Raw genomic sequence first — 833,689 nt, 5'->3', positions numbered from 1 at the left:
ATTAATATAATAAATAATAAATAATATAAACAACTTATAAAGTGTTTATATAACAAGTTATCCACAATTTTTTGCATAGTTATCCACATGTGTGTGTTAATAAAAATGAGAGAAAAATTTAAAAATATAATCCAACATAATTTAATTTAATAAGCCTTTAATATTCTATAATTAATAAAAATGTTTATGAGTAATGAAAGTAATTCAGGAGCCATAAGGCTAAAAGGGAAGTTTTTAGTTGTAAAGTGAAGCGGAGCTGATAATAACATTCCAAGAGAGCTCTGAATTTTTGAATCAAGTCCTGAGAGAGAGCGTTTTTTCATTTACACCAATAAACAAGAGTTAAAGAGCTCATGTTTTTATGAAATTGAAGTTAAATTAAGAGCTTCAAAGCGCTCAAAATATCAAAATTCGACATATGAATTATTAAGCTTTAAAATTGTTAGTCCCGATAATGATAGTGACATTGAAAAAATGCTAGTAAGCAATGTGGCTGGGCTAGGAGTTAAAGGGATTCAAAGAATAAAAAGTGAGTTAGGATTATCAAGTATCAAAGAGTTATTTGATGATGTTGAATCTGCCCAAAATGTCTTAAAAACAGCCATATACGAAAATTTAAAGGCTTTCATAAACAGCTTTGATCAAAAAGATTATGACTTTTTTGCTGAAAATGGACTTTTGAAATTGTATGACAAACTGCGTGCTAGATTTGAGAACAATGACTTTGTTAGCAGATATAAAAACAATGGTGATCCATATGAATTGTATGTAGATCATTGAATTGATTTTAAGTTAGTAGATCTTTTTGCACAATGCGTAAATAAAAACATTGAACCTTACAAAATAATAAGAGCATTTACTTACAAGATATTAAGAACGAATTTTAATAACATTTGCACAATGTATTATGATGTTTTACCTTTTTATAAAAGTTTATGAAACTGATATGAGGATTATAGAAGGGATAATTCAGAAAACAGCACACTTTTTGAACAGTCTTATGTTGTGTCATTGTTGTCACTGTTACTTCAAAAGCGAGACATAAGTGATGATTTAATTATTGAATCGTTAAATGTAATGATCCAGCGAGGAGAAGTTTACTTTGATAGTGATTCTAAAAGACTTTCACTAAATGAAGTATACGAGCAAGAATTGTTTGTTGCTAAAAAACTAATCAAAATAAGAGATAGTGAGCTAAAACAACAAATTATTCCACTTCCATCACAAAAATTAGCAGATGAGCAAAAAAAAGCTTATGCAAGTGCTTTAAATAATCCGCTCTCAGTTATAACTGGTTATCCAGGCACTGGAAAAAGTTATTTAATTGCGTATATTGTTGAAACTTTATTAAAAGATAAACATTATAAGAAAAAGGATATTGCAGTGCTTACTCCTACCGGAAGAGCATCGACCATATTAGCCTATAAAACAGGCATAGAAGCCAGAACAATTCATAGTTTTTTAAAACTATCTAAATCTGATGAAGATGATTCATTTATTGAATCTTTCGAAAAAGAGAACCCTATTAAAGTTGTGGTTATTGATGAGTTTTCGATGGTAAGCTTGCCAATTATGTATGAGCTGTTGAAAACATGCACAAGTATTGAAAGACTTATTTTAGTTGGGGACAGAGATCAGTTACCTTGCATCGGTAAAGGCAATTTGTTAGAAGATATTATTAACAGTAAAAAGTTTCCTACTTTTGTATTAGAAGAAATTCATAGAACTGACAAAATTGACATATTCAAGCATTTTATAGCCATAAACGACAATAAAGTTCCTAAAATTGATACAGAAAATGTAAAGTTCATTGAGCAAAACGGAATACAGTTTTTAAACAATATTGTTAAAATATATGAAGAAAAAGTCAACAAGTATTCAATTGATAATGTAATAATTTTACTTCCTTCATATTTAGAGTTAGGGCAGCCCGGAATTAATGAAGTTAATAAAAGGCTTCAAGAATGAAATATAAAAAGAACAGGCGCTAAAAAGAATTTATCAATTCACAACAATTTAACTTTATTTGTTGGTGATAGAGTTATACAAACTGTAAATGATTATGACAAAAATGTTTTTAACGGCGAAATAGGCATTGTTGAAGAAATAAATACAGACAGCAAGAACACATTTATTATTGTTGGTTTTGGTCAAGATAAAAAAGTTAGGTATAACAGAAGCGAGATTTTAGAGAACTTAACACTAGCTTATGCTATAACTGTGCATAAATTCCAAGGGTCAGAAGCGAGTTGTGTTATTTTTGGAATTTTGAAAAACAGAGTTGAGCATATGTTTACTAAAAAATTTATGTATACGGCTGTTTCAAGGGCAAAAGAGGAATTATTGCTTTTAGGTTCTAAGGACTTATATATACAAAAAATTCAATCTAGAAATGCTGATTTAAAGCACTATACTAATTTAAAATCATTAATAGAAAAAGAGGCAAAATAATGAAGCTAATTGTTGGTTTAGGAAATCCAGGCAATGAGTATAGATTCACAAGGCACAATGCCGGATTTTTGGCAATTGATAAAATTTGTGAAAAACTAAATATTTCACTAAATAAAGAAAAATTCAACGGCGAATTTGTTGTTTCTGACGGCTTTATTTTAGCTAAACCACTTACATATATGAATAAATCAGGTGATTTTGTTTATTCAATAGCTAGCTTTTATAAAATAAATCCTTCCGACATTATTGTTATTTATGATGATCTTAGTTTTTCTATCGGTCAAGCCGCTATAAAAATAGGCGGGTCAAGCGCTGGTCACAAAGGAATAGACAGCTTAATGAGTAAGTTCAGCAGTAATGATTTTAAAAGAATTAGAGTTGGAATAGGTGTTAATAGTGGCACAACAATAAAGGATTATGTGCTTTCTTTATTTACAAAAGATGAAATGATAGTTGTTGAAGAAGTGCTTGAAAAAGTGGCTGATGCGGCAATATCTTTAGTGTACAATGATGTAAATTTTGTTATGAATAAGTTCAATACCGACAACAAAAAGAGAGTTATTTAGTGATTTTATTAGGAGTTAGTGGTGGTCCAGATTCTATGTATTTGCTAGATTTAATATCTAGTCAAAGAAGTGATATTGTGGTTGCAACTGTTAATTACAATGTTAGACATGATTCAGCATATGATGCCGAGATTGTAAGAAAATTTTGTGAAGATAAAGACATAATTTTTGAATGTCTTGAAATCGACCAAAAAGCCCGTTTTAAAGGCAATTTTGAAAAATGAGCAAGAGAGCAAAGGTTTTCTTTTTTTAAAAAGATTTATGAAAAATATAATTGTGAAACCTTATATTTAGCACATCATAAAGATGACTTTTTAGAAAGCTATTTTATGCAAAAAGAATCTAAAAGACAGCCAGATTTTTTTGGAATAAAAACAGAAAATTATATTTATGGGATGAAAGTTGTTAGGCCACTTGTTGATAAAGTGTTCAAAAATGAAATTTTAGAAGCATTGCATAATAAAAAGATTAAGTATGCAAATGATTACACTAACGACTTGCCTATATATACAAGAAATAGAATAAGAATTTGGCTAAAAAGCCTATCAAACAGCCAGAAAAGTAAAATTTTTGATGACATACAAAAAGAAAATAATGAGCTAGCAGTGCTTGCGCAAGATACTGTTTTAGAGTATGAGCATTGAAAGAAGGCTCAATTTAGCCAAGATGAGTTTTTGAACTTAAGTAACAAAGAGAGACTAGTCTACAAGTTTGTGCATGAAAATTATGTAGACATAAAATTATCAAACAGAAAAATTAAATCAATAATTAGCTTTATATTGAGTAACAACAGAACAAGCCAATATTTGATCAAAAACAACGTTTTTATACAAAAAAAGCATGGAAAATTAGTTTTTTAATTTTTGATTAATTATAAAAATTACATTAAAATTATAAACATTATTATAGATAAATAAAAAGGAAGGAGAGTTGTATGGAAAATGAAAGAAAGCAAAAAATTGCCAAAATAGTTCTTTGAACCATTCTTTCAGCAGTAATTCTTTTAATAATTACATTACTTCTCTGAAACCGTTTTAAACCACAAGTTAGACAAGGTAATTTCCAAGACTTTGTAAATGACATTGTGGCTGCTAGCAAAAGTGTTGATGACAACACATATTTAGCAGAAGTAAAAATTGATGGAGTACAAGATATTGCTAAATATACGTTTGTTGAAAACGGAATAGCAAAACTTCGTGAAGTGAGCTTAGGCAAAGGTATCGTCGAAAAAACATTTATTTTGCCAGATAAGTTTACTATCGGTGACAAAACATATAATATTGCAGATCTATTAAAACATCCTGGCGCTGATGCAAATGTATTATCAACACAATGAAGCACAGTAGGATTAGTTTTAGAAAAACCAAATACGTTTGCTAGAATTGCTCTTTCTGTATTACCAACATTATTATGAATAATTATTCTTTTCTGATTGTATCGTTCAATGATGAAAAGAAGCATGAACATGATTGGTGCTATCGGGGATGAAAAGAATCCAGCACAAAAAATTAAAAGCGATAAAACCTTTAAGGACGTAGCTGGAAATAAAGAAGCTGTTGAAGAAATTAAAGAAATTGTGGATTATTTAAAAAATCCTAAAAAATACGAAATTGCTGGTGCAAGAATGCCTCACGGTATTTTATTAGGTGGCCCCCCTGGTACTGGTAAAACGTTATTAGCTAAAGCAACTGCTGGTGAAGCTAATGTCCCTTTCTACTTTATTTCAGCATCAAACTTTGTTGAAATGTTTGTTGGCCTAGGTGCTAAAAGAGTTAGAACTGTTGTTGATGAAGCACGTAAAAATGCTCCTGCAATAATATTTATTGATGAGCTTGATGCAATTGGTAGAACAAGAGGTTCAGGTATTGGTGGTGGTCACGACGAACGTGAACAAACACTAAACCAATTGCTTGTTGAAATGGATGGGATGAAAGATAATAATGGAATTCTATTCTTTGCTGCAACAAATAGAACCGACGTTTTAGACCCTGCATTAACTCGTCCTGGTAGATTTGACAGAACAATTACTGTTGGCCTTCCAGACGTTAAAGAACGTGAAGAAATTCTTAATTTACATGCTAAAGGTAAAAGAGTTTCACCTAATGTTAACCTTGCACAAGTTGCAAAAAGAACACCTGGTTACTCTGGCGCACAACTTGAAAATGTTATTAATGAAGCTGGATTACTAGCAGTTAGAAGAGATTCAGAAATCATTGAACGTGATGATATTGATGAAGCTATAGATAGAGTTATGGCTGGACCTGCTAAGAAAAACAGAGTTATAACCAAGAGTGAGCTTACAATGGTTGCATATCATGAAGCAGGACATGCTGTTGTTGGTATCAAAATGCCAGGCGCAAATAAGGTGCAAAAAATTACTATTATTCCTCGTGGTCAAGCTGGTGGATACAACTTGATGACACCTGAAGAAGAAAAGTATAACTTAACCAAAAAAGAACTTATTGCAATGATTACCAGCTTTATGGGTGGTAGAGCTGCTGAAGAAATTATTTATGGAAAAGAAAATGTTTCAACAGGGGCTTCAGATGACTTGCATAAAGCAACAAAAATTGCAAGAAAAATGGTTACTGAATGAGGTATGTCTGATTTAGGACCTATTCAATATGAACAAGATGAAGGTTCTCCATTCTTAGGTAGAGACTACTTAAAATCTGCACAATTCTCTGCACAAGTTGCACATGAAATTGATATTGAGGTAAGAAACATAATTACTGAGGCTGAAAAGAAAGCTAAGGAAATTATTGAAGAAAACAGAGAGCTTCATGAGTTGATTAAGACAGCTTTATTAGAAAAAGAAACAATTGTTGCTGAAGAGATTGAATACATTGCAAAGAATATGAAATTGCCTTCAGAAAGTAAAGAAGAAAAAGCTGAAAACGTTAACCTTACAATAGATGATATATTGGATGGAAAATCTGAAGAAAAAGGAGAAACGATGTAGACCATCGTTTTTTCTTTTAACTCTAAAATATAAATTTAGGACATTTCTGTTGACTAAGAAGCCTATCAAACAGGCTTAAAAATTATTTAGCAAGATGTATTTAGCACAAATAATAAATAATATTTTTTTAAAAAATATTAATATAATTTTTACACTTTATAATTAGGATTAATTTTTTATTATGTGAAGACTATCTAAAGAAGTTTTTAAGTCCTTATCTAAAAACAAAATTATGGTTATCGGCTTAAGTATACTTATATTTATTACTTCAGCTGTTTTTACCCTGCTTTCATCATTAAGATCATCTATTGTCACTGGTTTTGAAAATTACAAGAAATTATCTGTGAAACATGATTTATCTGTGGATTTGAACCTACCAAGTCAAGGAAGCGCCTTTAATCAAGGTTATTTTGTCAATGGACAGGTTTTAGGTCAAAATGGAGTAAAAGAGTACAAACCTATCAATTATTATTTAGCGAACGGCGAGGGCGAGTATAAGGATTCTGTAGAGAATGTTTTGTATTTGCAAAATAATGAATTTATTAGCTTAAGTAATTTTACTGGTATTGATGGCAACGGGAATGGGAATCTTAGCAACTACTATATTAAAAAAGATGATTTAGATATTCTTTATTCAATTTATTCTGCTGATTCTAATAATTCAATTGTTGAATTTAAATTAGGAAAAGATCAAAATGATGCAAATAGTGCAAGTTTCAAATTAAAAAAAGAAGACAAAAACTTTATTTTTTATGAGAAAAAAGGTGACAAATTTGAAGCTGTTACTGAAAGCAAAAGTATAAAAAATACTGACAAAGTAACATTTGACAAAGAAAATTTAACCCTTTCAGATTTAATGATTCTTAAAAAAGGAATAGATCCAAGTAAGCCCAATCTTGTTTATGCTGAGCAAGTTCAACCCTTGTTTATAAATGTTTTGGACAAAAAAATCACTAACGAATATAGCGTTGGTCAAAGATGATTAGCAGAAAATAAAGGTATTATTATTCCTGCAAACGAGTGAATTCAAAAGTTTGGATTTAAGAAAGTTTCAGACAATAATTTTGTATTTATTAATGAAGGAGATAACAACAGCTTATCTAAATTTTTAGATAAAGTTGAGGCTTTAACTCAGCCTGCTGACACAACATCAGCAAGCACCAATAGCACTGATTTATTGGATGAAAAGTCAAAAGTAAAAAGCGAATGAACAATTAGTGATTTTTATAATAAATCAGCAATTGAAGTTAAGCCAGCAAGGATTTTGACAATAAAAAAAGGCAGTGAAATAAAAATAAATAAAGATTTACTTGCTAAAAAAATCAAGAACGTTTCATTCGAAAGATGAAACTACTATACAACATTTACTGGATATAACAAGAATCTTTGAACAGGTGCTTTTAAAACCTTTATGGAAGAGCTTGAAAGCAGCAAAAATGATCCCAAGTCAGCTAATTATAAAAAATGAAAGGAGTTAGCGGAGTTTTCTAACTGAACCAAAAATATTAAAACTGTTTTTGAGCCTTACAATAACACTAAATTAGCTAAAAAAGAAGTTAATATTAGTGTTCCAATTAATGATGCAGACACAAAACAGAAGCTATACAATGCTGATAATTCAAACAATAATATAAATGAATCTAGAACTAATTTCCCAGGCGGATCATCCTATAGAATAGACAAATCTGGCGCAAAAAGCATTCTTGAAATCGAGTCATTTATAGATAAAAATCAACCAAATTACAACAAAGCATTACTAGAAGCTATTAATGATAAAGATTTAAAAAACAAGAGCTTTAATTTAATTAAGCAAGAAGCATATGAAGTTACTAAAAAAATAATTATTGATAAGATTGCTGATGAAGTTGGTGGCAGAGCAAATCTAGGATTAAGAAAAACTATAACAGTTGATGCAATTGATGAAAAAACAAAGAAACAAAATGTTTTTCACTTCATAAACATTGGTGATGAAAAAGGCGAAGTTGATGGCATTAAACTTAATGTAGGAAAACTATTTGAAGAACAAAAAAGAAAAAGTGCTTTAATTCCTTCTAGCAAGTTTGACGATTCGGTTTATAAGGAAAATCAGCTACCTCCTTATATTGCTTCATTGCTTATACAATCAATAGGTAGAAATCTTTTCCCAGATCCTAAGTATGTTGAGCCAATTTATGAATTTGCTGAAGTAACTGACATAAATCCAGTTACAAAAGGGATTAGAAAAGAGAGTTCAAAAATTGTTCTTTTGAACAAATATTTAATAAATAACAACAACAAAAATATTGATTCTAAGATTTTAGAGTCTGAGTATAAGAAGCTAAATTTAGGAATAACTTTTAGAGGAAATAACTATAAATTAGTCACTTTAGCAAATTCTGATGGCAAACTATTTTGAAAAACAGTTCATATTGATGGAGCTGGAGAGCATGGCTTTGATAAAGGTTTGTTAACCAAATGAATGGAACAAAACAAGGTAACATTAGCAACCAAATTCATTAAAACTGATGATTATGGATGAGCTAAAAAAGATCAGTCATTAGCTAATATATCTTATGTTCCTACTCAATTTTTATCTCCAAGAGCAGAATTAATCAATGATATTTTAGCCACTGGAAAAGTTGACTTCTTAGCCGAAGCCATTGAAAAAGAACTATTAGATTCTGTTTTAGTTAAGGATGAATTTATTTCCCAAGAGAATGTATTCCAAATTACTAAAGCAGTAAAAAAAGTGTTAAACAGCAACAATTTTGCTAATGCATTTACTTCGTCAAAAATTAATAGAGAACTGCTTCCAAAAATAGGACTCGATTTACTTTATGAGCTAAGTCACAGCGATTCTGGCAACATATTCAAAAGCATTTTATTTAGCGTTTTTGAAAGAGTTAAGGCTAAATTAAATGAAAAAGGTGATTTAGAAAATCAGAAAAAATACTTAGTTGAAGAAGTAAATAATATTTATTCTTTAATAACTGGTTTAGCTGGTCTTGACATAAGTAAGTTCTTAAGTGCTGAAGAATTAGTTTACCTTTCGAATGATCCTAAAGAAGTTATAAATGCATTTCAAAATATTATCGGAAGCATTGATGTTTATAATTTTAGTAAGTTAGCTAATGAGTGATACAAGAGCGAATGAAAGAAACAAGTTGAGCATAATAAAGAAAAATACACAAACAGACTAAGTTCGGGATTATTGATTGATTGATTGTTTAAGTCTGTTGACCAAAAAACCCTTAAAACAGGCTTAAAAGCATTTATTAATAATTTAGATTTTCAAAAAGTTCTTAATTTAGACGATAAAAACAGCTTGTTATACAAAAAAATAAATGAATCAGTTCCTTCATTGATTGATGGAATCAAAATATTACTTAGCAAAGTAAGCAAAGATGGTAAATTCGACAATGTTAAAGAAGGCTTAAATAGTATTTTGCAAAACATTGATTTTAATGTTTTATCTAATTATTTAAGTGAGCACTTGACAACTAATTATTTTGAATATAAAAAATCAGATTTGGATTATGAATCAAATAAAGAGAAAGTACTCAGAGAAAAAGTTGCTTTAAAAACCATAAGACCTAAAGATGGAATGATGGCATTAATTTACGGATTGTTCTATAATCCAGGCACAAACAGAGAGTTTAAAGCTAATCTTATTAAGATGTTTAACTTATCGGATAAGGTAAGCACAATCAAAGTAGAAAATGGTTCTGGATCAGTCGTTACACCTGATTCTGATGAAGAAAAATTGAGCTTTAGTGACTTTTTAGCATTCTTCCCAGCACTTTTGAGTGCTGATCAAAGCAAAACAATATTTAAAAATCAACAAATTAATAATGATATTTCTTATGCAAAAGAACACATTTTAAAAGTTATGTCTGCCAAAGGGAATTCAGTTGGTCTGCATGAATTAGACATTAAAGCCTTAGAAATATTAAAGAAATTTAACATAATAACTAATGAGATTACTATAGATAAAAAAGTAATTGAAAAATTAAATAAAGTTCAAAGTTTTATTGTCCAAACAACTACAAGTTTAGATGAAAAAACAAAGATTGTTTCAGAAACAAACAAGACGCTTGCTGACTTAATTTATGACTTCAACAGCTTTGATGAAGGCGATGAAAGTTGAAAAGTTTGAAAAGGTGTCATTGGATCATATGGCCAGGCAAGCGTTGTCAATAAGTTTTCACTTGGTGCTCAAGCATTTGATTTACTAATTCCTTGAATAAATATGTTAACCTATAGCAACAATGCAACACAAAAAGAAGCCTTGCAATTTGTTAATGATTTCTTGAAGTTAAGCATTGATAAAAGTATTTTAGAGGAAATCAATAAGCTAGCTCAGGACGAAAACTTACCAAACTTTAATAGCACTAATTTTGGACTTTCAATAGCGCTACATAGACCAGAACAAGTTACTGTTTTCAATGAATCTAACGGCAAGTTTACTAATGCTAAAGTTGAAGAACTAGCAAGCAAAAATCCAAAGTTCAGACGTTACTTATCTAGCCAAAAACGCAGTTTGATAGAGCTTTTAGGATTAATTGGTGCTAGCCAACAATATTCAAAATATGACAAACAACCAGCTGAAACAGGTAAGATTTATGCACCTAATGGAATTTATTATGAAACCATCAAGAAGGCTGTTGATAGATATTTTTCAACTAAAGAATTTTGAGAAATAAAAGATATTGTTTTATTAATTGCTAGATCAATGCAAATTAACTTCCCAATTGAATTGTTGGGATTATCTAGAATAATCATAAATCCAGTTTTAAGAAGCATGTATCCGCAGTTAATGACATCATTCCTTTCAACTCAAAAGCAAAGTTTAGGAAAGATTAATGGTAATTTAGCCTACATTGTTTCAAATAGAATCGGAAATTTTGAAGAAATTATTAGAGATAATTCTAAAAAGTTAGAATTAGAAGCTTATTTTGAACAAATATGATCCAACAAGGACACGTCATTAGTTCCACTAGATTACAGCGAAGAAATTACATTGGCTTTAGATGGAGCTAGAGTAAATAAAATATTCAATGAACAAACCAAGAAAGTTACCATTTTTGGTATAGATTTTCTAAATTTAGCTGGCAGGGTAGTGAATGGAATTGTTGAGCCTAAAGAATTAAAAGACATTGTGTTTAACGATATAAATAGTTACTATGCAAAAGTTAACTATGCTTACTTATCGAAGAATAATAAAGCTATTTATAATGGTGAGCTTCCGAGAAATAATGTTGAAATGGAAAGCTTACTTAACACAATTGATGATAAGTATATTTTAGATGTTAATGGAATTAAGTTTTTAATAGTTGGGGAAGATACAACTGTTGACTATATTTATCCAGTTATTGATGAAAACCATTTACAGGTTAATACACAAAACCAAGCGTTAGTTTATTTAAATAACTATGGCTTTTCTAGAATTATGGCCGCTTACCAAGGCAATGTTGTTAAGAAGAATCTTTTAGTTGTTAATGGTTCAAAAAACAGCAATGAAGTTGTAAAACGAAATATTACAAACATAGTTGATAGCTCAATCAGTGATGCAAATAAACTTAAGAGAGTATTTTCATATGATGAACTAGATCCTATTAATCCTGAAAGAGCTTTAAGAATAACAACTATTGAAGGAATGATTAATGTAATTTCAAGTTCAATAATTGCTTTAATGTCACTATTTATTATTATGGTGTCAGTGGCTATAATATTTATTATTAGAAGATATATTGCTAATAAAGCGAAAGTGTTTGGTATATTGCTTGCACAAGGTTATAGGCCAATTGAAATAGCTATTTCATTATTACCATTTGCGATGGTTACTTCATTAATAGGTGGAATATTAGGATATTCAATTGGATTTAGAACACAGATATTATTGCAAAATGTGTTTTCTAATTACTGGACGCTGCCTAAATCAGCTATACCATTTGACTTCTTCTCACTCTTCTTCAATGTGTTTATACCATTTTTGGGAATGAGCTTATTAATAATTGTTGTTGCACTTATTTCACTAAGAAAGAGTTCAATTGACTTAATAACCGGTGTTGATGATGCGCCAAGAGGTAAGTTATTCAATAAGATTAAGAAAAAGTTTATTAACAAGAAAAATGTTAAGAAACGTTTCAGTTTCACCCTTGCTTATAGTGGTTTTTGGAAATTAGCATCATTTGGTGGATCAGTGTTACTAACATCAATAGCAACAATGTTCGGGTTAGCCAACTATAAAACATTCAACAATACAATTAATGACACTTATAAAAATAGAGATTATAGATTCAAGATTGATTTAGAATCGCCTACAACAGAAGGAAAATACTATTCATTGTATAATCCAAGTGAACTAAAAGATCTAATTTATACACCTATTGGTTCATTAAATGAGGGAAATAGGGAGACTGCTGACTACTTTAAACCAGGGAAATCTAGCATCATAAATCCAGATAACAAAGCAAATGGAAATCCTGGCGAATTTGCTCCACATCTACTTTCACAGTTTAGTGTAAATGTAACTGTGGATGCTGGTGTTGCCGCTGATCCATGATTGATAGCATACAATGGTATGCCTGATAGTCAGAAGGCTAAAATTGACAAAATAAGAGATTTAGTAGGTCATCAATTAGAATGGACACAAAGTTTAGATGAAAATGGCAAATTAATTACTGATCCAAATAAACCTATAATTAAGGTAGATTCGAACGGCTTGATGTCATATGAAGATGCATCAGGCAAGAAATATGATTTCTTTAAGTATTACAAATCACCAAATGATAAACAAGGTAGCTTCAGGCTTGCACACTGAGATGCAGCTAACAAAGAATATATAATGAAGACTATAAAAACAGGTGATAGTGGCGGAAGAAATGAATATAGAGACTTCTTAGTCAAGGCATACCAAAAGAACGATATTGTCAGAATGCAACATGAAAAATTGCTTGCTGAAGGAAAAGAATTAATTAATCCTATTACAAATTGAAAAGAATCAAGAAGTGATTCTGATTTCTGGCTAGTTGATAAATCTGATTTAGACAGACAATGAGTTAATGACTATTTTATAGGCTTTGGCGGAATTTTATTTGATAAACATTATGATGAAACATATACATATATTAGCGGTTCATACAACAATATAAGTTCAAAAATATATGGTTATAGGAAGCCAGAAGATATAAAGAGTGCTAAAGTTAAGTTAATTGATAAAAATGGCGAAAACTTATACGATGCTTTATATAACTTTAAGATTGAAAACAATGTTTATCCATTAGTTGTTAATGATGTTTTTGCTAAAAAACATAAATTAGGAATTGATGATCAAATTGATTTTGTTATTTCTAATAGAGTCGATAGATATAGACAAAAATTATTAGAAAAAATTTATGCTAACAATCCTATAAAACAGGCAGATTTGAAAAAGCAATATGATCAAAATATTAAAACCAAATTTAGAATAGTTGGTATTAATCCTACATATATAAATGATGAATTAATAACAACTCACAGTGCTGCTAATTTATTAGTGGGCTTGCCTGATAATGAAAGTAGCTTCAACGGTGTGTTAACACAGAATGCAAACCCAGTGCAAGTTACAGAATCTGCCGGTTTATATTCGCCAAGTGGATATTGAGCTGGTCTTGATGGCTTTGATGTTAGTTCGCTAGATCAAGGTACTGTTAAGAAAATGTTTGATGAAATTTTTAAAGTTTCAGATATACCTGAAAAAGGCGGAGTGTTACAAAGTCAACATGGGTTTACCAAAGATGAAATTGCTAAGTTCTTGGATCCAAAAGCTGAAAAATTCAGTGATTCACTTTATGAAAGTGCTAAAAATTCAGCAAAAGCTCATATTGAAGACTTTAGTAGGATTTATGAAAACAAATTGTTTATTGCGCTAAGCAATTCAATTGATTCACGTGACATTGAAGTTGGATTTGTGGTTCAAGTTGGACACACAATTGAACAAATTAGTATATTTATAATAGTTATAAACTTTGTTATTTCGCTAATAATATTAATAATAATGTCATCAATTATTGTTAGTGAAAATGAAAGAAATATTGCTATTTGGTCAATATTAGGTTACTCTCAAAAAGAAAAATTAATGATGTTCTTTGGAGCATTTATACCGTTCTTGGTTGCTGCACTAATTATTTCAATACCAATAGTAATTGCTATGATAAATGTGTTTGGATCATTCTTGCTGTCATCATCATCTATTGCCTTATTGTTATCGCTAAAATGGTGACATGTGCTCATAACTTCAGGCTTAATGCTTATCATATTTGCTGTAACATCTATTTCAGTTTGAATTAGTATTAACAAGATGAAACCAGTTGACTTATTGAAAGGTAAATAATTAACTTATGGATATTAATAACAAAGATAATGACTTATTTAAAATCGATGAGTCATCTGAATTAATTGATGGCAAAAATGTCAGTGATAAAAAAGGCGGCAAGGTAGCCAAAAAAGCCAAGGCGCACAAAGAGAAAAAGAGTCAATCGTTAGCATCTGAAGAAATAGTTGAAGATAACTTACAAACCATTGAAATAGCAACGGACGTCAAAATTACAAAAGATAATTTGTTTGATATTTTGGATCAAAATAGCAAGAAAAAAAACATTATCGTTCCTAGAAAAATAAGATCAATTTTGAATAAAATAAACAGCAGAAAAAGAAAAATTGATGACGGATTTTATACAAAAAATACTCCTGGACTTGTAATTGAGGTTAAAAATGCAAGTAAATATTATGTTAATGACAACATTGTGACCAGAGTATTAAAAAATGTCTCGATGGATGTTAGACAAGGCGAATTAATGTTAATTTATGGCATCTCTGGTGGGGGAAAAAGTACACTATTAAACCTTATTAGTGGCTTAGACAGGCCAAGTAAAGGCGATGTCATAGTTTGTGACGAAAACTTACCGTATTTGTCAAATAACAAGCTGACTTTATTTAGAAGAAAACATGTTAGTTTTATATTCCAAAACTATAATTTATTAGCTAATTTAAATGCTTATGACAATGTTGAAACTGGTGGATATTTGCAAACAGATAAAAACAAGAAACTAGACATTGTTGAAATGTTTAAAAAGTTTGAAATGGAAGAAGAAATGCACAAGTTTCCTTCTCAAATGTCAGGGGGACAGCAACAAAGAGTTTCAATAATGAGAGCGCTGTCGAAGAATTCTGAAATTATTTTTGCTGATGAACCTACCGGAGCGCTTGATGAAAGCACAACTAAAATTGTGTTAAGACTCTTATATGAAATTAATAAGCAAAATAAAACAACTGTTGTTATGGTTTCACATAACCCAGTAATGGCAGCAATGGCTGATAGAATTGTTCATGTTGTTGAAGGAAGAATTTCAAAAATTGAAGTTAATCAAAATCCTATTCATCCTGACCAAATTGACTTATTTAAAGGCGAATAAGTAAAAAAGCACACACCCGTGCTTTTTTTGTTTTTAAACAAGTTTATTTAAGAGAAGTTGCAAAAGCAAATAATACATTATAATTTTTTAATATTAGAATATTAAAAAAGAGAGGAGTTATATGTTGAAAAGCAAGAAAAATAAGAGTACCAACTTATCGCGAGCTCAACAAGAGCTTATTGCGGCATCAAAAATGAGTGTAAATGAACTTTGTAATAAATATAACTCCAGCATTAATGGCTTGCAAAGTGACGAGCAAGTTGAAATTAATAAGAGTGAATATGGTGCTAATGTTTTAAGCAAGAAAAGCAAGAATTCTGTTTGAAAAAGAATAGTTGATGCCTTTTTTAATCCTTTTTCTATTATTCTGCTTATTCTTTCACTTATATCATTGGTAGTTGATATTATTTTACCTTTAAAAAAGGGAGAGAGCGCTGAGCCTGCTACTATCATAATAATTATGTCAATGGTTATAATTAGTGGGATTTTGCACATTGTTGAAGATACCAAAAGTAGCTCATCTGCAGCCAAATTAGTCAAAATGGTACAGACAACTACAAAGGTTGAAAGACAAGGAACTAATTATGAAATCCCGCTTGATGAAGTGGTTGTTGGAGATATTATTCACCTAGCAGCAGGAGATATTATTCCAGCTGATGTTAGAATAATTAGTGCAAAAGACTTGTTTGTGTCACAGTCATCATTAACAGGTGAGAGCGAAGCTATTGAAAAGTTTGTTTCAATTAATTATGAACATGAGTATCAAAATGTCACAGACAGGCATAATTTAGCTTTTATGGGCTCAAATATTATTTCTGGAAGCGCTAAAGCTATTGTGATAGTAACTGGGGATGAAACATATTTAGGCCAAGTTGCTCAAAAAATTAATGAAAAGCCTGTTAAGTCAAATTTTGAAAAAAGCATAAGTTCGATATCTTGATTGCTTTTTAGAATAATGATTACTGTTGTGCCAATTGTGTTCTTGATTGCGGGGGTTAAGAATTTTAAAGATGGACAAAAGTGATTAGAAGCTTTAATGTTTGCAATTTCAGTAGCAGTTGGGCTTACTCCAGAGATGTTGCCTATGATTGTCACAAGTACTCTTGCCAAAGGGGCATCTAGAATGTCTAAAAGCAAGACAATTGTTAAGAGCTTAAATTCGATTCAAAATTTTGGTGCAATGGATGTTTTTTGTACTGATAAAACAGGTACATTAACAATGGATCAGGTTGCATTAGAGATGCATCTAGATGTTTTAGGAAACGAAAACATAAGAGTTTTAAGATATGGATTTTTAAATAGTTATTATCAAACTGGTTTAAAAAACTTGCTTGATTTATCAATAATAAATAAAACAGACGAATTAAGTGATATACATGAAGAATTAAGAAATATAGAAAATGTATACGAAAAGATAGATGAGATTCCGTTTGATTTCAACAGAAAAAGAATGAGTGTTTTGGTTAAAAATAAAAACAAAAATACTGGCATTGAAATGGTAACTAAGGGCGCTGTTGAAGAAATTCTTTCTGTTTGCAATACCTTAGAGTTAAATGGCAGTGTTGTTGCTTTAGATCAAGCAATGATTAATAAAGTTTTAGTGCAAGTTGACAAGCTTAATGATCAAGGAATGAGAGTTATAGCTGTAGCTAGAAAAAAGAATCCAAATAAAGTAGGACAATTTGGCGTTTCTGATGAGCATGAAATGACATTAATTGGCTATTTAGCTTTCTTAGATCCACCAAAAGAATCAACCGCTTCTGCAATTAAAAACCTCTATGAACATGGCGTGGAGGTCAAAATTCTTACTGGTGATAATGCTAGAGTTACTAAGGCAATATGTGATAAAGTAGGCATGAAGACTGATGGCGTCATTCTTGGTAAAGATTTAATAAATTTAAACGATGAAGAACTTAGAGAAATTGTTGAAAAGCACAATATTTTTGCAAAGTTAAGCCCTGATCAAAAGGCCACAATTATTGGCACATTAAGAGCCAATGGACATGTTGTTGGTTATATGGGTGATGGGATTAATGATGCTCCTGCAATGAAAACAGCAGATGTTTCAATTTCAGTTGATACTGCAGTCGATATTGCTAAAGAAAGCGCAAATATTATTCTTTTAGAAAAAGATCTTAATGTTTTAGCAACAGGAGTTGTTGAAGGACGTAAGACATATGCTAATATGAACAAATACATTAAGATGACATTAAGTAGTAATTTTGGAAATATATTTAGTATTTTAATTGCAGCAATAATATTGCCATTTGTGCCACTATTAGCTACTCAGATATTATTTTTAAACCTTATTTATGACATCATTTGTGGAACTATCCCTTGAGACAAAGTTGATGCTAAATTTATCCAGAAGCCAAGAAAATTCAATACAAAAAGCATCATCAAATTTATGTTGTGGTTTGGGCCAACTAGCTCAATTGTTGACATATTAGCTTTTGTGATTTTAAACTGATTATTTATCCCAAAACTCTATCCAAATCTTGATCCTAAGTCAGCTGAATGAATTTCATTATTCCAAACTGGCTGATTCATAATTTCGATGTGAACGCAAAGTTTAGTAATTCATTTTATAAGAACTGAAAAGATACCTTTTGTGCAATCAAGACCTTCCTGAACATTATTGTTTGCTACTTTTGGTGGTGTTGCATTAGTTACTGCAACTCCATACATACCAGGGTTAAATAGTTTGCTTGGGATAAGAGCGCTAAATCCTTGATTTTACTTATTGTTAGCATCATTAGTTATCTTATATATTGCATTAGTTATGATTGTAAGAATTATTTACAAAAAGAGATATAAAGAAATATTGTAGGCGAGCCTATGATATTTTTTTCTATAAAACAGGCTAATTAGTAAAAGTTGTAAGGTAGAAAAAATCAAAAATAAAAACAGCATAGCTTGCTGTTTGTTTGATGAATTTAATCAAATGGTCCCCAAGACAGGACTTGAACCTGCACGGATTTCTCCAGTAGATTTTGAGTCTACGGTGTCTGCCATTCCACCACTTGGGGAGTAATATTATAATATCACATTATTAGCCTTAGGTTTGGCATATTTTTTAAAGACAACATATTTAAATAACAAAATAAGGTTGTTTACATGGATAAATTGGGCAATTACTAATGAAAAAATTATTGATACTCTAGAAGTAACAAGGTCTGCACTCTTATAATAATTTCTATAAAATAAACGCATTGTTATAGTCATAAGTCAAGGATATAAAGCACATGTTGAAATTATTACAACAATAAATAAAACGCTTACATGCCTATATCATAGGCTCATTAGGCTTTGGCTTCTATATCACTCTTTTTCTTTTAGTGTAAAAAAGTAAAATATTTTGACTAAAAAAGTTATAAGAATAAAGACAGTTAAAAAGGTTAAACTAACTGTTTCAGATGTTTTAATATCCATAAAACCCCCTTATGCTTTTAAAAAGCTGGCGAACATAACACTTCTTAATATGGCTGCTACATCTCTGTCCTGACCAGGTTATAAGGTTGCTATTTCACCAGCCTTTAAATTATAACAATAAAACGAAATATGCCGAATAATAAAGTTTTATGCAATGTTTCCATATTTATTTTTTTTATTATAATAAGTACTATGAAAAATTTTTCTTACAAAGACATAGCTAGATTAGCTCACGTTTCAATTAGTACTGTAAGCCGTTTTTATAATGGTGGATATGTTTCAAAACAAACTAAGGCAAGAATCCAGGATATTGTTACTAAATATAATTATTATCCAAATCATGGAGCACGCTTAATTCGTGGCAGTGACAATTCTGTATTTATTATTATGCCTGAACAGTCTCCTAACTATTATCAGTCAATTGTTTTAGGAATTAGCCAGCAAGCCAAAGTGTTTAATGTAAAGACATTAACCATTTATGCTGGGCATGATTTAGAAAAGTACATTGAAACTGTGAGATACGTATTATCTTGAAAGCCATGAGCTGTTATTTTCTTTTTACCAAATAGTAACCAAAATGCTGTCCTTGATTATATAGCCAATAATGTGAATGAGTGCACTACATTGGTATATCCAACAACTGACAAAAGAGTTAATAATATTGCAATTGACTATACAAAGGCATTTTATGATTTAACAACCAAATTCTCATCATATATTGATAAGAATGAAAAAATTGCTTTTGTAGTTGATTCTAAACTTTCTGATGCTGAGCAAAAACAAAGAAGCGATGGCTTTGAAAGATTTTGTCGTGAAAATGGAATTAATCAACTAAAAATTGAAGTTGATAACAGAAGCGAAAAAGCTACTGTTGATTTTATTAACTTTGTTTATAAAAACAACATTGTTAACTTGATTAATTCAACGCACGAATCATTTATAACTTTAGTTGCCTCTAAGGATAAAAACTTAAGGCTAACTGATATAGGTTATACGTCTATTTATGACTGAAAAAATAACTATAAGTGCAAGATATTTATTGATTATCATCTTTTAGGATGTCAAATGTTTAAGATCCTAACTGATTCATCTTATTCAAATTCAAAAATAAGCAGAAAATTTGAAAATATTTCTATTATTGAAAAGCCTTAGAAACCTATAAAACAATTGTTTACGCATAAAAAGTCAAGAGACTATAAGTAATTGCTCTTGACTTTTTGTATGTATTTTTCGTTATCTTTTTTCTTTAAATCTTCACGCTTATCAGCCTTGTTCATGCCTTGAACTAAAGCTATTTCAACTTTTATTTTAGACTTGTTATTAAAATAAATTTTAGTAGGCTTAATTGTTGCGGAAGACAAGCGATCCAGTTTATTTTTTAAACGAATTATTTCTTTTTTGTGCATTAGTAGCTTACGATCTCTGTCTTCTTCTACTTTAAGCAGCATATATTTAGCAAAATTAGCATTGCAAAGAAAAAGTTCGCCTTTTTTAAAGAAAATATAAGAGTTAGTTAAATTAACTGTTTGAGCACGAGCGCTTTTAACTTCTCAACCTAATAGAGAAATGCCGGCCTCGTGTTTTTCAATTATTTTATAGCCATAAAGACCTTTGCGATTCTCACTGATTACTTTCATAATTAAGATTATAAAGAAAATAATAGGAAGTTAAGAAAAAAGCCGCAAGGGCTTATCTTATTGAATCAACAACATTTTTAAGGTCTTCATATGGAAGGAAGCCATTGTGAGACACTAATTGTTTTCCATCTTTGAAAACAAATCATGTTGGGATTGAACGCACTTGGAATTGGCTTGCTAGTTCTGAATTTTCATCTATATTAACACGGTAAACTAATACTTTGTCTTTTTCAGCTAATTCTGATAATGATTCTTTAAACATTCTACATGGGCCACATCATAATGCGTGGAAAACTAATAAATAAGGTTCAGTTACTTTGCCTTCAACTGTTTCTTTGTATTCTTGAGCTGTAATTTCTTTAAGCATAGCTCCTCCTTTATTTGCTGATTGAGTTATTTTATACAAAAAGTGCATTTTTTAGTATAAAAACAGCAATTTTTTATATTTTTGATATTTTAAACTAATTATTGGGAAAAGTTGTTTTAATGTGCTAAATATCAATATTTTGAACAAATTTAGCATTTTTTTCAATAAATTCACGTCTTGGAAGCACATCATCCCCCATTAGTGTTGTAAAGACTCAGTCGGCTTTAGCAGCATCGTCAATTTGAACTTGATACATTTTTCTATTTTCAGGGTTCATTGTGGTTTCTCAAAGTTGTTCAGGATCCATTTCACCAAGGCCTTTATAACGTTGGATAGTAAATTTTGAATCTTGATTTAATGATTGAAGAATACTATCTTTTTGACTGTCGTTATAAGCATATGCAATATATTTATTTTGCTGAATTTTGTACAGTGGTGGTTGGGCAATATAGATAAAGCCGTATTCAATAAGTTTTCTAAAATAACGATAAAAGAATGTTAAAAGAAGAGTTCGAATGTGCGCTCCATCGACGTCGGCATCAGTCATAATAATGACTTTGTGGTATCTAAGCTTGTTGATGTCGAATGATTCGTTTAAGCCTGTGCCTAAGGCAGTTATAAGCGAAATTATTTCAGTATTTGATAAGACTCTTTCAGGAGAAACTTTTTCAGCATTTATGACCTTACCTCTTAGTGGAAGTATTGCTTGAACATTTCTATCTCTACCCATTTTGGCTGAGCCACCAGCAGAGTTACCTTCGACAATGTATAATTCACAAATTTCAGCGTTCTTGCTTGTGCAGTTAGCTAGCTTGCCAGGAAGCGAAGCTATTGAGTTATTACCCATATTTGCTTGCACAGCTTTAGCAGCAGCTTCAGCAGCTAAACGTGATTTTCTAGATTGCAAACATTTGTTAATTATTTCTCTAGCATCAATTGGGTTTTCATCAAAGTATCTTTCTAACACAGGAGCCAATATTTCTCTAACCGCAGTACGGGCATCCTTGTTATTTAGTTTACCTTTAGTTTGTCCTTCAAAAATTGGATCTGGATGTTTTACAGACACAATGGCAACAAGACCTTTAGAAGTATCTTCTTTGTTTAGTCTCTCATTTTCGCTTTTAATTAAGCCATTTTTAAGAGCATAAGAATTAATTAGTCTTGAAAGAGCATCAAAGAAGCCTTGCTCGTGTGTTCCACCTTCAATTGTCACAATATTGTTTGTGTAAGTAGTAATTCTTGGTTGGAAGGTTGATGTGTATTGAAGAGCCACTTCAACAGTTATTTTTGAACCTGATTTATCAGAGTCATATAAGCCTTCAGCATAAATTATAGAATCGTGTACTAATTTTTGGCCTTCGTTTAGTTCATTAACATAGTCAATTAAGCCACCTTCATAGTAAAACTCTTCTGAAGTGTTGTTGATCTCATCAACTACGACTAAACGAGTACCTTTAGTTAGATATGCAATTCTTTTAGCGTGGTCAGTTATGGCTTCAACAGAAAAAGGATGCTTTTCTAAGATTGAAAAGTCGGGATGGAATTTGATTTTTGTGCCTGTTTCACTAGGGTCTATGTCATTTATAACAGTTAATGGTTGAACAGTTTGTCCACCATTTTGGAAATGCGCATAGTATGTATGGCCTTCTCTTTTAACTCACACGTGGAAGTCAGAACTTAAAGCATTTACAACTGAAGCCCCTACACCATGTAAGCCACCAGAAACTTTATATGCATCAGAATCAAATTTACCGCCTGCGTGTAATACAGTTAAAACTGTCTCAACAGTTGATAGACCAGTTTGAGGGTGTTTTGCTACAGGTATGCCACGACCATTGTCTTCAATTTCAATATAACCATCTTTACAAATAGTTATTTTGATGAAATTGGCATATCCAGCCATGCATTCATCAACAGAATTATCCACAATTTCTCAAACTAAATGGTGAAGACCTTTATCAGTGATTGTACCAATATACATTCCAGGACGGACTCTAACAGCTTCTAGGCCTTCTAGCACTCTTATGCTGCTTGCATTATAGCTGTTATTTTTGCTTTGATTATCTTGGTTAGTACTTTCTAGTTTTTCCATACAACCTCCAAAAGATTTATACATATATGTATAAATAAATATAATGAATTATACCAAAAAGCAGAAAAATGAGTGACAGAAAAAGCACTAGTTCGGCTATCAACTTATATGAAAAAATATTTTTGAATTTTTCCCAAATTAGTGCTTTTATTTGATTTTTAAGCCTATTTTAATATAATTTATATGCAATAAAGCATATTTTTTTTATTCTTTATTTGAGCGAAAGGAGGCATACAATGAACAATGAAACAGAAGATAAAAAAGTTACAAATGAAACAAAAGATTCTCAAAAAGAGTTTAATGCAAATGAAGTGTTAAATAATAAACCTGAATCTGTTGATGAGAACTCAGCACTTGCAAATCAATTAGTTGACGAAAACCACAATAAAAAGAAGATTGTGGACAAAAAGAATACACAATATAGATACACAAAAATGTCTAACTTTGTTCTCCAATTATCTAGATTCTATGCCTTGATGCCACTTTGAAAATTAGGGCTCATAACAGCAGGACTAGCTATTTTATTTGGAGTTGTAGGTATCTTTTTAGTTAAGAACCCTGGAATATATAATTTTGGGCTAGCTGCCTTTGGACAAGCTATTTCTAAAATTGTTGTAACTAGTTTGCGTAGTAATGCTGCTATTACTAAGCCAATAATGAATGCTATAGACCACTCACTTTTCTGAATTTTATATTTAGTTTTAAGCATTCCAATATTTGTTTTTGGATGAAAGAAATTAGGAAAAGTATATATTTTATTATCACTTGAATTTTTGGTCTTAAGTAGCTTAGTTTCAGCAGGATTAGGACAAATTCCTGCATTAAACCAATTCACACTTTTTGGTAAATTTAACCACCCTGAAATAACCGAAAATATGAAGGTTGCATTAGTTAATCATGCAGGCTGAAATAGCGAAAATATTAATGATTTAATCAAACTATTGCCATTACAATGAAATGATGGTGGCAACACGATTGTTCAAATTTTGTTTGCAATCATTTATGGTATTTTGTTAGCTTACTTTTTTGCAATCATTGCAATAATTGGCGGATCAGCAGGTGTTACAGGGATAATTGGCGAATATATGTCTGTTTATAAACAAAAGAATTTTGGCACAATAAATGGATACATAAACATAATAATTATTCTAATTAGTGTTGTTATCGGTACTTATATTCCAGGAAGTATGATTGCTAATGACTTTAAGACTATTAGTGAGATTGCTGAAGTTAAAAATTCATTAAGCGCTGCTGAATTAGCTGCAGTTAAGGCAATCAGTGAGCTTAGATGACAAGCTGATTTGTATTTTTCACCTAACTTTGTGTCAACTTACTTATGTAACTTTATATTTGTTATTTACTTAAATAATTTATTCCCAAGATTTAAGATTGTACAGTTCAAGGTTTACTCTCACAAGATGGAAGAAATTAGAAAAGCGATTATTACTGATAAAAGAACAATTAACAGCTTCACATTGCAAAATGGTGAAGGAGGTTATTCAGGAAGCAAGCTTCAAATTTTGTCTTCTATTACGCTTTATAGACAAATTCCAAGACTGATTAAAAAAGTAAGAACAGCCGATGCTGAAGCCCTAATTACAGTAAGTAATGTAGCCTCTGTTGATGGAAAGTTATATATTCCAGAGCAAAAGTTTTAGAAATATATACAAATTATTAACATAAGAAATCAGAGCAAAATTATTGCCTGATTTTTTTAATAAGCAGGCCTATAAAACAACGCTTTTAGTCAAATTAGTAGCTTCAATTTAAATATTGTTAAAATATTTAAATTTTCAATATAATATAAAAACTATGGAAAAGACAATGTTTAAATCGCTATCTGAAATCAAACAAAGTTACTTAGAATTATTAAAGAAAATTGATGACCCTGAAGTTATTAGCAACATAAAAGAATACTCAGCAATTAATAAAGAAATTGCAAAAATTAGAGAGATTTCAGAAAAATTTATTACTTATGAAAACATTTTAAAAGATGTTGAGCAAGCTAAAATTATGCTTGAGTCTAAGAGTGAAGAAGAAGTAGAGTTTGCTAAAATGATAATTGACGAAAACTCCCTTAAATTAGAAGAATTAGAAGAAAGACTTAAGATTTTAATACTGCCACAAGATGAAAATGATGATAAAAACATCATTGTAGAAATTAGAGGAGCTGCTGGCGGAGATGAAGCTAATATATTTGCTGGAGATTTATTCAGAATGTACAGCAAATTTGCTGATGAACTTGGATTTAGGTTAAAAATTTTATCAACTAATAGCGCTAGTGCAGGCGGGTTTTCACAAATTGTCTTTTCAATAAAAGGTGAGAAAGCATATTCAAAGTTTAAGTTTGAATCAGGTGTGCATAGAGTACAAAGAGTGCCTGTAACTGAGTCACAAGGAAGAATTCATACTTCAACAACAACTGTCACAGTTATGCCAGAAATTGATGATTCAGTAGAAATAGAAATTAAACCAAGTGACCTTAAAATAGATGTATTTCGTTCAAGTGGTGCTGGTGGTCAGTCGGTTAATACAACTGATTCAGCTGTGAGAATTACACACTTGCCAACCAATATTGTTGTAACTTCTCAGGATGAAAGAAGTCAAATTGCAAACCGTGAAACTGCTTTAACAATTTTAAAATCTAAGCTATATGATTTAGAAATGCAAAAGAAAGCCGAAGAAGAATCCGGATATAGAAAACTAGCTGGACATGGTGATAGAAGTGAAAAAATAAGAACTTATAACTATCCACAAGATAGAGTTACAGATCACAGAATTAGTTTCTCAACTAGCTTAAAACCAATTATGGAAGGTAAGCTAACACCTATAATTGATGCTCTTTTAGCTGAAGAACAAAACCAAAAAATCAAGGAAAGTGGATTTTAATGCCCACTATTGAAGACTTGCTTTTAGAAAAAAAGCGTTATGGACTTGAATTAAAAGTTAGCTCATTGGAGCTTAAAAAATTAAACCAAGGATATCCCATTCAATACATAATGGGATATGTCGAGTATGCAAATGTTAGAATCAATCTAAATCACAAGGTTTTGATACCGCGATATGAAACAGAAGAGTTAGTTTATATACTTTTAAATGAGTATTTAAAACCAGGAATGAAGGTCTTAGATTTGTGTGCCGGTTCAGGTTTTATTGGAATAGCTTTAAAGAAGAATTTAGATTCAATAAATGTCATATTAAGTGACATTGATAATGAAGCAATTATGCAAGCTAATGAAAATGTAGTATTAAATTTTAAGAATACTACAGGTATTCAAATTGTCCAAAGTGACTGTTTTAATGATATAAAAGGCAAATTTGATTTAATTGTGTCTAATCCTCCATACTTAGATTATGATGATAAAGATGTAGACGAATCTGTAAAAAAATTTGAGCCAGAAATCGCACTGTTTGCTAAAGATTCAGGCTGATATTTTTATGAAAAAATTTTAAATGAAGCAAAACATTACTTAAATGAAGGTGGGATTTTGGCTTTTGAAATAAATCCAAAACACATCGATAGATGAAAGCAAATTGATGGGGCAAAAATTGTAAAAGACATGTCATTAAAAGACAGATTCGCATTCATTAGTTATGAAGATTTAAGATAGAAAATAAAGTTATTTTGATAATTAAAATTCTTTTATAATATGCGTATGCAAGAAAAAGATTTAAAAGACATAATGGATAGAATTCAAAAGCTAACCAAAATTAAAATAAATCCTGAATTGACTTTCCAAGAATTAAAAATTGATTCTTTATCACTAGCAGAATTAGTTTTTGATTTAGAAGAGAAATATAATGTGATGATCCCTGATGATGATTTAAAAAACATCAAAAAGGTAAAAGACATAGAACAAGTTTTTAATAAACTTTTAAAATAATTTAAGTATAATTAGCATACTTAAATTGTAGGAGTGTAGTTCAACGGTAGAACAACGGGCTTCAACCCCGTGTGTTATGGGTTCGAATCCTGTCACTCCTGCCATTTTTTTATTTCTTTTTTAGAATAAAAAATAAGCCTTATAAGCTTATTAATTTACTTAATTAACTGTTTCATAGGCCTAAAAGAGATAATTTTTCTTTTAAGACATTCATTAAATCGGTTGGGAAAAGCATAAGGCCTAGAACATGAGTTTCTGGGCCAGTATGTATTTCTATTACAGGCGAGAAACTAAAAATCATAGGATCTTTGTTTCAGTATTGGTGCACAAGTTTTTTGTATTCATCTAAATCACTTTTTGATACACCTTGGTGAATAATAACAGGTGTAAGAGTAAAGCCAGAAGGAACTTTAAAACTTTCGTGTTTTTGAGTAAGGTTTTTTAAAACAGTTTTTTCAAAGTTACGGCCAATGTTTTCTTTCATTAGTTGGCCATCTTCTCATTTAATAATAGGAACTAATTTAAGCATTCTAGCAACTAGTGCAGCAGCAGGATGTAATCTACCGCCTTTTACTAAGTATCTGTTGTATTTCGGAATAACAGAAACTGAGTGCGCTCATGATGGGTTTTCTAGATGATTAATGTACTCTTCGTACTTAGAAGAGTCAGTTTTAAGCATATGGTCGAATCAAATAACGTCTCATAATAGAGGCATCATGACTTGTTTACTTTGAATAACTCTAAGCTTGTCAAAATCTTTTTCCATTGTTTTAAGAGCTTGATATGAGTTTGATAAATGTTGTGAGATTGGATAAACAAAGATCATGTCATATTCTTTAGACAAGTTTGTAAACAAATCTATTGCATATTGCATATTAAACATTGATGATTTAACATCAGATTCTAATGTAAATTTTTCAAACAATGTGTCAGATGTAATATCAATTCCATCTGCATAATTTACACCGTCAATAACTAAATTAAGGGGCAAAAAGTGTCAACCTAATTTTTCGGTTTGTGCTTTTGTAAGCCCGATTGACGAATCAGTTACTATTGCATATTTCATAGCAACATTATATAAGAAAACATATAAATTAAATAATTTAAAGTTTTTATATAATTAAGACATGGCAATTTTATTTAATATAAGTAGCAAATTTGAAAATAATGCTATTGCATTTTTTAATACAACTATAAATGATTCACAAGCTGATTTTTATGATGATATGGTTGTGTTTCGTGATGAAGATTTTAATGTATCATCAGTGAACTTATTAAACTATAAAACAGCTGATTTGGGCAAAAATTTTAAGGTTTTGAAAGCTAATGAATTTAGCGAGTTAGAAGGCTTAATATTAAGCAAAAATAATAAGTATAAAATTCAAAAAATTAAGCACTTTGCAATCGGGAAGATTATTAAAAGAGAAGTGCATCCAAAAAGCCAAAAATTATTTGTTTTGGAAGTTGATTTTAAGGATGCTAAAAGACAAATAATTACTAATACTACATACACAACTGAAGGCAAATATTTTGTGTGATGTTTACCCGGTTCAATAACTGCAAATTGATTAAAAATCACTGAGGGCGAAATATTAGAAGTTAAAAGTTATGGAATGTTGTGCAGTGCGCAAAGTTTAGGATTTAGTGAAGCTGAAGCTAAAAAATTAGATGAATTATTGCAAAAATGTGATGATTCATATTTAGGATTAGAAGTTAGTGACTTGTTGTAGCAGGAGAGTTATGAACATACTTAAAGATTTGGAAGAAAGACTAATTTTAAAAGATATTAGCAACAAGGATAAGTTTGCAAATCTTAGTCCAAGCACAACAGGCGTTTATGTAGGTTTTGATCCAACAGCAGAGAGTTTACATTTAGGAAATTATATTTTGATCTCTGTTTTATTGCGCTTTAAGGAATACGGTTTTAAAACTTATGCAGTTTTAGGTGGGGCAACAGGAATGATTGGTGACCCATCTTTTAAGGATTCAGAAAGAGTTTTATTAGACAATGAAAGTGTTAATAAAAACAAGTCAAAAATAAAAGCACAATTAGAATCGTTTGATTTAGAAGTGATTGATAATTATGATTTTTACAAAGATATGAATGTTTTAGAGTTTCTAAGAAATGTTGGAAAGCTAGTTAATGTTTCATATATGATGGCCAAAGAATCTGTGCAAAAAAGAATTCAAAAAGGGCTTTCTTTTACTGAGTTTACTTATCAGCTGTTGCAAGGTTTTGACTTTTTAAAAACTTATCAAGAATTAGGAATTAAAGTTCAGCTGGGTGGCAGTGATCAATGAGGCAATATTGTCACTGGAATTGATATGATTTCTAAAGTTGTTGGTGATAAACATGAAGCAGTTGGAGTGACTGTTAATTTGCTTAGTGATGAAAATGGCAAAAAAATTGGTAAGTCAACAGGTGGTGGAGCTTTATGAATTGATAAAAACATGTGTTCTCCATTTAAAATGTATCAATATTTACTCTCACAAAATGATTCCAGAATTAAAGAGCTTTTATATTGATTTTCTTTTAAAAGTGTTAGTGAAATTAATGAGGTTTTAGAGAAGCATTTTGCTAATCCATCAGCACAAGAGGCGCAAAGGTTTTTAGCTAGTGAAGTTGTTGAAAATATTTTTGGCGCTAATGAGCTAAAACAAGCCAAAAATATTACAAAAATTTTGTTTGATAAGTCTTTTGATACTAGTGTTTTAACGCTCAATGATTTAGAAATTATTGAAAACTATTTGCCGACTTGTCCTATAAAACAAGGTGATTCAGTAATTGAGACTTTAATTAAAAATAAATTTATTTCTTCTAACAGAGAAGCTAGAGAGTTTATACAAGCCAAAGCCTTAAAAATTGATAACAAAGAAATTGAATTTGATACAGTTTATAGACCAAGTTTGTTTGAAGGTAAATATGCTTTCTTTAAAAAAGGCAAGAAACAAGTTATCTTATTAAAAACAGTTTAATTATTAAAATATTTACTAAGATATTTAATACAATTATGTACCTTAGTATTTATGCCAGTTTCGCTTAGTGGTAAAGCAGCTGACTCGTAACCAGCAGCCACGAGTTCGATCCTCGTAACTGGCACCAATAAAGTTAATGAAAATAGCGAAGAGTATTCGCTATTATTTTTTATTATTCATTTTTTAATGAATTAAGAATTTGATCAATTTCAAAAGCCTTTTTTTCTACTTCATCAATATAGAAATGAAGCTCAGGAATTTTTCTTCAGTTTAGAGTCTTTGAAAGCATTTTTCTAATGTAACCTGATGCATTTTTAACTGCATCAAGGCCATCATTTTCTTTTGAACTAAAAGCTAAGAATACTTTAACATGACTCAGGTCAGTTGAGAGCACAACGTCAGTTACTGTTGGATTGTAAATGTTAGCATTTGTTAGTTCATTAGTTATTATTGTTGAAATAAAATTTTTAATCTGAGACTCTTTTCTTAGCACGCTTATACTTTTCTTCATAATGATAATTTTATACATTTATTATTAGTTAGAAAAAATAAAAAAGCGGAAGGCCGCTTATATGTAAGTCATTCAAATGAAATGGTGCCAACAACAGGAATCGAACCTGCGACCCCATCCTTACCATGGATGTGCTCTACCTACTGAGCTATGATGGCGCAAATAACATTATAGTTGAAATAAGTCAAATTAATAATAATTTAGCACTCAAAATACAAATATGCTAAAATTTATTTGTTATGGCAAATAAAGATTACTACAAAATACTAGGTGTTGATAAAAAAGCTAGCGATAAAGAAATAAAAGCTGCTTACCGTAAGCTTGCAATGAAGTATCATCCTGATAAATTAAAAGATGGCACAAGCGATCAAAAAATGCAAGAAATTAATGAAGCATATGAAGTCTTGTCTGATCCTAAAAAAAGAGATGAATATGACAGATATGGAAGTGTTGGATCAGCCAATAGAGGCTTTAATATGAATGGCGGCTTTGCTGATTTTGGCTCAGGTTTTCAGGATATTTTTAGTGATATTTTTTCAACCTTTTCAGGCGGCTTTTCAGGTGGTGCCAGAAGTGGTAGATCGTCGCAAAGTGCTATGAAACAGAGAGGAATGGATGTTTACTCAAACATTGTAATAACATTCAACGAATCAATTACCGGGGTTGAGTTCAAAGAGACATTAAGCAAGTATGAAGTGTGTCCTAAATGTTCTGGTAAAGGTGCTGAAGCCAAAAATATTAAAATTTGTGACAAGTGTAATGGTAGCGGTAAGGAAGTAGGTAGGAGAAAGACTCCATTTGGAATTGTTGAAATGGTGGGTGCTTGTTCTAAGTGTGATGGTTTAGGTGAAATTATTTTAAGTGCCTGCGATATGTGTAAGGGTGCTAAATATATTAAAAAAGATAAACAAGTAACAATCAAGGTTTCGCCTGGCTTTATTAATGGAGATAGAATTAAGCTACCTGGATATGGTAAAAAAGGTATTAATGGTGGCGAGCCTGGTGATATGTATGTTGTAGTGTCAATTAAGCCTCATAAATACTATGTTAGAGAAGGTCTTAACTTACATTTAGAAAACTTCCCTGTTTCATTTTTAGACATTATTAAGGAAAATGAGATTATTGTGCCAACACCAAGTGGATTAAAAGCTGTAAGAATGAAACATTCATATAATGATGGCACTAAAATTAAGGTGAAAGATGGTGGAATGTGAGACAAAAACGGTCACAAGGGTGATTTAATAATAACTCTTAGTGTTAAGATTCCCGAGTATTCATCTGCTAAATTTAAAGAAGTTGCTAAAGTGTTAGAAGGCTTTAGTGATGATGTAAACAAAAGCTTTGTTGATGAGTTTAAAAAAGCAAAATAGCAAAAGCACAAGCAAACTAGCTTGTGTTTTTGTATCTATAAAACAGGGTTTAAAGAATTATTTACTAAAATTAAAAATTTTTAAAAAGGCAAAAAATTTGCTATATTTTTTGTGAATATTTTAAGAATTAAAAATAGTTTAGATTATGCAAATTTAATACAACAAACAGTAAAGTAAAAAAAGTAAGGGTAATATGAACAAGAAAATTAAATTTTTAAGTGGTGCTTTTTTGTCAATCACAACAATTCCTTTGATTGCTGCATCGTGTGATAATAAAAGCAATAACAGTACTGAAATAATTACTAAACCGCAAACTGATCATATGGATGGCGGTAATGGAGATAATAAAAATATAACCCCCCCCCCATTCAAAAACGGAACAAGGCGATCAATCAAACAGGAACACAGAGGATAACCCTATAAACAAAGAAAAAGTGGAAACTGAAGATGAAAAGAAGGTTAACAAGGAAAATGCTGAAAAGGTGAAAAAAATTGTTAGTGAGCTAAAAGATGCTTTTGCTGCTTTTCACTCACTACAAGATTTTTATGATCAAATTAATGTTTATGCAAAAGATGAAAAAATCAACAACTTGGAACTAGCTGAAACTAACAAAAATAAACTTCTGCATGAAGATACTAGTGGTGGCAAAAACAAGATTAAATTAAATTTAGGCTCAACTTTGTTTGAAGTTACGCTTGGAACTGTTTTTAAAGACAAAGTTGTGACTAAGTATGCAGTCAAGGACAGCAATTCTACAATTAAAATAAGCTTAGATAATAAATTTGATGATATAAACAAAACTAATGACAAAATATTTGTTAAGCAAATTGGATATTCAAAAGATGCTTCAAAAAACAGCATTACCATTGCGACAATGCCAAAAAATACTGTTGAAGTTCCCAAGAATCTACCTTTGAAAATTAATTCGCTCTTTCATGCATTTCATTACTTGAAGTCGTCAACAATTAATAATATTGATAAATGAAATCTTAAAAATGTAAATAACATTTCTGAAGCTTTTTCATATGCTGCAGAATTTAACCAAGACATTTCAAATTGAGACACTTCAAATGTAAGAAATATGTCAGGTGTTTTTGATGGAGCAGCTAAATTTAATAGTCCGTTAAATAATTGAAACGTCTCAAATGTTACACAGATGTCTAGTTTTTTTGCAGGGGCATCATCTTTTAACCAAGATTTAAATTTATGAAACACATCTAATGTTCAAGATATGGAATCTATGTTTCAAGAGGCAACTTCATTTAATGGAAATATTGATAATTGAAATGTATCAAATGTAAAGAATATGTACTTAATGTTTGGAGATACAGAGAATTTTAATCGTGATTTAAGCAAATGAAAACTAAATTCTAATGTCAAAACAGACAACATGTTTAAAAGTGCTCCTAAGGTGGATGTTGAAAAATTATCAAAAATATGAGGTGTTTCAGAAGATAAGCTTGGAAAAAAATCTAAATAAAATGTTAGACTGACCAAATTATGTGTCTGTTTATGTTTATTTCTTTTCAAATAATTACAAAGTCAATCTATGAGGTTGATTTTTTTGCTTTTAAGAGCAAATGTAAAACATTTTTTATTCAAGATACAAATCAAAATATAATTTAAATATGAAAGAAAACAATAACAAGCCCATTTTAGATTCTTTTGATTTATCGGTATACAGTGAGAAAAACATGTTTGAAAGTCTTCTAAAAGAAAATAAAGAACTAGAAGCTCATTACCGTTTTTTTAATAAATTAATGCCAAATTATGATTTATTCAAACATATTAATGAAAGTATAAAAATTCCACTTGTTGATATAAGTAATATTACCAAAAACACTATAAAACAGGTTGATTATACAAATATTGATAAGTATTTAATCGATGTTAATTATTTAAAAACAAAAACTGATATTGCTTTTGACTTAAAAAGCATAAGCAAAAATATTTCGTTTTCATCAAACGAAATACTGTCTTTAATTAATGTTCAAAATAATGATTTTTATGATGGTGGCTCTTCTTTTACTGAAGACACTATTTCATTTACAAACACAACAGAAGTAGTTATAAATAAAGTGGAATTTTAAGCATTTCTTGTCTTTATAGCACTTAAGATTTTTATTTAATTTATAATTAAATAATGTAATTTAAATCAGGGAGTTTTTATGAGCAACAAAATAAATATAGCAATAGATGGACCATGCGGAGCTGGTAAATCCACTGTTGCTAAAGAGGTAAGCAAAAAACTAAATTATGTATTTATAAACAGCGGAAGTGTTTATAGAGCAATAGCTCTTAGTGCAATCAAAATGAATGTTGATTTTGAAATTGAAAGCGAAGTTTTTAAGATGCTTAGCAAGATTGAAATTGACTTAGATGAGCACGAAAACATTTTTCTTAATGGCACAAATGTATCGGATGCAATTAGGGATGATAAAGTAGCAAAAGCTGCCTCAAAAGTTGCTCAATACCCATTAATTAGGCATTATGTTGTTGATTTTATTCATAAAATAACTAAAAAATCTAAAGGGTATATTATGGACGGCCGTGATACAACTTTTAAGTTAATGCCACATGCTGAATTAAAAATCTTTCTTACCGGTACTCCTGAAGTAAGAGCAAGAAGAAGAGCACTTGAGAACAAAGATAAAGGTTTTGAGACTAATTATGATGTGGTTTTAGCAGAAGTTAAAGCAAGAGACTATGCTGACCAACATAGAGAAACTGACCCGCTTCATATTACTGATGATGCAATTGTAATTGATTCAACAGATATGAATTTTGAGAAAGTTGTAGATAAAATTGTTAGTTTAGCAAAAGAAAGAATGTAGTTATGAAAAAGAATGTAATTGCAATTATTGGAAAACCTAATGTTGGTAAAAGCACCCTATTTAACAGGCTTGTTGGTAAAAGAAGTTCAATAACTTTTGATAGGCCTGGAGTAACTAGAGATAGGCTTTATGAATCATTTACATGAAATGGTAAAGAGATAAATGTAATTGATACTGGTGGTATTCAAATTGAGAAAAAAGACTTCCAAGATCAAATATTAATTCAAGCCAAGATAGCTATTGAAGAAGCAAACGTTGTTATTTTTATTGTCGATGGGCAAGCTGCTATTACTTCCGATGATAAGATGATTTATAGTATGTTGCAAAAGTCTGGCAAGCCTATTATTGTTGTTGCTAATAAGCTTGATAATATTTCAAAATTTGATTATGGCTGATATTCATTAGGCGCTGATCATGTTTTTAGAATTAGTGCGCTTCATGGAAATGGAATTGGTGATGTTTTAGACCAATGTCTTAAATATTTAAACTTTGATACAGACAATGTTAGCCCTTATTTTAAGCTTTCAATTATTGGACAACCTAATTCTGGAAAAAGCTCGCTTTTAAATGCTATTACTCATGAAAATAGATCAATTGTGTCTGATATTGCCGGCACAACTAGAGATAGTGTAAAAAGTGTGGTTGAATTAAGAGGACACAAAATTGAGATAATTGATACTGCTGGAATTACTAGAAAGAGCAAAATTGATGACATTGTTGAACACTTAGCTCTTAAAAGAGCAATGTCATCACTTGACGAATCTGACTTGTCTATAGTATTAATTGACTCAACTAGAGAGTTGGCCCACTTTGATGCGAGAATAATAGGATATGCACTTGAGAACAATAAACCAATAATTATATGTGTTAATAAATGAGACTTAATTAATAAAACTCAAGACACAATGAATGAATATAGGAAAAAGTTAAAGAACCGTTTTCATTTTGTACCATGAGTACCTGTTGAGTTTATTTCTGCTAAGACAGGTTCAAGAATTGACAAACTTATTGACATTGTTTTAAAAGTGAAAGAAAACTTAGAAAGAGAAATTAAACCTTCAGTTTTAACTAACTTAATAAGAGAAAGTCAATTAATTCAACCAGCGCCTCCATATAATGGCGGAAGATTAAATATTTACTTTGCTAGAAAAACTGAAAATAAAATTCCTACATTTATCTTTTTTGTTAATAACAAAAAATTTGTTCACTTCAGTTACCAAAGGTTTTTAGAAAAACAAATTAGACAAAACATTGAGTACACTGGCTGTCCAATTAATATTATTTTCAAAAATAAATCGAATGAATTCGAATAACACAAATTTTCCTAATTTGCCTATAAAACAGGCAAATTATTTTTTATTTATGGGCTGATATCAATGAAGCAAAAGGCTTAATAAAATTTAAATAATATATGCTTTTTGTTTAATAGAAAAATAAAATTTCAATTAATTTATAATTTTATTATGTTTAATCATAATATAGGCTTAGATATGACAAAAATAAGCCGTTTTCAAGAGCTTAAAAAAAGCACAATTATACGTATTTTAAGCGCTGAAGAGTTTATTGAGTTTGATGAATTAAAATCAGATTATGAAAAACAAAAGTTTTTAGCAACCCGTTGGTGTATTAAAGAGGCTATGTTTAAGGCTGATAATGCAATACCTGCTTTTGATAAGATAACAATTATAAAAAAGCAAGGGGCTTACATACATTCTGATTTTATGATATCGACCACCGACGAAGATGACTTAATAATAGCAGTAGTAATGAAAAAATAGGAGCGTAATATGTTTATAATAAAAATGATCTTCCTTTGATGATTAGTTTTATGATACTGGTGAAGAATAAATGCTTTTGCTAGAAAGTACAGAAAAGATCCATCATTTTATCATCCACAGCAAAGAAATGACTGGCTTTTGAAAAAAGCTAGATTTTTCCTATGACTTTATGGTGTCAAATTAGTTGTTGAAGGATATGATAATATTCCCAAAGGTGCTGTAATCTTGGCTCCAAATCATAAATCAAACATTGATCCAGTTTTAGTTTTATGTGCGCTTAGAAAGCAAACTAAAGAAGAGAATGTTAGGAATAAAATTCCAACATTTTTAGCAAAAATTGAGTTAAGCAAAAAAAGAACTATCAGAAATTTACTAAGCTTAATTGACACTATTTATGTTGACAGAGACAATCCACGTGATGGCATTAAGAAGATAAATGAATTTGGAGCTTTCGTTAAAAAGAATTCAACTTGTGGTGTTATTTTCCCTGAAGGAACTAGAGTTGTAGAAGATGAATTAGGCGATTTTAAAGCAGGAGCATTTAAGGTTGCAGTAAGTAATTATTTACCAATTGTGCCTGTTGCTATTTCAGATTCTCGTGATGGCTTGAATGTGAAAAGAATGAAGTCAATCAAGATCAAAGTTACATTTTTACCCGCTCTTAAACCAGCATCATTTATTACAATGGAGCCTGTAGTTATCGCTGAAAATGTAAAAGGCATGATTAAAGGAGCTTTAAGAAATGAATAATGAAGCCTTGCAATCAAATAGTGAAAATAAGTTTGACATTAAGTTAGAAAACTTTGATGGACCTTTAGATTTATTACTAGCTTTAGTTCAAGAAAAAAATGTAAACATAATGGATGTTGACGTTTTTGAATTAGCTACTGCTTACTTAAAAATAATTGATGATTTGCAAGAAAATGAAATTGATGTGGCAAGTGATTATTTAGTTATGGCTGCAACATTATTAGCGCTTAAAACTAAAATGCTGTTATTTACTCCTGAGCAAAAACCAGAAATTGAAGAAGATAAACGCGAGTTGCTTCGTAGACTCTACGAATACCAACAAATCAAAGAAGCTGCTAAGGTATTGCGTGAGCAAGAAGAGTCTAGAAAAGAGATTTTTATTAAAAGTCCTAGCAACATTGACGAGTTTTTGGTTGACGATGATAAAAGTGCACTAGATGGTTCAAGCAATCCGCTTAAGTTAATTACTGTTTTAAGAAAAATGTTTGAAAGAACATATGCGCAGCAGCTTAGAAGAACAAAATTAGAAACTTTTAATCTAACACCTAAAGATCAAATACCATTTATTTTAAACTTATTTGATTCTTGTGACAAAGTAACATTTGACATGATTTTTAGACAACCTAGTTTGAATCATTTTGTAATTACACTATTAGCTGTGCTTGATTTATCAAGAAGACAAATTATAAGAATGTATCAAGATAGTCAATTTGGTGAAATTAGGTTTGAAAAGGGGCCAGAGTATGAAAAATAAGATTTTGGAAGCATTATTATATGTTCAAGGCGATGAAGGTCTTACTTTAGAGCAAGTTAAGGACATTTTTGGATTAAACACTATTTCTGAAGCTAGAAAAGTTATGAATGATTTTGTTAGAGCATACAACGACGAAGATAGAGCGCTAAAAGTCGTTAATTTCAATGAGGTGTTTAAATTAGCAACTAGAGAAGCTTACAAGGAATACATAACTAAAATGGTGCAAGTTGTTAAAAAACATCGTTTATCAAATGCTGCTATTGAAGTAGCTGGCATTGTTGCTTACAAGCAACCTGTTACACGTTCACAAATTAACAATTTAAGAGGTGTTGCTAGTGAACAAGTTTTGAACACATTACTAACTAAAGGTGTTGTGGAAGAAGTTGGAATTAGCCCTACTCCTGGGAATCCAATTCTTTATGGTGTGACCAACAAGTTTTATGACTATTTTAAATTAAAGTCAACTTACGAGTTGCCTAAACTAACTGAATTTAACTATTCTGATGGAACAGAAAATGAAGCAAAAGACTTTAATTTATTTGACGGCATAAGAGTTGATGTTGAATAAGGAGGAGCACTGTGCATAAGTTCATTGCCCAAAGCAGTGATAATGGGAGAAAGTTAATAAAATATATTAGTTCTCTTTTTAAAAAACTACCAGAAGGCCGAATTTATAGGCTTTTTCGTCAAAAAAGCATTAAGGTAAATAATAAAAGAATCGCTGACAGTAATTATGTTGTTAAAACAGGGGATGAAATAATTATTTATGGCATAAAGGATGAGCCATCATTTGTTATCTATGATAATTCATGAAAATTGGATTCCGATATTGTGTATGAAGATGACAATATTTTGCTTATTAATAAAAAAGCAGGGACTATAGTGCACGGGGATTCTAATTGTTTGGATAATCAAGTTTTCAGTTATTTGAAATTTAAGCAAAACTCAGCTTTTAGACCTAGTCATGTAGGCAGACTAGATAAGTGAACCAGTGGACTTATAATGTATGCTAAAAATTATCCAGCATTAGCAGAATTAAACCGTAAAACAGAGTTTTTGGACAAAATTTATGTTTTAAAAAGCGATTATAATCCTCATGATGAAATTGTTTCTGTTTATGTTCATCATGATGAGTTGCAGCAAAAAATGGTGGCAACTAAGAATATGCAGCATCCTGATGATAAGATGGCAAAGACCAGATTTTTTAAAAAAGACAATAAACTATATGCACAATTATTTACTGGCAGAAAACATCAAATTAGAGCCACGTTAGAATACCTTGAATACCCAATATATGGCGATTCAAAATATGGTTCAAAGGCAAAAGGAACCAAAAGAGTTTATTTACACTGCTATAAGTTAAAATTTAATAATTTAGATAAGCCTTTAGAGTATTTAAATGGCAAAGAATTTGAATGCAAGGAAGAATGGTAGGCAATATGAAAGAAAATATTAGAGAAGAGTTAAAAGAAATAGCATCATCATTAATGTTTAAAATTGATGACAAGGTTATGGACGACATAATGGAGCTTTGAGCAGATTTAAATTCTAGAATTGCATGATTAAAAGATATTGACACAACTAATGTGCTACCATTAAGCCATATAAACGAAGAAAAGTTCACTGATTTTTTAAGAGAAGATGTTGAAAACGAAGCAATTGTTTCTATTAAAAAACAAGAGTTATTAACTAATGCTGCTGATTATGATAGTGACTATATATTGACTAATAAGGTTGTAAAATAATGGAATTAGTAAATAAAGGCAATTTTGAAAAAGCATTAGATGAATTAAAAAATAACCAAAATAATTGTGTTTCTAGTTTGTATGATGAAAAGATAAGAGTAGGTGATGGCATCTTAAATGAATGTGTGTTTACTATTAAAGATAACTATGCAACTGAAAGCAAAAAAACAACTGCTTCAAGCAAAATTTTAGAAAACTTCATGCCTCATTATAATGCAACTGTAGTTCAAAAATTATTAGATGCTGGAGCAGTGCCTGTTGCTAAAGTCCACTGTGATGAGTTGGCTTTAGGGGGAACCGGAAAGCATAGTGCTTTTGGGTTAATAACCAATCCATTTGATTCAAGTAGATTAGCTGGAGGCTCATCTAGTGGATCTGCAGCTACTTTAACTAAAAACGTTGCATTTTCGCTAGGTTCAGATACTGGGGATTCAGTGCGTTTACCTGCTAGTTATAATGGACTTGTTGGATTTAAGCCTAGTTATGGAGCAATAAGCAGATTTGGTTTATTTGCATTTGCTTCTAGCTTAGACACTGTTGCATATTTTGCTCATAATGTAAGTGATATAGCCACTTTGTCACAAGTAGCATTTGGTAAAGATCCTAGAGATATGACTAGCCTTAGTATCAAAATTAATGATGTTATGAAGGCTAAACCACAAAAAATAGGAATACTTAATGTGCATGGGCTTGAAGAGTTTGTTGATAAAAAATATAAAGAATTAATAAGTGAGCTTTCAAATGTAACTAATGTTGAATTAGTTGACATTAATGAAACTCTTTTTAAAGCAATTAAACCTGTTTATGAAATTATTTCTTATTCTGAAGCTTCAAGTAATTTAGCAAATCTAAACGGCATTGCTTTTGGGTCTAGAAAAGATGGCAGTAATTGAGAAGAAATAATGACAAATACAAGAGCAGAAGGCTTTGGTGAAATGGTGCAACTTAGACTTGCACTGGGATCGTTCTTTTTGCATTCCAAAAACCAAGAAGAGATGATTTTAAAGGCTCAAAAAGTTAGAAGATTAATTAAAGAACATCTTGATAGCATCCATAAAAGATTTGATATTGTGATTTATCCTTGTGCTGCTGATTATGCTCCTTATATTGATGATTCTAAAAATAAATTACATGGTTATATGGACTATATTTTAACTGGAGCTAATCTTGCTGGCAATCCTTCATTATCGATTCCTTGAATTAAAGACAATTTATTTGTTAATTTATCAATTGATTCAAAAATTTATGAAGATGAAAAATTGTTATCACATGCATTGTGAATTGAAGAGTTTTTAAAGGAGAGTAATGAATAATTTTGAAGCAATTATTGGAATTGAAATTCACCTTGAACTCAATACTAAAACAAAAATGTTTTCGCCTTCAAAAATTGACTTTAATGCTGAAGCCAACACTACTGTAAATCAGATTGATTTGGGATATCCAGGTACTCTTCCATTGCTTAATAAAGAAGCCGTTGTTTCGGGAATTAAGCTAGCTAAAGCACTAAATATGACTATAGATAGTGAGCTGCACTTTGATAGAAAGAATTATTTTTATCCTGATCTACCTAAAGGTTACCAAATAACTCAGTTTTATAGGCCTATTGGTTCAAATGGATATGTTGAAATAAATACTAATTTAGGAACTAAAAAAGTAAGTATTGAAAGAATTCATTTGGAAGAAGATACAGCTAGACAGTATCATGGAGAAAAAACTAAATTAGATTATAACCGTGCGGGTGTGCCACTAATTGAAATAGTTTCAAATCCAGTAATAAGCAGTGCTGATGAAGCTGTTGCTTATGTTGATATGATTAGAAGAATTGCACTTTCATTAAATATTTCTAGTGCAAAAATGGAGCAAGGCTCACTAAGAGCTGACATTAATATTTCACTTAGGCCAAAAGGATATAGTAAATTTGGCACTAAAGTTGAGATAAAAAATATGAACAGCTTTAGGGCAATTAAGAATGCAATTGAATATGAAATAAAATTACAAGAGCAGAAAGTTTTGACCAATGAACCTATTTTACAGCAAACAAAGAGATATGATGAAGATACTCAAGGTACAATTGTAATGCGTACTAAGACTGGCACAATTGACTATAAGTACTTTCCAGAGCCCAATATTCCATTAATTAAATTAAGTGACGAATTTATCAATAATGTAAAGTTAAATGAACTACCTTGAGAAAAAGAAAACAGATATAAAAAAGAAGAAATTCAAGACATTTATATCAAAAGTTTAACTAATGATATTGAGTTAGCAAACTATTTTGATTCTATTAATTATGCTGATAGAAACAAATTAAGCAAGCTATTTTTCGCTGAAGTTGTTTCATTAGCTAATAGCAAAAATGTTAAGGCATATGAACTAAATATAAAAACTAGTGATTTAGAAAAAGCAATTGATTTATTAGATAAAGAAATTATTTCTGGTAAGTCATTTAAAAAAATAGTGCCTTTATTAGCTAATTTTGATGGAGATATAAATCAATTAATTAAAGAACATGATTTAGCACAAATTAGCGATGAAAGTATCATAATTAAGTGAGTTAATGAAATTATTACAAAGAATGAAGCGCTAGTGTCAGAGTATGCTGAACGCAGTGAAAAAGTGATTAAATTTGCTTTAGGAAACATAATGAAAGTTTCAAGGGGCAAAGTCAATCCACAAAAAGCAAATGAAGTGTTACTCAAAATTTTGAATGAAAAATTTAAATAGTAAATCTGGTCGCCCAGATTTTTATTTTTCAAAATAGGTATGGAAACATATTGCTACAAATATGAAATGTATTCCATACTAAGATATGTTGAAAGTGTTTTAAGTATACTAATTCGCGGACTTACTATAGTTCACTATTCTATATTTTGATTTGAGAGGACAAAATGAAGAAAAACAAATTAATGCTGTTAGCAGCACCTGCAACTTTATTTGCTGCACCAATAGTGGCGGCATCATGTACTGATAACACAGCAGAAATGAACAAAAAAGTAGAGAAAAAAGAAGAAAAGCAAATGGAAATGACTCCTAAAAAGAATTTAATGGAGAAAACTGAAGGCAAAATGGAAGGAAAAGATAAAAAGTCTTTAGTAGCAACTCCTGAAAAGAAAATGGAAACATCTCCAATGACTCCACCAATGCCAAAAACAATAGCGAACCAATCAGTATCTAATGACAGCATTTTTGAATCATGATACACTGGAGCAATTGTTAAGGAATTCAAAGAAAATAAAAACATGAAAACAAAAATGACTTCTTTAGAAGAAGTGAAAATCTTCGATGGCTTATACCCAAGTTTAAAGATCAAAGATGAACCAAAAGTTAAAGTGATTGATCCTTGAACAACTTGAGAAGTAATTTAATACTAACAATAAAAGAGCAGCCTATTTTTTGGTTGCTCTTTCTTTATAATTAATAACTTCAATTTGCCATTTATGCCTGTTTAATAGGTATTGATGACTATTATTGAATGTGTATTTTAATTCATTTATTTCAGGGAAAATATCACTAACAATTTTTTCAATGAAATTAAAAGTCATGATCATTGCTAAAACGTCATTGTGACAATATTTCTTTAAGTTTGAAAGATTGTCTTCCCAAACATTGCCATCAATTAAATTAGCATATCTTTTGATAGCAATTTCCATTGCTTCTGAACCATTATGAACTTTTTTAAGATCAGGATAAGGTGTTATCATGTGTTCTAATTGAATCTTTTTAGACGTTATTAAATGCTCAACTTTTTTAATAGAACCCATACCTTTTAAATCTTTTAAAAACACATTTAAATTAAGAATTGATGACAAAGCTGAAGTTTGAACTTCAGTAAGATTTTCTAGCCCATCTAAGGTTTGGTTATCAACATTGTTAATTGTAAAATTAATAAGTTGCTTATCAACTTTTGGTTCTATAATATAGCTTTTTTGGCTAAAAGCAGTAACTGAATTATGCTTGCTTTTAATATTAGAATTAAGTTTAGATTCATCTATTGCAATATGAATATTTTGGTAAATTTTGCCATCATCAAATTTCATTTTTTTGCTTGGCCTTGAAAATAACTCATATAAATCGATAGTTTTGCTATTAATATAGTTAGCAAAAGTCATTACATCATCAGGCTTTATTGATAGTTTTTCATCTAACTCTTTAATAAATGATTCATCAGAATTATGATTCTGAGCTCATGTAGCTATCTCCATGTTACGTGTATTTTCAAAACCTTTGTTATAGACAATATATTTATCACCTTGCCTCTCGTATAAATTTTTTAAGATAGAAATGAGGTTAAAAATTGATATATTTTTAGGATCATAAACTATATCTTCTTGAGTGTTTTCGATAATTTTGCCATTAATTGTATCAATGATTGACACTTGGTTAACTATTTGTGAATAAGGCGAAAAATCATCAATCACAGGCAACAAACTCATAAACGATTCATAGTCATATCAAACTATTTTTTGGTCCTTAATATGAAGCTCACTTAGATATTTTTCAATAACAAGTGATTTGACAAAATCGCCTGTTTTATAGGCTTGCTGGACTTTTTCAATGAAGTTTTCCTTGGCTTTATTAAATGTTCTGCCTGCTTTATTATTAGCTATAAGGTTGATTCGTAAGTCAGAGAAAATTTGTCTGTTAAAAATGTTTTCTTTGCCTAGCGAAGCAAGCAGATAGTCTTTAGCTAAAAGATCATTTTTACCAAAATGATTATAGTCATTATTAAGCGCAGCATTATCATCAGTTTTTTTATCAAAAAAGTTTAGATCAGGTTTGGTTATGTTATATGCACTAATGATTCTGTTGATGATTCTGTCAAAATCACCTAAATATAGCTCTGAATCAAAAGGTTCATCAACATCAAATTTGAAGAATTTATTTCTTTTGTCGGCATTTTTAATTGACTTTAATCCATAATTTTTTTTAAGACATTCAACATAATTAAATGTCTTAGGCAATTTACCATTGTGTTCATTAAAACTAAGCTCATTTTTGACTAGCGCTCAGCCTTGATTCATATAACTAAGGAACGCTTTTCTGTCTTTAAAGTAAGGGTTGATTTTGTCATTTAAAGCCTGTTTTATAGTATCCCAGGCATCTTTATCAAAAGTATATTTATTTCTTGACATATGGCATAATTCAGCGCATACAAATTTACAAATTCCTTGAGTTTGTGGCATTTGTGAATCAACAATAATTACATATGCATTATTTACTTGAATTTTTTGTTTTTGTAATATTTCATATGAGAATTTTAATGATAAAAGTGTGTCAATTTTAACATGTGTAGAAAGCTTAGATAGGTATAGCTTATTTTGTAATTTATTGAAAGCAAAAGGGTTTGTATAAATGACGAATTCGCCTGTTTCATAGCTAAAATAGCCATTTATAATCACATCACATGAAGAATCAGCAAGCAATTTATTTGTTTCATTTATTCTGGCTTTTAGGTCGCTTTTAGGAGAAACAATTTTGTATTTTAGTCCGCTGAATAACTCATTAGTTGCTCATAGATTAAGTTGGTTTTGGATGCTTGCAAAAATATTGGATTGTGCATTCACAGTTTGCACACTTGTGTCTAAATTTTCATTAATAAGTCTAGTTCAGATTGAACTTCCTATATCTGATTCATCATATGCATCATCTTCTAATAACTCATCTTTTTCATTTGGCAAGATTAAAGGATTTATATAATCAGCTTCAAATTCTTGAGAGCTGTGTCATAAAAAGTAGTCTTGATTAAAGTAAGACTTAACAAATTTAGTTTCATTAATGATTTTAGGTTTGCTTGATTCTGTCATACTTATCTCCATTAAAATCATAGATTATTATTTGAAATTATGCCATATTAGCTGACTGAGCATTATTTTAAAAAAGTGCAAGCATTGCTTGCAAATTGACTATAAGTCTGTAAATTAGATTAATAAGGAAAGCTAAAACCTCTTGAAGGTTTAAGTACATTTTCTACTTTATCAGAAATATCTGGAATTAATTCATCATATGGGGCTTCTGCTTCTAAAGTAAATGTTATCTTAGGTTTATCACTAGTGTCTCTGTCAATATTTGTGTATATGTCTTGGATTCCGGCATTGACAGCAAGAATCATTTTAACCTTTAAAATGTCTTGATTGTTAGAGTTTTTATAAAGATAAACTTTTAAATTATCGTCAGTTGGATCATTGTAGATGTTACGGTAGTCCTCAAACAAACCAAAAAATGGATAGACTATTGCACCATGTTTACGTGATATTATATCCATGAGAGTTAGTTTGTTGTTATTGGTTTTATATATATCAAGATAATCATTTGCACTAACAGGTATTTGCCTTGATGCATTTGGCAGGGCAAGAAGTCTTTTAATAACTGTTCAGCCTGTGCCAGTAACTTCAACAGGGGTATGACTATCACTTATATGGTTTCGAAGTACTTTTCTAGCAATATATTCGTAAAGACTAGTTCCTCTTTCATATGAGTTTAGCAAGTTTTCCTTACCATAATTTAGTTTTATAACATTTTTATTGCTATCTGATGCATCGAATTTCCTAAAGCCAGTAAATTCTAATTTTTGGACATATTTGTTGTCTTTATTGTTCTCAATATTTGATTCAGGCTTATGAAGAATTTGAACAGCAAGAGCTAAGGTGCCTTCTAGGTCGTTAAAGCCGGCACCAACTATTTTAGCTTCATATCTAGAAGTGTACTCAGGATTTAAACTAAGAAAGATTTGCTCCATTCCATTAGCAAAAGAAGGTGTACTAATTGCAAAAAGATCTTTTTGATTTTCAATAATAAAATCAAAGCCATCTTTAATTTCTGATTCAAAAGCAATTGATTCAGTCTTTTTCTTTTCACCATTCTCTTTTGCTTCTTTTGCCTTCTTTTCTTTTTCAGCGTTATTTAAGATTAAAGCGCCAAGCATTGAAGGAAACATGCTTAAAATTTGGTTTGGCAAGCTTGCTGGAGTAACAAATTTATGCCTTATATCAGGAACGTGAGTATTAGTGCTACTTATTAATGATGAGTTATTTTGATTTTGACAACTAGCTGATAATAATGGTATTGATATAGGCAAAGTGGCAATTGAAGATGATAATATTTTAGTTACAGTTCTGTTCATTTATATCCTTAAAATAAGCATAAAAATAATCTTAGATAATTATATATATTTAGTTATTTTAGGCATTAAGGATGGAAAAGCAGGCAGATTTTTTCAAAAAAAGCACCCTAAAACGGATGCTTTTATAAGTAAATTGGATTATTCATCATCAACTTCATCTCTGAAGTCTTCTGTAAATTCGTTTGAAGTTCCAAAAATCTCTTCTTGAAGTTCTTTAAGAACTTTTTGATTTGCTTCTCTTTTCTTAGAATCAATGTTTTTGTTCTCAAATTTAATTGTTGCTTTTTCAAAAAGAGGGTCAGTTTCTTCTTTAGTAAACAAGAAAGTAGGAATAATAATAGGTCTACGACGTTTTTCCTTATAAAACAAGGATTCTAGTCGATCTATTATTAATTGTTTTAGTTCAACAATATTTCAAGTTTGGCTATTTTTGATGTGATAAAGCACAGCACCATGAGCTATACGCTTAGCTTCTTCAACTAAAGCTAAAGAAGTTTTAACATAGAAGCTTCCGCGGCTAATAAGATGTGGTCTGCCAACTATTTCGTTTTTGTCTTTATCAATTGTCATAATGATATTAACAAAACCGCTGTTAGCTAGTTCGCTTCTTTCTTTTAGTGTGCTTCCAGTTACACTTAGAGTGGTTGTTCCATCAATATAAATTGGGCCGTATTCAATTTTTTCAGTTGTTGGAATAATTTGGTTGTCAATCATATTGAACACTTGACCAATTTCAGGAATAAAAATGTTGTTTTTATTAACACCATTACGCACAGCGCTTTCACCATGAGCTACACACATTCTATATTCACCATGGTATGGCATAAAGAATTTAGGTCTAGTTAGCTGGAAGATTTTATCATGTTCATGTTTGTAAGCATGACCAGAAGTGTGCAAGTAGCCATCTGGACCATTTTCTTTGATAATGGCTCCTAGTTTTGCTAAACGGTTTATAAGAAGTTCAACGACCATTCTGTTACCAGGGATAGGGTTTGATGAAAAGATAACCATATCACCTTTTTCTATTTTGATATTAGCATGCTTGCCATAGCTCATTCTTGATAGTGCAGCTAATTGCTCACCTTGGCTACCAGTTGTTAAAACAACTAATTGATTCTCAGGAACTTTTGATATTTCTCTTTTTTCAACAAAAATGCTTGCGGGAGCTTTTATGTTTCCTAATTTACGGCCAATTTTGATGCCTTGAACCATTGAACGACCAAAGCAAGCCACCTTTTTCTTTAATTTAACTGCAAGGTCAATGATAGCTTTTACTCTAGTTAAGTTAGAAGCGAAAGCAGTAACTATTATTTTTCTAGTAGCTGAACGCATATGACGTTCAATATCTATTAAGATATCATTTTCGCTTGGTGAATGAAAAGGACGCATGGCATTAGTTGAATCAGATAATAGGACGGTAAGACCTTCTTTTCCTATAGCATCAAGCTTAGTAAAATCAGTATAGATTTCACCAATAGGGTTATAGTCAAATCTAAAGTCACCAGTACACATAACTGAGCCATTAGGAGTAGTAACTCTGATACCAAAAGCATCAGGAATTGAGTGCTGTGCTGTTCAAAAATCTACTTTTACTTGACCATTTCCAAATTCATGGACAGCAGATTTTTCAATTTCAATAAATTCTACTTTGTGAGTGATTTTGTGCTCTTCAAATTTAAGTTTTAAATATTGAATTGCTATTCTCGGAGCATAAATTCTTTTTAGATGAACTTGTTTAACTAAATAAACAACACCACCAATATGATCCTCGTGACCGTGGGTTATAAAAAGACCTTCGATGTTGTCTTTTCTTTCTTTTAAGTATTTATAATCAGGAACAATGCCTTTTATACCAGTTGTTGCTGTGTCAGCAAATTTAATACCTGCATCAATGATTACAATATGCTTGCCGTGCTCAATTATTAAAGTTGATTTACCTATTTCTTGTACTCCACCTATTGGAATTATGCGTGTAGGCGTCATATAACCTCCGTTGTTAAATATATAATTAATAGCTTGAATTTACTAGAAATTATTGCTTATATTATGCAAGCAATAATATTATTCAAATAATACCAAAAAATAATTTTTTAGAATAAATTAAAAGCAATCAACATTTAGTTGATTGCCCAAGGTCTATTATATTTAAGATATGGTACGTCGTACAGGGCTCGAACCTGTGACCCGCTGGTTAAGAGCCAGCTGCTCTACCAACTGAGCTAACGACGCATAACAAAAATATTATAAATTAAATTTTATGATTGCAAAATAAAATTGATGCTGTAAGTTAGAATATAAATTCTTAAAGTAAAAAGCGCCTTTTTTGAGTATCGGAAAAATAATACCAATTTTTGGAAGTTCTAACAAGAGAATGACTAAAAGAGTAAAAAAGAATAAAGAAAAGATACTTTTGAGTACTCAAAAGTGCGGAATTTTGTGTTGATGTTAATTTTTATTGCATTTGCTTAGCACATTTAAAGCCAGAAATTCCTTTATAAATTCTTGGGTGTGAATTTATAAAATCTGCTATTGGTTTTAGATCTTGACCAACATATCTATCTATAGATTTTCCTTTTGGAACGTATCTTCTTAATAGTCTATGAGCATTTTCGATACTACCTTTTTCTGATGATGAATAAGGGTGGCAATGAAAAATTTCTCTAATATATTCTATCTCTGGAAGTTTGTAATTTTCACTTCCGTTATCAATAGTTAATGTGTCAATAATAAGATTATTGTCCTTAATCAATTTCTCTAAATTTTCTTTTATTGCTTTTGCATTTCTTCTAGATAGAGTGCAATAAAACATTCTAGATTTTCTGTTGATTAATGTAAGAACGCAATAATTGTCAGATCTTAAACCAATTACAGTGTCCATTTCATAATCGTTGTCATTTAGTCTTAAATTAACTGATTCTGGACGTTCAGTAATAAGTTTTCCTATTGTCTTTTTCTTGGTTTCGTGCTTTACAGTTGTGCGGCTTCCATATTTGCCATTTGATTTATATGGAAGAATATCTAATTTTAGACCAAAAACACTATGTTTAGCCAATATACGGTAAAAGTTTTGAACTGATGGAATATATGAATTCTGAAGTTTTCCTTGTGCTTCTAGTTTTCTTATGTATTTAAAAATAATGCTAGCAACAGACTGTTTAACGGCTTTATTTTCCAAGTTAAAACTATTTCTATTCTTTAAATAAAAGTATAGTAACTGCTCGTAAAACTTAAAAAAGTCAATGTGCTTCATCAGCAATTTAGGATTGTTTTCTAATCTTTTTGAATCATTCCTTGTTTCAATTAAGTTTAAAAATTTGAGAGCACTAATTACATATATCGTTTTGCCTTTTAAATCCATACCACACAATTTACATTTCTTTTGGTATTTAGCATAACCACGCTTTGTCTCAATTTTAATTCTGTCAAATAAGTTATAAATTGATCTTGATTTAAACCCTACGATGTTAGAAACAGTTTTCATATCATAGCCTGCAATTAGTCTTTCAAGAATTTCTTTAAGTCTTAATGGGCTAATGTTATTTTTATTGGTTTTGAGGTTTGACTTAGTTAGTATTTCATCTCAATGTGTTTCATCAATCACATAATGTACATAATTAAACTTGTACTTGCTGTGCAAATTTAGTTTTTTTTAAGTAAGCATATGTCAGTTGAATAACTAGTATTTTTGTCATTGCTAATCATATATAATTTAAAAGCCTTTCTTTTTAAGTTAGCTACTCAAATTTTAACAAAAGGCAATAGAAAGCACCGCAAGTTAACTTGTGGTGCTTTTTACTTCGTTAATGAATAGCTGTAAGTTAGAATATAAAGCTACGTCTTTCTTAAGCATTCTACTTACTATTAAGCATTATTTTTCTATAAATTCGATAGTTTTCATTTTCATCTAATTGCTGGTAGGCAAATGTAGTTGCTATACTAGAGTGCCCCATTTGCCTTTGCACCATTTTAGGCAATGCTCCTTTTTTTAGCATAAACGAAGCAAATGATCTACGCAATGAATGGGGGCTATATTCATTGCCTAAAAAATGCTTAATGGCCTTTGAAACAGTGATATACGACACTGTTTTGATTTTATCTTTAAACATCTTTAAGTTTTCATAAGTTTTAGCATTATAAAAAATTTGACGGTTTTTATTGCCCTTGCCATTAACATATATGCGCTTGTCTTCTTCATTAAGTGTTTTAAGTTCACCTATTCTAATTCCTGTTTCAAACATAAAGCGGATAATCAGTTTGTAAAACAATACTTTAGGCTTATCCTTATGCATAATATTAGTTCTTCTATATACTTGTGCTTTTGTAAGAACAGGTCTATAAACAGACTGCACAGGCTTTACTTTTAGTATCGCTATATCTTTATAGTTTTTCTTTTGATTACTAAATTTTAAGTATAAGGCATACACTTGCCTGTAAAGACGTTGTGTGTTTGCTTTAAGTTGCTGATTTGTTATTATTTTCATAATAGCAAGATGTTTGTTAGTTTCAATTGACAAAATATTCAAAAGAATATTTTTGTAAGCATCGATTGTGCTTTTTGCTAAATTCTTACGTTCGCAAAATGTGATAAAGGTTTCTACCATATTGACTCCTCTGTTTTTTGTTTTATTAGACTCTAATATTGATAGCCCATTTATATAAATAAGATTATGAATTGTCTAGAAAAATAGATGATTAATGCTCCAAAATTAGAGCCCAATAATTACTTATTTTAAACTTTGTTATGGTTTGCGATTCCCTTTTTGCATATTGGGTTGAATTTAACTGCAGAACTTATCATAAATTAATTACTTTTGATATTTATTAATAGATTTATAAAGCATTTTTAAGGCTGTTTTACAGCCTTTAAAGAAAGGATAAATTTATGAAAAAATCAAAGTTTTTATTGCTAGGATCAGTATCATCATTAGCTGCAATTCCTTTTGTAGCTGCTAAGTGTGGTGATACTAAAGAAGAAGACAACAAGAAGCCAGCAGAAATGCCTGGTGGAGGTCAAAAGGATCCTAAAACTCCAGCAGAAGGCAGTATGCCAGCCGACAAGGATAAAACTGAAAAAGATAAAACAGAAACAGAAAAATCTGATAAAGATAAGTCAAAAGAAGACAAAGACAAGGATAAAAGCAATAATACAAAAATTGACTTGTCAAAAATTAACACAAACTTAGGATACTTTCCAAAAGATGAAAAAACTAAAGCAGTTAGACAAAAAGATATAAAAGACAAGATTGTTAAGCTTTTAAATGGTCGACAAGATTTTAGTTTAGCTGTAGATTATGATAATCACAAAGCAAAAGTGACACTAGCAAATGGTCAAGAAATAACTTTTACATTCACAGATGAGCGTGAAAGAATGGCACAAGATACTGATGCTAGTGGTGCAGATATAAATTCAGGAACTAGATCAGTTCAACCAAGTGGAGCAACTCAACCAGGTAAACCAGGAGCTTCAACCCAACCAAGTGGCTCAGCACAACCAGGAAAACCAGGAGCTTCAACTCAACCAAGTGGCTCAGCACAGCCAGGTAAACCAGGAGCTTCAACTCAACCAAGTGGTTCAGCACAACCAGGAAAACCAGGGGCATCAACCCAACCAAGTGGCTCAGCACAGCCAGGTAAACCAGGAGCTTCAACTCAACCAAGTGGTTCAGCACAACCAGGAAAACCAGGGGCATCAACCCAACCAAGTGGCTCAGCACAACCAGGAAAACCAGGAGCTTCAACTCAACCAAGTGGCTCAGCACAGCCAGGAAAACCAGGAGCTTCAACCCAACCAAGTGGCTCAGCACAACCAGGAAAACCAGGAGCTTCAACTCAACCAAGTGGCTCAGCACAGCCAGGTAAACCAGGAGCTTCAACTCAACCAAGTGGTTCAGCACAACCAGGAAAACCAGGGGCATCAACCCAACCAAGTGGCTCAGCACAGCCAGGTAAACCAGGAGCTTCAACTCAACCAAGTGGTTCAGCACAACCAGGAAAACCAGGGGCATCAACCCAACCAAGTGGCTCAGCACAACCAGGAAAACCAGGAGCTTCAACTCAACCAAGTGGCTCAGCACAGCCAGGAAAACCAGGAGCTTCAACTCAACCAAGTGGCTCAGCACAGCCAGGTAAACCAGGAGCTTCAACTCAACCAAGTGGTTCAGCACAACCAGGAAAACCAGGGGCATCAACCCAACCAAGTGGCTCAGCACAACCAGGAAAACCAGGGGCATCAACCCAACCAAGTGGCTCAGCACAACCAGGAAAACCAGGAGCTTCAACTCAACCAAGTGGCTCAGCACAACCAGGTAAACCAGGGGCATCAACCCAACCAAGTGGCTCAGCACAATAAAAAATTTTTATATAATTAGAACTAATTGTAGCAAACCAGCTTTTGGTTTGCTTTTATTTGCTATAAACTCACCACTTTTGATATTTATTAATAGATTTATAAAGCATTTTTAAGGCTATTTTATAGCTTTTAAAGAAAGGATAAATTTATGAAAAAATCAAAGTTTTTATTACTTGGATCGCTATCATCACTAGCAACAATTCCTTTTGTGGCTGCTAAGTGTGGTGATACTAAAGAAGAGGAAAAGAAACCAGCTGAAATGCCTGGTGGAGATCAAAAAGATCCTAAAGCACCAGCAGATGACAAAATGACAGGTGACATGGATAAAGCTGGAAAAGATAAAGATGATAAAAAAGACAATGGTGCATCTACAGACAAAAAAGATCCTAATACATCTGAAGGAAGTAAGCCAAACAATAATGCTCCAATAGCAAAAAGTAATTTAAAAACAGAGCTTAAAAGCTTATGAGATGAAGTTAGTACACTAGCTCGTGCAAGATCAAAAAATGAATTTGAATCACTATTCTATGAAGATAAACAAAAATTAGAGTCAAAAGTTAATAAATTATTGTCTGAAAAAGAAGTAGTCAAACAAAAATACGATGAAGTTGTTAAAGAAATCGAAAGCTTCAAAAACAAGATAAAAACTTTTGATGGAAGTAAAACTGTTTATGAATTATCAAAACTTCAAGAACAAAGAGATTACTTTGCATCACTTATGCCAATTTTAAAGTCACACCATAATGCTATTGATGAATTGGTTAAAAACAACAAAACTAATGAAGAGCCAGAATTATTATCTGATCTAGAAACAAAATTTGACGAATTAGATTATGAATTGAATGATGTTATCAAACAATATGATTTGGCAATTGAGCACTTTCACCAATTTAAAAAAGAACGTCATACATACTTTAGGGAAAACTTATTCAAACATTTTGATGAGTTAATGCATTACTTCGAAAAATTCCTCAATAAAGACAATTTCATTAATCTTACTGATGAATTTGAACACGAAGAATGACTATAATTAATAACAAAAGACATAAAAACCTGCCTGTGCAGGTTTGTTTTTTATTCTAGTTATCTTATATATTTTTCAACAAAATCAAATAGTTCATTAAATGATATATCAGCATCGTCAAATGTTTTATTACGTTCAATTTTGGATTTTAGTTTGCTCGCACGGTCATTAAGTAGTGATTTAAGTTTAGTATTTATTAGAGTGTAAGGATCAAATTTTTTATTTATTTCTTTTTCTATTTCTTTAACTAACTCATCGACATCAGCTAATATGTCTTGCTTGTCTTTTTTTGTTAATTCATTGAAGTCTCTTTGGAATCTTCTTCCAATGTCAAATCCGGTTGCATCAACATAATTTACTGGTCTATCTTCTAGTTCATTGTGATAACTATTTGAAGCAGAATTGCTGTTTGTTTCAGTATTACTATTTACATCAATGCTTTTAGGACTCACTTTCCCAAATTCAAGTTCTACTTCTTCAGTCCCAACTTTAATTTTTATTTTTTGTTTTGCTTGTAAACCAAGTTTTTTATCTTTATCATCAGAAGCTAATTTAACAAGTTCTTTTTCTTTATCACCTAGTTTTGATGCAATCTTGTCTACTACTGATTGATATGTATCGCCTTCTTTGAATGAGTTTTGTAAACGGTCTTCAAATTTTGGAGCTAAGCCTCAAATTGTATTTATTTTATCTTTTAAAGCTTTAACATTTATTTCGCTCCATTGTTGATTACTGCCACCTTCAGTTCCTGGATTTTGATTTCCTCCAGAATTACTTTGACCTCCACCTTGTGTATCGGTCGGCTTTTTCTCTTCTTCTTTAGTACCGCCACACTTAGCAGCCACAAAAGGAATTGCAGCTAATGAAGATATTGATCCAAGTAATAAAAACTTTGATTTTTTCATAAATTTATCCTTTCTTTAAAGGCTGTAAAACAACCCTAAAAATGCTTTATAAATCTATTAATAAATATCAAAAGTGGTGAGTTTATATAAAAAAATATGGACACAAATGCGTCCATAAAACGTATTTATCGTTTTTAATATTCTGAAACTTTTTCGAAGATATCAAATTGTGTTTTAACTAATTCAGAAAGCTCCTTATTCTGTGCAATGAAGTCTTCAGCATTTTCATTTTCTATTTTATTTTCCTTAATATCTTCTAACCTTTCATTAAGGTCTTCAAGAAAAAATTTTAATTCTTCTGTAAATTCATCTTGTAGAATTTTGAATGTTTTTTCATCTTTTAAATTCTCAACATAGTCCAAATCTTTTTTATCTTTTATAAATTTACCTAGTTTATTTTTGCTAAATTTAGCCTTTTTAATTTTTTCAATTTTTTCTGTCAAGTCTTTAACTAAACTTTCAGTTTGTTCCTTAAGTTTCTTTACTTTTTCACCATTATCTTTTGATGTGGGCGGTGTTTCTGAATTGGGTTGTGTACTTGGAGTAGTTCCAGGATCTGGTTGTGTCGGTGTTTTTGGACTTGTTGGGGTACCATTGCCACCATTTTCAGTGCTTGGATTTTTATTGTCCCCTGGGTTACTTTGACTTCCACCTGGTGTTTCAGCCGGTGTATCTACTGGCTTACCAGCAGGTTTATTTTCCTCTTCTTTAGTGTCGCCACATTTAGCTGCTACAAAAGGAATTGCAGCCATTGAAGCTACTGATCCAAGTAATAAAAACTTTGATTTTTTCATAAATTTATCCTTTCTTTAAAGGCTATAAAATAGCCTTAAAAATGCTTTATAAATCTATTAATAAATATCAAAAGTGGTTAGTTTATGAGAATATAAAAAACGTCAGACATTGCTGACGTTAAGTTTTGATTAAACTATTTTTTTTACAGTAAATGTAACTGTAACTTCACCTTCGTAGCTTGTGCTTTTTGCATTAGCTTTAACCTTAGCTTTGTTTTCTCTTGGATCTAAATCAATTGTTAGTTCATCAATTTTTAATCCTTTTATTGCTGCAAGCAATGCTGCCTTAACAGTATCAGAATCTTTTTTAGCAATTTCGCCTAATTCAGTTTTGGTTATAACTTTGTTTAAAGTTTGCTTTGTTGTTGTGCCTTCGCTACTGTTTGATTTTACAGTAAATGTAACTGTAACTTCACCTTCGTAGCTTGTGCTTTTTGCATTAGCTTTAACCTTAGCTTTGTTTTCTCTTGGATCTAAATCAATTGTTAGTTCATCAATTTTTAATCCTTTTACTGCTGCAAGCAATGCTGCCTTAACAGTATCAGAATCTTTTTTAGCAATTTCGCCTAATTCAGTTTTGGTTATAACTTTGTTTAAAGTTTGCTTTGTTGTTGTGCCTTCGCTACTGTTTGATTTTACAGTAAATGTAACTGTAACTTCACCTTCGTAGCTTGTGCTTTTTGCATTAGCTTTAACCTTAGCTTTGTTTTCTCTTGGATCTAAATCAATTGTTAGTTCATCAATTTTTAATCCTTTTACTGCTGCAAGCAATGCTGCCTTAACAGTATCAGAATCTTTTTTAGCAATTTCGCCTAATTCAGTTTTTGTTATAACTTTGTTTAAAGTTTGCTTTGTTGTTTCTGAATTAGTTTCTGCAGTGTTTGCATTGGATACTTTTCCAAATTCAAGCTCTAATTCCTCAGCACCAACTTTAATTTTTATTTTTTGTTGTGCTTGTACGCCAAGTTTCTTGTTTTTATCACCATCAGAAGCTAACTTGACAAGTTCTTTTTCTTTAACTCCTAGCTTTGATGTAATTTTATCTAGTACTGATTGATATGAATCGCCTTCCTTGAATGAGTTTTGTAAACGGTCTTCAAATTCTTTAGCTAAGCCTCAAATTGAATTTATTTTATCTTTTAAAGCTTTAATATTTATTTCACTGCCTTGTTGATTGCTGCCACCTTCAGTTCCTGGATTTTGACTGCCTTCTGCTGGAGTTTTAGGATCTTTTTGACCTCCACCAGGCATTTCTGCTGGCTTCTTGTTATCTTCTTCTTTAGTGCCACCACACTTAGCAGCTACAAAAGGAATTGCTGCTAGTGATGATAGTGATCCAAGCAATAAAAACTTTGATTTTTTCATAAATTTATCCTTTCTTTAAAGGCTATAAAATAGCCTTAAAAATGCTTTATAAATCTATTAATAAATATCAAAAGTGGTGAGTTTATAGCGAAATAAAAGCAAACCCGTAATGAGTTTGCTTAAGTCATACATTTTTAATAATTTTAGACTCAAGTTTGGTATGAAAAATTATATACCTGGTTGAGTTGTTCCACTTGGTTGACCTGAAGTGCCTGGTTTAGCACCACTACCTGGTTGAGTTGTTCCACTTGGTTGACCTGAAGTGCCTGGTTTAGCACCACTGCCTGGTTGAGTTGTTCCACTTGGTTGACCTGAAGTGCCTGGTTTAGCACCACTGCCTGGTTGAGTTGTTCCACTTGGTTGACCTGAAGTGCCTGGTTTAGCACCACTACCTGGTTGAGTTGTTCCACTTGGTTGACCTGGTCTAGTTCCCGAATTTATATCAGCACCACTAGCATCAGTATCGTTTGCCACTCTTTTTTTTTCATCAGTGAATGTAAATGTTATTTCTTGACCATTTTGTAGTTTTACTTTTGCTTTGTGATTATCATAATCTACAGCTAAACTAAAATCTTGTCGCCCATCTAATAGTTTAACAATCTTGTCTTTTATATCTTTTTGTCTAACTGCTTTAGTTTTTTCATCTTTTGGAAAGTATCCTAAGTTTGTGTTAATTTTCGACAAGTCAATTTTTGTATTTTTATCTTTATCCTTGTCTTTGTCTTCTTTAGACTTATCTTTATCAGATTTTTCTGTTTCTGTCTTATCTTTTTCAGTTTTATCCTTGTCAGCTGGCATGCCGCCTTCTGCCGGAGCTTTAGGATCTTTTTGACCTCCACCAGGCATTTCTGCTGGCTTCTTGTTGTCTTCTTCTTTAGTATCGCCACACTTAGCCGCTACAAAGGGAATTGCTGCTAAAGATGATAGTGATCCAAGTAGTAAAAACTTTGATTTTTTCATAAATTTATCCTTTCTTTAAAAGCTATAAAATAGCCTTAAAAATGCTTTATAAATCTATTAATAAATATCAAAAGTGGTGAGTTTATGAAAAAAATAAAAATAACGCCAGCAAGTGCCTGACGTTCTACCTTAATTAAATATTTATTGCTTAGATATTTTTTTGAGGACTTCAAGTTGCTTCTTTACAATGTCAGAAATTTCTTTGTTTTGTTCTTTTACAGCATCTATATCTTCATTAGTTCAGCCATCTTCTTTTGACATATCTTCAAGTGTCTCTTTAAGACCTTCTATGAATTCTGTTAGCTGTGTTGTGAAATCATTAACTAATACTGGAAATGTCTTTTCGTTTAGTCCAGAAACATAGTCCAAGTCCTTATTTTCTTTTTTGAATGATTCAAATTTAGACATATCAAATTTTGCTTTTTTAATTTCTGTAACATATCCTTCGAGACTTACGATAATTTCTTTTGTTCCTTTCTTTAGTTCATCGAGTTTTTGGTGTTCCTTCTTAGGTACAGCAGGTGTAGCATTTGGGTCATCAGCTGGTGGAGTTGTTGATCTGTCGCCTCCAGGTTCCTTAGGATCTTTTTTATCAGTTGATGTGTTACCGCCTGTCTTATCATCTTTATCTTTTCCAGCTTTATCCTTGTCACCTGTCATTTTGTCATCTGCTGGTGCTTTAGGATCTTTTTGATCCTTGCCTGGTGTTTCTGCTGGTTTTTTGCTTTCATCTTTAGTATCATCACACTTAGCAGCCACAAAAGGAATTGCAGCTAATGATGATACTGATCCAAGTAATAAAAACTTTGATTTTTTCATAAATTTATCCTTTCTTTAAAGGCTATAAAATAGCCTTAAAAATGCTTTATAAATCTATTAATAAATATCAAAAGTGGTGTGTTTATGAACTCTTTTTTAAAAAAAACAATATGCATAAAAGTGCGACTCAAAAATTTATTAATGTTGCTTTTGTGCTTAAATACTTGTATAATATAAGCACAAATGGAACAAAAGCAATTGAATTCTAAATATTACAAGATAATTTATCAACTATTATATGAGAATGATGGTGTTATAACATATAAACAACTAAAGGAACATAATATTCCTAGTATATATTTAACAAGAATGATAAGAAAAGGCACTCTTATTAGGAAAACCAAAGGCATTTATATTATTAATAATGGGCATTATGATGAATATTATTTCCTAAGCAAAAACTATAATTCATTGATTTTTTCTCATTATAGTGCACTATATCTGAACAATATTATTGACATTTTTCCACACCAAATTGATGTTACGGTTTACAGTGGCTATAATGCAAAAGGCATTAAAAAGTATGCAAATGTTTACTACTGTGATAGAGATATACATTCAATTGGACTGTCAGAAGCAAAAACAATATTTGGCAACAAAGTAAGGGTATATGACTTTGAGAGAACAATATGTGATTTTGTAAAGCTGCGCAAAAAAACAGATAGTGAAATTTTTTCTAAGCTTATTGGAGCATATATTAAGTATGAAAAGAAAGATCTAAAAAAATTATATGAATATGCCTATAAATTAGGCATATATAAAAAAATATTGGAGATATTTGAATTATTTTATGAATAAGAATAAATTAATAAGTTTGTGTCATAAAATTGCAGATGAAAGCAGCGCAAATTTCAATGTGGTTTTAATTCAATATTTTATGGAAGGTGTGCTAAGAAGAATATCTAAAAGCAATGAACGAGATAATTTTGTATTTAAGGGCGGTTTTCTTTTGTCTAACATTATGGGCTTAGATAAAAGATCCACAATGGATATTGATTTAGAGATGATAAAAGTTCAAAAAATAAGCGCTGCTAAAATAATAGAAAAATTTAATAACATATTAAAAGTTGATGAAGAAGATGGAATTAAATATCAAATCCTAAAGTATACGGACATTAGAAAAGAGCATAGATACAGTGGCATTAACATATCACTGCTATGCCAAATAGAAAATATAAGACAGGTTATTTCTATAGACATTGCTTCAGGGGATGTTATTACACCCAAAGAAATTGTTTATGAATACAAAAGTATGTTTTCAAATCAGAATTTTTCTATTTTAGCTTATAACATTGAAACTATGCTGGCTGAAAAACTTGAAACAATATTTTCTTTTGGCTTTTTTAATACAAGGTTTAAAGATTTTTATGACGTCTATGTTATCTATGCTTTTAAAAGCAAAAATATTGATATTGATAGACTTGAAAATGCTTGTTACAACACATTTAAAAATAGAAATAGTGAATTTAACATACAGCAATTAATAGAGTTAATTAACAAGATTTCTTTAAATCCGTTGATGAATGAAAGATGAAATAAGTACATAAGTCAGCTAAATAACCAGCAGAAAATAAACTTTAAAACTGTAACTGATTCAATAATGAAACTACTTGAACTAATAAAAGGTAAGGAACACATAAAATAATGATTAAATTTAACAAACACATTGTTTGTTATTTTTCTTTTCATAAACTCACCACTTTTGATATTTATTAATAGATTTATAAAGCATTTTTAAGGCTATTTTATAGCCTTTAAAGAAAGGATAAATTTATGAAAAAATCAAAATTTTTATTACTTGGATCAGTAGCTTCATTAGCAGCCATTCCTTTTGTAGCGGCTAAGTGTGGCGATACTAAAGAAGAAGACAACAAGAAGCCAGCAGAAATGCCTGGTGGAGGTCAAAAAGATCCTAAAGCTCCGGCAGAAGGCGGCATGCCAGCTGACAAGGATAAAACTGAAAAAGATAAGACAGAAACAGAAAAATCTGATAAAGATAAGTCTAAAGAAGACAAAGACAAGGATAAAGATAAAAATACAAAAATTGACTTGTCGAAAATTAACACAAACTTAGGATACTTTCCAAAAGATGAAAAAACTAAAGCAGTTAGACAAAAAGATATAAAAGACAAGATTGTTAAGCTTTTAAATGGTCGACAAGATTTTAGTTTAGCTGTAGATTATGATAATCACAAAGCAAAAGTGACACTAGCAAATGGTCAAGAAATAACTTTTACATTCACAGATGAGCGTGAAAGAATGGCACAAGATACTGATGCTAGTGGTGCAGATATAAATTCAGGAACTAGATCAGTTCAACCAAGTGGAGCAACTCAACCAGGTAAACCAGGAGCTTCAACCCAACCAAGTGGCTCAGCACAACCAGGAAAACCAGGGGCATCAACCCAACCAAGTGGCTCAGCACAATAAAAAATTTTTATATAATTAGAACTAATTGTAGCAAACCAGCTTTTGGTTTGCTTTTATTTGCTATAAACTCACCACTTTTGATATTTATTAATAGATTTATAAAGCATTTTTAAGGCTATTTTATAGCCTTTAAGAAAGGATAAATTTATGAAAAAATCAAAGTTTTTATTACTTGGATCGGTTGCTTCTTTAGCTTCAATTCCATTTGTAGCAGCTAAATGTGGTGAAACAAAGGATGAAGAAGAAAAGAAGCCTGAAGTAGATAAGAAACCAGGAGAAGGAAAAGAGCCTGGCCAAAATACAGATCAAGGTAAAAATCCAGAAACTAACGCATCGCCTAAAGAAGAAACCAAAACTGACATAAGCAAGCTAGATGAAAAAACTAAAAAAGAACTATCAAAACAGTTAAAGGGTGAATTTTCAGAAAACCCAAGCTATGACAATATAGTTAAAGAGCTGCAAAAACACTTTAAGGGATTAAATAAAAAGCACATTTTGGTACAAGGTTCAAAAGATAAATTGAAAATAACAGCTACTGGTGTAGGTTCAAATCCTTTTAGGGGAACACTTTTATTAAGCAATAACAATGGCGAAAGCTCTGCAAAGTCAACCAAAACTGACATAAGCAAGCTAGATGAAAAAACTAAAAAAGAACTATCAAAACAGTTAAAGGGTGAATTTTCAGAAAACCCAAGCTATGACAATATAGTTAAAGAGCTGCAAAAACACTTTAAGGGATTAAATAAAAAGCACATTTTGGTACAAGGTTCAAAAGATAAATTGAAAATAACAGCTACTGGTGTAGGTTCAAATCCTTTTAGGGGAACACTTTTATTAAGTAAGATGTAACAACCAAAAAAATATTTAAAAAATAAAAACTTTTATAAACATCAAAATTCAAAAAAACGAGGCAACCCGTTTTTTTAATATTTAATGTTTTTTATTTTTTCTCACTGTGCGAATATTTTCCAGTAATTAATTTTGAATCTTTGTGTGCCTCGATTGTGAGCTTTTTATCTGTTTCATTAAATTCAACTTTTGACAAATCACCTAATCTAACAGATTCTAGTCCTTTAGCTTTCTTTAAAACATCTATAACATCTTCAGAAAGAACATCTTTTTTAGCAAGCTTTTTTAGTTCATTCTGAATATTTGTTTCAAGTTTACTTAAGTCAATTTTAGTTGACTTTGCAGGTGTTGTGTCAGTTTTTGATTGTGCTGTAAATTCATACTTACCAGTAATTAATTTTGAATCTTTGTGTGCCTCGATTGTGAGCTTTTTATCTGTTTCATTAAATTCAACTTTTGACAAATCACCTAATCTAACAGATTCTAGTCCTTTAGCTTTCTTTAAAACATCTATAACATCTTCAGAAAGAACATCTTTTTTAGCAAGCTTTTTTAGTTCATTTTGAATATTTGTTTTAAGTTTACTTAAGTCAATTTTAGTTGACTTTGCAGGTGTTGTGTCAGTTTCTGGATTTTTACCTTGATCTGTATTTTGGCCAGGCTCTTTTCCTTCTCCTGGTTTCTTATCTACTTCAGGCTTCTTTTCTTCTTCAGCCTTTGGTTCACCACACTTAGCAGCTACAAAAGGAATTGCTGCTAATGAAGACAGCGATCCAAGTAATAAAAACTTTGATTTTTTCATAAATTTATCCTTTCTTTAAAAGCTATAAAATAGCCTTAAAAATGCTTTATAAATCTATTAATAAATATCAATTTATTATATGATGCATTAAGTGCTAAATTAATAGCAAATTTAAGCCATTTAATTAAAACGCTACAATCTGCCACTGATTACAACTTATGAAGTTGTATGTAGTTTTTTAGCGCTTAATATATTCATCAATAGATGACAACATTATATAAAAAAAAAAAAAAATAGCAAAAATTTTTTGTTGCCTAGTTTCTGTGTTTGTTAAAGCAGCAAAAATAATTCGTTTTGTATAAGTTATAAATTGTCATTTTGAAAATATAATCAATTGAAAATATATTTCTAATAATAAAACATATTTTGTTAGAATATAGAGAAATACAAAACAGTTATGAAGCCAAATTCAGAATTTTGCCTTGCTGTTTTTATATTATAAAAACAAAGATTAATCTACCTAAGATTACAGAATGTTTTAGTTGGTTGAACAACAGAATCGTGAAGAATGATTTTTACGTTTCTAACTATTTGCTTAATTCATTTTCTTAATATGTATTCTTTATAAAGGACAAAATAATAAAAAACTTATTGAAAATAGGATTTTTCTATAGTTTACAACAAAAATATTAGTATAAAAATTATGTTAACGATTCCATATTCATTATTTTATGTTGATAGGTTTAAGCAGCAAACATTGCTGTTGTTTTTAGTAAACGGTTGCTAATCATATACTTGCACTTTTGATATTTATTAATAGATTTATAAAGCATTTTTAAGGTTATTTTATAGCCTTTAAAGAAAGGATAAATTTATGAAAAAATCAAAGTTTTTATTACTTGGATCAGTTGCTTCAATGGCTGCAATTCCTTTTGTAGCAGCTAAGTGCGATGGCACTAAGGAAGATGATAACAAGAAGCCAGGCGAAACTACTCCAGGTAATCCTACTGAAACACCAGGTGGAAGTCAAAATAACCCAGGAGGAAATCAAAATCCAGGAACTCCTATAACCCCAGAAAATCCTGCAAATGCATCTAAAACAGATATTAGTAAAAAATTAAGTGCTGACAATTTAAAAGATCTTGCTAAGAAATTAAAAGATGAATTTAATGAAAGTCCAAGTTATGACAATATACAAAAGGCACTTAGATTATACTTTAATGAAATTAAGAATAGTGATTTCTTGGTGCAAGGTTCTTCAGAAAAATTAGAAATAACAATTAAAGGAGATAGCGCTAAATTCCAAGGAACAATTATTCTTACAAAACAGTCAGGTCAGCCTTCGGGTGGATCAGATGTTACACCTCCTACATCAAATGATAATGGCGGAAAAGTAAAGGAACTTAAGGTAGAAACCGAAACATTAATTAAGGATTTGGAAACAAAAATTGAAAAAATTAATAAGGCTAAGTTTGACAGTAAAAAACTAGAAGCATTTAAAAAAGAAGGAAAAGATCTAGATTACATTGAATACTTAAAAGCTGATACATTTTCTAAATTGCAAAAAGAATTCACTGATGAATTAAAAGAATTTTTAGAATACTTTAATGAAGTGCTTGATGAAATTAAAAAGAATGAAATAAAATCTGATGATGCAAAAGATCTTTTAGAAGAATATAATGGAATTACTGAACTTATCAAAGAGCAATTTACTATCTTTGAAAAAGTATCAAATTAAAAGCTAACAATAAATATTTAATATAGAACGTCAGCAAATAGCTGATGTTTTTTTCTTTTCATAAACTCGCCACTTTTGATATTTATTAATAGATTTATAAAGCATTTTTAAGGCTATTTTATAGCCTTTAAGAAAGGATAAATTTATGAAAAAATCAAAGTTTTTATTGCTTGGATCAATATCTTCACTAGCGGCAATTCCTTTTGTGGCTGCTAAGTGTGGTGAGACAAAGTCTGAAGAAGAAAAGAAACCTGAAGTAGATAAGAAACCAGGGGAAGGAAAAGAGCCTGACCAAAATACAGATCAAGGTAAAAATCCAGAAACTGACACAACACCTGCAAAGTCAACTAAGATTGACTTAAGTAAACTTGAAACAAATATTCAAAATGAACTAGAAAAGCTTGCTAAGAATGGCGTTTCACCAGAAAGTGTGTTAGATATCCTAAAAAAAGTAAGCGGGTTAGAAAAATTAACATTAGGCGACTTTTCAGCAGTCGAATTCAAGGATAAAAAATTAACAGTTAAAGCCCACAAAGATTCAAAATTAATTACTGGTGAGTATGAGTTTAAAGTACAATCAATATCAAACAAAGATCAACTTTTAATGCATAAGAACAAAATTAAAGAATTTGTGTTTAAAAATCTTAAAGAATTAAATGTAGAAAACCCAAGTCCTGTAACAGATTTTGAGGGAATGTTTAAGGATTTAGATATTGATAATGCAAAAACTAAGGATGATTTCGCAAGAATAAAGGATGATTTAAAATATCTATTTGCACAATGATATAGTTCATTCGAGGAGTCTCCATTTGGATTTGACTATAGTGAATCAGAGCACAAAAAAGACGATAAGAATATCAGCGAGTCAAATGGAGGTAATCCATATGTACATGTAGCTCGTGAATTAATTACAGAAGTTGAAAAAGAAATTAACAAAAACAAAGATAATGAGTATGAAATTTTTGCAACACTAAATTATGATGTTCAATTAGCTAAAGAAGCAATAGAAAAGCAAGTTCAAGAACAAAACCAAGAAATTGAAAAATTGTTTCAACCAATATTAAATAGCTTTAAGTAATAATAATTTTATGCAACCAAGGGGGTTGCATTTTATTTTCAATATAAACTCACCACTTTTGATATTTATTAATAGATTTATAAAGCATTTTTAAGGCTATTTTATAGCCTTTAAAGAAAGGATAAATTTATGAAAAAATCAAAGTTTTTATTACTTGGATCATTATCTTCTTTAGCAGCAATTCCTTTTGTAGCTGCTAAGTGTGGTGGTACTAAGGATGAAGAAAAGAAGCCAGCTGGAACACCTGATAAAACACCAGGAGGAAATCAAAATCCAGGAACTGAAGGCGGTGAAAATAGCAATAATGCAACAACAGGTGAAAAGAAATCATTATCAGTGCTTATTTCTAATGAAAATCAACAATTAGGGAAAATTGACAAGAAAGACAAGAATAGCATATTAGATGCATTATTAAAAAAGAATAAATCATTAAATATCGACAAATCTCAATTGGATGTTGAGAGCATCGAAAATGCATCAGCAGTTGTTTTTGCTAAAAGTGACAGTGTCAAATATGAAGGTAAAATATTGGTTTCATTTACTCTAAATTCTTCAGCCACACCAGGTGATGGCGATGCAACCACAGCTGAAAAGAAATATTTGCCAGCAATAATTTCTAATGAAAATCAACAATTAGGGAAAATTGACAAGAAAGACAAGAATAGCATATTAGATGCATTATTAAAAAAGAATAAATCATTAAATCTCGACAAATCTCAATTGGATGTTGAGAGCATCGAAAATGCATCAGCAGTTGTTTTTGCTAAAAGTGACAGTGTCAAATATGAAGGTAAAATATTGGTTTCATTTACTCTAAATTCTTCAGCAACACCAGGTGATGGCGGCACAACAAGATAAAGTTATTAATTATTAAAGCATAAATCAAAAAACAAAACCAAAGGCCACTCACAGCTTTTGGTTTTTAAATGCATAATATTGCAATAATATTTTTCTTACTGTTAAGACTTTATTCTTAAAAGTTCTTTACATTAAAACGAAGATTTTTCAAATTTGATAATCTCTTCGTAGTTTTGAAATTTTGAAGGAGTATGTTCATCTTTCTCTTCTGGAGTTTCTTCCTTTTTAAATGCTTCAGCTAATTCCTTAGCTTTTTTCTCCTCTAATTCTCTCTTCTTCTTTTCTTCTAGTTCTTTTTTCTTTTTGTCTTCTGTTTCATTAGTCTTCTCTACTTTAGTTACTTTCCCAAATTCAAGCTCTAATTTTTCAGTTCCAACTTTAACTTTTATTTTTTGTTGTGCTTGCACACCAAGTTTATTATTTTTATCATCATCAGAAGCTAATTTAACAAGTTCTTTTTCTTTATCACCTAGTTTTGATGCAATCTTGTCTAGTACTGATTGATAGGTATCGCCTTCCTTGAATGAGTTTTGTAAACGGTCTTCAAATTTAGGAGCTAAGCCTCAGATTGATAGTATTTTATCTTTTAAAGCTTTAACATTTATTTCGCTTCCTTGTTGATTGCTACCGCCTTCAGTTCCTGGATTTTGACTGCCTTCTGCTGGAGTATTAGGATCCTTTTTACCTCCACCAGGCATTTCTGCTGGTTTCTTGTTTTCTTGTTCTTTAGTATCGCCACACTTAGCAGCCACAAAAGGAATTGCAGCCATTGAAGCAACTGATCCAAGTAGTAAAAACTTTGATTTTTTCATAAATTTATCCTTTCTTTAAAGGCTATAAAATAGCCTTAAAAATGCTTTATAAATCTATTAATAAATATCAAAAGTGGTGAGTTTATGAAAAAACATCAGCTATTTGCTGACGTTTTGCTTTAAGTAAATGATTATTTTTGCTTAATTGTAAATGAAACTTCAACTTCGCCTTCGTAGCTCATACTGTTTGCGTTTGCTTTAACTTTAGCTTTGTTTTCTTTCGAATCTAATTCAATTGTTACTTCATTAACTTTTAAGTCTTTTGCTACTGTAAGTAATGCAGTTTTAACACTTTCTAAATCTTTTTTAGCAATTTCACCTAATGCAGTTTTGGTTATAACTTTGTTTAATGCTTGTTTTGCTGTTGTGCTCTTAATTGTAAATGAAACTTCAACTTCGCCTTCGTAGCTCATACTGTTTGCGTTTGCTTTAACTTTAGCTTTGTTTTCTTTCGAATCTAATTCAATTGTTACTTCATTAACTTTTAAGTCTTTTGCTACTGTAAGTAATGCAGTTTTAACACTTTCTAAATCTTTTTTAGCAATTTCACCTAATGCAGTTTTGGTTATAACTTTGCTTAATGCTTTTTTTGCTGTTGCTTCTGAATTAGTTTCTGTGGTGTTTGCATTAGATACTTTTCCAAATTCAAGCTCTAATTCTTCAGCACCAACTTTAATTTTTATTTTTTGTTGTGCTTGTAAACCAAGTGTTTTGTTTTTATCACCTTCAGAAGATAGCTTAACAAGTTCTTTTTCCTTATCACTTAGTTTTGATGTAATTTTGTCTAGTACTGATTGATATGTATCACCTTCCTTGAATGAGTTTTGCAAACGGTCTTCAAATTTTAGAGCTAGGCCTCATATTGATTGTATTTTCTCTTTTAAAGCTTTAACATTTATTTCGTTGCCTTGTTGATTGCTACCCCCTTCAGTTCCTGGATTTTGATTTCCTCCTGGGTTATTTTGGCTTCCGCCTGGTGTTTCAGTAGGATTGCCTGGAGTAGTTTCACCTGGTTTCTTTTCTTCATTTTTAGTGTCACCACACTTAGCAGCTACAAAAGGAATTGCTGCTAGTGAAGATAGTGATCCGAGCAATAAAAACTTTGATTTTTTCATAAATTTATCCTTTCTTAAAGGCTGTAAAACAGCCCTAAAAATGCTTTATAAATCTATTAATAAATATCAAAAGTGGTGAGTTTATAGCAAAATAAAAGCAAACCCAAAATGAGTTTGCTATATGTATACATCTTATATTGAATTATAACGCGATTTGTGCTTCATGTGGTTTAGGTCAGAAATTTGAATTTATCTAGTTCTCAAACCTATTTCCGCACCAGAAGCATCAGTATTGTTCGCCATTCTTTCGGTTGTGAATTCATATTTACCAGAAATTAGTTTTGAACCTTCTTTAGCTTCGATAACAAGTTTCTTGTTCTTGAACTCAACTGTTGCTAAATCTTCATCTTTTATGTCTTTTAAGCCTTCAACAGTTTTTAGAACTGCAAGAACTTCTTCTTTCTTAACACCATCTTTAGCCAATTTATTTAATTTTTCTTGTACGTCTTTTTTAAGATTACCTAAATTTACAGTTGTAGATGTTGAAGAGTTTGAATCTGTTTGTGCAGCAAATTCATATTTACCTGAAACAAGTTTTGAACCTTCTTTAGCTTCGATAACAAGTTTCTTGTTCTTGAACTCAACTGTTGCTAAATCTTCATCTTTTATGTCTTTTAAGCCTTCAACAGTTTTTAGAACTGCAAGAACTTCTTCTTTCTTAACACCATCTTTAGCCAATTTATTTAATTTTTCTTGTACGTCTTTTTTAAGATTACCTAAATTTACAGTTGTAGATGTTGAAGAGTTTGAATCTGTTTGTGCAGCAAATTCATATTTACCTGAAACAAGTTTTGAACCTTCTTTAGCTTCGATAACAAGTTTCTTGTTCTTGAACTCAACTGTTGCTAAATCTTCATCTTTTATGTCTTTTAAGCCTTCAACAGTTTTTAGAACTGCAAGAACTTCTTCTTTCTTAACACCATCTTTAGCCAATTTATTTAATTTTTCTTGTACGTCTTTTTTAAGATTACCTAAATTTACAGTTGTAGATGTTGAAGAGTTTGAATCTGTTTGTGCAGCAAATTCATATTTACCTGAAACAAGTTTTGAACCTTCTTTAGCTTCGATAACAAGTTTCTTGTTCTTGAACTCAACTGTTGCTAAATCTTCATCTTTTATGTCTTTTAAGCCTTCAACAGTTTTAAGAACTGCAAGAACTTCTTCTTTTTTAATACCATCTTTAGCTAATTTATTCAATTGGTCTTGAATAGTTTGGTCAATTTTGCTTAAATCTACAGCTGTAGATGTTGAAGGAGTTGAATCTGCTTGACCTCCACCTGGCATTTCAGCTGGTTTCTTTTCCTCTTCTTTAGTGTCGCCACATTTAGCTGCTACAAATGGAATGGCAGCCATTGAGGCAACTGATCCAAGTAATAAAAACTTTGATTTTTTCATAAATTTATCCTTTCTTTAAAGGCTATAAAATAGCCTTAAAAATGCTTTATAAATCTATTAATAAATATCAAAAGTAGTTAATTTATTATTAAATTATTTGGTAACAGGCAAGCACAAGTTATCTTTTTAGTAAAATAATATTACATATGAATAAAAAAGAATATGATACATTTGTCATTATTGGTGCTACTTTAGGAATAGTTGGCGGCGCACTGTTTGCTTTAGTGGGGGTGGGCATTGTTAGCATCGTTCTTTCTGTTATGTGTCTAGGAGCAAGAAAGTATGATAGAACATTTATTTTAATAACAGGCATTATCAACATATTTTTTGCTGGCATAATAGGTGGGATATTTTTAATAATTGCATATGCACTATCCGAAAGCTCTCATGATAGCTGAAAAACCAACTAATTTGCAATTTTATAGCACAAATCGTTAAACTTATAAGCCTATAAAACAGGCATAAAAAACAGCCTATTATTCGTACATAATAGCGCTGTTTTTGTTTACTAGTGGGTTAATTACATTGTATGTAAAGAATATAACAAACATATTAAATCATATTTTAATTGGGCTAAAGACAATGTGTTGAAACATATAAGTTATTATTGAACCGGCTTGGCTTGATGCCCCTGTTGTTGAATAGTCAGCTAAAGAAAGCAGTGGTACATTGATCAATTCAATTATCGCTGAGAAAATAACTATCGGAATAATTACTAAGAAACGTTTTGGATGCATTTTAAATCTAGCCACTATTAAAAAGATAAACATAGCTAAATAACCAGAAGTCATTAAGGCATATAAGCCTATTTTATTAGGTATTACGCTAAATTGCTTAATTGTAGAATCATCAATAACACGGAATACTACAAAGTAGATAAATAGTATTGCTAAAACAATTAATAATAATGCAGCGAGCAAGTTGATATTAAGAAGCTTTTTTTCTTGGTTAGTAACATTTGCACTCTTACGTTGTTCACCAAGCATAATAATTTTTGTCTTTATTTTAGAAATTTTTGGGCTTTGCGGATCTTCTAATACTAGTTTATACAAACGCTCTTTTTGTTTAAAGATGGCATTATCAAAACTAGCATCTCTAAATTGACCACCAAAGGCATAATTTAGGATTTTAAGGAAAATTATTCCTACTAAACCAGCAATTACACCATCAACAATAGCAGCTAGTGTGTAGTAAAAATTATAGAAAGTTGGGAACATTGAAAAGGAGATTATGTCGCTTATTAGTCCAACTGTTCCACCGACTAAAGGCCCGAAAATTAGTCCGCTAATTTTAATAGGCAAGCCTATAAAACTAATTTTATAAGTTGGGATTGAAATAAGAGGAACAAAAGAAGCAAAGACAACAAAAATAACAACAGAGATTGCTATAAGTATTCCAACAAAAGAAATTTTTCTTATTGTTAATTTAGGAAAAAATGAAAAATCATGTCATTTTTTCTTTATTGTGTTTAGTATCTTGTTCATATTTATTCCTTTGTTTAAAATAATATATTATTATCATAAAAATGCCGAAAATAATAAATTTTTTAGATGTAATTATATGAAAATTAAAATGATAAAATAAGAAAATAAGCAGAAGTTAGTGAAAGGATGCTTTATGAAATTATTTGAAACAATAACATCAAAAAGAGATAACAATATGTTGCTTAAAGCAACATTTGATGAAGAAACAAGTTGCAATTTTTTAATTAAAAAAGACAGTAGCATCACTGAATATCATGAAAAAAATGAAGCTTTGGCATACTTTAGTAAAAGAGAAACTTTATCGTTTTCTGACCTAGAAGGCTTTTTTAAAGGCTTAGCGGCAAATGCTAATAGAAATTATCAAGTTGATTTAGCTTCATTTGCAACTGAAAAACTTCCTTTAGCTAAAGTTACTGATGCTTTTGTTAGAGCAGTATACTTTGCCAAAGGTGAAATATATTCAGCTAGAAAAAAAGATGAAAAAGAAGAAGTTGAATTAATTCCTTTTATTGAAAAAGTAACTAGTGAAGTTAGTGAGCAATTTAATAAATCACTTGTTTTAGCTAGAGCAACAAACTTTGCGCGTGATTTACAAATTATGCCGCCTAACATTTGTAACTCTGAATTTTTAGCTGAGAAAGTTGCTAAAGACTTAGCACAATATGAAAACTTAAAAGTTACTGTTTTAAAGAAAAAAGAAATTGAAGAGCTTAAAATGGGACTTTTACTTTCTGTAAATAAGGGAAGTGTTTATGAACCTAGAGTTGTTGTTATTGAATACAATGGCGACAAAGATTCAAAAGAAAAAACTGTAATGATTGGTAAAGGTATTACTTTTGATTCAGGTGGTTATTCATTAAAACCTTCTAGATCAATGGTATCAATGAAATTTGATATGTCTGGTTCGGCTATTGTTGCGGCAACAATGAAAGCTATTGCGCAATTAAAACCTAAGAAAAATGTAGCTGCAATTATGTGTATTACAGACAACAGAGTTAATGGCGATGCTTCACTTCCTGATTCAGTATGAGTTGCTATGAATGGTAAAAGTGTTGAAATTAACAACACTGATGCTGAAGGAAGATTGGTAATGGCCGATGGACTTGTTTATGGGGCAAAAGTACTTAATGCAACTAGATTAATTGATGTAGCAACTTTAACTGGAGCTATGGTTGTTGCTTTAGGTCAAACATACACAGGTACATGAGCAACAAGTGATAAAGCTTGAGAAGATATCAAAAAAGCTGCTGACAACGCTAATGAATTAATTTGAAGAATGCCACTTGATAAAGCATTTGCAAAAAACATTAAGTCATCAAAAGTGGCTGACTTAAAAAACACAGACTTTTCAGGAAATGCAGGGTCATGTTCTGCGGCTATGTTTTTAGCTGAATTTACAGAAGGTGTTGAACACATCCATCTTGATGTAGCTGGCACAGCTGAAATTAGTGAAGTGCCACAAGGCATTATGGTTAAGACTTTAACCGAACTAAGCTTACTTTAGAATAATTAAAAAAAGAATCATTGTTTTAAGGCCAAGATTCTTTTTTAATTTCATCATTTTTATAAAGAGGATTTAGCAATGTATTTAAAAAATGGGTTAGGTCAACTAGAAGTAATAACAGGCCCTATGTTTTCTGGCAAGACAGAAGAGCTTTTAAAAAGAATTAATATTCTTAAAATTGCAGGAATAAATTCATTGGTAATAAAGCCTAAATTTGACACAAGGTTTTCAGACAATGAGATAGTTAGCAGAACAGGAGCAAAGCATAAAGCAATTAATGTCAGCAGTTCTAAAGAGATTTTAGATCACTGAAGTCCTAAATATATGTGTGTAGCTATTGATGAAGTTAATTTTATGGATGAAGATATTTTATCTGTCATTGAAGAGTTAATTTATAAAGGTGTAAGAGTAATATGCTCTGGGCTTGATATGGATTTTAAAAGAAGGCCATTTGATGTTATGGCAAAGGTTTTAGCTTCTGCTGATAGTATTTTAAAACTAAAAGCAGTTTGTTTAGAGTGCAAATCTGATGCCGGATTTTCGTTTAGAAAAGTTAAAAGTGATGAACTTAATTTATTAGGCGATTCTGAATATGAAGCTAGATGCAGAATTTGTCATATAAAGGGTGAAAAAGAGAAGGCTAAAATGTAGATTTAGCAGTCTATAACTTATATTTATTAATCAACTAACTTCTTAGTTTGTTTTGTATAAAAAACATTAAAGTTTGCTATAATAATTGCATTCGTAATTAATATACGAGTTGGAGAGATCCAACTCTTTATTATTTTAGTATGGAGAAATATGAACTGAAAAAGCTTGCTAGTAGAAAAGTTTGGCAACAAAATTAATGATGTGAAAATAGTTAATGAAGATGGGCTATTAATATTAGAAGTTATAGCATCAAGTAGAGATCTTAAAGATATTGAAGAGCTTACAAAAATAGTTAATGATTATATCGATTCATTAAATGTAGAATTTGATTTTGATTCATTGTCAATAAGTTCACCCGGTTTCAAAATGGACTATGAAACAGATGAATTGGGAAATCATATTGGTGAAATAGTTGACGTAAAGTTAAATAAAAATGTTAATAAATTAGACTTTTACACTGGCGAAATATTAGAGAATAATCCTGAGTCAATATTACTAAAGTGAAATTGCAAGGGACAGTTTAGAAAAGTTGAAATTGAAAAAGCAAATATAAAAAAAATAAGCATAAATATAGAATATGCAAGCAGGAATAAATAGGAGAAGTATGTCTGTTAAGAAAAATAGTGAATTAATGAATGCACCTAAAATTTGATATGAGATTATCAAAGGTTACAATGAAAAAGAAAAATTAGAATTATCAGTTTTAGCTGATATATTTTCTGAAGAAGTAACAAGAATTGTGCAAAAAAACATTGATCCAGAAGCTAATATTGTTTTTGAAATTGATGAAGAAAACAAAGAAGTGCATGTTTATAACACTGAAGCAATAGTTGTTGATGATAGTGAATTCGATGATTTAAGTGAATCTGATAAAGTTTCACTAATGCTATACAATGTGCCTTTGTCAGTAGCTAAAAAGGTAAAAAGTGATGTAAATGTTGATGATACTATCAAAATTGAAATCGATTTATTAGCTTTAAGTAAGTCAACAAATCCAGTAGTACAAAAGACACCTAAAATTATTGAATCATCTATCTTGCAGGCTATAAAAAAGCTTCAAAAGTCAATTGTATATACAAAATATTTAGAAAAAATTGGCGAAACTGTAAAGGTTACTTTTATTTCTAAGAACTCAAAAGGCTCATGAAATGTGCAAATTGTTGATGATGGAGTTATAGCTCACTTACCTGCTAATTATGTAAGTGCTAAAAGAGTTATTAATCCTGGATCATATGGGGATGTTGTAATTGAAAGAGTTGAAAAGGATACAAAATTAAGTCAAATTACTGTTTCATTAGATTCACCAAAGCTTATTGAAAAGATTTTGTACAACAATATTCCAGAAATTAGCAGCGGATTAATTGAAATAGTTAATGTTCAAAGAATACCCGGAGAAAGAACTAAGGCAGTGTTTAATGCTTCAGCAGGCAATGAGCACTTAGATGTATATGGTGCAATAATTGGTCAAGATTCTTCAAGAATTAATTTAATCATTAGTGAGATGAATCAAGGTGTAAATCAGGCAGATATGGAAAAATTTGATGTCATTGTTTACACAAGCGACAAAAAAGAATTTATTCGTAGATGTATGCTTCCTGGACAAGTAGTTGACATTGTGCCTAAAAATGAAAGTCAAAATTCATTTTATGTTATTACAATAAAGGCAGGCTTATCTGCAGCTATTGGTAAAAAAGGTGCTAATACAATGTTAGCTTCTAAGGTATCTCATTCTAATTTAGACATTATTACAGTTGAAGAAGCTAAGCTAAAAAATATTCTTTTTGATGAAAGTAAAATTGCTGAAGTGGAAGAGTCGCTTAATTCATTTAGAAGATATGGAGCCACTAAAAAAGCTCCAGCAAGAGCATTTAACAATAATAGAAGAAAAACAAATTCGTACTTTGAAAATCTTGACTTGAGCCTTGAAGGGTTTGATAAAGACATTTTGGCTTTCAGAGAGCAAGAACAAGCATTTTTTGATGAAAGCAATAGTCAAAATATGGAGTTTGATGAACTAATTCAACAATATAACAGTGAATCAGTTAAAGAAAATGTTGAATCTGATGAACGTTCAATTGATGAAAAATTAAACGAAATTCAAAAAGAAGAAAAATTGACTGCTAATGACTATAAAAAAGCCAAAGAAGTCGCTAAAAACTTTAAAGTTGACAAAGATTTAAGTAGTTTTGGTTTAGACAGTGGAATCGATTTAAGTGACATTGAAAATGAAGAGTGATAAGAAAAATGAAGGCTTTAGTCGCAGGTGTATTGCATCAGGACTTATAGTACCTGAGAATCAAATGCTCAGATTTGATTATAATAAGAATGAAAATCTAATTAAACTAGATGTCAACAGAGAGCTAAAAGGCCGAGGAGCCTATTTTATAGCGACAGAGGAAAACTGAAATACTGTTGTTAGAAAAAAATGTTTGAACAAAACATTTAGGACTGCTGTTCCAAAAGAAGTATATGAAAGAATAGAAGCTGAATTGAAGGAGGGGAAATGGCTAAAAAGAATAGATTAAGTAACACAAGTGTGGTTAAAGAACAACTTTCAGACATTAAGACTGAAATCGTTAATGGAACATTTATTTTTACAAATAGAATGCCTTTAGGAGAGTTTGCTGAAAAAATTAAAATGAATGCAAACGATCTAATTAAAAGATTTTTACTTAGAGGTAAGTTCTATCAAATTAACCACATTTTAGAAGAAGAAGAAATTGCTGAAATATGCATGGAAAAAGGACTTGATTTTAAAAAAGAAGAAAACATTGATGCTGGAAACTTTTTAAATGAAGTCAAATTTAATGATGATAAAAGCTTATTAGTTAAGCGCCCTCCAATTATTACAGTTATGGGTCACGTTGACCATGGTAAAACTTCACTAATTGACTATATTAGAAAAACCAATGTAGTAAGCACTGAAAGTTCAGGAATTACCCAACACACTGGTGCTTATCAAATTTCTCATAAAGGCGAAAAAATAACCTTTATTGACACTCCTGGCCACGAAGCATTTAGTAAAATGCGTTCTCGTGGAGCCAAGATTACTGACATTATTATTTTGGTCGTAGCAGCTGATGATGGAGTTATGCCTCAGACTAAAGAGGCTATAATGCACGCTAAATCGGCAAATGTACCTTTAATTGTTTTTGTAAACAAAATGGATAAGCCACAAAAGAATTTGGAAAAAATTAAAAGAGAACTGATGGAAAATGATGTTCTTATTGAAGAATTTGGCGGCGATACTCAAATTGTTTATGGTTCTGCACTTAAAGGTCAAGGAATTGAAGAATTATTTTCAGCAATTATTTTGCTTGCGGATTTATTAGATTTAAAAGCTAATCCTTCTCGTTATCCTGTTGGAACTGTAATTGAAAGCAAAGTTGACAAAGGCGTTGGTGTTGTAACCACAATTATTGTTGAAAATGGAACTTTATATAAAGGTGATTTCATTGTTGCTGGCTCATGCTATGGAAAAGTAAGAAGTATGAAAAGCCCTGGCGGAGCATTTATTGATGAAGTGCTTCCTGGAACACCTGTTAAGATTGCTGGATTAAATAACTCTCCATTAGCTGGGGATAGATTTATTGGTTTTGAAGATGAAAAGTATGCTAAAAAATTAGCTTTAGACAAAGCTCAAATTGATAAAAATCATAACTTATATGAAAAAACTCAATTAAATAATGTTGAGCTAGGTAAAAAAGTATTCAACGTTATTATTCGTTCAGACGTGCAAGGAACTGCTGAAGCTATTAAAAATAAGCTTTCTGTAATGGAAAATGAAGAAGCAACAATTAGAGTTATTGGTGCACAAGTTGGGCAAGTTTCTAGCAGCGACTTATTATTAGCACAGGCTTCAAATGCAATTATTATTGCTTTTAATGTTAAAGTATCACCAAATATTAAGCAAACTGCAAAGCAAAGTAATATAAAAATTATGTCTTATGATGTAATTTATAAGATTATTGAAGATATGCAAAACATTCTTGACGGCGAAAAGCCAATTGTTTATGAAGAAAGAAAAATTGGCTCTGCGCACTGTATTAAGCTATTTTATTACTCAAAAATTGGTACTATTGCTGGCTGTATGCAAGATGAAGGTGTTGTAAAAGTAGGTTGTAAGGTTCAAATATTTAGAAATAAAAAAATGATTCATGAAGGCATTGTTGAAACTTTAAGGCGTGAAGCAAATGACTTAAAAGTAGTTGAAAAAGGCAAGGATTTTGGTACACACATTAAGAAATTTAACGACATTAAAGAAGATGATGTTTTAGTGTTCTTTGAAGAAGTTCCAGTTTCTGTTTAGGCCTATAAAACAACTTTAAAGGGAAAATATGGATTTAAAAAAATATATTAGAGATGTAAAAAACTTTCCTAAGCCAGGAATTTTATTCAAAGATATTTCACCACTTTTAGCTGATGGTGAAGCGCTTAATTATACAATCACAAGCATGGCTGATGTTGCTAAGGATGTTGATGTAATAGTTGGGCCTGATGCCAGAGGCTTTTTATTTGGAACCCCTACAGCAGCTGTACTTAAAAAACCTTTTATTATGGTTAGAAAGCCAGGGAAATTACCAGGGAAGGTAATTTCTAGAGAATATGATCTAGAGTATGGTAATAATATTTTACAAATTCAGGCAGGCTTTATTAAAAAAGGTCAAACAGTAGCAATAGTTGATGATGTTTTAGCTACTGGGGGCACAATTAAAGCCATAATTAAGCTTCTTAAAGAGCAAGGAGCTATTATAAAAAAAGTTATTATACTTTTAGAGCTAACTGATTTAAATGGTAGAGACAGCATTAATGAAGACGGAATTGAAATAGTTTCACTAGTTAAATTTTAGCAATTATGAAAATTAAAGCCAGAGGGCTTTTTTATTTTGCAAATTATTAATACGCCTATAAAATAGCCATATTTTTCATTTAAAAATAAATTTAACAGTACAAAAAAATAAAAAAGTATTATCATTATTGCATGATAACAAAAGTGAATAATAATAGCTCTAGTGCTGTTAAAAGTAGATGAAAATTTAGATATTCTAGCAGCAACACAACATATTTAATGGCTAATTTAAGTATTTATTTAGCTTGGTTTATTTTAAGTGCAACAGTGCCAAATATTGGATATTTAAACTTAGGATATACGCAAATAACTTACCTTGCGGCGCTAACAGTTATTGCTACATTCCACTTAGGGTTTGTAGGAAATATCTCTGTCGGACTATTTTTTGGCTTATCTTCTTGATTTGCTGCCTATATTTATGGAATTCCTAAATATCAATATTTTGATCTTTCAGTCATACCAAGAGTTGAGGTTGCTCTCGGAGTTTATGTTTTATTTTGAGTATTTAATGTTTTTAAAAAGCCAGCTGTTTGAAAATTAACACTTTTAGGTGTAATTTCAACTATGTTAAATCATTATTTTGTGTTCTTTGCACAATATTTACATGAATTAATTAGGCCTGGTGATCTTGGCAAAAATGGTGTGCCTCCAATTGCTGTTTGATTATTTGTAAGGCTATTTAATATTATTTCTGAGCCAATTCTAGGTGGAATGTTATTATTTGCAATGTATCCAGCTTTAATTGCTCTAAGAGAACAATTTAAATCTATAAAAAAACTATATTACTATATTCATTAACGAAGTAAAAAGCACCACAAGTTAACTTGCGGTGCTTTCTATTGCCTTTTGTTAAAATTTGAGTAACTAACTTAAAAAGAAAGGCTTTTAAATTATATATGATTAGCAATGACAAAAATACTAGTTATTCAACTGACATATGCTTGTTTAAAAAAAACTAAATTTGCACAGCAAGTACAAGTTTAATTATGTACATTATGTGATTGATGAAACACATTGAGATGAAATACTAACTAAGTCAAATCTCAAAACCAATAAAAATAACATTAGCCCATTAAGACTTAAAGAAATTCTTGAAAGACTAATTGCAGGCTATGATATGAAAACTGTTTCTAACATCGTAGGGTTTAAATCAAGATCAATTTATAACTTATTTGACAGAATTAAAATTGAGACAAAGCGTGGTTATGCTAAATACCAAAAGAAATGTAAATTGTGTGGTATGGATTTAAAAGGCAAAACGATATATGTAATTAGTGCTCTCAAATTTTTAAACTTAATTGAAACAAGGAACGATTCAAAAAGATTAGAAAACAATCCTAAATTGCTGATGAAGCACATTGACTTTTTTAAGTTTTACGAGCAGTTACTATACTTTTATTTAAAGAATAGAAATAGTTTTAACTTGGAAAATAAAGCCGTTAAACAGTCTGTTGCTAGCATTATTTTTAAATACATAAGAAAACTAGAAGCACAAGGAAAACTTCAGAATTCATATATTCCATCAGTTCAAAACTTTTACCGTATATTGGCTAAACATAGTACTTTTGGTCTAAAATTAGATATTCTTCCATATAAATCAAATGGCAAATATGGAAGCCGCACAACTGTAAAGCACGAAACCAAGAAAAAGACAATAGGCAAACTTATTACTGAACGTCCAGAATCAGTTAATTTAAGATTAAATGACAACGATTATGAAATGGACACTGTAATTGGTTTAAGATCTGATAATTATTGCATTCTTACATTAATCAACAGAAAATCTAGAATGTTTTATTGCACTCTATCTAGAAGAAATGCAAAAGCAATAAAAGAAAATTTAGAGAAATTGATTAAGAACAATAATCTTATTATTGACACATTAACTATTGATAACGGAAGTGAAAATTACAAACTTCCAGAGATAGAATATATCAGAGAAATTTTTCATTGCCACCCTTATTCATCATCAGAAAAAGGTAGTATCGAAAATGCTCATAGACTATTAAGAAGATACGTTCCAAAAGGAAAATCTATAGATAGATATGTTGGTCAAGATCTAAAACCAATAGCAGATTTTATAAATTCACACCCAAGAATTTATAAAGGAATTTCTGGCTTTAAATGTGCTAAGCAAATGCAATAAAAATTAACATCAACACAAAATTCCGCACTTTTGAGTACTCAAAAGTATCTTTTCTTTATTTTTTTTTACTCTTTTAGTCATTCTCTTGTTAGAACTTCCAAAAATTGGTATTATTTTTCCGATACTCAAAAAAGGCGCTTTTTACTTTAAGAATTTATAAAACTATATTACTAATTTATTAATATTCAAATATACAAATATAATATTAAGATATGAAAATATTAAAAGAAAGAGTTTTGCCAGCTGTTGTTGGAGTTTTAATAATTGCAAGCGCCATAATTCCATTTGCGATTTTTGGTGCAAGCCACTATGAAGCCAGGATTGCTGCTTATATAATGGCAACAGCTGCTGTCTTTATCTTATCATTTGAAATTTTAAATGCTTTTGGTGTGAAACTAGTTTTTAGAATTTTTGTCTCAATGCTAGCAGCTTTAATGACTTTTATGCCTATAGACACAGCAGAGACTTTATTAAAGCCTGGCTCGTTTGATAGAACTCAATTGCTTATACTGATTAAAAATTCTGTTTTTAATTGACAATCGTTATTAATAATTTCTGTTATTGCTTTGATATTTGTTTTGATTGAGCTGCAAAGCAGAACCAACATGACAGCAGGAGACAGATTCTTGCGTTTTGTTCATATTTGGTTTTCATTTTTTTATGTTATAAATTCAATCATATTTTTACTTTTGGCAACATTTAGAGACTGAATGATTGTACTATTTATCTTACTAGCTCCTTCGCTGGCTGATATTGGTGGATTTTTTGGTGGTAAGTTCTTTGGTAAAAAATGAATTAAGGCTAGTTTTGCTCCAAATATTTCGCCAAAGAAAACTTGAGAAGGTTTTATAGTTGGAGTTATAGCTTGTTGAATATTTGCAGCAGGAATGATATTCGGTTTAGGTTTAATGGAAAATAAAGTTATTCCACAAACATTTGTATTTTCAATTACTCCTTTTGCTTCAGTAGCGGGCGACTTATATTTTTCATATTTAAAGAGACTAAATGCTACAAAGGATTATTCTAAAATACTTTTAGGCCATGGCGGGCTTATGGACAGACATGATAGTATTTCATTTGTGGGCACACTTGTAGCAATGGTTTACTTCTTTATTTCAGTAAAATAAAATCAGCGACTAGGCTGATTTTTATTACTATGAAACAGACAAATTGGGCTATTTTGTCTTTATATATGAACGTATAGATTGATAGTATTTATAGCCTGAGAAGATGCTAAAGAATAGGGCAAGTAGCATTGGAATATTGATTGCATATAAAATTAATCAATCTTTTCAGTTTGAAACAAGTGAGAAATTAAAGGCAACTGCTACAACAAGCACAATTATAATAGCAATTGTTTGAGTCAAAGTTTTTAGCTTACCCCATATTGATGCCTTGACATCAATATTATTTTGAGCCATCAGAACTCTTATAGCATCAACAATCAAGTCCCTAGCAACAAATAAAATTGTTATTCATAAAGGAATAAAGCCAAAAATTGAAAGCGAAATTAAGGTAGTTGTGACAATTAATTTATCGGCAATAGGATCAAATAGCTTCCCAAATGAAGTTACTTGCTTGTTTTTTCTAGCTAATCAGCCATCAAGGTAGTCAGTAATCATTGCTGCTATAAATATAGCTAAAATTAAGCTTAATAATATCCTACCAGCTATTTTATAAACAACTATGTGGCGTTGAATTAAAACACCATATAAGATAACTAATACTAATAGCGGGATAAATAAAATCATTCTTAAAAGAGTAAGTTTATTAGGCAAGTTCATTTGTAATTAGCCCCTTTTCATAAAATTCACGAATCTTAAGGGTTTCTTGGGCAACTCTTTCTGCAACATATTCTGAATCTATATCTGCAATCGTTCTCTCTAATTTGAACTTGATAAAATCACATTGACTAGATCAGTTGTTGCATCTAGTATGAGTCAGAGTAATAAAGTCTTTTAAAAATTCAGAATTGGTGTCTGATGAGATAATATATTCTTTGAATTCTAGATCATCTTCAATAGTTTTTAAGTATTTGTTAGCAACAGAAACAATGTCCCGCATTTTAAATGCTCCGATTGAAGGTTCAAATTTTTGTAAGAATTCCTCATTAATATCCATTAAGCATTTTATCCTGATGGCTATTAAATTGGCATACTCAGCAGCTTTTTTTCTAAATTCAGCATCTTGCTTTTCTTTTCTTTTCTTGTTTATTTTGTTCTTAGCAGAACTAATGATAAACATAGCTAAAATTATCCCTACAAGAACACCTAAAATTATTCACATTGTTAATGTTCCATCCATAAGAACTCCTTAAGTTTGTATATTATTAATATTTTAAATTATAATTTAAAAGATTTATGAAAAACGATGGTTGCTCGAGTGGCTGAAGAGGTCTGTCTCGAAAACAGATAATGATGCAAATCATTCAAGGGTTCAAATCCCTTACCATCGGCCATATAATTAGTTACCAAAAAACTGACAGCTCTGCCAGTTTTTTTAGTTGTGTTTTAGTGGTTTTTATTGTGGTCTTAGGTGCGTGATCGAAAAGTTTGATTGTTCTCTAAAACATTCGGCCTAATTATTTTTTTATTTATCAGGCTTATGCCTTTTCTTATTAGATGCGTCATAGCTACCTGTTTCATAGTGCTTTTGGTTATATGAATCATCATAGTTATTTGTCACATATTTTCTAGATTTTACTTTATTATTGCTAGATAAATTGTTTATTTGTGCTTCATAAGTGTTTGTATAGCCATATTCTTCATCATACTTTGTTGAAATAGTTTGGGTTTGGTCATTTGATAATGATCTGCTTTCTTTTAGAAATTTAATATTAAAACTACTTGTGTGCTTGAGATTATTTTGACGTTTGTTGATAATGCTTAAGTAAATCAGAAAAAACGGATTCAAAACAATGGCAACCATTAAAAAATATTTAGCAAGTTTTAAATCGCTATATTTTCTTGCATTTCAAATAGTTTGTTTCATTTGCGCCCAGAGTCCAAAGCTAAGTGTTAAAAATAAAAGAATTATGCTAGTTAACGCAATAACAAAAATAATTCCAGGCTTTTTGACTGATTCACTTGAAAATACTGCAATTAAAGTAAGAAATATAATAAGCAAACTAAGGAATAAAGAGGAAAGGAAAACTCAAAGAAGAATGTTTCATACAGATTTTTTAAGACTCATATAGTGGAATCACTCTTCTCATCTAAAAAACCTGTCTTTTTGGTCTGTAAATTGAAGCACATTTTTATTATTATTTAGATTCATAATTACCAAATCCTGAAAAGTTAATGAATAACTATATAAATTATACTAATGATGAACTGCTAAAATATAAAATACTGAGAATCAATAGTTGAAAATGTTATGCTGAATGATAAATAATGAATGTTTCCTACTTAAAAAATCGACCATTTAACCCTATAAAACAGCCTAAATGGTCGATTGTAAAGTTGCAATTATTTTTCTTGTGCTTTGGCACGATAGAATGCGTTTTTAGCTTCTTTAATTTTTTGTTTCTCTAATTTGTCTTCATTTGCTTGACGAAGAATATCGAATTTAGTTCTAAATATATAATCTTGGATGGCTTCTCCTAAGCCATTTTGCATAACATCACTTGTGTAGTATTTTGCAACCTCCTTAACACTCTTTGGCGAATTGTCCATAGCATATGAAAAGCCAATTGCTTTAAGCATTGTTAAGTCATTGTTACTATCGCCAATACTCATGCAGTAATTAGGATCAGCATCTAAATGATTGCATAACCATAGTGCCCCTGTTCCTTTATTAACGCCCGGCGCTGTTAGTTCCATATGCATTCCCATGACAGCAAGGTCAGCCTGGATGCTTAAATTATGAATATCAGCTACAATTTTTTCTTTATTTTCAGGATTAGGATAAATTTCAATTTTGAATATGTTGCTAATGATTTTTTCATCTTCATCTAGTCAGCCCGGGAATTCAAAAAATTCAGTTAAAAAATCTTTTACTTTTTGGTTGCTTGTAACCATGTAGTAGCCGTTTTTACCAAAGAAACAGGCAGATTCATCATATTTTTTGATTATGTCTAATACTGCAGAAACAATATCAGAACTTAGTTCTGATTCATACAAGTACTCTTTGCTTTCAATATCAAGAATTGCTGAACCATTAGCAGCAATAATATATTTAGCCTTTAATTCATGAGCCATTTTAAGCATTTTTGGAAGTGGCGGATTACCAGTGTTTAGCACAAGAGTTATATTGTCGTTTTCAACTGCTTCTAAAATACTTTTTCTGGTTTCTGGATTCTCTCTTTTATCCGGGAAAGAGCAAATTGTGCCATCTACATCACTAAATATTATTCTCTTAATCTTCATAATTATCTTTCAATTAACGATTCTTCATCCATTTCAATTGGTTTAGCAACATTAATGTAATCTAAAATAGTTGGGGCAATGTTAGCTAGTTTTCCATCTTTCAATTTTATACTTTTATCACTGCAAATAAGCATTACTGGACTTTTTGTATGCTTCGTAGCAGGATTGCCGTTTTCATCTTCAGTTATTTCCGCATTACCATGATCAGCAGTAATAAAAACAGTTATATTGTTTTCGTTTGCAAAGTCTATTACTCTTTTTATTTGCGAATCTAAAAATGATACTGCTTTGATAGTTGATTCTAAATTGCCGGTGTGTCCAACCATATCGGGATTAGCATAATTCATAATTGTTACATCATAGTTTAAGCAGTTAGCTAAAAGCTCATCAGTAATTTCTTTAGCTGACATTTGAGGAGCGTCAGCATAGCTTTCAACCTTTAATGATGGCACCATTATACGTTTTGAGTTTTTAAACACAACATCAACGCCACCATCCATAAAATAAGTTACATGGGCATATTTTTGAGTTTCAGCAACTCTAAGTTGTGACAAGTTTGCTAATTCTAAAACTTTGCCAATTGGCATCTTAACTTCCATTTCATGAATAGCAACTAATGTGTTAATGCCTTCATATTTCATTAATGAAGCAAATTTTGATATATGTACAGGATGTTTAGGCTTAGCGTCATATAAGTCCGAGCCAATAAACAAGTGTGTAAGCTGTCTTGCTCTGTCAGGTCTAAAGTTAAAGAATATTATCGAATCATTATCTTTGATAAATTCAGCATCCTTGTTGCATGCTGGAATGAAAAATTCATCGCTTATTCCTTCCTCATATTGTTTTTTGACATAGTCAATTACATTTGTAAATTTATTTTCTGCTTTGCCAATCATGGCTTCATAGTGAACTTCTACTCTGTTGAACATTTTGTCACGATCCATGCCATAGAATCTTCCGCCGATTGTGGCTATTTTATAGCCATATTCATCGCATAAAGCTTGCAATTTCTCTAATGATGGAATTATTGACTTTGGCGCAACATCTCTTCCATCTCCAATAGGATGAACAGACACCTTTTTAAGCCCATAATTATGCGCCATTTCAAGTAATTTAAATAAATGATCTTCTAGTGAGTGCACACCACCAGGGCTTAACAAGCCCATTAAGTGTAAAGTAGTGTTTTTGTCTTTAACGTCTTTAAATATTTCGTTAAACACAGGATTTTTTTCAAATTCTCCGTCTTTAATTGCCTTATTAATTAAGCTTAAGCCAGTGTAAACAACTGTGCCAGCTCCTATATTAAGGTGACCTACTTCAGAATTACCCATTTGTCCTGCTGGCAAGCCAACAAATTCACCACTAGCTTGTATTATACTGTTAGGATATTGGCTAAAAAGCATATCAAAAGTAGGTGTGTTTGCTAACTTAAATCCATTACCTTGCTTTTGTTCTCTAAGACCTAGCCCGTCAATAACTATTAAAATAGTTTTTTTCATATTTTGTTCTCCGTGCAAAGTCATATCTAATATATGACAGCTATTTAAATTTTATTATAAATAAGGCAATAAAAAAGGGCTTTAAGTCCCGGGAAGGTATATTTATGGGTATATTTGCACAAGAGTTACTTATGCTCAATATATCTATGATATAGGTCATAAAACATATTAATGTTAGCAATTTTGTTATTTACTCTTAGCCTGTCATAATCTTGCACTAGTCAGTAGTAGATATATTTTTCTATATTTTTGTCTTTAATTGAATCTACTGTATTGCTAAATGATAATTTTGAATATTGGAAAGTATATTTTGAATGAACTACGTCAACTTGCTCGCAAATAACTTCTTTGTCAAAAAGCTGGGTTAACTCAACTCAATCTGGGTTTAAAGAATTTAGTTTTTTTCACTTTAAAAATTTTACTAGCAGCACTATAACATAAGCAAAAAAGGCAAGATCAATGATGCCAAAGAGCACAATGAAAAGAATTGCAACTTTGAAAAGGCTATCTGCATTATCATGTGTGTTTTTAGCTAAAAACACTGAAATAATAATCAAAAGGAAGTTAATGATTAAGGGCACAATGCTAATAATGAGAGCAATTCTTAATATAGAATTAGCCTCTTCAAAAAACATATTATTAACCTTGATTTTATGTTTTATTAGGTATTTTTTTGCATAAGTTATTTTGGCATGAAAATGCTTAGCTTTTGACGAAAGCAGCAAAATCAGAATTGTTGCATGCAAGGAAAAAAGAATAGCCAGGATAATAAATAATTCTTTAAACTCCATTACTCAGCCTTTCTGGTAGTTATAATTTGCCTATTTCACTGTTTTATAGTTATTTTGGTAAATTAGATGCTTAAAATTTATGTTGATTTATATACAAAAAATAATTTTCAAAATTCTTATTGAATTATACTTATTTATTACTAGTGTGTTAGCTATATGGAAATGATAATAAAAGGTGAATTCAATATACAAATCAATACAATTTAATATATTATAATATTTAAAATAAAGCATCTTTTTGGGGTAATGTATGTCTTATAAAGCATTGTATAGAAAATATAGACCTAAGTGTTTTGATGATGTAAAAGGGCAGGATTACATTATTCAAACACTCAAAAACATTATAAGAAACAGAAAAATAAGCCATGCATATCTATTTTGTGGCCCAAGAGGTGTTGGAAAGACCTCGGTTGCTCGAATTTTTGCAAATTTAATCAACTGTTATCATAACAATGATGACTATAGCAAGCTATGCCAAATATGTGAAGAAAATGGCAGCAATACTATTGATATTATTGAAATGGATGCTGCATCAAATAATGGTGTAGATTCAATTAGAGAACTTAGAGACAAAATTCAGCACCTACCTTCAGCAGGCAATTATAAAATTTACATAATTGATGAAGTTCATATGCTTTCTAAAGGAGCTTTTAATGCTTTATTAAAAACATTAGAAGAGCCACCAGCACATGTTATTTTCATTTTTGCAACAACAGATCCTCAAAAAATACCTTTAACAATTTTATCTAGGGTGCAAAGATTTAATTTTAGAAGAATGAGTAATGACACTCTTGTTAAGCAAATTAAAAGCATTTTAGAACAAGAAGACATAAAGTATGATGCAGAAGCATTGCCTTATATTGCAAGATTAGCAGTAGGAAGTATGAGAGATGCTTTGTCAATTATTGATCAAGCTAATGCATATGGTAATGGTTATATAAAATTCTCAGACGTTATGTATTCATTTGGCATAACTAGTAATGACAATTTGATAAAAATCATTAACAGTTTATATAATGGCAAGCCTGAAGAAGCATTGATGTTACTCCAGGATTTAAAAAATGGCGGTATTGATCCTAAGCAGCTTGTCGAAAGCTTATTATCTATTTTTAAAGACTTTATAATCTATGAAAAAACTTATAAAGATTCACTGTTTGAAATTTTGACACTAGATCAGTTTAATACACTGGAGTTTGATTTACGATACGCAGTGAATTCTTCTGAATTACTCTATAAATTAGCCAAAGAAATGTACTACGCTAGTGGCAATTTATTCCAGTTAATTGAATTGTACTTAGTCAAAATGGCTAGGGAAATAGAGCCTAAAGAAGAAAAAAAGGAACAGGTAATAATGCAAGTTGATAAAGATGAAAAGAAAGCTAGAATTGATAGCATAAATGAGATATTAAGTCAGACACAAGAAATTGTGCTTGAATCTAATAATGATTCATCAATAAATGACATTCTTTCTAGCGACATATTAACAAATGAGCAAGGCGATTCTGAAAGTGATTTTTCAGAAGAAAGTCCATTAATTAACACAAGTGAAATTGACCTTACTCAGTTTGATGACGATGAACCAAAAATTAAGTTGTTTCCAAAATATGATAAAAGTTTTGATGATGCTAAGGAATTTACTCCGAAGTTTAGTGTTGAGCAACTAAAAAGTGCTTTAATTTTGTCTGATCAGCAACAGTTAAAAAGTGCTTCGATGACTTTAAATTATTTAGTGAACTTGTCTGATAACAAGGAATACAAAGAACTTATAGATGTGCTTAAAAATGTAAATATTAAAGCTGCTGGTGAAAATTATATTGTGCTCACATCTGCCAATATTTCAGCTCTTAATTATTTGCAATCAATTAGTTATAAACAAAATTTTCAAGAATTTATTAAGGAAAATTTTGGCTCATATAAACACATGATTTTTTATGAAAAATCTAAATTTAAGGAAGTAGCCTTAGAAGTTGTTTTAATACTTAGAAGTGATAATGCTGATGAGATTAAAAAAGCACAAGCTTTTGCTGACGTTGTGGTTGAGAAAGAGCACAGTAGCAATAAACAATTGTTTGATTTATTAAGTTCTATAAAATAGGAAAGTAGGTAAAATTATGGATCAAAATATGCTAAGAAAAATGCAAAAATTACAAAAGGAATTGGAGCAAAAAACTGAAGAATTTATGGAGCAAGAATTTAAGGCTTCTAAACACGGTGTGACAGTAGTTGCCAAGGGTAGTAAAAAAATTGTGTCAATTAAAATTGAAGACTCAAATTTATTAGATCCAGAAGATCCTGAAATTATTGAAGATGTAATTCTTTTACTTTTAAATGAATTATTTACAGAAATTGATGAAAAACAACAAGCCCTTATGCCAGCAATGCCTTCAGGTTTTGGCTTTTAATTATGAACATTAAAACTATTGATGAATTAACTAAGAAGTTATTGTCAATACCAACAATAACTAAAAAGCAGGCCGAAAAGCTTGCTGATTATATTTTGAAAAGTCCTAAGGATGAAATAAAGCAAACACTAGAGTATATTTTGGATACTAAGGACAAAATTGGATTTTGTAAAAAGTGCAATTTTATAGTTGAAAACGGAAAATGTGTCAACTGTGATCGATTTAATTTATGAAACACTTTGATTGTTGTTGAAAGTGTTGCAAGTGTTAAAAAGATTTTTGATACCGATTTTTATAATGGATACTTTTTTGTCTTGCCATACTTATTGTCTATGTCGCCAAAAAATGCCAAAGTTGATTTTAATTATGAGCACTTAGTTAATTTCATTAAGACCAAGAAAATAACTGAAGTAATAATTGTGCTTAGCCCTACTATTGAAGGGCAAATGACGACAGCGCAACTAATGCAAATTTGTAGAGAAATTGATGTCAAAGCAACTAGGGCTGCTGTAGGGCTTCCATTAAATTCTAATATTGAATATATCGACGAATTCACCATTAAACAAGCTATAGAGAACAGAACAAAATAATTTTTTAGGAGCAGTATGTTTATAACTTTTGAAGGTTTGGACGGAAGCGGAAAAACTACTATTCTACAAAAATTGGTTGAAAAACTATTAGAGAAAAAGCCTGCTCTAAGTTTTATAGTAACTAGAGAACCAGGCGGTAAAAATGTTAGAGAATCAGAAAAAATTAGGGAGCTAATTTTAGACAAAGAGTCGCGTTTGTCTCCAATTTCTGAAGCTCTTTTGTACACTGCCAGCAGACGGATTCATATTGAAAAAGTTATACTTTCTGCACTTAAAGAAAACAAATTAGTTCTATGCGATAGATATATCGACAGTTTCTATGCATACCAAGGTATAGTTAGGGGTTTAGGCTTATCATTTGCAAAGCAACTTACTGAAATGGTTATTGAGAGCACTATTCCTGATATAACTATTTTTATTGATATAACTGCTGAGCAAAGTGAATACCGGAGAAATGTTTCAAGACTAATTAGTGATCGTCTTGATTCAGAAAGCTTAGAATTTCATAAAAAAGTTTTTGACGCTTACAAAGAAGTAATTAATTTAGACCCTAAGCGTTTTATTATTGTTAATGGCTTGCAAAGCATTCCTGAAATCTTAGATGAAATAGTTGAGAAGCTGTTCCAAAATAAGAAGTTTGATGAGTGATGGAAGAATAATTAATGGTTAGTGAAAATTTAATAAAAATTTTAGATAATTCAATTTCTCAAAACAAGATTAGTCATTGCTATTTGCTTAGTTCTAGTTCAAATATTGATATTAATGAATCACTTATTTACTTTATTAACAGGGTCAATAACAGTCAAATTACATCATTAAATGAGCAAGAGTTGCCTGCTAATGTTATGTTTTTTAATGAAGATTTATCTAAGTCCAAAATTGTATCTGTAATGGAAAACAGCACACTGGCTTCATTTGTCCAAAATGCCTATAAAATAATCATTTTGAAAGAAATTGACAAAGCTTCAAATGCCAGTTTGAATGCGCTATTAAAGAATATTGAAGAGCCAAGTTCAGACACAATATTTTTGCTTACTACAAGAAATATTAATGCAGTTTTACCAACAATACAATCACGTTCAATTGTTATTAATGTTAAAGCCCCTAGTTATTTAGACATAGAAGCAGAATTAATAAATAAAAACTATCCTAAAGAACAAGCATGGTTTTTTAGTTATGTATTTAATGATTTATCGCAGTCTGAGAAATATTTAAATAATGATTCATATGAATTAGTATTAAATTTATTAGAAGCTGTGAACAAAAGCTTTAAAGAAAAATATCATTTGTATGTCTTTTTAACTAAATTTAGTAAAAAAGAGAACAAAAACACAATGGCTTTTTTAGCCTTGTGTCTTAAGTTTATTTTTTCATGAATTTGAAATAAATTCAGTTTCAAGAATCCATTAATGAAAAAAGTAGCAAGCAAACTAAAGGATGCAAAAATTGACTATTTTGCCTTGTTTACAGCCATAGACGAATATCTTGATAGTTTAGAATCTAACGAAAATTACTTTTTGCAAACTGAGAGAATGCTGACTAAAATAGTAGGTGCTTATGAGTAAAATTTACATTGTTGGTACACCAATTGGTAATCTAAAAGACATAACTTATAGAGCAGTAGAAACTCTAAGGTCAGTTGACTGAATTGCTTGTGAAGATACAAGAGTGACTGCAAAGCTTTTGGCAGCTTATGATGTAAAAAAACCATTAGTAATTCATAATAAAAATAATGAAAAGAGCTCTGCCAAGTCAATAATTGATAGATTGATACAGAATGAGCAAAACATTGCCTTAGTTTCTGATGCAGGCATGCCATTAGTTAATGATCCAGGTTTTGAAATTGTTAAATTAGCTAATGAAAATAACATAAGTATTGAAATTATTCCGGGTGTCAGTGCATCAATTACAGCATTTGCGCTTAGCGGACTATCAAGCACATTTGTGTACATGGGTTTTCCTAAAGAAAAAGAAGGCCAAAGAATTAAACAGATTGAATCTTTTAGCTCTGAGCATGCTTATGTATTTTATGTAGGCAATAGTAAGATTGAAAAATTTTTAACTGAGATTTATAAAGTATGAAATAGTGATGCAACTGTGTTTTTAGCTAGAGAAATGACCAAAATTCATGAGCAGTTTTACTACGGAGATGCAAACAAAGTTTTAAATGAATTAAAGAGTGGATCTGCTAAAGGCGAGTTTACAATTGTTATTAAATTAAAAGAAGCAAAACGAGAAAAAATCAATAAGTATGCTGATTTTTCTAAAGTCAAATAGCTCTATTTTAAAGTTAAATTAGTAAATTTTGTATATGTTAATATTTACACATTAGCATATTTTTTTTATTCATTAATTTTATCAATATTTTTTGTTCGGAATATGATTGCAAACGTTAAATATCGAGGTAAATTCATGAAAAGAATTAGAAATAGATTATTGACATTTGGAAGTATTGCAGTTATTGCAGTTTCACCTGCTTTTGTAGCAGCAGCTACAGCAAAAGGCAGAATGCCTGAAAGCGTTAAATTAAGAGACTTGCTTTTACAAAGAGAACAATTACATGGTGCCATTAGTAAGACTGATGATAAAATCAAAAACATTACTGTGCTAATTAATGATTTAGAAACAAACTTAGAAAAACTTCAAAAAGATGCAATGCCTAAAATTTCTAAAATTGAAAAAGAAATTACAAGTGCAAGCAATGAATCTGAAAAACTTAGTTCTGAATTAAGAGATGCTGAAAAGACTTATGAAAGTGTTAATAAACAATATGATCTACTTAAAAGATTCAAAGATTTCACAGATAAAAAAATAAATGAGCTTAACTACGAGCATATAGAAGTGGACGGAGAAAATGTGTCTGATATAAACGATGCAAAGAAAAAATTCGAAGAAGCTGAAAAATCTCGTAACGAACTAAGCCAAAAAATTGAAGTTATCAAAAAAGGCGTAACTGAAAAACAAAATACTATTGAATCACTTAAAAAAGACAAACAAAACATTATTGACAAAATTGAAAATACAAAGAATGAGATAACTAAGAATAAGAAATCTTTAGAACAAAATGAAGCAAAAATGATGGAATCTAAGGTAGAATTAAGCGGAACAAATTTTGAAATTAAGATTGAGGAAGAAAGATTAAATTGATAAGCAAGCTGTAACCTAGCTTGTTTTTTTATTTGACTTAAGCTATCAAGCCAGCATAAAATTTACATTTGCATATTTGACTAAAAATCCTATAAAACAGTCTAATAATTCATTGATAGTATTGCATAGCAAATAGAAAATTAACTATAAAAGCATAATCATCAAAATTTCATTATGTGGTAAAATTGAAATTAAATATTATGTTTTTTATTTCAATTTAATAATTTATTTTTATTTATGGAGGTCTTAATGAACCATATTAATATATTTGCTCTTGGTGGACTTGACGAAAATGGCAAAAATTGCTACATTTTGGAAACATTTGATGAAAAAGGCGAAAACAAAAAAATATATGTAATTAACTCAGGTGCTAAAGTTCCTATTAATTCGAGCAATAAAATCGACACTTTGATTCCTAATTTCAACTATTTAATTAAAAACAAGGATGCTATACAAGGCGTTTTTGTTACTGATGTTAAAAATGATTCATTTAGTGCACTTCCATGATTATTAATGAAAATGCCAACAGTACCTGTTTATACATCTAAGTTCAATAAAGTATTAATTATGGAAAGATTGTCTAAGTATAAGTTAGACCTGAAAAAGGTTAAGATTAATATTTTAGACAGACCTACCAAAGTTGGCGACATTTTTGTTAATCCAATTGAATTAGCAGGCTCAATGCCAGGACACATTGGTCTTGATTTTATTACTCCAAGTGGTGACTATTTGTTTATGTTCAACTTTGTTGAGGCAAATTTAGGTATATATGGAAACTTAGATTTTGATGAAATGCCTAAAAAATTCTTTGCAAAAAGAAAGATTAAGGCATTAATAGTTGATTCAGGAAACTCAAATCAAAATTGTAGAGCAGCTGACAAAATTGTTTTACCAAGAAATGTAAGAGAAGCATTTTTTAGCGCAAGACCTGATCAAAGAATCATTGTTGGTGCTTATGATGAAGAAATGTATTCGATAAGTCAAATTTTAGATTTTGCATATGAAGCAAAAAGACCAGTAATAGCTTATGGAAAAACATACGGACAAGTTTTAAGTTTAATTAAGTCAGTAGTTCCTGATTTGAGATTGCCTAAAGTTTTAGACTATAAGTATGCTAATAAAGTTAAAAATGCAGTTATTTTAGTTACTGGAACTGTTGAAAGATTGCACTCAAGATTTGCAAGAATTACGGACAACAATGATGTTTATTTAAAACTTCAAGAAAGTGACACTGTTATAATGATTGCTCCTGCAATCAATGGATTGGAGTCTTTAGAAGCTGTAGTGCTTGATGATATTGCTAGAGTCAGTCCCAAAGTTATGGAGCTTAATAATTTTGAATTTTTCCACCACCATCCAGCTAGAGAAGATCTTGCAAAGTTAATTAATATTTTAAAACCTGAATATGTAATACCTGTTCAAGGGCTATATAGATACTTGCAAGATGCACAAAGGTATATTGTTAAAAATGTAGGATTTAACTCTAAAAATGTTTTAGTGTTACAAAATGGTCAAGTTGCGCATTTTGACAACGGTAAACTTGGCTCATACAAGAGAAAAATCAAAGAAGTTGGCGATGTTATTGTTGATGGTTTTGGTGTTGGCGATATAAATACGGAAGTGCTTAATGAACGTGAAGTTTTAGGTCGTGAAGGTGTGGTTTTAGTTGCCATTAGATATAATCCAATTAAGAAAAAAATAGTTGGAAAAGTGCAAATTAATACAGTTGGCGTAATAAGTAAAGAAGAAAAGTCTGAGGCAAACGACTTAATTAAAGCAACACTTTTAAATGTAATTGAAGGCAAAAAGTTTGAAAGTTTAAGAGAGTTTCAAAATGTTTGCAGGCAAGCAATTAGAAAAAGAATATTTAAAGTCTTTAGCAAGGAGCCTATTGTTGTTGTTTCAGCAGTTAGCACACAGTAAGAGACCAAAAGGATTATAAAAAAGGCAAAAAAGCGAATTACTCGCTTTTTTTCTTTGATCTTTTTTTGTTTTTTGAGGCTCTGAATTTCTTTGCAATGGAACAATCTTTAATGCCTAAATCAATGTAATAGTTAATTATTTCATCATTAAAAAAGTAGCCTTGTCTTTCGTAATGCTGCATAACTTCTTGTGTGCCGTCTCAAACTAATTGTTTAAGCTTATCTGGATATTTATAACGCCGTGAGTTTTCTTTAAACTCTTCGCTATCCACAATAGAGACAGTATTTGATGGATAAGCTTTTATATCTAGGTCAAAGTCAATGAACTTTATCGTATTATCTTCGTAAATAGGATATGAAGCAACATTAATATATGAATAATTTTGCTTTTTGCTTGGCTTTAAAAGAATGAGAGCATTATACATTGAACGTTTAGGTAAAAATCATAATACATAGTCTCTGTAGACTCAATTATGATTATTTTGTTCACTAACTCTTGTTTTGTACATTAAAAGGACATAGTGTTTGCTGGTATTTCTAAGAACTTTTACACCATTTCATTGTCTATATAGTGTGCCATCATATTTATAGGCTTGTACATCTATAATTGATCCTTCAACAGGGAAAGAAATTCTCTTGCCTTTGTTCTGTTCGGCAATCATAGCTCCCCTTTGTGTAGTGAGAATTTATGTATTTATTAATATTTTTATAAATTATTTGTTTTATTTGTGCTTATTTAGCTAATAATTAATATTTTAAATTTAGTAAATGTTATTGTATTTTTGGATACATTATTATTATATTGTAAAAGAGCTAAAAGCTAAGAAAGCAAGGAGCAAAAAACTTGTGTAAAATGTGACTTAAAACCATAATTAATATTTGCCTTTGCTATAATTTAATAAGGTAGACAATGACTTGTCTACTTAAGGAGATTTATGTACAAGTATAAAGCTAAATTAATTGTCAACCAAGAGATTATTGCAACTGCAAATAGTTTGGAAGATATTGAAGCTGCTGTACTAGGATATCGTCGTAAACAAAAAGTGGGCGATCATACTAGCGGTAACGAAAAAGTAGAGATTATTCATGTTGAAAGAGATTCTCTAAAAGGTAAACATAAATCTAAGGAAGTTGTATTAAAAGTTATTTAATATTCATTTAAGCAGTGGAAATTCCGCTGCTTTTTTGATAGAATTATTTATAAATGAGATTGCGTTATGATAAGAATGCTGAAAGCAAGCTAGAAATGTCCAATTACCTTATAAAACAGGGCGATTCGAAAATTTTGCTGGATGATAAAACAATATTAGAAATTGGTATGGGTAAGGGTGAAATGATAGTTGAATTAGCTAAAGCTTATCCTGAATTAAACTTTATTGGCTTAGAAAAATATCCAACTGTGGCTGCTAAGTGTATAAAAAAAGCAAACGAATATAAGCTTTCAAATTTTAAAATTTTGATTGATGATGCTTTTAAAGTTGACGAGATTTTTGAAGGGCAGTGCAAAGTTATATGACTAACTTTTAGCGATCCTTGGCCTAAAGCTAGACATCAAAAAAGAAGGCTTACACATCCATTGTTTTTAGAAAAATATAAGAAAATTCTTGATAAAGACGGCATTTTGAAGTTTAAAAGTGACAGTGATGGCCTTTATGAATTTTCACTTTTATCCCTACAAAACAGCCATTGAAGAATTATTGATCATGGAATTGATTTACATAATTCAAAGCACAATGAAGAGAATTATCAAACAGGATACGAAAGAAAATGGTCAGCAAAAGGCAAGAAAATTAATTACATTTTTGCACAAAAGGATGAATAAAATATGCACACAGAAGAGTTAGTAAATAGAGTCAAGCCTTCATTTTGAAGAGTACTTTGATTTATCATATTCACTTCGTTTATTGGCTTTGGAGGTGGTAATGCTTTGTTGCCAATTTTTAAACGATACTCAGTTGATAAATATCGCTGATTGAGTGAAAAAGAGTTTGAAGAGAATGTTATTTTAACCAACATGCTTCCTGGCGCTTCAGTTATTGAGGCCTTGAGTTATATTGCTTTTAAAACTTTAGGTTTTTGAAAGGCATTAATTGTTATTGTTTTTGGTGTCTTACCTCATGTAATTTTTGGTTTCTTGATTTTTTACTTTACTCAATATATTCCTCTTAAATATCTTTTTGTGATTGAAGTTGCTGTCTTATCGACAATAATTGGTTCATTGATTGTTTTTGTTTATAACTATGTTAGAAAAGGACTAAAAGCCATTAAACAATGGCTATGATTTTTACTATTTTTAATAACTATTTTATACGCGCTCTTTGTGCCTGCTCCATATAATATGCCAGTTATTATTATGGTTACAATAATGGTTATTTTTACAATTGTTTACTTTTCAAGAAAGAAAATAATTAAAAACAAGAAAAACCATAAGAGTGATTTGATTATTCCTAGTGAAGATCATTCGAAAGGTGGTAAATAATGACCTTTTTAATGATACTAACTACCATAATTTTCATTATATTTATTAGTTTGTCAGTATTTGGTGGTGGACAGATCTTTATGCCTATATTTAGCTGACTTTGGGAATTTTTGAATAAACATTTTGCAACCAATGTTGATAGCCAAACTGTGTCAAACTTATTTACAATAAGTAATGCAACTCCAGGCGTTTTTTCTACTAAATTAGCCTTTGCCACAGGCTATTTGGTTGCAAATGGCCACTGATGAGGCTTTATATTTACATTCTTTACTTATTTAACATTTGTTCTTGTACCATTTTTAGCAATGTTTTTCTCAATGAAGCTAATGTCAAGCAAAAATAAGTCACCATTTTTGCAAGGGTTAGTAAAAATTATGAATCCAGTAATTGTTGGAATTATTGGTGCGCTAATTATTCAACTCATAATAGGAATAGCATTCCCACAAGTTATTTTTAATAAATCTATTAGCGACTATGCCAAGATTGATAATATGAAAATAAAGGCTCAATATTTTGAAAAAATAGGTATGCCAATTTTATTCATTTATGTCTTGTTTACAGTCATATTCTCATCAATTATGTACAAAAAGAAATTCCCAGTAGTTCTACTTATTTTAATTAATGTTGTTCTTGCTTTCCTTGTATTTTGTCCTTGATTAGTTAGTTAAATTATTTATTTAATAATTTATAATTCAAAACAAATGATTCAATTAGAAGTTAAATACAAAGAAAGAATAGACAAGTACATAAGCGATAATTCTGAAATTACTAGAAATGATGCTAAGGCGTTAATTGAGCAAGAAGCTGTTTATGTAGATGATAAAAAATTTGTTAGAAAACCTAATTACATGGTGCGTGAAGGAATGGTAATTACTGTTTTAAGATTACTTGAAAAAGAAAGTAATATTGAAGCTGTTGACATGCCACTTGATATTAGGTATGAAGATGAGTATTTGTTAATCTTAAACAAGCCTAGCGGATTAGTTGTTCATCCAGCACCTGGTCATCTTAATGACACTTTAGTTAATGCACTAATGTATCATTTTAAAAACAATTTATCAGATACAAATGGTTTATTGCGCTTAGGAATTGTGCACAGAATTGATAAAGATACCAGCGGACTTTTAATTATTGCTAAAGATAATGAGACTCACAATGAATTAGCTAAAATGCTTAAAAATCACCAAATTAAGCGTACTTATTTAGCTATTTGTGAAGGAATACTGCCTAATAAAGTAACTAAAATTAATTTGCCTATTCAAAGAGATACAAAAAATAGAAAGCTAATGAGCATACATAAAGATGGCAAGAGTTCAGTTACATATGTACATATGCTTAAAAGTTTTTACATTGATAATAAGCCTTATTCTTTAGTAAAATGTGAGCTTGAAACTGGAAGAACACACCAAATTAGAGTGCATTTAACATATATTAAGCACCCTGTGTATGGTGATAGTATTTATGGCAAAAGTGTTGATGAATTTAATCAAAGATTGCATGCATATAAGTTGAGTTTTATACATCCAGTTACAAATAAATTAATCGAAGTGTATTCTGATATACCTAAAGAATTTGATATTGCTGAATATGATTACGAATTATTAAAAAATGATAATTAATAATATATTATTTAGTTAATTATTAATATTTTCCTTAAGGAGAAATATGTTTAATAACCACTTCAGATTTGAAGCATCTTTTGAAGGATTATGAAAGCACGAAAAGAAAACTTTTCGTCCTATTTTCATATCAACTTTTGTTTCATTCATTATATTAATTCTTTATTTTATAGTAACTGCATCACTTGATCTTGCTTATATAAATGTCGCTAATGAAATTTTTGATAAAAGCCCTGACAAAAATTTCTCACCTGAATATTTAAAGAATATGCACATGTTTTGGATAATATTTAAATATGTAGCTTCTGCTGGAATTTTAGTGTCTACTATTTTAATGTTTCTATCTGTTTTACAAGGTTATAAGAAAAAAAACTTTTCAAAAATTTATTCTTGACCGCTAACAATATATTTCATAATTTTGTTTGTTAATATATGAAATTCAGTATCAGCAATTATTCAAGGTAGAGGTATAAATTCTACTGGTGACGTTGCATTTAGTAACTATATCTTGGTAAGAATGATCTTAACTATATTATTTACAATAATTTTAGCTGTTGCATACTTTGTATTTGTTAGAAAATATATGTTTATTAAGATCGCATATATAAATGTGCAAAGATATGAAGAAGCCAAAAAACAACTTGATGCAAATCCTGAGCTTAAAGAGCTAGTGGAAAACATTCAAGCTGCTTTTGGTGGTAAATTGGAGTCAAAACCTAGTGATTATTCTGCTGAAGGAACTGAAGAATCAGTTGATTCAGAACCTGAAAAAATGGACAAGGACGATGAAGTGGATCCAGCTAAGTTAGCTAGAGAAAAGAATTATAAAAAGCTTATGGACTTGCCAAATGAAAAGCTTTATGAGGCAGCTCAAAAACTATATATTTCAGGCTACCAAAGTATGGAAAAAGCAACATTGGCTAACTTAATATTAGATATTTTAGAGCAACAAGAAGCCAAGAAGCGTGCTGAAAATTCATCTAGCAAAAATGATGAAAAAGCAAATAAATCAGGCTCTAATGGAGAAATAGTTGAGGCAGAGGCTAGAGATATTCCAGAAGATAGTATAAGAGAAAAGAAGGATGAACTTAGATAGTTCATTTTCTTTATTTTAAGGATGTAAAATGTTAGATTACGAGCTCAAAAATTTCACTGATTATAAGCTTATTGCAGGAGTTGATGAAGCAGGCAGGGGATGCTGTGCGGGGCCATTAGTTGTAGCATCTGTAATAATGCCCAAAAACTATAATAATGAAAGGATCAACGATTCAAAAAAACTTAGCGCAAAACAAAGAGATATACTATTTGACGAGATTCTAAATGTTTGCATTGATTACCATATTGTTACTTTGCCTTCTTCATATGTGGATAAATATAATCCAAAGAAAAGCTCTAAAAATGGCATGAAAATTTGTATCGATTCTTTAAATACTAAGCCTGATTTGGTTATTACTGACTTTGAAAAAATTGACGAATTAGCCATTAAACAAGTTAATTTAGTTAAAGGCGATTCTATAAGCTTTAATGTTGCATGTGCTTCCATTTTAGCTAAGGTAACAAGAGACAGATTTATGATTAAAATTGCTAATAAATACAAAGAATATGAATTTGAAAAACATAAAGGGTATTGCACAAAAAGGCATACAGAATCAATAATTCAATATGGAGCTACTCCTGAACACAGATTAACATACAAAAATGTTAAAAAAGCAATTAGTATCTATGAGCAAAGAAAGTTTTATAAGTAAATCCATACATTAATTAATTCAGATAACTAAAATATTTAATAAGCATCACATATATTGTTATATGTGATTTTTATATCTATCTGTTGTAAGTTGATAATCACTATAAAACAGTAATATTAGGAAAAAATTTTACTAATAATATTATTTTATTTGCAAATAAACTAAAATTTTCATATTTCTAATTTTCCACATATTTTTGCAGTATCTATATAACATAATAAATACACTTATAATTGATTAGTTTTAGCTTAAATGAAAGTGTGGAGAAAATATGCATCCAGGCAAAACAAATTTCGACAAATTTAGCAGTGATTTTACTAAAACAATAAATTCAAATGGCAAAAAATACCTGATGCATAAATTTAGTAATTCAATTCTATGATTAATCAATTTTCCATCTATTATTACTCCCTTTCATCAAAAGAGTTATAAAGGCATAGGTCATAATTCTAATTTGCTTATGGACATAAGTGAAACTGTTGATGTTTGAAAAAGATGCAAAACCTATAATGAAACTATTGAAGGCATTAATGGACATAAAAATAATATTAATGATTGTAGATTAATTTAGATAGAAAAAGCCAAACCATGTTTAAAACAGCAGGATTCAGCATAGGTCTTAAAAGGTTAGTATTGTTTCTTATTCATGAATCTAATATCAGGAATACTAAACTTATTCCAAGAGAAGCAGACAAGGAGATATTGCCACAGAATGGTTAAAGTAATTGAATACATTGAACAATGTTTAGACACTTTTAACAAGAGTAAAAAGTGTTCACTAAAGCTCGTATTAAAAGGAAGCTATTTGCTTTATAGTGAAAAAATTATTATAAGAAAGCCAAATGATATAGACTTTTGCTTTTTGCAAGATTCTCCATACTATCTAAGATTAGAATTCATTAATTATTTATTGTCATCATCAACTGTATCACTAATAAAGAAAGATGACAATCTAGTTATTTTATTAATAGATAATATAGCTGTTGAGTTTATATTATTTGAATCAATGGAAGAAAAGTTTACAAAGCAATATAAAAATTATAAAAACATATATGCAATTGAAGCCAAGTATGCAATAGTTCATTTAATTTGTAGTATTTCGTATTCAAGCTCTAAGTATTTTTTAAAAGACAAAACTAAAAGAATTATGCAAATTGCAAATGATTTGAATTTTATAACAACAAATTCGCCTGCTATTTTGGATTTTAACAATGACAAGCACAATATAAAAAGCTTTTTGCTATCAACTAGCTGAAATACTTTTTTTATAAACAAATATTATAAATATAAGACTTTTCTTGACTACGCTTTCAACCCACGTGATTTTCTTTCAAAAAATAACACAATTTTTAATGAAAAATCACTATATTGAATTCGAAAAACTTGAAATATTTATCAAAAATCAAAAATTCTTAAAGAAAAAAATTATTTTTTAAATGAGTTAATTATCAATAGCGAAAGCCTTGAAAATTTATTGTTAAATGGTTGAACTCATCCATCGCTGCCAGGCTTGGAAGCTAAATTTATAAAATCAGTTTTTATAAAAAATAAGATTACAAATATAAACAATAATACTTTTTTGGTGACAAAATCTTGCATAAAAAAGAGAAATGTTTTGTTTTTGGCTCATATTGATGAAATTGGTGGGTTAGTGATTAATAACGAAGCATTTTTTCAAGGCACTACTTATTGGAAAAATGGAATGTTTAATTTATATAACTTAGATAATGAATTCATTGTTGAAGTTAATGGTAATAGTATTGATAATCTTATTTATTCGCAAGAAAAGAATAGAAAAATCAATAGGCCACAAATAAATTTGAATATCTTGGATAAAGATCTAGATTCTGAATTAGGCCAAATACTGCCTGCTACAAAGACAAAAGTGTCTGAAATTGACATAACAGCCCGTAATCATGATAATAGATTATCTGTGTTATTGTTGAATCACCTACTAAATGACCTTGACATTAATATAAATATATGCTTGAGCACTAAAGAAGAAATACTATTAAGAGGCATTCGTGATATTAAGGTTCAAAAGTATTTAGGAAAATTCAAAAACATAATAAATTTTGAAGTATCTGAATCTGATTTTTGAGACAGTGAAAACATACTAATTAGAGTTGCTGACACTTTTACAAATGTAAATAAAAAATTACTTAGCAAGGTTACAAAAATTTGCAATGATTATGCAATTCCATACAAACTATATTTTGGTTCAGGATCAACATATGCTACCGAAATAAGAAATACTGATGCAATAACAATTGCTATACCTGCAAACTCTATACATTCAATGAACTCTACTGTTATTGTAAAAAACATCTATTACACTTTAATGCTAGGAGTTTTGTTATGACGAAATTTAAAGTAAACAATCTAAAATACACAAGTTCGTTGACATTGTCCTTAATTGGATCAGAAGCATTCAAATTAGGTTCATCCATATTTATATTTAAGTTCACTGGCAACCTTTGACTTGTAACATTTTTGTATCTATTAATTCAGCTTCCATCAATAATAGTTTACTTATTTAGCTCTAAAATAGTAAGAAAAGTCAAAAGCGACAAGTTTATACTACTAGTTTGTGATTTATTAAGTTTTACTATATTAATCCCGCCATTAATAACATTTATCATATTAAACAAAGACGATAGTAACAAAGACTTGAAGACCACTTTATCCATAATTTTAATAACTTTTAGCACTATATTAGGTTTTATTCATTCATTTAGATTTATTTTTCTAAAAAACATAATTTACTTTATTGCTGATAATAATGATCAGATGCAAAAGTTTAATGCATCTAACTCCTTAGCAACTTCATTAGGTTTTTTTGCTTCGACAATCTTATCATTCTTTTTATTTAAGAATCTAAGTTTTTATTGACTAATAACAATGAATATGATTACTTACTTAGTTTCTGGAATTTTGTATTACTCCTTAAAAGTAAATAAAGAAGCAACTATATTTAGTAAGCCAACATTGACTGACAGTGCTGAAAATAAACAAATGAAGTCAAATCTTGTTAAGTCATGAATGTTTGTTTTATCTGGATCGCTTCTTATAGGAATATTCCTATTTCCAAATACATCGGGGCTTTCGCGGTATTTTAATAGTTTTGGAAACTCTGAATACAAAATTGACAACTGAGGCTTTTACTTTTCTATAATTTTTACAACTTTTTCACTATTAGGCGTTATTATTGTTTATTTTTTTCAATCAAAAATTAAAAAAAGCAAGCCACTGTTTATAACATTAATTTCGGTATTAGGAACCCTAAATTTTGTTTGACTATTTTTTATGAATTCAGAAGCAAAAGTAAACTTAATATCATATGCTTCTATAATTGCCTTGCAGCAATTTGCTTATTCGTTATTTATTCCTATTTATTATTCAACATCATATGAACTTTTTAGTAAAAATCATTTCCACAAGCAAAATGGAATAGCTATAGTATTTAGAACTTTATTATCATCAATGATTAGTGTGTTATTTACTTTAATATCAACTAAAGCAGGATATTTGTATACATACTTGTTCTACTCATTAATCGTTTTCACCTGTGCCATAGGCATTTTGGTATCATCCTTAACATACAAGAGAAGCAAAAATCAAAACATAGAACAGGCATAAGTATTATTTAATGAGTATTTGTAGTATTAAAAGACAGCGTGTTGACTGTCTTTTAATTTTGCTTAGTTAGCAAGAATCATTTTTCCTATTAAAAAAGCCTATATGGCTAATTTATAGCACTTTTGGACAAACAATTATTCCTTAGTTAGCTTTTTTTGATAAATATTCTCTATATAAATTTCTAATTTCGTCAATTGAAACAATCCTATTATCGCGCATAACATGTCAGTAGTTAAATCCATTTACTCTAGATGCTTTTTTATTCAATAATAATGCAGCTTTTGAATGAATATCGTGAACTTCTTCATTATCGTCAGTTAATTTGCCATCAGAATTTAAATAAACATTTTTGTGATTAATGTTTTTTAAATAAAACTGTTCACCAAGATGTAAAAAATTATCATTAATCATGTCCTTTAAGTCTACTTTTAAGGGTTTTATGTCAAAAGTTGCTAACTCAATATCACCTATTTTTTCCTTGGTTTTTTCTATTCTATTTGCGCCATAATGACAATATTTTTCATCTTGCTCTATCATTATGTATTTTCTGCCTGTTTGTTTGGCTATTTTGCCGGTTGTCATAGTGCCAGCAAAAGGATCTAAAACTATATCATTAATTTTGGAGTTAATATTAATTATTTTATAAAGAAGTTCTTCAGGCTTTTGTGTGCTATGGAGTTTTAAGCCTTCATTATCCTTTAGGCGTTCACTACCATTAACAACTGAAATTGACCAAACACTACCTAGTTGTTTGCGGTTTCCTTTATTATAGTCTGCAACATTAATATTTAATTCTTTGGCTGTTTTATAGTTAAACGTGTATTTTGACTTTTGATTCTTAGTTGCTCAAATTAAAGTTTCATGACTGTTTTGGAGCCTAGTTCCCTTAAAATTTGGCGTAGGATTAGTTTTATGTCATATAACATCATTTATAATTCAAAATCCTAAATCTTGCATCAGCCCACCTATTGTGTAAATGCATTGCATCCCGCCGATAACTCAAAAAGAGCCATTAGGTTTCAAGACTCTATGACACTCACTTAATCATTTTTTAGTAAACTGTACATAATCATCATTAGAATCAAATTTGTCTCATTCATCTTCAACGCCATTAAATTTTGTACCTTCAACTCTGAATAAGGTTTTGCTTGTTCTCATTCAATATGGTGGATCAGCAAAAATTAAATCTATGCTGTTATCAGGAATTTTTTTCAAAGCTTCAATGCAATCTGCATTAATAATTACATTAGTTTTGACCTTATTCATTTTATTTACCAAGCTTTCTTTATTTAAGGTATAGAGTACAGATCTTGAAAGACAAAATCACTATTCTAATTTTATATTTATTAATAAATTTAAATGTTAAAAGCTTTATAAAAATAGGTTTTAGTTTATAATTGTTTTACAAATTAAAATGGCGGATGTGGTGAAGCGGTTAACACAGCGGGTTGTGGTCCCGTCATGCGAGGGTTCGAATCCCTTCATCCGCCCCATTTTTTTTATACCTTTTTTGCCCATATTTAATATAGTAGAATTTTAGTATGTATATTGCTGTGAGTGAGTATGAAATTAAAAAGTCTAAGTTTATAGGCTGTGTTTTTGATATTAGTTCAAAAGAAGATGTCAAAAAATATGAACTTATGCTTAGAAAAGAGCATAAAAAAAGCACGCATATTTGCCATGCATACTCATTTTATAGCACTCAAAGTCATAATTTAGGATTTAGTGATGATGGTGAACCAAGTGGTACAGCTGGAAGACCAATTGCTCGAGCTATTGAATTAAAAAAGCTTGGAAACGTTGTCGTATTTGTCATACGATATTATGGTGGAATTAAGTTAGGTGGTGGCGGACTAATAAGAGCCTATAATAAGTGTGCTAATATGGCAATTGATGAATATATTAAAGTTAAAAGAGGCTAAAAATGATAGCAATAATTGGAAAAATTGGAGTTGGGAAAACCACATTTAGTAAAAAGCTCATTGAGCGCGGTTTTTCAGTATTTAATTGCGATGAATTTGTCCAAAAAAGCTATCAAAAAGGCAACGAAGGCTATGAAGCTATAAAGAATCAAATAGGTGATTTTTTATGTGATGAAAATGGGGTTTCTAAAGACAAAATAAAGTCATGATTTTCCCAAAATCCTTATAATATTGACCTTTTGGAAAAGGCAATTTTTCCAATAGTTGGTAAAGCCATAAAAATGGGGAAATTTGATTTCGTAGAAATACCAAAATTAATTGGAAAAAATTATGATTTTAGCAAACTTTTTGATATTATTTTATGCCTCGAAACGCCAGAGAAAAATAGGGGTAAAAATATGACTAAACGGGGTGTGGATAACTTCACAAAAATGGCAATAAGTGAAAAAAATGCCCCAAAATTGATGAAAAATGCTATTTTTGGTCAAATTCCAATTGTTAATATCTTTGCCAATAACTTGTGTGATGACGCATTATTTGAATTAATTTTGACAATACTATTTGCAAATAGTTAAAATACATTTAGAAGATTATTTTTATTAATATTTGCAAGGAGTTTTAAGTATGTTAAAAACACTACAATATCCATATTTTACTATTCAAAACTCGTTGCAAATTAGCAGCACAGATCTTAAAAATCTGCGTAAGTTTTATGCGCCTATTTTGTGCAGTGAATCTATACTGCTTTATGAGTACTTAAGAGACCTAACACACATTGATTCTAATGAATATGGCATATTTGATTTTGAGAGCTTGACTTATTTATTAAATATGGATATAAAAACCTTAAATAAGGCTAGAATTATGCTTGAATCAGTTGCTCTTTTGTCTACTTTAATAGACGAGTTTAATCGCAAAACTGTTTTTGTTTTAGAAAAGCCGTTAGACAGCTCTGGTTTTAGAAAAAATTTGCTGTTGGCTAATAAATTAATCAAGACAATGGGCAAGCAAAATTTTGAAAGGTTAATGGGCAAAGAAAAAAATATTTTTCTTTCAAAAGCTAAATATTTATTGGATGCATCAGCAAAGTTTGATGAGGTTTTTGCACCAGATCAGGCAGCAGAAAATGAAAGGGACCTAAATGATCCTGCACTATCATATGAATTAGATTCATCAGATGTAAGCACAAAAGAAATCAATTTGTTTATTCAAGAAAAGCTTGATTTAAACACTTTTGAATATCCTAATCCTTATGAGGCTATTTTAAAGACAGATTCAAGATTTTTCTTTTCACAAGTTTCAGGACAAATTCCAACTGAAAGCATAGTTAATTTAATTAAGTTTTCTAAAAATAATAATTTAAGTGATTCATGTATTAATTTAGTTTTTTATTATGCTTATGATGTTAATGGTAGAATTAACTATACTTATGTTAAGAAAATCATTACTGATTTAATAAACAAAAAAATGTTTTCTTTTGCACAAGTGGAAAAACACTTAGACAACTTGCAAGGATTCAAAAATAAAGGCACTATATCTAAAAAAGAATTGTATAAGGCAACTTACTTAAAATCAATAACAATGCATAAAGATGCATATGAAAGTGCTGAATCCTTAATTGAAGATTAGGAGAATGAATGAAAGATCGTGATTGAATTAACAACCTTGAAGGTCTTGTTGATGGAAGTTATGACGAGATTGAAGCTAAGGTTATGAATTTAATTAAATCTAATCCTAAAATCGTCAAATGTATTGAGCAGTTAAATATCACTGATAGCGAGTTAAAAGACAATTTAATTGAGTTTTTAAATATTAAAGAATCGCTAGATAATAGTGATATATATCCTTGAGTTTATAATGTTATGCGTAAAAATGGTGCACTGGTTATAAAAAGGTCAGCCGCAAAAAATAATTATGCAAAAAATATAACAAGAAAGCTGAATATCATTTTAACTGAAGTTAGTGTAACTAATCCTGATTATAAACTCTCAAAATTTCATATACCTGCAAGCAGACGCAAGGAACTTATAACCAAAATTAATTATGTAAGAAATATACTTGAAAAAAGAAAACCTTTAGAAAACAACCAAAATATTTATATTTATGGCTCAAACGGCACAGGCAAAACTTATATTGCTAATGCTATGGTCAACAGTTTTGCTTCTAGAGGTATTTCGTCAGCTTATATAAAGCTCAATGATCTTTTTAATTATTTGAAGAAGAAAATGTCAAATAGTATTTCATTGAATGAAATAAAGAGCTCACTCAAAAATGTGTCCTTGCTTGTGATTGATGATTTAGGTTTTGAAAAGCATAATGAGTGATTCAAATATGATTTTGTTTACGAAATTTTGCAACAAAGAAATGCCAACAATAAATTTACAGTTTTATGTTCCTTGCTTAAGCCAGAAGATTTAGCTAGTTACTACAGGCATATTGAAACAAATCCTAGTTTTTCTTTTAAAGTGGAGTCATTAATTCATGAAATTTTGCAACATTTTACTCCTTACAACATTGATTCGAATCCTTTAATTTAAGCTATATGCTTATTAAAGGATTTTTATTTAATAAAATTGAATTATGAAGCTTCAAAATAATATTGTCGTAAAAAATGTAACTGCTGTGGATCATTCCTATGAAGGACTAGGCACAGTTAAAATTGATGATTATCCTATTTTTGTTGAAAATTTATTACCTGGTGAAATAGCTGATATTTTGATTAAAAAAGCAAATTCCAAATTTGCTTTCGCTAAAGTTATCAAAAGATACAATGAGTCAACAAAAAGAATTAAGGTTGTAAATGAGAAGCTAATGGAAAGTGGTTCAGCACCACTTGCAAATATTTCATATAGTAATCAGTTAGAGTTTAAAGAGAATTTTGTTAAGCAATTATTTAAGAGAAATATTCACTACACTGACATATTGCCAATATTAAAAAGCGACTATGAATGAAGGTATAGAAACAAATTATTACTGTTTACTAAAAATGTCCAAAACACCATTAAAATAGGGTTATACGAAAAAAATAGTCACAATTTAATTGAGCAGGATTCATATGACTTGGTTTCTAACGAAGCTGAAAATGTTTTAATTTGGCTTAGCAAAAACATTAACAAATATGATTGTTTTAAAAATGTTAAAAATGCGCTGACCGGCATCACTTTAAGAGAAAGCTATGCGAATAAAAACATAATGCTTTATTTTACTACATCAAAAGCATTTGATTTATCGAAACAATTTGTTAATGATATCGCAAAAGAATTTGATCATATAGAAACCATTATGGTTATTGTTAATGATAAAGTTGTTTATTCATATTTAAGCGAAAAGCCCTATTTAATAGACAAAATAGGCAAATTTAGCTTTAAATATAATTGAAATAGTTTCTTTCAAATTAATTCGAATCAAACAGAAAAGCTTTATTCACTTTTATTAGATAATCTAAATTTAGATAAAAGCAAAGTGGTCTTGGATGCATATTGTGGCATTGGCACAATATCATTATTTTTAGCTCAAAAGGCTAAAAAAGTTTATGGGCTAGAAATAGTAAAAGAAGCTGTTATAAATGCTAAGGAAAATGCGTTGGATAATAGCATTCATAATACTGAATTTATTTCTGGTGACGTTATTAAAACAATTGATTCAATAAATGAAAAGATTGATACAGTAGTAGTTGATCCGCCAAGAAGTGGACTAAGTAGTGAATTTTTGAATAAAATAATAGATATAAAGCCTGAAGAAATAGGCTATATAAGTTGTAATCCACACACAATGTGCAGAGACATTGATCAGTTAATTAAAGCAGGATATGAATTAAGTTTTTTAAGACCTTGCGATATGTTTAGTCAAACTTATCATATTGAGATGGTAGCTGTACTTAAGCTAAAAGATACAAAAAGAACTATAAAACAGGATCACTAGTCAATTTTACTGATTAATAAAGGAGATATTTATGAGAATTAATTATGTAAATTTTAAAGATCAAAAGATGCCTGTGTATTCAAAAAATAATAAATATGACACAACTATTTTATTTTTGCATGGCTTAAATTCAAACAGTTCATTCATTGATAATTTGCTTGAATATGACAATAAGTTTAATATTGTTTCAGTTAACTTTCCTGGTAGTAAATATGCTCCTGATATTGATCCTGAAGACATTATTTTAGATGATTGGATTGAGCTGGCTAAGGCTGTTTTAAAGGGCATTAAGTCAAAACACATTCACATTTTAGCCCACTCAATGGCTGGTGGTGTTGCTGTTGAATTAGCTAAAGATCCAAGAGTTGAAAAAGTTTTTATGCTAGCAACTATTAATCCTACTATGACAGAAAATAAGTCATATAAATTGCTTCACAATGTAATTGGGCCACAGACTGGTAAACCTTCAATGTTTGGTAAATTGTTTGTTTGAGGTGCTAAATTTTTCAAAAAAGGTAAGAGATTAATTGATTCATTTAGTAGAAAAGGTAAATGATATAACCTACTAGATAAATATATTTTGCAACCTTCATTTATGGAAAAATTGGATAAACAATATAGAGAAGTGGCTAAAAAATTAATATTTATTATTGGCGACAAAGATTCAATTATTGGCACTGATAATTTTATAAATTATGCAAATGAATTAAATTGTCCGGCTGTGAAAATTGGTGAAACTCATTCACCAATAAAGGTAGCAGGCAAGCAAATGAGTAATTTCTTAAATATGTTAGTTATATCCAAAAAAGTGCACTGACCATTTAATAAATTTATTACATTTAGTAAAAATATAATAAATGTTGGTGTTTCAAATGATGCCGATGATGAAGATGCAGTTGAAGAAATCTTAGATCAATTAAATAAAAATGGCGAGATAGAATTGGAAAAACAATAATATGAATTATGAACAATTTGAACAAGACTTAAAATTTAGTTTGCTAAATAATAATGCTAAGAAGTTAATTTACAAATTAGCTGAAGCACCTTATAGATTTATTTCATTTTTAAGTCCTTTAAACTTTAAAACAAAATTAGAGCAGTCCTTTTATAGAAGCCAAGAGAACAAATATTACAAATTTTTATCTAATTGTTCAGTGAACATTTTTTCCGAATCACGCTATGAAATAGCCGAAAACAGTGTTTCAGTAACTAAATTTAGTGCTGATAATCCTGATGAACAAATAATTGAGAGTGCAAGATTTACTTTTGCTTTTAAAGATGAAGACAATAAAAAATATTACTTCATAAAACAAAGAAAAAGAGATGTTTTTTCTGCTAATGAAGCAATTAAAGTTTGAGACAAATTTAAAAATGATGTTGAGTTAGCAAAGCAAAGTTTTGCTGATTATAAAATAATAGGAATTTTATGATTTGTTGATTCAGAATTCAGAAATAACCAGCAGTACTATAATTCAGGCTCATTGGTTGAAGATGATTTAGATATAAGCATAAGTGCTAAGTATGGCTTTGAGTTATTTAAAGACTTTGAATTGCATGAAAAATGAATTGAAATAGAGCTGCACTTAGATAAATTCAAGAGGCAAAATTACACTGATTTTTTAGAGTTTCCTAATTTAGATAAAGATCCTGAAGCACTAGAAGCTTTAATTGAATTAAGCGATTCCGCTTGAGAAAAGCTAAATTCACCAACGCCAGTTTATATGGCAATAAGAAGCGCAATTTTTAATGAAGCTGATGAAAATTCGAATCTATTTAAAGCTCTCAAACTTAGAGACATAAAAGCAAATATGATCGATGAAGATGAACTAAAATTAGCACTTATGAAGCTGCAATCTAAATAACTTCTTGCATCAGCAAGATTTTTATTTGCTAAATAATACAAAGCTTAAATTTACTTAGATATTAATATAGTAAAATAATAAGGAATTATTTATATATTTGCAACGGCGGTTGTCATGAATAAGAGAATTGGATTAAGAGTTGATAACAATTTCAATTCTCCTTTTGATAATGAAAAAGTAAAGATTTATACTGAATATTTAGTTTCATGAATCAAAAGAAGAGTGAAAAGAGCAAAAGCAAAAGGATGTGTAGTTGGCATATCGGGCGGAATTGATAGTGCTTTAGTTGCATCATTGTGTGCAAAAGCTTTCCCGAATAATACTTTAGGCTTAGTGATGCCAATCGATTCTATGAATCATGATCTTGAGGACATAAGCAAGTTAGAAAGAGCAATTAATTTAAAATTTAAAACAGTTTTATTAGACAAATCATTTGATGAAGTTAAAAAATCATTAAATAATGATGTAGATAACTTGCTTTCGATTAGCAATATTAAGCCACGTTTAAGAATGATTGCCCTATATGCATATGCACAACAAAATAATTATTTAGTTATGGGCACTGATAATCAAGATGAGTATTTTATAGGCTATTTCACCAAACATGGTGATGGCGGAGTTGATTTATTGCCTATTTCAAAATTACTTAAGTCTGAAGTTAGAATGATGGCTAAATATTTAAATATGCCTGAGAGCATCATAAATAAAAAGCCTTCAGCAGGTTTATGAGAAGGGCAAAGTGATGAGGATGAGTTAGGTTTTACTTATCATGAATTAGATAGCTATTTGCTTGATGATAAAGCTGATATAAGATTAAATTCTGTTGCAAAAATTGAAAGAATGCATAAATATAGTATGCACAAAAGAAACAAGGCAGGTATGCCACTTTCAATCGATGAAGTTTTAAAAAGAAAAAGAAAGGAATAAATATGGCAGGACATTCACACTGAGCAGGAATAAAACATAAAAAAGGCGCAAATGATGCTGCTAGAGGCAAAATTTTCCAAAAAATGTTTAAGGAAATATATGTAGCAGCAACTGGACCAGGCGGCACTGATCCTAGTTCTAATCCTGCATTAAGATTAGCAATTTCTAAAGCCAAAGCAAAAAGTATGCCTAAAGCTAATATTGAAAGAGCTTTAGACAAAGCAAAAGGTAATGCTAAAGATGGAGCAGTTTTTACTGAAATTACTTACAATGCAACAATTAGTGGCGGTGCAACATTTTTAGTTATTACTTTAAGTGATAATGTAAACAGAACAACAAGCAATATTCAATCATACTTTAATAAACAAAATGCAAAGTTAGGTAAAACAGGCACTATACCATTTCAATTTGATCATAAAGGGATAATGGAAATTAGCAAAAGCTTAGTTGACGAAGAGTCCTTAACTATAGTATGTTTGGAAAATGGTGCTGAAGATATTGAAGCTACTGATCAATCATTTATTATTACAACTTCAGTAGAAGATTTTTCAACTTGCAAGAGTGCTATTGAAAGCAATTTAAACATCACTGAATTTATGCAATGTGAAATTACTTATTTGCCTAATGCAACAGTTACATTCACTGGTGAAAAAGCTCAAAAAATTCAAGATTTTATTGCTAAATTAGAAGACGATGATGATGTTCAGGAAGTATTTCATAACATTGAATTTGAAGAATAAAAATGACTAAATTTTGAAATGTTTTATATTCATCTCTTGGCTATAATCAACCTTTAGCAATTTTTATTGCAATTTTAGTTGTATTTGTTTTAATTGCAATTATTCCCTTTTTAGTTAACTTGATTTTTGCTTTTACTAAGGAAAAATTAAACAGCAGGGGCACTGTGCTTTTGTATGCTTTTATGTGTGGATTTTTCCTTACAATGGCTACTTTTGGATTTTTAAAAGAGTCACTTGAAATTAGCTCAATTAATACAAGCGCGATTTTAAATAGTGACTTTAAAATTTATGGCTGAAACATTTTAGTTGTCGTAGGTGGCTTAATTATAGGCATAGGCTTTGCAGCGCTAGTTAGACAATTGGTTAAAAAATCAATTAATAGCAAAATTGCAACTGATAAATCAGCTAGATTATTTTTGCACTCGCATGACATCGGGCATGATCATAGTGATATGGATCATCACGAGCATGAAATTGCGCCTTCGCATGATATTCAAATCTCAAGCAATGCACAAAGCAAGCCTGCTTATAAATTAGTTGCTATTTTACTTTTGCTTCTTCACAGAATTCCTGAAGGCTTTTTAATTGGTTTTATTATTAGCGGAATTGAAAGTAAAGGAATAACATCAACATCAGTTGCCTTTTTAATTTCATTAATACTTCATTTAATTCCTGAACAAGTACTGTTTTACTACCGTCAAAGAGAAATGGGCTGGAGCAGAGCAAAAGCATTATTTATTAGCACTCTATGTCTATTTCTTTTCTTACCTGCAATGCTTTTAGGCGGTTATTTAGGAAAACATATTTACAGTATATGACAATTAAGAGCAATGGTGCAATCATTTATTGCAGGCATATTTATTTTTATTAGTATCTTAGAGTTCTTGCCAGAGTTTTATCACGCTCATCATGATAAAAAGCTATTTTTCTGAACAATATTTGTGTTTATGGTTGGAATAATATTCTGTGCTTTTGTGCTAGCATTTCATAAACATGGGCAAGGAATATAGTTTTTAGAGCCAAAAAAGTTTGTTAGATTACATTGATTTATACATATCTCTTGGAGATATGTTTTTCATTTATATGGCTTATTTATAGTTTTGTTAGTATAATAAATGTAATGGCGAATTTAGCAAAAAATAAAAAAGGTAGCAACTTTTTTAGCAAAATAATGTTTTTTGCACCTTTTGCATCATTTTTTTCATTAAGCACAAGCTTAGGTGCTAAAAGTCAAAGTACAGCTAATAATGAAAATTCAAACGAAAAGCACAAAAATACTTATTTTTCGCTAAGAGATGACTATATTTTGTTTAATCAATATCAATATAACACTGGCTTGTGTTGAGACTTTAGTGCAACAAAATCACTAGAGACTGCTTTAATGTTAAATACTAATGAAATGTATGATTTTTCGGAAGCCAGTATAACAATTAATGACACTAATAATGTTGGTGGTGGTGCTTGATTTGATGATTATGACAGGCTTATTTCAAGCAATGGTATTTCATATGAATCAGACTTCAAATTTGGTGATTTATATTATGTTCCAAATAAAGGAATATATCATCAAAAATTAAAAGATTTGTTTAACAAGCATACGCATAAAAATTTTAGAAAAGCAGTTGAAAGAGTCGACTTTAATCGCTATGATTATGAAAATATCAAGAAGCACATAGTCAAAAATGGTTCGCTGTTCGTTGCCATAAGTGGCTATAAAACAGTCGCAAATGACAAATATTATAAGGAAGTAGAAACTAAGTCTAATTCAAAAATTAAAGTGCATGAACTGGTTGGGGCAGGAAGAGAAAACGCTCATGCTGTTTCAATTATCGGATGAGATGATAATTATAAAGCAACTGATGGCAGTACAGGAGCTTGAATTATTTTAAATAGTGATAATCTCTATAGCAACAGAGATGGAGTAAATTTCATTCCTTATAATTCAAGCGCAGTAATCAATGATTTTAGTGGATATAAATATGTTGACAAAAACATATTAATTTCTGAAAGCAATGCTAACTATGAAAATGAATTTAGCAACTATTACAACAGTGCTAATTATGGTACTAAAAGTAAAAATACTTTTGCCAAAAACAGAAATATTTTTAAATCTACACAAGATGTAAAAATAGAGTATAAAATCAACCAAAATGTTGCAAGGCTTAATAGTATCCTTGCTAAAGTATATCAAGATGGAGTAGACGTTTCAGCCTATTTTAATATTGAATACGTCAAAAATGAAGGCGTAAAATTACACAGCAAATCACCACTAAAATCAGGTGCTTATTCTGTTAAGTTGTTTTATGATTACAACTTAATTAATGGCAATAAGCACCATAGCGATTTTCAAACAAGGCAAATATATGTTTTAGACGGAACTGAGGCTATTCAGGCTAATTCATACTGAACAATTAGTAACAATCCGCACATTGTTTTTCATGCTAATAATAGCTATGTTTTAAATAACCATACACCAGTTATTTTAGCAAGTAAAAGTAATGAAGTCAATTTCAATAATAGATTGCTTTACACAAATAGTAAAAATGACGAAAACACCAATTTTAAAGTCAAAGATGACAAGTTACAAGATTCAAAAGTTAATAGTTTTTTAGCAAAATATAAGGATGATAGTTTTGATGCTGATGTTTCTGCATTTTTTGGCAACTCCTTAGCTTCAAAAAGAAAATATCGTTTTTATAGGCTAGATGAAAAAGCTAAATATACTTTTACAAAACTATATTTTGATTTAGATGGCGCAAAAGCTGATAGCTTAGTTACAGAAGTTCCTTTTTCAGAAAGTGGAGAACTTAGTAAGCATTATTTACCTAATTTAGAGAAGGATAATTCAAAATTTTTGAAGTATACCTACATTAATAAAAATGGTGTTGAGTCAGATTTGCCATTTGATAGCAACAAAAACAAATATTATGTTACATATAATCATATTAAGGATTTAAAGACTAACGTTTTAGAGTTTAACTATATTGGAAACAGGCAAAAAGGAAACAACCAAACATATGCACATCCGATAATAGTTAAAGCAATTTTTGACACAAGAAATGAAGTTAAAATTGTTGGTTCTAATCTTAAAAGTTCTTACAAAGCATTAGAGACAATTAATTTACAAGAAGTTAATATATCAGTTGAAAGCAATGACAATATAGAGTTTGTTAAGCCAACAAAAGTTAATTATCAAAGTGGTCAACATATCAATTATGGTGATTGAAAAATTGTATTAGTGTATGAGTTCAATGGTAAAAAATATGCCTATGAACATTCAATAAATGTTGAAAAACTAATAATTGATGCTCCTAAAAATTTTGAAAATAAATTTGTATATGATGGCCATGAACATAACCTAGGATTGGACAAATTTGCCTTTAAAACAGATGTTTTGGTAAATGATCCAAAGCACATTGATAGTGGCAAATATAAAAGCTATATTAAAATCAAAAACAAGAATTACTCATTTGCAGAAGGCGAAAACGAACTAGTATATGAGTGAGAAATTTTGCCTAAAGTCATTTCTAAAAATTCAATTATAGATAAAAGCAATTTGAAATTTGACGACGAAGTATTGTATTCATTTGACAAACTTAACTTTAATGAATATAAATCATCTAGTCAATTGCTTTCGGCTAGCAGCCCAATAGTTTATTTTAAGTATAAAGATGATAAAAATCATAATTCCAAAGAGCTTTTAGAAATTGATCTTTCAAATTATAATATCAAGCCAGTTGAAAATAGTAATAAAAGAAAGTCAACTGTCATAATCGCTTCATCAGTTACTGCATCAGCTGTTGAAATAACTGTTGCTTTAGTTTTATCAGCAATTTTTATTAATAAGAAAAAAAATAAGAAGATCAATTAATCAATATTTTGGTTATTTAACAAGCAAACTTTAAAAATTAAAAGGTTAGGATTTATCTTAATCTTTTTTAAAATTCATTTTATTGCTAAAAAAGTAAAAAAAATACAAAAAGTATGCAAAAGTGACTGATAACGCTAATTTATACATACTTTTGTCGATTCTGAGAGTAAAATTATTCTTGTATGGAAACATTAAATAATGAAGATATATTGATAAAAATCAATGATTTGAAATTCAAATATCATAAAAAACAGAAGGAGTACAACGTCGATATTGATAAGCTGGTAATTCAGGAAAATGAGATTGTTTCTTTACTAGGTCCTTCAGGAAGTGGAAAGACAACATTACTAAATTTGATTTTAGGATATTTAAAACCAAATGAAGGATCTATTGAAATTAAGCATAAACCCTTAATTTACGAAATAGCTTACATAATGCAAGAAAACTCAACTTATGAAGACACAACTGTTTTTAACAATGTGTACTTAAGTGCAAAAAACTATAGTAAGTGAGTAGATTCAGCAAGATTAAAGTATTTTGAAAATCTTTTTAGCGAGCTTGATGCTAGTGCTGAAAGCAATAAAAAATTATTTTCAAAATTTGAAGACTACAAGCAGAGTCTGACAAGCAAAAAGAAGTCAATTTGAAAGAAAAAGATTACTTACTTAGCTTTAGTATTTAGTTGCCTAGGCAACAAAAATATTAAAAATAAGTTCAAAATTCTAAATCAGCTACGCTTAAGAAGTTTATTCAAAAATGAGATTACTGATGTTGCAAAGAAATTAGAAATAGATCATTTATTAAACCAAAGAGTTGATAAGTTATCTGGTGGTCAAAAGCAAAGAGTAGCTTTTGCCAAAGGCATTATAAAAAAGACTAATTTGGTGCTAATGGATGAACCTTTTTCAGCGCTTGATGCCAAAATCAAGGAATCAACAATTGAGTGATTAATTAAGATTAAAAAGGAATTTAATTTAAGCATTATTGTCGTTACACATGATCAACAAGATGCGCTTAAATTGAGTGATCAAATTATTTTGTTAAAAGATGGTAAGGTTCAGCAATATAGTAGTGGCGATAAAATGTATGATAGTCCAAATAATTTATTTGTTGCTAAATTTATAGGGACTCCAGAAATTAATTTTATTAATTCAAAAGACAATAAGCACCACTATATTCGAGAAAATAAACTTAAAGTTAGTGTCAATAAGAATGGAAAATACTCAATTTTAAATAAGAAAAATTTTGGAGACAAAACTTATTATCAAATTGAGTATGATAAAAACAACATTTGAACAATTGTTTTAAAAGATAATGCTTTAGAAGTTAATGAAAAAGTTGATGTTACTTTTAGTAATAAAGATGTTTTAGTTTTTGATGAAAAAGGCAACAGAATCTATGCATAATTCTGAATCAAAAAAGCAAAAAGCTTGGACTGTTTCTAAAATAACATTAATGCTTTTGCCTTTGCTAATATTTATATTAATTTTTACCTTGGTGCCTATTTTACACACCTTTGTGAAATCACTAAAGGCGCCTATTAGCATACATGATAGGACTAGATATAACTATAATTTCAATAACTATAACAACATTTTATCTGATCCAAATTTTAAAAATGCTGTTTTAAATTCAACATTAGTCTTGTTTTTTGGATCGGGAATCTCATTAGTGCTTTCATTAATTTTTGCGCTAGTTGTGAATTCTTTAATATCTAAATTCACACAGAGAGCATTTTTGACAATTTTGTTCTCGCAGTTCTTTATTTCAGGCTTTGCAATAGGAATTGCTTTTACAATGTTTTTTGGCAACAAGAATTTGTTTTTCTACATTTTAGGAAAGAGCGAGTATACCTTTACTGCTTCGTCAAATAAAAAGTTGCCAATTTGGATGTATTACTCTATATTTCAGATATGAAGGTCATTACCATTTAACTTAATTTTGTTTGCTTCAGCTATTAGCAGAGCTGATTTAAAGTATAAAAAGTTAATGCTAAATGATAAATTGACTATTTTACAAAAATTTAGATATGTATATATGCCAGAAATTTCAAAAGTGTTGTTTTCAGTTTTATTTACTAACTTTATTTTCTCAACACTTCTTTTACCACAAGCATTGTTAGAACCAACTTTCGATATAGATATTAATTATGCTCACACATTAACTAGTTACACAATTAAATTCCTTGGATTTGGTACAAACAACCCATCATTAAGATATGAAAAAGGATACGCTTCAGCTTTCTTTAGCTTCTCATATTTAGTCTTATTATTGTGCATTTTGCAACTGTTGCGCATTAGCACAATTAAGGCTATTTATAGGAAAATAAGTGAATTAATTGCAAAGACAAGGAGCAAGAAATATGCAAGGTAGAATGCTATTAGTTATATTTAAAGAAATTATTAAATATTTCTTAATTGGCTTTTTATGCTTGCTTATGCTTTTCCCTTTGTACTACTTATTGCTTCAGTCACTTATGTCAACAAATTCATTAATAAACAACAGAACATTTATTGTGATTGAAGAGTGAAACTGAGTCAATTTTGCAACTGCTTTTAAGAGTAATTTTCTAAGAGCTTTTGGTTGAACATTATTATTTGCAACTGTCTTGATATTAATTAGACTAATAATTTACTCACTAGCGATAGCAGGACTACTTAGAATGAGTGCAAAGTATCAAAAAATATTTTTGTACTTTTTCCTAGTTATTAGTTTGATACCTGAGTTTTCAATATTTTTAAGCTTAAAAACAGTTTTGCTAACTTTCAATTTAGACGAAACTCCTATTGCTTTTGTGACTAATGCAATATTTTCATTTTTTAACTTTACATACATTTTTAACTTAGCTAAATCTATTAGTGATAAAAAAAATAAGACAATGTTGAATGACAATCTAAAACCAATGGATAAATTAATTTATGTATATTTGCCAAAGATGAAACTGGGTTACATGCTTTTAATTGTTTTTTCATTTATTTCGGTGTGAAATGATTATTTATGACCACAGTTTTTATTCTCAACAAACTATACTAATATATCTATTTGGTACCTAACATTAGGTCAAGATAGACAAGCTGCTTTACTTAATGTACAAGCAGCAGGAGCATTTATTTCAATTGTTATTCCACTGATAATTTACTTTATTTTTTCTAAAAAAATTAGTCGTTTTAACTAATTTTAAATATTTTTTCAATTTATTTAGAATACCATAAAACAGGAGAATAGGGAGATTATTTTGAAAAAAATTTTGATTAAAGCTGGTGCAATTTTATTACCAGCAGCAGCTGGACTTTCAGTAGTTGCTTGCGGAAACACAGATGAAGAAAAAGTTGTTTTTAGATTAGGCCAAGGTAAGGGATGACCTTTATCACTATCATTGCAAAAAATTATTGGTTACTATAATGAAACATTTAAAAATGACCCAGACTTTTTAACTATTAGATTTGAATTTGCTGATGACTTTAAATACAAGGACAGCAAAGGTAAAGAAGTTAAAGTCCCTGGCCACAACACATATAGTGAATACCAATTAATTAAAAATGTTGCTCATGCTATTGAATCTAAAGATAATAAAAAGGTGCCAAATATTGTTTTAGGTGACCAATCTGGTGCATATATTCTTAACCAAAATAAGCAATTATTAGATATATCTGACACTGGTATTACTAAAAAATCATTTAGTAAGAACATAGCAAATTTACACTCAATTTTAGCAGGCCAAGGCCAAACAGAAACAATTTACAACATTCCTTTTGATAATGCTGATACTGACTCACTTCAATTAAACCTTAAAGTTCTACTCAAGATGTTTGAAATAATTAAATCTGGTGGTGGTAAGATTGAAGATGAAAATGTCGATGGCATAATCAAGAAAGTTTATGATTCAAAAGATAAAGGCAATAAATTACCTGAACAATCAATTTGACATGCTTTAAAAGCAAAGAATGGTGAAAACAGTAAAAAAGTGTTTGATGGTTTAACTGTAAGCAATAAAACATTTACATCAATCAAAGACATTAGATACTTAGCTGCTAAATTTACTGATGGTGTTGAAATTGAAAAAGGTAAAATTAATGACAACACAATTTCAGGTGAAGTTCTTTCAATTGACTACCAACAAAGTACATTCTTTAAAGAATTGCATGCAAAAATTGAAGACAAAAACAAAGCAATTTTCGAACTTGATAAAGATAAGAATGTTAAATATAACTTAATTGATGATGCTGATGTTAAGAATAAATTCAAAGAACTATGAGAAGATTACAACAAGTCAATTAAGAGAGTTGAACAAACACCATCTGGCAAGGATGACAAAGATAAAAAAGTATTTCAATCAATGAAATATATGTTTACTCAAACAAAAGAATGAGGCTCATGACAAATCTTTAGATTCCAAAGTGCTATAAGTTTTGCAGCTTCTGTTGGTGCATACCAAAACAAGATTACTCAATTTACTAAGACTCACCCATACTTTGAGCAAAGCATTAAAGATGACCCTAAATTCTTAACAAATAATGCAAGCGAACATGATGTATTAATGCTTCCTCAAGTTACAGGAACTAAAGACGGAAAACACAAAATTTTCCATGAAGGTGGTTCAAGTATAATTGCTATTGATTCAAAGAATGAAAAAGTAAATAAGGCAATTAAGAAGTTCCTTAAATGAATATACACAGGCAAGAACAAAGTTTCTGGCGAAGAAGAAGAAAACTGATACACAATTGCAAGAACTTCTGGTTATATAATGCCATTGGCATCAGTTGTTACAAGTGCAACAAATGATAAAATAAAAGGCATAATTAAAGAATTAGAAGGCAAATTGAAGGACAAAAAATCTGAAGAATTAATGACTACATTTGAACCTGACTACTTCAAATTAAATATGCTAAGATCAGCTCAGCTTTCTCTAGAATCATTACTAAATGTTGAAAACGGCAATGTTGTTGCTAAACCTGCAGTTACTGATGATAAATCATCTCAAATGTCAAATACTGTATTGCAAGCAATGATTGAACAAACAGAATTAGATAGAAATAAAGAGTTTAAAGCAAAAACTGCTGAAGAACTAATAACAGCATTTGAACAAACTAAAAAACAATAATTAGTTTGCTAAGACAGTAATAAAACAGACTTATTCGACAAGTCTGTTTTTTTAATTTAGTAGCCGCCTCTAATTGTTATGTCACGTTTGGTGCCCATTTTAAGCACAAATATTTTTCACCCAATTCATGCTAGAAATGCTACGAAAACAAATATGTAAAAAGGTATAGCAACGCACCAAGCAGCAACGTTAATTTTCATATTATGCATATACTTTGCTGTTAAAGTGAGTGCCATTAATACTACTGTTGCAACAGCAAGAGCAAAAATAGCAATGCAACCAATTACTAACCCTGCTTTTTGTCCAGTGCTAAATTGTGAATTTCCATTATTAAAATATTTAATTCCTGTGTATATTGAATAAGGAGCCATAAAGCAGGCAAAGACGGCACCAATAATCAGAGTGTATCTAAGTATTAGTATAAATTTTTTCTGGCTGTGATCCACAAAAGCATGTTCATGTCTAATAACAGTTACGTTGTTATTGGTTGGATTAGTTTGTGCAACAGGTTGTTGAATGTTGCTTTGATTATTGTTAATTTGTTCTGTTTCCATAGCCAAATCATATATATATATATATATATATAATCAAAGCATAAAGTATAAAATGGGCTGATATAGTTGTAATATCTGGAAATAAATGCAAATTATTTCACATTGCATAAAGCATAATTAAATTAGTCTGTCTTGCAGCAAATGTATATATGCTAAAAATAGTTACACTAATTTAATTTTTAATCACCATTAATTCATTTTATGTAAAAATCATTATGCATACACTTTTATGTGTTATTTTAATCATTTGCAGTTTAAATTCATTATTAATGCTAAGTTGTTTAGCCATTTTATCTTTAAGAAAGAAGCATCAGCAAATTTGCTGATGTCTGCTTTTGTCCTAAAGTATTATTGGTTTTGGTATGATGCAAAAGTTTTAGCAATTTAATTTCTGCTTTTTGTTAAGCATTTTTTTATAAAAAAGAAACACTTTTTTGATAAATGATTATTACTCTGCACATAAGACTTATAAAAAACAGGCATTGTAGAAATGCCTAGTCATAAAAATATTGATGTAAAATTATCAGAATAAACCTCTTGTTGGTTTTTCAACAACTGGAAGATTAGGGTGATAATGTTTATTGTTATAAAGTGGTGATCCATTACATCAGTCATCATATGCAGTAACTCTACTTATATCTCAATTACTTAAATTTTTGTTAAAGCTTCTAGCATCATAGAATATATATGACATATTCTCAACTCTAGTTGTGTTTCAACCACTTATGTTACCATTAAAATTTATAGCACTAAGAAACATACTGTTCATATTTACAACGCTAGAAACATTTCATTTTGAAATATCACCATTAAATGACGTGCTGTTGTTGAACATCGATTCCATATTAGTCACAAATTGAGTGTCTCATAAAGAAATATCTTGGTCAAATGTAACAGCTTTTGCAAACATAAAACTCATATCAGTTACATATCTAACATCTCGAAAGATTTCTCTGTTGAATGATTTTGCACCATTAAACATAAAACTCATATCAGTTACATCAGAAGTCTCTCATTTTAACAATGGTTGATTAAATGCAGAGGCATTTTTAAGCATCTTTCGCATACTTTTAACTTTTGATACATCATTAAAAATTAAATTATTAAATCTTTCAGCATCTTCAAACATACTTTCCATAGTTTTAACATTAGTAGTGTTTAAACGGCTTAAATCTGCATTAAAGAATCTAGCTCCTTTAAACATAGCAGTCATATTTGTCACATTTTTTGTATCATCAAATAATGAGCTATTAAAATTAGTTGCGTCTTGAAACATGTGGCTCATATCAGTAACATTAGCTACATTTCAAGCCCTATATGATTTATTGTTTCGATTTGTTAATTTTGTTATAAGTGGTTTATTGAAATTCGAAGCACCTTTAAACATACCATGCATAGTTGTTACATTTGATGTATCTCAGTCACCAATATCATAGTTAAATCCCTTTGCATTAAGAAAAACATGTTTCATATTTTTGATATTTGATGTATCTCATGACTCAATGCCAGGAATTTGAATCCTAGTTGCACCAACAAAAGCATTTTCTAAGCTAGTTATTTCCTTTAGTAATTCTTTTGGCACCCTACTTACATCTTCTTTAAATTGCGATATTTGAATTTCTCCATTTTGGTTTTTAAAATAACCAATTTGTATACACTCATTGCCATCATAAATTGCTTTTTGTATTGATTTGTCAACATTAGCAGAATTGCTGTTGCTTCTACCTGTTCATCTGCTAAAAAAATCAAAATTATTAAAACAAGATACTGCACTAAGAGACACGCTAGAAGTTAACAACAAGCCTAAACCAACAAAAGATTTTTTTAATTTATTCATAAACAGCACACCTACCTAAATGAAATTATATTATATTTTTCATCATATGCCTTTTGACTCTTTATGTCTATTTGATAGTTTAATTGGATTATCAAATAATTAACTATCAAGTCAACCATACTTGATATATCATTATTCAAATGATACTCATCGAAGCACTGATAGTATTTTGCTCTATTTGTATAATGAATATCAATAGGTGGAAGTTTATTTTGCATTAATTGATGGTTAAGTAACAGTCTACTTGTTCTACCATTACCATCAATAAAAGGATGAATAGATTCAAAGTCTAAATGGAATTTAGCTATTTTTACAATTACATTTTCAGTTGAGTTTTTATACTCATCCAAAAGTTGCTGCATTTTTGTTTCAATTAAGTAAGGTGATGTAGGTTTATGCTCTGACCCTAAAATTGAAACTTGCATATTTCTATACCTGCCAGCATCAACCCTTTTATTTGCAAGAATCAAAAAATGAATATCTTTTATTCTTCTTTCAGTTAATTCTTCTTTATTATCAACTAGCTCTAAAATATAATCAAATGCTTGTTTGTGACCTATAGCATCTAAATGGTATTTTAGTGGCTTAGCATCAATTGTTATTCCTTGAAGAGCTAGCACTGTTTCTCTTAGTGTCAGCGTGCTGCCTTCAATAGCATTTGAATTAAATGTGTTTTCTATTGAAAAATCATTTAAAAATCTATTTTTTTCAGAACAGCTAAGTTCTCAAAGCATGTTTAATTGTTTTAATTTTTGATCAATAACATCCAACAAATTTTTATTAGATAGTTCATAAGGGTTTTCAGCATACATTGGAATTTCATATTCATTATTTTTGTTGAGTGTTGCACCAAATATTTTATTTTCATTCAAAAGTTTAAGCAATGCATCTCTTGTTATATTTCATTTCTTGCTAGCTTCTTCTACTGAAATATACATACGCCTCCCCTTTTTTCATAATTATAATTAGTTGGTTTAATCAACAAATGTTGCTGTAAAACAGTATTATAAGTCACCCATATAGCATTCATAGTTACTGATTTAGCATATACTTTTTGGCCTAATTTATTCAATGCCGCGCCCAAGAATTAAGTGCTAATTCTAAGTATTTTCAGGCAATAACTTATTAGCATGCAGAATATCCTGTAAAACCATAGCTAATGTATATAGAATAATTGTATCAATTAATTTCTTAATGCCATGTGGTATGAAAGATGAAAAAATGAAAAAATTGCTAAAAAATTTTATGCAAACTAAATATTGTGTTTTTTGTTTTATGGTATAAAATGGTCGTTTCCAGATATTACAATAAATAAACTATATAACTATATAAATGAAGGAAGATATTCTCAAAATGAAGAAAAAAATTAAAGGCTTAATATATTTTAATTCACTGTCATTTTTGCCGCTTATGCCATTAGTCGCTGCTTCTTGCAAGAAAAAAGATATTTCTGATAAGAATAATGAAATAATCAAGAATTCTGATGCGAATCATTCGAATCAAATGACCCCCCCTCTAATTCTCATGGTGATCAAAGCAAGGATGATTCAAGCAATGTAGATGAAAAAACAGATGCTAAAAACAATAATGAAAATTCGGAGCCAACTGTTACTCCAAAAGACCAATCTGATGAATCTGGATCTGAAGCTGGAAAAAATGAAAATGATAATACAGGCTCAAGAACTGATAAAAATCCAGAAATGCCTAGTGATGAACCCAACAATACTTACACAATCCCAATGAATAATGACGAAGAAAAACAAAGAAGAATAGAAGAAGAGAAGCAAAAGAAATTAGACGAAGAAAGGAAACAACAAGAGCAAGAAGATAAAAATAATGTTGAATTACTTAAAAAGATTATAGAAGAGCAAAAAGATGCTTTTGGTTCATTTCACACACAAAAAGAATTTGTTGACCAAATAAATGTTTATGCAAAAGATAAGAATATAAATGGCTTAACACTTCAAAATAAAGAAGACGAAAATAAGTCATTAAATGAGGATACTGATGGCGGCAAAAATAACAAAATAAAGCTACAGTTAGGATCACAAAAATTTGAGACTCAATTAGGCATTGTGTTGAAAGACGCTGTTTTAACAAAATATTATTTTGATGATGGTACAGAAAATCCAGAGATCAAGTCTAATATTTTAGATAGCAAACGTGGGATAGAGAAAAATTGAACACCTGTAAACAATACTGGGAAAAGTGTAGTAATTACTCAGTTAGGATATTTTAAGGATCGCGGAACTATTAAGTTAACAGGTTCACCTCATAACACTTCAAAAGTGCCATCAAAATTACCGCTTAAAGTAGATTCCTTATATCTTTCATTTTACAATCTTAAGTCATCAAAAGTTGATAACATAGACAATTGAGATACATCAAATATCAAAAATGCCGAACAAGCATTTTATTATGCACAAAACTTCAATCAAGACTTAAGCAGATGAAAGGTTACAAATATCAATAATATGAAACAAATGTTCTCAAATGCTAAATCGTATTCATATTCATTGGATGGCTGAAAAATCAAAAGTGGAGTCAATACTAATAAAATTTTCGAGAATGCTCCTAAAATGAAACAACACTTTGAAAAAATAGCTAGTGCATGGAGTATAGATAAAAGCAAACTTTCATAACTATAAAAAAGCATTACAAGTAAATGATGAAAGCGAATTAGATGCTTTATTAGTTTTATAGTTAATCACATAAATTACTCTGATATTGTGCCTTTAATATTTTTAACTTACTAATTAAAATATAAATAGGAAAACATGAAGAAACTAAATAAACCGATATTTCTTTTTAGCTCATTAATAACTATTGGATCATTTCCTATTATTGCTGCTAAATGTACTGAAGAAAATAATAGTTATGATTCTAAAAATGACAGTCCGCAAGTAATAAACTCAATTAAAGACAGAAGCCAAGACCAAAATGATGAAAATAATACAAGTAATAATGACCAACCAATTGACAATAGTAATAAAAGTGACAAAATTGTAACAGATAGTGAGCCAAAAAAGGAAACTGATCAGGCATCTACAAATAATAGTGCAGAAACTTCTAGCAGTAGTTTAACCCCACCAGCTTCAAAGACAAAACTAAAAGAATCCCATGAAGATGCTGCAAGCCGACTAACAAAAGAGTATTTCGACTTACTTTTTAATAATACAAATAGAAACCACTCTGATTCTGCAAATAACAGTATGCTTAAGCCAATGAATAGTGGCAATACTGTGCCAAATAATCAAAATATTAAGAAAAAAGAAACGCATGATGAAGCAGCAAGTAGACTAACAAAAGAGTATTTCGACTTGCTTTTTAGCATTCAAAGCAATAAGGACAAAATTTATAATTTGAGTCAAAATGGAATAATTGAATTTCTATACAAAGCATTTGCTAAATATGGGCAAAGTATTAAAGATAAACTAAATTCTCAGGAATCAGTATCTAACATAAATATTGAATTACAAGATTCTTACGAGAAAGCTAATTATAGCTGAAGCAAAAACGAAGATTACTTTACCAAATTTGGTCTAGATCGTGCTTTCCGTGGTGATTTTTTTGACTTTTTTGATTTATTATCTGAATTATTTACTGACTATAAAGATGGTGAAAACGACAATAAAAATAAAGCTGATGAACTATTTAAAAAAACCAAGTCAAAATTGGAAGAGGCCTATAAAAAAATATCTAAACATCAATAATATTTGTAACCAACTTGTATGTGTGTATTTAGAACATAATATTAATTAGCAAGTTGGTAAATTTAGCATATATTAATTACCTGGTCTAAAAGAACAAAATATGGAGATTACATTATGAAAAAGTTTAAAAAACATACTTTTAACTTACTAATCACATGTTCTCTTTCTAGCGTTTTTGCTAGTGCTAGCTGTTTAGGCAATAACAATAGTAGTGATAATGCTGTAATTAATGGTTCTAAGTTAGTCATTATTAATGAGAGTCCAGCACATCCAGTTTTAGATGATAAGAGCATTAGTTCATCAAACGAATCTTCTAATGCCGGCACAAACAACAACCGCTCAAGTTCGAGTGATAAAGTCGTTAATTCTTCAAATAAATCTTCTGAAGTTGTCAATACTAATAAGAATTCACTCCCCAATGCTGATGTCGTCAACAATAAGGCTATAGTACATACTAAAAACAATGATAATATACTACCTAATAATACAACCACTAATGAGGTAAATTCGCCATCAAAACCTCAAAGTGTTGGCAATAATTATCATTTAGCACCTGAAGTTATTGATATTAGCAATATTCAAAACATTGCTAATGTTGAATCTAGCTTGCCAGAATTAGATAAGTTTTATTTGAAAAAAACAATTGATAACTTCGTTGAGCAAAGTCTTTCAGATGAACAAATAAAATCAATGATCTTAAATTATGGTGCACCTTCTAATTTCTACTCTCATCCCAAATATGCCATAAACAAGCCATATGTGTCATTAGATAGTAATGGAGAAAAAACTGAGAAACTTAGTTTGATTGATACACAAACTAAACAGGAAATCAAGAATGAAGTTCAATGATTTTTAAAAGATTCATATGCAGATAAAGTGGTTGCAAAAGCCAATGAAGAAGTTGGTAAATCGAAGTTATTGCTTAGTGCTGATGGAACTATAAAAGGGAAGAAGCATAACAACGATTATGGTATTGTTCAAGTGTGGGCTTACTACAAAGGGTATATTTACTCTTCGATTGTTGACGTAGCATCAGATGATAATTCTAAGAATATTAAAGAGAATCAATTGTCAATGGAAAAAGCAAAAGAAGTTGCTAAAAAGTGGAATGATTTACCAAACTTGGAAAAAGTTATTGAAGCATATAAGTGAGTTACTAAAAATATTAAGTATGACTTTTCTAGGGATAATTTAAATGAAAATCAGAATCCTTATTCTGCATTAATCAAAATGAGCACAGTTTGCACCGGATACGCCAAAGCTTTTATGATGTTAATGAATGAATTAGGTATTCCTTGTAGATTGGTTACAGGTCATGCAGACTATGGAACTTTAACAGGCTCTGGAGGATCAGCAACTAGACATGCTTGGAATATGGTAGAAATTGATGGGGAATGATATCACGTAGATACAACATCTGACCGCGCTGATGATTGAACAGATAAAGATGGAAAATTCAATTTCTTTATGATGCATAATGATGATTTTATAAAAGCTAGCAAGTTTGATAAAGGAAACTTTAAAATGGGCAACCGTCTCAGAAACTTGATGATTGAAAATTATGTTAATTCAGAAGAAGATGCTCAAGTGGCAATTGATAAGCAGCTAGGAGGGTTAGATAAACTTCCTAGATCAATTAAACTAAATGTTGCCCCAGAATCATATAAAAACGTAACAAAAGCTCTTGAAACAGCCAAATTGGATTTAGATGAAACAAGAGGTTTTTCCAAATCTACATTGCCATGAGTATCTTATGACACAATAACTTATCTATTTAAAGAGCCAGGAAAAAACATTGAATTAGAAAATGTTACTGTCAATGTTTCATCATATAGTGTTACAGATAAGATTTTAGGAAAATATGCGTTAAAGGTTAAGTTTAATGGTGCCGATAAAATAGATTTAAAAGCAGGCAATTTTATAGTTAAAAATGCATATGTTAAAGAAGCTATAAAAGAAAATGAAGGCTATGTTTTAATTCTTGATAACTTTAATAAGTTTGGTGATGTTGACATAGAATTAGAAAGTATTAAAAAACTAGGTTATAAGTTTGATGTTAGAAATAATAAGCACAGATTTAATGTAATCAAACACTCTAAGCCTAATGCCATTGTAAAAGCTGTTGGTGAAAAGCGTATTCAACTTTTTGGTGTAAGTGCTGGAATGGAATACAGAAACAGTTTAAATGAATGACAAGATATTAATCATGATGGGCAAGTAATAGATAATGTTGTTCCTGATAAGTTTTCAATTCGCTACAAAGATAGCAACGATAAAGTACAATCAGATATTCAAATTTTTAATTTAACTAAAGGCAGAGACTTGGATAGCATTGTTAAGTTATATAACAATAATACTATAGTTGGTATTGATAACACAATGGAATATAGACTAAAAGATTCAAATGATTGAATTAAAATTACTGAAACTAAGTTGGTGTTAAGTCCTGGTGAATATATTATAAGAGTTGCTCCTAAAGACACTCAATTAGCATCACAATCATATAAAGTGATAGTCCAATAATAAAGCAAAGCATAAGTTGCTTTGCTTCCATAAATGAAGGTTCAAGTGCAACATATGTGCTTGGCCTTTTTATTATAGCATTTTTGCATAATATGTGGCGTATGCCACAGGCGCCCCTTGTTTGAAATCAAGGGGGCGGGGGTTAAAAAATCAGATGGAACATCTGCGTAAACCCTAAATAATGTTTTGTTATTCCCCCTTATTTGTAATTAAGGGGGTTAGGGGGGGGATAAAATAACTAAATTAAATGTAAAAAATAACCATTCATTTTTTATGAATGTAGCTAATTAAATTATTTTGCTTTTAATTTAAAACGACACCATAGTCATTGGCTAACTTAAATAGTTCAATTGGTTTTTGCCAATTCAAAATTTTCCGTGGCATTTCATTTATTTGATTTACAACATCATCCAGTTGAACTTGAGAGATAGAATTAAAATCAAAACCTTTATGGAACATTCTTCTAATCATTCCGTTTCAATTTTCATTTGTTCCTCTTTGAAATGAAGCATACGGTTCAGCTCTAAATATTTTAATATTTAACCATTTTCCTAATAAACCCATTCTTTCAAATTCTATCCCGTTATCGATTGTTATAGATTTGACAATTAAATTATGATCCTGGATTATTTTTTTAAGCTTTGAAATTACCAAAAAAGCTGATTTTGACTTGATTTTAACTGCGAATCCCATCCTGGTTTGTCTTTCAACAAGCGTTAATACATTATCATATCCGTTTGATCTTTTGCCTATAATTAAGTCGCTTTCTCAATGACCATACTCCTCTCTTAAATCAATATATTTTGGTCTTGCTCATATAGGATATACATAGTAAGAATCACCAATTAACCTTGATACAACTGATGCAGTTCTTTTTCCGCCTTTTTTATAAAAAATTCTCAATCTATCTCTAGGTTTCAATTTTCATTTTCTTGTCTTAATTCAGTTAAATATAGTCCTTATCGACGGTGATTCAATATCTGGAAAAGTTTGTTTAACGTATCGAGCTGTTGCCACAATGCCGTAAAATCTTTTATCAAATTTTTCCAAGAAGAACTTTTCAAATTCAGCATATTTAAAATTGCTTGTAAATTTAAACAAGTATTTGTGCGAATGTCTATTTAATGCTTTCTGTTCTGCTATTTTACATTGGTATAAGCCGCTAAAAGCGGTATTACGTTTTAATTCACGACTTATTGTTGATGGATTTCTATTTAACTGTCTGGCTATTGATCTAATAGAATATCCAGATTTTATTTGAATTTCAATAAATGCACGTTCATCATATGTTAGATGATTATAATTTTTAGTATAATTCATATGAAAGTTTCCTGCTGCCAAGTGTGGAACTTTTTTTATTTAAAAATTCAAGTGCTCCACAATTAAATTTTACTTTAATTGGTGTTGCACTTGAACTTACAATCAAGCAAGCAAAGCATAAGTTGCTTTGCTTTATTTGACTGTTTTATAGACACATTAGAAAACAAATAGATAATTTATGAAAATAAAAAATAGAGACCGATTCTCTATTTAAAACAACCAAGGAGATAATGAAAAAATATTTGAAAAAGCAAATAAAATGAATGAGCATTTAGACAAAATAGCTAATACATGAAACGTTGAAGTTTCAAAACTAAAATAGCTATAAAACAGGCATGAAAGTAAAGGCAACAAAAATAGAATCAGCACTACAGAAAACTATTTGCTGATTCTTTTTCATTGCTTTAAACTATTCACTAGACACTCACAAGATGTTTAAACAAGATTGTTGTGTCAGCAAGAAAATATCTAATTTTACTAGCATTTATTTACTTTATTTTGCGGCTGCATAATAATACAAATAATGCTTTTATTGCTGTTTTATAAGCATTTTGGCGATTTAGCAATTATTAAATTGCATCTCACCTGATGTTATATAAAACAGAAATTTATTTGTTTATATATCATAAAATCAAAAAGCTATGATTTGCATAGCAAATTGTTCAATAAAGTGCTTATTTATGATATTTATGTTTGGGGTCAATTTTTGTAAGCGCAAAATAATTGTCTTTATTTAGATATCCGAATATTCTAAACGAATTATTGTCTTTCCCAAGGTGAATTTCGTTGACTTCTATATCTTGATCTTCCATACGTCTATTTGCTAATGGTTTTGCATGCTTTCTCATATAGTTTTTTTCAACATCAGATATAGTCATTTTTCTTTTAAATATCTCATTAATGAAATTATGAAATTTACCTAACTCAGCAGCATTTAATGATTTGAAGTCAAATCCATTATCTAATTTATGTACTATTGCAAATCTGAAATATATGCTTTTTCAATCTGAAACTAAAGAAGACTTTGATCCACTGAGAGTTTTATTTGTTAATTTTTTACTCAAAACTAATCTCCTGAATAAATACTTTTATAGTAGTTTCTCATATCATCAGGACTGATTAATCTATTTGATGCTTCGAATTCTCCCAGACCCTTTCTTGCATTTTTTCATGGTTCTTCAGAATGTGAAACAGCTTCTAATTCATAGCCTGATTTATCACCATATGTAGTTCAAACTGCATCAAGAAGTTCTAAAACATTTTTGTCTAATTTGCTTTCATCAAAAGCTTTTTTCTCTATCTCATCTCAGCCATAATTCCTGTAGTCTTTTCACAATTCAGGAGAAACTGGTCCATGAATTCAAGCTTGAAAGGCTGTGTCATTTAATATGCCATCATCAAGCAAAGCATAAGCTCAAGCTTCAGCATAATATGTTAGTTTTTGAAGCTTTTTAGGAGTCATACTTTCTTTAGATAAAAATCAGCCAGATATATCTTTGTAGCTATATTTATTGCTCATAGTTGCCTCCCTTACTCTTAAATTTTATCATAAGTTTGATTGGGCTGCGGATCAGTTGAGAGCTAAGAAAGAGAAAATTGACGAATTTAAACAATAGGCAATAAAATTTACAAAAGCTGATTAATAAAACGAGGGATTATTAAAGAAAATCTAGCACTAATAAGCTTACTTTTTATTCTTTTTACATCCCGCAATTTGTTAATTATTTGCATATCCCTTGGACTTAAAAGAATTTAAATAAATCATATTTTTTGCAAATTTTACTAATGATTTTTTGTAAAAAATGTGTTAAATAACAAACAAAAAAACTATTATTTAAATAATTAAGTTTTAATATATAATACGCAAATTATGAATAGAAGAAATAAGCATATTGTGTTTTTAGGCTCACTAATTACCTTAGGTTCAATTCCTTTTATTGCAGCAAAATGTAATGATGGAAACACAAAGGAAGAATCTAAAAACAATGAGACAAGGCCAACTGATCCGTCAAGCGATCAAAATAAAAATAAAAATGATGATGCAAATGGTCAAGACCAACCTAAAAACGATAAAGATAATTTAGTAAACAACAATAATAATTCAAGCACAAATAGCAACAGTGAGACAATAAATCACAATAGTAATCCAACCCCCCCCCTATCATAAGAAAGTAAAAGAGTCTCATGAGGAGGCAGCAAGTAGACTGACAAAAGAGTATTTTGACCTACTTTTTGGTCAAAAGCAACCAGATATGTCTGATTCAATGCCTAGTGATGAGCCAGGAAAGAGTGACGATGTAATGAATGACACTGAAGAAAATAGCTCAGAAGGCAAAAATAAAAAGCCCAAAGATAAGCTTCATCTTTTATTTACGTCGTTTAATAAGTATGGCGCTGATATTAAAAAGCATTTAGAGTCTACAAATACAATATTAACAATTAATAATGATTTAGATCCTTCATACCAAATTGTAAAGTATGAATTTGGTGACATTAAATCATTATTGTCAAGCGCAGGTTTCGAATCTAGTTTCATTGATAGCTTGATGTATGATCTTTTTGAATTTTACGACACATTATCTTTACTTGCGACTCCTAATTATGTAAATAGTAGTGACAAGCAAAAAGCTTCTGAACTATTCAAAAAAATTAAGTCAAAAATTGATGAAGCATACAAAAAAGCATTTAACAAGTAAGAATCATAAATTTAAAATTTATTCTAAATATTTAGCAAAATAACACAGAAATGAGGGCAGTATGAAGAGAATTAAAAAGCATTATGTTAATTTAGCACTTGCCTGCTCATTTTCTAGTGTTTTTGCTAGTGCTAGCTGTATAGCAAAAGGAACAGGCAGCAGTTCAAATGTTATTAACAACTCTGTTAATATTGTTAATGGCCTTACTCCATCATCTAATGAATTTAATACTGAGTACAAAACAGAAAATGCTGTTGGTAATAGGAATAGAAGCAAAGCACCTTCAAATGACCAAAAGGCCTATGAAGCAGCCACTCCTGTAAGTTCACAAATTATTCATAACAGTATAAATAGAACTATTTTAGATCCTGAAGTAATTGATATTAGTAATATCCAAAGCATTTCTAGCGCTGAGTCTAGAGTTCCTGAATTGGATAGCTTTTATATAGAGCATACAAAAAAAGATTTTGTTGAAAAAAGTCTTTCTGAAGACCAAATTAAATCAATGATTTTAAACTATGGAGTTTCACCTAATTTTTACTCTCATCCTAAATACACTATTGATGCTCAAAATATTAGATTAGATTCTAATGGTGCTCAAACTGTCAAATTAAATTTAATTGATTCAAAAACCAAGGAAAAAGTAACTGATGATGTGCAGTGATATCAAAGAAATTGATATGCAACTAAGGAGGTTGCTATAGCTGGCGAAGATGTTAGTGATGGTAAGTTAACTCTTACTTCTGACGGAAATATTAGAGGCAAAAGCCATACCAAAAATGACTTTGGCAAGGTTCAAGTTTGAGCTCATTATAAAGGCTATCTTTATTCAACAATGGTGGATGTTGATTCAGTTGATCTTACTAAAAGTAATAGTGAAAATGCGCAAGCTAGAGCAAAAGCTAAAGAAATTGCTAAGCAATGACAAGGCTTGCCGACTTTAGAAAAAATCACTGAAGCATATAAATGAATGACTAAGAATGTTAAATATGATTATTCGCAAACAAACTTAGTAGATGATCAAAGTGCTTATTCAGCACTTGTTAAATTAAGTACTGTATGTACTGGTTATGCAAAAGGATTTAAAATGATAATGGATGAGCTAGGTGTGCCTTGCAAATTCATTTCAGGTACTGCTGATTACGGTACATTAACTGGCCATATATCTAATCATGCTTGGAATTTAGTTGAAGTTGATGGTGTTTGATACCATGTGGATGCTACTTCGGATAGAGCTGAAAATGCAAGTGAAGGAAAATTCAACTTTTTCATGATGAATGATGATGACTTTATTAAAGCAAGCATTTTCAACCGAGGCGTTGTGAAAACTGGAGAGCGTTTTAGAAACTTAAAAATAAGTAACTATGTAAATAGCAAAGATGATGTTTTAGTTTCAATTGACAGGCAGCTTGGTGGCATGGACAAATTACCTACTTCAATCAAATTCAATGTAGCGCCAAGTTCATACAAAAATGTCTTAGAAGCCTTTAAAACAGCCGAATTAGAATTAAATGAGACTAGACCCACAACTAAAATTGCTCATCCATATGTTACATATGATGAAGTGACTTATTATTTTAAGCAGCCTTCAAAATCGATAGAACTTAAAAATGTTACTGCTAGTGTTGAGAAACACACACTAAATAGCAAAGAATTAGGCCAATATGCTCTTAAAGTTAAAATAAACAATTTTGAAAACAATATAGATTTAAGACCAGGCAATTTTATTGTTAAAAATGCATATGTTAAAGAAGCTATAAAAGATAATGAAGGCTACACTCTAATACTAGATCATTTTAGTAAATATGGGGATGTCGAAGTTGAGTTAGAAGACATTAAAAAACTTGGATTTAAATTTGACATTAGTAACAAAAAAGTTAACTTTAATGTAACAAGAAACCAAAAGCCTAATGCAACCATAAATGCTATTGGAGAAAACAGAATTAAAGTTTCTGGCGTTAACAGCAATATGGAATACAGAAATAATTCAAATGAGTGAAAGAGTTTTGAACACGATAACCAAGTGTTAGACAAAGTATTTCTTGGTAACTTTTCTATAAGAATTAAAAACACAAACAACAGTTTAGAATCTGATATTCAAGATTTTGTAATAACAAAAGGCAGGGATTTAGATAAGATTGTTAAAAAATATAACTCTAATATGTTAATTGGTGTTGATAATACTATGGAATACAGACTTAAAGATGCTACTGAATGAACTCCAATAACCACTACTAAATTAACTCTAAGCCCCGGCGAATATTTGGTCAGAGTAGCACCAAATAATAACGAGTTAGCATCAGAAGCACTTAAAGTTGTAATTAGTTAATTTGCAAAGCAAGGGAGACCTTGCTTTTTTTGCCTGTTTTATAGATATTTAAGTCAAATTGCATGTTTCAATATTTTTTTGGCTATACAGTATCATAAGTAATCTTTGACTAGTATTTAATTAATAAAAAAGGGAGACAACCTCCCTATAGACCTATAAAACAGGCAAATAATTAATTTGTGTGTTTTTCAAAAAATTCAATTATTCCATTTTCAGTTGAAGAACAAACAACATAATTTGCTGCATTTTCAGCTTCCAATGAACTTGATTTTAATGCGCAAGAGTAGGCAACTTTTTCAAAAGCAGGAATATCATTAGCAGCATCGCCAAACATTATTGAGTTTTTTGAAATATCTTCATGATTTAAGTAATTATTCTTAAATCATTCAATTGCTGTTCCTTTATCTGAACCTTTAGGCATAACATCTAGGCAAGCTTTTTGTGATCTTACTGTATAAATTTCATCTGAAATTGATTCTATTTCTTGTTTAAGTGTTTCAAGTTGGCTTTCAGTTAAAGTATCAATTAAAAGCAAGAACTTAATAACTGGTTTTTCTAACTTTAATTGATTTACAGGATCATTTATTTCTGTGAACTTAGCACTAAATTCATTTTTAGGATAAACAGTAGGATAAACCACTTTTTCAAATCATGGATGCTTAAATTTTTGCACTCCAAGCATTTCATCATCAAGGTATATTAAAAATGCAATCTCATATTTAAGTATTAAATTTAGCAACTTCAAGCTAGTTTCCATACTCATTGGATTTTGGTATAAAACTTTTTTAGTCTCAAAATCATAAACTAGTGCCCCATTTAGACCTAAAAATGGTGTTTTTAAATCTAATTGTTTGTAAAACTTTTGCGCCATATATCATGGACGTCCTGTATTTATAATGACTTGGTGATTTTTACTTAATTCTTTTATTTTATTTGTAACTTCATCTGTTATTAATTTGTCCTTGGTTAGCAATGTGCCATCAAGGTCAAAGAAAATGTACTTTATATTATCAAGATTAATTTTACTCATAGTGTACTCCTAGGGTAGCATTAATATAATTTTATTTAATTTTGAGACCTTAGACTTATAGGAAGATGGTGAGTGTCATATTATGTGGAATGTTTCCACACAATTTTATTTGCTTAATATTTGAATTTGGAAAAAACTTTTAATAATAAAGCAATAATTTTGCTTATTTATTTATTATAAGCAGTCAACTAACAATATTTAAAAACTAAAACATAGAAAATTGGAAGTTTCTTCCAATATTCACATATTTTGCAATTTTGCATAATGTAAAATTCTTATGTAATGGTTTTGTGTTAATTCTGCCATTATTAAAAGGCATAAGCCTAAAAACAAAATAGGAGATTTATGGCAAAAGATAAATTTGTTAGAACAGTTCTTGGCGATGTTCCAGCAGAATCAATTGGAATAACAGACTGTCATGATCATTTAATTAAAAATGGCGGCCCAGAAATGCATGAGCATCCTGACTTTTTAATGATAGATGTTGAAGCAGCCAAGAAAGAAGTACAAGAGTATGTTAACCATGGTGGTAAAACAATTGTTACAATGGATCCACCTAATGTTGGTAGAGATGTTTATAGAATGCTTGAAATTGCTGAAGCATTTAAAGGAAAAGCTAACATTGTGATGTCAACAGGTTTCCACAAAGCTGCTTTTTATGACAAATATAGTTCATGACTAGCATGTGTGCCAACTGATGACATTGTTAAGATGATGGTTGCTGAAGTTGAAGAAGGTATGGACGAATACAACTATAATGGACCTGTTGTTAAGCGTTCAAAAGCTAAAGCAGGTATCATTAAAGCCGGTACAGGCTATGCAGCAATTGATAGACTTGAATTAAAAGCTCTTGAAGTTGCAGCTAGAACCAGCATTACAACTGGTTGTCCAATTCTAGTTCATACTCAATTAGGAACAATGGCACTTGAAGTAGCACAACATTTAATTGGCTTTGGTGCTAACCCTAGAAAAATTCAGCTTTCACACTTAAATAAGAATCCTGATAGATATTACTATGAAAAAATAATTAAAGAAACAGGCGTAACTATTTGTTTTGATGGACCAGACAGAGTTAAGTACTACCCTGATTCATTATTAGCAGATCATATTAAATATTTAGTAGATAAAGGCTTACAAAAACATATTACTTTAAGCCTAGACGCTGGTAGAATTCTATACCAAAGAAACTATGGCTTAACTAAAGGTAAGGAAACATTTGGTCTTTCATACTTATTTGAAAGATTTATTCCATTACTTAAGCAAGTAGGTGTTTCGCAGGAAGCTATTGATGATATTTTAATTAATAACCCACGTGAAATACTTGCTTTTGATGAACCTAGAGTTTATGACGCTTCTAAGGTTTCAAGTGAAGTTGTTCAATTAAAAAAGGATCTTAAATTATATCAATAATTTAACTAATATCCCTATAAAACAGTCATAAAAATAAATAGGAAATAGAAATGCAAGAAACATCAAATAAAAGCAAAAAGCCTTTTAATTGAAAAGTTTTAGTTGGCGTTCTTGTGGCTATTTTAATAGTTCTAGCAATTTATGTTGGGGCATTAGCAGCCAAACAATGAGACTTTAAAGCAGGTACTTTATTCTTTATTAAAGATATTATGCTTAACAACTTTTTAGGAATTAATGCAATTCTTATTGGTTTGTTAGTTTTCATTGGTTATTTAATTCTTGGAAGAGGATTTTCAGGAACCGTCATTGGAACAATGAAGGCAATAATTGGAGTTTTATTACTTCAAATAGGATCGGGAGCATTAGTTGGTTTAGCTAAGCCAATCTTTGCTGCCTTTCAAAAATTTAGTGGAACAAGTGTTATTCCACTAGATACATATTCAGGACAAGTTTCAGCAGGTAAATTTTTAGATGCAGTTGGCAACGGATTTTCATCATGAGTGTCATATGCCTTAATTATAGGTTTATTTGTCAACATTATCCTTATCGCATTAAGAAAATGAACTAATGTTCACTCATTAATGATTACTGGACATGTTATGTTCCAACAAGCAGCAGTTGCAGTGCCAATTGTATTCTTATTAATGTTTTCAAAGGGTGCTGGCTTAATTGATGATAAAGGAATTGTGTCATTAGGCGCACAGCTAGGAACAATAATATTCTCAGGCTTATTATTAGGTACTTACTGAGGAGTTGCTTCATCAGCTACAATTAAGGGAACTGATGCAGTTACTCAAAATGCTGGCTTTGCTGTTGGTCACCAACAAATGTTTGGTGTGGCTATAGCATACAAAATTGGAAAATATTTTGGTAAAGCTGAACAGTCTTCAGAAAACAGAAAAATGCCTAAGGGATTAAAGGTTTTTGAAGATAACATTTTTACACAAGCGATGCTAATTTTATTAGTATTCTTGATCTTAATTTTAATTATTCAATTTGCACCAGGACTTGACGAATCAGTCAGATTTGCAGGAAAAGACGGATTAGTAACAAAAGAATATAACTCATGAAAAGTAGGGGGCGGAAGTGCCTTTTGAGTTGTGCAATTAATTCTTGGTTCATTCCAATTAGTTGCTGCTATTATTGCTATTCAAACTGGTGTTAGAATGTTTGTTTCTGAATTGCAACAATCATTCCAAGGTATTAGTGACAAATTAGTGCCAGGTGCATTAGTTGCTGTCGATGTAGCTGCTACATATGGTTTTTCACCTAACTCAGTTACATTTGGATTTATCTCAGGTACAGTAGCTCAATTCATTGGTGTTGCAGTAGTAATAGGTTTATCTAGAATTCCAGGAAGCTTTAGTATTCCTATTGTAATTCCATTGTTTATTACATTGTTCTTTAACTCTGGATCAATTGGTGTATTTGCAAATGCTTCAGGTGGTTATAAAGCTACACTAGCAGTGCCAGCAATCTTTGGTTTTCTAGAAATAATCATTATTGCTTTAGGTCTTGGAATGGTTAACAGTTTTGGTCTTAAATCAAGTGGATTAGTAGTTTCAGCTGCATTAGACAAAGAATCAATTGACTACTTAACACATGGTCCATTCTTTACTGGATTTAATGGTATGTTTGACTGAAACTTCATATTTGGTTTACTAATGATTATTGGTGGTGGTCATCCAATTGCAGCTTACATTGTTTTCCCACTTTATTTAGTTGGAATGCTAGTATTAGCACAAATAATTGATACTGCAAGACAACATAAGCCAACTTCATTACAAAAATTGTTTAAAATCAAACCTACATTACTAGAGCAATCAGTTGCTGAAGAAGCAGCAACACAAAATGCTTAATTAAAAATCGAACTAATAAAGGTTTCCTTTATTAGTTATTTTATAGGGATATACTTTTGGATATAATTTGAATAATTATAAAAAGTAAAAAAAGAGGTAAATATGAAAGTTCTCTGCCTTTGCGGTTCTGGAATGGGAACCAGCATGATTATTAAATTAAAAACTGAACAAGCAATGCGTGAATTAGGCATTCAAGGCTCAGTTGAAGCGCTTGGCCTTGGAATGGGCAAGTCAGTTGCTAATAATTTTGATGTTATTTTATGCACCAACAACTTTGTTTCTGAGGTGGCTAATTCAAAAGCTTCAGTGCATGGACTTAAAAATGTTATGGACATTAACGAAATTAAAGCAGCATTTAAAGATGCATTAGCTAAAGGAATTAAGTAATGTCAGCAAAGCTAAACTTATTAGACAATTTAATTGCTAATGATTCAATTATTGTGGGCTATGAAGCAAAAGATTATAAAGATGCTATTCATAAGTCATGTGAGCCTTTAGTAGAAAAAGGCATTATTAACTATAACTATTATGAATCTATTCTAAAATCAACTGAAGCACATGGGCCTTATTACATTTTAGTAGATGGCATTGCTATGCCGCATGCTTCAGCTACTGAAAATAGTGTTTTTTCAAATGGTTTTAGTTTGCTAACACTTAAAAAACCTATTATGTTTGCAAATGATCCAAGGGAAGTAAAAATAGTGATGACTTTAGCTGCTAAAGATGGTGAAACTCATACAGCAGTAGCCATTCCACAAATTATTGCCGTGTTTGAAGATCCAGCTAACATTGACAAAATTGCTAATGCTAAGACTAAAGAAGAAGTAATTGAAATCATTAAAAGTGTTGATTACACAAAGTATATGAATTAAAACGGAGTGTACATTTTATGAAACCAATGCTACAAATTGCGCTTGATAATTTAACAATTGAAGATGCAATTAAGAGTGCAAAAAAAGTTGAGAAATATATAGATATTATTGAAGTTGGAACCATATTAATAGCATCAGAAGGCAAAAAAGCAATTAAAGCACTTAAAGAGGCTTTTCCAAATAAAATCATTGTTGCTGATGGCAAAATTGCTGATGCAGGAAAAGTATTTGGCAAGATGTTTTTTGAAAATGGAGCTGATTTTACTACTTGTATTTGCGCTGCTGAATTACCTACTATTACTGAAACAATGAATATTGCTAAAGAATATGGTGCTGACAAAGAAGTGCAAATAGAATTAACCTCAAACTTTACTTGAGAGCAAGCCGATTCTTGAGCACAAGCAGGTGTGCCTCAAGTTGTATGACACCGTTCAAGAGATAGTCAAGCTAGTGGTGTAAAATGAGGCCAAAAAGATATTGATGCAGTAAGCAAACTATCAAAAATGGGCTTCAAAGTTACTATAACTGGCGGAGTTGAGTTAGAGGATATTAAGCTTTTCAAAGACATTCCAATTTATATTTTTATAGCAGGCAGATCATTACGTGATGCTGAAAATCCTGAATTAGCAGCAAAGGCTTTTAAAGATGAATTTGCAAAATACTGAAGTTAAGAATAGATTAGTTGGTATCTATGAAAAAGCCATAAACAACAAATTTTGTCTTGAAGAAAAGATATTAATTGCTAAGGAAGCTGGCTATGATTTTATGGAATTTTCAGTTGATGAAAGTGATGAAAGATTTAACAGAATTTACTGAAGTGATGAAGAGATTGCAGCAGTGCAAGAGTTATTAGTTAAACATAAGTTTAACTTTAATTCAATGACACTTAGCGGACATAGAAAATATCCTTTTGGGTCAAAGAATCCTGAAATTAGAGCAAAAGCAATGGAGATTATGGAAAAAGCCATAATTCTTGCTAAAAAATTAGGAATAAGAACTGTGCAATTGGCTGGCTATGATGTTTATTATGAAAAGGGCGATGAAGAAACAAGAAGCTTTTTTATCGAGGGTATTAAAAAAGCAGTTAAACTAGCTTCTAAGCATTCAGTTTGCCTAGCTTTTGAAATAATGGACACTCGTTTTATGGGAACAAACACAAGGGCTTTGACATATATAAACATGATTAATAGCCCATATTTGCAAATATATCCTGATTTAGGAAATATTTACCAATGAGCTAATAAAACAGACTTATACAACGAATTTGAGATTGCTAAAAATCACCTTGTGGCTTTTCATTTTAAAGACACAATTCCTGGCAAATTTAGAGACACGCCTTTTGGTACTGGCACAGTTGATTTTCCTTATATGCTTAATATTTTGAAAAAATTAGAACTTAACCAGCCAATAATGATTGAAATGTGATCGCTTAATATGCCTGATGAAAGCAAAGAAGAAGCTATTAAATATATTGCTGATGCATATGAGTTTTATAAAAAGCAATGAGAGTTAGTTGGCGGAGATAATTAATATGGATCAAATTGAAAAAAAATACAGTGATGAAATAGCTAATCTTAAACAAGAAGTTTATGATGCCAATATGCTTTTAGTTAAATACAACCTTGTTATTCACACTTGAGGTAATGTTTCAGGAATAACTAAAGACAGGAAATATATGGTTATTAAGCCTAGCGGCGTTGATTATGCCACACTTAAGCCTGAAGATATGGTTATTACTGATATGGATAACAATGTGTATGATTCAAAATACAAGCCATCAAGTGATACACCAACGCATACATTGCTTTATAAAAATCATCCTGAAATTCAAGGTATTGTGCACACACATAGTACTAATGCAGTAGCTTTTGCACAAGCTGGCAAGGACATTCCTTGCTTTGGCACAACTCATGCTGATAATTTTTATGGACCAGTGCCTTGTGCTAGAGCACTAACTCCTGAGGAAATTAATGGAGCCTATGAGCATAACACTGGGTTAGTTATTATTGAAACATTTAATAATAGAAAGCTTGATTGAAAAGCAACAAGTGCAACGCTAGTTAAAGAGCATGGGCCTTTTGTGTGATCATTTAAATCACCTAAAGATGCAGTTGATTTAGCACTAACATTAGAAGAAGTTGCCAAAATGGCAGTTAAGACCTTAATTATAAGTAATAATAGTGCTCCTGAAGCACAAAAAGCCTTAGTAGAAAAACATTACAACCGTAAGCATGGCAAAAATGCTTATTACGGCCAAAAATAGGTATAAATGGAAACTAAATTAAAGACTTATCGTGTGAACTATGTTAATAATGCATATTGATATCAGCCGTCAATATGAACTTTTTCTAGACGTTCATGAGCTTCATATCCATTTAAAGAAATTGAAAACTTAATAGACAAATTGGAACTTAATTACTACCCTGGTGGGATAATAGATCTTAATAATGACCCTAGACATAGAGTGTTTAATTCAGTCCAAAGACACTTAAAAACAGGCATATCTATCAATCCTAGTTCACTAAAAGACAAAGATAATTATTTAGTTTATGAAGTTGATGAAAAAGCAAGAGTGATTTTAAATGATAAGTCTTTAAAACACCTAGCTAGAGGCTTAATATTTTGTGTCCCATTAGCCTATTTTAAGGCAATAAAAGAAAAAGAACAGCTAAGTGAAAACCAAGTTTTAGAATTTGTTTATTCAAAGGGATTTTTTGAAATTTCTAAAACTAATAAATAAAAATCTAGAGCAGTGCTCTAGACGAAAAATTACATTTTGTGATGAACTTTATCAATATTTGCTCACTCATCAATTAATGCAGAAGATTTTTTAAGCTTATTATAATTTTCATCATTATTATAAATTATTGCTTCAAACAAAATGTTACCAATTAGCATCTGCGAAACCCGTGAACTAACCGGAACCAACAACGTATCGTTTTGAATTTTTTGGTACTGAATAATCACATCAAGATTTTTATTGATTTTATTATCATTTTTAGATGTAATAGCAATTATTTTAAGACCATTTTTGTGAGCGTTTGAAATAACAAAATGAGACTCAGTTGACTTAAGATTGTTTGAAAAAACAATCAATGTATCATTAGAATCAGCATTTGCTAAAGCCGGAAAAAATATGTGAAAATCTGAGTTATAGACCACAGATTTTCCTATTTTTATCAAGTTAGCAACTAAGTCTAAACTTCTACGCTGACTTGATCCTGAACCATAGATTAAAACATTTCTACTATTATTGATTAATTCTGCTGCTTTTATGCAATTTTCAGTAACACTCTCTTCATTAATGTTTTCAATAGCATACTTATATGAAGAGTAAATTACACTAAAAGGATTGGGTTCTTGGCCATTGTCATATTTAATTGGATACATGCGCTGAAAGTTAGACAGCTTAATGTTTATTGAGGCAATGAAGTTTCTGTAGTCTTTGAAGTGATATTTTCTAACAAAACGGCTGACAGCTGCTTCTGATGAATTGGCCAATTTGGCTAATTCAGCCTGTGAGAGGTTAAATTCAGACTGCTCAAACGAGTTTATGAAGTCCAAAATATTTTTTTCACTTTTAGTTAAATAAATGTTTTCATCTAATATTGGTCTTTTAACATTATTTTTTTTCATTATTTAATTATAAACATTTAATTTTTTTAAAGTTGAGGTAACAATATGCATATCAAAGGAATTGGAGCGTCAAAAGGTATTGCGATTGCTAAAGCATTCAAGATTGAAGAGTTGCCTTTAGAAATTTTGAATAATTCAAAAGGTGCAGAATATGAAATTGAATTATTCAACAAAGCAGTAGAACAAATATCAGCAGATATTAAGCACACAATTGAAATAGCAAAAACTAACGAACAAAAAGAGATTTTTGCTGCTCACTTACTACTAGCTCAAGACCCAGCAGCTGCTGAAGATATCAAAAATGCTATTACAAATGAAAACAAGTCTGCTATTTATGCAACTAATGAATATTTTAATAACATGGCAGCAGTTTTTGATTCAATGGACGATGCTTATATGAAGGAAAGAGCAGCTGATATTAGAGATATATTAAAGAAATTTTTATATTTCTTTAATGGCATCAAAGAGCCAAATTTAAGTGCAATCGATAGCGAAGTTATCATTGTGGCCAAAGACCTAAGCCCCTCTCAAACAGTTCAATTGGACAAAAAATATGTCAAAGGTTTTGTAACTAATATTGGTGGTACAACTTCACATACTGCAATTATGGCTAGAAGTATAAATATTCCTGGAGTTGTTGGAACTGAAAGTGTTTTAGAAAATGTAAATAATGATGATTTAATAGCCTTAAATGGCTCTAGTGGCGCTGTAATTATTAATCCAAGTGAGGCTGAATTAAGTGAATATCAAAAGTTGCTTGATGAATATAATACTTATTTAGTTGAAATTAAGTCTTTAATTGGCAAACCTTCAATAACTAAAGATAATCACAAAGTAGAAATAGCAGCAAACATTGGTGGGATTAAAGATGTTAATTCTGTTTTAGAAAATGATGCTGAAGCAGTTGGCTTGTTCAGAACTGAATTTCTTTACATGGACAACGATCACTGACCAACTGAAGAAGAGCAATTTGAAGCTTATAAAGCAGTTGCAGAGGCAATGCAAGGCAAAAAAGTAATAATTAGAACGCTTGACATTGGCGGTGACAAAACTTTACAATATTTTAAGTTTCCTGAAGAAATGAATCCATTCCTTGGATACCGTGCAATTCGTTTATGTTTAGATCCTAAGCATAAAGAAGTATTTATGGCGCAATTAAGAGCTATTATTAGAGCCAGTGAATTTGGAAAAGTCGCTATTATGTTTCCAATGATCACTTGTGTAGATGAGTTCATTGAAGCTAAGAAAATTTACTTTGAAGCCTATGAACAAGTCAAATTGGAAAATAATAAGATTGCTAAGGCAGATGAAATTGAAGTTGGCTTAATGATGGAAACACCAGCAGCAGCTGTTTTATCTGATCAATTTTGTAAATATGCAGACTTTGTGTCAATAGGAACTAATGACTTAATTCAGTACTCAATGGCTGCTGATAGAATGAATGAAAGTATATCTTATCTATATCAACCATTAAATCCATCTATACTAAGATTAGTTAAATATGTAATTGATGGAGCACATAAACAAGGCAAATGAGCTGGAATGTGTGGCGAAATGGCTGGTGATCCTGAAGCAGTTCCATTGTTGCTAGGCTTAGGGCTAGATGAGTTTTCTGTTGGAGCTGGCAGCATTTTAAGAACAAGAAAAATAATTAACTCGCTTTCATTTAAAGAAATGCAAGAGTTAGCTGAAAAAGCACTTAAGTGTGAAAATGAACAAGAAGTTAAAGAAGTCCTAAAAGATTATTTAAAATAATAGAATTAGCAAGACTTAAAAATGAAGCAAGACGCTTCATTTTTAATTATGCATTTTTACTTATATGCATATAAAACAGGTATTTAGCTAGTTTACAAGAATAAATGTTAGTGATAATGACACTAAAGCAATTAGAACAATAGGGAAGACTATTTTGTAGTAAGTTGACTGTGTTTTTACTCTGCCATCAGCTAAATTGGTAGCCAATAATTTATAGTTTTTGTTTTTCTTGCGATAATGATCAATTCTTTTTTCACCTATGTAAACTAGCACTAAAATTATTGCTGAAACAAGCGTTCCTATAACGACAAAACCTAAAGTATTTAAGGCAGTCATTATTGAAGAGTTAGCAAAAGCTGTTGCCCCATCATATGATGTTGATTGAATCGATTCTCTAATTAATACTTTGTATAAATAGTCAGCTGTACCAGTACCACCAGGAGTAAATGAAATCGAGTTAGCTACTCTAATCATTGTATTTTGAATAGTAAGATTTCAGTAATAGCCATGAGGCACATCTGGTTTTACAATGCCAAGTGCTTGCGCTTGGAATGCGTTGAATGTTAGAAGCGAAGGCACAAATTTAAGCAAAACTAATTCAAAAAGGTAATATGGATTTTTAAAGGTTTTCTTAATACACTTATTTATATTAAAAAGTTCATATTCAAATTTAGCTTTTATTGCAAATGAATCATATGATCTAATAAAAGGTGTGATTTCGATAATTGCAATTAGTGCTCTAAGCGCAAATCTTTGTAATTTTTTATTAAGTGTTATGACCAAAAGCAGTGTAGTTCAGCCTGTGTCGAAAATTAAGCCAAGCACAAGCATTACAATAAATGTAATAGAGTTAGGGTTTGAACCAACAAAAAAGCTAGAGAATGTCTTAATACCAATAGGGACAAAAATTGCAGTTGAGATTATGTTACCAAGCTGTCAAATAAATGAGTTAACAACTATTGCTGACATCAAGGAAGCTCTAGGAACATTACGCCTTCTTAAATATCAATATGTAGCTATATCACCACCAATTGATTTAGGGGTAATTGTTTGTACAACAATGCCTATAATTGTACCAACAAATATGTCTCTTCATTTAACTTTATCACCTTGAAGTGTTATGACTCTTTTGAAAATCAATGCCTGGAAAATTGACCATATAAATGTTCCAAACGATAAGAAAACAAAGGAGGCTCTAGCAATATAACCCGCATTTGCTGGCCGTGCGAATTCAGTAATATCATTTTTTACATAAAGCTTTTTATAAAATGCTTTAAATACTTCAGATGGCCCACCAGCACTAGCGCCAAATTCATCTTTAAGGTTATAAACTGAGTAGAAAAGGAAAATTATAATACCTATTAAAAACAGTGAGTAAGCAAGATATTTTAGTACTGATTTAACAGAAAATTTGCTAATAGTATTTTCTTCTTTTAATTCAAGCAAGCCTTCTAACATCTCGTTGTTTCTAACAACCATCATAGTTTCACCATTTTGCTCACCACTTCTTTCTATTGTGTTGCAATAAAAAGATATTGCTTTTGCTTGCTGGCTGTAATGAATGTAGGCATATTCACGGTTTCTAAAAGAAATTTTATATATTGAATTAGATTCAATATTGTTATCGTTTTCAATTTTTTGTACTCTAGTTATTTGTAAGTTAGAACCAAATTTAGTGGCAGATTTTATTCTTTCAAAAAATCTTACTGCACCGTTTAAGTCTATTTCATAGGTATGTATGGTTAAATGATGCCTTTTATATTTTTTATAAAGATCATCAAGAACTTCGAAAAGATCTTGATTTTTATGCTTTTTATAAAAGTTAATCATTCTAAGAACTTCAAATAAAAATAAATTTGCATCAAAAGAATTAGTTAGCCTATTATTTGCAACAAATTCACTGCTACTTGTAAAAGCTAGAAGCAAGTTCATTTCAGGATTTTGAACAACATATTTTCAAACATTTGATCTGTTGACAAACTCAAATACCTCAATATTATTTTCTAAGGCAATACTATGTGTTAGTGAGCCAGCAAAATAGTTTTTTGCTATGAAACTATTTTGCAATGTTTCTTTATTAAATTCAGGATCATCATTAATTAAAAAATTAAGGTATAGTGCTGCTATTTCATCGGGTTTAAAATACTTTAAAACTGACTTATGCTTAATTGAAAAATTAAGTCCAGTTCCTTCTTCATTAATAATAAAGTTAGCTTTAGAACGATGGACAATGCCTTTTCAATTAATTCTTTGCAAATAATTATGATGGTTAGCATAATAAAAATTTGCATTTTTTGCCCTGTTTACAGTAAAAAAAGGCAAATTAAAGTATTTTAAGTTACCAGCAAAAAATTCTTTATTTAAAGCTCTAGAAGAATCTATTCCAAATGGCAGTGAGTTTTTGTTAAGTAATTCATTTGCGCTATATCTTTTATGAATTTTTTCTAAATATACATCAATAGCATCTGAGTATTCATAATTATTGTTTAAAGCAGGCAAGTTAATGTTTAAATAATCAACTTTGTTAATATAGTCAACTATTTTTTGCATGTCACTTTTAGAAAAAGCTGAACCATCTGCATAGTTAAATAAAATCTGAGCTCTTTTTTGATTTCCTAACGGATTTTGAAAAGAAATAATAATTTCGCATTTTTCTTCTGATGCTATAAATTGCTTGTAAACGGTTGGTATAGTTGCAAAATAATTAGCCCTAATAACTGTAATTTTTTCACTTTTAAGCTCACTGGCAAATATGTCTAAAAGTAAGTTAGATGAATCAGAATTATCAGACGAAAGCAGAACTTTTTTAGTTTTGCTATTAATTAAAAAATTATTATAAAAAGCCTTAGCAATAGCAACAGTAGTGTACTCATTTAGATAAATTGTGCCCATATCTAAATCTGCTGTAATTTTATTACCAACTGCTTGAATATTTCCTGAAAAAGCATCATTAATTCAATCGGGTGATTTATTGTAATTTGCCTTCCAAATATTATAAAAAGAATTATTGCCTAAAGAGCGCTCCTTGACTCATTTATTGTGAATGGGATTCAAACTCATAAAGCTCCTTTAGCAATAATGGTTTATAACTTCTAAAATTATATTAAATAATTTATTAAAATTATGCTATGAAGATTTTATTAGCAGGGACTCCTGAATTTGCTGTCCCAATTTTTGAAAAAATTATTAACAATTTCACAGTTGTAGGAATTGTGAGCCAACCAGATAAACCCAATCAAAGAGGAAGAGTTTTAACCAGCACACCAACAAAGGCATTAGCACAAAAGTACAATATTAAATGTTTTCAACCTGAAAAAATAGGACAAATTGCTGATGAATTAAGAGCTTTAGATTATGACTATTTAGTAACAGCTGCTTTTGGTCAGTTGATACCTACTTCAGTTTTGCAAATAGCCAAAAAACTAAACTTAAACGTTCATGGTTCATTATTGCCTAAATACCGTGGGGCCGCTCCAGTTCAGCATGCTTTATTAAATAATGACAAAACAACTGGTGTGTCACTTATGGAGATGGTAAAAGCAATGGATGCAGGTGATGTCTTTGCAAAAATAGAGTTTGAAATTGAAGAAACTGATGTTGCATCTTCGCTTTTAAAGAAAATAAGCTTACTTACAGCTGATAATATAGTTGAGTGACTTAATAAGATTGATAAAGGCGAGCTTGCAAGAGAAGTGCAAGATGAATCAAAAGTCACTTTTAGTCCCAAATTAAATAAAGATGATGCTGAGATAACTAAGGATCTAACTTGTGACCAAGCAATAAGCAAAATAAGAGCATATGAATATAACCCGGGAGCATTTGTTTATATTAATAGCAAGAGAGTTAAATTGTTTTTTGCAATCAAAAAGGTAGTAAAAGCAGGAATTAAGATTGAGCTTTCTGATGGAGTCATTTATGCAGTTGACTATCAATTTGATAGTAAAAAAAGAGTTAAGATAAATTATTAAAACACCTATAAAACAGGTATAAAAATAAAAAGCCGGTTTGGCTTTTTTTATCTCTTAATTTCTTTAAGACGAGCTGATTTACCAGCACGGTTTTTCATGTAGTAAAGTTTTGCTCTTCTAACTTTGTTAGATCTAACAACTTCAATTGCTGAAATTAGTGGTGAGTGTAGTGGGAAAGTTCTATTAACACCGATTCCGAAAGATATTTTTCTAACTGTAAAAGTTTCTCTGGTGCCTGATTCTTTTTTGCTAATTACTAAACCTTCAAAAATTTGGATACGTTCTTTTCCACCTTCACGAATACGAACGTGAACTCTAACATTGTCTCCAACACGAAATTCTGGGAAATCTGTACGTAATTGACTAGCTTCTACTAATTCGATTAATTTATTTCTCATGATTAATCCTTTCAATAATATCTGGACGATTTTTTAATGTCTTTTTATATTTAGCTTCTTTCCTTCACTTTTCAATTTCAGCATGATTGCCATTTAAAAGAACATCAGGTACAGACATTCCTTTGTATTCACGTGGACGTGTATATTGCGGATAGTCTAGTAAGCCGTCACCTTCAAATGATTCATATTCGTGGCTTTCTTTTCTAATGACATTATCAATAAGTCTAATTATTGAATCTGCCATTACCATCGAAGGCAGTTCACCACCAGTAAGCACATAATCACCAATTGATAATTCTTCATCAACTAATTCAGTTACCCGTTCGTCAAATCCTTCATATCTGCCTGAAATAAAGGTAATTTGGTCAAATTTAGATAACTCACGTGCCTTTTGTTGGTTAAATACCTTTCCTTGTGGTGAAACTAAAATTTTATATCCACCTCTGTTTTCTAATGAATCCAAAGCTCTATCGATTGGCTCAATTTGTAAAAGCATACCTTGACCGCCACCATAAGTTTCGTCATCTACTTTGTGATGTTTATCCAAACTAAATAATCTAAAGTCAACGATATTTATGTCAATAAGCTTATTCTCTATTGCCTTTGCAATGATTGATTCTTCAGTAAAAGGGGAAAAATAGTTAGGAAAAAGCGTTAAAAAATTAATCTTCATAAATTATTTTGATGCTTGTTTAGCAGCAACTTTTTCACTTTTTAGTACAGAATTGATTTTTTCGTTAAGTTTTTGAGTTTTGAAAAGGTTGTAAACAGTTTGTGTTAGTTGTGCACCATTTTTAATTCATTGAATAGCAGCTTCTTCATTGATTCTAATAGCTTTTGAGTGAGGGTTGTATTCACCAATAGCTTCTATAAATCTTCCATCACGTGGAGCACGAGCATCTGCTACTACAATTTTATAGCAAGCATTAAACTTGCTTCCTAGACGTTTAAGTCTAATTTTAACCATAGTTAAGCTCCTTTATAAATATTTTGGGTGTCAAGCACTACTACTTGACAGGGTAAGTAATTTAATTTTATATCAATAATAAAAAAATGCAAGCGAAAAAGTTTAATTTTGCCTGCATTTTGTTTTTTAATTATTTTGCTTTTGAAACAATGAATTTGTTTGCAAAAACAGTTATTTCATATTCATTATTTTTGTGAAGAGAGCCTTCAATTATTTGGTAAGCTAGCATACTTTCAATATTATTTTGAATATATCTTTTTATTGGACGGGCGCCAAAGTTATCATCATAAGCATTTTTAGCAATGTGCTCAACTAATTTAGGTGAATACTTTAGTGTAATTTCTTTAGTTTCATAAATTCTTTTAATTAATTTTTGAAGCTCTAGAATCACAATTTGTTGAACATCATATTCACTTAGGTGGTTAAATTTAACAATTTCATCAATTCTATTTACAAATTCTGGGCTTAAAAATTTAAGCAACTCAGCTTTTAAACTTGGCACTTGATCTAATGCTTCGTTTAGTTCAATGTTTGATGCAATATTAGAAGTCATAATGATGATTAAGTTTCTACAGTTTATTACCCTTCCAGTTGAATCGGTAAATGCACCATTATCTAGAATTTGCAATAAGATGTTCAAAACATTTCTGTCAGCTTTCTCTATTTCATCAAAAAGCAAGATAGTATATGGATTTTTTCTAATATTTTCAGCAAGTGAACCACCTTGGTCAAAGCCAACATAACCTGGAGGAGCTCCTATTATTTTAGATACGCTGTGTTTCTCCATATACTCAGACATATCTAATCTAATCATTTGTTTTTCGCTATCAAATAAAGCAAATGCTAATGCTCTTGCTAACTCAGTTTTACCTACACCTGTTGGCCCTGTGAATAGAAAACTTGCAAGTGGTCTGTTAGGATCGTTAATGTTCGCCTTTGCCCTTAAAACAGCCTTAGACACCAAATTTACTGCTTCATCTTGACCTTTAATTCTGGCTTTTAATTCATTTTCAAGATTAAGCAATTTTTGCTTATCAGTTTCTAATAATTTAGTTACTGGAATCATTGTTCATTTTGAAACAATTCCCGCAATTTCTTCTGCTGTTACACTATTTTTAATTAAAGTCGATGCGCCTGAAGATATTTTTTCTTCTAATTCCTTTATTTTTTTCTCAATTTTAGGAACTTCTGAATATTCTAATCTTGAAGCATCTTCATATTTAGTTTCTCTTTTGTAAATGTTTATTTTGTATCATAAATCATCTAAATATTTTTTTAGTTTTGATAAGTCTTCTAATTCTTTTTTCTCATCATTTCACTTGTTTTGGAGCTTGCTTATTTTTTCATTAGCGGACTTAATTTCTTTTTCAAGTTCAAGAATTCTATTTTTATGTTTTTCTTTATCTTCTTCATTTAAAGCAATTTTCTCCATATTTAAACGAGTTAATAATTGCTTTACTTTTTCCAATTCCTCTGGTTCATAGTTGATTTCGGTTTTTATAGTAGCAGCTGCTTCATCGACTAAATCAATAGCTTTATCAGGCAAGAATCTGTCTGAAATATAACGAGAGCTTAACTTGGCAGCAGCTACTAGGGCATCATCTTGAATTTTGACATTATGATAGTTTTCAAATCTACTTTTAATTCCACGTAATATAGTAATAGTGTCATCAATTGAAGGTTCTAAAATGTCCACCTTTTGCATACGTCTTTCTAAGGCAGCATCTTTTTCAATATATTTTCTATATTCATTGTAGGTTGTTGCACCAATTAAGTGCATTTTACCTCTAGCCATCAATGGCTTAACAATGTTAGCAGCATCCATACCACCATCAGCATTTTTACCAGTACCAACTAACATATGTATTTCATCAATGAAAACAATTATTTCGCCATTAGAATCTTCAATTCTTTTTAATACGTCTTTAAGTCTTTTTTCAAATTGGCCTTGAAATTGAGCTCCAGCTATAAGACTTGCTAAGTCTAGTTCATAAACATCCTTATTTTTAAGGTTTTCAGGAACTTCACCTTCAACTATTTTTCTAGCTAAGCCTTCAACAATTGCAGTTTTACCAACACCTGGTTCACCTACTAAGACAGGATTATTTTTAGTTTTACGACTTAAAATACGAATTAATCTTCTAATTTCATCATCTCTATTTATAACTGGTTCTAATTCATGTTTAGCAGCTAAATCAGTTAAATTACGGCCATATATTTTAAGTGGATCATTTTCAGTATTTTTATTTTTATTATTGTCTTGGATGTTATTAAATAAATCTTCAAAATTAAATTCCATAGCTTACCTCCACAACACTCTAACACAAATATTTTAGCACTTTAATTGCTAGAGTGCTAAAAAATTCAAGAATTTTGCCTTCTTGAATTTTTGCTATGTAGTTAATTTTGTCTAAAATACTTGTTTTATTGGGTTTCTGGTCAAATTAGCTTACCTTGAATTTTGTCATTTTCTTTGTTAATCTCAATAATTTCTAAAGTAACAACATCACCAGTCTTAACTAAATCTTTAGGGTGCGCAACATAGTGAGTAGGGGTTTTCTTCATTTTTGAAATATGGATAAGCACTGCTTGTTTAATACCTATGTAAACAAAGATACCAAAGTCAGTAATATTTTGAACTGAGCCTTCTAAAATCATGCCAACTTTTAAATCCTCAAGATTTAAAATATCTTTTTTAAGCTTATAGCCTTCTTTTTCATCTCTAATATCTTTAGTAGGATTTATTAAAGAATCAATAATCAATTTGACATCATATTCGTTAGAGTTAAATTCAGCTGCTAAAGATTTAATATCAGCATTTTTAAGCACTTCAGCATTAATGTTTTCTAAATCTATGCCCAATTTATCGACGATTTTATTTGCTAATTCATATGATTCAGGGTGGATGCTTGTTCTATCAAAAAAGTTATTTGAATCATGAATTCTTAAAAATCCGACTGCTTGTTCATATGTATTTTCACCTAATGATTTTACCTTTAATAATTCTTCACGGTTTTTGAATTTACCTATTTTACTACGGTATTCGATAATGTTTTGTGCATGTTTATTATTTAAGCCCGAAACAAATTTTAATATTTCAGCTGATGCAGTGTTTAAGTCAACTCCAACTAAGTTAACTGCTTTATCCACTTTAAATTCTAAAGCTTGTGAAAGCTCTTTTTGATTTACGTCATATTGATATTGTCCAACTCCAATAGATTTTGGATCAATTTTAATAAGTTCATTAAGGGGGTCTTGGAACCTTCTACCAATATTAATTGCGCTTCTTTCTTCGACATTTAAATCAGGGAATTCTTTAATAGCAACTTCAGAAGCTGAGTAAACTGAAGCACCAACTTCAGAAACTATTGCAAATTGCAAGTCAAGATCTTTGTGAGCCTTTTCTCTTTCTTTAATTACATTAGCAATAAATTGTTCAGTTTCTCTTGAAGCAGTACCATTACCTATAACAATGATGTTTATAGGGTATTTATCAAGAAATTTATTAATTGTTCTAGCAGCATTTTCGGTTCTTGATTGTGGAGGGTTAGGATACATTATGCCTTTTTCAATGAAGTTACCTTGTGGGTCTAAAATGGCTATTTTACAGCCATTAACGAATGCAGGGTCAATTGCAGCCACTCACTTATTTTTAACAGCAGGGAATAAGAGCATTGTTTCAACATTTTCAGCAAAAAGCTTAATTGCTTCGCTTTCAGCTCTTGCAAAAAGGTCAGATTTAATTTCTCTAATAATTGAAGGAAGAATTAATCTTTCTAAACTATCAATAATTGAAGCGTGAATAATTTTGCCCGTTGTCTTTATTTTAAAGTACTTTTGGTTTAAATCATATGTTATTTTTGCTTGATTAAATTCTTCAATGTTGTAACTAATTATTTTCAAATTTTCAGCTCTAGAAATTGCTAATACTCTGTGATTAGGAATTTTGCTTACTCTTTCCTTATGGTCATAATACATATGGAAAGTTTCTTTTTCATCCTCAGCATTTTTCTTCTTTTTGGTGATGATATAACCATAGTCATATATTTGTTTTTTAACCATTTCACGGTTGGCAACATCTTGTGACACTATCTGACTAATAATGTATTGAGCTTGTTCAATAGCAAACTCAACACTTTGTACTTTTTCATTAAGATATTTTTCTGCTTCTTTATAAGGATTAAATCTTGGATTTTCAGCCTCTAGAATTGATAATGCAAGTGGCTCTAAACCTAAAGCAATAGCTTCAGTTGCCTTAGTTTTTTTTCCAACTTTAAATGGCTCATAAATATTTTCTAAAGCTGCTTTAGTATCAACTTCGTCAATTTTGGCTTTTAATTCAGGAGTTAAAAGCTTCTTTTCTTCCAATATTTTAATAATAGCTTCCTTACGCTTGTTAAGTTCAATATTGTAAGTATACATTTGGTGAATTTCTTGAATAACTTCTTCATCAAGACCACCAGTTAAAGCTTTTCTATATCTAGCAATAAAAGGAACTGTAGCCCCTTCATCTAATAAATTAAGTACTGTTGAAACTTGGTCTTCGTTAAGTTTAAGTTGGTTAGCTACATATGTAATTGATATATTCATTTTTACCCCCTTTTTTCTAAAAATGCTATAAAACAGGCATTTTGTTAAAATGATTCAAATGGAATGTCATCATCTATTTTACCCATTTGTTTTCATTTATTAAAAAGTTCTCTTCTTTCATTTTCATTCTTGCATCTAAGGTAGTCAACTTGGTCTTTGTCATTTATTAAGTCATACTTAGGCGATTTTTTTTCTTTATAAACACTGTATCTTTTGTGAAATTCTATTATTTTTTGAATATCGTCCTTTATTTGCATTTGCAAATCAGGATTATTTTTTAGTGAGTAGTGAAATACTTCAATTTTTCTTTTGGCAACATTTACATCTTCAGGATTAGCATAATCATCATCATTTAAAAAGCAACCAACAATAATGTATGAATCATAGCCGAGCAAACTTGCATATAATTGTGCTTGCTTTTTATAATTAAGTGGAACACCATCTTTTTTTAACTTGTTAGCTTGATTGTTTAAAGTTCAAGAATCATAGTTTTTGATATTTGTTGTTTTGATCTCAAACACGATTTTTTCATTTTCAGCTAAAGCATCAGGTACCCCACCAATAATATCTAAATTTTTAAAGTAATCATAATCGACATCTTTTGCCTCAATATGCTTAATTATAGTGTTTTTGAGCAATTTTTTATTATAGAATTCTTGCAGATTTTCAATGATTTTAAGCTCTAATATTTGACCAGCATTTACATATTTTTTTTGCAAAACAGGAAGGGCAAGCCTTGCGATATGACAAAATGCTTTAAACTCACTATTGAAGCGGTCAGGAGTCAAAATATTCGAAATAGATGAGCCACCAAGCTTTTTGAATTTTAAAAATTTATTAGATCCTAGCAGTTGCTCTTGAAAATTGTCCATTAAGATTACTTGATGATTTTCTTCATCCAAAATGTAATGTGTGCCATTGTAGTATTTTGCCATTTGTTAACCTCATTAGTAATAACAATCATTATGAATTATATTTTAAAATTAGTAAATAAATGGGACTAGTAGGCATTTTTTGCCACCATTATTCAATATTCATATAAGATATATAAATATATAAATCTTTTGTTTTTTGGAGATAATAATTAATAATGGAAAAATATACTGAGCAAGAGCAAGTCAGACGTAATAAATTAAATTTTTATAGTGAAAATAACATTGCTCCATTTAAAAAAGCTTACGACTTAGGCAAGTTAGTTTTAAGTCAAGAAATAGTTAATAATTATGACTCTTTTTCTAGGGAAGAATTAGAAGAAAAAAATATTAGTGTTAATGTAGCCGGCAGATTAATGACTGTAAGAGGGCCATTTTTAGTATTAAAAGACTCTAAAGGCTTAGTTCAAGTTTATTTCAATAAAAAAAGTGATGAAAATGTAGCTAAAATAGTAGGCACATTTGATATTGGTGACATTTTATGAGTTAGTGGTACTGTTATGAAAACTCACACTAATGCACTTACCTTAAAGTGCAATAAAATAGAGCTTTTAACTAAAGCACTTAAGCCACTACCTGAAAAATATCATGGGCTAGTTGATACTGAAGAAAGATATAGACGCAGATGAGTTGACTTAATTACTAATGAAGAGTCAAAAAACAAGTTCATTTTAAGAACTAAAATTATTAAATGAATTAAAGAGTACTTTGATAATTTAGACTACTTGGAAGTTGAAACACCTTTTTTACAAGACTATGTTTCAGGAGCTGCTGCTAAGCCTTTTACAACTCATCATAATTCATTAAACCAAGAATTTGTTTTAAGAATTGCTACAGAAATTCCACTTAAAAAATGTGTAGTTGGCGGACTTGAAAGAGTTTATGAATTAGGCAGAATTTTTAGAAACGAAGGCTATGACACAACTCATAATCCTGAATTTACTACAATTGAGTTTTATGAAGCTTATTCTAATGTTGAAGGCATGATGGACAGAACTGAAGAATTGTTTAAGGTTCTATGTCAAAAATTAGGTAAGTCAGTTTTTGTTAACAATGGTACTGAAGTTGATTTATCAAAACCATTTAAGAGAATTAATATGGTGGATGCAGTTAATGAAAAAACTGGTAGAGACTTTAGAAACATTAGTCTGGATGAGGCTATTTTAGAGGCCAAAAAGCACAATATTAAAATTGAAAAATTCTGAACCACAGGGCATATAATTAATGCTCTTTATGAAGAGTTAGTGGAAAGCTCACTTATTCAACCAACCTTTATTTATGGCCATCCTATTGAAGTTTCACCACTAAGTGCTAAAGCTAGTGATCCTAGATTTACTGAAAGAGCCGAATTATTTATTAATACTAAAGAATATGCCAATATGTACACTGAGTTAAGTGATCCAATAGACCAGTTAGAAAGGTTTAAAAGTCAAATTGACGAAAAGAAAGCTGGCAATGATGAAGCTAGCGATATTGACTGAGATTTTGTGGACGCACTAGAATATGGAATGCCACCAACAGGCGGATGTGGCATTGGTATCGATAGATTAATTATGCTTTTAACAGAAACTAGTTCAATAAGGGACGTGTTATTATTCCCAACACTTAAAAGAGTGAATAAAAAATAAACGGAAAGAGCCGTTTATTTTTTACTAAAAGTAATCTGATTGTCCTTTAAGCCTATAAATTGGGCAAATTCAGCCAATTTATCAGCACCAGCAACTGCTTCAATTTTAAGGTTTTTAATTTCTAGCTTGAATGAATCTTTGAGATCTTTAAAAGCATATTGGCCAATATTAAGTTTGCTACCATTATCTAGCCGTGAATTAAGCACTAATGAAAATTTGTCATTTTTTATATTAGCAAAGGCATATGAAGAAATTGAAGAAAGTTTTTTAGGTAAGATAACATTTTCTAAATTAGTATTAGCAAAAGCACTAATATTAATTGCTTCTAGTTCTGAAGCTTCACTAAATTTAATTGACTTTAATTTAGAACTATTAGCAAAAGCTCTGTCGCCAATAAATTTTATTTCGTTTGAAAACTCAACTTCTTCTAAATTTGCTAATTCCATAAATGATTCTGAGCCAATTGAATCAACAACATATTCAACATTTTTGTATTTAACTTTTTCAGGAATTTTGATTGTTTTACTTTGAGCAACAATATTGTTAGAATCGTCGAAAAGTACACGATTATAGGCAGTTATGGTTGCTTTATTGTTTGAATTTATATCAAAGTAAAACAATTTTGTATTTTCATCAAGCTTAATGTCAGACTTGTTTTTATCATTGCAACCTGCAGAAACAAATGAAGTTGTTAGAGAAATTGGAAGAATAGCAAAACCTAGTTTATGTAATTTTTTCATAGACAAATCTCCTATAGAATGCTAATATTTCTTAATAATTATGCAATTATACACAATTTATTCATGCTTTATATTGGAGCATTATGTTTGTAAGCAATTAGTTATTAATTAAGGCTATATTTTTACTTTGAAAAAATAAATTTATTTATAAAATATAAATACAATACATAAAGACAGTAACTGCCTAGCTTAATATGTTACCGAGTGTATATCTTAGTTTTTTCTATAACTAATATTGTCTATTGTATTGGAACTCTTTATTTATTATGAAAGGGGGAAATTTGATGCATACAGTCAAAGAAACAGCAAACAGATTAGCAAAAGTTGAAACAGTTGAAGAAATTAGCCAAAAAATTGCTGCGGCTAAAGGATTTATTGTTGCTGAATACCGTGGTCTAACTGTTGCTGACCTTAAAAACTTACGTGTTAGTGCCAAAAAATTAGGCATTGAAATTAAAGTTTACAAAAATAGATTGTTTAAGTTAGCTGCACAAAAAGCGGGTTATGACCTTAATGAACATTTAGTTGGTCCAAACTTGTTTGCATTTAGCAATCTAGAAGACAATGCAGCTGCTAAAGTATTAGTTAAATTTGCAAAAGAAAACAAATTATTAGTACCTAAAGCTGGTGTATTTGAAAACAATGTTATTGATGCAAAAGGTGTTGCTGAAGTTGCTTCATTACCAAACTATGAAGAAGCATTATCAATTCTTGCACGTTCACTTATTGCTCCATTACAACAACTCTCTCTTTCTTTAAAGCTATATAGTGAAAAAGAAAGCGAATAATACTTTTAAAAGAAAGGATTAATATCATGGCAAAATTAACAAAAGAATCATTTATTTCTTCATTAAAAGAAATGTCAATTAAAGAAGTTATGGAATTAGTTGAAGCAATGAAAGAAGAATTTGGTATCGACCCTTCTGCTGTTGCTGTTGCAGCTGCTGCACCTGCTGCTGAAGCTGAAGAAAAGAAATCAACTCTTTCAGTTATTCTTAAGTCAGACAATGGTAAAAAACTTGCTATTGTTAAAGCAGTTAAAGAACTTCTTAACCTTGCATTAATGGATGCAAACAAATTAGTTTCAACACTTCCTGCTACATTAAAAGAAAACATTCCTGCTGCTGAAGCTGAAGCACTTAAAGCTAAATTAGTTGAAGCTGGCGCTGATGTTGAATTAAAATAATAAAAACAAGCACTTAAAAATCTAACCACATGGTTAGATTTTTTTGCACAAATTGCTCTGCAATTTACTTATCTAAAAATTATTAAAGCTTTTCAAATTTAGGTTTAACAGTTGAGTTGTGATTATTAATAAAATTTTTTAGCATATCTAATAAGTAATCAGGGTCATTACCTCTTTTTGACTGCTCCATAAGTTGTGTGTATTGATTGAATCCTTTTGCATTAAAGAAATTTTCATATGTAGTCTTTATGGCTTCATATTCAGAACTAGTTAATTTGCTTTTTACTTTTTCATATGTTTTTTTAATTTCTTCTAATTCTTTAAACAGCCTTCTAAATTCTTCTACATTCTTCTTGACTTTCTCTGCTTCAGCTTCCTTTCTTTTTCTGTCTTCCTGTTCCTGTTTCTTTTTCTCCTCAGATTCTTTTTTTCTTTCTTCTTCTTGCTTTCTCCTAGCTTCTTCCTCTTCTTTTTTCTTTTTCTCTTTTTCAGCTTCTTGCTTCCTCTTCTCTTCTTCGTTTGTGTCTTTATTTAAAGCATTAGGATCATCGCCTGGAGTCATATTATTTTTGTCACCTGATTTATCATCTCTATCTATCTTGTTGTTATCAGATTCTTTGTTTTCTTTATTACTGTCTTTGTTGCCGTTATCAGTCTTGCTGGTTGCATTATTATGATCTGGATTTTCTGTGTTGTTAGGATCTTTATTAGGATTTTTTTGATCTCCACTTTCTTTATTATTGTTTGGATCATCTATTTTTTTAGATGAATCATCGGTTTTAGCATTGCTATCAGCATCACCACATTTAGCAGCAACAATAGGAAGGGTTGATAAAGTAATAACAGAGCTGAACATAAGCATTATTTTTTTCAATCTTGTCATATATATTGCCTCATTCTATAATTTTGTAAAAATAATAAAATATTTTTTTATATAAGTAAAACGAAAACAAGACTTTAATTTAACTTTATTAAATAAGCTGTCTGTTTTAACATATGTCACAAATTCATTCTAATGAATTTATCTGATTTACATAATTTTACTAAAAAACATAATTATACAAGTGCAGATATTTACATAGCTTATAATGTTCTCTATATTAAAAAACGTGTTTATTAAGCATAATTAAATATGTTATACAGGGCTATTTTATAGGCTTTTTAGACAATCTAATAACAATTTACTAAAAAATAAAAGAGCCTTTATAGGCTCATAAAAGATTATAAAATTAAAATTTTAAAATATGCAGTCACTTCTATATTTTTACTATGCTGCATTTACTGCATCAGGCTGATTATTATTGATTTGGTTTTCTGATAAGAATTTGATACCTTTTGAATAAGCTTTTTTGAGTTTATAAAAGTTTCCCGAAAAATTAACTATACAAGATTTTTTCAATGAGCTCCATACTCTTTTTTGGGAGTTCTGTTTCATACCAAATGTCATTTTTATATGGCATTTGTATTTTTTTATATTGCTTAAATATTTTCATTACATCACGATAGGTTTTAGCCCCTAAAATTTTTGAGTCAGCAAATTTATTCTTGATCCTGTTTCCGATTATAAGAGTTAGCATATTCAAAAACTCATCGCCATAAACACTGTAGTCATCATGTCGTCTAACAGTTTTTAACTCTAATGTATTTTTATAAAAATCGTTAACAAGCTCTATTTCTCATCTTTGCTTGTATAAATTCAATGCATCTCTACAAGTGATATCTTGATCTGATACATATACAATTGTTCCAAATTTGTGCTTAATTTTTTCATATCTTTCAATTGAAAATTTTTTACTTGACATAAAGTCTTGTTCTTCTTTTGATGCTTGCTTTAAATTTCTAAAAGCATAGTAATAAAGACCATTGTGAAATATCTTCTTACATCAGGTTGGTTCATCTTTGCTGTTTATTTTATCTTTCATATTGTATGCATCAATTTCTTCTAAGAGTTTTAATGATCTTTTAAGCGGATGTATAAAATCAACATTGGATATTAACGCATTGCTATTTATGTCTTTATCACCTATAATTATTCTTTTATTTATGCCTGTTTTTTCCAAAAATCAGTAAAACTAGTGACATCCACACAATTTCCTGAGTAAGGAAACGAATAAATTACATCTCTAGTTGTTACATTAAAAGCAATTAAAATAGAGATGTTTTCGCTATTTTTTAGCTTTGATTTGTATGAAAAATAGTTTAATGAATTCACTTTACTATTATTATTTTTTAACATTTCGTCAATTGCAATTTTGTTGCCTTCATCAATTTTGCTAATTCTATTTTGAATAAATTCAAGCACTTTAGAATAGTCCTTCCCAATTCATTTTATTAGTGATGAGACATTATTTTTTCCAAGTTTAAGTTCAGGACTTTCAACTGACATAAACGATTCATTAAATACTTCATCTAATTTGTTATTTGTCATTCTTGGATTTATAGAACGAAGCAAAGCAATAGCATATATATGTTTTGCCATATTTTGTGGATACACATTACTTAAATCGGTAAATAGATCCTTTGAAACTGATTTTGCTATTTCATAGTCGCCAAAATTTTTCATTGAAACAGTTATTTTCACTTTTTCTTTTGGCACAAATTTGCCGTCAATTATATGCCCTATAACTTTACCTTCAACTGGCTGGTCTTTCCATTTTTTCTAACACAACTAACTCTTTCAATAACTGCTCACATTGAACCTGATTTTTTGACAACAGTATTTTTTGGTCTTTCTATTACTCTAATTTCTGCTGGTACTGCCATATATAATTAACTTTTTTACATAGTTATTTTTGAAAAACAAGTAAATTTTTATATGTTTTTTGCTAATTTTTCATTTGTAAAATAAAAAAAACAAGAGCTTTTGTTTTTGAAACCCCTGTTCTTGTCTTTAAAAATGACAATCTATAATGAAAATCGGCCTTTTTTCGTATTTTTATATAGTTAATTTTCCGGGAAATTCTTATTTAATTATGATTTATTAAAGCAATTTATGCAGTTTAGTTGTTATAGTAAACTTGTGACAACGCAGCAATTTTACTAAAGAATAGCATAAGACAAGTGCGTAATTTTGGAACTGATATAAGAAAGTGGGTATCCCCCCACTTTTTTTAATTCTTGCTTCATTTATATATATCTTGAAGTTCAAAAACATTTTTAGTTAATAGAACTTTGATAGTTTAAATGGAGAAATAATGGAAAGCCAGTTTTTAAAAAAGAAGGAAAAACCAGTTGTTACACTTGGCTTTTTAAGAAAGTACAATAAAAAGAAATATAACAAGCTAACAGAAAAAGCACTTAAAATCTTATTTAAAAGTAAGATCATGATTGGTGAAAAAATGTACAAGGAATTAAAAGAAAGAAAAATTGCTTTTGAACTCTTGGCCATTATTAAACAATTAGGTGCTAAGGCTAACTATATTTCTATTTTGTATTTGCAAAAATTAGGCTTCAAACGTTCAACATTAACTGAAACTATCAAACATCTATCAAAACTTGGCTATATTGAACACAATAAAAAAGGTGCAATTAAGCTAGCTAAAAAGCCATGAACTATTAAAAAAGAAAAGTTTATGAAAATATCATCAAAGAAATTGTGAATGCACTTTCTACTTGATGGATCAGCAACAACCCTTTGAAATATAACAAGAATAATAGCATATAAAAAGAATCATTCAAAAGCTGACAAATCACTATTAAGAAACATTGAATATGGTGAAGGTTATGAAACAAGGCCTTATAGGTTAGAAAAAAGAAATATTAAATATAAAAAATTCACAACTTTTAAAAATATAAAAATGTTTATAACAGTAGCTAATGAATCAAAAAATAGTTTGTTAAAAATTCAAAATAGGTTCTTTGATGGTAGTAATGCCACAATAGCAAAGAGTATTAAGTTTTTCAAAAAAGGATTTGTTGATATAGGGTTCTTGTATTTAAAAGAATTCAAAAACAATCAATTTGTAACTGAAAGATATATGTTTATTTAAAAAAATAAAATAAGCCAAAAATTAAATTAAAAATACTAAATTAGGATATGTGTGAAACGCATAATATCCATATTTAATATTGCCATATTTGCCTGTTTTATAGTAGTTTTGGTCAGTGTAAAATTCACTTGCTAAAATGACAAACATAAAGATAAATGTTATATGAAATATAACTATTTATCGTAATAAGGAAGCAACGAACAGTCAAAAAAACATTCAAACAGTAGGGCATTGATTGATTTTAATTAAAAAAAGAAAATTAAAAAATCCAATTGAACCCAACAAATATAAATCATTTGGGTTTTTGCATTAATATCACAAAAATCATTTAATTAATTTAAACAATATAAGAACATCATTAAATAATAACTTACAGCATATAAATATTAATTGTTTGTAAAAGTCTAACTAAGTATTCTATAACTAATTTAAGTAGTGATACTTAATTGATTAATTCAAAGTTTATTAAATTAATAATTAATTAGTGATAGCTAAAGTTATTAATTCTTAGATTAATTTTTATTGTTATGAATTATTTAAATCATATTATGAAAACCCAATGCCAAGAGAACACCATCATAAATCATTTAGGTTTTTAAATTGCTATAGTAGAAATCATTTATTTTAAATAGTATTAAGACAATATTAAATAATAACTTACTGCATATAAATATTAATATTTATGAAATTTTAATTAAGTCTTCAATAACTAATTGTAAGTAGTCAATGAACTAATTAACTAGTTAGAGATAATTTTAAAAATGATTAATTGAAAATAGTTAAAGTTATGAATTCTTAGACTAATTTTTATTGTTATGAATTATTTCAAACATATTATAAAAACCTATGCCAAGAATACAAATAACTAACTAAATATTAAAACTTAATTACCTAACATAACTTGTTCGTATCTACTATTGAATTAAGTAAGACAAAAAACTAATTAAGTGTCCAAAAATGATTACTTATCATAGCTTGTTTATAACTAACTATAAAGAAAAAACTTGAGTACTTATTAAAACTTATTCAAGTTTATTGTTTGATTAGGTATGAAATAACTAATCAAGTAATGAAAGACTGTTCAAATTATATGTCTCTGTAGTTCAAACCCATTGAACAACAGGGAGATGGCTCATAATGCATGAGCCAGGGGGCAGTGTTAGTATGTTTAATTTAAATTAGTATATTGCCCCCAGTTTATTGTGTGGGGGTATGGGGGAGAGTATAGGACATTATGAAATGACAAAAAAAGAATTAAGAAAAGAACAAACAAATAGATTTATAGAAAGCACAATAATTACAACAGATTTGCTTCTTAGTAGTTACTTATATGATAGTACTAAGATGGAAGAGTTCTTATCTTTCATTGCTAACTTAGACAACAAGTATAGCTTTATTAATATGTATTTGGTTAGAACTCAGTTTCCTGGGGCGTCAATAGTTAAGTCATATAGCAGTTGGAAAAAAGAAAATATTCAAGTAAGGAAAAATGAAAAAGGAATATCAATATTTAGACCTAAAGTCATTGAGTATGTTGTGTATAACAATACAAAAGTTACAAAAGATAAATGAACTAATGAAATAAAAGAGTTAGTTAAAAACAACGAACTAGAAGTTTATACATATACAAAAGGTTTTACCTTAGCTAAAGTATTTGACATATCACAAACAACACTTCCTAAAGCACAATACCCAAAACAATACTTTTCATACTTTATAAAAGAAGATAATGAAAATATTAATCCAAATACTAAGTTGCTGAGTTTGCTATGTAACTTTATAGCCAAACATAATATTGGAATAACCTATGCCACAATGGGCTTAAGTACTAGTGAGCAAAGATTTTATGATAAGAATTCCCATGGAATTAAGCACTGAATTAGGCTAAATGATAAAAATTCAATTACTCAAAATATATATTCACTTGTTAAAGAATATGCTCACACATTGCTAGGCCATGATATATCAGCAATAAACAATATTGAAAATAGATATCAAGCTCAATTAGTTGCTTATGCAATATGTAAAAGCTTTAGACTAAAAGGAATTGAACTATCAAGCTTTGATGCATTTAGATCTTGAGTAAATACTTCCACTAAAGAAATGCGTAAAAAATGAATTAATAGTGTAATTTTTGCTTCAAAACAGTTTGCTAATGACTTTAACTACTTCTTAGATGAAATAGAAATTAATGTGGACAAAGCTAATTTAAGAGAAACTGCTAGCATAAATGAACTAATGGGAAGGGAGTAATCTAAATGCAAGCTAATTTTTTGAATCACATCCGTATTTATGGATTTGTAATTAGCGAGAGCTTTACAGTAATTGAATATAAATCAAAATATAACATTAATGAAAAAGCCATTAAATTTACTATAAACAACATACAAAATGGCAATCCTAACTTTATTGAAATAGCTGTGTGAGATCCAGTAGTTGTTGACTATGTTTTAAATAACATTAAAAGACGTGATTTAGTAGAAATAACAGGAAAATTACTAGTTAATTCATACACTAAAGATGACAAAAAGTACTATAAAACCTACATTAAAGCAAACAGAGTTTTATTATCAAAAATGTCAAAATATCATTTTGAAACCCCTATTCAACAGCCAGATCAGCACTCTAAAGACAATATTTACACCTTCTATATAGAAGATTAAAAAGGCAGTAATAATATGGATTATTTTACAGAGAAAAATATTAAAAATATTTTGTATGCATCAATGCCTAGGAAGCTTAAGTCATCAGAAATTATTGATAAATTCAATGAAATTGCAAACACAATCAGCAATAAATTTGGTGACAGAACTACATATATAAACATCATATTAGCTATTAATGAAAGAATACCAGCAATGGAAAAAGCTTGAGTTTATTCTAAACTTTTAGAAAAGATACTAAAAGAGTTATATGAAGGTTTAACTGAAGTTAATAGACTAACCAAAATCTATCAATTAATTTGTAACTGAAGCTTATTAAATATTGATAATAGAGAAGATACTAAGTTAGTTAACTTTAGTCTTAATGAGTATATGGAATATGATCGAATATTTGAATACAAATATTTAATGGATAAAGCTACTAAAAGCATTAATAAATTGGGCACTAAAAGCCCTGAAATGAATCTTTATATTGATTTAGTAAGAGATTGTAATGAATATGCAATGGTACAGCTTGATAAAAAAGGTAGAGCAAGAGAGTTTTATGAGAACAATTTATTGCTTTCTTACTTAGCTTGATTAAGTAAAAAGGAGCTAGATGAATTGCTTCCTAATGTTTCTTATTTAGATATTTCATCTGATATAGCAACTCTTGCATTTAATAATTTGCTAAGAGAGTAAAAGAAATTTAAAATAGTAATGTAATGGGAGAAACAAATGGATTCATTAGCATTAAAAGTTTTAGAGTGAAAAAGCGAGTTTTGAGAGAAAAATAACCAGAAATTAAGTAAATTCACAGTTCCAGTTGCAATAGATAAAGATGAAATTTACTTTGTTAATGGCTTGCTTGAATGAAAAAATGAGTATGAAAATACAGGTAAGCACTTTTTAATAGATTTAGCTAAGGCTATTGACAAAAATGGCAAGGATGTAACTATTAAAGAAGGCATAGTTGGTATTGATACAAGTGCATTATATAAAATGAATTTAAAAGAATTCATTGATAAGTTAAGTGACAGCAATTGAGATGATAGACCTTACTTAGGGTTAGCTGATTCAATTAAATTGGCAGATTATGTGACAAAACTAGTAAATGATGAGTCATCAAAATTAATAGTTCTTAAAAAGAAAAATGATACATGCAAAATAAATATGCAAGAGAACGAATAAGTGAGTGAAATAAAGACAAGAATGCTAAATTTGATAGAACAAAATATCAAAGTAATAGATGTGCTAAATAACTATTTTATAAGGAGAAATGATGCCAATAGAGACACATAATGAAACATATGCAAAACTTAGAGAAAAAGCCAATAGATTTCAAAGTGAACGTGAACAAAGAATTTATTTAAGAATAATTGATGAAATTGCTGACATTGATTTTAGTGGCTATGATGAAAAACTAGAGCAAAAAATATATGCAGAAATTAGCAAAACAACTGACTTAGACAAAATTGCAGGTATCTATAAAACAGGCTTAATTGTTAGTGAAATAATTGCCTATGAAGAAGATGAATATGAAATATTAGATGATTTTTATAGAGAAAGCGATATACACTCATTTGATGAATTATGAGAACAAATGGATATTGACTTAAAAACCTATGGAACTGAAACAAACCTTGATTTACTTGTAGACTTATTGGAACTAAGTGATACATCTTTCCCAATTAAAATTGATGGCTATGGCAGAGCAAAACCAATTTTTGATCTTGACTCAGAGTTTGTAGACTGGCTATTAGATAAAGATTGATATGAAATTTGCCCATTTGTATATGATGAAGAAAGTTTTATAACAGAATTTGATTTAGATGAGTAAGCAACTGCTTCATTAAAAATGATTAAAAAATTATGTGGAGAGTGAACAAAATATGGAAAAGTATTTTGAATATAAAGATATAGAGAAATTATTAGCAAAGGATCTAATTAGTAATGAAGAGTATTTTTTAAAAACTTTAAATAAAAATGCGTCTTCATTTAAAAGTGAACAGGAAAGATCACAATATGTTGAATTGGTTAAAAGCATTTTTATTAATCTAGAAAAAATTGCTAGATATCCAATTTCTGCAACAAATTTTGCTTTTAACACTTGCAAAGTAATTGAATCACAAGCACTAACAATATCTGAATTGCAAAAACTATTAGAACTTACAAAAATAGCATTACAGTTTGATAATTCAGTTTTTATGAAGCACTTTAACAATTTTGCGTGTGGCGCTGATTATTTAAATTTTCTAATTGATTTTGATATTGAGCCAGTTTTTGCCTTAAAAGAAATGCTAAATGAACAAGAACATTATGACTGAATTGATTGAGAACTCTATACTCTGTTTAAGAAAAGAAATAAAGAGTTGCCTTGATTAAACAGTTTATCAAGTGATAATGATTTAGTTTACACTGGAAATAGTAATAATCCATATGAATGATTCCTTGTGGATGAAAGAGATTGAGTTTTTGATTATTTAGATAATCACTTGGATCAAGGACATATTGTTTCTTGAATTAAAGAAAGCAACAGTGATTAGCATTAAAAAACTTAACTACTTAACACTTTTGTATTTAACCAAATAAGACAATGCAAATTGACTTATATAAAAGAATAAAAGGAGTTAAACATTAATGAAAAAAATAGCAATAAAAATTATTGTTATTGTTATAGCTTCAATTATCTTTACCACTATTGGTTTTCTGCTAGTTATTAATTTTATTAATTTAAGAACATATGATGATCTTTCTAAGGTCAAAACATTTAGTGATTACATTAATCTTTCTAAGCATAATATAGTAAGGAATGCAAACTTCTTCATAATATTTACTCCAATGTTATTTCTTATTCTTTCAGGAGCACTTGTATATTTTGTGTTCTTTAGAAAAAGAAAAGAACAAACAAATGAAAGTAAATATTGACTTTGAAACGATAAGCTTTTAGTTGGCGATAGATCATTTTTTAAAAAGCAGTTCTTAGTTTCTCCTGACTATAAACATAATCAAAATAATGGTAACTGAGTAATTAATTATGCAAATAGCTTAAAAAAATGATGAATTAATAACGGTAAAAATGATATCAACAGTGTCGTAATTGGTGGTGTTGGTAGTGGTAAAACACAAAGAGTAATTTTACCAAACATACTATATAACAGCCATTTAAGGCCAAAATACAAGGCATCATTTGTTATTACAGACCCTAAAAAAGAAATAATTAAAGCTGTAGGCAAAAAGCTAAGTGACCAAAACTATAAAATATTTGCAATTGACTTTAGTGAGCCTGAATATAGCAATGGTTGAAACCCATTATATTATGTATACAAGCAAGCTCATTTAGAATATAGTGATCAAAAAGCTTATATTGAAAACATTTATAAAGCCTTTAGTGAAATTAATAATGTTATAGAGCAATTGCCTTGATCAGACACTGATGAAAAGTTTTGAACTGATAATGCTAAAAGAGTTATCAATACAGCAACTAAATTCCTTTTATTGGTATCACTAGAAAGACCTGATTTAGTTTCAGCTCAAGACTTTAACTTAATTTCAGTAGGTAAATTGTGTGTTGCCCCTGCTTGGGATGCAAATCAAGACTGAATATCAATAGTTAAACTAAAAGCTGATGAAGACTTAATTTGAAAAGAATTGTGATTTGAAGTTGAAGCATTACTATCAGAAGCTAAAAATGCACAAACTTTCCAAAGTATTTTGTCATTTGTTTCTAGTGCATTAGCCATCTTTACTAATGATGAATTTGTACAAAGAGTTATTGCACAAACAAAAAGCTTTGACTTAAGCTTAATTGCTAAAGAAAAACAACCAGTAGCTATCTTTATTCACTATCCAGACCATAAACCATCTCATCACTTCTTAATTAGTATGCTAATTGACCAAATTTACCAAGCATTAGTTAGCCAAGCTAATGAAAATGGTAAAAGAAAAGATGAATATGGCATATATCTATCAGAAAAGCTAGATAGAAAATGACTATTTTTACTTGATGAAGCAGGAAACTTACCAAAGATTATTAATTTAGATAATAAAGTAACTATTTCAAGAAGCAGGAATATATTCTTCCAATTTGTGCTTCAAGATTACAACCAGCTTAAAAAGTACAATGACAAGGTAGATGGAGTTGATAAAACAATTCGTTCAAACTTACAATTTACTTACTTTTTAAATAGTAATGATGAAGACACACTTAAAGAATTATCAGAATCATTAGGTAAAAAAGAAGTTAAGAAAATATCAAAATCTACTTCATATGATAGTAGGTCAAAAGGCTCAACATCAGGTACTACTGAAAACATTGAAGAAAAACCATTAATGAGTGTTAGTGAAATAAAGTCTAAGAATAAAGACCTAGCCATTATTTCAATTATTGGCTATAAGCCAATGCTTATTAAAACTAAATTAGCATATAAGCATTTTACAAATGATAATTATGTGCACCAGTGTGATGAAACATCTAGTGAAATTACTAAATGAAGCTTAAGCAATTTAACTAATAGTGAAGCACAAGATAGTGTAAGTGAAGAGATAGAGCAAAGTGAAGATATTGATAGAGAAACTGAAATAAATGAAAAAGTAAGGCAAGAAAATGACTTATACAGCATAGCCTTAGATATAGTCAATAGATTTGATTAAAAATACTAATATGCCAATAAAACAGGCATATATGTAAAAGGAGAATAATATGGCATGAGTTAATCCCGGCTTTGATCCTGTTGGTTATGAATCAAGAGTATCAATGGAAAATAAAAAAATAAATAACAAGAATTTTGATGTTATTACTTATAAAAATGGTAAACAATTTGCCTTTACTGAATTGCAAGGCAATTATGGTTATTATGAAGTTAAAAACAATAAGTTTGATGGTAATTTTTACTGAGTACAAAATGGTAATTTATCAATTACTGGCCAAGCTAAAAATAACAAATTAAATGGTACATTAACTGAATATGAACCTGGAACAGGACAAATTAAAAGGCAAATAGATTACAAAAATAATCTTGAGCATGGACAAGAAAAAAACTTTGAAAATGGAAAACTAAAGTCAACTACTGACTGAGTTAAAGGCCTTAAAACAGGCTCACATATAACATATGATAATGAAGGAAAAGTCATATCAAATGATAAATATATAGCTAATACTCCTGCAACTGATGAAGAGTATAAAAAATGAGAGAAATCAAGACCAAAAGCAAAGGCTAAAGAAGAACTTAAAAGATTTGGTGAATGATTAATTAAGCCATCTACAGCGATTCTGTCTTTATTTGCAATAGTAGCCATTGTAGCTTTCCCATTATCAACAGGACTTTTAGTTGTTGGTGGTGTAGGAATGTATGACTTTTTAAATGAAAGAACCAAGACAATACAAAGAGAAAATGACTTCCCTGAAAGAGAATTAAACTTCAGCAGAAAAGACTTAAATGAGATGAAAGAAGAGTTAAAACATGAACTTCGTAATCAAATAAGCAAGTCAAAGGAAGAGGCAACAAAAGCATTAAAAAGTGAGCCTACAGTTGCTAAAGAGCCAGCTAAAAAAGCAACTAAAAGCCCAAAAGCAACTGATGCCTTTGATACCAAAAACATTGAAAGTGCAAAACAAGAAGTTAAAAAGACTGCATCAATGGATGCTGTAAAACAAAGCATATTACAAGGATTTAAAAAGTAATTTTATAAGACAATGAAAAAAATTAAAAAGCCAAATCCTAAGTACAAAAGCTTATTAATTACCACAGGAATTATTTGTTTTTGTCTGCTTGCTATTTGCATAATTCTTTTAATAATATTATACAAATAGGACTATAAAACAGGATTAAATGAAAAAATTAAGTATGAGAAAAATATCTAAAAAAGCTTCAATAGCAATCTTAGTAACATATATTGTTTTACAAGTAGCTTTAATTTGGTTTTTGTTACTTTGTGTATCTTATTGACAATACTTAGTACAACAAGGAGCACTAACAACAATCAAGTTTAATTTGCTAATTGGAGCAGTGATTTTATATATATCACTAGCACTGATATATCCAATTTGATGATTTAAAAAACATAAAAAGAAACAAAGGAGATAAATATGAATGATTCAATTAATACAGCTGGATTAACAAAACTACAATCAGGTATAGATTCAATTATTAATGTTGTGTTTGGTATATTCACAGGTATAACTGTTGTTATAGTTATTGCTCTTTTAATTTGAGCAATGGTTAAAAACCAACAAGAAGAAGATCCTATGAAAAGAAAACAAAACACTCACAAAATATTGTGGGGTGCAGCAGCTTTAGTTTTAATTGTTTTAGCATGGGGATTAACATCATTTATAAGAAATACTCAAGGTAATACACATGCTACTGTCAATAATACTAGCCAACCATCACCGGGAGTAGCTAGATTACTAAATATATTTACTCAACCAATTTACTACAACTTAAAGGTATAGATTAATGGGGCTATTTGATTACTTAGCGGCAATACCAGTTGGTATGGTTATATGAATGCCAATAATGGCTATAGCATTGCTTTTTGCAACACTTTTTGTTTATGCATTATTGGTTGCTAGATACATTGTATTTGATGGAACAAAATTTATATTGTTTGGCCTTAAACCTAATGATGACATTACTAATTTCACTACCCCAAGCATATTTGCTCACATATTGATTGTAAGTACAGCAATTTGAGTAGTAATGTTCTTTCTTATAATTATTAAATTTTCTATTTCAGAATTTCGTAGTTCATCAGCATTATTACGTAGTGCTGTAAAACAAAGTGTAATTAGTCTTTTATTTTTATTAGGTTTTCAAGTAGGCATTTTGTTATTTAATGAATTTATAATAAATATTCTTAAACTTATAGATGGAAACGAACATGGAAGCACTGGAGTAGGTTTTATAAATAGAACATTTAATCCTAACTTTCAAGAAGTAATTGATGAAAAACCTTTTGAAGGCTCAATAGTACGTTCTGGAAATGATGCAAATGGCTATGAATTTAAGTGGGGCATTGCCTCAATTCCAGGTTTATGATCAGTGATATCAGCTGTTCATTCAAAAATACCAGCATTAATATTTCTTTCTGGTGGTGCAATAGGATATGCAGTTAGAGGAGCATTGTTTACATTCATAACTGTCATTTTTATTTATGGTTCTGTTTTAAAAACAATGATTAGAAATGCGGGAAGAATTGTACCAGTTGTACTTTTATACTTTATATTCCCTATTATAGTGGCATTATCTCTTGCTGATAATGGTAGGAAATTAAGAGCATGAAAGGACAGTTTTATCTCTAATTATCTATCTTTAGTGTTATTTTTCTTCTCATTCTACATAATCAACTGAGCAGTTGAAAACATGGTTGAATTAACTGATTATTTCTTAGGATTTCACAGTGTAATGGTTTCCTTAATAATAAACATTATAGGTTACAGAAATTTAGGGAAATTACAATCAGTAATAATGAGATTTTGTGGATTACCAGAAGCAGCGCCAGCTCAAGGGGGTAGCATAGGAAAAAAATAATTAGCCTTGCTTCCAAAGCAGGGCAGTTTGCACTAAATTTCATCCCAGCTGGAAAACTTGCTAAACCAGTAGCACGTGTAGGAGTTAAAATTGCTGAACAGCAATTAAAAGCTATTAGTGATGGTAATCTAGCAGGTGCTATTAGCGTGTTTAAACCACAAAATTTATTAAGAACTACTATTACAGCTAACTTATTTAAAATAAAAACTGAAGAGTTTAACTTAAAAGGTATAGCTAAAGTAGTAGTTAGAGAAAAAGCTAAAACTGCAGTTTATAGTGCAGTAGAAAATACTGTTTCTCAAAAGAAAAATAAGCAAAAAGAAAAACAAGAGTTGCAAAAGCAACAAGAGCAAATTAAGCAACATAATGAAAGAGTTGCTAAGTTTGCAAAAGAAAACAACCTTACCCACTTATCACATGAAGAACAACTAAACATGTACTGAGAGAGCCTTGAAAAACAATCAAGAGTAAACTTTGCTGATATATTCAACAAAGAAAGCAAAAACACAAACTCAATGCTTTTAGCTACAGTGACTAAACAATCAAATCAACCTAATGTAGGAAAAGGAACAAATGCTACAACCTAATAGACTAAAATATAAGAAAATTAAAATAACAAGAGTTTTCTCTTGAAAAGATGTTATTGAATTCTTTATTGTTATATTAATCTCTTTTTTAGTATCCTTTTTAGCATTTAGGCCTTTTGCATTGCAATATAAGTGAATAGTATTTGCTATTATGTTTTTCACTTTATTAATACTTATATTGCCTTCAGGCCAGAATTGTAAGATATATGAGCTTTTGATTAGAATGTTTAAATTCAAGTCAATGCCCCATAAGTTTGCAAAGGAGCTATCTAACAATAAAGAAAGAGACAGTGCTGATTTAAACCCATATTCATCATTAGTTTCATCTGATGTTGTTAAAAACAAAATATTTACCAATAAATTATTTAGCAAAACTGAACACAATAATTACTTTATGGTTTTGCAAATAAATGGACAGGATATTTGAAAAGAAAATGCTGATACACAAATTAGATTAATTGATAACTTTGCAAGAATCTTAGACAGCTTTAAACATAAAATTTCCATTATTAAATTAGATGAAAAAATTAAGTATGACAAAAACAAAGAATTTATTAATAACTCATCTAAAAATAAGCAATTACTAAATAAAAACAATGAGTTTTGAAATAGATATTATCAAGCTAATATCAATGATTTTTCAAAATTAGAAACTGAAACTACAACAAGTGTTTTCTATTTAGTAATTAATGCCCCAACAATTGATTCACTTGAAGAAATGTTTATAACATTTGAGCAAAAAATTAATGACTTAGGGCTATTTACTTACAATAAATTACAAGACTTTGAACTGCTTAAGTTCTTAAATAAACTAAACCGCTTTGGTAAAAGTGATGAACAAATTCATAGCTATTTAAATTTAAGTGGTATTTATGGTCAAAAAGATAGCTTAGATCAGTTATTTGCCTATGAAGAAGTTATCTTTAATAGAGATATCATCTCTATAAATGGCGATCAATATAGTGTTAAATGTGTTGGAAAAACAGCCAACAGACTTAATGCTCAATGACTTAAGCAAATGTTTACAATTTCAGGCACTGTTGTATGAAATTTATTTCCTTACAATGATCAAAATGCTATTAATAAATTACTTGATAAGGCGGCCAAAAGAAATGAAGATTCAATGAGTGTGGATCACACAGTAGTTGGTAAGTTTTCATCAAGCATTGAAGAGCAAGCAATAATTGCTATGATTGAACAAGTTCAGCAAGAGAATTACAAGCTATTTGATGCAAACATTTTTGTCTTTGATGCTGTAAAAGACAGGCAAGAACAAAGAGCAAGAAATATTAAGTTAAAAAATACTTGAGCAAAAGAAAACTTTGGTATCAACTCTTTATTATTTAGACAATTTGAAGGATTTTTAGACGTTATAAACTTTCCTGTTACTAAATTAGATAGAGAATACTACCAAATAACATCATTAAACCAAGCTGTAGGCTATCCAATTCATAGAAAGCTACTTAATGATGGTAACAGTCTTTTAGTTGGTAAAGAATTAAGAGAAAGTAATGAAGCTTTAGTATGAAATATGTTCAAGCTTACTCAATATAGAACAAACCATAATGTAATGATATTAGGTACACCTGGTATGGGTAAGTCAACTTTTACTAAGAAAATTCTTACTAATGCTGTATCAGCAGGTAATATTGCAATTGTAATTGACCCACAAGCTGAATACTTAAAATGAGCTAATACTTTAGGCGGTCAAATTATTGACCTAGGAAGTGGCTCAGGAACAACAATTAACCCATTACAAGTAAGATCATTTATAGCAAGAAGTGAAGATGAAGTAGATAATGCTAATATTAAATCTATTGTCAATAACCATCTTAACTGACTAAATAAGTTTTTCTCAATTGTTTTTGATAATTTAGATAGCAAAAAATCAGCTATTTTAAGACAACAAATAATTCATTTGTATGAAAAATGGGGTATTTATAACTTAAATAAAGTGTCAGACTTTACATACAAAGAGTGACCTACAATGTCAGACTTAATTAAATCAATGAGAGAGTATGAAATACCTGATGATCATCATGACAGAGAGCAAAGACATAAAGAGATATTAGACTTTGCAGAGCTACTAAGCATTGAATTTGAAAATAATGGTAACTTAAGAGAGCTATATAATGGCCATACAACAGTAAGCATTAATAATGATGTAGTTGTGTTCAAAAATGACAACTTAACTGATACACAAGGCTCAATAACAGCTAGATTGGGTATTATGGTGCTTCTTAGCTTAATTAATGAATTTATCTTTAATAATGCTTTAAATAACAAAATTATTATTAAAGAATACAAGAAAAAGAATAATGTAAGAATCTTAAGTATGAAAGAAATGCAGAAACTTATTAAATATTCTGCATTATGTATTGATGAAGAGCACTTATACATTAATGAAAAGAATATTACAACACTAGAGTATATTGCTGATACTACTAAATTAGTGCGTAAGCTAGACTGTGGAACAATACATACTACTCAAAACCCTTCAGACTATAAGCAAACAGCTTCAGTAGCTGAAATGGCTTCAAGAATAATAAATAACTGTTCTTATTCATTCTTTTTTGGACTGTTAGACAATGATATTGAAACTGTTAAAGGCTTCTATAAAAACTCTAATCAATTATTAGATTCAGAAGTTAAATTCATTGCTTCAAGACAAAGGGGAAAGGTATTAGCAACTATTTCAAATAATGAACGTTATGCAATCAATTTACATTTTAATGATGTAGAGAAAGAACTATTTTTTGATAAAGGAGAGTAATAATAATGAAAGGTAGAAAATATAGATATATTTTAGTGCCAGCATTAGGGAGTTTACTCCCTTTTGCTTTTATTAGTGCTGGTTCTTTAAAAAGCACTAGTTCAGCATTTTTGATTACTAATAAATTATTATCAGGATCAGACAGTAATTTTAATAGATCATATATAGATAATAGGTTTAGTCAAATCGATGAGTTTAAGTCAGGAGTTTATAAAAAAAGAGAAAAGCAAACATTTACTTATAAGTGGAATTTTTTGTTACCAGATTCACCATATTTAGTCGGTGTTGATCAATTTGACTGACCCAGAGGCACAAACATAAAATACAATGTGTTTGGAAAGGAATTTCAATTTCCAGCAAGCGGAACTAAATATTTTCATAACCCACCAAGAATTATATTAAACCCATCTGTTCGTGGTGGTGGCAAGCAGCATGGTGCTATTGGGCTAGCTTACCCATATTCTAGATCTTTAACTTCTGAGGCAAAAAACTTTTTTTGATGAGACCAAGGTTACATAGAAGGTAATATTAAACCATATCCAGATTATTACTATGTGTATCCTACTATAGAAATTTCAGGCATTGAAGAAAAAATTAATAATTTGGTTAATCCAAAAATTAAAACAAACTGCGAAAGAGAAGGCTTTAGTAGCATAAGTTGCGATTATTCTCCTAATCCAAATGCTTTTCAAAATATAGAGATTGTAGGTTTTGATTTAACTGAAGAATCCAAAAATAAGCTTAAAAACTATGAAAGACCTTGAGAAAAAACAGATTTTTATAAATCACATAAAATATTAAATACTATCAGAAGTTATTGAGCTTACACAGCCAATCCAGAAGTTGAAGTCACTTTAGAATACGACTCAACTAAAAATGAATACTATGACCTATCCGATAGTATTAAATTTAAAGACTTAAACACTATTTTTAATGGCTTAAAGAAAGCTTATTCAGAAAGTGCATCAATTGTAAATAATGGCAAAATAACAATAGATTCTGATGTTATGGGAGACTTAGATGAATCATTACCTGTTGACATTGATAGTAAGAAGTTTCCATTAAAAACTAATGTACAAAAGTTAAAGGAAAAAACCAGCACTAAAGAATATAGTTTATCTGATGGTTGAAAAATAAAGCTTTCAGAAACTCCTGAAGTAGTAAGCTCAAAAGAAAAAACAGCAAAAATAGTTAAAAGACTAGTTAGTGTTTCCAAAAATGGAAGTGATAAAACAGCAGAATTAATAAAAACTCTTGAAAATGCTTCAAACCCAGCTACTAAAGCTCAAAGCTACAATATTAATAAGTTTGCTAATATGCTTAAAGAACTGGGAAGTGGTATTAATACTTATGATGAACTAGAAGTTAATCTCACTGAATCAAATTTATATAAAGAGTACAAGAACGCCAAAGATAAAACTGATAGAAAAGAACAAGGCTTAAATTTAAGAGATAACTTAACCATAAAGTATGGATATTCACAAGCAATAAAAACTCTTAAGGAATGAGCAAACTATTACAACAAGGAAAGAAAATTAGATTTTTGACAACAAACTGAAGCTAAGCAAATAAAAAAACCAGATAAGAAAAATAAATATGATCATGGAACTCTTTTAGTTGGCTCACCAATAGATATCAAATTTATTTCTGACAATGCTGAAACAGATATTATGCTAATTAACAAGCAAAAAGTTGATGTCTTAAATAAAGAATTTAAGAAAAAGTTAATAGACTTTAGAGTTGTTGCTAATACTAAAGAAATTAAAGATAAAGAAAAAGAAAAGCAACCAACTAATGAATATGAAATTCACTTAAAGCGCTTTAAAACAGGTTCAAACAACTCAGGAGATATTGATGAGCAATATATTGTTAAATATCAAATAATTCAAAAGTTCTTTACACAAATTATTAAATGATATGCTTGGGATCCTGATAAAAACCCTGACCAAAAACAATTAATATCAAAAATTTTGCTTGATAAAAAAGGTCAGCCACTTTTAGATGATAAAAAGAAAGAAATTCCTAACCCTAATTATGATCCTTTCATTGATCCAGCTACAGGAACTAAGAAAGAAATTTTATGAATAAGTAATGATAATTTAAAAAATCATGGCTTAGATGATAAACTTCACTTTACATATCCTTCATTGCTTTATGATATTAAACAAAAGGTAGATTTTGGTATATATGTTGATTCTCACGTATTAGGTAAAGGCGCTCTTAGAAATTTAGAATATGATAAGGCATTAACAAATGTTAAATACTATAAAAAGAAGCTTTTTAATAAAAAAACTGAACATAAAAATGGTGAAAAAGTTGTTACATATGTTAAAAGTGATACTCTTCCTGAGCCATTGCCATTAAAAAATAATAATAGTGAGTTTTCATACTTTTCTGATGAAGGAATTTGACTAGTTTATGCAACTAATAATAGTCAAGATATACCAACATTTTCTAATGCTTCATTAGTTTTAATTGATGAAGATAACAACCCTAAGTCTTATTTCTATGAAACAGTTAAAGACAGACTATATGATGAAAGGGGAGCTAAATTAGAAAATTACTTCCAACCATTTTTACATTCAAATAACTGAATTTCTGAGCCTTTAGCTAAGTATTTAACAGCTACAACGGGATTAACATTTGCTGAGCTAGCTAAAATGCCATACAATGACTTTATATACAAATACTTAGACTTTATTAATTTAAAATATGATTTAAAAAAATACTTTCCAGATATCGATTCTAAAGATACTACATATGAAAACATATTTGAAACAGCTGTTCACTGAAATGAATTGCCAAATTTAAATGGTTTAACATATGCTACTGAACAAGATGAAACAGTTAAAGAGAAATATAGAAAAGAAGTTGAAAATATAGTTACAAACTATATTAAAAGCCATATTAGGGGAAATACTCGTTTAAAAGAACATAACATATATGAAAACTCAGGATGAGAAATTAAAGAATGAAGTAGTCATGATAAAAAATATTGACTAGATAGTGCACTAAAAGTTGAAAAAAATGATGCTTCTAAATCACAAGGAGTTGAATTTACACTTGTTCCTACCAATCCAAAGTACAAAAAATTTAGTTTCAAGAAGTTTTATCTTAAAAACAATGCCCATCATATTTACTACCCACCAATTGATTTAAGCAAGTTACCAATTGAAACAAGGCATACAATTAACATTGACTATTCAAAAGGCACACATAAACAAAATGCTGAGAAAATTAGTAGATTCATAAAATCTAAAATATATGATGAATTTCAAAAATATAATCAAAGTAAAACCACACCTATTGAAATAGGTAAAGATGTTAAAATATCTAATTTATATGAATTAAATATTAAAACTAGTCAATATGATAAGTTCAACACTTTTACTGTTATCATAACCCCACTAAATGCCAACTTGCACAATCAAATAGTGTTTGAATTTCAAAATATATCTGATCCTAAAAAGAAGCCTAAAAAATCTGATCCAGATAAGAAACCAGACGGGGATAATAACCCTGGCAATTCTTCATCAGGTTTTGATGAAAATAATCCTAATGGTGGCAGGTCAAACTTTGACCCTAACAATCCAGGAACATGACCATCAGGTTTTGATGCAAATGATCCAAAGACTTGGCCATCAGGATATAATCCAAATGACCCTTCAACTTGACCTTCAAGCTTTGATGAAAATAATCCTAATGGTGGCAGGTCAAACTTTGATCCTAACAATCCAGGAACTTGACCTTCAGGATATAATCCTGATTCAAGTAAATATGTAGATTTAAGCCTGCTTAATGAGATATTCTTGAATAATCCTGTTGTTATCAGTGAAACTAAATTAAGTAAGATAAAAGATAAAATAGTAAGTGAAGTATCAAAGATAACTGAGCCATTAAACTATAGATTTAATAAAGAATATTTAATTGCTTGACTAAGCACAGCATTTTATAATTTAGACTTGGTAATGGATATAGAAGACTTAAATAAGCCTGAGAATAAAGAGTTTAAGGAAAAATATGATCGTGCTGTAAATAGTGTTCTTAAAGAGAAAAATAAAGTAACTATTCTGGGCAAAGAAGTATTAATCCCAACAAGTATTAGTGATGAGAAACTACGCTTAAGATATGAAGAAGCTATAGCTAATAAAATTAAAGAGATAGAGAACAGAAACTTTAATAAAGGGCTTGATAATAAAGTTAGAAGCAAAATATACATACTAATTCCTAAAGAAAATGCTATAGGCTTTGCATTCTTACCAGTTATTAATAACATTAGCAGTTCATTTGACCCAACTAAAGATCCTGAATGAATTTCTGAGTTGGAAAAAGATCCACATAGAAAAGATATAAATGGTGAAGATATAAGAAGTACTCTTAGCAAAGTTGCAAGCTATGCAGGTTGAACTGTTGGAGCTATTGCAACACTAGGACTAATATCAGGAACTGTTTTTGGTATTAGAAACTATCTAAACAAAAAAGGCTTTAAGGCTGGAAAGAGTGTTACTAAGAAACAAAAGAAAAAGCAAAAACCTATTAGAATTTACAAAGATAATTAAATTAAAAAAGCCAAGTTATAACAACCTGGCTTTTTCTTTGCTCTAATTAGTAGCTAATTACATAGTAATTACAATCTAATTAGAGTGTAATTAGTCGCTAATTATTTTCTAATTATAAGTTAATTATATGTTTGCTAATTGGATGTAAACTAATAAGATATATACTAAGCCATATAACAGTTTATATTAACACAATAAAGATATAGCTATTTAAAGTAATTTATACCTATAAAGTTATTATATTTGCTTAAAACACAGCCAAATCTAATTAGAAACTAATTAGTTTATAATTAAATAGTAATTATATTCTAATTACTTTTTGTATACTTATCCTAATTTTTTAGGTTAATAAATATGTTCAAGGAGATATAATAATGGCTAAAAAATATAGTTATAAAGATATATCAAATTGGTTCTTATCTAAAGAAAGTATGACTCCTAAAAAGCTTCAAAAACTAACATATTATGCTGAAGCTTGAGCTTATGCTTTGCTTGATGATGGTATATTAAATGACACAGCCTTTCAGGCTTGAATACATAGTCCAGTTTCTCCTGAATTATGAAATGATTATAAAGAATATGGCTGAAATGAGATTAAGCAAAAAGTTTTTGATGAAAGCAAATTAGATAAAAATGTTTTAGAACTGCTTGATGCAGTTTGAACTACATATGGTGATAAATCAGGATATGAACTAGAAGCTATTACACATTTAGAAGAGCCTTGGAAAAAGGCAAGAAAGGGCTTAGGAGAGTTTGAGCCATCAACTAAATTAATTGATACTGAAGATATGAAAACCTACTATAGAAGCATTTATTCAGGAGATTAATTTTGGTATTAAATACAATAATTTATAAAGCAAATTCTATGGAATTCCGTAGTTTTTTTGTTTAGTTTTAAGTACTAATAATTGCCATATGAAAAAAATTCATAATGTTAAAAATTTGTTTACTTTGCTATTAAATTTGACTTTGGCAACTTCTAATTATATTCTAATTAGTATATAATTACTTTATAATTAGATAGTAATTAGTTTCTAATTATAAAATTACCTTGTGAAGGAAACTAAGTAAATGCTACAAAACAATATGAAATTGTTTTCAAAATAGCTATTATTTGCCTAATATTTGTATTAGAATTAATATTATGAGAATAAAAAAAGGAATAAAAAATATAGCCCTGCTACTGGGCACAACAGTAGCACCAGCATTAGCAAGTGTTTCTTGTTTTAATGTGTTTAAAATTCTAGAACCAACAGCCACAATTATTAAAACAGATGATGCTAAGCCACCAGCAGGATTTAATCATAATGATAGCAGAAAACAAGTGGAAGACTTATTTAATAAATATAAAGGCCACTTATTAGTAGATACTTCAAAAGAATCACAGCCATTTTTAAAAGAGAATAATAAATACTATTTTGCTAAAGTTACACATGAAGACAAAGCAATTAGTTCAGATGTATACAAAAATGATAACTGAAAAACTGATGAGTATTTGCCAATGATTTTTATACCACCAGAACAAAAAGAAGATTTATTTAAAAAACCTGGATCAGAAAAATTTAGATCGAAATTAAGTGATACATATATTCCACCTGTTGAGTTTAATAACTTGCTTAGAAATTATTTAAAAGGTAGTGTACAGTTAACACCAAGTGAGCATAAAGACTTTTTAGAAAAAATGACAAAATTTTTAGAGCATGACAACATGATAAGACGTGACTTCACAATAAATTCAGATACATATGGAACTTTTATAGATAAATTTAATGACCGTTATGATGAATCTCCTTATGACTATAATAAAAAAATAATAAAAAGAGAAGATCAATTTATAAAATTCAACACAGCTCATGGAGATTATATGGATATGCTTGAAGACGTCCAAACAAAAGATAAAAAAAATATTTGATTTTTGCCTTTTTCACTCTCTAAAGCTAGAGCATTTGAAGACATCTCAGACATATATAGTAAGTTAGATGAAAATAAATTATGAATAAAAAGGGGAGATCAAAGTTATTATGATGTATTAGGCACTCCTAATCTATTAGATCAGTTCTCAGACCCGGCAAAAGCATATCTTGATACCCAAACAAACATTGAGACTTATAAAGACTATTTATTATTTTTATTAAAGTTCATGGAATTTAAGCATACATTTAAAACACAAGAAGAAATAAAAAATCTAGAAGAAGATGAAAAGAAAAAAACACAAGAAGAAGATTATAAAAAAGAGTTAGAACAATTTCAAACACAGTTAAATGACTTAGTCTCTACACTGACAATAGCAACCACAAAAACTGTCTTAGGTAAAGAAGTTGAAAAGCCAGACAATCAAAATGAAACAAGAGTGTCAATGTTTCCAGTGGCTAATGATGAGCTTAGTGCTTTAATAACTAAAGCCGACTATGAACACTCATTTGTTTGAGCACATAGAGCACTATATGAAGAAGTTATCCCTATTTATGTAGCTCTATTTGGAAAATTACCTTCAAAGCTTGTCCTTAATAATAATAATAATCAGATAAATATTAAAAAGTATATTACCTACTATGTAAACAAAGTAATGAAAGACAAGTTCTCAGATTTTAAAGAAATAGAAGATAACACTGATTTACAAGAGAAACATAAAACAGAAGAGTACAAGAAAAAAGCTAATGAAATTTATAAAGAATGATTAAATAAATGAAAGGGACTTAAAGAAACAACAACAAGCAACTAAAAAAGTTGCTTGTTTTTACTTCTAATTAGAAACTAATTATTAGCTAATTACTTTCTAATTACTTTATAATTACATTGTAATTAGAAAAACAAAAAGCCAGGTTTCTACAACTTGGCTTTCTTTATTTACTTACTAGCTAGCTTCTCAATTGGTTTAATTACTCTTGAACCAATACTAAAGCTGTTAATTTTGTTTTTAATTGCATTTAGATGTCTGTCAATTATTACTTCTGTTCCTTCTAAAATCTTATGAGCTTCTTTTTTAATGTTCTCAGCTGATTTATTAATTTCACTAACTTTAGTTTCAATATATTTTAATGTAGTATCAAGAATGCTATCTTTAAAGTCTTTAAAGTCATCTAATATTTTTTGTTTTTCAGAAAAACTAATTTCTTTAAATTGCTTATCTAATGTAATTTCTTTATACTTAAGTGCTATTGTTTCTAATATACCAAGCATAGTAATAAAGTACATTGGCCTTACTACGAACATATTTTTATACTCAGGCACTCTATAAACTAATCAATCACTATTTTGATACTCTAGTTCACTAACAAGCAAGGCATAATCAAGTTGCTTCTTTTCTCTATCACTATCAAGCTTTTTGTAATGATCTTGGTTCTTTTGTTTATACACTGATGATTCTAACTCTGTTTTCATCTCACACATTACACCAAGTAGTGGAGTTTTTCTTTCTTCTTCAGCATAAACTTTAAAGATAAAGTCTCCCTTAGAACCTTTAAATTCTCCTTCTGCTTTAATAGCAGTGTTATCCTTTTCAAATACTGATGTTCTAAAAGCATAAGAAGATACATTATTAAATTCATTTATGCAGTAGTTCTCTAACTCTTCTCCAAGAACCTTAACATTTTTAGTTAGCTTTTCTCTGTTTAACTTTTTAATTTGTTCATTTAATTTATTAGCTTCAATAACTTTATTGCTTATTTCATTTTTGTGTTCTACTTCTAATAGATTAATTTTGTGTGCTAAGTCCTTAACTTTATCATTAAGCCTATTAATTTCATTATTTTTGCCTTCAATTGCTTCAGCAACTTTAACTATAGTATCTAGCTTATGGTTTTCTTCAAAATTACTAATTTGTGTCTCTAATTTTGTTATTTTATCTTTTTGAGCATTTATTGTTTCAAACAGCCTGTCTTTGATTGCACTTATTTCTTCTGTTAGCTTTCTTTTATATTCAGTAAATAATAATTTTTTTAAGGTTGCTATTTTCTCATTATAAAGATTGTCTTTAGCTTCATCAATTGCTTTATTGATAATACTTAAGTCAACTGTTTCAGCACTAGATAAATCAATAAGATCTCCCTTTTTAGCATCTTCTAATAGTTCAATTGTTTTTTTGTCTTTTACTATGAATTTGATTGTCATTAATTAATCCTTTGCATTTGTCTTATGAGTTGTATTTCTAATTAGAAAGTAATTACAATATAATTACAAACTAATTACTTTATAATTAGCTAGTAATTAGAAAAAGGAAAAAATAGGGCTACTTATTAAATTAGTCCTATTTGATTTTTTGTACTAATCTTTGAAATTATTTACTTATCATCTTTAGGCAACTCAACTAAATTCATTAATATGAATCTTTTAAAGTAAACTATGCCATATTTAATTAAGTCAGGAATGCTTACTTTTCCAAAGCCTAAATTAATAGCTTGCTCTTGTACTTTGGTTATATCATCAACTAAAGATTGTGTTAAATACAATCCTGTTGCTTTACCTTCTCTTTTAGCTTTAACTTGTTTAGTTGGTTTATTTAAAAGCTTATCTGCTTGGTTTAATAAATTATCTACTGCTTGGTCATTATCTAGTTTTTTAGATTTATCAAAGTTTTCTTGTTGCAATTTCTGAGTCTGTGATGCTACTTGTTTAAATATATTTTTGTTTTCCATTATCACTTCCAGTGTACTTTATAATTACAAACTAATTATATAGTAATTAGAAAATAATTAGAAAGTAATTAGTAGCTAATTAGAAACTAATTATAGGATCTTTCTTTCTTGTAATTCAATAATTAAATTTTCTATTGGATTGCCATCCTTGATATAGTCCTTATAGTCACTCTCTAAAACTCATTTAGGTCTTTTTCATTTATTAAGTGTTGCTATATCACTTGAAAAAGATAAACTAATTGTACTTGTAGCCATACCTATATTATCAGGTATAAATGTTTTTAATGTTCTGTCCCCATATTCTTCATGCAAGAAAAAGAAGAAGTCTTTTGATAACTTATTAGATTTAATTCTATTTAGGATAATGCCCTGGATATTGTCATTAAGACCAAGTTCTCTTGTATTATTCTTTCATTCTGAAAGCATAACATTAAGTCCTTGCAAGCTAAAAATATGTGGTTCTACAACTTGGATGATACCTGTCTTTGAAGCAATATAAACATTTTTTGCTATATCATCAAAGATTGGGTTTAGATCAAAGAATACATAATCAATTCCTAATTTAACTAAGTAATTATTCATTAGCTTTAAGTTTGAACTTAAAACTAGTTCTCTTAATGTTGTATTAAGCAATGAATTTCTTACATTATTTAATAAAGAATTGGTGTGTACATAATATATATTCTTAATTCTAGAATGCTGAATAGTATTAGCTAATTCTTGCTCTGTTGATGTTCTTTTTAATCATTTACCTGAATCATCTTCATTGTAGTTTATATTACTTTTAAGAACATTTGATAATGAACCTTGACTATCAAAGTCAAAGATTAAAACTTTCTTATTTTGCTTTGCTAAAGCATCTGCAATGTTAAGTGTAATCGTTGTCTTTCCAACTCCCCCCTTATTGGAATGGAAAGTAAAAAAAGTCATTAATCTCCTTTATTGCTATATGTTAATTTGTAATTAGAAAGTAATTACAATATAATTATAAACTAATTAGAAACTAATTATAAAGTAATTAGAATGTAATTAGAATAAAGAAAAAGCCAGGATACTATAACTTGGCTTTTATAATGCTTATTTTGACATTAATTCTTTATTTAATCAATAGCTAATTTATTTAAATAGTATTTGTAATTAATAGTTCTTTAACTTTTGATGAAGTCTTGCTAATTCCACAAACATTAGTCTTATCAATTTCATTAATAGTTCAGTCTCTATAAAGCTCTTTTATAAAAGGTTCATTGTTATAACTGATAACTATTTTGGTATGTCCTTTTAACTTAGATAACATATTAAACAAGTCAATATGATCTTGCTTTGTAAAACTAGTTTTATACATTTGAGTTTTATTAAAATAAGGTGGATCAACATATAACTTTGTGATCTTGTCTTGACTATCTATAATATCTTGTAATAAGACTTTGTAATCACAATGAGTTATTTTAATATTTTGCAATATCTGGTTGTAAATGTTTAGTTTATCCAATCAGCCATTATCTAATCTTTTAATAAAGTAATCTAACCTTGCTTTAGTGTAGCTCTTTAAATTGCCTTCAAAGCTTAAGATGTTTTTTAGAGCATAAGATAAATCCAAGGGCAAAACATTATCATAATCATTAATAATAGTTTGGCAGTTATATAAATGCTTAGCATTAACTCCAACTATTCCTGAACCGCCAAATAAATCTAAAAATATATCTGATGAGTTTAACTCTAAGACATTAAATATATTTTTTAATAATCTATATTTAGACCCATAATAACTAATAACAGGCTTAATATTTTTCATTATTATAAACCCTATAATTGCTTTTAAAACATAATTCAAATATTTGTTTATTGTCTAAGTTATAGATATTAAATTTCTTAGAAACTTTCTTATTTTGCTTTGCTAAAGCATATGCAATGTTAAGTGTAATTGTTGTCTTTCCAACTCCCCCCTTATTGGAATGGAAAGTAAAAAAAGTCATTAATCTCCTTGTTTCTGTATGTGTAATTATAATTACAATCTATTATAAAATAATTAGAAAGTAATTAGCTACTAATTAGAATGTAATTAGTTTGTAATTATATTTTGTTTTGCATATGTATAAAAAAGCACAACAATACACATATAAAAAACAGGGTAAAACTACCTTTTTACTTTAGGTAACATAAGAAATATATGCACTTTTTAAATCGAATTGACTTATATATTTCATTAATATAAACAACAACTTAATTAACAAGCAATCATAAATTAATTACTGTCTATAGTTGTTGCAAATATACTTATTTAATAACCAATTTTAAGCACATAAAGAACAATTATTAGTGTTTTGCAATTATATTAGTTAGCTAGGAATGCAAAAGTTTTCATAATTTGGTAAAAAATTTATTGATAATTTAGCTAATTAAAGCCCTTTAAAAGTAATTACAGTGTAACTAGTAACTAATTACTAAGTACTTAGACTGTAAGTATAAAGTAATTACTTTGACATATATTTTTTAGTGAAAAGATATCTAAATAAGTTAAAAAACTAATTTGGATAATTTTCCTTTTTTATCTATAATAAAGGCATAAAGGGGAAATTATGCAAGAACTTTTTATGCTTTGAGACCAGCAAGCTGAAGAATACAAAAACAGTGCCGAACGTAAAAAAGAATATCATGTTGAACGTAAGATAACAAGAGTAATCATAGTAAAAGGCGAAGCATATTACTATACTCTATATATGTATAGACACAAAGTGACTAGAAAATGCTTTGTTTACTATCATAATGAGATATTAAAACATAATAAGAGACTTAAATATTACATTGATGATATAGAAAGATGCTTAAATGATAGGCTCTATGAACGTAATTACAAAAAATTAGGCAAAGTCAAAAGCAATAAAATACCTTATTATATTTATGCATATCATAGAAACAAAACCCCTATAAAACAGGCAAATATGGATGAATTAAAATGTCACAAAGATAAAGAATATGATGCAATTCAGATTGATACAGATGATTCATATTTTTATGCTAGAGTTAATGGATATAAAGCTAAATTTAGATGTAGAATGGCTACAATTCATACACTAGAACATAATAGAGATAACAAAATAAAAAATAAAACTACAATAATGCAAATTAGTAACTTAGGAATTAAGCAAGATATTAAGAAAAATGAAGCAGGATTTCATAATGCAATCCAAAATGCTTTATCTAAACTATATGCAAATAAGCAAATAATTGTTTCAGGAGATGGAGCTAAAGTTATTACTACATTAGCAACAGCACTACAAAGCACTAGAGTATTTGATAAATATCACTTTATTAGAGAACTATTTAAAATATATGGCTTTAATGAAACATTAAACAAGGCAAATAAGAGAATATTTGATGGCATAGACCATTTTAAAGAGCTTAATTATTTGTATAATAAAGGTAAATTTGATGAGTTTACTAACTATTTAAAGCATACAATTAATTTACTCTCACCCAAGCCTAAAACAGTGCAAAAAATCAATGATATAAAGAAATTCATAAGGTTTTATACAACTAATAATAAGTTCATAAATGAGACAATAACAAACAAATATTACACAAGTGGTAATGCTGAAACATTTGTTTCTCACGACTTAAAAAGATATATAGGAAAGAATTTTGGGCTTAAATCAATCAATACAATTATTAGAACAATAATTTCTGAAACAAACCACAATTTAATAATCATTTAATTTGACTAAAAGTACTACAAAACAGGGATAAAAAACACAATAATAAAATATTGTGAATTTTTCTTATGCCCAGAAATAAAATAGAGTAGAATAAATATTGAAGTAAGAATTGAATTACCATCTTACCCACTTAATACTTTCATTCCCGTAATTTTAGTAATTTATTGTTTAACTTTTTAAGTTCCATTTTTCTAACACAACTGTTTTATAGCGCTTTTAGTAATTGAAATAAGTGATTAAAACAATCATTTTATATGAAAAAGCCCCCTGTTGAGGGCTTAAATTACTAATAGCAATTACATTGCTTGTTGCATTGAATTGTTCATAGCAGGTTGAGCGCTAGTTAAAAGCTTAATTCTTTCTGCATATGCTTTTCTAAGATTTTTTGTGTGTGCAATAGAAACACTGTAAAAAGCAACAATTAAAGTTCAAAATGCAAGACTAACTAATAGATTTATAATGAATGGCTTTACATTTCCACTAAAAGTCGAAATTAAAAGCGTTGGTATAATAGCTAGTTGAAATATATATTGTAAAAATGCTAAAATTGGTATTAAAATAACTGACACTAAAAGCAATTTTCTAGATTTAGCAAACTCTTTTTCAATTGGTGTTTGATGAACAATCATCGATAGAAAGACAATAACTATTACAAAAATTGGAAATGAGAAAATACTAAACAGTTTTGTAAATGAAAATCCTGCACCAATGAATGCTAAGTCAAGTATTGCTCCAGCAAGTGATAATGAAATGAAAACAATTAGCACAGTTCCATAGGTTCTTAACTTAGAAAACTTTTCCATTTTTTATTTATGAATTATTAACTCCATGAATATGATTTGTACGTACATAAATATTTATAAATAAAAAAAAAAAAAAAATAAACATGTGGTAATTTTTCCGAAGCTGTTTCATATCCCTTATTTATAGGGTTATTGGCAATTGGAACTTTTCCAGTGCTTATTTTTGAATTTCAATTTATAAAAACATGTAAAAGTATTAATTTAACTAAGATTATTTAAGTCTTGATTTATTTATTTTTGAAATACTGTACACAATTTATAAGCAAAATAATAATTAATATAAGTAGCTATGCCTACGTTTTAATTAATGGCTTTACTATAATTGCGATTGCATCAATAAAAAGTAAACTTTTAATTATTTTAATATAAATAAGTATAGATATAGAGCCAAAATAGTAGCACTGTTGATATATATCAGTTTACTTATCAATTATCTATTATTATTTATATAAAAAGCAGGCAGCTTTTTAGTTTGTTTTAGACAGCAACCATAAATTAATAATATATTCTTAAGACATAATTCTTTAATTGACTGTTTTATAGTATTTTTGGTAAAAATGGCAACTAGAGCATCCTATAAAAAAACAAAAACTATGCATATGCATAGTTAATAATTTATAAATTAATAGATTTATGTTGAAATAATTTGCTAAAATTTACAAAAGTTATTGTGCTTTTAATTCATTCTCAAGTTTTTCAATAGCTTGCTCAGTTTGTTCTATTATTTTACTCTTTGTAAGAATTTCTAATTCATTTTTTGCAATAGTTAATTTATCATAAACTGTTAGCCATTTTTCATAAGCATCTTTTAGTTTGTTTTCATCATACTCGCTTGGTGATGTGTTCGCTTTATTTTCTATATCTTGTCAAGCTTTTTTAAGTTGCTCTTCTGTTGGTTTAGATTCTTCAATAGTTTTCTCTAGTTCAACCTTCTTTTCTTTTAGTTTTGTTAGTTCCACTTTTAACTTTTTAAGCATTTCTTCTTTTTGCTTATTGACATTTAATGCGCTATAGGTTTCAGCTTGGTCTTTTGAAGGTTGTTCAGTTTTGCTCTTACCGTCATTTTTATTTTCATTGCTGTTTGCATTATCTGTTGTTGCATTATCTACTTTATTTTTTTCGTTTGAATCAGACTTATTGTTTTCTGCTGTTGAATTATTTTGATTAATGTCAGTGCATGAAGCTGATACTATTGGGAAAGTCAAAAGCACTGGTAGTGTCATTAAAAATTTAGATTTCATTTTTTCTCCTAGAATTAAACATTTTTTAGTGATGATTAAAATTGCCAAAAATATAAACGATTGCAAAATTTAAAATAGTAAAAGTGCAAAATAAATTCTTTGCATATATGAAAAATTACCACATTGGTATGAGACAAAATGTATTAATGCACTTTATGAAAGAAATGTGTGATTATGCATATTTATTTTTGTGCAAGCATACTAAAAAAATTTTTATTTTTGAAAAATTAGCAAAAAAATAATTTAATTTTAAACCTAAAACATAATGATTATTAGTCAAAAATACCTATAAAACAGTCATATTAGTATTTATAAGCCATAAATTTATCTTGCTCACAAAATTATGATATTTTTATATGGATAAAACTTAATATTATGTTAAAATTTAACTATTAAATTTAATACTTTATTCAAAAGTATTGATTTTTTACTACTTTATCTGCATTTGAAAAAGATTAGAGGGAGTATTGTCAATATGCCAACATCAACACAAGATAAATACCAAAATAAATACCCATACAAAGTTAGAAAATTCGGCCCAATGACAGAGCGTCGTGATTATTCAGCTACAAAAGTTACTTGAGAAGTTCCTGACTTTTTAAACATGTCAAAGGAATCTTTTGAGTGATTCAAGAAAAGCGGAATTGAAGAAATTTTAAGAGAGCACTATCCAATTGTTTCTAGCAACAAAAAGGTGTCTTTAGAATACATTCACAATTCAGCGAGACTAGAAGTACCACCTAAAGAATATGATGCAATCATCGAAGCAAAAGCTAAAGGTATCAACTATGCTGCCAAGCTTTTTGCTAAATTTAAGGTAACATCTGACAAAGGTGTTGTTAAAGATGATGAAGTTTTACTTGGTGAAGTTCCACTTATGAACTCAGGTGGAAGTTTTATTATCAATGGTAGTGAAAAAGTTATAGTTAGTCAGTTAATTTGTTCACCTAGCGCATACTTTGGTTGTGGTGTTCGTAACAAGCAATCTGATGACTTATTTAACAAGTTAGAAATTTTGCCTAGATTAGGTTCATGAGTCGAAATTTCACACAAAGTTACTACTAAAAACCCTGATTCAGTAAAAATCAAAATTGACAAAAACAAAAACATTAACCTTGCTGTGTTTTTAGGTGCCCTTGGTCTTAATGAAGAAAATATTCACAGTCTTTTTGGTAACTCTCCAGAATTAGAAGAGACCTTACTTAGGGATAAGAGTCTTAAATCAAGCGAAGATCCTATGACAGTTATTCAAAACTGTAGAGAAATTTTATTTAGAACAATTCGTAGAGGGGATTTGATGACTGAAACATCAGCAGCAAATCTTTTGCCATCGCTTTTATTTAACAAAAAACGTTACAGTTTAGGTGCAACTGGTAGATACAAACTTAACAAAAAATTAAGTCTTATTGACCGTATTACCGAAACATATTTAGGCCAGGATTTAGAAATTAAAGATGAAAACGGTGAAGTAATGTTCTTAGAAAAAGGAACTTTCATTGAACATAAGCTTGCTTTATTAATTCAAGAGAATTTCAATAATGGCGCATTAAAAACAACTGAAATTGAAGGAATTAATCCTGAAATTTTATATGCTAAACTTTATAGCGATCCGGCTTATCCATACTTAAAGAAGTCAAATAGAGTTGCTAAACTTTTAGTTTTTGCTAACAGAAAGAAAATGGATAAAGGTCTTGCTACATTAGTTATTGGTAATGATCCAAAATGTGATGCGCAACACTTAATTGCTTCGGATATTATTGCTGCAATTAACTACTACTTCAATTTATTAGAAGGCATTGGTCAAGATGATGATGCCGATTCTATGATTAACAAAAGAATTGTTTCAGTTGGCGAATTGATGCAAAATCAATTAAATGTTGGTCTTTCAAAACTAGAAAAAACAACTAGAGAAAGAATGTCAGCTAAAGAGCCTGAAAAAATTACTCCTAAAAACATCACCAACAACAAATTGGTGTCAAACCAAATGAAAACATTCTTTAATAGCTCAAAACTTTCTCAATTTATGGATCAAATTAATGCACTTGCTGAAATTTCAAATGAAAGACGTATTACTTCTTTAGGACCTGGTGGTCTTAACCGTGATACAGCGCAATTTGAAGTTCGTGACGTTCACGCAACTCACTATGGAAGAATTTGTCCTATTGAAACTCCTGAAGGACCAAACATTGGTCTTATCTTGAACCTTGCAACTTATGCAAGTGTTAATGAATATGGTTTTTTACAAACTCCATATTTCAAAGTTAATAATTCAGTAGTTGATTATGATGATGTTGTTTATTTAACTGCTGCTGATGAATTTGGTTACAACATTGCTCAATCAACAGCAACAGTTGATGATGAGAATAGATTAGTTGATGAAACATTAACAATAAGAAAAAATTACACCTACATTTTAGGTAAGCCTAGTGATGTTGATTTAATTGAAGTTTCATCTAGACAAATGGTGTCAGTAGCTGCTGGATGTATTCCATTTTTAGAAAATGACGATGCTAACCGTGCGCTTATGGGTTCTAACATGCAACGTCAAGCAGTTCCTTTACTAGAAACCGAAGCTGCTTTTGTCGCAACAGGTAATGAAGCTGATATTGCTAAGTTTTCAGCTGCTAACTTTAGAGCAAGAAACGAAGGAAAAGTTGAATATGTTGATGGTGCAAAAATTAAAATCAGAAACAACAAAGGCACTTTAGATACATATAGTCTTAAAAACTTCCAACGTTCAAACCAAGATACTGTTATTCACCAAAAACCTATTATTAAGGTAGGTCAAGATGTTGCTAAAGGTGATTTATTAGTTGATGGTTCTAGCTTTAAAGATGGTGAGTTAGCTTTAGGTAAAAACCTTTTAGTTGCTTTCTCAACTTATAAAGGTTACAACTATGAAGATGCTATTGTTTTAAACGAAAGACTTGCTAAAAAAGATGTGCTTACTTCAATTCATATCGAAGAGCAAACTATTCAGTTTAGAACTAGCAAAGCTGGTGCTGATGAATTAACTAGAGACATTCCAAACGTTTCTAAATATGCAATTAGACACTTAGATGAACATGGTATTGTTTTAGTTGGTTCAGAAGTTATTCCAGGCGATGTTTTAGTTGGCCGTGTTTCTCCAAAAGGTGATGATAACCCATCTAGAGAAGAGAAATTGCTTGCTGCAATTTTAGGTCAAAGACAACTTAATGTTAAAGACACATCACTTAAAGTTAAAAATGGTCATAATGGTACTGTTATTGGTGTTGAAATTCTAAGTAGAGAAAACAAAGACTTGCTTGAAGATGGCATTGATATGATTGTTAAAGTATCTATTGCTGTAAAACGTAAAATTCGTGTTGGTGACAAGATGTCTGGTCGTCACGGTAACAAAGGCGTTGTTTCAGTTATTCTTCCTGAAGAAGATATGCCTCACTTAGAAGATGGAACACCTATTGACGTAATGCTTAATCCTCAAGGTGTACCTTCACGTATGAACATTGGTCAAGTATTAGAAGTGCACTTAGGTATGGCTGCTAGAAGTTTAGGTTGCAAATTTGTTACACCTGTATTTGATGGTGTTAAAAAAGAAGCTATTCAAGATGTTATTTCTGAAGCTGGATTACCATTATCAGGTAAACAAACTTTAATTGACCCTATTACAGGTGAAAAATTTGATAATCCTGTGTCAGTTGGTGTTATGTATATGTTCAAGCTTAACCACATGGTTGATGACAAGATGCATGCACGTAGTGTTGGTCCATATTCACTTATTACTCAACAACCACTTGGTGGTAAGAGTCAAAATGGTGGTCAAAGATTTGGTGAAATGGAAACATGAGCGATTGAATCTTATGGTGCTTCAAACGTATTACAAGAAATTCTTACATACAAATCAGATGACATTGTAGGACGTAATCAATTATATACATCACTAGTTACTGGCAAAGACTTACCAACTCCAGGTATTCCTGAATCATTTAACGTGTTGAACTATGAATTAAATGGACTAGGAATGAAATTAGATATTACAACTGCAAATAATGAAGAAGAAGATGAAGAAGCCCAACAATACTTTGACATAAGCAATTCAGTTGGTAATGAGGGAGACTATAATGAGTAGTTTTAATAAAAAAATAGCTAAAGACATTAAGAAAATTAAAATATCATTAGCAGCTCAAGACGATGTTAAAAATTGATCATGTGGTGAAGTAACTAAGCCTGAGACAATTAACTATAAGAGCTATAAACCAGAACGTGATGGTTTATTTGATGAGCTTATTTTTGGCCCTACAACTGACTTTAAATGTCCAATTTGTGGTACTAAATATAAGAAAAGTGACGAAAACACTATTTGTGAAAAGACACCTATGTGTCAAAAATATCAACCTGTTATTTTGCCAAAAATGGTAAGAAGAAGCAGAATGGGTCACATACATTTAGAGAATCCAGTTGTGCACTTTTGATTTTTCAAAATTGACCACTCAATTATTTCTAAGTTATTAGGACTAAGAATTGCTAATTCCAATAAGACTGTTTCAAAGGGAGATCTGGAAAAATTAATCTACTACAAGAGTCATATTGTTTTAGAAGATGGTGGTCTTAAAAAGCTACAAAAGAATGCAATTATTGACATTTCAGATGCTGCTATTATTTATGCAGATGCACTTGAAGAGTTAAAAGAAAGATTTGAAAAAGACACTGAAGAGTATGAAATAATTAGTGAAGCATTAGCTGAATTAGAATCATATGCTGTTTCACAAACTGGTCAAGACTATGGTATTGACTTTTATGAATACAATGAAATTATTCATGAATTTTCTAAGGCTAAAATTTCAACTGGTTCTAAGGCTATTGAATACCTTTTAGAAAATATTGACCTTAAAGCTGAAGCTGAATTTATTGAAAGTGAAATTGAAAAAATCAATCAACACTTTGATAATAATCCAACTGCGTCAATTAAAGCACAAGAGAGATCAAAGCTATACAAACGTTTAGCAGTTGTCAATGCCTTTATTCACTCAGGACAAGATCCTAAGTCAATGCTTATTTATGATCTTCCTGTTATTCCAGCAGATTTACGTCCATTAGTGCAATTAGATGGTGGTCGTCACTCAACTAGTGATGTTAATGAACTTTACCGTCGTATCATTATCAGAAACAATCGTTTGAAAAAATGAGAAGAAACTGACGCTCCTATGCTGATTAAGCAAAATGAATTTAGAATGATTCAAGAAGCAGTTGATGCTTTAATTGATAATTCTAGAAAAAAACCAGCACCGGTTACTTCAAAAGATAACCGTCCACTTAAGTCAATCAGTGACACATTAACTGGTAAAAAAGGTAGATTTAGACAAAACCTTTTAGGTAAGCGTGTTGACTACTCAGGTCGTTCAGTTATTGTTGTTGGCCCTGAATTAAAAATGCACCAAGTAGGTGTGCCTCGTGAAATGGCAGCGAAATTGTTTGAACCTTGAATTATAAAAGAATTAATTAATGGCGATAGCCACATTAATTCAATTAAAGCAGGTAAAAAAGCAATTGAAAACTTAGATCCAATTATTTGACCTTATGTAGAAAAAGCTATAGAAGGCAAAGTCGTGCTTTTAAACCGTGCACCAACATTGCACCGTTTATCAATTCAAGCTTATGAACCTGTGCTTATTCGTGGTAAAGCAATTAAACTTCACCCTCTTTCATGTACTCCATTTAACGCCGACTTTGACGGTGACCAAATGGCAATCCACGTACCTATTAGCGAAGAAGCAGTGCGTGAAGCTAGAGAATTAATGTTAGCTTCTAAAAACATTTTAGGTCCTAAAGATGGTGAACCTATTATTAACCCTGCACAAGATATTATTCTTGGTCTTTACTACCTAACAATGGAAAAAGCAGCTGCTATTGATGGTGATAAAGTTGTTGGTGAAGGTAAGTTCTTCGCAACTTATGATGAGATGCTATTAGCTTATGAAAATAAGTTAGTTTCACTTCATGCACGTATAGCACTTCCTATTAGTGAAATTAACAAAAAGAGACTAAATTACTCACCTGAAAATAAATACATTATTTCAACTGTTGGTAAATTTATTTTCAACAGAGCATTCCCTGAAAGTTTTGAATTTATTTTTGGTAAACATGTCGAATATGTCAATAAAACAGACGTAAACGGCGAAGTTAAGCTAAGTGAAAAAGAAGTTGTTTACACTTCAAATAATAAGAATCAATTAGAACAATTCTTACTTCCTTATGGTCAAAATTTTGCTGAAGTAATTGCAAAAATGCCACTTAACTTACCACTAAGCAAAAAAGACGTTGCTAAAATTGTACGTAGAGTTTATGACAAATATGTTGCTATTGTAACTAAGAGTGATGTAGCTAGTGTTATAAACCAAATTAACGCCAACGAAATAAATCAAATTTTTGACTTATGCGCTGAATTAAAAGACTTTAACGGCAAACCTATTGATGTTAATCATGTTGAAATTCTTGAAAAAATTATTGTTGAAGAATACAAGGCTATTTCACAAGAAATAATTGTTAGAGAAAGAACTGAAGAGCCTATTTGAACAGTTAATGACTATACTAAATTATTAGAAATCGTTTGATTTAAATACACAAACATTGTTGCTAATGTTTTAGATAACATTAAAGAATTAGGCTACAAATTCTCAACAATTTCAGGTACAACAATTTCAATTAGTGACGTTATTACTCACCAAGATACTAAGAGCAGAATTGCTGAAGGCGATAAATACATTGAGCTATTAAAAGACTACTTTGATCAAGGTTTAATGACTGATGATGAAAGATATAATGCTACTATCGCTAAGTGAGCTGCTATTAAGGACGATATTGAAAAAGACCTTAAGAAATTAACTAAGCTTTATCCAGATAACTCATTATTTATGATGTTTAATTCTGGTGCCCGTGGTAACTCAAGTAACTTCGTGCAATTAGCTGGTATGCGTGGACTTATGAACAACAACACTAAGGTGCTTAAGGCCGATGCTGAAAACGAACGTGTGGTTCGTTCAACCGTTGAAATTCCAGTTAAGTCATCATTCTTAAATGGTCTTACAGCCTATGAGTTCTACTCATCAACCCACGGTGCTCGTAAGGGACTTACCGATACAGCGCTTAACACAGCTAAATCAGGTTACTTAACCAGAAGATTAGTTGACGTTGCGCAAGGAATTACAGTAAGAGAAGAAGACTGTGGTACTGACTATGGCTTCCAGGTTAAAGACATTTTAGACACAAAAACCAATACTGTCATTGAAGCTTTATATGACAGAATTGAAGGAAGATTCACCAACAAAGCTATTTATGATAAAAATGGCAAATTAATCGTTGATGCTGATGAATTAATTACACCTGAAATAGCTACTGAAATTGTCGAAAATGGCATTAAAAAAGTAGAAATTCGTTCAGTGCTTTCATGTTACACACCTAATGGTGTATGTAAAAAATGTTATGGTAAAGACCTTGCTCTTAACCGTGTAGTTAACATTGGTGAAGCAGTTGGTGTTATTGCTGCTCAATCAATTGGTGAACCTGGTACTCAGCTTACCATGCGTACATTCCATACTGGTGGTGTTGCTGGTGTTGAAGATATTACTGGTGGTTTTGGTAGATTAATTGAGTTAATTGACGCCTATGATTCGCCTTGAGGTCGTCCAGCTGTTATAGCTAATTACTATGGACGTATTATTGATATTAAACGTGTTAAAGAAGGCTCTGAATCAGTTGAATATGATGTTATTACACAAGAGTACAAAACTCGTGATGGCAAAGTTAATACAGTTGAGTATAAAACTAGAGCTGGCAGAAAAATTAGAGTTAAAATCAACGACAAAGTTACTCCTGGTCAAAAGATTGTGGAAGGCCCAATTGTCCTTAACAACCTTTTAAGAGTCGGTGACACACGTTTAGTGCAAAATTACATTCTTAAAGAAGTACAAAAGCTATACCGTTTACAAGGTATTACAATTAGTGACAAATATATTGAAATAATTATTCGTCAAATGCTTTCTAAGATTTTAATTACCGACTCAGGTGATTCAGATTTCTTTAATGGATCATTAGTTGACATTCATGTGTATCAAAAAGAAAGCGCTCGTTTAATTTCAGAAGGTAAAAAACCTCCTTTTGGCGAAGTAAAAATTAAAGGTGCAAAACAAATTCCATTACTTTCAGATTCATTCCTAGCTGCTGCTTCATATCAAGAAACTCCAAAGATTTTAGTTAACGCTTCTATTAAGGCACAAGTTGACAGACTTAAAGGACTAAAAGAAAACATTATTTTAGGCCACAAAATACCTGCCGGAACTAACTCAAACTTTGAAGAAAACGGAAAATATGACTTGCGTAATCCTAAATCATATTTTGCTGATAAATATGATCCAGATATTAAAACAGTCAAGTTTGTAGCTGATGAAAACGAAATTTTAAACATGGAACACAGAGTTGAAATTCAACACATTTTCGATGAATTCCAATCAGAAGCCTTTAATGCAAATATGATTGAATTTACTGACGATTCTGATAATTAAGACCAAAAACAAAGCCGAATCAAGCGTTCGGCTTTTCTTTTTTGCCTATATTATAGGCCTATACGTCAAGTTCTATAACTTTATAAAAGTTATACATTATTGCTTTTTTCTTTATAATTTAATGAACTTACAATCCAAGGAGAAATAATAATGAAATTAAAACTAAAACCAATTATTATTACTAGTGTTGTTACCTTCTCTGCTACAGTAGCTTTAGCTGTAGGACTTTCATACATTCCTTTTGGCGATAAAAAAATAGAAGCTTCAGGTAGCAAGAATTTTCAAAACGAAGTACACGGCGCTCCTGGATTACCAACAGTTGATTCAAGTATTACATCATTAGATATTAATTCACATGCTAATAACTTAGATCAGAGAAAAGCAAGTTCACATGTTATAAAAGAAAATGAAAAAGTTAAATATGTAGCTTTAGGAGATTCAATATCTGCTGGTTTTGATTCTCACTTAGATAAAGATTACCCTGGTAATTACGATAAAGAGAAAAACGAAATTACAGGTATATCATTCCCTACATATTTAGCTTCTTTTATTCAAAGATCGAATAGAGAAAATAATAAATTAGAATCATATACTAACTATGCTTCATCAGGTACAACCTTAGAAGACTGGAAGTTTTTACTTACTGTAGATGATAAATCATTGAAAGAGTTACAGACAAAGAATCCAACAAAATTAGCCTACTATAAGGTTAAGTTCGGTGACAATTTAATCGAGAAAGCTAAAAAAGTGAAAGACGAGCTACAAAAAGCTAATCTAGTTACTATTACTTTAGCTGCTAATGACTTTATGGAATTAGTTTCTGAGAAGTTGAAAGATCCTAAATTCCTAGAGAATATTCAAAAGATTAAAGCCAATCCAACTAATGCAATAGCTAATGTTAGTGCTGCATTTCAAGACACATTCAATTCAATGAAAAAGAGAATTGATGAGTTTTCAGTTGAGCTTAAAAAATATGTAAAAACTGAAAACGTCAATTTTATAGGCTATCCATTACCACTTCCTCACCTTTTTGTTTTATTAGATGGCTATTTATTTAAAAACAATAATTCATCATTAATTGTTAGCCAAATGGCTATCAATTTGTTAAACACAAATATCCAGTCTCAAGTTACTAAAAATAATTTTAATTTCATAAACTCATATGATTTTGATTTCTGGACTAAAGATTCAAATATCAATAGATTATCTCCTACATTATTTGACATTCACCCTGGCAGCTTTGGCTATAAAAAAATGGCGCAAGATGTGTTCATTAAGCTTATTGTTTCTGAAAGAAACAGTGATAAATTAAAAGAGCAAGGAATTAACTGAGAAAATAAATATATTTATTCAGATGCTAATTCATTCTCTAAGCAATTAGAGTTTGATAAACCATTTGATACTGTCAAAAAAGTTCTTACTAGTGATATTGACAGATATCTTTTCAATGAAAATGAAGATGATATTTACAAAAAGTTTAGTGACAAAAGAAAAAGTGGCTGAGAGTGATACAAAAAGAGAGTTTTAAATAGCTCATTAGTTAAAAATATTTTACATGGTGCTATAGATCAATTAATTAAGTTCCCAACAGTTAAAGACGCTGACCCCAGTAGCAAATTAGCAAACTTTTTTACAAAAAACAATAATGAAAATTTAAATAAATTAAAAGAATGGATAGATAAGACTGAATTTATACCCAATTTTTTACTAAAATCTGAGCTAGAGTTTCAAAAAACATATTGAAATAAGGACAAAAATCCGAACCATGAAAGAGCTAAACTTTTTGATTTAGTCAACATTTTCAAAAAGAATTTATTAAATGAATCTAGTTTAATTTCATTAGTTGCAGCCTTCTTTAATTCAGATTTAATTCAAAAAGATAAGGATGAATTAAAAAGCATAATTGAAGATTTTGCACAAAATATGATAGTACAAAATGTTGATGAAAAAATGCTCTCTGATGCTATAAACAAAGCAAATGAGGCAAATTCATCAAGCACAATTAAAACTGAAAGCTTAGCAAAATTAGTTAAGTCAGTTTTAAGTAGCGAGAGCGTTAAAAAGACAATTGGTGAATTATTTATCCATCTTGCTAATAACTCTAAAACTTATGAAAAAGCTAAATCAGTTGGCGAGCTATTACATTTAGCACTTCAAAATAGTGACATTCAAAAAATAATTAGTGATTTAGCATCAAACCTTTTTGATGAAATTTCAAAAGAAAACCAACTAAGCAAAGAATTTACAAACTTTGTTTTTGAAATTATTAAAGCAAATGGTGATATATTTAAAGATATTGAAGAATCTAAGCTCAAAGATCTTTTATCAAAAGGTATTAAAGGCTTAAAAGCTTTAGATAAAGAATTTAATATATCGAAAACATTCATAGACTCATTATTATCTCAATTAAAAGGTAGCAAAATTTCTGATTTTAGTTTTGCTAATGTTTTAGCACAAACATGAAGCAAATTAAGCAAGAATTTTGAAGGCAAAAAGCTTGATGAATCATTAATCAAAATTTTTAAAATTGTTGCTGATTTAGATTTAAAAAGCAACAAAGAGACATTAGAAAAAATACTTGCTAATTCGCTTAAATATTTCAATAAAAATAGTTACTTATCTAAATTAATAGCTGAAAAAGTTTATTCAGCAAGCGGTAATAGATTTAATGATGTATTTGCAAAAGACAAATTCATATCTCTATTTGACAAAATTTTAGGTAGCTCTGAATTTTCTAAAGCAGCAAATTCATTAGTTTCAGCACTTACTGATATTGATAAAAATGAATTGGATAAAGTTAAGACTTCATCAGAATTAATTAAGATGATTTTGACCAAAACATCTGTTTTACAGTCTAATTCAGAAGTTATCAACTTAGTTAAAAAGATTCTTTCATTTGACGAAACTAAAGAGTTAGTTTCTAATTTAATTGTCAAGTTTGCTCCTGAGTTAAAAGATGTCATTAACTCTGAAAATGCCAATTTATTTATATCTAAATTATTGGCAAATAATGATTTCCAATGACTTTTAGAAGACTTTTTAGTTAGGGGAATTTTTGGAAGTCAAAGTGATTTATCAAACTTTAGCTTTGAAAACGCAATTAAGTCTTGACTTTCTGATTCAAACAATAATTCAGCTATTATTCAAAAGATTTCGTCACTAGTTAAATCACTTGTTAAAGATGAGAATTCATTAAGATTTATTAGCGATATATTGTATTCACAAATATCTAAACTTTCAGGAATGACAAATGATATTTCTAAAGATGAATTTGCTAAATTATTTAGTAGTATTTCTGACTCGTTAATTGACCAAAAAGACATTGAAACAGCTTCAAATGATATTTTGAAAAAACTATTTGATGATGTTTCTAAGGATGGATTTAAATTTGACTTGAGCAAATTCTTTGCAGGCATTTTTAAAGCTAATGAAAAGAATCTAAACTTTTCTAGTCCAGATAACTTCTTGTTCAAAATATTTAAGTCAGTTGCTAAATCAGATAAGGTTCAGGAAAACAAAAATACTACACAAAAATTACTTATTAATGCATTTAAATTCACAAAGCAATCTCCTGAATTAAGAGCAAAAATTTCTGGTTATATTTTCCAAAATACCAATAAAACAAGCGAATTAGTAAACAAAGAAGATATTCAAAAGTTAATAAATGCTATTTTTGATTCAAATGAATTTGAAGTTATATTTAGTGACTTAGCTCAAAGCATTGTAGGGCTTAATAAAACTGATTGAGAAGACATTATCTCATTTGAAGATTTAGTGCAAGATGTTTTTGTTAAGTTTGTTAATATCAAAAACACTAGCTTAGGTCAAAGAGCTAATGAACTTGTTAAATCACTGCTTAAAAAAGATGACATTAAGCGTTTAATTGCTAAGATTGCATCAGGATTATTAAAGAGTTATCCTACGATTACAAAAGATATTGACAGCAATAAACTAGAAGAACTATTTTATAGCCTTATTGGTAAATATAATGACTTGGATAAAATCTTTGAATTTGAAAACATTTATGAATCATTATTAGGTTATTTAGGATTACATATTGGCAATATTGACTTTGAAGAGTTATCAGACCAACTTAAAGATGAGTTAAACAGAATATTTGAAAACGGTTCAATTGAAAACACAATTTTAGATTTAGCAAAAGCTTTAGTAAAAGATAATTTTGTTAAAAATCATAAAGATACCCTAGCTAAGTTAGCTTCTAACATTTTTGACTTTGCGGAAAGCAAAAAATTGATTTCAATCACACTAGCAAATGAAATAATAAATGCAGTTGGCGCTACCGAATTTGATAAACTTATTTCAAGAGATGAATTATCATCACTAGTTCATAAACTACTACAAAACAGAGCATTTAGTAACTTATTCACAAGCTCAATTAATAATTTGGCTGATTCAGAAGTTAACACTATTCAAGGATTCACAACCTTAAAACAACTTATTAATTTATTAGCTAACAAAATAATAAATAGTAAGGACTTTGAACTTGTAAAACAACTTGCAAAATCATTAGTTGAAAGTAGCGAATTTACTAAACTAGTAAAAAATGCTTCAAAAAGCTTCTTTGAGTTTTCTGACAGTGACATAAAAACACTATTTAATTTATTAATTGATAGTCCTGAAATAACAGACCTTGCTAAAGACTTTTTAACTAAAGGAATTTTTGGCAATAGTGTTAAGCTTAAAGACCTTTCAAGTCTTGACTTAATAATTAAAAGTTGGTTGAAAGATAACAATACAAAGGATTTATCTGCAAAACTTGAAAAATTCTTTGCATCAGTGCTTCAAAAAGATGAAGTCGCTACCATTTTTGCTAGATCTTCATTTAATGCAGCCAAAAAATATGGAGAAGTATTTGAAAATATTACTTTAGAGGAATTTACACAGTTTATTAAAGATTTATTTAAAGTATTACCAGAGTTAGGCCAAAAATTAAAATTAAGAGAATACTTTGTTGAAGAGTTATTTGGTGAGCTAAAAAATAATGGCTCAAGAGCTAGTTTAAAGAAAGTTTTTGATAATTACATTGAAAAACTTAAGGCAAGCTTAACAAGTGAGCAATGAGATAAAAACTTGTTAGACTTAATTAAAGCAGTTAGCTCAAAATCGTTAACACAAAATAACAAAGCAATGCTTACTAAACTTATTGACAATACAATTAAGAAAGTATTTACAAATGAAAACTTTAGTAAGGATTTAGGAAACAAAATTTTTGAGTCTTCAGCAAATATTAAGACTTTTGCATCAAAGAGTGACTTTGTAAATCTAATTCAAAAATCATTTAAGAGTGAACATTTCCAAAAATTATTTAAATCACTAACTTATGAATTACTTTCAATAAGTGCTGATGATGTAAATAAAGCTACTTCAGTTAAATCATTGCTTGATAAAGCTGTTAAGTCTTTAGTTGGCAAGAAAGCAACAGAAGATTTAATTAAATTTGCTAAAGAATTTATTAATTTTGATGAAACAAGCAATATACTTAAAAACTTGCTTAATTCACTAGGGGGCGCAAAAGGCGCTGTTGATATAAGCATTGATAAGATTAAAGAACTTATAAACTATCTTGCTGATGATAAAGACTTGCAAGAATTATCACTTTCATTACTAACAAACGGCTTTTTCTCTGACAAGATGCGCATCACTGATTTTAACGACTATGATAAGTTAATTAAAACTTGGTTGGCTGATCAAAATGTTAGAAATAAAGTTGTAGAAAATGTAAAAAGCATAATTAAGAAGGCTTTTGCTAAAGATTCTATTAGATATACCTATGCAACATTAATTTATAAATTAATGAAAAATGAAACTGCATTAATAAAGGATATTAATGAAAAAGACTTAATAGCCTTAATTAGTGATTCACTTCAAAATTATGATAAGGTAAGCCATGTTTTAGAGCTTGATAAATGATTCTTTAGTGGCGTATTTGATGAAATAGCTAAAAATGGTACAAAGATTAATAGTAAAGCTATTGAAGAGCTTGCAACTAAGAATCTAAAAGATAAATTTAGTGCTCAAAATTGGGAAAAAACTGCAATTGATTTAATTAAATCACTTGCAACAACTGAAATAGTACTTAATCATGAAGATACAATTGGTCAGTTTGTAGCAAATATATTTGACTATGCTGCAGGGACAAAAGAAGCTGGATCAATGATATATGATCAGCTTGCTAAGTCTTTTGATTCTGACAAAATCAGCAAGTATATTTCTAAGGATGATTTTAACTCACTAGTTAAATCAATTTTTGTCAAGAATCATAAAGTTATTGCTTCAATAATGAGAAATGTTACTCTTACAATGAAGCAAGATGTTTATAAATATCATAATGCTAACACTATAGCTGATGTGCTTAAAATCTATCTAGATAGCAAAGACAAGATTTATCTAATTTCAAAAGATTTTTCAGTAATTTTAGAGAGCTTTTTAAAAGAAGAATCTGTCAAAAATCTTATTCAAAAACTACTCAGTACACAACTAAGTCATTATAAGATTGACGTAAATAGTGAGCAAAACAAAGCATTCTTCAAGGATTTACTAAGTGAACTACCTTCATTAATTAATGACTTGCACATTATTCCAAATGTGCTAAATGGTATCAGTAATGGATTAAATAAACATAAATCATTAACTGATTTATTCTCTGAAATATTAGGCCTAACAGCTAAATCATTAAACTTTGAAGACTTTAGTTTCATGAGAAGAATTCTTAATTCTTCAACTTTAGAAAAACATCACAAAGTTTTAGGTGAAAACTTAAAGAAAATTGCTGAAGGGGCTTCAAGTGATGATACTTTGGTAAACAAATTCATTGATGATTTTGGCCTTGCTAAATTATTATCATCAAAAGGCATTACTGAACAAGATGCTAAAGATTTCTTCAAGTCAATGCTTAAATCAGGCAACACAAAAGGCGCATTAGACTTATTTATAGGCAAATTATTTGATGATACAAGCAAATTAAAAGATGTTGATTCATGGCCAAAACTTATTTCAACATTATTTAAATCTGTTGAAGAAAGCCAAGCAAAAGAGCATATTAAAAAATGAATTATTGACATTGTTAATGCAAAAGATAGCAAGCTATTTAAAGTAATGGCAAAGATAACAATTGATTCATTAAATAGTGATGGTTATGAAATTCCTGCTGATAAAGAATTAGATAAATTAAGCAAATTCTTTGAATCAATTTCAAAGGCAGTTGTTGGCCAAAACACCAATGGAACAGGCTCAAACGGTCAAATTATTGAGATATTTAACGATGTTATTGATAGTGTGTTTACTGCTTTAAAAGAACTTAAAGACAATGATGATGTCTTTACTAAAATTGCTGAAGCAGCAAAAAATGGTGCGCTTAAATTTATAAGCAATGGCAATGTTATTTCAATTGCCAAGGTGTTTGATAACATACCTAAATTTGAAAAACTTTTAGAAAAAGTGGATGCTAAATCATATGCTGACTTTATTAACATTATGTTTAAATATGCACCAGCTGATGAAAATAAAGGCTTATTCAATGCTATATTTAACTCGGATAAGTCAAAAGGTAACTCATCATTAGGGGCTCGTGGCTTCTGAGGCGTTATTAGAGGCAAGGTTCAACAATTAATTTCAGCATTTGTTACACCATTAATGAAGAACTATGTTGATGAATTAGAAAAATCCGAAAAAGTCTATAAAACAGCACAAGAAGTAAAAGAAAATGTTGAAGGCTATCAAGCCCTTTGAAGAGTTTATGCATCTTTAGCTTCAATTTTATATTCAAACACACCTAGCGGATTATTTTGAAATGCAACAAATCTTACTTCTGAGGCATTTTTAAGAGAAGGATATAGAATGGCTTTCCAAAAAGCAATTCAGGATAAAGATTTAAAGAAATACAAAGACAATTACTCTGCAGTTGGACTAGTAGGTGAAAAGATGGTAAATCCTGAGTTTTGAACAGGTGTTTCAGGCTTGCGTCATAGCTCAACTAGCTACTGGCTAAAAGATTCATATTATGCTCGTGACTATGTGCTTATTTATATCTACTATAAAGATTCTAAAGACACAAAATACAACAGTCAAAAAACCAAAAAACAAGTTCTTATTGAAGATCTAAAAAGAGGTTTTATGCCAGTTGACCCACAACCTAAATAATTCATTATTAAAATTCAGTTTACAAAAACAAAATTTACTCAATAACAAATTATTTCTAGCAATGTAAAAGTATTTTACAAATCAGTACAAGAAGCAAAATATTTTAATTTCATTACATTAAAAAACTAAAAAGCTCCGCAAAGACAAGCGGAGCTTTTTAGATTGATATTTTTATAAATTTTTTAAAGAAAGGATAAATAATCAAAAAGGAAATCCAGCCTTTTAGATTAAATACATAAAAATTTTAGCATTTTAAGCAAATAATTAAAATAGTATGAAAACATTTACATATAAAAGTTAAAAAACGCGAATTTTTCGTCCCTAAACTTTAAAAGTTTAGGGGGGGGGGTAGAATTTAGGTAAGACTTATATTTCATTAGGGGAGAAAAATAATGCGAAAGAAATTATTACTAAGTAGTGGAATATTGGCTTTATCTTCACCATTATTATCATCTGCATGTTATGTTGCAAATGTTTGAGACAAACCTGCAGATAATCATAGTGATTGAAAAAATCCACCCAATCACAGCGGTTCAAATGCTACCAAACTTGTCATAATCAAAGATGATGATTTTGATGCCAAACATATAAATATGGCAGTTAATGAAATTTTAGAAGACAACTTAAAACTTAATTTAGCAAAGTTGAATGAATTAAAAGCTGCAAATGTAATAGCTAAAATTTTTGATGATACATATACTGACGCAATCAAAGAAATCGAAAGAAAAGCAAAAGCTGATGAGGCAAAAGAAAAAGATAAAGTTGACAAAGAAATCGAGTTAATTGATCATAAGATTTCTGCTTCTGATATAACAGGCGAATTATTTGCTTTATTGACTAAAGAAATTGACAAAGCAAGCATTGAAAAAGCAGAAAAAGCTAACTTGGATAAACAGCAAGAATGAGTGGACGCCTTGCTTAAGGAAATTAAAGACTTAAACGAGCAAGTAGCATCAGAAATGTATGCTTATTCTATTGCTAAAAAAGAAGAGTATGCATCAATATTAACTAAAAAGATATTTGAGGACTCAGATGCTGACAAGATTAAGGATGCTGAAAAAAGATATGCCAAAGAATTAGCAGATAAACTTAAAGTCTACAATAATCATAGGACTAAATCTTCAAATACCACAGCTGACTTATTTAGTGACGATTGACTTAGAGAAATTGAAAAAGCTAAAAGAGATAAAGAAATTAGCTCAAAAATCTATAACGATTCAGCTTCAGGTTTAGATATTAATATTCACTGAACTAAAGAAGATTTAGAGAGATGAGTCAAAAAGGCTCTAAAAGACAATTTAAAACTTAATTTGGATAAATTAAATGAATTAAAAGCTGCAAATGTAATAGCTAAGATTTTTGATGACACTTATACTGATGAAATTAAAGAAATAGAAAGAAAAGCAAAAGCTGAAGAAGCCAAAGAAGCAGTTAAGGTTGATGCTGAAATCGGATTAACTGAACATTTGATTTCATCTTCTGATATTACAGGTGAATTATTTGCTTTATTGACTAAAGAAATTGATAAAGCAAGCAATGAAAAAGCAGAAAAAGCTAACTTGGATAAACAGCAAGAATGAGTTGATGCCTTGCTTAAGGAAATTAAAGACTTAAACGAGAAAGTAGCATCAGAAATGAATGCTTATTCTATTGCTAAAAAAGAAGAGTATGCATCAAGAGTAACTGGTGAATTATTTAGCAATGATCATCTTAAGGACATTGAAAAAGCTAAAAGAGATAGAGAAATTAGCTCAAGAATCTATAACGATTCAGCTTCAGGCTTAGATATTAAAATTCACTGAACTAAAGAAGATTTAGAAAGATGAACTAACAAAATTCTAAGAGACAACTGAGACTTAAATAAAGTCACATTAGACAAAATTGAGTCTGCTAATATTACTGGCAAAATTTTTGATGACACTTATACAGATGCAATCAAAGAAATCGAAAGAAAAGCAAAAGCTGAAGAAGACAGAGAAGCAGCAAAAGCTGAAGCAGAAATTATGTCAATTGATCATAAAGTTGCAGCTTCTGATATAACAGGCGAATTATTTGCCTTATTGACTAAAGAAATTGACAAAGCAAGCATCGAAAAAGCAGAAAAAGCTAACTTGGATAAACAGCAAGAATGAGTTGATGCCTTGCTTAAGGAGATTAAAGACTTAAACGAACAAGTGACATCAGAAATGAATGCTTATTCTATTGCTAAAAAAGAAGAATATGCATCAAGAGTAACTGGTGAATTATTTAGCAATGATCATCTTATGGAAATTGAAAAAGCTAAAAGAGATAGAGAAATTAGCTCAAAAATCTATAATGATTCAGCTTCAGGCTTAGATATTAAAATTCACTGAACTAAAGAAGATTTAGAGAGATGAACTAACAAAGTTTTAAGAGACAACTGGGACTTAAATAAAGGCACATTAGACAAAATTGAGTCCGCTAATATTACTGGCAAAATTTTTGATGACACTTATACAGATGCAATCAAAGAAGCGTTAGAAAGAAAAGCAAGAGCTGAAGAAGCCAGAGAAGCAGCTAAAGCTGAAGCTGAAATTAAATTAATTGATCATAAGGTTTCTGCTTCGGATATTACAGGCGAGTTATTTAGCGACGAACATCAAAAATGGGTTGAAAAAGTCAAAAATAATATTAAGGCTAGAATATACAGAGACTCAAAATCAGGTCTTGATATAGACTTACATCCTACAGATGCTCAAATTGAATCTGAAAATAAACGTTTAGATGATGAGGCTAAAAAGATTATTGCAAATAATAGAAGAGTTAACAAAGAATTTGTTAAGAGTTGACTAAATGACTATAAAAACCGAATTTTTAGAGATAGTCCAAGTGGCCTTGACATAAACTGATATTCAAGCGATAAAATGCCTAATAGCAGTGCTATTAGTGAAATCTCTATAGATGATATCAATAAAGAATTTCTTAAGAATTTTGCCCTAGAAGGACTTTTATCTTCACAAGAAGGCATAAGTGAAGAAGATGCAAAAGAAGCATTATCAAATATTTTTGATTCTGAAAATAAAGATGAAGTTATAAGCTCATTTGTTAATAGTTTCTTTAAAAATGATGACAAGTTCAAAAACATTAAATCATACTCAAAACTGCTTTCTGAATTAATATCAAAAACAGATGATCAAAAAGTTAGATCTCATATTAAGCTATGATTAGTAAAAAATGCTTATGATGAGAAAACCAAACTATTTGACGAGATGGCTAAAGTTCTTATTGCTAAGTTCAATAAAAATAACTACAGGATTCCAGATGATAAGATGCCAAGAATTAGCTGGTTCCTTAAGTCAATAACTAGATATATTGTTTCAAGCACAAATCAAAATGATCAAGAAACCGGACAGTTACCTCAAATTTTTAATGACATTACTGATGGCATTATAAATATGTTGAAATCATTAAATGATGATGATAATATTCTTGCAAAAACTGCTGAGGGAGCTGAAAGTGGTGAGTCTAAATTCATAACTGAAAATGGATTTATATCATTTGCTAAGGTATTTAAAAATGTAGATATATTCAAGAAAATATTTGAGAATACAAGTCATAAAGCATATGCTGATTTTGTAAACATTATGTTTAAATATGCTGATGGTTTTGATGATAAAGGCCTATATCATGAAATATTTAACTCTGGTAAGAAAACAAAACTAGCTAAATCATTATGATTAGAAAAAGGTGGCCCTGGTCTTGTGCATCACGGTATTTTCAAAATTATGTCAGTGTTTATAAAACCATTAATCAAAAATTACGTTAATGAGTTATATGAATCTACTGAAATTTACACCGATCCTCAAGATGTAAAAACAAAGGTTGAAGGATACCAAGCTGTATGAAGAATGTATACTGCATTTGCAGCAATATTGTACTCAAATAGAATACCAATCATATACTGAGAATTAGATGATGGAACTTCCGAATCTTACTTAAGAAAAATGGTCGAAGAAGAGTTTGAAAGTGCAGCTAGAAAGAAAGAATTAAACAAATACGATGGCCACTATAATGCAATTGGATTAATAAATAATTATAGTGTTAACCCTAGATTCTGAGCAGGTGTATCTGATTATGAATTAAATTCAACAGATAATAGACAAGATAATTGAAAATATGCTCGTGACTATGTACTTAATTACATTTACTACCATGATAAGTATGATGAATCATACAATCCAAGCAAAACCAAGCGTATGGTATTAATAGAGGACTTGAAAAAAGGCTATATGCCAGTTATTCCTAAATGAACAAGATAACACAATTAAGCGTCTAAAAAACAAGACGCTTTTTGTTTTTAAATTTATAATTAATATATGAATAAAGGCGAATTTAAAAATAGATTAGTAAAGTATTTAGAAGCAGAAGGAGTTTCTAGATATGAATCTAATATTGCTAAAATGATGGAAGCAGAGATAAACAAAAACAACTGTTTTACAGTATCTTATGATAATTTTGGCTCTATTATTTTTCACAAAAAATCAAAGTATCCAAATGCACCGAAATTTATGGTTGCGGCGCATATGGATGAAGTTGGATTCTTAGTTAAAGGCATACATGAAAACGGGCAGATCAAGCTTAGCTCTGTTGGCGGTTTATGACCTAGTGTTGTTATAGGAACTAAGGCAGTTTTAATTAATTCTAATGGCAAAAGATTTAATGGCATTTTTGGCCACACATCAATTCATATTATGGAAGCCGAAAAAAGATCTAAAGCATTAACTATGGATGACTTATATGCTGATTTTGGATTTTTCTCAGAGCAAGAAGCCAAGGACAATGGAGTTGAAGTAGGCAATGTTGTCTTAATGACTGGTGAAACAGTTTATTTAGATAATCCTGATTTATTAGCTGGTAAAGCAATGGATAATCGTGCTGGTGTATGTGTTTTAGAATACATTGCTAAAGAATTAGAAAATGTGGATTTAGGAGTTGATTTATATCTAGTTGGCACTGTGCAAGAAGAAGTAGGAACTAGAGGGGCTAAAACTAGTGTTTCTTTAATTAATCCTGAATTTGCTATAGCCCTTGATACAACTAGCACTCATGATACAGTTGGCACAATTAAGGGCACAACTGTAATTGGCAAGGGTGCTGCTATAAGAGTAAAAGATGGCGGCATGATGGCTAATCCACAATTGGTTGAATTTATGTGTAAAATAGGCAGAGAAAACAATATTAAGCACTATAAATTTATCTCAATGGGCGGTGGCACTGATGCTGCTGAATTGCAATATGCTAAGGGCGGCGCAATTACTTTAACTATTTCGCTTCCTCAAAGATATTTACACTCACCAATAGGCCTAATATCAATTAATGACTTAATTGATTCAGCTAACTTAATAGCACAGACCATAAAATCTATTAATGCTGATGTTTATGCTACAATATTTAAATATAAATAAAATTACAAGTATAGGAGATTTTCATTAAATGGTTTCAACAGGCGCGTGAGTTGGTATAGTTATTGGAGTAGCGCTTTTCCTTGGCATAGTTGGCGGTTTTATTGGCTTTTTTGTAGCAAGAAAGATTTTTGAAAAGCAAATTCGTGAAAATCCCCCAATTACCAGAAATATGATAAAAGCAATGTTTGCACAGATGGGAAGAAAAGCATCTGAGTCACAAATAAATGCTGTCATGCGTTCAATGACTAATGCCAAGAATGCAGAAAAGAAATAATAATTAACATTTTAAGCAGGATAATACCTGCTTTTTTTAATTGTTGCTTGCTTTAATATTGATTGTTTTTAAGATTTATATTGTTGCAGTAGCTTAATTATGGTTTTCATTGATTAAACAAATAAAAAATCACAAATTTCAAAAATGATGTGGAAAATTTGTGGAAAAAGAAACCAAAGCAAAAGCTTTGGGGGGGGGGGTATTAAAATATATATAAGTCTAAATATTTATATTAGGAGTTCACAGTGAAAAAGAAATGATTACTAAAAGGCGGTTTAATTGCATTATTTTCACCATTATTATCTTCAGCCTGTTTTGTGCAAAACAGTGATAAACCAACTGATCCTGCTAACAGAGTGCCTGTAGATGGAGGAACTCCATCTGGCGGGGGAAATAACGGTCAACCTGGCAACAGCACACAGCCTGGTAATGGCGACCAATCTGGCGGTGGAACTAGACCAGGAGATAACAGTCAAGCTAGATTTGTTCATTCATGAGATGAAATTTTTAATGATAGCCCAACTGGTGCTGATATTTTCTGACATCCAAGCAAAGATGAGTTAGAAAAAGAAGAAAAACGCTTAGATGATGAAGTTAAGAAAATATTAGATGAAAATAAGAAAATCAATGAAAAAATATTCAATGAATTTATTAAGAGTCGCATAGATTCAATTTTCAGAGACAGTCCAACTGGTATGGATATTACTTTACATCCAACTAAAGAAGAATTAGAAAAAGAAGAAAAACGCTTAGCTGATGAAGTTAAGAAAATATTAGATGAAAATAAAAAAATCAGTGAAAAAATATTCAATGAATTTGTTGCTAATGGATGATATGCTATTTTCAGAGACGATGCAACTGGTAGTGAAATAGGTAAAGTAAGTATTTATGATTATGAAACTATGAGTGACAAAGCCTTAAATAAATTAAAAGCTCATTTTATGAAAGTAAAAGAATTCTATGACAACATAGTTTCATCATCAGATAAAGCTAGTGAATCATTAAGAAAGCAATATGAAGCGTATATCAGCAATCTTAAAAATGAGTTAGAAACTAACAAAAAGGCAATTGAAAAGAAAATTGCTGAGAATAAATCTAAACTTAATTACTTAGAAAAAGAAAAAATAGTAAAAGCTAAAGCTGAATTAGCTGAAACTAAAGAATCTAAGAAAGATATCTTAGACTTGCTTGAAGGTGCTAAAGAAGAAAAAGCATACTATGAAAGTGAAGCTAAAATTGCAAATGAAGAAGTTGCAAAAATTAAAGTATTTGGCGACAAGATTGATGCTTTAGAAAAGCAAATCAAGGAATCAGAAGCAAAAATTGAGAAAATTTCTTCTGATGTTAAGAAAAAAGATGTATTCAGTCAATTGCTCAAGAGTTTTTATCAATCTTCATATGAACTTAAGAAACAAATTGAATATCTTGAAGACAGAATTAAAGACAAGAACAGCAATAATTTCTCAGAAGAGTTTTACTTTAATAATGATGTGAAATTTAACTATGAATTAATTTCTGAATGAAACAAAGCAATTGAGCGGGACAACGAAGAGCTCACTGAGTTACAAAATGAAATTAATATGTTCTTAAAAGATAACGCAAAAGCAATTGAAGAAATCAACAAATTAATTGATGAAGCAAATAAAGAAGGCCATAATAAAGACAATTTAGCTAGCGAATTAGAAAAATTAAATGAGCAAGTAAAAGCTTTGGCTAAGAGTTCTAAAGACTGAAGAACATATTTGAATTCTAAATCTAAAGAAGCTAAAAAGTATAACGATAATGTAGCCACATATGATAAAGATATAGAAAAATTAAATGCTCATATGGCAACAGGCGAAAAAGAAGAAGCTGCAGGGACACAAGTTGTAAAAGAAGCTGAAGAAGATTTAGCACAATTAAAAGCAGAAGAGAGACAACTTGAAGCCGAACTTGTTAAATTACTTGAGAAAGAAAAAATAATATCTGTTTTAGAAAAAAACAAAGATAAAAATAATGATAGCTTTGATAAAAATGTCTTTAAATATGAAATCCAAAGTGATAAAGTTGCTGATGAAATAGAAAAAATTGAGAAGGTACTCGAAAAACGCAAGCAAGAAAGAATCAAAAAAATTCTTACAGGCGTATCAGAAATCACTAAAGAATTATTCAGCGATGAGTTCCCTAACTTAGTTAAAGAAGCTGTTGAAAGATATAAAAAACATGGCGATAAACATGCATCTGAATCGGCAAAAATGACTGCTGAGTTATTCCAAGATCTCTATAAAAAAGCCGTAGAGGAAGTTAAAGCAAGAATCTACAGAGATTCAAAATCAGGTCTAGATATTAATGCTTATCTAACTAAAGAACAAATTGACAAAATTGTTAAAGATTATCTAGCTGAAAACTGGAGAAATAATAAAGCAAAATTCGATGAATATTTAGCAGCTAAAGAAACTGAAGAAATATTTGGAAATGGATATGCTAAAGCAATTGAAGAGGTTAAGGCAAGAATCTTTAGAGATTCTAAATCAGGATTAGATATTGACATTTACCTAACTGATGCTGAAATTAATAAAATAGTTAAGGAAATTTTAGAAGATAACTATTGAACTAATAAGGCAAAATTCGATGAAGCATTAGCTTCTAAAGAAACTGAAGAAATATTTGAAAATGGATATGCTAAAGCAATTGAAGAGGTTAAGGCAAAATATGAAAAAATGATTGCTAATTTAATGGCAGAAAAAAATAAACTCAATAAAGAGTGAAAAGAAACTGAAGCAGACCTTGCTAAAAAAGAAGCAGACTTAGAAATTGATAAAAATAAGCGTATTGCTGACATTAATTCAAATTACGAAAAGAATAAGCATATTTTAGAAGAATTAAAAAACAAGAATAATGATGAACTTAAAAAACTATTAGATGCAAACAGCAATAAGGATATTAAGAGTGAATTAAAAAGTGCTAAAGAATCATTAGTTGACTTAAATGATTTATGATGAGGCGCAAAAGTGTTAGCAGATGAATATAATCTTCAAAAAGCAGAGCTTGAAGAAATGATTAAAAAAGGCAATTTAGTAGGCAATGAAATAGAGAAAATTACAGAACTACTAGAAAAAGTTAAGACAGTTTCTGATATGAATGAAGAATCGATTAGGAAAGCAACTGCAGAAAGAAAAGATGAGTACGAAAGAATCTATGCTGAAGCTATAAAAGAAGAAAAAGATTTATTAAGTAAACTTGATGAAGAAGATAAATTGCTATTAAAGGTGATCCAAGAGCTTACTAGTTGAAAATGAGATTCTGATCAATGATACTATAGTAAGAGAGAGATGGATGGCTTTAATCATCAACATATTGCAAGATTAAAAGATGCAATGTGAAGTAATGATAAGGAAAGAAAAAGAATTAACAAATTATTGGCTGACAAAGTGTTAGAAAAAGAAAAGGATGAAAAACTTGATAAGTTAGAAGAAGAAATCAAGGCAGAAATAGAAAAAGCAAAAAATGAAAAGCAAATGCTTACAAAAACTTTAGAAAAGCTAAATGCAGAAAAAACTGAAATTGTAAAAGTAATCAGCGATCATAGCAGAATTTCGAAAATAAATGATCTTTCTGATCTATACAACAAAAACCAAAAAGAAATCAAGGCAATGATTGATAAAGTTTCTGAAACCGAAAAGGATCTATCAATAAAATTAAGTGAATTTGATTCTAAATTCAACAAATTACAAGCAGAAAAAGAAGAAATTAATAAATGATTAGCTGAATTAGAAGAAAATAATGAAGCAATAATTACTATGGAAGACGATGATTACAATAGTAAAGTTGACAATTTAGATAGTGAAGCTTACAAATTAGAAAAAGAAAAAGACATCAAAGAAGCTGAATTAGATACTAAAATAAACAAGTTTAACAAAATTATTAGTGAATTAAATAGGAAGTAGAACCTGTAAGCGTTTATTAAAATTAAGGCAAAATTCTAATTAACAAAATAATAAAAAGCAGAAAAAGAGCCATATCATTTCTGCTTTTTTACTTCATTTTTTGCTTATCAAATGTTTGTTTTCGACATAAAAAAAGAAAAATGAAAGCAATTAATTTGTTAATATATTTTAACAAATAATAAGATAAATGGAAATGTTTTCATAATATAAGTGGCTTATTTTCATAGGTAAGCACTCTTAAAATCCCTTGGGGGGGGGGTAAGTATTAAAATAAAGATATATACATTATTTAATATATCTCTAGAAGAGGGTTTGCTCATGAGGAAAAGATTACTACTAAAGGGCGATCTCTTAACATTAGTTGCGCCTTTAATTTCGTCAGCATGTTTTGTGCCAAATTATGAAAAAGACATAGATAAAAATATTGATGATAAAAATGAAGTAAATAGACAGTGAGAAAAAATATTTATTGATAGCCCAACAGGCTCAGATATTAAAAAATTAGAAATAGATGACTGAGCTAAAATTCAAATTGAAAGCTCCAAGGCATTTTTATCCTCAGCAAAAATGACTGAGGATATTTTCAGTGATGAATTTAAAAATTTAGCCAATAATGCTATAAATAGATACAAAAAGCACGGTGATAAACATGCATATGAATCTGCAAAAATGACCAAAAGCCTTTTTAGTGACTCATTAGGTAGGTCGGTTGAGAGTATCAAAACAAAAGCTTATAGAGACTCTATTTCTGGCCTAGATATAGATATTCACCCAAGCAATGAACAATTAAAAGACGAAGAAAAGCGCTTGGATGAATTAGTTAAAAGGATTCTAGACAATGTTAGAAGGGATAATGAAAAAATTCTTAATTTCATAAGTAAATGGAACTCTAAATTTAGTAATAGTATCACTGGCGCCGATATTAAAAAATCACAATTAATAGATCCATGATGAATTGCATATAAAAAATACATAGAGCTATTAGAAAATCAAATAGATAAAGCAACTGACAAGACTAATAAAATAAGAGAAGAAATAACCAAATTAATAGAATCAATAAACAAGATTAAATTAGATCGTAAAGCAGATATATATGCCAATGATTCATCAAACTATACAACTAGATTATTTGATGAATCAAATGCTGATAAAATCAAAGATGCTGAAGAAATATATGCTAAAGAATTAGCTGATAAGTATTACTCTTATGTTGACAATAAAGTTAGTTCAGCTGAAAGCACTAAAAAAATATTTGACGATTCGCTAATAGATTTAACTAAAGAAGCAATAGAAAGATATAAAAACCACGGTGATAAACATGCATCTGAATCGGCAAAAATGGTTGCAGAATTATTTAGCGACTCATTCAAAAGAGCAATAGAAAACATCAAGACCAAGATCTATAGAGATTCAATTTCTGGTGAAGATATTAATATTCATTGAACTAATGATGATATTGAGAGGGCTGTAAACAAGGCTTTAAAGGAAAACTTGGATCTCAATTTATCTAAATTAAACGAGTTCAAAGCAGCTAATGATATTGCTAAAATTTTTGATGATGCATACACTGATTTAACTAAAGAAGCAATAGAAAGATACAAAAATCACGGTGATAAGCATGCATTTGAATCAGCAAGAATGATAGCTGAATTATTTAGCGATTCACTTAAAAGATCAATAGAAAGTATAAAGACCAAGATCTACAGAGACTCTGCTTCTGGTTTAGACATTGACATTCACTGAACTAATGAAGATTTAGACAGATGAACCAGCAAAGTTCTAAGAGACAATTGAGACTTAAATAAAGGCATATTGGACAAAATTAAGTCTGCAGATATTACAGGCAAACTATTTGACAATAGTTATGATAGAGCAATAGACGAAGTTAAAGCAAAAGTTTACAGAGACTCAATTTCAGGCTTAGACATAGAGCTCCATCCAACTAAAGAGCAATTAAAAGCTGAACTTAAGAAGCTAAATGATGAAGTAAGCAAATATTTAGAAGAAAACTTAAGAATTAATAAAGCTAAATTTGCTGAAACATCCTCAGCAATAAGCACAGGAAAACTATTTGATGATGAATATACCGACTTAGTCAAATCGGCTAAGAATCGAACTAAAGAGTCAATTTTCTTTGACTTAAGAAACAGAGACTGATGATTTAAAGATCCAAATTTAGACTTATTACGCTTACCTATCTTGAAAAAGCACTATTTCCATAATTCGTTATTTAAAATTAACCCTGATTTTACTAATGATAGAAAAAAGATCAAAGATCTTGCTACTAAGCTTGATATCGAAATAATAGATCGCCAAAAAGGAGTGATGGAGATTATTGATGGAAAATTATATTGAACACAAGAAGGAGCTCACAACTCAGTTATTTATAAAGAGATTGAAGGAATAGTTCTAAATTCAAATTTAAGCGAAGAAGAAAAAAATAATATTTCTTCAATTGAACATAATGGCAAAAAGCCAACAATTGGTGGATATGCCTTTGACAAACATATTGGTGTACTTGTAGAAAAAATTAATAATCCCGAAAACAAAATCCAGTATAGAATAACATACAAGCTATTTCTCAAGAATGGTGAGTCTTATAAAGATGATAATAAACAAGACACACGAAGTCAAATCATTGATTTGAGCTCCTCTGCTGGCACTTTAACAAATAACTAATATGAGCATTTGTGTTTATATTTATTCACATGTTTTCACTAAAAATTATTATAGAGCTAAAAGTTAAAAAGGAATATGGAAAAGTTTCCATATTTTTTATACTTTTTACACTTCATTAAGTCAAGCCCTAAAAAAGTTGGGGTTGGGGTAATATAATTTTTATAGATTATTAATTATTATTGAGTGTAGAATTTATGAAAAAAACACTGCTCGCAAAAAATGTACTGTTGCTTTTTTCAATGCCACTGATTTCATCTGCTTGTTATGTACCAAATATTTTGGAAAATAGTGCAAATAAGCCTGTTTGAAAGGATTTTTCAAACAAAAATCTTAATGATGTATTGCCCCAGTGAAATAAAGTGTTTATCGATAGTCCAACCGGGCATGATATTAGCAAAATTGAGCTAGATAAGTGAGAAAAAAGTCGCTTAAAAAATTCTAAGGGATTTTTAGCATCAGCCAAAATGACAGGTGAATTATTTAGTGATGAATTTTTAGATTATGAAATAAGCGTTATCAAAAATGAAATTGATTCAAGAATTCATAATCAAGAGCACAGTATATCTAGTGCTGAAAATACAGCTAGAATGTTTGATGATACTTATACTGATTTAGCTAAAAAAGCAGTAGAAAGATATAAAAAACATACTGATAAGCACTTATCTGAATCTGCAAAACATTTTGCAGAATTATTTAGTGATAAACACAAAGCCTGAGTGGATAAAGTTAAAAGCAATATTAAGGCAAAAATATATAGAGATTCAACTTCTGGCTTAGATATTAAGCTTTATCCTACTGATAAGCAAATGGAGGATGAAAATAAACGTTTAGAAAAAGAAGTTAATAAAATCTTAAGAAAGAATTGAGACTTAAACAAAGCACAACTAGATTCAATTAGTGTAGCTAAAGAAGTTGAATTATTATTTAGTAATTCTAAAGATGAATTAATTAAGCAAGCAGAAGAAACTTATGCTAAAGAGTTAGCAGACAAGGATATAAAACATATTGATAACACTGTTTCATCATCAGAAACTACAAAGGAATTATTTAATAGTTGACTCAAAGATTACATAAATAAATTATTAGAAAAGGAAATCAGAGATAAGGTTGATTCTAATATCAAATATGATGAGCACCGAATATCTAGTGCCAATGAAACAGAAGCATTATTTGACGAAGAGGTCTCTAAATTAGCTAAAGAAGCATTAGCTAGATGAGCTAAAGCTGAAGAAGAAAGAGAAGCTAAAAGAGTAGATAAAATAATTGAGTTAATTGATAACAAAGTTTCAGCTTCTAATAGCACTAAAGACTTATTTAGCAATGATTATCTTAAGGAAATTGAAAAAGCTAAAAGAGATAAGGAAATGGGCTCAAAAATCTATAATGATTCACCTTCAGGATTAGATATTAATATTCACTGAACAAATGATGATTTGGAAAGAGTAGTTAATAAAATCCTAAAAGATAATAAAGAGTTAAATAAAACTAGATGAAGTGAATTTAAAACTGTTAATGATATTGCAAAAATATTTGATGATACATACACAGATTTAATCAAATTAGCTATTGAAAGAGAAAAACAAAGAAAAGAAAAAGAGTTTCTAGAATACAAAATAGTTTCTAGCAAGGAATTTGAATGGATTTTCACTGAGCCAGAGTGGAATAATTACTTGCTCCCAGTATTAGAAACATATTCAAACAACAATAATCTCTTTGCGATAGATAAACTTAGCTCTTTTGAAAAAGCAAGACTTAAAAAATTGTTTGATTCATCACTAAAATATACTGAAGGAATTATTCCAGTTATAAATGGTGAGTTATTTTTTGCTAATAAATACAGAACTGATTGGTATATTAAACCAAAAGCTTCATTAGTTAGATTCGCTAAGCTAAAAATAAATAAAAATTTATCTCCATTTTATAAACTTATAAACACAAGAAATGAAGACAATACTTTGGCCTCGTTAGGATATCTTAATCAAGATAATAAACTAGGAATAAAGGTTACAAAAACAGACAACATTTATAAATTAGAGTGAAAACTAGCGCTTAGAAATGGTGAATTAGATTCTAAAACTTATACTTTTGAAATTGATTTTAGAAAGCTTTAATTTACTAAAGCAGCATAACTTTAAGAGAATTACTTTTGCCTTTATTTTGCTGTTTGATATTCTGGCTATAAAGATACTGCAAGCACTACAAAGTCATTGTAGTGTTTTTGTTTTGTTAACTAAATATTGCTTATGCATTTAATGTAAAACAAGACATTTTCTTCCATTTGATAGTTCAATTTATAGAACAAGAAAAAAACAGAAAAAGTACAATAATTTTCCACATTTTATGGAAAATTAAGGCAAAATGCAGGTAAGCAAAAGCTTTGGGGGGGTATTATAAAATATTTATATTAAATATTAAATATTGATGCTAGGAGCATACAGTGAAGAAGAAGTGAATTTTAAAAGGCGGATTATTAGCCTTATTTTCCCCATTATTATCATCATCTTGTTTTGTAACAAATACAGAGAATCCAGCTGATCCATCTAATGGAACACCACCAAATGGCGGCGGCGGTAGCACTAACCCTGGAAATGGTTCTATCCCAGGTGGCGGCGGCACTCCTGATAATGGAAGCAGATCTGGTGGCGGCAATGAAGGCGGATCTGGGGGCAATAACAAAAAACCTGGCGGCAACAACCAAGCAAGGCTTGTTGTATGAAGTGACATCTTCAGAGACAGTATTTCTGGAGAAGATATTTTATTGCACCCTACTAAAGAGCAAATAGAAAAAGAAGAAAAGCGCCTAGATGAAGAAGTTAAGAGAATATTAGATAAAGTTAAAAAAGAAAATGAAGAGAAAAACAAAGCCATTATTGAAAAATTTGAAAAAGAAGAAAAACGTTTAGAAGAAGAAGTTAAGAAAATACTAGAAGAAAATAAGATAAACAACGAAAAAATATTCAAAGAATTTGTTGAAAACAAATGGAAAGATATTTTTGACAATAGTCCATCTGGTGCAGATGCGGGGTGTAAAGGTTTATATGACTATAATGGATTTAATGATAAAGTCTTACTAAAATATAAAGATTGACTTCTAAATCGAATAAAAGGCTATGATGACATAATTAATGCAAGGGACAACTACAGTGCATTATTAAGAAAACAATATGAAGATTTAGCTGATAAACTAGCTAAAGAATTAGAAGCCAAAAGACAAGATATTAAGAAAAAACTTTCTGAAAATAGATTAAAACTTAACTATTTAGAAAATGAAAAATTAGTAAAAGCTAGAAAAGAACTTGCTGAAACCAAAGAATCTAAGAAAGATATTTTAGATCTTCTAGAAGGTGCTAAAGAAGAAAAAGAATACTATGCAAATGTTGACAAGGTTGCTAGTGTGGAAATGCCAAAAGTCAAAAGCATTGGAGAGAAGATTGATAAGTTGGAAGGCAAAATTAAGGAATTACAGTCAAAAATCGATTCTATTTCATCACAAATAAAACAAAAGATCGAACTTCATAACTTAATTTCTAACGTAAGCGAACGCGTAAATGAACTTAAGCAGCAAAATAAATATTTAGAAGAACGAATCAAGGACAAGAAACAAGATGACTCTTTTGCCAACAGCTTTGTTTTTAATGTTGAAAACAAGTTTAATCACGACTTGTTAAAGGAATGAAATTTAAAAATTGAACAAAATAATGAAGAAACTAAAGAACTAGAAGAAGAAATTCAAAGATTCTTGAAGGATTATGAAAATGCATTAAGTGCAATCGATAAATTAGTTAAAGATCATGAATCAAGTAATAAAGAAAAAGACGAACTTGACAAACAATTAGTAAAATTGATTGTGGAAGTTACAAGTTTAACAAAAGGCACTAAGGATTGAAAATCATACTTAGAACAAAAAGAAAAAGAAGTTGCAAAAGCCAAAGAAAATGTGGCTTTATATGAAAACGAATCTAAGAGACTAGCTGACTTAATGAAAACTGGTGATTCTGAAGAATCTAAAGGCGAAAAAGAAGTTAAAGAATCTGAAGCAGACTTAGTTCAACTAAGAAAAGAGCAGGAAAGCCTTCTAAAAGAACAAAAAGCCTTAGAAGAAAAAGAAAAAGTCATTTCAGTTTTAATAAGTCAATCAGATAAAAACGAAGAACGGTTTGACAGAATTACATTTAAATATGATGTTGAAAAAGAAAAGTTAATTGCAGAATTAGAAAAGATTGAAAAAATATTAGAGCAACGTAAACAACGTAGGTATAAAGAAATTTTTGAATATGGTTCAGCAAGAGAAACAGCTGATTTATTTAGTGATGAGTGACTTAGAGAAATTGAAAAAGCTAAAAGAAATAGAGAAATGATATCAAGAATCTATAGAGACTCAAAATCTGGTTTAGATATCAATCTTCTATCTAAAGATGAATTAGAAAAATGGGTTGAATACTTTTTAGACAAGAACTATAAAGAAACCAAGGCGAGATTTTTAGAAGCATTAGCAGCTAAAGATACAGCTGCATTATTTGATGATAAATTTTCTTCAGAAGTAGCTGATGCAAAAGCTAGAGCTAAAATCATAGCTACTAGAAAATGAGAAGATTTATTTAATAAGAAACCATTGTGAGATGAAATCACTCCAACAAGTCTATTTGGAGAATATAAAGAAAGAATTGACAAATATTACAAGACAGAATTAGCCTTATTTACTAAATTAGAAAAAGAAAATGATGAAAAAATTGAAAAATACAAGAAAGAGCGTGCTGACTATATAGAAGGTCTAAAGAAAGATTTAGAAACAGATAAGTCTAACCTTAAAAAGAAAAAACAAGGTGTTGACAAATATATTGAAGAATTGAATAATTTGTTAGCTTCTTCGAATATTAACAGTGAATTGTCATTAGCTAAAGAGACAATAACAGAGTTAAATGACTTGTTAGATGGTGCTAAAGATGAACTAAAATTCTATGTTGATAAAAACAGTGATTTTGATGAAATTACACTCGAATTAGAAAGCGCGAGAGAAAATGCTTTATTTGCTGGAAAAAACATTAGTGAGCTTGAGAAAACATTGCCAAAACTTGAGTCAGAAAAACAAGAGTTAAATAAAACATATGATAAAAAGATTAGTGACACCAATGTATCTTTAGAAGAAGCAAAAACCAAAGAAAGTAAATTAAATAAGCCAACAAAACCATTGGTTGATGAAATTGAAAGAGATGAAAAAATAAATGCATTTATTATTTATGGGGCATCTGACGAGTCTAATTTTAAGAAACTTGAAGAAGCACATAAAGAGAAGTACAGAAACTATAAACAATTACTAGAACTTGAAGCTGAAATAGAAAAATTAAATAAATCATTAAGCGATGATCAACAAGCAAAACAAAAGGCTATAAGCAAAGTCGAAGCTGATATCGAATCTAAGAAAAACGAGTTAAATGGTTATATGGAAGCCAAAAAGTTTTTTGTTGATGAAGAATCAAGAATTACAAAACTCTTATTAGAGAAAAATGATGAAATTGGCAAAATAAGAGAATATATTAATCTATACAACGGGGACATTAACAAGATAGAGACTTTCATAAAAGAAGTAACTAAAAAGGAAATGGATCTATCAAAAGAGTCTGACAAGATAAACAAAGAAATATCTAAGACGAAAAAAGAATCGCAAAGATTAGAAGTGATAATTCGAGATACTGAGACAAGAGACAAGAAGATTAATGATCTAGAGAAAAAATATGAACAAGAAATTGAAAAGTTAGAAAAAGAAGCTCATAATAAAGAAAAAGACATTGCCTCTAGACTAGTGAAACTTGAAAAAGAATTAAAAGAATTTAAATAATATTAATTTTTCAAATCGACTATTTGGCCTATAAAACAGCTTAAAAGTTTAAAACCTTCTCATTTACAGCGAGAAGGTTTTAATATTTTTTGCACTTGTTTGTATATCGAGTTTCATAATATGTTTTAAAGAATTAAAAAACTATTCAAGTAAGTTTATAATAATTCTATAGTAAGAACTAATATTAAATTTGAGGTTTATAATGAAAAAGAAGTTTTTGATAGCAGGTGGTATTGTTTCATTAGTTTTACCTTTAGTTTCGGCTAGATGCAATGATACAAAAACTGATAATAATTCAAATTCAAATCCAACTGTGACACCGCCTAGCACTTCACCTGCTCCTAATCCTAATAATAATTCAGCAAGGTCTGAATCATCAAGTAAAACTTGAGATTCAATATATGATAACAGCCCTACTGGTGCTGATATTACATCAAATGTTAGTTATAAAGTAATGTTTGAAAAATACAAACAAACTTTATTAACAAGCATAAGTTCAATAGATAAAAAAATAGTTGAAATTGACAAAAAATCTAGCTTGCTTGAGAAGCAGCATCAAGATGATATTGTTAAGCGCAAAAGCGACTTTGAAGCTAATAAAACAGCGCTATAAGCTGAAATTAATAAGAATAATAATGATATAGAATCATTAGAAGAAACCGTTTTAGCAAAAGCAAAAGGCGAGCTTAAAGAAACAACTGAAAGCATAAAAGATTTAGAAGACATTTTGCTTGGAGCACAAGAAGAAAAAGATTTTTATTCTAAGCTAACTGATAGTGACAAAGACTTTCTAACTAAAAAAGTAGAAGAAATTAAGAAGAGAATTGAAGACACTATTAAACTTGATGATACAAGAGCTGATGCAAACCTTAATGAATTAAAAGGCAAGTTAGAAGCACTGAAGAAAGAAATTCCTGATCCAAGCAATAAATTACTAGAATATGTTAAAAAATACCACACAATAATTTATGATCAAAGTATTAAAACAATTAATGCATTAATTGTTGAAGGTAAGAAAAGAGAGCAAAAATCTGAAGCTGACGTCAAAGATTTTGAAAACAAGCTTTCTGAACTAAAACAAAAATCTAAAGTGCTTCAAAGTAAATTAGAGAATCTGAAGCAAACTTCAAAAACAATTTCAGAACTAGAGAAAAAATATGAGCAAGAAGTGCATGAGTTAGAAAAAGAAGCTTATAAATTAGAAGAAGATAAAAACAACAGACAAAGAAAAATAGAAGAATTAGACAAATCAATAAAAGAAATTGAAAAATTGAGCAAAAAGTAATTAAAAAAGTATGGAAAAATTCCATATTTTTTTAATCAAAATTCAAAATAAGCAGATTTTCTGCTTAGTTTGGGGGGGGGGGGGATTTTATATAATGAGTCCAAATTTAATATTCAAAAATTAATACGAGGACTAATTAATGAAGAAAAAATTATTTTTAAGCTCGGGCATTTTAGCCTTAGCTTCTCCTTTTATTTCCGCTACTTGCATAGTAAGAAATAAATCAGAAAATGACATTCCTGCTGCTTCGCCAGCACCTAATCCGGTAACACCTCCATCAACTGAACCTGTTACACCTCCTAATACAACACCTGCTGATCAACCAGCGTCTAATCCAGGAACAAACCCAAACTCGGAACCTACTCTGCCTAACACAACACCAGTTACTCCTGCACCAGCTAAAAAGGATATAAAAGCTGAATGAAATAATATTTTCAGAGACAGTCCAACTGGCGCTGACATTTTTTGACACCCATCAAAAGAACAATTTGAAAAAGAACGTGTCAAAAAACATGAATATGCATCAGCAGAATCAACACTTAGATTATTTGATGATACATATACTAATGATAAAAAGGATGCTTGAGATAGAATCTGAAGTTGAGAACCATTCTATAACAACATAAGTAGTAAGGAAGATTTTACTAAAGAATATAAAGAATCATTAAGCAAGCAAAAGAATAAACTATTAGCAGATCAAAAGAAAGTTTGAGATGAAGTTGATAGATTAATTGATGATAATGATAGATATTTAAATCTTCTTAGAAGCGACCTAGAAGCCTATAAAACAGACTTAGAAAAACAAAAGGCTGAAAATGATGAAGATATAGCAAAGCTTACTAAAAAAGCTGAATATGTTAAAAGTGAGTTAGCTTTAGCAAATGAAGCGTTACAAGATTTAAGAGAGCTACTTGAAGTAGCTAAAGAAGAGCTTTCAAAATACATCGACAAGGTAAACTACTACAATAGTGAAGTTGAGCATGGCACAATGATTAGAGAAGAAACTGATTCTATTAAAAAAGAAGAAAAGAAAATAACTGATGCATTGAGTGAGTTAAACAACAATATCCAATCAGTAAATAATGAATATGAAAATAATGTAGCTGAAATAAATAAATTTATTCATGATAAAAGGGATGAAGCAGCAAAATCAGATAATCTAGTTAAAAAATTAATGAGTGAATTATCTTACTCACAAAAGAGTGAAATAGGTTTATTGGATTATGTTGCAGGTATAACTGCTGAAGAATTAGAATTACAAATTGAAAACAGAGACGAAGCAAAAGAATTAATTAGCGAAATAGCGCGTCTTAAAATAGAAGATAAAGCAACCAAAAATAATTTAATTAGCAAAATTACAACATTAGTTAAGGAAAACGAACAAAAATCAAGTGAGTATAAGAAACTTCTTACTAAACTAGAAACAGAAGATAAAAGAATTACTAAATTTATAGGTGAAGAGCACGCAAACAAGCAATCAAATGAAGAATTGTTAAGACTATACAGTGACAATATTTTAATGTTAGAATCTTTATTATGAGATGTAATTGCTAAAGAAAGTAAGCTAACTGAAGAAAATAATAAATTAGATAAAGAATTAGCAGAACTAAAAGAAAAAGATAAAGAGCTTCAAGATAAATTATCTAAAGCAGAAGAAAAGTCAGAGCTTATTGATGAGTTAGAAGATTTATACGCAGATGATCAAGAAGTATTGGAAAAACGTGTTTATAATAAAGAGAAACAAATAGAGTCAAAAATCAAAAAACTTGATGATGAGATAGCAAAATACACCAAGAAATAGTCAAAAATATGGGAATTTCCATATTTTTTTTGACAAAAAAGCACAAAATAAGCAGATTTTCTGCTTAGTTAGGGGGGGGGGTATTTTTTATATATAATTTTTCCAATTTAATATTCAAAAGTTAACATGAGGACTAAATTAATGAAGAAAAAATTACTATTGAGCTCAGGCATTTTAGCCTTAGCTTCTCCTTTTATATCGGCTACTTGTGTAGTGAAAAATAAATCAGAAAACGACAATCCTGCTGCTTCACCAGCGCCTAATCCAGTTACACCTCCAACAACTGAACCTGTTACACCTCCTAATACACCTCCTAATACACCTCCAACAACTGAACCTGTTACACCTCCTGATACACCTCCTTCAGTTCAACCTGCGCCTAATCCAATAACACCTCCAGCAACTAATCCAGTTACACCACCAAACACTCAACCTTCAAATCCACCAGCTAATGACAAATTAGAAAAAGAACATGACAAAAAACATGAAGAAGCATCTGCTAAATTAACTGCAGATTTATTTAGTGATGCCAATGGAAGATCAGTTGAAAGTATAAAAAGCAGAATATATAGAGATTCAATTTCTGGTCTAGATATTGACTGAAATCCAAGAAGAGATAAAGAGATAGAAATTGCAAGTAAAATAGATAATTTAATTGCTATAGAAGATCACAATGAATCATCATCTGAATCGACACTTAGATTATTTGATGATACATATACTGATGCTAAAAATAAGGCATATACTGATGCAAAAAATAAAGCATTGCTTGAAAAAGCAAAAAGAGATGTTGCTGAATCTAATGATAGTGTTGAAAGAAATTCAAGAGCAATTGAAACTGGAAACTGAACAGGTATATCAAAAGACGAAGAAGAAAAACTAAGAAAGCAATTAACTGACATTTCTGAAAGCATTCTGAATAATGATCCAGATGAATGAGAAAGAAAAGAAGAAGCTAGAATTACTTGAGAAAATGCATTTACTAAAGAACCATTTTGGAATGATATAAACAATAGAGATTGAGTTAAGGAATACAAAGAATCATTAGGCAGAAAGAATGAACCTCTAACTGAAAAACTTAAAACACTAGAAGACAAAAACAATAAGGAAATTAGCACTAAATCTATTGAAAATGAAAAGTACATAGCACTTCTAAAAAGCGACTTAAATGACCATAAAACAGCCTTAGAAAAACAAAAACAAGAAGTTGAAAAACAATTAGCATCAACTAGTTCACAGTTAGATAATCCTGGTGTCAAAGAAAAACTAGAGCAAATAAATAGTGCTATTGAAGATTTAAATGAATTACTTAGAGATAGTGAAAACGAATTAGATTCTTACGAAGCTGACATCAACTATTATGATTGATTAGTTGGTTATGGAAAATCACTAAGAGCGCAAAAAACTGCTACAGAAACTGAATTGAGCAAGTTAAAAGAGTTATTGAAAAAACTAAAACAACAATTAGAATCTAAAATTAAACCAATTAATGATAGATTTGACAAAAACTCTAAGGAAGTGGAAAACTTATTAAAAACTGAAAAGGATACTAAGGCTTCAGAATTTAATAAGCTAAAAGAAATCTATAAAGAAATTGATGACTATGACAAGTATTGAATGTATACATTTTCGAGCCCAAAAGAATCAATAACTGATAAGTTTGAGGAAATTACTAGAATTAGTGACCATATAAGAGTTCTTAAGGCATCAATTAATGACTTAGTAAAATTAAGATCTGTAATCAAAATAAATAAGAGTAATAGTATTGATGAAGTTAAAAAATTATTTAGCAAACCTTTAGCAGATAAAGAAGCAGCTATTGAAAAACTTGAAAAAGATTTTAAAACAATTGAAGCAGAAGATGAAAGAATTAATGTCAACATAAGCAAAATTAACTCTCAAAATGAAGCTAATAAAAAAGAAAGGGATTTAGCTAAAAATGATATTGAAAATATCGACAGAGCTTTATCAGAACTTTTATATACATCTAATATTATGTCAAGTGAATTAAATAAACTATGCGAAGACAAAAAAGCTTTAGAGTCTAAGAGTAAAGAAATTTCTGAAAAGTTAGCGAAATTAGAAGAAAAAGAAGAGTTAATTAAGCACTTAGAAGAAATTTATAATGATCAAATAGAAGAGTTAGAAGAAAAAGCTTATGACAGTGAAAAATATCTAAATGATCAAATCAAGAAAACTGAACAAGAAATTAGTAAACTAAAATAACAATTAGCAAAAATAGACCAAAAAAACAGATTAAATTTTTATACTGCTTTGGTCTATTTTTTATATTTTCTTAAAGTGCCTAAAAGTTACAAAAACATCAAAAACAGTGGAAATTTTCTATGTTTTTTGCTATTTTTGCTCTGAATAAGGCAAAATTGCAACACAAAAATACAAAGCTGAATTAGCTGAAAAGAAATAATATTTAGACAAACTTTTATTTGAAATAGTAGTTTCCCTAACGCTATAGTTTTTGCATTAAAATGTCATAAAATTATAAGTTTTCTTCAAAAATTAACTAATTTAACACAGAAAACACCAATTTCTACAGATATTGTCCGTGAAAATTAGTGTTTTTTGATCATTTTTATTAGTTTTTTAGCAAAAATGATCTTAAAATGTTTACATATATATGTAAAGGCTTTATTTAAAATAGAGGTAATTATGAGTTTAATTCCTGATCATATTAAAAAAAGTTAAAAGATCAGAAAAAACAAAAATTCGCTTGTATGGTGACAAATATAGAGTGGTTCCATACATTAGTTATTGAGATAAGCAAAAGAAGAGACCAGCTAAAAAGTCTCTTCCTTATATTGGTTCAATAGTTGAAATAAATGGAGAATTTGTTTATGTTGAAGATCCTAAGAGAGCAAGAGAAGATACAACACCAATAAAAACTTATGGCAACTGTAAATTCCTTGATAACCTAGCCAAAGATATTAGGGATGATCTTGTAAGATTTTTTGGACAAGATACAGGACTTAAAAAATATGCTTATTCATTAGTAGGAATTCTATTTAAAATAGATATGAATGATTTCAAGATAATTATTATCATAGTTTTATTTCTGAAGATTATCCTAATATCACTGTTTCTAAGAATAGTATTGCAAACTTTATAAAAGAACTAGGAACTTATGATTCTCTTAATAAGGAATTTCTAATCAAAAGAATTAAAAATCATGAGATTTTAATCTTCGATGAAACCGCATTTATTAATGATGGAAATAATGAATTTTCTGAATATGGAAGAAATTATAAAAAGACAAAAAGAAAGCAAATTAACAAAATAAAGGTGTTTGATCTTCATAATCTAGAACCTGTTTATTCTGAAGTTATTCCAGGAAATGTAATTGATAAACAGGTATTTATCTCGGTTTTAGGAAAATTTGACATCAAAAAACATAGTAATTATCATTGATAAAGGGTTTAACTCACAAGAAAACATCAATTATCTTTTTGAAAATAATATTAAGTTTATTATGCCTCTAAATGACAATTCAAAAGTGCTTAAAAATTTAATTTCTAATAGCTCTTTTGATACTACTTTTAAGTTTGAAGACAAGTTTATTAAAGCATTTAAGATTGAAGAAACAGACCATTTTTTATATTGTTATAAAGACCCATTTATTGCAGCAGTTCAAAAGAATAATTACCTAGCAAATATACACAGAAAAAAGAAGGATACACGCTGGAAAAAACGAAGAAAGAAGCAAGTACTCGGGAATTATTACAATGAGGTCTAATTGTAATTTCGATATAGGAAAACCTTATTTTATGCACAAACAAAGATGACTAATTGAAACAAATATAAGACTTCAAAAAGCTTCACTTGATGAGAATGCAATTAGAAAACATGATTTAAAAACAATACTAGGACATGATTTAATAGTTCAAATTCAAATGATTGTTTATTCCAGAATATTGAAAGTAATTAATGAGCATGGGGTCTTTAAAGGTGCGTCAATAGAAAGATTTTTGGATGAATTGTGGAAAACTTATAAGACATATCGTAATGGAAAGTGAACAACAAGTGTATCTACAAAAAAGAAAGAACAGCTTCTAAAAGACTTAAAAATTAGTATTTCATAATTAAAACATATGCGTTATTCTTGGGAAATTACTAATAGAAATAAGCATTTATTTGTGTTGTTGTATGTTATCACTTTGTTGATAGTATGCATTCTAACCAATCAATAAAGTACTTTTTAATAAAAAAGCTCAGGATAGTTAAGAAAAAAAGTATTGGTAATTCAAATAAAGTAAAGCATAAACCAAAGATTTTGCCCTTATTGATAAATAAATAATTAACAATTACTTTCAAATGTTCCATAAAAAAAGAAAAAATTCTGGTAATTTTTCCATATTTTGATGAATTTTACACAAAAAATAACCCAAATTAAAAGCTTTGGGGGGGGGATATATTATAATAGTTTTTATTTTTATTATTTAGTTTTTTCATAAATATGAAGGTTGTGGTATGAAAAAAGGACTATTACTAAAAGGCGGGCTCTTAGCTTTTGCATCGCCTTTAATTTCGTCAGCATGTTTCGTGGCAAATATTGACAAAGGGCAAAAAGAAAGTCATGATGAAATGTTTAGCAGGGGAGAACCAGCTAGACCAGGCCGTCAATGTGGCAAAGTGCTTTCTGATAATCCAACATGTTCTGTCATAAATAAAATAGAGATTGATAACTCAGCTCATAAACAAGTTGATAGCTCTAAGGCATTTTTAACTTCTGCAAAATTAACAGGCGAATTATTCAGCGATGAGTATGCTAATATGGCTAAAAAAGCTGTAGATAGATATAAAAAGCATGGCGACAAGCATGCATATGAATCTGCAAAAATGAGTGCAGAATTATTTAGCGATGAGTATGCTAATATGGCTAAAAAAGCTGTAGATAGATATAAAAAGCATGGCGACAAGCATGCATATGAATCTGCAAAAATGAGTGCAGAGTTATTTAGTGATTCATTTGGCAAGGCAATTGAAGAAGTTAAAGCAAGAGTTTACAGAGACTCAATTTCTGGATTAGATATTGACTTACATCCAACCAAGGCACAATTAGAAGCTGAAGAAAAACACTTATCGGAATTAGTTAAGAAAATACTAGAAGATAATAAAGAAAATAATAAAAAAAGCTTTGAATTTAGAGAAAAATGAAACTCTAAATTTGTAAACGACATTAGCGGGCTAGATATAAAAGATTCTCAATTGCTTGATCCTTGATGGATAGCATATAAAAATAAATTAGATGCACTATCAAGAAATATTGATAAAGAAGTTAACAATGTTAATGATATAAGAAAAGAAATAACCAAGTTAATTGAACAAATTCAAAAAATTAAGTCTGAAATTGAAATCAAAAAAATAGAAAATGCTTCATCAGTATTAACCGAAAAGCTATTTGATGAATCGGATGCCGACAAGATTAAGGATGCTGAAAGAAGATATGCTAAAGAATTAGCAGATAAACTTAAAGTTTACAAGAATCATAGGAATAAATCTGCAAATACCACAGCAGAGTTATTTAGTAATAAATGACTTAGTGAAATTGAAAAAGCTAAAAGAGATAAAGAAATTGCATCAAAAATTTATAATGATTCAGCTTCTGGTTTAGACATTAACATTCACTGAACTAAAGAAGACTTAAACAGATGAGCTAACAAAGTTTTAAAAGACAATTGAGACTTAAATAAAGGCACATTAGACAAAATTAAAGCTGCAGATATTACAGGCAAAATTTTTGATGACACATATACAGATGCAATCAAAAAGGCGTCAGAAAGAAAAGCAAGAGCTGAAGAAGCCAGAGAAGCAGCTGAAGCTGAAGCTGAAATTAAATTAATTGATCATAAAGTTTCAGCTTCAGATATTACAGGCGAATTATTTAGCAATGAACATCAAAAATGGGTTGAAAAAGTCAAAAATAATATTAAGACTAGAATTTACAGAGACTCAAAATCAGGCTTAGACATAGATATTCATTGGACAAAAGAAGATTTAGACAGAGCAGTTAATAATATACTAAAAGCCAACTTAAAGCTTAATTTAGATAAATTAAATGAATTAAAAGCTGCAAATTTAATAGCTAAGATTTTTGATGATACATATACTGATGCAATCAAAGAAATTGAAAGAAAAGAAAAAGCTGAAGAAGCTAAAGAAGCTGCTAAAGTAGATAAAGAAATAGAAAGAATCAACCATAAAGTTTCTGCTTCAGATATTACTGGTGAATTATTCAGCGTTGATCATCAAAAATGGGTTAATAAAATTAAAAATAACATTAAAGCAAGGATATACAGAGACTCAAAATCAGGCTTAGATATTAACATCCATCCAACAAGAGAAGAACTTGATGAAATGGTCAAGAGAATTTTATCTAAGAATCTCAAAGATAATAAGATTGCTTGACTTTCAGCTCTATCAGCTAGAGATACTGGGAAAATATTTGATGATACTTACACAGATGCAATAAAACGTGCTAAGGAACATGAACAATGACTTAAGCAATTTAAAGAACCAGTTGTCTTTGATTCAAGAAGCTGAGACTGGTTTGTAAAGGATCCAGAGTTGGACAAATATTGATTGCCAAAAGTAAGAACATATCTAAAACGTAAAGTGTTATTACAGGTAAACAAAGATATCGATAAAAAGGCAGCAAATGAAATTATCAAAGGGCTTAACGATATAATAGATAATAATTCTGGTATTTTGGAAATTAAGGACGGTAATGTTTGATCAGTGGATAAAAAATGATATTCTTCATTAATAGGTGGTATTCATTACATTATTCCAGGTTTCACACTTAATCATTCTATAAGTAATGTCTTAAGAAGATATATCACAACCGGAGGAGATAAAGACAATAACCATCCTACTATCGGAGGATTTGGTGTTGGGCAAAACGGATTATTTGTATCGAGACTTGGTGCTGGAGTATTTTCAATACAGGCTCGTTTAGCACTAAAAGATGGAACATACTCTAATACTATTTACAATCAAATTATAGATTTATCCAAATATCTAAAATAACTTTTTGATTTTTCATACAAAAGTAAGAAATACCTGCATTTGAATATCGGGTATTTTTTTGATTAAATCATTTCAACCGCGATTGAATTTCCGTCACTAGTAGTTTTTAAACACTAAGGTGCAAAATAACGAATATTTTTGGATAATTATAAGGTGTTAAATTTGCTTATTGTTATAATTTAGAATAATAATTAGGCTAAGAGTTATAAAGGGGGTATAAACATGCTGAAAATGGTGAAAATACTGCCTTCTAAAATTAAGTGAGTTTTTGTTATTGGCTCGTTTTTAACACTTATTTATGTTTTGCTTAATGTTATGCTACCGCTTTTGATTAAAAAGTATATTGACTTAATTCTTACAGAAGACAGACAAGCTCCTTATCGTATGGACTTTTTAAATGGCAGAATCGATTTTGGTTTTGTTAGCTATAATGAAGCTTTTAAATGGCTTACTATTGTTGTATTGTTGCAAACAATATCAACTGCTTCCTTAGCTTTTCTTTCTACTTTAGTAATTGTTTTAGCTGCCGAAAGAAGTAGTTACTTTTACCGTAATACGCTTTATAAAAAAATACAAAGTTATTCGCTCAAAAACATTGCTGATTTAAAGGCTGAATCAATTATTACTAGAATTTCAAATGATATAGCTATCTTTTGAGAGTTTTTAGTTAACGGTACTTCAGTTATGATTAAGGGCATATTCTTAATTATTGGCGGCCTAACTGTTGCTTCTTTAGTTGACTGAAAAATGTCATTAAGCATTATAGCTATCATTCCAATTGTTATAGTAATGGGAACAATCATAAGCTTAAAAACTGGCCCATTATTAAAGCAAACTCAAAAAGCTGTTGATGCTGTAACAAAAGTAGTTGATGAAAATATTTCAGGGATAAGAGTTATAAAAACCTTTAATTTAGAAACAAAAAGACTTGATCTTTTAAAAGACATCAATAATGCTTGATATGATAGCCAATATAAATCAGCCATGATTTTTTCAACAGCATACCCTGTTTTCCAAATGCTTATTAACTGATTAATGATAGGTATATATTCAGTTGCTGGTTATTATGCTACTATTAGTCAAATTAATAAAGATATTTTGACCAACATTAACTTATTTATAGACCTATTGTGACAAGTTGCCGCAGGTATATTATTAATGCTTTTATTCCTTAGCTCTTTATTTAGAGCAAGAGTGGCTGCAACTAGAATTATTGAAGCCTATGATTATGAAACTGACAACTTGCGTGTTGAAAAAGGCGAAATAATTGATAAATATGATGTGGAAATCAAAAACTTATCATTCAAATACTATGATGCTTCACCAAACTTTGCAATAGCTAATGTTGATATTAGCTTGCCATATAGAAAAAGCCTTGGCATAATTGGCCCAATGGGCAGCGGTAAGAGCACTATTGTTAACCTTTTGGTGAATAATTACAAATACAAAGAAGGCTCTATTAAAATTGGTAATAAAGAAGTTAGCCTAGTTAATTCAAAAAATTTGCACGAAACTGTGGGAATTGTGCACCAAGAAGCCTTACTTTATACTGGAACTATTAGAAGCAATATGCTTTGAGCTAAAGATGATGCTAGTGATGAAGAAATAATGCAAGCACTTAAAGATGCTTGTGCTGATGATTTTGTAAGTAAATTTGAAGACGGGCTAGATCATCCAGTTTACCAAGGAGGTAAAAACCTTTCTGGTGGGCAAAAGCAAAGACTTTCGATTGCTAGAGCCCTATTACGTAAGCCAAAAATTTTGATTCTAGATGATTCAACTAGTGCTTTAGATAACATAACTGCTTCAAAAGTGATTGACAACATTAAAGAAAAATATGAATGTAGCACAATTATTATTAGCCAAAAAATTAGCAACATTAAAAACGCTGATGAAATAATTGTAATGTCAACTAACGGCTTTATTATCAGCAGAGGCACACACAATCATTTAGCACACTCATGTGAGTTTTATAAACAAATATATGAAACTCAATTAGAACAGTAAGGGAGGCAATTATGATTAAAGTTAAGAAATCTAAAAAAGAAAAAGTCACAACTGTCTCTACTATTGGCCTTTTAAAAGCATCATTAAAATTCATGTCTGCTAATGAAAAAAAGTCTTTAATTTATGGACTTGTGCTTTCGTTTTTTGAGGCGCTTTTATATACATTTGGTACAGCCATGACCGGATTTATAATTGGCTGATTTTTTACTAAAGATGTAATTGCTAACAAGGCTCCTTTTAATACGCCAATGTTTATTGTCTCAATGGCAGGCTTGGCTTTAGCCTTTGGTCTTTATTTAGTAACTAGAATGATTCAAAACAAATTGCTCTTATCTGCAAGTTTTAGAACCACTGCAAAAATGAGAGAAGTAGCATCTAAGAATTTGCTTTATATGCCTATTTCATACCACGATAAGAACAAAGTGGGTGATCAAATTTCTACTCTTACTAATGATATAAATAATATAGCATTAACAATGACGCAGTTATTTAATGAAACATCGGGAAAGATTTTTAAAGTATTATTTGCTGTGATCTTTATGCTTTGTTACTCAATTACTTTATCAGCAATAGTATTGCCTGTGACATTTGCTTTTTGTGCCTTAAGCTGATTATTATTAGCTAAAGCTAGAATACCTTATATCAAGATGACTGATTATTTTGGTGATATGAATGCATATGTTGAAGAAATGTTAAAAAACACAAAAGTAACTCAATCTTTTGACAAAGAAAATGAATCATTTAACAATTTTGAAATAATAGCTAGAAATGTTAAAAAACAGTCATTTATCGGTGACGTGTATTCAAAATTCTTTGACCCATGATTTGTTGTTTTTTCAAACTTTTTGGTTTTAATAATTTTGGCAATTTCACTTCTTTTCAAAATAAACAACATTAATTTTGTTGGCGTTGTTGGCCAAGATGTTACTGCTTTAATTATTGGTTATATTAATTTGATGTTTACATTCACAAGCACTGTGCAAATATTTTTTAACATAGTGTTCTCAACTCAAATTGGGGTAGCTTCAACTAACAGAATTTTTAAATTAGTTGGCTTAGAATTACCTGCTGATATTGAAAATCCAATGTATTTAAAAGCTTCAACAATGCGTGGGCATGTTGAATTTGATAACGTTTCATTTAGATACAACAAAAATTCAAACAAATATCAGCTTAAAAATGCTTCATTTTATGCTAAACCTGGTCAAGTTATCGCAATTGTTGGCCCAACAGGCGCCGGCAAGACAACAATTATTAACTTGCTAAGTAAGTTTTATGACTATGAAGCTGGCTCAATTAAAATTGACGGCTTAGAGCTTAAACAAATCCCAAAAGACAACTTATTAGAATTAATGACAGTTGTTTTACAAGATTCATTTATGTTCAACGATACAATTATGAATAATTTAAAGGTTGCTAATCCAAATGCAACTGACCAAGAAGTAATTGAAGCAGCTAATATAACTAGCGCTCATCACTTTATCCAAAGTTACAAAAATGGCTATCAAACAGTCATTGAAAACAATGGAGCCAACTTATCTCAAGGCGAAAGACAACTCCTTTCTATAACAAGAGCAATTTTAGGCGATAAAAAAATTCTAGTCTTAGACGAAGCCACTTCAAATGTTGATTCAAATACAGAAAAAATTGTGCAAGATGCATTGCAAAATTCAATAATGAAAAACAAAACGTCATTTGTTATTGCACACAGATTAAGCACTATCAGGGACGCTGATTTAATACTAGTTGTTAATGACGGACAAATTATTGAAAAAGGTAATCATAAAGAGCTAATGGCTGCACAAGGGTTTTACTACAACCTTCATCAGTCTCAATTTAATTAATAAGCTTCGGCTTATTTTTTTATTTTAATTTAGCAGTTAAAGAAATAAAAAAACAAGCTTTAAAGCCTGTTTTATAGTCACTTTCGTGAAATGGTACGCCCGAGAGGACTCGAACCTCTGACCCAATGGTTAAAAGCCATTTGCTCTACCGCCTGAGCTACGGGCGCATTTATGCCCTCTAATGAAAGCGGACATCTGGTACCCAGAACTGGACTTGAACCAGCACGAACTAACGTTCGAGGGATTTTAAGTCCCTTGCGTCTACCTATTCCGCCACCTGGGCATCTTTTAAAATGCATTAATATTATATAGTATAAACAAAAATATAGAAACAATTTTTTAGGTTAATTTCTAAATTTTTGCTTACTTAATTTATATCAAATTACAGGTAAAATAAGCATTACAAAAAATTAATTTTTATGTAAAATCAGAGTAACTTATTAAGCTAACATTATTCCTAAGATACTTCAGATATTTATTAACAATTTGACTTACATATTTTTTGTAAGGAGCAATAATAGCTGAATATGTTTTATAATAATTATTTGAATTATTTATTGCAATATTTAGATTATAGCTTCTGATTATGTAATCTCAAAAGATGTGTAGAAGTATATTTAATTCATCAAGTGTAATATATATTTTGTAATTTTGTGCTAATTCTGGATAAAGGTTAAAGTAGCGAATTCTCTGTACACTTGTATTATATTCATTACTATATATGGTAGCAGAGTAATCGGCGGGTGTTTTATCATGCTTTAGACTAATTTTAGCCTCTATTGAATATAAAGGTATTTGGTCAATTCATCAGTCATTGTGTAATACAGTCTGTTTCCTAATAGCACTATAAAACAGTTTAATTCACTGATTTTCAGCTAAAGAATTGTTTGCATCATTATCAGGATAATTCAGTTTTAAATAGTCACTGAATGACATTTTGTAATCTCATACAAAAGTTGAATTAAGTTGTCTTCACGGTTTTGGCATAGAAGATTCATAATAAAATTGTTTAGCTGGATAACTGCTAATATCATTGTTAAAAATATTATGAATTTTAGTTTTTCTTATTTTCTGACTCTTTCAAATATTTTCCATTTTGAAATATTTGGGTACCCCGAAACCAGTTTTATTTTTTGATCAATTTTTTCTTCAATATTCATGTTCTGAAGATAGTTCATCAAAAGAAAATTTAGTGTTTTTAGATGCATTTGTCTTTGAATAGTTAGCTGAACTAGTCAGCAATAGCTTAACTTCTGAAATTGACAATTCTCTATTTAGTTTATGTTGCAGTCTCGAAATAAGTCCGGTTATTAATGGCGCTGATTTGCTTGTTCCTATGAACTCAAGTAAATATTTTATTTTTTTTCTTAATTTTGATGAACTGCTTTGTTCATCTACGTAACTTTTTATATTATCATAAATACTTTTGTATTTGTTTTCAATGATTATAGATTCTTTATCATTTTTATACGAGTTTCCATAAGCGGAAATTAAAGGGTATGTTCCCATATTTTCTTTGGTAAACGAACTAAAAGGACTTGCTATATTATTTCAATTAACAGAGCCTACAGAAATAATTCCATCATGATAGTGCAGACTTTGTCAATATGATAAGGCCTTAAAAAGTTTTTCCTTTCTAATTTTTGGATCGATAAAACTAGAAAAGTCAAAGTCAGATATCCAATTGTTATCAAAATCATAAATTCAATTGTTGTTATTAAAAGCTTTATCCAAAATGGCACGGATTGTTCTTAGCATTCTAGTGTTCGGTGTTTGATTAAAAAATGATTGAAAACTACTATAAATTTTGTCCTTTGAAATCATCCCGTTTTCCATAAATTCAGGCTGATTTAAAAATTCATTATTCCCCATTTCATTAGTAATTTCATTATTATCATTACCGCTAGATTGAATTATTTTAATATTGTTTTTTTGAGCATATTTTCCAATTTCACTATAGTTTTTCTTAATTGATGACAAATTGTAAATTTGCTCATTTTCAAATAAAGTAAAATACACAATTGCTTTTGCAAGCAATAAATAAGAGTGTTTTAATCTTTTTTTGTCAGAAGTTGATAACGAGTTCATTACAGCAGCGTTTTTATATTTTGTAAAAATGTTTTTACTGTAGGATGAATTTGAAATATTATAAATTAAGTCATATGGATTTGTTGGTCCTAAACTCATATTTATCAATTTAATGTCATAGTTCTCATAAAAATTTTTGATATAGTCAATAATGTTAGCATCATTAAGCGATGAATAATATAGTAATGCATTTGGATTTATGCCAGTATCAGTTCCAATTAATGAACAAACTGCATATCCATGATCATCAATTGTTATGTTGGAGTCTTTAGTTTTATCTAAAAAAATTTTTTTGAAATGAAAATTTCTATTTTGAGAAAGAAAATAATCTCCGGTGGTATCGTGAAGTTCAATTATGCCAACTTTATCATATTTATTACTTTCATAATTTTGATGCTTGTCATCTCTATCTAATATTCCTAACTTGTCATAGTAAGGCTTGTAAAGTTTGATTAATTTATTATATAAAGCTTCGCTTATTGTTTCTGAGCTATTAGCATTTAATTGTATTTTATTGTCATTATTTGGTAAAGAAGTTGCAACCATAATCATAGGCATAAAATATGCTGGTGCACATAGAAATTTCAAAGATCTGTTCATATCGTTAACTAAATTATAGTACTTAATATATTGAATCATTTTGATAATTTGCATTGATACCTATAAATTAGCCAAATTAGACATATTATTAAATACTATTTTTAAGATAATTGTGTACATTTAATGCATAAGAAACTAATGATTATTAATAGTACTTAAAGTATAAACATTATGAATATTGAATTCTATGAACTAAAACGATATTTTTAATAAGCATTTTAATTTTTTCTATTTTTTAAAGCATCAAAAAAATATCGTTAAACAACGATATCTTTAATAATTCATTATTTTTTCATATTCATCTAAAGTGCCATGATAAATAAAACTTTTATCTGGAGCAATTTCAAGAATAACATTAGCAACATTATTAACTAAAGCACGGTTATATGTTGTAAATATGCATCCACCTTTATAATTTTGCAAGCCTTGAATAACGCTATCTATACTTTCAGCGTCTAAGTGATCTAGCGGTTGGTCTAAAATTAAGAAGTTAGCTTCTAAAAGCATCATTCTAGAGAACATTAGTCTAGCTTTTTCTCCACCAGAAGTAATTCCTACTTTTTTAAACACTGAATCATTTGAAAAGAGCATTCTACCTAAGAAGCTTCTCATTCTGTGATCTGAAACATCCTTAGTTTCTTTGGTTGAGTTATATGGTGGTCACTTGGCAAGTCAATCTATAATTGATATGTTTTCATTAAAGTATTTACTATTATCATTTGGATAGTAAGTAAATTTAACTGTTTGCCCCCATTTTATAGTACCTTTGGTAGGATTAGCTTCGCCAATTAAACACTCTAAAAACTTGGTTTTAGCAATGTCATCATCACCAATAAGCACCATTTTTTCGCCTCTTGCAAGAGTGAAAGAAACATTTTCAAATAGTGTTTCACCTTGCTCATTAACATATGTTAAGCCATCAACTTCCAAAATGTCTTTACCAGGAGCTCTGTGAACTTCTCAATTAATGTAAGGATATTTTCTGTTTGAAGGCTTAATTTCATCTAATGTTATTTTTTCTAATGATTTTTTTCTACTAGTAGCTTGTCTAGATTTTGAAGCATTAGCGCTAAAACGAGCTATAAATTGTTTTAGTTTTTCAATTTGCAATTCTTTTTTGGCATTAGATTGCTTCATTAATTCTCTAGCTAGCTCACTACTTTCTTTTCAGAAAGTATAGTTACCAGTATACATTTTAGCTTCATTAAAGTCAATATCAACAATATTAGTGCACACATTGTCTAAAAAGTCGCTATCGTGGGATACAACAATAACAACATTTTCATAATCGGCTAAAAAATTTTCTAATCACTTGATAGCACGTAAGTCTAAATGGTTAGTAGGCTCGTCCATAATTAAAATATCAGGGTTGCCAAATAAAGCTTTAGCTAAAAGTACTTTAATTTTTTGATTAGCAGTCAATTGACTCATTGGCGAATTTCATTTTTCTTTAGGAATTTGCAAGCCTGATAAAAGTTCTTGGGCATCATTTTCAGCAGTTCAGCCACCAAGAGCACCAAATTTTTCTTCTAATTCACCAGCATGTGTATAGTCTTCCATAGTGGCATTAGGATTAGCATAAATAGCGTCCTTTTCCTCTTTTATTTTAAAAAGATCGCTATTACCTAAAACAACTACATCAGTAACATTCATATCATCATAAGCGTTATGATCTTGGCTCAAAACGCTTATTCTACGGCCTTTTTCGACAATAATTTGACCTGAAGTTGGTTCAATTTCACCAGCAATAATTTTTAAAAATGTACTTTTTCCAGCGCCATTAGCTCCTATTATGCCGTATGTACTACCTGCTGTAAACTTTAAGCTTACATTTTCAAAAAGCTTCTTGTCACTAAAAATTTTGCTTAAATTTTGAACTTCTAACATTTTGCCTCCTCTTAATTATTTTTTATTTTACTTAAAATTTAGATATCAAAGCCAAGGTCTGCTTTAACTAGTTCATATTGACTAGGATTGTTGATTTTCATTAGATATAAAGCCATTTTTTGGTGCATTAAAATTGAAAAAAGCTCTTCCTTATCAAGGTTCTCTGGTTTTGGAAACATTGAATAGTCCATATACTCAATTTCTCTTTCAATATCTTCGCCTGACACACTTATTTTTTCATTTCCGCCTAAAATATTATCAATTAGAACTAAATGATATGATGCAATTGAATTTTCTCTTGCTCTTTTTAATATTTTTAAGCCCTCACCTGTTTCATGAACAACTTGTTCATAAAGCATTTGTCTATGAGTTGGATCAGCAACATTAGATAAAATTGCATCAATGTGGTTATTAGTTGAGTGGAATATATTTTGCTCATTAAGGCTAATTTCATTTTTTGAAACTATGGCGTCAAGGGCTATTTCATAGTAGCGTAGGAGAAAATTTGATGCATTATTCTTTGCTGTATCTTTTGCAATTTTTTCCTTAAAATCATTTAAAGAATTAACATCAGGCAGCATTGCTAAATGAATATTTTCATCTGTTAATTTAGTAGGCACAGGACGTTTAATGTCCAAAATTGTTATAAAGAATGTTACACCATCAGGCGCAGTTGCTTGGAACTGTTCATTAACTTTGTGGCCAATAATTTCATTATTAAGTGAAAATTGATCAGTTTTTTCAGCCTTTGTTCGAATTTCCTTATCTTCGCCAATTATTTCATTTTTTAAACTTCTAGTTGCACTTCAAGTTACAACATCACCTTCAACAATAGCATCATCAGCAGTAGCTAAAATTGGATATTCAGCAATAATTTTGTCAAAAGAACTGTCCAAAAACTCCTTTGGAACAGGCTTATAAGTAAAATCAATATCTAAATTAGAATAATCAACTTTTAAAATTTCATCAGAAGGATAATGTGTTATTGTTATGTCTATTTTAACCCCATTTTTATCTGGGCCATCAACTACAACAATTGGTGGAATAGCTACAAAATTAGGATCTTCTTGGCGTAATTTAGCAAACAATTCATCTAACTTACTATTTATAGTTTTGTTAATTGTGTAAACTTCAACATCACTTAAAGTTGATTTTTTGCCTTGTGAAGTTAGCTCAATAATTGACTTAGTTTTGCTAGTTTCTCAACTTTTAGAATCTAAAACTATGTTTGCTTTTTTCTCTTTGTAATTAATCATCTATAAACCTACTTTTAATTTTTGTCTATATTGAAGACAGTAAAAAATAATATTTAAATTATATTTTAAATCCTGAATTTTTCAATAGTTATTTTGCAAAAGATGAATAGTGACTAAATTTTACCAAAAATACTTATTTATTGAGCTTTTGGCAAAGTTAATGTCTTAAGATTGTGGTTTTAAATAGCTCAAATAAAACAAAATAAATAAAAAAAATAAAAAAATTGAAACACACGGCTAAGTTGTTATATAATTAGTTGTACTTATATTTTATATAGGTCAGAATTTAGGACATTTAGAAATTTAATGAAAGGAAAGCAAAATGCCTACAACAAATCAATTGGTTGTTAATGGTAGAGAAAACAAAGTACGTAAGCAAAACGCTCCTGCTTTGAATCTTAGTTTTAATACTTTAACTAAGTCAGCTCGTAAATTGCCTGCGCCATTTAAGCGTGGTGTATGTACTAGGGTTGCTACTATGACTCCTAAAAAACCTAACTCAGCATCTCGTAAGTATGCTCGTGTTAAATTATCAAACGGAATGGAAATTACAGCATACATTGGTGGTGAAGGACACAACCTTCAAGAACACTCAGTTGTGCTTATTCGTGGTGGAAGAGTTAAAGACCTTCCTGGTGTTAGATATCATATAGTGCGTGGAACACAAGATTTAGCTGGTGTTGCTAACCGTAAGCAAGGTCGTAGTTTATACGGCGCTAAAAAAGAAAAGAAATAATTTAGAAATTAATTTAGAAAGAGGTAGAAAATGTCTAGAAAACATAGCGCACCTATAAGAAAAGTGCTAGCAGACCCAGTTTTTAATTCTGTATTAGTTACTAAATTAATTAACACAATTATGCTTGACGGTAAAAAATCATTAGCACAAGATATCTTATATTCAGCATTTAACCTAGTTAAAGAAAAAACACAAAAAGACCCAATGGAAGTATTCCAAGCTGCAATTGACAACGTTACTCCTCAATTAGAAGTTAGAACCAGAAGAATTGGTGGTACAAACTACCAAGTTCCTACTGAAGTTTCTGCTAGAAGAAAACAAACCCTAGCTCTTAGATGATTAGTTCAGTATGCTCGTCTAAGAAATGAAAAAACAATGGATGTTAGATTAGCTAACGAAATTATTGATGCATCAAACAAAACAGGTGGAGCTATCAAAAAACGTGAAGACACACACAAAATGGCTGAAGCCAACCGTGCCTTTGCTCACTTTAGATGATAGTTTTATAAATTATTTTACTTTAGGAATTTATGGCTAGACAATATAAATTAGAAGATTACCGTAACATCGGTATTATGGCTCACATTGATGCTGGTAAAACAACAACTACTGAAAGAATTTTATTACACACAGGTAAAATTCACAAAATTGGTGAAACACACGATGGTGCTTCACAAATGGACTGAATGGCTCAAGAACAAGAACGTGGGATAACAATTACTTCTGCTGCTACAACAGCATTTTGAAAAGGCAAAAGAATTAATATTATTGACACCCCTGGCCACGTTGACTTTACTGTTGAAGTTGAGCGTTCATTACGTGTTTTAGACGGTGCTGTTACAGTGCTAGATGCGCAATCTGGTGTTGAACCACAAACTGAAACTGTTTGAAGACAAGCTACAACATACAGAGTTCCAAGACTTATTTATGTTAACAAAATGGATAAAGCTGGCGCAGATTTCTTTGCTTCAGTTAAGTCTGTAAAAACAAGATTGAATGCTAATGCAGTAGCAATTCAAATTCCTATCGGTCAAGAAAGTGATTTCAAAGGTATTGTTGACCTTGTGGAAATGAAAGCTTATGAATACGATGGAAAGCCTGAAGAAAATGCTAAGGAAATTGAAATTCCATTTGATTTACAAGCTTTAGCAAAAGAAAAAAGACAAGAATTAATTGAAGCTGTTGCAACATATGATGAAGAGTTCATGATGAAAGTTTTAGATGGTGTTGAACCTACTTTAGATGAACTTAAAGCAATGATTCGTAAAGCAACTTTAACTTCTGAATTTTTCCCTGCAGTTTGTGGAACAAGTTTTAAAAACAAAGGTGTTAAGAAAATGATTGATGCCGTTGTTGACTATCTTCCATCACCACTAGATATTCCAGCCGCTAAAGCACATAAAGGCGAAAATGAAGAAGTTGATGTTCCTGCTACAGATGACTATCCTTTTACAGGTTTAGCATTTAAAGTTATGACTGACCCATTTGTTGGTTCATTAACATTCATTAGACTTTATGCAGGTACTTTACAAAAAGGTAGTTATGTATATAACTCAACAAAAGGCACCAAAGAAAGAATTGGCCGTTTAATTTTAATGCATGCTAACTCACGTAGTGAAATTGATGAAGCTAATGCAGGTGACATAGTTGCTGCTGTTGGTCTTAAAGGTACAACAACAGGTGATACATTAATTGCTGAAAAAGCTCCTGAAATTGTTTTAGAAAGAATGGTTTTCCCTGAACCAGTTATTTCACAAGCATTAGAACCTGAATCAAAAGATGCTATGGAAAAATTGGCTTTAGGTTTACAAAAATTAGCTGCTGAAGACCCTACATTTAGAACTTACACTGACGAAGAAACTGGTCAAACAATTATTGCAGGTATGGGTGAGTTACACTTAGACATTATTGTTGATCGTCTAAAGAGAGAACATGGCGTTAAAGCTAAAGTTGGTGCTCCTCAAGTTTCATACCGTGAAACAATTACTAAGAGTGCTGATGTTGAAGGTAAACACATTAAGCAATCAGGTGGTAAAGGTCAATATGGTCATGTTTGAATTAAATTTGAACCTAATCCAGACAAAGGTTTTGAATTTGTTGACAAGATTGTTGGTGGTAAGATACCTAAAGAATACATTAAGCCAATTCAAAAAGGTTTAGAAGACAAAATGGCTAGCGGTATATTAGCTGGATATCCAATGATTGACATTAAGGCAACATTATTTGATGGTTCATACCACGATGTCGATTCATCTGAATTAGCCTATAAAATAGCCGCATCTAAAGCATTAACTAAAGCTAAAGATTTAGTTGGAACAGTTCTATTAGAACCTATTATGGACGTTTCAGTTATCATTCCTGACGATTACTATGGTGATGTAATGGGCGACATTACTCGTCGTAGAGGTCAAATTCAAGAAAGTGAATTAAGAAATGATGGCGCTCACATTTTACGTTGTTTAACACCACTAAGTGAAATGTTTGGTTATGCTACAGACTTGCGTAGCATGACTGCTGGTCGTGGTAATTACCAAATGCAATTCCACCACTATGAAAAATGTCCTAAAAATATAGCTGACGAAATTATCAAAAAACGTAATATTCAGCTTAAAGACGAAGATTAATTACTTAATAAAGCACTCTAATAAAGAGTGTTTTTTATTGCAACTAAATTTAATAAATGGAACAATTCGTACCTGTATTTTCAAATATTTTAAAGTTGTTTAGAATTTATTACATATAAATTTTTTAATGAAAATTTATATAAATTAAAGGTAGGGATTATGAAGCGAAAATTTATTTTAGGTCTTGGAGCAATATCTACTTTAGCAGCTATTCCAACAATTGCTGCTACTTGTGGAGTTTCTTCACCAGCAAAAGTTGCTAAAGCTAGAGCAGCTTATGAAGATGCTTTTAAGAAATTTAATGATGCAGTTGAAACAGATGTTAAGGCATTAGTTGAAAAGAAAAAAGCTATTAATGCTAAAGATATTTCAAAAGAGCAAAAACAAAAATTAATAGCTGAAAAAGACGCATGAGTTAAGACTAGAACTCCTATTTTACAGGGCTTAAGGAAAAAAGCTAATGATGAATTTAAGAACCTAAAGAAGGTTCAAAAGAACTTTAAAACACAAGTTGTTAAAATCGTTCACACTAATGATGAACACGGCCGTTTAGTGTTTGATGATGGTAAGTTTAATAACTATTCAGGTATGCAAGGGCTAGCTGAAATTTTAAATAAAGACTTTGACAGAGACTTATTACTTTCAGCAGGCGACTTAATTCAAGGGCTTCCTTTATCAGATTCAGACAAAGGATTAACTATTTCAAAAGTTGCTAAAGAAATGAATTATCAAGCAGTAGCTATTGGTAACCATGAATTTGACTATGGCTTAGAACATATGTTCAATATTGAAAGAGAAACTGCTGGGATGCCATTTTTATCAGCTAACATAGTATGAAATGAAAAAGCTGTTAGTGAAAAAATTAAGACAAAAGATGGCAAGTTAGCTGTTAAGGATGAAAAAGTATTTACTCCATACATTATTAAAACATTAGATTCAGGAATCAAAGTTGGCATTATGGGTATTACTACTCCTGACACACAATGAACAAGTAATCCTAAAAACTCAGTTCATGTTACTTTCTTAGATCCTATTGAATCAGGCAAGAAAACTGTTGAGGAGCTAAAATCTAAGGGTGTTAATTTCATAGTTGCTTTAACTCACTTAGGAGTTAATAGACCTGATACAAGATGAGATTCAAGAGAATTTACTAAAAATGTTGAAGGTGTTGATTTAGTACTTGATGGCCACTCACACACAAGAGTTGATATTGAGCGTAAAGATGAAGAAAAAGGATTTTTAACTCAAGCAGAGTGCTACACAAGATACTTAAGTGAATTAGATTTAGTTGTTGATTCTGAAACTGGAAAAGTTAGTGAAGTTAAACAACACTTAAGAACAATTGAGTACACTGAATTACTTGGCGGTAAGGAAAATTCAATTCAATCTATTAAAGATATGATTGGCAAACTAAAAGAAAAGTTTGATGCCGTTAATGATAAAGTTGTGTTTAAATCAAGTGTTGAATTTAAGCACACTGAAGAAGTGAAGATTAAGCCAGGCGGTGGCGAGAGAGAAATCCCAATTTGAAGAGGTAGAGCACAACAAACTAACTTAGGTACATTTGCTGCTGATGCTGCTGTTTATGACTTTATCGAAAATAAACCTAAAGTCAATGGAAAAGAAGTTCAATTTAGTGCTGATAATGTTATTGGATTAGTAAATGGTGGTGGTTTGCGTCAAGACACTCAATCAGGCGACATTAAGAGAGCTGACCTTTTAGGAATTTCACCTTTTGGTAATAGAATTGCTGCTGTTCAAGTAAAAGGAAGCGTTTTACTTGAAGCTATGAAGCATGGAGCTTCAAAAGTGTTCTCAGGAGCATATGCTCAATATTCACATAATGTTAAAGCAAACATTAATTTTAAAGAAACTAAAGGCGACAAATTTGTCTATGAACTAGACGAAAACAGTGTAATGATAAATGGCAAAAAAGTTGAAAAAGATAAAGATTATTACATTGTTACAAATGACTTTATTTTAATTGGTGGCGACGGATATGAAATGCTTGACTATGTTAAACACCCTGAAAAGGCAAAAAGTGTATTTGAAGGTGGAGACATTTTAGAAAGCTATATTAAATTTGGTCAATTGATTACTGGAAGCGGAGCTCAATCATCAACAAATCCATTTGGCAAACGTAAGATTGATGAATATAAAGAAGTTTCACCAAACAATATTGTTGTAAAGCACACCAAGTAATAAAAAAGCAGGAACCCCTGCTTTTTGTTTATGGCTGTTTTATAGTACTATTCAAATAAAACAGAATATCCTACTGGTGAGTGGTCCGAGATTCCGCTTCTGATATATCCATAGTTTGATCCATAAGATTTGTTTGATGATGACTTAACATAATTTATTCAATCAGTCAATGAATTTATATTTTTATAAAGAAAAACATTATTAACAAAGTCATATAGTTTAAATATTTTTGGATTGCTATATTTTAGTTTCGAACGGTGGATTATTTTGTCATATGAATTAGCATATTTATTAAATGAAGTGCTAAGTGAAGTGTTGTTTTCTTTTGTGGGCTCAAAAACATTTTTGTAAATTTGGTTTTTAGCAATTCAGCTAAAAGCATCATTATGATTGCTTGCTTTTATGTTAGTATCACCAGCAAAAAACAAGTCTTCGTTTTCTCCGTCTATACCATTAAAATAGTCAAATACGTATTGAAGGTTATGTGCTTCATTTAATTCTGATGAGCCAGCGCCTTTAACGGAAACTTCACCTTTTGATTGTTTAGCACCAGGGCTATCAAAGTGATCTATTATGTAAGTAAAGTCATTGTTTTTTAATTTGTTATTTAAGATTTTAAATTTCATTCCATATGGCGGCCTTGAATAGTGTTTTACATTACCGCCAAAAGGAGTTTCTTTAAACTCTGGGTTATCTTTTTTGTATATTTTTCCAATAGAGCCATCATTAAATTGAATTGGTTCTAGTTTATTAGTTTTATATAAAAATCCTGCAAATTCACTTTCATCATGCTTTGTGTAACTAGGATTAGAAAGATATTTGTCAGAAACTCTATAAGCTCATCTATCTAGCGATGAGATTTTCTTGCTTTGCTCATTTAATAGTTTTATTAACTCATCTAAATGAGTAGTATTGCTCCCCTTTAATTCGACTAATCCAACTAAATCATAGTGTTGTTGGGCAATTACTGAAGCTAAAGCTTGAGTTTTAAAGTAGGCTGAACTAAGAGATGATGGTGAATAATTTAAAACATTTCAAAAACCAATATTTATATCTTTGTATGCGCCTGAATTTGCACCATTAAGTCCGTTTGATATATTATCATTTTGTGCCTTATTTATAGGGGTATTGGTAGAATTAGAAATAGTTATTTTCGAACTATCAATATCACCAAAAGGTATAAAACAAGATACTGAAGTGCTTAAAGACCCTGCAGCAGTTAGTATCCCCGCTGATGTATAAATTCACTTTACTTTTTTCATAACAATTTAATTATATCCTCCGTAATTTAACTAATAGATTAAGTGCAAATTATATGTAAATCGGCCTAAATTTCTTATAATAGAATTATTGTTTCATATGAAAGGTCACAAAATGTCAAAATATTATTTAACAAACAGAGACGAAAAGATGCTATTGATAGCACAATATGAAGAATTAGATAAATGTGATAAATATAATTTTTTAAGCAAGCGTTATGGTGCAATTACTGAATTTCATAATGAAAATGTTGCATATATTTATTTAACAAGTAAGTTAGAAAGCTATGATGACTTGGTTGAACTAATAGATAACAATATTATTGGAAGAAAAAGAGAATATCAAATTGATATTAACTCTTTTGCTAAAAAAATATTTAGCATTGAAGATGTTATCAAAGCATTTTATTCAAGAATTATATTTTATGAAGCTTCATTATTTAATCTTAAGAAATCAGTAGCAACTAAAAGCAATTTCACATTTTTATTTAATGACGAAAAATACAAAGAGTTAGCGCACAAATTTGAGGTTATCGCTAATAATCGTAACAAGTGCAGAAACTTGCAAGTTATGCCTGAAAATTACTGTAATTCAGTCTCATTGGCAAATTTTATAGTAGATGATTTTGCTAATATTAAAAATGTAAAAGTTACAGTTTTAGACAAAAGCAAGATTGAAGAATTAGGTATGAATTTGCTTTTATCAGTTAATAAAGGTTCAACTCACGAAGCTAGAGTTGTTGTACTTGAATATAACGGCAATCCTGATTCAGATGAAAAAATTGTGCTTGTTGGAAAAGGTATAACATTTGATACTGGTGGTGTAAATACTAAAGGATATCATATGGAAGGTATGAAGTATGATATGTCTGGATCTGTAATTGTAGCTTATGCCTTAAAATCTTTAGCTGAGCTTAATGTTAAGAAAAATGTAGCTGCAGTTATGTGCATAACTGATAATAGAACAAATGGGGATGCTTCGTTACCTGAAAATGTTTATAAATCAATGTCTGGGCTATCTGTAGAAGTTACTGACACTGATGCTGAAGGAAGATTAGTTTTAGCTGATGGTCTATTTTACGGTGCAAAAGTGCTTAAAGCAACTTGTTTAGTTGATGTTGCAACACTAACAGGGGCAATTTTAAGTGCTTTAGGCAAGAGCTATTCTGGAATATGATCAACTGATGACAATAACTGAAGTATATTTGAAAAAGCTGCTAAGATAGCTAAAGAAAAAGTTTGAAGAATGCCTTTACATGAAGATTTTCATGAACCTAATAAAGCAAGCATAGTTGCAGATTTAAATAACTATAATAATGATGAATTATCTGATTCAAACACTGCAACTATGTTCTTAAAGCAATTCACAAATAATATTCCGTATATTCATTGTGATGTAGCTGGCACAGCAGATATTAAAGGGAAACCACAAGGCGTTTTAATTGATACATTAGTTGAATTTGTGATACAGAAATAGCAAATTTTAACAAAACCACTTGTCTTATAAATCTGTTTTATAGAGGAATATACAAAAGACGAAGACTTAAAACCTTCGTCTTTTTAGAATTTTAATATATGACTTATTCATAACTGAAAAGAACTAAAAATGCAGATACAAAAGTTAAAGCAGTTCTATTGTGTTTGTTAAGTTTTATTATGTATATAGCCTTGATAATATATGTTAATAGGAACATTAAAGGTGTAATTATGACAGGTGATGAGTATATAAACACTCAGTGAATTATTTTTAAATGTAAGCCTGCTATGTGTGTTAATACCAAAAACATAAAACCTGAAATTCATATGATATATAATCATAAATAGTTAGCAGCATTGCCATTCACAACATAATTTTTTGGTTTTTTATGAAACACAAGAGGGATAGCATTATCAATGATGATAATTTTAATTAATGCACTTATTGCAAATCCTAAATTAATTCCAAACGAAACTTGATCGGGATAAGTATCATTAAAATTATGATTATTGTAAACAAACTGCAAATTCATAAAGTCTAGAAATGCAATAACTATATATGTTAAGTATCAAAACATATCAACTCAAAATTGAACAATAAGCAATGACGATATTTGTTTGCCAGTGGCATAGGACTCTTTAATATGTTTAGCTAATGAGCCATCATTACTTTTTTTCAATTCGTTCTCACTTAAAATTAGTTTTTTTAGTGCTGGAAGAACTAGTAATAGATGAATAGCAGAAAAGAAAACTATGAAGACAACCTTGACTGATGAGTATGTGAACATGCTTTCAATAAATTCTGCTTTAATGTTTTTTGAATTAAACTCAAAATATTGAATGAAATTAATAGAATTTAATACTATATCAACTATAAAACAGCTTAATAAGAAAATTATTGGCAATAAAACAACAAAGATTAAAAAGTTTCTTTTTTTACTGCTTTTTAATTGAAACAAGGCTCAAAGACTTGATTGAGCTGATAAAGATAGATTATTCATTATTGTATACCTTTCTCAAATTCCTCAACATCTATATTTTTATTGTTCATCATAAAATAACTTTTATCTGCTATAGTAGGTTTTTTGTTAATAGGGGATAAAGCAATCAATGTTCAACTTCAGTATAATCAACTATCCATAATAACTTGTGAACGTCCCGGTCACCCAAAGTGAACCAATGTCTTATTGCCGTTATCAAAATAGCCATAAACAACAACTGCATGTATACCACGTTCCCCTTGACTATTCAAAGGTATTCTTCCCATTATTAAGCAAGGTTGGTCAGAATCTATCCATGCTCATGGCCTTATGGCACCAACAGTCCTATAGTGTACATATATTGGTGATTTTCTTCCATCATTTAATAGTCTTTCAAAACAGCACCTGATAAAACTCTTGCAGATGTTGCAAATCAATGGCTATTGTATTTTGCTCACAAGTCGTAAACTAACATTTCATTAAAATCAGGTCCAGTAGGATAACTTCATTTGTCATTATTATCTTTAGAATTAGATGGCTTAATCATATACTTTTCTTGTTGTTCTTTTGTGAGAGTATCTTGTGATAAAAACAATTGACTATACTGAATTAATATTGATGATGCAATATAATGACAAAGGCCACGATTCATTGAATCCTCGTAATGAAAATCAATAGGTTCAGTGTACCCAAAACCATCAAGCAGGGTTTTGAACCATCATGAGTGTGAAACTTCTTTATCTGCTTTTATGATTTCATTACTATAATTTATAAATTCAGGAACATACGACCCAAGCAACATTACTGAGTTATTTGATTTGTTGTTACTATTTGATATTTGAGTTTTAGAATTGATTAACTCTTTATCATTTAGTGTTTTCAACACATTAACATCATTCTTCTTCAAACTTACAAAAAGGGGGTTATTTTTTTTAAATTCAAAATCTTTATCAATCTCAAAAAATTCGCCAGTAAACAAATTGAAAGAGTACTTTTTATTTTTGGCTAATTTCTCAATTTTACTTTCAGTAGTTTTTAAATTTAAAAGAAGTGAGGTGAAATTTTCTAATGAAAAAACCGCAGACCCAAATGGTAAGTATTCGACATACACCATTGGGTTTCCCATATCGTCAGTAAAGTACTTAATTTTTTTTTACCTTAAAATCAACTTTTTTATTGTATTTAAATATTTCCAATTCCATATACTTCAAAATTTCTTTAATACTTAATTTTGAATATTCAGAAATTATGTTTTGTTCTTTAGGAGAAACGAATAAGTCATTTATGTTGGCATTATATTGTGTGTTTGTATAATTTAAATCGTACATTGTATCCTCCTTCCCTAATTTAATTATATTAAATTAGACGTTGGCATATTGTGCGCTGATTGAGATCAGCACAAAAATATACATAAATTGCTTGATTTATGAAAATTTTCACACAGAAAGTAAACTATTCATTAAAGCAATAATAATGATTAATTCACAACACAAAATCTTAAAAAATATTTTGCAAAACATATTTTTGGTATAAAATAATATTGCTTATGCAAATGTAGTTCAATGGTAGAACACCAGCTTGCCATGCTGGATACGGGGGTTCAATTCCCCTCATTTGCTCCATATATTTCTAAATACCGTAAAGTGCTGTAAAACAGCATTTTTGTTTAAAAAATGAGCCATTATCAAGCTCATTTTTTTACACTTTTATTATTTATCTTCAATTGCACTAATGCCAGGAAGTTCCAAGCCTTGCAGGAATTCTAATGAAGCGCCGCCGCCTGTTGAAACATGAGAGAATTTATCTTCCATACCTAATTTTTGCACTGCAGCAACACTATCACCGCCACCAACTACTGAGTAGCATGAATCTAATTCTGATATAGCTTTAGCTATTTCTAGAGTTCCAGCACTAAAGTTATTAAATTCAGCCACACCCATTGGGCCATTTCAAACAACAGTTTTAGCTCCAGCTAACGCCTCTTTAAATAATGATATTGACTTTGGGCCAATGTCTAATCCCATTTGATCTTCAGGAATATTTAACTCGCAGTAAACTGGCTCAACGTCAGCATATTCTTTAGCACATGCATTATCAACTGGAAGAATAACTTTTGTGCTGTTTTTTTCTAAAAAGTCTTTAGCAAAAGGCAAGAAGTCATCTTCGCAAATAGATGTGCCAATTGTGTAACCTAATGCTTTTTTGAATGTATAAGCCATACCGCCACCAATTATCATCTTATCAACTAGTGGAATTAAGTGTTCTAAAACTTTAATTTTGTCACTAACTTTAGCACCACCAATAATAGCTACATAAGGATGTGCAGGCGCTTCAATTGCTTTTGTAAGCGATTCAATTTCCTTTTGCATCAAGTAGCCAACAACTGAGTGCTTAATGTGGCTTGCAATGCCAACATTAGAAGCGTGAGCTCTGTGTGCTGTACCAAAAGCATCATTAACAAATACATCCCCTAATGAAGCTCAATATTTGCCTAATTCAGGATTATTTTTGCTCTCAGCTTTTTCGTTAATGTCTTCATAACGAGTATTTTGCATCAAAATAACATCACCATTATGCATGCTGTTAATTGCATTTTCTAATTCAATGCCTCTTGTCGAATCCACAAATAAAACAGGCTTATTCAACAATTTTGCTAGTTCAACTGAAACAGGGAATAAATCATTTTTTGCCATATCTTCAGCACTTTTAATTCTGCCTAAGTGTGACATTAAAATTAATTTTCCGCCTTCATTAATTATTTTCTTAATTGTAGGTATTGCTGCAACTATTCTTTTATTTGAAGTAATCACTCCATTTTTAATTGGCACATTAAAGTCTGCTCTCATTAAAACTTTTTTGCCCATAAACTTGATATCATCAATACTTTTTTTCATATTTGTCCTTTTAATAATGATTGATCATTAATATTATTATAAATTTTATTTTGCGCTTTAGTCTTACTATGAGCACTAATATGAAATTAATTTAGGAAACAAAAAGCACTAGAGAACTTATAAAGCTGTTTCATTGTTATAGTCAACTTATAGTTTAATTAACAGATAATATATAATTATATTCAAGACTAAATATTAAGATAAGGATTAACAATAGCTATGGACATAAATAAATATATTTCTGCATACTTCCATAAAACTAATGAAATATTAAAAACAGAAAACCCAGATAACATAATAACATTGCAGTTTTTTCAAAGAAGAGACAATGCGCTGCTAGCTGGGATGGAAGAAGCATTAGAGTTTTTAGAAAAGCACACAGATACATCAAAATATAAGATTAGATATCTTAAAGATGGCTCAGTAATGAATAAATTTGAGGTAGCACTAGAATTAACAGGTCACTACCAAGATTTTGGCATTTATGAAGGCATTATTGATGGAATTTTAACAAGAAGCACATCAATAGCAACTAATGCATATGAGTGTGTTAAAGCCGCTAATGGCAAGGAAATTATATTTATGGGTGACAGAGCTGATCATTATTTGATGCAAGTAATTGACGGCAAGGCTGTTTCAATAGCTGGTGTAAGTGCAATGTCAACGGATGCTCAAAATGTTAATCCTTCGCACTCATCTTTTGGTTCAGTGCCACATATTTTGATTCAAAACTTTGCTGGTAATACTGCTAAAGCAATGGCTGCATATGCAAAAACTTGACCTGAAGATCAAATTATTTCACTAGTTGATTATCACAATAATGTAATTGAGCAGTCACTAGAATCATTTAAAGAATTAGGCAATCGCCTTTATGGTGTAAGAGTGGATACTTCAAAGAATATGAAAGATAAAATGTTTGACAATGAGCCTGATAATAAAGAATATTATGGCGTTAACATTGAGATGATTAAAAGGCTAAGAAAATCTTTAGATGAAGTAGGTGCTAAGGATGTTAAAATCATTGTTTCATCTGGCTTTAGTGCAGAAAAAATTAGAAAATTTGAAGAAGCAAAAGCTCCAGTTGATTCTTATGGAGTAGGTCAAGCTATGTTTAAGTTTGAGTGCTTCTTCTCAGCTGATGCAGTTTTATTAAATGGAAAGAATGAGGCCAAAGAAGGCAGGATGTATCGTCCTAATAGTAAATTAATTGACTATAATTAGCTTATGATACTATAAAACAGCCATTTTAGTAAAAGCGGCTGTTTTTAATACACTCTAAATATAAGCAAAGCAAATTATTAAAAACAAAAGAGTCTTATTATTAAGTATAATATTAATATTAAGATAAAAAATATTAGAAACTAATACTCATATATAGGAGATTATATGGCTTACAAAAAACCTCAAATTTCTAATGAAATTGTTCGTTATGTTGGTGAGATTTCAACTACAGTTGGTGGCTACAAAAAAGAGTTAAATCTTATTTCATGAAATGGTGGAGAAGCTAAATACGATATTAGAGACTGAAATAATGATCACTCTCGTTCAAGCAAGGGCATTACATTAACTTTAGAAGAGTTAAAAAATTTAAGAGACTTACTTATTACTGAATTAGCTGATAAATAAATTTATGATTCTTTTTATTTAATTTTTTCCTTTATAAGGAATATTTTGTTTTTCTAATAAAAGAGGAGAAGTATGTTTAAATTACAAAAAGCAGTAGCTAAAGATTTAGATGATATTTTTAGTTTTTTAAATAATGACAAGTTGCTTAACTTCTTTTTTATTGGTGATATTCAAGCATTTGGGCTTGATGCTGAATTCATGCCTGTGTTTGTTAATAAAGATGAAAATAATAAGGTTAATTGTGTAATTTTAATTTACTATGAAACACTTTTAATTTACGATCCTTTTAATTTAATAACGATTGAGCATTTAGAGAAATTAGTTAAAGAGCACAACATTAAAACAATTAATATTAGTGACAAAATCTTCAGCCATTATGCTGCTTATTTTGAAAAAAATAGCAAAGTCTATGAAGTAAATCATCAAGAATTAGCATACTGTCATAAAAGTATTAATGATCTAGATTTATCAGAAGTAAAAAGGGCTGAGTATGATGATTTAGAGCAAATTGTTGAATCTAGAATGCAAATTGATGAATTTAAGTTACTAACTTCAAGTTATCAAAAAGAATTGGAAAGTTACCAAAACTCCTATAAAAAAGGCATTTTGGATCCTTTTATTATTAAAAAAGACAACATGGTAGTTGCTAATGCATTAGTCGCTATTAAAACAAATGATTCAGTTTTAATAGGCGGAGTTTATTGTTTAAATGAATATAGAAACAAAGGATATGCTACTAAAACTGTTGTTGCTTTAACAAATCATATTATTAATGATGAAAAAAAGACTGCAATGCTTTTTTACCATAATCCTGCTGCCGGAAGAATTTATCATAGAATAGGTTTTATACCATGCGGTAATTTATATACAATTTCAGTCATGAATAAGTAGAGCTAAAAGAAAAAAAGAGGTAAATATGCTTAATTTTTTAGAAAACAGAATACAAAAATCTATTAAAAAAATGGCTAGCAAAACTGTTGTTAGTGAAGAAGATATTTTAGGTGTAACTAGAGATATCAAAATGGCCTTGCTAGAAGCTGACGTTAACTTAAAGGTTGTTAAAGACTTTGTGGCTAATGTTAAAGAAAAAGCACTTAGTGCTAATTTAGTTGGCACACTTAATGCTGAACAAACAATGATCAAAATTGTACACAATGAGCTAGTTGATATTTTAGGCAAAGAAGTTAGACCAATTGAAATTACAAAAAAGCCATACATTATCATGATGACAGGGCTGCAAGGTAGTGGTAAAACCACAGCTTGCGCCAAAATTGCTTATTTTCTAAAGAAGAAGAACCAAATTGAAAAACCTCTTTTAGTTGCTGCTGATATTTACCGTCCTGCTGCTGTGCAACAATTAGTGACACTGGCTAAAGGCATACAAGTTGATTATTTTGAAAAAGGTACTAATTTTTCTGCACAAGAAATAGTTAAAGATGCCTTAGTTTTTGCAAAAGAAAATAAAAACGATCTTATTATCATTGATACAGCAGGTCGTTTGAGTATTGACGAACCTTTAATGAATGAATTATGAGAATTAAAAAACATTAGTGAGCCACAAGAGATCTTTTTTGTAGCTGATGCTCTTAGTGGTCAAGATATTATTAATGTTGCAAGTGCTTTTAATGACAGATTAAAATTAACTGGCTCAGTTATAACAAAGCTTGATTCTGATGCACGTGGAGGCGCTGCACTTAGTCTTTCCAAAGTTTTATCATTGCCAATAAGATTTATTGGTACTGGTGAAAAAATTAGCAATTTAGATCTATTTTATCCTGACAGAATGGCTGATAGGATTTTAGGCATGGGCGACGTTATGAGCTTAATTGAAAAAGCTGAAGAAGTTATTGACCCATCAATGGCTAATAATATGGTAGCTAAATTGTTACGCGGCAATTTTACAATTGACGATTTAATGAACAATTTAATGCAAATCAAAAAACTTGGGAAAATGAGCAAAATTTTAAAAATGATTCCCGGTTTAGCTAACAAAATTAATCCTGAAAAAATTGAAGAAGCAGAAAGAAAATTAGCAGTTTATGAAATATTAATTAGCTCAATGACACTTAAAGAAAGAAAAAATCCTAAATTGCTCAAGCAAGCTTCTAGAAAAAAAAGAATTATGGAAGGCTCAGGCAGAAGCGCACAAGAGTATAACAAGCTCTTAAACGACTTTGACCAGATGTCAAAAAACATGACTGAAATGGCTAAAAGAGTAAAGAGTGGAGACTTCTCTGAGCTTAATAAATTAGGTTTTGGCTCTGGTGGATTTTAATATATAATTGGGAAATATATGAAAGCAATTAACAATTTTCTAGTTCCTAGACTTTTTAGCGAAAAATATATTGAAGGCACTTTGGCATTTAAAAATAACCATGGTGCTCTTTTGTCGCAATCAATTTATTGATCTTTTGTAGCAGCAACATTAGTAGCTTCATTATTAATAAGCTTATTTAGACGTGTAATTAAAGAAGACTATGCAAGAACTACAAAAATAATGTTTATGCCAAAAGTGCTGTTTTGAAGGGTTTTTGGGGTATTGTCATTATTAGGAATATTAGCAAGAATAGGAATTGTTATATATACTGATTATGGATTTAAATTTGAAGTATTGCCTCTTCATTTTTGTAGGCTTATGGTTATTTTCTTGTCTGTGGCAATGATTATCAATAGGCCTGATTTAATTAAATACTTTGGATTCTTAAGCGTTTTTGGTGCAATTTCTGCTCTATTTGTGCCATCAATGGGTGAATATTCAGGTGCTGATAACTTCTGATTCTGAGATTATTTACTACTTCATGTTTATTCATTTATTGTTCCATTTATTTTATTTGCGATTTCTAAATTTGAATACACATTTAAAACAACTGTTGAAACAATTACATTCTTTGTTGTGCTTTGTTTAGTAATGTTTGGGTTAAATTTTGCACTTGATACATATGCAAAAGATCCAAGCTGAAAATCAAATTATTGATACTTAGGTCTTAATGAAAATAATGATTTATATGAAAAGTTTGGTAAAGTAATGGCTTGACCAACTCACATCTTGCTTTTCATTTTCTTAGGTATTGTATTAACAGTATTATTCGTTGCCCTTTGAGCTCTTTTTGACAAATTGCACATTGTCAAGGAAGACGGCAAAATTAAGGCTTACACCACTCGTTCAGAATTTTGAGCAAATTACAAAGAATCAATGAAACATTTTTTCAAAAGAGATAAAAAATCTAAAAAAGACGAATTTGCTACCAGTGCAAATTAATTGTGTAATTCGCTTTGCCATTTTACATTTTAAGATAAAATAATTTTTACAACAAATAGCATATAGAGTTGCGGAGCTTTGCTAGCTATGATGCAAGCCAACCTGCGTATTATTGTAAGGTGGACAGCAAGAGATATATTATCTAACATGCTTTATGATAAATTTTCTCCCGACCTATTTGCATAAATAAATAGGTGGGAGTTTTATTTTATGAGCATTAAAAGAAAAGTATTATTTACTAGTGAATCAGTTGGTTTAGGTCATCCTGATAAGATTTGTGACCAAATTAGCGACGCTGTAATTGATGAATTTATCAAACAAGATCCTTACTCAAGATTAGCAATAGAAACTGTTGCTTCTGGCAATCAAATTTATATAACAGGCGAAGTAGCATCTAATGCCACTGTAGATATAAAAGATGTTGCACTTAAAACGATTTTTAATATTGATAAAGACTACCAAATCAATGTACCTGAAGTTATATTAAATATTAAAAAACAAAGTGATGATATTGCACAAGGTGTGCTTTTAGATGACGATGAAATTGGTGCAGGCGATCAAGGAATTATGTTTGGTTACGCAACAAATGAAACTCCAGAATATATGCCTCTTGCTATAACTTTAGCACACAGAATTGTGCAAAAGGCTAGTGAATTAATTAAATCAGACGAATTTAAGCATGCTAAAAGCGATATGAAAAGTCAAGTAACCTTAGATTTTTCTGAAGAAAAAGTTAAAGTAGACACTGTTTTGTTTTCATGTCAACATGATGAAAATTTTGACGAAAACGTCTTTAAAACAACCATTAAAGAAAAAATAATTTATCCAATAATGGATGAATATAATATGAATATGCCAAGTAAAATTTTAATAAATCCAACTGGCAGATTTGTAATTGGTGGGATTGTAGGCGATGCTGGCTTAACTGGCAGAAAAATAATCGTTGACACATATGGTGGAACTGCTCATCATGGAGGTGGGGCTTTTAGTGGCAAGGACGCTACAAAAGTTGACCGTTCTGCTGCATATGCATGTCGTTGAATAGCTAAAAATTTAGTCGCTGCTAAAGTCGCTGATAAGCTTGAAATACAAGTGTCATATGCTATTGGTGTTGCTGAACCTGTTTCAATTTTTGTTGATACATTTGGAACTAACAAAGTATCAAATGAATCAATCATTGATGCTATAAATGCTATTTTTGATTTAAGACCAAGAGCTATAATTCATGAATTAGGACTAAGAAAACCTATTTATAAAAATACAGCTTGCTTTGGTCATTTCGGACGTAAAGATGTAATATTTCCTTGAGAAAACTTAGACAAAGTCGATGAAATTAAAGCATATTTTGGCATAAAATAAGCATAAAATATTATGCAAACTAAAGCATTATGGTAAAATAGATAAATCACCATATTAAAAGGGGTCACACGCATGCGTAAAATTGTTAGAGTCAAGAATAAATTACGTGCTGAAAAAAGATTACACAAATTACAATTAGAACAAGCACGTGACAAAAGAAGAGCTGAAAGAGCAGCTGCTGAACAAGCTAAATAATCATTCCAAAAAGTAAAAAAATCAAGCAAACAATTGCTTGATTTTTAATTCTTGATTTAGTTTAATTTTTCTCTTAGCTCTATAAAACAGTTAGATAATAAAATTTCATTATCATTTGCATCTTGTATAAGCAGTCTATAAGCGGCTTTGTTTTTTTCAAAATCTATTTCGTCGAGAACTGAGATGAGTGGAATTAATTGATTATTTTCATTATAGATTGAAGAGTCATATGTTTTTTTATTAAGTTTAAACACTAGTGTAACTGCATCTCTAAAAATATTTAAGCTAGAGTCAGTAAATTCAATCCTAGTAGAGACATTTGTATCAAGTTCTTTAAAAGTGTATGCTTTTGTTTCTACTCCATCAGGATTTTTATAAATTTCGCATTCAGCATCAATTTCAGTTTCAATCTTTACATTTTCAGTATTTGGTTGCTTGACTAATGAAGTAAATATTAATTTCATTGTGAAAGTCTTTTTAAAATTATGTCTTTGCCAAATAAATAAATTGATTTAGCTAACTCAGGGCCATGTTCAATGTAGGTTGTTGCTAGTCTAATAGGCATAAACAAATTTTTGCCTTTTTTGCCTGTTTTAAAGGCTACTTGGTCAATTGCTTCTTGAATTTGGCTAATTGTAAAATCTTTATTTTGAAACTCATTTTTAAAAGCATGCACAACTTCTAGATCAGCTTGAGTTAGACTTGGAGCAGTTTCTGAAGGCTTATCATAGTTTTCTTTTTCAACTAATAATTGCTTAAGTGCAAAGACGCTTTGTTTAAAAGTGTCAACAAATAAATTGGTTCACTCATCATTATTTAAATTTAGCTGCTTAATAATTGATTCATTATCCATATTTTTAATATATTGTTTTGAGAATCATTGCATTTTTTTGATGTCAAATTTTGAAGGTGACTTGCTTAATCTTGAAGGGTCAAATTTAGCAATAATTTCATCATGAGTCATTACTTCAGAATTATCAGCACTAGTTCAGCCTAAAAGTGATAAGAAGTTAAAAATAGCATGAGGATCATAGCCATCATTTTTATAATCTTCAATAAATTGTTTTAATGAAGTATCCCTTTTTGAAAGTTTTTTACCTTCCATATTGGTTATAACTGTAAGGTGCCCAAATTCAGGAGCCTTTCATCCAAGTGCTTTGTAAATTGAAAGCTGTCTAGGAGTGTTAGTAATATGTTCTTCGCCTCTTAGTACGTGAGTAATTTCCATATCAAAATCATCAACAACTACCGCAAAATTATATGTAGGATAGCCATCAGATTTTTGAATAACTCAGTCACCAATATCATTAGAATCAAAGCTAATTTCGCCCCTTACAATGTCATCTCATTCATAAACAACATCTTTAGGCATACTAAATCTTATTGAGTATTCACCAGCTTTGTCTCGTTTTTGCTTTTCTTCATCGTTAATTTTAAGTCAGTTTTTGTCATATCTAAATGACGCAATCCCCTTTTTTTCAGCTTCAGAGCGCTGCATTTCTAATTCTTCAGAAGTGTCATAAGCTTTGTAGGCAAGGCCTTTTTGCACAAGTTCATTAGCAATTTCTCTATATCTGTCTAATTTTTCACTTTGTCTATATTTGCCATATTTTTCCTTAGGGTTTAGTGGACTTTCATCTGGAATAATTCCTAATCATTTTAAGTTTTCTAACTGACTTCTTTCGCCATCAGCAACATTTCTTTTTACATCAGTATCTTCTAATCTAAAAACAAATGAGCCATTATAGTGTTTTGCAAAAAGATAGCAAAAAAGGGCAGTTCTTGCACCACCAATGTGTAGATATCCAGTTGGGCTAGGCGCATATCTAGTTCTAACTTTAATCATATAAGTCTCCATTTATATAAAAATACAATAATTGTGCAAAAATGCACAAAATGTATGTTTATTTTTAAGCCATATTAAAATATATTTATAAATAATTATAAGCATTTTAAGTTTCAGTTTAGAAAATTAGTAAACAAGAAAAATTTCTATAAATGTAGTAATGTTTCCACACTTTTTAATAATGGCATATTTTTTACATATTAGTCTGAATTGTTACAAATTGTATAATTATTAGTAATTAGTGTGTTTTGTTCATACTTATTATTATTTTTCCAAGGGGATTAAATGACTAAGAAGCCCTTTTTATTGATATTAACAACTCCAGTAGTTCCAGTATTATCAATTAGTTGCATAAACTCCAATTCAAAAAATAGTAATGATTCACCAATTATTGTTAATCCATCAAATCCAAGTGTTAGTCCACATACTGATCCTAATGCAAATAATAAAAATGGTTCATCCGAAACATCTGGCAAAGGTAAAAATGATAAGTCAGCACCAAATGTAGTTCCGATTGCTAAAATTCAAAAAATAATAAATGTTTGTTACATCGAGAATGAAAACACCATTAAAAGTCAAAAATACATTGAAGGCAAGGAGTTTAAACCCTTTGCTTTATCCGAATTTGCTAAATCAGGCTATAGATTAGCTGGATATTTTTTAGACAGTAAATTTACCAAGGATTTGCCTGATAATTTTAAACCCAAAAAAGATACAAAAATATTTTTAAAATTTGAAAAAATAACAAATTCTAATTTTGTCGAAAAAGATCATAAATTAGAAACATTGGTACCATTAAACATAGAAAACCAAAGTGTTAAGTTTGTTGAATACAATGATATTGACTATATTGACTTAGATCAGTTTGTTGAGTTATCTAAAGATGTTTTAGCACTAAATGATAATTTAGACACTAAAGACATTTTATATAATGGCAAATTATATAAACTGAAGAGATCGTTTGAAGTTGATAAAACAGATGAAATTTTTACTTTAAACTCTATAAAACAGTATATTTCGCCAAATAATGAAAAAGAAAATATTACATTAAAAAGTTATATAAAGTTTGACCATGCCAAACAACAAATAACGGTTTCTGGTTTTGATTTCTTCGAATCGGTTAAACCATATGAGCCTGAAGACAAATTAGAATTTTATGAGGATACTAATAATAAATTTAATGAATTCAAGATAGATTTGCAAAAATATAAGATTGATATACTCAACAAAAATGGCAAAATTTATCTTCCATTTGTAATGCTTAATCAACTAATATTAGGTGAGTCAGAAAATCAACTTTATTTTAATGGAGATAAAGTATATATTTTTGAATTTAATCAAGTTCATGATAATAAAGTTAATGACGATAAGAAAAAACTGCTTTCAAACGCCAAGAATTCACCTATTCCACTTAATTATAGACATTTTGAGTTTAATTATTTACTATTCTTGTTAGATAATTTTTATCCAATTAGATCCAAAAATAGCAATTCATATAAGCAATTTTTGGAAAACTATAAAGAAAATATTTTAAGTGAGGATAATGTAAAGTATTTTGAAGCGCTTAATTCACTAATTTATGACTTAGATGATATCCATACAAAAATTCTTCTTTGAGGACATCAATATGTAAGTGATTTGGAAAATAAAATAAAAGAGCCAAATACTAGAGAATTAAAAGAAAGAAGAAAAAGATTCAAAGAATATGAACGCAAATTATTAAACCTTGAAAGCCAGCACAACTTAAACGAAAAAGATATAAGATACACTTCTGATAAGCAAACTGCAATAATAAAAATTGACATTTTTACTCGTTTTTTAACTGATGGAATTAAAAAACAATTATTAGAAGCTAAAAACAAAGGCGCTAAAAATATTGTTTTTGACTTAACATTAAATCGTGGTGGTTCGGTTCAAGCTACCTGAGAAATTTTAGGATATTTAGCAAAGGATAGCTATAAATATAATAAATATTATCCATTAAGTAAGGACAAAGTAATAACCAATATAAAGTCTAAAGTTGATAATAAAGAATTTAACTTTAAATACTTTATATTAACCTCACCAATAAATTATTCAGCTGGAAATATGTTTGCATCTGTTTCAAAAAATAATAACTTAGCTAAAATAATTGGGTATCAATCAGCTGGAGGGGCTTCAGAAGTTAGAGTTAGTGTATTGCCAACAGGCACCATCATCAGAAGAAGTGGAAATTATGCACTAAGTGATTTTGACTTTAATTCTTATGAATTAGGTGTAAAGCCAGATATAGAATTTGAAAAGAAAAATAATGAATATGATTTTGATAAGCTTTTCGATCTTAATTATATTCAAAAGATAGTTAATGAAAGCAATAAAGATAAATTAATAAAGGAGTAATAGTAAATATGAAAATTAAGAAACTAAAAAGTTTATTCATAACTTCTTGCACTATTGCTCCTCTTATTTCAATGTCAACAACTAGCAATAGTAATAGTGATACAAGTATAAGTTCAAAATTAAAAGAGTTTGATTTAATACCATTAGCAAAAGAATTAAATCGTGAGCCTAAAAATGCTAAAGTCAAAATGTACCTACATAATGATGTAGCATATGTTGGAATTCAAGAGTTTTTGAAAAGTATTTCAAAGATAGTTAAAAATGAAAATATAAACTTTAGCTTTAATGGTGATAAAGCTGTATTAACCTATAAAACAGCTATAAATAGCACAAATCCATTAACATTAACAGTTGATTACACAAAGCAAAAGATATTTGTTTCTAATTACAAATTTTTTACAGAAATACTAAGAAATTATGAGCGTGGGGAAGAAAAATTAGATATTCAATTCTTAGATAGAAAATATAAAAATCAAACTGAATCATTTGAATATGATCTTAAAAAATATGAGATCGATATTCTAAAAGATAAAAATGATTTGTATCTACCCCAAATATTACTAAACCAAATTTTATTAAATGAATCTAATGTTCAAACTTATTTCAATGGTGAAGTTCTTAATCTATTTAGATTTGCTGAATCAATACAAGGTTTAGGGCCTGTTTACTTAAAACAGTCAGCAAAAAATAATGATAATAACATACCTCAAGGATTAAAAGAGTTTCAAACTAAGTATTTTTCATTCTTGCTTGATTATTACTATGGTGTTAAACCTGAGTCAAACGATTCATACAAAGGTTTTGTTGAGGAATACAAAAATCAAATTACGCATACCAATAGTGATATTCATTATTTATCAACGAGAAAAATTGTTAATGATTTAGATGATTTTCATTCAGCATATATTATGGATGGCTATTACTCTAAAAGCCCTGATGTTATAAAGCATCCAATTCCAATGAATAAAAGAGTCTCTGATAGACTTAAATTGGGAGAAAAACTAGGACAGCTTTACTTTAAAGACAATATTGAGTATTCTAATGTATATACACCTGATGGCCAAACTTCAGTTATTTCATTCAAAATTTTTGATGAAAATAGTGCCAAACATATTGAAAATTCACTTAAAGAAGCAAAAAATAAAGGAGTTAAAAACATTATTTTCAATGTAACTCTTAATGGTGGAGGCTACATTGGTTCTGCTTTTGAAATTATGGGTTTTTTAACAGACCAACCATTTAATGTTTGAACTTATAATCCTTTATCAGGCGAAAAGAAAATTGAAACCATCAAATCCAAGAAACCAAAATATGACTTTAATTATTTTGTGCTAACAGCACCATTTGCATTTAGTGCGGGTAATATTTTTCCACAACTAGTTAGGGACAATAATTTAGGAAAAATTATTGGCTATGACACTTTTGGTGGTTCATCTGCTATTGGATATTATATTTTACCAACTGGTGATATTATTCAGCTTAGTAGCAACACTGTATTTACCAACAAAAACTTTGAAACAACTGAATTTGGCATAAAGCCAGATTATCTATTCGATGAAAATATTGAAACAGGTGCCAAAAATTTATATGACTTAGAGTACTTGCAAGATTTTATAAATAATATCTCAAAAAAAGAAATTAATAAGCCATCTAAGCCTATAAATAAGCCAGAGCCACAACCTAAGCCGAATTTAGAACCAAAACCAGTGCCTGACAGAAAACCAATTCCAACTCCAAATACAAATAGCAATAGTCCTAAATTTAATTATGATAACAATAATATTATGATTTTAATACCTGAAAATAGTTTTACTCCTGATGCAGTAGATAAAAACAAGGGCAACGGAAATAAAGCGGGACTAATTGCTGGAATTTCAGTTGCTGCAGCATCTGGAGTTGCTGCATTATCAACTATGACTTATTTCTTAGTTAAAAGATTTAGAAAATAAAACAAGCTATGAATAAAAAAGAACTAAGAAAACTAATGATAGATAAACGCAGGCTGTTATCTCTTGGTTACAAGTCAAATGCTAATTTGATTATTAGCAATAATGTTATAGATTTTATAAATAAATACAGGTTCAAGCAAATCTGTATTTATTTATCAACAAAATATGAAGTTGATACATATCATATAATTGATTGATGCTTAAGTAATAATATTAGTGTTTATGTTCCAAAAGTCATAGGAGAAAATAAAATGGTTATGACTAGGGTCGATAACACTAGCAATTATCAATCTAATGTATTTAATATCAAGGAATCAACATCAGATATTATTTGTGAAATAAATAAAATTGATTGTATTTTTACACCATTAGTTGCTTTTGATAAACACTTAAATAGAATAGGTATGGGTAAAGGATTTTATGATCGTTTTTTTAATGAGAATCCTGGTAACTATTTAAAAGTTGGCATATGTTTTGATGAACAAAAAGTTGAAAAAATTGAAATTGATGACATTGATCAAAGTCTGGATTTTGTCATTACCGAGAAAAGTATTTATGAGCAAGTTAATTAGCTTATATGATGCATAAATTGACCAAAAAAGCTGTTTTATAGAATTAAAAAACCAAGCACAAAGCTTAGTTTATCCATTATTTGAAAGAAACTAGATTAAGCCAGATAGCTTTTTATTTGGAGAGGTAATAAATATTTCTATCTTTATAGATGAACACTTCTTCATTTCTTTCGCTTATTCATTGTTAAAACCTCTACTTAGCAGGTTTTTTAGTAGGTTCATATTTAAAAATATCTCTTGCCCAAACATCATAAATGTAATTTGATGCCTTCACTGCATCTAAATCACTTTTTGAACTCTTGTCATCTTTTGTTTTAGGTTCATATTTGTAAATGTCTCTAGCTCAAACATCATAGATGTATGTTGATGCTCTTACACCTTCTAAGTCAGATTCTGTTGTGTCTGTTCTTTTTGCTGTTTCATTAGCTGGTGCTGTTGATCCTAAATTGTTTGTTGTTTCAGCAGGCATAGAGTTAGCCATGTTTTCTTTATTGGTTTTATCATTTTCAGTAGTTTCTAATTTCGGTTGTTCAGCTACTTTTTTAGAATCTTCCTTTTTAACTGGCTCTTTAATTTCCTTTTCAACTTCTTTTGTTTTGCCATCACATGATGCGGCTATCATTGGGAAAGAACTAGCAAAAACTAAGCCCCCCCCCTATTAACATTAATTTTCTTTTCATATGTTAGTCCTTTACAAATTAAAATAAGAAATATATTACCTTAAAAAAATGTAATTCAACCCTAATATAAAATAAAAAAATAAATAGGAACTGAAAACTTTTCATACATCATTTTAAGCATAAAATAAATAATGTTTAAATAAAAAATAAAACTTCTCTTAGCAAAAGAAAAGCTTTATAAGTAATGGATTTAAATTAAATTTGGTTGTTAAAGTCAAAAGTTGAGTTTTCACATAATAGCAAGTATCAGAATAAGTAATTAGTAAAAGAATCTTTTAGTTTGTATAAGAAGTAACTGGTTGACGACCTACACGACCAACTCCATATCCTTTACCAGTTGTATTCTTGAGTCAATCAGTCACTAAAGTGTTGCCCTTTTGATTTTCTTCAAGTGTTTTATTGTCTCTGCTTACTAAATTTAATTTTGCAGATTTTTCTGCTTTTTCTTCTTGTTCTTTGTTAGGATCTTTTGCTACTGGAGTTTTCTCAGTTGGTTGGTATTTATAAATATCACGTGCTCAAACATCATATATATAATTTGATGCTCTAACAGCTTCTAGATCATCATTCGAATCCTTAGTATTTGTCAGCGCTGTAACATTATTAGCAGACGTTGATAAAGCAGAATTAGAATCAGACATTGTTATTTTTTCTGATGAAGCTTTTAATGAAACGTCATCAGTTGTTTCTATTTTTTTAGCAGTTTCTTTCTTTGGCGCTTCATTTAATGCTGATTCAGTTTTATGTTGTTCAGTTTCTTTTTTAACTGGCTCTTTAATTTCCTTTTCAGCTTCTTTTGTTTTGCCATCACATGATGCTGCTATCATTGAGAAAGAACTAGCAAAAGCAAGCCCCCCCCCTATTAAAATTAATTTTCTTTTCATTTTGTTAGTCCTTTACAATTTGAATATAAAATTTAAGCAATTTTTAGTTGCTCAATTTACAGCAGAATTTTATATAAACAATTTTGATACGAGACAAATAAGATTAAAAAAATATTGCAAAACTATGAAAAAGCATTTCATATTTTAGCTGTGTTTATTTTTTTCTATTTTCTGAATCATATTTTGAATGCTAAGCCAAAAATATTTTTTAAAAATAAAACCATGTTTTAAACCTTATTTTGCATGTTTATAACTTAATTAATATAATTTAATTAATCTAATTAACTACAACATATTTTTAAGCATTTAATTAAACAATTTTAATAGTAAAAGGATATTATATGGGCAATAAAATAACTAAAGAAAAATTAGGTTCTAAGATCTGAGATGCTGCTGATAAGTTAAGAGCAAAGTTAGAGCCACATGAATATAAAGATTATGTTTTGGGTCTTGTGTTCTACAAATTTTTATGCGAAAAACAAACTGATTATTTAATCAAGAACTGAATCACAAAAGATCAGCTTAAATATCTTGATAGTAAATATTTAGACAATATACCTAATTTTAGTGCTTTTTATACTGGTAATAATTTAGAAGGCGACTATGAAATATTCAAGGATGCAAAAAAAGAATGCATTGACGAAAATGGCTATTTTATAGACTATTCAAATTTGTTTTCATCATGACTTGAAAACAAAAATGAATTTAATATCCAAAAGTTTCAACTGGCTTTTAATAACTTTAACAATAGTGTTAATGATGCATATAAATCATTATTTAAGGACTTACTTGTAAAGTTTGAAAGAGACTTAAGTAAGCTAGGTTCAGATACAAATAAGCAAACCGAAGTGATTTCTAGCTTGCTAGACATTATTAATGACATTCCTTCGACTAACCAAGACTATGATGTTCTAGGTTATATTTATGAATATCTTATTGCTCGTTTTGCTTCATCTGCTGGCAAAAAAGCTGGAGAGTTTTACACTCCGCATGAAGTTTCAGAATTAATGTCTAAAATTGTTGCATATCATTTAAAGGATAGAGAAGTAATCAAAGTTTATGACCCAACTAGTGGCTCTGGTTCATTGCTTATAACTATTGGTCACGAGTTTAAAAAATACAATAACGGTGATAGTCCTGTTAGCTACTATGCACAAGAGTTAAAAACTGAAGTTTTTAACTTAACTAGAATGAATCTAATAATGAAAAACATTAGCCCAACTGAAATTCATGCACGGAATGGTGATACTTTAGAACAAGATTGACCAATGTTTGAAAATAATGACTTTAGTTCATACAAACACTTATCGGTTGATGCAGTTGTATCTAATCCTCCATATTCTCAAAAGTGAAATTCTAAAGAACATAGCTTAGATCCTAGATATGTTGAGTATGGAATAGCTCCAGAAAGTAAAGCAGATTATGCTTTTCTGCTTCATGATCTTTATCATGTTCAACCTGATGGTATTATGGCAATAGTCTTGCCTCACGGTGTTTTATTCAGGGGAAATTCTGAAGGACAAATACGTAAGAATCTAATCCAAAAACAACAAATAGATACAATTATTGGCCTTCCTATCAATATGTTTTATAGCACTGAAATTCCAACAATAATTATGATTCTTAAAAAACGCAGAAGCGAAAAAGATATTTTATTTGTTGATGCTTCAAAACTTTATGTTAAAGGAGACAAAAAAAATAAATTCTCTAAGTCTCATGTTAAAAAGATTGCTGATGTGGTAAATAATAGGATTGAAATAGAAAACTTTTCACGTCGTGTATCGCTTGATGAAATTGTTCAAAACGATTACAATCTTAATATTTCCAGGTATATTGACAATTTTAAAAAGCAAGAAAAATATGATCTTTACTCACTAATGCATGGGGGCATAAGTAGGGATGAATTAGCAAAGCTTGATAAGTTTTTCGACTTATTTACAGGCTTAAAAGACAAATTATTTAAATTAAATAGCAACAATTATTATGAGCTAAAAATTCCTAATGAAGACATTAACTCTACTATAAATGGTGAGTGAAGCGTTACTGAATACAAAAAGAGCTTTGACAAAAAAGGCGAGAAATTTTTAAAGTTTTTTAAAAATTTTGTTAAATCAGTTGAACAAATTGAACACGTTGATTTAGCGCAATTAGAAACAGTTTTAAGCGACTATATTTTCGAAAATATGGACAGCATTCCATTAGTAAACGCATATGATATTTACCAAATTTTTGTTAATAATTTTGATGTAATTAAGGATGATATTGAACTTATTAGTAAGTATTATCAAGATCATGAAGATAAGAGTATTGTCTTGCAAGAGATACTAAAAGGTGAAATTGAAAAAAACACAGGGGAAGGAAGTAGAAATCTCCTAAGAAAGTATAAATCAGACATTTTTGATATAGAGTGACTACAGGAAAAATTCTTTAGTGACCGGTATTGACAAGCAAAAGATAAAGATGAAGAAATAAAAAATCTTAATAGTGAGTTTAAAGAATTAGGAAAGTCAATTGGAGAAGAAGATAAAAGTGATGAGATATATAATTTTAAAGAAAATAAATGAAAATGCCAAAACATTAAAAAGATCTACAAGGATTTTGCAAAAGAAATTAATTCTTTAGATTCTGAAAGCTTAGAGTATAAGCTTCTTAATATTTGCATACTTAATAGAAAAATGGAAGCTGCTAAAAGTGATATAAAAAGCTTAGCCAACTTTTTAGTAGAAGAATCATATAAGAAGTATATGAGTCTTAATAGCAATGAATTTTATGAACTTTTGATTGAAAAATGAATTGTTCCAATCATTGAACAAATTAATAAAGCAGGAATAAGCGTTGTGGATGATTTTGTTTCAAAAATAGAAGTTTTATCTGAAAAATATAGTGACACTTTCGAAGATATTAATAATCAAATAGTAGACAATGAACGTGAATTAGTCAGCTTGCTAAAAGATCTTAAAGGTGAAGAAAGTGATATGAAAGCCATTAATGAATTTATCAAGATAATAGGCGGTAAGTAGAGTTATGAGTGAAAAATTATTAGTTCCGCGAATCAGATTTAAAGAATTTACTAACGCTTGAGAACAGTGGAAAGCAAGGGGTATTTTATTGCCTTATAGGCAAAAAAATGACAAAAATTTAACCTTAATTAGCTATTCAGTGTCTAATAAAGAAGGATTTGTGGATCAAAAAGAATTTTTTGATGAAGGTGGCAAGGCCGTTTATGCGGACAAGAAAAATTCATTAATTATTTCTTTTGACACATTTGCCTATAATCCTTCAAGAATCAATGTAGGGTCTATCGCATTGTTTAAAAACACTATAAATGGCTTAGTTAGTCCAATTTATGAAGTTTTTAAGGTTTCTGCTAATAGTAACCCCGATTTTATTTATTTATGATTTAAAAGCGAATGTTTCAATAAAATTGTTGCCAACAATTCTAATAAGTCCGTTAGAGATACTCTCAATTTGAAGCAATTTGAAGATAATTTGTTGAATCTGCCTGTTTTACAGGAACAAAACAAAATTGCTAAGCTATTTTCTAGCCTAGACTCCCTAATCACCCTTCATCAGCGTAAGCATTCTAGCTTAAAAAATCTTAAAAATAGACTGCTTGATAAGATGTTTTGTGATGAAAAATCTCAATTTCCAAGTATAAGATTCAAGGAATTTACTAACGCTTGAGAACAGGAAAAGTTGGGAAATTTAACTATTTTAAATAGATTTCCACAAATTAGTGCGCAAAAACTATGAGAACTAAATCAATATTTCGGAGAAGTTTTTCTTTTGCCGTCGTCAGATAACAATAACTGAAAATGTAAATATAGCAAAGAGATAGCAAATTTAATAAACACAGGGGAAGTCATAACTATAGGAAGAGCAAGAAATCCTAACGTAAAATATGTAAATGGCACATTTATTTCATCACAAAACCATATCATTGAGTCAAAAACAACTGATACATTGTTGAATAAATTCTTGTATTTCTTTATTACTAAAGTAGGTAAAAAATTTTATGGTTTTGAGAGCACTTATCCTATGTTTACAAAAATTGACTTTTTAAATACCAAATTTTCGTTCCCAATTGTTAGTGAGCAAATCAAAATAATAAAAACCATAGATATTTTAGACTCCCTAATCACCCTTCATCAGCGTAAGCTTAACAGTCTTAAAAATATCAAAAACACATTGCTAGAGAAAATGTTTGTATAGGAGAAATATGCAATTTAATAGTGAAAAAGATTTTGAAGATGCAGTTGTTCAATGTTTACAAGAGTGCGGTTGAAAAGGTTTTCCTGATAAATTTAGTGGCTCTAAAAAGTACAATGTTATCTTAGATAATGTAACTGAAGATGACTTAATTGAAAACTGAAAAAACATATTATTTGAGAACAATAAAGACGTTCTTAATGGCATTGAATTATCTGATGAAGAAATGCAACAGATTATTCAGAAAGTGCAAAATTGTCAAAATCCTGTTGACATAAACACACTTATAAATGGCGAATATATTGGCATTATTAGAACTAATAAATTAGATTTAGAAAAGCTTAATAAAGAAATTCAACTTAAAATTTTTAAAAGAAGAGACATAAATGCAGGCGAAAGCATTTATCAAATTGCAAGGCAAGTTAAAACTGATGTATTAGAAGATTCAAAACAAAGAAGAGGCGATGTAATGTTGCTTATTAATGGTATGCCATTAATTCATATTGAGCTTAAAAACAGGGGTGAAGAGCTAATTAGAGCCATTACACAAATTAAGAATTACACTAAGTTGGGCCTTTATAAAAGAGGCATTTTTAAGCTAATACAAATTACTGCTGCAATGAAGCCTAATGAAATGATGTATATGCCTAGAGCAAATGATTTTGAGCAAATTGTTCCAGAAAAATTCTTAAAATGAACTGATGAAAATAATAAGTTAATTAATGATTGAAAAGAGATCATTGATAAGGTTTTTAGAATCCCTAGAGCGCACAGAATGATAGCTGATTTTACAATTGCAGATGCTGCTGATAATACTTTAAAGGTTTTAAGAAGCTATCAAATTCATGCTGTAGAAAAAATACAAGAGAAATTTTTTACCAATAAAGTTTATAAAGACACTGGAAGCAAAAGAAGCTTAAAAGGTGGCTATGTTTGACATACAACCGGCTCAGGGAAAACATTAACTAGTTTTAAATTAGCAACATTATTATTAGAATGAAATCAAGCTGATATTGTAGTTTTTGTTGTTGATAGAATTGAATTAGGAACTCAAACTAAAAATGCTTTTAAGAACTTTAATTCTTCAGGAAAAATTGAAGTTTCTGAAGCTGATGATACATATGATTTAGTAAAAAAATTATCAACTGCTACTGAATCAATGAAACATAAATTGGTTATTACGACTATTCAAAAACAGTCTAACATTGATAAAGATTCATATGCTAAGCAACTAGAAGAAATAACTAAAAAAAGAGTTGTGTTTATTTTTGATGAAGCGCACAGATCAACAAATGGCGAAATGTATAAGGACATCATTGAAAATAATCCAAATGCAGTTGTTTTCGGTTTTACTGGTACACCAATTTTTGAAAAAAATGCAAAATATGGGCTAACTACTGAAAGTAATTTTGGCCCACTTTTGCATAAGTACACAATGAAAAACGGCATTGAAGATAAAAAAGTTTTAGGCTTTAGTTGTGACTACAAATTTATTGATAAAGTATTACTTCCTGCAATTAACACAATAGATAGCGACGAAAATGATTCAGCTTTTAACCCTGCAAATGCAGAAATTAAGCTTAATAGTCTTAAGAATTTAATCAATGTTAAAGATGAAGAGTTGCTAAATTATGAAGAAAATCTTTATAACAAAATTAAAAATAGTAGAGACTATAAAGAGCAAGTTGTAACGGAAATCTTAAAAGACTGAAAAAGAAAGAATCTTGATAATAACTTCTCAGCTATTTTTGCAACAAGCAAGATTCAAGATGCAATTGAGTACTATGAAATATTTATCCAAAAAACCAGTGAAACAGGCCAAATGGTCAAATTTACTGCTCTTTTTGATCCTTCCACATATGTCTCGGAAAATGCTGATAATTATTCAAAAGGGCTAATAAAATCTGAAAAAACTAAGCAAATAATTGCTAGGTATAATCAAGATTTTGGCACAAAATTTGATGAAAATAATCTTGACAATAGTCACGCTAATTTTAAAGTCGATATTCAAAATAGATTATCAAGAAAATACAATCACAATAATTTAAATAAAGAATTTAAACTAGACATATTAATTGTTGTTGAGCAGTTACTAACTGGCTATGATTCAAAATACATAAACACAGTTTATTTTGATAAAACAATGAACTTTGAACACTTAATTCAAGCTATTTCTAGAACTAACAGAAACTATAATCCAGTCACTAAACCTTATGGCAATGTTGTATTTTTTAGACAGCCTGGCAAAATGAGATGAAATATGCATGAAGCCTTAACTGAATATGTTGATATTGATCCTGGAATGGCCTTGCCTAAGAGTCTTGAAAACTTTTATTCTAAAATAAATGAATCTTTTGGCAAAATACAAAATGTATTTAATAAATGAGGCTTTAGCAACTTTGAATCAGTACCTGATGTAAATGAAATAGATGAGAATGATCAAGATGTTTTGTATGAGTTTAAAACATTTTTATCTAATTTCCAAAAAATTAGAAAAAATCTAACATCAGCACAGATTTTAGGTTTTGACTGAGAGGAAAATAAAGATTCAATTAACTTAACAAAAGATCAATATGAACTAATTTATGCCAGAATAAAGGACATCGATTTTTCTAAATTTAAGATTACAGTCGAAAATGAAGACGAAAAGTCTTTAATTTTTGAACTAGCTGATGTAGATAATTCATCAATTAATATCACTATCGATAAAGAATATCTAAATACACTACTTTTAAAGATTAAAAGTAGCTACCATAATCAAGCTAATAATGAAACTGATGCAAGTGTGCAAAATTCTTGAGAAGAAATAAACAAAAAGTATATTCATAAGTATCCTAAAGAACACCAAGAATTAGCTAGAGAATGCATCAACGAAGTATTACAAAACTATGATTCATTCAATGAATTTGATTTTAAAAGTTGTGTTGTTGCCAAAATTCAGAAAAAATACAACGAAAACATTGAAAATTTTGCTAGTGAAATGAATATTGATTCCGATAAGTTAAAAGAAATAATTAATTCTAGTGAACCAGTTAATGCCTATGGCAGATTAGGAAATTTATGCAATGTAAAACTTACTAATGACATTAAGATAATTATTGCTAAAAAATTAAAGCTTACAAATGCAGACAGCATTAAGCCGGGACAATTTAAAAAATATATTAAAGACTTTATTTTAGAGCAAAGAGAAAGCAAATTTAAAGTTATATAAAAATGCTGCAAATGCAGCATCAATTACGTGGGTAATTATACTTTTTATTAATTAAGTGCAGATATTGATCTCATGACAAGATCAATATCTTTATTTTCTAGTTCATTTATTATATGTAAATAGATTCGCTCAGTTGTATTCATACTTGAGTGACCTAGTCTTTTAGCTACTGATGCTATTGATACACCTGCATATAACAAAATAGATGCATGTGTATGTCTTAGTCCATGAATGCTAATAACTGGAATTTTAGCTTTTTTGCATCTACGCGCTAAAATGTCATTAATTGTTGAATTAAAAACCTTTTCTTTGAAAACAAAAATTGGTTTATTTTTTTCTAGCCCTTGTACTAAAGATGCAAAACGAGAAATTGTTTGTCAGTCTAGCTGAATTTTTCTAACTGAAGACTTATTCTTTGTAGGTAAAAAACCGCCTAATTCCTTGTAATTTCAAGTTTTGGAAATGTTTAAAAGTTGCTTTGTAAAGTCAAAATCATCAGGAGTAAGAGCAACTGCCTCTGAAAATCTAAGCCCTGTTTTAGCAATTAAGAAAATAAGTCAGTCAAAGTTCAATTTGTCCTGTAAATTAAGCTCTTTGAGCAAAAGTTGCAGCTCAAAATTGCTCAAAAATTTAATCTTTTTTGGCCTAGCAGCCTTGCCTTTTATTACAACCTTTCTTGTTGGATCTTTAGTTAAAAGCCCCTCATCAAAAGCATCAAGCAAACAGCCTTTTAAATGATGATGAAAGTCCATTGTAGTTTGCCTTTCATGACATTCAGCATAGTCATTTATAATTTGTTGATAGCTTACTCTATCAAGATCACAAATTTTCAAGTCTGGTGCCAATTTTATTATTCAATCAAGAGTTAGTTCATATTTTTTGAAACTAACCTTTCTAATAGAACCTCGTTTGTAAACGTTTATTCAATTTTGAAAATATTTGTACAGCAAAATATCTGTTTTTTTCATTTTCCCCTTTCATTTTTACCCACGCTGATGAAGGGTGATTAGGGAATCAAGAAGAGTGAAAAGAGATGATATTTTGGATTGTTCTACATCATTTTCTGTTATTCACATATTTAATGATTTTAGTGTTGATGAATATCTTTTATAACCATCAGACAGTGGTTTATATCTCTCTAGTGAATAGAATAAATAATATCCGTTGGTTCTTAATGAATAGTATGCTTTAACGCCGTCTGATGCTATAAAAAAAGGAGATTTTGGTTTGTATATGGAGAGTGTGTGATCTCCAAACAACACTATTGGCTCATAATCCCAATAAGGCGTTTCATTTGTGTTATTAGAGTAGCCAAAGACTGATTGAATTCCTTGTTCAATGACTTCATATTTCCCATATTTGACAACAGATCTGCAAATATTTACCTTGGCACTTTTTATTAAGTCGCCTACTTTCCACTGTTCTCAAGCGTTAGTAAATTCTTTGAATCTTATGCTTGGAAATTGAGATTTTTCATCACAAAACATCTTATCAAGCAGTCTATTTTTAAGATTTTTTAAGCTAGAAAGCTTACGCTGATGAAGGGCGATTAGGGAGTCTAGGTTAGATAAAAGTCTGCCTATCCTATGTTGTTCTAAATAATTTGGTGAAATGATTAGCTTCATGTCAAAAAAATCGTTTATTGACACATTTAATAATTGCCTTGCACCTTTAAAAACAATATTTTTGGCTTCCTTATGTCATATATCTGTTAAATAGTAATATTGTAGAAAAACAGAATCAGTTACATGTTTGTTTTTTAGCCTAAAAGCTATATAAACAGGGGAAATAACGCCATTTTCGTAATTTTCCAATTTTCTAATTACACCAAATATTTTTTCGCCAGAAATACTTCTGTTATATGCAAAATCATCATTTTTTATAAGCAAATAATTTTTTAAATTTTTGCTAGCAACTCTATGGTTGAAAAAATCATTTTGATCAATTAATCCCTGATGTTGAGATATTGTTAGAACACGCGAAGACTGTGAATGAGTATTTTTTTCAATGATTCTATCTGTTAAATTTTTTAACTTTTCCTGTTCTCAAGCGTTAGTAAATTCTTTGAATCTTATGCTTGGAAATTGAGATTTTTCATCACAAAACATCTTATCAAGCAGTCTATTTTTAAGATTTTTTAAGCTAGAAAGCTTACGCTGATGAAGGGCGATTAGGGAGTCTAGGTTAGATAAAAGTCTGCCTATCCTATGTTGTTCTAAATAATTTGGTGAAATGATTAGCTTCATGTCAAAAAAATCGTTTATTGACACATTTAATAATTGCCTTGCACCTTTAAAAACAATATTTTTGGCTTCCTTATGTCATATATCTGTTAAATAGTAATATTGTAGAAAAACAGAATCAGTTACATGTTTGTTTTTTAGCCTAAAAGCTATATAAACAGGGGAAATAACGCCATTTTCGTAATTTTCCAATTTTCTAATTACACCAAATATTTTTTCGCCAGAAATACTTCTGTTATATGCAAAATCATCATTTTTTATAAGCAAATAATTTTTTAAATTTTTGCTAGCAACTCTATGGTTGAAAAAATCATTTTGATCAATTAATCCCTGATGTTGAGATATTGTTAGAACACGCGAAGACTGTGAATGAGTATTTTTTTCAATGATTCTATCTGTTAAATTTTTTAACTTTTCCTGTTCTCAAGCGTTAGTATTTTTTTTAATTTTAGGCTTAAAAAATTAGATCTTTCGCTACAAAAAAATCTTGTTAATTAGCATAGATAAGATTGTGTAAAACCATAAAACATAATTTATTTACTACTATTAAATCCTCATCATTAATTTTGACAGAAAAAACTATAAAACAGGCACAAAAGTAATTTCGTAACAGAAAAATATGTGCAAAGTTAGTTGCAATAAATAATCAATAACAAAGCTATTAAGTAATAAAAAGCCAACTAAAAGCAAGTTAGTTGGCCATTTTACTTTTTGATTCCATTAGAATATAAAAGTAATTAAACTAAAGAATTTACTATATTTTCATCTAATAAAAACTGTTCTAGTCCAATGTATAAAATTCCATTTTCGTCATGTCTTGGGACGATTTTATCTTTAACAATAACAATCTTTTTAAATGAATCGTTTACATTAATAAGCGATCTTATTTCCTGTTGTTGTTTTTCATTTGTATCTATATTTAAGGCAGATTGGATATAGTATCTTTGGTGAGCTTTGTTAATAACAAAATCAATTTCTAATTGCTTTTTTTTAAATACATTATTTTCTTTTATTCTATTTTCCACAACTCCAACATCAACATTGAACCCTCTTTTAATTAATTCATTATAAATGATGTTTTCCATAAGGTGTGAAGGATCAATTTGCTTGAAATTTAGTCAAGCATTTCTTAATCCAACATCAGTAAAATAGTACTTTAATGGTGTTTGAAAATAAGAGCTGCCCTTTATGTCATATCTATAGACTTTTGAAATAATGAACGATTCACAAAAGTAGTCTAGATAGTTTGAAATAGTGTTTGAAGCTATTTTGATATTCTTAGTTGATAAAAATCTGTTTGATAACTTAGTTGGATTTGTTAGTGAGCCAATTGAAGAAGAAATAAAGTTTAATAGTATTTCTAACACTTCCTTTTCATTGTATATATTATGTCTTTCTAAAATGTCTTTAATATATGTTTTCGTAAAAACATCTTTTAAGTATTTGCTTTTTTCTTCATCAGAACTATAGGCATATATTTCAGGCAAGCCACCATAAACCATATAGTGCTCTAATGCTTGTTGCTTGTTTTCAAATAAGTCATATATTTCACTGTAAGATAATGGATTTACTCTTATTTCATCGCCTCTGTCGCGAAATTGAGTTAGCACATCAGTTGAAAGCATTTTTGAATTACTTCCAGTTATATAAACATCTACATTTGGCATTTTGACTAAGTTTAATATAACATCTATAAAACTAACATCATAATTACCATTTTCTAAATATGGATTCTTAATTGTTTCACAGTACTGAATTTCATCAATAATTACATAGTAATTCTTATTTTCATCAGTAATTTTAGACTTAATATATTCATTTAGCCTTATAGGATTTCTGTATTCTAAAAATTCAATATCTTCCAGAGTCATTGTAATTATTTGCTCTTTTTGAATATTTTTAGATAACAAATATTCATAAAATAGATTTAAAAGCAAGTAGGACTTGCCGCATCTTCTTATGCCTGTAATGATTTTTACTCTTCTATTATTCATTTTTTCAACAAGCTTATTCAAATAAAAGCCTCTCTTTATTTGCATAGACACCTCGTAAAATTTAAGGTAGAATTACCCTTTATTTTATATATTTTACTTATTTTTAGAGTAATTTGGCAGCAATTCAAAGAATTCAAGGTATTTTTACCCTTTTTATTACGAGTATAAATAGTTTTCTCACATTTTGGCATGCTTAGACTAAAAGATGACTAAGGAGGCTAAAGGGTTGTGCTGTAAAGCTGCTAGTCGATGATTAACAGATCCTAAATAAAGTTAGAAAAATAACTTGATACTGAAGAAACTTCACGCCAGTTTTTAACTAAATTTTGAAGCTAGTTAATTAGATAACCCACACATTGCTGATAAAAAATTAAATTTTTAAAATACAAATAAAAGCATAGTTTTTAAGTCATATTTTGCAGCTTTTATGACTTAATTAATATAATTAAAATATTATAACTTTTTATAGCAAAGGGGAGTATATGGGCAACAAGATAACTAAGGAAAAATTAGGTTCTAAAATTTGAGCTGCAGCCAATAAATTAAGAGACAAATTAGAAGCTTATGAATATAAAGACTATGTTTTGGGGCTAATACTTTATAAATTTTTGTGCGAAAAACAAACTGATTATTTAATTAAGAATTGAGTATCTAAAGATCAGCTTAAATATCTTGATAGCAAATATTTAGACAATATGCCTAATTTTAGTGCTTTTTATACTGGTGATAATTTAGAAGCCGACTATGAAATATTCAAGGATGCAAAAAAAGAGTGCATTGACGAAAATGGCTATTTTATAGACTATTCAGACTTATTTATTGCATGATTAGAAAACAAAAGCAGCTTTAATATTCAAAATTTTCAACAAGCTTTTAATAACTTTAATAACAGCATTAATGATGCGCATAAATCATTATTTAAAGATTTATTTGCAAAATTTGAAAGAGATTTAAGCAAACTAGGTGCGGAGACTAACGAGCAAACTAAAGTAATTTCTGACTTGCTAGATATTATTAATGATATTCCTTCAACTAATCAAGATTACGATGTTTTAGGCTACATTTATGAATATCTTATTGCCCGTTTTGCTTCATCAGCTGGCAAAAAAGCTGGTGAGTTTTATACTCCACATGAAGTATCAGAATTAATGTCTAAAATAGTTGCGTATCACTTAAAAGACAGGGAATTTATTAAAGTTTATGACCCAACAAGTGGCTCAGGTTCACTGCTTTTAACTATTGGCCAAGAGTTTAAAAAATATAACAGTGGTAATAGTCCAGTAAGCTATTATGCACAGGAGTTAAAAGCTGAAGTTTTTAACTTGACTAGAATGAATTTGATTATGAAAAACATCAGCCCAACTGAAATTCATGCTCGTAATGGTGATACTTTAGAGCAAGATTGACCAATGTTTGAAAATAATGACTATAGCTCATATCAGCATTTATCAGTTGATGCTGTCGTTTCAAATCCGCCTTATTCTCAAAACTGAAATGCTGAAAAACATACTTTAGACCCTAGATATATTGAATATGGCATAGCGCCTAAAACAAAAGCAGATTATGCATTTTTACTTCATGATCTTTATCATGTGCAGCCTGATGGTATTATGGCGATAGTCTTGCCACATGGAGTTTTATTTAGAGGAAATTCTGAAGGCCAAATTCGTAAGACTTTGATTCAAAAACAACAAATAGACACAATTATTGGCCTACCAGCCAATATGTTTTATGGCACTGGAATTCCAACAATAATTATGATTCTTAAAAAACACAGAAGCGAAAAAGATATTTTATTCGTTGATGCTTCAAAACTTTATGTTAAAGAAGGCAAAAACAACAAATTTTCTAAATCGCACATTAAAAAAATTGCTGATGTAGTAAATAACAGAATTGAAATAGAAAACTTTTCACGTCGTGTGTTGCTTGATGAAATTGTTGCAAATGATTACAATCTTAATATTTCTAGGTATATTGATAACTTTAAAAAACAAGAACAGCATGATCTTTATTCACTAATGCATGGTGGTATAAGCAAGGAAGAGTTAGAAAAGCTTGATAACTTCTTTGGCTTATTTACAGGCTTAAAGGACAAATTATTCAAAATAAATGCAAACAATTATTATGAACTAAAAGTTGCTAAAGAAGATATAAATTCAACTATTAAAGGTGATTGAAATGTGTCTGAATACATCAATAGTTTTGATAAAAAAGGCACTAAATTTTTAAAGTTTTTCAAAAATTTTGTAACCTCAGTTGAACAATTTGAGCATATTAATCTTGTTGAGTTTGAGGAAGCACTAACTGACTATATTTTTGAAAATATGGACAGCATTCCATTAGTTGATGCGTATGACATTTACCAAATTTTTGTCAATAATTTTGACTTAATCAAAGATGACATTGAGCTAATAAGTAAATATTACCAAGAGAGTGAAGATAAAACTAATGCTTTATCTGAAATTTTAAATGGTGAGATTGAAAAAATCGAAGGAAAAAGCAAATCAAGTGCTGCTAAAGGATATAAATCAAATATTTTGAACTTAGAATTAATTCAAGAAAAGTTTTTTAGCGATAAATACTGACTAATGCGTGATAAATTTGATGAATCTGAAAGTCTTAAAAATGAATTAGATGAATTAGAGAAGTCAATTTCTGAAGAAGAAAAAACTGATGAAATTTATGATTTTGATGCTAACAAATTTAAATATGAAAATATCGAAAAAGCCTATAAATCTATGCTAAAAGACATAGATTCATTAAATCAAGAAAGCATAGAATTTAAGCTAACAAGTATTTGTTTGCTTAGAAGCAAAATATCTAAAGTTGATAAGGACAAAAAGGAATTATCTAATTTCTTATCTGAAGAGTCATACAACAAGTATATAAGTCTTTCTAGTGATGAATTTTATGAGTTATTAATTGAAAAATGAACAACTCCTATTATTGAGCAAATTAATCAAATAGGAATAAATCTTGTTGATGATTTTATTTCTAAAATCGAATCATTAGCTGAAAAATACAGTGACACATTAGAAGATATTAATGACCAAATAGTAGCAAGCGAGCGTGAGTTAGTTGAATTATTAAAAGATCTTAAAGGTGAAGAAAGTGATATGAAAGCCATTGATGAACTTATTAAGATTTTAGGCGGTAAGTAAATTATGAGCGGAAAATTATTGGTTCCTAAGATCAGATTTAAGGAATTTACTAACGCTTGAGAACAGGAAAAGTTAGGTAATTTTGGCACATCAACTGGAGGAAGCTCTATAGAGAATTTTTTTAATAATAATGGCAAATACAAAGTTATTAGTATAGGAAGTTTTTCAGAAGACAACACATATAATGATCAAGGCTTAAGAATAGATTATTCTCCATTTATTAAGGATAAAATTCTCAAAAAAGACAACATTGTTATGATACTTAATGATAAATCTTCAGAAGCAAAAATACTCGGAAAAGCCTTATTAATAGAGAAAGATGATGAATTTGTTTACAACCAGAGAGTTCAAAAAATAGATATTAATAAAGATAGATTTTTATCAAAATTTATTTTTACATTATTAAATTCAAATAGTAGAGAAAAAATTACCCTTTTAGCTCAAGGAAATACTCAGATTTATGTTAATTGGTCATCTATTTCTTCAATTGAATATTTAATTCCAAATCTTGAAGAACAATCTCAAATATCATCCCTATTTTCACACCTAGACTCCCTAATCACCCTTCATCAGCGTAAGCTTTCTAGCTTAAAAAATCTTAAAAATAGACTGCTTGATAAGATGTTTTGTGATGAAAAATCTCAATTTCCAAGCATAAGATTCAAAGAATTTACTAACGCTTGAGAACAGTGGAAAGCAAGGGGTATTTTATTGCCTTATAGGCAAAAAAATGACAAAAATTTAACCTTAATTAGCTATTCAGTGTCTAATAAAGAAGGATTTGTGGATCAAAAAGAATTTTTTGATGAAGGTGGCAAGGCCGTTTATGCGGACAAGAAAAATTCATTAATTATTTCTTTTGACACATTTGCCTATAATCCTTCAAGAATCAATGTAGGGTCTATCGCATTGTTTAAAAACACTATAAATGGCTTAGTTAGTCCAATTTATGAAGTTTTTAAGGTTTCTGCTAATAGTAACCCCGATTTTATTTATTTATGATTTAAAAGCGAATGTTTCAATAAAATTGTTGCCAACAATTCTAATAAGTCCGTTAGAGATACTCTCAATTTGAAGCAATTTGAAGATAATTTGTTGAATCTGCCTGTTTTACAGGAACAAAACAAAATTGCTAAGCTATTTTCTAGCCTAGACTCCCTAATCACCCTTCATCAGCGTAAGCTTAACAGTCTTAAAAATATTAAAAATACATTGCTAGAGAAAATGTTTGTATAGAAGAAATATGTAATTTAATATAGGCAATTAATACACATTGCAAGAAAAATGGTTTTGCATTCGTACAGAAAATAAATGTTTATTATGCATTTTTACTTCTAGAAAAAAAGCATCAGCAAACTGCTGGTGTTTTTTGCTATAGTGCACTACTAGATTTTGCTTAGAACACCACAAATATTATGAGAACAGAAGTCCATCATACAATTTAAATTTCAACATAAAAATTGAGTTAAATCTAATTGCAATAGAAATTTATTTTTCGCTTGTCAGTGCAAAATATACGAGAGTAAAAAACACAATAAAAAGTTGGGAAAATAGCCGTTTTTTTCCCTAAAAAGTTCACTTTATTAAATGATTCCAAAATCATCTGTTTCCTATAATAGGAAAGGAAAGAGTATGTAATTTTCAACTTATGATTTTGATACTAAATTCAGTAGTATGACAAGTAGACAAATGTAAAATTAAACTATTATAAAAGTTCTGCTTAGAAAAGTTAAATTTTTTATTTATTCTAAAAGATACTTCAAAAATTGAATGCAAAATTGCTTATTGTTAGTTTATACTAATTAGCCTGTTTCATAGTATTAAACAGCAAAAAATATAATAATATTTATTCAACGAAATATAATCAAATAATTTAAAAATGCTTAAAAATTAAAATGTTTTAGTAGTAGTACAAATCAATATTATATGCTCACTAAATTTTGCTTAGTTTATAATGCAAAAAAGTGATTTTTTGGTAAAATTAATATTATATTTATAATATTACGCCTTTTTTAATATAAAGGAGAGAATTACTTATGGCTAAAATAAATGATGATGAAAAAGAAAAATTAATCAATGATAGTGACAAATTAAATGAAGAAGCTTATGATGAAGAAAATGATTCTTCAGATGAACTTTTTATAGCCTTCAAAAAGCCAAAAGACAACAAAAATAATGATGAAGATGAAGAAGATATTCCACAAAATAAGCCAGAATATAAAGTTGAGCCAAAATTAGTTGAAATTGAGCAAGATGGAATAATTCCAATGCAAATCTCAAAAGAGATGAAAGTCTCATTTTTAGATTATGCAATGAGCGTTATTGTTTCTCGTGCTTTGCCTGATGCTAGAGACGGATTAAAACCTGTTCATAGAAGAATACTTTATGATATGAGTGAATTAGGCATAACAAGTGGTACTCAACATCGTAAGAGCGCTAGAATTGTCGGAGACGTTTTAGGTAAATATCACCCACATGGTGATTCATCTGTTTATGAAGCCATGGTGCGTATGGCTCAAGATTTTTCTATGAGATATCCTTTAATTGATGGCCATGGTAACTTTGGTTCGATTGATGGTGACCAAGCTGCTGCTATGCGTTATACTGAAGCTAGAATGTCTAAAGTTGCTGCTTTAATGTTAGAAGGCATTAAAAAAGACACTGTTGATTTTGTTGATAATTATGATGCAACTGAAAAAGAACCATCAGTTCTTCCTTCACGTTTTCCAAATTTATTAGTTTCAGGTGGATCGGGAATTGCTGTTGGTATGGCTACAAGCATTCCACCACATAATTTAGCCGAAACTATTGATGCAACTATTGCTTTAGCTAAAAATCCAGAAATTAGCATAAGTGAAATTATGGAGTTTCTTCCTGGGCCAGACTTTCCAACTGGTGCTATGATTATGGGCACAAAAGGAATTAAAGAGGCTTATGAAACAGGTAAAGGCTCTATTTCAGTAAGATCAATTGCTAAAATTGAACACTTGCAAAATGGTAAAAGCAGAATTATTGTTTCGGAAATACCATATGAAATAAAGAAAACTTTAATTATTGAGAAGATTGCTCAATTAATGAAAGATAAAACCATTGAAGGTATAGCTGATTTACGTGATGAATCAAACAGAAATGGTATTAGAATAATTATTGATATTAAAAAAGGTGAAGTTCCAGAAATCATATTAAATAAGCTTTATAGGCAAACTCCACTTCAATCAAATTACAATGTTAATTTTGTTGCATTAGTTGATGGCGAGCCTAAATTATTAAACATTAAATATGCCTTAGAAGTTTATTTAAAACACCAAGAAAATGTTGTTACTAGAAGGCTAAGATTTGATTTAAATAAAGCTAATGATAGAATGCATATCTTAGAAGGACTAAAAATTGCTGTTGAAAATATAGATGAAGTAATTAAAATAATTAAATCATCTAAAACTGATCAAGATGCACAAAGTAATCTATCAGCAAGGTTTGATTTAAGTGAAAAACAAACAAAAGCTATTGTTGATATGCGTTTAGGCAGACTAACTGGATTAGCTGTTGATGGCATGATTGAAGAAATGCAAAATTTAGCTGCTGAAATTGAAAGAATTACCAACATTTTAGCTAACAGAGATTTATTAATTGATCTAATCATTGATGAATTAACTGAAATCAAAAACAAATATGCTGATGAGCGTAGAACAGTAATTGATAAAAATATTAGTGCATCAATTAATGATGAAGATTTAATCAGCAAAAGAGATATTGTTATAACAACTAGCACAAAGGGCTATGTAAAGAGAATTGATTTAGAAGAGTACAAGACTCAAAGACGTGGTGGAGTTGGTATAACAACAATGAAAACATACAATGATGATGATATTTCATCAATTATCACAACAACAACCCATACAGACTTGCTCATCTTCACAAACCATGGGCGAGTTTATAGAATTCGTGCTCATGAAATTCCTGAATTAAATAGACAATCAAAAGGAACTTCATTTATTAACATAATTCCTAGACTTAAAGTTGATGAAGGTGAAAAAGTCATCTCAATGCTTGCTGTTGATGAATACAGCGATGATAAGTACTTATTCACTGCAACAAAATTAGGAATAATTAAAAAAACCAGTCTTTCAGAGTTTCAAATTATCAATATAAACGGTAAGCGTGCATTCAACCTCAAAGAGGAAGATGAGCTTATTCGTGCTTCAATTATTGATGATGATGAACTAATTTTATTAGCTAATAGCAAACAAAGAATTGTTAAGTTTCACTCAAATGAATTCAGAGCTTTAAGCAGAATTGCTACAGGTGTAAAAGGAATTACTTTAGCAGAAGATGAGACATGTATTTCAGCATCATCAAGTTCTGAAGGTGAATTGATTTTAACAATTGGCAAAAATGGTTTTGGTAAAATTACCCACCACAGTCTTTTTAGATTAGTACACAGAGGCGGAAAAGGTGTTATTGGCATAAACAGTGATAAGGCAGGTAATTTAGTTTTTGCTCGTTTTGTTAATCCACATGATGAGATTCTAATGATCACAACAAGCGGTCTTACAATTAGAATACCTATCAAGGATATAAATGAAACCGGTAGAGCAACAAAAGGTGTTAAGTTAATCAACTTAAAGAAGAAAGAGCAAATTCAAGCAGTTGAGATTGTTAAGTTAGAAAGCGATTCAACTTTAGATGAAACTATTGAGGATGAAAAATTCATTGATGATATAAAAAATCAAACTAAAGAAATTCTCTTAGATAAAGGCGACATCAATGAAGAGACTATAGAAATTGATATTGATTAATTTTAAGGATATGCTTAATGATCAGTGATTTAAATAATAAAATCCTAATGTCTATTACAGGAAACTCATTAATTTTAAAGTCAACAACAAAAGAACAAATAAGTGAACAAACATGTTCTTTAGTTTTTGAACACATTTGTTCAATACTTGATAATAAAAGTGAGCAAAAGATTTTATTGTCTTTTCAAGGAGACCTTAAGCACTATAAAATAGTCAAATACATCAAAAATATACCTGTCAAAAACTTCAAAGTTTATTCATACGACTCTCATATTGGCACAGACTTTTCTACTGATGAAATAGCATGCCACAAGCACAAAATTGATTACGTAGTAAAATTTATAATTTCGAAAACTTCAAAATTTATATCTATTGTCATATATGACTATAAAACAAGGTTTTACGTAAAAAAAGATATCTTAAAAAAAGTACATGATAGTTTTTGTAGTAACAAAAAATTAGAATCAGTTGATAATGATCTTAATTATGAAGCTGAGCTATTAAATGTTGACCATTTAATATCAGTACAAGCATCAAAAGAAGAGATTCTTAAAGCTTTTTTTAATGTAAGACCTCGTTATAAGTCAAGAAGCTTGGTTTTAGTAAACAATGATTATTCACTATCGTTATGTTCGCAATTATTTAGTAATTACGATACCAGTTTTAAGATTAAAAAAAGTAAAATAAGCAATAACAAAAGCAGAAAATTTTTTGATACATTTAAAAACCTATTACCAAAATTAAAAAACTATCAAAGCATTATTTATATTGATAATTATTCTAATTTAGCAACTGATTTTCTAATTGATTATAAGCTTAAAAATCTTTCGCTTGATCAGGTAGTTTTGCTGTACTTAGATTTTTTAGTGGAAGAGTTAAAAAGATCTAATCAGGTAAACATTAAAAAATTATTTGTTGTTATTCCGCCAAATGCAAGTAGCCAAATAATTGAATTAATCAAGCAATATAAAATGAGATATTTTTACTACAATTCAGATACTATTGAAGAATTATTAAATGACGAAAACTGCTTATTTGCATACTCATTTGAAAAAATCAATGCTAATCCAAGATACTCAAAAATTCATAATAACTACTATTTTTTAATATGTTTAGTTTGAATGCTTAACATTTACAGAAACAGAAACAATTTGCTGTCATTCAAATACAACTCACTCAAAGAAAATCTTGGCAGTATACACGTTATTAAGAAATATAAAAAAATTGAATTTGCCAATTTAAATAATTTAGTTTCAATTATTGAAAATAAATATTTAGAAAGCAAACTATTTAACAAAGTAGTCATATTTAAGTCTTGATGCGAGAGTAATTATGCACTTTTAAAGCTTTATTCTGACAACAGCAAAAATTCTGTATCAATTTACTATGATTCTGAAAAGGAGAACATAGTTTTTGAATATCATATTTTTAGTGAAGATTCAAAGCAGAATGTTTCCTGAAAATTTCAGTATTTTAAAATGGCTTTATGAATAAATAAAGTAATTAAATCATTAAAGTCTTAATTTAAAAAAAGATTAGTTCAAAAAACCATTTAACAAAAAAGCCTATAAAACAGTGTTATTAGTGTCTTGCAGTTTACACAATTTTGCCTTATAAAATTGCTTATATTTTTACAAATTTATAATAAAATTTATTTTGCATAATTAACAGCAGATAATTATTTATTCACTATATGATATTTTCTATTGATTTGAAAGTAAGTTAGCTGTAAACCGAAATCATTAAAAAATCATCGAGAATAGAGAAATTGTCTCCTTTTGATGTTTTTATGCAGAAAGAGGAAAAATGAGATATTTAGGACCAGTTTTCAAAAAAGCTCGTCGTTACGGGATTTCAATTTTAGAAAACGAAAAAGAATTTTCAAAAGGCAAAAAACGTACCTATGCACCTGGTCAACATGGTAACAAACGTGTTAAACTTTCTGACTATGGATTGCACCTATATGAAAAACAAAAAGTAAGATTTATTTACGGTATTAGCGAAAAACAATTACAAAAAATTTATGCTCGTGCTATCAAAATGAAAGGTGTTGCTGGTACAAACTTACTACAACTTTTAGAAAGTCGTTTTGATAATGTTGTTTATAGAGCAGGATTTGCAACAACAAGAAGACAAGCTCGTCAATTAGTAGCACACGGACACTTCCAACTTAATGGAAAAAATGCTGACATTCCTTCTATGCACATATCTGTAGGTGATGTTATTACACTTAAAGCTAAGACACAAAACAATAATCAAGTTAAAGCTGCTTTAGAATCAAAACCTGCTGCTGCTTGATTAACAGTTAAAAACTTTGAAGCTAAAGTTGACAGACTTCCTGACAGAAGTGAATTAAATCCAAATGTTAAAGAAAACTTTGTTATCGAACACTATTCAAAATAGTTAAGATTAGGAGATTATATTATGAAAAAAGATATACATCCACAATACAACACTGTTGAAGCAACATGCTCAACATGTTCAAAAAAATTTACATTTGGAACAACTAAAAAGTCAATTTCAATCGATGTTTGTTCAGGATGTCACGTTGTTTATACTGGTGACAGAGCAAAAACAAAAGCAACAGGTATGATTGACAAATTTAACCAAAGACTTGCTAAAAAGAGCGCAAAATAGTAAACTCTTAACAAAGAACCATCAAGGTTCTTTTTTTAGCACTCTAATTATTAAAGTGAACATCTTTTAAGTTGCAAGAGACAAATATGCCTATAAAACAGCATTTTACGCTGAACTACTTTTTTAGCACTTTAGCTATTAATATGCTAAAAAAGTTTATAATTATATTATGCTTAAAAAAGATGATTTTGGTTTAACTGCAGACTTAAAAACAGTTTTGAAATACACTGTTGAAATGTTTATTGAAGACGGTGTGCCTGTTAGTTCACAAGCATTATTAGAAAATTTTAAGTTAAATTTTTCTAGTGCTAAAGTTAGATACTTAATGAATGATTTGGAAAAGTATGGATTTTTAGAAAAAACACATACATCAAGTGGAAGGGTTCCTTCAGCTAAAGGTTATGAATACTATGCAATGTATTTAGTAAATTTTGACACAAATGCCTTTAAAGAAAGAATAAAAGACATTTTTGCACGAAGAAGAGTGTCAATAGAAAATACAGTTGAAGAAGCAGCAAAAATAATAACTGAATCTATTGGGGTAACTTTAGTTACTACTGAAAATAATGAAAATGCAACACTTAAAAACTTGCAATTAGTTCCTTTGTCTGATAGAGAGGGAATAGTATTAATAACTGATTCGTATAACAAAACAACTACTAATAACATAAACATTAATAAAGAAATGTACTCGATGAATGACTTAGCAATTGCGACTAAAGTATTTAATCAAAGACTTGTAAATTCATCATTAATTAATTTAGCTTCATCTGCTAAAGCACTATGACCTATACTATCTGAATCAATAAAAAATTATGAAACATTATTAGAAGAGTACATAAATCAAGTTTTCCATTTTACATTTGTTAATAAAAATAATATTTATGGCAGAAACAATATCATTTTAGCTGATGAAATTTCAAGACAAGATTTACTAAAAATATTGCACAAGATTGAAAATGAATCTATTTGAGAAATAATTGATTCTGAAATATCAGACCAAAATAGAAATATAAAAATAGCTATATGCAGCGATCATAGTACATTCATAGCCAAAAAGTTGCAAAATAACAAAATTAAAGAAATTTCATTAGTTGGCACCAACAGAATGAATTATGCTAAAGGTATTTCCGCTTTAGAAATATTAGAAGAGTTGATAAATGAATATGATGAATAAAGGAGAAAATGTGAATAAAGCTAGTGAATTTAAAAAAACTTTTGATAAAGGCGACATCTTAATAGTAGATATTGATGCATATTCTCCTAAAAAAGAGCTCATAGAGCCTTTTTGCATAAAGGATCATGAATTAGTTTTAGGAAAAAATAATTTTTTACAAAACTTCGATGATAAGTTTTTACACAATGAAATTGAACCAAGTTACAAATTTCAATTAAAAATTCCTAAAAATCATCCTAATGAAAAATATAGAAATCAAAAACTCTTTTTTGAGGTTACTTTAAAAAACTATGAGGAGCTAACAAAACAAAAAGCATTAGATACAAGTGAGGGTGAAAACAAAAGTCAAGAAGAAATAAATGATGATCCATTAGCAAAAGCACAAGAAAGAATTCTTTCGCTTTTTGTTGAGAATGAAAAGCTTATTAAACAGAATGAGTTACTAAAAATCTTATTAGAAAAAGAAAAAGAAGGCCCAAAAGCGGTTGTTATCCCTAATGAATTAAAAAAAGAAGTTGAGCAATATGCATTGCAAAAGTTTTTTGAAGAATTTGTTAATTATTATAGTTTATACAAAGTAACTAGTTTAAGTTCAGAAATGCAGGCTGAATTGCTTGATGATCCAAAATTAAAAGCTTTTTCTAAGGGTTATAGAATGATTACTTGACAATTTGATGAAATGTTTAAAAAATATAATTTTGTAGAACTTAAACCAATTGAAGGACAAATTTTTGACCCTAAATATCAAAAAGTTAATGAACAAGTTATTGATGATGAATTTCCTTCAAATACTATAATTAACGTTCATTCATCAGCATACAAGTTGCATGACAGAATTTTACATGTTGCTTTAGTTGACACAAGCGTTAGATCAGATGATCCACAGGCAAAAGTGTTAATTGAAAAATTAGGAGATAATGCGTATCATAAGACTCCTGGAAAGTTACATACTTTAAGAGAAAAAGTAGCGGAAACAATTGCTAAAAATAATAGTCAGTAAAATGAGAAATTATGCTCTCATTTTTATTTTGCTTAATTAGCAAAAGAATTTGTTTGATTAAACTCCAACTTTAGAAGTCATTATTAATCTAACTGCTATTCGCAAAAACAATATGTTAACTAATATACCTGTTTTATAGTATCATTGGTTAATATGCTCAAAATTATGATAATAATTTGCCCTGAATTTAATATAATTATATTATGTTCAAAAAATCAGTAAACGACGCATGAGCATCAGTTAAACGTGGCAATATGCTACTATTAGCAATTGGTGTTTTAATTGGTGCTTCATTCAATGCAGTTATTAGCTCATTAGCAAACGATGTGATAATGGCTGCGATAGCTTCTTTATTCAATGTACAAGCAGTTTCTGAACTAAAAGCTGGCCCTGTTTTAATTGGGAAGTTCTTAGCAGCATTAATTTCATTTATCATTGTTGCTCTTATTATTTTCCTTTTCTTAATCCTTTATTTCTTGATTAAGAATGCAGTTGAAGCAAGAAAGGCTAAGAAGAATCCACCTGTTGTGGTTGTTGCTGCTCCAACAACAGATGAATTAATACTCCAAGAACTTAAGAAACTTAATGAAAACATTGAAGAATTAAGAAGAAGTCAATTAAAGTAGGAAAAAAGTTTGGAAAAAAGTTGGGATTTTCCCAATTTTTTTCTTTTTTGTGCTTTTGAACACAAATTGCCTAATTAAATAAATGAAAGGAGGAAAATGGAACAAAATAAATTTGTTAAGCTTGATGAAAATCAAGAAAAGCATATTCGTGGTGGTTTTTCTATAACTGCCGCTCTTGCCGGAGTTTCTGCAATTGTGACAATAGCTACTAAAATTGTGTCATTAGTAAAACTTTCTAAAGCTAAAAAAGGAGAAGTAACAAGCACAGGAAGTTCAAAATGAGACACAAATGAAACAAAAGCAAGCGTAGCAAGTTCTAAAAATGTACAGCCTGTATATCATCCTGTTTATGTAAGTTATTAGTATTACAATGTTCATCAATAACTCAAGAAGCATAAAAGCATAAAATAACATAAAAAATACTCTCATAACTAGATTTTTGTATTAAAATAAAAGAGTTACTTTTGTAACCATTCTGAACAGGTTTAAATATTATTTTTTTAAAATAATTACCTTAAAGATGAGCCACAAATAGGAGGTTATGCTAAATGATAGCAATAATCGAAACAGGTGGTAAACAAATTCTAGTTAAAGAAGGTGAAACAATTTTTATTGAAAAAATTGAAGGGGCAGAAGGATCAAAAGTTACTTTTGATAAAGTGTTACTTCTTGACAATAAAATTGGTAAACCTTATGTAGAAAGTGCAAAAGTTATTGGAGAGATCCAAAAACAAGGCAAAGCTAAAAAAATAGTTGTATATCGTCACAATGCAAAGTCAACACACAAACGTAAATTAGGACATCGTCAACCTTATACACGTGTTAAAATAACAGGAATTGTAGGTTAATTAGCTATGGCACACACGAAAGCCGGTGGTTCTACTAGAAACGGTCGTGATAGTCGCGGCCAAAGATTAGGTATTAAATTAGGCGATGGACAATTCTGCACAGCTGGGTCAATTATTTTCCGTCAAAGAGGAACAAAAATTTTCCCAGGTGTAAATGCAGGGCGTGGTAATGACGACACTATTTATGCACTTATTACAGGCTACGTAAAATTTGAACGTAGAAGAAACAGAGTTTATGCTTCAGTTTACCCAACAAGAGTTCAAAACAGCACAAATGCTGAATAATTAATTAAATTGAGCGCAAAAAAGCAGGTATTTTGCCTGCTTTTCTTGTTTTTTATGCAGATTCTAACAGCTTAACTTCATCTTCACTAAGTTTTCTAACCTGACCTAATTTTAAATTATTATCAAGCTTCAATTTTCCGAATTCTACACGTTTTAGGTATAAAACGGAAAAACCAAGGGAGCCAAACATTCGCTTGATTTGGTGAAATTTTCCTTCATAAATTGTTAAAAAACAGCTTTTATCATCAATAAGTTCCAAAATATATTTTGAAACAACGAAGTCATCATTTATTTTTATTGGGCTATTATTAAGTAAAATTTCACTATCAATTTTTTTATCAACTTTTACATAATATTTTTTAGGTACATGATTTTTAGGACTTAGCAATCTATGGCACATTTGGCCGTCATTGCTTAATATCAAAAGTCCTTCTGTATCTTTATCTAATCTGCCAAAGGAGAAAAATTTTTCTGCAGGCAAGCCAACAATGTCAAAAATAGTTGCCTCTTCAGAATCGCTATTAGCACAAATAAAATTTGCTGGTTTATTGAACATATAGTATTGAAATTTTTCATATTTTAAGATGCCGTTATCTAGCTCAACAACATCTTTTTCAGGATCAATTTTTATTAATTTAGTTAGTATAACTCCATTAACTTTGATTGCTTTTTTCTTTAACTTATTTTTAACTTCATTTCTGCTTAAGTTAGTTAAGTCTGCAATATATTTTTCAATTCTAATTTGTGCCATATTTTTTAATTATCTAATAATTTTGCTTATTTTAGTTAAATAAAACAAAAATGCTAGCATATATTTGAATTAATAAGATTATTTACAAGGCATTTAAATTTATAAATTTATAATTAAATAACAAACTTTTAAAAACTAAAATAAAGTATAAAGGAACAAGATGTCTAAATATGATGAGTTAAAAACTAAATTAATAGAGTATATGTCTATTGAAGCTATGTCAAGATATGAAGAGCCAGTTGTTGAAAAATTAAAAGCAAACATAAAAAGTCAAAATTTTGACTTTTCACGTGATGGATTTGGCTCATTAATAATTACTAAAAAATCAAAAGTTGCCAATGCACCTAAAGTTATGATAGCTGCACATATGGATGAAGTTGGCTTTTTGGTTAGAAACATTGAGGATAACGGTAATTTATTAGTTTCATCTGTTGGCGGCATTTGACCAACAGCAGTTATTGGTACAAAAGCTAAAGTTGTCACAAATAGGGATAATAAAGAAGCAGTTGGTGTTTTTGGACACACATCAATTCACATTTTAGAAGCTGATAAAAAAACTAAGGCACCATTAGAAAAAGAATTATATGTTGATTGTGGATTTTTAAGTAAACAAGAAGCTATTGATTTCGGTATTGAAGTTGGAGACAGAATTTATATGTCTGGCGATACAATTGAATTAAAAAACGACCTTCTTGGCGGCAAAGCCATGGATAACAGAGCTGGTGTTACTGTTTTAGATATGCTTGCTAACAGAATTAAAGATATTGATTTAGCTAACGATCTATACTTAGTTGGCTCAGTGCAAGAAGAAGTAGGATGCAGAGGGGCTAAAACTAGTGTTTCACTCATTAATCCTGATGTAGCTTTTGCGATTGATACAGGTGCTTCACATGATACAACAGGCTGCATCAAAGGTGTGCCATCATTAGGTAAGGGTGTAGCATTATTAATTCAAGATGCTGCTGTTATGACAGATCCAAAATTAGTTAATATGCTAACGGAAATTGCTAAAGAAAAAAACATTCCAGTTTATAAATACATAGCTGAAGGCGGCGGAACTGATGGTGCTGTTTTACAATATGGTATTGGTGGCGTTCCTACTATAACTTTAAGCATTCCACAAAGATATTTACATTCGCCTATTGGCGTATGTTCTTTAGCTGATATTCAGGCAACTTTAGATTTAATTACTGAATTTGTAAAAGCTTTTGATAGCAAGAAAAGCTTAGAGCTTAAAGCAAACTAATATCCCTGTTTTATAGCACTAAAAGCATAAATTAAAAGCGAGGAATTCTCGCTTTTTTATTATTGCTCTGGGAGAATTGTAATAGGAACAATTTTGTTTTTACTTTTATCACTATGCAAGTGCAAAAAGACACCATTAAACTGACTTGGATTATTTGAAGTAGTAAAAAGAACTTTTTCTTCAAAACGCATATGACGATAAACTTCTTCAAAATTAGCACCAATAGCAGAATTATATGGCCCAGTCATACCTGCATCAGTAATAAAACAAGTACCATTAGGCAATATATGTGCATCATTTGTTTGCACATGCGTATGTGTGCCACAGACAGCATCTACTAAGCCATCTAAATATAAACCTAATACATATTTTTCACTTGTTGTTTCAGCATGGAAGTCAATAAAGTGAAAGTCTGCTCTTTGTTGATATTGTCTAATTGAGTCTATAGTATCGAAGAAGCTATTGGCTACTTCTTGCGTTCAAGGTTTAAGAAGCTTATTAAAAGTTATGCCCATTAATGAAGTAACACGGAAAGTTATGCCATTTTTGAGTGTATATAATTGTGTCCCTTTCCCTGGATAACCTGCATCAATATTGGCTGGTCTTACTAAATCAGGGTTATTGATGATGTTCAATATATCACTTTTAGCTCACACATGATTGCCTAAAGTTATAATATCTACACCGGCCTTTTTAAGTCTTAAATAATCTTTTTGCTCTAGGCCTTTTCTACCAGAAACATTTTCTCCTTGGGCTATAACAATATCTGCATCATAGTCTGACTTTAATTTTGATAAATGTTTTTCAACCATTTCAATGCCTGGTGTGCCAAAAATATCACCAATAAATAAGATTTTAAGCTCTTTATTTTCCATTAAACGCTTCTCCAATAGCAAATTAGCAAAATACACTTACATTATTTTAACACTTAGTAAGATTATGGCTTTGTTTATTGTTTATTTACAGCACTAATTTTTCTATTTCTTGTTTAAATTCTAAGTTGTTTTCTAAAAATTCTTTAAGAGCTCTTTTGCCTTGAGTTATGTTTTTGCCTTGATATGCATATCAAGCACCCTTTTTGTCAAATATGCCTTTTTCACAGGATAATTCGATTAATTCACCTGTAGCATCAATACCTTTAGAGAATAAAATTTCGGTAGTAAAACTCTTATAAGGAGCACTTAATTTGTTTTTAACCACTTTAATTTTTATTTCATTACCTGTGATATCTTTTCCTTCAGTAATAGAAGTAGTTTTTCTTACTTCGAGTCTTATTGAAGCATAAAACTTAAGTGCTCTTCCTCCTGTTGTTGTTTCGGGATTGCCAAACATCACACCAATTTTTTCTCTTATTTGGTTAACAAAAATAACCGTTGTTTTATTTTTATGCAAGTTGCCTGTAATTTTTCTTAAAGCTTTTGACATTAATCTAGCTTGCACACCAACTTGCATATCTCTCATTTCGCCTTCTAATTCAGCAATAGGCACAAGTGCAGCTACACTATCAACTACAATTAAGTCAACAGCCCCTGATTTAGCTAAAATATCAACTATTTCCATAGCCTGTTCACCACTATCAGGTTGGCTTAAAATAAGTGTGTTCAAGTCAATGCCTAAATTTCGTGCATAAAGTGGATCAATTGCATGCTCAGCATCAATAAAAGCTGCTATGCCACCTTGCTTTTGCACTTCAGCAATTGCATGAAGGCAAAGAGTGGTCTTACCACTGCTTTCTGGCCCATAGATTTCGACTATTCTGCCTTTAGGATAGCCACCAATGCCAAGTGCACTATTTAATAAATAACTGCCAGATGAAAAGGTTTCTACTTGCTCATCAATTGAATCTTGATTAAACATCATAATAGCTTCTTGCCCAAATTTTCTTGTGATTTCATTTAATGTGCTTTTTATTAAATCCATTTGTTTATTGTTTTCGTTATTTTCATTTTTCATGTATTAATTTATTAATTCCTTTCATAATAATAATTTGCAAAATGAACTACTATAAGCAAACTAGGAAAAAAATGGGAAAAAGGGTGCTTTTTTCCTGTTTTTGTTCACTTTTATATAGAGACTATCAAAGATTAAATATAAAAGTATGCACAAAAACAGAGGTATGCTATTAGAAACTATTATTAACCAAACAATTGATTACTATACTTATAATCATATAGCTTTTATTGAGAAAAAAGGCTTGCCAATTAAATTTAGCAACATAACTAATTCTGAAAATAAATTACTGCTTTCTAACGCTTTTGTTTATAAAAAATCAACGGTTGATTACATAGGCTGCTATAAAGGGAGATTTTTGGCATTTGAAGCTAAGAGCACAAATGAATCATTTTTAGCAAGAAGCAATATAAAAGAGCATCAAAAAAAGTATCTTAAAGAGATACATAAAAATGGCGGACTGGCCTTTTTGATAGTGTTTTTCGGCTTATATGATGAGTTTTATCTGCTCTCTTATGAAAGTTTTATGACAATTGAAAACAAAAACCAATATAGGTATGAATGAATAAAAAAAATAGGCAAAAGAATTCCGCTTACTTATCCTGGAATAATAGACTTTTTGCCCTATATTTATTCTTAATATTAATTTAAATAGCTATTAAAATTAGAAGTTAACTAGCTCTCTTAGATATTTAGAAGGAGTAAATTTAATAACACGTTTTTCAGGCACTGATAACTCACTCATTGTAAAAGGATTTATAGTATCACGACCCCTTCTAATTTTTGTTTCAAAAATACCTAAAGATGAAAGTTGTACTTTGCTTTCGGCAATTAATTCTTCCTTAAGTACGAATACAAAAGCGTCAAAAAATTGATCTGCCCTTTTTACTGAAACTTCCATTTTATTAGCGATTGCCTTGACAAATTCTTTTTTAGTCATTTGATTTTCCCTTCTGAATAATCACAGCAAGATATTTATTTATCCTATTTATATATTACTAAATTTATAGCCAAATTTTATATTTTCATACCTATTGCCCTATAAATAAAGGATAAAATAAAATTCCACTGGTTTATTTGTATTATAAACACATTAATATATCAAAGTATTTTCGAAACAAAAGCATTATTTTTATTTTTTCCTACAATTTACATACATATTATTAATAGTTAAGTATTTAATTTTATATTTATATATTTGTTTCTGCCTAATTGATTTTTTAAGTGTAAAATAGATAAATATCTAGTGTTTAGAAAACTTACAACTCTTTTTGGTGTCTCAGAGATTTAAGTGAGTTTGGAATGCTGCTAAAAATAGCTAATTTTAGTGAGTAAAACAAACGATTTTAGTGCATTTTTGGCCTATTTTAAGTCTAAAATTTTAATTTCAAAAAATTATTAAATAAAAACTAACAAAAAAATACTTTTTGACTATAATTGTAAATGCAACATTTACTAAGAAGCAAAAGGTTGTTAGTTAAGCCGTTTTGTTGTCTATGGATAACTAAGAAATTTTTGTGGAGTAAGGTTCATTTATGAACAAAGGAGGCAACATGAGTAAAGTTAATATCAAAGTGAAAAGTTTTGATCACTCATTAGCTGATTTTGGGGCTAAAAAAATAATTGAATTAGCAACCAAAAGCAATACTAAATTCAGTGGTCCGGTTCCACTTCCTACCAAAAGAGAAGTGGTTACTATCTTAAGATCAGTTCACATTAACAAAAAGTCACGTGAACAGTTTGAAAGTAGAACTTTCCAAAGATTGATTGTTTTTATTAACCCTAGTGAACAAACAATTGACAAACTTAAAAGACTTGAATTACCTTCAGGTGTTGAAATTCAAGTTTCACAAAAATAAATCCAACTTGCTTTAATACAAGCTATGGTCATCAAAAATTAGATTAGGAGATGAATATGAAAGGAATCTTAGGACGTAAGGTTGGAATGACACAAATCTACACAGAGCTTGGTCAAAGAATACCAGTTACTGTTATTGAAGTTAAACCAAATGTTGTTTCAAAAGTTCTAACAGTAGAAAAAAATGGTTATGTTGCAACACAATTAGCTACTGTGGAGAAAAAAGCTAAGAGAGTAAACAGACCATTAGCTGGTCAATTTATTCAAGCTAAAACAACACCTAAGCAATACATTAAAGAAATTCGTGGCATGGAAGGCTATGAATTAGGTCAAGAAGTTAACGCAAGCATTTTTTCAGCTGGCGAACTAGTTGACATTACCGGTATTTCTAAAGGTAAAGGATTTGCCGGAACAATTAAAAGATGGAATCAACACATAGGACCTAAATCACACGGTGGTGGTGGTGGTAGTCAACCTGTTAGACAAACTGGTTCTCTTGGTGATATATCGGGTAACCGTGTTGTTAAAGGTATGACAATGCCAGGTCACTTAGGTTCAGAAAAAACAACAGTACAAAACTTGGAAATTGTTAAAGTTGACACAGTGAACAACCTACTTTTAGTTAAAGGTTCAATTCCAGGTGCTAAAAAATCATTTGTGATTATTAAGCAAGCTGTTAAAGGTCTTCCAACTAAGGAAGCAATAAAGTTAGTTGACGTTAAAGAAGTTGTTAAGATGAATGAGCTTATTGAAAAAGCTAAGAAATTCAATATTGAAGTTACAGTTGGTATGACTTCAGCTGAATTAGAACCATTAATTCACAAAGCTGAAGAAGAACAAGCTGCTGAAGGAGATAAATAATGGCTGATTTAGAAAAAGAAATGAAAACAACAACCAAGAAATCTACTTCAACTGCTAAAAAACCAGCAGCTAAAAAAGCAACTGCTGCTAAAGAAACTTCAAGTACAAAGAAAACTTCTACAACAACTTCTACAACAGCAGCTAAAAAACCAGCTGCTAAAAAAACAACTACAAGTGCAAAAAGCACAACTAAAACTGTAGCAGCTGAAAACACTAAGTCAACAAGTACTACAACTAAAAAAGCTACAAGTGCTAAAGCAGCTTCGGAAGCTAAAGAAACAGTTAAAAAGCCTGCTGTTAGTGCTGAAAAATTTGAAAAGAGTACAAAATTGGAATTTGATACATCTAAACTTAATCCTAAGTTATTTGCATCAGACAAAATTTACTCACAAGCAATTTTTGACACCATTATTTCAGACAGAGCTTCAAGACGTCAAGGTACTCATGATGTAAAAAGCCGTGCTGAAGTACGTGGTGGTGGTAAAAAACCTTGAAGACAAAAAGTCACAGGTAGAGCACGTGCTGGTTCTACTAGATCACCAATATGAGTAGGTGGTGGTAGAGCATTTGGTCCAACACCAGTTAGAAACTACAAACTTAAAGTCAACAAGAAAGTTCGTTTCAATGCTTTTGTTTCAGCCTTAACCTTATTAGCACAAAGCAAAGCTGTTGTTGTTGATGACTTCAAATTAGAATCAATTTCAACAAAAGCTGCTATTAACAAATTAAGCGAACTAGGTATTAAAGAACAAAAGCACATTTTGATTGCTACAAATGACGAAGTTACCTATAAATCAGTTGCAAACTTACAAAATGTAATTTGTGTAAAACCAACATCTGTATCTGTTGAAAACTTAATTTGAGCTGATGTTTTAGTACTTTCAACTGAAGGCTATGAAAACTTTGAAGGGAGAATTAAATAATGGAAATAACTCGTGTTATTAAAAGTCCAGTTCTTACTGAAAAGTCAAACGAAGCTTTAGGCAAAAATGTGTACACATTTGAAGTTGATTGAGCAGCTAACAAGTTTCAAATTAAAAAAGCTGTTGAGTTCATCTTTAAAGTTAAGGTGTTATCAGTTAACACACTTAAAGTTGACAAGCAACCTAAAAATTTAGGTCGTTTCCACGGATTTACAAACAAATACAAGAAAGCTTTTGTTAAGTTAGCTGACGGCTATTCAATTTCATTCTACCCACAAGAAGAAGAAAAACAAGATAATGCTAAAATTGAAAAAGAAAAAGCTGAAGCTATTAAAGCTGAAAAAGAAAAGAATGCAGAAAAAGAAGCTAAATTAGCAGAAAAAATCGCTGCTAAGAAAGCTAAAAAATCATCTGCAACTAAAGAAAAAGAAGAAAAATAAATTTACTGAGGATTAATTTTGCTTAAAAGATGAATTCCTCAACTATTTTTAAGCAAGGAGAAATATTAGAAATGGCAGTTAAACATTACAAGCCAGTTACAAATGGTCGCCGTAATATGTCATCTCTAGATTATTCAAAAAATCTAAGCGGTCACGCACCTGAAAAATCATTATTAGTGATTTTAAAGAAAAATTCAGGTCGTAACAACCAAGGTAAAATTACAGTTAGACACCAAGGTGGCCGTGTAAAGAGATACTATCGTATTATTGACTTTAAACGTAACAAAGACGATATTCCAGCAACTGTTAAATCAATCGAATATGACCCAAACAGATCGGCAAATATTTGTTTATTAGCATATGCTGATGGTGAAAAAAGATACATTTTAGCACCTGAAGGTATTAAAGTTGGTCAAAAAGTTGTTTCAGGAAACAATGTTGATATTTTAGTAGGTAACTCATTACCTCTTTCAAATATTCCTGAAGGTACATTTGTACACAACGTTGAAATGCAACCTGGTGGTGGCGGAATTATCGCTAGAAGTGCAGGAACATCTGCACAAATCTTAGGTAAAGATGATGACGGTAAATATGTAGTATTACGTCTTAAATCAGGCGAAATGCGTAGAATTTTAGCACGTTGTCGTGCAACAATTGGTACAGTTGGCAACGGTGAACATTCATTAGTTCTTTTAGGTAAAGCTGGTAGAAGTAGACATTTAGGTGTTCGTCCAACAGTTCGTGGTTCTGTTATGAACCCAATCGATCACCCACATGGTGGTGGTGAAGGTAAGCAACCTATTGGACGTAAGGCTCCTTTAACTCCTTGAGGTAAAAAAGCTCTTGGTGTTAAAACAAGAAAAACTAAGAAATCTTCAACAAAATTGATTTTAAGAAGAAGAAAGGACTCTAAATAATGGCTCGTAGTCTTAAAAAAGGCCCTTTTGCTGATGAACACTTACTTAAAAAAGTAGATGCTATTTTAGAAGGAAAAATGCCAAAGAAGCCAATTAAAACTTGATCAAGAAGATCAACCATCTTCCCAAGTTTTATAGGCTTAACATTCCAAGTTCACAATGGTCACCAACATATTGATGTTTATGTAACTGATGATATGGTTGGTCACAAGTTAGGTGAATTTGTTCCAACTAGAACATACTCAGGTCATGGTGCTGAAAAAGGTAAGAAGAAATAATTATGAACAATCAAAGTGCTAAAGCAGTTGTTAAAATTCAAAGAATTTCACCAAGAAAAGCACGTTTAGTTGCTGATTTATTCAGAGGTAAAGACGTTAAAGTTGCTCTTGGTATTCTAAACAACACAAACAAAAAAGCATCACAATTATTTATTAAATTATTAAATTCAGCTATTGCTAACGCAACAAACAACCATGGTATGGATGCATCTAAATTATTTGTTAAAGAAGTATTAGTTAATGAAGGTCCAACACTTAAAAGATATCAACCACGTTCACAAGGTAGAGCTTATTCTATTTTCAAAAGAACATCTAATTTATCAATAACATTGGAAGAAAGGGTATAGTCATGGGACAAAAAGTTAATCCAAATGGCTTCCGTTATGGAATTACAAAGCCTATTAACTCTGTTTGATTTGCTGAAAAGCAAAACTATGGAGACTTATTAGTTCAAGATGCTAAAATTTACAAATTCTTCGATAAATTAGTTAGAAAATACCAAATTGGCAACACCTCAATTAAAAGAACTAAAGCACAAAAAGTTACCGTTGTATTACAAACTAGCCAACCAGCTAAATTACTTGGCGAAAATGGCGCAAATATTGAAAAAATTACCCAAGATTTACACAAATATTTAAAAAATAAATCACTTGATATTAATTTACAAGTTTCATTATTGAAACAACCTGAATTAAATGCTAGACTAGCTGCTGAAGCTATAGCACAAAAATTAGAAAACCGTGAAAGTTTTCGTGTTGCCCAAAAGCTAGTTATTAACGATGCACTTAGAGCTGGTGCAAAAGGAATTAAAACCCAAGTTTCAGGACGTTTAAATGGTGTAGATATGGCTAGAGCAGAAGGCTATAGCCGTGGTGAAATGAGACTTCACACTTTAAGACAAGATGTTGACTTTGCTAAGGCAACAGCAAGAACCATTTATGGTGCTATTGGTGTGAAAGTATGAATTTCTAAAGGTGAACTTTTGGAAGGAGATAAATAATGCTTCAACCCAAAAGAACTAAATATCGTAAGCCTTTTTTAGTACGTCATGATAAAAGAAAAGCTCACAAAGGTAATACAGTAGAGTTTGGCGAATTTGGTCTACAAGCAGTTACTTCAGCTTGAGTAGATGCTCGTCAAATCGAAGCTGCTCGTATTGCTATTACACGTAGAATGGGTCGTGAAGGTAATGTTATTATTAGAATTTTCCCTCACTTCTCAAAAACATCTAAACCTATCGGTGTACGTATGGGTTCAGGTAAAGGTTCTCCCGAAAAATGATATACAGCTGTTAAGGTAAACACTGTTATGTTCGAAGTTTCAGGTGTTTCTGAAGAAATTGCACGTGATGCACTTAGATTAGGTGGTCACAAATTACCAGTGTCATGAAAAATTATTACTAAAAGTGAAGGAGATAATCAATAATGCTTTACAAAGATATTAAAGTTAAGTCACTTGATGAACTCCAAAAACTAGTGAAAGACTTTGAAGCTGAATTATGAACATTAAATTTCAAAAAATCAGTTGGAAGCTTAGACCAAAGCCACAAAATTAGAGCAATTAGAAGAGACATTGCCAGAATAAAGACTGAGTTAAATGCAAGAGAAAAGGGAGCTAAATAATGGAAAGAAATACACGTAAAACATTACAAGGCAAAGTTACATCTGCTCGTGGTGATAAAACTATCATTGTTGAAGTTGAAAGCCACAGATCACATGCTTTGTATTCAAAACGTTATAGAGTAGCCAAAAAATTTGCTGTACATGATGAAAATAACATTGCTAAAGTTAATGACATCGTAACAATTATGGAAACAAGACCACTTTCAAAGACAAAACACTTCCGTTTAGTTGCGGTTAAACAAGCTGCTATGCAAGGAGAAAAATAATCTATGGTTTTAGAACTATCCAAATTAAATGTTGCTGATAACTCAGGAGCAAAAGAAGTTGGTGTTATTAGAGTTCTTGGTGGTTCACGTAAAAAAACAGCAAACATTGGCGACGTAATTATTTGCTCAGTTAAAAAAGCTATTCCTACAGGTATTGTTAAAGAAGGTCAAGTAGTTAAAGCTGTTATTGTTAGATCAGTTTACGGTATTCACCGTGAAAATGGTCAACACATTCGTTTCGATGACAATGCAGTTGTAATTATTAAAGATGACAAAACTCCTAGAGGAACTCGTGTATTCGGTCCTGTGGCACGTGAATTGCGTGATAAAGGTTACTTAAAAATTGTCTCACTTGCACCAGAAGTGCTATAAAAAAGGATTATTATGAAAATCAAATTTAAGAAAAATGATGAAGTAATAGTTATTGCTGGTTCACATAAGGGCAAAACTGGCCGTATTGTTAAGGTTGATATTAACAACAATACAGCTATAGTTAAAGACATTAACATAGTAACTAAACACGTAAAACCTGGTCAAGGTAATGATGGCTCAATTAAGAAAATGGAAGCTCCAATTCATGTTTCAAACCTTTCAATATTAGTTAAAAAAGCAACTAAAACATCTCCAGCACAATTTTCTAAAATTGGATACAAATTTGACAAAGATAATAAAAAAGTACGTATCTTACGTAAAACTAAGAAGGAAATTTAGTTATGAACTTAAAGCAAAAATATTTAACTGATGTAGTTCCTGCTTTAATGAAGCAATATGGCTATAAATCAATTATGCAAGTTCCAAGATTAGAAAAAATAGTGCTAAATATGACAGCTGGTAAAGAAGTTACAAACTCAAAAGCAATTGAAGAAGTACTTAACGAATTAACTCAAATTTCAGGACAAAAACCTTTCCAAACTCGTGCTAAAAAATCAAATGCTTCATGAAAACTTCGTGAAGGAATGGCGATGGGTGGTAAAGTAACATTAAGAAGAGACAGAATGTGAGACTTTTTGGAAAAATTCATTAATGTTGCTATGCCTCGTATTCGTGACTTCCGTGGTGCTAATCCTAAAGCATTTGACGGTAGAGGAAATTACTCATTTGGAGTAAAGGAAGAAATCATCTTCCCAGAAATTGAATTTGACAAAATTAGAAGAATTAAAGGCCTTGATGTACAAATTATTACATCAGTTAACAGTGACAAAGAAGCTAGAAGTTTATTAGAATTAATCGGAATGCCTTTTAGTAAGGGAGAAAAATAGTTATGGCTAAAAGTTCATTAAAAGCTAAACAAAAGAAACACGCTAAATTCTCAACACGTGCTTACACACGTTGTGAATTATGTGGTCGTGTACATGCAGTTTTAAGAAAATACAAAATCTGCCGTATTTGCTTCCGTGAATTAGCTCACCAAGGCAAAATACCTGGTATGAAGAAAGCGAGTTGATAATATGTTTATAACAGATCCTATTTCAGATATGATTGTTAGAATCAAAAATGCAAATCAAAGAAAATTTAAAACTGTACTAATTCCTTATTCAAATAAAAAGGCAAAAATTCTAGAAATTCTTTTAAACGAAGGTTACATTTCAAGTTTTGTTACAAAAGGTGAAGGCAAAGACAAAACTTTAGAAGTAGCATTAAAATACAAAGGCAATCAATCAGCAATTATTGACTTTAAACGTATTTCAAAACCAGGGCTAAGGGTATATGCTGCTGCAAATAATTTACCATCAGTATTATCAGGCTATGGTACAGCTATAATCTCAACTTCTAAAGGTGTAATGACTGAAAAACAAGCTCGTAAGGAAAATGTAGGTGGTGAAGTACTTGCCTACATTTGATAGGAGGTTTTGATGTCTCGTGTCGGAAATAGAATATTAAGTATTCCTGAAAATGTTTCGCTTACTCAAGATGGTACACTTTTAACAATTGAAGGTCCACTTGGTAAATTACAAAGAAACATCAGCCCATTAATTGCGCTTAAAGTGGAAAATAATACAATTAGCACAATTAGAGCAAATGAAGAAAAGTCTACAAAGCAATTACATGGAACTACTAATGCACTTATTTCAAATATGTTAATTGGTGTTTCAAAAGGCTATAAAAAAGAATTAGTTATCAAAGGTGTTGGTTTTAAATTTACACTTAAAGGTGATATTTTAGAAGTTTCTGCTGGTTATTCACACTTAGTAAACTTAGATATTCCTGCTGGATTAAAAGTTGAAGTGCCTAAACCAGTTGAATTAGTAATTTCAGGTATCAATAAAGAAATTGTTGGTCAATTTGCAGCTGTTGTTAGAGCTGTAAGAAAACCTATACCATACTCAGGTAAAGGTATTGCATACAAAGATGAAGTTATTCGTCGTAAAGAAGGAAAAACTGCTTCTAAGTAGTTGGATAAGAAAGGATTTTAAAAAATGGCAACATTATCAAGAAATCAAGCACGTCAAATTAAACACAGACGTGAACGTCAACACATTAGTGGTACAGCAGAAAAACCTAGATTATGCGTATTTAAATCACTTCAAAACTTTTATGCACAATTAATTGACGATACTAAAGGAATTACATTAGCTAGTGTTTCAACATTAGAAAAAGGCAAATACAACGGAAATATTCAAGCTGCAACTGCTGCCGGTGAGAAAATGGGTGAAATTATTAAAGGCTTAAAAATTGAAAGCATTGTCTTCGATCGTTCAGGTTACATTTACCACGGAAGAGTTAAGGCATTTGCTGATGCGGTAAGATCAAAAGGAGTTAAATTCTAATTATGGCAGATTTAGAAAACAAAACAGTTAAGGCTAATGTAGAAAACAAGCCAGCTGCAGCTAAAACCCAAAGTGTTAGTGCACCAAAGAGAACTGAATCAGGCGCTAAAAAACAAATTTGAGAAAAAAGAAGTGCACATGATTCTAAAGATATGCCTAGAAAGAGTGCTGATAGAGCAAATAAAGTAAAAAACCGTACACGTTTTGGTGAAGCAAACAACGAATTTAGCGAAAGAGTAGTTAATATTAGCCGTGTTACAAAAGTTGTTAAAGGTGGACGTAGATTCTCATTCTCAGCTTTTGTAGTAGTTGGTGATAAAAAAGGTAAAGTTGGTTTTGGTCACGGAAAAGCAAATGAAGTTCCTGATGCAATAAAAAAAGCTGTTAAAGATGCTAGAAACCATCTTATCAGTGTTCCTATTCAAAACAAAATCACAGTGCCTCATGAAATTCATGCTAAATTCTTAGCTTCTAAAGTTATGCTTAAACCAGCTCCTAAAGGTAAAGGTATAGTTGCTTCAGGAACTGTACGTGCAGTTGTTGAATTAGCAGGTTATACTGATATTTATACAAAAACATATGGTTCTCGTTCAAAAGCTAACATTGTTAGAGCAACTCTTAAAGCCTTACAACAATTAAGAACACCTGAGCAAATTGCTGAAATTAGAGACAAAGACGTTAAAGACCTTTTAGGTTAATCATTAATTAGGAGAGTAAAATGAAATTACATACATTAAAGTCAACTCCTGGTGCACGTGTTGAAAAACACCGTGTTGGTAGAGGCCATGCTGCTGGTAAAGGTAAGCAAGCTGGTAAAGGTCAATCAGGTCAAAACAAACGTCACGGTCACAGATTAGGATTTGAAGGTGGTCAAACCCCATGATTCCGTCGTATTGGTAAAAGAGGATTTACAAATGTAAATCATGTTGAATACCAAGTAGTAAACCTTAAAGATTTAGAACAAAACTTTAAAGCTAATGCAACAGTAGATTTAGAGTCATTATTCAAAGCTAACTTAATTAAAAGATCAATGCCAGTTAAATTATTAGGCAATGGTAAGTTAACTAAAAAACTTAATGTAACATTACATGCAGCTTCAAAAAGTGCTATTGATGCAGTTGAACAAGCTGGTGGAAAATTTACAATTCTTTAATTAATTCATTTTAATAATTCAATTAACTTTTAAACTAAATGTGTTTCTGCCTTTTTGTGCAATATAAACACATTTTTTTATTATTCTTGTATAAAATTAAAATATTAAAAACCTGAGAGAAATTTAGATGAATAATTTAAGCCACGATATTGTTTTAAATAGAGCACAATACAAACAATTTTTAAGCACACTTAGACTTACTATTAATGATCTAAGTGAGTTTTTAGTTTATAAAATAAATGAAGCTAAAGCACAAAATGATTTAATATTTTGCATTAAAAATTTTGATGATAATGAACAAATTTTTACCAAAATAGTCTATTTAAGTGGCTCATATGTTTATTTTGAAAAAATTAACTTACTTTTAGATGATCTTGAATACTTTGTTTTTGATATGGGCGGAACACTTTTAGATAGTAAAAAAAGATTGCAAAATGAAAATGTTAAAAAATTAAATGAATTAGCAAAAACAGGCAAAAAAATTATTATAGCTACTAGTGGTTCCTACTTTAATTTTGAAAACTACTTCGAAAAAATAGATTTTAATATGCCACTAATTTGCGCTAATGGTGCAATGATTTATGATAATAAAAGTTTGAAATTAACAACTGGCTTAGAAATGTCTAAAGAAGAAGCGAATGAAATTATGAATAAGTGCAGCGAGCTTGGATTGGCATATTATGTTTTTCATGATTTTGGTATGGCTGGCATAAATGTAGAAAATTCATCAGCCTATAAACAAAATAAAGAAGCTACAGGAATGAAAAAAGAGAGCTGAGTGCTCAATCCTGAAAGTAACTTTTTTGATGATAAAAAAATTTATAAAGTTTTTGTAACATTTGAAAGTTATCAAGCTGACAAAATAAAAGCACTAATTTCATTTTGCAAAAAGTTTAAAAAACTTCATACAATGCAAACTCATAGTAATTTTTTAGACATAGGAATTGCCTGTTCTAAAGCAAGTGCTCTAAACAATATTTCTTATGAACACAAAATTAATTTAACAAAAACTGTTGTTTTTGGTGATTCAGACAACGATTTGCCTTTATTTGATATTGCAAAAGTTAGTTTCACTCACTCAAGCGCAAGGCTAAGTATTTTAAAAAGTGCGCATTATGTTTCATCTAAAAATAATGATGAAAATTGAATTAGTTGGCTAATTGATAATTTATTTGTTTAAAAATAAAAAAAGTGGAAAACCACTTTATTTTAACTTTAAATTAGTGCCTAAAGAAACAATTTTTGGCTCGGCATTTATATTAAAGTTAACTATATCTTTATAATCAAAATAAGCTAACTCTAAATCGAAAGTTTTATCATCATACACAGTAAAAATCAATTTTGAACCAATAGGATACTTTTCAAGTTGATTAAGATCAGGCACATCTATATCTAAAATCCCTAAGACAGTTGCTAAGTTTGTATCATGCCCAACTAGGATGCTTAAATCATAATTTGTATAAAACTGACTTTTAAGCAGCTTATAAATGTTTTTTTGACTTTCTAAAGCAAGTGTAGGATTATTTCAAATCAAATCAATTACAAAGTCTTTAGCTTTTAAAAGAAGCTTTAAATCTTTTAAAAAATCAGATGACTTAAAAATCTCACTTTCTTTAAAACCATGATAATACATAGACTGCATAACATCTGAAGCGCTTGATGAGAAAAACAATCTGCCAGTAGGTTTAAGTCACTCATTTTCTACAAAGCCAATTTGGCTTTGACTTTGAACATACAAACAATTATTATCTAAATTAAATAACTCTTTAAATTTATCATATATACCTAGATTACTTGCTTTTTGGTCGAAATCATTAACACGCTTATTGTCTATATATGATTTAGATGGATAATTAAGCTCAAATCAAGGATCTCTTTTTGAAAAGGATGAATCAGAACACTCAATTTCAATATTTTTCTCAGGCATAAGACCTAAAGCTAAAAGTCTTGCTGTTTCATATGTTCTATGAGTTGAATTAGCTACTATATTTATATTCATATTACTATCAACACTTAAGTATTTTTTTAAAAACTTAGCAAATAATAATTCTAATAAAGCGCCCTTATTACTTAAGTGTGCACTTAGTTCTGGATCAAATTGTCATTTAAGAATATCTTTGTCAAAAATTTTTTTAAATTTACTTTCAAATTCAAAAGGATATCTTACGCCATGTCTTGAAACTATTATTTTTTTCATTTTAGCCTCTCAGTAGACATTTTTATCTATTAAATAATTAAATAGTATATAAAAATTTTAGAGTAAATTAATTGCTTTAGTATCAATTAAGTTTATTTATTTAAAAGTTGCAAAATTATTATATAAATTCTTAAAGTAAAAAGCGCCTTTTTTGAGTATCGGAAAAATAATACCAATTTTTGGAAGTTCTAACAAGAGAATGACTAAAAGAGTAAAAAAGAATAAAGAAAAGATACTTTTGAGTACTCAAAAGTGCGGAATTTTGTGTTGATGTTAATTTTTATTGCATTTGCTTAGCACATTTAAAGCCAGAAATTCCTTTATAAATTCTTGGGTGTGAATTTATAAAATCTGCTATTGGTTTTAGATCTTGACCAACATATCTATCTATAGATTTTCCTTTTGGAACGTATCTTCTTAATAGTCTATGAGCATTTTCGATACTACCTTTTTCTGATGATGAATAAGGGTGGCAATGAAAAATTTCTCTAATATATTCTATCTCTGGAAGTTTGTAATTTTCACTTCCGTTATCAATAGTTAATGTGTCAATAATAAGATTATTGTCCTTAATCAATTTCTCTAAATTTTCTTTTATTGCTTTTGCATTTCTTCTAGATAGAGTGCAATAAAACATTCTAGATTTTCTGTTGATTAATGTAAGAACGCAATAATTGTCAGATCTTAAACCAATTACAGTGTCCATTTCATAATCGTTGTCATTTAGTCTTAAATTAACTGATTCTGGACGTTCAGTAATAAGTTTTCCTATTGTCTTTTTCTTGGTTTCGTGCTTTACAGTTGTGCGGCTTCCATATTTGCCATTTGATTTATATGGAAGAATATCTAATTTTAGACCAAAAACACTATGTTTAGCCAATATACGGTAAAAGTTTTGAACTGATGGAATATATGAATTCTGAAGTTTTCCTTGTGCTTCTAGTTTTCTTATGTATTTAAAAATAATGCTAGCAACAGACTGTTTAACGGCTTTATTTTCCAAGTTAAAACTATTTCTATTCTTTAAATAAAAGTATAGTAACTGCTCGTAAAACTTAAAAAAGTCAATGTGCTTCATCAGCAATTTAGGATTGTTTTCTAATCTTTTTGAATCATTCCTTGTTTCAATTAAGTTTAAAAATTTGAGAGCACTAATTACATATATCGTTTTGCCTTTTAAATCCATACCACACAATTTACATTTCTTTTGGTATTTAGCATAACCACGCTTTGTCTCAATTTTAATTCTGTCAAATAAGTTATAAATTGATCTTGATTTAAACCCTACGATGTTAGAAACAGTTTTCATATCATAGCCTGCAATTAGTCTTTCAAGAATTTCTTTAAGTCTTAATGGGCTAATGTTATTTTTATTGGTTTTGAGGTTTGACTTAGTTAGTATTTCATCTCAATGTGTTTCATCAATCACATAATGTACATAATTAAACTTGTACTTGCTGTGCAAATTTAGTTTTTTTTAAGTAAGCATATGTCAGTTGAATAACTAGTATTTTTGTCATTGCTAATCATATATAATTTAAAAGCCTTTCTTTTTAAGTTAGCTACTCAAATTTTAACAAAAGGCAATAGAAAGCACCGCAAGTTAACTTGTGGTGCTTTTTACTTCGTTAATGAATAGCTGTAAGTTAGAATATAAAGCTACGTCTTTCTTAAGCATTCTACTTACTATTAAGCATTATTTTTCTATAAATTCGATAGTTTTCATTTTCATCTAATTGCTGGTAGGCAAATGTAGTTGCTATACTAGAGTGCCCCATTTGCCTTTGCACCATTTTAGGCAATGCTCCTTTTTTTAGCATAAACGAAGCAAATGATCTACGCAATGAATGGGGGCTATATTCATTGCCTAAAAAATGCTTAATGGCCTTTGAAACAGTGATATACGACACTGTTTTGATTTTATCTTTAAACATCTTTAAGTTTTCATAAGTTTTAGCATTATAAAAAATTTGACGGTTTTTATTGCCCTTGCCATTAACATATATGCGCTTGTCTTCTTCATTAAGTGTTTTAAGTTCACCTATTCTAATTCCTGTTTCAAACATAAAGCGGATAATCAGTTTGTAAAACAATACTTTAGGCTTATCCTTATGCATAATATTAGTTCTTCTATATACTTGTGCTTTTGTAAGAACAGGTCTATAAACAGACTGCACAGGCTTTACTTTTAGTATCGCTATATCTTTATAGTTTTTCTTTTGATTACTAAATTTTAAGTATAAGGCATACACTTGCCTGTAAAGACGTTGTGTGTTTGCTTTAAGTTGCTGATTTGTTATTATTTTCATAATAGCAAGATGTTTGTTAGTTTCAATTGACAAAATATTCAAAAGAATATTTTTGTAAGCATCGATTGTGCTTTTTGCTAAATTCTTACGTTCGCAAAATGTGATAAAGGTTTCTACCATATTGACTCCTCTGTTTTTTGTTTTATTAGACTCTAATATTGATAGCCCATTTATATAAATAAGATTATGAATTGTCTAGAAAAATAGATGATTAATGCTCCAAAATTAGAGCCCAATAATTACTTATTTTAAACTTTGTTATGGTTTGCGATTCCCTTTTTGCATATTGGGTTGAATTTAACTGCAGAACTTATCATAAATTAATTACTTTTGATATTTATTAATAGATTTATAAAGCATTTTTAAGGCTATTTTATAGCCTTTAAAGAAAGGATAAATTTATGAAAAAATCAAAATTTTTATTACTTGGATCAGTAGCTTCATTAGCAGCCATTCCTTTTGTAGCGGCTAAGTGTGGCGATACTAAAGAAGAAGACAACAAGAAGCCAGCAGAAATGCCTGGTGGAGGTCAAAAAGATCCTAAAGCTCCGGCAGAAGGCGGCATGCCAGCTGACAAGGATAAAACTGAAAAAGATAAGACAGAAACAGAAAAATCTGATAAAGATAAGTCTAAAGAAGACAAAGACAAGGATAAAGATAAAAATACAAAAATTGACTTGTCGAAAATTAACACAAACTTAGGATACTTTCCAAAAGATGAAAAAACTAAAGCAGTTAGACAAAAAGATATAAAAGACAAGATTGTTAAGCTTTTAAATGGTCGACAAGATTTTAGTTTAGCTGTAGATTATGATAATCACAAAGCAAAAGTGACACTAGCAAATGGTCAAGAAATAACTTTTACATTCACAGATGAGCGTGAAAGAATGGCACAAGATACTGATGCTAGTGGTGCAGATATAAATTCAGGAACTAGATCAGTTCAACCAAGTGGAGCAACTCAACCAGGTAAACCAGGAGCTTCAACCCAACCAAGTGGCTCAGCACAACCAGGAAAACCAGGGGCATCAACCCAACCAAGTGGCTCAGCACAATAAAAAATTTTTATATAATTAGAACTAATTGTAGCAAACCAGCTTTTGGTTTGCTTTTATTTGCTATAAACTCACCACTTTTGATATTTATTAATAGATTTATAAAGCATTTTTAAGGCTATTTTATAGCCTTTAAAGAAAGGATAAATTTATGAAAAAATCAAAGTTTTTATTGCTTGGATCACTATCATCACTAGCAGCAATTCCTTTTGTAGCTGCTAAGTGTGGTGGCACTAAAGAAGAAGATAACAAGAAGCCAGCAGAAATGCCTGGTGGAGGTCAAAAAGATCCTAAAACTCCAGCAGAAGGCAGTCAAAATCCAGGAACTGAAGGTGGCAGCAATCAACAAGGCAGTGAAATAAATATTAAAGCTTTAAAAGATAAAATAAATTCAATTTGAGGCTTAGCTAAAGAATTTGAAGACCGTTTACAAAACTCATTCAAGGAAGGCGATTCATATCAATCAGTACTAGATAAAATTACATCAAAGCTAGGAGTTAAAGAAAAAGAACTTGTCAAGTTAGCTTCTGATGGTGATAAAAACAAGAAACTTGGCGTACAAGCACAACAAAAAATAAAAATTAAAGTTGGTGCTGAGGAATTAGAGCTTGAATTTGGAAAAGTATCCAATGCAAACACTGCAGAAACTAATTCAGAAACAACAAAGCAAACTTTAAACAAAGTTATAACAAAAACTGAATTAGGCGAAATTGCTAAAAAAGATTCTGATACTGTTAAGGCAGCATTGCTTGCAGCAGTAAAAGGATTAAAAATTGATGAACTAACAATTGATTTAGATCCAAGAGAAAACAAAGCTAAGGTTAAAGCTAATGCAAAAAGCACAAGCTACGAAGGTGAAGTTACAGTTACATTTACTGTAAAATCAAACAGTAGCGAAGGCACAACAACAAAGCAAACTTTAAACAAAGTTATAACCAAAACTGAATTAGGCGAAATTGCTAAAAAAGATTCTGATACTGTTAAGGCAGCATTGCTTGCAGCAGTAAAAGGATTAAAAATTGATGAACTAACAATTGATTTAGATCCAAGAGAAAACAAAGCTAAGGTTAAAGCTAATGCAAAAAGCACAAGCTACGAAGGTGAAGTTACAGTTACATTTACTGTAAAATCAAACAGTAGCGAAGGCACAACAACAAAGCAAACTTTAAACAAAGTTATAACCAAAACTGAATTAGGCGAAATTGCTAAAAAAGATTCTGATACTGTTAAGGCAGCATTGCTTGCAGCAATAAAAGGATTAAAAATTGATGAACTAACAATTGATTTAGATCCAAGAGAAAACAAAGCTAAGGTTAAAGCTAATGCAAAAAGCACAAGCTACGAAGGTGAAGTTACAGTTACATTTACTGTAAAAAAAATAGTTTAATCAAAACTTAACGTCAGCAATGTCTGACGTTTTTTATATTCTCATAAACTAACCACTTTTGATATTTATTAATAGATTTATAAAGCATTTTTAAGGTTATTTTATAGCCTTTAAAGAAAGGATAAATTTATGAAAAAATCAAAGTTTTTATTACTTGGATCAGTTGCTTCAATGGCTGCAATTCCTTTTGTAGCAGCTAAGTGCGATGGCACTAAGGAAGATGATAACAAGAAGCCAGGCGAAACTACTCCAGGTAATCCTACTGAAACACCAGGTGGAAGTCAAAATAACCCAGGAGGAAATCAAAATCCAGGAACTCCTATAACCCCAGAAAATCCTGCAAATGCATCTAAAACAGATATTAGTAAAAAATTAAGTGCTGACAATTTAAAAGATCTTGCTAAGAAATTAAAAGATGAATTTAATGAAAGTCCAAGTTATGACAATATACAAAAGGCACTTAGATTATACTTTAATGAAATTAAGAATAGTGATTTCTTGGTGCAAGGTTCTTCAGAAAAATTAGAAATAACAATTAAAGGAGATAGCGCTAAATTCCAAGGAACAATTATTCTTACAAAACAGTCAGGTCAGCCTTCGGGTGGATCAGATGTTACACCTCCTACATCAAATGATAATGGCGGAAAAGTAAAGGAACTTAAGGTAGAAACCGAAACATTAATTAAGGATTTGGAAACAAAAATTGAAAAAATTAATAAGGCTAAGTTTGACAGTAAAAAACTAGAAGCATTTAAAAAAGAAGGAAAAGATCTAGATTACATTGAATACTTAAAAGCTGATACATTTTCTAAATTGCAAAAAGAATTCACTGATGAATTAAAAGAATTTTTAGAATACTTTAATGAAGTGCTTGATGAAATTAAAAAGAATGAAATAAAATCTGATGATGCAAAAGATCTTTTAGAAGAATATAATGGAATTACTGAACTTATCAAAGAGCAATTTACTATCTTTGAAAAAGTATCAAATTAAAAGCTAACAATAAATATTTAATATAGAACGTCAGCAAATAGCTGATGTTTTTTTCTTTTCATAAACTCGCCACTTTTGATATTTATTAATAGATTTATAAAGCATTTTTAAGGCTGTTTTACAGCCTTTAAAGAAAGGATAAATTTATGAAAAAATCAAAGTTTTTATTGCTAGGATCAGTATCATCATTAGCTGCAATTCCTTTTGTAGCTGCTAAGTGTGGTGATACTAAAGAAGAAGACAACAAGAAGCCAGCAGAAATGCCTGGTGGAGGTCAAAAGGATCCTAAAACTCCAGCAGAAGGCAGTATGCCAGCCGACAAGGATAAAACTGAAAAAGATAAAACAGAAACAGAAAAATCTGATAAAGATAAGTCAAAAGAAGACAAAGACAAGGATAAAAGCAATAATACAAAAATTGACTTGTCAAAAATTAACACAAACTTAGGATACTTTCCAAAAGATGAAAAAACTAAAGCAGTTAGACAAAAAGATATAAAAGACAAGATTGTTAAGCTTTTAAATGGTCGACAAGATTTTAGTTTAGCTGTAGATTATGATAATCACAAAGCAAAAGTGACACTAGCAAATGGTCAAGAAATAACTTTTACATTCACAGATGAGCGTGAAAGAATGGCACAAGATACTGATGCTAGTGGTGCAGATATAAATTCAGGAACTAGATCAGTTCAACCAAGTGGAGCAACTCAACCAGGTAAACCAGGAGCTTCAACCCAACCAAGTGGCTCAGCACAACCAGGAAAACCAGGAGCTTCAACTCAACCAAGTGGCTCAGCACAGCCAGGTAAACCAGGAGCTTCAACTCAACCAAGTGGTTCAGCACAACCAGGAAAACCAGGGGCATCAACCCAACCAAGTGGCTCAGCACAGCCAGGTAAACCAGGAGCTTCAACTCAACCAAGTGGTTCAGCACAACCAGGAAAACCAGGGGCATCAACCCAACCAAGTGGCTCAGCACAACCAGGAAAACCAGGAGCTTCAACTCAACCAAGTGGCTCAGCACAGCCAGGAAAACCAGGAGCTTCAACCCAACCAAGTGGCTCAGCACAACCAGGAAAACCAGGAGCTTCAACTCAACCAAGTGGCTCAGCACAGCCAGGTAAACCAGGAGCTTCAACTCAACCAAGTGGTTCAGCACAACCAGGAAAACCAGGGGCATCAACCCAACCAAGTGGCTCAGCACAGCCAGGTAAACCAGGAGCTTCAACTCAACCAAGTGGTTCAGCACAACCAGGAAAACCAGGGGCATCAACCCAACCAAGTGGCTCAGCACAACCAGGAAAACCAGGAGCTTCAACTCAACCAAGTGGCTCAGCACAGCCAGGAAAACCAGGAGCTTCAACTCAACCAAGTGGCTCAGCACAGCCAGGTAAACCAGGAGCTTCAACTCAACCAAGTGGTTCAGCACAACCAGGAAAACCAGGGGCATCAACCCAACCAAGTGGCTCAGCACAACCAGGAAAACCAGGGGCATCAACCCAACCAAGTGGCTCAGCACAACCAGGAAAACCAGGAGCTTCAACTCAACCAAGTGGCTCAGCACAACCAGGTAAACCAGGGGCATCAACCCAACCAAGTGGCTCAGCACAATAAAAAATTTTTATATAATTAGAACTAATTGTAGCAAACCAGCTTTTGGTTTGCTTTTATTTGCTATAAACTCACCACTTTTGATATTTATTAATAGATTTATAAAGCATTTTTAAGGCTATTTTATAGCCTTTAAGAAAGGATAAATTTATGAAAAAATCAAAGTTTTTATTGCTTGGATCAATATCTTCACTAGCGGCAATTCCTTTTGTGGCTGCTAAGTGTGGTGAGACAAAGTCTGAAGAAGAAAAGAAACCTGAAGTAGATAAGAAACCAGGGGAAGGAAAAGAGCCTGACCAAAATACAGATCAAGGTAAAAATCCAGAAACTGACACAACACCTGCAAAGTCAACTAAGATTGACTTAAGTAAACTTGAAACAAATATTCAAAATGAACTAGAAAAGCTTGCTAAGAATGGCGTTTCACCAGAAAGTGTGTTAGATATCCTAAAAAAAGTAAGCGGGTTAGAAAAATTAACATTAGGCGACTTTTCAGCAGTCGAATTCAAGGATAAAAAATTAACAGTTAAAGCCCACAAAGATTCAAAATTAATTACTGGTGAGTATGAGTTTAAAGTACAATCAATATCAAACAAAGATCAACTTTTAATGCATAAGAACAAAATTAAAGAATTTGTGTTTAAAAATCTTAAAGAATTAAATGTAGAAAACCCAAGTCCTGTAACAGATTTTGAGGGAATGTTTAAGGATTTAGATATTGATAATGCAAAAACTAAGGATGATTTCGCAAGAATAAAGGATGATTTAAAATATCTATTTGCACAATGATATAGTTCATTCGAGGAGTCTCCATTTGGATTTGACTATAGTGAATCAGAGCACAAAAAAGACGATAAGAATATCAGCGAGTCAAATGGAGGTAATCCATATGTACATGTAGCTCGTGAATTAATTACAGAAGTTGAAAAAGAAATTAACAAAAACAAAGATAATGAGTATGAAATTTTTGCAACACTAAATTATGATGTTCAATTAGCTAAAGAAGCAATAGAAAAGCAAGTTCAAGAACAAAACCAAGAAATTGAAAAATTGTTTCAACCAATATTAAATAGCTTTAAGTAATAATAATTTTATGCAACCAAGGGGGTTGCATTTTATTTTCAATATAAACTCACCACTTTTGATATTTATTAATAGATTTATAAAGCATTTTTAAGGCTATTTTATAGCTTTTAAAGAAAGGATAAATTTATGAAAAAATCAAAGTTTTTATTACTTGGATCGCTGTCTTCATTAGCAGCAATTCCTTTTGTAGCTGCTAAGTGTGGTGAACCAAAGGCTGAAGAAGAAAAGAAGCCTGAAGTAGATAAGAAACCAGGAGAAGGAAAAGAGCCTGGCCAAAATACAGATCAAGGTAAAAATCCAGAAACTGACACAACACCTGCAAAGTCAACTAAAATTGACTTAAGTAAACTTAAAACAAATATTCAAAATGAACTAAAAAAGCTTGCTAAAAAAGATGTTCTTTCTGAAGATGTTATAGATGTTTTAAAGAAAGCTAAAGGACTAGAATCTGTTAGATTAGGTGATTTGTCAAAAGTTGAATTTAATGAAACAGATAAAAAGCTCACAATCGAGGCACACAAAGATTCAAAATTAATTACTGGTAAGTATGAATTTACAGCACAATCAAAAACTGACACAACACCTGCAAAGTCAACTAAAATTGACTTAAGTAAACTTGAAACAAATATTCAGAATGAACTAAAAAAGCTTGCTAAAAAAGATGTTCTTTCTGAAGATGTTATAGATGTTTTAAAGAAAGCTAAAGGACTAGAATCTGTTAGATTAGGTGATTTGTCAAAAGTTGAATTTAATGAAACAGATAAAAAGCTCACAATCGAGGCACACAAAGATTCAAAATTAATTACTGGAAAATATTCGCACAGTGAGAAAAAATAAAAAACATTAAATATTAAAAAAACGGGTTGCCTCGTTTTTTTGAATTTTGATGTTTATAAAAGTTTTTATTTTTTAAATATTTTTTTGGTTGTTACATCTTACTTAATAAAAGTGTTCCCCTAAAAGGATTTGAACCTACACCAGTAGCTGTTATTTTCAATTTATCTTTTGAACCTTGTACCAAAATGTGCTTTTTATTTAATCCCTTAAAGTGTTTTTGCAGCTCTTTAACTATATTGTCATAGCTTGGGTTTTCTGAAAATTCACCCTTTAACTGTTTTGATAGTTCTTTTTTAGTTTTTTCATCTAGCTTGCTTATGTCAGTTTTGGTTGACTTTGCAGAGCTTTCGCCATTGTTATTGCTTAATAAAAGTGTTCCCCTAAAAGGATTTGAACCTACACCAGTAGCTGTTATTTTCAATTTATCTTTTGAACCTTGTACCAAAATGTGCTTTTTATTTAATCCCTTAAAGTGTTTTTGCAGCTCTTTAACTATATTGTCATAGCTTGGGTTTTCTGAAAATTCACCCTTTAACTGTTTTGATAGTTCTTTTTTAGTTTTTTCATCTAGCTTGCTTATGTCAGTTTTGGTTTCTTCTTTAGGCGATGCGTTAGTTTCTGGATTTTTACCTTGATCTGTATTTTGGCCAGGCTCTTTTCCTTCTCCTGGTTTCTTATCTACTTCAGGCTTCTTTTCTTCTTCATCCTTTGTTTCACCACATTTAGCTGCTACAAATGGAATTGAAGCTAAAGAAGCAACCGATCCAAGTAATAAAAACTTTGATTTTTTCATAAATTTATCCTTTCTTAAAGGCTATAAAATAGCCTTAAAAATGCTTTATAAATCTATTAATAAATATCAATTTATTATATGATGCATTAAGTGCTAAATTAATAGCAAATTTAAGCCATTTAATTAAAACGCTACAATCTGCCACTGATTACAACTTATGAAGTTGTATGTAGTTTTTTAGCGCTTAATATATTCATCAATAGATGACAACATTATATAAAAAAAAAAAATAGCAAAAATTTTTTGTTGCCTAGTTTCTGTGTTTGTTAAAGCAGCAAAAATAATTCGTTTTGTATAAGTTATAAATTGTCATTTTGAAAATATAATCAATTGAAAATATATTTCTAATAATAAAACATATTTTGTTAGAATATAGAGAAATACAAAACAGTTATGAAGCTATAAATTCTTAAAGTAAAAAGCGCCTTTTTTGAGTATCGGAAAAATAATACCAATTTTTGGAAGTTCTAACAAGAGAATGACTAAAAGAGTAAAAAAAAATAAAGAAAAGATACTTTTGAGTACTCAAAAGTGCGGAATTTTGTGTTGATGTTAATTTTTATTGCATTTGCTTAGCACATTTAAAGCCAGAAATTCCTTTATAAATTCTTGGGTGTGAATTTATAAAATCTGCTATTGGTTTTAGATCTTGACCAACATATCTATCTATAGATTTTCCTTTTGGAACGTATCTTCTTAATAGTCTATGAGCATTTTCGATACTACCTTTTTCTGATGATGAATAAGGGTGGCAATGAAAAATTTCTCTGATATATTCTATCTCTGGAAGTTTGTAATTTTCACTTCCGTTATCAATAGTTAATGTGTCAATAATAAGATTATTGTTCTTAATCAATTTCTCTAAATTTTCTTTTATTGCTTTTGCATTTCTTCTAGATAGAGTGCAATAAAACATTCTAGATTTTCTGTTGATTAATGTAAGAATGCAATAATTATCAGATCTTAAACCAATTACAGTGTCCATTTCATAATCGTTGTCATTTAATCTTAAATTAACTGATTCTGGACGTTCAGTAATAAGTTTGCCTATTGTCTTTTTCTTGGTTTCGTGCTTTACAGTTGTGCGGCTTCCATATTTGCCATTTGATTTATATGGAAGAATATCTAATTTTAGACCAAAAGTACTATGTTTAGCCAATATACGGTAAAAGTTTTGAACTGATGGAATATATGAATTCTGAAGTTTTCCTTGTGCTTCTAGTTTTCTTATGTATTTAAAAATAATGCTAGCAACAGACTGTTTAACGGCTTTATTTTCCAAGTTAAAACTATTTCTATTCTTTAAATAAAAGTATAGTAACTGCTCGTAAAACTTAAAAAAGTCAATGTGCTTCATCAGCAATTTAGGATTGTTTTCTAATCTTTTTGAATCGTTCCTTGTTTCAATTAAGTTTAAAAATTTGAGAGCACTAATTACATATATCGTTTTGCCTTTTAAATCCATACCACACAATTTACATTTCTTTTGGTATTTAGCATAACCACGCTTTGTCTCAATTTTAATTCTGTCAAATAAGTTATAAATTGATCTTGATTTAAACCCTACGATGTTAGAAACAGTTTTCATATCATAGCCTGCAATTAGTCTTTCAAGAATTTCTTTAAGTCTTAATGGGCTAATGTTATTTTTATTGGTTTTGAGATTTGACTTAGTTAGTATTTCATCTCAATGTGTTTCATCAATCACATAATGTACATAATTAAACTTGTACTTGCTGTGCAAATTTAGTTTTTTTTAAACAAGCATATGTCAGTTGAATAACTAGTATTTTTGTCATTGCTAATCATATATAATTTAAAAGCCTTTCTTTTTAAGTTAGTTACTCAAATTTTAACAAAAGGCAATAGAAAGCACCGCAAGTTAACTTGTGGTGCTTTTTACTTCGTTAATGAATATTGCAAAATTATTAGCTTTTTTATTTGGCTTTTATTTCAATTAGTGTATATTATTTTTAACGCGTTTTTGAGCGCGTTATTAATTAACTACACTTACATTATGCATAAAATATTTTTTAAAAAAATATTTCAAAAAAATTAATTAAGTGTATAATAAATAGGCAACCTTTTTGAAGGTTGAAAAATGTTCTTTGAAAACTAGATATATATAAACATGACAGTCAATTTTTTCGAGAGTTTGATCCTGGCTCAGGATGAACGCTGGCTGTGTGCCTAATACATGCATGTCGAGCGATGATAGCAATATCATAGCGGCGAATGGGTGAGTAACACGTACTCAACGTACCTTTTAGATTGGGATAGCGGATGGAAACATCCGATAATACCGAATACTTATTATTTTTGCATGAAAGTAATATAAAAGGAAGCGTTTGCTTCGCTAGAAGATCGGAGTGCGCAACATTAGCTAGTTGGTGAGGTAACGGCCCACCAAGGCGATGATGTTTAGCGGGGTTGAGAGATTGATCCGCCACACTGGGACTGAGATACGGCCCAGACTCCTACGGGAGGCAGCAGTAGGGAATATTCCACAATGGACGAAAGTCTGATGGAGCGACACAGCGTGCAGGATGAAGGCCCTATGGGTTGTAAACTGCTGTGGTTAGGGAAGAAAAAGTAGCGTAGGAAATGACGCTACCTTGACGGTACCTGATTAGAAAGCAACGGCTAACTATGTGCCAGCAGCCGCGGTAATACATAGGTTGCAAGCGTTATCCGAAATTATTGGGCGTAAAGCGTCTGTAGGTTGTTTGTTAAGTCTGGCGTTAAATTTTGGGGCTCAACCCCAAAACGCGTTGGATACTGGCAGACTAGAGTTATGTAGAGGTTAGCGGAATTCCTTGTGAAGCGGTGAAATGCGTAGATATAAGGAAGAACATCAATATGGCGAAGGCAGCTAACTGGGCATACACTGACACTGAGAGACGAAAGCGTGGGGAGCAAACAGGATTAGATACCCTGGTAGTCCACGCCCTAAACGATGATCATTAGTTGATGGGGAACTCATCGACGCAGCTAACGCATTAAATGATCCGCCTGAGTAGTACGTTCGCAAGAATAAAACTTAAAGGAATTGACGGGGATCCGCACAAGCGGTGGAGCATGTGGTTTAATTTGAAGATACGCGTAGAACCTTACCCACTCTTGACATCTTCTGCAAAGCTATGGAGACATAGTGGAGGTTAACAGAATGACAGATGGTGCATGGTTGTCGTCAGCTCGTGTCGTGAGATGTTCGGTTAAGTCCTGCAACGAGCGCAACCCTTATCCTTAGTTACTACCATTTAGTTGAGCACTCTAAGGAGACTGCCCGAGTAATCGGGAGGAAGGTGGGGACGACGTCAAATCATCATGCCTCTTACGAGTGGGGCTACACACGTGCTACAATGGACGGTACAAAGAGAAGCGAAGTGGTGACATGGAGCAAACCTCAAAAAACCGTTCTCAGTTCGGATTGAAGTCTGCAACTCGACTTCATGAAGTCGGAATCGCTAGTAATCGTAGATCAGCTACGCTACGGTGAATACGTTCTCGGGTCTTGTACACACCGCCCGTCAAACCATGGGAGCTGGTAATGCCCGAAGTCGGTTTATTAAGAAACTGCCTAAGGCAGGACTGGTGACTGGGGTTAAGTCGTAACAAGGTATCCCTACGAGAACGTGGGGATGGATTACCTCCTTTCTACGGAGTACACTTGTCTTTTAATACTATAAAAAAGACTTATAACCAAAATCAATAGACCTGTTTTATTTAATATTGTCATGGCTTTTATTAATAGGTCAAAAGTTATATATCTAGTTTTGAGAGAACATTTCTCTCATATGTTCTTTGAAAACTGAATAGTAAAATATTTTTCGATATTTACAACGACATCAAAAATCAAATTAATGGTTAATTTGTTTTGATTCATCGAGTAAGTCATATTAATAATATGATTCATTGAAATGTCTTAAAATACACATCTAAAACTAACAACAATAGGAAAATACTACTTTTAAATAAGGAAGAGTTTGTGGTGGATGCCTTGGGTCTGGAAGTCGATGAAGGACGTGATTACCTGCGATAAGCCTCGTAGAGCTGGAAATGTGCTATGAAACGGGGATTTCCGAATGGGGAAACCTAACTATGGTAATGCATAGTTGCTTATGTCTGAATACATAGGACATAACGCGAGACACCTTGTGAACTGAAACATCTTAGTAGCAAGAGGAAAAGAAAATAAATAATGATTTCTTTAGTAGCGGCGAGCGAACGAGAAAGAGCCCAAACCATTTTAAATGGGGTTATAGGACAGACTACATAGAGTTACAAAATTTAATAATAGCAGAAGCTTTTGGGAAGAAGCGGCACAGAAGGTGATACCCCTGTATGCGAAATTATTAAATCTCTTGACTGTATCCTGAGTAGGGCGGGGCACGTGAAACCCTGTCTGAATTTGCCGGGACCACCCGGTAAGGCTAAATACTAACCAGACACCGATAGCGAACTAGTACCGTGAGGGAAAGGTGAAAAGAACCCCGAGAGGGGAGTGAAATAGACTCTGAAACCACTTACTTACAATTAGTCAGAGCCCGTTAATGGGTGATGGCGTACATCTTGCAGTATGGACCGGCGAGTTACTTTAGCATGCGAGGTTAAGCGGATAAAAGCGGAGCCGTAGAGAAATCGAGTCTTAATAGGGCGATTAGTATGCTTGAGTACACCCGAAACCAGGTGACCTATTCATGAGCAGACTGAAACTTAGCTAACCCTAAGTGGAGGGTCGAACCGTAGTACACTGAAACGTGCCCGGATGACTTGTGAATAGCGGAGAAATTCCAATCGAACTTGGAGATAGCTGGTTCTCCTCGAAATAGCTTTAGGGCTAGCGTGTAGTGTTAAATAATGGTGGTAAAGCACTGAATATGGAATGGCCTCGCCTAGAGGTACTGACTATAATCAAACTCTGAATACCATTATGAATTGCTATGCAGTCGGAACCGGGGTGCTAACGTCCCGGCTCGCGAGGGAAACAACCCAGATCGTCAGCTAAGGTCCCAAAATCGTGTTAAGTCAGAAAGGTTGTGAGGTTTCATAAACAACTAGGAAGTTGGCTTAGAAGCAGCCATCTTTTAAAGAGTGCGTAATAGCTCACTAGTCAAGAGACCTTGCGCCGACAATGTAACGGGAGTAAAACACGATACCGAAGCTACGGGTACATTTATGTACGTTAGAGGAGCGTTCTTAGGGCAATGAAGCTAGACTGTAAAGACTAGTGGAGCGCTAAGAAGTGAGAATGCCGGTATGAGTAACGATTCGTAGTGAGAATCTACGACGCCTATTGGGGAAGGTTTCCTGGGCAAGGTTCGTCCACCCAGGGTTAGTCAGGGCCTAAGGCGAGGCTGAAAAGCGTAGTCGATGGACAACAGGTTAATATTCCTGTACTTTCTTTAATTGTGATGGAGTGACGGAGAAGGATAAGCATACCTATTATTGGATTTAGGGGTAAGTAGTTACTGGTGATTGTAGGCAAATCCGCAATCTATAACCGGGAGCTATGATGCATAGGACAATTGTCTGAATTTGCCAATTCCATGCTTCCTAGAAAAGCTTCTAAACTTAATGTTATTGAAACCTGTACCGAGAACGGACACACGTCCCCAAGATGAGTATTCTAAGGCGAGCGAGAAAACTAGTGTTAAGGAACTCTGCAAAATGACCCCGTAAGTTCGCAAGAAGGGGCGCCTATGGTAACACATAGGCCACAGTAAATTATGAGGGGCAACTGTTTATCAAAAACACAACTCTCTGCTAAACCGCAAGGTGATGTATAGGGGGTGAAGCCTGCCCAGTGCCCGAAGGTTAAGTGGATGCGTTAGCTTATGCGAAGCGTTGAAATGAAGCCCGGGTGAACGGCGGCCGTAACTATAACGGTCCTAAGGTAGCGAAATTCCTTGTCGGCTAAATACTGACCTGCACGAAAGGCATAATGATCTCTCAACTGTCTCAACACTAGACTCGGTGAAATTATGGTCCCAGTGAAAACGCTGGGTTCCCGCATCAAGACGAAAAGACCCCATGGAGCTTTACTATAACTTCGTATTGGAATTTGGCCTAACATGTGTAGGATAGGTGGGAGACTTTGAAGCTGAGACGCTAGTAGCAGTGGAGTCAACCTTGAAATACCACCCTTGTTATGTTGAATTTCTAACTTACCATCATAATCAGGTGGGAGGACAGTGCGTGGTGGGTAGTTTGACTGGGGCGGTCGCCTCCTAAAGAGTAACGGAGGCGTTCAAAGGTACACTCAGTACGGTCAGAAACCGTATGTAGAGCGCAAAGGCAGAAGTGTGCTTGACTGCGAGACTTACAAGTCGAGCAGGTGCGAAAGCAGGACTTAGTGATCCGGCTGTACATTGTGGAATGGCAGTCGCTCAACGGATAAAAGTTACCCTGGGGATAACAGGCTAATCTTGCCCAAGAGATCACATCGACGGCAAGGTTTGGCACCTCGATGTCGGCTCATCGCATCCTGGAGCTGGAGTCGGTTCCAAGGGTTGGGCTGTTCGCCCATTAAAGCGGTACGCGAGCTGGGTTCAAAACGTCGTGAGACAGTTTGGTCCCTATCTGATGTGGGCGTTGGAATATTGATGAGAGCCGCTCTTAGTACGAGAGGACCGGAGTGGACGTACCGCTGGTGTTCCAGTTGTTCCGCCAGGAGCATAGCTGGGTAGCTAAGTACGGAAAGGATAACCGCTGAAAGCATCTAAGTGGGAAGCCTCCTCAGAGATTAGTATTCCCTTGAAATTCCTTATAGACTATGAGGTTGATAGGCTGGATGTGTAAGCACAGCAATGTGTTGAGCTGACCAGTACTAATAAATTGAAAGGTTTAAAAGTAGAGATGTTGATTAAGACATTTCAATGAATTATATAAATTACTATTCAGTTTTCAGAGAATATATTAGTGCGCAGGCACTTTTTTTATTAGCAAATAAGACTTTTTGCCTTCATTTATCTAATAAAAAAACTCTCTGAAAAAGCTGCATAATATTTGTTTTTAGTTACATAAAAAAATATTTAAAAATATTTATAAAAAATAAATGTTAATGTATAATAAATAGGCAACCTTTTTGAAGGTTAAAAAAATGTTCTTTGAAAACTAGATATATATAAACATGACAGTCAATTTTTTCGAGAGTTTGATCCTGGCTCAGGATGAACGCTGGCTGTGTGCCTAATACATGCATGTCGAGCGATGATAGCAATATCATAGCGGCGAATGGGTGAGTAACACGTACTCAACGTACCTTTTAGATTGGGATAGCGGATGGAAACATCCGATAATACCGAATACTTATTATTTTTGCATGAAAGTAATATAAAAGGAAGCGTTTGCTTCGCTAGAAGATCGGAGTGCGCAACATTAGCTAGTTGGTGAGGTAACGGCCCACCAAGGCGATGATGTTTAGCGGGGTTGAGAGATTGATCCGCCACACTGGGACTGAGATACGGCCCAGACTCCTACGGGAGGCAGCAGTAGGGAATATTCCACAATGGACGAAAGTCTGATGGAGCGACACAGCGTGCAGGATGAAGGCCCTATGGGTTGTAAACTGCTGTGGTTAGGGAAGAAAAAGTAGCGTAGGAAATGACGCTACCTTGACGGTACCTGATTAGAAAGCAACGGCTAACTATGTGCCAGCAGCCGCGGTAATACATAGGTTGCAAGCGTTATCCGAAATTATTGGGCGTAAAGCGTCTGTAGGTTGTTTGTTAAGTCTGGCGTTAAATTTTGGGGCTCAACCCCAAAACGCGTTGGATACTGGCAGACTAGAGTTATGTAGAGGTTAGCGGAATTCCTTGTGAAGCGGTGAAATGCGTAGATATAAGGAAGAACATCAATATGGCGAAGGCAGCTAACTGGGCATACACTGACACTGAGAGACGAAAGCGTGGGGAGCAAACAGGATTAGATACCCTGGTAGTCCACGCCCTAAACGATGATCATTAGTTGATGGGGAACTCATCGACGCAGCTAACGCATTAAATGATCCGCCTGAGTAGTACGTTCGCAAGAATAAAACTTAAAGGAATTGACGGGGATCCGCACAAGCGGTGGAGCATGTGGTTTAATTTGAAGATACGCGTAGAACCTTACCCACTCTTGACATCTTCTGCAAAGCTATGGAGACATAGTGGAGGTTAACAGAATGACAGATGGTGCATGGTTGTCGTCAGCTCGTGTCGTGAGATGTTCGGTTAAGTCCTGCAACGAGCGCAACCCTTATCCTTAGTTACTACCATTTAGTTGAGCACTCTAAGGAGACTGCCCGAGTAATCGGGAGGAAGGTGGGGACGACGTCAAATCATCATGCCTCTTACGAGTGGGGCTACACACGTGCTACAATGGACGGTACAAAGAGAAGCGAAGTGGTGACATGGAGCAAACCTCAAAAAACCGTTCTCAGTTCGGATTGAAGTCTGCAACTCGACTTCATGAAGTCGGAATCGCTAGTAATCGTAGATCAGCTACGCTACGGTGAATACGTTCTCGGGTCTTGTACACACCGCCCGTCAAACCATGGGAGCTGGTAATGCCCGAAGTCGGTTTATTAAGAAACTGCCTAAGGCAGGACTGGTGACTGGGGTTAAGTCGTAACAAGGTATCCCTACGAGAACGTGGGGATGGATTACCTCCTTTCTACGGAGTACACTTGTCTTTTAATACTATAAAAAGACTTATAACCAAAATCAATAGACCTGTTTTATTTAATATTGTCATGGCTTTTATTAATAGGTCAAAAGCTATATATCTAGTTTTGAGAGAACATTTCTCTCATATGTTCTTTGAAAACTGAATAGTAAAATATTTTTCGATATTTACAACGACATCAAAAATCAAATTAATGGTTAATTTGTTTTGATTCATCGAGTAAGTCATATTAATAATATGATTCATTGAAATGTCTTAAAATACACATCTAAAACTAACAACAATAGGAAAATTACTACTTTTAAATAAGGAAGAGTTTGTGGTGGATGCCTTGGGTCTGGAAGTCGATGAAGGACGTGATTACCTGCGATAAGCCTCGTAGAGCTGGAAATATGCTATGAAACGGGGATTTCCGAATGGGGAAACCTAACTATGGTAATGCATAGTTGCTTATGTCTGAATACATAGGACATAACGCGAGACACCTTGTGAACTGAAACATCTTAGTAGCAAGAGGAAAAGAAAATAAATAATGATTTCTTCAGTAGCGGCGAGCGAACGAGAAAGAGCCCAAACCATTTTAAATGGGGTTATAGGACAGACTACATAGAGTTACAAAATTTAATAATAGCAGAAGCTTTTGGGAAGAAGCGGCACAGAAGGTGATACCCCTGTATGTGAAATTATTAAATCTCTTGACTGTATCCTGAGTAGGGCGGGGCACGTGAAACCCTGTCTGAATTTGCCGGGACCACCCGGTAAGGCTAAATACTAACCAGACACCGATAGCGAACTAGTACCGTGAGGGAAAGGTGAAAAGAACCCCGAGAGGGGAGTGAAATAGACTCTGAAACCACTTACTTACAATTAGTCAGAGCCCGTTAATGGGTGATGGCGTACATCTTGCAGTATGGACCGGCGAGTTACTTTAGCATGCGAGGTTAAGCGGATAAAAGCGGAGCCGTAGAGAAATCGAGTCTTAATAGGGCGATTAGTATGCTTGAGTACACCCGAAACCAGGTGACCTATTCATGAGCAGACTGAAACTTAGCTAACCCTAAGTGGAGGGTCGAACCGTAGTACACTGAAACGTGCCCGGATGACTTGTGAATAGCGGAGAAATTCCAATCGAACTTGGAGATAGCTGGTTCTCCTCGAAATAGCTTTAGGGCTAGCGTGTAGTGTTAAATAATGGTGGTAAAGCACTGAATATGGAATGGCCTCGCCTAGAGGTACTGACTATAATCAAACTCTGAATACCATTATGAATTGCTATGCAGTCGGAACCGGGGTGCTAACGTCCCGGCTCGCGAGGGAAACAACCCAGATCGTCAGCTAAGGTCCCAAAATCGTGTTAAGTCAGAAAGGTTGTGAGGTTTCATAAACAACTAGGAAGTTGGCTTAGAAGCAGCCATCTTTTAAAGAGTGCGTAATAGCTCACTAGTCAAGAGACCTTGCGCCGACAATGTAACGGGAGTAAAACACGATACCGAAGCTACGGGTACATTTATGTACGTTAGAGGAGCGTTCTTAGGGCAATGAAGCTAGACTGTAAAGACTAGTGGAGCGCTAAGAAGTGAGAATGCCGGTATGAGTAACGATTCGTAGTGAGAATCTACGACGCCTATTGGGGAAGGTTTCCTGGGCAAGGTTCGTCCACCCAGGGTTAGTCAGGGCCTAAGGCGAGGCTGAAAAGCGTAGTCGATGGACAACAGGTTAATATTCCTGTACTTTCTTTAATTGTGATGGAGTGACGGAGAAGGATAAGCATACCTATTATTGGATTTAGGGGTAAGTAGTTACTGGTGATTGTAGGCAAATCCGCAATCTATAACCGGGAGCTATGATGCATAGGACAATTGTCTGAATTTGCCAATTCCATGCTTCCTAGAAAAGCTTCTAAACTTAATGTTATTGAAACCTGTACCGAGAACGGACACACGTCCCCAAGATGAGTATTCTAAGGCGAGCGAGAAAACTAGTGTTAAGGAACTCTGCAAAATGACCCCGTAAGTTCGCAAGAAGGGGCGCCTATGGTAACACATAGGCCACAGTAAATTATGAGGGGCAACTGTTTATCAAAAACACAACTCTCTGCTAAACCGCAAGGTGATGTATAGGGGGTGAAGCCTGCCCAGTGCCCGAAGGTTAAGTGGATGCGTTAGCTTATGCGAAGCGTTGAAATGAAGCCCGGGTGAACGGCGGCCGTAACTATAACGGTCCTAAGGTAGCGAAATTCCTTGTCGGCTAAATACTGACCTGCACGAAAGGCATAATGATCTCTCAACTGTCTCAACACTAGACTCGGTGAAATTATGGTCCCAGTGAAAACGCTGGGTTCCCGCATCAAGACGAAAAGACCCCATGGAGCTTTACTATAACTTCGTATTGGAATTTGGCCTAACATGTGTAGGATAGGTGGGAGACTTTGAAGCTGAGACGCTAGTAGCAGTGGAGTCAACCTTGAAATACCACCCTTGTTATGTTGAATTTCTAACTTACCATCATAATCAGGTGGGAGGACAGTGCGTGGTGGGTAGTTTGACTGGGGCGGTCGCCTCCTAAAGAGTAACGGAGGCGTTCAAAGGTACACTCAGTACGGTCAGAAACCGTATGTAGAGCGCAAAGGCAGAAGTGTGCTTGACTGCGAGACTTACAAGTCGAGCAGGTGCGAAAGCAGGACTTAGTGATCCGGCTGTACATTGTGGAATGGCAGTCGCTCAACGGATAAAAGTTACCCTGGGGATAACAGGCTAATCTTGCCCAAGAGATCACATCGACGGCAAGGTTTGGCACCTCGATGTCGGCTCATCGCATCCTGGAGCTGGAGTCGGTTCCAAGGGTTGGGCTGTTCGCCCATTAAAGCGGTACGCGAGCTGGGTTCAAAACGTCGTGAGACAGTTTGGTCCCTATCTGATGTGGGCGTTGGAATATTGATGAGAGCCGCTCTTAGTACGAGAGGACCGGAGTGGACGTACCGCTGGTGTTCCAGTTGTTCCGCCAGGAGCATAGCTGGGTAGCTAAGTACGGAAAGGATAACCGCTGAAAGCATCTAAGTGGGAAGCCTCCTCAGAGATTAGTATTCCCTTGAAATTCCTTATAGACTATGAGGTTGATAGGCTGGATGTGTAAGCACAGCAATGTGTTGAGCTGACCAGTACTAATAAATTGAAAGGTTTAAAAGTAGAGATGTTGATTAAGACATTTCAATGAATTATATAAATTACTATTCAGTTTTCAGAGAATATATTAGTGCGCAGGCACTTTTTTTATTTTTTTGAATACTTTTAGAAAATAAGGAGAAAACAAGCAACAATAATTTTGCCTTATAATACTATAAAACAGCCTTATAAGTAAATTTTACTAGTCATAATTTTCAGCAAATTATCTAAGTTAATTTTTCTTTCTAAAACATCATTTTTTACATAAACAAGCAGCAAAAAGACTTTATTTTTTAACTAAATTCATTATAATATTACATATATTTTATATAAGTAATATTGACTATAGTTTTAAGGCTAAAAAAGGAGGCATATGAAGAATTCTGGGCTAAAAATTCGCGAATTTTTCTACAAATTTGGCAAGAAGTGAAATGAGTGATGAAGCACAAAAGAAATTACTAAAAAGTTTCTTTATACTGCTGCACTTTTAGCTATCTATTTAATTATGACTACAGTCAAATCTCCTTTTGTTACTTTTAGTAATATTAATAATTCAATTGACAATGACACATTTCTTAGCACACTAAACCTTATTGGCGGTGGTGGGCTTAGACAATTTTCACTAGTTGCATTAGGAATAAGTCCATTTATTAATGCTTCCTTGATTATGTCATTATTACAAACCAAAGCTTTTCCAGCAATGCAAAAATTGTCACAATCAGGCCCTGAAGGTAGACGGAAAATCAACATAATTACCAGAGTCTTAACGCTTTTTATTGCTTTTCCACAGTCATTTATGCTTACTATAGCCTTAAGTAGTGGTGACAACCCTTTTATTAGAATTGATTCCTATGGCTTAAATAAAAATTTAGTTACCTACTTTTTGCTCCCTTTTATTTTAATTGGTGGATCATTATTTTCATTATTTATTGCTGAACAAATTACAAACAAAGGAATTGGAAATGGTACTAGCTTAATTATTTTTGTTGGTATAGCATTTCAGTTACCAAATCAGTTTCAAACTGCATGAGGAGTTTATGTAAGTGATACTGAAAGCTCAGCAATTGTTGTAGGTGTTTTAAAGTTCCTAACATATTTATTTGTTTATTTAGCACTTTTATTTGTCATAATAATGGTTTATTTGGCTGAAAGACATATTCCAATTCAACAAATAGGAGCTGGTAGAAGTAAAAGTGTAAAGGATATGGGTAAGCTTCCTATAAAACTAAATCCTGCTGGTGTTATGCCAATTATTTTTGCCTCAATGTTTGTTTCATTGCCAATATTAATTGCGCGTATATTGCCTAATACTAACACAGCAGCTATCTGAATTAGAGAAAACATGGACTTTTCAAAGCCACTTGGTTTAAGCTTACTTGTTATATTTACGTTCTTTTTCACTTTTATTATGGGCTTACAACAATCACGTGTTGATAGAATAGCTGAAGACTTTACAAAAAATTCAACCTTTATTCCTGGCATTCAACCTGGCGAGCAAACTGAAGATTATTTAATTAGTGTGGTCATGAGACTTTCAACCTTTAGTGCTTTTTACTTAGTTATCTTAGTTTCATTCCAATATTTAATGGTTATAGCACTAGCTATTCCAGCTGCGATGGCTTTTGGTGGCACAGGTATGATGATTTTAGTATCTGTTTCAATTGAAACAATTGATCAATTTAAAGCTAGAATAAAATCAAGCCAGCTTTCAAAACAAAAAAGAATATCAAGAATTGTTTCAGAAAACATTGCTGAATCTAAAACACTTAGCTACACTGGTGCTTTTGACAACGAAGCCGAAAACAAGCCAAGCAAAGGCAATTTACCTAAAACTGAGGATGGTTTATTATGATAGAAGCAAAAAATATAAATAATTTAGTTTTTATGGGGCCTCCTGGGGTTGGCAAAGGCACAGTTGCATCAATCATTGCTAAAGAATATGGACTAGTTCATTTATCAACAGGAAACATTTTTAGAGCTGAAATAGCTTCAGCCAGCGAGCTGGGTAAAAAGATTTCTTCAATAGTTGAATCAGGGGGCTATGTACCTGATGATATTACTAATGAAATAGTTGCTAAAGCTTTAGAAAATTACAATAAATCTGGTAAAATTGTTATCTTAGATGGCTATCCACGTACACTTATGCAAGTTGAGTTTTTGGATAGTCTTCCTTATTTTAAATACGAAGTAATCGAGCTTCGTGCTAATGAAGATCTAATACTAAAAAGATTATCAGGGCGCCGTTTTTGTCCAAATTGTAAAGCAGGCTTTCATATCGATTTTATGCCTTCAAGCAAAGGCAATATTTGCGATAAATGCGGCACTGAACTAATCACACGTAAAGATGATTCACCTGAATCAATTAAAAACAGACTTAAAGTTTATAAAGAACAAACTGGCCCATTATTAGAACATTATAAAAATAAAATTCATGTTTTTGATGCTGATAGTGATCCAAAAGTATTAGCTGACTTAATTGTTAGTTCATTAACAAAATAAGCTTAAATCAAATTATTATTCAAAGTAAAGTAGGAATTAATATGGTATCAATCAAGAGTGCTCGTGAGATTGAATTAATTTCTAAAAGCTGTCAAATCCTGGCAGAGGTCAAAGCAGTTTTATATGACCTTGTAAGACCAGGAATTTCATTAAAAGAACTAGATCGTCATGCTTTTAATGAAATAATCAAAAGAGGTGCAAAACCTGCTTTTAAAGGCTTATATGGCTTTCCAGCTACAGCTTGCATCTCTGTTAATGACGAACTTATCCATGGTATTCCTTCTAATTATGTGATTAAAGATGGCGATATTGTCAAAATTGACTTAGGATGCGATTATCACGGATACAAAAGTGACAGCGCTTTTACTAAAGGCGTTGGCAAAATTACTGAAAGTGATAGCAAAATTATTAAGGTAGCCAAATTAGCTTTTGAAGCAGGCTTAGCTGCAATTAAACCTGGCGCTAGAGTTGGCGATATTAGTTATGCTATTGGCGAAGTAATTAAAAATAATAATTTATACACACCAAAAGAGTACACAGGCCATGGCATTGGCAAGGAATTGCACGAAGATCCTTATATACCAAATGAAGGCAAAAAAGGCACTGGCATTTTACTAAAAGATAATATGGTCATTTGTATTGAACCTATGATCTTGCAAAAGTCAAATAGAGTGTATATCAAAAAAGATAAATGAACTGTTGTTAGTGCAAGCGGATTAAATGCTGCTCACTATGAGCACACAGTTTTAATTAAAAACGGCAAAGGTGTTGTATTAACGAAAGGAATCTAATAAAAAAATGGCAAAGGACGCTATTAAAATTAGAGCAAAAGTCAAAGAAATCTATTCAACTGATGAATATTTAGTAACTTTAGAAAGTGGACAAGATATTAAAGCTAACATTTCAGGTAAAATGCGTGTAAACCGCATTAGAATTTTGCCTGGCGATGAAGTCGATGTTGAACTAAGCCCATATAACTTACAAAGAGGGCGTATTACATATCGGCACAATAGATAGGAGATAACTAATTTATGAAAGTTAGAGCTAGCGTAAAAAGAATGTGTAAAGATTGTCGTATTATCAAACGTAAAGGTGTTATCAGGGTAATTTGCTCTACCCCTAAACACAAACAAAGACAAGGATAAAATTAGATGGCAAGAATTTTAAATATAGAAATACCAAACAATAAACGTGTAGTTATTTCATTAACTTACATCTATGGTATTGGTAGAACAAGCGCACAAGAAATATGTGCAAAAGCAAAAATTGATGAAAACATCAGAGTTAAAGACTTATCAGAAGCACAACTTAGTGCAATTAGAGAAATTGCAAAGGAATATGTCACAGAAGGTGATTTACGTAGAGAAGTTTCATTAAACATCAAACGTTTAATGGAAGTTAAGTGCTACCGTGGAATTAGACACCGTAAAGGTCTACCTGTTAGAGGCCAAAGCACAAAAAGTAATGCTAGAACTAGAAAAGGTCCTAGAAAGACTGTTGCTGGTAAGAAATCAACTAAATAGTTAATTTAGGAGAATAAATTATGGCTAATAAAGTTGTTAAGAAAACAAAAAAGAAAAACATTACTAAAGGTGTTGCACACATCCACTCAACTAACCAAAACACAATTGTGACATTTGCTGATGAATTAGGTAACGTTATAGCATGAAGTAGCTCAGGTGCTATTGGCTATAAAGGAACCAAAAAGAAAACCCCTTATGCAGCTGGTTTAGCTGCCCAAGCAGCATCAGAAGCTGCTAAAGAGCATGGTATTAAAAGCGTAAGAGTTGAACTTAAAGGTATAGGTGCTGGTAAAGATGCTGCTAGAAAACAAATTGAAGTATCTGGTATCACTGTTACAGAAATTAAAGACGTAACTCCAGTGCCACACAACGGTACTAGACCTCCAAAACGTATTCTTAAACGTGAAAAAATGAGAAAATAACAAAGGAGAGTAACACTTATGGAAAGAATGTCTAAATTAGATTACTTACAAGTAAGTAACTCTGCTATCAATAACAATTTAAACGAAGTTACATTTTCACTTAAACCACTTGAAAGAGGCTTTGCTAACACTGTAGCAGTTGCATTAAGAAGAGTTTTATTATCTAATATTACTTCTTTAGCATTATTTGCAATCAAAATATCAGGCGTTAGCCACGAGTTTCAAACAATTCCAGGAATTGTTGAAGACGTTACAGCCATCATAATGAATTTAAGAAAAGTTAAGTTTAAATACAATCCTGAATTTGTTAAAGATGGTGAAATCATTAAAGCAACAATTAAAGCTGAACAACCTGGAGTTGTTACATCTAAGAGCATTGAAATCAGCAATCCTTCAGTTGAAATAATTAACAAAAGCCAAGAAATTGCTAATATCCAAAAAGGAGCATTAGTAATTGAACTATTCCTAAGACCTGGCAGAGGATTTATTTCAAATGAAAGCAACAAAAGGTTTATTCAAAATGATTCATTATTTGCTTCAAAAATTGAATCAAACATCAAAAAAGGCTTATTTATAGCCGTAGACAGCAATTTTAGCCCTGTTGAAAAATGCAGCTATACTGTTAAAGAATTAAATACCTCAAGCAACAAAATTGAAGAAGAATTACTTTTTACAATCAAAACAGATGGTACAGTTGATGCTAAAAGTGCTATAAATCAAGCTTGCAAGATTTTAGTAGCACACTTTATGACTGTTGGCGATGTTGATACAATGAAAATTGATGTATTTGAAGAAGAAAGAATTAATAATGATGAACCAATTGAAAATGATGTTGATATTAACCAACTAGGTCTTTCAGTGCGTTCATTAAATGCTCTTAAGAGAATTGGCAAGACAAAAGCTTCTGAAGTAGCAGCTATGACCTGAGAAGAATTAGAACAAACTAAGAACTTAGGTAGAAAATCATTAGATGAAATTCAAGAATGTTTAAAACTAAATGGCTTCACTCTTAATAAAGGAGATGAATAATGGCTAATCCAACCCAAATTTACAGCCGTGATGCTAAATGAAGAAAAGGTGTTATGAGAACATTAGTTAGTGAATTATTTGCTAATGGTCGTATAACAACTACACTTACGCGTGCAAAAGAATTACGCAGACATGCAGAAAAATTAATTACTAAAGCAAAAAACCCAACTCTTGCAAACCGTAGAATTTGTGCAAGTTTCTTGCGTCCAACATTAGTTGAAGAAGGTAAGAAAGATGTACTTAAACACTTATTTGACACAATCGCTCCATCATATGCAAAACGTAATGGTGGCTACACAAGAATTTACAAGTTAGTAAACCGTCAAGGTGACAACGCACCTATGGCTATTATTGAATTAGTTTAAAAATCTCCATCTTTTTAAAATTATTAATATATTCACAAATCTAAAACGATTGCTAAATTCCTTTTATCTAATGACGCAAATGCTGCGTCATTTTATTTTCCTTTTTGCCTTTAAAATAGTTAAAAAAGCTAAAGTGACAATTCTATTTTGGTAGTATAATAAACACATTATGATCAAAGTCACTGATTTAATGTTTAAATACCCTAGCGCACAAGCTAATGCTATTGAAAAACTTAATTTAGAAATAGAAAGCGGCAAATATGTTGCTATTTTAGGACACAATGGCTCTGGTAAGAGTACATTTTCTAAGCTACTTGTAGCTTTATATAAACCAGCTGATGGCAAAATAGAATTAGATGGCACAACTATAAGCAAAGAAACACTTAGAGAAATAAGAAGTAAAATAGGAATTATTTTCCAAAACCCAGATAACCAATTCATTGGCGCTTCAGTTGAAGACGACGTTGCTTTTGGACTAGAAAACAAATGTGTTCCACGTAAAGACATGAAGCCTATTATTGATGAATTAGCGCACAAAGTTGGCATGGGCAATTATTTAGAAAAAAGCCCACAGTCGCTTTCTGGCGGTCAAAAACAACGTGTAGCTATTGCTTCAGTTTTGGCACTAGACCCTGATATTATTATCTTCGACGAAGTAACTAGTATGCTTGATCCATTAGGCAAGAGAAAAGTGCTTGATATTATTAGTTCAGTACAAAAAGAAAGAAAGAAAACTCTTATCTCAATTACTCATGATATGGATGAAGCAATCCTGGCTGATTATTGTTTAGTTTTTTCTGAAGGTAAAGTAATAGCTTCAGGCTCTCCTAGTGAAATTTTAAACAACAAAGAAATCTTAAGCTTAGCAAAAATTGACTCTCCTTTTATTTACAAGCTAAGTGAGAAAATTAATGGTGTTAAGCCAACATATAATGAAAAGGAGTTATTAGATCAAATATGCAAATAACAGTTAAAGACTTAGTGCACACATTTTTAGCTAAAACTCCTTATGAGCTTAATGCAATAGACAATATTAATGTCACAATTAAGCAAGGCGAATTTGTTGGTGTAATTGGACAAACTGGTAGTGGTAAAACTACTTTTATTGAGCATCTTAATGCTTTATTATTACCTAGTGCTGGTAGTGTTGAATGAGTTTTTGAAAATGACAAAATAAACCATAAAACAGGCGAAAAAGAAAAAATTATGGAAAGTTTTGTTATTAAACCAACCAGAAGAAAGAAAGTTAAAAAAGCTAAAGATCTTCGTAAAAGAGTTGGTGTTGTGTTCCAGTTTGCTGAATATCAGTTGTTTGAAGAAACAATTGAAAAAGATATAGCTTTTGGTCCAAGAAGCTTTGGTGTTAGCAAGTCTGAAGCTCTTGAAAGAGCTGCAAAATACATTAAATTAGTTGGACTAGACGAATCATTTTTAAAACGTTCTCCTTTTGAGCTCTCTGGTGGGCAAAAAAGAAGAGTAGCTTTAGCTGGCATATTAGCTATGGAACCTGATTTTATAATAGCTGACGAGCCTACAGCAGGACTTGATCCTGTCGGTGTAATTGAGATACTAAATATTTTCAAAGAGCTCCATAAACAAGGCAAAACAGTTATTATTGTTACTCACGACTTAGATAATGTTTTAGAGTACACAGAAAGGGTTTTAGCTTTCAAAGACGGCCAAATTGTCAAAGACGGCGACACTCATGATGTTTTAAGAGACACTGAATTTTTAAAAAATAATTACATGGAGCCACCTAAACTTTTAGATTTTGTCTCTAAATTAGAAGCAAAAGGAATAAAGGTTCCTAAAGTTACTTCAATTGATGAATTAGCAAGCTTTATTAACAAGTATATGAATAAAACTAAAGGCGGAGTCAAAGATGAACAGTAATTATGGTCGTTATATGATGAATGACACTGTGGTTCATAAAATGGATCCTAGATTCAAGATTATATTCATCATAATTTACATTGTTTTAACATTTGTGGCAAAAGATTTTCTTACACTTGGAATTATTCTTTTACCACTATGAATTTTGTACTTAATCGAAACAAAAAGCGCCACTGCTTTCTTAAGATTATGAATAATGCCGCTGCTTATAGGCTTCTTCCTTTTTTGAGTTAATATTTATACAATGGGTCAAAAGCCATATGATGCTGCTGGAGCGCTAACTGAGAATTATAAAAAATTAAAAGACTGATATCCACTTCCAATTCATTTAGGAAAAAGCTATTTCATTTCTTGAGAAGTTATTGCCAGAACCTTAGGTTTAGTTGTGCGTGTTTATATTATGATAATGGCAACAAGCTTAATGATTAATACAACTAAGCCAATGCTTTTATCAAAAGCAATTGATGACTTATTAATGCCACTTAAATTATTATTTATCCCAACACACGTAATTGTAATGATTATTTACATTGCTTTAAGATTTATTCCTACACTATTAGAAGAAGCTCAAAGAATTACTAAAGCGCAAGCTAGCAGGGGTGTTGACTTTAAAAACGGTAAGTTTAAAGACAAAGTTAAATCATTTACAACCTTAATCATTCCATTGTTTGTTACAGCCTTTTCAAAAGCAGAAGACTTATCAAATGCAATGGAAACAAGAGGATATAATCCTTATGCAAAGAGAACTAAATATAGATTAATTATTCCTACATGAAGAGATATATTCTTGGTGCTTATAGCAGCCTGAGCAATTACTTATGTAGTATTAGTTGATAAGCAAATTATAGCCACAAACAATGCTGCTTGATATGCTAATACGTTCTTTGCATTCTAAAAACAAATAAAAACATCAGCAAATTAAGTGCTGATGTTGCTTGATTGTAAGTTCAAGTGCAACACCAATTAAAGTAAAATTTAATTGTGGAGCACTTGAATTTTTAAATAAAAAAAGTTCCACACTTGGCAGCAGGAAACTTTCATATGAATTATACTAAAAATTATAATCATCTAACATATGATGAACGTGCATTTATTGAAATTCAAATAAAATCTGGATATTCTATTAGATCAATAGCCAGACAGTTAAATAGAAATCCATCAACAATAAGTCGTGAATTAAAACGTAATACCGCTTTTAGCGGCTTATACCAATGTAAAATAGCAGAACAGAAAGCATTAAATAGACATTCGCACAAATACTTGTTTAAATTTACAAGCAATTTTAAATATGCTGAATTTGAAAAGTTTTTTATGGAAAAATTTGATAAAAGATTTTACGGCATTGTCGCAACAGCTCGATACGTTAAACAAACTTTTCCAGATATTGAATCACCGTCGATAAGGACTATATTTAACTGAATTAAGACAAGAAAATGAAAATTGAAACCTAGAGATAGATTGAGAATTTTTTATAAAAAAGGCGGGAAAAGAACTGCATCAGTTGTATCAAGGTTAATTGGTGATTCTTACTATGTATATCCTATATGAGCAAGACCAAAATATATTGATTTAAGAGAAGAATATGGTCATTGAGAAAGCGACTTAATTATAGGCAAAAGATCAAACGGATATGATAATGTATTAACGCTTGTTGAAAGACAAACCAGGATGGGATTCGCAGTTAAAATCAAGTCAAAATCAGCTTTTTTGGTAATTTCAAAGCTTAAAAAAATAATCCAGGATCATAATTTAATTGTCAAATCTATAACAATCGATAACGGGATAGAATTTGAAAGAATGGGTTTATTAGGAAAATGGCTGAATATTAAAATATTTAGAGCTGAACCGTATGCTTCATTTCAAAGAGGAACAAATGAAAATTGAAACGGAATGATTAGAAGAATGTTCCATAAAGGTTTTGATTTTAATTCTATCTCTCAAGTTCAACTGGATGATGTTGTAAATCAAATAAATGAAATGCCACGGAAAATTTTGAATTGGCAAAAACCAATTGAACTATTTAAGTTAGCTAATGACTATGGTGTCGTTTTAAATTAAAAGCAAAATAATTTAATTAGCTACATTCATAAAAAATGAATGGTTATTTTTTACATTTAATTTAGTTATTTTATCCCCCTAACCCCCTTAATTACAAATAAGGGGGAATAACAAAACATTATTTAGTGTTTACGCAGATGTTCCATCTGATTTTTTAACCCCCGCCCCCTTGATTTCAAACAAGGGGCGCCTGTGGCATACGCCACATATTATGCAAAAATGCTATAATAAAAAGGCCAAGCACATATGTTGCACTTGAACCTTCATTTATGGAACATCAGCAAATTAAGTGCTGATGTTTTTATTTTTAACCTAGCTTTAAGCAGGCAGTATCTTATTTACAGTGCCACTGTCTAATTTTAATGAATCAGCTATTCTTTTTAAAGCAATTCTAACATCATTTAATAATTTAAATGCTTCTCTTGCTTTATCATAAAGCGGATTAAGCAACTTTAATTCTGAATTTTTTACCAATAAGTCTGTTTTACTGGTTAATTGGTCAAATAATTTTAGTAATTCAGGTTTGCTTTTTAATTCGCTTTTAATCTTTTTAACACTTTCAGCATAATTCAATTTATTAGCTATTTCATGAAAAGCATTTAGGTAGTTCATAAATTCTCAAATCATACTATATGTAGCATGTGAGTGATTATGGTTGGAATTTGCGCCAGTGTTTGAATCATAGATTTTTATTAAGTCTGACTTAAATTGTGAGGGTTCAATTAAAGTTGATTTATCATAGTTTATTAATGAGCTATATACAACTCTAAAATCATCTTGGATTCACTCGCTTCATTCTTTATTTGTAAAAAAGGTTGCTGACTGACTTAGTTGTGGATATGCATAGTAAATAATTTTTGAATTATCTTTAGAACTCTTATTATTAAAGTCATCAAAAAACTTATTTGAGTTATTTAATACTTGCACATTTAAATCATTTACTATTGCAACAAGAGCCTTAGTAATCTTAGCTGACTGTGAATTTTGTTCATAGTCAAAAAAGCTATTTTTGACTGTTTTATAGGCCTGTTCGTCTTTTTTTACTAAGTCATAAAACTCTTGCATTTTCTTATCCATATCATAAGATGAATTAGCATCAGCAACATTGTTAACTAAGTTTTCATATAAAGCTGTATTAAAGAAATTTTTTGTTTCAGAATTATCCGAATGAAAAGAATTATTAACTTTTTTAGCTAAAAAATTGCTTTCAATCTTGTCAATTTTTTCTTTATATTGTTTTATTAGTTCACTTACTGACTTAGTATTATTTTCACCATGATTGCTAGATTCTCCATTGCATTTAGCTGATAAAGCCATAGGCAAGCTTAATAAAGGAGTTAAAAGCAAATATTTTTTTAATTTATTTTTCATAATATCTTTCTACATATTGAAGATTATTCAATATTATGTTTTAATATAATAATTATAAAGTAAAAAAATGTACCTAACTATATGCTTTAATTCACAAACACATAGCATTTTGTTAAATAAGTTTCCTAGAATAAGGAGAAATAATGAAGCAATTTATAGTAATTGGAAATTGAAAAATGTATAAAACATTTACTGAAACATTAAACTTTTTTGATGAATTTGCAATAGAATACAAAAAATTTAGAAAAGCCAATCCACAATTAATTCCTTATATTGATAATAATGTTTTTGGTGTGGCTCCTTCACAATGTAATCTAACTGCTTATTTTACAAACAGAGTTCCTGAATTAAAATTATGCAGCCAAAATATGTCAAAAAATGAAGAAGGTGCTTTTACTGGTGAAGTTAGCGCCAGAATGCTACAAGATATCAATGTTTCATATGCTTTATGTGGGCACTCAGAAAGAAGAAGATATCACACAAATCATGAAAATGATGAATCCACACACTTAAAAATTAAGCAATCAGTTAAATATGACATTACTCCAATTATATGCATTGGCGAATCTAAGGAAGACAGAGATGCTGGCAGAACAGAAGAGGCTATTCATAAACAGTTGCAAATTTTGCTAGATGAAGTTAATATTCATAAAGTTATTATTGCCTACGAACCAGTTTGATCGATTGGTACTGGCATTACTCCAACTCCCGAAGAAGTTGAAAACGTGAGTGCATTAATTCATAAATTAACCAGCCCTGAAGTACCTGTTTTATATGGCGGAAGTGTTAATGAAAATAATATTAATGATTTTACCAATTTGCCTAATTTAAACGGCTTTTTGGTTGGTTCAGCCAGCTTAAAAATTGACAAATTTTTAAAGCTTATTTCTGTCAATTCTGACGGCATAATGCCTAAATAAAGAATGTAAAAAAACTGAGAAGCAGCAGCAAGCTCTCTCAGTTTTTTATTTTAGTTTGTTTTAGTAGCCGCCATGTGATTCTTTGCCTTCAACTATAGCAACCGATCTACTTGTACCAAATCTTGTTGCACCAGCTACATGCATTTTGATCATATCATCTTTATTTGATATTCCACCAGCAGCTTTAATTAATAGTTTATCGCCACAAACTGATTTCATTATCTTAACATCTTCTAAACTAGCACCACGAGTTGAGAAACCAGTTGATGTTTTGATAAATTCAGCTCCTGATTGCATAACTATTTCAGTTACTTTTTCTATTTCTTCTTTTGTTAAAAGTGCTGTTTCGACAATAACTTTTAACACATGATCACCACAAGCGTGTTTTACTACCATAATGTCTTTAAGTACATAGTCATAGTCTTTGTCTTTTAGCTTCCCAATGTTAATGACCATATCAATTTCATCAGCACCAGCTTTAATTGCTTCAGCTGCTTCATAAGCTTTGCAATTTGTAAGCATTGCACCTAATGGAAAACCTATAACTGATGTTATGCCAACATTAGAATCCATTAATTGTTCTTTAACATATGGAACATATGATGAGTTAACACATACAGTCTTAAAGCCATATTGCTTAGCTTCAGCTATCAATTTATCAATATCAGCCTTTGTAGCTTCTGCTTTTAAAAATGTGTGGTCAATCATTTTATTGTAATCAATTTTCATTTTATTCCTTTGTTTTAGCTATTTTAACCTATCAATAATGATTTTATTTTCTACTTTTTCTGAGCCTATTTTGTATGCACTTGATAGTTCTTTTTCTAATTCAGGATTAATTTCTTTTGATGAGTAAAGAGTAAATAATTTATCGCCCTTTTTGACTGTTTCATTGGTTTTTTTGTGCAATGTGATGCCTGCTTCAAAATCAATTTTATCTTCTTTAGTAGCTCTACCAGCACCTAGTTTCATAGCTACAATTCCAAAGGCTAGTGCATCAAAAATTTCTAAAAAGCCATCTTTATCTGCATAAATATCATATGAATATTTCGGACTTCAGAAAGAAGGACTTTTTAGCGCTTCAACATCACCACCTTGCAAGGCAATAAATTCATAGAATTTTTCTAAAGCCTTACCATTTTTAATAACTTCATCAACAAGTTTTAAACCTTCTTCATGTGACTTAGCAATTTTTGATTGCTCCATAATTGTTGCACATGATGAGTAAACTAATTCATTAAAATCAGCTGGCCCATTGCCTTGAAGAGTTTTAATAGCTTCTAAAACTTCGTTTTTGTTTCCAATTTCTCTACCAATTGGTCTTGACATGTTAGTTATTTCCGCCCTAACATCAACTCCTAGTTCTTTACCAATTGAGATCATTGTTTTAGAAAGTTCTTTAGCTAATTCAGGTGTTTTCATAAAAGCACCATTGCCGCATTTAACATCTAGCAAAATTGCATCGCTTCCAGTTGCAAGTTTTTTAGACATAATGCTTGAAGCAATGAGTGGAATTGATTGAACACATGAAGTAACATCTCTTAATGCATAAATTTTTTTATCAGCAGGCACAAGCGAACTGCTTTGTCCTATTACAGCAATTTTGTGTTTTTTGACTTGCTTTTTAAATTGTGCTTCAGTAAGCTCAACTGTAAAGCCTGGAATTGATTCTAATTTATCAATAGTTCCACCAGTGTGACCTAGCCCTCTACCTGACATTTTGGCAACTGGAGCACCTAGTGCTGCACAAATAGGAGCAACTGCTAATGTAGTTTTATCGCCAACACCACCAGTTGAATGTTTATCAACTTTTATTCCTGGGATATCTGAAAGATCAATAACATCGCCAGAGTGCATCATAAACTTAGTAAAGTAAGCTAACTCAGCTGATTCCATTCCTTGGAACATAACTGCCATTAAAAAGGCAGCCATTTGATAATCAGGAGTTGAACCATTAACATATGAGCCTAATAAGAAGTCAATTTCTTCATTACTTAAAGACTTGCCAAGTCTCTTTTTTTCAATTAAATCAACAATACGCATTTAATATCCTAATGGTTTAATTATGCTAATTCTAAAGCTATTTTCATCATATTGTTAAATGATGTTTGACGCTCTTCTGGTGTTGTTTCTTCGTGAGTAATTAAGTTATCGCTAACTGTTAGTAAACATGCAGCTTGTTTACCTAGTTTTTCAGCATTAGTAAATAATGCATAACTTTCCATTTCCACGCAAGCAGCATTTGATTCAGCTATTCTTTGGCTTAGAGGAACCGATGAATAAAATACGTCAGATGAGTGAGTTCTAACTGTCTTTAGCTCAATGTTTAAATTTTGTGCAGATTTTTTGATTTCTTCATTTAATGAAGCACTTGGATATGCAACATATGAGTGATCGTTTAAAACTAATTTTCTAAAAGCATTTGAATCAGCATATGCTGAATCAACTAACACTGTGTCATATAATTTTAAATCTTCTACATATGCACCTGTAGAACCAACTCTAATGATTTTATCTACATCATAGAATTTAAATAATTCGTAACTATATATACCAATAGATGGGCAACCCATTCCACTAGCAGCTATTGAAACTTTTTTGCCTTTGTATGTACCTGTGTACATAAAAACATTTCTAACAGTGTTAACTAATTCATAACCTTCATCTAAAAATGTTTCAGCAATATACTTAGCTCTTAATGGATCTCCAGGCATTAAAACTAGTTTAGCAATTGATCCTTTTGGTGCGTTTATGTGTGGTGTCATATCTTCTCCTTAATGCAATTTAAATTTCTGAATCTAATAAAAATCTGATTATATGTGCGATTTGTATTTTATTAGAATGAGTTTGTAATAAGTCCTATTTTAATAATAAAACCTTCATATATATTTTAACATATCAAAGGGTGAATTGGGCCACATATGATGCCAAAAGCGCACTAAAAGTGTCTGAAAATTTTGCTCATTTTTCTATCATTTTTTGCATATTTCTATATTATTTAATGACATTTATTAATATTTATTTTTCACATTAATGATAAGGAGGGCATATGCTTAAAAAAGGCATTGTTTTTAGTGACGTCGACGGCACAATTTACTCACGTGATAACTACGTATCTAACTTCAATTTAGATATTATTAAGTCATATCAAATAAGCTTCAATATAGCAACAGGGAATCCTATTTGCCCTAGAATGCTAAAATTAGCAAAACTTACCGACGCTGACTATATTATAGGTTCATCGGGCGCACAGATTTATGATTACAAAAAGGCAAAATTTGTAAAAGAAGACTACATTGATGCTGATGTAGTTAAAAAAATTTTTAAGCTTTTTTACGAGCAAAACATTCCAGCAGCAGCTTGATCTAGTCATATTTTTTATGCTTTTAGGGAAAATGAAAAAGAGTTTTTAAACAAAATTTATTACAGATATGAAAGCTTTGATCAATTCACAATGTACAAGGGCGAGGATGATATAAAACCTATTGCAAAAATGGAAGTGTACTTTGAAGATTTTGATAAAGTGGATGAGCTAATAGCTGAGTTATCTAAACTTAAGTGTAAGCTAATCAAAACACATATGAATTTAGAAATACTGCCAGTAAAAGAATCTAAAGGAAATGCTATTATCTGAATGCTTGAAAATGTATTAAAAGGATATAGCAAGGATGAAGTTATGGTAATTGGTGACAGTGAAAATGACTTTAGCATGTTTAAAAAATTCAACTATTCATATGTAATGGATAATGCAAATGATGAAGTTAAGAAGAGAGCAAACTTTGTCACAAAAGATGTACAAGAGCACGGCTTAGGGCATGCAATTTTAGACTATGTTGAAAAATTTCATGAAAGCCTAAGTAAAAAAGGTGAATAACAAAATGCCATTTTTGCCTTATTTATAAAGCAATATGGCTTTTTTATAATTTTCAAAGTATTAATATTAGTAATATTTTGCTAAAATTTTGAAAGTAATAAGGTGGTATTTATGGCTAAATTTATTGATGAAATTAAATTAACACTAATAGCTGGCAAAGGTGGGGATGGCATTATTTCCTTTAGAAGAGAAGCTCACGTTGATAAAGGTGGGCCTGATGGCGGTGATGGCGGAAAAGGCGGAAACATCTATTTTGTAGGCGATAAAGGCAAAAATACCTTACTTTCTTTATATGGAAATAAACAAATTAGTGCTGAAGATGGTGTTAATGGTGGACCTAAAAATCTTTATGGAGCTACCGGTAAAAGTACTTATGTCAAAGTTCCTATTGGTACAATGGTGTTTAAAAATGATAAATTAGTTGCAGATATCATTGAAGAAAAAGAGTATTTAGTAGCCCAGGGAGGAATTGGGGGCAGAGGTAACGCTAAGTTTAAAAGTAGCAGAAACACTGCACCAAGAATTTGTGAAAACGGTACTCCTGGCGAAAAATATTTAGCTCATATAGTGCTTAAAGTTATGTCAGATGTTGGAATTATTGGTAAGCCTAGTGCTGGAAAAAGCACACTACTAAGTGCTATTTCTAATGCTAAAGCCAAGATTGCCGAATATGAGTTTACCACTTTAGTGCCACAATTGGGGCTAGTTAAATATCACGATCATTCATTTACAGTAGCTGACTTACCTGGATTAATTAAGGGAGCTTCTGAAGGAAAAGGCTTAGGAATTCAATTCTTAAGACATATTGAAAGATGTAGAGTTGTTGTTCAAATAATTGACTTCGGTTCTGAAGAAAAAAATCCAATTGAAGACTTTGGAATAATTAATAAAGAACTTGAAGAATACAGCAAAAAATTAGCGAGCAAGCCTAAGGTTGTTGTTGCCAACAAGTCTGATTTACAGGGCTTTAAGGAAAGAGTTAATATTTTTAAAGCTAAATATCCTAATGTAGAAATTGTTGAAATTAGTGCAATTGAAAGACAGAATTTAGAAGAGTTAAAAGGCAAGATTTGAAAGATACTTGAAGAAGCTAAATCACTTCCAGCTGATGAAGAGGAAGAAACAAAAGAAATTGTTGAAATTAAGCTTGAAGATGACTACAAAATAAGTAATCCTTATGCAGGCTTTTTTGAAATAACTGGACCAAAGATTGAACAAATATATCATAAAATACCATTAGTAAGTTATGACAATTTGATTCGTTTTAACACAATGCTTAAAAAAATAGGCGTTTGAGATGATCTACTTAAATATGATATTAAGCCAGGTGATACAGTTAGAATATTAGATTATGAATTTGAATGAGACGGCGAGTTCTAATCGACAAATTTGCTTGTTTTATAGGCATAAAAGAAAAAGCAACAAGAGAAAGACTTGTTGCTTTTGTTTGCTAATTTTTAGCTTAATTTAGCGATTTTTTGACCTATATTCATGTGTTCTAAGAACTTTTTAACCACTTCAAGCTGATTAGCTTTTTCTTTATTAAATGACTCTTCAGCACTCTTTTGAGAATCTTCTTTTTCTTTAATTTTAGCTTGTAATTCTTTTTTGCCTGCTTCATCTGAAGCTGATTCTAATTGCTTTTTAAGTTCAGCAATTTCAGATTTTAGCTCACTAATTTTTGTAACAGAAGGTTTTAATCTATCATAATCAGTTACTTCTTCATAGTTAGAAATATCTTCAAGATTCTTAATTTCATCTACTCACTTATCAGACTGAGTAGGTAAGTATGATTCTTGTGGGCTAACTGTTACTTTTTTATCAGGATTATCTAAATCTAGATCTTTGATAATATCATATGTTTTGTAGCTTTCCTTTTTATTAGGTTCAGCTGGGTTTTCTAATACTTCTAAAAAGTATTTAAAGTCATACTTTTTAGTTTGCTCATTTTTGACCAATCTAGCTGAAATATAGGTAGGAAAGCGTCAACCATTAATGAACAAGATGTCTTGAACTAGCTTAACAATTTGAATTGATGTAGTACCATAATTTTTCATTGTGTCATAGTACTTTTCAAATCTTTCTCTGTCAGTATCTATTCTAAAGTCATCATCAGTCATTTCTGATAATAAGTCTTGATTTTTTTCTAAAAATTCAGAAGTATTAGCAATGAACTCATTTCATTTTTCACTATCTTGCTTAATTTCATGTTTGAATAAAGGCACAGGAGCTAATATTTTTTCATTATATGAAAGGTCATAGTTGCTTAAGAAATTAACAGGTGGAAGAGCTAAAAGATAGCCATTTTCATAGTTTTCCTTGTTAATTCTTATTTTATTATCTTTGTAGAACTGAAGCACATGTTGAATAACTTCAGCAGGTTTAGTTTTATTCTTTTCAGCTTCTTCTACATATGATAAGAATTTTTCTGAATAGTAATTTGATGTTTGTGAATAAGGCTTAACTCAGGAGTTAAATTCTGAAAGCGAGCTACCATAAGCATTGGCGCTATTTTTTCTAACTAATTTATTTTCCATTTCTAAGAATGTTGATAAATATGGTGTGCCATCAAAATAGCCTCTTAAAATAGCCTTTAAATCTTCATGGTGTACTTTAGAGCCGACAATAGAAGAAAGTTTTTTAAAGGTAATAGTTATTGCCTTAAGATCGTTAGCAAAATATAAATATTTAGTTTCTTTAATTTCTTTGTGTAATTGATCTTTAATGCTTTCAATGTTAGCAGCTCTAGTTTCATATTCAGCTTTTTTGTTTGAGTCTTTTTCTTTAGAAGCTAATTCTTTTAAGCGGGTAATACGTAAGTCTATGTTCTTTTTATTATCATCTTTAGATACAGGGTTAGTTTTTAAAAACTCTTTAGCAAGTAAAATGCTAGGGCTTAGTTTATGAATGCAACTAGCTGAAACAATAGACAAGGCTAGGGCTGAAAATGAAGAAGAAATTAGCAGTGTTTTTTTAATATTTTTTTTCATTATACTCCTATAAAATAGCCTTGTAGTTTCAACTTTTGATGCCAGCATATGCAATAAAAATCCCAATTAAGAAGATGATTACTGAAATAGAAATACCGGCGATTGAATAAGCCATTTGGTATCTAGCTTGGCTTATAACAGTTGTATCTAAAGAGACAAAATTGTTTATATCAATTATAAATAAAGCATTATGAATAATTATTGAACAATAGATAATGAGCACTAAAGCAATTAATGCAAGAATTGATCATACAATTGTCAGGCTTTTAATCTTAACTTTTTTCATGACTATATCCTTCCATTAACCTTTAATAGCGCTACCTTGTCTAGAAATAGATGACATAATTCTTTTTCTAAAGATAAAGTAGAACACAAACATTGGCAGAATAACTAGCACAGCACCAGCCATTTTTATATTTTGGTGAATTCTAGTTACATTATCAATATTTTCACGTCCAACTTCAAATAGTCAAACTGACATAATTTCATAACCTTTGCCTGTGAAAAGCAATGCAGGTCATAAATATGAGTTTCATGAAGCAAGAGTTGTTAGAATAACAACTGTTAAAGTTGTAGGTTGAACCATTGGCATAGCTATTTTGAATAAATATTTAGCACCAACAGCACCATCAACCATTGCAACTTCTTTAATTCTTCCTGGAATTGCTTCAAAAGCATTTCTAAACATTAAAGCATTAAAGATTGAAGCCACAAATGGCAAGGCAATCATGGCAATAGCACCCATGAAGCTTTTAAGCACATCAAATTGGTTATCCAAAGAAATAACAACTTTATATTGACCAAATAATAAAGCTACTTCAGGGAGCACAAGTAGTGAGATGAAAAAGCCTCACATAACTTCCTTGCCTCTTCATTTTTTAAGTGAGAAAGCATATCCACAAAGCATTGTGACAAAGATTTTTAAAACTATCGAGAATATAACATTGGCAAATGTTAGTCAGAAAGCGTATCAGTAACCTTTACTATCTTTGCTTCCTTGTGCAGCTTCAATATAGTTTTGTCACTCTCATGACTTAGGTCAGAAACTAAAGTGACTTTGTAATTCTTCAGCTTGCGACTTAGGCATAACTGAGATAGTTAACATGTAGAAAAATGGGAAGAGGACAATAGCAGCGAATAATACTAAAATGGCAATCTTAAGAAATGATCAAGTAACTAAAGATACAACTGAGTTATCTCTAACTTGATTGGCAGTAGTTTCTTTATTCTTTCTTAGTTTGATATTCGATCATCACTGGCGAATTTTTAATCTTGTTCCAAACATTAGATTCTCCTAAATTAATTGATGCATGTATTACTGCATTAAATCCTCTTCTAATAATTAATGAGTATGTAAAACCAATTACAAAAAGCATAACAGCAGAAGCTGAAGCTAAAGCATCATTACCTTCTTTAGTCATGTGGTATACATAAAGCATTAGTGTTGAAGCACCATTAACAATAGCATCATTAGGCCTGTTGTTAAATAATGCTAGTGGGAAAACTTTAATACCATTAATAATTCCAAGTGTAATTAAAAATGTTGTAGTTGACTTAATTGATGGAAGGGTGATAGTGAAGAATTGTTTAATACCACCAATTCCGTCGATTGAAGCTGATTTATAGAGGTTTTTGTCAACTGAAAGCATTGCAGTTGTAAAGATTAAAACATTAAATGCAAGGCCTGATCATATACCATGAATTAATAGTGGGAATAAAGCTTCGAAGGCAAATATATCACCTTTTTCCAATCATGGAGTGTTGATTTTGAAAATGGTGTTAAACATACCATTAGGTGCAAAGAATTGAATAAATGATAGTGATACAGCAACGGCATTAGTCATATATGGTAAGAAGAAAATGCTTTGTCATATTCCTCTAGCTCACTTACGATAAACGCTTGCTATACATGATGATATAAGCAGTGATATAGCCATAACAAATGGCAATACTATAAGCCCATACATCAAGGCGTTTCTTACACCAACAGCATATTTTTCATCAGATAATAAATCAGCAAAGTTTTTAAAAGTAAAGCGACTTACTCCTTCATCATCTTTAATAAAAAAAGCTGATTCTAAGTTAATAATAAAAGGAACAATGGTAAAAGTTAATAATATTATGATTGTTGGAAGCAGCATTGAAAAAGGTTTTCAAGCAGGTGTTCTTTTATCAACTACAGATTCAGAAAGAGACTGTAGTTTTTTATTTGCTTGCTTATTCATAGCCACTTTGGACAAGGCAGGTGACTTGTGTGAAAGCTTAGCTCAAAAACTATTTTTTAACTTCATACTCTACTCTTTCGTCATTTGCCTTGTCAAATATGTGAAGATGGTTAGCGGGAAGATTGAAGTAAATTTTATCGCCGATATTGTAGTCAAAGTTGTTTGAAACCAAGAAGTTAATGTCGCCAGCTTCAGCAACTTCAACAATTAGCTTGCTTTCTTTTCCAAAGTTTTCAACAGCTTTAACTAGTCCACTGTAATTAGCTTCAGATTCAGAAGATTTAATATCAAAGTCTTCGGCTCTTACTCCGACATTGCAACTAAATTGATCATAGTTATTAAAAGTAATGCCTTTAACAGTTTTGCCTAAAACAGTAAGCTTACCATTTTCATATTGACCAGGGAATAATCCCATTTCTGGCATACCTAAGAAGCGAGCAACAAATTTATTTTTAGGCCTGTTATATAGCTCTAATGGTGAACCAAGTTGTTGAACTTTTGAAGTCGACATACATACAACAATGTCGCTAATTGACATAGCTTCTTCTTGGTCGTGAGTAACAAAGACTGTTGTAATGCCAAGGTTTCTTTGGATTTGACGAATTCATTGTCTTGTTGAAATACGTAATTTAGCATCAAGGTTAGAAAGTGGTTCATCCATTAATAAAATATCTGGTTTTTTAACAATAGCACGGGCAATAGCCACACGTTGTTGTTGACCACCTGAAAGTCTTGTAGGTTTTTTCTGCAAGATTGGCAATATTTCAACTCTTTTAGCAACTTCCATAACTTCATTAAAAATAGCTTTTTTAATTGAAATTATGTCTTTTGAAAGCTCATATATTTCGTCTCTTTGCGCTTCTGATAAATTAGCACTTTTGTGCTCATTATCGTCTTTCATAACGGCTTCAAGGTTGTATTTAGCATAAATTTCATCAGCATAAGTTTTAAATACTTTGTAAGCTATAAAACGCATGTGCTTAAAGTTGTATTTTAGTTTTTTAAGCTCAGACTTGCTTGAAGCTTTTAAATCTTTATCAGCGTTTTTAGCTTCTTTAAGCTTTTCTTTAGATTCAGCCACTGCTTTTTCACCATTTTCAATAGCTTTAAGTGAATTCATGCAGTATTTGTAGTATAGGCTTGCTTTAATTAATTTATTTTCGGCATTTAAAAGCTCATACTGATCTTCTTCTGAATAATCTTTTCACTCAATGTTTGAAATATCTGAAATAACTTGTTGAAGTTCATTGTATTTCGTTGTAGCTTCTTCAATAGTTGAAACTTTCTTAAATGAAAGAAGTGATTTATCAAGAGTATTTAAAAATTGGCAAGCAGGATATTCTGATTCATCTTTAAGCGCATTATTAAGTTTAAGAAGATTAAAGTGCTTTTTGATTTTATCTTTTTTAAGCTTGTATGACTTTTTCAAACTGTTAAAAGCTTTTAAAATTGTTTTTGAAATTGTAGCTAATTCACCTTCATAGTGGATTTTAGCTAGCTTATAGTCAGTCTTAGCTTTTTCAATAATTTTATTGTTTCTAACTATAAAATTATTAAGCTCATAGTCAACTTCTTTTTCGATGTTTAAGTAAACATTTCATAAGTTGTTGATTTTGTTTATTTCTTCATCAAGAGCACCAAGAGTTTTTAAATAAAGGTTTTTGATTTTGATAATTGCGCTATTTTTTTTATCAATAGCTTTATTTTGTCACTTAACGTCATTTTTAAGTGGAAAAGCAATATTGTCAAAAACACTCATGTGTGGATAAAGAGCATAGTTTTGAAAAACAAAACCAAGTTTTCTTTGCTGTGGCGATAAACTAGTAACATCTTTACCATTAAAGTAAACATTACCACTAGTAATTGTTAATAGTCCGCTTATTGCATTCAGTGTTGTTGTTTTACCACTACCAGAAGGACCTAAGAGCGTAACTAATTTACCATTAGGAATTTTAAAACTAACATTATCAACAGCTAGTGTTTCGCCAAAGTCGATAATTACATTTTTTAATTCAATCGCAGGTACTTCTTCTGCATCCGTGCTTGAATTAAGAATTTTTTCTGACAATCTATAGTATTCTGATAGATTATCATCAGTGACTTTAGCAGTTGATAATTTAATATTATCAATAAGTTTTCGTAGTCAAATCATATGGTTCCTTATTTGTTTTTGTATGAATCATTGATCAAGTTAATGCCTTCAATGTTAAATAAATTTCTTTCAGATTTTTTATCTAATAAAGTTCATTTACCATTAGGTTTCATTCTATAAATATTTGATTGAATTCAGTATGGCAAAGCAAAAGTTTTGAAAAATCCTTTTTTGTTTGTTATAGCAAATTCAAATGCATTAGCTAGTTGTAAAAGCGCATAGTGTTCTCAGTAAAGAGGGTTTCTAGCAAAGTTTAATGCTTGAGAAACATCACTAAAGTAAGGCAGGGTTAAACCTGAACGTGTTATTTCAACTGAATATAAGTATTTGTAATTTTCTCCAAAGAATACATCACCAACTCATCTTCCAAAAGCATCCTTTTGATCGGCATAAACCCTAACTTTTGAGCCTCTTGGCACAGCTTCTTCAGCAAATTTTGAAGATAACTTTGCATAATTGTGCTCAAAGTCTTTGCTTTTGTTTCCACCAACATACTTTTCAGGAGTATCTATTCCAGAAATTCTGATTTTTGTTTCTTCGCCAACTTTAACTGTTGTATTAGAAGAATCAACAGCAGTAACTTTTACTTTAGGTGTATCACCATCGCTTCATTCTACAATTTCAGCATCAAAATATTTAGCTTTTAGTTTATCTCAGTCTATATTTTTAAACTCAAATGCATTAGTTTTGTTGCTTTCAAAACTGTTGTAAACTGAATTGAGCGAGTGAAGCACAAATTTGTCATTTTTTATGCTTAATTTTCTATTTCATCCATCAACTAATTCAACAGTGTTTTCATTAGGATCCTTGTAAACTATTCTAAATTCTAAATTTATTTCAGCACTTACTTCTTTATCCTTATCTGCAGGAACAACTGTATCTTCATCAATTGCAGGAGGAGTTATTGAATATACTTTCAAAAAGAAGTCTTTTTCATCTGGTAATTCAAAAGTAGTGTTTTTAGTATAGTCAATACTGTTTAAATCTATAGAATCAGCTTTGTTGAAAATCCTTTTTCTCTCAAAGTATCCTAGTTCCTTAGTGTCAAAATTATCCGGTATAAATATTTCAGCAGCTTCTTTAGCCTTAACTGTGCCTTTATCGCATGAAGCCGAAATTACTGGTGATATAACAGAAATGCCAGCTGAAATAAAAAGCATATTTTTTAATTGTTTTTTCATTATTTAATTTGTCCATTTCATTAAATAAACCAGTTCAACTGGTTTATTTTGTGTAGCTAAAGTTTTAGTGCTAGTTATTGATAAATGAGCTACTTAAAGTAGTAACTTGTCCTTTGATTTCTGTATCAAAGTCTTTAAGTTGTTCATTATTCTTAGCTTTTTGATATGCTGATCTAAATGCTGAACCTAAGTTTTCTCTAAATGATGATGAGTAGAAACCGGCAGGCTCTTCATAAATTACTACATCTTTATTTTTAACTGTTTCTTTTAATTCATTGTATGTGTGAGCAATGTATTTGTTTGTATATTTAGATGTGTCAGTGTTTTCAAAACCTTTAACAGGGAACACATATGAAGCAGCATCACTAATAAAGAATGCAGGGGTAACACCAGTGTATTTCTTTATTTCTTTAGTTAATTGTTTGTCTTTATTATAGTTTCCAAAAGTAATGTCAATTTTGTCTAATGATGTAAGGAATTTAGCAAAGTTTTTAGCAGCTCTGTCAGGTTTTGCACCTAAACTTACACCAATAAGTGATGGCCCTTGAGCATAAACTACTTTTCTCTTGCTAGTTTCATCTCATTTACCAGGCACAGGAAAGGCGATTAATTCATTTTCTTGCAATGTTCCAGTTGACGATAGTTCTTTCTTGTCTAATTGCGTTTGGTCCTTAAAGAAGAATACCTTATACTTAGCAGGATCCTTTGATTTAGTTTCTATTACTGTACCAATTTCAGTTCCCTTATTTTTTACAGTCTCAATATCTTGTTTGTTATCTTCTTTTATGAATAAAAGTCATTGATTTTTTGCATTCTTAGGATCATTACTTGTTATATCTTTAAGCACTGTATCTATTTTAGCATCTGTAGAAGCATCAAGAGATTGGTAGCTATATTTTAATGCCTTTTGTTTGTCGCCAGTTAGCTTGCTTTTATCAGTTACTGATTTAAAAATGTAATTAGTGTGATCCCCTGAAAGAACAAGGAGATCCATGTCGTCTTTGCTTTTAGCAGTGTTTTTAAATTCTAAGTCTTTTTCACCTTTAAAGTCTGTGTCTTTAATAGTTAAAATAGTTTTCTTTGAATCGCCACTAAGGAAGTTATGTCTATAACCCGCTGTTGAACCTATACCAAAAGCATATTCATGTTTTGTTTGGTATGAAGAAGTATATTCGCCTCCAGCCAATAATGTTAATGACTTAGCTTGTAGTGATGACTTAAATTTATCATACACTTTTGAAAGGTTTTGAACTCCTGGATTGTTTGAGTTCTTAAATGATGAATAGCTTACAGATGTCTTTTTATTCTTGCTACCAGTTTTAATAAAGAAATCACTGGTTTTGTTAATTAAAGAATACGGTAATGTTTGAACTACAGATGAAACGTCATCAACACCAAGAATGTGGAGTCTTGAGTTTTGTGCTGCTGAGTTTTTGAAGCTTTTTTGTGCAATATCAGCAAAAGTAAGCAACTCTCTAAAGTTTTCAAAAGTGCTTTGTTTTATGGTTAGACTCTTAACAGTAGTAGCTTGACTTTCTACAAAGTCGCCCCATAACTCTTTAACTGATGATTCATCACCCTTACCATTTTTCATAATTTGTTTATATCTGTCAGAGTTTTTAAACGACTCATCAAACTTAGCGCCTTTTTCCTCAAAGGTTTTGAAAATATATTGCAATACCGGAGCATTAGCAGACATAACAGTAATTGACTTAAATATTGGAATTATGAATGAACCATTTTTAGGTAAGTTTTCTGTTGTTTTATTAGCAGTGGTAAACTGTTCACTTATATTATCAAGATTAACATTTATATCTTTGTCATCGTCTTCAAAGTTTAATAATTTTTCTCTCTTGTATCTATCAGTTATTTTCTTTGAAGCTAATTTAGAAGCTAAAGAATTATAGTTAAATGTTAAGCTAACAATTTCTTTTGTCTCAGCCTCTAAGTCTTTTATTATTGAGTTCTCACCTTCAGCATACCCTGAACCTAAGTGTTTTATGTCAACTGGTAAAAAGTGTTTGTCATTTTTGTGAGCTTCATTATAGTAATGAATCAATGAAGTTATTGCATTTCATTGTGGTTGGCCAGAAGAAAAAGTTACACCAACTCATATTTTTTCTGTATCTTTTCCTAATTCTTCATAATCTTTATCAACACATTTTGCTGAAACTGCAGCAAAAATAGGGATAGTTGCAGAAGAAAGCCCAATCATTAATTTATTTTTCTTATTCATAATATGTCCTTAAATATTTTTATGTGCAATGCGCCGTATTGTAATAGTTAATATTACAATTTCACATTGTATTTTAATTATAATATTTAAACTTAGTATTATTTGAATAGCCTCTAAATGAGCATAAAAATGGGAACAAAATTAGCATTTTTATGGCAATTTATCCTTCTTACAAAATTAATGAAATAATTAATTTATAATTAAATATTGCTTATAGGGATTTTTTAAAATACTTACTATTTTAAGTAAGTCAAAATTAAAAATTAAGCTCAAAAACATATGAATAAAATAAAACTTTCGCTTTTAACTGCTATTTTGCAAGCGCCTTTAATAGTTTCTTCAACTGGATGTTTTGTTTCTGATAAAGAATACAAAACATACTTAAAAAATGTCAAAATAATTTATGATTTTGAGCTAACTAGACCAGTTGTTAATGAGCAAAAATGAGCTGAATATAACCGTAGCTATAATTCTTTTAAAAAATGGTTTAAAAAAAGAGTACAAAAAGTACCACAAAATCCTTATGCTACTCAGGCCTTTGCCACAATGAATGTTATTTTAACTAATGCTAATAAAACATATAGCATCTGATATGATGCAGTTTTAAATAATAAAAATATAAGTGATGATGAGAAAATCAAACCTGAATTTTGAGAGATAGACTTGAGTAAAAGAACAATAGGATAAGCGCTATTGCTCTTTTACTCATAGTCCTTGTTTTTAATGCTTTTAGCAATATTAATTGGCACAATTTTTGCTAATTCTTCAACTGAAGCATCATAAATCTTGGCATAGCTTTTAAAATGATTTAAAAGCTTTTGCTCCATATTGTGTCCTAGGCCTTTAATGTTTCTTAGTTTGCCTTCAAGTGAGCTAATTTTTTGTCTATTTCTAAAGTGAGACTTAGCAAATCTATCTACCTCAATTTGAATTTGTGCTAGATAATTATGTAGTTCTAAGTCATTAACATAAATTTCATTTAAGTTCAAATCAATTAATGCTCTTGTTTTATGATGTTCATTTTTTACTAGTCCAATTACAGGTATATTGAGGCCTAAGAATTTAAGTGTCTTTTTAGCTTCATTAACTTGTTGTAAGCCACCGTCAGTTATAATTAAGTCAAAGTCTTTTGAGTTTTTATCACTGCTAAAAAACTTTGTAATTGATTGTCTAATATAATCAACATCAGCACTACGATAGCTTAGCGCTTCAAGATTGAATTTTCTATATAAACTTTTGTTTTTAATGCCGTTAGTATAAACAATTGCTACACCGACTGGATTTATGTTGTTAACATTAGAGTTATCAAAAATTACAATATTTTTTAGTTTAGGCAAGTTTAAATATTTATTTAGTGAACTAAGCATACTATCAGCTTTTTCAAGCTGATTTTGCATAATAAGATGTTCTTTTTCATAATAATCATTTAAATTAAGCAAAGCAAGATCTAAAACCTTTTTGTTTGTACCTATTTTTGGGCTAATAAATTTATAGTCACTAGATAAGTTGAGATCATATTTTAAGATTTCTTCTTGCACAATAAAATTATCAGGAAGTATTTTATCGGCATAAAATTGTTCAAAAAATACTCTAATTGATTCATCAATACTTATTCCTAATGGTATTGTTAAATTTACTTTGTTTATTAAAATACCATAACGGTAAAAAAGTACAGTAGCATAAATTAATTTTTCATCTGTTTTATAGGCGAATACGTCAATATTTTTATATTGACTAAGCTCAATAATTTGGCTCTCTTTAAGCTTTTTTAAGTAAGTTAAACCATCACGTAAAAACAAGGCTAGTTCAAATTGCATATTATTAGCAGCAGTATGCATTTTATTGGTTAAATCATTTAAATAATTATTGTTTTTAAAGCTTAGTATTTCCTTGATTTTTGTAAACTGATTTACTCAAAAGTTGCTATCCTTGTTTTTGATTAATAATCCATTTTCATATAAAGCTTCATGCTGTAAAAGTTTTAAAATAGGCTTAGCACCGTATCCAGAAGGAAAAGGGCCATAGTAGAATGTGTTTTTTGTATCTTTTGCATTAGCCTTTCTTGACAAGGTGATAAGCAATGAATCTTTTAAAAGTTGGACTTTTAAATAAGGATATTTTCTGTCATCTAAAAGCAAGATATTAAACTCAGGATTGAATCTATCAACCATTGCTTTTTCTAGTAATAAAGCCTCTTTATTTGTTTTGCAAATATAAACTTCAAAATCAGCAACTAAAGACATTAGTTTACTTGTTTTATATGAATTAATTGCGCCATCAAAATATTGCAGCAATCTCTTGCGCAAATTTTTAGCCTTGCCAACATATAAAACATTTTGTTTAGCATCTTTTCATAAATAAACACCGGGACTAGTTGATGTATTTTTGAGTTTTAAAATAATTTCATTTTTGTCCATAATGCCTAATTTATAGCCTCTTGCAATCAATCAATAAGTATTTCTTTAGGATATAGGTTATGGCCTAAATTGTAAACTGTGTTGTTCTTTAGTATGCAAAATGTTGGCGTTTCTAAAACTTGGAATCTAGTGTTTGGCACTTGATAAAGCCCTGATTCAATTGCATCTATTTCAATAAATTTTATGATAGTATACTTGCTAAAATAATTCTCAACTTTTGAAACAATCTCTTTCATAAGTCTGCTATTTAAGTCATTTTCTAAAACAAACAGTATAAAAAATATACTGTCAGCATTTCTGGGATTTTCATAAAGACTTTTAGCATCTCTTCAAAACATTCTTGTCATATGTTTCCTTAGTAATTATTTATTGTCAGATAAAATTGGGCTTATTCATGAATTTTGGTCATCAAAATTTGAGTATTTTTGGCCTTTTTCATTTATTTTATTAACTAATTTCTTATTATCATTTTCAAAATCAAAATCAAGAATTAAGCTTGAATCATTTGATGGCTTGGCATTATTAAAATTATCCAATTTGATTGTTTCATAGGACTTTTGATCATTATTATCAATATATAATTCACTTGTGTTTATATAAAAGTAAGGTTCATTAAATTCAAGCAAATTACTACTATTATTTTGGTTAGAAACTAGACTAGTTTCTTCATTAGCTATGTTATTATGCTCTGATTCTGGCTGGGTATTATCTAGTTCTAACTCAACAGTGTCAATGTTAAAATTAGGCTGATTTATAGGGTTATTTGACACAGCTGCCACAGGATCATCATTTAAAATCGAGCTCACATTTAGATTGTTATTATCAAATTCACTAGCAGCTTCATGTGTATCAGTTTGGTATAAAAAGCCTAAATTTGCATTTTGACTTATTTCAGTTGTTTGTATTTGAATTTCATCAGCACTAAATTCATTAGTATATGAACTAAATTCTAATTGATTAGCATCATACTCATTTACATTTTTAGTATTTTCAATCAAAAGCGATTCAGGATTGACTGACGATATTAATAAGTCAGGCTCAATATTGATTTTCTGAAATATTTTAGATTCGGGTTTTGACTCTTTTGATTTTTTGGAGTCATTATTTGAGCCATTATTCTTGTTTATAAATGTGATAAACTCTTCATTTTGAATAATTTCATCTAAATTATTCTCAATTTTATCTAGTAAAACAGAATATTTAGTTTTATAAATCTCTATTTTCAAAATGCTAGCAATTAAAGCCAAAAGATTGAAAAGATTTTTGGTTTGATTAGTTAAATAAAAACCGAGTTTGTTTTTATAAATATATTTTCTAATATCTGGAAGTGTGACTTTATTTATATTTAAATTCTTTAGATATTCTCTTGGCTTAATTGTAATTAATTTAAGTCATGAAAAGCCGAAAATAAACAGTGCTATTAGTCATGATAAATATGGCGAAAAGGTCAATAAAACAGGCAAATTGAGCAAAGTGTCAGCATATGCACCAATGTTAAAACTAGCATTAGGTAATTCATTGCTAAATTTTGTTTTCAAAATAGAATTTTCATTTGTAAATGAATAAATTCAACCTTTTTTAAATACGTCAAGTATTTCATTTTTTGAAATAATTGTTGTATGTAAGTCAACACGAAAAAAAAGTAAAACTGAATGATAGATTATTGTAATAACTAGTAAGTTTAATCATATAAAAATAATTGTTTGTTTTTTTAGTGTTAAATAATTAACTTTTTGATGGCTAAAAAACCAGCGAAAGTATTTATTTTTTAAAAAAGGACTCAGTCAATTTAGAATTAAAGTTAAATAAAAGCCAATTAAAAACAAAATCATTAAATCGCCAAAAGCTAGGCCAAAAGTATATAGATATACTAGTCTTAAAATGTCAATTTTATTGCTCTTAGCTATAAAATTATTGTTATATTGAAGCAAAATGAAAAATGCAGTAATAAACAAGAAAATTATTAATTTTAATAGCTCAATGCCAAAATTGAGCTTTATAAAATATAATGGCTTGTCACTATCATTATTTTCAATGTTGCTTATGCCAATTTTATTAATGATTTTATTGTAATTAGCTTTCATAGAATTAAATTATATTAGTTATTTACAAATATTATTTTGCTTTATGTTCAAGAAGCATTTTTATTTCCTGGTCATAAATGGGTTTATCGTCAACTCAAGGTGTTTCTAAAATAATAGGAATGTTGTCAAAATCTGGATCATGAACAAATTTGGCTAGTGTTTCAAGTCCAATAAATCCTTTGTCTATATTTGCATGTCTGTCTTTATGACTGCCAAGTGAGTTTTTTGAATCATTTAAATGAATAACTTTAATGTGTGGAAGCAAGTTATATTTATTAATTTCTGTTTTAAATTCTTCATATTTGCTTATGTCATAACCAGCATCAAAAATATGGCAGGTGTCTAAGCAAACTGCAAATCTGTCATTTCTTATTTTATGTATAAAATAGTTGATTTGGTCAAAATTAATGCCTACTTCAGTGCCCTTACCAGCCATAGTTTCAACGCAAATGACTACATCTTTTGTCCTGCTTAGTATTTGCTTTACTGAAGCGATAAAAGTATCTAATGACTCTTGCACGGAAAATGTTGTATAAGAGCCAGGGTGCAAGACTAAATACTTAGCACCAATATAGTTCATTTTTTCAATTTCTTGAACTAAAAAGTCAATTGCAAACTTATTTTTGCTTACGCTTGAAGGATTAACGATATAAGGTGCATGCACTATTATGTCATCTGGAGTAATTAATTTTGAATACTTTTCTAAGTATTCATTATATTTATATTTTTCAACTGATACTCTTTTAGTTGTTTGAGGAGCACCAAGATATATCATCATGCAATTAGCTTTGTTATTTACTGATTCAGCTGCTGCTCCTAACAAGTAATTAGGAGATTTAAAAGAAATGTGACTGCCTAATTTAATCATTTTATGCCCCTTTTATTTTCTTGCCTCTTTCAATAAAGTATTTGTAAATTCCACCATTTTTGCTTTTTGGCGCTATTTCATCAGCTGCACTTTTTAATTTGCTAGTGCCGTTTTTCATAGCAACTAGATGACCAACAAAAGCTCTAGTGGTTAAGTCTGAATCTGAATCTCCAATATGAACTGCATCTTTAGGATTTATTTGTTTCTCTTGCATATATAATGAAACAGCTAAACCTTTATTAGTTTTAGCTGAAGTTACTTCTATAACATAGTTTGCGCTAGCTAAATGAGAATTGCAGTATTGATCAAATAGTGAATTGAACTTAGCTAAAATTTTGTGTGCTTTAAACTTATTTTTAACAACTAGGGCTATTTTAGTGATATTAATATGATTCATAACATCAAGCTTTTTAAATGTGCTAATAATATGAAACTTAGATGAAGCAAAAAATTTAATAAAAAACTTTTCAATAGCATGTTGTGTGTAAATTGATTCACCATTTTGGTCAAAAATTACTAGCATTAATTTGTTGTTTCTTGCAAATTCTATAATTCCTGGTAAGACGTTAGTATCTATAAAAAATGCATATTTGCGCACACTATTAATGTAAATTTCAGCACCAGATGAGCAGATTGCATCACTAATTCCTAGTCTATGCATTGTGTGCATTACATGTTTATCATTATAACTTCGCCCAGTGTTTATTACTATGTTGGCAAAGTTTTTGACTAAGAGCATAGCTGTAAGATTTCTGTGGCTAATTCTATCGCCAACTTTTTTATCAAATAATGTGCCGTCAAGATCAATAAAATATGTTTTATTGTTTTCAATATCCATATTACTATTATATAAAAAATATTTAGCATAAAAACTTTAGAATGCTGATTAAGTTGGGGTGAAAAAGCTATAGACTGGCTTGCAAAAAATAAACAAAATAGGCCTAGTGAATAAGCCTATTTGTTAGTTATTTAATAACTTATTTTTGTTCCATTTTTTGTTCCATCATTGATGGTGATTTTTGTCATGGGAATGTTTTAGCATCATCACGAGGTTCTTTAAGCAATGCAACACCACCAAGGGCGATTAATGTTGTCACAACAATAATTATTGTTTGAATTAATCCAACTGTTTGTTTTGATAATGATTCATTTAGTGGAACTACAGAAATAATAATGAATACTATTGTGTAGAAAATGTAACCGAATCCTCAAATTAAGCTGAACATTCAGCCAATTGTCTTAGGGTCTCTGTCTGCGTATTCATGTGGCAAGTTAAGCATAACACCTTGAATACCTCAAGTACATAAACCTGTTAAGAAACCAAAAATGTATAGAAATACTAATGAAACATAGTACTTGCTACCAGCTGCTGCTTTACCATCTGATAATGCTGCAATTGCTGCATTTTCGCCATTTCCACCAGCAACACCATATACAAAGACAACTGTAGATAAGATAAAGAAGATAACTGCAAGAGTAATAATTGCACCAACAAATCATCTTCTCTTTAAGTTAAATCTTGATCATAGACCAATTGAGATAGGCCCAACAAATACCGCAGCTAAGAAAATAACTTGTCAAATCTTAGCAATCTTTTGGAATTGTGGCAACACTGCAGGGTCTGTAATATTAGCCATATTTGGTCAGATAACATGTGTTAATGCTGTAGGGAACACAGCGATTGCTAATCAACCACCATATAATAGAATTCATGCATAAGTTGATTTTTTCTTTAAGTAGTCACCAAGAATTGCAAAACCACTTCTTTTAGCTACTTTAGGAGCGTTTTGACCTTCTGTCTTAGCAGGAACGTCAAAATTAGTACCAAATACTCCAATAACAACTAATGGAATAAGTGATAATGCGCCTAAAAGTGTGAACACAAGTTGTCAGTTCTTTTGTAATGATTCAACATTATTTCCAAGAATAACAAATGGAATAATTGAAATGATTGTACCAAGTGGGTAGAATCAAATTCCAAATTGTGAAATTAGAGCTTTTTGTTTTGGACCAAAGAAGTTAGCAACTACTGGTTGAGTTAAAATAATTAACATTGTGCCACCGATTGCCATTATGGTTCTTAAAACAACAAAACCAACATATCCACCGCCAGTTCCAGGCATAAATTGAGCAGGAATGCCTACTAAACACATTGCTATAGCAATGAATGTAGATCATTTGTGGAATAATCTAGCTAATAGGAATGCAACTGCAACTGAACCTAAACCACGGCCAAAGGTAATAGCTCAGTTTGCGGCTGTATTTTTAAACTGGAAACTCTTATCAGCAACAATTCCGAAGTAGCCAAGGAATCCAGCATGTTTAGTGCCGTCCACGACACCCTTACCGCCTAAACCAACTGTAAATCCTCAGTTGGCTATAAATAGCAAGTATGCAAATGAAATAAAACCTCAAATGATAAAGCCATATGCTACTTTATGCTTTTGAGATCATTCATGAATTTTTTGATTCATTGAATCCTTTCATATTAAATAAATTTATTTAATAGTAATTAAGGTTTTCAGTAAGTTAATATGTAGAGAAATAAATATTTTTACTAATCCTATGAACAATTACTGGCATATATACCAATCAAAGTTATATGCAAAATTATTATACCAATTTTGTCATAAAACAGGCCTATTTGTACACTACTACCATATAAATTTAAGTATTAATATTAGTTGTAGCGAGTTTTGTAAAACAAAATAAAAGCCACACAGTGTGTGGCCAAGTTTAATTATTTATTAAGTTCAAATAAGTCTTCTATACCAAAAGCAAATGTTCTTGAATCTCTTAATTTATAAACTAGGTTAGGATCGGCATAACCTTTACTTTGTTCTCTGCTAAGCATTGAAATTGTGTCAACATAAGCAGGCAATTCATCTAGCTTCTTATTTTTAATTATTTCACCTGTTGCTGGATTAACTTCATTAACCCCTTTAGGATTTAAGACACCCTCAACACCAATGTTTCCAACTTGTCTATAAGTAATTTTTCCATCTTTTTCAGTTTTATACTCATCAACTCTTTTATCAATATTTGCTTGGTTTGATGGCTTACTAAAATGATTTGGTGAAAGCCAAGCAGCTCTATTAGTGTATAGGTTTACATGGGCATGAGCCATTCAGCCACCATTAGTATCTGGTGTTCCCAAAAAGCCTATAATTTGGCCTTTTTTGACTTCTGTAGGAGTTTTTGCAGAAACTGTAGGTGCAACTTTAATTGTTCTATCATTTCCTAGTTTAACTGTTTCTGATTGTCATCCAAGCGCAGTATTATTTAATGTTTTACCAGCATCAAGGTGCAAGAATGACATATAAATATGTTTATCATTACCATTTAAATAAAGCTCTTTTTCTTTTGGACTTCAGTCTAAGTTGCCAACTGGAATTTTAATTACAACAACAGTACCAACACCAGTAGCTACAACCTTAGTTGTTAATTCATAAGCAGCTACAATTTGACCATCATATGGAGCTAAAACTGGCTGATAATCAGGAGCAAGATAGTCTTCACCAATGTGTAAGAATTTAGGAACAACTACATTGTCTGAATAAAATGCTCTTGCTGAAGCATAACCACCAGAGAATAATTGTGAATTATAGTGACCAAAGAATGTTTTATCAATACTTGGTAAGTTTTTAGTTGTTATTCCTTCAGTTGCAAAAGCTGGAGCATTGATGTTTTGTTTTGTAAATTGTTCTTCAAAAAGAAGTGAGTATCTACCTACTCCAACATGTTTTTCAAGCTTTATTGGATTAGATTCGCCTGCTACTTTAACGTTTAGAATTACTGTAGCATTTCTAAAATCATTTTCATTAGTTTCAATTTTCTCTATTTCAACTTTTTCAATTTTTGTACTTTTTACATTAACAAATAAATTGTCCTTTGTTAAAGCTGATAAATCACTATTGTGTTCAATGTTGCCAATTGTGTGAACATCAATTAACTCGCTTAGTTGTAAGTCACTTAACAATTTTTGTTCTTTAGGTATACTGAATTTACCAAGCACTGTTTTGCCTGCTTCTCAAACGGTAGTTTTCTTTTTAGTATCAAATAAAGAAACACCAATTCTTATTTTTGCATTTGCGCCACCTAAATCAGTACTATTTAAATCAATATCTTCAATAAACTTACTGAATTTAAGTGCATATTTTTCAGATTTATTGCCAACTTTAATTTCAATTTCTTTATCTTTTTCTCTGAGAATTTCATCTAATTTTGAGCTTGTTGCTGTTAGAATCTTTTCATATTGCTTAGAACTTAGTTCATGAATGCCATGCTTTTTAATATCTTGTATTAATTCTTCGTCAATATTTAGTAATTTAACTTCAAAATCTTGACTTGTTAGTGCTTGAATTTTTTCATAGTATGGTCTAAGTGCATCAGCAATTGGTTTTTCACTGTCTTTAACTTTTACATTTTTAAGCTTAAAGTCAATAATTTGTTGGCTGTATAAACCGCTTGGGTATTTAGCTTTATCATTTGAAGCTAATGGAAGGCCGACTTTAACTTTAAATAAAACATCATAATTATTGCCTGGGTCTCTAGTTACATTGTTGTAATCATATGAAAATTTGAGTCTATTTAATAACTCGTCACTATACTTAAGTTTTTCTTTAACAATTGTTTTAAAGGCCTTTGCGTCAAGTTTTATGTATTTACTCATATAGTTATTTTGCATCATTAAACTATATTCAACACTCTCAGGCTTACCGCCACCTTCAAATTTAATTAGCTCAGAGTGGTCATTTTTATCAAAGTAATCTTTGATGTTAGCAAGCAAGTTAACTTGGTTGTATTTTTCAAATAACTCAGAAGTCTTATTTGAATTACTATTATGAATAATTACATCAGAATTATTTTTTGGATCATTACATTTTGCAGATAAAACAGGAAGCAAGGCTGTAAAAGCAGCAGCTTGCGAAATGAATATTGCTTTTAGTTTTTTAGATTTCATAATTATCCTTATAAACTTATAAAATAGTTAAAAAAAGTATAAAAAAAGTGTCAAAAATATCATTTATTTATGAGACTGAAATAATCACACCAGTCTTGCTCTTTATTGCAACTGCAATAAATGCAATTATTATAGGAATAATAATTGTTAAAGCTAAGACAATTAAAAATTTATATAAAGATTGTAGGTATGCTTTAGTATTTTCTTTTTTATTTTCACTATTGCTTTTTACCAATAAGGCTGTTTTAATAACCAATTCGATTAATGGGAAAATTAAATGGAATGCAAAAAAGTCAAAATATGAGCTTATAAAGATAATAATACCCACAATTAATATCTCAATCAACTTAATTTGGAAATGATTAAGTTGATAGTTAGTAGTATCTATCATTGCACTAAAAGGTAAAAGAACAATAAGCATTGTAATAAATATTGCTTCTTTGATGCTATATTTACCTAAAGTCATTTGATGTTCTTTAGCAAATAAGCCTGCTAATCCAAATGATTTTAGTCACTCATAGTCAGCATTATTTTTAAATATTAATTTAAACGAGTAAAATAAGCCTATAAATAAGGCAAATCCGGCAAAACCACCTAAGATTTGAGCACCAAAAATATATGGCAATCCTTGTCATAAAGGTGCTCCAATAAGACCACTATTGCCAACCACTTGTCCTGTTTTACCAAAACCACGTAAAAAGCTTTGGAAAATTACAACAAGAGGATTAAGCATTGGATAAACAGGTAATTTTGAACCTATACTTGCAAAAGCTCAAGGCAAGAAGAAAGCTAAAGCAGTTGCTATTGTGTAACCAACTGATAAAAATACTTTATTTTTGTTCTTTTTAGATAAAAAAGACAAAAACATTCATGTAAAAACAAAAAATACAAGAAAAAGTACTGTAATAAACTCAAATGCAAAAGCAGTTGGATTCCAGTACCTTCGTAAAGCCGATCCTGGTAAATTTGTCATTCTATTCCTTTAGTTATGTGAATTAACTAGTTCTTTAACATATTTAGCAATCACTATTTCCTCATTAGTTCTCATTTTATAAATTGGAATCTCTGATTCTTTTGAAGAAATAAGCATATAGTCATCATAATTTGCTAAATTACTCTCTTCATCTAAGCATAATTTATATGACTTGACTTTGTCAATAATCATTTTTCTTAAAACTGAATCATTTTCGCCCATACCAGCAGTAAAGACTATTGCATCAGGGTAGTGTACTTTATTTAAGTACATTGCCATATAATCAACTACTCTTTGAGCATATAATTCAATTGCAAATTTAGCATCTTCATTCTCATTAGAAAGTTTGTGTAAATCTCTAATATCACTAGAAATTCCTGAAACTCCTAATAAGCCTGAATTTTTAACCAGCATATCAAAAACTTCTTGTGGATCTTTATGTTCTATTCTAATTAAATAATCTACAATTCCAGGATCAATTGCGCCAGATCTTGTGCCCATCATAAGTCCATCAGTTGAACTAAATCCTACTGAAATATCAAATGATTTGCCTTCTTTAATAGCACATAATGAGCTACCTGAACCAAGGTGTGCAACAACAATGTTAATTTTTTTCTTACCTAAAATTTGTTTCATTCTACTTGTTATATAGTCATGACTTAAACCATGGTAGCCAAATTTTTCAATGTTATATTTAGTAGCTCAGTCCTTGCTAATTGAAAATTGTTTATTTAGCTTAGGAATATCAGTGTGAAATGCTGTATCAGGAGTTACAATTTTTGGCACATTTGGTAAGTATTCAATAAAACCATCTAGTGCAGCTAAAAATGGCGGAGTGTGCAATGGAATAAATTTTTCTGCATAAGTTACTATACTATCTCTAACTTCAGGTGAATAGAAAACTGGAGATAAAAATTTAAAGCCTGCATAAGGAATTCTAAAACCGATTGCTTCAATTTCATCTAATTCGCTAATGAAATTGTGCTCTTTTCAATACTTAAGCAATTTTTCAATAGCAACTAAGTGTGTTGGCAAGTCTTCTTTATGCTCATATTTATTATTTTTATCTTTTAAAATCAAATTGCCATCTAATGCAATTCTTTCGCATATGCCTGTGCCTAATAGTTCCAAATCTTTATCAGCATATAAAGCTCATTTTAATGAACTACTGCCAGCATTGATAACTAATATTTTCTTAATTTTTTCTTTCATAATTCTCCATTTAAAGCTTATTTAAAGGTATATCCGTTCAAAATAGTAATAGAAGTAACATCAATAACATCAGCTACAGTTGCCCCACGGCTAAAGTCATTAATTGCCCCATTTATTCCTTGCAAAATTGCTCCAACAGCACCATAATTGCCCATTCTTTGTGCTATTTTGCAACCAATATTACAGCTTTCTAAATTAGGAAAAATAAATACTCCTGTTTCTTTTTGTGGTGCACTAGGAAACTTAGATTTTCTGACATTTAGATCATAAGCTGAATCAAATTGCATTTCACCATTAATTACATTTAGACCCTTTGAAGTAGCTATTTTTACTGCTTCTCTAACTAAATCAGGATTTTCACCCTTGCCCGAGTTATTAGTTGAATAAGTTAAAAATGCTCCTAGACTATTCATATTCATCATATTAGCAAAATTGATAGCATTAGCAGCTATATCAACTAATTGCTCAGCACTTGGTTTTTGCACTGTTGATGGGTCAGTAAAAATAAGTTGCTCATCATCTTTATGCATAACTATAATGCTAGAAATAGTTTTAATTCCTGGCTTTGCCCCAATGCACTTAAAAGCAGCACGCAAAATGTCAGCAGTTGAATAAATCAAGCCCCCAACAGCACTGTCAACAGCTTTAAGCTTTATCATCATTGCGCCATAATATGGTCTAGTTTGCATATTTTTAAAACAAGTTTCATAATCTTCTTTGCCAGCACGAAGTTCAACTAACTCTTGTGCATATGCCGTAATTGATTCACTTTCCTTACTTAAGATTATGTTTTCTAGTCCATCATCAACAACTTGGCTTTCATTTTCTAGCAGCATAATTGGTTTAGCTAAGTTGTTATTTTTGAAATACAATGCAGCTTCTCTAGCTCTTTTATCATCTCCATCAATGAACAAAACTGACAGTATTTGCTTTTGGCTTTTTTCTCTTAATAAAGAGTTAATATAGCCACTAAATTTTGATGTACTGTGCATAATTTCCCTTCCTTAAAAAGTAAATTGTTAAAAAAGTATATTAAAAAATAAAGACCCTAAAGCAATTATATTATTTTATATTTAAGCATAAAAACAATGTATGGAAAAGTTTCCTTTTCTTTTAGTATTTTTATTTACAAAAATAGCTTTTTTTGTGACAATATTAGTGGTTTTAAATAGATAGAAAACATAATTAATTGTTTTATAAACCATTATGATTAGTAAATGCAAATTAATTTATAATTAATTGTAGAAAATGGTTTATATAAACATTTATCATTTTGATATCAAAATTCAAAAATATTTAGGAGGAATTAATATGTTTAAAATGCAATTTACAGACGTTGGTGAAGGACTTCACGAAGGAACAGTTGTTGACGTTTTTGTTACTGAAGGTCAAGAAGTTAAAGAAGGTCAAGACTTATTCTCAGTTGAAACTGACAAAATGACAACAGAAATTCCTGCTCCAGTTTCAGGTAAAATTGTTAAGATTTTAATTTCTGCTGGTCAAGAAATCCATGTTGGTGAAGAAATCTTCCACATTGAAACAAACTAATTTTAGTTAGAAAATCATAAATTCAAGAGCTAAGCCCCTTGAATTTTTTATTTACTTTATTAGCGTAAAAAGAGCAAATTTTGTTGTGGAAATGTTTTATATTCTTAATTTGTAAGTCTATATTTAGTAAAATTAAATTAGTGTTAAAAGTCATTTTAGTAATGGTTTTTATTTAACACTTAATAATATATAAAGGACGAGTTTATGAAAAAAATTATTGTAGTTGGACTAGGTAATGTTGGATTTACATACATCAACACATCAGTAGCAAGAGGACTTGAAGCTGAATGAGTTTTAGTTGATAAAAATGTTCAAATTGCTGAAGCACATGCACACGATTTTGAAGATATGGTTTCATTGATGCCAAGAAATGGTTCAACATTTAGACCAGGTACATTATTAGAAGATTCTAAGGATGCAGATGTTGTTGTTATTACAGCATCAATTCCAGCTGACAAGACATTCTCAGACCGTATGGCTTTAGCAGGTGCTAATGCAAAATTAATGCAAAGCTTTGCTAAAGACTTAGATGCTGCTGGTTTTAAAGGTATTGTTGTAGTTGCTGCTAACCCATGTGATGTTATGGCTGCTGCTGTCCACTATGGAAGCAAAATTCCAGCTAACAGAGTTATTTCTGCAGGTACAAACTTAGAAACTGGTAGATTGAAGAAAATGCTTGCCGCAAAATTCAACACATCACCTGATGCAATTAGAGCATCAGTATTGGGCGAACATGGCGCAACTGCTATGATAGCTTGATCAACAGTTAAAGTTGGTGAAACAACTTTAGAAGGTTTAGTAGAATCTGGCAAGATTACTAAGGAAGACTACGAAGAAGTTCTTAAACAAGTTATTGCTGAAGCATTCTACATTTGATCACGTAAAGGTAATACACAATTTGGTATTGCAACATCATTATTTGAAATTACAAAAGCAATTTTAGATAATAGACGTACTGTGATGAATTTAGGCGTTAAAATTCCTGAAGGTTACAAACATGCAGGTATTTATGTATCAGTTCCTGTAATTATTGGTGAAAACGGATATGAATACCTTCCATTTAAACCAAGTTTAACAAAAGAAGAATGAGCAAAATTTGAAGCTTCAACAGAAGCTGTTGCTAAAGTTCACACAGAAATTCTTAAGTCAATCGGTGTTGATGCTAAATTTGAATAATTAATTTTGTTCAAATAATTAATTAAGTATTAAGTTACCCGCCTATTGTTTTATTACAAAAAAATGGAGGGGTAACTTTCTATACCCTTTTTGTCTAATTTTATATGTTCTTTTAAATGTGTTGCCTTTATCAAAATTTAATTTTTAAATCGTCCCACACTGCTGTGGGGGGGGGTCTTAAAATGGACAATTTTATAAAAGTAATTACAACGCAGGGAATGTGGGGGGCTGTAATTTCTACCATTGTCTTCGTTGCTATTGGTTTTGCTGCGACTAGGGCAAAAATAGTGACTAAAGAAATGAATGGTAGAATGTCTAAATTGGTTCTCAATTTCTTCTTACCATTTATGGTGCTTACCGCATTCATGCAAGATGCTAGCAAAGAGGATGCTGCTGCTGTAGGTATTGTGCTAGTATCAAGTTTAGTTTTCTATATTTTATTTACATTACTATCATATTTATTAGTTAAATTTGCTCCACGCTTTGTAGCAAAAAGAATTAATGCTAGAGCAGAAGAAATTTATACACAAAATAATGCAAATACTGCTGAAGGACAAAATACTAAGTCATTAGCTATAATTAAAAACGAAGTAATTGACGATTATAAGATGAAACTTATGACTAGTCAATTTATGTTAATTTATGGCTCATTACAATTCTTTGCCCTTCCATTAGTTCACTCACTTTCGGATGGAGTTATATTTCAACCTTTTACTAAAGCACTTTTACAAGTATGGTGTGTGCCATATCTTATTGGTGCTTTTGGACACGTTCCAGTCTTTTTCTCAGGACAAAAAGTAACTAAGAAAACAGCTGGTAAGGTTGTTAAATCATTAGCACTTAATCCAACAATTATTGCCCTATTTTTCTCACTAACTTTATGAGCATTGCAATTTGTTCCTGGTTTAGATACTAAATTTGTTAATGTTTATGAAGTGTCTAAAGATGGCAAAGGTTCTACTTTCTGAGGAGCATTCCCAACTGCCTTGCCTGCTATACATAAAACAATGCAAATTGGTACAGGTCTAGTTTCGCCGATTTCATGATTAGTTATTGGTGGCTCACTTGCAACTGGAAGCATTAGAAAAGCTATTAAAGACAAAGATGTTTTAATTACATCAACACGTAGAATGGTTACAGTTCCTTTAATTGTTTTATTAGCAAGCTACGCTGTATTTGCTGGATTTGTTCACGGCAAGATTCTTACAAAAGAATCAGCTGCAAGTATAGGAACATTATTTGTTCTTCTAGCAGCAACGCCACCAGCTGGAGTTTTATCAATTTATTCAGCTGCTAATGATCATAAATACACTGTCTATGTAGCACAAGTGTCGTCATTAACAACGCTTTTGGCCTTAATATTCTTACCGCTTTGATTAGTTATCTCATACTCAACATTTGGCCCAGTATTAGGCGCTATGTTAGGCTAGGTCATAAACAAAATAAAAAAGGAAATTACTTATTTAAGCAAGTATTTCCTTTTTTATTGCCTATGCAAAAGCAAAAAAATGAGCAAAATAATATAAAATTTAAAATATTATGAATAAGTTAGATCTAAAAGAAAAATTAGAAAGCAAACTTAAAGAAATTGCATCATCTTTAGGCATTACTAGAAGCGTTTTTTTGACTGAATCAAAAAAGCACGGTGATCTTACAACCAACATGGCTTTGGGCAATGCAAATATTAAGCCAATGGAGTTAGCTAATCAAATAGTTAGCATGATTAATTTGGAAGAATTTGGTATTAAAAACATTTCAGTTGCTAATCCAGGATTTATAAACTTTAGTATTGGTGATGATTATTTAGTTTCAGGTGTTAATCAAATTTTAAAATTAGGCAAAAATTATGGCAAAGGGAATAAAGTAGGCAAAGTAAATGTTGAATTTATTTCAGCTAATCCAACAGGATTTTTACATGTTGGCCATGCCCGTAATGCTGCTGTTGGTAGCACAATTGCTAATATTTTAGAATTTGCTGGCTATAGTGTAGTAAGAGAGTATTACATTAATGATGCTGGTAATCAAATTAATGTTTTAGCTAATAGTTTATGATCAAGATACAAGCAAATTTTTTATCCAGATTACTCTATGCCAGAAGAATCATATAAAGGCGAAGATATAGTTTGAGGCGCTCAGAAGTTTTATGCTAAATTTGGCGATAAATTTAAAAACAATGAGCTAGATAAAGAATTACTAGAGCTTGTTAAAAATGAGGCAATTAGTATTTTTATGTCTAAAATACAGGAAGATTTGGCAAATTTTGGTGTTTGATTTGACAACTATTTTAGCGAAAAGTCTTTGTATGAAAATGATGAAGTCAAAATTAAAGAAACGATTAAAAGTTTAAAAAATGCTTATGACAATGATGGTGCTTTGTGACTGAAAACCACAATTCATGGTGATGATAAAGATAGAGTTTTAGTTAAAAGCGATGGCTCATATACATACTTTTTACCTGATATTGTTTATCATCAAGACAAATACAAAAGAATGGGTGCTGATGCTACTATCATTAATGTCTGAGGCGCTGATCACTCTGGCTATGTAAAAAGAATGCAGTGTGCTGTCAAAGATTTAGGGCTTAATGAACAAAATTTAGTTGTTTTATGCATGCAATTAGTAAGATTAGTTAAAAACGGCGAAGAGTTTAAGATGTCTAAAAGAAAGGGAACCAGCTTTTTCTTAAATGAATTTGTCAAAATGGTTGGTAAGGATTCTGCTAGATTTTTGCTTTTGGATAGAACACTTAATTCAAAATTAGACTTTGATATAAACCTAGCTACTAGTCAAAACAATGACAATCCAGCCATTTTAGTTCAGTATGCTAATGCTAGATGTCATTCACTCATTAGAAAAGCTAATATAGATTCAAATAATTTATATGCAATCTCTTTTGATAAACAAAGCGACAATAGCTTAATCACAACATTATTAGAATTTCCATCAGTAGTTGAAAAATCAGCTGATAAATATGCTACACATTTATTAACTCAATATTTAGTTAAGCTAGCTAAAGAATTTAATTCATGATACACAAACAGTCCTAAACTTATTGGAAGTGAAAATGAAATAAGCAAAATCGCTTTAGTAAAAGCTGTAAGTATCACAATTGAAAACGGGCTAAAACTTTTAGAAGTTTCAGCACCTGTATCAATGTAATTGGTTTTAAAATTTTATGATATATAAAAAATAAGTAAGCTGTCATTTTGTATTAAGCATAACAGCTTACTTATTTTTGTTGTGCATTTACTTTTGCCTTTGGTTTCTGTTTTGCAGGCTTTTTGGTTAATGAGATATTTGAAAAAGTTATAACAATAGGGAATAGTAAACAAGGAATTGAAACAATTAAAGTTGGCACAACTGTTCCTCATGAAAAGTATGTAGCAACTAAAACAGCTGCCCCAAATAAAAAAGGAACTATTGAATGAAGAAGCAGATATTTAAAAGGAATTTTTTTAGACTCTTTTGGAGTAACAATAAACTTAAGCTTTTTATTAAACAAACCATTAATAACTGCAACAACTAAAGATATATTCATGGCTGTATAAACAATTGTTGTCATCAAAAAAACTGGTATTGCTAATAAAATATTTCTGCTTTTGGATAAATGCAGTGCACTAAGCAATAATGTCCCTATTAAAAATGAAATTCATATGATGACAAAAATTAGTTCTCTAGGGCTTATTCTAAAGCCTAAAAAGCCAATAATTAGGAAATTGATTAAGAAAATCATGGCAAAAACAGGGATAAGTGGCAGTGAATAGTGATTTAGAACTAAATCAATTCTTTCAAATCATCTATAGTTATTCATTAACGAAGTAAAAAGCACCACAAGTTAACTTGCGGTGCTTTCTATTGCCTTTTGTTAAAATTTGAGTAACTAACTTAAAAAGAAAGGCTTTTAAATTATATATGATTAGCAATGACAAAAATACTAGTTATTCAACTGACATATGCTTGTTTAAAAAAAACTAAATTTGCACAGCAAGTACAAGTTTAATTATGTACATTATGTGATTGATGAAACACATTGAGATGAAATACTAACTAAGTCAAATCTCAAAACCAATAAAAATAACATTAGCCCATTAAGACTTAAAGAAATTCTTGAAAGACTAATTGCAGGCTATGATATGAAAACTGTTTCTAACATCGTAGGGTTTAAATCAAGATCAATTTATAACTTATTTGACAGAATTAAAATTGAGACAAAGCGTGGTTATGCTAAATACCAAAAGAAATGTAAATTGTGTGGTATGGATTTAAAAGGCAAAACGATATATGTAATTAGTGCTCTCAAATTTTTAAACTTAATTGAAACAAGGAACGATTCAAAAAGATTAGAAAACAATCCTAAATTGCTGATGAAGCACATTGACTTTTTTAAGTTTTACGAGCAGTTACTATACTTTTATTTAAAGAATAGAAATAGTTTTAACTTGGAAAATAAAGCCGTTAAACAGTCTGTTGCTAGCATTATTTTTAAATACATAAGAAAACTAGAAGCACAAGGAAAACTTCAGAATTCATATATTCCATCAGTTCAAAACTTTTACCGTATATTGGCTAAACATAGTACTTTTGGTCTAAAATTAGATATTCTTCCATATAAATCAAATGGCAAATATGGAAGCCGCACAACTGTAAAGCACGAAACCAAGAAAAAGACAATAGGCAAACTTATTACTGAACGTCCAGAATCAGTTAATTTAAGATTAAATGACAACGATTATGAAATGGACACTGTAATTGGTTTAAGATCTGATAATTATTGCATTCTTACATTAATCAACAGAAAATCTAGAATGTTTTATTGCACTCTATCTAGAAGAAATGCAAAAGCAATAAAAGAAAATTTAGAGAAATTGATTAAGAACAATAATCTTATTATTGACACATTAACTATTGATAACGGAAGTGAAAATTACAAACTTCCAGAGATAGAATATATCAGAGAAATTTTTCATTGCCACCCTTATTCATCATCAGAAAAAGGTAGTATCGAAAATGCTCATAGACTATTAAGAAGATACGTTCCAAAAGGAAAATCTATAGATAGATATGTTGGTCAAGATCTAAAACCAATAGCAGATTTTATAAATTCACACCCAAGAATTTATAAAGGAATTTCTGGCTTTAAATGTGCTAAGCAAATGCAATAAAAATTAACATCAACACAAAATTCCGCACTTTTGAGTACTCAAAAGTATCTTTTCTTTATTTTTTTTTACTCTTTTAGTCATTCTCTTGTTAGAACTTCCAAAAATTGGTATTATTTTTCCGATACTCAAAAAAGGCGCTTTTTACTTTAAGAATTTATAAAATCATCTATAGTTTGATTTCCTATTTTTCTTAGCATACTTTTTAATATATTGAACATTACCAGCAGTTCATCTACATTGTCTTTTTTTCAAGGCAATATAATCATTTGGGAAGTCTTCATAACAAACAATATTAGGTGCATAAACAACATCATAACCAAGCGATCTTATTTCAGCACTCATAGATGTATCTTCAACTAATATATGTGGAAAGCCACTAGTTTGGCGATAAACTTCTTTGCTAATTATCATACCATGGCCAAGTAATGAATTTTCTCCATAAAGTTGGCGCATATAGTGATTGTCTAAAGATGAAACATTAGATGAGACAGAGAGCAAGTATTGGAACAAGTTGCCCCCATTCACTTTTGTTTTATTAATATGATAAGCTTGTAAAGCGCCAATTTTATTATTAAATTGAAAGTATTTTAGTGACTGAGTAATAAAATCATTAGGAAGCACTTCATCACTATCTAAAACTACAAAGTAATCATAATCATCATTATTTTTTAAATAGTTATTTAAATTACCTGCTTTAAAGCCTTCTTTGTTTTCTCTTCTTACAACTCTTAGGTCATGTTCTTTAGCAAATTCATCAACTCTTTTAATGTATTCATTACTCTTGCTATCGTCCAAAATGACTGTTTCATAGTTGTAATAGTCTTGCTTCATTGAACTTAATAATGATTCTTCATGAAAGTCATCACATGTACAATAAAGCAGCACAACTCTTTTATTTTTAAACTCATCGCTTAAGTTTGAGTCAATAATCGGGGCAAATTTTTTAGCAAGCTTTTTCTTTGAAAATAAAAAGGTTAATGAAAACACCATATCTTTTGTTGACTTTAGTCAGAAAAAACAGAAGATAAGCGCATTCGCAATAAGCAATATTACAATCACGATTTTAATAGCTAATGAATAGTTATTTGGAACAGTGAATAGATTTATGAACTTTAGAATTAGTGGTACTATTATTGCCGAACATAATATAAGTCAAATGATTATCACAAAGATAAACACATTTTGTTTCTTTTTCATTGCTTCCAAAATCTCCATCACTAAATAAGCAGTTTAGCAATTATATTAAAAACTATAAAAAATGATATGCATATCGAATAAATAATCAGTAAGAAAATAAAAAAATAAAAGCCAAGCTTTTAAATTTATTTATCTAAAAATGATTCTAGGATCTTAATAAACTCATCTCAGTTTTCTTCAAACATCATATGGCCAGTTTTTGGAATATAAACTGTTTCAACATTTTTTACATGTTCTTTAAAGTATGCCATGCACTCTTCTCTTCTTATAACCCCATCTTTTTCACCTAAAATTAAGATAGTTGGAACGTTAATTGAATCTAAACCTTGCTCAATTTGATTATGCAATTCTAAAACTGGTAATGATTCACCAAGTTTGACAATTGTCTCATTGTTGTAGTCATTTGCGTCAAAATTCTTTTTTGCATTTTTCATTCATTCGCTATTTGATGTAAAAGTGCTTGTATCATAGTATAACGATTTTAAAAACATTAAAAAGTCATCAAATGTTTTAGGAAAATAGTCTTTTCTGTAATCATCTGCTAAAGCTAATGAAGTTTTATTCATGGGCGCAATATAAACCATTTTTTTAAATAATTCAGGCTTTAGTTTATAAGCTAGTGAAATTGTGCCTCCGCCCATTGAATGTCCAACTAATGTAACGTTTTTTAAGTTATTTTTTTCTACAAAATCAACTACTAATTTAGCAAACTGAGGTACTGAAACTTCATGATTATTAATTGGAGCAACATTATTATTTCCTGGAAACTGCAATGCATAATAATTGCTCTTTGTTCAGTATTTTTCAAATGTTTTAAAAGTTTTTGGTGAAGAGTTAAATCCGTGACAAAAAACAATGTTTTCATTTGGATTATTATTGTCCTTAAAGACTACTTCATAGTCATAAACAACGTTTTTCATATGCTTCCTTTTATAAGTTAAATTATCATAAAAATAATAATAGCTATTTAGAAATAGCTATATTAGGAGTCTTATTTTATTGCTACTTTTGCAACTTTAAATCTCAAATATTTTCAATTAATTCAGTATCAAATGCATATCCAGAAGCAGATTTAACAGTTGCTTCTTGGTATGATCAAGCTTTTTTGTCAGGTGAAGTTTTCTCAAAGAACTCAACTAATGTTTTGTCATATTCGGATACATCTTGCTTAATTCTTTCATAATCATATTTATCTTCAAAAACTCTATTTAATTTAGGTCTTACAGCACCTTTTCCTTTTTCATAGCCAATTGCAAGTCCAACGACTGGAAAGGCTTGCCCTTTAATGCCTAATATGTCAATTAAGAATTGAACCATAACTCTGGCGCCACCTATAAAACAGGTAGATAGGCCTAATTCAACTGCAGCATCTTGAGCCATTGTAGCTTGAATAAACGCATCCCCAACAGCTACTGTGTACGCTTCTGATGAGTGATTATTGTATTTATATTCAGGAAATGCTTTTTGAGCTAAATTCATTCTGTTAAAGTCAGCAATAAAAACCATAAAGAATTGAGCGTCTTTTAAATGTTTTGTAAAAGGCCTAAATTCTGAGATCTTTTCTAACAATTCTTTGTCTTTTATTATGACAACACTAGATGAGTGTCAGTTTGATGATGTAGGAGCAGAGTTAACTACATCAATTATTTTTTTATAGTCTTCTTCAGGAATTTTTTTATCTGGATCAAAGCTTCTTACTGAATATCTGTTTTTAATTTTTGTAATAAAATCCACACATACCCCCTTATATATTTAAATTATATTAAATGTGTTGTACAATGCAATACATTGGCAAAGGTTGTGGAATTATAGCAAAATGACTTATTTGCCTGTTTTACAGTACTTTTGTAAAAATTTATCAACATAATTTATGTTGTTTAAAACATGCTTTACCAATCAAGTAAAGTCAAAATCAGGATTGTAAGTTAAAGACCAGCTTATGCCGTATAAACACACTATTGCTTTAGTGGCATAATAATCATCATAGTCAAAATCAAATTTTGTGCGTTTTAAATATTCATTAATAAACATTTTTTCATCATCAATAGTATAATCAAGGTCGCTGCAGTGATAGGCAATATCAAAGTATTTTGAGTTTTGTGATGAATATTCAAAGTCGATAAACATTATTTCATTGTTATTTGCTAACAAAATATTTTCACGATTTAAATCATTATGGCTTGGAATTTCATTTTTTAGTAATTTAGCTGCTTCTAGGATCTTACTTTTTACTTCAGCACTAAATGTTTTATTAAACAGTTCATGGCCTTTATTTTCCTTGTAATAAAACTTAATTCTTTTAGCAATTTGATTTTTAATAAGTTTGATTTTTGAACTATGAAGTGTAGCAAGTTTTTGAGCAATTTTTAGCCGAATATGGCTGTTTTGAAAGTCAATTGGGATTTTATTAATAAAATGTCTTACAATAACTTCATCATCTTCATATATAACATTTTCAGTTATGTCAAGATTACTGAATTTTTCTAATTTATTTAAATGATTAAAACCATTTTTTTGTTTTTTTTGAATAAATAAATCATTTTTAACATAGGATAAGTTTGTATATCCTTCATGTAATTGAGTTTTATTGTCATCTAGTAAAAGATCTTTGTAAATATGTTCATAAGACATTCTGGAAAATTCATTGCATACATATAAGGCTTCTTTATACCTATTTTGGGAAATTTTGAATTCTTTTTTTACTAAGTTTGAGTCAAAATTCATATGAATCAACGACATAGCATCAAAGAGTGGGTTTGCTTTTCTAACTCATTCAAAATCAATTAGCTCAACTTCATTTTTTTCATTTATTAAAATGTTTTTGAGGTTTAAATCACAGTGACAGGTAACTAAAGGAGCATCATTATTGTATTTTTCTACATATGTCTGATACTTTTTGCTTCCTTTTCCATAGTAAAAAAGATCAATTGCAGGAAGGTCTATTTCAATTTTATGAAACTCTTTAATTTTATCTATAACAGCCTTTTGTACTTTTAGGGTTAAATTGACCTTCTCTAATGTTTTTCCTTCAAATCATTTTCTGACTAATACGCCTTTTTTATAGTAATAAACGCCAGGCAACTTATCCATAAATAATGATTCAACCTGATGATCTACTAAATTAGAAATAGGGACTCTTAGTTGGCATGTTTTGCCCTCATAATCAACCTTAAAAGTGTAATTATGAAAGCCTTTGTAATAAAACTTTATGTTAGAAAGTTTATTAAGTAAATCCTTTTCAATTCTAGATTCTAAAAACTCATATTCATTCATAGCAACTTAATTATATATTTAATATTGCAATGAATAATTAATGATGAATTGTAGTTTGTAAAATAAAAACTGCAAAGTTTTGCAGTTTATTTATCAACATTAGTTTTTAAAATGTCTAAAAATGCTTCTTGAGGCACTTCTACTGAACCTAGCATCTTCATCTTTTTCTTACCAGCTTTTTGTTTTTCTAAAAGCTTTTTGTATCTACTTATATCAGAAGCGTGCAATTTGTGAGTAACATCTTTTCTAAATGCTTTAATTGTTTCACGAGCAATAATTTTTCCACCAATTGTAGCTTGCACAGGCACTTCAAAATTTTGTCTAGGGATAGCATCTTTTAATCTTTTAGTTAGATCTCTAGACTTTTCATAAGCTGAATCTTTATGAGTAATGATTGAAAAAGCATCTATTTTGTCACCGTTTAATAGTATATCTACTTTTACTAAATCGCTTGTTTTATAGCCTATTAGGTCATATTCAAATGAAGCGTACCCCTTACTCAAGCTTTTCATTTTATCAAAGAAATCAAAAACAATTTCGCCTAAAGGCATTTCATAAATTAATCTGCTTCTAGAATCGTCAATGTAGTCTAAAGACTTATAAATTCCACGTTTATTTTGGCACAAGTCCATAATGTTACCAATGTATTCATTAGGCAAGATTATTGTAGCTTCAATATAAGGCTCTTCAATATGATCTATGTATGTTCTATCAGGCATTAATGATGGGTTAGAAATCATTTCAAATGTGCCATTAGTTTTAACAACTTTATATTCAACGCTAGGACTAGTAGCAATAATTCCTACTTTGTATTCTCTGCTTAGTCTTTCTTGAATAACATCCATATGGAGCATACCTAGAAAACCTACTCTAAAGCCAAAACCTAGCGCTTTAGAGGTTTCTTGTTCTCAAGTTAGTGAGCTATCGCTTAGTGAAATTTTGTCTAAGCTCTTTTTAAGTTCGGCATAGTCTCTTGTATCAATAGGATAAAATCCTGTAAAAAGCACAGGCTTTTTACGCTTATAGCCTGGTAGAGGTTCTAGTGCAGGATTTTCAACTAAAGTAATAGTATCACCAACATGTACTTCTTTAGCGTCTCTAATTGTGGCAGCAACATAACCAACTTCGCCAGCTTCTAAATATTCTTTTTTAGTTTCTTTAGGATTTCTTACGCCTAGCTCAATAACATGATAGTTAGCATTATTTGACATAAACTTAAAATCATCGCCAACTTTTAGCTTGCCTTGAAAGACTCTAATAAGCATAATAACACCACGGTATTCATCAAAATATGAATCAAAAATCAATGCTTTTAGTGGTTTATTATCATCAGCATCTTTTGGCGCAGGAACATAATCAACTATTGCGTCTAAAACTTTTTCGCAGTTTAGTCCAGTTTTTGCACTGACACACACGGCATTATCAGCTGGAATGCCAATAACGTTTTCAATTTCTTCTTTTGTTTTTTCAACATTAGCAGAAGGGAGATCAATTTTGTTAATTATTGGAATAATTTCTAAATTATTTTCTAAAGCTAGATAAACATTGGCAAGAGTCTGAGCTTCAATGCCTTGAGTAGCATCAACAAGCAACAAAGCGCCTTCAGAAGCAGCCAACGATCTAGATACTTCATAAGTAAAGTCAACATGCCCAGGAGTATCAATTAGATGGAAAGTGTAATCTTTATACTTAATTTGCACAGCATTAAGCTTAATTGTGATTCCTCTTTCTCTTTCTAAGTCCATTTGGTCTAAAAACTGCTCTTCTAAATCTCTAGCAGCTACTGTGTTTGTTAATTCTAAAATTCTGTCAGCAAGTGTACTTTTGCCATGATCTATGTGTGCTATTATTGAAAAATTTCTAATCTTGCTCTTGTCCATATTGTTACCATCATTTTTGTAAATGTAGAAAAATAAAATATTTTTAAATAAATTAATTATATAGTATAGTTATAAATTATGGATTATCAAGAAAGCTTTAAGGAAAAACAATTTATTACTAAGGGGCATACTAATGTCTCATATTTGCTTAACGGAATTTTTGTACAAGAAAAAGTATATACAGGGTTTAATCACAAAATTGATTATAAAATACTAGCTAATTTTGACTTTGTACCTAAATTATTAAACGAGAATAAGGAAAAAACAGAGTGAGAATTTATTAAGGGCACTGAACCAGAATTAACTAATGAAAATATAGTAAAAATTGCTAAACTTTTATATACTGTTCATAATTCAAAGCTTAATTTTCCGCCATCGAATCATGCTGCTAGAGTTAAGCATTATCGTAAAGTTTTAAAAGAAAAAAATGTAAACATTAAAGCTTTAAATGATTTTTATCGTAACATTAATAAAACTTTAAGCAACATGAATAAAAATGTTCCATGCCATAATGATTTATGAACTTTTAACCTTGTTTTACAGGATCAAACGGAAAAAATCTTTATTTGCGACTGAGAGTATGCAACTATGGGAGATTCAAATTTTGAATTAGCTTACTTTATCGAAAGTGCAAACTTAAATAAAGAACAAGAGAAGTTATTTTTGGATTCATATGGCGAATATGATGAATTATTTTTGCTCAGACACAAAATGCTTGTTAATTATTTAGTTATTCTATGAGCTTATGCACAAGAAACAGTACCTTTTTCAACTAAAGTTTATGAAGAAAGACTTTATAAATATGACAAAGAATTAAGCCAACTTAGAGGTTTTTAATTTTGTTAAATTGATTTAGTAGCAAACACATTACTAGTATAATTGGGGTAATATGAGTAGGAAAAAAGAAGTTAGATTTAGAGTAAAAGGATTTATAGTACTTACTATATTTTTACTAATGGCGGCCTCTCCATTAATGGCTAATGTTTTTCTTGCACCAAATTCATCTGAATCAACTATATGAATTGTTAGATATGTAAAACTAACAGCAACCAACATTAAGATGAATTTTGCAACAGCCGAAGATGGAACCGGTGGATTTTTTGTTCATTTTTATAAAGCATACTTTCAAGTTTTAGCTTCTAGATGATCTAATCTTGGTATTGCTGACATTCTTTTGATAATATTAGCATTTGCTGGTTCTCAGCTTTTCTTGATTTTGTCAATAATTTGATTATTACATGTGCTTATTGCCTACGGAATTTTTAATTTATTCAAAGGCAAATCATTTATTCTATACGCTTTATTTTCATTACTACTATTTGCAGGTGCAACAGCATTATATGCATTATTATACTTCGAGCCTTTTATGATTAAAAATGTAATCAAGTCAGCTGCAAACAGTAACTTAATTATTTTTATAAACAAATGATTAATTTGGATATTAACAGGTATTCTTGTAGCACAATTAGTTCTAGTTTGCGTTGAATTAGCTACTGTTAAAAGAGTTAACAGCAACATTAGAGCACAAACCTTAGAAATGCAATAGTTTTGCATTCATAACACTATAAAACTAATATAAAATAAAGAAACAAAACGCAGGTTTTGTTTTTATTTTCCTATAAAACAGACGTTTTGGTAAATTTTATACACATTTAACTCATTAATTCTGCAGCCCAATAATCATTCAAAAATCAATTAATATTAGCAAAATTGAATAATTGCTTTTTTAGAAATATATAATATAACTATTAATAAATTATTAAGGACAAACTATGGAAAATAAAAATAATAAAACTAAACAATACCAAAGCATTTTAAATAATCTTTTAGATGTAAATCCATCTGACCAAGCAATTTTTACTAAGGTAAATAACAAGTATTGTTTTGATTTTTATTCTCTTTTTGGTCCAGAAGCTTTTGATTTAATTTATTCAAACAAGAATTTTGACATTCCTATCTTGGAAGTTAATTTAATCAGAGTTTGTCAGCTTTTGGAAAAGTCCAATGATTATGACGAAACTATTGCAATATTAGAAGAAAATAACTATGAATTAAGTACACAAAGGCTTAACCAACTTAAAAAAGATTTTCATGTGACAAAAAACAAAATAATCAATGAAATTAGGGCTAATTTCCAACGTCAGTCACTCAAATGAAAGTTATTTTTAAATAAAGCTAACGAAATAAATGCTGAAACAAACATTTGACCTATGCATCTAGGATTTTTATTTGTACAAGTTTCTATTGATGGCAAAAGCGTTTATGCTCCTTTGTTTTTTAAAGAAGTGTACTTAGAAATTAGAAATGCTAGACCGTTTTTGATTTCTAATGGCGACATTAAGCCTAATGAAAAGCTTTTATTTTTACTTAATAATGCAGGGTTTGACCTTGAGGTAACCGACAATTATGGTGACTGAAGCATAAAAGAATTAATAAAAAATTTGCATGAGCTATGAGGGCAAATTTATGAATTTAAAGTGAATTTAAATTCTTCATTTAATTCCTTAAGTGCTGAAGAAATCATTAATGAATCATTACAATTTGCAGGTGGTGTAGTTCTAGGACTTTTTCAGCCTTCTGGTGGCTATATTAGAAACAGAATGCTTGAAATAATTAATAACAATGAACTTAACAAAATTTTGCAAGTTGAATTTAACAAAAACATCTATAAAAAAAGGATAAACGACATTTTGTTTAATCCTAAAACAAGCCTTTTTAAAATAGCAGCTACTAATTATTCACAAGATAGAGCTATTGCAAGCGCACTTAACCAAAACACTATTATTTGAGGGCCTCCAGGAACTGGTAAAAGTCAAACAATAGTTAACATTCTAACTAATGTTTTAGTATATTCAAAAACAGCAATAGTTTGTTCACAAAAAAAGGCTGCTTTAGAAGTTATTAGAAACAGAATGGGGATACTAAAAATCTTTTGCTTGTTTATGCTTAATTCTAAAAACATGAACAAAAAGTCATTTTACGAACCTATTAAAGAATATCTAGACTACTTAGAAAATTACGAAGAAGTTGATAATTTAAAACCACTTAGAATCATTACAAATGATGAAATAAATTTTGTTAATAACATTCAAATGATTTCTAATGACAAGAGATTTAATTATGCACTTAGCTTAATTAATCCTATTCATAAAGCAGGCTCAAGTTTAACTAATGAACTATGAGAAAAAATTATTAATTTGCCTGATAGTATTAAATATCCAATGAAATTTAAGTTTTCTAGTGCTTGAGAACTAAGAAAATTTATGCTAAAAGACAATAACTTAAGCTTTAAAATACATAAGAAAAATTATTGATTAATTAGCAAACTATCAAGAAAATTATTTGACGACTTCAACAATTTTACAGGCAATTTGGACGAAATTGTAAGGCTTAAGAAAAATTTAACACCATCTGATTTTGATTATATAAAGAGTCTTGCAAACATATTGCCTAATTATGATAATGAGCAAACTAGCGATCAATATGAGCTTAAACGCTTTATAACTAAAAAAATCATTAATTCAATTATGCAATTTAATGATGATGAAAAGGCTGAATATACTGAATTTGCTGCTACTGCAAGGCTTGCTATTATTGAGCCATATAAGTTTATGAAACGCTTTCCGAGTATGATAAAAAAGCTTTTTCCAATAATAATTGTTACACCTGAAGCGGACTTATCTGCCTGAAACAAAGGCGAATTAGACTATGGAATACTGGATGAATCTAGCCAAATTTTTATTGAAAAAGGCTTACCAGTATTATATTTATCAAAAATAAAAGTGTTAGCTGGCGACGATCAGCAGATGAAACCTAGCAACTGATTTGGTGTGAGAGTAAGTGATGAAGAAACTATTTTTGGCAAAGTTGATTCAATGCTAGATTTTGCTAAAGGCGTAGGGGTTTATAATATCTTATTAGATAAAAACTACCGGTCAAACTATGCTTCCTTAATGACTTTTAGTAGTAAATACTTTTACAACAGCTCGCTTGATGTAATTGATACTAATTTAAATAAGAAAAATTATCAATCGATTGAAGTTATTGATGCTAATGGCGCTTGAGAAGATAATAAAAATGAAATTGAAGCTAATTTAACAATTAAAATTGCCAAAGAAAACTTGGATAAATATGAAAAAATAATTTTATTATGTTTTAATGCCAAACAGCAAGATTATATAACTACCAAAATTTTTAGACAAGAGTCAAATTTGGAAAATGCAATAATTGAAGGTAAGCTACTTTTAAGAAATATTGAAAATATTCAAGGTGATGAAGCAGACTTAGTTATAGCTTCTATAGCATATGATAGTAGTGTTTTATTTCACTCAACATATGTTGGACGTCCTGGCGGTAAAAATGCATTAAATGTTGCAATATCAAGAGCCAAGGATAAGATGATAGTGCTCAAAAGTCTTAATTCTAGTGATGTTAGTGTGTTAACTGGCAATGAAGATGTTTATGTTTTTAAAAAATGACTAGAGTTTTTGGAGTTAGATTCTAAAGAAAAACAAGAGTTTGTATCTAATGACAATTTTGCCCAAAGTGAGCTAAATATAGGTATAGAAGTTAAAAAACCAGAGTTTGAAATTGAACTAGAAAACTCAATCAATGAGTTAATTAAAGACTATGATAGTATGACTCTTGCAAGCAATGAGTCTATTGGGACACTCAAAATTGATTACATTTTAATGCACGATAACAAAAATATAATGTGCTTCATAATTGATAATTACGAGTATCAAAACGATATAGAAAAGTATATCTTGCAAAAAGACTTATATAAATTTATAAAGAGCAAAAAATATAATATCTATTTAGTTAATAGCTTAAGCTGAGCTACAACTAAAGATAAAATCTATGATGAAATAATTCACTATATTGAACACAGTGTTGTTAATAATAATGAATTTACAGATAATTATGATAATGAACTATCTGACGAAAAATCCTATAAAACAAGCGAATTTGCTAGTTCTAATAACTTAAATAATTATGTTAGTCAGACTTACACATTAGAAGCAGAACAGATATCCCAAAATAATAATACAAGCAATATAAGCCTAGATTCATCGGAACTTTCAAATGATGATTTAGATAATAAAGATAAATTGGCAAACGATGAATCATTTGAAGAAAATGTTAAAAAATGAGAGCAAATTTTAAGCAGAGAAACAATAATTAATACCGCAATTATTGACTTAAAAGATTAAAAAAGCAAGAGAAGAAAATCTTGCTTTTTTGTTGCATAAAATAAAAAAAGCAGATAGCTTTCTATCTACTTCATTAATTATTATTCAGAATCTCTTGCAATAGCAATTAGTTGTGAAAACACTTGAGGTTCATTAATAGCTAGTTCTGATAACATTTTACGGTTAATAGTAATGTTTGATTTTTTAAGACCATTAATAAATTTTGAATAAGATAAGCCTTCTAATCTAACAGCAGCACTTATACGAGAAATTCATAATTTTCTATAGTCTCTTTTAACTTGTTTACGGTCTCTAAAAGCGTATGTTCAAGACTTAACAACAGCTTGCTTAGCAACTTTATATCCGATTGATTTGTGTCCAAAATAACCCTTAGCTAGTTTTATTCATTTCTTTCTTCTAGCTCTTGTAACTGTTCCACCTTTTACTCTCATAATATTACCTTCTTAATAAAAAATTATTAAATTAATGCCTTGAATCTCTTTAGATCAGAACTGTGCATTTGCGCAGATTTACGAGATTGACGTTTTTGTTTTGTGGTTTTATTTTGGGCTAGATGTGAACGATAAGCTTGTTCACGGATAACTTTACCAGTTGCTGTTACTTTAATTCTTTTTTTAAGAGCGCTTTTAGTCTTCATCTTTGGCATCTTTTGCTCCTTTATCATCATCAGAATCTTTTGAACTTGAATCAGATGATTTATTTTCAACTATGTTATGTTCTCTTTTGTATTTATTAACTTTGACCTTATTAGGTTGGAGATACATATCAAGAAAACGCTCGCCAATTATTTCAGGTTCTTTTGTTTTTTCAGCTACAGCCTCTACCAATTCATAAAATTTATTCATCATAGTGTAGCCTAATTCAGGTCTAGTTATTTCACGACCTCTAAATTTCAAACTAACCTTGATTCTGTCGCCATCTAATAAGAACTCAAATGCTTTTCTAGCTTTAGTTTTTAAATCATGATCACCAGTCATAGCTGTTAATCTAATTTGACGATTTTGAATTATTGTTTGTTTTTCTTTAGCAGCCTTTTGCTTCTTTTTACGTTCATATTTAAACTTACCATAGTCTAAAATTCTGGCAATTGGCTTCGGCTCAACAGCAATTAGAACTAAATCCATTTTGCTGTCTTTGGCTATTTCAATGGCTTCAAAGGTATTTTTAACACCTATTTTTTCACCATCAGCACCGATTAAGAACACTTTTTGAAAAGGTATGTTTTCATTAATCATATGTTCTTGTTCAGGCTTCTTTATTTTCTTGAAATTTTGTATAATAACTCCTTAGTTTTTTGATAAAAATTAAACATAAAAATAAAGTGATTCTCATCACTTCTATCTACAAAAAACATCATTGATATTTTTAATTGTAGCTAGAACCCAAGGCTATGGCCATCAGGTGAGAATTTAATCTACTTCTGCAATTAAATATTGCTATAGTATTTTAACACAAACATCATAATTTTTGATAGCAAAATAACAGATTTTTTCATTGCTAAATTATCATCATAAAACTGCATTTTAAGCCTTAATTAATGAGTGCATAATAAGCTGTTTAAAACTTATAAGCATTAAAATTTGTAATAAAATATAGTAATTGTAGAATTTGGTGTATGATACTTAATCATTGGAAAAAAGGAGCTTTTATGAATAGAAAATTAGTCAATTCATTTATAGCTGGTGGTTTATCAATTTCATTAGTTTTTGCTTCTGCACAATGTGGAAAATTAAATGAATTTAAATCTGAAGATGCAGCAAAGTTTAATAAAGAATTCAGAAATAAAGCTATTGCCAAAATCAATAGTATTTTTGATAAAGAAAAGCATGCATACTCGCTTAGTCAAATGCTTAAATTTGAAGACGGTACTAACAAATGAATTTTCGGAAATGACAAAGTGGATTTTGAAATTAAATCTGAAATATCAAATGTTTTTATTTTAAATTCAGAACCTTTGAATGAATTTAAGAAAAAAAATATTAAAGAACCTAAAAACATTGATAAGAAAAAACTTGCTAAACTAGAAAAAAAGGCTCAAGATGAACATAAAAAAGAAGTCAAAGCCTTTGATAAAGAATTCGACCTAGTAAAATTGGTTATTCTTGAAAACATCTTCAAAATATTTGAACAAAAATTTAATGAAATTTCAAAAAATGAAGCCAAACAAAAAGCATTTGCAAAGCAAATTAAAAAGTTAGATGATGCAATTAAGGAATTAAAAGCAAATCTTAAGAGTGAAGGTGATAAAGTCTCTGCATATGAAAAAATTTTAACAAGTGAAAACTGAGGATCACTTTTAACATTAATCAAGGCATAAATAAATAATCTAAAAACCAATAGCGCTATAAAACAAGGCTATTGGTTTTTATAATTCATGCAGTACTCAAGCAATAATTCTTTTGATTCTTGAGGATGTATACCGTTTTGAAGTGCACTTTTCAACAAAAGAATCATAGTCAGGCTGCTTTATATTTTTTATTATTAAGTTTTCTAGCCCTTCAGAAACAACAGGAAAGTCTTTGATTTTTTCTTTGTTATTTAACACTTTTGTTTGAAATGTTTTGTATAAAGATGCAACTGATTTTGGAGTTCTCTTAAACTTCATTGGTGAAAAATTAGATATATCTTTTCTTTCAAAAATCATTTTTCTCAACAATGATGCTGAAGCATATATGTCATTAGTTTGATCGGAATGAAAACCAACATTTCTTTCTATTGAATACGGAATAATAGGCAAATTATTGTTAATAATTGTTTTGATATATTCAAAAGCCAAAATATCATTCGGCATAATAAAATTATGGCCAAACAATATGTTTATTGCCATTGAAGAAGCTTTAGGAAAACTAATTTTTTCCTTTTTTTGTAGTGTTTTAACTAATTGATAAAATTCTCTTTCCTTTTCTTTTAGTCCTTTAGCAACTGCAATCATTAATTCGACATTATTTGACTCTGAGCCAAAAACCAATTTGTCAATTTTCCCTTTTTTATATAGTTTAATAACTGCATTATGAGCAAATACATGTGCTGCTTGCACTGTTTCTTTAAAGCTAAGCTTTAGCACTTTGTCAACTCCATATTTTTTAGCAATTCTAGCACGCTTTGAAAATGAAGCTACTGCCAGCTCTCCTCTTTGGGTAAATTTATCGCTCATTACTACAATAATTTTTTCATTTGGGAATTTATTCTTTATTCACCTAATTTGCCTAATATGACCATTATGAAAAGGATTATATTCAACAACTATGCCAACAGCCATTTTATCCTTTCAGGCTATAAATCAGCCATTTTAGCTAAAAACAATAATGTCTTGATAATATGTAAAACCAGCATCATTAAGTGGTTTTGTGTAGAAATATTGAACAATTATCTTTTCATAATCATTTGTAAAAAGATAATTTGTTTCATTTTGCCTTACAATCAAAAGATCATCAACTGATCTAAGTAAAGCAAATTGCTCAGTTTTATTAAACTGTGAATTTATTTTGTTAATAAATTCTGATTTAAATGTCTTTATATCTTTAGAATAAGTATTTAGTAGAGAGCTTAAATTAAGGGATTTATCACTACTTAATATGCTAGCTGCTCAATTTTGGCTTATCAACTTTTTTAAAATTTTGTCAATTTTTAATATATCCTCATAAAAAGGAGGCTTATTCATCTTTTTGTCATAATAATGCTGTAAAACAGCAATATTCGTCAAAATTGATGAGTTTTCTAGATCCAGCAAAGCAAACAAATTTTCTGCATAAGAATTATTTACTAGTGCATAAGAATTATATGAATAAAGATAGTTTGATTCATCTGGGCTCACATATTTATATGATGGGTTTAGCCTACTATCTAATGATTTTATAAATGAAATTAATTTTTGATAATAATTATCTATTCTTTGTGATTTTTGACTAAAAATAGGTATTACTCATTCAATTTTTTGACTTTGCAGTTCGCTATTTTCTTCATAAAATTTATCCAATAGTTTCTTCATCAAATATTTAAACAAGTTTCAATTGCTGGTTTTAAGTTGCTTATCAACATCTAATATTTTGTTTCCATCATATGAATCATTTTTTAAATCTAAGTTATTGTTTAAAAAATCAGAAAATTCAATTGTTTTTGTTTTAAACTCACCATCATTATGATAGTTAAATCTTATTCTATTGATGTCATTAATTAAATTAAACAAGTAATCGTCACTGTTACTTTCAGTGTCAAAATATAGCGACTGAGGCATAAATGAGTTTCAATATGTGTTATTTCCTAGCAGTTTAGTTGCTGTATATTGATTCATTAAATTATTTATAATGCTTAAAAATGTCAATGATCTAGGAGAATAAAGATTTATAAAGCTATTTCTGTTTAAGCCTGTTTTATAGGTATTAAAGACAAGTTTAGAAAAGGCATCATTAGCGATGAAATCTTTATTTAGGTTGGAGTTATAAAAGTATTTGTTTACATTCTCATTGCTTTTTTTAGTAAAAGCAAATGAAAGTCCGTAAATTTTAGGATTATTTTCAATGTCTTCTTTTTGAGTATCATTAAATAAATTGTAACTTGCTTCTGAAATAAGGTTTTGTCTATAAGCATTATAAGTTTGCAGCCTATAAGTTGGTTCATCGATCGGAACTGGATTGAACTTTAGTATTACTTTTTTTAAAGTTCTTTCATCCTTAACAAACAATTGCTTGGCATAAAAATTATTTTTTATATAAACTGCTTTATCTATTCCAAAGCTATTTATTACATATGGGCTGGCAAATAAGGCATTGCTATCATTAGTTTCAGCTGAAAATAGCGGCATAAAAATCATATTGTTAGTTAATACTTTTGTTACAAAATGATCCATCTTGCTTTTAGTATTATTAGAATTTACAAATGTAAGTGGTGCTTCAGCTTTAAGTTGTTCTATTCCATATTCACTTGTAATGTTTTGTAACTCATTTAAATTATTTTTGTAATTATAAGAGTTTCAAAAATGCTCATTTTTAACTAACATCCCTGTTTTATTACCGTTTTTGTCAACAAAATGGATTCCATCCTTAAGAACAAAATCCACTTTTTTAGCTCTTTTTAAATGTTTAATAAATAATGGATTGTTAATGTTTCCTTCTTCATCTGTTGTGACATTCACAATGCCAGTATCACTAAGCTTTGAATATGGCTTGACTGAATCTTTAGAGTATTCAACAACCTTGTCATCCAATAGTGTTATGTTTATTTTTTGGGCTAATTCAAATTCTAAATATTTGCTAGTCACACTAAAAAACTTTTTATTAAGGTTGTCAAATTTTGCTTTTCCTGAAGTTTTTCACCTAATTAAAGGAGCACTAAGTAGTGATTCATGATCATTTTCTATAGGCTTATTACTGTTTGTAATAACGTTTTTGATGTAATTAGGCTCATTTATTGATTTGATATATTCAAATCTACTTCTGTCATTTCTTATATTACAGCTAATCGCTAGTGAAGGAAGAGCAACAATTGGTAAAAGTGACAAGATTTTTTTACTCATACATTACTCCCTTACTCTTGAATTTCTATACATTACAATGCCAAAAATTTTGTTAATAATTATGAAAAGACTGGTAATTATAATAACAAATAAAGTGTAGCCAATGTTAGATAAGTCTGCAATTAAATCTTTAAATACATTACCAATGTTTAATGATTCTTCAACATTTTTAATATTAAAAAATGACAGAGTTGCTAAAACAAGCATATTCAGTGATAAGTTATCTGAAAAAAGAGTTAAATTAAGTCAAATGTTTTCTACAAAAATTATTCGCATTAATATTCACATTGGCGAAGCACCAAATGAACGGTATGCAAATATAAATTCTTTATTTTTTAAATCCAATGTGTTTGCATATGCAATGTAGAAAAAGCTAATTGATCCAAATATGCTTATAATTGCCAGCGCATTTGCATAACTATATCCCACAACTTTAAAAAGTAAAATGTTTATTATTAGAAATGGAAAAATGTTTATCGAACTAAAAAGATAATAGCTTATTTTACTTGTGGTTTTATTAGAATAAAAGCCAATGATTGAACCTAAAAATGTTCCGATTAGGAATTGAAAAATTATTGCTAATATGGATAACGAAATTGTTACTAAAAATGAGTAAACAAAAAAGCTGAATCTGTCTATTCTAAAGGCATTGGTGCCAAAAAGGAAGTAATATTTTTTGCCTGATAAAGATTTTATTAAAACATATGGATCATATTCAAGAATGACATAATCATTTATATTTAAAGTGCTTTTAATTATTGTATGATGCAAATCATCATTTTCCCTAATTATCTGTAAAACAGGATTATCGGTAAAAAATTTTCTACTAGTAATTGGACTGTAATAATTTGGTAAATTAGTTGCTAGCTCACTATCTAAAACTGGTTTATAGGGTGAGTAATTGAGTGCTAAAGCAATTGATGATATACATATTATTAGCAAAATAAAAGACAAAAATAAAAAGAGTCAAAAATAATTAATTTTTTTAGAAAAAAATCTATTTCAAAACAATTGGAAATTGCTTTTGTAATTTGCAACTTTAGCAATTTGTTTTTTGATTTTAGCCAATGAAAAGGATTTTTTAGATTCATTGGCTAAAAGCAAGTTGTTAGAGCTACTCATCTAAAGGTCTCCTTTTGCAACTTTTATTGGTCTACTAAACCTTATTCTAAAATTAAAGTTATTTTCAACTTTTAAAACATCATAAATTATTTCATTAATAGCTGAAAATACAAATATCACAAATGCTTTATAAAACACTAAACACATTAAAACATTAATTTCCCCATTAGCAAAAGCAGAGGTTAAAATTAAGCTTTGTCCTGGTATTTGGAAAATTCTTTCCATAATAATACCCAAGCTAATAATAAAAATTAAAACAGCAAGAATTCTATTAATTGTTTCAATGATTAAATTTTTCAATATGCCTATAAAAAAGACTTTTTGGTTACTCAAGCCCAAGGTTTTTAAAACCTTTATATAATCTTTGCTAAGTATATTAAGCATAGCGTTTTTGACTACTATTGCAAAAAATGACACAGTTATTATTAATATTATCGATACAGGCAAAAGCAATGATAAAAGCATATAACCAGCATTTATTGAATCGACAGAAACAAAATTTACTGGCAAGTCTGTGTATTCGGCCAAAATTATCATTAATGGTGCTAAAACGATGGCTGGAATGGAAGCAAAAATAAAAATAAGAAGGCTAATTACTGTATCAGTTAGCTTTGCGTTTTTATAGGCAAGCAATATGCCTAATAAATATCCAAAAACTATGCTTAAAATAAAAGCAATAGTTTCAAAGAGCAAACTGTATTTAAAATAGTAGCCAAAGTACTCTAATGCATTATTAAAGCTGCTAGAGCTATAAACTTGTCCAAAATTAGAAAAAATAGAACCTAAGAAAAACAAAAATTGCTTACTCAAAGGCTCGTTATTGAATTTATCATTGGCAATGAATTGAGACAAAAGCACATAAAATGATAATGTTATAAGAAAAATACCTATGAAGGCAAAAAGTATTTTCTTGAATGCGTATTTGTAAAAATTCATTGCAATCTTTCTACAATGAAGATTGACTATTTAATAATTTTGTTGTCTTTTAGAACTTCAAGAATTCCAGTAGATGCAACTTCTTCGTCATCTCCATTAAATTTGATTGTAATTGAGTCATTTTGTTTAACACCAAGTGTTAAAACGTTCATCAGTGACTTTAAATTGGCTGTTCTGTTGCTTTTATTATTAGTAATAAGAATATCACACTTATATTTTGAAGCTTCAGCTGTTATGTAGCTAGCTGGTCTAGCGTGTAGGCCAATAGGGTCAATTACTGTAGCTGTTAATTCCTTCATAATAATGCTCCCGCTATTTATTTTTTATTGTTAAATATTTAAATTATACACAAAATTAAGCATCATAATTTTTATATAAACATTATGGAAATAGTAATAAAATGTAAATATTTACATACCTAATTTAACATTTGCGACTATAAAACAATGCAATTAGGCTAAATTTGTATTTTAATTTTCTTAAAAAATACAAATATAAAATGAATGTTATATCTATGTAGAAAACCTTATATAATAAGGAATATATAAAGCTTGGAGGTTGATACATGGCAAAACCAAAAAAAATTCTTTCAATTATGGCTTCACCAAACAATCCATCACTATCATCAGCTGCTAATGTTAAGGTTGCTGAATTGCTAAGAAAAAAATATCCTAATAGTGAGTTTACATTAGTTGATTTAAACAATACACCATTTGCAACAAACTCTCTTACTGTTCCATCTAAGCCAACATTTTGAACTGAAACTGAATCAGATTACTGAATTGACAAACTTAAGGAAACTGATATTTTAATTCTTTCTACTCCAATGATTAACTTTAACTACTCAGGAGCACTAAAAAACTTTATCGATTCAATTTGTGTTGCTGATAAATCTTTTACATATAAATATGTAACAAAAGGAGCTTCAAGAGGACTAATCGACAAGTTAAAAGTTATTATTGTTGCTACTCAAGGAGCACCAAAAGGATGATATTTATTTGGCGACCATGTTAAAAACTTAAAAGGAACATTTAAGTTTTTAGGAGCTAAAAAAATTAATTCATTATTAATTGACGGGACAAAAGTCGCTCCTAAAAACAAGATGAGCTTTAGTGAAATATTAGCTGAGTTAGAAGATCAAATAAATGAATTAGTTGAAAAATACTAATTAACTAGCTGGTGAAATAATTTGTTTAAGCCTGTTTTATAGGGAAAACAGGAAACTGTAATAAAAAAAGCTAAGAGCAAAAACTTAGCTTTTTTAATTTTTTATTTTTCTTTGCTTTCAATTGCTTCATTAATCACAAAATATTTGTATATATTTTGCAAAAGCGCATTAACTAATTTGTAAAAGTTTGCTTCTTGTTCATAAAATGATTTTGTTATTTCAACAGCCTCGTTTATGACAATTTTGGGGCTAATTGATAAAAGTTCATGAGTTGCGTTAAGTAAAATTGCTCTAATTAATGCTGGAAGTTTAGTTCAAGCTGTGTTTTGATTTAAAAATTTTAGAATAGTTTTTTGATAGTAGTCATAATTTAAGCTAATTAGTTCTAATTGCTTAAATTGTTCGTTATCAATATCGCTTTCATCAGAGAATATTTGGCTAGGCAAAAGCTTCGCTTCTAGAAGTTCATACTTATATAAAACATTAATTACGCCAAGGCGGTATTCTCTTCTTGATTTCATTTCTAACTCTTTCAAAAAACTAATATGAAACTTGTTTTCTCTCACCTACGTATTTATCGCAAAGCAGGCTAACTACAGGATAAATTGCAGATAATACAAATGTATAAATTGGAATATTAACCATTGATTTAGCAATAATTGGAATAGCAAATGTTACATATTTATCAGCATATCCTCAATTTTTGTTGTCAATGTAATTTCTATATTGAATATAAAGAATTGGCCCAAATATTCAACGGTAAATTACTTGAATAAATGTAACAATACTAAATATTAAAAGGTAATCTAAAAACTTAGGGTTTTTACTCTTAAAATAGAACGAAACTAATGTAATAACAGTAACTAATGAAAGAGATAAATAAATAATAATGCCAATTAAGGTCAATAAATAAGGATATTCAATTGTTTTATCTTTTATTTTCTTTTCATAGTTAGCAAAACTAATTCCAGTGCTTCCGTCTTCAAGCTTAACAATGTTTTGCGTATAGATATAAATCATTGTTGCCATTGCCGAAATAATAACTACAAATGGAATAATTAAGCGTGCTATTACTGATGATTTAAACAAAGCGAAATAAATGGCACTTAAAAAGGCTATTATTGCTGGAACTAATTGGTATGTCCAGTATCATAAACCAATTCTTCCCGTCAATAACAGTGCTAGGACATCGGCTATAACACCTAAAAAAGCTCCTTTAATTGGCCCAAGTATTATTCCGTACAATATGCAGAATAATATTTCAGCCTTAATAAGCTTGCTTAAGCCAACAAAATACAATATTGATGATGTTACCAAAAATAAGCTAATAACTAAGCCAGAGATTGCAAGCTCCATTACTGTAAAACGAAATGGTTTTTCAAACAGAGCTTTAATATTTGAGATAAATTTACTTTCCTTTTTTTCAACAGGTTTTTCAATAAGTCAATCTGTTGCATTTGCAACAGATTTTAATTCTTTGCTACTATATATACCCTCCATAGTAAATTTATAATACCACAATATTAAATTTGTATAATATAAATATGAATAAATTAGAGTTTGGAACTGCTGGAATCCGTGGAAAAATAGGATCAGGTGTCGAGAATTTAAATATAGCTCATGTTAGAAGAATAATACATGGGTATGCTAAATATTTACTAAACAAGTATGCTAAGCAAGAAATTAAAGTAGTTATTGGAAGAGATAATAGAAGAAAGTCATATAGTTTTGCACTTTGCAGTGCACAAATATTAGATTCATACGGAATTAAGGTTTACTTTTCTAAAAATATTTGCCCTACACCTTTTGTTAGCTATTCAATTATGCATTATAAAGCGCATGGGGGCATTAATATAACAGCTAGTCATAATCCAAAAGAGTACAATGGAATTAAACTTTATAATGAATCTGCTTTTCAAATGCTTCCTGAAGAAATTCAAGAAGTTTCTAGCTATTTTGATGATTATGAAAAGTACTTAGAGCCCTATAAAACAGTCAAAAGCATCAAAAAGTCTGATTTTAATAATTTAGAATTTATTCCAGAAAAAGTTAAAGATAAATACCTAAATTCAGTTGCACAAATAGCAAATAATTTAGATAAATCAGTAAATTTAAATCCAGAAAATATCAAAGTAGTTTACTCACCATTACACGGAACAGGTTCTAAATTTGTCCCAAAATTATTCAAAAAATTATTTTCTGAATCGGTTTCTGACATAAATGAAAGCATCTTTTATGTTAAAGAACACATGAAAATTGACGCAAATTTTAAATATGTTCAATATCCTAATCCTGAAAAACATTCAGCTTATGAATTATTAATAAAATTAGGCAAGCAAAAAGATGCAGACATTTTATTAATGAGCGACCCTGATAGTGATAGAGTTGGGCTAGCAGTTAAGCATAGTGATGAATACAGAATTTTAAATGGTAATGAAACTGCAATAATAGTTTTTAAATTCTTGTTAGATTTAGCCAAAAGCACTATAAAACAACCTAATAATCATTATATTGTTTACTCTTTTGTTTCAACTAACATTCCTGAAATATTGGCTTTATCAGAAGGAATTAAATCAGTAGTGGTGCCCACTGGATTTAAATGAATAGGCAAAATAATCAATGAGTTTTCTAATGAAGGCAAAAAATTTATGTTTGCCTTTGAAGAAAGTTATGGATCATTAATTGATGAAAATCTTTCAAGAGACAAAGATGCATTGCAATCAATTGCAATACTAACTAAAATGGCTTCTTACTACAAAAAGAAAAACAAAACTTTAATCGACTTACTTAATGAAGTTTATGAAACAGTAGGTTATGTTGCTAGTGAAAATATTGAAATTGAGGTTGATGAAAGTACTGATTTAGCTTTATTGCAAGAAAAATTTAAGAATTTAAATTTTGAAAACAAAATAATTGATGACTTTAATTTAAAATCAAGTTTTATGAAGTCAAACATGATTCAAATTAAGTTTAAAAATGATAATTCTTGATTAGCACTAAGACCATCAGGAACTGAGCCTAAAATCAAGTTTTATGTCTTTGCTTTTGATAAAACAATTGACTTAGCACAGCAAAAATTAAACAAGTTTAAAGAAACGATAAAGTCTATTTTATAGGCAAATAAAAAAATTAAGGGCTGCCTTAATTTTTATTATTTTTTAAATCTACATCAATCAATGTAGCTCTTAGAGGCTCTCCCCCATACTCTTCATTAAAAAGTGTTTTAAATGGCGAATGATTATCATTATAATGAATTAATTCAGCCTTTACATACTTATTAAGATCGAAATTTTTAATCTCAGTGTCATTATTTAAGACTCCAGGATAAAAGTAAGTGTAAGTATATACTGAGACATTAGCAGGCTTAGTCAAGTCTTTTTTATCTTTTGTTAAATCAACACGTAAAATATTGCCATCTTTTAATAATAAGTAGACATTTTCTTCATTGGTTTCTTGATTTTTCTTACCAATTATATATTTAGCAACGTCATTTGTTTTTGGTTTATGAAATGCACCAAGTTCAACACTACTTTTTTGTGCATCAATATTAGCCTTTTCGTGCACTGCTTTAAATTGGTCAGATACATCATAAAGAACAAAAACAAATCTATCTAAGTTATATAAGAATCATAATCAATTTTTCTTATAAGCTTCATCAAGCTTTGAATCTAATACTTCAATAGGATAAGCATCACCCTTGCCATATGAATCATCTGATCCATAGCTACTTACAATGTTGTTTTTATAGCCTAAATATGACTTTATATCTTTTAAGTAATCTAGATTGATATTTCTTTGTTCTTCAACATACTTATCTTTTAATTCTTTGTTATTTCCATATGCTTTATTTAAAATGGCTTGGACATAGTCATAATTTAAGAAAGCATCCCAGCTTTTATTATGGTTATCATTTTTTATTAAATTTGCTTCACTATTACTTTGTTTATTAGTACATGAAACTGATGAAAGTGCAATTAGTGGAAAAGAAGAAGGAATTATGTAACTAAAATATTTTTTATTTTTCATCATTCCCCCCTTCATTTAATGTCAAGGTTGATAAGAAAGGATAATTATAATTTTTCTTCACTAAATCTTCTTCAAAACTTTGATAGCCCTTTGGGTCTTTATGATATATTGCTGAGTGGATTATGTCTGAAATAAATTTCATAGATATTTTGTTATCTCTAGAATACAGGCTAAAATGGATGAATTTGTCTATTTTAAAAGGGTATTGGGCATCTTTTGATATAACAACTCTAATAATAAGTTTGTCTTTTTTAATGTACATAACTTTTTTACCAGGAGTATGAGCTGACTCACCCCCTTGAATTAAAGAATCAATATTTTTGTTAGCAAATGAAAAACTATCTATGCCAGGGTTTTGATCTTTGCTTTTATTTAGAAATTCATTAGAATGCTCAGCATTGCCAGTTTTTTCTAAAGTTCAAACCTCAAAAGGTCTAACTGCAAATTTGTCAATATTTTTAAGCATAAACAATCAATTTTTAGAGTAGAAATTATTTAATTCTTCTTTGTGCTTTTTCACCATTTTTAAATGATCATGGCCAGGCTTTTGATTTTTTCCTTTTCTAACAAAATAAGGAACTTTCTTGCTTAATTTTTTAATTTCACTAAATAGCTTTTTCTCATCTTCTTGAGACTTGACATATTCATTTTTCTTAACAATGTCATCTTCGAAAGTCAGGGATAGAAGGCTTTTTATTATATTTTCAGTAACTACTTCTTTGTTGCTAAGCACTTGTGGGATGATGTCATATTCTTTTGGAATATGTAGTAAAAGATTTGATGAAGTAGATAAATTAGAAGTTTTTATACATGAAACTGCAGAGACTGCAACAGGCATAATTACTAGTGGAGATATTAATGCAAATTTTCTACTTTTCATAATCAATATTCCTCATTGTAAATCTATAGATTGACAAATTATCCTTATTTATAGTATTTATGGCATCAACAAAATGTGAGTTATATTGATGCTTAGCATGAAATTCAAAGAATTTTTTATCACCTTTTGATTTTAAAAATTCTGTTAATACCTTATTTATGTCAATGCTATGCGATTCAGTTGCACGAAGTGATCTAGATCCATCTTCTTCATTGGCTTCAGCATTATCATCATTAGCATCATTAGCATCATCTTCTGCCTCACCAATTTTTTCTTCAATATCAACTAATAAATCTTTTTCGCGTTTACTATTTATTTCATTCTCAAGTGTCAAAATTTGCTCTTTAAGATTTGCTGATTCTTTGAAAAGTAATAAGTCAGTCAAAATTTGCAATTTTGGTTTGCCGTCTTCCACATATTTCAGCACTTTTATAGCTTTATTAGTGTCAAAAATTAAGTACCATGATTCAATTTGACTAATTGAATTTTGCACATAAGATTTAGGATCAATATTTTTGTACTTATCCTTATTTTTATCTACTCATTTTTTAATAATTGATGAAGCATCAGGAAACTTATATTTAAAAATTGCTTCTGGCTTTTTATTTTTGATATTAGTTGTTCATGAACCAAGCTCATCATGAACTTTTTCAAAAAGTTCTTTTTCTCCTTCAAATGTTTTATACAAATCATTATATGGAGAAAAAATAAATCAAAAATGATCAAGATTGTTTAAAACTCAATATCAATCCTGCGACAAATGCTTTTGTATTGCATCTTTAGCTTTATTTATAATTCTTGAATAATGACTGCTTCCATCAGAAGCTTTATTTGAAATAAAAACTGGGTAATATGTAAATGAATACTCTAGTTCTTTGAAAAGTGCATTAGATCTGTTTTCTTGAAAAGAGACATAATTTTTACGTAGATCATCATTATTGTTAGTATAAAAACTAAGCATTTCATTCACAATAGGATTTTTATACAATTTGTCTATTTTGGGTGCTAAATTATTGTTATTATTAGTGCTATTAGTATTTTTATTATGATTGCTTGCAGCAATTATAAGAGGTATAGGCGGTATGAAAGCAATGGCAGCAAGCAACATAAATTTAGATTTTTTCATACTAATCCTTTACATTATTCAATTTATGTATAGCACTATAAAACAGGCACAAAATGCATAATTGGAAATATTGAACTAAGTGTTAATAACTTTTTCATAAAACAATGTCTCCAAATGGCCTTTTTTAGCCCCAGAATAGATTATGTTCCCATTGTGTATAAGAGTTACTGAATTGACATATTTATCAATTTCAGATAAAACGTGCGAGCTAATTAAAATTGCTATGCCATCATTTTCATTTAAACTTTTTAATAATGAAAAAAGTTCATATCTAGCAGTAGGGTCTAAGTTAGCAGCTGGTTCATCCAAAATTAATAATTTAGGATCATGCAATAATGCTTGAATAAGCAGCACTTTTTTCTTTTGACCTGATGAAAAGTTGTAAGGTTTATCGTTTTCAAGATCTTCAATGTTAAATAATTTTAAAAATTTCTTAATTTTTAAATCTGCCTGTTTTTTAGGTATATTCGACAAAATAGAAAAGTTATATAAATATTGATAAACACTTAATTCTTTTGGAAAAATTGCATTTTCAGGCACATAGCCAATAATTGACTTAACGCTAGCATCTTTTATGTTTTTGCCATAAATTAATATTTGACCTGAATAATTTGGATATGCTCCAATTATTGATTTAATTGTGGTTGTTTTACCAGCACCATTTTCGCCAATAAATGCATGAAAGTCGCCAGAGTTTATAGTTATATTAACGTTTTTAATGCCTCTTTTGGTTTTGTTAAAGACTTTAGTCAAATCAATTACTTCTAAAACTTTATCCATAATTATTTGTACTCCTTCTTTCTATACAAGGCAAAAACTGAAGCAAATAAAACTCCGTTTAAAATAATTCAAATTGGAATATAGGCATTTTTATTAACAATTTGGCTACTTCTGTTTATCGCAAAAACCTTATCTGCTGATTGGAAAAGATAATTATTCTCACTAGGGTCTAGTTCATATCTTATTTTTATTTTGGCATTTTCAATGCCGCCATTAGCACCTTTTTTTCCAACAGGGACAACTGTTTTAACAAATCTTTTGAATCCGCCTATTTTATAGTCTTGTCCGAGAATATTAATTGTGTATTGAAAGTCTCCAAAAGATTCTTTAGTATCAGGGTTTTTTAGCATAGCTTCATATATTTTGGTTTCTGGATAATTAAAATATATGTAATTTAAAAGTGCTACTGTGAAGTAAATTCTTTTTTCAAAAATAGATTTTATTTTGTTTTGTTTCAATGCATTTTCATCAAAAATTGTTACATTGGCATTATTGTATTTATTAATTTCACTGGCATTATCAATATCATCATTATTGATGTATTTACTAATTTCAGTCATTAATAATTTATTTATTTCAACTAAATTGTCATTTTGAGCAATTTTTGCATTGAATTTTTCAACGAAGTTTTTAGCTATTAGATTAAATCTTTCATCTCTAAGAGCTTCATAAATATATTTTCACTTAATTCTGCCAACTAAATTGCTTCCTTCATCACTGAAATTAGCATCATCTTCAAAAAATTCGATATTTGGATCATCAGAACCAACACGAGCATAAAGAATGTCATGGTTAACAACTTCAATATTGCTGCCATATGCATCTTTTAAACTATTATTAGACTTTAATACGCCAGGGACAATGTATTTAAGCGTATTATTTTTATCAGAAGTAATATATTTTTTTAAATTGACGTTTGTGTCTAATTTATAGTTATATGTGACGTCATCAAGCTCATTGTAATACACATAATTATCTAAGTTAGAAAACTTTTTAACTGATGCCGATTCAAAAACGTTTTTGTTTTTGAAGTTGAAGATATCAATTAATTGGTATGGTACTGAGAGTCATGAATATGCTTGTCATTCAGCACTGGATTTATTAGAAAGCTTCATAACTTCTTGCAAATACTTAATTTGCTCTTCTGAAAAGCCTTTATTATCAGCTCCGTTTGAAATAAGCAAAAGCTCATCTTTTTTATTGTTTAAATAAAAAGGTTCTATATTTGCCTCATTGCCAGAAGCGTGATATCGATATGGTCTATTAATAAAGTGTGCTGCATTATTAATATTTGAAGCGGAGTTAGCTGAAATTAATGAGCCACCTAAAGCCAAGGGAATAAAGAGTGCAATAGGAATAGTCAATGCAATTTTTTGGCTTAATTTATAGCAAATTAAGGCTGTAAATAGGCCAAAAAGTAAATATGTCATTAAGCTAACAAAGAAAAATAATAATGAAGCTAAAAAGAATTGTTTAATTTCATAAACTGCATAAAGACCAAATAGTGCAGCAACAAACATTATTATTGATCATAGAAGACCAAAATAAATTAATGCTAGCAGTTTACCTAAAATTAAATTATTTCTAGAAATAGGCTTAGATAAAGTGATTATTTCTAGTCCTTCACTATCAAAGTCTTTAAAGATGTTTAAAGCTTTAATAGATGAAAAAATAACTGTTGCTGATGCACTTATGAAAATAAATATATAGGCTGAAAGTAAATGGTAGTTTTCACCTACTGCAAATTTATAAACTAATCCAATAATTAGTGAGAATACCAAAATTAGTATAGGCAAAATGAATGTACTAATTTTTCTAAAGACAATGTTAAAAGCAAACCTGGAGTATTTAAAAGCAGATGTGCTCATTATTTCTCCTTATGTTTAATAAATTAAACATAGTTATAAAATAAATTCATAACCTGTTTTTTAATTGATTTTATTATTGTGTGAATTGCCTATATGAATAAAAATTATTAGTTAATAACAACTATTAATAATTTCTAATAATATTTTATTACAAATTATGTCTTTATAAATAATTTTGGGAATGAAAGTATTAAGTGGGTAAGATGGTAATTCAATTCTTACTTCAATATTTATTCTACTCTATTTTATTTCTGGGCATAAGAAAAATTCACAATATTTTATTATTGTGTTTTTTATCCCTGTTTTGTAGTACTTTTAGTCAAATTAAATGATTATTAAATTGTGGTTTGTTTCAGAAATTATTGTTCTAATAATTGTATTGATTGATTTAAGCCCAAAATTCTTTCCTATATATCTTTTTAAGTCGTGAGAAACAAATGTTTCAGCATTACCACTTGTGTAATATTTGTTTGTTATTGTCTCATTTATGAACTTATTATTAGTTGTATAAAACCTTATGAATTTCTTTATATCATTGATTTTTTGCACTGTTTTAGGCTTGGGTGAGAGTAAATTAATTGTATGCTTTAAATAGTTAGTAAACTCATCAAATTTACCTTTATTATACAAATAATTAAGCTCTTTAAAATGGTCTATGCCATCAAATATTCTCTTATTTGCCTTGTTTAATGTTTCATTAAAGCCATATATTTTAAATAGTTCTCTAATAAAGTGATATTTATCAAATACTCTAGTGCTTTGTAGTGCTGTTGCTAATGTAGTAATAACTTTAGCTCCATCTCCTGAAACAATTATTTGCTTATTTGCATATAGTTTAGATAAAGCATTTTGGATTGCATTATGAAATCCTGCTTCATTTTTCTTAATATCTTGCTTAATTCCTAAGTTACTAATTTGCATTATTGTAGTTTTATTTTTTATTTTGTTATCTCTATTATGTTCTAGTGTATGAATTGTAGCCATTCTACATCTAAATTTAGCTTTATATCCATTAACTCTAGCATAAAAATATGAATCATCTGTATCAATCTGAATTGCATCATATTCTTTATCTTTGTGACATTTTAATTCATCCATATTTGCCTGTTTTATAGGGGTTTTGTTTCTATGATATGCATAAATATAATAAGGTATTTTATTGCTTTTGACTTTGCCTAATTTTTTGTAATTACGTTCATAGAGCCTATCATTTAAGCATCTTTCTATATCATCAATGTAATATTTAAGTCTCTTATTATGTTTTAATATCTCATTATGATAGTAAACAAAGCATTTTCTAGTCACTTTGTGTCTATACATATATAGAGTATAGTAATATGCTTCGCCTTTTACTATGATTACTCTTGTTATCTTACGTTCAACATGATATTCTTTTTTACGTTCGGCACTGTTTTTGTATTCTTCAGCTTGCTGGTCTCAAAGCATAAAAAGTTCTTGCATAATTTCCCCTTTATGCCTTTATTATAGATAAAAAAGGAAAATTATCCAAATTAGTTTTTTAACTTATTTAGATATCTTTTCACTAAAAAATATATGTCAAAGTAATTACTTTATACTTACAGTCTAAGTACTTAGTAATTAGTTACTAGTTACACTGTAATTACTTTTAAAGGGCTTTAATTAGCTAAATTATCAATAAATTTTTTACCAAATTATGAAAACTTTTGCATTCCTAGCTAACTAATATAATTGCAAAACACTAATAATTGTTCTTTATGTGCTTAAAATTGGTTATTAAATAAGTATATTTGCAACAACTATAGACAGTAATTAATTTATGATTGCTTGTTAATTAAGTTGTTGTTTATATTAATGAAATATATAAGTCAATTCGATTTAAAAAGTGCATATATTTCTTATGTTACCTAAAGTAAAAAGGTAGTTTTACCCTGTTTTTTATATGTGTATTGTTGTGCTTTTTTATACATATGCAAAACAAAATATAATTACAAACTAATTACATTCTAATTAGTAGCTAATTACTTTCTAATTATTTTATAATAGATTGTAATTATAATTACACATACAGAAACAAGGAGATTAATGACTTTTTTTACTTTCCATTCCAATAAGGGGGGAGTTGGAAAGACAACAATTACACTTAACATTGCATATGCTTTAGCAAAGCAAAATAAGAAAGTTTCTAAGAAATTTAATATCTATAACTTAGACAATAAACAAATATTTGAATTATGTTTTAAAAGCAATTATAGGGTTTATAATAATGAAAAATATTAAGCCTGTTATTAGTTATTATGGGTCTAAATATAGATTATTAAAAAATATATTTAATGTCTTAGAGTTAAACTCATCAGATATATTTTTAGATTTATTTGGCGGTTCAGGAATAGTTGGAGTTAATGCTAAGCATTTATATAACTGCCAAACTATTATTAATGATTATGATAATGTTTTGCCCTTGGATTTATCTTATGCTCTAAAAAACATCTTAAGCTTTGAAGGCAATTTAAAGAGCTACACTAAAGCAAGGTTAGATTACTTTATTAAAAGATTAGATAATGGCTGATTGGATAAACTAAACATTTACAACCAGATATTGCAAAATATTAAAATAACTCATTGTGATTACAAAGTCTTATTACAAGATATTATAGATAGTCAAGACAAGATCACAAAGTTATATGTTGATCCACCTTATTTTAATAAAACTCAAATGTATAAAACTAGTTTTACAAAGCAAGATCATATTGACTTGTTTAATATGTTATCTAAGTTAAAAGGACATACCAAAATAGTTATCAGTTATAACAATGAACCTTTTATAAAAGAGCTTTATAGAGACTGAACTATTAATGAAATTGATAAGACTAATGTTTGTGGAATTAGCAAGACTTCATCAAAAGTTAAAGAACTATTAATTACAAATACTATTTAAATAAATTAGCTATTGATTAAATAAAGAATTAATGTCAAAATAAGCATTATAAAAGCCAAGTTATAGTATCCTGGCTTTTTCTTTATTCTAATTACATTCTAATTACTTTATAATTAGTTTCTAATTAGTTTATAATTATATTGTAATTACTTTCTAATTACAAATTAACATATAGCAATAAAGGAGATTAATGACTTTTTTTACTTTCCATTCCAATAAGGGGGGAGTTGGAAAGACAACGATTACACTTAACATTGCAGATGCTTTAGCAAAGCAAAATAAGAAAGTTTTAATCTTTGACTTTGATAGTCAAGGTTCATTATCAAATGTTCTTAAAAGTAATATAAACTACAATGAAGATGATTCAGGTAAATGATTAAAAAGAACATCAACAGAGCAAGAATTAGCTAATACTATTCAGCATTCTAGAATTAAGAATATATATTATGTACACACCAATTCTTTATTAAATAATGTAAGAAATTCATTGCTTAATACAACATTAAGAGAACTAGTTTTAAGTTCAAACTTAAAGCTAATGAATAATTACTTAGTTAAATTAGGAATTGATTATGTATTCTTTGATCTAAACCCAATCTTTGATGATATAGCAAAAAATGTTTATATTGCTTCAAAGACAGGTATCATCCAAGTTGTAGAACCACATATTTTTAGCTTGCAAGGACTTAATGTTATGCTTTCAGAATGAAAGAATAATACAAGAGAACTTGGTCTTAATGACAATATCCAGGGCATTATCCTAAATAGAATTAAATCTAATAAGTTATCAAAAGACTTCTTCTTTTTCTTGCATGAAGAATATGGGGACAGAACATTAAAAACATTTATACCTGATAATATAGGTATGGCTACAAGTACAATTAGTTTATCTTTTTCAAGTGATATAGCAACACTTAATAAATGAAAAAGACCTAAATGAGTTTTAGAGAGTGACTATAAGGACTATATCAAGGATGGCAATCCAATAGAAAATTTAATTATTGAATTACAAGAAAGAAAGATCCTATAATTAGTTTCTAATTAGCTACTAATTACTTTCTAATTATTTTCTAATTACTATATAATTAGTTTGTAATTATAAAGTACACTGGAAGTGATAATGGAAAACAAAAATATATTTAAACAAGTAGCATCACAGACTCAGAAATTGCAACAAGAAAACTTTGATAAATCTAAAAAACTAGATAATGACCAAGCAGTAGATAATTTATTAAACCAAGCAGATAAGCTTTTAAATAAACCAACTAAACAAGTTAAAGCTAAAAGAGAAGGTAAAGCAACAGGATTGTATTTAACACAATCTTTAGTTGATGATATAACCAAAGTACAAGAGCAAGCTATTAATTTAGGCTTTGGAAAAGTAAGCATTCCTGACTTAATTAAATATGGCATAGTTTACTTTAAAAGATTCATATTAATGAATTTAGTTGAGTTGCCTAAAGATGATAAGTAAATAATTTCAAAGATTAGTACAAAAAATCAAATAGGACTAATTTAATAAGTAGCCCTATTTTTTCCTTTTTCTAATTACTAGCTAATTATAAAGTAATTAGTTTGTAATTATATTGTAATTACTTTCTAATTAGAAATACAACTCATAAGACAAATGCAAAGGATTAATTAATGACAATCAAATTCATAGTAAAAGACAAAAAAACAATTGAACTATTAGAAGATGCTAAAAAGGGAGATCTTATTGATTTATCTAGTGCTGAAACAGTTGACTTAAGTATTATCAATAAAGCAATTGATGAAGCTAAAGACAATCTTTATAATGAGAAAATAGCAACCTTAAAAAAATTATTATTTACTGAATATAAAAGAAAGCTAACAGAAGAAATAAGTGCAATCAAAGACAGGCTGTTTGAAACAATAAATGCTCAAAAAGATAAAATAACAAAATTAGAGACACAAATTAGTAATTTTGAAGAAAACCATAAGCTAGATACTATAGTTAAAGTTGCTGAAGCAATTGAAGGCAAAAATAATGAAATTAATAGGCTTAATGATAAAGTTAAGGACTTAGCACACAAAATTAATCTATTAGAAGTAGAACACAAAAATGAAATAAGCAATAAAGTTATTGAAGCTAATAAATTAAATGAACAAATTAAAAAGTTAAACAGAGAAAAGCTAACTAAAAATGTTAAGGTTCTTGGAGAAGAGTTAGAGAACTACTGCATAAATGAATTTAATAATGTATCTTCTTATGCTTTTAGAACATCAGTATTTGAAAAGGATAACACTGCTATTAAAGCAGAAGGAGAATTTAAAGGTTCTAAGGGAGACTTTATCTTTAAAGTTTATGCTGAAGAAGAAAGAAAAACTCCACTACTTGGTGTAATGTGTGAGATGAAAACAGAGTTAGAATCATCAGTGTATAAACAAAAGAACCAAGATCATTACAAAAAGCTTGATAGTGATAGAGAAAAGAAGCAACTTGATTATGCCTTGCTTGTTAGTGAACTAGAGTATCAAAATAGTGATTGATTAGTTTATAGAGTGCCTGAGTATAAAAATATGTTCGTAGTAAGGCCAATGTACTTTATTACTATGCTTGGTATATTAGAAACAATAGCACTTAAGTATAAAGAAATTACATTAGATAAGCAATTTAAAGAAATTAGTTTTTCTGAAAAACAAAAAATATTAGATGACTTTAAAGACTTTAAAGATAGCATTCTTGATACTACATTAAAATATATTGAAACTAAAGTTAGTGAAATTAATAAATCAGCTGAGAACATTAAAAAAGAAGCTCATAAGATTTTAGAAGGAACAGAAGTAATAATTGACAGACATCTAAATGCAATTAAAAACAAAATTAACAGCTTTAGTATTGGTTCAAGAGTAATTAAACCAATTGAGAAGCTAGCTAGTAAGTAAATAAAGAAAGCCAAGTTGTAGAAACCTGGCTTTTTGTTTTTCTAATTACAATGTAATTATAAAGTAATTAGAAAGTAATTAGCTAATAATTAGTTTCTAATTAGAAGTAAAAACAAGCAACTTTTTTAGTTGCTTGTTGTTGTTTCTTTAAGTCCCTTTCATTTATTTAATCATTCTTTATAAATTTCATTAGCTTTTTTCTTGTACTCTTCTGTTTTATGTTTCTCTTGTAAATCAGTGTTATCTTCTATTTCTTTAAAATCTGAGAACTTGTCTTTCATTACTTTGTTTACATAGTAGGTAATATACTTTTTAATATTTATCTGATTATTATTATTAAGGACAAGCTTTGAAGGTAATTTTCCAAATAGAGCTACATAAATAGGGATAACTTCTTCATATAGTGCTCTATGTGCTCAAACAAATGAGTGTTCATAGTCGGCTTTAGTTATTAAAGCACTAAGCTCATCATTAGCCACTGGAAACATTGACACTCTTGTTTCATTTTGATTGTCTGGCTTTTCAACTTCTTTACCTAAGACAGTTTTTGTGGTTGCTATTGTCAGTGTAGAGACTAAGTCATTTAACTGTGTTTGAAATTGTTCTAACTCTTTTTTATAATCTTCTTCTTGTGTTTTTTTCTTTTCATCTTCTTCTAGATTTTTTATTTCTTCTTGTGTTTTAAATGTATGCTTAAATTCCATGAACTTTAATAAAAATAATAAATAGTCTTTATAAGTCTCAATGTTTGTTTGGGTATCAAGATATGCTTTTGCCGGGTCTGAGAACTGATCTAATAGATTAGGAGTGCCTAATACATCATAATAACTTTGATCTCCCCTTTTTATTCATAATTTATTTTCATCTAACTTACTATATATGTCTGAGATGTCTTCAAATGCTCTAGCTTTAGAGAGTGAAAAAGGCAAAAATCAAATATTTTTTTTATCTTTTGTTTGGACGTCTTCAAGCATATCCATATAATCTCCATGAGCTGTGTTGAATTTTATAAATTGATCTTCTCTTTTTATTATTTTTTTATTATAGTCATAAGGAGATTCATCATAACGGTCATTAAATTTATCTATAAAAGTTCCATATGTATCTGAATTTATTGTGAAGTCACGTCTTATCATGTTGTCATGCTCTAAAAATTTTGTCATTTTTTCTAAAAAGTCTTTATGCTCACTTGGTGTTAACTGTACACTACCTTTTAAATAATTTCTAAGCAAGTTATTAAACTCAACAGGTGGAATATATGTATCACTTAATTTCGATCTAAATTTTTCTGATCCAGGTTTTTTAAATAAATCTTCTTTTTGTTCTGGTGGTATAAAAATCATTGGCAAATACTCATCAGTTTTTCAGTTATCATTTTTGTATACATCTGAACTAATTGCTTTGTCTTCATGTGTAACTTTAGCAAAATAGTATTTATTATTCTCTTTTAAAAATGGCTGTGATTCTTTTGAAGTATCTACTAATAAGTGGCCTTTATATTTATTAAATAAGTCTTCCACTTGTTTTCTGCTATCATTATGATTAAATCCTGCTGGTGGCTTAGCATCATCTGTTTTAATAATTGTGGCTGTTGGTTCTAGAATTTTAAACACATTAAAACAAGAAACACTTGCTAATGCTGGTGCTACTGTTGTGCCCAGTAGCAGGGCTATATTTTTTATTCCTTTTTTTATTCTCATAATATTAATTCTAATACAAATATTAGGCAAATAATAGCTATTTTGAAAACAATTTCATATTGTTTTGTAGCATTTACTTAGTTTCCTTCACAAGGTAATTTTATAATTAGAAACTAATTACTATCTAATTATAAAGTAATTATATACTAATTAGAATATAATTAGAAGTTGCCAAAGTCAAATTTAATAGCAAAGTAAACAAATTTTTAACATTATGAATTTTTTTCATATGGCAATTATTAGTACTTAAAACTAAACAAAAAAACTACGGAATTCCATAGAATTTGCTTTATAAATTATTGTATTTAATACCAAAATTAATCTCCTGAATAAATGCTTCTATAGTAGGTTTTCATATCTTCAGTATCAATTAATTTAGTTGATGGCTCAAACTCTCCTAAGCCCTTTCTTGCCTTTTTCCAAGGCTCTTCTAAATGTGTAATAGCTTCTAGTTCATATCCTGATTTATCACCATATGTAGTTCAAACTGCATCAAGCAGTTCTAAAACATTTTTATCTAATTTGCTTTCATCAAAAACTTTTTGCTTAATCTCATTTCAGCCATATTCTTTATAATCATTTCATAATTCAGGAGAAACTGGACTATGTATTCAAGCCTGAAAGGCTGTGTCATTTAATATACCATCATCAAGCAAAGCATAAGCTCAAGCTTCAGCATAATATGTTAGTTTTTGAAGCTTTTTAGGAGTCATACTTTCTTTAGATAAGAACCAATTTGATATATCTTTATAACTATATTTTTTAGCCATTATTATATCTCCTTGAACATATTTATTAACCTAAAAAATTAGGATAAGTATACAAAAAGTAATTAGAATATAATTACTATTTAATTATAAACTAATTAGTTTCTAATTAGATTTGGCTGTGTTTTAAGCAAATATAATAACTTTATAGGTATAAATTACTTTAAATAGCTATATCTTTATTGTGTTAATATAAACTGTTATATGGCTTAGTATATATCTTATTAGTTTACATCCAATTAGCAAACATATAATTAACTTATAATTAGAAAATAATTAGCGACTAATTACACTCTAATTAGATTGTAATTACTATGTAATTAGCTACTAATTAGAGCAAAGAAAAAGCCAGGTTGTTATAACTTGGCTTTTTTAATTTAATTATCTTTGTAAATTCTAATAGGTTTTTGCTTTTTCTTTTGTTTCTTAGTAACACTCTTTCCAGCCTTAAAGCCTTTTTTGTTTAGATAGTTTCTAATACCAAAAACAGTTCCTGATATTAGTCCTAGTGTTGCAATAGCTCCAACAGTTCAACCTGCATAGCTTGCAACTTTGCTAAGAGTACTTCTTATATCTTCACCATTTATATCTTTTCTATGTGGATCTTTTTCCAACTCAGAAATTCATTCAGGATCTTTAGTTGGGTCAAATGAACTGCTAATGTTATTAATAACTGGTAAGAATGCAAAGCCTATAGCATTTTCTTTAGGAATTAGTATGTATATTTTGCTTCTAACTTTATTATCAAGCCCTTTATTAAAGTTTCTGTTCTCTATCTCTTTAATTTTATTAGCTATAGCTTCTTCATATCTTAAGCGTAGTTTCTCATCACTAATACTTGTTGGGATTAATACTTCTTTGCCCAGAATAGTTACTTTATTTTTCTCTTTAAGAACACTATTTACAGCACGATCATATTTTTCCTTAAACTCTTTATTCTCAGGCTTATTTAAGTCTTCTATATCCATTACCAAGTCTAAATTATAAAATGCTGTGCTTAGTCAAGCAATTAAATATTCTTTATTAAATCTATAGTTTAATGGCTCAGTTATCTTTGATACTTCACTTACTATTTTATCTTTTATCTTACTTAATTTAGTTTCACTGATAACAACAGGATTATTCAAGAATATCTCATTAAGCAGGCTTAAATCTACATATTTACTTGAATCAGGATTATATCCTGAAGGTCAAGTTCCTGGATTGTTAGGATCAAAGTTTGACCTGCCACCATTAGGATTATTTTCATCAAAGCTTGAAGGTCAAGTTGAAGGGTCATTTGGATTATATCCTGATGGCCAAGTCTTTGGATCATTTGCATCAAAACCTGATGGTCATGTTCCTGGATTGTTAGGGTCAAAGTTTGACCTGCCACCATTAGGATTATTTTCATCAAAACCTGATGAAGAATTGCCAGGGTTATTATCCCCGTCTGGTTTCTTATCTGGATCAGATTTTTTAGGCTTCTTTTTAGGATCAGATATATTTTGAAATTCAAACACTATTTGATTGTGCAAGTTGGCATTTAGTGGGGTTATGATAACAGTAAAAGTGTTGAACTTATCATATTGACTAGTTTTAATATTTAATTCATATAAATTAGATATTTTAACATCTTTACCTATTTCAATAGGTGTGGTTTTACTTTGATTATATTTTTGAAATTCATCATATATTTTAGATTTTATGAATCTACTAATTTTCTCAGCATTTTGTTTATGTGTGCCTTTTGAATAGTCAATGTTAATTGTATGCCTTGTTTCAATTGGTAACTTGCTTAAATCAATTGGTGGGTAGTAAATATGATGGGCATTGTTTTTAAGATAAAACTTCTTGAAACTAAATTTTTTGTACTTTGGATTGGTAGGAACAAGTGTAAATTCAACTCCTTGTGATTTAGAAGCATCATTTTTTTCAACTTTTAGTGCACTATCTAGTCAATATTTTTTATCATGACTACTTCATTCTTTAATTTCTCATCCTGAGTTTTCATATATGTTATGTTCTTTTAAACGAGTATTTCCCCTAATATGGCTTTTAATATAGTTTGTAACTATATTTTCAACTTCTTTTCTATATTTCTCTTTAACTGTTTCATCTTGTTCAGTAGCATATGTTAAACCATTTAAATTTGGCAATTCATTTCAGTGAACAGCTGTTTCAAATATGTTTTCATATGTAGTATCTTTAGAATCGATATCTGGAAAGTATTTTTTTAAATCATATTTTAAATTAATAAAGTCTAAGTATTTGTATATAAAGTCATTGTATGGCATTTTAGCTAGCTCAGCAAATGTTAATCCCGTTGTAGCTGTTAAATACTTAGCTAAAGGCTCAGAAATTCAGTTATTTGAATGTAAAAATGGTTGGAAGTAATTTTCTAATTTAGCTCCCCTTTCATCATATAGTCTGTCTTTAACTGTTTCATAGAAATAAGACTTAGGGTTGTTATCTTCATCAATTAAAACTAATGAAGCATTAGAAAATGTTGGTATATCTTGACTATTATTAGTTGCATAAACTAGTCAAATTCCTTCATCAGAAAAGTATGAAAACTCACTATTATTATTTTTTAATGGCAATGGCTCAGGAAGAGTATCACTTTTAACATATGTAACAACTTTTTCACCATTTTTATGTTCAGTTTTTTTATTAAAAAGCTTCTTTTTATAGTATTTAACATTTGTTAATGCCTTATCATATTCTAAATTTCTAAGAGCGCCTTTACCTAATACGTGAGAATCAACATATATACCAAAATCTACCTTTTGTTTAATATCATAAAGCAATGAAGGATATGTAAAGTGAAGTTTATCATCTAAGCCATGATTTTTTAAATTATCATTACTTATTCATAAAATTTCTTTCTTAGTTCCTGTAGCTGGATCAATGAAAGGATCATAATTAGGGTTAGGAATTTCTTTCTTTTTATCATCTAAAAGTGGCTGACCTTTTTTATCAAGCAAAATTTTTGATATTAATTGTTTTTGGTCAGGGTTTTTATCAGGATCCCAAGCATATCATTTAATAATTTGTGTAAAGAACTTTTGAATTATTTGATATTTAACAATATATTGCTCATCAATATCTCCTGAGTTGTTTGAACCTGTTTTAAAGCGCTTTAAGTGAATTTCATATTCATTAGTTGGTTGCTTTTCTTTTTCTTTATCTTTAATTTCTTTAGTATTAGCAACAACTCTAAAGTCTATTAACTTTTTCTTAAATTCTTTATTTAAGACATCAACTTTTTGCTTGTTAATTAGCATAATATCTGTTTCAGCATTGTCAGAAATAAATTTGATATCTATTGGTGAGCCAACTAAAAGAGTTCCATGATCATATTTATTTTTCTTATCTGGTTTTTTTATTTGCTTAGCTTCAGTTTGTTGTCAAAAATCTAATTTTCTTTCCTTGTTGTAATAGTTTGCTCATTCCTTAAGAGTTTTTATTGCTTGTGAATATCCATACTTTATGGTTAAGTTATCTCTTAAATTTAAGCCTTGTTCTTTTCTATCAGTTTTATCTTTGGCGTTCTTGTACTCTTTATATAAATTTGATTCAGTGAGATTAACTTCTAGTTCATCATAAGTATTAATACCACTTCCCAGTTCTTTAAGCATATTAGCAAACTTATTAATATTGTAGCTTTGAGCTTTAGTAGCTGGGTTTGAAGCATTTTCAAGAGTTTTTATTAATTCTGCTGTTTTATCACTTCCATTTTTGGAAACACTAACTAGTCTTTTAACTATTTTTGCTGTTTTTTCTTTTGAGCTTACTACTTCAGGAGTTTCTGAAAGCTTTATTTTTCAACCATCAGATAAACTATATTCTTTAGTGCTGGTTTTTTCCTTTAACTTTTGTACATTAGTTTTTAATGGAAACTTCTTACTATCAATGTCAACAGGTAATGATTCATCTAAGTCTCCCATAACATCAGAATCTATTGTTATTTTGCCATTATTTACAATTGATGCACTTTCTGAATAAGCTTTCTTTAAGCCATTAAAAATAGTGTTTAAGTCTTTAAATTTAATACTATCGGATAGGTCATAGTATTCATTTTTAGTTGAGTCGTATTCTAAAGTGACTTCAACTTCTGGATTGGCTGTGTAAGCTCAATAACTTCTGATAGTATTTAATATTTTATGTGATTTATAAAAATCTGTTTTTTCTCAAGGTCTTTCATAGTTTTTAAGCTTATTTTTGGATTCTTCAGTTAAATCAAAACCTACAATCTCTATATTTTGAAAAGCATTTGGATTAGGAGAATAATCGCAACTTATGCTACTAAAGCCTTCTCTTTCGCAGTTTGTTTTAATTTTTGGATTAACCAAATTATTAATTTTTTCTTCAATGCCTGAAATTTCTATAGTAGGATACACATAGTAATAATCTGGATATGGTTTAATATTACCTTCTATGTAACCTTGGTCTCATCAAAAAAAGTTTTTTGCCTCAGAAGTTAAAGATCTAGAATATGGGTAAGCTAGCCCAATAGCACCATGCTGCTTGCCACCACCACGAACAGATGGGTTTAATATAATTCTTGGTGGGTTATGAAAATATTTAGTTCCGCTTGCTGGAAATTGAAATTCCTTTCCAAACACATTGTATTTTATGTTTGTGCCTCTGGGTCAGTCAAATTGATCAACACCGACTAAATATGGTGAATCTGGTAACAAAAAATTCCACTTATAAGTAAATGTTTGCTTTTCTCTTTTTTTATAAACTCCTGACTTAAACTCATCGATTTGACTAAACCTATTATCTATATATGATCTATTAAAATTACTGTCTGATCCTGATAATAATTTATTAGTAATCAAAAATGCTGAACTAGTGCTTTTTAAAGAACCAGCACTAATAAAAGCAAAAGGGAGTAAACTCCCTAATGCTGGCACTAAAATATATCTATATTTTCTACCTTTCATTATTATTACTCTCCTTTATCAAAAAATAGTTCTTTCTCTACATCATTAAAATGTAAATTGATTGCATAACGTTCATTATTTGAAATAGTTGCTAATACCTTTCCCCTTTGTCTTGAAGCAATGAATTTAACTTCTGAATCTAATAATTGATTAGAGTTTTTATAGAAGCCTTTAACAGTTTCAATATCATTGTCTAACAGTCCAAAAAAGAATGAATAAGAACAGTTATTTATTATTCTTGAAGCCATTTCAGCTACTGAAGCTGTTTGCTTATAGTCTGAAGGGTTTTGAGTAGTATGTATTGTTCCACAGTCTAGCTTACGCACTAATTTAGTAGTATCAGCAATATACTCTAGTGTTGTAATATTCTTTTCATTAATGTATAAGTGCTCTTCATCAATACATAATGCAGAATATTTAATAAGTTTCTGCATTTCTTTCATACTTAAGATTCTTACATTATTCTTTTTCTTGTATTCTTTAATAATAATTTTGTTATTTAAAGCATTATTAAAGATAAATTCATTAATTAAGCTAAGAAGCACCATAATACCCAATCTAGCTGTTATTGAGCCTTGTGTATCAGTTAAGTTGTCATTTTTGAACACAACTACATCATTATTAATGCTTACTGTTGTATGGCCATTATATAGCTCTCTTAAGTTACCATTATTTTCAAATTCAATGCTTAGTAGCTCTGCAAAGTCTAATATCTCTTTATGTCTTTGCTCTCTGTCATGATGATCATCAGGTATTTCATACTCTCTCATTGATTTAATTAAGTCTGACATTGTAGGTCACTCTTTGTATGTAAAGTCTGACACTTTATTTAAGTTATAAATACCCCATTTTTCATACAAATGAATTATTTGTTGTCTTAAAATAGCTGATTTTTTGCTATCTAAATTATCAAAAACAATTGAGAAAAACTTATTTAGTCAGTTAAGATGGTTATTGACAATAGATTTAATATTAGCATTATCTACTTCATCTTCACTTCTTGCTATAAATGATCTTACTTGTAATGGGTTAATTGTTGTTCCTGAGCCACTTCCTAGGTCAATAATTTGACCGCCTAAAGTATTAGCTCATTTTAAGTATTCAGCTTGTGGGTCAATTACAATTGCAATATTACCTGCTGATACAGCATTAGTAAGAATTTTCTTAGTAAAAGTTGACTTACCCATACCAGGTGTACCTAATATCATTACATTATGGTTTGTTCTATATTGAGTAAGCTTGAACATATTTCATACTAAAGCTTCATTACTTTCTCTTAATTCTTTACCAACTAAAAGACTGTTACCATCATTAAGTAGCTTTCTATGAATTGGATAGCCTACAGCTTGGTTTAATGATGTTATTTGGTAGTATTCTCTATCTAATTTAGTAACAGGAAAGTTTATAACGTCTAAAAATCCTTCAAATTGTCTAAATAATAAAGAGTTGATACCAAAGTTTTCTTTTGCTCAAGTATTTTTTAACTTAATATTTCTTGCTCTTTGTTCTTGCCTGTCTTTTACAGCATCAAAGACAAAAATGTTTGCATCAAATAGCTTGTAATTCTCTTGCTGAACTTGTTCAATCATAGCAATTATTGCTTGCTCTTCAATGCTTGATGAAAACTTACCAACTACTGTGTGATCCACACTCATTGAATCTTCATTTCTTTTGGCCGCCTTATCAAGTAATTTATTAATAGCATTTTGATCATTGTAAGGAAATAAATTTCATACAACAGTGCCTGAAATTGTAAACATTTGCTTAAGTCATTGAGCATTAAGTCTGTTGGCTGTTTTTCCAACACATTTAACACTATATTGATCGCCATTTATAGAGATGATATCTCTATTAAAGATAACTTCTTCATAGGCAAATAACTGATCTAAGCTATCTTTTTGACCATAAATACCACTTAAATTTAAATAGCTATGAATTTGTTCATCACTTTTACCAAAGCGGTTTAGTTTATTTAAGAACTTAAGCAGTTCAAAGTCTTGTAATTTATTGTAAGTAAATAGCCCTAAGTCATTAATTTTTTGCTCAAATGTTATAAACATTTCTTCAAGTGAATCAATTGTTGGGGCATTAATTACTAAATAGAAAACACTTGTTGTAGTTTCAGTTTCTAATTTTGAAAAATCATTGATATTAGCTTGATAATATCTATTTCAAAACTCATTGTTTTTATTTAGTAATTGCTTATTTTTAGATGAGTTATTAATAAATTCTTTGTTTTTGTCATACTTAATTTTTTCATCTAATTTAATAATGGAAATTTTATGTTTAAAGCTGTCTAAGATTCTTGCAAAGTTATCAATTAATCTAATTTGTGTATCAGCATTTTCTTTTCAAATATCCTGTCCATTTATTTGCAAAACCATAAAGTAATTATTGTGTTCAGTTTTGCTAAATAATTTATTGGTAAATATTTTGTTTTTAACAACATCAGATGAAACTAATGATGAATATGGGTTTAAATCAGCACTGTCTCTTTCTTTATTGTTAGATAGCTCCTTTGCAAACTTATGGGGCATTGACTTGAATTTAAACATTCTAATCAAAAGCTCATATATCTTACAATTCTGGCCTGAAGGCAATATAAGTATTAATAAAGTGAAAAACATAATAGCAAATACTATTCACTTATATTGCAATGCAAAAGGCCTAAATGCTAAAAAGGATACTAAAAAAGAGATTAATATAACAATAAAGAATTCAATAACATCTTTTCAAGAGAAAACTCTTGTTATTTTAATTTTCTTATATTTTAGTCTATTAGGTTGTAGCATTTGTTCCTTTTCCTACATTAGGTTGATTTGATTGTTTAGTCACTGTAGCTAAAAGCATTGAGTTTGTGTTTTTGCTTTCTTTGTTGAATATATCAGCAAAGTTTACTCTTGATTGTTTTTCAAGGCTCTCTCAGTACATGTTTAGTTGTTCTTCATGTGATAAGTGGGTAAGGTTGTTTTCTTTTGCAAACTTAGCAACTCTTTCATTATGTTGCTTTAATTTGCTCTTGTTGCTTTTTGCAACTCTTGTTTTTCTTTTTGCTTATTTTTCTTTTGAGAAACAGTATTTTCTACTGCACTATAAACTGCAGTTTTAGCTTTTTTCTCTAACTACTACTTTAGCTATACCTTTTAAGTTAAACTCTTCAGTTTTTATTTTAAATAAGTTAGCTGTAATAGTAGTTCTTAATAAATTTTGTGGTTTAAACACGCTAATAGCACCTGCTAGATTACCATCACTAATAGCTTTTAATTGCTGTTCAGCAATTTTAACTCCTACACGTGCTACTGGTTTAGCAAGTTTTCCAGCTGGGATGAAATTTAGTGCAAACTGCCCTGCTTTGGAAGCAAGGCTAATTATTTTTTTCCTATGCTACCCCCTTGAGCTGGCGCTGCTTCTGGTAATCCACAAAATCTCATTATTACTGATTGTAATTTCCCTAAATTTCTGTAACCTATAATGTTTATTATTAAGGAAACCATTACACTGTGAAATCCTAAGAAATAATCAGTTAATTCAACCATGTTTTCAACTGCTCAGTTGATTATGTAGAATGAGAAGAAAAATAACACTAAAGATAGATAATTAGAGATAAAACTGTCCTTTCATGCTCTTAATTTCCTACCATTATCAGCAAGAGATAATGCCACTATAATAGGGAATATAAAGTATAAAAGTACAACTGGTACAATTCTTCCCGCATTTCTAATCATTGTTTTTAAAACAGAACCATAAATAAAAATGACAGTTATGAATGTAAACAATGCTCCTCTAACTGCATATCCTATTGCACCACCAGAAAGAAATATTAATGCTGGTATTTTTGAATGAACAGCTGATATCACTGATCATAAACCTGGAATTGAGGCAATGCCCCACTTAAATTCATAGCCATTTGCATCATTTCCAGAACGTACTATTGAGCCTTCAAAAGGTTTTTCATCAATTACTTCTTGAAAGTTAGGATTAAATGTTCTATTTATAAAACCTACTCCAGTGCTTCCATGTTCGTTTCCATCTATAAGTTTAAGAATATTTATTATAAATTCATTAAATAACAAAATGCCTACTTGAAAACCTAATAAAAATAAAAGACTAATTACACTTTGTTTTACAGCACTACGTAATAATGCTGATGAACTACGAAATTCTGAAATAGAAAATTTAATAATTATAAGAAAGAACATTACTACTCAAATTGCTGTACTTACAATCAATATGTGAGCAAATATGCTTGGGGTAGTGAAATTAGTAATGTCATCATTAGGTTTAAGGCCAAACAATATAAATTTTGTTCCATCAAATACAATGTATCTAGCAACCAATAATGCATAAACAAAAAGTGTTGCAAAAAGCAATGCTATAGCCATTATTGGCATTCATATAACCATACCAACTGGTATTGCCGCTAAGTAATCAAATAGCCCCATTAATCTATACCTTTAAGTTGTAGTAAATTGGTTGAGTAAATATATTTAGTAATCTAGCTACTCCCGGTGATGGTTGGCTAGTATTATTGACAGTAGCATGTGTATTACCTTGAGTATTTCTTATAAATGATGTTAATCCCCATGCTAAAACAATTAAAACTAAAGCTGCTGCACCCCACAATATTTTGTGAGTGTTTTGTTTTCTTTTCATAGGATCTTCTTCTTGTTGGTTTTTAACCATTGCTCAAATTAAAAGAGCAATAACTATAACAACAGTTATACCTGTGAATATACCAAACACAACATTAATAATTGAATCTATACCTGATTGTAGTTTTGTTAATCCAGCTGTATTAATTGAATCATTCATATTTATCTCCTTTGTTTCTTTTTATGTTTTTTAAATCATCAAATTGGATATATCAGTGCTAGTGATATATATAAAATCACTGCTCCAATTAGCAAATTAAACTTGATTGTTGTTAGTGCTCCTTGTTGTACTAAGTATTGTCAATAAGATACACAAAGTAACAAAAACCAAATTAAAGCTACTTGTAAAACAATATATGTTACTAAGATTGCTATTGAAGCTTTTTTAGATATTTTTCTCATACTTAATTTTTTCATTTAATCCTGTTTTATAGTCCTATTTGTATAATATTATTAAAAGAATTATGCAAATAGCAAGCAGACAAAAACAAATAATTCCTGTGGTAATTAATAAGCTTTTGTACTTAGGATTTGGCTTTTTAATTTTTTTCATTGTCTTATAAAATTACTTTTTAAATCCTTGTAATATGCTTTGTTTTACAGCATCCATTGATGCAGTCTTTTTAACTTCTTGTTTTGCACTTTCAATGTTTTTGGTATCAAAGGCATCAGTTGCTTTTGGGCTTTTAGTTGCTTTTTTAGCTGGCTCTTTAGCAACTGTAGGCTCACTTTTTAATGCTTTTGTTGCCTCTTCCTTTGACTTGCTTATTTGATTACGAAGTTCATGTTTTAACTCTTCTTTCATCTCATTTAAGTCTTTTCTGCTGAAGTTTAATTCTCTTTCAGGGAAGTCATTTTCTCTTTGTATTGTCTTGGTTCTTTCATTTAAAAAGTCATACATTCCTACACCACCAACAACTAAAAGTCCTGTTGATAATGGGAAAGCTACAATGGCTACTATTGCAAATAAAGACAGAATCGCTGTAGATGGCTTAATTAATCATTCACCAAATCTTTTAAGTTCTTCTTTAGCCTTTGCTTTTGGTCTTGATTTCTCTCATTTTTTATACTCTTCATCAGTTGCAGGAGTATTAGCTATATATTTATCATTTGATATGACTTTTCCTTCATTATCATATGTTATATGTGAGCCTGTTTTAAGGCCTTTAACTCAGTCAGTAGTTGACTTTAGTTTTCCATTTTCAAAGTTTTTTTCTTGTCCATGCTCAAGATTATTTTTGTAATCTATTTGCCTTTTAATTTGTCCTGTTCCAGGTTCATATTCAGTTAATGTACCATTTAATTTGTTATTTTTAGCTTGGCCAGTAATTGATAAATTACCATTTTGTACTCAGTAAAAATTACCATCAAACTTATTGTTTTTAACTTCATAATAACCATAATTGCCTTGCAATTCAGTAAAGGCAAATTGTTTACCATTTTTATAAGTAATAACATCAAAATTCTTGTTATTTATTTTTTTATTTTCCATTGATACTCTTGATTCATAACCAACAGGATCAAAGCCGGGATTAACTCATGCCATATTATTCTCCTTTTACATATATGCCTGTTTTATTGGCATATTAGTATTTTTAATCAAATCTATTGACTATATCTAAGGCTATGCTGTATAAGTCATTTTCTTGCCTTACTTTTTCATTTATTTCAGTTTCTCTATCAATATCTTCACTTTGCTCTATCTCTTCACTTACACTATCTTGTGCTTCACTATTAGTTAAATTGCTTAAGCTTCATTTAGTAATTTCACTAGATGTTTCATCACACTGGTGCACATAATTATCATTTGTAAAATGCTTATATGCTAATTTAGTTTTAATAAGCATTGGCTTATAGCCAATAATTGAAATAATGGCTAGGTCTTTATTCTTAGACTTTATTTCACTAACACTCATTAATGGTTTTTCTTCAATGTTTTCAGTAGTACCTGATGTTGAGCCTTTTGACCTACTATCATATGAAGTAGATTTTGATATTTTCTTAACTTCTTTTTTACCTAATGATTCTGATAATTCTTTAAGTGTGTCTTCATCATTACTATTTAAAAAGTAAGTAAATTGTAAGTTTGAACGAATTGTTTTATCAACTCCATCTACCTTGTCATTGTACTTTTTAAGCTGGTTGTAATCTTGAAGCACAAATTGGAAGAATATATTCCTGCTTCTTGAAATAGTTACTTTATTATCTAAATTAATAATCTTTGGTAAGTTTCCTGCTTCATCAAGTAAAAATAGTCATTTTCTATCTAGCTTTTCTGATAGATATATGCCATATTCATCTTTTCTTTTACCATTTTCATTAGCTTGGCTAACTAATGCTTGGTAAATTTGGTCAATTAGCATACTAATTAAGAAGTGATGAGATGGTTTATGGTCTGGATAGTGAATAAAGATAGCTACTGGTTGTTTTTCTTTAGCAATTAAGCTTAAGTCAAAGCTTTTTGTTTGTGCAATAACTCTTTGTACAAATTCATCATTAGTAAAGATGGCTAATGCACTAGAAACAAATGACAAAATACTTTGGAAAGTTTGTGCATTTTTAGCTTCTGATAGTAATGCTTCAACTTCAAATCACAATTCTTTTCAAATTAAGTCTTCATCAGCTTTTAGTTTAACTATTGATATTCAGTCTTGATTTGCATCCCAAGCAGGGGCAACACACAATTTACCTACTGAAATTAAGTTAAAGTCTTGAGCTGAAACTAAATCAGGTCTTTCTAGTGATACCAATAAAAGGAATTTAGTTGCTGTATTGATAACTCTTTTAGCATTATCAGTTCAAAACTTTTCATCAGTGTCTGATCAAGGCAATTGCTCTATAACATTATTAATTTCACTAAAGGCTTTATAAATGTTTTCAATATAAGCTTTTTGATCACTATATTCTAAATGAGCTTGCTTGTATACATAATATAATGGGTTTCAACCATTGCTATATTCAGGCTCACTAAAGTCAATTGCAAATATTTTATAGTTTTGGTCACTTAGCTTTTTGCCTACAGCTTTAATTATTTCTTTTTTAGGGTCTGTAATAACAAATGATGCCTTGTATTTTGGCCTTAAATGGCTGTTATATAGTATGTTTGGTAAAATTACTCTTTGTGTTTTACCACTACCAACACCACCAATTACGACACTGTTGATATCATTTTTACCGTTATTAATTCATCATTTTTTTAAGCTATTTGCATAATTAATTACTCAGTTACCATTATTTTGATTATGTTTATAGTCAGGAGAAACTAAGAACTGCTTTTTAAAAAATGATCTATCGCCAACTAAAAGCTTATCGTTTCAAAGTCAATATTTACTTTCATTTGTTTGTTCTTTTCTTTTTCTAAAGAACACAAAATATACAAGTGCTCCTGAAAGAATAAGAAATAACATTGGAGTAAATATTATGAAGAAGTTTGCATTCCTTACTATATTATGCTTAGAAAGATTAATGTAATCACTAAATGTTTTGACCTTAGAAAGATCATCATATGTTCTTAAATTAATAAAATTAATAACTAGCAGAAAACCAATAGTGGTAAAGATAATTGAAGCTATAACAATAACAATAATTTTTATTGCTATTTTTTTCATTAATGTTTAACTCCTTTTATTCTTTTATATAAGTCAATTTGCATTGTCTTATTTGGTTAAATACAAAAGTGTTAAGTAGTTAAGTTTTTTAATGCTAATCACTGTTGCTTTCTTTAATTCAAGAAACAATATGTCCTTGATCCAAGTGATTATCTAAATAATCAAAAACTCAATCTCTTTCATCCACAAGGAATCATTCATATGGATTATTACTATTTCCAGTGTAAACTAAATCATTATCACTTGATAAACTGTTTAATCAAGGCAACTCTTTATTTCTTTTCTTAAACAGAGTATAGAGTTCTCAATCAATTCAGTCATAATGTTCTTGTTCATTTAGCATTTCTTTTAAGGCAAAAACTGGCTCAATATCAAAATCAATTAGAAAATTTAAATAATCAGCGCCACACGCAAAATTGTTAAAGTGCTTCATAAAAACTGAATTATCAAACTGTAATGCTATTTTTGTAAGTTCTAATAGTTTTTGCAATTCAGATATTGTTAGTGCTTGTGATTCAATTACTTTGCAAGTGTTAAAAGCAAAATTTGTTGCAGAAATTGGATATCTAGCAATTTTTTCTAGATTAATAAAAATGCTTTTAACCAATTCAACATATTGTGATCTTTCCTGTTCACTTTTAAATGAAGACGCATTTTTATTTAAAGTTTTTAAAAAATACTCTTCATTACTAATTAGATCCTTTGCTAATAATTTCTCTATATCTTTATATTCAAAATACTTTTCCATATTTTGTTCACTCTCCACATAATTTTTTAATCATTTTTAATGAAGCAGTTGCTTACTCATCTAAATCAAATTCTGTTATAAAACTTTCTTCATCATATACAAATGGGCAAATTTCATATCAATCTTTATCTAATAGCCAGTCTACAAACTCTGAGTCAAGATCAAAAATTGGTTTTGCTCTGCCATAGCCATCAATTTTAATTGGGAAAGATGTATCACTTAGTTCCAATAAGTCTACAAGTAAATCAAGGTTTGTTTCAGTTCCATAGGTTTTTAAGTCAATATCCATTTGTTCTCATAATTCATCAAATGAGTGTATATCGCTTTCTCTATAAAAATCATCTAATATTTCATATTCATCTTCTTCATAGGCAATTATTTCACTAACAATTAAGCCTGTTTTATAGATACCTGCAATTTTGTCTAAGTCAGTTGTTTTGCTAATTTCTGCATATATTTTTTGCTCTAGTTTTTCATCATAGCCACTAAAATCAATGTCAGCAATTTCATCAATTATTCTTAAATAAATTCTTTGTTCACGTTCACTTTGAAATCTATTGGCTTTTTCTCTAAGTTTTGCATATGTTTCATTATGTGTCTCTATTGGCATCATTTCTCCTTATAAAATAGTTATTTAGCACATCTATTACTTTGATATTTTGTTCTATCAAATTTAGCATTCTTGTCTTTATTTCACTCACTTATTCGTTCTCTTGCATATTTATTTTGCATGTATCATTTTTCTTTTTAAGAACTATTAATTTTGATGACTCATCATTTACTAGTTTTGTCACATAATCTGCCAATTTAATTGAATCAGCTAACCCTAAGTAAGGTCTATCATCTCAATTGCTGTCACTTAACTTATCAATGAATTCTTTTAAATTCATTTTATATAATGCACTTGTATCAATACCAACTATGCCTTCTTTAATAGTTACATCCTTGCCATTTTTGTCAATAGCCTTAGCTAAATCTATTAAAAAGTGCTTACCTGTATTTTCATACTCATTTTTTCATTCAAGCAAGCCATTAACAAAGTAAATTTCATCTTTATCTATTGCAACTGGAACTGTGAATTTACTTAATTTCTGGTTATTTTTCTCTCAAAACTCGCTTTTTCACTCTAAAACTTTTAATGCTAATGAATCCATTTGTTTCTCCCATTACATTACTTTTTTAAATTTCTTTTACTCTCTTAGCAAATTATTAAATGCAAGAGTTGCTATATCAGATGAAATATCTAAATAAGAAACATTAGGAAGCAATTCATCTAGCTCCTTTTTACTTAATCAAGCTAAGTAAGAAAGCAATAAATTGTTCTCATAAAACTCTCTTGCTCTACCTTTTTTATCAAGCTGTACCATTGCATATTCATTACAATCTCTTACTAAATCAATATAAAGATTCATTTCAGGGCTTTTAGTGCCCAATTTATTAATGCTTTTAGTAGCTTTATCCATTAAATATTTGTATTCAAATATTCGATCATATTCCATATACTCATTAAGACTAAAGTTAACTAACTTAGTATCTTCTCTATTATCAATATTTAATAAGCTTCAGTTACAAATTAATTGATAGATTTTGGTTAGTCTATTAACTTCAGTTAAACCTTCATATAACTCTTTTAGTATCTTTTCTAAAAGTTTAGAATAAACTCAAGCTTTTTCCATTGCTGGTATTCTTTCATTAATAGCTAATATGATGTTTATATATGTAGTTCTGTCACCAAATTTATTGCTGATTGTGTTTGCAATTTCATTGAATTTATCAATAATTTCTGATGACTTAAGCTTCCTAGGCATTGATGCATACAAAATATTTTTAATATTTTTCTCTGTAAAATAATCCATATTATTACTGCCTTTTTAATCTTCTATATAGAAGGTGTAAATATTGTCTTTAGAGTGCTGATCTGGCTGTTGAATAGGGGTTTCAAAATGATATTTTGACATTTTTGATAATAAAACTCTGTTTGCTTTAATGTAGGTTTTATAGTACTTTTTGTCATCTTTAGTGTATGAATTAACTAGTAATTTTCCTGTTATTTCTACTAAATCACGTCTTTTAATGTTATTTAAAACATAGTCAACAACTACTGGATCTCACACAGCTATTTCAATAAAGTTAGGATTGCCATTTTGTATGTTGTTTATAGTAAATTTAATGGCTTTTTCATTAATGTTATATTTTGATTTATATTCAATTACTGTAAAGCTCTCGCTAATTACAAATCCATAAATACGGATGTGATTCAAAAAATTAGCTTGCATTTAGATTACTCCCTTCCCATTAGTTCATTTATGCTAGCAGTTTCTCTTAAATTAGCTTTGTCCACATTAATTTCTATTTCATCTAAGAAGTAGTTAAAGTCATTAGCAAACTGTTTTGAAGCAAAAATTACACTATTAATTCATTTTTTACGCATTTCTTTAGTGGAAGTATTTACTCAAGATCTAAATGCATCAAAGCTTGATAGTTCAATTCCTTTTAGTCTAAAGCTTTTACATATTGCATAAGCAACTAATTGAGCTTGATATCTATTTTCAATATTGTTTATTGCTGATATATCATGGCCTAGCAATGTGTGAGCATATTCTTTAACAAGTGAATATATATTTTGAGTAATTGAATTTTTATCATTTAGCCTAATTCAGTGCTTAATTCCATGGGAATTCTTATCATAAAATCTTTGCTCACTAGTACTTAAGCCCATTGTGGCATAGGTTATTCCAATATTATGTTTGGCTATAAAGTTACATAGCAAACTCAGCAACTTAGTATTTGGATTAATATTTTCATTATCTTCTTTTATAAAGTATGAAAAGTATTGTTTTGGGTATTGTGCTTTAGGAAGTGTTGTTTGTGATATGTCAAATACTTTAGCTAAGGTAAAACCTTTTGTATATGTATAAACTTCTAGTTCGTTGTTTTTAACTAACTCTTTTATTTCATTAGTTCATTTATCTTTTGTAACTTTTGTATTGTTATACACAACATACTCAATGACTTTAGGTCTAAATATTGATATTCCTTTTTCATTTTTCCTTACTTGAATATTTTCTTTTTTCCAACTGCTATATGACTTAACTATTGACGCCCCAGGAAACTGAGTTCTAACCAAATACATATTAATAAAGCTATACTTGTTGTCTAAGTTAGCAATGAAAGATAAGAACTCTTCCATCTTAGTACTATCATATAAGTAACTACTAAGAAGCAAATCTGTTGTAATTATTGTGCTTTCTATAAATCTATTTGTTTGTTCTTTTCTTAATTCTTTTTTTGTCATTTCATAATGTCCTATACTCTCCCCCATACCCCCACACAATAAACTGGGGGCAATATACTAATTTAAATTAAACATACTAACACTGCCCCCTGGCTCATGCATTATGAGCCATCTCCCTGTTGTTCAATGGGTTTGAACTACAGAGACATATAATTTGAACAGTCTTTCATTACTTGATTAGTTATTTCATACCTAATCAAACAATAAACTTGAATAAGTTTTAATAAGTACTCAAGTTTTTTCTTTATAGTTAGTTATAAACAAGCTATGATAAGTAATCATTTTTGGACACTTAATTAGTTTTTTGTCTTACTTAATTCAATAGTAGATACGAACAAGTTATGTTAGGTAATTAAGTTTTAATATTTAGTTAGTTATTTGTATTCTTGGCATAGGTTTTTATAATATGTTTGAAATAATTCATAACAATAAAAATTAGTCTAAGAATTCATAACTTTAACTATTTTCAATTAATCATTTTTAAAATTATCTCTAACTAGTTAATTAGTTCATTGACTACTTACAATTAGTTATTGAAGACTTAATTAAAATTTCATAAATATTAATATTTATATGCAGTAAGTTATTATTTAATATTGTCTTAATACTATTTAAAATAAATGATTTCTACTATAGCAATTTAAAAACCTAAATGATTTATGATGGTGTTCTCTTGGCATTGGGTTTTCATAATATGATTTAAATAATTCATAACAATAAAAATTAATCTAAGAATTAATAACTTTAGCTATCACTAATTAATTATTAATTTAATAAACTTTGAATTAATCAATTAAGTATCACTACTTAAATTAGTTATAGAATACTTAGTTAGACTTTTACAAACAATTAATATTTATATGCTGTAAGTTATTATTTAATGATGTTCTTATATTGTTTAAATTAATTAAATGATTTTTGTGATATTAATGCAAAAACCCAAATGATTTATATTTGTTGGGTTCAATTGGATTTTTTAATTTTCTTTTTTTAATTAAAATCAATCAATGCCCTACTGTTTGAATGTTTTTTTGACTGTTCGTTGCTTCCTTATTACGATAAATAGTTATATTTCATATAACATTTATCTTTATGTTTGTCATTTTAGCAAGTGAATTTTACACTGACCAAAACTACTATAAAACAGGCAAATATGGCAATATTAAATATGGATATTATGCGTTTCACACATATCCTAATTTAGTATTTTTAATTTAATTTTTGGCTTATTTTATTTTTTTAAATAAACATATATCTTTCAGTTACAAATTGATTGTTTTTGAATTCTTTTAAATACAAGAACCCTATATCAACAAATCCTTTTTTGAAAAACTTAATACTCTTTGCTATTGTGGCATTACTACCATCAAAGAACCTATTTTGAATTTTTAACAAACTATTTTTTGATTCATTAGCTACTGTTATAAACATTTTTATATTTTTAAAAGTTGTGAATTTTTTATATTTAATATTTCTTTTTTCTAACCTATAAGGCCTTGTTTCATAACCTTCACCATATTCAATGTTTCTTAATAGTGATTTGTCAGCTTTTGAATGATTCTTTTTATATGCTATTATTCTTGTTATATTTCAAAGGGTTGTTGCTGATCCATCAAGTAGAAAGTGCATTCACAATTTCTTTGATGATATTTTCATAAACTTTTCTTTTTTAATAGTTCATGGCTTTTTAGCTAGCTTAATTGCACCTTTTTTATTGTGTTCAATATAGCCAAGTTTTGATAGATGTTTGATAGTTTCAGTTAATGTTGAACGTTTGAAGCCTAATTTTTGCAAATACAAAATAGAAATATAGTTAGCCTTAGCACCTAATTGTTTAATAATGGCCAAGAGTTCAAAAGCAATTTTTCTTTCTTTTAATTCCTTGTACATTTTTTCACCAATCATGATCTTACTTTTAAATAAGATTTTAAGTGCTTTTTCTGTTAGCTTGTTATATTTCTTTTTATTGTACTTTCTTAAAAAGCCAAGTGTAACAACTGGTTTTTCCTTCTTTTTTAAAAACTGGCTTTCCATTATTTCTCCATTTAAACTATCAAAGTTCTATTAACTAAAAATGTTTTTGAACTTCAAGATATATATAAATGAAGCAAGAATTAAAAAAAGTGGGGGGATACCCACTTTCTTATATCAGTTCCATAATTTTAGTTTTGAAAGAAGCAATAAAAAAATGAAATAAGACTTATTTCATTGATTTATAGCAGTTTATGAATTTTATGCAAAGGCAAATTTTGGCCTATTTTTAGTTTTCATAATCAGTTTTTTAAGCTCAAAACAGATGGTATTAACAAAAGCTAAAGGCAGTGATCAAGCTAAGAGAATACCATTATCAAAAGTTAAAAGGTGTTCATACATTCTAAATACTTTAGCTAATTCAGGAACAAAGGCTACTAAAATAACTGATAACGAGCTAAATGATATTGCTGTATAAACTTGTCAGTATTTTTTTACATTTGTTTTAAAAATGCTGTTGTCATTAATTAAATTTATAGCATTAATTGAAGTTGCAACCCCCATTGTGACAAATGCACAAGTTGAAGCAATAGTTAACAAGTTAAGACCATTATTAATGAGATTACTGTGAAAATGGATAGTGTACAAGGCGCCAGCAGTATATGATAAAAGCGACATTAAACTTATAACTAGTGACTGTCATAATAAATTAATGCCCATGCTGCGAGCAAAAATGCTTTCATTTTTACTAAATGGCGGCCTATTCATGACATCAATTTCTGAATCAATTAAACCAAGAGCAATAGCAGGAAGGCCATGAGTTAGAAGATTAATTCAAAGTAGTTGCGATGCGCTCAAAACATAGAATTCATTATCCGAAAAGTATTGTTTAAAGCCATAGTAGAATGCTATTAATCCAATAAGCATTACAATTACTTCAGTAACCGATGAAATTAATAGGTTCATAATCACGGTTTTGACTTTGTCATAAATTTGTCTACCGTTTTTAACTGATCTAACAATAGTGTTAAAGTTATCATCAGTTAGAATAAAATCAGCAGACTGTTTTGCCACATCAGTGCCAGTTATACCCATTGCGCAGCCAATATCACTAGCTTTAAGTGCTGGAGCATCATTAACTCCATCACCAGTCATAGCAACTACTTTGTCATATGATTGTCATGCTTTGACTATTCTTAGTTTATCACTAGGATTTACTCTTGAATAAACAGCAATTTTTTGCACATTATTTCTTAATTTATCATCATCTCAGTCTTTTAATTCTGAGCCATCAAGACATATATCATCACCATTAGGGTCGTATATACCTAAAGTTGCTGCGATTGACTTGGCAGTTATTAAGTTATCGCCAGTAATCATTACAACTTTTATTCCTGCATTTTGCGCTTCTAGAACGCTTTTGGCTACATTAGCACGCGGTGGGTCAATCATTGCAACTAGCCCAATAAATGTTAAGTTATCTTCATCCTCAAAGTTAATAGAATCACCACTAATATTCTTTTTAGCAAAAGCTAAAACTCTGTATGATTTAGCAGCTCAATCATTATTAATTTGCATAATTTCATCTTTGCTAATATTATTGCATTTACTAATAACAACATCTGGCGCGCCCTTAGTTATCATAATTTTATTTTTATCTTTGTCTTTGACTAAAACAGACATCATTTTTCTGTCACTATCAAATGGAAGCGTGCTAATGATATTATTATTTTTAAGCAATTCTTGTTTTGTGACACTATGTTTTAGTGCATAAAGAAGAAGACCAGTTTCAGTTGGATCGCCAATTTCTTTTATTTCTTCATTATCAATATTTAAGTATGCATCATTGCAAAAGCAAAGTGAGTTTAGCAGCTCATTAAAATCACTGCTGCTTGTTTCTATATTGTCCAAAAATCCTTTTTTATGGAGGTATAGGTCAACAACAGTCATTTTATTTTCAGTTAAAGTACCTGTTTTGTCAGTGCAAATTATGTTTGCTGAACCTAATGTTTCGACTGCTAAAAGGTTCTTAACTAACCCTTTTTCCTTGCTTATTTTTGAAACGCCAATTGATAAAATTACTGTTGTAAAGGCAATCAATCCTTCCGGTATTGCTGCAACAGCTAAAGAGATACCAGTAATTAATGAATTAGTATAAACATCAGGTTTATTTCATACTCCGCTAGAAACATTATTAAAAATTATTTGCAACAGCATACTTACAAAAAGTAAAATAATGCCTGAATAACCAAATCATTTACTTAATTTATTTAATTTTGTTTGCAAAGGTGTCAAATTTTTCTTTTGATTTTGTAAACTTGTATTTATTTGACCTATTTGTGTCTTAACTCCCACATTTTCAACAATATAAGAAGCCTTACCATTTGAAACAAATGTTCCAGAGTAAACTAAATGCTTATTTTCTGCTAAAGTTTTATCATCAGTAGCATCTCAATTTGCACATTTTAATACAGCTTCACTTTCACCTGTTAAACTACTTTCAATTGCATAAAAATTTGATGAATTAACTAACCTTCCATCAGCATTTATAGTATCACCTGCAGATAAAAGCACTAAATCCCCAACAACCAATTCATTAGCCGGAATGCTTATTACTTCATTGTTTCTTACAACAGTAGAATTAGATACAGTTTTGCTTTCTAATGCCCTCACAGCCTGGTCGCTTTTGACTTCTTGATATGCACCAATAGCACTGTTTAATAGTATTACAAGCATAATTATGGCAGGTTCAACATAGCCAATTATTATTTGTGTGTTGGTTCTACTTCCTTTTAAGTGCTCATAAATTGCTAAGCTAACGCTTATTACTGCTGCTATTATTAGTAAGATAACCATTGGGTCGATAAATTGTTTAAAATAAGCCACTATTGGGTTAATTTTCTTGCTTTTTTTCAAAACATTTTCACCATGTTTTTGTGAACTCAAGGCGACTTGTTCATCACTAAGCCCATTATATTTTTGTGCTTCTTCTCATTTCATATTGAGTACCTCTTATTTAGTATTAAAATAATACATTAAATGCAAAAAATATAACTAATATACTAGACATAACAATTGATTAATTTAAAAATAAAATAAAAAAATGGCGGGGAAGAGAGGGTTCGAACCTCCGCGGGTGTTTTATCACCCCTAACGCGTTAGCAATGCGTCCTCTTCACCAACTTGAGTACTTCCCCACACAATTGGCTTTTTTATTATAGCAAAATTATTTAATATCAAAAAATATTTATGTAGCCTTTTTATTATTATAAATTCTTAAAGTAAAAAGCGCCTTTTTTGAGTATCGGAAAAATAATACCAATTTTTGGAAGTTCTAACAAGAGAATGACTAAAAGAGTAAAAAAAAATAAAGAAAAGATACTTTTGAGTACTCAAAAGTGCGGAATTTTGTGTTGATGTTAATTTTTATTGCATTTGCTTAGCACATTTAAAGCCAGAAATTCCTTTATAAATTCTTGGGTGTGAATTTATAAAATCTGCTATTGGTTTTAGATCTTGACCAACATATCTATCTATAGATTTTCCTTTTGGAACGTATCTTCTTAATAGTCTATGAGCATTTTCGATACTACCTTTTTCTGATGATGAATAAGGGTGGCAATGAAAAATTTCTCTGATATATTCTATCTCTGGAAGTTTGTAATTTTCACTTCCGTTATCAATAGTTAATGTGTCAATAATAAGATTATTGTTCTTAATCAATTTCTCTAAATTTTCTTTTATTGCTTTTGCATTTCTTCTAGATAGAGTGCAATAAAACATTCTAGATTTTCTGTTGATTAATGTAAGAATGCAATAATTATCAGATCTTAAACCAATTACAGTGTCCATTTCATAATCGTTGTCATTTAATCTTAAATTAACTGATTCTGGACGTTCAGTAATAAGTTTGCCTATTGTCTTTTTCTTGGTTTCGTGCTTTACAGTTGTGCGGCTTCCATATTTGCCATTTGATTTATATGGAAGAATATCTAATTTTAGACCAAAAGTACTATGTTTAGCCAATATACGGTAAAAGTTTTGAACTGATGGAATATATGAATTCTGAAGTTTTCCTTGTGCTTCTAGTTTTCTTATGTATTTAAAAATAATGCTAGCAACAGACTGTTTAACGGCTTTATTTTCCAAGTTAAAACTATTTCTATTCTTTAAATAAAAGTATAGTAACTGCTCGTAAAACTTAAAAAAGTCAATGTGCTTCATCAGCAATTTAGGATTGTTTTCTAATCTTTTTGAATCGTTCCTTGTTTCAATTAAGTTTAAAAATTTGAGAGCACTAATTACATATATCGTTTTGCCTTTTAAATCCATACCACACAATTTACATTTCTTTTGGTATTTAGCATAACCACGCTTTGTCTCAATTTTAATTCTGTCAAATAAGTTATAAATTGATCTTGATTTAAACCCTACGATGTTAGAAACAGTTTTCATATCATAGCCTGCAATTAGTCTTTCAAGAATTTCTTTAAGTCTTAATGGGCTAATGTTATTTTTATTGGTTTTGAGATTTGACTTAGTTAGTATTTCATCTCAATGTGTTTCATCAATCACATAATGTACATAATTAAACTTGTACTTGCTGTGCAAATTTAGTTTTTTTTAAACAAGCATATGTCAGTTGAATAACTAGTATTTTTGTCATTGCTAATCATATATAATTTAAAAGCCTTTCTTTTTAAGTTAGTTACTCAAATTTTAACAAAAGGCAATAGAAAGCACCGCAAGTTAACTTGTGGTGCTTTTTACTTCGTTAATGAATAAGCCTTTTTATTATTTTGTTATGTGATAATAAAGACTTATAAAAATAAAAATCTGAAGCTTAAAACTTCAGCATATTGTTTGTTTTGATTAGATATTTTATTCCCTATATTACTGTTTTATAGGGTTGAAGGCTATTTTTCTGCTTTTTTAGAAATATACTCAGCAATATCTTCTTTAAGCTCAGCATTATCCAAAGCATAATCAATATTTGCTTGAACAAAGCCTTTAACTGAACCTAAATCATATCTAGTTCCCTCAAATTCAAAGGCATAAATATCTTGCTTATAATCTTTTTGTAGCTTTTCAAAAGCATCAACTACTTGTATTTCATTAATGCCATCATATTCAATTTTGCTTAATATATCTAGTATTTCTCTATTAAAAACATATCTGCCTAAAATTGCTTTATGACTCGGTGCTTCACTTAATTTTGGTTTTTCTACAGCGCCTTTAATTTTAAAAAACTTATTATCTTTTTCAGATTCATTTAACGGCGAAACAATGCCATATTTTGATACATCACTATCACATACAGACTGCACACCTAGTATGTTTGAGCCTGTTTTATAGTAAAATTCAATCAATTGCTTAATTGCAGGAGTTTTTGATTTGATTAAATCATCGCCTAATATAATTGCAAAGGGCTCATCTTTAATTTCGTCTTTAGCACACGCTAAAGCATGCCCTAGTCCATTTTGCGACTCTTGAATAACAATTTTAATTAAGCCATTTACATTAGTAGCTTGCACTTTTTTTAATAAAGATAACTTGTTTTTTGAAGCTAACTCATTTTCTAAATCACTGTTAATTTCAAAGTACTTAGCTATATCTTTTTTTCTTTCGCTGATTATCAAAATTATTTCTTCAATCCCAGATGCAAGAGCTTCATCAACAAGAAGACTAATTAATGGAGTATCTAGAATAGGCAAAAGCTCCTTATGAATAACCTTTGTTAATGGCAAAAACCTAGTGCCTCAGCCTGCTGCGGGAATAATTAGTTTTCTAACTTTTTTGTTCATTTTGCTCCTTAAAATGTATTGAAATTCAAATAGCATCACCTGAAGTCGAAAGAATTTTATGCTTGCTGTTCTTTTTAATAAAAAGACAGTCGCCAGCTTGCATATTTATTTTTTTATGACTATCATCGAGCAATGAAGCAGAACCTTGGATTAAAATTGCTAATTCGTCAGTTTGTGCATTAATTAGTCAGTCAGTTGAAGCTGAATTTGAATAAATTAGTTCAATTTTGCAGTTGCCTAACTGAGCAATATCATAAAATTTTTCACAGCCTAAAATGGGTTTAATTAAATTGTTAGAAAATATATTATTGATTAATTTTACATTAGTATCCATATTTATAAATATTATCATTTTCAAGTAAATAAATAAGCAAGCAAATAAAAAAATGGCAAAGCCATTTTGGTCACTTAAATGAAATGGTGCGAACGAATGGACTTGAACCATCGACCTCACGATTATCAGTCGTGTGCTCTAACCAGCTGAGCTACGCTCGCATAATCTCGCCATAATATTATAATGGCGAATTGAATAAAGTTAATGATATTTTTGCAAAAAGTTAACGTTTTGAGAATTGACGAGCACGACGTGCTTTGTTAAGACCAGGTTTTTTACGTTCTACACTACGTGCATCACGAGTTAGCATACCAGCTGGTTTAAGTTTTGCTCTATATGTATCGCTTGCCAATAATAAAGCTCTAGCAATACCTAATCTTATAGCTCCAGCTTGACCCTTAAGTCCACCACCACGAACATTAACTAAGATATCGAATTGACCTTTTGTTTCAGTTAATACTAAAGGTTGTTCAGCATCTTGAATGTGTAAGTCAGAAAGTAAGTAATTTTTTGCTTCACGGTTATTAATTGTGAATTTACCTGAACCAGGTCTAAGAATAACTCTAGCTGTTGATGATTTACGACGACCTAAGCCTCTATATTCAACTATTGATGATTTAGCATTTGCCATATTATCTTACCTCTAGTCTTTCTGGCTTTTGTGCAGCATATTTGTGTTCAGGGCCAGCTACAACAAAAAGATTTCTTCTTTGTTTGTTTCCTAATTTGGTGTGTGGAAGCATACCGTAGATTGCTTTTTCAACGATTGCAGTAGGTTTTTTAGCTCTTAATTTAGCAGCAGTAATGCTTTTTAGTCCACCTGGGTAACCTGAGTGGTGGTAGTAAACCTTGTCTTCTTCTTTTTTAGCTGTAAAAATAGCTTTTTCAGCATTTATTATGATTACATAATCGCCCATATCAGCATTAGGAGTGAATGTAGGTTTTGTTTTGCCTCTAAGAACAGAAGCCACAAAAGCAGCTAAACGACCAACTACTTGGTTTTCAGCATCAACAACAAATCACTTCTTATTAGCTTTTTCACGATTAACAATTGTAGTTTGTCTCATGTGCATCTCCTTTTCTGTATGTTAACTATTGCAATTAGTAAATAGCCTTTTTATTATATATGAAATTAAATATTTTAAAAGATAATTTTTATTTTTTTAAGATAAGCAAAATTAAAAATATTGGCATAAAAAATAACTCATTTTAAGAGTTAAAAAATTATACAAGAATAGCTGTAAAAGGAGTATAAAAAAACTCTTGCAAATGCAAGAATTTCTACATCTATAAGCCACGTTCTGTTCCATAAATTAATATGGCGCTAACAATTTATCTAACCAAGAAAATCTTGATTCTTTCCTAGATTCATTTATCATCAGAAAGTTCCCCTACCAGAATTTGGGTTTCTAGCTCATGGAGTTTACCCGTTTCACTATTCTCGTCTCTGTGGCACTAGTCGTCTAAGCCTGATTTTATTAGAATCAGCATGAACACTACAATCATCGCAGACTGTGCTAGCGTGGACTTTCCTCTACTAATAATTTAGCAGCTGTTAGCCGATGTTTTTTAATTATACTCTAATAGACTAATTAAAGTAAGCAATCAAAAACCTTTCGAAGCCAATTTTTTCGCTAACTAAGCCATTTTTTACATCTTTATCTAATTTAGATAGTGAAAGAATCATTTTTTTAATTTTATTTATGCCTACTTTGCTTAAAAAGTAGCTTATTTTTTTAATTCTGTAGCTATTAATTCTTAAATCTTTACTTAGTTGATCGATGCTAAGTTGACAAACTTTATATGCATATATTTGATGAGCAATTATAAATATTTGACTAATTTGCCCAATTAGCACATTTATTTCTACCCCTTCTAGCATTTTTTCTTTATATCTAGCTCAAATTATGCCTAAATCATTAGTTTCTAAAGCATTGCTAAAAGCAAAAATATCTTCACCAAGTAACGTTTCAGTGCTGCTTTCAATTATTTCAGGAGTAATAATGCTATTTAAATTTGAAAGTTTTTCTAACTCACTATTTAGCATTAATGAATCATTATTAACTTTACTTATTAATAATTTAATAGCTCCATCACTGATATGGATGTTGTATCTATTAGTTAAAGATTTAGCAAGCGAAAATAAATTAGATTCAGACATTTCTTTAGCCTCAATCATTTTTACTTTATGCTCGTTATTTTCAAAAATAAATTTAGTTCAAATATTAACTGCAATTTTATCTTTTGAGAATATATTTTGATTTATAAAAACAAACTTATCTTGCCTATTTATTTTAAGTGCATTAATTAAGTCTTTTACATTGTCTGATTCATCTTTAAATGTGGCTTTTTCAAAAAAGTCTAAGTTATAAATTAAGAATAGTTTTGCACCAGAAAATAAACTATTTGCACTAGCTGAAGAAATTAAATCGCTGACTAAAGCTTGGTCATCGAAACGAAAAATTTCAATAGTTTTATCACTATTTTCCTTTTTAATTTTCTCAACTTCTTGTTCAATTAAAAACTTTTCAGAGCCACAAATAAATATCATATTAATTATTATATTTTAAAAGGAGTTTTTAGCAATTTAAATGGTATTAATCTGCTTTAATTTGCTAGAAGTTTGATTTAAAAAAATAAAAGCAGCTCATATTTTTGGAAGCTACTTTTATAATACATTGAATTTAGCTTAATAATAATTTGAAACATAAGCCAATAAAACAGGAACAGCAGGCAATTATTTAGCCGGTGTTTTTACTGTTTTATTGTTTTCTAATGCTTTATTAAATTCTTTAAGCAAAATAATTCTGCTATCTATTTCGTTATTTTTTTGTCCTTCTTTTCAGAAGTCATACATATGAATTTTTATTAATTCATTAGTAATTGGTTCTGGATAATTATCACGCATAAAGTTTATTTTGCCATCAACACTTCTAAAACGCTTAGTCAAGTTTAAGTGTTTATTTTGACTATTTAATTTAATAGCGGTATCAACAATTATTCTGAACTCATCATTACTGTTTATGCCTGTAAAAAGTGCTTTAAAGTAATTAATCACTTCGTTGTGATATTCAAATCTATTTGTAAATTTGTTCAAAAACTCTAAAAATTCATCCTTTTGCATATCATCGCAGAAGTTGAATAATTCAGAATTACTAAAATATGAATCAAAAAACCAAAATATATAGTTTGATTTAAACACATCTAAATGATTTTTAGGTTTAAAAACTATTTTTTTATTAAAAATGTAGGTTAAATCATTAAAAAGTCTTTCAACCATATTAATTAATTCTTCAGAATGTTTATCTTTTTTAAGTCTTAAAAATGTATTCATAAGCTTAAAAGTTAAAGAGGCTAATATTCATGATGAATTTGGAACTTTAGCTACTAATTTGTTTTTAATATATTTATCGGGTATTAGTTTTACTAATGAAAAATGCATTTCTTGGTTGTTTACTTTAACTTTTAATCTAGTTGGTTCTTTAGAAAAAATAGTACCACCAGCATAAATTTCATAGTCTTTTAACATTGCTCTAGAGCTATTAGCCACAAAAGTTCATACTTTTGGTCTTCTTCAATAATTTCCATATAAATAGGAAATTGCTTTTGAATCGCTTAAAACAAATCCTTTGTTTTTAACTCAAGCCAAAAAGTCTAATTCATATGGCTTTAGGTCATCTTCACCCTTATTTAGTTTTATTAAAATTTGAAATTTTGCACTAAAAAATAATTTGATTTTTAAGCATCTAAGTGCTCTGAACATATTGTAATTAATCACTTTATTAACTAAGATAAGCATTAAGCAGTTTATAAACAAAATTCCAAAAGCTACTAGTCCAATAACAAAAAACACTAAAAAAGAGATTAAATAACCTAAAGGATTTTTCTCACTAATTCTTGCCATAAGACCTAATGAATAATCTCACTTGCTAGAGAAGAAAATTATTAAGACTAAAAAGGCAGTAAAAAATAATGAATAAAGAGAAAGCAAAAAGTAGTGTAAATTCAGCTTTTCCTTTATAAAATTATTGTCATTAATGTATTTAATTTTTTCATTTAGTGTCATAATAAACCTCTAGCCTTCTATATTAAAAGTATATATTTTAATGTTTTTAACTGCGCATATTTATTTGAATTTATGATTATCTTATTCATTTTTTTTCATCAAGATTATAAATTTGGCTAGCTTTATTATTTCCTTTGCCAAAGTCATAAACATTTTTAACTAATGGAAAGTATTTTGAGGCTTCTGATATATCAATTGGCTCTTGGCCTGAAATATTAGCACTAGTAACATACATCGGGCCGTTTTTTATTAAAAATTGGCACAATTTTAAGTTATTAGGCATTCTAAAACCTTGATTATTTACAATAACTGAGTATGCACCAGGTCAATATTTAGCTGCAAATTCATCAGCTTCATGATTTCATTCTTTAAATTCTCTAGCTTGCCCAACTGAGCCAACTAAAATAATGATTTTTTTACTAATAGGCCTGTTTTTAAGGTAATAAATGCTCTTTAACGTATTATCATTAACTGGTCCACCTATGCCTGTGACTGTGTCAGTTGTACAAATAAAAATATCATTGAAGTCCATATAATTAACTCCCGTAAAACCTTATGTGTAAGTATGAGTTTGTGCCTATTTTATAGTATTAGAGTTCAATTCTAATAGTTTAAGTTTGCTTTCAGTATATTCGTAATATTTTGCTAAAGAGCCAAATTTTTTAGCTCGTATTTTGTTAAAGATAAGCGTTGGAATAACAGTAAGACTTACAAAAAGTATTAAAACAATAATTAACATCAATCTGCCGACTAATAGTTGTGTGAATTCAGTGTCTTGAATTAATGATCTATCAACTCCAATTAATAAAAATAGATTTATTATTGGCACAAGCACACTGACAAATATAGCCAATGCAACAAAGGTGATTGAAATTCATGCAGTAGGCAAGAAATATTTTTTCTTATTTATTATTTCCACTTTATTACTTTTGCGGTTTTTTATTCCGCCAAAAATAGCTAAAGCAACTAAAGAAAAACATCCTAAAGCATTTCAATTAGCCATTAGATCAGCAAATGAATATAACTTAGCCATTGCCATTGTATTATCATAAACTGGCCCATAATTTGAAGTGTCAATATATCCTAGTGCACCAATTAGAGTAAAAATAACTATAAAAGGAACTGAAATAATAACTGAATAAATTATTCCAACTACTGGTTTTTGCGGATTAACTTTTGGTGCAAGTTTTTCTCAAAACGGTAAGTCGCCTTTAACTATGAGATCTTCAATATATCTAGGCATTCACATTGCAAAGCCATTTGCTATTCCTAAAACACCGATTGCGATAAAAATATTCATTATGCCAAAGATAATATTTGTGGCTTTTAGACCTATTAAGTTGACTGAATAAGCATGCATTTTGGTAAATGAGCCACCATTAATAGACATTGAAATTGCAATTATTAAATAAATTAATGTTGTTAGTGAAAGGCCAAAAAACAGCGCCATTGGTGTTTTGCTTGGCTCTTTCATTTCAGATTGAATACCTGCTGAAACATAAAAACCATCATAAGCATAAAAAATTGAAGAAATAGCTAAAAACATTCCTAAACCAGCACCAATGTGGTTAAATTCTTGAATGCCCTTGCCTTGCTTAATTAACTCAGCATAGTTTTGATGCTTTTGAACTAATCAAGAAACTTCTGATGCCCCACCTTTATTTGTGCCAACTAAAATAAAACCTAAAAATGTAATAAAAATAAGTGGCGCTAACTTGATTGCTAAACTTATAATATTTTGAATATCCCCAACTTTAGAATAAAGTGCAGGAACAGTTAATAAATAAACTGTAAGAGCTAGTGAAATAAACATTCAGATAACTCAATCATGATTAGTTCCAAAGCCAGTTTTATTTGTTAAAAATTTAAGGCCATCTTGCAAGGAAATGAAGCTATAAAGCGGAATAAAGAAAAAAACAAGCGGCAAGCACACATAAGTGTTAAAGTCCTTGGAAACATTGTAAACAAACCTGCTATTAAATGTTTTGTTTCAGCTTGTTAAAGACAAATTATCACTTTTAGTTGATGAAATTTCAACTAGCGCTAGAGCAATACAAATAACAGCGACTGATGCTATAATTCAGGCAAAAATGGCCAAAATTAAGCTACCATGCGAGCTATCTAAAACACTTTTTGACTTAAAAAAAATACCTGCTCCAAAAGAGCTTCCAACTGTTATAAGCATTGCAGAAATAAAAGAAATTTTTTTTCTATTATTTCCAATGTTTTCTTCTGATTTTTTGCTCATTTCACTCCTTTATGATTAAAAAAGGACATAATTTATGTATATGCCTATAAAACAGCCATAAAAGTCAAATTATGTATTTAATAGAATAAAAATATTGAATTTTTATGCCTAGTAGTCAATAATATTTAATATTATAAATGTATAATTAAAAATTATTATTACATTTAGCTATATATTTTAGTAAAAAAATTTCATATTTTTTAAGACACTCTAGCACCAGAATAGGATTTATTAATTTACTAAGGAGAATTATGTTTAACAAGGTAAAAGGCACTAAAGATTATGAATCAAATGACATTGAAATACGTAATGAAATTTTAGATGCATTTTTGCATCTTGCTGAAGTAAATTGCTTTAATTTAATCGAAACTCCAATTTTAGAATCGGCTGATTTATATAAAAGAAGTGTGGCAGGAAGTGATATTGTTAATAAAGAAATGTATGAATTTACTGACAAAGGAGATCGTAAACTTAGCTTAAGACCTGAAGGTACAGCGGGATTTATTAGAGCATTAATTGAAAACAAATGATATGTTACTAATGAAGAGTTTTGACCAACAACTACTAAATTTGTTTATTACGGGCCAATGTTTAGATATGAGCAGCCACAAAAAGGTAGAATGAGACAGTTTTATCAAGCTGGAGCTGAAATAATTGATAGCAAAAGTAGTAAATTAAATGCCTTTCAAGATGCTGAACTTATTCAAATGGCAAGCAATTTGCTTTCTGAATTAAATGTTAATTTTGTTCTAAAAATTAATTCAATTGGTGATAATAAGTCAAGAGAAAAATACCAAGAAGATCTTAGAAAATACTTAGAAAATTATAAAGATGAGCTAACCGAAATAAGTCAAGAACGCCTTAAAAACAATGTTTTTCGTATTTTAGATGACAAAGTTGATTCGCAAAAGCCTTTTATGAAAAATGCTCCAGTGCTTAGAGATTATTTATCTTCTGAAAGTGAAGAACACTTTAAAAAGACATTGCATCTTTTAGATATTTTGGGTATTAAATATGAGGTTGATCATTCACTAGTTAGAGGACTAGACTACTATGATGAAGTAGTGTATGAATTTATGTCTTTAGATAAAAATGCTGGTTCACAAGCTACGATAATAGGTGGTGGAAGATATTCAAATTTAGTTAAAGATCTTGGCGGCCCTGATTTACGTGCTGCTGGCTGAGGACTAGGAATTGATAGGTTGATAGATTTACTAAAATTACAAAAAGGCGAAGAATATAGTGAGCTAGTTGAACAAAATATTGATGTTTTAATTGGCACAAGCTCTAATGAATGCAAAGAAGAATTATTTGCAATTGCTTCTTATTTAAGAGGATTAGATCTAAATACTCATTTTGTTTATGAGCTTGCAAAAAATAAAAAAATATATGAAAAAGCACAAAAAATTAAAGCAAGATTTTTAATACTAAATGATGAAAAAGATCCTAATAATCACTGCTTTATAAAAGATTTTGAAACTAATAAAAAAATTAAGTTTAATCCAAAATCTTTAGATAATTTTGAAAAAATACTGGACTTTATTGAACAATTAGATGATTCATCAGAAATTGATAATGATTAATTAAAAAATTAAACTAAAACTATTCTAACTTTAGTAAAAAAATAAGAAAACTTTTAGAAATTATTCAAAGGAACTTATGAAAAGTAAATATATTAAGAATGGACTTTTGACTAAGAAAAATGTAGGTGAAAAAGTTTATTTATATGGCTGAGTTTCAAATAAAAGAAGATTTGGCCCACTGACTTTTATTGACTTACGTGACAGATACGGAATTGTCCAATGTGTCTTTGAAAAAGACGTTAACGTCACAAAAGAAAGCGTCATGTATGTTGAAGGGCTAGTCATTAAAAGGCTTAATCCTAACAGAGAAATTCCTACTGGAGATATTGAAATAAAGGTTTCAAAATACAATATTTTATCTCAGTCTGTTAATGAATTACCCTTTGCAATAAGAGATGATATTGAAGTAAGAGAAGAGATAAAATTGAAATATCGTTACTTGGACTTACGCCGTCCAGAGATGCAAAAAACAATTTTGTTTAGAGCAAAAGTAATGCATGAAATTCGCAATTTTCTTTACGAAAATGATTTTGTTGAAATCGAAACTCCTACTTTAGCAAAAAGCACCCCTGAAGGAGCACGTGATTTTTTAGTTGGCACAAGAAACAAAGGACAATTTTGGGCTCTACCTCAAAGTCCGCAATTATTCAAGCAATTGTTAATGATTTCAGGATTTGAAAAATATTATCAAATTGCTAGATGCTACCGTGATGAAGATAGCCGTAAGGATCGTCAACCTGAATTTGTGCAACTTGATATTGAAACTTCATTTTTAAAGGTTGAGGATTTTCATAAAACTATTGAAAAATTAGTTAAAAGAATAATGCTTTCAGCAGGAGTTAATGTAAAAATTCCTTTTCAAAAAATAAAGTATGCTGATGCAATTAAAGACTATGGCAGCGATAAACCTGATTTAAGATATGAATATAAAATTACTGACATAGATAACTTTTGTGCCGACACTGATTTTGTCATTATAAAAGATGCTAAAAGTAAAAGAATGCTTTTTGTTGATTCAGTTATTAGTAAAAAGGAATTTAGTATTCTTGAAGAGATTGCTAAGAAAAACAAAGCAAACATATTGTTCTATTTTACAGTAGTAAATGGCGAAATTTCACAAACAAACTTTGCTAAAAAAGTTCCTTTGGAAGCTAAGAAACTCATTAATGAAAATGACAATAAAGACGGTACATATTTTATTGTTGCTAATAGCTATGAAAATGCTTCACAAGCATTAGGTGCTGTTAGAGTTGAGTTAAATAATATGTTTAATTATGCAAAAGATGAATATCGTTTTGCATGAATAGTGGACTGGCCAATGTTTGAATTTAATGAAGATGAAAACAAATGAGATGCAGCTCATCATCCTTTTACCAGATTCGCCCATAATTTAGACGAATTGGACAAATTACCTATTGATAAAATTAATGCTGTAGCATATGACTTAGTGCTTAATGGTTTTGAAATTGCTGGTGGAAGTGCCAGAATTTATGACAAAGAAATGCAAGAGAAAATGTTTAATTTAATAGGTTTAACAAAAACACAGCAAGAGTCAAAATTTGGATGATTTCTAAAGGCTTTTGATTATGGCGTTCCTCCACACTGCGGAATTGCTTTTGGTCTAGATAGATTAATAATGCTTTTAACTAAACAAAAATCAATTAGAGATGTTATTCCTTTCCCTAAAAATTCAAAAAATCAAGATCTTTTAATGGATGCCCCTAGTGATGTAACAAATGATCAGTTAGCTGAATTAGGGCTAGAATTAATAAAAGAATAAGCGGACCTAGCACACATAAAAAATACAAAAAGTGACTTATGAATCGAAAGTCACTTTTTGTTTATGAATTTAAGCTTTTTGCCCAAGAGTACTAGAAAGCAGCCGTTTGCAGTGCAAATCTAGCGATTAGACCAACAACTACAGATGCCAATAATGGACCAACAATTGGAATTCAAGAATATTGTCAGTCTGAGCTCCCCTTATTAGATACTCTTATAATTTGGTGAACAATTCTAGGAGATAAGTCTCTAGCTGGGTTAATAGCATATCCTGTTGTACCACCTAGTGATATACCAATCACTGCAACAGTTAAACCTACCACTATAGGTTGCACAAATGGAATAGTTACAAAATGTCCTACTGCAACAATAGCAAATAATAATACTAATGTGCCGACAACTTCCATGCTGAAGTTAAAGATAACATTTCTATTTGATGGACCAGTAGAGTGCATAGCTAAAAATTTATTTTTAAACTCTTCAGGTTCATTTTTACTTGTTTCCTTAACATGCTTTCAGTATAAAAAGTCTACTAAAAATGAACCAAGTGCAGCACCAATAAATTGCATTATTAATACAATAATAAATAGACCATATGTAGGTAAAAATGTGTGACTAATTCCTTCAAATCCTCAGTCACGCTTAGCAATAGCTGACATGATTGTAACTGCTGGATTAAGGTGTGCTACACCGCCAAGGCCTGCTGATATTAAGGCAGCAACTAATACTGCAAAACCTCAACCAAAAGTTATAGTAATTCAGCCAGCATTTTGGCCTTTTGTGCCTTTTAATAAGACATTGGCGACAACTCCATTACCTAAAAGGATTAATAAAGCTGTGCCAAATAATTCAGTTAAAATAATTGGTAAAACTTGCATAAATTTCCTATTCTATATCCTTAGTTCAGTTAAATGTTCTTTTTACAGCAACATCTCAACCCTTAATTAATTTATTAGCTTCATTAGTAGAAATTTCAGGAGTAATTTCGAAATGTACTTTATATGTTTGTTTGATTTCATCAATGCTGTTTCAGTAACCAGTAGCTAAACCAGCCATAAAAGCAGCTCCCATAGCAGTAGTTTCAATGTTTACTGGCTTAATTACTTTTGATTGTGAAATATTAGATTGAAATTGCATCATAAATTTATTATTTGAAGCACCACCGTCAACTTTAAATAACTTAACAGGATCATTCATATCCTTGCCCATAGCGCTAACAACATCATTAGCTTGGTAGGCAATGGCTTCTAGTGTTGCTCTAACAATATGCTCTCTTTTAGTTCCTCTATCAAGGCCAAAAATTGCACCACGTGAATATGAATCTCAGTATGGAGAACCTAAACCTGTAAATGAAGGCACCACATAAACTCTTCTATCATCATTAACTTGCCCTGCATATCATTCAGTTTCTAAGGCACTATAAACAATTTTTAAATTGTCTCTAAGCCATTGTACTGCTGCACCAGCTATCATGACTGAGCCTTCTAGTGCATAATGGATTTTGTCTTTGAATGAATAAGCAATTGTTGTTAGTAATCCATGTGTAGATTTTACAATTGATTCTCCTGTATTAGTAAGTATGAAGCAACCTGTACCGTATGTAATTTTTGATTGGCCTTTTTCTAAGCATAACTGGCCAAATAGTGCACTTTGTTGATCGCCTATTGATGAAGTAATTCTAATTTGACTTTCATTATCTCTTGAAAATAAGTGTGGGAAAGTTAGACCATATTCCTCACTACAAGACTTAATTTCTGGAAGTATGTTTTTAGGAATGTCGAATAATTTTAATAATTCATCATCTCAATCATTAGTGTAAATGTTATATAAAAGAGTTCTTTGTGCATTAGTGTGGTCTGTCGCAAAGACTTTTCCACCAGTAAGTCTATAAATTAGCCATGTATTAATAGTTCCAAACATTAATTTGCCTTCAGCTGCTAATTCTCTTGCATTAGGAACATTATCTAATATTCATTTTACTTTTGTCCCTGAAAAATAAGGGTTAATGATTAATCCAGTCTTTTCTTTTACTAATTCAACTTGCTCTTTTGTAAATGACTGACAATATTCAGCTGTTCTTTGATCTTGTCAAACAATAGCATTATAAATAGGTAATCCAGTTTCTTTATTTCAGATAACTACTGTCTCTCTTTGGTTAGTTATGCCAATAGAATCAATTTGTTCAGGACTAATTTTTGATTTATTAAGCACCTGAACTAATGTTGAACGCTGAGTATTTCATATTTCAATTGCATCATGTTCAACTCATCCTTCTTTTGGAAAGTGTTGTGTGAATTCAGCTTGCTCAACAGCAATAATTTCACCTTTTTTATTAACTATTAATGCTCTAGCACTGGTTGTGCCTTCATCTAAAGTTAATATGTATTTTTCCATATAGTTAATTCTCCTAGAGTTTTATGTGTATGAATATAAACTTTTTGCTTAAAGCATCACATTAATATTTTCTACTATCTTGGTTTGAATTATCCTTTCAAATTTAATGCTTAAAATAAATTAAATAAGCACAACTAAATTATATAGATTGCCATTTTTATGTAATTTTATGAAAAAGTTTTACATAAAACATTTTGTAACATTTAAATATGCCAATTTACCAAAAGGTCTGTTTTATAGTAACAAAAATAGAGCAAGTGCTCTATTTAGTCTTTAAATAACATTATTTTCTGGCTTTGGGCCTTCTTGGTATTTACTGTTTTTAACAATTTTTAAAATTTCTTCATATAGGTTATAAACATTGCCATAACCAAGTTTATCCAATCAGCCACCATATTCAGCATTACCAGGGATAAGAACATAAACTTGTTTTCAAGGATTATCTACTTTTTCCAAAGTATATTTATTATCTTTTTTGACAGTATGTTTAACATCAGCGCCTTCAATATTGAAGTATTTATTAATTTCTAGGTTTTTATCTCTGAATGAATTAACTCTTTCACTATTAGTTTTACCCTTGGAAATTCTGTCAAAAAAGTCGTTATAGTTATCGCCGATTTTCATTATGGTTTTCAATGGAACTTTTTTATCACCCATTAATTTGAAGCCATCTTTATTTTTGTCCATTGCTTCCATTCTGTCTGTTTTATAGACCTTTTTGCCAAGTCTGTAAGCTGCAGATGAATTAGTTCATGTAATTCAAGGTTGCTCTCTATAATTAGTTGTAAATTTTAATCTATCAGCTATTTTTTTAAGTTCATCATCTGACATTCCCTTTGTGTTTTCATCGCTAATTTCACTTTCATTTTCGGCTTTATAAGGCATTGAGCCACGCATTCAGAATTGGAAATCTTGAACAAATTTAACACCAACTTTTTTAAGATTTTCTTTTACAGCATCTCTAACTGCTGTTGATTGGTTCATATCTGAGTTATAAAATACTAAACCACCATTTTCATGTACATAGTTTATAAATTCAACTGCACCTGGAATTGCAAATCTGTTATCTTTAAGATCATTTTTCTCTTTTTCAGTTCCGCTGTAGCCACCATTAATCATTGCAGACGCTTCAGTTAGGTCATTTTGAAGCACGGTTTCATCTATGTCCATAAATACTACTGGTAGGCTTTTGTTGTTTTCTACATCAATTTTGCTTGTTGATGCTTCAAATTTCTTACCAAAATCAAACTTATCTTTATTAGATTCTTTCAATTTATTAAATGCTAATTTAGCAAATTCATATGATTGTACTTTACCAATAAGCGATTCAACTGAAGTAATGTATCAAACAACTGCACCAAAGGTTCCAACATCTTTATTTAATTGGCTAATTAAGAAGTGTATTTGGTCTTCAGTCAATTTAACATCGCTTTTCATAGCCTTTGCAAGTGATTTAATTGCATTTTCTTTTTCATTATCTTTTAGTGTGTTTCAAGTTGTTTTTAGTGAAGCAATCACGCCATCAATTTTGCCATTTTGGCTGCTATTTGAATTGTCATTTTTTGTAGCTGGATCTTGACATGTAGCAGCTATTGTTGGTAATAAAATAACAGGTGCTGAGCCAATTAAAATACCTTTTAAAAATCTTTTATTAATCATAGTTAATAACTCCTTATAGGATCTGTTTTTCTATTTTTTTAAAAACATTTTTGTGTGTAATAAAATTATACAAAATAACAATTTGGCCTTTTAATAGTGGAATTTTTAGCTAAAAAAAGTGGAACAGTCCACTTATTTTTTATTTAACTTGGTCTTCGTTGCCAAATTTTTCTCATCTTTCAACTTCAGCATTGCAGTCTTTAATTACTTCAGGTACTAAATCAAATGAATCAAGGATTGATCCTGAAGCTCTTTCATGACCGCCTCCGCCTCATTTAACTGCAACATTTCTTACACATGGGCCATTTGAACGGTATTCTACTCTAATTTTTCCATTTTCTTCTTCGTTGAAAAATACTCAAAATGGATATCCTTTTAGATTAGAAATAGAATTTGGCCTACAAGCTTGGTTAGGAGTTTTACCTAGCTTAATTGTTTCATCATAAGTTAGTGTAGTGTAAGCAACTTTGCCAACTGTTTTAAGATTTTCATAAATTTTATTAGTTAGTTTAATATCTTGTAAATCAGTTTGAGCTAAACCAGTAAACACTTTGTCTGCATCAAAGCCAGTTTTGTATAAAAAGGCTGCTAGTTCATGTGTTCTTGCTGATGTATCGGAAAATTGAAACCTTCCGCTGTCAGTTACCATACCTAAAAAGATATATTCAGCTGCCTTAGGACTAACTTTTCAACCTGATTTATAGGCTAATTCGGCAATCATTTCAGCTGCTGCTATTCTAGATGATTCAACTCATCTAGTACACTTATCTAAATCATCATCATTAGGATGATGGTCGATTCTTAGTGTTTCGGCAAATAAATTTTTGTCTAAATATTGACGCAAATAAATTCTTTCTTTGAAGTTAGCATCAACAATTACTCCTAGTGATTTTGCTAGTAATTCATCACTTGGCTCATTGTCAAAGTTAAAGTTTAAAAATGAAAATGAACCATTGTTATTACCAATTGCATAAACTTTTTTATTAGGATAGTTATCTTTTATTAATTCTCTTAGGCCAAATTGACTACCTAAGCAGTCACCATCAGGGCGTGTGTGATGAAAAATAATGATTGAATCATATTTTTCAATTAAATTTTTAGCATCATTAAATGAGCCTATTTCCATATGCTTAGCCATACTTACTTTGCCTCTCATTCAACAATTGCTTGGTTTAAATCATTAATTACATCATTAACTTGGCTTCATTTTGTTAATGTAATGCCAGCAGCATTATCATGGCCGCCACCACTGTATTTATTTGCCACTTTATTAACCAAAGGCCCATTTGAACGAAGACGGCCTCTAATCTTGCCATCTTCAAGCTGGATAAAGAAAGCTCAGCATGAATTATTTTCAATATCGGCTAATTCATTGACGAATGTGGCTGCTTTAAGGCTGTCTAGGCTAAATTTATCTAACACTTCATTAGTAACTTCGTAATATAAAACTCTGCCTTGTTTTTTAAAATTTGAAAGTATTTCGCCAGAGAATTTGATATCATCCATTGTTCTTTTGCTTAGTTCATTAAAAATGAATTTAGGTTCTAGGCCACATTTTTCATATAAAAATGAAACTAATTGATGTGTTCTTGCTGAAGTATCTGGATATAAGAATCTGCCGCTGTCTGTCACTATGCCTAAAAATACATGCTCTGCAGCTTTTTTGGTAACTATTCAGTTAGCTTCATAAGCAATTTTTGTAATCATTTCAGCAGCAGCAACATAACGCTCATCTACTCATAAATATTTATATTCAATGTCGCTATCATTAGGATGATGATCTATTCTTAAGGCAGCAGTAAATTTTTTATCTAATAATAATTCAGCACACTCAATTCTATTTGAACTAGAAGCATCGACTACAATGCCAAGAGAGTCTGTAAAGTCAATTGTTTCAATTGGATCATATTTATAGTTCATAAAGTCAAATACACCTACATTATCTCCAACTGTATAAACCTTTTTTTCAGGATAGTTAGTTCTAATTAATTCAGCTAGCCCAGCCTGTGATCCTAAACAGTCGCCATCAGGGCGAATGTGGTGAAAAATGATTATATTTTTGTACTTTTCTATGGCATCAATAGCCACTTTTGCATTACCTATTTTCATTTTGCCTCCTAATAAAATTTATATTTCTATAATTATAAATTATTTATCTTTAATAGGTTTTTTTAAAAAAACAAAACAGCCACTAGCATTGCACAAAATGGCTGTTTTATAGACTTATTTGTTAAATTTTAATATTTCTCAATTAATATAAATTCCGTTTTTAATTAAATGGTTAATTATTTCATTATAAATAATGTCATTAATTGCTTTATTGCTCATTAGAATGTATTTGTCTAAACTATTAAATAAAAAATAAAGTGACTTAAGTTCTTTTGTTCATCTTTGGTTTTCAGTGCACTGACCGCAAATAAAACCACCCTCTGAAAATTTAAAATCAACTAAATTAGCTGGTGAGTTGCAACTAATACATCTGTGATGATTTGGCTGAATCCCATTGTATTTAAGGGATTTTGATACTAAGTAGGTAATCATATATCTAAGCGGATTTCCTTTAGTTTCAATATCTTCAAAGCCATTTTTTACATAATAATCATACTTAAGTAAGCACTCTTCATATGCATCAAAAACTTCTTTAGAATTGCTACTATAATTTTCTAAATAAAGCATCATTTTGGAAATAAATTTAAGTACCAAATTATCTTCATAATGAGGCATAATGAGCAAAGATGCTTTTTTAAGTTTGCTAAATTTATTTACGAATCTTGCTTTAAAATAGTCTATTTCGCAAATTGAACCAATCTGTAAGTTTTGCCTATTTTTAGAAATTGTTTTAGCAACTCCAGGCGCAAAGAGTTTAAAAACACCATTAGTGCCTAAAACAGTCACTAATGCTGCATTTTCATTTTGTAAGTAATCTTCAATTTTTAAAACAATAACTTTTTCAACTTTTTCTGCCATAATAGTCTAAAACACCTAGCAAATTTAATTTAAATTTAGATTTGAATTTTGATTCTTAGTATATATTTTAATATTGATAATTTTAAATTTTGTTTTAATTTTAATAATAATATAATTTTATCTACATTATCATATAAATACTAAATTAAAATTCCAGACTGCATTGCAAAGGTAGGGCTTTAAATGACAAACAATGAAGTTGAAAAGATTTTTATAGAAATTTTAGAATCAACACCCGGTGTAAGATTAGATTTAGAAGAAGGCACCACAGATCATATTGCAGATTTTAATGTGCATGAAAGTGATAAAGATATATGGAATTTTAGCGCATCAATCAAGATACTAAAAAACACAAGCGCAAAAGAATTAGTGAAAAATATAAGTAATTTGTTAAAGTATAAGCTTATTAAAAAAGGTCAAAAAGTTGGCAAAATTAATTTATTCATAGGAGAGTTGATAAATGATTAAGAACGCTAAGGCTATTGATGGCACAATTTATTCAAATTTAATTATTTCTGGTGCAAATAATTTAATTAACAACAAAAATAGAATTGACGCACTTAATGTTTTCCCTGTTCCTGATGGTGATACTGGAACTAACATGTCTAATACAGCTGAAGCAGCAGCTAAAGCGCTTAAAAGTTTAGAAAATACTACTAATCTTGCTGAAGTTTCTGCAGTTGTGTCTAAAAACATGCTACTTGGTGCTCGTGGAAACTCTGGTGTCATATTAAGCCAAATTTTTAAAGGATTTGCTAACTATTTTGCTGATAAAAATGAAGTAACAGTTTTAGAATTAGTTAAAGGGTTTCAAAGCGCTACTAAAAGAGCTTATGAATCTGTTCTTAAACCTGTAGAAGGCACAATTCTTACAGTAATACGTGAAACAACTGAACAGCTAGCTAAACATGTAAATGAAGAAACAACTCTTGAACATTTCTTTGAAATGGCGAAGAATTATTCAAGAGTTGCTTGTGATAACACTCCTAACTTACTAAAGGTTTTACGTGAAGTTGGTGTAGTTGATTCAGGGGGCGAAGGTTTAGTTTCGTTTATTACAGGGATGCACAGCTATGTAGTTGGTAATCCTGTTGAAATTCAACAAGTTGAGCAATCAATTGATAAATTTATTAGCTCTGATGAAGTTTATAAAGGCGAATTTGGCTACTGCACTGAATTTATTATTGAATTAAATAAACCTGATGAATTTGATAAAACAGCTTTTGAAAAACATATTTCTAAGTTTGCTAATTCACTTGTTATTGTGCAAGATGCTGAATTAATTAAAGTGCACGGTCATACTTTAAAGCCAGGCGATATGCTTAATTTTGGCCAAAAACATGGCGAATTTATAAAAATTAAGTCAGAAAACATGACACTGCAAGCTGAAAATTCAAGAGCAAACAGAAACAACAGTGTGGTAATTAATGATGTAGTTTCGCAAGGCAATAAAAAATGTGGAATTGTCTCATGTAACCTTGGTTCAGGTTTTATTGACAAAATGAAAGAATTAGGTGCTGATGCAATTATTGAATGCGGTCAGACTCAAAATCCTTCTGTGACTGATATTTTAGAAGCTATTAAGTCAGTTGATGCTAAAGATGTATTTGTGCTTCCAAATAACCCTAATATTTTCCTAGCTGCTGAGCAAGCTGCTTCTGGAATTTTTGATAAAAATGTTCACATAATACCTACTAGAACGCAAATTCAAGGAATTAATGCCATCATAGCTTTTAATAGCAATTCAAATAGCGACGAAAACAATGAGCTAATGAAAGAAGTTATGAAAATGGTAAGAACTGGCGAAGTTACAATGGCAGTTCGTGACACAACTTTTAATGGTGTAAAGATCAAAAAAGATAACTTTATTAGCATTTTAGATGGCAAAATAATTTCATGCAAGACTTCATATTTAGAAGCTGCCAAACATTTAATTAAAAAAGCTGCTAATGATGAAACAGAAGTTATTACCATTTATTATGGCAATGACGCTTCAGAGCCTGATGCAATTGAATTAGTTGACTATATCAATAGATATTATGACTGCGAAGTTGAAGTTATAAATGGCAATCAACCTAATTATCATTTTTTAATAGGATTTGAGTAAGAGAATATGTATAGAATAGCTTTTGATGTAAACGGAAATGACAATGGCGTAGCTGCTGCAGTTAAGGCCAGTTGTCAGTTTTTAAAAGAAAATAATAATTATGAAATTATTTTAGTTGGTGATGAAGCTTTAATTAATAATGAGCTAAAGTTAATTGAAAATATTCCTAATTCATTAAAAATAATTAATAATCCAAATGTGCCTTCTGATGTTAAAAACTTTCATAAATCACTAAGAGAAAATACATCAATGAATGATGCTATTGACCTTGTTGCACAAGGCAAAGCCGATGCTGTAATTTCTAGTGGTGATTCTGGAACATATTTAGCTTGTGCTACCTTTAAATTAAAAAGATTGCAAGGAGTTAGCCGTTCTGCATTTATGCCACTTATGCCTACAGTTGTTGGACGTAAGTTTTTACTTTTAGATGTTGGTGCTAACATTGAATGCAAGTCTGAATACTTAATTGAATGAGCTAAAATTGCTAATGTTTATGCACGTACTTTACTAAACATTGTTAATCCTAGAGTTTCATTAATCAATATTGGAACTGAGGATTATAAAGGATTAGAAATAGTAAAAGAAGCTGCTAAAGAGTTAAAGGATAATAAATTCATAAACTATATAGGCTACAGTGAACCAAGATATTTATTAGATGGGGTTGCTGATGTAGCTGTTATTGATGGCTATGGCGGAAATTTAGTGCTTAAAAGTCTAGAAGGCGCAATTTTAAGCTTCAAAAACTTACTTAAAGACAAAATTATGGCTAAGCCAATAAGAAAATTTGGCTATTTATTCCTTAAAGGCGCCTTTCAAGATGTAGCTGAAACATTAGACTATAGAAATGTTGGAGCTGCATGGTTAATTGGACTTAATGAACTAAGCATAAAATGTCACGGCAATAGTGACTCTAAAGCATACTTAGGAGCACTAAATCAAATTAAATTAGTTATAAAAAATAATGTTCTAGAAGCTATCAAAAAGGAACTAAATGACAAGCCACATGAATAGCATTGAAAGTTTTTTAAATAATTTTAATATTAAGCCAGTAAGCTTAGCTGTTTATAGACAAGCTTTTACACACGGCTCATCTGTAGCTAATTCAAAGGGCAAAAATTATCAAACATTAGAGTTTTTAGGTGATGCAATATTGCAGTTCTATGTATCTGCAATACTTTTTAATTCCTTTAAAGACAAAAATCAAGGACAGCTTACCTTAATAAGATCAAAATTAGTGTGCACTGATTCACTTAACCAAATTGCTGATTTGCTTAAGCTTAAAGACTTTTTAGTACTCTCAAGCAACGTTGTTGCCACTGAAGTGCTTAGTTCAAAAAAAGTGGGTGCTGATATTTTTGAATCATTAGTTGCTGCTATATTTTTAGACCAAGGATTGCCAAAAGTTAAAGAATTTTTAGACAAAACATTATTGCCTTTAGTTAAGCAATATAAAGAAGGCAAAATTGAGCTTAAAGATTCAAAAACAAGACTGCAAGAGTACATGCAATCATTTAGCAAAAAAACTGTTTTTTATCAAACATACCAAAGTGAAAATAATTTATTTAAAGCAGAAGCTATTTATGAAGGTAATGTTTATGGTTCTGGTGTTGGAAAAAGTAAACATGAAGCTGAAGAAAATGCTGCTAATGATGCATTAAATAAATTAATAATGTCTAAACCATAGCATTTTTAGTCTTTTTTTATTAAAATTTACTAAGAGCAAAATTTTAAAAATTGCAAGAGGTGTAAAATGAAATTAATTAAAGTGGAAGCTCACGGATTCAAATCATTTGCTGAACCTATAACTTTGCATTTTAATGGTGGGGTTGCAGGTATTGTCGGGCCTAATGGTTCAGGAAAGTCAAATATTAATGATGCTATTAAATGAGTTTTAGGCGAAAGAAGTGCTAAAGAGCTTCGGGGCGATAACATGGATGATGTAATTTTCGCTGGTTCTAAGACTGCAAAGCCTATGGATAAAGCTGTAGTTACACTTACTTTTGATAATAAAGATGGTCAAAGCAGCATTAATCATGAAACTATTACAATTTCTCGTGTTTTAGAAAGAGGCTCAGGCATTAACCAATACTATCTTAATGGTGAAGTTTGCAGACAAAAAGATATTAAAGAAATTGCAATGGAAAGTGGAATTGGCAAGAGCAGTTTAGCTATTATTTCACAAGGTACAGTTAGTGATATTGCTGAAGCATCTGCTGAAGAAAGAAAAGGAATTTTTGAAGAAGCAGCTGGTGTTTCTAAGTATAAATTTAGAAAAAAAGAAGCTTTATCAAAGCTAGCTAAAACTCAAGAAGGACTTGACCAAATTGCCTTAGTTATAGCTGAAATCGAAAGAAAGCTTAATCCATTAAGAAAGCAAGCTGAAAAAGCAAAAATATTTATTGCAAAAACTGAAGAGTTAAGATCTGTTGAAGTTGGCTTATTAGTAGATAATATCAAAAGATTTGGTTCAAGATATGATGAACTTTCTGTTGAATTAGAAGGTGTTCAAGAAACTAAAAATGACTTGAATGAAAGAATAAAGAATTTAGAAGCTAAAATTAGCCAAAATATTGAATTCAAAACCAATCTTGAAGCTTCTCAAAAAGAAATTTCAATTGAGCTAGAAGCGGTTAAAGACAGACTTAACAACCTTTCAATAGCTATAGCTAGAGAAAATGAACGTGAAAGATTAATTGTTGAGGGCGAGTTAAAAGTTGATACCACTGAACAAATTAATGCTTATAAAACATTAATTGAAAAATCAGCACAAAGAGTTGCTTACTACAATAGAGAATATGACTTAATTAACAAAAGAATTTCAGATAACAGTGAAATTTTAGACACTCATGACAAAGAGCTCAACTTTATAAACATCAGACTAACTAAAAAAGAAAATGATATTTTCAAAATACAAACTCACCTAAACTTGCTTAAACAACAAAAAGAAGGCAACACACTTTTATATAAAGGTACAAAAACCATTTTAGAAAACAAAGCCATTTTTGGCAAAGGCTTAAAAGGAACTGTTGCTGATTTAATTAAAGTCAACAAAGAATATTCACGGGCAATCGAAGCAGTTTTAGCAAATGCTTTACAACACTTAGTAGTTGATAAACCGGAAGTTGCTGTGAAAGCAGTTGAGTTTTTAAAGCAAAATAATGGCGGAAGAGCTACATTTATTCCTCTTGCATCTATTCATCCTAAAAGCGTTAGAGATGATCATCTTTTGGCTATTCAAGGTCAGCCTGGTTTTATTGCCGTAGCTTCTGAATTAGTAGAAGTTGAGCCAATTTATCTTATTCTTTCACAATTTTTATTAGGTAATGTTATAGTTACTGAAACAATTCATCATGCTAACCATATTTCAAAAATTTTAGACAACAGATATATGATTGTCACATTAGATGGTGACATAATTCGTGCAGGTGGTGTAATAGTTGGTGGGGCTAAGTCAAATACTGAAACATTATTAACTATTGATTTAAAAATAAGTGAACTAGAATCACTTATTCCTGGTATTCAGATCGCTATAACCGATGATAGATCTAAGCATAATGAAATTAGCAATGAAAGAAGAATTTGTTTAGAGTTAGAAAGCCAGCTAAAAAATCAATTAGCAAATATTATTACGCAAAAAAGTGCTGAGCAAAAAATACTTGATGAGCTAAATTTAAAACTCAAAAATATTAGCAACAAAGAATTAGAAATAAAAACCGAAAGCATCAGCATTCACAGTTCTGAAGCTGATTTAGAAGTTTTATCTTCTAGAAAAAGTGCACTTGAAGCTGATTTTAGAGCTAAAAACGAAAGAATTAATGCTCTAGCCCAAGAAATTAATTCAGGACAAGTACTAAAAAGTGACTTTGAATCTACTTTAAGAAAGCTTTTAGAATCATTTTCAGAAAAGCTTTCTGAAAAAGAAAAATCTAAAGTATTTTTGGAACAATCACGTGAAAGATTAGCATCACAATATAAGTTAACATTAGAATCGGCTGAAGCACAAGGCTATAAATTAGAAATGTCTTATGATCAAGCAACTGAAATTGTTAGAGAAATAAGAGAAGAAATTAATAAACTAGGCAATGTTAACCTGGAAGCATTAGAACAATTAGTTGAAGAAGAAGAAAGATACAACAAATTTGTAAAAAGCGAAGAAGAATTAACGCAAGCAAAACAAGTTTTAGAATCGGCTATTGCCCAAATGGACAAGATTATTATCACAAGATTAACTAATATTGTTCACGATGTTAATGCTGAATTTAACGATGTTTTTGCCACAATGTTTGGGGGCGGAAGCGCTAGATTATTCTTCTCAGATCCTAAAAATATTTTAGAATCAGGTGTTGAAATTGAGGCTATGCCACCTGGCAAAAGTATTAAAAATCTTAAGCTATTTTCAGGCGGTGAAAAGTCACTAATCGCTATATCTTTATTATTTGGAATTCTTAAAGCTCGCCCACTTCCTTTATGTATTTTAGATGAGGTTGAAGCCGCTTTAGACGAGTCAAACGTTGTAAGGTATGCAGAATATTTACAAAAATTGAAAAACAAAACTCAATTTTTAGTAATTACGCACAGACATGGAACAATGTCTAGGGTTGATGCCTTATTTGGCGCAACAATGCAAAATAGAGGTGTAACAACATTCTTTAGTTTAGAGTTAGCTGAAGCTAAGAAATTAGTTGATGATGTTCAAGAAGACTACATTTCAGCAAGAGCAGCTAAAGCACAAAATTAGATCATTAAAAAACTTACAAGGCTATAAAACAGTCTTGTAAGTTTTTTACTCTTCAACATATTTGGTGTTAAAGGCGCCTTTAACTTGCTCAACAGGCCTTATTGAAATCCATGCTTTTGGATCAATAACTTTAATATCTGAAATAATGTTTTTGCTTTCTAGCGTTAATAAAGTAGTTTCAATAAAGTATGTTTCTTCTTGTGAGTAACCACTAATTCCTTTAAAAATTGTATATGCATGTCAGTACTTAATATGCTTAAAGTAATTCAAGATAGCATCAGGACATTTAGTTGCAATAGAAAGAGTTACTTTTTTGTATTTTGGATACATTAAGCCTAGCACAATGTTGTTAAAAATAATGTATAGAATAGTTGAAAATTCTCTTAATCCAAAAATTGTTCTATGTGATACATATTTTTTAATTGAATTAATGTTAAAACCATCTTTTAATGTGATTATTATTGAATTAGGTTGCTCTAAAACATTTTCAACACTACTGCTTGATGATATAACACCTAAGTCAACGGCTTCTTTATGTTTTGCAGCAATACCAAAAACAAGTAAGAAGAATGAAGTTGCGATAATATTTACAGTAAACATCATTCCTGCAACACTTTTTTGTTTTTTAGTTGAGAAATAATAAGCAATAATGTCAGTACCGCCAGTTGAACCGCCATTTTTTCAGGCAATAGCAATCGATGTTCCGGCACATATTGATCCAAGGAAACCATTTATTATTATCGGCCAACTGCTTGCATTTTCATATGTTCCTATAATATTGCCTGCTTTATCCCGAAATTCAACTAGCTTATGTCAACCAGGAGCAATATTAATGTAATTATGTATAAAATTATGAACCTGTGGAATTGAAGTAAATATTGCGTTAGTAATTAACTGAGAAATCATAAACACAGCAGTTAATATAGTAAAACTCCGCTTTACCTTGAAACCAAAGCCTATCAAAAGGGGCAGGTTAATCAAAATAAACATTAAGGCAAAGTATTTATCTCAGTCACGGTAACCCTTATCCTTAGCAATAAGCACAGCTAGCATTGGAAAGCCTGATAAACCACTAGGAAGCGTATCACCTCTGTTTAAAAATGCAATAACACCAAAGTTAAAGATTAAAGCAGCGATGAAAAGGAAAAACACTCTTTTAGCGTATAAAATAGCTGTCCTTTTCCTCACATTCTTTTTTCTTTTATTTGCGCTATCTGAATAATATGAGTAATTGGCCATTCTTAAGTTAGCCATTAAGTCATCACCAAAATATTTTCTTAAGTCAATATCTTCTTTATCTAATTCAATTAATTTTAGGTTATTGACATTTTCGCTATGTAGTTTTCTTAATAATTTTTTTCTTTTAAGTATTTTTAAATTAGTCACAGGGCTACTCATAGTATGAAAAATTATAAAAAATATTTTAAAAAATTGAATTACAATTATTAAATTATTAGCAACATTTTTGGCACTTTTGCAAGGAGAGTAGAATGAAGAAAAAGATTTTTTCATATGACTTAGATGGCACATTATTAATGAGTAACAATAAGGTTCATCCTGTAACTAAAAAAGCATTTCACGATGTTCACAAAAAAGGTGGTATTAATATTTTAAACACTGGAAGAGGCCTTTTAAAAGTGCTACCTTTGTTAGATGAATTTGACGGAATAGACTATTTTATATGCTCAAACGGTGCATTAATTTATGATGTAAAAAACAAAAAACATATTGTTGTAGGCAGATTAGAATCTGATGTTTTTGAAAAAATGTTTGAATATGCTTACAAGAATAATTTAATAATTTCACTTGATACAGCTGATTTTACTGCTACATATGTAAATAAAGATGCTGATGGCAATTTTCCAGAATGAATTATGAAGCAAGATATTATGGATTTTGCGCACATTAAGTTTTCTGATTATGAAACAATGTCAAAAGTAGCAAGCGATTCAGATTCAATAATTACACAAGTTGCAATAAGAAATCCAAACGAAATAGCTGCCAAAACAACAAAACACTTTAGTAATTTATATAAAGATAAGTACTCTGTCTATTTAACTAATAGAATATACACTGATGTTAATCCTTTAGGAATTTCAAAGTGAAATGGCCTAAAAGAATTTATGAAAATATATAACTTGCATGATTGCACAATTTATGCTTTTGGCGATTCAAGTAATGATGTAGAAATATTGCAAAATGCTCATTATAGTTTTGCAATGGAGAATGCAACAGATGATGCTAAGGCAGTAGCTACTGAAATTATAGGGCACTATAATTCAGAAGCAATTGGCATAAAATTAGAAGAAATAATTAAAAGTAGTTAACTTCTGCTAAATGTGTTATTAAACTTGCTCCTGATTTAATTAAGTAAGTATTACCATCATCATATGTTAATCCTGGATAGCAGTAAACATTTTTGCCTAAATTTGCAAAACAATTAGCTAAGTTAATTAGTCCTGAATTTCGCTTGCTACTAAATATAATTAAATTATTTGCTAGTGCTGAAGCTACAACATTTCTTTCTTTAAAGTATCTAAGTTTTGGATGCAAATCAGGTGGTATAAAAGTGATACATAAGTCTTTACTAAAATCTACATCAGGGCAATTATAAGATATACCGTTAGCTAGTAAAAATATGATTCCTTGTTTATTGTTATTAAATATTTCAATAATATTTTGATCAATGTTTTTGAAGTTATTAGTCAATAAAACGGTGTTTTTGGCTAATTCATTACATGTTTGTGCAACATTATGTAAAACAAATTCATTAGCTACATCGCCAGTAGCACAAACTATATTTTTATTAAGTAGTTCAATATTCCCTTTATAAAACAAAACAAATGGGGAATATTTTAATTCTTTTAATCCTTGCGGATAGTTAGTATCAAAAATTGTAATAGTTTTAATGCCGCTTTCTTTTAATTTATTTATCTCTTCATCAACTTTATATTTATCAACCTTATATCCGTTTTTAAGTGCTTTATAAATTTCAAAGTTATTTCCTTTAAACAAAATCGAAAAGTAAACTAATAAATCATTCATTTTTTCTCCTTTTTGATCTCTCCTACATTAAGATTTTTGCTTTTTAATAAGAAAACAAAAAAAGGAAAAAAATGGGAAAAAAGTTTGATTTTTCCCAGTTAATTTTTTTAAAAGTCTTATTTTAGTCTTAAAAGCAGTAAATAATCAAATAGGCCTTATTAATAGTTGTAAAATTTAATTGTAAGTTTTTAAATTTTATATTCATAAGGAGATTCAAATGAAAGAAATTCCAGCAAAAATGAAAGCTTTTGTTGTGACCGAACCTAAAAAGTGAAGTGTTAAGGAAGTGGATGTACCTAAGCCTAAATACAAAGAAGTTTTAATTGAAATGGAAACTTCAGGCATTTGTCATACAGACTTGCATGCTGCTAATTATGATTGATTAGTGGAACCAAAATATCCATTAATACCAGGGCATGAAGGAATTGGAAAAGTTGTTGCATTAGGGGAAGGATGCACACGCTTGAAAATTGGTGACAGAGTTGCTTTAGCATGATTGCACGATGCTTGTGGTTATTGTGAATATTGTTTAACAGGCAGAGAAACTCTTTGTCCAAATCAAAATATGTCAGCTTATACTAAAGATGGTTCATATGCTGAATATGCTATTGGTCATGAAGATTATGTTGGACTAGTGCCTGAAAAATTAGACATAATTACAGGTGCTCCTGTTGTTTGTGCAGGTGTAACAACATACAAGTCATTAAAACAAACTAAAGCTAAAGCAGGCAATTTTGTAGCTGTTATTGGTGTTGGTGGCTTAGGCCAAATGGCTATTCAATATGCTAAAGCTATGGGACTAAGACCTATTGGCATTGACTTATCAGATGAAAAATGCGAATTAGCCCTTAAATCAGGAGCTGAATATGCATTCAACTCTGCTAAAGATCCTAAATTTATTGAAAAAATCATCGAAGTTACTAATGGTGGTGTACATGCTGTAGTTAATACATCAGTGCACCCTAGTGCTGCTGAACAAGGTATGGACATGCTTCGTCGTGGCGGCCGTCAAGTATTAGTTGGCTTACCAGCTAAAGACAAACATGGCAAAGATGATTTCAAAGTTTCAATTTTCTGGTCAGTATTATTAGAACGTGAATTAGCGGGCTCAATTGTAGGTACTAGACAAGATTTAGCTGAAGCATTAGAATATGCTGCTGAAGGAAAAGTTAAATCTGAAGTTACTAAGGTAGTTAAACTTGATGAAGTTTCTGACATTTTTGACAAACTTCAAAAAGGCGAGTTCTTAGGAAGAGCTGTTATTGACTTTAGAAAATAATTTATTTTAATTAAAAAGCATCCTGGTTTTAGTTAATCAGGATGTTTTTTATATGTCGGCTTACTTTCCTTTAAGTACTATAAAACACAGGGGGTTTAGGTATTTATTTTATCTGTAATTGCGAAGGTTATTTATGGGATATTTTCAACAAATTTATTTGTTATAAGATGTGTTTAAAAATGCTTAATTTAAGTATAAGGAAACAATTACATATTCTTGTGACTCTCTCTCTCTCTCTCTCTCTCTGGCTATTTTTTCTTACTTATATAATTCATTTTTTATCTCAAAAACTAATAAAAGGAAGTATAGAAATAATATTATGAAAAAATCAAAGTTTTTAATTTTAGGATCAGTAGCTTCACTCAGCGCTGTTCCATTTGTAGCTGCAAAATGTGGTGCAGAAGCTAAAAATACTATAAAAGAAGATAAAAGCAGCAAGTCAGCAAATGTTGGATCTAAAAAGCAAAATGAAGCAAATAATGATATGGCAATGAGTATGACTTCATCTGATAAATCAAATGAAAATTCAACATTAGAAAAAGAAAATGCAAACAAAGATTTAGATAAATCTATGTCTAAATCAGAAGATTTAAAAAGTAAAAAAGGAACTTTGACAGAAATCGCATCTAAAAATGAAATGAATATTGGTTCTACAAATGTTGACAGAGTTGCAAATGATACAGATGCTTCAGGATATGATATAGGAAGAGTATATAGCTCAATTGATGATGGAGAATCAGTTTCAGATATTCTAGATGATGAAGCTAAAAAAGACTATAAAAAAGAGATTGAAGTTGAATATGAAAATATCAAAAAGTTAATTGAAACAGTACTAAAAGATAATTCAAAGAAAAATGAAGTTTTAAAACAACTAGAAGAATTGAAGAAACTACTAAATTCAAAGTTCCACAATGCAAAAACATTCAAAGATTTAGACAAAATAATTAGCTACCTAGAAAAAATCGGCGAAAAGGGAAAAGTAAAATAAATTAATCAAAAAATGTTTTAGCTGCGAATAATAAGTATAAATCTAGAACAGATAAAAAGATTTGCGGTATCGCCTGCCGTTTTTATTAATTTCAACAAGCATCCTGATTTTAGTTAATCAGGATGTTTTTGTATGCTTGCTTAATTTCCCTTTATCACTATAAAACAGATGCTTAGGTGTTCGTTAATTTTGTAATATAAGGTTCATTAGCAAGGTCAATTTTGGTATATATAATTTTCATAAAAAGCTTTTAAATTGCCTGATTGAGGCATAAGGAAACAATTACACATTTTGCGACTCTCTCTCTCTCTCTCTCTCTCTCTCTCTGGTTTATTATTTCTTGCCTTTATAATTTGTTTTCAAATCTCGAACATTAATCAAAGAAAGTATAAAAACAATTTATGAAGAAATCAAAATTTTTAATTTTAGGCTCACTGGCATCCCTTAGCGCAATTCCGTTTGTAGCTGCTAGATGCGGCACTAGTGCAAAGTCTGAAGAAACGAATAAAAGTAAGCTAGAAAAAGACAAAATAACTGGCGAACTCACAAATAATAATGATAAAAACACCAATACTAATAGTAATGAAGGCAAAAATAATATAGATACATCAAATAATGATTCAAGCACAGAAACAATAAACAATGAAATGAATAATTCTTCAACGCCTAATAATAATGGAGTTCAAGGTGATGAACCAAAAGCTGAAACTCAAGTAGCTCCAGAAACTTCGGAAAGTTCAAGTTCTTCTTCGAATAATAATGGCGGCAATTACTCAGTCAATAATCATCCAAATGGTATGAGTAGCGATGCACCAGGATCTACTCCTGAAGTAGACGCAAAACTAAAAAAAGAATTAGAGGATGTTGAAAAAGTTAAGAAAATTGTTAACGAACACAAAGATGCTTTTGCTGCTTTCCATACACAAGGTGATTTTTTAGATCAAATTGCAGTTTATGCTAATGATGAAGGAATTAGCAATCTTAAACTTCAAAGAGAAAGCGAAAAAGATAAAAAACTAATTGTAGATAATGAAGGTAAAGAAAATAAAAACACAATAAAACTAAAAATTGGTTCACAAGACTTTGAAGTAAAACTAGGAATTGTTTTAGAAAGTGGCGTTGTTACAAAATACCATTTAAAAGATGAACCTTCAAAGATATTAAGTAATCATGAAAAGACTCCTGATGGAAAATGAATTGTTGATAAGAATTGAGGTTATAACATGAGAGACAAACTGGTTGTTATAACTCAATTAGGTTATCATAAAGATGGCAACAATTTCAAACTGACTACATTAGGAAAGAAAACAATTAAGGTTCCAAGACAACTACCACTAAAAGTTGATTCGTTAAGTTATTCTTTCTATAATCTTCAATCAGAATCAATTGAGAATATTGAAAAATGAGATGTTAATAATATAGCCAAAGCTGATGGTGCATTTGACGGAGCATCAAAATTCTCTCAGGATTTAAGCAGCTGAAAATTAAAAAAAGAAACCAGTAAGAAATCTATTTTTAAAGGCGCTTCCAAAATGACACAGCATCTTGATAATATTGCAAAATCTTGAGGCGTTAAAAAAGAGGATCTTGTATAAGATGCACTAACTAGCAAATAAAGAACATATTTAGTCATGTGAGCTGATATGTTTTTTTGTTAATTTTCTTGCTTTATTTATCTAGTTCGCACTTAATTTCGGGGCTAAAATCAGCAAAAAACATTGATTTTGCCCCAAAAAGGCAATAAATTTAATTTTTTTCTTCAAAAATAAATTTTTCTAGTAATATTCTTTTTGAATCCAAACCACAATTATTTTTGCTATCTTAATTTAGAATTTATTTAATTAATCAAGAATGGCAATTACTTTTGCTTACTTAAGTGTAAGTGATAATCAATGAAAGGAAACTTAAACACATGAAAAAGAAAATAAAAATTCTAACTAGCTTGTCACTTTCTCTAGTTTCACTACCTTTAATTGCAGCTTCATGTAAAAAAAGAGATGAAAATAAGAGTGATATGTCCGGTTCTATAACTGAAGAAAATACAAATCCTAAAAACGATACCCCCCCCTAAATAATAATGATAATAATATGGATAGTATGAGTGATTCAACTACTCATTCTAATAGTGAGCAAGGGGATCAAGCAGATAATTCAGAAAATAATGGTGGCACATATGCTATGCCGCATACAATAGAGGAAGCAAAAAGAATACAAGAAGGGGCTGCTAAAGCAAAAGAAGAAGCGGAAAGAAAACAAAAAGAAGAAAAAAGAAAGCAAGAAGAAGCTGCTAGAAAAGAAAAAGAAGCACAAGAAGCAAAAGATAAAAAAGATGTTGAAACTGTTAAAGAGATAGTTAAAGTACATGAAGATGCTTTTGGTTCATTCCACACCCAAGGTGAATTTGTTGATCAAATTGCATTATACGCTAATAAAAAAGGCATTAGTAATTTAAAACTAGAAGATCAAAATGATAAAGACAAGTATCTTAATATTGATTCAAAGGGTGAAAATAAAAATAGAATTAAATTACAATTAGGAACTCAGAAATTTGACGTAAGTTTAGGTAAAGTACTTAAAGATGCTGTTGTAACTAAATATTATTTTGAAAATGAAAAAGATAAAGTTCTCGATAATCATAAAGCTGGCTCAGATAGTATAGAACCTAACTGAAGAAATATACTTAAAGGAAATACTAGAAAAACTATAATAACACAACTTGGTTATCATAAAAAAGGTTCACACATACACCTTACTTTAATTTCTTATTATACAATAAAAGTTCCTGATCACTTACCAGAAAAGGTTAACTCATTATTGGCGTCATTCTATAACCTGGATTCTAAAAATATAGATAATCTTGACAAATGAGACACAAGAAATATTATTACCGCTGAACAAGCCTTCGGGTATGCTAAAAACTTTGAACAAGATCTAAGCAGCTGAAAATTCAAGGAAAACGTTAACGTGTCTGGAATATTTCTAGAAGCTAAAAAGATGCAAAAATATGTTGATAGCATTGCTAAAACATGAAATGTTGAAAAAAGCAAGCTTCTAAAAAAATAGTTTCCTCTTATCATTTCACATTAATAATTAAAAATGCAGCCTTGATTTCTGCATTTTTTACTTTCTTCTTAAAATCTAACTATTTATTTAATGATTTTGACTCATCTTTAACTAATTTTTCAGTATCTTGAAAGTGACATTTTGATTTAATTTTCCCTTCACAATCATCAGATAAACTTTAAAAAAGTCATTTTGTTTGCCCACTCTTACAAAACAAATTTCATCGCACAACTAGATACATTTAACATTTCCGAACAAATAATCAATTTATGGTAAAAGGCCATAGTATTAATTTCTTAAATTAATACTAAAAATAAAAATACTATATACTTAGCCATTATGAAAAAAAATAATAAATTTTTAACAATTTTTGGAGCGATAGCACCTATTAGTGCTTTGCCTTTTATTGCTGCAAAATGTGACAATACAGATTCATCATCAACTAATAATAAAGAAGATGACAAAAATAACAAAGATGAAAATAAAAATAATCCAAAAGTAAATAACAGTGCTAATACAGATACTGGCAACCAAGATGGCGGACAAGGCACAAATTCAGCACCATCAGAAAATAGTCAAGCAACTCCAGGAAGTAGGGAAGAATCAAATAATAGTGCAACTACTCCAAATAGTAATGGCGGAAGCTCTAATGAAAGCGGGGGGGGCAATAGTCCTATAGAAGAAATGCCTCCGATGAATGGCGAAACTGCTCCTTCTGAAATGCCATCAGAGCATGAGGCTCCTAAAGCTCCTGAATCAGATGGAGGTTCTATAGCACCTGAAAGTACTCAACCATCAGGCCATGAAGGCAATGGCACTCAGGGAAACGGAACTGAAGGATCTACACCTGGGAATGGAGAGAGCACTAATAGTGGCGAACAACCTATGGGGGATGATCCAGGTTCTTCTAGAAGCTCTAATAGTGATACAGCCTCTGCAAAATCTAAGGCAGAAAAAGAACTAGAACTTCTATATCATTTTTTTAAAGGATATGGACAAATAGAAGAGTATTTAAAAGATGGAAACAAATTAGAGAAATTAAAGAGTGAATTTGATTCTAAATCTAATGAAACCATTGAGAACTTTGATCATGATACTGAAGAATTTTTAAAAAAATTTGGTTTCCAAGAACAAGATATAAATGATCTTACTGATGTATTTGATAATGTTACAAACTTAACTTCTTCTAATCCAAATGAAACAGCTAACAAGAACTTCACTGACTTATTTAAAAAAGTTAAGAATAAACTAACCGAAGCTTATAGCATGTACACAAAAAAAGAAAAATAGTTTTACATTTTAATATGTACATTTCTTTCTTTAATGTGTTTAAATAGAATTTAAATATATCGATTCTTGGTCGATATATTTTTCACGGATTTAAATGCTTAAAAATCTAAAATTATGCTTTAACTTTTTCGATTCTAATCACATTAAGTATAAAAATTTGTCTTCTTATTGTTTTTACTTTTTTAAAAACATTCAATGTTGTTGATAAGACAATTAGTTATCTAAAAGAATCAGCAAACAATAGAAGTGAAATTAACCAAAAACACTGTTTTATAAGTGAATAAAAACAGAAACCACTATCTGTTTTTATTTTTTTATCTTTCACTTCCTGTATAAAAAAATAAGACTATTTTTCCATGTTTTGAAATTTGAAAATATAACTTAATATCATTTATTAATAATTATTGATTATTAATAAAGGTTGTGTTAAAGATGAGTAAAATGAAAGCTTTTGTGGTGAAAGCCCCTAAAGAATATAGTGTTGAATTAATTGATATACCTGAACCAGTTGATAATGAAGTTTTAGTTAAATTAGAAACTAGTGGTGTGTGTCACACAGATTTACATATAGCAAATTTTGATTGACCTAGACAACCAAATTATCCAATGGTGCCAGGTCATGAAGGCATAGGAATTGTTACAAAAGTTGGACCAAAATGCAGCAAAATAAAAGTTGGTGACAGAGTTGGTGTTGGCTATATGTTTAGCGCATGTGGTATGTGCGAATATTGCATAAGTGGAAAAGAAATTTTATGCACTTCTAGAGTCGTAACTTCTTTAGTTAAGCCAGGAACTTTTGCTGAATATACAATTGGACATGAAGATTATGTTTTGCCTATACCAAGTAATTTAGATATAGTTGCAGGAGCCCCAATATTATGTGGCGGAGTAACTAGTTATAAAGCACTAAAGCAAGCTGAATTAAAAGTTGGTGATTATGTTGCTATTATTGGAATTGGTGGACTAGGCCATTTTGCAATAGCATATGCTAAAGCTATGGGGCTTAATATTATTGCTATAGATATTGATGATAAGAAATTAGAATCAGCTAAAACTGAAGGAGCACATTATACATTTAATGCTAATGATTTATCATTAGTTCAAGAAATTAAAGAAATTACTAATGGTGGTGTGCATGCAGTAATTAATACATCAGTTTCTGCTACTTCAGCAGCTTTAGCAATGTATATTTTACGTAGAGCAGGTAAGCAAGTATTAGTTGGTGTTCCACCAAAGGATGAAAATGGCAAAGTTGAATTTCCTTTATCTATTTTAGCCACAATTTCAGGCGAAAATCATGTCTTAGGCTCAGTTGTTGGCACAAGGCAAGATACTAAAGAAGCACTAATTTTAGGTACAAAAGGCATAGTATCTAAAGTTGGACAGGTAATTACTTTAGATGAAGTAAAAGATGTGTTTGAAAAACTATCTAAAGGTGAGTTAATCGGCAGAGCTGTAATTGACTTTAGAAAATAATTAATTTATTAATTAAAAAAGCATCCTGATTAATTTAAAACCAGGATGCTTTTTTGCATACATTCTTGTTTTTCCTTTAAGGCCTATAAAACAGGTTTTTAAGTATCTATTGCTGTTTTATTTTGTTTTTAGTAGTGGGTCAATTTATGACAAACATACTTTTAATACAATATGTTAAACAATACTTAATTTAGTAAATATGGAAACAATTACATATTTTTCCGACTCTCTCTCTCTCTCTCTGGTTATTATTTCTTGCTTATATAATTCATTTTCTATAACGAACATTAATCAAAGGAAGCATATTAAAAATATTATGAAAAAATCGAAATTTTTAATTTTAGGTTCAGTAGCTTCATTGAGTGCAATTCCTTTTGTAGCTGCTAAATGTGATGACACAGTTTCATCATCAACTAATAATAAAGAAGATGACAAAAATAACAAAGATGAAAATAAAAATAATCCAGAAGTAAATAACAATACTAATACAGATACTGGCAACAAAAACGAAGAACAAAGCGGTAATTCAACTTCATCAGAAAATAGTCAAGCAAACCCAGGTGGTGGAGAAGGATCAAATAATAGTGAAACTACTCCAAATAGTGATGGCGGAAACTCTAGTGAAAGTGGGGAAAGCAACAAACCTGGAGAAGAAGACACTTCAATGAATGATGGAGCTGCCCCATCAGAAACACCAACAGATACTGAGATGTCAAGAGTTCATGAAACAACTGAAGGCTCTAGAATGACTGAAAGCACCACCCCATCAGGCCATGGAGGCAATGGCACTCAAGGAAGTGAAACTGAAGGATCTACACCTGGGAATGGAGAGACATCAAACAATGGTGAACAACCTATGTCTGATGATTCAGGTGATGCTAATAGCAATTCAGAAACTGTTAAGACAGATGCAGAAACAAAACTAGAACTCTTATACAAGTTTTTTAATGGATTTGAAAACATAGAACATGAGCTCAAAGATGATGCATCTCTTAGAAAGTTAAAAGAGAAGTTTGATTCTGCATCCAAAGAAACAGTTAATAAATTTAATGGCGATGTTGAAAAGTTTTTGGAAAAATTTGACTTCAAAGACAAGGATCTAGAAGATCTTACTAATGTATTTGACAATGTTACTCATTTAACTAAACCTTCCACTACTGAACAAATAAATAAAGACTTTACTAGTTTATTTGAAAAAGTTAAGAAAAAAATAACTGAGGTGTATAACAAATATACAAACAAAAAATAAATATTTTCATTCTTCTAAGCTTAAATGTCTTGCCATTATTTACCCTTTCAAAAAAATACCTCAGCAGAGTTGCTGTGGTCTACTTTTTTGTCCTAGTATAACTTTGCTCTTTTTAATTTGATTTTTTAAACAACTAATGCAAGCCTCTAAACATCATTTTTTCTAAATATATTTCTTAAATTTATAAACTCTTTACGCCTATTATTTAAAAAGCTAAATGGAATTTTAGTGCATTTTTTAAATTCATTGTATTCATCTACTTTTAAAGTATCATCTAACAAAACTAATATACCATTTTGATCATATGTAAATCTGTTATCATCAAATCAATCATGCACCTGCTTTGGTAAGTTTATTAGGTTATTTTCATCATTAACTAAATTTAAAACACTTTGGCATTCATTAGAATTAATTATTTGCCTTGCAGAGGTTTTATGTTTTTGAAAATTTTTAGAGATAAGCTCAGAAAGTCTATTTTTTATTGCTTTAACATCATAAATATGAGCATTTTCATAAGTATAGTAGTCTTCTTCAAAAACATTTATATTCATTCTTGAAGCGCTAGCTCTTTTACGTGTAATATCTTGATTAGCAAGCAACATTGCTCTACCTGTTGTGGATGTTTCTTTGATTAATTGATTTATAAATTCTTTTTGCATATTAAAATTTTCTTTTCTAGTCGATGCTTCTTTTTCTAAATTTGAAGTTAGATCTAAAAGCATTTCATAAGGTTTATATTTTGAATTTGTTTTAATTAAACCTATAAGAGCGTTAATATTAATTGGTTCTTGAGCTCAGGTTAAATCATAATTCTCAATATTTGATTCATTTACATCAGTTATAAATGAATTTTTAAAATCAATATTATCAAGAAACATAATTAAGTTTTCTTTGTAAACTTCATTATCATTATTTAAATTTGTACAAATTATTTCAGCAGCTTTTGGGCTAGAAAATGAGCCACCTGCATTGTTGCCTTTAATAATAGAAATTATGTTCTTTAAGGTTGATTTATAGGCTTTTGAGTTAAATCATGAGTTAGTAATTTCTAACTCCTGAGGATTTAATTCATATAGCAAATTAGCACTTCGACTAGGTCTAGGGTGCTGACTTATATTTAGTTTATTAAATAAAGAATTACGGGATTTGAAATTACTATTTTGGCATTCAAATCATGATCTAGTTGTATACTGATCTATTATAAGATAGTCAAAGTTTATTTTTCAGTAAGCTAAATACATTATTTCATCAAAAGTATCAATATATAAGTCTATATAACCTTTTGCTTTAGCACTATTTGATTTTTTGTTATTCAGTGATCTAGTAGCAAAATTTAGTCTGTATTTTCTTATGCTTTTACTAAATTGCATTTTATAACCTGCCTAAAAATACTTTCTAAAACTTCAACTGAAATTGAATTACCACATAAAAAAATCAACTTTTGCTCACTGATTAAATTTCCTTCTTTTGCTTTGAAATAGTCATTTTCGGTAAATCCCATATATAAAAATGCTTGCTTAGACGACATTATTTTAAGTTCATTTGTTTTCTCAAAATAAAACTTTAATCTAGCATTTGCTCCTGAAGCAGTTAATGTTGGCCCTAGTTTAGTTGGCAAATAAACATATGCTTCAGAGTTAAAGTTAGTGTAATCAAGTAGTTTGGTTTTAACAATTTGATTTTTTGTTTCACTAAAGTTATTATGAAAATATTGCAACAGCTCATTGCAATTTTTCATTTCTGAATTATTGAAAACAATATTTTCTAATTTTTTAAATGATTTTACTGTCTTTGGGAAGTCAAAATCATTATTCGCTAAGTAAGAAACACAAAATACTCTTTCACGATTTTGCACAGACCCATAGTCCACTGAGTTAACTACTTTTCACACTGATTTATAGCCCAATTCGCTTAAGGAAGATATTCAATCTTGAAACTGATTTATGAATTTTTTAGATGCTAATGCTTTTACATTTTCTAAGAGCAGTACGTTAGGGAGTCTATCTTTATTGCTTTTTAAAATTCTTTCAACTTCATAAAGCAATCCTGATCTAGTTTGCTTTGTTATACCTTTTTGATTCCCTTGCTGGGAAATATCTTGACAAGGAAAAGAATAAGTTAGAATATCAATGTCTTTAGGTAAAATTTGAATATCTCTGATATTCGTAAACGAGTGAAACTCGTGCCCCCCCCCTTATTTTCTATTTTAGATTTATCTCATTTTTTACTAAAATATTCATAATTTACAAAGCCAAAAAGATAAGGGAAAATTGAACGTAGCCTTTGTTCATTCATTCTTGTAAAATAGGCTTTATTGACTTCTTTTTTAGAATCAGCTGAAAAGGTAAATTTATTCAATAAATTAACCATTTCATCCTTGTCTAAGTCACTTTCAGGTAAAACACTATCATAGTGTATTTTCATATAAGCAATAATTGCATCAATGTATCATTCACAAGCTCCTAAGCTTACAAAATTAACATTAAGTTCACTTGCAATATTTTTACAAGCTTTATATTGGCTTCCAATACCAGCAAATAATTCATAAATCTTAATATTTTTCATAGTTTAATTATTTTATCGCGCTTATGATTTTAAATAACTTCAGAACTTTAGTAGAGCTATTTTTTGACAACAAAATGCACAAAAAAATATATGGAAAATCATTCCATATTTTGCATAAATTGCTTCAAAAATTTGTTATTAATTTAGGGAGCACATTTATAATGTGAAAAATTATTTATATAAAGAAAATGTAAAAAAGTAGGTGGCTATGAAGAAGAATAAATTAGTTAGTGTTTTGGCTTTAAGTTCAATTTTTGCAACTTCTGTAATTTCAGCTAGTTGTGAATTTGGTAATGGAAATGGAAATGGCTTTTCAATAAATACAGTCAACTCACGTTATGAAGAAAAGTTGGAAAAACTTGAAAAAATCTTGCCTTCAGTTATTGAAAATCACAATTTTATTGAAAATGCTAGTTCGGCCTCTGCTGTTTCAGCAGATTTTGCTGAAAATGTTAAGTTGGATTTAGACAGTAATGCTACTGATACTGACGCTAGCACAGCAGTTGATAAAACTAACACTGAAAATGTTGCTGATTTGAATAAAGAATCTGTAAAACAGCCAGAAACAGAAATTACTAAACCAGATGAAATTAGCGGTGAAATTAACATAAATAGCGCAGCAAATGCCATCAATACATCTACAACCACACCTACAAGTACTTCAGCAACAGTTGAAAGCAATACCAGTAGTACGAGCTCTATAAATTATTCAAGCAATGCAAGTGAATTGCCAACTTCAACTTCAGTTGCAACAGAATCTGTAATTAATTACCCTGTGCAATATGATGAGCCTTTTGAAGAAAGAACTCTTACAAAAGACCAAGTTCATAAAATGTTGCTAGATAAAAATGAAATGAAAGCTTGAAACTACTATTCACATCCTAAGTATGCTCTTAACATGCAAAGTGTATCAGTTACTGGTGATGGCAGTGAGAAAAAACTGCTTTCTTTAATAGATAATGAAACTAAGCAAGTTGTTGAAGGTGTTAAATGATATCAAAAGACTTCATATCCTGAAGATTTAGTTTTTGATGCAAATCAGGACAATGATAAAACATATTTAACACTTGACGAAAATGGCTATATTTCAGGCAAAAAACACACAAACAGTCAATGAAATACTGAAGTATGAGCCGAATATAAAGGCAATTTATATAGAGCAATTGTTTCTGTTGGAAATGAAGATGAAGACAGAAAATTAAAAGAAGAAAAAGAAGCTAGAGATGCAGCTAAAAAAATAGTAGCTGAGTGAAAAGATCTATCTACATTAGAAAAAATAATTAAAGCACATGAGTGACTAACTACTAATGTTGCATATGTTGATACTGGTGATATTTGAAAAGATCAATCAGCTCATTCTGCGCTTGTTGAAAAAAATGCAATATGTACTGGATATGCAAATGGATTCAATATGCTAATGCATGAAATGGGAATTCCAAGCATAATGATGACTGGAAATATAGCTAGCTGAAGAAGTGTAAAACATGCTTGAAACTTAGTTGAAATTGATGGCAAGTGATATCATGTTGATACAACATCTGACAGGGTTGATTTAACTAAAGGCATAGCAAAGGATAGGATTGACAAGCACAAAGTCACATACAATTACTTCTTAATGCATGATGATGATTTTTCATATGCTAAGGGCTTTTACAACCATTACAAAGATAGAATGGGCAACCGTTTTAGAAATCATAAAAATGCAAGTTATGTTTCTAATGTTGATGAAGCAATGTCATTATTTGACCAAAAATTTGAAAAAGCAAGTGACTTTAGTGATTCGAATTGACTAGATGTTTATGCGCTACCACATAATTTAGAGAATTTATCACGCAAATTAGAAGAGCGTGGAGTAAGAATCGATAAATATCATGAATCTCCTGTTCCTTGAGTAAGTTATAAAAAAATAAGATACGCATTCAAGGACTTTAGCAATAATTTCCAACTTAAAGAAATTAATGCATCAGTAAGTCAAAATACTAATTTAAACAAAACATTTAGCAAATATTCATTGAAAGTGGTTTTAAATCCAAATGAAGTATCTTTAGATAAAGGAAATTTTATTGTTACAAATGCAATGGTTAATAATGTTGAAAAAGTTAGTGATGGCTATATTGTTTATTTAGATCAATTTACAAAATATGAAAAAATTAAAGTTAAATTAGATATTAAAAAATATGGCCATAAATTCAAGATTACTGGCACAAATGAATTTGAATTTAATGTTCAAAAATATGAAACACCACAGGCAAAATTAATTGCTTTAAGTGATAAATCAATAAAATTAACTAATGTTTCTTCTGGTATGGAATACAGAAATAATTTTGGTGAGTGAAAAGATATTACAAGTAATGATTTTGCGGTTGACAATGTTGTACTTGGTTCAGTATCAGTTCGTTATAAAAATGGCGTTGACAAATATGAATCAGATATTCAAGTAATTCCATTACTAAAAGGCAATGATAACAATGTTAGAAACAAAGTTAAGGTTCATAATGGAATAGTTGTTGGTGTTGATAGCACAATGGAATTTCGTTTAGAAAATCAAGGCGAATGAAAACCAATCGTTACTAGAAAACTAGAAAAACTAGAAAAAGGAACTTACCAAATAAGAACAAAGGCAACCGAAAATGCTTTAGCTTCTGAAGTAATAACAGTCACTGTAAATTAAAATTAGTTAGAAAAAACTCCAGAGACGGAGTTTTCTTTTTCCCTGTTTTATAGTATTATTAGCTATTTAATAATTTAGTTTCAATATAGTGTATATGACTATTTCATTGCCATTGCTTTTTTACATATTTCGCATTGTTTATTCTTTTCACAACAAAACATCGGACAGTTTTTGATTTTACATTCAGGTTCTGTCATCTCACATTTTAGGCCAGAACTTTTGCAAAAGTTATTGTGATCCTTCACATTTGTAACTTTTCATTTACTTATGTCTTTATCAAATTTTGATGCACCATAAAACATGAAGCTCATGTCTGTAACGTTTTCTGTATTTCATGATGAAATATCTTGATTAAATTCTTTAGCTTCATAAAACATAGAACGCATTGTTGTCACTTTATCTGTTTTTCAGCCACTTAGCGAACTATTAAATTTTGAAGCACCATAAAATGTTGCTGACATATCTGTCACTTTTGAAGTATCTCACTTTGATATATCTTGATTAAAGTTTTTTGCTCCATAGAATGTATTTGATAAATTTGTTATGTTTGATGTGTTTCAGCTTTCAATTCCAGAAACTGTGGCACTTTGTAATCCACTAAATGTGCTTTCTAAACTAGTTACTACTGATGGTAATTCTTTTGGTACTTGCTTAACATTTTTAGGTAGATTTGGCACTCTAATGCTTCCTTTGTAATCGTGGAAACCAATTTTGGTGATAACAGTTGCATCTAGGTTAGATAAATCTCAACTATCAGTAGTAACTTCTTTGCCATTTTTATCAATGTATTTGGTAGGAACAGTTCCTGATGTGATTTTTCCTAACTCTAATTTAATTTCTGTTTTATCAGCAACTTTAATTTTAAATTCTTTTTGCTGTGACGTGGTTGAAGAAGATGCAGACGATGATCCTGCTGCGCCTGATCCTAAACTTATGCTTTCAGAACTATTATTATTTGTATTTGTGTTGGTCTTAAATGGAGAATCAGGCATAGTGTTCCTATTACTTTCTTCAATAGTAATTTTGCTGTCCTGTCTATTAACTTTTTTTACTAAACTATCAAAAATTTCGCCAAATGTTATAAGACTATGCAATTTATTTTTGAATGACTTCTCTCATGTTGTTTTTACTAATTCAGCTGTTTCATTGTTATATTTTTCTTGTTCGCTATTTGTTCTAGATCTATATTCAAGCTTTATTTCTCCAGAAAAATCATCTTTATTTTTAGAAGTTATTGTTGAACCTTCTTTAGAGATATTTTCAACAGTTAAAGACTGTAAGGCCTGTTCACTTAAGCCAGGATTCTCTTTCTTAACTAAATCTAATAATTGTTTTTGAGTAGGTAAATCACTATCTGTAATTATTAAGCCTAAACTTGCTTTATTAATAAGAGAACTAAGATCTACTGGTTCTGATTTCATTAATGGTGGATGACTTTCAGTCATATTGCCATCATCTATCATTAAATCATTCATATCTTTAGGATTTTTGATAGCGCCAAAATTATTATTGATCATAAGTGGTTTTTTATTTTTTTGATGTAAAGCGACTGGAACTGCAATAGCAGTTGCTAGCAGTGCAGTACCAATTACTGATGAAAGGGCAATAGTAAGTTTTTTCTTCATTTTTACATGTCCTTCTAATTATTAAAATATTCATGCAGTATTATAAATAAGGAGTTTTAGTCAAAAAGCATAATGACAAAAATATCACAATAAAATTGTGGTATTTTTGCAATATTTACATTTTTAAACTAATTTTTTGTAAAAACTATTTCATATTTATTCCATACGGAAAAGTAACTTGGGATATAGTGTATCATTTTTAAAATAAATTGTTGCATTTTGCCCTAAAACAAGGGCAAAATTTTTGCAAACTATACTTAGCAGTATTTTCAATAATACAAACTTTTAGAGGTAATATGAGTTCTGACAACTTTATTTTATCATACAGTAATTTAACTTCTGAACAGCAAAAAATGATTGACTTGGTCAAAGAAAATAAAAATGTTTTGGTAGATGCATGTATAGGTAGTGGTAAGACAACCGCAATACAAGTATTATGTAATGAGTTACCAAGTACAAAGAAAATTTTGTATCTAACATACAATAAGTTACTGAAGCTTGATGCTAAACACAAAATTAAGAATAAAAATGTAGAAAGAACAAATTATCATGGATTTGCATATAGAATACTTAAGCAAAAGAATATAGCAACATCAAGCAGCGGCGCTATAAAAGACTATCTAGAAACTGATATTGTGCCTGGATTTTACGATATTTTAGTTCTTGATGAATATCAAGACATTAACACTGAGATTAGCAATTTGTTAATAAGAATAAAGAACTATAATCCAAATATCCAAATCGTAGCTGTTGGCGACATGGATCAAAAAATATATGATGCAACAACTTTAAAGGCAGATGAATTCATAAGTAGCTTCATGGTTAATTATGAAAAAATTAGTTTCACTCAATCATTTAGAATGCCAAAAGAGCATGGCAAAATGCTTGGCAGGGTCTGAAATAAAGACATTATAGGTGTAAATGAAAATTGTGAAATTGAATACAAAAATAAAGATGAAATCGTTCAATTTTTGTCAACTCAAAACCCTAAGGATATTTTGTGTTTAGGAAGCAGAATAGGAATAATTACAGAAGTGCTTAACACATTAGAAAATAATTATCCAGAAAAATTTAATAAAAAAACTGTATATGCAAGCATACGAGATGAAGAAAGAATAGTAGAGCCCAAAAATGATTCTGCGATTTTTACAACATTCGATAGTTCTAAAGGTTTAGAAAGACCAATTTGTGTTATTTTTGACTGATCATATGAATACTATGAGTGAAGGCTTAGTAGATATAATGTTAACCCCACAATCATTAAGAATATTTTTGCCGTTGCAGCAAGTCGTGGCAAAAGAAAGATTATTTTTTACAATGAATATGACAACCCGCTAAATGAGCAGATGCTTAAAAATTGCGCACTAATTAAGGAACGACCTGTACATTTTTATTCAATTTCGGATATGTTTGATCATAAGTTTAACGAGCATTTAGCTGACATATATAGCTGTTTAGATGTTGAAATAATTGATATAAAAGATAATTCAACAATTGATATAAGTCCAAATGATGATTTGATAGATCTAAGTCCATGCATTGGTATTTATCAGGAAGCATCATACTTTAGTTCATATAATATAAAAGAAGCAATTGAATTTCGACTAAAATCAAAAGATAAGCAATGAAATGAAAAATATAAAGATTTTGTTGCTCGAAGAGACTCGGTTAATGATTTGATTTTGTTCTTAACTGCAATGGAAACAAATCAGATGAGATACATAGAACAAGCAATAGTTGATTTTGTTACTGAAGAGGAAAAAGAACTTATTCATAGTAGAATTAGCACACTGTTAAATAGAGATGAATGAGTTCAGGTAGGATGTAATTTTACATTCACAAATGATCTTAATAACTATAGTATGAATATATCTGGCCTTGCAGATGTTGTAAAGGATGACATTGTTTATGAGCTAAAGTTTGTTAATGAATTATCGCAGAATAATTTTTTGCAAACTGCAATGTATATGTTTGGACTTAATTTAGACAAAGGCATTCTCTGAAATGTTAAAAATAATAAAGCATATAACATAAAAATAAAAGACAAAAATGATTTTGCAAACAAAGTAGCAATAGCTATATCTAAAGGTAATTTTAAAATTGATAATAAAAGAATAAACTATGAAGCATCATGAACTAAAAAATATAATGAAGAAGCCGAATATGATTACTTTATGGCTGAATGCAACAATGTTGCAGTAATTGATGTTGAAACTAATTTTTTCAATGAAGTTGTGTCGATAGGAGTTGTCATAGCAGATAAAAACAACTTCAAATTAGTTGACCAAAATTACTGATTAATAGGTGAACGAGAACAATCGCCATCAATGTATAAAAATGCTTACCATATTCCAGAATTAGAGAAATATGGAATAAAAGATTATGTAGTTAATACATATGATGATGCAATTGAAAAACTTATTCAGTTTTTAGATTACTACAATATAACAGACTGATTTTCATATACAAAATTTGATCATAGGCACTTGCCTGAATTACATGATTTATATAATTGATTTGATATTAGTATACCTGCTAAAAATGTTAAAACTAATGATTTTATACCTAAAGATTCTCTAACATTTAAAAACGGGGCATTAAAATCAAATTGAAAGGTTGAATCAATATATAGACTACTATCAGGAAATAGTAGATATAGTGAAAGTCATAACGCATTGTTGGATGCTATAGATGAGCTTAAAATTATGCAAATGCTTGAATTGACATATGAAGGATTTGTAACTAATACTAGAATTAAAAGAGTAAATAAAAATGATGAATCTGTAGCCAGAGAAACAAATGTTTTAGTAGAATCTAATTATTCGCCAACCATAAATACACCTGAAACAATTTGTCATTTAAATAGCTCTATTAATGAAAGTAATATCGGTTACAACTTACAAGAAATTGCTAAAAAACCTCGTGAGGTTGATGCTAATTTATACACTAATCAAGATTGAAATAATAAAAACTTAATGATAACTGATAATACAAAAAGATCAAATTATAAAAATAAACTCACTTTACAAGCGCAATCAAGTACCAAAAAAGTCGTCAAAAAATCATTAAAAAACAAAAGAAGAAAAAACAGCAAAGTAATATTAACAATATATTTGGTTACTGTTGCAGTATATCTTCTAGTAGGTTTAATAATAGCCTTTATACTCAGATAAAACAGTGAGTATAAATTTTCGAGGTTATTTTTTTTAATAAGAACAGTATTTTAACTATATAAATTAAAATTAAAAAATTAAGCAAAATTTTTACTTCTGCTTAATTTTTTTAGTTTTTCTTGTAATTCTTCAATTACTTTTTTATATGCAAAATATTCATCATTTTCTTTAGTTAACTTTTCGCCAGCTTCTTCTCTTTTGTTTATATATTCATTTAATTTTGATTCATTATCCTTTGTATTTTTCTCTAGATTGCTAATTTCTTTATCGATGTTCTCTTTTGCTATAACTGCATCACGGAAGCTCCCAAAGAGTCTTTTTTCTAATTCTGCAAGCATTTTTTCTAAATCATCAACTGATTTCTCTTTTATTTTATTTTCTTCAGAAGATACTTCAGTAACAGAATTTATTGCTTTTTCTTTCTCTTCGATTATTTCTTTAATTTTTTCTATTTCTACTTTTGTTTCTGTTTTATAGCTATTATGGTCAGACGCAATGAAGTCAAAATCTAGTTTTTCTCAAAATTCGGTGTTGTTGTATCAATAATCTCTTTTTGATTCTGACTTAGCATCTAATTTTGACTTTTCAGCTTTCTTTTTGTCATCTTTTTGTTTGCTTTCTTCATCAACACCAATAAAATCAAAGTTTAGATCCTCTCAAAATTTAGTGTTTAAAAACCATTCATGATTCTTAGATTGCGGATTTACAGCACTATTGGTAGAAGTCCTATTCGAAGTGTTAATAGCACTTTTTGAAATGAATCCATTAATATTGCTTTTATTTGAAGATTCAGATTTGAGAATTTTTTCTACCTTTTCAGCATCAGTTTTTAGCTCAATATTTTTAGGATCACCAAAAGGTTTTATAGGATCAGTAATATTCTCTAATCTAGATTTATTAATTATTTGTGGGGATGCAAATACAGCAGATGTTATTATAGCTGCAACTACCGATACAGCTGCTATAGGTGTTAAAATTTTAAATTTTTTGTTCATATTGTTGATATACCTCATAATGTTCAACATTTAATATACATATTTTTTCAGAAAATCCTAAAAAATAAATATGAATTTCCTTATAAGTCTGAAAAATAGCCACATTTAGCAAAAATAAGTAGGCTGAAGAAAGAAAAATTCAGGCATAAACCTGAACTTTAAATCATGAAAGGATTGCTATTTCTCAATATGCTTATAAATATCATTTAAAGCATTAAGAGCTACTTCAAACATTTGTGAAAATTCTAGCAGTCTTTCATCACTAGTCATTGATTTTCCGGTTATTATATTTTCTGAAACACTTAGCAATGCAGCAGCTTTTTTATTACATCTTTTAGCAGTTGTAAATAAACCAAAGCATTCATTATCAACTGTTTGACATTTAGTTTTCTTTATTGTCTCTTCTAAAGGTCTTAGGCTATAAAACACATCAGTTGTATGACAAGAAACATCAAGTACATTTATTTTTTTCTTTTTAGAAGACTTTTTTAATAACTTAACTATATCTTTATCGGGATATGCATTATGAGTTTTTTCCCCTGTCATTAGCGACACAAAACCTAAGCCATCAGCATATGCTCTTTTGACCAAAACTGGCTGTTTAGTGTCTAATCAGTCAAAATATGAGCCAGTTGAACCTAGTCTTATAATAACATCTACATCATATTCAGTAAATAATTCATAGGCATAAATCCCCATGCTAGCTACACCCATACCGCTAGCACCTATAGTAACTAATTTTCCCTTATATTCACCAGTGTAAAAATAAATATTTCTTACAGAAGAAACTAATTTAGGATTAGTCAAAAACTTTTTAGCCATATATTCAGCTCTTAAGGGATCGCCTGGCATTAAAACTATTTTAGCAATTTCGCCTTTATTACAACTTAAATGTGGTGTTGGCATAATACCTCCTATGAATTTTAAAAACATTCTTTTTTATTATAGCATAAGCATATTTGCTAATAATTTGCAATAGTAAACAAACTAAAGTGTAAAGCAATAAAAATATTTAAAAATGAGCTTGGAATCGGAAAATTAGAAGCCAAATAAATGGTAAAATTTAAAAATAATTATGTTTAATAAGAAAAAAGTTATTTTAGGAATGTCAGGCGGTGTTGATTCGTCAGTTTGTGCATATTTGTTACTTAAGCAAGGATTTGAAGTAGAAGGACTTTTTATGCGTAACTGAGACTCAATGCTTAACAATGATTTTTTAGGAAATGAAAACATTTCGCAAGACATTTGTCCACAAGAGCAAGATTATCAAGATGCACTAAAAGTTGCAAATAAATTAGGAATCAAGCTACATAGAGTTGATTTTGTTAATGAGTACTGAAATGATGTTTTTAAAACTTTTATTTCTGAATATGAACATGGCAGAACTCCAAATCCTGATATATTGTGCAACAAGTACATAAAATTCAAGGCTTTTAGTGACTATGCTTTTAATAATTTAGGCGCCGATTATATAGCTATGGGTCATTATGCTAGAGTTACTGATGGAAGACTTTATCGGGCCAAAGATTTAAATAAAGATCAAACATACTTTTTAGCACAATTAAGCCATGAACAATTAGAAAAAGTGCTTATGCCTTTAGCTGATTTTACTTCTAAAGAAGAAGTTAGAAAAATAGCAGAAGAACAAGACTTAATAACTGCTAGTAAAAAAGATTCAACTGGCATATGTTTTATAGGTGAACGTAAATTCACAAAGTTTTTACAAAACTATATTCCAATGCAGCCTGGAGATATTGTTGATATAAAAACTAATAAAAAAATAGGCAAACATGAAGGATGCTTTTATTACACAATTGGCCAGCGCAAAGGCTTAAATTTAGGCGGACAAGCTGAGCCTTATTATGTTTGTGGGCATAATGTTAAAGAAAATATATTATATGTTTCACCAAGCAGTGACTTAAGTTATTTAACTTCTGATGCCTTATTGGCAACTGGATTAACACTTAATCATGATGATTTTGATCTAAATAATTTAAGTGCTAAATTTAGATATAGACAAAAAGATATTCCTGTAACTATTGAACTATTGCCCAATAATGCTATAAAAGTATATTATCCGTCAGAAGCACAAGCTGTAACCCCGGGACAACAAGTTGTGCTTTACGATGGTGAAAAATGTCTTGGCGGAGCTGTGATTGAAAAAATTTATTACAAAAATATAGAGAAAACATACTTATAAGGTGGTGTATTTATGAAAAAGTTAACTTCTACTGAGATAAGACAGAAATGATTAGATTTTTTTAAGTCAAAAGATCACTTAGTAATTGAAAGCAAGTCATTAATACCTGTTAATGATCCATCATTATTATGAATTAATTCAGGTGTAGCAACATTAAAGAACTATTTTTCAGGCAAAAAAGTACCACCTGCATTCAGACTTACCAATAGTCAAAAAGCTATAAGAACTAATGACATTGAAAATGTTGGAGTAACAAGCAGACACCATACATTTTTTGAAATGCTTGGTAATTTTTCTATTGGCAATTATTTTAAAAAAGAAGCTATTGCTTTTGCTAAAGAATTTTTAGTAAATGTTTTAGAAATGGACTTAGAAAAATTATACTTTACGTACTATGAAGAAGACCTAGAAGCTAAAAACTACTGGCTAGAAAATGGTGTTGATGAATCTCATTTAATTAGCGGGACAAAAGATACAAACTTCTGGGATCTAGGTTCTGGTCCATGTGGTCCATGTACAGAAATTTTCTATGACCGTGGTGAAAAATATGATTCTCGCGGGCTTGATTTATTAAAAAATGACATAGAAAACGATAGATATATTGAAATCTGAAACATTGTTTTTTCTCAATTTAACAATGACGGTGAAGGAAACTACATTGAGCTAAAACAAAAAAATATCGATACTGGTGCAGGATTAGAAAGACTTGCCAGCATAATGCAAGATGTTCCTACTAATTATGATTCAGATTTATTCATAAACATAATAAGAGAAATTGAAAAATATTCTCCATATAAGTATGTAATCGAAAACTACTTTGTTAAAGATGCAGAGCAAAATGAAATTAACACTAATTTCAAAATTATTGCTGACCATATCAGAACGGTAGTAAATGCTATAGCTGATGGTGCAAAAATTTCTAATGTTGGCCGTGGTTATATTATTAGAAGACTACTAAGAAGATCATATTATAAAGGTATGCAATTAGGCATCAAGGATTTATTTTTACATAAATTAGTTCATGTTGTTAAAGCTTCATTACCTTATGAATATGATGAAAAAGATGTTATTGAGCAAATTAAAGAAGAAGAGCTATTGTTTAGCAAAACAATTGAAAAAGGAAAAGTTTTACTTGAATCATTTTTAGATAGCAAAAGCAAAATTTTTGATGGTGCAGTTGCCTTTAATTTATTAGAAACATACGGCTTTCCTATTGAATTAACAGCTGAAATTTTGCATCAAAAGGGCATAAGTGTTGATATGGATGCTTTTGAATTAGCTAAAGAAAAGCATGCTTTAGCTTCTAAGGGTGGCAAGGCTAGTGGAATGGACAAGGTTATAAATTCACTAGCATTAATTGATAAAAAAATGGACAATTTTGTAGGCTATTCTGAATTAAATGCTACTACAAAAGTGCTCAAACTTTTAGATGAAGAAAATGAAGTAGAAGCCTTTGAAACAGGAGGATACGTACTTTTAGAAACTACTCCATTTTATGCAACAAGTGGTGGCCAAAGACATGACAAAGGCTTTATAATTCAAGGCGAAAATAAAATCAAAATTGTTGATGTATTTAAAGATAAATTCGGCAACCATATTCATTTTGTTGAAGGTAAAATGAACATTCACGAATCAGTTTCATGCTATGTGGATCCTACAATTAGAATTGGCCTTGAAAGAAATCACTCTGGTACACATTTATTATTCTGTGCACTAAGAAATGTTTTAGGATCTCACATTGAACAATTAGGTTCGGATAACAATGAAGAAAGATTAACATTTGACTTTCCTGCTGATGAAAAACCTAGCGATGAACAAATTAAAGCAGTTGAAGACTTAGTAAGAAGCTATATTAGCAAATCTATCGATAGAGAATACATTATAACTACAGTTGACAAAGCTAAAGAAATGGGTGCTATTATGACATTAGAAGAAGGCGAATATATGGATCCTAGAGCAATTAGAGTCGTACGCTTTGGCGATATAACTAGTGACTTGTGTGGTGGTACGCACTTAAGTAATACTTCTAAATTAGAAAATTTCAAAATAACTAATGTTGAAAAAAAACAAGCTGGAGTATTTAGAATTAGAGCTATAAGCTCAAGCAAATTAGTTAATGAATATTTGACCGATGTTAATAAAAAACTTAATGATGAATTAGCAACAATTATTAAGAAAATTAAAGAACTTAAGAGTGATTACAGCGCACCTGTAGTAAATGAAAATGAATCTGATATTGAAACCTTAAATGCTAATATCATAAAAATAATTGAAGAGTGTAGAGAAGCTTATAAACAGTTATTAAAAGATCATTCAAATGTTGAATTTGACTATGAAACAGTCAAATTCGTCAAAATCAATGATTTTGATGTTTATATTAATTTAGAAGCTGATGCTTCGGATGTTAAAGTCATAGCTGCTTCTGTAAGAGATAAGTTCCAAAGTGGCAAAACAATTGCAATAGTAGGTTCAAGAAATGAAAATGAATTATTATTAGCTATTGCAACAAGAGTAATTGACGCTAATAAGATGTTTAAAAAAATAGCTTCTGAGCTTGATGGCCGTGGTGGCGGTGCTCCTATATTAGCTATGGGAAAAATGAATTATTCAGATAATATACAAAGCTTAATTAAGGACTATTTAATTAATGCGTAAGCTAGCATTTGATTTAGGAACTAAAACATGCGGTTTTGCAATTAGTGATATTTTAGAAATAAGCGCAAATGCAATAGAAACTATATATTTTAGTGAAAATGATTTTAATGCTGTAATTAACAAAGTTAAAGAATATATCAAACAGTATCAAAATTCTATTGATGCTTTTGTTTTAGGTTATCCTTTAAGAAGCAACGGTACTAAAAGCGAAAGAACGCTAATGGTAGATGATTTTGCTAAATTATTAGCACTTAATTTTTCAAACATTTCAATTTACCTAGTTGATGAATATGGTTCCACAATAAAAGCGCAAAGAATATTAAAAGATGTAAAGTTTTCTAATAAAAAAACTAAAAGCAAAAAAGATACTTTAAGTGCTGTCATCATATTAAATGACTTTTTACAATATGGAGGGCAAAAATATGAGCTTTAAGGAAAAAATAGTTCAAAATGGCTTTCCTACTCCTTTAGGTTGAGGCTTAATTGCTTCAGCAATAATAGCTTCATTAATTGGAATAATTACTTCAATTATTGTTTTTGTAAAAGTATTTAAAATCAAAAAACAGTTTAATAAGGCGCAAGAAGAAAGAGCTGCAAAAGCCATAATGGACATAAAAGGCAGTGAATTAGGGACAAAGGATGAATTTATTAATAAAGCCTTTAGCACCAATATAGATGAATCGGATATGCTTCATATTGTTAAGTCTGTTTACCTAAACTATGCAAAAAATGTTTTATTAGACGGATTAAATTTAGAAAATTTATATCTAACACTTAAAACAATGACTTTAGCAAATGTTGAAATTACGCATAGAGCAATTAATTCTAAAATTTGAAATGAAGCTGCACTTAATTTCAGTGACAAAATAACTGAAAAACCCTGTTTTATAGCTTCAGATGATAAACAATATAATTTAATTGTTAGTGTCAATGATAATTCCAGTAATACTGAAATTTTCAATAAACTTTATCCAAAATTATCTTTTGGCGGGCTTTTAATGGTTATTCAAAACCCCAATATTAAAAGTGATTTAAAAGATTTAAAAAGAGATTTAAAAATTAGAAACATTCGTTTTGAAGCTTCTAAAAATAAAGCATTATTTTTATATGTTGTTAAATCAGAAACAGAAGCATAGTATTTTATTAAAAAATAGTGGCATAAATGAGTGTGCTATTTTTTATTTTCGTTTTAAAAGAAAGTAAGTTTTGGATGTTTTGGTAGTGCTTTCCTTCTACCGGAACTTAATTTTTGACAAAAAGCCTTAAGGACAGTACTTTTGGTATTTTGAATATGAAAAAATATTCAAAATAAGCATATTTCTTCCCAAATTAATTAAATTTTGTCTAATATAATTATTAAAAGACAATAACAATTTTATTGTTATGCAATAAAAACAATACTTATGCTTCAAATGATAATTTTAGGGGTTTAATAATGAAAAAAACATTAGTAAAATCAAAAGGTAAATTTAAGCTATTATTAGGCACAATTTCTTCAACCTTTCCACTCACTCTTGTTATATCTTGTACAATAGGGTCAAAAAAGCAAGATGATAAGGCTATTATGGACAGAACAGATCGGTCAAAAATAATAGTAATGCCATCTGAAAATCCTGAGTTAATAAAGCCCAAAAATATAGATGAAATAACTATTGATAATAATTCTGATAGCACTATAAAACAGGCTGATAAGCACTTTTTGTCATTTGCTCAATTAAAAAATATGACACCTCGTGAAATTCACCAAAAAACTAAAACTTATAATGAAGCAAAGAGTACATTTTTAAAATATTTAAAAGCAAACGCAACTGATTATGTATATGAAAATAAATATGATTTTAGTACCAGAACAAATGATAGCAATTATTTTAAACATGTAAAACCATTAGGCGAATATGGTAATGTTGGAGATTCTAAAGACGAAAGAACTAAGTTTTTCAATCCTAGAGTTCCACTATGACACAATTTAAGTCAAAAATATTTAGAAAAATTTAATACTGAAGATGTAAAAGACTTGAATCCCCAATCAATTAATATTAATGATGTTATAAAAATTAATCCCTTTGGATTTTTGCCTTCAAATTTAAGTCAGCTTTTTTACTATGCTAGCTTTGAATCACTAGAAAATTTATTCAATATTAAAAACATTAAGAATATTAAAGCAGTTTTTGATGATGTTAAAGGAACATTTGAACTCTTAATTTTTGCAGGCGATCATAAATATTATTTACGTATAAAAAACGATGGAAAAATAAATAAATCATTAAAAAAGAATTCTGATTTTTTCCAATATATCAACGACCGAAGCATTGAGTTAAATATTAACCAAAAAGTTTGAGTTGATGAATTTGTAGAAAGTACACAAAAATTAGACAAAAGGCTCAATTTTTCGCGTCACTCAGGTACTGCTTGAGTCATCGATCGTATAAAAAATACAGATCCTGATTCATATGAATTTTTACTAGCAACAAATATTCATGTATTTAGTTTGCGTAAAACATTTGATAAAAGTTTGCATACTAATGGAGTGAATGATACTTCATTTGATAGCAGATGAAATGAATTTCCTCCTGGCTTTTATGACGGTGTTCATGCAACTGATACTAGTGATAATAGAAGCACTGAACAGTATTTTAGAACTAATAGAATAGCAGAAAATAAAATAGATGATACATTTGGTATTTTTGAATTAAGCAAGCATAAATATATAAATAATAATAGCAAGTATGTTAATGCGTTTGAAGCTTATTCACAGTACTTAAGTGCTCCTTACTATGTACCAAGATATGAAACAGAAGCTTATATTAAAGGCGAGAAAATAGACCTTAATAATGTTCCTGAGAATAATGCACAATTTACCACCAAAAACTCTGGTGCAGATTTTGTAACTCTTAGATTTAAAATCAAAAAAGATAAGCTAAAAGATGTGTTGCCTAAGCTTAGTGAAATAATTGATACAGATACTGAAAAAGACTGATATATAAACTTTAAAAAAGATAAATTTAGCCCACTATCAACACAATTTTATGCGGGTTATTCAAGATTTTGAGACCCATTTGTTACTTCTTCACCTGCACAATTTAGAGGTATTAAGTCAACTGGCGGATTAATTTCTACTAAAAGAAGAATTATTGATGAGCATGTTTTCAGAGATGTTTGACTCAAATATGATTCTGAATTAAACAAAGAATATAACTCATTAAATGATCATTACAAAAAGTATGAAAAGCCTTTTCTTAAGGATAATAAAGAACACGGTATGCCTTTAACAATAGTTGACCAGTTCTCAACGTTATATACTGATATACCTTTTGGTGAGCTTAATCTTGAAGAAGGCGCTTCAGGCTCAATGGTAATTGATTCATCATTTAATGTTATAGGTATTCTTAATACATCAATTGAAGACATTCCAGGTAGTGAAATGACATACTTACCGCTTTCTAATAAAGATTTTGAAAGAGTAATACGTAAAAGAACTAACGGTGTTGTGCTTTTCCAAAGTTTAAGTTATGACTATAATACCAAGGATAATAAGCCTCCTCATATTTTCGATGGCTTAATTGACAAACTTAAAACTGATAAATTAGAAACTGTTAAGTTTAATCCTAAAGACAAATAAAAAATGCATCCTTGCTGGTGCATTTTTTTGCTACTTGATAGTTTATATATAAAACTGTTTTATAGGCTTTTAGTACATCACAATTATAAAAGACACATACCAAATTATTTGACACTAAATTATTTTTTAATAAAATAAAATTAACAAGTAAAACAAAACTATCAAGAGGCTATATGAAAAAACTTATTGCAATAACAGGTGCTAATTCAGGTATTGGACTAGCAACAGCAAAATTATTTGCTTCAAAAGGGTATCCATTACTTTTAATTGATAAAAATACTAGTGTGCTTGAAACACTTGAATTTAAAAATTGCTTAATTAAAAATATAGATGTAAGAGATTTTGAATTTTTAAATAATGCAGTTAGTGAAGCTGAATCTAAATTTGGATTAGTTGACTTAATGCTTAATAATGCTGGAATTATGCCTTTAGATAAATATTATGATCAATCGTTGCAAGATAAATATGACATTATAGACACAAATATAAAAGGCGTAATTAATGGTATGGATGCGGTGCTTCCATCAATGATTAAAGCTAACAGAGGCACAATAATTAATATTAGTAGCACAGCTGGCAGATTTACTTATGACGATCATTCAGTTTATAATGGTTCAAAATTTGCTGTTAATGCTATAACTCAGCAAGCTAGAAGAGAATTAGCACATACTAATATTAGATTTTCATTAATTGAGCCTGCCATTGTTAATACAAATTTATTAAGCACAGTTACAAATAATAAAATTAAAGATGAGTATTTAAAGTTTCAACAAAGTATTGATAATGGCTTAAAGCCAGAAACAATAGCACAGACTATTTTATATATTTATGAATTGCCGCAAGATGTGACAATAAAAGAGATTTTAATATCACACACTAATGAATCAGAAGTGTAGCATTTACACTTTTTAATTTTTTATATGTGGATAAAAGCTACATATAAAATAAGCAATTCTTAATCATTATCGTATTTCAAACATTACCTATAAGCCTTTTTTATAGTATTATAAGGCAAAAATAAAGATATAAGTAATGTCTTATTAACTTAATATTATGTACAGTCACTTAACTAAACAATATTTATCATTAAACCTAAACTTAAACTAAGTAATTAAAAACTTTTGTTTTTAATATATAATTTAAAATTAATTTTATAGATAGTTATAAGGCGGAATAATTAATGGCATTACTTGGAAATGAAAAGATTTATTTATCTGAAGAGACATATAACAAATATAAAAATGAATATACTGAATTAGTAACTGTTGAACGTCCAGCAGTGCAAGCATCATTAAAAGAAGCTAGAGCTCAAGGTGACTTGTCAGAAAATGCTGAATATGATGCAGCTCGTGATCGTCAAAGCGAAGTTGAAAGAAGAATTCTTGAACTAGAACGTATTTTAGAAAATGCTGAAATAATTGATACAAAAAGTGCTGTTCAAAATAAAGCTGGAATTGGCGCAACTGTTAGATATCTAAATATGAAAACAAATAAAGAATTAGTTGTCACAATAATGGGGCCACACGATAGTAATCCTATTGAAAATAAAATTAGTAACGAATCACCTGTTGCACAAGCAATTATGGAAGCTAATGGAATTGGTGATGTTGTTGAAGTTGAAGTTCCTCAAAAATACAACATTAAAGTTCTAGATATTAGCTATGCAAAATAATATTGACAAAAGAGTTCTTAAAGTTATTTATTCTAAAGAGGAATTAGAGAAAAGAATATTGGAATTAGCATTATGAGTTAACGAAACTTACGCAAATACTGATGGATTAATAATAGTTGGCTTACTAAAAGGCTGTGTTCCTTTTTTAGCTCAATTAATTAAAGATGTTAGTGTTGATCATAAACTAGATTTTATGATAGCTTCAAGCTATGCTGGTGGTTCTAAATCGCTTGGAAGTGTTAAGATAATCATGGACATGGCCGAAGAAATTTCAGGCAAGGATGTTTTAATTGTTGAAGATGTTATTGATTCAGGCATAACCTTAAATAAAGTTAAAGAAATTTTAGAAACAAGAAACCCTAAATCAATAAGAATTTTAACTTTATTAGATAAGCCATATCGCAGAAAAGTTGCACTAAATGCTGATATGTTTGGCTTCCATGCTCCTGATGAATTTTTGGTAGGATTTGGTTTAGACTATCAAGAAGAAATGAGAAACCTGCCTTATATTGGAATTTTTAACAAAGAGTATTTATAATGATAATTGAAAACGGCAGAATTTTAACTGCTGTTTTTTGTATTTTTTTAAATCATTAATTTTACATTGAACGCTGTTTTATGGCGATAAAAGAATAAAAAAATGCCCTAAGCATTTTATATTCTAACTTCATCTTCTTGCATTTGCTGTGTTTTTGGTAATTCATTATTTACTAGTTTTTTATATTCAACTAAATATAAAATTGTGCTAACAATTCCAATAAGAGGAATAGTAACACCTAGTATAAATAAAACTAAATATTTTTGATTATGAGCAATTATTGCAGCAAAAATAAGTATTATAAATGCAGCTATGTATGTAGGAAATACTAATAAGTAAATAATTAGAAAAGCTCATATAGGTCATGTCTTGACTGAATGTTTTAGGTAACTTTCTGGGTTAAAGGTACTTGGATCAATATTATAAATGGATCTTGGAACTTGATTTTTAACAACAACATATGCAACAATAGACGTTAATATAGTAATAACTATCATAGATAAAACTAAAGCTAAGTAAGCTATAGAAAACTTCTTTGTTTTTTCAAGATTTTTTAATTTTTCAGAATTTGTCATGTAAAAATTATATCGTATTTTATTTTCTAATTAGAATATGAAAAATACTTCTAGATAAATAAAAAAGCCTGTTTTATAGGCTTATTAGTATTAATAATATATGGCGGGAGTTAAAGGAATCGAACCCTTGCAAGCAGTTTTGGAGACTGCAGTACTACCATTATACTAAACTCCCATAAGTAAGATTTTACTTACCAAATTTAAAGTGGCAAATATCTCCATCTTGCATAATGTAGTTTTTGCCTTCGCTTCTAACTTTGCCAGCATTACGGGCACCTTGTTCACCATTATATTGTATATAATTTTCATAACTAATAATGTCAGCTTTAATGAATTTTTTCTCAAAATCACTATGAATAAGCCCTGCGCATTGTGGTGCTAGCATGCCATCTTTAAATGTTCAGGCTTTAACTTCCATTGGCCCAGCTGTAAAATAAGTTTTTAATTTTAATAAGTCAAATGATTCTTTAGTTAAGATATCTAGTCCGCTAAGACTTATATTGTATGAATTTAGTCACTCATTTGCTTCAGATTCATCAACTTGTGCTAGTTCTGATTCTAATTGCACAGATATAGGGATAATTTTTTCATCTTGAGCCAATGAGTTTTTAAGCTCATTAAATAATTTATCATTAGCATAATTACTTATTTGTTCAGTTGATAAATTAGCTACATAAATAATTGGCTTAGCAGTTAATAAATGATATGTTTTAATAAGTTTTACTTCTTCTTCAGAAAGTGATTGTAATAATGATCTTACTGGCATTTCGTTTTCTAACGTTTGCCTAATTTTTTGCGCCAAATTGTATTCTAAAAGTGCTAATTTGTCACCTGCTTTAGCTTTCTTGCTAATTCTATTGATTATATTTGTAACAGTTTCAATGTCAGCTAACATAAGTTCATAGTTAATAACATTTTTGTCATTAACTGGATTAACTTCGTTAGCTACATGCATAATGTCTTTGTTTTCGAAACATCTTACTACATGGATAATTGCATCTACTTCTCTTATATTTGAGAGAAACTTGTTACCTAGCCCTTCACCTTTAGAAGCTCCCTTAACTAGTCCAGCAATGTCAACAAAGTCAAAAGTTGCAGGAACTATTTTTGCAGGATTAACAATTTTTGCTAGTTCAACTAGTCTCTGATCTTTAAGCGCAACACTGCTTATATTTGGATCTATAGTTGTAAAGGCATAATTTGAAGCCTCAACTTGGTGTTTTGTGAGTGCACTAAACAGTGTGCTTTTTCCAACATTTGGAAGTCCAACAATTCCTGCTTTTAATCCCATAATTATTACTCCATAATTAAATATATAGCTGTTTTATAGTACTATTAGTAATCAACTATCTGTACAATAATTTTATTTATTTCTTTATTTCTTAATTTAAAATCATACATTATAAGCGAGCCAGTTTCATAAAATTTGTCACTATGATTAGGGTGAAATTCATGGATTAATTCATGCAAAATAACAGCTTCAATTAATCTAATTGGCATTGTTATCATTTTAACATCATATGTTATTTTGCCTAGTCTTTTGCCTCTTTTTATATTTGTTCCTCAAGCAGCTTTTTTTAAGCTTATCTTAAATGTAGGATTTATTAGTGTAAATCCTGCTTTGTTTATTTTTTCTACTAATTCTTCTTGCTTTTTAGCAACAAAGTTTTCTAAAATTCTTGATAGTACATAAATAAATATTTTTTTACGCTTTTCATTATCGTTTTTAACTATTTCGTTGCAATATATTTGAAGCTTTGATTGTTCTAAATCAAAATTATAACTGTAACTAGAGCGAATATGATATTTTCACTCTAAATTAACTAATTGATCAAACAATGTAATTGCATGATTATCTGCACCATAACTTAAATAGACTTGTTTATATTTTGAGCTGTTACTGATTTTGTCTTTTTTATTTTTATGTCTGTTTAATAGCTTAAAAAGTAAATTATCTAACTGAAAATTATGTCAGTTTTCTATTGTAAAATTTTCAATTGGCGAAGTTAAAACTACTTTATTTTCTCTATCATAAAGCACAAGTTTAAAGTGCCTAGATCTAGAACTGTGCTTATAAAAAACTGTAAATGTTTTCGAATCAAATAAAACAGTTTTAAGCTCTATCAAAGTATTGGTTTTCATTATTTTGCGAAATTATTTGATTAAATTTAAAATTATCATTCTCTGATTGAGCTCTATTTTTGGCAATTGCATCTATTATGGCATTTACTTTGAAAGGCTCTAAATCAGGATCATTAGTCATATATGTCTCAACTTCATCTAATAACAAATCAAGGTTACTTTTGGATGCTATTATTGTTGATGGCTCTTGTTTATCAATATCAACAGTGGTTGAATCAGGGAAAATGATTAAGGAAAAAATTGGAACATTTATCTTACACATATTAATAAAATGTCTTATGTGTCTATAGTTTTGATTAAAAGGATTCTTAACTTTTATCTCTTTTCTTTCATCTCTTAAAAGCAAATAATCATCAAAAAATCCGCCATGTAAGTAACCAATATAACGTTTTGCTTCAATTATATAAACAGCCTTAGAAGTTATTAATATCCCATCAAGCTCAAAATAATTGTTTTCAGCATACTTAAAAAGCCCGCCATCTAAAAATTTGTAATTTTTTTGCTCGGCTATATAAGACAATTTTTCTTTAATTGTTTCTTCGAAAATCTTGCCTTTTGTCTTAGTTTGAGTTGTTTTTTTGCTAGATTTTGCCCCAAAGAATATGCCAAGTATAATGGCAGCGGTAACTAAAACTAATGCTAATATAATTCCAATCATGTCTTCCTTTTAGTCCTATAAATTAAGGATTTTCTTCAAATATTGGCCAGTGTAGCTCTTTTTAATTTTAGCAACTTGTTCAGGGGTTCCAGTGGCTATGACCATACCGCCATTTTTACCGCCATCTGGTCCAAGATCAATAATATGATCGCAGTTTTTAATAACATCAAGATTATGTTCAATTACCACAACAGTATCCCCATTATCGACAATTTTATTAAGCACACTAAGCAAGTTAGCAACATCATATGAGTGCAATCCTGTTGTAGGCTCATCTAAGACATAAATAGTTTTGCCAGTAGGTGGTTTTTGTAAATATGTAGCAAGCTTAACTCTTTGTGCCTCCCCACCACTTAGTGTTGTAGAAGGCTGACCTAGTTTTATGTAATTTAAGCCTACATCACTTAAGGTTTGTAATTTATTTTTAATATTAGCACGTGCTTCAAAAAAATCTAAGGCATCTTCAACTGTCATATCTAAAACATCAGCTATATTTTTGCCTCTGTATTTTATTTCTAGCGTCTCTCTATTATATCTTTTTCCTTCACACTCATCACAAGGGACATAAACATCTGGTAAAAAGTGCATTTCAATTCTTAAATAACCATCGCCAGAGCACTTTTCGCACCGTCCGCCAGGGACATTGAAGCTAAATCTTCCTTTAGCATATCCTCTTGCTTTTGATTCTTCAACTGAAGCAAATATGTCTCTAATATCATCAAAAACTGAGGTATAAGTAGCAGGATTACTTCTTGGAGTTCTGCCAATAGGGCTTTGATTAACAGCGACAATTTTGTCAATGTTAAATGAGCCACTAAATGAAGTAAATTTACCCACTTTTTCAGTTTGTGTTTTTGATAAATATTTAGTTAGTCCTTTGACTAATATCTCATTAACTAAGCTACTTTTGCCACTTCCTGAAACACCAGTTACACCAATAAATTTACCAAGTGGGAACTTAACATTAATATTTTTTAAATTATTTTCACTAGCGCCATTAATTACTAAAACTTTACCATTTCCGCTTCTTCTAAAAGATGGTACATCTATTTTTCTTTTGCCACTCAAATAATTACCAGTTAATGACTCTTCACAATTTTTTATATCATCAAGCGAGCCCTGCACAACTACTTTACCGCCATGTACCCCTGCATAAGGCCCAATGTCAACAATATAATCTGCACTTCTGATAGTGTCTTCATCGTGCTCAACAACAATCAAAGTGTTGCCTAAATTAACCATGTTTTTTAGTGTCTGAATAAGTTTTTCATTATCTTTTTGATGAAGCCCAATAGAAGGCTCATCTAAAACATATAAAACGCCTGTTAAATTTGAACCAATTTGTGTAGCTAACTTTATTCTTTGGCTTTCGCCCCCACTCAAAGTTTCAGCATTACGATTAAGAGTTAAGTAGCCTAAACCCACATTTTTTAAAAAATGTAAACGGTTATATAACTCGTTTAAGATAAGTTGTGAAATATATGTTTCTTCACTGTTTAGTTTTAGATTTTCTAGAGCTTCTAGAACATCTTCAACACTCATCCTTGTAAAATCATCAATGTTGTAATCATTTACCTTTATGCTAAGTGCATATTTATTTAATCTTGAACCTTTACACTTTTCACATGTAAATGAACCCATGTACTTTTTAAGTCAGTCTCTAATTCTTTCGCTAGAAGTGTTAAAGTAATCGTTTTCAATTTTTTCTAAAATTCCAGGAATATGTCTGTTTCTTCTAGTTTTATTGCCGCTTGATGAAACTAAAACATACTCAATATCCTCTTTTGAGCCATATTTTATGATATCAATTTCTTCTTTAGAAAGCTGATCAATTGGTGTGTTTTTATCTATTTCATAGGTGTTTAGGAGAATATCAAACTCTTGCCATTCTAAATTTTGACTATTTACTATGTTGGCAAAAATTTTAATAGCGCCATCATTAATAGTTCTTCATTTTTCAGGAACTAAGGCATCAAAATCAGCTCTTAAATTAACTCCTAATCCTTTACATAGCTCACATGAACCAAAAGGTGCATTGAATGAAAAAAGTTTAGTATCAATTTTAGGCATATCAAAATCTTTATAAATACATGAGTGTAATTTAGAAAACTTTTTAACTTCACCTTCAGTTGTTTCAACTTTCAATAATCCTTTTGAATAATCTAAAGCAACACTAATTGCTTCAGAAATTCTATTTTGATTCTCTTCATTAAGCACGACTCTATCAACAACAATGTCAATGTAATGTTTAATATTTTTTTCTAATTTAATTTCATCATCTAGTGAATAAATTTGCCCATCAACCTGCACACGCAAAAATCCTTCTTTCTTAAGTTTTTCAAAAAGGTTTGCATGTGTACCTTTTTCGCCATCTACAATTGGCGAAAGTATGTATAAACGAGTCTGATCGGGAAATTCGTAGATGCTTTTTAAAATATCGTTATTAGTTTGCGTAGTGATAGGAATCTTATGATTAGGACAATAAGGCTTACCAATACGAGCAAAAAGGAGTCTGAAATAGTCATAAATTTCAGTCACAGTTCCAACAGTTGATCTAGGGTTATTATGAGTTGTTTTTTGCTCAATTGAAATAGAAGGGCTAAGTCCTTCAATTGAATCAACATTAGGCTTGTTGGTTCCGCCTAAAAATAAACGTGCATAGTTGCTTAAGCTATCAACATATCTACGGCGACCTTCTTCATAAATTGTGTTAAAGGCTAAACTACTTTTGCCACTGCCAGATAGGCCTGTAAAGACAATTAATTTATTTTTAGGTATTGTTAAATCAATGTTTTTTAAATTATTTTCCTTAGCACCATGAATAATAATTTGATCTCTTGCACTCATCTTAGCCCTCCTTATTTAAACTGCTATTGCCTTCACGCAATTCAATAATAATATCCCTTATTTCCATTGCTCTTTCATAGTCTAATTCTTTAGCTGCTTGTTCCATTTGTTTTCTTAATTTTTCAATTAATTCATCTTTAGATAGCTTGTCATCTTGGTTTTTAGAGCTAGAGTTTTTGAAATAAAATGAAATTGCGTCAGCCATTTTTTGATTATGAATTGGCTCTGGAATTGGTTTAATAATTGTTTTAGGAACAATGTTATGTTTTAAGTTATATTCTTCTTGAATTTGACGAATCTCGCTGTTTTGTAGTATTGTTTCTTGCATACTCTTTGAAACTGAATCGGCATAAAATATGACTCTACCATTGCTGTTTCTAGCTGCTCTACCTGTTATCTGAATTAAACTTCTTGTTGAACGGAAAAAGCTTTCATTATCAGCATCAAGCACCATAATTAAGCTTACTTCCGGTAAATCAATCCCTTCACGTAGCAAGTTAATTCCCACAACACAGTCATAAATACCTTTTCTAAGCTTTCTTAAAATTTCATTTCTTTCAAAAGTTTTATGCTCACTATGAATATAAGCAATTTTTTCATTCTTTTCCATGAAATATCTAGTTAGCTCTTCGGCTAATGACTTTGTGGTTGTTAAGATTAATGTTCTTTCACCTTTTTCTTTTTGCTTTTGCAATTCATCATAAATATTTTCGATTTGACCTTTAGCTGGCCTTACTTCGATAGAAGGATTTAGTAATCCTGTTGGACGCACAAATAATGTGGTAACTACTCCATGAGTTTTATCTAATTCATATTCATCTGGAGTAGCTGAAATATATATTTTTTGAAAATCAAAACTATTTTCAAACTCTTCGAATGTTAATGGTCTATTATCTAAGGCACTTGGCAATCTAAAACCATAGTCAACTAAAGTTTGCTTACGTGATCTATCGCCTTTAAACATGGCTCTTAATTGTGGTATCATCATGTGTGATTCATCAATAAAAACAATAGGATTTTTATCATGAAAGTAGTCTAATAAAGTATAAGGTCTTTGACCAAAAGTCCTGTTATCAAGGTACATAGAATAATTTTCAATTCCTGGACAAGTTCCAAATTCTGCTAATGAATCAAGATCTCTTTCGACTCTTTCTTTAATTCTTTGTGCTTCAAGCAGCCTATTATTTTTTTTAAAATATGCAATTCTTTCTTCTAATTCGATTTTAGCTAACTCAACAGTTTGTTTAAGTATGTCATTATTAACTGTGTATGCATCACCAGGAAAGAGCAAAAATTCATCATAGCTAGCAAAAACTTCTTTTGTTATTGGATGCATAGTTTTAATTGATTCAATTTCGTCACCAAAAAAGTCAACTCTGATCATAAATGAGTTGTCATAAACAGGCTGAATTAAAACCAAATCGCCTTTAACAGCAAATGAACCAAGCTCAGAATTAACATCATTACGAAAGTAATTTCTTTTTATAAGTGAGCGAATAAAATCATTACGTGAAATTTTTTGACCTTTATGAATTGTGATAAAGTTATTTTCATACTCATATGGATTCAAAGCACCATAAATAGCAGAAACAGAAGCTACTACAATAGTATCATTACGGCTTAAAATAGAGTTAACAGCACTCATACGCATCGAATCTATTTCAGCATTACGCTTACTAGTTTTATCAATATATGAATCACTTGAAGGAATGTATGCTTCAGGACGGTAATAGTCAAAATATGAAACAAAGTATTCAACTTTGTTTTCAGGAAAAAAGCCTCTTAGTTCAGTATAAAGCTGACTTGCTAGTGTTTTGTTGTGCGATAGCACTAAAACAGGGCGGTTAAATTGATTAATGACATTAGCAATTGTAAATGTTTTACCACTTCCTGTTACACCTTGCAATACTTGCTCTTTGGCATTATTTTTAATGCCTTCAACTAATTCATTAATCGCTTTAGGTTGATCTCCTGCTGGAGCATAAGATGAGTGCAATTTGAAACTGTACATATTAAATAATTATAATGTTATTATGCTTACAACTGCAGAAAATATGAGCTATGTAATTTCTGACTTTACAATACTGCCAGTTTTTAAATTGACGACAGCATAATGTTTAATGTCATACTTTTCAATATACTTTTTAATTATAGAGAATCTAGGCCTCTTGCCATCGTTTTGGAACTTCTCAAAAGTGCTATTTAAATTTACCTTTATCATTTTCAAATCATCTGTAGGAATCTTATATAAATAGAAGAGATCTTGAGCCTGATCTAATCTAGCAAATTCCAAAATATCAAATTCACTTTTTGGTCCAAAACTTGTTACATCAAAATCTCAGTTTGAAGTGGCCTTAATTTGAACTTTTTTAAAATCGTCTGTAAATGCATCTTCAGAGCCATTTCCCAAACTTAAATAATAGTCATTAACATAACAAACTATTAATTCGCTAAATGATTCAGGAAAATTAACGCCTCTTGTGTATATATTTTTAATATGGTTGTTTAAAAATTTTCAAACAGGATAAAGATTAATTATCTTGTCATATCTATCCTTAGAAACTTTACTAATATTCATTATATAATTATAATGTATTAATAAACTAAGTTCATTTGTTGCAAATTATTTTAAATTAACTATTAAAATTAACATTGTTTTCCATATTAATTAATTAAATTGTTGCAATTTACGGTAGTAAATAATAAAGGAGAGAAATGTATAAAGTGGGTAGCTTGTTTGCTGGAGTTGGCGGAATTGATTTAGGCTTCGAACAAACAGGAAAATTTAAGACAATATGAGCAAATGAATTTGACAAAAATGCAATATTGACATATAAGTCTAACTTTTCTACATTTGTATCAAATGAAGACATTAGAAAAGTAGATGTTAGAGATATCCCAGAAGTTGATATTATTTTATCCGGTTTTCCATGCACATCATTTAGCGTTGCTGGCTATCGTAAAGGGTTCGAAGATGAAAAATCTGGTGACTTGTTTTTTGAAACACTGAGAATAATTGTTTCAAAACAACCAAAAGCATTTCTTTTGGAAAATGTCAAAAATTTAGTTAGCCATGATAATGGCAAGACTTTTAAAATTATTAAAGAGTCGTTAGAAACAAATGGATATCACATAAAGTTTGCTGTTTTAAATGCTAAAGATTATGGGGATATCCCACAAAATAGAGAGCGTATTTACATTGTCGGATTTAAAGACAAACACTCATATGATATTTTCTCTTTTCCACTACCTGTTAAGTTAAAGACATCATTAAATGATTGTTTAGAAGTTAATGTTGATGATGATTGTTTCTACTATTCTGCAGACAAGAATGTTTTTTATAATAAGCTTGCTTTAGAGATTAAAAATGTTGATTCTATATATCAGTGAAGAAGAAAATATGTAAGAGAAAACAAAAATGGTGTTTGCCCCACTTTAACAGCCAATATGGGGACAGGAGGTCATAATGTGCCTTTAATTTTAACTAAAAAAGGCATAAGAAAATTAACTCCTCGTGAATGTTTCAATTTCCAAGGGTTTCCATCTACATTCAAGTTACCCAATATTGTTAAATCGCACTTATATAAGCAAGCAGGTAATACAGTTGTTGTGCCTGTGATAAAAAGAATTGCAGAAAAAATATTTATTGCTCTCGATAAATAAATGCTGGTTAAGTAATATAGCAATATAACAGTCACAATTAAACAAAAATGCTTAACACACTGGTATTTTTATTAAAGCAGAACATAGTTGACAATTATATGTATCGGTATTGTATGAAATTTTCTAACATTTACTTCATTTCTAATTAACTTAAGTAAAAATTAAAACTCTGCATCGCTTGCAGAGCTTTTATTTTTTATTATTTATTTCTTAAACTCACATTGTCATCTTGATTAAACAATCAGGCAACTAACTTTTGTTTTTCATCTTTAGTGATTCAATTTTTTCTCTTGTTGATTAGATTATAGGCATAAAAGGCGAAATATGCTTGGAAATTAAGTAATCATAAATAAGGTTTTTTGCTTCTTCAAGGATTTGGGTCATCTTCCAGTGCTCTAAAAGCTACAAATGATAAGCTAAGCAATTGTAAAACTGGCCCAAGGAATATAAATCAAATAAAAGCTATCACTGAAAGAGAAATAATTAGTCCAAGTGTAACATTAGTTCATTTACGATAAACTAAAAGTGCAATAATAACTGACACAGTGTATAAGAATACTAATAAGCCTATAAAATAGGCAGAATAGAGAAATTTTTTGTTTCTAGAATATGAAGCAAATTTATTTAATTTGTCAATATTTATGCCGTCCATAAAACTCTCCTTTTAACCGATTGTGACTGATTCTGAAATGTAATTGTATTTATAAGCATAATTTTTCTTGCTGGTTCATATTAAAACACTACTGCTTACTCCAAATTGACCAATGAACATCAAAATGCTTAGTACAATTTTAGAACCAACATTTAGCGAGCTAGTAATTCCCGTTGTTAAACCAGAAGTTCCAAAAGCTGAAAATACTTCAAAAAATACATGTGTTGCACTATATTTTGCTCTTGGAATTAAGCCACTGAAGTTATCAAAACTAGACATTACAACTAGTGAAACAAAGCCAACTAAAACAACACTGATAGTTGAAACTATTGTGCTCATTTTAACAGTATCACTATCTACTTGGCGTTTAAACGCTCTAACATTTGGTCTTCCAAAAACCTTACTTATAACTAGTAAAAATAAAATTGCAAATGTAGTGGTTCGAATACCACCACCAGTAGAAGCTGGAGCTGCTCCAATGAACATTAAGGTGCCTAAAACTCATAATGTTGGCTCAGATAATAAGTGTAAATTTAGGGTTGAAAATCCTGCACTACGAGTTGATATAACCATAAATAATAATGATCAGGTTTTGTAGGCATTATTCCCATAGTACTGTAAATTAGACTTAAAAATCGAATCGGTTGACGATAATTCAAATGATATGACAAAAATAAAACCAAATAAAGTGACAATTAAATAAGTAACAACTGAGATCTTAGTAAACAAACTTCAATTGTAATATGCATTTTTATTAATACTTTTAATTCTTATGTAATTAAGTACATCATGAATAACCGGATAGCCTATACCACCAATTAAAAATAGTGTCATAATAATAACTTGTAAGCCAATATTTTTGTAATATGGCATTAGTGAGTTGTCACCAATTATGTCAAAGCCGGCATTGTTAATCGCACTTATTGCATGGAAAATGCCAAATCTAAAACTATGGCCTCAGTTATGATATGGATTATCAAAATTAGCGCTGTTATTGCCTACCACTTCCCTTAAGTGCGCTAATTCAGTTTTTGGACTTACATAATAAAAATAAAACGATAAGCCAATGCTAGCTAAAAGCAATGTAACCATCAAAAAGATCATTGAATCAATAATCATTCTTTTGTTTTTGAAAAAGTCAGAATGCCCTCTTTCGTATGAAACTAATTCAACATCACTGAGGCTCACATGACCTTTCATAAAAATAACATTAATTAAAAATATTTTCAGTGCAAAAAGCCCAAAACCACCTAAAAGAGCAGCAATAGCAATTAAACTTTGCCCAAACATATTTCAAGCTTTATAAGTAGAATGGCTAACTAATCCGGTGTTGCTAAAAGCACTACAAGTTGTGAAAAAAGCATCCCAAAAAGTTATTTTGTTTTCAGCAACATAATCAAGGTTATGAGTTATTTTACTATGTAAAAAAAGAGTGATTATTAAAACTACTAAGGCGTACATTAATAAAATAAATTTAACTTTTGTACCATTTTTAGTTCATAATCTAATCTTTTTAAAAAAGCTTCTGATTTTGCTATTCCTTCACCAGTAGGCAAATTTTTTTGATCTCATCTTATTTAACCGCCAAATAGTATGAAAGTATAATAATATTAAATTATACATTTTAATTATATGTATTAACTAATCATTTTTTATGCTATTTTAACTAAGTAATTATCAAGTTTAATATATTTATGAAAAGGTATAATATTATCATTATTAAATTTATTTAATTTAGGTGGTAGTTTATGGCTAAAAAAAGAAATCAAGACATTTGTATTATCGGTACTGGACGTTTTGGTAGTGCTGTTATTGGGCAACTAGCAAAAATGAATTGCTCACTTTTGCTAGTTGATAGCGATGAGCAAGTTTTAAATGAATATAAAGATGTAGCGCAAAAAATAGTTGTAGCTGATGCTACAAACATTAAAGCCCTAAAAGCCTTAAATATAACTGAAATGGATACAGTTGTCGTGGCTGTTTCTGACAATATTGAAATAGTAGCTGCATTATTAGAGCTTGATGTTAAAAACTTAATTGTTAGAGCTAAGTCTAAAACTCATGCTAGAGTTTTAAAACAAATAGGTGCCAATGTCATTATTCAACCTGAATATGAAGCAGGAGTAAGAACTGCTTTAATAGCTGCTAACCCTAATTTCATGCGTTTTAGCCAAAACTTACAAGAAATAGGCGATAACTTTGTAATGGGAACAACATCACTAAATTCTCAACTTTACGAAGGAAAGCCAATTAAAGAAATTAAATTCAGAGACCTTGGAGTAAGTGTTGTTTTAATAAAAAGAGGTGCAAGAAGCATTTTACCAAGCGGGCTTACAACACTCGAAAGAGGTGATTTACTAACTTTAATTGGTAAAGTAGAAGATGTTACCGTCATGCTTGCCGAGCTAAATAAATAATTTATACGCCTGTTTTATAGATTAATTAGTATTTTTTCATAATTTCATAAGCAAACAAAACAGATTGACAATGAGCCACTCTGTTTTGTTTTTTTACACTGTTTTAGGATTTTTGCAATAAATCACAAAAACTACATTAGTCATTTTTATTATTTTAATAAAAGCGCAAAAGTGTATAATAGTGGTGGATAGTGGAGGAATGTGGAATATGTTTGGTGAATTTACACGGGCTATTGATGAAAAAAATAGAATTGCAATTCCGTCTAAATTAAGAGATAGTTTAGGTAGCAAGTTCTATATCACAATTGGCCTTGACGATGTTATTGAACTAAGAAGCGAAGAAACTTTTATGACTTTTAGCAATAAATTAATTGCTCAAAGCCAGTTTAGTTCAGAAGCACGTTTAATTAGAAGAGCATGACTTGGAAAAAGTCAAGAAATTGAACTTGATTCACAAGGACGCTTTACAATTCCAAAACAATTTTTAGCCCATGCAGCTATCCAAAAAGAAGTTCTACTTATCGGCGTTGGTGATTTAGTCGAATTATGAAGTGTAGAACAGTATGCAAAGTATGAAAATGAATTAGATAAAAACTCAGTTGCCAATGCAGCAGCTAAGTTAGCAGAAAAAAACTAAGATGGAAAATAAGCATATACCGATTTTGTTAAATGAAGCAATTGAATCTTTAAATATCAAAAGTAATGGAATTTATTTAGACCTTACTGTTGGTATGGGCGGTCATTCTTCAGAGATACTAAAAAGACTAAAAAATGGTTTACTAGTTGGTTTTGACAAGGATCTTTTTGCGATAGAAGAGAGTCGAAAAAGATTAAGCAAAATTGGCTCTAATTTTCAATTAATTCATTCTGATTTTAACAATGTAGCAGATGAATTAGCAAAATTGAATATTAGTGCTGTTGATGGTATATTAGTTGATTTAGGAATTTCTAGTCCACAGGTTGATAATGCTGAAAGAGGTTTTAGTTATAGCAAGGATGCTAGATTAGACATGCGAATGAATACTAATCAAGCTCTTGATGCTCATTTTGTAGTCAATAATTATAGTGAAGACGAGTTAATTACTATTTTTTATAACTACGCAGAGGTAAAGCTTGCTAAGCAAGTTGCGAATGCCATTATAAAGAAGAGGCCAATTAACACAACACTAGAGTTAGCTGAAGTAATAAAATCAGCATATCCTGCTAAATTACTAAGTCTAAAAAATCCGTGCAAGGCTGTTTTTCAGGCTATTAGGATTGAAGTGAACAATGAGTTTAGTTCAATTAATTCCATGCTTGTGCAAGCGCTAAATTTGTTAAAAAAAGACTCAAGTTTAGCAATAATTACATTTCATTCATTAGAAGACTCAATCATTAAAAAGTTTTTTGGGAACTTAATTAAAAGTAAGCATCCTTCAAAAATGCCTATTAATGAAGAAAAAAAATACATTGTTAAGGTTTATAGTCCTTCAAAAGCTGAAATTAGCGAAAATAATAGATCAAGGAGTGCAAAATTAAGAGTATTAACTAAATTAATTTAGGCTTTATTTAAAAAAACTAAAAAGGAGGGAGTATGAAAGTTTCTAAAAAACACAACTATTTTGGTGCATTTTATCTTAGTGAAAAAGAAATTGAAGTAGTTGTGCTTTCGTTTCTAGGAACTCGCTACATCCCAGTTTATCAAAAGTCATATAGCTATGATTTTAATGATATTAGTAAATTAAAGTCAAAAATTAGTGAAATTAAATCTGATTTAAACTCTAAGTTATCAATTTTAAGTAAAAGAAGCAAATATTCAATTGAATATTCATTGATTTTATCTGATAAATATGTAGGCTATAAAGAAAAAAGCTTACAGATTAAAAACGATTATATTACTATTAATCTTGCTGAAGGCAAAGTGACAGATAGTACTATAAATCAGTATCATGAGGAAATTAATAAAAAAAATTTAACATCTGATGATTTTATTATAAGCAACAAAACATTCTTATATAAAGTTTATTCAGAGAATAATTATTCAAAAGAATATGTACAAATGCCATATGAAAAAGAAGGCAAGAAATTAGTAACTAATCAATTATTAATTACTCTTAGCCCTAATTCATTTGCAGTTAGTTTGCTTAAGTGCTTAAAAAATGCCGGTTTTGATATTAAAAAAGTATTTTTGGAATCAGAATGCTTAAATATTGGCAAACTGGATAACAAGTTTAAATTTATAGTTAACTTTAGTTGAAATTTTGTAAGCTTTCTTGGTGTTGTTAATAATAGTCCATTTTTTTACAAAAAATATGTCTTAGACATTACAAGAATGAATGACATATTTACAAAAGAAGCTAATGTTAGTTTACATAATTTTGATTTGTTAATTAATTCCGTAGTTAAAAATTACGATTTGTACACTTCCTTAAACGAAAATAATCTAGAAGAAAGAATTTTAGTTGTATTAAAAAACATTGTTACTGAAGTTTCAAAGGAAATTAAAGCATTATTAGATGATAATATTGCTTATCCTGATATAGAAATTCAAGTAAATGGCAAAAATGCAGACTTTGTGTCACACATTTTGAAAAAGGAAATAAGCGGCTATTCAGTAATTAAAGCAGAAAATACTGACATGCTCATATTTGGAACTAAAAAATACTTTGTTGGTGCAGCTCACTTGGCTAGTGATAATTTACCAAAAATAAGTAATACTTTAGAACTATTAAATACTATTCCTTTATACAAAGCAAAGACACCTGGAATAAGCAAAATTTTAAAATCATTTCAAAAATCAGTTAATGCATAATTTTATAAATAACTCTATAAAAAAGGAGAATCGGTCATGAACGATTCAACAGTTTTTCCAAGTTTAAAGGTTAAAGTTTTTGGAATCGGCGGTGCTGGCAATAATGCAATTAACAACATTATTGCTGATGATGAATTTGATAGTTCAACAATTGAGTTTTGAGCAATTAATACTGATTCACAACACTTGCAAGATAACAGAAATAAATGTCAAAACAAATTACTATTAGCTAATCCAATCTATAACGGTTGCGGTGCTGGTGGAGATCCTAAGGTTGGTAAAGAATGTGCCTTAAATTCTATTGATCAAATCAAAGAAATTTTAGCAGACACAAATGTCTTGATCCTAGCAGCAGGCCTTGGCGGTGGAACTGGTACAGGTGCAACGCCGGTTATAGCAGATATAGCTAAGAAAATGGGGATTTTGACAATCGCAGTTTTGACAACACCTTTTGACATGGAAGGGGAAATTAAGAAAAGTATTGCTTTATCTGGAATAAGTGAAATTAAAAATTATGCAAATTCTTACTCACTAGTATCAAATCAACAAATTTTGGAAACATACAAAGACTTCCCGCTTAATATGGCTATGAGAATGGCTGATAAGAAGCTAAAAAACCTTATAAAAAATGTAATTGACATTCTTAATTTAAGCTGATTTATTAATGTTGACTTCCATGATTTAAAAAATGTTTTGGAAAATGGTCAAAATACTTTTATTGGCTATGCTAAAACCAGTGGAACTGACAAGGTTAAAAAAGCTGTTGAAGAAGTTATCAGTGATAACATAAGTGAAATAAAAAGCAATAATAGTTACAAAAATCTATTAGTCTCATTCCATATAGATTCTAAGGGCACATTAACAGAAATTAATGAAGCTATAGAACTATTAAAGGAACACTTTGGTGCTGATACTCACATCAAATTTGGCATTATAAATGATGATTGAACAGATGAAAGAGAAGATTTTTTCACAATTGGCATTATAGCTGGTCAAGGCGAAATGCATAGTGGCATAGAGTTTCATGAAAAATTAAAGAGCAACAGACATAGCCCTTTAATGCATGAACAATCAAATATCATCAATGTAGAAAACACTGATGAATATGATCAAGTTGTTACAAAAAATGAAAAAATCTTAGAACAAAATTCTGATTTAATTCCTGAATTTTTTAAGTAGAACAAGCTAGTAAAAAAATGCATCTTCATGGCTATAAAACAGCCATAGATGCATTTTTTTAATTCTTATTTCATTTATATATCTAAGAATTAAATTAAATTTTTATTTTGTAACCCTCATATTCATAAGATACAAATATTCATTTGTGCATATTTATCAATAATTTCATCAAATATATTTTCTGGTATTTTATCGATTTGTGACAAATTATTATCCAAAAATAAATATAGAGCAAACATAAAATTGTTTTTATAAATATTAACTGTTCTCTTTTTACCATTAAATTCAAACACATCTTGAAAAATGTAATGATGGATTTGACATAAATCTTTAAATGTGCCAATTTCAAAAGTGTCTATAATTCTCTTATCTCACAATTCCAGACAGCGTTTTTACTTAATTCTATTTCATATTGCTCTTCAATAAAATTTTCTTTCACTTTTTTTTAATTAATTACCCTATCAATGATTGATATCTATCTCACATTGCAAACTCTTCTAGTTTGTCATACTCGTCTTTATTAATATCTTTTAAGCGCATAATTCAGTTTTCATCATCATATATTGATAAAACTAATGATGGTGTTTGAATAATTGTTTCATTTATTTTTACAATAGTTGCTTTAATTGGCATTTTAAATGCTAGTTCACTTTTATTTGTTTTAAGCACCATTAATAATTCATTTTTATCTAATACTTGGTTTTCGCTTGCTAATATATTTAATTCACTAATTAAACTAATTTCATCTTGTGCATCAGGGGTTAGTCTTAAAAGATATTGATTTTTGTCATCTAAGTATTCAATTGTAAATTTATCAATTAATTTTTTCATAACTTCTTCCTTCTATAAGTGTATTTATTATCCTATAAAACAGCTTTAAGTAGCAAATTTGTGGAAATAAGCAAGTAGTAACATACAAATAAAGATTTAATATAGGAAAAAAATTAAGCTTGCTTTATGTTGGTTACATAGCAATAAAAAATTATTTAATAATTGAACTTCTAAGGCTTTTTTATAGTATTTTTGGAAATATCATGTTATTTATGCAGTACACCTGGATTATTGAGAATATATTCATAAAACTATCACTTATGTGCAAATAAAACAGTCTAAAATATGGAATGAATTAAATAATAAAGCTGATCAATTTTATAAAAAACAATAAACAGACAGCTTACAAAGCGCGATTCTTAAGAATCTAACATGCTTGTTTTTATTTAGCATAAGTGTTTTAGTGCATTGTAAGTATTTACATATATAATTGAATTAAGTATATTACTTAAATTAATCTCAGAAAGGGAAAATGCATCGATTTTTTGTTGATACAAAGGAAAATGATTACTTCATTCTTGATGAAAAAATAATAAAACACATAAAAAGTGCACGGCTAGCTAATGAGCACTTTTTATGCAATTATTTAAATAAGTTTTATGAATGTTACTTAGAAGGCAATAAGGCAAAAATTATTCAAGAATTAAGCATAAATCATGAATATTTAAATGAAGTAGTTTTAGCAGCTCCTGTTATTAAAATCAAGCGTTTTGAATGATTGCTTCAAAAAGCTACTGAACTAGGGGTTTCTAGAATTATTCCGATGAGTTCTAAATTTGTTGATCAAACGATTATTAAATATGAGTTTAATAAAAAAATCGATCGCTTTAATGAAATAATTAAAAATGCTGCTGAGCAAAGCTTTAGAAACGTTGTTCCAAAATTAGAGAAAATAACGACTTTTGAAGAAATTATTTTATCTAATCAGGACAAAAAAATTTATGTTGCTTACGAGAACAAAGAAGTTGAATCTCAAATTGATAAAATTGAAACTAACAGCATTTTAATTGTTGGTCCTGAAGGTGGATTATCGAAAGCTGAAATAGATTTTGCACTCCAAAACAACTGTTTTATAGTGTCTTTGGGAAAAACTATTTTAAGAGCAGAAACAGCATGTATGTATATGCTTTCAAATGTAAGAGAAAGTAATAAATAGGAGAATAATATGAATGAAAAAATAAGATTAGAAGATGATTTTTATGAGAGCGTTAATGGTGAGTGATTAGCGAAAGCTGAAATACCAGCTGATAAATCATCAATAAGTTCGTTTTATGAAATTCACAATAAAAATGAAAAAGATTTAATGCAAGAAACACAGGATTTAATAGCTGAAAAAAATATAAGCTGAAAGAGAATAAAAGATCCTGTAATTTTAAGTTACGCACTTTTAGCTGATATGGCTTATGATTTTCAAACTAGGGAAAAACTTGGTGTTTCGCCTATTTTGCCTACTTTAAAGGCTATTTTGGCACTTAAAAACAAAGAACAGCTAATTGAAAAATATAAATACTTCCGTTTTAGAGATATATCACTTCCTTTTGAATTTGGCATTATTCAAGATTTTAAAAATGTTGAATTGCAACTTTTATGCCTATCAGGCCCAAGCTTAATTCTTCCTGAAAAATCATATTATGATGATAAGCATCCTGCTAAGCAACAATTAATTGCTAAATTTAAAGAAATGAGTTTAAAACTACTTAAGTTCTATTATTCAGATGAGCAAAAAAATGAAAAAATTGTTGAGCAGGCATTAGCATTTGATGCTTCATTAGTTGAGTTTTCTCCAAGCGCTGAAGAAAATGCTGACTATGTAAAAATGTATAATCCTTATAGCATTTCTGATGCTGCAGCATTGTCGAAAAATGCTGATTTAAAGGCTATTGCGGAAAATTTAGTCAACAAAAATTCTAAAAAAATTACTAATGTTGTTGATAGATTAATTGTGCTTTATCCTAAATTTTTAGAAAACATTGATAAAGTTTTTAATGATGAAAATTTTGAAAACCTTAAGTCTTGAATGTTTTTAAAAACTATTATTCAATTCTCTGGTCACTTAAATGATGAATCAAGAATTATTGCTGGCGAATATGATAGAGCACTAACAGGGCAAGATAGTCCAATGACTAAGGAAAAACATGCATTCTATGTTGCATATAACAAATTTAGAATTCCTTTTGGCACATATTTTGCCAAAAAAACATTCGGTGAAAAAGCTAAAGCAAATGTTGAACAAATGGTAGCCAAAATGATTGGCATTTATAGAGACCGTCTTTTAAAAAATGACTGATTAAGTAAAAGTACAAAAGAAAAAGCTATAGTTAAACTAGAAGCTTTGGGTGTTCATATAGGCTATCCTGAAGAAATTCAACCTTTTTATGAGCAAGTTAAAATAACCAACAAGTTCTTCAAAAGAGATAATTTATTAAAAAATGCACTTGATTATCTTGTAGTTAAAAACACATGAGAATTTAGTCAATATTTACAGCCAATTAACAGAAATTACTGAAGCATGTCTCCTGCAGAAGTAAATGCATATTACAATCCTTTTATGAACCATATTGTTTTCCCAGCAGGAATTTTAAATAAGCCATTTTACTCTATAAAACAGTCAGAAGCGACAAATTATGGCGGGATAGGTGCTGTTATTGCTCACGAAATTAGTCACGCTTTTGATAATAATGGTGCTCAGTTTGACGAAAAAGGTAATTTAAACTTATGATGAAGTGATAAAGACTATAAAGCATTTCAAAAGAAAGCTAAAGATATGATTGCCTTATTTGACAATAAAACAACTGAATATGGCAAATGCAATGGTACTTTAACTGTATCAGAAAATATAGCAGATGCTGGTGGATTTTCATGTGCTTTAGAAGCTGCAATGCTTAATAAAGAAAATGACATAAAAGACTTTTTTACAAGCTTTGCGGTAATTTGAAAGAGCAAATATAAGCCTGAAAGTGCAAAATTATTACTTGCAACTGATGTGCATGCTCCTGCAAAATTAAGAGCGAACATACAAATTCAAAATAGTGATGAATTTTACAAATTATTTAATGTTAAGTCAAGTGACAAAATGTGATTGCCTAAAAATAAACGTGTAAAAATTTGATAGGAGCAAGTCATGAATTTAAATAAAGTTATATTAATCGGTAGGGTTTCATCTGACATTAGATATAGCAAAACTAATAGTGGAATCTCATTTGCTAGAACTAGAATTGCTATAAGCAGAAACTACTCAAGTGATAATGAAGTGACTGACTTTATTCCTGTAATTGCTTGGAGAAGCACAGCTGATTTTTTAAATGGTTATGCGCCTAAAGGAACACTAGTTGCAATTGAAGGAGTATTAGTAACTTCAACATATGAATCAAATGGTCAAACTAATTACAGTATTGAAGTAAGAATCGATAACTTACACTTGTTAGAATCACGTTCTGTTAGAAATCAAAGACAAACAAATGATTTTTCAGTAGTGCAACCTAACTTTAAGAAAAATGATCTAGGCAACGGCAATAATTTTGCTAAAAGCAATAAAGCTTTTGAGCAAAAATTCAATTTAGAACGTAGTGAAAAAAATCAAAATAACAATACTAATAAAACTAGCGAAACACAGAGTGCAAAAGTTGAAGATCAGCCATTTAACAACATTAATTTTAATTTTGATGATGATTTTGAAGATTAAGCCAATTAAAGCTTGTAATTTAATAAGAAAAAGAGTGCTTTTTTCCCAAAAAAGTGCTTTTTTATTATATTTATGCCATATTTTAAGATCATAAAATATAATATTAGATATTGGGGGTTGAAATGCTAAAAGTGCTTGATCATCCATTAATTAAGATTAAACTTACAAACATGAGAAATCGGGAATCTGGCCACTCAGTTTTTCGCCAGAATTTAAACGAAATTGGCTCATTAATGGTTTATGAAATTTTAAGAGACTATCAAACAAAAAGAAAAGAAATAATTACTTCAATTAATAAAAAATATTTAGGCTATGAATTTGACAAAGATGTAGTTTTTGTGCCCATTTTAAGAGCTGGACTTGGAATGATTGATGGCTTATTAAAATTAATTCCTGAAGCTAAAGTTGGACATATTGGAATGAGTAGAGATGAAACTACTTTTAAGCCTATTGAATATTTTTATAAAATTCCCGAAGTGCCGAAGGATAGCTATATTTTTGTAGTAGATCCAATGTTAGCAACTGGAAATAGTGCAGTTGATGCTATTACAAGACTTCGTAAAGATGGCTTTAATAACATTAGCCTAGTATGCTTAGTTGGAGTTAAAGAAGGCGTGGATAATGTTGAAAAGCATTTTGGCCATGATATTAATATTTATTTAGCTGCACTTGATGAATGTCTTAATAAAGACAAATATATTGAACCGGGGTTAGGTGATGCAGGAGACAGAATTTTTGGTACAAAATAATAATAAGGAAAACATTTATTACTTTAAAAACAGGAGCATAAGACTCTCATATACAGGCATGATGCTTGCTATTGCAATATTAGTTAATTTTGCAGGTAGCAAATTATTATCAGTACCTTTTATATCATTTTTAAAATTTGATTTTGCTTTAATTGTAATCACCGCTACAGCACTATGAATAGGCTGAAAATATGCATTTTTGCTTATTCTTTTACTATTTTTACTTGGACCAAGTTATGGCTCACATGGATATAGCTTACCAAGCATCTTAGGGCATTTGATTTTATCAACAACTCAAACTATATATATGACCATTTTTTACTGGTCAATAAAACTTTTACAAAAAACAAAATTGCGTAAAGCCGGTTTATTAATATTACCAGTAATTATTTCAATATTAGTAACTACAGGACTTTTAGTTGTTTTAAATATCTATCTTTTCACTCCATGATACTTTAAACTATTTGGTTTACTTGGAGCTGATCCAGGAAATCATTTTTCAATGATTAAGCATTGAGAAAATATTAGAGGTTTATTTTTAAATATTCCAACATATTATAAAGGTGCAGGCTTAGTTTACCTTGTTTTCAACCTTGTTAATCTTACAATGAACTCAGTTTTCATCTTTATAATATTTAGCTTAAATAGCAAAAATAATTTCATTAACAAAAATATTTCTTATCTATAAAAATTATTCTAAGAGGCTACTATGAAAAATTATGACCATTTATCAATTGAAAACAAATGACAAAATTATTGAGAAAATAGTCATTATTTTGAGCCCAAAAATGATCATAAGTTACCTAAAAAATATATTTTAAGTATGTTTCCATACCCTTCAGGAAACATCCATATGGGGCATGTTAGAAACTATGCCATTGGTGATGCTTTAGCTCGTTTTTATAGAAGAAAAGGTTTTAATGTTTTGCATCCTTTTGGTTGGGATGCTTTTGGTCTTCCTGCTGAAAATGCAGCAATAAAACATAACATTCACCCTAAAACATGAACATACAAAAACATTAGTTCAATGAATGAAAACATAAAAAAATTAGGTATTTCGTTTGCGTGAAACTATGAATGCATCACAAGTGATGAAATCTATACTCGTTGAGAGCAAGAAATATTTATTAAAATGTGAAATAATGGCTTAGTTTATAGAAAAAAAGCCTTATTAAACTGATGTAATAAGGACAAGACAGTTTTAGCCAATGAACAAGTAATTAATGGTTGTTGTTGAAGGTGTGATGAGCCGATTGAACTAAAAGAAACTGAGCAATATTATTTGAAAATTAGAGATTATGCTAAAGAGTTGCAAGAGTCTTTAGAGCTATTAAAAGGTAACTGACCTGATAAAGTTTTATCAATGCAAAATAACTGAATCAACTATAAAACAGGCTTTTTAGCAACTTTTAGCGATTCGTTAAATAAATTAAAAACCAATATCGAGATCTTTGTTAATGATAAAAAAGATCTAGATGTAGTTGATTTTTTATGCATAAGTGCAAATCATGATTTAGTTGATGAATTAATTCAAAAAAATTATTTCACTAAAGAGCAAATTGATCAAATTAACAAAATTAAAACTCTTGCACAAGCAAAAGATTTTTCACTAAAAGCTAGTTTAAAATTGCCGTTTAAGGCTGTTTTAAATAACAATTTAGATAAACCAATTGATGTGTATATCTCTGATTTTGCTTCATTAGGCACTAAGAATAATGCACTTATAATCAATACTAAAAAGCTAGCTAGCTATGAAAAGTTTGCTTTAGCTAACAAAATTGATTTATCAACTTCACGAAGCAATTTTGATTTATCTTCACTATCTCCAAGTCAATCGATTAATATGCAAGACTGAGGAATTAGCCGTCAAAGATACTGAGGCGCACCTATTCCAATGATTCACTGCGCAAAATGTGGCATTGTTCCTGAAAAACTTGAAAATCTTCCAGTTAAGCTACCTGAAAATGTTGACTTTAGTAAAAGTGGAAATCCAATTAGTTCTAATTTAGAATGAATGCAAACAAAGTGTCCAAAGTGTAATTCTGAAGCACTTAGAGAAACTGATACATTTGATACATTCTTTGAATCAAGTTGATACTTTTTAAGATACACTTGTCCACCTGAATTAAGAGAAAAAGTTGCTTTAGATAAAGATTCGGTTGAATATTGAAACTCAGTAGATACATATATTGGTGGAATCGAACATGCTATTTTACACCTACTTTATGCAAGGTTTTTTACTAAAGTTATGTCAGACTTAGGATATGTTTCATTTAGAGAACCATTTAAAAGTTTGCTTACTCAAGGTATGGTACTTAAAGATGGTGCAAAAATGTCAAAAAGTAAAGGCAACACTGTTTCCCCTACTGATTTATTAGAAAAATATGGTGCTGATACTGTAAGATTATTCATTCTTTTTGCAGCACCACCGGCAAAAGAGTTAGAGTGATCAGACGATTCAGTTGAAGGATGCAATAGATTTATTAATAGACTTTTTAATCTATATTCTAAAGTAATACCTATCAAGGATTTTAGCATCATCAAAAACATTGATCACAGCAGCTTAAGTGAATTTGAAAAAAGTGCAAGAATGAAGCTTTATCAATCATTAAAAAAACAAGAATCAATTTATTTAGATAACCGCAATGAATTTGCATTCAACACATTAATTGCCTATATAATGGAAACTCTAAACTCTTATGAAAAAATAGAAAATAATTCGCTTTTACTAGAGTTTTTCTACATTTCACTTAACATTTTAGAACCTTTTATACCTCATTTAGCTTGAGAACTTAGTGAAAAGTTATTCAATTTAAATAATCTAACTGATTTTTATGTTGATAATAAAGCGCTAGAAACTGACCAAATAACCTATGCTATAACAGTAAATGGAAAAGTTAGAGCGCAAATTTCAGTTTTAAATGAAAGCAATAATAAAGATAATATTTTGACACTAGCTAAAAATGAAGTAGCAAAATGAATTGAAGGAAAGACTATTATTAAGGAAATATTTATACCTAACAAAATAGTTAACTTTGTAATTAAATAATTTTTTTAGCACTCGCATTGTAGAGTGCTAAAATTGTATTATAATTGATATTGTATTAGTTGAACAGGAGGGCAATATGGGAAGACCTAAAGGAAATAATAAAAGAAAAAGAGGTACTGCTGAGGCTAATTTTGAAAATCTACTATATTTAAATGTATATAGAAGAAGAAACTACACAAAGGCAAATGACCCTGTCAAAAATTGTTTTGTGTTATTTGATCGTGAAGTAGCTAAGTTAGAAATTACTGATGAATTAATTACTCAAACAACATACTGAAAACAAATAATTAATGAGTATACTAAGGATAATTCAAATGGTGCTGAAATAATTAATAAAGCTAGAATCATGCTAGTTTATTACAGACCAGCAGAAGATAACAGTGTTATTTTAGAATCAGAGCTTCAATCTAAACCTACAGCTACATATGCTGATGTTTTGGAAAATGTTAATATTTCTAACTTAGATTCAAATATGACTCTTTGCCAAGTTGAATCAGTTGAAAAAGTCTATGATAATGATTCTCAAAAATGACATTACATTGCAACACTAAAAGCTATTCATAAATACATATTGCAAGATATATACGGCGATGAAGAAACAATTTCTTCATCAAGCATAGATATTGAAAAACTACCGCTTAAATATATTGAAGGAATGGTAGCAACAAGATTTGGCTCAGAAAATAATGGTGATGAAATGGCTTTAGCTGATCCATCACTAGATTTTAATGGTTTTGAAGAAGTAATCAACACTTTAATTTACGACAGAAACTGAAATGATGCAATGCTCCTTTATAGATATATTAGAGGATATTCAGCCAAAGAAATTAGAAACTGAACAAAGGGCACCAGTGAAATGATGCCTGATTTCATTAATGATGATGAATCTAGACTAGAAGCACTAGTTAGAGCACTAACTGGATTTTTCCTACTACCTCCATATGAATTATTTACAATTTATTCAATGCCTTCTGCGCTTCATCAGTTCGAAGCTCTTAAGAGTAATTTCGTGCTAATGGTAAGATTAATCAAGAAATTTATTAATGAATTAAGTCTTGGCAACACTGATAAATTATTAAATATTTACAATGCACTTACTGATAATGAATTATTCAAAAACTCAATGGAACAAATTAAAGAAAACTCTGAGTTAGAAGTTCAATTTAATTATGAAGTTGAAAGAATTTACAAGTGACATAAAGAATACTTGCAATTAGGTTATATAACTGAAGATGATTTAAAATTAATTATTAGCTTGATTGAACAAAATCAAAATAATTTAAGTAAAAGATCTTCTAAAAAAGACACTTCAGCAATGAAAGATCAAATTGACAAAGAATTAAATAAAAAAATTCAAAGCAATTTAGATAAACAACAAAAAGAGTTCTTGCTTCGTGAAAAAATGAAAGCCATCAAAGAGCAGCTTAATGAAGCTGATGATGAAGATGGCGACGATGAGTATTCAAAAATTGTCAATGACCCAGTGCTTAAGCAAATGTATCCTGAATGGATTATTAAAGCAATTAAAACTGAGCGTGATAAGTTAAAAAATATGATGTCATCAAGCCCTGATGCTAATATTACCCAAACATATATTAGTAATCTAAAAAAATTACCTTGAAGAAAAGTTGAAGTTGAAAACTTAGATATAAATAGAGCTAGAGAAATTCTAGACAAAAATCACTATGGACTTAAAGAAGTTAAAGAAAGAGTGATTGAATATTTATCATTAATAATCAATCACAGAAACATCAATAAAGAATCAAGTGAAAAAGATTTAATTAAAATTGATGATCATAACCAAATTGACTTGCAGCTATTTAAAGAAAATACAAAAAATAAAGCGCAAAAGCAATTTAACAACGTGCCAATTTTAACCTTAGTAGGTCCTCCAGGTACTGGCAAGACATCACTTGCTCGTTCAATTGCAGAAGCTCTAGACAAAAGCTATGTAAAGCTTAGTCTTGGTGGCTTGCATGATGAATCGGAAATAAGAGGCCACAGAAAGACTTATGTTGGTGCTATGCCAGGTAAAATCATTAAAGGTCTTCAGTCAGCTGGCGTGTCAAATCCACTTATTTTATTGGATGAAATAGACAAAATGTCAAGCGATATTAAAGGTGATCCTACTTCAGCTATGCTTGAAGTTTTAGACCCTGAACAAAATACTAAGTTTCAAGATAATTACATTGAACATGAATATGACTTATCAAAAGTGCTATTTATAGCCACAGCAAACTATTATGAAAATATTCCTGCTCCATTACTAGATCGTGTTGAAATTATTGAATTAAATAGTTACACAATTAATGAAAAAATTAAGATTGCTAAAGAGCATTTAGTTGAAGTTGTATTAGCACAAGCTGGCTTAAAACCTGATCAATTTATCATTGATGACAAAGCATTAGAGTTTATAATTAAGCACTATACTGCTGAAGCTGGTGTTAGGTCATTAAAAAGAAATTTAGACAAAATAGCCCGTAAAATAGTCACAAAAATTGTTTCTAGCGAAAAAATTGATAAGTTTGTTATAGACCAAAACAATATTCCTGAATTATTAGGTACTCCAAAAATTAGTGAATCTGAAAAAGAAATGCAACCACAAATTGGCTCTGTCAATGGCTTAGCCTTTACATCAATTGGTGGGACAACATTACAAATTGAAGTTTCATGATTTAAGTCAAAACAACCTGGTATTAGACTAACTGGACAACTTAAAGAAGTAATGCAAGAATCAGCCAAAATTGCGCTTTCATATGTAAGAGCTAATGCTGAAAAGTTTGGTATCAAAAACGTTGATTTTGATACAACTGAAATTCATGTCCACGTGCCTGAAGGAGCTGTTCCTAAAGATGGCCCTAGTGCTGGAGTAACATTTACAACTGCTTTAATTTCTGCTCTAGCTAAAATTCCTGTCTCTCAAGAAGTTGCTATGACTGGTGAAATCACACTAAGAGGTAAGGTCTTAGAAATTGGCGGACTAAAAGAAAAGTCATTTGCTGCTTTTAAAAAAGGCATTAAAACTGTCTTTATTCCAAAAAATAATGAAAAGAATTTAAGCGATATTCCTGAAGAAGTCAAAGAAGCAATTAACTTTATTCCTGTTTCACACTATGAACAAATTTGAGAGCATTTATTTAAAGGAAAAAAGTCTGAAGAAAGTGAAACCGAAAGCAAAAAGAAAAAGCAATCTAAATAAATAATTTATTGCCTTTAATTCTGCAAAAAAATGCACATTAGTAGTGTGCATTTTTAACTTTCAAAATTTAATTGATTATTAAATGTGTAAAATAATACAGTATGAATATACTGTATAGCATTTTAATAAATTTAGCATTATTTTTACTTGGATATCTACTTTTAGGATCTTTTAATACATCAATAATATTAAGTAGAAGAGTCAAAAATGATGATATTAGAGAACATAATAGCAAAAATGCAGGGGCAACAAACAGTTTAAGAACTTATGGAGCTAAATTTGCATTAATTGTCTTTGCTACAGATGTACTTAAAACACTTCTTCCTATATTAATAATTTCAGCTATAGTTAATCATGTACCAGCAGTAAATGCATTTTCACACGCTTCATACATTAGCCCGCAAGCACTTGGGCTTGGGGTAGTGATTGGTCACATTTTTCCTGCTTATTATAAATTTAAAGGTGGCAAGGGAGCAGCTTGTACAGTTGGCTTAATAATTTCTATTAATATTATTTTATTTTTAATAGCATTTTTAATATTCTTACTAGTTGTTGGAATAAGTAAAATTGTTTCGCTGGGTTCAATTACTGTTGCATTCTCACTGCTTTTATTTGTGTGAATGCCATGAATGATTCAAGGCTCAACTGGATACTGAACTAATGCTGTTGAATATACTAATTCATTTACAACACTTGTAAATTACTGATATGTTAGCCCAATAATTTATACTTTATGTGCTTTTCTAGTGCTTGTAAGTCACCGTGATAATTTCAAAAGATTGATTAACAGAAGCGAAAGAAAATTTGCAATCAAAAAAGCTGCTTAGCATAAAACCGGCAGCTTTTTTTATTAGCATTTATAATATCAACAAATTATTAACAGTATAAATTTTGCAAAAGTTTAATTTTTTGCCAAAAAAATGGCCTAATTTAGCACTTTTACCACTTATCTACAAAAAATGCTTGAGGGAAAAAGTTGTTAAAAATTGGCCCTATGTATTTTTTAAAATAATATTATGCAAAATGAAAGTAAAATAGAAGAAAGCAAAATAGAAGTATTACCAGTCTTAAAACCAATATCATTATTTCCTGAATTTATAGAGAAAATTGATGGAGAAAACAAATTAAAGTCTAATGTTATAACATTGGTCGCAATAGATAATAATGATGTTTACTTTGTCGCAGGACTATTAGAAGAAAATAATGATATTTCTAATGAAAATATAATTAATATTGATACAGAAGACGGCATACTTGAAAATGGAAAAAGCGCTAAGGTTCTACTAGCTAAAGCAATTGATCTGTCAGTTATCTACAAAATGAATTATGACGAACTTATACCTAAAATTCAAACTAGCTGAGAAGATATGGCTCGATTGCCTTATGTCTCGCTTAAAGATCAATTGAAAATTGTTAACTGAGTCACAGCCAATTTAGCAAATCAAGGAAGCGTTCCTAAACTGGTTGTTATAAGAAAGAAGCGTAGAGAAGAGGGCAGCAAAATAAACGGAGCAGTAGTTTAACTTTTGCGACTTTTCCAAATTTTGCATAGCTTGCTATATTAAAAATAGCAAGTTTTATTTTAATTTGACTGTAAAAAAATAGATATGTTGATCTTCTTGTGTAATAGGGGGTGCATTTAAAAAGATTCATAAAAAACTTAGAAATAAATCAAGGGATTAATATGTCTATGATTAAGTTATGATAAATTATCAAAATAACAAATCTTTACGTGATTTTGTTTTTGGATTAATGTAAGAAAAAGGCAAGTTTAAAAACAAGTTATTTTAATTTTTAAACTGTAAAAGCGAAGTATGACTAGCCCCCTATTCAATCAAGGGGGCATTTTTATTCACTTGTTTTAAGTAATTAACTGCTTCAAAGGTCATATTTAAAAAATCAGTTTTTAGACATATGATAAACGTAGAGACAATGCAATAAACAACTATTTTTTATAAGCAAACTATGAAAACCAAAAATATAAAACTAAATTTAGCATCAATTTAACTACTTTTAAAAGCAAGCCAAAAATTGAATACAAACACTTAAAGAATTTAAGGTAGGAAAAGTGTTCTGGAATTACTAGCATTCATAAAACAATCAGGACTAGTGTCAAATTTGTTTCAATATCCAAATTAAAAAACATTAACTTTAAGCGTTTTATACAAATTGCACAATTAAGCTTTTGCAAACTTAGATATGTTGAACATAATAAAAATGCACAAAAAAATAATTCGTTTTCTAAAAAGCATAATTCTATTCAAAAATGAGTATTAGTTCCTTAATTCAAAAAGAATTATGCGAGCATTTAGTTCTTTAAAACTAGATAATAAGAGAATTTTAATAAATTCAATCATCAACTAGAAGGTTATAGAAGGTATATGAAAGACAATAACTAGAAGGTATATAAAAGGTAATAAAAACTAGAAGGTTATAGAAGGTATATAAAAGACAACTAATAAAGACAGTAACTAGAAGGTATATAAAAGGTAATAAAAACTAGAAGGTTATAGAAGGTATATAAAAGACAACTAATAAAGGTAATAACTAGAAGGTATATAAAAGGTAATAAACAGAAACAAAATAAAAGGTAAATATGAAAAATAAGATACTAGAAAGTATTGAATCAAAAGCTAAAAATACTTTAAAAGCTTTAATTTCTGATATTAAGCTAGAAACTAAATATACACATATGCATTATTTAGTAAACAAGGACTAAAAATTGTATTTATATTTTGAATTTGCTAAGCCTAAGATGAAAAAGAAGCCTAATAAAAATACTCATAAAATTCATGACTATGAATATTACATTAGCGGAAGATATATAGACTACATAAGCAGGCCAAGTGCTGTATATATTCAAAATGATAATGATAATAGAACTACTTTATTAGCTGAAATGGATAGTAAAAAACTAAATGTTAATTTGTTTATGAATTCTAAATTGCTAATGAAGCAATTATCAGAAAGCATAGATAGATATGGACTTAAAGAAGGATCAAAAAAACTAGAAGGTAAAACTGGTTTACACAAGCTTTTTGAAAAAGATCTTATTGATATTGATCCTGATGAAGCTAAAAAAGAGTTTAAAAAATTAGAAAACAATAATCAATTTATCTGAGAAATGACTCTTAATCCTGGCCAATTAGGTATTGACAATCAAATGGTAGATAAAAATGAATGAAACGAAATACTTAATAAGCATATGAAATCATTGCTTAAAGCTAATAAGTTAGATCCTAACAAAATAGAAGGCTACTGGGCATTGCATGCTAACAGTAAATATCCACATATTCATTTAGGCTTTTTTGAAAAAGAAACTAATCATAACAATAACTTTAGACCATCTGGCAAGTTTAGCTCTAAATCGGTAGAACGCTTTAAATATTTATTTGAAAATTCAATTAAGACTCAAGCTGAATATCAAAATTTATTTAACCTTAAAAATAGCATTTGAAACAATAGAAAAGAAATTAAAGAACTATTTTTAAGCGCCATTGCTTTAAATAATAGGCAAGAAGCTAAGAGTTATGAAGCTTTAAATGAGAATGAGTTAAAAATACTTAATGCATCATTAGTTATTTCCAATTTTTATAAAAATTCTAAAAGTAAATCTTATGCCGCTGCTAAAGATAACTTAGAAGTTAAAGAAGCTATTAATGATATTTATGAAGCAATAGTAGAAAACAATCCAAAACTAGGGCTAACAATTACTAAATATAAGCAAGAGTTTGAAAGTATTAGTAATGCAAAATTTAGCAATAAATACAGTGCTGGACTAAAAGATGAATTTGTCGCTAACGAAAAAGATGAATTCGAAAAGCAAATAGGCAACATTATTGTTAAGCAGTGTTTAAAAATGAATGCTAATGAAAAAGAAGAAGATAAAAAAATTAGCTACAAAGAAAAGGATCTAAAAGAAGACTTTAATGAAGCCAAATTACCTATAGGCCTAAGTTTTTATCCTAATAAGTATGATGAAATTTCTAAACTTAAGAGAATGATATGAAGTTTAAATTATGAATTTAACCGCTTAAGCAGAAGCCAAAAATTCCAAGCTTTAAGAAAGTACAAAAAGAATATTTCCGAAGTAAAGTCGAAAGTTATTTTATAAATGAGTGACCAAAAAGCAATTAAGAAAAGTAAAGTTCAACATATTTTAATTTATACATTTGTTTTTATTATCTGACCTAGCTTATGTTTATTACTACTACCTATACTTATGCTTTTAATACAAGCAAAAAGTGCAAGTATTTTCGAAAGTTGAGTAAAAGGACAACGCAGTTTTATAAACGATATATGGCTTTTTTGAAAAATAAGTACTAACTATAGAAACTATTCATTCTTAATTATGTTTGCAGGTATGTTATTTTGATTCATAGCTTTAAGCTATCGAATATGGATAAGATGAGTAATTTATAGAATCAAGAATAAAAAGAATTCAAATAACGAAGATAACTGAACTTATAATCAATTTACTAATGAAGGAAGTAGTAAATTACTCCTCAAAAAGTTTAAAAGTGGCAAGGCAAATTTTATTTTAGGAAAAGTAGATAAGCCTATATGAAACAATCCTTATATTGTCAATAATACTGATGCACATGGGATAGTACTAGGTATAGCTGGTAGTAAAAAAACTGAAAAAATTGTTATACCATCAATACACTATAATGCCAATTTGAACTATAAAGAACGCCCTAATATGATAATTTCCGATCCTAAAAAACAAATATTAGCTAGAACAGGCAATATCTTAAAGCAAAAAGGATATGAAATAAAAGTATTTGACTTTATAGATCCTAAAAATTCTTTAAATTGAAATCCTTTACAGCAAATATGAGATGAATTACATTCAATTAAAAAAGAAGACTTAAGTGATGAAAATTACAATAAGGCATTTGAAAAAATTATTGAAATTACTGATTCATTGCCCTGGCCTTTAGAAAAAGACACAATTTGAGTTAATCAAGCTAAGGCAACAATTAATGTGGTTATAAAGTTTCTACTCCTTTATAGCTTAGAAGATCCTAATTTTACAATTGAACACTTTACCTTTAGAAATGTCGCGGCTTATACATCAGTAGCAGTATTTAAAGATGGCAAATGAATTTATTCATTAACGAAGTAAAAAGCACCACAAGTTAACTTGCGGTGCTTTCTATTGCCTTTTGTTAAAATTTGAGTAACTAACTTAAAAAGAAAGGCTTTTAAATTATATATGATTAGCAATGACAAAAATACTAGTTATTCAACTGACATATGCTTGTTTAAAAAAAACTAAATTTGCACAGCAAGTACAAGTTTAATTATGTACATTATGTGATTGATGAAACACATTGAGATGAAATACTAACTAAGTCAAATCTCAAAACCAATAAAAATAACATTAGCCCATTAAGACTTAAAGAAATTCTTGAAAGACTAATTGCAGGCTATGATATGAAAACTGTTTCTAACATCGTAGGGTTTAAATCAAGATCAATTTATAACTTATTTGACAGAATTAAAATTGAGACAAAGCGTGGTTATGCTAAATACCAAAAGAAATGTAAATTGTGTGGTATGGATTTAAAAGGCAAAACGATATATGTAATTAGTGCTCTCAAATTTTTAAACTTAATTGAAACAAGGAACGATTCAAAAAGATTAGAAAACAATCCTAAATTGCTGATGAAGCACATTGACTTTTTTAAGTTTTACGAGCAGTTACTATACTTTTATTTAAAGAATAGAAATAGTTTTAACTTGGAAAATAAAGCCGTTAAACAGTCTGTTGCTAGCATTATTTTTAAATACATAAGAAAACTAGAAGCACAAGGAAAACTTCAGAATTCATATATTCCATCAGTTCAAAACTTTTACCGTATATTGGCTAAACATAGTACTTTTGGTCTAAAATTAGATATTCTTCCATATAAATCAAATGGCAAATATGGAAGCCGCACAACTGTAAAGCACGAAACCAAGAAAAAGACAATAGGCAAACTTATTACTGAACGTCCAGAATCAGTTAATTTAAGATTAAATGACAACGATTATGAAATGGACACTGTAATTGGTTTAAGATCTGATAATTATTGCATTCTTACATTAATCAACAGAAAATCTAGAATGTTTTATTGCACTCTATCTAGAAGAAATGCAAAAGCAATAAAAGAAAATTTAGAGAAATTGATTAAGAACAATAATCTTATTATTGACACATTAACTATTGATAACGGAAGTGAAAATTACAAACTTCCAGAGATAGAATATATCAGAGAAATTTTTCATTGCCACCCTTATTCATCATCAGAAAAAGGTAGTATCGAAAATGCTCATAGACTATTAAGAAGATACGTTCCAAAAGGAAAATCTATAGATAGATATGTTGGTCAAGATCTAAAACCAATAGCAGATTTTATAAATTCACACCCAAGAATTTATAAAGGAATTTCTGGCTTTAAATGTGCTAAGCAAATGCAATAAAAATTAACATCAACACAAAATTCCGCACTTTTGAGTACTCAAAAGTATCTTTTCTTTATTTTTTTTTACTCTTTTAGTCATTCTCTTGTTAGAACTTCCAAAAATTGGTATTATTTTTCCGATACTCAAAAAAGGCGCTTTTTACTTTAAGAATTTATAGAATAAAATTAAATAAAAAATTTATGAACTTTTTAAAATATTAATATATAATTAAATTACCTTAAGGAATAGGGCGTTGTAATTACTTTTGCCGTCCTTCTATGGTATCTTGGTAACAAGGTCGTAGATAGTAAAAAAAAGAGTATAAAACAGGCTTTGTTTAAGTCTGTTTTTTTATAATTTTCATAAAAATTTTTGATAGATTAAAATATGTGTTATAATAAAATTGTTCTGAATAAGAACTATATTGGCAGTGTGGTTCGTGCTGGCCCTGCCTACCATTCGAGATGGCGAAATGAAGAGATCGAACCACTATAGGCATTTATGTCTATAGTTTTTTTATATACCTTTACATAAAACATTTTGGTAAATTAAAAATGTGTGTTATAATAAAATTGTTCTGAATAAGAACTAGATTGGCAGTTTAGTTCTAACTGACCCTGCCTACCATTTGAGATGGCGAAATGAGGAGATAGAACTACTATAGGCATTTATGTCTATAGTTTTTTTATATACATTTACATAAAACATTTTGGTAAATTAGAAATGTGTGCTATAATAAAATTGTTCTGAATAAGAACTACATTGGCAGTGTGGTTCGTGCTGGCCCTGCCTACCATTCGAGATGGCGAAATGAAGAGATCGAACCACTATAGGCATTTATGTCTATAGTTTTTTTATATAATTTAAGCATATGACAAATACATTAATTGGTAAAGTTTATAAACAAAGAAATAAAGAAAATAATCTCCCTATTGGGAAAAACAAATTTGGTAACGATATATTAGGCCACGGTATAAATAGGCCTTACTTAATTTTTTACTCTGATGATAAAGTCTATTATCTATCTGCAAAGTCTGTAACTGATAAAAATAGAAAAACTACTGAAGATGATAAAGGTAACTTAATTTTAAAAACTGATCTTTATGGTAATGATAAAGAAATAGCTATTAACTGTTCTGTTATAAATGTAATGGATAGAAAACTTTTTGAAAGTCTATATGTTGAAGATAGCGAATGAAATAATGTTCAAACATCGGCTGTTATATATGACAATGTAATGAAAGCTTTATATGCAAATTTAGATAGCATCAAATTTTTTGAAGTAAATAGCATTACTGATAATGCTGTTCGTTGAAAGAATATGGAAGAGTCCTTAAAAAACAAAAAAGTCTGTGAAGCAATAATCAAAAAATATTGTGAATACTATAGTAAACAACTATCTGATGAAATAACGAATAATATGAACGACCTATTCTTTAATATTTTAGAATACAAATTTAAAAATATTATCTATGAATCTCAAAAGGAAAAGCGTGGCTTTACTTTATAAATATAGAATACGCTAAATTTAAGCAAAATAAGCCCGAATAAGGCTTACTTTTAATAAAGATGAAATTTTATCATCTTAAGCAAGAATAACGATTTTAAAGGCATTTAAAAGCCTTTTTTATTTTGCAGGTTTTAGTTCCAAAAGTAGCTAGGCATATAATTTAGATATTATGAATGAATTTGATATTGATATTTTTGATCAAGTCTTAAACACTACTAAAAGTTTATACGCAGCTAAAGCTAAAGAGTTAAATGATAAAGAACTTTACTTTAGAACAGTACTAAGAAAAAGTCTTTATCCTGACTGAGCAATTTTTAGAAAAACTAGTAGAGTCTGAATTACCTTAGGCGGTATTTTTACTCTCAATATTACAATGTATGAAACTACTGATACTAATGGAAAGCGTAAGCGTTTTACATATTATCACTATGAAAAATTAAAGCAAATATCTAAGTTTAAATATGATGAAGATGTTATTAAATTAGCACTTAAATTTTATTTTGAAGGAAACAAAATTCCTGATAGTTTAAAAAGAATTTTTCCTAGTAAGCAACTAGTAAATTATTATCTTAAAGCATTTAATCTTAAAGAAAAAATAGAGAAAAAGAATGATGAAATATTAGCTAATATTGAATCTAATTTACAAAAAACTAATAGCAAATTAATGTTAGAAATGGATGACTTTTATATCTTTCATAAAAGCGAAAGAATTAGGAAAATGAGAGTAAGACAGGTAATAATGCACACTGTTAATGGAAGCAAATTATCAAACATAATCAATATGTTTTTTACTAAAAATATTGATGAAGCTACTACAAAATTTAATGATATGCAGTTTATCAAAACTACAGTAAGTAAGCAATTAAATAAGTTTAATAGCAACAGAGAAATTATTGTAAATGGCGATGGCGCTAGATGAATAAAGCATTTAGCAAATGAATTAAATGCTTCATATTCCTTAGATCTTTTTCATATCAAAAAAGCAATTAATGACACATTTGGCACAAATAAATTTGCTTCTAAAGAGATTAAAACATACTTTAAAAACAATATAAATTATTGCTTAAATAAGCCATGAAAAAATGCTTTTTCTGATGCAGTTTTTACTAAAAATGAATTAATGTTTCATACACTTTATAATGAATTTTTTGCTTATTCTAGCATTATAAATATGCCGAAAGTTATTCATCAAAAAGTACAAAATTTTTATGAATTCATCAAAAATAACTCCCTAACTGTCTTTAAAAATAATGAAAATGATAGTTCATATACTGAGCATTTTGTCTACAATTCATTCAAAAAACACATTAAAAAAGACCAAAGTTTATACTGTTTTGAGCTTATAAAGCTAAGAGTAATTTACAAAAATATTGCAAAAAATCAAGCCACACTTTTTTATTAAAATTCAAAAAATGCGAAAAATTTTCCACTAGAAAACTAAAAAATTTGCTGTCTTTTTAACTAAAAAAATATCAATTTCAGACTTAATTTTCTATATAAATTTCAAACACTTTCTATCAAGTTTTGGGAAAAACATTATTTTTTAATGTTTCAAATAATTGACACGTTAATAAATTCTTTCTATCTAAATATTAGATATTTAGATAAATACACAAATTATTTCGCTATACTTTACTATGTAAAGTATAAGTACATCTAATTTTATTAAAATATCTTATATTTTAATACATATAAGCTGGCGCAAATTTATTATTTTTTGACACTAAGAAAACTATTAGGTGCATTTGTGACAAAAAATTCTATTAATATCTTTATTTTTCTAAAAAATAAAGAAAGCATAAAAGTGTCGTCCGGTAAGGACTTTGTGACACTCCCTTATCTTGCCTTTAAAGGCAAATAAAAAACTAGGCAAAAAAATTTTGAAACCTAGTTTTTCGCAATTTGCCTCCAAAAAATTTTATTTGAGTTTTATTACAAAACGATGTAAAATTTTAATGATTGCATAGGGTTAAAAAGCTATCGCATACTTAAATTTTACTGTTCCTTTAGAATTTTAGAAGCTGCAGTAATAGTGTTTTTATGCTTTTATCTATGTAAAAAAGGTAAGAGACAAAATTAAATACTATAATGAAATATATCACTAACTCTAAAAATTTATGATAAAATACGTTTGTTCTTAATAAGAACTATATTGGCAGTCTGGTTCTAACTGACCCTGCCTACCATTTGAGATGGCGAAATGAGGAGATAGGACTACTATAGACTATTATGTCTATAGTTTTTTATAATATACAAGTAAAATAGTGTTAGAACTATACCTAGAAACACGGTTTCTTGTTTATGAGTGGTTCATTTTACTACTGTCGAATGCCTGGTCATTCAAAAAAACAAAAGATACAGCTGTAAGTAATTGTGCTTACAATTTTTTATTGCCTTATAATATTTAGAAATGCAAATAGTGACATAAGCTTTTAAAGGTTGTTTTATATAATCAATTTATTAGCTAACAAAATAAAAAACTACCTGGTTTTAGAGCCTAGGCAGTTTGTTTTTTTATTCAAGTGACATTGCTATTTTATCGATACAGTTGATTCGTTAGCTTTTTCTGAAATTTCAGGAGCAGTATCTTTTCCCTTAAATTCTCCGACTTTATATTTAATTGTAATGTTTTCTTTTTTCTCGTCAATACTAAAGTTTAATTGGGTAGATAATTTATTTTCACTATGTGTTGGTTTTGTGTCATTAACTAATTGAAAATTACCTGTAATTTTACTTGCTTTGTCATTAAGTGTGAAAAGAACTCATTTTTGCCCACTAAAACTTTTACCAAAAGGAGCCTTTGTTCCTTCTGTTATTACAATATTATGATCTTTTCTGTCATATCAAAGGGTGTATTTACTGCTGTTTTCCTTTAATTTCTTTAGAATGTCATCTTTTTTGCTATCACTAGATAAAGTTAGAACATCTTTTAAATCTTTTACAATTGAATTTACATCATTAGTTTCAGTTGTAGTTGTTGTTGCGGGTGTATCGGTTTTGTTACCTTCTTTATCTTTTTTCACTTCAGGTTCATTGCACTTTGCGGCAATCAATGGCAAGGTTGTTAAAACACTAATGCTTCCTAAAGCTGATAAAAACTTACTACTCTTTTTCATCTTAAATTTTGAACTCATCTTCCTTATTTATCATTTTTATTATTTTGTAATTTCTACACTTTAATTTTACTCTTATTTATTGATAAATCCACTTTGATGAAAAAAACCATCAATTGTAGTTTGAAGGCTTAAAATTACTTAATTACTTAAGATTGATAATTTAAAAAAGTCTTTAAGTTTACCTATACCACTATTTTTATTATTAAGGTCAGCTAAATTAAGTATGTCATTAATTTCATTGTTATAAAACTTGAACCAAAATATTGCACATCATTTGTTTTATTTTTATTAAGTTTTAAAAGTAAGATCGTCACATTGAAATCAATGTTCTCAAATAAATTGATTTCTATGGAAAAGTAAAATATGATATTAAAGCCATTTTTTAATCTGATAGCTTTTTCTATTCATTAAAAAGTTAGATATTGTATTACTTTGCTTATTTCGTTTTTTGATTCTATTTTTTATTCCGAGTTTATGAAATAAAAAATAAGATACATTTTAAGAATTATAATTCTTGGTGGCTTATTTTGTCTATTTATTTATTAAAATGATTAGGGAATTATTTAATTTGTATTGTTATTGAAACTGTTGATTCATTAGATACGTCTGACGCTTCTGCTTCACTGCTATTCAAAGACTTACCAACTTTGTACCTGACTTTAACATCGAATTTGTCATCTCCGCTTTTATTAAGTATTTCAAAATTCAATTGGTTAGATAGGGTGAATATATCATAGCCATCTTCATTTGATTTATTTAAGGGGATTTTGTCGTTTACAAGTTGAATATTATCTTTAATTTGATTAGCCCCATTGAACTCAAATAATACTAATTTATCGACCTTCTCGCCATTTTCTATGAAAGGCGATTTATTTCCTTTAACCAACAATATTGTCCTGTCCTTATTATTGTATCAAAGGGTATAGCCACTGCTATTTGAACTAAATTCTTTTAATTCAGGATAGTCTTCTGTTGATGCTGCAAATTTAAGAATGTCTTTTAAGTCTTTAGCAATTTTATCAAGCTCACTCTCTTCTTTTTTGCTTTCTGTTTCTTCTTCTCTTGGTTCATCTGCGGGAGGCATTTCTGGCTGAGGTTCTGGTTTTGGTGCAGGGACAGACGGTGTAGAAGGTGGGGTTTCAGTTTTTGGACTTGGAGTTACTGGCTCGCTGCTGCTATTAGAATCATCCTCATTCTTTTCACTCTTCTTGTCTTTTTTATCTTTTCCATCATTTTCGCCTTTTGGTGAATCGGGAGAATTCTTGTCCTTATTTCTTGGATCTTCTGAATTCTTTTTACTTATTCCATCAGTTTTTTCATCTTTTTCAGTTGCTTCATTGCTAGATGATCCTGGATCATTTTCCTTTTTATTATCATCTGCTTTCTTGACATCATCATTAGGTTTATGCGGCTCATTCTTTGTTTCAGGTTTTTGATTTGTATTCTTGTTTAAGTCTTTTTCTGGACTGTCAACTAAGTTATTGATTATTTTTCTTTTTTCTGATTCATTTGTATCGCAAGAGGCTGCTAGAAAAGGGGCTGCAGTTGCTGAAATTGTAGTTGCAGCCAATAATAACTTAAAACTCTTTTTCATAATAAATTAGTATTGCATTATCCCTTCTTATTTTTTTATTGTTATTCATTATTTCTCTTATTTTTGTTTGGAGCCATAAAAATTTAAAGATATAGAAATCTTATCAAGACTATTAGTCAAACTTATTTTTGTTTTACTGATTTAAAAATTAAAAAACTAATATATTTTTTAGTTCACCTCTATAGATAATATAAGGAATTACCTAAGCTTTTGCTAAACCACTTTTAAGTACCTTTTTTAGTCTAAAAAGCAAAGAAAATAAGTGCTTCTTGTGATAACCAGAAAATACAAAAAGTACTTAGGTTATAAAATCCTAGAATTTGTTGCACATATTACAGTAGTCTTAAAAGGATTAATAAAAATTAACTATAAAATTACTTAATAATTAAAAGTCAAAACCATTATATGTTTCAAATGCAAGTTTATATAAAGCTAATAACAAGTCTTTATCTAAACTTAATAACTCTTCTAAAACCGAGTCCTTTTCTAGTTTATAATAAGAATTATTATTGACAATTTTTTCTATTGTTATAGGAAGCTGGAGACAAAGATTCTTAAATGCATCTTTTTCGCCTGTAACTATTTCGTAGAATTTATCAATAGAAATTCTTCTTATTTTCTGATTAACAATTCTTTTATTGTTAATGTTTCTAATTCAAGGAATGTCTTGAGAGTATGCTGCAATTACTTCAACTAAAGCACATATAACATTATCCTTGTTTCCTTCACTAAGTAATTTATCTTGCATTTTAATAAAAGTGTTTGATGAAGAAGAACTATTTAGAGTATTGTGCTTATTCTTTAGTTCAACATAATAAGTAGTAATATTATTTTTGAAAATAATGTCCCAGCCGTGCTTGGGAACAGTGCAGTTTTTTATATACTTAAAAATGTTTTGATGAAAATAACCAATAAGATTGTTATTTGTTTTATCTCTTTGTCTAAGTATTTCAAGTTCTATTATTTCTTCAAACGTTTTATTGAAAACATTTTTATCAAACACCAATTTTATAGGATCAATTAAATTTTTGTTAAATCTTTTTAAGTTATAAATTCTTAAAGTAAAAAGCGCCTTTTTTGAGTATCGGAAAAATAATACCAATTTTTGGAAGTTCTAACAAGAGAATGACTAAAAGAGTAAAAAAAAATAAAGAAAAGATACTTTTGAGTACTCAAAAGTGCGGAATTTTGTGTTGATGTTAATTTTTATTGCATTTGCTTAGCACATTTAAAGCCAGAAATTCCTTTATAAATTCTTGGGTGTGAATTTATAAAATCTGCTATTGGTTTTAGATCTTGACCAACATATCTATCTATAGATTTTCCTTTTGGAACGTATCTTCTTAATAGTCTATGAGCATTTTCGATACTACCTTTTTCTGATGATGAATAAGGGTGGCAATGAAAAATTTCTCTGATATATTCTATCTCTGGAAGTTTGTAATTTTCACTTCCGTTATCAATAGTTAATGTGTCAATAATAAGATTATTGTTCTTAATCAATTTCTCTAAATTTTCTTTTATTGCTTTTGCATTTCTTCTAGATAGAGTGCAATAAAACATTCTAGATTTTCTGTTGATTAATGTAAGAATGCAATAATTATCAGATCTTAAACCAATTACAGTGTCCATTTCATAATCGTTGTCATTTAATCTTAAATTAACTGATTCTGGACGTTCAGTAATAAGTTTGCCTATTGTCTTTTTCTTGGTTTCGTGCTTTACAGTTGTGCGGCTTCCATATTTGCCATTTGATTTATATGGAAGAATATCTAATTTTAGACCAAAAGTACTATGTTTAGCCAATATACGGTAAAAGTTTTGAACTGATGGAATATATGAATTCTGAAGTTTTCCTTGTGCTTCTAGTTTTCTTATGTATTTAAAAATAATGCTAGCAACAGACTGTTTAACGGCTTTATTTTCCAAGTTAAAACTATTTCTATTCTTTAAATAAAAGTATAGTAACTGCTCGTAAAACTTAAAAAAGTCAATGTGCTTCATCAGCAATTTAGGATTGTTTTCTAATCTTTTTGAATCGTTCCTTGTTTCAATTAAGTTTAAAAATTTGAGAGCACTAATTACATATATCGTTTTGCCTTTTAAATCCATACCACACAATTTACATTTCTTTTGGTATTTAGCATAACCACGCTTTGTCTCAATTTTAATTCTGTCAAATAAGTTATAAATTGATCTTGATTTAAACCCTACGATGTTAGAAACAGTTTTCATATCATAGCCTGCAATTAGTCTTTCAAGAATTTCTTTAAGTCTTAATGGGCTAATGTTATTTTTATTGGTTTTGAGATTTGACTTAGTTAGTATTTCATCTCAATGTGTTTCATCAATCACATAATGTACATAATTAAACTTGTACTTGCTGTGCAAATTTAGTTTTTTTTAAACAAGCATATGTCAGTTGAATAACTAGTATTTTTGTCATTGCTAATCATATATAATTTAAAAGCCTTTCTTTTTAAGTTAGTTACTCAAATTTTAACAAAAGGCAATAGAAAGCACCGCAAGTTAACTTGTGGTGCTTTTTACTTCGTTAATGAATAAAATCTTTTTAAGTCCATAGACTTTAAAGATTCTCTATATTGCTTTATTGTATTAAAAACATGTTCTTCAAAATCTTGTTGAGATATAAAGTTGAGAATAAATGGCTTATTCATAAATTTCACCTTTTGAAAGTGCTTCAATAATGCTACTGCCAATTGCTTTTGCTAAATTGACAGGTACTCCATTACCAATTTGTCTGTATTGACTAGCAATACTACCAAAAAATTGCCATTCATCTGGGAAAGATTGTATTCTTGCTGTTTCTCTAATTGTTAATGGACGTGTCTCACTTGGATGACACCGTTCAGTTTGCTTCATTTGCGGCGTAGTTAGAATAGTTAAACTAGGCTCATCAAAGCTAAGTCTTCGCAAAATTCCAGTTCTGCCACCATCCATATCTCAACAGCTTTTCATATATTCTTTAGATATTTTTGGATCAATATCTTTTCAACATCCGCCAGGAGGCACAAGCTTAAATATATCTTCTTTAGCTTTTGAATATTTAGCACCTTCACTTTTGGGGACATCTAACAAAATATCTTTTAAAACAAGTTTATTTTTACTTTTTGTTGGAAAACTAAATTTGATTTTGTTTACAATGTCATTTCTTATCCCGATAACAATAAGACGCTCTCTTTTTTGAGCAACATTATAATCAAGTGCATTTAATACTTTGTAAGTAATTTGGTAGTTTTGTTGCTTAAAAATTTGACAAATAGTTTCAAAAGTTTTGCCTTTATCATGCGTTAGCATTCCTTTAACGTTTTCAAACAAGAACATTTTAGGTTGCAGCTTACTTAAAAAAAGAGCATAGTAATAAAACAAAGTTCCTCTTGTGTCTTCAAGTCCTAGACGCTTTCCAGCATAACTAAAACTTTGACAAGGAGCTCCTCCAGATAATAAATCCAGTTCATATTTTTTTATTTTGAACTCTTTTTCTAAATCTCTTAAAGCAATTTTTCTTATATCTTCTTCATAGACATTTCAACTGGAACGATTATTTCTTAGCGTTTGACATGCGTCTTTATCAAACTCAACTAGCCCAATATGATTAAAGCCAGCTTTTTCTAGCCCAAGCGCAAGTCCGCCAGCGCCAGCAAAAAGTTCTATACTTTTAAATTGCACTATATATTAGCCTCCTTGTACTCCAAGTTTTTTGAAATGCTACAATACATCTTAAAACTAATTGTAAAAAGAATTTTAAGCCAAACTATCTTGGTCTAGAGTTTTTTAATTTCTATCGCTATATAAAGCATATCATTAGCCCGATAAAAGTATTATACAAATTTTAATTTATAATGCTTTTAGTAAAAATGAGTTTATTTAATTTCTCTTTTTTGATAGAAGGATGAAATTATTGAGTTGCAAGCAATAATATTCAAGAAGCTAGCTAAATGTAAAATCAAGTGCAATACCTAAAGGATAAAACTTTTTAAATTTTCCTAGGCGGCACTTGATTTTATAATGTAAATAACTCTCTCAATAAACTAAGTTTTTGTGTTTATTTCCTATGCCATAGCTTTTTTAAGTTCTACATTTTCATTTTTGCTATTAGCTTTGTCTTTTTCAGACTTAGCTGAGCTTGCAATAACATCATCTATAGCTTTTACAAATGGTCTAAATAAAATGAAGAATAGCATGTAAGGCGCAATTGGCAATATTACTAGTCCTAAAACAAATGCTGTAACAAATAATCTTGCATTTTCTTTAGTATCTGTAATTATTTTAAGATCAACCATATCTTTGTAGTATGGTAAAGGTTTTACTCTGTGTGATAAGTACATAAAATTTATACCTCTGTGCACTGCTTCGTTTGAAGTTGCAGCATAAACAACTTCATTTAATATTACAGTTGCAACAAAGATAGAAACCATAAACACTATGTGATATACATAAGTTCTTCAACTACGTAATGGTAACTTACCTTTAAGTATTAAATAACATCCTAATGAAAATGTTAGTGCAGATTGGAACATGTAGTAAACATTGTTAGGTGTATTATTTGAAAATACTACTGCTGGATAAACTAATAAAATTGCTCCAATTGTTAAACCTGAGATTCCAATAAATGGTAGCATTGATGCTTCTCATTTTTTATTTGGTATAAAGAAATAAAATGGTAATACTCAAAAGTACAATGAAACAATTTGCACTGGCACATATGCTAAATTATATTTTGCACCAATATGAACTTTCATTCATGCAATTTGACCAAATTGTCTGAAAATTAGTTCTGAAAGGAAAATAAATATCCACACAAATATTATTGCACCACGAACAACATTTCTACTTGCGCTTTGGAAGACAAATAATAAAAATATTGTCAGTGCAATGGCGGCACAAATGAACAAAATGTGATTTAGCCCAAAAATTTTAGGAACTTCAACAACTTGATTGTATCAGTCATTAAATTTTACTCACATTCTCCCCCCTCTATCTGACTTTAAATCTATATTTTAATTTTATACTATTTAAGCAAACAATACTATAAAATGGCATAAAAAAGCATTTTTTGAATACAAAAAACCCCACAATTTGGGGTTTATGATTACTTATGTTGTGAAACATTAATTCTATTAATTGCTTTTTTAAGTTTTATTTCAAAACGTGAAATAACTTCAGCATCACTGTTGCTACTTAAAATATTAATAGCTTTATCTCTGTCACTTTCAGCTTTTTTAAGATCAATATCACTATTAAGGATAATATCGTTTGTAATTATGTTGATGCTAGATTTATCAGCATATACTATGCCATCGCTAATTGAATACACTTTTTCTTTGTTATCTGGATAATCTTTTATGACTAATTTACAGATATCGATGGTTGTTAATAACTCACTTCTATTAGGTTGCAAAACTATTGATCCACCACTTTTAGTTTTAAGTTCAACACTTAAAACAGGACCATTGTAAAAAGTTCTAGCTTGAGTAACTATTTTTAAGTTTGAATAACTATGCATAAGTGTGTTAAGTTATTAAATACTTGCCTTATCATTATTTGCACTATTTTGGCTTAAATAGTTATCATAGTTTGCTTTAACTTCTTCAATTGAACCTACATATAGGAAAAATTCTTCAGGGCAGTGGTCATATTTACCGTCTAAAATTTCTTTAAAGCTTCTTACAGTATCATCTCTTTTAACATATTTGCCAGGTTTACCTGAGAATTTTTCAGCCACAAAAAATGGCTGACTTAAAAAGTTTCTGATTCTTCTTGCTCTTGCCACAACTTTTTTATCTTCTTCGCTTAATTCGCCTATACCTAAAATTGCAATTATGTCTTGTAATTCTTTAAATCTTTGCAATATAGAAACGACTCTTCTGGCTGTTTCATAGTGCTCTTGGCCAATTACGAGTGGATCAAGTAAACGCGAAGATGATTCAAGCGGATCTACTGCTGGATAAATACCTAAAGCCGCAATATTTCTGTCTAAAACAGTTTTAGCATCAAGGTGGTTAAAAGTAGTAGCAGGTGCTGGGTCAGTTAAGTCATCAGCAGGAACATATACAGCTTGCACTGAAGTAATTGATCCTTTGTTAGTAGAAGCAATTCTTTCTTGCAATTGCCCCATTTCAGTAGCTAACGTTGGCTGATATCCAACAGCACTAGGCATACGGCCAAGCAAGGCACTAACTTCTGAACCTGCTTGAGTAAATCTAAAGATATTGTCAATAAACAATAAAACATCTTGCTTTTCTTTATCTCTAAAATATTCAGCCATTGTTAGCCCTGTTAAAGCCACTCTCATTCTAGCTCCAGGAGGTTCATTCATTTGACCAAATACTAAGGCTGTTTTTTCTAAAACACCTGATGCAAGCATTTCGTTATATAAATCATTACCTTCTCTAGTTCTTTCGCCAACACCGGCAAAGACTGAAAGCCCACCGTGTTCTCTTGCAATATTATTAATTAACTCTTGCACTAAAACAGTTTTTCCAACACCAGCACCGCCGAAAAGACCTATTTTACCGCCTTTTACGTATGGAACTAAAAGATCAATAACCTTGATACCGGTTTCAAAAATTTCACTCTCAGTGCTTTGTTCTTCATATGAAGGCGCAGGAGCGTGAATTGGCATTTTTTCAGCATCAGGAGCATCTTTTAAATCAATTGGATTGCCTAGAACGTCAAACATTCTGCCTAAAACTTTATTGCCAACAGGCACACTAATTGGCGCACCAGTATCATAAACATCAATGCCACGTGGTAAGCCACTAGTTGAAACCATTGAAATTGCTCTAACAGTATCATCACCAACGTGTTGTGCTACTTCAAGAGTATAAGTATTATCATCATAGTTAATAATTAAAGCATTTAGCAAAGAAGGCAATTGACCTTTAGGAAAGCGCACGTCAACAACTGGGCCAACAATTTGTACAACCTTGCCCTTGTTGCCAATGTTATTATTTTCAGAGTTCTTTATTTTATCTTGTTTCATAAACTCTCCTTAATAAATTTTTCTTTTAGCCCTATAAAACAGGCTTATAGGAGCTAAACAGCATCAGCACCAGAAACAATTTCAATTATTTCATTAGTGATTTTTGCTTGACGCTTGCGTTTAAATTCCATATCTAATTCAGTTATTAAACTATCTGAATTTCTTGTGGCATTTTCCATTGCACTTCTGCGAGCTGAGTGCTCACTGATAAGCGAAGTTGCCATTGCTAAATGTAATTTAGAATCAACAAAAAGTGGGATAGCATCGGCTAGAACATCTTTAGCGCTTGGCTCAAATTCAAGCTTATAGTCAATTTCTTTACGATCAATATGTTCACGAATCATTTCTTCATTAAAAGGAAATACTTTTTCGCACAATTCTTCTTGAACTAAGTTGTTTATGAATTTAGTGTAAATAAAATTGATTGAACTAACTGTGCCATTTCTGTAGTATTTAAAGGCTCTTTTGATAATTTTTGAAACTAAAGTACTTGTTCTTTTGCTCATTGTTATGTCACTAAGATTAATTATTTGCTCATTATATTGGTGTCTTAATGCTCTAATGCCATATGAGCCAATAATTATTAAATAATCATCACTTGTTACTGTTTCTTTAACTAACTTAATAACATTAGCATTATAAGCTCCAGCAAGGCCTAGATTGCTTGTTACAATAATATAAAGTTTGCTTTTACTATTGTTTCTTGATTTCATTAACTCTTTTAAATCATCATGGCTAATGTTTTTAAAAATTTTGTTAAAAGTTTGATCAATGAGTAAATTATATTTTTCAACTTCATCAAAAGCAGTTTTTGCTTTTTTGAGTTTTGAATATGAAACTAGCTCCATTGCATGTGTTATTTTTCTGATTGATTGAACAGTTTTAATTCTGCTTTGTATGGATTGAATACTAGACATTATTTATCTCTAAATATTTTGCAGGCATAGGTAGCTCTGCTTCAGGTTTATAATCATGCAAGGATGCTATTATTTTATTAACTATTTTAACTAAATTAGTTGTAATTTCTTCTTTAATACTGCTATTTAAGGCATTATTATTTTGCTTAATTTTTTCACCAATTTTTATGCCTTCTAATTCTTTAGTCATAAATTTGATAACTTCATCTCTATATCTTCTTAATTGACTGGCAGGAAGTGGATTGATTATTTTTTCCTTAACACCTAGTAAAATAGCCGTTTGCGCCAATTGATTAATTGGATAATATTGCTCTTGCTTAAGCAATTCATAAACTTTATGACCATGTTTTAATATGGCAATAGTTGAATCATCTAGGTCAGAACCAAATTGGGCAAAAGCTTGCATTTCGTTGTATTGAGCAAGTTCAAGTTTAAGTGAACTTGATACTTCTTTCATGGCTTTAATCTGCGCACTTGAACCAACTCTAGAAACACTAAAACCAACGTCAACAGCAGGCCTTTGACCTGAGTGGAATAAATTTTCACGAGTAAAAATTTGACCGTCAGTAATTGAAATAACATTAGTTGGAATATAAGCAGAAATATCTCCTTGCTGTGTTTCAATAATTGGTAAAGCTGTAATAGAGCCGCCGCCATAAGAATAATTAACTTTAGCAGCTCTTTCTAATAATTGTGAGTGAAGATAGAAAACATCACCTGGGTAAGCTTCACGTCCGGGTGGACGTCTTAGTAAGAGTGATAGTGTTCTATAAGCAATAGCATGTTTTGATAAATCATCATAAATAATTAAGCAGTCTTTACCTTCAGACATTCACTCTTCAGCAATAGCAGTGCCTGAATAAGGAGCAATGTATTGTTGCGGTGCTAGTTCAGAAGCTCCAGAAACAATCACGGTCGTATATTCCATTGCACCTGAATCTTGTAATTTTTTAGCAATTTGTGCTACTGTAGAATTTTTTTGTCCAATAGCTACATAAATACACTTAACATTTTTATCTTTTTGGTTAATAATTGTGTCAATTGCAATTGATGTTTTGCCAGTTTGTCTATCGCCAATGATTAATTCTCTTTGACCTTTACCAATTGGAATCATTGAATCAATTGCAATAATGCCTGTCTCTAGCGGTTCATTAACTTCGACCCTGCTCATAACGCCAGGAGCAACTTTAAAAATTTCTCTTCTTTTAGTGCTATTAATTGGCCCTTTACCATCAATTGGATTGCCAATAGCATTAATAACTCTGCCAGTTAATTCATCACCAACAGGAACTGCAATAACTTCGCCAGTTCTTGTGCATAAATCACCTTCACTAAGCATATTAGCATCACCAAAAATAGCAACACCAACTACTTCTTCTTCTAAATTTAAAACTAAGCCAGTTATATTGTTTTTAAATTTAACTATTTCACCATTTTTAGCATTATCAAGGCCGTTAACTAAAGCAATTCCATCACCAATAGTTACAATATAACCGATTTCAGAATAGTCTATTTTTGAATCAAAACGTCTAATTCTATCTTTAATTATTGCGCTTATATCAGTACTTTTACTAGTCATTTAAGCCTCCATTTTTGTTGTTGATTAAAGATGAAATTTTTTCTAAGTCAGCTTTGGCATTTTGCTCAATTATGTCATTGCCTATCACTATTTTAAAGCCAAAAATTAAGCTTTTATCTATGAATGTAGTTAGCTTGATTTTTTTGTTATATTTGTTTTCTAATTTTTCAATAATTTTAATTTTTGTTTGATTATCTATTTCAAAAGCAGAAATTAATTTAGCTCTTAAGACATTAAGTTCGCTTTCAACAAGACGAATGTATATTGATAAAGCTTGAAGCAAAAGGGATGAATTATTTTTCGAGATCAAAAGCTTTAAAAAGTTAGCAAAAGTTTTTAAATTTTTATTCTCTTGCCCTAATTCATCAGCTATCTTGTATTTTTCCTCTAAGCCTATTTTAGTGCTATTAAAGAATGAAAACACTTCTTTGTCATTTGATAAAAGTTCATAAAATGAAAGAATATTTTCATAAGTGCTACTTACATGTTTTTCTTCTTTATGCAGGTCATATAATGCTAAAGCATAACCATCAGCATTAGCTTTAACAAACATGATTATTTATCCTTTAAAAAGTTTTTAATTACTTCGTCTTGTGACTCTTTTGTAACTTCTTTTTGCATAATTTTTTTAGAAATTTCAATAGCAGCTTTGGCTATATTAGATTTAGAATCATCGACCATTTTTTGTCTTTCTGATTCAATTTCCATATGAGCTTTTTCAATAATTCTCTTTGATTCATTTCTGGCTTTGTGTGTATATTCATCAATAACACTTTCGCCATGAATTTTGGCATTTTTAATTAATTCATCTGCTTCAGAATAAGCTTCAGCAAGCCTTTTGTTAGCTTCGTTTAATTTTTGCTTAGAAATATCATTAGTTAATTTTGCTTCATCAATATTTTTTTGTATATAGTCTTGTCTTGCTTTCATTGCCTTTTTTATAGGCTTATGAAGCAAAAATCATAAAATTAAAACTACTAAAATAAATGCAATTAAAGTGGCTAAAAACATTGGCCAGGTTGGGAAAAGTGTTTTAAACTTATCCTTTAGCTCATCTTTTATTCCGCCGCTTTGTGCACTTAAAAGCATATTAGCTTTTAATGAAAAATTGTAAAATAAGTTCATATTTTAATTGAATGCAAACATTAATAGAATTGATATAACTAATGCATAAATAGCAGCAGATTCAGCAACTGCTTGACCAACAAGCATCATTGTTCTAATTTTGCTTGCTGCTTCAGGATTTCTACCAACTGCTTCAGCAGCTTTACCAGCTGCAAGTCCTTGACCAAGACCAACTCCAAGGCCTGAGATCATACTAATACCAATGCCAATAGCGATTAATCCTTTTTCCATAATAACTCCTTAATAGATATTTTGAGCAACTTTAAGTTGCTTAACTTTAATTTGATTTGATGAAACATTGCTTTTTTCATCAATTTTCACACTTTTTTCTTCTACTTCTGCTTCTTGCGCTCACCATATTGTGGTCAGCGAACAGAATACTAATGCTTGAATGAAGGCACTAAATACATCAAAATAAAGGTGTAAAACAGGTGTAAAAATCACTGCTAAAAGTGGTAATGGCGGTGAGCTAGGAATCATTTTTGTTCAAATATAACCAAAAAGTGAATAGATCATAACCATAATGATGCTTCCGCCAATAATGTTTCCAAAAATACGGAAACTAATTGAAATTAATGGTGAGAACTGGCCGATTACTTCAATTGGATTTTTATATTTAGCAAAAAATCTTCACTTTTGGTAAATTAAACCGGTTACATAAATACCTAATCACGACATTAGTCCAAATGTTAGTGCTATAGAATAAGAAGTAGTAACTGGTTCTAAGCCAATTAGCCCTAATAAGTTACCAATAATTAAAAAGGTAGCTAATCCAAAAACATAAAATCTGGCTTTAGGAATCCTTTTGTCAGTATTATCATCAAAAGCATTATCAATGTAATTGACATAGCCTTCCATCACTAAAATAATTCCGCTAGGTGCTTTATCTTCTTTTGCGTATTTTTTAATTTTAATAAATACATATAAAGAAAAAACTAAGCAAATTAGCACAACAGTAATTAATGACAAAAGCTGCTTTTGATTTCAGTCTGCATAGCCGCCATTAATTCAATTTTGAAATATATTAGATTCAGCTTCATTTTTGACTGTAGTCATCTATGCCTCCTTTCTTTCTTTATTTATAAAACATAATAATAAACTCATTTTTAAAGTTGTTAGGCCAAAAATGTAAGATATTAAATTTATTGGATAAAAAGCAATTTTAAAGCTGTTTTTTGTGTAAATATTATTCATATTTTTGACACTTAGCTTGTTGATAAAAACTAAAATTACTGTTAAGCCGGCTATAAAAATTAATGAAATAATAAAACTTAATACGCTTAAGCTAGCTGCCTGGCTTTTATTTTTGCCAATAATTAAATAACTAAAAGATTCTTTGATTCAAAAAGTTAAAAATGATGCGGATGCGCCTATTGCATAGCCCAATAGTAATGACAGTTTGACAAATTTATAAAAATAGGCAAACACTGCAGAGAAATATAAAAAAATAATAAAAAAGGTTATAGCAACTTTTTTGCTATCTTCATATTGCATCCAATCTCCTAATGTTATATAAATAACATTTAAATTATAGTACTTATTAAAAGCAAAAGATAATTTTGATAGATACTTCTTTTTATTTCCTTATTTAAAGTTTAAATTTTTACATATTTGCATTGCAAATATGGTTTTTCAATGTTTAAACGTTTGCTCTTTTTATTTTAAAATTATTAATGAATTAAGTTAAGAGGTGGCAATGAGCAAAAAATTCCTTTTTCAGGATTTAGAAGAGTTAATGAATTATTCAAATAATTATAAAGGTTCTGATCCGTTAATTAAACTTCCTAATATCATTATTCAAAATTTAAATAATTCAATTGCTTTAAATAAGTATGAAACTGAAATGATTAGATTTTTGGCGACTAACTATAGTAAGAAAAGTCAAAAATTTCCAATTAAGTACTTAGTAAATATTGAGGATGAAATAGTTAAAGAGCATTTTTTGGCATTATTAATTCTTTACTTTTACTCGCAAAAAAATAATAATTTTGTAATTTTAAGTAAGAAGGAAAATATTCAAGAGTTTAAAAACTTGTTTGTTAATAATGATTCAAAATCATACTTATTTGCCTATAAAATACAATTTATGGGCAAATTAGTAGATATAAAAGAAGTTAATGAAATAGTTTCAAATAAAAATAAAGAATCAATCAATTTATACTTTAGCACACATAGTGAATTTTTAAGTAAATATAGTTCAAACAGTATAGATAGTGATTTTTTAATAATTGATGATGAATCAGTTATTGAAAATTTTGATAAATTAAAAAACTATAATTCTGTTCATATTTTTAGTGAGTTTGATTTTAGCCAATCAGCCTATAACACAGGCATATTGGATAATTTTATCTATAATTATGATAAAAAGAAAATTCAGTCAATTATTAAAAATAATTTGAGTAGTTCAAAAAAATGTTCTCTAAAAGAAGGTTTCAGACAAAGTGATTTTTTTAAAAATGGCTTCATATTTTTAAATAAAAAAGAAAAATTAGATAAAAACATAAAAGTTTTTCCAAGCCAAGATGGAAAATATATGCATCACAGCCTTAATGAAATAAGCAAAGACTTTTTGTATTCAAAAACATTAGAACTTAAGAATATTGATATTTCACTTATTTCTAAATATGTAGATAATTATCGTGAATTTAAGTTAGAAAATTTAAAAAACAAATTCAATAAAATGGACAATGTTTTAGATCTGTTTACTACTAGTGGCTATTTTGGCGACAATACAGTTGAAGTTTGTTTTAATAATGAAAACGATTATGATGAATCATTAAATTATTCAATCAATACTGCACTAAGTAATATAGCTAGCTATATTCATAATTTTGATCCAGTCTTTACCGGTTCAAAACAATTTTATGCTCATAATTTATCAAATATTTTTGATATTGAAAATACTTGTTGTGATGAATCGTCCTATAAAATAGATTTATCTGACCAAAAATGATTTGTAAGCACTTGCGATTCATTTACATATCAGCAACACTTATTTATAAACTATTTTAAGAATCAAATTGTTGATCAGCTAAATCAAAAAAGCATTAAATTTTGACTCATAAAAAATAACATACAAAATGAAGCACTCATTTATACATTTGATAATGCAACTGAAATAGTTCCTGACTTTTACTTATTTATTGAAAAAAATGATAGAAAATACCAGGTCTTAATTGAAACTAAGGAAAACTCAAAGTGAATGTCAGACTACTGACATGAAAACTTTTTTGCAGAGCTAAATACTTTTCCAGCATTTAACGAAAAAGATGACACTTATAAAATTTATGCATTGCCGCTTGCAAATTTTGATATTAATGAAAATGAGTTTACAAAAGTATTTAGTAATTTTATTAAAGAGATATAGAAACTAAAAAGCCTATAAAACAGGCTAATTCATCAAAATAACAACAAATAAATTCTTAATTTTAACTGTAAAATTTAAAAAATGTGCTTAATTGTTAGGCACTATTTTTTTACATAAACAGTTAAATGTCACTATCTAGATGGTAGTGTTTTTTTATAAATTAAATAGAAAAACAACTATGTGTAATTTTGATCAAATATACAAAACTGCAATTCATGTTTATTTATTAATGCTTAGTTATTTTTTACATCTGTTATTTCCCAATATATCTATGTAAAAGCTTTATTGGCAATGTATAATAAAGCAGTTTTAAATAAAACAAGGGGATGAACATTTATGAAATTAAAACTATTACTAAATTTAGGAACTGCTCTAACAGCTACATTCTCAATTCCATTTGTGGCTGCAAAATGCAGTGAAGATGACAAAAAGGAAAAAGTTACAAAACCTAATAATGAACCTACAAAACCAGTAGATAACTCTAAAACTAATGATAATTCAAATGAAATGGTAGGGGAAACTAATTTAAGTAATTCTATAAATTCTAGTAATTCATCCACACAAAATCATTTTGGAGCAGAAACAAATGCAAAAGAATCACCTGCTCCAAGTGATTTAGATAGTGAAAATCCTGCTACACCTATTTCAAATGAAAAAGGAATAAAAGAATCGTCAGAAGGTTCTAAAAACGAAGGAGATAAGGTTATAGCAGGAAAAGAAGCAACCTATAAAGACATTGATTTTGATATTTCTAAAATTAAAATTACAATTAATAAAAAAGATATAAAAGATGAAGATTTAATTTCGTCTAAAAAAGGTAGTAATAAACAACTTTTCTTTAATACCTATAACTATAAAACAAATGTAAGAGGAAAATTTGAAAAAGGTCAAAAGCCATGAGATGGAATTGCAATTGGTTCTGTTACAGGATTGCCAAAAGACTATTCAATTTCCAATGCTGACAGTCCATTGTACACAAGCAAAAGAGGTAAAAAAGGAACAGCTAATCCTAACGGATTTGTTAATGTTGAAAAAGATGGAGGCAATTTAAAAATCAAATTTAGATTCTTTAAATTTAATAAGGGCAGCAATCCTACAGTTTCAACACAAGTCTATGAAGCTATTATTTCTTAATAGAAAAAATCTTGCTGCGCGCAAGATTTTTAAATTTTTTTACACCCTTTATTTGTTCTAAATTAATGTTAATAATTTTTTCTAAGTCTAAATAATTATGTTGTTGGTAGTAAGGTGTGAATCACTAAAATTGTCAGTAAATTTAATATTCAACAGCTTAAACTTATGTAAATTAAGTATGAAGGAAGTGGAAAAATAGCAAACAGCTATATTGAATTTACATAAGTTTGGTTGTTTTATCGAGGAGTTCAAAAGTTCAATAAAAATTATTAACAGTTAATTTTTGAGCCATAAAATATTGTTTTATGACTCGGCAACATTTTAAAGTATGTTTTTAATACTTAAGATATTATTAATAAAAAAGATGGAAAACGGTATGGATATTTTCACATGAAGATAGCTAGCTTATAGATTTAGATATAATGTTGTTATAAATATTTTATATTTATAAGGAAGTGAAGTGTAATGAAAACTAAGAAAATATTAACTATAATTGGGGGGGGGTTAGCTAGCGCTGGTTTCCTTCCTTTAGTATCTGTGTCCTGCTTTGATACAAATAAATCAAAAGATGAAAATAGTACTACAGTTGAAAAATCACTATCAAAAATCTTCAATGGCACATCTTCAATCTCAATTAGTGCTAAGGATGAAAAATCAGTACTTGAAGCACTAAAATCAGGCAATAATTCTTTAAAAATTGATGACTTAAGAATTACCATTGATGAAAAAGAAAATAAAATCACAATTGAGCCTAAAGATGGCACAAGTAGTTACAGCGACAAAGTTGTCATTCCTTTTGTAGTTAAACCTCAAGACAGCCATGCTCCAGTTCAACCAGAACCAGGACAAAAGGAAGAGGAAGATGATGAAGTTGAAAATACAATGGATCTTTTAGAAGCATTAAAGGAAGCTGAAGATGAACGTAAACTAAACACTCCAATCGAAGAAGCTAATTATAAAGAGTGAGCAAGGCAAGACGCATTCAGACGTAAACGTAACAAGGAATTTAAGGAACGCAAGCTTGGGTACGAATTTTTCGAATTCTTAAGTCCTAATTGAGCTCATAATGAAGAACACGAAAAACAATGAGCTGAATGAGAAAAAATTGTTAACACTCCTTTAGAAGAAAAAGCTTACCAAAAATGACTTTTAGATCAATGATACAAGCAAAGAGCTGAGAAAGATTTCAAGGAAACACCTATTTCAGGTGAATACTTAGACTTTATTAGTCCGCTCAATGCTGCTGATATAAGAGCTGAAATTGAAGCAGAATTTAAGGATCCTGAATTTAAAAAGCTTGATGGAGAAGCCGCAACAGAACGTATAACAAATGCCCCAGTGGAGGAAGAATTTTATAGAGCATGACAAGGAGCTGAAGAAGAAAGAATATACTGAACTAAGTTAGAAGAAGAATTCTATGACGAAAAGGAAGCTGAGATTCTTGCTGACAAAGAAATGGCAACTAACACCATAAAAGAAAAAGAATTCTTTGATGAAAAACTTGCTGAGATTGATGCTGAAAAAGAAATGATGATTAATACAGTAATAGAAACCGAAAACTATGAAGACTGGTTAAATTTCCCTAAAACATTAGAAGAAGCAATTATTGAAGAATATCACAATTCACCATATGAAAAAGCATATTTTGATTCAGAACTTGAAAGATTAACCAATACACCAGTTGAATACGAAGATTATGAAGACTGGTTGGAATTTCCTAAAGCGTTTGCTGAAGCAAATGCAGAATACGAAAAATTTGCTAAATCTGATGAGACTAAGAAATGAGAAAAGGCTGAAAAAGCTGCTGAATTTAAAAAGAAATATGATGTTGATCTTGAAAAATTAGAAAAAAACAGTGAATCAGTGCTTGATAACTCTGCTGCCGCTAACGGAATCTCTAAGTGAGAAGGCGTAAGTGATGAATCAAGAAGACATGTGACTGATATTTCTGATTCGATCATAAGCAATTCAGATTGATCAAGAGAACAAGATGGTAATGATGAAAACTAATTGTTCAATAACAATTTCAAGCATAAAAACACCAAGATTACCTTGGTGTTTTGTTTATTGTATAAGTCTATAAAATAGCCAAATCCATATTTTATATCTTGCTATTTTGTTTATTTTTGTTTAGAATTTTATCTTCTATTTTGCCTACAGCAATATTAGTTACTATTGCAACTAATATTCCAACTACTGGAGCAATTATATATTTTATTCAAAATGGCATTTGTGCTAAACACAATCATATAATTAATGAAAATATTATTCCAAAAGGAATTGAAAAATTAAAGCTTCTAATATTTAAAAGATTTGTTAACACAAAAACAATATTAATTACTATTGATAAAGTCAAAATTAAAACAGGACTAAGTATTATTCATAAAGTCTTTGTTATTTTAACATTACCAAATTCAGGTGCAACTAGTATCCATACAACTGACATAGGTATAATTATAAAAAGTGCAACAAACAAAACAGTTAGTAGTGGGCTATATGAAATAACTCTACTATCTTTAGTTGGTTTTTTCGACTTATTCATAATTGTTTCTTAATTTCTTAAGCAATTTTATAAAGTCATTTATAGAAACTGTTGTAGTCTCTTCCTTTCCATATTCACGATATGAAACTGTATTTGAGTTCATTTCGTTTGAACCCAAGATAAGCTGGAATTTTGACTTAGAAACTTGCGCATTTCTAATCTTTTTATTCAATCTTTCATCTGAATCATCAATTTTTACTCTAAAGTCACTATTTAAAAGCTTTTTAGCAACTTTCTTAGCATAGCTTAAGTTTTCTGATAAATTAACAGGAATTATTGTTACTTGCTTAGGAGCAATTCAAAATGGTAAGTTACCTTTTGTTTGCTCTAACAATATTGCAACAAATCTTTCATATGTGCCAATAAGGCCTCTATGAATCATAATTGGTCTTACTTCTTTATTATTTTTATCAATGTAACTTAAGTCAAATTTTTCAGGTTGTAAAAAGTCCAATTGTATAGTAGATACAGTAATTTCATGACCCAAAGCTGTATCGATTTGAATATCAATTTTAGGTCCATAAAATGCTGCTTCGCCTTCAACTTTTTTGTACTTTACTTTCATATCGTTCAAAGCTTTTTCTAACATTGACTCAGCTTTATTTCAAATTGAATCGTTATTAAAATACTTGTCTTTGTTATTTGAATCTCTTAATGAAAGTGAAATATAGCTAATTTCTATGTTAAAAATAGATAATATTTCTTTTATTTGCTTGTACATTCTTTTAACTTCAGAAGCAATTTGGTCATATCTAACAAACAAGTGACCTTCAGTTAAAAGCATACCCCTAACTCTTTCTAAGCCAGTAAGAGCACCCGACTTTTCATAACGATACAACTGAGACTGTTCGCTATATCTTATTGGCAAGTCTCTGTATGAGTGTTTTTCAGTGTTATAAACAATTATGTGATGTGGACAAGTCATTGGTCTAGGAATTAAGGTTTCATTTTCCACCAATAAAGGTTTAAACATATCATCTTTATAATGCGCTAAATGACCACTAGTTTTATAAAGTAATTCAGCACCAAAATGTGGAGTTAAAACTTCAGTAAAGCCATATTTTTTGTCTAATTTAAGCACTAAATTTTTTATTTCATTATGAATATACATTCCATTTTCTAATCAAATAGGAAAACCTTGACCAGCTAAAGGACTAAAAGTAAAGATTTTCATATCTTTACCAATCTTACGATGGTCTCTTTCTTTTCTATCAGCTAAAAGTGCTAAATATTTATCTAATTCATCTTTTGATTCTCATGAAGTGCCATAAATTCTAGTTAGTTGCTTGTTTTTATTATCACCTCTTCAGTAGGCTCCGGCTATGCTTAGTAATTTAAAGTTCTTAATATTTTTTGTGCTTTCAATATGATTACCAGCACATAAGTCCTTAAATACTATTTCTTTATTAAGAGGATCTTGCAATGCATAAAAAGTTATCTCTTTGCCTTGAGACTTTAATTCGTCATATAACTCTTTTTTATAGGGTTTATTGGCAAAATCATATTCATCTTCACTAATTTTAATAGTTACTAAATTTCTGCTTGCTAACTTCTTCATTAGCTTTTCAATTTTGCCTAATTCATTTTCACTTAGCGCTTCAGCAAAATCAAAGTCATAATAGAATCCTTCATCGGTAGCAGGCCCAAAACCTAATTTAACATTAGGATATAATATTTGAACTGCAGCTCCCAAAAGGTGGCTAGTTGTGTGATTTAATGGTTTATTAGCTTCAATTTTCATAATTCCTCTATTTGAATCCAAATTTTGAAAGTATTTTTTTTGTTATAGGTGCACAAATTTCTTTTGCTTTTTGTGCTCCTGTTTTTGTGACTGAATCGACTATTTTATAAGCCTCTTCGTATTTTGCTTGAATTTTTATTAATTCATTTTTTACAACAGTTGCTACTGCAGTTTTAAATTCAGCATAATTCGAATCTTTAAACTTAGTTTCAGCTTCAATAAGTGAAATATTAGTTAAAGCTGCATAAATATTTAATAAGTTCAATATTCCAGGCTTATCATTAGAAATATAAACCTTATTTTCTGAATCGGTCACTGACTTCATAATTTTTTTATAAGCTACTTCAGGATCATCATTTAAGTAAATTGTGCCTTTTGATGTTTTTTCGCTTTTTGACATCTTAGCAGTAGGATCTGATAATGATTTAATTCTAGCGCCTTCTTTAGGAATAATTCCAGTTGGAATTTTAAGGTCTAATTGATACTTTTTATTTATTCTTTCAGCTAGCATTCTAGTTAATTCTAAATGCTGAACTTGATCATCACCAATAGGTACAAAGTCAGCATCATAAATTAAAATATCAGAAGCCATTAAGACAGGATACATAAACAAGCCTACTGGTATTTTTTCAGTGCCATTAGCTTGCTTAAGTGCACTTTGACTTTTATCCTTATACTGAGTCATTCTACTTAATTCACCCATTGTTGTTTCACAAGTTAAAAGCCATTGAACTAATGTATGTTCATATATGTCTGATTGATAAAAAATTGTGCACTTATTAGGATCTAGACCACAAGCTAAATATGTTGCAACTATTTCTTTTCTTCTTTTTTCTAATTCTTTAGCATCATTATCACCCATTGTTAGCGAGTGTAAGTCTGCTACAAAATAATATGCTTCATATTCATCTTGCAATTTGACAAAATTTTTAATTGCACCAATATAATTTCCTAGAGTAAGATCACCTGTTGGCTTAATTCCGCTTATTAATCTCTTAATCATAATAATGATCCTTAAAATATTTAAATAATAATATTATAGCAATGTTTAATTTGCTGTAGTTTATTTAGATTATAAATTCTATTTATTAAAAAAATAAATATAGTTATAATAGTTCGCATGCAAAATAAAACTACGAACAAAAATGTAAGATGATGATTGCTTGGTTTTGGACTGTTTGTGATATTAACAACCCTTTTCTATTCCTTCTCTTATGTGATTTGATATGATGCAAAAGATGAATTAAATAAAACTGGTGCACCAACACAGTTTGCAGTTTTTAAAGGCTGAGGTTCATTTTTATACTATACATACTTATCAAACTTTTTACTAGGTTTTGCCCTAATTATAGCCAGCGTTCTATGAACTAATATGTATGCTAAAAAAGCATTATTTATTTCTGTTGTTTCAATAACTATGACTTTTGTTGTCTATTGAGCATTGCTATCGTACCAAAAGTCAACATGGACTAGTCCATTAAATGCTACCCGCTCATTGATTACACATGCAATAAATCCTATCTTAGGTTTTGTGGCTTTGTCTTTAATCAAAAAAGAAATTATTGTAACTAAAATTACATTTACAATTCCAGTGCTTATTTCAACTGTATACACAGTTTTTGCAATGATATTATTCTTTGCTACCTTTGACAAGATAATTGCAGGCAGAGGTGCAGTTGTATATGGATTTTTAGACTTCAAAAACCCTTATTTTTATAAAGGCAATAATACAGGAGTAATAGTTGTTCTGGACTTCCTTCTTTATGCTGTTTCAATAATAACTCCATTATTATTCGGAATTATGTGGAAGTTTATTTATAAAATTAAGTATCAAAAATCTACACCTAAAAAAACCAAAGTGGTTGCTGAAAACAATAATTAGTCATAGCGATATTGCTATGATTTTTATTTATTCTGGCATAAATACAGCTTCTGCATTACATTATTTTTGCTAATTATGCGTATAGCATACTTTCTTCAAAAATGTTTAGGTAGTTTAAAAAAATACAAATGTCATATAAAAACGACATTTGATTTTAAATAAAATTCCTTAAAAATGCATTGTGTTAATTAGAGAATCTGTATATTCAATTTTTTTGTAAACCTATTAATTTATAAATTTAGGTGCCAATTTATTTTCTTCATTTGCAAAACCAGAATTTGTAGAGAAATGGTTGTGATTTTCAACTGATTTTACATTTCAATTTGAAATATCTTGATTAAATTTTCTTGCACCAAAAAACATAAATTTCATATCCTTTACTTTTGAAACGTCTCAGTTAAGACTTTTATTTGCGTTGTTAAATGCCTTAGCATCAGTAAACATACTTTGCATATTTGTTACATTTGATGTCTTTCAGTCACTTAGATTTCTATCAAATTTTGATGCATCATTAAACATTGAGCTCATTGTTTCTACATTTGATGTGTCTCATTTTGAGATATTACCATTAAAATTTTTAGCACCTCAAAACACACCAGACATATCAGTAACATTTTTAGTATCTCAATTTTCAATTCCTATTATATTATCGCTTAAGTTGTCTTTAAAAGCATTTTTTAAGCTATTTATATATCCTGGTAGTGTAGGAACTTTGTTTACGTTTTGCGATATTTGTTCAATTTGAATATCAAAATCCTTGTTTACAAATCATCCAATTACCTTTAATTCTGTTTTATTTTCATTATATTTTGGTTCTACTGCATAGCCTCAATATGAAGTTAATTTTTCTCGAATTAATTCTCATTCATTATCAAATTTGACTGTTTTATAGCTTAGTTCATCAAGTATATTTTGTTTTTCTAATAGAAGATTATTTAAATTTTGCAATGACATCAATTGTGATTTTGAAACTAAGTTAGAAACATTATTTAATTTATTTTCTATTTCTGTATGAACTTTATTGTTTGTTTTTGTTGGCAATTCTTTTAATTTAGCTTTATACCTATATGCCTCTGCAAGTTTATATCTTTTTTCATCTTTTACTAGTTTGTCTTTATGTTCTTCAATTTTGCTAAGTTTTGCAGCATAAAAATTATTATTTTTCTGCTGAGAATTTATTTTTGCATTAAGTTCATTATTCTTTTTTTCAATTTCTTTTATTTCATTCAAAATAATGTTACTTATTTCTAATACTGACATTTACATTTTGCAAATTTAGCGGTCATTTTGATTTTTCATTTTCTATTAAAGTTCTTTTATTTCAGTCATCATATCCCGTTTTATCACCTTGGAATTTTTCTAACCTAGTAATGTTAATATCTCATTTTGATAGATCTTGGTTAAATGATTTAGCTCCATATAGTACTCTACTAAATCTAGCAACATTGCTTACATCTCAATTACTAATATCTTGATTGAATTTTTCAGCTCTTGAAAATGTGCGATACAAATATTTTAAGCTTTTAGTTTGTCATTTACTTATATCCTGATTAAATGACTTGGCGCCATTAAACATATCATGCATATTTGTAACACTTGAAACATCCCATTTTGAAATGTTGCCATCAAATAATTGTGCATTACTAAATAAGCCTTTTGTATTCATTATATTTTTTGTGTTCCAAGATTCAATGCCTTCTATTTTTGCATTGGTATTACCACTAAAAACTTCAATTAATGCCGTGATTTCTTCTGGTAGTACTGATGGAACTTTGTTGACATTTTTAGGTAACTTGACCATCTGAATGTAATTATATTTAACCCCGTGTTTGGTTAGGTAATTGTTTCATTCATCATCATAAAATCCAATTTGTGTGATTTCCTTTACATTTTCAAATTGTTTAAGCTTGCTTAAATCTTTTTCTAGCGTATCTTTAATTTCACCAGTTTCTGGATCTTTATATTTAGTTGCTTGCTGACCATAAGCAACCTTACCTGCTTCGAGTAATAAGTCATTGTCATTAACTTTTAAAGCTAACTTTTGAGTTAATTTCGCTTCAATATCTTTAGAAAATCTTTTCTTTAAATCATTTTGATTTGCTAATGATATTTTCAAATCTTTGTTACTATTAAGTAATTTGATTAGTCTATTTAAGACTATTTCATAACTTTGAGCACTATCTAATTTATCTTTGAAATTTTCATTTCAAACTTTTAAAACAGCAATCTCGTTTGATTTATTTTTGTCCTGATTTAATTTTTCAGGATTTTTCTTTTCATTATTATTCGTCTGGTTTTGAGTGTTATTGCATGAAGCCGCAATAACAGGGAGCGAAATTAAAAGCCCCCCCCTAATAAAGAAAATTTCTTTTTCATTAATACCTCTATTTTTTGATTAATTAGTTAGTAGATATTTTATTGTTAACATAATTGACATTTAAAATAATTGATTATTGTGGAAGAATTTAATAACATTTATGAAAAAGATTTTAATATAAAAAATATTTTGATAGTATAAGACCATAAAACCTATAAAACAGGGATATTTGACTAAATAATTTGAAAATTTATAATTAATAATGAGCAGTATTTCTCTGGTTTAATTTTCAAAACAATATATGTTTTTAATACAAAAGAACTGTTGGTTCATTCTACTGTTTTTTCATTTCACTAGTTAATTAATTTTTATAGATTTTTGGAAAATTTATCAATTTAAAAATAACTAAAAGTTTCCCAAAAAATTAACTATACAAGATTTTTTCGATGAGCTCCATACTTTTTTTGGGGGCTCAGTTTCATATCAAATGTCATTTTTATATGGCATTTGTATTTTTTTATATTGCTTAAATATTTTCATTGCATCACGATAGGTTTTAGTCTCTAAAATTTTTGAGTCAGCAAATTTATTCTTGATTCTGTTTCCGATTATAAGAGTTAACATATTCAAAAACTCATCACTATAAACACTGTAGTCATAATGTTGTCTAACAGTTTCTAACTCCAATGTATTTTTATAAAAATCGTTAAAAAGCTCTATTTCTCATCTTTGCTTGTATAAATTCAATGCAACTCCACAAGTGATATCTTGATCTGATACATATACAATTGTTCCGAATTTGTGCTTAATTTTTTCATATCTTTCAATTGAAAATTTTTTACTTTACATAAAGTCTTGTTCTTCTTTTGATGCTCGCTTTAAATTTCTAAAAGCATAGTAATAAAGACCATTGTGAAATACCTTCTTACATCAGGTTGGTCCATCTTTGCTGTTTATTTTATATTTCATATTGTATGCATCAATTTTTTTAAGAGTTTTAATGATCTTTTAAGATGATGTATAAAACCTACATTAGATATTAGCGCACTGCTATTTATGCATTTATCGCCTATAATTATTCCTTTGTTTATACTTTGATGTATTTACCTATTCTATACTAATATTTGTCCTATAGAAACATTTCCATAAAAATTATTTGCTACATTACATGTTTTTTGGAAATTCTTAAAATTAACACTTGCAATAATATAATGAAACTAATATAGTCATAATTTTGAGGAGCAGTATGAAAAAGATAATGACCTTATTAGGGGGGGGGGCTTTAATTTCGCTTTCTCTTATTTCTGTTAAGTGTAACGAAGATTCGTTAATAAAAGAAGCTAAAAATTTAATAATAGAAGATCCTTTTTCAGGGAATAACAGAACTATAACTGATAAAAGTACAAAATCAGAATTAAAAAAGACAAATTTAGAAAATATTAAGTCTGCATTTTATACAAAGTTTCCTAAATTTGATAGTTTAGACGCAAAAGTTGTGTTTGATACTTTCATTTCGCTAAATCAAAAATCATAGATGATTTAAAAATAAACTTAGATGATTTGGAATATTCATTGCAAAACGATTCATTTACAGTTGCGGCCAAGCCTATTAGCAAATCACTATTTGGACAATTTAGTTTTAAAGTGCATAAAAAAACAGATATTGGTGATATAAAATGGCACTTTGTAAATTACTGATATAGCTTTGATGAAATAAATGAGACAATTTTAAAAGACACATTTATTACCAAAAACAAGGAAAAACTAAGAGAATTAAAAATAAATTCTTCTGATTTAGATTGCTCAATTGATAATGATAACAATAAGTTTACAGTAAATGTAATGCCTTCCAACAAAGATTTCAAAGGTTCAGTTAGTTTTTATTTTTATGTTAAGAATGACCTTAAAACCATTAAAGATAAACTCATCCTCAATTTACCTAAATTCGATACTTTGTCACATCCAAAAGACTATTATGCTTTCGAAACTTTTATTGAAAAAAATAGTAGTAAACTATCACAGTTGGGTTTGGATAAATGAGATCTGAAATGATCATTAGAAAATAATTTGCTTACTATAAAAGCCAGAGAAGATTCTAATCGCTGAAAAGGCGAATTTAGTTTTGAAGTTTATACAAAAAGCAATATAAAGTCAATAAATTGAGAATTTCCAGATTCATCTACATATAGATTTGAAAGTTTAAACGAAAAGGAATTAGCCGAAACCTTTATTAAAAGCAATAGCAAAAAATTAGATGAATTAAAACTTAATGCTTCAGACTTAATTTTTACATTAGAAGGTAATATTTTTACTGTTAAAGTCAATTCAACAAATGATGAATTCACTGGAGAAGTAGAATTTAGAGTTGATGAAAAATATAATCTTGAATCTATTCTAGATAGACTTAATACTGACATGCCTAAGTTTAAAATATTAGACAAGGATGAAATATTTGCAACTTTTTATCGTTTGAATGAAGATGAATTAGAAAGAGCCAACATAAGCTCTAATATCTTAGAATATTCATTAGATGGTGATGTATTTACTATAAAAGTAAAAGGAAATTCACGATTATGAAAAGGTGAAATAAGTTTCAATGTTTCTAAAAAATCTGACATAAAAACCATCATAAACAAATTCGAAACTAATTTAGGAAAATTTAGTGAGTTAGATGCACGACATATATTTGAAACATTTTATAGAACTAATGCAAATGTACTAGAGGAATTGTATATATTAGAAAGTGATTTGACATACACATTAGTTGAGGATAATTTTACTGCGAAAATTAATGATACAAATAAACTTTGATTTGGTGAAATTAGTTTTAAAGTATATAAAAAAGAAGATATAACTACTTACTTAGATAAATTTGTGCTCAATTTACCTAAATTTGATGATTTTAGTGATAACGTTATTATAAAAGAATTTTTAAACATAAACAAAGAAATAGCTAAAGAATTAAATCTTGATGAAAGTCATATTAAATTAACAACTGACATAAATGATGATTATAAAAAAACTTTAGAAATTGAACACCCAGATTACATAGGCTCAATTAAAACAAATGTTTACGGTAAAAGAAATGTTAATTCAGATCTAAAGGAATTAATTAATGTTTTTGAATTGAAGCCAGATGACAAATTTGATATAGATTTTGCATACAAGAATTTTATAGAGCAAAATAAAAATGCTATTGAAAAATTAGGAATAAAAGAAGAGCAACTTTCAAAAGAATTAGATAACAAAAAACTTATTATTAAAGTAATAAATCATTATGAATACACAGGTTCACTTAAGATAAAATTCTTTTACAACATTTTTGAAAAATATATAAAAAATAGAACTCTTGACATTGGAACGCTATTTAATGACACTAAACAAGAAATTGCAGATAAACTTTGAGCAACAAATAACTACTTCTTCCAAAAACTCGGAGTGCAGAAAGATGATTTATCAGTTATTAATGTTTGAAGAAAAAGTAATAGTGCTACAATTCTAGTTGAAACAAACAAAGTTCAAGGAATTATGTATGTTAAGTATGATCTTGATGACATAGACAGATATAGCACATTTCCTAATAACCAACTTAAATCTAACTTAGGCCAAATTATTATCGATAACAACTTTTTAGACAAAAGTACAATATCATCATTAATTTTTAATACACTTTTGGGCTCACATCCTTCGGATTCTGGTATACATTCAATTCATCCGACTATTTATTTGCCTGAAGGCAAAAAACAGTTACCGTTAAAAAGTATCAAAGATGTAAGCATATCTCCTGGTGGTTTTTTTGCACACAATAAAATATCATATGACATTATTGTTTTAGAGAATAATATTTAAACGCATAAATAATGGTGTAGGCAAAACTATCTTGTAATCTTTGCTTTTAATTACAATATATATGGAAATGAAGCGCCTATAGGAAATGCCATTAAATGTTCAGTAATTAATGTAATGAATAAAAATCTTTTTGAAAGTTTATTTGAAATAGACAATAAATGAAATGATGTTGAATTGAATGCCAAAATTTATAAAGATGTAATAACTAAGTTATACTACACGCTTAATTCTAATAAAGTTAAATTTTATCAAGTAAAAGGTTTTGGCAAATATAAAACTGAATTTATAAAAGAAAAAAGATTGATAATGAAATTAAAACTGTTGCAATAAGCTTTATAAAAACATATTATGAATTACTTAAGATTTCTTTATGCAAAATAAATGAAGAATTATCCAAACTGCCAAGTGAATACAGTATTCTTAGGAAACACTTTGTGAACTTAGCGAGGCACAAAGAAAAAGAAAATATAGCACATACTAGCCAGATTAATTCTACTGAACATAATGAAAAAATAGAAGAAATTAATCCCTTAGAAGATGATGAAGGCTTAATACTCTAAGATACTTCATTAAAACAAATAAAACAATTATAAATTCTTAAAGTAAAAAGCGCCTTTTTTGAGTATCGGAAAAATAATACCAATTTTTGGAAGTTCTAACAAGAGAATGACTAAAAGAGTAAAAAAAAATAAAGAAAAGATACTTTTGAGTACTCAAAAGTGCGGAATTTTGTGTTGATGTTAATTTTTATTGCATTTGCTTAGCACATTTAAAGCCAGAAATTCCTTTATAAATTCTTGGGTGTGAATTTATAAAATCTGCTATTGGTTTTAGATCTTGACCAACATATCTATCTATAGATTTTCCTTTTGGAACGTATCTTCTTAATAGTCTATGAGCATTTTCGATACTACCTTTTTCTGATGATGAATAAGGGTGGCAATGAAAAATTTCTCTGATATATTCTATCTCTGGAAGTTTGTAATTTTCACTTCCGTTATCAATAGTTAATGTGTCAATAATAAGATTATTGTTCTTAATCAATTTCTCTAAATTTTCTTTTATTGCTTTTGCATTTCTTCTAGATAGAGTGCAATAAAACATTCTAGATTTTCTGTTGATTAATGTAAGAATGCAATAATTATCAGATCTTAAACCAATTACAGTGTCCATTTCATAATCGTTGTCATTTAATCTTAAATTAACTGATTCTGGACGTTCAGTAATAAGTTTGCCTATTGTCTTTTTCTTGGTTTCGTGCTTTACAGTTGTGCGGCTTCCATATTTGCCATTTGATTTATATGGAAGAATATCTAATTTTAGACCAAAAGTACTATGTTTAGCCAATATACGGTAAAAGTTTTGAACTGATGGAATATATGAATTCTGAAGTTTTCCTTGTGCTTCTAGTTTTCTTATGTATTTAAAAATAATGCTAGCAACAGACTGTTTAACGGCTTTATTTTCCAAGTTAAAACTATTTCTATTCTTTAAATAAAAGTATAGTAACTGCTCGTAAAACTTAAAAAAGTCAATGTGCTTCATCAGCAATTTAGGATTGTTTTCTAATCTTTTTGAATCGTTCCTTGTTTCAATTAAGTTTAAAAATTTGAGAGCACTAATTACATATATCGTTTTGCCTTTTAAATCCATACCACACAATTTACATTTCTTTTGGTATTTAGCATAACCACGCTTTGTCTCAATTTTAATTCTGTCAAATAAGTTATAAATTGATCTTGATTTAAACCCTACGATGTTAGAAACAGTTTTCATATCATAGCCTGCAATTAGTCTTTCAAGAATTTCTTTAAGTCTTAATGGGCTAATGTTATTTTTATTGGTTTTGAGATTTGACTTAGTTAGTATTTCATCTCAATGTGTTTCATCAATCACATAATGTACATAATTAAACTTGTACTTGCTGTGCAAATTTAGTTTTTTTTAAACAAGCATATGTCAGTTGAATAACTAGTATTTTTGTCATTGCTAATCATATATAATTTAAAAGCCTTTCTTTTTAAGTTAGTTACTCAAATTTTAACAAAAGGCAATAGAAAGCACCGCAAGTTAACTTGTGGTGCTTTTTACTTCGTTAATGAATAACAAATAAAACAATATAAAAAATTAAACAAAAACAAAAAATATGCACTATAATATTTATGAGATAAATATCTCTATTATTAGGTAGATTATAGTTTCGAACTACCCTCGGGTGTCTGGTCACTCGGAGAACAAAAGAAACAATTGTAGGTTTAAATACCTACATTTTTTATTGTTTTATAATTTATATTAGTATGAATAGTAATTATATAATGTTTGGCAAAATTTATAAAGTTCGAAACAATAAAAATAATCTACCTATTGCAATAAACAAAAATGAAAATACAATTGGAACTATCAAAACCTATAAACTTAACCGTCCTTATGTAGTCTTTTATTCTAATGATAAAGTTTATTTTCTGCCAGTTAAAACTATTCGAAACAGCAACAGGAAATCAACCAATGTAGATAAGAAAAATGTAATAATCTCCAATATTAATATCTATAGGAATGAAGCTCCTATAGGAAATGCCATTAACTGTTCAGTAATTAATGTAATGGATAAAGAACTATTTGAAAGTCTCTTTGAAAAAGATAGCAAATGAAATAATGTAGACCTAGATAATGAAATTTATTATGAAGTAATGACTAAATTATTCGCACTTGTTCATTCTAACAATGTTAAATTTTCTCAAGTTATAGGTTTTACTAAAACTAAAACTAAATTTATAAAAGATAAAAAAATAAACCAACAAATTAAAGATGATGCTTTCAATTTTATAAATACATATACTAAATTGCTATACACTCCTATATACTTTATCGATAAAGAATTATCTAAACTTCCCGATACATACTTAGGGTTAAGAAAACATTTTATATTTCTCAGTGGTCTTGAAGAAGATGAAGTAAATAATGCTATGAAAAAACCTAGCAAGACCAAAAGACAAAGGGAAGCTAAAAAACAAGCAGCTCTTCTTGATAATCATTAGAAACAAGAAGTCAAAGACGAAATTAGCACTCTAGAAGATGATGCAGGCTTATTGCTCTAGAATGCTTTTGTTTAAGTAAATAAAGCTTTCTAGAGCCATTTGAATATACAAGTAATATTTTATATATCTAAACATATTAACAACTCTCATAGGCTTATAACCTGTGAATTTTTTATACTAAGTTTTTTAATAATGCATTGTTTCATATAATTAATATGCTATGGAAAAATTAGATGTAGATATATTTAATAATATCCTAGAAACTACTAATAAGTTATATGCAAACAAAGCAAAAGAGTTAAATGATAAGGAAGAGTATTTTCGAAACACATTAAGAAAAGCCCTTTATCCTAACTGAAAGATATTTAGAAAAGAAACTAGAAAATGAATTACTCTAGGCGGTATTTTTTTTACTTAATATTACAATGTATGAAACAAAAAATGATGAAGGTAAGATAACTCGTTTTACTTATTATCACGATGAAAAACTCAAGCAGATTTCTAATTGTAAATATGATATTGATAATCTGAAATTAGCTGCGAAATTCTACCTAGAGAATTCTAAAATTCCTTCTAACCTAAAACAATTATTGCCTAGCAAGCAACTATTAAATTATTATCTCAATAAGTTAAAAATTAAAGAAATTACGGAAATGAAAGTATTAAGTGGGTAAGATGATAATTCAATTCTTACTTCAATATTTATTCTACTCTATTTTAGTTCTGACATAATAAAAATTCACAATATTTTATTATTGTGTTTTTTTTATCCCTGTTTTATAGTGCTTTTGGTCAAATTATATGATTATTAAATTGTGGTTTGTTACAGACATTATTGTTCTAATGATTGTATTGATTGATTTAAGCCCAAAATTCTTTCCTATATATCTTTTTAAGTCATGATAAACAAATGTTTTGGCATTACCGCTTGTGTAATATTTGTTTGTTATTGTCTCATTTATAAACTTATTATAAGTGTATAAAACCTTATAAATTTCTTTATATCATTGATTTTTTTGCGCTGTTTTAGGCTTGGATGAAAATGAATTAATTGTATGCTTTAAATAATTAATAAACTCATTAAAATTGCACTTAATAGTGCTAATAATAATTGTATGGCAGAGCGTCAATATGTTTATCATCAACTGATTTAACATCATCATTTGGCGGTTTAAAAAGGCATGAAATGTTGATCTTTAATTGCTTTCTGCCTAAACGAATATTTCAAAATTTGGTAAAATATTTTTGCAAAAATTGGTAAAGTTTTTTAGCTAAATTTGGTAAATTATTGATTTTTATGTAGCATTATGAACAAGAAAATATATAAACCTAGAATCATTGATAAAGTAATTAGTCGCTATTTAAAAATTGCAGGTGCAATTTGCATAGAAGGACCAAAATGGTGTGGAAAAACATGAACTTCTAGACATGCATCTAAAAGTGAGTTTTTAGTAGGCAATCCTTATAACAATTTTGCAAATAGACAGTTGGCTAATTTGAATCCTTCGTCAGTTTTGATGGGAGAGAATCCTAGAATGATAGATGAATGGCAAGAAGCTCCTGCAATTTGAGATGCAGTCAGAGCAAAAGTTGATGAAATTGGCGAAAATGGTCTATTTATACTCACTGGTTCTTCCACTCCAAAGTACAAAGGCATCTTGCACAGTGGTGCTGGTAGAATTAGTAGGCTTAGAATGAACACAATGAGCTTATATGAATCAGGAGATTCATCTGGCATAGTTTCACTACAAAAATTATGTGCTGAAAATTATAATTTCCAGCCACAATATGTTGAAGAACTAAGTTTTGATAAGTTAGCTCATTTAATTATAAGAGGCGGTTGGCCAGGTGGGATTGATGCTCCATTAAAAGATTCTCGCATAGTCGCTAAGCAGTATATTAATGCAATTTTAAGTCAAGAATTAGTTGATGAATTTGGCAATAAATTTGACTATGGCAAAATAAAACTCATTTTAAAATCACTAGCACGAAATGTTTCTACTACTGTTTCTGAACGAGCAATAATTTCAGACATTTCACAAAATGAACCAGAGAATATATCAAGACCAACATTATCCAAGTATTTAGAATTTTTAAATAAAATGTTTTTGTTTGACAACTTAGAACCGTTTGCTCCTAACTATCGCTCATCATTAAGAGTCAAACAATTAGAAAAGCGTTATTTTAGTGACCCTTCATTAGCTTGTGCTTTGCTAAATTTAACTGCTGAAAAATTGACCAAAGATGTAAATTTATACGGCATTTTGTTTGAATCATTAGTTGTAAGAGATCTAAAAATATATGCTAGGGCAAATGATGCCGAGGTTTATCATTATCAAGATTATAAAGGCAATGAAATAGATGCAATTATTGAACTTAGCGGTGGTGATTGATGCGCTATTGAAATAAAACTAGGTTCTAATGTTGTTGATGAAGCTGCTAAGAAATTAAATAAAACAATAAATAATATGGTAGCTAATGGCGCAAGTGAACCTATTTTAAAGTGCATAATTGTCGGCTTTGGCAACTTAGCATACAAAAGAGATGATGGAGTTTTCATTGTGCCAATTAATGCATTAAAAGATTAGAATAATACTTTAAATTAATGCTATAAATATTAATGTACAATATTTCCATAAGGATTAAGTTATGACAACAGGCGATAAATGAAAAATAGCAATGCTTACAATATTTACATTTGGCTTTTGCTGACTATATTGACGCATCAAAAATAATAAAGTCAAAAAACTAAAAAAGGGCGAAATTAATAGGCTAGATTCAAGTATGGACACACTTGAATTAGTTAATTTATTAGGTGGCAAAAACAACATTATAAGCGCTTCAAGCACTATTTCTAGAATAAAAGTGTTTATCAATGATAAAACAGCTGTACAAAAAGATAAATTGGAACAATTAAAATACGTTAGTGGCTTAATGATTTCATCAAATAATATCTCAATAGTTGTGGGAGACTATGCCAAAAAGCTTTGCGAAGAGCTAAATAATGAAATTATTAAATAGTCTTTTAAGACATAAAACAGGATTGAAAATATAAAAATAAAAACTTGTTGTGGTTTGGTGTAACAAGTTTTTATTTAATTTTCATTAGGTATGGCAGTGTTTTATTTTTAAGTGGCAGTGAGCTTTTATACTCATCTTTTAGTTCGGCTTTTTTAGATTCAATTATGCTTTTATCATAGCCTTTAAATCCTGTTAAATTAAATTTATAGTCTTTTGAAAGCATCTTTTCATTTCTGTGATTTATAAAATTAATTGAAATTGGAATCGTGCCTAATCCATTTTTAGATGCTTCATATTTATCTGAATCAATAAGTTTTACTTCAACTTTTTTTATTAAGCCATCATCAGTTGAATCATTATTAATGTTATACAAAAGCGTATATTGTGAAAAGATTATTGATAGTCATTTTTCATAAAAACTCCTGTGTTTCAGAACTTCTAAAACTGGTAAATTTGACATTGAATTATTTTGTCAAAGCAATAAGTTGTTTTTATGCTGATAGATCAAAAAATTAGCTATGTCAATAAATGAATTTTCTATAAAGTCAATAGCTTTTATGCCTTGTGGAAACTTTAAATTTCCTTCATTATCAAAATTATTATCATTAACAAGATAGCTAAAATATGTATCTTTTGTCTTATTTATTGAGCCTAATTCATTTTTTAAATATAAGCCATTTGTAAATATGTGCTTATGCGGTGTAAAATCAATTGAATATCAGTTATACTTTTGTTTAGTGTTTGTTTCTTCTATAGCTAATTTACCAATAGCAAATGAATTATTTAATAGCTTGGTTTTTTCGAATTTTCCTATTTTAAAGGCAAATTGGTCAGGTACATTACTTATTAATATATCATCTTTTAATTCAGCTAGAATCATGGCTGTATTATTTAGATTATAAGCTTCATAATCTCTTGTAGGATGCATCAAATCATCAATATTTTTATAGCCTAAAGGATTTGGCTTAAATTTTATTTCAGGATTATTTACCAGTTCATTAAATTTAACTTCATCAAAATCTATTGTTAGCTTGCTTTTAGTCTTTAAGTCAAAATATGTATCACTTTGTCCTTTAGAAAAATTTGATAATTTAAATTTTGTCTTTTTCTGATTTTCATTTAAAAGAGAATTATTCTTATTGTCCAATAAGTCTATATTTAAGGTTATTACGTTATTTTCAAGTTTAAGATTATTAAATTTAACATGATCAAAAACTAGTTCATTGGCTTGAAAATTGTAAATCTGTAATTCATTAGAAAGTCTTTTTTCAAGTAGTTTTTGCTGAAATTCTGATCTAATGAAAGCCTTACTTCTTATGTTATTTGCTAATGATTGTTCAGGATATTGCAAACTACTATTAATTAATGAGCTTTGCAACATATATTGTAAATCAGGGATGCTAAAATCATCCAATATGCCTTTTTTATAGTGATTTTGGAAAATTTCTTTTTTGTATTCAAAAAAGTCAGAATACTTGATTTTGCTTTCTAATTTTAGTTTATAAAGAATATTAATGTCAGTGACATTATTAATTTTATTAGCCCGTTTGACAACATATTTATCGTTTTCTTTTTCATATGTAAAAGGTTTTAAGATTTCATCAAAGCTAAAATTTTTGATTTTATCTACTACCTTTTTTAAGGAATATTTTTTATTTTTGTAAGTAAAAATAATGTCATTTTTACCTTTATTTAAGGTAAATTCGTCAACTTTATCAGGTAAATTTAATGAAATAGAACCTTTTTGCAAATCATTAAATAATGAATGCAAAGTATAAGACTTTAACTGCGATAAAAATGTTTTATAAAAAATGTCACTTGCTTTAACATCGCTATTTTCTTTTAAATTAAAAATATCATCATTACTTTCGCATGATGCTGCTATAAAAGTAGTAAAAGCGCTAAAAGCCAAAGGTATAATTAATTTTGATTTCAACTTCATATTTTTGTTTCTACAAAATGCTTTTATTTATTGTATTTTAGCATTTGATAAGCACATGAGGCAATCATTGCTCCATTGTCTGTTGCATACTTTAAATCAGGGATTATGGCAATATTGCTAATTTCTAAAAATCTTTTTCTTAGCTCACTATTGGCACTAACTCCGCCAGCTAAAACTAGTGACTTAACATTATATTTTTTAAGTGCTTTTTTAGTTTGATTAATTAAGTAACTAACTGCACAATCTTGAAAACTAGCTGCAATTTGATTAGTATCAATTGCTTCTTTTTTTTGCATTTTATTATGATAGTAATTTATAACTTGCGACTTAAGTCCACTAAATGAAAAATTATATTCGCCAGGAGCATGAGGCTCAGTGAATTTAATAAACTCACCATTATAATTTTTATATATTTTATCAATTATAGGGCCACCAGGAAAACCTAATTGTAATTTTGAGCTAACCTTATCAAAGGCTTCGCCAACAGCATCGTCTAATGTTTGACCTATTATTTGAAAATCATTTGGATTATTAATAAGCATTAATTGAGTATGGCCACCTGAAACTAATAGACATAATGAAGGATAATTTATTTCATGATCTATTGCACATGAATAAAAGTGTCCGGCTAAGTGATTAATAGGAATTATTGGCTTATTGTAAGCTAATGAAACTGCATTAGCGAATAAATATCCAATTTGCAGTGTTCCAACTAATCCTGGCTCTTTAGTATAAGCAACATAATCAATAGTAGATAAATCATGTTTTTTTAGCAATATCTCTAAAATTAAGTTTATGTTTTTAACATGCTCTCTTGATGATATTTCCGGAATTGTGCCACCAAATTCCTTAAAAATATCAACTTGACTAATTGTTTCTAAGGCAACTACTTTATTATTTTCTAAAATCGCAATAGAAGTGTCATCATGACTAGTTTCAATTCCTAATATTTTCATATTATTTTTTAGCTCCTATCTGCGGCATTTTTATGTAATAAGGCTCAATTTTATTTAAGTCATCATAATCAATAAATAATTGTTTGTAGTTTTTAAAATTATTTAAAAACTGCTCATAATTTACACTATCATAATTGTCTTTTACGCCTGTTTTACAGGTTATTTGGCTAGGATCAAATGGTTCTTGATTTACTAAATATTCAAAGTACTTTTCGCCTTTTGCATTTATATAAAATGCATTTTTATCTTTATTTTGCTGGCTTAAAATTTGCATTGTGCTAACTGTAAAAATTTTAATTTTTTTAATTGTTGCAATTGTTCTTAAATAAACTAAAGAGATTCTTACTCCAGTAAAATAACCAGGACCTAAATTTGTATAAAATTCATCAAAATCGCTAATTTTTACATGTAATTCATTAAGCATTTCGCTAATGCTTAGTGGTATTAATTCAACTTTTTTTTGATACTTTTGCAAAACTTTAGAATACTTTAAGTTGAAGTTTTCATCAAAGGCTGCTAAAACAAAATCATCGTTAGCAGTGTCTAAATATAATTTCATTATTCAACCACCTTTATAGTAAAAATATGATTATTATTTTCATCCAAAACAATGTCTACACTTACATAATTTGAATAATAATGAATTATTTTAGAAGGTCATTCAATTGCAATAATATCATTCTCATTAGCATAGTCAATAAATTCGTCAATCTCACCAATAAGATGATATGCATCAATATGAACTAGCCCATTATATGTTTTCATATAGTTAAAAGTTGGTGAAGTGATAGGCTCTTTTATTCCAATTATCTTAGCTATTTCTTTTAATAATGTAGTCTTGCCAGCACCTAATTCCCCATTTAAAAGTAATAATTTACTTTTAGTTAAATTATTCAAAACATAATTAGCTACTTCAGTAAGACTTTGATTTTCTTTTGTGACAAAAATTTTGCTTGGATGCATATTTACCTTTTATAAATCTCTTTAATATATGTGTTTAAATTATAGTTTTATAAATATATAAAGTGCAAAAAAATAACAAAAAAGCAAAGAATCCTTTGCCTTTTCTTGTTTTTATAGGTTAAGTAAGTGTATTTTATGATTTACAAAATTAACTTATATGCCTATAAAATAGCCTAATTTATTAAGTAAATAAATTATTTAAGAATTTTGGTTACAGAACCATAACCAACTGTTCTACCACCTTCACGGATTGAGAACTTTGTTCCTTCTTCAACTGCGATAGGTGCAATAAGTTTAACTTTTAAGTTAACATTTTCACCTGGTTGAACGAATTCACGACCTTTTTCAAATTCTAGACCACCTGTAACGTCTGTTGTACGGAAGTAGAATTGTGGTTTATAGTTAACAAAGAATGGAGTGTGACGGCCACCTTCTTCTTTTGTCAGTGCATAAATAGCAGCTTCAAATTCAGCGTGAGGAACAATAGAACCTGGTTTAGCAAGAACTTGTCCACGTTCAATAGCTGATCTTTCAACACCACGAAGTAATAAACCTGCATTGTCACCAGCTTGAGCTTCTTTTAAGTTCTTTCTGAACATTTCAATACCTGTAACAACAGTTTTCTTTGTTGGTTTAAGACCTACGATTTCAACTTCTTCGTTTAAGCTTAGTCTACCACGTTCAACACGACCTGTAGCAACTGTACCACGACCTGAAATTGTGAAAACGTCTTCAACTGCCATTAAGAATGGTTTTTCAAAGTCTTTAACAGGGGTTTCGATTCATGTGTCAACTGCATTCATTAATTCAAGAATGTTTTCTTCGTATTCTGGTTTACCTTGTAAAGCTTGTAAAGCTGAACCACGAACGAATGGAGTGTTGTCGCCATCAAAGCCATATTTTGTAAGTAATTCACGAACTTCCATTTCAACAAGATCGATCATTTCTGCATCTTCAGGCTTGATCATGTCACATTTGTTTAAGAAAACAACCATTTTTGGAACACCAACTTGTTTTGCAAGTAGAACGTGTTCTTTTGTTTGAGGCATTGCACCGTCTGTTGCAGCAACAACAAGGATTGAACCATCCATTTGAGCAGCACCAGTAATCATGTTCTTAATGTAGTCAGCGTGACCAGGACAGTCAACGTGTGCATAGTGACGTTTTTCTGTATTATATTCGATGTGTGATGTATTAATTGTTATACCACGAGCTTTTTCTTCAGGTGCATTGTCAATTGCATCATATGATTTAGCTTCTGATAAACCTTTTTTTGCTAATACTGTCGCAATAGCAGCAGTTAAAGTTGTTTTACCATGGTCAACGTGGCCAATGGTTCCAATATTAACGTGTTCTTTGCTACGGTCAAAATCTAGTTTTGCCATATTAAAATCCTTTCGTAAAAATATTGAGTAATTTTAGCGCTAAAACCTACCTCAGCATGGCCTTTCATCCATGTCCTATCCAAACTTTTAATGCTAATACATAATAAAATAGTATTGAAATTTTAACAAAAAATAACAAAATTTTAAAAATATTGCAAGGCGCCAAAATCATATTTGAGCACTAAAAATAATACTATCAAAACCTCTTCTTTATTAGCAATCTAATTCTTTTTATAACCAATTTTACCTAGAACCCTGTTTTATAGCTGTTTTAATGCTTATTAACCCTGTTTTATATATGTTTATATTTCCATATTTATGATTTAGCGCTATCTTGGCATAAATTCATGCTGTTTTAAATGTTATATAATAAAAATATATTTTATTTTGGGGGAAATAATGCCTATTATAGAGAGAATTTTAGCTCGTGAAATATTAGATTCACGTGGCAATCCAACAATTCAAGTGGAAGTTACTACAGATTATGGAACTACTGGTGTTGCAAATGTACCTTCAGGTGCTAGCACAGGAAGTAGAGAAGCACTAGAATTAAGAGACAAGGGCACAAAATACGAAAATAACTGATTTGGTGGCAAGGGTGTTATGACAGCAGTTGACAATGTCAATGAAATAATAGCACTAGAACTAGAGGGATTATCAGTTTTTAATCAAAGAGAAATTGACAAAATAATGATTGATTTAGATGGCACAGCAACTAAGTCAAAACTTGGTGCTAATGCTATTTTAGGTGTTTCATTAGCAGTTGCAAGAGCAGCAGCAGCTGAACTAGAAATGCCTTTATATAGATATATTGGTGGTGCTAATGCACATGTGCTTCCATTACCTATGCTTAATGTTTTAAATGGTGGCGAGCATGCATCTAATACAGTTGATTTTCAAGAATTTATGATTATGCCAGTTGGTGCTAAATCATTAAGACAAGCGTTGCAAATGGCTAATAAAGTTTTCCATAATTTAGCTAAATTACTTAAAAATGCTGGCTATGGAACACAAGTTGGTGATGAAGGTGGTTTTGCACCAAATTGTAAGAGTCATGAAGAAGTTTTAGACTACTTAGTTGAAGCGATTAAGATTGCTGGCTACACTCCTGCAACTAAAGGTAAAAATGCTATTGCAATTGCATTAGATGCAGCATGTAGTGAGCTTTATGATGAAAAAACTAAAAAATACACATTTAAAAAACTTAAACAAGCTATTAGTGAAAAACGTCCTGGTTTTGAACACTTAGGTGATGTTAAGCTAGAGTACACAAGTGATGAATTAATTGAATACTTTGGTAAATTAATTGATAAATATCCAATTATTTCTATTGAAGATGGACTAGCTGAGAGCGATTGAGAAGGATTTGCTAAAATGACAGCTAAATATGGTCACAAAGTGCAAATAGTTGGCGATGATTTAACTGTAACAAATCCTAAGTTATTGGAAAAAGCTATTGAACAAAAATCAATGAATTCTATTTTAATCAAACTTAATCAAATTGGAACTCTTTCTGAAACAATGGATGCTATAAACAAGGCTCAAAAGGCAAATATGGCTTGTGTTGTTTCACACCGTTCAGGCGAAACAGAAGACACTACAATTGCCGATTTAGCCGTTGCATTTAATACAGGTCAAATCAAAACTGGTTCAATGTCTAGAACTGATAGAATTGCTAAATATAACAGATTGCTAGTTATTGAAGAAGAGTTAGGTGAACAATCTGAATTTGAAGGAATAAAAGCATTTTATAACATAAAATAATGCAGAAAAGTCGCACAGGCGACTTTTATTATTCGCCTATAAAATAGCAAAATTAGTAAAAAGAGTTCTCGTTCTTTAACTTTTGCAAAACACAAACATAATTCATAAATGAATTATGCATAAAATCTTAATAATATATAATGTTAATATGATTAAAAAAGGCGATGTTTTGAATGGCTTAGTAAAGAACATTAATTCACATGGCATAATTGTATGAACTTTTAATGGTATGAAATTTTTTATACCATTAAATTTGATTACAGACTTTACAAAAAGCAAACTTGAAAGCATTTTTGAAATAAATCAAAAAATAAACTTTGTTGTTGAATCAATAGATATGGATATGCAAACTGGTATTGGTAATTTCAAAGCCAACCATCCACTTCACTCACGTATGCCTTTTAAAAACAAAATTAAAGAATCTAAAAATGGGTTTAAGAAATTAAAAGAATCAGTGCTTAAATTAATAAGTGAAGCGGAAAGCAGCAGTAAATAATGGAAGCTATTAATTTAGATTTTATTAATTTTAGCCCTGATTTTAAAAATGAAAATATGCAGCCTTATGCTCTTGAGCTATTTAATAAAATTAAAAAGAAAGACAATGATTTTTTTGAACAGTTTGGGTTTAATGAACTTGTATTAAATTTTGATTTGCAAAACTTAAAGGAATTAAACAATTTTAGTGAGCTTTTTCATAGCCAAAATATTAAGAATATAATCATTTTTTGCAAAAAAAGTGATAAAGATAATTTCAAAGCTGCCAATGATTTTTTAAATAAAAATGATATCTTAAAAGATCAGAAAATAAAATACAGCTTTTTTTGTGATGAAGAGCCTGAAATTTGGCAAAAACTATACATAAAAAATCAGGAAATAATTAACAACTCTAAGACTGCATTTTTATTTATCGGTCAGTCATTGTATTCAGAACCATTTATTGAAATTATCAAAATCATGATTAATGATATTCAAGAAAAATATGGATATTATAGAGCACTAAAAAGATGTTTTATGATCTGTAAGCAAAAATTGGAAGTGCAGTTACAAAACTTTGAAATTGATGAAAGAAATAAGTTAATAATGCCAAATGTTTTGACAAAAAATTACTCATTTTTTGCTGAAAGCAATTTGTTTTTACTACTTTTAAAAGGCTGTGATATTATGAGCTTAGTTTCTGGATATCAAAATTTATATCCTGCTTTTGTTTCTGACAATTTAGAAGAAAATATAGCTTTTCAATATGCTTATGTTAGGTCATTAATTAGCAAGAAAAGTAAGTATAATTTCATAATTAATGATAATAACGTTTTGTCTAATTTGCTTGTTTTACAGGCTAATATGGAAAATAATTACTATGATAAATTTAATGTTTTTTCATACATTGCCTCATTTACAAATGATATTTATACATATGGGCAGTTTTTAATAGATAATTATCAAAAAATGTACATTTCTTTTTATAAACTAAAAAATGAAAAAATAGATTACAGACTAAGTGATGAAATTCATTTTAGTGATGGGCTAAATCAGTATACTTTTACGAAAATAAGTGATTTTAGGAAAAGTGCAAATAATGGAGTTCAAGAAATTCTTACCAATATTCTTGGTATGCCTTATTGTTTAATTTCAATTGATGATAATAGCGAATATTCACTAGGAGCCATAATTGCATTTTTATATTGAAGTTTTATATACAGATGTATGCTAAATAATACAAATCCATTTTTAATTAACCACAGGAGTTAACATGAAATATATAAATGTTGATATTTCTCATGCTTTAGATCTAAGCGAGATAAATAAATATCAAGAACAGGTAGCTAAAATACATAGTGATATAATTGCCCAAAAGGTCAGTGAAAAAGAGTGATTGGGCTGAATTCACTTACCAAATAATACAAATAATTTGAAAATGAAAAAGATGAATGATATTGCTAGTGTATGAAAAAAACAAAAAGTAAGCACACTAGTTGTTATTGGTATAGGAGGCTCATATTTAGGTTCTAAAGCTGCTTATGATTATGTTTTTGATAAATACAAAATGACTGACCCAGATATTGAATTAATTTTTGCAGGCAATTCATTAAGCAGTGAGCAGTTAGTTGCACAACTTAAGTATGTTGAAAATAAAAAGTTTGCTATCAATGTTATTTCCAAAAGTGGTACAACAATCGAGCCATCAATTGCCTTTAGAGAATTTAGAAAGCTTTTAGAGTTTCAAGTGGGAGCACAGTATGCAAAGGATTATATTGTTGCAACAACCGATTCTGAAAAAGGGGTTTTATATGAGCTTGCTAAAGCTAAAAATTATGAAACTTTAATAATTCCTAATAATGTAGGCGGTCGCTTTAGTGTGCTTACTCCTGTTGGACTATTTCCATTAATTTGTGCAGGTGTTAATGTTGAAAAATTACTTAATGGTGCAACTGATGCAAATAATGATTGCAATAATTTAAATCTAAATGAAAATCAAGCATATAAATATGCAGTTGCTAGACATGTATTAAGCAAAAAATATGACATAGAATTAATGTGTTCATATGAGCCAAAATTATCATTTTTCATCGAATGATGAAAACAATTGTTTGCTGAAAGTGAAGGCAAGGATAACAAAGGATTATGAGTTACTGGTTCGACTTTTAGCACTGATTTACACTCGATTGGGCAAATTATTCAAGATGGTAAAAAGATATTATTTGAGACAATTTTAGTCTCAAAAGAACCTTTATATGATATTTTGCTTTCTAAAGAAAAAAATGACGATGATAAGCTTAATTATTTAGATGGTAAAAGCGTACATAAAGTAAATTTATCAGCTTTTAAAGGTACGCTAGAAGCTCATTCGAAAACTGCCTTGGTACCTAATATTGTTATTGAAATTGCAAAGTTAGATGAATATGCACTCGGATACTTATTCCAATTTTTTATGAGAGCACTAGCAATTAGTGCCTATTTACTAGGAGTAAATCCATTTGATCAGCCAGGAGTTGAAATATATAAATCTAATATGTTTAAAATTTTAAATAAGGAAGATAAATAAGTATGCCTGAATTGCCAGAAGTTAAGACAGTAGTTAAAGCACTTAAAAGTAATATTTTAAATTCAACTATTACTAATGTTATTGTCAAGCTCGATAAGTTAATTAAAAATGCTACTCCTAATGAGTTTAAAAACTACTTGTTAAATGAAAAAATACTTGATGTTTACAATGTTGGTAAAAACATTATTTACAAGCTTTCAAATAATAAAAATTTAGTAAGTCACTTGCGGATGACGGGCAAATATTTTACTGATATCAGCATAAATAAAACAAGAAAACATGACTATATTATTTTTGAACTAGATAACCAAATGTTCCTGTTTTATAATGATTCTCGTCAATTTGGAACTTTTCATATTAAAAATGATAATGAGCTATTTTCATCTAAACCTCTTGATAAATTAGGCAAAGAAGTTGACAAAATTGATCCTAAAAATTTATATGAATCGGTTAGAAACAAAAGTATTCCTATTAAATCATTTTTACTAGATCAAAGCTATATTTTAGGCATAGGAAATATTTATGCTAATGAAATATTATTTTTATCAAAGATAAGTCCATGAACTAAAACTAATAAAATACCTTATGAAAAGTTTAAAGAAATGTTAAGCAACACTAAAATAATTTTAGATAAAGCAACTGAGCTAGGCGGCTCAACTATTGTTGATTTTTCGGGCCTTAATGGTGCTGAAGGCCAGTTCCAAAATCATTTACAAGTGCATATGCGCACAAACATGCCTTGTAATAAGTGCAATGCATTAATACAACAAGAATTTATTGCACAAAGAATGACTTATTATTGCCCTATTTGTCAAAAGGAAAATTATGAGCAAGAAAAATAAAAATAGTGCTATTTACTATGACAATAATGACTTCTCAAACATAGTTGATTTGCACGGATTTACAATTCCAGAAGCACTTACACAAGTGCAACTATCATTAGCTAATGCCTATGAAGATGATTTTTATTATGACTATATTACTATAATAACAGGCAAAGGGCAAGGTGCACTGATGGCAAATATTGAAGAGTATTTACGCGATTCTAATTATGATTATGAAATATCATTTGATGGTGCATCAATAAAGGTGTATTTGTAAAAATAAATTATTGCTTTCTTTTTGGGTTAAAAAAATATTTCCCCTTTATAATATTTCAATTATAAGTAAATGTAAAAGGAGTTAATTATGCAAAAAACAATTTATTTAGCTGGTGGATGTTTTTGAGGTGTAGAAGCCTATTTTAAAAGGGTAAAAGGTGTTTTAGATACACAAGTTGGATATGCAAATGGCAAAGATGAAAATGCAACATATACTAACTTAAAAAATTCATTGCATGCTGAAACTGTTAAGGTAGTTTATGATTCTGAAATTACTTCAGTAGAAGAATTAGTATTGCATTTATTCAAAATTATTGATCCTACTTCATTAAACAAGCAAGGTAATGATATTGGAGTTCAATATAGAACAGGTGTTTACTACCAAGATGTTAATGACTATTTAACAATTGAAAAACTATTTAGCTACTTAAAAAAACAATACAATGAATTTCATGTTGAATTAAAAGTTTTAAACCACTTTGTTGATGCTGAAGCATATCATCAAGATTACTTAACCAAAAACCCTACAGGATACTGCCATGTTAACTTAAATACAGATTATTCATTAACTAAAGATGATTATCAAATTATTAAGCAAGTTAGAAACGAATTAAAACTTAGCCAGCTTAGCTATGATATTCTTAAAAACTCTGCAACTGAAAGACCGCATACATCAGTTTTAAATAATGAATACCGTCGTGGAATATATGTTGAAAAAATCACTGGCGAACCACTTTTTTCATCAAGCACAAAATTTAACTCTGGCTGTGGATGACCAAGCTTTTCAGAACCAATTTTCAAAGACACTGTGAAGTATTTAGATGATACATCACACAATATGTTCAGAATCGAAGTAAGATCAGGTCAAGGCGACCATCACTTAGGCCATGTATTTAATGATGGTCCAAAAGATATGGGCGGTAAAAGATACTGCATTAATGGTGCTGCAATTGATTTTATTCCATATGAAGAAATGGATGAAAAAGGCTACTCAGAATTTAAAAAGTTTGTTAAATAATTAATTTTTGTATTTAATAAACCAAATTAAAAATAAATAATGAAAAAGAAATTTTTTCCTTTTATATTAATAGGGGGATTATCATTTGCATCATTGCTTAGTGCATCTAAATGTATTGATTCGCCTAATAAGACTATAAAACAGGAAAATAAAGCAAATAGTGAATTGATTGATAAAGTCAATTCATTATTTCAATTATTAGATTCATCTAGTCAGAAAATTAACGATGAGAGCCATGAAGCATTAAATTTAAAAAGCAAAATAAATGAATATATTCAAAATTTAAAATCATTTGACCTTAATATTTTAAGCACTGATCAACTAAATAATTACATTAACTCTTTGCAGTCATTATTGACTGAAGCTAATAGTTTTTTAAATAAAAACAAAAATGAAAGTAATGATAAATTAGATTCTGAAAGAGATACAGTTGAAGTCGACGAAATGCCTTTAAACCCTATAGATAAGATTCCAATGGAAACTGAAGTTCCTGCAATACCTGCATTGCCTAATTTTCCTTTTGGCTTGTTTAACAATGCAAATAAGCACAAATATCCTGAGCATGCATCTAAATTTAAGACAGTTGATTCAAAGATTCTATACAAAGAGTTGTATGACAGAACTTTTTCACTTAAATACTTAACAAAACTTTCAAATGGAGATCTTTTAAGTGATGGCACCGGTACTGCTTGATTACTTGATTATCATAAATATACAAATTCAGGCAACAAATACAAGCTATTTCTTGGTACTAATTTGCATGTTTTAGCTAGATTCAGCAACTCATTAGAAAAAGAGCAGCAAGAGAAATTAAACTATTATGACCCTACTAATGATAAAGCAGTTGCTGTTGCACTAGGCAAGAGCTCAAATGTTACTAATTTTGACCAGAAACCTAATAAAACAGGCCCAAATGGTACATCTGCTGCTTCTTATTTTACTAATAGCCAAGAGTTTATAAACTATGAAAAATTGAGTAGTATCAATTCAACTACACAAACAAACGCTATCTCAGAACCAAAATTAGTTTTTGCTGCCGTTGATTTTATGAATGATGAAGCAATTAAAAATATTCAAAGTGGGCTTAATGAATCAGCTTCACAATACAAGCAGTATAGAGTAAGTTCTAATGACATTCAGCACTATAAATCAGCCTGAGACGACTTTGATAGTAAAAATAAAGTGCCTATTACAGTTGATTTTGCTGTCTTTGAAGTTGATATTGATTTAGAAAAAGCTGATGAAACTTTTAAAAATTGAGTTAATGATGCTATTAAAGGTTTAGATAACTATATTGATAGATTAGAAAAAACCGAAATATTGCCAAATCAAGACAAAAATGTTTCTAAGTATATGCAAACAACTGATTATGTATCAGCTTCATATGATAAAAGCAATCAAAATAACTTATGAAATGCTAAAGATATTTATATAGCAGGTTATCCTAATCAAAATAATACTGCTAAATGAATGCAAAATAATCCTAGTGAGAGATATTCAGATTCAGTATCTTCATATAATAGTGGTTTAAAAAATAAAGACACTTTTGCTTTTGCAACAGGCAGCATTGAGGAAAAAGTTGGCGTTGCCTCAAATGCAATTATCAATGATAATTATTGAAATAGAGTAATGGCTAGCTGATATGGTTTTCAATATGGCATTAACTTTTCATCCCTATATTATGGCGCTTCTGGCTCATTAGCTTACAATGAATTTGGGCAAATGGTGGGAATTTATAACTCCGTAACAGCTAGTGTTGACTATGGTGATTTATTAAAATCAGGTGGCATAGCGCCCTTTTTACAATCTAGCGATATCCAAGCTGCAAATAATACAATTTATGCTTACAATTTAATTGACGGAAGCAATAAGTCAGTTTACAAAAATCAAAAGAACTCATTTAGAGAAAATCTAAAATTCCTTTATCCAAATGGTTTTTCAGATGGATCTAAACAAACTAAATTATTTAATGACTATTCTGGGGAAAAATAACGATTTTTCCCTATTTTTTACTCTTTTTTATAACTTTTTAGATAGCAAACATATTAATAAAATATCTAATTACTTTATAATGTAATAATTAAAAAATATGATTTTGTTACTGGGGGAATATGCTGAAATTACTTTCTAAATTTCCACTAAAAGTCAAGCTTATGGCTCTTTTTGCTGTTATATTAAGCACACTACATCCTTTTTTAAGCATATTAATCCCCACAGTCACAAGGCAGTTGATAACTTACTTAGCTAATAGCAACATTAATAGTGAAGTAAGTGTTTATATTTTTAAATCTTCATGAATAATTGGCTCATTTTCCTATGCAAACGCTTTGTGGGTAATTGTTGGAATTTCTTTTGCGCTAGCTTTTATATTAGTAATAATTTCTTATGCCTCTAACTTTTTAGCTGCTCAAGCTAAAAATTTAGGTGTGTATTACACTAGGAAATTATTATTTGAACACTTGCTCACTTTATCACATAAAAATATTGAAACTATAACACCAGCAACTTTATTAACTCGCTTTAGTAATGATGTACAAAAATTAGAAGATGGTTTTTATATTATTTTTAGAAACATTTTTGTTTTTCCATTTTACACAGTTTGAGGCTTAATTTTTGCTTTGCTAACTAATTTATACTTATCAATTTCAATTGTTTTTGTTGTCCCTTTTATTGTTACACTTGCAGTTGTAGCTATTATTAAGTTATTCCCTTTATATAGAAAAGAAAATATAATGCTTGATGCAGTTAATGAAGTAATTAAAGAAGATTTTAATAATATTTCCTTAATTAAGTCATATAACTTAGAGCAAAGACAATTTTTGCGTTTTGATGAAGCTAATAAAAATTTAGAAAAAGTTTCTAGAAAAGCAAATACATATGGCGCAATTAACTGACCTTCTATTGACTTATTTATTCTGCTTGGTAATGTTGTAATTTTTTCAATTGTAGCAGTGATTATTAACAAAAATGATAATACTGACATTAAGTCATTAGTTGGTGATATTTACCAATTTATTACATATATGCAGCTTATTTCATTTGGAATATTTTCATCACTTTTTATGACAAACAGGCTTATAAGAAGCAATATTTCTGCTAAAAGAATTCTGGAAATATTAAAGTTGAAAAGCGAAATTACATCTAAAAATAGTACTCATGCACAATCAATTTGCGGCAAAATTGAGTTCAAAAATGTCAATTTTGCTTATGATAAAGCCTTAGTTTTAAAAGATGTTTCATTTGTCATAGAACCCTATGAAACAGTGGGAATCATCGGAAAAACAGGTAGTGGAAAGAGTACTTTAGTTCGTCTTTTAACTCGTGAATATAAAATTAATAAAAATAGTGGTGAAATATTAATAGATAACAAAAATATTTATGACATTGACCAGCAAGATTTTTACAAAAATGTTTCAGTTGTATTTCAAAAACCATTATTGCTAAGTGGCACTATTAAATCAAATGTGATGCTTGGTGCTAATTTAGAAAATGAATCGAATTTAAATAATGCTTTATTGAATTCTAAAGCGGACTTTGTATTTAAACTTGATGATTCAGTTGAGCATAAGGTTTACCAAAGAGGCAAAAACTTTAGTGGTGGACAAAGACAAAGATTAGCAATTGCACAGGCATTAATTAAAAGTCCAAAAATTCTTATTTTGGATGATGCAACAAGTGCATTGGATAACCAAACTGATAAATTAGTTAGGGAAAATTTAGGGAAAATTTCTAATAATACAACCATAATAATCTCTCAAAGAGTTAGTTCAATAAAAGATTGCGACAAAATAATTGTTATGGATAATGGTAGTGTTTCTGCAATTGGAAAGCATAATGATTTATTAAATACTAACGCAACATATAGAAGTATTTATGAAAGCCAGGAGAAAGAGGTGCAAAATGTCTAAAAGTGCTGTTAAACAGGCAAATAAGCCAAAATCTCCTAACTCTTTCAGGCTTTTTATAAAGCTATTTAAAGATTATTCAGGTAATAGCTTAATTTTATGGATGCCTATATTTTTAGGGCTTTTATTAGCTGGATTTATTACGGGCGGTGTGTGGCTTTTAGGATATATAATTGACCACTTTTTTAAAATAGATTTATTCGATCCTGCGTCATTTAATACTTCCCAATTTGCCTGATTTATAGTACTTTTAGCTTTTGTTTATTTACTGCAAAAATTAGTTTTAATTACACAATATTTAATAGTTAACAGAGCCAGTGTAAAAATAGGTTCTCGTATTAGAGTAAATATTTATAAAAAGCTTCAAATAATGTCATTAAGTTATTTCGAGAATGAAAAAACAGGTGACTTGATGTCAACTGTTACTAATGATATTCAAAATGTTGTGCAGTCTATGATTGATGTTATAAGCAACATTATTACAGTCTCATTTACCTTATTAATTACTTTTGGTATTCTAATTTCATACTCATTTATAACTGCTTTCATTGCTTTAATTATTATTCCAATTAACTTTATTCCAGTATTAATAATTATTATTAAAAACCAAAAATATTTCGTTTCCAAACAACAAAATTTAGGCAATTTTAATGCTTATTTAGAAGAAATAATTGACGCACTTCCTATAATAAGAATAAATAATAAGCAAGAAGCTGTTGCAAAAGACTTTGACAAAATCAACAAAGTTTTACTGAAAACTAGCACAGCTATTTCGGTAAGAATTGCCTGGTTATATCCTTGATTTTACTTTAGTAAAATACTTAATTTATTAGTAATTGTCGGGCTAACTGTTTTATTGAAAAATAATTGATTATCAATGCCTGGTAGAGACAATATAACTAGTGGCGCAATATTATCAATTTCAATTTATGTTTTTACAATTAGTGATAAATTAGGTGAAATTTTAGAAATTGTTTCGAACTTACAATTAGGTTTAGGATCTGTTGTGCGTGTTAAAAAATTACTTGACTTAATGCCTTCAGTTGATGAATCAAAATTGCCAAACCTAAAAAATGGTGATGGTACAATTGAATTTAAAAATGTATGATTTGCTTATCCATCTAATCCTGATAAATATGTTTTAAAAGATATTTCATTCAAAATAGAGCCAACAAAAACATTAGCGCTAGTTGGCCACACAGGCTGTGGCAAAAGCACAATTGCAAAACTGCTTTCTAAATTATATGTTCCAACTAAAGGTGATATTTTAATTAATGGCCAATCAATTTTTGACACAAATGAAAAAAGCTGAAGAAATAATATTGATGTTATTCAGCAAGAAACATATTTATTTAAAGACACAATCAAAAATAATTTAACTTGTGTTAGACCTGAAATTTCGGATGAACAGTTAATAAATATTTCTAAGCAAGTGGGGCTTGATGAATTTATTCAAAAATTCCCAAAAGCCTATGAAACAGAGCTAAAAGACAATGGATCAGTTTTAAGCGTTGGCCAAAAACAACTTATAGCTATCACTAGATCAATGATAAGCAGCAAAACAATTTCTATTTTAGATGAAGCAACTAGTGATATTGATACAATCACTGAAATTAAGATTAAAAAAGCTATTTCAGTTTTAAGTAAAAATAAAACGCTTTTAATAATTGCCCATAGACTAAGTACTATAAAGAATGCCGACAATATTTTAATGCTTGAAAATGGCGAAATAAAAGAACAAGGCACACATAGCCAGCTAATGTCTAAAAAAGGCCTATACCAAAAAATGTACATTAGTGGAATTGAAGAATAAAAAATCAAGGAGTTGCCTTGATTTTTTAATATGGTGCCCGAGACAGGACTTGAACCTGCATGAGTTGCCTCACTAGATCCTTAGTCTAGCGTGTCTGCCAATTTCACCACTCGGGCAAAAATGCATAATTAATTATATAGAGAAAATAATTAAATATGCAAAATAATCATTATTTAGGTGAAATAAAAGGTAATAAGTCAGTTGTGCCTAGTCAATCAAGTAAACAAATTACGCCAAATGCTATTACGCCAAGAGTTATAAGAGCTAAAATTACATAGCCAACAATTCTGCCAACTGATTTTTGTTTTTTAGATTTTGGCATTGCAGTTGACATTTGCATTGATGAATCTGTTGATGTGCTTTTTGCTTCTTCTGAAATCATAATAGATTCTTTATTATCACTAGCTTTTGTTTCTTCAGTCATTTTGCTGCTTGTCATAACTTCTTTTTCTGCAGCTTCATTTTTAGCTTCGGGCATAACTTCTTTTTCAGAAACTACTTCAGTTTTCTTAACACTCATAGTGTTTTCTTTAACACTAGCACTAGGTTCAATAATTATTGTATTAGTTACTGATAAATCATCTAATTCTTTTGCAGCTTCAGAACGAGAATGTCTGTCAAGATCAGATAAGCCAGCTAACTCAATTTGCTTCATTTTGACTTTTGCATCAGCATTTAGATACTCTTCTTTATCTCTTTTCTTGATTTCATATCTTGATTCAAAATATGTTTTAGGATCTGCACTATATGAGAATTTTAAATGTTTAATGTATTCATCAATTTCTGCATCAGTATTTAGTTTGTAAAACTTAAGTGGGTCAATTTCAAATTCATCACATAAAGAAATGTATGTTTCATTAGCATCTAAACCTGATGATTGAGGTATCATAATAAATTTATTGTTGTAGTCTGGATCTTTGATATATGCAATTTGTCCAACTTGTTCATTTTTTTCATTTAACAACAAAATTAGTGTTTCAAGTTTAAAACTTATGTATCAAAATACAGCATCTTTTCTACTTTTGAATTGGCCAATTATTTCTTCTTTTTTAGGATGTTTTAAAACTCAAGGAAATTCTGTTCCAGCGTTATAAAATATTGCAACTCTCTTCATATAGTACTCCTTATTTTTAAACTTTATCAATTATATAGAAAATACTAATCTTTTGTACAATTTGCCTATAAAACAATGAAATAATGAAAATTGAGTGCTGAAAATAATTTCAAAATTTGCTAAAAATTTGTTACATTTAAAACGTTAAATTGACTCCATTTTTAATTGAATTTCTTTCATAATTACAATTTCTAATTTATAATTTTTTAATATTAAGATAAAAAATTAATGCTAAATATAAACTAAAACTAAAATAAAAATAATTTTTGGGTTAGTTTATTAATAAAGCATTTGTACAAAAACATCTATTTTATAGGCCTGTAAGTATTAAGGAGAGTCAAGATGATTAATGTAAATACTTTTAAACCTGGAATTACTTTTGAAGATGATGGTGATATTTTTGTTGTTTTGGAAGCTCAACACTCAAAACAAGGTAGAGGTCAAGCCAATGTTAAGGCCAAGGTAAAAAACCTAAGAACTGGCAGCACAGTTATTAAATCATACACTGGTGGTGTAATGGTTTCGCGTGCACACATTGATAAAAGACCAATGAGCTACTTATATTCTGATGGTGAAAATATTATTTTAATGGACACTGAAACATATGAGCAAGTTGAAATTCCAGTTTCACATGTTGAATGAGAACTTAATTTCCTTAAAGAAGGAATGATTGTAAAAATTAGAAAATATAAAGAAGAAATTCTTGACATTGAATTAGATGCTAATGTTGTGTTAGAAGTTACTGAAGCTCCAGATGCTGTTAAAGGCAACACAGCAAATAATCCACAAAAGAAAGTTAAGTTAGAAACAGGTTTTGAACTAGAAACTCCAATGTTTATTAGTGAAGGCGAAAAAATCATTGTTTCAACCGAAACAGGCAAATACGTTGGAAGGGCAAATAAGTAATGAATTTTCTTTCAACTTCTTTTGGAACTAATGAAAGAGTTTCTATTACTGAAAAAGCTCTTTTAAGCCTTATAGATAATGCTGTTGCAGAAATTAAAGGAATTAAATTAGCTAATATTCCTAGAATAACATTTCTTGCAGATCAATCAAATGCCACTTTTATTATTGATGTTAAAGTTAAAAGAGGCTATTTGCTCAAAAATACTATTGAAGGACTAAGAGAAGAAATAACCAAGAATTTTGAAACTCTTTTAAATTTTAAGCCACATAATATTCGAATTTGTTTTGTAGAGTTTTATTAATTAAAGCGCCTAAATTAGGTGCTTTTTTAAAATAAATAAAAGCCACAAAGTAACTTTTGTGGCTATAAAATAAGCGTTTTGGACAACTAACTAAATGATACTAATATTCCGTATGTTATACCAAAAGTAATTAAAACTGTTATAAAATCAATTACTAAGTTGAGCAAAATAACTGATGCAGTTGAAGGGTCTTTTTTGGCTTTAATTAGTAAAATTGGTAATAATGAACCAAATAATGATGAAAGAATAATTGATATAAATAAAGCAACTGAAGTTCCAATTATAAGTGCCAAATATTTAAATTTTTCATTTGACAATAATTCTTTAGTAGCAGCAAAATATGCGCTTAATCTTGCAATATTAACTACTGCTAATACTAATGCAAGCACGGTGGCTGCTAATAATTCTTTTAAAACTACTTTTGTAAAGTCTTTTTTGTCAATTTCATCTAAAGCAATAGCACGGGAAATACTAATATTAGACTGCAAGCCCATATTTTTAACACTGTTATTAAGCACAGGGATAATAGCAGCAAAAGCTACTGTTAGTGATGTTGCAAATGAAGCACTATTAGCAGCTTTTTGTGTAATGTATGTTGAATGCAGTGCTCAGTGGATAATAATTTGGGTAATAGTTGAAAAAATTAGTAATAATGAAAGCCATAAAATACGTGATTGAGCAATCTTATATCAAGGCATTTTCATGTAATCATTTTCAATAACCTTGTTGCTGATTCCAGCTATTTTATAGAGGTCTTCGGTAACTTCATCTTGAATTACATCAATAACATCATCGCTAGTTATCATACCTATTAGTCTTTTTTCATGGTTAACAACAGGTAAAACTGACATATCCTGCTCACTAAATACTTTAGCTGCGTTTTCTTTCTTTTCGCTAGTGTGCACAAATGCTACAGGTGAGTAAATGTCTTCAATTTTTTCACTTGGTTCAGCAAAAGTGATTTCTTCTAAAGTAAGCACACCTAATAATTTATTTGTTTCACTTACAACAAAATAATAGTGAACTAATTCTTTTTGATTTTTCTTGTAATCCCTACGTATTTTATTAAGTGCTTGTTCACAAGTATATGAGCTAGGTAAGCTAGAAATGTCAATGCTCATAATGCTTCCGACTTCATCATCATTGTAGCTTAAGAGCTTGTTTAATTCATTTCTTTTTTCGGCGCTTGTGTAAGCTAAAACTTTACTTGCAACATTAGAAGGCAATTCATCTAAAACGTCAACTAATTCATCAGACTGAAGCTCTTGTAATAGTTTCATTCCTCAGTCTTCAGTAAAGCTTTTAGCTAATTCAACCTGTACATCTTCATCTAAATAACTATAAATTGAGGCAGCTGATGAAGTTGTTAGTAAACGTAAAAATATCAATTGTTCATTTAATTCTAATGATTCTAATGATGATGCAATATCTGCATCTGGATATGTTTCAACTATTTCTCTAGCGCCATTAACATTAAGCGTTGCTATTACTTTTTTTAATTCGTCAGTTCCAACCTCGAGGGGGGATTCATATATCTGATCTTCAGTCATTTTTAGTCCTTTAAGTATTTAATTAATTGTTCTTGGAATTGTTCAATCTTAACATTGTAAAAAATTCCATTTTTGATAAGTTTGATAAACCCTGTTTCTTCAGAAACTACTATTGTGGTAGCATCACAAAGCTCACTGATACCCATTGCCGCTCTGTGACGCGCTCCATATTGATTATTAATTGATTTTTTAGTAATTTTATAAAACGTAGCAGCATATAAAATTTTATTATCTCTAATAATTACTGCACCATCATGCAAAGGAGAATATTTATTAAATATTGAAATTAGTAAGCTAGATGATATATTGGCATCAATTATTACACCATCAGTTCTCAAATTTTCAATATTGTCATTGTTTTCAATTGTAATTAAGGCGCCTATTTTATTTTTTGACAAATACTCCACCGCCTCACGAAGCTGATTTATAAGCCTAATTTGACTGCTTTTGCCTAGTTTGTCATAGCGTGGTTTTTTAATTTTTGCATTAAAAAGCGATATAAGATTAGGCAATGACACAACTAGCAAAATAACTGTTAGTAAGCATAAAATTACAATAAGTAAAATTAATTCACTGCTCATTTATTATGCCTTTTCGCTTTCTCAGTTTCCAAGTGTACCTATTGATGCTGCAATTATTATTGCTGCAATTATTACTAAAATGCATGTTACTATTGCGATTCATTTAAGAATTAGCTTCTTACGTTTTTCATCTTTAGGCATTGTTTCTAAAGCAATTTTGCAAAATGGATCGTCGCAATGTTTGTGGATTGGAACATCTTCATCACGGATTAATGCAGGATTGCTTAATTCATTAATGTTTTGCTCATGAAGTTTAGCTAACATTGCTTTTCTTTTTTCGATTCTAGCTTTTGCAACTTCAGGGTCTCTGTCAATTAAAGCCATAATACTCCTTTGATTATATATTTGTAATATATATATTTTATTATATTAAAAGTTATATTACTTAAAAATGAATTATTAGCAAACTTTTAGCAAATAATTATGCTTTATAAATAAACAAAAAAGGCTGTAAAACAGCCATATTAGTTAAATTAAGCACTTGCAGTGTTTAAAGTATCACATTTGCTATCAGTGCTGTATTTTTTCTTATAGTAGTAGTATAAAATTATTTGCACAATGTATACAACAATTGCTAAAGTTGAGAAGATAACACATACAAATCACATAGAAGATTTAAAAGGTAGTAATGTTCCCAAATATACTGCTAAACAGGCGTTAATGAGCATTCCAATATAAAGCATCAGTATACTTAATCCTGCAGCACTTTTAGTTTTTAATGTCTTAATTATTTGCAATGTAAAGGGTAACGAAGTGCAAACTGTGGCACATACTGTAAAAATGGTTAATAAAACTGAATCTGGGCTTAGATTAACTCTAAATTTATTATTTGAATAAGCTAAAATGAACCAAATTGTAAAAACTAAAGATATTATTCATATACAAAAGCCAATTGAAAATTTAAATGCTTTTGTTTTGTTTTTATCATAAATTAAAAATGAAGTAATAGTTGTGGCCATCAGTACCATAAATAGCCAGTTTCCGACAATATTTACTATTGGATCTGAATCGGGATTTTTAATACCGTCAAATTCAAAAGTGCCTATTCCTTTTTTAAGCACCATAATTAAAATAAATAAAGCGCCACCAAAGAAATAAATTAAGAAAGTTCCGTAAGATATGTTTCCAACTGACTTTGATTTTAAAACAGAAATTAATTGTGGAATGGAAATTATGACCATTAATGATGATGCAAGAACACCAAAAATCAAATTAACTATAGTTAATGCTGACATTATTTTCCTTAGTTATATAATTAAAATAGGATAAGTAAATGACATATAAGCCAATAAAACAGCCATTTATATCAATTACTTATAAATTTTAGTCTATTTTCCAAAAACTTTGCATAAATAATGTTTTTGCTTAAATAATTTTGATTTTGTTTTTTTGTCTTCAATGGCTGTTTTATAGTACTTTTAGTATATTTTTATATTATTTTTACGCTATTTGCAAAATCTAGTAATTAAAAGTAGCTTATTTTTAAGAAATGCATCCATAAAATGGATGCAAAAGCTAAAAGAAACAAGGTCATAATGTGGTAGAATTAATATATACTTAATTTAATATATTTACTTTAATTTAATCTTAATATTAATTAAGGAGCGTTTATGAGTGAAATTGCAATAAAACACGTTTTTGAAAAACCAAAACAATACAAAGATACTGATGTAGTTTTAAGAGGCTGAGTTGTATCAAATAGGGGCAACAATAAAATCAGATTTTTAACAATCTCAGATGGCTCAACAGTTGAAAGCATTCAGGCAACACTAAAAGGCGATGAATTTGATTTTAAGCTATTAGATGAAGTAAGAATTGGAGCTGCTGTTCAAGTTTATGGAAAAATTGTTTTGACTCCAAAAGCAAAACAACCTTTAGAAATTTTGGCTTCAAAATTTGTTTTACTAAAAAATGTTGACCATGATTTTCCTATTCAAAAGCAAGAAATTAACCTTGAAACCTTAAGAGAAATTCCGCACCTAAGACATAGGACAAATTTGCTAAGATGTGTTATGTTAATTCGTTCAACTTTAGCCTTAGAAATTCATAAATTCTTTGCCGAAAATGGTTTTTTAAACTTTAGCGCGCCGATTATCACAAGCAATGATGGAGAAGGAGCTGGCGAGCAGTTTTATGTAAATGATGGCAACAAAAAACAGCCATTTTTTGGAAATAATAATGCTACTCTAGGAGTAACAGGCCAATTACATGCTGAAAGTTATGCAATTGGTTTTGAAAAAGTGTACACTTTTGCCCCAACTTTCCGCGCTGAACACTCAAATACTAAAAAACATGCTGCTGAATTTTGAATGATAGAACCTGAAGTTGCATTTTATGACTTAAAAAAAGTAATTAATCTAGCAGCCAAATTACTTAAGAGTGTGATCAAAAACACTATAAATAAGCATCTTAGGGAATTTGAATACCTACAAAACAATGTTGATAGCTCGCTTTTAGAACGTCTTAATTCATTCATAAAGAAAAAGCTAATGATTCTTGATTACAAAGATGCATTAGTTGAATTAGAAAAAGTTAAAGATAAATTTGAAAACAAAGATATTAAGTTTGGCCTTGATTTTGCAACTGAGCATGAAAAATACTTAGCTGAAGAAATTGCACATGGACCAGTTGCTATAATCAACTTCCCTAAATCATTTAAAGCTTTTTATATGCACCAAAATAGTGACAATCAAACAGTTGCGGCCTTTGATTTACTAGTGCCAGGCATTGGTGAATTAATAGGTGGAAGTCAACGTGAAGCTAGATATGAAAAACTTTTAGAAAGAGCACTAGAAGTTGGAATAAGTAAAGAAGAATTACAGTGATATTTAGATCTTCGCCGTTTTGGTCACTCAGGTTCAGCAGGTTTTGGAATAGGATTTGAAAGACTAGTTATGTATATAACTGGTGTAGATAACATTAGAGATGTAATACCATATCCAAGAACAAGTGGAAACATTAAAATGTAAGGAGAGAATATGGAATTAGCACTAATTGTTCCAAACATTGGTAATAGCATTATGCTTAAAGATGTCTTAAGCACTTTAAGAGAACAAGATAACCAAGATTTTGAAATTGTTTTAGTTTTAACTAACACAGGTAAAAATATGTATGCTGCTTTAGAAAAATACTTGCAGTTTTTTGGCTCGCGGCTTAAATTTATAACAAATAGTAAAAGGCGCAGTATTCATAAAGATATTGTTGCTGCTTTTCACTTAATTAAGGCAAAACACTCATACATTTATTTCCCTGACAATGATGGTTCTGTTTCATTTGTTAGACAACTTTTAGAAACAATTAGTAAATATGACGCTGATGTTGTTGAATTTAGACCACGTTTAATTAATACAATTAGATGAAAACCATTTCCAAGACTAGAAGGCAACAAAATTTTTACTTTAAGTAAAAATCCTGAAGTTATTGCATACTCATATCCATTTATTTTCAACAAAGTATTTAAAACAAAGTTATTAACAAGCTTGCCTAAATTTAAATTAAGAGAGCTTAATGACACTAAATTTCAAGTTTACTTAAATTACTTACTTTTAATTAATGCAAGCACATATGCTTACACCAATGAAGTTATTGTTCGCGAAAATATTCAATCTGATATGTGATTAGCGCCAAATAATTTTATTTATCAATTTAATGAATTATTAAGCTATGTAAAGATGAACAATTTAAAATTGCAGCAAGAAATTAAGTATGCCTATTATTACTTTTTACAAATCTTTTTAGCTGGACTACTTAAAACTTGAAGAGCTCGTTTTTCTCTTTCAGTAATAACTGATTACATTAACTACAATGAAAAAAGGTCAAAAAAATTCGCCGAAGACCTATATAGACATTTGCAAAAAATGCACAATGATGATAAATTGTTTTTCGAAACAAACATTTATATGCTCAAGTCCAATATTGAAAGCAATTCATTAAAATACTTGCCAAATATTGACAAATGAAGCGATATTTTAGGTGAATTATAATATGCTTCATAAAAATGTAAATTTTTGAATAAGGCTATTTTATAGGCTTTTAGATCTAATTACATTCTTTTCACTGATTACACTATTGTCTTATTTATGTGTTATTAAAGCTACTAATAATAAGCACATTCCACTATTAAATTATTATTATTTTTGATTTAGCACCATTATTGTTTCTCTTGCTTTATTTATTATTATTCCTTTTGCTTTTGAAGGCAGAACAATTTGAATGATTGCATTTAGGGTTCAGATTTTATGCACAAGCACTACTGAAAATGAGAGCACTAAAAAATTATTAACTAAATCTTATTTACTAAGAAGTTTGTTTTCTTTTTGAATATGACTATTTATAGTTTTACTAGTTTTTGCTTTCATTATGCCTTGGCAAATTGATAATTTTTATAAATTTTTAATATCTCCAAAAACTGATAATGCTCCTATTAATTTCATTTTTTTAGAAAGATTTTTACAAACAATAGTTGGGCTATATTTTCTATTTTTATTCATTGACATATTAGTAATTATTGTCAATAAAAAAAATTTAGGTATCATCGATTCTCTTAGTAGCAGCAGAATTGTATGAATAAAACATTACAGTAATGATGAAAATATTATGCCTAAATTACTTCCGTTTAAAGCTGATAATAAGCCTTTTAACATTATTTCCTAGTTACTCTTAGAATGAGGTACCACACATGATTGAAAATAAGATTATTGAGATTCAAAAAGCTAAAATTTTTGAAAGTTTGAACGAAGAGCAAACTGAAGCTTTATATTATTTTGATGGCCCATTGCGTATAATAGCTGGTGCTGGCAGTGGAAAAACTAGGGTTTTAACTAGAAAAATTGCCTACCTAATTAATGTTTTAGGTATATCGCCTGATCACATTTTGGCTGTAACCTTTACCAACAAAGCAGCTTCAGAAATGTCAGAAAGAGTTAAACAGTACACAAACACTAAGTTTAACAAAGGCACAGCAGAAATTTCAACATTTCACTCATTGTGTGCAAGAATTCTAAGAGAAGAAGCATTCCATATTAACTTGAAAAATGACTTTCAAATTATTGATGATAATGACAAAAAGAAGATTTTAAAAGATATTTATAAAGAGCATGATTTAGTACCAACTGATTCAAATTTCAAAAATTTAACTCGCTTTTTTTCATGACTTAAAAACAAACTTTATGCAAGTGATGAAGAAATAATTGACTTTATTAATTCTGACCCTGAAAGTGAGTTTTACGGCGATGGCGAAACTGTTGTTAAAATTTACAATTTTTACAATGAGCAGCTTAAACATTTACAAAGCTTAGATTTTGATGATTTATTAATTAAGGTTAATGAACTTTTTTACAAAAATCCTGAAATTGTAAAAAAATGAGCTTTAAAATACTCATATATTTTAGTTGATGAGTTTCAAGACACTTCAGCAATTCAATACGAAATCATTAAATATTTATCATCGCAAAAAGCTCAGCTTACAATAGTTGGCGATCCAGATCAAACAATTTATCGTTGACGTGGTGCTGATGTTAACTTAATTTTGTCTTTTGAAAAAGACTTTGAAAACACTAAAACCATCATTTTAAATAAAAACTATCGTTCAACTAAAAAAATATTAGCTGCTGCTAACAACTTAATTAAATTTAATCGCAACAGATTTAATAAAAATTTAGTAACTGATAATCCTGATGGTGATGAAATTGAATATATTCATGCCTTTAGCCCTGAGGCTGAAGTAAGATGAGTTGTTCAAAAAATTAATGACTTAAAAAAGCAAAAAATTCAACTTAAAAATATTGCTATATTTTACCGTTCTAATAGCTACTCTAGAAATTTTGAAGAGCAGTTAATGAATGAAAAAATTAACTACAGAATTTTCGGTGGTGAAAAGTTTTATCAACGTAAAGAAATTAAGGATGCTTTAGCATTTTTAAGAGTTATTTATGATGGAAATGACTTACAGCTTAAAAGAATTATCAATGTGCCCCCAAGAAAAATTGGCGAAGCTTCATTAAACAAAATTGTTAGCTTTGCTAATGAAAAAAATCTTTCACTTTATAAAACTTTAGTTACTCATTATAAAGAATTGCCAGTGCCTAAAGAAGTTATCATCAACATTATTGCTCTATTAAATTGTGTTAATAAATACAAGGCAGCTTTACGCCAGGGCAACAAAATTCATGTGGTTTTAGAGAGCTTTTTAAAAGAAATAGGTTTTCTTAAATATGTCAATGAAGATGTAGGCTTAAAGGGTACCGGAGAAGAAAACATTAGAGCGCTTTTAGAAGGTATTAAGTCTTGAGAAATAACTAATCCTAATAAAGGGCTTAAAGAGTATTTTGAATACATTTCTCTTATTTCTGCTTCTGATTCTTCGGATGAATCAATGAGCTATGTTTCATTAATGACTGTACATGCTGCAAAGGGACTTGAATTTGATAATGTCTTTTTAGTAGGCATGTGCGAAAATATTTTTCCAAATTACAGAGCATATAAAGTTGCTGAAGCCATGGAAGAAGAAAGAAGACTAGCTTATGTCGCTATAACTAGAGCTAAAGAAAAATTATTTGTCAGCGACTCTCGTGGTTTACTTCTTTATTCACAAACTGAGAAAAAGCCATCACGCTTTTTAAAGGAAATGGGTATAGACATTAATAAGCATATATTACAAAAAGATAACTCAATCTTTGTTGATGGCGAATTAGAAGATGAAGAACAAATTAGAAAAAGAAACAAAAAAATAATAGCTGGTGATGTTATCAGTCACACTTTCTTTGGTGAAGGTGAAGTTTTAGAAGTTAATGGTGATACAATTACTGTTCACTTTGCAACTACAGGCATTAAGTCTTTAGCTAAAAACCACCAATCAGTAAGATTACTAAGAGATAATGATTAATTTTGGAGAATAATAATGGTCATGAATGTTTTACAATTGTTTTTATGAGCAATAATAGCACTATGTTTTAGTGCTTTTGTAACATTCATCGCTGTTTTAACTTATTATAAAATTAGATACATAAATTCAATAAACACTAATGGCGTAATATTTTTCAAAATCAACTTAGAAAAAAATAATGTCATAAGACTAAGCAGTGATAATCTTAGTGGTTTAGCTAGCTTTGACGATGATAAAATTGGCATTAAGAGGAACCAAACAGTTGATTTATCAGATTTTTTGAGTTATTTTGCACCTAAAAGTAGAGAAAAACTTGCAAAATATATTTTTAAAGAAAAATTGACTTCAAGATATAACTTATACTGTAATCTTAACATTGAAAAATATGCCAATTCTACTATAAATAAATCTTATAAGCACTTTAATATTCATTTAGGCAAGAAACAATTTTTAGTAAAACTTTATCCTTCTGCTGATAAAAAATTTATATATTGCAACATATATTGAAACTTTACCCCGGATTACAGTGATAAAAATATGTTTAATGCTTTATCTGAAGAGTATGACATACTAAAGTTACCAAATAAATACTATCTATCATATGCATTAACAGTAAATGAATTTTATTTACAAAATGGACTTAACAACAGTGAAATTAGCCACATTATTAAAATGATGGATTTAACAAAACATGCAGGATGACATTATTTTAAGGATGGAATTTTACACCTAATCATAGGAACTAACTCATTATTATTACTTAATAAATTTACCAAAAATGCTATAAAAAAGGTTAATAAGGTTAATTTACTTAATTCATTTAATCCGTTTTTTAACAGCTGTGCACTTTTAAGCTTTAAAATGCCTTCTGAAAAAGAGGAAATTACTGAATACGATATTAAAGCAAAATATTTGCTTCATCACTTAGATAACAATATCTTAAATTATAAATATTACAATTGATTTTATGATAATGATAGCCATTTAGAGCATTATAGCGAATTTAAAACTAAGTTAGAGGCTTTTGAAACTAAAAATACATTAATGGAGTATGCTAAAGATCCAATCTATGTTTTAAATTATAATGACGGTGCTCAATCTAACATAAGATTTTTAAAAAGTCATATTTTAGGTTTTACAAACAAAGATATGGATTTTTTCAAAAATGTACCATGACACAAATTTTTATATAACAATTTATGGCTAGAACACTTGCTCTCTTCTGAAACTAACAGTGAAGATTATGTTATTGTTGAAACAAATAATATTAATTTAGACAAAGTTACAAAATACCTTAATGAAAATACTATCTTAATGCTTAAATATCATTATAGAGACTTTAATTATGAGCTTCTTTCTAAGCTTTTAAATCAGCTTGGCAATGATAAAAATTTGAAAAAGCTTTCTATTGGACTATATATTGATAATTTAGATGAAAAGCTATTTAACTTCATTGATTTTGCCAACATCAACACTTTTATTTTCTCAAAAGAGATATGCGAAAATGTTTTAAAAAATGCCGAAACATACTTAAAATTACAGGTATTTGTGCAAAAAATATCTAGCATGAAGAAATACTTAATTATTTATGAAAATATTCCCAAAAATTTAGAAAATATTGTTGTACAAAGATTAAAAATAAAATATTTTTATAATGTATAATAACACATATTTTTTAATAATTAATATGAAAGGTCAATAAATGAGTAGTAAAAAATTAGGCTTTGTTTTTGATTCATTTACCTGCATGTCTAAAGACTTTTTAGACAAGCACAACTATGGCTATGCCCCATTTATAACCACCATTGATGATAATTCATATGTTGATGGTATTGAGCTAAGTCAAAAAGAAGTAATTGAAAAAATTAAAGCAGGTAAAGAATTAAAATCATCTATGCCAACAATTGAAAGCTTTACTAAAGCAATCGAAGCTAAAAGCAAGGAATGTGATGATGTTTTAGTTTTAGGAATTAGTAGCTGCCTTTCTTCAGCATACAATACAGCTAAACTTATAGCTAAAGACTATCCAAACGTACATGTTTATGATAACACTTGGGGTGCTGAACAATATTTAGTTATTGCTGAATATATTAGTAAAGTTTATGAAGCTAATGATGGAAACATGGATATCGTTTTTGCTGAATTAGACAAAATTCAAGAATCATCACTTATTTTTGTATTGCCACCAAATGTAGATTATGTAATTAAAGGTGGTAGAGTTAGTTCACTTAGAAAATTCTTACTTTCAGCAATGAGACTTTTAACTCTAAAGCCTTATGTTAAGTTCTACATGAAAAAGGCAACAACCGGTGGTATTGCTAAAAGTATGAAATCAGGGATTAAGCAAATAATCAAAAAATTTATTGACTTTGCTAACATTTCTTCAAACAAAAATAATGCCAGTGACTGGCTTTTCCACATAGCACATGGTGTTAATGATGAATATAATCAACAAGTTTTAGATGCTTACAAAGCTGAAGGCTTAGAAATTGCAAGCAAGTGCTATGTTTCTTCTGCAGTTGCCGTTCACACTGGTCCAGAAGCTATTTGCTTTATGCTTATGCCAAATTTATCGAAATGACCTATAAAATAGGTCAATAACTCTTTCTGAGTTATTTTTTTAACTTCTTATAATAATGTACAAGGACTACTTATTTTAGCAATGAATAAAAAGAAGCTAAGGCCATTTTTCATTAATTTAGCATGTCCATTGTCGTTTTCAAGCTTGCTTTTATCATCTTGTATTAATCAGAATCAAGCAAATAAAAATCCAGATATAGATGTTAAATTGATAAACAGCAATATTAATAAAGCAGATGTTACCCTCAGTGATTTTGAATTTATCTATGATAAATCAAAATATGCTCTTGAAAAGCCTATATTATCTGTATTAGAAGATAAAGTTATAGTATTAGCAAGGCTGCTATTTAAAGATACTAATTTGCGTGCTTTATCAAAGACTTTCAGTTTTGATTTGCCTAAACCTAATACTGCAGAAAATCACGAAGATTCTGATGTTGAACATAAAAAGCATGATGAAACTAACAAAAATAATGATAGTGACGCTGATGAAATTGTAATAATCCCTGATATACCAGATTTGCCCATTAATCCTATAAATCAGCCAGAAACTGCTAATTTACAATCCAAGCATTCTTTTGCAGCCAACTATTTACTTTCTAAAAATCCATATGAAATAGCTACAGAGACAAATGAATATAAAAATGCTTTTACTAACATTAGCAAGTGATTAAATACTGCTGATAATGACAATCCCGTAAACTTCCGTTATGGTGGTGTTAATTCAAACAAACATTTGCTTGATAAATACTGAGAATATACTAAAGACATTGGCATATATGGCAATTACGGAACTTCTCCTGAACAAAAGGTTGATTTTTATAATAATACTCTTTCATCAGATGGTATGTATAGTCAAAAATTCTTGGATAATTTTAATGAATCTGATAAGGAAAAAGCTATTAAGCTAGATGTTAATTTAAATGACTTAGTGCTTAAGAATCCTTTCGGATTTTTACCATCTAATTTAAGTCAGCTGTTTTACTATATGGACTATAAATCAGCCTCAGAAGTATTAAAAATTAATAAAAAAATTACTGATCTTAAAGCCAATTTTGATGATAATAAAGGCTCAATTGCGCTCTTAATAACAACAGCATCGAATAAGTATATTATCAATCTAAATAAGGATAATACAAATAATTTAAAAGCTGATTTAGACTTTTATCAATACATTTATGATCATAGTTTTTCATTAAGAATAGGCACTGTTGAATTTAGAAGAGATCCATATAGATCTACACCTGATCATCTTGCTACTTCTCAAACTGTAGGAACAGTTTGAGTTATGGATAGAATTATAAGTCCGGAAGCTGAAAAGGACGATTCATATGAATTGTTATTAGCCACAAATGTGCATGTTTTCAATCTTAGAAATGCTTTTGATAGATCCTTATATTTTGATTCTGATCAATCGCGCAATGTTAATAAATGATATGGCGGTTTTTGGGACATAGATAATTTTTATGATAGCGAAACTGACATATATAGAAAACGCCAAAACATCTATTTTATGGGTACAAAAGCAAAAGATGATAAGCTTAGCTCAAATACTGCTGAAATAAGCGGAGATCAGTTTAAAGAAACTAATTTACTTTTTAAAGCATATGAACAATATTTAACTGCTCCTTATTACACACCCAGATATTATGCAAATGGAATAATGGGCCATGATATTGCAATAGCGCCTCAATATTTTGATAAATATGATGAAGAATCAAGAATTGGTGAGAGTAAAAATGCTGGCGCTGATTTTGTTTTATTACGCTTAAAAATTAAAAAAGCAAACTTATCAAAAATACTTCCTGAATTAGCTAAAGTTGTTGGAACAGAAAAGGAAAAAGACTGGCACATTGGAGTTGGGAAAAATGGCAAGCATCATCCAATTAAAACCACTCTATATGGCGGATATCCGGCAATAGATAATACAAACTTTCAATTCAAGGCTGCAAAATCACAAGGTGGTGTAATTAATGTTCAAAACAGAGTTATTAGTGATTCAAGCATAAACAGCTTATGAGTTAAATACAATGAAGAGCAAAATAAGGACTTTAATTCAATTAATAATAATTGATTAAAATATACTAAAAGCTTTATAAATAAGCCTAATACGCATTTTGATGATGAACATGGAATGCCACTTACAACAATCAATCAACATTCACACATGTATACTAAAGTTTTAAATAATAATAATAATAATGAAAATGTACTTGAAAGTGGCTCATCGGGTTCACTTGCTATTGATTCATCGTTTAATTTAGTCGGCATTAATTATCTTCATACACATGATAAACTTTATAATACTTATTCTAATGCTATTTCCTTAATGGAAGGACACGGTACATATAGTAATAGTTTTGATGGCAACTTAAGAAATGATATTAAAAATAAACTAATTAAAGACAGTGTTTATACTGTTAAAATTAATCCTAAACAATAGTAAACAAAAAAGCAAAGCTGATTACTTTGCTTTTTTTATAGGGGTTTTGGTCAAATCTGATTTTGAAGCTTCTAGCTTTTTAATCTTTTCAACCAATTTATTTATTTGTGGAACTAATGAGCTAACTTCATAAAACACTTGATTATATCTATGACTTAGACTAGGACGGAATAATGATTTAAATGAAAATCATCAATCATTATTATACCCTTCTAACTCTTTACGCAATGGTTGATATTTTCCATTTAATGCTTCATATTCTTTTGTATATTTGTCAATTAAGAATATAAGGTGTTCTAGGGCTTGACTGTTTGAACCGTTTATTTCATTGTAATACTTATTTGCTAGGAATAAGTCTTTTTCACCAAGTTTATCAGCTTCATTTAATCTGTATTCAACTGATAAAAACACACTGCTTACTAATTTTAAAACCACATCTAAAACATCTTTTATATTTTTTTCAAAATCGTTTATTGACAACTTTTCGAATTTACTCTTAAGTGTAAATAAATCTTTTTTGCCTTGAATTGTGCCTAATTCATTGCTATCTAACGTACTAAGCAATTCACTTTGCTCGTTTATTATTTCATTAAGAGTACTTAGAAATTGCTTAACTTTATCATTTGATATTTTACCAGAATCACTTAACTTACTAATTAATTGTTCTGTAAGAGAGATACTTTCATAAAGATCATCATAATTTTTAGAAGTAAAAAATTTATTTAATAATTCTGTTGCTGATTTTGAATTTTTATCAAAAATTTCCTTAACATCCTCAAATGATTCACTCAAAATGTTTGGATCTATATTTGGAGTTTCAATAATAAGGGGGGGGTTGTAAATTTTCCTGATTTTTCAGGATTTTTTGGGCCTTTTGAGTTGTTGTCAGTATTATCGTTTTTTACAGTAATATTTTGGTTTTCAGCATCTTTATTACCTAATGTAGCATTGCTTTCTGTGCCTATATGTTGAGCTGTCCCAACCTTTTCTATAGATTCACAAGAAGCAGAAATAAATGCAAATGTTGAAACAACTGAAAGTGGTGAAAGGGTTAAAATTGATAATTTCTTAATTTTATCTCTTTTCATATATTTACTCCTAATTTGTTCTTAAAGTCCTAATTCTTTGTCAGTTTTAATGTTTAGTGCTGAACCCACAAAAGCAAATATTTCAGGGCTTTGCTTGATATATTCACCATTAACAATTCTTATAACGCTTTCTACTGTTTCACTCATAGGTACATATTGACCTGGTGATTTTGTAAAGTGCTCAGTCATAAAGAAGTTTTGGGTAAAAAAGTTTTCTAATTGTAAAGCTTTTTTAACAATGATTTTGCTATCAGCATCTAATTCATCAAAACCGAGAATTAGTATAACATCTTCTAAATCTTTGTAAGCTTTTAATATTTTTTTTACTTCAATTATTGCATCTAGGTGTTTCTTACCAATAATTGTTTCATCAACTGAGTTTGATGAGCTAGCAAGGGGATCAAAAGCTGGCAAAATACCTTTAGCAGCTTGATCACGCGAAAGCACTAAGTTACCATCAAGGTGGTTGAAAACAGCCACAGCAGAAGGATCGCTTAAGTCATCCATTGGTAAAAATACTGTTTGGAATGATGTTATAGCACCATTTTTATTTTTGAATAATCTATTTTGAACATTAGCTACATCACTCTCCAAAGTAGATTGGTAACCACCAACAGAAGGCTTTTTACCTAAAGTTGCACTAACTTCGTTTTCAGCTTGCACAAAACGGTAAATGTTGTCGATGAATAATAAAACATCTTCTTTTTGCTTATCTCTTAAATATTCAGCAGCAGTTATACCAATAGGTACAATTGACATTCTTGCACCAGCTGATTCATTCATTTTTGAAATGTACATTGTTGAATTTTGCATTAAGTTTGATTGAACTAATTCATCATAAAGCTCAATACCTTCTCTAGAACGTTCACCTGAACCTATGAAGATATTTGAAGTGTTCTTGTTTTTATTATTTACATTGAAAATTATTTCTTTCATTAAAACGGTTTTTCCAACACCAGCACCGCCAAAAATGCCTAATTTAAAGCCTTTTACGATTGGTATGAAAAAATCAATTGCTTTAATTCCAGTTTCAATTAATTCGAATTTTGTATTTATTTCTCTATCATTATTTATTAACGAGTTCATTTCTACATACTCAGGGCTAGGAGCAGTAGGATTATTTAAAGAAAGGCCTTTAAAGCTATAAATATTACCTTTAGCTAAAGGACCAACGGGCACCATAAAACTTCTCTTTGTATTTACTACCTTGTCGCTTAATGAAATTGAACTAAATGAATAAATGATTATTGCCTTGATAGTTGTTTCATTGATAACTGACTTAACTAATAAATAAGTTTGGCCATCATGTGTAGTTAGCAAGTGATTTACTAAAGGTAAATTGTCTTTGCTAAACTCAACTTCAACAACATCTCCAAGTATGTTTATAACTCTTCCATTCATTATTTATCTCCTAATTTAAGTGCAACTTCATTCAAGAATTTTTCTGAAATAGGCAAGAAACTGTGTTCATTTTGTAATTCTCAGCCTAAATTTGCATAATTTGAGTACTCTTGCAAGGCAAATGCAAAGTAACTTTTCATTATTTCATCATCATAGGTAGTATTTGATTTCATTATTTCGAATTGTTTTTTTCCATCAGCATAATTATTGATAAATTCATCAATAAACATTAATGCTTTTTGTTCATCTTTTACATTTTTAATTAATGATCATTGAATAATTTTGCTCATCATAAGTACAAAATTATATGAATAAAGTGAATAACCTCTTTGTGCAAAAAGTTTATCAACCATTTTACCTTTATACATTAAGTTAGAAACTTCTTTGTTTAATTCATAATCAAGCATTGAAAGCTTAAGGTGTCTTTTGTATTTTCTATAAATTTTATTAATTACTCCAGCAACTTTAGCTATTGTTCTATCTTGAACACTTGAACCTGTTCTTGAGACTGAAAAGTCAATGTCGATAGCTGGTAAAATACCTTTAGCAAACAATTTAGCGCTAGTTACAATTTGTCCATCAGTTATAGAAATAACATTAGAAGCAATTAAGCTAGTAATATCGCCATCAACTGTTTGGATAATAGGAAGAGCTGTAATAGTTTTTTTACCTTTATATGAACCTGCTCTTTCTAATAATTGTGAGTGAGCAAAGAACATATCGCCAGGCATAGCTTCTTTTCCAACTGGTTTATTGCTTAATAAGGCAATTTCTCTTAAAATATTAGCATGCTTTGTTAAGTCATCAAAAATAACTAGTGCATCATCAGTTGCTGAAATATTTTCAGCATGAGCCATACCTACATAAGGTGCTAAATATTGTTCATAAGCACTATTAGCAGGAGCATCAATAATAATTGTGTTTTTTAGTGCATTGTGCTGATTTAAAGTATTATAAATTCTAGAAATGCTTTCTCTTTTTTGTCCAATAGCTACATAAATACACTTAGTTCCCTTAGCAGATTGGTTAATAATTGCATTAAGTGCTATATGTGTTTTACCTGTTTGTCTATCACCAATAATTAATTCTCTTTGGCCTTTGCCAATAGGAATTAATAAATCAATTGCATTAATTCCTGTATATAGTTGCTCATTTAATCTTTGTACTTTCATTAAATCATGTGCTAGCTTAAAGATTTCTGATGAAACAGCAGAATCATCTTTTTGAATTGTTTGTGCAACTGGCAAAATGGCATTGCCATAAATATCAATAACTTTGCCAAAGTGTTCCTTTGAGGTAAATACTTCATTTGTTTCATTTAGTAAAACTATTTGGTCATTTATAGCTAATTTTCTGCCTTCTTCGTTACTTAATAAATAAGCTGTGTCAGAAAAAGCACTAATTAAAAATAGTCTTGCATTTTTGTTTTTGCTAGAAGTGAAAACTTGTTGTTGTCTGTAATTAAATTTTCCCTTTACTTCTATAATATAGTCAAATACAGCACTTATTCTAGGCATATCATTAGAAGCTGATTTGACATTTGTAATAATGTTTATATTATCATTTGCTTTCATTTATTATCCTTTAAGTCCTAGTAATATTAAAATTATTCCAACAAGAGCCACTATAGCTGAAACTGAAATTGAAATACCAAAAGCACCTTTAATTGCTTTATTTAATTTGTTTTTATACTTAAGTGTAAATATTAAGATATTTGTTAGTGATAGAATTAGTCCTATTATTAATAGCGCGCCACCAATAGCATAATATGCTCTGTTAACACTGCTTTTACTGCTTTTTATTTTATTAATAGCTTTAGTATAGCTATCTTGTAATTTTTTAAGCTCTTCAGACTTTTCAGATGGCACTGCTGGTTCTAAAAAGTCTCTTAAAAATTCAATATTTTCTCTTACATCAGCTACATTTGCTGTATATTCATCAAATCATTTGCTATATTGAAAACTTTTAGCTCAGTTATTAGCTGATGCTCTTAGTTTTAGCAATGAATCATTTAATAAATTAAATGTGTTATCTAATACTTTAAAGTCTAATTTAAGGGCTTGAAACTTACTTATTATTTTTGCTCTAGTTTCTTTATGATTAGCTATTTCTCTTAAATCACTTTCAACTACTAAAAGTGCATTAACTAATGAATTTCAAAATGGCTGATTGTTTAATTCAGAAGCACTTAGTGCTTGAATTAATTCAGCAATTACAACTTCACTTGAAGCAGACACAACATTTTTGTAATCATCATCGCTTTGTGGGGTGTCAATTCTTTCAGCATATTTAACAATAATATTGTTTCATAGATCAACAAATTTTTGGTCAGTAACTATCTTAGTTGCTGTATTAACCATACCAAAAAGTGATAGCTGCAATTCATTATGAGCTAGCTTTGAATAATCAATTTTTTCATCTAGCATTAAGGCCTTATATAGCTGTGTAAATTTTGCACTTAAAGTTTCAGATTGTTTTTGGAATAAAAACATATATCTTGGATCTGAACTAAAGTTATTTTTTTGAATCTTGTATGTTCTTGAGCTATTTTGCTTAGCTGTATCGGTGATTTTAACAGTTGCAACACCTGAGCCATCAATATCATTAACAGTATATTTAAATCTTGTATTTATAGGATTATTGAAGAAAAATATTTTTTCTTTATCAGTGCCACTAGAATTTCTAAGCAAATTAGCTAAAGCGCTAGTTGAACTACTTGAATATCTATAATTAGCATATGGTTCTAAATATAATAGTGTTTCTGACTGTTCTAAAGGGTTAGCTGTCTCATTATTTGTAGGCGGTTTGCCAGGAACTAAAGGCTTATTATTAATATCAGGCAAGTTAGGTGGATTAACTTTAGGTGAAGGCTGAGTTTCATCTATCACTTTAAACTCTTGATTTTGTTTTAAGTCAAAATCAACAAATTTAGGCTTAATGCTTTTTACAATGTAATCATCTCAGCTTTGGCTATTTTGTGGATGCTTAACTGTAAAACCTTCTTTAGCATTGAATGTAGCATCTTCTAAAAATATATCTTTACCAAATTTTGGAATTTCTTTAGGGTTATAAACCATTTCCAAAATAGATTTATTCAAGTCTTGTGTATATTTATTTAAAGCAGCTTCAAATTGTGGATTTGAGGCAATGTTGTCTTCTTCGCCTGATTTAGTTATGCTGTCCTTATTGTTAGTCTCAATAACTTTAGAATAGTCACGGTCAGATTCTTTACCAATTTTTATATCTTTATATTCCTTGCCATTATAAGTTACAGTACCAACATCATATTTTTTATCTTTAGAAATAACAAACGGGAAAGTTACTGGAAGTCCTAATTTTGCATAGTCTTCAGCTTCTTTTAGAGTGTCTTTTTTTTCCTTAAAGAGCTTATTTAAAGCCTTTAAGTACACTTGCTTCTCTAATTTTTCTAAATAAGTTTCTTTGCTTCCTTGGCTCTCATCTTGTGGTTTTGATAAGTCAATTTTATTAAGTTCTTCATCAGTAAATTTAATAACTTTATCAACAGCTTCTTTTAGTGCCGTATCAACAGCTTTTTTAGCTTTATCAGCAAAAGAGCTAAATTGAGGACTTACTCCTTTTCTTCCGGATGATGAACCACTTGCTCCATTTGAGCCATTATTGCCGCCATTAGAGTCGCCAGAATTATTGCCAGGGCTAGAGCCTGAATTTCCATTTCCGCTGCCCTCAGCGCCATCTAAACGCTTGTCTAAATTGCCTCTAGCGCTTACAGAAGCTAAAGCAACAGGAGCAGTAAGTGCTGGGCTAATTGTTTTAGCAAATAGAAGTATTTTTTTAATCTTCATACAGCTCCTCTTCCTTTAACTTATGTATATTTTTCATTTTTAAAATGTATTTTTCTTCTTTTAATTTATTAAACTCTAATAATTGGTCAATGCTCATTCCTAATTGTTGCATAGCTTCTAAAGCAACAACTTTTTTGTTTACTTCTTTATATTGTTCACTGTATTGTTTTTTGACTTTTGTTTCTATAAAAAAGGCTAATTCAGAAAATGTATAAATGTTAATTGTGTTGTTTGAAACTGTAATATTTGTATTTTTTGCAAATATATATTTACTAATATTAGTATTTAAATCAACTATTTTAAGCAAGATAATTTCATAACCTAAAATTGAATTATCAACTAACTGAACTCAATCGCCTTCTTCATCAGCATTAAAATAAACTAATGCATTATTGAAGACTACTTCCTTATTTCCTATAAAGTTGATAACAACATTAAAACCTTTTTGACTCATTAGTTATTACCCTCTCTAGAAAGAAATTTTTTGTTATTGCTAGTTAGTAAAACAATTTCTTCAATTTCATTTTCGCGTCTAATTCTAATTATTTTCTTGCCTATTTTCTTCATTTCTTCATCAATTTCATTGATGATTTTGTTTGTTGAAACTAATCCAATTTTTGACTTGTAAAATGATGATTCAACTAAAAGTGATTGCACTGAGTTTTCTATAAATGAATTTATTTGACTGCTAATGTATTGGTCAATATTTGGGAAAATTTTAAAATTCCTAATATTAACTTCTTCTGAATCATAACTTGATTCACTCAATATGTCTATATTAAACTCATTTACAGGCAAAATGGTAAAATTGCCATTTATGTTTTTGTTTGAATTTATCACAAAGTGTAACGATTCATAATTCTCTTGAGCAAATAAAAATTTAATAATTTGGCATAGTCTTCATGATAAGTCTGAATAGATATCTGAATTATCAATTTCATAGACAATATTTAAATTATTAGCTTCACAAAACTCTTGTGCTCTTTTACCAATTGTAATAAAGTCAGCACTAACTTTTTTAGTGTTACTTAAAATATTATTTTCATATCTTGAATATAAATCAGTTGCATATTTTTGCTCTTCAGTTAAGTAAATTCATAATTCTTTGGGTTTAATGAATAAATTTCTTATTTTTTTGATAATGGCTAGTGATTTAAAAGGGTAATCATCTTTTGAAACTAGCAAACTTTTAAATGAATATTCATTTCTTAAGGCTAAAATCATATTTTTATTATGTCTAGCATTTTTTACATAAAATGAAAGTAGTCTATTTTGCTTCATTATGTCAATAAGCAAAATATTTTTATCATTATTAACCTTTTGCTCAATTCTTTTTAGATTGTCTAATTTATTTTCTAACTTTTTTAAATCCATTATTCACCTCTGAATAATGCACTTTTTGCATCAAAAAGAACTTTAAGTGATTTAGTGTTTTTAGACCTAAAAACAATGATATTAGGAAATAATTCAACATATTTATCAGCTAAAATTAAATCATTAACTAACTTGTTATAAAAATTTAGTAGCTTATTAAATTTTTCATCATTAGCACTTTTAAAATTAAATGCTTCAGTATTAGAATCTTCATTAGCTTTTAATACAGGCACTAAGGCATCAGCACTAAATTTAAGATTAACATTGAAGCTAATTACAAACTTTTCTAAAACAATGTCATATTTTTTAGCAAATGCTTCATCAAACATTTTGCCAAATTTAACATACTCATCTGAGCTAAAACCAAGATTGCACTCTAGCAACACTTGCGCCATTAATTTGTTGTAATCAACAAAAGCACTACTTGCTTTAGCTTCTTCATATTGATTATAAATATTGAACATTAAATTGTTTTCATTTTTATGCGTTTTCATAGCTTCTCTTTTCTGTAACTTCTTGATTAAGCACTGAAGTTTTTTTAATCACTAATATTAATTGAGTAAGTGAGTATGTTAAATAAATCATTTGGAATAAGACAATAATAATTGAAATTACTTGCGCTACTGATAAATTAGTGCTTAGTATGATTAAACTTTTGTTATTTTCGGCCAAAAGCACTTGATTAAAGCCAAATACTAAAATTAGTATGAATAATAAAATGGTGTTTAAGCTAATTGCAAGTGAGTTTGAAATTGCACTAAGTTTGCTTTTTCTAAAGTAAAAGTAGAAAATAATTAATGATGATAAAGCTGTAAGCAATAAATTAATTAAGGCAATTGTTGGTTGTTTATTAATAAAGTTAGCAATCATATAACTTATTCAAATTACCCATTGAAATAGCGCCATAATTGTAGTTTTAATTAAGATACTGTTAAGCTTAATTTTTCTTATAAATAATAAAGCAATAAAACTTGATGCAGCTGCCACATTAAATATTCCAAAAAGAATATTTAAATATTGCAATGATTCAGCTTGACCAAATAATTCATGTGTTGGTGGATATTTTAATTTAAATAAGCTAAGTAATCAAATAGCTGAAGCTAAGATTCCAACTAGATAAAGCTGTAATCTATCTTTAAAAATCTGTGATCTTACTTGCTTATATGCTAGTGATCATATTGAATAAATTTTAAGTCCTAGCATTAATAAACCAATTACTAATGACATTAAAATTACAAGAATGAAATTAAGCACACTTTTAACTTTAAATAACTTAAAGGCAGCATTATAAAAAGCATTGTATGGAATGTTTTGATTTCTTTCATTAAATAAAGCAAACATTCTAACAAAAGTATTGGGAGCGCCTGTATATGTGTATGCTCAAGCAAAAAAGACTGCTAGAGTAATCGCTGTAAGTAAGATTCTTGAAGCTAAATCAATTAATAATGGAATTTTGCTTGAATAAATAACTGGTTCAGTTTTCTTTTTAGTTTTAAAGTTAAATAAAGTAAATGAAATGTCAGTAACTAAGTATATAACTAGAACAAATAGAACATAAACTAGTTTTTTAACATCAATTATGTGCAAGGTAAAGAATAATAGAAATCCTGTTAATGACAAGGCTCAGTAGATGCTAAATCATAGTGCATATATTTTTATGTGCTCTTTATTTTTATTGATATTTAAATAGGCTTTTAGCAGTCCATAAAAATATATAAATCCAAACAGGCACAGTCTAAAAATAAATATTCAGTTAGCATCTAAAGTGGTTAGAATTGAAAAGTCAAATATGAAATTATATGAGCCAATTATTTTTTTACTAAATAATCCATGAGGCATTAAAAATAGTAAGCATAGCATTGAAATAAAGAAATATGATAAGAGCAATGATTTATAAAGCGAAGCAATAAAACTTTTTCTTTGTTTATTTGCTAGACTTTGGCTATCATCATAAATTCTTTTTTCTTCAATATTAATGGATTTTGAATGCATTTTGCTCCTTTGCTAATATTTTATTATTTCACTAATAAAGCTGTTTTATAGGATTATTTGGCATTATTGTTGTTGAATTTGAATGCTTCAGGAATATTGTTATCTTCTAAACCATCACTAAATAATTTGGTTTTAAAATTGCTATTGCTTGACTTATACATTTTTTCTAGCGCTTCTCTATATGAATTCTTTTGCTCCTTACCGCCACCATAAATTAAGTCATATTGTGGAAGGTTGTATTGTCCAAAAAGTTTATTGTAATCTTTACCAGGAGATCTAAATATAGCAGCTAAACCAGTTTTTGCACTGTCATTTGATGCATGATATACAGCAATTAATTCATTGTTTTTGTTTCTAACACTAGAACCAGATGCACCACCATTAGGAGCATAAAATCTAGGCATTAAGTGAAGTCCATAATTGACGTATTTCTTTGTTTTACTGTCACTTTTGTCAGTTATTGAATAGAATTCACCACCAATTGTAGGAGCTGCTAAAAAGCCATCAGTTAAGCCAGGTTTATCAGTAAAAGTTCTATAACCTATTTGATATGATAATCTGCCACCATTATTAACTGAATAATCAGGAAAAGCAGGTTGCTGACCTTCAGGCGTAGCTAGTTGCTTATATCATTTATGATCACCATTAACTCATAATGAGTAATTTTCTTTAGCAACTTTTATTTGATCTTCATCAATATATCTATCTAGATAGAAGTCTTTATCAGCACGAGGATAACCTAAGATGAATAAACCTTCTTTTTTATTTCATTTATCGATATCTTCTTGTTTTTTATCATTGATAGCTAAAGGAACATCAATGTCATCGTAGTTTTCTAAGTAAGATTTTGATTTGAATTTTATGTGGTTAGTTGTATCGTTTTGATAATCATTTGTGATTATCTTAATAAGTTCATCTTTGTTATTTTTGTTTGGTATTTTATTGCTTACATCTATGTTTTCACTTCAAACAATGACTTCAGAAGGATTCATTTTTTCAAAGTCAATTTCAATTACTGCAAAATCAATGTACTCTTCCACGTCTTCATAATCTTGTTTTTGACTACTATCAATGTAATCTTTTGGACTTGTATTTAAAAAGTCAACAGCATCAAAAACATTATTTATCATCCCATTAGGTTTAGTAAAGCTAAACCTCTTGAAGTTCGGGTCTAAGTCATTAAATTTAAATGTTGAATGAACACCAACATTACCATCAACTCTAGAAAGAGAAAAACCTGTTAATTCATGTTCTTTTAATATTTTTGCGACGTGTGAGTTAGTTCCGAAATAAAATTTTGTAGCTTGTTTTCCTGAATCAGGAAGTTGGTAGTCCATAATTCAAATTGTTCCGGAAACTCTGTCACCGAATTGGTCTGAATTCTTCTTCTCTTCTATTTTTTTCTTTTCTTCATTCTGTCAATTAATTAAATCTTGTTTTTTTCAAGAAGAATATTTATTTTTTTCCTCTTCATATTGCCTGTTTTCTTCTTCAATTTCTCTTTTGTGAGCGTCTTCTAAACCTTTTTTAGCTTCATCTGATAATGAGGCTCATTTTTTCTCTATTTCTCTGAGAGCAAAATTATGATTATTTGTTAAGACATTGATTTGTGTTTCTAGATAATCCTTAATTTGTTGTTCATTTTTGTCTTGGAAAAACTTAATATTCTTTTCAATTTCAGCTAACTCTCTTTTAAAGTCTTTTTTGAAATTGAATGTTATTTGATAAGTTTGCTTTGCAATTGTTTGGTAAGTTTTATTAGGAATTGTTCTAGCAAGTCCATTTGTTTTAGGTAATTCTCTACCTAAAGTGTCAATATGTGAAGCTGATTTACCTACTTCATTATTAAATAATTTAAGACCGCTTACATTACCATCAGTACCATAAACAGGAAGAGAAAAACCTTTTACTGCTGCATTTTCATAGCTATCAAAACCAACACTTTTAGCTATTTCATCAAATTTTTTCTTTTGATCAGCAGTTGTCTTATCAAGCCCACGTTTTGCTAATATATCACCGCCGCCTCATCAGCCCTTGATACCATCAACATAAAGCTTGTTGTCATAATCAAAACGCTTCTTTTGATCTCAACCTAAATAAGTTTTAAAGCCACCAGCACCTTTAAGAGCATCATTTGGATCTCTTTGTAACACACCTGAATGGTGTAAACCATTATTAGATTTTAACCCTGTGACCCTAAATGCTTTTTCTGCAGTTTCATTTGTTTTCTTGTTCTTGAAGTTAATAAAAACATTTAATTCACCTTTAGCATTAGAGATAATAGTTGGCAGCTGTTTTTCAGTTGTAGCATTAACTACATTAGCATCAATGATATCAGCATACTTTTCATTAACAACTGCACTTAAGTTATGATAATTATCTTCAATTTGTGAAGGCAAAAATTCACTTAGTGGTCTGCTGCTCTCAGGTGAGCCAAAAACTAGTTTAACTAATTGTGAATAATCACCAGTTTGAGCTATTAATTTTTGAAACTCTTCACTGCTTAAATCTTTAACTCTTTCTACAGTTTGTGAATTTTTCTGGCTTGTGTTGCACTGGGCAGCAACAACTACTGAAGCAGGGGTTAGTATGCTTGCAGAAGTAATTAATAAAATCTTTTTGTTTTTATTCATAGTATGTTTCTCACTGTTTTATAGGTAAATTAGGTATATTGTAATCCACTATCTTCTTCAACCTTGTAACCTAAGCCTGCTAATTGTTGTTTTAGTTCAGTAGCACTAGAATCAACCTTGATTGATTTATTTCCTGCTTTAAGCGAATCACTATAAGCATAGAATTTACGAAGGTTTTCTATAGCACTGCCATCTAGTTGTCTAGTTCCTTCTTTTAGCTTAATCTTGATTGATTTTGTAGTACCACCATTACTAAAGAAAATTTTAGGTGGTTCAGGTTCTCCAATTGCTAAGTTTTCAAGTCCTGCGACGCTTAATTCATCTGAAGAAATTTCAAATGAATCGCTTGTATTAGCTAAAGTAAGTCTTTTAACTTTTCTAGAACCATTATTAGGTTTTTCAATATCATGGAATACTAAACCTTTTAATGATTTAATATTTGGCACTCTTGAAAAGTCTAAGCCAGTTGGATAACTGTTTCCGCCTTCAGCAGTATCAGGTTCAAGCCCTGAACCATGTCTTCCTTGGAAAAATGGTTCATTGTTTCTTACAAAATAAACCATTCTTAGGCCGTTGTTGATTCTTTCATAGTCGCCGACTTTTGAATAATCCTCTTGATCAAAAGCAACTGTATCAAATGAAATTCTAGTTGCTATAGGTGTATTAGGTGGATATTGTGCACTAACGTTGTAATCATTTGTATTAATTCATTCAACCTTATTCAATGATCAAGGGTTGAATGATCATGAATCTAACAATGAATTACCCATTGTATATAATGATAATTCTTTAATATTTTTATCTTTAAGCGCAACTAAACTAGATGTATTAGTTGCTTGAGCTGAGAAGAATAGTTCTAATTGAGGAAGATTATCAGGAAGTGATTTTAATATGTCTTTAAACTCTTGACTAGGGCTAGTTACTCCCATATTGAAAATTCTGTATGAAGTTATTTCTTTGTTATTTGCCTTGAATTTTTCAACTAATTCTTTTATTTTTCCGTATCCTGAAGAATTAGCAGCATCTATTTCAACTACAATACCACTATTTCTTTTACTTCCATCATTAACTGGATTATTTCTAGTTAATTCAAATACTTTAATTCCATCACTAGGTTGGATATTGTAAGTTGATTGATATTCAGAAGACTTATCAGTTTTAGTTCATCCTGGAAATTTTCCTGAAACAATAGAATCAGATGAACGAAGATATCACTCATCATAATCAAATGCTCTTCTAGTTGAATTATCTCTAGATAATCTAGAAGTTACTGTGTTGTATTGATCCGGCACATCTCAACCTAATGAATCTATTTCACCATCAGCATTGATAATTGCATTTCTTGGATCAATAGCTAATCCTTGCTTAAGATAATTTAATGACTTTTGAGATATCTTTGTAAACTTACTTTTATCTAGGTTGATAATTATTCATAGTAGTTTTTGATTAGGAGTTTTAAAGAATCCTGATTTAACATGGTTTTCGTATTCTTCGCGCTTGCCTTCTTTTAGAAAATCTCTAAACTTCCCTGAATCAATAAGTTGCTTGTAACGATGTATTTGTTCGTCTCAAGTGCCTGGATTTTGCTTAACTAAAACATCTTCAGCTTTATCTAGCCCTTCGTATGTTCCTATTGCATCAGCAATATTGTAAAGATTATTACTAAATAGTCCAATACCTTCGCCTTTATTGCTACCTAAAGCATTTTCAATGACTTTGTTTTTTAAATCTTCTGTTACTTCAATCCCTAGCAACTTAGACACAGTAACATTTTGGTAAGGATTAACATTAGTGATTCCTAATTTTTGATCCCTTTCTGAAACAGGTCTATCAGGACGAGCTAAAACTGTTGCGTTGACTTCAACACCAAAAATTATGACTTTTTCAGTTCTTTCTACTAATGCAGAAATATCAGGTTTATAGTTTCTAATTTCAGGAGTAATTCTAGGAGGTTCTGGAGTAGAAGCTGGTTCAGCTGGCTTAACTTCTTCAACCTTAGGAGGAGTAATTGTTTCTTCAGGTTTAACTTCAATTTTAGGAGCAACAATAGGTTCTATATCTTTAGGTTTTTCTAAAACTTTTGGCTGCTTTGATAATTCTTTAATGTTTTTATCAGTAATTGAATTAACACTTCTTGAGTAATCAACATTGCTTGAAGGATGAAGCAATGAATCACTTTCACTTGAGAATAATAATTTACTTAAATTATTGTCACTAGCAGCGTTATAAATTAGCACACCAGAAGAGACAGAAGCTACTATTCCAGCTGTGAGCGAAATTAGTAAAATTCTGCTCTTTTTCTTTTTGAAAATACTCATATTACTCCTAAAATTATTATTTTATGAAAATTATCTAACTTAACTAAAAACCCTATAAATAGGGCGTACAGCAATAAGTGTAAAGGGAAAGTGTTTTTTTAAAAGCACAAATAAATTTTTCTGTTATAAATATGGAAAATTTGTGGAAATAACTAAATAAGTAGTGTTTTGCTAATCAATTTATTTAGAGTTTTTTAGATAAATTTACTATGTAAAAGTATAGCCTTCTGTACCAACTTCAACATTAAATCCAGCACCCTGTAGTTGACTGATTAATTCACTAGCACCTTCAGGAACTATTATTTTCTTACTTGCTCTAAGAACATCATTTAATTGGAAGAATTTATTTAAGTTTGTAAGTCCTTCTGAACTTAATCTTTCTTTAGAACTAATTTTAATTGTGTTTGTTGTATCGCCATTACTAAACATAATTTTAGGTTTGTCACTATCGCCAGGAACTGGTTCCATTATATGATGGAAACTAGCTTGATTAAGTTCATTGCCTGATATTTCAAAAGTAGTTAAATTATTAAATAATGTTAGTCTTTTAATTTTTCTTGCTTTATTGCTTGGATTTTGAGTATCATGAAACTCTAAACCTCTAAGTGATTTAATATTAGGAACTCTAGAAAAGTCTAAGCCCACAGGATAGCTATTATCACCTTCAGCATGGTCAGGATTTAATCCTGGCCCAAAGCTTCCTTGGAATGCTCTTTCATTGTTTCTAGCGTAGTAAACTAATCTTAATCCGTCATTAATTCTTTCAAAGTTATTCTCTGTTTTATAGTCTTCTTGGTCAAAAGCTATAGTGTCAAAAGTTATTCTAGTTGCTAATGACTTGTTTCTGCCATATTCATAACTTACATTGTAATCATTGGTATTTATTCAAGCAGTGTTTTTAAAAGCTCATGGGTTAAATGATCATTTTTGCAATAATGAATTGCCTAATGTATAAAGTGAAAGTTCTTTAATTTTTTTATTTTCTAAAGCAATTAAACTACTTGTATTAGTAGCATTAGCTGAGAAGAATAATTCTAATTGTGGTAAGTCATCGGGTAAGGCAGCTAAAATTTCCTTAAATTTTTGAGCTGGATCTGCTTCGCCCATATTTTTAATACGGTATGAAGTAATTTTTTTGCCAGCCTTTTTAAGATCTTCAATTAACTTCTTGGTTTTAGCATAACCATCAGGATTTTTAGCATCAATATTAACTACATAACCTTCATTAATTTGGCCATTTTCTTCCTTGATTTTTTCAATTCTTTCCAATTTATGTACTGTTATGCCATCGCCTTCTGAAACTCCATATGAACTAAACTCACTAGTTGCATCTGTTTTCTTTCAACCTGGATAATTGCCTTCTTCAGTATCATCAGGTGAACGTCAAAAGTATGAATTATAGCCAAAAACTCTTTTTAAGCTATTGTCTCTAGAATATCTAGAAGTTACAGTATTAAATTCAGGAGAAGGCGATCAAGCATGTGCGTCAATTTCCCCATTAGCATTTATTTTTGCATTTCTTGGGCTAACAACCAATCCTTCATTTAAATACTTATCAGATGTAGAAGCTAATTTTGTGAATTTGGATTTGTCCAAATTAGCTATTAATCAGATGTATTTTTGATTAACAGAAGCAAACTGCTTGGTTGGATATTCACTTTTAGCAGGTTCTTTTAAAAAATTAACAACATTCTCTGAATCAAGCAATTCTTTATAGCGAAATAGATTACTTTCTCATATTTGACTATTTAGTTTTAACACGCCTTCAGCAACTTCCAATGAATCTTTGTCAACATTGATTAAGTCATCAATAACTTTGAAAAATGTGCCATCAAAAAGTCCGTCACCTTCACCACTAGTTAAAGCTTTATTGACTGTGCTTGTTCTTAATTCATCAGTTACTTCAACTGATACTAATTTATTTACTATAGTGCTTTGATAAGGTTCTCTATTTGCTATTCCCTTTTTTATATCATAGTCAGTGACTTTTCTATCTGGAGTAACTTCGACTATTGCAAAAACTTCTACACCATTAAGATTTATTTTTCTTCTTTCAGTAGTTGGACTAGCAATTATAGGTTGAGATTCAACTGGTTTTGGAGCTTCTTTAGGTGGTTCAATTGTTGCTGATTCTTCTACTTTAGGAGTTTTAATAATAATTGGTTCAATCTTAGGCTCTTCAACCTTAATAGGTTCAACAGCCTTTTCAGTTACATTTTTGTCTCTGATTGAATCATTAGTATGCTTAACATTATTACTATTAGCTAGTTCTGAATCAAATGAATCTGAAGAGAAAATAGATTTTGCTAAGTCAAAATCTGAAGATGCTTTATAAATAGCTGCTCCAGCAGCTACTGAAACAATGCCACCTGATAAAAGTGAAAACATTAGAATTTTATTTTTCTTAGTCTTTAGAATCTTCATATTTTCTCCTCATTTTTATTTTTTTTAAAAGGGAATGAAAGTATTAAGTGGGTAAGATGGTAATTCAATTCTTACTTCAATATTTATTCTACTCTATTTTATTTCTGGGCATAAGAAAAATTCACAATATTTTATTATTGTGTTTTTTATCCCTGTTTTGTAGTACTTTTAGTCAAATTAAATGATTATTAAATTGTGGTTTGTTTCAGAAATTATTGTTCTAATAATTGTATTGATTGATTTAAGCCCAAAATTCTTTCCTATATATCTTTTTTAAGTCGTGAGAAACAAATGTTTCAGCATTACCACTTGTGTAATATTTGTTTGTTATTGTCTCATTTATGAACTTATTATTAGTTGTATAAAACCTTATGAATTTCTTTATATCATTGATTTTTTGCACTGTTTTAGGCTTGGGTGAGAGTAAATTAATTGTATGCTTTAAATAGTTAGTAAACTCATCAAATTTACCTTTATTATACAAATAATTAAGCTCTTTAAAATGGTCTATGCCATCAAATATTCTCTTATTTGCCTTGTTTAATGTTTCATTAAAGCCATATATTTTAAATAGTTCTCTAATAAAGTGATATTTATCAAATACTCTAGTGCTTTGTAGTGCTGTTGCTAATGTAGTAATAACTTTAGCTCCATCTCCTGAAACAATTATTTGCTTATTTGCATATAGTTTAGATAAAGCATTTTGGATTGCATTATGAAATCCTGCTTCATTTTTCTTAATATCTTGCTTAATTCCTAAGTTACTAATTTGCATTATTGTAGTTTTATTTTTTATTTTGTTATCTCTATTATGTTCTAGTGTATGAATTGTAGCCATTCTACATCTAAATTTAGCTTTATATCCATTAACTCTAGCATAAAAATATGAATCATCTGTATCAATCTGAATTGCATCATATTCTTTATCTTTGTGACATTTTAATTCATCCATATTTGCCTGTTTTATAGGGGTTTTGTTTCTATGATATGCATAAATATAATAAGGTATTTTATTGCTTTTGACTTTGCCTAATTTTTTGTAATTACGTTCATAGAGCCTATCATTTAAGCATCTTTCTATATCATCAATGTAATATTTAAGTCTCTTATTATGTTTTAATATCTCATTATGATAGTAAACAAAGCATTTTCTAGTCACTTTGTGTCTATACATATATAGAGTATAGTAATATGCTTCGCCTTTTACTATGATTACTCTTGTTATCTTACGTTCAACATGATATTCTTTTTTACGTTCGGCACTGTTTTTGTATTCTTCAGCTTGCTGGTCTCAAAGCATAAAAAGTTCTTGCATAATTTCCCCTTTATGCCTTTATTATAGATAAAAAAGGAAAATTATCCAAATTAGTTTTTTAACTTATTTAGATATCTTTTCACTAAAAAATATATGTCAAAGTAATTACTTTATACTTACAGTCTAAGTACTTAGTAATTAGTTACTAGTTACACTGTAATTACTTTTAAAGGGCTTTAATTAGCTAAATTATCAATAAATTTTTTACCAAATTATGAAAACTTTTGCATTCCTAGCTAACTAATATAATTGCAAAACACTAATAATTGTTCTTTATGTGCTTAAAATTGGTTATTAAATAAGTATATTTGCAACAACTATAGACAGTAATTAATTTATGATTGCTTGTTAATTAAGTTGTTGTTTATATTAATGAAATATATAAGTCAATTCGATTTAAAAAGTGCATATATTTCTTATGTTACCTAAAGTAAAAAGGTAGTTTTACCCTGTTTTTTATATGTGTATTGTTGTGCTTTTTTATACATATGCAAAACAAAATATAATTACAAACTAATTACATTCTAATTAGTAGCTAATTACTTTCTAATTATTTTATAATAGATTGTAATTATAATTACACATACAGAAACAAGGAGATTAATGACTTTTTTTACTTTCCATTCCAATAAGGGGGGAGTTGGAAAGACAACAATTACACTTAACATTGCATATGCTTTAGCAAAGCAAAATAAGAAAGTTTCTAAGAAATTTAATATCTATAACTTAGACAATAAACAAATATTTGAATTATGTTTTAAAAGCAATTATAGGGTTTATAATAATGAAAAATATTAAGCCTGTTATTAGTTATTATGGGTCTAAATATAGATTATTAAAAAATATATTTAATGTCTTAGAGTTAAACTCATCAGATATATTTTTAGATTTATTTGGCGGTTCAGGAATAGTTGGAGTTAATGCTAAGCATTTATATAACTGCCAAACTATTATTAATGATTATGATAATGTTTTGCCCTTGGATTTATCTTATGCTCTAAAAAACATCTTAAGCTTTGAAGGCAATTTAAAGAGCTACACTAAAGCAAGGTTAGATTACTTTATTAAAAGATTAGATAATGGCTGATTGGATAAACTAAACATTTACAACCAGATATTGCAAAATATTAAAATAACTCATTGTGATTACAAAGTCTTATTACAAGATATTATAGATAGTCAAGACAAGATCACAAAGTTATATGTTGATCCACCTTATTTTAATAAAACTCAAATGTATAAAACTAGTTTTACAAAGCAAGATCATATTGACTTGTTTAATATGTTATCTAAGTTAAAAGGACATACCAAAATAGTTATCAGTTATAACAATGAACCTTTTATAAAAGAGCTTTATAGAGACTGAACTATTAATGAAATTGATAAGACTAATGTTTGTGGAATTAGCAAGACTTCATCAAAAGTTAAAGAACTATTAATTACAAATACTATTTAAATAAATTAGCTATTGATTAAATAAAGAATTAATGTCAAAATAAGCATTATAAAAGCCAAGTTATAGTATCCTGGCTTTTTCTTTATTCTAATTACATTCTAATTACTTTATAATTAGTTTCTAATTAGTTTATAATTATATTGTAATTACTTTCTAATTACAAATTAACATATAGCAATAAAGGAGATTAATGACTTTTTTTACTTTCCATTCCAATAAGGGGGGAGTTGGAAAGACAACGATTACACTTAACATTGCAGATGCTTTAGCAAAGCAAAATAAGAAAGTTTTAATCTTTGACTTTGATAGTCAAGGTTCATTATCAAATGTTCTTAAAAGTAATATAAACTACAATGAAGATGATTCAGGTAAATGATTAAAAAGAACATCAACAGAGCAAGAATTAGCTAATACTATTCAGCATTCTAGAATTAAGAATATATATTATGTACACACCAATTCTTTATTAAATAATGTAAGAAATTCATTGCTTAATACAACATTAAGAGAACTAGTTTTAAGTTCAAACTTAAAGCTAATGAATAATTACTTAGTTAAATTAGGAATTGATTATGTATTCTTTGATCTAAACCCAATCTTTGATGATATAGCAAAAAATGTTTATATTGCTTCAAAGACAGGTATCATCCAAGTTGTAGAACCACATATTTTTAGCTTGCAAGGACTTAATGTTATGCTTTCAGAATGAAAGAATAATACAAGAGAACTTGGTCTTAATGACAATATCCAGGGCATTATCCTAAATAGAATTAAATCTAATAAGTTATCAAAAGACTTCTTCTTTTTCTTGCATGAAGAATATGGGGACAGAACATTAAAAACATTTATACCTGATAATATAGGTATGGCTACAAGTACAATTAGTTTATCTTTTTCAAGTGATATAGCAACACTTAATAAATGAAAAAGACCTAAATGAGTTTTAGAGAGTGACTATAAGGACTATATCAAGGATGGCAATCCAATAGAAAATTTAATTATTGAATTACAAGAAAGAAAGATCCTATAATTAGTTTCTAATTAGCTACTAATTACTTTCTAATTATTTTCTAATTACTATATAATTAGTTTGTAATTATAAAGTACACTGGAAGTGATAATGGAAAACAAAAATATATTTAAACAAGTAGCATCACAGACTCAGAAATTGCAACAAGAAAACTTTGATAAATCTAAAAAACTAGATAATGACCAAGCAGTAGATAATTTATTAAACCAAGCAGATAAGCTTTTAAATAAACCAACTAAACAAGTTAAAGCTAAAAGAGAAGGTAAAGCAACAGGATTGTATTTAACACAATCTTTAGTTGATGATATAACCAAAGTACAAGAGCAAGCTATTAATTTAGGCTTTGGAAAAGTAAGCATTCCTGACTTAATTAAATATGGCATAGTTTACTTTAAAAGATTCATATTAATGAATTTAGTTGAGTTGCCTAAAGATGATAAGTAAATAATTTCAAAGATTAGTACAAAAAATCAAATAGGACTAATTTAATAAGTAGCCCTATTTTTTCCTTTTTCTAATTACTAGCTAATTATAAAGTAATTAGTTTGTAATTATATTGTAATTACTTTCTAATTAGAAATACAACTCATAAGACAAATGCAAAGGATTAATTAATGACAATCAAATTCATAGTAAAAGACAAAAAAACAATTGAACTATTAGAAGATGCTAAAAAGGGAGATCTTATTGATTTATCTAGTGCTGAAACAGTTGACTTAAGTATTATCAATAAAGCAATTGATGAAGCTAAAGACAATCTTTATAATGAGAAAATAGCAACCTTAAAAAAATTATTATTTACTGAATATAAAAGAAAGCTAACAGAAGAAATAAGTGCAATCAAAGACAGGCTGTTTGAAACAATAAATGCTCAAAAAGATAAAATAACAAAATTAGAGACACAAATTAGTAATTTTGAAGAAAACCATAAGCTAGATACTATAGTTAAAGTTGCTGAAGCAATTGAAGGCAAAAATAATGAAATTAATAGGCTTAATGATAAAGTTAAGGACTTAGCACACAAAATTAATCTATTAGAAGTAGAACACAAAAATGAAATAAGCAATAAAGTTATTGAAGCTAATAAATTAAATGAACAAATTAAAAAGTTAAACAGAGAAAAGCTAACTAAAAATGTTAAGGTTCTTGGAGAAGAGTTAGAGAACTACTGCATAAATGAATTTAATAATGTATCTTCTTATGCTTTTAGAACATCAGTATTTGAAAAGGATAACACTGCTATTAAAGCAGAAGGAGAATTTAAAGGTTCTAAGGGAGACTTTATCTTTAAAGTTTATGCTGAAGAAGAAAGAAAAACTCCACTACTTGGTGTAATGTGTGAGATGAAAACAGAGTTAGAATCATCAGTGTATAAACAAAAGAACCAAGATCATTACAAAAAGCTTGATAGTGATAGAGAAAAGAAGCAACTTGATTATGCCTTGCTTGTTAGTGAACTAGAGTATCAAAATAGTGATTGATTAGTTTATAGAGTGCCTGAGTATAAAAATATGTTCGTAGTAAGGCCAATGTACTTTATTACTATGCTTGGTATATTAGAAACAATAGCACTTAAGTATAAAGAAATTACATTAGATAAGCAATTTAAAGAAATTAGTTTTTCTGAAAAACAAAAAATATTAGATGACTTTAAAGACTTTAAAGATAGCATTCTTGATACTACATTAAAATATATTGAAACTAAAGTTAGTGAAATTAATAAATCAGCTGAGAACATTAAAAAAGAAGCTCATAAGATTTTAGAAGGAACAGAAGTAATAATTGACAGACATCTAAATGCAATTAAAAACAAAATTAACAGCTTTAGTATTGGTTCAAGAGTAATTAAACCAATTGAGAAGCTAGCTAGTAAGTAAATAAAGAAAGCCAAGTTGTAGAAACCTGGCTTTTTGTTTTTCTAATTACAATGTAATTATAAAGTAATTAGAAAGTAATTAGCTAATAATTAGTTTCTAATTAGAAGTAAAAACAAGCAACTTTTTTAGTTGCTTGTTGTTGTTTCTTTAAGTCCCTTTCATTTATTTAATCATTCTTTATAAATTTCATTAGCTTTTTTCTTGTACTCTTCTGTTTTATGTTTCTCTTGTAAATCAGTGTTATCTTCTATTTCTTTAAAATCTGAGAACTTGTCTTTCATTACTTTGTTTACATAGTAGGTAATATACTTTTTAATATTTATCTGATTATTATTATTAAGGACAAGCTTTGAAGGTAATTTTCCAAATAGAGCTACATAAATAGGGATAACTTCTTCATATAGTGCTCTATGTGCTCAAACAAATGAGTGTTCATAGTCGGCTTTAGTTATTAAAGCACTAAGCTCATCATTAGCCACTGGAAACATTGACACTCTTGTTTCATTTTGATTGTCTGGCTTTTCAACTTCTTTACCTAAGACAGTTTTTGTGGTTGCTATTGTCAGTGTAGAGACTAAGTCATTTAACTGTGTTTGAAATTGTTCTAACTCTTTTTTATAATCTTCTTCTTGTGTTTTTTTCTTTTCATCTTCTTCTAGATTTTTTATTTCTTCTTGTGTTTTAAATGTATGCTTAAATTCCATGAACTTTAATAAAAATAATAAATAGTCTTTATAAGTCTCAATGTTTGTTTGGGTATCAAGATATGCTTTTGCCGGGTCTGAGAACTGATCTAATAGATTAGGAGTGCCTAATACATCATAATAACTTTGATCTCCCCTTTTTATTCATAATTTATTTTCATCTAACTTACTATATATGTCTGAGATGTCTTCAAATGCTCTAGCTTTAGAGAGTGAAAAAGGCAAAAATCAAATATTTTTTTTATCTTTTGTTTGGACGTCTTCAAGCATATCCATATAATCTCCATGAGCTGTGTTGAATTTTATAAATTGATCTTCTCTTTTTATTATTTTTTTATTATAGTCATAAGGAGATTCATCATAACGGTCATTAAATTTATCTATAAAAGTTCCATATGTATCTGAATTTATTGTGAAGTCACGTCTTATCATGTTGTCATGCTCTAAAAATTTTGTCATTTTTTCTAAAAAGTCTTTATGCTCACTTGGTGTTAACTGTACACTACCTTTTAAATAATTTCTAAGCAAGTTATTAAACTCAACAGGTGGAATATATGTATCACTTAATTTCGATCTAAATTTTTCTGATCCAGGTTTTTTAAATAAATCTTCTTTTTGTTCTGGTGGTATAAAAATCATTGGCAAATACTCATCAGTTTTTCAGTTATCATTTTTGTATACATCTGAACTAATTGCTTTGTCTTCATGTGTAACTTTAGCAAAATAGTATTTATTATTCTCTTTTAAAAATGGCTGTGATTCTTTTGAAGTATCTACTAATAAGTGGCCTTTATATTTATTAAATAAGTCTTCCACTTGTTTTCTGCTATCATTATGATTAAATCCTGCTGGTGGCTTAGCATCATCTGTTTTAATAATTGTGGCTGTTGGTTCTAGAATTTTAAACACATTAAAACAAGAAACACTTGCTAATGCTGGTGCTACTGTTGTGCCCAGTAGCAGGGCTATATTTTTTATTCCTTTTTTTATTCTCATAATATTAATTCTAATACAAATATTAGGCAAATAATAGCTATTTTGAAAACAATTTCATATTGTTTTGTAGCATTTACTTAGTTTCCTTCACAAGGTAATTTTATAATTAGAAACTAATTACTATCTAATTATAAAGTAATTATATACTAATTAGAATATAATTAGAAGTTGCCAAAGTCAAATTTAATAGCAAAGTAAACAAATTTTTAACATTATGAATTTTTTTCATATGGCAATTATTAGTACTTAAAACTAAACAAAAAAACTACGGAATTCCATAGAATTTGCTTTATAAATTATTGTATTTAATACCAAAATTAATCTCCTGAATAAATGCTTCTATAGTAGGTTTTCATATCTTCAGTATCAATTAATTTAGTTGATGGCTCAAACTCTCCTAAGCCCTTTCTTGCCTTTTTCCAAGGCTCTTCTAAATGTGTAATAGCTTCTAGTTCATATCCTGATTTATCACCATATGTAGTTCAAACTGCATCAAGCAGTTCTAAAACATTTTTATCTAATTTGCTTTCATCAAAAACTTTTTGCTTAATCTCATTTCAGCCATATTCTTTATAATCATTTCATAATTCAGGAGAAACTGGACTATGTATTCAAGCCTGAAAGGCTGTGTCATTTAATATACCATCATCAAGCAAAGCATAAGCTCAAGCTTCAGCATAATATGTTAGTTTTTGAAGCTTTTTAGGAGTCATACTTTCTTTAGATAAGAACCAATTTGATATATCTTTATAACTATATTTTTTAGCCATTATTATATCTCCTTGAACATATTTATTAACCTAAAAAATTAGGATAAGTATACAAAAAGTAATTAGAATATAATTACTATTTAATTATAAACTAATTAGTTTCTAATTAGATTTGGCTGTGTTTTAAGCAAATATAATAACTTTATAGGTATAAATTACTTTAAATAGCTATATCTTTATTGTGTTAATATAAACTGTTATATGGCTTAGTATATATCTTATTAGTTTACATCCAATTAGCAAACATATAATTAACTTATAATTAGAAAATAATTAGCGACTAATTACACTCTAATTAGATTGTAATTACTATGTAATTAGCTACTAATTAGAGCAAAGAAAAAGCCAGGTTGTTATAACTTGGCTTTTTTAATTTAATTATCTTTGTAAATTCTAATAGGTTTTTGCTTTTTCTTTTGTTTCTTAGTAACACTCTTTCCAGCCTTAAAGCCTTTTTTGTTTAGATAGTTTCTAATACCAAAAACAGTTCCTGATATTAGTCCTAGTGTTGCAATAGCTCCAACAGTTCAACCTGCATAGCTTGCAACTTTGCTAAGAGTACTTCTTATATCTTCACCATTTATATCTTTTCTATGTGGATCTTTTTCCAACTCAGAAATTCATTCAGGATCTTTAGTTGGGTCAAATGAACTGCTAATGTTATTAATAACTGGTAAGAATGCAAAGCCTATAGCATTTTCTTTAGGAATTAGTATGTATATTTTGCTTCTAACTTTATTATCAAGCCCTTTATTAAAGTTTCTGTTCTCTATCTCTTTAATTTTATTAGCTATAGCTTCTTCATATCTTAAGCGTAGTTTCTCATCACTAATACTTGTTGGGATTAATACTTCTTTGCCCAGAATAGTTACTTTATTTTTCTCTTTAAGAACACTATTTACAGCACGATCATATTTTTCCTTAAACTCTTTATTCTCAGGCTTATTTAAGTCTTCTATATCCATTACCAAGTCTAAATTATAAAATGCTGTGCTTAGTCAAGCAATTAAATATTCTTTATTAAATCTATAGTTTAATGGCTCAGTTATCTTTGATACTTCACTTACTATTTTATCTTTTATCTTACTTAATTTAGTTTCACTGATAACAACAGGATTATTCAAGAATATCTCATTAAGCAGGCTTAAATCTACATATTTACTTGAATCAGGATTATATCCTGAAGGTCAAGTTCCTGGATTGTTAGGATCAAAGTTTGACCTGCCACCATTAGGATTATTTTCATCAAAGCTTGAAGGTCAAGTTGAAGGGTCATTTGGATTATATCCTGATGGCCAAGTCTTTGGATCATTTGCATCAAAACCTGATGGTCATGTTCCTGGATTGTTAGGGTCAAAGTTTGACCTGCCACCATTAGGATTATTTTCATCAAAACCTGATGAAGAATTGCCAGGGTTATTATCCCCGTCTGGTTTCTTATCTGGATCAGATTTTTTAGGCTTCTTTTTAGGATCAGATATATTTTGAAATTCAAACACTATTTGATTGTGCAAGTTGGCATTTAGTGGGGTTATGATAACAGTAAAAGTGTTGAACTTATCATATTGACTAGTTTTAATATTTAATTCATATAAATTAGATATTTTAACATCTTTACCTATTTCAATAGGTGTGGTTTTACTTTGATTATATTTTTGAAATTCATCATATATTTTAGATTTTATGAATCTACTAATTTTCTCAGCATTTTGTTTATGTGTGCCTTTTGAATAGTCAATGTTAATTGTATGCCTTGTTTCAATTGGTAACTTGCTTAAATCAATTGGTGGGTAGTAAATATGATGGGCATTGTTTTTAAGATAAAACTTCTTGAAACTAAATTTTTTGTACTTTGGATTGGTAGGAACAAGTGTAAATTCAACTCCTTGTGATTTAGAAGCATCATTTTTTTCAACTTTTAGTGCACTATCTAGTCAATATTTTTTATCATGACTACTTCATTCTTTAATTTCTCATCCTGAGTTTTCATATATGTTATGTTCTTTTAAACGAGTATTTCCCCTAATATGGCTTTTAATATAGTTTGTAACTATATTTTCAACTTCTTTTCTATATTTCTCTTTAACTGTTTCATCTTGTTCAGTAGCATATGTTAAACCATTTAAATTTGGCAATTCATTTCAGTGAACAGCTGTTTCAAATATGTTTTCATATGTAGTATCTTTAGAATCGATATCTGGAAAGTATTTTTTTAAATCATATTTTAAATTAATAAAGTCTAAGTATTTGTATATAAAGTCATTGTATGGCATTTTAGCTAGCTCAGCAAATGTTAATCCCGTTGTAGCTGTTAAATACTTAGCTAAAGGCTCAGAAATTCAGTTATTTGAATGTAAAAATGGTTGGAAGTAATTTTCTAATTTAGCTCCCCTTTCATCATATAGTCTGTCTTTAACTGTTTCATAGAAATAAGACTTAGGGTTGTTATCTTCATCAATTAAAACTAATGAAGCATTAGAAAATGTTGGTATATCTTGACTATTATTAGTTGCATAAACTAGTCAAATTCCTTCATCAGAAAAGTATGAAAACTCACTATTATTATTTTTTAATGGCAATGGCTCAGGAAGAGTATCACTTTTAACATATGTAACAACTTTTTCACCATTTTTATGTTCAGTTTTTTTATTAAAAAGCTTCTTTTTATAGTATTTAACATTTGTTAATGCCTTATCATATTCTAAATTTCTAAGAGCGCCTTTACCTAATACGTGAGAATCAACATATATACCAAAATCTACCTTTTGTTTAATATCATAAAGCAATGAAGGATATGTAAAGTGAAGTTTATCATCTAAGCCATGATTTTTTAAATTATCATTACTTATTCATAAAATTTCTTTCTTAGTTCCTGTAGCTGGATCAATGAAAGGATCATAATTAGGGTTAGGAATTTCTTTCTTTTTATCATCTAAAAGTGGCTGACCTTTTTTATCAAGCAAAATTTTTGATATTAATTGTTTTTGGTCAGGGTTTTTATCAGGATCCCAAGCATATCATTTAATAATTTGTGTAAAGAACTTTTGAATTATTTGATATTTAACAATATATTGCTCATCAATATCTCCTGAGTTGTTTGAACCTGTTTTAAAGCGCTTTAAGTGAATTTCATATTCATTAGTTGGTTGCTTTTCTTTTTCTTTATCTTTAATTTCTTTAGTATTAGCAACAACTCTAAAGTCTATTAACTTTTTCTTAAATTCTTTATTTAAGACATCAACTTTTTGCTTGTTAATTAGCATAATATCTGTTTCAGCATTGTCAGAAATAAATTTGATATCTATTGGTGAGCCAACTAAAAGAGTTCCATGATCATATTTATTTTTCTTATCTGGTTTTTTTATTTGCTTAGCTTCAGTTTGTTGTCAAAAATCTAATTTTCTTTCCTTGTTGTAATAGTTTGCTCATTCCTTAAGAGTTTTTATTGCTTGTGAATATCCATACTTTATGGTTAAGTTATCTCTTAAATTTAAGCCTTGTTCTTTTCTATCAGTTTTATCTTTGGCGTTCTTGTACTCTTTATATAAATTTGATTCAGTGAGATTAACTTCTAGTTCATCATAAGTATTAATACCACTTCCCAGTTCTTTAAGCATATTAGCAAACTTATTAATATTGTAGCTTTGAGCTTTAGTAGCTGGGTTTGAAGCATTTTCAAGAGTTTTTATTAATTCTGCTGTTTTATCACTTCCATTTTTGGAAACACTAACTAGTCTTTTAACTATTTTTGCTGTTTTTTCTTTTGAGCTTACTACTTCAGGAGTTTCTGAAAGCTTTATTTTTCAACCATCAGATAAACTATATTCTTTAGTGCTGGTTTTTTCCTTTAACTTTTGTACATTAGTTTTTAATGGAAACTTCTTACTATCAATGTCAACAGGTAATGATTCATCTAAGTCTCCCATAACATCAGAATCTATTGTTATTTTGCCATTATTTACAATTGATGCACTTTCTGAATAAGCTTTCTTTAAGCCATTAAAAATAGTGTTTAAGTCTTTAAATTTAATACTATCGGATAGGTCATAGTATTCATTTTTAGTTGAGTCGTATTCTAAAGTGACTTCAACTTCTGGATTGGCTGTGTAAGCTCAATAACTTCTGATAGTATTTAATATTTTATGTGATTTATAAAAATCTGTTTTTTCTCAAGGTCTTTCATAGTTTTTAAGCTTATTTTTGGATTCTTCAGTTAAATCAAAACCTACAATCTCTATATTTTGAAAAGCATTTGGATTAGGAGAATAATCGCAACTTATGCTACTAAAGCCTTCTCTTTCGCAGTTTGTTTTAATTTTTGGATTAACCAAATTATTAATTTTTTCTTCAATGCCTGAAATTTCTATAGTAGGATACACATAGTAATAATCTGGATATGGTTTAATATTACCTTCTATGTAACCTTGGTCTCATCAAAAAAAGTTTTTTGCCTCAGAAGTTAAAGATCTAGAATATGGGTAAGCTAGCCCAATAGCACCATGCTGCTTGCCACCACCACGAACAGATGGGTTTAATATAATTCTTGGTGGGTTATGAAAATATTTAGTTCCGCTTGCTGGAAATTGAAATTCCTTTCCAAACACATTGTATTTTATGTTTGTGCCTCTGGGTCAGTCAAATTGATCAACACCGACTAAATATGGTGAATCTGGTAACAAAAAATTCCACTTATAAGTAAATGTTTGCTTTTCTCTTTTTTTATAAACTCCTGACTTAAACTCATCGATTTGACTAAACCTATTATCTATATATGATCTATTAAAATTACTGTCTGATCCTGATAATAATTTATTAGTAATCAAAAATGCTGAACTAGTGCTTTTTAAAGAACCAGCACTAATAAAAGCAAAAGGGAGTAAACTCCCTAATGCTGGCACTAAAATATATCTATATTTTCTACCTTTCATTATTATTACTCTCCTTTATCAAAAAATAGTTCTTTCTCTACATCATTAAAATGTAAATTGATTGCATAACGTTCATTATTTGAAATAGTTGCTAATACCTTTCCCCTTTGTCTTGAAGCAATGAATTTAACTTCTGAATCTAATAATTGATTAGAGTTTTTATAGAAGCCTTTAACAGTTTCAATATCATTGTCTAACAGTCCAAAAAAGAATGAATAAGAACAGTTATTTATTATTCTTGAAGCCATTTCAGCTACTGAAGCTGTTTGCTTATAGTCTGAAGGGTTTTGAGTAGTATGTATTGTTCCACAGTCTAGCTTACGCACTAATTTAGTAGTATCAGCAATATACTCTAGTGTTGTAATATTCTTTTCATTAATGTATAAGTGCTCTTCATCAATACATAATGCAGAATATTTAATAAGTTTCTGCATTTCTTTCATACTTAAGATTCTTACATTATTCTTTTTCTTGTATTCTTTAATAATAATTTTGTTATTTAAAGCATTATTAAAGATAAATTCATTAATTAAGCTAAGAAGCACCATAATACCCAATCTAGCTGTTATTGAGCCTTGTGTATCAGTTAAGTTGTCATTTTTGAACACAACTACATCATTATTAATGCTTACTGTTGTATGGCCATTATATAGCTCTCTTAAGTTACCATTATTTTCAAATTCAATGCTTAGTAGCTCTGCAAAGTCTAATATCTCTTTATGTCTTTGCTCTCTGTCATGATGATCATCAGGTATTTCATACTCTCTCATTGATTTAATTAAGTCTGACATTGTAGGTCACTCTTTGTATGTAAAGTCTGACACTTTATTTAAGTTATAAATACCCCATTTTTCATACAAATGAATTATTTGTTGTCTTAAAATAGCTGATTTTTTGCTATCTAAATTATCAAAAACAATTGAGAAAAACTTATTTAGTCAGTTAAGATGGTTATTGACAATAGATTTAATATTAGCATTATCTACTTCATCTTCACTTCTTGCTATAAATGATCTTACTTGTAATGGGTTAATTGTTGTTCCTGAGCCACTTCCTAGGTCAATAATTTGACCGCCTAAAGTATTAGCTCATTTTAAGTATTCAGCTTGTGGGTCAATTACAATTGCAATATTACCTGCTGATACAGCATTAGTAAGAATTTTCTTAGTAAAAGTTGACTTACCCATACCAGGTGTACCTAATATCATTACATTATGGTTTGTTCTATATTGAGTAAGCTTGAACATATTTCATACTAAAGCTTCATTACTTTCTCTTAATTCTTTACCAACTAAAAGACTGTTACCATCATTAAGTAGCTTTCTATGAATTGGATAGCCTACAGCTTGGTTTAATGATGTTATTTGGTAGTATTCTCTATCTAATTTAGTAACAGGAAAGTTTATAACGTCTAAAAATCCTTCAAATTGTCTAAATAATAAAGAGTTGATACCAAAGTTTTCTTTTGCTCAAGTATTTTTTAACTTAATATTTCTTGCTCTTTGTTCTTGCCTGTCTTTTACAGCATCAAAGACAAAAATGTTTGCATCAAATAGCTTGTAATTCTCTTGCTGAACTTGTTCAATCATAGCAATTATTGCTTGCTCTTCAATGCTTGATGAAAACTTACCAACTACTGTGTGATCCACACTCATTGAATCTTCATTTCTTTTGGCCGCCTTATCAAGTAATTTATTAATAGCATTTTGATCATTGTAAGGAAATAAATTTCATACAACAGTGCCTGAAATTGTAAACATTTGCTTAAGTCATTGAGCATTAAGTCTGTTGGCTGTTTTTCCAACACATTTAACACTATATTGATCGCCATTTATAGAGATGATATCTCTATTAAAGATAACTTCTTCATAGGCAAATAACTGATCTAAGCTATCTTTTTGACCATAAATACCACTTAAATTTAAATAGCTATGAATTTGTTCATCACTTTTACCAAAGCGGTTTAGTTTATTTAAGAACTTAAGCAGTTCAAAGTCTTGTAATTTATTGTAAGTAAATAGCCCTAAGTCATTAATTTTTTGCTCAAATGTTATAAACATTTCTTCAAGTGAATCAATTGTTGGGGCATTAATTACTAAATAGAAAACACTTGTTGTAGTTTCAGTTTCTAATTTTGAAAAATCATTGATATTAGCTTGATAATATCTATTTCAAAACTCATTGTTTTTATTTAGTAATTGCTTATTTTTAGATGAGTTATTAATAAATTCTTTGTTTTTGTCATACTTAATTTTTTCATCTAATTTAATAATGGAAATTTTATGTTTAAAGCTGTCTAAGATTCTTGCAAAGTTATCAATTAATCTAATTTGTGTATCAGCATTTTCTTTTCAAATATCCTGTCCATTTATTTGCAAAACCATAAAGTAATTATTGTGTTCAGTTTTGCTAAATAATTTATTGGTAAATATTTTGTTTTTAACAACATCAGATGAAACTAATGATGAATATGGGTTTAAATCAGCACTGTCTCTTTCTTTATTGTTAGATAGCTCCTTTGCAAACTTATGGGGCATTGACTTGAATTTAAACATTCTAATCAAAAGCTCATATATCTTACAATTCTGGCCTGAAGGCAATATAAGTATTAATAAAGTGAAAAACATAATAGCAAATACTATTCACTTATATTGCAATGCAAAAGGCCTAAATGCTAAAAAGGATACTAAAAAAGAGATTAATATAACAATAAAGAATTCAATAACATCTTTTCAAGAGAAAACTCTTGTTATTTTAATTTTCTTATATTTTAGTCTATTAGGTTGTAGCATTTGTTCCTTTTCCTACATTAGGTTGATTTGATTGTTTAGTCACTGTAGCTAAAAGCATTGAGTTTGTGTTTTTGCTTTCTTTGTTGAATATATCAGCAAAGTTTACTCTTGATTGTTTTTCAAGGCTCTCTCAGTACATGTTTAGTTGTTCTTCATGTGATAAGTGGGTAAGGTTGTTTTCTTTTGCAAACTTAGCAACTCTTTCATTATGTTGCTTAATTTGCTCTTGTTGCTTTTGCAACTCTTGTTTTTCTTTTTGCTTATTTTTCTTTTGAGAAACAGTATTTTCTACTGCACTATAAACTGCAGTTTTAGCTTTTTCTCTAACTACTACTTTAGCTATACCTTTTAAGTTAAACTCTTCAGTTTTTATTTTAAATAAGTTAGCTGTAATAGTAGTTCTTAATAAATTTTGTGGTTTAAACACGCTAATAGCACCTGCTAGATTACCATCACTAATAGCTTTTAATTGCTGTTCAGCAATTTTAACTCCTACACGTGCTACTGGTTTAGCAAGTTTTCCAGCTGGGATGAAATTTAGTGCAAACTGCCCTGCTTTGGAAGCAAGGCTAATTATTTTTTTCCTATGCTACCCCCTTGAGCTGGCGCTGCTTCTGGTAATCCACAAAATCTCATTATTACTGATTGTAATTTCCCTAAATTTCTGTAACCTATAATGTTTATTATTAAGGAAACCATTACACTGTGAAATCCTAAGAAATAATCAGTTAATTCAACCATGTTTTCAACTGCTCAGTTGATTATGTAGAATGAGAAGAAAAATAACACTAAAGATAGATAATTAGAGATAAAACTGTCCTTTCATGCTCTTAATTTCCTACCATTATCAGCAAGAGATAATGCCACTATAATAGGGAATATAAAGTATAAAAGTACAACTGGTACAATTCTTCCCGCATTTCTAATCATTGTTTTTAAAACAGAACCATAAATAAAAATGACAGTTATGAATGTAAACAATGCTCCTCTAACTGCATATCCTATTGCACCACCAGAAAGAAATATTAATGCTGGTATTTTTGAATGAACAGCTGATATCACTGATCATAAACCTGGAATTGAGGCAATGCCCCACTTAAATTCATAGCCATTTGCATCATTTCCAGAAACGTACTATTGAGCCTTCAAAAGGTTTTTCCATCAATTACTTCTTGAAAGTTAGGATTAAATGTTCTATTTATAAAACCTACTCCAGTGCTTCCATGTTCGTTTCCATCTATAAGTTTAAGAATATTTATTATAAATTCATTAAATAACAAAATGCCTACTTGAAAACCTAATAAAAATAAAAGACTAATTACACTTTGTTTTACAGCACTACGTAATAATGCTGATGAACTACGAAATTCTGAAATAGAAAATTTAATAATTATAAGAAAGAACATTACTACTCAAATTGCTGTACTTACAATCAATATGTGAGCAAATATGCTTGGGGTAGTGAAATTAGTAATGTCATCATTAGGTTTAAGGCCAAACAATATAAATTTTGTTCCATCAAATACAATGTATCTAGCAACCAATAATGCATAAACAAAAAGTGTTGCAAAAAGCAATGCTATAGCCATTATTGGCATTCATATAACCATACCAACTGGTATTGCCGCTAAGTAATCAAATAGCCCCATTAATCTATACCTTTAAGTTGTAGTAAATTGGTTGAGTAAATATATTTAGTAATCTAGCTACTCCCGGTGATGGTTGGCTAGTATTATTGACAGTAGCATGTGTATTACCTTGAGTATTTCTTATAAATGATGTTAATCCCCATGCTAAAACAATTAAAACTAAAGCTGCTGCACCCCACAATATTTTGTGAGTGTTTTGTTTTCTTTTCATAGGATCTTCTTCTTGTTGGTTTTTAACCATTGCTCAAATTAAAAGAGCAATAACTATAACAACAGTTATACCTGTGAATATACCAAACACAACATTAATAATTGAATCTATACCTGATTGTAGTTTTGTTAATCCAGCTGTATTAATTGAATCATTCATATTTATCTCCTTTGTTTCTTTTTATGTTTTTTAAATCATCAAATTGGATATATCAGTGCTAGTGATATATATAAAATCACTGCTCCAATTAGCAAATTAAACTTGATTGTTGTTAGTGCTCCTTGTTGTACTAAGTATTGTCAATAAGATACACAAAGTAACAAAAACCAAATTAAAGCTACTTGTAAAACAATATATGTTACTAAGATTGCTATTGAAGCTTTTTTAGATATTTTTCTCATACTTAATTTTTTCATTTAATCCTGTTTTATAGTCCTATTTGTATAATATTATTAAAAGAATTATGCAAATAGCAAGCAGACAAAAACAAATAATTCCTGTGGTAATTAATAAGCTTTTGTACTTAGGATTTGGCTTTTTAATTTTTTTCATTGTCTTATAAAATTACTTTTTAAATCCTTGTAATATGCTTTGTTTTACAGCATCCATTGATGCAGTCTTTTTAACTTCTTGTTTTGCACTTTCAATGTTTTTGGTATCAAAGGCATCAGTTGCTTTTGGGCTTTTAGTTGCTTTTTTAGCTGGCTCTTTAGCAACTGTAGGCTCACTTTTTAATGCTTTTGTTGCCTCTTCCTTTGACTTGCTTATTTGATTACGAAGTTCATGTTTTAACTCTTCTTTCATCTCATTTAAGTCTTTTCTGCTGAAGTTTAATTCTCTTTCAGGGAAGTCATTTTCTCTTTGTATTGTCTTGGTTCTTTCATTTAAAAAGTCATACATTCCTACACCACCAACAACTAAAAGTCCTGTTGATAATGGGAAAGCTACAATGGCTACTATTGCAAATAAAGACAGAATCGCTGTAGATGGCTTAATTAATCATTCACCAAATCTTTTAAGTTCTTCTTTAGCCTTTGCTTTTGGTCTTGATTTCTCTCATTTTTTATACTCTTCATCAGTTGCAGGAGTATTAGCTATATATTTATCATTTGATATGACTTTTCCTTCATTATCATATGTTATATGTGAGCCTGTTTTAAGGCCTTTAACTCAGTCAGTAGTTGACTTTAGTTTTCCATTTTCAAAGTTTTTTTCTTGTCCATGCTCAAGATTATTTTTGTAATCTATTTGCCTTTTAATTTGTCCTGTTCCAGGTTCATATTCAGTTAATGTACCATTTAATTTGTTATTTTTAGCTTGGCCAGTAATTGATAAATTACCATTTTGTACTCAGTAAAAATTACCATCAAACTTATTGTTTTTAACTTCATAATAACCATAATTGCCTTGCAATTCAGTAAAGGCAAATTGTTTACCATTTTTATAAGTAATAACATCAAAATTCTTGTTATTTATTTTTTTATTTTCCATTGATACTCTTGATTCATAACCAACAGGATCAAAGCCGGGATTAACTCATGCCATATTATTCTCCTTTTACATATATGCCTGTTTTATTGGCATATTAGTATTTTTAATCAAATCTATTGACTATATCTAAGGCTATGCTGTATAAGTCATTTTCTTGCCTTACTTTTTCATTTATTTCAGTTTCTCTATCAATATCTTCACTTTGCTCTATCTCTTCACTTACACTATCTTGTGCTTCACTATTAGTTAAATTGCTTAAGCTTCATTTAGTAATTTCACTAGATGTTTCATCACACTGGTGCACATAATTATCATTTGTAAAATGCTTATATGCTAATTTAGTTTTAATAAGCATTGGCTTATAGCCAATAATTGAAATAATGGCTAGGTCTTTATTCTTAGACTTTATTTCACTAACACTCATTAATGGTTTTTCTTCAATGTTTTCAGTAGTACCTGATGTTGAGCCTTTTGACCTACTATCATATGAAGTAGATTTTGATATTTTCTTAACTTCTTTTTTACCTAATGATTCTGATAATTCTTTAAGTGTGTCTTCATCATTACTATTTAAAAAGTAAGTAAATTGTAAGTTTGAACGAATTGTTTTATCAACTCCATCTACCTTGTCATTGTACTTTTTAAGCTGGTTGTAATCTTGAAGCACAAATTGGAAGAATATATTCCTGCTTCTTGAAATAGTTACTTTATTATCTAAATTAATAATCTTTGGTAAGTTTCCTGCTTCATCAAGTAAAAATAGTCATTTTCTATCTAGCTTTTCTGATAGATATATGCCATATTCATCTTTTCTTTTACCATTTTCATTAGCTTGGCTAACTAATGCTTGGTAAATTTGGTCAATTAGCATACTAATTAAGAAGTGATGAGATGGTTTATGGTCTGGATAGTGAATAAAGATAGCTACTGGTTGTTTTTCTTTAGCAATTAAGCTTAAGTCAAAGCTTTTTGTTTGTGCAATAACTCTTTGTACAAATTCATCATTAGTAAAGATGGCTAATGCACTAGAAACAAATGACAAAATACTTTGGAAAGTTTGTGCATTTTTAGCTTCTGATAGTAATGCTTCAACTTCAAATCACAATTCTTTTCAAATTAAGTCTTCATCAGCTTTTAGTTTAACTATTGATATTCAGTCTTGATTTGCATCCCAAGCAGGGGCAACACACAATTTACCTACTGAAATTAAGTTAAAGTCTTGAGCTGAAACTAAATCAGGTCTTTCTAGTGATACCAATAAAAGGAATTTAGTTGCTGTATTGATAACTCTTTTAGCATTATCAGTTCAAAACTTTTCATCAGTGTCTGATCAAGGCAATTGCTCTATAACATTATTAATTTCACTAAAGGCTTTATAAATGTTTTCAATATAAGCTTTTTGATCACTATATTCTAAATGAGCTTGCTTGTATACATAATATAATGGGTTTCAACCATTGCTATATTCAGGCTCACTAAAGTCAATTGCAAATATTTTATAGTTTTGGTCACTTAGCTTTTTGCCTACAGCTTTAATTATTTCTTTTTTAGGGTCTGTAATAACAAATGATGCCTTGTATTTTGGCCTTAAATGGCTGTTATATAGTATGTTTGGTAAAATTACTCTTTGTGTTTTACCACTACCAACACCACCAATTACGACACTGTTGATATCATTTTTACCGTTATTAATTCATCATTTTTTTAAGCTATTTGCATAATTAATTACTCAGTTACCATTATTTTGATTATGTTTATAGTCAGGAGAAACTAAGAACTGCTTTTTAAAAAATGATCTATCGCCAACTAAAAGCTTATCGTTTCAAAGTCAATATTTACTTTCATTTGTTTGTTCTTTTCTTTTTCTAAAGAACACAAAATATACAAGTGCTCCTGAAAGAATAAGAAATAACATTGGAGTAAATATTATGAAGAAGTTTGCATTCCTTACTATATTATGCTTAGAAAGATTAATGTAATCACTAAATGTTTTGACCTTAGAAAGATCATCATATGTTCTTAAATTAATAAAATTAATAACTAGCAGAAAACCAATAGTGGTAAAGATAATTGAAGCTATAACAATAACAATAATTTTTATTGCTATTTTTTTCATTAATGTTTAACTCCTTTTATTCTTTTATATAAGTCAATTTGCATTGTCTTATTTGGTTAAATACAAAAGTGTTAAGTAGTTAAGTTTTTTAATGCTAATCACTGTTGCTTTCTTTAATTCAAGAAACAATATGTCCTTGATCCAAGTGATTATCTAAATAATCAAAAACTCAATCTCTTTCATCCACAAGGAATCATTCATATGGATTATTACTATTTCCAGTGTAAACTAAATCATTATCACTTGATAAACTGTTTAATCAAGGCAACTCTTTATTTCTTTTCTTAAACAGAGTATAGAGTTCTCAATCAATTCAGTCATAATGTTCTTGTTCATTTAGCATTTCTTTTAAGGCAAAAACTGGCTCAATATCAAAATCAATTAGAAAATTTAAATAATCAGCGCCACACGCAAAATTGTTAAAGTGCTTCATAAAAACTGAATTATCAAACTGTAATGCTATTTTTGTAAGTTCTAATAGTTTTTGCAATTCAGATATTGTTAGTGCTTGTGATTCAATTACTTTGCAAGTGTTAAAAGCAAAATTTGTTGCAGAAATTGGATATCTAGCAATTTTTTCTAGATTAATAAAAATGCTTTTAACCAATTCAACATATTGTGATCTTTCCTGTTCACTTTTAAATGAAGACGCATTTTTATTTAAAGTTTTTAAAAAATACTCTTCATTACTAATTAGATCCTTTTCTAATAATTTCTCTATATCTTTATATTCAAAATACTTTTCCATATTTTGTTCACTCTCCACATAATTTTTTAATCATTTTTAATGAAGCAGTTGCTTACTCATCTAAATCAAATTCTGTTATAAAACTTTCTTCATCATATACAAATGGGCAAATTTCATATCAATCTTTATCTAATAGCCAGTCTACAAACTCTGAGTCAAGATCAAAAATTGGTTTTGCTCTGCCATAGCCATCAATTTTAATTGGGAAAGATGTATCACTTAGTTCCAATAAGTCTACAAGTAAATCAAGGTTTGTTTCAGTTCCATAGGTTTTTAAGTCAATATCCATTTGTTCTCATAATTCATCAAATGAGTGTATATCGCTTTCTCTATAAAAATCATCTAATATTTCATATTCATCTTCTTCATAGGCAATTATTTCACTAACAATTAAGCCTGTTTTATAGATACCTGCAATTTTGTCTAAGTCAGTTGTTTTGCTAATTTCTGCATATATTTTTTGCTCTAGTTTTTCATCATAGCCACTAAAATCAATGTCAGCAATTTCATCAATTATTCTTAAATAAATTCTTTGTTCACGTTCACTTTGAAATCTATTGGCTTTTTCTCTAAGTTTTGCATATGTTTCATTATGTGTCTCTATTGGCATCATTTCTCCTTATAAAATAGTTATTTAGCACATCTATTACTTTGATATTTTGTTCTATCAAATTTAGCATTCTTGTCTTTATTTCACTCACTTATTCGTTCTCTTGCATATTTATTTTGCATGTATCATTTTTCTTTTTAAGAACTATTAATTTTGATGACTCATCATTTACTAGTTTTGTCACATAATCTGCCAATTTAATTGAATCAGCTAACCCTAAGTAAGGTCTATCATCTCAATTGCTGTCACTTAACTTATCAATGAATTCTTTTAAATTCATTTTATATAATGCACTTGTATCAATACCAACTATGCCTTCTTTAATAGTTACATCCTTGCCATTTTTGTCAATAGCCTTAGCTAAATCTATTAAAAAGTGCTTACCTGTATTTTCATACTCATTTTTTCATTCAAGCAAGCCATTAACAAAGTAAATTTCATCTTTATCTATTGCAACTGGAACTGTGAATTTACTTAATTTCTGGTTATTTTTCTCTCAAAACTCGCTTTTTCACTCTAAAACTTTTAATGCTAATGAATCCATTTGTTTCTCCCATTACATTACTTTTTTAAATTTCTTTTACTCTCTTAGCAAATTATTAAATGCAAGAGTTGCTATATCAGATGAAATATCTAAATAAGAAACATTAGGAAGCAATTCATCTAGCTCCTTTTTACTTAATCAAGCTAAGTAAGAAAGCAATAAATTGTTCTCATAAAACTCTCTTGCTCTACCTTTTTTATCAAGCTGTACCATTGCATATTCATTACAATCTCTTACTAAATCAATATAAAGATTCATTTCAGGGCTTTTAGTGCCCAATTTATTAATGCTTTTAGTAGCTTTATCCATTAAATATTTGTATTCAAATATTCGATCATATTCCATATACTCATTAAGACTAAAGTTAACTAACTTAGTATCTTCTCTATTATCAATATTTAATAAGCTTCAGTTACAAATTAATTGATAGATTTTGGTTAGTCTATTAACTTCAGTTAAACCTTCATATAACTCTTTTAGTATCTTTTCTAAAAGTTTAGAATAAACTCAAGCTTTTTCCATTGCTGGTATTCTTTCATTAATAGCTAATATGATGTTTATATATGTAGTTCTGTCACCAAATTTATTGCTGATTGTGTTTGCAATTTCATTGAATTTATCAATAATTTCTGATGACTTAAGCTTCCTAGGCATTGATGCATACAAAATATTTTTAATATTTTTCTCTGTAAAATAATCCATATTATTACTGCCTTTTTAATCTTCTATATAGAAGGTGTAAATATTGTCTTTAGAGTGCTGATCTGGCTGTTGAATAGGGGTTTCAAAATGATATTTTGACATTTTTGATAATAAAACTCTGTTTGCTTTAATGTAGGTTTTATAGTACTTTTTGTCATCTTTAGTGTATGAATTAACTAGTAATTTTCCTGTTATTTCTACTAAATCACGTCTTTTAATGTTATTTAAAACATAGTCAACAACTACTGGATCTCACACAGCTATTTCAATAAAGTTAGGATTGCCATTTTGTATGTTGTTTATAGTAAATTTAATGGCTTTTTCATTAATGTTATATTTTGATTTATATTCAATTACTGTAAAGCTCTCGCTAATTACAAATCCATAAATACGGATGTGATTCAAAAAATTAGCTTGCATTTAGATTACTCCCTTCCCATTAGTTCATTTATGCTAGCAGTTTCTCTTAAATTAGCTTTGTCCACATTAATTTCTATTTCATCTAAGAAGTAGTTAAAGTCATTAGCAAACTGTTTTGAAGCAAAAATTACACTATTAATTCATTTTTTACGCATTTCTTTAGTGGAAGTATTTACTCAAGATCTAAATGCATCAAAGCTTGATAGTTCAATTCCTTTTAGTCTAAAGCTTTTACATATTGCATAAGCAACTAATTGAGCTTGATATCTATTTTCAATATTGTTTATTGCTGATATATCATGGCCTAGCAATGTGTGAGCATATTCTTTAACAAGTGAATATATATTTTGAGTAATTGAATTTTTATCATTTAGCCTAATTCAGTGCTTAATTCCATGGGAATTCTTATCATAAAATCTTTGCTCACTAGTACTTAAGCCCATTGTGGCATAGGTTATTCCAATATTATGTTTGGCTATAAAGTTACATAGCAAACTCAGCAACTTAGTATTTGGATTAATATTTTCATTATCTTCTTTTATAAAGTATGAAAAGTATTGTTTTGGGTATTGTGCTTTAGGAAGTGTTGTTTGTGATATGTCAAATACTTTAGCTAAGGTAAAACCTTTTGTATATGTATAAACTTCTAGTTCGTTGTTTTTAACTAACTCTTTTATTTCATTAGTTCATTTATCTTTTGTAACTTTTGTATTGTTATACACAACATACTCAATGACTTTAGGTCTAAATATTGATATTCCTTTTTCATTTTTCCTTACTTGAATATTTTCTTTTTTCCAACTGCTATATGACTTAACTATTGACGCCCCAGGAAACTGAGTTCTAACCAAATACATATTAATAAAGCTATACTTGTTGTCTAAGTTAGCAATGAAAGATAAGAACTCTTCCATCTTAGTACTATCATATAAGTAACTACTAAGAAGCAAATCTGTTGTAATTATTGTGCTTTCTATAAATCTATTTGTTTGTTCTTTTCTTAATTCTTTTTTTGTCATTTCATAATGTCCTATACTCTCCCCCATACCCCCACACAATAAACTGGGGGCAATATACTAATTTAAATTAAACATACTAACACTGCCCCCTGGCTCATGCATTATGAGCCATCTCCCTGTTGTTCAATGGGTTTGAACTACAGAGACATATAATTTGAACAGTCTTTCATTACTTGATTAGTTATTTCATACCTAATCAAACAATAAACTTGAATAAGTTTTAATAAGTACTCAAGTTTTTTCTTTATAGTTAGTTATAAACAAGCTATGATAAGTAATCATTTTTGGACACTTAATTAGTTTTTTGTCTTACTTAATTCAATAGTAGATACGAACAAGTTATGTTAGGTAATTAAGTTTTAATATTTAGTTAGTTATTTGTATTCTTGGCATAGGTTTTTATAATATGTTTGAAATAATTCATAACAATAAAAATTAGTCTAAGAATTCATAACTTTAACTATTTTCAATTAATCATTTTTAAAATTATCTCTAACTAGTTAATTAGTTCATTGACTACTTACAATTAGTTATTGAAGACTTAATTAAAATTTCATAAATATTAATATTTATATGCAGTAAGTTATTATTTAATATTGTCTTAATACTATTTAAAATAAATGATTTCTACTATAGCAATTTAAAAACCTAAATGATTTATGATGGTGTTCTCTTGGCATTGGGTTTTCATAATATGATTTAAATAATTCATAACAATAAAAATTAATCTAAGAATTAATAACTTTAGCTATCACTAATTAATTATTAATTTAATAAACTTTGAATTAATCAATTAAGTATCACTACTTAAATTAGTTATAGAATACTTAGTTAGACTTTTACAAACAATTAATATTTATATGCTGTAAGTTATTATTTAATGATGTTCTTATATTGTTTAAATTAATTAAATGATTTTTGTGATATTAATGCAAAAACCCAAATGATTTATATTTGTTGGGTTCAATTGGATTTTTTAATTTTCTTTTTTTAATTAAAATCAATCAATGCCCTACTGTTTGAATGTTTTTTTGACTGTTCGTTGCTTCCTTATTACGATAAATAGTTATATTTCATATAACATTTATCTTTATGTTTGTCATTTTAGCAAGTGAATTTTACACTGACCAAAACTACTATAAAACAGGCAAATATGGCAATATTAAATATGGATATTATGCGTTTCACACATATCCTAATTTAGTATTTTTAATTTAATTTTTGGCTTATTTTATTTTTTTAAATAAACATATATCTTTCAGTTACAAATTGATTGTTTTTGAATTCTTTTAAATACAAGAACCCTATATCAACAAATCCTTTTTTGAAAAACTTAATACTCTTTGCTATTGTGGCATTACTACCATCAAAGAACCTATTTTGAATTTTTAACAAACTATTTTTTGATTCATTAGCTACTGTTATAAACATTTTTATATTTTTAAAAGTTGTGAATTTTTTATATTTAATATTTCTTTTTTCTAACCTATAAGGCCTTGTTTCATAACCTTCACCATATTCAATGTTTCTTAATAGTGATTTGTCAGCTTTTGAATGATTCTTTTTATATGCTATTATTCTTGTTATATTTCAAAGGGTTGTTGCTGATCCATCAAGTAGAAAGTGCATTCACAATTTCTTTGATGATATTTTCATAAACTTTTCTTTTTTAATAGTTCATGGCTTTTTAGCTAGCTTAATTGCACCTTTTTTATTGTGTTCAATATAGCCAAGTTTTGATAGATGTTTGATAGTTTCAGTTAATGTTGAACGTTTGAAGCCTAATTTTTGCAAATACAAAATAGAAATATAGTTAGCCTTAGCACCTAATTGTTTAATAATGGCCAAGAGTTCAAAAGCAATTTTTCTTTCTTTTAATTCCTTGTACATTTTTTCACCAATCATGATCTTACTTTTAAATAAGATTTTAAGTGCTTTTTCTGTTAGCTTGTTATATTTCTTTTTATTGTACTTTCTTAAAAAGCCAAGTGTAACAACTGGTTTTTCCTTCTTTTTTAAAAACTGGCTTTCCATTATTTCTCCATTTAAACTATCAAAGTTCTATTAACTAAAAATGTTTTTGAACTTCAAGATATATATAAATGAAGCAAGAATTAAAAAAAGTGGGGGGATACCCACTTTCTTATATCAGTTCCTTTTAAAATGCTTTAAACCATTGTAAAACAGCTAAATTAGTCATTTTGTGTGTTTTATTTGGCAGGAGCGCTTGTTTCGGTAAATTTGAATTGTGGTGGAATTTGTTCTTTACCAAAACCGTTTGGAAATAGATTTGTTTTATATTGATTTCCATTATTCTTATATTTTTTCTCTAATTCTTCTCTATAAGAATTTTTTTGACCAGTTGCACCGCCATAAATTAAGTCATAAGCAGGTAATTTGTAATTGCCAAAAAGGCCTTTATAATCATAACCATATGATCTAAATACAGCAGCTAATCCAGTTTTGGCTGAACTATTAGAAGTGTGAAAAACAGCAATTAATTCATTTTTCTTGTTTCTTACACTCGAGCCTGAAGCTCCGCCAGTAGGTGTATATGATCTAGGCATTAAATGTAGTCCATAGTTAAAATATTTTTTGCCATTAACTGAGTAAAGGTCATTTCCAGTGCGACTAGCAGCTAAAAATCCATCAGTTAAACCAGGTTTATCAATAAATGAACGGTAGCCAATTTGGTATGAAAGAAAGTCGCCTCTCTCTAAATTTTCTTTTGAATGATTTGCTGGAGCCCCTTCTTGGACAATAACATTTTTATAATATTTATCATCAGCATTAATTCACATTGAAAAGTTATTTCTTACTTCTTTTTGCTGATCTTCATCAATATAGTTTTCTAAGAAGTAATCGCCAGTAGATGATGGATATCCAAGTATGTATAGACTTTCTAAATTATTAAATTTTGAAACTTCATCGCTATTTTTATTATTCACAACTATTGGTCTATCAATTTGCTCATAATTTTTTAGATATGAATCAGCTTTAAATTTAATATGCTTCTCAGTTTTATATTGATAATTATTAGTTATAGACTTAACAACGTCTTCAACACTTCTGTCCTTAAAACTATCTGATAAAAATTTGTTATTTGACACAATTCCTAGGTTATTTTTACCATTTTGTAAAACTTTTTCAAAGTCAATTTCAATGACTGCAAAATCCATAAATTCTTCTACATCTTTAAATTGTTCTTTTTGTTTACTTTCTAAAAAGTCTGAAGGTTTAGAAACTAGAAAATCTGTTGCTTCAAAAATAACATTAACTGCTCCGCTAGGTACACTGTCAAATAAGAATTTAGTAAATTTATCATCTAAATTACTTAATCTTAGAGTTGATCCAACACCAACATTTTCATTAAGTCTTGTCATTGAAAACTTAGAAGTGTGGTTTTTTATAGCTCTGGCAACGTGCGAATTGGTTCCAAAGTAAAATTTAGTTGCACCTTTACCTTGTTCAGGCACCATAAAGTCCATTATTCACATTGTTCCAGATTCAGTTGTGTATTTAGAAACACTATATTCAGCAATTTTTTTATCAATTTCTTTTTTTAAATCATCATTAGAAATGTTAGCCAACCTGCTGTCTTCAGATTTATACTCATTTTCAATCTGGTTTTTTCTATCTTCAAAACTTTTCTCTAAACCATGTAGTCCATTAGGCCCTAATTGTTTCTTTTCTAATTCTAAATTATAAAGTTTGAATTCATAATCGGCTTTAAGCGCTGCTCTATCTTTAAAAGTAAATGCATCTCTTTGCTCTTTAGTTCAGTTAGTAATTTGATTTTTTAAATTAGTTAATTCAGCTCTTTCTTTTTCAAAGGTATTTAGGCCAGTGAATGAAACTTGATATGTTTGCTCTGCAATCATTTTATATGTTTCATTTAACACTGTTCTAGCTAGCCCATTTGATCTAACTGGATTTCTGTTGACTGTGTCAATAGGAGATGGTCCTTTATTTATTTCAGCTTCATCTAAAACATTTAATTTCACTTGTCCATTTTCATATGTAGGTACTGTAAATCCTTTTAGTGCTGAATTTAAATATGAATCAAATTTAACACTTCTGGCTTTTTCATCAAATTCTTTTATTTGTTGCTCATTGATATTTAAGCCTCTAGATTTTAGAATATCAACTTCTTTTATGCCACCGTGGCTTAACATATTCTTTAGCTGATTTATATATGAATCATTATCTTTACTAAAACGTTGTTCTTGACTTAACTTGTGATATTCAAGCAACCCTTTTTGACCACCAATTGCTGCATTAGGATCGCCAGATATGCCTCCTCTATGGTCGGCACCAACTGGATTACTTGCCAATCCTGTTAATTTAATGCTTTTAAATATTTCTTTATTAGATGCCTTATTTATGAAAGTGACAAAAACAGTTACTTCACCTTTTATATTAGAAACATTTCTGCTTCTGTCTCTTTCTGTTTTTGCATTATTTAGAATTACATTTATGCTGTCTGAATACTTATCATTAATGCTAATTTTTAAATTCCCGGGATTTTCTTCAATTTCAGTTGGCAATGTTTTATTTAAAGATTTACCAGGCCCAAAACCAGAATTAAAAGTTAATTGTGCAATATCGTTTAAATTATTTGTGTTATTAATCAAATTTTCAAATTCAGCATCACTAAGTAAGCCTATTTTCTTATCATCATTGCTTTCATTTTTTGATGAATCATTATTACACTTAGCAGCAATTAATAATGATGAAAAAAGTGAAGCTGAAGAACTAATTAATAAAATTTTCTTTAGTTTTTTCATAAATTAATTTCCTTTTTAAAAAAAGTAAATTCTATGTGTATGTAATATTGCCATCGCTACTTTCAACCCTGTAGCCTAAATTGATTAATTGATCTCTTAGTTCAGTTGCATTTTCAGGAACTTTAATGCTTTTTGTTGACTTAAGTTTTTCGTTGTACTCAAAAAACTTAGATAAGTTTCATATAGCTTTTGAATCTAACTTTTTAGAATCGCTTATTCTAATTGAATCAGTTACATCACCATTACTAAACATAATTTTTGGCTTAGAGTACTGATCCATAGCATCAGTTGCGAAGTGTTCAAAACTTGCATGAGTTAGTTCATCTGAAGAAATTTCAAATGAAGAATTATTGTTAAATAAGGTTAGTCTTCTGATTTTTCTTGGGGCATTATTTGGATTAACTACGTCATTAAACACTAAGTTTCTTAGTGATTTAATCTCTTCAATTCTTGAAAAATCAATTCCCATTGGATAGCTATTATTGCCTTCATTATGATCAGGATTTAGTCCTGGGCCTAATCCTGCTTGGAAAAATGGTTCATTATTTCTTGCAAAATATACCATTCTTAATCCATCATTAATTCGCTCAAATGATTTATTTGCAAAGTCTTCTTTATCAAAAGCAATTGTGTCAAAAGTAATTCTTGTTGGTATTGCTACATTAGGTAAAAAGTCTCTGCTTACATTGTAATCAACTGTATTAATTCACTCAGTTTTTCTTAATGCAAGAGGATTAAATGATCATTTATGAAGCAGTGAATTACCTAAGGTATAAAGTGACAATTCTTTGATGTGTTTGTTTTCTAGTGCAATTAAACTGCTTGTATTTGTAGCTTCGGCTGAGAAGAATAATTCAAGTTGAGGAATATTATCTGGCAAAGCTAAAAGAATATTTTTAAATGCTTGGCTTGGATCGCTAGAACCCATATTCTTAATTCTATAAGAAGTAACTTGTACTTTGTCATTTTTAAGCTTATTTATAAGCTCTAAAGTCTTACCATAACCCGATGAATTAGCTGCGTCTATCTCTACAACTAACCCTTCATTAAGTGCGCCAGCACTAGTGTCAGTTTTTTCCCTAGTAAGCTTTGTTATCTTAATTCCATCAGCCCTGCTTACATTGTACTTTTTGTATTCTTCTTTGTCAGTAACATCTTCTTTTCTTCAGCCTTCATATGAGCCTTCTCAAACACTATCAGGTGACCTGCCATATGGTGAATCATAGCCAAAAACTCTTCTTTCACGGTTGTCTCTTGAAATTCTTGAAGTTACTGTGTTAAATTGATCATCAGGCGCAAAACCATGTGAGCTAATTGTTCCATCTTCATTGATAATAGCTGATCTAGGTGAAATTGCTAGTCCTTGACTTAAGAATGCTTCAGCATCTTTAGCTAGTTTAGTGAACTTAGACTTATCTAAATGGTTAATAAGTCAAATGTTTCTTTGAATTTCTGAATCAAACTTCTTTGAAGGATATTCTTGTTTACCTTTTTCAGTTAAAAAGTTTATTACGTTTGGACTATTAAGCAGTCTTTCATAACGATGAACATTGTCTCTATAAACTCCAATGTTTTGTCTTACAACTGCTTCAGCAGAAGCTAAATCACTACTATTAGTAAAAATATTTTCAAGTGTTTTGAAAAATGTACCAGCAAATAATCCTGTGCCATCTTTGCCATCAAGTGCACTGCTTACAGTCTTTTCTCTTAATTCATTAGTTACTTCAACATTAAGTACTCTACTTACGATTATATTTTGGTAAGGATTTATATTGTTTATGCGTCTATCCATATCATGTTTAGAAACGGGTCTATCTGGAGTTACTTCAATAGTTGCTTTAACTTTAACACCGTGAATAACAATATCTTTTGTAATTACATTTGGTTTAGCAATTAGTGGTTCAGATCTTTCAGGAGTTACTGTTGTTCTGTTTATTTCAGGAGCTGAGCTATTTTCACTAATTGTTTCAGGAGTTTTAGGAGCAACTGTTTCAGCTGGCTTAATAATTTTAGGTTTAGTACTTTCAATTACATTATTATCTTTAATTGAATCAGTTGACTTGCTAATGTTGTTTTTATTATTTGCTACTTGAGCATCTGTTGAGTTATTAAAAAGTATTCTTGACAAATTTGAATCAGAGTTAGATGAATAAACAACTACACCAGTTGATGCAGAAATAACTGCTCCTGCAGCAAGTGAAAAAATAATTACTCTATTTCTCTTTTTCTTAAATACGTTCATAACTAGCTCCATTTAAAGATATAGCAACATAAAAAAATAAAAATCAAGCATATTATATATGCCTGATTAGTTTAACAATAGCCAGGGGCATATATATATATATATATATCACCAGCTAAATATTAAAAATAAAAAAGTAAATTGATTGGAAATTATTCCACATTTTGGTTTCATATGCTAAATTAGCGACAAAAACTACTGTTTTATAAGATCATAAAATTGTTCTTCATTTATGACTTTTGTGCCTGTTTTATAGGCTTTTTCTAACTTACTTCCTGCATCAGAACCAGCTAATAAATAACTAGTTTTACTTGATATTGCACTGGAAACGTTTCCACTGTGTTCTTCTATTAGTTTTACAAAATGACTTCTTGGCTCAGATAAGACCCCAGTTATAACGAAAGTATAGCCGCTTAAAATAGTACTTATAACTTTTGCTTTACCCTCATAATTAAAAATCGCATCCAAAAAAGCTAGTAAATCTTGGTTTGCTGGACTTGAAATAAATTCAATTAAGCTCTCAATTATTTTAGGACCAATATTTTTAGTATTTTGTAGCTTTAATAAATTATGATCATCTAGTAGTTCTGCAAAATTAGCATAGTTATCAGCAATTAATTTAGCAGCTCTTTGCCCTATATGTTTAATGCCTAAAGCAAATATAACTTTGCTAAATTTTTTATTTTTTGCACTTTCAATGCTATTTAAAATGTTATCAACCTTTAAGTCTCTATATCTTGGGAGCTTAATTAGCTCAGCTCTATGCCTGTGTAAGTCAAAAATATCTTTAATATTTTTTATAAATTTAGGATAAAAATCCTTAACAGTGCTTAAGCCTAAGCCTACAATATTAAGGCAGTTTCTAGAAGCAAAATGATAAATATTATTAATATTTTTATCAGGACACTCATCATTAGTACAAAACTGATCAACAATGCCTTCAAATTCAACTAATTGTGAGCCACAAGAAGGACAGTTTGTGGCTTTTTTATAGTAATCCACGTAATTTTTCTCTTCTTTTAAGCTTATAACTTTAGGTATGATTTCACCTGCTTTTATAATATTAACTTCATCATTAATATTGATGTTCATATCCTTAATAAAATTATGATTATGTAATGTAGCTGCTTTAACTGTGGTTTGATTTAATAACACAGGTAAAATGTTTGCAATATAGGTAATTTTTCCAGTTCTTCCAACCGAAGTTAATATATCAATTATTTTGCTTGAAGCTATTTCAACATCATATTTAAAAGCAATTGAGTGCTTGGGGAACTTGGAAGTTTTGCCTAATTTGTCCCACATTTGTAAATCATCAAGCTTAATGACCAATCCATCTGCATCATAGTCTAATTTGTTTTTTATTTCGGCAAAATCATTAATAGATTCTTCTAATTCTTCAATTTCTACAACTTTTGAAAAAGGATTGGTTGGGAAATTTAAATTTTTCATAAACTCAAGCGCTTCATGTTGATAATAAATGCCATGCTTTTCAGGTTCAACTATTTCATATAAAAATGCACTAAGATTTCTTTCAGCAACAATATTAGCATCTAATTGTCTTAAGGTACCACTAGCAGCATTTCTTGCATTAGCAAAATTATTGCTTTCATTTATTTTTTTAAAATCATTTTTAGTTATAAAAACTTCGCCACGCACTTCTAGATCATTTAAGTAATTAATAAGCTTAGGAATTGACTTAATTTGGTAAATGTTTTCAGTAACATCTTCTCCTTCAGAGCCATCTCCTCTAGTGGCTGCTTTGACCAATTTGCCTTGTTTATAGTGCAAGGCGATACTTAGTCCATCAATTTTAGGTTCAATATTAAAGTTTATGTTTTCAGTCGGTACAATTTTTGAAATATTGTTTATAAAACTATTAATATCATCATAGTTATAGGCTTTAGCTAAAGATAACATAGGTTTTTGGTGCACAAATTTAGTAAATTTTTCAGAAGCAAAAGAGCCAATTCTAAAAGTTGGGCTGTTATTAAGAATTAAATCAGGATGCTCTTTTTCTAATTTTTCTAGCTCTAACAAAGCTTTATCATATTCTAAGTCAGAAACGCTAGGCTTATTTAATTGATAATATTCATAATTTCATTGATTTATTGTTTCAACTAGTGACTTAATTAACTCTTTTGCTTTTTCTTTTTGCATCATTTCTCCCAAAATAAAATGTTTTTTTAAGTGTTTTAGATATCTTTAAATATTGTATTTAATTAATGCATTTTGAATTATAAATATATAATTTTAATATCTTTGCTTATTAAATAATTTAACAAAAAGGGGGACTTATGAGTAATTTTAATTTAATACTTTCAAGAGAAAAATTTAATCATCAACAATATGCTCCTGTTAAAGGAATTGTTAAAGCTAAATTAAATGAATATTATGCTGAAAAGAAAAATAGTAGAAAAATTAACCTTGCAACAGTTGGTGCTTATGTAAGCATTCCGCTATTTATTATTGCAGTTATTTTGCTCCTTTCATCAGTTGCAATATCTTTTGTAGTTATCTTTAAAACTGGAAATAATTGGTTGCTACAACCAGATCATTTTCGCCCTTTACTAGCTTCACTTTATAGCTTAGCTTTTGTATTTTTAATAGCTTGATGTATTCTTTATCCAATAGTATTTAATGCTAGAGTGTTTTTAAAAAGGGACATTGTAGCTAGTGTTAATAATAGAGAATTAACTGACCATTTACTTGATTATATTGGACTAAAACCTTTATATAAAAATGACGAAAATGACAATAAAATAGTCAATTTTGCAAATATTAGCTTCTTTAAGAACACATCTAATTTCAAAAACTTAAGCAAGTTTAATGTCATTAACAATAAATATGAAATGTATGAAGCTGTTTCAAATAAGCAACTTATTAGGATGCAAAACATTGAATTTAGAAGCGAAGAGTGAATTAAGCTTAATGATTTAAGCAACAAAGAAATAAAAAAATTAAAGAGCGCTAAATCACTTATTTATAAAGACAAAATTCAAAAAATAGAAAACAAACTTTACTTTGGCATTGCAGCTAAATTACTAAATTTAAATAAAAATGTTAGCCTAACTCTTTTTGATGAACTAAATAATTACACTCCTGAAGGCTTTAAAAAAGTTGAAGTAAAAGATGAATTCATGACTTTAAATATTAATTCAGAAGAACCTTCATTAATGCAAAAATGAGCAAGCGACACAAACAATTTATCATACCTTAGTGACTTAAAAAATGAATTTGACAGCATTGCTATAAATAGCTCTATAAGCCTTAAAAACAGCCGTAAAGATAAATCTTTCGCTAAAGATTTAGCAATCTTAATCAAAAATCAAGAAGCTTTTATTTGATTCAAAACTCCTACTCAATTGTTAGATTTATACTTCAAAACACCTACATTAAATAAAGAAACAGTAACTGAATTAATTGTTAATAAAATTTTAGATGAGTTTTACTTAGTTTACCTTTCATTAATGTTTTTAGCTCCTTTTGGCTATGATAATGTAGTTTCTATAAGTGAAAATGAAGCAAAAGAAGAATCATCAAACTAAATAGCCTTGCGCTATTTTTTTATTAAACACAGCAAGCAAGCCATCTAAAAGTCTATAATATAAGTAATATACAATAGTTTATAATTTATTGTACTTTTAATACATTAAAATAGGTTAATTAGGAGCGAAATGGCTAAATTTAAAAGAGTTTTCATGATAGTTACTGATGGTTTAGGCATTGGACCAGATAAAGATCAAAAAAAATTCGGTGATGCGGGGGCAAACACATTATATTCTGCATCACTTAGTTCAATGTTTTTCATTGACACATGAAAAAAATTAGGTATTGGTAATGTTGCACAATTAGAAGGAAATTACCACACTAAAAGTCCGCTTGCTTATGTATCAAGAATTCAAGAAGTTTCAAATGCTAAAGATACATTAGCAGGTCACTGAGAAATGATGGGAATTAAAACTGAAGTGCCTTTCCCCACATTTACCGAAACAGGCTTTCCAGCAGACTTAATTGCTGAATTAGAAAAAGCTTTTGATAACAGAAAAATAATTTGCAATAAAGCTGGTTCAGGTACTGAAATAATTGATCAATATGCTGAAGAACAAAAGCAAAATGGTAGCATAATTGTTTACACTTCAAACGATTCAGTACTTCAAATTGCTGCTCATGAAGAGTGAATTGGTTTAGATAACTTATACAAATATGGTAAAGCAGCTAGAGAAATTTGTTCATCTAAGCCTGAGTGAAACGTTGGTAGAATTATTGTTCGTCCTTTTGTTGGTGAAAATGGCAAATATACTAGAACATTTAACAGACATGACTATGCAAATGCACCAGAACCAATGATTTTAAATAAATTGCAAGAAGCAGGAATTGAAGTTATTGCTATAGGTAAAATAAATGATATTTTTGTAGGCCAAGGAATTTCTAGAGCAATTCACTCTAGCGGTGATGCTGATGGTATGGACAAGGCTATTGAACTAGCTCAATTAGATGAAGAAAATAAATTTATTTTTGTAAACCTAGTGCAATTTGACTCACACTATGGTCACCGTAGAGATGTTGATGGCTTTGCTTCAAATGTTGCCACATTAGATTCCAAACTTGGCAAATTGATACAAGTTATGAAAAAAGACGACTTGTTAATCATGACTAGTGACCACGGTAATGATCCTGCTTATCCAGGCTTTAACCACACACGTGAAATGCTACCTTTAACTATTTATTCAAAAATGTTTAAAGAGCCAAGAGTTTTAAATGACGTTACAGGATTAGGCACTACTGGAAACATTGTAGCTCGTAATTTTGGAGTTGAAACTGTTTCATTAACAGGTGAAGATATTTTTGATAAATTAGTTTAATAAACAAAAAGGGCAAAAGTAATTTTATGCAAAATTCTTTTGCTTTTTTTATAATTATTTATACATTACTTTTTTAAAGCAGGTGTTTTTAATGAATTTTACAAAAGAAATTAAGCTTGAAATATTAAATAAAAAAAGAAATAATGAAGATGCTAGTGAATTTTTAAGAGGTTATATATATTCAAAATGCATTATTGAAGATGATATTATCAAGCTTAGAATTTATGACAATTTGACCAAAAGCACTGTTTTAAAGAGCTTAAATAAAATTGGCATACAATATGAAAACAAAAATTCTGTTGTTTTAATTAACAAAAATGATTTTTCATTAGTGGAAGAATTTAGCTATCCTTCTTCATTTTTCCAAGGTGTTTTTGTTGGCAATGGCTCAATTAGCAACCTTAATAATTCGTCATACCACTTGCAAATTGCTTCAAATTATGAACATTTCATTGATGTTATAATCAATAAACTCAATGAATATGATTTTAATTTTGTTAAAATCAAACACAATAAAAAATTTATAGCTTACATTAAAAAGCACGAAAAAATAAGTGATTTTTTAAAAGCTATTTCAGTCACTACATCATTTTTTAATTTCATGGATAACACTATAAGCAGAGACTTTTTTAATAACACTAATAGACTAAGAAATATTGACACTTCAAATATAAATAAAATAGTAAATGCAAATAATAAATACATTAAAAATATCAATTTAATGTATGAGCTAAATCTCGAAAATAACTTCAGTACTGAGCAACTAAAACTCTTTAATCTTATTAAAGAAAATCCAAATGAGAGTTTGTCTTCTATAGCTTATTTATACACCTTAAGGGAAAATAAAGAGATTACCAAAAGTGGCATATATCACTGGCTTAAAAAATTAGAAAAAGTTACTGTGCGATAATAGAAATAAATAGCAGTTTTCCAAAATATAAGCAAATTAAAAATCGCCCTGTGGCGATTTTAATTTTGTTAATTATTATTAAGCAGCTGCAGCTTCTTTTTTAGCTTTTTCAGCAGTTGCTTGAGCTGCATTTGCTGAAGCAGCAGGTGCTAAAACACGAATTTTATCCTTTGTATAAGGAATTAAAGCCATAAAACGTGCTCTTTTAATAGCGTTTGCAACTTTTCTTTGGTGTCTAGCACATGTTCCTGTTGAAACATGAGGTTTGATTTGACCAATACCTGAAATAAATTTTGTTATAAATTCAACATTTTTGTAGTCAACATATTCAATGTTTGTTTCACACAATTCACACTTACGTCTTAAGTTTCTGCCTTTTTTAACTTTTTTAAAATTAGCCATTATTATTCTCCTATTTAATTTAGTCTTCAATAATTAATTCAGCAGTTGGGATATCATTATCAGAAATTACTTGTGCACTATCTAATTTAGAGTTTTCAGCAACATTTTTATTGCTTTTTGAAAGCACACTAATTTCCTGAACATTTACATAAGTTAGTTTGACCGAAGTTCCTGCTTTGTTTTTAAATCTGTAAAGACTTAAGTAGCCTTCTAAGGATACTAATGTTCCTTTAGAAACATTTTTAGCAATAAAATCAGCAACATTTTCTTTTGCAATAATGTCAATAAATTCGACAGCATTATTTGCATTATTAGGCTTTTTTACAGCTATTGAAGTTTTAATTGAACTAGCTCCATTTTGCATTTTACTTAGCTTAATATCACTAGCTATTCTGCCAACTAATAACACCTTATTCATTATTTATCTCCAACTTTTGAAATGAATTTAAAAATAGTTAGTTGCTTTTCTTAACTTCTTTTTTAAAACCAGGCTTTGCTTTGTGTGACATTGTTTTTTCTAAGTTTTCAATTAGTTGTTTAACACCTGTGCCTTTGTTAGCAACTTTAGCGTCTTTAGCAATTCTGTGTTTGAATGCTTTCTTTGATCTTTGAAAACCTTTTTCAGTATCTAAATTTATAACCATTTGTCTTCAAATGAATTTAGCTATATTTGCTCTACGAGTAAATTCAGCAATTAATTCACTTTTAGCTTCAAGTGTGTAAACTATGTATTGAGCTTTTGATGATTTGTTAATTGGGTAAGCTAAAGTAGAATTTTCTAATTTAACTACTTTATTTATGTTCTTTTTGTCAAAAACTGATTCAACAATTTCATTAGCCATTGCCATATCGATTGCTGGATCAATAATCAACATGATTTCATACTTATTCATTAATAAAAATCTCCTTTTGGACATCTGGATCATAACTTATGATCAAGGAGTATTTGAAAAATAACTTAAAAAAGTTATTTAGTCTATATAAAATACTCATTGTTAATTATATAAGAAAAATATTTTTACATAAGCATATTTATTTTATTGTTAAATTGACCAATAAGGCTTTTTTATAGTAATAAAAGTCAATTAAAGCTTTTAAAAATCAAATTAATTTTGTTATCGCTTCCTAAAACATATGAAAAATATTTTTTCCACATTTGATTTATTAATATATTAATAAATAAGAAATATGATATTAAAATTTTAATTTTATATGAAATTTTAAAGTATATACTTTCCATAATTATGAGTTATAAATTGGTAATTGTTGAATCCCCAAATAAAGTTGAGACTATAAAAAAATATCTTGGAGAAAATTATAATGTAATGGCTTCAGTCGGCCATATTGCAAGATTAAGTAAAAAAGGATCAATGGGCTTAGGCATTGATATGAGTAAATGAGAGCCTGAATTCGAAATTGATCCAGCTAAAAAAGAGATTGTAAAGCAGCTAAAAACTGCTGTAAAGGATGCAGATTTTGTATATATAGCAACTGACCCTGATCGTGAAGGCGAGGCTATTGGCGATCATTTAGTTAAGTATTTAAAATGTAAAGAAGGTAAGTTTGCCAGGATTAAATACAATGAAATAACTAAGGATGCTATTTTATATTCAGTTGAAAATCCAACTCAGTTAGATCAAAATTTAATTGATGCACAAAAAACTAGAAGAATGCTTGACAGAATAATTGGTTTTAGATTAAGTCAATTAATGCAAAAAAAGTTATCTAACTCTCCTGCTACTCCTTCAGCAGGTAGAGTGCAATCAATTGCGCTTAAATTAGTAGTTGATAGAGAAAAAGAAATTGAAAATTTTGTGCCTAGAGGATATTATTCAATTGAAGCTTTAATTTCTAATTCACTAACAGCGGAAATTTATATGCCCAAGCATATTGCAGCTGAAAAAAACTGAGTGTTTCCTGAAGAGCTAGAGTCTGTTAAAAAGAGTATTGATATTTTGCCAAGTAATATTTTGATAGTTAAAGATATAAAAGAGTCTAAAAAAACATTACCAGCACTTACTCCTTTTAAACAAGCAGCCTTGTATAAAAAGAGTCCATTTAGCTCATCTATTACTCAAGCTTCATTACAAAGACTTTATGAAGGTTTTGGCGATGGTGGTTTAATTAGCTACCCACGTACTGACAGCACAAGATTAAGTCACACTTTTGTTAATGCAACTAAAAACTATATTTCAATTAAGTATGGCGATGAATATGTTTTAGACAAAGTTAAAGGTTTTAAAGGTGACCAAGATGCTCACGAAGCTATTAGGCCTACTGATATAACACTATTGCCTGATGAAGCTAAAAATAAGTATGATTTGAATAATTATGATTATCAAATTTATAAATTAATTTATGAACACACGCTTATGTGTTTAATTACTCCCCCACTAAGAGCTAATAAAACATATAAGTTTGCTAAAGATAAATTAGAGTTTAGACTAAATGTAAGTTGAGTGCTTTTTGACGGCTATTATATAGTAAAAGGCGAGATGAATGAAAGTGTCGATCCTGACTATAAAATAGGGCAATTGGTCAATGTTAAAGAGTTTGTAATTGAAGGCAAAGAAACTAAGCCGCCTGCTAGATATTCTGAAGGTTCTTTAATTGAAAAACTAGATGATATTAAAGTTGGTCGTCCTTCAACATTTGCTACAACTGTTAAAATTGTTTTAAGCAGAGAATATGTAAGGTCAGAAAATTCTGCATTAGTGCCTACTGATTTTGGTAAATTAATTTTAGAAAAACTAATTCAAGGCTTTCCAGATATTATTAATGAAGGCTATACAGCAGAAGTTGAAAATCAATTAGATCTTATTGCAACTAATAAAATATCTGTTGCCCCTGTAATGGAAGACTTTTATAGTAAGTTTAAAAACAATTATGAAAGCGCTTCTCAAAACTTAGATCATACATCAATGAGCTTGCAAAAAATTGATGAATCTTGTCCTAATGATAATGGTAATTTAGTTATCAGAAGAAATAAAAGAGGTGATAAATTTATCGCTTGCGATAATTTTCCTAAGTGTAACTTTACAAAAAGTTATGATGATGGCAGCAATAAAAAGAGATTTTTCAGAAGGAAAACTAAATAATATAAGATAAGACAGTTTTACTTAAATGACTGTTTTATAGGTTTATAAGACCATTTCAAATTTATATAATAAAACTCACAGATAAGGCCTGTGAGTTTTTGAATAACCTTTTAATTAGCTTAAAAATTAATAAGGTGAAAAGTAAAACTTATTTTGTTGCGTCAATGAAAATCTTCATTGCCTTGTTATCAGATGCATTTAAGAAAGTGTCATATGCACTCATCATATCAGATAAGTTAAATCTGTGAGTAATTAATCCTTGCACAGGTAGTTTTCCTGTTGAAACTGCATTAATTAGCATTGGAAGTGTGTTTGTGTTTACTAATCCAGTTGTAACTGTAATGTTTTTAATTCATAAATCTTGAACATTGAAGTCAACTTTTTTGCCATGAACTCCAACAACTGAAATATTTCCGCCGGCTTTAACAATTTTTTGACATGTGTCTCATGATGAAGGCACACCAACTGCTTCAATAGCAACGTCAACGCCATCTTGGCCTACAATTTCTTGTAATTTAGATAGTAATGATTCATCAGGTACTAAAGTGTGAGTTGCACCTAATTTTTTAGCCATTTCTAAACGGTTTTTATCAAAATCAATCACAATTAAGTGTGCTGGTGAATATAACTGAGCTGTTAATAACGCTCCCATACCAACTGGGCCAGCTCCAACAATCGCTACTGATTTTCCGGGAGCAACAGCACCATATTGCACGCCAATTTCATGACCTGTTGGAAGTGCGTCAGATAACATAACAGCTACTTCATCAGAAATTGATTCAGGATATTTATATAAACTATTATCCGCAAATGGAACTCTTACATATTCAGCCTGTGTTCCATTAATCATATAACCGAATTTTCAACCACCTTCAGCTTCTCTACAGTGTGAGTATAATTGTTTTCTACAATTGTCACATTTACCGCAAGGTGTAACACAACCAATTAAAACTTTGTCTCCTACTTTGACATTTGAAACGCTTGAACCTACTTCTTTAACAATTCCAATGCCTTCATGACCTAAAATTCTACCGTCAGCAACTTCAGGATTTTTACCTTTATAAATACCTAAGTCTGTACCACAGATAGTTGTTTTAGTCACTTTCACTATTGCATCTGTTGGCTTTTGAATAATTGGCCTATCAACAGTTTCTAAGGCAATCTTGTGATCACCATGATAAACTAAAGCTTTCATTTTCATAATTAAATAACCTCTAAAATAATTGTTTGTAATTATGATACATTTTTTTATGACATATTTGCCAGTGAATAAGCGCTTTTGGTCATTTTAGTGGAAAATTGCATAAAACTTTTCTAATTAAAAAACAAAGCACAATATAGTGGTAGTTTAAATTAAATATTAATATTAAATTTAAATATAGAGCTTTAATATAAATAGCAAATCCTTATATTAGTATAAAATTACTATTATTATGAGTATGAAACTATTTAAGTCTACTGAAATGAGAATTGCTGAAAGAGTGCTTAAAAAAATCAATCAATTTGAGCCTCTTATTTCTAAATTAACTGATGAAGAATTAAAAAACAAAACAATACAATACAGAGCTAGGTTAGCTGATGGCGAGTCGTTAGAAAAAATTAGACCTGAAGCTTTTGCAGTTTGCAGAGAAGCTACAAAAAGAGTTTTAGGCAAAAGACCTTATGATGTGCAAATGCTTGGTGGCGTTTTACTAGATTTAGGTTCAATTGCTGAGATGAAAACTGGTGAAGGTAAAACTATTACATCAATTGCACCTGTTTATTTAAATGCACTTAGCGGTAAGGGAGCTATTGTTTCAACAGTTAATGAATACTTAGCACAACGTGATGCCGAAGAAATGGGGCAAGTTTTTTCATTCTTAGGACTTAGCGTTGGTATTAACAGAGCACAAATGGATCCTAGTTTAAAAAGAGAAGCATATGCTTGTGATATTACATACTCAATTCACTCTGAACTAGGTTTTGACTACTTAAGAGATAATATGGCTTCTAGTATTGAGGAGAAAGTACAAAGAGGCCTACACTTTTGTTTAACTGACGAGGCTGATTCGATTTTAATCGATGAAGCTAAGACTCCTTTAATTATTTCAGGTGGCCAATCTGAAGATTCAAATGTTTATTTAGCTTCTGACCAATTTGTTAGAACACTTGACGAAAATGACTATGAAATAGATGAAGAAACTAAAGCTATCTCCCTTACTTTCAATGGTGTACAAAAAGCTAATAGATTCTTTAACTTTGATAATTTATATGACATTAAAAACTCAGAAATAGTGCACAGAATTCAAAATGCACTTAGAGCACATAAAGTAATGAAAATTAATGTTGAATACATTGTTAGAGACGGCAAAATTGAATTAGTTGATGCTTTTACTGGCCGTATTATGGAAGGAAGATCATATAGTGAAGGCTTGCAACAAGCTATTCAAGCTAAGGAAATGGTTGAAATTGAGCCTGAAACTAAAACAATGGCTACTATAACTTACCAAAACTTTTTCCGTATGTTTGATAAACTTTGCGGTATGACTGGTACAGCTAAAACTGAGGAGCAAGAATTTATTGACATTTACAATATGAGAGTAAATGTTGTTCCAACCAATAAGCCTGTAATTAGGCAAGATTTAAAAGATTCAATTTATGCTTCATATCCTGCTAAATGAATGGCTGTTGTTGAAAAAGTTAAAGAATTATATGAAAAAGGCCAACCTGTTTTAGTTGGTACTGCCCAAATTGAGGATTCTGAATTATTACATGAATTATTAGTTAATGCTGAAATTCCACACACAGTGCTTAACGCTAAGCAAAATGCTTCTGAAGCTGAAATTATTTCGCGTGCTGGCCAAGTTAAGGCTGTTACTATTGCTACTAATATGGCAGGTAGAGGAACTGACATCAAACCTAGTGCTGAAGCACTAGCTTTAGGTGGACTATATGTCTTAGGAACTGATAAAGCTGAAAGTAGAAGAATTGACAACCAGCTTCGTGGTCGTTCTGGACGTCAAGGGGATCCAGGAGTATCTAAGTTTTATCTTTCAATTGATGATCAACTTATGCGTAGATTTTCTAACTATGAAGAGTTTAAAGAACAATTTAAAAAAGATGGTGATAAAGAAGTAACAACAAAGTCGCTTTTATATGGCTTCCAAGAGGCTCAGAAAAAAATTGAAGGTTTTAACTATGATACGCGTAAAAATGTCTTGCACTATGACGATGTTATTCGTCAACAAAGAGACCTGTTTTATGCCCAAAGAGACTTAATCTTAATTAATGATGATGTTGAGTTTGTGATCAACAGAATGATTAAAAGCACGGCTAATATGATTACTAATATGCCTAAATTTAAAGATAAAGGCAACATATTTAAGTATCACGATTTCATTGAGTATATTAACGAAACAATATTAGGCAAAGGTATTAGAACTAAACTCTTATATGAAGATATAAAAGACTTGCATGATAACGATTTATTGCAATATGTCAGTGACTTTTTAATAGCTAGCTATCACAGATGAAGAGATAAAGCTTTAGATAACACTGATTTAGCTTATGTAAGATGATATGAAAAAAGCATTGTGCTTAGAATAATTGATAAATACTGACAAAATCATATTGACACAATGGATAAGCTTAGATCACATACTAATTTAGTACAATATGCACAAAAAAATCCTTACCAAGTGTATACACAAGAAGGAAGCAAAAAATTTGATGAAATGCTAAGCAACATTGCTTATGACACAATGACTGAGATCTTTAAAGACCGTTTAGGTTCAGAGAGCTTAATAACAAGTGAAATGGAAAATGATCCAATTTTTAGACAGCTAATTGATAACCTTATTTTAGATGAAATGTCTGATGATGAAAGAGAAGAGTTCATTGTCAATATGTACAAAAATGTTAAATCACAAATTGAGCAAAATGTAAGTGAGAATCAAGAGGCAAATAATGAATAAATTTATGGCTAAATTTAATGTTTATCCTTATATTTTAGGCCTAAAATGAAATAATGAAATATAATTTAATTGCATACATATAAGGAGACATATGAGCGCTTTAGATAAGAAAAATGAAAAGAAAGTAACTGTTTGACATGTAACTCCTAAAGGTGATGTTTGACAAGTTAAAGGTTCAGGCGCCCTTCGTGCCACTAAGATTTTTAATACTCAAAAAGAAGCAATTGATTATGCTAATGAATTATCAAAAAGAAACAGTGGTTCAGTTTTAATTCATAGAACAACCGGCGAAGTTAGAGCCAGCATCAATAATAAAAATAAAGCAAAAGCAAAATAGAGTTTTTTACTAAGAGCACTATAAAACAGCAATAAAAAAACAAAGAGACACGTTCTGATGTCTCTTTATTTTTTAACTCGTTTAATAACTAGTCTACCAATTATGTTAATTAAAAGTATTGAAAAGCAGCTTAGTCATACATATGAAAGAGCAACTCTAGGTTGGTATAATCTGGTATCTAGATACCTGCTTATATTTCTACCTATGTGTAACTCTTGACTTGCTAAAACATAATAAGTGATTGAATTTCTAAAAATAAGCTCAAAGTAAAAAATTGTCATTGAGATAAAGTCTACTTTTATTGCAGGAAGGACATATTTAAGAAAAATTTGGTTATTGGTATAGCCTTGCATCCGCATGTTATTAATTACTTCAATATCTAGATTATCAACAACCTCTGTTAGTTGTTTTGACTTAGAACACATTTGGTGAATTCCAACAACTAGCATTAATAACGTTATAGGACTAGGAAAAATATTAAAGAATGTATAAAACAAAACTGTTGTTGGGATTAATCTTACTAAAACATTTAGTGAACGTGCTGTTGCAGCAACATATAACTTATTTAGATTTAAAGACTGAAGTCTAATAGCAATGAGTGTCAGAACAATACAAATGAATAGGGAAGCGAAAGAAAATTGTAATGAGTTTCAAATAAGTAATAATGGATTATGATTGACGTCAGTGCTTTTAAAACTAAAATGTGAAAAGTCTGGGTTAAATATTTGCTCAAAAAACTTTTTAGTAGCATCTAAGTTATGAATTTTTATGCGTGTTGTGGCAAATGTTGTAATTGAAACAACTGCAAAAAGCATAAAAATCAAAACAATTATTGCTCTACGGACATTGATTTTTTTAGAAAGTCTGTTGTAATACGAAATTTTGTCTTCATTTTTTCTAGGCAAAATAACTTTTGTTCTAGCTTCAAATAAAAACCGTTTGAAAACATAATTAAGTACTTCTAATAGTAAAACAAATACCATTAGCACTAAAAGTGGAATACCTAATTCATTAAAGAATGTAATATTGTGTGATGCATAGTAAATTAACTTACCAATACCTGGGAGAGTAAGAGCACCTAGAATTGATGCTCATCTCATATTGGATTCAAATGAAAAGATAAACAATGCAATTATTCTGTTTTTAACTCTTGGATAAATTTCTTTAAAAAAAGCTTTTGTCTTTGAATTACCTTGCATAAGAGAAATTTTATAAGCCTCTAAATCAACAGAAACTAGTAACTCTTCATAATACTTATGCAACCATAGTCATGTAAATCATATGTAAACTAACAGTAAACTTAGCTCGTTTTGAATGCTAAGAATGAAAATCTGAATAAAGACTAATTCTGGAATGGAACGCAAAATTAGCATAATAACAAACACTAAAAAGGCGCTGTATTTATTTGTTGGTGTAGCAAAAGAGAAATAAGCGGTAACAAGTGCTAGTACAAAGCCAATAAAAGTTCCTGTAAGTGCTAACTTAATAGTTGCTCAGAGCACTTTCATTGTTTCAAGCAGCAAGTTTTCATATTTACCGTCGAACCGTCCAGTTCTTTCGGTGTATTTATTTCCAAATGAAAATAAGCGTTTTAACTTCTCACCAACATCATGCAAGTTGGAAAATTTTATTCTGCCTGATAGAGCATAAACCGAATAGATAGAAATTGCTAAAATGGCTATAAACAAGATGTGAAAGTAAACTGGATGTAGCTTTCAGCTTGTTGATGTATTTGATTTTTTGTTTACATACCTGTATTTAAAAAATGTCGATTCTTTAACTAAATCTTTGTTTCAATTATTGAATTGAGCTCTCATTGTTCAACATCTTTAGTTTTTTTATCAAACACAATTGTCTTGTTTTTAATAGCAATAACTCTGTCAAAATTTTCTTTAACTAAACTTAAGTCATGAATGTTAACGATAATAGTTTTTCCTTGATTAGCAATTTCTCTAAGCAGTGATAAAACTTCTAAACTAGTTAGTCTATCAAGGTTTGAAGTAGGCTCATCAGCTAAAATTAAGTCTACATTTTTAACTAATAATTTAGCAATTTCAACTCTTTGTTGTTGCCCACCACTAAGATCGCTAACTTTGTAAAATGCTTTATCTAAAATTCCTAATTCATCTAACTTAGTAAATATATTAATTTTTTGCTCTTTAGTAATAATGCTAAACAATTTATAAAATCAATTTTTGTATTGTGAAATTGATCTAGTTATATTGTTATAAACATTTTCAGTATTAATCAAATTAGGCTTTTGTGTTAAAAAGCCAATTCTGGACATAATACTTTTCTTTTGCTTTTTGTAAAATATTTTTTTATTCTTACAACTTTGTCTTTTTGCTATCTTGTCTTCTAACTTTTGCTTATTACTATCATAAACAAAAGCTCGACGCGAAGTGTCTCAATCTTCTAAACTTATGTGTGCTTCTTCAGACTTATTTTCTGTTAAATTACTGTCTTTTTTGGCTGTTTTATAGATATTTTGGCCAAATAATCTAACACTGCCCTTTGATATTTCAAGGGCATTAACTATTACCTTAAAAAGTGTGCTTTTGCCTACACCACTTGGCCCAATTATGGCTATAAACTCGCCACTCTCGACATTTAAATTTAGATCTTCAAGTATGTAGTCGCTTTTCTTGTTATACTTAGCGTAAATTCCTTTTAATTCAATAACTTTAGACATTATTTCGCGCTAGGACTAACAACTGATAATTTATCAAAGTCTTGTTTTGATTCAGCACGAACTTGGAACTTGGTTAATGTTTCTAACAATTCCATATTTATTGGTTGGAATTTGTTGTAACCAGTGTAAATTCCATATTGGTTTTCTTCTAATGATAATGATTGTAATGCTTTAGAAATTAAGTTAACTTGTGTTTGTGATAAACCTGTTCTACCTAAAACCATATCATATGGTGCTGGGTTGGTTAATGTTAACACTCTAACAACATCGTTTTCAGCATCGTCGTATAATTTGCCTTCTTTGAAATTGGTTGGTTTAAATTGACCGGCATTGTCGCCTTCTTTTTGTGATAATGTTCAGTTATATTCACCTTCATCGCCAAAACTAATGTGTGGTGTTGATTTTTTCTTACTATTTTTATCTTCGGTTTCCTTACCTAAAGAATCCCCAGCACTTTTGCCTCTAACAACATAGTCTTGGTTATTTTGCAAGAACTCATTAATGTCTTTTAAATCTTTTCCAAAGTGACGTGCTAAAAGAGCAGCTTGATATTTGTATTTACCGGCACTAGAAGTTTTCTTATAGCTTATTCCGTGTTTGTAGAAGTCTTCTCAATTCTTTGCTTCTCATGCTTTAACTATCGCATCTCTAGTTGCTTTATTACCTGAGATATAAATAGCGCCATGGTAAACGTAAGTAACTTTGTCTTTCTTATAGAAATTGGTGTATTTTGAGCCATCAAATTGAAGTGTTTTGCCTTCACCAGTTACTTCAGATCATTCTGGATATTCTTTACCAATTTCTTTAGTTCATTTGATGTTGTTTTGATCTGCATGAACACGTAATTTGTCATTTGCAGAACCATCAACATACACATCATTATCACCAGCACCTCAAGTAAATTGCAATGTACTTGCTTGTGAAACTATTTTAGGAGCGAATGCAGAGTTGAATTTGCCATCTTTTCATAGTTCATTGACATATTCAGTATAGTTTGCTATGTATAAGTCATTTTCCTTGTTATCTGCTGTTAATTTAGTGTAGTATGATCCATCGCCGTCAACTTTAATAACAAATTTAACATCAGGCAAGTCCTTGGTCTTAGAATCTTTATTTTTAAGTTCATTAAATCTTTTACCTAACAATTCTAAAAAATCAGTTTCTAATTTTGTACCTTGAAAACCTTTATTAACTCAACCATTTGTTATTGATATTTCTGAATCTCATTTAGACACGATATCTTCTTTTTTCTCATTGGCTGCAGCTTCATTAGCTGCATTATTTTGATAAGGTGATTCACCACCACATCTAGCAGCTACTAAAGGTGAAGCAGCTAAAAATGCAAAACCACCTAACTTAGCTAATAAATTTATTTTCTTCATATAAAAATCTCCTTAAATACAGGGAGATTTTTCGAATATACATTCGTTTGCGTGCTACGCTAGCATTACCTAGATCAGCTTATAGGTATATTCTCAGCCATTATAGATTAATAATTCAGGCACCCTGTATATAAATATTTTAATATAAATTTAAAATTTAAATACAAATGGCAAAAATATGAAAAACACAATAATAGAAAAATTTTTCCTTTTATGCCTGTTTTATAGGTATATTGGGATAGGTTATTCAATTAGCTCTAAAATTAGTCTAAAAAATCAAAATTCTAGCCCTTCTGTTTTTCTTAATATCTTTAAAACAGCCATAAAAGATGAAAATATATTCACTAAAATGTTAAAAAATGCGGCATTTTGCTATAATTAGAGAAAACATATAATTTTTTATTTAGTTGAGATTAAATCGAGGAGCAACAACATTATGAAAAGACTTAATTGTACTTATGAATTTAAACAAGATAGTAAATTCCCTTGATTATTGAAACACCCTAAAGTAAAAAAAGGCCTAGCAAAGTTTAAAACACGTGAAGATGCTTTGAATTGGTATATGCTCTTAGATTATGAAACAGCAGTTTGATTCCAAGACAATCAAAGAATTTTCGCAGGTCAATTAACAATTGATTATGAAGATGGTGAATGATACTACTACATCAAGACTAAAGACTTTGATGGCGAAGCAACTTATGATGGTGTTTGCCATGAATTAGGAATTAATCCATACAATTACAAACGTGATAGAGATGCCGAAATTAAAAAAGGCAAAAAGATGACTGAAGGCGTAGATTTTATTTTAATCTCAGATCCTGCTACATATTTCCCATTAAACTTAGAGATTTCAAAAAGAAAACGTAAAGATTTAGTTGACATTGAGCACATCAAAGTACAATACGAAACCAAAATTTTATCATTGCAAGAGCAAATTAACTCTACTGACGAACATATGTCTGAAGAGCTAAAACAATCTAGAGAAGAATTAGCTAAAAAAGAATTAGAACTTAAAGAGATTTCAAACAAAATTAACTTATTAAAACAAAATACATTAGCTCGTCAAGAAGTTCAATATGTGCAATTTATAGAATTAAAAGGTTCTGATATTTTTGGTGCTACAGCCCTTTACAATGAAAAAATTAAAAAAGTTATTGAAGGCTTAAATAGCAAAAAAATAAGCTGAGAAGACTTTAATAGAATTAAGAAAAACTTTAGTGATTTTGATAGCTCAATTGCCTATAAAAAAGCTAGAATGAGCGATAAAGGATTAAGATTAATCACTATATTGCATGATGAATTTAAAACAATTTCTATTGAACTACTTTCAAAATTAGAACCTAGTGATGAATTAGATGATTCATATGCTAATAGAGCATTTTATAAAGGTGCTGAAAGTAAATTAATTTCAGTAAGCTGAGAATTATCATTTGTTTTAGTTGAATTTATGCACGTAGGTTTTGTGCCTGTAAGTGAATATACTTATTCAATTCCATACTTAGTTGAACGTTCAAAATACTTAGTTACTTTAATTGATGCTGGCGACAATAATAAGATTGTTACTTTCCAACCAGGATTAGAGCAAACTAGTGAAATTGAATTAGTAGATGACAAAGATGATGTTGTTGAAACTAAGAGTGTTGAATTCAAAGAAGAAGCTGTTAAAGAAGAAGTTAGTGAAAGCAAAGAAGCTAAGAATCCAACATTAATTTATTATGAACTTGCTAAACCTGAAGCTGTGCAAGAGTCAATGCAAACTGCTGTTATGGAAGAAAAGGCAGAGCCAGCAGTTATGCCTGCTGAAGCTACTGAATCTAAAGAAGCTACAATTATTCAATATAACTTAATTAAAGAAACTCCAGCAGAAGCTAAAGAAGAAGTTGTGCCAGTAGCAATGATGGCTGAGCCTATGCCTGCTGAAGAATCTAAAGAAGCTGAAATGGTTGAGCAACCCGCAATGATAGAAGAAACACCTATGGTAGTTGAAAATCAACCATACTTCTATGAAGATCGTGTTACTCCAAGTGTTAATATAGAAGATTACACCCTTCCAGCTGAAGAACAAATATTAATAGTTGACGAATCGAAAGAAAAAGAAAAAGGCATAGTTGCTAAAAAGAATGTTTTATTTATTGCTGCCGTGACATTATTAGTCATACTAATAATAGCTATAATAGCTGTATCAATTTTAGGTATAGTACACCTAACAACTGATGTAAACATCTTCAAAAGCCTATAAACATTAAACAAATAAACAATAATTTTAATAATTGTTGTTTTTTGTATTCTTTTTTCAAAATAAATAAGTATTATTAATAATACTTAAATTTATATGTAGGAAATTTGGCAAATATGAATAATAAAGACAAAAATATGGCTAGCATTATAAACCATTTAAAAGCTACTGGTTTTGTGTTTCAAGGAAGCGAAATTTATGGTGGATTAGCTAACACCTGAGACTATGGGCCACTTGGTTCGCTTTTAAAGGAAAATATCAAGGATTTATGAAAAAAAGAGTTCATATATAGCGAGCATAATAACTTTTTAATTGATTCAAAAATATTAATGAATCCTAAAGTGTGAGTAACTTCTGGCCACGTTTCTAATTTTAATGACCCTTTAATTGAAAATAAAGTTAATGGCAAAAGATATAGGGCTGACAAAATTATTCAAGAAATTGACTCTTCATTAATTCCCGAGGCAATGACTTTTAAACAAATGCATGAGTACTTAGTTAAAAACGTAACTGAGTATGATAATTCAAAGTGTAATTGAAGCGAAATACGTAAGTTTAACTTAATGTTTGAAACCAAGCAAGGAATTATTGAGGGCGAAAAGAGCTTAATTTATCTAAGACCAGAAACTGCTCAAGGTATTTTTGTCAATTTTAAAAATGTTTTAAGAAGCACTAGAGCAAAGCTTCCAATTGGAATTGGACAAGTAGGCAAAAGTTTTAGAAACGAAGTAACTCCAGGCAATTTTATTTTCAGAACTAGAGAATTTGAGCAATTGGAGCTTGAAGTTTTTCATGATCCAAAAGATTCAGAATCAATTTTTAATAAATACTTAAATAAATGTAAGACTTTTGCTAACCTAGTTGGAATTAAGGATGAAAATATCAGAATTAGAGCACATGAGCAGGATGAATTAAGTCACTATTCTAGTGCTACTAGTGATATTGAATACTTATTCCCTTTTGGCTGAGGCGAATTATTAGGAGTTGCTAACAGGACAGATTTTGACCTAAAAGCCCATATGCAAGCTACTGGAGAAAGCCTAGAGTACTTTGATCCAGTAACTAATTCCAAATTAATTCCTTATGTAATTGAACCATCGATGGGTTTAGACAGATTAATGCTTGCATTATTAATTGATTCATATGATGAAGAATTAGTTTCAGAAAACGATACTAGAATCGTTTTAAAAGTGCCAAATGCAGTTGCGCCATATAAATTTGCAATTTTACCTTTAGTTAAAAAACTAAATGAAAAAGCTGAAGAAATTTATAAGCAGCTGCTTAAATTAAATATTCCAATCACTTATGATGATGCCGGCTCAATTGGTAAAAGATACAGACGCCAAGATTCAATTGGCACACCTTATTGCATCACAATTGATTACGATTCATTAAATGATGAATGCATAACTATTAGAAATAGAGATAGTATGTCGCAAGAAAGAATTAGTATTTCTAGCCTATATGAATTTGCCCAAAAGACCTTTAAATAAGCTTTGTAAGTAAAATAATTAAGAAAGGACAGTACGCAACAATGTCAAGAGTTTCAAATGAAATTGCCAACAATATTATCGCATCAAATGACATTGTTGATGTTCTTAGAGACTTTATTGAATTAAGAAAGAAAGGGCAATCTTATGTTGCTCTTTGTCCTTTTCATAATGACACAAATCCATCAATGAGCATTGACACACGTAGGCAGATATTTAAGTGTTTTGTGTGCAACACTGGTGGCAATGCACTTACTTTTTTAAAACTTTTTAAAAAATGAAGCTACATTGAATCATTAAAATACTTAGCTAATAAAGCAGGCATTGACTTTGATTATTCAGAAAATACTTATGAAAGTGATAATCAGGATAAATTAAGTCAAACTGATATTAAAGTTTATGAAGCATTAGATAAAGCTAATTCGTTTTATAAATCAGAACTTATTAAGTCAAACAACCCTGTAATTCAGGCATTTTTGAAAAAGCGTAACCTAAGTTACAATGACTGCAACAAATATGACATTGGCTATGCACCTGTGATGCGCTTTAAAGAAGTTTTTGCTTCTGAAATTGAACATGAACTAAGCATTTTATCGAATGCTTCATTAATTTCACTTAATAATAAGGAAGAATTTTTTAAAAATAGAATTACTTTTGGTATTAGAAATGAGCAAAATCAAATAGTAGGTTTCAGTGCAAGAGCTTTAGATGATTCTAAGCCGAAATATATAAATAGTTCAGACAATAATTATTTTAAAAAATCAAGCATTTTGTATAACTTAAACAATGTTTATCAAGAAAGCAATTTTAACCAAATTGTCATTACAGAAGGCTTTTTTGATGTTATAGCATTAAATAAATGCAACATTAATGAAGCAATTTGTCTAATGGGAACAGCCTTAACCAAAGAGCATGTTTATAAGCTGCAAAAGTTTAAAAAAATAATTTTATTTTTAGATGGCGATAATGCTGGTCAAGAGTCAACTTTTAAAACTATTAAGACACTGTTGCAAAATAATTACACTAACATTTATGTAGTAAAAAGCAATAATAAGCTTGACCCTGATGAGTTGCTAAACACTTATGGTGCTCATGCTGTTAAAAATTTAATTAATGATGCTAGCTTATACATATATTTTGTTTATGACTACTTACGCCTAAAATTTGGTCTTTATGATGGATTTAACATAATTAATGTCAATGAAATGCAGTTTCAAAAGTTCGGTACTGAATTTTATCCTTTTTGAGCATACTTGTCGCAAAATGCTGCATCTGTTTTTAATGAAAAATTAAAAAAAGAATACAATAGAGATATTAACTTTATAATCGACAAAGGCAAAAATTTTAATAATGATTTTAGTACTTTCAATAATGTAAATTTAAATAATTATGATGAACCTTATGACTATAACGATTCATTTTACTACGATGATATTGTAGATAGCCAAAGTTTTAATGAGCAGCCAAATTTTAGCAGTCCTAAACTCTATAAGCCTATAAAACAGGAATATAAGCAAAATTGGATAGAAAAAATGTTGCTAATTTTACTGCACTATCCTAACTTACAAGAGTTTTTTTACAAAAATTATTCTAAGGAGCCATTTGAATCAATTGAACTTAATTCAAGTGCTTTAGAATTTAACAAAGACCTTAAAGTTATTTACAAAAAGTTAATTAGTCGCATAAAAATTGATGAAAGCGAATCAAAAAGCATAATTAAAAAATTTACTGAAGAAGGCAAAGACTTATTTATAAGAAAATTAAATTTTGATAATAAGGACATAGTGCAATTAGAAAATGATTTTGCAGAAATTTATAAAAGAGCTAGAGATGATGATCTAAAAAGATACAACTACTATATTGTCAATGATCTAGGGGCTAATGGATCAGGAATATTTACAAACGACAAAATAGTTAAGGAAATTTTAGAGAAGCAAAGGCAAAATAAATTAAAAATGGATGATGAGGAGCAGAATGAGTAAAAAAAGTGAACTAAAGGCGACAGTTAAATTAATCAAGTCACACCTTAAAAATTTAGGCAAAAGTACTTTGACTCAAGAAGAAGTTTATGAGTACTTAGATTCAATTAAAGTAGAAGTTCCAGATGATGATATGGATATTATGTTAGAACTTCTTCTAGAGGAAAATATTCTTGCAGATGATTTTGATGAGGGCGATGCTTCATTTGTTAATAGTGATGACATTATGGATGAAGTTGATGCTGAAAAATCTATAAATAAGCTTGATTCGTCAAAAGGCTATGATGATGGCTTAGATAGCAAAATACAAGTTAAGTCAAATGATACTGAAGATTTAGAAGATGATTCAGAATATTCAAAATTAATTGGCAACTATAGTGATAATTCATATGATTCATATGAAGATGAGTCTGAAGACTTTATGGTTATGGATGATGATTATCATGATTCAAGCTATGATGAAGATGACGAAGAAGACGAAATAGTCTATAAAACAGATGATAAAGATCAAAGCGCTACTAAAAGTAAAAGAGGAAGAAAGCCTAAAGATAAACTTAGTTTAGATACTTTGGAACTTGAAGATTTTTCAGCTGAAGAAATTGATCTTAGCGCTAATTTATCAGTTAAGAAAGAAGATCTTAAAAATAAGCTTACTGAAACAAACGACATTGTTAAGTGATACATGCGTTGAATTGGTAAGTATGGAAAATTATTACAACCTGAAGAAGAATTTGAGCTAGCTACTGAGATGGATAAAGGTGGCTTTAGAGGTAAAAGAGCTAGAGATAAGCTAATTAAAAGAAACTTACGTTTAGTTATTAATAATGCTAAAAAGTACAAAAACAGGGGCTTAAGCTTTATTGACTTAATTTCTGAAGGAAATTCAGGAATTATTAAGGCTGTACAAAAGTACAATGTAAATAAAGGTTTTAAGTTTTCAACCTATGCAACTTGATGAATTCGTCAAGCAATTACTAGAGCAGTAGCTGATCAATCTAGAACTGTTCGTGTACCTGTTCACATGGTGGAAACAATTAACAAAATAACAAAAATTGAACGTGAGTTGCAACAAGAAAATGGTGTTGATCCAACTGATGAAGAAATTGCACAAAGATACGGCAATGACTTTACTGCTGAAAAAGTTAGACACATTAGAAAAATTAACATCGGCCCTATTTCTTTAGATAAGCAAATAGGAAAAGAAAATGATTCATCGTTTAGTGACTTTGTTAAAGATGAAAGTGTTGTAAACCCTGTTGACTATGCTTCACATGAAGAGTTGGTCGAAACCTTAAATGCAATACTAAAAGACACCCTTGATGCAGATGAATATGAATTAATTTGCAAAAGATATGGTGTCGGTTTTGATAATAATGGCGAAAAATATAAAGTGTTTTCATTAGAAGAATTAGCTTTAGAAAGAAATGTTTCTAAAGAAAGAATTAGACAAATTGAAAACAAAATTTTAAGAAAACTTAAGAGCAGTCCTGAAAGAAGCAGATACTTAAAAGTGTTTATGGAATAGAGTAAATGCAAATAAGAAAAATTACGAATTACCTTATAAAACAGTATCCTTTGGAAAATAAGGAAGAATGAGATCCTGCTGGCTGATCATTAAAATTTAACCTTAGTGAAAAGCTAAATGGCATAGTAGTTGCTCTTGATTTAACTTCAGAGGTATTAGAAAAAGCACTGTGCTCAAATGCAAATTTAATTATTACCCATCATCCATTTAAGTTTTATAAAACCTGAGAAGAAGAGTTTGTAAATGCTCCTTATAAAAGTCAAATTTTAAAAACTCTTAAACAAAAGCGTATTAATGTTTTATGCTTGCACACTAATTATGACAATCATAAATTTGGTACTAGTTTTCAAATCGCAAAAATGCTTGAATTAGAGCAAAATATAGCCCATTTTGAAAATTCAAACTATCCTATAGCAATTAAAAATGTCAATTTTAAATTAAAAGAATTAGTTTTGCTTATTAACCAAAAATTGAATCTATACCAAATGCGCACTAATATTAATTTTGATGAATCAAAAAACAAAATTATCAAAAATATTGCAGTTTTTTCAGGTTCTGGTTCAATAAGTGAAATAAACAAAGTTGATGATACATATGATTTAATTATCACTAGTGATATTAAATGAAGTGACTGACTAACATACAAAGAACTTAAAATTCCAATACTAGAAATAAGCCATTTAGATGAGCAAGTGTTTATTTATGATATTTATAATCAATTAAGCAATAATTTTAGTAATATTACAATTAAACTAGCAGAAATAAAAAACGAGCCTTATAGAAATTTATAGGCTCTTTTTTATATTTTTTGCATATTTACATATTATTTTTTCATATTTAATTTTAAGTATTAAATAAAGTTTAAAATTTTTTTACTATATTAAATTGGAGGACTTATATGAAGATTATTTTAGTGGGAGCAAACCACGCAGGAACTTCATTTATCAGGACAGTTAAAACCGTAAATAAAGACGCGCAAATTACAGCTTATGACAGAAACACAAACGTGTCATTTTTAGGTTGTGGTATAGCAGTTTGAGTAGGTGGTGAATTTAGTCAACCAGATGGTCTATTTTACTCATCTCCTGAAATTTTAAGAGACAAATATGGTGTTGACTTAAAAACTGAACATGAAGTAATTAAAATTAACAAAGACAAGAAAGAAGTAGTTGTTAAGAATCTAAAAACTGGTGAAGAATTTACAGATACATATGACAAATTAGTATTTGCTGGTGGTACATGACCAATTGAACCTAAGATTCCAGGTATTGAATACAATAATATTGTTCTTTCAAAATTATTCCAACACGCTCAACACTTAGTTGAATTAGCAAACGATGACAAAATTAAAAATGTTGTTGTTGTTGGTGCTGGATATATTGGAATTGAACTTACAGAAGCATTTTGACAAAAAGGCAAAAATGTTACTTTAATCGACAACAACCCTAGAGTTATTGGAAACTACTTTGACCCTGAATTTACAAATATTATGGAAGCTAATATTAAAAATGAAGGTGTTAAGTTAGCACTTGGCGAAATGGTTAAAGAATTTAAGTCAACTAACGGTAAAGATGTTTCATCTGTTGTTACTGACAAAGGCGAACATGCTGCTGATTTAGTAATAATGAGTGTTGGCTTTAGACCAAGAACAGAAATGGTTGACGCTGAAAAATTACCTAATGGTGCTATTAAAGTAAATGACTTCCAACAAATCCTAGGCGATGAAAACATCTATGCAATTGGTGATTCATCAGCTATTAAACACAGTGTAACAGGCAACCACGCTCACGTTGCTTTAGCAACAAACGCTGTTAAAACTGGTGTTGTAGCTGCATTACACATTGCAGGATTAAATGTACCATTCCCAGGTGTTGCTGGAACAAATGCTATTAATGTTTTTGGCTGCCACTACACAAGTACAGGTTTCACCGAAGAAGCTGCTAGAAGAAACGGACTTACAGATGTAGCTAGTGTATACTTCGAAGACTTTGACCGTCCAGAATTTATGAGTACATCAGAAAAAGTTGCATGTAAGATCGTTTATGACACAAAGACACTAAAATTAGTCGGAGCTCAAATTGGCTCATGAGGAAATGCAATCCACACTGAAACAATTTTCATGTTAGCTCTAGCTATCCAAAAAGGACTAACACTTCCTGAAATTGCTCTTACTGACGTTTACTTCTTGCCACACTTCAACAAGCCATTTAACTTCGTTTTAGTTCCTATTTTAAAAGCATTAGGAATTGACTACAAATACTAATAATAGTAATTGACAACTATAAAGAAGCATCATCACTACCTTGATGTGCTTCTTTTGTTTATTGGCTTATTAGCCTATAAAACAGCATTTAAGGGGTGCTTTTTTTGAACCAGAACACGAAAACTTGTTTCTAGTAAGCTGATTAAAAATTTATTTTGCTTACCTTTTAACTAATGCTAGTTTTCTAAATTTAGAGACTAGCTTACACACAAAAATATATTTACCTTATGCCCACTAAAAAGTATAAAATTTACATAATAAGTAAGGTTTTTTACTCATAAATTAAGATGTTTAATTTAAAATTTTATTATTTAACTATATATAAGAATTGTTTATACTTTTAGCCATGAATTTAAAAAAAATATTTGAAATGCAAAGAGAATTAGATAAAGCAATTATCAATCGTAATGATGTTGATGCTTCAAGTAGTAATATAACTCAAGCTGAATTTGATGAAATGAAATTGCTAGCAACTTTAGTAGAAACTGCTGAATTTGCTAATGAAGTTCAATCATTTAAATATTGAAAAGCAAACAAAACAATCAACCGTGAAAAAGCTTTAGAAGAATTTGCTGATATACTTCATTTTATTGGCTCTTTTGCATACAAATATAATGTCGAGCCTGATATTGAACCTCTAATATTATCTAACAATGTAAACAGACAAATTTGTTTATTATTTAGTACAATCAGTAGCGCAATTAATAATTTAAATAAATATGTTATAGCGCAAATGCTAGCAATTGCCCTTGGCGTTGCTAAGTTATTAAATTATTCAGAAGATGAAATAATTCACTGATATTATGTAAAAAACAAGAAAAACTATGAAAGAATAAAAGAACGATACTAATTAAATAAAGGAGCAATTGTGAAAAAAACATTTAATAAATTTATGCCATTAGGCCTTCCATTAATCACTGCTCCTTTTATTGCGGCTCAGTGTGTAAATAATCAAATAGTTAATACTGAAGGTAACTATACTGTCAATAGACATGCTTTTGTTAATGCCGTTCAGTACTATGAACATATTGGTAAAGAAGGCATAGACACTTACTATTTTAATAATGACAGAATTCCTTATGTATCTGTAAAACAGGCTCTTTCGGCTTTAAATGGTGTGGTAAATACTAATTTAATCCAAATGGGAACCCCTTATAATTTCTTGCATAGACAAAATTATCAAATTTATAGGGCTAATGGTGCTACATTAAAATTTGACTGAGAAAATGACACAATTGAAATGAGTGACCCTAGAGTTTTTGGTATTTTAAGCGGCAAAAAAACCTTAGGCATTATGCATAGTTTAACACCATTGCAATTTAAAAGCAGCTATATTGATGGTAAGCCACATAGCATTAAGTTTGACTTAAAAAAATATAATTGAAAAGTCCATGCAATAAACAAAGAGCCTATAATTCCTTTATTTGTTTTCAACTTACTATTTTTAAGCCAAAACTACTATAATTTGCGTTTTAACGGCTCAGAATATTATGGTGTTGATATAGACACAACTATTAGAACAACACCAGGAGCATTAAGCGAAATAACTAACAAATTTAAATTTACTCCCGAAACAGCCGCACAAAGACAAGATGCCTTACAGTCATTAAGATTCGTTTTTGATAATTTTTATGGACTTGCTGAAGAGAAAAAGTTTGACAAAGTTGGCTTTGAAAGTTGATTAGATCCAAGTATTAAAAAAGACATACTTAACAAAAACCCTTTAATTTACAACAAAGGCTATTTTAAAGCCTTACACGGCCAAATTAATGAATTACACACCTCAGTAAGACAATTTAATTACTATACACCATTAGAATATTCAGATGGCGAATTTATTAAAAGTCTAGTAGATAAGTCACTACTTGAATATAAAGAAAAAGTTAATCCAGATTTTAAATCAAGATGACTAAATGCGAATGAGCTAAAACTTAAATTAGGTACGCTTAGAGATAATGCAGAATTTCATGACTCTATTGGTTCAAGACGTTTATTAAAAGTCGGCGAACACAACGGAAGACCTGCAATAATTGAAAGCAACACTCCTGTTGTAAGATTCTTGCCAGATAACAAAAGTGCTGTTATTACTTTGGACAGCTTTAATACTGTTTCAGAAGAAGAGCTTACAGGCGATCCTGAAAAGCATTATATGGCTGATTCATTTGAATTAATTAAATACGCACTTGATGTGATTGAAAGAAGGGAGTTAGCAACTCACTCTGAAATAAGTAATATTATTTTAGACATTTCACAAAATGGTGGGGGCAATATTGCCGCACTATACAGACTAATTGGCCTAATTAAAGGAAAGCAAGACAGGAAAGCTTATTCATATGCTTATAATACACTCACTAAAACACTAGAAGAATCAGTTTATAGAGCTGAAATACCACAAAAGTATTTAAATAAAGACTATAAATGATTCTTATTAACTAGCAATCTAAGTTTTAGTGCTGCTAATGCTTTAGTAGCTTATACAGCAGCTGATAAATTAAGTCCATCTAGTTCAAAAGTGCAAATTATTGGACAAAAAACAGGTGGTGGTGCTTGTGCTATTATTCCAATTGTGCTTTCGGATGGGACAATGATTGTTGTAAGTTCAAACACTAAAATTGTTACAAAATCAGACGAAAAGCACTATGTTTCAGTCGAAAACGGTTTTGAAGTGCCTGCAGAAAACCAACTAAATTACGAAGACTTTTACAATGATAATGCTTTAGCTGAGCTAATAGCAAAAAAATAGCCAGGAAAGAAACCTTGGCTATTTTTTTATTTTGTTAATTACATTGACTTGCTCATTTGTTCAGCGACTTCAGCAGCAAAGTCTGTTTCTTTTTTTTCAATACCTTCACCAAGACCAAATCTTATTGCTTTAATTAATCTTAATTTGTGTTCTTTTAGGTATTGTTGAACTGTTTTAGACTCATCCATAATAAGCTTTTGTGAAAGAAGTGTAACTTCAGAAATCTTTTTGTCCACAAAGCCTTTTCTAATTGTTTCTTGGATTTTTTCAGGTTTGTCACTAAAGCCTGCTGGTTCTTTAAATTCTGAAGCAAATTTTTCTAATACGCTGCCTGGAATATCTTCAGCAAAAATATATTCAGGATTCATTGCACTTAGGTGCATAGCTACATTTCTAGCAGCTTCAGCATCTGAACCTTCTGTAAGCATAATTGCACCAATTTTGCCGTTAATGTGAACAAAGGTTGAAACTGATTGGTTTGTACCTGCATCAATTAAAACAAAACGTCTTAATTCGATTTTTTCACCACACTTAGCACTGTATGATGAAATTGCATCAGCTAATGTTTCTTCAGAATTAGCTACTTTAAGTGCTAAGGCTGCTTCAGCACCATTTTCTTTAACTAATTCAAAATTTGCAACGATTGTTTGTGCAACAGTGTTTGCTAATGCCACAAACTCTTCACCATGTGCCACAAAGTCTGTTTCACAGTTTAATTCAACTAAAACTGCTCTTTCATTATTGCCTGCTTCAACTAAAAGTCCATCTGCTGAAACTCTATTTGCTTTTGAAGCTGCTTTAATTTTTCCATTTTTCTTTAAAAATGAAATAGCTTCTTCAACGTCTCAATTTGAAGCTTCTAGTGCTTTTTTACAGTCAGACATTCCGGCTGCTGTTCTTTCACGAAGTTCCTTAATTAGAGCCATTTTATCCATAATACTACCTCTTTAGTTGTTATAAAAATACTACAATATTATTTTATTTGAATTATTCAGCAGCTTCAGTGCTTGTTGTAGTTTTTTCTACAGTTTTAACACCTTCAGCACTATTTTGTTCAAAACTTCTTCTTTGGTTCATAAATCTTGGATTTAAAGTTTTGTCAGTTTTGAACTCAGGCAATATAACTTTGTCATCACCTTGGTAAGCAAATTTAGCTTTTCCGCCACGAGCTGTAGCAATAGCATCAGCTAGGATTGTCATAATTAAAGTAATACTTTTAGCTGAATCATCATTTGCAGGAATACCAAAGTCAACAGCATCAGGGTTTGAGTTTGAGTCTAAAATACCAATAACTTTAACACCTTTGCTTCTAGCTTCTTTAACTGCTATAGCATCAACATTAGGATCGGCTACAATCATAAATGAAGGAAGGCTTTGCATTTTTCTTATACCATCAAGATTTTTGTGCAATTTATCCAATTCTTTTTGTTTGATTAATCCTTCTTTTTTGGTGTAGCCTTGGAATTTTTTAGCAGCTTGTGCTTCTAATTCTTCCATTACTTTAACTCTTTTGAAAATTGTAGAAGCGTTTGTTAATGTACCACCTAGTCATCTTTCTGATACATAGAAACTGCCAGTTCTTAAAGCATTATCTTTAATTGTGTCTTTAGCTTGTTTTTTAGTACCAACAAAAATGAATGTTGTTCTAGGGTTTTTTGCAACAAATTTATTTAAAATGTTGTAAGCAAATTCTAAACGTTGTAGTGTAACGTTTGTATTAATCATGTGCATTCCACGTTTTGATTGAGGGTATAGAAATTCCTTCATTTTAGGATTTCACATACTCTTTTTGTGACCAAAATATGTACCAGCTTCTAATAATTTTTCTCTAGAAACAATAGTAGGTTTAACTTCTTTTGAAGCTTTTGAATCATCAGCTTTTTCAGCCATATTATTTTCAGCTGTTGTAGCTTGTTCAACTTTTAAGTTTTCGTTTTCCATAAAATAAAATTCCTTTAGTTTGTTATATCTTCCCATTACTTCTAACGCCTAGCACCCTTTCTCAAGGCACACCCAAGCGAATCCATAATAGTGTAATAATTTGATATCAAATTTAATTAAAAATTCTTTTTAATTATAAAGCAAAATGAAAAAAATAAGCCAATTTTGACTAAAAACTTGGACAGTATTTTTATTCCTTAGTAACAGATTCGCTTACATCAAAAATTTGCTTAATTCTTTCTTCAAATTCACTTGATTTAGCAACGTGATAATTTACTATTTCAATGTTGTCAAATGCTTTGATTAGTTGATTATGTGAATTTTGTTTTCATACTAATCCATCAGAAATTAAAATGAAATAGTTACCGGTTTTGCGTAGTTCATTTTTTCTGTTTATATAGCTCTCTATTATTTCATTTGGCTTTGAGCCTCCTGTTTCAAAATAATTTAATTCAATATTTAATGCTTTCCCATTTTTAACTAATACAATGTCGGCTATTTTATTATGCAATCCATCAGTGAACTTTAAGTTGTCGTTTTCTATGTCTTTAAACCTAACTTGCTTATAAAAAGTTAAATTGTATTTTAATGCTATTGATATTATTAAATTTTCACACAGTACCTGAAAATTTTGACCACTTCTATTTTTTCGACCATGTGTATCTAAACCGACCAATGTACCTGTTAAATAGTCTATTACATTTCTTTTTAAAATGTCAGTAAACAAATTTTTTAGTCCTGTTTTTTTAAAAAAGTTAAGATATTTTTCTATTTCATCAAAGGACAATTTATCCTGAGCTACAAAAAATTCTATGTCATTTACAACTTGATTCTCGTTGTCAAATATTTCTAACTTTGTGTGTCTGTTTACTAAATGTTCTCTATCCTGCTTTGATAATGCTAATAAAAATGGGAAAGTCTGCACAACAGATGGGAGCTTTGATAGTAAGGCAATAAAACTGTCGTCAAAATTATTGGTCTTAGATATTAATGAATTTAAAGCATTAAATTCTACTTCTAATTGTTCTGGCAATTTAACATTTTGCCAATTTACAAAATAAGCATAGTTTTTGTTTGTTGGTAATAATGTTTCAACAAAATAATCAATTTTATTACTCATTAACTTCCTTTATTATAATTTGTAATTATAACTTCTTCCCCTACTCTTTTGCTTGCATCAGAATTAATTAGTCTTTTTGTTTTTATAACAGTAATATTGTAGTCTCTGTATAAATCCCTAATTAATTCAGTGTTATGATTTGTAAGCATTAGATAACAACCTTTTTTATCTAATTCTTTAAATACTTTAGCCAATCTTTTGTGATCATCTAAAGTAAAGCCATCTTTTGTATATGAAGTAAAAGTACTGTTATTAAGTGGTGCATATGGACTGTCAAAAAATACAAAATCACCTTTTGATGCAGTTTGAACTGTTATTTCGAAGTCCGTATTTGTTATAACTTTGTTTTGTAGTCATTCACATGCTTTTAAAATATTATCTCTATCAAATGATTTTATATTTTCTTTATTATTAAAAGGTACATTAAACAATCCTTTTGAATTCACTCGATATAGACCATTGAAACAGCGCTTATTTAGGTAAATAAATAGTGCAGCATGTAAAACATCATATTCACTATTTTGAATCTTTTGATTAAAAAGATTTCGACTTTTATAATAATCACTTTTAGAAGTGAATTTATTATCTAATTCACTCAGCACATCAATTAATTCATTTGGATTATCTTTAACTATTTTATATGTATGAATTAAACTTTTGTTAATGTCATTTATATAACTAACTTGGTTAAGTTTGAGTGAAAATAATAGAGCACCAGCGCCAACAAAAGGCTCATAATAATTATTAAATTTAGATGGAATTTTGCTTAAAATTTCACCCAATAATTGGCGTTTTCCGCCTGCTCATTTTACAAAAGGACTCGGAAGAATTGATGATGACATACATTAATTTTACTAATAAAATTGATGTTTTTAAATAGATAAATTTTTCAGTTACTTGATTATTTAATGTATATCTAAAATGCTATTTTTGTTGTGTATATTTTGTATTTTAGAAATATACTTAACAATGATTTGTTAATTTATTCAATGTTTTATTTGCAATTTTCTTAAGCAGATAGCATTGCAGTGTTAAATCTCATTTCAAACATTTTGTGCAAAATCTTTTGAAATTCCAATTTATTCTGTAAATTTCCCAAAAACACTATTTTATAGTGCAAAAAACAATACTAACACATTTGTATGATGAAAAGTAATGATGCTCTGTTTTCATAAATATTTGCACAAAATATTATAACTATTACATAATATATAATTTTAGTTGACAAGGGTGCTGTAAAAGGCTGAGATTATACCTATGAGTTGATCACGGTAATTCGTGCGTATCTCGATCTTTATTTTTAATATCCCTCTTGTCGAAGGATATTTTTTTATCCTAATATTTAACAAATTATTGAGGATACATTATGAAAAGAAATAAATTGTTACTATCATTTGGATCACTATCAGTTTTTAGTGCAATTCCATTTATTGCTGCTAAATGTGATGATACAAGTGAAAAAGATAACAAAACTCCAATTAATCCAGGTAATCCTGGTGAAACCACTGAAAACCAAGTTGTAAAAGTTGAACTTGGTAAGTTAGGTGAGAAAACCAAAGAAGAGCTAAATAAATTGGCTAAAGATGGTGTGACAAAAGCACAAGTTGTTACTGTTCTTAAAACAGAAAAAGGCTTAGAAAACCTAACTGAATCTGACTTAGCAAAAGTTGAATTTAAAGACAATAAATTAACTATTGAAGCTAATAAAGAATCAAAATTAGTTTCAGGAACATATGAATATAGCGCTCAAAAACAAACACCAGATGCAGTTATTGATTTATCTAAAGTTCAACTAAATGGTGAAACAAAAAAACTTTTAAAAGCTGAAGCTAAAGAAAAGCCTGACAAAACTAAGGTTCTTGCTGCTCTTAAAAAAGATGATAATTTTGCTAAATTAACTGAAAGTGACTTTGAAGTTTTGTTTAAAGATAGTACTTTAACTGTAAAAGCAACTGCAGGTTCAAAAGTTATTAAGGGTGAATTAAGCATTTCAAATAAAACTGAATTAGATAATATTACTTTAACAAAAGAAATAAAAGAAAAATTACAAACTGAGTTGTCAAAAAAAGATTTTAAGCCTGAAGACATTGTTAATGTTCTAAAAAAACTTCCTGAATTAAAAGATTTAGATGCTAAGGATGTTGAAATTAAAAAAGAAAGTAACAAGCTAACCATTGCTGCTAAAAGTACATCAGCTAAGTTTACTGGCACATTAAACTTTGTATTTAAGGTAATGCTGAATGCGATTATGACTGAAGATATTAAAAAGGAACTTCAATCAGAAGCCAAAGACAAGCCAAATACATCTAATGTTGTAAATATTCTAAAAAAGATACCTGGATTAGTAACACTTAAAACTGATGATGTAAAAGTTGAATTCGGCACAGGGAAACTAGTTATAAGCGCTTCTGAAACTTCTGATCTAATCATGGGCACAGTTTCTATTGAAAAAAATAGTGCTTCAATAAAGATTAATCTATCAACCTATAATCTTGATGAAAAAACAAAAATGAGTCTTCTTGAATCATTAAATGAACAAAATGATGAAGAGAATGATTCAAGTAAAACTAGTGTTTGATTCACTTTAAACAGCTTATTTAAAAATGGTTTAGAAGAAACTGATTTTGATTTAGAGATTGATAAAAACAACGGCACAATAACTATAACAGCTTCAAAAGATTCAAAAAGGCTTGAAGGTAAATTCACACTTAGCAAAAACCCAGGCAATGCTGTCCAAAATGGAAAAGTTGATTTAAGCAAACTTAAACTTGATGAAAGTTTTGTAAAAGAATTCCTAGAAGAATTTGAAGATGGTAATTTTGCTAGTCTATCAGCTGTTAAGCTACTAAAAAAGGTTAAAGAACTAGAAAAAATAACTAAGGATGACATTGAAAAAATTGAAGCTGAAAAAGATGGCACAACATCTGCAAATGGCCTTGTCCAAGACATTTATAAAAAAGTAACAATTAAAGCAAGCGCTTCGTCAAAATTAATTTCAGGAACACTAGCAATTGAGAAAAAAGTTAAATAAATTCAAAGCCCTTTAGAGGAACTAAATGAAAGCAAAAAAATATTTAAGAAGACATCTTTTTATTGCTCCTTTATTTATTGCAGCTCCTTTAATTTCTGCAAAATGTGGCAATTATGAGCCTAGCACTAAAGTACTTTATGATCTTCATAGATTAAAGCTTGAATCGGTAGAAGATGAATCATTAGAGCTTATTAAAAACTATGAAAATAAGCTTTCAAATTTTTGAAGCGACAGACAAGCTTTAAGAGTGCTAAATAAAGTGACTGAGCAAGTTAAACAAATCGAAAATAAGGCTGAGCAAGAGTTAAAAGAATATGTTGAAGATACTAATAGTACTGTAGAACAGGAAGATCCGGAAGAAAAGGACTCTTCTGTTCTTACAGCTAAAAAAGCTTTAGCAAAATTTGACAGAAATTCAAAAGAAGTAAAAATTCCTGCTGAATTTACTAAAATTGGCAAAAATGCTTTTAGTACTTTTTACAATTTGGAAAAAGTGGAACTTCATGATGCTGTTACTATAATAGATCAAGGTGCTTTTGATAACACTAATTTAGACAGCATAACTTTACCTAAGAATCTACAGGTTTTAGGTGGCTTTGCTAATACATTTATTAAAAATATAGAAATTCCGCAAAGTGTTAGCAAAATTTTAAAAGGTTCATTTGATAATACTAAGATTGCAACTGTAAAATTACCAGACAAGCTAACTGAATTAGGTGGATTTAAAGCCACAAGCATTAGAGAGTTAAGTTTCCCTGAAACTTTAACTAAGATACATGAAAATTCATTTGATGAAACTCCTATAACCAAACTCAAATTTAATAAAAACTTAAAAGTTTTAGGTGGATTTAATACTCTACATAATTTAGAAGAAATTGAATTTAATGAGCAATTAGAAGAAATTTTAGATGAAAGTTTTTTAAACTTTAATCTAACTGAATTAAAGTTTCCTAATTCACTAAAAGTGCTCGGTGGTTTTAAAAAATCTAATATTAATAGCTTGACACTCAATGATGGACTAATTGAAATAAAACCTAATGCTTTTGCTGAATCAAGAGGTATTAAAAGAATTGACTTACCTGAATCACTTAAAAAATTAGGTGGTTTTGAAAACACTAGCATTTTAGTGCTAAAGCTGCCTCAAAAGCTTGAATCCATTTCAAAAAATGCCTTTGATAAAACCTTAATAGATAGTCTTACATTGCCTGATTCTTTAGTTTCATTTGGTGGCTTTGCTGAAACAGCTATTTCTGAAATTAACTTGCCTAAAAACTTATTACACATTGAACCTAATACTTTAGATTTAAGAGTGCCACAGGCTAAAGAAAATAAATTAATATTGCCTGAAAAATTAATTTCTTTTGGTGGTTTTAAAAACTGAAATATAAAAGAAATTACTCTTCCTGAATCACTTAAAGATATATGAGCTGAAACATTAGATTATAGTGCTGTTTCTACTCTTGATTTACCTAAGAATCTTCACTCTTTTGGCGGTTTTGCTGGCACTAAAATTAAAAATATTTTACTTCCTGAGCAACTTAAAGTGATTCATCAAAATACTTTGGATGGAACAGAGCTTAAAGAAGTCAAATTGCCTAGTAAATTAGAGACTTTGGGCGGTTTTGCAAGTACATTAATTACTAAATTAAAAACACCAAAATCGCTTAAAGTTATTCATAAAGAATCATTTAGAAACTCTGAATTAAATAGAATTAGATTGAATAAAGGACTAACTGAATTAGCTGGTTTTGAAAACCTAGTTAATGTTGAAGTAATTACTCTACCTGAAACACTAAAAATAATTCATGATGGCACTTTTTCGAATAACAGATTAAAAGAAATTAAGTTGCCTAGTCATTTAAAAGTGCTTGGTGGCTTTTCAGGCAAAGAGTCTGGAATTAAAGAAGTTATTTTGCCTGAATCACTAGAAGTTATTACAAATAGTGCGTTTAACTACAATCCACATATTACTAAAATTAAGTTACCTGAAAACTTAGTTGAAATAAATGGCTTTAACTCAACTAACATTAGCGAATTGATAATTCCTGAAAAGGTAATTAAAGTAGGTGGGTTTAATGAAACACTAATTAAAGATATCAAACTACCTGAAAACATAGAATCATTTGAAGGCTTTCACGAAAGCAAGATTAAAAAGTTAATCTTGCCAAAGTTTATTAGATTTACTGATATAAGCAAATCGCACTGAGGCGCTTTAGAAGAAATCGAAGTTTATAGTAAATATCTAGTTAAGAGCAAATGATGGAATGATATGAAAGAAGATGATTTTAACCAATTAATTAAATTGGTTGATAAAACTAATGTTAATTAATAAAGGAGATAAATAGTATATGAAAAAGTTTGGATTAGTGCTTTTGCCAATATTAACTTTTCCTGCAATAGCAGCTGCTTGTGATAATAAGGATAAAGCCCAAAAAGATTCTAATAATCCTGGTACTCAAAATATCGATTCAGTTGCAGCAGAACTTCAAAAACTAAAAGATGAGCTTCAAGATGAAATAACTAAAGCTTCAAGCAAACGTAATCATTATCTTGGCGACTATACTGATTATGCTTTTGAACAATCTGCCAAAGTAATTCAAGCTGCTGTGAATGCTCACAATAATGCAAAAACAGCTGAGGAAGTTAAGGATGCTATTACAAAATTAAAGGCTGGAATCAAGGAAATTGATAGTTACTATGCACTTTCAAGAGAAGAAAAGCAAAAACTTGCTAAAAAAGATTTTGATAAAGCACTAAAAACCACTAAAGAAGCTAAAGCAAAATTAACTAAACCAAGTGCAATTGAAGTATTAGATAATTCAATTGCTAAGGCTGAATCAAATAAAGAAGGTGATCCGCACTATTTCAAAAATCTGCTTGAGTGAACTTCTGAATATCAAAAAGCAATTGACGAAGCACAAAAACTAGAGAAGAAAAGTGATGAAGAACTTTGGGCAGCGTATCTATTAAGAGAATCTAGCATTATCAGCAAATTTGAAAGAGAATTTAATACAAGTAATCTTTTTGATGACAAAGTAACTGAAATTAAAAAATTGTTTGAAGTTGCTAAAAAGAATGTAGGCAAAGAATACAAAAAGAAAGAAGCAGAAATAAGAAAATCTATAGCTGATATTTTAGACAAAATCAACAAGGAAGCTATTACAATTGAAAAATCTAAAGAATTGGCTAGAAGTGTATCCAAAGAGGGTGAATTAGTTATTCCTGATCAATATAAATACATTTTATCTGGTGCTTTTGCTAAAACAAGAAATATAAAAAAGGTTAAGTTTGGCAAAAATCTAGAAGTGATTGAATCTGAAGTTTTTGATAATTCAAGTGTTGAAGCAGTAGAATTTAATGACAAGCTCAAAACGCTAAATGGCTTTAACAATACAAAAATTACTACACTAAAACTTCCTAAAGCATTAGAGAAATTTGACGGGTTTAAGGGAACTAAAATTGACAACCTTACTTTACCTAAAACATTAAAATCTATGCTTTTAAGAAATGGAATTTTAAAAGAGATAACTTTTGAAGATGATGAGGAATTTAAGAATATTACATCTAAAACTGAGTTTGATAAAGTAGTTATAAACAAAGAATTATTCCCTTCATTAGAAAAAATCTTTGTAAAAAGTGAAGAAGCCAAGAAAAAATTGATCGAAAAACTAAAAGCAAATGGAAATGGTATGAATAAATGAGAAGATATAGTTCAAATAAAACCAACAAAATAAAACTTCTTAAATTCATTGTTCCTGCTTTCTCATTTTTGCCAATAGCTATTTCAGCTTCATGTGATAGTAGCTCATTTAGCAGACACTCAGTAACTAATAAAGTTGCTGATGACTTAAAGTTTGATAAATCATATTCATTTACTAATCTTTCTGATGAATATAAAAATAAAGATCAACAAATAAAAACATATAGACATAAAGAATCAGAAGATCTTTATGTCAATGTCAATGAATTTTTGACAAAGCTAAATGGAATTTTTAATACTTCTGAATTAAAAATTAACAAAATGTCTGATGGTGTCTTTGAATGATCTAGAGGCTCTAATAAAGCTATATATGATACTAAATCAAACGTAATTAAGATGAACACAACAGGGGCTTTTTTCCTAGTGCGTGGTTCTTCAACTACTGATTATTCTAGAAACATAAAAGAATTAGAGCAAAAAGTAACTAGATTAGATAATGAAGAATTTAGCACTCTTGACTTAGGCAAATATGGCATGAGTATTAAGGAAGTAGATGGCAATATCTTTATGCCTTTTTCCCTTTTTAACCTGCTTTATGGCTCACAAAGCTACTATAACATTTACTTTAACAACGATAAATTTATAGGTACTACTGTTACTGTTAATAAAGACTCAGATCCTAAAGAGTACAACAAAATTATGACTAATAGCCGTAACAACACTAAGCAAACAGTTAAAGAAAGAATTAATACTTACAACTTCCTTAGATTCTTATTTGATAATTTTTACGGCATAAAAGAGAAATTTTTAGAAAAAAAGAATGCTAAGGATTTTGACGAATACTTCTCTAAAACAGTCATAAAAGGCACAGGAATAATTGATCCAAATGAAGCTAAGATGACTTTGAAAGAAAGAATGCTAAGCACAGATGCACTTGTTAATGGTAGAGCTTATACAGACTTTTATTATAAAGAATTAAATGAATTGCACAGCTCAATTGAATCAGGTTCATACTTTCATCCAGCAGACTATAGAGCTGAGCCTTTTGGTCAGGCACTAAGTGGAAGAGTGAATGAATTTGTTTATTACCTTAATACCTTAGGCAAGCTTCGCCTTGGTATTTTAGAAGAAGATAAGAATAAGTTTGTTAATTTCCACAATGATATAGCAATTATCTACCTTGATAATTTCAATGTAGCTAGTGATGAAGATATTAACAAGCCGGATGCTCATACTAAAGATAGTTATATTTTAATGTCTAAAGCCATGAAAATGATTAAAGAGCATTCAGAAAAAAATACTCCTATTAAGCGTATTATTTTAGATTTATCACTTAATGGTGGTGGAGCAATTGTTGCAATGAAAAAAGTGGCTGGATTTTTATCAAGCAAAGACCAGCAGCTTTATACTTATGAAAAAATTAATAAGATTCTAGATTATTCAAGATTTAGAGTTGATATTAATAATGACAAAAAGTATGATGAAAAAGATAATACTAATGAATATAAATGATACATTCTAGCTGGTGTTGATACATTTAGTGCTGCGAATTTATTAATTCATATTGCCAAAGAAAACAAATTTGCAACTATAATTGGCAATAAATCTGGCGGTGGAATGTGATCAATTTTACCTCTTGTTATTCCTGATGGCACTAGTTTTAAATTTTCATCTAATAATGCCTGAATATCATGAGTTGATAAAAAAATAGAAAAGCCAGAGGACTTGCCTTATACTCAAGATGGTATTGATCCTGATATTGAGATTCCTTATTTTGCTTACTATAACTATGACATCATTGAAGCTTATTTAGAATCTAAAGAAAAGGGTGATGCTAAATATCATAAATATGAAAGAGGAATCAAAACTAATGCCTGGAAAAGAGTAGCTGATAATATTGAAGTTCTTCTTAATGCCATTCAAGATGAATATAAGAAAGAACAATTTAGCAAAACATTTGAAGAAAACAAGCTAAAAGATTCTGATTCAATAGATGAAATGCAGAAAAAGATAGAAAAAATTGAAGAATTATTTAGATTCGTTGAATTTCAATACAAGTTAGAAAACTCAGGCTTAAGATAAAAAAGTCTAAAAATAAAAACTCAAATTGCTGAGTTTTTATTTTGCTCTTTTAATGCTGTTTTATTGATAAATCTGGTTTGGCAAAAAGTAAAAATATATAATTAAAATAAAAAGGAGTTATATGGAAGCTATAAACATAATTTTACTTACTTTAAGCATCATAATTGTGCTTTTACTTGTGTCAATTTTAGCCTTGTTTATTATTAAAAATAAAAACTTAAAAAATAATGTAAGTAATGAGTTAAGTGCTGATGATAAGTTTTATATTAATGACAAATTTAGCTCAATAAAGGATGCACTAGTTGATAAAATTAATGATTTTGAAAATAAATTAATAAGGGATTTAGCCCTAAATAATCAAGCCTTTGTTAATAAACTAGTTCAGTATGAAAAAAGCACAGCTGAATTAATTAATAAAAAAGATTCTGAAAGAGCAATCCAATTCAATGATTTTAAGGTGCAACTTTTTGAAGAGTTAAACAACAAATTTGTTAGTCAAAATTACTGGCTAAATGATTTTGAGAAAAAGTTTAATCAAACAGTTAGCTCAAATTTAAAAGAAATAAATGAGAATAATGCTAAATCATTTAATGATATTAAAGAAAAAATCGATAAGCATTTTGAAGATACATTAACTAAGCATATTAAAGAACAATTTGGAAATATTCAAGTGCAAATGGATAAAGTTGGCAAAGAGATGGTCAAGTTCGAGCAAATGCAAGCTAGTGTGGATGACTTAAACAGAACTTTCTCAAACAACAAAAAAACAGGGGAATTTGGTGAATTTACTTTAGAACAAATCTTGGAAGAGCACTATCCAAATGAAAAAAATAGATTGTGATTTAAACAATATCAAATTAATCCTGGCAAAAATCAAGAAGCAGTCGACTTTGCAATGAAAATTAAGTCAAGGTCTGAAAATGAGGAAGTTGAACAAATTATTCCAATTGACTGTAAGTTTCCAAAGGAAAAATGAGATAGGTATCTAGATTCAAAAAGTGCATCAGAAAAAGAAGTTCATCTTAAAGAGCTTAAGAAAGCCATTAAAGAAATGGCTCAAAGCATTAATGAAAAATACATTAAACCAGATAGAAAAACAACTCCTTTTGCCTTAATGTATGTCCCTTCGGCTAGTGTTTATTTAACCTTAATTCAAGATATGAATTTTGTGACTGAAATTCAAGATAAGCTGAAAGTTTATATTCAAGGTCCACAAATAATTATGGTCTTTATTTACTCATATTTATTGCAAAATAACAGTTTCCAAGTTGAAAAAAATATTGAAAAGCTAAAAAATATATTTCTAGATGTGCAAAAAAATTACAATACTCTTTATAAAAGAGTCATTGATGGCTTAGACAATTTGGACAAATCTAGAGACAAATTTGTTTCAGTTGTTAATACTGCTAATAAAATTACAAATAAAATAAATACAACAGCTAAGTCACTAGGCATTTCTAAAGTTGATATTAATGAAAATGTGGAGAAAAAACAAGCAAAATTGGGACTTGATAGCAAGTCAGATTATGATGAAGCTGAAGACACTATTGTTTAAGAATAAGGGCATAAAAAAACAAGTGTTTTTAATAACTCACTTGTTTTTTTTAATCCTGTTTTATAGCTTTTTTGGGCAATTATTCTTTAGGTTTTGATTCTTCCGTTTTGGCTTTTAATTTATTTAGCTTTTCTTGTTTTTTAAGTTCTATTTTTGCTTCTTTTTCTATTTTCTTTTGTCTAATTAACTCTTGCTTTGCTAATAATTTAGCTGAAAGAATGTTTGATTCAGAACTTACCAAGCCTTCATTTTTAGCAACTAAAGTCGCTACAACAGCTCCCGAAGTTACATTGACTCCAGTTCTTCCCATATCGAATAAGCCATCTAGCGAACCAACAATTGCATAAACTGGACCAAATCAAGCACCTAGACCTAATCCACTAAGTACACCAGAAGTTAAAACTGTCGCAGTGCCAGGAATGCCACTAATACCTAATGAAGCCACTAATGTGATAAGCAGTGCTAAAATGAAAAATACCACTAAGCCTTGTGAATGAATTGCAATGTCATTAGTGCCTGTTCATAATAAGCTAGTTATTACACCAGATTGCACTCCTGCACAGCCCATTAAGCCCATTGTTGTTGATAAAGGTGTAACTGTTGAAACAACGCTGTCATCAAGCTTTACATCTTCTTTTAATGTTTCCATTGACATTGGCAGTGTTGCATTTGAAGACTGAGTTGCAAAACCTTGAATTAAAATTTTGGCACAGTGTCTTCATCAAGCAATTACATTTACTCTGTTTATTAGTAATAATAGTGTTAAGAAAACTAATGAAATTGTTAAGCCTAAGTATCCTACTCCTAATACTTTGCCAATTGTTGCTAAAGCTCCAATTGGTTTAGCTATAACTGATGAAGCGATCATTGACATAACAGCTAGAGGCATAATTTTCATAAAAGTAGTTAATATAGATGAAACAATAGTTCAAGCACCATCCATAAAGTTTCTAATTTTTTGCATTTGCTCAGGCTTTTTCTTTGACAAAATTTTCACTGAATGGCCAAATAAAGCTGCTATGACTATCAATGAAATAACCATAGTGCCAGCTCATGGGCTAATTATATTGCTTGGTAAGTATTCTCAAATTATTACTGGTAATGGTTGTGTTTCTTTTGGTAATTTTTTATCAGCTACATTCTCTAGACTTAAATTTGAGCCTTCGCCAATTTTAATTGCATAGCCTATTCAAAATGTTACTATAAAGGCAAAAGCTGTATTAAGTAATAATAAAGCAACACCTTTAAGCGAGATACGACCAACATTTTTATTACCAGGACGCGAAACTACCCTAAAAATAGCGATAAACACCACTGGAGCAGTAAGCAATAAAATTCCATTGATAAATATATTTTTAGCTAAGGAAACTCAAATATTAGTTTGCTCAGCTCATTTTTGATAACCTGGATTTTGCTCTTTTATTAATTCCCCGCCATGTTTAATTGCTGGCTTAAACTGATCAACTAGCCCAAATTCAGGAAATTTGTTAATTCCTTGCACAACTATTCCAAATGCTAAACCAATTGCAAGTCCAATTAAGACTCTATAAATAAATTTTAATTTAAAGCGCTTAAATGTAAATCATAGTCCTATCTGGATAGCAAGAAATAGAATAACTGCTAAAGCAGCCTGTCAGCTACTTATAGCTAAGAACCTATCTAATAAAACATTATTACTCATTATTCTCCTTTAAAAGCTTCTCTATAGCAATATGGAATATGTCAACCACTCTTGCAAAAGGCGGTGAGTAGACTAAATCAATTTGTGCTAGTGATTTATCTAATTTAATTTGGTTTCAGATTAAACTAATTAAAAAATTAATTCTTAAAACTGAAAGATTAGAGCCATACATTTGTGCGCCCAGAAGTGTATTTGTTTGCTTATTAACAATTAATTTTAAGGCTAACAGTGTTGGATTAGGATAGTAGCCTGGATGGTCTTTGTCTTTAATAAACACAGTTTTAATGTCATAACCTAAAGCTTTAGCACTATTTTCATTTAGCCCGCAAGAAGCTAATTCGGCATCAAATGATTTAACTATCGAGCTTTGAATATGGCCAACAAATTCATTTTTTATTCCTAAAATATCATCAGCAACTACTTTAGCAAACTTACGAGCAATAGTTGCTAAAGGCGTATAGCCATTTTCATTAGTTAGCTTATTTAATGAAGTAGCACAGTCTCCGCAGGCATAAATATTTTCTATATTGGTTCTGCCTTGATTATTTACTACAATTGCGCCATTGGAAAGCATTTTTAATCCAGAATCATTTAAAAATTCAGTTGCTGGCTTAAATCCAATTGCAAATATGACTAAATTAACTTCGAATTGCGTATTATTGTCAAAATTAAGAGTTAGTGAATTGCCATTCTCACTTAGGTTAGTTAAAGCACAATTTTTGTAAATTGTTACATTATTCTTAAGCAATTCTTGCTCTAATAATTCACTTATTTCATTATCAAAAACTTTGGAAGCTAACATAGAAGCCTTTTCGACCAATAAGACTGTTTTATTGTACTTGGCAACCATTTCAACTGCTTCTAAACCAATAAATCCTGAGCCAATAATAGCTACTTTTTTAACATTATTGTCTTTTAACTTGTCTTTTAGATTAACCGCATCATCTAATCTAGTAAGAGTATAAATATTTTTATTATTAACAGTAGCAAATGAAGGAACTATAGGCTTAGCGCCAGTTGCTATAACTAATTTATCATAACTAAGACTATGTTGTTTATTATTACTTACATAATAAACTTCTTTATTTTCTGAATCTATCTTATTTACAGTACTATTTGGATAAATAGTAATATTTTGCTCGCTAAATTCATCTATAGTTCTAGCCAATAAATCATTTTCACTTACCTCTTCATTAGCAACAAAATAAGGTAAGCCACAAGCACCTAATGAAACATATTTTTCTTTTTGTAAAACAATAACTTCAGTTTCTTTGCTTAATTTTCTTATCCTGCTAGCTATAGTCATACCACTAGCTGCGCCGCCAATAATTACCACTCTCATAAACTCTCCAAAATAGCAAAAATGCAATTTATGACTTAATTTTAATATAAAAATGCAACTTTTGATATTTTTGTGTAAAAAAACAGGAAATGAATTAATACGTAGATTTTCAATTTTTTTGTCTATAAAGCACAAAAATAAAAAACACACCAGTGTGGTGTATTAATATACAAATTAAATAGATTTATTTAAAAATATGCTAACGATTACACTTTTCGTATAACTGCATCTATTTCGTCAACTATTTCATCAATATGATCTCAAGTTGATGCTGTATCTAATTTTTTCTCCAGTTTTGATTTTAATAAATTAAACTGACTTTTAAGTTGTTTTTGAGTCGATTCGTCTTTTGCATTTTTAGTAATTTGTGTTTCTATATCTTTTAAGATTTTTTGAAACTCGTTCTTAAAATTTGTTAAGTCCTCTTCATGAACTTTGTCATATCATCTGCCAATATCATGACCTGATGCGTCAACATTATTAACTGGTCTTTTATCTGCTTCTGACTTTATAGCCTTTTTCATAGGCATATCAGACATTTCACTTTCAGTGATTTTCTCGCTCTTTATGTCCTTTTCGCTTGTTTTGGTTACAGATTCAGTATTACTTTTTTCTTTTTTACTCTTAGTGTTATTGTTTTTATCATTATTAGTTGATTCATTACTATTTTTTAGTTCACTGGTCATTTTGTCTTTTTCAGACTTGTTTTTATTCATATCTTCAGGCTTTGCATCAGTATTGCATTTAGCTGCTACAAATGGTAATGAAATAATTGGAGATAGTGAGGTTAATAATAAAAGTTTAGTTTTTCTCATATTTTTCATTTGTAAGTTATTGTTAAAAATTAAAGGCTTTATTTTATATGAATTATAAATAACCAGAGAGAGAGAGAGAGAGAGAGAGTCAGAATTTATGGAATTGCTTCCATAAATAGGAGTTATGCTTTATATGTAATAAAATTGTGTATGTAAAGAGTTAGAGGTATAACTATGACTAAAGAAACTAAAATGATAGATACTAATAATGAACAATATAATCAACCAAAACAAATAATTTCAGCTTTAGGTGGACTAGATAATATTTCTAAATATCGTAATTGTGCAACTAAGCTTAGATATGATATTGTTGATAAAAATTTAGTTAATAAAGATAAATTAATTGAACAAGGCGCAAGTGGCATAAATTTTGTAGGTGATAATCATATACAAGTCAAATTTGGCCTTAAAACAGTCAAATTGGCCAAAAGCATTAGAGAACTTAGAGATAGTGAAAAGTTAGATAAAGAAAGACTTTAATTAAAAAAATAAAAAATGTGGCCTGTTGTTTTGGCCATATTTTTTATTTTTGTTCGTTTTTTATTTCTAATAAAGTTCCTTCATTGAACTTTGGTTGTTTTTCTTTAGCTCATTCTTTTTTTGCTGCTTTAGCAAATTCAACAGCATCTTTAACTGATGAAACATTTAACTTTGATAAATCTTTATCAAATGCTTTTGTCTCGTAAAACATTTTTCTCATGTTTGTTACGTTCTCAGTGTTTCACTTTGTTATATCTTGGTTAAATTTTTCTGCTTTATAGAACATTAAGCTTGTGTTGTAAACACCACTCAAGTCTCATGATAAAATATCTTGGTCAAATTCTTTTGTTCCTAAAAACATTTTGTTTAAGTTAGTTATTTCTTTAGGTAACTCAGTAGGAACTTCCTTAACAGTTATAGGCATTTGTGCAACTCTAATTGTTTTACCATCGTCATAGTATCCAATTTGAACTATTTTAGTTGCATCTTTCGTTTTTACATCTGCTGATAAATCTTGAGCATCAGTTTCTTGTTGTTTTCCTTCTTTATCAACATAAATTGTTTTTTGCATACCAGCAACAACTTTGCCTAATTCCAAATCCAATTTATCTGAGCCAACTTTGAACATGATTGTTTGACCTTCTTGTTCTTTTACTGGTCTTTTTCTAGCTTCGTCAGCATTAAATAGTGAAATTGTTTCTTTTAGTGATGCATCATTAATGCTATCTTTTAACATAGTTAGAATCATTGTGTAATTTTTTGCACTGCTTATTTTGTCTTTTATATTGTTATTTCATGCTTCTTTAACTTTTGCTAATGCAGGATTTTCAGCTGGTGTTTCAGTTGGTTTTTTACTATCTTCAGTAATGTCGCACTTTGCAGCTATAAAAGGAATTGATGCTAATGATGCAGCAGAACTACCTAATAAAAATTTAATTTTTTTCATATTATTTTTTTCCTCCCGTGTTCATATTTTTTTTCTATAATGTTCAGGCAAATTTTAACAGAATAGGGGGGGGGCAACTATTTTGCAAACTTTTTGCAAAAAATTTTTTTCTAGTTTTTCATATTCAAACAAAAAAGTGAACAAACATTCACTTTATTTTGTTTTCAAAAATTATCCAAAAATACTGTTTTATTGGGTTATTGGTTAATTTTCCTTGTTATTTTTCATTGATTCAATTTTTATATTGTATCCTTCAAATTGTTCGCTGAAAAAATCAAGTTGTGTAAGAATTTTTTCAATATCATCGCTTGTACTTGCACTTGTAAGTAACTTATTAAGTTTTTGTTTCAACTCTTCAAACTGTAATTTTATTTCATCACTGATAAATCCATTGTAATTTGTCACTTCTTTATTCAGTTCACTGATCTCACTAGATATTTTAGATTTATAACTTGTCAATGTGTCTTCATTTAAACTTTCTGATTCATTTTCAGGATTTTGATCTGCTTTTGATGACATATTGAAGTTAAATGGGCTAAAGTCATCATCTGTCTCTTCTTCATTCTTTTTTTCTTCTTTTTTTGTTTCTTCTTTGCTTTTTTCTTCTTTTGATTTATCTTGCTTTGTTTTTGGAATTTCTGGAGTTTCTATTTTCTCTGGAATAATAATTTGCTTATCTTTTTCTGTTGTTTCGTTTTCTTTTTTATCTTCTAATCCATTATTTGCGCTACTTTTTAGATTGTGCGATTCTGTTTTTTCTACTTTTTTATCTATTTTATTGTTGTTTTTGTCTTGTTTGTTTGCTTCAGATTTTGCCATTTCAATATCATTACAACTAGCAGCAATAAATGGAATAGTTGTAATAGGTAGTAAAGCACCTAATATTAGTTTTACTTTTTTCATATTTTAGTTCTCCTTTTATAAAATCAAATTCTAAAGCCGGAAAAAGTATAAATTAAATAGGGGGGGGGTAGCTTTTCTACAAAAAAGCTGTTTATATTTTCCATATCATTTCATATATAAAAAAATATAGAGAAATCTTTGCACTTCTCTATATTCTCTATATTTGTAATCAGTATATTAAAACTCAATTAATGAATCATTTTCTTGGTTACCATTTTTTAATTTGGCGATCTTTTTAAGATCCTTCATGGTGTTTTCACCATCATAAATTATTTTACCTGTGTCTTTTGATTTAACTTCAGTGAAATAATAAGTTAGAAAATCATTAATTATTTTATTTGCAGTTTTAATTTCTTCATCACTTAGCTTTGTTTTGTCTTTAATGAGCGACTCTGCCTTTGTTTTTGCTTCCTTAATTTTTGCTTTAACTTGCGATGAAGTTTCCTTTATTTTTTTAGCTTCTTCTGTAAATACACCACCATCTGATGTATTTGCCTCTCATTTTTCAATATTTTTTGTATTGCTATCCATTTTACTTTCTAAAATAGATAGATTTTTTAATGCTTCATCAAGTAGTTTCTTTGCATCTGCGATATTATGATTTTCTTCAGTTGGCTTAACAACTAAATGTGGAATATCCAATATCACAGTACCTGATATTAATTTAGAAGTTGGTTTTGCTTCTATTACTAACTTTCCTTCTTTATCAGCAGTAGCTAATTTATCCACAGTAAATTCGAAATCATCTAATTTTAAATTTGGGAGTTCTAATTCTGCTTTTAAAGCTTCTAGTAATTCGGGGCCAAAAACAAAATTAGTTAAAAACTTAAAATTATCTTTATTGACAGTAGATAAGTCTTTTTTGACAACTGTTTCATCAGTTTTTTTAACTGAAAATGTTACATTTATACTGCCTGAATATTTCTTGCTTTCTTTTTTAGCGCTTACTGTTGCACCAGTTTTTTGAATATTTGACACTTCTAATTCTGAAGCATCAACAATTGCATTAGATTTTACTAAAGATTCTAATATTAAGCTTGCTTCAGGAATTTCTTTATCTTTAGGTAACACTATTTCACCTAAATTTGTGTTTTTAATAACTTCACTTAGCACTTGTTGTTCGGTATTATCACCATTTTCTTGTGGATTTTTTTGTGCATTTTCATTTTTATCATCACATTTAGCAGCTAATAAAGGCACTGCTGTAAATGATGACGCAGTTAATAAGCCAAATAATATTTTTCTATTTGTTTTCATAATTATTTATATCCTTTTCTTAAAGAATAACTCCTGCCTATATTATATTAAAGTTGCACTTTATTAATACTTATGGAAATTACTATATAAAAATGGGGGTTTGAAAAATATAGATTGCTCTATATTTTTTACTTATTTATTTAATTGCTAAAGTCAATTAATATATCAGCCTCTTTAGCTCCGTTTTTTGGTTTTCCAAGCTTTTTAAGCTCTTCCATTACTTTAGTGTAATCGGTTTCTTTTCCATTAACTTTTGGTTTAACAGTTGAATTATATGTTACTGTAACTAAAGAAATGTCTGCATTTAGCTCATTAAAAGCATTATCATCAATAGTACTTTTATCTTTGATTGCTTTTTCTAGTTTTTCATAAGTTTTTGTATATTTATCTTTTAACTTGTTAGCTATTTCCTTAATTTTTTCTACTTTTTTATTGAATTCCCCCTTCTTGCTTTCATCTGTAGCTTCTCATTTTTCAATGTTCTTTAAATTAGCATCCATTTTTTCAGCTTCTTTTTTGAATTTAGCAATATATTCTTCAACTAGTTTTTTATTAGAATTTTCTGTTGTTGCTAACTTAGGAATAACTAATTCTAGAGTGCCATAAATAAGTTCTGAAAAAGCAGCAGACTTAATTACTAATTTACCTTCTTTATCATTGGTTGCTTGTGATTCTAAAGAAATTGTAAAGTCTTTTTCACTTAAATTAGGTAATTTAAGTTCCTTTTTTAAAATGTTGGCCATTTCTTTATCTGAAGTAAAGTTACTAATGCCTGTGATATTTTCTTTTTTAACTGTTGCTAAATCAACTCTCTTAGTTTTAACTACTGTATAAGTTACTACAACTTGACCTTTATAAGTTTTTGAATCTTTTTTAGCTTCAACAATTGCTTGGTTAGCTTTAATTTCTTTTACTTCTAGCTGAGTTACATCAACTTTCATCTTTTCTGAATCATTAACTTTTGCTAATGCATTAAGAATGAATTCTTTTGTTGGAACTTCTGTTTTTTGATCTTCGTAAACTTTAATTTCACCTAGGTTTAATGTTTTAATTACTTCATTTAACTCTTGTGTGGCACCACATTTAGCAGCTAGTAGTGGAAATGTGGCAAATGATGAAGTTGCTAATAAACCTGCTAATATTTTCCTATTCATTTTCATGACAAATTTATCTTTTTTAACTAAAGATACCCCTTACTTTTAAATAAATACTCCTATAATTATTATAAATCTTTATAAGGCTTATCTTCTGAATGCGGCTATAAGAAAGGCTAAAAATAAAAATCCAAGGCAATTAAACCTTGGAAAAATAGAGCTTGAATAATCAAACATATGGAGCAAATGACGGGAATCGAACCCGCATGACCAGCTTGGAAGGCTGGAGTTCTACCATTGAACTACATTTGCAAAAATGTAATAATATTATACAAGAGTAAAATAAATTTCCAAATCATTTTATCTCGATATTGATTATTACAGAAAACATTGTTTTATAGGGATTTTAGGCAATTATGGATGCTAAAGTGCAACTTGTTGTGTGCTTGTTTCTAAAATATCTACTTTGTTGCCTAACTCAATTTCAATTTTTGCATCATTTTTCTTAGAATTAGTAATCGAAAGTACTCTGAAATGCACATCGCCTAATGCATACTTAGTATTTTTTCTAGGTGTATAGCCTACTCTATGCTTGATAAATTCAAATAAACACATATTAAGCTCTTCTGAACTTACATCTTCAATTTCAATTTCTAGTCGCTTAATAACTTCTTTAAGTTTGATTTTACCTGATGCATGAAATAATTCAAGACTGATTTCATGAAAGTCAGCTCATTCTTCATCATCATATTCATCATAAATTTCGCCTATAATTTCTTCAATTATATCTTCCATAGTTATAAGACCTATAACTTCGGTGCTGTAATTATTTTCAGTCACAAAAGCCATTTGTGACTTTTGGATACGCATTTTCTCAAGCGCTAGTGATAAACTAGTGTTCATTGAAACAGTTGGTACTGGTTTTAAGTATTTAATAACTTTGCCTTTTTGTAAGTAAAAAATATCTTTAAGGTGAATAATGCCAATAAGATTGTCATCCTTTTTAACCGGCAAACGGCTGTAATTTGTTTTTTTAAACAGCTCAATAGCATCAGAAACACTATCGTTATGATTTATTAAATAAACATCTTTAAGCTTTATATAGTGTCTTGAGACTTTTGTGCTATCTAAATCTAAAGCATTTTGTGCCATTATGCTTTCATTTGTTTCTAATACACCTTCATTTTGTGCTATATCAATTAAGCCTTTAACATCTTGCTCAGTATTAGTTATATAAATGTTTCTACCGATTTTGCTTACTGGATAGGTAAAAAGTCAAAAAATGTAGTAAAAAGTTTGCAAGGCATAACAAAATGTTTTAGCAACGGCAACAGGATATTTTTTAGCAGCTAATTTAGGCAAAATTTCGCCGAATAATACTATAACTGGGGTTAATATGGCAGTTGAGATAATAACGTTATACTTATTAACTTCTTCTAAATTTGCTAATCATCATACACTCAGTAAGTATGATGTAATAGCTGAAAGAGCAATATTTACAATGTTGTTGCAAATTAAGATTGTGCTTAGTAACTGATTAAAAAATTTATGTTGTTTTTTAATCAGTTTGGCGCCAAATTCTTTGTTGCTGATCATACTTTCAATTCTGCCAGGACTTAAACTAGTATAAGCTGTTTCGCTAGCACTAAAAATTGAACTAAGTAATAGAAGCAGGATCATTCCAATTGTGGAAATGATTTTTAAATAAAGGGGCATTATTCATCTCCTTTATTGAAATTAAAGGAGTCGCTAACTTCATCATATTTATAATAAAGGTCTTCAAATTTTCCACAATTTAGTCTAAAAAGTAAGTTAATATCAGCTTGTGTACCATTTCTGTGCTTTGCAATAAGCAAGTTAGTTACATCACCAATGAATCCTTGCTCTAACATTTCTTTTTGCTGTGCACTTAGATCTTTGTCTTTGAAATTAACTTTATTTTTGTTGTAGTAATTTTTTCTGTACAAAAATAAAACAATGTCAGCATCTTGTTCAATTGTTCCTGATTCTCTTAAGTCAGATAATATCGGTCTTTTATCTTCTCTTTTTTCAACCTCACGGCTAAGCTGACTTAGGGCAATAATAGGCACTTTTAGCTCCAAAGCCAGTGTTTTAAGATTTCTACTAATTGTAGCCACTTCCGCCTGTCTATCTCTAGACGGCTTGCTTGAATCTACGCTGAGTAATTGCAAGTAGTCAATAATTATCATATCAATGCCGCTGGTTTTAGCTAGCCTACGGCATTTCCAAAGCAATGTAGGTAAATCCGTTTTAGCCGATTCGTCTATAAATAAATTTAATTGGTTTAAATGTCTTTTTTGATGAATAGTTATTTTGTCTAATTCATCCTGTGATAGTTCGCTTGGTTTTTTGAACTTATATAAGTCAATTTCAGTGCTTATGCCAAATAAACGTGTAACTAGCTGTGATGAAGGCATTTCAAGGGTAAAAAATACTACCTTTTTAGCAGGTTTATTGCCTGAAGTTGATGCAGCATTTTTGGCTATATTCAAGGCAAAAGCAGTCTTTCCCATCCCTGGTCTAGCTGCTAAAACAATCATTTCACCAGGCTGAAAACCTTGAGTAAGAGCATCAAGTGCTTCAAAACCACTAGGTACGCCGCTAATGTTTGAAATATTTAGTTCTCTTTTTTTAACTAAATCATCGACAACAACTTTAGCTACTTCTTCAACAGTTAAAAAATCTTGTCTAGTTTTGCTTTTGTCGATATTTAAAAGTAAGTCATGTAGCTCGCTAATGACTTCATTTTCACTTACTGCAGTATTTGTGCTTAGTTTGTTTAACACTCTGCTTAATTTAAGCTCAATTGTTCTTAATTTGGTTAGTCTTTCTAACTCTTGTAAATATTGAATAATGTTATTACTTAAGCCGGCTGAATCTTGAATATGCAATAAAAATTCAAAGTTTATGAAGTTATATTGCTTGTTTTTTGACTTATAAAGCATAAGCTGGTCAAAGTTAATTGAAATATTTTTTAAAAATAAGTCTTTTAAAACTTCAAAAAACAAGGCGTGTTCTCTAACAGTAAAGTCTTCCTTAGTTAAATAAGGAATAATTTTACTAGCAGTTTGGTTGTTAATATAAACTAAGCCAAGCAAGGATGCTTCTAAATTTGGATTTGAATATTTGCTTAAGCTGTTTATCTCGTAATATTCGGAGTTATTTGACATTGATTATTATATCCACCTTTAACTTTGCAATAATATCTTTGTACACAATTACATCAATTAAATGCACTCCTCTGCCAACTAAATGAACTTTTTGAACGGCGTATTTGTCTAGTTTATAGCCTAATTTGACTAATGACTTAACTATGTCTTTAGTTGAAACAGCACCGTGAACATTTAAGTTGCTATTAGCATCAATATTAGCTTCTAGTTCGTATTTTAAAGATTCTTTTTCTAATTTTTCTTTAAGCTCTAATGCACTTTGACGCATTTCCATTTCATTGGCAGTTAAATCACTTAATCTTTTCTCTAATTGTTTTTTAGTTTTTTCATTGTATGGAAGTGCAAAACCTTTATTAATTAAGAAGTTAGATCCATAGCCATCTGAAACTTCAATTATTGTATTTGCTTTACCATCTTTACAATCTTTAATTAGTATAACTTTCATTTTTCTCACTCACAATCGCTTGTTTTACATTATCAATAAATGTGGCAAAATCTTCACTAGAAACAGCTGCTGCTGTGCCAAAATGGCCACCACCGCCAACTGCTTCAGCAATTAACTGAACATTGACATCCAGTCCTCTTGCACTCATTTTGTAAAATTTAGTTCCCTTTAATTTAGCAATAACAAATGCTGCCTTACGGTTACTAATTTTTAAAATTTCCTCTGAAGCAATTGAAATAACATCATTGCTTAATGGAATATCTTTGTAAGCCAAAAAGTATCCCGGTTTAACTTCTTGTATGTTTTCTAAAACATCATTTACATCATTTCAAGTATCTTCATCAATTTTTAATATTTCACTACTCTTAGCTGAATTTGCACCTTTTTCTTCTAATCAGCCAGCCGCCATAAAGGTTCTAGCATTAACTTTTTTAGTAAATTGAAGAGTGTCTAAATAAATACCATTTAAAAGCATTTGGGCAACAAAAGGCTTAAGTGAAATTCTTCTTTGTACAAACATTAAAATTTCTGTAACTATTTCGGAAGCACTAGAAGCAGCCGAGTCTATGTATCTGTTTACACTAGGACAAAAATCGACGCTTGTGCCTAATCTATGGTGGTCTAGGATAAAAATATTATTAACTTTTGTATTGTTTATGCAATCTTTATTATCAGTTCTATCAATTTGTGAATTATCTAGTAAAAACACTAAAGTTGATTCATCAGTAATTTTATTTGCTACTTGTGGCCTAATAAAAATTTCTTCATCTTTAGGAATAATTTTTTCAATAGCTGATTCAGTGGTTGAATCTTGAGTTATAGAGCAAATGTATGATTCTTTGTTGTATTCTTTAGCAAGTGCTCAGATTCCTAAAGCTGAACCAATAGCATCTAGGTCTGCATTAGCATGGCCATAACATATAACTTTTTTAATTTTTGGATCTTTTAATTTACCTTCAATCAAGTCAGCAATTCTTTTAATTTTGGTTCTGCTTATATCATAAAGAATTTCGCTAGATGAACCAAAATATTTAGGTCTTTCAGTATTTGAAAAAATTGCAACCTGATCACCGCCCCGGCTTTGTGCTTGCAGTAAAGCATTTTTAGCTTGCTCTGTTTTTTCTCATAAATTTTGATAGCCTAAAGCAAAACCGGCTGAAATTGAAATTAAGTGATTATTAATTTTTGAATTTTTAAGCGCTGAGTGAATTTTAGAGAAAAAACTAAAGTCAATGCTAGCCATTTTATCAATCGATTCTTTGTTAGTAAATACCAAAAATTTTCCATTAGTATACTGACGGTAAACAAAATTATAGTTTGAAACTAATTCGTCCAAAATAGCTATAAATTCCTGGTTAACTCTATAAAGTTCTTCTTTTGAAAGTATTGAATGATATAGCTGATAGTTATCAATTTCAACCTCGCCAATAACAGGAAGCTGATTTGAATAAACTTGAATCATATTTTGCTCTAAAGTAATATCTTTAATGCTTATACAATTTTTAAGTGGTCATATTTCTGCATGATAAAAGCTTTCATTATCTTTAAAATTTAAGCTTTGTAAATTATTATCAAAATGAGTTTCATAATGATTAAAAAACTCAGCTAGTGAATAACCTACTCACTTTCTGCCAAAACGATTTTTGATAAATGAACTTGTTCATAAAATGATGAAGTTATTGTCATAAATTATTAAGCCTAATGAGTTATGGCTTACTACTTCATCCATAAAGAAATTAAATGATTTTTTGACAATAGCATTTTGTGATCAATACATTCTCACAAGCAATAAACCTACAACACTTGCAATAATTGCACTAATAGTAAGACCAACTACTGCTGCAGCTCATATTTTAGACTGACTGTTGCCAAATTTTGCAATGATAACAATGCATGCAACTAATGTAATAATTGCAAGCAAGAATACTGAACTATAAATTATTGCAGTCTTTTTTTTACTAGGTATATTACTTAAATTCATACTTATTAATTATATAAAAGATTTTAATATTAAATTAAACTAGATATATTATTTACAATTAGCTTATTGCTTGTTTTTATTATTTTATGCAAAATTTCTATATTTATTTTTTGACTAATAATCCTGTTTTATAGGCTAATAAGCACTTTGGATAATTATAGGCTGCTAACTAGTTACTATTACTGTATAATGATTTAAATAAATCATAAGACTTAATATTCAAATTGAACAATTAGTAATTACACAATTAAAAATATATAGTATATGTAGCAAGGATAAAATTATGAAAAAAAATAAACTATTATGCAGTTTTGGAATGCTTGCGTCTGCTTTAGCATTTCCAATGATAGCTGCTAGTTGTGACAATGAAAGTAAATTGAAAGAATTAGAGTCGAAATATAATAATAATCGTAAGTCAGTAACTGATTTTTTAAATTCAGAAGAAAAATTTAACTTTTTAAAAAGCTATCTTGATATAAAAAGTACTTTAAATTCAAAGGTTGATATTAAAAACAAAAAAGAAGTTGATGCTTGAATAAAAGCTACTACTGATGCAATTACTTCATATAAATCATTTAAAAATAAGATTACTGAAGTTAAGAAAGATGAAGATAAAAAAACCTTTTCAGCTTTTGATAATCTAATTACTTTATCATCTAAAGTGTCAGAAAAAGGAAAAGGATTTTTTCCTAAAACCATTATAAAACAGCTTAAAAATAAAAATTCTTTTGCTGAACAGATTAAGCTATTAAAAAGCTTTTTAGAAAATGATTCAACTGAAATAAAAGATGAATCAATTAAAAATATTTCAATTGATTTTGAAAACTCAGCACCAAATGATAAATTAAATTCAATTAAGGATGGCTTAACCTTAACATTTGTCAAAAATGAAAACAATAAATTAAGTTATACACCGATAACTTGAAGCGAAATCGGGATTAATAATATAGAAAAGTCTGAAAGCGAACACAGTGACCATACTGATTTATCAAAAGTAACTGAAAATGATAAAAGTCACTACTTAGATGATTCATTTATCATTGGTAAAATATTTAAAAAAGATGTATTTTCAGCTGAAAACACAGCAGAAAAAGTGTTTGAAAAAATTAATGCTGTTGTTGCCCAAAGTAGCAATAAAATAGGCTCAGAGGACTTTAAAAAGAAAATTGAAGAACTAAATAAATTCTTTATTTTTGAAGCAAATTTAGAAAATGATCCAACTGTGTCATATTCTTTAATTGGCTCACACGCTCATTCAACTGAAGAGTACCATTTTTACATAACTAAGTACATTAGTAATACTAAAGATTCTAAAATTAGTGTTATTGTCCATAACAAAAAAGCTAATTCTTAAAAAACAAAAATACTGAAAGCGTGAGTTTCAGTATTTTTTTACTAACGATTTGGATTTATTTCTTTTTCAATTGATTCAATTAAGATATCTTCCTTAATTTCAGAAGGCTTGTTATGATTAGTTCAAGTTTTTGCAACTGATGAAATTGTATTGTTGATTTGTCCTGTTTTGTCGTCTTGTACGTTATTTTTAGCAATAATTGAATTATCTTTTTCAAAGTCTCTAATTGACTTAATTGATACATAAGCTGATCTTAAGAAGTTTAAGATTCTGAACTCTTCATCGCTGATGGTTTTATTTGCTCTTTTTTGCTTTAATTTATCAGCTTCACTTTGGAATCAATTTAAGCTTTGATCATTAATAACTGAAGCTAAAGGCATAATGTAGCCTGAATATTTTGCAAAGGTCTTTCAGTTCTCTTCCATGCCCTGGTTGTAGGCATTATTTTTGCCTTCAAATAATCATTTAATAAACTTTATAGTTGCTTTATTTAATGATTCATCACTAAGTTTAATAGTTAATAAACTTGAACCACCTTCAGTAAATATTTTTTGTTCACCTTTTTTAACTGTTGTTAATTGTGGATCCATATAAACGTCTTCACATGCAGCAACTTTTTTCTCAAAATCAGGGTCATCTTTGCCATAAATTTCTTTATTACGCGAACTAAACATTGTTGAATTAACTCCAACACTAGCTGCAAAACTTATTGCACTCTTAAATCTAGCAATATTTATGCTTGCATTTTCGCCTTTGTTACCGAAATTAATTGTTTGAAATACTTTATTATTTTCCCCGACTTTATGTTCATGTCTTTTAATAATATTTTTATATCCGCTTAATAATTGCTTAAACTTATTTTTAATATCTGAATCATCTACTAAATTATATTTAACAGCAACAGGATTTTCTTCTTTGCCTGTTTCAACTGAATCAAAAACTAGTTTATCTTTACCAATTTGTGAATTGAGCTCCTTAAAAAGCAAGTCATTAGCATAGTCAACCGATATCACTTCACCCGTTAATGTGTCATCATTAACTTTAGAAGTATTTAACTTAGTGCCTTCATAAAACTTTTTAGCAAACTCTTTTATATTTTCTATTGAGCTAAATGTTTCATTATTTACGCTTAGACCATTAAAAGCTTTTTTGTCAGCAGTTTTTGGCTCCAAGGCCTTTCAAATAGTGTTATCGGGCAATTTTTGACCAACGCCTTCCTTGCCTGCTTCAGTAGCTTTTTTAACTATATCAGCATTTTCATCCACATTGCCACCATTTTCTTTAATCATTTTGAAAATATGATTTAAAACTTCTAGGTTATAAACAACTGCATCAACATCTAAGTTATCAAAAGGGATGCTGTAAATTTTATCGTTGCCTTTTTGACCAGGTAATTTTGAATGCAAGTCGGCAATGTTTTTGTTAAATATTGACTTAGTTATTCCATAATCAGAAAGATCCATTAATCTTTTATATTGATTAAGAACATAAGCACCTGATTGTGCACCTAAAATTAAGCTAGGCAATGAGCTTTCGTTATTAGATTCAATATCATTTTTTACTTTTTTAATTAACTCAAATTCACTTGTAGTTTTTGTTACATCACTAAATTGAAGTTTTACAGGAAGAAAGTCTTTATCTTTGCTAAATGTTTTGTTGTAATATTCAACCAAAGGCACAAGCATTTTAGGTAGTGGTCAAACATTGCTTTGAGCAAATTGAAATACAACTGATTTTTCACTTTTTTGGCATGATGCAGCAATCATTGGTGCAGCAGCCATTAATGGAATAATTCCGAACATTATTTTTTTCTTATTCATTTTATAATCCTTTAAATTGTAAAAACAACATTAAAATTTTATATACTAATAACTAAAAGAGTTAGTAAAAAAATTAAAATTTTTATATTTTTGTGTAATAAAAAGCCTGTTTTATAGGCTTTTTGGTAAATTTAACAAATACTGACTTATTAATTAAATCTGTTTATTTTCTTTGAAAATACTGCATAAATTGTAAGAGGGATTAAGACAGAAATTACTGCTCCTGCTGCCTGAATGGCTGTGTTTTCAAACTCAGACGCTTCTCGTCCTAGGTTTAAAAATCAAATCGTTATGTTTGTAAAACCTCAAACATTATTAGTTGTTGGAAGCACAAATGTTGGTCACAAATAGTCGTTTCAGGCTGTGATAAAGGCAAATATGATCAGTAAAAAGTATGCTAATTTCAACTTTGGTAAGTAAACATATGTTATTTTTTGATTTCATTTAAGGTTATCATTAAGCATAATTTTGTACTTTTCATTGTGTACACTTTTTGCTAAATTTAAAACATATGTAAAAGTAAAAAATGAAAATATGGAGTTAGAAACAAATGAAAATGCAGTGCCATATAAGCTTAGCTTAATAAGAAAAGTTTTAAGACTTAAGTAAATTGAAAATTCAGGTATTAAGCTTATAACTAAGAAAAAGTTTTGAAATACTTTTTGAAACTTATCATTCATTTTTAATAAGCCTGCTACAGCCATTGAATAAGTCAAAATTCTTAGACTCATTAATATCAAAGCAAACAATGAGGTATAGCCAAAAGCGACCCAGAAGTCTTTTTTATAGGCACTTGCGTAATTTGACCAGTTTCATTCTTGAATAGTTAATGATGCTACATTATCAGTTATTGTCTTAGCTGAAACTAATGAATGAAGAAGTAAATAGTAGAGTGGAAAAAGCAACATGATGCACAAAAGACCTATTAAGGCAAACTTAATTGTTCCAAAAAATATTTTTTTAGCTAGTAGCATGTGCTGCCTTCCTTTGTTTTACTTTAAGATTAATTTTTTTGACTAAATTAATAAATCATTTAATTGTTTTAGGTCTAATAAGCTGCATAAGGCACAAAAGTGAAATTAAGTATGCAAAACTAAAGAAAGCAGACGAATAACCTCTTGGATAAATCAAAACAGGATTATTGCCTAGTCCAAAATACTTACCGGTATAACTAGTTAATGTGTGTGCTTTTTCTAAATCTAAGTTAAATGAGCGTTCCAAAATAGCCTGTGGATACATTAGTGATGAAAAGATAAAGTTAGTAAACAAAATTGAAAAGAAGACTTTTGAAATTTCATTTGTATAAACATACTTAACTTTTTGCATTTTAGATAAATTATCGCATTTCATTAGTTTTGCATATTTTAATTCACCTCTAGATATAGCAGCAGCAAATAAAACTAAGTTAAAAGGTAGTGATCTTCATATTTGATAAACCACATAATAAATTCATATTGGAATTCTATGATTTCCTGAAGTAAAACTATATTCATCTAAACCTATAAGGTAAAAGAATAAACCTTTGCTGCCAAAAAACAGTGTAAATGCAATTCCGACTGCAAAACCTGAAATAAAAAACTGAGAATAAATTATTGAAAGTATTACTCTTTTAGTAACTGCTGACATTATTGAGCTAATAATTAAAGCAAAAGCAAGAGCTAAAACCATTGAAATGCTTGTTCCAACTAGCAATACCATTGTTGAATTAAAGACGGCGGATTTAAAATTGGGGTCTGATAATATGCCGTTATAATTCCCAGTTCCTATTACATAAGTAGTAAGGTCAGTTGGGTTAGGATTATATCTAAGCGATTTTATAAATGTGTGAATTATTGGCGATATTGTGAAGAACAAAATACATAAAACTAGTGGCAATATAAGCAAAATGATCTGAACTACTGATACAGTTTTTCGCTTTATTTCTTTATTTTTCATATAACCTCATATGAAGAAAATAAAAAGCTGTTTAACCTATAAGCCTGTTTTATAGGCTTGTAAGCATTTAAAAATTTCTAACTCTATTGCCGTCTTTGTCAAAAGCTAAAACATCAGCATCTTTATAACTAACATACACTTTTTGCCCAACTTCAATGCTTGAATCTTTTGTTACTAATGATCAAGATTTATCATCAAACTTAGCGCTATAGTGAATTTTGTCGCCAAAATCTTTTTTATCAACAATTATAAAATTGCCATTTGGATCTTTTTTAACACTAAGCTTGTTGTGTCTAATGTAATAACTTATATCATCAACAGTATTAATGTAATTTATTTCTGGTGAACCTATAAACTTAGCCACAAATAAATTATTTGGATCTTCATACATATCAGCACCTGAACTAAATTGTTGAATAGCGCCATTGTCCATTAAAATAATAGAATCGCTGATTTTTAATGCATCTTGCTGATCATGTGTAACAACAATAATGCTTAAGTTAAACTCCTTTTTAATATTAATCAATCACTCTATTGTCGACTCTTTTATTTTCGCATCAAGTGCTGAAAATGGTTCATCCATTAGTACCAAATTAGTCTTTTTTATAATACCTTTGGCAAAAGCTACTCTTTGTTTTTGACCGCCTGAAAGCTCGTTAACATTTTTATAAATATAATCACCAATACCTATTTTATTAGCTACAACTTCAAACTCTTTTTTAAATAATGTCTTGAGTTTCATTGATTTGAAAAAGCTAAACTTATTTTTGATTTTTTTATCAAATAATAATTTCATTACAAGAGCAAAAAATTTGAATTTCTTAGCTCAGCTTGAGCTTTTTGACTTAAAAATTTTCTCTAAATATGGCTCATATTTAGACCTTAACTCAGGGTTATTTATGCTAGCAAAATATTCATTAAAAAATGTTAATCTTGCATTGTCGACTCATTTTTCATAATTTTTGGCACTTAAAAAAACGTTGTTAAAAACGCTTACATTTTCATAAATTGAATTCTCTTGCATAATGTAAGAAATTTCATGAATTTTAGGATTGTGCTCTATGTTTATTGTTCCTTGAGTTGGTTTTAAAAAGCCTAGTAATAGATTAAGTAATGTTGTTTTCCCTGACCCTGAAGGACCTAGCAAAGCTATTATTTGATTTTTAGGTATTTCTAGCTTGTCAATTCTAATACTTTCGCCTTTTTGCTTCTTATGATATTTAAAAACTAAATCATTTATTTCAATCAAATTTTCTTTTTTATTCTTTTTTTCTAGTGTCATATTTATATATTATAAAACATTATTAAAATACAACATATTTGTAAAAATTTATTGCCCAATATGCTTAATTTATAAGCTCAAAAGAAAAAGCAGGAATGCAAAAATTTCCTGCTTATTAACTTTTGATTATATTACTTATTTAAGAATTTTTCAACTGCTTCAATAAACACTGGTCAGTTTTCTAAATAAATTATATGAGCTGATTTTGGAACAATAATGCTTTCTAAATTTTTAACATGCTCTTTAAAATATTCTAAGCATGATTCACTATCTATAACACCATCTTCTTCACCTAAAATAAGCAATGTAGGAACTTTAATTGAATCTAAAGCGCTTTCAATTTGATCATAAAGACTAGAATCCATTGACATTGTTAACTCTTTAATGTACTCATTGCTAAATCTCTCAGGATCAAAAGCCTTTTTAACTTCCTCACTAAATTCTGGATTAGCAATTAATTTATCAAAGTCATAGTATAGTGGTCTTAAAAAGTCATGATATTCACTGAGTGTAGAAGGTGCAAAATTTCTTCTATACTTCCCTTTGCTTAGCGATGTTGTTTTATTAATAGGAGCTATATAAATTAGTTTACTTATTAAATCAGGACGTAATTTATACGCAAGTGATATAGTGCCACCACCCATTGAATGGCCAATTAATGTAACATTTTTTAGACCATTATTAGTAATAAAGTCAACAAGCAACTGTGCAAATTGATTTACATTTAGCTTATGATCCTTAACTGGCTTAACTAAATTATTACCTGGAAATTGAATTGCATAATAATTTGTTTTAGTTCAGTAATTTTGAAACATTTCAAAAATTTCAGGCTTTGAATTGTGGCCATGGCAATAAATTATGGCTCCGTCTTTATTGCCATTATCTTTAAAAACATATTCATAGTCATAGATTACTTTTTCCATATATTCCTCTTTTCATACTAAATAAATGAACAAAAATATTGATGAGTAAATTATACACAACTTGCTTTCAAGGCTGTTTTATAGGGAAAAATGGAAATTTGATCAGCGAGAATAAAATAAAAAGCACCCTTCTGTGCTTTTTTAGTAACTATTTTCTCAAGTTTAATTCAGCTAGAACCTTGTTGTAAAGTTCAAAGTTTTCTTTCTTTAAGTGTTGTAGCAAAATTCTTCTTTTTGTAATTTTTGCAATAAAACCACGTCTTGAGTGATTGTCTTTTGGATTTGCTAAAAAGTGAGGTTTTAAGTCTTCAATTTCAGCAGTTAGAATAGCTATTTGGACAAAGATATTTCCTGTATCTTTCTTGTTAGCTCCATATTTAGCAACAATTTGAGCTTTTTGTTCTTTTGTAATCATTTTGGTTCTCCATACATAAATATGTTTTACCCTAGTTTTAATTATTTAATTAAACCAAGTATAAAATTGCATTGTTGTAAATTAAATGCGTTTAAATTTTACCATTATTACTATCATTAAGTAGAATTTTTTTAGCATTAACTATGTCAGAATTTAAGATCATATCATCTTCAAGTGAAGAAATGAATCTTAATGATTTTAGTATTTTTATTCTTGATTTTAAGCTAGCCACATTATCTTTTAATTCAAAATCAAGAAATTTAATTTCATAATTATCTATATTTGCCTTTAAAACAGCATAATAAGTCATTTCATTGATCTCAACATAACTTAAATATATGCCGTCTTTTAAAGGAATAACATTACTATCAGTTGTTAAGTTAATTAACTTAGTATTATCGTTAATAGTTATATTTGCACTAAATGAGTATGTATATAAATTTAATGAATTAACTAGTTCAATATCGCCAATTTCAATGCAAGATTTTAAAAAAGTTGTTGAAACTTTGATATTTTCTCCTATTTTTACAATGTCTACTGAATGAACATTTTGCTCGCCAATTGTTTCTTTAATAGTGTCAAGATTACCTTTTGCATTAAGCCCAAAGCGAAAGTCTTTACCAACTACAACGTCAATTAATCCATCTTGATTTTTAAATAATTTTTCTAAAAAAAGATTGGCTTCCAAAGCTCATAATTTTTCAAATTCAAGATATATTCCTTGAGCAAAGCCTAAATTAGCAAACTCTTGAATGCGATTTTCAAAGTCTGTAAAAATGTAACCATTTTTATTTTTAAACATGTTTTCAACATCTTTAAAAAATACAATAACAATGTCTCTGTTTGAATTCCCTTTTATTTCTTTAGCTTTCTCATATAAAAAATTGTGACCTAAATGAAAACTTTCAAATACGCCAATTAAATATATTGGGTCATTAAACTTTGGTAAATTATTGAAACTATAAACATTAAAACTCATAATTTAAATTATATATTTTGTTTCTTATGAATTAAAACACTAGCCCTAATTCTTTTAACTTTAAGTAAACCCCATTATGTTCACAATCTAATGTGACATCATTAGCAACACTTTTAACTCAGCTATTTGCTCTCATCATTGCTACGCCATATGCAGCATCTCTCAACATTTCATAATCATTAGAGCTATCACCAAAGGCAATTAAATTCTTGTCCCTGTTAATATTCAAATATTCACATAACCATTTAAGTGTTGATGATTTAGTTGAGTTTTTAGGTCCAATAAATACTCCCTTGCTTCATCTTGCTGTTATTTCTAAATTCATATTGTGCTGCTTGATTAGTTCTCTAGCTTTTTCAGCACACTTGCTTGAATCTTCTTCACTTTTAGTGCCTAAGGCAATAATGTGCATATGATTTTTGTCAACTTTATTAAAGTCCATATCAATTATTTTGTCAATATGTGGCTTTAAAAATCAAGATTCAATTTTCATATTAGGAGATTTAAAACCATAATTAATGTCAGTTAGCAAAAAGTTTTCGCAGTGGCTAAAATTAGAAAATTCTGAGTACAAAACTTTTAGCTCATTGTATTTTATGATTTTTTCATAAATAATTTTTTTGTTTTGCACATCATAAACAAATGCACCGTTTGCGCCTATAAAATAGTCAATGTGGTTAGATTTATTTAGTAACTGACCTATAGTAACAAACTCTCTGGCTGATGCCAAAATGGTTGTTATGCCTTTAGACTTTAGCTGTTTAAATGTGTTTAAAACAGTTTCATTAAATTGTAAGTTGCCATGTTCTAATAATGTGCCATCAATATCAAAAGCTGCCGCCTTGATGTTGTTTTGTATTTCAACTCTAGTCATTTGCTTCTCCTTGTTCAACTTCTTTGATTCTGTTGCCAAATATTCTTTTGACTTTAATTAAATCACTATCAACACTAACAATTCCTCAGTTGATTTGATTAGTTTTTAAAATATATTCGCCATTTTTGATTCTTTTGTCATTAAGTATGCTTATGCCATTTTTTAAATGTCTAGTTTCTGCATATGTTGGCTCATAAAATGGGAGCGAAAATAAAGCATAGTTGCTTACGTCAATAAAACTTTTGTCTTTTAATAAATCTATATCAAGTTCGCCAACTTTAACTCTATCTAGCTCGCTCATATAAGCATAAGTATTTAAAAATATTCCTAAATCATTTACTAAACTTCTTATATATGTACCTTTTGAAACGTTCATATATACAACTGCCTGCTGAAGTTCACTATTAAAACTAATTACTTTTGAATCGAACACTTTGATACTTTGCGATTTAAGCTCTATGCTTTTTCCTTTTCTGGCTAATTCATAGCTCTTTGCGCCATTTACTTTTTTTGCGCTATATGATGGCGGGATTTGTTCGCTTTGACTATTTAATCAGCTAGTTATCTTTTGAACATCACTTTCACTTACTTTAACTTCGGAATGATTAATAACTGTGCCTTCTGAATCATATGTATCAGTTTGTTTTCCAAATTGAATAGTAGTTATATAAGCCTTATTATTGTGTTTAATGTAAGGAATTAATTTTGTATCTTCGTCAGTGGCTACTAGCAATAAACCTGAAGCCAATGGATCAAGCGTTCCTGTGTGACCTATTTTTTTGATCTTATTTTCTTTGGCAAATGAATTAATCACTGCAAAAGATGAACGGCCTTTAGGTTTATTAATTAAGTAAAACATAATGGCCTCCAATCAAATACAAAAAGTGTGGATATCTATTATATAAAAAACACCACAACAGTGGTGAATTTTTTATGCTAAATAATTATTAATTCCTGGAAAGACTTGTTCAGAAGGTTCATTTGGAAACACTCAATATTTTGTATCAATTCTGTGTTGAATCCTCATTTGCCGTCTTTCTTCTAGTTTACTCCATACTGCTACTCCAACAAATAATGTTGAATAAATGGCAACAATCACAAAAATTAACATTATTACGCTTGTAAATATGTCAATAGCGCCAACAAATGCTAAAAGGGTTATAAACACTAGTGCTGAAGCAATCAATAAGAATAAGTTATTTTTAAATGATTCATAGAAGATACTATTTGAAACATATCTAACTTGTTCTTTGCTTAAAGCTTCATCTTTTTCAAATAGATTCATTTTTGCTTTTATTGAGCCAAAAATCGTAAATGTGTTAGCAACAGTAAGCAATATTGCTCATAAAAATGCTTGAATTGTATAAATATTTAAAGGAATTCTTAGTACAAGGAACAGCGCAAATGTTATTAATAAATTTTGGATTAAGGTTATAACTATAGCAATTGAATATGTTCATTTGAATCTAATCAATGAATAAATAATTATAGCTATTACTGATAAACCTAAAATAATTCCAAATTTGCTAAATTCAATATTTATATTAACTCTAGATGTTTCAGCAAATAATCCTGTTAAATTAAATGCAGATCATGCGTCTTTATTAATTGCACCAAGTGTTGCAAGTGTAATAATAGCTCCAAAAATGAGCAATACAGGTGCAATAACAGTTAATTTTGACTTATTAACATAATTAATTTTTTTGTATTTAGCTTCAGTGTTAAACTTGCCGATTTTTTTAGATATTATGCCAAGCAGGCTAACTTTTTTATCAAAAACGTCGGTATTAACTGCTAAAAAGGTCAGGTATCTATTAATAATTAATATTGCTATAATTCCAAAAATTGAGCCAAAGGTAATCATAATAGAAAAACCTTGTGCATTTGGTGTACCTAAAAAGAAGAAGATTATTGATAGTATTAATGTGCCAATATACATATCTAATGAAGAAATGAAATTAGCGTTAAGCGCAGTTTTATAGGCTTTTTTGACTTTAGACTCGCCTTTGTAAATCTCGGACTGAAATTTATTAAATGATGTAAAAATTGGTATTAAATTAATTATTAGTGATGCAAAAAGACCTGCGAAACTAGATGGTGAGTATTCCCCTCTTAGAACTGTAAACATTAGTAATGTTAAGAATATATATAGTGCCATTGAAATAACGCTTAATGAACCTAAAAGGCCATAATTTACCATTAGCATTAATGAAACTAGTGAAAATGCAACAGCAAGAGCAATTCATATGTAGTTGAATTTGAATTCACTTTTTTCTTTGCTAAATAAAACAGGCTCACCAAAAATTCTTAAGTTTAAGTTTTTATTAGAACCAAAGTTTATAGATGATGCTAAAGCATCAGAAGTCGATTTTTTAGAATCTGTAGTAGATATAACAAAATTCCTATCATTTAATGGTCTGTCAATTTCAGTTATATTAACTAAATATTTAGATCCATCAAATTGGCTTTTCTTAATTGTGTTAAGTTTTCTTAACTGCGGGTCTCATGGTCTATTGCCAACAAATGTAAAATTTGCGGCGTTTCCTTGTGCTGCTTCTCAGTCCTTTTTAAAAAGTGGTGTGTTAGCAAATCTGTACAACTCATCCAAGTTTGTTCACATGAACATAATTCTTTCAGGTTGTTTTGAAATATATTCAGTTGCTTTTTGTCACTCTAAAATAGCTTGATTATCTTCTAATTCTGCTAAAACTTGGTATCTTGAAGCAATTGGGTTAAATCTAACTGTAGCACTATCAGTTTTAAGAGGCACAGCATATTTTTCAATTTCACTATAATCAATTTTTAGCTTATCTTTATCAATAGTTTTAGGATCAGCAAATCTACCATTTATAAATAGTGGATTCATGTTTATGTCAGTTACAACTAAACTACTTTTTTTAATAATTGAGCTTTCAAACTCAGCTTGTTTTTCAGAATCACTAAGAGGCTTATTACGGGTGACTTGAATAATTCCGTTACCTATAACAGCCACATTAGTTGATGAATCATTTGTACTAGAGAAACGATATTTTAGTGACTGGCCAATATCATTTAAAACTTTGCCTGAAGCGGGCAAATCGCCATTATCACTTTTAACTCTAGCCTCAACTTGATATCTAATTCCTTCACCGTATTCAATTGAACGGTTAGTTTGTTTAAAAATGGCAAAGAATGCGCCACAAACAATAGCGCAAATTATGCCAATAATTGAAATTGATAATAGTAGTCATCTTTTTCAATTATTAGGACTAAATAGTTTCTTGAAAAAAGTCTTAAAGTTAGTTATAAAGTTTGACATAATAGTTAATATTATATATTATTAGTATTTTTTCTATTAAGTATAAATATTAAGATTATTTCTTATTAAATAATCCACTCCTTTTGTTGTTATTCTTCTGCCTCTTGGCGACTTTTCTATAAGCTGTAAGTATAGTAAGTAAGGCTCAATATCACTAATTAAGTTTTCCTTACTCATATTCAAGATTCCTGAAATTGCATCTATTGAAACAAACTTATCATAAAAAGAATTGCTAAGCAATGAAAGATATTCTATATGTTCTTTATTAAGCCCTAAATCAAACAATTCCAAATGCTTAAATGTTAAATATGTTGTTTTAGCATCAATAATACTTTGGTTATTTTTAAGTGAGAAATCATATGCTCTTTTTAGTAAATGATTAGCAATTCTAGGAGTGTTTCTAGAATATTTTGCTAAGAGCATTAATACATCACTATCAGTTTCAACTTTTAGCTTTTTCTTGCTATTTTGCAGTATTTTAACTATTTCTTCATTACTATACTGACTTAATCTAGCAAGCAGTCCGAATCTGTCTTTAAAAGGCTGACTAAGTAAATTTAATTTAGTTGTTGCACCTATTAAAGTAAAAGGTTTAAGGTTCATTCTCATAACTTTAGAATTTCCCTCTGGGCCTATAATCAAGTCAATTTTGAAATCTTCCATTGCATTATAGATAATTTCTTCAACTGCTTTATTAATGCTATGAATTTCATCAATAAAAACTATATCATTTTCATTAACATTGGCAAAAACACTTAGTACATCAGACTTTTTTTCTAATAATGCTCCCTGCAAGTAGTGAACTTTTTTATTTAATTCGTTGCCTATTAAAGATGCTAAAGTAGTTTTACCTGTTCCTGGTGGGCCATAAAAAAGAATATGATCTAGGGTCTCATTTCTGTGCAATGAACCATCTATCATTGCCTTTAAAGTTATAATTAATTTCTTTTGACCTATAAATTCTTTAAAACAAGTTGGCCTAAGCAATAGCTGATTCATAGTTTTGAGTAGACATTAATTTTATTGCTTCTTCAATCATTTTTTCAACATCATCAGTTGATGAAATTTTAGAAAGTGCGCCATCAATTTGTTTTGTTTTAAAACCTAGCATCTTAAGAGTTTCTTTTACTTCAGATAAAGCATTAGTTGTTTCATTAATTTTTGCTGCATCTTTTGGACTAATCATTTTTGACCATTTTGCCTGTAATTCAGCCACAATCAGTCTCGCCATTCTAGGATTGAGATATGGAATTTCAATTAGTGCTTCTGCATTTCCTTCAGCAATTAATGCCGCAACTTTTTCGAAGCCAAAGTTTAATATATTAAAAGCTGCTCTTGGCCCAATGCCATTAAGAGAGATTAAATCTACAAAAAGCAGCCTTTCTTTAAAATCTTTAAATGCATAAGTAGCATATTGATATTCGTTTTTGATTTCAAATAAATATAATTTACATTTTTGCTTTATTTCAACTCTCTCAGGATCAGGAAGTATTAATGAATAACCTATTCCTTGACTTTCAAATATTATGTTTGAGTTATGTTTATGGATAATTTCACCTATTCTATATAAAATCATTTTTTCACCTCCAATTCAATATGTTTAAAAGCATTATGAATAATTTAAAAAAGGAAAAAAATGGGAAAAAGGCGTCCCTTTTCCCATTTATGATCATTAATAGAATAAAAATAAAAAAATTCGAATTAAAATAATGCAAAAATATACGAGATATTTTGTTATACAAGAATCAATAACACACTAAGAAACACTGGACAAAAAAACATAAGAAAGGTAAAATGGAAAAAATGCACAATGCTTAGAAATCTAAAGAAAGGAGAAACGTGTGTTATTGTCTAAACGAATATAAAACAAATAACGAACAAATAAAAGGAGTAAAAAAAAACTCTTCGTAGAGTATAAAGAGAATTTTGGTGCGCGGGGAGGGACTCGAACCCTCATGCCGTTAAGCAATAGAGCCTAAATCTATCGTGTCTGCCAATTTCACCACTCGCGCTCAAATTTTGGTGCCGCCTATAGGACTCGAACCTACGACCTACTGATTACAAGTCAGTTGCTCTACCAACTGAGCTAAGGCGGCATGGTGGAGAATGAGGGGCTCGAACCCACGACCTGCGCCTTGTAAGGGCGATGCTCTCCCAACTGAGCTAATTCTCCAAAATGGTAGTCTGTACGGGGATCGAACCCGTGCATGCATGGATGAAAACCATGTGTGTTAACCGCTTCACCAACAGACCATAAATGGCGCCGATTACAAGGATTGAACTTGTGACCAACTGGTTAACAGCCAGCTGCTCTACCGCTGAGCTAAATCGGCAAACTACTTTTTTACATAAAGCCTTATTATTATATAACAAAAAAATATTTATGATAAGAAAAATATTTATTTATTTAGCATCTTTAAAAAATGCATATTTATTATATATGATTGCATAAAAAAAGTAAGCAGTTTAAACATTTGTTTTGCTTACTTTTTTTGTTTCTTTTTGGTAGCCTATTTAGTCTTTATTTTTGTTCTTGACTAATATAAACTTTGAATTGATTTAGCAACTCATCAACATTTTTAATTGCTTGTCCATCATGAGCAGATGATAAATATAATGCACTATCTAATGCACCAGCAAATTGGCTAGTTGCATTGTCTGTTACTGATGGCTTAGTAAGAACTGTTGTCTTATTTTTTTCAAGATTTAAAATTGACTGAAGTGAAACAAGCGCACTTCTTAGGTTGTTTAGAATAAAAAACTTATCTTCAGCTTCTGTTTTCTCTTTTTCAGTTGCATTAGTTTTCTTTTCGACTTCTCTTACTTCTTTAAGTAATTTTTCAATTTCATCTTTAATTTGCTTTTCATTATTGTCATTAATTACGCCACTAAGTGGAATAATGTATCCTGATAATTTAGCAAATGTTTTTCAGTTCTCTTCTTCATGACCATAGTATTGGTTTTTGCCTGTGTATAATCAAGCTAAGAATTTCTTAGTTGCCTTGTTTATAGCATTAGAAGTATCAAGATTTTCAGATGTATCAACAGCTAAAATACTTGAACCACCTTCAGCAAATATTTTATCTTTGCCTTCAGACATTAATGTAAGTTGTGGCAATAAGTATACATCTTCAAATTTAGCATTATTTTTTTCAAAGCCAGGAATAGGTTTGCCGTCTTTTGTTTTTGAAAATAGTTTTTTAGATATTTTCGAAATCATTCTTTGATTTGTACCGACGCTAGCTAGGATACTAATAGCACTCTTGAATTCACGAACATTTCATGAACCTCATTCATTCGAATGATTCACATACTTAATTGATGAAAATACTTTATTGTTGGCTCCAACTTTCTTTTCATGTCTTTTTACTGATTTAGTATATGTTTCATATAGATCTTTAAAATGTTTTACATAAGTTTCATTATTTGGCAAGTTGTATTCAACACGGGTTGGTTTTTTTGGATCACCAGTTAAAACTAGTTTTCAAATAACATCATCTTTGCCAATTTTAGATTTAAATTCTTTAAAAAATGATTGTGTATGATAGTCAATTGATAAAACTTCACCAGTGATGGTGTCAGCATTAACTTTACCTTCATCTAGCCTGGTTCCTTCTTGGAATTTAACAGCTAGCTCTCTTATTTTATCCATTGATTTAAAGGTGTTTTCGTCAACTTTAAAGTCTTTGAAAGCATCATCTTTTGCTAGTTGTAATGCTTTTCAAATACTATTTTCTGGTAAGTCATTTCCAACACCACTTTTTGCAGCTTCCTTAGCTCTTTTTGGAATATCAGCATTCCAGTCAATTGTTCCTTTACCTTTTTGTATTAATTCAAGCATAAAGTTAAGAACATCAAGATTAAATGCTAATGCATCTGTGTCAGCGTTATCAAAAGGTATGTTGTAAACCTTGCTTTTATCTGTTTGGCCGGATAAAATTGTGTGTAACTCAGCTATGCTTTGGTTGAAAATTTCTTTTTTAACTCCTGCATCACTAAGATCCATTAATCTTTTGTATTGATTAACTAAAAAAGCGCCTGATTGAGAACCTAAAATAATATTTGGCACTTCTTTTAGATTGCCTGATTCAATGTTTTCCTTTGCTTTTTTAACAAGACCAAACTCACTGTCTATGTTATGATCTTCCTTATATGACATCTTAACAGGAATAAAGTCTTTGTCTTTGCTAAATGTTTTGTTGTAATAGTCAACAAAAGGTGTTAGCGCACCAGCAATTGGTCAATCCTTACTATGTGCTATTTGAAAAATTATATTTTTTCCGTTATTTTCGTTTTTATCTCCACAAGAAACAGCAGCTAATGGTGCTAGGGCAGCTAATGGCACTATTCCTCATAGTAATTTTTTTGCCTTCATTTAAAACCTCATTATAAGAAAATGAAATAATTAGTAACTAATTATCTAAATATATATTTTAAAACTAATGCAGAATTAAGTATTTAAATGTGGAATTATTCATATTTTAGGCTGATTTTGGGCTATTTATAGCACTTTTTGTAAAGTTGACTAAATTTATAACAAAAGCAAAATAAAAAAGGCCTAAGCCTCATTTTGTCGTGCGTTGCTTGCTTGATTAGCAGCATTAGCTTGCTCTAAAACAACTGGGTCAACTAATAATTCGCTAACCATATTTTCTTCATATAAGTCTTCTTTATTTGGCAATAAGAAAGTTTTAACCAACATAACAATAGCCATCAAGATTGCTGCACCAACAATGTATGTATCAGCAAAATTAAATGTACCTAGTTCTCTGTTTGTTCACTTTTCGATAAATGGAGAAAATATAATGTCTTTAACTGTGTTATTAAATCTCATTCTGTCAATAAAATTACCAATATCGCCAGCTGCAACTGTTGCACATAGAATAATCATTAGATTTGACTTTACAAAAAGCGGCACTGTTAGCAAGAAAAGGAATAAAAGTATGCTAGTAAAGTGAATAAAATTAAATGCAGCCGTTGATAATTGGCCAAATCTTGAAAAAATAGTAACACCATGATGGGCAACTGATCTAAAGCCAATTATTCCATAGTCAAATACTATTGATCTATCTCCTTGAAAACCAGAAGAAGAACTAGGATCAGGAATTGAATAAAAATAGCTTTCCTTAGTTACTTGATCAATGGTTAGTAAAATTGCGAAAGTCACTATAAATATGGCATATTTGAGTAATATTGTCAAATAATTTGTATTGATATATACTTGCCAAGATTTAAAGTGGTTTTTCATTCTTTCAACAAAATTTTCTTTATTTTCCTTTTTGTGTCTCATATTACTTTCCGTTTACTTTTTGCACTATTTTATAGCATAATGGGCATAAATTGTCTTTAATTTGAGCAGGTGAAAAATGGTTCCAACATCTATTACATTTTTCGGACTTAAATGATTCTACTTTTGATACATTTCCAAATTCAATTGCGCCTACCATTAATAACTGCTTAAAATCATATCCTTTAATTACTTCACTAGGATTTTTAATTGTCACTTTAGCTTCATTAGTTCTTTTAATTAAGCCACTTTTAATAGCATTTTCTAATAGTAAGTTAACTTCGTCTTTAAGACTAAAAAACTCTTCTCACTCTTTTAAAACATTAGAATCATATGGCTTAACTATATCAAAATTCTCTAAATGAATACTTTCTAATTTATTTTTTTTATAAAAGTGCATATAGGCATCTTCGGCAGTAGTTGGAATAATAGGGGCAATCGCTTTAATTAAAAAGTTAGTTATATCATAAAAGTTTGCTAGTGTCATCATTCTTTCATTCGAATCAAATTCATGCACATATAAAATGTCTTTGGTTATGTTTAAATAAAAGCTTGATAACTCAACAACATATTTATTTATTGTCTTTATAACACTAGAAAAATTATATTCATCATAAGCTTTATATACTTTTTCTTTAATTGATTCTAACTCATTATATATGTATTGATGCACACCAGTCCTTTTGACCGATTCATCATATTCATAGCCATTTAGGTTACCTAACAAGAACTTAATTGTGTTCCTAATCTTACGGTAAATTTCACTGTTTTGGTTAATTATTTCATCGCTTATATTAACATCATTTGTATATTCAGCATTAGCAACTCATAATCTTAAAATGTCAGCACCATATTTTTTAATAACTTTAAGCGGATCAACAACATTGCCTTTAGATTTAGACATTTTTTCGCCTTTTGAATCTAAAACAAATCCGTGACTAACAATTTGTTTATATGGGCTTTTGTGTGTATAAGCAACTGAATTTATTAATGATGAATTGAATCAACCACGATACTGGTCACTGCCTTCTAAATATAAATCATATGGGGGCTTTAGTTTTTCATCAATTTCAACTGCAAGTGAAGTAGTGCCTGAATCGAATCAAACGTCCATAATGTCCATTTCTTTAGTATAGCCATTGTTTCTAAACTCTTCAGGTAATAATTCATCAGCCTCTTTTTCTCATCATATGTCAGTGCCATATTTTTCCACTAAGTCTATAACATAGTCAAATATAGCTGAATTAATAACTGGTTTACCATCTTTATCATAAAAAATGATAATAGGTACACCTCATGTTCTTTGACGGCTGATTGTTCAATCTTTTCTCTCACTTATCATGTTAACTAAACGCTTTTTGGCTCATTCAGGATAAGTGTTTATGCTTTCCAATTCATTAAGTAATTGTTGTTTAATTTTATCAATTGAAACAAATCACTGTGGAGTGCCACGGAATAAAATAGGTTTGTGAGTTCTTCAGTCGTGTGGATACGAGTGTCTGATTGTCCCTTTGGCTAATAAGGCTGATTTACTAGTTAATTCGTCAAAAATTTGCGCATTAGCTTTTTCATAAAATGTGCCTTTATATTTACCAGCTGCTTCATTGAGTACACCATCATCTTCAACATGCATTATCATTTCTAATGAATTAGCTGTTCCAATTTGAAAGTCATCCTCTCCAAATAAAGGCGCAATGTGAACTAATCCGGTTCCACTTTCTAAACTAACATGATGTCCAATAACAACAGGACAAACTAAATCATTTAACACACTTTTGTACTTAATGCCTATTAATTCATTAGCGTTAAAATCAACACTAATTTGTGCATTATCAAGTTTGCTTATTTCAATAAATTTATTAGCTAATTCTTTAGCAACAATATATCCTTGGTTATTGTGCTCAACTCTACAATAAACAAAATTTTCACCAATTGCAACTGCTGCATTAGCTAATAAAGTTCATGGAGTTGTGGTTCAAATAACTAACTTATCGCCGTTTTTGACTTTTTGAGAGCCATTTTGGTTCATTATTTCTAAAGCAACATAAATTGAAGGACTATCAACATCATGGTATTCAACTTCAGCTTCAGCTAAAGCTGTTTGGCTTGATGGTGATCAATAAACTGGTTTAAGACCTTTATAAACTAAGCCATCTAAAACCATTTTTTTGAATAATTTTAACTGAACAGCTTCAAATTTAGGTTCTTTAGTTTTGTAAATTTTCTTAAAGTCAGTTAATAATTGCAAGCTCTTAAACTGTGATATCTGATTTTCAATTTGAATATCAGCATATTCTGACGCTCTTTTTCTTAATTCAATAGGTGAAATAACTTTGTAATTAATTTTGGCATCAGTAAGCATTTTTAATTCGATTGGCAAGCCATGTGTGTCTCAACCAGGAACATATGGAGAGTAAAAACCCCGCATTGATTTATAACGAACAATAATGTCTTTTAAAATCTTATTTAACGCATGACCAATGTGGATGCTACCATTTGCATATGGCGGGCCATCATGAAGCACAAATGGAGTATTATTTTTGTTTTTTTCTAAAACCTTAGCATACAAATTGTCTTTTTCTCACTTTTCTCTAAATAAAGGCTCCTTAGTAGTAAGATTTGCACGCATTTCAAAATTAGTTTTTGGCATGTTTAGCGTTTCTTTGTAATCTATATCAGACATATTGCTCCTAGAATAAATATAAGTTTGATTATTATAATAAAACTAGATTATAAACTTAGCATAAGTTTATGTATTATATAAAAAATTCGTTTTATGCTAATTTAAATTATGTTGGCTTGGGTTTTATAAAAATACTAATATTGACCGCTGTGGCTGTTTTATAGTATTAAAAGGATTAATTAATTATTTTTGTTTTTTATACATAAAAACAAAAGCACACTAGTAAGTGAGCTTAGTTAATATTTATTTGTTTTGCTTATTCTCTCAGGTTTTTGCTAAAAATGTGTCAAACAAAGGGTTTGATCTAAGCACTTGGGTTGTAAATTCTGGGTGGTATTGTACACCTAGATAAAATGGATGATTTTTAACTTCGCATATTTCAGCAACATTTAATTCAGGATGAGTTCCTGAAAAAACAAAGTCTTTGTCTTCTAAAAGCACTCTGTATTTATCAGTTACTTCATATCTGTGACGGTGACGCTCATAAAATGCATCTGAGCCATAAATTTTTTGTGCAAGTGTGCCATCTTTTGCCTTAATTTTATCTTCACCTAGTCTTAGCGTTCCGCCAATATTCATTAAATCACCATTTTCATAAAATGGTGTAAGCACAAATTCTTGCTCTTTTGATTCATCTACAAATTCCTTGCTAGTAGCATTTAAAATACCCATCATTCTAGCTTGTGCAACTGTCATTGCTTGAAAACCTAAGCAAATTCCTAAAGTAGGAATTTTATTATTGCGTGTATATTTTGCTAAATTAACTTTTGCCTCAAATCCTCTTAGTCCAAAGCCAGGTAGAATAACTACGCCGTCATAGCCCTTTAATTCTGAAGCAATATTTTTGTCAGTTATCTTTTCCGAATCGACTAATTTATAGGTTAATTCGATATTTTGATGAGCTGAAGCAATCTTTAGTGAAGAAATAATTGATAAGTATGCATCTTCTAAGCCTGTGTATTTGCCAACTAATAAAATATTAAGTGGCTTGCATCTTTTTGAAACATATTTATTAGCAAATTCTTTTCAAGGAGCATTAGCTTCATAGTTAATAGGCTTATTTATTTTAAAGTGATTGTAAATTATTTGCAATATGCCGCTTGATTCTAAAAATAAAGGAATTTCATAAATGTTTGCTTTATCAGGAATGTTAATTACATTTTCAGGCTTCATAAAAGCATTAGCACTAACTTTTTGAATAATTGATGTGTCAATGCCTTCTTGTGAACGAAGCAATAATAAATTAGGATTAATTCCAAATGATCTTAGTGTTGAAATTGAAACTTGGCTAGGTTTAGATTTATATTCATTTGATGCTGAAAGATAAGGCACAAAAGCTAAGTGAGAAAACATCACATTTTCAGGATACAAGCTAGCAAATTTTGAAATTGCATAAATGTATGGACTAGATTCTAAGTCACCAACAGTTCCGCCAATTTCAATAAGCATAAAATCAGGATCTTTTTGCTTAGCTAAATTTAAAATAATTGAAATAATTTCATCAATTACGTGAGGCACTATTTGCACGGTTTTACCATTATAGTCGCCTCTACGCTCTTTTTCCAAAATTCTTGTAAAAATTCTTCCTGTAGTAAAGTTAGATTCTTTAGTTAACTTTATGCCAATAAATCTTTCATAGTGGCCTAAGTCTAAATCAGTTTCTCCCCCATCACTAGTAACATAAACTTCGCCATGCTCCAAAGGGTTCATAACACCTGGGTCAATATTTAAATATGGATCAAGCTTAAGTACAAAAATATTAAATCCTTGCGCTTTTAAAAGATTACCAACACTGGCAGCAGTTACGCCCTTTCCAAGTCCGCTTAATACACCACCAGTTGTAAAAATAAATTTAGTTTTCATATACACCTCAATAAATATATATAGTATTTTACTTAAAAATGTATATTTTTGGGCTAAAAAAGCAATAAAAAAAGCCCTTCGGGCATATTTGATATGGTGGCTCCGGCAGGAATCGAACCAGCGACACACGGAGCTTCAATCCGTTGCTCTACCTACTGAGCTACAGAGCCATTATGGCGGTCCAGACGGGAATTGAACCCGCGATCTCCTCCGTGACAGGGAGGCGTATTAAACCACTTTACCACTGGACCATATTGGTGGCGGAGGCTGGATTCGAACCAGCGATTTCAAGGTTATGAGCCTTGCGAGATGCCAACTTCTCCACTCCGCGATATAAAAGTTTAGTTAAAAAGAACAAATGGCGGGTGATGAGGGATTCGAACCCCCGCGGGCCGTGAAGCCCCTGCTAGTTTTCAAGACTAGTCCCTTCAGCCAGACTTGGGTAATCACCCATGGTGGACCTAACTGGATTCGAACCAGTAGCCAACCGGTTATGAGCCGGTTGCTCTAACCGTTGAGCTATAGGTCCTTCAGTTAGATACGTTTTCCATATAATGGTAGCGTCGAAGAGAGTCGAACTCTTGACCTTTCGGGTATGAACCGAATGCTCTAACCAACTGAGCTACAACGCCATAAAAATGGTGGAGGATATGGGATTCGAACCCACCACCTCCTGCGTGCAAGGCAGGCGCTCTAGCCAAATGAGCTAATCCCCCATGGTGAAGAAGACAGGATTTGAACCTGCGACCACTACGTCCCAAACGTAGCGCTCTGCCAAGCTGAGCTACTTCTCCGCTTTTTTTGGCTAGTGTTTAAAAAGCAATATTATTATACATTAGAAAAAATAAACCAAAAGCAGATTTTTATTTTTTTAAATACTGCTGTTGTTTATAAATTCTGTAGCAAAAAACTTGGCTAAATACAATTATAAGCTATGTTTTTTCTGTTCATAATAAAATGTTGAAACTTGTTGTAGGCTAAAAATATTTTTTGCATTGCTTTTGCTAGATTATTTTAAAGAACTCATTAATAAATTTCATCCTTATTAATAAGTCAATCTATTCCAAACATATCAAAATTTTTACTCATTTTCATATGGTTGAAAGTGAAATATTATGTTTTGATGATAGTAATTGCTTTTTGTTTCATAACTTTTAGGTTTCTTTTACAGTTTTAAATTTGAATTTTAAACTATTTTTTTAAACACAAAAACCCCCATTCCGTTACTTTTTAATCTGGATTGGGAGTTCAAAAAATGTTTAATAACTTTAAGAATTAAATTCTATTTGTTCATTTGATTTAGAAAAAATATTAATTTCATTATCAATTTTAACTTTTTTAACATATCATCTTTGACTAGACTGACATAGACTTATAAAATTTTCTAAACGGTTTTTTGTTTTATCTATGCCTTTTAGTGTTATTACAACACTAAATTTTATTTTTTCTTTATTTTCAATGTCTAATCTATCTTTTTTTGTTATTCTTATGCCTCAAAATTTAAGATTATTGTTCACTTTTATTGGCTTTCTAGGTTTGCCACCAGGGGTGGTTTCATTTTTTTCTATAATTTTAACTGTGTTTCATTTTGAAAACTCTTTTCTCGCCTCTTGCTCATTAATGTAAACGCCTTCATCATGATAAGATTGTCTATTTTCATTTAATGGTACTATTTTTAAACTATCATTGTCTTTCTGCATTGACCCAAGCTGAAAGTCTAGCTCGTTTTTAGTGTAATCAATACCTTGATTTCTATTGGTATCAGCAAAATAGACTAACGTTGCTTTTACAGTAAATGGAAAAGCGTTATCTTGAATAGGAACTGGAAATTCATAGTTATAAGTATGATATTCTTTTGTATAAGATGATAAAAGTACTTTAATTTCATGGTTTTTAGATTCAATAACATCATTTATTTTTTTAGGTACTACACCATATCCAACTATATTGCTATCATATATGCTAGGTATTGCAGAATGAATTATTAAAGCCTTAGCTTCTTCTTTTGAAAATTTTAATTTATGAATAAGATAAGCAACTTTTCTTGTTATTCATGGCGCTGCGAATGAAATACCAAAAATTTCATAAGCACCATTGGCTGTACAAGTTGTTATTGGTTTATCTTTGGTGCCACCATAATAACTTACATCCGGTTTGTTAAAAAAGTGTAAAACAGGCCCTTTTCTAGAATAATTTGTAGGATTATCCTTATCATCAACTGAGTTTACAACTATTGCGTTTATGGAATCTGCAGGAGATCCTATTCTTTTTGAATCTGATTCATCTATTTTTTTATTAGTTCCAGCTACTATAAAAATTACATCATTTTTATATTGCAACTCATCTAATAAATAACCCATAACTGATATTGAATTTTTATCAATTTCCAAATCTGAACCTAAGGATAAATTTCAAACTTTAATATCTTTATTACTTTCAACAATAGTTTTTATTTTATTATAAAGAGTTAAAGTACTATTTCGCCCTTTTTTAGCAACACCAAAATGTCGTACTCTAAATCTGCCACAATTATCCTCTAATTCTTTATTAAAAGATGGTCCATCAACAATAATAGAAGTTACAGCTGTTCCATGATCATAATCTTCTTGTGATAGAGATATTTCATCTGAAATTTCTTTCTTAAATTCTACTCATTTTGAAAAATAAACTCTTTTATCAAACATTGTATCTATAACTCCAACAATAGGTTCTATTGTGGGATCTGGTATAGTTAAAACACCATTATTCGAAGCTAAGTTATAATCATTATATTTTCAATCAATTTCATTTAGATCTTCAACAGACATTGATATTAGAAATGGCGCTTTTTCTTTTAATAAATTGTAAGGCTCACTGTCTAAATAAAATGTATTTTTATCAATTCTATGTAATATATTAAAATGAATGTCTAGTTCTTTTAATAATTTGATTATATCCACATTAATATCATATAAAGTTACTATTTTTTCATTTTTTAAACTGATATGAGTAGTTTTAACATTAAATTCTTCAATGTGTGACAAGTCAACAATTATAGAGCAAAATTGGGTTCTAGAAAAATCATTTGCTAATATGTCAATTTGTCCATTTCAAATTTGATCTATTAAATCGTTTGTGATAATGCTAATGCTATTTTGCTCCAGCTTATCAACTATTATCGAGACTTTATTAATTGCGTTCTTTAGAATATTTTTCTCAATGTAATATGTTATTAAATGTTTTTGTTTTGCATTACTATTTTCATAATCATCAATCAAACTAACACCAACTATTTTATTATTATTTTCTTTTATTGTTGAGTAAAATAATTTAGTTATTCTTTTACTTTTTGCAGCTATTGAATAGTATTTAGCATTTATTAAAGCATCAATTTTTAAAGTTTGTTTTTTTCAAAAGTTATAAACATTGTTTAATTGACCTAGTAGCATTTTAATATGATCTAATTTCAACTGCGTTTGGCCACTTAATTTTGGAATACCTGGCTTTAAAGGATTAGGTTTTGAATCAAATTCCCCTTTTAAAACTAATAACGAATTCATATTATTTTCCCCTTAATTTCAAGGCTGCACTACTTTTTGAAATGCCTGTTAATATCTCAATTTCTCTAACTGTAAAATTGTGTTCTTTTAACTTTTTTAAATCATATGGATCGTTAGTAATTTGTTTATATAGTCTTTTTAAATAATCATATTCACAATTAGGATCGCTTAAATAAATTGCTGACTTAATAATATTTTTCAATTCACCTGGGAGAGAAATATCATCCATTAAAGAAATAATCTTTCTAAATAATTTAAGCTCGCTTTTTATGTTTGTAACTTTTTGAATATAGTGTTTTAAAATAATCTCACTGATATCAATAAGATCCTCTCTTTGGTATCTATTAAAATTTAAAACTAAGTCAAATCTTCTGCTTAATGCTCTATCAAAATGTTTAAATAAATTAGTTGTAGCTATAAGAATAATATTTTCATTTAAACTATCTAATGCTTTTAAAATACTTGTAGTTACCCTGCCCATTTCTCTAACATCTTTTTGGTCAATACGTTCTAAAGCAAGAGCATCTATTTCATCAAAACAAATAATAACTTTTTCAGGATAAGAAATATTATTGATTGCAGAAAACAACTCAGAAATGTTTTTTCCAGTTTGTCCCAAATGAGAATCTATAATATTATTTGAATCAACAATAAATAAATCTCGGTTTAATATTCTTGCTATTTGTTTCACGCTTTCTGTCTTACCAGTTCCTGGAGGGCCTTGAAATAAAAATTTATTTATTGAAGCTTTACGATTTATTGCGTTAATTATCCCCTTAATGTCTTCGGATATTTTTTTTGGAAGGGGAAGTGGTTCTAAATTTGTTTGTAATTGAACTTTTTCAGCAAAAGGAATTGTTATGTCCGACATTAATTGAGGCACAAAATTGTTAGCACCACGCAACATTGAAAAAATATATTCACCTAGTTCATCATCATGCATTCTATAAAATTCTTCAGCTATTAAGTATGCTTCTTTTCTAAATGCTATATCATTTTCCTCTATATGGTATTGTATTAAATTTAATATATTAGCTTTTTTCATAATGGTAGTCCTCTTGTAAAAATATTATAAATAATTTTAGGACAAAAAAGCAATAAAAGGGACAAAAATAAAAATAATTTCATATTAAAAAGTTAATGGTTTTTAATATTAAAACCTTGAGTTTTAAAAGTCAATACAAAAATAATATTCAAATACAATATTAAATTTTATAAACGCTATAAGCAAAAATACAAAACTTTATATAATTTAAGGCTTTTTCTTTTATGCTACTTACATAAAGAATAAATATCAAATATAATTAAAATAATAAATTTTTTTAATTGAGGTTATAAAAATGTCTATAACATGGTTTAGCACTCAAATAATAGATAGCAATGATGGACAAATAATAAAATATAAATCTAAAAATTGAGTTGGAATAATTTATAAAATAACAAAGAATAAGCTTTCTAGTTTGCTAGCAAAACAGCAAGATTTTTTAAATCATGCAGGGATATATTTTCTAGTTAAACAAAATAATAGTAACTATAGTGTCTATGTTGGTCAATCAAATGTAAAAAATGATAATAAAGGAGTTTTATGAAGAGTATTTCAACATCTAAACTCAGAAAAAAGAAATGATTTTGACTATGTTTATATAATTGTAGATTCTCAAAGCAACATAGGAGCAACTGAGCTAAACTATTTAGAGCACTCTTTCATAAGGCTATTTACAGATAATAGCAATATTGAGTTATTAAATGACAATTGTGCTAACAAGGGAAATATTTCTAGTGAAGATGAAGCAGAATGAAATGTTTTTATAGAAAATGCTAAAACTATATTAAAAAATGTTGGTTTTGATGTTTTTGATAAAAAACAAAATTTTGGTCAACAAAAAGAAATTCAAGCCCTAAAACAAGAGGAACAAAAGCACACACAATCTTATGCAAATGATAATGAAGTTAAATACTATACTTTAAGGCAAAAATCAAAAGAAACAGAAAAAACCACCATTGCTTATTGCATTAACAAAGATGACAAATATATAGTATTAAAAGGTTCTCAAATTAGATTACATCAAAATGAACCAGAGTATTTTGCAAATCTATTTAAAACGATTAAAGAAAAAAGAGATAAATTAATTTTAGAAAATAAGATTATTGATGGAATTTTGCAAGAAAATCAGGAATTTAATTCAAAATCTTATGCAGCTGTTTTTGTTTTAGGAAATTCATCAGATGGCAAGATTTGAGTTGAAACTAATAATATTGATTATTTATATGCAAAACAAAAAAGTATAGATGTTAATAGCAAATATAAAGAGACTGTATTTTCATTGTCTAAAAATAGTAGGCTTGATAAAAACAAAAAAATAATTGCAACATTAAAGCAAGTTGAAGACAAAAGATTTATTTTGTTATCAGGTTCATCCATTGAACTTGCTGAAGCTCAACACTTTAAAGAACAAATGAAATACAATAGCATAAAAGAATTGCGAGCGAAGTGCTTTGCAAAACAAATCATTAGAGATGGTGTTTTACAACAAGATCTTGAATTTAAAAGTTTATCATCTGCTGCTGAATTTGTCTTAGCTAGATCGTCTAATGGTCACGTAGATTGAATTAAAAAATAAAGGCCTCATTTACACCAATTTGTGTAGACTTGAGGTTTTTATTTATACATTGTTTTAACTGCATTTAAGTTTAAATAGAAAATAAAAAATACTGAATTTTATATAACTTAACTAAATTTCTGTATACAAAAATTAGATAAAATAAAAATAGATAACATGTGTAAAAAGCTTTTTAAATAATCAATATAAAGCAAATTTATTAATAGTTTTGGGAAAGTTATGAAATCATTTATAGGTTATATAAAAGAATTTACTTACAATACAGATAAAGACTGAGCTGTTGCTAATTTTTATGTTTTAGATACCGAGAAAATCATTAAAATTAGTGGTAATATTAATAGCTTGCCTATTGAAGTTTTATATGAAATTCAAACAGATGAAAACCCAGAAGAAAAATATAATTCTGAAATTTATAGTTGTAAGTCATATAAGTTATTCACAGCTAGCGACAACCAAATATTTTTTGAATATTTGAAATCGGATGTGTTTAATAAAACTATTGGTGATGATTTTATTAAAAAATTAGAGTCATACTACCAATCAGATAATATTTGACAAGAAATACTTTCTAATAAAGAAAAGTTTCTAAGCATGAAGCAAGTACGAAAACCAGTTTTAAATAGTGTTTTTAACAAGCTTACTTTTAGTAATCTGAAACTAGAATTTCTTGCTAAAGACCTTGATTTAAATGTACTTGATAAACTAATAGAGCTTTACGCAGGATCATTTGATCTGATGCAAGAAGCAATTAAAAATAGTTTATATGAGATTAATTTTCAATACAAAATAGCTAGCCTAGAATCTATAGATAAAATATTTTTGTATTTTTTTAAAAATGATAGAAATAATGTTGCACGAATCGCACATTATTTACATAATTATTGTAACGAAATTCTAAATAACAAATCTAGTTCTTATACATATTTAGAAAATATAAAAAGATACTTTGACGATCAAGAGAAGTTTTTTATTCCAGTGGAGTTAAAAAAGAAAGTCATTAATAATGCAATAAGGTATGCAAAAAATAAAAAACTTCTCATTATTAAAAAAGATAGAATTTATACAGCTCAAACATATAATGATGAAATGACTATTGCTTCATTTTTAACTAATAAAAACAAAGTCAAAAAAATTAGGCATTCCAAATTTAAACAACATATAAAAGAAATCCAAGAAGAGACCAGAAAAGAACCAAAAAATGACAACTTTAAATATGATGAAAGTCAAATTAACGCACTAAGAAAGTTTATAGATAATAAATTTGTAGTAATTACTGGTGGCCCTGGAACTGGTAAGACAACTTTAATAAAAGGTATAGTAAAACTATTTAAAAAAGTTTATCCAAATGAAAGTTTTAAAATAGCAACCCCAACAGGAAGAGCAGCAGCAAGAATTAAAGAAAGTTTTGAAGAATCTGATGCTACAACTATTCATAAATTACTGCAATATGATCCTTCAACTGGTGAGTTTAGAAAAAACATATTCAATCCTTTAGATGAAGGTTTATTAATTATTGATGAAACATCAATGGTTGACAATAATTTATTTAGTATCTTTATTTCATCTATTGGAAATGCAAAAAGAGTCGTTTTTGTTGGCGATGTGGAGCAATTACCAAGTATTGGAATTGGTAATGCGTTTGAAGATATTATTAAATCTAAAAAAATAACAACTGTCGAATTAAAAAGTGCACACCGTCAAGGAAAACAAAGCAAAATTACTGATCTAGCTTATATGATCAGAAATAATAATTTTGACATCACAAAACTTTAAGAAACAGCAGAAAAAAGTGATTTGAAAACTATTTTTGTTGATGATCAAGAAAAATGCTTAACGAAAATTATTGAAAATTATCACTTCGAAAATAAAAATGACAAAAATAATAATGATTCTGATATTACAAATCAAATTCAAATTATTTCTCCCTTTAATAAAGGAACATTAGGAATAGAAGAAATAAATAAAAAAATCCAAGAAAAATTTAACAAAAACGAAAATGAAAATGAAAAATTAAATGCAAATGGTTACAGTTTTTATAAAAATGACAAAATAATGTATCTAAAAAATAAAAATGATTTGTCTAATGGTGATATTGGAATTATTAATAATATTGATAAGTCTGAAAGCAAAATGAATACCAATTTTAACAAAAAAGAAATTCTGCTAAATACTGCTGATCTTGATAATTTAACTCTATAAATTCTTAAAGTAAAAAGCGCCTTTTTTGAGTATCGGAAAAATAATACCAATTTTTGGAAGTTCTAACAAGAGAATGACTAAAAGAGTAAAAAAAAATAAAGAAAAGATACTTTTGAGTACTCAAAAGTGCGGAATTTTGTGTTGATGTTAATTTTTATTGCATTTGCTTAGCACATTTAAAGCCAGAAATTCCTTTATAAATTCTTGGGTGTGAATTTATAAAATCTGCTATTGGTTTTAGATCTTGACCAACATATCTATCTATAGATTTTCCTTTTGGAACGTATCTTCTTAATAGTCTATGAGCATTTTCGATACTACCTTTTTCTGATGATGAATAAGGGTGGCAATGAAAAATTTCTCTGATATATTCTATCTCTGGAAGTTTGTAATTTTCACTTCCGTTATCAATAGTTAATGTGTCAATAATAAGATTATTGTTCTTAATCAATTTCTCTAAATTTTCTTTTATTGCTTTTGCATTTCTTCTAGATAGAGTGCAATAAAACATTCTAGATTTTCTGTTGATTAATGTAAGAATGCAATAATTATCAGATCTTAAACCAATTACAGTGTCCATTTCATAATCGTTGTCATTTAATCTTAAATTAACTGATTCTGGACGTTCAGTAATAAGTTTGCCTATTGTCTTTTTCTTGGTTTCGTGCTTTACAGTTGTGCGGCTTCCATATTTGCCATTTGATTTATATGGAAGAATATCTAATTTTAGACCAAAAGTACTATGTTTAGCCAATATACGGTAAAAGTTTTGAACTGATGGAATATATGAATTCTGAAGTTTTCCTTGTGCTTCTAGTTTTCTTATGTATTTAAAAATAATGCTAGCAACAGACTGTTTAACGGCTTTATTTTCCAAGTTAAAACTATTTCTATTCTTTAAATAAAAGTATAGTAACTGCTCGTAAAACTTAAAAAAGTCAATGTGCTTCATCAGCAATTTAGGATTGTTTTCTAATCTTTTTGAATCGTTCCTTGTTTCAATTAAGTTTAAAAATTTGAGAGCACTAATTACATATATCGTTTTGCCTTTTAAATCCATACCACACAATTTACATTTCTTTTGGTATTTAGCATAACCACGCTTTGTCTCAATTTTAATTCTGTCAAATAAGTTATAAATTGATCTTGATTTAAACCCTACGATGTTAGAAACAGTTTTCATATCATAGCCTGCAATTAGTCTTTCAAGAATTTCTTTAAGTCTTAATGGGCTAATGTTATTTTTATTGGTTTTGAGATTTGACTTAGTTAGTATTTCATCTCAATGTGTTTCATCAATCACATAATGTACATAATTAAACTTGTACTTGCTGTGCAAATTTAGTTTTTTTTAAACAAGCATATGTCAGTTGAATAACTAGTATTTTTGTCATTGCTAATCATATATAATTTAAAAGCCTTTCTTTTTAAGTTAGTTACTCAAATTTTAACAAAAGGCAATAGAAAGCACCGCAAGTTAACTTGTGGTGCTTTTTACTTCGTTAATGAATATGATAATTTAACTCTTTGTTATGCTTGTACAGTTCATAAAACTCAAGGTAGCGAATTTCAAAAAGTGATTTTAGTGTTAGATCCAGAAAAAGGTAATTCCTTTATTAATAAAAAGTTAGTCTATACAGCTATAACTAGAGCTAAAGATGAACTAGTTATTATTACCAGCAAACAATCTTTTAATAAAAGCGTTAATCAAAGACCTGCTCAAAGAGATACAAGTTTAGCTAAACATATAAAAATAATGCATTGGAAAAAGAAATGAAGTCTTTTTACAAAAAGACAATATTGTCACTAAAATATATTTCTAATATAAAAAAAGTGTGGGTCTACACACATTTTTTGTTATCAAAAATGTAAATTTAAGCAACTAATATCTATTTAATCCCTAAAATGCTATTAATTCTTGCTTTGGTTGGATTTGAAACCATAAAAGTACCAGCTACACAAGCGTCAGCACCTGCTTTAAAACATTCAGGGCCAGTTACATCGTTTATGCCGCCATCAACTTGTATTAAATAATCATAAGCATGTTTTATTCTTAATTGTTTAAGTAATTTTATTTTATCAATTGCAGAAGGAATGAATTTTTGACCGCCTTTTCCTGGCTCAACAGACATAACTAATACTAATTGAATATAAGGCAAAAATTTCTTAATTTCTTCAACTTCAGTATTTGGCTTAATTGCAATTCCAAGCCTATAATCATGGTGTTTTTGTTTTAAAAACTTAAGTAATTTTGCTGATTCTACTGCTTCATAGTGAAAAGTTACAATATCAACTACATCTTTATATAAGTCTATATAATCCAAAGGATTTTCAACCATTAAGTGAGCATCTTTAAAGTGTTTTAGCCCTTTTTCATGAATGTTTTTAATTTCATCTAATTCAATCGCTAAATTTGGTACAAATTTGCCATCCATGACATCATAATGAATTCATTTTATACCTTCATTGACTAAAACATTAGCCATATTAAGCCTATTTTCAGGCTCAACATTTAATAATGATGGGGTAACATACTTATTATTTTTGTTCATTTTCAACCTCTTGCAACAACTTTAGATAATTATTATATCTAAATTGGGGAATAATATTGTCCTTAACAGCTTGTTTTATATTACAAAAGTTCTCAGGCTCATTTTGATGAAAGCAAGTTTTAAACTTACAAAATTTTCCTAGTTCCTTAAACTGCTTATATGAATAAGCTAACTGCTGCTTTGTTAAGTTTATATCTAAGCTAGAAAAGCCTGGTGTATCAATTAATTCTCCATTATCAAAAACATTAACAATTTGCACAATTCTAGTTGTATGCTTACCTCTGTTTGCAAATTTTGAAATTGCTTGGACAGCAAAATTACTGCCTGTTATTTTGTTAACTAAAGTAGTTTTTCCGACACCGCTTTGCCCCATTAAAACATTAGTTTTATTAGTGAATAATTTCGCAATATCTTTTACTCATTCATCTGTTTTATAGGATATTTCGTAAACTTTGTATCCTAAACTTTCATATTCATTTTTATATTTGCTTGTGCCTAAATCAGCTTTAGTAATAAATAAAACTGGCTCAATATTTGCACTTTCAATAAAAGCCATATACTTATCAACTAAAAAGCTTTGAAACTCTGGTTCATGAATTGACATTACAATGATGATATGATCAATATTAGCTACTTTCGGCCTTATAAATTCATTTTGCCTTTCATATATTTTAGTTATGTACTTTTCTTTTTCAAATTCGACATAATCTCCAACTAAAGGCACTATGTTTTTATGTCTAAAAACACCTAGAGCAGGTAAATTATGAAAATTGTTATTTTCATCTTTAATTGAATAAATTCCAGAATTTATTGAGTAAATTTTTCCCTTCAAGTTTACATCCTTATACTGATAAAACTATAATTGCAACTATGACAGCTAAAATAATTAAGCTGAAAATAACAAGCATAGCAATCAAAAAACCTTTGCTGTTTACTATCTCCGTAATCGTTTTTTTAGGCTTCATTTTCTTAGCATCAATTGGCTTTTCAAATATTCTTTTTTCTGAAAGTGCTGTTTTTAAATCCTCTGCCATTTCCCACGCACTTGAGTATCTATGAAATGGATCTTTTGCAGTTGCTTTAATAATTACATTTTCTAGTGCTTGCGTAGTTGCGATTTTGTCAGTTAGCTTAGGCATTGGCATTGTTTTTTGCAATATTAAAGTTTCATCAGCTTTCTTGCCTTCAATTGGATATTTGCCAGTTAGCATTTCATAAAGTAAGATTCCGATTGCATAAATATCTGTTTTTTTAGTAGGCTCATTATCAGCACGGCAGAGCTCAGGTGCCATATAATAAACTGAACCCACAACTTTTGAGGCTTGTGTAAATCTTTGACTATCAGGATCTAGTGAAAGACCAAAATCTAATATTTTTACATGACTATTGCTAGTTATGATGATATTGTTGCTCTTAATATCACGGTGAATAATATTATTCGAGTGCAACTCTTGCATAGCTTCACATATCTGTCTTACATAATTTATTGAGCTATGAGGATTAAGCACGCCATTTTTTTTAATTAATTCTCTTAAGCTTTTGCCCTCAACATATTCCATTACTAAATACTGCTCATCATCGCCAATATATGATTCAACATAGTAAGGAAAATAATCAGATTTAACTTTTTGCAAAATTGCAATTTCTTGTTTAAAACGGCTAATTGCCACATTTTTGTCACTATCAGGCTTAATTACAAAATATTTAAGTGCATAAACTTCTTTAACAACTGAATCAGAATTTAATAATTCGACTTTAAAGACTTTGCTAAAGCCTCCTTCGCCAATTTTTGTAAGCACCTTGTACTTTTTATAGACCCTGCTATTTGATGGAATCATTCTAATGCCTCCTGATTTTTACTTTAATTTAATGTAACCATAATGCATGATGCATTATCATTTGAATTATTTTTTAAAGCAAAGTCGACAATGTTATCACATCACTCCTGTGCATTTTTAAACCTTAGTGCCATGTTTTCCATTACATTTCGTGATGCAAAATTATGTGTGCCATCGCTAGTTGCAATAACAGCACTAACACGTTTATAATCATCAGGAAAAACTGTTGAAATGTCTAGTCTAGTTTTTTTAGTTGGCCCTAAAGCTGATGTTAGTGATGCACGGTTAATACTTTTTTTAGCTTCATGCTCTGGAACACCATTAGAAATTAACTGATTTAAGTAATTATGATCGACAGTTACTTGCGTAATTTGGTTTGAATTATCTAAGATATAAGTGCGTGAATCGCCTATGTTAAAAATTAGAATAAATTTCTCTTTAGAATTGACCAAAGCCCCTGTAACTGTGGTTCCCATATCTAATTTAGCTTCATCGCGATCGCCAATTTTAATCATCTCTTTTTTGCAAGCTTTAATTGCTTCTCTTATTCATTTTATGTATGAATCAATGGCGCTATCATCAGAATTAGGAAAATTATTATCAAAATGCTGCTTAAACACTTTAATAGTTGTGCTTGAGGCAATTGCACCCCCATAATGGCCGCCCATGCCATCACATAAAAGTAAAACTGTGCAATTTTCATTAGTTAAAATTGCAACAGCATCTTGATTTTCGAGTCGTTTTGTTCCTTTTTCACTAACTCTGCCAAAATTCATAAATTTTATATTTCTTCCTTTATTATTTGAGTAACTCTCTTGGCAGCTAATTCAGCATCATCATTGACAATTTTGTACTTAAATAAATGCTGATCATTAATTTCGTCTATAGCTTTTTGCATTCTGATATTTATAGCTTCTTTATTTTCAGTATTTCTGTTTAAGATTCTATTTTTTAATTCAGTAACTGAAGGAGGTAGGATAAAAAAAGTAATTACTTTGTATCTATCATTAACCTCTTTTTTACTTAGTATTTGCTTTGCACCATTTGTTTCAATTTCCAAAAATGGAACTTTATTTAAATTATGAATTCTGTCGATTTCAGCATACAAGGTGCCATAGTAATTTTCAAAGTGATAACTGTATTCTAAAAAGGCATTTTCATTAATTTTTTTCTCAAAGTCTTCTTTACTAATGAAAAAATAATGTACTCCTTCTACTTCTCCAGCTCTAGGCTTTCTGGTTGTGGCAGAACAAGCTAAGTGCAATCTTAGCTCTTTGTTATCAAATAAATACTTTTCAATAGTACCTTTACCAACACCACTAGGCCCTGCAAAGATAATAATTGGCTTCTTGTTTATGCTTTCTGTCATAGTTATATTTATTATATTAATTTATTGAAAATATATTAGCATTAATTTAGAAACTAAACTAGGAAAATGAAAGTTAGCATTCTTTTACAAAAGACATTTAGTCATAAATTTCCTAAAAATCTTGTTTCATAGGCTTTTTAGAAAATATATGCACCATAAAAATACTTTTTAATTAGCCTTATATTCTGTTTAAGTTTACCTAAATTATCAAGACAAAAACCAAAATCAAAAAAGAATCATAAGCTATTAGAATATAAAAAGGCTAAGAAAAGTAAAAGTAATATATAATATAAAATAATTTATTAAACCAGGAGAATAAGAAAATGGATGTTAAAGCAATTTTGTCAATTATCTTAGTCATTATTTCAGCTGGTATTTTAGTAATTTCACTGCTTATGTCGCCAGATTCTAATGCTTTTTCTGGTGCTTTAGTTGGCTCAGGTGACTTAGAGTTATTTAAAACTTCAAAAGAGAGAGGATTTAAGAAAGTTCTCAAATGATCAATGGTTTCTTTGGGGCTTATCCTCTTAGTGATTTCGATTGTTTGTTGAGCTTTAGTTAAATAAATATGATTAATGAGACAGTAATAATAAATACAATCAAAGAAAATCCGCACATAAATACAAATGCTTTATTAAGGAAGTTAAATATTAGTCCCAGACACAGCAAGATTTTGACCAATATGCTTATAAATCTGTCTTCTAGGGATTTAATTGCTTTTGACAAAAGAGATTCATCATATGTAGCATTAAGAAAAATAAACACAATTCAAGGGGTAATTCATTTTGCTTCTGAGGGTAAGTGTGCTTTTGTTGATGTTGAAGAATTAAGTAAAAATGGAACCAAAAGTTCTTATTTTGTTTCTAGCAACAATTTTAATACAGCGCTTAATAATGACATTGTTGAAGCTGATGTTTTTGAGCCTATAAGCCCTGACAACAATAGAACTTTTGCTAAAGTTAAAAAAATCATAGAGCGTCGTTGCAAAACATTAATTGGTGTTTTAGACAATGTTAATGGTTTTGTTACATTCAAGCCAATTGAGCCTATTTATAAAAATACTAGTTTTAGAATAAAAAATATTGCTAATGAAGCTAGAGTTTTAGATGTTGTAGTTGCTGAAATTATTAACTATGAAAACAGAAATAAAGAAATAAACATAATCAAAAGAATAACAGATGTTAATGATCCTATGGCTTATGTTAAGTCATTAGAAGAAGCTAGAAATGTGCCGAGGGAATTTCCTGCTGAAGTTAATGAATATATTCAAAAATTTATTCCTGAAAATATAAAAAATGAAGACTTAAGCATGCGTACTGACTTAAGAAATGACCTAGTTGTAACTATTGATGGCTCTAGTACAAAAGACTTTGACGATGCTATAAGCGTAGTAAAAATTGACGAAAACACCTATGAATTAGGAGTGCACATTGCTGATGTTGCTTACTATGTTAAAGAAAATACTCCTTTGGATGATGAAGCCTTAAAAAGAGGAACCAGCATTTATCTATTAAATGAAGTTGTACCAATGCTTCCCTTTAAATTATCTAATGGCATATGTTCATTAAATCCAAATGAGGAAAGATTAACTATTAGCTGCATAACTAAAATTAATAAATTAGGTCAAAGCATTGAAACTAAAATTGTGCCTTCAGTTATAAAGTCTAAATATAGACTTACTTATGAAAGAGTCAATGAATTTATTAACGAATCTAAAGACTTTGAAGATAAAGAGCTTAATAAAATGCTAAAAAATGCTTATGAGCTTTCACAAATTATAAGAGAGTTTAAAAACAAGCAAGGTTATATTGATTTTGAAATTCAAGAGCCACATATTGAGCTTGATTCTGATGGTCGTGTTTTAGACATCAGCGTCGAAAAAACAGGCGAATCGGAAAAAATGATTGAAGATTTCATGGTTAGAGCTAACGAAGAAGTTGCTAAGTTTATAACAAACTCTAAGTTGCCTATGATGTACCGGATCCATGAAGTGCCTAGCGAAGAGAAAATAGAGTACTTTTTAGATGTTTTAAAGTCACTTAAAATTAATGTTTCATTAAACAGAAAGCATATTACTCCTTTAACATTTCAAAAAGTTATAAATCAAATTAACAGCCAGCGCAGTGATGAATTTTTGAAAATGCTTTTTTTAAGAACAATGCAAAAAGCGGTTTACTCACCTGATAATATTGGCCACTTTGGCCTAGCTAGTGAATATTATTGCCACTTCACTAGCCCAATTAGAAGATATCCTGATGTTATTGTTCACAGAATCTTATGAGACTTTGTTTTTAAAAAACAATTAAATAAAGTTGATGAATTTGCTGCTAATTTACAAAAAATAGCTGCTATGAACTCAGCTAGTGAAGAAAATGCAGTGCAATTAGAACGAGATGTAAATGATCTTAAGTTTGCTGAATATTTTAAAAGCAGAATTAATAGTGAGTTTGAAGGCCAAGTTTTTGGCATTACTAAATTTGGAATGTTTATTCAGTTTGATAACAAAACTGATGCAATGGTGCACATAAGCAATATTGGCGATGGTGATTTTGAAGCTAATGAACAAATGACCAAGTTATATAGCAAAATTGATCCCAAAAAAGCCTATAAATTAGGTCAAACGGTCAGAGTTGTTATAACAAATGCAGATGAAACAACTGGTAAAATTGATTGTGTTTTAACTCAAGACTATCAAACCTATTTAAGAAACAAAGTTTCTAAAAACTTTAATCATCAAAAAGGCTTTAATAAACGTTAAATACTATAAAACAGGCATTTATGAAACATAAACAAGCTAAATTAGTTAAAAATTCATTAGGCTTTGATAGCAATTTATATGTTTATCAAGACAAAGAAATGTTTAATTATTCTGTTGATACAATAATGCTTGGAAACTTCGTTTTCTTAAATCACAAAATCAAAAGAATGCTAGAAATAGGTACAAATAATGGGGCACTGAGCATTTTTATTTCTGAAAGAAGTAAAAATTTAAAAATTGATGCAATCGAAATTCAAGAAAAAGCTGCAAAGCTAGCTACCGATAATGTTATTATAAATAACAAACAAGAGCAAATTAATGTAATTCAAGCTGATTTTAATGACTTTTACAAAGAACATACAAAGTTAGTTAAACCTAAATATGAAGCAATTGTGTGCAATCCTCCTTTTTATGTTTATGACAAAAGCAAAATATCAAAGAAAATTAGTGAAGAAGTCTTAATTGCTACTCACGAAGTTAAGCTAAATTTAGAACAAATAATTTCTGGAAGCGCCAAAATTATTGAGCAAAAAGGCTATTTAACACTTGTTATTCCTGCCGAAAGATTAGTTGATTGCTTCTGCTTGATGCGCCAGTATAAATTTGAGCCTAAAAGAGTGCAATTTATGATACCACGAGTTTATGATAAGCCAAAATTAGTTTTAGTTGAAGCTAGATATCAAGCTGGCTGAGGCATTCATTTTTTACCAAATTTATACCTGCATGATCCTAACGATCCACTTAATCATGATTATTTACCTGAAATTAAAAATCTTTATAAACCTATAAAGGTTAATATGGAGTAATTTATGAAAAAAACATTTTATATTACTACACCCATTTACTACACCTCTGGTCCGTTGCACATTGGTCATCTTTATTGCACCACAGTTGCTTGAATATTTGCTAACTATAAAAAAATCTTAGGTTACGATGTTAAGTTTTTAACTGGAAGTGACGAGCATGGCCAAAAAATAGAGCAAAAAGCTGCTGCTGCTAATAAAGATCCGCAAACATATGTTGATGAATTAGTTGATTCATATAAAAAAATGTGACAAAGATACAACATAAATTATGACTATTTTAGTCGTACAAGTGATCCTAAACATATGAAAATGGTCCAATCAATTTTTACTAAATTTTTAGAACTGGGGTTTATTTACAAAGGTAAATATGATGGTTTATATTCAGTTAATGATGAAGAGTTTTTAACTAAAAATCAAGCTGTATTAAAAGATGGAGAATACTATCATCCTGTTAGCGGCCATAAATTAATTTTAATGAGTGAAGAGAGCTACTTTTTCAAAATGAAAGAGTTTCAAAACTGGTGATTAAAAGAAGTAGAAAATAATCCTCAGTGACTTTTGCCAGCTAAAATGACTAATGAAATGATTACAAATTTTGTTTCTGAAGGCCTTGAAGATCTTTCAGTTACTAGAACTAATATTAACTGGGGAATAAAAACTAATGAAGATCCTAAACACACTCTTTATGTTTGATTAGATGCGCTTTTTAATTATGTTAGTGCTTTAGATTTTGATTTAGAAAATCCAAGTGATGAATATTTAAAATACTGGCAAAATGGTGATGAAATTGTGCACATAATTGGTAAGGAAATTTCGCGTTTTCACTTTATTTACTGAACTATTTTTACAAAAGCTTTAGGAATTAAAATCCCTACCAAAATTTATGCTCATGGTCTTTTAAGAGATAAAGACGGCAGAAAAATGTCTAAGTCATTAAACAATGTCATTGAGCCTGAATATTTATTTAGTAAATATGATGATGAAATGATTAAATATTATTTTGCTTCAGCAATTTCTTTTGGTGAAGATGGTAATTTTAGCGAGGATAAACTTATTGACATTGTTAATTCTGAGTTAGTTAATAACTATGGTAATTTAGTTTCTAGAACAGTCAAAATGATTAGCAATTCTTTCCCAGAAGGGCTAATTTACAGGCAAAGCAGTAAAATTGAACATTTAGAAATAGAAGAAAAAATTAACTCATTTTCGTCTAAATTCATTGAGCTTATGGATGAGTTTAAATTAGATAAAGCGCTTGAGTACTCAATGAATCTTTCTGATGCATTAAATAAATACATTGATATACTTAAACCTTGAACCTTGACTGCGCATGAACATAAAGAAGAGTTAGAAAACATTTTAGTTAGACTGCTAAATGGCATTTATGCAGTTTCTTGAAGCTTGCAAATTGTTATGCCTAATAAAATTGCTGAAGTAGCTAAAGCTTTAAATGTTAGCTCATTTGAATTAGGTAATATTAGCAACTTTTCAAAATTTGATGGAGTTAAAACTGCTGATAAATTTATTCTATATAATAGAATTAAAAAAATAGTTATCCAGCATGGTGGAAGGAAAAATGATTCACATAATTTATAAAGAAATGGTAATTAGGCAAGAATCTAAAGAAAGATTTGCTTACTTGATTAGAAACTGAAATGATTTTGTTAAAAAACAAGAATTAAATCTTTCTTTTGACTTATGCTGAAAAAACGAAAACACACTTGTTGTAATCGAAAGATGAAGCACAGCAGCAGCATACAATAATTTTTTAAAGCTTGATGAAGCTAAATTAATCAATAAAGAATTAGAAAAATTTATTGACTACAATGCTAAAGTTGAAAGACTTAATGTCAATGTTTAATGCTATAAACTATGTTTATAGTTTTTTTATTTTTTAGTTAGTAGGATATTTTTATATAAAATTGAATTATGGGATTTTTTAGTTATTTAAAAGACAAATTATTTGGTTGAAAAAAGAAGTCTAAAGAAGAAAAATTGGCGCAAAAGCAAGCTGAATTAGAGAAAAAAGAGCAAGAAGAGCTTTTGCGTTCGCAAAAGTTAGAAAAGTACCAAGCTGGATTAAGCAAGTCAAGCTCGCTTGGTGCAAAATTACTGGATCTTTCAAACAAATACAAAAAAATTGACGAAGAGTACTTTGATGAATTAGAAGAAATTTTAATAATGAGCGATATAAGTGCTAAGCTAGTGTATGCAATTATTACTCATATTAAAAATGAAGTTAAAATCAGAGAGCTAACTAACACTAAAGATATTGGCGAGCTAATAGCTGACCAAATGTTTGTTGTTTATACCAATAAAAGTGTTGTTGATACAACGCTTAATGTTGAGGATGAAAGACTAAATATCTTAATATTTATTGGTGTTAATGGCAGCGGCAAAACAACTAGCATTGCTAAAGTTGCACACAAATACATAAAAGAAGGCAAGAAAGTTTTAATTGCTGCTGCTGATACTTTTAGAGCAGGAGCAGTTGATCAAATTGCTATATGATCTGAGCGTGTTGGAGCTGATATTGTTAAACCTATAAAAGAAGGTGCTGATCCAGCGAGCGTTGTTTATAGTGCTTTAGAGAAAGCTAAAGCTGAAAATTATGACTTATTGTTAATCGATACAGCTGGCAGATTGCAAAATAAAATTAACTTAATGAATGAGCTTAAAAAAATGTACTCAATTATTAATAAATTCCAAGAAGACGCACCACATGAGTGTTTACTAGTGCTTGATGCAACTACTGGGCAAAATGGTGTAAGCCAGGCCAAAGCATTTAGTGAAGTTGCTAATCCTACTGGCATAATCTTAACTAAAATGGATGGTACTTCAAAAGGTGGGATTGTTTTATCAATTAAGGATGAATTTAACATAAATGTTAAATATCTAGGTCTAGGTGAAGGACTAGATGATCTTCAAGAATTTGACTTAGATAATTTCATTTACGAAATGACCAAGGATTTAATTGACAAAAATGAAGAATAGTTTCATTAATGACATTAAAAATATTGAACATCTTTGCTCTCTTTTTGAAAAATACGAAGGATTATTAACTCAAACCCAAAAACAAGCCTTTAGACTTTATTTCTATGAAAATCTTTCATATGCTGAAATAGCTAAAATCACAGCCACAACAAGAACTGCAGCTTATGATAGCGTGCATAAGGCCATCAATAATCTAAAAAAAATTGAATCTAAAACTAGTGAATAAAAAATGAACCTGCTCTGGTTCATTTTTTGACTGCTGTGCCTTATTTAAAGTACTTTAGGGAAGCTTCATAGTTAGGTTCATTTGAAACAACTGGAACGTATTCAACATATTCAACTTTATTGTTTTCATCTAAAACAAATACTGCTCTAGTTAGTAAGCCAACACCTTCTAATAATGTTTGTGTTTTCTTGCCAAAATCATTGTGTCTAAATTCGCTAACTAATTTAACTTTTTTATTATCCTTTGCAACACATCAACGATTTTGTGCAAAAGGTGTGTCATATGATACAACCACTACTTCATATTCTTTGTCTTTGAAATAGTTCATAAATTTAGTTGCTTCAATGTCGCAAGTTCCTGTGTCAATTGATGGAACTGATAAAACTAATTTTTTACCTTTTGGTAATGAATAAAATTCAAAATCATTTAATTCACTGTCCACAGCTTTAAAGTTAGGAAATACATCTCCAACTTTAACTTCATTACCTAAAAGGTTTACATCCATATTTGCAAATGATACTTTCATAATTCTCCAATCAATGCTAAGAAATATAATAATTATATATTATGCTCAATAAATTATTTTAATGGGGTTATATTTCCATAGTAGCAAATTAATTGTGCAAATGATTAAGTTATATATCTTTCTCTTATGACTGGTTGCTTATTTTATGAAGGTGGTAACTTTAGGTTTGTTTTATTGAAAGCCTGAAATTTATATATAAGTGCTTGCTTCCTTCTCATTTTGTTAATGAGTATTTTTCAGTGAGAATCACACAAAAGTAAAAAAATGGAAAAGTAGTGCTTTTTCCCAAAATATTTCGCTGTAATTAGTAAGTTAGAATAAGCATTATATTAATCACAAAAATGCCTTGCTTACTGCTAAATTACATTTTGTTAATATTTGCCTTAAAATATATGCATTTTTTGATTTTTTTATATAATATGTAAATATTAGTTAGGCAATACACATATAAGTTAAATAAAACGGAGATTTATAATGCCAAGAGATGGATTTACATTATTTTGTACTGATTGCAAAATGGAAAATTACATTAGCAAAAAGAACAAAAAAAACACACCAGAAAAAGTAGAATTAAAGAAATTCTGTGCAAGATGCAATGCTAGCACTCTTCACAAGGAAAAGAAATAATCTTTTTATTTAACTCTACATTTTCATTAAAAATAAAATGCCGCTTTTCGGCATTTTTTATGTTCTTTGTGTTGTTTCATTAGCTTTTAGTAAAACAGATAAATTATTTTTATTGTTTTCAATAATTTCTCTAGTTAAATGATAGTGGTTGGCAGAAATTGTTTTTAGTTTGCCTTTGAATTGCACTACATATCCATTAGAATCGCCAATAACTTCATAAATTCTTTGATCATCGCTGTGCTCTATTCTAAAATGTGCAGTTGTTGAGCCATTAGCATTATCAATAAATTGATTAATAATCAGTTTTAATTTATTTTTGCTTTTAATGCTGCCATTATCTACAATTTTAACTAAATCACGAGATCATAAATACTCGTTTGTAAAATCGCTTAAACTTACTGGTTGTTTGCCTAAAACAATTGTTTCATAGGTTTCTTTGTAAATATTTTGATATCCAGGAATTTTTTTGGTTTCTTCTTTTTCAAAGAAATCTTTAATAATTTGAGCCTCTTTATTTAACTCATCTTGACTAGGATATACGATTGTAAATTCACCATCTTTAAGCGGTTTTTGTTTAAGCTCAGACTCTAACTCTTCACTATTTACAGCTCCATAATTAGCAAATCTTAAGTCTAAATCTTTAATTCCTAGCCTAAATTCTACAATGTTATCACTATCAGGAGTACACTTAGCAGCCACAACTATGGGAGCTAGTGACGCAAATGAAGATATTAATAATATTTTTCTTTTATTCATTATTTCTCATTTCTACATTATGAATAAATATACCAAAAAATTGGAAACTGAGTGCTAAGAAAATATCTAAATCAATATAAAAATAATTCTTCGCCGAAGAATTATTTGACTAATTTATTAGTTGTCTTTGCTTTTTTCTTTATATGGAATTACATGCACATGTGTGTGGAAAATGCTTTGGTCAGCACTTTTACCTGTGTTAATTAGAATCTTAAAGCCAGCAATTCCTTTGTCTAATACTTCTTGCTTACCTAATTTTCTAGCAGTATTAATCAAATGTGCAGCAGTGAAGTCATCAGCTTCAGTGATGTTTTTGCTCTTAACTCTAGGCACAACTAGGAAATGTCCTGGTTGAATAGGAAATTTGTCATAAAAAGCAACACAAACATCATCTTCATAGAAGATTTTTCCTTCTTCTTCACCACTAATTATTTTTAAAAATAAATCATCCATATTATTTTTCTACCCATACCTTGTCTTTTAATTGTTCATAAAGAGGAGTAATTTCTTTATTAACTTTAATTTTAACACCTAAATGAGCAAATGCTTCAATTGCCTTTTCTAAAAGGTTTTTTGCATCTTTTCCATAAAATAAGTAAGCTAATTTATTTAAGTTTCCTTTATAAATAGAATCTTCAAATGATAATACTTCTACTTCTTTTAATTTAGATTCTTCAACACTCTTTTTAGTATAGTCTTCTTTAGTTCTTAGTTTAACTTTTTTACCAACAGGCACAATTTGGTTTATGTATGAAACAATTGACTTGCCGTCTTTGTCTTTGACATTAACTGATGAGCTTTTCGATTTTAAATCATTAAAGCTAAATAAAATAGAGTTTAAAGCATCATAAACGCCATAAGTTCCAGAGCCTTTATTTCTTCTTTTATTATCTGTTTCATCTCAGTTAAGACCATAAGTTCCAGGATCTTTTTGAATGCCGGCATAGCCTTGAAGTTCTTTGTCTTCAGTGTTTGTAGTGATTATTTCTCACTCTTTAGCTTTCTTTTCAGCTTCAGCAGAGTCTTTGAAAAATGCATTGAAGTCTTCTTTGTTTGAAATAGTGTTCTTTATTTCTTTTCTAGTAAAAATGTCATTAGAAGTTGTTTTATCATCAAAGGTTCTGTTTCATAATTGAATGTATTTGTTTTCAAATGCGTATTTGACTAAATTATAGTGTTTTAGGTCAAATTTAGCATCCTTACCATCAACATAGTATTCAAACTTTTGGTCTTTAGATTTTTCTTTGTCTTTCTTACCAACATTAGCAATATTATTTGCTATTGTTTGTAATTTCTCTAAGTCAGAAATTTCAAAGTAAGCTTTAACTAAAAGCATATTGTTAATTTCTTTTCTTATGCCAGTTTTATCTTCCATTCATATTTTGATGAAGTCTGCAGGATTTGTCTCTCCAGGGAAATTCTTTGTGCTAATTCAGTCAAACGGATTAGTCTTGAAAACGTCATTCTTTTTTCACTCTAATGACTTTTCAACAAAATAATATTCATTTTTAGAAAGCTGATCTAAAGCAAATATTTTGTATGCTTCATATGAGTCTTTAAATAATGGAGAATTTTGATTTTGAAACTCTTTTTCAAAATTTTTCTTTCAGCTATTAGCATCATGTTGTTTTGCAGGTTTAAGGTTATAAATGTAGCTTAGAGCAAAGTTGTTTCAAATTTCTTCTAATTCTGCTACTCTTTTATTTTCCTTAAGATCTTTTTGTTGATTTAGTCTTTCAGTTGTTTCAACATCATTCCCACATTTAGCACTAATAACAGCAACTGAAGGAATAGTTAATAAACTTAATGATGATAGTAATTTTTTGCTTATTTTCTTCATTATTCCTCCAATTATTTAGCCTCTAGGTTAAATTGCTTTTTTAGATATTCTAATACAAGTGAAGCAGCTGTTTTGTCTTTGTTGTATTTAAAGTAAGCTTTGCCATCTTTCATTTCAAGCAGTTCGTCATAGTTATTTTTTGCTCTGTTTTCGATTCAAGTTGAAGCATCTTTAGAAAGCTTGATAAAGTTTGAAATTTTGTCAAATTGAATAGCTGCTGTTGAGGCTGTAATTAAGTCAGTTATAGCAGAATCATTGTATTTAACATTTTCTAACTTTTTACCACTTTTATCAAAGGCAAAGTTATTGTTTTGAGTTTTTAGGTATTGCTTAAACTCATTATCTTGAAGCATTTTTAGAATATATTCATTTCTTGAAAGCTGCTTGTTAAGCTTTTGCAAGGCGTTATATCTAACACCTAATTGTTTTTCATATTTACGGTTTAAAATGAAGTCATTTTTGATCATTTTAATTAAATCGTCTCTTTTGATTTCATCGCCAAAAATTAACAACTTGAATCCTTCAGGAGAAAGTATACCTGTTACGTTTTTTGCGCTTCCATTGCCATCAAACTTAACTTTATAAACTGTTTGTATCTTTTCCTTGTCTTCAAATATTTCGGCAAATTTTTTAAGTATGTTGTCTTCAAAAACCTTTTCTGTTAAGCCTTTACTTTGCGATTCATTAATATCAGTGAAAAATTTTTCTAATTTTGTGTTATATTCAGCAGCTTTATCATTATCCATAGTCGTGCCTGAACTTGTTGATGAGCCTGATGAGCCATTGGTCCCATTATTATTCATAAGCTTATCAATTGCTTCTTTTATTTCTTGAAGTTTCTTAAATAAATCAATTTCTTTAGGATTGCTATTAGTGCCACCATTTCCAGTTGCATTTTCCCCAAACAACAATTTAGGGTTGCTTGCTAGGAATTTTTGGAAATTATCACCAGTTACCAACTCTGAAATTGATGTAAGGCCAGAAGTTCCTCAGTTTTTCTTAATTTCTTCCTTGCTAGTTGAGAAAGTGTTAAGCACTGATGAATATTGAATAGCATCATTTGGAAGAATGTTAGTTCCATTTTTGTCAACCACAGACTTTATATAATGATCAAATGAATTAAATTTCTCTTTCACTACATTAAATCCTTCGGTAACTTTGTTTAAACCAAATGTACCATTCTTAGCATAAAATAGGTATCTAAGGAAAATGTTTTTGTCAATATTTCATTTTTCATTCTTCTTGGCAGGAGCAATACCAGGAAGTGTGAATTCACTAATAATTCTTGGCTTTTCATTTGCAATATACGATTCAATAAAAGGATCAATTGACTTATATGAATCTTTGAAAACAAAACTATCAGTTGCTAATGCTAATTTAGATTTATCATCTAGCTCAATGAACTTTTTATCTTTGCCATTAGTATGTCATCAACTAAAAACATTTTTCCCACTTTTATCTTTTCTTTCAATTTCATCTTTTTTAGAATCACCATTAGCTAGTCTAAAACGACGTAAAGCATCTGATTTAATGCCTTCAAAAACTTTATTTTCAACTGCTTCATCAATGTTTTTAGCACCATTGTATTTTTCCACTAAGTGCTTGTTAAATTCAGTTTGTCAGTTAGCTGTACCAAATTGAAGCTTCATATTGTTTTCAATATCAACTAATTCATTTTTGAATTTAGTTTTAAGCTCATCCAAGGTTGGTAAACGGAAAGAATTGTTGTCTTTTTCATCGCTTCTTTTAGATTCGTTTCATTTCTTTTGATACTCAGCTGATGCCTTTTGCTCTTGGTCATAAAGGTAGTAAAGAATGATTTTATCAATCTCTTTTAGCTTATCTTCTGATGAAGAAATATTGTGATTTTGGTAAATATCCTTAAACTCTCCAAAGTTTAAGTCTAAGTTAAAATCACCAATTTTGGCACTAGCTACATTAGTATTTTGAGCATATCCATCAATAAAATTCTTTTTAGTTGAATTAATCACAAGTGGAACAGTAATACCAGTAGCAACAGCAGCAACTAAAAGTGAAGAAGTTGTTGCTATTTTTCAACTTCTGCTTTTTTTGCTTTTTCCTGTTGTTTTATTTTTGTTTTCTTGCTCAGCATTTTTTTGCAAAAGACGCTCGAAAAATGGTGTTTTTTTCTTTCCCATAAGTGCTCCTAGGTACTATATATAAATATATAATATTATTAATCTTAAACTAAAATTTGTAAAAAAATAAATTAGTAATATTATATTATGATTTTTCTATAATTTATGCAAATGATAGTCAAAACAACTGCAATAGAAATACTAAAAGAATTACAAAAAATACTAGATTTAGAAAAAATAAATTACTCACTTGGGCTAGCTAATTATTATGAATATAAAAATGAGCCTGAGTTGTTTTTGATTAATGATGTTGAAGTGTGTTTATGACACACAGATTTTTATGCCTTGCTTAAAAAATATCCAAATCAATTTGTTTTGCCCGAAAATCTTGCTTATAAGTCACTAGCACCTTATTATAAGTTTTTAGGTTCAAGTATCAAAATAAACATTATTGTTGGCACAAATAATGAGAAAATAAACTACTGATATAAGTTTAAAAACTATAAACGTTTAATTTACTGAGGAAACAGCAAAAAACACTGACTTTACTATCTTCTTGGCTCAAAAACACAAAGAATTTCCTTGCATGATTTAGTTAATTCTTTAGTGCATGAAAGATATACAAAATTTATTATTTTGAACTCTGAAATTGATAAATTTAAAGTTTTTGATAATCTTAATTTTAACAAAAGATTTTTTGTAACTGAAAAAGGAGTCACAGTGCCATTTTTTGAGCCTTTTAAAGCCTTGTAACTCTGTTTTATAGGCTTTTTAGGCAAATTTTTTCATTTTAAAAAGTAAACAAAAATCAGGCCTGCAACCTGATTTTAAATATAATTTTTGTGAAATTATAGAAGCTAAAATGCTTTATTATTGTTTTGATTTTTGTTCATTAACAAAGTGGTCTAAACGAGAAGATTTTCTTGCGCCTTTATTTGGGTGGTAAACACCTTTTTGTACTGCAGTAGCAATGATTGAGTGAGCTTCAGAAACTTTCTTTTCAAAGCCTTCTTCTTTTGCTAAAACAGCTTCTCTAGCTGCTCTAATAGCTTTTCTTACTCTAGTTTTCATTGCATTGTTTCTTTGTCTAAATTCTTCTTGTTTAGCAATACTTTTCACTTTTGATTTAATATTAGCCATATTAGCCTCCCTTTTTATTTAAATAAAAATCTGTTTAATTATACATTAAAATAATAATTTAGTATTATTATTACACTATGTCAAATGTAATAGAAATTAAAATTGAAATACCTAAAAATTCAAACATAAAATATGAATACAATCGTGAAGATGACCAAATTCACGTTGATAGAATTTTAAGAGGGGACTTTAAGTATCCTTGCAACTATGGTTTTATTCCAAATGCCTTAGACTGAGATGGCGATGAGTTAGATGTTTTACTTTATAGTCCCGAAACTTTTATTCCTGGTGTTGTTGTTAATGCTCGTATTATTGGTGCAATGAAAATGAATGATTCAGGTGAAACTGATACAAAATTAATTGCTGTACATGATGATGATTATCGTTTAGCTAACATTAATAGCTTAAAAGAGTTACCCGAACCATTTTTACTTGATATGGAAACATTTTTCAATAATTACAAAAATTGAAAAAAACCTAATTTAACAAAAGTTTTAGGCTTTGAAGATGAAAAGTGAGCTCTTGAAGAATTACAAGAGTGCAAAGAATTAATGAACAAATATGGCAAAATGCCTAAAAAAGAATTTGTTGCTAAGATGATGAAAGAACATCCTGAAAAATACACATTTTAAGACTAAAAAATGGACACTTTGCTTTGTCCATTTTTTATTTTTGATTTTTTTAATTATTTTTATCTAAAAAGCGTTTTATTTTGCTAATAATGTTTACAACATTAAAGCCCATATGTTCATAAACAACATTGCCTTTGTCTGAAAAACCATAATCACAAGCAAAAAGACCATCAATTTTATTATACTTGCTCAATTTATATCATAATGGATCGTTTGATGCTTCAAGTGCAAAAATAGGCTTTTGATCTAATTTTAACTTCTTAGCCAATTCATCATTATCAACTAATTTTTGCAATACTGGCACAGAAATAACATTAGCTTTTATTCCGTGATTTTGTAATTCCAAGGCTGTTTTATAGGCTAATTCGACTTCTGAGCCTGAAGCTAAAATTGATATATCAAATGCTTTATTTTCATAAACAAAACTAGCAGGAGTAAAGTCTAGAAACTTGGTAGAGTGCATTGTTTTAATAGGTTGTCTAGTACCTATTATAGCAACCTGAGTGTTTGTATTGTTATAAGCATAATTTAAGCCCATAACCAATTCATATTTGTCACATGGTCTAATGACTAATAAGTTAGGAATAGATCTTAAAACTGTAACTTGTTCAATTGGCTGGTGAGTTGGTCCATCATCGCCAACTAAATATGAATCGTGTGAGTATAAATGCACAGCAGGAAGCTTCATAATTGCGCCTAGTCTTAGTGCACCTTTAGCATAATCTGAAAAAGCTAAAAAAGTTGAATCAACTGTTTTTAAACCGCCATATAAATTAATGCCATTATTAATTGCTGTCATTGCAAATTCTCTAACACCATAATCAATTCTTTGACCATAATCTAAAACTGAATCAGCAAACTTAACCTTAGTTGATGAACCAACATCAGCACCGCCTCCAATTAAAAATGGATATGAAAAATCGACTATTTCACTAAAAGTTTTATAGTAGTCTCTAATTGCCAAATCATCCTGTTTTATAAGGATATTAGAAAAATCATAATTAGTTTTATTATTGATTGCTTCCAATAATAAAGAGTGAATTCAAGGAAACTCTTTTCTATGATTTTCTAATTCAATTAATCAATTTTGATACTCATTTTCTTTATTAGACATTAATAGCTGACAATGCTCATAGACATCTTTATCATATTCAAATGGAATGGTATTTTTTAAGCCTATAGCTTTTTTAAATTCTAAGGTTTGCTCACTAGTTAAAATTCCATGATGGCCTTTTGTAGTGTTTTCAAACGGAGTAAAAGGTGCTATTATGTTATGAACCATTATATAAGTAGGTTTATCCGACTTTTTAGCTTCAGTAATTGCTTTATTAACATTTAAATATGTTGCTTCATTAACCTCAATCACATTGAAACCTATGGCTTTAAAATAGGCTAATAAGTCAACATTACTTACATCAGAAACTTTAGTATCTAACTGAATTTTATTGTAATCATGAATCAAAATAAATTTATTAAGTTTCATAACACTAGCAATTTGCAATGCTTCAAGTGCAACGCCTTCTTGCAGACAGCCGTCTCCGGCTATAACATAGGTATAATTGTCAATTACTCTAGTATTTCCTTTATTAATCTTAAGTGACATTCTTTTTTCAGCTATAGCCATACCAACACCCATTGCAACACCTTGTCCTAATGGACCAGTTGAGGCGTCTACAAATTCAAAAGCATCTGTTTCAGGATGCGAAGGTGTTTTAAAATGATGTCTTTTATGATGCTTTAATTCATTTAATGATAAAAGTCCCAAGAAGTGCATCATGCTATAAAATGACATAGAAGCGTGACCAGCTGATAAAATTAATCTGTCTCTGCTTATTCATTTAGATTCTTGTGAACTAATTTTCATATGTTTAGCAACTACTGCATACATAATAGGACAAATATCAATGGCTGAGCCAATGTGTCCACCGCCTGCATTATTAATTGAGTCTAAAGCTATTGCTTGCATTGATGCAACAACTTTTTGATTAATATCCATAAAATTTACTCCGTTTTTAGTTTTATTAAGTCTGTATAACATTAATTCTACTATATTAAAGATTATAATTACTGTTGTAATTAACATAGGGATTATGAATCTAGATTATGAATAATAAATTAGCAAAACATAAATTTTTAAATTCAATAGGGGCTTTGTCAATTTCTGTTTTTCCACTAACAGTTTTATCAGCAACAGGATGTAATAATAAAAATGAAGCTAAGGAATCTAATGAATATAAGCTTCCTGAAAAGGCATTTTATGCCCAAAATGACTATTATAAAGCCTTAGAAGGCTTAAATGGTGTAGAACTTTATAAAGCTTTAATTGCCAACCAACACAAATATATTTCTGGAATTAAGCCTTATAGTTATTTAAAAAACATATACATGGATGCTTTTAAAGATCTTTATTATGAAAATGATAAATCGCTTTTAGATATTTATTCTGAAAATCCAAAAGATAAGGATCCTTATAATTATGCTTTTGGCAATTTTGGCTCATCTGCCAAAACTGAAGGAACAGGCTTTAACCGTGAGCATTTAGTGCCGCAGTCATGATTTAAAAAAGAAAAATTAGCTAGACAAGATGCACATCATGTTTGGCCTACTGACATACTTGTTAATAACAAAAGAGATAACTACCCTTTTGGTACTGTTACTGATTCTAAGTTCACTTCTAAAAATGGAACTAAGATAAATAATTCATTTGCTGAGCCTATTAATGAATTTAAAGGCGATATTGCACGAGCATACCTTTATTTTGCTCTAACACATGCTAGCAGAGTAGGGCTGCATAGTCAAGGCAGAGAAGTTTTTGCTTTTACAAATGACAAACCATTAGTTAATAAGTATTTTGAAACTTATGTAAAGTGGGCTAAAGATGACAAGATAAGTCTTTTTGATATCGTAAGAAATAATGAAATCGCTAAACATCAAGGCGGACTAAGAAACCCATTTAGTGATTACCCTGAATTAATCGATTTATTAATAAATCCTAACAAGAAGGTGTTTGTTAACAAAGGAATTTTAAAAACTGATATAGAAATTTAAATTTGTTAAGTTACTAATTTGACCAATAGTGCTGTTTTATATGAAAAAATGCCACTTTTTGGCATTTTTTCATACACTGATTTTTAGCTTTTACAATAAAATATGTTTTTGAAAACAAGCAACTTGTTTTATTTATATTTTTTAAAAGGAAAATAAATTATGAAAAAGTTAAATTCTAAAATCCCCCTGTTTAGCAAACTAGCCCTTAAAACAGGCTTATTCGTAGCTTCGCCCCTTGTAATTTCATCTAGCTGTTATGTTGCAAACGAAAGAGTTTATGATATATCATTAGACATTGAAAATAAAGGTTCCAAGCTATCAAGTGAGATAACATTTCATAACATAGCAGATCATGTTAAAGTTAATAAACCAGCACATGTTAATCTTGAATTTGTTTCAGTTACGCAAACAAATAATAGCTTAGAAGTTGAATACAGAATTATAGAAAAAGATAAAAGTAAAACATTGCCTAAAAAAATTTTAGTTACAGGATTTAAGGATTCAATTTACAACAATAACGTTGCTATAAATCCAAGCCCGCTTCCATATATTGATAAAACAGAACCTAAAACCAATGAAGAACCAAAGGTTAAGCTTGAAAGTATGTCTAGTGATCAAGCAGTGACTGACATTAATGGTAAGTCTAATAGTCAATCATCGCCGCAATCAAACAATACAGAACCAACAGAAAATGCCCTACCAAAAGGTCGTAAAATTAAAGAAACTGGATATAAATTGAGTGAACTTACAGCATATCCTTATGATCTTATTTCACTTGATGATGGCGCTAATAAAGAGGAACTAGTAAAAAAACTTGAAGTTGCAATAAGTAAAAAGACTGGTACAAACTCATCAGCTGAAATTGCTTTATTGTCTGGTTCTTTCTTTACAAAAGAAAATTCACAACTTGAAGGATTATCAATAAATAACACGATAAGTCAAGAAATTAAGAGCAAAATCAACACACATGGCTCTGCAACTATTGGTTATTTCTTTGAATCATACACAAGAGGCATTAGTGTAGAAAATCATGGCCAAAAAGAAACCAAAAAATATCTATTCAAATGACGCTTAGTCAAGGATGATAACAACCCTGGCACTAGAGTATATGAACAAATAATTGATCTATCTTAATTAGTTAGAAATTTTTTGACAAGAACCACAACATGTCTGTGGCGTTTTTTAGTTAACTTCTGCAAGAAATAAACATTAAGCGTCCCTGATACTTTAATAAGTATTCATATGTGCGCATTATTTTACCAATAATGCTGTTTTATACATAATAAATGGGAAAAAATGTCCATATTTATGGTTTAGAAATAACATTTCTTTACGTTATGCTTTCATCTTTTCAATCATAAATATAATTTTGGCAAACAAGCAAATTGTTTTATTAATATTTTTAAAAAAGGAAAACTTAACTATGAAAAGATCAATTACAAAAATTCCCCTGCTTAGCAAATTAGTCTTTAAAACAGGTATATTTATAACCCCCCCCTTCTTATTTCAGCTAGTTGTTACTCACAAAATGAAAAACCACACAACATAACTTTTGATGTAGAAAACAAAGGTGCAAAACTATCTAGTGATATAACACTAAGTAATATAAACGACCATGTTAAAATAAGTAAACCTGAGCACATAACCCTTGAATTTTTATCAGTTACACAAAGAAGTAATAGTTTAGAAGTTGAATACAAAATTATTAATAATAAAGATAAAAGTAAAACATTGCCTAAAAAAGTTTTGATTACAGGATTTAAAGACACAATATCCAACAGCAATAGCGCTATAAATCCTAATCCAGTTCCGCCGATTAATGAAAAAGAATTAGAAGATAACAAGAATCAAAAAGGTAAATCACAAGATGATACAGATAAGTTAAAAAAATCAGAGGAAAATTCTCCAAAAAATTCTGAATCATTGCCTGACAATAAAGAAAAATCAAATAATGAATCAAAAATTGATAGAACAATCAAAGAAACAGGATATAGACTTAATGAACTAACTGCATATACAGAAGATTTGTTTACTATTGATGAAGATGCAGACAAAGCAGCCCTTGCTCAGAAACTAGACAATGCAATAAATAGCACAATACGTTCTAAAACTCCTGGTGCAATAGCAATAGTAAGAGGCCTTTCTCGACCTAAATCAAACTGAGGATGATTGGATGGTCTTTCGACTAATCAGTCTCTAAAACCAGAAATTAAAGAAAGAATTAATACTCACACTAGTGAGCCAACATTAGGTTTCTTCTTCAATCAAGTTGAAAAAGGTATAAGTGTTTGATGACATGGAGATAGAAAAGATAAAAAATACCTTCTTAGATGACGTTTAATAAAAGAAGATGGTAAACCAGGAGACAAAGTTTATTCGCAAATTATTGATTTATCTTAGAAAATAATAGTTGCTAACACGGCAACTATTTTTGACACTTTTATTTTGCTATGTAATTACTACAAAACTTAATAAGTAGATGGTCCATGCGACATTACAGTATATCTAAATTATCTAATTAAGCATAAATAGTTAAAGTAACAAATTACTCAAAAAACATGATATTGACTAAAAAGAGTGTAATTTTTTCGCTATTTTTTAATTTTATCAATAACCCTGTTTTATAAGCATATATGGAAAGCAATTTTAATTTTTTTTATGCAAAAATGCCAATTTGCCTGTTTTTAAGGCTCATTTGTTCTATTGCTTTCTAATAAAATATAATTTTTACAAGCAAGCAATTTATTTTATTTATATTTTTTTAAAAAAGGAAAACCAACCATGCAAAAATTAAGAACAAAATTTCTCGCGCTTAGCAAATTAGCCCTTAAAACAGGCTTATTTATAACCCCCCCCCTTCTTATTTCAGCTAGTTGTTACTCGCCAAACAAAGACAAATACAATATACTACTTGATATCGAAAACAAAGGTTCTTTACTATCAAGTGATGTTACAATACACAATATAGAAAAGCATGCTAAAGTTTCTAAACCTGAGCACATAAAACTTGAATTTGTGTCAGTTACCCAAAGAAACAATAGCTTAGAAGTTGAATATAGAATTATAAATAAAGATAAAAGTAAATCATTGCCGAACAAAGTTGTAGTTACAGGATTTAAAGATTCATTGACAAATGAAAATATCATTATAAATCCTGTACTAATTCCCCCTATTAATCACGAAAAACCTATTATGAAAGATGCAGAAACAAGCACTGATGATGATTCAAGCTCATCAAGCACATCACGCACAGATTCAGGAACTCAAAGCGATTCCCCTGCTTCATCAGAACCAGAAAAAGCAAATAGTGAGCATTCTGGTGAACGTAAAATTAAGGAAAAAGGATATAAACTAAATGAACTAACTGCATATCCTTATGACTTAATTGATGTTGATGATGATGCTAACAAGACTGAGTTAGCTAAGAAGCTTGATGATGCTATTAGTCATAAATCTGGTGCTATAGGCTTAGTATACGGATCATTCTTTAGTAAACATAATAATTCGCCGCTTACTGGACTATCAATAAACAAATCTATAAAGCCTGAAACAAAAAGCCAAATTAACACACATAGTATGTCAGCGCCAATTGGATTCATTAGAAACAATGGTGAATTTGGCATAAAAGTTGAACACCATGGTGAAGCTAATAGTAAAAAGTACTTGTTTAAATGACGTTTAGTAAAAGAAGATGGAAGCTTTGGCTCAAAGGTTTATGAACAAATAATAGATCTTTCTGACTAAACAAAAAGCATAGAAATGTCACTATTTCTAAAAACACTGTTTTATAGTGTTTTTAGAAATTTTTTATAACGTTAAAAAAGTATTTATGACAAACAAAGTTAGTACACGCTTATGCTCCATACTTTTCTCAATTATGCCTATTTATAGGTATGTATAAAAGTATTGCATTATAATATTGATATAGCTTAAAATTAAGCAAGGAGAAATAAAATTTATGAACAACAATAATGCATTGCTTTTTGGTATGCCAAATTGCATTAAGCTAGCTGAAAGAATATCAAAAATGATAAACATTCCGCTTTCAACACTAACATTAACTAAATTTGCTGATGGCGAAACAATGCCAGTTAGTGATGAGGCTGTAAGGGGTAAGGATGTTTACATCATTGCTAGCACATCAAGACCAGTGAATGATAATTTAATGATTTTATACTTATTCATTGACTCACTAAAAAGAGCTAGCGCTAAGTCGATAAATATAGCATTAGCTTACTATGGTTATGCCCGTCAAGATAGAAAAGCTAGTGGTAGACAACCTATTGGTGCTAAATTAGTTGCTGACTTTTTAGAAACTGCTGGTGCATCAAAAATTATAACTGTTGACTTACATAACTCAGCAATACAAGGATTTTTCAATATCCCAATTGATGACTTAAAAGCTTCATTTACTTTAGCAAAAGCAATTAAAAGAAGCCATGAAAAATTTACAGTGGTTAGTCCTGACCACGGTGGTACAGTTAGAGCCAGAAGCTTAGCTGAATTAATTTCAAATGATATCAAAATCAGCATCATTGACAAACGTAGAACAGGCGTTAACCAAACTGAAGTTATGGGCCTAATTGGTGATGTTAAAGACCAAAATGCAGTTATTATTGATGATATTATTGACACTGGTGGGACAATTATTAAAGCTGCTGAAACACTAAAACAATATGGTGCTAAAAAAATTGTTATAGCAGCTACACATGGTATTTTTAGCAAAGGATTTGACATTTTTGAAAATAATCCTGCTGTTGAAAAAGTTATTATTACTGATTCAATAGATAATGATGAGTTATTAAACAAGTATAAAAAATTAGAGATTGTTAGTTTAGACAGATTTTTAGGAAGCGTTATTGATTGTTCAATTAATGGCAAATCTATCTCTATGCTTTATGATAAATTTGCAAAAGAAATAAAAGAGAATGAATATAAATAAAGAATATTTACTAAATAAATATAGCAAGCAAATTCCATTGCTTTATAAATATGCTCAAATGATTTATGAGCAAAATAAGGTAATGAATATTTGCGGTTTTGACAGCATTGATGAAATATTTAATCAAGGTATTTTGGGTTCAATTTTAGTTTTTGAAAACGCAATTAGTGAATATAACTTTGATTTTAAAGGCAAAAAAATTCTAGATATAGGGGCTGGAGCAGGATTCCCTTCAGTGCCTTTATTAATTGCACTAGATAATGAATTTGAGTTAGTTATTATTGAAAGCATCGCCAAAAGATGTGCATTTTTGGAAACCATTAAGACTGAGTTTAAGCTTAATTTAACAATAATTAATGACAGAGCTGAGAATATAAATAGCTATAATTCTTACTTTGATTATGTATGCGCTAGAGCACTAGGATCTGTTGTCAAAATATATTTAATGGCAAATCATCACCTTGCCCAAAATGGCTGTTTTATACTGCCTAAAGGAAAAAACTATCAAGATGAAGTTGCTGAGTTTCAAGCTAAATTTAACTTAGAAAAAGGCAATATCACATTCTTTGAATATGAAGATAAAATTAATAACGAGCACTCTTCATTAGTAGTAGTTAAAAAAACAAAGCCAACTCCTAGAGGCTGGCCTTGAAAATGAGCAAAAATTAAAAATTATTAGGTAGCTTTTGCTACCTTTTTTTTGGTCACGACTCTTTTTTATTTAAAAAAAATAAAAAAAGCAGCTCCCTATTTTCCCATCTCTGGTATCTTCGGCGCTAAAGGGCTTAACTACTGAGTTCGGAATGGTATCAGGTGATCCCCTTTGCTATGGCCACTGATAATTATTTTAGCACAATTAAAAAATAAGTCAAAATATTTTTTAATTTTTTTAATTGATTCAGAGCTGTCAAAAAATCTTATTCTGGCACAAATAAAAAAACCGCATTATCGGCGGTTTAATTTAATATTAGTTGGTTGGTCTTAATAAAGCTATTAGTGCTCCAATAAATGAAAGTCATGGAATAAATAGTCCTATAATTAGTAAAATTCTAGCTATAGTCCCGACTTTGTGGAACAATAATAAAATATTTATTAGAAGCATAATAACTGGAATTGCTACAACAAAGGCTCATAAAACAAAAATTGTTCCTGATGCAAATGCAGCACTTATAGTAGTACCTTGGGCGTGATTATACAAATCTTTACCAAATATTGCTAATAAAACAACAACAATAGCAAATGCAATCGGATAGGTAACAAGATATGATATAGATAATCTTTTAGTTCTAGACATTGCTCTCCTTTACATTAAAGCATAGTTTGACTTAGCGAGCTAAGCCGCATTATTATAATATGAATAGTATAAAACAATATTGTTATGATAATTAAGTTTGCAAAAATTATGGCAACTTTTTTTATATTCTAGAGCCCTAACGCCATATTTTTTTCAAAAATTAACTGAATTTTTAAAACTAATGAAACTAAATATGCCAAAAAGAAAATAAAAAAAGCAGCTCCCTATTTTCCCATCTCTGGTATCTTCGGCGCTAAAGGGCTTAACTACTGAGTTCGGAATGGTATCAGGTGATCCCCTTTGCTATGGCCACTGATAATTATTTTAGCACAATTAAAAAATAAGTCAAAATATTTTTTAATTTTTTTAAAAGGCAAAAAATTTAAAAATATTAGCATCTAGAATAACTAGTTAATTTGCAACAGTAATTATTTATTAGCATGATAGCGAACTGCTATTCTAAAATCTTCATCTTAAAGCTTTTCTTGCATGTGTTTAAAATCACATCTTCACTATAATTGTGTTTTGCAAAAAAATTCTTAGCGAATTCACTTACTTTTTTACCTGCTCCAAGAGGAAAAATTGTGTTATATTCTTCATTCATTTTAGCAATCAATGTTAAAAACTGATCTCTTGCTAATATAGAAGCTGCAGCAACACTAATGCTATATGATTCAGCATTGTTAGCTATTAAAACATCTTCATTAATTTCTTTAAAATTAGCTCAGTTATTACTTATAACTAGCTCATTGTAATACTTTAACATATTTTCAGCTGATGCATATTTGTCAATAAGTATGTAATCATGTTTATCGTTTTCTAACTTAGCACTCAATGAATTAATAGCTTTAAGATGCACAAACATTTTTAGAATGTGAGCATTGTAATTTTTGTTTAATTTGTTGTATCCGGAAGGATTTAAGTGTGCTAAAGAATAAGAAATTAGCTTGCTACTTTTAAGCTTAGCAGCAAGCTCTTTAATCTTTTTATCACTTATTTTTTTGCTATCTTTAATACCTAATTGTGCTACTTTAGATACATTTTTAGCATCAATAAAAACAGCACAGGCACAAAGCGGACCAAAATAATCGCCAACACCCACTTCATCAATGCCTATTATGCTTTTATTTTCAAGCAAATTGCTGTCAACATCAAAGTCTAAAAGCTTCAAGTTATTCTTCTTCCTGAATAGATACTTTTCTCATTTTTAGTGCCATTGCTTTTGATTTAGCTATTTCTTTTTCAGGATTATCTAAAAACTTGTCAATGTATTCACCTACAGCACCATCTTTGTTAGTTTTCTTCAATCTCACTGTAGCATGTCTTTTAACTAAATCAGAAGCATTACCTAAAACAACAGATACTGTTGCCACCTTAAACATAGGCACATCGTTAAATCCATCACCAAAAGCAATAGTATGGTCTAAATCAACACCATAATATCTAGATAGTAAAGAAAGTGCCCTTCCCTTATTTACAGTAACATTGGTAATATCAAATACTGGTGTAAGTCCTTCCCCTTTTGATCAGTAAGAAAATTCACCAAGGTCACCATATCTAGCTCTTAGATACCTTCTTAATTCTTCAGCGTCAGTTGTTTCCTTAACATCAAAAACAATTCCAGTTGGACTCAAAGGAACCTTGTTAAGGTTAATTCCAACTGTAAATTTTTCAGCTGAACTAAAGCCAAAAACTGCTTCAATATCTTCATCACGGTGTTCTAATTGAACTCAGCCTGGCCCTTCAATTGCAAGGTTTGAAATTTCTCTTTTTACTTTTTCATCACCAAGAATGTAAAGCATTTCATTTAAGTTTAAATACTTAATATGAGGAATAAAATTATCATCTTTTGGATTGTGAATTTGTGCGCCATTATAGTTAGAAACAACAGTATTAAGTCCTAATTTGTCATATATTGGTTTTGTACTTCTTCAAGGACGTCCTGTAAAAATACATACAACATGTCCTTCTTCTTTTGCTCTTTGAATAGCTTTAATACAATTTTCAGGAACTATGTTTTCCCTACTTGAAGAGAGCAAGGTTCCATCTAAATCAATGGCAAAAAGGAACTTTTCCTTTTTATTATCAGTTAATGCGCTCATAATTTTCCTTATAACGTTAGTTTATGAATATAAAAATATTTTCATAATTAATTTTACCAATTTTTGAAATTTTCATAAAATTAATAAAAAATAGAGCCTTTAGCACTATAAAACAATTGTTTTAGTAATTTTATTAAAATTTGCTATTTTTTATCTTTCTTTAGTAATTCATCTACTTTTGAAAGTATTTCATCAATAGTTAAATCAATTGAATTTTTGGTTTCAATTGCATCATTCATTATTTGCTCTTCAACTACTGATTCTTTATCATAAGAGTGAATGTTTGAATTTTCACCTTCACTTGAATAATTAGAGATTAATGACACAGTACGCAAGTCATCAACATCAAAATTAATAAATTTTACATAGGCTGCTTTTGCATAATCTTGTATTTTTTCAAAATGGGCTTGGCCTTGATTGTTTACAATTAATATTTTAGAACTAGATTGTAATGAATCACACTGTTTTATAGGGCTATTAGTCCTACTTTTAGCAAATAATGCAACACCTTTGTTTGCTTTGGAAACTTTTGTTATTTCTGAAACATTAACAACTTTAGCTTTATTGTTAGCATTAATTAATACAACTGAATCATTAGAACTTACAACTGCAAATGCTGATAATTCATCATAATTTGCTAAATAACAAGCTTTATTTCCATTTGATTTTAAACCATAAATAGGGACTTCATTTTCTGAATATAATGAAGCAAAATTATTTTTAGTTATAAGCAATACATCTTTTAAGCCGTTTGATATCTTAGCTCCAATTAATTCATCATCATTTTTGAGCTTCATGGCGACAAATGTTTTGCTAAATCTAGAAACATCAAATTCTTTTAATAAAACTTTCTTGCCTTGTCCTTTTTTAGTAAATAAGCAAACATAGTTAGATGAATCAAAATCTGAAACTTTGATAGCACTAACTAACTCTTCGCCTGAAGCTAAATCAACAAAGTCACTAAGATGAGTTCCGAACTCTTTCCACTTTGACTCATGTACCTTAAAAACAGGCAAATAAGCATAATTCCCGAAGTTTGTAAAAAGCAATAATTTATCTAATGAACTAGCATTATCATAAAACAAAATATTGTCATCTTCTTTTATGCCATAAGTATTAATTAAATTAGATTCATATATTTTTTTAGAAACTTTTTTAATGTATCCAAATTTACTAATACCTAAAAATACTTGCTCTTCTTTAACTAAATCCTCTTGATTTATAGAGGCTTTTATTTGTTCATTTTCAATTGAAGTTCGTCTTGGTCTACCAAATTTTACCTTAAGATCTTTAAATAAAGCAATTAAGTATTTGTTAAATTCATCTGAATCATTTAATAACAATTCACATTGCTTAATTTTTTCTTCTAGCTCTTCTTTTTCAATTAAAAATGATTGCTCATCAGTTTTACTTAATTTATAAAGTCTTAACTCAGCTATAGCTGTAGCTTGATTTAAGGTAAAGTCAAAAGCTGACATCAAATTATCAATAACACCTTGCTTAGAGTTCTCGCTCTTACGAATTACTTCAATAACTTTGTCAGATATTTTAGCAACCTTTAAAAACCCAATTACTATTTCGAGTCTTTCTCTGTGCTTAATTAAATCAAACTCGATAGTTTTGATTTTTATGTCCTTAACATGCTTTAAATATGCATCTAAAAGTGCAGAAATACCTAGCGTTTTTGGTGTGTAATTATCAATAACTACATTATTGTAGTTGTAATAAACTCTCATTTGGGTTTTTAAAAAAAGATAATTTACAATCACATTTTCATCAGCTTCTTTGTCTAATGTAATTAATATATTAATGCCATTACGGTCAGTTTGATCTTTAACTTCCAAAAGACCAGCTACCTCTTCAGAATCTACGATTAAGTCTATTTCATGGACTAATTTGGATTTTACAACGCCATATGGAATTTCAGTAATTTCAATATATTTATATTTATTATCAGCATAAACACTGTATCTTGAAGCTAGAGTTATTCTGCCCTTTCCTCTTTCGAAAGCTTCATGAATTCCATCAGTTCCATAAATTATTCCGCCTGTTGGAAAATCTGGTCCTTGAATAATTTTAGCTAACTTACTAAGTTCAATAGCAGGGTTTTTAACCTTAGCAATAGCAGCATCTAATATTTCATTTAAATTATGTGGCGGCATTTCAGTGGCAAAACCTGAAGCAATACCTGTTGATCCATTAATTAATAAATTAGGAATCAAAACCGGCATAACCACAGGTTCTTTTTCTGAATCATCAAAATTAGGAGCAAACTTAACTGTGTTTTTTCTTATATCACCAATAACATAATTAGCAATTTCAGAAAGCCTTACTTCAGTATAACGCATTGCAGCGGCTGGATCATCGTCGATTGAACCTACATTTCCATGCATTTCGACTAAAGTATGCCCCATTTTTCACTCTTGCCCCATTCTAACCATGGCATCATAAATCGAAGTATCGCCATGCGGGTGATATTTACCAATAACATCGCCAACAACACGGGCTGATTTTTTAAACGGTTTATTGTTTTGCAAGCCTAAATCATACATAGAATAAAGAATTCTTCTTTGCACAGGTTTAAGACCATCACGTACATCTGGAAGTGCTCTTTGCTGAATAACATATTTAGAGTAGCGACTAAATCTATCAGCTACTACTGTATCAAGGTTTTCTCGAATAATCTTTGATAACAAATCATTTAATTGTTGTTCTTTTTTCTTATTCATAATTTACCTATAAAGTTATATTTCAAAGTCATCTTCTAGTGTGAAATTAACATTTTTATTAATTCATTCTTTTCTAGATTCAACATTATCGCCCATCAGTGTTGAAACTCTTCTTTCTGCTAATGCAGCATCTTGAATTCTTACTTGAATTAAAGTTCTTGTTTCTGGATTCATTGTTGTTTCTCACAACTGATCTGCGTTCATTTCACCTAAACCTTTATATCTTTGCACTTCTGCATTTTTCATCTTGGTTTGCAAAAGCTCTTTTAACTCATTTTCGTCTCAGGCATATAAAATTTCCTTTTTTGCCTTGTTTATAGTCAGTTTGAACAAAGGAGGCAGGGCAATATATACCTTTCCTTCTTCAATTAATCTGCGCATATGTCTAAAGAAAAAGGTCAAAAGCAATATTTGAATATGCGCTCCATCAGTATCAGCATCGGTCATGATAATAACTTTGTCATACTGGATTTTGTTAATATCAAAATCTTGTCCAATGCCGGCACCTATTGCATTAATTATGGTGTTTATTTCTTCATTTTTAAGAATATCAATTAGTCTTGCTTTTTCAGTGTTTATAACTTTTCCTCTAAGTGGTAAGATGGCTTGGTATCTTCTGTCTCTACCTGATTTAGCTGATCCACCAGCTGAATCCCCTTCAACTAGGAAAAGCTCTTTTTCTTTAACATTTTTAGTTTGTGCTGGAGTTAGCTTACCGCTTAAAATTTGCTTTTCCTTCAGTGCGCTTTTAGTTTTTCTAGCTTCTAAACGTGCTTTTCTAGCCGATTCACGCGAATCGGATGCACGCTTGATTTTGTCTAAAATTTTTTTAGCTATTTGCTTGTTTTCAGTTATTCATGTTTTTAAATTTTTGCTTACTGCTTCTTCAACAGCACTCTTAGCCTCAGGTGTGCCTAATTTGTCTTTTGTTTGACTAACAAACTCTAAATATTTCTCAGGTATTTTGACTGATAATACTACAGTTAAACCTTCACGGACATCTTCTCCATCAAATGTATTTTTGCCTTTTAATACCTTTTCATCAAGTGCAAAGTCATTAAAAGTTTTAGTTATTGCAGATTTAAGCCCAATTTCATGAGTTCCGCCATCTCTAGTTTTTACGTTATTAACAAATGATAATATTGTTTCATTAAAGCCGTCAGTATATTGAAAACCACACTCAATTTCTATTTCGTTAACGACTTGTTTAAAGGAATAAACGTTAAATAAAGCAGTTTTTGAATCATTAATAAATTCAACAAAAGCCTTGATACCATTTGAGTATTTAAACTCTTCACTTCTTTCACTTTGCTCATCAATTAATTTAATAGAAAGATTGCTAATTAAAAAGCTGCTTTCTCTTAATCTTTCGGCAATTGTTTCAAAATTGAACTTGGCTTTTTTAAATATTTCATAATTTGGCCAGAATTGAATTGAGGTTCCTCTTTTGTTTGTTGAGCCTATAATGTGCGTCTTTTGCACAATATTGTCACCATTTTCAAAAATGGTCTCATAAATATGTTTGTCCCTATAAACAAGGCATTTTAGTTTATTACTCAAAGCATTAACAACTGATGAACCAACACCATGCAGACCACCTGAAGTTTTGTAAGCACCTTCATTAAATTTTCCACCTGCATGAAGCTCAGTAAAAACTAACTCCACAGCGCTTTTGCCACTTGGAGTTTTGCCAACAGGAATCCCACGACCATTATCAGAAACAATAACGGATCCATCTTTTTTTAAGATAACAATAATTTCATTTGCTTCGCCAGCTAAGGCTTCATCAATTGAGTTATCCACTATTTCCCAAATTAAGTGATGTAAACCATTAACATCAGTTGACCCAATATACATTCCAGGTCTTTTTCTAACAGCTTCTAGGCCTTTTAATTGTTGAATACTACTTGCATCGTAATTAGAATTACTCATATAATTCATTATATAATAATCTAAAAATGATGGTTGCTTAATGTTGTTATTTAGCCTAGCTTATTGATGTCAATACCTATAAAACAGCCTAAAAGGATAAATAAAAATACAAGCTAGTTGCTTGTATCTTCAGGAATAATAAACATATTGTCAATAACTGATGAAACTATTCAGTAGATTTTTTGATGAATTGTTTGAATAGTTACTCACTCTTTCATTTTTTCTTCATTAAGCTCGCCTCTGTCATAGATAAACTTGCTTGTTCCTTTTGCTTTATCATAAGTATTTTTTTCAAACAAATCAAACAATATGTCTTTCATTCTACTTACATATTCTTTGCCATAGACTTGGATTTTGTAATCAGGATGCATATTAAATTTTAATTGAGCAGCATTTAAAATATCTCAGACAGGTTCAGTTTGATTTACTAAATCATATATTTCATTAAAGCCTTGAGATGCTTGAGAATCATTAAGTCCTAATTTACTTAAGTATTCTACTATTTTAAATGATTCAGGTGTTGCAGTATATAACTTAAAAATGTTGTTTATTTTATCAATATTGCCAAGTTTTGATTGAGCATTCTCACTGGTATCAGTTAATATTTCAGTTTTTCCAGACTCTTTATCATATTTAAGAGCATCGCTCTTTGATGATGTGTTGAAGTTGAAATACAACGAAATTGCGTTTTTCTTTTTTGCATTATCACCAAGAATAAACGGGATTAATCCATTTATAACCTTTTGTTGTTCATTTTTATCATGAATATTTTTTAATACATTTGCACTTAATATAGGTTTAGCGTTGCCTTGCGCATCAGAAGAAACTAAAATATAATTTTCTGGTCTTACAAATTGTTGTAAATACCATTCAAATGCATTAATTACCGATTCATTATTGTTGCTTTCATTATTAGATGTTAATAAATCATTGCCAATTTTAGCACTAGCAATTAGTCCTGGTGTATATCTTGAAACACCTTCAGCTTTTTTAAATGATATTGCACTAAGCATCTTGTTATTAGCTTCGATAACTTTATTATTCGCAGTCATAAATCCAGTAACATTGGCTGCTAATATTGCGCAAGGAACTATTCCAGCAGTTGATAAAATTGCTCCTAATGAACGGCTTCCAACAGTTGAAACTTTGTTCTCACGCATATTTTTAAGAGGTTTTCTAATAACTTTTCTTAAAATTAGCGAAATTATTTCGGCAACTATTAAAAATAACACTTGAATTCCAAACATTACTATTCCATAAAACATTTTTCGTAGTATTTCAGCATCAACTTGCTTATTACCAGGAAGAGTTATTTTAGTATTTTGCACAATAATTTCAACTACAGGTTTAGCGGCGAATAAACCTACAATTCAGCCAGTTAAGCCAAATAATAAAATTATTAGTCCCCCATAAATTCCTCTTTTTAAGCCAGATAATATAGCTAAAACAACAATAAAGATAACTAAAATGATGGGGATCAAAATTGACCAAGAATTAAATGCAATCTTTTCGAAACTTTCGATTATTTTCATAATTGCTCCTTAATAAATTAATTCTCCTTTGGAAGAGTCTCAAGGATTATTATTATCAATTCTGTCAATGAACAACTTGCCTTCTAAATGGTCCAATTCATGCTGAGCAACAATTGCTGGATAGCCACTAAGATCATATCTTTTTATCTTTTTCTCAAAATATGAATAAGCTTCGATAACAATCCTTTTATGCCTATAAACAAGCCCTGATTGATTAGGTATATTTCTCCTAACACTTAAGCATCCTTCTCCTTGTGAAAGGGCAATTTTTGAGTTAGACATAGCTATAATGGTGGGATTAAAAAAGACATCTCTTAATATTTGACTTTTATCATCAACCATGTCTTCAGTTATATTAATATAAAAAACTCTTTTTAAAATGCCATATTGAACAGCAGCAACACCAACTCCTGCTTGAAACTTAGAGCCTTGCTTTTGACTATCGTCAATATGATAAATCATTGTTTTTGCAAGTTCAATGTCTTCGCTAGTTAATGGAATTGGAACATTTTCTGATTTTTTTCTCAAAACCTTTTTAGGTAGCTTAACTAAATCTACATTATAAACACTCATAGAAATATTATAATTTAAAAATATTGATGCTCATATAATTGATTTTATTAAAGAACTTAAGGAACTAAATGATAAGAGTTATTTCAGGCAAGTATAGGCACAGGCTTTTAAATTGGCCAAAATCTAAAGACATTAGACCAACAATGGATAAAGTTCGTGAAGCTATTTTTTCTTCACTTAGAATGCAGCTTGAAGGCAAAATTGTGCTTGACCTTTTTGCAGGCTCAGGCTCAATGGCTATTGAAGCAGTAAGTAACTATGCAATGAAAGCCGTTGCAGTTGAAAAAGATAAGGAAGCAGTTAAGATAATTTATGAAAATGTTAATGCTTTGCAAATAAATAATATTGAAGTTTTTAATACTAATGCACTAGCGTTTTTAAAGTCTAAAACTGGCAGAGTTTTTGACTATATTTTTCTAGACCCACCATATGCAGAATATGATTTGCTTAATGAGTGTATAAAATTAGTTAAGCAAAATGACTTTTTATCAAAAAATGGCTTAATTGTTGTTGAAACTAATGATGGTGAAAAAATAACTCTTCCTGAAGGACTAATGGTTCAGAAAAATAAAAAATATGGCAAAGTCCATATTCTATATATTAGTCATATAAGTTAACTAAATTAAAATTGATGTTTTGTTCATTATTTCAGTTAGTAGTCATACATGATTTAGTAATGTTGATGCAACGTCAACTGATTTTAATATGCTAAATAATTCATTTTGTGACTTAAATCATATGCTTAACTTTGCTGACTTTTCATTGTATAACAATCCAAAGCCATTTTGTTCTAATCTAAATTCAGAAGCAAATTTCTTAAGGTCATCAATTAATGCATTTGAAAGCGATTTATTTGTTGCATATAAGCCTATTTCACTATCTAATTCGACAAATTCAGAATCAATATTTTTAATAAGTTCTTCTTTATTATTAAGTTGCTTAAGAGCATAAAAACTTGAGTGTTGTGACTTATTAATAAACTCGGGACTAACAGCACATTCTAAAAGCAAAACATTATCTTTTACATTACTGTTTCTTAATATTTCTACTTCATTAATAGTTCATTCATTTTTGTTATCTATATCATGCGCAGTAAATGTTTTAACAACGGTTGCGCTTTCGACTTTGTCTTCTTTTGAATACATTTCTAAGGCTGTTTTATAGACTTCAGAATTAGTTTCTTCTGGTTTAGAAAATTCTAAATTAGCATAAGTAAATATTTTAGAAATTACAGGTGCAAAGTCAACTTTTTTATAAGCTTGTTGCTTGGTTTTGAATTTATTTGAAAAGTATAAAGAAAGTATGTATGAACCAGCAAGCATAAAAATTATTATTAAAGCAAAAAGAGCTCAACTTATATTTTTTACTGTATCAGAAACAGGTGCTACTTTCGAAACTTCAGCTGCATTTTTTACTGCCCAAGGATCTAATTTATTAAAAAGTATTAAAGGTATTAAAAGTAAAAGTGCTATAGATAATAGTGAGATAGATAGAATAAAAAAAATGAAAGTTTTTTTAGCTTCAATTGTTGTTTTTTCTTTAAGCATCTTTTTGAACTCATCTTTAGACAATGTGTTAAGTTCTTTTGAAATTTCATCATACTTATGATGCATATTTGCAGTTATTGATGTCATTTAAGCCTCCTTTTTTATTTAGCTTATTTGTATGCATTAATAATATATGAATTTTAACAATTTTTGGTTTTTATATGCTAATTTTGTTGCTATATATTGCTTAAAATTTTAAATATTGCATACTAAACTAATACGGTGTTTCAAGTAATTCAGCTTGCTGGGCCATTTCGAAGAATTTATGTTCAATTTTTCTGCTTCAGCTTAGCTTTGTTTGATCAATTTTTTCCAATTTTTTAAACACAAATCAGTATGAAAAGCCCATTAAAACCAGTGATGATAATAAGCAGTTAAAAACAAAAGCACCTACAATAATTCAGTTAGCAATTTCTTTGTTTCCGGTTGTTTTATAGACACCGTAGGCAATTCCATAGGATATTGGAATAACAATAATAAATGAAATAAAGTTTTCAAATGCTGACGAAAATAAAGTTTTTTCAACATCATTAGCTCCCTGGAAGGCAAGCAAGGAATTAATAACTAATGAGACAGCAAGAATTCTAAGTGAAATAATTCTAATAAATGTTGCCGTTCCATCAATTTTATCACTGTCAACATTTAAAATTCATACCCATATATTATTAGCAGTTGCAGCAACAAACACATAAACAATTATTGAATAAAGCAAGGCAATAAGCATTGTTCATAAGTAGACTTTTTTGCATCTATCAAATTTTCTTAGTGTGTAATTGTATGAAAATAAGCTTCTAGCTCCATCATTGATTCCAAAAATTGAGATCAAGAACAAACTTACAATTGGCTGTCCTTTTGCTCAAAAAAATTGGAAATACTCAGGCATTGCAAAGTGAGAATTTGCAATCAACAGGTTCATAACAATAAACGAAAATCCGATACCAAATGTTCTTAAAAAGCCGCCTAAACCAAGTGAAAAAATTGGCCCAAGTAATTTTTTGTTGAATTTAAACTTAAATAAACTCTTAATAGAAAGCCACGTTTTCTGTTTTCTATCTTTTACAACTATATAAATAATGTAGGCAAATGTGTTGAAAAATCAGCCAATAACTGTGGCAACAACTCCACCGAGCACCCCCATTTTAAAAACGATTATAAATAAAGCATCTAAAGCAATGTTTATAAGGTTAGCAGCAATACCGCATGCCATTACATATGTGTTATAACCTTCAGAACGAATAAAGTATGACAAATAAAGCGTTAAGCACTGTAAAACAGTCGCGCTGGCATAAATGTAAATGTACTGTTTTGCTCATTCAACACTTAATTTGTGTGCTGCATTATAAAAATCTTGTAACCTTTCAACATTAACATTCGCACTACGCGCAATTGCTGGATCAATTGTGGTAACTCCTGCAATTTTGTCTATTAAGCCTGTTCATATTGCTGTAAAAGTGACAAGAGATGAAAAAACAGAGAGCATAACACTAATTCAAAACATAGTTGCTCACAAGTTTTTGCCTGTTTTCTCTAGCTTTTTACCTATACATTTTGTATAGTAAATTGATGAACCTACAGGAACTAAATAAACAATTGCATTCGAAAAAATAATTAATGGGGTAAATGAAGCAGTTGTGGTTGAAACGATAGTATTTGAATTTATAACAGTTAATTTTGATACATTTGCAATAGCAGCTTGCTCGTTATAAGCACTAAGCATCTGGTTATAGCTTTTAAATATATCGTTGGCGCCTACATCATGAAGGCCAAGATTTAAATATTTAACTATTTCACTATCAGCATTACCAAAAACATTACTGTATTTAGGAACAAATTGCAATATGAAAACTTGATCTATAAATGAATATAGACCAACCATCATAGATGCTAATAAACTAGGAATGGCAACTATTCATATAGCCTTAGAAATAGGCATTTCACCGAATAATTTTCTGGCTCTTTCCTGTTTTTCACTAACTGACTTATGAATAACAGCCTCCTATTGTTTAAGAACATTTTACTTATAAGCCTATAAAACAGGCAAATTATTTATGATACTTACTATTATTTAGAATCATAAAAGCTCTATATATTTGCTCAATTAACATGATTCTAAATAATTGATGTGGAAATGTCATTTGCGAAAAAGATAACTTTTGTGCGCTTTCGAAATGCTCTTCACATACTCCATCAGAGCCGCCAATTATAAAGGTAAAACTCTGGTTTGTGTTCATTTCGATTAATTTAGAAAAGGCAATTGAATCAATTTGCTTGCCTTTTAACGAAAGCAAAATCACTTTAGAATTAGGCAATAAGGCATCTAAAATTAATTTGGTTTCTTTTTCTTTTTTAACTTCGATATTTTTTTCTTCACTAAATTCTTTAAGTTCAGACAATGATAAGGAGCAAAAGTGACTTACTTGCTTAGCATATTCCTCATATAAACTTTTGAATTTAGGACTAAGTGAACCAACAGCAACTATTTTAATTTTGGTCATAATTTTTCTTGTGTCTTGATTCTAAATGGAACATTAACATTTGAATATCGGCAGGATTTATTCCACTTATTCTGCTAGCTTGACCGATTGTAGCTGGTCTAATTTTTTCAAACTTTTGTCTAGCTTCGATAGCTATATTTTTAACATCAAAGTAATTTAAATCTTCAGGAATTTTTAAATTTTCTAACCTTACAGCCTTATTTGCATCTGATTTTTGCTTTTCAATATAGCCATGTAAACGCACCATTGTGGTTATTTCTTCTAAATATGGAAAGTTTGGAATAATGTCGCTTGGGTCTACATCAGGTCTAGAAATAACGTTTAATAATGTTGAGCCATTTGTAATGTTGTATTTTAATGCCACATCGCTTTTACCAGATAAATATGTTGTGTTTAATCTTTGAATTTCATCATCAATTAACTTATATTTATCTAAAACTTTTTGATACTCTTCTTTGCTGATCATTCCTGATTTATAGGCATATTCGCTTAATCTGTCATCTGCATTGTCATTTCTTAATAATAATCTATATTCAGCTCTAGAAGTTAGCATTCTATAAGGTTCTTTGGTGCCTTTAGTTACTAAATCGTCAATCAAAACGCCAATATATCCATGATTTCTTAAAATCACAATTGGATCTTTGTCTTCTAATTTTAGTGCTGCATTAATACCAGCTATAAGCCCTTGTGCAGCTGCTTCTTCATAACCACTAGTTCCGTTAATTTGGCCGGCTGTAAAAAGATTGTGCACAAGTTTAGTTTCTAAAGATTCTTTAAGTTGTAATGGATCTAGTGCATCATATTCAATTGCATATGCTCATTTTTGCACCTTAGCATTTCTTAATCCTGGAATTGACTTAATCATTAGCTCTTGAACATCAATTGGCATAGATGTAGATAAACCGTTTACATATGTAATTGCTCCATCAGCTGTTTCGGGTTCGAAGAAAATTTGATGCCTTTCTTTGTCAGGAAACTTCACAATTTTATCTTCAACAGAAGGGCAGTATCTTGGCCCTATTCCTTCAATTACTCCTGAATACATAGGAGAGCGATGAATATTTTCTTCAATAATTCTATGAGTTTCAGGGGTTGTATAAGTTAAATAACATGCTATTTGTTTAGGCATTTTTAAATTTGAACGTGATGAAAAAGAAATATTAACGTCGCTCAATACTTCTTGCTCAACTTCATCAAAGTTTATTGAATCAGAATAAATTCTAGGTGGAGTTCCAGTTTTAAGTCTTTGCAATGTAAAGCCTAATTTTGCTAATGATGCACTTAATTTAGGTGTTGTTTTTTCATTATCAGGCCCACTTGTTGTAATATCTTGGCCTCTTAGAATTCTAGAGTTCATATATGTGCCTGTTGTTATAACACAAACTTTAGCTTCTATTAAACCAATATTTTCAACTAAAACGCCTTTAAAATAGCCATTTTCATCAACTATAACTTCTTCTGCTACACCTTCTAATAATTCTAAATTAGGCTGCTTTAAAACATATTCATAGGCAAGTTGTGAATACTTTTCTTTATCAATTTGCGCTCTTAACGCTCTAACTGCAGGGCCTTTTGAAAGATTAAGCATCTTAAGCTGAATAGTTGCTAAGTCAGCTCATAGCCCCTGCATTCCGCCTAAAGCATCAATTTCTCTAGTTATAATTCCTTTAGCAGGCCCGCCAATTGATGGATTACACGGCATCATTCCTAATTTTTTAGAGTTAAAAGTTAATAAAAGTGTGTTGTGGCCTTTGTGTGAAATAGCAAATGCAGCTTCTAGACCAGCATGACCCCCACCAATAACAATAGCATCGTATTTCTTATTCATAGTTTATAAATTTTAATATATTTATCAATAAATATATCAACATAAATTGCTTAATGTTAGAAAAGCATAAATATTGTTAGTATCTATGCATTTATGCCATCATTAATATAAGGCAACTATTTTGCATAGAAGTCTGTTTTATAGTATTGTAAGTATAATATAGCATCTAAAATATATGTATCATCAGTATTTGTAATTATTAAAATAATAATTTGAAAAACAATACTCTTAATTATTAGTATGTAGTATACATTGTGAATGTATTTTGCCATTCTATTTTAGTATTATTTAACTTTGAACAATTAGAATATAATCCAAGTATGGGAAAAATAAATATCGGTAAAATCTATAAACTTAAAACAAACGATGATGCAACTTTTGTTATAAAAGACGATAATATATTAGAACATAAAGCAACTTTTGCTAAGTCTGATAGAGCATTTGTGATTTTTGCTAATGCAAACATAATTTACTTCTTTTCATCTATGCTAGTGCGCATAAATGATGAATCACAAACACTAATGGATTTATTCAATCAAGTTAATAGGGATGCATCAATATACACAGAAGAAACAATAGAATCATTCAGAAAAGCAAGCTGCTCTATAATGTTTGCAATGAGGCCTGATGCGTTTGATACTTATTTTGAAGTTTGCACAGACGAAAAGGAACAATTCATACCGCCTCTAGTTTACGATGCTGCAATGAGGTTTTTGAATAGTAATATGGACAAAATTAAATATCCTATTGTTGTTCCTGATTTTAGCTAAAAAATGAAATTTATTAAAATTTGTCTGTTTAGAAATCGAAAAAGTGATTAGATTATTTCTAGCGCTTTTTTCTTTATAAAGAATAGTTTATATTTTAAATATCATAATTAAATGCACTAACTTGTTCCACTCATAAATTTAAAAATTTATTAATATAATTATAATTTTAGCACTATGAATAAGCTAAATAAGTTAATTTTGACCCCATTATATTTCACGCCAATTTTTTCTGTTTCTGCTGTATTACCAGTTGTGGATAACAAAGTTAAAATCAATAAAAATAGCAATATATCAATAAATGAAAATGACTATAAACAGTTAATTAAAATGTATATCCCATACTACAACAAATTAGGAGTGTGAGATAGGGAAAAGATGCCTAGTGATTATTCATCTAGTGTATATGATAAAGTAGGGATTATTGAGGTAGAAGATATTGATAGCAATTACTTACTTTCGCAAAACAGCGACTTTAAAATAGTTAGAACAAATCCTTATAATTCAAAAAGCTATTCGGATCATGGATATGCTGTGGCTTCAATAATAGGTACAGACTTTGGTATTAACCAGGATGCTTCAATATACTATACGACGTTGGATAATAATAAAATAATTGATAGTATTATAAATCTACATAAAAATTTTGGAATAAGGCTAATAAACATGAGTTTAGGACCAGCTGATATATTTGGGCAAATTGGATCAAGAACTACCAACACATTGAATAGCTCTGAAAATGATAAAAAATATGATGATGTTGATAATGACTACAAAATGTCATTAGATGATATCTATAAATACAGAAGCATATTTTATAATCTATCTAAGGCAATTATCTATTTCACACTTTATGATAATAAGAATATTTATGGAATGGATGATATTAAAAAACAGTACAAAGCAATAGGTCAATATGCGTTGGATAATAATATTAAGGTTATTCAATCCAGTGGAAATGACAACGATGAATTATCTAAGACAATGGTGGATAATAATTTACTAAATAAACCAGAATTCTTGGATAATGGCATCATTTCAAAACAAAAAATTTATGGCGTATTTAAAAAGTTTTTTAATTCATCAAAAAAATATAAATCTGAATATTGAAAGAATGAAAATGACGAAAATTATAATGAAAAATTATTAGCTAAAATTCGACCTGTTATTGATAATGCATTTGGTATTAAAAGTTGAACGTACAATCGGAATGATCGATGATTGCACGACTTTGACTTTTCTGATTTTCTTGATATTGAAAATAGAAAGAAGAAACTCTTTAACTCTTTATTAGATTGACAAAGTCTTCGCTATCATGATGGTATTATTTCAGTAGGTTCTGTAAATTGAAAGAATATTGCAACAAATTTTAGTTCATATGCTAAGGATAATTATGGTTCATTTCCATTTATTTCTGCTTACGGAAATGATCTCGAAAATGACAGAGATGAATTATCAAAAAATATATATTATAAAGATGATTATGACCTTATAGAAAAATACATAAAAACTACGAATGATTCTGATGAATTCAAAAGCAAAATATCATACTTGTTTGATTTTCGCGGGACAAGTAAATCTGCACCAATGATAACAGGACTTATATCACGTCTTCAAAGCAAATTAAAAAGAGAGTTATCAATTGCTGATGTTAAGCTATTGTTAGCAGGTTCGGCCAATTATTCATCAACTAAAGTAGATAAATATAAAAATTTTAATTTTGATGAATTGACTTCTGAGTATGAACACTGAAGACACAATAGAGCTAAAAACAAAACAGGCTTTGGAATACCTAAATACTTTAAAATGAAAGATATTTGAAATAGTGACAAAATAAAGACAATTCGCCCTCATGAACTGGGTAAAGACTTTATAAGTAAGAAAACTGAAAGTCAAGTTTATGCCGATACAGCAGTCCAAGGTCAATGAAAGCATTGAGATTCAACTTTTGTTTGACAGCAGAAAATGTCATTTGCTAAATACTGAAAACTTTATAATACAAAAAATAACTCATATGTTAGCTGATTCAGGAATAAATGGCTTCCAATTCTATTGGAAGCAATAGAATATAACAGAAGAATTAATCCTGATTGAAGCTTCGATCATATACCATACTTTTCAATAAAGGCTGATATGACAACCCATACTTATATGTCAATGTATCACTCTACAACAGAAACTAAATTAGGAAATGAACCTAATGTTACAATACAAAAAGTTTACTTTTATAAACCTGCCCCTATTTGAAATGAAACTTATAAAATATTTATCAATTATGATGAACTAGAAAGATATCTTAGAATATTTTGAGACTATCTTATCTGAAAGAATAATGTTATTCTTTCCGAGAATGATTCAAACTATTCATACTATTATGCAGAAGCTCCAATATTGCAACCATATAAAAAATATATTCAACAAATTAAGCAAAAATACTGAGAACATTTAAAGGAAAATGTATGAATAAAAAACTATGCAAATGTAGTGGAAGTAGAGCCCGTTCCTTTTTGATAAAATCAGCTTTGCCTTTTGCTATAAGTATTCCAATGCTTGTTTCATCATCTTGCGGGACGTTTTATCAAACTTCTAATGAAAGCGAACTCTCTATTTATTTAAATACTGATATTTTTGAGAGGAAAATCAGAAAGATTATTGATAACAGAATAGAAGTATTTAGTTTGGGTGATAAATGAGTTTTGGAATATAGCCCTGAAGTTAAAAAGAAAATTGGTGAATTTCTCAAACTAATATCTAGTTTTACTTATACACCAAATTATGATTTACCAGGAATTGAAAACGAATACATTTCATACTTGTACTATACTGGCGAAAACAGATATTTGTTTTATTCAAATAAAATTGAAGAGTCAAAAATTGCAAAAGAATACGATTCAAAAAATGTACATAAAACTTTAACTCTTGACAATTTATCTTACTTTGATGGTATTAAATATGCAAAGGAATTATCAATGAGAGAATCAGCAATCAAAAATCATGCTGATAACAATTACTGACAAAATTTGTCTTATCTTCTGCTTAATGATATTCACAAAAATTTGCTTAAGTTATATTCACATCTCAATCAATACAAAGACACAATATATTACTCTGTTAAGCCTGATGACAAAGCAATTACAAATGCTGGGAAAAATATAAAAGTTGAAAACAATGCTTTTAACGTTTACAATGATAAAAAGAATCTTGAACTCCTTGCAACAATAAACAATTATTCTGTAATAAATAAGTATCGAAAGTTTGGCGTTTTTGATGTTAAAAAAGAAAATTTAATAATTGATTCAAGAAACATAAATGCTTTGACATTTAAATTTAATAACACTTATTCAATAAATGATATTAGTGTTAATGCAATAAAATATAGCTCAAGCTCTGAAGCACCAGTTAATGACATCATTATTAATTTTTCTTATAGACCTAAATTAATGAGCTTTAAGGAATTTATTAACTTTAAAAAACGAACTAGTTTTAGTAGCAAAAATCTTTCAGAGGATAAAATTTCCTATGGTTTTGTTGACCTAAATGAACTTTTTAAAAACATAAGCGGCATAGAACCAAACAAACCTATAGTTTTATCAATAGAAACTTCAGATTTTGGAAAACCTTCAAAACTCCGGAAGTTCAATAGACCATATGATGAAGTTTTCGGCTGGGAGAGTTATATAAATAAGTTAAATATTTTTATAGATTATCTTCAATTGTTAAATCAAGACATCAAAACTATGAACACTCAACTATTGCTTACACCGGACAGTTGAAATTTAAACAATGTTTCTGAACAAGATTGAAAAAATTTATTGCATATAATGCAAGAAAATATATAGTGGTTATAAGAAGCTAACTGCATATAATAAATATAAAATTGAAAAATTGACTAGATTAATTCTAGTGCTTTTTCTTTATCAGTTCTAGTTGCCAATAGCTATTATTGGTATATGAAGGTAATCCCTTCCATTCATAAATTTGCATACTTATTAGTGATATTATAATTATGTTAGTACTATGAATAAGTTGAATAAGTTAATTTTAAGCCCAATATACATCGCCCCAATTTTTTCTGTTTCTGGAATTTTACCAATAGTTGATAATAAGGTTACTAAACAAAGATAGCTCTATATCTATTGATGAGAATGATTATAAGCAATTAATTAGAATGTATGTCCCTTACTATAATAAACTAGGGGTTCGTGATAGAGACAGAAGACTTACTAATTACTCATCCAGCATTACAACCGTATAAAAAATACATACCACAAATTAAACAAAGATATTGAGAACACCTCAAGGAGAATGTATGGCTAGAAAGTTACAGCGATTTTCGTTAAGCAAAAAGGCCAATATTTCTTCCTTCCTTGGCGCAATAACTATGTCAGTGCTTTTTTCAATATCAACCATATCATGCGGGGATTATTATATTAGTTCCACTGAAGGAAGTTTTGAAAGTCAGTTTAAATTGTTTGATTTTAAATTATATGAGAAAAAGATTCTACAGACTTTAGAATCAACTAATACTATAGAAATATTGGGAAGAAAATATAATTCGTTTAATGCTGATTCTGAGTTTAAAGATAGATTTAAAGAAGTTTTCTACAATTTTGTTAAATTAATTAATAATTTTACATATGCTGCAAATCAAGAAATTCCAGGGATAGAAAATGAATATATTTCATACCTGATTTACACGATAAACTTATATGATTCGTTTTATTCAAGAGAAATTGATAATTCAAAAGTTGTTAAGGAATACAATCCAAAACTTACATATACAGCATTAACTCCTGGTAGCATTATATACTTTAGTGGTCTTAAATATATGAAGCAACTTTGAGATGAAGAAATTAAAAACGATTTGCCTAACTTAAAAAACAGCAGTTTTAAGAATTTATCTGCTTTTCTCTCAAAATACGTCTATGATAACTCAGTTAAACTGGAATCATTTGTGGAGCGCGAAAAATCTACAAGACCGCGTACAGAAGTCAATACTGGCCGCAAAAAATACGATGAAATTTATGACTTCTATCCAATAAATTATGTGCCAGAAAGAGTAGTATATATTGAAGAATATGAGTATGCTAAAAAATTGCCTGAAAACAATAATGCTGCGCTAATAAATAACCATAGAAAATTTGGTATTTTTGATGTCAAAAAAGAATCACTTATTATTGATTCTAAAAAAGTTAATGCACTAACATTCAAATTTAACAAACTTTATAATTTAAATGATATTAGTGTGACTGTAGAATATAACCAAAATGAATCTGGAGATTTACTTAACTTTATAGACATTAATTTTGCCTATAGGCCTAAATTAATGAGCTTTAAGGAATTTTTTGATTTTGTAAAGAAAATAAAATTTAGAAGAGTTAATCTTTTAGAAAGTGAAATTGGTGCGAGTTATATAGACTTGGATAAATTACTACAGCCTATAGCCAAAATATCAGCTGAAAAGTTTAGTGTTTTCAATATAAACACTTTTGATTTTGGTAAATCTACTCGTGGGAATCTGGCTAGCACCGCTACTGGCAATTATGGCGAGCAAAACAACAGAAAATATGACAAAAATGTCTTTTTAGACTACATCAACTTGCTAAAACTAAATCCTAAGTCAAAAAATACCGAGTTATTTATAACTCCTGAGAGCTGAGACATGAATGATATTCATAAAAAAGATTGAGAACAATTGCTGCCTAATATATTAAAAAGTCTAGAAAAGTCTTCATCATAGTTTAATACAATAACTATAATGCAGCAATTTTGTTTATACCCCTGTTTTATAGTGCTTTTGGAACTAAATGATATACAAAAATTGAGCCCTTGCTCAATTTTTTGTCTGTTTCTGACTTATTTTTTAAACGTAAACTGATCGATGTTTGCTTCTGTAAAAACAGGAATAAATATCTGTTTGTTATTTGAATTAGAATAATCCTTGAGGTCTCCAATTCCTTGTGCAAAAACTGGCAACTTAATATTAAATGAAAGCTTTAGTTTGCCTGTATCACCAGTTACTAATTCTAGTTTTATATCAAATATAGATTCAGCACTTATCCAAGTAAAAAATGGATACAGTACAAAACTGTTTCCTAATGAAGGTAAATCTAACACTTTTGCAGATTGGCTAAAGCCATCTTGATAAGCCTTATTGCTATCGCTTATATAAACATTAAGCTCGCTTACTATTTTTTGTTTTAAAAACTTTTGTTGACTTTCGTTAACGTCCTTTAATATGTTTTCTCCTACCTTAATGCTTTCTTTAGTCTTTTTAGATAAAATGCTTTTAACAATTTGCAAATTTTTAAAAGACATAGGCGTTAGTGAAAAACCAATTACATTGTTAGTTGGATTTTGCAAATCTGCCTTTTTTAGGCCTGCAAAAGAAAAAGTCTTGGTTATTGATGGCTCATTGCTATTCTTATCTGGATTGTTTTTGATTTCAACTTCTAATTGTAAAGTGCCTGCACTATCGTCATATCCAGCTGCAACAATCTTGTCAATATACTCTTCTCTTAAATTCTCGTTATATGTAAAAAATGCTTCTTTAGTTCCAGGACCAAATGGTGTAGTGTCAGTACTAAAATATTTACCATTAGCATTTAATAATGCTTCATAATTCACTTTATTATTACTTGTAATATCCTTATATCTTTCTGGATTATCAACATATAAAAGCATTCTCGCAATTAATGATGGGAATAAGCCTTTAATTTTTTCATCAGGCTCCTTAGCGCTTATGTAATTCTCTTTCTTGTTCAATCTATCGCTATTTTGTTCTTTCTTTTTGAATCCAGCAACTGTAAAATCAAATGTTTTTGTAACATTTTTCTTTGTAAAACTAATAGTGAGATTAATTAATAAGCCTTTATCAAAGTCATACTTGACTGATTCTGAGCTAATTTTTAGAGTATATAACTCTAAGACTTTTTCGCCGAAAACATCTTTAAAAAAGATACTTTCGTCTTTTAATATCTCGCTTAAGGCCGTCTTAGGATCTAGTTTACTGAATGAATAATTTGTTATTTTTAAACTTTTGCTTAATGATTCTATATCGCTGAAACTAACATTGTTATTATTAGTAGTATCATCTGGCTTTGATGGCTCAGGTTGCGATTCGCCTGGTTTTTTAGGCAACACAGGATCGCTTGGTTTTGCTGCAGGTGGTTTTTGATTGCTACTATTATTTTCTTTATTCTCACATTTTGCTGCTAAAGCAGTGCTTAGTAGTGGAACAAAAGCAGTAGTTAATAAAATCTTTTTACTTCTCTTCATAAATAACCTCTAACAAAGATAATTTTATATTTTTAATACTGAATGTACCAAATAATTATGCTGTTATTCTGATGAGACTGTTTTATAGTCTCTTTAGGAAAATTTCATATTTTCAAACCTAAGTAAATTAAAATAATTCTGATTTATGCAAATCAACAAAATTATTTATTTTTAATAAATAATCCTCCCTGATGCTTTCTGTAATCACTTAATAAAATATAATAATCATATGAATGAATTTATAGACTTATATAACACTACTGAATATTCATTTTTAGAATCATTAATTAAAGTAAAAGATTTAGTTAGACTATCTAAAGAAAACGGCAAAAGGGCTGTTGTTTTAAGCGACCATAATAACATGTTTGCTTTAGGTGAATTTTTAAAACAATGTGCAGCTTATGAAATTAAGCCAATTATTGGGGTTGATTTAGATGTTGAAGAATCTAGATTTATTTTGCTTGCTAAAAATTATGAAGGTTTTAAGCTAATTAACTCACTTATTTTAAAAAAATCTAGAGAAGAAATTAGGCTCAATGACATTATTAGTGACAACCTTTTCATTATTGACCACCCTTCAAATGGACTGTATGCAAAAAATGAACATCATAAGCTTTCTGATAATAAAAATTACTACATTTCTTCGCCTGATTCTTCAATTCCAAACTCAATTTATGTAAAAGAAAACAAATTAATTGATGTTGAGGACAACGAAACACTTAATATTCTCTTAAAGCTAGGAAACAATAAAGAAGCTAATTATAATTTTAGTTATTTTGAAGACTATACGACTGATTCAGACTTCTTAGCTAGAATTAATTTTATTGTTGATAATTGCAATGTGACTTTTCCTAAAAAAGAACTTAAATTAGCTTCTTTTTGTGAAAGCGAAGAAAAAAACTATGAGCTTTTTATTGAGAAAATAAAGCAAGGACTTGCGAAACACAAAAAAGCTTTATTGCCCTATAAAACAGCTGTTAACGACAGAATAAATTATGAATGTTCAGTGATTAAAAAACTAGGTTTTATTAACTATTTTTTAATAATTTCAGATATGATTGAGTATGCTGATAATAATGGCATATCAATTGGACCTGGTAGAGGTAGTGCTGCTGGTTCATTGATTAGCTATTTACTAGGTATTACAAAAATTAATCCTCTAAAATACAATCTTTTGTTTGAAAGATTTTTAAATATTGATAAAGTCTCATGACCTGACATTGATATTGATATTCAAGATGACAGACGTGATGAAATTTTTGCCTATTTACAAAATAAATATGGCAAAAGTAGAGTAGCTGTTATTTCAACTTTTCAAACAATGGGAACAAAGCAAGCTATAAGAGATGTAGGAAGAATGCTTGATATACCTCTTTCTGATGTTAATAGAATAAGTAAGTCTATAAATGCTTTTGCAAATTATTCATCTATTGAAGAAGAATTTGCAAAAAATCTAACTTTTAATAAAGAAGTATCATCACTAAAAGACTATGAAAAGTTTATAAATCATGTTTCAAAATTACAAGGACTTCCTCGTCAATATGGAATTCATGCAGCTGGTTTAATTATTTCTGATAAAGATCTAAATGAATATGTTCCTGTGTTTGAAAATGCTTATTCATTTTTGCAAGTGCAAGTGCCGATGGAATTTGTAGAAGACTTTGGCTTGCTAAAAATTGACTTACTAGGGCTTAAGACTTTAACAGAAATTAAGCATATTGAAAAAAGAATTAGCAAACTAAAGCTTTTTGACCAATTAGTCTATGAAAATGACTTAGAGTTGCAAGACCCCATGGCTATAAACCTACTTAATAATGGAAACACTGAAGGTCTTTTCCAAATTGAATCTTCTGGAATGAAAAGCACAATTAAAAGAGTTGGCATTCAGAGTTTTGAAGACCTTTTTGCTATTATTTCACTTTACAGACCTGGACCAAAAGAATATATTAAAGACTATGCAAACAACAGAAAAAATCCAAAATTAATTGAAAAAATAGATCCAGTCTATGATGAAATTGTTGCTCCAACATATGGCATTATCATTTATCAAGAACAAATAATGGAAATAGCTCAAGCTGTTGCAAAAATGTCTTTTGCACAAGCTGATTTACTAAGAAGAGCAATAAGCAAGAAAAATGAAGTGGAGCTGCATAAATATAGAAACACTTTTTTTGAAGGTGGACTTAGAAATAATTTCAGTATTGAATCATTAACTAAAATTTATGACAAAATCGAAAAGTTTGCTCAATATGGATTTAATAAATCGCATGCTGTATCATATGCTTACTTAACAATGAAAATGGCTTACTATAAAGCTAGATATCCGCAGGTTTACTTTAGTGCTCTTATTTCTAACTCATATGGTGATCAAAATAAGATTGCTTCGTTTGTTAATGAATTAAAAAACATGAATTTTAGTGTTTACTCACCAAGCATTATTCATTTTACTAACTCAGCCATAGTTGATAATGGTGATATTTATCTTCCTTTTAATATGATCAAAGGTTTAGGAGCTGAGAGCATTAAAAAAATTGCTCTAGATATTAAAGAAAATGGACAATATAAAGATTTATCACTTTTTGAAATCTTGCTACGCCTAAGATTTGCGGGCATAAAAAATTCAATGATAAGCACACTAATTAGAGCAAATGTCTTTCGCAATTTTGGTTACCAAGACTATATTAGTGGTGTAGACTTGCTTATGCAAGAAGAGTATAACTTGCTTAGCAAGGGCGCTAATTCATTTGCTGATATAGCTAAGAATTTAGACTTTGAAGGCTATAAAAAAGCTTCAGAGAACATAGAGATGCAATCTAAATTTAATTTAGAAGAAGAATCAAGAAATGAAATTGAACTACTTGGAAATATCTATAATGCCTATAAAACAGTACAATACGAAAAAAAATATAAGTATAGACTATCTGACTTACTAAAAATGCAGGGCAGCTTTAGTACTGCTATTGAAATAGTAGTTAAAAAAGAACCTAAAGATAAGCCATATGCAATTATTGAAGTGTGTGACCGCACCTTAAATTACACATTTTTTGTTAACAAAAACAATTTAGCTAAATATAGAACCTTAAACAAAGGCGATATTATTGAAGCTCATATTCGTTCAAATGGCAATAAAATGTATCTAGATTCATGACAAGGAATTCAATAGTATGAATAGTGAAAATAAACTTATGCTCTTAGTGGATGGCAACTTTTTGATTTTTCAATCATTTTATGCCTCATATAATAAATATAATCCTAATAGTGTTCTAGTTGCTAAAGATGGCACAACAACTAATGGCGTTCATGTTTTTTTTCAAACTTTGTTTAAACTAATTAAATTTTATAAACCAACGCATATGTTTATTGCCTTTGATGCTAAAGGCAAAACCAAAAGACATGAAGAGTATGACAATTATAAAGCTGGCAGAGAAAAAGCGCCTGAAATAATTTTTGAGCAGTTTGACTTAGCTAAAAAAATTCTTAGTGCAATGAATATAAAGTGATTTGAAAAAGTGGGCTATGAAGCAGATGATTTAATTGCAACAATTGCAAAGCATAATTCTCATTTTAATAACTATATTTATTCTAAAGATAAAGATTTGCTTCAGTTAGTTAATGAAAACAACAGCATAATAAAAGTTATCAAAAAAGTTGGTAATTTTACTGAATATAAACTAGAAACCATCAATGAGTTTGTCGATATATATGGCATTAATCCTAATCAAATTCCTGACTATAAAGGTTTAGCCGGCGATTCATCGGATAAACTAAAAGGCGTTGCTGGAATTGGGCCTAAAAAGGCTATAAGTTTACTAAATGAGTTTGGGACTTTGGAAGCAATTTATGAAAATATATATAAAATCTCTGGCAAAACTAAGGAATATTTAGAAAATGATTGTGAATCAGCTCATTTTTGCAAAAGATTAGCTATATTAAATTCAGATGTTGAAATGGACACTAATATTGAAGATTATAAAATAATACTTAATCAAGATGAAGCTATAGCAATACTAAGAGAATTTGGATTTGACGGTGTTCTAGATACATATGTTAATGTGCTTCTACCTAAGTATAAATTGACTTAAAGGCCTATGAAACAGGGTTTTTGATAACACACATTAATACAATTTTGCTGCGCTCATGAAATTAAGCCGGCTTTTTTATTTATGTATACTAGTTAAAAGTAGTTTTTTAGGTAAAGATTATTAAAAAATGGATAAGTCTTAATACTCATCCATTTTTTAATATTGATTTCAACTACTAACATTTACCTCTAGCACTATAAATAAGGCAAATTACACTCTTTTTCTAAATTTAAATGTAACTATTGCAAGTGCAACAAAAATAACTGATACTGCTAATGATATTAAAATAAATACTCAAATAGGCGAATCAAATAATAATGGCAGTGATTTATTCCAGCCATAATTAATTGTGGCAACCGGATAGCTAAAAGGTAGACACATCGCAATTATCTTCAAAGCAGATGATTTAGTAATAACACTAATAGGTAAATACATACCAGACACTCATGCAGGAGGCAAGTAAAATAACATTGAAAGTGCATTAGCCATTTTATAGTCTCTAGCAATTACAGCAACTATAACTCCTAGTGATGAGCATATTACTGAAAGAAAAATCATTCCTAAAATAATATAGCCAAAATTAATGCTGCTTAAGGCTATTTTTGAGTGTCAAAAAGTTAAGGAAAATATGAATACTCAAAGTGCACTTATTCAAATTAATATTGTGTAAAACGATATTATGCTGGCTACAAAAATTCATGGTCTTAAAGGTAAAACTGATATTCTTTTATAAATAATTGTTTCTTTAAGATCACTAAAAGACATAGAAAGTGAGACAATTCCCACAACAGGACAAGCAGAAGCAATAATTCCAGGGATTAAATCATTAACTTCAAAAGTAGGAATTGCACTTAAAATAAGTAAAAACATTACTGGAAAAACAAAGGCAAAAAATACATTATGAAATGACTTTTTTCAATAATTAAATAATAAAGCATACATTGCTTTAAATTGCTTATGCATTGTTGCCTTCTTTCTTGTTATTTGATATCTTTTCCAAATAATAATCTAGCAATGTTTTATGATTTTCTAAAATTTTGTCAATTTGTGTATCTTCAATTATTAGCCCTTTATCAATAAAAATTATTCTTTCACATAACTCTTTTATTTCATTTAGATTGTGACTTACTAAAATCAAGGTCATACCTTTGTCTTTGATTTCTTGTTTTAGTAAGTTAATCATCTCTAGTTGACTCTCAATATCAAGTCCTGTTGTTATTTCATCACCAATATAAATCTCGGGCTTATTGAATAGTGAAACAAATAAATTCACTCTTTGGCGCTGTCCGCCTGAAAGTGTGTTAACTTTTTGTTTATATAATTCCTTTAGCTTGAACTTATCAATCATTATCTCAAAGTATTCTTTGTCCAAAATGCCTGTGTATAAGGTTTTATAGAAATTTATTAACTCTTTAACATTAATAAAATTTGGATATACTTGCGATTGTAAGTTTATGCCTATTTTATAGGGTATTTGGCTGTGTTCAAAGCCATACTCAACCTCTCCTGAACTTTGCTTTTTAGTATTAGCAATAATTTCACATAAAGTAGATTTTCCAGCGCCATTAGCACCAAATATGGCAATACTAGTGCCTTTTTCAATTTTTAAATTTATAGGCCCTAATACGACTTTGTTGCCATATTTCTTAGTTACGTTTTTAACTTCTATTAAACTCATAATATTAACAACCTTTGTCTATATTTATATATTTTAGTACTATTGAAAACCATTATGAAAATAATCTAACTAAATAAAGTGGACTTTAAATTTTATTTTTATACAAAGCGATTTAATTTGTCAATTTATGTAATTCAATATCCATAATTGCATTTTTTCTTGCCTTAGTGTTTGTACATTTGAAACGTCAAATTGTGTGCAATGCTTTTCACTTTCTTATTCATAGTTTAGCTTCAGTTTTATAATTAATATAATTTTATTAACGGTTTTAAAATGATTAGATGAATTAATTTTGAGCACTTTGCAAATGTCTTTATCCAGCAGAAACTAGTATGTTGATAAGTTGAAGTTATATTATGCAGAGAATATTTCTTAATAGTAAATAACTACAAACAAGTTTGTAATATGTATATTTCAATAAAAAGATCCTGAAGCTACTTATTCATATTGAACCTATATAAAAAGATATTAAAATTTATATGAATACTTAATGCTTTTATTATATTCTCTATCTTGCAAAAAACAATATTGAACTTGCCAAAACAAAATCAATAACTTCTGCTAATATCTAACACATTCATTATTGATGAATTCTAAAAAATTAGTGCCCGAATAACGAAAATAATAAGAACATCTTAAGGAAAATGTATGGTTAGAAAGTTTTACAAATCTGTTTTAAAAAAAGGTCAAATAATGGGGGCAAGTCCTGTTTTTATTGGCTCATCTATTGCTATATCTACCACATTTTTGGCAGCATCATGTGGAGAATACCAGCAAACCTTTTTTGAAAGGGAATACAATAAATTTTTTGATTTTGATTTATATGAAAAGCGAATAAGAAAGTCATTAAAATCAACTGAGCCAGTTTCTAAGATGTGTTTTGAATTGGAATGATTCAAAGATAACCCAATATTTCACGAAAAGCTAACACAAAATTTTCATAACTTCGTTAGGTTAATAAATAGTTTTTCTTATTCTCCAAATCAGGAATATCCTGAAATTGAAAATGAATATATTGGATATTTGGTTTATACAGTTAAAAACTATTCTTCATTTTATTCTAATAGTGTCGGAAGATCAAAAATTGTTAAGCAATATGAACCAAAAACAACTTTAAGCGATTTACCAACCGGTAATTTTGTTAATTTTAGTGGCATGAAATATTTAAATCAAATTTCAAAAAACTTCGATCTTAAAAATAAAGATAAGATCAAACTTAGCAATTTAAGGAATTTATCGCTTAAAATTTCTGATGACATTTATAAAAATTTACTTAAATTGGAGTCACATTACAATCGTTATTTTAGAAACTTTTCAATAAATAATTTAATAGCACCTGATTCTGATGCATCTCATAAATTCACAAATTCAAAAGTTGATGACTATGTCGGTAATTTTGAATACATAAAAAACATTGCTAATCTTTTGCCTGCTATTAATAATCAGTCAATAATTAACAACTATCGAAAATTTGGCATTTTTGACGTCAAAAGAGAAACGTTACTCATAAACTCAAATAAAATAAATGCCTTGACATTTAAATTTAATAAGTTATATTCTGCTAATGATATTACTGTAACAGCATCTTATAATCGTTCAGAATCTCGCGATTTAATGAACTACATCAAGATAGATTTGTCATACAGGCCTGATTTAATGAGTTTTAAGGAATTTTTAAATTTTAAAAAGAAAACTAAATTTTCTAAAACAAACTTACAAAAAGAGCAAATTGTTTCTGGATATATAGACTTAGATAAATTGATCGGAAACTATATTACAATTGCACCAGATAAATTCAATGTTTTGGAAATAAATACACAAGGATTTGGCAGCCAAGTTTCTTCATGAAAAGAAAATGTAGATTCTGGATATTATGGCAATAATATTCATAGCAAATCTGAAAAAAATATTTATCTAGATTACATTAACTTTTTGAAAATAGATCCTAGTACAAACAATACTAACTTGCTTATAACTCCCGATAGTTGAAATGTAAATGAGATTCCTAAAGATGATTGGGAAAAATTGTTACCAGTTATAAATGAATCTATTTCTTAAATAAAAAGCATACTGAATATTATTAAAGACATAAATTTAGAACACAAGATATAAAATTGTGCTTGCAAATAGATTTTTAAAAAAGCATAATCTCTTTCCATAAATGAAAATTCAAGTGCAACACAAATTGAAATAAAATTTAATTGTGAGCACTTGAATTTTTAATCATACAACCATAGAAAACTATGATTTTTAATGCATTTTTGTTAGCTTAATATAAATATTAAACAATAGAACAATAACTTACAGTATATTACTTTGTGGTAGAGTTTGTAAATTCATAAACTAGCAGTTATTTATTATTTTTATTTTCTAGTCTCTGCAGCTAATCAGTCGATCACTTTTTGAAACTTATCGCCAACGCGGTTTGTAGGGAACTGATCTTTTAATTCTTTCTTAACAGTCTCTTCTTGATTTTTTAATCTTTCTTGAATCTCAGATTTATGATTTTCATAATATGCAATTGCATTTTTTAAAGATTTGTTCGCCAATTCATCGTTAATATCATCTAATAAACCTGATGTTGCAACACCTAAATATTTTTCAGTTTCACTTTCGCCATAACCATAAGGTAAAGGAGTTCCATTTTTCTTACCAATTTCAAATCCTGGCTGAAGAGTTATATTGCTTTCTCCTTTAGTATACAAGTCAGCTAAAATGTTGTAAACTGCCTGGCCGATTAATTTCATAACTGATGTAAAAATTCTATGGCCTTTTAATTTATTCTTTTGATCTTCATCAACACCAATAATGAATTTATCTTTATCAGCTATTTTTTTAATTTCCTTTGCTGTGTCAATTGATAATGAACCAGCAACAGGGTAAGCAGCTGTAGCTTTAACTGCAGAGTTAATAGCTGTAGTGGCTTGAGATGCTCCAGAAGTAAATAAAGTATTTAATTCAATAGTTTCATTTAATGACTTGGTCTTAGCTTCTGGGTGTTCTTTATTTCAGTCAATAATACCTTGGAAAGTACCAGCTATAAAGTCAGAAACCGCTGGATAAGGAATACCACCAAAAGCACCAATTGTACGTTTTTCAGGTTGGTCTTTATAAACTTGTGAGAAGTAATCAGCAAGCGCGCGACCAGCTATATAAGCAGCTTGTTTAACATCAAAGATAACTGGAATTAAGTGTCCTTCACCTATTTTTTGAATAAATGCTTTAGATTTATCATCGCTAAATTGCAAAACATCAAAATCAACAGTGATGAACACAATGTTATTATCTTTAATCTTCTTGATGTAATTATCATCTAAATCAACAAGTGGAGTTTGGTGCATGAATCCACAAAGTACAATATACTTAAATCCAGCATCAATGGCATTTTTATAAGCTTCCGTTAATTGGCCTCATCCAGGTTCAAAAGCTTTGTTTCGTAATTCCTTATTCCCAATTGCTTTTGCCTTATCCAGGCCTAGCTCATATGAAATTTTGTGAACTGCTTCCCATGCTGATTGGTTAAATGATTCATCATACACTGATGCCCCACCAGTTATAAATGCTGTTTTTGGTGCATTTTCAGTATTTAAGCCTGATCTTAATTTAAGATTATCTTGAGACTTAATATTTGCAAGTGTTGTTATAGTTTTAGTATTACCATCATAAGATATCTTAAAATGCTTATCATAGTCAATAGAGTCTTTTACTTTATCCAAAATGTCTGTTATAACATTTAACTGATCTCTGACCTTTCAATCTAAATCATTTACATTGTTAGTGTGTCATCTATTAAAATCTTCACCAAAATGGCTATTAAATCCATAATCCTTTTTAGCAATTTCAATCACTAAGGAAGTAAGATAATCTAGTGTCATTTCTAATTTCTTAGGCTGATAAATTGACGACAGTATTTCATCTAATTCTCTTGTCTTTGGATTATTTCCATGTGTCTTTTTAAGAATCTGAACGGTATCATACACATGATTTAATATTTGGAAGTATTCCTTTTCAAGAACTGGAGCAATCAAATTGGATGATTCTTGATTGCCATTTTTATGATCTACTGCTCTGTCATTTGGCTGATTTGCCCTTCAATTACCACTTTTATTATCACATTTAGCAGCTATTAAAGGAAGAAGTGATATAGATGTAATACCCCCCCCCCAAAGCAAAAAGTACCTTTTTGTTTTTCATCTTTTACCCCTAATTTATAAACTTATTGGTTGAATTATACAAGAAAGAAAAGCGCATTTATCGTTGCCTGTAATTATTTCCATAAGATGCAAACGCTAATAACTTTTTCCTTTGGATAATAATCATTGTGATTTTGCATATATTAAAAACCTTGCACTAAGATACAAGCGTTTTTTTAGGCTTTAGTCCTAATTCAATAATTGATCTGTTGACTAATTTATATTATTTTTCAATAGCTATTTCAAAAATTTCTTCTGAAGCTAAAGGCAAGTCTGTTGATTCTTCTAATAGAGAGCCAATTTGAAACTCTAATGTTAATTTTCCATTTTTTAGTTTTATATTTGTGCCTGAAGCATGAGTTGATTTAATGCCTTTAAAGTCATTAGGATGAACAGTAACAATATCTAAAAGCTTATTGCTATGAAGTGCAAAAAACATCTTTTTAAAACTGTCTGAATACTTTTCAATAGCTCTATAAATATTTCCGCCGATATAGTTTCTGTCTTTGTAAACTTTTATAAATATTCTTTTATTCTTGACAAATTCTTTAAGGATATAAAGACTTTTTGGAACTTTTGTTGGTACAAAGCTATCAGGTTTTTTGATTTCGTCAGCAAATAAACTAGTTAGTAATTTAAAAGCTTGTTCTAACTTATATGGCTGTTTTACAGTCATAGATGATATTATTTCATCTATTTTATTAACCTTTTCATTATCCTTGTGTGACTCTTTTAAAAGTTTTAATGCATTTTTAAATTTTTCTAAAATTTGATCATACTTTTCACTAAAAATTGGTGCAGCAGAGTTTTCCTTGGCTTTATTATCATCGGCTTTCTTATTTTTATCAGTGTTTTCAGAAACTAGAACTTTAAATTTTGCAGTGTTACTTGTTTCATTAACTTCATCTTTACTACCACATTTAGCAGATAAAACCGAGAATGAGCTTAGCACACTAACTGTGCTACTTAATGTAAAAATTATTCTTCTATTCTTCATACATAGTCCTTACTTTTTGAATGACTATTATAATATATAGAAAAACAAAAGATTGGTAATGAATTTTTACCAATATTGCTGATTTATAGGGGAATTAGTTTCACATCAAAAATATTAAATACACGTATATAACTAGTTTTAAGTTTTTGATATCTGCAGTATTTTTATTGTATGATGCAAAAAACTATAAGGCTATATAATAAAATTTTCCCTCTTGCACAATAGTTTAAATTTTATAGATTCTTTTTTCATAGTTCTAAATGGCAATATATTGAATCTTTTTATATTGCTGGTTATATCCTTTTAAAAAAAATAAAAAAAATATTTGGTGCTATATCTTTTTAGTCTATAATAATGCTGATGCATTCCTTAGTGAATGAGTACTGTCTCCACAGGAACAGTTGCTTAAGAGTATATACTCCTTTCCCATAATAATATATAAAGTTCTGTGCGCGGAAGCTTTTTAGTTTGAATTGTCTTATGAATTAAAAAAAGGAGAGCAGTCTCCTTTTTTTAAATTCTTAAGCCACTTTTTGTAAATAATCTATGTTTTTATAATAAAATTGTTAATATTAAATAATATTAAAATAACATCTTATTAATTTATTAATATTAAGATAACTAATAAATTTAACTACCATAAGGGAGATATATGAGTGCTAAATCAATAGAACTAAATAAAGAAAAAGGTTCTGTAGTTGTTGAATATGAGTTTACAGGCGAAAAATGAACAAACATTTTTAACAAAACCAAATCTAACAAAATTAAAAAACTAAAAGTAGATGGTTTTAGACCTGGTAAAGCTCCTAAACACATAGTTGATAAATATGTAACACCAGTTACTGTTGCAAGTGATTCAATTCATGAGGCATATAATGTTTTTGCTGATGAAATTTTTGAAGAAGTTAAAAAGCAACATGAAAATGCATTGCAAAATGCTGTTTTATTAGAATTACCTGTTTTAGCAGAAGAATCATCTGTTATTAAAATTGAGTTTCCATTACTTCCTGACTTATCAGACATTAAGCTAGATGAATCAATTAAGACAAAAGTTGCCAAACTAAAAGTAACAGAAGCTGACATTGATTCATATTTAGATGAATTATTAAGCAAAAACGCCTTATTAATGCCACTTGGCAAAAAAGATAAAACAAAATTAGGTGACGTTGTTACACTTAAATATAAAGGTTTTGTAAACAATGAACCTTTTGAAGGTGGCGAAGCCGACCAATTTGATCTAAAATTAGGCAGCAAAACATTTATTGACACTTTTGAAGACCAATTAGTTGGCAAAAGTGTTGGCTGAAAAGGTGAAGTTAATGTTACATTCCCAGAAAGCTATGCAGTGCCTACACTTAAAGGACAACCAGCAGTTTTTGAATGTGAAATTCTAGATGCTAAGAGATTAGAAAAAATCACTTTAGATGAAAAAAATGTTAAAGAATTACACCTTCCTAATGTTTCAACAATTGAAGAAGCAAAAGCATATGCTAAGGAAATATTAACAGTTAAAAAATATGCTGAAATTCAAAGAAATGTGATTGATTCATTAGTTGCTGAATTAGTTGAAAAACACCAATTTGCAATTTCAGACATTTTAGTTGCTACTGGTGCTCAAAAAAGATTAGAAGAAATTAAAGCTAACTTAAAAACTCAAGGCATTAAATTCAATGACTACTTAGACTTAATTAAAACTTCAGAAGCAGACTTTAACAAATTAGTTTTAAGTGAAGAAAAAGAAGTAACAAAGAGACTTTTAGTTCACGAAGAGTTAATGAAACAATTTAAGGACAAAGCTGAAATTTCAGAAGAAAACAAAAACCTTTGAGCAATTAACATTGCTTTTGGCCAACAATTTATCCCTCTTCAATTTGTTCTTCAATACATGAAACAAAATCCTTTAGCTGAAGGTGAAGAGCAAAATGGCCAATTCACTGAAGCTATTAAAGAAGTTGCTATAACAAGATTAATTCTTGCGCAATTAGACAAGAAAACTTCAGAACAAAATGACAAAGTTGCCTTAGAATTAGCTAACAAATTAATTAAACAAGCTGAAGAAGATATCAAAAAATTCGAAGAAGAAGCTAAAAAAATTCATGAAGAAGAATTAGCTGAAGAAGCTAAAAAAGCTGAATCTAAAGAAGAAAATAAATAACAAAATATCGAAACATCTGCTAATTATGCAGATGTTCCATAAATGAAGGTTCAAGTGCAACATATGTGCTTGGCCTTTTTATTATAGCATTTTTGCATAATATGTGGCGTATGCCACAGGCGCCCCTTGTTTGAAATCAAGGGGGCGGGGGTTAAAAAATCAGATGGAACATCTGCGTAAACACTAAATAATGTTTTGTTATTCCCCCTTATTTGTAATTAAGGGGGTTAGGGGGATAAAATAACTAAATTAAATGTAAAAAATAACCATTCATTTTTTATGAATGTAGCTAATTAAATTATTTTGCTTTTAATTTAAAACGACACCATAGTCATTAGCTAACTTAAATAGTTCAATTGGTTTTTGCCAATTCAAAATTTTCCGTGGCATTTCATTTATTTGATTTACAACATCATCCAGTTGAACTTGAGAGATAGAATTAAAATCAAAACCTTTATGGAACATTCTTCTAATCATTCCGTTTCAATTTTCATTTGTTCCTCTTTGAAATGAAGCATACGGTTCAGCTCTAAATATTTTAATATTCAGCCATTTTCCTAATAAACCCATTCTTTCAAATTCTATCCCGTTATCGATTGTTATAGATTTGACAATTAAATTATGATCCTGGATTATTTTTTTAAGCTTTGAAATTACCAAAAAAGCTGATTTTGACTTGATTTTAACTGCGAATCCCATCCTGGTTTGTCTTTCAACAAGCGTTAATACATTATCATATCCGTTTGATCTTTTGCCTATAATTAAGTCGCTTTCTCAATGACCATATTCTTCTCTTAAATCAATATATTTTGGTCTTGCTCATATAGGATATACATAGTAAGAATCACCAATTAACCTTGATACAACTGATGCAGTTCTTTTCCCGCCTTTTTTATAAAAAATTCTCAATCTATCTCTAGGTTTCAATTTTCATTTTCTTGTCTTAATTCAGTTAAATATAGTCCTTATCGACGGTGATTCAATATCTGGAAAAGTTTGTTTAACGTATCGAGCTGTTGCGACAATGCCGTAAAATCTTTTATCAAATTTTTCCATAAAAAACTTTTCAAATTCAGCATATTTAAAATTGCTTGTAAATTTAAACAAGTATTTGTGCGAATGTCTATTTAATGCTTTCTGTTCTGCTATTTTACATTGGTATAAGCCGCTAAAAGCGGTATTACGTTTTAATTCACGACTTATTGTTGATGGATTTCTATTTAACTGTCTGGCTATTGATCTAATAGAATATCCAGATTTTATTTGAATTTCAATAAATGCACGTTCATCATATGTTAGATGATTATAATTTTTAGTATAATTCATATGAAAGTTTCCTGCTGCCAAGTGTGGAACTTTTTTTATTTAAAAATTCAAGTGCTCCACAATTAAATTTTACTTTAATTGGTGTTGCACTTGAACTTACAATCAAGCAACATCTGCTAATTATGCAGATGTTTTTATTTTCAAATATTATCTCTATGACAAATTCATAATTTATAATTTATATACAAATAATAAATATATCGGTAACTATTTGTATTATAAGGATGACGATGAATACTATAAAACAGGATTATATAGAAAAAGCTAATGCACTAAGTCTTAGCAATGAACTAAATCAAGATCAAAAAGATCTTATTGTTTCAATCATTAATAAATTTGATGACAATGACCCAGCTTTACATAATGTTTACCAGCTTTTAATCAAAAGGATAAAACTAGGATTTGTATTTGATATTGCTCCTTCAGTTAATTCTTCTGAAATAGCTTTATTAAAAAAGAATGAAAGCTTGTCATTTAATAATGATAATAATAAGCCAGCAAATACACTAATAATTGGCGAGAACTATGATGCTCTTAAAAATCTTATAGTGATCGAGAGAGAGAGAGAGTCACAGTCAGAGACTGTTAATTACGATGTAATTTATATTGATCCTCCTTATAATACTGAAAGCTCACTAACTGATGGTAATAACCTAAGTGAAAAAGATGAGGTTAGTTCATCAAAATTTATCTATCGTGATAAATTTAGTCGTACTGGTTGACTAAATATGTTAAACGAACGTTTAAGACTATCACACCAACTTTTAAAAGAAGATGGTGTTATTTTTGTTTCAATTGATGACAGCGAACATGCTTATTTGAAAGTGTTAATGGATGAAATTTTTGGTGAAGAAAATTTCATAGCTAATATTGTTTGACAAAAGAAAAATGAAGGGTCTGGTGAAGATAGTAAATTCTTAAAAATTCTTACTGAATATGTTTTGGTATATGCAAATAATATTGATAAATTTAGAACTAATAACTTTGTTATAGATACTGATGATGGCTCATATAAATATTCTGACGAATTCGTGAAAACCAGAGGAATGTACAAATTAAATCAACTAGATAGAGCTTCATTGACTTGGTCAGAATCACTAGACTTTCCTATTTCTCATAATGGAAAAATCTATTATCCAGGCGGTTCTGAAAAAAAATGGCAAAGTAGACATTCTGGCAATCATGCAACTAAGGATTGGCAGTGAAGATGAAGCAAGGAGAAAATTAATTGAGGGATGAAAAATAATTTTCTTGTTTTCAAAAACAACAAAGTCTATTCAAAACAATATCAATTTGTTGATAATAACAACCAATTAGTGAATAGAGATTCCAAATTTTCAAATTTAATTTATTCAGTTCATGGTTCAGTAGGGACATCTGAGCAAAAAGATATTTTTACTAACAAAATTTTTGACCACCCTAAGCCTGTTGGTTTGCTTAAATTTCTCATAAACCTTCACCCTAACAAAAATGCTCGAATTTTAGACTTCTATGCTGGTTCAGGAACAACTGGTCATGCAGTAATGGAATTAAACAAAGAAGATGGTGGAAATCGAAGTTACACATTAGTAACAAATAACGAAAATAACATTGCTACAAATGTTTGTTATGAAAGACTATATCGCATTAATAATGGAATATCCACAAGCAATGAATCTAATTTTGACTGAATTAAGAAAAACAATCCCTACAAATCAAATTTAAATGTTTATAACATTGAATATTACTCAACCAAGCTATTTGATGATAGCCAAAGCAACATAAATATAAAGCAGCAATATCTACAAATGCTACAAGACTTTAATATTGACACAGAAAACAAAGACAGCAATATTGATATTCTAAGAAGTTTAACATCCTTAAAACCTATAACTAAGGATTAACTAAATATATCTAAAAAGAAATTATGAATTAACAATTCAATTTATAAGGATGACGATGAGTACTATAAAACAGGATTATATAGAAAAAGCTAATGCACTAAGTCTTAGTAATGAATTAAATCAAGATCAAAAAGATCTTATTATTTCAATCATTAATAAATTTGATGACAATGACCCGGCTTTACATAATGTTTACCAACTTTTAATCAAAAGAGTCAAATTAGGATTTTCATTTGATGTTGCTCCTTCTGTTAATGCTTCTGAAATAGCTTTATTAAAAAAGAATAAAAACTTATCATTCAATAATGATAATAAGCCAGCAAATACACTAATAATTGGCGAAAACTATGATGCTCTTAAAAATCTTATAGCAATCGAGAGAGAGTCACAGTCAGAGACTGTTAATTACGATGTAATTTATATTGATCCTCCTTACAATACTGAAAGCTCACTAACTGATGGCAATAACCTAAGTGAAAAAGATAAGGTTAGTTCATCAAAATTTATCTATCGTGATAAATTTAGTCGTACTGGTTGACTAAATATGTTAAACGAACGTTTAAGATTAGCAAAACAGCTTTTAAAGGAAGATGGTGTTATTTTTGTTTCAATTGATGATAGCGAACAGGCCTATTTGAAAGTACTAATGGATGAAATCTTTGGCGAAGAAAATTTCATAGCATGTGTGCCAGCTATCTTAAACCCAAGCGGGAGACAAGTAAATACTGAAATTGCGCTAACTCATGAGTATATTTTAATTTATGGCGGCTTGGATTTTGTGCCTGAAGAACTAGATAACGAATATGTTATTCATAAATTACCAGAAATATATAAAAACCGCAATCTTGAAACACTTGTAGATAATAAAGGGGAATATTGATTGCAATATACACTTGAGAATCAAAGCAAAAAATTTAATGATAAAAATAGGCCAAATTTAGCTTATCCAATTTTTATTAATAAAGATGAAAACCATAATTTATACCATACTATTGAGCCAACAGAAAAAACCATTTACACTTTATGACCCAAAAATGTGAATGGTGTGCAATATGTGTGAAGATGATCAAAAGAAAAAATTAACAAAGAGAAGGATGAGCTTGTAATAAAAATGGATGGTAATAAATTCAAGATCTATCCTAAGAAAAGAAAAAACACATGGATATTCAAGACAATCATAAAGGGAAGTAGTTTTAATAACAAAACTGGAAACAAAGTATTATCAAGTATTTTAAAGAGTGATGAATTCAGTACTGCGAAACCTGTTGAGCTAATTAAACTTTTAATAAAATTACACCCTAACAAGGATGCACGAATTTTAGACTTCTATGCTGGTTCAGGAACAACTGGTCATGCAGTAATGGAGTTAAACAATGAAGATGGTGGAAATAGAAGTTATACATTAGTAACAAATAACGAAAATAATATCGGCACTGATGTTTGTTATGAAAGACTATATCGCATTAATAATGGAATCTCTACAAGCAATGAATCTAATTTTGACTGAATTAAGAAAAACAAGCCATACAAATCAAATTTAAATGTTTACAACATTGAATACTATTCAACTAAATTATTTGATGATAATCAAAGTAATGTGAGTATAAAAGAACAATATCTACAAATGCTACAAGACTTCGATATTGACACTGAAGATAAAGATAGCAATATTGATATTCTAAGAAGTTTAACATCCTTAAAACCTATAAAAAAAGAGGATACTGATGCAATTAAGTAATACACAAAACAAAGCTGTAAGTAAAATTATTGATAAATATGATCAAGACAAAAAGAAAATATTAGAATTTCAGGCTCCAACAGGCTCTGGCAAGACATTTATGATAATCAATGTTATTGATAAATTGATAACTGAATATCCAGATGAAAAGTTTACTTTTGCTATTGCAACGCTTTCATCAGCAGACTTGCCTAAGCAAATGCTCATGAATTTTACTGACTATAAGCAGTATTTATATAACTCTCATAGTATATCTATTGAGCTGCAAGAATCTCCATCTTCAAATTACAAAAGCAATAAGGCAAAAGACCAGCATTTTCAAATTTTAGCTAAACAAAATAATGTATTAATTTTAGGTACTCAATCATTTGGCAAGGGTAGAATTTTTACTGAACAAGGTATAATAAACTCTTACTTATCACAAATTGAAAATGAAGGCTACAAACTAGTTTATATAAGGGATGAAGCCCATATCGGTGGTGAAGCCAGTGGCAAATATAAATCTAGCTATGTTGACTTGGATGAAGATATAGATTTTAAGGTTCAATTAGCAAACACAAAAAAAGATGAGCAGAGATTTGAACTGCTTATGCAAAATGCAGCTCATTTTATTATAAAAATGACTGCAACGCCGAAGGGTAAAAATGATCTAATTCAAATAAGGCCTGATGACTTATTAGAAGATGACCTTATCCTACTAAAACATAAATCCCACTTTAATTATGGCTTAGATGAATCTAACAGTGAAATTTTAGATGATGCACAAATTTTAAAGACAGCAATTAACAAATTTAAGTTAATTCAAAAAGAATATCTTAGTGACCCTTTGCTTAAGACTATAAATCCTGCTATGCTTATTCAAGTAAAAAGTGAGCAAAAAGTTAGATCTGAAGAATTTGCTAAAGATATAAATGATATTATTAACATAATCAAGGAAAGTGGCTTAACTTATGTTAAATATTTTGGCTCAAACGATATTGAGACAAACATAAGGCTTGCAAATAGGAGTCTAAAATCAATTTCAAAAAATAATTCTGATGTCGATGTTGTTATATTTAAAATCGGTCCCGCCACTGGCTGAAACATACCTAGAGCATGTATGCTGGTTCAGCTAAGAAAAGTATGCTCTCCTAGTTTAAGTACGCAGACAATTGGCAGAATAATGCGTAATCCTAACCCTGAATTTATAAAAGATCAAACTCATATAGGACTGGAATATTACTATTATTCAAACATTGAAAATAAGTCTAATAATAGAATAACTTATAGACTAAAAGATGAGTTTAAAAATGAGCAATTTAAAGTGGCTTATATTGACAAAGAAGTTGTAAAAACCAAAATTAAGAATCCTTCATATTATGAAAATATAATTAAAACTATAGATTTTAGGCATATATATCGTGAGCTTAAGAAATACCAAGAATACTATAAAACAAATGGATACATTAATTATGGTACAGAAAGATTTGGCTCAAAAACTTATGCTAATTTAAAAATTTTCAACAGCATTGAATTAGAATTAAGAAAAGAATTGTTTCTTGCTAAAAACAAAATGTACTTTAATGCAGAAATAATTGAGCAACTAGAAGAATTATTCCACGGCAACATTATGTGCTTAGCTAAAGATGATGAAAAATCTGATGAATTGCACAACTTACTTTCAAAAAATTTATTCTGACTAATAGTAGAGCAAGATTTTTTAAATGATATTAAAAAGGGCTATTACAAAGAATTGAGTGAAACTAATAGTGATGGAGTTTACAAAGTAAAATTAAAGTCGCTCCCTGAAGTTAATGATTTAGTTTACTCAGAAATTAATCAGAATAGATATTTAGATATAGAAGGCAAAGCATATGCATATGTAAATAGCACAGCAGAGAAAAAAGAGTCTAACTACTTTGATTCTGAAACTGAGGTTGAATTTGCTATATTAGTTAACAAATATATTCATACATGAAATGAAAATAATAATTATAAAGTGCAACTTTGAACAAAAAATCCTGTTTTTGATGGAATTTATGTTGAATATTTTAAACAAAACAATGAAGTTGCAAGATCATTCCCTGACTTTATATTCAGAATTGTAGATAGATTAACAAATAAAACAATTCATGATTTCTACATAGAAGTTAAGAGCGACAATGACATAAATGAAGAAAAAAGCAATCAATTAATTGATGCATATCATAAATATATGTCATACATAGATAGCGAAAATCAAAATAAGGATATGACATTGCTTCTAGTTAAATTAAAAAAAGTAAAAAATAAGGGCTCAGCTACAAGAGTTCACTATAGTGGTCATAGTTCCATTAGTGAAATAAATAATATTCTTGCTGAAAATAAACAGCACACTGAGCTTTCAGTATTAAGCACATTTTTTGAAATTGTAATAAAAAATGCTGATTAACTTGTTTTTAATAGAAGTAGCAAAATTTAGCTACTTTTATTATTGGCCTGTTTTATAGATATATAGGTAAACAAAAGGTATTGATTGGTATTTGCTTACATAAGTTAGCAAAAAATAGAGTTCGATTTTAGCTGCTAAATTTATTTATCATTGCTGCCAGTAGAAATTTATATAATTTGAAAAAGATGAAAAAAATTGACTTTTTTTAATTAGTAATAATAAAATAAACATAATTAAAAAAATCTAAAGTCAAGAAAATAAGAGAAATAACTATGAAAAAGAGCACTAGATTATTATTTGCGTTAGCACCAGCTACAATATTTGCTGTGTCTGCTTTAGCAGCTTCATGTGATAACAATGAACCAGTTAAAACTGATGAAATTAAAGAAAAGAATGAGTTACAGTCACAAATAGAAAAGATTGAATCTGAACTAAACTCTAATACAAATCTAAGTGATAATGCTAAGCAAGAATTAAAAAAACTAGTTGAAGAATCAAAAGACAAACTTAAGATCTTAAAAACTTCCGGTGAATTTAAACAAGCAGCTGAAGAACTAAATAAAAAATTTGAAGAATTAAAAAAGGAAAAGACAGAAACTGAACCTGACACTTCAACAAATCCTTCAAATACAGACTCAAATGACCAAAGCGGTAATGGTGATTCAGGCAAACAAAAGGATGAGCCACCAAAGAAACCAGATGATGATAAAAAGGAATCAGATCCAAATAAAGACAAAATGGAAGAAAATGCTCCAAAGATGCCGGAAAAAAATGATGAAGAACCTAAGACTGGCAAAGATATGCCTGGTGGGAAAAAGGAACCTGGTAAAAATGAGCCCGATAATAGAGCGCCAATGCCACCAATAGTTCCGCCTGCAAATATGCCAAGTGACGAGCCAAAGGAAGAAAAAGAAGATAGAGAAGAAAAAGAACCTAGTGAACTTGATGAGATTGCTAAATCATTAAGCAACATTCTAAGTTATGCTGCGGCTGATGAGGATAAACCTGATCTTATAAAATTCAAAGATGACAGTTCAAAATATTCTTTATGATACGACAAGGATAAAAGAAGCATCTGACTAGTTGAAGGAAATAAATCTCCGCTTGATAAGAATAATGAGATTGAAAATAAATTTATTGTCTTTAAATTAGAAAAAGCAGAAAAAATTAAGGGAAATATTGAACTTGTGAACGATACAAAACCAACCTTTAAAGTAAAAGAAGAAATGGAAGAACATACAAGATTATCAAATGAATTAAATTTTGATATTAAAAATAAACAGGATCAAAAATTTAGTATTACAGTCAAATACAAAGTTGGAAAATTTATTAACAATGATACTGATCCTGAAGTTTCTCATATATCAAATCAATCAACAATAACAATAAGTTTAAAGTAATAAGCAAAATAATTTCTACATTGTAAGGCATATTAATAAATGTTAAGTATACTGCCTAAAAAACAAATTATTATAGGCGGTATATTTTTATTGCGCTTTTTTTATTGTTAATTTATTATTAGAAAAAGTAATTTGCATATACGAAACCGTGCAAACTTACTATTTTCCTAAAAGTCTGTTTTATAGTAATGTAGGTGTAGATGATAAACATTTTTTCTATTATGCCAAGCATAAAATTTTAAAAACATTTACAAGCAATATATATAAAATATAATTAATGTCTAAATCAAAAATTATTTATGACTATCCATATTACTTTAAAGACAATAATAGTGAGCAAAATATTATATTTTGCCATGGTTTTAATTCAAGACATACAGCACTAGAATTATTTTCTAGCCAGCATCAAGAATTTAATTATTACGCTTTGCAGTTCCCGGGCTCTAATTTGACTAAGCCTGTTAAAAATCATAAAATTTCAGTGGTTTATTATGCTAAATTATTGATAGATTTTATTACCAAAAATAATATTAAAAATATAACCCTTATTGGTAAATCATTTGGAGCAGCGACTGCTGTATTAGCCTATAAAACAAGGCCTGAGTTATTTGAAAAATTAATTTTAATAACTCCAATCAATAAAACACAATTAAATTTGGATGTATGAAAAGATAAACAATATCTGCCTTCAAATTTTGATGAGTATCTAAATAACTTCATCCCTTTAATTTACTATAACTGAGAATCTTTACAAAATGATAGTAACTGAGTCTCTGTGGCTAAGTCAAAATTTAATACAAATTATTACAATAATGAGTGAGTTAAAACTCTAGATAAGGAATTAACAAGCATTAAAATTCATAATGAAATAGAACAAGCATACCTGTCAGTGAAAATTCCAACTTTAATAGTGCTGGCTGATAGCGACAAACTTATAGATTGCCAAATGAGTCAAATGTATTTCAATAAAACCATACCTATTGCAAAAATAGAAGTAATAAAGGATTCTGCACATATGGTGTATAAAGAAAAAAGTTATTTACTTAATAGCATAATTGAAAAATTTATAAGTGAATAAATGATAAGGTTATTCAGAAGTCAAACAAACAAAATTATGTGTTTGTCTTATTTTGATATTTCAGACAACTTATTTTTTGTTTAGATATTTAAAGCAATCGGTATGTGGAACAAGTATGGCAAAATTGCTGACTTTTTCACATTATTAACATAATATATAGAAAACATTGCTTTTTGAAACAATAATTTTATATAGCTTTCTTAATGCTTCTGCACTTATAAAACAGCCATATTCAATTATTTTATGTTTTGATTATAACCATTTACAAATCAAATTTAATTTGCTTTAAATAAGTCCTATAGTGCCCCGCGAATTAATAAAAGGTATAATTTAATTGATAAGAAATTATCAATTTGTCTATTTATTTTTTTGTTAGGAGCCTTATTAGGTTACTAACATCAGGGAGTTATATGAACGTTATATTTTTTGGCATTAAAGAAGTAGAATTTCCTATTTTTGAAAAAGTCAAAGAAAAATATAAAGACTTAAAACTTACAGCTGTTACTGAAGTTATTTCTAAAGAACGTATACACTTAGTTGATGGCATGGACTGTGTTGTTGTTAGAGAAAACGATGTTGTAAATCGTGAAATTTTAGAATTGCTTAAAGCAAAAGGAATTAACTATGTGTTCACTAGAACAGCCGGCTTTGACCATATGGACTTAGCTGCTGGCCATGAATTAGGAATTAAAATGGCTCGTGTGCCATCATACTCACCAACAGCTATAGCTGAATTAGCATTCTCATATGCACACCAATTATCAAGAAGATCACTGCACTTTGGCTACAAAGCACACAAAAAAGACTTTACAGTAGATGACTTTGGTTTTGCAAAAGAATTAAGATCAAGTACAGTGCTTATTATGGGCACAGGTAAAATTGGTTATGAATCAGCTAAAATGTTTAAGAGCTTTGGTGCCAAAGTATTAGGTTATGACCTTATGCCTAATAAAGCATTAACAGATGTTATTGAATATGTTTCACTTGATGAAGGTCTAAAACAAGCTGACATTGTGACCTTGCATATGCCATATATCAAGGGACAAAATGACAAATTAGTTAATGCTGAATTGCTAAGCAAAATGAAAGATGGTGCTATCTTAGTTAATACTTCTAGAGGCCAAATTCAAGATGAAAAAGCAATTTTAGATGCGGTTAAGAGTGGCAAACTTGCTGGTGCTGCTATTGATGTATTCAACAATGAAAAAGCATACTTATTTAAGACTTTTGACAAAATTGAAGACCCTGTTATTGCTGAATTACTAGACCTATGACCACGTGTTATTATGTCTCCACACATTGGTTGATATACACAAGAAGCTGCAACAAATATGCTTGAAATTTCATTAGATAACTTAAAAGAATACGTTGAAACTGGTGATTGCAAGAACAAACTATAGTTTGCAATGCAATTAATTTCCTGGCTTAAGCTAGGAAATTTTATATTTGTTTATGTACTAATTAGACTATAAATAAGGCTTATAGGTTAATTACTTTCATAAAAGTAAAATAAAAAAATGATCTTTATAGGCTAAAGATCATCCAAAGTGTTTTTTATTATTGTTTCTTCAATTTAACAAATGTTACAATTGACAATAATAATGATAGAACACCGAATACAAGTCCTGAAATTGCTGTTCCTTTGATTATAGCTACTGGGTCTTTATCTGATAATAGAGTACCAACGCCTGGGTTTGTGTTTTTATTAATAGCTACAGCTGCTAGAATTATGCCTAATAAAGCTAATACATATCCTATTACAGGTAGTATTAAATTTTTCTTATCTGCAAATTTGCTTCTAAATAGAAATACAGCAACTGAAAGTAGAATAACTGCTATTAATGCTCCAACTAATCCTACAGCGCCTAATGCTGTTCATGTTTTACCAGCAACACTATTGA

The 833,689-nt window shown here is 29.5% G+C and carries 672 protein-coding genes, 28 tRNA genes, 6 rRNA genes, 2 other RNA genes and 11 pseudogenes (1 of these 719 cut by a window edge); 383 read left to right on the top strand and 336 right to left on the bottom strand.

Annotated elements, in window-relative coordinates; genetic code table 4:
- Positions 1-186: 186 nt before the first annotated feature.
- The 7 genes from MAGA_RS04325 to mgtA all read left to right on the top strand — a co-directional run bounded on the left by MAGA_RS04325 (position 187) and on the right by mgtA (position 18,243).
- Positions 187-2,451, top strand: a complete 2,265-nt coding sequence (locus MAGA_RS04325) for an ATP-dependent DNA helicase (protein ID WP_226876326.1) — start codon at positions 187-189, stop codon at positions 2,449-2,451.
- The gene (gene pth / locus MAGA_RS04320) at positions 2,451-3,017 is read left to right on the top strand and encodes an aminoacyl-tRNA hydrolase (protein WP_013022366.1); all 567 of its coding nucleotides are present in this window, start codon (positions 2,451-2,453) and stop codon (positions 3,015-3,017) included. Before MAGA_RS04325 ends, pth begins: the two co-directional genes overlap by 1 nt.
- The gene (gene tilS, locus MAGA_RS04315; RefSeq protein ID WP_013022365.1) at positions 3,017-3,877 is read left to right on the top strand and encodes a tRNA lysidine(34) synthetase TilS; all 861 of its coding nucleotides are present in this window, start codon (positions 3,017-3,019) and stop codon (positions 3,875-3,877) included. The genes pth and tilS overlap by 1 nt, the downstream gene beginning before the upstream one ends.
- A gap of 74 nt (positions 3,878-3,951) precedes the next feature.
- Positions 3,952-5,979, top strand: a complete 2,028-nt coding sequence (gene ftsH / locus MAGA_RS04310; protein WP_013022364.1) for an ATP-dependent zinc metalloprotease FtsH — start codon at positions 3,952-3,954, stop codon at positions 5,977-5,979.
- 181 nt (positions 5,980-6,160) lie between these two features.
- Positions 6,161-14,332, top strand: a complete 8,172-nt coding sequence (locus tag MAGA_RS04305) for an ABC transporter permease (RefSeq protein ID WP_013022363.1) — start codon at positions 6,161-6,163, stop codon at positions 14,330-14,332.
- A 7-nt stretch (positions 14,333-14,339) separates the two neighbouring features.
- Positions 14,340-15,413 carry an ABC transporter ATP-binding protein gene (locus MAGA_RS04300; RefSeq protein WP_013022362.1) on the top strand — a complete coding sequence of 358 codons (1,074 nt, stop codon included), beginning with the start codon at positions 14,340-14,342 and terminating at the stop codon, positions 15,411-15,413.
- Between the two features lie 121 nt (positions 15,414-15,534).
- Positions 15,535-18,243: a magnesium-translocating P-type ATPase gene (gene mgtA / locus MAGA_RS04295; RefSeq protein ID WP_013022361.1), complete on the top strand. Its 2,709-nt coding sequence runs from the start codon at positions 15,535-15,537 to the stop codon at positions 18,241-18,243.
- Positions 18,244-18,358: 115 nt separating this feature from the next.
- On the opposite strand, the gene MAGA_RS04290 is transcribed toward mgtA, so the two are convergent.
- From MAGA_RS04290 to ffs, 3 genes are all read right to left on the bottom strand, one after another.
- A tRNA-Leu gene (locus MAGA_RS04290) sits at positions 18,359-18,442 on the bottom strand.
- A gap of 7 nt (positions 18,443-18,449) precedes the next feature.
- Positions 18,450-18,845 (bottom strand): hypothetical protein, encoded by a 396-nt coding sequence (locus tag MAGA_RS04285; protein WP_013022360.1) that lies wholly within the window; start codon positions 18,843-18,845, stop codon positions 18,450-18,452.
- A gap of 14 nt (positions 18,846-18,859) precedes the next feature.
- Positions 18,860-18,954: signal recognition particle sRNA small type (gene ffs, locus MAGA_RS04505), an RNA gene on the bottom strand.
- 83 nt (positions 18,955-19,037) lie between these two features.
- On the opposite strand from ffs, the gene MAGA_RS04280 reads away from it, so the two are divergent.
- Positions 19,038-19,997, top strand: coding sequence for a LacI family DNA-binding transcriptional regulator (locus tag MAGA_RS04280; protein ID WP_004024174.1), 960 nt, complete (start codon positions 19,038-19,040; stop codon positions 19,995-19,997).
- Between the two features lie 41 nt (positions 19,998-20,038).
- Here the strand turns inward: MAGA_RS04280 and smpB are convergent, their stop codons facing one another.
- The 3 genes from smpB to MAGA_RS04265 form a co-directional block, all read right to left on the bottom strand.
- Entirely contained in the window at positions 20,039-20,482 is a 444-nt protein-coding gene (gene smpB / locus MAGA_RS04275) for an SsrA-binding protein (protein WP_013022359.1), read from the bottom strand.
- Between the two features lie 52 nt (positions 20,483-20,534).
- Complete coding sequence (locus MAGA_RS04270) at positions 20,535-20,849, bottom strand: thioredoxin family protein (RefSeq protein WP_013022358.1); 315 nt, start codon at positions 20,847-20,849, stop codon at positions 20,535-20,537.
- A gap of 124 nt (positions 20,850-20,973) precedes the next feature.
- Positions 20,974-22,941 (bottom strand): DNA topoisomerase subunit B, encoded by a 1,968-nt coding sequence (locus MAGA_RS04265; RefSeq protein WP_013022357.1) that lies wholly within the window; start codon positions 22,939-22,941, stop codon positions 20,974-20,976.
- 236 nt (positions 22,942-23,177) lie between these two features.
- On the opposite strand from MAGA_RS04265, the gene MAGA_RS04260 reads away from it, so the two are divergent.
- From MAGA_RS04260 to MAGA_RS04240, 5 genes are all read left to right on the top strand, one after another.
- Complete coding sequence (locus tag MAGA_RS04260) at positions 23,178-24,599, top strand: DUF2179 domain-containing protein (RefSeq protein ID WP_013022356.1); 1,422 nt, start codon at positions 23,178-23,180, stop codon at positions 24,597-24,599.
- 154 nt (positions 24,600-24,753) lie between these two features.
- The gene (gene prfA, locus MAGA_RS04255; protein WP_013022355.1) at positions 24,754-25,830 is read left to right on the top strand and encodes a peptide chain release factor 1; all 1,077 of its coding nucleotides are present in this window, start codon (positions 24,754-24,756) and stop codon (positions 25,828-25,830) included.
- A complete protein-coding gene (gene prmC, locus MAGA_RS04250) occupies positions 25,830-26,552 on the top strand; it encodes a peptide chain release factor N(5)-glutamine methyltransferase (protein ID WP_013022354.1) in 723 nt (240 codons plus the stop codon). The genes prfA and prmC overlap by 1 nt, the downstream gene beginning before the upstream one ends.
- Positions 26,553-26,597: 45 nt before the next feature.
- On the top strand, positions 26,598-26,825 hold the full coding sequence (locus MAGA_RS04245; RefSeq protein ID WP_226876325.1) for a phosphopantetheine-binding protein: 228 nt from the start codon (positions 26,598-26,600) through the stop codon (positions 26,823-26,825).
- A gap of 29 nt (positions 26,826-26,854) precedes the next feature.
- Positions 26,855-26,929 (top strand) — tRNA-Trp (locus MAGA_RS04240).
- 59 nt (positions 26,930-26,988) lie between these two features.
- On the opposite strand, the gene MAGA_RS04235 is transcribed toward MAGA_RS04240, so the two are convergent.
- Complete coding sequence (locus tag MAGA_RS04235; RefSeq protein WP_013022352.1) at positions 26,989-27,891, bottom strand: DegV family protein; 903 nt, start codon at positions 27,889-27,891, stop codon at positions 26,989-26,991.
- Positions 27,892-27,952: 61 nt separating this feature from the next.
- On the opposite strand from MAGA_RS04235, the gene tapR reads away from it, so the two are divergent.
- The 3 genes from tapR to MAGA_RS04220 all read left to right on the top strand — a co-directional run bounded on the left by tapR (position 27,953) and on the right by MAGA_RS04220 (position 29,928).
- Positions 27,953-28,555 carry a TyrS-associated PheT N-terminal domain-related protein TapR gene (tapR, locus tag MAGA_RS04230; protein ID WP_013022351.1) on the top strand — a complete coding sequence of 201 codons (603 nt, stop codon included), beginning with the start codon at positions 27,953-27,955 and terminating at the stop codon, positions 28,553-28,555.
- Between the two features lie 10 nt (positions 28,556-28,565).
- Positions 28,566-29,801: a tyrosine--tRNA ligase gene (tyrS, locus tag MAGA_RS04225; protein WP_013022350.1), complete on the top strand. Its 1,236-nt coding sequence runs from the start codon at positions 28,566-28,568 to the stop codon at positions 29,799-29,801.
- A gap of 53 nt (positions 29,802-29,854) precedes the next feature.
- Positions 29,855-29,928 (top strand) — tRNA-Thr (locus tag MAGA_RS04220).
- 45 nt (positions 29,929-29,973) lie between these two features.
- Here MAGA_RS04220 and rbfA read toward each other — a convergent pair.
- Positions 29,974-30,312: a 30S ribosome-binding factor RbfA gene (rbfA, locus tag MAGA_RS04215; protein ID WP_013022349.1), complete on the bottom strand. Its 339-nt coding sequence runs from the start codon at positions 30,310-30,312 to the stop codon at positions 29,974-29,976.
- Between the two features lie 82 nt (positions 30,313-30,394).
- Positions 30,395-30,470: transfer RNA gene (locus MAGA_RS04210), tRNA-Thr, on the bottom strand.
- A gap of 81 nt (positions 30,471-30,551) precedes the next feature.
- Here MAGA_RS04210 and MAGA_RS04205 point away from each other — a divergent pair.
- The 15 genes from MAGA_RS04205 (at position 30,552) to MAGA_RS04405 (ending at position 42,909) form a co-directional block, all read left to right on the top strand.
- Entirely contained in the window at positions 30,552-31,682 is a 1,131-nt protein-coding gene (locus MAGA_RS04205; protein WP_013022348.1) for a DnaJ C-terminal domain-containing protein, read from the top strand.
- 193 nt (positions 31,683-31,875) lie between these two features.
- Positions 31,876-32,097, top strand: coding sequence for a variable surface lipoprotein (locus tag MAGA_RS04200; RefSeq protein WP_013022347.1), 222 nt, complete (start codon positions 31,876-31,878; stop codon positions 32,095-32,097).
- A gap of 19 nt (positions 32,098-32,116) precedes the next feature.
- Positions 32,117-33,163, top strand: a complete 1,047-nt coding sequence (locus MAGA_RS04195) for a BspA family leucine-rich repeat surface protein (RefSeq protein WP_013022346.1) — start codon at positions 32,117-32,119, stop codon at positions 33,161-33,163.
- 148 nt (positions 33,164-33,311) lie between these two features.
- The gene (locus MAGA_RS04190; protein WP_013022345.1) at positions 33,312-33,773 is read left to right on the top strand and encodes a hypothetical protein; all 462 of its coding nucleotides are present in this window, start codon (positions 33,312-33,314) and stop codon (positions 33,771-33,773) included.
- A 78-nt stretch (positions 33,774-33,851) separates the two neighbouring features.
- Positions 33,852-34,517, top strand: a complete 666-nt coding sequence (cmk, locus tag MAGA_RS04185; protein WP_013022344.1) for a (d)CMP kinase — start codon at positions 33,852-33,854, stop codon at positions 34,515-34,517.
- Between the two features lie 2 nt (positions 34,518-34,519).
- Positions 34,520-35,830, top strand: coding sequence for a ribosome biogenesis GTPase Der (gene der / locus MAGA_RS04180; protein WP_013022343.1), 1,311 nt, complete (start codon positions 34,520-34,522; stop codon positions 35,828-35,830).
- Positions 35,831-35,980: 150 nt separating this feature from the next.
- Positions 35,981-36,295 carry a 4'-phosphopantetheinyl transferase superfamily protein gene (locus MAGA_RS04175; protein WP_013022342.1) on the top strand — a complete coding sequence of 105 codons (315 nt, stop codon included), beginning with the start codon at positions 35,981-35,983 and terminating at the stop codon, positions 36,293-36,295.
- A 9-nt stretch (positions 36,296-36,304) separates the two neighbouring features.
- A complete protein-coding gene (locus MAGA_RS04170; protein ID WP_013022341.1) occupies positions 36,305-37,045 on the top strand; it encodes a lysophospholipid acyltransferase family protein in 741 nt (246 codons plus the stop codon).
- Positions 37,038-37,799: a segregation/condensation protein A gene (locus MAGA_RS04165; RefSeq protein ID WP_013022340.1), complete on the top strand. Its 762-nt coding sequence runs from the start codon at positions 37,038-37,040 to the stop codon at positions 37,797-37,799. Before MAGA_RS04170 ends, MAGA_RS04165 begins: the two co-directional genes overlap by 8 nt.
- Complete coding sequence (scpB, locus tag MAGA_RS04160; protein ID WP_011949873.1) at positions 37,789-38,367, top strand: SMC-Scp complex subunit ScpB; 579 nt, start codon at positions 37,789-37,791, stop codon at positions 38,365-38,367. Before MAGA_RS04165 ends, scpB begins: the two co-directional genes overlap by 11 nt.
- 11 nt (positions 38,368-38,378) lie before the next feature.
- Entirely contained in the window at positions 38,379-39,233 is an 855-nt protein-coding gene (locus MAGA_RS04155) for a pseudouridine synthase (RefSeq protein ID WP_013022339.1), read from the top strand.
- 5 nt (positions 39,234-39,238) lie between these two features.
- Positions 39,239-39,544 (top strand): Asp-tRNA(Asn)/Glu-tRNA(Gln) amidotransferase subunit GatC, encoded by a 306-nt coding sequence (locus tag MAGA_RS04150; RefSeq protein ID WP_013022338.1) that lies wholly within the window; start codon positions 39,239-39,241, stop codon positions 39,542-39,544.
- Positions 39,544-40,857 (top strand): amidase family protein, encoded by a 1,314-nt coding sequence (locus MAGA_RS04145; RefSeq protein WP_013022337.1) that lies wholly within the window; start codon positions 39,544-39,546, stop codon positions 40,855-40,857. The genes MAGA_RS04150 and MAGA_RS04145 overlap by 1 nt, the downstream gene beginning before the upstream one ends.
- Complete coding sequence (gene gatB, locus MAGA_RS04140) at positions 40,850-42,268, top strand: Asp-tRNA(Asn)/Glu-tRNA(Gln) amidotransferase subunit GatB (protein WP_013022336.1); 1,419 nt, start codon at positions 40,850-40,852, stop codon at positions 42,266-42,268. The genes MAGA_RS04145 and gatB overlap by 8 nt, the downstream gene beginning before the upstream one ends.
- 164 nt (positions 42,269-42,432) lie before the next feature.
- Entirely contained in the window at positions 42,433-42,909 is a 477-nt protein-coding gene (locus tag MAGA_RS04405; protein WP_013022335.1) for a variable surface lipoprotein, read from the top strand.
- Between the two features lie 21 nt (positions 42,910-42,930).
- Here the strand turns inward: MAGA_RS04405 and MAGA_RS04130 are convergent, their stop codons facing one another.
- The 6 genes from MAGA_RS04130 to mar (MAGA_RS04105) all read right to left on the bottom strand — a co-directional run bounded on the left by MAGA_RS04130 (position 42,931) and on the right by mar (MAGA_RS04105) (position 51,265).
- A complete protein-coding gene (locus MAGA_RS04130; RefSeq protein ID WP_013022334.1) occupies positions 42,931-45,348 on the bottom strand; it encodes a UU173 family protein in 2,418 nt (805 codons plus the stop codon).
- A 119-nt stretch (positions 45,349-45,467) separates the two neighbouring features.
- The gene (locus tag MAGA_RS04125) at positions 45,468-46,664 is read right to left on the bottom strand and encodes an MAGa8260 family lipoprotein (RefSeq protein WP_013022333.1); all 1,197 of its coding nucleotides are present in this window, start codon (positions 46,662-46,664) and stop codon (positions 45,468-45,470) included.
- 138 nt (positions 46,665-46,802) lie between these two features.
- The gene (locus MAGA_RS04120; protein WP_013022332.1) at positions 46,803-48,647 is read right to left on the bottom strand and encodes a ribonuclease J; all 1,845 of its coding nucleotides are present in this window, start codon (positions 48,645-48,647) and stop codon (positions 46,803-46,805) included.
- A gap of 170 nt (positions 48,648-48,817) precedes the next feature.
- Positions 48,818-48,893: transfer RNA gene (locus MAGA_RS04115), tRNA-Lys, on the bottom strand.
- A gap of 223 nt (positions 48,894-49,116) precedes the next feature.
- The gene (locus MAGA_RS04110; RefSeq protein ID WP_013022160.1) at positions 49,117-50,145 is read right to left on the bottom strand and encodes an IS30 family transposase; all 1,029 of its coding nucleotides are present in this window, start codon (positions 50,143-50,145) and stop codon (positions 49,117-49,119) included.
- Between the two features lie 370 nt (positions 50,146-50,515).
- A complete protein-coding gene (mar, locus tag MAGA_RS04105) occupies positions 50,516-51,265 on the bottom strand; it encodes a variable surface lipoprotein promoter DNA invertase Mar (RefSeq protein ID WP_013022159.1) in 750 nt (249 codons plus the stop codon).
- Between the two features lie 281 nt (positions 51,266-51,546).
- Here mar (MAGA_RS04105) and MAGA_RS04845 point away from each other — a divergent pair, with 281 nt between their 5' ends.
- Both MAGA_RS04845 and MAGA_RS04095 read left to right on the top strand, forming a co-directional pair.
- Positions 51,547-53,013 carry a variable surface lipoprotein gene (locus tag MAGA_RS04845; RefSeq protein ID WP_013022155.1) on the top strand — a complete coding sequence of 489 codons (1,467 nt, stop codon included), beginning with the start codon at positions 51,547-51,549 and terminating at the stop codon, positions 53,011-53,013.
- 148 nt (positions 53,014-53,161) lie between these two features.
- The gene (locus MAGA_RS04095; RefSeq protein ID WP_013022331.1) at positions 53,162-54,043 is read left to right on the top strand and encodes a variable surface lipoprotein; all 882 of its coding nucleotides are present in this window, start codon (positions 53,162-53,164) and stop codon (positions 54,041-54,043) included.
- A 53-nt stretch (positions 54,044-54,096) separates the two neighbouring features.
- Here the strand turns inward: MAGA_RS04095 and MAGA_RS04840 are convergent, their stop codons facing one another.
- The 5 genes from MAGA_RS04840 to MAGA_RS04825 all read right to left on the bottom strand — a co-directional run bounded on the left by MAGA_RS04840 (position 54,097) and on the right by MAGA_RS04825 (position 58,880).
- The gene (locus MAGA_RS04840; RefSeq protein ID WP_013022330.1) at positions 54,097-54,942 is read right to left on the bottom strand and encodes a variable surface lipoprotein; all 846 of its coding nucleotides are present in this window, start codon (positions 54,940-54,942) and stop codon (positions 54,097-54,099) included.
- A 134-nt stretch (positions 54,943-55,076) separates the two neighbouring features.
- Positions 55,077-55,736, bottom strand: a complete 660-nt coding sequence (locus MAGA_RS04395; RefSeq protein ID WP_013022329.1) for a variable surface lipoprotein — start codon at positions 55,734-55,736, stop codon at positions 55,077-55,079.
- A 129-nt stretch (positions 55,737-55,865) separates the two neighbouring features.
- Complete coding sequence (locus MAGA_RS04835) at positions 55,866-57,101, bottom strand: variable surface lipoprotein (protein WP_013022157.1); 1,236 nt, start codon at positions 57,099-57,101, stop codon at positions 55,866-55,868.
- 168 nt (positions 57,102-57,269) lie between these two features.
- Positions 57,270-58,061, bottom strand: a complete 792-nt coding sequence (locus tag MAGA_RS04830) for a variable surface lipoprotein (RefSeq protein ID WP_013022328.1) — start codon at positions 58,059-58,061, stop codon at positions 57,270-57,272.
- A gap of 141 nt (positions 58,062-58,202) precedes the next feature.
- Positions 58,203-58,880, bottom strand: a complete 678-nt coding sequence (locus MAGA_RS04825; RefSeq protein ID WP_013022327.1) for a variable surface lipoprotein — start codon at positions 58,878-58,880, stop codon at positions 58,203-58,205.
- A 183-nt stretch (positions 58,881-59,063) separates the two neighbouring features.
- Here MAGA_RS04825 and MAGA_RS04065 point away from each other — a divergent pair, with 183 nt between their 5' ends.
- From MAGA_RS04065 to MAGA_RS04820, 4 genes are all read left to right on the top strand, one after another.
- On the top strand, positions 59,064-59,678 hold the full coding sequence (locus MAGA_RS04065; RefSeq protein ID WP_013022326.1) for a type IV toxin-antitoxin system AbiEi family antitoxin domain-containing protein: 615 nt from the start codon (positions 59,064-59,066) through the stop codon (positions 59,676-59,678).
- A complete protein-coding gene (locus MAGA_RS04060) occupies positions 59,671-60,525 on the top strand; it encodes a nucleotidyl transferase AbiEii/AbiGii toxin family protein (RefSeq protein ID WP_013022325.1) in 855 nt (284 codons plus the stop codon). Before MAGA_RS04065 ends, MAGA_RS04060 begins: the two co-directional genes overlap by 8 nt.
- Positions 60,526-60,653: 128 nt before the next feature.
- A complete protein-coding gene (locus MAGA_RS04385; protein WP_013022158.1) occupies positions 60,654-61,310 on the top strand; it encodes a variable surface lipoprotein in 657 nt (218 codons plus the stop codon).
- Between the two features lie 147 nt (positions 61,311-61,457).
- Positions 61,458-62,159 carry a variable surface lipoprotein gene (locus tag MAGA_RS04820; protein ID WP_013022152.1) on the top strand — a complete coding sequence of 234 codons (702 nt, stop codon included), beginning with the start codon at positions 61,458-61,460 and terminating at the stop codon, positions 62,157-62,159.
- A gap of 91 nt (positions 62,160-62,250) precedes the next feature.
- Here MAGA_RS04820 and MAGA_RS04815 read toward each other — a convergent pair whose 3' ends face one another.
- A complete protein-coding gene (locus tag MAGA_RS04815) occupies positions 62,251-62,961 on the bottom strand; it encodes a variable surface lipoprotein (protein WP_013022153.1) in 711 nt (236 codons plus the stop codon).
- 814 nt (positions 62,962-63,775) lie between these two features.
- Between MAGA_RS04815 and MAGA_RS04810 the strand changes: the two genes are divergently transcribed.
- The 3 genes from MAGA_RS04810 to MAGA_RS04030 all read left to right on the top strand — a co-directional run bounded on the left by MAGA_RS04810 (position 63,776) and on the right by MAGA_RS04030 (position 66,575).
- Positions 63,776-64,639: a variable surface lipoprotein gene (locus MAGA_RS04810; protein ID WP_013022156.1), complete on the top strand. Its 864-nt coding sequence runs from the start codon at positions 63,776-63,778 to the stop codon at positions 64,637-64,639.
- Between the two features lie 145 nt (positions 64,640-64,784).
- Positions 64,785-65,717 carry a variable surface lipoprotein gene (locus MAGA_RS04035; RefSeq protein ID WP_013022154.1) on the top strand — a complete coding sequence of 311 codons (933 nt, stop codon included), beginning with the start codon at positions 64,785-64,787 and terminating at the stop codon, positions 65,715-65,717.
- A 129-nt stretch (positions 65,718-65,846) separates the two neighbouring features.
- Entirely contained in the window at positions 65,847-66,575 is a 729-nt protein-coding gene (locus MAGA_RS04030; RefSeq protein ID WP_013022324.1) for a variable surface lipoprotein, read from the top strand.
- Between the two features lie 131 nt (positions 66,576-66,706).
- On the opposite strand, the gene MAGA_RS04025 is transcribed toward MAGA_RS04030, so the two are convergent.
- The 3 genes from MAGA_RS04025 to MAGA_RS04015 all read right to left on the bottom strand — a co-directional run bounded on the left by MAGA_RS04025 (position 66,707) and on the right by MAGA_RS04015 (position 69,897).
- A complete protein-coding gene (locus tag MAGA_RS04025) occupies positions 66,707-67,387 on the bottom strand; it encodes a variable surface lipoprotein (RefSeq protein ID WP_013022323.1) in 681 nt (226 codons plus the stop codon).
- 131 nt (positions 67,388-67,518) lie between these two features.
- A complete protein-coding gene (locus MAGA_RS04805) occupies positions 67,519-68,502 on the bottom strand; it encodes a variable surface lipoprotein (RefSeq protein WP_013022322.1) in 984 nt (327 codons plus the stop codon).
- Positions 68,503-68,691: 189 nt separating this feature from the next.
- Positions 68,692-69,897, bottom strand: a complete 1,206-nt coding sequence (locus MAGA_RS04015) for a variable surface lipoprotein (RefSeq protein WP_013022321.1) — start codon at positions 69,895-69,897, stop codon at positions 68,692-68,694.
- Positions 69,898-70,043: 146 nt separating this feature from the next.
- Between MAGA_RS04015 and MAGA_RS04010 the strand changes: the two genes are divergently transcribed.
- A complete protein-coding gene (locus MAGA_RS04010) occupies positions 70,044-70,307 on the top strand; it encodes a hypothetical protein (protein WP_013022320.1) in 264 nt (87 codons plus the stop codon).
- Positions 70,308-70,373: 66 nt separating this feature from the next.
- On the opposite strand, the gene MAGA_RS04005 is transcribed toward MAGA_RS04010, so the two are convergent.
- Positions 70,374-71,381, bottom strand: a complete 1,008-nt coding sequence (locus MAGA_RS04005; RefSeq protein ID WP_013022319.1) for an ECF transporter S component — start codon at positions 71,379-71,381, stop codon at positions 70,374-70,376.
- A gap of 133 nt (positions 71,382-71,514) precedes the next feature.
- Between MAGA_RS04005 and MAGA_RS04000 the strand changes: the two genes are divergently transcribed.
- From MAGA_RS04000 to MAGA_RS03955, 10 genes are all read left to right on the top strand, one after another.
- Positions 71,515-72,885 carry a M17 family metallopeptidase gene (locus MAGA_RS04000; RefSeq protein ID WP_013022318.1) on the top strand — a complete coding sequence of 457 codons (1,371 nt, stop codon included), beginning with the start codon at positions 71,515-71,517 and terminating at the stop codon, positions 72,883-72,885.
- 78 nt (positions 72,886-72,963) lie between these two features.
- A complete protein-coding gene (locus MAGA_RS03995; RefSeq protein ID WP_013022317.1) occupies positions 72,964-73,536 on the top strand; it encodes a thymidine kinase in 573 nt (190 codons plus the stop codon).
- Positions 73,537-73,686: 150 nt separating this feature from the next.
- Positions 73,687-74,133, top strand: coding sequence for a ribosome assembly cofactor RimP (locus MAGA_RS03990; protein WP_013022316.1), 447 nt, complete (start codon positions 73,687-73,689; stop codon positions 74,131-74,133).
- Between the two features lie 7 nt (positions 74,134-74,140).
- The gene (nusA, locus tag MAGA_RS03985) at positions 74,141-75,775 is read left to right on the top strand and encodes a transcription termination/antitermination protein NusA (RefSeq protein ID WP_013022315.1); all 1,635 of its coding nucleotides are present in this window, start codon (positions 74,141-74,143) and stop codon (positions 75,773-75,775) included.
- Positions 75,750-76,061 carry a YlxR family protein gene (locus tag MAGA_RS03980; RefSeq protein ID WP_013022314.1) on the top strand — a complete coding sequence of 104 codons (312 nt, stop codon included), beginning with the start codon at positions 75,750-75,752 and terminating at the stop codon, positions 76,059-76,061. The genes nusA and MAGA_RS03980 overlap by 26 nt, the downstream gene beginning before the upstream one ends.
- The gene (gene infB / locus MAGA_RS03975; protein ID WP_013022313.1) at positions 76,040-77,845 is read left to right on the top strand and encodes a translation initiation factor IF-2; all 1,806 of its coding nucleotides are present in this window, start codon (positions 76,040-76,042) and stop codon (positions 77,843-77,845) included. Before MAGA_RS03980 ends, infB begins: the two co-directional genes overlap by 22 nt.
- A gap of 28 nt (positions 77,846-77,873) precedes the next feature.
- Positions 77,874-78,386 (top strand): adenine phosphoribosyltransferase, encoded by a 513-nt coding sequence (locus MAGA_RS03970; protein ID WP_013022312.1) that lies wholly within the window; start codon positions 77,874-77,876, stop codon positions 78,384-78,386.
- Between the two features lie 131 nt (positions 78,387-78,517).
- On the top strand, positions 78,518-79,183 hold the full coding sequence (locus MAGA_RS03965; RefSeq protein ID WP_042509414.1) for a hypothetical protein: 666 nt from the start codon (positions 78,518-78,520) through the stop codon (positions 79,181-79,183).
- Between the two features lie 319 nt (positions 79,184-79,502).
- The gene (locus tag MAGA_RS03960) at positions 79,503-80,531 is read left to right on the top strand and encodes an IS30 family transposase (protein ID WP_013021693.1); all 1,029 of its coding nucleotides are present in this window, start codon (positions 79,503-79,505) and stop codon (positions 80,529-80,531) included.
- A gap of 212 nt (positions 80,532-80,743) precedes the next feature.
- Positions 80,744-81,658, top strand: a complete 915-nt coding sequence (locus tag MAGA_RS03955) for a phosphatidate cytidylyltransferase (protein WP_013022310.1) — start codon at positions 80,744-80,746, stop codon at positions 81,656-81,658.
- Positions 81,659-81,706: 48 nt separating this feature from the next.
- Here the strand turns inward: MAGA_RS03955 and pgsA are convergent, their stop codons facing one another.
- On the bottom strand, positions 81,707-82,315 hold the full coding sequence (gene pgsA, locus MAGA_RS03950) for a CDP-diacylglycerol--glycerol-3-phosphate 3-phosphatidyltransferase (RefSeq protein WP_013022309.1): 609 nt from the start codon (positions 82,313-82,315) through the stop codon (positions 81,707-81,709).
- Entirely contained in the window at positions 82,302-82,835 is a 534-nt protein-coding gene (locus tag MAGA_RS03945; protein WP_013022308.1) for an MHJ_0274 family protein, read from the bottom strand. The genes pgsA and MAGA_RS03945 overlap by 14 nt, the downstream gene beginning before the upstream one ends.
- Positions 82,836-82,899: 64 nt before the next feature.
- On the opposite strand from MAGA_RS03945, the gene MAGA_RS03940 reads away from it, so the two are divergent.
- Positions 82,900-82,989 (top strand) — tRNA-Ser (locus tag MAGA_RS03940).
- 131 nt (positions 82,990-83,120) lie between these two features.
- Here MAGA_RS03940 and MAGA_RS03935 read toward each other — a convergent pair.
- From MAGA_RS03935 to MAGA_RS03920, 4 genes are all read right to left on the bottom strand, one after another.
- Positions 83,121-83,807: a hypothetical protein gene (locus MAGA_RS03935; RefSeq protein ID WP_013022307.1), complete on the bottom strand. Its 687-nt coding sequence runs from the start codon at positions 83,805-83,807 to the stop codon at positions 83,121-83,123.
- Between the two features lie 191 nt (positions 83,808-83,998).
- On the bottom strand, positions 83,999-84,898 hold the full coding sequence (locus tag MAGA_RS03930; protein ID WP_013022306.1) for a Cof-type HAD-IIB family hydrolase: 900 nt from the start codon (positions 84,896-84,898) through the stop codon (positions 83,999-84,001).
- A 2-nt stretch (positions 84,899-84,900) separates the two neighbouring features.
- A complete protein-coding gene (gene gpmI / locus MAGA_RS03925) occupies positions 84,901-86,397 on the bottom strand; it encodes a 2,3-bisphosphoglycerate-independent phosphoglycerate mutase (RefSeq protein ID WP_013022305.1) in 1,497 nt (498 codons plus the stop codon).
- 125 nt (positions 86,398-86,522) lie between these two features.
- Entirely contained in the window at positions 86,523-87,188 is a 666-nt protein-coding gene (locus MAGA_RS03920; protein WP_013022304.1) for an MAG0920 family protein, read from the bottom strand.
- Positions 87,189-87,438: 250 nt separating this feature from the next.
- Here MAGA_RS03920 and dnaX point away from each other — a divergent pair, with 250 nt between their 5' ends.
- The 8 genes from dnaX to MAGA_RS03880 all read left to right on the top strand — a co-directional run bounded on the left by dnaX (position 87,439) and on the right by MAGA_RS03880 (position 95,250).
- On the top strand, positions 87,439-89,283 hold the full coding sequence (dnaX, locus tag MAGA_RS03915) for a DNA polymerase III subunit gamma/tau (protein WP_013022303.1): 1,845 nt from the start codon (positions 87,439-87,441) through the stop codon (positions 89,281-89,283).
- A 16-nt stretch (positions 89,284-89,299) separates the two neighbouring features.
- Positions 89,300-89,590 carry a YbaB/EbfC family nucleoid-associated protein gene (locus tag MAGA_RS03910; RefSeq protein ID WP_042509413.1) on the top strand — a complete coding sequence of 97 codons (291 nt, stop codon included), beginning with the start codon at positions 89,300-89,302 and terminating at the stop codon, positions 89,588-89,590.
- Between the two features lie 2 nt (positions 89,591-89,592).
- Positions 89,593-90,180 carry a toprim domain-containing protein gene (locus MAGA_RS03905; protein WP_013022301.1) on the top strand — a complete coding sequence of 196 codons (588 nt, stop codon included), beginning with the start codon at positions 89,593-89,595 and terminating at the stop codon, positions 90,178-90,180.
- 15 nt (positions 90,181-90,195) lie between these two features.
- Positions 90,196-90,843 (top strand): dTMP kinase, encoded by a 648-nt coding sequence (gene tmk / locus MAGA_RS03900; protein WP_013022300.1) that lies wholly within the window; start codon positions 90,196-90,198, stop codon positions 90,841-90,843.
- Positions 90,843-91,745 carry a DNA polymerase III subunit delta' gene (locus tag MAGA_RS03895; protein ID WP_013022299.1) on the top strand — a complete coding sequence of 301 codons (903 nt, stop codon included), beginning with the start codon at positions 90,843-90,845 and terminating at the stop codon, positions 91,743-91,745. The genes tmk and MAGA_RS03895 overlap by 1 nt, the downstream gene beginning before the upstream one ends.
- The gene (gene rsmI / locus MAGA_RS03890; RefSeq protein ID WP_013022298.1) at positions 91,738-92,457 is read left to right on the top strand and encodes a 16S rRNA (cytidine(1402)-2'-O)-methyltransferase; all 720 of its coding nucleotides are present in this window, start codon (positions 91,738-91,740) and stop codon (positions 92,455-92,457) included. The genes MAGA_RS03895 and rsmI overlap by 8 nt, the downstream gene beginning before the upstream one ends.
- Before the next feature lie 135 nt (positions 92,458-92,592).
- Positions 92,593-93,330, top strand: a complete 738-nt coding sequence (locus MAGA_RS03885; RefSeq protein ID WP_226876352.1) for a hypothetical protein — start codon at positions 92,593-92,595, stop codon at positions 93,328-93,330.
- 246 nt (positions 93,331-93,576) lie between these two features.
- Positions 93,577-95,250 carry an MBL fold metallo-hydrolase RNA specificity domain-containing protein gene (locus MAGA_RS03880; protein WP_013022296.1) on the top strand — a complete coding sequence of 558 codons (1,674 nt, stop codon included), beginning with the start codon at positions 93,577-93,579 and terminating at the stop codon, positions 95,248-95,250.
- A 37-nt stretch (positions 95,251-95,287) separates the two neighbouring features.
- Here the strand turns inward: MAGA_RS03880 and MAGA_RS03875 are convergent, their stop codons facing one another.
- Complete coding sequence (locus tag MAGA_RS03875; RefSeq protein ID WP_013022295.1) at positions 95,288-95,911, bottom strand: DUF402 domain-containing protein; 624 nt, start codon at positions 95,909-95,911, stop codon at positions 95,288-95,290.
- Between the two features lie 273 nt (positions 95,912-96,184).
- On the opposite strand from MAGA_RS03875, the gene MAGA_RS03870 reads away from it, so the two are divergent.
- The 10 genes from MAGA_RS03870 to MAGA_RS03825 all read left to right on the top strand — a co-directional run bounded on the left by MAGA_RS03870 (position 96,185) and on the right by MAGA_RS03825 (position 104,734).
- Positions 96,185-96,400, top strand: a complete 216-nt coding sequence (locus MAGA_RS03870; protein ID WP_004024108.1) for an MAG6790 family protein — start codon at positions 96,185-96,187, stop codon at positions 96,398-96,400.
- A gap of 53 nt (positions 96,401-96,453) precedes the next feature.
- Positions 96,454-97,071, top strand: coding sequence for a tRNA (guanosine(46)-N7)-methyltransferase TrmB (gene trmB, locus MAGA_RS03865; RefSeq protein WP_013022294.1), 618 nt, complete (start codon positions 96,454-96,456; stop codon positions 97,069-97,071).
- Positions 97,072-97,074: 3 nt separating this feature from the next.
- Positions 97,075-97,728 carry a chromate transporter gene (locus MAGA_RS03860; RefSeq protein ID WP_013022293.1) on the top strand — a complete coding sequence of 218 codons (654 nt, stop codon included), beginning with the start codon at positions 97,075-97,077 and terminating at the stop codon, positions 97,726-97,728.
- Positions 97,728-98,396, top strand: coding sequence for a chromate transporter (locus MAGA_RS03855; protein ID WP_013022292.1), 669 nt, complete (start codon positions 97,728-97,730; stop codon positions 98,394-98,396). The genes MAGA_RS03860 and MAGA_RS03855 overlap by 1 nt, the downstream gene beginning before the upstream one ends.
- Positions 98,397-98,429: 33 nt before the next feature.
- The gene (locus tag MAGA_RS03850) at positions 98,430-99,347 is read left to right on the top strand and encodes an RluA family pseudouridine synthase (protein WP_013022291.1); all 918 of its coding nucleotides are present in this window, start codon (positions 98,430-98,432) and stop codon (positions 99,345-99,347) included.
- Positions 99,348-99,393: 46 nt separating this feature from the next.
- The gene (locus MAGA_RS03845) at positions 99,394-100,443 is read left to right on the top strand and encodes a membrane protein (RefSeq protein ID WP_013022290.1); all 1,050 of its coding nucleotides are present in this window, start codon (positions 99,394-99,396) and stop codon (positions 100,441-100,443) included.
- A gap of 28 nt (positions 100,444-100,471) precedes the next feature.
- Positions 100,472-101,095: a ribonuclease HII gene (locus tag MAGA_RS03840; protein ID WP_013022289.1), complete on the top strand. Its 624-nt coding sequence runs from the start codon at positions 100,472-100,474 to the stop codon at positions 101,093-101,095.
- Positions 101,096-101,366: 271 nt separating this feature from the next.
- Positions 101,367-101,666 (top strand): amino acid--tRNA ligase-related protein, encoded by a 300-nt coding sequence (locus MAGA_RS03835; RefSeq protein WP_013022288.1) that lies wholly within the window; start codon positions 101,367-101,369, stop codon positions 101,664-101,666.
- A 141-nt stretch (positions 101,667-101,807) separates the two neighbouring features.
- Positions 101,808-103,472: a hypothetical protein gene (locus MAGA_RS03830; RefSeq protein WP_042509412.1), complete on the top strand. Its 1,665-nt coding sequence runs from the start codon at positions 101,808-101,810 to the stop codon at positions 103,470-103,472.
- Entirely contained in the window at positions 103,454-104,734 is a 1,281-nt protein-coding gene (locus tag MAGA_RS03825) for an MFS transporter (RefSeq protein ID WP_013022286.1), read from the top strand. Before MAGA_RS03830 ends, MAGA_RS03825 begins: the two co-directional genes overlap by 19 nt.
- Positions 104,735-104,875: 141 nt before the next feature.
- On the opposite strand, the gene MAGA_RS03820 is transcribed toward MAGA_RS03825, so the two are convergent.
- Complete coding sequence (locus MAGA_RS03820; RefSeq protein ID WP_013022285.1) at positions 104,876-106,000, bottom strand: site-specific DNA-methyltransferase; 1,125 nt, start codon at positions 105,998-106,000, stop codon at positions 104,876-104,878.
- 151 nt (positions 106,001-106,151) lie between these two features.
- Between MAGA_RS03820 and MAGA_RS03815 the strand changes: the two genes are divergently transcribed.
- From MAGA_RS03815 to MAGA_RS03740, 16 genes are all read left to right on the top strand, one after another.
- A tRNA-His gene (locus MAGA_RS03815) sits at positions 106,152-106,227 on the top strand.
- A 48-nt stretch (positions 106,228-106,275) separates the two neighbouring features.
- Positions 106,276-106,656 (top strand): YigZ family protein, encoded by a 381-nt coding sequence (locus MAGA_RS03810; protein ID WP_042509411.1) that lies wholly within the window; start codon positions 106,276-106,278, stop codon positions 106,654-106,656.
- Between the two features lie 2 nt (positions 106,657-106,658).
- Positions 106,659-107,231, top strand: coding sequence for a dephospho-CoA kinase (locus MAGA_RS03805; protein WP_013022283.1), 573 nt, complete (start codon positions 106,659-106,661; stop codon positions 107,229-107,231).
- Between the two features lie 49 nt (positions 107,232-107,280).
- Positions 107,281-108,285 (top strand): DnaD domain protein, encoded by a 1,005-nt coding sequence (locus MAGA_RS03800; RefSeq protein ID WP_013022282.1) that lies wholly within the window; start codon positions 107,281-107,283, stop codon positions 108,283-108,285.
- 8 nt (positions 108,286-108,293) lie between these two features.
- Positions 108,294-109,193 carry an ATP-binding protein gene (locus MAGA_RS03795; protein WP_013022281.1) on the top strand — a complete coding sequence of 300 codons (900 nt, stop codon included), beginning with the start codon at positions 108,294-108,296 and terminating at the stop codon, positions 109,191-109,193.
- A 43-nt stretch (positions 109,194-109,236) separates the two neighbouring features.
- The gene (gene rlmD, locus MAGA_RS03790) at positions 109,237-110,577 is read left to right on the top strand and encodes a 23S rRNA (uracil(1939)-C(5))-methyltransferase RlmD (protein WP_013022280.1); all 1,341 of its coding nucleotides are present in this window, start codon (positions 109,237-109,239) and stop codon (positions 110,575-110,577) included.
- Positions 110,578-110,608: 31 nt separating this feature from the next.
- Positions 110,609-111,532, top strand: coding sequence for an alpha/beta fold hydrolase (locus MAGA_RS03785; RefSeq protein ID WP_013022279.1), 924 nt, complete (start codon positions 110,609-110,611; stop codon positions 111,530-111,532).
- A gap of 1 nt (position 111,533) precedes the next feature.
- A complete protein-coding gene (locus MAGA_RS03780; RefSeq protein ID WP_013022278.1) occupies positions 111,534-112,439 on the top strand; it encodes an HpyAIV family type II restriction enzyme in 906 nt (301 codons plus the stop codon).
- 114 nt (positions 112,440-112,553) lie between these two features.
- Positions 112,554-113,366 carry an NAD(+) synthase gene (gene nadE / locus MAGA_RS03775; protein WP_013022277.1) on the top strand — a complete coding sequence of 271 codons (813 nt, stop codon included), beginning with the start codon at positions 112,554-112,556 and terminating at the stop codon, positions 113,364-113,366.
- Positions 113,367-113,368: 2 nt separating this feature from the next.
- Positions 113,369-114,106: a YebC/PmpR family DNA-binding transcriptional regulator gene (locus MAGA_RS03770; protein WP_013022276.1), complete on the top strand. Its 738-nt coding sequence runs from the start codon at positions 113,369-113,371 to the stop codon at positions 114,104-114,106.
- A gap of 2 nt (positions 114,107-114,108) precedes the next feature.
- Entirely contained in the window at positions 114,109-115,116 is a 1,008-nt protein-coding gene (locus tag MAGA_RS03765; protein WP_013022275.1) for a ZIP family metal transporter, read from the top strand.
- Between the two features lie 110 nt (positions 115,117-115,226).
- Complete coding sequence (locus MAGA_RS03760) at positions 115,227-117,977, top strand: C1 family peptidase (protein WP_013022274.1); 2,751 nt, start codon at positions 115,227-115,229, stop codon at positions 117,975-117,977.
- A 182-nt stretch (positions 117,978-118,159) separates the two neighbouring features.
- Positions 118,160-119,383 carry an ATP-binding cassette domain-containing protein gene (locus MAGA_RS03755; RefSeq protein WP_013022273.1) on the top strand — a complete coding sequence of 408 codons (1,224 nt, stop codon included), beginning with the start codon at positions 118,160-118,162 and terminating at the stop codon, positions 119,381-119,383.
- Complete coding sequence (locus tag MAGA_RS03750; protein WP_013022272.1) at positions 119,355-120,350, top strand: sugar ABC transporter permease; 996 nt, start codon at positions 119,355-119,357, stop codon at positions 120,348-120,350. The genes MAGA_RS03755 and MAGA_RS03750 overlap by 29 nt, the downstream gene beginning before the upstream one ends.
- The gene (locus tag MAGA_RS03745; protein WP_013022271.1) at positions 120,340-121,152 is read left to right on the top strand and encodes an ABC transporter permease subunit; all 813 of its coding nucleotides are present in this window, start codon (positions 120,340-120,342) and stop codon (positions 121,150-121,152) included. Before MAGA_RS03750 ends, MAGA_RS03745 begins: the two co-directional genes overlap by 11 nt.
- Positions 121,153-121,212: 60 nt before the next feature.
- Positions 121,213-123,078 (top strand): P68 family surface lipoprotein, encoded by a 1,866-nt coding sequence (locus MAGA_RS03740; RefSeq protein WP_013022270.1) that lies wholly within the window; start codon positions 121,213-121,215, stop codon positions 123,076-123,078.
- A gap of 56 nt (positions 123,079-123,134) precedes the next feature.
- Here MAGA_RS03740 and MAGA_RS03735 read toward each other — a convergent pair whose 3' ends face one another.
- From MAGA_RS03735 to MAGA_RS03725, 3 genes are all read right to left on the bottom strand, one after another.
- Positions 123,135-123,632, bottom strand: a complete 498-nt coding sequence (locus tag MAGA_RS03735) for a hypothetical protein (RefSeq protein WP_042509410.1) — start codon at positions 123,630-123,632, stop codon at positions 123,135-123,137.
- Positions 123,633-124,152: 520 nt separating this feature from the next.
- Complete coding sequence (locus MAGA_RS03730) at positions 124,153-125,469, bottom strand: BspA family leucine-rich repeat surface protein (RefSeq protein WP_013022268.1); 1,317 nt, start codon at positions 125,467-125,469, stop codon at positions 124,153-124,155.
- A gap of 11 nt (positions 125,470-125,480) precedes the next feature.
- Positions 125,481-126,407 carry a Fic family protein gene (locus tag MAGA_RS03725; RefSeq protein WP_013022267.1) on the bottom strand — a complete coding sequence of 309 codons (927 nt, stop codon included), beginning with the start codon at positions 126,405-126,407 and terminating at the stop codon, positions 125,481-125,483.
- Positions 126,408-126,822: 415 nt separating this feature from the next.
- Between MAGA_RS03725 and MAGA_RS03715 the strand changes: the two are divergent.
- The 3 genes and pseudogenes from MAGA_RS03715 (at position 126,823) to MAGA_RS03705 (ending at position 131,705) form a co-directional block, all read left to right on the top strand.
- A pseudogene (locus MAGA_RS03715) lies at positions 126,823-128,172 on the top strand (BspA family leucine-rich repeat surface protein).
- A 74-nt stretch (positions 128,173-128,246) separates the two neighbouring features.
- Positions 128,247-129,182, top strand: coding sequence for an Mbov_0729 family lipopotein (locus MAGA_RS03710; RefSeq protein ID WP_013022266.1), 936 nt, complete (start codon positions 128,247-128,249; stop codon positions 129,180-129,182).
- 114 nt (positions 129,183-129,296) lie between these two features.
- On the top strand, positions 129,297-131,705 hold the full coding sequence (locus MAGA_RS03705) for an MAG6410 family transglutaminase-related lipoprotein (RefSeq protein WP_013022265.1): 2,409 nt from the start codon (positions 129,297-129,299) through the stop codon (positions 131,703-131,705).
- A 303-nt stretch (positions 131,706-132,008) separates the two neighbouring features.
- On the opposite strand, the gene MAGA_RS03700 is transcribed toward MAGA_RS03705, so the two are convergent.
- The 3 genes from MAGA_RS03700 to MAGA_RS03690 form a co-directional block, all read right to left on the bottom strand.
- A complete protein-coding gene (locus MAGA_RS03700; RefSeq protein WP_013022264.1) occupies positions 132,009-133,025 on the bottom strand; it encodes an IS30 family transposase in 1,017 nt (338 codons plus the stop codon).
- 674 nt (positions 133,026-133,699) lie between these two features.
- Positions 133,700-134,089, bottom strand: coding sequence for an MAG6450 family protein (locus MAGA_RS03695; RefSeq protein ID WP_013022263.1), 390 nt, complete (start codon positions 134,087-134,089; stop codon positions 133,700-133,702).
- Positions 134,090-134,091: 2 nt separating this feature from the next.
- Positions 134,092-134,544, bottom strand: a complete 453-nt coding sequence (locus MAGA_RS03690) for a Panacea domain-containing protein (protein WP_013022262.1) — start codon at positions 134,542-134,544, stop codon at positions 134,092-134,094.
- 351 nt (positions 134,545-134,895) lie between these two features.
- Here MAGA_RS03690 and MAGA_RS04940 point away from each other — a divergent pair.
- Both MAGA_RS04940 and MAGA_RS03675 read left to right on the top strand, forming a co-directional pair.
- Positions 134,896-135,721, top strand: a pseudogene (locus MAGA_RS04940) (Mbov_0729 family lipopotein).
- 61 nt (positions 135,722-135,782) lie between these two features.
- Positions 135,783-138,050 (top strand): MAG6410 family transglutaminase-related lipoprotein, encoded by a 2,268-nt coding sequence (locus MAGA_RS03675; protein ID WP_013022259.1) that lies wholly within the window; start codon positions 135,783-135,785, stop codon positions 138,048-138,050.
- Positions 138,051-138,222: 172 nt separating this feature from the next.
- On the opposite strand, the gene MAGA_RS03670 is transcribed toward MAGA_RS03675, so the two are convergent.
- Positions 138,223-139,080 carry a Cof-type HAD-IIB family hydrolase gene (locus tag MAGA_RS03670; protein ID WP_013022258.1) on the bottom strand — a complete coding sequence of 286 codons (858 nt, stop codon included), beginning with the start codon at positions 139,078-139,080 and terminating at the stop codon, positions 138,223-138,225.
- 345 nt (positions 139,081-139,425) lie between these two features.
- Here MAGA_RS03670 and MAGA_RS03665 point away from each other — a divergent pair, with 345 nt between their 5' ends.
- From MAGA_RS03665 to MAGA_RS03630, 8 genes are all read left to right on the top strand, one after another.
- Positions 139,426-140,490, top strand: a complete 1,065-nt coding sequence (locus MAGA_RS03665) for a phospho-furanose lactonase (protein WP_013022257.1) — start codon at positions 139,426-139,428, stop codon at positions 140,488-140,490.
- Positions 140,491-140,540: 50 nt separating this feature from the next.
- The gene (locus MAGA_RS03660) at positions 140,541-142,349 is read left to right on the top strand and encodes a PTS ascorbate transporter subunit IIC (protein ID WP_013022256.1); all 1,809 of its coding nucleotides are present in this window, start codon (positions 140,541-140,543) and stop codon (positions 142,347-142,349) included.
- Positions 142,350-142,451: 102 nt separating this feature from the next.
- Positions 142,452-142,736 carry a PTS sugar transporter subunit IIB gene (locus MAGA_RS03655; RefSeq protein ID WP_011949791.1) on the top strand — a complete coding sequence of 95 codons (285 nt, stop codon included), beginning with the start codon at positions 142,452-142,454 and terminating at the stop codon, positions 142,734-142,736.
- Complete coding sequence (locus tag MAGA_RS03650) at positions 142,736-143,221, top strand: PTS sugar transporter subunit IIA (protein ID WP_013022255.1); 486 nt, start codon at positions 142,736-142,738, stop codon at positions 143,219-143,221. The genes MAGA_RS03655 and MAGA_RS03650 overlap by 1 nt, the downstream gene beginning before the upstream one ends.
- 17 nt (positions 143,222-143,238) lie before the next feature.
- Entirely contained in the window at positions 143,239-143,892 is a 654-nt protein-coding gene (locus MAGA_RS03645) for a 3-keto-L-gulonate-6-phosphate decarboxylase UlaD (protein WP_013022254.1), read from the top strand.
- Positions 143,867-144,751 carry an L-ribulose-5-phosphate 3-epimerase gene (locus MAGA_RS03640; protein ID WP_013022253.1) on the top strand — a complete coding sequence of 295 codons (885 nt, stop codon included), beginning with the start codon at positions 143,867-143,869 and terminating at the stop codon, positions 144,749-144,751. The genes MAGA_RS03645 and MAGA_RS03640 overlap by 26 nt, the downstream gene beginning before the upstream one ends.
- Position 144,752: 1 nt before the next feature.
- Positions 144,753-145,484, top strand: coding sequence for an L-ribulose-5-phosphate 4-epimerase (locus MAGA_RS03635; RefSeq protein ID WP_013022252.1), 732 nt, complete (start codon positions 144,753-144,755; stop codon positions 145,482-145,484).
- A gap of 6 nt (positions 145,485-145,490) precedes the next feature.
- The gene (locus tag MAGA_RS03630) at positions 145,491-145,961 is read left to right on the top strand and encodes an MPN499 family protein (RefSeq protein ID WP_013022251.1); all 471 of its coding nucleotides are present in this window, start codon (positions 145,491-145,493) and stop codon (positions 145,959-145,961) included.
- 29 nt (positions 145,962-145,990) lie between these two features.
- On the opposite strand, the gene MAGA_RS03625 is transcribed toward MAGA_RS03630, so the two are convergent.
- The gene (locus MAGA_RS03625; protein ID WP_011949785.1) at positions 145,991-146,857 is read right to left on the bottom strand and encodes a MurR/RpiR family transcriptional regulator; all 867 of its coding nucleotides are present in this window, start codon (positions 146,855-146,857) and stop codon (positions 145,991-145,993) included.
- Between the two features lie 45 nt (positions 146,858-146,902).
- Here MAGA_RS03625 and ptsP point away from each other — a divergent pair, with 45 nt between their 5' ends.
- Positions 146,903-148,612 (top strand): phosphoenolpyruvate--protein phosphotransferase, encoded by a 1,710-nt coding sequence (gene ptsP / locus MAGA_RS03620; RefSeq protein WP_013022250.1) that lies wholly within the window; start codon positions 146,903-146,905, stop codon positions 148,610-148,612.
- Positions 148,613-148,699: 87 nt separating this feature from the next.
- Here the strand turns inward: ptsP and MAGA_RS03615 are convergent, their stop codons facing one another.
- Positions 148,700-151,672 (bottom strand): lysylphosphatidylglycerol synthase transmembrane domain-containing protein, encoded by a 2,973-nt coding sequence (locus tag MAGA_RS03615; protein WP_226876340.1) that lies wholly within the window; start codon positions 151,670-151,672, stop codon positions 148,700-148,702.
- Positions 151,673-151,740: 68 nt separating this feature from the next.
- On the opposite strand from MAGA_RS03615, the gene fmt reads away from it, so the two are divergent.
- Positions 151,741-152,580, top strand: a complete 840-nt coding sequence (gene fmt / locus MAGA_RS03610) for a methionyl-tRNA formyltransferase (RefSeq protein WP_013022248.1) — start codon at positions 151,741-151,743, stop codon at positions 152,578-152,580.
- Positions 152,581-152,627: 47 nt separating this feature from the next.
- Here the strand turns inward: fmt and rplS are convergent, their stop codons facing one another.
- From rplS to MAGA_RS03580, 6 genes are all read right to left on the bottom strand, one after another.
- Positions 152,628-152,978: a 50S ribosomal protein L19 gene (rplS, locus tag MAGA_RS03605; RefSeq protein WP_004024029.1), complete on the bottom strand. Its 351-nt coding sequence runs from the start codon at positions 152,976-152,978 to the stop codon at positions 152,628-152,630.
- Positions 152,968-153,651, bottom strand: coding sequence for a tRNA (guanosine(37)-N1)-methyltransferase TrmD (gene trmD / locus MAGA_RS03600; RefSeq protein ID WP_013022247.1), 684 nt, complete (start codon positions 153,649-153,651; stop codon positions 152,968-152,970). Before trmD ends, rplS begins: the two co-directional genes overlap by 11 nt.
- 3 nt (positions 153,652-153,654) lie before the next feature.
- A complete protein-coding gene (rpsP, locus tag MAGA_RS03595; protein WP_013022246.1) occupies positions 153,655-153,945 on the bottom strand; it encodes a 30S ribosomal protein S16 in 291 nt (96 codons plus the stop codon).
- Positions 153,946-154,075: 130 nt separating this feature from the next.
- Positions 154,076-156,244 (bottom strand): ATP-dependent Clp protease ATP-binding subunit, encoded by a 2,169-nt coding sequence (locus MAGA_RS03590; protein ID WP_013022245.1) that lies wholly within the window; start codon positions 156,242-156,244, stop codon positions 154,076-154,078.
- A 125-nt stretch (positions 156,245-156,369) separates the two neighbouring features.
- Positions 156,370-158,535, bottom strand: a complete 2,166-nt coding sequence (locus MAGA_RS03585; protein WP_013022244.1) for a Tex-like N-terminal domain-containing protein — start codon at positions 158,533-158,535, stop codon at positions 156,370-156,372.
- Positions 158,536-158,579: 44 nt separating this feature from the next.
- Positions 158,580-159,470: an MAGa7180 family putative nuclease gene (locus MAGA_RS03580; RefSeq protein ID WP_013022243.1), complete on the bottom strand. Its 891-nt coding sequence runs from the start codon at positions 159,468-159,470 to the stop codon at positions 158,580-158,582.
- 155 nt (positions 159,471-159,625) lie between these two features.
- Between MAGA_RS03580 and lysS the strand changes: the two genes are divergently transcribed.
- On the top strand, positions 159,626-161,095 hold the full coding sequence (gene lysS / locus MAGA_RS03575; RefSeq protein WP_013022242.1) for a lysine--tRNA ligase: 1,470 nt from the start codon (positions 159,626-159,628) through the stop codon (positions 161,093-161,095).
- Positions 161,096-161,109: 14 nt separating this feature from the next.
- Here lysS and MAGA_RS03570 read toward each other — a convergent pair whose 3' ends face one another.
- The gene (locus MAGA_RS03570) at positions 161,110-161,835 is read right to left on the bottom strand and encodes a leucine-rich repeat domain-containing protein (RefSeq protein ID WP_013022241.1); all 726 of its coding nucleotides are present in this window, start codon (positions 161,833-161,835) and stop codon (positions 161,110-161,112) included.
- A gap of 284 nt (positions 161,836-162,119) precedes the next feature.
- On the opposite strand from MAGA_RS03570, the gene rplJ reads away from it, so the two are divergent.
- Complete coding sequence (gene rplJ, locus MAGA_RS03565; RefSeq protein ID WP_042509407.1) at positions 162,120-162,623, top strand: 50S ribosomal protein L10; 504 nt, start codon at positions 162,120-162,122, stop codon at positions 162,621-162,623.
- A 26-nt stretch (positions 162,624-162,649) separates the two neighbouring features.
- Positions 162,650-163,021 (top strand): 50S ribosomal protein L7/L12, encoded by a 372-nt coding sequence (gene rplL, locus MAGA_RS03560; protein ID WP_004024017.1) that lies wholly within the window; start codon positions 162,650-162,652, stop codon positions 163,019-163,021.
- An 82-nt stretch (positions 163,022-163,103) separates the two neighbouring features.
- Here rplL and MAGA_RS03555 read toward each other — a convergent pair whose 3' ends face one another.
- Together MAGA_RS03555 and MAGA_RS04920 are read right to left on the bottom strand one after the other, a co-directional pair.
- Positions 163,104-163,904: a variable surface lipoprotein gene (locus MAGA_RS03555; protein WP_013022239.1), complete on the bottom strand. Its 801-nt coding sequence runs from the start codon at positions 163,902-163,904 to the stop codon at positions 163,104-163,106.
- Positions 163,905-164,397: 493 nt separating this feature from the next.
- Positions 164,398-165,784: pseudogene (locus tag MAGA_RS04920) on the bottom strand (transposase).
- Positions 165,785-166,215: 431 nt separating this feature from the next.
- Here MAGA_RS04920 and MAGA_RS03545 point away from each other — a divergent pair.
- Entirely contained in the window at positions 166,216-167,010 is a 795-nt protein-coding gene (locus MAGA_RS03545; protein ID WP_013021928.1) for an MAGa4850 family ICE element protein, read from the top strand.
- 21 nt (positions 167,011-167,031) lie between these two features.
- Here MAGA_RS03545 and MAGA_RS04895 read toward each other — a convergent pair whose 3' ends face one another.
- Positions 167,032-167,157, bottom strand: coding sequence for a hypothetical protein (locus tag MAGA_RS04895; RefSeq protein ID WP_268741574.1), 126 nt, complete (start codon positions 167,155-167,157; stop codon positions 167,032-167,034).
- A gap of 1,065 nt (positions 167,158-168,222) precedes the next feature.
- Between MAGA_RS04895 and MAGA_RS03540 the strand changes: the two genes are divergently transcribed.
- The 15 genes from MAGA_RS03540 (at position 168,223) to MAGA_RS03465 (ending at position 187,825) form a co-directional block, all read left to right on the top strand.
- Positions 168,223-169,263: an ArdC-like ssDNA-binding domain-containing protein gene (locus MAGA_RS03540; RefSeq protein WP_235619422.1), complete on the top strand. Its 1,041-nt coding sequence runs from the start codon at positions 168,223-168,225 to the stop codon at positions 169,261-169,263.
- Between the two features lie 5 nt (positions 169,264-169,268).
- Complete coding sequence (locus MAGA_RS03535; RefSeq protein ID WP_013021930.1) at positions 169,269-169,673, top strand: single-stranded DNA-binding protein; 405 nt, start codon at positions 169,269-169,271, stop codon at positions 169,671-169,673.
- A 15-nt stretch (positions 169,674-169,688) separates the two neighbouring features.
- The gene (locus tag MAGA_RS03530; RefSeq protein ID WP_013021931.1) at positions 169,689-170,354 is read left to right on the top strand and encodes an Mbov_0392 family ICE element protein; all 666 of its coding nucleotides are present in this window, start codon (positions 169,689-169,691) and stop codon (positions 170,352-170,354) included.
- 36 nt (positions 170,355-170,390) lie between these two features.
- Complete coding sequence (locus MAGA_RS03525; protein ID WP_013021932.1) at positions 170,391-170,843, top strand: hypothetical protein; 453 nt, start codon at positions 170,391-170,393, stop codon at positions 170,841-170,843.
- Between the two features lie 88 nt (positions 170,844-170,931).
- Positions 170,932-171,492 (top strand): Mbov_0392 family ICE element protein, encoded by a 561-nt coding sequence (locus tag MAGA_RS03520; protein WP_013021933.1) that lies wholly within the window; start codon positions 170,932-170,934, stop codon positions 171,490-171,492.
- Between the two features lie 52 nt (positions 171,493-171,544).
- Positions 171,545-172,198 carry an Mbov_0392 family ICE element protein gene (locus tag MAGA_RS03515; protein ID WP_013022094.1) on the top strand — a complete coding sequence of 218 codons (654 nt, stop codon included), beginning with the start codon at positions 171,545-171,547 and terminating at the stop codon, positions 172,196-172,198.
- Positions 172,199-172,292: 94 nt separating this feature from the next.
- A complete protein-coding gene (locus tag MAGA_RS03510; RefSeq protein ID WP_013021935.1) occupies positions 172,293-174,305 on the top strand; it encodes a type IV secretory system conjugative DNA transfer family protein in 2,013 nt (670 codons plus the stop codon).
- Positions 174,306-174,354: 49 nt separating this feature from the next.
- Positions 174,355-175,335 carry a toxin-antitoxin system YwqK family antitoxin gene (locus MAGA_RS03505; protein WP_013021936.1) on the top strand — a complete coding sequence of 327 codons (981 nt, stop codon included), beginning with the start codon at positions 174,355-174,357 and terminating at the stop codon, positions 175,333-175,335.
- A 405-nt stretch (positions 175,336-175,740) separates the two neighbouring features.
- Positions 175,741-176,106: an Mbov_0395 family pilin-like conjugal transfer protein gene (locus MAGA_RS03495; protein ID WP_013021938.1), complete on the top strand. Its 366-nt coding sequence runs from the start codon at positions 175,741-175,743 to the stop codon at positions 176,104-176,106.
- 4 nt (positions 176,107-176,110) lie between these two features.
- Positions 176,111-177,184: an Mbov_0396 family ICE element transmembrane protein gene (locus MAGA_RS03490; protein WP_013022095.1), complete on the top strand. Its 1,074-nt coding sequence runs from the start codon at positions 176,111-176,113 to the stop codon at positions 177,182-177,184.
- Positions 177,185-177,330: 146 nt separating this feature from the next.
- Positions 177,331-177,771: a hypothetical protein gene (locus MAGA_RS03485; protein WP_013021941.1), complete on the top strand. Its 441-nt coding sequence runs from the start codon at positions 177,331-177,333 to the stop codon at positions 177,769-177,771.
- Complete coding sequence (locus MAGA_RS03480; protein ID WP_013021942.1) at positions 177,758-180,544, top strand: Mbov_0397 family ICE element conjugal transfer ATPase; 2,787 nt, start codon at positions 177,758-177,760, stop codon at positions 180,542-180,544. The genes MAGA_RS03485 and MAGA_RS03480 overlap by 14 nt, the downstream gene beginning before the upstream one ends.
- A gap of 5 nt (positions 180,545-180,549) precedes the next feature.
- Positions 180,550-185,103, top strand: coding sequence for an Mbov_0399 family ICE element protein (locus MAGA_RS03475; protein WP_013021943.1), 4,554 nt, complete (start codon positions 180,550-180,552; stop codon positions 185,101-185,103).
- Between the two features lie 374 nt (positions 185,104-185,477).
- The gene (locus MAGA_RS03470) at positions 185,478-185,930 is read left to right on the top strand and encodes a Panacea domain-containing protein (RefSeq protein ID WP_013021944.1); all 453 of its coding nucleotides are present in this window, start codon (positions 185,478-185,480) and stop codon (positions 185,928-185,930) included.
- 317 nt (positions 185,931-186,247) lie between these two features.
- Positions 186,248-187,825, top strand: a complete 1,578-nt coding sequence (locus MAGA_RS03465) for a CDS14 family ICE transfer lipoprotein (protein ID WP_013022237.1) — start codon at positions 186,248-186,250, stop codon at positions 187,823-187,825.
- Positions 187,826-187,950: 125 nt separating this feature from the next.
- Here MAGA_RS03465 and MAGA_RS03460 read toward each other — a convergent pair whose 3' ends face one another.
- The 5 genes from MAGA_RS03460 to MAGA_RS04785 all read right to left on the bottom strand — a co-directional run bounded on the left by MAGA_RS03460 (position 187,951) and on the right by MAGA_RS04785 (position 191,710).
- Positions 187,951-189,213: a DUF2130 domain-containing protein gene (locus MAGA_RS03460; protein WP_013021946.1), complete on the bottom strand. Its 1,263-nt coding sequence runs from the start codon at positions 189,211-189,213 to the stop codon at positions 187,951-187,953.
- Positions 189,214-189,383: 170 nt separating this feature from the next.
- On the bottom strand, positions 189,384-189,737 hold the full coding sequence (locus MAGA_RS03455; RefSeq protein ID WP_013021947.1) for a hypothetical protein: 354 nt from the start codon (positions 189,735-189,737) through the stop codon (positions 189,384-189,386).
- 90 nt (positions 189,738-189,827) lie between these two features.
- The gene (locus MAGA_RS03450; RefSeq protein WP_013021948.1) at positions 189,828-190,667 is read right to left on the bottom strand and encodes a ParA family protein; all 840 of its coding nucleotides are present in this window, start codon (positions 190,665-190,667) and stop codon (positions 189,828-189,830) included.
- A gap of 190 nt (positions 190,668-190,857) precedes the next feature.
- On the bottom strand, positions 190,858-191,529 hold the full coding sequence (locus MAGA_RS03445) for a DNA adenine methylase (protein ID WP_013021949.1): 672 nt from the start codon (positions 191,527-191,529) through the stop codon (positions 190,858-190,860).
- Positions 191,516-191,710, bottom strand: a complete 195-nt coding sequence (locus tag MAGA_RS04785) for a ParA family protein (RefSeq protein WP_013021950.1) — start codon at positions 191,708-191,710, stop codon at positions 191,516-191,518. Before MAGA_RS04785 ends, MAGA_RS03445 begins: the two co-directional genes overlap by 14 nt.
- 603 nt (positions 191,711-192,313) lie before the next feature.
- Between MAGA_RS04785 and MAGA_RS03435 the strand changes: the two genes are divergently transcribed.
- Positions 192,314-193,450, top strand: coding sequence for an Mbov_0401 family ICE element transposase-like protein (locus MAGA_RS03435; protein ID WP_013022096.1), 1,137 nt, complete (start codon positions 192,314-192,316; stop codon positions 193,448-193,450).
- Positions 193,451-193,746: 296 nt separating this feature from the next.
- On the opposite strand, the gene MAGA_RS03430 is transcribed toward MAGA_RS03435, so the two are convergent.
- Together MAGA_RS03430 and MAGA_RS03425 are read right to left on the bottom strand one after the other, a co-directional pair.
- On the bottom strand, positions 193,747-194,253 hold the full coding sequence (locus tag MAGA_RS03430) for a hypothetical protein (protein ID WP_013022236.1): 507 nt from the start codon (positions 194,251-194,253) through the stop codon (positions 193,747-193,749).
- A 665-nt stretch (positions 194,254-194,918) separates the two neighbouring features.
- Entirely contained in the window at positions 194,919-195,494 is a 576-nt protein-coding gene (locus tag MAGA_RS03425; RefSeq protein ID WP_013022235.1) for a hypothetical protein, read from the bottom strand.
- 475 nt (positions 195,495-195,969) lie between these two features.
- Between MAGA_RS03425 and MAGA_RS03420 the strand changes: the two genes are divergently transcribed.
- From MAGA_RS03420 to MAGA_RS03325, 20 genes and pseudogenes are all read left to right on the top strand, one after another.
- Positions 195,970-199,605 (top strand): DNA-directed RNA polymerase subunit beta, encoded by a 3,636-nt coding sequence (locus tag MAGA_RS03420; protein ID WP_013022234.1) that lies wholly within the window; start codon positions 195,970-195,972, stop codon positions 199,603-199,605.
- A pseudogene (gene rpoC, locus MAGA_RS03415) lies at positions 199,595-203,923 on the top strand (DNA-directed RNA polymerase subunit beta'); the annotation flags it as partial. The gene MAGA_RS03420 and the pseudogene rpoC, both read left to right, overlap by 11 nt.
- A gap of 261 nt (positions 203,924-204,184) precedes the next feature.
- A complete protein-coding gene (gene milA / locus MAGA_RS03410) occupies positions 204,185-212,194 on the top strand; it encodes a multifunctional lipase MilA (protein ID WP_013022232.1) in 8,010 nt (2,669 codons plus the stop codon).
- A 401-nt stretch (positions 212,195-212,595) separates the two neighbouring features.
- Positions 212,596-214,986 (top strand): annotated as a pseudogene (locus tag MAGA_RS04945) (MAG6090-like repeat-containing lipoprotein); the annotation flags it as partial.
- Positions 214,987-216,531: 1,545 nt separating this feature from the next.
- On the top strand, positions 216,532-217,620 hold the full coding sequence (locus MAGA_RS03400) for a M42 family metallopeptidase (RefSeq protein ID WP_013022230.1): 1,089 nt from the start codon (positions 216,532-216,534) through the stop codon (positions 217,618-217,620).
- 28 nt (positions 217,621-217,648) lie between these two features.
- Positions 217,649-217,894, top strand: coding sequence for a YneF family protein (locus MAGA_RS03395; RefSeq protein WP_004024010.1), 246 nt, complete (start codon positions 217,649-217,651; stop codon positions 217,892-217,894).
- 245 nt (positions 217,895-218,139) lie between these two features.
- Positions 218,140-221,820: an MAG6090-like repeat-containing lipoprotein gene (locus MAGA_RS04665; RefSeq protein WP_013022229.1), complete on the top strand. Its 3,681-nt coding sequence runs from the start codon at positions 218,140-218,142 to the stop codon at positions 221,818-221,820.
- Between the two features lie 318 nt (positions 221,821-222,138).
- Positions 222,139-224,499, top strand: a complete 2,361-nt coding sequence (locus MAGA_RS03385; protein ID WP_013022228.1) for an MAG6090-like repeat-containing lipoprotein — start codon at positions 222,139-222,141, stop codon at positions 224,497-224,499.
- A gap of 194 nt (positions 224,500-224,693) precedes the next feature.
- Positions 224,694-226,610, top strand: coding sequence for an MAG6090-like repeat-containing lipoprotein (locus MAGA_RS03380; RefSeq protein WP_013022227.1), 1,917 nt, complete (start codon positions 224,694-224,696; stop codon positions 226,608-226,610).
- Positions 226,611-226,936: 326 nt separating this feature from the next.
- On the top strand, positions 226,937-230,335 hold the full coding sequence (locus MAGA_RS03375) for an MAG6090-like repeat-containing lipoprotein (protein ID WP_013022226.1): 3,399 nt from the start codon (positions 226,937-226,939) through the stop codon (positions 230,333-230,335).
- 202 nt (positions 230,336-230,537) lie between these two features.
- On the top strand, positions 230,538-230,948 hold the full coding sequence (locus MAGA_RS03370; RefSeq protein WP_013022225.1) for a variable surface lipoprotein: 411 nt from the start codon (positions 230,538-230,540) through the stop codon (positions 230,946-230,948).
- A 114-nt stretch (positions 230,949-231,062) separates the two neighbouring features.
- Positions 231,063-231,620: a hypothetical protein gene (locus MAGA_RS03365; RefSeq protein WP_013022224.1), complete on the top strand. Its 558-nt coding sequence runs from the start codon at positions 231,063-231,065 to the stop codon at positions 231,618-231,620.
- Positions 231,621-231,759: 139 nt separating this feature from the next.
- Positions 231,760-233,421, top strand: coding sequence for a lipoprotein, MAG6090 family (locus MAGA_RS03360; protein ID WP_013022223.1), 1,662 nt, complete (start codon positions 231,760-231,762; stop codon positions 233,419-233,421).
- Positions 233,422-233,562: 141 nt separating this feature from the next.
- Positions 233,563-235,647, top strand: coding sequence for a lipoprotein, MAG6090 family (locus MAGA_RS04565; protein WP_013022222.1), 2,085 nt, complete (start codon positions 233,563-233,565; stop codon positions 235,645-235,647).
- 523 nt (positions 235,648-236,170) lie between these two features.
- Complete coding sequence (locus MAGA_RS03350; RefSeq protein ID WP_042509406.1) at positions 236,171-236,545, top strand: hypothetical protein; 375 nt, start codon at positions 236,171-236,173, stop codon at positions 236,543-236,545.
- A 267-nt stretch (positions 236,546-236,812) separates the two neighbouring features.
- On the top strand, positions 236,813-237,169 hold the full coding sequence (locus MAGA_RS03345; RefSeq protein WP_013022219.1) for a transposase: 357 nt from the start codon (positions 236,813-236,815) through the stop codon (positions 237,167-237,169).
- A gap of 31 nt (positions 237,170-237,200) precedes the next feature.
- Positions 237,201-237,515 (top strand): hypothetical protein, encoded by a 315-nt coding sequence (locus MAGA_RS03340; protein ID WP_042509405.1) that lies wholly within the window; start codon positions 237,201-237,203, stop codon positions 237,513-237,515.
- 388 nt (positions 237,516-237,903) lie between these two features.
- Positions 237,904-240,462: an MAG6090-like repeat-containing lipoprotein gene (locus MAGA_RS03335; protein ID WP_013022217.1), complete on the top strand. Its 2,559-nt coding sequence runs from the start codon at positions 237,904-237,906 to the stop codon at positions 240,460-240,462.
- Positions 240,463-240,684: 222 nt separating this feature from the next.
- Positions 240,685-242,469 carry an ABC transporter ATP-binding protein gene (locus MAGA_RS03330; protein WP_013022216.1) on the top strand — a complete coding sequence of 595 codons (1,785 nt, stop codon included), beginning with the start codon at positions 240,685-240,687 and terminating at the stop codon, positions 242,467-242,469.
- 11 nt (positions 242,470-242,480) lie between these two features.
- Complete coding sequence (locus MAGA_RS03325; RefSeq protein WP_013022215.1) at positions 242,481-244,313, top strand: ABC transporter ATP-binding protein; 1,833 nt, start codon at positions 242,481-242,483, stop codon at positions 244,311-244,313.
- 91 nt (positions 244,314-244,404) lie between these two features.
- Here the strand turns inward: MAGA_RS03325 and MAGA_RS03320 are convergent.
- The 5 genes from MAGA_RS03320 to MAGA_RS03300 all read right to left on the bottom strand — a co-directional run bounded on the left by MAGA_RS03320 (position 244,405) and on the right by MAGA_RS03300 (position 250,144).
- Positions 244,405-244,480 (bottom strand) — tRNA-Lys (locus MAGA_RS03320).
- Positions 244,481-244,509: 29 nt separating this feature from the next.
- Positions 244,510-244,596, bottom strand: a tRNA-Leu gene (locus MAGA_RS03315).
- A gap of 134 nt (positions 244,597-244,730) precedes the next feature.
- Positions 244,731-247,001 carry a S8 family serine peptidase gene (locus tag MAGA_RS04660; RefSeq protein WP_042509441.1) on the bottom strand — a complete coding sequence of 757 codons (2,271 nt, stop codon included), beginning with the start codon at positions 246,999-247,001 and terminating at the stop codon, positions 244,731-244,733.
- A 273-nt stretch (positions 247,002-247,274) separates the two neighbouring features.
- Positions 247,275-248,888, bottom strand: coding sequence for an ABC-F family ATP-binding cassette domain-containing protein (locus MAGA_RS03305; RefSeq protein ID WP_013022213.1), 1,614 nt, complete (start codon positions 248,886-248,888; stop codon positions 247,275-247,277).
- Positions 248,889-248,926: 38 nt separating this feature from the next.
- The gene (locus tag MAGA_RS03300; protein ID WP_013022212.1) at positions 248,927-250,144 is read right to left on the bottom strand and encodes a trigger factor-related chaperone; all 1,218 of its coding nucleotides are present in this window, start codon (positions 250,142-250,144) and stop codon (positions 248,927-248,929) included.
- A gap of 322 nt (positions 250,145-250,466) precedes the next feature.
- On the opposite strand from MAGA_RS03300, the gene rpsL reads away from it, so the two are divergent.
- From rpsL to MAGA_RS03280, 4 genes are all read left to right on the top strand, one after another.
- Positions 250,467-250,880 carry a 30S ribosomal protein S12 gene (gene rpsL, locus MAGA_RS03295; protein ID WP_004024001.1) on the top strand — a complete coding sequence of 138 codons (414 nt, stop codon included), beginning with the start codon at positions 250,467-250,469 and terminating at the stop codon, positions 250,878-250,880.
- A 30-nt stretch (positions 250,881-250,910) separates the two neighbouring features.
- Positions 250,911-251,381, top strand: a complete 471-nt coding sequence (gene rpsG, locus MAGA_RS03290) for a 30S ribosomal protein S7 (protein ID WP_004024000.1) — start codon at positions 250,911-250,913, stop codon at positions 251,379-251,381.
- A gap of 29 nt (positions 251,382-251,410) precedes the next feature.
- Positions 251,411-253,504, top strand: a complete 2,094-nt coding sequence (fusA, locus tag MAGA_RS03285) for an elongation factor G (RefSeq protein WP_004023999.1) — start codon at positions 251,411-251,413, stop codon at positions 253,502-253,504.
- A 159-nt stretch (positions 253,505-253,663) separates the two neighbouring features.
- The gene (locus MAGA_RS03280) at positions 253,664-255,706 is read left to right on the top strand and encodes a 5'-nucleotidase C-terminal domain-containing protein (RefSeq protein WP_013022211.1); all 2,043 of its coding nucleotides are present in this window, start codon (positions 253,664-253,666) and stop codon (positions 255,704-255,706) included.
- 47 nt (positions 255,707-255,753) lie between these two features.
- Here the strand turns inward: MAGA_RS03280 and mnuA are convergent, their stop codons facing one another.
- Positions 255,754-256,968 carry a membrane nuclease MnuA gene (mnuA, locus tag MAGA_RS03275; protein ID WP_013022210.1) on the bottom strand — a complete coding sequence of 405 codons (1,215 nt, stop codon included), beginning with the start codon at positions 256,966-256,968 and terminating at the stop codon, positions 255,754-255,756.
- Positions 256,969-257,080: 112 nt separating this feature from the next.
- On the opposite strand from mnuA, the gene MAGA_RS03270 reads away from it, so the two are divergent.
- Positions 257,081-258,442 carry a M17 family metallopeptidase gene (locus tag MAGA_RS03270; RefSeq protein ID WP_013022209.1) on the top strand — a complete coding sequence of 454 codons (1,362 nt, stop codon included), beginning with the start codon at positions 257,081-257,083 and terminating at the stop codon, positions 258,440-258,442.
- Positions 258,443-258,545: 103 nt separating this feature from the next.
- Here MAGA_RS03270 and MAGA_RS03265 read toward each other — a convergent pair whose 3' ends face one another.
- The 4 genes from MAGA_RS03265 to MAGA_RS04765 form a co-directional block, all read right to left on the bottom strand.
- Entirely contained in the window at positions 258,546-259,442 is an 897-nt protein-coding gene (locus MAGA_RS03265) for a hypothetical protein (RefSeq protein ID WP_013022208.1), read from the bottom strand.
- Positions 259,442-259,693: a putative cysteine peptidase gene (locus tag MAGA_RS04775; RefSeq protein WP_226876332.1), complete on the bottom strand. Its 252-nt coding sequence runs from the start codon at positions 259,691-259,693 to the stop codon at positions 259,442-259,444. Before MAGA_RS04775 ends, MAGA_RS03265 begins: the two co-directional genes overlap by 1 nt.
- Positions 259,694-259,803: 110 nt before the next feature.
- Entirely contained in the window at positions 259,804-260,535 is a 732-nt protein-coding gene (locus tag MAGA_RS04770) for a putative cysteine peptidase (RefSeq protein WP_226876331.1), read from the bottom strand.
- Positions 260,536-260,563: 28 nt separating this feature from the next.
- Positions 260,564-260,749: a hypothetical protein gene (locus tag MAGA_RS04765; protein ID WP_226790881.1), complete on the bottom strand. Its 186-nt coding sequence runs from the start codon at positions 260,747-260,749 to the stop codon at positions 260,564-260,566.
- 220 nt (positions 260,750-260,969) lie between these two features.
- Between MAGA_RS04765 and MAGA_RS03255 the strand changes: the two genes are divergently transcribed.
- Positions 260,970-261,043, top strand: a tRNA-Gly gene (locus MAGA_RS03255).
- Positions 261,044-261,130: 87 nt separating this feature from the next.
- Here the strand turns inward: MAGA_RS03255 and MAGA_RS03250 are convergent.
- Complete coding sequence (locus MAGA_RS03250; protein WP_013022205.1) at positions 261,131-262,315, bottom strand: phosphoglycerate kinase; 1,185 nt, start codon at positions 262,313-262,315, stop codon at positions 261,131-261,133.
- 219 nt (positions 262,316-262,534) lie between these two features.
- Between MAGA_RS03250 and MAGA_RS03245 the strand changes: the two genes are divergently transcribed.
- From MAGA_RS03245 to MAGA_RS04890, 7 genes are all read left to right on the top strand, one after another.
- Positions 262,535-263,536 (top strand): nicotinate phosphoribosyltransferase, encoded by a 1,002-nt coding sequence (locus tag MAGA_RS03245; protein ID WP_013022204.1) that lies wholly within the window; start codon positions 262,535-262,537, stop codon positions 263,534-263,536.
- A gap of 165 nt (positions 263,537-263,701) precedes the next feature.
- Entirely contained in the window at positions 263,702-263,941 is a 240-nt protein-coding gene (locus tag MAGA_RS03240; protein ID WP_013022203.1) for a YdbC family protein, read from the top strand.
- A gap of 72 nt (positions 263,942-264,013) precedes the next feature.
- Positions 264,014-264,832, top strand: a complete 819-nt coding sequence (locus MAGA_RS03235) for a GNAT family N-acetyltransferase (RefSeq protein ID WP_013022202.1) — start codon at positions 264,014-264,016, stop codon at positions 264,830-264,832.
- 25 nt (positions 264,833-264,857) lie between these two features.
- Positions 264,858-266,216, top strand: coding sequence for a signal recognition particle protein (gene ffh, locus MAGA_RS03230; RefSeq protein WP_013022201.1), 1,359 nt, complete (start codon positions 264,858-264,860; stop codon positions 266,214-266,216).
- 18 nt (positions 266,217-266,234) lie between these two features.
- Positions 266,235-267,200, top strand: a complete 966-nt coding sequence (locus MAGA_RS03225) for a YwaF family protein (protein WP_013022200.1) — start codon at positions 266,235-266,237, stop codon at positions 267,198-267,200.
- A gap of 210 nt (positions 267,201-267,410) precedes the next feature.
- Entirely contained in the window at positions 267,411-268,559 is a 1,149-nt protein-coding gene (gene metK / locus MAGA_RS03220) for a methionine adenosyltransferase (RefSeq protein ID WP_013022199.1), read from the top strand.
- Positions 268,560-268,631: 72 nt separating this feature from the next.
- A complete protein-coding gene (locus MAGA_RS04890; protein ID WP_013456350.1) occupies positions 268,632-268,754 on the top strand; it encodes a hypothetical protein in 123 nt (40 codons plus the stop codon).
- A 56-nt stretch (positions 268,755-268,810) separates the two neighbouring features.
- Here the strand turns inward: MAGA_RS04890 and MAGA_RS03210 are convergent, their stop codons facing one another.
- Together MAGA_RS03210 and gltX are read right to left on the bottom strand one after the other, a co-directional pair.
- On the bottom strand, positions 268,811-269,218 hold the full coding sequence (locus tag MAGA_RS03210) for a hypothetical protein (protein WP_013022198.1): 408 nt from the start codon (positions 269,216-269,218) through the stop codon (positions 268,811-268,813).
- A complete protein-coding gene (gene gltX, locus MAGA_RS03205) occupies positions 269,209-270,600 on the bottom strand; it encodes a glutamate--tRNA ligase (RefSeq protein WP_013022197.1) in 1,392 nt (463 codons plus the stop codon). Before gltX ends, MAGA_RS03210 begins: the two co-directional genes overlap by 10 nt.
- Positions 270,601-270,885: 285 nt before the next feature.
- Here gltX and MAGA_RS03200 point away from each other — a divergent pair, with 285 nt between their 5' ends.
- Genes MAGA_RS03200 through MAGA_RS03190 form a run of 3 tightly spaced genes read left to right on the top strand, consistent with a single transcriptional unit; the run spans position 270,886 to position 275,500 of the window.
- Positions 270,886-272,979, top strand: a complete 2,094-nt coding sequence (locus MAGA_RS03200) for a S41 family peptidase (RefSeq protein ID WP_013022196.1) — start codon at positions 270,886-270,888, stop codon at positions 272,977-272,979.
- 8 nt (positions 272,980-272,987) lie between these two features.
- Positions 272,988-274,928, top strand: a complete 1,941-nt coding sequence (locus MAGA_RS03195; RefSeq protein ID WP_013022195.1) for a S41 family peptidase — start codon at positions 272,988-272,990, stop codon at positions 274,926-274,928.
- Positions 274,929-274,936: 8 nt separating this feature from the next.
- Positions 274,937-275,500 (top strand): 5-formyltetrahydrofolate cyclo-ligase, encoded by a 564-nt coding sequence (locus MAGA_RS03190; RefSeq protein WP_013022194.1) that lies wholly within the window; start codon positions 274,937-274,939, stop codon positions 275,498-275,500.
- A gap of 205 nt (positions 275,501-275,705) precedes the next feature.
- On the opposite strand, the pseudogene MAGA_RS03185 reads toward MAGA_RS03190, so the two are convergent.
- A pseudogene (locus MAGA_RS03185) lies at positions 275,706-276,180 on the bottom strand (variable surface lipoprotein); the annotation flags it as partial.
- Positions 276,181-276,455: 275 nt separating this feature from the next.
- A complete protein-coding gene (locus MAGA_RS03180; RefSeq protein WP_013022192.1) occupies positions 276,456-277,064 on the bottom strand; it encodes a hypothetical protein in 609 nt (202 codons plus the stop codon).
- A gap of 341 nt (positions 277,065-277,405) precedes the next feature.
- Between MAGA_RS03180 and MAGA_RS03175 the strand changes: the two genes are divergently transcribed.
- From MAGA_RS03175 to MAGA_RS03165, 3 genes are read left to right on the top strand one after another with little or no spacing between them, the layout of a single operon-like run.
- A complete protein-coding gene (locus MAGA_RS03175; RefSeq protein WP_013022191.1) occupies positions 277,406-280,084 on the top strand; it encodes a type I restriction-modification system subunit M in 2,679 nt (892 codons plus the stop codon).
- Positions 280,085-280,088: 4 nt separating this feature from the next.
- Positions 280,089-281,276, top strand: coding sequence for a restriction endonuclease subunit S (locus tag MAGA_RS03170; RefSeq protein ID WP_013022190.1), 1,188 nt, complete (start codon positions 280,089-280,091; stop codon positions 281,274-281,276).
- A 7-nt stretch (positions 281,277-281,283) separates the two neighbouring features.
- Positions 281,284-284,484 carry an HsdR family type I site-specific deoxyribonuclease gene (locus MAGA_RS03165; protein WP_013022189.1) on the top strand — a complete coding sequence of 1,067 codons (3,201 nt, stop codon included), beginning with the start codon at positions 281,284-281,286 and terminating at the stop codon, positions 284,482-284,484.
- A 47-nt stretch (positions 284,485-284,531) separates the two neighbouring features.
- On the opposite strand, the gene MAGA_RS03160 is transcribed toward MAGA_RS03165, so the two are convergent.
- The 3 genes from MAGA_RS03160 to MAGA_RS03150 all read right to left on the bottom strand — a co-directional run bounded on the left by MAGA_RS03160 (position 284,532) and on the right by MAGA_RS03150 (position 288,766).
- Positions 284,532-285,452 carry a site-specific integrase gene (locus MAGA_RS03160; RefSeq protein WP_013022188.1) on the bottom strand — a complete coding sequence of 307 codons (921 nt, stop codon included), beginning with the start codon at positions 285,450-285,452 and terminating at the stop codon, positions 284,532-284,534.
- A gap of 15 nt (positions 285,453-285,467) precedes the next feature.
- Positions 285,468-286,994 (bottom strand): restriction endonuclease subunit S, encoded by a 1,527-nt coding sequence (locus tag MAGA_RS04370; protein WP_013022187.1) that lies wholly within the window; start codon positions 286,992-286,994, stop codon positions 285,468-285,470.
- A 470-nt stretch (positions 286,995-287,464) separates the two neighbouring features.
- Complete coding sequence (locus tag MAGA_RS03150; protein WP_013022186.1) at positions 287,465-288,766, bottom strand: ATP-binding protein; 1,302 nt, start codon at positions 288,764-288,766, stop codon at positions 287,465-287,467.
- A 437-nt stretch (positions 288,767-289,203) separates the two neighbouring features.
- Here MAGA_RS03150 and MAGA_RS03145 point away from each other — a divergent pair, with 437 nt between their 5' ends.
- The 12 genes from MAGA_RS03145 to rpmA all read left to right on the top strand — a co-directional run bounded on the left by MAGA_RS03145 (position 289,204) and on the right by rpmA (position 303,251).
- Positions 289,204-291,882: a type I restriction-modification system subunit M gene (locus MAGA_RS03145; RefSeq protein ID WP_013022185.1), complete on the top strand. Its 2,679-nt coding sequence runs from the start codon at positions 289,204-289,206 to the stop codon at positions 291,880-291,882.
- Between the two features lie 3 nt (positions 291,883-291,885).
- Positions 291,886-293,118, top strand: coding sequence for a restriction endonuclease subunit S (locus MAGA_RS04365; protein WP_013022184.1), 1,233 nt, complete (start codon positions 291,886-291,888; stop codon positions 293,116-293,118).
- Between the two features lie 800 nt (positions 293,119-293,918).
- Positions 293,919-296,678, top strand: a complete 2,760-nt coding sequence (gene gyrA / locus MAGA_RS03130; protein ID WP_013022183.1) for a DNA gyrase subunit A — start codon at positions 293,919-293,921, stop codon at positions 296,676-296,678.
- A 17-nt stretch (positions 296,679-296,695) separates the two neighbouring features.
- Positions 296,696-298,201: an MAG5620 family putative phospho-sugar mutase gene (locus tag MAGA_RS03125; protein ID WP_013022182.1), complete on the top strand. Its 1,506-nt coding sequence runs from the start codon at positions 296,696-296,698 to the stop codon at positions 298,199-298,201.
- Positions 298,202-298,484: 283 nt separating this feature from the next.
- A complete protein-coding gene (gene rpsD, locus MAGA_RS03120; protein WP_004023975.1) occupies positions 298,485-299,081 on the top strand; it encodes a 30S ribosomal protein S4 in 597 nt (198 codons plus the stop codon).
- 21 nt (positions 299,082-299,102) lie between these two features.
- Positions 299,103-299,315, top strand: coding sequence for a 50S ribosomal protein L31 (gene rpmE, locus MAGA_RS03115; protein WP_011949718.1), 213 nt, complete (start codon positions 299,103-299,105; stop codon positions 299,313-299,315).
- Positions 299,316-299,484: 169 nt separating this feature from the next.
- Positions 299,485-300,492, top strand: coding sequence for a heat-inducible transcriptional repressor HrcA (gene hrcA / locus MAGA_RS03110; RefSeq protein WP_013022181.1), 1,008 nt, complete (start codon positions 299,485-299,487; stop codon positions 300,490-300,492).
- On the top strand, positions 300,476-301,492 hold the full coding sequence (gene grpE / locus MAGA_RS03105) for a nucleotide exchange factor GrpE (RefSeq protein WP_013022180.1): 1,017 nt from the start codon (positions 300,476-300,478) through the stop codon (positions 301,490-301,492). The genes hrcA and grpE overlap by 17 nt, the downstream gene beginning before the upstream one ends.
- Before the next feature lie 203 nt (positions 301,493-301,695).
- Entirely contained in the window at positions 301,696-302,118 is a 423-nt protein-coding gene (locus MAGA_RS03100; protein ID WP_011949715.1) for an MscL family protein, read from the top strand.
- A gap of 96 nt (positions 302,119-302,214) precedes the next feature.
- Positions 302,215-302,481, top strand: a complete 267-nt coding sequence (locus tag MAGA_RS03095) for a hypothetical protein (RefSeq protein WP_013022179.1) — start codon at positions 302,215-302,217, stop codon at positions 302,479-302,481.
- A gap of 185 nt (positions 302,482-302,666) precedes the next feature.
- The gene (gene rplU, locus MAGA_RS03090; protein ID WP_011949713.1) at positions 302,667-302,966 is read left to right on the top strand and encodes a 50S ribosomal protein L21; all 300 of its coding nucleotides are present in this window, start codon (positions 302,667-302,669) and stop codon (positions 302,964-302,966) included.
- A gap of 6 nt (positions 302,967-302,972) precedes the next feature.
- On the top strand, positions 302,973-303,251 hold the full coding sequence (gene rpmA, locus MAGA_RS03085; RefSeq protein ID WP_013022178.1) for a 50S ribosomal protein L27: 279 nt from the start codon (positions 302,973-302,975) through the stop codon (positions 303,249-303,251).
- A 52-nt stretch (positions 303,252-303,303) separates the two neighbouring features.
- On the opposite strand, the gene MAGA_RS03080 is transcribed toward rpmA, so the two are convergent.
- Positions 303,304-304,002: a pseudouridine synthase gene (locus MAGA_RS03080; protein WP_013022177.1), complete on the bottom strand. Its 699-nt coding sequence runs from the start codon at positions 304,000-304,002 to the stop codon at positions 303,304-303,306.
- A 160-nt stretch (positions 304,003-304,162) separates the two neighbouring features.
- On the opposite strand from MAGA_RS03080, the gene MAGA_RS03075 reads away from it, so the two are divergent.
- The gene (locus tag MAGA_RS03075; RefSeq protein ID WP_013022176.1) at positions 304,163-305,248 is read left to right on the top strand and encodes a M42 family metallopeptidase; all 1,086 of its coding nucleotides are present in this window, start codon (positions 304,163-304,165) and stop codon (positions 305,246-305,248) included.
- Between the two features lie 59 nt (positions 305,249-305,307).
- On the opposite strand, the gene MAGA_RS03070 is transcribed toward MAGA_RS03075, so the two are convergent.
- Together MAGA_RS03070 and recA are read right to left on the bottom strand one after the other, a co-directional pair.
- The gene (locus tag MAGA_RS03070) at positions 305,308-306,123 is read right to left on the bottom strand and encodes a TIGR00282 family metallophosphoesterase (RefSeq protein WP_013022175.1); all 816 of its coding nucleotides are present in this window, start codon (positions 306,121-306,123) and stop codon (positions 305,308-305,310) included.
- Positions 306,124-306,208: 85 nt separating this feature from the next.
- Positions 306,209-307,201, bottom strand: a complete 993-nt coding sequence (recA, locus tag MAGA_RS03065) for a recombinase RecA (RefSeq protein WP_013022174.1) — start codon at positions 307,199-307,201, stop codon at positions 306,209-306,211.
- A gap of 145 nt (positions 307,202-307,346) precedes the next feature.
- Here recA and recU point away from each other — a divergent pair, with 145 nt between their 5' ends.
- Positions 307,347-307,838: a Holliday junction resolvase RecU gene (recU, locus tag MAGA_RS03060; RefSeq protein WP_013022173.1), complete on the top strand. Its 492-nt coding sequence runs from the start codon at positions 307,347-307,349 to the stop codon at positions 307,836-307,838.
- A gap of 24 nt (positions 307,839-307,862) precedes the next feature.
- Here the strand turns inward: recU and MAGA_RS03055 are convergent, their stop codons facing one another.
- Complete coding sequence (locus MAGA_RS03055; protein ID WP_013022172.1) at positions 307,863-308,138, bottom strand: HU family DNA-binding protein; 276 nt, start codon at positions 308,136-308,138, stop codon at positions 307,863-307,865.
- Positions 308,139-308,751: 613 nt separating this feature from the next.
- Here MAGA_RS03055 and rpsJ point away from each other — a divergent pair.
- From rpsJ to MAGA_RS02950, 21 genes are all read left to right on the top strand, one after another.
- Complete coding sequence (gene rpsJ, locus MAGA_RS03050; RefSeq protein WP_041308762.1) at positions 308,752-309,057, top strand: 30S ribosomal protein S10; 306 nt, start codon at positions 308,752-308,754, stop codon at positions 309,055-309,057.
- Between the two features lie 56 nt (positions 309,058-309,113).
- The gene (gene rplC / locus MAGA_RS03045; RefSeq protein ID WP_013022171.1) at positions 309,114-309,917 is read left to right on the top strand and encodes a 50S ribosomal protein L3; all 804 of its coding nucleotides are present in this window, start codon (positions 309,114-309,116) and stop codon (positions 309,915-309,917) included.
- 20 nt (positions 309,918-309,937) lie between these two features.
- On the top strand, positions 309,938-310,840 hold the full coding sequence (gene rplD, locus MAGA_RS03040; RefSeq protein WP_013022170.1) for a 50S ribosomal protein L4: 903 nt from the start codon (positions 309,938-309,940) through the stop codon (positions 310,838-310,840).
- Complete coding sequence (gene rplW, locus MAGA_RS03035) at positions 310,840-311,280, top strand: 50S ribosomal protein L23 (RefSeq protein ID WP_013022169.1); 441 nt, start codon at positions 310,840-310,842, stop codon at positions 311,278-311,280. Before rplD ends, rplW begins: the two co-directional genes overlap by 1 nt.
- Positions 311,281-311,351: 71 nt before the next feature.
- A complete protein-coding gene (rplB, locus tag MAGA_RS03030) occupies positions 311,352-312,197 on the top strand; it encodes a 50S ribosomal protein L2 (RefSeq protein ID WP_013022168.1) in 846 nt (281 codons plus the stop codon).
- On the top strand, positions 312,197-312,475 hold the full coding sequence (rpsS, locus tag MAGA_RS03025) for a 30S ribosomal protein S19 (RefSeq protein ID WP_004023956.1): 279 nt from the start codon (positions 312,197-312,199) through the stop codon (positions 312,473-312,475). Before rplB ends, rpsS begins: the two co-directional genes overlap by 1 nt.
- A gap of 2 nt (positions 312,476-312,477) precedes the next feature.
- Complete coding sequence (gene rplV, locus MAGA_RS03020; protein WP_004023955.1) at positions 312,478-312,822, top strand: 50S ribosomal protein L22; 345 nt, start codon at positions 312,478-312,480, stop codon at positions 312,820-312,822.
- A 2-nt stretch (positions 312,823-312,824) separates the two neighbouring features.
- Entirely contained in the window at positions 312,825-313,475 is a 651-nt protein-coding gene (rpsC, locus tag MAGA_RS03015; RefSeq protein ID WP_004023954.1) for a 30S ribosomal protein S3, read from the top strand.
- Entirely contained in the window at positions 313,475-313,900 is a 426-nt protein-coding gene (gene rplP, locus MAGA_RS03010) for a 50S ribosomal protein L16 (RefSeq protein WP_011949700.1), read from the top strand. The genes rpsC and rplP overlap by 1 nt, the downstream gene beginning before the upstream one ends.
- Positions 313,900-314,097: a 50S ribosomal protein L29 gene (rpmC, locus tag MAGA_RS03005; protein ID WP_013022167.1), complete on the top strand. Its 198-nt coding sequence runs from the start codon at positions 313,900-313,902 to the stop codon at positions 314,095-314,097. The genes rplP and rpmC overlap by 1 nt, the downstream gene beginning before the upstream one ends.
- Positions 314,097-314,363, top strand: coding sequence for a 30S ribosomal protein S17 (gene rpsQ, locus MAGA_RS03000; RefSeq protein ID WP_004023951.1), 267 nt, complete (start codon positions 314,097-314,099; stop codon positions 314,361-314,363). Before rpmC ends, rpsQ begins: the two co-directional genes overlap by 1 nt.
- 3 nt (positions 314,364-314,366) lie before the next feature.
- Positions 314,367-314,735 (top strand): 50S ribosomal protein L14, encoded by a 369-nt coding sequence (gene rplN / locus MAGA_RS02995; protein ID WP_004023950.1) that lies wholly within the window; start codon positions 314,367-314,369, stop codon positions 314,733-314,735.
- Between the two features lie 12 nt (positions 314,736-314,747).
- The gene (rplX, locus tag MAGA_RS02990) at positions 314,748-315,074 is read left to right on the top strand and encodes a 50S ribosomal protein L24 (RefSeq protein WP_011949698.1); all 327 of its coding nucleotides are present in this window, start codon (positions 314,748-314,750) and stop codon (positions 315,072-315,074) included.
- Positions 315,075-315,076: 2 nt separating this feature from the next.
- Entirely contained in the window at positions 315,077-315,622 is a 546-nt protein-coding gene (gene rplE / locus MAGA_RS02985; protein ID WP_013022166.1) for a 50S ribosomal protein L5, read from the top strand.
- Positions 315,623-315,624: 2 nt separating this feature from the next.
- Entirely contained in the window at positions 315,625-315,810 is a 186-nt protein-coding gene (locus MAGA_RS02980) for a type Z 30S ribosomal protein S14 (RefSeq protein WP_004023947.1), read from the top strand.
- Position 315,811: 1 nt separating this feature from the next.
- Positions 315,812-316,207, top strand: coding sequence for a 30S ribosomal protein S8 (gene rpsH, locus MAGA_RS02975; protein ID WP_013022165.1), 396 nt, complete (start codon positions 315,812-315,814; stop codon positions 316,205-316,207).
- Between the two features lie 9 nt (positions 316,208-316,216).
- On the top strand, positions 316,217-316,756 hold the full coding sequence (rplF, locus tag MAGA_RS02970) for a 50S ribosomal protein L6 (RefSeq protein ID WP_013022164.1): 540 nt from the start codon (positions 316,217-316,219) through the stop codon (positions 316,754-316,756).
- Positions 316,757-316,780: 24 nt separating this feature from the next.
- Positions 316,781-317,131 carry a 50S ribosomal protein L18 gene (gene rplR, locus MAGA_RS02965; RefSeq protein WP_004023944.1) on the top strand — a complete coding sequence of 117 codons (351 nt, stop codon included), beginning with the start codon at positions 316,781-316,783 and terminating at the stop codon, positions 317,129-317,131.
- Between the two features lie 2 nt (positions 317,132-317,133).
- The gene (gene rpsE, locus MAGA_RS02960; protein WP_013022163.1) at positions 317,134-317,829 is read left to right on the top strand and encodes a 30S ribosomal protein S5; all 696 of its coding nucleotides are present in this window, start codon (positions 317,134-317,136) and stop codon (positions 317,827-317,829) included.
- A gap of 20 nt (positions 317,830-317,849) precedes the next feature.
- A complete protein-coding gene (gene rplO, locus MAGA_RS02955; protein WP_011949692.1) occupies positions 317,850-318,284 on the top strand; it encodes a 50S ribosomal protein L15 in 435 nt (144 codons plus the stop codon).
- Between the two features lie 127 nt (positions 318,285-318,411).
- On the top strand, positions 318,412-319,464 hold the full coding sequence (locus MAGA_RS02950; RefSeq protein ID WP_013022162.1) for an HAD-IIB family hydrolase: 1,053 nt from the start codon (positions 318,412-318,414) through the stop codon (positions 319,462-319,464).
- A 24-nt stretch (positions 319,465-319,488) separates the two neighbouring features.
- Here MAGA_RS02950 and MAGA_RS02945 read toward each other — a convergent pair whose 3' ends face one another.
- The 3 genes from MAGA_RS02945 to mar (MAGA_RS02935) form a co-directional block, all read right to left on the bottom strand.
- Positions 319,489-320,481 carry a histidine phosphatase family protein gene (locus tag MAGA_RS02945; RefSeq protein WP_013022161.1) on the bottom strand — a complete coding sequence of 331 codons (993 nt, stop codon included), beginning with the start codon at positions 320,479-320,481 and terminating at the stop codon, positions 319,489-319,491.
- 280 nt (positions 320,482-320,761) lie between these two features.
- Positions 320,762-321,790, bottom strand: a complete 1,029-nt coding sequence (locus MAGA_RS02940) for an IS30 family transposase (protein ID WP_013022160.1) — start codon at positions 321,788-321,790, stop codon at positions 320,762-320,764.
- A 370-nt stretch (positions 321,791-322,160) separates the two neighbouring features.
- The gene (gene mar, locus MAGA_RS02935) at positions 322,161-322,910 is read right to left on the bottom strand and encodes a variable surface lipoprotein promoter DNA invertase Mar (protein WP_013022159.1); all 750 of its coding nucleotides are present in this window, start codon (positions 322,908-322,910) and stop codon (positions 322,161-322,163) included.
- 281 nt (positions 322,911-323,191) lie between these two features.
- On the opposite strand from mar (MAGA_RS02935), the gene MAGA_RS04675 reads away from it, so the two are divergent.
- The 6 genes from MAGA_RS04675 (at position 323,192) to MAGA_RS04745 (ending at position 329,758) form a co-directional block, all read left to right on the top strand.
- Positions 323,192-323,848, top strand: a complete 657-nt coding sequence (locus MAGA_RS04675) for a variable surface lipoprotein (protein WP_013022158.1) — start codon at positions 323,192-323,194, stop codon at positions 323,846-323,848.
- Positions 323,849-323,996: 148 nt separating this feature from the next.
- Positions 323,997-325,232: a variable surface lipoprotein gene (locus tag MAGA_RS04760; protein ID WP_013022157.1), complete on the top strand. Its 1,236-nt coding sequence runs from the start codon at positions 323,997-323,999 to the stop codon at positions 325,230-325,232.
- 129 nt (positions 325,233-325,361) lie between these two features.
- A complete protein-coding gene (locus MAGA_RS04755) occupies positions 325,362-326,225 on the top strand; it encodes a variable surface lipoprotein (RefSeq protein ID WP_013022156.1) in 864 nt (287 codons plus the stop codon).
- Between the two features lie 146 nt (positions 326,226-326,371).
- Positions 326,372-327,838 carry a variable surface lipoprotein gene (locus tag MAGA_RS04750; protein WP_013022155.1) on the top strand — a complete coding sequence of 489 codons (1,467 nt, stop codon included), beginning with the start codon at positions 326,372-326,374 and terminating at the stop codon, positions 327,836-327,838.
- Positions 327,839-327,985: 147 nt separating this feature from the next.
- Positions 327,986-328,918: a variable surface lipoprotein gene (locus MAGA_RS02910; protein ID WP_013022154.1), complete on the top strand. Its 933-nt coding sequence runs from the start codon at positions 327,986-327,988 to the stop codon at positions 328,916-328,918.
- A gap of 129 nt (positions 328,919-329,047) precedes the next feature.
- A complete protein-coding gene (locus tag MAGA_RS04745) occupies positions 329,048-329,758 on the top strand; it encodes a variable surface lipoprotein (protein WP_013022153.1) in 711 nt (236 codons plus the stop codon).
- Between the two features lie 91 nt (positions 329,759-329,849).
- On the opposite strand, the gene MAGA_RS04740 is transcribed toward MAGA_RS04745, so the two are convergent.
- Both MAGA_RS04740 and MAGA_RS02895 read right to left on the bottom strand, forming a co-directional pair.
- The gene (locus tag MAGA_RS04740; protein ID WP_013022152.1) at positions 329,850-330,551 is read right to left on the bottom strand and encodes a variable surface lipoprotein; all 702 of its coding nucleotides are present in this window, start codon (positions 330,549-330,551) and stop codon (positions 329,850-329,852) included.
- Positions 330,552-331,110: 559 nt separating this feature from the next.
- Complete coding sequence (locus MAGA_RS02895) at positions 331,111-332,139, bottom strand: IS30 family transposase (protein WP_013021693.1); 1,029 nt, start codon at positions 332,137-332,139, stop codon at positions 331,111-331,113.
- A gap of 555 nt (positions 332,140-332,694) precedes the next feature.
- Here MAGA_RS02895 and MAGA_RS02890 point away from each other — a divergent pair.
- The 17 genes from MAGA_RS02890 to MAGA_RS02810 all read left to right on the top strand — a co-directional run bounded on the left by MAGA_RS02890 (position 332,695) and on the right by MAGA_RS02810 (position 352,171).
- Positions 332,695-334,208 (top strand): 16S ribosomal RNA (locus tag MAGA_RS02890).
- Between the two features lie 311 nt (positions 334,209-334,519).
- Positions 334,520-337,405, top strand: a 23S ribosomal RNA gene (locus MAGA_RS02885).
- 290 nt (positions 337,406-337,695) lie between these two features.
- A 16S ribosomal RNA gene (locus MAGA_RS02880) occupies positions 337,696-339,209 on the top strand.
- A gap of 311 nt (positions 339,210-339,520) precedes the next feature.
- Positions 339,521-342,406, top strand: a 23S ribosomal RNA gene (locus MAGA_RS02875).
- Between the two features lie 349 nt (positions 342,407-342,755).
- Entirely contained in the window at positions 342,756-344,237 is a 1,482-nt protein-coding gene (gene secY, locus MAGA_RS02870; protein WP_013022151.1) for a preprotein translocase subunit SecY, read from the top strand.
- A complete protein-coding gene (locus tag MAGA_RS02865) occupies positions 344,231-344,881 on the top strand; it encodes an adenylate kinase family protein (protein WP_041308759.1) in 651 nt (216 codons plus the stop codon). Before secY ends, MAGA_RS02865 begins: the two co-directional genes overlap by 7 nt.
- Before the next feature lie 41 nt (positions 344,882-344,922).
- Complete coding sequence (gene map / locus MAGA_RS02860; RefSeq protein WP_013022150.1) at positions 344,923-345,672, top strand: type I methionyl aminopeptidase; 750 nt, start codon at positions 344,923-344,925, stop codon at positions 345,670-345,672.
- A 7-nt stretch (positions 345,673-345,679) separates the two neighbouring features.
- A complete protein-coding gene (infA, locus tag MAGA_RS02855) occupies positions 345,680-345,898 on the top strand; it encodes a translation initiation factor IF-1 (protein WP_004023936.1) in 219 nt (72 codons plus the stop codon).
- A 14-nt stretch (positions 345,899-345,912) separates the two neighbouring features.
- On the top strand, positions 345,913-346,026 hold the full coding sequence (rpmJ, locus tag MAGA_RS02850) for a 50S ribosomal protein L36 (protein WP_004023935.1): 114 nt from the start codon (positions 345,913-345,915) through the stop codon (positions 346,024-346,026).
- 6 nt (positions 346,027-346,032) lie between these two features.
- Positions 346,033-346,404 carry a 30S ribosomal protein S13 gene (rpsM, locus tag MAGA_RS02845; protein WP_004023934.1) on the top strand — a complete coding sequence of 124 codons (372 nt, stop codon included), beginning with the start codon at positions 346,033-346,035 and terminating at the stop codon, positions 346,402-346,404.
- Positions 346,405-346,424: 20 nt separating this feature from the next.
- Positions 346,425-346,826 (top strand): 30S ribosomal protein S11, encoded by a 402-nt coding sequence (rpsK, locus tag MAGA_RS02840; RefSeq protein ID WP_004023933.1) that lies wholly within the window; start codon positions 346,425-346,427, stop codon positions 346,824-346,826.
- A gap of 18 nt (positions 346,827-346,844) precedes the next feature.
- The gene (locus MAGA_RS02835; RefSeq protein ID WP_013022149.1) at positions 346,845-347,855 is read left to right on the top strand and encodes a DNA-directed RNA polymerase subunit alpha; all 1,011 of its coding nucleotides are present in this window, start codon (positions 346,845-346,847) and stop codon (positions 347,853-347,855) included.
- On the top strand, positions 347,855-348,220 hold the full coding sequence (gene rplQ / locus MAGA_RS02830) for a 50S ribosomal protein L17 (RefSeq protein ID WP_004023931.1): 366 nt from the start codon (positions 347,855-347,857) through the stop codon (positions 348,218-348,220). Before MAGA_RS02835 ends, rplQ begins: the two co-directional genes overlap by 1 nt.
- A 169-nt stretch (positions 348,221-348,389) precedes the next feature.
- On the top strand, positions 348,390-349,187 hold the full coding sequence (locus MAGA_RS02825; protein WP_013022148.1) for an energy-coupling factor transporter ATPase: 798 nt from the start codon (positions 348,390-348,392) through the stop codon (positions 349,185-349,187).
- On the top strand, positions 349,178-350,113 hold the full coding sequence (locus MAGA_RS02820; protein WP_013022147.1) for an energy-coupling factor transporter ATPase: 936 nt from the start codon (positions 349,178-349,180) through the stop codon (positions 350,111-350,113). The genes MAGA_RS02825 and MAGA_RS02820 overlap by 10 nt, the downstream gene beginning before the upstream one ends.
- On the top strand, positions 350,103-351,008 hold the full coding sequence (locus MAGA_RS02815) for an energy-coupling factor transporter transmembrane component T family protein (protein ID WP_013022146.1): 906 nt from the start codon (positions 350,103-350,105) through the stop codon (positions 351,006-351,008). The genes MAGA_RS02820 and MAGA_RS02815 overlap by 11 nt, the downstream gene beginning before the upstream one ends.
- A 146-nt stretch (positions 351,009-351,154) precedes the next feature.
- Positions 351,155-352,171 (top strand): IS30 family transposase, encoded by a 1,017-nt coding sequence (locus MAGA_RS02810; RefSeq protein WP_013021817.1) that lies wholly within the window; start codon positions 351,155-351,157, stop codon positions 352,169-352,171.
- Between the two features lie 318 nt (positions 352,172-352,489).
- Here the strand turns inward: MAGA_RS02810 and MAGA_RS02805 are convergent, their stop codons facing one another.
- The gene (locus tag MAGA_RS02805) at positions 352,490-353,542 is read right to left on the bottom strand and encodes an MAG5150 family histidine triad lipoprotein (protein WP_013022145.1); all 1,053 of its coding nucleotides are present in this window, start codon (positions 353,540-353,542) and stop codon (positions 352,490-352,492) included.
- Positions 353,543-353,685: 143 nt separating this feature from the next.
- Between MAGA_RS02805 and tpiA the strand changes: the two genes are divergently transcribed.
- Positions 353,686-354,462, top strand: coding sequence for a triose-phosphate isomerase (gene tpiA / locus MAGA_RS02800; protein WP_013022144.1), 777 nt, complete (start codon positions 353,686-353,688; stop codon positions 354,460-354,462).
- A gap of 60 nt (positions 354,463-354,522) precedes the next feature.
- Here the strand turns inward: tpiA and deoC are convergent, their stop codons facing one another.
- The 3 genes from deoC to deoD are packed head-to-tail and all read right to left on the bottom strand — an operon-like array spanning position 354,523 to position 357,227.
- Positions 354,523-355,191 (bottom strand): deoxyribose-phosphate aldolase, encoded by a 669-nt coding sequence (deoC, locus tag MAGA_RS02795; RefSeq protein ID WP_013022143.1) that lies wholly within the window; start codon positions 355,189-355,191, stop codon positions 354,523-354,525.
- 18 nt (positions 355,192-355,209) lie between these two features.
- A complete protein-coding gene (locus MAGA_RS02790; protein ID WP_013022142.1) occupies positions 355,210-356,505 on the bottom strand; it encodes a pyrimidine-nucleoside phosphorylase in 1,296 nt (431 codons plus the stop codon).
- Between the two features lie 20 nt (positions 356,506-356,525).
- Complete coding sequence (gene deoD / locus MAGA_RS02785) at positions 356,526-357,227, bottom strand: purine-nucleoside phosphorylase (RefSeq protein ID WP_013022141.1); 702 nt, start codon at positions 357,225-357,227, stop codon at positions 356,526-356,528.
- Between the two features lie 284 nt (positions 357,228-357,511).
- On the opposite strand from deoD, the gene MAGA_RS02780 reads away from it, so the two are divergent.
- Both MAGA_RS02780 and obgE read left to right on the top strand, forming a co-directional pair.
- A complete protein-coding gene (locus tag MAGA_RS02780) occupies positions 357,512-358,336 on the top strand; it encodes a Cof-type HAD-IIB family hydrolase (protein ID WP_013022140.1) in 825 nt (274 codons plus the stop codon).
- A 111-nt stretch (positions 358,337-358,447) separates the two neighbouring features.
- A complete protein-coding gene (obgE, locus tag MAGA_RS02775; protein ID WP_013022139.1) occupies positions 358,448-359,716 on the top strand; it encodes a GTPase ObgE in 1,269 nt (422 codons plus the stop codon).
- Between the two features lie 77 nt (positions 359,717-359,793).
- On the opposite strand, the gene MAGA_RS02770 is transcribed toward obgE, so the two are convergent.
- The 7 genes from MAGA_RS02770 to MAGA_RS02740 form a co-directional block, all read right to left on the bottom strand.
- On the bottom strand, positions 359,794-361,326 hold the full coding sequence (locus MAGA_RS02770) for an MAG5080 family lipoprotein (protein ID WP_013022138.1): 1,533 nt from the start codon (positions 361,324-361,326) through the stop codon (positions 359,794-359,796).
- A 7-nt stretch (positions 361,327-361,333) separates the two neighbouring features.
- Positions 361,334-361,612: a hypothetical protein gene (locus MAGA_RS02765; RefSeq protein ID WP_013022137.1), complete on the bottom strand. Its 279-nt coding sequence runs from the start codon at positions 361,610-361,612 to the stop codon at positions 361,334-361,336.
- A gap of 15 nt (positions 361,613-361,627) precedes the next feature.
- The gene (locus MAGA_RS02760) at positions 361,628-362,611 is read right to left on the bottom strand and encodes a carbohydrate ABC transporter permease (RefSeq protein WP_013022136.1); all 984 of its coding nucleotides are present in this window, start codon (positions 362,609-362,611) and stop codon (positions 361,628-361,630) included.
- The gene (locus MAGA_RS02755) at positions 362,550-363,617 is read right to left on the bottom strand and encodes a carbohydrate ABC transporter permease (protein WP_013022135.1); all 1,068 of its coding nucleotides are present in this window, start codon (positions 363,615-363,617) and stop codon (positions 362,550-362,552) included. The genes MAGA_RS02760 and MAGA_RS02755 overlap by 62 nt, the downstream gene beginning before the upstream one ends.
- A complete protein-coding gene (locus MAGA_RS02750; RefSeq protein WP_013022134.1) occupies positions 363,601-365,703 on the bottom strand; it encodes an ATP-binding cassette domain-containing protein in 2,103 nt (700 codons plus the stop codon). Before MAGA_RS02750 ends, MAGA_RS02755 begins: the two co-directional genes overlap by 17 nt.
- Before the next feature lie 8 nt (positions 365,704-365,711).
- Positions 365,712-366,884: a thermonuclease family protein gene (locus MAGA_RS02745; protein WP_013022133.1), complete on the bottom strand. Its 1,173-nt coding sequence runs from the start codon at positions 366,882-366,884 to the stop codon at positions 365,712-365,714.
- Between the two features lie 70 nt (positions 366,885-366,954).
- Positions 366,955-369,120, bottom strand: coding sequence for a P68 family surface lipoprotein (locus tag MAGA_RS02740; RefSeq protein WP_013022132.1), 2,166 nt, complete (start codon positions 369,118-369,120; stop codon positions 366,955-366,957).
- 279 nt (positions 369,121-369,399) lie between these two features.
- Between MAGA_RS02740 and MAGA_RS02735 the strand changes: the two genes are divergently transcribed.
- A complete protein-coding gene (locus tag MAGA_RS02735; protein WP_013022131.1) occupies positions 369,400-369,807 on the top strand; it encodes an MAGa5490 family lipoprotein in 408 nt (135 codons plus the stop codon).
- Positions 369,808-369,821: 14 nt separating this feature from the next.
- Here the strand turns inward: MAGA_RS02735 and MAGA_RS02730 are convergent, their stop codons facing one another.
- The 10 genes from MAGA_RS02730 to MAGA_RS02685 all read right to left on the bottom strand — a co-directional run bounded on the left by MAGA_RS02730 (position 369,822) and on the right by MAGA_RS02685 (position 382,629).
- The gene (locus MAGA_RS02730; RefSeq protein WP_013022130.1) at positions 369,822-371,537 is read right to left on the bottom strand and encodes a GIY-YIG nuclease family protein; all 1,716 of its coding nucleotides are present in this window, start codon (positions 371,535-371,537) and stop codon (positions 369,822-369,824) included.
- Between the two features lie 5 nt (positions 371,538-371,542).
- On the bottom strand, positions 371,543-371,884 hold the full coding sequence (locus MAGA_RS02725; protein ID WP_013022129.1) for a hypothetical protein: 342 nt from the start codon (positions 371,882-371,884) through the stop codon (positions 371,543-371,545).
- 15 nt (positions 371,885-371,899) lie between these two features.
- The gene (locus MAGA_RS02720; RefSeq protein WP_013022128.1) at positions 371,900-373,621 is read right to left on the bottom strand and encodes a hypothetical protein; all 1,722 of its coding nucleotides are present in this window, start codon (positions 373,619-373,621) and stop codon (positions 371,900-371,902) included.
- 31 nt (positions 373,622-373,652) lie between these two features.
- Positions 373,653-374,489: a deoxyribonuclease IV gene (locus MAGA_RS02715; RefSeq protein ID WP_013022127.1), complete on the bottom strand. Its 837-nt coding sequence runs from the start codon at positions 374,487-374,489 to the stop codon at positions 373,653-373,655.
- Position 374,490: 1 nt separating this feature from the next.
- Positions 374,491-375,327 carry an HAD-IIB family hydrolase gene (locus tag MAGA_RS02710; RefSeq protein WP_013022126.1) on the bottom strand — a complete coding sequence of 279 codons (837 nt, stop codon included), beginning with the start codon at positions 375,325-375,327 and terminating at the stop codon, positions 374,491-374,493.
- Between the two features lie 139 nt (positions 375,328-375,466).
- Positions 375,467-376,963, bottom strand: a complete 1,497-nt coding sequence (locus tag MAGA_RS02705) for a hexose phosphate transporter (protein ID WP_013022125.1) — start codon at positions 376,961-376,963, stop codon at positions 375,467-375,469.
- A 266-nt stretch (positions 376,964-377,229) separates the two neighbouring features.
- Positions 377,230-379,452 (bottom strand): MSC_0775 family lipoprotein, encoded by a 2,223-nt coding sequence (locus MAGA_RS02700; protein ID WP_013022124.1) that lies wholly within the window; start codon positions 379,450-379,452, stop codon positions 377,230-377,232.
- A gap of 67 nt (positions 379,453-379,519) precedes the next feature.
- Complete coding sequence (locus MAGA_RS02695; protein WP_013022123.1) at positions 379,520-380,425, bottom strand: MAG4940 family membrane protein; 906 nt, start codon at positions 380,423-380,425, stop codon at positions 379,520-379,522.
- Between the two features lie 9 nt (positions 380,426-380,434).
- A complete protein-coding gene (locus tag MAGA_RS02690; protein ID WP_013022122.1) occupies positions 380,435-381,637 on the bottom strand; it encodes an acetate/propionate family kinase in 1,203 nt (400 codons plus the stop codon).
- A 17-nt stretch (positions 381,638-381,654) separates the two neighbouring features.
- Positions 381,655-382,629, bottom strand: a complete 975-nt coding sequence (locus tag MAGA_RS02685; RefSeq protein ID WP_013022121.1) for a phosphate acyltransferase — start codon at positions 382,627-382,629, stop codon at positions 381,655-381,657.
- A 319-nt stretch (positions 382,630-382,948) separates the two neighbouring features.
- Here MAGA_RS02685 and MAGA_RS02680 point away from each other — a divergent pair, with 319 nt between their 5' ends.
- From MAGA_RS02680 to argS, 4 genes are all read left to right on the top strand, one after another.
- Positions 382,949-383,185, top strand: a complete 237-nt coding sequence (locus MAGA_RS02680; protein WP_004023902.1) for a biotin/lipoyl-containing protein — start codon at positions 382,949-382,951, stop codon at positions 383,183-383,185.
- A 204-nt stretch (positions 383,186-383,389) separates the two neighbouring features.
- Positions 383,390-384,361 (top strand): lactate/malate family dehydrogenase, encoded by a 972-nt coding sequence (locus MAGA_RS02675; protein WP_013022120.1) that lies wholly within the window; start codon positions 383,390-383,392, stop codon positions 384,359-384,361.
- 182 nt (positions 384,362-384,543) lie between these two features.
- Entirely contained in the window at positions 384,544-385,791 is a 1,248-nt protein-coding gene (locus MAGA_RS02670; RefSeq protein WP_013022119.1) for an AEC family transporter, read from the top strand.
- A gap of 109 nt (positions 385,792-385,900) precedes the next feature.
- A complete protein-coding gene (argS, locus tag MAGA_RS02665; protein WP_013022118.1) occupies positions 385,901-387,520 on the top strand; it encodes an arginine--tRNA ligase in 1,620 nt (539 codons plus the stop codon).
- Positions 387,521-387,590: 70 nt separating this feature from the next.
- On the opposite strand, the gene MAGA_RS02660 is transcribed toward argS, so the two are convergent.
- On the bottom strand, positions 387,591-388,172 hold the full coding sequence (locus MAGA_RS02660; RefSeq protein ID WP_235619424.1) for a hypothetical protein: 582 nt from the start codon (positions 388,170-388,172) through the stop codon (positions 387,591-387,593).
- 322 nt (positions 388,173-388,494) lie between these two features.
- Between MAGA_RS02660 and MAGA_RS02655 the strand changes: the two genes are divergently transcribed.
- Positions 388,495-389,523 carry an IS30 family transposase gene (locus tag MAGA_RS02655; RefSeq protein ID WP_013021693.1) on the top strand — a complete coding sequence of 343 codons (1,029 nt, stop codon included), beginning with the start codon at positions 388,495-388,497 and terminating at the stop codon, positions 389,521-389,523.
- A 141-nt stretch (positions 389,524-389,664) separates the two neighbouring features.
- Here MAGA_RS02655 and MAGA_RS02650 read toward each other — a convergent pair whose 3' ends face one another.
- The 5 genes from MAGA_RS02650 to lepA all read right to left on the bottom strand — a co-directional run bounded on the left by MAGA_RS02650 (position 389,665) and on the right by lepA (position 395,873).
- On the bottom strand, positions 389,665-390,720 hold the full coding sequence (locus MAGA_RS02650; protein ID WP_013022117.1) for a glycosyltransferase: 1,056 nt from the start codon (positions 390,718-390,720) through the stop codon (positions 389,665-389,667).
- A 125-nt stretch (positions 390,721-390,845) separates the two neighbouring features.
- On the bottom strand, positions 390,846-391,640 hold the full coding sequence (locus MAGA_RS02645) for an alpha/beta fold hydrolase (RefSeq protein ID WP_013022116.1): 795 nt from the start codon (positions 391,638-391,640) through the stop codon (positions 390,846-390,848).
- An 82-nt stretch (positions 391,641-391,722) separates the two neighbouring features.
- Positions 391,723-392,454 carry a nitroreductase gene (locus MAGA_RS02640; RefSeq protein WP_013022115.1) on the bottom strand — a complete coding sequence of 244 codons (732 nt, stop codon included), beginning with the start codon at positions 392,452-392,454 and terminating at the stop codon, positions 391,723-391,725.
- Positions 392,455-392,541: 87 nt separating this feature from the next.
- Positions 392,542-393,993, bottom strand: coding sequence for a phosphotransferase (locus MAGA_RS02635; protein ID WP_013022114.1), 1,452 nt, complete (start codon positions 393,991-393,993; stop codon positions 392,542-392,544).
- A gap of 86 nt (positions 393,994-394,079) precedes the next feature.
- Positions 394,080-395,873: a translation elongation factor 4 gene (gene lepA / locus MAGA_RS02630; RefSeq protein ID WP_011949648.1), complete on the bottom strand. Its 1,794-nt coding sequence runs from the start codon at positions 395,871-395,873 to the stop codon at positions 394,080-394,082.
- A 78-nt stretch (positions 395,874-395,951) separates the two neighbouring features.
- Here lepA and MAGA_RS02625 point away from each other — a divergent pair, with 78 nt between their 5' ends.
- The 3 genes from MAGA_RS02625 (at position 395,952) to MAGA_RS02615 (ending at position 401,086) form a co-directional block, all read left to right on the top strand.
- A complete protein-coding gene (locus MAGA_RS02625; RefSeq protein WP_013022113.1) occupies positions 395,952-396,710 on the top strand; it encodes a phosphotransferase in 759 nt (252 codons plus the stop codon).
- Positions 396,711-396,762: 52 nt separating this feature from the next.
- Positions 396,763-397,419 (top strand): hypothetical protein, encoded by a 657-nt coding sequence (locus MAGA_RS02620; protein WP_013022112.1) that lies wholly within the window; start codon positions 396,763-396,765, stop codon positions 397,417-397,419.
- 226 nt (positions 397,420-397,645) lie between these two features.
- On the top strand, positions 397,646-401,086 hold the full coding sequence (locus tag MAGA_RS02615; protein WP_013022111.1) for a DEAD/DEAH box helicase: 3,441 nt from the start codon (positions 397,646-397,648) through the stop codon (positions 401,084-401,086).
- 80 nt (positions 401,087-401,166) lie between these two features.
- Here MAGA_RS02615 and rplT read toward each other — a convergent pair whose 3' ends face one another.
- From rplT to infC, 3 genes are read right to left on the bottom strand one after another with little or no spacing between them, the layout of a single operon-like run.
- Positions 401,167-401,517, bottom strand: coding sequence for a 50S ribosomal protein L20 (rplT, locus tag MAGA_RS02610; protein ID WP_004023890.1), 351 nt, complete (start codon positions 401,515-401,517; stop codon positions 401,167-401,169).
- 26 nt (positions 401,518-401,543) lie between these two features.
- The gene (gene rpmI, locus MAGA_RS02605) at positions 401,544-401,732 is read right to left on the bottom strand and encodes a 50S ribosomal protein L35 (protein WP_004023889.1); all 189 of its coding nucleotides are present in this window, start codon (positions 401,730-401,732) and stop codon (positions 401,544-401,546) included.
- Positions 401,713-402,321, bottom strand: a complete 609-nt coding sequence (gene infC, locus MAGA_RS02600) for a translation initiation factor IF-3 (RefSeq protein WP_013022110.1) — start codon at positions 402,319-402,321, stop codon at positions 401,713-401,715. The genes rpmI and infC overlap by 20 nt, the downstream gene beginning before the upstream one ends.
- A 413-nt stretch (positions 402,322-402,734) precedes the next feature.
- On the opposite strand from infC, the gene MAGA_RS02595 reads away from it, so the two are divergent.
- Entirely contained in the window at positions 402,735-403,403 is a 669-nt protein-coding gene (locus MAGA_RS02595; RefSeq protein ID WP_013022109.1) for an MAG4740 family lipoprotein, read from the top strand.
- Positions 403,404-403,451: 48 nt separating this feature from the next.
- On the opposite strand, the gene MAGA_RS02590 is transcribed toward MAGA_RS02595, so the two are convergent.
- Genes MAGA_RS02590 through MAGA_RS02570 form a run of 5 tightly spaced genes read right to left on the bottom strand, consistent with a single transcriptional unit; the run spans position 403,452 to position 408,955 of the window.
- A complete protein-coding gene (locus tag MAGA_RS02590; protein ID WP_013022108.1) occupies positions 403,452-404,345 on the bottom strand; it encodes a nucleotidyltransferase in 894 nt (297 codons plus the stop codon).
- 30 nt (positions 404,346-404,375) lie between these two features.
- The gene (locus MAGA_RS02585) at positions 404,376-406,598 is read right to left on the bottom strand and encodes an OppA family ABC transporter substrate-binding lipoprotein (protein WP_013022107.1); all 2,223 of its coding nucleotides are present in this window, start codon (positions 406,596-406,598) and stop codon (positions 404,376-404,378) included.
- A gap of 3 nt (positions 406,599-406,601) precedes the next feature.
- The gene (locus MAGA_RS02580) at positions 406,602-407,720 is read right to left on the bottom strand and encodes an ABC transporter permease subunit (RefSeq protein WP_013022106.1); all 1,119 of its coding nucleotides are present in this window, start codon (positions 407,718-407,720) and stop codon (positions 406,602-406,604) included.
- The gene (locus MAGA_RS02575; protein WP_013022105.1) at positions 407,721-408,656 is read right to left on the bottom strand and encodes an ABC transporter permease subunit; all 936 of its coding nucleotides are present in this window, start codon (positions 408,654-408,656) and stop codon (positions 407,721-407,723) included.
- 26 nt (positions 408,657-408,682) lie between these two features.
- Entirely contained in the window at positions 408,683-408,955 is a 273-nt protein-coding gene (locus MAGA_RS02570; RefSeq protein WP_011949638.1) for an HPr family phosphocarrier protein, read from the bottom strand.
- Positions 408,956-409,221: 266 nt separating this feature from the next.
- Here MAGA_RS02570 and MAGA_RS02565 point away from each other — a divergent pair, with 266 nt between their 5' ends.
- Positions 409,222-409,824, top strand: coding sequence for an FMN-dependent NADH-azoreductase (locus tag MAGA_RS02565; protein WP_013022104.1), 603 nt, complete (start codon positions 409,222-409,224; stop codon positions 409,822-409,824).
- Positions 409,825-409,925: 101 nt separating this feature from the next.
- On the opposite strand, the gene MAGA_RS02560 is transcribed toward MAGA_RS02565, so the two are convergent.
- Positions 409,926-410,345 carry a transcription antitermination factor NusB gene (locus MAGA_RS02560; RefSeq protein WP_011949636.1) on the bottom strand — a complete coding sequence of 140 codons (420 nt, stop codon included), beginning with the start codon at positions 410,343-410,345 and terminating at the stop codon, positions 409,926-409,928.
- Positions 410,346-410,364: 19 nt separating this feature from the next.
- Complete coding sequence (locus MAGA_RS02555) at positions 410,365-411,324, bottom strand: ECF transporter S component (protein WP_013022103.1); 960 nt, start codon at positions 411,322-411,324, stop codon at positions 410,365-410,367.
- Between the two features lie 44 nt (positions 411,325-411,368).
- Here MAGA_RS02555 and MAGA_RS02550 point away from each other — a divergent pair, with 44 nt between their 5' ends.
- Entirely contained in the window at positions 411,369-412,940 is a 1,572-nt protein-coding gene (locus MAGA_RS02550) for a phospho-sugar mutase (protein ID WP_013022102.1), read from the top strand.
- A 25-nt stretch (positions 412,941-412,965) separates the two neighbouring features.
- Here MAGA_RS02550 and MAGA_RS02545 read toward each other — a convergent pair whose 3' ends face one another.
- The 6 genes from MAGA_RS02545 to MAGA_RS02520 all read right to left on the bottom strand — a co-directional run bounded on the left by MAGA_RS02545 (position 412,966) and on the right by MAGA_RS02520 (position 419,965).
- On the bottom strand, positions 412,966-413,850 hold the full coding sequence (locus MAGA_RS02545) for an aromatic motif membrane protein (protein WP_226876349.1): 885 nt from the start codon (positions 413,848-413,850) through the stop codon (positions 412,966-412,968).
- Positions 413,840-414,730 carry an aromatic motif membrane protein gene (locus MAGA_RS02540; RefSeq protein ID WP_013022100.1) on the bottom strand — a complete coding sequence of 297 codons (891 nt, stop codon included), beginning with the start codon at positions 414,728-414,730 and terminating at the stop codon, positions 413,840-413,842. The genes MAGA_RS02545 and MAGA_RS02540 overlap by 11 nt, the downstream gene beginning before the upstream one ends.
- On the bottom strand, positions 414,720-415,856 hold the full coding sequence (locus tag MAGA_RS02535) for an aromatic motif membrane protein (protein ID WP_013022099.1): 1,137 nt from the start codon (positions 415,854-415,856) through the stop codon (positions 414,720-414,722). The genes MAGA_RS02540 and MAGA_RS02535 overlap by 11 nt, the downstream gene beginning before the upstream one ends.
- Positions 415,857-415,931: 75 nt before the next feature.
- A complete protein-coding gene (locus tag MAGA_RS02530; protein ID WP_013022098.1) occupies positions 415,932-416,636 on the bottom strand; it encodes an ABC transporter ATP-binding protein in 705 nt (234 codons plus the stop codon).
- 2 nt (positions 416,637-416,638) lie between these two features.
- Positions 416,639-418,504: an ABC transporter permease gene (locus MAGA_RS02525; RefSeq protein ID WP_013022097.1), complete on the bottom strand. Its 1,866-nt coding sequence runs from the start codon at positions 418,502-418,504 to the stop codon at positions 416,639-416,641.
- 324 nt (positions 418,505-418,828) lie between these two features.
- Positions 418,829-419,965 (bottom strand): Mbov_0401 family ICE element transposase-like protein, encoded by a 1,137-nt coding sequence (locus MAGA_RS02520; protein ID WP_013022096.1) that lies wholly within the window; start codon positions 419,963-419,965, stop codon positions 418,829-418,831.
- Positions 419,966-420,568: 603 nt separating this feature from the next.
- On the opposite strand from MAGA_RS02520, the gene MAGA_RS04735 reads away from it, so the two are divergent.
- The 5 genes from MAGA_RS04735 to MAGA_RS02495 all read left to right on the top strand — a co-directional run bounded on the left by MAGA_RS04735 (position 420,569) and on the right by MAGA_RS02495 (position 424,328).
- The gene (locus MAGA_RS04735) at positions 420,569-420,763 is read left to right on the top strand and encodes a ParA family protein (RefSeq protein ID WP_013021950.1); all 195 of its coding nucleotides are present in this window, start codon (positions 420,569-420,571) and stop codon (positions 420,761-420,763) included.
- Complete coding sequence (locus tag MAGA_RS02510; RefSeq protein ID WP_013021949.1) at positions 420,750-421,421, top strand: DNA adenine methylase; 672 nt, start codon at positions 420,750-420,752, stop codon at positions 421,419-421,421. The genes MAGA_RS04735 and MAGA_RS02510 overlap by 14 nt, the downstream gene beginning before the upstream one ends.
- Positions 421,422-421,611: 190 nt before the next feature.
- Positions 421,612-422,451, top strand: coding sequence for a ParA family protein (locus MAGA_RS02505; RefSeq protein WP_013021948.1), 840 nt, complete (start codon positions 421,612-421,614; stop codon positions 422,449-422,451).
- A gap of 90 nt (positions 422,452-422,541) precedes the next feature.
- The gene (locus tag MAGA_RS02500) at positions 422,542-422,895 is read left to right on the top strand and encodes a hypothetical protein (RefSeq protein ID WP_013021947.1); all 354 of its coding nucleotides are present in this window, start codon (positions 422,542-422,544) and stop codon (positions 422,893-422,895) included.
- Between the two features lie 170 nt (positions 422,896-423,065).
- Positions 423,066-424,328 (top strand): DUF2130 domain-containing protein, encoded by a 1,263-nt coding sequence (locus MAGA_RS02495; RefSeq protein WP_013021946.1) that lies wholly within the window; start codon positions 423,066-423,068, stop codon positions 424,326-424,328.
- A 125-nt stretch (positions 424,329-424,453) separates the two neighbouring features.
- On the opposite strand, the gene MAGA_RS02490 is transcribed toward MAGA_RS02495, so the two are convergent.
- The 15 genes from MAGA_RS02490 to MAGA_RS02415 all read right to left on the bottom strand — a co-directional run bounded on the left by MAGA_RS02490 (position 424,454) and on the right by MAGA_RS02415 (position 444,056).
- Positions 424,454-426,028, bottom strand: coding sequence for a CDS14 family ICE transfer lipoprotein (locus MAGA_RS02490; RefSeq protein WP_013021945.1), 1,575 nt, complete (start codon positions 426,026-426,028; stop codon positions 424,454-424,456).
- A gap of 317 nt (positions 426,029-426,345) precedes the next feature.
- Positions 426,346-426,798 carry a Panacea domain-containing protein gene (locus tag MAGA_RS02485; RefSeq protein WP_013021944.1) on the bottom strand — a complete coding sequence of 151 codons (453 nt, stop codon included), beginning with the start codon at positions 426,796-426,798 and terminating at the stop codon, positions 426,346-426,348.
- A gap of 374 nt (positions 426,799-427,172) precedes the next feature.
- Positions 427,173-431,726, bottom strand: coding sequence for an Mbov_0399 family ICE element protein (locus MAGA_RS02480; RefSeq protein ID WP_013021943.1), 4,554 nt, complete (start codon positions 431,724-431,726; stop codon positions 427,173-427,175).
- 5 nt (positions 431,727-431,731) lie between these two features.
- Positions 431,732-434,518, bottom strand: a complete 2,787-nt coding sequence (locus tag MAGA_RS02475) for an Mbov_0397 family ICE element conjugal transfer ATPase (RefSeq protein ID WP_013021942.1) — start codon at positions 434,516-434,518, stop codon at positions 431,732-431,734.
- Positions 434,505-434,657, bottom strand: a complete 153-nt coding sequence (locus MAGA_RS04730; RefSeq protein ID WP_235619423.1) for a hypothetical protein — start codon at positions 434,655-434,657, stop codon at positions 434,505-434,507. The genes MAGA_RS02475 and MAGA_RS04730 overlap by 14 nt, the downstream gene beginning before the upstream one ends.
- Before the next feature lie 437 nt (positions 434,658-435,094).
- Positions 435,095-436,168 carry an Mbov_0396 family ICE element transmembrane protein gene (locus tag MAGA_RS02465; RefSeq protein WP_013022095.1) on the bottom strand — a complete coding sequence of 358 codons (1,074 nt, stop codon included), beginning with the start codon at positions 436,166-436,168 and terminating at the stop codon, positions 435,095-435,097.
- Positions 436,169-436,172: 4 nt separating this feature from the next.
- On the bottom strand, positions 436,173-436,538 hold the full coding sequence (locus MAGA_RS02460) for an Mbov_0395 family pilin-like conjugal transfer protein (protein WP_013021938.1): 366 nt from the start codon (positions 436,536-436,538) through the stop codon (positions 436,173-436,175).
- A 405-nt stretch (positions 436,539-436,943) separates the two neighbouring features.
- Entirely contained in the window at positions 436,944-437,924 is a 981-nt protein-coding gene (locus MAGA_RS02450; protein WP_013021936.1) for a toxin-antitoxin system YwqK family antitoxin, read from the bottom strand.
- Between the two features lie 49 nt (positions 437,925-437,973).
- Positions 437,974-439,986, bottom strand: coding sequence for a type IV secretory system conjugative DNA transfer family protein (locus MAGA_RS02445; RefSeq protein ID WP_013021935.1), 2,013 nt, complete (start codon positions 439,984-439,986; stop codon positions 437,974-437,976).
- A 94-nt stretch (positions 439,987-440,080) separates the two neighbouring features.
- A complete protein-coding gene (locus MAGA_RS02440) occupies positions 440,081-440,734 on the bottom strand; it encodes an Mbov_0392 family ICE element protein (protein ID WP_013022094.1) in 654 nt (217 codons plus the stop codon).
- A 52-nt stretch (positions 440,735-440,786) separates the two neighbouring features.
- Positions 440,787-441,347 (bottom strand): Mbov_0392 family ICE element protein, encoded by a 561-nt coding sequence (locus MAGA_RS02435; RefSeq protein WP_013021933.1) that lies wholly within the window; start codon positions 441,345-441,347, stop codon positions 440,787-440,789.
- A gap of 88 nt (positions 441,348-441,435) precedes the next feature.
- Positions 441,436-441,888, bottom strand: a complete 453-nt coding sequence (locus MAGA_RS02430) for a hypothetical protein (RefSeq protein WP_013021932.1) — start codon at positions 441,886-441,888, stop codon at positions 441,436-441,438.
- A 36-nt stretch (positions 441,889-441,924) separates the two neighbouring features.
- Positions 441,925-442,590 carry an Mbov_0392 family ICE element protein gene (locus MAGA_RS02425; protein ID WP_013021931.1) on the bottom strand — a complete coding sequence of 222 codons (666 nt, stop codon included), beginning with the start codon at positions 442,588-442,590 and terminating at the stop codon, positions 441,925-441,927.
- A 15-nt stretch (positions 442,591-442,605) separates the two neighbouring features.
- Positions 442,606-443,010, bottom strand: a complete 405-nt coding sequence (locus MAGA_RS02420) for a single-stranded DNA-binding protein (RefSeq protein ID WP_013021930.1) — start codon at positions 443,008-443,010, stop codon at positions 442,606-442,608.
- A 5-nt stretch (positions 443,011-443,015) separates the two neighbouring features.
- Positions 443,016-444,056, bottom strand: coding sequence for an ArdC-like ssDNA-binding domain-containing protein (locus MAGA_RS02415; protein ID WP_235619422.1), 1,041 nt, complete (start codon positions 444,054-444,056; stop codon positions 443,016-443,018).
- 1,065 nt (positions 444,057-445,121) lie between these two features.
- Between MAGA_RS02415 and MAGA_RS04885 the strand changes: the two genes are divergently transcribed.
- Positions 445,122-445,247 carry a hypothetical protein gene (locus MAGA_RS04885; protein ID WP_268741574.1) on the top strand — a complete coding sequence of 42 codons (126 nt, stop codon included), beginning with the start codon at positions 445,122-445,124 and terminating at the stop codon, positions 445,245-445,247.
- Positions 445,248-445,268: 21 nt separating this feature from the next.
- On the opposite strand, the gene MAGA_RS02410 is transcribed toward MAGA_RS04885, so the two are convergent.
- The 14 genes from MAGA_RS02410 to MAGA_RS02350 form a co-directional block, all read right to left on the bottom strand.
- The gene (locus tag MAGA_RS02410) at positions 445,269-446,063 is read right to left on the bottom strand and encodes an MAGa4850 family ICE element protein (protein WP_013021928.1); all 795 of its coding nucleotides are present in this window, start codon (positions 446,061-446,063) and stop codon (positions 445,269-445,271) included.
- Positions 446,064-446,261: 198 nt separating this feature from the next.
- The gene (locus MAGA_RS02405; protein ID WP_013022093.1) at positions 446,262-449,000 is read right to left on the bottom strand and encodes a cation-translocating P-type ATPase; all 2,739 of its coding nucleotides are present in this window, start codon (positions 448,998-449,000) and stop codon (positions 446,262-446,264) included.
- A 104-nt stretch (positions 449,001-449,104) separates the two neighbouring features.
- Positions 449,105-449,197: transfer RNA gene (locus MAGA_RS02400), tRNA-Ser, on the bottom strand.
- A 229-nt stretch (positions 449,198-449,426) separates the two neighbouring features.
- Positions 449,427-450,455 carry an IS30 family transposase gene (locus tag MAGA_RS02395; RefSeq protein WP_013021693.1) on the bottom strand — a complete coding sequence of 343 codons (1,029 nt, stop codon included), beginning with the start codon at positions 450,453-450,455 and terminating at the stop codon, positions 449,427-449,429.
- A 461-nt stretch (positions 450,456-450,916) separates the two neighbouring features.
- The gene (locus MAGA_RS02390; RefSeq protein ID WP_013022092.1) at positions 450,917-451,804 is read right to left on the bottom strand and encodes a UTP--glucose-1-phosphate uridylyltransferase; all 888 of its coding nucleotides are present in this window, start codon (positions 451,802-451,804) and stop codon (positions 450,917-450,919) included.
- On the bottom strand, positions 451,788-452,138 hold the full coding sequence (locus MAGA_RS04435; protein ID WP_226876346.1) for a hypothetical protein: 351 nt from the start codon (positions 452,136-452,138) through the stop codon (positions 451,788-451,790). The genes MAGA_RS02390 and MAGA_RS04435 overlap by 17 nt, the downstream gene beginning before the upstream one ends.
- A gap of 84 nt (positions 452,139-452,222) precedes the next feature.
- Positions 452,223-452,299: transfer RNA gene (locus tag MAGA_RS02380), tRNA-Ile, on the bottom strand.
- 62 nt (positions 452,300-452,361) lie between these two features.
- Positions 452,362-452,769, bottom strand: a complete 408-nt coding sequence (gene rpsI / locus MAGA_RS02375) for a 30S ribosomal protein S9 (protein ID WP_011949625.1) — start codon at positions 452,767-452,769, stop codon at positions 452,362-452,364.
- A 1-nt stretch (position 452,770) separates the two neighbouring features.
- Positions 452,771-453,205 carry a 50S ribosomal protein L13 gene (gene rplM / locus MAGA_RS02370; RefSeq protein WP_004023868.1) on the bottom strand — a complete coding sequence of 145 codons (435 nt, stop codon included), beginning with the start codon at positions 453,203-453,205 and terminating at the stop codon, positions 452,771-452,773.
- A 218-nt stretch (positions 453,206-453,423) separates the two neighbouring features.
- Positions 453,424-453,705, bottom strand: an RNA gene (rnpB, locus tag MAGA_RS04430) — RNase P RNA component class B.
- A gap of 21 nt (positions 453,706-453,726) precedes the next feature.
- Complete coding sequence (gene holA / locus MAGA_RS02365) at positions 453,727-454,689, bottom strand: DNA polymerase III subunit delta (RefSeq protein WP_013022090.1); 963 nt, start codon at positions 454,687-454,689, stop codon at positions 453,727-453,729.
- Between the two features lie 186 nt (positions 454,690-454,875).
- Complete coding sequence (locus tag MAGA_RS02360; RefSeq protein WP_013022089.1) at positions 454,876-456,204, bottom strand: MAG4530 family protein; 1,329 nt, start codon at positions 456,202-456,204, stop codon at positions 454,876-454,878.
- Positions 456,205-456,280: 76 nt separating this feature from the next.
- On the bottom strand, positions 456,281-456,736 hold the full coding sequence (locus MAGA_RS02355; RefSeq protein WP_013022088.1) for a Sua5/YciO/YrdC/YwlC family protein: 456 nt from the start codon (positions 456,734-456,736) through the stop codon (positions 456,281-456,283).
- 45 nt (positions 456,737-456,781) lie between these two features.
- On the bottom strand, positions 456,782-458,452 hold the full coding sequence (locus MAGA_RS02350; RefSeq protein WP_013022087.1) for an APC family permease: 1,671 nt from the start codon (positions 458,450-458,452) through the stop codon (positions 456,782-456,784).
- Positions 458,453-458,703: 251 nt separating this feature from the next.
- On the opposite strand from MAGA_RS02350, the gene hisS reads away from it, so the two are divergent.
- Positions 458,704-460,035 (top strand): histidine--tRNA ligase, encoded by a 1,332-nt coding sequence (hisS, locus tag MAGA_RS02345; protein ID WP_013022086.1) that lies wholly within the window; start codon positions 458,704-458,706, stop codon positions 460,033-460,035.
- A 76-nt stretch (positions 460,036-460,111) separates the two neighbouring features.
- Positions 460,112-461,815: an aspartate--tRNA ligase gene (gene aspS / locus MAGA_RS02340; RefSeq protein WP_013022085.1), complete on the top strand. Its 1,704-nt coding sequence runs from the start codon at positions 460,112-460,114 to the stop codon at positions 461,813-461,815.
- 91 nt (positions 461,816-461,906) lie between these two features.
- On the opposite strand, the gene MAGA_RS02335 is transcribed toward aspS, so the two are convergent.
- The 6 genes from MAGA_RS02335 to recO form a co-directional block, all read right to left on the bottom strand.
- The gene (locus tag MAGA_RS02335; RefSeq protein ID WP_013022084.1) at positions 461,907-462,692 is read right to left on the bottom strand and encodes an MIP/aquaporin family protein; all 786 of its coding nucleotides are present in this window, start codon (positions 462,690-462,692) and stop codon (positions 461,907-461,909) included.
- Between the two features lie 7 nt (positions 462,693-462,699).
- On the bottom strand, positions 462,700-464,208 hold the full coding sequence (gene glpK / locus MAGA_RS02330) for a glycerol kinase GlpK (RefSeq protein WP_013022083.1): 1,509 nt from the start codon (positions 464,206-464,208) through the stop codon (positions 462,700-462,702).
- A 273-nt stretch (positions 464,209-464,481) separates the two neighbouring features.
- The gene (locus MAGA_RS02325) at positions 464,482-465,867 is read right to left on the bottom strand and encodes an HAD family acid phosphatase (protein ID WP_013022082.1); all 1,386 of its coding nucleotides are present in this window, start codon (positions 465,865-465,867) and stop codon (positions 464,482-464,484) included.
- Between the two features lie 139 nt (positions 465,868-466,006).
- Positions 466,007-466,993, bottom strand: coding sequence for a DHH family phosphoesterase (locus tag MAGA_RS02320; RefSeq protein WP_013022081.1), 987 nt, complete (start codon positions 466,991-466,993; stop codon positions 466,007-466,009).
- Positions 466,994-467,007: 14 nt separating this feature from the next.
- Positions 467,008-467,976, bottom strand: a complete 969-nt coding sequence (locus MAGA_RS02315) for a DHH family phosphoesterase (protein WP_013022080.1) — start codon at positions 467,974-467,976, stop codon at positions 467,008-467,010.
- Between the two features lie 114 nt (positions 467,977-468,090).
- Complete coding sequence (recO, locus tag MAGA_RS02310) at positions 468,091-468,834, bottom strand: DNA repair protein RecO (RefSeq protein ID WP_013022079.1); 744 nt, start codon at positions 468,832-468,834, stop codon at positions 468,091-468,093.
- 183 nt (positions 468,835-469,017) lie between these two features.
- Between recO and MAGA_RS02305 the strand changes: the two genes are divergently transcribed.
- The 5 genes from MAGA_RS02305 to MAGA_RS02285 all read left to right on the top strand — a co-directional run bounded on the left by MAGA_RS02305 (position 469,018) and on the right by MAGA_RS02285 (position 475,679).
- Entirely contained in the window at positions 469,018-469,302 is a 285-nt protein-coding gene (locus MAGA_RS02305; protein ID WP_013022078.1) for a hypothetical protein, read from the top strand.
- Positions 469,295-470,941 carry a DAK2 domain-containing protein gene (locus MAGA_RS02300; protein WP_013022077.1) on the top strand — a complete coding sequence of 549 codons (1,647 nt, stop codon included), beginning with the start codon at positions 469,295-469,297 and terminating at the stop codon, positions 470,939-470,941. Before MAGA_RS02305 ends, MAGA_RS02300 begins: the two co-directional genes overlap by 8 nt.
- A 6-nt stretch (positions 470,942-470,947) precedes the next feature.
- Positions 470,948-471,952: a phosphate acyltransferase PlsX gene (gene plsX, locus MAGA_RS02295; RefSeq protein ID WP_013022076.1), complete on the top strand. Its 1,005-nt coding sequence runs from the start codon at positions 470,948-470,950 to the stop codon at positions 471,950-471,952.
- Complete coding sequence (gene rnc / locus MAGA_RS02290) at positions 471,933-472,625, top strand: ribonuclease III (protein ID WP_226876345.1); 693 nt, start codon at positions 471,933-471,935, stop codon at positions 472,623-472,625. Before plsX ends, rnc begins: the two co-directional genes overlap by 20 nt.
- Before the next feature lie 66 nt (positions 472,626-472,691).
- A complete protein-coding gene (locus tag MAGA_RS02285; RefSeq protein WP_013022074.1) occupies positions 472,692-475,679 on the top strand; it encodes an AAA family ATPase in 2,988 nt (995 codons plus the stop codon).
- A 45-nt stretch (positions 475,680-475,724) separates the two neighbouring features.
- Here the strand turns inward: MAGA_RS02285 and MAGA_RS02280 are convergent, their stop codons facing one another.
- Positions 475,725-477,077 carry a YitT family protein gene (locus MAGA_RS02280; protein WP_013022073.1) on the bottom strand — a complete coding sequence of 451 codons (1,353 nt, stop codon included), beginning with the start codon at positions 477,075-477,077 and terminating at the stop codon, positions 475,725-475,727.
- A 92-nt stretch (positions 477,078-477,169) separates the two neighbouring features.
- On the opposite strand from MAGA_RS02280, the gene MAGA_RS02275 reads away from it, so the two are divergent.
- Positions 477,170-478,006, top strand: coding sequence for an HAD-IIB family hydrolase (locus tag MAGA_RS02275; protein ID WP_013022072.1), 837 nt, complete (start codon positions 477,170-477,172; stop codon positions 478,004-478,006).
- On the opposite strand, the gene MAGA_RS02270 is transcribed toward MAGA_RS02275, so the two are convergent.
- Complete coding sequence (locus tag MAGA_RS02270) at positions 477,993-478,724, bottom strand: DNA-processing protein DprA (protein ID WP_013022071.1); 732 nt, start codon at positions 478,722-478,724, stop codon at positions 477,993-477,995. The genes MAGA_RS02275 and MAGA_RS02270 overlap by 14 nt on opposite strands.
- Positions 478,725-478,962: 238 nt before the next feature.
- Between MAGA_RS02270 and MAGA_RS02265 the strand changes: the two genes are divergently transcribed.
- From MAGA_RS02265 to MAGA_RS02230, 8 genes are all read left to right on the top strand, one after another.
- Complete coding sequence (locus tag MAGA_RS02265) at positions 478,963-480,003, top strand: zinc-dependent alcohol dehydrogenase (protein WP_013022070.1); 1,041 nt, start codon at positions 478,963-478,965, stop codon at positions 480,001-480,003.
- A 319-nt stretch (positions 480,004-480,322) separates the two neighbouring features.
- Complete coding sequence (locus MAGA_RS02260; RefSeq protein ID WP_013022069.1) at positions 480,323-480,991, top strand: variable surface lipoprotein; 669 nt, start codon at positions 480,323-480,325, stop codon at positions 480,989-480,991.
- 401 nt (positions 480,992-481,392) lie between these two features.
- Positions 481,393-482,586, top strand: a complete 1,194-nt coding sequence (locus tag MAGA_RS02255; RefSeq protein WP_013022068.1) for a BspA family leucine-rich repeat surface protein — start codon at positions 481,393-481,395, stop codon at positions 482,584-482,586.
- A 317-nt stretch (positions 482,587-482,903) separates the two neighbouring features.
- Entirely contained in the window at positions 482,904-483,062 is a 159-nt protein-coding gene (locus MAGA_RS04525; protein ID WP_155810358.1) for a variable surface lipoprotein, read from the top strand.
- Between the two features lie 17 nt (positions 483,063-483,079).
- On the top strand, positions 483,080-484,054 hold the full coding sequence (locus MAGA_RS02250; protein WP_013022067.1) for a BspA family leucine-rich repeat surface protein: 975 nt from the start codon (positions 483,080-483,082) through the stop codon (positions 484,052-484,054).
- A gap of 339 nt (positions 484,055-484,393) precedes the next feature.
- The gene (locus tag MAGA_RS02240; protein ID WP_013022066.1) at positions 484,394-485,344 is read left to right on the top strand and encodes an Mbov_0729 family lipopotein; all 951 of its coding nucleotides are present in this window, start codon (positions 484,394-484,396) and stop codon (positions 485,342-485,344) included.
- 441 nt (positions 485,345-485,785) lie between these two features.
- Entirely contained in the window at positions 485,786-486,820 is a 1,035-nt protein-coding gene (locus MAGA_RS02235; RefSeq protein WP_013022065.1) for a zinc-dependent alcohol dehydrogenase, read from the top strand.
- A 316-nt stretch (positions 486,821-487,136) separates the two neighbouring features.
- On the top strand, positions 487,137-488,069 hold the full coding sequence (locus tag MAGA_RS02230; protein ID WP_013022064.1) for an Mbov_0729 family lipopotein: 933 nt from the start codon (positions 487,137-487,139) through the stop codon (positions 488,067-488,069).
- A gap of 146 nt (positions 488,070-488,215) precedes the next feature.
- Here MAGA_RS02230 and MAGA_RS02225 read toward each other — a convergent pair whose 3' ends face one another.
- From MAGA_RS02225 to dcm_N, 3 genes are read right to left on the bottom strand one after another with little or no spacing between them, the layout of a single operon-like run.
- Positions 488,216-489,439: an MAG4270 family putative restriction endonuclease gene (locus MAGA_RS02225; protein WP_013022063.1), complete on the bottom strand. Its 1,224-nt coding sequence runs from the start codon at positions 489,437-489,439 to the stop codon at positions 488,216-488,218.
- Positions 489,418-490,194: a DNA (cytosine-5-)-methyltransferase gene (gene dcm / locus MAGA_RS02220; protein WP_081475974.1), complete on the bottom strand. Its 777-nt coding sequence runs from the start codon at positions 490,192-490,194 to the stop codon at positions 489,418-489,420. Before dcm ends, MAGA_RS02225 begins: the two co-directional genes overlap by 22 nt.
- Positions 490,188-490,634, bottom strand: a complete 447-nt coding sequence (dcm_N, locus tag MAGA_RS02215; protein ID WP_155810356.1) for a DNA (cytosine-5-)-methyltransferase N-terminal subunit — start codon at positions 490,632-490,634, stop codon at positions 490,188-490,190. Before dcm_N ends, dcm begins: the two co-directional genes overlap by 7 nt.
- A 208-nt stretch (positions 490,635-490,842) precedes the next feature.
- Here dcm_N and MAGA_RS02210 point away from each other — a divergent pair, with 208 nt between their 5' ends.
- On the top strand, positions 490,843-493,305 hold the full coding sequence (locus MAGA_RS02210) for an MAG6410 family transglutaminase-related lipoprotein (RefSeq protein WP_013022062.1): 2,463 nt from the start codon (positions 490,843-490,845) through the stop codon (positions 493,303-493,305).
- Between the two features lie 98 nt (positions 493,306-493,403).
- Here MAGA_RS02210 and MAGA_RS02205 read toward each other — a convergent pair whose 3' ends face one another.
- Positions 493,404-494,930: a BspA family leucine-rich repeat surface protein gene (locus MAGA_RS02205; RefSeq protein WP_013022061.1), complete on the bottom strand. Its 1,527-nt coding sequence runs from the start codon at positions 494,928-494,930 to the stop codon at positions 493,404-493,406.
- A gap of 296 nt (positions 494,931-495,226) precedes the next feature.
- Between MAGA_RS02205 and MAGA_RS02200 the strand changes: the two genes are divergently transcribed.
- Positions 495,227-498,103, top strand: coding sequence for an AAA family ATPase (locus tag MAGA_RS02200; protein ID WP_013022060.1), 2,877 nt, complete (start codon positions 495,227-495,229; stop codon positions 498,101-498,103).
- A gap of 77 nt (positions 498,104-498,180) precedes the next feature.
- On the opposite strand, the gene MAGA_RS02195 is transcribed toward MAGA_RS02200, so the two are convergent.
- Together MAGA_RS02195 and MAGA_RS02190 are read right to left on the bottom strand one after the other, a co-directional pair.
- A complete protein-coding gene (locus MAGA_RS02195; RefSeq protein WP_013022059.1) occupies positions 498,181-499,098 on the bottom strand; it encodes a hypothetical protein in 918 nt (305 codons plus the stop codon).
- A 177-nt stretch (positions 499,099-499,275) separates the two neighbouring features.
- Positions 499,276-500,004 (bottom strand): purine-nucleoside phosphorylase, encoded by a 729-nt coding sequence (locus MAGA_RS02190; protein ID WP_013022058.1) that lies wholly within the window; start codon positions 500,002-500,004, stop codon positions 499,276-499,278.
- Between the two features lie 169 nt (positions 500,005-500,173).
- On the opposite strand from MAGA_RS02190, the gene mnmA reads away from it, so the two are divergent.
- From mnmA to hpt, 8 genes are all read left to right on the top strand, one after another.
- Complete coding sequence (gene mnmA / locus MAGA_RS02185) at positions 500,174-501,298, top strand: tRNA 2-thiouridine(34) synthase MnmA (protein ID WP_013022057.1); 1,125 nt, start codon at positions 500,174-500,176, stop codon at positions 501,296-501,298.
- A gap of 12 nt (positions 501,299-501,310) precedes the next feature.
- Positions 501,311-503,953, top strand: a complete 2,643-nt coding sequence (alaS, locus tag MAGA_RS02180) for an alanine--tRNA ligase (RefSeq protein WP_013022056.1) — start codon at positions 501,311-501,313, stop codon at positions 503,951-503,953.
- Positions 503,946-504,386, top strand: a complete 441-nt coding sequence (gene ruvX / locus MAGA_RS02175) for a Holliday junction resolvase RuvX (protein WP_013022055.1) — start codon at positions 503,946-503,948, stop codon at positions 504,384-504,386. Before alaS ends, ruvX begins: the two co-directional genes overlap by 8 nt.
- Entirely contained in the window at positions 504,361-505,089 is a 729-nt protein-coding gene (locus MAGA_RS02170; RefSeq protein ID WP_235619433.1) for a BC85_0335 family putative methyltransferase, read from the top strand. The genes ruvX and MAGA_RS02170 overlap by 26 nt, the downstream gene beginning before the upstream one ends.
- A gap of 299 nt (positions 505,090-505,388) precedes the next feature.
- Positions 505,389-507,572, top strand: coding sequence for an MAG2960 family serine endopeptidase lipoprotein (locus MAGA_RS02165; RefSeq protein WP_013022053.1), 2,184 nt, complete (start codon positions 505,389-505,391; stop codon positions 507,570-507,572).
- Between the two features lie 173 nt (positions 507,573-507,745).
- Complete coding sequence (locus MAGA_RS02160) at positions 507,746-508,468, top strand: SDR family oxidoreductase (RefSeq protein ID WP_013022052.1); 723 nt, start codon at positions 507,746-507,748, stop codon at positions 508,466-508,468.
- Positions 508,469-508,752: 284 nt separating this feature from the next.
- Entirely contained in the window at positions 508,753-509,244 is a 492-nt protein-coding gene (greA, locus tag MAGA_RS02155) for a transcription elongation factor GreA (protein ID WP_004023819.1), read from the top strand.
- Positions 509,234-509,782 carry a hypoxanthine phosphoribosyltransferase gene (gene hpt, locus MAGA_RS02150; RefSeq protein WP_013022051.1) on the top strand — a complete coding sequence of 183 codons (549 nt, stop codon included), beginning with the start codon at positions 509,234-509,236 and terminating at the stop codon, positions 509,780-509,782. The genes greA and hpt overlap by 11 nt, the downstream gene beginning before the upstream one ends.
- 116 nt (positions 509,783-509,898) lie before the next feature.
- On the opposite strand, the gene MAGA_RS02145 is transcribed toward hpt, so the two are convergent.
- The 8 genes from MAGA_RS02145 to MAGA_RS02110 all read right to left on the bottom strand — a co-directional run bounded on the left by MAGA_RS02145 (position 509,899) and on the right by MAGA_RS02110 (position 518,582).
- Positions 509,899-510,357: a hypothetical protein gene (locus MAGA_RS02145; RefSeq protein ID WP_013022050.1), complete on the bottom strand. Its 459-nt coding sequence runs from the start codon at positions 510,355-510,357 to the stop codon at positions 509,899-509,901.
- 101 nt (positions 510,358-510,458) lie between these two features.
- Positions 510,459-510,532: transfer RNA gene (locus MAGA_RS02140), tRNA-Trp, on the bottom strand.
- Positions 510,533-510,544: 12 nt separating this feature from the next.
- Positions 510,545-511,648 (bottom strand): redox-regulated ATPase YchF, encoded by a 1,104-nt coding sequence (gene ychF / locus MAGA_RS02135; protein WP_013022049.1) that lies wholly within the window; start codon positions 511,646-511,648, stop codon positions 510,545-510,547.
- A 44-nt stretch (positions 511,649-511,692) separates the two neighbouring features.
- Positions 511,693-512,499 carry a YgjP-like metallopeptidase domain-containing protein gene (locus MAGA_RS02130; protein ID WP_013022048.1) on the bottom strand — a complete coding sequence of 269 codons (807 nt, stop codon included), beginning with the start codon at positions 512,497-512,499 and terminating at the stop codon, positions 511,693-511,695.
- Complete coding sequence (locus MAGA_RS02125; protein WP_013022047.1) at positions 512,471-513,157, bottom strand: nuclease-related domain-containing protein; 687 nt, start codon at positions 513,155-513,157, stop codon at positions 512,471-512,473. The genes MAGA_RS02130 and MAGA_RS02125 overlap by 29 nt, the downstream gene beginning before the upstream one ends.
- A gap of 15 nt (positions 513,158-513,172) precedes the next feature.
- Positions 513,173-516,004, bottom strand: coding sequence for an excinuclease ABC subunit UvrA (gene uvrA, locus MAGA_RS02120; RefSeq protein ID WP_013022046.1), 2,832 nt, complete (start codon positions 516,002-516,004; stop codon positions 513,173-513,175).
- A gap of 1 nt (position 516,005) precedes the next feature.
- Complete coding sequence (gene uvrB, locus MAGA_RS02115) at positions 516,006-518,015, bottom strand: excinuclease ABC subunit UvrB (RefSeq protein ID WP_013022045.1); 2,010 nt, start codon at positions 518,013-518,015, stop codon at positions 516,006-516,008.
- 48 nt (positions 518,016-518,063) lie between these two features.
- Entirely contained in the window at positions 518,064-518,582 is a 519-nt protein-coding gene (locus MAGA_RS02110; protein ID WP_013022044.1) for a Bsp6I family type II restriction endonuclease, read from the bottom strand.
- A gap of 137 nt (positions 518,583-518,719) precedes the next feature.
- On the opposite strand from MAGA_RS02110, the gene MAGA_RS02105 reads away from it, so the two are divergent.
- Entirely contained in the window at positions 518,720-519,667 is a 948-nt protein-coding gene (locus MAGA_RS02105; protein WP_013022043.1) for a DNA cytosine methyltransferase, read from the top strand.
- 199 nt (positions 519,668-519,866) lie between these two features.
- Here MAGA_RS02105 and MAGA_RS02100 read toward each other — a convergent pair whose 3' ends face one another.
- The gene (locus tag MAGA_RS02100) at positions 519,867-520,319 is read right to left on the bottom strand and encodes an MAG0130/MAG3770 family membrane protein (RefSeq protein WP_013022042.1); all 453 of its coding nucleotides are present in this window, start codon (positions 520,317-520,319) and stop codon (positions 519,867-519,869) included.
- 12 nt (positions 520,320-520,331) lie between these two features.
- On the bottom strand, positions 520,332-521,891 hold the full coding sequence (locus tag MAGA_RS02095) for a TrkH family potassium uptake protein (protein WP_042509402.1): 1,560 nt from the start codon (positions 521,889-521,891) through the stop codon (positions 520,332-520,334).
- 176 nt (positions 521,892-522,067) lie between these two features.
- Here MAGA_RS02095 and MAGA_RS02090 point away from each other — a divergent pair, with 176 nt between their 5' ends.
- The 5 genes from MAGA_RS02090 to MAGA_RS02070 all read left to right on the top strand — a co-directional run bounded on the left by MAGA_RS02090 (position 522,068) and on the right by MAGA_RS02070 (position 526,706).
- Entirely contained in the window at positions 522,068-522,736 is a 669-nt protein-coding gene (locus MAGA_RS02090) for a potassium channel family protein (RefSeq protein ID WP_013022040.1), read from the top strand.
- Between the two features lie 208 nt (positions 522,737-522,944).
- A complete protein-coding gene (mraZ, locus tag MAGA_RS02085; RefSeq protein WP_041308742.1) occupies positions 522,945-523,373 on the top strand; it encodes a division/cell wall cluster transcriptional repressor MraZ in 429 nt (142 codons plus the stop codon).
- A gap of 1 nt (position 523,374) precedes the next feature.
- On the top strand, positions 523,375-524,277 hold the full coding sequence (gene rsmH, locus MAGA_RS02080; RefSeq protein WP_013022039.1) for a 16S rRNA (cytosine(1402)-N(4))-methyltransferase RsmH: 903 nt from the start codon (positions 523,375-523,377) through the stop codon (positions 524,275-524,277).
- A 32-nt stretch (positions 524,278-524,309) separates the two neighbouring features.
- Positions 524,310-525,527 carry an MAG3720 family protein gene (locus MAGA_RS02075; protein WP_013022038.1) on the top strand — a complete coding sequence of 406 codons (1,218 nt, stop codon included), beginning with the start codon at positions 524,310-524,312 and terminating at the stop codon, positions 525,525-525,527.
- Between the two features lie 36 nt (positions 525,528-525,563).
- A complete protein-coding gene (locus MAGA_RS02070) occupies positions 525,564-526,706 on the top strand; it encodes a cell division protein FtsZ (RefSeq protein WP_013022037.1) in 1,143 nt (380 codons plus the stop codon).
- Positions 526,707-527,159: 453 nt separating this feature from the next.
- Here the strand turns inward: MAGA_RS02070 and MAGA_RS02060 are convergent, their stop codons facing one another.
- Complete coding sequence (locus MAGA_RS02060; protein ID WP_013022035.1) at positions 527,160-527,537, bottom strand: glycine cleavage system protein H; 378 nt, start codon at positions 527,535-527,537, stop codon at positions 527,160-527,162.
- 472 nt (positions 527,538-528,009) lie between these two features.
- Here MAGA_RS02060 and MAGA_RS02055 point away from each other — a divergent pair, with 472 nt between their 5' ends.
- The 15 genes from MAGA_RS02055 to MAGA_RS01990 all read left to right on the top strand — a co-directional run bounded on the left by MAGA_RS02055 (position 528,010) and on the right by MAGA_RS01990 (position 547,578).
- A complete protein-coding gene (locus MAGA_RS02055; protein WP_013022034.1) occupies positions 528,010-528,693 on the top strand; it encodes a 16S rRNA (uracil(1498)-N(3))-methyltransferase in 684 nt (227 codons plus the stop codon).
- A gap of 9 nt (positions 528,694-528,702) precedes the next feature.
- On the top strand, positions 528,703-530,649 hold the full coding sequence (locus MAGA_RS02050) for a M13-type metalloendopeptidase (RefSeq protein WP_013022033.1): 1,947 nt from the start codon (positions 528,703-528,705) through the stop codon (positions 530,647-530,649).
- 9 nt (positions 530,650-530,658) lie between these two features.
- Positions 530,659-531,219 carry a single-stranded DNA-binding protein gene (locus MAGA_RS02045; RefSeq protein ID WP_013022032.1) on the top strand — a complete coding sequence of 187 codons (561 nt, stop codon included), beginning with the start codon at positions 530,659-530,661 and terminating at the stop codon, positions 531,217-531,219.
- A gap of 122 nt (positions 531,220-531,341) precedes the next feature.
- Positions 531,342-531,968, top strand: a complete 627-nt coding sequence (gene upp, locus MAGA_RS02040) for a uracil phosphoribosyltransferase (protein WP_013022031.1) — start codon at positions 531,342-531,344, stop codon at positions 531,966-531,968.
- A complete protein-coding gene (locus tag MAGA_RS02035) occupies positions 531,955-532,656 on the top strand; it encodes an MPN527 family putative ECF transporter permease subunit (RefSeq protein ID WP_226876342.1) in 702 nt (233 codons plus the stop codon). The genes upp and MAGA_RS02035 overlap by 14 nt, the downstream gene beginning before the upstream one ends.
- Positions 532,657-532,677: 21 nt before the next feature.
- Positions 532,678-535,017, top strand: coding sequence for a class I tRNA ligase family protein (locus MAGA_RS02030; RefSeq protein ID WP_013022029.1), 2,340 nt, complete (start codon positions 532,678-532,680; stop codon positions 535,015-535,017).
- 208 nt (positions 535,018-535,225) lie between these two features.
- Positions 535,226-538,216: an endopeptidase La gene (gene lon, locus MAGA_RS02025; RefSeq protein ID WP_013022028.1), complete on the top strand. Its 2,991-nt coding sequence runs from the start codon at positions 535,226-535,228 to the stop codon at positions 538,214-538,216.
- Between the two features lie 101 nt (positions 538,217-538,317).
- A complete protein-coding gene (gene plsY / locus MAGA_RS02020) occupies positions 538,318-539,043 on the top strand; it encodes a glycerol-3-phosphate 1-O-acyltransferase PlsY (protein ID WP_013022027.1) in 726 nt (241 codons plus the stop codon).
- A 189-nt stretch (positions 539,044-539,232) separates the two neighbouring features.
- Positions 539,233-539,739: a hypothetical protein gene (locus MAGA_RS02015; protein WP_013022026.1), complete on the top strand. Its 507-nt coding sequence runs from the start codon at positions 539,233-539,235 to the stop codon at positions 539,737-539,739.
- 1,073 nt (positions 539,740-540,812) lie between these two features.
- A complete protein-coding gene (locus MAGA_RS04880) occupies positions 540,813-540,935 on the top strand; it encodes a hypothetical protein (protein WP_268741578.1) in 123 nt (40 codons plus the stop codon).
- A 36-nt stretch (positions 540,936-540,971) separates the two neighbouring features.
- Positions 540,972-542,330 carry a hypothetical protein gene (locus tag MAGA_RS02010; RefSeq protein ID WP_013022024.1) on the top strand — a complete coding sequence of 453 codons (1,359 nt, stop codon included), beginning with the start codon at positions 540,972-540,974 and terminating at the stop codon, positions 542,328-542,330.
- A gap of 108 nt (positions 542,331-542,438) precedes the next feature.
- Positions 542,439-543,344, top strand: a complete 906-nt coding sequence (locus MAGA_RS02005) for a type IV secretory system conjugative DNA transfer family protein (RefSeq protein ID WP_226876341.1) — start codon at positions 542,439-542,441, stop codon at positions 543,342-543,344.
- Positions 543,345-543,655: 311 nt separating this feature from the next.
- Positions 543,656-544,684, top strand: a complete 1,029-nt coding sequence (locus MAGA_RS02000) for an IS30 family transposase (protein WP_013021693.1) — start codon at positions 543,656-543,658, stop codon at positions 544,682-544,684.
- An 853-nt stretch (positions 544,685-545,537) separates the two neighbouring features.
- Positions 545,538-546,176, top strand: a complete 639-nt coding sequence (locus tag MAGA_RS01995; protein ID WP_013022021.1) for an Mbov_0400 family ICE element protein — start codon at positions 545,538-545,540, stop codon at positions 546,174-546,176.
- A gap of 169 nt (positions 546,177-546,345) precedes the next feature.
- Positions 546,346-547,578 (top strand): Mbov_0401 family ICE element transposase-like protein, encoded by a 1,233-nt coding sequence (locus MAGA_RS01990; RefSeq protein WP_013022020.1) that lies wholly within the window; start codon positions 546,346-546,348, stop codon positions 547,576-547,578.
- A gap of 1,129 nt (positions 547,579-548,707) precedes the next feature.
- Here the strand turns inward: MAGA_RS01990 and MAGA_RS01985 are convergent.
- The 15 genes from MAGA_RS01985 to MAGA_RS01920 form a co-directional block, all read right to left on the bottom strand.
- Positions 548,708-549,310, bottom strand: coding sequence for a variable surface lipoprotein (locus MAGA_RS01985; protein WP_235619432.1), 603 nt, complete (start codon positions 549,308-549,310; stop codon positions 548,708-548,710).
- A 541-nt stretch (positions 549,311-549,851) separates the two neighbouring features.
- Complete coding sequence (locus MAGA_RS01980; protein ID WP_013022018.1) at positions 549,852-550,886, bottom strand: variable surface lipoprotein; 1,035 nt, start codon at positions 550,884-550,886, stop codon at positions 549,852-549,854.
- Between the two features lie 385 nt (positions 550,887-551,271).
- Complete coding sequence (locus MAGA_RS01975; RefSeq protein ID WP_013022017.1) at positions 551,272-551,988, bottom strand: Eco47II family restriction endonuclease; 717 nt, start codon at positions 551,986-551,988, stop codon at positions 551,272-551,274.
- A gap of 104 nt (positions 551,989-552,092) precedes the next feature.
- Entirely contained in the window at positions 552,093-553,121 is a 1,029-nt protein-coding gene (locus MAGA_RS01970; protein WP_013021693.1) for an IS30 family transposase, read from the bottom strand.
- A 311-nt stretch (positions 553,122-553,432) separates the two neighbouring features.
- On the bottom strand, positions 553,433-553,564 hold the full coding sequence (locus MAGA_RS04935; protein WP_155810355.1) for an Eco47II family restriction endonuclease: 132 nt from the start codon (positions 553,562-553,564) through the stop codon (positions 553,433-553,435).
- Positions 553,557-554,576 (bottom strand): DNA cytosine methyltransferase, encoded by a 1,020-nt coding sequence (locus MAGA_RS01965; RefSeq protein WP_013022016.1) that lies wholly within the window; start codon positions 554,574-554,576, stop codon positions 553,557-553,559. The genes MAGA_RS04935 and MAGA_RS01965 overlap by 8 nt, the downstream gene beginning before the upstream one ends.
- A gap of 383 nt (positions 554,577-554,959) precedes the next feature.
- Positions 554,960-555,874 (bottom strand): hypothetical protein, encoded by a 915-nt coding sequence (locus MAGA_RS01960; RefSeq protein WP_013022015.1) that lies wholly within the window; start codon positions 555,872-555,874, stop codon positions 554,960-554,962.
- Between the two features lie 125 nt (positions 555,875-555,999).
- On the bottom strand, positions 556,000-556,413 hold the full coding sequence (locus MAGA_RS01955; protein ID WP_013022014.1) for a F0F1 ATP synthase subunit epsilon: 414 nt from the start codon (positions 556,411-556,413) through the stop codon (positions 556,000-556,002).
- 15 nt (positions 556,414-556,428) lie between these two features.
- On the bottom strand, positions 556,429-557,892 hold the full coding sequence (gene atpD, locus MAGA_RS01950; protein WP_013022013.1) for a F0F1 ATP synthase subunit beta: 1,464 nt from the start codon (positions 557,890-557,892) through the stop codon (positions 556,429-556,431).
- A gap of 53 nt (positions 557,893-557,945) precedes the next feature.
- Complete coding sequence (gene atpG / locus MAGA_RS01945) at positions 557,946-558,809, bottom strand: ATP synthase F1 subunit gamma (RefSeq protein WP_013022012.1); 864 nt, start codon at positions 558,807-558,809, stop codon at positions 557,946-557,948.
- Positions 558,802-560,388 (bottom strand): F0F1 ATP synthase subunit alpha, encoded by a 1,587-nt coding sequence (gene atpA / locus MAGA_RS01940; RefSeq protein WP_013022011.1) that lies wholly within the window; start codon positions 560,386-560,388, stop codon positions 558,802-558,804. Before atpA ends, atpG begins: the two co-directional genes overlap by 8 nt.
- Complete coding sequence (gene atpH / locus MAGA_RS01935) at positions 560,381-560,941, bottom strand: ATP synthase F1 subunit delta (protein WP_013022010.1); 561 nt, start codon at positions 560,939-560,941, stop codon at positions 560,381-560,383. The genes atpA and atpH overlap by 8 nt, the downstream gene beginning before the upstream one ends.
- 2 nt (positions 560,942-560,943) lie before the next feature.
- Complete coding sequence (atpF, locus tag MAGA_RS01930; protein WP_013022009.1) at positions 560,944-561,513, bottom strand: F0F1 ATP synthase subunit B; 570 nt, start codon at positions 561,511-561,513, stop codon at positions 560,944-560,946.
- Between the two features lie 3 nt (positions 561,514-561,516).
- Positions 561,517-561,744 carry an ATP synthase F0 subunit C gene (gene atpE / locus MAGA_RS01925; RefSeq protein ID WP_004024493.1) on the bottom strand — a complete coding sequence of 76 codons (228 nt, stop codon included), beginning with the start codon at positions 561,742-561,744 and terminating at the stop codon, positions 561,517-561,519.
- Positions 561,745-561,753: 9 nt separating this feature from the next.
- Positions 561,754-562,569: a F0F1 ATP synthase subunit A gene (locus MAGA_RS01920; RefSeq protein WP_011949524.1), complete on the bottom strand. Its 816-nt coding sequence runs from the start codon at positions 562,567-562,569 to the stop codon at positions 561,754-561,756.
- A 640-nt stretch (positions 562,570-563,209) separates the two neighbouring features.
- On the opposite strand from MAGA_RS01920, the gene MAGA_RS01910 reads away from it, so the two are divergent.
- From MAGA_RS01910 to MAGA_RS01900, 3 genes are all read left to right on the top strand, one after another.
- A complete protein-coding gene (locus MAGA_RS01910) occupies positions 563,210-564,880 on the top strand; it encodes a hypothetical protein (RefSeq protein WP_013022007.1) in 1,671 nt (556 codons plus the stop codon).
- 336 nt (positions 564,881-565,216) lie between these two features.
- Positions 565,217-566,014, top strand: coding sequence for a variable surface lipoprotein (locus tag MAGA_RS01905; RefSeq protein ID WP_013022006.1), 798 nt, complete (start codon positions 565,217-565,219; stop codon positions 566,012-566,014).
- A gap of 465 nt (positions 566,015-566,479) precedes the next feature.
- On the top strand, positions 566,480-568,024 hold the full coding sequence (locus tag MAGA_RS01900; protein WP_013022005.1) for a hypothetical protein: 1,545 nt from the start codon (positions 566,480-566,482) through the stop codon (positions 568,022-568,024).
- Positions 568,025-568,115: 91 nt separating this feature from the next.
- On the opposite strand, the gene MAGA_RS04420 is transcribed toward MAGA_RS01900, so the two are convergent.
- The 3 genes from MAGA_RS04420 to trpS are packed head-to-tail and all read right to left on the bottom strand — an operon-like array spanning position 568,116 to position 571,300.
- Positions 568,116-568,556 carry an MAG3450 family membrane protein gene (locus tag MAGA_RS04420; RefSeq protein ID WP_013022004.1) on the bottom strand — a complete coding sequence of 147 codons (441 nt, stop codon included), beginning with the start codon at positions 568,554-568,556 and terminating at the stop codon, positions 568,116-568,118.
- Complete coding sequence (gene thrS, locus MAGA_RS01890) at positions 568,549-570,297, bottom strand: threonine--tRNA ligase (RefSeq protein ID WP_013022003.1); 1,749 nt, start codon at positions 570,295-570,297, stop codon at positions 568,549-568,551. The genes MAGA_RS04420 and thrS overlap by 8 nt, the downstream gene beginning before the upstream one ends.
- Positions 570,298-570,304: 7 nt before the next feature.
- Complete coding sequence (trpS, locus tag MAGA_RS01885) at positions 570,305-571,300, bottom strand: tryptophan--tRNA ligase (protein WP_013022002.1); 996 nt, start codon at positions 571,298-571,300, stop codon at positions 570,305-570,307.
- 117 nt (positions 571,301-571,417) lie between these two features.
- Between trpS and MAGA_RS01880 the strand changes: the two genes are divergently transcribed.
- Entirely contained in the window at positions 571,418-572,179 is a 762-nt protein-coding gene (locus MAGA_RS01880; RefSeq protein ID WP_013022001.1) for an MAGa3780 family membrane protein, read from the top strand.
- 225 nt (positions 572,180-572,404) lie between these two features.
- Here the strand turns inward: MAGA_RS01880 and MAGA_RS01875 are convergent, their stop codons facing one another.
- The 3 genes and pseudogenes from MAGA_RS01875 to MAGA_RS04915 all read right to left on the bottom strand — a co-directional run.
- On the bottom strand, positions 572,405-573,439 hold the full coding sequence (locus MAGA_RS01875) for a BspA family leucine-rich repeat surface protein (RefSeq protein ID WP_013022000.1): 1,035 nt from the start codon (positions 573,437-573,439) through the stop codon (positions 572,405-572,407).
- A complete protein-coding gene (locus MAGA_RS01870) occupies positions 573,417-574,295 on the bottom strand; it encodes a BspA family leucine-rich repeat surface protein (RefSeq protein ID WP_235619431.1) in 879 nt (292 codons plus the stop codon). Before MAGA_RS01870 ends, MAGA_RS01875 begins: the two co-directional genes overlap by 23 nt.
- Before the next feature lie 625 nt (positions 574,296-574,920).
- A pseudogene (locus tag MAGA_RS04915) lies at positions 574,921-575,587 on the bottom strand (transposase); the annotation flags it as partial.
- A gap of 155 nt (positions 575,588-575,742) precedes the next feature.
- Between MAGA_RS04915 and MAGA_RS01860 the strand changes: the two are divergent.
- The 4 genes from MAGA_RS01860 to MAGA_RS04870 all read left to right on the top strand — a co-directional run bounded on the left by MAGA_RS01860 (position 575,743) and on the right by MAGA_RS04870 (position 578,905).
- Positions 575,743-576,030, top strand: a complete 288-nt coding sequence (locus MAGA_RS01860; RefSeq protein ID WP_013021998.1) for a hypothetical protein — start codon at positions 575,743-575,745, stop codon at positions 576,028-576,030.
- A gap of 26 nt (positions 576,031-576,056) precedes the next feature.
- Positions 576,057-578,345, top strand: coding sequence for a hypothetical protein (locus MAGA_RS01855; RefSeq protein WP_013021997.1), 2,289 nt, complete (start codon positions 576,057-576,059; stop codon positions 578,343-578,345).
- A 114-nt stretch (positions 578,346-578,459) separates the two neighbouring features.
- Positions 578,460-578,675: a hypothetical protein gene (locus MAGA_RS01850; RefSeq protein ID WP_013021996.1), complete on the top strand. Its 216-nt coding sequence runs from the start codon at positions 578,460-578,462 to the stop codon at positions 578,673-578,675.
- A 104-nt stretch (positions 578,676-578,779) separates the two neighbouring features.
- A complete protein-coding gene (locus MAGA_RS04870) occupies positions 578,780-578,905 on the top strand; it encodes a hypothetical protein (protein WP_268741576.1) in 126 nt (41 codons plus the stop codon).
- 187 nt (positions 578,906-579,092) lie between these two features.
- Here MAGA_RS04870 and MAGA_RS01845 read toward each other — a convergent pair whose 3' ends face one another.
- A complete protein-coding gene (locus MAGA_RS01845) occupies positions 579,093-580,121 on the bottom strand; it encodes an IS30 family transposase (protein WP_013021693.1) in 1,029 nt (342 codons plus the stop codon).
- A gap of 521 nt (positions 580,122-580,642) precedes the next feature.
- Between MAGA_RS01845 and MAGA_RS01840 the strand changes: the two genes are divergently transcribed.
- The 5 genes from MAGA_RS01840 (at position 580,643) to MAGA_RS01820 (ending at position 584,401) form a co-directional block, all read left to right on the top strand.
- A complete protein-coding gene (locus tag MAGA_RS01840) occupies positions 580,643-581,380 on the top strand; it encodes an Mbov_0400 family ICE element protein (RefSeq protein ID WP_013021995.1) in 738 nt (245 codons plus the stop codon).
- Between the two features lie 220 nt (positions 581,381-581,600).
- Complete coding sequence (locus MAGA_RS04720) at positions 581,601-581,798, top strand: hypothetical protein (protein WP_052300248.1); 198 nt, start codon at positions 581,601-581,603, stop codon at positions 581,796-581,798.
- Between the two features lie 7 nt (positions 581,799-581,805).
- Positions 581,806-582,054, top strand: a complete 249-nt coding sequence (locus tag MAGA_RS04715) for a hypothetical protein (RefSeq protein ID WP_013021994.1) — start codon at positions 581,806-581,808, stop codon at positions 582,052-582,054.
- 633 nt (positions 582,055-582,687) lie between these two features.
- On the top strand, positions 582,688-583,968 hold the full coding sequence (locus tag MAGA_RS01825; protein WP_013021992.1) for an ATP-binding protein: 1,281 nt from the start codon (positions 582,688-582,690) through the stop codon (positions 583,966-583,968).
- Positions 583,969-584,029: 61 nt separating this feature from the next.
- Complete coding sequence (locus MAGA_RS01820) at positions 584,030-584,401, top strand: PTS transporter subunit EIIB (RefSeq protein WP_013021991.1); 372 nt, start codon at positions 584,030-584,032, stop codon at positions 584,399-584,401.
- A gap of 70 nt (positions 584,402-584,471) precedes the next feature.
- Here MAGA_RS01820 and MAGA_RS01815 read toward each other — a convergent pair whose 3' ends face one another.
- The 5 genes from MAGA_RS01815 to tuf all read right to left on the bottom strand — a co-directional run bounded on the left by MAGA_RS01815 (position 584,472) and on the right by tuf (position 589,647).
- A complete protein-coding gene (locus tag MAGA_RS01815; RefSeq protein WP_013021990.1) occupies positions 584,472-586,343 on the bottom strand; it encodes an MAG3240 family lipoprotein in 1,872 nt (623 codons plus the stop codon).
- A 23-nt stretch (positions 586,344-586,366) separates the two neighbouring features.
- A complete protein-coding gene (gene tsaD, locus MAGA_RS01810) occupies positions 586,367-587,299 on the bottom strand; it encodes a tRNA (adenosine(37)-N6)-threonylcarbamoyltransferase complex transferase subunit TsaD (RefSeq protein ID WP_013021989.1) in 933 nt (310 codons plus the stop codon).
- Position 587,300: 1 nt separating this feature from the next.
- Positions 587,301-587,858, bottom strand: coding sequence for a tRNA (adenosine(37)-N6)-threonylcarbamoyltransferase complex dimerization subunit type 1 TsaB (gene tsaB / locus MAGA_RS01805; protein ID WP_013021988.1), 558 nt, complete (start codon positions 587,856-587,858; stop codon positions 587,301-587,303).
- On the bottom strand, positions 587,858-588,262 hold the full coding sequence (gene tsaE / locus MAGA_RS01800) for a tRNA (adenosine(37)-N6)-threonylcarbamoyltransferase complex ATPase subunit type 1 TsaE (protein ID WP_013021987.1): 405 nt from the start codon (positions 588,260-588,262) through the stop codon (positions 587,858-587,860). Before tsaE ends, tsaB begins: the two co-directional genes overlap by 1 nt.
- A gap of 194 nt (positions 588,263-588,456) precedes the next feature.
- Positions 588,457-589,647 (bottom strand): elongation factor Tu, encoded by a 1,191-nt coding sequence (gene tuf, locus MAGA_RS01795; protein ID WP_004024476.1) that lies wholly within the window; start codon positions 589,645-589,647, stop codon positions 588,457-588,459.
- A 399-nt stretch (positions 589,648-590,046) separates the two neighbouring features.
- On the opposite strand from tuf, the gene eno reads away from it, so the two are divergent.
- From eno to MAGA_RS01745, 11 genes and pseudogenes are all read left to right on the top strand, one after another.
- Positions 590,047-591,411, top strand: coding sequence for a phosphopyruvate hydratase (eno, locus tag MAGA_RS01790; protein ID WP_013021986.1), 1,365 nt, complete (start codon positions 590,047-590,049; stop codon positions 591,409-591,411).
- A 148-nt stretch (positions 591,412-591,559) separates the two neighbouring features.
- Positions 591,560-591,907: a S1 RNA-binding domain-containing protein gene (locus MAGA_RS01785; RefSeq protein ID WP_013021985.1), complete on the top strand. Its 348-nt coding sequence runs from the start codon at positions 591,560-591,562 to the stop codon at positions 591,905-591,907.
- Positions 591,907-593,157, top strand: a complete 1,251-nt coding sequence (locus tag MAGA_RS01780; RefSeq protein ID WP_013021984.1) for a glucose-6-phosphate isomerase — start codon at positions 591,907-591,909, stop codon at positions 593,155-593,157. The genes MAGA_RS01785 and MAGA_RS01780 overlap by 1 nt, the downstream gene beginning before the upstream one ends.
- Before the next feature lies 1 nt (position 593,158).
- Positions 593,159-594,451 (top strand): glucose-6-phosphate isomerase, encoded by a 1,293-nt coding sequence (locus MAGA_RS01775; RefSeq protein WP_013021983.1) that lies wholly within the window; start codon positions 593,159-593,161, stop codon positions 594,449-594,451.
- Positions 594,452-594,453: 2 nt separating this feature from the next.
- Positions 594,454-595,293, top strand: a complete 840-nt coding sequence (gene mutM / locus MAGA_RS01770; protein WP_013021982.1) for a DNA-formamidopyrimidine glycosylase — start codon at positions 594,454-594,456, stop codon at positions 595,291-595,293.
- A complete protein-coding gene (locus MAGA_RS01765) occupies positions 595,277-595,552 on the top strand; it encodes a Smr/MutS family protein (RefSeq protein WP_013021981.1) in 276 nt (91 codons plus the stop codon). The genes mutM and MAGA_RS01765 overlap by 17 nt, the downstream gene beginning before the upstream one ends.
- A gap of 87 nt (positions 595,553-595,639) precedes the next feature.
- Positions 595,640-596,080 (top strand): annotated as a pseudogene (msrA, locus tag MAGA_RS04910) (peptide-methionine (S)-S-oxide reductase MsrA); the annotation flags it as partial.
- Between the two features lie 57 nt (positions 596,081-596,137).
- A complete protein-coding gene (msrB, locus tag MAGA_RS04905) occupies positions 596,138-596,569 on the top strand; it encodes a peptide-methionine (R)-S-oxide reductase MsrB (protein WP_408634297.1) in 432 nt (143 codons plus the stop codon).
- A 39-nt stretch (positions 596,570-596,608) separates the two neighbouring features.
- Complete coding sequence (locus tag MAGA_RS01755) at positions 596,609-598,561, top strand: MIP family Ig-specific serine endopeptidase (RefSeq protein ID WP_013021979.1); 1,953 nt, start codon at positions 596,609-596,611, stop codon at positions 598,559-598,561.
- Positions 598,562-598,680: 119 nt separating this feature from the next.
- Positions 598,681-600,477 carry an ABC transporter ATP-binding protein gene (locus tag MAGA_RS01750; protein ID WP_013021978.1) on the top strand — a complete coding sequence of 599 codons (1,797 nt, stop codon included), beginning with the start codon at positions 598,681-598,683 and terminating at the stop codon, positions 600,475-600,477.
- Positions 600,470-602,287, top strand: coding sequence for an ABC transporter ATP-binding protein (locus MAGA_RS01745; protein WP_013021977.1), 1,818 nt, complete (start codon positions 600,470-600,472; stop codon positions 602,285-602,287). The genes MAGA_RS01750 and MAGA_RS01745 overlap by 8 nt, the downstream gene beginning before the upstream one ends.
- Positions 602,288-602,318: 31 nt before the next feature.
- On the opposite strand, the gene MAGA_RS01740 is transcribed toward MAGA_RS01745, so the two are convergent.
- Positions 602,319-602,403 (bottom strand) — tRNA-Leu (locus MAGA_RS01740).
- 53 nt (positions 602,404-602,456) lie between these two features.
- Positions 602,457-603,401 carry an MAG3090 family protein gene (locus MAGA_RS01735; protein WP_013021976.1) on the bottom strand — a complete coding sequence of 315 codons (945 nt, stop codon included), beginning with the start codon at positions 603,399-603,401 and terminating at the stop codon, positions 602,457-602,459.
- A gap of 342 nt (positions 603,402-603,743) precedes the next feature.
- On the opposite strand from MAGA_RS01735, the gene efp reads away from it, so the two are divergent.
- On the top strand, positions 603,744-604,307 hold the full coding sequence (gene efp / locus MAGA_RS01730) for an elongation factor P (protein ID WP_004024464.1): 564 nt from the start codon (positions 603,744-603,746) through the stop codon (positions 604,305-604,307).
- On the top strand, positions 604,307-604,609 hold the full coding sequence (locus MAGA_RS01725) for an MMB_0454 family protein (RefSeq protein ID WP_013021975.1): 303 nt from the start codon (positions 604,307-604,309) through the stop codon (positions 604,607-604,609). The genes efp and MAGA_RS01725 overlap by 1 nt, the downstream gene beginning before the upstream one ends.
- Positions 604,610-604,695: 86 nt before the next feature.
- Here MAGA_RS01725 and mgtE read toward each other — a convergent pair whose 3' ends face one another.
- The 4 genes from mgtE to MAGA_RS01705 form a co-directional block, all read right to left on the bottom strand.
- On the bottom strand, positions 604,696-606,159 hold the full coding sequence (gene mgtE, locus MAGA_RS01720; protein ID WP_013021974.1) for a magnesium transporter: 1,464 nt from the start codon (positions 606,157-606,159) through the stop codon (positions 604,696-604,698).
- A 2-nt stretch (positions 606,160-606,161) separates the two neighbouring features.
- Complete coding sequence (locus MAGA_RS01715; RefSeq protein ID WP_013021973.1) at positions 606,162-606,740, bottom strand: diadenylate cyclase; 579 nt, start codon at positions 606,738-606,740, stop codon at positions 606,162-606,164.
- A gap of 3 nt (positions 606,741-606,743) precedes the next feature.
- Positions 606,744-607,064: a hypothetical protein gene (locus MAGA_RS01710; RefSeq protein ID WP_036433353.1), complete on the bottom strand. Its 321-nt coding sequence runs from the start codon at positions 607,062-607,064 to the stop codon at positions 606,744-606,746.
- Between the two features lie 149 nt (positions 607,065-607,213).
- Positions 607,214-607,975, bottom strand: coding sequence for a PQ-loop repeat-containing protein (locus MAGA_RS01705; RefSeq protein WP_013021971.1), 762 nt, complete (start codon positions 607,973-607,975; stop codon positions 607,214-607,216).
- 375 nt (positions 607,976-608,350) lie between these two features.
- Here MAGA_RS01705 and asnS point away from each other — a divergent pair, with 375 nt between their 5' ends.
- The 7 genes from asnS (at position 608,351) to MAGA_RS01670 (ending at position 618,646) form a co-directional block, all read left to right on the top strand.
- Positions 608,351-609,709, top strand: a complete 1,359-nt coding sequence (gene asnS / locus MAGA_RS01700; RefSeq protein ID WP_013021970.1) for an asparagine--tRNA ligase — start codon at positions 608,351-608,353, stop codon at positions 609,707-609,709.
- A 9-nt stretch (positions 609,710-609,718) separates the two neighbouring features.
- A complete protein-coding gene (locus MAGA_RS01695; protein ID WP_013021969.1) occupies positions 609,719-610,723 on the top strand; it encodes a glycosyltransferase in 1,005 nt (334 codons plus the stop codon).
- Between the two features lies 1 nt (position 610,724).
- Positions 610,725-611,393 (top strand): membrane protein, encoded by a 669-nt coding sequence (locus MAGA_RS01690; RefSeq protein WP_013021968.1) that lies wholly within the window; start codon positions 610,725-610,727, stop codon positions 611,391-611,393.
- 25 nt (positions 611,394-611,418) lie between these two features.
- Complete coding sequence (locus MAGA_RS01685; protein WP_013021967.1) at positions 611,419-613,623, top strand: UvrD-helicase domain-containing protein; 2,205 nt, start codon at positions 611,419-611,421, stop codon at positions 613,621-613,623.
- A gap of 21 nt (positions 613,624-613,644) precedes the next feature.
- Positions 613,645-615,285, top strand: a complete 1,641-nt coding sequence (locus MAGA_RS01680; RefSeq protein WP_226876319.1) for an MHO_4530 family protein — start codon at positions 613,645-613,647, stop codon at positions 615,283-615,285.
- A gap of 40 nt (positions 615,286-615,325) precedes the next feature.
- Positions 615,326-616,216 carry a DegV family protein gene (locus tag MAGA_RS01675; protein ID WP_013021965.1) on the top strand — a complete coding sequence of 297 codons (891 nt, stop codon included), beginning with the start codon at positions 615,326-615,328 and terminating at the stop codon, positions 616,214-616,216.
- A 69-nt stretch (positions 616,217-616,285) separates the two neighbouring features.
- Positions 616,286-618,646, top strand: coding sequence for an MAG2960 family serine endopeptidase lipoprotein (locus MAGA_RS01670; protein WP_013021964.1), 2,361 nt, complete (start codon positions 616,286-616,288; stop codon positions 618,644-618,646).
- Between the two features lie 21 nt (positions 618,647-618,667).
- Here MAGA_RS01670 and MAGA_RS01665 read toward each other — a convergent pair.
- The 12 genes and pseudogenes from MAGA_RS01665 to MAGA_RS01605 all read right to left on the bottom strand — a co-directional run bounded on the left by MAGA_RS01665 (position 618,668) and on the right by MAGA_RS01605 (position 637,015).
- Positions 618,668-619,734: pseudogene (locus tag MAGA_RS01665) on the bottom strand (MAG2950 family lipoprotein).
- A gap of 21 nt (positions 619,735-619,755) precedes the next feature.
- A complete protein-coding gene (locus MAGA_RS01655; protein WP_013021961.1) occupies positions 619,756-621,135 on the bottom strand; it encodes an MSC_0618 family F1-like ATPase beta subunit in 1,380 nt (459 codons plus the stop codon).
- Positions 621,135-622,709 carry an MSC_0619 family F1-like ATPase alpha subunit gene (locus MAGA_RS01650; RefSeq protein ID WP_013021960.1) on the bottom strand — a complete coding sequence of 525 codons (1,575 nt, stop codon included), beginning with the start codon at positions 622,707-622,709 and terminating at the stop codon, positions 621,135-621,137. The genes MAGA_RS01655 and MAGA_RS01650 overlap by 1 nt, the downstream gene beginning before the upstream one ends.
- A gap of 3 nt (positions 622,710-622,712) precedes the next feature.
- Positions 622,713-624,959, bottom strand: a complete 2,247-nt coding sequence (locus MAGA_RS01645) for an MSC_0620 family F1-like ATPase-associated subunit (protein ID WP_013021959.1) — start codon at positions 624,957-624,959, stop codon at positions 622,713-622,715.
- Positions 624,949-625,413: an MSC_0621 family F1-like ATPase epsilon subunit gene (locus MAGA_RS01640; protein WP_013021958.1), complete on the bottom strand. Its 465-nt coding sequence runs from the start codon at positions 625,411-625,413 to the stop codon at positions 624,949-624,951. Before MAGA_RS01640 ends, MAGA_RS01645 begins: the two co-directional genes overlap by 11 nt.
- Complete coding sequence (locus MAGA_RS01635) at positions 625,413-626,333, bottom strand: MSC_0622 family F1-like ATPase gamma subunit (protein ID WP_013021957.1); 921 nt, start codon at positions 626,331-626,333, stop codon at positions 625,413-625,415. Before MAGA_RS01635 ends, MAGA_RS01640 begins: the two co-directional genes overlap by 1 nt.
- Complete coding sequence (locus tag MAGA_RS01630; RefSeq protein ID WP_013021956.1) at positions 626,333-626,827, bottom strand: DUF2714 domain-containing protein; 495 nt, start codon at positions 626,825-626,827, stop codon at positions 626,333-626,335. Before MAGA_RS01630 ends, MAGA_RS01635 begins: the two co-directional genes overlap by 1 nt.
- On the bottom strand, positions 626,814-628,325 hold the full coding sequence (locus MAGA_RS01625; RefSeq protein WP_013021955.1) for an MSC_0624 family F1-like ATPase-associated membrane protein: 1,512 nt from the start codon (positions 628,323-628,325) through the stop codon (positions 626,814-626,816). Before MAGA_RS01625 ends, MAGA_RS01630 begins: the two co-directional genes overlap by 14 nt.
- Positions 628,326-628,378: 53 nt before the next feature.
- The gene (gene mip / locus MAGA_RS01620; RefSeq protein ID WP_013021954.1) at positions 628,379-630,958 is read right to left on the bottom strand and encodes an Ig-specific serine endopeptidase MIP; all 2,580 of its coding nucleotides are present in this window, start codon (positions 630,956-630,958) and stop codon (positions 628,379-628,381) included.
- Positions 630,959-630,987: 29 nt separating this feature from the next.
- Positions 630,988-633,276 carry a putative immunoglobulin-blocking virulence protein gene (locus MAGA_RS01615; protein ID WP_013021953.1) on the bottom strand — a complete coding sequence of 763 codons (2,289 nt, stop codon included), beginning with the start codon at positions 633,274-633,276 and terminating at the stop codon, positions 630,988-630,990.
- Between the two features lie 207 nt (positions 633,277-633,483).
- Complete coding sequence (locus MAGA_RS01610; protein WP_013021952.1) at positions 633,484-635,700, bottom strand: putative immunoglobulin-blocking virulence protein; 2,217 nt, start codon at positions 635,698-635,700, stop codon at positions 633,484-633,486.
- A gap of 241 nt (positions 635,701-635,941) precedes the next feature.
- A complete protein-coding gene (locus tag MAGA_RS01605) occupies positions 635,942-637,015 on the bottom strand; it encodes an Mbov_0401 family ICE element transposase-like protein (RefSeq protein WP_013021951.1) in 1,074 nt (357 codons plus the stop codon).
- A gap of 603 nt (positions 637,016-637,618) precedes the next feature.
- Between MAGA_RS01605 and MAGA_RS04705 the strand changes: the two genes are divergently transcribed.
- From MAGA_RS04705 to MAGA_RS01580, 5 genes are all read left to right on the top strand, one after another.
- Entirely contained in the window at positions 637,619-637,813 is a 195-nt protein-coding gene (locus tag MAGA_RS04705) for a ParA family protein (RefSeq protein ID WP_013021950.1), read from the top strand.
- Positions 637,800-638,471, top strand: a complete 672-nt coding sequence (locus MAGA_RS01595) for a DNA adenine methylase (protein WP_013021949.1) — start codon at positions 637,800-637,802, stop codon at positions 638,469-638,471. Before MAGA_RS04705 ends, MAGA_RS01595 begins: the two co-directional genes overlap by 14 nt.
- A 190-nt stretch (positions 638,472-638,661) precedes the next feature.
- Positions 638,662-639,501, top strand: coding sequence for a ParA family protein (locus MAGA_RS01590; protein ID WP_013021948.1), 840 nt, complete (start codon positions 638,662-638,664; stop codon positions 639,499-639,501).
- A 90-nt stretch (positions 639,502-639,591) separates the two neighbouring features.
- Complete coding sequence (locus MAGA_RS01585; RefSeq protein ID WP_013021947.1) at positions 639,592-639,945, top strand: hypothetical protein; 354 nt, start codon at positions 639,592-639,594, stop codon at positions 639,943-639,945.
- Between the two features lie 170 nt (positions 639,946-640,115).
- Positions 640,116-641,378, top strand: coding sequence for a DUF2130 domain-containing protein (locus tag MAGA_RS01580; protein ID WP_013021946.1), 1,263 nt, complete (start codon positions 640,116-640,118; stop codon positions 641,376-641,378).
- A 125-nt stretch (positions 641,379-641,503) separates the two neighbouring features.
- On the opposite strand, the gene MAGA_RS01575 is transcribed toward MAGA_RS01580, so the two are convergent.
- The 16 genes from MAGA_RS01575 to MAGA_RS01500 all read right to left on the bottom strand — a co-directional run bounded on the left by MAGA_RS01575 (position 641,504) and on the right by MAGA_RS01500 (position 661,105).
- On the bottom strand, positions 641,504-643,078 hold the full coding sequence (locus tag MAGA_RS01575; protein WP_013021945.1) for a CDS14 family ICE transfer lipoprotein: 1,575 nt from the start codon (positions 643,076-643,078) through the stop codon (positions 641,504-641,506).
- 317 nt (positions 643,079-643,395) lie between these two features.
- Positions 643,396-643,848: a Panacea domain-containing protein gene (locus tag MAGA_RS01570; protein WP_013021944.1), complete on the bottom strand. Its 453-nt coding sequence runs from the start codon at positions 643,846-643,848 to the stop codon at positions 643,396-643,398.
- A 374-nt stretch (positions 643,849-644,222) separates the two neighbouring features.
- Positions 644,223-648,776, bottom strand: a complete 4,554-nt coding sequence (locus tag MAGA_RS01565; protein WP_013021943.1) for an Mbov_0399 family ICE element protein — start codon at positions 648,774-648,776, stop codon at positions 644,223-644,225.
- Between the two features lie 5 nt (positions 648,777-648,781).
- Positions 648,782-651,568: an Mbov_0397 family ICE element conjugal transfer ATPase gene (locus tag MAGA_RS01560; RefSeq protein ID WP_013021942.1), complete on the bottom strand. Its 2,787-nt coding sequence runs from the start codon at positions 651,566-651,568 to the stop codon at positions 648,782-648,784.
- Positions 651,555-651,995 carry a hypothetical protein gene (locus MAGA_RS01555; protein WP_013021941.1) on the bottom strand — a complete coding sequence of 147 codons (441 nt, stop codon included), beginning with the start codon at positions 651,993-651,995 and terminating at the stop codon, positions 651,555-651,557. Before MAGA_RS01555 ends, MAGA_RS01560 begins: the two co-directional genes overlap by 14 nt.
- Before the next feature lie 146 nt (positions 651,996-652,141).
- Positions 652,142-652,630, bottom strand: a complete 489-nt coding sequence (locus MAGA_RS04700; protein ID WP_013021940.1) for a hypothetical protein — start codon at positions 652,628-652,630, stop codon at positions 652,142-652,144.
- On the bottom strand, positions 652,594-653,217 hold the full coding sequence (locus MAGA_RS04695; protein ID WP_013021939.1) for an MMCAP2_0566 family conjugal transfer protein: 624 nt from the start codon (positions 653,215-653,217) through the stop codon (positions 652,594-652,596). Before MAGA_RS04695 ends, MAGA_RS04700 begins: the two co-directional genes overlap by 37 nt.
- A 4-nt stretch (positions 653,218-653,221) precedes the next feature.
- Positions 653,222-653,587, bottom strand: coding sequence for an Mbov_0395 family pilin-like conjugal transfer protein (locus MAGA_RS01545; RefSeq protein WP_013021938.1), 366 nt, complete (start codon positions 653,585-653,587; stop codon positions 653,222-653,224).
- A gap of 405 nt (positions 653,588-653,992) precedes the next feature.
- Positions 653,993-654,973, bottom strand: coding sequence for a toxin-antitoxin system YwqK family antitoxin (locus tag MAGA_RS01535; RefSeq protein ID WP_013021936.1), 981 nt, complete (start codon positions 654,971-654,973; stop codon positions 653,993-653,995).
- A 49-nt stretch (positions 654,974-655,022) separates the two neighbouring features.
- Positions 655,023-657,035: a type IV secretory system conjugative DNA transfer family protein gene (locus tag MAGA_RS01530; protein ID WP_013021935.1), complete on the bottom strand. Its 2,013-nt coding sequence runs from the start codon at positions 657,033-657,035 to the stop codon at positions 655,023-655,025.
- Between the two features lie 94 nt (positions 657,036-657,129).
- Entirely contained in the window at positions 657,130-657,783 is a 654-nt protein-coding gene (locus MAGA_RS01525) for an Mbov_0392 family ICE element protein (RefSeq protein ID WP_013021934.1), read from the bottom strand.
- A 52-nt stretch (positions 657,784-657,835) separates the two neighbouring features.
- Positions 657,836-658,396 (bottom strand): Mbov_0392 family ICE element protein, encoded by a 561-nt coding sequence (locus tag MAGA_RS01520; RefSeq protein ID WP_013021933.1) that lies wholly within the window; start codon positions 658,394-658,396, stop codon positions 657,836-657,838.
- Positions 658,397-658,484: 88 nt separating this feature from the next.
- A complete protein-coding gene (locus tag MAGA_RS01515) occupies positions 658,485-658,937 on the bottom strand; it encodes a hypothetical protein (protein WP_013021932.1) in 453 nt (150 codons plus the stop codon).
- A gap of 36 nt (positions 658,938-658,973) precedes the next feature.
- Positions 658,974-659,639, bottom strand: a complete 666-nt coding sequence (locus tag MAGA_RS01510; protein WP_013021931.1) for an Mbov_0392 family ICE element protein — start codon at positions 659,637-659,639, stop codon at positions 658,974-658,976.
- A gap of 15 nt (positions 659,640-659,654) precedes the next feature.
- A complete protein-coding gene (locus tag MAGA_RS01505) occupies positions 659,655-660,059 on the bottom strand; it encodes a single-stranded DNA-binding protein (protein WP_013021930.1) in 405 nt (134 codons plus the stop codon).
- Positions 660,060-660,064: 5 nt separating this feature from the next.
- On the bottom strand, positions 660,065-661,105 hold the full coding sequence (locus MAGA_RS01500; RefSeq protein WP_235619422.1) for an ArdC-like ssDNA-binding domain-containing protein: 1,041 nt from the start codon (positions 661,103-661,105) through the stop codon (positions 660,065-660,067).
- A gap of 1,065 nt (positions 661,106-662,170) precedes the next feature.
- Here MAGA_RS01500 and MAGA_RS04865 point away from each other — a divergent pair.
- Positions 662,171-662,296, top strand: a complete 126-nt coding sequence (locus MAGA_RS04865) for a hypothetical protein (protein ID WP_268741574.1) — start codon at positions 662,171-662,173, stop codon at positions 662,294-662,296.
- Between the two features lie 21 nt (positions 662,297-662,317).
- Here the strand turns inward: MAGA_RS04865 and MAGA_RS01495 are convergent, their stop codons facing one another.
- The 4 genes from MAGA_RS01495 to ligA all read right to left on the bottom strand — a co-directional run bounded on the left by MAGA_RS01495 (position 662,318) and on the right by ligA (position 670,267).
- Positions 662,318-663,112, bottom strand: a complete 795-nt coding sequence (locus tag MAGA_RS01495) for an MAGa4850 family ICE element protein (protein WP_013021928.1) — start codon at positions 663,110-663,112, stop codon at positions 662,318-662,320.
- Between the two features lie 176 nt (positions 663,113-663,288).
- A complete protein-coding gene (gene mip, locus MAGA_RS01490; protein ID WP_013021927.1) occupies positions 663,289-665,865 on the bottom strand; it encodes an Ig-specific serine endopeptidase MIP in 2,577 nt (858 codons plus the stop codon).
- A 31-nt stretch (positions 665,866-665,896) separates the two neighbouring features.
- Entirely contained in the window at positions 665,897-668,107 is a 2,211-nt protein-coding gene (locus tag MAGA_RS01485) for a putative immunoglobulin-blocking virulence protein (RefSeq protein WP_013021926.1), read from the bottom strand.
- Between the two features lie 195 nt (positions 668,108-668,302).
- Complete coding sequence (gene ligA, locus MAGA_RS01480) at positions 668,303-670,267, bottom strand: NAD-dependent DNA ligase LigA (protein ID WP_013021925.1); 1,965 nt, start codon at positions 670,265-670,267, stop codon at positions 668,303-668,305.
- Positions 670,268-670,404: 137 nt separating this feature from the next.
- On the opposite strand from ligA, the gene MAGA_RS01475 reads away from it, so the two are divergent.
- The 3 genes from MAGA_RS01475 to whiA all read left to right on the top strand — a co-directional run bounded on the left by MAGA_RS01475 (position 670,405) and on the right by whiA (position 673,882).
- On the top strand, positions 670,405-671,655 hold the full coding sequence (locus MAGA_RS01475; protein WP_013021924.1) for an MAG2810 family protein: 1,251 nt from the start codon (positions 670,405-670,407) through the stop codon (positions 671,653-671,655).
- A gap of 129 nt (positions 671,656-671,784) precedes the next feature.
- Positions 671,785-672,972: a phosphopentomutase gene (locus MAGA_RS01470; protein ID WP_011949456.1), complete on the top strand. Its 1,188-nt coding sequence runs from the start codon at positions 671,785-671,787 to the stop codon at positions 672,970-672,972.
- Positions 672,973-673,063: 91 nt separating this feature from the next.
- Positions 673,064-673,882: a DNA-binding protein WhiA gene (gene whiA / locus MAGA_RS01465; RefSeq protein ID WP_013021923.1), complete on the top strand. Its 819-nt coding sequence runs from the start codon at positions 673,064-673,066 to the stop codon at positions 673,880-673,882.
- A 78-nt stretch (positions 673,883-673,960) separates the two neighbouring features.
- Here the strand turns inward: whiA and rpsR are convergent, their stop codons facing one another.
- From rpsR to rpsF, 3 genes are read right to left on the bottom strand one after another with little or no spacing between them, the layout of a single operon-like run.
- On the bottom strand, positions 673,961-674,284 hold the full coding sequence (gene rpsR, locus MAGA_RS01460) for a 30S ribosomal protein S18 (RefSeq protein ID WP_013021922.1): 324 nt from the start codon (positions 674,282-674,284) through the stop codon (positions 673,961-673,963).
- 19 nt (positions 674,285-674,303) lie between these two features.
- A complete protein-coding gene (locus MAGA_RS01455; protein WP_013021921.1) occupies positions 674,304-674,702 on the bottom strand; it encodes a single-stranded DNA-binding protein in 399 nt (132 codons plus the stop codon).
- A 37-nt stretch (positions 674,703-674,739) separates the two neighbouring features.
- Positions 674,740-675,177 carry a 30S ribosomal protein S6 gene (rpsF, locus tag MAGA_RS01450; protein WP_013021920.1) on the bottom strand — a complete coding sequence of 146 codons (438 nt, stop codon included), beginning with the start codon at positions 675,175-675,177 and terminating at the stop codon, positions 674,740-674,742.
- Positions 675,178-675,528: 351 nt separating this feature from the next.
- Between rpsF and topA the strand changes: the two genes are divergently transcribed.
- A complete protein-coding gene (gene topA / locus MAGA_RS01445) occupies positions 675,529-677,382 on the top strand; it encodes a type I DNA topoisomerase (RefSeq protein WP_013021919.1) in 1,854 nt (617 codons plus the stop codon).
- A 148-nt stretch (positions 677,383-677,530) separates the two neighbouring features.
- On the opposite strand, the gene MAGA_RS01440 is transcribed toward topA, so the two are convergent.
- Positions 677,531-678,583: a zinc-dependent alcohol dehydrogenase family protein gene (locus MAGA_RS01440; RefSeq protein ID WP_226876320.1), complete on the bottom strand. Its 1,053-nt coding sequence runs from the start codon at positions 678,581-678,583 to the stop codon at positions 677,531-677,533.
- Between the two features lie 238 nt (positions 678,584-678,821).
- Here MAGA_RS01440 and secA point away from each other — a divergent pair, with 238 nt between their 5' ends.
- Together secA and MAGA_RS01430 are read left to right on the top strand one after the other, a co-directional pair.
- Positions 678,822-681,335 carry a preprotein translocase subunit SecA gene (secA, locus tag MAGA_RS01435; protein WP_013021917.1) on the top strand — a complete coding sequence of 838 codons (2,514 nt, stop codon included), beginning with the start codon at positions 678,822-678,824 and terminating at the stop codon, positions 681,333-681,335.
- 91 nt (positions 681,336-681,426) lie between these two features.
- Positions 681,427-681,672: a DUF2188 domain-containing protein gene (locus MAGA_RS01430; RefSeq protein WP_011949448.1), complete on the top strand. Its 246-nt coding sequence runs from the start codon at positions 681,427-681,429 to the stop codon at positions 681,670-681,672.
- A 65-nt stretch (positions 681,673-681,737) separates the two neighbouring features.
- On the opposite strand, the gene MAGA_RS01425 is transcribed toward MAGA_RS01430, so the two are convergent.
- Genes MAGA_RS01425 through cypl form a run of 3 tightly spaced genes read right to left on the bottom strand, consistent with a single transcriptional unit; the run spans position 681,738 to position 685,746 of the window.
- Positions 681,738-683,489 (bottom strand): ABC transporter permease subunit, encoded by a 1,752-nt coding sequence (locus MAGA_RS01425; protein WP_013021916.1) that lies wholly within the window; start codon positions 683,487-683,489, stop codon positions 681,738-681,740.
- Positions 683,453-684,364 carry an ATP-binding cassette domain-containing protein gene (locus MAGA_RS01420; protein WP_013021915.1) on the bottom strand — a complete coding sequence of 304 codons (912 nt, stop codon included), beginning with the start codon at positions 684,362-684,364 and terminating at the stop codon, positions 683,453-683,455. Before MAGA_RS01420 ends, MAGA_RS01425 begins: the two co-directional genes overlap by 37 nt.
- Positions 684,364-685,746 (bottom strand): ABC transporter thiamine pyrophosphate-binding lipoprotein p37/Cypl, encoded by a 1,383-nt coding sequence (gene cypl / locus MAGA_RS01415; protein ID WP_013021914.1) that lies wholly within the window; start codon positions 685,744-685,746, stop codon positions 684,364-684,366. The genes MAGA_RS01420 and cypl overlap by 1 nt, the downstream gene beginning before the upstream one ends.
- A gap of 436 nt (positions 685,747-686,182) precedes the next feature.
- On the opposite strand from cypl, the gene MAGA_RS01410 reads away from it, so the two are divergent.
- The 8 genes from MAGA_RS01410 (at position 686,183) to MAGA_RS01375 (ending at position 697,982) form a co-directional block, all read left to right on the top strand.
- The gene (locus MAGA_RS01410) at positions 686,183-687,985 is read left to right on the top strand and encodes an MAG3090 family protein (protein WP_013021913.1); all 1,803 of its coding nucleotides are present in this window, start codon (positions 686,183-686,185) and stop codon (positions 687,983-687,985) included.
- A 113-nt stretch (positions 687,986-688,098) separates the two neighbouring features.
- A complete protein-coding gene (locus tag MAGA_RS01405) occupies positions 688,099-689,475 on the top strand; it encodes a glycine--tRNA ligase (protein WP_013021912.1) in 1,377 nt (458 codons plus the stop codon).
- A gap of 41 nt (positions 689,476-689,516) precedes the next feature.
- Positions 689,517-691,454 (top strand): DNA primase, encoded by a 1,938-nt coding sequence (gene dnaG, locus MAGA_RS01400; protein ID WP_013021911.1) that lies wholly within the window; start codon positions 689,517-689,519, stop codon positions 691,452-691,454.
- Positions 691,447-692,976, top strand: coding sequence for an RNA polymerase sigma factor (locus MAGA_RS01395; protein ID WP_013021910.1), 1,530 nt, complete (start codon positions 691,447-691,449; stop codon positions 692,974-692,976). Before dnaG ends, MAGA_RS01395 begins: the two co-directional genes overlap by 8 nt.
- A 5-nt stretch (positions 692,977-692,981) precedes the next feature.
- Positions 692,982-693,767, top strand: a complete 786-nt coding sequence (locus MAGA_RS01390; RefSeq protein ID WP_013021909.1) for a Nif3-like dinuclear metal center hexameric protein — start codon at positions 692,982-692,984, stop codon at positions 693,765-693,767.
- Between the two features lie 107 nt (positions 693,768-693,874).
- Positions 693,875-695,239 (top strand): FAD-dependent oxidoreductase, encoded by a 1,365-nt coding sequence (locus tag MAGA_RS01385; RefSeq protein WP_013021908.1) that lies wholly within the window; start codon positions 693,875-693,877, stop codon positions 695,237-695,239.
- A gap of 346 nt (positions 695,240-695,585) precedes the next feature.
- Positions 695,586-696,089, top strand: coding sequence for a dUTP diphosphatase (locus tag MAGA_RS01380; protein WP_013021907.1), 504 nt, complete (start codon positions 695,586-695,588; stop codon positions 696,087-696,089).
- Between the two features lie 18 nt (positions 696,090-696,107).
- On the top strand, positions 696,108-697,982 hold the full coding sequence (locus MAGA_RS01375; RefSeq protein ID WP_013021906.1) for a S41 family peptidase: 1,875 nt from the start codon (positions 696,108-696,110) through the stop codon (positions 697,980-697,982).
- Between the two features lie 38 nt (positions 697,983-698,020).
- On the opposite strand, the gene tsf is transcribed toward MAGA_RS01375, so the two are convergent.
- From tsf to MAGA_RS01355, 4 genes are all read right to left on the bottom strand, one after another.
- Entirely contained in the window at positions 698,021-698,917 is an 897-nt protein-coding gene (gene tsf, locus MAGA_RS01370; RefSeq protein ID WP_013021905.1) for a translation elongation factor Ts, read from the bottom strand.
- Positions 698,918-698,969: 52 nt separating this feature from the next.
- Positions 698,970-699,923 (bottom strand): 30S ribosomal protein S2, encoded by a 954-nt coding sequence (gene rpsB / locus MAGA_RS01365; RefSeq protein WP_013021904.1) that lies wholly within the window; start codon positions 699,921-699,923, stop codon positions 698,970-698,972.
- Positions 699,924-700,113: 190 nt separating this feature from the next.
- Positions 700,114-701,043: a DpnII family type II restriction endonuclease gene (locus MAGA_RS01360; protein WP_013021903.1), complete on the bottom strand. Its 930-nt coding sequence runs from the start codon at positions 701,041-701,043 to the stop codon at positions 700,114-700,116.
- Entirely contained in the window at positions 701,043-701,885 is an 843-nt protein-coding gene (locus MAGA_RS01355; protein WP_013021902.1) for a DNA adenine methylase, read from the bottom strand. Before MAGA_RS01355 ends, MAGA_RS01360 begins: the two co-directional genes overlap by 1 nt.
- Before the next feature lie 524 nt (positions 701,886-702,409).
- Here MAGA_RS01355 and MAGA_RS01350 point away from each other — a divergent pair.
- The 5 genes from MAGA_RS01350 (at position 702,410) to MAGA_RS01330 (ending at position 711,411) form a co-directional block, all read left to right on the top strand.
- On the top strand, positions 702,410-704,074 hold the full coding sequence (locus MAGA_RS01350; RefSeq protein ID WP_013021901.1) for a variable surface lipoprotein: 1,665 nt from the start codon (positions 702,410-702,412) through the stop codon (positions 704,072-704,074).
- A gap of 25 nt (positions 704,075-704,099) precedes the next feature.
- Positions 704,100-706,403 carry a leucine-rich repeat domain-containing protein gene (locus tag MAGA_RS01345; protein WP_013021900.1) on the top strand — a complete coding sequence of 768 codons (2,304 nt, stop codon included), beginning with the start codon at positions 704,100-704,102 and terminating at the stop codon, positions 706,401-706,403.
- Between the two features lie 19 nt (positions 706,404-706,422).
- Positions 706,423-707,808, top strand: coding sequence for a leucine-rich repeat domain-containing protein (locus MAGA_RS01340; RefSeq protein WP_013021899.1), 1,386 nt, complete (start codon positions 706,423-706,425; stop codon positions 707,806-707,808).
- Positions 707,772-709,856 carry a S41 family peptidase gene (locus MAGA_RS01335; protein WP_013021898.1) on the top strand — a complete coding sequence of 695 codons (2,085 nt, stop codon included), beginning with the start codon at positions 707,772-707,774 and terminating at the stop codon, positions 709,854-709,856. Before MAGA_RS01340 ends, MAGA_RS01335 begins: the two co-directional genes overlap by 37 nt.
- A 121-nt stretch (positions 709,857-709,977) precedes the next feature.
- On the top strand, positions 709,978-711,411 hold the full coding sequence (locus tag MAGA_RS01330) for a DNA recombination protein RmuC (RefSeq protein WP_013021897.1): 1,434 nt from the start codon (positions 709,978-709,980) through the stop codon (positions 711,409-711,411).
- A 79-nt stretch (positions 711,412-711,490) separates the two neighbouring features.
- Here MAGA_RS01330 and MAGA_RS01325 read toward each other — a convergent pair whose 3' ends face one another.
- From MAGA_RS01325 to MAGA_RS01315, 3 genes are all read right to left on the bottom strand, one after another.
- On the bottom strand, positions 711,491-713,092 hold the full coding sequence (locus tag MAGA_RS01325) for a dicarboxylate/amino acid:cation symporter (RefSeq protein WP_013021896.1): 1,602 nt from the start codon (positions 713,090-713,092) through the stop codon (positions 711,491-711,493).
- Positions 713,085-714,434: an FAD-dependent oxidoreductase gene (locus tag MAGA_RS01320; RefSeq protein WP_013021895.1), complete on the bottom strand. Its 1,350-nt coding sequence runs from the start codon at positions 714,432-714,434 to the stop codon at positions 713,085-713,087. The genes MAGA_RS01325 and MAGA_RS01320 overlap by 8 nt, the downstream gene beginning before the upstream one ends.
- Before the next feature lie 206 nt (positions 714,435-714,640).
- On the bottom strand, positions 714,641-715,258 hold the full coding sequence (locus MAGA_RS01315) for a variable surface lipoprotein (RefSeq protein ID WP_226876321.1): 618 nt from the start codon (positions 715,256-715,258) through the stop codon (positions 714,641-714,643).
- Between the two features lie 165 nt (positions 715,259-715,423).
- Here MAGA_RS01315 and MAGA_RS01310 point away from each other — a divergent pair, with 165 nt between their 5' ends.
- The gene (locus MAGA_RS01310) at positions 715,424-715,729 is read left to right on the top strand and encodes a PTS transporter subunit EIIB (RefSeq protein ID WP_013021893.1); all 306 of its coding nucleotides are present in this window, start codon (positions 715,424-715,426) and stop codon (positions 715,727-715,729) included.
- A gap of 43 nt (positions 715,730-715,772) precedes the next feature.
- On the opposite strand, the gene MAGA_RS01305 is transcribed toward MAGA_RS01310, so the two are convergent.
- The 9 genes from MAGA_RS01305 to MAGA_RS01265 form a co-directional block, all read right to left on the bottom strand.
- On the bottom strand, positions 715,773-716,675 hold the full coding sequence (locus tag MAGA_RS01305; RefSeq protein WP_013021892.1) for a BspA family leucine-rich repeat surface protein: 903 nt from the start codon (positions 716,673-716,675) through the stop codon (positions 715,773-715,775).
- Between the two features lie 204 nt (positions 716,676-716,879).
- Entirely contained in the window at positions 716,880-717,578 is a 699-nt protein-coding gene (locus MAGA_RS01300) for a variable surface lipoprotein (RefSeq protein WP_013021891.1), read from the bottom strand.
- Positions 717,579-717,755: 177 nt separating this feature from the next.
- A complete protein-coding gene (locus MAGA_RS01295; RefSeq protein WP_013021890.1) occupies positions 717,756-718,835 on the bottom strand; it encodes a variable surface lipoprotein in 1,080 nt (359 codons plus the stop codon).
- A gap of 140 nt (positions 718,836-718,975) precedes the next feature.
- Positions 718,976-719,995, bottom strand: a complete 1,020-nt coding sequence (locus tag MAGA_RS01290) for a variable surface lipoprotein (RefSeq protein ID WP_013021889.1) — start codon at positions 719,993-719,995, stop codon at positions 718,976-718,978.
- A 172-nt stretch (positions 719,996-720,167) separates the two neighbouring features.
- Positions 720,168-720,241, bottom strand: a tRNA-Gly gene (locus tag MAGA_RS01285).
- Positions 720,242-720,352: 111 nt separating this feature from the next.
- Positions 720,353-721,645, bottom strand: coding sequence for a CNNM domain-containing protein (locus MAGA_RS01280; RefSeq protein ID WP_013021888.1), 1,293 nt, complete (start codon positions 721,643-721,645; stop codon positions 720,353-720,355).
- Positions 721,645-723,120 (bottom strand): replicative DNA helicase, encoded by a 1,476-nt coding sequence (dnaB, locus tag MAGA_RS01275; RefSeq protein ID WP_013021887.1) that lies wholly within the window; start codon positions 723,118-723,120, stop codon positions 721,645-721,647. Before dnaB ends, MAGA_RS01280 begins: the two co-directional genes overlap by 1 nt.
- Positions 723,110-723,565, bottom strand: a complete 456-nt coding sequence (gene rplI, locus MAGA_RS01270) for a 50S ribosomal protein L9 (protein ID WP_013021886.1) — start codon at positions 723,563-723,565, stop codon at positions 723,110-723,112. Before rplI ends, dnaB begins: the two co-directional genes overlap by 11 nt.
- Complete coding sequence (locus MAGA_RS01265) at positions 723,546-725,546, bottom strand: DHH family phosphoesterase (RefSeq protein ID WP_013021885.1); 2,001 nt, start codon at positions 725,544-725,546, stop codon at positions 723,546-723,548. Before MAGA_RS01265 ends, rplI begins: the two co-directional genes overlap by 20 nt.
- A 283-nt stretch (positions 725,547-725,829) precedes the next feature.
- Between MAGA_RS01265 and MAGA_RS01260 the strand changes: the two genes are divergently transcribed.
- Entirely contained in the window at positions 725,830-726,900 is a 1,071-nt protein-coding gene (locus MAGA_RS01260; RefSeq protein WP_013021884.1) for a variable surface lipoprotein, read from the top strand.
- A gap of 41 nt (positions 726,901-726,941) precedes the next feature.
- Here MAGA_RS01260 and MAGA_RS01255 read toward each other — a convergent pair whose 3' ends face one another.
- From MAGA_RS01255 to MAGA_RS01105, 31 genes are all read right to left on the bottom strand, one after another.
- Entirely contained in the window at positions 726,942-728,720 is a 1,779-nt protein-coding gene (locus MAGA_RS01255; RefSeq protein WP_013021883.1) for a P68 family surface lipoprotein, read from the bottom strand.
- Positions 728,721-728,869: 149 nt separating this feature from the next.
- Entirely contained in the window at positions 728,870-729,694 is an 825-nt protein-coding gene (locus tag MAGA_RS01250; protein ID WP_013021882.1) for an ABC transporter permease subunit, read from the bottom strand.
- Positions 729,681-730,655, bottom strand: a complete 975-nt coding sequence (locus MAGA_RS01245; protein WP_013021881.1) for a sugar ABC transporter permease — start codon at positions 730,653-730,655, stop codon at positions 729,681-729,683. Before MAGA_RS01245 ends, MAGA_RS01250 begins: the two co-directional genes overlap by 14 nt.
- Positions 730,656-730,722: 67 nt before the next feature.
- Entirely contained in the window at positions 730,723-731,937 is a 1,215-nt protein-coding gene (locus tag MAGA_RS01240; RefSeq protein WP_013021880.1) for an ATP-binding cassette domain-containing protein, read from the bottom strand.
- A gap of 131 nt (positions 731,938-732,068) precedes the next feature.
- On the bottom strand, positions 732,069-732,860 hold the full coding sequence (locus tag MAGA_RS01235; protein WP_013021879.1) for an alpha/beta fold hydrolase: 792 nt from the start codon (positions 732,858-732,860) through the stop codon (positions 732,069-732,071).
- Between the two features lie 148 nt (positions 732,861-733,008).
- Positions 733,009-733,275 (bottom strand): 30S ribosomal protein S15, encoded by a 267-nt coding sequence (gene rpsO / locus MAGA_RS01230; protein ID WP_004024390.1) that lies wholly within the window; start codon positions 733,273-733,275, stop codon positions 733,009-733,011.
- Between the two features lie 91 nt (positions 733,276-733,366).
- Positions 733,367-734,254: an FAD synthase gene (locus tag MAGA_RS01225; protein ID WP_013021878.1), complete on the bottom strand. Its 888-nt coding sequence runs from the start codon at positions 734,252-734,254 to the stop codon at positions 733,367-733,369.
- 31 nt (positions 734,255-734,285) lie between these two features.
- Positions 734,286-735,128, bottom strand: a complete 843-nt coding sequence (locus MAGA_RS01220) for a YcsE-related riboflavin metabolism phosphatase (RefSeq protein WP_013021877.1) — start codon at positions 735,126-735,128, stop codon at positions 734,286-734,288.
- Positions 735,121-735,987 carry a tRNA pseudouridine(55) synthase TruB gene (gene truB / locus MAGA_RS01215; RefSeq protein ID WP_013021876.1) on the bottom strand — a complete coding sequence of 289 codons (867 nt, stop codon included), beginning with the start codon at positions 735,985-735,987 and terminating at the stop codon, positions 735,121-735,123. Before truB ends, MAGA_RS01220 begins: the two co-directional genes overlap by 8 nt.
- 72 nt (positions 735,988-736,059) lie before the next feature.
- Positions 736,060-738,426, bottom strand: coding sequence for a protein translocase subunit SecDF (gene secDF, locus MAGA_RS01210; protein WP_013021875.1), 2,367 nt, complete (start codon positions 738,424-738,426; stop codon positions 736,060-736,062).
- Positions 738,427-738,462: 36 nt separating this feature from the next.
- The gene (gene ruvB / locus MAGA_RS01205; protein ID WP_013021874.1) at positions 738,463-739,425 is read right to left on the bottom strand and encodes a Holliday junction branch migration DNA helicase RuvB; all 963 of its coding nucleotides are present in this window, start codon (positions 739,423-739,425) and stop codon (positions 738,463-738,465) included.
- Entirely contained in the window at positions 739,406-740,002 is a 597-nt protein-coding gene (gene ruvA / locus MAGA_RS01200) for a Holliday junction branch migration protein RuvA (protein WP_013021873.1), read from the bottom strand. Before ruvA ends, ruvB begins: the two co-directional genes overlap by 20 nt.
- A gap of 351 nt (positions 740,003-740,353) precedes the next feature.
- Positions 740,354-740,438 (bottom strand) — tRNA-Leu (locus tag MAGA_RS01195).
- 8 nt (positions 740,439-740,446) lie between these two features.
- Positions 740,447-740,522: transfer RNA gene (locus tag MAGA_RS01190), tRNA-Thr, on the bottom strand.
- 1 nt (position 740,523) lies between these two features.
- Positions 740,524-740,599: transfer RNA gene (locus MAGA_RS01185), tRNA-Val, on the bottom strand.
- 4 nt (positions 740,600-740,603) lie between these two features.
- A tRNA-Glu gene (locus MAGA_RS01180) sits at positions 740,604-740,679 on the bottom strand.
- Positions 740,680-740,684: 5 nt separating this feature from the next.
- Positions 740,685-740,759 (bottom strand) — tRNA-Asn (locus tag MAGA_RS01175).
- A 188-nt stretch (positions 740,760-740,947) separates the two neighbouring features.
- Positions 740,948-742,801 carry a P68 family surface lipoprotein gene (locus MAGA_RS01170; protein WP_013021872.1) on the bottom strand — a complete coding sequence of 618 codons (1,854 nt, stop codon included), beginning with the start codon at positions 742,799-742,801 and terminating at the stop codon, positions 740,948-740,950.
- Between the two features lie 183 nt (positions 742,802-742,984).
- Positions 742,985-743,716, bottom strand: a complete 732-nt coding sequence (locus tag MAGA_RS01165) for a signal peptidase II (RefSeq protein ID WP_013021871.1) — start codon at positions 743,714-743,716, stop codon at positions 742,985-742,987.
- Between the two features lies 1 nt (position 743,717).
- Complete coding sequence (ileS, locus tag MAGA_RS01160; protein ID WP_013021870.1) at positions 743,718-746,396, bottom strand: isoleucine--tRNA ligase; 2,679 nt, start codon at positions 746,394-746,396, stop codon at positions 743,718-743,720.
- 243 nt (positions 746,397-746,639) lie between these two features.
- Positions 746,640-748,259, bottom strand: coding sequence for a CTP synthase (locus MAGA_RS01155; RefSeq protein WP_013021869.1), 1,620 nt, complete (start codon positions 748,257-748,259; stop codon positions 746,640-746,642).
- A 94-nt stretch (positions 748,260-748,353) separates the two neighbouring features.
- Positions 748,354-748,429: transfer RNA gene (locus MAGA_RS01150), tRNA-Phe, on the bottom strand.
- A 4-nt stretch (positions 748,430-748,433) separates the two neighbouring features.
- Positions 748,434-748,510, bottom strand: a tRNA-Asp gene (locus MAGA_RS01145).
- Between the two features lie 4 nt (positions 748,511-748,514).
- Positions 748,515-748,590 (bottom strand) — tRNA-Met (locus tag MAGA_RS01140).
- A 28-nt stretch (positions 748,591-748,618) separates the two neighbouring features.
- Positions 748,619-748,711 (bottom strand) — tRNA-Ser (locus MAGA_RS01135).
- A 1-nt stretch (position 748,712) separates the two neighbouring features.
- Positions 748,713-748,788, bottom strand: a tRNA-Ile gene (locus tag MAGA_RS01130).
- Positions 748,789-748,814: 26 nt separating this feature from the next.
- A tRNA-Met gene (locus MAGA_RS01125) sits at positions 748,815-748,891 on the bottom strand.
- Between the two features lie 7 nt (positions 748,892-748,898).
- Positions 748,899-748,975: transfer RNA gene (locus MAGA_RS01120), tRNA-Ala, on the bottom strand.
- A gap of 1 nt (position 748,976) precedes the next feature.
- Positions 748,977-749,053 (bottom strand) — tRNA-Pro (locus MAGA_RS01115).
- A 474-nt stretch (positions 749,054-749,527) separates the two neighbouring features.
- On the bottom strand, positions 749,528-751,798 hold the full coding sequence (locus MAGA_RS01110) for a S8 family peptidase (protein ID WP_013021868.1): 2,271 nt from the start codon (positions 751,796-751,798) through the stop codon (positions 749,528-749,530).
- 1 nt (position 751,799) lies between these two features.
- Positions 751,800-752,843: an ATP-binding protein gene (locus tag MAGA_RS01105; protein ID WP_013021867.1), complete on the bottom strand. Its 1,044-nt coding sequence runs from the start codon at positions 752,841-752,843 to the stop codon at positions 751,800-751,802.
- Between the two features lie 295 nt (positions 752,844-753,138).
- On the opposite strand from MAGA_RS01105, the gene MAGA_RS01100 reads away from it, so the two are divergent.
- From MAGA_RS01100 to MAGA_RS04690, 3 genes are all read left to right on the top strand, one after another.
- Complete coding sequence (locus MAGA_RS01100; RefSeq protein ID WP_013021866.1) at positions 753,139-754,419, top strand: DUF4357 domain-containing protein; 1,281 nt, start codon at positions 753,139-753,141, stop codon at positions 754,417-754,419.
- Positions 754,420-754,638: 219 nt separating this feature from the next.
- Positions 754,639-756,192: an AAA family ATPase gene (locus MAGA_RS01095; protein WP_042509398.1), complete on the top strand. Its 1,554-nt coding sequence runs from the start codon at positions 754,639-754,641 to the stop codon at positions 756,190-756,192.
- A 21-nt stretch (positions 756,193-756,213) separates the two neighbouring features.
- Positions 756,214-756,618 (top strand): hypothetical protein, encoded by a 405-nt coding sequence (locus tag MAGA_RS04690; protein ID WP_052300247.1) that lies wholly within the window; start codon positions 756,214-756,216, stop codon positions 756,616-756,618.
- Positions 756,619-756,772: 154 nt separating this feature from the next.
- Here MAGA_RS04690 and MAGA_RS01085 read toward each other — a convergent pair whose 3' ends face one another.
- Positions 756,773-757,801, bottom strand: coding sequence for an IS30 family transposase (locus tag MAGA_RS01085; RefSeq protein ID WP_013021693.1), 1,029 nt, complete (start codon positions 757,799-757,801; stop codon positions 756,773-756,775).
- A gap of 204 nt (positions 757,802-758,005) precedes the next feature.
- Here MAGA_RS01085 and MAGA_RS01080 point away from each other — a divergent pair, with 204 nt between their 5' ends.
- A complete protein-coding gene (locus MAGA_RS01080) occupies positions 758,006-758,428 on the top strand; it encodes an ATP-binding domain-containing protein (RefSeq protein ID WP_235619430.1) in 423 nt (140 codons plus the stop codon).
- Between the two features lie 79 nt (positions 758,429-758,507).
- Here the strand turns inward: MAGA_RS01080 and MAGA_RS01075 are convergent, their stop codons facing one another.
- From MAGA_RS01075 to gmk, 5 genes are read right to left on the bottom strand one after another with little or no spacing between them, the layout of a single operon-like run.
- Positions 758,508-759,170, bottom strand: a complete 663-nt coding sequence (locus tag MAGA_RS01075; protein WP_013021865.1) for a ribulose-phosphate 3-epimerase — start codon at positions 759,168-759,170, stop codon at positions 758,508-758,510.
- Complete coding sequence (rsgA, locus tag MAGA_RS01070) at positions 759,157-760,002, bottom strand: ribosome small subunit-dependent GTPase A (RefSeq protein ID WP_013021864.1); 846 nt, start codon at positions 760,000-760,002, stop codon at positions 759,157-759,159. Before rsgA ends, MAGA_RS01075 begins: the two co-directional genes overlap by 14 nt.
- A gap of 10 nt (positions 760,003-760,012) precedes the next feature.
- Positions 760,013-761,008: a serine/threonine-protein kinase gene (locus MAGA_RS01065; RefSeq protein ID WP_013021863.1), complete on the bottom strand. Its 996-nt coding sequence runs from the start codon at positions 761,006-761,008 to the stop codon at positions 760,013-760,015.
- 23 nt (positions 761,009-761,031) lie between these two features.
- Complete coding sequence (locus MAGA_RS01060; protein WP_013021862.1) at positions 761,032-761,784, bottom strand: PP2C family protein-serine/threonine phosphatase; 753 nt, start codon at positions 761,782-761,784, stop codon at positions 761,032-761,034.
- A 5-nt stretch (positions 761,785-761,789) separates the two neighbouring features.
- Positions 761,790-762,377 (bottom strand): guanylate kinase, encoded by a 588-nt coding sequence (gmk, locus tag MAGA_RS01055; RefSeq protein WP_013021861.1) that lies wholly within the window; start codon positions 762,375-762,377, stop codon positions 761,790-761,792.
- A 323-nt stretch (positions 762,378-762,700) separates the two neighbouring features.
- Between gmk and secG the strand changes: the two genes are divergently transcribed.
- From secG to MAGA_RS01020, 7 genes are all read left to right on the top strand, one after another.
- The gene (gene secG / locus MAGA_RS01050) at positions 762,701-762,943 is read left to right on the top strand and encodes a preprotein translocase subunit SecG (protein WP_004024372.1); all 243 of its coding nucleotides are present in this window, start codon (positions 762,701-762,703) and stop codon (positions 762,941-762,943) included.
- A gap of 2 nt (positions 762,944-762,945) precedes the next feature.
- The gene (gene rnr / locus MAGA_RS01045; protein WP_013021859.1) at positions 762,946-765,135 is read left to right on the top strand and encodes a ribonuclease R; all 2,190 of its coding nucleotides are present in this window, start codon (positions 762,946-762,948) and stop codon (positions 765,133-765,135) included.
- Between the two features lie 20 nt (positions 765,136-765,155).
- On the top strand, positions 765,156-765,941 hold the full coding sequence (locus MAGA_RS01040) for a tRNA1(Val) (adenine(37)-N6)-methyltransferase (RefSeq protein ID WP_013021858.1): 786 nt from the start codon (positions 765,156-765,158) through the stop codon (positions 765,939-765,941).
- A gap of 3 nt (positions 765,942-765,944) precedes the next feature.
- Positions 765,945-767,537 carry a methionine--tRNA ligase gene (metG, locus tag MAGA_RS01035; RefSeq protein ID WP_013021857.1) on the top strand — a complete coding sequence of 531 codons (1,593 nt, stop codon included), beginning with the start codon at positions 765,945-765,947 and terminating at the stop codon, positions 767,535-767,537.
- Positions 767,518-767,802 (top strand): antibiotic biosynthesis monooxygenase, encoded by a 285-nt coding sequence (locus MAGA_RS01030; RefSeq protein WP_013021856.1) that lies wholly within the window; start codon positions 767,518-767,520, stop codon positions 767,800-767,802. Before metG ends, MAGA_RS01030 begins: the two co-directional genes overlap by 20 nt.
- Before the next feature lie 68 nt (positions 767,803-767,870).
- Complete coding sequence (ftsY, locus tag MAGA_RS01025) at positions 767,871-768,935, top strand: signal recognition particle-docking protein FtsY (protein ID WP_013021855.1); 1,065 nt, start codon at positions 767,871-767,873, stop codon at positions 768,933-768,935.
- Positions 768,925-769,161 carry a sigma factor-like helix-turn-helix DNA-binding protein gene (locus MAGA_RS01020; protein WP_013021854.1) on the top strand — a complete coding sequence of 79 codons (237 nt, stop codon included), beginning with the start codon at positions 768,925-768,927 and terminating at the stop codon, positions 769,159-769,161. Before ftsY ends, MAGA_RS01020 begins: the two co-directional genes overlap by 11 nt.
- Before the next feature lie 40 nt (positions 769,162-769,201).
- On the opposite strand, the gene tpx is transcribed toward MAGA_RS01020, so the two are convergent.
- A complete protein-coding gene (gene tpx, locus MAGA_RS01015) occupies positions 769,202-769,687 on the bottom strand; it encodes a thiol peroxidase (RefSeq protein ID WP_013021853.1) in 486 nt (161 codons plus the stop codon).
- Between the two features lie 474 nt (positions 769,688-770,161).
- On the opposite strand from tpx, the gene rpmG reads away from it, so the two are divergent.
- Positions 770,162-770,314: a 50S ribosomal protein L33 gene (gene rpmG / locus MAGA_RS01010; RefSeq protein WP_004024364.1), complete on the top strand. Its 153-nt coding sequence runs from the start codon at positions 770,162-770,164 to the stop codon at positions 770,312-770,314.
- A gap of 57 nt (positions 770,315-770,371) precedes the next feature.
- Here rpmG and MAGA_RS01005 read toward each other — a convergent pair whose 3' ends face one another.
- From MAGA_RS01005 to MAGA_RS00990, 4 genes are all read right to left on the bottom strand, one after another.
- Positions 770,372-771,070 carry an MAG2000 family lipoprotein gene (locus MAGA_RS01005; RefSeq protein ID WP_013021852.1) on the bottom strand — a complete coding sequence of 233 codons (699 nt, stop codon included), beginning with the start codon at positions 771,068-771,070 and terminating at the stop codon, positions 770,372-770,374.
- Positions 771,071-771,187: 117 nt separating this feature from the next.
- Positions 771,188-771,523: a histidine triad protein HinT gene (gene hinT, locus MAGA_RS01000; protein ID WP_004024362.1), complete on the bottom strand. Its 336-nt coding sequence runs from the start codon at positions 771,521-771,523 to the stop codon at positions 771,188-771,190.
- Between the two features lies 1 nt (position 771,524).
- Positions 771,525-772,910, bottom strand: a complete 1,386-nt coding sequence (locus MAGA_RS00995) for a HinT-interacting membrane complex lipoprotein P60 (RefSeq protein ID WP_013021851.1) — start codon at positions 772,908-772,910, stop codon at positions 771,525-771,527.
- Positions 772,911-772,921: 11 nt separating this feature from the next.
- Complete coding sequence (locus MAGA_RS00990; RefSeq protein WP_013021850.1) at positions 772,922-775,069, bottom strand: HinT-interacting membrane complex protein P80; 2,148 nt, start codon at positions 775,067-775,069, stop codon at positions 772,922-772,924.
- A gap of 111 nt (positions 775,070-775,180) precedes the next feature.
- Here MAGA_RS00990 and MAGA_RS00985 point away from each other — a divergent pair, with 111 nt between their 5' ends.
- The gene (locus MAGA_RS00985) at positions 775,181-775,762 is read left to right on the top strand and encodes a hypothetical protein (protein WP_226876323.1); all 582 of its coding nucleotides are present in this window, start codon (positions 775,181-775,183) and stop codon (positions 775,760-775,762) included.
- A 117-nt stretch (positions 775,763-775,879) separates the two neighbouring features.
- On the opposite strand, the gene rpsT is transcribed toward MAGA_RS00985, so the two are convergent.
- Complete coding sequence (rpsT, locus tag MAGA_RS00980; RefSeq protein WP_004024358.1) at positions 775,880-776,149, bottom strand: 30S ribosomal protein S20; 270 nt, start codon at positions 776,147-776,149, stop codon at positions 775,880-775,882.
- A gap of 77 nt (positions 776,150-776,226) precedes the next feature.
- On the opposite strand from rpsT, the gene MAGA_RS00975 reads away from it, so the two are divergent.
- Positions 776,227-776,781: an inorganic diphosphatase gene (locus MAGA_RS00975; RefSeq protein ID WP_013021848.1), complete on the top strand. Its 555-nt coding sequence runs from the start codon at positions 776,227-776,229 to the stop codon at positions 776,779-776,781.
- 49 nt (positions 776,782-776,830) lie between these two features.
- Here the strand turns inward: MAGA_RS00975 and MAGA_RS00970 are convergent, their stop codons facing one another.
- Positions 776,831-778,777, bottom strand: coding sequence for a transketolase-like TK C-terminal-containing protein (locus MAGA_RS00970; RefSeq protein ID WP_013021847.1), 1,947 nt, complete (start codon positions 778,775-778,777; stop codon positions 776,831-776,833).
- 107 nt (positions 778,778-778,884) lie between these two features.
- On the opposite strand from MAGA_RS00970, the gene MAGA_RS00965 reads away from it, so the two are divergent.
- The 7 genes from MAGA_RS00965 (at position 778,885) to rsmG (ending at position 785,450) form a co-directional block, all read left to right on the top strand.
- Positions 778,885-779,829 carry an endonuclease gene (locus tag MAGA_RS00965; protein WP_013021846.1) on the top strand — a complete coding sequence of 315 codons (945 nt, stop codon included), beginning with the start codon at positions 778,885-778,887 and terminating at the stop codon, positions 779,827-779,829.
- Between the two features lie 159 nt (positions 779,830-779,988).
- Positions 779,989-780,963, top strand: coding sequence for an MAG1890 family putative lipoprotein (locus MAGA_RS00960; RefSeq protein ID WP_013021845.1), 975 nt, complete (start codon positions 779,989-779,991; stop codon positions 780,961-780,963).
- A 289-nt stretch (positions 780,964-781,252) separates the two neighbouring features.
- Positions 781,253-781,378 (top strand): hypothetical protein, encoded by a 126-nt coding sequence (locus MAGA_RS04860; protein ID WP_268741575.1) that lies wholly within the window; start codon positions 781,253-781,255, stop codon positions 781,376-781,378.
- Complete coding sequence (locus tag MAGA_RS00955; protein WP_350222600.1) at positions 781,333-782,229, top strand: MAG1890 family putative lipoprotein; 897 nt, start codon at positions 781,333-781,335, stop codon at positions 782,227-782,229. The genes MAGA_RS04860 and MAGA_RS00955 overlap by 46 nt, the downstream gene beginning before the upstream one ends.
- Positions 782,230-782,610: 381 nt before the next feature.
- Positions 782,611-783,573 carry an MAG1890 family putative lipoprotein gene (locus MAGA_RS00950; RefSeq protein ID WP_013021844.1) on the top strand — a complete coding sequence of 321 codons (963 nt, stop codon included), beginning with the start codon at positions 782,611-782,613 and terminating at the stop codon, positions 783,571-783,573.
- A gap of 214 nt (positions 783,574-783,787) precedes the next feature.
- Positions 783,788-784,771, top strand: a complete 984-nt coding sequence (locus MAGA_RS00945; RefSeq protein WP_004024351.1) for a ribose-phosphate pyrophosphokinase — start codon at positions 783,788-783,790, stop codon at positions 784,769-784,771.
- Positions 784,758-785,450 carry a 16S rRNA (guanine(527)-N(7))-methyltransferase RsmG gene (gene rsmG / locus MAGA_RS00940; protein WP_013021843.1) on the top strand — a complete coding sequence of 231 codons (693 nt, stop codon included), beginning with the start codon at positions 784,758-784,760 and terminating at the stop codon, positions 785,448-785,450. Before MAGA_RS00945 ends, rsmG begins: the two co-directional genes overlap by 14 nt.
- Positions 785,451-785,505: 55 nt before the next feature.
- Here rsmG and rrf (MAGA_RS00935) read toward each other — a convergent pair.
- The 9 genes from rrf (MAGA_RS00935) to def form a co-directional block, all read right to left on the bottom strand.
- Positions 785,506-785,611: ribosomal RNA gene (gene rrf, locus MAGA_RS00935) — 5S ribosomal RNA — on the bottom strand.
- Between the two features lie 127 nt (positions 785,612-785,738).
- The gene (locus tag MAGA_RS00930; RefSeq protein ID WP_013021842.1) at positions 785,739-786,065 is read right to left on the bottom strand and encodes a hypothetical protein; all 327 of its coding nucleotides are present in this window, start codon (positions 786,063-786,065) and stop codon (positions 785,739-785,741) included.
- 211 nt (positions 786,066-786,276) lie between these two features.
- Positions 786,277-786,382: ribosomal RNA gene (rrf, locus tag MAGA_RS00925) — 5S ribosomal RNA — on the bottom strand.
- A gap of 137 nt (positions 786,383-786,519) precedes the next feature.
- The gene (locus MAGA_RS00920; protein ID WP_013021841.1) at positions 786,520-787,236 is read right to left on the bottom strand and encodes a ribonuclease HIII; all 717 of its coding nucleotides are present in this window, start codon (positions 787,234-787,236) and stop codon (positions 786,520-786,522) included.
- A gap of 1 nt (position 787,237) precedes the next feature.
- Complete coding sequence (locus MAGA_RS00915) at positions 787,238-788,167, bottom strand: Cof-type HAD-IIB family hydrolase (protein WP_013021840.1); 930 nt, start codon at positions 788,165-788,167, stop codon at positions 787,238-787,240.
- Between the two features lie 143 nt (positions 788,168-788,310).
- Complete coding sequence (gene parC, locus MAGA_RS00910; protein WP_013021839.1) at positions 788,311-790,896, bottom strand: DNA topoisomerase IV subunit A; 2,586 nt, start codon at positions 790,894-790,896, stop codon at positions 788,311-788,313.
- Between the two features lie 15 nt (positions 790,897-790,911).
- Positions 790,912-792,837 carry a DNA topoisomerase IV subunit B gene (gene parE / locus MAGA_RS00905; RefSeq protein WP_013021838.1) on the bottom strand — a complete coding sequence of 642 codons (1,926 nt, stop codon included), beginning with the start codon at positions 792,835-792,837 and terminating at the stop codon, positions 790,912-790,914.
- A 104-nt stretch (positions 792,838-792,941) separates the two neighbouring features.
- Positions 792,942-794,360, bottom strand: coding sequence for a CvpA family protein (locus tag MAGA_RS00900; protein ID WP_013021837.1), 1,419 nt, complete (start codon positions 794,358-794,360; stop codon positions 792,942-792,944).
- 9 nt (positions 794,361-794,369) lie between these two features.
- Positions 794,370-794,933, bottom strand: coding sequence for a peptide deformylase (gene def, locus MAGA_RS00895; RefSeq protein ID WP_013021836.1), 564 nt, complete (start codon positions 794,931-794,933; stop codon positions 794,370-794,372).
- A 68-nt stretch (positions 794,934-795,001) separates the two neighbouring features.
- Between def and rsmD the strand changes: the two genes are divergently transcribed.
- Complete coding sequence (gene rsmD, locus MAGA_RS00890; RefSeq protein ID WP_013021835.1) at positions 795,002-795,550, top strand: 16S rRNA (guanine(966)-N(2))-methyltransferase RsmD; 549 nt, start codon at positions 795,002-795,004, stop codon at positions 795,548-795,550.
- Here rsmD and MAGA_RS00885 read toward each other — a convergent pair whose 3' ends face one another.
- From MAGA_RS00885 to MAGA_RS04510, 5 genes are all read right to left on the bottom strand, one after another.
- Positions 795,551-796,567: a hypothetical protein gene (locus MAGA_RS00885; protein WP_226876353.1), complete on the bottom strand. Its 1,017-nt coding sequence runs from the start codon at positions 796,565-796,567 to the stop codon at positions 795,551-795,553.
- A gap of 127 nt (positions 796,568-796,694) precedes the next feature.
- Positions 796,695-798,413, bottom strand: coding sequence for an MATE family efflux transporter (locus MAGA_RS00880; protein WP_013021833.1), 1,719 nt, complete (start codon positions 798,411-798,413; stop codon positions 796,695-796,697).
- A gap of 109 nt (positions 798,414-798,522) precedes the next feature.
- Positions 798,523-798,975, bottom strand: a complete 453-nt coding sequence (locus tag MAGA_RS00875; protein ID WP_013021832.1) for a 23S rRNA (pseudouridine(1915)-N(3))-methyltransferase RlmH — start codon at positions 798,973-798,975, stop codon at positions 798,523-798,525.
- A complete protein-coding gene (gene mnmG / locus MAGA_RS00870; RefSeq protein ID WP_013021831.1) occupies positions 798,962-800,803 on the bottom strand; it encodes a tRNA uridine-5-carboxymethylaminomethyl(34) synthesis enzyme MnmG in 1,842 nt (613 codons plus the stop codon). Before mnmG ends, MAGA_RS00875 begins: the two co-directional genes overlap by 14 nt.
- Before the next feature lie 116 nt (positions 800,804-800,919).
- Positions 800,920-801,075: a hypothetical protein gene (locus MAGA_RS04510; protein ID WP_155810354.1), complete on the bottom strand. Its 156-nt coding sequence runs from the start codon at positions 801,073-801,075 to the stop codon at positions 800,920-800,922.
- 48 nt (positions 801,076-801,123) lie between these two features.
- Between MAGA_RS04510 and MAGA_RS00865 the strand changes: the two genes are divergently transcribed.
- The 5 genes and pseudogenes from MAGA_RS00865 (at position 801,124) to MAGA_RS00850 (ending at position 807,310) form a co-directional block, all read left to right on the top strand.
- Positions 801,124-801,573: a hypothetical protein gene (locus tag MAGA_RS00865; RefSeq protein ID WP_013021830.1), complete on the top strand. Its 450-nt coding sequence runs from the start codon at positions 801,124-801,126 to the stop codon at positions 801,571-801,573.
- 174 nt (positions 801,574-801,747) lie between these two features.
- Positions 801,748-804,084 carry a S8 family serine peptidase gene (locus MAGA_RS00860; RefSeq protein WP_013021829.1) on the top strand — a complete coding sequence of 779 codons (2,337 nt, stop codon included), beginning with the start codon at positions 801,748-801,750 and terminating at the stop codon, positions 804,082-804,084.
- Positions 804,030-805,409, top strand: a complete 1,380-nt coding sequence (locus tag MAGA_RS00855) for an Mbov_0186 family lipoprotein (RefSeq protein ID WP_013021828.1) — start codon at positions 804,030-804,032, stop codon at positions 805,407-805,409. Before MAGA_RS00860 ends, MAGA_RS00855 begins: the two co-directional genes overlap by 55 nt.
- Before the next feature lie 178 nt (positions 805,410-805,587).
- Positions 805,588-805,810 (top strand): annotated as a pseudogene (locus MAGA_RS04930) (hypothetical protein); the annotation flags it as partial.
- 69 nt (positions 805,811-805,879) lie between these two features.
- Positions 805,880-807,310 carry an Mbov_0186 family lipoprotein gene (locus MAGA_RS00850; RefSeq protein ID WP_013021827.1) on the top strand — a complete coding sequence of 477 codons (1,431 nt, stop codon included), beginning with the start codon at positions 805,880-805,882 and terminating at the stop codon, positions 807,308-807,310.
- Positions 807,311-807,426: 116 nt separating this feature from the next.
- Here MAGA_RS00850 and MAGA_RS00845 read toward each other — a convergent pair whose 3' ends face one another.
- Positions 807,427-808,848 carry an LppA family lipoprotein gene (locus tag MAGA_RS00845; RefSeq protein WP_013021826.1) on the bottom strand — a complete coding sequence of 474 codons (1,422 nt, stop codon included), beginning with the start codon at positions 808,846-808,848 and terminating at the stop codon, positions 807,427-807,429.
- 229 nt (positions 808,849-809,077) lie between these two features.
- Between MAGA_RS00845 and MAGA_RS00840 the strand changes: the two genes are divergently transcribed.
- Together MAGA_RS00840 and MAGA_RS00835 are read left to right on the top strand one after the other, a co-directional pair.
- The gene (locus MAGA_RS00840) at positions 809,078-812,011 is read left to right on the top strand and encodes a DNA polymerase III subunit alpha (protein WP_013021825.1); all 2,934 of its coding nucleotides are present in this window, start codon (positions 809,078-809,080) and stop codon (positions 812,009-812,011) included.
- 1 nt (position 812,012) lies between these two features.
- Positions 812,013-812,930, top strand: a complete 918-nt coding sequence (locus tag MAGA_RS00835; RefSeq protein WP_013021824.1) for a 5'-3' exonuclease — start codon at positions 812,013-812,015, stop codon at positions 812,928-812,930.
- 210 nt (positions 812,931-813,140) lie between these two features.
- Here the strand turns inward: MAGA_RS00835 and MAGA_RS00830 are convergent, their stop codons facing one another.
- Together MAGA_RS00830 and MAGA_RS00825 are read right to left on the bottom strand one after the other, a co-directional pair.
- Positions 813,141-813,893 (bottom strand): ABC transporter permease, encoded by a 753-nt coding sequence (locus tag MAGA_RS00830; protein ID WP_013021823.1) that lies wholly within the window; start codon positions 813,891-813,893, stop codon positions 813,141-813,143.
- The gene (locus MAGA_RS00825; protein ID WP_013021822.1) at positions 813,886-814,608 is read right to left on the bottom strand and encodes an ABC transporter ATP-binding protein; all 723 of its coding nucleotides are present in this window, start codon (positions 814,606-814,608) and stop codon (positions 813,886-813,888) included. The genes MAGA_RS00830 and MAGA_RS00825 overlap by 8 nt, the downstream gene beginning before the upstream one ends.
- 648 nt (positions 814,609-815,256) lie before the next feature.
- Between MAGA_RS00825 and MAGA_RS00820 the strand changes: the two genes are divergently transcribed.
- Complete coding sequence (locus tag MAGA_RS00820) at positions 815,257-816,666, top strand: Mbov_0186 family lipoprotein (protein WP_013021821.1); 1,410 nt, start codon at positions 815,257-815,259, stop codon at positions 816,664-816,666.
- Between the two features lie 305 nt (positions 816,667-816,971).
- Here the strand turns inward: MAGA_RS00820 and MAGA_RS00815 are convergent.
- Positions 816,972-818,774, bottom strand: a pseudogene (locus tag MAGA_RS00815) (BMP family ABC transporter substrate-binding protein); the annotation flags it as partial.
- Positions 818,775-819,024: 250 nt separating this feature from the next.
- Positions 819,025-819,798: a hypothetical protein gene (locus tag MAGA_RS00810; RefSeq protein WP_013021819.1), complete on the bottom strand. Its 774-nt coding sequence runs from the start codon at positions 819,796-819,798 to the stop codon at positions 819,025-819,027.
- A 652-nt stretch (positions 819,799-820,450) separates the two neighbouring features.
- Here MAGA_RS00810 and tig point away from each other — a divergent pair.
- Positions 820,451-821,953 carry a trigger factor gene (gene tig / locus MAGA_RS00805; protein ID WP_013021818.1) on the top strand — a complete coding sequence of 501 codons (1,503 nt, stop codon included), beginning with the start codon at positions 820,451-820,453 and terminating at the stop codon, positions 821,951-821,953.
- A 309-nt stretch (positions 821,954-822,262) separates the two neighbouring features.
- Here the strand turns inward: tig and MAGA_RS00800 are convergent, their stop codons facing one another.
- Positions 822,263-823,279, bottom strand: coding sequence for an IS30 family transposase (locus MAGA_RS00800; RefSeq protein WP_013021817.1), 1,017 nt, complete (start codon positions 823,277-823,279; stop codon positions 822,263-822,265).
- Between the two features lie 224 nt (positions 823,280-823,503).
- Between MAGA_RS00800 and MAGA_RS00795 the strand changes: the two genes are divergently transcribed.
- The 6 genes from MAGA_RS00795 to MAGA_RS00770 all read left to right on the top strand — a co-directional run bounded on the left by MAGA_RS00795 (position 823,504) and on the right by MAGA_RS00770 (position 833,188).
- Positions 823,504-825,162, top strand: a complete 1,659-nt coding sequence (locus MAGA_RS00795) for a site-specific DNA-methyltransferase (RefSeq protein WP_013021816.1) — start codon at positions 823,504-823,506, stop codon at positions 825,160-825,162.
- 49 nt (positions 825,163-825,211) lie between these two features.
- Complete coding sequence (locus MAGA_RS00790) at positions 825,212-826,900, top strand: site-specific DNA-methyltransferase (protein ID WP_013021815.1); 1,689 nt, start codon at positions 825,212-825,214, stop codon at positions 826,898-826,900.
- Entirely contained in the window at positions 826,887-829,310 is a 2,424-nt protein-coding gene (locus tag MAGA_RS00785) for a DEAD/DEAH box helicase family protein (protein ID WP_013021814.1), read from the top strand. The genes MAGA_RS00790 and MAGA_RS00785 overlap by 14 nt, the downstream gene beginning before the upstream one ends.
- A gap of 272 nt (positions 829,311-829,582) precedes the next feature.
- Positions 829,583-830,710, top strand: coding sequence for a coiled-coil domain-containing protein (locus tag MAGA_RS00780; RefSeq protein WP_013021813.1), 1,128 nt, complete (start codon positions 829,583-829,585; stop codon positions 830,708-830,710).
- Between the two features lie 277 nt (positions 830,711-830,987).
- Positions 830,988-831,788 carry an alpha/beta fold hydrolase gene (locus tag MAGA_RS00775; protein ID WP_013021812.1) on the top strand — a complete coding sequence of 267 codons (801 nt, stop codon included), beginning with the start codon at positions 830,988-830,990 and terminating at the stop codon, positions 831,786-831,788.
- Between the two features lie 410 nt (positions 831,789-832,198).
- Positions 832,199-833,188 carry a 2-hydroxyacid dehydrogenase gene (locus MAGA_RS00770; RefSeq protein ID WP_013021811.1) on the top strand — a complete coding sequence of 330 codons (990 nt, stop codon included), beginning with the start codon at positions 832,199-832,201 and terminating at the stop codon, positions 833,186-833,188.
- Between the two features lie 157 nt (positions 833,189-833,345).
- On the opposite strand, the gene MAGA_RS00765 is transcribed toward MAGA_RS00770, so the two are convergent.
- On the bottom strand, positions 833,346-833,689 hold the 3' portion of the coding sequence (locus MAGA_RS00765) for a TIGR04554 family membrane protein (protein ID WP_042509395.1). The gene runs 40 nt beyond the window's last position; only the last 344 of its 384 coding nucleotides appear in the window; its start codon lies off the right edge, out of view; its stop codon occupies positions 833,346-833,348.

Source organism: Mycoplasmopsis agalactiae, assembly GCF_000089865.1.
GTDB lineage: Bacteria > Bacillota_I > Bacilli_A > Mycoplasmatales > Metamycoplasmataceae > Mycoplasmopsis > Mycoplasmopsis agalactiae_B.
Note: the sequence above shows the minus strand (reverse complement) of the source record. Positions and strands in the feature narration are given on the sequence as shown.